Source organism: Bacillus sp. N447-1, from assembly GCF_022701035.1.
In the GTDB taxonomy this organism is placed as follows: Bacteria; Bacillota; Bacilli; order Bacillales; family Bacillaceae_G; genus Bacillus_A; species Bacillus_A cereus.
The window spans coordinates 1,903,158-2,777,500 of record NZ_CP065509.1; the positions used below are offsets into that span (position 1 = coordinate 1,903,158).

The following is an 874,343-nucleotide window of genomic DNA, read 5'->3' on the forward strand; positions in this document are numbered from 1 at the left end:
TTCACCCAATCTTTCTTTCCCGAAAGGAACAGGAGAAAAAAGCATTTCAAAAGTAGTCGCATCAGTTGGTAAATATATAGTATGTGAGAAAAAAACATTTGTAGAAAAGGGAGTGACAAATGCACATTTCATAAATGATTTTTGTTTCGGACAGAAGAAAATAAGAAGTGGCTGAGGATAAGATTGTAAGGAGAAAGCCATAAGTGAGGAAAATTTCATCCAATATGCAGATTGCTTTTTCAATTGATTTCCACCAACGATCCAAATGACCTGTATACCAGCTTGCCAATACGAATATGTTCTTTTGTACAGCTGCTCTATAGCGAGGTTTGCACATTGGTATTCAATTGCAATTTTTCTACCCGCCCTCTCTACAAAAACATCTGGTCGTTGCTTAATTTCTGGGAGGTAGTACTCTATATCCACCTGAAAGTTTTGACGTTTGAACCATCTATATAACAATTCTTTACCATGCATATGATACTTTGATTCCGCTTCATAAAAGGCAAGACATGAATCCACTTTTTTATGAGCAAAATGCCAACTTTTTTGTTTCCCTAATTTCATTTGCACTTCCTTTCCGCAAGCTACACAAAAGAATCGTTCTTGTTGACGCATACGGCGCAAAAGCTCTTCATTACAATTATAGAGTAAATGAATTTTTTCACCGTTTTCTCTTTTAGCGATAAATATCGTAATCACACCCTTTCAGCTCCTTATATTCTACAATTTGTTACAAATTCCTTTTAAAAAAGAGATGTCCCAATTTCGGACATCTCTTTTTATAATAAAGGTGATAATAATCGGTACGTTGATTCAACAATTCGTCTATGAAGACGTCTTTTATGAAAATGATCACCATGAATTTCACTTGATTCTTCTAAATCATCTTTAAAGTCTTGAACAAGTTTTCGAATGCTATCTGTATCATATAAAAAGGCATTTACTTCAAAATTCAAATGAAAACTTCTCATATCCATATTAGCTGTCCCAATTGAAGCTAAATCAGAATCAACGATGACAATTTTACTATGAAGAAAACCTTTTTCGTATTCATATATCTTTACTCCTGCATCTAAAAGCTCTGGGAAGTACGATCTCGATGCGTAAAAGACAGTACGCTTATCCGGTTTACTCGGCATTAATAAACGAACATCAATACCAGCAAGTGCAGCAACCTTTAATGCGGATAAAATATCATCATCCGGAATAAAATACGGCGTTGCAATCCAAATAGATTTCCGAGCAGAAGCGATCATTGCGAAATATAAATGCTTAATCGTTTCCCACTTATTATCGGGGCCACCTGCAACTAGCTGCACTCCTCCCCAATGATCACCCTCAACTGCTTTTGCTTGTAAATATTCAGGGGCTAGCACAGCCTCTCCAGTCATATAAAACCAGTCTTGAAGGAAAATAAGTTGTAAACTTTGAACCGCTTCACCACGTAAATACAAATGCGTATCTCGCCAAAAGCCAAAATATTTATTTTTCCCTAAATACTCATCACCGATATTTAATCCGCCTACAAATCCTTCGTTCCCATCAATCACAACAATTTTCCTATGATTTCGATAATTAATCTTATCGTTTAAAATCGGAAAGCGCACAGGAAAGAATGGAATCATTTCTACACCTGCATCGTTTAATTCTTCAATATACGATTTCGATAACTTAAAACTTCCAACCGCATCATATAAAAAGCGAACAACAACGCCTTCTTTCGATTTTTGTATTAAAATATCTTTAATTTCTGTTCCTAATTTATCATCACGCACAATGTAATATTCCATATGAATGTGATGTTTCGCTCGTTTTAACCCATTTAAAATAGCCCGAAACGTTTCATCTCCATTTGTTAATGTCCTCGTTTCAGTTTGAAATGAAATATTTAAAGCTCCTAATCGATCCGCTAAACGAAATAACAGTTCTTGATGCTTATGATTGCGTAAAATTCGTTCTTCGTAATCTTCATGCCCTTTATATTGTAAAAACGCCTGTTCATCAAGTAACGCCTTCTTTTGGAACATTCTTTTTCTTCGAAAATTTTGTCCGAATAATAAATAAGCAAAGAAACCAAATACCGGAAAAATTCCTAAAACAATTAACCATGTAAGTGTTTTAGATGGATGTCGATTTTCTAAGAAAATAACGCAACCAATTAAAAACGCAGATACTGTAAATAAAATACTAATAATACCTAAAATCGAAACATCTTTTATCCCAATCACATCTGAATAAAATGCTACATCAATAAACATACGTAACGAAACAAATAATGCGAACAATAGCAGTATAAAGAAAATCAGCTTTAACGTATTTTTCATCTCTTACCTCCTAACTAAGAAAGCTTTCCTATTCTTCATATAAAAAGCCGATTTCATACTACAGAAATCGGCCTACGTTTTAGCAGGAAAATTATTGCGAATCGTTTCAAGCGCATGCTCTTTCACAATTTGTTTTCCATACTCACTTACACGATGAATTGTTAAAGTTGATTCTTCTCCATATTCTAAAATAATACTTAAAATACGATCGATTTCTTCTTCATCATGTAGCACTTCATCGAATTCCACATATACATAATAGCGGTCCTCAAATGAATACAGCTCATCTTTTATATCTTCAAAGATAAGACGATGACTTAATGAAATGACATCTTCAAAATCATTAAATTTAATTAAAAAGCCAAACGTACCATCTTCATTAAAGTTTGTTCCTGTTTGTTCTTCTACCTCTTCGACTAATTCTTGTTGGAATAATGATTCGATGCCTTCATCTAGAGGAATATCTATAATTTTGTCTACCCCTATCGGTAGTTCCAGCTTTTGTCCGTCCTTTGAAAGCTCTGCTTTCGTGACAAGTACTTCAATCCCTTTATCGACTGCTTGCACTTGAATCCATAACGGTCCATCAATAAAGAAATCGTCATGATCACGAGCTTCGTCCATCATCTCCCAAAAGAGCTCTTCACTTCGTTCGCGATCATACCAAATTTCTTCACGATTAAATCCTCTATCCTCTATATCAATGTACGTAATAAAAAATTTCATCGTATGATCATTAATTCTTTCAATATCCAAAATACAACTCTCCCTTCCTGCTTAGAATTGTTATGAAGGGATTCCCCACTCATATGACAAATCAATAGATTCTTGTACTCTCATTTTATGATAAGATTCTCCAGAATGGAAATAAAATCGATTTATTTTACAAAAATAGTTATATGCCTATCTTTACTCGATAAACTACATAAATATATTATTATAGCGATTTCTTACTTACAAAAAATTTGGACATACATTTCCACATTCCCCCGTACACTGTAATAAAGTGAAACTTCTATTAGAAGAGATTATTTAACAACAACTTTCTTCATCACATACATATAGTTCGCTTATTAAAACATCATAAATGGAGGCAGACGAATGGACTTAGAGTTTTTAACATCCGTACTAATGATTGTCGGTATCGATGTTGTATTAGGTGGTGACAATGCAATCGTCATCGCACTAGCTAGCCGAAATTTACCTGAATCGAAACGAAATAAGGCTATTTTGATCGGTACTCTTTTAGCGATTGTACTAAGAATCATCCTTACTATACTAGCTGTCTATTTACTCGACATTCCATTTCTACAATTGATTGGCGGGGTTTTACTTACATTAATTGCAGTCAATTTATTAACCGATAATAGCAACGATCTTTCTTCTATTCAAGGAAAAACAACTTTATTTCAAGCTGTGCGGACAATTGTTTTCGCGGATCTCGTTATGGGGTTTGATAATGTTATTGCCATTGCAGGTGCAGCTCACGGGAGATTTTTACTCGTCATAATCGGCTTACTCATTTCTATCCCGATTATTATTTGGGGCAGCAAACTTATTTTAATACTTATGGAACGATTTCCATTCCTCATTTATTGCGGTGCAGCGATTCTTGCCTATACTGCAGGAAAAATGGTTACACATGAAGACAGACTTGCAACCTTTTTTCATAACAATCCAAGTTTCACTACAAGCATTCCTTATTTGTTCATTTTCACTATTTTATGCATCGGCTTTATCGTACAACAAGTTCGATTACGCAATGTGAAACATTAAAAAAAACCTTCTACTATATAATAGGTAGAAGGTTTTCATATTATTATAATTAATTTACAAGACGTTGTGCTTCACGTAATTGGAACGTTCTTACTGTACGTGGTAAGAAACGACGAATTTCGTCTTCGTTGTAACCAACTTGAAGGCGTTTCTCGTCAATCATAATTGGACGACGTAAAATCCCTGGATAGTCACGAATCATCTTATATAAATCTTGAAGTGGTAAAGACTCTAAGTTTACATTCAATTCTTGGAAAACTTTCGAACGAGTAGAAATAATCTCATCCGTTCCGCTTTCTGTCATACGTAAAATCTCTTTAATTTCCTCAATCGTTAATGGATCTGAGAAAATATTACGTTCTGTATAGGGAATATGATTTTCCTCTAGCCATAATTTCGCCTTTCTACAAGACGTACAGCTTGGAGAACTATATAATGTTACCATACAAAGCTCACTCTCCTTAAAGAGTACAAATTCTGTACTAAATACAGTTTTAATTTCTAACTTCAGCAATTTTTCGCGATAACTTGTCTTATTGAAAAGTACAAAAATCGCATTTCATGTAAGCAACAACTTATAATAAACAACAATTACTTTTAATAAGTAACTTCTATAATCATTATACAATAGATTTTGCAAGAAATATACAGTAAATTTCCTGCTAGTTGAGAAAACTCTTCCGTGCATTTCACTGCTATGTAACATGATTACGCTCACTTCAGCTGTACTTTAACAATAACTTTCAATCCTTTTACTACTCACTTCTCATAGATTTTTCATATAATATATAGTTATTTATCTATAATCTTCCCTATGAAAAGAGAACGTTTTCTTACTTTTTCTTGATAAATCAATTAAGAAATGTAAGACTATACAAATGAGAATAAAAGGAACGTTTGTTCTCATTTTAACAAATATCCTCCCTCCTGTCTACACGATTTCTAAAGTAAATTAAATATTTTTCTGACATTTCTTTCTTTTTCATTTTTTATCTCATACAATAAACATACAGACAGGCAAAGGGGGAGTTTTCAAATGATTGCTTTTTTTATTGATTTTATTACGGTTGCTGCCCTCATCATCGGAATAACAGCATTGATTGGTATCATTACAAATAGCATCGGCGAAAAGCTCTTTGGTGGAAAAGAAAAAATGAAGTTTGTTAACAAAAGTTTGGATGTACAATCTGGCTGGAACCAAGTTGGCGGAAAAGGCATTTATAAGAAACGAACGTATTAAAAAAAAAGCAGGCGATCACCTGCTTTTTTTTTATTTCTCTACTGACGCCCATTTAAAGCTTAAATCGCCGCCATATTTATGGTTATACATATTTTTAATTGAATCTCTTTGTAAATATGCTCTACCACGTTGATATACTGGAACGATCGCAGCATCATCAAGTAACATTTTTTCTGCTTCTAATAAGTTCTTCCAACGAGCATTTACATCGCTTCCATCTTTTTTCGCCTTCATAATGATTTCATCGTATTTTGGATTAGAGTACTTCATCTTATTTTGTGACCCATCTGTTACAAACATATCAAGATATGTAATTGGATCTGGGAAGTCCGCACTCCATCCAGAGAATGACATGACATAATCGCCCGCATCTTCTAATTTTAGTTTTTGTGCGAATGGTTGTTGTTTAATTTTTACTGTTAAACCTGGTAAATTCTTTTCTAATTCACCTTTTAAATATTCACCAGTTTTCTTTGATAACTCTACATCTTCATTTAATAATTCTAATTCGATTTCATTTTTACCAAGTTCTTTTTTACCAGCTTCCCAATATTTCTTCGCTTCTTTCACGTTTGGTTTTACAATATCCCCGTTTACAGCACGGAAATCTTTTTTATCTGGTCCTTTAATGAAGTTATCAGGAATTAATCCTGTTGCTGGCTTAGAACCGTTATTTAATAATGTATCCACGAATGGCTTACGGTCAAAAGCAAGTGAAATTGCTTTACGAATATTTTTATTTGCTAAAGCTGGATCTTTTTGATTTAAACGAAGGAAGAATACAGATGTATCTTCTACTGTTTGGAAATCTGGTTTTCCTTTATATTTATCAATAAACTCCGCTAATAACGACGCTCGATCAATTGCATTTGTTTCATATAAGTTAATTGGCGTAGATGTATCTTTTACAATATTAAAGTTTACTTCTTCAATCTTCACTTCTTTATTGTCCCAATATGACGCGCTCTTTGTCATTTTAAAGCTACGTTCATGTTGCCAATCACTTAATGTAAATGGTCCGTTATAAAGCGTTGTATTCGCTTCCAAACCAAACTTCGTACCTTGCTCTTTCACAAACTTTTCATTCACAGGATAGAAGATTGGATATACCATTAAATCTACAAGGTATGGAATTGAATTATCTAATTCCACTTCTAATGTATAATCATCAATCGCCTTTACCCCTAATTGATCCGGACTCATCTCTTTTTTATTAATTTTCTCTGCATTTTTTATATCATACATAATGTACGCTGATTTCGCAGCTGTATCTGGGTTAATCGCTCTTTGCCATGCGTATACGAAATCTTTTGCCGTCACAGGATCACCATTTGACCATTTTGCGTCTTCACGTAATTTAAATGTATATTTTTTACCATCTTCTGATTTTTGGAATTCCTTCGCTACACCAGGAACTAGCTTATCATCTTTTCCTAAACTGTATAAGCCTTCCATCGTATTACCCATTACTCTTGAAGAAACTGCATCAGCTGATAACGCTGGATCCATCGTTGGAATTTCTTGCGTTTCAATTAAGTTAATAACTTGCTTCGCACCGCTTTTCCCGCTATCCCCTTTTGCGTTCGCTTGCGGTTCATCTTTTTGGTAGCTACATGCCCCTAACATCATGCTCATTGCTACTGTTGATACTACAAAAACTGGCATCTTTTTTTTCATACTTCCACCCTCCATAAAAATGTTAGCCCTTTCATTTTCAAACAGAAAGAAATATATATATGTTCTAATAATTCATATTATACACACAAATATATTTTTTGTATATTTATATTTCTATTTCATTAAAATTTCCTGTTAAAAAATAAATCTTTGTAAACGTTTCATATTGCTGATTATTCTTACTAAAGTGTTAAAAACAATATTTTTATACTTTTCTAAATTATCAGAGAAAAATGAATTTTATATCTCATAATACTTTATGTATAATTATCCTTTTGTTTTTATCATAAAATAGCACTCTCTTCATAATAAAAATATGTAGGCTAAAATGAGTGCAAAGGTTAAGAAAGTATGTTACGATACATTTTGCTAAAAATAGATATCGGTAAAGAGGGGACGGACATGGCAGCAATTCAGGCAAAAAACGGGCCTACTGAGAAATTAAGTTTATTCTTATTAACATGGCCTATTTTTCTAGAAGTTTTTCTTTTTATGTTAATGGGGATCGCTGATACTTTCATGTTAAGTGCATTATCAGACGATGCTGTATCTGGGGTTGGTGCAGCGAATCAATACCTCCATATCGCTATTTTGGTACTAGAAGTCATCGGGAACGGCGCAGCTATCGTCGTATCTCAATACCTCGGTTCCAAACGCTTTATGGAAGCATCTAAAATATCAGCATTAGCCGTCACATTAAATTTAATAGTTGGGCTCGTTATAAGCGCTGGGTTTCTTTTATTTTCGAAACATATGATGCTCGCAATGAACTTACAAGGCGATGTACTAACGTATGCGCAAAACTACTTATCTATCGTCGGAGGAGCCATCTTCCTACAAGCTATTATTAACTCATTAGCCGCAATTATCCGTGTACACGGTTTCACAAAGCAAGCGATGTTTATTTCACTCGGAATGAATATGATTCATATCGCTGGAAACTATGTACTCATTTTCGGGAAATTTGGTTTCCCTGAGCTCGGTGTACAAGGGGCTGCCATTTCTTCTGCTGTCAGCCGACTTATAGCGCTTATTGTTTTCTTCTGGTTACTATACCGCGTTATGGAATATCGTGTAAAATTACAATATTATTTCACCTTATCAAAAGAATATATCGGGAAAATTTTAAAAATCGGGATTCCATCTGCTTTTGAGCAAGTTATGTATCAAGCTTGTCAAATTGTCTTCTTATACTATGCAACATATTTAGGAACGGAATCGTTAGCGGCTAGACAATACGCTACGAACATTTCTATGTTCACTTATTTATTCGCTATTGCAATTGGTATGGGAACAGCCATTATTATTGGCCGCCTCGTTGGTGGTGGCGAAAAAGATGAAGCATACGAACGCTTGTGGAAAAGTGTAAAATGGGCGATTGGTGTAACTTTATGTATGGTCGCTCTCGTTATTACATTCCGTACACAATTAATGGGACTGTTTACAGATAATCCGTACATTATCGGGTTAGGCGCAAGTGTTCTTTTACTAAGTGTACTACTTGAAACGGGACGTACGATGAATATCGTCATCATTAATTCGCTTCGTGCAGCTGGTGATGCAAAATATCCTGTTTTAATCGGTGCATTCTCTATGGTGTTAATGAGTTTACCACTAGGTTACTTTTTCGCCTTTCATTTAGATATGGGGCTCGTTGGTATTTGGCTAGCAATCGCCATCGACGAATGGACACGTGCCATTATTATGTTCTTCCGCTGGAAAAGTAGAGCATGGGAGCGTTATGCACTTGTTAAACCTGAAGAACAAGAGGAGAATGTCTCTGTTCAAGTTCAGTAATTTTGCATATGGATATCACTAATGATACATGAGATTTATATCGGCGATTCTTTAAATATATCGACTGACCGACAAATGTATACAATTCTTTTATATAGTAGAAAAAGAGCCATCCTTCCATAACAGAAGAATGGCTCTTTTTCTTATTGATAAATCTCTTTATATTTCTTGTACTCCGCTTCCGAACATAGTACGAAATGTCCCGGGCGAATTTCACGCATTGTTGGTGCTTCACTACCATAATTATGCTGTGATGGATCATATACGATACGTTTACGATTGCGCTCATAATCTGGATCTGGAAGTGGAATCGCTGATAATAGTGATTTCGTATATGGATGAATTGGATTCGCATATAATTCATCACTTGTTGTTAACTCAACGATTTGGCCACGGTACATTACACCAATACGATCACTAATGTATTTTACCATTGATAAATCATGGGCGATGAATAAGTATGTTAAACCTTTTTCTTTTTGTAACTTTTTCAGTAAGTTTACAACTTGCGCCTGAATCGATACGTCAAGTGCTGAGATCGGCTCATCGGCAATGATAAATTCTGGGTCTACAGCAAGCGCTCGAGCGATACCGATACGCTGACGTTGTCCACCTGAGAATTCGTGTGGGAAACGGTTTGCGTGCTCTTTATTTAAACCAACTGTGTTTAATAGTTCATGAACACGGTCCATGCGCTCTTTTTTACTTTTCGCTAATCCGTGAATATCAATACCTTCTGCGATAATATCCCCTACTGTCATACGAGGATTTAATGATGCGTATGGATCTTGGAAAATCATTTGCATTTTACGGTTGAATTTCTTCAGTTCTGCGCGTGATTTCTTACCATGTACGTTTTCACCATCGAACAATACTTCACCAGCAGTTGCATCATATAAACGAATAATCGTTCTTCCAGTTGTCGATTTACCACAACCTGATTCTCCTACAAGACCAAATGTTTCTCCGCGGTAAATATCAAATGAAATATCATTAACCGCTTTGACAACACCACCACTCACGTCGAAGTGCTGCTTTACATTTTTTACTTCAATTAATTTCTCACGTTGTTTAGTCATGTTGTTCACCTGCTTTCATTTGAAGAATGCGTTTTTCAACGACTGCTGGCGGTTTTACTTCTGGAGCTTGCTCGTGAAGTAACCAAGTTGCCGCATAGTGCGTATCACTTACTTTAAATAAAGGTGGGTCCATTTCAAAATCAATTTTCAGTGCCTGTGGGTTACGTGGTGCAAAAGCATCTCCCTTTGGCGGCTTCAATAAATCTGGAGGCGTTCCAGGGATTGCATATAACTCTTCTTCTGAACCATCTAAACTTGGCATAGATGCGATTAAACCCCAAGTATATGGATGTTTCGGATTGTAGAAAATTTCATCTACAGTTCCAATTTCAACAACTTTACCAGCGTACATAACTGCCACTCGGTCCGCAACGTTTGCTACTACACCTAAGTCATGCGTAATGAAAATGATTGCTGCTTCTGTTTTTTGCTGAATGTCTTTCATAAGTTCTAAAATTTGCGCCTGAATCGTAACGTCTAGCGCTGTTGTCGGCTCATCGGCAATTAATAATTTCGGGTTACAAGCTAACGCCATCGCAATAACTACACGCTGTCTCATACCACCTGAGAATTGGTGAGGATATTGTTTTAAACGAGCTTCTGGATTTGGAATACCTACAAGGTCAATTAATTCTAAAGCAACTTTACGTGCATCTGCTTTACTCATCCCTTGGTGTTTAATTAGACCTTCCATAATTTGATTTCCAATCGTCATCGTTGGGTTTAATGATGTCATTGGATCTTGGAAAATCATCGCGATATCTTTACCGCGTACTTGCTGCATTTCTTTTTCTGTTAATTTCGTTAAGTCACGACCTTCAAATACGATTTCACCATTTTTAATGCGTCCAGGAGGATTCGGAATTAATCCCATTAACGCTTTAGAAGTAACTGATTTCCCTGAACCAGATTCTCCTACAATCGCCAATGTTTCTCCTTTTTTCAAATCAAAAGTAACGCCGCGTACAGCTTGTACTTCACCTGCATGTGTATCAAAGGAGACTTGTAAATCTTTTACCTCTAACAATGTTTTCATCTTTGCCTCTCCCCTCTTTTACTTACGCATTTTTGGATCTAACGCGTCGCGTAATCCGTCTGCCATTAAGTTAAACGCTAAAATTAATATACTGATGACAACCGCAGGGATGAACATCATATGCGGATACGTTTGAATAGATTTATAACCATCATTTACAAGAGAACCTAGTGACGCAAATGGCGGCTGAATTCCTAAACCGATGAAACTTAAGAACGCTTCACCAAACACCGCTGATGGAATTGTAAACATTGTCATTACGATAATAGGTCCCATTACGTTTGGAATTAAATGTTTCACAATTAATTGTGTATTTGTTGCACCTAATGTACGAGATGCTAATACATATTCTTGGTTTTTTAACTTTAAGATTTGTCCACGAACAATTCGCGACATCCCTATCCAACCTGTAATCGCCATCGCGAGTGTAATTGACCAAATACCAGATCCCATAATGATTACCATTAAAATAACGATGATTAAGTATGGAATACCGTTAATAATCTCCATAATACGTTGCATAATGTTATCTACTCTACCGCCGTAGAATGCTGAAATACCTCCGTATGCAACCCCAATTACTAAGTCAATTGCTGCTGCTAAAAGAGCGATATATAATGATACGCGTGTACCTTCCCATGTTCTTGTCCATAAGTCACGGCCAAGATCATCTGTACCAAACCAGAAGTACTCTTTAATATCACGTTTTTCATATTGGTCAACACCATATTGATCTGTACCGTCAAATGGTAACCAATGAACATTTTCAATAACTGGAATTTTTGGTGGTAATTTCGCTCGACCTAAATCTTGCTCTTTATACGAGTGTTTACTTACCATCGGTCCAAAAATCGCTAATAGTGCAATGATAACTAATAATACAAGGCCAAGCATCGCACCTTTATGTTGGAATAAACGTCTTCTTACATCTTGCCAAAACGTTAGGCTTGGACGGGCAATGACTTCATTATCAACATTATTTTGATTGGCTTGTTGAAATAAATCTGGAGATAATTTTTGTACATCTTTCATCATTTTTTCCCTCCCGCTAAACGAATACGAGGATCAATAATTCCGTATAAAATATCGACAATGAAAATAACTAAAATGAAGATTGCACTATAGAAAATCGTAGTTCCCATAATAACTGTATAGTCATTTAAAGTAATCGATTTAACGAATTGTTCCCCAAGTCCTGGTACAGCATAAATTTGCTCGATAACAAGTGTTCCTGTAATTAATGCCGCAACCATTGGTCCTAAAATTGTTACAACTGGAATTAACGCATTACGAAGTGCATGTTTGACAATAATAACGCCTTGGCTAATTCCTTTCGCTTTCGCTGTTAAAATGTAATCGGCTTGCATAACTTCAATTAATTCTGCACGAGAGAAACGTGCGATTGTTGCGATAACTCCCATCGATAATGCAATTGTAGGCATTACAGTAAACTCTGGTCCTTTCCAGAATGCTACTGGGAACCAGCCAAGTTTTACCCCTACGAAATATTGCAGTAATGCGGCGAATACGAATGATGGTACCGACATTCCGAGTACCGAAATAACTGTTGCACTATAATCTACCCACGTATTATTACGAAGTGCGGCAACAATACCTAAAATTAAACCGATAAATGTTCCTAATATAATCGCTTGTAAACCTAATTGGGCTGATGGTCCAATACGATCCACAATCATGTCTGTTACTGGGCGGTTATCATATTGGAATGATACCCCTAAATCACCTTTTGCTAGGTTACCTAAGTAACGTGCGTATTGAACTGGTACCGGATCATTCAATCCGTATTTTTCAAGAATGATTTCTTTTTGTGCCGGTGATAGCTTCTCCTGGTTTTTAAGCGGAGAACCCGGAAGTAATTTCATCAAAAAGAAAGTCAGTGTAGTAATTAAAAATAATGTCAAAGCCATGTACACGAAACGTTTTAATACATAACGTCCCATATCAAGCACCTCCCCGTTTTTCTCAAAAGCAATAAGATAGTTTAAAATATTCTTACTTTTATTTTTTTAAAATAAGAGCATATGCCCATCATAGGCATATACCCTTGTAAACGATGGAAAAAAAGATTATTTTTGTTCAACAGATGCCCATTTGTAAGTTAATTTACCACCATAGTTAATTGGGATAATATCTTTTACGGCACCTTTTACTACATACGCTGAACCTTTTTGGAAGATTGGAGTGATAACTGCATCCTCTTTAATTAACATCTTCTCTACTTCTAGAAGGTTGTCCCAGCGAGCTTGTAAATCTTTTGTATCTGTTTTAGCTTTTAGGATTAACTCATCATATTTCTGATTAGAATACCCTGTTTTATTTTGAGAACCATTCGTAACAAACATATCTAAATATGAAATTGGATCTGGGAAATCTGGTCCCCAAATACCAAACGCAATATCATATTGCTGAGAATCTTCTAATTTATTTTTTTGTGCGAATGGTTGCTGTTTAATTTTAATTGATAAACCTGGTAAGTTCTTTTCCATCTCACCTTTTAAGAATTCCCCAACTTTTTTAGCATCTTCATTATCAAAGTTTAAGAATTCTAGTTCGATTTTATCAGTTCCAAGCTCTTTCTTCGCTGTTTCCCAAAGCTTTTTCGCTTCTTTTGGATTTGTTTCAACTAGCTTTCCATTTTCAGCTCGGAAATCTTTTTTATTCGGACCTTCAGCGAAATCTTTTCCAACAAATCCGTAAGCTCCAATTGCACCGTTATTTAAAATAACTTTTGCAATGTTATCACGGTCAAAGGACATTGAAATTGCTTTTCTTAAGTTTTTATTACTTAAGTACTGATTACTTTGATTAAATCTTAAGTAAGCAACCCCTGCTTCTTTTCTTGTTTGGAACTCTGGGCTTTTTCTAAACTTATCAACAAATTCAGACGTTAAAGCCGCTCGATCAATCGCGTTTGTCTCATATAAATTTACATCAGTTGCTGTATTTTTTACAATATTAAAGTTGATTTCTTCGATTTTAACCGTTTTATTATCCCAATATGAAGGATTCTTCTTGAATTGGAAACTTTGTTCATGTTTCCAATCACTCATAACGAATGGACCGTTATATAATGTTGTATTTGCCTCTAAACCAAATTTATCCCCTTGTGCTTTTACAAAGTTTTCATTTAGTGGGTAAAATACTGGATAAACTGTTAAATCGATAAAGTAAGGAACGGGATTGTCTAATTCTACTTCTAATGTATAATCATCAATCGCTTTTACACCTAATTGGTCAGCAGGTAATTCTTTTTTATGAATTTTCTCTGCATTTTTAATATCGAACATAATGTACGAATACGTTGCTTTTGTATCTGGATTTACTGCTCTTTTCCATGAATACACAAAATCTTTAGCTGTTACAGGTTCCCCATTCGACCATTTCGCATCTTTTCTTAATTTAAATATGTATTTCTTCCCATCATCTAGCTTTTCGACATCTTCTGCAACTCCAGGCATTCTCTTTTGATCTTTGCCAATACGATATAAACCTTCCATCGTATTATTTAATGCTGTAGAAGATGAAGAATCAGATGCCAATGATGCATCCATTGACGGAATTTCAGATAACTCTGTTAAATTAAGAATCTGTTTTCCGTTACTACTACTCGTAGCGTTCTCTTTCCCTTTTGCTTTTGCGTCATCTTTTTGGTAGCTACACGCGCTAAGCAACATACTTGCAGTTAAAGTTGATGCAAGTAATAACGGTATCTTTTTCTTCATGTTGTGTTGCCTCCCCTAATTGCACTTCCTGTACCCTCACTTGTTAAAAAGTAGAATTGAAAGAATAATCTCCAAGTTTCTACAATTTTCATTATACATATAATATAACAATTGTGAATATAGTTTTTTGTTTTTTTGTTAAAATTTTTAATAAAATATTTATATTTTTAATTTTTCGTAAAGGATACATTAACATTGCTACCATCATCTTAAAATCAGACCTTTAATTGCGTATAATTTTCAAAAATTAATCCTAGTACTTATTATAGCTTTTATAGTATAATAATTCTAGTAATATTTTGACGGAGGGAATATTTTGAATAAAGTTTTTTTTCATACTTGTATACTAATTTTTATAGCGATGATTGCTTCTAGTATTGGTGCATTCCTCATTTCATCTCAATTTTTGTTGAACTTTGTCAACATTTTGTTTTATATTGCACTGTTTTTTATTCTTATCGGCGGTTTTTTATACATATTTCAAAATGGTTTTTTCAATGTAACCATTTACGCATTCCAAAGAGTATTTGGTACGAACAAAAAGATTGACTCTTTAATTGAAGAAGTCGAGGAACCTACAGATAAGAAAGAACGTATTTATAAAACATATTCATTCAAATGGACATATCCAATTTGTATTACAGGTATCTTCCTTGGGTTGTTCTCGACCCTCATTAGCTTTACTATTTTGATGTAGTTTGCAAACACTATCCCATATGATATAATAATCAGCAAAACATTTTGTTATAAAACTTTAGTTCTTTCATATTAAAAGAGCTCAAGTAACAATAAATAAATTTATATGTATGCGATGATAAAGAAGAGTACATATTGAGGCAATTTCAGAGAGCTTGTGGTTGGTGTGAACAAGTAATTGTACAGTATGGAATGGGCTTTTGAGCACCAAACCGAACCGAAAGTAGTAGGCTTTGGCGTTATATCCAAACGTTATTATGGATTAGAGAGATTTCACAGTAGTGAAATAATTAGGGTGGTACCACGGTCCATTCGTCCCTATAGTTTTTGGGATGAATGGGCTTTTTTGTTTGCCTTCTCTTCCCCACATCACGCATTCTATTTTAGGAGGAATTACTTATGTCAGTTATCTTTTCTGGTATTCAACCAAGTGGAACGATTACACTTGGAAACTATTTAGGAGCAATGAAGCAGTTTACAGAGCTTCAAAATGAACACGACTGTTATTTCTGTATTGTAAACCAACATGCGATTACAGTACCTCAAGATCCCGTCGGGCTTCGTAAAAACATCCGCAGTCTTGCTGCACTTTATGTAGCATGCGGCATCGATCCTGAAAAAGCTACTTTATTTGTACAATCAGAAGTACCAGCACACGCTCAACTAGGATGGATCATGCAATCTGTTGCTTACGTTGGAGAATTAGAACGTATGACGCAATATAAAGATAAAGCTTCTGGTAGAGATTCAGTTCCAGCTGGATTACTTACGTATCCACCATTAATGGCTGCTGATATTTTACTTTACAACACTGAAATCGTGCCGGTTGGTGATGACCAAAAGCAACATATCGAATTAACACGTGACTTAGCAGAGCGTTTCAACAAACGTTACCGCGAAATCTTCACAATGCCTGAAATTCGCATTCCAAAAGTAGGAGCTCGCGTTATGTCATTAACAGAGCCTACGAAAAAAATGAGTAAATCTGATCCGAATCCAAAATCAATGATTAGTATGCTTGATGAGCCAAAAACAATTGAAAAGAAAATTAAGAGTGCTGTAACTGACTCTGAAGGTATTGTGAAATTTGATAAGGAAAACAAACCTGGTATCTCTAATTTATTAACAATCTACTCTTCATTCTCTGGAAAAACAGTTGAAGAAATCGAAGCAATGTACGAAGGAAAAGGATACGGCGACTTCAAAGGCGACCTAGCGCAAGTAGTCGTAGAAGCTATTCGTCCAATCCAAGACAAATATAACGAACTAATCAACTCACCAGAACTAGACGAAATCCTAGACAAAGGTGCAGAAAAAGCAAACCGCGTTGCATTCAAACAACTACGCAAAGTAGAAAACGCAATGGGACTAAGCAGAAAACGTAGGTAACATATAAAGCGGAGGCGACTGCTTAGCCCTGACGGCTAAGGTTCTTTCCCACAGAAGGTGCTTTTTACCTTCTTGTGGGGAAGGTTCTTAGACGCGAAGGGTTAGGAGCCGGAGCTAGATTATATATAAAGCGGAGGCAGCTCGTTCAGCTCTGACTGGATAAGGTTCCTTCGCATAGAAGACGCTTTTTGTCTTCTTATGCGGAAGGTTCTTAGACACGAAGAGCTCGCTGCCGGAGCTGGATTTCTACAAAAAGCGGAGGCGGCTCGTTTAGAATGTGAAGGCGCGAAGCCACCGAACATTCTTGCCGCTGGAACTAAATTTCTACAAAATTAAAAAACCGCCAATTGGCGGTTTTTTAATTTACCTTTTGCTCATTTTCCATTTCCCATAACTTTTCAAAAAATGGCTGTCCTTTTACGAGACGCTCACATAATTGTTCGTGCTTATCAGACCAGCCAGCTTTCGCTTCATCATACAGCTTAGCCCAAATATCTTCAAATTCCATATGTTGAACCATTCCATATGCTGATGGATCCCACTCTGTGAACCAATAGCGAATTTCTGCTGTGTTTTTCGTTGTATGTAATTGATCTAACGCCATAAATAATAATTGTTTTAGCTGTCTTTCTTTACGAGTCAAGCCATTCATAATGAAAGGCGATGGTGATAAAATATGATGTTCTTTTTCTGTTTCTTCTACTTGGAACTCATACTTTTCTGCTTGTACGTTTTCTACCATCTCATATACCATCTGCTCTTGGCGTGGTATAAGTCTACTTTTGCGAATTGGTACATTGTAACCAATTGTGTCAATGGCAATAATGCCTTTCCCATCTGTAACAACAAAGCAATACTCTTGCTGCAAACGTTCATGATTTTTACGAATATAAGCCTTATGATGTACGTCTTCCAGCATTTTTTGCGGAAGCTCTAACAATTCGTTCTCGATGTAATGATATAATGTGGCATCTACTTTTAATAATGGCACTTGATCTAATAGCTCAATCGTATCATCTTTCCGCCATTCGTAAAAATGACAAACGTTATACCCATTCTCTTCACCTTCAAACCAATTTACCCATACATCATGTAGATATAACATTCACTACCCCTCACTTCACTACTGTTTGTACCAATCATTATGTTCATTTTTGCTTAACTTTATTCCACTTGAGGAAATATATTCTAATTATTATTTTTTCTTCTATTAATACTAAAAAAACAGGAAATAGAATTCCTGTTTTTTTATATATGAAATGTATTTGCTTTATTCAATATTTCTTTTGCATCTATAGATAATAAAGAAAGTGTATCTTCTCCTTCCAAAGTTACACAATCTTTGACAATATGAAATCCAAGCGCATAGCCAAGCATCTTCGGATAAGAGTGAAAGCCATTTAATAAGATGTCATGTTCCCTTGTTCCTCGTTTTATACTTATTCTTTCATGTACAACATTTTTCCAATAATAAACAGCCTCTTCTTTTGAAAGATACGCCGTCCACGGTGCATTGTTTTTTTCTGTATACCTTTCTGTTACTGCTTGTTCCGCTAGCCCTTCCATAATCATCGTATCAAGTAATGTATATTCTGTTTCTTTCGTCTCAATTTGATGTAACCTGCATATGTGATGATATTCATGCGCCAATAACACTTTTAATTCTTCTACCGAATTCCGCCCACATACGAATAAGAAAATAACATGACGCATAGATAATCCAGCCCTACCGTTATACTCTTCTTGTACAGTTCGATTATAGGAATCTGATAATAAAATAAAGACAGGGACATCTGGACCTTTTAACCAATTTTTCAGTTTATCATACTCCAGGCTCAATTCTTTCCAAATTTCCTTTTCCTCTAATTCTTTAATTTCCTTTTCTCCGCGCATGATCGGGCGATACATCCCTTTTGAAATTAAAAAGCGATACAACCTTTCTTTTGGCAACGGAATATACTTCGTAAATTTCTCACAAAGTTTTTCTGGCCGTCCATAATATAAATGTAGCCATTCAGCTGTTTCAACAATCCCCATCTTTATCCCTCCTTTTTCTTATGTATATGCTACAGGAGAAAAAGGCGTAAAAATAAATAAGGAGTTTTTTCGCAATCTATTGCGAAAAAACTCCTTATTTCATCGATTATTTATACGATTTAAATACTAACACTGCGTTATGACCACCGAATCCTAATGAGTTACTTAATACTGCATTTACTTCTTGGTGTCTCGCTTGATTTGGTACGTAATCTAAGTCACATTCTGGATCTGGTGTCTCATAGTTAATTGTTGGAGGAATTACTCCGTCTGTAATTGATTTAATAGAGAAAATCGCTTCAACAGCACCAGCTGCTCCTAATAAGTGACCTGTCATTGATTTCGTTGAGCTAATCGCTACTTTATACGCGTGCTCGCCGAAAGTTTCTTTAATTGCCATCGTTTCATATTTTTCATTCGCATCAGTACTTGTACCGTGCGCATTAATGTAATCAATATCTTCTGGCTGTAGGCCTGCATCAGCTAAAGCTTGACGCATTGCACGCACTCCGCCTTCCCCACCAGGAGCAGGCATTGTAATATGGAACGCATCTCCAGTTGCACCATAACCAGCAATTTCCGCGTAAATGTGAGCACCGCGTGCTAATGCGTGCTCTAATTCTTCAAGAATTAGAATACCTGAACCTTCACCCATTACGAAACCGCTACGGTTTTTATCAAATGGACGGCAAGCCGTTGCTGGGTCTTCATTAAATGTTAATGCTTTCGCTGAGCTAAATCCTGCGAATGCCATACTTGTTAGCGGTGCTTCTGCTCCGCCTGTAATCATTGCATCAGCATCACCACGCTGAATTGCTTTAAATGCATCACCAATTGAGTTTGCACCAGATGCACAAGCCGTTACAGAACAAGTGTTAATTCCTTTTGCTCCTGTTGCGATTGATACTTGACCTGCTGCCATATCTGGAATCATCATCGGCACGAAGAATGGGCTCACGCGGCGTGGGCCTTTCTCAGTAAAAATCTTAAATTGTTCTTCGTATGTTTCCATACCGCCAATACCAGATCCAATCCATACACCAATTCGAGGTCCGTTTTCTTCTGTAATTTCAAGCTTTGCATCTGCAACTGCCATTTTCGCTGCTGCTACTGCATATTGTGTAAAGCGATCCATACGGCGCGCTTCTTTTTTATCAATATATTTCTCGACTTCAAAGTCGTTAATTTCCGCTGCTACTTTTGCTGGAAATAGTTCTGGATCAATTCTTGTAAGTCGCCCGATTCCAGATACACCCTTTTTAATGTTTTCCCACGCTGTTTCAACATCTGTTCCGACCGGTGTAACAGCTCCTAGTCCTGTAATTACGACCCTCTTTTTTTCCATACAAAATACACTCCTTTTTTTCTCTCAGTCCTTATTTACCCCAACGAAGAGCGACTGCTCCCCATGTTAATCCGCCGCCAAAACCAACAAGTATAATTAAATCACCGTCTTGAATACGTCCGTTTTGCAATTCCTCTACCATTGCAATCGGAATTGAAGAAGCTGATGTATTACCGAACTTCTCAATCGTCATACTCATTTTTTCTTGTGGTAAATTTAACCTCTCTCTTGCAGATTCCATAATACGAATGTTTGCTTGATGCGGTACTAAGAAATCCACATCTTCTTTCGTAAGACCAGCTTTATCTAAAACGCGAAGACAAGAATCACCAAGTTGACGAACGGCAAATTTAAACACTTCTCTGCCATTCATCATAACATACTCGTCTTGATAAAGGTGCTTGCCGCCACTTCCGTCTGCTCCTAATTCAAAAGATAGAACGCCTTTACCTTCTGAAACAGCTCCCATTACGACAGCACCGGCTCCGTCTCCAAATAGTACTGCTGTATTTCGATCGTTCCAGTCTACAATTTTAGATAGTTTATCACTACCAACTACTAATACATTTTTATACGTTCCTGTTTGAATAAATTGCTGTGCTGTAATCATTCCGTACATAAAACCAGCACATGCTGCACTTAAATCCATTGCAGCTGCATGTTTCGCTCCTATTGCTTCTTGAATTACACAAGCAACTGCTGGAAAAGCACGATCTGGTGTTACTGTTGCTACTAAAATAAGATCGATATCCTCTCCGCTAATTCCTGCATCTTCAAGTGCTTTTTTAGAAGCCTCTACGGCCATATATGAAGTATCTATTGTATCATCGGCAATGCGTCTTTCTGCAATTCCCGTTCTCGTACGAATCCATTCATCGGATGTTTCCATTATTTTCTCTAAATCGTGATTTGTGACTACTTTTTCTGGCACATATCTTCCGATCCCTAAAATGCCCACGTTCACATCGCAGCCCTCCGTTTTATATCAATTATTATGACTTGGTACTAATTTTAAAACATAAATGTATTTTTGTCTAGAATATATTTCGCATAAAACAGAAAGCTAACGCATTATTCACGTTATTTTTCATTAAAAGAAACGGAAACATACCTCTCAAATATAAAAAGACTCAAACCGCTTCTATTTACAGTTCGATCCTCTCTTTCATCTAAAAAGATGCTTTTTTATTCTTTATCTGCTTTCCTTCTAAACTAGAGAGTTCTCCTCACTACTTTTCCTTTATCCTCTTCATATCTCTGGTTTCCCCCCAGGCGAGAATAAAAAAGGCCCTGACCGCTTCTATCCACGGTTCGGGCCTCTCTTCCATCTTAAAAAGATGCTTTTTATTCTTTTTATTCTTTATCTGCTTTCCCGAGCTCATAGGCCTCGTTCATAACTTTCATTAACAACTCTAACACTGGCTGTGCCTTCTCCATATCAAGTGCAATTCCATTATCATCTAAAATTGCTTTTGCTTCCGGTAAATGCTTCATTGCGATTTGTAAAAACTGCATGCTTTTTTCGTTCATATTATGCTCTTCCTCTCCATTAAAACTTTCACATACAATAGTGTAACACGCGTACTACCCTTCGTATAACTCTTTATATTTTTTCATGTGTGCCAGTTGCTTATTTAAACCGTATTCTAACGGAGTATTTCTTTTTATTGAAATTACCTCGATAGCCTCATCTCTTACTTCGTTATTATTTTTATTTACTTTATCATCCGCGCGTAAAAGATTCATACCTTTTTCCCATAATGACTGTTTACCACTAAGTAAATTGTATATACCAAGATGCGCCCCGTTCGTTCCATTTTCCCATAAGTATTCACATACATCTTCAACGTAAAGTAAATCATTCCCCTTTTCCTCAATCGTACAACGGCACTCTTTTTCACCTAATTCTGATAAAATAAGCTGATGAAACATCATAAAGGACGGTTGCCACGGTCCATATAATGTTGGAACTCGAAATACACTATATTGTAAATTCCCTTTTTTCAATCCTTCTTCTACTTTCAAAAATAGTCGCTTATTTTCGGATTCATCTGTACTGCCTACTTCAATAGAAGAAATTAAATTTAACTTCACTTTTTGTTCTTCACACATTCTTATAATTCGCTTTAAATATTGTAATATGACTCTTTCATTCCGAAATCCACTTTGCTGATTTGGCTCATATAAGCAAAAGTAAACAGTATCGAATCTCTCTTCCTCAACCGATCTCCATCCATCTTCATCTCTTATCGAATAATACGTAAATAATGCATTTCGCCCAATTAATAATAACTTCTCTTCATTAATTTTCGTCATACTATCGAATTCATCAAAATCAAGACCATATACTTCCACTTCTTCTGCAATCATTTTATTTACAAGGTGATAACCTACAAACGTAAGTGCACCTACAATTAGCACGCGTTCCATACCACCAACCCTTTCCCTCTGAAACAAATAGCTCCTCATTTATGTATATGGGAGCTTCATAATTCTTCTTCATATTTTTTAAAGAAATCGGTCGTTTGCCTAACCATTTTATATTTCACATCTTGCAGATGGAACAAGACAGAAGTATCACATTGATTTAGTTGCCTCATTTTCTCATATCTACGCAACTGCTGTTTTCTTCCTCTTTTTTCTTGTGTTGATACGAAAATTTTAACAGGTACACAAGATGGAAGAAGCGTAAATGATTTCTTATTTATTTTTGATTCTAATTCTTCTTCTTTGGCATCATACGCCAAACTTAATTCCTTCACGAGTCTCTTGTAAAAAAACTTATGCTCTTTCTCAAACTCCACATATTCTGGTAAATCTAAACACGGATTTAACATAATGACAGAGCGTATACACTCAGGGTATTTGTTCATCATTTCGAGTGCTACAAGTGCTCCCATACCATCTGCCATAATGTGCATTTTCGCATTCAATGTCTCTTTTCTCAACACAACGTCATATAAACGTTTCGCTAGACGAACAGATTGGTCGTTTCCCCAATGTCTTCCGTATAAATTAGAAGAAAAGACTGTGTAGCCTTGCTCAATAAGGCCATGTAAAAAATAAGATCTACCCGCATGCTGTGTCCATAAACTTGTACCATTCTCAATAAAGTAGTTATAATCACCGAGGAGCATAACAGAAAATCCATTTGGCTTCTCCGGTAAATAAATGACACATGGTTCTTTTTCTAAGTAAAAAAAACGTTCCGTAATACTCATTTTTCCCCCGCCTTATTTTCTAAACATATAAAACCACTCTTTTATAATGTATGAACGGAATGCAAATTTGCGTTGAAAAATCTACAAATATTTTTCTATATTCTTTTTTCAATTGTGTTACAATAAGGACAGATTGAACGAATAGAGGTGTAAAATATGCGTTTCATTTGGGCATTAATTTGGTCGTTCTTACTTGTACATATGATGAGCTATGTAATCGGCTCTATGACTGGCGGTACATACGACTTTAACCAAGCGTCTATTTTCTCAGTTGTTCTTGCTGTGTTAGTACTAGCAATTTCAGCTGCAATTCCAAACGAGCCAGTAGAACAACACTAAAAAAAGAGTCCGGATTTTATCCGAACTCTTTTTTATTTTTATTTCACATGAACGACTAACTCGTTATTTTCTACATCAACAACTACGTGACTATTATCAGTAATTGTTCCTGCAATTAATTCTCGTGCTAATTTCGTTTCCACTTGACGCTGTACGTATCGTTTTAATGGACGAGCTCCGTACATTGGGTCGAAACCTGCTTCCACAACAAATTCTTTTGCTGCATCTGTTAATTCTACTGTAATGTGACGGTCAGCTAGACGACCTTGTAGTTCTTTTACAATTTTATCAACAATGCCTTTAATTTCATTCGTTGTAAGAGGTTTGAATAAAATAATTTCATCCACACGGTTTAAAAATTCAGGGCGGAAATGTCCTCTTAATTGCCCCATTACAAGGTCTCTTGATTCCTCTTTAATGGAACCATCTTCTTCTAATCCATCTAGTAAATGAGCAGATCCAATATTTGAAGTCATAATAATAACTGTATTTTTAAAGTCCACTGTACGGCCCTGTGAATCTGTAATGCGTCCATCATCTAACATTTGTAATAAAATGTTGAATACTTCTGGATGTGCTTTTTCAATTTCATCTAATAAAACAACGGAATATGGTTTACGTCTTACCGCTTCTGTTAATTGACCGCCTTCTTCATATCCTACATATCCAGGAGGTGCACCAATTAAGCGAGACACGGCGTGTTTTTCCATATACTCAGACATGTCAATGCGAATCATTTGCTCTTCACTATCGAATAAAGACTGGGCTAACGTTTTTGCAAGTTCTGTTTTACCAACACCTGTTGGTCCTAAGAAGATGAAAGAACCAATCGGGCGGTTCGGATCTTTAATACCAGCGCGAGCACGAAGAACTGCGTCTGACACTAAGCTTACTGCTTCCTCTTGTCCGATGACACGCTCTGATAAGATTTGCTCTAAGCGTAATAATTTCTCGCGTTCACCTTCCACGAGTTTCGCAACAGGAATACCAGTCCAGCGTGAAACAATATCTGCAATTTCTTCTTCACTTACTTCCTCACGTAATAAACGATTTTCTTGTTTATTATGCGCGCCCATTTCTTCCGCTTCTTTTAACTCTTTTTCAATTGCGGGAATTTTCCCGTGACGAAGTTCCGCTGCTTTATTTAAATCGTAATTGCCTTCTGCTTCTTCTAATTCACGACGCAAACGTTCTAAATGTTCACGTAAGTCACGAACTTTGTGAATGTCTTCTTTTTCTTTCTCCCATTTCGCTCTCATGCCACTTGCAACTTCTTTTAAATCCGATAATTCACGTTGCAATGTTTTTAGACGCTCTTGGCTACCACGATCCGTTTCTTTCCCAAGAGCCGCTTCTTCAATTTCCAGCTGCATAATGCGGCGCGTTACTTCATCTAATTCTGTTGGCATAGAATCAATTTCTGTACGAATTGTTGCACACGCTTCATCAACAAGGTCAATTGCTTTATCAGGTAAGAAGCGATCTGAAATATATCGATCTGATAAAACTGACGCTGCTACAATCGCACGGTCATGAATATTTACACCGTGATAAATTTCAAAGCGTTCTTTTAATCCACGTAAAATTGAAATTGTATCTTCAACAGTTGGTTCTTCTGCTAATACTTGTTGGAAACGTCTTTCTAGCGCTGGATCTTTCTCAATATATTTGCGATATTCATCGAGCGTCGTCGCCCCGATACAATGCAGTTCACCGCGCGCAAGCATCGGTTTTAACATATTTCCTGCATCCATGGCTCCCTCTGTTTTACCAGCTCCAACTATTGTATGAAGTTCATCAATGAATAATAAAATGCGTCCTTCACTCTTTTTAATTTCATTTAATACAGCTTGCAGACGCTCTTCGAACTCACCACGGAATTTCGCACCTGCTACGAGCGCACTCATATCTAACGCAAAAATCGTTCTATCTTTCAATCCTTCAGGTACATCCTTTTTCACGATACGCTGTGCTAGCCCTTCAACGATTGCTGTTTTACCAACACCTGGCTCCCCAATTAAAACAGGATTGTTTTTCGTTTTACGTGAAAGAATACGGATTACACGTCGTATTTCACTATCACGGCCGATTACAGGATCAATTTTCCCTGCTCTCACTTCCGCCACTAAATCACGGCCATATTTTTCTAACGCTTCATAAGTTGCTTCTGGATTTTGACTCGTCACTCTTTGATTCCCCCGAACTGTCATTAAAGACTGTAATAAGTTATCTTTCGTAATATGCAATCTTGTAAATAATTGATTTATATCGCCTTTTTCTTCAGAAAAAGCAAGCAATACATGTTCTACTGAAATGTAATCATCCTGCAGTTTTTCTGCTTCTTTTCCTGCTCTTACAAGAAGTTGTTGCAGAGCGCTCGTTACATACAATTTTCCAACTTCTGCACCGCTCCCCGTTACAGAAGGTTTCTTTTTAATTAAACTTTCAGCACCTTGCTTTAATGCTTCTATATCAACATTCATTTTTTGAAATATACGTACTGCTAATCCATCTTGCTCTTCTAATAATGCAAGTAATAGATGAACAGTATCCACCTCTTGGTGATGATGAGATACCGCTAAAGATTGGGCACTCATAATCGCCTCTTGTGTTTTTGTTGTCATTTGATTTAAGTCCATCTTTACAGCCCTCCAAAAGTTTGACTTTCTTTGACCTTTGATTTGATTATACGCCAACTGACTTTTTTATACAATAATTTTGCCTATGTATTTTCAAACTTATTATTTGAAAAAGAAAAAGAGAGCATTCATTATACTGCTAAAAAATACGGTAAATGAAATTACAATGTGTAACGACAAAAAAGCCGCAATAATGATTGCGGCTTCTGTTACGGTTTTCTTTTATATGTCCACTGGCGGTTATGATTCGTGTTATCCGGAAACTTTTCACCGGCAGTTAATTTCACCATTTGCGGATCTTTCACCATACTTCCCGTTTCACCAATTTCTACGTAAATGCCATCATTCGGCGCTTTTTGTCCAGAACGAAACCTGCGATTTTGTCCCATCTTCATTCTCCTTCCATGACGTCTTGCCTCATTAGTATATCCATTTTAAAAGAAAGCTTTTCTGTCATGTTTAGGAAACAGTACTACATCTCATTCTTGTACATATATATGAATGACACAAGCGTAAGCAGGGATTTCTTTCCTACCTGTAGAAAAAAAAAAGAAACCAACCTACTCTAGGCTAGTTTCAAAGGAGAGTCAAACATATACGAGAAGATTACATGTTCATTATATGCCTCATCACACGAGCAATGTAACCCTTTTCACAATTTGTACATAATGAAAGAAACATTGTTTGAACTTTCTAAAAAGATGTTGACTTTTCTTAATTTCCAACGATAAATAGTAGACACCACAGCACTTTGAGACGTAAGATGGATATATAGTGAAATTTCCATCTATGGTGATTTCACCGAGCCTAACCTCTTATTTCTGCATATTAAAAACGGAAATACAGATAGATACAAAAAAATTATTATAAGAGGTGAAATTATGAACAAACAACATTTAATCGCATTAGACTTAGACGGCACTTTATTAACAGACAACAAAATAATTTCCACTCGAACGAAACATACAATTGCAAAAGCAAAGGAACAGGGACATATTGTTGTTATTTCAACAGGACGTCCATTCCGTGCTAGTTATGATTACTATAAAGAACTTGATCTTAACACACCTATCGTAAACTTTAACGGCGCTTACGTACATCATCCTCTTGATTCAAACTGGGGAACACATCACTCTCCTCTTGAGCTAGCAACAGCGCAAGAAATTGTCCGAGCTTGCTTTGATTTTGGCGTAAAAAATATATACGCGGAAGTAATGGACGATGTGTATGTTCGTGAAATTGATGAAGATAAAAAACATATTTTCGAATTCGGCTCTCCTAAGATTTTTACGGGAGACTTATTAAATATTTTAAACGATCATCCAACTTGCTTATTAATTGACGCACATGACGAGCATTCTACTGCAATTCGTCAACATTTAACCGATATGCATGCGGAAGTAATCGACCATAGAAAATGGGGCGCACCTTGGCCGATTATTGAAATTGTGAAAAGCGGATTAAATAAAGCAGTTGGATTACAAAAAATTTCTAGTCATTACAACATTCCACAAGAGCGCATTATCGCTTTCGGTGATGAAGATAATGATTTTGAAATGATTGAATTTGCTGGTCACGGCATCGCAATGGGAAATGCCATCCCTGAATTAAAATCACTCGCAAACCATACGACGTTAACGAACGAAGAAGATGGTATTGCTTTATATTTAGAAGAGGTTCTTGGGTTGTAATCTAAAAATTCCCTACTTATAGTTTCCTGCCAAATGTCCATACTATAAGTAGACGCATGAGACATCGCGTCGATTGTTTTCAGCTAAATAAAGGGGGTTTTTCGAATGGGTAAAAAGAACAAATCAAAACGTTTTATCCAACAAGGAGCCGATGCTGTTATGAAGCATGATGCAAGATTCCCGTACAGAGGTACATTAGCTGAGGCAGAAAAAGCAAGAAGTAACTCTTCTTTTGGAGGGGTTTAAATGGGGAACTTACTATTCCAACAAGCTAGAGATGCTGTTGAAAATGCCGTATCTTGTTCAAGCGGTACTGAGCAACAAGATCTCGTGTATAGAGCAAAAAATGCTTTGCAATCCGCTTACGCAAACTCTTCAACTGCTGAAAAAGTTCAGCTCCGTGAAATGCAAGAGCAATTGCAAAACATTACGAATTTACATTAAAAAAGAGGACCAACTTTGGTCCTCTTTAATCTTTCCGAAACAATCCGAACACCCCAACTGTTTGCAGTATATTTGTAAATGCACCTGGGTCCACTTGTTTAATAATCCTCTCTAATTCGTATAACTCATAACGAGTAATAACCATCATTAACATTTCTTTATTTTCATTCGTATAAGCACCTGTTGCTGGTATCGTTGTAATCCCTCTTACTAATCGCGAGTGAATCGCCTTTCTTACATCTGCCCCATTCTTCGTAACAATTAATGCTGTAATCTTTACATGACGAGTATGAATTGCATCAATAATTCTCGTTGATACATATAAAGTCACTAGCGTATATAACGCTTTTTCCCATCCATATACATAGCCAGCAGCGATAATGATAATTGCATTAAAAAAGAAAAAGTATGTACCGACAGGCTTATCTTTTATTTTTGATAAAATCATGGCGATAATATCTAATCCACCTGTAGAAGCACCCCACTTTAAAGCAATCCCTACTCCAATTGCCGAAATAATCCCGCCAAAAATCGCATTTAATATGATATCATTCGAAACCGCTCTAACAGGGATGATTTCTAGAAACAGAGTCATAAATATAACACAAAGAAAACTAAAAAAGGTGAAGGCCTTTCCAACCTTTTTCCACGCTAAAATAACGACAGGAATATTAAATAAGCTAAACAATACTCCCGTAGATATGTGAATCGATAAAAAATCACCTAATATTTGTGATAATAATTGAGACAATCCAGCAAAGCCGCTCGCATACACTTTTGCTGGCGTTAAAAATAAATTCATCCCAATCGCGTTTAATAAACCTGCGATGATTACAACGATTAACTTCTTTATAAGTTCAGTATAATTCAACTTCAAATCCATTTCGAATCCACCTTTACCCTTCATAAATGCACCGCTATACATAGTCTTTACGAAAAAGGAAATGATAAACGTACAACGTTTAGAAATGGAGTTGATACATATGCCACATACGAGTGATAACGACAAAAAAGCACGCGATAATAACGCAAAACGCACACAAAAAAATGAGCAAGAGCAAAAAAATATTCAGCAAGGTAAACGTGCATACTCTAAAAAGACCGATCACCTTTGATTCCATCGTACATCAACAATTATGTTGATGTACTTTTTTACATTTTAAAGGAAAAAACATTAAAAATTCACTTCATGTTCACTTCTATATTCTACAATAGCGATAACATATTCGGATGAGGTGTTGGCATGAGAGGGAAACATATTTTCATTATTACTGCACTAATAAGTATATTGATGCTATCTGCTTGCGGACAAAAGAATGGCTCAGCTACAGTCGCTACAGCAACAGACTCCACCATTACAAAGGATAACTTCGAAAAACAATTGAAAGATCGTTACGGAAAAGACATGCTATACGAAATGATGGCACAAGACGTCATCACAAAAAAATATAAAGTACCTGATGAAGAGGTAAATAAAGAAGTAGAAAAAGTAAAAAAACAATATGGAGATCAATTCAAAAAAGTATTAGAAAATTATGGTTTAAAAGATGAAGAGGATTTCAAAAATCAAATTAAGTTCAAACTTGCTATGAATGAAGCGATTAAGAAAAGCATTACAGAAAAAGATGTAAAAGACCACTATAAGCCAGAAATTAAAGCGAGTCACATTTTAGTAAGTGACGAAAATGAAGCGAAAGAAATAAAGAGTAAACTAGATGCTGGTGCTTCATTTGAAGAATTAGCAAAACAAGAATCACAAGATCTGCTATCAAAAGATAAAGGTGGAGACCTTGGATACTTCAATTCAGGTACAATGGCTCCTGAATTCGAAACCGCTGCCTACAAACTAAATGTTGGACAAATTAGCAATCCCGTAAAATCATCAAACGGTTATCACGTTATTAAATTAACTGATAAAAAAGATTTAAAACCTTACGATGAGGTAAAAAACTCTATTCGCAAAAACTTAGAGGAAGAACGTACTGCTGATCCTGTATTCAGCAAAAAATTGTTACAAGAGGAATTAAAAAAGGCAAATATTAAAATAAATGATAGTGATTTGAAAGATACATTTACTCTTACGCGTGAGCAGGAGAATTAAAAGGAAGCACGACCTTATTTAAAAATAAGATCGTGCTTTTTAATCTTCCATCACTATTTCTAATTTTTTCTTTATTTTATAATGCTAATGAAAAAATGAATTATTTAAAATAAAAATGCATCCCGAAACATTAACGATTTATTTCCAAACTTGACAAACTGGATTCCTTTGTTAAATATATGTCCTTTACAAATAGTACAGATTTATTTACATTCCCTTATTTTTCATTTCATCCTTTTAATCTAGTAAAATTATAACGCTTATTTAATATATCATTAATTATTTCTTGATCTTTTGTTACTAAAATTGTACAAAATTCATTACAAGTTATTAAGACAGTTTCCTCATCATTTTTTAATAATATACCTGTTCCACATTCGGAAGTATAGAGTACTTTCTTTGAAGATAAATCTGTATATTTTTCTTCTTCCACTAATAGTTCACACTGAACATTTCCCCTTATCCTCAAAAACTTTTCGAAAACTAGTATATTTTTAGGATTTCCATCGGTTATATTGGGAACATTTCTTTCCACTATTACCTGAAGGTGCTCTACTTCATCTTCAAATTTCATCTCTGACCTAGCAACAGAAACATTTAAATATAAATTATCTTTTAGTTGAATGGCTATTTCTGAACTGATTATAGTATTATCATCTTTTTGCATTATAGGTGTTAAACTTAATATCTTGATCTCCGCTTCTTTCATTAAAGCATCTATAGCTTTTGGATGAACTTGCACCGGAACTATATAATGTGGCATTCCTATCAATCTTCTTCACTCCTAATTAAAATTTCAGTATTATATACTTAAAAATGAATATCTTCGTATATTCTTTTTCTTTTAATATCTAAATTAACTTTCCACGTGCCATCTTTACGTTTTACCATTCTAATTTGAATTCGATTGTCTTTAGTATGTCTTCTAACTGAATTTCCTTTTCTATGATTTATCACCTTTTGCCCTTTTGTATAATGTCTAAAAATACTTTTTGCAACAGCTTTTCCACCTGGCAAATCCTTATTAATTCTTGATTTATGCGCTCTTGCATTTTTTCCTAATAACTTTGTAAAATAAACCGGTTTTGTAATTGTTTTTGTTAGTTTTAATTTTCCTCCGCCAATTGCGCCTATAGCTGCAGCTTTTGCTACCCCTTTCCAACCCTTTCCTGATTTATAAGCTTTATAGCCATCATAAGCTGCAAAACCAGCATTTACTGCAAACCACACCCAATGCCCATCTGGATCCACCATCATCACTGGATTATTATCACCATACGTATACCCATTCTGCGTCACAGGATCATCTTCATCACCCGGATCAGGGGATCATCTTCATCACCCGGATCAGGACACACCGATAAAAACACATCATGTTCTGGATTATAGTATCTCGCAATCAGATAATACATGCCAATTTCTTTATCATACATGTATCCCGCATATCCAAATGGATTGTCTGCTGCGATACCTTTCGTATCACTCTTTAATACGTTACCCCACGAATCCTATTCATACGTTGCTACAGCTTCCCTATTTTGATCTGTCATCGCGACTACGTCACCATGAAGAAGTTGTAGTATACTGTTTGTCTTCGTGATTTCATTGCTCCACGTACACCATTTATTAAATGCATATATTGACGAAGGGCAGTCCCATTTCCATCTATCCCATATAACGGTGGAATACTACCTCTTCCTTAAGAATAATAGATTATTTAAAATAAAAAGTGCATCTCAAAAATTACCTGTTTAATTTTCGAGATGCACTGAATCTATAAAACTTTATATCCCACTCATCATTAAAAAGAATATTAGCAATGAATTAATTTTATAATCCTAGAACGACATGTATAAAATATTACTACTTTCAATACTTGCATTGTCATTCCTTTATTGCAGACCAGCATAGTTTTCAATTAAAGCTTTCCTATACCTTTTTCCTCCATCGCGAAAAATTTCTTTATGGTACTCCTCCGTTTCAATAAGAAAATCAGAAAGAGTCTTCCATATCATGGAATCAATCATCTGCTCTCTATAAATATCTTTTTCACTAATTAACAATGCCACTTCATTATGAACATCGATTACCAATAACACCTTTCCAGAAGAAAATAGTATATACAGTACATAATGATCACGCAGTGATAATCCGAACTCTTTTCCATCCTTTTCTTCCCGCCATGTGATTATGTCCCAATAGTCTTCTGATGATATATTTACATCAAACTTTGCTGCCTTTTTTACATCTTCATCATAATATCCACTCTTAGTAAAAAATAGAAAGGTTCGATATTGAAAGGTTTGTTTTGTACATATATATGCCGTACGCTCTCCTAAAACTTCGCCTATTTGTTTTAACGAATCAAGAAATTCATCTTCATCAAATTCATAGTCACTAAATAACAATACATATTTATCAAGATCACCTCTTACTACATACTCTGGTAAACTTTTTTCCATATCTACTATCTCGGCAATCCTTGTATAAACAGAACTATACTCGTTCTCGGTAAGCTGAAATAAGCTATCTATTTTTTTCAACCTTTTTCCCCTTTCCCTTTAACCTAAACTTAATAACATTATTCTTTTTCTTCTTCCCTCTTGGATAATAATCAGCAGTATTAAAACCACCACTAGATCCATCGCGAGTAGTTATTTTCCTTCCATTTTTAGTGAAATTCCTAATTTGCAAACCATTTTTGTAAAATGTTTCTTGATTCCATCCTGCTTTTCCCAATCTATTGTGTAATTGGCGTAGACTTATATTCGCCTGAAAATTAGGCTTGGATTTCTTTGTCGTAATACTAGTAAACTTAAGCTTTGTACCATATTTAAATGTGTTATATGCTAATTTTGCACCTTTATAAGCTGCCCCACCAACTAATCCAGCACCAACAGCTACTGCAGCTGCTTTCCAGCCATTCTTTTTATACGCTTTATAACCATCATAAGCCGCAAAACCTGCGTTCAATGCCATCCAAGCAAAATGACCATCTGGATCGGTCAGCATGACTGGATTATTATCCGCATACGTATACCCATTCATTGTAACCGGGTCATCCTCATCGCCCGGATCAGGATCCACCGATAAAAACACACCATGTTCTGGATTATAGTATCTTGCAATCAAGTAATACATACCAATTTCTTTATCATACATGTATCCCGCATATCCAAATGGATTGTCTGCTGCGATACCTTTTGCATCACTCTTTAATACGTTACCCCATGAATCATATTCATAGCTTGCGACTATTTGTCCATCTTTGTTGGTCATTGCTAGGCGGACACCGTCTTTGTTGTAAACGTATATGCCCCATCCTAACTTTCTATCTGTAAAAAACTTTGCAACAGAGCCATCTGCTTCATTCCATGTGTATAGAAAAGGAAGAAGACATTTTCTCGCCTCTTCCCTTAATTTTATAATCTATTAATGTTTCAATTTGCTCTGTTTCCATTCGTGTTAATCCATAGGCCGATAATAAATTCAAGAGAAAACTATTTACTTACGCAAAAGCACATCAATATCTTCCTTGAATTTCAAAATACAAATTATTAATAAAACAAGTAAAGTAGCTATATTAAGAACATTAAAGATATACCAAAAAACAACACTCCTATCAGTACATCAGATATAAATCCTTCCTGACATTTTTTAAATATTGATTGAATTTTTTTGAAGACAGCATAACTTTCTCTAGTATAAATATGGTAATGCCAGCAAGAAAGAAGACTATCTTTTTCAAATCCGAAGGCTGATCTACTAAAACATAAGCTACTATATATATAAATAGCAAATCAATAATTCTGAACCTTTTAAGCATATTATTCACTTTTACCATTTGGCTTTCTTCCATTTCCCTTTTGATTTACCTTCGTCATATTTTAAATACCACTGTTTAGAATTCAATTTTTTTCTATAAGTTAAAGTAATTTTAGTACCCGGTTCTGGGACTGGCTTTATAAATTTTTCCCCAACATAATAGCCCCCTACTATCTCTAAACTCTTCTGTCGACTTGGAGCTTTTATATATTTTAAACCAATGTTCTTAACTACATTACCAGCATTAAAACTGACAACTGCTCTCGCAATTTGTCCTGAATAATAATTAAATTTAGTTTGCTTATAACTTCTTTGGTAATATTCATGCTTACCTTTTTTCCAATATTTATATCCACTTACAACTTTTTTTGCCTTATACCCATCCGGATCCACCATCATCACCGGATTATTATCACCATACGTATACCCATTCTGCGTCACTGGATCATCACTATCACCCGGATCTGGATCCACCGATAAGAACACACCATGGTCTGGGTTATAGTATCTCGCGATCAAGTAATACATACCAATCTCTTTATCATACATGTATCCCGCATATCCGAATGGGTTGTCTGCTGCGATTCCTTTTGCTTCGCTCTTTAAGACGTTACCCCATGCATCATATTCATACGTTGCTACAACTTCTTTATCCTGATTCGTCATCGTAACCGGATCATCTTCATCACCCGGATCCAGGATCCACCGATAAGAACACACCATGGTCTGGATTATAATAACGCGCAATCCCTATCTTCAAATTCTTCATTAAAACTAATTCACACTTTAAATCCAATGCTTGTAATCTGCCAATTACTTTTCCCTATTGTCTTGATCAGGAATTACAATAAAGAAATCCACTATGTGTGTTTTATTAAAGTCTATACCTTGTTTATATAACATATTTAATACTTGTCCATCTTCATATTTTAGGAATTTCATTATCATCCCCTCCTTGCTATCAATAAATACAAGCAGTCTTTAATAACTATACCCTTTTATTAGATTCATAGCCTTTGTAATAAATACCATAAGAAATCATTTTATCAAACCCTCCACCAAAAAAGTGATTATTTCGAAAAAAGGAGTTCATCCCCTGTAAATAGTAGGTGATGAACTCCTTTTTCTTTTTAAGTGGACTTTTTCAATGACCTCCTAATTAACTATATATTTTTTTTATTTTACAACACATCTCTTCTACAACTTTTACTTCCATCCCGAATGATGTTTCATACTCCCATTTTTCATTAATCAAATCATTTTTAACAAAAGTAAAGTATACTAAAAATCGATTTTTTTTTAGCTTCACTTTAAATTCTATTTCCTCTTCATCAGCACTTAATACAGCTTCCTTAATATCTTTTCGTAGTAATGCTTCTAGTTCTTCCCCAAATTTAATTATTTCACTCGTCAAAAACATTGGCCCTTTACACTCATAATGAATATTATTCGAGGATACAGCTAAGAAATTCAGTTGTAAATCACGTAAATACAGCTCATCATCATTTGGATACATAGACCCAAATGATACAATGGTTATCTTTTTTTCATCCCCTAAAAACACCAACTCAATTTCTTTTTTTATTTCCACCATTCCACCTTCTTCCAATTTTTATCCTTCTTCGAGCGATGCCCTAGACTAATAATGTTATTTTTTTTAGTTTTTGATACAACAATATGTTTTTTACCTAACGTTTGCACAAATCGGTCATGTGGATTTCTTTTATCTATATGCTTTCTACCAAAACTTCGAACTAATACTGTAGCAGATTTAGACATTTGACGCGCTGGGTTCGCTAAGTGCTCTGTCGCATGAATACTATATTTTAATTTTGCTGCGAAATAGCCAACTCTTCCAACTCCACCTAGTGCAACTCCTGCCACCGCTCCTCTTAGTGCTGATTTCCCTACTCCTTTCCAAGAATACCCTTTTTTTCGATTATTCCATAAGTAAGTACCAACATCCCAAGCAGCTCCACCTAACGCACCAGCTATCCACCAAGCGACATGCCCATCTGGGTCAATCTTCATCACCGGATTATTATCACCATACGTATACCCATTCATGGTAATTGGATCATCTTCATCACCCGGATCAGGATCTACCGATAAAAACACACCATGTTCTGGATTATAGTATCTCGCAATCAGATAATACATCCCAATTTCTTTATCATACATGTATCCCGCATATCCAAATGGATTCTCTGCGGCGATACCTTTCGTATCACTCTTTATTACATTGCCCCACGAATCATATTCATACGTTGCTACAACTTCTCTATTTTGATCTGTCATTGCGACTACATCACCGCGTGGGTTGTAGTGATAGTATAATGTTTGTCCTTGCGATTTCATAGCCATACGTAAACCATTTACGGAATACACATATTGGCGAAGTACCTTTCCACTACCATCCGTCTCATATAACGGATTAATGCTGTCTCCATCATAGAAATAACGTGTTACTTGACCATTTACACTCTTTTCAATACGACGATTATCCTCATCATACTTATAAGTCGCGAATGCATTGCTCTCACCTTGTTTTGTGATAGCAACAATTTGGTCATGTTCATTCCATGTATACTTGTACTTTCCATCAGATGTACGATTTCCATTCGCATCATACGTTAACGATTCGTTTCCGAATTTCACAAGCTGATTTCCGTCATTAAATGTTGCCGCTATAGATTTTGTTTCTTTTCCATTCTCTACAACTTTCACACTTGTACGGTTTCCAAATCCATCATATGTGTATGATTTAGTTGTTCCGTTTGGTAGTGCTTCATTTAATAATTGGTTAATCGGGTCATATACAAAGTTTGTTTCTGTTACTTTTCCGCCCGCACCTTCATGTTTAATCTTCGTACGGTTGCCTGCTTGGTCATATTCATATCTTTCAGAAAGTAGAATACTGTTTGACGTACCTACTACTAAATCTTTAATTTTGTTCGCATGATCATAGTTAAAGGTAGAACCTGAACCATTACCAGCTGTATACGTACGAACGTTTCCTTGATCATCATAATCAAAGCGATACGTTTGAGAACCGTCTGTTACACGAATGTTTTGATCTAACGTATTGTAGTCATACGATACTTTATTTGTGTATCCACCTTGCGTAATTGTTTGTTCTTTTAGTTTTTCTGTCTTACTGTTTGCTTTGTCGTGGTATGCCCAATCAATTTTTCCGCCTCGACTATCTGTTGCACTTGTAACGCGGTCTGCCTTATCGTATGTTTTTGTTCGTTCTACACCATTGACATGGTCTTTCACTTTCGTAACTTGTCCATTTTGATCACGTTCAAATGTAAATGAATCTTTTCCGTTGCGCTTTTCACCAACGACGCGATCTGCTGTATCATATACAGATTCTAAAATAGAGCCGTTTGGCATTGTTGTTTTAATCTTGTTTGCATTTTCATCGTACATATTTTCAATACGACGGTTTAACGCATCGATATACACCGTGTTTTTATTATCTACATCATATTCATATTTGTGTGTCTGTGTCTTCCCGCCAAACATGACAGATTTCTCTGTTGTATTTCCATTATGATCATACAGATAATTTACAGAGGTACCATTTTTCAAAGTAACCTTCGTTAATAGATTATCTTTATTGTAATCATATAGTTTGGTATTTCCTTTTTCATCTGTCTCGCTCTTTTTATTTCCTGATGTATCATATGTGAAGGTGTTTTTCTGTCCTTCTTCATCATACGCAGCAACAACATTTCCATCGTTGTCGTACTCGTTTTTAATAAGAGCGTTTCCTTCTAGTAAACGAATATCATCAAACCATACTTTCCCTTTATTATTGTTTCTAAATAATAGGTACACCTGAATATGTTTAATTGGTTTGTTAGCTGGAATTACAACCGCACTACGATTCCAATCATTTGTACCGCTTGGGAATTTTACTTGATAATTTTCACCACTGCCATCTTGATAATGTACATCCGCCCAAATCGCATAGTCTCGAGAAAGTTTATCTGGCGCATCATTTTCTACATTTTCAGATTTAGACATTCCTGTTAGCGTTAATGTTTCTGCCTTTTTCTGATTCAATATAACTCTTTTACTATAGCCAACATCTGACCCTCCATATTGGCTACGCTCTAATACAATAGATGAATGTCCCGTAAAGCCCTCTTGCTGAGAAACATCTTTCGGATCACAACTTGTTCCATCTCCTCGAATCCAACCTGGCATACAGCCATTTCCCGCCATATTTTCTAAACTACTATTTTCAATTGGGTTAAAGCTAGAAGAAACTTCACCTTTTTCTAGTTGAATCTTATCAAACCAGACAGAACCACTCGTAGCAGAACCGCCATTTTCTACTTGTAAATAGATTTGTACTTTTCTCGTTTGTTCTGTTGTTTTAAAAGTAACTTGACGGTTAACCCAATCCCTCGTTCCTTGAACTTTATTGTGACGAGTATCATGCCATCCACCATCTACACCAGCACCGTTTTCATTTAATAACTGTACATTGAAGAAACCAGCACCATTGGCTAAATCCGTTTTCATCATACCACTTAACGTATACGTTGTATTTGGTTCTAACGTTACTTCTTGAATTGCAGCAATATAGCCCCAATCATTATTCGTTGCTTTTGTTGAAATTTTAAGTGATGATTCTCCGCCCAGACCACCTGGTGCTGATGTTGCATCTTTTATAATAGATCCAGAATTATTCGCATTTACTGGTACCCATTTTTCCGTACCATTCATTTCAAAGCTTGGATTTTGAATCAGGTTTTCTCCTGTTCCCAGCTCTCTAGTTGTCGCAATTGGATTTCCAAACTGATCATACTGCATGAAAGATGATGTATTTGCTGCTTGGTCTGTTTCAGATACTTCTGTATTTGCAGCCTTATAAGCAACTGTTGTTTCACGATTCTCATTATCTGTCGCTTTTATAAGCCCGTTGTCTTTATTGTACTCAAACTTTTCTGTTCCCATTTCATCAGTAACAGAAGTTACATTCCCATTACCATCATAGGTCGCTGTTTCTGTTTGATTTTTAGGAGTTGTTGTTTTTACTAGGTTATTTGCATTATATTCATACGTTGTTGTTAAATTTAGACGTCCAGAATCTTCAACAGTTTTGACTGGGTTTCCAGCATCGTTATACGTATAAACAGTTTTACTTCCTTTAGGATTCGTTAACGTAACTTCTTTCGCATCTGTATTATATGCTAATGTCGTAGCTTTCCCTAATGGGTCCGTTACTTTTACTAATCTATTATTCTCGTATGCATACGATGTTTTATATGGTTTGACATCTGTATGTTGCGGATCATAAATAGATGTTAATAATCCATTATCATATCCGTATTTATATACTTTTCCTTCTGGTGTTGTAGAAGAAACGAGTAAATCTCCATCATATTTAAATGTAATCGTTTTGCTATCTGGGCCGATTACTCTTGCTGCTTTTTTATTATTCCCGTCATATTGTACGACTAACTCTTTACCAGAAGCATTCTTTACTTTTGATAAACGTGATTCCCCATCATACTCATATGTCGTCGTATTTCCATATTTATCTTTTGTATACTCGATACGCCCTTGTGCATCTCCAGATTTATAGAAAGTAACCGTTTGGTCTTTATCTTTTATTTCATATCCGCCTGATACTTGTTTAATTTCTAAATATATACCTGTAGGAGCTTGATACGTATTATCTCCCGTTCTAGTAAAAGTAATATTTGCGCCATCGGCAGAAATTAATAGTAGGTTTCCATTTCCTTCAGCCAAAATTCTTTCTTCTAATCCACTAGACCACCCTGTACCAAATAGACCTACTTTTTTACTTTGGCTATTATACGTTCTTTCCACTGATACATCCGGTCCGCGCCCTGATAACGTAATATCTTTTTCACTCATAATAAAGTTACCATTTGTAGCATTCACTGTGCCATTTAGTACCGGAACTGATGCCCAGTAATCAAACATCCCTATAAACCCAAAGTCTTGAGCAAATTTAGGTACAAACTCATGCGAAATTTCACTTTCAGCATGTCCGGCTTTACTATACGCTGTTACACGGAACCAATAATTTTTAAAGCCAGCATAAATTCCGCCAGAATTTTTATACACAGGTGATGGATCAACTGCTAATTCTGCACCTTTTTTATCATGATGAAGTAAATATTGGCCTTTTGCAATTTCATCTTTCGTTGGCCAAATTTTCTCATTTTGCGTTGTCCAATTTGTTTTATTTCCTACATCGAACGCTTCGTAATCTTTTCCGTTATAAATCCAAACTTTATAGCCTGCAGCCGCCGGAACTGCATCCCACTTTAATGTGACATATCCTGTTTCCTTATCTGTCGCATTAATGTAGGCCGATCCGTCTGGCTTTTTCACTTGTTCTAATGGAATAAATGGAACTATTTCATCTGAAAGTGGACTATCCCCAAACGGATACTCTGCTACAATACGAATCCAGTAGCTACTTCTTCCGCTATAATCCCCGTACGGACCTCCTGACTCGTAAGCATTTTTATATATTTGTCCTGGGTTAGTAGGCGCTTCTGCACCTTTCCCGTCATCATGTATCCAGTAACGCCCTTGTGCAATTTCTTCTGGCGTCGGGAATATTTTTTTATCTTTCGTCGTCCAGCTTGTCACATTCCCAACAGGAATATATTCATAGTCATATCCATTAAAAATGGCAACTTTATAACCTGTTGCTCCTGGAACTGCGTCCCATTGTACATTGAAGTGACCAGAACCACTCCCACTCCCATTTGAGTAAGCTTGTACTCTTGGCTTATTTGGTTTTGCGTAGGAATATTTCACTTCCAAGAATGGTGCATTCGTTCCATTTTCAGCTGCAATGAATTTCTTCCAATGGTTTTGACCATTACCATTTGCATGTAGCTTAAAGCCATTGTTTTGTCTCGCGCCTTCTACCCATGCTTTTACTGTGTTAGTTACATTAAACTTCGCCAATTGTCCTCTTGTTACATCAGCATGTGCAATATTATTTGAACCAGGTTTATTATTCCAATTTAAACTACCTTCATTCCAGGCACTCGTTACTTCATCTAACCAAACACCATTTGGTTGATTCGCATAATAATGCCAAATGGTATGTACATTGAATGTTGCACTTTCAATATTTGCACCTTTAAAACTCGAAACGTCTGGTTTAATAAATGCAAAGTTTGTCCCAGATGACCCATCATAATATCCTACTTTTAACGTATAAGCATTTTGACCAGCATCCCAAAGCTTTCCTCCTGAATAATTGACAGTTGGATACGCACTTGAAGCATATGCATTATCAAAATCCTTCAACTGAACCGAAGGATCTACATATACCGGATATTTTCGCTCTGGTGCTTGTAACCACTGCGGGTCTGCGGTAACAGTTAATGTATATGTTTTTTCAGCTGTCTTCTCAATATTGTAGCGAACCGCATCTGACGTTACAGCCTCACCTGATTGTTGATCCACATTGGAATCATTCATATATGGTTTCGGCAATGTGAATACTTTTTCTTTTTTCTCATCTTGGAAGTCGATTGAACCATCTTCCTGTAAGCTAGGTGTTAAATCTGTTTCTAATGCAAACGTAAAAATATGATGTCCTGTATACTCACGTAATACAAAATCTTCTTTTACATTTTCATTGAATGTCGTACTCTTTAAATCAATATTTGGGAAGACCCCTTTATACCATACTGTATTATTTTCATGTGTTGCAGTGACTGGTGATGGCTTCATTTCACCTTTTTCACCATTTGCACTTATTAGTTTATATTGAATAGTATGATCTTTTACTTTAAATTGAACGTACTTTCCATCTTGTGTCGCTTTCTCGAACTCTGGTTCTAATGTTGTATTTTCCGTTACAATTTTTTCATTTGGTGCTTCTACTAATTTCGGTGAAACCTCTTCTAGCTTTCCATCTTTCTCTGCATGAATCGGTTCCGTATATACCCTCTTTGTAAAAGTACCATCATTGTTATCAAAAACCTTTTCGGTTTCCCTTCTTTCTTCTACAATCTCAGTCGGACTCGCCTGTGCTTTAGCCTTATCCTTCTTTAATTGATCTGGATGTGGAGCTGGTAATTCCTGCTCCTCTTTCTTTTCCACTTCTGGAGTTTGTTCTGAATTTGGTGACGGTGTAAACGGTGGTGCCGTTTCTGCCAATCCATTCAGTGGTATAGAAGTAACAATTAGTGCAACTACGATAAGTTGGATTAATTGCCTATACCATTTTTTCTTAACTGGCCTCTTTTCCATACATTCACCCCTAATTCGCATCGGTTTTATTCTTACAATTAACAATTTAAAGAATTTTCCGAGGGGGTTCAACATAAAAATGACAATATTGTGACATTTTTTTCTAAAAATGTATATTTTCCGACAATTTACCATTTTATATTCCTTTTTCCTTATAAATACAGTAAAATATTTGTAGATTAAACGTTTTATTACACTTTATTTACTTTTTATCTACTTTATAATAAAAAAGAACTATCTCTTCTCTTAAAAATTCAGAGAAAGAATAGTTCTTTTTTCATTTACTTTATTTCTTAAAGTAAGTCCAGCCTTCTTCTTGGTAAACCTTTTCTTCTTTCATCAACTTACCAAGTGCGCGCTTAAATGCAGCTTTACTCATGTTAAAGCGTTCTTTAATATCTTCTGGATGGCTCTTATCCCAAAACGGCATTGCTCCGCCTCGTTCTTCCATATATGCATAAATTACTGCAGCATCATCTTCCATTCCTTCTTCTTTACGAGGAAGAAGTGAAATGTTAATTGTACCGTCATCTTTTACATCAATAATACGTCCCGTTACACGCTGACCGATGCGAACTTGCTCTTTTCTTTCTGTATGATGTAAAAATGCACGGAAATGCTCATCTGTTAATACGAACGAACCAACTTGAAGTGAACGATACACACGTCCGTTTACGTTTTTATTACGCATAGATGGTGTCGCATCTACAACGATTTCTTGCATATCACTATCTCTTGCTGGAAGAGCAATTAAACGATCACGATTCGTTAATTTTAACGTACAATATAATTCGTCGCCTACTTCTGGCCATACTGGCATATAAATCGGGAACTCATCAGCTGGAATTAGTATATCTTTTGACACACCAATATCAACAAACACACCTAAACTAGGAATAACTTCTACAACCTTTACCCAGTTCCAATCATAAGTTGTAATAATTGGCTCCTTCATTGTTGCTGAAATACGATTTTGGTGATCAAGGTATAAGAATACGTCAATCGTATCGCCTTCTTCAATTTCTCCAGCTACTTCGTTTTTATGTAGGAAAATTTCTTCTTCTTCATTCCCAACCATATATCCAATTTCCGTTTCGCGTAAAACAGTTACCTGTTCAATCGATCCTATTTGCAAATACATATTTTTTAATTCCCTTCTATATATATAAAATTATCTTTTTTATCATTCCAAACAAAAGTTAATTATAACATGATTTTCCCTGTATTTGTCCAACTGCCCAAAATTCACTATAATAAAATAAGGTTACATGAATATAAGTACGAAAACACTTAAGTCTAGACTCGTTTTCAGCTATACTTTAGTATGTACAGTACATAACAAGATTAGAAATTTATTTGGAGGTGCTAACTATGGCAAAAGATAGTTCTTTTGACATCGTTTCGAAAGTAGAATTACCTGAAGTAACAAACGCAATTAACATCGCATTAAAAGAAATCCAAAACCGATATGACTTTAAAGGAAGTAAAAGTGATATTAAATTAGAAAAAGAAGTACTTGTTTTAACTTCTGATGACGAGTTTAAATTAGAGCAAGTAAAAGACGTTCTTATCTCTAAACTTGTAAAACGTAACGTTCCAATTAAGAACTTAGATTACGGAAAAGTTGAAGCTGCAACTGGCAACACTGTTCGCCAACGCGCAACACTTCAACAAGGTATCGATAAAGATAACGCGAAAAAAATTAACAACATCATTAAAGAAATGAAATTAAAAGTAAAAACACAAGTACAAGATGATCAAGTACGTGTTACAGCGAAAAGCCGTGATGACTTACAAGCAGTAATCGCAGCTGTTCGTAGCGCTGATTTACCAATCGACGTACAGTTCATTAACTACCGCTAAAAAGAAAACTCCTCTTAATTAGGGGAGTTTTTTGTTTTGTAGAGACAATATTCCGAGAACAAACCATAGAAAAATGGTATATGCGGTGAAAATCACTAAGTGAACAGAGTCTAACCATACGAATACTTTACAAGTGAGCACATGATTAAACTAGGCCTTATTGTAGAATTTGTTTTATACATGTATTTAGCAGACCTTATTGAAAATAAGAAAAATATACCTTAAGACGTTTCCCCTTCAATTTGAATTACTTTTCTTAATAACCACATCCTGGGCCAAAGTCATCTTAAAAATCGCTGTAACTCATAATTCCTCTCCCCGCCAAAACGTAACAATTTATGAGTATAAGAATATTTCCCAACCTTTAATGTAATGTAAAATTAGTAAGGATCTAAAAAATGTTAATTAAAAAAGAGTTAGAAGTGGTTTTTTGAAGAAATTAATATTATGGTTTTTATTAGCCACATTCTCCTAAATACTGTAGGATGTTCTAATAATACGAATACAATAACGGATAAATCTAACTGTATCAACAAAGCTTGGTACAAAAAAATATGTCATGTAATCATTTAAAAACATTAAATAGTTAATGATAAAGATCTAAAGAAAAGACACCCCAAAGTACCTTCCTCCGACTTGAACCAATAATATTCGGATGGATTTAAACAGAAGCATACATCTTTAATAAAGATGCAGGCTTCAAAATAAAAAAGTACACTAAAGCGCTAAGTAAACTCTTATTCAAAATTTTATATTAAGCACTAATATTTTAGAAGCAAGTTTATATATAAAACCTACAGAGATTTCCTGTAGGTTTTATTATATTTCAAGTGATTTCCAAATGAATTATGAGTGACTTTTTCAGTTTGGTTTTCAAAATATTTTTCTTTAACCATTTTTATCAGATTTTCTTTTTCTGTTAGTTCAAATATAAATAATGCTTTTTCATGTTATTTGCAACATCTTCTTCATTAGGTTGTTTAAGTTTCAATAAATTCCAAGCTTTTCCATAGTATAATTCACCTAGTAAATATAAAGTATTTAGATTAATAGCTAGTTTGATACCCATATCATTGTATTTTACTGCCTCTTCATGTTGATTTGCATGACCTAAAATTTTGCTAAATTAAAAATAATTTTCAATTTAATTTCTTTATCTCTAGGAAAATCTAACTTATTAAAATTAGTTAAACACCTTCTTAATATATTAATACTTTTTCATATTCTTTATTTTCCCATGGAATATAGCAATTGTCTGCATAATATCTATTTCTCTTTCTGATAAAAAATCAGAATTAGTTACAGTTAATTTTAATGCATTATTTAAAAATCTAAAGCAGTTTTTATTGATTTATCCACCATAAATATAGCAATTGCTTCATGCCATATTAAAAATTGTTTATCTTCTGTTGATTGGAAGTTATTTTCGTTTTCTCTTTTTCACTATTTCATAAAGTTCTTTGTATTGTTTTTGCTTTAAGCAATCTTTTATTACGCATTTTACATTTTCTACATATTTTAATTTTTTGTTTTGAGTTAATGCAAATATATTATTTGGGTCAATACCAAGTCTTTCTGATAATTGATATAACAATATACTAGATGGATAAATCACACCTTTTTCTATTTTGCTAATTTGACTTTGCGAACATATTCCATGACATAATTCGGATTGTGATATATTTTTTTTAATTCTAAGCTCTTTAATGGTAATACCCAAATCGTAAAACTCCATTTTCCCACCTACTATTTAGCACTGTATTAGTATAAGAGTATTCTCTAACTTTTAATGTAATGTAAAATTAATATAGTTGCAATTATTGATTGCTTCAAAGATTCTTCCCTATCGGTGCTAACACAAAAAACAGGTTAGGAAGAAAATCCTCTTCCTAACCTAGCCCTCCTCTCACTAGGGACGTTTTCATTCTCACGTCGTTTCTCTTAAGAAATTTCATATCAACAGAATAACACTATTGCCCCGCCGAACAAACTTACAAATACAATAAGAAGACATGAACATAGAGCGAGTAATTTCTCATCTCATCTACGCTTCCTTTTAACTGCAATTAGAAACGCAATAAATAATACATTCACACCAACGATTAAGGAGATAAATAACCAATTCACACCTGTTTCTCCGTTAACTTTATACACGTTTGATTCTTCACGCTTTAAAACGAGATAAAATTTTCCGTTTTCCTCTCTTATAATTTCATCCTGCAACAATCCTCTTAACTCTTGTTTTTCACCAATTGCACTTGCAGGTAAGGAGACTTTTTGTGTTTCTTTCGTATTATTAATTGCTACTAAAGTTACTTCATCTTTATATTTTCGTTTTAGTATACTCATCCCGCTCTTATCATACAGAAGCTCAAACGTACCGCGTCGTAAAGACGGTCTCGCCTGCCTAAGTTCACCTAGTTTTGTTATGTGCTGCATAAATTTTTCGTCTGACTTAAAATCCATTAATCGTCTATTATCGGGTACACTTCCTCCATCTAATGCAATTTCCGTTCCGTAATAAAAATTCGGAATCCCAGGTGATGTTAACAAATAAGTAAGCGCCAGTTTTAAACGTGATGGCGGATAATACATATTTTCTTTTGCAATACGCGCATATCTTTTTGTTTCTTGATCATCTAAAAACGTAACAAATTCCCCTTCTTTTTTACTCACATCGTATAACGATTTCACCGATACATCCGCTTCGGAAAACGATTCTACGATTTTTTCGTTGTATTCGCTATCCTCCTTTGTCATAATACGAAAATCTTTCTTTATCACTTGCATATCTTTTTGCGCGTTATCCCAAAAGGAACGCGGCTTTTTTTCACTATGTATAACATAACTTCCGTCTAAATCAACTTCTTTTATCCACCATTTCATTGCGTCAATTACCTGTCGTTCGTTTTCTCCAAGCGGAAATTGAAATACAACTTTCATTCCTTTTGCATGAGCTTCTTTTACAAGTTCTTTCACATCATTGTCTGTCCCGAAATGTTCATTTACCTTTTTAAAATTTCGCACGTCTAATCCATCGTACTTTCCACTTTCAAAAAGCGGCGAAAGCATAACGGTAGTAAAACCCATTTCTTTTATGTAATCCAACCTTTTTATAATTCCTCTTATATCCCCGCCTTGATACCCTTCTAAATTACCAACTTCTAATTGTTTGTCATTTTTCGGTTCTCCATTATTGAAGCGATCAATCATAATGGAGTATATAACTTCATCTTTCCACTCTCTTTTTTCGTCTGCAAAAGTATGTATTGGTACAAACAAAACAAAAGCTAAGCAAAAACAAATGAATAGTTTCCTAGTCCGTATTTTTCCCACACGCATCCCCCAAGTTTTTAATTGTAAGAATATTATACCAATTATCCGAGAGAAACGCATATGTCGATTTCAATCCTCACAAAATAATCTATGTTATATTTTCTGACATCATGTATATATTTTTCTGAATTTTTAGTTGATTTTTAGTTCTTTTTCGAATATGATATGAAACATAACAAAACGATGTTATTTTTTCTAACATTATAGGAGGAGAGCTCATGAATATGGGAGATACAGTTTTTATGTTTGTGACGACAGTAATGGTCATGTTGATGACACCAGGATTGGCACTTTTTTATGGAGGTATGGTTCGCAGCAAAAATGTACTCAGTACAACGATGCATAGTTATAGTGCAATGGCTATCGTTTCGATTCAATGGATTGTTATCGGCTATTCTTTATCATTCGGACCAGATTGGCACGGGCTTATCGGTACACTTGATTGGTTCGGTCTAAACGGAGTTACCTACGCACCAAATCCAGACTACTCATCTACTATTCCTCACAATTTATTCATGATGTTTCAACTCATGTTCGCCATTTTAACTCCAGCTTTAATTTCAGGTGCATTTGCTGAAAGAATGCGATTTTCTGCCTTTCTTATTTTTATCCTTTTATGGACAACGATTGTTTACAATCCTGTCGCTCATTGGGTATGGGGCGTCGGCGGGTGGCTAAGGGAACTTGGTGCACTAGACTTCGCTGGCGGAAACGTCGTTCACATCACTTCCGGAGTTGCTGGTCTTGTATTAGCTATTTTCCTCGGAAAACGAAAAAACATAAATGGTTCTTCTCCTCACCATTTGCCATTTACAATGTTAGGCGCAGGCTTATTATGGTTTGGCTGGTTCGGTTTTAACGTCGGCAGCGCATTATCCTTAAACGACGTAGCTTTAACTGCATTTATTAATACAAATATAGCCGCTGCTGCCTCAGCATTAACTTGGATGCTTTCAGAGTGGTTCTTCCAATCAAAACCGACTGCGATGGGAGCTGCTTGTGGCGCCGTTTCCGGTCTAGTCGCTATTACACCAGCTTGCGGGTTCGTTACACCTTTCTCAGCTCTTCTTATCGGAGCAATTGGCGGCGTATTATGCTTCGGAGCGGTCTTTTTCTTAAAAACAAAATTCGGATACGACGATACACTCGATGCATTCGGATGTCACGGCATCGGTGGAACTTGGGGCGGTATTGCGACAGGATTATTTGCAACTACTGCCGTAAACGGCGATGGCGCTAACGGATTATTTTACGGAAACGCCTCGCTGCTGTTGAAACAACTTGTAGCGATCGGCGCAACATATGCGTTCACAATTATAATGACGTATGCCATTATTAAAGCAATCAACTTCTTCCTCCCTGTCCGGGTAGATGAGCACGAGGAACATATGGGACTTGATATTTCGATGCATGGGGAGAAAGCTTATGAGTATACTGAGCGAGTGAACTAAAAAAGAGATGCAATCTATTAGTAATAGATTGCATCTCTTTTTTGCGCACCGGGCAACATACCCCACCTAGTATAACCGGAAATATATTAACGGTTTTTTGGATATATCAACGATTTTTCAAATATATCGATTGTTCCTTTCAATATATCAACGTTTCGACACAAGATATCGATTTACCAACAAATTCCGACATAACGAAACTGAAGAATACCCGCGTGTAACTTTACACATAAAAAAGACGACCGAAACCCAGTCGTCTTTTCCGATTTATTTCGGAGCATTTCCTACATATTGCGTAATATCAACATTTAATGCCTGCGCTAAACGCATACCGTATTCTTGATCTGCACGGAAGAAGTTACAAACAGCTAGTAATTTCGTGCGTTCATTTACGTCTTTCAAGTCATTTGTTAAGTTTGCAATTAAGTTATCTTGCTCTTCTTTAGAGAATGAACGGTAACGCTCACCTGCTTGTTTAAAGTCATTTGGTTTCTCAATTTTTTCACGAGATACATAGCCTTCTACTTTCATAGTTGAATCGCGGTAAGCTGGGTCTTCAACTGGATTTTCAGCATGACGGCTCGGTTCGTAGTTGATTGTAGATGGGTTTTGATTCACTTGCATCGCACCATCACGTTGTTGATTATGAACAGCTGCGTATGGGCAGTTTACAGGAATTTGTAAGTAATTTGCACCAAGACGATAACGCTGTGTATCTGGGTAAGAGAATAAACGACCTTGTAATAATTTATCTTCCGATGGCTCAATACCATTTACAGTGGCACTTGGAGAGAACGCTACTTGTTCTACTTCTGCAAAGAAGTTTTTCGGATTACGATTTAACGTCATTGTCCCTACTTCAATTAACGGGAAGCGATCTTCTGGCCATACTTTCGTTGGATCTAGTGGATCAAAGTCTAAAGAATCCATTTCATCTAATTGCATAACTTGTACGTGTAAATCCCATTTCGGGTGATTTCCTTTTTCGATCGCGTCGAACAAGTCACGAGTAGCATGATTGAAGTCTTTCCCTTGTACCTCTTGCACTTCTTTCGCATTTAAGTTACGTACACCTTGCTGTGGTTTCCAGTGGTATTTAATATAAACAATTTTACCTTCTTCATTAATCCATTTAAATGAATGGACACCGAAACCTTCCATTTCACGATAACTTGCTGGTGTACCGTAATCAGAAAATACCCATGTCATCATATGTGTAGATTCTGGACTTAACGTCATGAAATCCCAGTAACGATCTGGCGTTTGAATATTCGTATCAGGTGCTGGTTTTAAAGAATGTACCATATCAGGGAATTTAATTGCATCACGAATGAAGAAAACTGGTAAATGATTACCTACGATATCGTAGTTTCCTTCTTCTGTATAAAATTTAACAGCGAACCCACGTGGGTCACGTGCTGTTTCAGGAGAACCTTGACCATGAATAACCGTTGAAAAACGAACAAATACAGGTGTTTCAGTTCCTTCATTTTGTAAAAATGCAGCTTTCGTATATTGCTTCATACTATTTTTCGTTACGAATACACCGTGAGCACCTGCACCACGTGCATGCACAACACGCTCCGGAATACGTTCACGATCAAAGTGTGCAAGTTTTTCTACTAAATGATAGTCTTCTAATAATATTGGTCCACGACGACCAGCTGTACGAGAATTTTGGTTGTCTCCAACTGGAGCACCTTGGTTTGTTGTTAAGCGATTATTTGGATTCATCTAGGGGGATCCTCCTCTTTCTTTCATAGTAATTATTATTTGTTTAAAATTATTATAAACTAATTATTATTCAAAACTAGATCTTTGTCAACTATTTCCTTCACTTTTTTGGAAACAATTTCAGCCAAACAGTCGATAAATGCAGATTGCGCATTCGGCATATTTGGTCTAAAATATTTGGCATTTAATTCATCCGTTACAACTTTACATTCATAATCGTTGTCATATAAAACTTCTAAATGCTCCGCTACAAAACCAACTGGGCAATATATGAAAGATTCGTACCCATGCTCTTCATATAAATCTTTCGTTAAATCTTGCACATCTGGACCAATCCACGGATCTGGAGTATTCCCAGCACTTTGCCAACCGATTGTATAGTTTTGAATATTTGCAGCTTCTGCAATTAAATCTGCCGTATGCTTTAGTTGTTCTACATATGGGTCTCCTGCTGCAATAATTTTTTCTGGCAAACTATGCGCTGAAAAAATTACGACTGCTTTCTCTTTATCATCAATTTCTGTAAACGTTTCTTTTATTTGGTCTGCCCAATACGAAATAAACTTCGGTTCATCATACCATTGTTCAATTGATTCAATAACAGGACCACCGATTTCTTTTGAAAGACGAATAGCACGGTCATTATACGCTTTAATGCTAAATGTAGAATAATGCGGCGCTAATACGATACTAATCGTTTGCTCAATCCCATCACGCTTCATTTCTTCTACAGCATCTTCTATAAACGGAGCAGTATGTTTTAAACCTAAGTAACAAGTAAATTCATACTCTGTAAATATATTATTCATTGAATCTGTTAATTTATGCGCCTGTTCTTTCGTAATTTTTGCAAGCGGCGAAATTCCACCAATCGCTTTATAGCGCCCAATTAAATCTTCAAGCGCTTCTTCTGATGGCTTACGCCCGTGACGGATATGTGTATAATACGCCTCTACATCGTCTAATGATTCTGGTGTTCCATACGCCATTACGAGTAAACCTATTTTTTTCTTTTTCATCTATATAACACCTCAATTTTATAAATGAGAATCTTTTTCAAGAACATTTGTTTCCAATTATAACAACTAATAATAAATACGTAAAGATAATTATTCTAAATAAGGATTTTTTCTAATATGATTCTGAATTTTATATGACAATTTATTTAATAAAAAGCGACTTACTTATAAAGTAAGTCGCTTTTCTCCTATTCTTTAATATTTACCCCATATTCTTTAAACCAAACGTGAATTTGTGCTAAATGAGCTAAAAGCTGTGGCCCAGTCATCAATTGACCAAACCATGGTGTTTGAAATGCACTGCCGCCAGACTGAATTAATCCGCTCAACTGCTCTTTATCAAACAGTTCGTGTAAAATTGAACCTTTATCCGTTAATAGATTTTGAAGCCATACTGTTACTGCTTTTGTATAGTGCGGATTGTGCGTTTTCGGATAAGGACTCTTCTTTCTATATAAGATGTCATGTGGAAGTACACCTTCTAACGCTTTACGTAATAGACCTTTTTCGCGGTTTTTATACATTTTCATTTCCCAAGGAATATTCCACGCATATTCGACAAGACGATGATCTGCAAATGGAACACGTACTTCTAAGCTCGCTCCCATACTCATGCGGTCTTTTCTGTCTAATAATGTTGTCATAAACCATATCATATTTAAATAAAATAATTGGCGTCTTTTTGCTTCTAGCGGACTTTCCCCCTCTAAAATAGGAACTTCTTGAATCGACTCTTCATAGCGCCTTTGTACATATTGTTGTAAATTTAATTTATTTCTCCATTCTTTTTTTAGAAGTTGTTCACGTGCCTCTGTAGAACGCATCCACGGAAATGCACTCGATTGTAAATCATCTTCTCTATAAAACCACGGATATCCACCAAATATTTCATCTGCACATTCTCCAGATAAGCCAACGACAAAATCTTGTTTAATTTCTCGGCAAAACCATAATAATGACGAATCGATATCTGCCATACCAGGCAAATCACGAACGAGTACTGCTTCAGTTAAATACTCTGCTAATTTTTCATTCGAAATGACGCAGCGATGATGGGTTGTTTGAAATGTCTCAGTCATTAAATTAATAAACGGAGCATCTGAATTTGGCTGGAATGCATTCGCTTTAAAGTATTTGTCATTATCTTCGTAATCAATAGAATACGTGTGTAATTGCCCTTTTCCCGATCTCTCATATTCTTTCGCTGCAATAGCTGTAATAGCGCTCGAATCTACACCACCCGATAAAAAAGTACATAGTGGTACATCAGAAACAAGCTGTCTTGTAATAGCATCTTGTAATAAAAAGCGCGTTTTCTCTACTGTTTCTTCAAAAGAGTCTTCATGTTTTTTACTTTCTACATTCCAATATCTCCATATACACAAACCGTTCTTTGAAAATGTCATCGCATGACCTGGACGCAATTCTTTTATACCAGCATAAATACCGTGGCCAGGCGTTCTTGACGGTCCGAGCCCGAATATTTCTGATAATCCTTCTAACGTTACTTCCGCCTTCACATCTGGATGCGACAATATCGCTTTTAACTCCGAACCAAATAGTAAGCGTCCGCTATCATATTTATAAAAAAGTGGCTTTACACCTAATCGATCTCTCGCAATAAATACTTGTTCTTTCTGTTCGTCCCATACTGCAAACGCATATATACCGTTTAAATGATCGACACATTCTTCTTTCCATTCAATATAAGAAGCTAATAATACTTCTGTATCAGAATGACCTTTGAACGTATATCCTCTTCTTAATAATTCCTTTCGAATGTCTTCTGTGTTATAAAGTTCACCGTTATAGCAAATGGCGTAATTCGTTTCATCTTTTAAACAAGTCATCGGCTGTTTACCGCCCTCAGGATCCACAACGATTAACCGCTTATGCCCAAATGCGACATTTCCTTTAATCCAAACTTTATTATCATCCGGCCCCCGTTTCGCTAACGTCTCAGCCATCTTCGTAACGACATCTCTTTCTCCTTCTAATGAGCGTTTATAATCCACCCATCCTGTAATCCCGCACATATAAATCATCCTTCCATCTTATTTCTTTTCTCGAACGTGCAGTAATCCCCACCCTGTGAGTGCGGATCAAAAAAATGAAAAACTTGACGATAACCTACTATCCACATATGGAATAGCATTTTCACTCAGTAAAACGTGTTTTATTGTATGCCCACCTATGTCTATATGTGTCTAGTTATAAAGAATGCACGAACTGTCTATAACAGGAATAACTACTTTTCATAAAGGAGAAATCGTGTATGATACAACGTAAACATATTTTATATAATCAGCCCCGTGCTCATACAGTCGGTAATGTAGAATATATAAACAATGAGTGGGTATTCTTTGATGATGAAAATGATGAAGCGTTTTTATTAGAAGATATTGCCGAAGATGGGTTTGAAATTTTGTATAATAACAATTGGCTACCAGCCCGTTTCTATGAACAAGATGTATTACAAATCGCCAACGAGCAACACCATTTGCAAAATGGTGAAATGATACGTATTCGAAAAAAGTTACTTCTTAGCTATAATGAATGGCTGGAGGAATTACCTGACTCTGTCTTCACATTATTAACCGAATCATTGCAATCACTTCACTACTCTTTATATGATTGCATGTATTGTCATAATTATTTATCTTTCTTACCGCAAGAGGAGTCACGCGAAGGAGTAAATATTCTTTTGTTTGATAACGAAGAAATGATCTGTACACTGCAGCACCATTTCGTCCGTCACACTACGTCAAATAAAAATATGTTCCGTTTTACGAAAGTAAATGGAGAAGAGTTGCATATCGATGCGACATAAAGTGAAACTTTAATCAGCGGGGGAGCCCACTGATTATTAGCCTTCACCAATCTGATGTTTACGGGATAAAGTAAAAAACCACCTTATAATCTCCCAAGTCTTTGAGATTATAAGGTGGCTTTATTTTTTATTAGAATACTTTCCAGCCAATCGGTAATTTCAGCCCAAGGTAAAATACTGCTACTAGCGCAACAATAAATAAGCCCCAAACCGCCCCTGTTGGTTTGTTTTTGCTCATTTTCACAAGAACCATTTCCATTCCACCGATAACTAAAATACCAGCTAACATTTTTAAGCCATACCACATGTGCATGCTACCTGTTGCTGTCTTCACAATACTCATGTACAACATGAAGCCTGTCACAATAATAATGATATACATTAGGCGAAGCCCCATATGTACACCTTTCCCTTTTCTTCCTGCTGAATAAAGTGAATACGCAACGAAGAATAAAATTAAACCTAACGCCCATGCTGTAATATGCATATGTACCATCGTATCCCTTACCTCCTCTTTTCACACTTTTTCACTCTATATGATAACATGTTCATTTATTTTCAGGAAATGTTTCGCTTTTTTACATTTAAATGCTATAATATTTAGAGTATTTACAAACTTCTTGTAATAACAAAAGGGGGAACAATCATGATTCAAACTAAGGATATTATCGAACTTACAGACACATACGGAGCAAATAACTATCACCCACTTCCAATCGTTATTTCTAAAGCAGAAGGTGTTTGGGTAGAAGATCCTGAAGGAAACCGCTATATGGACTTATTAAGTGCATATTCTGCAGTAAACCAAGGTCATCGTCACCCGAAAATTATTAACGCTTTAATTGACCAAGCTAATCGTGTTACGTTAACTTCTCGTGCTTTCCATAGCGATCAATTAGGTCCTTGGTACGAAAAAGTTGCGAAACTAACTAATAAAGAAATGGTACTTCCAATGAATACAGGTGCTGAAGCTGTTGAAACTGCAATTAAAACAGTTCGTCGCTGGGCTTATGATGTGAAGAAAGTGGAAGCAAACCGTGCTGAAATCATCGTTTGTGAAGATAACTTCCACGGACGTACAATGGGTTCTGTTTCTATGTCTTCAAATGAAGAGTACAAGCGTGGATTCGGTCCAATGCTTCCTGGCATCGTTGTAATTCCTTACGGTGATTTAGAAGCATTAAAAGCCGCAATTACACCAAACACAGCAGCATTCATTTTAGAGCCAATTCAAGGTGAAGCAGGAATTAATATCCCACCAACTGGTTACTTAAAAGAAGCTTTTGAAGTATGTAAAAAAGAAAACGTTTTATTTGTAGCAGATGAAATCCAAACTGGCTTAGGCCGTACTGGTAAAGTATTTGCTTGTGACTGGGACAATGTAACTCCTGACATGTACATACTTGGTAAAGCACTTGGCGGCGGTGTGTTCCCAATCTCTTGCGTAGCAGCAAACCGCGACATTTTAGGTGTATTTGAGCCAGGTTCTCACGGTTCTACATTCGGTGGTAATCCACTTGCATGTGCTGTTTCTATCGCGGCTCTTGAAGTGTTAGAAGAAGAAAAATTAACAGATCGTTCTCTTCAATTAGGTGAAAAATTAGTTGGGCAATTAAAAGAGATTGATAACCCAATGATCACTGAAGTTCGTGGTAAAGGTTTATTCATCGGTATCGAATTAAACGAGCCAGCTCGTCCTTACTGTGAACAACTAAAAGCAGCTGGTCTATTATGTAAAGAAACACACGAAAATGTAATTCGTATCGCACCACCTCTAGTAATCTCTGAAGAAGATTTAGAGTGGGCATTCCAAAAAATTAAAGCTGTATTATCGTAATGATAGAGAGGTTGTCCGACATGTTGGGACAACCTCTTTCTTTTTATATTCATTTATATTAAGATGAAATTGTAATTTTCTGTATTTTAAAATCGTAAAGGAGGTGCGACATGCTATTAAGATATGGTAAACATATTAACTATTTAGCTACAGCTTTTATTTTAGTTACATTCTTTGGTTTCCTACTTTCCACAACATGGCTTCATTACTCAACTCCTACTACACTCACACTACTGAAAGCATCATTTTGGACTGCTGTTATTCTTACTATCATTGGTTTTGGACGAGAAAAAAGCGCACTTACGGTTATACTATTTGGCATTTGTACACTTGCATTCATTGGTCTTTACACTTTTGCCGTTATCGATTACCTCTATAACCCAAGGCCATAAAAAAAGAGCTATCTTGGTCATCTCCCTGTCAAGTAGACAGTAATAAAAAGAGTATTATGCCACGGCCTTTTCCCGATATTCTATCGGGGAAAGGCCGTGAAGTTTTTCTTGGAACCTTTCTGTATTATAGAATTGAATATATTCTTGAATTGCTTGATAAGCCATTTCATATGTTTTTGGGCGCACTAAATACAACTTCTCTGTTTTTAAATGTGAGAAGAATGATTCGATACACGCATTATCAAAACAGTTTCCACGTCTAGAATGACTACCGACAAATCCTAATCTTTCTAACTGCTTTGCGTAAGATTTTGATGTATATTGAAACCCTTGATCTGAATGTAAAAGGGGCTTAATGGATAAGGATTTCCCCTCTAATTGTTGTAATGTAGTTAAAACCAAATCTAAATCATTTCTTCGAGATAGCTTCCAAGCGACAATTTCATTGTTATATAGGTCTAACATGGCTGACAAATAAGCAAACTGGTCTCCAATTCGTACATAAGTAATATCCGTTACATATTTTTGATTTTGTTTGTCCGCTTGAAACTCTCGGTTCAAATGATTTTTAAATATCACCGATGTTTTCCTTCCGTAAAATGGACGTTTTTTCCGGATGATAGATTGGATGCCTAATTCTCTCATGAGACGGCGAACACGTTTATGATTCATTACCATTCCTTCTCGAGCTAAAGCACGAGTCATGCGTTTATACCCATAGTAAGGGTGCTGACGATGAATAGATAAAATATGTTCTTTATGCCACATATCCCTTTTCTGACGTAAACGCTCTACGTTATGATATTTCCGCCATTTATAGTAGCCAGCCTTAGAAACTTCCGCGAATTGAAACAGCCATCGAAGTGGATAGGCTTGGCGTAATGAATCGATAAGAGAAAATCGTTCTTTCTTTAGGACCATTCCTTCCCGTGTAGATTTGGATTGCGCTTTTTTAAATACTCAACCTGCGCCTTCAAATAAGCATTTTCTTCTTCTAGACTATTAAAATTCTTTCGATTCCAGACACCACGTTGATCCTCAAAGGACTCCCCCTGTTGCGCACGTTTTACCCACTCAATAATCTGAGCATCACTCTTCACACCGAGTTGTTCACGAATTTCTCGCAATGATTTTCTCTCTTCTAATCGAAGACGAACTGCTTCTTGCTTTAGTTCTTCTGTATATTTTTGAAATGATTGTCCTTTTCTTGCCATAAAAAAATCCCCTCCAGATAAAACAGTATTGAGTCCATCATATCAGATGGACTCTTTTTTTACTGTCTACCTATAGGGGATAATACCATCTTTTAACAAGATAGCTCTTTTCTTTATTTCACTACATTTCGTAAAGTACCAATTCCTTCTACTGTAATGACCACTTCATCACCAGCATGTAAAAACTTCGGTGGTGTAAAACCTTTTCCGACACCAGCCGGCGTTCCTGTTGCGATAATATCACCTGGTTCTAAAGTCATTCCTTTACTTATCGTTGAAATAATTTCTTCTATTGAAAAAATCATTTTATTTGTGTTAGAAGTTTGCCTTACTTCCCCATTTACTACCGTTTCAATGTGTAATGCATTCGGCGCATTAACCACCGATTTATGAATTAAATACGGTCCCATCGGACAAAATGTATCGAAGCTTTTCCCAAGGAAAAACTGTTTATGTTTTCTTTGAATGTCTCGAGCTGTTACATCATTGATAATCGTATAACCAAAAACATGCTCAAGCGCTTTTTCTTTTTTTATTTGCTTCCCTCGCTTACCAATAATGATAGCTAATTCTCCTTCATAATCTAGTTCGTCCGTTGCATGAGGGTGACCATTAATTTGCTCATTTATGCCAATAACTGTTGTTGGGGCTTTCGTAAAGATCATTATATTTTCTGGAATAGACTCTACTCCGCCCATTTCTACCGCATGCTCACGATAGTTTTTTCCAACGCACAAAATATTCTTTCTTGGCCTTGGAATCGGCGCTAATATTTTCACCTCTGTTAACGGATAATACGCCGCTTCCCCGTTCTCTTTTGCCCAATTTACAATTTCACATACTTTCTCAAAGCATTCAGTCCCTCTTTCAATACACTCTAACATTGTAATAGGGATTGTAACCTTTTCCCCTTTTTGTCTTTGCGCTTCTCTTAAGTGTAATACCTTTTCTTCTTCTTCATCTACAATACCTACAAATACCTTTTCTTCTTTCTTCGCCGTTACAAAACGCAATATTTCCACTCTCCATCCTAAAACTCATACCCTTTAATTGTATTCGCATCCGCAAGAAAAAAACCTTCTCATGCACGCTAATTTTTACAATATTCTTCTCATCCCCTATTCGTTACCCCTTTATCATTTGGCATAAAATGTAGAAATTTTACTTTTTTTAGCGAACGCATTTCTTTTTTATGAAGTTTTTGTATAATATGTACTACATATATACTAAAAATTTCATTTAGAGATGGAGCCGATTTCAATGTTTGAGCAAGCGATTGAAAAAAAACGTGAAAAAATGATTTATTTTGCTGAACGCTATGGAATGACTTCTCAAAAAACAGTGGATTGTAGCCAAGAACTGGACAGGCTCTTAAATGTAATTTGTCATGTACATACGGATTTACACCCTAATCAAACGTTCAAAACACACACGCAATAATGCGTGTGTTTCTTTTATTTCAAAAAAATACACATTTTATTGGAAACGCCCATACAATAGTAGAAAAGAAAATTTTAAAAACGAAGGGTGTTTTGTATGCCAGCTATGGTCGGACATATTCGTATCGTCAATATTGGATCAAGTGGTATTTTTCATATTGGAGATGTATTTGCGATTAGGCCTATTAGTTACTCACGTGCTTTCGCCGGGGCCGGCTCTTTCAACGTTGGAGATAATGTTTCTGTCTACAATTATCAAAGTGCAACGACTGTCAACGATTCAGATGTAATCGATCAAGCGATAATTGGCTCAACTTAAAGGAGGCAATTGCATTGAATTTTTATGTAAACCAAAGTATCATCATCAACAGTATTAAAATTGATAGCATTACAACCTCTTCTGTGTTCCAAATTGGTACTGCCGGAAGTATTAAAGCCCTATCTAAATTTTCAAATACGGGCGGATTTACGGAACCGCTTCGCCCATTACAGGCAAAAGGACAAATTATTTCTATCAAACCATCAACTAGTTCTTCTTAAGACATCCTTGTCATAAATATATAGCAGGAATATTTTTACCCTCCCTATTGAAAAGGAGGTTTCACAAATGAATCAAGATATATATACTTACTTACACCAACTTCAACAAGCTCTTCAAACACAACAAGCAGCCATCCTAAATTTAGAAGATCAAGTGCGCCAACTCCAAGAAGAGCTTAACGAATTAAAAAATCGCCCCTCCTCTTCTGTAGGAAAAGTGGAATACAAATTCGATCAATTAAAAGTCGAAAATTTAAATGGTACTTTAAATATTGGTTTAAACCCATTTTCAGCAAAAGGACAACAAATTGAAGATTTTCAAGTGGATACAGAAACATTGAAGGTAAACCCTGAAACCGAAACAAACCCAGACTTTTATCAAGGTATCCTCCAAGAAATGCATCGATACTTAGATGAAGAAGCATATAATCGTATTCTCCATTTTGAACAAGAAGAGAGAACACCGCTTGATGAAATGTATCGACAAATGATGGTGGATGACATAAAAAAACAGATGGAGCATCGACTCCCTTATTATTTATCACAAGCGCAATCATATGAAGGTATTTCAACAGATCCAGATTATTTACGAGATATCATTATTCAGGCAATGAAACAAGATATTGACAAAGCCTTTCTCTCCTTTATTCAGCACATACCGGGAAATTTCCGAAAGGAGTAAGTATGTATGAACCTTAACGTTGTAAACCGTGAGTTAAAAGTCGGACAGATTAAAATGAACGGTGTATCGTCGTCCGCACTCTTTTTAATTGGAGATGCAAATCTCCTCATTCTATCTTCTATTCTCGATACACCATTTGAAACAGTTACAGAGGGTCCATTTGTACCATTAGTAACAGATGTCCCTCCTACTCCAGGTTAAGGAGACTGAAAAATTATGTTGCATCATGTGTCCATTGTCCAAAATGTTTCTATTATTTCTTTAGGGATTACTGCCGTATTTCAAGTTGGAGATGCAAACCAAATGGAATTAAAAAGTAGAGCTATTGCCGTCCACCGTGAAATTCCTTTTTATATACGGGGAGAAGGTCGCTTTGATGCTTTTGAAATCTTTACAGATGAACACATTACAATTCCAAAACGAACGACAGATGTAAAATTAAATATTGTAAATGAATGCCCTTTTATTGAAGTGAATAACGTTGAATTGCGGACACTTTTAAATTCTGGTTGCTTTCAAATTGGAAATGTTGATTATGGTTTTAATAACTCTCGTATTATACAAATCCGCCAATATATTACGGATGAACCTTCCGCACAATAATTCATATAGTAATTAAAAAGCTTAGTAAAGTAGGTGGATGGTATGCCTTCAGTTGTAGGAAATCTCGTCGTGCAAAACAGTAACGGCTCTTTCAACTTAGGAGATTTTTATAACGTATCTCCGAAAGAAAACACGAAAGCCTATAACGGATCTGGAGCTTCCAATGTTGGGTTTGTCGTGAATACGTTTAACGGTGTTAGTGCAACGAATACATTTGATTCTGATGTGGCAGATCAAGATCAGATTGGAACAGCGTAAAAAAAGTAGGAGATATTCTCCTACTTTTTTCTTTTATGTAATTCAAAATTATTAAAATGAAATTTTAATAAGCAAGAGCTTCACTGTCCACAAATAGTGGTATAAACACGTAAGTAGTGAAGAGGCACTATTTCATTTTATTTAAATGATAACCCACTCTCCTCCAAAGCCTTCCTAAGCTTCGGCAAAGACGCAGGTCCCATACCATGCAGTTTTAAAATTTCTTTTTCACTATATTTTGAGAGTTCTTCTACAGTTTGAATTCCACGGTGCTCTAATGCCCTTCTTGCTGGCGCTGAAAGAAGAGAGAGAAAACCTTCTTTTGGTTTTCTCTCTTTCTCACAGACTGGGCAAGTTGGACAATCGCTACTTTTATAGTACTCGTGTCCCTGTTCACAAGTTCTTAACGTTTTTTCCGTTACCATTTTCAAGCCCCTCTATTCTTCAATATTTACAACGTGATTCCCATCAAAGAAGTATAAACATTTCTCTTTTACAGGATGTTGTAAGCTTTTCTCCAGTGCTTTTGCATATAACGAAAGCTGCACTTTATATCGATCTTCTAAAATTGGTTTCGCTTGTTCGAATCCGCCTGGGAATTTCCCTTCAATCGTATCTGTTTTAAAGTCGATTAACGTAATGCCATCTTCCTCTTCAATCATGCAGTCGATAACCCCTTGGACAAGAATCGTTTCTTCACTCTTCCCTTGCCAATCTTGATATGCTTCTTCTGCTGCAAGCATCATCGTAAATGGTACTTCACGCTCAACACTTTTCGCCGCTAATACCCTTTTACCTAAGTCACTGTCAAAGAATGAAATTACTTTTTCAATCGCTATTTCTTCCGCCTGCTCGAATGTTAATAATTCCTTATTTACCATTCCAGCAATTTGCTCTTGAAGAACTTCAACCGTAATCGGCTTCTTCAAATCAACATGCTGCATAACGGCATGGACTGCTGTTCCGCGCTCTGCGTACGTTAACCCTTTTTTCTCCATAAAGCGCGGGCGTGTTTTAATTGGTGCACGTAGTTTTTTAATAAAGGCGTTATCGCTACCTTCTTCAGATTGATAATTTCTCTTTATTTCTGTAACAGATTGCTTCGCACGATGAGATGTCGCATCCTCATATCCGTACTTCCACATTAATCTGTCGTACACTTCTTCTTTCCGTTCACTTTGCAGGGGAACAGCCTTTTTCTCACGAAGTGCTTCTAACAATTCTTGTTTCTCTTCTTGAACTGGCTCTGGTGCAAGTAGTGTGTTACCGTCCACAACTTCTACTTTCCAGCTAGTGTCATATCCGTAAATTTCATCTGGAATACTTCCTTGTCCTAATTCAAGAAGCATTTCACTATCACGGTGTCTATATAATGAAGGTGCAATCCAGTCTAAATAACAAGACGCTCCGGCACGTATGTGATCTGGTAATAACCATTCACTATGTTCCCTCGCATCAAGCCATTTTTCCATTTCCTTATTTGCATCCTTAACTGTTCCGATTAAAATTAACTTCTCTTTCGCACGCGTCAATGCTACGTATAGTACGCGCATTTCTTCCGCAATTAATTCCATTTTCATTTTACGCTTAATCGCAAGCTGTGATAATGTTGTATATTTAATTCGTTTACGCGGATCGATAAATTGCGAACCGAAACCGAAATCTTTATGCAATAAGAAACGTTTCATTAAGTCTTGTGTATTAAAACGACGACCGAGTCCAGCTACAAATACGACCGGGAACTCTAGCCCTTTACTTTTATGAATCGTCATAATGCGAACAACGTCTTCTTGTTCACCTAGGGCTCTCGCCGTACCCATATCATCACCGCGTTCTAAAATACGTTCAATAAAACGTAAGAAGCGGAATAACCCTCTAAATGATGTTGCTTCATATTGTCTTGCACGGTCATATAGTACGCGTAAGTTTGCTTGTCTTTGCTTTCCTGCTGGTAAACCGCCAACGAAGTCGTAATAACCTGTCTCACCGTACACTTTCCAAATTAAATCAGAAAGGGATTGTTGACGGGCAAATTCACGCCATCCTTGCAGTAAGTTATAAAACCACTCTAATTTATCATGAAGTTCTTGCTCCTCTTCAAGCGGTGCCCCTTTTAAGAATGAGCTCATTACTTCATAAAACGAGCCTTTCTTTCCATGAGCACGAAGCGTTGCAAGTTCTTCATCGCTCAATCCAACGATTGGGGAACGAAGTACAGCGGCAAGCGGAATATCTTGCATCGGATTATCAATAACGCGGAATACGTTCATCATAATATTTACTTCCGTCGCTTCAAAATAACCAGTCGCGAGGTCAGCGTATACTGGAATTCCTTGTAATTTTAACTCTTCCATAATTTGCGGGGCCCACGGCATGGAGCGAAGTAAAATAACGAAATCGCGATATTGCACCGGACGCATACTATCATTTTTACGGTCATACACTTCATAACCGGAATCAACCATCGCTTTAATGCGCTGCGCCATAAGGCGAGCTTCAAGCTGTGCTTTTTCGACTTCTGCACCTTCTTCACCGTCTAGTACTTCTTCTTCCGTTTGCTGAATACATAATAATTCTGCTGCTACATCTTCACCTTCTGGATAGGTAGCACCTAGCTTTAGTTCAGCGTCAGCATCGTAGTCAATTTCCCCAACTTCTTCGCCCATAATTTGTTTAAAAATAAAGTTCGTACCTGCTAGTACTTCATGACGACTACGGAAGTTTTTCGCTAAGTCAATCTTCATTCCGCCGCCCAATCCTTCTTGTGTGAAACGTTTATACTTTCCTAGGAATAAGCCTGGCTCGGCTAGTCGGAAACGATAAATCGACTGCTTTACGTCACCAACCATGAACAAGTTTCCTTCACTCTCAGAATCTTTCGTTACGAATTTAATAATGGATTCCTGTACAAAGTTCGTGTCTTGATATTCATCGACTAATACTTCAGCAAATTTATTACGATATTGGAGCGCCACTGCTGACGGATTCATTTCACCATTTTCACTTTGTTCACTTAAAATTTGTAAACAGAAATGCTCTAAATCTGTGAAATCGACCATTCCTTTATCTCGCTTCATCGCTTGGAAACGCTCTGTAAATACTTTTACAAGTTGAACAAGCTTTTCTAATACTGGGTGCATATCTTGAAAATCTCGTAAGAAACTTTCAGGTTTGCGGCTAAATAACTCTTCCTGTAATTTCTTTACTTCATCTTTCGCTTTATTACGAAGAGAGTCTACTTGTTTTACAACCTCTTCATTGTAATCACTTTTCTTAATACGCTTTAACGTTTGCCACGATACGTTTTGCATCGCTTCATACAAACTTGTCCACGACTCACGAGCAGCTGATGATAGCGTTCCAAGTAAAGCTACATCTGCTTGCAGGGTTTCAATGCGAGGCGCTGGACCGTCAGGAAGCATTGCGAGTTCAGTTGCCTTACGAATATGCTGTTCCGCTGTTTCAAGCTGGAATTTCACATCTTCTAATAAATAAGAAGCATATACTAAATCCTCAATTGTCTTTCCTTCTACGTCATATGCTTCTACTAATTTATCAAGCCATTTTTCCGGATTTGGATGCGCTCTTGATTCTGTATGAAGCGCTAAAATCATACGTTGTAAGTCATCATCACTACGGTCACTCGTATAACGATCAACGAGTTCAAAGAATATCGTATTATCTTCGATGCCATACTCTTCTTCTAATATGTCATCTAGCACTTCTTCTTTTAACAATTCATTTTCTGTTTGATTCGCAATACGGAAACGAGGATCAACATCAAGCATGTAGTAATATCCTCTAATTACTTGTAAACAGAATGAGTGAATTGTTGAAATGGAAGCTTTATTTAATAGACTCAGCTGCTTTCTTACGTGTTGAGAGCCTGGTTCATCAATTAATACCTTTTCTAACGCTTCCCCGATTCGGTTTTTCATCTCTTGCGCTGCTGCATTCGTAAATGTTACAACGAGCAGGCGGTCGACATCGACTGGGTTCTCTTCATTAATAATCTTTTTAATAATACGTTCAACTAATACTGCTGTTTTACCTGATCCAGCTGCAGCAGCAACTAAAATATCACGTCCGTTCGCTACAACAGCTTTCCACTGGTCATCTGTCCATTGACTACCTTCTGGTTTTTTAGGCCAATTTTCTATCATTCTCCGCCAACCTCCTCTCTTATTTTCTCCATCGCTTCGCTATCTTTCATATCTTTTAACGATCGGAACTGATTATCTTCCAGTGACTCATCAAATTGACAAACAGATTTGAAGTTACAGAACGTACATGCTGCTTTATTCCCCATTTTATAAGGAGCAATATCGATAACACCTTCTGTAATATCTTTTCCGATATTTTCAAACGTATGGTGTACATATTTTTGCAGTACGTTAAACTCTTGCTCACTTGCAATACTTGAACGCGCACTAAAGCTACCGTCTTTTTTCAGGCCAGCAGAAATAATATCTGAGCTTCCTGTTGAAAGTTTGTTATCCATTAAACGAACAACGTCAGCATCTCCTAATACGAGTCCTTTCATTTTAAATTTCTTTAAAATTTCTTTTTCAATTTCAGCTTCCGTTGCGTCACCTTTCATCTCAACGATTGGGTTATGAATATGGAAATACAATACACCAGCTGGTGATGCTGCGTGGCCTTTTTTCATCCACGTCTGTGCATTCGAAGTAACAACATCTAAATACGTTAACATTTGAAGTGCTAATCCGTAATACACTTCCGTTAAATCTAACGCTTTTGAACTTGATTTATAATCAATAATACGTAAGAACGTCCCGTTTTCATCTTCTGCCTTATCAACACGGTCAATACGGCCGACTACTTCCATCTTTACACCATTTGGTAATGAGAATTCCATCGGCGGAAGTGACCCTGTACCTCCCATACCGAACGGCACCTCTAAATCAACTGGTACGAATCCGCTTGACTTCGCATGTTCACGAAGAATGATTGACGTACGGAAAATGATTTGTTGTAGTTTTTGTTTTAAATAGAAATGACGGTTTGAACTTAATAAAATTTGTCGTTGTAATAACGGCGCAATTTCTTCTATTACTAAAACAGAAAGATGCTCACACTCTTTTATGGATAAATCCGCCCAAGTGCGGTTTTCACGCAATAACTTGTCCGCAATTTTCTTTAATGCCGCATGGAATAATTCGCCGATGTCTGGCGCATCAAGCTTGAAAATATCACGCTCTCTAAGCGATAAACCGTGCTGCGCAAAATGAGCGTATGCACAACGATTAAATAGTTCCATACGAGAGACGCTTCCTTTAATTATATCTCCGTATAAATCTCTACTTACTGCTGTACTTAGTTTCTTCGCACGATTTCGATAGAATAAACTTGATAAGACGCGGCTACTTTTTTGTTTCCATTCATCTGAAGTTACGTAGAAATTATATACGTCCCACCAAAAGTCTAAATTCCCTTCAAATCCGTATCGCTTCCACGTTTGTAGTTGCTGCATAACGTAAGATAACGTTACTTCTGGCGTTGCTACATATGAAATTTGTTCTGAACGTGATAAATCATTTACGTCATTCGTAATAAATGAATCTTTCACATTAGGGAACATTCTTTTTATTTTCTTAATAAAGCTAGACGCAAGTAACGTCTTTCCTTCTTCATCTGCAAGCGGGCATGAAATGTATAACTTCTCAGATGCTCTCGTTACCATTTGATACATAACGAACTGTTCTTCTAACAAAGTTTGTCTCGTCGTTGGCGCTAATTCAATCCCTGCCGCACCAAGAACTTCTCTTTCCTCATCAGAAAGCATACCTTCATCCATAGGTGCTGCTGGAATGACACCCTCATTTACACCTATAATAAACGTTGCTCTCACATCAGATAATCTGGAGTGATCAATATTAGCAATTAACACTTGGTCTAATGACGGCGGAATGTTAGCAAATTGAAGTGCCTCAAGACCAGTCGACATAACGTCAGTAAACATAGAAAGAGACATTTTCTCTTCCCCAAGCATCTCTACAAATGTATCAAGAAGGCTCATTACTTCTTCCCATACTTGTTCATGATCTGTCGCAAATAAGAAATCTCCACTTTCTTCTGCACGTATACGTAATTCTTCTAGTTTTTTCGGAACATCCAGTTCTTCTAAAAACAAGTAAACTGCTTCACACATTTGCATAACTGTTCCTGCACGCTTTAACCTTTTTTGCATGCGAATAACAGGTGTTCTTACAACGTCACGTAGCCTATTTATTTTCTCTTCCATTTCACGTTCACTGTCTGTAATCATCCCGTTCGTATCATCAAGAGAACGATAACGGCGATACATCCATGGATCTTCAGCAGTCCATCTCTTTCCTTGTATACCGTACGCTAAACAGTAATTTTCAAATTCATCCATTTCTTCACGCATCGCTTCTTTTCTTACGTCTAATGGATATAACAGCTCTGTTTTCACGCAGCGGAACACCGCATCATAACGCCAATTCCCACTAATAATCTCGAGTGCAGAACGAATACATTCTACTAATGGGTGATGTGACATCGGGCGCTTTTCATCGATGAAGTGCGGGATATTATAATCTGTAAATAACGTTCGCATCACATCGTAATAACTTTCCCCATTACGAAGAAGCACTGCAATATCCCGGTAACGATATTTTTCGTCCGCAACAAGTTTACGAATTTCACGAGCAACACCTTCTACCTCCGCTCGTAAATTCGCAGCTGTACTAATCGTTACACTCGCTTCACCGTTAAATTTTTCATTCGGACGCGCTTCATAATGAGCTTCTAAATGCGCTAATGCCGGAGAATGAAAACGCGGCTGTTCCATAAGTGGAATTGTTTTTTCAATTTCTATTTTCTCTTCACGCGCTACTTGTTTTATTTTTTCATACGTTAACGTCGTTTCATAAAATAAATCGAGTTCATTTACTGGCTGCGCTAACGTTTTTTCATCTATCGTTAACGTGATCGTAACTCTCGCTCCGCAAATCATAAGCTGTCTTACAATCTCTAACTCTTGCGGGGAGAATGAATGAAATCCGTCTATATAAATTTCCGCACCATTTACATATTCAGACTGCGGAAGCTTTTCCACTAGCAATTGCAGGTAGTCTTCTGAATCTAAATATTTTCCAATTAAAGCACGTTCAAAATCATCGTATAACAGCTGTAAATCATACACTTTATTCGCTAGTAACTTTTGTTCGGCACCGCTACTATGCGCATCTAATTGTTGCCACATTTCATATACGTTAGATGGCGTTACATTGTAACGTTTAAACTCTGCAATCATACTACCAAGATGTTCAAAGAAACCGTTTTGCTCCGCTGCTTTTTGGAACACCGATAATCCATCTTTACGAGACTCTACAATTTTACGGAGTAACATATGTACACCAGCTTCATCAATATGAAGACGACTCGCTCCGCCAACTTCTTGCAGTACCTTCCACGCTAATCGTGAAAAACTAAAAACTTGTGCCCGAATAGAACCTCTTACATCCTCACTTCCAATTAACGCCTGCTGCGTCTGGAATGTCATCTGTTCTGGCACAAGATATAATATTGTTTTCCCTCTCGGGCGTTGTTTTAACTCTTCTTGCACTTCGCGTAAACAAAGTGTACTTTTTCCACTTCCCGCTCTACCAATCACAAATCGAAGTGACATGTAACCCCACCTTTCACTTACATAACGAACGTTAGTTTGCTACTATAATTGTATTATAGGACACGAAAAAAGACAAACTGAGTTGTTTGCCTTTTTCTATACTTCTATCTATTATATCAACCTTTTGAAAAATTCGTTTGCACCTCTTGAATTGGCCAATATCGCAAATCAACTTTACCGACGACTGTATCAGCTTTTACAAAGCCAAAGTGTCTACTATCCCAACTCCCGAGCCGGTTATCACCTACTACAAAAATAAACCCAGGTGGCACCAGTTTTTCTTTCGTTAACTCTTCTAATGTAAAGTCGCCTGTTAGTTGCCTTCCGTTTATCTCTTTCTTATACTTCTCTAAATACGGCTCATCAATAAATTGACCGTTTATATATAACTTATCCTGCTTATATTCAATATGATCTCCAGGTAAACCGATAATCCGCTTTACATAGTCCTCTTTTTTATTCGCATGAAATACCACAACGTCAAATCTGTTCAAGTCCCCAACTTGATAACTCACCTTATTTACAACTAGCATATTGCCATCTTGCAATGTCGGCATCATTGACTTCCCCTCTACAACATACGTTGAAAAGAAAAACGTTCGAAAAAATACAGCTAATAATACACCAATTAAAATTGTTCGTATCCACTCCATGCCTTCTTTTTTCAAAGTTTTCTTCATCTGCTTCTCCCCTTATCCTTTAATACTGAAGCTTTCCTTTACAAAGAAGACTATTCTTAATGTAGTTCTAACTTTACTTCGATTTTCTTACCGACATACCATAAAATAAAAATACCAATCGCTACAATAACTGATTTCACCGGATTATGAATAAATGACATTAAATCATGACCGATATACGTTAAAATAAAAATCATCACAAGTTTTCCGAATGCTAACGCTAGACCAAACTGTTTTACACTAATTCGGGATAAACCAGCGACAACATTTATGAGCGCTGACGGTGTAAACGGAAAACAAAATATAACAAAAATCGGTGCGAATCCTTTCCTTTCAATCCACCCCATTGCTTTTCGTACTCTCTCATGCTTATTTACAAACGAAAAGAAACGACTGCGACCAAAATGGCGGATGATGAAAAAGACAAGTAATGCACCCATTACTGATCCAAGCCATGAATAAAGAAAACCGAGCCAAAAGCCAAATGCAACAGCATTCGCCAGTACAAATACGATAAGCGGTAATGCTGGAATCAACGCCTCTATCATCGGTAAACCAATACCAAGAAGTGGTCCGAACGCTTTATAACTCTCAACAATATGATCCATATTTTCTGGTGAAAAATACTCTTTGATTGTCTGAAAATCCATTCTACACTTTACCCCTTTACTCTAAATACTATCCCTACTGTATCATCGCTTATATGAAAGAGGAAATGGTAGATACGACATATGGAGATGTATTTATTAAAGTTTCCATATCTTTCATAAGAATTCCTTCATTATTTAGCTATGATAATCTATCAATATTCGACAGGACGTGTCATTCGTTTTGTTATTTAGATTGTTTTTTTGATTTTTTCGGTAAATGAAATTACAATGGTGATTTTCTAAATATAACAATTACAACTCGGTTTTTCTAATATATCGCCTTACCTACAAAGACTGATAAAGTGAAACTTTAATCAGTGGGGATTTTGTTGATCCCCCGCTTAACTTCTTTGCTTTCGCTGAATTTTGAGGCGGGGGTCTTACTGCCCACAAATAACAGGATAAACAAAAAAGAATGGGGATTCCCCCATCCTTTCACACTTCGCCTTCCTTCACAAAATACACACTCTCATAAGCGGGTCTTAATGTTGATTCCTCTTTTTTATCAACCTCTTTAAAACAAGGATTCCCTTGTTTTTTCCTACGATCTTCATATTCAGTACGTAATTTCGCTGTACGATTTTGTTGATTTTCAAAACTAGTTTTTGATATCTCTAATTTCACAGCAAAGCCATTTATAAATCTAATAATAAGATTTCCATCTTTTAATTCTTTATTACTTTCAATATAAAAATGAGACAACCAAGCACACTCTTTTCTAGAGTAAGAATAGGTAGGGAAAAAATAAAGTTGATCTGCTGGACTAATCGCAATCGGTGCTTTATGTGTAATATGAGTTAACTCTTTCGTTCCTTCTTTTCTGCCTAAGAAACTAGAGCCATGCTTGCGGCAACTTCTTTCTATAATATCTAGAGGTTTTTGAAATACGAAAAAAGAATCATTCATTTCAACGACTCGCGTAACAATTTTCTTTTCACTTAGAATAACAGGAAGTAAGGCCATCGTATTTTTCGTTACAACATAATTTTCGACATAGCGTTCCACTTTACTTTCCATACTCCATTATCTCCTTTTTTCCATTTATATTAGCAGCTGCATATATAATTTTAGCATCTATGAAAAGGAAATAGCTTACAAGTTCCGCTTTTTTACATTTTTTTATCATTTATCAAACATTTGTTAAATAATAAAATCACTATATAGTGATTATTTAATTTTGAAGTTATAAAAACAGCATTTATACTACCTATAAATATTTATTATCCCTTCCTATTTTCACATCATGAAAACAATTAACTTTGCTATAATTAAAATGTAAATCCAATATATGGAGGGCCACTATGGAGGAAAAAGAGATCCAACCATCGATTCAAATGAAAAATAGTAGCGTCATTATCGTGAAAAACTCAGCTAGTATTATATTCGGTTTATTTTTCATTCTGCTATTCTTTGCTAAACCGTTTCGTAAATCAAAATGTCCAGAATGTAAAAAACGTGAGAAGAAAAAATCAGGACAAGAACAATAAAAGGCCTTCCTTTATGGAATGCCTTTTTACATTTGTAGTATCATTTTATTTATTCTTCTCCCTAAAAAACAACTATATTTTCTCCCAAGGTTCCCTACATCTTTTTTGATTTGTAATATGGTCCTTATATAAAACATGAGAAAGAGTATTGGTACTTGTTACCCGCTTTTAATTTTTATTAAACACTTCAAATTTGTACATCTTTATCCATCACTAACAATTCGTTAATTAGTTAACTTTGTAATATAAGTTTTGTATATAATGTCATTCAAAAACACAATATATATAAGTAGCTATTTATAATTACATTGCTTTTTATCGAATTCCAAAAGGAGCTGTATACTATGGACAAAGAAAATCTCTTAAGCCAGCAGGTTAATAGCATCCCCTCAGATGCCCTGAATACCCCTAGCAAGGAACAAGAACAACTGTTAGAAACATCATCTCAAAACGTACAAAATTCCAACAACAACACTAACAAAAAAGATGTTACTCAAGGTCTATCTGGAAAAGATTTCCCTATTTCAATAGAGAATACAAATTTATAGTTATTTACTATCATACGCAGCAAATACTCTTGCTGAACTAATTCTTCTACAGAAACTAATACGCATTCCAGATAATTTTTCACCCGTTGTAACATAGAAAAAGAGATTTAGATATAAAAACAGGCTCTGAAAAAACTTTCCCCACAACAAAAAAAGGATGGCATTAGCCATCCTTTTTTCCATCATCAACTATAAAATTATAGTTTGATTACGTTTTTAGCTTGAGGTCCACGGTTACCTTCTTCGATTTCGAAGCTAACTTTTTGGCCTTCTTCTAGAGATTTGAAACCTTCAGTTTCGATTGCAGAGAAGTGTACGAATACATCGTTTTCGCCTGGAACTTCGATGAAACCGAAGCCTTTTTCGTTGTTAAACCATTTTACTTGTCCTGTTACTGCCATGATTATTTCCTCCTAAGAAAATACAAATTTTTAATTTTTTAGTCTTCCTGTCTAAAAAAAGAATCCACACATTATCAAATACGAAACATAAACTAGTTCTCACATACTTTTTCTCGTTCGTTTCCAGCACTTGATAACATATGGATTGCTTAATTTAACTATTCAACTGACATCATCATAGCACATTAAAATAAAATGTACAATCTTTTTCGAAAATAGAATTTCTAATTTTTAGTATTTCTTATAAAATATAATTATCTCTATTCTAAATAAGGAGGAGTTTATGACCAATAAAATTCCTAGAAAAACATTAAAAAGAATTGAAGAGGATATTGAAAATAATAATCTTGGAAAAGCAAGGGATAGATTGCATGGCCTCATCTTTACATACCCAAATGAATTACATCTTCGAAAACAACTCGGAGATATTTATTATACATTACAATATCCAGAAATGGCTGGACGTTACTGGTATCTAGAGGAGCATAAAGTGAAACTTTAATCAGTGGGGATTTTGTTCATTCCCCACTGATTATCAGCCCTCACCAATCGGGCTTTTACGGGCAGTTGATCCCTCACCTAACTTCTTCGCTTTCGCTAAATTTTGAGGTAGGGGTCTTACTGCCCACAAATAGCGGGATAAAACAGACATTATGCATGAATCATGTTTATTATTTGAAAAATCAATCGGAAATAGTCCTCATCATATTGCACGTGCTTTAAAGTTTAAAGGCGATTCTAACCATATAAAAGGTTTGTATAAAGATCAACCTTTATCTTCAGTGCAGAAGAAAGTAGCAGAGGAGTTAATTTATGAGTATAAAGAAACATGGCAAGATAAGCTAGTTCCTTTTTGCTGTCTAGCATTGCTTGCTTCCCTTCTCTTTTCTGCCGTTGTTGGTCTATTTACTATTTGGAATTGGATTTTTTAATCACAGGGGGAATTTTCACATGTCAAACTACGCTAAAGAAGAAAGGCTAACAGGGGGAAACGTCTCAAGCGTATATCGTTCTGAAAATACTGTTCGGCGAGAGTTAAAGCCAGGCAATGAAAAGATTCATAAGTTATTGCAACATTTAGAAAACAAAGGATTTCATTATGCTCCAAAGTTTTTAGGTGTAGATGAAAAGGATAGAGAGATTTTATCCTTTATTGAAGGAGAAGCTGGCAATTATCCTTTAAAAGAATATATGCGATCTAATAATGTATTAAAAGAAATAGCAAAGATGCTCCGCCTTTACCATGATGCTGTAAGTGATTTTCTGTTATTAGATGATTGGAAACCGATGGATCACACTCCAAATAACATTGAGGTTTTATGTCACAATGATTTTGCCATATATAACATTATTTTTAATAATGAGAAGCCAGTAGGAATTATTGATTTCGATGTTGCTGCTCCTGGTCCAAGACTATGGGATATCGCTTATACACTTTATACTTGTGTGCCTTTAAGTAGAGTGTATTATACAGAATCCGGTGAAGCTGTTCATTATGACTCATCGCAACATGCAGATCGTATTAAAGAGAGAATAAATTTGTTCGTTCAGTCCTATGATAAAAATATGAATGAAGATTACTTAGGAATGGTGTTGCTTCGATTAGAAGGATTATGTACATATATGAAACGAAAAGCGCAAGAAGGCGACTTGAATTTCCAAAGAATGATTGATGAAGGACATCTAGAGCATTATGAGAAAGATATAAAGTTTATTCGTGATCATAAGGCTGAGTGGAGTTGATTTGATTTAGTAATAAAGAAAAGGAAGTATCGTTTTTTGCCGACAACTCACTCTCTCTTTTCGAATCGTTTAGAAAATAACAAGGGGCACCCTTCAAAAAGGTGCCCCTTCCTTTTATTTTGTAAACTGTGCTTCTTCCGTAGATCCTTTTAACGCTGTCGTTGATGAAGTTCCGCCCGTAATCACTTGTGCAACTTCATCAAAGTAACCTGTTCCTACTTCGCGTTGATGACGTGTTGCAGAGTAGCCATGTTTTTCAGCTGCGAATTCTGCTTGTTGTAGTTCAGAGTATGCTGCCATGCCGCGCTCTTTATAGCCACGTGCTAGTTCAAACATACCGTAATTTAATGAATGGAATCCAGCAAGTGTTACGAATTGGAACTTGTAACCGTAAGATGCGATTTCCTTTTGGAAGCTTGCAATTGTTTTTTCATCTAGTTTTTGTTTCCAGTTGAATGAAGGTGAGCAGTTATATGCAAGTAGCTTCCCTGGATGCTCCTTATGAATTGCGTCCGCAAATCGTTTTGCATCTTCTAAATTTGGTTCTGACGTTTCACACCAAACGAGGTCTGCGTACGGTGCATACGCTAAACCGCGCGCAATTGCTTGATCAAGACCTGCATTCGTACGGTAAAACCCTTCTGGTGTTCTTTCTCCTGTAATAAATGCTTTATCAACAGGATCGATATCGCTCGTAATTAAATCAGCTGCATCCGCATCTGTTCTTGCAACGATAATTGTCGGCACTCCCATTACATCTGCTGCAAGGCGTGCAGAAATTAAATTGCGTACTGCTGTTTGCGTTGGTAGTAGTACTTTTCCACCTAAATGGCCACATTTTTTCTCTGAAGATAATTGATCTTCAAAATGCACACCTGATGCACCTGCTTCAATCATACCTTTCATCAGTTCGAATACATTTAATTGACCACCAAATCCAGCTTCTGCATCTGCTACAATCGGTACGAAATAGTCTGTATCATCGCTTCCTTCCATATGCTGAATTTGATCCGCACGTTGAAGCGTTTGATTAATTCGTTTTACTACAGCAGGTACGCTGTTCGCTGGATATAAACTTTGGTCTGGATACATATGTCCAGAAAGGTTTGCATCAGCTGCTACTTGCCAACCACTTAAGTAAATCGCTTTTAACCCAGCTTTTACTTGTTGCATCGCTTGGTTTCCTGTTAATGCGCCAAGTGCGTTAATATAGTCTTCTGTATGAAGCGATGTCCAAAGCTTCTCAGCACCGCGACGCGCTAACGTATGTTCAATATCAATTGACCCGCGCAGGCGAATTACATCTTCTGCCGAATATGGACGTGTGATCCCTTTCCAACGCTCATCTAATTCCCAGCTTTCTTGTAACTTCTCGATTCTTTCGTTTTTCATTTGTTCCATCCCCTTTTCATTTTTTATAAAATTTCATAACCCGGTAATGTTAAAAATGGTACGAATTCATCATTTCGAACGAGATCTGTAAACAACGTTGTCGCCTCTTGGAATCTCCCTTTCTTAAAGGCTTTCTTACCAATCTCTCTTTCTATTTTTGCTAATTCTTCTTCTTTTAGCTCTTCCATTAATTCAAGCGTAATATTACGACCATCATTTAGTTTTCCACCTTCATGACGAATCCATTGCCATACTTGTGCTCTTGAAATTTCAGCTGTTGCCGCATCTTCCATTAAGTTATAAATGGGTGCTGCTCCCCGTCCGCTTAACCAAGATGCAATATATTGAATACCTACGCTAATATTCATGCGAAGGCCCTCTTCTGTAATCGTTCCCACCGGTACCTCTAGTAAATCGTTTTCTGTTACACATATTTCTTCACGTTTTCTAAAAATTTGATTTGGTGTTTTCATAATGTGATTAAACACTTCCATTGCAACCGGTACAAGTCCAGGGTGGGCAACCCAAGTCCCGTCATGACCGTCTAAAGCTTCGCGTTCCTTATCAGCACGCACTTTTTCAAAAGCTGCTTCATTTGCTTCTGGATTATTTTTAATCGGAATTTGTGCCGCCATTCCTCCAATTGCTGGTGCATTACGGCGGTGACATGTTTGAATTACTTTCAAAGAATACGAACGCATAAATGGCGCTGTCATCGTGACTTGTGCTCTATCTGGTAGTAAGAATTTATTATGATTACGGAAACTCTTTAAAAAGCTAAAAATATAATCCCATCTTCCGCAATTTAAGCCAGCAGAATGATCTTTTAGCTCATATAAAATTTCATCCATTTCAAACGAAGCGTGAATCGTTTCCAGTAACACAGTTGCTTTAATCGTTCCGTTTGGAATGCCGATATATTTTTGAGCAAATACGAATACATCATTCCATAATCTCGCTTCTAAATAACTTTCCATTTTCGGTAAGTAAAAGTATGGGCCGCTCCCTTTTGCTAAAAGAGCTTTCGCATTATGGAAAAAATACAAGCCGAAATCTACTAAACTACCCGACATATTTTTCCCATCAACTTGCATATGCTTTTCCTCTAAATGCCATCCTCTTGGACGTACAATGAGTACAGCTGTTTTCTCATTTAATCTATATTCTTTCCCTTTATCATTTTCATGTGAAATCGTTCCCTTTACTGCATCTCGTAAATTGATTTGCCCTTCAACTGCGTTTTCCCAAGTTGGTGCATTCGAATCTTCAAAATCCGCCATAAAAAGATGCGCTCCTGAATTTAAAGCGTTAATGACCATCTTTCTATCTACTGGTCCAGTAATCTCTACGCGGCGATCCTCTAAGTCTTTTGGCAGCTTGGCAATTGTCCAATCCGCTTCACGTATGTGTTTTGTTTCTTCTAGAAACTTCGGAAACTCCCCTGCATCAATTCTCTTTTGTTTTTCTACACGTTTTTGTAAAAGTTCTATGCGGCGCTCATTAAAATTCTCATGTAGTTCCTTCAAAAAACTAAGCACCTCAGGTGTCAATATTTCGTTGTACGCTGGTAACATTTCTCCAACGAGTGTAACCCGTGAAGTTTGCGTCGACATATTAGCATCCCCTTCTTAAACTGTTTTATAACAGATTTGATTTCATGTTTTATATTATATAACAAATCTTCAGAAAAGGAAGTTTTTTTTGAAAATTCATTTCATTTTTTTTCAAAACGCCATTCTTTCGCGCTTTATTTCATACAAAAAAGGCCGCTGTTATACAACAACGACCTTTTTGTATTATTTTTAAATTTCACTTTGACTAGTTAAACTTTATTACTGCCCTTGTTCCATATCATGCAATATTGCTCTATGTAAAAACTGTGCGTATTGTTCTCTCGTTACCTTCATAGACGGACCGAATTTACCTTCTCCGATTCCCATTGTAATACCATTTGTTTGTACTGCACTAATTGCATTCGTTGCCCATGAATTTGTTGAAACATCATTAAAGTTATGAGATCCCTTTGCCTGTAAGTCAAAAGCATTCGTAAGAACTTGTGCCATTTCCGCACGCGTTAACGTCGCCTTCGGTCTAAAGTTTCCATTCTCGTCTCCCTGGAAAATTCCCATTTCCGTTAAAGCCAATATCTCCTCGATAAAGCTTGTTGAATTTTCATCAATATCTCCATATGGGTTTTCATATTCATCTTGTTCTTCCATATCAAACACACGGTAAATTAAAGCTGCAACTTGCTCACGTGTTACATTATCCCCAAAACCGAATATTCCATCGCCATATCCTAAAATAATTTCTTGTTCCGCTAATTCATGAATTGCCTCATATGCCCAATGCCCTTGTGGTACATCTTTAAATACAATTGTATTTGTTTTTTGCAACGGTGCACTTTCCGCTTTTACACTGTTACTCTCTGCTGAGAATAACACCCCACCCATAATTGTTAATGCTGTAGCTGTTTTTAATAATTTTTTGCTCATCAAATTATCTCCCCAATATGTATATGTTTTTTTAAAAATATACAGAATAAATGGTATAGTGACAATATATTTTTCGACACATTTCGTGACGGTTTTGTGAATCATATTAAACATCATGTCTTTTTCATCGGGTTGATTATAAAGCTTGTGTATAACCATAAAAATACATAAATACGAATAATAATTCTTTTTTAAACAAACAAAAAAGCACAAATATTTCTATTTGTGCTTTCATATTTCACTCTACTTCCAATCCTCTTTCAAATGATAATTAATAATCGCATTATTAATAAACTGAGCATATTGTTCTCTAGGTACAGGGCGATTTAATTCATACATGTCATTCCCAGTTCCTCTCACAACATTATTAGATTGTAACGCACTAATTGCATCTTCTGCCCAGTGGCCTTTTGGAATATCTTTAAATGTATGTTTTTGTTTCGTTTCAAAATGAAATGCTCGTTTTAAAATGACAGCCATTTCCGCTCTAGAGATTGGTGCTTTCGGCCTAAAATTCCCTTGGCCATCCCCTGAAAAAACACCACGTTTTGTTAACGCCAAAATTTCCTTTTTAAAAGTTGTTGTACTATCAGAAACATCTTTATATGGATTCGCTACTGGCCCTTCTTCTTTTATCTCAAGTGTTCTGTAAATAGTCCCAGCTACTTGTTCACGTGTTATAAGATCGCCAACACCATACTTCCCGTTTCCATACCCTAATATAATTTTATGATATGCTAAGTCCATAATAGCATCATATGCCCAAAATCCGTATGGAACATCTTCAAACACAATCATTTGTGGATACTCTTCCGCTTTTACAGGCGTCACATTCGTCCCTGCAAATATACCTCCTGCCATTGTCGCAATCATCATTACACCCAATATTTTTTTCTTCATTGTCCTCTCTCCCTATTTCATTCAAATAAAATGAACTTCATTGTTTCAGGAGTATTATTTTTTGGTGAATGTAAGATAAAATGTAAATCTTCTAGAAGAAATATTTCCACTACCTTTCTGCTTTATACTCCCTTCTTTCTTTTTCAAAAAGGAAGTTGTCACATCTAAGGTGTTATATACTAAAACATTCTACAATCTCTTTATAAACTCCTTTTCACTTTACAACTTCCCTTTATTGGCACCTAAAGGAGATAGGCTACTATATTCATGGTTTATATTTCAGGGGTAGCATTTTTCGCTGAATTTTGAGGTGGGGGTCTTACTGCCCAGCAAATAACGAGATAAAAAAATCATCCTTTTTTCTTAAAAGAGGATGATTTTTTATCTTTATTAACACTCAAATATGCTACTACTTTTGAAGAGTAAATTGGGCAACTATTTGTTTTAGTTTTCCTGCTGCGTTATGCATATGTTCAATTGAAATCGAAATCTCTTGAACAGATTTTTCTTGCTGTTGAATAGACTCTTTTACCCTATCAGTTCGGTCAGATGATCTTTGAGAAATTTGAGCCATGTCTTCTGCAGAAGCCGAGATTTCCTCACTACTCGCTGCAATTTCATCTGTAGACATAGATACCGTTTGAATTTGCTCAGATACTTGTTGTACTTTTTCTGTAATTGTTCCAAATACTTTTTCTGTATGCATTACTACTTGTGTACCTGCCTGTACCTCATTATCTACTTTCCCCATCATATGTACTGTATGGTTCGTTGTTCCCATAACTTGAGTAATAAGATTCTCAATTTGTTTTGCAGAATCACTAGATTGTTCTGCTAATTTCCGCACTTCATCTGCCACAATTGCAAATCCTCTACCACTTTCACCAGCACGTGCAGCCTCAATTGCGGCGTTTAATGCTAATAAGTTAATCTGGGAGGTAATACCTTGCATAACATCAATGATTTTAACAATTTCTTCTGATTGTTCTTTCATAGTCTCTACTTGTTTCACACCGCTATGTACCGAATTTTGAATTGTATCCATCTGTTGAATCATTTGTTTCATTAATTTGTTACCATTCTCTGCATCTAATGCTGATTGAGCAGATAATTCATTTACAGAGGATGATGTATTGACTATACTCTGCATTCCTTGTGTCAACTCTTCCATCGCACCCGCAGTTTGTTCCATTGCTTGCATTTGACTTTCTGCACCATTTGCAACTTCTTCAATATCCATAGTGATTTTCTTCGCTGCACTACTAGATACTTCTGATGCAGATACTACTCCGTCTGCATGTTGAAATAAAAGCTGAATATTATTCTCTACTTCTTGCATATTTGTTCTTAGCCCTGCAATCATCTCGTTAAAATTACTTACTAATACACCTAATTCATCTTTAGCAGTATAATCACCATGTACGGTTAAATCTCCTTCTTTCGCTCTTTCCATCATACGACTAACCGTTTGTAAAGGAGCAACTATAAGCTTGCTAATAATATAACTTACTATACATATAACGATTGTAGTAACTACTACAAGAATGATAAAGGTAATAACGGAACGATCAATCATTTTTTGAGAATCTTTAAATACTTGGTCAGCTAAATTTGAAACATACGATTCTAGATCCACTGCATAACCAGCTAACTCTATTCCCTTCGGTTTTAATTCCTTCTGAAATTCATTTACCATTTGTGGCTCGTTTGTTGCCTTCGCCTTTTCAAATAATTTCTTATATGTATCTTTATAACTTGGCAAAGATTTCTTCATCTTCTGAAACAGTTCATCCTCTTGCTTACTTAAATTAAAACCATCATCATATTCTTTTAATAAAGAATCATATTTTTTAAGATCCTTTTCAATATTATCAATTATTCCCTCTTTATTTGCCACTTCATTTTGTGATGCCGTAATTAACTCTAATAAGTTATATTCTAGTGAATTTTGTGTACGAAGCATTCCTTCTAATAAAATTGCAGAATATTGATAATCATCTACTACAACCTCTGTATCGTGCTTAATCTTATTAATAGAATGAATTGCTACACTGCTTATAATTACCATACCTAAAACTGCTAATGAAATAAGCGCTAATAATTTATATTTCACTTTTAAATTTTGTAAAAATACATTTTTCACCTTTATTCCTTTATATATAGATTTTTAGAATTTTATAGCTTATTATTTACAAAATCGCAATAAAAGCAATGATAAATATTCCCAATATGAAACTTATATTTCTATAAAAAAAAGTAGCATAATAGCTACTCCTTTTTTCTTTGTTTCTCATATTGTTCAAACGCATGAATTCTTTCAAAAATTGGTGGATGCGTGTATAAGAAAAACTTCACTAACGCAGGCGGATTTACTTGGCTTAAACTTGTTTTTGATAAATATTGAAAAGTTTTCACACCAGATTTTCCGTCCTTCGTCATATTTAAAGCATATTGATCTGCCGCTCTTTCTTCTATACGTGAAACATAGTTTGTTGCTGGTTGTACTGCAAATGAGAGTATAGAAGAAATTAAGAAAAATAAAGGTAAAATGGAGAAACATGCCACTTTTGAAATTTGCAATGTATCTCCCCATTTGCGAATACACATATTTATAATACGACTAATTAAAAACATACCTATAAACGATAGCAATACATAACTTGCAACGCCAAAATATATATGCTTCATAACATAATGCCCCATTTCATGGGCCATGATAAATAAAATCTCTTTATCTTTTAACTGCTTAAGCGTTGTATCCCACATTACAATACGGGCGTTAGGGCCAATTCCTGTTACGTAAGCATTTAATGCATTCGTTTTTTCTGACATATTTACTTCATATACGTGTTTAGCAGGAATGTCCGCTTTGTCTGCTATCGCTAAAATTTTCGTTTCTAATTCTTTATTTTTCAGCGTCGAGAAGTCGTTATAAAGCGGATCAATAACGACAGGCTGTATGAATGTTAAAAAGATTGTAAATGGAACAGAGAGTGCCCATCCTGCGAGCCACCATCTCTTCGGAAATTTACGGATAAGCCATAATAGAACGGTAACTACAATTAACATAGTCGCATAACTTTCCCAAAAACCGATAACATGATCTTTTATCCAGCTTTGTGTACTTTGCGTTGAAATGCCGTAATCAACGGACACTTTCCGGCCAATCCATTGCATCGGTAAGGCAAGCACTGTTGTCAGTAATGATAAATAAAAGAAATAAATCGCAACTTGCAAAACACTTATTTTAGTCGTTTCCTTCGACCATTTCTCAAACTTTCTTGAAATACCTAGCACAAGTACAAATAATAAAATAATCCATTCAAGAGGCGTCGCTAAAAAGTATAGTAAATTTTTCACGCGCGAATAATCTTGGCTTAGCGTAAGCTCTCTAGCACTCATAAACGTTTCTGGATCTGCACTCGTTCCCTTATACATGTCCGGAATAAGTTCATGATTCCATCCAAATAAATACCAATATATAAGTAACGCAAATCCAACGTACAAAAAAAGCGACCAACCGATAACCTTCCTCACGCTATTCCCTCCTCTATGCTGCCTGTCTATTATTATTGTAAGTTCATACACGCTAAATTAGAACAAGCTTATTATGTGAATTGCTCGAAATCCTTTTATTTACAAAAAAAAACTCTTCTACATAAGAAGAGTTTTGCCTATCTTTAAACACTTTCTTCGGTTCACAATCCGGAATAAGGATCGCACTTGCAAACCAACACGTACCCTACTTGCTTTTTAGATAACATAAAGAGCCTCTTTAAGGAAGTACATCTATTAATAAACTAAAATCTTGTAAAGAGAAAGAACTATATTTCATAATCCCCTGTACAGCTAAAAGTAAAACAAGACCGATCACACACATATAATTAACGCTTTCTTCATTCTTTTTTTCAGTAACGACTCCACCACTTATACATAAAATCCCTAGCAAATGAAGCGCTAAATACATGAAAAAATAAGCTTCCTCCCAGCGCAAAATAACATTCACTGTCGTTATTAACACTAGACTAAGTAAAATCAAATAAAAAAACTTATTTGATGATATCGTTTCATTCATATAATTTTATACATCCCTTTCAAATTTTGAATTAATGATGTTTCAAAGCTATAAAGTAAATGATTGTTTTTATACCATAAAACAAAAGGAAAGCCACCATTACTTTCTCGAATACTTTATGAATCCACATATACTTCTCTTCATTCTTTCTGAAGATGCGCTTCATCATTTCTTCTACAATTAGACCAAATATTAGTAAAACCCCGAACACAATAAGAAGAGAAATAATATTTTCTTTTAAATGAGTACTAGAAAATAAGTACTACTCTGGAAACACAATCGTATCTACTACAGGTTGAAGCCGATTACAAAATGTTTTATCACACATATCTGTAATAGACGTAACATCTATAATGTCTTTTAATATTTTTTCAACCGTCTTCTTCATCTCATTTACTCCCGACTACATCTGAAAAGCTCTTTTCCTGCTCTGCATATATAACTGGCACTTCTTTACTCCAATATTTACGATTAACAAATAAAAAGATAAGTACTAAGTTTAATCCTGTTATAAAAATAATAAGTCCAGGAAAGAATGTCGTATAATTTGAGAAATCGGCAAAACTCATAATTTTTTCTCTACTTATTAGAAAAGACGCACCTATTACAAATGCATTGTTTAACATATGTATTGCAATTGGCATGAGTAAACTTTTCGTACGAATATATACGATTGACAATACGATGCTGAATATGGCTGCACCGAGGAAATCAACATGTAACAACGCAAACAATATTGCTACAACGATGGTCGCTATGCTCGTTCCCCATTTTGTTGCAAAACGTTGAAGTAAAAATCCGCGAAAAACAAATTCCCCAATAATTGGTGCGATGAATACGACCCTAATGACTTGAGATACATATCCCCCAGTACTATCTACAATTGGTTCATGCAGGGCGTTCATAATAAAGTCCGGTGTAATCCATGCAAAACTATACATATACAAAATAAGATACCCGTAACTAAACATGCATAACATAACCGTAATGTATAAAACTTGTACCAAGTTAAATGTTTCATTTTTATTAACAAATAATGAAAATGAAATGTGGTGCTTTCTATACTCATAAGAAATCCATACCATCGGAAGGATATAGAATATAAGGATATTTATAAAAGAAGAATTTTGTATATGAAATATACTTGTTAGCAAATCGCCACTACTTCTCGCTATTAAAATTAATAGTGCAAATACAATTAAAAAATATCTAGCTCGCATCACTTGAAACGGGTTCACACTCATCTCCTCCCCTATGTTACTTTTATCATATCATTTGATTCTTAATTTTTTGCGAAAGAAAACCTTAAAATTTCCTTAAAAATTCCATAAGTTACAAAATGATGATATGATATTCGAGAAAATTAGGAGGGATGTTTATGTACCAAGCAAATATTTTACTCGTTGATGATGAAACAGCAATTTTACAATTACTAACTACCATTCTTGAAAAAGAAGGCTTTTCTCATATTACAACTGCAACATCAGCTGAAATGGCTTTATCTCTAACTAAGCAAAACAATTACGATTTAATTATTTTAGATGTAATGCTTCCTGGACAATCTGGTTTTGATATTTGTCCAATCATTCGCCAACAAACAGATTGTCCAATTTTCTTCCTATCAGCAAAAGCATCTGATTTAGATAAAATATCCGGATTTTCATACGGTGCAGATGATTATATTACGAAACCATTTAATCCATTAGAAGTAGTAGCACGCATGAAAGCACAGCTTCGGAGACATATGAAACAAACCGTACCACACGAACAAAAATCACACTCGATTTCATTTGGAAGATTTGAAATTGATCAGCACTCTGCAGAACTAACAGTAGATGGGCACATTGTCGAATGCTCCGCTCAACTCTTTCAACTACTACTCTTCTTTTGCGAGAATCCGAACTACGTATTTTCGAAAGAGGAAATATACGAAAAAGTTTGGGGAGCACCTGCCTATAATGGCGATGACAACACTGTTATGGTCCACATTCGAAAACTACGTGAAAAAATTGAACATGATCCAAGTAAACCAGAATATATAAAAACCGTTCGCGGGCTTGGTTATAAGTTCGTTACAAAGTAGGGTGACGATATGAATTTTAATAAACGACTTATTATTCAATTTATCATGCAACACGTTTTTGTTTTAGTTACATTACTTATCGCTGTAGTTGCTGCTTTTACTTATTTAATTTTTCTTCTTACTAGTACTTTATACGAACCTAACATTCCAGATTCTGATAGTTTTACAATTTCAAGATACATCTCTTCAGAAGATGGGCATATTTCGTTACAATCTGAAGTGCAAGATTTAATAAAGGAGAAAAATGATTGGCTCCAAGTTGTAGATGAAAACGGAAAAATCCTCTACCACTTTAATACACCAAATGATGTTCCGAATGCTTATACGAAGACATCTTTAGTCGCATATATACAACATCATATCGAAAGTAATTATAAATTTACATATTGGGAAATTGAATTAGAAGAAAAGAAAGTACTTGTTATTTATGGTGGTATGTTAAAAAGCAATGCGTTACTGACAGCAATTCAAAAGGATCACTCCTCTTTAACGATGGATTCGTTCACATTAACAGATCAAGAAAAACAGTTACTGTCTAAAGAAAAAGCAGCACTTCAAATATTTAATCAAAATGGCGAAGAGGTTTTTGCCTATCCAGCTGGAAAGAAAAAAACATTTTCAGCAATACAAATCGCCCTTAATGAAAAAGAACCGTGGAATCATAAAGAAAATACGTCTAGCTTTTACGATGCAAATAGTGGCAACCTTCTCGTTGTAACTGCAAAAAATGAGCACTACTATCCAGGTGACGAAATTGAAGATGTATTTACTAAGAAGTTTCTCATCGGATGCGGATTAATCCTTCTTATCGTATTTGTTTATTTAGTCATTCTTTCTATTTGGTACGGTAATAAATTCGGGAAACCGTTATTACATGCGATGCGCTGGCTTAAAAATATCGCTGGTGGAAAGTATGAAGAACCTATTAGTAAAAAAGGAAAACCCGTCAGGTTCCGGCGATCTGGTAAAGAAAAATGGTCATTCCGTTTGTTTAGAGATGTAACAAGTTCACTAGAACACCTTTCTATTACACTCAAAAAAAATGATGCGATGAGGCAAGTCCTCCAGCAAACACGAGAAGAATGGATTACCGGTCTAACACACGACTTAAAAACACCACTTAGCTCTATATATGGCTACGCATTATTACTCGAATCGAATCAATATAACTGGACTGATCGTGATATTCAGCAATTTGGTAGTGTTATGAAAGAGAAATCTCAATATATGACAACATTAATTGATGATTTAAGCTTAACGTATCAATTAAAAAATAACAGCCTTCCTGCCCAACACGTAAACGTTGAAATCAATCAGTTCGTTCAAAAAGTGTTATTGCAATTTATTAACAATCCAACACTCCAAAATCAAAATATTGAATTCGTACCGAGCTCAAATAAAATTCAATATTTCATTGAAGAAAAATGGTTCCAGCGTATTATCGAAAACTTACTCGTAAATGCTGTAAAACATAATAATGAAACAACTACTGTCATCGTAAAACTATCACAAAACGCTAATTCCTTTACACTCTCCATTTCAGATGATGGAAAAGGAATGGATGAAAAAACGAAAGAACTTCTATTTGAACGATATTACCGCGGAACAAACACAGAAGAAAGCAACATCGGAACTGGACTTGGCCTAGCCATTACAAAACAGCTCGTTCATGCTCATAACGGAACAATTTCCGTTGATAGTGCACTCGGAAAAGGAACGACGATTATTCTTGTATTTCCGTTTCGTTCGTAGGAAAGACGCTATGTGGCGTCTTTTTTCTTTTCTGGGATGATTTTACAGTAATTGAAATTATGTGGATCGTTTTTTTGAGGTGTTTTATCGGTATATGAAATTATATCGGCGCAACTCGAATTATATCAGCGATTTTCTAGATATATCGACTTACCGACAAAAACCGACAATACTAACATGCTTCCCTACTATACAAAGTAAAAATAAAACTATTAACAAATACATTTCTAAACTGTTATACTATAAATAGAAGTATAAACTAACTAAGTTTTGCATAAAATGAAGTAGACGAGGTGCTTCCAACACCCCGTCACTGCAACTAATTACCGCAAGGTGGAAGGTTGCAACTAAAGCTTATTTGCGCTTAGAAGACTTCCCACGCTTCGCAGGCAGACGGGTGGTCTTCTTTTTGCGCTTTTTTGCCGTTAATTTCTTAAATCCAAAAACTATACCTTCTCTAGCTATAGTTTTTGTAATTTCCTACAAAATTTGCAAAAGAAATTCCATACGATTACACCTCCTTTCTTCACAAAATGAAGAAAGGGCATAACCTTCCACCCGCAATATTTAATTGCTATTTTATTTTACCATTTTCATATGTATTACAGATAAAACAATACAAATTTAACAATCCACTTATAAAAAAAGCGAACCATCTCCCAATGATTCGCTCTTACCCTATTATTTTTTCTTCACCGGTATCCAAAGCTCTACTTGTGCAAACTCACTCTTATCTTCGTGGCAACGCTCATCGTATAATTCAAACTCTGTAACGCCGCAATGTTCATAGCCTGAATGCGGAAACCATTCTGAGAATACTGCATTCCAAGTTTGGTGGATAGACGATACCATTTCTTCATGAGGAACTTTCGGCGTTGTAAATACTGCATATGTTGCTGCCGGGAAAGTACGCTTTGCAATTTCATTTGGTACATTTTCAAAGTCTGTAACTTCCATTCCGATAATATAAGTGAAGTCTCCTGTTTCTAAATTAAAATCAGTACATAATCCAAGCTCTACCCATTGGCTCGTATCTTTACGATTCGGAATCGTCGTTCCAAGATCTTTTTGTAAATATTCTTGCCAAAATGCTGGAATGTCTTGATGGTTTTTCCCTTCTTTACTTGTCGTCTTCAGTTCATAACCCGCCACTAAAAATTCTGGTTTATTTACAATACGATATTCCATTTGTATGCCTCCTAAATACGGATTTAATTTTCTTTGCTTTACATTTACTCTGTAATACATCGGTGTTTCGATTTCTTGTTTTCGATATTCACTCGGTGTCATTTGAAATAATTTTTTAAAGGCTCTCGTGAACGTTTCGTGAGATTGAAAGCCATGTTCAAACGCGATATCAATAACTTTTTCATCCGTATGAGAAAGTTGATAAGCTGCCCGGGCTAACCTCCTCTTTCGAACATACTCCATTACCGTATCACCTACTAACGCCTGAAATACACGATGAAAATGAGACTCAGAAAAACCTGCAACCCGCGCTAAATTACGCAGCGTTTGTTTTTCCATTACATCTTCCTCAATATAATCAATTGACCTTTGAATTTGTGTTTCATAGCTTTCCATCTCTGTTCACCCGCCTTATATGTATTATGATAAAAGAGAACGTAATCCAATTCTTGACGTTTTTTACTATAATTCCATAAAAAATTGTAACTTTTTTATATGTATTTCGTTGTTATGTATGAAGGGAGGGAAATGTAGTGAAACGTAAACAAACATTAGAAGAAATTTACTCAGAGCATATGCAAGATTTATTTCGCTATCTTCTCTCCCTAACCGGAGATTCCCACTATGCGGAAGATCTCATGCAAGAAACATTTTACCGAATGCTCGTCCATATTGACTATTATAAAGGAGAAGAAATTAGGCCGTGGTTATTTACAATTGCCTACAATGCCTTTATCGATTGGTATCGAAAAGAAAAAAAGTATAAAACAACTACAGTGGAAGAATTCCATTTACCAAACGTGCCAAGTACAGAACATGAATATTTCGTAAAACATGAGATTGCTAGTTGGTTAGACAGTTTATACGCTCTTCCGCTCGAAAGACGAAATGTCCTACTACTACGAGATTACTATGGATTCTCCTATAAGGAAATAGCAGAAATGACTGGTCTCTCATTAGCGAAAGTGAAAATTGAATTACACAGGGGACGGAAAGACACGAAAAGCATAAAGGAGTGATACGGATGGGTTGTACAGAATTTAAAAAACTATGGAAGAAGTATGAAAATGGAACGCTCACGCATGATGAACAAGAACTGTTAGAAAGTCATATTGAGTCATGTGAAGAGTGTGAAGCTTACTTAGATGAGCTGTTAACAAAAACAGAACCAATTAAGAAAAAGTTACCTCCAAAAAATCTTAAAATTCCTTTTTGGAGAATTAAGTGGAAACATCGTTTACAAACGTTTGGTTTTATATTATCAATTTGCATCGTTATCTATATAATCGGCGGGGTATTATCAGCCTTTTATTTTCAAGCTAATAATGATAAAAGGCTAGAAGAAATTAGAGAGGTTCCTTCGCTTGCACTTGAAGCAACGATCCCAAATAGCCGTGTTATGGGAGGCGGAACAAGTGTAGAAGCTTTTTTCCGTACGAATAGCCAATTTGATTTAGTACGAACCGTCGGTAAAAAAGAAATGCCCCTCGGTACAATAGAAACAAAAAGCTTCTTATCATCTGTAGATGTTACGAAGCGAACTTGGATGAATCCGTTCTATCAACCAAAACTCTTCTTTGTTCATCCAAAAACAGAGCAGGGTGATTATTTAAAGGATTCATCAAAAAAAGTATGGGATACACTTGCAAAAGTACATGATGGAACCGTTGCAGAAGTAGCAATTTCTTTTGATAAAGCTTACACTTTAAAAGAATTAGAACCACTTTTATATAGCACATTCGAGGCACAAGAACTCCCTCCAACTCCTGTATGGTACGCTTTAGATACAGGACAAGAAAGAAAAAATGTAGATGACTATATCCTACATGGCGGAGAAGCTATAGGGTTTCCAGAACATGTAAGATTCCTCGCTAATGAAACTGACGGGCAGAAAACGCAAGAAGACAAAGTAACCGAAATGATGCGCATCCTTTCTATCCATAAAAAAACGGTAAGCAAAATATCAGCGCTTTCTGAGAAAGAACTAAACTTAGATAAACGTTATCAATATGTAAAGGACAACGGTGTAAAAGTATACGGAATTGTTATTACTGGCCCATCGAAAGAGTTATTAAAATTACAAAACTCCCCGCACGTACGTTATGCGACTCTTGGAGATATTGAGATTTGGAATTGGTTTGATCATTAATAAAAAAGAAGTAGCGCTCTAAAAACGATGCGCTACTTCTTTTTTAATTCGAAATCACTTTCACATACATCCCTCTCACCGCTTTTTCATAAGCAATATCACTCATCTGTCTTATGTTTTCTGACACAACAGATGCTGGAATAACTTCACCTTCACGAAGTAACGGAGGATCAATAAGACGGACTTTATTTTTCTGATACAAATCGTAATCGTCTCTATCTTCTTTTACTTTTACATTGGGATGAACTTTTCTTAATAAAGCATGGACTTCTGAATCATTACATTGCTGCAATTTCGAAATAAGCTCATCATCTTCAAGAAGGAAATCATCTGCATGAATAACCTTTTTATGAAGAGCTAACTTTAACGTTTTCACTAACATATCATTTCCGTAAATATTCATTGGTTTCATAAAGAAATCGATTACTTCTTTGTAATACGTTTCTGTAAACCACTCTGCCATTTCGATACTTTGAAGGACCATTTTCCCCTCTACTGCGATAATATCCTCTAAAAATCTATGAACCTCTTCTAAAGAAATATATCCGTATGTATACATATCTCGTAACGTATAATCCACTCGATCTGCACATAATTCGGGCGCTGACCTTTCCAGTAATGTCCACTTCGAATCATCTAATAAAATATCTTCATAGTTATAACCATGCTTCGCAAGGATCGCTGGAATTTCTGAGTTTTTCACAACAGAACTAAATATCTCTTCATGATAACTTTCATCTTCATTATCAAAAACGTAATCAATCACGTGGGAAAAGGCAGTATGCGATACGTCATGCAGTAAACTAGCGATCTGTTCTTCTACTGAACCACCTAGTTTTTTAACTAATAACATAACACCAACTGAATGATCAAAGCGCGTTACATTCCATTTCTCGTTCACTAAGTAACTTGCGCCATTTTGATGAATTCCCTTTAGTCTTTGCATAGACTTACTTGAAATTAATTCTTCTACTACTTGATCCACTTCAAATTCTCCGTATAGTACATCTGATATGATCACTTACAATCCCCCCCCTTTATTTTAATCGAGTCTTATAATCGTATCTCTTTTATGAAATTAGCACCAACATAAATATTTATTGTTATTTGTTTTTATTGAAAAAAATAGAGAGCAATCAGCTCTCTATTTCATAACCCCTATTCAAACGTAACTTCTACCTGCACAATCTCCGACCTACTACCAAGTCTAAGCGGGGGTCCCCAAAATCCAAATCCAGAAGAAACAATTGCGTGGAACGCGCCTTTTTGTGCGTATCCCCAGTCTAGCTCGTACATTCTTCTCGTTACAATATGATTGGGCGCCATTTGTCCGCGGTGCGTATGACCGGATAATAATAAATCTACACCTGCCGCTGCTGCTTGTTTCAACTCAAATGGCTGGTGATCCATTGCGATAACAGGCATCGATTTATCTACCGTACTCATTAATTGTTTAAAGCTTTGACGATCTCGCTCTGTTTTATCTCTTCTTCCAACGAGATAAAAGTCATCTTCAATTGTAATTACTTCATCTAAAAGAATACGAATATCAATCTTATCCATCTCTTGTAAAAACTCTGGAACTGCTCTGCCGTAGTATTCATGGTTTCCTAAAACGCCATATACGCCTAATGGAGCTTTCATTTGTTTCATGATCGATCCCATATTCTTTTGAATGAACACACCTGGATGATCATCGATAATATCACCTGGCAGTAAAATAATATCAGGTTCCATCTCATTTACATGACGAACAAGTCTTTTTAAATGTGAAACGCCAGACAGTTTACCGAAATGCATATCAGAAGCCATCGCAATGCGTAAACTTTTACGCCCCTCTACCTTTTTCGGTATGTGCACCTCGTACTTTCTTACTACCGGACTATACGCATTAAATACTCCGTACGCAAAGATAAAGATAAATGCAGCTATCACAGCCGCTCCTGTCCAAATAATTGCCTCTTCTTTCTCTACTGAAAACTGTAAAAGAAAGACCATAATATTAGCTAATGGCAACAACATAAGTGCATATTGTATGACCGCAAACCAAATCGAACCTATCGTTCGCAGAAATGGCAGAAACTTAAACACTTGCACGAGAATGTACGCATATGAAATAAATGCGACTATGAAAGCATAATATCCCCAAGATTCCCAGCCAAATACCGCATGAAGCCAAACCCATCCGTTCCAGCCGATGTAAAACATAAGTAGTGTGTATATAATTAATATCGTAAATATATTGAGATAACGAAGATTCTTCACAGCCAGCCTCCTTATTGATTTCTTTTATTATAACTTGTTATGCACTTATAACGTAAATATTAAGCACTTCGCTCATCATAGTAAAAACCTATAGTTGTTAGACTTGTATCTAACAACTATAGGCACCATTTATATCAACATTGTTTTTACAAATGCTCTTTATAAAAACTTGTTAATTTTTCAACTGCAATTCTTACTGGTTCTGGTTGGTCGTATAAATCGTAATGACTCGCACCTTCCACAACAAGTAAATCTTTTTTCTCTGAAGCTGCTTTCTCATACAGCTCATGACCATCTTTATAAGAACCGAATGCGCCTTGCTTGCTACCGACAATAATTTGCAGCGGCTGCGTTAATAACGTATCTGCTAAATGGAACGCATCAAAACCAATTACCGATCCCATGCTCGTAAAGTTTAGCTTATTTGGAGAGTTAACACTTTGCCCTCGTGGCGTTGTGTAATACTCAACTGCTTCTACAATATCTATATCGGTCATACCCGCTGCTACTAACTCTTCCTGATTTTTAGGAATCCAATTTGTAATCAGTTCCTCTGCTCCGCGTGCTTCAGCAGTACGTTGTTTACCAATCGCCTCTAACACCCCAATTGGATCAGCTTCACGATTTAATCGGCCAATATTTGCACCAACAACTGTGCCAACTGCTTTAATGCGGCGCTCTGTCATTGCGGCATTTACCGCATAACCACCGCCCGCACAAACGCCTAACACACCGATACGTTCTTCATCTATATAAGAAAGAGTAGTCAAATAATCTACCGCTGAGCGAATATCTTCAACGCGCGCAGCTGGTTCTTCCATATATCTCGGTGCACCTTCACTTTCACCTTGATACGATGCATCAAACGCAAGCGTTACATAGCCTTGTTCTGCTAACTTCTCTGCATATAATCCTGCCGTTTGATCTTTACAGCTACTACCTGGATGCACACAAACAATCGCTGCATTTTGTTTCTTTCCCTCAGCACCTACAGGAATATTTAAAATACCTGCAACTTGTAATCCTCTTGCATAAAAACGGACATTTCTTTTCGTAACTGCCATATATAAAACCACCCTTATCTTATTATTAATTTTACACTTGTGAGAGTTATTACTCACATGTATATTTATAATAAAATGAGTAGAACCTTGTTTCAATGACCACATTTACGCATTTGGGTGATAATACACACATAAAGAAATATGTGTATCAACAACGGAGGAACACGATATGGAGAAAATCGATAGAAGAATTATAAAATCACAAAACGCCATTCAATCGGCATTTATAGAAATGTTAATTACAGATGGATTTGATGAAATTACAGTTAAAAACATTACCGAAAAAGCAAATATCGGAAGAAAAACGTTTTACTTACACTATCTAGATAAGTACAATTTATTAGATAAAATTGTGGACGATCATTTAGACCAATTAAAAGAAATATGCTACGAGAAGCAAAACAAAGAATTTATAGAAGGAACAATCATATGGTTTGAATACTTCAAAGAACACAAACCATTTTTTGCGGCACTATTTAGAAGTAACAGCACCTTATCATTTCAAAAAAAATTACTAACTTTCATCATGGGTGAAATAGAGAAAAAATTAAATACAGACACATCAGTAAATAAAAACATCGATAAACATATCGTCTTAAAATTTTTAGGAACAGCTGTAATGGGCATTTTAGAGTCTTACGTGTTGGATGAAATTGATAGTGATGTTGCGTTTGTTGCGACGCAAGTTGGAGAATTGATTAGGAGGAATATATAAAATGAAACTTTAATCAGTGGGGATTTATTCATCCCCCACCTAACTTCTTTGCTTTCGCTGCATTTTGAGGTGGGGGTCTTACTGCCCAGCAAATAGCGGGATAAAATAAAATCACATCAATTTCCTTAATAAGGATTGATAAAATGCTATTATCGTTATCCTTCAAAACTCATCTATGCAATTATGCATAACCATCCATTCCGTTTTATTTTCATGTTACGATATAAATGTAATACGACATATATCGACAAAGATAAAAGGAAGTGATTGTATGAAACGTTCTAAAACATACTTAAAATATTTAGCATTATCCGCTGTTTTTGCTAGTAGCGCTGTAACTCTTTCAACACCTGCTGCTTATGCTCAAACAACATCGCAAGTTGTAACAGATATCGGGCAAAATGCAAAAACACATACGAGCTATAATACATTTAATAATGACCAAGCTGATAATATGACAATGTCTTTAAAGGTAACTTTTATCGATGACCCAAGCGCTGATAAACAGATTGCCGTTATTAATACAACTGGTAGTTTTCTAAAAGCAAATCCTACTATAAGTGATGCACCTATTGATAACTACCCAATCTCTGGCGCTAGTGCAACATTACGTTATCCTTCACAATATGATGTTGCATTTAACCTTCAAGATAACAGCGCTCGTTTCTTTAACGTAGCACCTACAAATGCTGTAGAAGAAACGACTGTAACATCTAGCGTATCTTATCAACTTGGTGGCTCTGTTAAAGCTTCTGTAACGCCTAATGGCCCTAGCGGTGAAGCTGGTGCAACTGGTCAAGTCACTTGGTCTGACTCTGTAAGCTATAAACAAACTAGTTATAAAACGAATTTAATTGACCAAACAAACAAAAACGTAAAGTGGAACGTATTCTTTAACGGATATAACAATCAAAACTGGGGTATTTATACACGTGACTCCTATCATTCTTTATATGGAAACCAACTTTTCATGTACTCTCGCACATACCTATATGAATCTGATGCAAAAGGTAATTTAATACCGATGGATCAACTTCCAGCGCTAACAAATAGCGGTTTCTCTCCTGGTATGATCGCTGTTGTTATCTCTGAAAAAAATACAGATCAATCTAACTTACAAGTCGCTTATACAAAACACGTCGACGATTACCAACTTCGTCCAGGCTACACATTCGGAACTGCAAACTGGGTTGGAAACAACGTAAAAGACGTTGATCAAAAAACATTTAATAAATTGTTCACACTAGATTGGAAGAATAAGAAATTAGTAGAGAAAAAATAAAGTGAAACTTTAATGAGTGGGGGGGCTTCATCCCCCACTCATTATTTTATTAGTTAAATCAATCGGGTATTAACTGGTATTTTAAAATTTCACATGTTATATTGTGATGCACATTTTGGAATTAATGCAGCAAAGTATATAAAGATTATAAAAAATGCACTCAATAATTTAGGTGCATTTTTCATTTCATGTTTTATCGTTTTTATTTTAATTCATAATATTCTTCAATATCATCATCAAACTCATCCCATGCTAAAGACATAATTGGATATGCATCCTTTGACGGTACCTCTATATTTTTATATACAAGGCGAATACGTTCTTTTGGATAACTCTTTTTCTTTAATGGAAACACTTCTATGTACTGAAATCCTTTTTGAAAATATTGATTTAATCCTTCTTTCATTCCCATCGTGAGAATTTCATCTTTATCAGGAATATTTCGTCCAATCCAGTCACATAACATCAATACTGGATATGCATTTCCAGCATACTCATTCACACCCACGACTTTTAGTATAATATGCTGCTCACTTAATAACCGATACGTAATTACATCTCCAATTTCCAGCTCAGTTTTTAGAATTACTCTTCTTTTTACCTTTTTCGGTTTTGGGAAAGGTGAAACTAAATTCTTTTTTAATTTCTCCAAAACAAGCTCTCTTTTCTTCTTTAATTCCGGTTCTCTCCACCATCGTTTTAAATCTGATTTACTTTCAATAATACAAATGGCTTTTTCCTTAACTTGAGGATTCAATCTTCCTAGTTCCCATTGAATTGCAGCCAACGCTAGCCAAAAAATATTTTCCTCATGTTTTCGTAAAGATGAAATATATGTATTCACCATCATCTCAGTAGCTTCTTCTGAGCTATAGCCTTCACTAATCAAATCTTGGAAATCAAACTTTATATCTTCAGATAGATTATCTTCAAAAATACCTACTCCTGATACATACATTCGGCACCTCTACTCACTAGATTTATAGTAAATCAAATTCACCTTCACTAGGATAAATCTGTACATAATCTCCCTCATCGTTTACATAGGCAATCTTCACACCATCTAACAACTGCTGATTTTCTAATTCATTTAGAATTGTTTTCAACGCTTTATCAACGTCAATTACAAAGTTAAATATGTTAATCGTCCCGCTACCAATATCTCCACCATCACAATGGCCATTTCCAGACCACCCTAACGCTTCATCCATTATCTCTTGAACTTGGTTTCGTTTTTCCAATGCTTCTTCCAACTGATTTTCTGTGTAATCATATTGCAAAACAAATTCTATTAGCTCTTCCTCATCGAGTACCTTATAGCCATCCGCCAACTGTTCATCCGCTAACTCTTTCATTTCTTTTTCAACACGTTGAAATGGATAAAGTTCTATTTCATACATTTCACCTGTATCACCAACACAGCCACAATGTACAATTAAAGTTTTCTCCGCCTCTTTCCATATCTCCCAAAACAACATTTTATCCTTTTCTTGCTTAACCAGTTTAATCATATAGACACCCCATTTTTTATGTCTTCCTTATTCATAATAAGATCCCGCGAGTAATACCGTCGCTATGAAATTCCATGATATATTTTTAGGCATCTCTTCACCTTTATTTTGAAAAGCACCATCACAATCATTTAGCCATGCTTCCTTTGATTCTAAATAATCTTCTAATGTTATATTCTCCGACTCATCTTTATTTTCTTTGAAATCTTTTTGAAAATAAAACAGGAATTCTACTAATTTTTCTTTTGAATCTACACCATTAGCTAACTCATAAATATCCACATTATTACTCCTTTCAAATACAAGTAAAATCCTCGATCTCTTCAACACAAAAACATTCTTTTTTATAAAATGCTATATTTCTCTTCCAACCAATCTTCTATAACATATTGTCCTGCTATCCCTGAAGGATTTTTAATTTTCTTCCCTTCTTCTTCACTAACCATTTCAAAATCGATTAAAGGACCATCTGCTCTCCCTCGGCTTACAAAATAAGTCCCCTGATCCTTATTCTCAAACACAAAATCTGGAAGATTATACTCCCCCGGATCAAACAATTCCATTGGTAATCCACCAATAATTTTCCAATCACCATCTAACCAACCAGACCAGGCAGTATACGCCGTAAATAATACTTCTTTTTGATTCTTGTAATAGTTTTTAAACTCGCTTATTCGTATTTTTTCATCTGTAAATAAAGAAAAATATTCTATATATGTTTCCCCATCATATGGCCGCGTAACATTTTGGCCTTTCACTAACATTCCGTACCCATACTTATTAATATTTTTAAGATTTATCGCAAAAACTATCCCTGGCTTAAATGATTTTTTGCGATGTTTTTTTAATTTAAACTTACAATCTACTACTTCTTGTTCCTCTAAAGAAAAACTATCACTCTGCATTTCTAATGCATTTTTTAACATTATCTCTAACTCATTTAGATTTGGTAATCTGTGAGGCCCTTCATTATATATCTTTTCAATCTTTTGAAAAGCATCCATTAAAATATCAATGCTTTCATCACTTATAATCAATTTATCCCCTTTTATTTCCTCTTTATAAAAAGACATATTTTCTCTCCTTTACTCTCTTATACATATCCCTTGAAGACTCTCTTTTTCTTTCTATCACACTAAACCACGCACCACTTCTTCTAATAATAAATTCAACCATTCATCCAATTTGTTTTAAAACACTCTAATACACTCAGCTTTCTTTCCATAGTACTATCTCGACATTATACTCATTCTTTAGAAAAGAAAAAGCACTTCTCATTGCTTCATCTACTACAATAAGGCTAGAATAAATTAATCCTCTTTGAGCATCGTCATATCCAATGAAATGTAATACTTCTTTTGTATATAACATGAAATCTTCTAATTCTAATTGCACACCAAAGTCCCAATTTTCATGTGCATACCATACAATAATCTTCTTAGACAATAAACTAGTTAATTCACGTTCAAATTCTTTTATTTCATTGATAACTTGTTCAGCATTTAATTCACTCATAACTTTGATAGGATTCGGTGTTTCATCAATTAAAAAGTTTACTAATGAAGCAATTTTCTTCCCGCTAATAATCTGAAATTCTTTTATAGACGGACATAACATTAAAAACTTTTCTCTAGTAGCCTTTTCCTCTACCTTTTCTCTTAACATTGCAATTTTCTTTAGACGTTCATTCACATTTATCACCTCTAAATTAAAAATATTTATATTCACATTTTTTTATCTAAATCAATAATAAAAGGTCGATTCTGATTGTCTTTACTAGCAAAATTACATTTTGTTATAATCCAAACTCATTTTTTAAATTGATAGGCTTCAACAATAGACTTAAGACTTATTAATTCTTTACATACAATATCTTTCATATATATCAAAACCTCTCGTTTATTCTAAACATAAAAAATAAGCATCAAACTTCCTTAATATTAATAAGTTTGATGCTTACTCACAATTATTATTTAAAATATTTTTATCAAACCGTAGATAAACGATGTGGATCACAGAAAGTTTCTGTATCAATCTCTTTTTCCAGCCAAAGGTCAAAGAGCGCACTAATATCTCCATCTCCTTGTTCCATCATATACTCTTTTTCTGCTTGATGAATAGGTAATAACCAAAATAAATCAAGCTCCTTTTCTTCAAAAAACTCCATTAGCTCTGGAGACTCTCCTGCCTCAATAACTGCCGGGCTTACTAAAAGCACATTCATTGAAAAATCAGATTCAGCATCCGCATTAGAAATTGTATCCCCATAATCAAACGAGGTCTCATCTATAAATGGATAATGTGCTAATCCAGCAAGCAAATCAATCATTTCCTCATTTTGATTTGCATTTAACCAAATTAATTCTCCTTTAGCACCATTGGTCATATATTCAGCTGACATCCCTAATGTCACATATGTCCATACTGGCCTATCTTCATTTTTCGGGAATTCTAAAACGTATAGCATTCCTTTTTTTAGAGCGGTATTATCTAATTCTACTCTTTTAGCTCCTCTTTCACCCCAGGTATATTCAAGAATCTGACTAGGCTCTCCAAAATGTTCATAGTATTTTTTCTGAATGTCACTTAATTTATTTTTTCGAAAAAAATTCATTTATGCTCTACAACCCTCTTTCTACTATACAACCTTGTTATTAAAGATAGATTTCTTCTTTCCAACTACTGGATTTAGATTGAACTACTATTAGATTTTCACTTTCCCATTTTAATGTACCCAAAAATCTTGCATACACCATTTCATTTCCTACCTCTTCCACCAATAATTGATCTCGAATCTTTAATCCCTTTTCATCATACACTTCACATCGTAGCTGGAAACCTTTAACACGATGAATTCCTTTTAATATCACTATCTTCTTACGGCTTGGGCTTTTCTTAGGTGTCTTCCCAACTAAAAATATTCCTTCATAGTTTTGCTTCACAATTTCATCTAAAGATTCCTCTATATACCCTTTAACAACAGATGATGAAAGAGTAGAGTTTTCTTCAAGTCCAAGGACAACATATTGGCGTACTAATTTGCAAAACTCTTTGTATTTCTCTTCAACTGAATTTAATGCTAAAAAGTCCATAAAATCATATGGAACATATATACGAATTTCACCCAAAGCTCTATTCACTTCATATGAAATATCAGTGTTTTCGTTAGCTAAACAAAAGACAGTTACTTTTTCAATCTCTCTTAATCCCATCTCAAACTCGCTAACTTTCTTTGAGAAAATTAGCTCGAAAATTCTAATTTCATGTACAAGCAAATAATGTTTTTTAGGACGTTTTTTTTTCCAATCGTAAAACTTTACTTCAAGCAATATAATTCACTCCTTTAAATTTATCACCATGGCATCAGGGACCTATGATACCTTTTATTAATTTATTAAACTGTACTCCTTATTCATTTTACCTTATCTATATTTTTCATATGCTCTACTCACAACGCATGCGGTGACATAACAGCCATAAATACATCACTTCTCTCACCTGGTGCCATATACATTCCTTCTGCATCTAAATATTCAATGGAAAAGGCTGCTAGCTCATACGCCATTTCTTGATCGCATTCAAAAAGTGGATTTATAAAAACCTCACTTCCTGTAATCTTTTGTAAATCTTTCAAACAGTTAGACTTACTTCTTGTATAATCAGCCACATTCTCATTAGCCCAAGACCACATCCAACTGTTACGCTTTCCAGACCAAGACCCTATAAAAACAACACTAAATTCAAGTAATACTTGACCATTTTTTTTAAACTGTAATATACATTGATCTTGATCATACCAATACTCATCAAAGTTATAGATATTATAATCCGAAATGAATTTTTGCTGTTTACTTTCTAATTTGTCATAACACATAACAAGATAATTCTCGAATTGTTCATCCGTCATTGCCAATTATCACACGCTTCCTTCCGTCAAGATTTCCGCTACAAACAATATACCTTATATCTTACTCTCTCAAAACCTATATAAAGTGAAACTTTAATTAGTCCTTACCAATCGGGCTTTTACCGGTATCCCCCCGCCCACATATCATATACGTTTCTATCACTAAGATATCTTAATATATACAAAGAAAGAAGAACTTATATAAGCCCTTCTTTCCATAAATAGTTTCTTTACTCCGTCTAATTTATTTTATCACGATAAATAAATTCAATATTACACAAATGCACCCCAACCATCTGTATATCCACCAAACTCTTCACCCGGTTTATTCAATTCCTTTTGCATCTCTACGATATCCTCATAAATTAAGAACATTTCTTTAGAACAAGTACATGTCCAATCTTCAAATTCTTCATTAAAATCTAATTCACAATTTAAGTCCAATGCTTGTAATCTACCAATTACTTTTTCTCCATTACCTTGATCAGGAATTGCAATAAAGAAATCTACTATGTGTTTTTTATTAAAATCTATCCCTTGCTTGTATAACATATTTAACACTTGTCCATCTTCATCTTTTGGGAATTTCATTATTTCTCCCTTTTCTACAGCATATAATAAACCTTCATTTGGAACAAAAATATTTCATTACTTAAAGTCCTCTTTATCCGTTACTTTTAAGTTTTTTCCATTCCTTATACCTAGTATCGATCACTTCTTTTAATTTAAAGTAATTTCCCAAGTATCTTGCACTTGATATAATGTATCACACTCTAAAAATACATCATCATAATCATCTAAATATAAACCTTTTTCAAAATCAAAATAATCTATTGCAAATTGATTCCCTTCATCATTTAACATGTCATCGCTTAAAACCCCATCCCAGAACATATAAACCTGAGTTCCAGTCATTTTTCTAAGTTTAAATTTATTAATTTCCTCTTCGGTCTCTTCTAAGAATTCATCACTAAATAAATGATTATCAATAATCCAACCTAAGAACATTCCAGTATGTACAAATGCTTGCTCCATCGGTAACTCTTGTGGGAAATCTCCTTCATAATGATATTTAGCTTTATCGTAAACTATTGTTTCGAACAAAATTCTCACTCCTATTTCACATAATATAATTGAGCTCAAATATATTATAATAAAAAGCATCTATCTAGTATTTTATAATAATACTTCTTAATCATTTAACTTATAAAAATAAATTATTCTTTGACACTCCCAATAAAGAGGCAAGCTAACTAAAATCAATGGATTAGTCGCTATCAAAAGCGCGGTCTATCGCTGACGCACAAGATTACCGTGTGTTATCACCACTCTCAGGCACTATCAAACCGAATAAAATTCAATATAGACTTTTCCGCATTACACAATCTGTAAATAAAATCCCCCATAAGTTACATTCAAGGTTTTGTATATAATCATAAAAACTTTGAATGATTCCTTATAGAGGATGCTAATATTTATAATTAATAAAAAACAGAGTCTAATGTTTTTCTAGAAAGGCTAACTAAATATCAACAATTAAACCTACTATAATCATTACAATAAATAACTAAATTCACCTATCTTAAATTCATATTAAAAAGAAAGTTTTCAAATAACTCCAATTGAAATTTATCCCGCGTCTTTAAATACTCTTTCTTCTTTTCAATGATTTGCTCTAACATCTCTTCTTTATTTAATAATAAAGCTAATCCAATAGCATTTTGCGCTCGATATCCCTCAAATGTTGTACCTAGTAATGCAGCTTCGTCATCATCTCTTACACATAAATCAAATACATTTTCTATATCTACATACTTATCAATATATGGAATGAAATATTGTTTGATCTCTTTTAATATATCTATGGTAACAGGCAAAATATCGGTTTCCTTTTCAACACACCATCTTTTTTGCTCCCTATGGACTAAATTCCCTAACTCAACCCCAATCGTATAGGTTTCCTTTTTCTCTTTAATTGTTAAACCTTCATCCCATTGATTTTTCATATTCTCTAATTCGTCAAACCGAATTCCCACATCCACCGTCACATGAAAATCTTCTGGATGATCGATAAAAGCTAAATGCATACTAATTTTTCCTTTATCAAATTTTTTCACAAAACTTTGTTGTGTAATCCTAGTCTTATAACCGTCTTCTTTTAACTCTTCACCTAGATCTTGCAGTAGCTTTAATTTTAATTCTTTTTTGTTCATATGATTCCTTCCGTTCTCTATTTTGATTTATCCCACGAGGATTAGATACATGTCCTATCCTATATATAAAGAAAAAAGAGCCTATATTCGCTCTTCCTTCATACAAACATTTAATAAATGCATCTTTCTAACCACTAACTTTTCTGATGATATATTAATAGCCTCTAAAAGCAAACTGAATATACATGTATGTACCAACACCATAAACAACAAAAGCAACTATAGTAATTAGCCAATTTTCACGAGTTTTTTTTACATACTTCGAGCATGCCCAAAAAAGAAGTAAAATAATTAATTGAATTGCAGTCACTTTTGAGACAGCAATTATAGTAGTTTCTGTAACATATAATATCCACACTCCTAGAGACATACGTATGATTAGAATAATAAACAAAACCTATTCTTACTAATACTTTCTTTAATATCAAACAGATAATTTTCTTGAAAAAACGACCAATGTTAATATAAGACTTAAACTCGAAACTATAATAAACTCTAAAAATTCTAGAAACGCTATCCACATCAACAATTCTCTTTCTTTTCCTATAGCATAAGGTTCATTGTAAATTTTTAATGCAGCTATTCTATTTTTACTAGAAAGATTCAACAATCGTTTTGCATTCACATCATACTAATATGTAACATTACCATGCATCTTAAACTACCATTAATTTGTTATCAACATTATATCGAATTGTTTATAAAATACATATAGAAAAAAGTAGAGCCAACACTAGCTCTTCTGCATCAATACGAAGTATCCCCGCTCATGGAGATACTAATTACTTATATACGTCTCTCCAAAACTCGATGGATTTCCTTTCAAATTTCACTAACGCTTTTATAATTCATCTTCTACATAAAATACTACATTTTGAAAACTGCTTTTAAATTTCTCTATGCTATAGTCGTCATCACTGGCAAACATTAAAATTGATGTATCAAAAAAACCAAACTCCATTAATGATCCTGGCAACGTTAAATTGTACTCATCTTTCCAATACTCTCTGTTTTCTGTAATAATTGGAGTGTCTGGAATACTTTCAAGGAGTTTTTCATTTCCTTTCTCCACAGCAATCACCACTCCAAATATAAGTAAAACTTTATACTCTTTCAAAAAGCTATAAAGATTTTCACCTGAAATATAAAATTTTTCTTGCTCAAATATGGTATCCATCACTTCCGCTCCGCCTTTAAATACGTGCGGCACCATATCTGCAAATATCCAATCATACTTGCTCATATCCTCAAACATAAATGAGAGCATTTCGTTTATATATTCTGAATCATCTGCTACATACAATCTCATAGTATCACCATTTCTTTCCTAGAGAGTACCATACAGTATGTTCTTCTTTTCCTTTTTCCAGTTAAAATAATGTTTTATGAGGAACTACAGGGTGTTCCTTAGTATTTTCGTACTACATAATATTCACCTGTAAAATGTCCCACTATATCAATTCTTTGATATTAAAAACTTGTAAAATATCTTGCTCTAACTTTATTGCATTAAAGTCCGACGTAGCCTTTTCCCCTAACAGTCTAATAGATTGAATAATATTTTCAATTATCAATATTTTCTTCGTAGCATAATCTGCAGATAAAACTGTCTCATAGTCAATCCTTAATCGAAAGTCTGCTACTTTACTCTTCTTTTTAAAAAGCTTTCTTTCTTTAAAGAAACCCGCAGCTTCATATTCCGGAGTTATGTTAACTACTATAGGGATTATAGCTATTTCTTCTACTTCGCTACCATAATTATTACTATTTAATTTTTCAAGGTCACTACCGATTTCTGAAATTATATTTATAAATTCCTCAGCAATGTCACCTTCTAATTCACCACTCAAAAAAAACCTCATAATCACTCATCCTTTTCAATTATTACTTTTATTTAGGGGGACGCTTTCTATCTGTTTCATATAATGGATTGATGATGCCACTCTTTCTCCTACCTTATATATCTTTTTATAGGGATATACTTTTAAATTTTACGTAGAATATATCTTTCAGGCGGGCCGCTCCCCTGCTCAGCTTGAAAATATAATAATTTACTCGGTATGCATGAAATTAAACAAGGTAAACCACACCAAATAACTTTTTCTATTGCACATTCTAATCCCATAAAACTCACATCAATTTCACTAATAAGGGACATTACGTAACAAGAATCCTTTGCTCCATATTTTTGGGGATAGATTCAAAATACATAGAATTTAAGATAGTGTCATGGTTATGCGCCAAACGCCCTAATGCCTTCACTCTTTTTTAGGTGAAGTTAGTTCAAAAATAATTCTATCCTGGATTTTTTTTTGAAAAAAACTCCTAACTATGAGTTCTTCATATTCTTTATCCATGTATCTTTTATCCTCCTATATTCTTAAAGTCACCTTTTCTGAAAAATATAAGTGGTGTGACATATATATTAATTAACTTTGGACATCTCCAGTATCTCCTTGCGCTAAAAAAATCATTTAATTACATCTTATTATTTTCATGTTGCACAAATATCAAAATTATTACTAGCAATTGTTAAAAGCGCACCATCATATTGAATAAATGCACACGCCGATGATGGAACTAATTCGATTTGTGGTACAACACATTCTCCCATTAAACACTTCATCAATTTACTTTGATTTATTTCCTCTAGTTTAATACCAACGCTATTTCCTAAACTGATAATAGCAAAAGTATTTTCTATACTTACACCATAAAAATACTTGATTATATATGATACTTCTGTCCTTGGTATAGAATCAAAAACAAAGAAAATGTTCCTTCTTCCCGAATCAAAAACTGTGTAGGAAATGTTTTTAGACTCTATTTCTTCTTTCACATTTTTTCCTCAGATTTATCTACATGTACAATAAACTGATTAATCCTCTCTTGAACAAGTAAACTTAAATTATCAACATTACGAGTATAATCATCAAATAAATCTGTTTCATAAATATCAGTTATATTACTAACACGGTATATATTTGCATCTTCAATACGTTGAACCTTTTCGAATGTAAACTCCATAATACACCTTCTTTTCTCTCAAAGTTATATTTATTCCCATCCTATTCTCATTTAATAATATTAAGTTTATTATTCCTAATTGTTTTTATAAATCAATAATAATCTAATTCTCCTCACAGAGAATCCGCTTTTCACCTTATAATACGCTACTTGTAGAGTACGCATACCGTTCCCTTTTCCATATCTGTTTCGTATAACGGATTAATGTTGTCTCCATTTAAATCAAAATTCCGAATTATAGCCATTTAAATCCCTAGCTTCTTTAAAGTAATTTCTAAATTTATCATCAATATTTCTATCGTTACTTAATAACAACATTAAACTGGAATCCCAACAAACAATTTCAATTTTTGCTTGAGGGTGCTGAATATTTGGACTTGGTACCCAGAACCCTTCGTTTCCATTTGCATAGGGTTCTACAAGCAAATTATGAATATCAATGTTTATAGACTTATCAAATGCAGATAGTACGCCCCAAATAAATTGAGGATTATATTTCTTTACGAGATTTGAAAGTTCTTCACCTGCTATCCAAACTATTGGATGCGACATTTTAGGATAATCTCGGATAAGTTTCTCTTCCTGATGTGCGACAATCTCTATGTCTGTTATAAGCCAATTAAACTCTTTTTCCCTACCTTGAAATGAGTCAAAAACGGAAGCTAAAACTGTATGTTTAGATCCATGTAAAATGAAGTTCATACAATCCCTCCAATTAGTCACAACCGATAAGTTAGCCTTTTTGAACTTATTATGTGTAGATGATTAAACAAATACCAATGAATACTGTTACTATACACAATATAATAGTTGTTGCAGTATCTAGCAAAATGCTTACGGCTAGAAAAACTATTGATTTTAGAGCAAAAGAAGCCCCTTTTTCTTTCCATTGCCGATAAATTTGTATCATTGCATAAATTAATGGAATCATACCACCTATAATCAGAATAATCCCTATTATTTTCCCCATGTTTCCTCTCCTTTTAAAAATTCGAATAAATAAATATACTATATAATCATACGCCCTCAGAATATATCCTTATATTTTTGGAGTTATTTTACACATACAAAACTCTCTAATCATAACTACGCTCGTATTAAGCGCATTGTTAGAAGTTATATAATCTTTCATTCTGTAATTAACGGAACTTTCTATCAGATGTACGATTGCCATTCGCGTGATACGTTAAAGATTCGTTTCCGAATTTTACAAGTTGATTCCCATCATTGAATGTTGCCGCTATAGATTTTGTTTCTTTTCCATTCTCTACAACTTTCACACTCGTACGGTTACCAAATCCGTCATATGTGTATGATTTACTTGTTCCGTTTGGCAATGCTTCATTTAATAGTTGGTTGATCGGGTCATATACAAAGTTTGTCTATCATGATTCTTTTTGCATCACTTTTTAATAAGATTATCCCACACACCATATATGTTTTTACCACTAAGCTACCTTAATATATACAAAGAAAGAAGAGCTTATATAAGCTCTTCTTTCTAAAAATAGTTCTCAAAAAGACATGAATCTTTTTCTATCCCTTCAAAACATCTGGATAATCACTTGATTTCCCATTAAAAAGGTTCAATCCAATGAGCTCCTTCGTTCGCTGTTCTAACAGTAAAAATTCTTCTTCCTTCTTATCATTTAAAACTGTTAGTAGTCCTTCGTTTAGCGGAAAAGAATTAGACCATGGAAGAGATTGAAGCTTATCCTTCCCTATAAAATCAACAAATGATTTCCCGAAATAATTATATTCAAATATTCCGGGTATTCTATTCTTTATTGTTCCTGTTATATGTTGTCTATCTACCATTTTTTCATCACTGATATATCCGTATATAGCATTAAATTCAACCAATGCTCCTTCAAAAAAACTTAGTATTTCTTTTTGGTATTTAGTAAAAATTTTCTTTGTGAACGATATAGTTAAATAATTGATACTCTTTCCCCTAGAATCTTTCCACCACGCTACATTAAACCAAAAGCCATTTCCTCTCCCAAGCATTCCACCGGCTGTACCCATCATCTCATCTAACTCAAAATCATAGCAACCTGGTTCTTCATGCATCCACATCTTCAAAGCCTGTTCAATTGTAAATACTTTATTAATTGGTTCATATTGTGCCATTTTTGTAAATTTCAATCTCATTTTTTCGATTGCTTCAAAGAAAAATATTGCATATTCATGCGAAGAAATATCTTCCTTCGTATAAATATCTAATTGTATAGACATAAAAACCTCCATTTTTTAAATTTATAAATATTATCTATAAGTATAATATTTATTTTTTCCATAGCGTACTTTTATTTTCCCACCAGATTTGTTAATCGCATTTATTAACGGCTTGGAAACTTTAGAATGTTTAGAAACTATCAAATCAATCCGCTTACCTGACTTCGCATATTGTTTAAACTGCTTGGAATATGATATCTTTCGGACATCTTTAATTTCTGTAATTCTCCCTTTAGATAAACTATTAGGAATCCGGCCCATTACCTTTTTAGTATTTTTCGCTAATCCAAGCTCTTTTAATACTTTCTTTTCAAAACCTCGACCTCTAGCATATCTCTATATATAGTGCCTAGCTTTTTAGCTGCATAGCGAGCTACATGAGGGGCAGCCATTCTCGCTCCAGCCACTACAAGTGGAGCAACAGGTATATTACCATCTGGATCGATTAACATTACTGGATTATTATCTACATACGTATATCCATTTTGTGTCACAGGATCATCTTCATCACCTGGCTCTGGATCTATCGATAAGAACACACCATGTTCTGGATTATAGTATCTCGCAATCAGATAATACATGCCAATTTCTATATCATACATGTATCCCGCATATCCAAATGGATTATCTGCTGCGATACCTTTTACTTCGCTCTTTAATACGTTACCCCACGAATCATATTCGTACGTTGCTACAACTTCTTTGTTTTGATTCGTCATCGTAACTACATCACCACGAAGGTTGTAATGATAGTATAGCGTTTCTTCTTATGATTTTATAATCAATAAAAATTAATGTATACACAAAGAGAGAAGAGGCTAATTTAGCTCTTCTCTCTTTCCATTACTTCTCTGTTTATTTTTCCTCTTTCACTTCTTCTACATCATATATTTACAATTCAAATAACGAATTTACTATCCATTGTTCATAAATTTTCTTCAATATAATTTTTAGCTACCTCATTGTTTGGGTCATCTTTTAATATATCCTTTGCCCAATTCATAGCTGATTTTTCTTCAAAAACATCATTTGGAACACTAGCAAAAAACAATAAAAACTCCCTATATTGCATATTATTAGGCTCCAATTCGATACACTTCTTTGCATGATAAAAAGCAGCTAGGTATGCCCCCTCTAAATGACATAGTGGATGACATAAAATATCTGATGCTAGTGAATGTAATCTAGCATCATTTCGACTCTCTAAATAACTAGTCAAGAAAGTGTATATAATAATATTGGGTTCATTAAAAGACCATTCTGTTAATAAATCCTCTAATTCCTCAATACTTATTTTATTTGCATATGCTATCGCATTTCCAATGTCTCCTCGATAAATTGCATCTTTTAACAAATCATTCATTATTTTATCCACCCATTTGATATATATATCTTCCCGTTCTTTTTAGCATACGTAACCGTTACTTGTTGTCCTTTCACCTTCATAGTTCTTTGATAACTTGATTTTTTATATGGAGTTTCCTTTCCTCATTACCTTCCCCATAACTTTAGAAACAGATTTAAAATCACCTGGTTATTTTGTAACTTTATTCCAATTGCACTTTGGAGCTAAAATATGCTGTACTTTATTAGTTTGCTTCCCTATATTTTTTAATTCTTTGTTCACAGCCCTAGAGTGTTTATAATTATTATAAGCTGCCTTTACCTTGTTGCCTACCCACTTCCCTGCCTGTTTACCATATTTAACACCAGCACGGATTGCATATTTCGCACCATACCTAGCTGCTATCATTCCACCTGCAATTGCAACCGGTACTAACCATGCCCACTTACCATCTGGATCCGTCATCATAACCGGATTATTATCCGCATAAGTATACCCATTCATCGTAACCGGATCATCCTCATCGCCCGGATCAGGATCCACCGATAAGAACACACCATGCTCTGGATTATAATAACGCGCAATCAAGTAGTACGTACCAATCTCTTTATCATACATGTATCCCGCATATCCGAATGGATTGTCTGCTGCGATACCTTTCGCGTCACTTTTTAATACGTTACCCCACGAATCATATTCATACGTTGCTACAACTTCTCTATTTTGATCTGTCATTGCGACTACATCACCGCGTGGGTTGTAGTGATAGTATAATGTTTGTCCTTGTGATTTCATAGCCATACGTAAACCATTTACGGAATAGACATATTGGCGAAGTACCTTTCCACTACCATCTGTTTCATACAGCGGATTAATACTATCTCCATCATAGAAATAACGTGTTACTTGACCATTTACACTCTTTTCAATACGCCGATTATCGTCATCATATTTATAAGTTGCGATTGCATTGCTTTCACCTTGTTTTGTAATAGATACAAGTTGGTCATCTTCATTCCATGTATATTTATACTTTCCATCAGACGTACGATTACCATTCGCATCATACGTTAATGATTCATTTCCGAATTTGACAAGCTGATTTCCTTCATTGAATGTTGCCGCTATAGATTTTGTTTCTTTTCCATTCTCTACAACTTTCACACTCGTACGGTTTCCAAATCCATCATATGTGTAAGATTTACTTGTTCCGTTTGGTAATACTTCATTTAATAATTGGTTAATCGGGTCATATACAAAGTTTGTTTCTGTTACTTTTCCGCCCGTACCTTCATGTTTAATCTTCGTACGGTTACCTGCTTGGTCATATTCATATCGTTCAGAAAGCAGAATACTGTTTGATGTACCTACTACTAGGTCTTTAATTTTGTTCGCATGGTCATAGTTAAACGTCGAACCTGAACCATTTCCGGCTGTATACGTACGAACATTTCCTTGATCGTCATAGTCAAATCGATACGTTTGCGAACCGTCTGTCACACGAATGTTTTGATTTAAATTGAAGTTTAAAAATAAATACATCTATCATAAAAAAGAAAAGACGATTTCTTTTCTCATTTATGCTTGTAGTATCCCAATCCGATTTAACGATTGATAAAATAAGACAAGGGCTTTTTTGGAATCATCGGTTAAACTTGCAATTTAGTTGAAGAAGGAACGTAACTGGTGATGCGGAAAAACGTAGTATATAGAAGACTATGTAAGGAGTTTGTCATATGATTGATAACAGAATTTCGAAAGATTATGATCATGAAATAGATGATTCTTTAAAAGAAATTACAGATACAACCATCTTACTTAATTTTCAAAAAGCGATTGTAAGTTTATACCCTCATCTAATACCAATTCATGCTTTTGCCTATGACGCATGGGATGATATTGTAATGCCATTGTTTTATGAAATGGTATATAAAACTTTTGCTTTTAAATACGGGATAGATATTAACTTTAAAGAAACTCATACCTATATGTTTTCGCTTAATAGTTATAAAGGGATACATCACATCGAGTGTGTTCCAAAGTGCACAACATTTAAGATTTATATTAACGAATAATGGATTGAAATGGATAATAAAAGTTTGAAAGAAAATGTATTTGTATTTAAGTCATTTGGGGATGGATTGCATTTTCTAACTGGTGGAATTGAAATTGAAGATGCTTATCGTGTAGGATTTGACCTTGTTGAGGTTGATATTGTTTCTACCATAACAGGTCTTCCATCTAAAACAAGTATTTTTATTGATAAAGAGCATGTAGACTTTGTGTTTGTCGCAGAAACACATGATACAAATATCCAAAATTAAAAATTTTATGTAAGAACGTAGGAAGAATATCTTCATTACTACTCGTATCAAATAGTTGTTTGAACACGCTCCGCTATTATATATACAAACTTCCGACTACATTTCATATGAGAAAAAGTTATTACGATAAACAAAGAAAAGGTCTCCTAAAATATCTTTTAGGAGACCTTTTCTTCATTACACTTGCATCGCTTTCTCTCTCAATGCTCTTCTTAACAACTTACCAGTCGTATTCTTCGGTAATTCTATTAAAAACTCAATGCTTTTCGGCACTTTATATTTCGCTAAATGTAACGTACAGTAATGCATTAGTTCTTCTTCTGTTACGTTCGTTTGTTTCAGAACGACGTAAGCTCGCACTGCTTCTCCTAAGTTTTCATCAGGAACACCGATTACAACAACTTCCGCTACTGATTCGTGCGTATATAATACTTCTTCTACTTCACGAGGGTATACGTTATAACCGCCAACTAAGACGATATCTTTTTTACGATCAACGATATAGAAGTAACCTTCTTCATCCATTTTCGCCAAGTCACCTGTATATAGCCAGCCGTCTTTCAATGTCGCAGCTGTATCTTCTGGTGCATTATAGTATCCTTTCATAACGTTAGGTCCGCGAACGATTAATTCGCCGACTGCGCCGACAGGTACTTCTTCCCCAAGTTCATTCACAATTTTATTTTCTACATGCCAAATATTTGTGCCAATCGACCCTGGTTTACGAGGACGATCTAGCGGATTGAAACAAGTAACTGGTGATGCTTCTGATAAACCGTATCCTTCTGAAACAATAACGTTAAAACGTTTTTCAAAGTTTTGTAGAAGAGCAACAGGCATCGATGCGCCACCGGAAATACAAAGACGAAGCGTCTTCACATCTTCTGCGCTTGCTTCTTCAAATAAATATAAATAATTGTACATCGTCGGTACGCCAGCAAAGATCGTTGGTTCGTACGTACGACAAATACGGAATACTTCTTTCGGACTAAATTTCGGTAACATTAAAATCGTTGCCCCGTTCACAATCGGTGCATTTACCGCAACTGTTAAACAGAATACATGGAACATAGGCAGTGCCGCAACAACGCGGTCATCAGCCGTATATTGTAAATACGAAGCCACATCGCTCGCATTACTATATAAATTTTTATGTGTTAACATAGCGCCTTTCGGTTTTCCAGTTGTGCCCGAAGTGTATAGGATAACCGCTACATCTTCTTCATCTAGTTCAGGACCTTCGTAAGTTGTATCTCCAGTCCCCACAAAACTAGTAAACGTTTTCATTTTTTCGGTTTCTGTATGGTTAAAATCTGATGAGGTTTCGCATATGATGATGTTTTCTAATGAAGGAAGTCTTGTTGTAAGAGATTGTATAACAGGTAGAAGGACGTCGAGTACGATGATTGTTTTTACATCTCCATTTTGTAAAATATAATGCATTTCGTCTGCTGTATAAATTGGATTAACTGGAATAACAGTTGCTCCGGCTTTCATTGTTCCGTATAAACCGACCAAAAAATGTGGTGAGTTCCCAACAACTAATGCGACATTGTCCCCTTTTCCAATGCCCATTTCTGCTAAATTGCCAGAAAACCTTGTGACCATTTTGTTTAATTGGTCATATGAGACCGACTGATCCATAAATATATAAGCCGGTTTATCCCCCTTCTTTTTTGCCGTTTCAGCCAAAGATTGAACGAGATTCACAAAAACCCCACCTTTATAAAATTTAGAATATTTAAAAATTCTAAATTAATTATATTAAAAGAAAATTAAAGTGGCAAGTGATATTCTATTAACTGCATATAGACAGACCACCTACTCTTAGTTTACTTTGGAAAAATAAGGGGATTTTATTTGTAAGTAATTTATGAAACTAGACCAGAAATCATTTTAGGATAATATGCATTCATCTTTTCTCTAAGTTTATTAAGTTCCTCTTTATTTAACGTCGTATGCTCGCCGTGCAAGTTAAGAGCGTCCGCTCCATCTTCATGAAAATACACCGTAACATATAATGTCGGTAACCCTGTATTGTCTTCATCTATTGAAAAAACGACATCTGGTGTCTTATTAACAGTGCTGAATGTTTCATTTCTTTTCCACTTCTTATTTTGAAACATGTCTTGTATTTCCTGTATCTTTCGTCTGTTATCTGTATGCGTAAAATATATAACATTATCCTCAGCCGGTTTTCCGATAGACAAAATTGTACGACTTGAGGGCAATCCACTGTTACACGCTGTCATTCCGATGACGAAGCTGAGCAATAATATAACGTACATTACTCTTTTCATTTCGATTCGCCTCCTTTTCATATATATATTCCTTTATAAGAGGCAGATGTCCTGTAAGTATACATTTTGTGGTAAATGGAATTATATCGACAAAACTACAAAAAGAAAGAGGCTGCCTTTATGGCAGCCTCCCTCATTTTTAGAAGAATAAATGTAAGAAATCTTCTGTTGTAATGTTACCGAAGTAGCGTGCGATATCTACGCCTTCTAAAGCTGCAGTGAATGCATCTTTATCGAACTGAACGCCTGTTAGACGCTCTTCGATATCATGAACATCTAGTGAACCGAAGAAGTCGCCGTAAATTTTACATTCTGTTACTGTTCCTTTTTTCACTTCAAGACGAACATCAACTTGTCCAACTGGGAAGCGGTGTGAATGTTGTAAGTTGAACTTCGGTGATTTTCCGTAGTTCCAATCCCAATTTTGGTAACGTTCTTCAGAAAGTTTGTGGATCTCTTTCCAATCATTTTCTGTTAATTCATACGTTGGGATTTCTGTTTCTCCTTCGAAAATTGTTTCTAGAAGAAGTTGTCTAAACTCCTCTGTCGTCATTTCTTTGTTTAGGAACTCTGTAATGTTCGCAACGCGGCTACGGATTGACTTAATTCCTTTTGATTGAATCTTATCCATTTTTACTTTTAACGCTGATACGACGTGATCGATTTCAGAGTCAAATAGTAACGTACCGTGGCTGAACATACGACCTTTCGTTGCGAACTGTGCGTTACCTGAAATTTTTCTACCTTCAGCTAAAATGTCGTTACGACCACTTAGTTCAGCATTTACGCCTAATTTACTAAGCGCTTTCGTTACAGGCTCTGTGAATTTTTTGAAGTTGCTGAAACTGTCTCCATCATCTTTCGTAATAAAACTGAAGTTTAAGTTTCCTAAATCATGATATACTGCGCCTCCGCCTGATAGACGACGAACGACATGAATACCTTTTTCTTTTACGTAATCTGCATTAATTTCTTCTACTGTGTTTTGGTTTTTACCAATGATAATCGAAGGCTCATTAATGTAAAACAGTAAATATGTTTCGTTAATATCTAAATTCTTCACACAATATTCTTCAATCGCTAAGTTTATTCTAGGGTCTGTAATTCCTTTATTATCAATAAATAACATCGTATCACCTCATGAGTTCCATACGTAGCCACTATGCGCTAGCGTAATGTGACCACTGAAAATTTGTTTTGCTTCTGTTACTAAATCAGATGGGTTGCCTGTATGCGGTAAGTGCGTTAATAAAAGTTCTTTTACATTCGCATCTTTTGCAATACTTGCTACTTCTGTACTATTCATATGCCCTGCTTTTGCAGCCTCTTGATGTGCATACATATTACACTCACAAATGAAAAGATCAGCATCTTTCGTGAATGGAATAAACTCAGGAATATAACTGGAATCAGCGCTGTATACTACGATATCACTACCTGCTGTAATGCGCATCGCAAAGCATGTAACAGGATGAACAGTTTTTAAGAATGAAATCGAGAACGGTCCAATTTGAAGTGTTTCTTCTGGATTGTACGCGATTCCTTTCGTATGCGGTTCATGTGTTAAAGAATGGAAACCATTCTCATCAAACGTATGACCGTATATTGGTAGTTCTGGTAGTTGCCTTGTTGTCGCGCTCGTAATTAATCTCGCATATTGCAATACCCCAATATCTGCAACATGATCGTGATGATAGTGCGATAGTACAACTGCATCTATATCAGACGGTGTTATATATTTTTGAAGCTGTGCTAGTACACCACTACCACAGTCTACAAGTAAACGAAAACCATCGTGTTCAAACAAATACCCCGACGTTGCTTCTCCCGCTTCTGGAAAGCCGCCCCAAAAGCCGACAACAGTCATTTTCATATGTATCCATCCTTTCTAAAACCGAGTAGGAATGCAGTTTTTCTCCGTACTTGAGAAAGTTTTTTACTTACATCCTACATTGTTAACTATAATCCATTTCCTAAACTTTTTCATTAATTTTCAATTTTGTTATAAAACAGTTGTTGACTTTTATTTTTTGTACTAATACAATGATAGTAAGAAATGGAAATGGAGGGATTGACATGATCGATCAACCAATGGAGTTTTTCAGAAATTTACCGACGAAAACTTGTGCGCACTGTGGGAAAGAAATTGATGAGCAACACGAAGCATACCATAACAAATGTGACGATTGCGTTCACGAAGAATAGTAGTTTGTGAACATAAAAAAACCTAGCAGACATAGTCTACTAGGCTAATAACATCTTATCCTTCATCGTTGAACCTTTCACCAAGAGCTCCAGTTCAAACTCATACAATTCTTTTTTCCGATAATTTTTCGTATGGATTTTATCCATCATCAGGTCGACAACTTTTCGGGCCATTTCATCAATTGGCTGTTCAATAGTCGTAATACCTGGTTCTGTAATCTGCGATAATATTTGATTATCAAAACCGATAACAGCGAGATCATCTGGAATGCTCCAGTTATGGCGTTTCGCCTCTGAGATAATTCCAGCTGCTACCTCATCGCCTCCTGCCAAAATCGCGGTAGGATTTTTTTTGTCCTTTAATACTTCATGGAATATTCGTTTTCCATCCTCCCAAGAGAAAGCGTTTTCAAGAAAGTCAATCGCTTCTACTTGGCGGCTCTTCTCAGTTATTGCACGTAAAAAGCCCATTTTTCGCTGCTGGCTAACGACTTTGGTTTCGTTACCACGGCAAAAAATAAGATTACGATATCCTTGATCTAACACATGCTTCGCAGCTATGTATGCTCCTTGCGCATGATCAAACTTCACTGTTGGAATATTTGCTTCCTCAATATATTCATTACACAACACGATTGGACCGTGCTGTAAGTATGGCTCTACATCTTCCCACGGATTTTCTAGTGAACATAGAATAATCCCATCTACTTGCTTCGTAGATAATAATTGTAAATACTCCATCTCTTTTTCCGGTAAATATCTTGTTTGACAAATAATCAGTTTATATTTATGTTCAGAAGCAGCAATCTCGATTGCTTCGATAAATCTACTGAAGAAAGGATTTGTAATCCTTGGAACGAGCACCGCAATTGTTTCTGTTTTTTGTTTACGAAGCCTTCTCGCCGCAGAATTAGGAACGAAGCCTAAATGCTTCATTGCTAATTGAACCCTTTTTTTCTTCTCATCTGAAACATATGGATGATTATTAATCACCCTAGAAACCGTTGTCCTTGATAACCCCGCTAATTTCGCCACGTCCTCTATAGTCGACACGAAATTCTCCCCCTTTGCATGAAAACGTTTTCTTAAATTGATTATATAGTATATTATTGGAAACTGCAATATCGGTTGTTATGATTTTACTATATTAATATTATACATAGGTAAAAGTCTGTTAATGCATGGGCAATATACTGCTTTTAGAAATTTACGTTATGTACATTCCTTTTCTTAATACCATATATCCTTTATTCAATATAAAACCCCATCAATACGTCATCTCCATATGATCCATCTTCATACTTTATTTGCTTTCGTTGTCTGCCTTCTTCTACAAAGCCCATACGTTTGTACACTTTAATTGCCCGATCATTAACAGAAACTACACCTAAACAAATTTTCTCTAAACCTTTCTGCCCTTTCGCCCAACTAATAAGAAATTCAATTAATTTCGTGCCGATGCCTTGATTACAATACGCCTCTTTAATCCCCATTCCCATTGTGCCTGCGTGTTGTAACCGTTCTAGTTCATATCGGTTGAAAATTAAAAAGCCAACTACCTTCCCATCTACTTCATACACGATATAAAGATTACCTTTCTCATTACTTTTCCGTATCTTTTCTCTTTCTGCATTCATATCATTCGGTAACTTCTTTGGGGATACTATGAAAAATTTTGTAGTAGTTTCCGATAATATAATTTCTTTTCTAATATTCATAATTGCTTCTGCATCAGTCTCTTTTACTAACCGTATCATTGAATCACCTCGTACTTTTTCTTTTAAAAATAATATTACAACTATAAAACGGCCAATATGCAATATTACATATTGAGAATCTTTTACTCTTGATACAATATTCATATATCAAAATAAAAGGAATGTATACAATGAATCCAATCTTAACAGCTGCAAAACAACTATTACATAAAGAAGAAAAAATTTTATCTACTTTAAAATGTTCACTTACTGGCTATATGATTACGCATAAAGTCCCGTATCCTGGCATGTTACTTGCTACTAATCAAAGACTTCTCTTTTTTAGCCAATATAAAAACACATTCATTGCCGAATTTGATTATGAAAAAATTCTATCCATAGAAACGAAGAGAAGAATCTTTGACAAAAAAATAATATTTTACTATGAAGATGAACATATAACGCTTGGATACATTACAAGTTCGAATGTTGAAGCGTTCATAGACTTACTACAAAGAAACAGCAAGACTAGCACAGGCTTATAATCAGCGGGGATCCCCTCGCTGATTCATTATTTTAACTCCTCCCACTTCGTCCAAACTTCTCTCCCGTTTATACAGTACATATTATCCTCTCTATTCATAAACCCCTGTACAATAAATTCACGTCTAATTGTACAAAAATCATCATGATATTGTTTTATAAATGTATTAATTTCTTTTTCTGTATATTGATTTTCAGCATTTAACTTGCTAATTAAATGCTCTAACAATACTAGTTTTTTCTTCTTTTGACCTGGAATCGATTTTAAACGATCCTCTTTATCGAAAAAGTTACGAATGGTCGTATCCCGGAATTTCATTTCACTTTCAGTCATTTTGTTATCCTCCATCACTTTTTTTCTTTATCTTTTCACTTAAAATATCAATAAAGTAATATCCACCCATTAACACATAATAGAACGTAAGTATTCCAAATGCATCTTTCATACTTGTATATACTTCTTTATCAAACAATATAGGTGAAAGGGCATAAACAAGAAAGATTATTAGCGGATTTACGATAAAATAATAAGTAAGATTGCCTTTCATCATATCAACTCCTCTACCCTATGTTTCTCTGTAAATTGTTGTAATTCCTTTTCTTTCGTTTCTATAGCTTTTAGAAAGATTTATAGATGAACTAAGGAAAAGATGCCCTCTATTAAAATAAAAAAGCACCAAAAAGGTGCTTTTTTCTAAGCTTCAATCGATTGATTTTCCGCAATATTTCTAAATTGTCGTTTGTGCATCCAAGTTAAGGATGCAATTGTTCCAAGTGATAATACAACAATGAAAATCATGAGCACCCCTACGTTTTGCCACATGAAGTCAAAGTCTCCGCTTGATACGACTGCTTTCAGTCCTGATACAGAATATGTCATCGGTAACCAAGCATTGAATGGTTGTAAAAACTTCGGAATCAACTCTAACGGGAATGTTCCAGCACTTGTTGTAAGCTGCATAATTAATGTGATGATGGCGATAAAACGGCCTGCATCACCGAATGCTGTTACTAAACATTGAATTAATGCGATAAATGCTAAACTTGTAATGATACTAAAGAGTATGAAGTATGGAATGCTTTGTACTTCTACACCCAATCCGAACAGTAATATAACATCTGCTACTATCGCTTGAATAATACCAACTGATAGTAGTACGCCGAACTTACTAATAAACCAACTAAACCCTGATTTCGGAACGCCGACTGTATCACGTAATGGATATACGATTGATAATAGTAATGCCCCAACGAATAAACCGAGTGATAAGAAGTACGGCGTAAATCCAGTTCCGTAGTTTGGAACTTCCGCCATTTTCTCCGTCTTCACTTTTACAGGACTTGCAAACATATCATACGTTTTATCCGTCCCTTTTACTTCACCAGTTTTTTCTGCTCCTTCGCCAAGTTTCTCTGCAAGTTCACCTGAACCATCGTTTACTTTCACTAGTCCATCAGTTACTTTTCCTGATCCGTCTGCTAGTTTATTTACTCCGTCGATTAGCTGGGTTGAGCCGGTTGACATTTTATTTAGGCCACCATTTAGAGTACCTAAGCCAGTTGTTACTTGATTAGATCCATCTGCTAATTGATTTACGCCACCTGCCATTTGGTTTGCTCCTACAGATAATGTTCCTAAACCATCTGTTACTTGGCTTGAACCATCTGCTAATTGATTTACGCCACCTGCCATTTGGTTTGCTCCTGCAGATAATGTTCCTAAACCACCTGTTACTTGGCTTGAGCCATCTGCTAATTTCGTTACACCTACAGATAATGTCCCTAAACCGCCTGTTACTTGACCAGACCCATCTGCTAATTTGGATACTCCTACAGATAATGTTCCTAAACCGCCTGTTACTTGACCAGACCCATCTGCTAATTGATTTACTCCTGCAGATAATTGACCTAATCCTGCTGTCACTTTTCCAGAGCCACTTTGTAATTGCGTTACTCCATCAATTAATTGAACTGATCCATCTTTTAATTTATCGGCACCTATTTTTGCATTATCTAATCCCTCACCAAATCCATGAAACTTACTAACAAATTCATTTTGTGCGCTCGTTAGTTTCTCAATACCACCTGCTAGAGTTTTTATCCCTGCTGGATTTGGTAAGTTTTTTTGCAACCCATTTGTTGTTTGATGTATTTCGCCCTTTAATTGTTTTACTTCTTCATTTAGTTTATTTGTTCCACCTGCTACTCCGGCAGCCTTTTGCTGAACTGTCGCTGTACTTTTTACAGCACTTGTTATGAACGGTTGTAACTGCTCTTGATATTCTTTTGGTAAACTTTCAATTTGCTTTTGTAAATTCGCTACCTCTTGTGCTGCATTTTTTGCATCTCCTGCTGTTGATTGTGTAAGTTCATTTAACTGATTTACATTCGCCCCAGCTCCATCTATTTTTTCATTTACTGTATTCAATATAGAAGGAACTTTCGACTGCATTTCCTCTAAGCCTGCAGCAGACTTTTGTACGTTACTATTTAACTCTTGCAATCCCTTTTGGATCGCTTGAGAACCTTCCTCTAATTGGCTTTGCCCTTCAACGAGTTTTCCCATACCATTTGATAGGTCCGTTGTTCCTGTTTTTAATTCACCGGATTTACTTACTAATTTGTTCAAGCCACCGGTCACTTTCTCAGATCCATCACGCAACTCACCCGTTTTACTATTTAACGTATTTAAACCGTCTGTTACTTTGCCCGATCCGTCTACTAATTTCCCTATACCTGCATTGCTATTTAATGCATGTAAACCATCTGTTACTTTACCTGATCCATCTACTAGTTTCCCAATACCTGCATTGCTATTTAATGCATGTAAACCATCTGTTACTTTGCCTGACCCATCTACTAATTTCCCTATACCTATCTGCATTTCACCTGTTTTGCTATTTAGTGTATTTAAACCATTTGTTACTTTGCCTGACCCATCTACTAATTTCCCTATACCTACCTGCATTTCACCTGTTTTACTATTTAGCACATTTAAACCGTTTGTTACTTTGCCTGACCCATCTACTAATTTATTAGATCCATCCGCTAATTTCTGAACTCCATCCTTCATCTCCCCAGACTTCCCTTGAAGTGTATGAAGGCCATCCGTCACTTTACTTGAACCATCATGCAATTCACTTGATCCGTCGTGTAGTTTACTTGCCCCTTCTGATCCATCTGCTAATCCTTTTGAGACGTCTTTAATAGAATCGAACATTTTCTCTGCATATGTTTTCGTTAACGTACTTGATACTTCAGTTTTAATCTTTTCAATGGCTGTTCCTCCAATTTGTGAAGATAAGAAGTTTAAACTTTCGTTTGGAATGTACTCTAAGTTTAATGGCTTTGGATTGTCTTTTAGTAACGTTGTAGCGTTACTTGAGAAGTCATCTGGAATGCGCACTAACATGTAATACTTTCTACCTTCCATTCCTTTCTTCGCTTCTTTTTCACTTACGAACTCCCATTTAAAACTTTTATTATCTTTTAAATTATCAACGAGCCCTTTTCCGACCTCAATTGGTTTCCCATCAAATACTGCGCCTTTATCTAAATTGACTACTGCAACTGGTAAGTCATCTAACTGTTTATACGGATCCCAAAAGGCCCACAAAAACATCCCTGCATATAAAATCGGTACGAATAAGACCGCAATAATTGGAATTAATATTTTTTTACTTTTTATAATTTCCGTGAACTCTTTCCGAAGTAACTGATTCCCTTTCATAATTTCTCCCCCTTTTTATAAAATGACCAAAATGTTCATATAGTCATTTTTACCCAAACAAAAAGGCTATACTTGTTCATACATATGCCTTATCCCTGAATTTATTACTATGCAACTTTTTCTTATTATGATTATAATTTTTCTATATCCCCCCTTAACTTAAATATATGACCGCATTGTTCATTTGGTCATTTTTTTATAAAATTAAAAGGATTATCTTAGTTTGACAATCCTTTTAATAAATAAAGTTCAAATAACTCTGCAATTTTTTCTTTTTCTAGCGGTTCGTGATTTTTTTCCCAATCAAAAATAAGCGATACATATAGACGCAGCATAATAAATGCTGTAATTTCTGGATCACATTTGCTAATTTCACCTTTTTCAATCGCAATCTTTAAATACGATTGAATAACAGAAACGATTTCCACATCAACTTGTTGCATAACTTCTTGTACTTCTTTCGTTCCCATATCGCGCTCTTCTTGAATTAATTTAATCATGAGCTGATGTTCTTTTCTAAATTCCAAGATGCTATATAATGCTCTATGTACATTTTCAAAAAATGAAACATCTGAACGAATTGCACTTTCTGCAACTTGCTTCATTTCTGTAATTAAATTAGAAATAATTTCACCAAATAGCTCTTCTTTATTTTTGAAAAAAGTATAAATCGTTCCTTTTCCTACATTCGCTAACTTCGCTACTTGATCCATCGTTGTTGCTTTATAACCGAACGCTGAAAAAGACTTTGTTGCAGCTTCAATAATAGAACGTTTTCGATCTATCGCCACATTGTCACCTCCAAAAATGACCAATTGGATAATATAGTCAATCAGTACATCTTTGATATTACCACACGCTTACATTCTATACAAGTTCTCTTTTTATTATTTCCAGTATAAAAAAATTCCAGTCAGTGTATATCATACTGTCCATAGTTTATCAGAAGAAAAGAGAAAAGGAAAAGGTGTTCTTGAGATATACATCTTAAGAACACCTTTTTATTATTTCACCATAGAAAGCATAACCTTCTCTAACTCTTCTTTATTTACATTCTTATCAAATACTGCTTCTCCTTGCTTCTCTAAACTATGATTAATAATGACAATTTGATATGCACTATCTTTCCCTTTTGCTGGAACAATCATCTTCATACCTTGTAAATTACTATCCGAGTGATGAGTAGCGTAGAATATTTGATTCCCTTCTAGTTCGTACTTTTCTATATTTTCAGGCACTATAAACTGGTGGCTAAATGGGTCTTTGCTTTCCCCAAAAACTTGCGATTGAGAAATTGTATAATTTCCTTTTCCGTTCGCATATTCTAATTCAATAGTGAATTCCGGCTTTATCTTAAGATAATAATTCACTCTTTCGTCTTTTTGGGTATATCCTTTAATTGTATAAGTTGGCCTCTTGATTTTGAAATCAACATGTTGCTGCACTTCTTCAACTGTATATGTTAAATACTTCCCTACCTTATCCTCATAAGGAGTTGTTTTATTACGAATTTCTTTTAATTTTTCACGATTTTCTGTACTTAAGCGCTCTTCTTTCACCTCTTTTATATCCCCTTGGAAATTTTCGGGTAAGTTTAATCTAACTAATCCTTTTTTCTCGATCTGTAATACCTCTTTATATAACTGCACATAATTCTCAAACTCTTCCTTTGTCAAAGCTTTTTCAGCATGATATAAAAAGGCTGTTCGGTTTTCATATTGCCAGTTTGACATTCCCCACTCTTTTCTCGCCTTTTCCTCTGTACCAAATAATGTATCTACAGCATTTTGGAAAGCATCCTTTGACTGCTCTACTTTATCCTCTTGCTTTTCTTTTCCTTCCGTTGCACGTGCATTGAATAAAGAAAGGGATGCAATAGCAACTATAGCAATAACTCCAAGTAAAGAAAGACGATACGATTTCTTTTGGAATTTTTTAATCATAACGATTCTCCTTTTTAGTGTTCGTTTATTTCTACTTAAATTTGCTAGGCTTGGTACTTGATAGGAATAGTGTTGTAGAAGGGTAATAATTGTATGTCCGTATGCAATTTGTTCCTCTTTATCTATAAAAGTAAGTGCATATGCATCACAGGCTAATTCTTGATCTTCTCGCATACAAAAATAGGCGTACCAAAGAATCGGATTGAACCAATTTAATAGGATTAAACTGTACATAATCCAATTTACAGCTACATCGTTTCTCTTAATATGAGCTAACTCATGGTAAAAGACATATTGTAATTGTTGCTCATTTAATACTTTCATATGTTTTTTTGATAGTAATACTTTCGGACGAAAGAAACTAAACACAGTTGGGCTCGCAATCTTTCCCGCTAGACGTAATGAAACCGCCTTCTTCATTTTCATAGATTGCTTACAGCGATTAAACACTGTAATGGCCTGTTCATCCGTAATATCCGGTTGTTTCTTTATGTAAGAATATAAACGGCTATTTGTAAGAAACGTGATGACCGCTAATATGATTAACCCAGCTATCCAAACATACAAAGCAAGTTTGTATAAAGAAAATGTAGTCTGTTTTTCCGAACTGACTTTTACTTCCGGTTCGCTAGTTTTTGTTACCATTTTAGAATTTGATTTCAATTCCACTTTTCGTTCGCTTTCTATGTTCACTATATTCTCAGTAGCCGGCATATTTTTTGGAATAACTTCCGATACGCTAGAACTATAAAAAAGTAATGAGTAAATGCTATAAGAGCTATCTGGCGACCACGGTAAAAGGAGTCTTATCATTAATACGATCCACAGCATATATTGCCACCGGGGGGTTAATTTATTTCTAAATAGAACTTTTATACATAAAATAAATCCGACTAATATGCTAGCCATAAGTGACGTTTCTATAAGCCAATCAAAAAAATGAGGAAGGTATACATTTATAAGTGTGTTTATCATTTTTATCGATCCTTCCTCTTATTCTCCTCTGTCTTCTCATCTAAAATGCGTTTTAATTCATTAATATCTTCTGAAGATAATTTCTCCTCTTTTAAGAAATTAACAAGTAATGGCTTAAACGCTGCACCGCAAAAACGTTTTAGTAAAGATTTCGTTTCCACTTGCAAATAATTATGTTGTGATACTAACGGATAATAAGCATACATTCGCCCTTTATCTTGATGGTAAGAAACGGCTTCCTTTTGTACTAATCGATTAATTAATGTGCGGATTGTTTTCGGTTTCCAGTCCATTGCATCTTCCAGTTCTTCTATAATTTCATTCGCTGTTTGTGGAGAACTCGACCAAAGTACTTTCATAATTTCTAATTCCGCTTCAGATATTTTAGGTAATTGATTTGTCATCGTATGTTTCACTCCTAAGTATTACATTTGTAATCTACAATTAAGATTACAAATGTAATACTTAATTGTCAACCATATTTTAGAAAAATTCCTTTCAGCTAAACCTTACCTCACAACAACAAAATTCCTCTTTTTCAAATAATCAAATAAAAAAACAAGAAAATCTTTACAATTAATAGTAATATAGAAAATAGACAAGTTTATCAAAATAGTGGAGGCTTTTTCAGTCATGATGCGTGCGCTTCGTTTAAATATAAAGCAAGCTTTTTGTAATCGTGTTTCTTTAATTATTATGTTTAGTGGATTTGTTCTTATTTGTATTTATCATTATTATTATGTAATTCGTTATTTAGGAGACGCTGCGAATGGACCTATATCGACGGATATTAAATGGATTGGATTTCGTGGAAATGAAATGGATGTTTATTTATTATTAATGCCAGTTATTGCAAGTCTTCCCTTTAGTACAAGTTATAACTCGGATAAGTCCGATGGTTTTAAACCGTTTGTCAGTAAAGAAATTTCTTTATTTTCTTATTCAGTAACGAAATATATCGTTACATTTTTTTGCGGCGGACTTCTTTATACATTTCCATTCATCTTATCGTTATTATTTTGCAAATTAACCATTCCAGACGGAGTACCAACGGCTGGTTCAGGCATTATAAATGATAACGGGATGTTCGCAAACTTATATGAAACTTCTCCCATCACTTACATTGCTGTATATATCGGAATTAATTTTTTATTTGCAGGTTTGATGGCTCTTTTAGGACTTGCTGCATCTGCATGGTCCCAAAAGGACTATATGGCGCTTCTATTTCCATTTGCAACTACCTCTATTCCTTACGTCCTGCTAAATACGGTACTCCCTACAATAGGCGGAGCACCTATTCATTTATATGATCCAAGGCAGCCGCTGCATGGCATGTCACCATATATTTTGACAATACAATGTGCCTTCTTCCTCCTCGTTAGCTTAATCATGTATATACAAGGAGTAAAACGTGATAGAAAAAAATATAGAAGAAGGTTGCAAAAAAGAGAGCGGTGTAGAAAGGCGTTTCAAGTATAATAAAACCCTAATTTCCTTACTATATTGGAAATTAGGGTTTTATTTACTATTCACTTACGGTGTACCAGCCAATCCCCATAAAATAACAACCGCTACAAAATAAATCGCTTTAATCACTACTACTAAACATAATGAAACAATTGCATATTTACTTAATTCTCTTCTTGCACCTATTAAAGTGAAAATAACCGCCAAACTAAATGTTATATAAGAAGTTGCTGTATGTATTAAGTTATACGTAATATCTAGATTGCTTGTAAGTCCTGTTATATCAGCTACAAACTGAAGCATGACGATCGTACTAAAAAAAATTGCAAACTGATTCATTACCTTTCCATTTATTTGTAACTGCATTGTTGTCCTCCTTATTAAAAAACTAAATATTCAATCAATTTTATCATTGGATTACAAAAAAAGGAATCATCTCTTTATACTATTCTATAACGATGCAAAAAAAGAACGCTTAGTCACCTAAGCGTTCCTTTCTTTAAGAAGCTTTCTTCAAATCAATTTGAGCAAGTACTGGGTCATGGTCGCTTACACGTCCGTGCTCTTTCATTATATTTGAGTTTAAGTGCACTGGATCTACAATTGTGTGTGGTGCGATATTATTTGTTACTAAAATATGATCTAACACTTGTGCATTTCCTTCGTGAATGTACGTGTAACGATTCTCTTTTGGCACTGTGTTTAACATATCTTTTAAGATTGTTCCCTCTAGTGTTTTTAGTGGTTTAGAGAATTCGAAATCGTTCATATCACCTAACACGACAACTGGTGCATTCGTATTCTTTTTCTGAATTCCTTGCACGAAATGATTTACCTCTTGTGCTAACTGAATTCGTTTGTCTTCACTTTTTAATACGAGCGGCTGCACTTTTCCAAATGGCGTTGCATCTCCTAGTTTTGAGTTTAAGTGATTTGCAACGACAACAATGTTTTGTCCTTGGAACGTAAATTCTGCCGCTAACGGTTTACGTGTACTTTCAAATAATGGATTTTCGTCTCCAATACGAACAACATTTTTATCAAGTAACTTTGGTACCGTCGCTAATTTCACGCGTGATGGATTATAGAAGAAGCCGACGCGAATATTCGCTCCTGGTGCTCCTCCGTCTTGATTATTGTTTGGAGCGATTTCTACATACTCATACTTCGGTCCACGAATTTCTAGCACTGCATCAATGATACGTTTTGCGCTTAATGACGCATCTGTTGTACCGTCATTAATTGATCCGTTATTATCTTGCATTTCCTCTACACCGATAATATCTGGCATTTTTAAGTTGTATTTAATAGAATACGCTAACGCTTTTACCTTTTCATCTGTTGTTTCTTTTTTATTCGCTGAGAAGTTTTCAATGTTATATGTAGCAACCGTTAACTTATCAAGACGTGGCTGAATATTTGCGCCTACTTGCTTAAATCCACCATCCACTACAGCTGGCAGTTCTGTTATTGGCGAAATACGGAAAGAACCGTAATCATATCCTACTACCCCTGTTATATCTCCAGTAAAAATATCTCCTACTTTTGCTACATAATCGCGAGGTACTTTTACAGAAAGACGCTCTGGGTTTAATTGGTTTTCATCTAATAGAGGTGTGCCATATTGTGTTACTATTTTATCTCCACCATTTTTTACTGTTACATATAAATTTCCATTTTTCTGAGGTGCAATAATTTTTGGTGTTGGCATCGTAACACGCATGCCTTCTATACTTTCATAAAAGTCGATTGCATCTTCATTTGGATCAAATAAACCGAATGCATCATTATCAATAATCTGGTCCGGGATTTTCACACCGTTTTCCCCAAGTACAATCGGTGCTGGCAAAGATTGATCTTTTGCGATTACAGCAACGCGACTCGCCTTAATTTCTGTCGTCGTTAAGTCTGTTTCAAATCGCTCTGCATATCCTGGTCCAACATATTCTTCTACTACTCCATCAACTTGAATAAGATCTCCTACTGCTACATTCGCATCTTTTTTATATACGTACATACCTTCTGAAGTAGCTGGATCATTATCTGGCTGATTATCTTCTATATAAAAGCCGTTTTTATCAAGCGCTGTGACAACGCCTTCCACATTGTTTACTTTCTTCCCGTTGTAAGGAGACATATGTGATTTTCCTTGAATGTCATGAATACGAACTGGTTCATTATTTACGATAATAAATGAAAATGTCGAAATTGCTGAAGAAGTAAGTCCTTCTTTTTCTGCGATTGCTTTCACTACACTATTTTCATTCACTATAATCTGTCCATTATAACGAACACTTTTATTAGTAGGATTAGAGCCATCTAACGTATAGTAAATTGTTGCACCTTCTGTATTCGTCGTTAATGTTACCGCTGTTCCTTTAGCAACTTCTCCGCTGTTCGGTGAAGCTACTACATCGCTAACACGGTTTTGTCCTTCACCTTGAAACTTATAAGCTGTTACTGATTTTAGACCTGGGTTACTAAAATATAATTCAAGAGTCCCAGTCAAACTAACTTTCTTCCCGATATTTTCAGGGTGATCTTTTACATTCACTGCCGTTCTCACATCACCTTTTGGCAACTGAACGGGCATGATTTTGTCTGGATTCGTTTCGTTTGGCGAATCTGCAATTGCTACGTTTGTATCATCAAACTTAGCTGGATCCTTCGTATATTTAGAAGAACTTTGCGTATATCCGACAATATATCCTTCCACAATCCCCTTCGTTTTCCCTTGCTGCTTAAATACTTGAATTGCTTTTTCTACTGACATAGAAGCAGTTTCTTCTGCTTGCGCTAAAGTTCCAGTAAATGAAAGCAATAGCAAGAATGATAAAAAGACGCTTAACAATTTCTTCACAGCCATTTTCCTCTCCCTATTTCATATTTTCTCAGCATTTCTATCATAACAAATGATTCGTTATATAGAACTATTTTTCGACAAATTTTACAAAAGATTTATTTAATTTACAAGCTTTCAAACTATAATACAAAATAATAATTTTACACCTTCTACAAATGCACTCTATAATGTTAGAGAGAGAAAACAGAAAATATCGACATTTGATTGGCATGTAAAACGGATTCATTTGAATAGGAGTGATTGGATGGAAGTGCAAACAGAAACATACCGCGCAGCTATGAATGGAACATTAGAACGTCATTTTTCAGATATGATTGCTGTTATACCAACTAGAATTACAATTGAGCAGTTAAAACAACGGCTAGAAAATATCACTACTAAAGTTGATGAGTTAAAAATTGTTTATAGTGATGAGACAAGCCTTATTGTTGAGTTACATATGGATGAAACAATCATACCGTATGAACTGCATATTGATGAGGCGAATGACCCAGAAGAATATAAAATGTACAATAGACAAGATTCTACAATTGTAGATCGTAATTTTGAAGATGCGGCTTTCGGTACTGAAATTTTCACTCGTACGCTATTTGTAGGCGATGTACTCGACTGCTTTTTCCAGCAAATACAATTTTTATGGAACCTCGCCCCAGATTTGTTATTTGTAATCGATTCAAGTGCAGCAATGAAAGTGATATCTAGAAACTATATTGAATATCACGTTGAAAATGAATTATTACCTGACATTCCTGACTTATACGTTATTCATTCCGTTTATGAAGACGATAAAGAAGGCGAGCCTACGCAATATTGGTTTCATACACACGGCCTTTTAAGAGCGGGCGTAACTGAAATAGAGTTAATTATTCCAAATCGCATTTCTTCCTACTACGGCATTGGCGATCTCTTTCAAACATTTGCTAATAATGCCGTTGAGAATGGACAAGTCCCTATGAATGAGCCTATCGTTATCGCGCATAGTCAGCAAGGTTCTATACATACAGTAGCTGTTCCGTGGGAGAAAGGATTATCTTATATAGGGCATAAAACGAGTATGGACCAATTATCTTCAATCGAGGATGAAGAAGTGAAATTACAGCCAATAGATGCACAAAATACATTCTTAGGCGGAATGGATGCCCGAGATGAATACCATCAATCTCCATCCGTTCTCTTATTCAAATTTAATACTTCAGAAGAATATATTGAAAGTTTTTTCAAAGAACACGAGGAAGCTACAGGGCTCATGTTCTATAAAACAAATAGTGAAACCGATCGTATGGCTTATAATGCGAAAAATACTTTCGGGTATTTCAGCAACATTTTTCAAATTGAAAAATCCAATGAAGAGTTTCGTTTTCTCGCTAAGTTTGGTGTTTCCTATGAAGAGGGTAAAAGCGAACATATGTGGTTTGAAATGCAAAACATTACGGAAGATTTCATTCAAGGAATACTCATTAATGAACCATATTTTATAGAAGATATGAGTGAAGGAAATAGTTATCATTTAGATTTTGATAACTTAACAGAGTGGGTTATTTATGCAGGAGATGCTGTTATAAAGCCAAATAACTTATATATGTTTATTGGCGAATAAGTATTTTATATAATAAACGAAACGCCTTCAATATGATTGAAGGCGTTTCTTATAATTTATTGTGCGATTAATTCAGCATCTATTACTTTCTCCAAATGAGATAATACACGCTTTGCAGCTTCCTCACCTTGATTCATACAGTCTGGAAGTCCAGCACCAGCATAGGAGCTACCTGCCAAGTATATACCTGGCAACTCTTTCTCCATAAATGTTGTGAGCTTTTTCATTCGCTCGTTATGGCCTACTGTATATTGAGGCATCGCTTCTTTCCAGCGACTTACGATTGTAAACTCTGGATCCTCTGTAATATCCATCGTCTTCCTTAAATCTTCTAGTACGAGCTGAACGAGTTCTTCTTCAGTTTGTTCTACAACCGCTTCATCACCAGCACGTCCAACGTAACAGCGAAGGAGTGTTTTTCCTTCTGGCGTTGTATGTGGCCATTTTTTATGCGTCCACGTACATGCTGTAATGGTGTAATCGCTATTTCGTGATACGACAAATCCTGTACCATTAATATCGCGCTGGATTGCAGACTTTTGGAAAGCAAGTGCCACATTCGCAACGGATGTGGATGGAATATTACGGAAGAAACGAAACTGCTTGTACTGAGCAAACATGGACGGCAATACTTTATGCGAAGTTGCCACTACGATGGCGTCCGCTTCTATTTCTTTTCCGTTACTAAGAGTAATCGTATAACCATCACCCTGTTTCGCAACTTTTTCAATGCGAGTTCCCTTTATTATCGTACCTTCATGCATCTTTGCTTCGAGAGATTTTACGATAGATTCTAAACCTGTTTTCACTGTTTGGAACATTCCCTTTTTCGGTTCAGCTTTCTCTTCTTTCGGAGCGAGCGTACGCATACCGAGTGAAATACTGCGATGTTTCTGCTCAATTTGATACATTTGCGGGAATGTTGACATTAAGCTCATTTCATCAATATCCCCTGCATAAATACCCGATAGTAACGGCTCTATTAAGTTTTCAACCACTTCGTTTCCAAGACGATGTCTGAAAAATTGTCCGAGTGATTGGTCAGATACTGGCTTTGACCTCGGCATTAATAGATCAAAGCCAGCTCTTAGTTTACCAATTGGGGAGAACAGCCCGGAAAATAGAAACGGCGTAATTTGCGTTGGAATTCCCATCATTGATCCATTCGGCATTTTATGTAACCGATTGTTTACAAGGATAAATGATTGACCGGCTTGATTATTTACAAGTTCATCGCCAAGACCTAATTCTTTCACTAATCTAGCTGCACTTTCTTTTCGTGCTAAGAAAGAATCTGGTCCGCGCTCAATTGTAAATCCATCTTTTCGAACGGTTTGAATTTTTCCGCCAAGTTTACCCGATGCTTCTATAAGTAATGTATCAATCGGCAAGTTTTTTTCATGAATATTTTTTTGTAAGTTATACATTGCTGTTAATCCAGTGATGCCTCCGCCGATGATCACAACCTTTTTCCTCAAGCAGGCTCCCCCTTTCTTCTTACAGTACAGATTCTTTTTTCTTTAATACAACATCTGTTAAACAATCAATAAATGCGTCCGATGCATTTGGCATTTCTGGACGATAATATTTCGCGCCAATTTCATCCGTTACAACTTTACACTCAAAGTCGTTGTCATATAAAACTTCTAAATGTTCCGCAACAAATCCAACTGGTGCATATACGAATGAAGTATAACCGTGCTTTTCATTTAGTTCTCTCGTTAAATCTTGTACATCTGGACCAATCCAAGGATCTGGTGTGTTTCCTGCACTTTGCCAGCCTACTGCATAGTTTGCTACTTCAGCTCCGCGCGCGATATAGTCCGCTGTTTCATTTAATTGATCTGGATATGGATCGCCCATTGCAATAATTTTCTCTGGTAAGCTATGTGCAGATACGATTAATACTGCTTTTTCACGCTCTGCATCTGACATACCGTTATATATACCTTTCACTGCATCGACCCAGTACTGGATGAATTTCGGCTCTTTATACCAGCTATCAATGCCATGCATTGTTAAGTTTCCAAGTTTCTCAGCTTCTTCTTGTGCTCGTCCAACGTACGATTTCACGCTAAACGTAGAATAGTGAGGTGCAAGAACAAGTGCGATTGCATCTTGTATTCCGTCGTTATGCATATCTTTCACCGCATCTTCAATAAACGGTTCAATATGTTTTAAGCCAAGATACATATGGTACTCTACTTCATCTTGTACTTCATTTAAACGCTTCTCTAACTTCTTAGCTTGCTCTAATGTAATAGTAGCTAAAGGAGAAATACCACCAATTGCACGGTAACGCTCTGTTAAATCTTCCAGCATTTCAGGACTTGGCTTTCTTCCTCTGCGAATATGTGTATAGTAACGTTCAATATCTTCTTCTTTATATGGCGTTCCGTATGCCATTACAAGCAAACCAATTTTCTTTTTCATACAGCAATGCTCCTTTACTTCGCTAACTGCCCTTTAGAGTATTCATGAATAAATGTAGTTAAACGTTTTAATGTATCTGGATTTACTTCTGGGAATACACCGTGACCTAGGTTAAAGATATAACCCGGCTGTTTCATCCCTTGATCTAAAATACTTTTTACATGTTCTTCAATAACAGACCATGGTGCAAGTAAGAATGAAGGGTCCATATTACCTTGTACCGCCTTATGAACGCCCCGTGCACGTGCTTCTTCAATCGGTAAGCGCCAATCTAAGCCGACTACATCAAGCGGTAAGTCGTGCCACTCATTCACTAAGTGTGCAGCTCCTACGCCGTGCATAATCATTGGAACACCCATCTTACGAACTTCTGCAAAAATACGCTCCATTGCTGGTTTAATAAATACGCGATAATCCGCTACATTTACTGTTCCAACCCAAGAATCGAAAATTTGAACTGCTTTTGCTCCTGCGTTAATTTGCGCTTTTAAATATGTAATAACCATATCTGCTAGTTTATCCATTAAAGCGAACCAAGCTTTCGGCTCTGCATACATGAACGCTTTCGTATTATGGTAGTTACGAGATGGACCGCCTTCAATCATATAGCTCGCTAATGTAAATGGAGCTCCTGAAAAACCGATTAACGGTACGTCTAACATTTCTGTCGTTAATAAACGAATTGTATCTAGTATGTACGGTACGTCATCTTCTGGATTGATTTCCCCTAGTTTTTCTACGTCTTGTAAAGAACGGATTGGGTTATCGATAACTGGGCCAATACCTGATTTAATTTCTACATCCACACCAATTGCAGGTAGTGGTGACATAATATCTTTATAAAGAATTGCTGCGTCTACGTTATACTGATCAACCGGCAATTTTGTAACGTAAGCACATAACTCTGGATTGTGTGTAATTTCAAATAAAGAATACTTTTCTTTAATCTTTCTATATTCCGGCTGTGAACGACCTGCTTGACGCATATACCATGCTGGTACATAATCGGTACGTTCCCCCCTACATGCTTTTAAAAATGTCTCATTTATAGTTCTTACCAAGACCCTTGCTCCCTTCCTTACCAATGCTTCGAATACGTTCGATATTTATCTTTTTTTACTATACAGCTTGTAAAAACAAAATGCATAATATTATGTACGTTGTTCATTAAATTGACACAAACATTCTTAAAAACGCTTACTATTTTCACAACATTCTTATTATAACACAGAGAAAAACTATGGTTTAGCTACTTTTGACTTTTCTCCTTCACGATTCGTTTGTGTATTATATGGTACAACGTAAAAGCTCGGTTTTGAAAATATGTTAACGAACTTTTCCTCATATTCCCCAGCACCATTTACAGTGCTAACATGCGTATGAATTCCGTTCTCCACTCTATAGATTCGGTACATAATTCTGTTATCTGGAAGTGGCGTCCAGCTTAATTTTGCTTTAAATAAACCGAAAGGGCTAAATGATAATTTCATTTTTACATCTTCAATTTTGCGCAGCCGAATCGGAGCGCCGATTGTTTCCACACCTTCAGGCTTCATAAACTTCTCTTTATGTTCTACATTAGCCTTCGTTAAAATTTTCTTAAACAATTTTGTCGCAGATGCACTTTCTCCTTGCAACTGATGCTCCTTATCCGTACGGTCATAACCAATCCAAACAGCGCCTACTAAGTTCGGTGTATAACCAACGAACCACATATCTCTTGCTCCCTTATCGTCATTTGGCAATGAAGTTGTACCCGTTTTTCCAGCTAACGCACCGTTATATACACCAACTCTTGCTGTCCCTTCCTTCACAACTCCTTCTAGCATTTTCGTCATATACCATGCTGTCTGCTTCGAGAAGATTTTTGTCTCTACTTTTGGAGATTCCCCAATGACTGCACCGTGTCTGTTTAATACTTTATCAATAACGTGCGGCTCGATAATATTTCCATTTGCTAAAAATGAACGGTACATTTTTACAAGATCAAATGTTGAAACGCCATTTTTCAATCCGCCAAGCGCTGTACTTAAACCGGCATCTGCAATATGAACATTCCCTTTTTCTAAATATTGCTTTCCTTCTTCTACCCCTAACTCATTTAATAAAGAAACTGCCGGTACGTTTGCCGACTCTAAAATCGCATCATACATCGTCATTTCTTTTGAATACTCATGATTATAATTTCGAGGTTCATACCCTTCAAAAGAATTTCTTTCATTCGTTAATAAAGAATACGGATTATACTTTTTCGTTTCTAGTGCTGGTGCATAAACGATAAGTGGTTTTAAAACAGATCCAGGCTGCCTTTTGGCAAAAACACGATTAAATCCTCTCGGGACGTACTTTCTTCCCCCAATCGCCGCTTTAATCCCTCCCGTACGATTATCCATTAATAAGAAAGCACCTTGCGCCCCCTCTTCTTTCCCAGGGAAATTCCTTGCATCTTGAAACTGGTTATATGCTACCTTTTGAATCTTTTCATCCATAGGTACGACAAACGTATATCCTCCGCGAAGTACTTCTTGATGAGACAATCCGTATAAACGAGCGGCTTCATCTATGACCATATCAATATACGGCATATATGCAAGCTCATTCTCATCTAAATTTTTATATAGAGCAATTGTCTTCCCTTGATAACGAACGCTTTCTTCTGCAGTCAAATAGCCTTGTTTATGCATAAGTGACAACACTAGATCACGGCGTTCCTTACTCTTCTCTGCAGAATAGTACGGTGAATATCCGTTTGGTGACTTCGGAAGGCCTGCAAGCATTGCCCCTTCCTCTACTGTTAAATCCTCAACATTTTTATTAAAATACAACTTTGCTGCCGCTTGAATGCCGTAAGCCCCATGACCAAAATAAATATGATTCATATACATTTCAAGAATTTGTTGCTTCGTATATTTTTGCTCTAATTGAAGAGAAATTGCGACTTCCTTCAATTTGCGCGTAAATGTTTTTTCACGAGTTAAAAAGACGTTTTTAGCGAGTTGCTGCGTAATGGTACTACCGCCCTCTACCTTCTCTCTAGCTAACGTATCTTTATAAAGAGCACGGAATATAGACGGATAATCAATCCCTTGATGCTCATAAAAACGAGAATCTTCCACCGCAACAAACGCCTGCTGCACATACTTCGGAATTTGCTCGATTGGTACGAGCTCTCTATTTTCTACGTATAATTTCGTAATTTCTTTCCCTTTCTGGTCAACGATACGTGATGAAGAGTGGAAAACGAGCTGCTTTTCATCCATCATATAGCCACCAGCTAACACGATAAGTTTATAGATTACAATCGCTACTACGAACGTTGCGACGCCGCCTAATAAAGTCCACTTTACTTTCTTCATACATCGTCCTTCTTTCCAAATGATGGTACATTTATTATTTGAAAAAGAAGTATCTTTATGTATATAATCTTCGAAGTTTTTTAAGAGAGTTGATATAATAGAAACAAACTATTAAGGGGGCATTAAAATGAAGGCTATTATTTCATACGAAACACCTCTAGAACAAGCACATTTCACTGCAAAAAATGATGAAAAAAATATGTTTTATAAAGAAAATACAGAAGAATCTGTAGAAGGTTCACTTCAGTATGACGTACTAGATGCTGTCGGTGAATTTAAAGGACAACCTGGCTATATCGTTTGTAACAACATTTCTGTCACAGACGAAGGTCGCCCTGTATTTGAAAACCGTTTTAAAAACCGCGCAGGCCTTATTGAAAACGAACCAGGATTCCAAGCGATCCGTGTTCTACGCCCATTAAGTAACGATACATACGTCATCTTAACGATGTGGGAAACAGAGCAAAACTTTAAAGACTGGACAGAATCACGTTCATTCGAAAACGCTCATAAAAAACGTCCCACGCAAGCAGAAGGACAAGCTCCAGCGCATCCACATGCGGAACAGCAAAAGAGTATTTTCTCTCGTCCATCTTTTGTGACTACTTTTGATGTGTTAGTTTAATTAAAACATAATACAACACTAACAGTACGTGAAATTATATTAACGATTTTCCGAATATATCTATCATATCTTTGAATATATCAACGATTTTCCGAATATATCTATCACATCTTGAAATATATCAACGATTTTCCGAATATATCTATCATATCTTGAAATATATCAACGATTCGACTAAAGATATCAATTTAATGACAAAAAGGAAACACCATTACACACCGGTGTTTCCTTTTTCTTTGTACCAATTATATATACGAAGTGAATCTTTTTTTCTCATATGCTTTACTTCATAACCGCGCCCAGCTACCGCTACAAGAGTTGTACATAATTCATCTTTTCTTTGAAAATACGATTGATTATAACCTACTGCTTGAACATGTCTTCTTCGCATTATTCCTGTATATTTCGAAAAATTACGATATACAACCGTTAGTTGATTTTCTCTTAATTCATAACCGCCACTTTTATATCTAGCATACGCAAGTAACGAAAACACGATAAATAATGGTAAAATAACAAACAACGCAATATATTGTTTAAAATATATACTCACGCTGGCAATTAGAACTGTGAGTATGATACTTATTAACCAGCCCATAATGAAATAACGACGCAACGCTGTTTTTGGTAAGTGAACGATCTCCGCTTCGATTTCATATGGTAACTCTAAATATGTGATCAGGTGCTGTACATCTTTTTTCTTCATAAATGGATGCAACATTACTTCGTTACTTGCTGCTCCAATACTTTGAATTGCTTCCACTTCAACAGCACAATAGCCAAACGGCTGGCGAAGCATACCTTCTTTTACAGTAATCGCTTGAATGCGGTGCAATTTTAAGACAAACTCTTTCTTTTCAAATAATCCTTGAACGATACGAATCTCTTCCCCTTTTCGCTCAATTTTAAAGTTTGCATATTTCAACACATATCCAGCCGTGGAAATAATCCACGAAATTGCCATTAAAATTAATGCAATTACAATTAGTTTATAAACACCGTTTCCCATCACATACGCTTCTACTTTACTTGTGAATCCTTCAGGAAGAACAAAATCAAACTTTGTGTAAAGAAGTACCAGTCCAGAGAACACTAGTCCGAACCGACCAGATGTAATCGCTGCGGCTAAAACCTCTTTCGCTGTTAACTGATAAACCGTCTTGCTTTCTTCCTCTTCTATTTCTTCTTTTACAGTAGTTTCTTTCTTATGTAATAAAGAAATTAAATGTTTTGCCTCGTCTTCTTTAATACCAGCCAACATCACTTCTGGTTCATTACCACCACCGGCTACTTCTATATTTAACTTCATAAGTCCGAGCATTTGATAAATGATGTTAGAAGACGTACTAATATTTTGTACACGCTCTTTATTTAAATAGCTTTCCTTCTTTACAAAAACACCGTGCTTTATATGTAAAATATTATTCTCAATCCAGTACACTTTAAAATACCATTTAATTGCTGAAAAAATAGCCATGATGAATAAAACAACCAGAAGAAAAAGATAAAATAAATACCAAGGTTCCACTTGTTCATCAGGTTTAAATAAAACAAGAATAATAAGTGGCAACAAACTCGCAATCCTAATACCTAACAATATCGTAATCGGATGTTGCCTCTTATACATCCTTATCACTCACTTTCGCAAGTTCTCCAATTTGTCTTTTCAGCTGTTCTGCTTCTTCTTTCGTTAAACCTGGAATACTATGAGAAGTTGCGGCTGTTGAAATATGTAATTCTGCTAAATTATACTTTCTCATGATCGGCCCTTGCTCAATCGTTACGTGCTGCACACGGATCATCGGAATAAGTACGCGTTTTACAACAAACATTCCCTTTTGAATCTCAATCTCTTCTTCATTTAATCTGTAACTATAATAGCGTTGACGTAAATTTGGAAACACAAAATAATCAAGGGGAATAAATGTAATAGCTCCTGTTACTAATAGTCCGAACAACCAGCCCCACCAGTTAAAGTTAATCATAAAAAAGAAATACGCAATTACGACTGTTAGTATAACTACCGCCCCAATTAAAGCGTGCATCCTCCACACTTTCAGCATATTAGAATGAATCTCCCTTTCTAACGGCTGCATCTCATCACTCCAATTCTATGAATTTATTACTTATATATTATCAAAAAATAAGGTTTTATATACATTTTTGTAAATTTATAGTCAAATAAAAATAGTTGAATCAAAAGCATATTAAAGAAACACATACCTCAGTTTTGAAAATTATGTATTATAAATATGAATTATATTGAACTAAAATAAACCTTACATGATTCATGCAAGGTTTATCGTTTTATACACAATATATTTCATTATTGTTGAGATATACTAGCATCGCTTTCAATTTGCTTTTCTTTTGGCTTAGTTTTTTATCTTTAGATTTTTTAATGTTAAAGTCATGCCAATAAAAATAAAAAGAATTCCTGTTATTTGCATTAAAGTTGGACGGAATCCAGTAAGTACAGTATCTAATAATATTGCCACTGCCGGATCTAAAAAAACTAATATTGAGATGGTTTTTGTAGATAAATAGCGTAAACTATCAAAAAACAGATAATATACTATCCCTGTGTGAATAAAACCAGTAGCTATAATATATGTCCAATTACTTTGAGTGAGGCCACTAAAAGCATCTAAATCTATAAATGGTATTAAAAGAAATATCCCCAAGAATGTTTGTAAAAATGTCATTGCATACGCACTCATTTTGTTAATCCCTTTACCAAATAAAGTTGTAAATGCATAAAAGAGAGCTGCAAGAAATCCCCATATCATACCTGAAGACATTAATGAGCCGACAGAGAAGCTTCCATCAATACCAGCAATTAATAAAGCTCCTGCAAAACACACAATTATTGAAATGATAGATATGAATGTTAATTTTTCTTTAAAGACGATACTTCCAATTAACAGTACAATTACTGGTGCAAGATGATAAACTGAGATAGCAATGGTAACTGACATATTTTCAAAGGCTTTAAATAAGAAAACCCAATTAAATACTAAGAAAAAACCACATATTAAAACTTGAATAACTTCTTTTCGTTCCCATTTATCTTGTTTATATTGCCCTGTAAGCAACCAGCATACACTTAAAAATATTGTCGCAAAAATACACCTTACAAACACTAATTCAAACGAAGGTAAGTTTGTTTGAACAGAAAAAAATCCAACTGATCCAAAGATAACCATTGATGCTATCATCTTTAAGGCCGGTACCGTTTTCTCTTGCTTAAAACTCTTTTGAAGCAAATTAATCCCCCTCCAATAAAAACTCGGTTTATAGTGAGAAAAACACCAGCCTAAAAAAAGGACAGGTGCTTTTCCTCAAAAACACTCAATTGTAATCATTACTATTATCTAAAATATAATCTGGTGAATCAACATACTTTATATACCTTGAATAAGATCTAGCACGGCATTCACTGTACGCATCATCTTCCAAATTATAATAATCTAACTGTGCTTGTGTTAATAAACGATGATTCTCTTCCTCTTGTAAAAAGATTTCATTTGAGATTTCAAGGAATCCTTTAGATTCAAATTCATGTACCTTTTCTTCTATGCTAAACCCATTCATTTTACTAAGAACAAACGTCATTATAAAAACCTCCACACTATTGTATTTTTCTATCTCACCCTATGTTAGAAATGCAATAAGTAACCGAGATTCTTGCTTAATAAAATTTAAAATTATGATATTCAATTAATACACCAAATGAAATATATGTAATTCATTAAAATTATTTATTAAGCAATATTATATATCCTTTTGGGTATTTTTTCTAATTATCTGAAGATCCATCAACATTAGTCTTAATATTTGAAATTAAAGAAATGGATTTTTCAGAAAGATAAAACTGCGCGTATTGCAATTATTTATGTATATAACTTTTTAAAAATTATATTTTAAATATAGCTAGTTTTTTATAAATTTTTTGATATAATTACATACGGGAAAAGGGAAGAATTTTGTCTTCCCTTGTGTTTTTATTTGCATCTAGTACTTTTGCTAGATGCTTTTTTTTATGCTAAAAAAGGTATCCTCAAATACTTTGAGGATACCTTTTCACCTTTATTATCTCTGCTGTTTTCTACCTAATACGAGTAACCCAAAACTCATCATTACAAGAAGTGCTCCCATATATGGTTCCACAGGCATTTTCTGCCCTGTCTTCGGTAATTCTTTTTCAGGTTTCTCTGGATTCGGTGTCCCTGGCTTTTCTGGATCTGGTGTTCCAGGTTTTTCTAGATCTGGTGTTCCAGGTTTTTCTGGATTCGGTGTTCCAGGTTTCTCCGGATCCGGTGTTCCAGGCTTTTCTGGATCTGGTGTTCCAGGTTTTTCTGGATCTGGTGTTCCAGGTTTTTCTGGATCTGGTGTTCCAGGTTTTTCTGGATCTGGTGTTCCAGGTTTTTCTGGATCTGGTGTTCCAGGCTTTTCTGGATCTGGTGTTTCTGGACCTGGTGGTGCTAAATAATTCAATTTGTTTAATACTTCTAATTGAACTGCATTTATCATTCCATTTGTAATTTCAAATGGAATTGGATTAGTTAATTTTTCATATCCCTTTGGTGCTTCTACTTCTACTAGTGTGTAGTTACCTACAGATAGATCTGTGATTTTTGCCTTTCCATCTTTATCTGTTGTTACTTTCACTACTACTTTTCCCTTTTCATCATGAACTTCAAACACAGCTCCTGATAAGACTTCCTTGCTTTCAGCGGCCATTTTTGTAATCTCCACTGCACCTTTGTCTAACTGTTCGTTCTCTACTTTCAATGATAAGACTTTTGTCATACCTTTTGTAATTTCGAATGATACTGGTTCCGTTAACTTTTTGTAACCTGGTAAGCTCTTCGTCTCTACTAATTTGTATTTTCCTACTGATAGATCTGAAACGTTTGCTTTTCCTTCTTTATCCGTCGTTACTTTCGCAACTACTTTTCCTTTTGAGTCACGTACTTCAAATACAACATTTTCTAATGGTGCTTTACTGTCTTTATCTATTTTTGTGATTTCTACATTCCCCGTATCTACCATTTCATTTTCTACAGTGAACGCTAAAGATTTTGACATACCTTTTGTAATTTCAAATGGTACAGGCTTTTCTAATTTTTTGTAGCCTGGTAAACTCTCTACTTCTACTAGCTTGTACTTTCCTACTGATAAATCTGAAACTGTTGCTTTTCCAGCTTTATCTGTCGTTACTTTCGTTACTACCTTGCCTTTGTCGTCTTGTACTTCAAAGACTACACCTGCTAACGGTGCCTTATTATCTTTATCTATTTTTGTAATTTCTACATTTCCCGTATCTACCATTTCATTTTCTATTTTTAATGATAGAACTTCTGTCATACCTTTTGTAATTTCAAACGATACTGGTTCTGTTAATTGTTTGTAACCTGGTAAGCTTTCTTTCTCTACTAATTTGTACTTTCCTACAGATAAGTCTGAGATTTTTGCTTTACCATTTTTATATGTTTTTACTTCTGTTACTACTTTGCCTTTGTCGTCTTGTACTTCGAAGACTACGCCTTCTAATGCTTTTTGACTATCTTTATCTACTTTTGTGATTTCTACTGAACCTTTGTCTAACTGTTCATTCTCTACTTTTAATGATAAGACTTCTGTCATACCCTTTTTAATTTCGAATGATACTGGCTCTGTTAGCTTTTTGTAGCCTGGTAAGCTTTCTTTCTCTACTAATTTGTACTTTCCTACAGATAAGTCTGAGATTTTTGCTTTACCATTTTTATATGTTTTTACTTCTGTTACTACTTTGCCTTTGTCGTCTTGTACTTCGAAGACTACGCCTTCTAATACTTTTTGACTATCTTTATCTACTTTTGTAATTTCTACTGAGCCTTTATCTACTAATTCGTTCTCTACTTTTAGTGATAAAACTTCTGTCATACCTTTTTTGATTTCGAATGATACTGGTTTCGCTAGTTTTTTATATCCTGGTAAGCTTTCTACCTCTACTAGCTTATATTTTCCTACTGGTAAATCTGAAATTGTTGCTTTTCCTTCTTTATCTGTTGTTACTTTTGTTACTACTTTTCCTGCTGCATCTTGCACTTCGAATGTTACGCCCGCTAATACTGCGCCACTTTCTTTGTCTACTTTTGTAATCTCTACTGAACCTTTATCTAACAGTTCGTTCTCTACTTTCAATGATAAAACTTTCGTCATACCTTTTTTGATTTCGAATGATACTGGTTCCGTTAATTTTTTGTAACCTGGTAAGCTCTTCGTCTCTACCAATTTGTATTTTCCTACTGATAGATCTGAAACGTTTACTTTTCCATCTTTATCTGTCGTTACTTCTGTTACTACTTTACCTTGCTCATCTTGTACTTCGAAGACTACGCCTTCTAATACTTTTTGGCTATCTTTATCTACTTTTGTGATTTCTACTGAACCTTTGTCTAACTGTTCATTCTCTACTTTTAATGATAAGACTTCTGTCATACCTTTTTTAATTTCGAATGATACTGGCTCTGTTAGCTTTTTGTAGCCTGGTAAGCTTTCTACTTCTACTAGTTTGTAATTCCCTACAGATAGATCTGAAATTTTCGCTTTTCCTTCTTTATCTGTTTTTACTTTTGTTACTACTTTTCCTGCTGCATCTTGGATTTCAAAGACTACGCCTTCTAATACTTTTTGGCTATCTTTATCTACTTTTGTAATTTCTACTGAGCCTTTATCTACTAATTCGTTCTCTACTTTTAGTGATAAAACTTCTGTCATACCTTTTTTAATTTCAAACGATACTGGTTTCGCTAGTTTTTTATATCCTGGTAAGCTTTCTACCTCTACTAGCTTATATTTTCCTACTGATAAATCTGAAATTGTTGCTTTTCCTTCTTTATCTGTCGTTACTTTTGTTACTACTTTATCTTTTTCATCTTGCACTTCGAATGTTACGCCCGCTAATACTGCGCCACTTTCTTTGTCTACTTTTGTAATTTCTACTGAACCTTTATCTAACAGTTCGTTCTCTACTTTCAATGATAAAACTTTCGTCATACCTTTTTTGATTTCGAATGATACTGGTTCCGTTAATTTTTTGTAACCTGGTAAGCTCTTCTTCTCTACTAATTTGTATTTTCCTACTGATAGATCTGAAACGTTTGCTTTTCCTTCTTTATCTGTCGTTACTTCTGTTACTACTTTGCCTTTGTCGTCTTGAACTTCGAAGACTACGCCTTCTAATACTTTTTGACTATCTTTATCTACTTTTGTTACTTCCACATTTCCCTTGTCTAACATTTCGTTTTCTACTGTTAAAGCAAGAGATTTTGTCATACCTTTTTCAATTTGGAAAGTAATCGGATCTACTAATTGTTTATATCCTTTTGGTGCTTTTACTTCTACTAACTTGTATGTGCCGACTGATAAATTAGTAACTTGTGCTTGTCCTTTTTTATCTGTCGTTATTTTAGCGACTACTTGTCCTGCTTCATCTTGAATTTCAAAGACTGCATCAGCTAAAGCATCTTTATTTTCTTTATCTACTTTTGTAATTTCTACATTTCCTGTATCCACTAATTCATTTTCTACAGTCAATTGTAATGCTGTTACTCTACCCTTTTCAATTTCGAATGAAATTGGCTTTTCTAGTGGTTTGTATCCTGCCGGTGTTTCTACTTCTACCAACTCATACTTTCCAATAGATAAATCTGAAACGTTTGCTTTTCCTTCTTTATCCGTTTTTACTTTCGCAACTACTTTTCCTTTTGAATCACGTACTTCAAATACAACATTTTCTAATGGAGCTTTACTATCTTTATCTATTTTTGTTATCTCTACATTCCCTGTATCCACCATTTCATTTTCTACTTTTAATGATAGAACCTCAGTCATGCCTTTTTTAATTTCAAATGATACTGGTTTTTCTAACTTTTTATAACCAGGTAAACTTTCTACCTCTACTAATTCATACTTTCCTACAGGTAAATCTGAAACATTTGCTTTTCCTTCTTTATCTGTCGTTACTTTCGTAACTTCCTTACCCTTTTCATCTTGGACGATGAATGTTACTCCCGCTAACGGTGCTTTATTATCTTTATCTATCTTTGTTATCTCTACATTTCCCGTATCTACCATTTCATTTTCTATTTTTAATGATAGAACTTCAGTCATGCCTTTTTTGATTTCAAATAATACTGGATCTGTTAGTTTCTTATAGCCTGGTAAACTTTCTTTCTCTACTAATTTGTACTTTCCTACTGATAGATCTGAGATTTTTGCTTTACCATCTTTATCTGTTTTTACTTCCTTTACTACTGTTCCAGCTTCATCTTGCACTTCAAAGACTACGCCTTTTAATGCTTTTTTGTTGTCTTTATCTACTTTTGTAATTTCTACTGAACCTTTATCTAACTGTTCATTTTCTACTTTCAATGATAGGACTGTTGTCATACCTTTTGTAATTTCGAATGATACTGGTTCTGTTAGCTTTTTGTAGCCAGGTAAACTTTTCGTCTCTACTAATTTGTACTTTCCTACTGATAAATCAGAGATTTTTGCTTTACCATCTTTATCTGTTTTTACTTCTGTTACTACTTTGCCTTGCTCATCTTGCACTTCGAAGACTACGCCTTCTAGTACTTTTTGGCTATCTTTATCTATTTTTGTAATTTCTACTGAGCCTTTGTCTAACTGCTCATTTTCTACTTTTATTGCTAAAGCTTTTGTCATACCTTTTTTTATTTCAAATGGTACTGGTTCTGTTAGCTTTTTATAACCTGGTAAGCTTTTTGTCTCTACTAATTTGTACTTTCCTACTGATAGATCTGAAACGTTTGCTTTTCCATCTTTATCTGTTACTACTTTTCTTACTACTTCATCTTTCTCATCTTGGACTTCAAATTCGACACCCGCTAATACTGCTCCGTTTTCTTTGTCCACTTTTGTAATTTCTATATTACCTTTGTCTACCATTGCATTTTCCACTTGTATTGGGAATATGCCGTCCCCTGTTACATTTACTTCGAACTCTGCTTCTTTTAATTGGTAGCCTTCAGGCGCTTTCGTTTCTTTTAAAATATATTTCCCTGGTGCTAACGGTTTAGAGATTGCCTTACCATCTTTATCTGTAACAATATGTTCGACTACTACACCGTCTTTTACTATATCAAACTCTGCATTTGCTAATGGTTTTTCACCATTTTCCGAATCAATTTTCTTTACTTCAATTTGACCCTTTTGCATAGTATTTTTAATTTCAATTGTTTTTGTTTCTCCAGCTTGAAGTGTAACCTCTACTGGTTCTTTTAATTTTTGATATCCTTCTGGTGCTACTGTTTCATAAACTTTATACGTTCCAGGAGCTAAAGTTTGAGGTACTGAAAAACCTTTTTCGTCCGTTTTCAGTTTTGCAACAACTTCATTTGCACTATTTCGAACTTCAAATTCGGCACCTTTTAACCCTTTGTTCAGATCCTCAGAATCTATTTTATGAATCGATACTGTACCGTCTTTTGGAGCTTCAGGCGGCGTAATAGTTACTTCTTTTGATGTTAATGTTTTATCATCAAAATGTAATTCCGCTTTATTAGGAATCTTCTTATCTACGTAAGAAGATAAGTCTGCATTATTTTTAATTTTCGCCTTGATACTAAGATTGATTCTCTGGTCTTCATATGACTTATAGTCAAAATTCTCACCAAACGTAAATGTTACTTCACTTCTTTGCTTATCTATCTTTAACGTCCCTTTAGAAGTAATATCTTGGCCATTTTGATCATACACTTTTGCCTCTAATACTTCTAAAACATCTTCTAAATCATCACGAATTACCATTGATGTGTATTTAGGAGGATCGTTTGGTATATGTGTACCAACTTGGTATTGAATCACTTGATCCATTTGTGTTAGCTGCTCATTCTCTACAAGCTTGCCATTCTCATCAACTATATTTTTTTCAATACTAGGTGGATTATCGTCACCTGAACCGGTTCCTCCCCCACCACTTACGAATACTTGTCCTACTTTTTCTTCAGTTTTAATATTTTTACCTTCTAATTTCACAGTATTTTTATGAGGCTTTGCAGAAGGATTAGTAATCTTTGTTTTATATCTTAAAATATAACCTTTTGAACTGTCTGGAAACTCAATTGTAAATCCAGCCTTTTTTGCATTAATTTTAATGTTAGATAAATCTGCTGGCTTAATATTTGTTGGTGCATAACCATCTTCAAATACAGCCTCTTCTAATACTACGCTGTCTGTAATTAACTCATGCCCAGGTCCTAATGTATCTGTTAATTTAAGATCTTGCATTTCTGTTCCAGTTGCATTTACATATACAAGCCAATCAGCAATCGAAGGATCTTCTTGATTATAAGAACCCCATTTCAATAGATTATCTGTATTGGGCTGTGGCTTCGGTCTCTCTGTCGTATTACTTACATTTACTTCTTTATTGACGATTTGACCATCAACGTTAAATTCTAATGGAATTTCTTTAACACCATCATATGCTTCTAGACCAAAGTAGAATTCTACGAATAAAGAACCTTTAATGTTATTCTTTCCTTCTACGTAATCCCCCATAGTACACGTTAATAGACCCTTTTTCATCTCACATGTACCAACTGTTTTTCCTTCAGCATCTTTTAAAGGAAAACTCATATTCATAAGGTCTTTTCGAAACTCTTTTGGCATATCAATTGTGAATTGATCTCCACTTTTTATTTTTTCTTTAGCTGACCACTTCACTTCTACTTTCATACCATCTGAGGCTTGATACGGTTCAGATGTCGTGCCATCAGTACGGGAAATATTAATTTCGTCCACTGGACTTTTCATCACAGCAGCTTGAATAACTGGAGCCCACACATTCAGCACTGAAAATAATACTAGAAAAACTAATGAAACCATTGAAATATGTCTTTTAGTACTTTTCATTTGCATAGTTCCCTCCTATTTTTTATATTTATATAACAAAAAAAGACCGTCCGGTTGCATCAAAAATGTGCAACCAGACGATCTTAGTAACCAATATGTATTACCGTAGACTCTAAGCTTTGCGGCCTATCCTTTCGAATAGTGTGCTAAAAATATCTTTTATTCTTTTTTTGTTTCATTTTCCTCTTAAACCAAATATTACTATACCGTCTGGACGGTTATAATTCAATACTCTATAAAATTGTTCTATTTTTCTAATAAAAAAATAATTCACCACTACATTAAAGAAGCAACGGTGAATTATTTTCACATTATATAGTTCGTATATTCTATTTATATGAATTTCTAATAAGAGCTTGAATCACTTTTTCTCTTAACTCGGGGCTTAGTCTTCCAACCCCTAAATATTCCGAATACCATAATCCATCTGCTGCTAATCTAATAATTGTTGCACAAACTGCATCTATCTCATCGTTTTCTATATTCTTTTGCAGTTGCTGAAATGATTGTTGTAATGGCTCAAGTAATTCAGGTTTTAACATGAATGCTGCCATCATACTACTAGATAACTCTTCTGTTCTTCTCTCATTATTTAATCTTTCCTCTACAAAAGAGCGAACCCATCTCCCTTTCTTCTCTGCGTCTTCCGCAACTTTATTGTAAATGGCCCCTTCATAATCCTCTACCCCTCTGACTATCATACCTTCTATTAAAGCTTCTTTATTTGAAAAGTGATACAATAATCCACCTTTACTTACACCCGCCTCTTTTGCCACTGCTTCTAAGGTTAATTTAGCAACCCCTTTACATTGCACAATTTGAGAAGCGGCCGCCAAAATCTTTTGCCGCGTTATGCTTATACTCATTCCTTTTTAAAACCCCATTTCTACTAAATTTATATAAATACGAATCTTATTTTTAATATTGTTGATTACTACTAAGTATTTTCTTTATACAACAAAAGCTTCATTACCTTTGAATTTTTAGTTACTTATTCTATTAAAAATTTCCATATCATTCAATATGATAACATTAAACACACAAAGCTGACTATACATCTATACTTTTGTATTTATTGAAAATATATCCATTAATAAAATTTACCAATTTAGTCCTTCTTATTACCTTATAAGACGGCAGTAATTCTTTCAGCACTAAATAAAAAATGTTATTACTCCCATTGAATTGAGTAATAACATTTCACTTAACAAATTCGCTGCCAACTAGCATCCTTCACATCTTCACTAGTCGGTTTTCTAACTAATCCAATAAAACATTCCTCGCAAGCACCAAATACAATAAAATTTTTCTGTGCTTGTCTTAACGAGACTTCATTTGCACCGCCTTCAAAGTCAGGATTGTTAAACTGTACCTCATCATCTTCCCAGTAACATATATTACAAATTTCATATGTACCTGGTGGTTCTTCTTCTATTGTTCTATACCCGCAGCACGGACATGTATATTTCATTCTGTTACTCCATTATTCATTTCTTTTTTCTCCCATATATTCCGGCCCATAAAGAATGTCACAGCACAAATCATAGTTATCCCCATGAAAAATGTATTAGAATCTTCATATGTAGTTGGAATGCCTACCGTTACGAAAACAATACTAAAAGCTAAAAGTAGATATAATAATAAAGATATAATATAGCTGAGTTTAAATCGTAAAATGATACCTCTAAACAATAGCTCACCAAGTAGACAGCCACCTAAAATAATAGGTACTCCGAAATACAATGTAAGGACTCCCATTTGCGCAGTAGATTGAATTATCTTTCCAATTATGTTCGGCGAAACCAGCTCACTATTGTTTCCCATCCTATCATATAAATCAAGTGCTGTTGCTGAAATAAAGAAACTTAATATAGAAAATGAATACGGTATTAAAAATTTGCTCACTCTCATTCACCTCGCTTTTTTCTTTACATATATTATTCATTATTTTCGCATAAAAAAATCGCCCGTCTTCCGCGAAAGACGAGCCGTTCCACTTAATTCTCACTTAACTTCTTCTTATACCAATCCTGCATTCTCTCCGCATCTTCTACTCTCGTATGCTCTATTTTGTAACTAGATGATGCACTCGAAAACTTATACGTACATAAATCCGCACGGCGCTGGAAATATGATTGTGTCTTCTCCATTGATTGGACGTGTCTTCTTCTAATAAGTCCTGTATATTTTCCGACGCTACGATAGACAAGTGTAATTTGTTCTCCGTTAACACTGTAACCATTTGTTTTAAATGTTGCGTATCCAAGTGTAAAGATAAGGATTGCGAGCGGTAATAATGCCCACATGATGTAATACTTTTCAAAGTATATGCTTATTCCAGTAAGCGGGATTGCGAGCATAGCGAAAAAGATGAAACTATCAATGAGATAACGGCGCAATGCTGCTTTTGGTAACGAAGTAATATTTGCATTCAGTTCGTATGGTAATTGTAAATGCGTGAGTAACTGTTGCACTCGATCTTTTCGAATGATAGGATGCAGTGTAACTTTTTCTTTTTCGTCATCCGTTCCCTTACTTTGAATGACTTCTACTTGCACAGCACAATAACCGAACGGTTGGCGTAAAATACCTTCTTTTATCGTAATCCCTTGAATACGGTGCAATTTTAGTACGAGTTCTTTTTTCTCCAGTAATCCTTGCGAAATACGGACTTCGTCATTTCTTCGATTCACTGTAAAATCTCCATGTTTTAGCGCATAACCAATTGTCGATATAATCCACGAAAGGACGAGCAAAATAGCTATCATCAAAATCCAGCCATATATATCATGTTCCATTACATACGACTTTACGCTATTCTCTATCCATTTCGGAATGTACTCATCTACTTGGTGATACACAAAAAAGATTAATGAGAATAACAATCCAAATTGACCAGATGTAACAGAGGCTATTAAAATCTCTTTCCACGTTAATTTGTATTCTCTCGCTTGTTTTTCCTCTGTAATAATTTCTTTTACTTCTACTTCTTCTAATGTTTTTTCTACTTTCAATTCTGAAGCCGACTCATTTAACATTGCGATAAGCTCTGTCGCTTCTTCTACCGTAATTCCAGCTAAGCTAACTTCTGCTTCATCGCCTCCGCCAGCTGTTTCAATCTGAATTTTTTTCAAACCGAGCATTTGATATAGTACGTTAGAACTTGTATTAATCGTTTGAACACGTTCTTTATTTAAGTAGCTCTCCTTTTTCACAAAGAGACCTTGTTTCACATGTAATACGTTATTTTCAACCCAGTATGTTGTGTAATACCATTTTTCAAACGCTGAAAAGACGGTGAGTAAACCGAATGCAGCGGGAATTAAATACCAAAACGGGAACTTTCCGTTTAAGCTAAACATGAAAATAATGAGTGGTATAAAGTCTGTTATTTTTAACTCTAATAACATCGTGATTGGATGCTGCCTTTTATACATCCTCATCACTCACTTTCGCTAATTCTGCAATTTTCGTTTTCAACATTTCAGCTTCATACATCGTTAAACCTGGGATGCTATGGGAAGTTGCTGCTGTTGAAATGTGTAATTCTGCTAATCCGTATTTTCTCATAATTGGCCCTTGTTCAATCGTTACGTGCTGTACACGAATCATCGGCACTAATACGCGCTTAACAACGAAAAGGCCATGCTGAATTTCAAGTTCTTCTTCATTTAGTTGGTAGCTGTAATAACGTTGACGTAGTTTCGGAAACGTAAAGTAATCAAACGGTGTATATACGATTGTTAATCCGATGAGCACATAGAAAATCCAAGCCCACCAATTAAACTTAATCATAAAGAAAAGATATGCAAAAATGACTATAATACTGATTCCTAGCTCAATTAAAGAACGCACTTTCCACACCTTGACCATGTCAGGGTGAATTTCATTTTTCAATGGATCCATGTAACCACTCCAAATCTAGTAATCTAATATATGAATACTCTCAATCTATATTTTACGTAACTTTACAGAAAATTGGAATTTAATCTTCTTTCTTCTCAGGAATAAAATATCCGAACCAAAGTAGCCAAATGAAACCGATTAACTTCATCCAATTTCCATCCGCTTGAAAAGCTTCAATCATACCTGGTATTTTATAAACCCCAATAAATCCAAGAAAACCGAGCCACCAGTTTTTTTGCATTTTCATTTTTACTCCTCCTTCATTACGTTTTTCACATTTCGAATCCAAATTTCTTTATACTTTAACTGGAATCCCATGAGCATATAGTTGCTCATATTATCGATCACGAGCGCTAGCGTATGAGCATTTTCTTCCGTTTCATGTTGTGACACAACGCCCAGTCTCGCGCCTTTCTTCAATAAATCGTGGAAACCATGCAAAAAATCCTCTTGTATTTCAAATAAACGTTTCTGATACTTTTCATTTCGTGATGCAGTTACGATAAATTCATTGATAACGCGTAGTATTCCTTCTTGCCCTTCATACTCAGAGAGCATATGTAAACCATCTGCGATTAGCTTTTCTGCAAAGTTTTCTTTCGTATACCGCTCTTCATTAAAGTACTTTGTAAAATGATAATCAGAAAAAATCTCTTCAAATAAAAAATCAACTAACGCTTCTTTAGAAGAAAAATGATAGTAAATAGCCGGTTTTGAAATACCTACCTCTTTCGCAATCATGGAAAGACTCATCTTCTCAATGCCGTGTTCTGCCATAAGTTTAAATGATGCCTCTACAATGTTCTGCGATGTTTGTAAATTCTTCGTCATACTGTACCTCACTTATTTTTACTTACCGTTCGGTAAGTAAATTATAAAACAAAACGAAATGATTTTCAATTTAGTTAGCGCTACAGAAGGTATTTATTGGAAAATACAGAAAGTTATAAAGTAAAAGCAACATATAACAATAAGGAGGATATCATATGGGACTTGGTGGTAATGGCGGTAGTGGTGGTAATGGCGGCGGTGAAGCGGGACAAGCTGGTAAGAGCGGATTTTCATTAATCATTGTACTTTTTATCGTATTGATTATAGTTGGAATTAGCTATATCGGACTTAGCTTCTAAGAAAAGGCGTCCTACATTACATATGTAGGACGCCTTGTTTTTAATCCCTATTCAGCAATCGCATACGATAGCAATTCATCGTCACTTCTCCAAGCCTTTGCAGTAATTGATAGTTCGCATATGCGCCGACTGGGGCACCGATTACTGGGACGAGCTGAAGCATTTTCGCTAAATCAATATAGTCTCGGTACTCTGTTTGGAACTTTTCCCAGTCCATATGATTTTCTTTTTCTGTATCCCACGTTTCGATTGCTTTCCATATTTCTTTTCTGTGATCGTCACTTGAAAAGGCAAGTTGGAAAACGTGAAGGATAAAAAGACGCTCTTCTTGTTTACTCGTATCAAATCCGTACAATGTCGCTGCATCGAATAAAAATTTAATTTTAATTGTAAGTAAAAGCGGAAAGTCAGCAAGACCGAGGAGAATACCACCAGCTCCAGTCCCTGCTCCTTCTGCCGCTGCTATTTTTTTGTACTCATCCATTTTTTTACGAACTTCATCGTCACGTCTTTGCAGTGACCATGTCGTCTCTTTTAGCTTCGGCTTTATAAAGTTTGACCCGGCGCTAATCGTTTGCACCATCATACGAATCGTCTCTGTTAGTACCTTTTGTACTTTCGCCGGAATGAGCTGTTGCACCTTCGTCTGCACTTTTTTGGAGAACCGTGTCATCATAGAAGAATCTTTCATGAATGTAGCTTTCCACTGCTCCAATTCTTTTATAACCTTCTCTTCGTATGTAATCATAGGTTCATTCCTTTCAATTTAAACGCTCAATGCGCTTCGCCCCGTATTGGTAAACGAAACCGATACTAAATAATATGCTTACGATAAGTAAAATTCCTGTCATCATGAAATCTTTCGTTGCTAGTGCAAATATAATTGTAAATATAACGCTACCTGTAATAAGAATTGCATTTAATAAAGTAAGAAAATCTTTCTTCTTCTCTTCTCCGCCTACTGGGTACAAATCAAGCCAAATTTTCATGCGGTGATGTTTCCATAAAGTTAATAGCTGATAACCGATTAAGTATAGGAAGATAAGGCTTACGATAAATCGTCCATATAAAAACGGAATGAAGTAAAGAATAACTCCGCCTAGAGCGAGCAGGCGCACATATAAGCCAAAATAATTACCAGATCTTAAGAACGTTCTCGTATATAAGTATAAATATGTACGCTTTTCGCCTATCATCGACAGAATGAAATCTAGCCATTTTCTGCGGGCTACTCTTTCTTTTAATGCTGGTACATCAACGAACATATTCGCAATGCGGTACAGCAGCATCATCTTCTTACCTTCTTCGGAAATTAAATACTCCCAGTTTAGTGGCTTTCCTTTGACCATTTGATGAATGATAGCAAGGTATAACACCATAAGAAGGACGATTCCACCAATGAAAAGAACTGAAGTACGTTCTACAAGGAAATATACAAATAAACCGTTTAGGATAAAACGAATAAACCAATCAGCCCTTTGTATATTTTGATCTGTTAAAAATGACTTTTCCCACGCTACAAATAAATTCCACGCTTTTACAATGACAAATGCGAGTACGATCCATATGTAGCCAGCTCCTGTTTGCTTCATTTGTTGGAAGTATAACGGAGCAAGCGCGGCTGCTACGATTGCGATTATGTATAACTGAATCATAAATGTAAAAAGAAATGCCTTTGTGAAGTAAGGTTTTAACTTTTCTTCAACTGGCAGTAAGTAAACGAGATCCGCTTCTTTTAATAATGTTTGAATGGATCCAGCCGTTAACACGAGTCCAATTAATACTGCCATTACGAGCGCAGTTGGAAACGAAGTTGTTAACGTTTGTAACCATTGCTGGTAATAATACGCTCCCGCACCGATGATGAACACGAAAATAAATTTCAAATGATCATTAAATACGTATTTACTATATGTACGAACTTCTTTTAGAAATTGACGAAATCGTTCTTTCCATAACGCTGTGCTATTCATAATCTTCTTCCTTCGTTAATGCAATGTAAATATCATCTAACGTTGCACCTGGCATATTAAACTGTGATTGCAGTTCAGATAGCGTTCCCTTCGCTCTTACTTCACCTTGATGCAAAATAATGAACGAATCACAATAACGCTCTGCCGTCGCTAAAATATGTGTGCTCATTAAAATACCGGCACCACTCTTTTTCATTTGGTCCATCATTTGAAGAAGGGATTGAATCGCTAACGGATCTAATCCAACGAAAGGTTCATCTACTATGTAAAGAGATGGCTCCACTAAAAATGCGCTCATAATCATTACTTTTTGTTTCATCCCTTTTGAGAAATGAGATGGAAACCATTTTAAACGATTTTTCATACGAAACTCTTGTAGTAGTTGTCCTACACGTTCTTCATATTGTTTTTCATCCACGCCATACGCCATAGCTGTTAATTTCAAATGCTCTTCTAACGTTAATTCATCATATAATACCGGCGTTTCCGGAATAAATGAAAAGCTAGAACGGTACGCTGTCATATCATCACGAATTGTTTTCCCATTAATTGTGACAGTTCCTTTTTTCGGTTCCATTAAACCGATAATATGTTTAATCGTCGTACTTTTACCAGCTCCATTTAAACCGATTAAGCCGACAAGTTCGCCTTTATTAACAGAGAACGAAACGTCTTTTAATACAGGTCGTTTCGTATATCCTCCTGTAACATTTTCTACACGCAATAACTCGCTCATACGACACCACTTTCTTCATTAGTATTCATTCTATATTCATCTTACCAAAAATTATGCTGTACTACATAGTATCCATGTACTCAAAAAAAATTTTAAAATTTATTAGCATATAATTTCCCGAAAGCGGACATCATAATTATTGAAGAAGGAACACATTGAAAAAGCAACCACCAATTGATGAGTACAACAACATAGTGAAGTCATCATGAAATGGGGTGTCCAAGTTGGACAATGAAATTTACACATAACCAGATCATTTGTTTCATTTTCGAAACGGGGTGTCTCTGAAAGAGCATATACTGTTTTAAAAAATAAACAATTTCATTTTAAAAAAGATTGCAATTCATTTCACTTGAAAATGGGGTGTCTACGGCAGAAACTTTAGCCGATTTACCGTGCATTTCTTAAATAAATGAGGTGTCTGCGAAACGTAAATTACGATAATGCTTTTTCAATCCCTCTTCAGAAAACAGGAAGCTGAGTCAGCTTCCTGTTTTTCGTGTTTGTTCTCTTATGTAATTATGGTAAAATACGGCTAAGGATATTTGAAAGGATGAGATCAATGAATCATACAGCAGACAATTGTATTTTTTGTAAAATCATTGACGGGCAAATCCCTTGCTCAAAAGTATACGAAGATGAACATGTGCTTGCATTTTTAGATATTAGTCAAGTAACAAAAGGACATACTCTTGTTATTCCGAAAGTTCACAAACAAGACATTTTTGCGTTAACGCCAGAAATCGCATCACATATTTTTTCTGTCGTTCCAAAAATCGCAAATGCGATTAAAACAGAGTTTAATCCAGTTGGCTTTAACCTACTTAACAATAACGGTGAAAAAGCTGGACAAACTGTGTTCCACTTCCACCTTCATTTAATTCCACGCTACGGTGAAAAAGATGGTTTCGGTGCTGTTTGGAAATCACACCAAAATGAATACACTATGGAAAATTTACAAAACATCGCAAGTACAATTGCAAATAGTGTGAAATAATGACACTATAAGAAGGCGTAATACATAACAAGCCACTTCCCTGAAGTCATCAAATTCCGCATGGCTTGTTTCTTCACCTAAAATGCTCAGGGATGATTGTTTGTGCATAGCACATATAAGAAAGATATGCATATTTTTTCACATCATGAATACGAACAAAAAATAAGGAGGTCTCCTTTTATGTCAAAAGCTAAATCCTTTATTACAGGTGTTATTTGCGGCGGAGCAGTTGCTGGACTAGCCGTTCTTTTCTCAACTCCTTCTTCTGGTAAAGACATGCGCGGCAAGTTAAAAGAAAAAGGAAATGATATTAAAAAGACTTTAGCTGATATTACAGCTGATACGAAATTATTAAAACGTCAAATCGTTGAAACTGCTTCAGAAGGTAAAGAAGTGTTCCAAGAATTAAAAGACGATATGCACGATACACTTTCTAACTGGAAGCAAGATATTTCTCAAAACAAGCGCCATATTGAGAAAGAAATTTTGGACATCCAAAAGTCAATTGAGAAACTGCAAGAAGCTGTTCCAGAAAAAGCGTAAACAAATTCCTGCTTAGTTTTTTGCATATAACAAATATTTTTTATATAAATTGACCTTGACACGGCATATCGTATAGATATGCCGTGTTTTTATGCATTTACAATATATGTTATCAATTAACATGTAAGGACAACGCATGTATTCACGACTCATAAAACGCTTCCATAGTTATGCATGATTTGTATAGAATGTCATTTTGTTAAAAAATTTTCACAATTCTTACAAAAAGACTTTATTAATTTTTATTTTACTGGCATAATAGATAGTAATGAAAAAGAATGTTAAAGTGGGTGAGTAAATGAAAAGTGGAGAAAAAGATTACTCGGTAAAAGAAGCGATGATTTTCAGCCAACGCATTGCTCAATTATCGAAAGCGTTATGGAAATGTGTAGAGAAAGATTGGCAGCAGTGGATTAAACCTTACGATTTAAATATTAATGAACATCATATTTTAACAATCGCTTATCATTTAAAAGGGGCTTCTATTTCTGAGATTGCTAAGTTTGGAGTTATGCACGTATCAACGGCATTTAACTTCTCTAAAAAGCTAGAAGAACGCGGCTATCTTGTATTCTCAAAAAAGGAAGATGATAAACGAAATACGTACATTGAAATTACAGACAAAGGGGAAGAATTACTACTTCGCTTAATGGAGGAGTATGATCCTGAAAATAATTCAGTGTTTAATGGGGCTCTTGCACTTCGTAATTTTTATGGGAAGTTCCCAGAAAATATCGAACTGATTGCAATCCTGCGTAATATTTACGGACAAGACTTTATCGATATTTTTGAGAAATCATTAGAAGATATTGAAGAGAACTTTACAGAATCCGATCAAAAGTTAGTTAAGAAATAATCTATTTATTTTTTCGCAATCATGCTTAAGAATTCATTCATAAGCGGCTTAAATAAACCTTGTTTTGCTAGCGCTTCCGCAGTTTCGTGTACTTCGAGCTGATGTGGAAGCGCTTTTTCAAATTGATCTAACAGCGCATCGAACAAAAGAAGCCCTTCTGCTTTCTCCACTACATATTGCTCGTTCAGTTTTTCACAAAGATTTAGTATACGTTCAATATCTTTTTTACGAGCTTTTTTCTTTATGATCAAAGAATAAAATGGACACTTCTCTTCATCAATCATTTTAAATAGTAGGTCTACATAGTATTCAGCTTGTTCTAATCTTCTAACAACGTCCATTTTCTCCCTCACTTTCTAACACAAAGTCTTCTATTTCTGAATTTTGTAACACGAACAAAATATCGTGTGATACAATATATGTATATGTATATGTATTTTAGCCAAAAGGAGGTCTCGCCTCATGACACTTATAACAGTTGTTTTTGTCGCATTTGCACTTCTTGTTATATTTTACACGAATTTCATGACACATACACTGTGTGAACGAAAACAAATAGCTGCGAGCCGCCAGCCCGGTGTCTTTCGGGTTATTAATGTATGTATAACAATTTTATTAATTTCTAGTTATATAGAAATTATATTTCATGGAAAGTGAGGAAGGAAAGCCCCTTCCTCACTTTTTTCCTCTATAAGCAAATTATACCTACAATAACCAATAAAATAAACAGTACAAGTAATAAAATAAGTTGAGAATTCATCCCCATCCCCTCCTCTATTCTGTATATGCGGCATACGCCCAATATGGCACACTTTCAAAATCTGACACGTGCTGGTTAATTTTTCTTTATCAATATGAAAACGGTTCGAAATATGATATATTAAATTTTGTACATATTGCTTATACTATAGAACAAAACATTCATCAAAACTTTATCCTCAGCCTCGGTAAGCCCTGTTAAGCGCGCTTTACCAATATAAAAAAGCAAAAGTATCAGTGAGACTTAATCGGGCTCTTATGAATCAAAATTCATTGGTGTAGGATAAATTAAAAATACATAATAGTAGGAGTGTTTATCGAATGAAGAAAGCTATGCTTGCCTTAGCCGCAACAAGTGTAATCGCATTATCAGCATGTGGAACATCATCATCAGACAAAATTGTTACATCTAAAGCTGGTGACATTACAAAAGAAGAATTCTACGATCAAATGAAGACACAAGCTGGTAAACAAGTACTAAACAACATGGTTATGGAAAAAGTACTTATTAAAAACTACAAAGTTGAAGACAAAGATGTAGACAAAAAGTTCGATGAAATGAAAAAACAATACGGTGATCAATTCGATACACTATTAAAACAACAAGGTATTAAAGAAGAAACTATAAAAACTGGTGTGCGTGCTCAATTAGCTCAAGAAAAAGCTATCGAGAAAACAATCACTGATAAAGAACTAAAAGAAAACTACAAGCCTGAAATTAAAGCAAGCCACATTCTTGTAAAAGATGAAGCTACTGCGAAAAAGGTTAAAGAAGAACTTGGACAAGGTAAATCTTTCGAAGAGTTAGCGAAACAATACTCTGAAGATACTGGTTCAAAAGAAAAAGGCGGAGACCTTGGCTACTTTACTGCTGGTAAAATGGTTAAAGAATTCGAAGATGCTGCTTACAAGCTGAAAAAAGATGAAGTAAGCGAACCTGTGAAATCACAATTCGGTTACCACATCATTAAAGTAACAGACATTAAAGAACAAAAACCATTTGATGAAGTAAAAGGCGACATCAAAAAAGATCTAGTTCAGAAGAAAGCACAAGATGCTGCATTCATGAATGATCTTATGATGAAAGAAATCAAAAAAGCTGACGTAAAAGTTGACGATAAAGATTTAAAAGATCTTTTCGAAGAGAAAAAAGCTGACGATAAAAAAGAAGAAAAGAAATAATGAAGTAAAAAGCTTGGGCTTCGGCCCGAGCTTTTTTATGTATCCTCTTCGTTAACGAAAGTTTATTTTGTCATTCGTTTAACTAAAACCATCTTTTATGCATTTCACTTAAAAACATTTCTGTGATTCTAAATCCTGAACTTTCCCCTATAATAGAGTCAATCCCACAATACGGACAAACTGCTGTGTTATCATCATCCCACCACTCTGTAATTTTTTCTGGATGGAAAATTTCTAAACAATAGAAACAACCACATATAACATCCTTTTCTAAGTGCTTTCTATTACGAGAACAAAAACGATGCGCTTCCTCAAAATATTTTTGCATCAGTATCCCCCTATTCCTGATTTTCTTCTTTGCTTTACTTACATTCTCCTCAATAAAATTGCAATTCTTCCTTAAAGAAAAACACAAAAAAAACCTTGATCCACGCCACGCAGAACCAAGGTTTATCTTATTATCATTGATTAAATTCAAAAACTATGTTAAATTAGTACAGAAACACGTTTTCTAAAATGAAAGGAACGTATTTATCCGTATTTTAATTGTACACCAAAACACATCTTCAGTCAACCTCTATTTTTCACTTTTAAAGGAGTGCTTACCGTATGAACAAAAAACTTGATTTAGAGCAAAAAAGATTGGATACCGTAATCGAGACAATTACGGAGCAAATTGATAAACTGGAAAACGAAACTGGCAGACGCCGGGCAGAAGTAATCAATATTCGTAAACACTTTTGGGATGATGTGAAAGTGAACACGGATACTTTTGATGATTATCTTGAAACAGTTATCAACTTAAGACAACAAGCTCAGTCATTAGCTGTCACACAAATTACTCATAAGCACACCTTTAATCGACTTGCCGCACTAAAACGCATGCATAAAGCACCTTATTTCGGACGAATTGATTTCAAAGAAGAAGGAGAATCTGCTGCGGATCAAATTTATATCGGTGTTGCTACACTTACGGATGCTAGCGGAGAAAACTTTCTTATATATGACTGGCGCGCACCTATTTCGAGTGTATACTACGATTATCCACCAGGACCAGCTGAGTACAGTACACCAGGAGGCGTAATCCACGGTAATGTGGAGAAAAAATTACAATACATTATTCAAAATGGCGAGATTGATTCTATGTTCGATACGAGCCTTACAATTGGCGATGAAATCTTGCAACAAGCGCTCGGAAAAGGTACGAACAAACATATGCAAAGTATCGTCGCTACAATTCAGCGTGAACAAAATGAAATTATTCGTCACGATGAAGGCCGACTCCTTATCGTGCAAGGAGCTGCTGGTAGTGGTAAAACGTCAGCTGCCCTGCAGCGAATCGCCTACTTACTATATAAATATCGCGAATGGCTAAAAGCGGATCAAATTATTCTCTTCTCCCCTAACTCTATGTTCAATAGCTACGTTTCTAACGTACTACCTGAACTCGGCGAAGAAAATATGCAGCAAGTGACATTCCAAGAATATTTAAATCATAGACTGAGTAAGTCATTTGACGTTGAAGACCCTTATGAGCAATTAGAATATATGCTAACTGAAACAAATAGCCCTACCTATAAAACGAGAAATGCGAGCATCCGATTTAAAGCATCCACTCAATTTTTCGAGATGATTAGAGCGTACAGACAATCTCTTGAATCTTCAGGTATGCTATTTAGAGGAATGAAATTTAGAGGGAAACTAATCGCCTCAGCTAAAGAAATTACAGAGCAATTTTACAATACAGACTCCTCCCTCCGTTTCAATAATAGAATTGAAAAGTTAACGGATTGGCTAAATAAGCAAATAGATGCACTTGAAAAAGCAGAACTGAAAAAGCCTTGGGTAGAAGAAGAAATTGAACTACTTAGTAAAGACGAATATCAAAAGGCTTATAAATACTTGCAGAAAAAAGGCGAGTTTGACGACAACTCCTTTAATGATTTTGAGAAAGAAACGAAAGTACTCGGACGTATGATTGTCCGTAAAAAAATGAAGCCACTTCGTAAAGGCGTTCAAACATTGCGTTTCATCAATTTTACAGGCATATATAAACAACTTTTCACAGATGCATCATGGGTTACTGGGGAAAAACCGAAAGAATGGGATGACATTTGCTCATTAACAGTAAACATGCTTGATGAAGGAAAGCTATATTACGAGGATGCGACTCCATTTTTACTTTTAAAAGAATTAATTGAAGGCTTCCAAACGAACAGATCGATTAAACACGTACTCGTAGATGAAGCACAAGATTACTCTCCGTTCCAGTTCGAGTTTTTAAAACGTCTCTTCCCTGCCGCAAAAATGACGGTACTCGGAGACTTTAACCAAGCGATATTTGCCCATGCGAGTGAAACGGTGAATTTCGATACACTTACGAATTTATACGGGCCAGACGAAACAAACGGCATTAACTTAACTCGTAGCTATCGCTCAACAAAACCGATTATTGAATTTACACGTGCTCTCGTACCGGAAGGGAAGAACATTCACGCCTTTGAACGTGACGGCGCGAAACCTACAGTGACGAAAGTAGCTAATCACAACGAACTACACGAACATATTACTGCTAAAGTTGCTGCACTACAAACAGAGCAGCACAATACGATCGCAATTATATGTAAATCTGCGGCTGAAAGCGCCGCTGCTTACGAAGCACTTAATCATATCGAGAATATTAAACTCGTGAAGAGTAACTCAGCCGAGTATGAGCAAGGCGTCGTCGTGATCCCTGCTTATTTAGCGAAGGGTATCGAATTTGATGCTGTTATTATTTACGATGCTTCTAAAGATGTGTACAGCGATGAGAGCGTTCGTAGATTGTTCTACACTGCTTGTACGCGTGCAATGCATGAATTGCACCTTTATAGCGTTGGTGAGGTTAGTCCTTTTGTGCTTGGGGCTGATTCGGATAGTTTTGAGCTTATTACAACACCTTGATAACAATCAAGGTGTTTTCTTTTTATGCAGGACTTACACCTTTAAAGTAGAATATATCAGTTTAGAAAAAATTAAGGAGCGAAAAGATGAACCACTATTTTATTGCTATTTATGACGGTGAGTTTCCTACCGAAAAATTACATACCATTTTACAATCTAAGCACACTTTTACTGACCTAAACGTCCGCACCATTTCAATCTCCTCACCAAGACCTTTCACATTATTAGTTTGCGAAGAACATCGTGCACTCACAACTGGACTTACAGACAAATACCACTCATTAACGAAAGAGTTGCAAACACTTGAGCAGCAAGAAAAGTACTACTATGTATACGATTATAAAATTAGAAAGAACATCGAGAATCCTATCCAAAAATGCTTTCCATTCGCACAAATCCATATAAGTGTTACGAAATTCCATCAAATGATTCAAAAAGTAAAAGACTTAAAACGACCTGTATTTGCAGGTTATAACATCGTCTCTCATGATGCAGACATACTTACGATTGATGTACTTCTTTCTTCACCTTTACTAGATCCTAACACTTCCGAAAAAGATGCGGAAGAATACTCTTATTTACAGCAACTAACTGAATCAATCTCTCGTTCTGAATTATGTATTTCTGTTAAAGAGAGTGCACTTATTTAAACACGAAAAGAGGGTTATTTATCATAACCCTCTTCTACTATCTATTTCCGTTTGTACTTGATCATAATAATGAATTCTTTTATATGCAACTTATATAAGTATCAAGGTGTTTTTCTAATTCTGAATGAAATACCCTTACGTCTATATACACTCAGCACAATCCCCATTATAAGCGCATGAAATACAGTCGGCGTTAATCCATAACTAATAAAAGGTAAGGATATAGCAGCAAGCGGCAATAATCCTAGTATCATTCCAACATTATAAATGAACTGGAATACAAAAAGAGTCAATCCACCAACGAGCAGCAATTTACCGTACCGATCATTTATTTTATAAGAGATGACTATTAATCTTGCTACAAAAAGAGAAAGAACAAAGACAAGAATTAACGCAAGCCAATACCCATAATAGTAAGTCAAACTTGCAAATACAAAATCAGTATCCGGAGCAGGGATGAATTTTGTATCTCCAGATGTACCAAACCAACCTGCTGATGACATTACCTCTTTTAATCGTATATACATAAATCCTGCGCCACCTGCATCACTCTCAGGATTTAAATACCCTAAAAGTCTATCTAAGTGGTATCCTGAAGACCATGATACGGATACCTTGATAACAAATAAACAAATAGGTACAATCGTAATAATCAACGACGTTTTCTTTCCTAGCTTACTCCACCAAAGCATAACGAATACCATCGTAATATAGATAAAAATTGACGAAAGGGTGGATACAATCAAAAATAAATACAAAGAAAATAAATATAAAACCACAAGATGTATAATCTTTAACCTACTATCATTAAAAAAAGAAGCCCAAGCTAAAAAAAAGAAAGGCACTGCCATTAGACAGTCAATTGCAATTGGGCCGATTTGTATTAACGATTCTCCAATCATTGAAGCGTTTGGAAAACAGTATAGCATTAACAGGACAACTACTCCGATTATATAAAACAACCATCCCATTCTCTCTAATTTCCGATAATCAAGTAACATCATTCCAATCGCTGTTACAACACCGAGAATAACAAATATCACCTTATTTATTATTACATCATTCGTATATCCAAAAACTAAAACCGGCAAAAACCCTAACCCCATAGCAGCCACTAATAAAATAAGTAAGAACCAATCCACCTTTGGCTTATGAAGTTTGTTAAGTTCCCGGCCAAGTTTAATCGGACTCCCCATTTGTTCAACAGCCTTACCTTCAGCAACTTCCTCACTTAAGCCTTTCTCTACCCACATATTTTTCGTCTGTTTCAAGTGAAAATCTAGTTCCGTTGCTACTAAGTCCTTCGCTTCTTTTGATTTAATATGGTTCGTAACTTCTTTTAAAAAACGCTCCCCTTTTTTGTTCAATTTTTTCTCACTCCTGTACTAATCCTTTTAATATAAATCGTGCCTTCGTAGCATTCTTCTCTGCCTTTCGCAGCATCTTGTTTCCTTTATCATTTAATTGATAATATTTAGCTCCTGCGTGATCCCAGCTAGATTGGATAAAGCGATTCTGTTCTAAACGATGTAATAAAGTGTATAGAGACCCTTCATCACCTTCGAATTTTTGAATCCCTCTTCCTCTTAGTAACTGCATCAATTCATAACCTGATTTTTCATTCATAAGAAGTTGTAACACTGCTAAAAGGATATCTTCTTCCTTTTCAGACGATTGCTTAATTTTTTCGCGCACTTGCTTCTGGTGCTGATCAGAAAAACTCAAATGTTTAAACGTTGTGTTCTCCATTGATTTTCGCAAGCCTTTTAATCGATCTTCCATTTGATTATTCCTCCAATCCTTCCTTCAAAAGTTCCTTCGCTTTTTTTAGTCTTGTCTTTATCGTGTTTTCTTTCACATCTATTACTGTAGCAATCTCTTTAATTGATAATTCTTCATAATAAAATAGATAAATAACTTCTCGATATTTTATCGGTAAATTCATTACTGCAGAAGCCAGTTCACGATCCTCCGCATTTTGAATGACTGTTTGTTCGACACTTTCTTTTTGACTCTCCATATACGTAAAGTCATCCTCTGTAACGATAACTTTTTTGTTATACCAACTTTTTAAATAGTCCTTACAATGATTGATTGCAATTCTCCATAACCATGTTTTTAAGTTCGAATTCCCTTTATATGTATGAAGAGATTTATAGCATTTCACAAATATATCTTGCGTTACATCCTCCGCAACTTCTTTATTGTTTACATATGAATACACAAGCTGTAGGACTTCTTGTCCATACTTGTTCATTATTTCGTCGATAAGGTCCTCCTTATCTTCTATTTCAAACGCTTCTATCGTTAATTCATCCACATCATTTCCTCCTTCCCATATATTAGACGACGCACTGTATGGAAAAGTTTTATAAATACATAAAAAAATACGGATGGTAATGTCCATACCGTTTTTTTATGTATATTTATTTACTTCTTGTCCCCTGACACTAATGCTCTGCTTAAAAACAGGAATTTTCATCCATATATCTTGTTCCCTATTTTAAAACATAATACAATTAAAATGTAACTTAATAAGCTATAACTAGTAGGTGTGGCAATCATCTCTTCCATTTTGAAAAAAGGGGGGAGGTGATAATATGATCGCGATGTTTGTAATTAAATTAGTGTATGGTATCCTAACCGGAGCTGGCGTTGTCATCGGTAGAAGATACGTCGGTCCATGGCTAATTTCTGTATACAAAAAAGCGAGAACCACCCTGCTTCGTGGAAAAGGTAAGGGCGGTTCTCGGCTAAAACGTTAATGTAATTGTCTTATAACCGCACCTACTACCACCACAATAGCAAGTTAGGTTACAAAGGCAGAAGTTTCTCAGGCTTCTGTCTTCTTTATTTTATGCAAAATTCATACTAAATACTCTATCATCATTGTAACACATTTTATTTATTTTTAGTCAAGAGAAAAAACCACCTAAAGGCTCCCCTTCAGTTGGTTTTCTATTTTACGCTAAAGCAGCCGCCTATTCTTGTTGTTCTAGACTTTTTCTAGTTCAGCTGTGCCGCTCTCATCATTTATAGCACCAATAAAGACGGATTATGGACCCGCTTCATAACAGTAGGATTAAACAAGGAACAACACCTATTACGAATATAAAAAATCCTCTCACTACATAGTACCTATGTTTTCAGCGATACTCTATTACCATCAAACTGAATTTGTATAATTTAAACTACAGAATAGCGAGCTAATTTTCAAATATCTTCTTTCGCATAACCTTAAATTTATTATCCAGTTGCATTATGCTTATAAATAAAAGATATCCTACCGACGCACCGAGCATATTTATAGCAATCCGCCACACATCAAAAACATCAGACAAAGTTAGTAAATGTAATATCTCCCAAACAAGAAAGGTCATAACATACCACTTACGAGCTTTCTTATAGTTAGTCACTTTATTAATGAGCACTGGAACGAAAAATCCGAATGGAACTACTAATATTATATGTTGTAAAACGCTTAACCAATAAGTTGAGTTTCCCCAAGGACCTGGATGTGCAATAAAATCTTTAACTTGCCAAAGTGTTATTCCAAAAAGTTGTAATAACGTTTCTAAATCAGATATATGTAAAAATTGCTGCCAAAATTCAATGGGATGATAGACAGTCCCACCTGTCAAACTGCGAACAGAGTCAAATGTAGAAGTTGAAATAAACGTTCCTAAAAAGACAATAAAACAAATGATTATATAAGGAATACATAAAATTTTTGATAATACCTTTAATGGCCTAGGAACTTCGTATACCGATTTATTAATCTCTACGCCAATAACTTTTGATTCTCCAAAACTTTGAATCGCTTTATAAATCGCTTCTTTTTCATTCATACCTTGTTCCATATATTCTTCTTTCAAGCTGTTCAAGTGATCATACATTTCTAGAAATAACTCATCCTGTTCAATATCACTAAGTTCTGAATAGGTTAAAATAGACTTAATATACTCGTCAAATTCACTCATAAATAACTCCTTTCTGACAAGCTTGAATTAATGCTGTTACACTCTCCCAAGAGTTCACTTTCTTCTGCAATTCTTTTTTCCCTTTATCTGTAATAGTATAGAATTTCCTTTTCATCCCATTCTCAGATTCATTCCAATAAGATTCAAGAAACTCCTTTTTCTCTAATCTCTTTAAAGCAGGATACAAAGTTCCCTGTCCCATACTATACAAATCTTCACTTGCATCCTTTAAACTTTGAGCTATTTCGTATCCGTATGTATCACGTTTTGCAATGATAGAAAGTAATAAAATATCTATACTTCCCTTCAAGATTTCTTTGTCCAACAATACCACCACCTTATATACATAGTATAACAACATATGTCGTTATGCAACATAGTTAGAAAAATACCCCATAAAAAAACCACCTAAAGGCTCCCCTTCAGGTGGTTCTCTATTTTACGCTAACGCAGCTGCCTGTTCTTGTTGATCTACAGGAATTACAGCGTCTGTTAATGCTTTTTCTAATTCAGCTGTGTATTTCATTTGTTCTTCTTTGCTCCAGCCTAGTTTCGCAGCCATGTAGTTGATTACTGCTTCTTTCCACTCGTATACCCAGTGGATATTGAAGAATACAGCGCCTCTACGGCGTACGAAGAAGTCAACTGGTTTTGCTGTCATTTCGTAATCCATTGCGTATACAAGCGGGATTAGAACGTCTAGTGGCATGTTGTATTCTTTCTCTTCGTCTTTATGTTTTTTCGCTAAATCAAATAGTACGTCAACGTTAGAGCCGTAGAATTTCGCGAATTCTTCTGCTTGTGCTGTTGTTAAACCATATTTCGTACCTTCGCCAGCTTTTTTCGCAACGAATGCTGGGAATCCGTGTGAACCATCTACATGTCCACCAGAGATTGGCATATGTTTCGTGTCGCTCTTCGGATATGCGCTATGACCTTCTTTTTGTAGTAAGTTCGTTACGTAGTCTACTACCATTTCAGCCATTTTGCGGTATCCAGTTAATTTACCACCTGCGATTGTAATTAAACCAGATTCAGAAGTCCAAATTTCGTCTTTACGAGAAATTTCAGATGCACTCTTACCTTCTTCGTAAATTAACGGACGTACACCAGCCCAGCTTGATTCGATGTCTTTCTCTGTAATTTTCACGCTTGGGAACATGTAGTTAATCGCATTAATAATATACGTGCGATCTTCTGTTGTCATTTGTGGTACAGCTGCGTCTTTATCATAGAACGTATCTGTTGTACCTACATATGTTTTTCCGCCGCGTGGAATCGCGAACACCATACGTTTATCTGGTGTATCGAAGTAAATCGCTTGACCTAATGGGAAACGTTTTTGATCAATTACTAAGTGAACACCTTTTGATAACTGAAGTACTTTTCCTTTTTTCGAGTTATCTTTTTCACGAAGTGTATCTACCCAAGGGCCAGCTGCGTTTACAATTTTCTTACCGTAAACTTCGTACACTTCACCGTCTAGTAAATCGATTACACGTACACCGCATACTTTTCCATCTTTATATAAGAAACTGTCTACTTTTGCGTAGTTAACAGCTTTCGCACCATGCTCAATTGCTTCTTTCATTACTTCAATTGTAAGACGCGCATCGTCTGTACGATATTCTACGTAGTAACCGCCGCCTTTTAATCCTTCTTTTTTTACAAGAGGCTCTTTGTTTAGCGTTTCTTCACGGTTAAACATCTTTCTGCGCTCGCTTCGTTTTACACCTGCTAAGAAGTCGTATACACGAAGACCAATTGATGTACTAAATGATCCGAACGTACCGCCTGTATGGAACGGAAGTAACATCCACTCTGGTGTTGTTACATGGGGACCGTTCTCATATACGATCGCACGCTCTTTCCCCACCTCTGCTACCATTTTCACTTCAAGTTGTTTTAAATAACGTAGACCACCGTGTACAAGCTTCGTTGAACGACTTGATGTACCTGCTGCAAAGTCCTGCATTTCAAACACAATTGTTGATAACCCGCGTGTTGCTCCATCTAATGCAATACCAGAACCAGTAATACCTCCACCAATTACGATCACATCTAACTCTTGTTTATTTACTCCGTTTAATACGTCTTTACGTTGTTTACTTGAAAATTTCATGGTAATTCCTCCCTTTGATAACGAAAAAAGAGACCACAAACTCCGCTATAGATTTCGCCTCTATAGCGCGTTGTGGTCTCTCCAAATCTCCTACCGAATTATTAACTTGTCACCATTATAACACTGTTTATGATTATTTGAAAGCTTTTGTTGCTTCAATTGCTTTTTTCCATCCAGCATATAGCTCTTCGCTTGTTTTCGCTTCCATCGTTGGTTCAAAGCGTTTGTCCATATGCCACTGTTCTTTAATTTCATCTTGGTTTTTCCAATATCCAACCGCAAGACCAGCTAAGTATGCTGCACCTAGAGCCGTTGTTTCGTTGATTACTGGACGCTCTACAGGAACATCTAAAATATCACTTTGGAACTTCATTAAGAAGTTATTTTTAACTGCTCCGCCATCAACGCGTAATGTTTTCAGCTCAATACCTGAATCTGCTTCCATTGCGCATAATACATCTTTCGTTTGGTAAGCTAAAGATTCTAGCGTTGCACGAATGAAATGCTCTTTCGTCGTACCGCGCGTTACACCAAACATAGCGCCGCGTACTTCACTATCCCAATAAGGTGTTCCTAGTCCAACGAATGCTGGTACAACGTATACACCGTCAGTTGATTCAACGCGACTCGCATACACTTCACTCTCACTTGCATCTTTAAACATGCGCATTCCGTCACGTAACCATTGAATTGCAGAACCCGCTACGAAAATACTTCCTTCTAATGCGTAGTTTACTTTACCATCTATTCCCCATGCAATTGTTGTTAATAGACCGTGCTCAGAAGCTACTGCTTTTTCACCTGTGTTCATTAACATGAAGCAACCAGTTCCGTAAGTATTTTTCGCCATACCTTCACCGAAACAAGCTTGTCCAAATAATGCTGCTTGTTGGTCACCAGCTACACCTGCAATCGGTACATTTTGGCCGAAGAAGTGGTAATCAATTGTTTCTCCGTAAATTTCAGATGATGGACGCACTTCTGGAAGCATGCTCTTTGGTACTGTTAACATTTCTAGAAGCTCATCATCCCACTGTAAGTCGTGAATGTTAAACATTAACGTACGTGATGCGTTTGAGTAATCTGTTACGTGTGCTTTACCACCAGATAGTTTCCATACAAGCCACGAATCAATTGTTCCGAATAATAGATCGCCGTTTTCTGCTTTTTCTCTTGCACCTTCAACGTTATCTAAAATCCATTTTACTTTCGTACCAGAGAAGTATGCATCAATTAAAAGACCTGTTTTTTCGCGAACCATTTCGCTATAACCTTTTTCTTTTAACTCATCACAAATTTCAGCTGTTTGGCGAGATTGCCATACGATTGCGTTGTAAATTGGTTTACTAGTTGTTTTATCCCATACAACCGTTGTTTCACGTTGGTTCGTAATACCGATACCTGCGATTTGTTCTGGTTTTACATCTGCTTCGCTTAAGCAAGTTGCGATAACTGCTAAAATAGATCCCCAAATTTCTTGTGCATTATGCTCTACCCAGCCCGGCTTTGGAAAATGTTGTGTAAACTCTTTTTGAGCTGAATGAACAATTTCACCTTTTTTATTGAAAAGAATTGCGCGTGAGCTTGTTGTTCCTTGGTCTAATGAAAGAATATATTTTTTCATATCGGTTTCCCCCTTATGCTACTTTTCTACTATTTGTATTGCTTCCGCTTTTTTTACTTGTCATATAAGAGATTGCTAGTACAATCACAGTTGCGATAATCACATAAATAAGTGCTGCATTTTGTTTTCCTTCAAATACAACTTGATGGAATAAACCTGCAAGTGATCCACCTAAAATTGGACCAACTACTGGAATCCATGCATACTTCCAGTTTGAACCGCCTTTTCCTGCAATCGGAAGGAAGAAGTGTGCGATACGCGGACCTAAATCACGCGCTGGGTTAATTGCGTATCCTGTTGTCCCACCTAATGATAAACCAATACTTACAATTAAGAAACCTACGATAAATGGATTTAATCCATCTGCAAATTTATTTGCACCAATTGCTAATATACCAAATACTAAAACGAATGTTCCAATCATTTCACTTAAAAGGTTTGCAAATGTGTTCGGAATTGCTGGACCTGTTGCAAATACACCTAACTTTGTTCCTGGATCTTCTGTTTCTTTCCAGTGTGGTAAGTAATGTAAATATACGATAACTGCCCCGATAATTGCCCCAATCATTTGTGCTACGATATAACCTGGTACGTCGCTCCATGGGAACGCTCCCTTAAATGCTAATCCTATCGTTAAAGCTGGATTCAAATGTGCCCCACTAATTGATCCAACCGCATACGCTGCAACCGCTACTGCTAAGCCCCAGCCCATTGTAATAACAATCCAACCTGAATCTTTCGCAAACGATTTCTTTAAACTTACACCAGCACAAACGCCGCCACCAAGTACGATTAACAACGCAGTCCCTATTAACTCTCCTAAAAATGCTGACATAGTATCCCTCCACAATCAATTTAAACGCTTTCAAATGTGATAGAGGTAAAATGAATGGCCATTCGTTTTTGTCAAAAGAAAAAGACCCACAGCTTGCACGCTTCTATATAAATTTATATAGAAACAATGAAATGTGGATCTCTACTTTTCTCCGTCACGTTTATTAACTTGTCTATAATGTTAACCGCAAATGAAAGCGGTGTCAACGAAAAAATTCACATTTTCGTCACTTTTTTTGGTAATGTTTCCATAGTTCACGTTTTGATGTCGTAATTGCTGTCGCACCAGCATTTAATGCTCTTTCCACATCTTCTACAGTACGAATAAAACCACCTGCTAAAATCGGTACACCAGTACGCTCTTTCACTTCAGCGATAACATCCGTTAATGCTCCAGGAAGTACCTCAATATAATCCGGTTTCGTCTTATCTAAAAGATTGCAGCTCTTCTCCATCGCACTCGAATCGATTAAAAAGATGCGTTGTATTGCCACAACACCTTTTTGCTTCGCCTTCATAATAACACTCGCCTTTGTTGAAAGTAACCCGTACGGTCTAAACTCCTGACATAAATATTCCGTCGCATGCCCATCACTCTGCAAACCATGAATTAAATCCACATGTAAAAATACCTTTTTACAATATTGCTTCGCAAGTGATATAACACTCTTCAATTGGCCGACATGAATATCTAAAATAACGATATATTCATACGAACTATGTAATAGCTTTTCCAAATCTTTAATTTGCCTCACTGCCGGCAAAATTTTCTGTTCATGAAATTCCATTCTATACGTCCCCTTCTTTATGTCATCCTATCCTTTATAGTACACAATTTAAGTGAAAAGAACAGCTAGTGTCGGGGATTTCTTTCAAATCTTTCTCTTATCTATATATTTTCTTCAACTTATCGGAACCTATACCACCTATAATCATGAATACAAGTGGCAAAAGATTCATTACATATGGCGCATCTGCTACAATTGTAATACTTGCTCCAGCAAACTTATTTAGCATCCATACAACGATTTTTGCAATAAACAAAAATACTCCTATCATAAATAGACTATCCAAAAACACCTTCCATTTTGGATACGCCAATTGCTTACTATCTTCAATTATTTTCTGCGTCAATTCTTCATCACTCCTTAGCAGTTCATCAATTGTAATACCGAACAGATCACTTAAATGAATAATAATTTCAATGCTCGGATAGTTCTTTCCCGTCTCCCATTTCGAAACAGATTGCCTGCTCACATGAAGTTTTTCAGCCAAATCATTTTGCGACCAATTTCTTTTTTCCCTTTCTTCTTTTAAACGCTCACTAAAAATCATACTGTGTTTATCACCTCTCTACGTCTAGTATGGACAAATACATAATGAAGAGTAAAGCGAGTTGTCGTTGCGTTAGCTGTGCAACTTGTGCGTTACACCTAAAAATAAAGCTATGTAGTATGTCGATTTCATATATTTTTCTTCTATAATAATTTCCCGAACAATAATACAACGAACAGATACTAGTTAAGACTAGATTAAGCATAAAAAAATACGCCATCCTTTCTTATCATTCTCCAGAAAGAATAACGTAAATTTTCATTTTACTCATCATTTTTCGGACTATATGAAACTCCCGGATATTTCACAACAGGCGATTTCTCTTTACGCAGAGAATCCATTACTTGCGGCCCAACATGTATATTACTCTCCACTATTTCTTTAGGAGTCAGTGCCATCCATTGATTTAACGATACATCTTCAAAACGATTGCTTCTGAACATCTCTAAAAACCATAATGTTTCGTCACCTGTATTTTGGATATAATGCCCCGTCGCAAATGGTACATATCCGACATCACCAGCTCTATAATCAAATGTTCGAGCTGTACCATTTCCAAGAAACACAGTCATTCTCGCTTCCCCGGTAAGATAATATTGCCACTCATCATTATTCGGGTGCCAATGAAGCTCTCTCATTCCACCAGGCTCCACTTCAACGAGCGCTGCTGCGATTGTTTTGGAAATAGGGAAATTTGTGGAATCTACAATTCGAACGCTACCACCAGACGTCTTAATCGGCTTTTGTTTTAACAATTCATGTTTAAATGTTAAAGGAACTTCTCCTTTCGGTGATTGAACTTCCTGACTTTCAAGGGAACCTGGCACCTCTCCTTGATAAATATAAACTTGATCTGAAGGGATAGAACGAAAAGCACTCTCAGGTACTCCAAAATTAGCCGACAACACTTCTTTTGGCGTATGCGCAAACCAATCAGAAATAGCTAAAGTAGATAAATCAGAAAAATGTCCATCATCGAAAACGAGTAGAAATTCACAATGTTCCAATCCTTGAATGGAATGCGGAATACCAGGCGGAAAATACCAAAGATCACCTGGTCCAACATCAGCAATAAAATTCCGTTCATTTTGATCAACAGCCGTTATGCGTGCCCGTCCTAAAAGCATATACGCCCATTCTGCTTCTTTATGCCAATGTAGTTCTCGTACTCCACCGGCCGTTAAACTCATATTTACTCCGGCAATCGTCGTCGAGACCGGTAGTTCCCGAGCAGTAATCTCCCGAGACCACCCGCCTTGTTTCAAAATCATAGAAGTGTCCGAGAATGAAAACTTCAAGTTAGGAACTAACCCTGCATCCGTTATAGGCGGAACAAGCATATTCGGATTTTGAATATCCCGCATAACATTACGAGGTCCAGAATCAATCGCACCTGCTCCGTCGCTGCGGATTGGTTGTGGCACATTCCTTCCTGCTTCATTAACAGTACGTTTCTTCATGATTACACTCCTTTTTCATCCGGTTATGAAGTAAAAATCCTCCATCATAGTGTATGAATTGGGCTTTAGATGGTTACAGTTACTATGGAGTTACATCATCTGCCTATCATTATCGTTTTGTTCATTTCTCAACTTATACTAGTATGCTTAGCGCTTAGGAAGACAAAAAATAAACTAGAACTAACAAAAAACCCTGTAAAATTTATTACAGAGTTTTTCACCAATTATTTATTGTTTTACATATCGAATACGAACATTATCGTCCATTTGATAAATTTGTAATGTGTTTCCATAACTAATTCCTAACTCTTCACTTGCACCAACTGCACTTACAAATACCCCTTTAAATACTTTATTTTTAGTTGGTTTTACTACCAATACTCTTCGCTGCTTCTTCAAACAGTTTTGAACCTTCTTGTGCTTTACTTAATGATTGATGCATTTTACTCTCGTCTTCTTGGTCCAATGCATCAAAAAGAAGTTGAAAACAATCCGCATATAGTTCCATCGACTGCTTTATCTTCGCCTGTTCTCCCTGTAACTCAGGGGGCGCTTGTAAATTCTTCAGTTTCTTCGTTGTTGCCTTTGCTCCACCTAAACTTAGTTGTACTTCACTTTTCTTTTGTTTGTATGATTTTACGTCTGAATCTGCTATTCCTTCAATTAATTTCATTGTATCTTCAATTTGAGTAGCACTATTTATGATATCTGCCTTGTACCTTTCAACATCTGAACCAGTTACCTTACCAGGTGAAGATGTTGAATTATTTGAAGAAGAACTTGGTTGACTACTTGATGAACTACTGTTTGTACCTTCACCTTTCGCTACAGATAAGCTATCCTCTTTCTTGCTATCAGTTGACTTACTCTCTTTTTCAGAAGCCTTATTTTCTTTCTCTACCTGTTGTGTTTCTTCTTTCTTTGGTTCATTAGCTTTCTTACCATCCGTTTCAATTGTAATACAACCGCTCAATAACATAACTGGTAATGCTAAACTTACTAATTTCTTTGCCTTCATGATTACTACTACCCCTTTAGTTGTAAAATTTAATGTGAAAAAGTTAATATACTTAATTAATAAATTTCCCCGAGTAATTTATTAAAATCTACTACCCATAGATTTCCTGTATATTCATAATCTTTCCATATATAACATTTTACAAAGAATTACATATTTGGTCAAAAGGATTTATGTAGTCCTTAAAAGAAAATTTTAATCACAAAGAAAAGAAGCTAACAATAAATTGTTAACTTCTCAGCTTAAGGAAAAATAGTATCTTTCCTTATCTTCTAATATCTAGGTTGTGATTGAATATTTGTAAGATGAACATCATACATATCAATGATTTCAAGAAATCTATCAGCTTCACGGAAAACATGGTCTGCTAATAATGGATGAATGATACTCTTTATTTTGCATTGCTCAATTAAATCACGTGCTGTTTTCTTAAAATCCCGAAGAGATGCAACTGACACGCGATTTTGATCTAAAAATTGATCTAAAAGAGGAGCTGTTTGGGATTGTGGTTTCATAGATTCTAAGTCAATTGCTTGATACATCAATTCATCAAAATCATTGCTAAAATTTCGTGCTGTATCTACAAGCTTTCTTTCCGACGGATCAAGAAGATGGCCAATAAATTTAGCATGGTCTGCCATAATCCGTAAAAAGAAAACATTTTCTTTAATAATAGCATCAGGAAGGGCATCTAATTTACCTTCATTTAATTGTATTAAACGTTTTCTAAAATAATCAGCTTCCCTACTTGTATGGTCAACTAAAAGTGGAAAGTTATTTTGTCCTGGCAATTTACATGTGAGAATTAATCCTAAAATTTTTCGTTTAAATCCCCAAATATTAGTTGCGGCTTGTTGTACTTCTGCATTAAATCTTTTTATTTGCTCAGGATCTGTTTCATTTGTATAGGAATGCGCTATTTGTTCAATATGTTCAAACAATCGATAAAATTGATTCGCCTCTTCGATTAGTTGAGTATCCTCGCATCTAAATCCCAAGCGAAGAAAAAAAGAATGCTCTTTCATGATTCTAGACCAAAAACGAATTTCATTTAATGAACGTTCAACAAACATTACAGATGTAACACCTGTATCAGGATGTAATGAAGTTTCATCCCTATGCATTGTTAATCCCCCCCAGTAAAATCCCCGCTAGTTCCATTCTTATGAGGAAACATATATATAAATACCATCAATAAAAGTTCATGATGAATTTCGTATACATGCTCTCCAAAAAGAAAAAAGCTATCCTCTAGATGTAAAGTTTTACTAGATGATAGCCTTTCAAAATTTCTATTAAAGCAATACAGAATCCTTATCACTATCCTGATTACGTTTCTCGCGCTCTTCTTCTAAGCGCTTCATATATACTTCGCCTTCTTTTTCGATAAACTCATTATCCATATCTTGCTCTTTTTTCGAAGTATATAAAACCATGTAGCCACTTAGTACAATCCCGACAATTACAAGATACACCCACCATGGTAAAGTTTCCAAATCACTTCATTCCTTTCCTTAGACAAGCCTTATTAGTTTCACTTTATGAGGAAAGAAATGGATTTATGCTTAAAATTTTTATTGTGGATGCTTCGCGAAAAATGCTTGTACATATTCCATAAACTCAATTGGTTCCTGACGAAACGGTGCGTGGTATCCTTTTTCAATAATATGAAACGTACTATTCGCAAATAGCCCATGATACAGTTCACCATTTTTCCAAGAAACACTTTTATCATGTCGTCCCCATATAATTAAAGTCGGCACCTTAATTTTATCAGCTTCCATCGCAATGCGGCGCTCTCTCATTTTCGTAAGCTGATCATAATGCTCTTTATCCTCACGACTATTTTTCACTTCATTTTTATTATACTTCGCAATCTCAGTTACAGTTTGTAAGTCCGTCGATAGCGGTGGTACTTCATAACTTTCTTTTTGCTGGAAAGACTCTATCCCTGTAGAATCCGCCAAGATGAGATGCGTCACTGCATCCGGATATAAATACGCTAAATTAAGGGACATCTCTCCGCCCATTGAATGGCCGAGCACCGCAAACTGATCGTATCCGAGCTTCTTCATTAACTTATAATATAAATTCACTTGCGCAGGAAACGAATACTGAAAATCAACTGGCTTAGAAGAACGCCCAAACCCTAAAATATCAACCGCAATAATCGTATGGTCTCGCACTAGTTCCGGATAAATATCACTAAACCCATCAGAAGAACCACCAAACCCATGCAACATGAGTAACGGGGGTTTTCCCTCACCAATTTGCTTAAAATAAATCGTCTGTCCATCAATTTGCGCCATACTCTCTTTCGTATTCAGCTTCATCATAACAGTATCTTTCACTTCGCCAACCTTCGCAATCGGCTTCTCAACGAAGTTACAAACAATTAACAAAACGAGCACAATACCGCTAATCATATAAAACTTAAACCTTTTCAAAGTTCCCGTCTCCTTTCTCTTGTTGCTATTTAAAGTTTTTACATTTTTTAGTTATTTTATGTTCTCTTTTTAATTGTAACTGATTCAGTTACAATAATACTAAAAAAATATAATTCATTTCTATTACTAATGGTTATTCCATAACTATTATAGTTACATATTTAAAGTAAGTCAATTCTTTTCTCTACATGGCCTAATAACAAAGAAAAGGACCTCGTTGTGAGATCCCTTTCTTTGTTATTATTTAATTTAAAAATGATCAGCGTGTGAGTCTTGTTTGCTAATACCGCCACCGTCACCTCTATTATCTGCTGGTGCTCCTCCTGTGTCGCCTCTAGTATAGTCTGGTTTTACTGGTACTCCACCAGTATCTCCTTTATTGAAGCTAATATAGTCTGGTCTTGCTGGTGCTCCTCCTGTCTCTCCTATATTTAAGGCTTGATTTGTAAATGAACTATTAGCTCCAATTGATAACACACCTACTAACGCAATCCCTAACATTCCAAAGTGAATCTTTTTCATTATTTTAGCGCTCCTTTTTTTAACAATTTTTTTTGAGCTTTATGACTCATGTAAAAATAATGACTAGCTTTATCGTGATTCTCTTCCTTATAAAACCTTAAGGCCAACATTTCAGCGTATTCCTGTATACACTCCCATAGCTCTTCTTTTTCAAAATAAGTAATACCTTCTAAAACTACTTGCTCTAAACTTAATGTAGGTGATTTTTCATTCACGCTTTTCAAAATCATAAAACGATATTGAAACTCTTCCTTATTTAATTCTTTACAAATATCCAAACCTTTTTCAACCAGATCTGCTGCCAATTGATATTGCCCTAATTTATAACATTCACGCGCTTCAACAAATAGCGCTTTAAAAAATTTCGGCTGTTTTTTTGTAACTTCGGATGCATGGCGAACTGCAAGTTCCGATAAATCTTGACTAGCATACAAAAAGGCTAAATTATGACGCACCATTAAAATATATTTTTCATAATTTACCTTTTGGAAAATATCCATAGCAGCATTAAAGCTTTCTTCCGCGAGTTCGTAATTTTTCAAATCTACACAACACAGACCAAAAGCATTTTCACATAGCGCTATATTTATTTCGCAACCTATATGTTTTTTAAACTCTTCTTTCGCTTTTCTCAAATAATCAATTGCATTAACTTGTTGATATGTCTGATAGTAAAAATTACCTATACGATAATCAAATTCTGCATTTTCTAAAGAGTGCGAAACATATTTCATTAGTTCATTTGCTTTTTCATAATTTTCCTTTGCATCGCCATATCTAGACATTGAAGTGCAATATATCCCTTTAAAGAAATGATAATAATATGCTAAAAACCCTTCAGTTGGAATTTCAAAAGATTCTATTCTCTCAAAACTATTTTCTTTTATATTCAACCAATCCGTCAGCATTTTATATCTAAAATCTAATAAAGTAAAATACAAAGATAACTCCTGATCCACATCCAACCCACTAATCTTACTTTCAATCTCCTCTTTCATTTCTGTGGCCTTCTCTATGTTTTGCTGCAACATTACACGATACCAATCATCTAAAGAATGTTTCATTTGCTCCCGCGTTACTACATCTGCTCCCATACACTCGCATCCCCTTTTCTCCAAAATTACAAAATTAGGATTTTTATACAATTATCAAAATTGTATATTACCACTCCTTTTCTATGTATTGAAAAATAATTATCAGAAAATTAAATATTTCAATTAATTATACCAAAGTTTTCCTTTTTAATAACTTGAGAAACAATTGTCAGAAAATTTACTAGAATAAATAAAAAAGCAAGCAGTTCCAGCACTCCGCTAAAACTACTTGCTCTATTTTTACTCTTTAATAAATTCCTTCGTGCTTCTTACTGTATCAATTGGACGAACTAATTTTTCAATTTCTTCACGTTTTGGCTCTAGGAATGGAGGTAAAGATAATTTTTCGCCAAGTGTTTCGTATGGCTCATCTCCCATAAATCCTGGGCCATCTGTTGCAAATTCAAATAAAATTTGTGGTGCAACTCTTGCATATAATGATTCAAAGAAATGACGGTCTACATAACCAGATGAAGGAAGTCCAACGCTACTGATTCTCTCAATCCATTCTTCTAATACAGCGCGATCTTCTACGCGGAATGCAGCATGGTGAACCGTACCAAAACCTTGCCGTGCTTCTGGAAGAACCGTATTATGTTCTACAATGACAGATGCACCGTTTCCACCTTCGTTCACTTCAAATAAATAGAATTCTCCTTCTTGCGCAACCTCTTTAAATAATAAAACTTTTTCTAACACTTCTTTGAAGAAACTAAAGTTTGCAATACGGATGAATACAGGCCCTAAACCAGTAATTGCATATTCTAATGGAACTGGTCCGTTTTGCCATGGTGTACCTGATTCGATTCCTTTATCAAGTTCATCTGAGATTAATTGATAGTGTTGATCATCAAAGTCAACGAAAGAAAGAGTTTTCTTACCAAATTGCTCTTTAATTCCTGTATGTTCTACTTCAAGACGGTCAAAACGTTTCACCCAATACTCTAATGCTGCATCGGTCGGAACGCGAAATGAAGTTTTTGAAATTTCATTCGTACCGTGTACTCCTTTTGGAATACCTGGGAAGTCAAAGAATGTCATATCTGTTCCTGCACTACCTTTATCATCTGCAAAGAATAAATGATACGTTTGAATGTCATCTTGGTTTACTGTTTTCTTAACTAAACGCATTCCTAAAACGTGAGTAAAAAACTCATAGTTTTTTTCTGCACTACTTGTAATCGCTGTAACGTGGTGAATTCCTTTTAATTGATTCATTTTATATTCCTCCAATGGGGTTTCATTTATATGTTAAAGTTGTATATTTTCTTCTATTACTTCTCTTCAATCGGTGCTAAATTCGCTTCAATTTCTGCACGCTGACCTTCTAAGAATGGTGGTAAATCAAGTTTTTCTCCTAAATGTTCCACATCTCCATCAACTGTAAATCCTGGTCCATCTGTCGCAATTTCAAATAGGATTCCGTTTGATTCGCGGAAATATAAGCTTTTAAAATAGAAACGGTCGATGATTCCTGAAGAATGGAAGCCTCTTTGTTTCACCTGTTCTTCCCAATAAGCAAGCTCTGCATCGTTTTTCACGCGAATTGCTAAATGGTGAATGCTCCCTCGGCCCGGCTTTTCAGTAGGACCATCTAAATATTTCACAACGATTTCTCCAAAAACCTCTCCTTTAATGGACTGGAAAATTGCTTCTTGATCATTTCGGCTAACCTCTGTATAACCGAACATCTCTGTAAGTGTACTCGCCATTTTATCAAGTCTACGCACTGTCATTTCTACAGAACCCATTCCTTGAATTTGATGCTTTGCAGGAACTTCTGATTTCTCCCAAGTTTCCCAGTGCTCTACTTTTTCTCCGTTTGAAACGAGTAGTACTAAGCGAAGACCTTCAGCATCCTCAAATTGCAAAGCAGGACGATTTGCATATGTTGTTATTTCACTATGTTTCACATCAAATTTCTCAAATCGTTCTTTCCAGTAATGTAAGCTTTCCTCTGAAGGAACGAGTAATCCAATTCGAGTAATGGCATTCGTGCCGCGATATGTTCTTCCTACTAATGGAATTTCAAAAAATGATAATTCCGTGCCTGGACTTCCTGTTTTATCTCCATAAAATAAGTGGTACATTGACGGATCATCTTGGTTTACTGTCATTTTCACACGACGTAAGCCAAGCACGTTTTTATAAAAGTGATTATTTTCATTTGCATTTTTCGTAACCATTGAAATGTGATGATGCCCTTTAATTTCATACATTGGTTATTCCTCCGTTTCGTTTTACTAGTCAAGTGATAACTAAAAAAATAACATTTCCCACAACTAATATGGTTTTTAGCTTTTCAATTTATTCTTAATTATGTTTTTGTAAATTCATCTTAGTTTTTACTGTATAAGTTACTTTGTTTTTAATCGAAAACAACTGAGTGTATGTTTTTCATATGACTCAATCGCTTTCGTTACTATCACTTTACACCTCAAGTGATTAAAAAGCAAGAGATTTATCTCAAATTCGAGATATTTTTTTGTATCATACTATTTACTTCCTATAAAAATAGCCTCACTAAGCTTTTAAAACTTAATGAGGCCACTTTATTCACACTATTAATTATGGAACGACGGTTTATAAAACGAACGATTATCAAGCGCAAAGACACGCTCTGTATATTCGCCTGGTTTTGTGCGTCCTAATGCGCGGTCCATCATGTTCATTTTTGCATCTAAGTTATCGATGTAATGCAGAATTTCTGCTTCTTTTACTAATGGTGGTTTTGGACTACCCCATTCTGCTTTTCCGTGGTGAGAAAGGACGATGTGTTGAAGAATTAATACTTCTTCTGCATCGATTTGCAATTCGTCTGCCGCTTTACCAATTTCGTTCACCATAATCGAAATGTGGCCTAGTAAATTTCCTTCTAACGTATACGTTGTAGAAATTGGGCCAGATAGTTCGATTACTTTACCAAGGTCATGTAAAATAACGCCTGCATATAGTAAGTCTTTATCTAACGATGGGTATAGATTTGAGATAGCTTTCGCTAAATCAAGCATTGATACGACGTGATAAGCTAGTCCAGATACGAACTCGTGATGGTTCTTTGTCGCTGCTGGATAGTCTAAAAATTCGTTTTGATGCTTATTTAATAAATGTCTTGTTAGACGTTGAATGTTCGGGTTTCTCATTTCAAATATGTATTGCGTAATTTTCTCAACCATATCTTCTTTTTTCACTGGTGCTTTTTCTACGAAGTCTGAGATGTCTGTTACTTCATTTTCATTCGCAACACGGATTTGTTTCACACGTAATTGAATACGTCCTTTGTAGTTTAAAATATCTCCAGCTACTTTCACGATTGTTTCCGCTACATATTGTTTCTCAACTTCTGGTGATACGTCCCACAATTTTGCTTCAATATCTCCACTTGGATCTTGTAAGATTACTGTTAAAAATGGCTTTCCATTGCTTGCGATACCTTTTGTCGCTGTTTTAATTAACAAGAAAATATCGACTTGTTCACCAACTTCATACTCTGCAATTTTCTTTTTCATTCGAATTCCTCCACCAAATCAGTTACTTTTAGTATAGCACACTACAACTCATTTTCTTTACGCATATGTGTTAATTTTATAATCTGTTTTTCTGTAAAATACGCGAGTAAATGCGCATGACATGTAAAGAATATGACTTGTCTATCCTTTGCAATTTCCTTTATAAGTTCAATCGTTCGATTCGTCCTTACCGCGTCAAAGTGCACGAAACTATCATCAATAATAAATGGATAATCATGCTCAAATGTTTTTGCTAGTGCAAATCTCAGCGATAAATATAACTGCTCCGCTGTCGCTTGGCTTAGTTCATGACTGTAAAAACGCATACCATCGTTACGCTCTACAATAAACGGCTCTGACTCTGACGGTGAAAAGATTTTACTATATCGTCCGCCTGTTAAATAGACGAAATACTCTTCTGACTTTTGTAAAATACGAGGAAGATGTACTTCATGATAATATTGCTTCGTTTTCGTTAACACCGTTTTTGCGGCCGCATAAGCAGCCCACTTCTTCACTTGTTCACGCACTTGCGCTTTTTTCATTTCCCATTCATGCATTAAATCGCCGTACGTACTACCTTCTTCTAAATTCGCAATTTCCATACGATGTTTCGCAATACGCTCTGTCAGTTCTTTCTCTTGCACCAGACAGTTTTGCACGACTGTCAGTTCTTGCTTTAATTTTCCGTCATAACCGTCAGCTTCGTAATGTTCAGCTAATGATAAACTCGTTAAACGCTGTTCTAACAGATCAATTTGCGGTAATAAACGCCCCACTTGTTTCTCTGCATCTTCACGTTTTTCCGCTAGTTTACCTGCTTCTAAAAACATCTCTTCATCTGTAGACGCTGCAATATGCCATAAACTGTCTCTTTCTACTAGTAATTGCTTTAATTGTTCTTGCATAAACTCATATTCTTCTTGCCATTCCGCCAGTTTTTCTTTTAACTGCTTACAAGTTTGGCGCTTCTCTTTCTCATTTTGCATACGGCTTTGTGCCTCGTGTAGCTTACTATACTCCGCACTACCGATAACAGTTTCTAGTTTATGTTCAAATTGCGAAATCATTTCATATAATGAAGATTTTCGCGTGCCTTGTTTCTCTAATTCACGATATAATTGCTGCATTTTTTCAATACGCTCAAACGCCGGCAATATGTGTGCATACGTATAAAATTCAGGAAACATATAGCGCGCTTTATATGCATCGACTTGTTCTCCCGCCTGGAACGTTTCTCTCTCCCATTCCTCATACGATGAAACGACTTTATCATACGCTCGTTCCAACTGCTGTAACTTATAAGACTCGCGCTCAAATAATTTACGTATCTCTTCATCTTTTTCTAACTGATAGCGAACAGACATCGCTTCTTCACTTTGTCTCCCGCCGGCACTTTGCTGAAGTGTAAGGAGCTCTTCTTGTAATCCACTTGACGGATCTTTATATAAAATGAGGGCAAGAACAATCCCTACAAAAATAATGACACTAATAAATAAGAGCGGGCGATTGTCTATAAATAAGCTCGTGAATAAAACGACTGTGTTAATAAGAAGTAACAGAAGACAAACTCTTTGCCACTGCTTTTTCTTTTGCTTAGCTACTCCTGCTTTTTCCTCATACTTGCGCTTCATTCTCTCTGCGCCCATACCGATAAACGCCGCATCTTGGAACGATTTCTCTTTCTCAACTAACACATTTCTCTCTTCATCCACTAACATTTGTTTCTTAATCTGTCTTATATTTTCTTCTTGTTCTTCTAATTGCTCTTGCGCTACTTTAAAACGATCATCGAGCTGTGCTTTTTGCGTTTCTAATTCGCGCGCCTTTTGCACTGTTTGCGTAATTAACTCTTTCGTTGCCAAACTCATATCAAATGAAAGAACTGTTTCCTTTTCAAAAGTAGTACCAATTTGTTGTTCTAGTTCTGCGATTTCTTCTTTTATATTCGTAATATTCCCGCTCATATCACGCATTTCTTGGCGTGCATTTTCGTAAGACATATGCTGCATACGAAGTTCTTCTACATAACTTTCTTTTTGTAAAAACTCTTCATCTATTTGAATCGAGGCAATTTCCGATTGCACTGTCTCAATTTTCTTGTGGAGCGAATCAACTTGTAATTGAAGCGGCTCCATCTTCGCCTTCATTGCTTCATAACGCGCCATTCCGTTTACCGGAAACTGCCCGCTCTCGTTCTCTAACACTTTCTCATGCGCATGTTTTTCAATAACGAGTGGCTCAAGCGCTGCTAATATTTCATAATCTTGCTTTCGCTTTTCTGCACTCTCTTTCTCCACGCGAACAGAAGCAAGCTTCTCTTCACTTTCTTTTAACTGCTCTACTTGTTTTTCATACGTGCCAATTTTTCCTTGCCACTCTTTCATCTTCTCTTCAAGTTTCTTCATCTCTTGCAGTGACACGTTAATTTCTGGTTTACGCCCGCTCGGCTTAAAGCGCTGATCCATTTCTTTTTCTAGCTTTTTATCTAACTGCAATAGCGCATCACTTCCGACTGCACTTGCCGAAAATAAATAATTGCCAATATCCGCTTCGCCTAGCTGATGAATATTTTGAAGACCATGCATATCAAATGAAAAGACAGATTCAAATAAACTTTCATTCATCCCGCTTAATATATCGTTTAAAATTTCTTCTCCGCCCGTTTTCCCGTCTTCAAAATAAACGGTCACCTCGCCAGCTGCCGTCTTTGGCAATCGCTCAATTTTCAAACGACCGTACTGCTCTGTTTGCACAGTCATCGCGCCGCCATACTTCCCGCCTTCTTTCGGCTCATAACGGCGCTGTCCTCTCGTCGGAAAACCGAACAAAATACTTTTCATAAATGAGCGAATTGTCGATTTCCCCGCTTCATTTTCACCGTATAGCACCGTCAGCAATGAAAGATCCATTTCCACATTTTCTAATTTTCCGTACCCATAAATATGGAGTTTTTCAATTCTCATTTTTTATCCCTCTCTTGCTGGAATAATTGCTCTAAAATAATATTTTCTGCTTCCTTTTGAATCTCTTTCTTCTCTTCTTCTGTAAAGGATTCAATACTATTACGCGCTACAGGAGATGTCCAAATAGTACGCAATACGCCGTCCATATTGCTGAAAGCTTCTAACTCCTTTAGCACACTACCTATGAAATGATTTTCCGCTTTCAAACGTTCGATTTCCGCAAAAGAAACCGTCTCATTTTTCCACTTCATCGCATATACAAAATCTTTTCGCTCTTCGCTAGATGCTAAAATGTGAAAAATCTCTTCCACGCGCTTTTCGTCACGCAAATAAGGGGAAAGTGAGCCTTGTCCTGTGAATACGACAGTTAATAGCGTACCTTCCTCTTCTCTTCGGCATTCATTCATCGCAGTAGATAGGCTCGTCATAAGTTCATCAACAGTTTCAAGTCTATCAATACAAACTTCGATTTCATCCCATACAACATCTGCCGTATGGAAAAATGAACATTGCGTTCCTTGTTTCGTAAGTTCAATAAGGTACGCACCCTTCTCGCCTGTTTCCTTACGATGACGACCTTGTATGTTCCCTGGATAAATAATGCATGGTTCTTCTGATAAAATTTCACGTTTATGTATATGGCCAAGAGCCCAATAATCAAACTGTTTTTCTTTCAACTCACGAATTTGAAACGGTGCATAGCGATTATGCTCTGCATCTCCTTCCACACTTCCGTGAAGCATGCCAATATGAAAAGGCGCATCACTCATTTTCGTATACTGCGCTGTCATATTATCCGTTACCGCTTGCTGCAAATAACTAAAACCATAAATAGAAGCTAATAGCTCACCATTTTTATAAAATGATTTCTCTTCTACATAAGGCTCAGTAAATACATGAACATTTTCCGGAAACTCAATTGCTGCCCAGCTTCCCCCTAAATGATCATGGTTACCGTGAATAATAAAAACAGGGATATCGTACTGCGAAAGTCTCTTCATTTGCTCACGCACAAACACTTGCGCCCTCAAACTTCTCGTCTCCGCATCATACAAATCCCCAGCTAGTAATACGAAATCAACGCGCTCTTGAATCGCTTTATCAACAATACGCTCAAATGATTCAAACGTACTTTGCTTCATTCTCTTCCAAACAGACTGCGCAACATTCATCTCCATTCCTTTAAACGGACTATCCAAATGCAAATCAGCCGCATGTATAAACTTTACTTGTTTCACAAATAACGATCCTTTCTATCTTTCAAAAGTTTCATTTTATTAAAATTAAAATCGCTGAAAACTAATACTCATCGAGAATAAAAATATTCTCGATGAGTAAAGTTTCATTCTATTTTACCACGCAATGTCATATATTTCTTTGCATATTGCAGCATTTTATGTCAAAATAATTATAAGATTCTGATTTTAATTATTGGAGGGAATTTTCATGGGAGTATACGTTCTAACAGTCTTTGAAAAAGATGGTTCAAAAGCATTAGACGAATCATTCGAGGCGGCAACTGAAAAAGAAGCAAAAGCAAAAGGTGAATCTATCTTACAAGAAAAAGGATTGTATGAAAAAACACATCGCTGTACATCTACTGCAGGTAAGCTCGTTTTATTCCAGCGCTAAAAAAAGAAGCGTCATCCGCTTCTTTTTCACTCTACTATATCTTCGTCACACCACGTAAACACCACATCTAGAATGCGATTACCGATACGTACGCGTTTATTCCATTTTCCTGTTTGGATCTGATGTTGCAATTCAGCTTTCATCTTTTCCGTCCAGTCGTGAATCGTTTCACTACCGTCGTACGGATATACGCTCGGAAACTCTTTCTGCAGTAGATGCAAGCTCTCTGCATCAAAATGAAAATGGAAGAAGTAGTTTGCTGTAAGCGATGGTTCTTGCAATCGTAAAAAATGATCATCAATTTGCTTTCTATTTCTATAGAAAGTAAAGATATTCACTTTACCGCTAGTAATTTGGTCAATTTGAATTTCGTGCTTCTCTATAATCACGTCTTGTCCACCTCGTTGTATACTATCTTTAGTATATATGTCTTTTGCAACAAAGTTAACCATTTTCGCGCGAAATTCATTTCCTTCATTATAATTCCTGTACCTCCATATGCAATCAGGATAAATAAAAACAAAGTTGAAGGGGAGCGATCACATGTATTTCGGAAGCAAAGGTTGGTATGTAAAAGAACTTAAAAAATTAGGTATCCGTACTTATGAAGGTAAAAAACTAGAATCTTATCGTACGCATGTGTTGTCTAGTTTACTTGAGAGAATGAAGAGAGCTTCGGCTTAATAGAATAGCAAGAAGTAAACCTGAATATTGGTAAATGATAAAAAACACCTCCTAAATTCGCATACTAAGTATGCAAATTAAATGGAGGTGTTTTGATTAGTCTCACTTTTTCAGGGGCGCTTCAGTTTTCATAAAATATTTTTTGTTTCCGCTGAAACGGATACGTTTTAATCTCAGCTGTATCTAAATCTTCATTGAATAAATGAATGGCTATAATTTGTCTACAATCGTAAGTATGGTAATAATATGTTCCAGACTCCATACACATTGCACTTGTATAGATCGTATTATCTAATATACCGTCTTCTGTTATTACTGCCCCCTTAGGAACCTCACAATTCGATAAAATATGAAAAATAGCCGATATCCCCTCTTCTTCGTTCTCTATACTTTGAATGTTTTGTTTGCCATATGCTGCCCGTACAAATCTTGATGGCGGTGTGAAATCTCCAGGAAGTCCCATCGATCCTGAACCTTGGCCAAAAGCACTTAATGGTACATCGCCCCACTCCGTTGGCGCAAATGGCTGCGATTTAAGACCAATATATTGTCTTAAATTTTGTAAATGCCAACTAAACTCCGGACTATTAGTCATCACTCCTATTGGATTGTCATACACTTTTATTCCATCAGCTGTCGGCTCAAGTACAATACATTCTCCCGATTTATCTGCTAAAATCCAATGTAGCGGTGGAGTAACCCCTAAAATTGGTAATGGCACATCTATAAAGGCAATGCTATCAATAGATTTTCTTAATTCTTCAACAGAATTGAACTGCGTGAGGCTCCAAGTCACAAAATCAAATGGTGCTACATTCGTTTTATTGCTATCTACATGACTACTATAAGTAGCGAATCCTGGGAAATAGAGAGTTGCACATGTCATACCAGCTTCATTTACTCCATCTGCCATCATGACCCTTCCTCCAAAATTAATTCCCATTCCGACAACAGCCTTTTTCGTTCGGATTGTTTCACCAGTTATATTGTTCCACTGATAACGCCGAGGAATGATTATTACTTCCTGATTCATATCTAATGTGAAATCCATTGTTCTCGCAAAAAGATGTTGGAAATTTTTAGTTTGTAACGTCAAACTAGTACACATGAAGAAATCTCCCCCATTTCATAGTTATATACACATTTTATAAAATTCTGATAAATACGTAAATTAAAATCTATTTTACTTACCATTGTACAAACCCTATTTATCATTAACAAAATAACCAACCAAACCAAAAATGCTATAATAAACTCAATCAAACTAAGGGGGAACATCTATCTTGCGTGGAAAACACATTCAATTTCATAAGTTTGGCAATCCAAAAGACGTATTACAAGTTGAATATAAAAATATAGAACCACTGAAAGATAATGAAGTTTTCGTCCGTATGCTAGTTAGACCGATTAATCCATCTGACTTAATTCCAATAACCGGAGCGTACGCTCATAGAATTCCGTTACCTAACATACCTGGTTATGAAGGTGTTGGTATTGTAGAAGATGTAGGAGCTTTTGTTTCTAGAGAGCTTATCGGTAAACGTGTGTTACCGTTACGCGGGGAAGGTACTTGGCAAGAATATGTGAAAACATCGGCTGATTTTGTAGTCCCTATTCCCGATTCTATTGATGATTTTACCGCGGCACAAATGTATATTAATCCCCTTACAGCGTGGGTTACATGTACAGAAACGTTAAACTTACAGCGTAATGACGTTTTATTAGTGAATGCTTGTGGATCCGCAATTGGTCATCTTTTTGCGCAGTTATCGCAAATTTTAAATTTCCAACTCATTGCCGTGACAAGAAATAGTAAACATACAGAGGAATTACTTCAGCTTGGCGCTCATCATGTAATTGATACTTCGACTGCCCCGCTTTATGAAACAGTTATGACATTAACAAACGGCAGAGGTGCAGACGCTGCGATTGATTCTATTGGGGGACCGGATGGAAATGAATTAGCTTTCTCCTTACGTCCAAACGGGCACTTTTTAACGATCGGTCTTCTATCAGGTGTACAAGTAAACTGGGCAGAGATTGTCACGAAAGCAAAAGTGCACGCGAACATATTTCATTTACGACATTGGAATAAAGAAGTGTCACCATATAAATGGCAAGAGACGTTTCGTCATTTAATTCACTTAGTAGAAAATAAGCAATTACGTTTTATGAAAGTACATTCTACATATGACTTAGCGGATGTGAAAACGGCGGTTGATGTTGTGCAATCTGCGGAGAAAACGAAAGGGAAAGTTTTTTTAACGAATTATTAAATTGAGTACATTCAACTATCAATCCATTTAGTAGCATAGAATTTTAAGTAGCTTATGTAATTTAATTAAAAAAGCGAAAGGAGACTCTAACATGTGGTTACTCACGGCAATTGCGCCTGTTTTAATAGTCAGGGGAATTGTAGTATATGTGATTGGTAGCCTTAAACATAAATATAACAACGGTAACTTAGGTAAGAAAAAATCAAAAAACGCTCAAATTTTATTAGACAGTTTAATACCTATGGGAATGCTTGTTGGCTGTATAATCGGTTTAATTTTCGGCATGTTTTTCCCAGATTATTCACTTCTTGCAGTGAGTTTAGGATCTGGAATCGGCTATTTATTGGGGTTTTTCGCCTATGAAATTTATAGCAAGACAGGAAACAACCTCTCATAATCCAAAAAGAATAAGCGGAACAGTACATAGTAGTCATATACAATATGTACTGTCCTTTATTGTTGCATCAACATTATCACCTTACCTTTCGCCTACTATACACCTTTTTTATTGATTTTCCTCTCCTCCACCTTTTGCATATTCGCTTTTTTATTTTCATTGGATCTATATCCAAAGTAAAGTAGCGCACATGTAATAATAGAACCTACAATGTATCCTAAAAAACATCCTAACCAAAACATAGTGTAACCGCCTCCATTCATAATAAATTTTATGTAATATAACTCTTTACATACTCCATCGTTTATTTCTATTAACTATACACTTTCTAAAATTATTCATACCACTCATTCTCTTCGTACCTCAAATAGCAATTTTATTATTTGTCATAAAATTAACACCTTCTTTAAATACAAAAACTTCCATTTACTTGCTTTTTCTTAAGAAATAATATACTACATTTGAAATAAGCGAGCTAGTACATCGGCCCTTCTCTATTTTAACTTTAGTCATAAACAAAAGAAAAATAAAAAACCCCCTCAAAGCATAAACTTCAAGGGGTGAGCCTGTTTTTTATTTACTTATATACGTACAGCTGTACCACTTACAGCAACCATTAACATTCCATCACGAACTACTTCGTAATCTACGTCAACACCAACGATAGCGTTCGCACCTTTTTGTTTTGCAAGTTCTTTCATTTCGTCCATTGCGATATCACGAGCTTCTTTTAGCTTACTTTCATAAGAACCAGCACGACCACCGACAACATCACGAACAGAAGCGAATAAATCGCGGACAATATTTGCACCCATAATAGCTTCACCATTTACAATATCGATATACTCAATAATTTCTTTACCTTGAATTCCAGACGTTGTTGTTACAATCATGACTGACACTCTCCTAATAAGTTGTAGTTTTAATTAGCTTTCTTATGTCTTTATTATGACATGGAACAAACAACTAATCTATTGAATTACCTTACAGGAATGTGACAGTTTTGTAAGAATGAAACGCGCATTATGTTTCATTTTAATAAAGCGCTTTAAAATTAGGATACATAAACGACTCTTTATTTTCTTTCCAGTCCTTTTCTACTTCTTTAAAAGTTGGTCGTCCTAATTCTTTGTTATTTTCATGTTTACGAAACCACTTCTTCACATACTGGTCTCCATTTTTATTTTGAACTGTACAAAGGAAACTATTACTGCTATCCTTTAATATTTTTACAATCACGAAAAGACACCTCTTCCCTTTTAAATAGCATGATAGAACTTGATCTTTTACTATAAGCCCTTCCTCTCTTATAGTCATACGACTCCTCGGCCGCGCCAAATTTGTAAGATCAAAAAACGATATTTACTTTGTTTACATTTTATTTAAAGAAATCAGAGTTATAAGCATGATGCTTATCAAAGATTTTATAGATTTCTAACTTATTATCTAATTTTGCATCTACTAAAATTAATATATTTCCATCGTAAATATATTCTTCATACTTTTTAGCATGTTCTTCTGGAATTCCTAATCCTATAAATGCTCCTATTAAACTTCCAGCTCCTCCTCCAATACCAGCTCCTCCAATAGCTGCTGCGATCGGTCCTGCTGCTACGATTGGACCCATTCCAGAAACGGCAAGTATACCAAGACCTGTTAATAAACCACCGAGTCCGCCTGCTACTCCTCCTGCCACAAGCCCTGTTGCTGAAAAGATATCTGCTTTATGTGCAGTTTCATGATTTACTTTTTCACCCGATTTTTCTTCAAGGTGTTCAATTTCCTTTTGATCTTTCGCAATAGCTGAAATGTTATCTGCTGAGTATCCTTTTTCATTTAATTCATTAATAACGAGTGCCGCATCATCAATTGTTCTAAAAACACCTACTATTTTTCTATCTACATTCATAACTATTAACCTCCTAAAGTTTTATATAATGTATCTTTATTTTTCTTCATTTCTGTATACACTAATCTTCTTATTAACATAACCATTTACGAAAAAGCGAATAGTAAAAGCACTACAAGTGAACTACTTAACAAGTAAATTAAATCAAATGTTATATTAATCATCATTTCATTCATGTATACCAGGCTCCTTTTTATTTAAAGTAAAAGTATATTTTGATAGACTACTCTACTAAACATAGACATCTTACAATTCATCTTCAGTTAATCTCTTTGTAGTATATGTATACCCTTCCTAACCTTTTCTAAACGTAAAAACTATAATTATATTTTTTCTTATTTATATGTTTAACATTTTTTAAACGGGTATGTTTATATTGTTATGCTTACTATATGGAAAGGAATATTACGATGAACGCCATTCACTCTACTACTATTTCTTATAATGAAACACCTACAATAACGCAGATTCATCATTTTTATGCTTTAATGACAACATTTCAAACGAATGTATTTATAAGTAAACACGGAACACTTACTTCTATTAAAAACTTAAGCACTCTAGTATCCTTTTCCTTACTGTAAAAAGAGATCTTGTATTATTTATTTTGAAGGAATAGATGCAAAAGAGCTTTAAAACACTCTTCCCTTCTTAGAATGTTTGTTATCCTCTATTCCTCGTCTACTACCTTTCATATATGTTTTATATTTCAAAATGATTTCCTCTATTAAAAAGAACCCTAATACAATAGGGGATTTCTAGTTGACCTTATGAAAACTGATATAATATATATTACGTTTTCATTCTTTAAAATAGAAAAGTTTTAATAACCTTGAAGGTAGGAATTTTTAATGAACTCGAAAGCAAAATTTAGTATTCGCTACAAAATTATGGCTGGTTATTTAGTTATCATTTTGTTCTTACTTGTTTCTTTCATTATGTTAAACAATGAGATTTCCAGCTTACAAAAATCTCGTAATTTTATTATTGATCACGATTTTAAAGTTCTCAATTTAACGAATCAAGTGGAGAAAGAGTTACTAACAATTGAAAATAAAGCAAAAGGGTTTATCATTTCTAATAACCCTAATTACGTGCAATCCCTTAACTCTGCGGAAAAAGATTACGAAAAACATTATCAAGATCTTTTTGCTTTATTAGAGGATAACCCCTCTCAGCAAGAAAAATTAAAACAGATTAACGAAAACATTACTAGTTGGATTAATAAAGAAATTCACCCACTCATTACAAATAATAATAGTAATAATGTACAAACAATCGACACGACTCAAATTCAGTCATTACAATCACAGCTAACTAACTTCCGGAGCACTGAGGAGCAACTAACGAAAAAAAGAGCTGCACAATTAGATATTGAAAATAATAAATTAGAGATTTGGTTATACAGTTTACTGTTCTTACTTTCTTGTGTTGCCATTATCGTTTCACTCTATATTTCGAATTCCATTACAAAAACGATTAAAAATGTAATTCAAGCTATTAAATCCATTTCTTCTAAAGAAAAAATTACGGAGAGAATTCACGTAAATACACATGATGAAATAAAAGATCTTGCTCATACAACAAATCACCTACTAGACGAAATATCGAAAAGAGAGTGGTTACAAACTGAGCTTGCAGAATTAATTTTACTGTATCAAGGTGTATCTTCTATTGAGATGTTAGGTAAAAAACTTCTTAGTGGAATTATACAAAAAACGCAAACTTCTTGTGGTGCATTTTATGTACGTGAAGAATATGAAGAAACTGTCTACTATGTGAAAAAAGCTTCTTTCGCCGATCAAGGTGCTGATATTGGAAAACAATCCATTAAAATGGGTGAAGGTTTCATTGGACAGTCTGCTTTAGAAAAGAAAAGTTTTATTCTGAGGGACATACCTGAAGAGTTTCGTTACGTTACTACTGGATTATTAGAAATACGTCCTAAAAATATACTAGTCATCCCTGTCTTATTTGAAGATGAAGTGATTGCAGTAATGGAGTTAGTAAGTGTAACTGACATTTCAGACTTACATCAAGATTTAATTCAACAAACTGTTGATAATCTAGGTTTAACAATCCATAGTATTATGGGACGTATGCGAATTCAAACTCTTTTACATGAATCACAAGCAATGACAGAAGAGTTGCAAGTTCAATCAGAAGAATTGCAAACACAAGCGGAAGAACTACAAATGCAAGCCGAAGAATTACGAACAACGAATGAACAATTAGAGTCTAGAACTGAAGAGGCTGAGCAGAAGACAGCTGACTTACAAATTACTAAATTAGAATTAGAAGAAAAAGCAAGCGAGTTGTTACGTAGCTCAAAATACAAATCAGAATTCCTAGCAAATATGTCACATGAATTACGCACACCATTAAATAGTATTTTACTATTATCTGAAATGTTAAGAGAAAATCATGATAACAATTTATCCGACGATGAGATTGAATTAGCAACTGTCATTCATTCATCAGGGAAAGACTTACTTACTTTAATTAATGACATACTAGATTTATCTAAAGTAGAAGCAGGCAAACTAGACATCATTTTTGAGGCAACGAACATAAGTGACATGGCAGCCAATATGCATCAAAACTTTTTACATATAGCTGCACAAAAAAATGTCGAATTTACTATTGAGGACAGTGATACGATTCCTGATCTGTTTTATACAGATGCAAAACGGATTGAGCAAATTATTAAAAACTTATTATCCAATGCATTTAAATTCACAGAAAAAGGATCCGTTTCTTTACATTTTGATTCGATAGAAACAACCAATTTGAGTCATGATATGCAGTCTATAAGTAAAGATTGGATTACAATTTCAGTAAAAGATACTGGTATTGGTATCGCTAAAGAACAGCATCAACTTATTTTCGAAGCCTTTCAACAGGCAGATGGAGCAACGATTCGAAAGTATGGTGGTACAGGATTAGGTTTATCTATTTGTAAAGAGTTTGCTAGATTATTAGGTGGTTGGATTACGTTAGAGAGTAATGTAGGAGAAGGTAGTACTTTCACCGTATATATTCCTAACCTTCCAAATGGATTACATGATATACAGTTATCCAATTTAGAAGTCGCAGCAACGATAGAAGATGTTATTCCTGCTAAAGTTGTTGAAGAAACTATCGTTACTCCAGAAACAAATAACGTCTTCCAAGAGAAAAACATTTTAATTGTCGATGATGATCATCGAAATATATTTGCGTTACAAAATGCATTAAAAAAACAAAATGCCAACATTATTACTGCCCAAAACGGCATAGAGTGTTTAGAAATACTAAAAAGCAATACAAATATTGACCTTATTTTAATGGATATTATGATGCCGAATATGGACGGTTATGAAACGATGGAAAATATCCGAATGAACTTAGGGCTAAATGAAATACCTATTATCGCATTAACTGCTAAAGCAATGCCAAATGATAAGGAAAAATGTTTATCTGCTGGCGCTTCAGATTATATAAGTAAACCATTAAATCTACATCAACTCTATTCGGTAATGAGTGTATGGTTAATAAAATAAGTGAGGTTTAGTTGGAGTGGAAAATAAGTATTATAATTTTGATCCATCAGTAGATACGGATGAGCGCACGAACTTAGAAATTGAATTACTATTGGAAGCGGTATTTAAACTATCAGGATTTGATTTTCGTCAATATGCTCGCACATCTATTTATAGAAGGATTTGTAATCGAATGCAGCTCTCTAATATCCCAACCATTTCAAAATTAATTGAAAAAGTAATTCACGAGGAAGGGGTTTTAGAACAGTTATTAAATGATTTCTCGATTAATGTAACTGAGATGTTCCGTAACCCTGCCTTTTTTAAAGCGCTTAGAGAGCATGTTATTCCTGAATTGAAAAAGCAACCTGAAATTAGAATTTGGCATGCTGGATGCGCAACTGGTGAAGAAGTATTATCAATGTCCATCTTACTTCACGAAGAAGGATTAAGTGAAAAGTCGGTTATTTACGCAACAGATATGAATACAAATGTGTTAGAAAAAGCAAAACAAGGTATCCTCCCGTTAAATAAAATGCAAACTTATACGAAAAACTATTTACAAGCTGGCGGTACACAAGCGTTTTCTAACTATTATTCAACAGATAATCGTTTTGCTTATTTTAATCCATCACTTTTACAAAACATTATTTTTGCACAGCATAATTTAGTAACCGATCAATCTTTTAACGAGTTTCATATTATACTTTGTCGTAACGTTTTAATTTACTTTACAAGTAAACTTCAAAATCAAGTGCAGCAACTATTTTATGAAAGCTTAGGTCACAATGGATTTCTATGTTTAGGAAATAAAGAAACTCTTCGTTTTTCAAATATAATGCCGCATTATACGCAATTTAATCCTAGTGAACAAATTTATCAAAAAATACAATAAAAAGCGTATGAAATCCTCTGTTTGGATTTCATACGCTTTTTATTTCGCATTCGTTTGTATCATAATGAGACACATATCATCTGATTGCGCTTTCTTTTGTTCTTCCTTATAAAACCCTTCTATCTCGCCTTCTAAATCTCCCCATTTTCTTTCTGTAAAAGTACGTAATTTCTCTTCAGACTCAAATTCATCATTTGCAATTGCTTCAAGAACACCATCTGTAAACAATAATATTTGAGCGTTCTTCTCAAAAGGTATAACTGTCTTTTTAACTTTTATTTCATCAAAAAATCCTACGGCACAACTCCCGCGATCTAGTTCAACTACATTTGTTTCATCAACTAAAACATATCCAGAAGGATGCCCTGCATTTACATATTCAACTGTTCTATCTTCTGTATTAACAACTAAGTATATCGCCGTAAAATAATAAGGAATATTATCATTTTCATTATGTAAAAGGGTCATATATTTATTTAATTCTTTAATAACGAGTTCTGGATCAATTAAACATTTAATTGTTTCACGTAATACAGACGAAATAAACATACAAACTAATGAAGCAGATACACCATGTCCCATCACATCTAATAATATAATACCGTAGCGATTTTCATCGATTTTATACCAATAATACATATCTCCAGCTAGTTTAAATGAAGGTAAGTAACTTGCTTCAATTTTTATATGATCTTCTCTTAATGGGCTACTTAATAAGTTTCTTTGTACTTGCGTAGCTAAATCTAGTTCATTCCGAAGATTTTCTTCTTGTTCTTTATGCCAATTTAATTCTGATTTCAAGCGTAACGCTACACGCATACGTGCTAATAATTCAACTTTATTTATAGGTTTCGTAATATAATCCATTGCCCCCATATCAAGAGCTTCGGCCAATTTATTTGCATCCTCTAAAGCTGTAACAAAAATAATAGGAATATCTTTAAACTTCTCCTCTTTTTGTAATCGCCTACAAACTTCAAGTCCATCAATTTCAGGCATCATAATATCTAATAGTATTAAATCAATTTCATTATACCTGGAAGAATCTTCTCCAAATTGAATGTATTCGAAAAGCTCTTGTGCAGAATTCAGCGATACAAGATCCTGATATCCGGCTTGTTTTAAAATTTTTTCAATTACAAAGATGTTAACCGGATTATCATCGACAATTAAAATGGACACAAGTTATTTCCCCTTTTCTTATTTAAAATGTAAATCTATTATCATTTTCTATTTTTCTAGTATTGCATACTCAGTTACAAAATGAAAATTTCCTACTCTAACATAATTTTTATACAGCAAAAGAACAAACCCCCAGAAATGAGAGTTTGTTCTTTCATTCTATAAATTTCCACTATTAATTTAATACCATTGCTTTATCATTTAAAAGACGATCTAATTCTTCCATATGATTTGTTTCATCGGCAATCATATCTTCTAGTTTTACAACTAACTCTGTCATATTTAATTTCGCTGCCTGTTCTTTTCGCTTTTCATAACGCTTAATTGTTTCATATTCTGACTTCCTAGCTTCTTCTAACATTTCTCTAACGTCTTCTACTTGTTTCACTCGTAAAGGGATCGTAGTAGGTGTACCACCTAGCGTCTTAATTTTCTCCGCTAAATATAGGGCATGTCCTTGTTCATCACTAATTTCAGATTCAAAGAAAGGCTTTAACACTTGTCTATATATACCAGAAACTGTAGCTGCACTATGGTTATACATAATAATTGCTGCGTATTCTCCTGCTAAATCTTCATTCAATCCTTCGATTAGTTCTTTCACATCGTGTGACATTTTCATATCTCCTCCTATACTTAATAAGTACCCCTTTTCTCATGTTTTAAACATCATTATTTTAAATTTTTTATGTATCTAAAAATGCGGCTTGCTTCAATTTACTTATCGCTTGTCTTTTAATACGAGAAACGTGCATTTGTGAAATACCTAACCGTTCCCCTGTATCTTTTTGATTTAAATTTTCTCCAAATATATAATGAATAACACTCTTTTCCGTGTCATTTAATACGTTAAAAATATCCTTTAAAACGAGACGCCTTTCTGTCTCTTCATATCCTTGCTCTACTTCACCTACAGATTCAATTCTCGCTACCGAACTTCCATCAGATGAATTTTCAACTACATCATCTAAGGAAGATACTCGATAATTATTTTTAGCATCCATAATCTCTAGAACTTCCTCTTCCGATAGTCCTAAATGATTTGCAATTTCTATTATCTTCGGTGAACGTTGCAGATGATCTGTTAACTCCTCTATCGCAAGTTTAATTTTTCCGCCTAAATCTTTAATCCGCCTTGGAACGTGAATGCCCCAAGTTTTATCACGTAAATACTTCTTTATTTCGCCTACTATTGTAGGTATTGCAAAAGGCTCAAAGGCATTCCCTATCGAATAATCATACCTTCTTATTGCGCCTAAGAGCCCTAACATGCCTACTTGTATAATATCCTCATGCATCGGTCCGCCTTTTGAATAGCGATATGCAATGGAATAGACAAGATTTTTATAATGCTCAACTAACCTTTCCTGCGCTTCATCACATTGGTTTTGTTGGAAGTCTGCAATTAGTTTAATAACGTCTTCTTTAGTAAGATTCGTAGGTTGAGATTGGATTTCCATCATTCTCCACCTGCTCTCTTTGTATATATTTTGTCATTAAAACTGTCATGCCCTCATCATGCATGATTTGTATATCATCCATTAACGTATTAATTAAATATAAACCTAAACCATTTTCCGGCAAATGTTCTACTGGTTTACTAATATCATACGGACCAACTTTCCTTTTTAAGTTATTAAAATCAAAGCTAACCCCATTATCCGCAACCATAATTTCTAATCGATTTTCATATAGTCCAAAGACAATTGCAATTTCTCCAACGTCTTCTTTATATGCATGTTGTACAATATTTGTACATGCTTCACTAATAGCAATTTTCATATCTTCTATATCGTCATAAGCAAAGCCCATTCGATTCGCAACACCAGCCATTGTTAAACGAATAATAGCCACATATTCTGCCTTTGCAGGAATTTTCATTTCTATCTTTTCAAATCTCTCCATCATCCCTAGTCACCTTCTTTCTACTTTTTCAAAATCAGAATTCAAATTTAATATTTCCGTTAATCCTGTAATATCGAATAATCTTTTTAATCTTTTAGATACACCGATAAACTCTAGTTTCCCATCATTTTTCTTAACCGCTTTTAATAGCGCTATAAAAACACCTAAACCGGTGCTATCCATATAATCTACGTTATGAAAATCTACTACAATATGAACCTCTTTTTCGCTTGTAATAGGCATAATCTTATTTTTTAAATCTGATGCCGTATATGCATCAATTTCACCATTAAGTTGTACCGTATAACCTACATCATTTTGCAAAATATTTATTGCCAAATTCATCATTTCCGCCCCCTTATCTCGAACTACTACTATGTTAATTACCCATAAAAATTAGTTTTAAACATATTTTTTTATTTTTATTATAAATAAAGTGAAACTTTAATCAGTGGGGGTTTTCTTCATCCCCCACTGATTATTAGTTGAACCAATCGGACTTTTATGGGCAGTTGATCCCCCACCTAATTTCTTTGCTCTGCTAAATTTTGAGGTGGGGGTCTTACTGCCCGTTAAAGCGGGATAAATTTTCTACACCTTTCTCAGCTTAACACGTAAAAAATACTACCAAATGTTTAAACCTTATAAATTTGTGTATATATAATCTATAAACATTATTTTTAGGGGGATCTATCTATGGAAGAGCACAGCTTTAAAAAGGGAGATTTTGTTCAATTTTCTTATCGACACGATCATGCTACAAAATTAGTTGGTTCCATTATTAATATACTAACGAATACAATTGTAGTGGATATAGGTAATAACGAGGACTTATCTCATATAGAACCAAGGCAGGTCGTAAGAATAAATAATTGTAAAAAAGTAACGATGGTTTAATACATAATAGAAATTGTAATTTCAATGAGCGGGGGCCTTCATCCCCCGCTTATTCCTATGTAGATTACATTAAAAAAGCATCCAAATTAGTTTAATTGGATGCTTTTTTATGTATATTTATCACTCTATTAACCTTATAGCTATATATAAAAAACTTAAGATTACTATTCATGATCATACTTACGCTTTCCGCAGCATTCTAGAGAAAAATGTTACGATTAAAATAAAGACGATTGCACCTAATAACGCTGGAAGAACAAAGATGCCTCCCCATTCAGGACCCCAATGACCAAATAATGCACTACCTACCCAAGATCCGATTAATCCGGCAATTACATTACCAACTATACCTAAAGGAAAGTCTTTTCCCGTAATCATTCCAGCTAACGCACCAATAAGTCCACCTACAATACACGTAATAATAAGTCCCACAATTAACCCTCCTATATTCGTTTTATATTGTATTTATCAAGCTTTGGTATGTAACCAAAGCTTGATAAACATGTATTATTCTTTATTATCCAACCCATCACTTATCTTTTGTTTCACTTTTCCGACTTTTTCTTTTATCGTTCCCTTCGTCTTGTCCCACTTCCCTTCATTTTTCAACTTTCTATCTTCTGTAACCTCACCAATTCCTTCTTTTACTTGTCCCTTTGCCTTTTCCACTTTACCAGTAATTTGTTCTTTTAGTCCGCTCTCACTCATATTTCCCATCTCCTTTTCGTAATAGATTTATAGATTTACAGGATACAAATTTAAATAGAATACATGCATCTTCTTTCGTGTAACCATTCACCGACTCTTTCTAAATCTTTAACGAATAACAAGATCTTCCCTTCATCTAGCTTTTCTTCGTAGAAGTTTGCTTCTTCCTCATTAAGCCCTAACTCCTGCATCTTATTTCTTAACTGATCTCCCGTTTTTTGAAAGACATTAATAATGCTTGTCCCAAGTCCTTCCTCTTTTATTCCAATCGTGTTCACGTCTGCATTATCTGCGATTCTATCTGTCCTCTCTTTCTCATGTGTTAACACGTAAATATCTTTTTGTTCTATTCCTTTCTTCACTAGATCATTCGCCGCATTCATGACCTCTTTCTCCGTAATAAATTCATATACAAAAGGTTTACTATACTTCGTTTCCATCTTTAACTTCCTCCTTTAAAATGAATTATTTGTTATATTATATGTAGTACACCTATTTTCGAAATGTTAAACATAAAATATGAAAAAAATTATGTGAATTTTAATTTTAATAGAAAATGAACAACATCATTTACCACTTTAAAACATCTTCCCCTTACAATAACTACCTAAATTGACAGAAAATTATTATAATTAATCTTAAGGAGGGATACTATGAAAAAAATCATATCTATATGCGCACTAACCGCTCTATCTTTCACTTTAATAGGTTGTACAAGTACCTCGGCTACAGATAAAGCTTCACAAGTTAAGCAAGAACATGCACAATATACCTTTCAATTAAACTCCGCAAATATTTCAGACATTGAAATACTGAAAACAACAAATCATACTACTTCCAAATCTCAAACAGATAACGAAGAAATGATACAATCTATCGTTTCAGCAGTTCAAAATGGAACACCTACAACAATTACTTTAGATCAAAAAAAGAGAGAATCTGCACATTCTACTATTACCGTTACATATAAAGATGACTCCAAAGAAGAGTTTCTTGTTTGGGTTGATAATAAGGAACAAATTACAATTGCTAAAGATGAGAAGAAAGATAAGGTAGAAGGTGTGATAGTAAATATTAAAGATGCTAAAATGATGAAGGATTTCTTTTAAAATTCTAGTTAACGTTAAAAAAAGAGTAGGATTATGAAGTGACCCCTAAAAGTTAGACACGGTTATTTCATTAGGCAGCTTGATAAAAGTGAGTCCGGTATTGTACCGGGCTCATTTTTAATTTTGCCTTAATCCGTTTCGTATTATAATAATCTATATATTTTTTTAATTCTATTTTAAAGTGCTCTACATTTTCAAATTCTTTTATGTATAGGAACTCTGACTTCATAATCCCAAAGAAATTTTCTATTACTGCGTTGTCGTAACAGTTGCCTTTTCGAGACATACTCTGGACGATAGCTCTTGATTCAAGTGTCCGGACGTACTGTCTCATTTGATAATGCCATCCTTGATCCGAATGCATTAGTAGCTGGTGATTTTCAGGTAAGCGTTCTAATGCTTTCTAACATCTCTGAAACAAGTGAATACGTCGGTCTAGAACCAATTGTATAGGTAATAATTTCACCATTATACAAGTCTAATACAGGTGATACATACAGTTTCTCTCCAAACAATTTAAACTCTGTGATGTCCGTTACCCATTTTTGATTCGGGGCATCTGTATAAAAATTACGCTCTAAAATATTAGGTGCAATTTTACCGACTTTCCCTTTATAGGATTTATATTTCCTCATACGCACAACACACTTTAATCCAAGCTCTTTCATAATGCGCTGAACCTTCTTGTGATTCACTTTCTGATCACGATTCGTTAACTCATCACGAATGCGACGGTAGCCATAACGACCTTCATTTTCCTCATAAATTGCTTTAATTTCAGCTTTCAAATCGGCATCTTGATCCGGACGATTCATTTTCTTTACTAAATCATAATACGTACTCCGTGGAATACCAGCTAGCTCCACGAGTGCCTTCACTGAATATTTATGCCTTAATTCATAGACTACTTGTGCCTTGTCTTGTTTCGTGATTTTTCCTTGTTTTGAACTAAGGCATTCAACTTTTTTAAGTACTCATTTTCCATTTCAAGCTGTTGAATACGTGCTTCAAGTGCTTCGACTGACCCTTCAGCTAAAGCTTGTTTTACTTGTTTATTTGAATCTTTTTTCATGGATGGACGCCCCTTTTTCTTAGATTGAAGGGCATCAATTCCTTGTGTTTCGAGCTGTTTTTTCCAAACAGAAATCGTTGAAGGGGCAGGAATGTTAAAGATAGCTGCCGTCTCAAATAAGGACATACCGTTTTCAATCATAAAGTTTAGTACGTCTAGTTTAAATTGTTGTGTGTAATTTGTACATCGTTTTAGAAAAGCTTCCATACCATTCTGTTTATATTGGTTTACCCAATTCAAAATAATTGTGTCACTTATACCAATCGATTTACCCATTTCTCGATAACTTTCATTTCCATTCAAATAACGTAGAACGATTTGTACTTTTTCATCAGCTGTAAATTTAGCCATAGAAAAACTGCACCTCCAATTGTTAGACTGTGTCTAACAATTGGGGTGCAGTTCATTACACCCTACTCTTTTGTTTAATCATGCTCAATAAATAGACCTTTATAAAATCTATTTAAGGTCTAATTTTGCTAAATCATGTTGTAAAACATTATTTCCTTCTTGTGGGTTAAATACGATTGCACTAAGACCAAAAACATTTGTAACAACATCTCTATCTTTCGGACGAATGATTCTTACTTCATAAGCAAAGAGTGCTGGAGGAAGAGCTGCTGAACGAAAAGTAACATATCGATTAGGTGGCAATGTTTGTGTTGAAGGGTCTATTAATGGTAACAATACCGGAGAACCCGATGACCAATCAAACATTTCAACTGTTACTCTACGAGTATCATCTGGATCAACATTCATAGCTTCAACAGTAAGAAATAACGTAGCGGAATGTCTACGTAATACACCCGTTGATAAAGTTTCATTATGATGTTCAAAGCATTTTTTTGGAGGGTGACCATAGCCATAACTCATACCAATTCCCCCCTTTCATTTACAATTAAGGACAAGTATTCCTTATAATATATAATGCTATTATTCTTTTATTGAAAGGTATAAAAGCGGATTTCTATCTATATTATTAGATATTTTATTTTTCATTTATTCGCTTTTAAAGAATGATATAGACTCTCCTATTTTGCCTTTGAATTCCTTCTAAGAATAAAGTGCAACTTTATTCTGCCCTCATCAATCGAGGTCTTACTCCCCGACAAATAGCGGGATAAATCTATTTTGAAAAGGACCCGCTCCATTCATTCGTAAAAGCATAAAGTAAATGGAATCCGTTAAAACACATGAGTGACCCCTTGGTTTTCCCTTCCTATTAAAAGGAGGAACTGTTATGGGCTTTGGTGGTAGTTGTGGTGGCTGTGGCTTCGCTGGAGGATTTGCTTTATTAGTTGTATTGTTCATTTTATTAATCATCGTTGGAGCTGCTTGCTTCTGCTAAAAACTATCGAAAGGACACTCACGTGAGTGTCCTTTCTTCATGAAAAAGCCCCATGCAATGTGCAGAGGCCATGCTTATCAACTTAAGAATTCAGAATTACCCCAAAACGAGAAAATGAGCTTTTTTATTATAAGTTAGCACAAAATTTCGTTCTGGAGGTACGATAAAATTTTAGCTTGATGACAATGGGACTGAACCCCTAATACTTTATTTTAATAATGACTCTTTTCATGAAACAAAACTCAGTTATCAGTCTAAACCATTTTTTAGATCTAACAATAGCAAGTGTGCTTCTTTACCTTTCAGATAGTCTCTATTATTCTAATTTCTTCATTTCCTTCAGCCGTTCTATATCCTTTTCTGAAGCATTTTGTATTTTATACAGTTCATAGCTACCCTTTATCTCATCTATCACTACAAATTCAACTTCATTCCGAACATAGCTTTTGGTTTTCCCCTTTTTATAACCAATAACATTATCTAATATAGTTTTTCCACTATCTTTTTTATATAAATTATAGCTAACAGGTGGACGGCCAATTACATACTTATTATCAGAAAATCCGACTATATCATCCCTCCCTAATCCTGTCGAAACACTCAAGACAAAAATAATCTGAAATATAGAATAAACAACAATACTGCATAAGAAAAAAAATAAGATTGATTTAAAAAATAACTTTAAAAGTATCTTGCCCAAAAAACATTCCCTCCCATTTCATCTCGGGATAGCAAGAACAAAACGTGAATTTTGTGCGCTAAGGAACCGAAATTTTTAGATTGTTGAACTCAATCCCCCATTAGTTCCATAAGAAAAAGAGTTACCGCAGTAACCCTATTTTTTATAATACACGTCATTGGGAGAAGCAATAGATGAATAAATTCAATCTATGAAATTTCCCACAATCTTTTAACCTCCACCAATTCCTGTCCATTGAATTCCATCCTATATATATCTGGTTTTGATGTCTGTAGTAAAAAATTCAAGTCATACTTACTGTCATAATACCCCATCATCAAAGTCATTATAGCTCCATGAGTGCCTAAGACTACTTTCTGTCCTCGATAGGTGTTTAATAATTCTTTTAAGACTTTTATAGCACGTTTCTGACAGTCGACATTAGACTCTCCCCCCATTAAAGCAAAGTCGTGGGCTAAGAATGACTTTTTTATCAAAGGGAATAATTCTTTATCCGAAATTCGTTCCTCTTCAGCAATAAAAATCCTCTCTTTTAAGTCCTCAAATACTAAAACTTCTTGTCCTATTTGCTTTGCTAACTGCTGAACAGTTAGAATTGAACGATTGTATGGACTTGAGATAACAACGTCGATTCCCTCACCTTGTAATGCATCCGTTATTCGTTGAACATCTAATTTTCCTTTTTCAGTTAATCCTCTTGTTTTTTCTTTTCCAAACTTTGGTGAATCCCCGTGTCTCACCATATATATGAAAGTTTTCATAATTACCTCCATTTTTTCAGTTTTCTGTATAATCACCAACTTATATTAGCATATATATCCAATACAGTCTCCCAAAAAATAACAGAAAACTACAAATTCGAAACAGACCATTATCGTAATGTAAAACAGGAGCGATTAGAGTGCCAACTATATAGAAATATAATCACTATTTACCTATGTTCCTCTACAATGTTTAAAATGCGCCAAGTTCTAAAAAAAACTAATTGAATATAAAGCGATAGGTATGATACAAGATCATCCATTTCTCTTATATCAAGTCATACAAAAAGGACTCCTAGAGATTACAAATCTGCTGATTCGCTTGTTATACCTTCTACAGAACAACGGGCGGAAATCTCATCGATATGAGAAGAAGACTGTCTTAGATATCATGGGTGTTATCTATGAAAATAGTGGATTGAGAAAGCAAAAGAAAGCTGCATAAGTAAAAAAATGAAACTCGCTAGGGTCTATTTCGTATGCTTATTTTTAATGAAAACACATATTTTAAGAATTTCTTCGTTTATGTAAATGCAAGTTTATTTTATTTTTAAGCTTAATTTGATGGTTATGTGCGCAGAGATTCAATTGTAACTAATACTTTAATGATGTAGTATTACATTCGCCCCCAAAATGAACTTCGATACTATAAAAAATATAAAGTGTTCATTTAGGTACGGACTTAAAATCTTAGCTGGATAGCAATAACAGGAGATCCTATTCCAGACAAACTAATAAACATCTCAATAATTGCTATTGCAGCAAAGTAAAACAAACTGGACAACCTAGATTTCAAACTGTAAGATTAGATGTTAGTGAAATCGGGCAGCAAAGCATATATAGAAAATAGGTGTTAATGTTGAAAATCAATAAAAAATTTGAACCATTAATTTTTAATATCTTTATGATTTTAGGCATATCTAGCATTATCTCTTTCGTCATGGTTTCAATGAATGTTGGATATACAGCTTTATTTCTCAAATCATGGATAAAAACATGGGGAATTGCTTTCATACTTGCATTTTTAGCTTCTAAATTATTACCCTTTGTAGTTAAAAAGATAATGAAAATCTTCACTTTTGTTGAGAATGATGCTTAAGAATAAAGTGATGTACTGCGTAGGTTCATTCCAATTAAAAGAGTTTATTATCACAAAAACTTAACCTAGTAAAATGTTTCAAATCGAAGGAAGACACCTTAAAGGTTGTCTTTTCTTTATAAGTAAAAAAAGCCCGCCTATTTCCGTAGGCGGGCTTTACCTTTATTACACAATATGAAAGTATACTCTCTTTTTCACTGAAATTTTATGTAATTATACATATTCATGAAAATAGCAGAATTAAAATATGCCAAAATAAAAAATGAGCTAAATCCCCTAAATAGCTATATAGAGATGAAGTTGTTATGACAACATATTTTCCACTTTCAACTTAGTTATCATTAGAATGTTTTTCTAAAAAATCAAGGATCCTAGCATTAACTTCGTTAGAGAACTCACCATTGATTGCGTGAGATGCATTTTTCCAATTAACTATATCAATATCTTTAACGTATTTTTTTCCAGTTTCAACTGCTTTTACCGAATTGTGCATTGTACTTTTTTCAGCTATAAGTGCAAGCACTGGAATATCAATATTTTTTAAGTCTTCTTTACTAAATAAATCAGGCGCTGGCGTTTTCAGTTTATAGTTACGCATATCCGACTCGATTAACTTAGCGATAGGCTCATCGTCACTTGCTTCTGCTCCTCCAGAAACATAGCTTAACATCTTTTCTCTTAAAAACTTAGGGACAATAGGAACAGAAGCTGGAATAGATGCCAGAATCATTTTTATGGATATTTGCGCAAATACAAAGACTGGATCTAATAAACTAGCCGTAGCAATATGCTCAGGATTATATCTGGCTAAGTTCATTGTTGTCCACCCTCCAATGGAGACACCTACGATATGCACTCTTTCTAAACCTAATCCTTCAATTACTTCATTTAACCATTCTGCTTGTTGTTTTTGATTTTCAATCACCTTCGTTTGCACACTCATCCCAGGTTCACCTAGTAAATCTATCGTATAAACAGGCCTTTTTTCTCTTAGACCTTCTAAATTAGGTACCCACATTGGAGTAGATGCACCACGTCCAGGGAGTAAGAGTATTGGTTCCTTATGTTTGTTTTCCTCTTTAGTAAAATAATAAGCACGAATTGTGCCATATTTCGTTTTTATATTTTTCGTATCGTTAGGTTTTGGAAGGAGTGCCATTGATTCATCGTAGGCAATTTGAAAGTCTTCCTTTCCTTTTTCAGATGTAAAGTGACCAACCTTATTATCATGTCTCTTCATTTGAATGCCTCCTTTCTACAAATATATGGATGAACTTTATCTATATATTCATGGTAATTATCCATTGAATTTTTATCTTCTTTAAGGCAAGACTCTCATTTAGAAAAAAGAAAATCGTACGTTTAGATACAATTTGGCAACAAACTAACTGTTTTTTGTACATTAATAGACAACTACTGCAAGAATTATAGTTTTTATGTTTTCATTTATCTTTTTAATCAGATGAATGCTTTTTTAGTACATAATAAAGTGAAACTTTAATCAGTGGGGGGTTCATCGACCACTGATTATTAGCTCACACCAATCGGGCTTTTACGGTCAGCCCGCCCCCCACCTAACTTCTTTGCTTCCGCTGAATTTTGAGGTGGGGGTCTTACTACCCGTTAATGCGAGATAAAAAATATAAAAAAATATCCAGAAAAACTGTCACAAAATCCGTTTTTCTGGTTTCTCTATAATACAGGTATCAAATTGAAAGTGAGGTTTAAACGAACATGTTAACCATAGAAAATGAAGAAAGTCATGCTTCTAATATGACCTTTGAAGATTTATTTAAGCAGTACTATGCTTATGCTGTGAAACAGATTATATGGATTGTTAAAGATCAATCTATCGCTGAAGAGTTAGCACAAGAAGTATTTTTACAATTATATCGTAGCGATTGGAAAGGAATTAAAAATATACCTGGATGGTTGATTAAATCTTCTACTTATGTAGCTTATAACCATTTTCGATTTGAAAAAAGGCAGCAAGCGAAGATTGATAAGGAAATACAATACCATGAAGTACAAAATGTATCATCATTAGACGATGATTGGATAAGAAAAGAAGAAATTACAAAGGTCCAAACGACACTAAATAAAATCAATGATCGAGAACGAACCCTTTTACTAATGAAATTCTCTGGTTTTCAATATAAAGAAATTTCAGAAGTACTTCAAATTGAAATATCTTCTATAGGAACATTATTAGTCCGAGCCAAAATGAAATTCCGCAAGATTTATAAACAAATAGAGGAGGCATAACAAATGAAATGTTATGATATCGGGTTTATTCAAACATATATTGATGGAGAACTTTCTCATGATATAAGAAAGGAATTTACAAAGCACCTAGATACATGTGAAGCATGCCAAGATTTATTAGTAGAAATTAGTAAATTAAATCAATGGGAAAACGTAATGCTAGATGAAGAATCTGCAAATTCACCACAAGAAATCAAAATTGATATAGAACAAGCATGGAAAACATTTGAAAGTCGTTCCAAGTTAGACAACGTTTCTAATATAAATTACAAAAAACAACAAAAGAAAGGCATCTTTACAAACATGAGTAAAAAATCAAAATGTTTCATTTATACAGCAGTAGCTGCAGCTGCACTTTTCACAACAGCAATGATTCCACAAGTACAAGTGGCGGCTACAAATGTCGCTTCATATTTTTCTGATGCAATTACAAATGATAAAGTTGTAAATGAAGGAATAAAAGATGAAAATGGTATCACACAAGATATGATGAAGAATGGTAAATATATTCCTATTGATGAAAAAATTACAGATCAAGGTATTACTGTACATCTCAAAGAATTATTTATCGCAGATTCACGTATATCAGTTCATTATAGAATGGAAAAAGCTGACGGAAGTTTAGTACCATTTGAATTTGATACATCAGGATTAGATCTCCAAAGTGATGGTATAATTAATGGACAACAAGAGGAAAACCCTGAGATTAAACATGATGGGAGACTATCATTTATCCATGATGCAGATGATCGTCTTCCTTTTGAACTTGTGGCAGCAGGTCAAAAGTTAGATAAAATAGGCATCCGTGATAATGATAGACCCGAAGGTGTTGCTACATTTGTTATAACTAATGAAGAAAAAGACATTTTTAAACAGCCTCTTACTTTAGACGTAAATATAACTAGAATTGGAAAAGTAAATGGATCTTGGAAAGCTCAAATTCCAATTGATACTTCACATTTGAAAAATAATACGAATTAACATGAAAAAAAGAATAGAACAATATGTATCTAATTCTCAGTTTATATGTTTTCTTGTTTTCGTTACATTTATTTCGTATATAGTTTTACTCTATCTTTTATTTATAATTTAAGACCATTATAAGAAAAAGCCCTCTAAAAAAGTAGGAAAATAAATAACCGGTTTCTTAACGTATAAGGAATCGGTTATTTTGTATTTAAAATGCGTCTAAACGTACAAATTTCTTTTTATAAAAAAGAATAGACACCCTAAGGTGCCTTCCTCCGACTTGAACCATCTTAATTTTAATAATATGTATTGGACTCCCGTCCAACTATTATTTTACCACGTTAAGTTGTTTTGTTTATTGAGAAATACAATGTTTTATTTATGCTAATCTTCTGTATTAGTTCATTTTGTAGTCCGTGCAGCGGTTAACAAGAAAATAATAGCATTGATGACACCTAAAAGTCCCTGCTTAATCCACATAGATAATGCAGCATTTGTGCCAATGGCTAGAAAAATAAGCATTACTGTGTATCTATTGAATCTCAGTATAGACAACCTCCCGATGGGACTATATTTAAGGAAATTTCATTATTTTTTTGTTCCGTAAAACATTGTACTTCCTAGTGAAGAGAAATTCAGTTTTACTTCTATAACTCGCCCTGTTTCCACTCTTTATTATGGATATCTAATCCTTCTTGACCAAAGAAATGGAGAATAAATTCTTTTTCATCACTATCAATTTTTTTAGCTAGTTTAGATCCCTCCATACTTTGCTTTTTTGCTGAACTTAAATAATGAATTTCTTCAAAGTCTTTAACTACAGATTCGAACTCTCCATCATACCATTTGTTCAGAATAGATTCATATTTTGGTCTTTCATCATTATTAATAACATTTAAGTTGTTTTTTAAGTATTGAATGTTTTCTTTCGTCATTTGAAATCGCCCTACATCACGGGTACCGGAAACATGAAGATTATTCCCATTGAATGTGAGTTTTTGTAAAGACATATGTATCATCATATCATTTATAGTTTGCTCGTTTTGGATTTCACCAATCGACTGTGCCGCTTTAGAGAGCTCTTCTTCACTTACTACATAACTATCTTTTTGCTGCTTTTGAATGGTTTGAACTTTCGGTTTTTCCTGAACCTTTTCTTCTTGTTTAGGTTTTGATTCAGTTGTAGTCTTCTCATTTGAGCTACAAGCAGCCATTCCCATAAGCAATGTACCGCATGTTAAAGCCATTAGTAACTTTCGGTTCATTTTTTTCCGCCTATCTGCATTAGTTATTTTAAACAGTTTTTTAATGTAAGATTTCTCATCTCATAGTAGCAAAGAATGTATCTATATATTGTCATGTTTTGTCGAAGAATAATAAAAAAGCAACCTAGATCCCATAGGATCTAGGTTGCTTTTAATACGTAAACGTAATCGTCACTAAAGAATACCCTTCTTTCGCATTGTAAGGCTCCGCTTTATAAGAAACTCGATTTGCCCCTTGCGGATAATCGATTTCACCAATTGCCTTTTTCACATCTTGCAGTGCACCATTCATTGATTGCTTGTATAGCACTTCAATTTTCTCTGGTTTTGCACTATAGCGTTGCTGCATTTTATTTTTTAATTCGGTATAGTTATTTGCGATATATTCATTTCCTAAATAGTTTAACTTTGTATCTTTTAATATTTGTTGATATGCAGGCGTTTTCGTACTACCTGCCGCAATTTTGTTTGTCAGTGTACTATAATAATTCGTTGTAGCTTGCGGGTAGTCTCCGCGGTTCCACTCATGATTTCTTGCGATTTGTTCATCTGATAAATTGAAATACGAATACGTTACGCGGCCCTGCTCATCTGGAACCGGATCATCAAATGTTGTATCAAGATGATACCATTTGTTTTCGATTTTCACTAAATTCCAAGCATGAGGTTGTCCGTCCCCAGTTCCTGTCACGAAATGATTTTCAATTCCTGCTTCTTTTAATAATTGATACGTTAATAGTGCGTAACCTTGGCAAACCGCAGAACGATTTACAAGTGCTTCATATGCTGTGTAAGCTTTATAAGACGTATCATAAGAAACATGTTTTACTACGTAATCATGAATCGCCTTCACTTTTTCGTGATCATCCATTCCAACTTGAGTAATAGAAGAAACGATTGCTTTCGCTTGTTTCATGACATATTCCGTCTGTTCTTTCGTTTCACGATATGTAATCTTAAGCGTAAATGTATAATTTCCAGGTGATCCAGAAAGTCCATATGAAACATTCGATCTATTATTATTTGTATACTCATTTTTACTTGCAACTTCTTTATATGCGTTAAAAAGTGTATTCATCACTTCGTTTGTATTATTGTTTTTCGTTTTATATGGAAGTGTAATATTTGTCTCGTATGTATTAATACGCTTTTGTACTTCCTCTTTAAACGCTGTTAATAATGCAGCATCTCCTGTATCTTTCACATCGGCATTTTTATATTTTAAAGTTTTATATAAAAACTGCGCATACTGTTCACGTGTTACTGTGCCATACGGTTCAAAATTCCCGTTCCCTGTGCCATCTGCGATTCCATTTGACTGCACTGCACTAATTGCGTTTTCTGCCCAAAATGGATTTGGAACATCCTTAAAGGTATGTTTTTGTTTTGCCGCAAGATGGAAAGCATTTGTAAGAATTTGTGCCATTTCCGCACGACTCACAGAAGCTTTCGGTCTAAATTGGCCATTTTCATCACCTTTAAAAACTCCTAAATTCGTTAAAGTTAATACCTCTTCTGGAAACATTGTAGAACTTTGATTAATATCACCGTAAGGATTTTTAAACGTAGACCCATCCTTTAATACGTAACGAGTTCCATCATTACTAAACGAACCGCCTTGTTTATTCGGTACTAACACTCGATAAATTAAAGCCGCAACTTGCTCCCTTGTCGCAACATCTCCAAAACCAAATATCCCATTCCCATAACCGGAAATAATATTTTTACTCGCTAAATCTTTAATCGCAGGATATGACCAATGTGATGTCGGCACATCAGAAAAAACACCCACTTCAGCAGCCTTCACACCACTGCCATTTGTATATAACAACGCACCACCAATCAGTGATAATGATGTAATTGATTTTAATAGTTTTGTATACATAATGTCTTCTCCCAATACGTTCTCTATTTTTGTTGGTTTATGTCGAAAAATCTAAAAATATGACAAAATATATTATACAATTAAAAGTTTTTGAGGGATATATTGAATTTTAAAATATGCAAAAATTCATATTAATATATTTTTCCGTATTAATATTATGTTGTTTCGATTGTGAATATATATAAGTAGTCAAGTCAACACAAATAATAAAAAGACAGCTATCCATAGATAGCTGTCTTTTTATTGAATCCAATTTAATTATTTTGAAAATCTAGCATACCCCAAGAAGTGCTTTTGAGTGTATGAACTATTTATCTTACTTTTAATTACACCTGTTGTTTCGTCAGCAGCATGAATATATTCACCATTCCCTAAATATATTCCTAAATGAGAAGGACCCGCTTTATATGTATTCTGTAAGAATACTAAATCTCCTGGTTGAGGATCACTTATTTTTGTAACCATTCCCCAGTATCCTGCAACACTTGTTCTCACAATGTTATATCCATTATTTTTAAATACGTAATAAATAAAGCCACTACAATCAAATCCATTTGGTCCTGTCCCAGCTTCAACATACGGCTTTCCAAGTTGTTTTAAAGCTAAATCAATTACTCCAGAAGAACCAGAATCTGTTTGGTTTAGGTTCATCCACTTGTCGCCTTCCCATGTTTTAATCTTCAACCATCCACTAGTTGTCCCATCTATTACTCTAAAATTCTGCGGACTATATAATGCTCCAGCGTTTGCTTTGCCTGAACTAAATGAAGGCTCGTTATACGCATAGAATGCTTTTTCTATGAACCTTTCTTCTCCATCTAGATTCAGCCATTTCTCGCCTTCCCATGTTTTAACCTTTAACCATCCATTAGGTGTCCCATCCACAACTCTAAAATTCTGCGGATTATATAATGCTCCAGCGTTTGCTTTTCCTGCATTAAATGAAGCTTCGTTATACGCATAGAATGCTTTGTTTATGAATCTTTCTTCTCCATCTGGATTGATCCACTTATAACCTTCATAAGTACTTACCTTCATCCAGCCATTTTCTTTTTTTTCTACTACTCCCCAATTTTGTGGGTTAAATGGTGCTCCATAATTTGCTTTCTGTGCATTAAATGAAGGCTCATTATATGCATAAATCGTTTTGTTGACGGTAATTTGTTCAGCCGCAGGATTCATCCATTTTTCGCCTTCCCACGTCTTAAATTTAAGCCAACCATCTGTTGTTCCATCTACTATTCTAAATGTTTGTCGCCCGTACTTCGCTCCAGCATTCGCAACCTTTGATGAGAAAGAAGGTTCATCATATGCATAGAAATCTCCCATGACACGTTCTTCCCCATTCAAGTTAATCCAAACTGGACCTTCCCATGTTTCAATCTTCCACCAGCCAGTATCTCTTTTTTCCATGACTCCTACATTTTGAGCACCATACTCTGATCCGCCATTTGTTTTAGCTGAATTAAAAGATGGTTCTTTATACCCATAGAATGATTGATTCACGTATTCTGAACTATTAGCAGCGTGAGTTACCATACTGAATGTCGAGATAGATAGAATAAAAAACAATAAGATTCCTATACTTTTCTTAAACATAAAAATATCCTCCCTTTTATTTTGTCTAATATATAATTTTCGAAGCAAAGAATAGATATATCCTATTTCATTATTTTAATTCTCACTTTTTTACGTCCCCATTCACGTGCTTGCTTTTCTGTAGGAAACAGAACATCAATTTTATTGCCTTTAATAGCCCCACCTGTATCTCCAGCAATTGCATCACCGTATCCTTCAACCCAAACTTTCGTTCCTAGTTTAATAACTTTAGGATCAACTGCAATTAACTTGATGTTAGGATTTTTTCCTATGTCTATTCCAGACGCCGTAATCCTTTCATTTGGTGGACTACCTTCTACACTATATGCAGTAGCTTCCACGTAGAATTCTACGCCTGTATCTTCCGCATTTAAATTCATCCACTTGTCGCCTTCCCATGTTTTAATCTTCAACCACCCACTAGTTGTCCCATCTACAACTCTAAAATTCTGCGGACTATATAATGCTCCAGCGTTTGCTTTGCCTGAGCTAAATGAAGGCTCGTTATACGCATAGAATGATTTGTTTATGAATCTTTCTTCTCCATCTAGATTCAGCCATTTCTCGCCTTCCCATGTTTTAACCTTTAACCATCCATTAGGTGTCCCATCCACAACTCTAAAATTCTGCGGATTATATAATGCTCCAGCGTTTGCTTTAGCTGCATTAAATGAAGCTTCGTTATACGCATAGAATGATTTGTTTATGAACCTTTCTTCTCCATCTGGATTGATCCACTTATAACCTTCATAAGTACTTACTTTCATCCAGCCATTTTCTTTTTTTTCTACTACTCCCCAATTTTGCGGGTTAAATGGTGCTTCATAATTTGCTTTCTGTGCATTAAATGAAGGTTCATTATACGCATAGATTGTTTTGTTGACAGTAATTTGTTCAGCCGTAGGATTCATCCACTTGTCGCCTTCCCACGTCTTAAATTTTAGCCAACCATCTGTTGTTCCATCTACTATTCTAAATGTTTGTCGCCCGTACTTCGCTCCAGCATTCGCAACCTTTGATGAGAAAGAAGGTTCATCATATGCATAGAAATCTCCCATGACACGTTCTTCCCCATTTAAGTTAATCCAAACTGGACCTTCCCATGTTTCAATCTTCCACCAACCATTATCTCTTTTTTCCACGACTCCTACATTTTGAGCACCATACTCTGATCCGCCATTTGTTTTAACTGAATTAAAAGATGGCTCCTTATACCCATAGAATGATTGATTCACATATTCTGAACTACTAGCAGCGTGAGTTACTATACTAAATGTAGAAATAGATAAAATGAAAATTAATAGCAATGATACGCCTTTTTTAAACATATAAACTTTTCACCTCTTCCTTTTTTTAACAGTATATTACCATAAGTACATTAACATAAATTTCTTTATTTATCTATAATTTACCATATTAATTGGTAAACAATTTAGATTATTATATTTCTTTTAAACCCTCTCTATTCAAGGCATAATTGGGTTCAATGTAATATGAAATACAAGATATGCAATATTGCATATCTTGTATTTTTATATTAAATTATTAATCTATTCCTTTCTTATACAAAAGTATCTAATTTTTGCTAGTTTCTCTTCTTTTAAAATAACTATTTAGAGATAGTTTTATTAAATTTTTCACTACTAGCCACAAAAATATCTTATAATCTTCATATAATAAATTAATGTATTAGGAGTGGATAAAATGCCAGTTACACTCGAACTTATTCTTTTTATTCTTATAGCAATTAGTGCTGTTGGCTATTTAATAAAAGAATTTCAAAAAACTAGGAAACGAACACTTGGAATTTCACTAGAATTTTTAGTTCTTTTCTGGTCAATATGGAGAATATCAACTATCATAATCTAATTTATAAAACATAAATTCCTTCGAATGAAGTGAAACTCTAATCAGCGGGAGTTTTATGGGATAAATTTACCAGTATTTTCACCACAACATTCATGTTAAAATCCTTTGTGAGTACGACATAACTCGACCTTATGAAGCTCCGCAGCTTTTATCGCGGAGCTTTTTTTATTAAAATTAACGCTTTTGTTCACTTTTTTGATACATTTACGAAACATTCATATGTTACGTTATATAAGTCCTTTTTTAAATCTTATTCATTCTAGCAAAAAGTCCTAGTCCCCCTAGGGCTTTTTTGCATTCAAACAATGAGTTGTATTTTTTCTCAATAATCGAAACTACTTAACATAGTAAAATAATAATCGGACTGGCATTCAATACCATATTACAATGGATCAAATCGCAAAAAGGCACCTTAGGGTGTCTTTTTTATAGAGAATCAGTTTAAAAACTAAAAATAAAAGAACCTCAATAAATGAGGTTCAAAAAATCTACTATTTTAAATTACCTTCGTAAAAAGCAACTCCATTTTGAACATGTTTTAAGTACCACGTAATCGTCCCGCCACAAACATTTTCATTAAAACTATTAGCATATACTCCATTTGAGTAATAAAGAGTTCTTTTGAATTTACCATTAGAATACTCATAAGGAATTGAGCAGGCTGCTTGCTTCGGAGAGCTCACAGCTTTTTGTGTATCAGCTGAAGCTGCACCCATTCCTCCTGTTAATGCAATACCTGTTGCTAACGCTCCTACTACTAATTTCTTGAACATAATAAATCCCCCTTTAATAGTTTTTATAGATTACAACTTAAATGTATCACTTTTGTAATTTATGTAAATATCTTGAATATGTAGAAATATTTATTTAATTATTAGTAATATTAGGATTTTATTTTATCAAATGGAAAATAGAGGAATTAGAGAAGCATGTGAAAATACAGATAGGTTTATATTAAACGAATGTGGTCCAAGTCGGCGTAAGGCACCTTAGGGTGTCTTTTTTGTACATAAAAAAATCTCACCATCTTATAGAAACGATAAGCCCTTTAAAACAATAATTGCAACTATATTAATTTTACATTACATTAAGGTTAGAGAATGTTCTTATATTAATAAAGTGCTAAATAGTAGGTGGAAAAATGGAATTTAACGATTTGGGTATTACCATTAAAGAACTTAGAATTAAAAAAATATATCACAATCCGAATTATGTCATGGAATATGTTCACAAAGTCAAATTAGCAAGATTGAAAAGGTATGATTTATCCATCTAGTATATTGTTATATCAATTATCAGAAAGACTTGGTATTGATCCGAATAACATATTTGCACTAACTCAAAACAAAAGATTAAAATATGTAGAAAATGTAAAATACGTAATAAAAGATTGCTTAAAGCAAAAACAATATAAAGAACTTTATGAAATAGTAAAAAGAGAAAACTTGAATAATTTTCAAACAAAAGATGAGAAACAATTTCTAATGTGGCATGAAGCAATTGCTATATTTATGGTGGATAAATCAATAAAAACTGCTTTAGATTTTTTAAATAATGCATTAAAACTAACTTTAACTAATTCTGATTTTTATCAGAAAGAGAAATAGATATTATGCAAACAATGGCTATATTTTATGCAGAAAATAAAGAATATGAAAAAGTATTAATATATTCAAAAGATGTTTAACTAATTTTAATAAATTAGATTTCCTAGAGATAAAGAAATTAAATTAAAACTCATGTTAAATTTAGCAAAATGTTTCGACTTCACATATCAACATGAAGAGACAATAAAGTATATTGATAAGGGTATCAAATTAGCAATTAATCTAAATACTTTATACTTACTAGGTGAACTATTCTATTTAAAAGGTCAGTGTTTATTAAAAATGAAACAACATAATGTAGAAGATGTTATTTATAACTGGAAAAAGCATTATTTATATTTGAACTAACAGAAAAGAATATTATACAAAAATGCTACCAGATGAACTTATTGAATTACAAAATAAAAACACTCATAATTTCGTAAAACTACTTACAAATCCTACAGAAAAAATTCTTATAGCTTTTAAACTTAGATCGATAATATTAAAATTAATTTAAATCGGCGAAAGGCACCTTTTGGTGTCTTTTCTTTATTTTACAAGGACCTGCTCAATTAATTCTTAAGAACATACTGAGAAGCATTGTTTTATTTATCTCATTTTCATTCATGCTATATATAAAATTCTTTAATAAATCCACCTCAAACATACTTATATGCATAGGAGTATGTTTGAGGTGGAACTTCTTCAAATACTAGTTCCTTTTATAAACCGTTTTGTGATGTAGATGACATTATTCTCAATACAATAGAATGAATTATGGGAACATATTTAGCAATATATATCAAAAAACATATTAAAAAAACCCTTCACCTTAAGGTAGAAGGGATCTTTTAATTTCTATTTCAAACTACCTAAAATTTCTGTAAAGATAACCCCAAGCATATGTGCACCTGCATCTGGATATCCTAAACTTCTTTCACCAACTACCGCTCCTCTGCCGAATGATCTTTCAACGATAGATTATATGCCTTGAAGTGCTGTTTGCAACATTTCAATTCAGATATACGACAGTAAAGAATACATTATCACAGTGTCAGCAAGCAAAAGTGTATTCTGCATTTCTGAAAACAGTAGATGGCAGATTATGACCTACTGAATCTGCTAAGAAAGAATATACAAGAACATCCTTAACATCCTCTCTATTTCCACTAATGATGACATCAAGGAAATCTTCTACTTGGAATTCTGGAGTAAACAACACAATCTTAGTTGTTCTATTTGGTTCTAAAAAAACAAAAGTACGAGAGATTTCAACTAATTCATTTTGAGTTGGGAAAAAGGTGTTTCGACTTCTCTTAACAGTTACCGTTACATTACTAGTATGACAGCGTGAATCATTGTTTAACATAATGTTGAGAGCAGTTGGAATAATCCCATTTTCAGAAACTGGAACTCGAAACACTCCAGTAGATTTATGAGCCATATAATCACATCCTTCCAAAATAAAATATATTTACAATATATTAAATGCAAAAAACGTTCATTTTGATATGGACAAATTACATGATTAATATATCTATAATAACCCTCGGTATTACTAAGCCAATGTTTTAAAAGATTAACAAATATCGCGAGAACCAATCGAATGTATATTAAAAGTAAAAAGAATAAGTTGTCTAAAAGACCCCCTATTTTGAGCCAATAATGAGACATTATGTTAATCTTATATGTATAGTTGCACAAAATTGAGAAACTTAAGGAGACAGATAAATTTTATGAGAAAATTATCTATATTACTTACTTTCATTCTAGTATTAGTCAGTGTTACGGCTGCTTGCACACAAGATAAAACAGATAGTGCCGTTGAAAATGGTCCAATAGAAGAACCAACCGCAAAAAATGAAAATGAAGAATTAATAAATTTTGAAGAAAAAGAAGATATGAGCCGCTTGGAACAAGGTATTTTATTAGTTGGTGAGAGTGTTAAGGGAGGCTATTACTTGACCGCTGTTCAAAGTGCCTATTTAAATGCTAGCAACGATTCCGTAGTTGTTAATGTCTCTGTAAAAAATGTACGAGGTCAAACGATTGGACTATCAGAATTAAAATATAACTTAAAAGATGAAAAAGACGGAAAGATCTATAAAGGAAAGGTGCTTGATCAAAACCCTTCTGATATACAAGTTAAACCAAATGAAACGGTAGAATTGAAAATAGCTTTTGAAGTACCACGTACCGCAGATGAATATATGTTTTATATTGAAAGCTCTTTAGACCCTCTACAAACATACTGGAAAATTGATAAGCTGCAATCACAAACAAACTAAGTCTAAAATAAGCAAAAAACAATGAAAAATTTAATATAGATACAAATGAATACTATATAAACGTAAGACCATCGATTTAATGAATCGTTGGTCTTTTTCAAAAAATGCCCCATTAAAAACTAAGAGATAAAAAAGAACTAATCTCGAGAAGAGATTAGCTCAATATATCCAAAGCTATTATGGTACATAGTTTTATGAGCAAACGTTATATAATGTTGTATGAGATACATAACCTGTCATCCCTTTATATGTAACTTTTAACCACTGTTTAGAATTACTGTAATGACCTTGAACATATTCACCAGTTACCCATGTTCCAGTAATTTTCGTACCATCATTAAATGTATGTAAGACAGGTGAATCGACAGTATAACCACTGCGCATCTTTGCACCATATACACCTACCGTACCTCCCTTTGCACAAGCTGCTACTACATTTTGATTTTCAGTAGCATTCGTAGCCGCGAAAGCAGAGCCGTTAAATGTAAATAAAGTAAATATAAAAGCTGTTAGTACTGTACAAATAGATAAACGACGTAACAAAATAAATTCCCCCTTTTTTTATAATTTACTTCTTCACAAATGATTATCTTAAATATTCTAACTATTTTCAATATATTAATGTTGAGAAATATTAGTTGTATTTTTGAAATAAGATTTTATCAAAAATAGTAACAAACTCATATTTTACTGAGAAAGAACCGAAAGAAGTCTTCTACATATCAACTATATAAAAACCCCTCCACCTTAAGGCAGAGGGACTTTCCAATTCCTATTTCAAACTACCCGCAATCTCCGTAAAGATCACCCCAAGTGCATGTGCACCTGCATCTGGATATCCTAAGCTTCTTTCGCCAACTGTACCAGCGCGATCCTTTAAGCAGCTACTGGCGAAAAGTTTTTTTTAGAGTGGGATGAAGTTGGTATTTTTAAATTTAATGATACTGAACAAATTACTGATATGTAGTACATATGTGAAGAAATCAAATTGGCCATGGAAATAGGCTTTAGACTAGACAAATAAAAGTTGATTGATATTGTTTTTCTTAAGTGTTGCACTTAATAATACAATTTGTCATTTTACAATTAACTTTACACAAAACAGGAAAAATCATCTTAAGTCAAACAAAAAAGATCCTAGTTCATAAAACGAGCAAGGATCTATTCGTTTCTATCTGACATATTCATTTATCCCAAAAATACCCAGTTAGATTTCTTTTTTTCTGCCACTATTTCCTTTTAAGCTACAACAACAGTTTGTTTTGTGTCCTCCATCCCCTAATTACTCTCACAAATTTTTTATCTCTTTCCTCTAACCTTTTCCCATTGTAACTACAAATATCTAGTACATAATCTCGGGTAAATTCCATTCAAGATCACCAATTATAGAAGGTTCTACACTTTCAAATTCATCTAAAACACCCCTATTATATTGAACATAATCATTAGATTGTTCAAATAGTTCATCAACTATTTGAACTGGTATAGCAAAAGATTTAGTAAAACGTAAAGTGAAATTATATGGTTCAATTTTCCCTTTTATATCTTCTTTAGAAAACTTCCCTGCTTCCTTTAAATTATCAGTATACCCTTCTCCTCCTTTACCCCACCAATGAATATTCCCACTAGTATATTGATTAACTTGAGTTCTAACCTTACTAACGATGTAAAACTCTTTATATTTTATTGTTTCAATGCGCTGATTAATTCCATCTAATGTATTGTAGTAGAATTCTTTATGTTGCTCGTATTTGTCTTCTTCATAATCATCCGCATATTCTTTTTCCTGCATATCACTTTCTGTTTTCAACGGTTCAATAAACTTTGCTTTAGGCTCTATAAAATAGAAATCCCCCATTAAAGAAGAATGTTCCCAAGGAATTTGTTTCTTCTTTGATGCACTAACTACTTCTTTTCTCACTTTTTTAAATAGCTCCTCAATTTTTAAGCCTTCCACGAGAATATGACTGCTTAATACCTTTGTATATAACCCATTAGAATCATCATCATTACCATCACTCGCCGTTGAATCTGGGCCCGTTGCAAATGAAATAAAAGTTCCAATCGGAGTATTCGTGAAATTTTTCAACCCCGTTTCTCTAAATCCCCGTACTCCGGCAGTAAAAAGTTTTGTTCTGCATGCATCCAGAATTAGTATAAAAACACCTTCATCTGATAATGATATTTCTTTAACCATAGATGAAATATTAACTGAAGTAGCGGAGATACTTTCGTTCGTATTTTGCTCTGCATTTGACGGAATTAAATAATTGTCTCCATTTATTTCAATTCCGTGTCCTGCAAAATAGAATAAACCTATATCATAATTTCTCAGTTCAAATTTAAATTGAGCTATACAACTTGAAAGCGTTGCATACTCAGTATTGTTAAATACTTTTACATCGAAGCCTGCATTTTCTAAGACTTCCTTCATAGTTTCCGCATCATTTACTGGATTTTTTAAACTTGGCCACTTTATATATTCACTTATTCCAACCACATAAGCTAATCTATTCATTTTGCACCTTATCCTTTGTAAGAATTTACTATAATACTAGTATATCATTTACCTAAGATTATTTTACATAATAGAAGACGAGTTTATTTACGTAATAGTCACTATCTAATAACACCCCTCGACTTAATTAATACACCAAATATAGAATAATTGCGACGCATTCGTTGTATGTCTGGCGTTATCCACAACACCGAATGGTACACCCTATAGAACAATATCTTTATTTCTCCTCGAAACATCTCACAAAATTTCCAACTATAATTTTGGAGCACTAAACAATTAAACAACCTAAATTCCATACTTACTTGAACTCATTTTTTAACTTCCTTTAAAATCCCTAGTCGTATAAAAATACATACATTTATATAAAGAGCATACATGACAATACTCCAAAAAGGGTACCTGAAGAAATTTTCTATACCATCAACTATAAAAAATCCCCTCCACAGTAAACAACTTACCATGAAGGGGATTCTATCAAATTAACATCACTTTTATCTCAAACTACCCGCAATTTCCGTAAAGATAACTCCAAGTGCATGCGCACCTGCATCAGGATATCCTAAATTTCTTTCACCAACTGTGCCGGCGCGGTCCATGCGAGCTACGATTTCTTTCGTGTACTCTGCACCTTTAACTGCTACTTCTGCTCCTTTTTCGAAGGCAGTTTTCATGTCTTCTTCGTTTGAAGCGCTAGCTAACCAAGAGTCTACACATGGAGCAAGTGCGTCAACAAGTGTTTTATCATCCACTACTGCTCCTCTACCGAATGATCTTTCACCGATAGATTGTATGCCTTGCAGTGCTGCTTGCAACATTTCAGCGAATTCTTTCACTGTTAACTCACGTTTTTCGCCTGCTGCTTTACTGGTTGTGCGGAACGCGACTATCTAATTTCATAAACGTTAACACCTTTTCTGGGAACATTGTAAAACCTGAGCAACTATCATGATAAAGAATTGTTTAAAATAAATCCATCTTTCAATATATAATGAACGGCATCATCATTGAAAGTACCACCATTGCTTACTCGGTACTAACACACGATAAATTAAAGCCACTACCCGTCCCCCCTCGTGGGAATACCAACCAAAATAATAATCCTGTCTCCTAATACATCTCTTATTATAGTTCTTCCCTAAAAAACTACAAATACGCCAAAATATATTATATAATTAGAATTTTACGAACTATATACTAAATCACCAAATATCATGTTTATATCAATTGTATTAATATAATTTTTAAAAGTTAATAGAACAAAGAAAGCTACTTCCTATAAAAAATTCTTTACTATTAATTTTTATTAAATAGTTTCTAAACAACAAGTGTTTTACTGTAAAGGAGAATTTTTAATGCAAGAAATTTACGCTGAAAAAATTAAATACATTATTGGAACAGTTACAGATACAGTCTACGCTAATTATAAAAACCCACTATCGCCCTACTGTATCTGTGATGTATTTATCCAGGAAACAAATATAGATATAAGTCAAGATAAAATACGAGTTATTTTTCATTCCACACCTCCAGAGAAAGACCAAACCTATAAATTTTTTGGCACTGTTGAAATTAGTAAAAAATACGGTATGTCTTTCAAATGCGATACATATATTCGTGATATTCCTATAAACTCAGCTCATGTCATAGAGTTTTTAAGCTCTGGTCTTTTCAAAGGGATTAAAAGAAAACGAGCAGAGCAGATTGTAGAAACATTAGGAGAGGATTGTTTAATTAAAATTGTTAATTCACCTGAAGTGTTGAGCCAAATTAAAGGTATCCCCCAAAAAACAATTGCAACAATTCAAGAAACTATTATCGAAAATTTAGGAATGCAAAAGATTATTACTAAACTTCATGAATGGAGAATTTCTTTGAATCTAGCAAAGAAAATTTTCCAGTTATATGGAGATGCATCTGTACAAAGGATTATGGAAAATCCATATTGTCTTGCAAATACAATACGCGGTATTAGTTTTAAAAGGGCAGATGAAATTGCAGAGAAAATCAACATACGCGGAACAGATAATCGCCGTATTAAAGGCGCTATTGAGTACGCCCTACACGAAATTTACGAACATGATGGAAGTACTTTTGCAATGAAAGCATATGTTATAAAGAAGACAGGACAAATTTTATTCAATCAAGATGGTGTGCAATATCCCCCAGAAGTACTAGATGCAAATTTGACTGAACTTATTTCTACCGATGTAAATGAATTAGAAGATTTCACAACTGAAATTGGTCAAATTCGTCAAATTGAAAACCGTATTTATTTAGCAAGATATCATAGTTACGAGCAAACTATTGCAGAAAAACTATCCCTTCTATGCTCTTTCAAAACACAACTAACAGAAGAGGATACTGATATGTTATTAGATCATTTTATTAATATACACAGAAGGTTACCTTTCAGTTTATCTGATGAACAACAAATAGCAATTATTGAATCCATGCGCAACAATGTGCTTGTTATTACAGGAGGACCAGGAACAGGTAAAAGTACAATTATAAAAGCGATTTTAATGCTATATAATCGCTTTTTCGAAATTTATGACTTTCATCAACTTTTAAATAAGGTTGTTTTACTAGCTCCAACTGGCCGAGCTGCAAAAAGAATGACAGAAATCACAGAAATTCCAGCTCAAACAATTCATCACTTCTTATTAAATCAACAATCAGATGATAAGAATACTGAGAACCGGCTCTTTATTATCGATGAAATGTCAATGATGGACATTTCTACTATGAGCCGTTTCCTTGAACAATTGCACACAGGAGATCGAATTATATTAGTGGGTGATAAAGAACAACTTCCTCCTATAAAAGCTGGAAATGTATTTGAAGATATTATCAAGTCTAATGCTTTTCCAACAATTGAATTGGACACTACATTTCGTCAACAACAGCACTCAATGATAATTGATTTAGCTGCCACTATTCGGAAAGGTGATATTTCAAAAAAACTCATTAAAACTAGCGACGATGTAAAATGGCATCCAACAACTAAAGATGACATTGTAAAAACAATTGAATCCGAAGTATTTTCTATCCTTGACCGGGGTATTCCATTTGAAAACATTCAAATTATTGCTCCCATTCATCGAGGAGAGCAAGGGATTACTAATATTAATAAACATATGCAAAATTTATTAATCACCCAAAAAATCCCATCCTCTCATTCCTTTATGGAAACAGGATATGCCAATAAGCAGTATGAATTTTATGTAGGTGACCGAGTGATACAATTAAAAAATGATAGTAATAAAGATGTATTAAATGGGGACCTAGGAATGGTGATTGGTATTCTGCCAGCAAGCATATCATTACAAAATAATGAACAAACAGTTGAAGAACCAGAAAAATTAATCATTGATTTCGGTGAAAAAGCAGTTTTTTATGATAAGGAAGAACTAGATGAACTTGCATTAGCTTATTGCTTCTCAGTTCACAAATCTCAAGGTTCCGAATTCTCCCATGTTCTGCTTCCAATTTCAAGCTCGTATACACTTATGATGAATCGCAACTTATTATACACAGCGATTACTCGTGCTAAAAAGGAAGTTACAATTATTGGGGAGTTAAATATTTTTCTAAAAGGACTTAAAGAAAAGCCACGCCAACGGTTTACCTTTTTAAAAGATATGCTATCATCGATTTAAATACAATTATGATATTTAGCTTTTAATAAGGTTTGTACACAATTAACATTATTACATACTGCTCCAATCAAAATACACGAGTGAAGATAGCTTTTTATTTTATAAAAAAACAATTAAATCATAATTTAAAATTCGCTCCACAGTAAGAGAATTACTGTGGAGCGAAAATTGTATCACCCCTATTTCAAACTACCTGCAATCTCCGTAAAGATAACCCCAAGTGCATGTGCACCTGCATCTGGATATCCTAAGCTTCTTTCGCCAACTGTACCAGCGCGGCCCATGCGAGCTACGATTTCTTTCGTGTACTCTGCTCCTTTGACCGCTGCTTCTGCTCCTTTTTCAAAGGCAGTTTTTACGTCTACTTCGTTTGAGGCGCTATCTAACCAAGAGTCTACACATGGAGCAAGTGCGTCAACAAGTGTTTTGTCACCAACTACTGCTCCTCTGCCGAATGATCTTTCACCGATCGATTGGATGCCTTGCAATGCTGCTTGCAGCATTTCAGCGAATTCTTTCACTGTTAACTCACGTTTTTCGCCCGCAGCTTTACTAGCAGCGCGGAATGCACCGCCCCAAATTGGACCAGATGCACCGCCACAATGTTCCATAATAATCATCGAACAACCGTCAAGGAATGATCCGATCGTTACGTTCTCTTGATCTACAATCGAATGCCACTCACGTTTTAACTGCTTAAATCCTTTTGCCACACTCATTCCGAAGTCGCCATCACCAGCATGCGTATCTAGCTCACAGAACGGTACTTCATTTTTAATAATAATATCGCTCATTTTATCAACGAGATAAATCATGTTGTTTAATGTAATAACATTATCTTTAATAACAGCGTGCTCTTCCGCAGTTTCTAGTTCAAATGAAACTTCCTTCTCTTCTGTCTCTTCAAGTACATTTACGTACTCTACACTTTCAACTGGACCGTCTACTTTAAACGCTGGTGTATTACATTCTTTTGATAGTAATGTTTTTAGCTCTTCATCTAACTTCATTACCGTTAAAGACATACCAGCCATATCAATACTTGTCATATAGTTACCGACGAATACTCTATTAATTTTAATGTTTCTTGCAGCTAGTTCTCTCGTAACTGCGTTGTTAAATAAGTAAAGTTCTTGCAGTGGTGTTCCGCCAAAACCGTTAACTAGAATTGCGATTTCCTCGCCATCTTTTACTCCTAAATCTTTTACAAGGTCATTTGTCATACGGTTCGCTAGTTCATCTGCTGACAGCATTTTTTCACGCTTAATTCCTGGTTCGCCGTGAATACCTACACCGTATTCCATTTCATCTTCCGCAAGTGTGAAAGTAGGTGATCCACTCGCTGGAACTGTACAAGACGTTAATGCTAAACCGATTGTGCGCACGTTAGCCGCTGCTTTTTCTGCTACAGCTTTCACCGCTCCTAAATCCATACCTGCTTCCGCTGCTGCGCCAGCAATTTTATGAACTAAAATAACGCCCGCAACGCCGCGGCGTCCTACTGTGTACAGGCTATCTTCTACCGCAATATCATCGTCCACCTTTACATAGTCGACTTCAATTCCATCTTCCGTCGCTAAATGCGCACCGTTTTTGAAATTCATAATATCGCCGCTATAATTTTTAATAATTAATAACGTACCTTTTTTACTAGCTGTCTCTTTAATCGCTTGGTATACCTGAATTTGTGAAGGTGACGCAAACACATCTCCGCACACTGCCGCATCTAACATTCCTTTTCCGACTAATCCTGCATGTGCCGGCTCGTGACCACTACCGCCTCCACTAATTAACGTTACTTTATTTTCGTTCATTTCTTTCTTCTTAATCACTTTATATTTTTTCAAAAGCTCAAGCTCTGGATGAGCCATAACCATTCCGTTGCACATTTCCATTACTAATGTTTCTGGTTTGTTTATAATCTTTTTCATTGTAGTTCTCCCTCAATTCCTTTAATATATTGTGATATATTTGAAATCTTCTTCTTACTAACCATGTTAAAATGAAAGCGTTTTATAGTAAACGGACAAAATGGACAATCTGTCTAAAGACACCGCTCTCATTTATAGATAGGATTTTCATATTAATAACATTCTAGGGATGATTCAGATGACCTCTTCTATAATTTCTAAAAAGATAATCGCGAACTCATTGAAGTATTTAATGGAAACAGAGTCGTTTCATAAAATATCAGTGAGCGATATTATGTTACACTGTCAAATGCGTAGGCAAACTTTTTATTATCATTTTAAAGATAAATTTGAACTATTAAGCTGGATTTATAGAGAAGAAACGAAGGAAAACATTATCGACTTTCTCGATTATGAAACGTGGGAAAACATTTTCGATTTATTATTTGATTACTTTTATGAAAATCAAAAATTTTACCGAAATGCTTTTAAAGTCATTGAGCAAAACTCGTTTAATCACTATTTATTTGAGCATACGAAAAACTTATATATGAAGATTATCGATGAACTATCTGTGAGCTGTGGATTCAGCCTTTCTGATGAGACAAAAAATACGATTGCCTCCTTTTATAGTCACGGCTTCGTTGGAACGATAAAAGATTGGATTGAAAGTAAGTGCGAAGTAGATCCTTCCATTATGTCTTCTCTTATGAAAAATATGATAAACAATCAATTACTACTATTACTGGAGCAATCAGCAAAGTAATTAAAGGGTGGCAAAAGCAATGAAAAAGATTATGAATGATGTACAAAATATCGTTCAAGATATGCTGCACGGCTTTTATTTTGAACATAACGACAAAGTAAATTACGATGAAACGAATAACATCATTTATGTAAAAGATATCGAAAAAATGAAGCAAGACGTCGCTATTATAAGTGGCGGTGGTAGCGGACATGAACCTGCTGATATTGGCTATGTAGGAAAAGGTATGCTTACAGCGGCAGTAAACGGAAGCATCTTCACTCCGCCTACAGTGGAACAAATTGCGGCGGCAACTCGCCTTATGCCAAAAGATAAAAGTATACTATTCATTATTAAAAACTTTAAAGATGACGTTGAGAACTTTCTTGCGGCAAAGCAGATCGCTAAAGAAGAAGGAAGAAAAATTGACCACATCATCGTAAATGACGACGTTTCAATTGAAGATGATGCTTCTTTTAATAAAAGAAGACGCGGCGTCGCTGGTACTGTTTTCGTTCAAAAAATACTTGGTGCGGCCGCTCTTGAAGGCCATTCTCTAGAAGAACTAACAACACTTGGCCGCTCTATCACTAAAAACTTACACACATTAGGAGTTGCTCTTTCCCCTGTCAACGATCCAGTAAAAGGAAAAGCTTCATTCACATTAAATGACGATGAAGTGTTTTATGGCGTCGGCATTCACGGAGAAAAAGGTTACCGTAAAGAAGCACTATCCTCTTCTGAAATATTAGCGATCGAACTAATGAACAAACTAAAAAGCATTTATCGCTGGAGAAAAGGAGACAACTTCGCTATCCTCATTAACGGACTCGGCGCAACTCCATTAATGGAACAATACATTTTCGCAAACGACATTCGCCGTTTGTGTGAACTTGAAGGATTGCAAGTCGCATTCGTAAAGGTTGGTACACTGTTAACTTCTTTAGATATGAAGGGTGTTTCGCTTAGTTTGCTTAAGGTAGAGGATTTGGATTGGGTGAAGTGGTTGAAGGCGGATGTTAGAGTGGGTAATTGGTAAGTAAAAATTATGATGATAAAAGCCTTTAACTATAACAAGTTAAAGGCTTTTTGCAAATTGAAATATCACTCGAGCATTCAAAAGAAATTCGTAATTGCCTCACTGAATGATGACAGGTCTTCCAAATAAAGCTGGATGATAAATTAACATCGCTCCTACAAATGAACATACTAAACAAAAAATAGCCTCGTATTTTATAACTAGAGAAGAGCTGGTATCAAGCTTTTCCCCCTCTCTTTTAAATATCATTTTTAAAGCTCTATATAATAAATACCCAATAATCGCCCCGAGGGTGTTCGTAAATAAATCATCAATATCTGTAATTCTATTATTTAACAATTGATTTAACTCAATTGCCAATGAAAAAAAGAATCCTGCACATACCGTGTTTTTTATTTTTCTAAAATACGGCCAAATCATCGGTAATAAAAAACCGAACGGCATAAACAGTACGATGTTCAAAAGATACGTAGTACTACCTGCCGTATCAAATAGAGTCAAGTTGATTTGACTTACACGAATCCACGTTTCATATCTACTTATATCCCATACAGTTGCAATCTGCGTCACCTTATACACTAACGAAAGGTAGAACAGAAAAACATATACCCATAGAAAATGCCGAATAGATATGTTTCTTTTCGCTTTAAAATAAAATCCAATTTGAAATAAAATACAAAACATAATTGTAAAAAAATAAGTATACAAATAACTCATCAAAACTCCTGTATGCATGTGGAATCCCTAACTTTACATTTTCATCTATTATTTTAGAATATAGTTTAAGAACCAGTACTTTGTTCATATGTTTAATCTTCTACTTTGTCTTCGAATATAGGGAATATATTAAAAATAAAAAATCCCCACTTATTCATTTTCAGTCTCCTCCTTGATGTAACTTGTTTATAGGATAGAAAAAACTTTTAAAATAAAAAGTGGGGGAAATATAAAATTTTTCTTAAATTTTATGTTAGATTTTATTATTACTCTAATTACTAATCCTCTATTCGTTGTTAGGCAACAGTATGCTTAAACTTAGGTTTCACTTTATCCCTTCTCATCCCTCATACTGTAATACCCCAAATTAATAATAACCAAGAAATACCCACTCATAATTCCAGCAGCGAATGTCCACATGAATTCATGGTGTTCAATTTCATACATAATAATCGCGCCGAGTATTGCGGCTGCGAACCGATTTATCATTCCAAGCATCGGTGCTTTTTCTTTTTTTACAATGCTATCTCCGAACTTTTCAATACGCCTTCCTAAAATCCAGGCGCAGTACATACTTACTAAAAGGCCAATGCTTATCCCTACGAACTGGGCTGAAAAAGGTGTCACAAGCCATCCCAATAACATTACGCCTAGCAAACAATACATTTGTATGTTGAATGATCTTAATGCCATACGAATCATGTTATACTCCTTTATCTTTCTCATTGTAATCCCGTATCATCAATCCAATCTTCCAGGCTTCAAGCTTTCAGCTATATCTTTTTTAAAATGAGGGAATTTGATTTTGCTTACCATTAAATAAGCGAGTACGCATGTACCAAACGCCACGGAAACTGGATTCTTTAAAAAACATAAAATGAGGAGACACATTGCCGCGAATGGGATTGGCATGCCGATAAAGGTCGGGAGTTTGCTTTGCTGTGTGTTAAATCTTGCAAGCCGAAGCATGCCGCAAATACTGTAAGCAAGCGCGCATATCATCCCGATAGACTGCAAATCTTTTAACGAGGCACTATATGCCAGAATAGACGGTGCCACACCAAAAGTAACTAAATCCGCAAATGAGTCTAACTCTCCACCAATTTCCGAAACAGAATCAAGTTTCCGAGCGACCATACCATCTAAAAAGTCAAACAACATACCTGTAATAATAAAAACTGCTCCCAAATAAATATCGTGAACGAAAACAGCGTAAATAGCTAAAAGCCCACATACAAAATTTGCTATCGTAATCATATTTGGTATGAAACTCATAATACACTTCTCCTCCTTTCTACTAATTGCTTCATCTACGTTCTTACTCATTACAATCAAGATCTTTCTGTTTTTCTTCCAATATGACTTTATTTATTTTCGTTAACGTATCTGTCATTTGCTCTAGGGCGTTTATATCGATTTTAGAAAAATATTTCTCAATTAATACATCATCTAACTCCAACAACCGCTCTATATACTTACTACCGTTTGGACCAAGTGTAAGAAAATACTCCCGTTTATTATTAGGGTTTACTTGTTTTGAAATCATCTTCTGTTTCTCCAATTTAGATAAAACTTGACTAACGGCACTTTTTGATATATTAAAAGTAGTCGCAATGTGATTTGCTGTCGTGTTTTCATTTAAATTAATATGAAATAGCATGCTCTCTTGCTGTCCTGTAAGACCGAATTCATCTTTTAACTCCTGGAATAGTAAAATGTAGAATTCATTATAAGCTCGGTTCATTTCATTAATTACTTCTTTATACGTTCTAGTCATAGCGTTATTCCTCCATGCTTTTATTTCGTTTTGTTTAATAGTTAAGTTCACTTAACTTAACTATATTATACCGTTATGTTCGTGTAAAGGGAAATATAACTCTACACTTTACTCACAATGATACAAAAAAGAAGACACTCTTCTAAAACAAGTTAAGTCCCTTCTTCCTCACCGCTTCCTTCATCCAAATACCCGATTAATCGTTCTGAATAATCAAAAAGAAAATCAATTAAATTCCATATAGACCCATTACTGGTTAAAATGTTATAATGGAATTACCCTACATAGTTACTCATAGCCAGACTGAGGAACTAGCGTCTTATTAAGTAATGCGCATAACTAAAATAAAAAAGACACTTTACGGTGTCTTTTTTATTTATATTCATTGCAATTATCTCTTTTATAAACAAACTCTATCAAACAGTAAAGGAGACAAACAGATGGAACATCCTGTTACAAGAGAATTACGTTTTATACGGGTATGTCTTATCATTTTGATTATTGTCATTGCATTCTGGGATCGTGAGAAAACTGTGGAAATTACTGATCACGGTAGCGATCCTATTTTAAACACCAGCAATATGACCCAAGTTGGTGAGAATACATTTGCATACAAAGACGAATCGAATCAAATTAAAATATTTAAGTTTAATCCAGATACAAATGAAATAAAATTAATAAAAGAGTTTTATGCTAACGAATATTAATTACATGAATTAAATAATTCAAATCTGTAGAAGACACTTTAAAGTGTCTTTTCTTTATGAATTACAAAGTATGAGGACCCAAGCCATTAGCTACAATTACGACTAAGGCTTTTACTATATAAAAAATAAAACATAGTAAGAATAGAATACTCAATTAAATTATTTTTCACTTCACAAACTACATCCAAAAAGTTGGATAACTTCTTTTACTACTCATATTATTAATGAATAAAGCAATAACTACAATAACAACGGAGCCAATTAAAACTGGTGTTACTAAATAACTCCAACTATTTGCCCCTAAAATAACGATAATCGGATCGGCGCCTGCCGGAGGGTGCGTCGTTCTCGTTAACATCATAACGGCTATTGCCATCCCCACCGCTAAAGCAATTGTCCAATATTCATTCCCAAACAAATGATATATTGATAGACCAATGAAAGTTGAAATCAAATGTCCTCCAATAATATTACGCGGCTGAGATAATGGCGCATTCCAAACTCCAAACGCTAATACACAACTCGCACCAAATGGAGCCATTAATAATTCTGTAGAGGTTATGCTCGTTAAATATGTTAAGGTAAGAATTGTTAAAAATCCCCCTAGTAGTCCCGTTAAAGAGTCCTTTACATTTACTTGTAATGGGCTTCTTCCTTTCCCTTTCATTTTTGTAAAATATCGTACACTTATTGGTTGAGGATCTTTCTGCTTAGTTGCTGTTATATTATCCATCGTTCTCCTCCTTTATTTACCAACAATTATAACCCGGCATAACTAACCTATAAATATTAATTTAAGGGGTTAGTTTTAAAATACAAAAAAAGAATCAACTGTTATAAGTTGATTCTCTAAACTTCCTCAAATTTTCGATCCTGAAATTTTGCTACCTTTTTCCGGTTCCCACATATTTTCATAGAACACCATTTTCGTTTTCCACTCTTATCTATAAATAATAAAACACAGTCAGGATTTGAACACCTTTTAAGGGAAATAAGCTTATTTTCTGCTATTAACGTTAAAGCGTCAAATGCAATTAACGATGCGAGTACATCCTCGATTTCTCCAACTGGGATAGATACTAGCTGCTGTTCAATGATTTTATATGTAAATGGTGCCTTCTCAATTTGTTTTTCTAAATACGTAATAAAATCATTAGAAATTTCTTGCTGATCAGCAATTGCCTCAAACTGTTTTCTCAATACTTCTCTTACCTCTAATATGCTAGATGTAACTTGATCCATTCGCTTCTGAATTCCTATAAGTGTTTTTTCATTCCAAAAAGGAAGATTAACCTTTATTACATGTAGCCATTCTAATACATCTTCATCTGTTATTAATAAATCATAACGTTGTCCACGCCTAACTAACTCTGTATTTACTAAATCTAATGAGAGATTTCCCGATATAAGCGGGAATTGTTTTGTTTCCTGCATGTACTCATCACCTTCTCTTTAAATAATCATATTCCAAATTAATACAGAAGTACAACTTTTTTATAAACTACAAAGTATGAAGATTAAGGCCTTTAGCCATAATTACGACTAAAGGCTTTTGGTATGTAAGTAAATGAAAAAGGAGCTAATTTTATGGAACATAATAAAAATGGAGTGCTTGCTTTAATTGTTTTATTTTTAGGATTAGTGTTTTTTGTTAGTGGAATGGTTTATCATTTATGGGGCTCATTTTAATTTCAACTTTTAGACAGATAAATAATTCGAATCAGAGAAACGCACAAATCTTTCCCTTTTCCTTCCAAAATCAATATAATAAGATATAAAATGTAATACATATAAAGACAAATATATATAGCACTCATTAAAAGTGCTTCTATTTTGGAAGGAAGAAACAAACGATGAACAAAAAGTTATTAGCATCATTATTATGTAGCACATTCTTGTTTGGAGTATCAGCTTGCAGTTCACATGATACGCCTGCGAAAAATGAGCAGGCGACTTCTAAAAAAACAGAGAATGACAAACTTAGCAGCAAGGATCCGCAAAAAGAACTTCCTACCAATGTAGATTCCTCTGATGTATACATGTCAATGAGATCTGCCGAGTCATTAGATGTTCTAGGGACTGGAGAAGTTAAAGCACAAGGTGTCTTTAAAGTATTAGACATCGCCGTTTATAATCGTAAAGAAGAACCCATTACACTAGATATTAACAACTTTAAATTAATTGATGGATTTGGAAGAGAATATCACATTTCCAATGAATATCAGTCAGTACTTAAAGCTGCAAATATCTCCACATTCAAATTTAATATTGTTAATCCTAATGAAAGTTCGGAAGGAAACATTGTATTTGATGTACCGAAAAACACGCAAGGATTAACTTTAAAAATTAATAATGATAAGTTAGATAAAGAACTCCAATTAAAAGTGGAATAGGCCAATAAATGCGTCTCCCTTAACATTCTCTACTGACATAAAAAAGTACAGTCTTTTCTACAGCAGACTGTACTTTTTTATTTATCATTTCACATAACATTCCCTAATTTTTTTGACTAGATGCTCTCCAATCACGAAAAGATGTTGGGCGTCCAGAAAAAGCTCTTTGCTTTGTAACAGATGGTTTTTCTTCAGGAGTCATTGTTTTTTCTTTAAGAGTCGCTGGTTTTTCTTTAAGCGTCACTGACTTTTCTTCAAGAATAGTCACAGCTGTTTGCATTTTCTCTAACTGTTCTTTCAACAATTGTTGTTCAATCTTTAAATCCGTAAGTAAACGTAAAATCATCTCAGAATTAGCCATAAGATCCTCCTTCCCCCAATACACAGAATAAAATACAATATGTAGAAGACAAAATTCCGGTGACAAAAATAAGATCGTCAACTCTTTTTAACTTCCAAAATCCTTTTATTTTTTTAAGGACCTGCTCCATTCACCCTTAAAAACATAAATTAAATTAAATCCATTAATAAATGGTCTTTATGGAAGGAGGAGTTAATATGGGCTATGGAGGTAGTTGTGGTGGAGGCTGTGGTTTCGGCGGCGGATTTGCCTTACTTGTTGTGCTCTTCATCTTATTAATCATCGTTGGCGCTAGCTGTTGGGGCGGCGGATTCGGCTGCTAAGGAGAGGCACTCTTGAGAGTGTCTTTTTTTGATATGTGGCTCGTATACATATTGTTCAAATCTATATATTTTTTTAAAATATATATTTAAAGCATATTTCTCAATGAATAAAACAATTTAACATGGTAAAATAATAGTTGGATGGGAGTCCAATATATTATTAAAATTAAGATGGTTCAAGTCGAAGGAAGGCACCTTAGGGTGTCTTTTCTTTATGACTTCTATCATCAACAAAGGGTGATACAAACTATTACATATGTTTGTACCACCCTTTATTGATGCGTTTAGACTTCACAGTTGTTGAAGTTTTAGACTTCTCCCTTAGTGTACCCATATTATTAGAACATCCTGTAATCTGTAGACAAAATGTAGCTAATAAAAACAATATTAATAATTTCTTCAATAAATCCTCCTACATGCATAAAACACGATATGTTACAAAACAAACATAACATCAACCCTTTATAAAAACAATATAATCCTCGGTCCTTAAGCTATCTCTTAACATAGGAGTACCGCTACATATTCATCAAGCTAAGATTTTAAAATATCCTTTACTTAAGGAATTTGTAAGTATCAAGTAAGAAAAACGAGAGCTTTGTTTCGTATAATCAAAATATAAAGTGAAGGAAGAAAGATTATTTCTGGGATTAATATGCATGTGACAAGAGAAGAAAGCTACGTTTTTTTAGAATAATAATATGAGTATGTCCAAGTTTTGGAGATTGCTTGCAAATATTTTGAAGTTTTCGCACCAGAATTCTAATTACCATACCTGTTTTGTACCATCACGTATTGGAGGTTAAAACATGAATAAAAAAAAGAAAATACAAAGATCAGTACTTACCTTTCCCCTACTCTTTTCTTTAGGCGTTTCATCTTTCCCGCTTACAACAACTATTCACGCAGATACACGCGAAGAACAATCTGCTGAAAAGAAACTAGTCTCTTTAACGGAGCGTACATCATTATTTTTTGAATATCTCCAGCAAGGTAAGTATGCAGAGACACTACAGTTGACGTCTACTGCTTTTCAATCCAAGTTTACAGCAACCACATTACAAAACTGGTGGACACAAAGTGGCTGGAGCGGGATAAAAAGCATGGGAACCCCCGTGATAAAAGAACGAAACTTGGTCCATCAGACGGTAGAAATTCCAGCAGCTACCGAAGGAACTACCATACCGCTACTCCTTAAATTCACACCTGGCGGGAAAGTAGATGAAATTGGAGAAAGGCCACCCGAAGAATCTTATACCATCCCACATCCTAGCTATGATCAACCTGACTCCTATCAAGAACGTGAAATCGTCATTGGAAATTCTACCTATCCGTTACCAGCGACATTAACAGTTCCGAAGCATCAGCGTGGTGAAAAGGTACCCGTCGTTGTTCTTGTGCATGGTGCTGGCATCCATGATCGCGATGCTACCTATTTGGGAACAAAAATCTTACGAGACCTTGCGGTGGGCCTTTCATCCAACGGAATTGCAGTGTTGCGCTATGAAAAACGTACCTTAGAACATGCATTAAAGATGAGTGCAGAACCTGTTACATTAGACCGTGATACTACAGATGATGCCATATATGCAGCAAAGTCAGCAGCGCAGCAGGAAGGCATTGATCCAAATAATATTTTCATTCTCGGACATAGCCAAGGAGCTGGCACAATGCCGCGTATACTGAGCAAAGCGCCTTCCTCACTTGTTCGAGGAAGTATCTTACTCGCACCACCTGCACGCCCTTTGACTGACATTGCCATTGATCAGTATGAATACCTTGGGAAACCACAGGAAGAAATCGATGAACTAAAAAGACAGGCTGCTTTTATTCAGGACCCTACTTTCAATCCTGACCATCCTCCAGCTGGCTACAATTTTGGGTCACCTCATTTTATGTATGATGTTTCTAGGTGGCGTCCAGTTGAAGAGGCAAAATCACGAAAAGAGCCTTTACTCATTCTGCAAGGAGCACGTGATTATCAAGTAACAGTAAAAAATGAATATACAAAATGGCAAGAAGGGCTTGCAAACCGCAGGAATATTCAGTTCAAAAAATACCCGAAATTGAATCATTTCTTCACGGAGGGTGACGGGGAATTAAGTCTTCCTAGTGAATACGAAATCCCTGCTAACGTTCCCGAATACGTCATCCAGGACATTATTACATGGGTTAACGAGACAAAAAAATAAGAAAACATCAAAAGCCTTCATGCAATCATCATTGCGTGAAGGCTTTTTGAAACTAGTGATTCAGAGATAGCTATTATAATGCATCAAAACGAAAATTATATTTTTCTACGTACTAAATAAAACGCTAAGGAACCCATAATAACAGGTGCAACGAAGTCAAAGAAATATGAAAAAGAAAAATTAAAAAGAAAAAGAAATGGTATAAGTGTATAGATAACTGCTAGTCCTATAAATAAAGGAATTCCAAATTGAAACTCTCGACATCGTTTAATTTTCCTATATAAAACTTCCCCAATTAGACAAGCTATAAGAGCTGGTATACTACCATAAGTGACGATAGTTTTTATGAACCCCTGTAAAACGTCTGGGTGAATAAAGCTAGGATTAAAAATATATGAAATTAAGAACCATCCAAAAATAAAAGCAAATAGACTTGCAGCATAACTAACTACAAATTTTATCAAAGTAAGCAACGTAATCATCCCCATAATTCCCTAATATTATCTTCATTGTATCATTTTCTCTTAAAAAGACTCCAAAAGGATATACTTGCCCTTCAGTTGTCTTTTTTAACGCTTGTTCAAGACGTATTTTTTGATGTTATGTTGTATAAAAAACTTTTGGGAGCAACCTGTTCGAAAAATTGATAAAGAATAAGCGATTGAAGGATGAAAACAGAAGACTACAAGGAAAACTGTATGAACAAATATAATGAAACAAGGCTCTTACTTTGTAGCGGTATCCACGAAGTAAGAGCCTTGTTTTTTCTACTCATTTTTTATATCAGCCTTGATTTTCCGATGGAAAGGCACAGAAAATCTACTACAGAAGGTGTGATACCTCTAGGATTAACAAATTCTTTAAATTTCTGTATATCCCTCTACTTTTGGAATGTGCCTCTAATTCAGCGCGAACTTGTATTGTATCCGGATCCATTTTTTCTAAAGCATGTTCAGAATATTTACGAACATTGATTTCAAGTTTTTAAAACTCATTTATTGTAACTGTAAAATGTGGCTTGAATTTTACTTCGATTGTTTTGTTTTCTACGCCACCTTGGACATATAATGAGTCATTACGGGTATAGATTCGTTTCGCCGAATGCATCTTGGTTTCAAAGATGCGTTTATTTTTATAATACAAATTTAATTCCACAGTTTCCTCGTAATAACACATAATCATTACTAATTCAAAACCTAATTTATCTATTTTATTATATCTATATGCACCTGCACCTGGAATAAAATAATCTTCTGGTTCACTCTCGAATATTTCTAATAATTCATATTCATCATATTGTATATTCAATTTAACAACTCCTTACGTGAATGGGCTCAATCCACTTTATTTATAATATTCACGATTTATTAGGTACAACGGATACAACATCGCCATTATCATTCAATACGACTCTAACATCTTTCCCATCGTATTGCCATAGACCAGGTTTATTTCCGGGTTTTTTAGTAGCATGCTTAATTGTTTCTTCTACTACACTTGGTGTTACACCACGTGGATCAACTTTTTTTAATTACTCCATGTATTCTTTTGATCCGAATGTGTAACCATTCCTTTCAGCTCTTTCACGTGCACGCTTTGTAAGTTCTGCTCGAACCTGAATTGTATCAGGCGCCATTCTTTCAAGCGCATGTTCAGTATACTTACGCCCATCAATGACGCCGCCAGCATTCCGAAAAAATCACGCTAAGCAAAAAATATAATAAGCTGTCGATATAGACAGCCCTTTACATAATTATCGTTATTGGAATCAAAATAAGCTTACACATCCAAGTCGTTGATAATAGCTAATATTTGATGATCTGTCCATTTGCCATTAATCCTTATATTTTCTTTCGCTATACCTTCTTTTTTAAATCCCACTTTTTCTAATACGCGAATAGATGCTATATTATCAAGCATCGCTCCTGCTTCAATTCTATGTAGCTTTAATTCCCTAAAAGCAAAATCTACAACAAGTTGAAGAGCCTCTGTTGTATAGCCCTTTGTATTATGCTCCTTATCCAAAGTAAAACCCGTATAACAACTTTGGAGGTCTCCCCTAACAATTTGAGTTAATGAAATGCCTCCGATAAGTTTATCATTTTCTCTTAAAAAGATTCCAAAAGGATATACTTGCCCTTCAGCTGTCTTTTTCAGAGCTTGTTCGAGACGTATTTTTTGATGTTCTTCTGTATAAAAAACTTCTGGGAGCAATGGACAAACTCGCTGAAAAAATTCGCGATTTCTAATATGTAAGTTAGCTAACTCGTTAGCATCATCAGTTTTATAAAGCCGAATATAAATGTGCTTCCCTACTAGTTTCATAACATCCCTCCAACCTTTTTATATGTCTAATGAGGAAAAAGTATACCGTATACTATATACAGTTGGATAATATCAGGAAGCATTTTGCACGAAAGAAAAGACACTCTATATGAGTGTCTTTTCCAATAGTTTTTAGCAGAAGCAAGAAGCTCCAACGATGATTAATAAAATGAATAACACAACTAATAAAGCAAAGCCTCCCGAGAAGCCACAACCGCCACAACTACCACCATAACCCATAATAGTTCCTCCTTTAGATAAGAGGGGAAAACTAAGGTTCACTCATGTATTTTAATGGATTCGTTTCATCTTATGTTTTTCCGCATTGATTGAGCAGGTCCTTTCGAAAACTATTCACATATTAACTATATTTTTAAAAATGAATAATTTAACTATATCAATAAATAGATTAATTAATATAATGTATTAATTCTAAAAGAAGGGAGGAATAGCCATGCAAGTAGTTTGTTTTAAAATAGTAAGTGGTCAGTATTTCTTATTTGTAGAAGGTATTCAAATTCCTGTACCAATTCCAGCAGTTGCTGCAGCTTTATTAATTGGTTTAGGAGTAATTCCACTTTGTTCTTAATGTAAGGAATTCGGATCATTCCTATCTTTCCATTAGAAAAGCCTCAAGTATATGAATACTTGAGGCTTTCTTTATATTAAAGAAAAAACACCTTACAACGCTTGAAGATCTCCTGATTTAACTAATGCAGCCGTTACATCCTCACCGAAAGTATTGAGACAGAATACTTGCTCGTCTACCGTATCCATCACTGTAGCTTCACCTATCTTGCCACCTTGAAGTTTAATAAAATAGTTATGTTCTTCTAAAATTTTACTAAAATCTCTATTTGCCCATCTTTCAGTAATTGCTAATAGCTCTTCTTTATTCTTGAAATTGTTTCCGTTTAGAATGTTTCTTACTTTCTCTGCATTATTTTTGGACATAGGGGTTGCTCCCTTTCCTTCACACGCTTTTACTTTTTGATGAGTCATGCTATGCATAGCTGAAATCACTTCTTCTTCAGTAGAAGTTACTGTAATGTGAAGTTGTGCATTTGAGCCTTTCACTTCTGCTTCATTCGAGAGTATGTCTTCTTTATTAACCTCTGCAAAAACATGGTCCTCACTCTTAAGCGGGACTTCAACAAACTGTAACATTCCATAAGTCATACCAGTTGCAAGTACTACTCCCCCTATAATAGATGCTAGCCAATACGTTAGCTTCTTGTCCATCTTCATTTCCCCTGTCTTCGTTTAAATATCTTAACTAAAGAATACCATATTTAATTCCTTTTTATTGAAGAATCTCTAATTTTTACTATAAAAAACGTACAAATCTTTTAATGCAAATATAATAACTTTATAATCATGACTATGCCTATTCTCATAACAGAATCTATATACGATGTCACTAAATCATCTGGTGAACTATTAGTTATTGGTACGGCTTTGCATCCTTATTCTCAAAAAGGATAATTATTGTACATACCAATTCTTATGTATGAAGACACCCAAAACAAGTGTTACGAAAAAAATATAAAAAAGACATCTTTTCTAGGGAAAGATGTCTTTTTTATATAAACCTTAATGTTCGTTCTGTAAAACCCTCGCTGCCTTTACTCCTTCTTTCTCTTCTTTTAAGAATAACGATACGATAAATGCAACAATAATAAAGATTAACCCAAGTGCAAATGCACCTTGGAATCCTGACGTTAAACCGTTTAACTTCTCTACTGGATCCAGTGGATTTGCGGAGCTTTCCATATACTTAGTTGTTCCTGAAGACATTTTCGAAATAAAGATAGCTGTACCAATTGCACCAGCTACTTGTTGCAACGTATTAAACAGTGCTGTTCCATGCGGATATAAATCTGGTGTTAATTGATTTAAACCGTATGTTTGTGCTGTCATGACAAACATAAGTCCAACCATTAATACGCTATGCATAATAATAATTTGTAACATTGATGTATCAGGAGTAATGCCTTTAAATAAGAACATTGCAATCCCTACTAACACAATGCCGGGAACGATAATAACTTTCGGACTAAATTTATCAAATAGTTTACCTGCAATTGGTCCCATTATAGCGCTAATAACACTTCCCGGAAGCATGATGATCCCTGACTTAAAAGCTGTAACGAGTAAAACTGTTTGCAGGAACATCGGTAATAAAGTCATCGTTGAAAATAACGACATCATCACAATGACAATTAATCCGACTGATAATGTAAACATCGGAACTTTAAATGCGCGTAATTCTAAAATTGGATTCTCAATTTTTAATTGTCGAACGACAAAAATACATAATGAGATAAGCCCAACAATTAAAGCGCCATATACTTTCGCATCGGACCATCCTAAATCACCTGATGCACTAAAGCTATACACAAATCCGCCAAATCCTAATGTCGATAAAAGGATAGATGGGTAATCTACTTTTGGCCTTGTTAACTCTGAAACATTTTGAATGTACTTTATCCCAATCATAATTGAAATGATCACGATAGGAATAACAATATAGAATAACCAGCGCCAATTTAATGAATCCACAATTACTCCAGATAACGTAGGACCAATTGCCGGAGCTGCCATCATCACAAGTGCGATTAATCCCATTGTCGCACCACGTTTTTCAGGTGGACAAATGATTAAAATCGTATTCATTAATAACGGTGTAATTAACCCCGTCGCTACAGCTTGGACGATACGGCCAATTAATAAAACGGAAAATGTCGGTGCGAATCCCGCAATTAATGTACCGACTAAAAACGTTACCATAGCGATCAAAAACATTTGTCTCGTTGTGAGCCATTGCTGAAGTAATGCTGTAATTGGAACTAAAACCCCAACTACTAACATGTATGCTGTAGAAAGCCATTGAATCGTTGAAGCCGTTACGTCAAATTCTTTCATTAATACCGTTAACGCATTTCCAAGTAATGTTTCATTTAATAATGCAACCATTGCACCTAAAAGTAATGCAATTAAAATGGGGGTATGTTTCAAATTAGAAGTATCAACTTTGCCACTTGCAGGGCTCTTAGTTGTCATATTCATTTACAGATTCTCCTCCTGTTTCTTACTTAAAAAACTTTAAATATACCTAAACACATGTAATATAATATACATATGTAGATTAAAAAGGGAGAATCAATTTTCAACCACTGTATATTTAATCTACAAAAAAGGAGAATTGTAGATGAATGATAATGAAAAACAACTTGATTTACGTATTAGACGTACACATAAATTACTGTGGGATTCCTTATTTGAATTAATGACGCAATCAAAACAGAAATATAGTACGATCACGATTAACCAAATATGTGACCGTGCAATGGTACACCGAACAACCTTTTATAAACACTTTGAAGATAAAGATGCTTTATTAACATTTGGATTTAAACGATACGGCAAGATGATTGCTGAAATACCGGTTTCAGATCGATTAAGTAAACCATTTCAAGTAATGGAACAATTCCTACATCATGAAGAACTCGGTAAAATATTAGAAACGCAAATGTCTGATGAACAATTTATTACCCGTACACATTATTTAAGTCACGAAACGAGAAAACAAGAAATAGAAGCATTAAATCAACTTTGCAAAAACCATACGATACCAAATGATTTAATCATTGAGTTTTATTCAGGGGCAATCACCTCATTAAGCACATGGTGGTTTAAAAATAAAAAAAGCGTTTCTGCTGCTGAAATGGATAGGTACCTCCACCAACTTATTAATCGGGATATTTTTCAGTTTGAAAAGGAATAAGACTACACCTTTTCAATCATGCAATCAAATTGACCACAAAATAGGAATATGATATATTTTCCGTAGAATACTATATAAGTATGACATCAAATAAAATGGCATATAATAAAAAGAAGAGATGCGCTAACATCTCTTCCTTAACTGCTACCGTATAGGGTGGTGGTTATTATACGTTATTATTTTTTACGAAACCCACCCTTTTGCTTCCTACGGCGCGGAGTGGGTTTTTTGTTGTCCTTACCCAGAAGTTGCTTCCGCAAAAAATACGCTGAAACTTCACGTACAGTCGCTTTTACAAATTCTTTTACAAGGTCAAACAAAAACTCCATATTATCACCCCCTTTCCTTCCAAATGGAAAGAAGGGATAACCACCCACCCTCACAATATGCAGTTGACTTTATTTTATCAAATGATTGTAAAGATATTATGTAAATAAAACAAATGAAATTTCATATGGAAAAATATGAGTTTATATTTTTTTTCATTCTCTTCACTTAGATTTTCTTTTTAGATGCTATCTTCAAACAAGGTAGCATCTAAAAAATGTTAAAAGGAATCTCTCCTTAGTATCTTCTTATACTCGATGTAGTTTGCATACTTGACCTTTTCTACGTTCTTTAATTACTTACTGAATATAGTCATACAGATTTTTCGCTAACAATAAACAAGTTACTGTAATGAAAAGAGCACGAACATACCCGCTTCCTTTTTTTATAGCAAATTTGGAGCCAACAATCCCTCCAGCAATTTGAGCAATCCCCATGATAAAACCATACGCATAGTTTACTTGCCCTACATACATAAACATCAACAATGCACCAACATTACTTCCTAAATTAAGAAGCTTCGCATTACCTGCTGCTTTTAAAAAATCATACCCAATAAATAAAAGAGAAAACATTAAAAACGAACCTGTTCCAGGACCTAGAAATCCATCATAAAAACCAATAGCAAAAATAAAAAAGGTAAAAATAATGACGTGTCGACCAGACAATTTCTTATGAGTGGAAATACTACCCCAATCCTTTTTGAATATCGTATAAATAGCGACCGCACCAAGCATAATCAACATCAATGGCTTCAGTACTTCTGGATTCATTAAATGAACGGTCCATGCCCCTATTATGGAACCTATGAAAGTAAGCGGAACTAATTTAAACGCCGATTTCAAATTAAGATTACCAGAACGATAAAACACAATATTACTAGTTGCACTCCCCATTGTTGATGCTAGTTTATTTGTGGCTACTGCACTTGCTGGATTCAATCCTGTAAATAACAAAGCTGGTAAAGCAATGAGTCCGCCACCACCTACAACTGAATCAATAAATGCAGCTACAAATCCAAAAACAATTAAAATCATTAATACAGATGGGTCTAAATAAAAATCCATACTATTAACCTCCCCTTTAGTCACTATTCGAATAGTAACTAATAATTTGCTAAATGTAAACAGTTATTGTAACGTTAAAATATAAAAGCAAACATCGGAGGACGAAAAAAGTGGACTACATAGTGCAACAGCTTAAAAAAATTGGTTTCAATGAATATGAAGCTAAATCTTATGTATCTCTTGTTAAACAAGGGCCTGTCACAGCCTACCAAGTGAGTAAAGATTCGGGTGTCCCAAGAGCGCGAATTTATGAGATTTTAGGTAACCTTGTAGAAAAAGGCATTGTCATGAAAGAAGAAATAAATGACACCACTCGCTATTCACCTCTACCTGTTGAAATCTTTTTACAGAAGGCGCAATCAGAATGGCAGTCTACATATGAAGGAATAAGTGATTCATTAAAAAAACTAGAAACTTCCGAGGAAAAAACGGATAATCGAGTCATTACTTTAAAAGACAATCAAACAATCATTAGCTATTGTCAGGCATTAATAAAAAAAGCAGAACGACGTATTGTCATTTCAATGTGGGATGAGATGTATGAAGCATTAAAAGAAGATCTATCTGAAGTAGCTGATAAAGTTACAATACAAGGTATTACCCTACATGTTGAAAATCCCATTAAAAATCTAGAAGCCCATCGCATAACACCTTATACAGAAACCTTGTCTACAGAACATTGGTTTATTGTATCGATAGATTCTAAAGAAATGATTTATGGACCATCACTTGCAGAGCGTAATATTGCTTTTTATACAGATGACCCCGTCCATATATACTTATTAGAGGATTATGTATGGCATGATGTGTTAGTAAATCGACTTGTCCGACGTAACCAAGATGATTTGCAGCAGTGGATTACGGCAGAGAGAAAGACTTTCTTTATGGGGAAATAAGAAACATATTCAAGAGCAAATAAAAAATTTTGCGTATTAAACCTAACAACTTCTCCTTACAAAAATAGCCGACTATTATATAGTAAATATTCGGCTATTTTTGTATAAATTTATACAGACGCTGCCATTACCCCAGCGATTAATGAGATAAACGCTTCTCCCACTCTTTTACCTTTTCAATTGTTACATCTAATTTTTTAGCTATTTCTTCTACACTCATTCCTTTAAAGAGCATTCCAGCTGCCGAAAGTGCTTTATCAATTTCTTCTTGCTTCTCTTGCTCATATAAACGACCTACTTTTGTCATCCGTAACCACTCCTTTACCTTTTTATATGCCTTCTTCTATTTTATCATCCAATCTCCACAAACCGCCCAAACTCCTTCAAAAACCTCAGCTTAAAACTCCCCACAGGCCCATTCCGGTGCTTCGCCACATGAATCTCCGTCATCTCTTTCTGCACTGTTTCCTTATCGTAATAATCCTCTCGATACATAAGCATAATGACATCCGCATCTTGCTCAATTTGTCCGGTCTCTCTTAAATCTGATAAAAGCGGACGCTTATCTTGCCGCGACTCTACAGAACGAGATAACTGTGACAGTGCTACTACACAAACATTTAATTCACGTGCTAATAACTTAAGCTTACGAGAAATCTCACTAATCTCTTGAAATCGATTGCCCTTATGCTTCGGATCGCCCGTAATGAGCTGCAAATAATCTACAATGACTAAAAGCTTTTTATCACCGTGTTTCCGCTTTAACTTACGGGTTTGCATCCAAATATCTTGTACCGTAACGCCTGCATTATCGTAAATCTCAAATGGCAACTCACCAATCTCCGCAAACGCCTTACTTACCTTCTCCCAATCTTCCATCGCAAAACGATGCTTCGGATTTTTCAGCCTGCCTCCTGACACTTCACCTACACAAGAAGCCATCCTTTTTAACAATTGCTTACTACTCATTTCTAACGAAAACAATCCAACTGCCGCTCCAGACTTCGCCGCATGTAGTCCAACATTAAGCGCAAACGCAGTCTTCCCCATAGAAGGACGCGCACCAAGAACGACAAAATCACCTTCCTGAAGTCCACACGTCATTTTATTTAACGATGTATAACCAGACTCAATACCAGTAATCTCTTTCACATCTTGATGAAGCTCCTCATACAAATCAACTAACGCATCCTTCAAATCAAACTCACATACAGAGTCTTTTTCCTCTAACTCACAAAGTGCCGTAATCGTCTCACCAATAATTTCCTCATTCTTCTCCGCAATAAGGCGCTCTCCCATCTTGTGCCCGAGAACACCCGCCTGATACATTTTCCAAGCACCTCGAACAAGCCCCTCATAATAAGAGAAATTGCTAGTAGTAGGCACACCATCCATTAACCCTATAAAATACTCCATTCCCCCGATACCCTCTAAAAACTTCGGATCTACCCGAGAAATGAACGTCACAAGATCAATCGGTTGCCCCTCTCCTTCCATCTTTCGCATTAACTGAAATATAGACTTATGTACTGGCATAGAAAAATACTGCTCCGTCAAACGGCACTCCTTAATAAGCTCTCCATCAATTAATAGAGAACCTAGCACCGTCTTTTCCGCCTCCACATTTTGAATACTCATGGCCGCCACCCGCGCTCCGCTAAAAAGCGCTGCAACTCTTCCTCAGATGGCGCATTCTTCTCCCACTCCTCACACCTCGCCAAAAACTCCTCCGTCTCCCCCGTACTAACAGACGACTCCTTCTTCCGAAACTTAGCCGTATCTGCCTCAACCTCACACACTTTCGTAAACCCTTTCCCGTGCCAGCCTCTCAAAATGCCCTTCACATAAGCAACCGTCCGCTTATTATTCTCAAACGCAATTTGAAGAGCCTTCAGCACAAGCTCCTCTGACAAATCTTCCATCCACGCACTCAGTTCCTCCACAGTATGCGGAGACAAACTACCAAAATGTTGCTCATAAAAAGAAAACACGCGACTTCCCGTCTCTTCCTCTATAACCTCTTCTTCCTCTGTCTCCTCACAAATCGGCTCAACATCATCCACAGCCAAATCATCAGGCATACCGAAATGTGCTAAAAGCATCGGAACATTCAGCTCTTCCTCAGTGCACTTCTGAAGAAACATATGTACAAACTCCTTATTCTTCACACCCTTAAGCTCACGTAGCACACACTTCTCCACATTCGTATTCGTCACAGGATTATAACGAAGCCAATTCAAAATGAATAACTCCCGAGTATTCGCATCATACAGAATCTTCCCATAATCAATGAAGCGCTGCACAAGCTTATCAACAGTCTCCCGATTATAACCCGTCTCCATCTCAGCTAACCGCTTCGGAAAAGGAAAAATCCCACACTGCGTCGTCTTCGAACAAGTTAATAAGTAAACATAAAAATACCGCTCCTCCGGCGTCAAATCCAAAACAAAATCATCCTGCCAAAAATTCACCTGCACATTACGATACACCGCCATCCTAATTCCTCCCGTCTCCGTTCAAAAGTAAAAGCCCCTTCATAATATATATGGGAGACTGGCCGGGTTTTTGGCGTGTTATTTTAAATTTTTTTTGACTACTACTAAGGTGTTTGTTGGTGTTTTTGTTTTGTTATGTTTTTTCTTAGTGATTTATTACTTGGTAGGGGCTTGTAAGGGGCTTAGGAGGGGCTAGTTATCGATTACTTCGATTAGGAAGACTCGATCTGAGAAGCCGCCTCTTTCTTCTGCTTTCTTTTTACGGATGTTGTTGATTTCTTCTAGTGTCGTACCTTCGTGTTCGGCTAGGGCGTTTATTAGTTCTAGTAGGTCGGATAGTTCTTCGAGTTTATGTTCTTTTGTTGTTGCTTCTAGGTATTCGGTTAGTTCTTCTTGTGTTTTTTTGCATAGTTCCTTTATGTATTCGTCTGTGGGTAAGATTCTTGTTGTTGGTGTTTTTCCGTTGGTTTTTATTATTTGTGGGATTTTGTTTCTGATTAGTTTGTTGTAGGTTGGCATGGGGGTTTCCTCCGTTTGGTTTTTCTTCTATTATAATGGAAAAGCAGTTTAACTAGGTGTTAAACTGCTTCATTGCTTCTTTTATATATTTTTCTTCTTCGGTTGTGAAGAGGGTTGGAAATTCGGATAGTGGGAGGTTTGATTTTTGGATTATATCTTCTATATCACTTTGAGGTGTATCAAGATAGTTCGTTACCTCTTCTATTAAATTGAAAAAATCCTTCAAGGTAACTTGAACATCATGATGACTCGGATCCGTCTCTTCTTCCTTATACTTTTTCAACTTCCTTATCACATCTATAAATCGCCGATCGAACTTTTCTTTTAATTCCTTATTATTATAAAAAGATTGAACACTATCCTTCGAAAAATGCACCTCTAACCATTCTTTATTTTCTTTCTCCCATATAAAAGTTTGCAGAAAAGAAGAAAATAAAGCGATATCTACTCGTTCTTCCTTTTGAAACTTCTTCGTCATCTCATCCATATGCGAAAGTACCTTCGTAATTCTTTCTTGCTCTGCCAAAAGCAATCCTCTTTGAAAATGCATTTGTCTTAAAAACTCTTCCGTCTCAATATCACGCTGCAATATAATATTTTGAATTTCTCCAAGCGAAAAACCGAGATGCTTAAACGATTGAATTTGCTGCAGCACATACAAATCATCTTTCGTATATAACCGATGTCCGCCCTCAGTATAATCGCTCGGCTTTAATAAATTAATTTTGTCATAATAACGCAGTGTTCGCACCGTAACATCCCCAACACTTGCAAACTCACTAATCATCCACGCCATATCATCACCTACTCCGCTAACTTCTCTCTCACATACTGAAGCATATGAGAAAAACTCATCTCATTCTGCCGACAATATTGAAACAAACCTACAACAAGCAATACAAAAGGAACATTCTCTCTATAACGGTTTTCATACTCGCTAATACCATCATAAAAGTACTCATACTTTCTTTTTCGTAAAACGATATAAATCGCAATAAACAACACTGCAATCATAATAAAAATTCGCTTTCCCCTTATCTCCACTTCTTGTTTCATCATCTATTCTCCTTCCACTGCATACTTATCTTCTTTAAATAAAGGAATTCGAATGAAATAACGATATGGCTCTTCGCGTATTACTTTCCACGCAACAATGATCACTTGAACGACCTCAAAGGCAAACACAATCCAAAACAAAACATCACTAATACCCGAACTAATATTAAATAGAAGAAAGATTAACAAATGAAAATTGAACGCCTTTCGGCAATGGTATTTGTACACTCCATTTTTACGTGCCAGTGTGATGTACATGAGTAGTGGCGAAAAGATTCCTATTGCGGCTGAGAGTAGTAGCATGATGATGGTGTTTCTTTTTTCTTTTGTGGTGGTTTTCATGAGTTGTTTGGTCCCCCCTTTTTGATTTGTCTTCTTTAGGTTAGGGGGTGACGTTGGGGGAGGTGCAAGGGGAATTTTAATTTAAAAACAGCAACACTTATTTCAGCGTTGCTGTCCTTCTTTCAAAATATGTATGAAGACGATATTCACATATCTCCTTCGTCCATTCAAATAAGATCTCTTCATCTTCTTTTCTAACATCCATATTTAGAGAAAATAATTTGCCATCAAATGATAGTAAACCTTTCGAGCTACCACTCCATTTTGTCATTGGCATTGTAGCAATTAATTTACTAACTTTTTCTTCATCATATTCCCACATACGTTGTGCTTGCTTGTCACTAAAATCGATTCGCTTGCGGTATTCTTGTTCCATTAAAAACTGATGGAAGAATGGTGCAACTTCTTGTGGTGAGATAGGATGGTACCATTCCTCTTTTCCGCGTTGTAACATCGCTAACAATAGTAGCATTTTATAGCTTTTTGCCATTCCTGTTTTTTCAACTTCTTGCAACCACGCTTCACAATGTAAAAACACTGTTTTTTCAAGTTCTGTTAATTCATCATTCCATGCTAAAAAGCCAACATATGATTTAAACTCTTGGCGATATTCTTTACTCTCTTCTATACCAAGTTTATGTAATTCTAAATATGTAGGTCGACGTCCAAGATCCATTTTTACAGTTTGATAGCTATGTTGCAATTTTTCTTTTCTCGGCATTTTCTTTTTCAGTAATTCATCTAATAACTGCTTTGCTTCTAATTCAAATTCTACTGTACATCCATCTGGCAATATATTTTGTGTACCATTTCCTTTCGTCTTTCCATCATCAACTCGAAGCATTTGCATTTTTATATCTGCATTTCGATAATTTGCAATTAAATCAATTACAACACAATACTCCTTATGCTCATGCAATCGTAAACCACGACCAATTTGTTGCGTGAAAATTGTTAATGATTCTGTTGGGCGAACAAATAAAAGTGTATCAACAGATGGAATATCAACACCTTCGTTAAATAAATCTACTGTGAAAATAGCATCTAGTTCATTATTATCCAGCTGTTTAATCGCATCTTCTCTCGAAATATGTTTTGTTTCCGAATGAAGTGAAATTGTACTATAACCGTTCTCATTAAAATATGTAGACAAAAAGACTGCTTGCCTAATACTAGAGCAAAAGACAATTGTTCTAGTTTTCTTATATTTCTTCCAAGCTTCTAAAATATTTAAGGCAAGTTCCTCTCTTAACTGAATTTGCATAAGTTCCTCACGATCATACTTATTGCCTATCCAACGTATTTGTGAGTAATCGGTATCATCATGTACTCCATAATAGTGAAAAGGAGATAACCATCCACGCTGAATCGCCTCCATAAAATCAATTCGATATGCAACGTTCCCATCACAAATCGAATAAATATCACGAAAATCATTTCGATCTGGTGTTGCCGTTATTCCCAATAAGAAATCAGGGTTAAAATAATCTAGCACTCTTTTATAACTGTTAGCTGCAGCATGATGGAACTCGTCTACAATAATAAGGTCAAAATCATTAGGTGAGAAGTTTTCTAAGTGACGCTTTCTACTCAACGTTTGAATAGATGCAAAAACAACATCCTTCTCGCCTTCCTTTTTCTTTCCATTATAAATCCCCGTAGTCTTATTATCGATTACACGTAGAAAAGATTTTTCTGCTTGATTTAATATTTCTTCTAAATGCGCAATAAATAAAACTCGCTTAAAACGTTTTGCAAAAAAAGCAGCTAAATAAGTCTTACCAAGTCCTGTTGCCATAACAACCATCGCTTTGTTGTATCCTTCTTCCAGTACATCCTCTAATTGTTCCAATGCAGGTAATTGTGCAAAGCGTGGTGCAATCTTTGTTTCATATATAGCTGATTCTTCTAATTCAATTTCTACTCCTGATCTCGCAGTATAATCCTCTTGTCCCGAGGGAATCATCATTTCAATCTCTTCTTGCTTTGTCCAAGTTCGGACTAAACTCGAATGAGTTGTATGAAATTCTTCATACTCTTTACGATATTGTTTAATTGTTTCTATATTGATAGGCTGAGTTGCTTCATTCATATGAATATGTAAAAATTGATCAATCGCCTCCGAAAAAGCTTCCTCTCCAACACTCTCTTTCACAAGCAAGCTCCATTCCACGCCACTTGTTAACGCGGAACGAGACATGTTAGAAGAACCAACAATCATAACTCCGTCGCTCTCACGCTCAACTAAATAAGCCTTCGGATGAAATGATTTCCCAGCACTCCTCCACAGTCGAATCTCAATATCAGGATGAATTTTATACAATTTCTCTAAAGCATCTGGTTGCGTAATATACAAATAATCTCCTGTACAAACCTTAATATCTACATTCTTTTCGGCTGCTTTTCGCAAAAGAGGGGCTAAGACATCTACCCCCGATTTCATAACAAACGAAGTTAAAATATATATTGATTTTGCATCATCCATATAGCGCTCTAGCTTATGGATCAAATTATTCGTAACGAGCTGTACATTAGTCATCATGTACCTCAACTAAAAAAATTCTCTCCTGAAAACCACCACGTTTTTCAGCCTTCTGTTTACGCACCTGCTCAACAGCCTCTAACGTTACACCTTCATATTGTGCTAATGCATTCACTAGCTCTAATAAATCAGCTAATTCTTCTACTTTATGTTCTTTACTTTCAGCCTCTAAATACTCAGCTAACTCCTCTTGTGTTTTCTTACTCACTTCTTCTATATATTCTTTTTCATCTAGTATTCTAGTTGTGAATGTTCTTCCATTATTCTCGATAATTTCTGGTATGCGATCTCTTACTAATTTGTTGTAGGTTGGCATTTGAATTCCTCCATGGCTAATATTGTAACTTTTTGATTATATTATACAAGATTTAGTACTTTTCTTTCTATTTGCATACAATAACTATTTAAACAATATATTATAATTCAATAAATAAGGCCATATCTAAAACATTCTCTGATGTTAGTTTGATACAGCCTTATCTTGCATATAGATATTACTTTAAAAACTTAAACTTCTTTTATTATTGTAAAGTAATAATATTATTGAACTTTTAATCTACCTACAAAACATTACTATCTTTTAAATAATCATAAAGCTTATTATCAACCGATTTCTCCATAATCATATTCATCGTAACGACCGGCAATTCTTTTCCATTTTTATCTTGCATTTCAGTTTGTTCTACACTTGCTTTATCAGGTTTCGCTTTTCCTAAATAGTAAAAGTCGCTTCCCTCGTCATCATCTTTTTTCACAAAAATATGGACATCAATATTATTTTGTTTAGCATCAATAATTGTTTGAACTTCCTTTGATTTTAATGTTCTATTACTTCTTGTATACCATTTAAGAACATCTTGATTAAGGAATTCATCACCATAATTCACACTCGATTCTACCTCATCGTTTTTATGATATGTGACAAATATTGGGCAAGTACCGTATTTGGTTTTATAGCCATACATAGTTGAAGTCTCATCAATGTGCCAATTTAAAAGTTTACATGCATCTTTTCTTGAGTATTTTTTATATATAGTAAGGTTACTATCACACTCATAGTTTTTGTTCTTTTCTTTCGCACTTTTAATGATGTCTATTACCATGTACTTGAAGTATTCATTCTGTTCTAAACTTTCTCGGATTAGATCATTAAACATGTACTTATTATCTTCTTGTAACGCGAGAATTGGCTTTTCACCATATTTTTTCTGGTTATTCTGTGTGAAAAACGATAACTCAAACACCCGCTGCACAGAAGTAATCGTAGCATCATCTGTTAGGCAATTAGATTCTTCAAGTTGTTTTATATACTCATCCTTATCAACTTTTTCTTGCTTTAATAATAAGTCTAACAAAACGATTTCGTTTTTACGTTTTCCATTCAATACTTCCAATGAAAACATCGTTAAAACTTTATTTTCGTACTCTGTTAATGCAGGGACATCTTCTTTCATTTTCAATAAGAACTGATGATAGTTCGCATATCCTTCTGCAAGTACAACTGGATCAATAGAGTGGTTTACTATAAAGTCATATAGATATGGAGTTCTTCCTATTCTATTTTTCAACTCAGCAAAAGCTTCCTTCAATACTTTCATAGCTGTTAAATTGCTATTATTAATCGCTCTAAAGATCTGCTTTTTCGCTATCTCTTCAAAGTTAACTGTTGAAATACCTTTAATATAACTCGTGTCATTTGTATATCTACGTATATTATCTTTATTTTGTGATCTATCTCCTGAAAGGGCAATCGGAATTAAATAGTTATTTTTATAGTTTCCAATAAAATCAATAATCGTAACAAAATCTTTCGAATCGTGTTTTCGAAGTCCACGCCCCAGTTGCTGTATAAAGATAATACTTGATTGAGTTTGTCTTAACATGACAACTTGATTAACACTTGGAATATCAATTCCTTCATTAAAAATATCTACTGTTAAAATATAATCCAGTATGCCATTTTCTAATTGATTCACCCGCAGTTCTCTTTCCTCTTGGGAATGATCGCCGGTTAATGCAAATGTGCGAAAACCTCTATTATTTAAGGCATATGATAATTGTTCTGCCTCATCTTTTCGGCTGCAAAACATTAATCCTGTTACTTTCTCACCAGAATAACCATAGTATTTTACTTTTTCAACTACATGATCCACTCGCTCTTCCGTAACAAGTTTAGATAAAGCAGTAGTGTCATCTATCTTTTTACCATTATATTCAAAATCAGTTACTCCAAAATAATGAAAAGGACAAAGCATATCTTCTTCAAGTGCTTCTTGCAATCGAATTTCATAAGCAATATTGTAATCAAATAGCTCATAAATATTAAAATTGTCTGTACGTTCAGGCGTAGCAGTCATTCCCATTAAAAATTTCGGTTTAAAATAATCAATAACTCTATGATAAGAACTAGCACCAGCTTTATGAACTTCATCTATTAAAATATAATCAAATAGCCCAGGATCAAATTGATGTAAATTTTCTTCCTTTGAAATAGTCTGGATTGTCGCAAATAAATATTTAGCATTCATTTGCTTATTTGATCCTGATAAAATTCCAAAATCCTCATCGGCTCCACCAAGAACTTTTTGAAAATCTGATTTCGCTTTATTTAATATTTGCTCTCGGTGAACAATAAATAACATCCGTTTAGGCGCAAAATTTCTGACATCAAATGCTGAAAGATATGTCTTACCCGTTCCTGTTGCGGAAATAACTAAGCCTTTTGCTTTTCCAGCGTCTCGAATAGCTTGTATTTCTTTTAACGCAGCTTGTTGCATTTTATTTGGGGTAATTTTCAAAGCTTCTTCAATTGAATTATGATATTGACCAGGTAATTCTATAACTCGATCTAGTAACTTATTTTTTGCAGCTTGCTCATATATTGTTTCGTAATTTGCAATCAACTCTTCGGTTAATACTTGAGAATGCTCCCAAACTTCTTCAAATTGGTTTTTGAAATGCTGAACAATCTCTCCATCTTCATGCGATGTTAACTTAACGTTCCATTCATAGTTTACCTTCAAAGCATGTGCAGTCAGATTTGAACTACCGACAATTAATGAACAATGTGTTTTGTTATCAAATATGTATCCCTTTGAATGAAAACCAGATAAATTTGTTAATCTTACTTCTACATTTTCAAGTTTCATTAACTCTCTAAACACTTTTGGTGTATTAAAGTTTAAGAATGTAGATGTTAATATACGTCCTTTAACCCCTTTTTGTTTAAGATCAAGGAAATGTGATTTTAAAGTCGCTAGCCCGCTTTCTGTAATAAAAGCTACTGAGAAAATAAAAGATGTACTATTTTCTAGCTCCTCCAATAATGAGCTTAAAACATTTTCATTTTTTTTCGTATTGTTTACTAATAATTTCGGCTTATATATTCCAGGATGATTATGTTTTTGATCAATAAACCCTTTATATAAAGACCCCTCTAATTTTTGAATAAAATTCTCCATATGATCACCATTTATGACAATTTTTTATATTAATTGTATTACTCACTGATTTAAAGTGCAAATTTATTACAAATATAAAAAACTATCCGTATAAAACGAATAGTTTTTTTCAAATTACTTTACAATCGATTCTTTTGATAATTTCTCAATAGTCGGGATATCCGCAGGTGCCCACTCTAAAGCTGCTAGTTCATTCGGATATAACCATTTAATTGCTACGTGCTCAGTTAGAACCGGACTTCCTTCAACAAGTTTACAATAGAAAGTTTTCAAATGAACAATACCAAAATCATACTCATAGGCTGTATAATCAATTTGCTCACCAATCTGCACGCTACAATGCATTTCTTCATCAATTTCACGCTTTAACGCCTCTTGAGGTGTTTCTCCCTCTTCTATTTTCCCACCTGGAAATTCCCACATAAGAGGTAGCGATTTAGATGGTCCTCTTTGTGCACATAAAATTTTCTCATCTTGAACAATTACTGCTCCAACAACATAAATATTTTTCTTCATTATGTCCTCCTTAAATCTCACAGAAACTCTATACTTTATGTTTCCACACTTTATAGACTGAAAAATGCCTTTTATATCTTTTAACGACTAATATATTTTTAATCAGTAAGCTAGATTTTATCTATCCCTATCTAGCCCTTTTAATACAATTAGCCTAACACTCTCATCTCTTTTATATTATATAGAAGTAACTACAAAAATAAAGCCTGATTGAATACTTCCCTCTTAAGCCTCTTTTTTCACCATTTCCTCATACCTAAAATGACACTCCTCCAAAAACCCCCTACTCTCCCCACTATCCTTATAAAAACTCTCCCAACCCCTCTCCCTCAAAATCCCCTTCCAACTCTCACTCTCCACCATCCTCTTAATAACACCATCCCAATAAGCAACCTCTTCCTCCGTCATATCTTTTGGGCCCATAATTCCTTTCCAGTGCTGGAAGATGACGTTGATTCCTTGTTCTTTCCAGGTTGGGATTTCTGGTAGTCGGTCTAGCCGTTTTGGTGCGGATACGGCTAGTATTTTTATTTTGCCGGCTTTGTATTGTTTTTCGGCTTCGGATAGGGTCATGGTTGCGGCGCTGATTTGTTTGTTCGTTAAGGCGTTTATGATTTTTTCTTTGTTTTCGTAGACGAAGAATTGTAGTTCGGCTGGGTTTATGCCGAATGCTTTGCTTACCTGTACGAAGGATAGGTGATCGTCGTTTCCTAGGCCGGGGGCAACGCCGATTTTGAAGTTTTTCTTGTTTTGTTTTAGTTGTTCCATTAGTTCGTTTGCGTTTTCTACGCTAGAGTCTTTTGATACGACAACGACTTCCCAGTCTGACGCAAGTGTTGCGAGCGGGGTGAAGTCTTTATATGTTAGTTTACTGTGGCCTAGTAGGTTGTTCGTTATGAGTAAGCTTGAGTTGATCGCGAGTACGTGACCACCTTTTTGTTTCGTATATTTCCAACCGACATCACCGCTGCCGCCTACTTTGTTTGTGACAGTGATTGGTTTTGTGAAGATTTTTTCTTCCGTTAGTGTTTTTTGCATCGCCCGTGCTGTTAAGTCCCATCCTGCTCCTTGAACGTTTGGTGCAACGATTTCTAATTTGTCGATGTTCACTTTATTCGTATGGGATTTTTCCGAGGAACAACCAGCTATTACTCCTGTCATGATCCATATACATAGTAATAATCGTTTTTTCATAGTCCTCGTCCTATTCGGTACTTTCGTTCTGGTCGTCCGATAATGCCGTATGTGTACTCTACTGTGCATTCGCCGGTCGCTACTAAGTATTCTAAATATCTTCTTGCGGTTGTTCTGGAGGCACCCATTTGTTCTCCCATTTCTTCTATTGTAATGCCCTCGTCGAATCCTTTTATAATTCCTTTCACTTTTTGCAATGTTAACGGATCGACACCAGTCGGTAAGTTTTTTATGTCTTGTGTTTGTGAAGTACCAAAAAAGTTATCGATAAGTGTTTGATTCACTTCATTGTTACTATGTAATAATTGCTTCTTTCTTTTATAGTCTTCAATTGTGCGGACGAATTTTTCTAACGTGACCGGTTTTATAAGGTAATTGCTGACGCCGTTTCGAATTGCTTTTTCTAACATATGGTTTTCATTTGCCGCAGTAACCATAATGACGTCAACGTTTGGAAAGTCAGCATGGATTTTCGGCAATAAGTCTGTACCGATTCCATCTGGTAAGTAATTATCTAATAGAAGCAAATCGATTTCTTCCTTTTGTAGTAGTTCCATCGTTTCTTTCGCGTTCAATGCTTTTCCGATTACTTTTACATCCTTTATTTTTAATAAAAACTCTTCCTGAATTTGCGCGACGCGGAAATCATCTTCTGCAATTGCAACCTTCAACATATGCCCATCCCCCTGTTTGTTATGTACTTTCTCTCAATGTTTTCGGAAGGTAAATTGTAAAAATAGCTCCCCCATTTTTCTCGTTTTGAATTTCAATTGTTCCCCCTAGTAGATCTACCATTTCTTTCACGTTTGCTAGTCCGTAACCACGATCAGTTCCTTTCGTTGAAAACCCTTTTTGAAAAATGGTGCTTATTTTTTCTGCCGGTATTCCTATCCCGCTATCTATCACTTCAAACACAATATCGTGCCCAATATCCGTAACAAAGAAGGAAACTCTCTTTTCCTCTCGTTCATTCACCGCATCAAATGCATTATCAATTATGTTTCCAAGGATCGTAATAAGATGCGACACTTTTATATGGTCTGGTAACGGATGAAGCGCGCTATCTCCTTCAATATGAAAATCAATTTTCTTTTCAGACGCTGTTCCGAGTTTTCCTAATAAAATAGCTTGTACTTTCGCATCGTGAATTTGATGGAATAAAATATGATTTTGGCTTTGATGAATGTTAGATTCTTGCTGAATGAATTCAATCGCTTCTTTGTAATGTCCTAACTGAAGTAATCCTGATAAGACGAAGAGCTTATTTGTAAATTCATGTGTTTGAGCACGTAAGTCCTCAGAATACTTTCTTACCTCAGATATCGTATTCACTAAGTTTTGCAGTTCTGTTTTATCTCTAAAACTACATACAACACCTACCGTACTGTTATTTTCGAGTATCGGCGTCATGTTTAAAATAAACACTTTATCTTGAAACGCGATTTCTTGATCGGTTTCTAGCACTCTTTCCATATTAAAATTCGGTAAAACTTTTGAAATGTGTTGCTGCATATAATCACCATTTACATGTAGCATTTCTTCTGCCGATGTGTTCATCATCGTAATAAAACCATTTTGATCAATGGCGATAATCCCTTCTTTTATAGATAGTAGTATCGCGCTGCGTTCCCGGTATAGCGCTGCGATTTCATTCGGCTCTAAACCGAGTGTATCTTTACGAATGCTACGCGCTAAAAGAATTCCACCAACAATTCCAGCTAGTAATACAGCTAAGGAAAAGAGGATAATTTCTTTCGTTCTGCTTAATATGTTAGATTCGATACCTTTTATTAAAAACTCTACTGTCACAACACCTACGACTTGATCATAGTCTCCGTTATGAACAATAATGGGAGCTTTCGCCATTAAAGCCGGACCACTTTCACCATTTCCTTCAAGCGTATAATAGCCACCAAAAGTGAGTGCTTCATAGTTATATGGATTGTTACTCTTTGTGCCAATTAAATCCGAATTAGAATGGGAATACATAACCCCATAGCGATCTTCCACAATTACATAATCCGCACCAGCTTGCTCACGAACTTGTTCCGCAATGGATTGGATAGTACTTTTATGTTCGTTATTTTGAAAAGCCTCTTTTATCGCTGGCATAAAAGAAAGAGATTTAGCCGTTTGCAGTGCTAACTGTTCTACTTGGCGCTTCGTATCAACGGACTGAATGTAAACAAATATTCCCGCTAATAGGAGAACGACAAATAAAATTAACGTAATAATTAAGCTTACTATTTTCGTTTGTAATGACACTTTGCGTGATTTTTTCATGCTTCATATCCTTTGATAAAATATTCAAAACTATCAATCTCCTTTTTCTATTATTATGACAAAACTGAAAATGAAGCAACTATAAAAACTCTCCATGTTCATAAAGTACAAAAAGAATAAAATTGTCATAATATTGAGATTTTATTTAAAGAACAGTACAATTCAACTATAATGAACACGCTTTCATAATTATCATTTTATTTATAAGCAAGAGGAGGAATGATTATGGCTCAAGTAAAATCTAATCGAGTCGCCGGCAATATTTTCAAAGGTTCAGTCGGCAATTTAATTGAATGGTACGACTGGTACGTTTACTCTGCTTTCGCCGTTTATTTTTCAGCAGAGTTCTTTCCTAAAGGAGATCCAACGAGTCAGTTACTGAACACAGCAGCTATTTTCGCAGTTGGATTTTTAATGCGCCCTATCGGAAGTTTATTAATGGGACGCTATGCAGATCGGCACGGACGCCGGGCGGCATTAACCCTCTCCATTACGGTTATGGCCGGTGGTTCTTTAATTATTGCCTGTACACCGAGTTACGAAAGTATCGGTATTATGGCGCCAATTATTTTAGTTCTTGCCCGTTTACTACAAGGATTATCACTCGGCGGAGAGTATGGAACTTCCGCAACGTATTTATCTGAAATGGCTAGTAGTGGTCGCCGTGGCTTTTATTCAAGTTTCCAATATGTGACGCTTGTAGCTGGGCAAATGGTTGCGTTAGGCGTTCAAATTGTTCTTCAGCAATTACTAAGCGAACCAGATATGAAAGCTTGGGGATGGCGTATTCCATTCATTATTGGAGCGATGGGCGCAGTAGCTGTATTATGGCTTCGCCGCACGATGGATGAGTCGGAGCAGTTCTCAAACATAAAATCACAAAAACGTGAAAGCGCAGGAACCGTTCGCGCGCTTATGAAACATCCGAAAGCAGTATTAACAGTAGTCGGCCTAACATTAGGAGGCACTGTTGCATTTTATACGTACACAACATATTTACAAAAGTTCATGGTAAACACAGTCGGCCTTCCGAAAGAAGTTGTAAGCTGGATTAACTTTGTCGCACTACTTATATTCGTCGTACTTCAGCCAATTGCAGGGCTATTATCCGATAAAATTGGACGCCGCCCACTATTAATGGCATTCGGTATTCTCGGAACATTACTAACAGCACCGATCTTCTTCTTCATGGAAAAAACGACAGAACCAATCGTAGCATTTTTACTCATGATGGTCGGTCTCATTATCGTTACTGGTTACACATCAATTAATGCAATTGTAAAAGCAGAACTCTTCCCAACTGAAATTCGCGCACTCGGCGTAGGTTTACCATATGCACTAACAGTCGCGATATTCGGCGGAACAGCTGAGTTCATCGCATTATGGCTAAAAAGTATCGGAATGGAATCACTATTCTACTTCTACGTAGCTGGATGTATCGCGATCAGCTTTATTACGTATTGGCGTATGGATGAGTCATCGAAAACTTCGCAGATTGAGGCGGAGCTTGGTGGTGGGGATACACTAGCTAATAATAAGTCTAGTTAAAATTATGTATTCTATGTTCTTCGTTTATCTGAACTCGATTTGTTTTATCTAAGGAGGCATAATTCATTCATATATAATTTAAAAACCTCTACTTATATGTAGAGGTTTTTGTATGACGAAAAAACACGTATTATCGACAATTGCAAAAAGCCGGAGATTTTGCCGATGTAGAATCCATTGGTACTCACACCATGCGAAAAACCTTCGGCTATTGGTTCTATAAACAAACAAAAGATGTTGCTATGTTACAAGAAATTCTTAACCATAGCACACCACACATCACCCTGGAATATATTGGAATTAATAAAGAAGAAAAAGATAATATTCTTGATACATTTCAAATTTAATTTACTTAAAATTACTATTTCAATCATCATAAAAAAGACCTTTTATTTTAAAATAAAAGGTCTTTTTTATAAACATATATGTATTAAGATTTATATTTTTTACTGTACAAGGAATAGTTACAATGTACAAATCTATAGCATAGATTGTAACCCAGATACCTTTACCTTCAGCTTCTAACTTTTTATCTAGTTGAGACAAATGCTCTGAAACTTTTCTTTTCCCCATCTTCTAGGAAACCATTGAAAAACCTTAGGAACATTATATTTTTATTATACCAAGTATTCAATCTCCAAAAAATGAAAAACCAAAACAATAATTATGATACGAAAATATCAGAATATGAAATTCCTAAAACCATATTATATTTTCTCCATTTCCACTAAAACTCAGATAATTTACTTCTTAATTCTAATTCATCCTCTGTTTCGAAACCCTTAAATAATAAATGAATTATTTGATTATGATTAAAAACACATTATATTCTTTTGATAAATTACCATGAGGATATGGACAAGAAACATAATCCCATAATTTATTATCAGCTTGTTGTTGCTTTCTTCCATAAATCATAAGAGGTTGATTAATTTCTTCTATAAGAACTACAGAACCAATTGGTAATAATTAGCCTCCAATTGGAAAATAAGGGACAAACAAAGACAATCTACTCAGCTACCCTAAGATTTTAATGGTTTAATATTTTGATTTTCAAGTTTGCCTTCACAAATTCCTGTTAACACTAATAATAAGGAAAACAGACCGTAACGGGCGATCAATTTGATCATAAAGGTCATACGCTTCGCCAAGTGGAACATCCGAATCATGTGGTTGTTCACCCTGTAACAATTACTAACAGCAAGTAGAAAACGTTTGGATAAATAAGAAGCAAATAAATGATTAAAAGATTGTAACCCCTACTATAAGAAATACTATTATTACTAAAGGAAGAATGATAATCATAAAGGATATTATTATTGTTAATAATGCTTTCCATGCTGAAAATTGGTGTGCTTCTCCTAAACATTTTAAGGAAATAATGATTGTCCAAATTGCAATAACTATATCAATTATGGCAAAAATAATAAACAAAATCGTTAAAGTTATGCTACTATCCATTTTCGGTGTCTCACTCGTAAAGTTTTCTATCCCAAACAAGAAAAATGAAGGCAACCAAACTAATATAAGAGAATAAACGTAAGGGATATAAGAATAGGCAACTGCGTAACGTGTTTTTTCAAAGGTACCTTGTCCACCAAGTTTTTTTGCTACCCAATTAAATAACGCTGGTAGCAAAAAATAATAAATTAAGAAAGCAACGAAGGTACCGAATATAACCATTGAGATTATTGAAACTGGACTACTTATTGAATCCCCCACATTTTTAGAAGATGCTCGATCTAAAGTCTGTACGAATGAGCCTAATAAAATGAGTAAAAACACATTCTTAGGTTTGGATATAAAAATTTCTTTCATTGTATCACGTGGTTTTGTCCAAATGGAGAACCAAGGATTAAGTGCACGTTTAAATTGATTTTCTGGAGTTTCCATATAAAAAACATTCCCCTTTCTTAAAACATATTAAATATAAATCCCTAATTATCCCAGTTATCTATATAGAAATATTAAAGCATAAATAGTCGATTATTTAAATGTAAATATTCAATCATTTAATTTCATCTGAAACTTAGGGGGAGTGCTCCTTAACAATTCCCTCCATATTGCCTTGCATTTTTAACTATGGGCTGAGTAGTTACTTTCATTTTTGAGTACCTCGCATTCTTTAATACATTGTATAAACAGTTATAATTTTATCATTTTATACATCTTTTATTGCTATAAGCCTCGTGAATGGCTTCCATAAGAAGAATGCAATTATACACTTGAAATGCAACAAATCCTCTTTAAAATCCTATACGTATTTTCCCTCCATCTTCTATATGCTTCCGTAAATAATAATACTTATGGAGTTCTATAATCATATAAAACAAAGCAAACGAAAACACTGTGCATGCACACATAAATACAATTACCCCCATCTGTTGTGTTGCAATGCTAAGAATTATATTAGCAATTAACTGCCCCGATCCAGCTGCAATAGCTGCTACTTTTACACCACCAGTTCCTTTCGACGACTTTGATTTTTTTCTTGGTTCCTGAAGTTTTTCAATATGATTTTTATAAAAATAATACAAAGCAACACCATACAAACCAACTGAAAAAATAAAATAGATAGGAGTTTGTAATTGTAACACTTCATAGGCATACTTTTGCGTTATAACCAATAATCCGACTGAACATATGGTGCCATATACTCCCCGAAATAGAGTGTATTGTAATTGTCGTTTCCGAGGATTGATAGCAATCCATATCGCCCACAAATTTAAAAAAATAACTGGAGGAGTTACTATATATACATAGAGTAATTGAAAAGGATTCGCAAAAGCAGGCAAGAGAACAAACACATCTGCCCCCAAAAGGACAAGGACAATTACTTGGACTCTTATTTCATTTACAGGATAAAGAGCCATATAATGTGCAAAAGCTTTCTTATTAAAATCTATACTTTTTTTCATGTTAATTAAACCACCCTGCTATTGTTCCGATCATTAAAAGTTTCATAGCTATTTATTCTCCTTTTTTCTAAATTTATCCATAATATTATGAGCAACTATATTCCATAGTAAAGAAAGTACGGTAACAAAAAGTACAGCTAAAGAAAAATAAATCCTATCCTTCCATGTATCATGTACAATCATGCCCAGTATAATCATTATTAACGCACCAACACATATAACTATTTTTGAAAATTTTTGCATTCTATTATCTCGCTTCCTTCTCAAACTTAAATGAAACTCCTGCGGAATCTATAACTATACCCACCTATTACAATCTCACCTTTGACACTTCTATCATAATCATCTAATACAGGTATATAATCACGTATCTTAATTTTAGTAATTTCCGCTTCATATGTTTGCAATACTATCAACGTTTCAAACGTCCTTTATACATTCCTTATTTAACCCAAAAATATTAAAATATGAATATTATAAAAATTAACTATCTACTTCCCATCAAAATTACGGTAATCCTATTAAGCCTGGGGTTACTCCTTCTACCTTCGCCCATTCAAACGAGCACTCAACTAACATTTGATTCTTACACTTAATTTTTAATAAACCTTCTTCTATCTTATTTATTTCAAAATAATCAATTATATTTTCTGTCCCTAAACCTTTTATTGTTAAATTATAAATAGTAAAGAAAGATATCTCTACATAAATTACATCCCACTTATTCCATCGTTTTGGCTTATTTTCAACTTTTTCCTTTATCATCAATTGAATAACTAAAGTAGGACCATCTCTTTTAAGACGCACATCTACTAACTCTGATTCTTCAAACTTTGGTATTTTCCCAAAAATACTAATTAACGCTTGTGGATTTAAAAATTTAAATTGATCAATCATTTTTTACTCCCTATTTATTATTTCTCTTCTCAAAATAATAATAATCCTCCATACCATCTACCTGTCCTGTTCGTGTATTGTATTCAGGTCTTACATTATGATGCGGTGGATGATCTTGATTGACCTTTTACTTCATATGTAAATTCTCGAGTCATAATAGGCTGTTTATTATCATTCAATATCCTTTTACCATTACTATCTGTTAATGGTACCATCTTTTGACTAATCGGGTGTTGAAATCTAGGTATATTTAATTGTCTTTTAATTTCTTTTAAACTAGCTCCCCTAGATTCATGAGAATTTTCCCCCTCAATCTTCTTAACTTTGAGATAATATTAAAAAGACTTATGCGTAATTCACATAAGTCTTACTTTTGTTACTCATAATTAATTATTCGTCCTCGTCTTCAAACTCATATAAGCTATCAAGTAATTCTGCAAAAGATGAACAAACAGGATAGATTGATTCTTCCATTTCTTCTTCCTCATGGTCCCAAAATACGACTGTTGGTGACTGAGGATTATTTCGGTAATCAAAGCATAGAAGGTTACCAAACGGGTCTCTAGCAAAAGGATATACTTTATCTACCAATCTATCTTTTATACTATTATATGTTTGCAGCATAGAAATTTTTCTCTCAGAGTCTAAGGTTAAAAGGTTATTAAGTGAATCTTCATCCTGATTAGGAATATTGAATGTATCTGGAGTAGGATAGCCACCATCATATTTCTTTACACACTCAATAAAATCATTAGGAAATTTAATACCAAAGTACTCTTCTAATTGTTCAATTTGTTCATCTGTAACTTTTTTCTCACTTACATTAATCCATGTAATGTTGTTCATAATTATAAACCGCCCTATCTTTTCCTCAAATTTTATATCCACCTGTATGACCAGTATCGTGATGTATCTGATAATCTACAAGTTGCATTCGACCAGGTTCCTGATTATGAAAGATTTAAAATTAATTCTGCTAAACTATCACAAATAACTTCGAAGCTTTTGCTTTCATAATCTTCTAATTTCACTTGTCCATTTTCATTATCTACAACTACCAAGAGACCATTAAATTCCATACCAAGAGGAATATTATTCAGTTGATTATCATGTGCGCCTTGGTACCTTTGTAAAGATACATAAAAATCATGCAGTTCAATTCCTGGTATAACAGAATTTAATTCAAAATCATAACCTAAATAATTACCTCCTAAGTCTAAAAACCAATAAGAATTATAATATTCTTTAATTGAATTATGTAATTGTATCCCCAAATCTTTTTCTATATTAGAAAAATCATGAATTATATTTTTTCTAACGGTTTCCAGAATACGTACCCCTCTATATCTGGTTCTCCTTCATAGATAAAAGTATCTGCTTCTTCTATCCATAAAGATTTTAGTAATGAACTATTACAATCTTGCCACTCTCTAATTATTTTATCAAAACAATTTTCCATTTCATTTTTCATTTTTTATTTACCACCTAATGTATGATGTTCAATACATTTCTGAAGCATTTCTACATATCCTGCATCTTTTCCCCCATGCTCCAATCGCTTTTTCTGCGTTATGAATCCCTCCAAAACCAGGATGTAGTGGCAGCGGAACACCAACAGCTTGACCACCACCAATATGGTGATGGACTAATTTAGTTCCACGTAATCCGGTAAAATCATATTGTAGAAATTCCCCTCTAAATCATTAAGAATTTAGAGGGGAATTTCCTTATCACATAAGTAATATCATTTCTTATTAAATTTACTGTGTATCAGTTCAAAGAATTTATTTGCACCAAGTGAAATTGCGCCAATAATAAGAACACCAATAATAAAATAAATCTTTTTAAATAAGTTGTAAGGAGATAAAATAGCAACTACAAGAAGTATTATAATTGCAACGAATGTGACTAATTTCCCAACTTTAAATGCTTGCATATCAGCTTTCCTCCTTCTGGATAAAAACAGCCAATATAGTCATACATCACAGGTTCTTTAACCATAAGTTTTTGTTTCCTTCCATAAATCACAATACTTAAAATTCAATAAACCTCTTTAAAAGGTTTCATGTGTTCTACCCCCATCTTCTATATGCTTCCTTAAATAATAGTACCTATGAAGTTCCATAATGAAATGAAACAACATAAACGAAAGCATGGAGTATACACACATTAATACAATTGCTATCATCTTTTGTGTTGCAAAACCAAGACTGATATTAGCAATGAGTTGACCCAATCCTACAAAAGCCAATACTCCGAAACCAGAGTTTTTTTTCGATGACTTTGATTTTTTGATTGATCCCTGAAGTTTTCTAATATGATTTTTATAATACTGGTTCAAAGCAAAAATATACAAACCAACTGAAAAACAAAATAGATGGGAGTTTGTAATCCTAACATTCCATATGCAAACTTTTGGGTTATAACTAATAATCCTACTGAACATACGATGCCAAATACCCCACGAAATAGAGTGTATTGTAATTGTCGCTTCCTAGGATTTATAACAATCCATATTGCCCATACATTTAAAAAAGCAACTGGTGGAACTATTATGTACATATATATCGGTTGAACAGGATTCGCAAAAGCAGGTAAAAGCACAAATATATCTGCTATCCCAATCACAAGAGTAATTATAGTCGATCTTATATCATTTACAGCATAAAGAGCCATATAATATTCAAAAACTTTTTTATTAAAATCTGTATTTTTTTTCATGTTAATTAAACCACCCCCGCTACTGTTAACCAAGCTTTTTTCGAACCCGTTTTCACCCTATCCTTAATACTATTATCTTCACCATCACCATCTAAATCAACATCCCATTTTACACCTTCTGTGAAATATTATTCCCTTCTCGAAAAGAAGATCAACCCATTAATAAACTCTAGGCTTATCAAAAATTTCAAAAAGCCAAAGATTTTGCTGGGATCGAATCTATTGGGACTCACACCATGTGCAAAACCTTCGGCTATTGGTTCTATAAACAAACAAAAGATTTCGCTATGTTGTAAGAAATACTCAATCATAGCACCTCATAAATTACACTTAAAATATATTGGTATCAATAAGGAAGAAAAAGATAATATCTGAGCTACATTTCAAATTTAAAAAATAAAAAGGGCATATCCCTTTCAGAATTGCCCTTTACCTTAAAAGTATATGTCAGCTTATTATTTATTTCTTTTCACAAAATGATGAATCCCTTCAAAGATTACTTCTTTTAAAGCTTCTGGATAATCCGAATAGCCTTCTTTTTCCATAATTATCTCCAACACTTCCCTTAAATTCCCATCAAGTATTATAGTAACTCCTGGCGTTAGTTCACCAGTTTCTTCATTTTTAAATGTTTCTTTTATCATAACTACTTTATTTTCTTCCATGACCTAATCCTCTCTAACTAAATAGTTTTTTTTCTCATCTTCCCAATATCTATATTCATAGGGTACTTGTTCATCAAATCGCTGTAAATAACCTCTCCAGTTATTCGGAATATATTCTTCAAAAGATATTGATTCCGGATAATTAGAATAAAAAATTAAACGCTCAAAGTCTATTAGGAAACATGGATTATAATCATAATAGGCTTCTTCTCTATTAGTTCTTAGTTCCCTTAAAAATTCTAACCTAATATCTTCTGTAAATCTTTTATATTTTTCTATTCTTTCTAAAAAGTTAGCTATTGTAGTCTCATTTAAAATACTAATGCCTTTTCTTTCCTCTGGATATTCACTAGGAGAATATCCAGCTTGATTATAATCTAAATACCATAAATCCGATTCAGTTATATACCAATTGAGCTTATTTTTATATTTTACACCTACTATAATATTTTCGGCGTATAAAGGCTTAATCATTTAACACGCTCTCCTCTCTTACTTAATAAGTTTAGCATTCCGTCCGTATTCTACCAACCACCGACTAATGGGGTCAGGTAATTCGTATGCAACACCTTCAAATCCATATTTATCAAAAATACCCTTGTCAACAATCTTAGGAGCTGTTCTACCTTGGTTAAGTGGATTAGTTTTATAACCCTTCTGAGAAATCGCATTTTCTCTAATTAAATCATCTAAATACTGTGGTACATCAAATTCCACAATATATGAGTCTGCTCGTTTATTTTTGAAATATGTAGAGTGATCTTTTCCAGTAGATACATTTAAATTATGATCTGCCCTCCATTTACTATTTAAAGAGAGTGTACCATCATCATTAACTAAAATTAACTCTTTACTATCACCACCTTGAACCCTACGATAAGTAACGTTTTCTTCTCCTACACTAGTTCCGCTGACTTTCTTATTAACTTCACTTGTACCTTTAGCTTCATTTACTTTCTCAACAGGTACTTTTTTAGTTTTATTTACAACCTTAGTAGCGTCAGCAGTCATCTTTAAACCCTTACCAACTTTCGAAATTTTTCCAATTGGGGTAAGACCAGCTACTACCATCCCACCAGCTAAAAATCGGTCCAAAGTAGACAGTTTTTCTCCAGATGATGGATCAACACCATCCCAAGCCCGACGAATATCATATTCACCACTTATTTCACCAGCTATATCCCTTGCTAGTTTTTTACCATCAAAACCTTTTTCTTCTGATTCCGATGAAAATCTACCATCAATTGCTCCTTCTTCAATTGTACCACTATTTAGAAGGTTATCAGTCTGACGATTTCTATCTTCTGTAATCGCCTGAATAGAAGTTGTCCATTCCATATTCAACCCTTGCGTACTAAATGTACCACTTGCAGGACTAAACCCTTTCCCACTCTGAACTTCCGCAAGACCTGCAGCAATACTAGCTGCTAATTGAAGTGCTGTACTATAATTATTACTAGAGGTCTGATTGAATTGATACAAATAATCCAGCTTTTCTTGCAGTTTTTTCCTCATCACAGTAAAAAGATTCGCCATAGCGTCCATACCTGGGATTGGCATAGCTTGACTGATGGCTTCCATACTTGCTTTCATTCGGTCAATTTCTCGAATTTGTTCTAATATTTCTTGTTCAATTACATCTGTGGAAGCGACTTGTGATTGAAATTGACTTGGAAAAGCATCGTTCTGGCGAATTAACTCTTCACACAGATAAATGATTCCTTGCGCTAAAGGACGAAAGGTTTGTACAAAAAATGATTTTGCACTGCTATAAGTTTGTCCTTGTAGAACAGTATCAATTGCAAAGGCATCAATTGACTGAATGACTTGTTCCATACCTTGAATAGTAGCGTTACATACAGCATTCATACTTTGAGTTTGGCCTTGTACTTCTCCTAAATACATATTTAAGCTCATGCATTGACCTCCCTCGCTAATTGTTGTTGTTGATAGGAAAGGTCGTTTTCTAAATCATTAAGGTTTCGTCTTTCTTTAAGCAACGTTTCTTTTTGGTTTTCTAATTCAAATGTGACTTTTCGTTCAATATGTTGTGCCTCTTGATATGTATTCATAAAAAATTGAGACATTTCTCTATCACCATACCAAGTTCCTAAAATTCGATCAAACAAACGATGGTTTCGACCTCTCCATTCATAAAAATCTGCTTCCGCTTGCTCCTGAATGTGAATCGCGGATTGATTTCGGTCTTGTTCTTCAAATACACTTCTTAACTTTTGATTTACTTGATTGATTTGTTTTTCAATATCTTGACTCATTATATTCCTCCTACTATTTTACCTTTACGTAGGTTGTCACATTAGCGAAAAGTATTGTGAAGTTCGTTATCCATTCTCTCAAACTCTTGGGCTACTGAATGAATATTATCGACCGCTTGTTGAAAGGCAGTGAAAAATTGTTTCGTAAAATCTAACATTTGTTGATTCGCTTCTTGTGCTTTGGAATTAACAGATAGTGTTGTACGCGTCGCCTTTGTTATAGAACGATTTGTTGCACTTTGGATTATATTCGAAGCTGTTCTCATCTGCGTAGCAATTTGTTGTGCCGTTTGAAAATTACTTTGAAATTGTCCCATCACTCAAATCCTTTCTCTAATTTTCAGAACATGCCAAAGAAATCCCAATAAATATATGAAAATCCCCTAACAATATCACTCTTTTTAAACGTGTGTCCAGCTAAGTTGGGCATGCAATCAAATGAGCCATACAATATAAGCTGTATGGCTCATTTGAAATGCTTGTTATATAGAGTATGACAATTTTTATTTCAAACCGAAATTACGTGATAATTCTTCATCATGAGAAGCAACAGCCTCTGCAGTTTTATTAAGCTGCATATTAATTTCTTGTAATAGCTGTGCAAAGTTTTGTACCTTTGGCTTTAATTGATTGAACTGTTGGTCAAAGCCTTCAAAAGCACGTCCTTCCCATTCTCCTCTTAATTCATTTTGTAAGTTTTGTAGTTGACTTAAAATATCCTCAATTTGATTTGCACCTTGTCCATATCGAGCCGCTTTCGATTTAAGCTCCTCTGGTGACATACGAATTTGTCCAGCCATTTTCATTTCCCCCTTAATACATAATGAGCAAAATATATATTGGTTAATTTTACTAAATATATTATAATGTATTATTCTGAACTTTTGAATATTTTATCTTTCTATTGAATATTAGAATATTAACATTCTACTTTTTCTTGCTTTACAAGATTTTATGCAAAAAAGACCACCAAAGGGCAGTCCCTCAAAACTCAATTCTATCCCGCGCTCCACTGCTTTTTCATACAAATAATTCGCAACAATAATATCTACTACAGCCAAACTAACTGATTTGAAAATAGTAATCTCTTCATCATTTTCGCGTCCGTTTTTCCCCCGCTTAGGATTTGTCCAAGTTCGGCGTGGAGATTGCTAGTTTTATCGGAATTTGAAGATTACCTGTTTCTAGATCATATTCAATTAAGCAATCCTACAAATGCCTCTTCTTCCTCATCTATAAAACCTACAAATATAATTTCTTCGATATCCTCATGATTAAATACAAATGTATACTCAGGATTAATATATCCTTCTGAATAAAAACAGCCAATATAGTCATACATCACAAGTTCTTTAATCCCAAGTTTTTGTTTTCTTCCATAGTTATTTATGTGAATTCAGCTCGTTTTTTTGTTTTGGGTGAAAAAAATTTTTAACTTGATGGCAATGTGGTGCTGCCCCTATTAGGCAAATTCGACAAAGAAAAGACACCCAAAGGCGCCTTCCTCCGACTTGAACCACCTTAATTTTATTGTGTTGTTATTATATAAGAAAAGAAGACATCGCTTAAGATGTCTTCTTTTACTTGTACACTTGGTGTTAAGAAGGTATTTATTGCTTAAAAACCATAAAAAAAATATAACAATCATCGAGTAAACCTATTATAGCATCAATAAATAGAGTTTTTATATGCATATTTACATATATATAGATTTATTTATGTTTTATCTATATAGTTAAATTGTCTGTTTCTTGTTTTAATTCGTTTGTTTATTTTGAGTGCTCCAGCAATGGAGCCTTTTTATGCAATAAAACATTTTCTTAGCATTACTTAGTTGATCTATATTAACTTTACCCTCTTAAATTATATCTATATTTTACCAAATAATTATATAGATAACCAGTTTTTCTAATAATCTAGTGAATTGATAATTTTAATGTTAGTTGTTAATACCCCATAGAAAAATTCATTATGCAATGAAAATTGAGAAATCAAGAATTATAAAAACTTATAGTATCTTTTGTAAAGGTATATTTTTAATTTGTATATTAATATGTTATAATTTAATTTCTAAAACTACCAAAAAAGGACTGCCAGTAATGGTGGTCCTTTTTTATATCGGTGAGATTGTACTAGTATGATAGAATAGGATTAACTGTATATTGTGAGGGTGATTGGTTATCCCTTCTTTCCATTTGGAAGGAAAGGGGGTGATATACCTATGGAGTTTTTGTTTGAGCTTTTAAAAGAATTTGTGAAAGCCATTGTACGTGAAGTTTCTGCGTATGTTTTTAGGAAACAAATTTTAGAAAAAGATAACAAAAAACCCACTCCTCGTCGCCGTCCAAAGCAAAAGGGTGGGTTTCGTAAAAAATAAATGATATAACCACCACCCTGACGGTAGCAGTTATTAGAAGAGATGTTAGCGCATCTCTTCTTTTATTATATACACAAGCTATTACTGTAATACTACTACAGTAATTATATCAAACGTACATAAAAAATCAATGAGCACGTAATAGATATAATGTACAGAAGAAAAGAAACCCAAGTGAGTCTTTTTTCAATTTATTACATCCCTAATTGATTGTAAATTGATTTGAATACGTGAATTCACCACGATATTTAATTACAGCTACATAAGTACCACTTGTATAGCTATCTGTGATAGGGGTTTGCCAAATTTCTGTTCCAGGAATAAATTCTGGTTCTATTGTTTGGAATCGTTCTAGGGTACCATTTGTGTGGATTTTAAAAATTTTCATTTGCGCACCAAAATGTTCTCTACCAAAGTGCTGTGCTAAGTAAAATGTATCACCAGTTATTAAATTCCCAATCTTCCAATCTGGTTGATATGTACTTTCCTCTGAATTTTGTAAATCCACAATGGTTTTAAATCCCCAATCATCATTAAGTGGATCTGAGTAAGCTGCAGCTGCTTGTGAGGTAGGCTTACTCATTTCTATTGCAGTAAAACCGCTAAAAGTTAACACCCCAATTAATGCTAATTTTCCTAACTTCATTATTGTTTCCCCCCTATTAATTTTTGTAATTTTTAAAACCAGAAATCATACACACATAATAATATAATTCACTGTATAATATTTCAAATATTTTCTAAAAAAAGTTATAAATACAAAAGAAAGACACCAAAAGGGGCCTTTCTCCGACTTGAACCACTTTAATTTTAATAATATGTATTGGACTCCCATCCGAATATTGTTTTAACGTATTTATCCATATTTTGTTTGCGAAAAAATGAAAAGCATAATATCTTATTACTGCTTGTTCATAGCTTTTATCTGTTATAAACATATTCAGTAGTCATGAAGTCATTAGGGAAGTCGTTGATCACTTTCTTCATAACGTTTAGTTCTTCCTGAGATTTGAGTTCAATACCATTTATATAATCAAATACCTTAGATGGTTCATCTGCTACGTAATTCTGTGTCATGTAATCATCTTGGAAGTCTTTCTTTGCTTTTTCTTTAACGGCATTCATAGCATTTATAAAAAAATTGTACCGTGTAGAATTATTTCACTGTACCAAATATTTGAATTTACTAAACAGTTAGAATGAATACGATTATTTATATAATTGAAAATAAAATTGTTAAACAAATGTTGAGAAATAACAAATTTCAATTTCCATTATATTCTATACTTGCTATTATTTAATGTAAGACTATTCAGAAAAGGAAGGGATTATATGCGTGTTCCAGTGAAGGGAATGAACAGATTTCAAAATTATTTAATGACTGGTATCAAGCTATACTACAACATCAAAATGTACAAGCAACAAACTTAAAACAAGAAGTTGAAGATAAGCTTTCCAGTATAAAAGAAGATAAAAATTTATTATTATACTATTCATTATTAGACTTTAGATATAAAGTACTAACCGATGGACTTAACATTACAAAAGATAGCTTTAATGAAATTAACTCCTTTGATATACCTGATAGTAGTTTTTTATCCTATTATTATCACTTCTTCAAAGCTATTCACAGCACAATTCTTGCAGACTATAATGAAGCAAAAGAATATTTTGAGAAGGCGAAAAAACTTTTAATGTACGCAATGAATGAAGTAGAAGAAGCTGAATTTAATTACCGTTTAGCTTCATTTTATTATCAAATCTATAAACCGCTTTTAGCTATTGATTACATACGAATAGCTAAAGATATTTTCTCTAAACACACAGGCTATAAAATTAATGTAGCATTATGTGACAATGTTTTTGGATTAGCTTGTATAGATTTAAGGCAATTTGAACAAGCCGAAGAAAGTTTTAACACTGCCATAGATATTCTAAAAAGTAAAAATGAAAGAACATTGTTACTACGTGTTAGAAATAACATCGGACTATTATATGCAAATCAAAATCTATCCTCTTTAGCAATTCGTCACTTATCAGAGGTTACAGAAAATATACCAAATCACTTTAAAGCCCTATATTTACAAGCAGATGAAAATTTAAAATTAGGCGAAACGGCAGTAGCATCTCAACTCATCGAAAAGGGCTTAAACATTTGCAATGAATTAGCAAATAAAGAATATCAATATCGCTTTAAAATCTTAGAAAAATTGAACAACACGTCTAACACTACAGAATTAGAAGCTGTTGTATTAGCAGGAGTTTCATACTTTAAAAAAGAAGAGTTATGGGATTGCATTGAAGAATATGCAGAACGATTAGCGAATAAATTTTATGCAGAGGAACATCATGTGAAGGCTAGTAAATATTTTTATATGAGTAATGAAGCAAAGAAAAAACTATTAGCTAAAGGGGCGTTAAAGTAATGAAAAAGTTTGGATTAACAATAGCAGGTTTAACGTTAGCTGGAATTATGACTTTTGGTATAAGTAACAACTTAGAATTTTCGGCATTAAACAAAGGTGACACACCTGCACCACAAAGACCTGATTTAGCATTTAGTGATGGGCATATCGGTACTTCTCCAGAATATACACATGGAGAAGGGTGGTCTTCATCTTACACACACGGGGAGCCTTTGGGTATAGCTGATGGTGATACTGGTGCACCTACTTACGATCATGGAAGACCGCCTACACCACAAGCTTAATTGTTCCGCAAAGAAAGTCATACTACTTGTATGGCTTTTTCTTTATTTTAGTTACTTAAGCTCTACATTTTTATCTGATTTGCTTTTGCTAGTGTAGAAGAGGGAAAAGGTATAGAAGCATAAAGTGAAACTTTGCCCTCACCAATTGGGCTTTTACGGGCAGCCCGCCCCCACCTAATTTCTTTGCTTTCGCTGAATTTTGAGGTGGGGATCTTACTGCCCGTTAATGCGGGATAAAAGAAAACCGCCTGAAATGATATGTACTTGAATAGTAGTACATAAAAAATACAAATAACAATAAATTAAATATCGTTAAAACAAAAAGGAGATGTCCCAGGCATGGTACTAGGACATCTCCTTTACTTATCTAAATTCTACAAAGCACTATCAATTAAACAACTATTAAATATATCTTCTATCTAAAACATCGTATTATCATTAGCTGCTTCACTTGGAATCTCTTGAATTACATCCCAGTGTTCGACAATTTTTCCATCCTTGATACGAAATATATCCACTATAGCAACTCCCTTATCTTGAGAATTAGTACGAGAATGTACATGAAGAGCAACTGTATCCCCTTCAGCTACTACACGTTTAATCTCTGCAGAGGAATTAGGATTTTTAACAAAATCCTCCTTAAAGAAATCCATGAAGGCTTTTCGTCCATCAGCAACAAAAGGATTATGTTGCTTATAATCTTCGCTAACATATTTAGGGATAATATCGATATTATGTTTGTTAAAAACTTCATTATAGAAATCAACTACCATCTTTTTATTCTTTTCATTTTCTTTTACTTCTTTTGATGCAGAAGCGACATTTTCGCTCTTAATTGAGTTCCCTTTGTTATTACCAGCGGAAGCTTGATATACCAAAGTCGAAACTACTCCTAAAATAAATACAGAAATAATTGTTATGATTAAACTTTTCTCTAATTTCATATATACCTACCTCTTCTACTTAAATAAGTTTTCTTCTATAAAAAGTTTGAAGAAGGAGAAACCTTCCCCAAAATGTAATGTCAGGGGTAATGTTAGGAATTTCATTTATCCTAACCTCCCCCTATACAAGGCATATTAGAAACGATTCATTCTAACTTAATACCTCATTAACAGTTGCACTGTCCACAATTTGAATAAACTTCTTAACCTTATCGTTCTCATCAAACTTATAAAGGTGACAAAAATCTGCTATGAACGATTTCCCTGTAGCTTTATATGTCCCACTATATTTTCCATACACGATAACAGTATTGTTATTAAAAGCATAGATTTCATCTTTAGCGCTATAGTCATCCCATTCTGTGCCAAGACGTTCATGTACGTTTTTCACTACTTCATCTGGACCTATATAAGTACCTGCATATGGAAACCCAGCAGCTTCTGTCCAAGATACATTTTTACTTAAATACGTTTTGAACGCATCCAATTTCCCTTCGCCAGTTAACACATACGTTTCATGTAATAGCTTTTGATATTTATTCATATCATTAACCCCAAGGCATTTCTTTTGTTACAACTTTTGCACTTAATTCTAATACACCTTTATTTGCATAGTCTGGATATGCTGCTTCAAGTTTTGTCACAAAATCTTTTGAAGTTCCACTTTCCTCAGAAGCTTGAACCGCCGTTCTTAGATAATCCATTGTCGCAGTAAGTGCTTGATTATTTAGGGATTTTTCGATTGATCCATGGCTAGGCACAATTATGTCAGCATGTAATGCTTGTAATACTTTCAAGTTCTCAATCCATGCCTCCATAGCCGCTTTTGAGCTAGTATCCGCTAAGAATACATGTATTTCGTTAAATACATCGATACCACCAATTAATACTTTTAGTTCTTTATTAAATAGGCTAGTTCTGTAATGATCTAAGCCTACTAGTTCAAATGTTAACCCCTGAAAATCAATCACTTTTTCTTTAAATACTTGAGGTAATACCACGTTACTTGGTGCATTTTCTCCAAGGGCGTCTTTCCAAACTTTTAGTTTCCCTAAGACAGAATGAACGATATGTTCAACAGTAGACTCTGTTGCATACGCTATAGCTTCTGGGTAAACGGCTTTAATGCTCTCTAATCCAAAGTAGTAGTCTGGATCCCCATGAATAATAAAGATTTTATCTAGAGATAAGTTGTTTTTTTTCAGATACTCAACAATTTCTTTCGAATCAGATTGAGTAAATTTTGAGTTTATTAAAAATGCATGTCCTGCTTTCTCAACTAATGTTGCTGTGACCATAAAGCTTTTTTCGTCCGAACTAAACACCGTTAATTTCACATCTTTTTGATTTGTATCGATTGTTTTAAACATAGTATGTTATTCTCCTTTTGTTAAAGTTATAAACTAATTATCATATTTTTATCTTGTTCCGATAAAGTGAAACTTTAATCAGTGGGGGGGTTGTTCATCCCCCACTGATTATTAGCCCACACCAATCGGACTTTTACGGACAGTTGATCCCCCACCTAACTTCTTTGCTTCCACTGAATTTTGAGGTGAGGGTCTTACTGCCCGTTAAAGCGGGATAAAATCTCCCACTCCCATTCATCTGAAAGTGTAATAGTACCGGCGAATATTCCGGGGATGAATGTCAGGTTCCCTAAGATAACATGTTTGCTACTATATCCTAAATTTTCTTAATATAAATTTTTAAAACGCGCTTCAATTTTATCCGGTGTCATTACGCCACCACCAATAGGAATAATTTGATTATCCTTTTGTAAAAGTAATGAAGGATAGCTATTAACACCAAGCTGTCGAACTTTATTGAAATCATTTTGGACATCTATTATTGTTTCTTGAGCGTTTAAACGTTCTAATACTTGTTCAGGGTCCAAACCATGCTCGATTGCAATTTTGCGATATGTTTCTGGATCACTCAGACTTTGGCCCTCATAATAAAACGCTTTTTGCATAGCCGAAGTGAATTCTAATAAACGGTCTGGCGCTAATGAGCGTAAAGCTGAAAAACCAATTGCAGCATCTTTCGAATTCATTTTAAAAGTCCCTTCCTCCACCAATTTTTGATAGGAAGGACCAAATTCAGCACCTGTAAGTTGATTAATTCTTTTATTTCCTTCTTCTATATATGAAAAGTTTTTCATTGGTAAATTATCTAAAAATAACCCTCCACATAAAACCGTTAATGGTACTTCAGTGTGGTTTTTGTAAAATCCTTTAATACTTTCTGAAAAACCATAGCACCATCCACAATATGCATCCCATACGTAAATAAGATTATCTTGTTTCGTCTCCATTTAAATCTCCTACCTTTTTTTTATTATCCAGCTCAACTAAATTTTTGGTTTATATAAGTACATCTTTTTATACCTTATTCTTTTTTAGATACCTTACTATATTTCCCCAAAACTAATATTTCCAAAGAAAGATCCACCAAGGTTTTTAACAAAAGATAACGTTTCACCTTATTGCCCCGTAACAGAAAATACTAAAGCTTAGAATATGCATCGATTTGAATGTGTTAGTAACTTTCTACACCGGGTGGCAACGTATGGACCACCATCCTTAATTAAATATATAAATCATATTTTTAGCAGATATTAGTTGTAACTAAATCGATTACATTTTTATGTAACTATTTTAGTTACAACTAATATAGAAGTCAATTCTTTTTTTCGAAAACATTAAATTTCTACATTAATCTACAACTAATCCCACTCTTTACAAAAATATATCAACGATTATTCAATTATATCGATCGTAACTCCGAATATATCAACGTTTCGACACAACATATCGATTTACCGACAAATTTCGAGCGCGTTATCTCCTAAACTAACAACCAATCCCACACCCCAACGCAAAAGAAAAAAGCACCAGGTCCCCCTGGTGCTCTCCCTCTAAAACAAATGACAAGCCACCTGATGCCCCTTCGCAATCTCAACCATCTTCGGTACTTCCTGCGCGCATTTTTCAGTGGCGAATTTGCATCGCGTTCTAAATTTGCAGCCGGATGGTGAGTTTAGTGGGCTTGGTACTTCTCCCTCTAGGATGATCCGTTCTTTTCCTATGTTTGTTGGATCTGGTTCTGGCATGGATGAGAGTAGTGCTTGTGTGTATGGATGTGCCGGTTTTGTGTATAGGTCTTCGCTGTCGGCAATTTCTACTATGTTTCCTAAGTACATGACTCCGATGCGGTCTGATATGTGCCTTACCATCGATAGGTCATGTGCGATGAATAAGTATGTGACGCCTGTTTCTTCTTGGATGTCTTGCAGCATGTTTACGACTTGCGCTTGGACTGAGACATCTAGTGCTGAGATTGGTTCGTCACATAGGATAAAGTCTGGTTTTACAGATAGTGCGCGCGCGATGCTAATGCGCTGGCGCTGGCCCCCGCTAAATTCGTGCGGGTAGCGATATAAATGTTCTTCTTTTAGGCCTACTTTTTTCAGAAGGTCTAAAATGATTTCTTTTTGTTCTTCTTTTTCATAAGATCCGTGAATATTCATCGGTTCGCTAATAATTTGGAATACATTCATTGCCGGGTTTAATGATGCGTATGGATCTTGGAAAATAATTTGCATTCTTTTTCGATATTCTTTTAGTTCACTTTCTTTTAAACTTGCGATATCTTTTCCGTCGAATAAAACGTTACCTGAAGTGACATCGTGTAAACGAATGATGCTTCTTCCTGTCGTTGATTTTCCGCAACCTGATTCTCCTACTAATCCGAATGTTTCACCTTTTTTAATGGTGAAGCTAAGGTCATCAACTGCTTTTAATTGCTCTGTTTTCCTGCCAAATAGTCCTTTTTTAATAGGAAAATACTTTTTTAAGTTCCGAACTTCAATTAAGTTTTCTTCATGCATGTGAATCACCTACTGTCTTATCGTTTAACCAGCACATGGAACGTCTTTCGTTTCCGATTTCAAAATATGGCGGACGTTCTTTTTCACAAATGTCCATCGCATGCGGGCAACGCTCTGCGAATGGGCAACCTTGTGGCGGGTTTAATAAGTTTGGCGTTACACCTTGAATAGGAGCGAGTCTTTCTTTTACGCCGTTCGCTATTTTTGGCAAAGAGTTTAATAGCCCTTTCGTATATGGATGATTCGGCGATTGGAAAATATCAAGTACAGGTCCTTCTTCCATAATAAGCCCGCCGTACATAACGATAACGCGCGTACAGTTTTGCGCGACGATTCCTAAGTCATGCGTAATAAGAAGTAACGCCATATTCGTTTCGTTCTTTAAGTTTTTCATTAAATCTAGTATTTGTGCTTGTATCGTTACATCAAGTGCAGTCGTCGGCTCGTCCGCAATAAGAAGGTCAGGGTTGCAAGACATCGCCATTGCGATCATAACTCGCTGCTTCATACCACCGCTTAGTTCATGCGGATATTGTTTTACCCTTTCTTCTGGCGACGAAAGGCCGACTTGTTTTAACAAGTTAATCGCGATTTGCTCTGCTTCTTTCTTTTTCACTTTTTGATGACGTATAATTACTTCCATCATTTGTTTCCCAATTTTCACGACCGGATTCAGCGCTGACATTGGGTCTTGAGAGATAAGTGAAATTTGATTTCCTCTAATAGAACGTAATTCTTTTTCAGATTTAGAAAGTATGTTTTCATTATGAAAAAGGATTTCCCCTTCTTTCACTTTTCCTGGTGACATAACGAGAGACATAACAGACTTCGCCATTACACTCTTTCCGCTTCCAGATTCCCCAACGATACCGACTACTTCTCCTTTATTTAAGCGAAATGTAACGCCGCGAACCGCTTCAACTTCGCCACTTTCTATGAAAAAAGAAGTCTTTAAATTTTTCACTTCTAGTAGTTTTTCAGACACGCTTCTCACTCCTTTCACTTAACACTTTAGTTTTCATGTCCGGCTCCTTTTGGTGCGAAAGCTTTCTTCAATGCTTCACCAATTACGTTAAAACTAAGTACCGTTAAAAGGATAAGAAATCCTGGGAAGAGCGTTAAATACCAAGCTTCACCAATATATCCTTGCGCATTGTTTAGCATGCTGCCCCAAGAAGAATCTGGTTCTCTAATACCTAAACCTAGGAAACTAAGTGATGATTCCATTAAAATTGATGTCGCAATCGTTAATGTCGCGGCGATAATAATGGTTGATAAAATGTTAGGAATGATATGTCTTACAATAATCATAAGTGACTTTTGTCCTGATACTTTTGCGTATAAAACGTACTCACGCTCTTTTACAGATAACGTTTCTGCCCTTACAATACGGGCGGTGTCCATCCATGTTAGTAATCCGATAATAAGAACTAGCGTCGTAATTCCTGGTTTTAAATACGCATTTAATAGTAGCATTAAAAAGAATGATGGAATTGACATAAGCACTTCAACAACTCGCATTAAAAAGTTGTCTAACTTTCCGCCAAAATACCCGCTAATTGTTCCAACTGCAGTACCGATTGTAATAGAAACAACCATCGCAAGGAAACCGACCGCAAGCGAAACTCGTCCGCCATATAACGCTCTCGTTAAGTAATCCCTTCCGTAATCATCCGTTCCGAAAGGATGACTCATACTCGGTTCTTGTAAGCGATCTGGAATCGACATTTTGCTAGGATCGTACGGCGATACGAATGCGAAAATTGATGCGACCGTTAAAACCGCAAGTATAATAACTCCCATTGCAACAAACTTATTTTTCGTAAAGCTATGTTTTATCGTTTGAAATCTCCTATTATTCATTCCAAATCACCCCCTCATTCGAATGCGCGGATCTACTACGCCATATAAAATATCAGCAATTAAGTTACCGAGAATTAACATGAATGATGATAGTAATGTAATTGCCATGATAATCGGATAATCAAATCTAAAAATAGCATTTACCCCCAGTGAACCAAGACCCGGCCATGAAAATACTGTTTCCGTAATGAACGCTCCGCCTACTAAACTTGGAATCGATAATCCGAAAATTGTAATGATCGGTATTAATACATTTCGAAGTACGTGATTAAATAACACTGTTTTCTTTGAAGCACCATACGCATATTGAATTTGTACATATTCTTCTTCTAATTGCTGAATCGTACTTGAACGAATATATCTCATATAAACAGATACGTTTTGGAACGCAAGCACCATGCAAGGTAAAATGCCGTGTTGCACAATATCCCAGACAGAGTCTTTACCTACGGTGCGCATACCCATACTCGGAAGTAGGTTCAATTTTAAAGAGAATAAGTAGACTAATAGTAGTGCAAACCAGAAAACCGGCATAGAAATACCAACGTATGAAATAAAGTTTACAATGCGGTCAAAGAATGAATTCTTTTTCACACCTGTAAATAGTCCAAGTGGTATTGCGATTACGAATGAGACGAGTAAAGATGATCCCATTAACCCAATTGTTGCAGGTAATCTTTCTGTGATAAGTTCCAAAACAGGACGATGATTTTGAAGTGAGTAACCAAAATTTCCTGTTAAAATGTTTTTTAACCATAAAAAATACTGCACGTAAATTGGTTGATCTAGTCCTAAACTTTTGCGAATACGCTCCACATCAATTGGACTCATGTTTGGCGTTACAAAGTTTCGAACGGGATCCCCCGGCGCTAGCTTTATTAATAGAAAAGAAATAATAGAAATAACAAATAAAAGCGGAATTGCATTTAAAAGCCTCTTCGCAATTACTTTATACACAAACTTCCCCCCTCAAGCTAAAGAAGCTGATTTCCACCAGCTTCTTTATTGTTTCTTATTTCACTTCATAAATCTTAGATAGATCTTCAAACATTGTGACAGGAATTGCTTTCGCTTCTTTTAATCCATCAAACTTTTTATCTACTGCAATAACTGCTTTCGGATACGCGATTGGTAGATAAGGTACGTCTTCTCTAGCTGTCTCTTGAATTTTATGGTATAGCTCTGCGCGTTTTGTTTTATCTGTTTCAACTGCAGCTTCTTCCCATAACTTATCGAAATCAGCGTTTTTATATCGTGCATAATTGTATTCAGCATTACTTAAGAATAAGCTCTTATATGAATCTGGCTCAGGTCCCATTATGTAACCACCAAATGTAATGTCATATTCTTTATTCTCTTTATCTAAGCCTTTTTCACTTGCTGCACTAGCATCTAATGCATTTAGTTCAACTTCTAAGCCAACTTCTTTTAATTTTTGTTGTGTATAAAGCGCTAAGCTTTCCATAATTTTATTATTCGTTACATACATCACACGTACTTTTTCTTTATCTTTCACGCCAGCTTTTGCTAATAAATCTTTCGCTTCTTTTTTATCATACTTATAGTCTTTAATATCTTTCGCATAATACATAGCGTCTGGCGTTAAGATTGAATTTGCTGGTTCTGCAAATTCACCTGAAACGAATGCTGAGTTAATCATTTCTTTCTTATCTAACGCATGTGCAATTGCTTGGCGCACTTCTTTTTTCTTCATAAGCTCCGTATTCATGTTATAAGATAAGTAGAATAATCTACCTTCAGGGAATGTCACCATTGAGAAGTTCCCAGTGCTATCTAATTTCTTAAAGTCTTGTGGCTCAATCATCTTCATGTTGATTTGACCATTTTGCAGTGAAACATTTGCTGTATTACGGTCTTTTACAACTCGGTATACGATAGAGTCTAATTTAGCTTTCCCACCTACATAATCATCAAATCGATCTAATGCAACGTACTCATCTGATTTATACTCTTTAAACTTAAACGGCCCTGATCCTACAGGCTGTAAGTTTTTCTTACTCTTCGCTAAATCTGCTTCCCCTTCAAATACATGTTTCGGAATTGGGAAGAAATCATTCATCACACCTTCGAAAGATGCGCTTACTTGTGGTAAAACGAATTGAGTTGTTAGCTCATCTACCTTTTTCACCTCAAGCGGCTTTCCTTTAAAAATAAAGTTTTCACGACTTGAGCTATTTTGCTTTTCATCCAAAATAGATTGGAATGTAAATGCTATATCGTCTGATGTAATTTTCTTACCATCATGCCATTTCAAATTATCTTTTAACTTCAGTGTCCAAGTTAATTGATCTTCTGAAGGCGTAAAGCTCTCAGCAAGAACAAACTTTTTCTTACCGTTTTCCATATGATATAGCGGCGCATATAAAGCCTGCTGCACAGTTAATGACACACGATCATTCGCATAAAGCGGATTCATCGTATCTGGATTATCGCTAACACCAATCGTTAACGTTCCTCCATCTTTCGGAGTCCCTGATTTACTAGTGCCCGCTTGCTTCGAATCTTTTTCCCCTGAACAAGCAGCTAATGCAATAAATAATAGTAGGACAAATGGTAATACAAACAACTTCTTCTTCATATTTCGACCCCTCTCGACTATTTACACCTATAAGAAAACTCGGAATTAATACCGAGTTTTCTTATAGGTTTTAAATTACCACTACCCTTATATAAAGTCAAACTTTTTCGCAAAGGTAGAAAGTTTGTAATCTATTAATGCATTCTTGCGATAAACCATATTTATGCGGAGGAGAAAATAAAAAGACCACGAATAAGTAGCCTCATAAAATGAGTTAAAAAACTATCAACTTACAGAAAATCCCTCTAAAATGATTGTTTTATATGATCTAAAATGTAGAATGAAATTAAAGACAAAAAACACATTTAGGAGGTTATCATGACATTTGATGAATTGAAAAAAAGACCACCAAAAGGCAGTCTCAAAACTCAATCTTATTCCCTACCCCTTGCTCCAACGCTCTCTCATACAAATACTTCGCAACGATAATATCTACTACCGCCAAACCAACTGATTTGAAAATAGTAATCTCTTCATCATTTTCGCGCCCAGCTTTTTCTCCGCTTATAATTTGACCAAGTTCAGCGTGAATGGCGTTTGCTTTGAATAGACCTTCTTTTATCGGAACTTGAAGGTCTCCTGTTTCGTCTAGTGCTGCTTCTTTTGATTCGACTACTACTTTGTTTGCTTTAGCTATGGCATGTGAGGGTAGTTCTTGCATGCTCGGTCTGAATGAGCCGACGGCGTTTACGTGGACGCCTTTTTGCAAGATTTCTGAGAAGACTGGTGTGGTTGCGTTCGTAGTTGTGACGATGATGTCTGCTTCACGTACTGCTTCATTTGGATCCTTGTAAACGTAAGCAGGTTTACCAAATTTCTCTTGTATATATTGCGCAAATGCATACGCTTTTTCTTCTGTGCGATTGTATAAGATGACTTTTTCGATATCTCTAACCGCAAATATTGCTTCGGCAATTCCTTTCGCTTGTTCACCCGTGCCGATAATGCATAAAGTTTTTGCGTTATGACGAGCTAAATATTTTGTCGCTACTCCTGATAAGGCGCCCGTTCGGATCATCGTTAAGTACGATCCTTCTAGAAGTGCGAGCGGTTCTCCCGTTTGAAAGTCTGATAGCATCACAATCCCATTGATCGTTTTCTTTCCTATCTGTTTATTTTGCGGGACTACCGTTACTATTTTTACTCCAAGTGCCTCAAGTCCTTCCGCTACTGAAGGCATAATTAATGCCGTATTTTGCTCGTTCGCAAATGGTAATGAGCCTCTTATTGGTGTAATCGTTCTTTCTGCGGAAAATTCTTTTAAAGCAAGCGCCGCGTATTCAATAACTTCATTCATATTTACTAAGTTTCTTTGTTCGTTCGCGCTTATGACAAGCATATCTTTCCACCCCCTCCTCTTATCCTAACAAAAATCCTCGATTCAAATCATCTCTCGGATCTACAACGAACTGATGAAATCCTGTAATAAAGGCATTCCCCGTTACTTTTGGAACGACAGCTTCATATGTATCTACTGCGGTTACCGACAATACTTCCCCCTCGAATTTCCCGTCAGTAATGCATTCATGGACGAAAATTTCTCCCTTTTGTAAAGCATCTTTTCCAAAAAGAGTTGCGATTCTTGCGGAAGTTCCTGTACCGCAAGGAGAACGATCTACTTGCCCATCAGCAAAGATTGTTACATTTCGTAAAGTTGCATCTTTCTCTTTCGGATCATCTGAGAAAATAACGCCGTATATTCCTTTCAATCCTTCTTCAAGTGGATGTTTCACTTCCATTTTGCTCTCTATATAATGTTTAATTTTACCGCCCCACATTTGAATAGCAGATAAATCTTTGAAATCAACTTTCAAACCAAATTCTTTACAGTCTACAACAGCGTAAAATGCTCCTCCAAACGCGATATCTACTTGAAATTCATAGTTATCTATTTTAATAGGAACGTCTTTTTTGTATACAAATGAAGGAACATTTTCAAATGATACAGATTCTACTTCACTCCCGTTATATTTTGCATACGCAATAACTTCTCCGGCTGGGCTATCAATAATGAACTTTTGTTTTTCACCCTTTACTTCCAACATGCCTGTTTCAATTCCAACTGTAATAACAGCGATAATGCCATGACCACACATCGTACTCCATCCTTCATTGTGCATAAATAACACACCAAAATCAGCGTGGGCACTTGCTGGCGGTGTAATGATACAACCGTACATTCCGTGATGCCCTCTCGGTTCATACATCAGAATTTCACGAAGGTAATCCAAATGTTCCATGCAGTAGGCGCGTCTTTCCAGCTGCGTTTCTCCTTTTATTTCTGGCACTCCGCCCGTAATAATTCGAAGTGGTTCCCCAGCTACGTGTGCATCAATCGTTGTATATATTTTACTAACCTTCATTTCTATCTCTCCCCTATACGTTGATACTATTTCCAACGCAAGTATCATGCCAAATCGTATAGCATTACTTTTTTCAAATCCCCTCAGTAATGTGTATTCTTTTTTCAACAAATTCATATACAACTGTCTACTTTTTTATACACGGCTTGGACGTTACGTTATAAAACACCTCGATAACTTTGCAATTTCACTGGTACACACATGCAAAATTCCTTTTATCATTATTATTTTCAATGTAAAGTTACTTCGCTCCCCAACATATACTGTTCAAAAGCAAAAAGGAAGTGATCCCATGTATTACGGAACAAAGGGCTGGTACGTAGCTGAACTAAAAAAATTAGGTGTGCGCTATCATGAAGGAAGAAAACTAGAAAGTTACCGCGGACACATATTACGCAATTTATTAATCGCACAACAAGAAAAATTAAAAGAACAGTAACATTCTAATGTAACGCTATCGACGATTCTCGGAATATATCGGCGATTTGCCATGGAATATCGACTTACCGACAAATTCCGCTAATTCATCTATCTACACCACCAACCAATCACACATCAAACTACAATAGAAAAAGGTCACCCAAACGGGTGACCTTTCTCTTTCTATTCACAAACAAGAATTTGTCTAGTAAATGATCCTTTTCTTGTAATACAGCGATCTGTAATTTCAAATCCTGCTTCATGGATCATGTCATCCATTGTTTCCATCGTGACAACGACTACTTTTTTCGCGATGCGGCGTGCACTTGAAAGAATGGAGAGCTGGTCTTCTGGTGTGGCATGCGTAAATAAGTCATACGGCATATCGATAATGGCAACGTCGTAGTTCTCAGTAATTTCCTCGATTGGACCTTTTGTTACTGTTCCTTCAAATCCGAAATGTGCGATGTTTTTTCTCGTTCCAAGAACTACAAGTGGATTTATATCTCTACCAACGATATTAATCCCCATAGAAAGTGCTTCTACTACTACTGTTCCAATACCGCAGCACGGGTCAATTGCTCGTACTCCTTCTGGATTTGGTACAGCGATATTTGCAACTGATCTCGCAACACGTGTGCTAAGAGATGTCGAATAACTATGCGGTTTTTTTATGTGATGATACCAAACTGGTTCGCTTTCTACATAGTGCCCGAAGTACCAGCGTCCTCCAAGAGGAACAATCCCGAATACACGCTCTGGATTACGAACATCCGCTTCTCCTTCAATATGCATGCCAAGGTCTCGTTCAATAAGACGTCTTTCTCCATATTCAATTTTATTCTCCCCAACGAGGTCATTGATTTTAACGAAGATAACTTTAAATGTCGCTCCCGCCAAATCAATTTGTTCCACTTGTTTTAAAATGCTTTCTAAGTCGTCCCCTTCATACATAACCTCAACACGCTCTTTCATAAACGCACTTCTACTCGGGTCAATCTTGACATCACTTTTTAAAATATTAACGTGGGACTCCATTCCAAAGAACGAGCGCATTTCCAAGTAACATAAAGCACGCTCCTCCTCACGAAATGCATACGTATATATACAGGCAGGTGTTTTACTATGATTATTCAATCTATTATCATCCTCTATCGTTTAAAATTGTTATGATTACAATTACTCAAATACTTTTCTTTTGTATATAAAATTAAATGATATCATATGCCGGAAATAAAGAGAAACGTTAATACATAAAAGAGACTGCCAATGGCAATCTCTTATTATTTATTAACGGAAAGAAGACACGTTGTTACCCATTTCTTCATAGTAATCTAAAATGCCTTGATAAATCGCTTCCGCTGCACGTTGTCTCCATTCTTCAGTAGCTAGTTTTTCACCTTCACCTTTAGCATCGATGAAACCTAGTTCAGCTAAAATAGCAGGCATTGTATTGTATTTCACTACATAGAAGTTTTCTGTCTTTACACCTCTATCATTTGATTGAAGTGCTTGTACTAAACGTTTTTGTACTTTTTCTGCTAGTACACGGCTTTCTTCTGAGTTTGGATTTGTTGCCGATCTGTAGTAGAACGTTTCTGTTCCTTCTACTTGTTCATTAAACCCGTTTGCATGAATACTTACGAAAATATCACCTTTATTTTCTTGTGCAAATTCTACACGTTTTTTCAAAGATTCACCAGGAGTATTTCCCGGACGCGTATCATCATTACGTGTTAATAAAACAGTAAATGGTGTCTTTTGTTCAAATAGTTTTTGTACACGTAAAGATGTATCTAATACAATAGCACTTTCATCCATTTTCACACCAGAATGCCCTGGATCAACTCCACCATGACCTGGATCAATGATAATCGCTTTTCCTTCTAAGAAATTCCCTTGCTTCACTGGATTTAATTGATTTTTATTAACCCATTGGAAACCAGCGCCCATGCGGATACGAATCCAGCTGCCGTTCTCTTCAATAACAGTTACTTGCTGTGCGTTATGTGTTCCCATTACTTTTGACGAAGAAGAAGCTTCTGCATAAGTAGTGAATCCTTCATTAATAACTTCTGTTTTCTCTACTAAAGGTGTCCATTTATCACCGTTACTTGTTGCAATTTTGATCCATCCATCTCGTTCTTCTTTAATTTCTACCGTTTGTGGATTATGCTGATTCGCACTAATCCCAGAACTTAATGATGGTGCGTGATATGTAATGAATTTTCTATCTATGTACATTTTCTTTGTTTCTACTGGACGATCACTATTCTTGCTAAATTTATCTGTTTGCGCAGTAAGCTGAGCTGCTTGTTCACGCGTAATAGAATCATTCGGTTTCCAGCCATTCTCTGTACCTAAAGAAAGTTTTAATTCTACTAAAATATTAACTTCTTCTTTACCCCAATGATTCTCTAAATCAGCGAATTTTGTAGGAACTGGTCCTGTTACTTTGCTTTTCAGATTATATGCTCTTACAAGCATAGCTGCCATTTCAGCACGAGTTACTTTTCCTTCAGGATCAAATACTCCTGGTTCTCGCCCTTTAATAATATTCTCTTTTTCCATGGCTGCAATAAATGAAGCTGCCCAACTATTTTTTGCATCATTATAAGACGGCTTTGCATTTGGATCTACTTTAGCACCAATTGCTGTTGCGATAATCTTTGCTGCCTGGGCACGTGTTAAATTTCCGTATGGCATAAAGTTACCATCTGGCATACCGTTAATTACATTTCTCTCTACTAAATAATAAATTGCGTCTTTCGACCACGCACTATCTGAAACATCAGGAAATTTCTTCGTTTCTGCTAAACTACTAATTGGATGTGCTAGTAAATTTGCTGCTAATAAACCTGCGGCTATTGCTTTGTACTTCATGAAAAATAAATCTCCTCTCAAAACTTCATATTCATACATTTTTTTAATCAAGCTAACTAAAAAATATTAACTATTAATTAATTCCTTTCATAGTGTATAACATTATATATCTATAGTAAATACGTTTCCGGCCTTATAACAAAAATCGCATATATATAACTTATAATGAATGTATATAAAAAAACTTTAATCAGCCCTCACCAATCGGGCTTTTACGGGCAGCCCGGTCCCCATCTAACTTTTTTGCTTTCGCTGAATTTTGAGGTAGGGGTCTTACTACTCGGCAAATAGCGGGATAAAAAAGCGATTAGAACATGTCTCCTAATCGCTTCGCCAAATAAAAAGCTGATTAAAAATAATATCTTTAATCAGCTCTCTATTATCTATGAAATTATTCTTCAATTAAATTAGACATTACATATGCATACACTAATGCTTCTGTATGCGCAATAGAACTTTCATGTGTACGTTCAAATGCGTGAGAAGAATCAATACCCGCTCCAATTAAAGCATGTTTCACATCAAATCCCGCGCGAATCGCAGCTGATGCATCAGATCCGTAGTATGGATAAATATCTACTTTATATTCAATATGATTCGTTTTCGCAATCTCTACTAAATGTTTACGCAGTGCGTAATGATACGGGCCGCTAGAGTCTTTTGCACAAATAGATACTGTATATTCATCAGATGCTTGTCCATCACCTAACGCTCCCATATCAACTGCTAAGTATTCAACAGTTTCTTCAGGAATGTTAGAATTACCACCGTATCCAATCTCTTCATTATTAGAAATTAAGAAATGCGTCGTATATGGTAATGTTACGTTTTCATCTTGTAATCTTTTAATTAATTTTAATAAAATCGCAACACTTACTTTGTCATCTAAATGACGGGATTTTATGTATCCACTCTCTGTAATTTGAACACGCGGATCAAATGAAACGAAGTCTCCTACTTCAATTCCTAATTCGCGTACTTCATCAGCTGAAAATACGCGCTCATCAATACGAACTTCAATATTTTTCTCATCGCGTTTTGCTTCACCTGCATCTTTATATACATGTACAGATGTTTGATGCATTAAAATCGTTCCTGTATATGTCTTGCCACTTGATGTTTCAATTTCGCAATATTCTCCTTCTACAGAGTTCCAGCGAAATCCACCAATCATAGAAAGACTCAGGCGACCATCAGGCTTAATTTCTTTCACCATCGCACCTAACGTATCAACGTGTGCCGTTAATAAGCGGTGCTGCGCATCATTCTTCCCTTTTACCGTTAAAATAAGAGCTCCCTTATTATTACGTTTCGTTTCTACGTTCCACTCACTGACATAGTTTTCAATGAAATTAATAATTTTTGCTGTATTTCCAGACGGACTCGGAATAGAGACAAGCTCCTTAATCAGTTCCATCGTTTCTTTCGTATGATGTGCCATTGTCGTTTCCTCCTCATTTTCTCTACTATTCAGTATACAAAATTCGCCAGAAAACCTCTACTTATATAGCTTAATTTTCTAAATTGTAGTAAAATTCTTTTTAGTATACAAAAGGAGTCCTGAAATATGAATATATCAAAAAAATATATACACATTGCACTCATTTGGTTTTTAGCATCATTATTTTGTTTACAAATCTCTTATGCCATTCATACTACTACTTCTATTACAATCGGCTGGATATTAACAACTATCTTCTTCATTATTAGCTTCATTGCAACAAAAAAGCATAGCGTTACTCATTAACGCTATGCTTTTCCTATAAAACTATTCTTCTGAAACATCTAATAAATAAATCCCTCTTTCAAATCCACCGCGCTCTATCTCTTTTTGCTTACGAAGGCGTTCCACATCTTCAATCGATGCACCTTCTGCACGTGCTAATGAAATGATAACCTCTAGCGCATCTGCAAGAGAATCTAGCGCATGTTCGCGTTCTTTCATAGAAGCAAATTCACGAATTTCTTCCGTTCCAATTTTCGCTAAAGCCTGTATGTATGCTTGCCCTGTTAATTTTTGTGCTGTATACGTTTTTCCAGACATTAAAATCTTCTCTGGAACACGATCTCTTACTAACTTGTTATATGCTGACATCATTCATCCTCCTATATTTAATAACATCCGAGCTCTGCTTTATAGAAAAACCATTTTTTCTTCACGCATGCACTTAACATATCAATTCCTGATCCATGTGCTCTTACATGTGGAAAGAAATAGTGCTCTAAGTCTTCGTCCTTACCATATAGAGTTTGATACTCATCTGGAATCGCTTCTTTTTTCACATCTTTTTCTTTCGTCACCCCGTCAGAAAATGCAACACTTGGATGTCCCTCAAAAAATAACGCAGTCCGAACTGCCAAAGATGGTGTACTATGCAAAGCAGAATATGTAAGCAAAATAATAGTGATAACACCGATCATTTTCTTCATGTATTACTCCTTAAAAAAAGTGCTAACACAATTATACTAAAATGTGTTAGCACTTTCTCCCCTTTATCCCGAATTAACGAGCTAATAATCAGTGAGGAATGGACAAAATCCTCACTTCACTTTATTCCCCTTTAAATGCTGGTAAACGTTTCTCTAAAAACGCAGCAATACCTTCTTTATGATCCGCTGTTTGTCTCATTGCATATTGACCACGCTTTTCTAATTGCAATGTTTGCTCTAAATTAGAGCGATTTACTTCACATAAAATTTGCTTCGTTTGAATCATTGCTTTAATCGGTTTTTGTGACCATTCATTAATTTTTTGCTTCACAGCCGTTTGGAAATCTTCGCCGATTACTTCATCAATTAAGCCGATATCAAGCGCTTCTGTCGCTGATAATTTCTTACCTTCCCAAATAATTTGCTTCGTCATATTTTCACCAACGCGCTTTTGAAGGAAGAAATGACCGCCTCCATCTGGAATTAAAGCGATTCCAATAAAGTTCATCGCAATAACAGATGATATATCCGCCATTACATAATCAGCTGTTAACGCAATACTTAACCCAAGACCTGCAGTCGGTCCATGAATTGCACTAATAACAAGCTTTGGCATCGTATATAACGTCACGACAACTTCAGAAATAGTATTCATAATACCATCAAACTTACTTTCATCATTACTTGAAAGCATCGATTTAATATCCCCACCCGCAGAAAAACCACGGCCGTTCCCGCATAACACAACGATATGCGCAGAACTTTCCGCTACTTCTTTCAACTTTTGTAATAACTCTTTTAAGGTCGGCTCATCTAACGCATTTAACACCTCTGGGCGATTGACCATAACCGTTGCAACGTGGCCTTCATATTTCACAACGACAGATTCTGTTTTACTTGTTATTTCCATTATATATACCCCTCTTTTCTCCATAAAGATTATACTTATATAATTATAGAGAACCATTGAAAAACCCTTCTTTTTTCTCAATTTTCTGTCTAATAATCTCACAATTTGTACATATACCGTATAAAACATACAATTCCGTTGAAAAATATAGAAATTAAAGTCGGTTTATCCATGCTTTTCATCTATTTACCATTACAATGAAATGGTGTATTCTTAAGTTTGATAAAAAAACAAATATTGAAATTCATTCGCCTTACTATATAAAAAAGGCTTTATACCCATCTTTTGGGTGTTGTAATAAAGGAATGAAGAACTGGAGGAACATATGGTTAATAAGTTGAAACAAACGGATAACTACTTCCCACATTTCCTATTGCTATTCATTGTGTTTCAACCAATTTTAGATTTATTAACATCTTTTTCAATCTATATACTACACATGAGCGCAACAGTTGGAGTTGTAGTCCGTTTCGCCTTTATGCTTCTTGCATTAGGATACCTACTTCTTCATCACAAACAACAAGATGCGAAAAAGTACATCCTCTATTTATGTTTACTCGGAATCGCACTCGCAATCGGTCTTGTAAATAATATGATGGTTAAATCTCCAGTTTCATTTGGAGAAGAAGTTAAATTTATTTTAAAGAGCGTATATCCAGTTGTGCTACTGTTTGGATATATTATCGCCTTTAAAGAGCTAAAAAATAAAGAGTATGTATTTCATAAAATCATTACATATTTCTTATATGCAACTTTAATTTTAAGCATCACAATGATTGTCGCAATGCAAACTGGAACGGATTTCCCAAGCTATCCTCACTCAAAAGTCGGTTCAAGAGGTTGGTTCTTCGCTGGAAATGATTTAAGTTCTCTTTTCGCCATTATGTTCCCAATCATTGTCTTATATTCGATTCATAAAACAACTTCTTTCTCGAAAATATATTACTGGATTCCAACAATACTTGCGATGTATGCAAGTATTATGGTCGGAACGAAAGTCGGATATGGCGCAATTGTTATTACATTAGGCGTAGCACTTTTCTTCTCATTCATTGAGTACATGATAAATCGTAAAAAAGAAGGAAAAGGATTCACACATATTGTAAATACCGTTGTTGCCGCTGTTATACTAGGAGGTTTAATTGTTCTTACACCGCATACTCCTATCGCAAAAAATATGGGCATTCACATGCAAATATACGAATACAAAAAATCAGTACAAGAAGAGAAAGATCGAAAAGAAGGAAAAGTAATTAAAGAAGATCCAGAAGATGCAAAAAAACATGCAAAAGGTGAACTTACAGATTCTGAAGTAAAAAGTTTAATTTACAGCGATCGCGACAAATTCTTAAAAACATACAAACAGTACTATAAAGACGCACCGCTTTCACAAAAACTATTCGGAATGGGTTACGCTGGTAACTACACAGATAAAATTAAATTAATTGAAATGGACTTCCATGACCTATTTTTCGCATTTGGAATTGTCGGTTTCCTTATTTACTTAATACCACTTCTATACTTTGGTATTACATTATTCATCCGCATGATCACAAACTTTAAGAAAATCATGACCGTAAAGTATATGCTATTAGCGAGCACACTCATTCTATCACTTGGCATTGGCTTTATGTCTGGCCACGTATTAACAGCGCCAGCCGTTAGCATTTTCTTCGTTGTTATTCTCGCTTATATCATTGTTGATTTTGAAATTGAATAAAAAGAAGGTGCTACGAAATATTAGTAGCACCTTCTTTTTTATTTAATTAATGTTTTACGTATTCTAAGCTTTCTTTTGCAATATACGCTTCTGTTACAGTAGGATTATCTGAAATAACTTTAACCCACGCTTTTCCATTTATTATTTCTTCACCAGTAACTGTAACAACTACATTTGTATTTAAACGATACAGTCGCTCATTTGATATACTAGGATTCTTTTTCACTTCCACGTTATTCATCACACGTGCAAGTTTGTACTTGTTGTACTCTTTTTTACCTAAATAAGAATCAAAACGGTTCATATGCCCCGCTACTTTTTTACCCCAGTTCGCATCAGATGCATATTTCGCATTTAAACCAGCAGCTTTATCACCTGTATATGTTGCTGTATAACGCCAATGTCCTGGATTTAAATATCCTTCATTCATGTATAATTTTGCTGCATGTTCAATACAATCTTCTTTTGAATTAAATGCTTCCCCGTTACCATATGGGCTATCGTCTGTTGCTTTTAAACCAAATAAATTATTTTTGTCTTTTGCAAGAGCGCTTGTTCCATAATAACTTTCATGAATTGCTAATGAATATAAGAATAATGCATTTACATTATACTTGCTTTCTACTTCTTTAAATTTCTTTCCTAAACCAATTAATGGAGAGTCTGGCTTAATCGATTTCACATAACTATCTAGTTGTTCAGCTGTATAATCTGTTTTCGAACGTAATGATAAATAATTGAAATATTGATAGAAAGTTTCGTCTCCGAATGTCTTTCCATCTACACTATACATTTGCTGTCCTTGCTTCATGAAAGAAGGTGCCACACCATATCTAAATTCTGTATATCCAGGTGAACTTGTATTATATGTATAATATTTATGGTATAAATATCCATCTGATTTCACATAATAAGACGACTGTTTCATTTCATTTGTAGGAATTAAAGTGATTTCATTCTTCTTCACATAACCTGTCAAACCAGAAAGTTGAACTTTCACACGATCTTCGCCAACTTCTAACACTTTCAATTCTGTTCCATACTGAATATACGTATATACTGTTGCTAAATTCTCATCATAAATATTAATGATGTTTTGCCCAGTTATTCTTTTCGCACTTGCAAAACCATCTTTAATCCATAAAAATTCGTTCTCATATTTTACCGCATTCATACCTTTATTTTGAGCAGCCGTAACCGCTTCTTTATACGTATTATAGCGCTCTACTTCTTGCTCTGTTCCGTTTTCTCTTACATTTGTCACAACATATTTCTTAGTTTCTACAGGATTGGTATTTCCGTTTTTTTCAATCGTCTGAAGCATGCGATCCAACATAGCTGAAGCCATCCCTCTTGTAGCTGATAAATGTGGTCTAAATGTATTATCTTCTGGATACCCTTTAATAATTTGAGTAGCCACCATAACTTGCACATGCTCTTTATAGTTAATACTATCTTTATCAGTAAAGGTAAGCGGACTTACAGCTACTTTAATATTTTTATAGTCTAACGCTCGCTTTACCATGATCGACATTTCTTCACGTGTAATCACATCATTTGGTGAGAACGTCTCGTTCGTACGACCATTAATAATTTTCGCTCCATATGCTCTACTTACACCATCATATAAACCGTAAGTCTTCGGCACATCCTCGAAATTCGAATCAGCTTTCGGTAAATTTAAAGCTCTCGCTATGAATGTAGCAAACTCTGCTCTTGTTACTAATTTATCAGGCGCATATACATTGTCCCCATACCCCATTAAAACTCCTTTAGTAATAAGTGAGCGCATATTCGTCTCAAACATATGTCCTGTAATATCATCATTTGCCGCATAACTTGAAATAGGAGTTAAAAGTAATGATCCCGTTAATGCCACTGCTGTTATACCTTTTGAAAAAGTCTTCAAGGTTATCCTCCTCGTAATCTACGAATTTATTATCACAAATTTGATTATATAATAATCACAATCATTTTAGCATAATAAATAGGAATTAAAATAAAACGTTTTTTAATTTGAATTTTCATTACATTCAAAACAAAATAAAAGACACTTTACTTTTTTAATAAAGTGCCTTTTTCCATATGATCAATGAGTTTCTTTGTTGCCTGTTTGCCTTGCAACCGAAGCTCATCTATTGTCAATTGTAACTCTTGCTGCACAGTTCCTTGTTGCATTAATTGCTTTTTCGCAATTTCATATAAATATTCAGCACTCCATTCGCCATCCACACTTCCTATAACTGGCTGATTCACTTGACTTAAAAACGAATCAATTTTTGGATCGTATGAAATCCCGACCATTGGAGTTTTGGCTACAGCAGAAAAAACTAGTGCATGAAGACGCATACCAATTAGTAATGAACATTGTGATAAAATGAATATTTTCTCGTCGATATCCATTTTATATGGAAGCATATACGTCTCTTCTCCCATTAAGTCTACTACTTCACGCGAAGCTTTTTGATCAAATGGCTCATGCATTGGAACAAATAGAATTTGGTATCCTTCTTGCTTTAATTTTTTTAATGCCGCAGCTAATTTTTTTATATAATCTTCTTTTGCATTCCAATAACGCACACTAACCGCAATTACTTTTCCATGTATCGAATGCTTTTGCAACCAATCCGATTGTTTTGTCCGTTTCCATGTTAAAACAGGGTCTGGAACAATTTCAATATCGTTTTTTATGCCAAGTTCTTTTAAATATAAAAACGAATCCTCATCTCGAACTGATACATAGGAAGCTTTTGACAAGTTCCATTTTACTAATAGACGATTATATCCTTTTGTAATTGGACCTATTCCTTGTGAATAAATATAATACGGCTTTTTTAATAATCGAGCGAGTCCCATAATACCCGTATAATATAGAATACTCTTCGTACTTGTCTGATCTTGAAGAAGGCTCCCGCCACCGCTAATAACTCCATCACTGTTTTTTATCGCATGATAAACAGCTTTTATATCCCAGCGATCTACCGATTCTACACCATACATTTCCTTTGTATATTTAGAATCATTTGATAGTACTACTAGTTCTATATCCGGGTTCTCTTTACTTAACGATTCAATAATTGATTGTAGAATCGCCTCGTCTCCAACATTATAAAAACCATAATATCCTGATAAGACTAAACGCACCCTAAATCTCCTCCAAAACTAGGTAACCGTTTATTTCATCTAACATAAACTAGTACCCATTCCTTACCTAAACACTTGATACCCTACATAGTTTCCTCTTTATCAGTTCATATGAATTATAATAAAAAATTAAATTTCTATATTTATCTTTTTAAAAATGGTATTTTGTTTATTGATATCCATTTTAATTTCAAAGCACATACACCATACAAAATGGTTGTAATACTTAATACTATACCACTGAATAATAACGTCATAATTCTTGAAGATGTAATATTTATCACATTACATAATTCATACAATCCTAGTCCCAAAATACATGCTATTGCTAGCACACCAAAAAAGCTTTTTAAATGAATAGAATAGGCAATATAGCTTCGAATATACAAATGATTTACAATACAAATCAATACGTAAGTAATGAATGTACTATACGCCGCTCCATCTATGCCAAACTTCTGCACGAACATTATGTTTAACACGACTTTCACACAACTCGCACCAATAACAATCCATGCAGCTTGTGCAGAACGGTTAATGCCCTGTAAAACACCTATTGATAATACCATAACCGCAGTAAAATACGAACTGCCAATCATAACTGTTAACATACTACTGCCTTTTACATCTGTGAACAATCCGACATTTAACGGTACTGTTAATGCCATCAACCATATTGTTAACGGTGCTGTCAAAACATGCGCTAGTCGATTTGTATTTTGAATTGTTATTTTCGCCAAATTTATATCTCTTTTGGCCAATGCGGAAGTTAAGAGTGGTATTAACGGAAATACAATTGCGCTTGCAAAAATAACAATTATTTGCGTGAATGCAAAACCGCGACTGTATATTCCAAATTGTTCTTGAATTTCTGTTGATGATCCTTGTAATACATGCGGTATTGTAAGCGAGTCTACTAAATTTAAAAGTGGCATTGATAAAGCTCCAATAGCGATTGGGATCGATACCCGCAATATCTTTTTGCCGTTTTCTCTTAAATCTCGGAGCGAATAGGAATTGCTTTTATTGTAGTATGGACTTCTATTATATTTTATACGCAAATATATAAGCGAACTAATGACTCCAAGAAAAGAGCCAACCATCGCACCACTAGTAATAACAGTATTACTCTTATCCCATGATACTAGTATGTAAGCAATTATTAACATAAAAAACACACGTACAAATTGCTCAATGACCTGTGATACCCCTGTTGGTTTCATATCACCGAAACCTTGAAAATACCCTCTATACACCGCCATGTATGGCGCAATGAGTAATGCTAATGAAGTAATAAGCAACGGCATTCTAGTTTCTTGTCCACCAAGCATATTTGCAATTTCAATAGAAAATAATACAATGACTAAACAGCCGAAAACGCCAAATGCTATCCCAATAATTGACGCTGATTTAAATAATTTCGCAATTTCCTTTTGCTTATTTTTTTCGTTCAACTCTGCAATTAGTTTCGAAATTGCAAGTGGAACTCCGGCTACCGATAATGTAAGAGCAATCATATATACAGGAAAAACAAGGCGGAAAATACCGAGCACTTCATCTCCTGCAATATTTTGTAATGGAATTTGAAAAAAACTACCCAGCAATTTCGACAAAAAAGTTGTAATGGTTAAAATTGCTGCTCCTTTTACAAATGTTTTATTCATATTTTTTCTCTTTTCTTTTATACATATACTCTCAAACATATTGTTTTAAACGATAGGAATTCACTTTATCCCATTGGTTATCATAACAAATTTATTATAGGTTGAATACTTGGTTTTTTTTTCAAAATAGAAAAGAGAACCCATTTAAGCCTGTCTCTTCACAATATTTTTTCTAATTCCTTCCATTATGTATGTACACACTATAACCGTTTCTGTTACGCAAAAAGAGCCCTTCCTCCCTATCACTGCGATACATATTACTAAAAACATTATAAAAATATCCCACAACTCTACATTATAATTTATGTAAGATTGTGAGATATTCTAATTACCATCTAAACACTTAAGATTTTCAATTGCTCTTTCTGTTCATCGCTTGCCATTACTGCGATTGTTTTTTCAATACTCGGATGTACTTGCTCAAGCTTTACACTTGCTCCTACTTTATTTGATTGCTCAACAAAATTTAATAAGGCCATAGCTCCTGATACATCCATATAACGCACATCTTTCATACGTAAAATAACCGGTGACTTCACATCTTGTAAAGTAGAGAAAATACGATCTACTGATAGGAAAGAGAGCGGTCCTTGAATTGTGTACGTTTCTTCTTTTTCTTTTACGATAGAAGTTTTACGTTCTTTACATTTCACCATATATATGATGAACGAAAGAATAATACCGAATGCAACAGCAATCATTAAATCGAACTTCACCGTTACAATCATCGTTACGAGCATAACAACGACATCACCTTTAGGAGCGACATGCATCTTTTTCATGCTTCCCCAATCGAACATTCCAATACCAGTTAAAATTAAAATACCTGATAATACAGCAAGTGGAATATATTGTACGACCGAACCAAGACCCATAATAAAAATAAATAAGATAACACTATGCATACATGCCGAAAGTGCCGTTTTACCGCCACTTCTTATATTCACGATAGACCTTACAGTCGCACCTGCACCTGCTAATCCGCCAAACAATCCGCTCATCATATTACCGATACCTTGTCCGACCAGTTCTTTATTACTTTTATGACGTGTACCTGTCACATTATCCATTACGACCGATGTTAACAACGAGTCAATCGATCCTAATAAAGCAATACTAAGCGCTGGCAAAATAAGTGCTGCTATTCCTGTTCCACTTAAAGATGGAATATGAAGCGTAGGCATCGCTTCTGGAATGGTTCCAATCTTTTCAATTACTTTATTTAGTGAAAGATTTCCGATAATCGGTAACTTTACTGTAAGTCCTTCGAGTAAGGAAGAAAATAAAGGAAGCAAAGCTGTCACACCGACTAGTGCTACTAAACTAGACGGAATCGCCTTAATCCATTTACCAGAAACAATCATTACAATAATCGTTAACACAACAAGTAAAAAACTATTTTGTACGTGCTTTATTTCGCCTAAAATAATGATTAATGCAATACCATTCATAAATCCCGAAACGACAGGATACGGAATATATCGAACGTAAGAACCAAGCTTACATACACCGAATAAAATTTGAAATAACCCTGCCATCATAAAGGCAATAAAACTTGCCTCTAACCCGTGCGTCGCAATAACTCCTGTTGCAATAACGGTAATTGGTCCAGTTGGCCCTGTTACTTGCCCAGGTGTCCCGCCAAATAACGCTGCGAATAAACCTGCAAAAATCGCACCATACAATCCAACAAGCGCTCCCTCAGACGTTCCTGTCGCGGCAATACCAAATGCAATCGCAAGTGGTAACGCAACAATCGCAACAGTAAATCCTGCTAAACATTCCTTTGCTATTTTTTGAAACATAAAAAAAACCACCTTTGTATAAAGTCCATGTTCCATTGTACACCTAAAAAGATACATTCGTTAGCTCACTTTTTACATTCTCGTGACGTAAACGTATTCAATGAAAAGTTTCCCCCTTATCTTTGGAAACAATTGCAACTATGCTATAATGAACAAATTAAATCTTTTACTATATACTTGGAGGCACTATGCTAACTTTTGAAGAAAAATTATCGATTATTGAATCTTTCCCAGAACTAGAAAGAAAGAACGTATCATTAAAACGTGTAAACTTCCACTTTGAAGAAAGTCGTTTAGATAAAAAGAACGTTGTATTTCATTTACACCCAAATGGAAATGGATTTGTATATGCAAGCGGTATTAAAGGTTATAAAACAGATGATAAAGGCATGGTTAACATCCGTGAGTTTTCAGCAGAGGAGTTACGTTCAGTAATTGAGAAATCAATTGACCTTCTATCACAAGAAGAAGTAGTAGCACCTGTAGAACCTGCGAAAGAAGAAGAATGGCAGAACGAAGATGGTCATATTCTTACTCTTATTTCAGAGGATGACATGTGGAACGTGTACGCTGGTGTAAACTTAGACGGTACATTCAACTCTTATCCAGAAGCTGCGGAATACCTTGATGAAGAAGGCTTTTCACGCAAATAAAAATAGAAACCTATTTCATTCAACGACTTTTATAGTAATCAAAGAAGACACTTAAGGTGTCTTTTTTTGTTATATAAACTCCTTTCTCACACTATCTCTATTAATTTTCATAAAATGATTCAGAGGAGGTTTATATGAATACAACTGCTAAATTAATAAATTGGAAAGAACATGGCGATATGATTATTCTAGAATGTGAATTAAATGGAAAACGCTTCGAGATATCAACATATAAACAACGAATATATAATGCACACCTTTTATCAGCTGACGTTTATATTCGTTTAGACTCATCTGATAATATAATTGGAATAAATATTTATAAAAGTAAGAAAAGCCCCCTATTCCATAGGCGGGCTTTATCTTTATTACACAACATCAGAGTATACTCTCTTTTTTCATACAGTTTATGTAATTATACATATTCATCAAAAAATACACTGAATGAATATTACATGTAGTAAAATATAACTTGTGGGCACGTTCTATAAAGCAGATTCTTTTAAAAGGCGTAACATATCAATTATTATAGGGGATGTGGCGTCACTTCGATATTGATCTCAAATCTCTTGTCTTTTGTGAACTAACAATCTAGTGTATATAGACGATTCTGCTTTATAGTGTGTGTTTACACTCATAACAAAGGGGTAATGGTAATACGGATAGATTCCGATTCGTATGAAATGAAATGGTTCAAGTCGGAGAAAGGCACCTTAGGGTGTCTTTTCTTTTTGTATTACATCCACTTTGTGTTTCCACCTTATTTCAAATTCGCTAATTAACCTTCACCAAGAAAAAATGAGAATTAACAAAGATATTGTTAATTCTGTTTAATACAGAAAAATGAAGGATACCCCATAGATATGGGGCATCCTTCATTTTCTATTTTTTCGCACCTTTCAACGACTCCCTCAGTACAAACTTCTGCAACTTCCCGCTCGCATTACGAGGGAGTTCATCTACAAATAAATAATGACGCGGACGTTTATAATCTGCTAGTTCATCACTTTCTTTGCAATACGTTTCTAAATCAGCTTCTGTTATTGTTTCATCTTTCTTCACGATAACTGCCACAACACGCTCTCCCCATAATTCATCTGGCTCACCAAGTACCGCCACATCTAATATACCTGGATGACTATGAAGGAAATCTTCAATTTCACGAGGATAAATATTTACGCCACCGCTAATTACCATATCATCAACGCGATCAGCAACGAATAAATAACCGTCTTTATCAAAATAGCCTAGATCACCAGAATGATACCATCCTTTATACATCGATTTTTTATTTGCTTCTTCACGATTATGATAGCCAGCCATCATAGTTGGACCGCGCAAAATAATTTCTCCCACTTCATAAGGAGGTAATACATCATCTGGTTCTGCAGGTGCATCCTCGTTCGGTTTCACAATACGAACTTCATGGCTAAAGCATGGCGTACCTGCTGAACCAGCTTTCGTAATTTGATCCTCCTCTACCAGAAATGCAACAACTGGCCCCATTTCTGTCATTCCGTATATTTGAACAAGATCAATATAAAGACGTTCTTTACATTCCTTCACTAACGCCGGTGCCATTGCTGCTCCGCCATATATACCGATTTTCATTGACGTTAAATCATACTGAGCTAAATCTTTTTGCAACAACATATTCCACATCGTCGGCGCTGCAAAGAACGTCGTAATCTTTTCTTCTTGAATCGTATGTAATACTGTTTCTGTATCAAAATGATGCAAAATAACATTCTTTCCGCCAACTTGAATGCGTGGTATGATTCCGGCATTTAATTCACCACAGTGATATAAAGGTGCAACAACAAGCCCAACGCTATCTCTATTATATTTTAGGAAATACGTACAAATCATACTATGCTCAGCCATTTCACGATGGCGATGTAACACGCCTTTCGGATGACCTGTCGTACCGCTCGTATACAGCATAGAACAATAATCCATTTCATCAATTTCGATATTTACTTTCTCAGAAGATGCTTCATTCACTTTTTCATGGTAGGAACTTGCATAGGAAGGTTTATCGTTTTCTATAGACCAAAAAGATGTATTTGGAAAATCTCTTTCAATTATAGCAACAGTTGACTCAACTGCTTTTTCAAAGACAACGACTTTCGAGGATGCGTCCTGAAGAATATAAGATACTTCTTTTGCTTTTAAGCGGAAATTAATCGGGTTAAAGATCGCTCCAATTTTCGCACAGGCTAAGTAAACGTTTACAAATTCATGGCAATTATATAAGTAAACAGATACCGTATCTCCCTTTCTTACCCCTTCTTCTAATAGAGCGTGCGCTGTTTTATTTATTTGTTCATCCCACTGTTTATACGTCCAGCGAATATTTTTTTCAGGTTCCACTAACGCCTCTTTATTTGGATACTTACCAACTGATAAATCAAAAATTCTCCCTATCGTCATATACATGCCAACAATTTCCCCCTTTTCTCTTTCATAAATCTATCATTTCGTCCATAAGTAGACATTGTCCTCTAATGATTTGACTAATTTTTCTGATTATTATCGACATAGTTTTACATACGATACCGCTAGACAGTAAATGAAATTATATCGGAGATTTTCCAGATATATCGACCGTAACTTGAAATATATCAACCACAACTCAATTTATATCAGCGATTTTTCGAATATATCGACTTACCGACAAAAACTGATAAGATATAATCGGACCGCCTGCAGGATAAAAAAGAGGTTGTTCCGACTCGGAACAACCTCTTTCTTCTTATGCAAATAGCTCTTCTAAAATTTTCAGTTTATCTTCTGTATATTTCACAAAGCCATCATTATATGATTTTGGATCTTTCGGATTCGCAAAGTGCGTAATTGCTCCCGTCTTCGGGTGAACAAATTTACTTGATGCACCACAACCAAGTCCGATAATTGATTGTACTTCTTCCATAATGACAATGTTGTAAATACTTTCTTGCGTCGGCATTGCATAACCAACGTTCTCTAAGTTACCTAAAATATTCTTTTGACGATATAGGTAATATGGTACGTAATTATGCTTTTGCGTCCACTCTTCTGCTTCATGCATCATCGCTGTAATTTCTTCGCGACCTGCTACTTTATATTTACGTTTGTTTTGCGTCATTTCAGAAGCACGTTTAAATGATAACGTATGAACTGTTAATGATTCTGGCATTAACTTTTCTGTTTCATCTAACGTATGCTTGAAGATATCTAACCCTTCACCAGGAAGACCAATAATTAAGTCCATATTAATATTGTTCATTCCCATTTCACGAGCTAAATGGTATTTCTCAATTGTTTCTTCTACAGTATGATGACGTCCAATTGCTTTTAGTGTCTCTTGATGGTATGACTGCGGATTAATACTAATACGGTCAATATTCCATTTATTTAACACTTCTAGCTTTGCTGGCGTAATTGTATCTGGGCGACCTGCCTCAACTGTTACTTCACGCACATTTTTCACATCTGGGAACGCTTCATACATTTCTTCATACAGCATATCCATCTCTTCTGCTGTAATACTTGTAGGTGTACCGCCGCCATAATAAATCGTCGTAACTTTTACACCTTTTTCTTTTAAAAACTTACCAATTTCACGAACTTCATAATGTAAACCACCTAAGAACGAATCAACAGATCCTTGGCGTCCATTAATTGCATAAGCCGGGAATGTACAATATGCACATTTCGTTGGGCAGAACGGAATACCGATATAAATACTTACTTCTTCTTTCAAACGGTATAAATCCGGAACAACTGCTAATTGGCAATCAACAATGCGCTGAAGAAGTTCAATTTTCTCTTCATGAATTAAATAACTTTCACGAAGTTCTTGATGCGCTTCTTCTTTTGACATACCATTTTGAAGCATTTTGTGAAGAAGTTTCGTCGGACGTACTCCCGTTAAAATCCCCCAGCTTTGTTCAATACCAGTTAACTGCTGAAGAACAGAAAGATATACATAAGAAACAACGTGTTTCACTTGCTTCATACGCTCTTTTTCATCTGTAAAAGCAGATAAATCTTTTGCGAATGTTTCTTCATACACATTTCCAGTCGCAACATCTGTTAAACGAGCAGATGCTTTCACATTCTCTTCAATGTGTATATCAACGATAAGATTTGCTTCCTCTTGTTCAAATCCAATCGTACTCTCTTCAAAAAATAAGCCGCCAATATTTTGTAGCGGACGTAAAAAACGATCATCTTGTAACGTTTTAATTGAAATTAACAACATTATCACCTTTTCATTTGCAAACTCTCTTTAGTTTACTTGAAGGGCGTTTGCAGGTCAATACAGAAGGTTTTACCTGTTTCTCTTACATTTTTTCAAATAATTCTTTTTATGAATATTGCTCATGTATATAGACATCATGATTTTCTCTTGTTAAAATTTATTAGTGTTAAAATCGATACATAGTGAAAATACAATATAAAAAGGAGGACTGTTAACACTAGATTCCACAATCTAATGTGTTAAAAACAAATATGAAAAAGAAATTTTATAGTGTTTTAACTCTCTCTCTTGCATTACAAACTGTTCTTGCACCTACTTATTCATTTGCAGAGAGTGCTGAAAAATCCGCCGAAGTATATACGGAGGATCAAGTTTTTAAAAGTATTAAAGAGCATGTTAATGAGCATAGTACTCATGAAGAAGATATCGAGGTTACTGGCCAATTCCTACTATACACTTCAAAAAAACATTCATTATATACCGCGAATGATTTAAAAAACAAATCGAATATCGAGATTACAGAACAAGTCGTAACGGCGACAAAGAAAAAAGGAAATGCTTACTACATAACGACGCCAACTGGCGCTGGATGGATAGATAACAATGATAATAGCTTAGAAGTTCAAGAGATTCATAAACTATCTAACCAAAAATTAATTGTAAAAGAAGAAGCTTCCATACATGCACTTCCGTTCCAATCGTTTAAAGAAGAAGGGAAACTAGAGCCACAAGTCATTACTCCTACTGAACAAGCTGGAAATTGGTTTAAAGTCCAAATAAACGAAACAGCAAAATGGATTTATGCACCTTCTGCTACATTTGAAGGTACAAAAGCTTCATTATTAAAAAACAGTCGTACTGCTAAAAATAGTTTATTGAGATCGCCAGAAGCTCTACAAACAAACACTATTTATGGCGTTACATTTAAAGAAATGATTGTCCCAAAAGGAAATGACGATATTCGCCCTGGTTACCCGATGGTACCTAAATATATTACGATTCACGAAACGGCTAATACAGCGAAAGGTGCTAATGCTCTGAATCATGCAAAATTCTTAGATAATCAAGCACGCGGAACAGCTGATCGCGCTGCATCTTGGCATTTCACAGTAGATGATAAAGAAATTTATCAACATCTTCCAGTAAATGAAGTTGGATGGCATGCTGGAAATAAAACTGGAAACTATGAATCTATCGGAATTGAAATTGCCGTTAATCAAGATGGAAACTATGAAAAAGCGGTAGAAAATGCGCGTAAATTGGCAGCTTATTTAATGAACGACTTAAATATTTCTCTAGATAAGGTCCAAAAACACCAATTTTGGTCAGGAAAAAACTGCCCTGCGTTTATGATTCAACGCGGACAATGGGATGCTTTCTTAAAAGGAACTGAAACATACTATAAGGAAAACCAAAAAAATCCCGTAACTGATGACATTACAGGTGGATGGTATGAACAAGACATTCGTCAATTAGCAGCTAGAGGCATTATGCAAGGAGAAGGGAACGGCAAGTACTTCCCAGAACGTCTTGTAACGCGCGCTGAATTTGCTACATTAATTACTCGTGCTTTACAATTACCAAGTGGAAATGCTAATTTCACAGACTTAGAACAAGTACACCCATCTTTAAGAGACGGTATTAATCGTGCAGCAAGCGCAGGCATAATCCGCGGACGTGGTGATAATACATTTGATCCAAATACTACAATTACACGCGAAGAAGCTGTTATTATGATCGATCGTTCTCTAAAACACGCTGGTATTTTTGCAAAACAAGTTGAACTACCATTCGTAGACCAAAACTTAATTTACGCTAAAGAAGAAGTACAAAGAGTGTATGGATATGGAATTGTAAAAGGTAATGAATTTAATCAATTCGTACCAAAAGGACCATCACAACGTGCTCACGCAGCTGCATTTATAAACAGAATGCTTAGCGTAATTGAAGCTTAACATATTTATCATTCCATATAGATATTTTCATTTTATCTGTATTCACTTAAAAGGCATCAGAGATTATATATCTCTGATGCCTTTTATACATTCGTTAACTATTTTTAGCCATGAATCTTAAACGTATTCCTAGTAACAGAAGCATAAAACCGATGAATGGAACGTAATTCGTATTGTGTCCTGTAGCTGGGAGTTGTTGATTATTAGAAGAACCTTGTCCTTTTTCTGGTAAATTAGGTTTTTCTACTCCCTCACCTGGCTTTTCTGTTCCTTCACCCGGCTTTCCTGTTCCTTCACCTGGTTTTCCTGTTCCTTCACCTGGTTTTCCTGTTCCTTCACCTGGTTTTCCTGTTCCTTCACCTGGTTTTCCTGTTCCTTCACCTGGTTTTCCTGTTCCTTCACCTGGTTTTCCTGTTCCTTCACCTGGTTTTCCTGTTCCTTCACCTGGTTTTCCTGTTCCTTCACCTGGTTTTCCTGTTCCTTCACCTGGTTTTCCTGTTCCTTCACCTGGTTTTCCTGTTCCTTCACCTGGTTTTCCTGTTCCTTCACCTGGTTTTCCTGTTCCTTCACCTGGTTTTCCTGTTCCTTCACCTGGTTTTCCTGTTCCTTCACCTGGTTTTCCTGTTCCTTCACCTGGTTTTCCTGTTCCTTCACCTGGTTTTCCTGTTCCTTCACCTGGTTTTCCTGTTCCTTCACCTGGTTTTCCTGTTCCTTCACCTGGTTTTCCTGTTCCTTCACCTGGTTTTCCTGTTCCTTCACCTGGTTTTCCTGTTCCTTCACCTGGTTTTCCTGTTCCTTCACCTGGTTTTCCTGTTCCTTCACCTGGTTTTCCTGTTCCTTCACCTGGTTTTCCTGTTCCTTCACCTGGTTTTCCTGTTCCTTCACCTGGTTTTCCTGTTCCTTCACCTGGTTTTCCTGTTCCTTCACCTGGTTTTCCTGTTCCTTCACCTGGTTTTCCTGTTCCTTCACCTGGTTTTCCTGTTCCTTCACCTGGTTTTTCCGGATCTTTATCTGTATCTTTTTTATTTGTAATTTGAAGCTTTACAACTTCAATTTTTTCATTAGAAATCGTAAATTTCATTTCCTTATTGGATAAAGTATATCCTTCTGGCGCTTGGATTTCTTTTAAAGTGTAATCTCCTGGTTCTAACTTCTTAGAAGTCGCTTTACCGCTCTTATTTGTTGTTAATGTGTCGATTTTTATTCCGTCTTTCCAAATTTCAAACACTGCGCCTGCTAATGTTTTATTTGTATTATTAGCATCTACCTTTGTAATTTCTAATTGACCTGTAATTTCTTCTTTTACTTTTTCATTCATAACTTCTTGTTTTACTACTTCGTTCGCTACAACATTTACTTCTACTGTTACTTCTAACGCCTTATAACCTTCCGGCGCTTTCGTTTCCTCTAACGTGTACTTTCCTGGCACTAAGTTTTCGAATTTCACAACACCGTCTTTATTCGTTGTTTTCGCTTCTCCAACTACTTGACCAGCTTCATTTTTCAATTTAAATTCTGCACCTGCTAGAACTTTTCCACTCTCTGCATCCTTTTTGGTTACTTGTAAGCTTCCTAGTTCTTTTGCATTTTCTACTTGTACTTCTACTACTTTGTCCGCTTCCACAACGACTTCAATTTCTTCTTTTAGCAATTTATATCCTTGTGGTGCTTTCGTTTCTTTTAATGTGTACTTTCCTGGTTCTAATTTCTGAGAAACTACTTGACCAGTTTTATCTGTTCGTAACGTATCTACTTTTTTACCATCCTTATACACTTCGAATTCTGCATCTGATAATACTTTCGTTTTATCTTGAGCATCTACTTTTACGATTTCGAATTGCCCAAGGCTCTTACCGTTCGTTACTTTTACATCAATAACTTTTTCACCGTCAACTGTTACATGAATTATTTGTTTTGTTAACTCATAACCTTCTGGTGCTTTTGTTTCTTCTAACGTATATTCACCTGGCACAAGTCCGTCTACCTTAACCGTTCCAGACTTATCTGTTGTAATTCCTTCTTTTACAACATTTCCTTTCGCATCTTTCAATGTAAATTCTGCGCCTGCTAAGCGTTTCGTTTGATCTTTATCATCCATTTTAATAATTTGTAGAGAACCTAAGATTTTTTCGTTTTCTGCCTCTACTTTTACTACTTCTTTCTCGTTTTGAATTGTTACTTTCCATTCTTTATTTGAAAGCTTGTAGCCCGCTGGTGCTTTCGTTTCTTTCACTGTGTATTCACCTAGCGGTAATTTTGGTGACATCACTTTTCCACTCTCATCTGTTTTCAGTTCCGCTACCTTTTTACCATCTTTATACACTTCGAATTCTGCACCTGATAACAATCTCGTTTTATCTTCCGCATCTACTTTCACGATTTCGAATTGACCTGTTACTTTTTCATTCATAACTTCTTGTTTTACTACTTCGTTCGCTACAACATTTACTTCTACTGTTACTTCTAACGCCTTATAACCTTCCGGCGCTTTCGTTTCTTCTAACGTATACCTTCCTGGCACTAAGCTTTCGAATTTCACAACGCCGTCTTTATTCGTTGTTTTCGCTTCTCCAACTACTTGACCAGCTTCGTTCTTTAATTTAAATTCCGCACCTGCTAGAACTTTTCCACTCTCTGCATCCTTTTTGATTACTTGTAAGCTTCCTAGTTCTTTTGCGTTTTCTATTTGTACTTCTACTACTTTGTCCGCTTCCACAACGACTTCAATTTCTTCTTTTAGCAATTTATATCCTTGTGGTGCTTTCGTTTCTTTTAATGTGTACTTTCCTGGTTCTAATTTCTGAGAAACTACTTTACCAGTTTTATCTGTTCGTAACGTATCTACTTTTTTACCCTCTTTATACACTTCGAATTCTGCATCTGATAATACCTTCGTTTTATCTTCCGCATCTACTTTCACAATTTCAAATTGACCTGTTACTTTTTCGGGAATCTTTTTATTCACCACATCTACAGTCAATACTTTATTAGCCTCTACATCAACAGAAACTGAACTAGATGATAATTCATACCCTTTCGGTGCTTCTACTTCTTTTAATGTATAGCTTCCAACTGGAAGTCGTTTCGATAAGGCTTCACCTTTATCATCTGTAACAATTGTTTCCACAACTTTCCCATCTTTATCGATAACATCAAATTTTGCACCTGGCAGAAGTTGACCGGATTCACTATCTTTTTTCAATAATTTAAATTGGCCATTCTCTACTTTTTTCGTATTCTTCATAACAAGTTCAATTACGTTTGTATTATCAATTGTTACTTTGACTGGTGTATCAACTTTTATATATCCTTCTGGTGCATTTATTTCTTTTACAAAATAGTCACCAAGTGGTAAATCTTTAACTTCCGCAATACCCTTTTCGTTTGTTGTAACAGTAGCCACAACGTTATTATCTTTGTCTATAACATCAAATTTTGCGTCTTTTAAAACAATATTTCCATCGTTTTCATCAACTTTTTTAATTTGTAAATGTCCTTTTTCAGCTGCTGGTTTATTCCATTTTGGCCAGTTAAATTTAAAGTTATGAACCTCAAAACCATCTCTTTGGTGTAATCCTCCAACATAGGCTTGTCCATTAATAGAACCACCTTTTGTTTCTACAACTGCATTAGGTGCAAACACACTACCTACTACACCATAACCTTTAGTTGTTATCTTTGTAGCATTAGGAAATACCCAAATTACCTTACTAGCTAACTCAGTAAAAGATGAATTAGGGTCGTATGCTTGAGATGTATTAATTAAATCCGTCGCCATCCCAGTATTTCTTGTATCATACAAAATTGCACCGCCACCAAAACTCACTTCTTCTGCATCTGAATAAATAACAATAAAGTCTTTATTCTCTACATTCGGAAGAAAAACGTCTTTTACATCGAATGCTTTCTTTCCCGTCTGGCCTGAAGAGACATAAATATTAGGGTTGTTTACATCTTCACCGATTCCAAAGCTCATATTAGGTTTTGGCTTATCAGTGTGTAGTTTACTTGCATCCCCAATTACACCATCAACGTCTTTTCTAAATTCTTTAAACTTAGCATCAATCTCCGCTTGCTCTTTATAAGAGATACGGTCATATGATGTTTTCATCGCGCCATCTGGGTCACCGTCTTTTGTCATCGCCACTGTTCCATCTTGAATAATTACCTGCCCTGCTCCCGCTTTCGTAAATTGACCGCCTAGTAATAATGATGGATATCCTTCATCTATCCAAGTTGCTCCAGCTAAGTTATTTGCTCCAGTTGCAGCCGCTACGACTGTATAACTTGATGCGTTCATATTTTTCTGAACAGCCATCGCACCTTCAATATCAGCACTCGTTGCACTATGATCCCCAAAAATGATGGCGTTGTAATAAGATACATCACCTAAACCTTTTAACTCTGTTGTAGCTGCCTCTGCTTTAAATGGTAAATGGATTAAAAAATTCATACATATTAGTAATACAACTATTAAACTACTACTTAACTTTTTAATTTTTTGATTAAATGATTTCCTCAAGAAATTCATTCCCCCTTTTAAACTTCCTAAAATCACAAAAAGAAGTACATTTCATATGTACCAGGTCTTACTCACATTAACTTAAAATAATCCATTTAAATACAACAAAGGAACGCTACAACTACTTAATAAAATTACTACAATTCATTTTTGAAATAATACGTGAACTAAACTGTCATGCGGAAATACTTTTACGTATGGGAGCCCAATAAAATTAATCTGAAGAATATTTCATGTGGTGTAACTATTTTGACAACATCCTTCACTTTACATTAGTTTTCTAAAGGATTCAAGTGAATTGTATAGATTTCATACACAATTCACATTTTAAAACGTTTTCATTCATTTTAATAAGCTCAACAAAAAACGTAGCCAAAAAGCTACGTTTTTCTTTTATCGTTTCGGTGTATTTTTATGATTCTTCAAAAACGGAAGCGGGAACTGCTTACGGAAATGCTCTTTAATCATGTACTCTACACCGTTTTCACTATTTGAACGTGTAATCCAATCGGCTGCTTGCTTTAATTCTACAGGCGAGTTCCCCATCGCTACCCCAAGTCCCACGTTTTCAATAACCTCTAAATCTTCCATACTATCTCCAATCGCAACCATTTCATTTAGCGAAATATTTAAATGCTCTCCAAGCAATTGTAACCCGCGTAACTTTGATACATTTTGCGGTAAAATTTCTATTCGTTTTGAATCACATTCAACATACTCTACATCTTGGAACGCTTTTCTTAATGTATTTAGCCCGCGTTCTTTTTCACCTTTAGTTTGGAAAAGAACATCAATTTTTGGCGCCGCTACCGGATGGTCACGAAGCGCGTCACCTAACGAATCTACAAATTGAACTGGATAAAATAACGGATCTGCGCTTGATAATACAGTGCGCGCAATTAAGTTTGGTGTATTTCTCTCACGATTTCCTATCGAAAACCGTTCATGAGAAATACGTACGTTACAATCAAAGTGCTCTAACACTTGCACAATGTTAAAAGTCTTCTCTTCAGACAATCTTCTTTGAACGTACGGCTTATCTAACGTTGCTGAAACGAAAGCACCACCATGTGTCACTAATATAGAATCTAATTTTAACGCCTTTGCTACTTTATGAGCGGATTGAAAATTACGACTCGTAAATAACGTAACGTATACATCTTTTCTTTTCACAAATTCAATTGTTTCTCTTAATCCTTTTGCAATTTTTCCATTGTTGTATAGTAATGTCCCATCTATATTAAGAGCTAGTAAGCGATAAATCATGTCGCACTCCCCCTCTTCGCTGTTGTACTCTATCCATAATTTATGAAATAAATGTAGCAAATAGAACGAGTTAGAATTACTACTGAAAATTTGGTTTACTATATACATATACACTTAGCAAAGGAGATAGTACAATGCAGGCACCTCCTTCTTTTTATGAAGGCGATACGTTAGAAGTCGCAAAAAAATTACTCGGGCAAAAACTTGTTCATATTGTAGACGGAATAAAGCGAAGCGGAATCATTGTAGAAGTAGAAGCATATAAAGGCCCAGATGATAAGGCCGCACATAGTTATGGAGGCAGACGGACAGATCGCACAGAAGTTATGTTTGGTGCACCAGGGCATGCTTACGTATATTTAATTTACGGTATGTATCATTGCTTTAACGTTATTACAGCGCCAGTGGGCACCCCACAAGGTGTTCTCATTCGAGCTCTTGAACCGGTAGATGGAATAGAAGAAATAAAACTAGCGCGCTACAATAAGACCGAAATTACAAAAGCGCAGTACAAAAATTTAACGAACGGTCCTGGCAAACTATGCCGTGCACTTGGCATCACTTTAAAAGAACGCGGTGTATCGTTACAAAGTGATACGTTACATATTGAATTAGTTCCAAAAGAAGAACACATATCATCACAATATAAAATAACAGCAGGACCTCGTATTAATATCGACTATGCAGAAGAAGCTGTACACTATCCGTGGCGTTTTTATTATGAGGGACATCCGTTTGTTTCAAAGAAATAAGCGATATCAACAATTTTTCAAATATATCTATCGTAACTTACAATATATCAACGATTTTTCGAATATATCTATCGTAACTTACAATATATCAACGATTTTTCAAATATATCTATCATAACTTACAATATATCAACGATTCGACAAGAAATATCGATTTATCGACAAATAATAACATTACGAATAAAAGAAGACTGTTCCAAAATGGAACAGTCTTTCCCTCTTACTCTGCACCTTCCGCAGTTGCAATATTATCTTCTAAATTTTCTCTTGATAATTCAGCCGCCATAAAATCAGCTGTTTCTGGAAGTGCTAAATGCATATGAGCTTTTTGACAAATTTGGATCGTACAGTTTTCTATAACATAGTCGAAAACATGTCCGCCCCCGCTTCTTTCATCATCAATGTAATGTAAGTGGAATCCAGCTACCCCAATACCTTGCGCATAATCTGGTGTCCAAAATCCAGCAAGCGTACCTTCTGTATTTTCAAATGAAAAGATTGGTTGTGATTTCGTCACTTCAACGAGCGGTGTATACGGTTTTTCTTGTCTTGGAACAGTTCTCGTCCTTACTTCACGAAACGTACCGTCCATTCGAATACCGTAAAACAAGTTTTTACTTGGCATTAATTCATGTAATAACGCTTCAACTTCTTCACGATTCATCGTACGCTCTACCGTATAACTCATTTCTTTTTCAAAAAACGTTACAGTCGCAAATGGCGTTGTTTCTTCTGGCTCTACTTTTTCCGCTGAACCGTCTGAACGTAAATGATAAAATTCATTATCAAATGCAATCATTTCACCATCTAATTGATCAAATGTGCCGATGCCGAAATCACCATGTTTTTTCAAATCTTCAAAGCTAATTACACCATCATATATACCATCTAATAGCGCAAGCATTGTAGATGTTTGATATACTTCATTACTCGTTTTCGTTTTTTTCGCATCAATATCAATTAATTGCGCAACAGTCATCTCAAATCTGCCTCCATTAGTTTAATTGGTTTGGTAATAATTTTTCGCTTAATTTAATGTTGTCACGATAGTCAATTGGAATATCAATAATGACAGGACCATCTGCTGCTAGCGCGGATTTTAACACACCTTCTAATTCATCAGGCGTGTTAACACGAAGACCTAACGCCCCGAAACTTTCCGCATATTTCACAAGATCAACATCGCCAAACTCTGTAGCTGATGTTCTGCCGTATTTCATCATTTGTTGGAATGCAACCATATCATATGTGCCGTCTCTCCAAACAAGATGGACGATTGGAGAATTTAAACGTACCGCCGTTTCTAACTCCATCGCTGAGAATAAGAAACCACCGTCACCTGATACGGAAACTACTTTTTTACCTGGTTCTACTAAAGTAGCTGCGATTGCCCAAGGAAGTGCAACACCTAGCGTTTGCATACCGTTACTAAATAATAATCTACGTGGTTCATAAGAACGGAAACATCTCGCCATCCAAATAGAATGGGAACCGATGTCACATGTAACGGTTGTATCGTCACTAATTAAAGAACGAAGTGTACGAATCACTTGAAGTGGATGCGTAACACCTTCTGAAGGACGATTTGGAACTTCTGCTTGTTCTGATAATTTTGCGCGTAATCGTTCTAATACCGCTTCTGATTTCGTACTTAATACAAGTTTCGGTAATTTCTCCGCGATGCTATTTACCGTTAAAGCAATATCACCAATTAATTCACGCTCTGGCTGGTAATCATGGTCGATATCTGCTTGATGGTCGTCAAGATGAATAATCGTTCTGTCGCCAAGTTTATTCCAGAACTTTGGATCATACTCGATTGGATCATAACCGATAGAAATAACAAGGTCTGCTTCTTCTAGTAAAATATCACCTGGTTGGTTACGGAATAATCCAACGCGGCCAAAGAAATGATCTTCTAACTCACGTGAAATCGCACCAGCTGCTTGATATGTTTCAACGACAGGAAGCTCTGTATCCGCAATTAATTTACGAACAGCTTTCGTCACTTCATTTGTACTTGCTCTCATACCGAGTAAAATAACTGGTAATTTCGCTGCTTTTATTTTTTCTACTACGTATGTAATATCATGTGTGGGAGCGATTCCAAGCTGTGGCTTAGAAAGCGCACCGATAGACTCTACAGTCGTTTCCGCAGTCATAACGTCTTGCGGCAAACTTACTAAAGTTGCTCCTGGATTTGTAGAAGTCGCACTTCGGAATGCATTTGATAATGCTTCTGGCACATTATCAGGATGCTCTACTTCTACGCTATATTTTGTGATTGGTTCGAATAGTGCAGCATTATCCATAGATTGATGCGTACGTTTTAATCGATCCGTACGCGGTACTGCACCAGCTAAAGCAACAACGGGATCACTCTCCGCATTCGCAGTAACAAGACCTGTCGCTAAATTTGATGTCCCTGGTCCTGAAGTTACAAGACATACGCCCGGTTTCCCTGTTAATCTACCAATAGCAGCTGCCATAAATGCTGCATTTTGTTCATGACGACAAACGATTAACTCTGGTCCTCTTTCTTGCAATACATCAAATACAGAGTCAATCTTTGCTCCTGGAATACCGAAAACATGTGTAACACCTTGTTTAATTAAACAATCAACAACAAGATCTGCTCCCTTTGTTTTTGTATTCACGTCGTTTGCTTTTACACCTGTACTCAAAACTAATCACCCTTTATTTCATAATGTGTGTAATAAAGATTTTAATTTCACCTAGTTAATTAAGCTGGTGAAGTATCATTTATCATTATATTACAAATGCATTATTTTTCCAACAATATGAATTCGACATTATTTTGACAAGATTTAAAGAATGCGCTTACAACCTTTTGTTTATCTTAAAATAACATTTTTATATCTCTTCTAAAAATGTACAAAAATACTTCCACCTATTCACATTATTAACAAATTTATAGTACCTTGCTATTAGTATACCCCTTTCAAAATAACCAATAAGAAATGGCTATTTTGAAAGGGAGTTTTAATGTCTGAGGATGCACTTCATCCGTTTCCTATAAAAAAAAGGCCTCCTTAAAGGAGGCCCAAGCAAAAACAACAAACGCAAAATAACAACAAATAATGGACGATAAAATCACTATATTGACAAAGTATAGGATTTTTATCAATTGGAGTAACTCAACCCTAAATTACTCTTTTAACAATGCAATACTAATAACTGATTACAGCAATTTTTTACCGTGTCTTAAAATAATTGACTGTCTTTCAAATAATTATATTTATATTGATTGTTATTAATTAGTATATACTTGAATACGACTATACATCCTAATAAAAGGCAATATATTAAGCTGTTAGTCCTCGCGAGTTTATTTTGCCTTTAATGTAACTATACTATATTCTTCCATTTATATCACCGAACATTCCTCTCGTATTCACGCATTTTTCTTGCGTGAATACCGCAATTTAATAAAGAGCTACATTAAAAATTTATAGTTGGAATAAACCATAGTTCTTTCGCCTTTTGTACTGCTTCCATTCTTGATGAAACTTGTAACTTATGAAATATGTCGGTCAATTTATATTCTACCGATCTTTGACTTAAGTTTAATATTTCGGCAAGCTCTCTATTTGTTTTTCCTTTACCAACTTCAACTAGAATCATCTTCTCTTCATCATTTAAAGAAATTATATTTTTCATTTCGCCTTCTACATTTATATTAGATGCATTTTCTACTATCCTTAACTGTCTTACAAGTTGATGAGAAAGAACTACTTCTTTTTTCACTGCATGGCGGATTGCGTTTACCACTTCTTTCTCAGAAGAAGTTTTACTTAATACACCAAGTACTCCGTTATCTATTAATAAATTATAATGTGCAAGCACATCAAATCCTGTAAAAATAAGAATAGCTGCTTCTGGTTGCACACTAAGTATATATTTAGAAAGCTCTAAACCATTTATTTTTGGCATTTGTAAATCTATTAAATATACATCATACTGTTTATTATGCATAACTTCTCTTATTTCTTCACTATCATGGAAAACATCAGCCTCTATATCATCATATCTTTCAATTAATGCTTTAGTCCCTAGGCCAACTGCAACGTGATCATCTACAACAAGAACAGAAATCATTTTTTCATCCCTTCCACATCTAAAGATTGAATCAATTAATCAATTTTCATACTAACTTTAATCTTTAATCCATTATTCACCTTTGAATCTATTGACATTTCTCCACCTAAACTATGAATTCTAGCTACAATCCCGGATAAACCTAAACTACTATAAGAATGATTTAACTCGTCTAAATCTATCCCCATTCCTATCCCATCATCATCATAAGTTAAATTCAAATATCCATTTTGCTCATATAATCGAATTGTAACTTTAGAAGCTTTTGAATGCTTTAGTGCATTATTTAATAACTCCTGAATAATTCTATAAATTGCTTGTTCATATTCTACATTAGGTAGAATAATATTATCTTGAATTTCATAATAGAAGAAAATGTAGCTTTAAGATTTACTTGTTTAAATAAATCTAATAATGCTTTTTTCAAACCTAATTCATATAGAAATGGAGGACGTAAGTTATTACATGTTTCACGAATGACATAAATATGATCTAAGACATCTTCATATACTTCGTTAATTATTTTTTTCATATCGACATCTGGAATATCTTTATGATATTCCTCTAATTTCCTAGACAAGCGTATCTGGTCTTGTAATACACCATCATGAATATCACTCGCCAAATTTGTCCGCTCTTTTTCAGACAAATTAAATAGTAACTTTGAAAGCAAAATTGGAGGCTGTTTCGGTTCATTTATCGTTTGCAACTGATTCACTAATTCTTCCACTTGATATGAGCATTCTAATAATAAATCAGCATAACTACACAATGTCTCTAACCATCCAATTTCTTGAATGTTCAAACCTCTCCTATTATTAGACTTACATAACAATATAATCATTGTTTTTGCTGAAATGGACAAAACAAACACAAAATGATCTTCTAATTGTATAATGGAACCAACAGTATATGTCTCTAACTGATATCCATTCAATTGCTTTAGCACATCTTCAGAAACATATCCATCCCCAATAATTTGGAGCGAATTATCCCCTTTACTCACTTCAATACAGCATATTTCTTCTCTTCTTAATACATCATTGATTTCTCTCTTTATGCTAACAATTAAGTTTGAAAACTTATATTCATTTTTTGCCTGATGTAAAAATCTATGTAAACTAAACTGATAATTTTTCTGAGAATGATATAATTTTTTCCTTAATTTAAAATCCAAATAATCCTTTATAAAGCAAGAAAGCATTAACGAAACAAACAAGATACCAGCAAATCGAATAACATCTAATATGTTATCGCTAGTATTGTGGAAAATTAAAATCCCTAGTATAACGATGAAACCCGTTAGACATATCGACAGTAAAGCATAATATTGAACTCTATGAATAACAAAATTATAATCAAATATTTTCCTTCAATAATCATATAAAAATGCAAATTGGAACCAATAAAAAGATCGCTGTCGTCTCGACACTTATTATTTCTTTGTAATTTATCAAATTAGGAATTAAAAATAAGAATATAAATGGCATGGCTGATATGATTGTGCTCATAATAATAACTCTTATAAACTTAAAATAATAACTTTTTCTACTTTTAAAATAAAATCTAAACAATACATATACTGTTAATAAAAACAAAACAGAACTTAACAATATAATATAACTCGTCGATAAATCATTATATTTTAAATAAATAAAAATGGTTAAACAAACTAAAATAAACGCTATTATATTTATGTAGATTAATTTTGTTTTTGTTATAAACCTTATCTTCAAGTTTTTCGTAAACATGTCCATAAATTTTATAAAAAAGACAACTGAGTACGTTAAAGAAATAGCAACTACAATATACGCTATTGAATCTTTTCGTAACCCCGCCATAATACTAATGTAACTCATTCCTAAACAATGCAGAAAATAGATTAAATCTTTCGTTCCTGCATTCAAGTATGGAGCACGTATTAAAATATATGTAGCCACAAAAAAACACGTTAGATAAAACACAGTTGGTAAAAAAAGATGATAAACCAATTGCTTATCGTACGGATTATACTCTACTTTATATTCTTCTATTGTTCCCCCTTTCTTGATTGTAATTTTCTTTACCCTTTCAGTAGCACCATATAATGAAATATTAGAGTTATCATCAGGGAGAATCCCATCTATTTTTTCAATAATATCCTCGACTGCTAGATCTTGTTCTGCTGCCCAGCTATTTTTCACAATATTATTAATCACCAAATGATTTTCTTGATGCTCTATCTCAATCCCTACCCTAGGATATAACATAATTTCGATTGCAAAATAACTAAATAAACTAAGCGATAGTAACGTTACAATCAATTGATATTCATACTTAAATACTCGAATCACTTTTGTACAAAACTCCTTTTTAACTACAGCAATAACTCCATTTTCTACATTTTGTCATCATAAATTAAAGCATACACATTTCATTTAACGGTTATAAGCACAAAAATATAGTTATCCTCTGATATAGAATAACTTTCACATTATCATTCCAATAAATCTCTACTTTGTTAGTTGTAATACTAATATTATTTATCCTAATTTCAGATTCATTTATAAGTAAAATTCCTACTAGCTGAGAATTTTGATAAAAATCACTTTCCATTATCACATGTACCAACTTTTTTAATGATATTTCATATTTAAAGTGATATAACTCGATACAACGCCTCACAGTTCACCTTCCTCCTTGTCCTAATATGTAATTTTAAAGAAAAACCTTAGTTAATACTAATGAAAGTTTATTCATATTTCATCAAAAATTGATTACGCTTTACCGAACATGAATTATTCGGATATATAATATAAAACGTACAGTTCCCCTTATTCCAAATATAAGCCTTTTTCTACAACAAAAAAGACGCCCCCATAGGGGCGTCTTCCACTATTACGCTTGTTGTTGCGCGCTATATAATTCTTCAAGTGGCTTCATGATAATTTTGTTAACGTCACCGATTACAACGTTTAGGCGTTGCTCAGTTTCCATTAATTTTGTAATTTTAGCATCTTGTTGAATGCGAGCTACAACTTCTTGTGCTTGTTGGTTGTCTTCTTCAGTGATTTCTTGGCCTTGCATCATTTTCTGTTGTAGGCTAAGTTGCATTGTACGGAACTCATCGAATAAGTTCTTTGAAGCTGTGTCAGCTTGAACTGCTGCGTAGCTCTCTTTTAAAGTTTTGAAGTCTTCGTTTTCAGCGATTGCTTTTTGTAATTCATATGCAACATCATGAATGTTCTTTGTCATTTTATTTTTCCTCCTTTAGAAGGCTAGCGCTTTTCACTCGCACTGCCTTTTACGTGCATTTACATACGCACCTCTTCTTACCATATCAAACTATGCAAGAGATGTGAAGAAATTTCACTTTTATTTCTATGTACTCACCTTATTATCTAAGAAACAATAGTAACAATCCTTGTACGAGCCCGATCATTCCGCCTAATAACGCTCCTAAATACGTAATCATTTTCAATTCGTTTTTCGTAATAGACAGAACTAAGTCTTCTAATCTTTCTGTTGAGAATGTAGACACTTCTTGCTGGACAATTTCTGCAAGGTGTAGATTATTTAGTATACTCTCTACATTTTCTGTTCCCCACTTTAAGCCTTTCGCTACTGCACTTGGAACCACTTTTTCAATAATTGTTTCTCGAACTGGTTCACATACTTGCTGAACAGATTGATTTAAAAACTTACTCACTGTTTCCTCTACTTTAACTGCTGACAGCACGGAGCTTACAATCATTTCTTTCTCTACAAATGCTTCTAATTCTTTTACATCTCTTCCTTTTAACTTTTCCCACTCTTTTTGCAGTACGTCAGTTAAAAGCTGCTTTGTAGCATCTTGCCCTAAAAACTTAATAACTTCTGGCTGCACACGATCCACAACACTTACATTTCCTAAAAACATTCCGACTAAGTTAAGTAGCGTTCCGCGAGAAGCAAAGAAATCATCAATCATTTTTGAAAGACGTGCTTTCCCTTCTTCACTTTCAAAAAAGCTAATTCCTCGCTCTAAAATAAACGCCGAGACATTCGGAATCGCATTCTCTATCTTTTGATGTACAGAATGAGGTAAAGCCTGTTCCCATGTATATGTATAATACTCTGCTAAAAATGCATGAATTTTTTCTGTAATAACATGTTCGATTTTTCGAGTCGCTTCTTCTTCTACATGCGCTACATTCCATTTTTCTAACATATGTCGCAGTGATTGTTCATTCGTAATTACTTTATCCACTTCCACTTGCGCCCAGTGAATTAAACCTTTTTGAAACTCTTCATTTGTTAGCTTTTTTCCAATTCCTTCTGGTGTTAACAAATGTTCTACAACCATTTTTCCTAATTGAACAGCAAGTTCATCACGACGCTTCGGAATTAACCCTGGTGTAAATGGAACTTGAAACTTTCCGATATAAATAGGACGATGAGGACGAAATAACATTTTTATCGCTAAATGATTCGTGTATCCCCCAATAATTGCTCCGAGTCCTGTCGTCGTTAACATATTTAACCATATATTCATTACAATCAACCTTTCACTTCTCCAAAACTATAGCATATCATCATACGGACAAAAGTATAATGGTATAAAAACGTATTTGCAATATATAGCTTCGCCTATTATGCAAATAGTAGTAAAGGAGTGATTTCGTTGGTTCTCGGCCTTTTAACTTCTAAACTTCATTATGAGCAAACGTATTACACCGAAATCGCTAAACGCGCTCGGCTTTATCATAATGTCGTTGCCCAGTTTACGCCATTTTGTATTGATTCTAAAACAGACCTTGTTTCTGGTCTTATTTACGATACAGATACAGGAAAATGGAAAGAGCAAACATTCCCTATTCCTTCTTATATATATGATCGTTATTCTTTTCACGAGGAAACAGACTTTGAAAAAGCAAAATCAATTATTCACTCTTTGCACAACCGTCCTTCCACTACCTTTTTAAATAACATACTTATTAACTTAAGTGAACTACATGATTTATTTCTCACTAATAAAAAACTGTCTCCTTATATACCCAAATTTGAAGTGGCAACGATACAAAACATTTTCAAATTGTTGTTAAAATCTAAAGATATTATTATACGCCCCACTAATATACATTCTAAAGATAACTTATATCGAGTCGCTTACAAAAATAAAACGTTTCATATCGATACAGTAAATGAAAAATACCATACTTCTCTTTCAATCAAGCGGACAGATGAATTTATATCTTGGTGTAAATCTAACATACGTTCATCACGCTACATAGTGCATACCATGCTACAACCACCAAATCAATTAACATACCCACTCCACATTCGAACTATTTTGCAAAAAAACAAAGAACAAACTTGGAATGTTATAGGTCAATTTATACAAAAAAGTTCATTTCCTAATCAACTTTTACCCTCAGCAACAGACGATGATTCATTGCATTCATTTTCAAAAATTAAATACGTACTATCTAGTACAGGTGTGCAACTATTGCAAGACGCTTTACACGACATTATAAATGAAGTATTCCAAACACTAGATCAGTCTTATTCTTCATTATTCGAACTAGAACTTTCCACAATTATGGATCAAAAAGGCGCAATTTGGCTTATGTATGTCAACACGATTCCTCCTTACGAACAATACATTCGTCATAGTGATTCATTAGCTGAAAAGATATTTCACGGACCACTTAAATTCAGTCGCTTTACACCATAATGAAAGGAGGTAAACCTATTTTGAAAGAGCATATATATACATTAAATATTTCAGATGACCATCCAAATAGCATTACTTTACCTTACGTTTTTTCTATTACACCGCCTATTACATCTCTCTCCTTCGGCATACGTCATATTGCAAGTGAAGAGGTGAAAATTCATTATTCCTTTACTCGCGAAATTATTATCGGAAAGCATATTGCCGAAAAACTTTTACTGCCTCAATCAACTACTATTCATGCATTTACACAAAACCAAACAATTATTTTCGGACCATTAATCGGCATTTTTACAACTGGCTTTAATGATGATTCTTCTAACCCTTTAGGAAATCGTTCAATTGCTCTGAGTGAGTTGTTAACACCACCATTCTCATTACGACCGTTCGTATTCGTCTTTGGCGTTCAACATATACACTGGGAAGAAGAAACGATTGAAGGATATTTCTTTCAAGAGAAACAATGGATAAAGAAAAAAGTCCCTTTACCAAATGTCATTTATGATCGCTTACCGAATCGGCAAGCGGAAAATTATAAACCAATCGTCAGGGCAAAAAGAAAATTAGAACAAGACTACTGCATTCCATGGTTTAACCCAGGTTTTTTCAATAAATGGGAAGTTCATCAACTTCTTACGAAAGACGAATCAATTAAACCCTTATTACCAAATACAGAAGCATTTCAGCATTTTGAACAAGTAGAACGGTTTCTTGGCACGTATAAATCAGTGTACATGAAACCAATACACGGGAGCTTTGGTAGAAATATTCATCAAATATTTTATTCTCAAACAGAGAATTGCTACTACTGTCGTTATCGCGAAAATGAAGAAAATAAACTGAGAAAGTATCAATCATTAGAAACGCTTCTAAACCACGTATTAAAAGGACATGATTTAAAAAAGTTTATCGTACAGCAAGGTATTTCGTTACTTCGCTTCGATGGGCAACCTGTTGATTTCCGCATTCATACAAATAAAAACCATTTCGGTAATTGGATAGTTAGTGCAATCGTCGCCAAAATCGCCGGCAAAGGCAGTTTAACAACGCACGTAAATAGTGGCGGTGATACAAAATTATTACAAGAGCTTTTTCCAGATTCAACGAAACAAGTTCAAATTGAAAATAAATTAAAACATACTGCCTTACAAATAAGTTACGCGCTCGATGAACAAGTAACTGGAAATATTGGAGAAATCGGTTTTGATATCGGTTTAGACACAAAGGAAAATCCGTGGCTCTTTGAAGCCAACTCTAAACCTGGGCGAACTGTATTCCAAGATAAAAAATTAAAAGAGCAAAGTGAACTGACGCGCCAGTTATTTTACGAATATGCCGTCTACTTAACTGAACATTCTTTACGTGATACAAAAGAAAAAATGTCTCAAATAAAATCAGGGGCTTCATCAAACACCGAACATATCCCTTCTCCTATGATTCACTCACAAATACAAAAACAAAAACTTCCACCTAGATAATAAGGTGGAAGTTTTCTATTTACACAAGTTTTACTACAACCTCAGTTTCCACGTTACATACTCTGCAATAAAAAATATGATTGCAATATTCATTTGAATTATTATGCGTTAAACCATCTACTGCACTTAATAATTCTTGATCCATATAGGCACTATAATCGTCTATGTAATCTACAGACTTCCCATAATCTTGGAGTATACTTTGGCAATTTTGACAAGAATATGTTTGTGATTCTAATGCGTTGCAAAGCGGGCAAATCCCCATCATGATTCCTCCATACGTTATCGTTTATAAGCCTCTCTTTTTTAGAGTGAAGAGAGCAACCTATCCAGACATAGGAGCGCCCACTCCATCCCTACTTAAAAATAGAACTATGAAGTTGCTACCGATTTCATTTTTATTTCAATAAATCATAAATAAGAAGCTAATAATTAGCCTACAAGTAGCAGGCTACAATGAAAAAATTATATTTAATATCCCCCTTAGTTTGGCCTGTTTTCTTAAAAATACAACGATTACTCTTATTTCATAATTTACGAAATCAATACGTTTTTTTGACAAAATTTACAAATTATTATTTTGTATATCTTTCTAGGTAACATCCATACTATGAGTACAAACTTAATTACCGATGGATTAGCGCCAACCGGGGCGATAATCTGGTTCAACTCCAGCTAGTCCAACCAAAAAAACTTTTATAACTCTAAGGAGGATATATTCCTATGGCAAACCAAAATTCTTCAAATCAATTAGTAGTACCAGGTGCAACAGCTGCAATCGATCAAATGAAGTACGAAATCGCTCAAGAATTTGGTGTACAATTAGGAGCAGATTCTACGGCTCGCGCTAACGGTTCAGTTGGTGGAGAAATCACAAAACGTCTAGTTGCAATGGCTGAGCAAAGCCTTGGCGGATTCCACAAATAAATATATATGGCAAAAAGGTCTCAAGGCATATGCCTTGAGACCTTCCTTAATTTATTGCAACATTTGTAAAAACTTCTTCGTGCGTTCTTCTTTTGGATTTGTAAATACTTCTTCTGGTGTACCTTGTTCGACAACGACACCACCATCCATGAAAATAACACGGTTCGCAATTTGATGTGCAAAACGCATTTCGTGCGTTACAATAACCATCGTCATGCCCTCTTTAGCAAGTTCTTTCATTACTTTCAGAACTTCTTGAACGAGTTCAGGATCAAGCGCTGACGTCGGCTCATCAAATAGTAACACTTCCGGCTCCATCGCAAGTGCGCGCGCAATTCCAACGCGCTGTTGTTGTCCGCCTGATAATTGGAACGGATATAAATCCACTTTATCTGCTAAACCAACTTTTTCAAGGAAATAGTTTGCTTTTTTCTTCGCTTCTTCTTTCCCCATCTTTTTCACTGTAACGAGCCCTTCCATTACATTTTGAAGTGCTGTTAAATGCGGGAATAAATTATGGTGCTGGAATACCATACCTGTTTGCGTACGAAGATTAACAATATCTTTCTTCGTTACTTTTTGAGAGAAGTTAAGCTCTTTATTACCGATACGAATATTACCAGCGTTTGGCGTTTCTAATACATTGAGACAACGTAAGAATGTCGTTTTACCAGATCCAGACGGCCCAATAATAACAACAACCTCGCCCTTCTCAACTGTTAAATCTATATGCTTTAGTACGGTATTATCTCCGAAACTTTTTTGTAAGTGCTGAATTGAAATCATAAAAACAAAAACTCCTTTTGTAAAAGGATTATTTTAATGTATAGCGTTCTGAACGCTTTTCTAACATCTGTTGTACGATTGATAATAAGAAACAAATAACCCAGTAAATAAGACCTGCTTCAAAATAAACAATTAAAAACTCGTAGTTCATTGCCGCAATTTCCTGCGCTTTTCGGAACATTTCTGTTACTAAAATTAACGATGCTAATGAAGTATCCTTCACTAAACTAATAAATGTATTTGAAAGCGGCGGGATTGATACGCGCGTTGCTTGTGGTAAAATAACACGTTTTAATGCTTGTGGATATGTCATCCCAATTGTATAAGCTGCTTCCCACTGCCCTTTCGGAATGGAAAGGATAGAAGCACGAATAATTTCAGATGCATATGCACCGACATTTAATGAAAATCCAACAACTGCTGCTGTATATGGCTCAACTTCAATATTAAGAGTTGGAAGACCATAGAAAATAATAAATAACTGTACAAGAAGTGGCGTTCCGCGAATGATAGATACATAGATACGAGCAATCCATTGTAAAATACGACTACCTGAAATACGTGCGAGCGCTGTTAACGTCGCAAGTATAAGACCGATAATAAATGTAATAAGCGTTAATGGAATTGTTGTAAAAACAGCTTCCTTCAGCATAGGCATGAAGGAAGTCTGCATAATATCTATCCAAGTAGACAATCGATCTGAAACTAATGCACTACTTAGATACATTTTCACCGAACCATTTTTTCGTTATTTTGTCATACGTACCGTCTTTTTTCATATCTTCTAACGCTTTATCTACTTCTTGTACAAGCTTATCGCTACCTTTACGGAATAAGAATCCACTTTGTGAAGCTTCTTTTTCTGTATCTACAATTTTAATTTTTGCATCTTTTTTCGTTTCTAAATAATTTAATACTGATAACTTATCATTAATTGTAAAATCAACGCGTCCTGAAGCTAATAATTCTGCCGCTTGGCTAAATCCTTCTACACCTTCGATTTCTGCACCGTTTTTCTTAGCAATATCTGCATAGTTACTCGTTAAAGATTGTGCTCCTTTTAACCCTTTTACATCAGCAAATGTAGCAGGCTTATCTTTATCTTTTGCGATAACTAATGCCGCTGAAGATGAAATGTATGGTTTAGAGAAATCGTATTTCTTTTGACGATCTTCACGAATACCAACTTCGTTTGCAACCATATCGAAACGTTTTGCATCTAGGCCAGCAAGTAAGCTATCCCATTGTGTTTCTTTAAATACAGGTTTTACACCTAAACGTTTTGCAACTTCTTCTGCTAATTCAACATCGAATCCAGTTAATTTATTGCTTGAATCGTGGAACGTAAATGGTGGATATGTACCTTCTGTACCAATTACAAGTTCACCGCTTTGTTTAATCTTTTGTAACGCGTCTTGACTAGCTGTATCTTTTTTCTCTTCTTTACCGCAGCCGGCTACAATCCCGATCGCTAATGTAGTTACTGCAAGCACTGAAAATAATTTCTTCATGATAGTAATCCTCCAAGTATTCTGATAGGAATTTAAAAACTATATTGATTGTATGCAATCTTGAACAATTTTTCAATGAAAATGTTCTTATTTAGTTTATCCTTTTTCTTCATAATCAAACAAAAGGGAAAAATAACGCTACATACAAAAAATAAGTAACATTTTTTAATATAGCATTTATGGAGAAAAAGGTAAAACAATACTTCTTATTTAACTGTCATAATTCGCTAAAGAGTCGACATGTTCATCAATAAAAAAGAACTTGTGAAAATCACAAGTTCTCCTCCATGCATATTAAGCACTCTGATTGCCTTCCATTTGCGTTTTATACATATCGTAATAACGCCCCCGCTTTTTCATGAGTTCATCATGAGAGCCTTTTTCTAAAATGGTTCCTCTATCGAGCACAATAATTTGATCTGCGCTTTTAATCGTTGAAAGGCGGTGAGCGATAATAAATGTCGTTCTTCCTTTTTTTACAACTTCTAGTGCTTGTTGAATCATCGCCTCTGTTTCTGTATCAATACTAGACGTTGCTTCATCTAAAATTAAGATAGCTGGATCAAAAGCAAGCGCCCTAGCAAATGAAATAAGCTGACGTTCTCCAGTGGAAAGCGTACTTCCCTTTTCTGTAATTTCTTCATTTATATTATTCGCAAATCTTTCAGCACCAACATCATGCAATGCTTTTATGATACGCTCTTTTGAAATTTTTTCATTTTCTAAGCTTACATTGGAAGCGACCGTCCCGCTAAAAAGAAACGGGTCTTGCAGTACGATTCCCATATGTTCACGGGTTGCTTGTTTCGGCATCTCTTTTACATCGTGACCATCAATCGTAAGCTTTCCTTTTTCAAACTCATAAAATTGAAAGAGTACATTCATGATAGAACTTTTTCCTGATCCAGTATGACCGACAAGTGCCACTGTCTCGCCTTGTTTCGCTTCAAAAGAAATATTTTTTAACACTTCATCTTTTCCATTATAAGAAAATGATACATTATCAAATTTTACATTTCCTTTTAAACGAGGCATACGTTCTTCTTCTACCGGTTCCCCTTTTTCCTCTAACAATTCAAAGACACGTTCTGATGCAACGCGCGCTTGCTCTAAGTTTGCAAGCTGGTTCACCATATTCGTAATTGGCGAGAATAATCGTGTTAAATAATCGACGAACGCATACAGTACCCCAAGTGAAATAATACCTGTAGCACTTAATGACGCACCGCCGAAATACCAAATTACTCCTGTGAAAGCGATATTTCTTAATACGGCTACTAAGTTATGCGAAGTTGCTGCATTTAAATTTAAAATTTTATTTTGATACTTAAAATAATCGCCATTTAATTCTTCAAATTCTTTTTTCGTTTCACGCTCTTGACGAAACGCTTGAATAATTGGCATCCCTTGAATGGATTCATTCACTGTTCCGTTAATATCAGATAAGCGAGAGCGCATTTTATGATTGTATACAGACGCATATTTTCTATAAAGAATCGCCCAAACAATTAAAATTGGGATAATTAATAAACATAATGAAGCGAGCTTCACATCTAATAAAAATAACGCAGCGAATATCCCAATAATATAGATGATACTAGAAACGAATGTTGCCAGCACCGTTACATATAAATCACGAATGGCCTCTGTATCATTCGTCACACGCGAAACAATTTTCCCCGCCGGTAAATGATCAAAGTACCGAATTGGCAACGTTTGAATATGAGAAAAAACATCTTCCCTCATAATTTGAATAATTTTGTTCGCTGCCTTCTGCAAGAAGAACTGCTTTCCGTATGCAAATAATGACACGACTACTAATAAAGCGAAATAGCCACCACCAAGTAATAATAGACGGTTTATTTCTGGTTTATAAAATGCAAACACTTCTTCTTTCGTTAATGCTTTCGCTTTATACACTTGCACCGCCTTACCATTTTGAACGGTAATCATATCCCCTTTTACAGTCCGTGACCCTTCCGCATTTACTTTATTCGGTACAAAATAATATTGAAAACCGACTTGCATTACGCGTACTTCTTTTCCTTTTTTCTCGCCTTGTTCAAAGCGATCACTTCGCTTATAAAAAGCCCCATTATACGAAACAGCATCTTCACTCTGTTCTGTTTCATACCAAGGTTTCTCTATCCCGACGATATGATCGTCAATCATCGTTTTAGCGACGAAAGGACCAGCAAGCTCTGCGATGACGAAAATAAATAACATTAACATCGCAGCAAAAATCGTCCCCTTCACTTTCATCGCGTATTGAAACAACCGTTTTGAAACGCTCATATTTTCACCCCACTATCCGCACTTTCACTTTCACCTTGTTGTCTTTCAAACTGCTCAGCATACCAGCCTCCCTTTTGGATAAGCTGATCATGCGTACCTTCTTCTATAACTGCGCCTTCATCCATAACGAGAATCCAATCCGCATGTTGCACTGCAGATAAACGATGCGTCGTAATAATCGTCGTCTTTCCGCTTCTTTCCGTTCTTATATTTTCAATGATCGCTGCTTCCGTACGAGCATCTACAGCTGATAAAGAATCATCCAAAATTAAAATTTCTGGATTTTGAATAACAGCTCGTGCAATCGAGATCCTTTGTTTTTGCCCTCCTGATAAAGAAACACCTTTCTCTCCAACGAGCGTTTCTAACCCTTCTGGTAAAAACTCTAAATCCTTTTTAAACGCAGCAATTTCAATTGCTTTCTCTAGTTCTTCTTCAGTCGCTTCCCTATTTCCGAATAAAATATTTTCTCGCGCTGTTTTTGAGAACAAAATATGCTCCTGCGGTACATAACCAATCCAGCCGAGTACATTTTCATTCGTCATTTTATCTAAAGTCACATCAGAAACTGCAATATCTCCATCTCCAAGCGGATATTGGCGAAGAAGCTGACGTACAAGCGTCGTTTTCCCGCTTCCTGTTTTTCCGACAACCCCTAGCGTTTCTCCTTGCTTTAATGTGAAAGAAACCTTTTTTAAATTTTCTTCAGTTGATGAAGGATATGAGAAAGACACATCATCAAATTGAATATAATCCGGCTCTTGCACAAGCTTTGGATGTTTCGGATTCTTTACATCTGGCTCATACGCTAACGTTTCATTCACACGGTCAAGCGAAGCATTTCCTCTTTGCATAACATTAATTAATTCCCCAATTGCAAACATCGGCCAAATCATCATCCCTAAATACACGTTAAAAGAAACGAGTTCACCAAGCGTCACCTTTGACTGGAACACAAGGTATGCACCGTACACTAAGCCGATTAAATAACTAAGACCGACAAGCATTTTCACAGTTGGTTGGAATAATGCATCAATCTTTGCTACCTTCATATTTTTTTCGTAGACGTCATCTCCTAAATGATGAAATCTTTCCTCGTCTGCATTCTCTTGTACGTATGCACGAATAACGCGCACACCAGCGATTGATTCAAGCACTTTATCGTTCATATCACCAAACGCATCTTGTGCAACTGTAAATCTTTCATGCAATTTCTTTCCATATATATTCATCGCATACGCCATAATTGGAAGCGGAATAAGCGCTGCAAATGTAAGCTCCCAACTAATTGTAAACCCCATCATAAAGACAATCGTAAGCATATATAAACTAGAATCCACAAGCGTTAATATACCAAAACCAGCTGTCATAGCGATTGCTTTCAAATCATTTGTCGCTCTCGCCATTAAATCACCAGTACGATTTTTTTGATAAAAAGTCGGCGTCATCTTAAGTAAATGCCCCATAAATTTAGAGCGCATCGTTTTCTCAAGTACGAATGCACCGCCAAACAATTGATGTTGCCATACGAAAGTAAGGCCATATCCAACGATCGTAACCCCTATTAAAATAAGAATAGACTGTATAATAGCTTCGTTCGATAACGTTCCTGTTTTTATGTTATCTATCGTAACCCCTAACACTTTCGGGGGAATCACTTCAACTATATTCACAATTAAAAGAGCTCCAATGGCAATACTATATCTCTTCCAGTGCTCCCTAAAAAACCATTTTAGCTTTAGTAATACTGATAACAATGTAACCTCTCCCTTCTCGTTCTCGTTTACCTCTCATTTCTTTATCCACTATCCAGACCTATCACATTTACATTTCGTAACCCATACAATCTCATCACATTTTTCCACCTTCCAAAGTTTTTTATCGGAACTAAACAAGGGAAAATAAACAAAAAAAAGCATACCGCCGCTTGACGATATGCACAGGAATGCATAAAAAGCGTACGTTACGATATACGCAACGTACGCTTCTTATAAGACAAAGATGCCCTATATATCCGTACGGGTTGCGTAATGATATGAATGTTTTCTGCCATTTAACAGAGCTAAGCCCATTACATTTACGATTACAATCATTACGCACACCCCTTTCATTTATTTTCCATTTATAATCTTACAACTTTATTGAGTATTCTGTCAATTATTTTTTCACACTTTAAATAAAAATATATGATACACCATTTTGAAATAAGGGAATGTTCTGTAAGAAAGGGCATACAAAATAAAAAAAGAATAAGAAATCGTTTTCACAAACATTTCATTTGAAAAATGTTATCAAACCCCCTACAATCACCTTATACTCACTCTTACAAGTTGCTATTTTAGGAGGACTAATCATGACAACTAGCAATACGTACAAATTTTATTTAAACGGAGAATGGAGAGAAAGCTCTTCAGGAGAAACAATCGAAATTCCATCTCCATACTTACACGAAGTAATTGGACAAGTACAAGCAATTACTCGCGGAGAAGTAGATGAAGCAATTGCATCTGCAAAAGAAGCTCAAAAATCATGGGCTGAAGCTTCCCTACAAGATCGCGCAAAATACTTATATAAATGGGCTGATGAGCTCGTAAATATGCAGGATGAAATTGCCGATATCATTATGAAAGAAGTCGGTAAAGGATATAAAGATGCGAAGAAAGAAGTTGTTCGTACAGCTGACTTCATTCGTTACACGATCGAAGAAGCTTTACATATGCACGGAGAAAGCATGATGGGCGATAGCTTCCCGGGCGGTACAAAATCTAAGCTTGCGATTATCCAACGCGCACCACTTGGTGTTGTATTAGCAATCGCACCATTTAACTACCCAGTAAACTTATCTGCTGCAAAACTTGCACCAGCATTAATTATGGGTAACGCTGTTATTTTCAAACCAGCAACTCAAGGTGCAATTAGTGGTATTAAAATGGTTGAAGCACTCCACAAAGCTGGCCTTCCAAAAGGTCTTGTAAACGTAGCTACAGGACGCGGTTCTGTAATTGGTGACTACTTAGTAGAGCACGAAGGCATCAATATGGTATCGTTCACAGGTGGTACAAACACAGGTAAACATTTAGCGAAAAAAGCTTCAATGATTCCACTTGTATTAGAACTTGGTGGTAAAGATCCTGGTATCGTTCGTGAAGATGCTGACTTACAAGATGCTGCAAACCATATCGTAAGCGGTGCATTCTCTTACTCTGGTCAACGTTGTACAGCTATTAAACGTGTACTTGTACACGAAAACGTAGCGGACGAGCTTGTTAGCTTATTAAAAGCACAAGTAGCTGAACTATCAGTTGGATCTCCAGAACAAGATAGCACAATCGTTCCATTAATCGACGACAAGTCTGCTGACTTCGTTCAAGGTTTAGTTGACGACGCTGTAGAAAAAGGTGCTACAATCGTTATCGGTAACAAACGTGAGCGTAACTTAATTTACCCAACATTAATCGATCACGTAACAGAAGAGATGAAAGTTGCTTGGGAAGAGCCATTCGGCCCAATCCTTCCAATCATCCGTGTTTCTTCAGATGAACAAGCAATTGAAATTGCTAACAAATCAGAATTTGGTCTGCAAGCAAGTGTCTTCACTAAAGACATTAACAAAGCATTTGCAATTGCTAACAAAATCGAAACTGGTTCTGTTCAAATTAACGGACGCACAGAGCGCGGCCCTGACCACTTCCCATTCATCGGTGTAAAAGGTTCAGGTATGGGCGCACAAGGTATTCGTAAGAGCCTTGAGTCTATGACACGTGAAAAAGTAACTGTATTAAACTTAGTTTAATCTTATAAAAAGAAGCTGATCTATAAATAGATCAGCTTCTTTTCTATATAAATACTTCCAAAAACGGAGTATTTCATTCTACTTCCGATTTGGTTTTCCAAATCGAACTAAAACATGCCATAATAATTTTAATTCCTGAAGCACTTCTTCATAAGTTCCACAATCACTCCAAGATAATGGATTGCGTTTCAAATCCGCTACAGCAGAGCCAATTATATTGGCATTGATACAATTATGTCGTGCAATACGTCTTGCTAAAGATGGCATTTTTGAACCTCTAAAATCCATCGGAACTTCGTCTACCGCAAGTACAAAACCGATGTGCCAATACAAATCAATAGCATACTTCAGGCAAATTTCTTCTAAAACTCTTCCTACATCCGTACCCTTAAATGAAGGATCTGCAATAAGCGCTTCCACGTCTTCTTTTAGAGAAATCTCTCCATGAATCTGCGCTTCAATATAATGATTAAGATTACGGGCTGGCTCTTTGCTTACTACATCTATAAACGGCCTTTTCAGATTAGCCAGTAAATGATTAATTAATATTGTTGGAGTCAAATTTCCTTCACCAATTGCAAAATCTCTTACGAATGTCTCTTCCAAAAGAGCAGCTAAAATCATATCAAACTCCTCGTAAGTCCCCTTTTCTTTCGGATCTTGATGCGAATCTAAATATGTATATGTAGAACGCGAAGAAACTTTTGGAGATAAGAGAAAATAACAGGAACCAAAACGCGGAGCCGGCCCATCTGGATGTAACATTAAATTTAGCGCTCCGTATTTTGGACGTTGATCATTCGTTACGCCTTCTAATTGATATGCCCCTCCAAATATTCTCTTTTCCCAAAGGTCACGTTCACCACCAGGATAAGCAGATACGCTTCCATTAGATAGCAATGTTTCAAACTGACTTTTATATACTCCTTGCTCAAATAGTGCTTCAGCAACACTTTTCTTACTCGAATCTAGTCTGTCTGGATGAAAGTGTAAAGCAATCCTTGCGTGAGATTTTAAATTAGCGACAGCCTCTTCAAATATTTCATCTGTAATATTAGACATTTTAAGTATATGATTAATCGTTGCTTTAGCCTCACGTTTTTCGTTCTCTGCATATTTTGAAATATACTCCAAAGCAAATAATTGAGATCTTGATAATTCCATAATCAAACCTCTCCTTTAATTAAAATGACCTTAATCATTTCAATTAAAAGCTTATTCTTTCCTTCTTATGAAACGAACCTAATTTATTTAAAAACGTAATTTACTAAATCTTAATTATGCATACACGCATTTTTCATAGGCAAATGTACACATTCTACAGAAATTTGATACCCTAGCCATCGCTCAGCAATATGTTCAAATGATAAAACAGATCCCGTTGTAAAAAAACGATGCTTCGGATTCAGATTGTCAGACAAAATTCCTTTGTGCTGTAAAATGGTACTTAACTCTATCGCTGTTTCTTCTGCAGAACTAATAATCGTTACATCTTCTCCTAGTTCCTTTTTTATATAGGACTCTAAAAGTGGATAATGCGTACATCCAAGAATTAACGTATCTATATCTTCTTTCGTTAATGGAAGTAAAGCTTGTTTCACTTGCTGCGTGACATATGCTATATCTTCTAATCGATTTTCTACAACTGTAGCTAAATTCGGACACGCATGACTATGCACTTCCAAATATGTATCAAGCTCGTGTAATGCTTTTTCGTACATATTAGATTTTATCGTACCTACAGTTCCAATTACTCCGATTTTCTCTTTCTTTGTTACTTTAATTGCCGCTCTTGCTCCTGGATGTATAACGCCAATAACTGGAATGGAAAGTGCTTCTTGCAGCTCAGTCAATGCAGCAGCTGCAGCAGTATTACATGCTACGACTAGCGCTTTTAATGGAAACTGTTTGAGGAACTCAACCATTTCAAATACGAAAGATTGCACCTCCTCTACACTTCTTGGCCCATACGGGCAACGCTTATTATCACCAATATAATAAATGCTTTCTTTAGGCAATTGTCTTATAATTTCGCTCGCAACTGTTAATCCCCCAACTCCCGAATCTAGCACACCTATTACTGAATGTTTATGACATACAGACATTTACTTCATCCCCTTTTCAATCATCTAGCGCTAATAACATGTATTATATTACGAAAATTCAAATATCACATAACAATCCCTCTTACTTTTAATCACAAACTCTTCTCTATAATCTGATTATTACTATATCCATTGACGTATAAAAATACATTTGTTACTCTTAAAGACGTTAATTTAATATTTAAATCCTCATTCGTATCTCGGTGAGGTAGAGGTTGCAATCATTAAGAGTATCATTTCAGGAGATGTAGTGGCATTGATGAAGGAATGAGAAAGGAATGGTTGCCGAAGTAAGTCGTGTCCACCATGCACGCTTGCTGGGTCTGTATTTAATAAGTGCAGAACTGTCACAAACGTTTCGTTTGTGGAGAGCTATCGAGAGGTATGTCGTGGGTTTCTTATAAGATAGAAAGCATGTAGCGGCAAATTACGTGCTTTTTTTGTTTTGTTTGGGACTTCTCTTCCTGACTCAGGAAGACATACATATCTCCTCGCTTGACTTGGTTATACTAACTTTGGAGGTATTTTCTATGCAACAAAAAAAATGGGGCTTTTGGGTACTAACAGCTTTCGTTGTCGGTAACATGGTTGGCGCTGGTATTTTCATGGTGCCAAGTACGTTGGCACAAACAGCAAGCCCACTCGGTGTCACTTTAGCTTGGTTAACTACAGGGTTTGGTGTTTTAATGCTAGCTCTTGTTTTCGGTAATTTAGCAATTCGTCGTCCTGATTTAACGACAGGGCCACAAAGTCATGCGTATGCTTTATTCTCAACACCAAAAAAGAAAAAAATGGCTGGTTTCAGTATGGTATGGGGATATTGGGTTGCAAACTGGGCAAGTAACGTTGCCATCATTACATCATTTGCGGGATATTTATCACTCTTCTTCCCAATTATGAAAGATACGCGACTACTATTTTCAATCGGCTCGTTTAACGTAGAAGTCGGAAAACTAATTACATTTACGATTTGTTCCATCTTACTTTGGGGAACTCATATTATATTAACAAACGGTGTAAGCGGAGCTGGAAAACTAAACTTCTTAGCAACAACAACGAAAGTAACTGGATTCCTTTTATTCATCGTCGTTACGTTATTTGCATTCGAAGCTTCTAAATTTGGACAATGGTACACACCGATGATTGATAAATCAGGTGCATCACACGGTCTTCTTTCACAAGTAAATTTAGCTGCTCTTACAACGCTTTGGGCGTTTATCGGAATTGAATCAGCCGTTCTTTTATCAAACCGTGCTGTTTCTCCAAAAACGGTAAAACGTGCAACAGTTGCGGGATTACTTATTACAGTTGCAATTTACTTAGGAATCACAATTTTAACAATGGGTGTACTTCACGTTGATAAATTACAAGCTTCTGAACGTCCATTAGCAGATGCACTAAACGCTGCAATGGGTCATGGCGGCGGGAAACTGATGGCATTACTTGCTCTTACTTCCCTGTTCGGTTCTATCTTAGGCTGGATTTTATTAAGCTCAGAAGTACCTTATCAAGCAGCAAAAGAAGGTTTCTTCCCTTCCTTCTTCACAAAAACAAATAAAAAAGGAAGTCCAATTTACTCATTACGATTAACAAACATTATGTCGCAAGTATTCCTATTCTCAACATTATCAGGAACCATTGCGGAAGCTTATACATTCGTTATTACCGTATCGACACTGGCTTACCTCATTCCATATCTCGTTTCACCAATCTTCCAGTTAAAACTAGTCGCAACTGGTGAAACATATAAAAATGAAATGCGGGCAAGAATTACAGATGGCATAGTCGCAGTTATCGCACTTTGCTACGCACTATGGGTTATTAAAACGGGCGCATCCGATATAAAAACGTTCCTTCTCGGAATTGGTTTATTCGTAATCGGATTTGCTTTCTATCCATTAATGAATTGTGATCAGAAAAAAAATAACGAAAAGAAAAACGGGCAAGTTGCATAACGCAATTTGCTCGTTTTTTCTTTTGTAAAACATATATAATAGAACAAAGAGGTGAAAAACATGTCAATCGAATCGCTATGGAGCAGTCGCTTCCAACAACATATTCAAAATATCATTACATACTTTGCACGTATGATTAACGGTTTACTATATAGCTTTATCTTTATTTCATGCGTTGGTGCATATTATTATGCTCAGTTTCTAAAAGCATCTCCTTCTAAAGGAATATCTTTAATAATTATAACGATTGTACTTACATTCATTATAACGAGATGCCCTATCCGTACATTTATTCAAAAACCTGATGCTGTCTATTTACTAGCACTAGAAGAGAAATTAACATCTTATTTTAAAAAATCTCTTCTATACAATTACATCATGCAGCTTTTCCCATTATTATTTACGTTCCTTATTCTCGTTCCACTTGCTATGCAATCATTGCAATTAACTGTACCTTTTTTATGTACAATCTTTATCGTGTTAATGATTACGAAAGCCTGGAACATGTACATACATTGGATGTGGCGTGATAGTCACGAAAAAAATATATGGCTAATCATTCGTATTACTTGTAACGCCCTAATCATTTACATGCTGTTTTATTCCGCAAATGTTCTCATATTGGGCGGACTACTCTTACTACTTGCTTTCCTACTTCTATATACGAAAAAACAGCCTACAAAACGAATACCGTGGGATTACATAATCGAGCAAGAAGAAAAAATGAACGTTCGTTTTTATCAATTTGCTAGCATTTTCACAGATGTTCCGCAACTGAATAAACAAGTAAATAAAAGAAAATGGCTTACAAATTGGATTGAACCTTTATTACATAAAAAACGAGCAACTTTCTTCTATTTACATACATTAGCATTTTTACGCGGGAATGATTATTTCGGTATATATGTTCGCTTAGGATTGATCGGTGCCTTCGCCTTATATTTTATACCAAACATATACGTAAAAGGCGCTATCGCATATATCGTCCTATATATGATTTCTATGCAGCTCCGTTCCCTATGGAAATATTTTTCGGGAAATATTATTGTAGCATTATATCCAATCCATACTGAAGAAAGGATGAAGCAATTTCTTCACTTAATCTTTATATTGCTAAGCATTCAACTCATTGTATTTTCAATTGTTATACTCATTGCTACAGGTCAATTTTTACATATCCTTATCATTATGATTGTCGGGTTACTCTGGATCAAATTTATTATTGTACCAAAAACGAAGCAAAGAATTTCCGCATTTTAACGAAAAGAATTATCTTAAAAGCCAAGGAGAAAATAAACTTTCTCCTTGGCCTTTTTATTTTTCTTCCTCAAACAAGAATCACCAGCACAACCAATGTATTATGATTTTTACATACAAAAATCATAATACATGTTTACGTCCTAATAAAAAGGGTATCTATTAAATTAACAAAGTAAAGGAGGGGCCTATATTGTGAATAAAAAAATGGAGCAATTGAAGCACCATGTTACGGATAATCAACGCAAACATGCTTTAACAACAAACCAAGGAGTAAAAATAGCCGAGGATGAATTTTCTTTAAAGATGGGCTTAAGAGGCCCAACCTTAATGGAGGATTTTCACTTTCGCGAGAAAATGACCCACTTTGATCATGAACGAATTCCTGAAAGGATTGTTCATGCACGCGGAGTTGGCGCTCATGGTTATTTTCAGCTTTATGAATCGTTAGAAGCATATACGAAAGCAGATTTTCTTACTAATCCTTCAAAGAAAACACCTGTATTTGTACGGTTCTCAACCGTTCAAGGTTCTAAAGGATCCAACGACACAGTAAGAGATGTACGCGGATTCGCCACAAAATTTTATACAGATGAAGGAAACTATGATTTAGTGGGTAATAATATGCCCGTATTCTTTATCCAAGATGCTATTAAATTTCCTGATTTTGTCCATGCAGTTAAACCAGAACCACATAATGATATTCCTCAAGGAGCTAGCGCTCATGATACCTTTTGGGACTTTGTTGCGCATAATCCTGAGTCCACTCATATGGTCATGTGGCAAATGAGCGACCGAGCTATTCCGCGTAGTTTACGAATGATGGAAGGTTTTGGAGTTCACACATTTCGACTCATTAACACAGCAGGAAAAGCCCATTTCGTAAAGTTTCACTGGAAACCTACCCTTGGGGTTCATTCATTAGTATGGGATGAAGCTCAAAGGATTGCTGGGAAAAATCCTGATTTTCATCGTCAAGATTTATACGAAGCAATTGAAAAAGGGGATTATCCTGAATGGGAGCTTGGATTACAGTTAATTCCAGAAGAAGATGAACATAAATTTGATTTTGATATTTTAGATCCAACGAAATTATGGCCAGAAGAAGAAGTTCCCGTAAAATTAGTTGGTAAAATGACATTGAACAAAAATGTTGATAACTTCTTTGCTGAAACAGAGCAGGTAGCTTTTCACCCTGGTCATGTCGTACCAGGTATTGATTTTTCAAATGACCCTCTTCTGCAAGGAAGATTATTCTCCTATACAGATACACAATTATCTCGTTTAGGGGGCCCTAATTTCCATCAAATCCCTATCAATCAACCCGTATGTCCTTTTCATAATAATCAACGTGATGGTATGCATCAAATGCAGATTCATCGCGGTCAAACAAGCTATCATCCTAACGGATTAAATAACAATCAACCTGCAACCGTCCAAGCCGAACAAGGAGGATATGAACATTATCAAGAAAAGATTGATGGGCATAAAATTAGAGGTCGTAGTAAAAGCTTTCTTAACTTTTATTCTCAGGCTAAACTTTTCTACAATAGTATGAGCCCTATTGAAAAGCAGCACCTAAAAGAAGCTTTTTGCTTTGAAGTTGGGAAGTGTAAATCAGACATGGTGAAGACAAATGTAATTGCTCTCCTAAACCACGTCGATCGTCAATTAGCACAAGAAGTCGCTAACATTGTTGGAGCTCCTTTACCTAAAGAAAATCACGAAGTAAATTCAGATGCAAAATCACCTGCACTAAGTATGTCCAATACTATTTTTAAATCTGATTCTAAAAATGTCGCAATTCTATTAAATGGTGACCCAAGCGTCTCCCTTCTGTCCGAATGGATTCAAGCTTTTGCACAGCACCGAATGAACTATAGCATCATAGATAATAAAATTTATCATTTCAATGATTCCATTAAAGTAACTGATACTTATACAACAACAGACTCTTCGCTTTTTGATGCAGTATTAGTGTTTAGTAGTGAGTCTGTCATTCACCCCCCTGTTTTAGAATTTACAGAAACTACTTTTAAACATTTTAAACCGATAGCTCATGTCCTTAGTAATCCTCATGCTTTGGACAATAGTAAAATTAAATTAGATGGAGCAGGAGTTTATAACTTAACAAACACTTCAATTGAATCATTTATAGAAGGTATTGCCCAAGGAAGATTCTGGAACCGATAATATAATATAAGGAGCGGATTAGAATGAGTAAAAAAATTGCTATTTTAATAACGGATTATTTCGAGGACACAGAATACACAGAGCCAGTAGGAGCTTTTAAACAAAAGGGATATGAATTAACAACTATTGAAATGGAAAAAGGGAAAACGGTACACGGTAAACAAGGAAAAAGTGAAGTCGTAATTGATAAAAGTATTGACGATGTTTCTCCAGAAAACTTTGATGCCCTCTTCATACCAGGCGGGTTCTCCCCAGATATACTTCGTGCAGATGAACGTTTTGTTCGCTTTAGTAAAGCATTTATGGATGCGGACAAACCCGTTTTCGCTATTTGTCACGGACCTCAGCTACTCATCACTGCACAAACACTTGAAGGACGTGATGTAACTGGATATAAATCTATTGAAGTCGATTTAAAAAATGCCGGCGGGAACTTTCATGACAAAGAGGTTGTCGTATGTCAAAATCAGCTAGTAACAAGTAGACAGCCAGAGGACATCCCAGCGTTTATTGAAGAATCGTTGCGTATATTAGGATAACTAACCTCCTTTTATTTACATGAAAATAGTTAATCAGTGAGGTTTTATTCATCCCCCACTGATTAATTAGCCCCCACCAACTGGTCGTTTACAGGCAATCCGACCACCACAAATAGCAAGATAAATAAAAAGAGGGGAATCCAAAAGTTCAGTTTTAATAATCTTTTGGATTCCCCCTTTTTCTCGCCCAAAAATTCCTTATCACTTTTCATAGGCAGTTCTCATATAGTGAAAATGACTATATAATTCCTATCCATAAGTTAAATAATGATTTCGCACATATATAAATACAAAAGATGGGAGCCTTATTTATGAATAACAATCCACCTTCAACGCCCCCAAATCCAACGGAAACGAATAATAATGAAGTGAGCTTACAAACGTTACGCGTTATTGGGCTAATTGTACTGATTAGTGGCTACATATTAGTAACGCTTTCTGAAGTAGGCACATTAAAAAATCTTTTGCTACAGCCTAGTACTACTCCAAATTTAGCTGAAGTTGATCCGTTCTAAAAATTATATAAAAAGCGAATCCCAGTATAACTGGTTCGCTTTTTATATAGTTTCATCCAATTTGAGAAACATTTCTCTCATCCTCATACTTCTCTTTCCCTATCGCTTTCATAAATAGTAAAATACTGCTCATACCAACGATAAAGTACAGAGCACTCATGCCCCAAGAGGCAATAAATGAACCTAGCATAACACCTAATGCCCCGTTCATTTTTGCCACTTGAAAGACCATTCCGTTAATCGCCATATAAGAACCTCTTGCCTCATTTGGCACCATATCTGCCATAATAGATTGACGCACTGGCACATACATCATCTCACCTACCGTTTGGAAAAGCCCTGCAATTAATAAAATCCATAAGCTATTGCTCGTTCCGAGTATTGTAAATCCAATTGTATAAATGAATAAACCTACATATAAGATTTTCAAATCGTTGAAGCTTTTCAGCATTTTAATAAGAAGTGCTGAACATAACACAACTAAAATTGTATTCTCTGCAGAAATCCAGCTCAGCATGCGAATCCCTGTTAAATCAAACGTAATACCATTCCCGAATAAAAAGTGCACCGTTTCAAATTCCTTCTGCAAGCGAACACCTAAATAATTATTAATTTGAAACTCTAAAGACAATGTACATATACTCGCTGCACAAAAAATTAAAAATGCTTTATCTTTCATCACGACTTTATAACTATCTGCCATACCTTTTAATACATTTTTCTTCTCTACTGTTTTTCTCACTACATACACTTCTTCCATATATACAGTCATCACATATAAAGTAATAATTGCAACAAGCGTTAATACGATAAACAATTGCAATCTATAGTTTTCAAATAGTAACCCACCAAATATTGCTCCAATCGCAATGGATAAATTAATAGCCCAATAATTAATGCTATACATTACTTTTCGATTTTCAGGTGTACTCACATCAATTAACATCGCCTCTGTCGCAGGATTCATAAGTCCAGATCCTAAACTATTCACTAGCATAAAGATAAATGTTAACCACGGTGAATCTACATAATCCGAATTCGCAACTCCCATACAAGCAATAGAAATGACTTGTATACTTTGACCGATAATCATAACCTTTTTACGCCCAAGCCGATCCCCAACATATCCACCGTATAAACCAATTACTAATGAAGCTATGACATTAATGAGTAGTAAAGCACCAGCAATCGCACTACCTAACTTTATTGAAAAATAAATCGCCATAAATGGAAAAATCATCGTGGACACAGTACGTGTTAAAAACGAAGTTATAATTCTAATTTTTATATTTCGATGCATACTCCAAAATCCCATTGTTTCCTCCTCCTTATGCTTACTTATTTTACTTTGAAAAAAAGGAAGAAAAAGGTTAGAATATTCTAAAGAGTTTCCCCTTTTATAGATAGAAGGAAGTGTATATATGAAAATTATGGACTATTACATTAGACTAAGACTACATGCACAAGATCAAAAACATATACAAAATAGCTTACAAGAATTAGCGGATGTTTTATATTGCAGTACGAAAAACGTAAAGATTTTATTAAAGAAAATGAGCGAGGAACAATTAATTAGCTGGACTCCAGGGCGAGGCCGCGGAAATAAAACGGAAATTCTATTTATACATAATTTCGTAGAAGCGATTGAATCCTATACAGATGAACTGTTAGCGCAAGAAAAATTAAAGGATGTTTTTCTTCTTTTAAAAGAACCTCTACCCCTTGCACTTCAAAAAAAGATAGAAAATAAACTACATCATCATTTTGGATACGAACCTTCAAATGATATGTACGACGTATTAAAGATTCCTATATCGAGAAAGATATTCCCATTAGATCCGGCTTTTGTGGCTGTAACTACAGAGAGCCATCTTACGAGTCAAATTTTTGATACGTTAGTCGTCTATAACGATGTTACTGAAAAAATGGAGCCTCACATTGCGCATACGTGGGAATTAAGTGAAGATGGACTTACGTGGACCTTTTATTTACGAAAAGATATATATTTTCATAACGAAACAATTTTAACTTCTAAAGATGTACAATTTTCATTTGAAAGACTAAAACAAGTTCAATCCCCTTTCGAATGGTTAACAGAAGAAATTATTCAAATTGAAACACCATCACCACTGCAAATTCGATTCCATTTAGCAAAACCAAATTTATTTTTCTTACACTATGTAAGTTCCATGCAGCTCGCAATTTTACCGCGTGATACGAGTATTCAAAATCATCATTATATAGGTACTGGACCTTTCAAACTTGCTCATTACTCTGAAGATAATATCGTACTCGAAGCGTTCACCCATTATTTTAAAGAGCGCGCGTTATTAGACCGTATTGAATTTTGGGGTATTCCTGACCATGTGCAAATAGATGCTGATTATGAACTACCAAACGAAGAGGAAAATGAAAGGCATGATATACAAATAGAAGAAATAGGTTGTATTTATGCTAGCTTCAACTTTAAAAAACCTGGTCCTCATCACGACATTTACTTTCGAAAAGCTTGGAGAGAACTATATGATGTTGAAATGATACTTCGTAACATAGAGGGTAGACGGACAATTGCTGCATCAAGCTTCTTCCCTGATAGAAGCCGCCTTGCAACAAGAAGATCCTACTCTTTAGAAAAGGCAAAAGAGTATTTGAAAAAGAGTACATATAATGGAGAAACGATACATATTTACTTCTTCGCATTTAAAGATAGTGCAAATGATGCATATTTCTTAAAAGAACGATGTGAAAGTTTAGGTATACAAGTAGCGCTTCACCCATTTCCCGTTTCAGATTATATGGATCGCTCTATTGATAAACATGCTGATATTATTTTCATGGGAGAAGTCTTTGCTGCCAATCATGAAATTGCATTCTTAAATGTATTTAAAAATAAAAGTTGCTTCGTAAATCGGTTCATAGACCCGCACTACGAAAAACAAATTAACTGTTTACTAGATACATTTTTACTAGAAGAAAATAAAGAAAAGCGTTATGAACTCATGTATGAGATTGAAGAGTTTTTACAAGCAGAATACATCATTTTATTTAACTATCACGTTTTAAAAAGAAAAACATACCCTTCTTCTTTAAAAAACGTAACAATTGATTCATTCGGTTGGGCAAATTTTGCGAAGTTATGGATACAGCCATCCACGCATTAAAGTGTGAGTTTTTATAAAAGGAGAAGGTACTACATCCTTAGTAGTACCTTCTTCACATACAAATATAAACTATTATTTAATTACTTCATCTAAGTGATCTTTCAAGTTCAATAAATATTGCTCAATATCCGGATTCTTCACCACATCATAACAAGCAAAACTCTTTAACGGACTCATACCGAGAAACTTTTGCACGCGGTGTAAATGACTAAGCGCTGATTCTAAACTTTCTCCTTCAAAGAACTTCGTCTTATCTCCAAATGCTTTTTCAGGTGCATTCCAAGTTGTAGAGAACATATACTCTTTCTCTTTTAATAAACCACCTGTTCCATATTCATCTGCACCTTTAAAGAACAAACCGTATTCATATACTTCATCCATATACGTTTTAAATAAGCCCGGTACACTAAACCAATAAATCGGTGTTTGATAAATAACAACATCGGCCCATAAAAACTTATCTTGTTCTTCTTTAATATTGTAACCATCTTGAATCGTTGTTGTTTTCACATGATGATTCTCGCCTAATACAGTAACCATATAATCTACTAACGTTCTATTTAATCGTCCTTCCTTTGTACCGTATTTTTCATGTCCATTTATAATAAATATATTTTTCATTACTTTTCTCTCCCCTATATGATCTATCCTTCGGCTATTAAGCCGAGTTGCTGCTGTAGTGTAAGATTATCTTCTAAATGCCAATCTTCCGTTATCTTTCCGTCTTTCACATGTAAAATATCAATTGCAAAAAAATTAATTTTCTTACCATTATGCGTTCCTGTAAAAGAAAGACGGGCTGTTACTTTATCACCAACAACTAATAAGTCTTCAATCTCACAATGTATATCAGGCACAACTTTACGAAAATTTTGCGCTGCAAACTTTAATCCTTCAATGCCTTGTGGTCGCCCTTTCGGCAATGTATTATCGAAAAATTTTTCAGTAACAGTCTGCGGAATAAGTTCCTCCTTACCTGTATCCCAAAATGCATAAAAACGCTGCGCCGCATGAACCATTTCTGTCGCTTCTTTTTTACTTAGTGAGGGATCAATTTTCATTGCTTTTGGCCTTGGCATTTCTTTTAATAACTGGACTTCAGTTTTTTGTTCCACACCACATGCTACAAGCACAATACAAATAACAAACAAACTAAGGAATCCAAATAACTTTTTTATCCCCATGGAAATCACCACCTCCTCATATAAATCCTTTATGTTTCGTATTGCTATTGTATATGCACTAACTTCATTTATGGAAGTAGTGATATTTTTTTCATATAGTTACCAAAAGTATAGTTTTGTGATACTATAAAGCAAATTCATCCAAAAAAATTTTATGGAGGCTTGTTCCATGAACAATATAGATCCAGTTGAATTAACGAAAGGTTTACCTGGCATACCTTGTCCTATCGCTAAAACGCTTGATGTAATTAGTACAAAATGGACATTTTTAATCATTCGTGATCTTCTTATCGAAGGAACATTACGCTTTAGTGATTTACAAAAATCAATGGATGGGATTAGTCCAAAAACATTATCGCTTCGACTAAAAGAATTAGAATCGCAAGGCATTATAACGAGAAAAGTATATCCAGAAGTTCCGCCTCGTGTAGAGTACACATTAACGGATAAAGGAAAACAATTAGAGGGGATTTTTATTGAATTAAAACGGTTTGGGTTAAGTTTATAAAACAAAAACCCCTTACAGTCGTAAGGGGCTTCATTACTTCGCAAAACTTTCAGCCAACTGTTTCTCTCTCCACATAAATGTAATAGCGAGACCAACTATTAAAACAACTCCTGAAAATGCATATGGATAATGAATATTCATATCAAATAATATTCCGCCCATCGCTGGTCCTGCGATATTTCCTAAACTCGTATAAGTCGAGTTCATTCCAGCAACGAATCCTTGCTCTTTTCCAGCTGCTTTTGATAAAAACGTCGTTAAAGCTGGACGAAGTAAATCAAATGCTAAGAAAATGAAGCAAGTAACGAGAAGTACAATCCAATAATTAAAGACTACAGTTGAGACGAATGCTAATACTGCACCTACAATTAAACATATTTGAATTAATACTTTCTCACCGAACATGTCTACCAATTTGCCAAACATAAATACTTGCACAACTACCCCAAAGATTGAACTGATTGTAATAATTGCTGCAATATCTTTCGGCGAGAAACCAAATTTATGATCTGAGAATAAGCTAAACACAGTTTCATACGCCGATAATCCGAATGCGAGTACAAATACGATAATAAATGCAATTGCATACATTGGATGTAATGATTTCTTTAAATCACCAATAAAACTTGATTCTTTCGTATTAGAAGAAATCTCTGCAAGTTCTTCTTTCGTTAACGGTTCTTTTAAAATAAAGATTGAAATCACACATGCTATAAAAGCAATTGCTGCTGCAACGAAAAACGGCACACGTATACCGTATTCTGCAATAAATCCGCCGATTCCAGGCCCTATAATGAATCCAGTACTAATAGCCGCAGATAAGTATCCCATCGCCTTTGGACGTTCCTGAATAGATGTAATATCCGCAACATATGCCGTAACACCAGGCATAATAAAAGCAGCACTAATTCCGCCTAATACCCTTGCCACATAAAGCATCCACACATCTTTTCCTAATCCAAAAAGAAGCTCTGAAACACCAAAAATAAATAATCCAATGATTATCATTTTCTTCCTACCGTAAAGATCAACCCATCGGCCTGTAATAGGTGAAGTAATGAGCTGTGCCATTGCAAACACTGCAACGAGATATCCCATCGTCTTCCCTGTTAAATGCATATCATTCATAAAGGACGGCATAACCGGAATGATTAATCCAATCCCTAAAAAAGCGATAAATATATTACTCAAAAGAATAACCAATACCATCTTTTGTTCTTTTATCGGTTTCTTCACTTTTTAACACCTCTTCCCATAAGTTCCTCTCAAAAAATAATACCCAAGAAGCTTTTTCTTTATCCTGCTCTTTGCGGGCTAGTAATGAGTGAGGATGCCTCCACTCATTAGAATTTCACTCTATCCTTCTACACATACATAAGTATTAGGTGAATGACTATCATTCAGTTTTCCTCAAAAATGAACCTACCTTTTCAGACAGGTTCATCTTACTACTTCTTTATATGTAGTGCATGTGTTAAAAAATCTAGTACTTCTGCCTTTTGCAAATCCACTTGCTCATCATCTTTATGATCATATAAATAAACTTGTTCCGCTGCTGATTCAACAAGAGCGATAAATAACTTCGCTGTTCGCTCTGCGTGAACCGAATCACGAATTTCACCGGCTTCTTTCGCCTCACTTAAAAATTCGCTTAACCACATATAAAGAGGCTCATACACAGCTTCCCACTCTTTTATATGTTCAGTAGATGCAAGACCTGCATACATTAAAGCTTGTATTTCACGGTATTCCTCTATAAAGTGAAACACCGCATCGATTACTTGTGCCACTTTATTTGAAAAAGGTACATCTTTTTGTACTTTTTCTTTCACTGCAAGTATCATCTTTTCAACCATCACTTCTGCTATTGCAGGCATAACAGATAGCTTAGAAGGAAAATATAAATAGAAAGTTCCTTGCGCAATGCCAGCTAATTTCACGATATCAGAAATCTTCGTTTTTTCGACGCCCTTTTCCTGAAACACTTCAATAGCTGCATAGACAATTTTCTCTTTTTTATTCATCATCTAAACCCTTTCACACGCATATTGAATGACTGTCACTCATTTTATAAGATAATCGATTGTACTGTCAATGATAGTGAACTCTAAGAGGAAATCATTTTTTTATAATAAAATCTCCTAATAAACAATTAGGAGATAAAAATGCAATATATCTTTAAGAAAGTGCCTTTAATCCTGTCACTCCACATACAATAAGAAACACACTAATGATACGCGCTTTACTTTTCGACTCACCAAACAAGAACATGTTTAACAAAACTGCACCTGCTGTTCCGATACCAATCCAAACCGCATATGCGACACTTACTTGTAAAAATAAGAAGGAAGTATACAAAAATGCGAAGGATGTAGCAAACCCACCGATATAAATTGCACCATTGGCTAATGTCTTATCTTTACTGTACATTTTAAGACCTATCACACCGACTATTTCACTAATTGCAGCACAAAATACGAAAAACCAACCCATCTTTAAGCAGCTCCTTCCACAGTTTCTTCTTTATTATCAGCTAGCTTTAAACCGATAACGCCAGCTACAACCATCACGATAAAAAATAACTTCCCTACACTGAAACTTCCACCGAAAAGAAATACATCCATTAAGAAAGTACCTACCGTACCAGCTCCGGCGAAAACAGCATATACAGTCCCTGTTGCAAGATGTTCACACGCTTTAGAAAGGAAGTGAAAATCAACAGCGATAACTCCTAAAATAATAATCCAATGCCACCAAGTATTGGCTGTATTAAAACCAAACACCCAAAAAATTTCAAAGATACATGTTAATATGACATATAACCAAGCTCTATTTTTCATACCTCTCACCTCTTATGACTGACTATCAGTCATTTTTATTTTAAAAAAATATACTCTTTCATCAATACTATATAAAAACAACTATCATCCTCATTTACCATTGTATTTGTTCCATTTCTAAGCTAACTGCATCCTGTCACATAAAAATGACTGAATGTCATTCATATATATTGTACATGAACATTTTAAAAACTGTCAATGCCGAAAGTTTATTTAAAATTTCTTTCATCTGATTTGTATATTTCTTAATAATCTGTCAATACTGCTAGTAACATAATATTTTCTCCACTCCCCCTTGGAGAGATCCCTTGAATGGAGCAGTTAGCTTTTGCTAGCTGCTCTTTTTTATTTGTCCGCACACTTATGATGAAATACTCATAGATCAAATCCATTTTTCATCACATAACAACCATCTATTTATTTTCCAATAAGTTTTTGTATGCACGAATTTTATTCTCAAGCATCTTCTCTGTAACCTCTAAGTTTTCTCTTTGAATCTGAATAGATTTCCTATGATCTTCTAGGAGCTGTAAACGAGCTTCTGTTGTATGCTCCCCTTCTGTATATAATCTAGCGTATTCTCTTATTTTCGCTATTGGCATTTGCGTTTGTTTTAATTTCATTACAAACTGCAACCACTTTATATGTGACTCTTCGTAAAGTCGATTTCCATTTGTATCACGATTTGCAATTAATATATTTTCCTTTTCATAATAACGTAGTGTATGTGTGCTCACGCCTAATAATTTTGCTACCTCGCTAATTGTGTACATACTAAAACTCCCTTCACATGCTTACCCTCATATATTTTATAACCGTATCAAATTTATAAAAAACGTTTGACTTAGAGTATACTCTAACAAATACAATCTAACCATAAATGAATTTGAATTTAGGGGGATTTTATATGAAATACACTGTTATTACTGGCGCAAGTTCCGGAATTGGTTATGCAGCAGCTTTAGCATTTGCATCTCGCGGAAAAAATTTAGTACTTGTAGCTCGAAGACAAGAAGAATTAAACGGATTAAAATTGAAAATTAACGAAATGCATCCTGAGTTGGATGTTGTCATTCGAAAAACTGATTTATCTGTGACTGAAGATGTTTATAAACTTTATGAAAGCCTACAAGCTTTTCAAATTGAAACGTGGATTAACAACGCAGGTTTTGGTAATTTCGCCTCAATTGCTGAACAAAATTTAAATAAAATAGAGACGATGTTGCATGTCAATATAGAAGCACTAACAATACTCTCTTCTCTTTTCGTTCGAGATTATTCAATGATTGATGGAACACAGCTTATTAACGTTTCATCGGGCGGCGGATACACAATTGTTGCTGATGCTGTTACGTATTGCGCTACGAAATTCTATGTAAGTGCATTTACAGAAGGGCTGTCTCACGAACTGAAAGAACAAGGCGCAAAACTGCAAGCAAAAGTTTTAGCTCCTGCTGCAACTGAAACAGAATTTGCGAAGCGTTCATTTGATATTGATGAATTCCAATATGATAATGTTGTACCAAAATTCCACACTGCAAAACAAATGGCACAATTTATGCTCGACCTTTATGATAATGATAAAGTTGTAGGAATTGTCGACGGTTTAACGTATAACTATGAACTTAAAGATCCACTTTATAATTTTGCCGTGAGACAAAAGAATTCAAATTCTTAATAACCTGTCCATTTCTTATGGAAATATATGTTCCCACTATATATGTAAATAATAGTGGGAACTTTTTCTCTATAAATTTTTCATCCAACATACCGCACCATCGCCACTTCATCACAATAATCCACCTTTGGACAATGTCTACAATCAATCCATACTTTCTCTGGCAACGATTCTTTATTTATAAAATCAAATCCACACTTTTGAAAAAATACTGTTTCATATGTTAAGGAAATTACTCTTCTTACATTTATTTTCGTAGCTTCCTCCATTACATGATTTACGAGCATACGCCCTATCCCTTTCCCTGCATATGTATGCGAAACTACTAACGATCGTATTTCTGCAAGATCTTCTCCTAATACATGCAATCCAGCAACTCCAACAATTCTCTCATCTTCTTTCATAACATATAAACATTGCAAATATTGATAAAGAGACAAAAGAGAACGTGGTAAAACAACTCCCTCTTTTGCATAAACCTCAATAAGACTATAAATTTCTTTCACATCACTCGTCACTGCATTACAGATTTTCATATTACATCCCCTTGCCCCTCAATATTAATATTTATAACTTAAAATGAATTTTAATTCATAATTTTATATAATAATACATCTCTCTTTTCTCCTCGTCAATCAATTTATACAAACAAAAAACCAAGCAATCTAATCGATGCTCGGTTCCTCATTTCGTATCGGCAATACCGTCGAATATTTAATTTCACGAAGTGCTAAACTTGTCTGTATCCTTGTAATACCAAGCTTATTCAACTTTCTAATAAACTGCTCTAGTTCTTTACGATCACGATTTGCAACCTTTAATAAATAATCGTACTCTCCTGTTAAACAGTGACATTCTAACACTTCCGGCATCGATTCTAATTCTTTCTCCAACACTTCCAACTTGTCAAATTGATGAATATTCGTACTCATAAAAATAAAACATAATAAATCAAACCCAAGCTTTTCTTGATTTAAAATCGCAACTTGCTTATCGATGAAACCTTCCCCATCCAATCTTTTTATTCTTGCATGCATCGCAGCCGGTGATAAATTAACGCGACGTGCCAGCTCTGCATTACTTACTTGTGACTCCTTCTGCAATATATCTAAAATTTGTACATCCAAATCATCCAACACTTTAATAACAGACGACTCCATTACAATTCCCCCTTTTTTCTTACCGATGATTATTCGAAAAAACACCTTATACCTTACAAAAAAACTGAATATCATTCCGTAAATATCATTCGCAACTAAAGATTTTATCGAATTTTCACCATTATACAAAAGAATATATTACATAATAAAGAAAAATGCTAAAATTATTTACAATTCGTATTGATTACAAAAAAGGGGATTTTAGCATGCCTTATTTTTACGTCTTTTTACTATTACTAACGAGCTTATTATGGGGAGGAAATTTTGTCGTTGGAAAATCACTCGTCGATCATGCATCGCCGATGACACTGACAAATTTAAGATGGATGATTGCGATTGTTTGTTTATTACCGATGGTATGGTTTAAAGAAAAGAAAATCCTTCCACCACGTACCGCAATACTTCCTTTAATATTGATGGGAATTTCAGGGGTCGCTCTTTTTAACATCTTTCAATTTTTAGCATTAGAAAAAACATCCGCTACGAATGTAGGTCTTATCTCTACATTGAATGCAATTTCAATCGCATTATTTTCAGTATTATTTCTAAAAGAAAAAGTAAATACACTCCAAATCCTATCCATGATTCTTTCATTCTTCGGGGTTATCCTCGTCCTATTAAAAGGTGATTTCTCGCTTTTATTTTCACTACATTTTAATAGCGGCGATTTATGGATGATTGCAGCAGTTTGTATTTGGGGAATCTATTCTGTTTGTAGTAAATGGGCAACAAAAACAACTACACCACTTATGGCAACGTTGTACTCTGGTATTTTCGGCGTTATTTTATTACTACCGTTTAACATAGGTAGCTTCACTGTTTCAAATATAAATACTTCTTTCATCACATCACTTTTATATACTGGGCTTATTTCGACAGTTCTTTGTATGGTATTTTGGAATATTGGCGTACAAAAATTAGGCGCAACTACATCAGGTATTTTTCTAAACTTCAATCCAATTTTCACAGCCATTTTAGCATTCATATTCCTCGGAGAAGAATTAACGTGGATACAAATTTTAGGAACAATTGTCGTTGTAACAGGGTGTTATTTATTTTCTCATTTCAAAACTGTTGCCGTTCAGCCTGTTAGACCTTTAATGCGAAAACATTCTTAATGAAAAAACATCGTCATCTGGGTTGGCGATGTTTTTATTTACTCTTCATTTCTTTTATATACTGTTTTTCCTCTTCTGGCGATAAACGTTCCGTCGCCTTACCAGTATCTCCACCTTGAAGGCTCCATAAAAAGTTATGCTCCTCAACAGTTTGAGAAAAATCTCCTTTTTCCCATCTATTTATAATAGAAAATAACTTCATTTTATATTGAAAACCTGTACTATTTTCAATATCCCTTTTCACATTAGAAATTTCCTTTTTTGTCATCTCTACAAATCCCCATTTTTCAGAGGATTTTACCTTTTGGTGCACCATTTTATGCATAGTAGAAATAATTTCACCTTCACTAATTTGCGGAGCTTCTTCTGCAGCTTTTTTCTCTTTTTCGTTTGCCGCTCGCTCGATTTGAATATTTTCATTTTCTTTTTCCACATATGCAAGCAATTTCTTTCCGCCAACTATAGACGAGAAAATTACTATAATTGTAATGCATATACCTAAGATCCATTTAAAAAGCATTATCTCTTCATCGCTTCCCTAACAATATGACTATCTACATATTGCTTAAACTTCACGATTTTTCCGTTCTCAAGTTGCCATACATGAACAAATTCTGCTTCAAATGATTTTCCTGTTTCTTTATAAACTCCAGAATACATACCTTCAGCAATAATTGCATCTTTTCCGTTTACTTCATGATATGTATTTACCCTTGCTTTATAATCATCCCATTCTGATCCTAAACGGCTAAATACATTTTCCATTATAGCTTCTACGCCTGTATATGTTCCGCCATACGGGAAACCTTCTGCCTCTGTCCATTCCACTTTTTCAGAGAGGGCTTCTGCTAAATGCTTTGCATTCGAAGAAGCTGATCCTTCATACGTGCTTTGAATAATTTCTAAATTTGATTTAGGCATATTACTTCCTCCCGTTTATTTATTTTTACACAAGATGTAACCTATACAGTTACATCTTGTGTAAAAAAATATTTAAATTGTTTCATTCGTAATTCATTAGTTGTAATCATTATAGTTACAATACTTCTTCAAGTCAACATTTATAAATAAAATTTACTTCGTTTTCATTACTTTCTCTTTTAAGAAACGATCTACATATCCTTCTGCTTTTACTACGAATAAATACGCACCCATTGATAATAATGCAAGATCTAATTCATATCCTGGATTCTTTCCATCTCCTAATAAACCTGCTGCTCCATTTACCTTTACGATAGCTCCAGCTAAAATAAGAGCGAATAACAATCCTACATATCGTACACCTAAACCGATAATTAATAATATACCACCAACTAATTCTACAGTTGCTACGCCGTATGCAAGGCCACCTGGTAAACCGATGCTTGTAAACCATCCTGCTACATTATCGATACCTGATTGAAACTTTGCTAAACCGTGTGCAAAGAACGTAACTCCTAACACGATACGAATAATTAAATTCCCAATATATTGATTCATTTTGAACTCTCCTTTTTGTTTTGTTATGGTGAACTTTTATTTACAAGTCAAAACAATACGGTATTTTATTTCATTCGTCAAATACTTTTTTAAAGAAAACAAAAAACATTATCCGTTTTACGGATAATGTTTTCCTACAAAATAGCGCTAATTCAAGCTTTTATTCTATCGCATAGAAAAAGTTGAAACATTTTTCCAGCGCCAATATAAGGCAGTAAAGAAACGTCCTCTTCCACAACTATTCCAACAACATTCACTTTCTCATCTACAGGTAAATCATGTGTAGCAACTTGCATCTCCCCTGCATATCTACCGTACAATTCATTATCAATTGTAATGCTGCCTTTCTTTCTTACAATTGTATGCATCGGCTGTAACACCACTCTATTTCCTTCCCTTGATTCTACAGATCGAATAACATCACGAGCTGGATCTAGTCTATTTGTATGCACTTGCTCCACCACTTTTAATACTTCTTTATCAGTTATAAATGATTTGTAACGCAATGGAATAATCCCTCTACTCGCACTAGCTACTTCTTGCATACTTTCCAAACTTGCGCTTATATCTCCAATCAATACTTTATCAACACCACAATCTTGAACAAGTTCTAAGTACGCTTCAAGCGGGCGCATATTGCGATGTTGTTCTAACGTTGGTAACCCTTCATATAACGGACCACGTTTTTCCGCATCTCCTGGAATAAATGCCATCGTTTTTATTCCGCACTCCTGTAAATATTGATTTTGTTTTTGTAAGAAGGACTTTGCTAGTCCTGTCTCTGGACGTGGATAAAAATTATGCCACGCTTCTACATTCTCTACTCTTATATGTTCTGCAAGTAATTCTTTCCAAAATGGCTTTGTAATCGTACTCGCATTTAAAGCTACTTTCATCTTATGAGATACGCTTGCAATTTCTTTTGGCGCAATGCCGTAATCCATTCTTAAACCGGTAATGCCCCAGTCCAATAGTTCTTCCACATTTTCATATGTTAGCCCTAAATGGTGTAACGATTTTGGAGAAACATCAACCATTAGCTCCATTTCATGTGCAAGAGCTTGTTTCCCCAATATTTGAATTAACTCTTTATACGTATTTGGATCATCTTCTGGAATGTGCAGTGATGTAAAAATAGATGTAAACCCATTTTCCTTCGCTACTTTTAGCCACTCTTCTTGTTTCTCTACTCGTTCTTTTGAAAGATAAATGGAAACTCCGATCATATAAATCTCCCTTTCTATTAATAGAAAAAGAGAAAGGAATCCCTTTCTCTATATGTTTTCTGCCATTTCTTCTTTAAATCCGAAGAAGTACGTAAAGATAAATCCGAAAGCATATGCAATTACTAAACCTAAGAAATAGAGTAAATATTTATTGTCAGCAATTAACGGAATTAAAGATAGCCCTGATACGCCAATTCCAAGAGAAGCTGTTTGCATAACTGCTTGGAATGCACCACCGACAGCCGCTCCTAAACAAGCAGTAATAAACGGTTTCCCAAGTGGTAATGTCACCCCGTATAATAACGGCTCACCAATTCCTAAAAAGCCAACTGGCAATCCACCTTTAATTACATTTCGAAGTCGTTTGTTTTTTGTTTTCACATAAATCGCAATTGCTGCGCCCACTTGGCCAGCACCAGCCATTGCGAGCACTGGTAATAAAGGTGTTACGTGTGTTTGATTAATAAATTCCATATGAATTGGTGTTAAACCGTGATGCAATCCGACCATAACGAGAGGTAAAAATGTTCCCGCAAGTACTGCGCCAGCAAATGCTCCGCCAATATTTAAAATAGCATTAATTCCGCTCGTAATACCATCTGATAAGAAACCTGCTAATGGCTGAATGGCTAACATCGTTACGATACTTACAACTAATACCGTAATGAGTGGCGTCACGATTATATCAACTGCATTCGGCACTGCTTTTCGAACTTGTCTTTCCACTACAACCATAAGCCATGCTGCAAAAATAACTGCAAACAATCCGCCTCTTCCAGGCACTAATGCTTCACCAAACAATTTTACGTTTGCCATCGCCGGGTTGAAAATTAAAATACCAGCAATTGCCCCAAGAACCGGTGTCCCGCCAAATTCTTTCGCTGTATTCCAGCCGACTAAAATTCCTAAGAATGTAAAGATACCGCCGCCAATGAGTAGTAACATTTGTAACCACGTTGCATTTGGATCAGCACCAGCGTTTTTCGCAAAGTTAGCAACCCCGTTTATAATTCCTGACGCAACAAGTCCTGGAATTAACGGAATGAAAATACTTCCTATTTTTCGTAAAAAGTTTTTCACCGGTGTATTATTTTTCTTCTTAATCTCTGATTTCATCTCTTGCCCAATATCTTCAAGGTGATGATCTGCTACCTCACCAATTCGTAGTCCTGTCAAACCTTCCATTTCAGCTGCCACTTTATTTACTGTTCCCGGACCAACGACAACTTGAAGCGTCTCATCTTCTATAACACCCATAACGCCTTCAACTTTTTTCAAAAGGTCCATATTTACTTTACTTTCATCATGAAGCGTTAATCGCAGTCTCGTCATACAATGAGCAATACTACGAATATTTTTTATTCCTCCAAGTTGCTCCGAAATTTCCTTGGCCATTCTCTCTTCTTTCTTCATAATAGAATCCCCCTCCCTATTATTTTATAGTGCTTTCTTCACAAACCCTTTAGCGTATTTTAGTTTCTCCAGTGCTTCCCCATATTCACACTGCAACAACACCATAACAATTGCAGCTTTTACGTTACGTTCTGCCTTTTCATAATACTCTGCCGCTACTTCATAACTAGCGCCTGTTGCTTCCACAATAATTCGTTTTGACCGTTCTACTAACTTTTCATTTGTGGATTGAACATCTACCATTAAGTTTTTATATACTTTTCCTACACCAATCATCGAAGCTGTTGAAATCATATTCAGCACTAATTTTTGTGCTGTACCAGCTTTTAAACGCGTTGATCCTGTTAATATTTCTGCACCTGTTTCTACTTCCACATTTAAATTTGCATATTTACTTATTTCAGCATTTTTATTACAAGAAATACTCGCTGTACTCGCTCCTACGCTCTGTGCGTATTTCAAGCCGCCAATTACGTAAGGAGTTCTGCCACTGGCAGCAATTCCAATCACTGTATCTTTCTCATTTAATCCAATACTTTTTAAATCTTCTTCTGCTAACTCTTCGCGATCTTCGGCACCTTCCACCGCCTTAGTAAACGCTTTCAATCCACCTGCTATAAATCCTTGCACCATTTTATCATCCGTTCCAAATGTCGGCGGACATTCCACTGCATCTAGGATACCTAAACGACCACTCGTACCAGCACCAATGTAAATTAAGCGTCCCTCTTCTTCAAAAGATTTAATAACAGTCTGTACAACCTTTTCAATTTGTTCTATCTCTTTTTCAACTGCTAACGCAACAGTTCGATCTTCTTCATTCATACTTTGCAATACTTCTTTTATGCTCATTTCATCCAGATTCATTGTTTTCTCATTACGATGTTCTGTCGATAAATTTTCTAACATATTTCCACCCTCTTTGAAATTATATTTCACACTTTTATTATAACTTTAAGAAACTAAAAATCAATAACCCTTTCTTATTTTATGAAATAAAATTTCACAACATGACATATTTGTGTCAAAGATAATAAAAAAGATGAGTCTCCTCATCTTTTCTTCTACTTTAACTTCCGTAACCGCAACGCTTCTTCTCGCGTCTCCATAAATTGATCCAATACTTTATTACCAATTCGATTGAAAGTAATAACATATAAAGCATCGATCATATTCAATTGTGTCATTCTCGAAGCAATACTCGCAATACGATGATCTTGTTCTACATCTGGCATACAAAGGCGAATATCCGCTTCTTTATATAGGGGTGATGATTGATCTAATTTCGTAATTCCAATAACAGTTGCACCTTGTCTCTTTGCATACTGCGCCATTTCAAGCACATCTCTCGTTCGACCAGATGTTGAAATCGCAACAAATATATCGCCTTCTTTTAAATTCGTCACAAGCGGCAACATCATATGAAAATCAGATAGCATCATCGCTGTAAATCCAAGCCGTGTAAATTTATACGCCCCATCCATCGCTGGCGTAGCTGATCCACCTACGCCGTAAAATATAATTTTGCCCGCATTGACGATACGATCCGCTGCTTTCTCAAGTTCCTTCTTATCTATCGCAGTAACACTCGCCTCAATTGCAGCTTTATTCACATAAGTAACTTTATTAAATAAATCATACGGTCCATCTTCTGTATTCATCACTGAAAAATCGTTAATATTATAATCAGCAATCGTTAATTCACGAACGAGTGCTATCTTAAATGCTTTAAAACTTCCGATTCCAATCGATTTACAAAAGCGAACGACACTCGCTTCACTTGCGCCTGCATTCGTTGACACTTCTTTCGTCGTTAAATTCGGTACAATCTCTGCATTCTCCATTATGTACATGGCAACCTTCTTCTCAGCTGGTGAAAATTGATCCATATTACTTTCAATTTTAAATAGTAATGTTGAAGCTTTCACTATTTAACCTCCACTTCTTACGGTTGCGTTCACTTATTTTCTCTTGCTTCAAGAAGGTAATAACCATCATCGCCAGGAGGATGAAACACATTTACAATGCGATTCCCTTTTTGATAAACAGTTCTTTCCCCCTCTGTCCACTTCTTTTCCCAACCGTTCATCCAAATCGCAACATCAGGTAAAAAAGCAGTATATTTCAGCTTCTGACCGTACTCACCATCTGCTTCTTCCGAAAAAATAGAAACCGGAAAATCTTTCACTTTTGATTCTTTCCATGCAGTAAATGGTATACATACTGCAATAAGTACGATTACACCGATAACCTTCTCCTTCGTAATCTTCACACTTCCCTCTCCTTGTCATATCACATACATAGATTTTACCATAATTACAAACCCTTCATGCTATATGATCATTGCTTTTGGGAATAAAAAAAGAGCTTACCTACATCAGATAAGCCCTTCCTGTCTATACAAAATATTTCTTCAAAAGTGGCGGTGTAATAATCGTCGTCAATATAACAACAATAACAATCGCTGTGAAATTTTCTTTCGCTAATAAATTCGCCGTAAGTCCATTTGCTGCGATGATAAGCGCTACTTCACCACGTGATACCATCCCCGCACCAATACTGATAGAAGATTGGCGATTAAATCCTGTCAGTCTTGCGCCTAAGCCGGATCCGATTAACTTTGTGAAAATCGCAACGAGAGTCATAATAATAATGAACCAAAGCTGACTTCCAATGCCTTGAAATGTAATTTCCATTCCGATACTTACGAAGAATACTGGAACAAATATTGCATAAGCAATCGGTTCAATTTTATGTTCCACTTCATGCTTATACTCTGTTTGAGAAATAGCAATTCCTGCTGCGAATGCTCCAATAATTCCTGCAATTCCCATCATTTCACTGTAATAAGAAAAAGAGAAGCAAATAATAAGAGCTGCACTAATTAACGCTTCTGTTACACGAAGCGGGACAAGCATTTTCATAATCCAAGGAACGACTTTCCAAGCAATAAAAACAATACTTACAAAGAAAATAATTTTCTTTACAATGACCAGTGTTATATTCACATCTTGCGTTCCTAAAAAACTCATTACAAATGCTAATAAAATAACGACAATGACATCATCAAATACGGCAGCACCTAAAATGGTTGTACTTTCTCTCGTATTCATTTTTCCTAGATCACGTAGCGTCTGCACCGTAATACTAACCGATGTTGCGCAAAGTAATAACCCTAAAAAAATGGCATGGGATTGTATTAATCCAAACAGCAATCCTGTTACATAACCACCGATGAAAGGAAAAATAATTCCACCGGCCGCTACTGCAAACGACGATTTCAAATTCCGATTTAACTCTTCTAAATCTGTTTCAAGTCCCGCCATAAACATAAGTAACAAAACACCAATCTCACTCAATTCATCAATCAGTTCAGAACTATTAATAATACCAAGTACAGCCGGACCGATAATAATACCAACAATTAACTTACCAAGTACAGAAGGCTGACCAAGTCTTACACTAATGTCACCAGCTAATTTCGTACAAAGTAAAATGACGACAAGTTCAAAATAAAATAACATAGCATCTGCTCCTACTTTAACTTTAATCAGTGGGTCGTTAACCCCCGTCCATTTCTGCAAGTAGTTTCCCCTATTGATCCGCATTTTATTTGTCATATTTTTATTTGACAAAATATTCTGAATTATATTAAGATTAATCCAGCAATTTTAAAAAACTACATACCATAACTGCACCTCCACTTCCTTACTTACTCTTTTTTAATGGACTCATACTATAGTCGCAGTTATGGAAATGAAAAAACGGGGGGAGAGTCCAAAGTGAAGTCATTATTACGAAAAAAAGCGCTTAGTACTGAATCACCAAAGCAGCTAGCTAGAACATTAACTGCACTCGATTTAACATTTTTAGGAATCGGCGCCGTAATTGGGACAGGGATCTTTGTATTAACAGGTATTGTTGCAGCAAAACATTCTGGTCCTGGTATTATGCTATCATTCCTTATTGCTGCATTTACTTGTGCTTGTGTAGCCTTTTGTTACGCTGAATTTGCTTCTTCTATTCCTGTCTCAGGAAGTGTGTATACTTACGCATACATGACAGTCGGAGAAGTCGTCGCCTTCATCGTCGGATGGTGTTTAATGCTCGAATATTTACTTGCCGTTGCAGCAGTAGCTGTCGGTTGGTCTGGTTATTTGCAATCATTACTACAAGGGTTCAATATACACCTGCCCGCCATAATCGCCTCGGCCCCCGGCGTAGGAAAAGGTGGTCTCATCGATTTACCTGCTGTCTGTATTTTACTTCTTATTACAGGCCTTTTAAGTTTTGGTATACGCGAAAGCGCACGCATTAATAATATTATGGTTCTTATTAAGTTAGCCGTTATTATCGCTTTTATCGTAGCAGGTGCAAAATATGTAAAACCTGAAAACTGGACACCGTTCATCCCATTCGGATACGACGGTATTATTACTGGGGCTGCCACTGTGTTCTTCGCCTTCTTAGGATTTGATGCAATCGCAACAGCTGCAGAAGAAACGAAAAAACCGCAGCGTGACTTACCAATTGGTATTATCGGTTCTCTTCTTATTTGTACTGTTTTATATATGATCGTATCTTTCGTTTTAACAGGTATGGTTCCTTATACGCAATTAGACGTTTCTGATCCAGTTGCATTTGCATTGCATTTCGTTGGTGAGGATACAATTGCAGGACTACTCGCTGTTGGAGCGATGACTGGAATGACAACCGTTCTCTTAGTCGTTATGTATGGACAAGTTCGCGTTTCGTATGCGATGAGCCGTGACGGTTTACTTCCAAAAGCGTTAGCACGTGTAAATAAAAAAGTAAAAATCCCTTTATTAAATACGTGGATTACTGGCGTTGTTGCTGCTTTATTAGCAGGCCTTTTAGACTTACATTTGCTAGCGAATTTAGTAAACATCGGTACGTTAACAGCCTTTACATTCGTTTGCTGCGCAGTACTTATTTTACGAAAAACACACCCTGATTTAAAACGTGGATTCCGTACACCTTTCGTACCTGTATTACCAGTTGTCGCGATTCTTTGCTGCTTATATTTAATGATCAATTTGTCTAAAACAACATGGATTAGCTTTGCAGTTTGGCTTATGGTCGGCTTATGCTTCTATTTCTTCTACTCTAGGAAACATAGTCATTTAGCTATTGAAAAAACAAATGATGAAAAGAAAAAAGCATAACAAAATAGCTCGCCGTTTTAGCGGCGAGCTATCTTTCTGTACTATTATATTTTTTCGTCAACGATTGTAAAATGAAAAATATGCCGATGCAAGCTGTAAACCATGCCCAATTTCCTATTGGCGTTGCGTATTTCACAATTCCAATACCTACAAGCAATAGGAAAATAATCACCTGATATATGAGCTTCCACTTTTGCATATATTCCCTCCTTTACTTCGTTCCCTTCTTTTTATTCTTCCAGGCATTTAAACTATCAAAGAAGAAATTAATAAATAACGTGCCTAAACCCGCTAATAAAAACGTCATTAAAAATAAAACCCATATACTTTTTTCTTTTAAGAAATAATATCCTACAAGGAGCACAACCGCGATCCATACATATTCAAGAATTCTTTTTAGCTTTTTCTGTTCCAAATTATTCGCTCCTTCATTCTATACTAATTTTAGTATAACAAAAAAGAAGCCTATCATGATAAGCTTCTTTTCTTCTCTCTTATTTGTTTATGCTTTTTTCAACAAGTGAAATCGTATACTCTAATGTACGATTCATTGTTTCTACCTGTGTATCTTTTACTTTTACATCTTTCACTACAGCTTCGGCCACTGTAATTTTTTGACTCAGTGCTTTCACTGAACCGTCCGTTACATTTGCATCTTGCGCTTTTTTCACTACTACTTTTGCAGATTCAATATTGATTTGTAATTTTTCTTTCGGTGTTTTCGGTTGTTCTACTACTTTAGATTGTACAAATGTTACATTAGCTGTTTTTAATTCGTTATATGTTTGAACGATTTGCTCTCCCGTACTTCCTATATTTTCAAACACTTGTTTTGCATTATTATAGCTTTTCTCTAGTTCTTGAAATGCTTCCTTTGAATATTGACCTGGCTTATCACCAAACTCATACGTACCAGCTAACACTTCTTTTACTTTTCCAAGTTCTTCATATAACGCATTTACTTGCTCTAACTTCGTACGGTTAGAAAACTCATTGTACGCTGCTAATACTTCTGAAGAACTTAACGCTTTACTATATAATTTCGCAAGCGCGATTTTACCGTTTAACGGAATACCACCATTGCCGTTACTATCAGGATCCGCTCCAAGTACAAATGGTACATTTGGATGATATACTTTCCCAGTAGCTGGCTGGCTATTTACTTTTTTACCATCTACGTAAATTGCCACTTCACTTCCGTTATACGTTCCTGTTAAATGATACGTTTTGTTCGCTTCTAATTGAACTCCAACACGTTTATAGCTGCCACCAATGTGAGCCCATAATTCAACATATCCACTTCCTGTAGACTCAAATCCAATTCCGCCGCTCTCTGTATTTTGCAAAATACCTTGGCCACGGATTTGATTCATTGAAAATACCGTTTCTAACGTAAATGTATTTGCTACTTTCTCTTTTTGTGCTGCTGAAAATGGAAGGTATCCAAATGTATTAGATTGTCCGTTTAACTTCATAACATTCTTTTTCAATGCTTTATCATATTCAATAGTCACATTGCCCTTCACATCACCTTTTGTTCCAAATGGTGAATTGTCTTTAAATGTACCATCTGCAAAATTCACATCAAAAACATCAGCCTTTGGCACTTTTACATTCGGATCAATATCATCTTTTTTCGTAGTAATTTCTGCCGTTAACGGCTGCACACTTTCATTACCAAACGAATCAATTGCAACGACTTCAAGTGTATATGTTTTCCCGCCATCTAACCCCGCAAGCGTAAACGTAAGATCTTTCGGCACTGGATCACGATAAAACTCTGAGAATGCTAACAATTTATTTTTTATTTCACCCGTTTGCTTATCTCTAGCCTGCACACGGTAAGAGTGAACAAGGAGGTTGTCCAATGCTTGTGGGAATGTTACTGTTGCCGCATTTTCTGTTACATTTGATACAGCAAGCTTTGCATCCTTAGCAAAGTAAGGCTTTTCTTTATCACGATCTTCTACATGTGTAAATGTGTCTTTCTTTGCTGGTAATTTAATTTTCCAAGGCTCGCCTGTCCAAGAATTCGTATGGAAATCACGACGATTAATCGTTACTTCTTTATCATCTACTTCTACTAATAAACCTTGGCTTAACGTACTAGCTCCTGGCGGGATATTCCCTTGTACTTTACCACCTTCAACTTCCATATAACTTACTGAAGATGTACCAACTGATGTAAAGTCTTTTTGATGTATCGATCTCGGATCATCTAATGGATAATGTGAATGACCTGAAAACGTAATAACTTGTGGGTATTCTTTTAATACTGCATTAATTTTTGCGCTATCTTGTGTTCCCCATTCATGACTACCGTATACTGTCTCTTTAATGTGTTGATGTAAAAATACAAAAATCGGTTTTTCTGGATCATCTTTTTGCGCTTTTGCCATTTCTTCTTTTAACCAATTAATTTGCTTGTCCGAATAATAGCCATGAGTTGTTCCATTCTCTGGAGACATAACAAGGAAGTGATAACCTTTTACCACTTTATGATAATAAATTGATTCCATACCTGTTTTTTCTAAGAAACGCTTCTGTGCGCCCTCTACAGATAAACCGTTCCAATAATCATGGTTACCAAGAGAATTCATTCTCACGGCATCTTTATTTGCATTTTCATTATACACTTGCATGAAACGATCATATTGCTGCACTGATCCTGTATCTGTGAAATCACCTACAATAACAAATGCATCTTGCTTTGGTGCTAGTGTATTAAACTGTTCAATCGCTCTTTTCCAGCGAAACGTATCATCTGTTCCACTGTTTTTAATATGCACATCACTTACAACTGGAAAAACTATCTTCTTCTCACTTGATGCCTTTTCTTGCTTTTTCTCTTCCGCCTTGACTGATGTACTCCATGGAAATGATACGAATGCTAATACAAAAACCATTAATAATCCAATAAGGCCTTTTACTTTTCTTAAAGCATTTCTGTCCACGTGAATCCTCCTCATAATAATTGATTCATTACAAGGGCTATTTTATCTAATACATGTTAATGTCGTTTAAATAACAAATGAACTTTATTAGATTTTTGTAAATATACAGTTAATTAGAAATTAAGTTCAACATTACTCGTACTATTGTATACAACCACCTTTTGTCTAAAAGAGTCTGATCATTCTTTTCCTATGACTATTCACATATAATCTTTTCTATAACACTAATGATAAGTTAAGGTTTAAGCCTATTAGACAATCTTAATTTTTAATATTTCCTTCTTTTTTTAACACATCGGCCATGCTTTTACATTTAATAGTAATAAAAGACAACTTAAAAGGAGGGGTTGTATTGAAGAATAAAAAAAATATCGGCTGTTTCGCTCCTTTATCTATTATTTGTCCAGACCCTTGTCCACCGCCCCCTCCTCCAAATCCAAATTGCGAGCGAGTAACAAATGAATTTGCAGGGAATTTCCTCATAACTAATAACACCATCTCCTCTGCCAAAGATACATCACAATTAATGATACTATGGCAAAGTGATGGGATACTACTTATATCAGGTACTGTCTCGGTTTACAATAGTACTAGCAGCAACGAAGCAATTACAATTCAAATCGTTGGAACAGTAACCAATATTTTCACTGTGTTTCCTGGTAATACAATATCGTACACAGGAAAAGACCTACAGTCGATCAATATTATCAATATAACAAGTAATCCTTCACTATATTTAGAAGGCAAGTACTGTTGCGAATTTACATGTTGCTTATAGAATACCAATTTCATTATTTCCTTAATATAAAAAGCATACCGTTCACGGTATGCTTTTTATGAGATTGGATAACGTACTGTAATACAAAACTCTCCTTGATTAACAATCGTTCCTGTCGTAGTAATTCGGACAGTAGTAAAATATCGGACAGTGAAAGTACCACTACTTTGTGGTTGTACAGTAATTGTATCAACCACTGTTGCACCTACTAAAAAATCAACTGTAATCGGGTTGGCACCTACATCATACTTCACGTAACCTGAACCATATACTTCTTGCGTGATATTATTTGTATATACAATTTGAGTACCAGCACCTGTAATAGACCAGTCTGTACATACTTGGTCTTGCACAAGTGTTTTATTAGAACAACAAGACAAACTGGAACTTCTCATTCCCATTTCGATCCTCTCCTATTCTGCTATGAAAGTGGATAACGTGTTGTAATACAAAATTCTCCCTGATACGTTCCAGCAGGTGTTGCAGGTAACACAACTTGTATACTATCAAAGCGACGATACGTAAAAGCAATACTCGTTCCTGGGTTTAATGTTTGTGTATCAATTGTACCCCCAGCAGAATCAAGTACCTCTACAGTAATTGGGCCTGGTCCAACATCATATTTAACAAAACCAGTACCAATTACGTTTTGGTTAATATTATTTGTATAGAGAACATTATCAATTGCTGTTGCAACTACAGTAGCAGACCACGGACTACACACTTTATCTTGCACATAATTTTTATCTGGACAACAAGTTAATGCTGACCCTGAGCACTCACAAGACATAGTTGTTTCCCCTCTCTCTTTTATATTCCCTATATGTGTATGTCCCCCAGAGTCTTTTGCCTGTACTATTCATCTATTTTCAAAAAATATTCATGTGACTAGATAGATTCTGTTTTGTTTCTTTTTTTCATATATTTATAGACAAAGATACTAGCAACGATAAGAATAACGCCTCCTAATATCGGTAACATATATTGCCCAACAACATCCGCTGCTTTTTCCCAATGTGGACCTAATTTCATTCCAAAATAAACATACAAAGTCGTTAACGGGAACATTGCTACAAATGTATATATGCTAAATTTCCATATGTTCATTTTTGCCATACCACATGGAACAGAAATAAGCGTTCGAACTCCTGGCACAAAGCGTCCAACAAATGCTACAACCGGTCCATATTTCTCAAAGAAATCATCTGCTTTTTGAATTTGTTCTTCTTTAATGAAGAAGTATTTCCCGTATTTTATTAATAGAGGACGACCACCGTAATAACCGAGTGCATATAACGTTAAAGGTCCTGTCGTTCCGCCGAGGGTTCCGGCTAATACAGCAAGCCAAAAATTCATATCTCCCTCGTACACCCAATAACCAACCATGGGCAAAACTACTTCTGCTGGAATAAATTCAAACGTTAATGCTAACACAACTCCAAAATAAGAAAATTGCTTTAAAAACTCGATTATATCTAAAATAATTTGCTCCATATTTTCTACCCCAACTCCTATCCTACGTTTACGTTATGCTTTTCTTGTAATTGAACTGGCGCCATTTTTACAATTCGGTTCAAAATAAATAATACAATTCCAATATCATCTAAAATACCGATAAACGGTAAGAAGTCTGGAATTAAATCGAGCGGCATCGCAACATAACCAACTAAAAACGCAATAGATAAAATTTTCTTCTTTATTGAAACCTCTTTTGAAGTGAAAAAGTCAAATAGGAATGGAACAAATCGGCGAACATGAAATACAACTCTTAATCTACTAATAAGTTTTTTCATTTTTATATCTCCTCTCTTTGTATACAAAAAGGCCCCTACCAAACATGGTAAGGGTCCTAAAAAAGACAATAAGGGGCCTTTACCATTGCTGGTAAAGGTCTCACTAACAACGAAACGTTGCCAATAAAGCCGAGGGTTTCTCCCTGTAATGACGACTTTACTGTAATAAGTTACTCCCCTTTATATACACAATTTTATACAATCACATTAAAATATTTTGGAGAGCTTGTCAATATATTTTATATCCCACATCCTCCTGCTTAACATTCCGTAAAAACAAAAAACGTATAGGAAATTTCTTACTATCTCATAATATACATAATCATTTTTGAATGAAAGGAGAGGCTTCATTTGCATACCGTATGGAAAGGTGCCCTTTCACTTGGACTATTAAATATAGGAATCAAACTATACAGTGCCGTAGAAGAAAACGATATAAAATTTTTAAGTCTTCATAAAGAATGCTTAACACCTATTAAATATAAAAAATTTGCTCCTGATTGTACGGATGAAGAAATTGATGATAAAGATATTGTAAAAGCCTATGAATACGCACCTCATAAGTACATTATTATGGATGAAAAAGAACTAGCTGAGTTGCAAAAAGCTCACGAACCAAGATCTATTCGTATTATATCTTTTATCCAAAATAACGAAATTGATTCTGTTCTCTACGATCGTTCTTATTTTATAGGCCCTACCTCAGGACATGAAAAATCATATTTATTATTAAAAGAAGCACTTGAACGTACGAATAAACTTGGTCTTATCCATATTTCCATTAGAAAAAAACAACATTTAGCTATTATCCGTAACTTTGAAGATGGGCTTATATTACAAACTATTCACTACCCTAATGAAATTCGCGATATAACAAATACACCTAACTTACCAAGTAACGAAAATTATCCGATTCAAAAACAAGAACTCACGGCAGCAATCAATTTAATCCACCATCTTACAAATCCTTTTGAAAAAGAGATGTATACAGATGAGTATAAAGAAGCCCTTACCGAACTAATCGAAAACAAAATTGAACAACAGGAAAAAACCGAAACAATCTCTCCAACTCCAAACATCATCAATATTATGGAGACATTACAGGCAAGTATTGAACAAGCAAAAATAAAAAGAGAAAATAAAGCAGAAAAAGAGGCCAAATAAAATTGACCTCTTTTTTCTTTAAAGCGGATTACATTTTGGCATCTCAAGTCCAGACGATTGTGCTAATTTTAATAAGTAATAACATTCTTCTCTTGCCATATGATCCGCCATTCTAGCAGATAATGCACTTAATATTTCATTCGATAACTCCAGCTCTTCGACCTCATGGAGAAAATGCGAAAATAATTTTAACTCAAGTGAAACATCTTTTGTAAACTTCTTTAATGCAGGAAAATGATGAAGCTCTGTCCGTAAATACCCCGTCATTTCAACTGCCTTTAAGTAAAATTGTTCAAAGTGCTTCGTAAATTCTTCGCTTTTCTCTTTTAATCTTTTTTCAACAAGATCTAATCCACCAGAAATAGACCCTGCATGGCCAGCCGCATCCGTTAACCAAACGAGATGATAATGTAATTCATGAAAAACAGGCGGAACTTCTCCTTTATTTAAAAATTCTAACACTGTTATATACTCTTCTACTTCGTTTACCATATGATTGATGAAAGTTGGCGTAAAATGAATAGTGATTTTTCCCTCGAGTTGTTTCTGTATAATACTTAATTTAAACGTTCGTATTTCCTTTGCGGCTCGTTCTGCCTCTTTTGAAAACGCAATGAGATTCACATTACGAACTTTATTTAACAGATTCGTAAATGTTTCAACAAAATAAGTGGCCTTTTTTATATCCTCTTTTTCCTTCGGAGCTAATGCATCAAGTAAAAATTGCGAATGATCAGTAAGCACCTTTAGCCAAAATTGATGCTCAAACAATGCACTTTCTTCATAATTCCTCTCCACTAAATCCCCTCCGTTTATTCGTCCTTCTCTATCACTTGAATTTTATATCCATCTGGGTCTTGTACTACAATACTCTTCTCACTTTTGTTTTCTATATATGCAATTTTATAAAACACTAACCTCTTCTTTAAGTTCTCTATGTTAGAAATTGAAAACATTAGTACATCAACCGAATCCGTAACACTCTTCTCACGCCCACCCAAACTACGATTCATTACAAAACTAACTCTCATTGAATCAGCATCATACCAAACCCCTGTTATATCTAATTGGGGTCTTTCTAAACTAGGCTTGATTCCTAAAATCCCTTCATAAAAATACAAAGTTTCCTTTAAGTTTTTCACTTCCAATACAATGAATTGTTTCACATTCTCCACATTCATTCCCCCCGTACCTATTACTTTTTTATATGTGTCATAAAGGCCTATTATGTCTGAATACAATACGTAGTGATGAAGAATATAGGGAGGTTTATTAATGGATAAATATATGAAATCATATGTGCCATATCATAGTCCTCAAGATCCTTGTCCTCCTATTGGTAAAAAATATTACTCTACCCCTCCTAATTTATATTTAGGTTTTCAACCGCCAAATTTACCACAATTCTCACCGAAAGAAGCACTACAAAAAGGAACCTTATGGCCTATCTTTTATGATTATTACGAAAATCCTTATAAAAAAGGGCGGTGACTACTGACGTGAACCAGCCACTACCAGAAGAGTATTATCGACTTTTAGAGAATCTCCAAGAATTAGACTTTGTATTAGTTGAACTAACCCTTTACTTAGACACCCACCCAGACGATACAGCAGCTATTAACCAATTTAATGATTTTTCCTATAAACGAAGAGTATTAAAACAACAGATGGAAGAAAAATATGGACCGCTTCAACAGTATGGAAATAGCTATTCTAATGCCCCTTGGGAATGGAGCAAAGGTCCTTGGCCATGGCAAATATAAAGGAGAGAAACTATGTGGATTTATGAAAAAAAATTACAATACCCTGTTAAAGTAGGAACTTGTAATCCAGCACTTGCAAAATTATTAATTGAGCAATACGGTGGTGCAGATGGAGAATTAGCTGCTGCACTACGTTACTTAAATCAGCGTTATACAATCCCGGATAAAGTCATTGGCCTCCTTACCGATATTGGTACAGAAGAATTTGCGCATCTTGAAATGATTGCTACGATGGTTTATAAGCTGACAAAAGATGCGACTCCTGAACAGATGAAGGCAGCTGGTCTCGACCCTCATTACGTCGATCATGACAGCGCACTTCATTACCATAACGCAGCTGGTGTTCCATTTACTGCAACCTATATACAAGCTAAAGGTGATCCAATTGCCGACCTATACGAAGATATTGCGGCTGAAGAAAAAGCGCGTGCCACATATCAATGGCTTATCAACCAATCTGACGATCCCGACATAAATGACAGTTTACGCTTTTTACGCGAACGAGAAATTGTCCATTCACAACGTTTCCGAGAAGCGGTTGAAATTTTAAAAGAAGAACGCGATAGAAAAATATATTTTTAATACACGTATCCTAGCGATATGTGTTTTTTTTACGTTAAAAGTTAAATCCTTCCTATTAAACATACAAATAGTATATTTATTCGATTTAATGCATTATTTTTTAATTTTTTCAAAATTCCCTATTGCTTTCTAGTCATCAGACCTTTAAAATAATAACAGTTACTCGACAAATTATTTGAATTTTCGACAAAAATACTCATTAGGAGGATTTTCTTTATATGCGTACAACTTTGAAACCAGCGCAAATACTTTCGATTAGTTTATTACTCTTCGCAGTTTTCTTCGGTGCTGGTAATATGATTTTCCCGCCCCTTCTTGGCCTTTCTTCCGGAGAAAATATGTGGGTTTCCATTACAGGGTTTATTATTACAGACGTCGGTTTATCTTTACTTGCTATCGTTGCTGTTGCCCTTGCTGGTGGTAGTTTTAACACTTTAGCGAGCCGTGTTCATCCAAAATTCGCAGCAGTATTCGCTATCATTATTTATCTTTCAATCGGCCCACTATTTGTTATTCCACGAACTGGATCTGTATCTTATGAAATTGGGATTGCACCACTTTTCCCAGATCAATGGTATTCTATGTTAGTTTTTAGTGCGATTTTCTTTACAGTCGTTTACTTCTTATCATTAAATCCATCCAAGCTAGTAGATCATATTGGTAAAATATTAACGCCAATTTTACTTGTAATTATTGCAATTATGGCAACAAAAGCGATTCTTTCACCAGGAACGTTTGCAGAGCCTATCGGTGACTATAAAGACATCCCGTTTTTCAAAGGATTTCTTGAAGGATTTTTAACGTTAGATGCAATTGGCGCTCTCGTACTATCAACAATTGTTGTAAATGCAATTCGTCAAAACGGTATACAAGAGAAGAAATATATCGCGAAATATACAATCATTTGCGGAAGTATCGCTGCTCTATTCTTAACAATTGTTTACTTCTTACTCGGTTATATCGGAGCTTCAAACGGAAACTTGGGACAATTCGAGAACGGTGGTCAACTATTAGCAACTGTTATGTACCAATTCTTTGGGACAAGCGGTAATGTTTTATTAAGTATCGCCATTATCTTCGCTTGTTTAACAACAGCAATTGGTGTTGTAAGTGCATTCGCCAACTATTTCGCAACAGTATTAACAAATGTTTCTTACAAAAAGCTCGTACTATACGTTTGTATCTTTAGTTTCGTTATTTCAAACTTAGGATTAAGCTTATTAATTAAAATCACACTACCTGTATTAATTATTTTGTACCCAATTACAATCATTTTAATTTTCGTATCATTTATCGATAAATATACGAAACGTAAACCTTCTGTCTACATCGGAGCAATGATCGCAGCATTCATTATTAGCTGTATTCATGCACTCGATAATGTGGGAATGATACCAAGTTTTATCGCTAATATCGTACACACGATTCCTTTTTATAACTTAGGAATCGGCTGGATCGTTCCAGCAATAATTGGTGGTATAATCGGATACTTTATTCCGCAAACAGAAGCTGAAGGTGAAGTTTCTGCAAAGTAAAAAGAAGCAAGCATGAAATCCATGCTTGCTTCTTTTTCTCTTCACATCGTATGTTTAAACGTAAACAACTCTTCCTTTGACTGTACAGCAGATTGTTCCTCTTCTACAACTTCCTTCTTTATCTCTCCCCCTAATCGAACTTTCAACATCGCCTCTTCTAGACTTTTTACAATCATATTTCCTGAAAAAATGGTAAGCCCGAAAAATGTAATTGGGACGAGAGGAATCCATGGATGCACTGTTAAAGATCTAAAATAGACTCCAATTAGCCCTGACCATTCATGTGTGTAAGATTCTATTTCTTCTATCGGTCCTAAAAACTTAACCGTTCCGCCAAAGAATATTTCTAGTAACCCTAAGTGCAGTAAAATAGTAAGAGTCTGCGTAAACTGCTGAAAAAATACAAGTATAAACGTCATATAAAGGTGTGGGAAAAGATGCTTTATAACAATATGTCTTCTCGATCCACCTAATATACGTGCGGCATCAACAAATTCCTCCGTTCGCAATTTACGAACTTCCTTCGCAACATACAGTGCAATAACTGGCATTACAAGCATTACAAGTAAGACAACTTGAAACGAAGCCCTTTCAAAAAAGGTTGTTGTTTCCTCCCCGCTTCCAAATGCATTTACAGATTGAAGAAAAAAATACGCAATCATAACTGTCGGAATAACTGTAAAACTATCAAAGAAAGCCTCAATTTTTGAAAATCCTCTTTTTATATACGTTCCGAGTACGACACCGAAAAACACACCTATTACCATTCTAAGTGCCGCAATTAAAATAGATATACCAATCGTCCACTTCGCGCCTTCAATAACTAAATGTAAAAGGTCGTATCCTTTCCGATCTGTCCCGAGTAAAAATTGGAATGAAGGTGAAAACGGTGGCACTTGTGGATTTTCATCCGCATCATATTGCAATGTAACTTGTCTAATATGTCCATCATTCCATAACGTATTTCCGATGCTCAAAAGAACTAATAGGAGAAGAAACCCAATGCTTATCCAAAATCTTTTATCACGTTTTATATACGTCCACATATTATAATCTCTCCTTCATCGCAGCCGGAATGAGATAATGAAACAATTTAAATAAAATAAAAATCGGAATATATATAAGAAGCACACTAACGATGAAAACCTCAACTCTAATACCAAAATAAGATTTCAAAAACATAAAAATACCACCCGTATTAAAAATCCATTCTATAATATATAAATTAGATAACATAAAAAAGATATTCGTTTTCGCAAAGAATAATGTACTAAGCAACACATTTCGTAAAATATGACGATTTAAAATATGAAAGCGCCCCAGCCCTTTCGCCTTAGCAAATAGTACATAATCTTTTTCTAGTTCATTTTCAAAACGAAGCACGACCATTTTTACAAACATAATCGTAGTCGGGATGCTCAAACAAAGTATCGGCAATCCTCTAATTGACTCGCCTCCAATTGAAGCAATTTGAAAAGGTAAAAAACCTGTTTGTTTAAAAAACCATATAACTAAAATTTGTGATACTAAAATAAGAAGGATATCTGGAATAGATTCTAGGAAGATAAGAAATGATTTAATTCGATGTTGTATACGCGGTGAACTACTCATAATTACATAAACAATACAAAATGCTACAAATAATGAAATAAAAAAAGCAGCTAAAAAAATAATAATCGTTTCTTTATAATGGACGAACAGCTGCGGAAATAAAAATTTACCTTTCACATATTGCAAATTGGAAATATCCATTAAGTTCACAAACACTTCTTTTAAACTCTGTATGTACTTTGATACATCCAGCTTAAATCCATAAAACAATTTCGGCAGAGCCCCTAACATAATAATCCCCAAAATCGAAATAATAAATTGAATTGTCACTTCCATCCCATTCAGAAAAACTTTTTTGACCACGTTTTCCCTTCTCTCTCTTTATATTTTACTCTCTAATTTTATTCTTAATTTTCTGAATTGTAAATATTCAAACATAAAAAATCACTAGGTTATGATCCTAGTGATTCTTTATGCGCATGCCTTTCTCTTTTTGCAAACGGCATATACAAAATAAAACACCCAATAAGCGCTGCGAGTTCTAATGAAATAATATAGTAAGGATGCGGTCCTAACATATCGAGTAATGAAGCTGTTTCTGGCTTATGAGCTAAAAACATATAATTACCGCCTGTTTTATAATTCACAAACGAAACAAGCGGAATCAATATGTTTAAAAATATCATCGTACGCTTAATAGATTGCAAGGTCGGTCTATAGCCTTCCACCCAAGTCATAAAGAGTGGTGCCCAAATGAGCAATATATGCGCGATAAAATATTCAATGAAACGAAAATGCGGAAAAGCATACTGCAAGTTTGGCGTTAAAATAGCTTGTGATGCACCAATAATTCCCGTGAAAAATACAATCTCATATATGCGGTAACTTTTCGTTACGATCATAATCGACGCTAATAATAAACTAATCGTACATAATTCAAACGGTAATGAAGTAGCTAGCTCAAAAATCCCCGCTTTCCACTCCCACATATGAAGCCCAATTTCACTACCTATAAATAAAAATGCAATTGCATATCGAACCGTTATATTCCACTCACTTTGACGTAATACATCTTGGTATTGATACAGAAAAAATATCCCCACCAACATAATAAATAATATAAGGGCATGTTGCCTTGAGTATGGAATAAATGGTTTTAATGGGTGTGCGCTAAAATAAGCTTCCATCTTCCTTCCTCCTTTCCTCCATACAATATTATTGTAAGAAAGAAACGACGAGTCAATTCATTTGCTTACACTAGGACAACCTCTACCTTACATTTACATATTCATACCTTACAAAACTGTAAGGTTATTGTAAGCTAAAACGATTTGTCAGATTCTTTACCTCTTCTATACTTAATGTAGATACTAAAACGAACGAAAAGGTGATAAATAGATGAAGAAGAAAAATAAAGTGTTAATTACTAGTGTAGTAGCAATCGGAATTGCAGCTGGATCATACTTTGCATTTGCTGGTGGCGGTTCAGATGTAGCAATGGCATATAGCGGATATAAAGTAACCGAAAAACAAATCCAAAACGCGCAAAAATTTGGTGGCGAAGTTATTCCAAATGGAATTGAAACTATTTCATTCGATCCAACAAAAGGAACATATGAATTAGCTGTGAAAAAAGGCGATGAAGTGAAAAAAGGTCAGCTTCTATTTAAATACAATGATCCGACTGCGAAACAAGGTGTAACAGAAGCAGAAATGCAAAAGAAAATCGCACAAAAAGAAGTAACGTTGCTCCAAAAACAAATTGATGTAGCGAAACAAAAATTACAAAAAGATAAAAATGCAGGCCTTCCTGCTGAAGCATTAAAAGCATCAGAAGCCGAAGTTGGGCAATTAGAATCACAAATTGAAATGAAAAAGTTTGAAGTTGAAAAAGCTGATGAAATGATTAAAGCAGCAAAAGAGAAAGTAAACAATCTTTCTGTAACAAGTCCTGCTGATGGCGTAATTGATGATATCGTAAAAACTGCTGACGAAAAAACAGGTATGAGCGGAATTACTCTTCGTCACGCTGGTCAATTTAAAGTAAAAGGTCAAATTTCTGAATATGAGCTTGCTAGTATGAAAGTTGGGCAAGAAGTAACTGTTTCATCAAAAACTGTCGCTGGTAAGACTTGGACAGGAAAAGTAACAGAAATCGGTTCTACACCATTAAAGAGCATGGATGAAAATAAAACTGTTTCTAACTATCAATTCACTGTCACATTAGATAATAGTGACGAATTACAAAACGGCTTCCACGTTTACGTAACAAGTAAATCTGGCGAAGCAACTGGTACAATTGTTCCGAAAAGCAGTATCGTGAAAAAAGGTGACAAAAATGTTGTCTTCGTTGTAAAAGACGGTAAGGCGAAAGAACAAGCAGTTACTGTTGAATTCGAGACTGATAGCGAAGCAAAAGTTTCTGGAGTGAAAAAAGGAGAGGAAATTATCTCTAAACCTGAAAAAGACTTAAAAGATGGTATGGAGGTTGTCGCCCAGTGATTAACTTAAAAGGCATCACGAAATCCTTCCAAAATGGTGCAGAGTCCGTTCAAATATTACACGGAATTGACGTAACACTGAACCAAGGAGAATTCACTTCAATTATGGGACCTTCTGGTTCTGGTAAATCAACACTAATGAACATTATCGGTTGCTTAGATAAACCGACGACAGGTACGTACGAACTAGCCGGTCAAAATATTTCAAACATGACTGAAACAGAACTTGCACACGTACGTAATAAAGAGATCGGATTCGTATTCCAAAACTTCATGTTATTACCGAGACTTACAGCGCTTCAAAATGTAGAACTACCTCTTATTTACGCTGGAGTCGATAAAAAAGAAAGACGCGAGCGCTCATTAGCCGCTTTAACAAAAGTCGGTTTAGCTGATCGCGCTACTCACTTACCGAACGAATTATCCGGTGGTCAAAAGCAACGTGTCGCCGTTGCCCGCGCAATCGTAAATAACCCGAAATTCATTTTAGCCGATGAACCGACGGGAGCACTTGATACGAAAACAAGTACACAAATTATGGACCTCTTTTACGAATTAAATAAACAAGGCTCAACAATCATTATGATTACCCATGACCGTGAAATCGGGGAAGCTGCAGCACGTCAAATTGTAATTCGTGACGGAAATATCGTCCAAGATTGGAGAGGTTAATTTTGAATACGAGTGAAAATATACGCATGGCCCTTTCCTCTATCTTTGCTCATAAAATGCGTTCTATCTTAACGATGTTAGGTATTATTATCGGTATTAGTGCCATTATTACTATCATTTCAATGGGTGATGGTACAAACGCAAAGTTTAAAAAAGAATTAGGCCAAGGAAAAGATAACGAAGTAACGATTTACTACAACAATCCTGATTACGGAACAGATAGTGCCAAAATCACACCTGATATGCTAAACCGTCTGCAAACTGTACCAGGCGTTAAAGATGTGTATCCAGACGTAAGTATGAAAGTAAAAGCATCTGCTGGTTCAAAAGATGTAAATCTTGATTTAAAAGGTGGAACAGGCGCCTTTATGACAGATTCGAAAATAAAATTAGTTCACGGTCGTGAATTAAATGACAGTGAACTAAATCAAGCAATCCCTGCTGTTATATTAAATGAAGAAGCTTTCAACAAATTATTTAGTAGTGGTTGGGAATCAAATCAATACACAGATATAAAAGGAAAGCCGTATAAAATAGTTGGTGTATACGAAACGAAAAATGACTTTGGAATGCCTATGCCTGAAGGTTATACATCACTCGAAAATGCGCCCGTCATTTCAGGAGTAAATGAGTATGACTCTGTAAGATTAACAATGACCTCTCCGACAGAACGTAAAAGTGTAGAAAAACAAGCTGTTTCTGTCTTAAACGAAATGAAAGCTCCTAAATTTGAGCACAAATTCGAAGCACAAGATTTAGGTGAATTTACGAAACAACTAGACGAATCAATCGGTATGATGAAAATGGTATTCGGTGGTATTGCAGCTATCTCCTTACTTGTTGGTGGTATCGGTGTAATGAACATCATGCTCGTATCTGTAACAGAACGTACACGTGAGATTGGTATTCGTAAAGCACTTGGTGCAACACGTGGTAAAGTATTAACACAATTCTTAATCGAATCTTGTATATTAACAGGACTTGGTGGTTTCATCGGATTCATGCTCGGTATTTTCTTCGCTTGGATCGTCTCAATCTTTGCTGGATGGCCACTCGTTGTCTCAAAAGAACTTGGACTTCTTGCAGTAGGTATCTCAATGTTAATCGGTATTATATTCGGTTTACTGCCAGCTAACAAAGCTGCCAAACTGGATCCAATTGAATGTTTACGATATGAATAAACAAAAACGTAGGAGTTTACACTCCCGCGTTTTTTATTTATCTACTAAATTGAGTTTCTTCTATTATATATGTTTCACGTTACAACTACCATTCTAATACTCTTCATTATTTATAGGTACTAAGGCTATTATCTAATTCTATTATTGCAAAAATACTATGTAATAGACGAAAATCAAGGCGTAATTTTTTCCATACTTCGACTGATTTTGTAACAATTATATCGATATTTTATTAAATTTCACCTCATTTATATATTTTCACGCCTAAAAAGATTATCGTTTCATAACTAAATTTCCATTCAAACAGTAAAATAAGCTGTTTTTGTAACGCTATAGATATCATCAAGAAATATTACCGTAACATTATTAACGTTACAGTAATTGAAATACTACTCATTTTGTGTTTCATATGCCCTAATACGCCAAAAAACAACAAGGAAGCGCTATCAGGATATTTATGGAATTGTTACAGAATATTAATGCCCCGTTACGAAAGCTTTGTAATTTTATGTTTTTCGCAAATAAGAAAATAATGGTTGCTATAATGAGGTCAACGAAAACAAATGCAATGGAGGCTATTATGAAAAAATTTATGGGTATAGCAACAGCAGCGGTTTTTGGTCTTGGGATTTTCACAACATCTGCTAAAGCAGAAACAATCGTAACGACTGACGTACTAAACGTACGAGAAAACCCAACTACTGAATCAAAAGTTGTAGGAAAATTATTAGATGGATATAAAGTAAATGTTTTACATACAGAAAATGGTTGGTCAAAAGTTCAATTGAATAGCGGTAAAGAAGCTTTCATAAGCGCTGACTATACAAAAGACACTTACTACGTAACAGCAAACGTATTAAACGTACGTGCTGGGGCAAACACAGACTCAGAGATTCTTGGTAAGTTGAAAAAAGATGATGTAATTGAAACAACACACCAAGTACAAAATGATTGGATTCAATTTGAATATAACGGAAAAACAGCTTATGTTCATGTTCCTTACTTAACAGGTAAAGCACCAGTTAAAGTTCAACCAGTAGCTAAAGTTGAAAAAACGACTACAGTTCAAGATACAGCTAAAGTTCGTGAAGCTGCTAAAGCTCAGGAAGTAGCTGAAACTCAAGCAAAAGCTAAAGCAGTGGAAGCAACTAAAGCTCGCGAAGCAGCTGAAGCCCAAGCAGAAGTTAAAGCTCAAGAAGCGGCTAAAGCTCGTGAAGCAGCTAAGGCTCAAGAAGCAGCTAAAGCTCAGGCAGATGCTGAAGCTCAAGCAGAAGTTAAAGCTCAAGAGGCAGCTAAAGCTCGTGAAGCAGCTAAAGCTCAAGCAGATGCTGAAGCTCAAGCAGCGGCTAAGGCTCAAGAAGCAGCTAAAGCTCGTGAAGCAGCTAAAGCTCAAGAGGCAGCTGAAGCTCGTGAAGCAGCTAAGGCTCAAGAAGCAGCTGAAGCTCGTGAAGCGGCTAAGGCTCAAGCAGCGGCTAAAGCTCAAAAACCAGCTACACAACAACCTGTTGCAAAAGAAACTGAAACAAGTGCACCATCATCTTCTCGTGAGTTACGTGTTGTAGCAACAGCTTACACAGCAGATCCACTTGAAAATGGTTATAAAGCAGGCGACCAAGTAAAATCAGCTTTAGGCCACAACTTAACAGCTAATCCAAACATGAAACTAATTGCAGTTGATCCAAGTGTCATTCCATTAGGTTCAAAAGTATGGGTTGAAGGTTACGGAGTAGCAATTGCTGGTGATACTGGTGGAGCTATTAAAGGAAATAAAATTGATGTTTTAATGCCAGATAAAGGTTCATCAAGTAGCTGGGGACGTAAAACAGTTACAGTTAAAGTATTAAACTAGTTAGTAAAAAAAGAGCCAGTCTCATCGTTGAGACTGGCTCTTTTTTTACTCTATTAAACTACTGAAAAATAACATAGTAAATGAAATTATATCAACGATTTTTCAAATATATCTATCGTAACCTACAATATATCAACGATTTTTCGAATATATCTATCGTAACTTATAATATATCAACGATTCGACAAGAGATATCGATTTACCGACAAATTTTGACGTTAAAAGTACTTTAATATTAAAAAGGCGGTCCAAAATTTGGAACGCCCCCTATCTTCCCTATTCCACACAAGTAAACTGCGTCCAAGCTCCTACATAATCTAGTAAGAATAACTCCTCTTCCGCAATTGTACCGACGATATTTTTCCGTTCATCTATCGGCATTTCTTTCAGAATGATTTGCAGTTCACCTTTATACTTACCAAATGAATTGTTTCCAATTACAACTTGCCCTCTTTCCTGCAGCACACTTTCACGCACTGGGAAGTCATAATCTTTGTACTTTTTACGTACTTCTGTAGAACGTACCATATACTCTGTTATGTCGCCGCGCCTTACGTGTAATTCTTGCAGCGTAGCTCTCTTCTCTACTTCAGTCGCTTCGTCTACAAAGTGCACTTTTAGCTGTAACATGTAGCGATTTAAGTTTCCTAGTTTCTCTAACTCTTCCTCACTCGCATAAGCATTTCCGATAATGACATCATCAATTAACCCTGTTGCCCATAAATGCTTCGCTTGTACTTCAATTGGTAAATTACGATGCTCTTCTAATGTACATAATCCATCGTTAATATCCCATGGACCGATGTTTGCGACATGTGATGTAATAAAGGCTGCACTGCGAATACCATGCTTTTTAAAGCGTTCACTACAGCGAATGAAATAATCGTATGGAAGACCAGTGAATTTTTGCGGATAAAAATTATGGCAACCAATTAAAGCTGATTTATTCGCTTGATGCGAAAGAATATTTTCTAAGTACGCAATATCGTTACTTACATTTAACTCAATTTTTAAACCGTACGGATTATTCGTCATTTTCGCTTCCGTTAATCCGTCAAAACCTACATCTAAACGAATACCGTCTGCGCCTAATTCTGCGAAAAATGATAGATCGCTATAACTAATACCAAGCTGATCAAACATAGCTGGAGCTACATCTAAAATAACTTCCATATTGTTATCTTTTGCGTGATTGATAATCTCTTTAAATTCAGCTACAATTTCTTCTTTCGGACGATTCACAGATAACAAACAAGTAAATATTCTTGAGAAACCGTGTCGTGCCGCTGCGGAAATATAAGCCATATCTTTTTCTTTCGTTGAATGTTCTGGATAAAGTGAAATTCCTAATTTACGCTCCATGCTTTTGCATCTCCTTCACACGTTGTATTAATGCCATGCTCGTAAATCTATATTTTGCAGATAAACACGTTGCACATAAAATTGTCGGTACAATAATTACGTACGGTGATTGCAATCCTAACATTACATATGCACCCATTGAACAACCGATAAATAAAACTGATACTAGTAGTAACACTAATAAAGATTTACTTTGTACCCATTTCGAATAATGGGCAATACACTGTCCGACCACGAATGTAATTAAGATGATAATTGCTCCGAGCATTCTGTTTTCTCCTCTCCTGCTAATTGTTGTTTCTCATACATTTTGAAGAATGGATAGTAAATAACGAATGAGATGACAAAGTTAACAAGTACAAGTACACCAGCCATAATTGTCCAGTCCGTACTAATTACCGCTGCAATTGGTGCTAACATGGTAAATGGCAGTTTCGCCATCATAAGTGGAATCATACCTGAAACAACTGCAAAATATGATACTGTCGTTGTCACTAACGGTGTAATAACGAACGGAATAATTAGAATTGGGTTCATTACAATCGGTGCCCCAAAAATAATTGGTTCGTTAATATTGAATAAACCTGGTACGAATGATAATCTACCTAACTCTTTTAGGAACTTAGATTTAGAGAACATAAACATAATTACTAAAGCTAACGTTGAGCCTGATCCGCCAATCCATACGAACCATTGAATAAATTGCTCTGTAAATAAGTTTGGTAACTGATGTGCATTTCCTGTAGCCGTGAATACTTCCATATTTTCAAGAATTGCTGAATCCCACATCGGACGAATAATTGGTCCTAAAATCGCTGGTCCATGTATACCGAATGACCAGAAAAACACGATTAAGAATACTGTTAATAAACCACCGAATAAATTATTTCCTACTAATACTGATTTTAATGGTGCGATTAAATATGTGATCGTTGTATTCACATCAAATTTCAAACCGTAGCGAATGCCCCAGAATAAAAGAATAACTGCTAATGTTGGAATTAATGCTGCAAACGAATTTGAAACTGCTGGTGGTACACTATCTGGTAATTTAATCGAGATATTATGCTTAATCATAAAATGATAAATTTCTACTGCAATTAATGCTGTAACAATTGCGCCGAATAAAGACGTTGCACTTAATGTTCCTACTGAAATATATCTCCCTGCATCAATAACACCTGGTACAGCTTTCGTAATTTGAATTGGTTCAACTGATGCTAGTAAAAAGGCGAGTACAGATAATAACCCTGCACTTAACTGATTGAGCTGATAAAAGTTCGCGAGCGAAGCCCCTACACCAAACGCTGCGTATAACGCCATTAGTCCTACTGTAAATCGGAATGGAATATCTAAAATATGGCGAAACGGTGCGATCCATTCCATATATGCATCAATTGGTAAATTTAAAAAGATAACAAAAAATGATCCGACGATCGTTAACGGTAATGTAGAAATAACCCCGTTTCGAATTGCTAATAAATGTCGTTGTCCTGCAATCTTTTGCGTTGTTGGCATAATCTTTTGTTCCATAAAACTCATAAACCCATTCATCAATAGCCCTCCTCTTTCTCTCTACTATAAAAGAACGAAATAAACTTTATAACATTATAATGTTTATATTTAAAAAGATATAATTATGCTAAAGCTAATTGTTCTGCTTGCTTAAGCACCTTCAAACCATCACACATGCCATAATCTCGTTGGTCTATAATCGCAACTGGTATATTGTATGAATTTGCAAGAAACTCTACAGCTGGAAATAAATATTTCACCTGTGGGCCAATTAAAACGACATCGGCTTCCTTAATTTCAAGCTTCACTAGTTCTGAATCAACTGCCTTAATTTTATAATTCTTCCCCTGTTTCTTTGCCTCTTCTTGCATTTTTCTTACGACCATACTCGTTGACATACCTGCTGCACAACATAATAAAATGTACATCTTATACGGTCACTTTCTCTTCTACTCGTTTATGAAGAGCAATAAATTCTTCAGCCAGTTCTTTCACTGTAATTGCATTCATTAAATGATCTTGTGCGTGCACCAACAGTAAACTAATTTCTGCATGATTTCCTCTTGCCTCTTCTTGAATTAAATCCGTTTGAATACGATGCGCTGCTGAAATTTCCTCACTAGCAAGTTTCATCTTTTCACCGGCATTCCCGAAATCCCCTTGTCTTGCAAAAGCAATTGCTTCAAGCGCAGCACTTCTCGCATTGCCACCATGTAAAATTAACGCAAATGGAGTTTGCATATCAGCCATTTTAAATTCCCCCAAGCTATATGTTTTCTATATTTCCATCTTATTATGAAAACGCATACAATTAAACATAAAAAACTTCCGTTATGTAACGGAAGTTTTTATATACTTTTTCAAAATGATAATAAAATCTCTTGAAAATCTTCAATTACCTCGGTCTGAGTAAGTTTCTCTATCGTAGTTTGACTAGACATAATATCGTATAAAAAATCATAAAGCCTTTGCAAATCTTCATTATTATTGCGCTTTACACTAAATAAAATAATTACTTGTACTTTTTTATCTCCCCAATCAACAGCCTTTTCAAGTGTGCAAAACATCAAAAAAGTTTCCTCACTTAATAACTGCATCGGATGCGGGATTGCAACTGAATTCCCAACCGCTGTCGGAGACGTATTTTCTCTTTCCATAACAGAAGCATAAAAGTTTTCTGGTACATAGCGTTTCTCAGCAGCTTTCTCACATAAAAACTGAATAACATCCTCTTTCGTAGAAGCACTATAATTTAAAAAGATTAAATCTTCCTTAATATAAGGCTGCACACTAGTATTCACATGCGTAAACAACCGCTGACCAATCGATTTAATCTCTTTATCATCAAATATTGAATTCACTTTTATAACTGGAACAGGCAAGCCACTCGGTATATGAATCGTACTAATAATACAATCTATTTTTTCTTTATAAAGATCTTCTACTTTCAATTGATAATAGCCTGTAATACCTACAATCTCTAATTTATCTCGGAACTGTGATAAAATTTTATATTTTAATAGTTGGGCACTTCCTTGACCAGTCGCACAAACTAATAAGCATCTTTTCTTTTGATTTTGCTCCTGCAAACGGCTCATAGCTCCACCGAAGTGAATTGCAATATAACCAATTTCACTTTCAGGGATCGATTCACCCGTATATTCACCAATGATATCTCCAACGAGAACCGCAATTTCAAAAGCATACGGATAATTCTTTTTCACTTCTGCCAAAAGAGGATTTCTCGTATTTAACTTATACTTCAAACGATTTAATAACGTTTTTAAATGAATACCAAATCCAAATAATAATTCTTCATCATAATAAAAAATAAGATTCCGTTCTTCCGCTACTTTAAAAAGAATATGTTGCATAAATGCATATATATCTTTCCCTAATAGCTCTTCTATATTTTCATAGCGATTTCTCGTTGTAACAGCAGTACTTAATAAATGCATCGTCACATATAATACTTCTTCTTCTGGAAATGAAAATTTTAATGCTTTCTCTAAATCTCCTAAAATCTGCTTCGCAATTGTATATTCTTTCTTTATTATAAGTTCTGATTGCTCCGCATGCAGTCCTTTCATATAATGTTGACTTTGACAACGCTTTAATGCGATTGCAATATGAATGACTAAATTATCAATTTCTATATCAGATAAATATATTGTTCCGCCTTCAATATACTTTAATATAATTGAACGAATGAGTGATATATGCGGTAGCGATAAATATGTCTCCGTCTGCTCAAATTGCTCATGAAACGGAGTATGGTCATAACGCGGTAAACCATATTGTGATAAACAAGAACGAATATTAAATTCCTCTCCAACAATACGTATACCATAATACGGTCTCTTCTCAATTTGTAATTTATAGCGACCACATATATCTGTAACATCTTTCATAATTAAATTGACCGTTGATTTGCTCACATACATCTCTTCCGCTAATTCTGAAAGCTTCACATATCCCTCTGTCATTAAAATACGCTGCAGAATGTACGCTATTCTTTCTTCATAAGAAGTTGGGATCTTTTCCGTCTGTTTTTGAAATAGACTCACACAAAAGTCTTCAAATTTCTTCTTTTGTATAATTTCTAATTCGTACCCAGTCCCTCTTTGCGATTCGATTTTCGCTCCATTTTCTTCCAATATATCATTTAATAATTTTATATCCTTTTGAATCGTCTTCGTCGATACATGTAAACGGCCCGCTAAAAAAGCTCGATTTAACATCGATTTCTCTTCTAAAAATTCCTCTAAAATAGAAATTAATCGCTGATGCACCTTTGTCATAGCTCTTCCTCTCGCTCTTTATATATAAAGGGGGAAAAGCTGCTGAAATCAGTAGTTTTTCCCCTTTATATTCTCTCTATTTCTTTAATGTAAATCCGAATTTATCCCATGCTTGTAAATAGTCTAGTAAGAAAATCTCTTCTTCTACAATTCGACCAACTACATTTGTTTTTCCTGTATTCACCATATCTTTTAATGCAATTTGTAATTCGCCTTTATACTGACCATATTGTTCATTATCAATTAATAAATCCCCACGCTTAATTTCACGCGTATTATGAGGTTTAAACTCTTCTTTTTTATATTTCACACGACTTTGTGTAGAACGAATCATATATTCAGATACATCTCCGCGATAAAAATGTGGTTCGTTTAATACGATAATTCTTTCTAGTTCTGTCGTTGTATCATATATTTCTATATCAAATGTTTGTTTCTCTTTATTTAATGCACCTAGTGCTTGTAATTCTTCTTCTGACGCATATGCGTTTGCAATAATAACATCATCAATTAATTCCGTCGCGAATAAATGTTTCGCCTGTGTTGTCATCGGTAATTCACGATGCTGCTCTAATGTACATAACCCTTCTGTTACTGGCCAAGGTCCATATGTTGCATCAAATGATGAAATAAAAGCAGCCGTTCTCATACCGTAATCTTTAAATTGTTTCGAGCATTTAATGAAATGATCGTATGATAACCCTGAATAACGATGCGGATAAAAATTATGACAACCAATTAAATTTTCACGATTTGGTCTATGACTCATAATGTTATCTACATACTTCGTACCATTGCTCATATTAATCTCAATTTTCAAACCATACGGATTATAAGTCATAATTGATTCTTCTAATCCTGAAAAACCAACATCTAAACGAATACCGTACGCACCCAATTCATGGAAGAATGATAAATCATTATACGAAATACCTAATTGTTCAAAAACAGATGGACTAATATCCACTAATACTTGGAACCCTAATGCATTCGCATGTGAGATCGTTTCTTTAAATTCTTCAATAATTTTCTCTTTTTCTCCATCCACAGATAATAAACATGTGAACACACGTGTAAACCCATATTTACTTGCTAATGTTAAATACTCCTTATCTTTCTCTACTGTTGAATGTTCTGGATAAATAGAAATACCTAATCGTCTCATATGTACACGCCTCTTTCTTCATCATATTGTAAACCTTTTCAAATATATGTAGTGAAAAAGTATATATCCCCTTCTTGTTCACTACTCCTTTGAATCCGCTTTCTTTAAAGAAAAAACAATTTCTATCATTCTTAACACCTACAAGTCTATACATCTATACTTTACATCTTTTTTTCATAGTTGTGTAGCCTTTACACAAATTTGTCAGTTTTTCACCTTAAAAATTGTTATCCGTTTTCAAGACACCTTCCTTGACTGTTGCATTGGCCAATACATATACTCGAAAGAAAAGAGAAAATTTTATATAGGGGATGAATATATGGGAGAAGCAATACTCGTAAAACGAGAACCGTTATGGACAAAAGAGTTTGTTGCTTTAATTTTTGCAAACTTATGTATGTTTTTAGGGTTTCAAATGTTAATTCCAACCTTACCTGTTTATGTGAAAGAAATTGGTGGCACAAGTTCAAATATCGGATTTGTTGTCGGTATGTTTACCGTTGCGGCACTTTTTGTTAGACCGCTAACTGGGAACGCCTTGCAAAAATTCAATAAAAAAATCATTTTAATGATCGGTACTGCTATCTGTTTACTCGCTATGGGCAGTTACCTTTTCGCCTCAACTATTTTTCTCTTGCTTGCTGTTCGTATTTTGCACGGAGCTGGTTTCGGTATTACAACGACTACATATGGAACTGTCGTTTCTGATTTAATTCCCTCAGCTCGCCGCGGAGAAGGCATGGGATATTTTGGTCTTTCTGGAACACTTGCAATGGCCCTCGGTCCACTTATCGGACTATGGCTTATGCAAACATATAACTTCACAATTCTTTTTTTATGTGCATTATCGTGCACAATTGTTTCATTAATATTAACGAAACTACTTCAAATCCAAAAAACGAAACAGCCTCCACAACAATCATCTAGTACTTTTCTCGATGGATTTATTGAGCGTAAAGCTTTACTTCCTTCATTATTAATATTATGTATTACATTAATGTACGGAGGAATCGGAAGTTTTATCACACTATTTGCTACAGAAGTCGGCATAGCTGATATTAGTCTCTTCTTTTTATGTAACGCACTAGCAATCGCTGTGACTCGTCCATTCTCTGGAAAGCTATATGATGCGAAAGGCCATACATTCGTCATCATTCCGGGAGTTATTATAACGTTTACAGGTATTATTTTATTGTCGTATACGACGACAATTCCGAGCTTAATTATTGCTGCAGCATGTTACGGAAGTGGTTTTGGAGCGATCCAACCTGCACTACAAGCATGGATGATTGACCGCGTAGCACCGCATCGACGCGGCGTAGCAACGGCTACATTCTTCTCCGCATTTGACCTTGGAATCGGCGCTGGAGCGATTATATTTGGATTTATTGCTCATTTTACAAACTATGCAACTGTATATCGTTATTCCTCTCTATTACTTATTGCTTTTCTCTTCATTTACATTACAAGCATAAGAAAACAAAAGCATGGCGATAAAAACACGGAAAAAGCTGCTGGATAATTCAGTGGCTTTTTTTATCGTGTTAAAAGAATTGTTTCCCCTCAAGTTACTGTTATAAACTACATGCATTTCCCTACATATTTTCTTAACTTTCATCAAAAAATATACGATGAACTCGCAGATACTTTCCTCGATATTCGACTGAACAATATTATTCTAAAAAGTGTGATTTCTTTACAAAATTAAGATTTATACAAGATAAAAACCAATGAAATGCAGTTGTTTCTTTAAGGGATTGTAAACTTTTATTCCCTTTGTAAATTTAGTGTAAATTTTACTAGCAAACCGTTTACAGTGACTCAAGGTTCAGTTAATAATTACATCGTACATGAAATTTAAGGAGTGGAATGCGTGGAATATAATGTTCAAGATATGATCTTCCAGTTCATTGGTGGATTAGGTATTTTCTTATTCGGGATTAAATACATGGGCGATGGACTGCAACAAGCAGCTGGAGATCGTCTTCGCGATATTCTAGATCGTTTTACAACAAACCCACTTATGGGTGTACTAGCAGGTATGTTAGTTACTGTATTAATCCAATCCAGTTCAGGAACAACCGCTTTAACAGTCGGACTTGTAAGTGCCGGATTTATGACATTAAGACAAGCAATCGGTGTTATTATGGGTGCAAACATCGGTACGACAGTTACTGCATTTATTATCGGAATTAAAATCGGAGAATATGCTCTCCCAGTTATGGCAGTTGGAGCAATCTTACTATTCTTCTTTAAAAATAAAAAAGTACATTCTGTAGGTCAAGTTGTATTCGGTTTTGGTATGTTATTCTTCGGTTTAGAATTAATGAGCGCAGGTATGAAACCTCTTCGTTCTTTAGAATCATTCCAAGAATTAACAGTGAGCATGAGTGATAATCCAATTTTAGGAATTGTTGTCGGTACAGTCTTTACTTTAATTGTACAAAGTTCAAGTGCAACAATCGGTATTTTACAAGAACTATTCGGTCAAGGTGCAATCGATTTACAAGCAGCTCTTCCTGTATTATTCGGTGATAACATCGGTACAACAATTACAGCTGTATTAGCAGCAATCGGTACTTCAATTGCAGCAAGACGTGCAGCATTAGTTCACGTTATCTTTAATATTATCGGTACAATTATCTTTACAATTTTATTAATACCATTTACAAGTTTAATTCAATATTTCCAAACATCATTAAACTTGAATCCAGAAATGACTATTGCATTTGCACACGGAACATTTAACGTAACAAATACAATCATTCAATTCCCGTTCATTGCAGTGTTAGCATGGATCGTAACAAAAATTATTCGTGGTGAAGATGCAGCGATTGACTTCAAACCACAACATTTAAATCCAATCTTTATTGAACAATCTCCAGCCATCGCTTTAACTGAAGCTCAAAAAGAGATTATCCGTATGGCTGAGTTCTCATTACATGGATTAAAAGAAGCAAATCAATTTTTAAATACACAAGACAAAAAACACGCAAACATGGCTACTCAATTAGAAGGAGCTATTAACAATTTAGATAAAAAAATTACCGAGTATTTAGTTTTACTATCAGAAAAGCCACTTTCACCTACGGATTCTGAAAAACATTCTGTTTTAGCAGGTGTTGTTGGAGATATTGAACGTGTCGGTGATCATGTAGAAAACCTTGTAGAACTTGTAGATTTCCAAATTTCAAACCGTGTTTCACTATCAGATGAAGCATTAGCTGAATTAAACGAAATGCTTGAGTTAACAATTTCAACACTGCAAGACTCAGTTGAAGCTTTAACAAACTTCGATACTGAACTAGCTCAAACTGTTATTGCCAAAGAACGCAAAATCGACCAAATGGAACGTGTTCTTCGTAAACGTCACGTATTACGTCTAAACGAACGCAGCTGTTCAGGTGATGCAAGTATCATCTTCGTCGATATGGTAAGTAACTTAGAGCGCATTGGCGATCACGCTGTAAATATCGCTGACGGTGTTTTAGGTGAACAAGGAAAAATTAATCTAAAACAATCATTATAATAAGAAAGAGACGCTAACTTAAGCGTCTCTTTTTTCATTATATTTTAACAACTGTTCTTCCTTTTAACTTTCCTTGCAATATAAGTGCAAACTTCTTCTCTAATTCTTCTAATGTACATTCTTCTGTATAAGATAGTAACTCTTTATTTCCCCATTCTTTCGCTAAAAGCGTCCAAACATCTCTTCTCACATCTACTGGGCATTGCACGGAATCTATCCCTAAAAGGCTTATACCTCGTAAAATAAACGGATATACCGTTGTTTGTAGTTCCTGGCCTGCCACATTACCGCATGTCGTTACACAACCACCATACTTTACTGTTTTTAAAGCTGTTTCTAGCATATGTCCACCTACAGTATCGATAACTCCCGCGTATATCCCTTTTAACATCGGTCTTCCTGATTCATCATTCAATTCCGCGCGATGAATCACCTTTTTCGCTCCTAGACGTAGCAGCATATCTTCCTCTTCCATTTTCCCTGTCGCTCCTACTACGTTAAACCCTAGCTTACTTAATATACTAACAGCTACACTCCCTACGCCGCCTGTAGCACCCGTTACTAAAACATCTCCCATACTAGGCTTGACTCCTGCTCCAATAAGCTTATATACCGACAAAGCCGCAGTAAAACCTGCTGTCCCATACATCATACTTTCCTTTAATGACATTCCTTCCGGTAAAGGCACGACCCAAGATGATGGCACGCGAATATATTCTCCGAAACCACCAGAGGTATTCATACCTAAGTCATATCCCGTTACAATAACTTGATCTCCTGCTTTAATGGTAGCATCTTCACTACTCACAACCACTCCTGCAGCATCAATTCCTGGCGTATGAGGATATGTTCTCGTAACACCCTTATTACCAGTAGCTGAAAGAGCATCTTTATAATTTAATGAAGAATAATGAACTTGTATGAATACGTCTCCCTCAGGTAAACTACTTACTTCTCTCTCAATAAATTTTCTTACAAACTGATGATTTTCCTTTTCGTTCACAACGATTGCTCGGAATGATGTATGATTCATTATGCTCTCTCCTTTATCCGTCAAATTCTTCTTTATTATATAGAAGAAATAAGTAAGCTTACTCATTTCTTCTTGGCTATATTTCAACAAATCTTACTTCTCTATCACTTTCTCACAATACATATTTTCATTTCTACTAAAACAACTTATACTTATTCTACATCTAAAAATATAATATAGAAAATCTGACTTTTTATAAATATATTGAATTTTTACGAAATGTAAATGTTTTGTAATGTTTTTTTTCGCTAAATTTCATTATAATAAGTGGATATGAGTGTCGTATTTCAATCCAAATGAAGGAGTACAGGAAATGGAGCAAAACCCATCTTTGCAAGAAAATACACGCAATAAACCGAAAAAAAATAAGAAAAAAATAAAAATTATTATAAGCGCTATACTATTCGTTTTATTAATAGGCGGCGGTTATACTTGGTTTTTAGTAAATAAAGCATCTTCTGCTGTTCGAAATGCCGCACACGATTTAGCACGCGGTGATAAATCTGATTTACGTGATAAGGCTGTAAAACCTATTACAAACAATGTCTCTGTTTTAATAATGGGTGTTGATGAAAGCGATGTCCGTGGAAAAGAATATGGTGAAGCTATAAGAACAGACGCGCTTTTACTTGCAACATTTAATAAAGATAGCAAAACTGTTAAACTATTAAGTATCCCACGTGACACATATACTTATATTCCAATAGAAAAGAAAAAAGATAAAATTACACACGCTCATGCATTCGGTTCTGCTAAAAACGGAAAAAATGGTGGACCACAAGCAAGCATTGATGCAGTTGAAAAATTAATGAATGTTCCTGTCGATTATTTTGTAAAATTCAACTTTAAATCATTTATAAAAATCGTCGATGACTTGGGCGGTGTTGAAGTTGATGTACCAGTTGAATTTACTGAGCAAGATAGCAATGATAATGCTGAGGCTATTCACCTAGAAAAAGGTGTTCAAAAGCTAAATGGCGAAGAAGCTCTTGCTCTTGCTAGAACAAGACACATCGATAGTGATGCAATGCGTGGACAACGTCAACAACTCGTTATCGAGGCTATTTTAAAGAAACTAACAAGTGTTGGTTCTGTAACAAAAGTTGGCAACATCATTGATGATATTAACGGCCAATTCGTTACAAACTTAACATTTGATGATATGCTTTCATTCTATAAATATGGATCGGATTCGGAAATTGAGAAATTACAAATCCAAGGTGATGATTGCTATATGGCAAAAGGTGACGATACTTGTAGCAAATCTGCTGGTGGTGGTCGAACTTACTACTACAATCCAGATAAAAAAGAATTAGCTAATGTTACAAATGAACTTCGTACTCATCTTGGACTACCTGCATATACAAAGTTTGACTCAGACTCTGATTCGAAAAAGACAAAAGAATCTAAGTCTGAAAATTCAAGTGAACGCGAATCAAGTAACAATGAAGTGAAAAATAAGAACAAAAATAGCAGTGAAGATACAGAAACATCGTCTAACGACAATGAATAGTAAAGAAGCCGTACTCTATGGAGGTAGAGTACGGCTTCTTTTTATTTCTTCAGAATTAAAAATCAGAACTTTCTAACTATCTTTTTTAATATTTTTAAATTATAATAAATAGTAGCAATCTATTCCAATTATCAGGGGGCTCATACATATGAAAGCTGCAGTAAAACATAACATCTCAGATTTTAAAGACTACTTAAAATCCAACGATATATACATGGAAGAAAATATAGATGAAAATGATGGCTCTGTTCATTTTTCAGTAGGATTAGAGACTGAAGCTGGCGCAAAGATTCAACTTATCGCTGCTTTCCAAAACGAACATCCTACGGTGGATATATACTGCTTCAATGTTGCTCACGTACCTGATGCAACATCAACAAATGATATTTTACATGTCATCAATGAATTAAATACATCTTATCGCTTTGCAAAATTCACATTAAATAAGCAAAATGCAATTGATATTTCAACATCTCTTGCATTCTCAGAACCAAACTTTAATCCAGCACTTGTCTTTGAACATACGAGAATGCTATATAAATTAGCGAATGACGAATATAAAAACTTAATGAAAGTTATTTGGGCATAAATAAAAGGATGGGCTGCAAGCAGCCCATCCTTTTATTTCGATATCATATCAATCCACATCTTAATAGCAGTGCCGACAATTAAAATCGATAACATATATTGTAGTACTTTTTGATTTATCCTCTTCCCGACTCGCGCTCCAAGTGGCGCAGCAAATATACTTGCAACCGCAATAATTAGAGCTGGAATGATAACTACTTGTCCAGTAATCACTTTTCCAGTCGTAATCCCTACTGAGGAAATAAACGTAATAGCGATAGATGTCGCTATCGTCATGCGCAATGGTAATTTTAAAATAACTAGCATAATAGGAACTAAAAGAAACGCACCTCCAGCTCCAATAATGCCCGAAACACCTCCTACAATAAACGCTAACACACTTGCTAACCATTTATTATACTTAACTGCTCCACTATTATTTTTCTTCGGTACAAACATCATCATAGCTGCAATGGTCGCCAATACTGTATAAACAACATTTACAGCGTGTTCATCTAATAGATTTGCACTAAAACTTCCTATAAAACTTCCTATTAATATACTAGCTCCCATATACACAACTAACATTTTATTCATATCAGTACTTTTCCGATATGCCCAGGCGCCTGCAAAAGTTGCAAAGAATACTTGTACCGCTGTAATACCGCTCACTTCATGTGACGTATAGCCAGTAAATCCTAACAATACTGGAATATATAAGATCATCGGATAATTAATAATTGCACCGCCAATTCCAACCATTCCTGATATAAACGATCCTATAAACCCAATTATAAAAAGTAATAATACTCCACTCACCTTACATCCCCCTCCTTCTAAAAAGAAGGTGATTAAATGAATAAGTTTACATTCCCATCCGAAGCATCTGCTAAATATGCCCCTACACCTGCAAACTCTACGCCTTCCATAATCTCTTTCTCTTTTAACCCTAATAAATCTACTGTCATTTGACAAGCTACAAGTTTAATCCCCTGTTCTTTTGCCAAATCAATTAAATCTGGCAAAGGCATTGCATTATGTTTTTTCATAATGCCTTTAATCATCTTTGGTCCCATACCAGCAAAATTCATTTTGGATAACCCCATCTTATCAGCACCGCGTGGCATCATTCTTCCAAATACTTTTTCTATAAATGTTTTCTTTACATTCATATATTCATCTTTCCTTAAAGCATTTAATCCCCAGAAAGTATGAAAAATAGTTACCTCTTGATCATACGCTGCTGCACCATTTGCAATAATATAAGCAGCCATTGCTTTATCGTAATCTCCGCTAAATAAAACGATTGTTGTTTTCTTCTGTTGTTCCATATTGTTCTCCCTCCAATTACCTATAGGGGTATTTTTATTTATAAAAAATTGTTTCTCCCTATTCTACTTTTCCTTCCCAAGCTAACATACCACCTACCACATTGATTACTTGAAAACCGTAACTTTCTAAAAATTGAACAGCTCTTGCACTTCTCCCGCCTGAACGACAAACGATAATATATTCCTGATTTTTATTTAATTCATGCATACGAAACTCTAATAGTCCTAGTGGAATATTACATGCTTCTGGAATTTTCCCTTCGGCTACTTCTTCTACTTCACGTACGTCCACGATATTTACTGCTTCTTTACGCAACAATTTTTCTTCTAATTCTTTTGTAGTCATTTCTTTCATTTTAAATTTCCTCCTCACAAACCATTCATACCACCTGAAACGTTTATTACTTGCTGAAACCCTAGTTTTTTCAATACCTTTGCTGCTTGCTTACTTCTCATTCCACTTTGGCAAATAACGATTACTTCCTTATTCTTATCTAATTGATTCGCCTTACTTGCTAGATCATTTAGGGGGATATTTTGAAAGCCTTTCATATGATTCCCTCTATATTCACCTACTGTACGGACATCAATAAAATACTTCCCCTTTTTCCCCACTATACTTTTCAATTCTTTGCCATTTATATTTTGAACACCTTTCACTGGTAAAAATCGTGAAATAACAAACCATGCAGCAAGTACAATGAAAAGCGTACTTAATATTGTGTTCATATAACCAACCTCTCTATATTTACAAAACTATTGCTTCACTACGCCTTCCTAATCCAAAACTTCAGCACATCGCCTTCTTCTTCAAGCTTTACGATGTCATGGCCACATTTATTTGCCCACGCTGGAATATCCTTAACTGACCCTTTATCCGTTACATGTATTTCTAACACTTCTCCAGTTTGCAAAGTATCCATTGCTCTCTTTGTTCTTACAATCGGCATTGGACATGCTAAACCTTTCGCATCTAATACTTGTTTTATATTCATCATCAATTCCTCCATTTTTTATTTATTTCATTATTCGTGCACTGCACAACGATTTGGACCAATCTCCATTTCACGCTCTTTATCCACGCTTGGGTGAATTTTCCCCATATTCGTTTGACGAATTTCTTCATATGCATTTGGCTGAGGTGGTAAGTTTTCTGTTACAACTTTACGGAACTCTCCCTCATCCTCAATATTTAACCCCGCATTATTCGCAAACAAATCTTTTAATTTTGCGCTAACAATACCACTTTCGTTCATTTCACTTACTTTTGAATAATGAGCCGGTAACACAACTAAATTTTGAGATAGCTCTTTATATCGGCTATACAAAGTATTACGTAAATCACTCACCCAATCTTCAGCCTTACCAGCAAGATCAGGACGCCCAATTGAATCTACAAATAAAATATCGCCTGATAATAAATAAGAATCATCTACAATGAATGACGTACTTCCAATCGTATGCCCTGGTGAGTATAACGCGTCAATTTCAATTTTAGTACCCCCCACCGTAATAACAGATCCTTCAACGAGCGGTTCGTATGAGAAAACGACTTCCTCCGCATCTTTTGGCGGTAACCAATACGTACCCCCTACTTTTTCCGCTAACTTACGTCCTCCAGAAATATGGTCTGCATGTAAATGTGTATCCATTACATTCTTAATCGTAACGCCATGCTCTTTCGCAAACTCTTCATATGCCTCGGCTGTCCTTACCGCATCAATAACTGCTGCTTCACCGTTTGAAATAACCATATATGATAAACAACCTTTTCCAAGACGGTTAAACTGATACATACTTCCGCCATCTTTTAAATCTCCCACTTTTATAGGCTTTACATATTCACTCCAAGCCTTCATACCACCAGATAAATAATAAATATTTTCTAATCCAGCCTCTGTTAATTGCTCTGCCACAAATATAGAAGACCCTTCTTTTGCACATACTACTAAAACATCTTTATCTTTAGGTAATTCACTTACAATATGATCTACACCATCTAACAAGTCAAAGTAAGGTCTATTAATAGAAGAAACTTGTTTCCCTTCAATTTTCCAATCTTCATAATCCGCCTCATTACGAACATCTAAAATGAATAACTCTCCGAATAAAACTTTCTCTGCAACATCTTTTGCTTGTAATGCTTTAACATCCATCTCATTACCCCCATAGGTATATTTTTATTTAAAAAATTTTATTTTTCCACATTCCCTTTCCACTCTAACATGCCTGGGATGACATTTTTCACATTTGCATAACCTTTCTCTTTCAACATGTGGCAAGCTACATCACTACGGTTACCAGTTCGACAAATAACATAAATTTGCTTCATCTTATCTAATACTGCGCTGTCTAATTCACCTAATGGTATCGAAATGGCGGATGGAATATGGCCAAAAGCAAATTCCGCTGCTTCGCGAACATCTAATACAATGCTCTCTTCTCCATGAGACAATATAGACTGTAATTCTGCATTCGTAATTGTATGTGGATATTTCACAACTTCATTCACTTCATGCTCGTTTGCTTTCCTAACATAATGCACCAATACATCACCCTCGTGTTTCGTCCCGATATATTGATGTCCTACTTTACTCGCCCAACTTTTTATATCTACCGTAGATCCTTTATCTGTTGCCTTAACTTCAATCACTTGCCCTGGTGCTAATCCTTCTATCGCCTTCTTCGTTTTCACAATCGGCATCGGACAAGCCAAACCTTTACAATCTAAACTCATATCCACTTTTATACTCATAATTGATTCCTCCACAATTTATATACATATACCTGTAGGGGTATATTAAAATGTTTTTGAAAATCTGTCAACACTTACGTTTGACAGATTATCGGCTTTTTACAAGTAATTGAACAGCTTCTTTAATTAACTCTTCATTTGAACCATTGCCACTTTCAAACTGTTCACGTAAACAATGCTCTAAATTTGTTCCAACAACGAGTCCAATCGTACGATCAAGGGCAGAACGAGATGCCGTTAACTGGGTAATAACCTCTCGGCAATCTTTTCCTTCTTCCATCATACGAAGCACACCACGAACTTGACCTTCAATACGTTTCAATCTATTTTTCATATCTTGATTATATTCCATCCTATAATCACCTCATTACCATTATGTCACTATTTATAACCTATGACAATATATTATACCCTATAGGGTATTTTGTAAACCCCTATTTTTATTTTTCGCCTTATATGTTCGCAAAACAAAAAGTAAAACCTTAATCTATAGGTTTTCACCTTCCACTAAATCTTGAAATAGAAAATAAAAAATATCAATATACAACACGTTCTGGCAATACTGTCCCATACAATTTAAAACCACCATCTACATTCTTTACCTTATATCCCTTTTCCATTAACATACGCGCTGCAACATACCCTCTCATACCAAGTTGACAAGTGATATATATTTCTTTGTCCATTGGCACTTCATCCAATCTATCACGTAATTCATCTAACGGAATATTAATAGAGCCTTTAATCATTCCTTGTTTTAGTTCATTGGGCTCCCGAACATCTATAAGATATCCACCATTGTCAACAATACGATCTATTTCATGCCATTGTACCGTTTCCACAAAACCATCTACTATATTACTTGCGGCATACCCCACCATGTTTACTGGATCTTTTGCAGAAGAATACGGCGGGGCATATGATAATTCTAAATCCGGTAAATCGATTACAGTTAAGTTTGCCTTCATCGCCGTCGCGATAACATCTATACGCTTATCTACCCCGTCACGCCCTAAAGCCTGTGCTCCGTAAATTTTTCCGCTTTCTTTATTAAAGATTAATTTTATTAGCACTGGCGTAGCATTCGGATAGTATCCCGCATGAGAATTTGCCTGTACATGTACTACCTCATAGGGTATATTTAATCGTTTTAATATTTTCTCATTTACTCCAGTCGAAGCAACTGTTAAATCAAAAACTTTAGCCACAGAAGTTCCCATCGTACCTTTATATAAAGAATCCGTATGACCATGAATAATATCTGCTAACATGCGACCTTGACGATTAGCGGGCCACGCTAAAGGAATCATCGTTTCTGTTTCTGTAACAAAACCTTTCACTTCAATCGCATCACCAATTGCATATACATATGGGTCAGATGTTTGAAATTTCTCATTTACCTTTATCGTTCCTCTAACTCCTAATGCTAATCCTGCATCTTTCGCTAAACTACTCTCTGGTTGTACACCAATTGCTAAAATAATCATATCTGTTTTTATAACTGAGCCACTTTTTAAACGTACAACAGTCCCATTCTCTTCTAACGCATCTACACCATCTTCAAAAACAAGCTCAACATTGTGCACCTTCATATGCTCATGTACATATGCCGCCATTTCGTAATCAATTGGTGGCATCACTTGATTTGCCATCTCTACAAGAGTAACCTCAATCCCGCGTTCTCTTAAATTCTCAACCATTTCCACTCCAATAAATCCACCACCAATAACCGTCGCATGACGTGGTTTCTTCTCATCAATATACGCTTTTATACGATCTGTATCAGGTACATTTCGTAACGTAAACAACGCCTTCGCTTCTTCAATGCCCGGAATAGGTGGAACAATTGGTTTCGCTCCTGGTGAAAGAATCAAAACATCATATTCCTCGTTATATGTTTCATCTGTAGTTACATTCTTTATCGTAATTGTTTTCTCTTCTTTATTAATCTTTACAACTTCACTCAATACACGTATATCTAAATTAAAACGTTTTGACATCCTTTCAACAGTTTGTACTAATAACTTTTGTCTTTCTGTAATGACACCGCCAATATAATATGGCAATCCACAGTTTGCGAAAGAAATGTATTCACCGCGTTCAACCATAATAATTTCATCTTCCTCACTTAAACGACGAAGCCTTGCAGCTACTGATGCCCCGCCAGCAACTCCGCCTACTACAACAATTTTTCTAGACATATGTCAAACCTCCATACTATTTATTATTTAATTCCCTCATATATCACACATATAAAACCTATACCTGTACGGGTATATAATAAATTATAAAAAATTTAATTTCAATCAATATGTCTTTCACAAATTTGAAACAAAAAAAGAACTTAGATATTTCCAAGTTCTTTACGAATGAATCAATCCATCGTTCTATTATCATACTTCCTATAATCTCTTTGTAAAACTATACTCCATGTTCCCGCCTAGGGCTGCCGCTGTATCACCAGTTTCTCTAAAATCATGTGTATATATTTTTTCAAATGAACCGAAATCTACTTGCTTATAAAATTCAAAACAAGGGAATCCATCATGCTCCCCTTGAATATCAATACTACCATCCTGTTTCACACATACATTTAATACATAATCCACAGGAGGTGCATATACATTTAATGGATTACTTGCACTCGCACTCATTTTGAATTGCACACCTTCAGAATTCCATGTGATATCAGTGCACACAATATTTTCTGTACTTGCTTTCCCTGTTCTTTTACTCACAGAACCATCTGGACTTGTAATCTTCTCGATCGTAATACCCGTGTTCGCATATGAAAACACTTCTTCTTTATAGAAATCAACTACTACCTCTTGCTCAACTCTAGAGCGCATCGCATTTACCGCATACGGTGTGAATTCACGTGAATCACCTTCGAATTGAATTACTTTTTCTGTTTCCATATCCTTCTTAGCCTCAGTCCAAGACATTGGAATAAATACACTGGCTCTAATTTTCACGATATTAGTCATAAGAAACACCCCTATAATTTTATTTTAGATGCTGAATGCTTATTAAATAAAACAGACCATAATTTCAATCCTAAAACCAATAGATTTCTCTTTTACTTTTCTATTTCCTTCTAAAAAATAGCGCTATATTTATGTTTAGACTGTCGTTTTAAAGCTATATTCCATCTCTCCAGCTAGTGCTGCTGGGGTATCATCCGTTTTTCTGAAATCATGTGTGTATATCAATTCAAACGAACCAAAATCTACTTGTTTATAAAATTCATAGCAAGGGAAACCATCATGTACACCTTCAATATTCACAGTGCCACTTTCATTAGCTCGTATAGTCAAAAAATAATCAGCTGCAGGTGCTGCTGCGTTTAAAGGATTACTTGCACTTGCTCTCATTTCAAATGAAACTTCACCTTCACTCCATACAATATTTGTACATACAATGTTTTCTGTACTTGTTTCTCCCTTTTGATACTCAATTGAGCCATCTGAATTTGTAATCTTCACGGTGACGATACAAGCATCTGCATATGTGAAAATTTCTCTTTTATAAAAATCAATATTCACTTCTTGTTCTAACCTTGAACGCTTTGTGTTCACAGCTTGTGGTGTAAACTCACGTGCATCTCCAGCATATTCAAACACTCTTCTTGTTGCAGGGTCCTTAATAGGTTCCAGCGATGCATACGGTGCAAATACACTCCCTCTAATTTTCACGATATTAACCATGTGAAACCTCCATTGATTCTATATTATATAAATCATTATTTGTTCTACCGACATAATATAGTCAACTTAATTGACTACAAGCGCGGAGGTTATATACATGGATCAAACATTTAACGAGTTAGATCTTACATCGCTTTTATCATTATCATTTAGCACATTAATCACTGAGCTACATGACAAATTAAGTGAATTAGGATTTGAAGATATTAGGCCAGCACATGGTTTTATGTTCAAACGCATCCTTCCTAATGGGGCAACTGGTATAGAGCTAGCTGAGTATTTGGGGATTTCCAAACAAGCTGTAAGTAAAATGGTGGATTCTCTTGAGAGTAATGGCTACGTTACACGCAAAACACATCCTACTGATAAAAGAGGTAAAATCATCGTTTTAACCGCACGTGGTTTGTCAGTAATGAAAGCAAAAGAAGAAATAGTAGCTGAAATAGAACAGCGATGGATTGAAAACATAGGTACAGAACGAATGCAGATGCTAAAAGAAGATTTAACAACATTCGTTACTAAAGAAAATACAGAGAAATTATCATCAAATATACGACCTGTCTGGTAAACAAAAAACGAATCCATTTTGATTCATCTTCTTCAAAATGGATTCGTTTTCATTTCATCTTTTTCACATACAAAAACTGTCCCGTAAATACGTTCTTCAACATTATTTATGCCTGTCTCTCTATGATATCCGACAAAATCAATACCTACAGGCGGCGTAATATCAACCTTACATATCCCTACTTTGCTCATTTAAATCACTCCATTTCTCTATGTAACTCCCTTTTTTCAAGAATAGCATATTTAAACTTTGTTCCAAATAAAAAGAACGGACACAGTATCCTATGTCCGTTCTTCCCCTCACACATACTTCCGATGCACCATCTTCCCATCATAAGAAAACACAACGCCCTTACTCTCCACAATCGACTCCATATGCACCGTTCTTCCCCATAGCTGATGAAGATATGGTAATACTTTTTCTAAGTATTTTAAATCGAGCTCGATTCCTTCGTAACTATGTTTAATGTATAATTCTCCGTTCTTTAAGTAGTCTCCATCTTCTACTACTAAGTACGGGAACCCACCATTTGTCCGCATATTTACGAGTTGATCACGCACATTCTCCCATTCTTTATCTATTACTTTATATTCTTTTCCTTGGCGCTGGAATAAGTACATATCTTCTCGCATAACAAGATCTTTATTTAAGTAGTTTCTTAGGAACGATACGTCCCATTCAATTTCGCGTACTTCAAACATTTTGTCACGGCCAGATCCTGGTTTTACGCCTCGTCGTTTCATTTCTTCAGTCGGATTATTGTACCGTTCTTCAATATCTTCAAAGATTTTAATACCGAGGTAGTATGGATTAATACTTGTTTTTGATGGCTGTACAACACCTGCATTTAATTTCGCAAATTCAATTGCTTCATCAGAGGTTAAGTCCATTTCACGAAGTATGCGTTGATGCCAGTAGGATGCCCAGCCTTCGTTCATGATTTTCGTTTCAAGCTGTGGCCAAAAATATAACATTTCTTCGCGCATCATCGTTAATATATCACGCTGCCAATCTTCTAACTCACGGCTATATTCTTCAATAAAGAGCAGTAAATCTTTCTCTGGTTGTGGTGGAATTTTCTTCTTTTTACGCACATTAGAACGTTCCTGCTTTTTATTGCGATTATCTAAATTCCATAAATCATCGTATTGCGACACCTTTTTCTTTTCTACTTCTTCATCTTCTAAATCATCAATACTCCATGCGAGCTTCGGACGCATAAGCGACGGATCAATATGCTCTTGAATGGCAAGTACGGCATCTAAAAATGTTTCTACCTCTGCCTTTCCGTACTTATGCTCATACGCTTTCACACGGTCCGCTGTTGCCGCCATACTCTCCACCATGTCTCGCTTCGTATTTGAAAAACGAATATTATTTTTGAAGAAATCACAGTGTGCTAAAACGTGCGCTACAATTAATTTGTTTTGAATTAAAGAGTTCGTATCTAATAAAAAGGCGTAACATGGATCAGAGTTAATAACGAGTTCGTATATTTTACTAAGTCCTAAATCGTATTGTAATTTCATTCTGAAAAATTGTTTTCCAAAACTCCAATGTGAAAACCTTGTCGGCATCCCATATGCACCAAATGTATAAATAATTTCCGCTGGACATATTTCATAACGCATCGGATAAAAATCAAGCCCAAATCCAGTCGCAATTTCCGTAATTTCCGCAATCGCATATTGCAGTGCTTTATCATCACTTGCTCTCATTATTTTCCCTCCTTACACTTTCCCTTAAGAAAGTGTATGATGAAAAACAAGCTTTCATGAGGATTGATTGCATAATAAAAAGACACCCCGCAAAAACGAGAATGTCTCATCTATTAACCTTCGATAATCTCCATCTTCTCCGTAATCGGAGTACGAGCTTTTCCTTCTGGTGCTTTATCGAAATAGCCGATATGAAGAATTCCAACGATACGTTGGCCTCTTGTTAAACCGATTCCTTCTATAAATAATGGATTGTAGTTTAATCCGCCTGATTTCCAAACGCAACCTAATCCACGTTCCCAAGCAAGAAGTTGGAAGTTTTGCATAAATGCACATGTTGCAGCGTAATCTTCATCACGTTGAATTTGACGTGGATCTTCATTTATATATACAACGATTTGTGCAGGCGTGCTTAAGAAACGATCTGATAAAATTTTACCGCGTTTCGCTCTTTCTTCTTCCGTGAAAGAGTTTAATACCGCATCTACTAATTTCTTGCGGCCTTCTCCGATGTATAGTTTACAATTCCATGGTTCACGGTGCTTATGATTTGGTGCCCATGTTGCGTCGTTTAATAGTTCAATTAATAAATCTTTTTCTACTGCTTTGTCTGTAAATGTACGAACAGAGCGTCTTTCTTTAATCACATTAGCGATGGAAGTATATGTAGTCATATTTATCTCTCCCTTATTTTTATCTATATGTATAAGTTTATCATTAGTATTGATATTGATTTTCAATTTCGATTATACCTTAGTTTTTTACTATTAATCAATGTTTTATGTTGGAAAACTTCTAAAAACGTCATTCCATGCTGTGAATAAAAAAACTTAACTTGTTCACAAGTATTTCACATTTTATGGAAATGATATGTGTACAGTTTTCTACATTATCCATCTAGGAGGAGTTTACATGTACAAAAAAATCGCTGTTTGTATGACTATGGCAGCATTATTATGCGGGATATCCACCTTCCCTATATCCGCTGCCACGCCAAAAGAAGTAACACTGCATCACCATAACCCAATTTCAGAAGAAGAAATGCAATCGCTAGAAAAACTCGGCTATAACAAACATGAAATTTGGAAAGCTGCTCATATTGCAAGAATTAGTAATAAAGAAATAAAAGATGTTTTAGCTTACTATAAGCAAAATAAATCTTGGGAGAAAACAGCCGAGCATTTCGGTATAGATCCAAGTAAGCTGAAAAAGCATCATATGAATAAAGAAACAAAGCAAGCACTGCTACAACAGTTAGCAACTATGCAAAAATCCACACCGGATCAGCTAAAGCAAAAAATGAAAGAATATAACATCAAATTGCGTCATCTTACTGTGTTAACAATCATCTCTCAAAAAAGCAATACTCCTCTTGATGATGTATTAAAGATGAAAAAAGATGGAATGGACATTAAACAAATTGCCGAAAAATTAAATGTAAAAAGAGAAGATATACGAGCGGAAATGATGAAATTAGTGAAGTCTATTAAAGAACAAAAAACAAATTAAAATGCTAAAAAGGAAGAGCCATTCACCACTCTTCCTTTTCTTTATGAACTTTCAATTTTTAAGTATAAATTCCCGTCTTTCCCAAAAACTAACACAAGTAAATGATATATGTTAGGGGTGAGAAAATGTTCGGTTTATCATCTAAAAAATCAAAAAAGACTAATACAAAAACACTTTGTTCTATCCCAGAATTTATACAAACCATGAAAGAATCAAGCGATTTTGTCTCTTATAACATACTTAAAGATGAAACGTTGTGCTTGTTTTATTATAAATCTGTCGTGGAAGCACTTATTATTAAACAATTCATTTTAACTCCTCTAAAAAAGGAATCGGACCAAATCCAAAACATCTCTGATTTATGTAATATCGTCTCTATTGAAGACATTATTACCTCCCCTTCTATTGATGATATTCGTGAGAAATTATTAGGTGGATATATTTTAATACGCTTAAAAAACAATTCGAATCCTGATCAATATGCTTTAATTCGTGCCGAAAGTACTGTTTTAGGAACACGATTATATAACGATACAGAAAATGAGTATAGCGTAATCGGACCTAAAATCGGTTTCGTTGAAAACCTTGATACAAATATCCACTTATTACGCCGAAATATCGTAACGGAGCAACTCATTTTTAAAGAAGTTACCGTCGGATCTATGTCAAAAACGAAAGTAGCAGTTGCTTATATAGAAGGAGTTACAAATGAAGAATTTATCAACACCGCAATACAACGGCTAGAAGACATTGACTTTGATGTCCCATTTGATTCAACTATGATTGAGCAATTTATTAGTGATAATAGCAATTCACCTTTTCCTGTTCTATTACCTACAGAACGATTAGATCGAGCTGTATTTGCATTAATTAACGGGGAAGTTTTAATTTTAACAGATGGCTCTCCATATGCTTTATCAGGACCAACAACGTTACTGGATTTTTTCATTTCACCAGAAGATTATTATTTACCGTGGATGATTGGATCGTTCTTTCGTATTATTCGTTTTTTCGGAGCTATATTTTCTCTTTTTTCCTCCGCTATTTATACAGCGGCTTTAACATATCATTATCAAATGATTCCTGCCGATTTACTAGGTCCTATTATTTTCTCGAGAGCTAACGTACCTTTTCCTCCTATTCTAGAAGCACTCTTTTTAGAAATTACAATCGAATTGCTTCGTGAAGCGGGAGCGCGTTTACCGACAAAAGTCGGACAAACGATCGGGATTGTTGGGGGGATTGTAATTGGCCAAGCATCCGTGGAGGCAGCTTTGACAAGTACAATTTTATTAATTGCAGTTGCTTTATCCGCTCTTGCATCTTTCACAACACCAACAGTAAAGATGTCTTCTACTATCCGGTTGTTACGCTTTCCCCTTATTCTTTTAGCCGGTGCATTCGGAGGATTAGGCCTTATTGTCGGATTTGTATTTATTTTAGCTCATTTAATTAAATTAAAATCACTTGGATCACCTTATTTGTTACCTTTATATCCATTTCGTGGTTTAGGTACAGCAGAAGGTTTTCTTCGATTACCATTTAGTCAAACAGCTCAAAGACCTTCTTTTCTTAGACCAAAATCAAAATGGCGCTATAATCCAAACAAAGCGAAGCAAAAACGTGATGGTGAGAATGAATGAAAAAATTTTTATTGCACCTTATTATAATTATCTTCTTCATTTTACAAACTGGCTGTACACAAACCTATATAGTGGATACGCAGCGTATCATTCATATCGCTGGATTTGACATCACAAAAAAGAAAAGATTCCAAGGAACTATTCTATTCCCAGAGTACACACATGGTGTAAAGTCTAAACCAGAAACGCAATCAACATCTGCCCGTTCACTTGAGACAATCGCTTCAAGATTAAATGCAAAATCTCCTCACAATGTCGTTGTAGGTCAAATGCGTGTCGTCCTATTTGGAAAAGCTCTAGGAGAACGCGGAATGGGAGAGATTATTACTAACTTACAACGTGACCCAAATATCGGGCGTGATGTACAACTAGCAATTGTAGATGGATCAGCTGAAGAGCTTTTAAATTACGGAAAAAAAAATGGGTCTTTATATATTGCTGATTTACTCGAACAAAATATAAGAAATGAAAACATTCCACAAACCGAATTAAACATTTTTTTATATAATTATTACTCTTCCGTATGTGATGCCTATGTTCCTTATATTAAAATGGACGATAATCATTCTGTCGCTGTCAAAGGGCTTGCCTTTTTAAAAGGCGATAAAGTCGTCATGTATACGGATAAAAGACATTCTGTTTTAGCAAAATTACTTATTAATCCTACGAAAAATGGACGTTACGAAGCAGCGATAAAAAAGGATAAACATAAAGGTATGGTTGTTATACAAAACTTAGCTGGGGAAAATAAGTATAATATAGATCAAACTGGCGACATACCAAAAGTAAAAATCCATTTAAAATTAAATGGATTAATTAAAAACTCTCCTAATTGGATTGATTTAAGAAAAGAAACAAATATCAACTATATAAAAAAACAAATTGAACGAAATGTTGAAAAAGACTGTGAAGATCTAATAAAACAATTTCAAGAAAAGGAAATTGATCCTTTAGGAATACGAGATGAAATTAGAAGCCATACGAGAAAATGGAATATAACACAAATTCGAAATATGTATAAAAATGTAGCGGTGGATGTAAATTTAGATCTTAATATTGTACAATCTGGAATCGGAGAATAGTGAGGTGAAATAAGCAATGAATACAATGAATAAAACAAAGACAGTCTCTCCATATTTTGCATTTATTTTATTGCATTCTCTCCAGATTGGTATAGGAATTCTCGGATATCAACGTGTAATTTTAAAAAACGCTGGTTATGATGCCTGGATTTCTCTTATTATTGCGGGAATTGCAACTCATATTGTGCTGTTTTGTATGTTAAAAATGCTTGAAAAAGACGGAGATTTAATTAGCATTCATACAACAACCTTTGGAAAATGGGTTGGCTCTATATTTTCTGTAATTTTCACTCTTTATTGCTTATTATTTTGCCTTACGGTTCTTCGTACGTATATGGAAGTGATACAAGTTTGGATTTTCCCTACCATTAAGTTATGGAAACTTACGCTTATGTTTTTATTAGTCACTTACTACATTATAAAAGGTGGCTTCCGTTCTGTGACAGGGATATGTTTTTGGGGTATTGTTCTTCCTATTTTCGTTGTATTCTTTTTAATCTATCCAATGAAATATGCTCATTTTCGTAATATTTTACCTATTTTTACACATTCACCTTTTGACATGCTTATATCTGCAAAACAATCCGCATTGGAATTTCTGGGGTTTGAAACAATTCTTATCTTTTATCCCTTTATTGAAAAAGGAAAATCTTTAAAGCGATGGGCCCATGCTGGAATTGCTTTTAGCACCTTAATTTATGTAGTTTTAGCTATCGTATCTTTTATGTATTACAGCGAGGGACAATTAAACCGTACTATTTGGCCTACTTTAACGATGTTAAAAATAATTAAAGTTCCTTTTATCCAGCGCTTTGAATATATTATTATTTTCGTTTGGTTTTTAATTATTTTACCAAACCTCTGCTTAACCATTTGGTCATCATGTCAAACGATGAAGCGTTCCTTTCATATTTCATTTAAATTTACATTACCGTTTTTTATTTTCATCATATTTTCAGCTTCTCTACTTTTCACAAACCGTGAAAGTATCAACACATTAAATACCGTACTATCTCAAGCGGGTTTATATATTGTATACGCTTATATCCCAATTTTATTTTTGTTTCATTCACTAAGATGGTACTTCAAAAATCGTTCAAAAAAAACTTCTCCCTAGGTGTCCCTTAGTCTGATACAATTTGATTAATACATTTATAAAGGGGACAAGCGAATGAAAAAGTATGTATTTTCTTTACTTGCAGTACTAAGCTTAATTCTTGCTGGATGCGGAAGTACTAGTACAAATGACCAAAAATCTTCTAAATCAAAAAAAGAAGAACATGACCACGCATCGCACACTCAGCAAGCTGACATTCAAGAGAAAACAAAAGGAGTCGACACACTTCCTACCTTCCTAGACAAGCTTGATCCACAAATGAAAGATATCTACACTGTCGCTGGACAAAATGCAGAACTATTAGATTGGATTCCATGCTATTGTGGTTGCGGTGAAAGTGTAGGACATAAAAATAATAAAAACTGCTTTATTCGTGAAATTAAAAAGAATGGTGAAGTTGTTTGGGACTCCCATGCAACGACTTGCGTCAATTGCCTAGAAATCGCAGTTGAATCTGCTTCCATGAAACAAAAAGGAAAATCAACGCTTGAAATTCGTAACTATATCGATAATAAATACAAAGAAGGCTATGGCAAACCAACACCTACGCCAATGCCAAAAGCTTAAAAAACGAGGAAACTCCTCGTTTTTTCTTTTCATTCACTTTTTTTCTTAACAAATTCTTTCAAGTGTATTTCCCCTTACTTATCACACACTATATATAACTCTCGGTAAGGAGGGTACACAGTGCAAACATATAACGACTATGATAAAGCTCTCTATTACACGTATTGCTGTAATTGGGATAAATTACTCGTTCTCATGGTTCAAACGAACGATCAATTATTTTCTAAACGTATTGAGCATTTTTTACACGCTTATCAATACAGTAAAGAACTTCCAGAAGTTGATAAACAATTGCAGCTCCTATTTCAATATATTGACCACGCATCCCAAAAGTCGCATGTAGAAGAAGTAGAACAAATTCAAATGTAAAATATAGCGCTATTCTCTTCCGGAGAATGGCGCTTTTTTAAAATGTTTATATCAATAAAAGTTTCTCCTTATAAAACTTTTATTGATAAACATATTTTTTCTTTCTTTTCCATACTACTTCATACTATAATTTAGTATGTAACTATTATAAGAGAGGTATAAAATATGGGACGAGAAAAAAAGCAAGAATATGCTTTACTTACCGCATGGGGAGCTTCTTTTATCGCTACACTAGGAAGTCTGTACTTTTCCGAAATCATGAAATTTGAGCCTTGTGTTCTTTGTTGGTATCAACGTATTTTTATGTATCCATTCGTTTTATGGCTTGGTATCGCTGTAGCAAAGAAAGATTATCGCATTGCAAGTTATTCTTTACCAATCGCAACTATTGGTGCTTGTATTTCTTTATATCACTATGCAATTCAAAAAGTCGCAGCATTTTCAGCTGCTGGGGCAGCTTGTGGACGTGTACCATGTACGGGAGAATACATAAACTGGTTCGGTTTTGTGACAATCCCGTTTTTAGCACTTATCGGCTTTATTACAATCGCTGTTTGTAGCTTTATTGTCATCAAAAACAAATAAGGAGATGAAAGAATGAAAAAAATGCTTATATTTGGTGGTATTATTATCGCCTTGTTTGCGGCAATTTTCGCTGTAACACAAATGGAAGAAAAAAACGCTTCAACTAGCCAAAAAATTGATAATGCTACTGGTAGTCAAACAGATGGTCCTGACTACTACACAAATAAAATTTCTCTTTCAGATCTTCAAAAGAACTTAAAAGAGAAAAAAGAAGAAACAGTATACTTTTATCAAACATCTTGCGTTCATTGCCAAAAATTATCTCCTGTCGTAGTGCCAATGGCTAAAGACTTGAACGTTGATATGAAAGTTATGGATATTGAAAAATTAGATGCTCCTTGGGATGAATATAAAATTCAAGGTACACCAACAATCATTCATTTTAAAGATGGCAAAGAAGTGAGCCGTATTAGCGGTGAACAGCCGAAAGACAAATTAAAAGAATGGCTTGAACAAACGAAAAAGTAATTAGAAAAGGAAACTCCTTCTACACATGAAATGGGCGTAAAATCCCACACTAATGTATAAGGAGGGGGTTTTATGCCAGAAGTAAGATGTTCTGTTTCCAACTGTTCTTTTTGGGGACAAGGTAACTTTTGTCAAGCAAGTGCGATCATCGTTCAGCCTGATGCAGATGAAACTGGTCAAACTGAAAATGATTCATATACAGCTGCTGTTTTAACAAACGAGACGCTAGAAAGTTCTGTAGCAACGAGTGTAGAGACTTGTTGTCATACATTTAAGCCTAGATATTAACAATTATTCCACCTCATATACGTGAGGTGGTCTTTTCTTTCCCTCTTCTTGTTTACGTCATCTCTAATTCTCCCTATAATAAAGTTAACATTTTTATGAATACGAAGGTGAAATACTATGGCTAAAACAATTGCAGATATCGCCAAATTGGCTGGAGTTGCAAAAAGCACAGTCTCTCGTTACTTAAACGGCGGATATGTAAGTGATAAAACAAAACTTAAAATCGAAGGTATTATTCAAGAAACAAATTTCTCTCCCAATACATTTGCTCAAAGTTTAAAAGCAAAAACAACAAATTTAATTGGTGTCATCATCCCCCGATTAGACTCCTTCGCTACAATGAAAACACTTATCGGGATCGATAAAACATTACAGGAAAATAACTATCAAATGCTTGTAGCAAATGCAAATCAAACAACCGGAACTGAAATACAAGCAATTGAAAACTTTATAAAACAAAAGGTAGCTGGCATTATTTTATTAACAAAAACATTGACGAATGAACATCAAAAAATTATGGCTAATTCAAACATCCCTATTTTATTCGTCGGGCAAGAATATAAAGATCAATATTGCCTCGTTCACGATGATTATGATGCAGCTTATGAGTTAGGGGCATACGTTTTATCGCAAGGCCATCGACATATTGCCTATTTAGGGATAGAAAAAGATGATATTTCTGTTGGAATAAATCGAAAAAATGGTTTTCAAAAAGCAATTGAAAATTTAGAACCGACTTGCAACGTTTCATATTACGAAACAACTTTCCGCATAGAAGATGCCATGAAACAAGTACAACATATTTTAGATAATAATTGCCCAACTCTTATCGTATGTGCTACAGATAACATCGCTCTTGGCGCAATGAAAGTCATTCACTCCCACTCTCTTTCTGTACCAGGTGATATTTCTGTAACAGGATTCGGTGGATATGATATTTCAGAAATGGTACACCCTAGTTTAACGACAATTGCGTTTGACTATGAGTATGCTGGAAAGCTTGCTGCCACTTCTCTTTCACAGCTTGTTGAAAACAAAACTATACCAAAAATATTACACTCCCGTTATACATTAAAAATCCAAGAAAGCGTTGACAAAATATAAAGGCGCTCTATAATAAAATTAAAACCGGTTCCACATTTTAAAAACAGGATTTTCAACATCATTTCCCTGTTTTTTATTTTAACTTATTGCGGAACCGGTTCCATAAAAGAGAATTTATAGTAAGGGGGAATTTTTATGGATATGAAACAAATTGCAACTCAAGTAATACAGAATATTGGTGGAAAGGAAAACATTGTTCGTGCCACACATTGTGCGACTCGCCTTCGTCTTATATTAAAGGATGATACGAAAATAAACGCTGCAGAAATCGAAAACATCGATGGAGTAAAAGGTGCTTTTGCAACGACCGAGCAATATCAAATTATTTTTGGAACTGGCATAGTAAACAAAGTATATGATGAATTCTCAAAACTAATTGGAATAGCCGAACTAGATTCTACAACATCAAACGATATACCTAAGAAAAAAATGAATCCTATCGCCCGCCTAGCAAAGACACTATCTAATATTTTTGTTCCAATTATTCCAGCTATCGTTGCAAGCGGTTTACTTATGGGTCTACTCGGAATGTTGAAAGCGTTTAAATTAGTTCCTGGAGATCACTCACTTATCCAATTACTTGATATGTTCTCAAGTGCAGCTTTCATCATTTTACCCATTTTAATTGGAGTTAGTGCCGCTAAAGAATTTAGTGGAAACATTTTCTTAGGTGCAGTTGTTGGTGGTATATTAACTCACCCAAGCTTAACAAATCCTTGGACTCTTTCAAATGCAAAACCCACAGTTTTACATTTCCTTGGTATGGATATTGATATGATTGGCTATCAAGGTACTGTTTTACCTATTTTATTATGTGTATATGTTATGAGTACAATTGAAAAAGAACTTCGAAAACGTGTTCCGAACTCTTTAGATTTATTAGTTACACCATTCTTAACAATTATTATAACTGGCTTTTTATCACTTATTATTATCGGACCAATTGGATATAAAATCGGTGACGGCATTACGTACCTTTTAAATACAATTTATCAATTTGCAGGACCAGTAGCTGGACTTATATTCGGTGGGTTGTATTCAACAATTGTTCTTACTGGCTTACATCATAGCTTCCACGCTATTGAAGCGGGCTTACTCGCAAATAAAGATATCGGTGTCAATTTCTTACTCCCTATTTGGTCAATGGCGAACGTTGCACAGGGCGGTGCTACTTTAGCTGTCTATTTCAAAACAAAAAACAAAAAAACGAAAGAAATTGCAATTCCAGCAGCAGCTTCAGCATTTTTAGGAATTACAGAACCAGCTATTTTTGGTGTTAATTTAAAACTTGGTAAACCATTTATTGCAGCAGCTATTGGCGGCGCAATTGGAGGCGCTTACGTTGTTTGGATGCAAGTAGCGGCTAATGCATACGGTTTAACAGGTATTCCGATGCTTACAATTGTTGCACCTCTTGGCATGATGAACATGATTCACTATATAATTGGTTTCGCTATTGCAGTTATCACTGCTTTTGTTGCCACATTCATTTTATATAAAGAAAGTAAATAATAACGGGGTGAAAACCTATGTCAAAATATAAAACAATACTGCAATCTAATAAAGACGAATTACATTCTTTATATGAAATTGCAAACCAAGATTCATGGAAACCAATTTATCATATCCACCCACCATTTGGATTAATGAATGATCCTAACGGTGTATCATACTACAATGATGAATATCACGTTTTTTATCAGTGGTATCCATTTGGTCCCATTCATGGAATGAAGCATTGGGGGCATGTGAGGTCAAAAGACCTTATTAACTGGGAGCGTATGCCTGTAGCCATCATCCCTACTGAAAGCTATGAATCACACGGTGCATATTCTGGTAGTGCTATCGTAAAAGATGGCCTTCTTCATCTACTTTATACAGGGAATATAAAAAAGCCTGATGATTCCCGTGATGCAAAACAATGTATGGCAACAATGGATTCACAATATACGATGACGAAATATAGTAATAATCCTGTTATTGATATAATTCCTGACGGATATACAAAACATGTACGTGATCCAAAAGTCTGGAAACATAATGATATATACTATATGTTACTCGGTGCCCAACGTGAAAATAAAACAGGAACTCTATTACTATACAAATCACAAGACCTATACAATTGGCATTTCCAAGGCGAAATTACAACAAACTTAAAAGAATTCGGATTTATGTGGGAATGCCCCGATTACTTCCAATTATCAGGGAAAGATGTACTTCTCTTTTCACCGCAAGGAATTGAAAAAGACGGAGAAAACTTTCACAATGTATACAATGTCGTTTATGCTATAGGCCATTTCGATATTAAAAATTTATATTTCCATGTTGATTCCTATTACGAAGCTGATAAAGGGTTCGATTTTTATGCCCCTCAAACTTTAGAAGACTCTACTAGTCGTCGCCTATTGTTTGCTTGGGCAGGATCAAGTGAAATCACATATCCTTCTGATGATTATATGTGGGCTCATTGCCTAACACTTCCACGTGAATTAACATTAGAAGATAACATCTTAAAACAAAAACCAGTTTCAGAATTAACAAAACTACGAACAACAAAAAAAGACATTTCAGGAGATATAACAGCTGGATTAAATGTATTATCAACGCTTGATGATGAAGACTCCTATGAATTAATTGTTACACTTAAAACAGAAGATGCAAAACGTTTTGGTCTTTCTCTCTTCCACAATGAGGAGGAATGTTTCCCCATTACATTTAATCGGGAACAAGGTACTATTTCTATAGACAGGGGCAACTTCTACCATCAATTTGGCGGAGAATATGGATTTGAACGCTGTAAAAAAATCGATATTCAAGATACGATAGAACTACAAATATTTGTAGATAAAAGCATCGTGGAAATTTTCTTATACGATGGTTCAACAGTCTTTACGTCCCGAGTTTTTCCTCGAAAAGACATGAAACATCATATCGCAATCTTTTCAGATGCAAAACTAAACTTTACCATCACACAATATAAGCTGAAAAGAGGGATTGTATGAGAAATGTCTTTTGTATAGGTGAACTATTAATTGATTTTGTGTGCCGAAATACTAATGTTTCTTTAGTAAACGGTTCAGATTTCGAAAAAAAAGCTGGTGGAGCACCCGCTAACGTTGCTGCTGCGATTACAAAATTAGGTGGACACGCTACATTTATGGGGCAAGTAGGAAACGACCCATTTGGTGAGTTTCTTGAACAAACTTTACAGCGTGCGCAAGTCGATACATCCATGCTCATAAAAGATAAACAAACAACACTTGCATTCGTATCCATCGATCAAGATGGCGAACGTGATTTTACTTTTATGCGTGGTGCAGATGGTGAATATCAATTCAATAGCATTGATTTATCAAAAATACAAACGAATGATTTAATACATTTCGGTTCAGCGACAGCTTTACTATCAAGCCCATTAAAAGAAACGTATTTTCAGTTGTTACAATATGCGAAAGATAAAGGCCATTTCATTTCTTTTGATCCAAATTATCGAAGTGCACTCATTACAAATACAGAACAATTCTCTCAAGATTGTCTAACCTTTATAAAACATGCACACTTCGTAAAAGTAAGTCAAGAGGAAGCTACTATGCTCTCTAAAGAGAGTGATTTACAACAAGCTGCACTCAAATTATTAAATTATGGCGCAAAAGTAGTAGCTATTACACTTGGAAAAGACGGTACCCTTCTTGCGACAAATGAAGGTCAAACTATTGTCTCTTCTATTTCCATTCAACAAGTCGATACAACTGGTGCTGGTGACGCTTTCGTTGGAGCAATGTTATATCAGATTGCCCAAAGTGAACATACACTTTCGTATCATTTCAAAGACTTAACAGCATTTATCTCCTTTGCAAATAAAGTAGGCGCTATCACATGTACAAATTACGGTGCAATTGCCTCTCTTCCATCATTAACAGATATAAAAGCATACGATTAATCGTATGCTTTTTTTACATTCCTCTCCAAAAATCATGCATAATAAAAAAGTACAAAATAACGAGAACGGCCGTCCCGCATAGGGTAATGCGCCGATATATACTCTTCTCTCCTTCCCTCGCTTTCACAAACGCCCAAATAAATCCGAAGAATAATATTAAATCAACATATGGAACATAAAAAGAAAAGACGAGAAACGCATATAAATACACGATAAATAAACAGGTCGTTACTAAGAAAACTTTAAACGCAAATTCACTTTTCATAATATAACCGCCCCCTATCTGTACTGTATTATATTCAGCAAAATACAATAGTTGCAGTTAAACTCCAAGTATAAATAAGCTACCGTCTATAATACGGTAGCCATTACGGAACATTGTATTTCCGTTTATATATATTACTTAAAATCGAAGAAGGAATTTGCTCGTAACGAACTTTCTCTCCTGTTTCATCTATAATATACGAATTGTTTCCTATATAATATATTCCATCTTTTCGTTTTGAGTACACTGGATATCTTTCATTTGGCAATACCGTTTTCACTTTCGTTAACTGTCCATTTGGTTCTTGCCAATATATATCCGCGCGGTCTACTAACGTAAGTACTCCAATTTGTTCTTTTTCTATTTTTCGACCATTCCAGCTCACAACGCGATAACCAAGTTTATTCGCTTCATATTCGGGGCTCGTATGAAAACGAGAAATGATTACTTTTGTTTGTAATTGTACTCGGTCATATAACCATTGTATATCCCTGTCATGCATACGAATACAGCCATTTGATTCCCTACTTCCAATCGTCCATTCCCGGTTCGTCCCGTGAATTGCATATTCATTCTTATCTAGTCCAAGCCACCTCGTACCAAGAGGGTTATTCGGTGCACCCCCAGGTATTTTTTTTCGATGGTATTCTTTATTTTTAAATTTAGTTATAATACAAAAATTACCTTCAGGCGTAGGTGTACGATCTCTTCCAGTCGTTACTGGAAATGTTTTTGTGTAATTTCCATTTTCAAAAAAAGACAACTGGTTCGTCGTAAGATTTACTAATATTAAATGATCTGTATTAGCAAAAGCACTAACCGGTAGGATGAAAAATAATAGTATGATGAAACATAACTTTTTCAGCTATATCCCCCCTAGCGCTCCCTATAATAAGTGGAATTAACATTACTTTGCTCTTATAAATGAAAACTATCCATTTACAATAACGCCCCCATTTACATGTATCATTTGCCCAGTAACATAGGATGAATCACCAGATGCCAAGTATACGTATGCCGGCGCTAATTCATATGGTTGACCAGGCCGTTGCATCGGAACATTGCTCCCAAACTGAGAGACTTTCTTCTCATCAAAGCTCGATGGAATAAGCGGTGTCCAAATCGGGCCTGGTGCAACACCATTTACCCGAATCCCTTTTTGCACTAACGATTGAGAAAGTGATCTTGTAAAAGCTACGATTGCTCCTTTCGTTGCGGAATAATCAATTAACGTTTCATTTCCTTCATATGCAACGATAGATGCCGTATTTATAATGACATCCCCTTTCTTCAAATGAGAAAGGGCTGCTTTCGTAACGTGAAAATAAGAAAAAATATTAATACGAAATGTTTTTTCTAGCTGTTCTGCTGTAATATACTCTAGCCCTTGCTGCGGATATTGCTGTGCAACGTTATTCACTAAAATATTTAAACTACCTAACTGCCGGGCGGTCTCTTCCACAATATCTTTACAATGCTGTTCATTACTCAAATCCCCCGGCAACAATACACACTTTACACCTTCTTTTTCAACACGTTGTTTCGTCTCATTTGCATCTTCTTCCTCATCTAAATAAGCAATCGCAACATTTGCTCCCTCTTTTGCAAAAGCGATGGAAACTGCTCGTCCAATTCCGCTATCTCCTCCCGTAATTAACACATTCTTCCCTTTTAACTTTTCACTTCCTTTATAGTTTGCATCTTCAAACTGCGGAAGGGGGCTCATTAATGATTCAATACCTGGCTGCTTATTTTGATGTTGCGCAGGCATTGTTATAAAGTTTTTTTGCTGTGGCATAGCTGCTTTCAACTCCTTTTCCTTAGCATGTGCACAATAAAAAGCTGAAATTCACACATCGTTTTACGATTAATATTCGAATTTAAGACACAAAATATGAATTGTTATAAACTTTTTATGCAAAACTATTGCAAAATAGATAAAAAACGAATATTATATATAACTGTTGTGAAAATTATTCGTAAACAGAAAGGATGTTTATATGTTTAACCTTTCAAAACATAAAACTTCTATTAAAACTGAAATTATGGCAGGTATTATTACCTTCTTAACAATGGCATATATCATTGTCGTAAACCCTGTTATCCTTGGAGATGCAGGTGTTCCATTTGAACAAGCATTTACAGCAACAATTATCGCTGCTGTTGTCGGAACATTATTTATGGCAATCTTTACAAACTTACCAATCGCAATCGCGCCAGGTATGGGATTAAATGCTTACTTCTCTTACTCTGTTGTAAAAGCGCATGAAGGCATGACTTTCGCAATTGCATTCTCTGCTGTATTCGTAGCAGGTATGATTTTAATTTTGCTATCATTTACATCTTTCCGTACAAAATTAATGGAAGCAATTCCTGAAAACTTAAAACATGCAATTACTGCTGGTATCGGGCTATTTATCGCCTTTATCGGTTTACGTTTAACAGGTATCGTTACAAAAAATGATGCAAACTTAGTTGGACTTGGTGATCTTCACTCTGCTCCAGTACTACTAGCATTAGCTGGACTTGGAATTACAATTGTCCTTATGTCTTTAAATGTAAATGGCGCACTATTTATCGGGATGCTATTAACTGGTATTATCGCTTTCTTCACGGGACAATTATCATTCTCAAACGGTGTTACATCAATGCCTGGTTTACCAGAAGGAATTATCGTTTCAAATCCAATTACTGCTGTATCTGACGTAATTAACTACGGATTATACGGCGTTGTATTCTCATTCTTCCTTGTTACACTATTCGATACAACAGGTACATTACTTGGCGTTGCACAACAAGGTGGATTTATGAAAGACGGAAAGCTTCCAAAAGCAGGACGAGCTCTTCTATCTGACTCATTCTCAGCAACTATTGGTTCTATGTTCGGAACGACACCATCAACAGCTTACATTGAATCATCTGCTGGTGTTGCAGCTGGTGGTCGTACTGGTTTAACAACTGTTACAGTAGCGGTTCTATTCGCACTAGCAGCATTCTTCGGCCCATTAGTAAGTGCTGTTTCTGGTGTATCAGCTATTACTGCACCCTCATTAATTATCGTTGGTAGTCTTATGATGGGTTCAGTTCGCCACATCGATTGGGACGCATTTGATGAAGCATTCCCAGCATTCTTAGTAATCTTAAGCATGCCACTTACATCAAGTATCGCAACAGGTATCGCACTTGGATTTATTTCATACCCACTTATGAAAGTGGCAAAAGGTAAATTCCGTGCTGTTCACCCACTTGTATATGTATTTGGAATTTTGTTTGCTTATCAATTGATATTCTTACCACATTAAAATCCCTCATAAAGAGGGATTTTTTTATACATAAAAAGTAGAGCATCGAAATTCGATGTTCTATTTTCCTTTTTTAAAAGCAATATAAAAAGACTGCAGAGAACTCCATCTCCACAGCCTAATTATTATTTTTGCAAGAACGCCTGCAAATCTGCAAATTGCCTCTTTGCATCTTCATAGCCTTGCTCGTATAAATTTTGTAGTTTTGCTGTATCTTTTTCCATACGATCTACTTGAAGCGGCACTTCTGGGCGAATAACAAATAAATTGCCAGCTTGTTCTTCTTTTTCAATATAGTGAAGTGTTTCATTATACACTTCATAACGATTTAGCATCGTGTTCACAAGGTTCGGATATTTTTTATAAGCTTTCGCAGCAATCCACCCAAATCTTGATTTTTTCTTTGCGTAACCATGATTTCTCGTTAAAATTACGACTGATTTTTTAAATCCATCTTCCTGTGCTTTACGAACTGGAATTGGATCAGAAATCCCGCCATCTAACAGTTGCTTGCCACGATAATTTACTACTGGTGCAATGAAAGGCAATGAACTAGACGCTTGTAATAAATTTAGCGCATCATCATTCGTGCCTTCTTTTTCAAAATAAACTGATTGCCCTGTTTCACAATCCGTCGTTCCTACAAGGAAACGTTCCGGGCTATTAAAGTATGTTTCAAAATCAAACGGCACATGCTTTTCTGGGATTTCGTGGAAAATGAAATCCATATCAAATAGCTGACGTTTTCTCCATAAGTTTTTATACGATAAATATTTCGGATGTGATGCATAATCAATATTGACCGTTTTATTTCTATTTCTTTGTCTGGAAAGATACGACGCTGCATGACAAGCACCAGCTGATACACCGATTACATATGGAAAATATAAATCTTGTTCCATAAAGTATTCTAATATCCCGCCCGTGTATACACCACGCATACCGCCGCCTTCTAATACTAACCCCGTATTTTCAAGCATGTTACTCTCTCCTCTATATATATTGACTCTTTAATTATTCACCATGTTAAGTATCTTTTTCTATTATATATGAGTTCTTTCAGAAATTATATTTAAAAGACTTGAGAAAAAGGAGTTTTTTCTTCCAATTATATTTCCAAATGACCGGAGACATCCTTTATAAACCTTTGAATAAAGTCTTGCTCTTCTTTCGTATATCCATCTAAAAGTAACAACCACTTTTCTTCAGCTTGCTTATGCAATTTTTCATGAGCTTTATATATTTCATTCCCACTCTCCGTTAAGCTGAAGAAGATTTCTTTTTGATTATCTAACATTTGCATCTTCTCAACGAATTGTTTTTGAAACAACTTTGTACAAATTTTAGAGATTGCTCCCTTCGTCATGCCCATTTCTGTCGTAATTGCCGTTACATTCATCAAACCATTTTTTCCGATACATTCGATTACATGTAACTCAGATAAAGACATACTACTTACGCCTGTCTCACGAAGAAACTTCTCATTTTGTCGTTTTAAATGTTCTTCTTTTTTATGCAAAAGTGTACGAATGTCCGACAGTATTTCCATTTGCTTCGTTGCATGCTTCAATCCGTTCGCCTCCTAAGTTTCCAAAGAAACAATTTAACTATATACCATTTTAAAACCATTTTTTCATCTTTACAAGTAAGAAAATCATGTTAAAATAAATTTAGTTTCCAAGGAAACTAAATTGCAAGGAGGTTAACAAGATGAAAAAATCTAAACTAACTTTCATTTTATATGTTGTCTGTATTAGTGCCTTACTCGGTTCCTTCGCTCAAAATATTTACACACCTATCTTACCGATGATTCAAAATTCTTTTCACACTTCTCTTTATCTTGTAAATGTAACAGTTTCACTTTTCACATTCGTTCTTGCAATTATGCAGCTCGTATATGGACCTTTAATTGATACAAAAGGGAGAAAATCTGTCCTTATCCCTAGTTTAGTCATTAGTACAATTGGTTCAATCGGATGTGCTTTTTCGGCAAACATTTATTTATTTCTCTTTTTTAGAGCTGTTCAAGCTATAGGAATAGCGGCTATACCTGTAGTTTCAGCAACGATTATCGGCGATTTATTTGAAGGAAAAGAACGCGGAGAAGCGATGAGCCTATACCAAATGTTACTTGCCCTCGCACCTGCAATGGCTCCTCTCATAGGTGGTTATCTTGGCAGTATAAATGGTCACTTATCTGTATTTCTCTTTTTATCTACACTTGGCATTATCTTATTAATTATAAACATTTCACTACTCCCAGAAACAAGGCCAAATATAATTAAACAATCTAAAGCACAAAAGAATTACTCTCTTATCTTAAAAAATAAAACTGGATTTTCTATTACTCTTATTGGCTTCATTCAATTTTGTATTTACTTTTGCTTTCTCGTTTTTTTACCGAGTATTTTAACAAATTCATTTCATTTAACTGTAAATAAAATTGGTCTTATGTTTGTACCAATGTCTCTTTCTATCATGCTAGGAAGTTTTTGCTACAAGTTTTTGCAAAAACGACTCACAACAAAGCAAGCTTTATTTATTACGAGTTTCTTCAATATTATATGTGTCGTTTTATTCTCTTTCACATATAGCATCAATATCCCATTCATTATTATCGTTACATCTTTGTACGGTTTTAGTATGGGACTTTCTATGCCAACTCACACTACTTTATTAACAGAAGAATTCGTACAAGAACGCGCAACAGCTATCGGTATGTACAACTTCATCCGCTATCTTGGTATGGGCACAGGGCCACTTATAGGTGGATTTCTTTTATTTAACCAAAATTACTTTTGGATTTTCTTCCTAGGCGCAATTATGTTTTTACTTGTAATCTTATATACAATGAAAATGCTAAGTTTTCATTCTGTACAAAAAGCAAAATAGAGCCCCCAAAAAGGTCGGCTCTATTTATCCTCTTTGATCCGCAACAATATGAATATCAATATACTTTGTTTGTCTCATAATTTCATTTACAATAGAGCCTTTTCGTATTTCTTCCCACCTTGTTCTAGCCGATTGTCCAAGTAAAATTTGCGTCACCTGTAATCTTTTTGCCACTTCAATAATAACATCTGCTGGCTTTCTTCCCTTTGCTTCTTCTAATACAAAACTTGCATCAAATTGATTCGTTAGCAACTTCCACTCTTCAATCGTCTGCTTTTTTCCAGCTGAAATAGAATCTATATTTTCCCTCTCAACGTTTAATACGTACAATTCAGCGTTTAACCGATCAGCCATGCGCCATCCCCGTCTTATTAATTTCTCCGCTGTTGAACTGTATTGTACACAAACGAGAATTTTTTCTTTCACTCCGATTGGTTCTATCACTGTTTGACTAATCTTTTCGTCCATATCGTCAGCGACTTCACGAAGCGATAATTCCCTAAGTGCTCCTAAATTATTAAGCGTAAAGAAATTTTGTAAGCTTTGCTGAATTTTTTCTTCTTTATATATCTTTCCGTCTATTAACCTCTTCCGAAGTACTTCCGGTGTTGCATCAACGAGCTGAATTTCATTTGCTTTTTGTAAAATAAAATCTGGAATTCGTTCTCTTACTTTTACATTCGTAATTTGAGCTACAATATCATGAACACTTTCTAAATGTTGAATATTAAAAGCTGATAATACCGATATACCAGCCTCTAACAATTCCTGCACATCCATATAACGTTTTTTATGCTTAGAACCAGGAACATTACTATGCGCAAGTTCATCCACTACGACTACTTGCGGCGCGCGTTTTTTTATTCCTTCCACATCAAGCTCATAAAATACCTTTCCTTTATACTGTATTTCTTTCAAAGGAACTTTTTCTAAATCAGCAATTGCTTCTGCCGTCTCTTTTCTTCCATGCGTTTCAATTAAACCAATTACAATATCAATTCCATCTTTTTTCATTTCCCTTGCATCAAAGAGCATTTTATAACTTTTTCCTACGCCTGGAGCTGCTCCTACATATAACTTTAACTTTCCGCGATTTTGCTGACGAATATATTCTAAATATTCCTCTGGCGTTCGCCTTTGAAACTTCGGTTCATAATCATCTGCATACAAAATAAACACTACCTTTCATTCGAAACAACGCTACCTCAATCCGTTAGATTGAGGTAGCACTGTTACTATTTCATTAATTCCTGTAATGCCCAATTTAGCTTTAAGACGTTTACGCGGGTCTCTCCAAATAAACCAAGCGCAGCACCTTCTGTTTGATCTTTAATCAATTGATTAAGTTTTTCTTTCGGAATATTCGTTAATTTCGATATGCGATCCACCTGCACAGAAGCTGCCTTCGGACTAATATCAGGATCAAGCCCTGAACCTGAATTTGTCACTAAATCAATCGGTACTTCTGTAACTGGAACGCTCGGATTTTGTTTCTTCCACTCTTCAATACTTTTCTCTACTCGTTTCTCTAAATCTGGATTAGATGGTGCATAGTTATTTGAACCAGATGCTTCAGCCTTATATTCAATACTAGAAACACGCCCTTGAAAATAACGTGGATCCGTGAAGTTTTGCCCGATTAATTTAGAACCAATCACTTCATTTTTATCATTATATATTAGACTTCCATCCGCATTATCCTTCATCACGGCTTGTGCAATACCAGTAACAATAAGCGGGTATACAAGTCCGCACAACACTAGAAATGTAAAAGTAATACGGATAATTGGTGATAGTATACTTTGTTTCTTCTCCATCTTTTTCCCCTCTTCCTTATATGAACAAGCCGACAATTATATCAATTACTTTAATTCCAATGAACGGAACGATAACTCCGCCAAGCCCATAAATAAGTAAGTTTCGGCTAAGCAATGCATTAGAACTCATCGGTTTATATGCAATACCTTTCATCGCTAACGGAATGAGTAATGGAATAATAACAGCGTTAAATATTAATGCTGATAAAATCGCTGACAGTGGTGATGTTAATTTCATAATGTTCAATGCCTCCATTTGCGGAATCGCAAGTGTAAACATTGCTGGAATGATTGCAAAATATTTTGCTATATCATTTGCAATACTAAACGTCGTTAAAGCACCTCGCGTCATTAACAATTGCTTACCGATTCCTACAACCTCAATAATTTTCGTTGGATTCGAGTCTAGATCAATCATGTTTGCCGCTTCTTTCGCTGCTGTCGTACCACTGTTCATCGCTAATCCAACGTCCGCCTGTGCTAATGCTGGAGCATCATTTGTACCATCACCTGTCATCGCTACAAGTTTCCCTTTATCTTGCTCTGCTTTAATGACAGCAATTTTATCTTCCGGTTTACACTCGGCAACGAATTCATCTACTCCAGCTTCTTTTGCAATGGTTGCTGCTGTTAACGGATTATCACCTGTACACATAACCGTTTTAATCCCCATTTGGCGTAACTGTTCAAAACGCTCACGCATACCCGGTTTTACTGTATCCTTTAAATAAATTAAACCGTAAATACGATTATCTACTGCAACTACAAGTGGTGTTCCGCCCTCTTTTGAAATTAAGTCTGCTTTTTGATTTACATCTTTCGGAATTGTTCCGCCTTGTGACTCAACCCATTCAATAACGGCACCTACAGCACCTTTTCTCACTTTTGTTCCGTCTTGTAAATCAACACCACTCATTCTCGTTTCTGCTTTAAACGGAACAAACTCACCTTGTTCTGCAAGTTCTCTATTATATGATATAGATTTTCCCTGCACATACTCGATAACAGATCGACCTTCTGGTGTTTCATCTAAAACAGAACTAATAGCGGCCCACTTTCCAACTTGCTCAATCGTTTCATTTCCTACAGGCAATAATGTATGAGCCATTCGGTTCCCAAAAGTAATTGTACCTGTTTTATCTAAAATAATTGTATTAATATCGCCCGCAGCTTCTACTGCTTTCCCTGACATCGCTAGCACGTTAAATTTTGTCACCCGATCCATCCCCGCAATACCAATCGCTGATAGCAAACCACCAATTGTCGTTGGAATTAAACATACTAACAACGCTACAAGTACAGCAGTATCAATTTGAAAACCTAAATAATTTGTAAAAATCGGCAACGTCACAACGACGATTAAGAAAATAAGAGTTAAGCTCGTTAATACTGTATTTAAAGCAATCTCATTCGGCGTTTTTTGACGAGCAGCTCCTTCTACTAAAGAAATCATTTTATCGATAAATGATTCACCAGGATTACTCGTAATGACAATTGTAATTTCATCACTTACGACCATCGTTCCACCTGTTACGGAACAAAAATCACCGCCTGCTTCTTTTATAACAGGAGCTGATTCACCTGTAATTGCAGATTCATCTACAGATGCTAATCCTTTGATTACTTCACCATCACTTGGAATCATTTCTCCTTGTTTTACGATAACAACGTCACCTTTTCTAAGATCAGTTGCTGAAACTTGGACAATGTCTCCATTTTCTTTTACTACATTTGCAAACACATCTTTCTTCGACTGCTTTAAAGAATCGGCTTGCGCTTTACCACGACCTTCTGCTAATGCTTCTGCAAAATTCGCAAATAAAACTGTAAATAATAGAATGAGAGAAACTGTTATATTAAACCATCCTGGTATACTACTAGAACTACTTGGAAGAAAAGATAAAATGAACGTAATGATAAATCCAATTTCCACAACGAACATAATCGGATTCTTTATCATGACTTTCGGATTCAATTTCGCAACGGATTGCTTCATCGCATGTGTTACGATATCACGATCCATCGTTTTCGCTTGTCTAACTTCATCTTCTACAGCATGTATTTGTGACTCATTTAATTGTTTTTCTTTTACTACTACCGGTCTCATCATTTACCCTCCATTACTTCAATGTAAGAAATTCTGCAATTGGACCGAGTACTAACATCGGGAAGAATGTTAATGCACCGACAATTACAATTGTTCCGATGAAGATGCCACCAAATAAACTATTATCTGTACGGAACGTTCCGACTGTTTCTGGCACTACCGTTTTTTCTTTCAATGAAGCTGCCACAGCTAGCATCGTAATTAAACTGAAGTAACGTCCTAAAAACATAACTAAACCAGTCGTAATATTCCAAAACGGTGTATTATCTCCTAATCCTTCAAATCCAGATCCGTTATTCGCAGCTGACGATGTATATTCATATACCACTTGCGTCAAACCGTGGAAACCGGAATGAGAAATAGCATCCGTCCCTAAATTTGTTGAAAGAGCTAATGCCGAAAATCCTAAAATGAGCAATGGATGAAATAAAATCGTGACCGCGATTAATTTCATTTCCTTACCTTCAATCTTTTTACCTAAAAACTCTGGTGTCCGTCCAACCATTAACCCAGATATAAACACCGCGATAATTGCATACATAATAATGTTTACAAAACCTGCTCCAACGCCGCCATACACAGTATTTAACATCATATTTACAAGCGGAACTAAACCGCCAATTGGTGTTAACGTATCATGCATCGTATTAACAGCGCCTGTTTCAGCAGCTGTCGTTACCGTTGCGTATAGTGAAGAAAATACTGTTCCAAATCGTACTTCTTTCCCTTCTGTACTTCCTTGTACATGTTCGATACCCATTCCATTTAATGCCGGGTTCCCGTTTAGTTCAGATGTCGTAATCGTTATAAACCCTAGTAAAAATACCATAAATAGTGACACGAAAAGGATGCGGCCTTGTTTTTTATTTCCGACCATTCGTCCGTACGTAAATGGAAGTGCTGTTGGTAATAACATCATAAGCATCATTTGCAAAATATTACTCATTTGTCCTGGATTTTCGAAAGGATGCGTAGAATTTGCTCCGAAAAATCCACCACCGTTATTTCCAAGTTCCTTAATGGAAACGAATGATGCAACAGGTCCACGTAAAATACTTTGCTTTGCACCTTCAATCGTTTGTGCTGTAACCGCCCCATCTAACGTTTGTGGTACGCCAAGTGCGACAAAAACTAGTGCCGCAATAAATGCAATAGGAAGAAACACTCTCGTTAACGCTCTCGTAAAATCAACGAAAAAGTTACCAAGTTCTTTTCCAGCAAGTCCTCTTATAAAAGCCATAACGAGCGCTAATGTCGTTGCTGGTGCCGCAAACATTAAAAATGTAATTCCGATTAATTGTGATAAATAAGATAAACCATTTTCACCGCTATAATGCTGTAAGTTTGTATCAGCCATAAAACTAATTGCTGTATTAAAAGCGAGCGTAGGCTCCATCCCTTCAATATGCGCTGGATTTAGTGGCAGCACACCTTGTAATCTGAAAATGAAGTATACGACAACGATCATAAATCCATTTAATAAAACTAATGATAATGCGTACTGTTTCCACGTTTGATTGTATGCTTTTACACCCGTAATTTTAAAAATAAGTTTTTCAAAAGGCCCGAATACTTTATCTAACGTTTTGCTACCTTGAAAAGCTTTTTCTAAATAAATCCCCGTTGGCTTTGCTACTAAAATAAACAAGAGCATTGTAATAATGACTGCAACCCAAATCATAATGAATGATTCCCCCTAATTAAAACTTCTCTGGATTTAATAATGCATACACTAAATACACTGTAATTGCTGCGACAATAACCGATAAGACAATCATCATGATTGCTTTCCTTCTTTCACAACTTTATCTGACCAACTTGCAAGACTTGCCATCGATGCAACTAATAAAATAAAAATCCCGACCATTACAACATCTAACATAACTATCCCTCTTTTTTGTTAAAATTTACCATTTAAATATTAAAAAAGAACACTGAGCTCTACTCAGTGTTCAAAAAATGAACAACAAAAAGTAAACCTCCTCTCTAAACGCTTACGAGGTTAGCTGTCGGATTCGGGCCTAAAGAGTAGCCCTACTTTCAAAACTGAAAGATTCACCCCAAGTGACGATGCACAAAATTGGTTCCCCCGCTCCATTTCTGGAACTCAGCGATTTTAGGTTTTTTTGGAAATTTTATGAATGATTTATGAGAGTAAATATACTCCTCTATATTTCACTTGTAAAGGGGTAAATTACTGAAAATAATAATATTTACATTCATTTAAACGCTTACATTGAAGATTATTACTGTTATTTCATCTATTTTCTTTATTTCTCTTTTCTTTTCTTAAAAATGACCTTTTAAATATGAAATAAAAAGAGCGAATGACATGAAGTGCATAGCTTGTTGCACTCAGCATTCGCTCTTTTTTATTCAACCTTTATTCTCCTCGTAAAAATGCACGTAAATTTCTCCCACGAATATAAACTTGTGTCAATTCTGCATGTAGCTGCTCATACTCGGTAATATCCATCTCTAAATACAAAGCATCTTTTGATGGTAATATAATATATGGCCCTGGAAAAAGGGGATCAATCTGGACCAATTCTTGAACTCGCTCTACCGATACTGCCCAACGATTTGCTATATCTCCAAGTAATAGTACCTTCATCATTTCTTCCCCCGCCCTATTCAAAAAATAAAAAAGAAATATTATCACAATTTGTAAACACGACAAACTTAGCTCCAATGGTTTCATAGAGCCTCGCTGGATATCGTTTATTCCTTGTAACAACAGTAATAGGTGCTTGAAAAGAAAAACGAATGTGTTCTGTGAAGAAACTAACGATTGGAAGCTCATCCCCTAGTAAAATGACCTTCTTAATACACTCACAAATACTAGTAAAATCCTGCTCCTTACTACAACTATAAGTCCAATCAAACCCACAATTCCTAACTTCAGCCGCTACCTCTTCATTTGCTGTAAAAATAACTAACTCATGTTGAAATGCAACTAGATCTCTTAAACTATTTACCTTACTTTCTTCTCCAACACAAATAAGTGTTAGTTCCATGTACCTCATCCTCCTTAGTATAAAAGAAATCAAACATAGATTGATATTCCCCTATACTAATCAGATCGATGAAGTGATGTATCCATCATGGCACCGTCCTCTCTCAAGACGCTTACGAAGTTAGCTGTCGGATTCGGGCTTTGAGAGTAGCCCTACTTTCAAATTTGAAAGATTCACCCCTAGTGACACTGCACAAATTGGTTCCTCCGCTCCATATAATTGGACTCAGCGTTTACAAAAAAATATATTCTGGCTGATATATTACTCCTGTATTTTGAAAAAGTAAACAGAAAAAAAGCCAGTTATAAAACTGGCTTTTCACTTATCTATACACGCGTTCTATTCACTTTATACGCAAAATGATTCGTTGGTCCATGACCACTACCAATATTCAATGGCTCTTCAATTGCTATACTAATAAATCGTTTTGCTTCTTGAACAGCATCTTCAATTGAGTATCCTTTCGCAAGTCCTGCTGTAACCGCTGAAGCAAATGTGCACCCACTTCCGTGCGTTTGCTTTGAAGGAATTCGCTCGCTTCTAAACTCAATAAATTCTTCTCCATCAAAGAGGAAATCAATTACTTCATTACCTTGATATTCTGCATGTCCGCCCTTCATAAGCACATATTTAGCACCTAATTTGTGCAATACTTTTGCAGCTTCCTTACTATCTTCAACATTATGAATCTCCACCCCAGTTAACACTTCTGCTTCTGGAACATTCGGTGTTATAACGGTTGCTACTGGTAATAAATATTCTTTTAATGCATGAACTGCTTCTTGCTGTAATAATGATGCACCGCCTTTTGCGATCATAACGGGATCTAGCACAATATTATTCCAGCCAAATTTTTTAATTTGTTCTGCAACAATTTGAATTATTTCACTACTAAATAACATTCCTAGTTTCACTGCATCTGGTGTTAAATCCGTACCAATTGAATTCAGCTGTTCTGTAATACCTTCTAACGGAACAGGATATACCCCTTGAACGCCAAGCGTGTTTTGAGCAGTAATTGCCGTAATAGCCGTCATTCCGTATACACCAAGCTCTTGGAATGTTTTTAAATCTGCCTGAATTCCAGCACCGCCGCCGCTATCAGACCCTGCAATTGTTAAAGCTTTATTCACTTTCATCCCACTCATCCTTTTCTATCCAAAATAGCGATGATAAATTGTTTTTGCTTCGCTTATATCTTTCGTTCCATGTACGAGCACACGGCCATCTTTAAAGGCTACTAACCTCTTGTCTTCAACAGAAAATGATAGTAAATATGGATTTATATTCAAATCATTTACACGACCTTCCAACAACTCTTTATATTGTTCAAAATTCATTTCATCTTTATGAGGTGGTCTAATTTGAACTGTATTTCGCCCGCATAAAACTGCTGTTTTTGATGTGTTTTCTTTATTTAAATACGGATATAATGCATTCTCTCCGCATGAAGGACAATTATGCTGGCGAAGTTTTTGCACATTCATACATGAATACTCATTCTTCCACATATCAAACGATACAAGCCCATCTCGAAGTGATTCGTAATCTTCTACTAACAGTTTAAGAGCTTCTGTTACTTGATGAGAAACGACAAGAGATACAGCAGGTGATATAATACCCGCTGTATCACATGTTGCCCCGCCAAGCGGAATCGACTGTAATAAACATGATAAACATGGTGTTTTACTAGGAAGGATTGTGTAAGAAAGACCGTAACTACCTACACATGCACCGTAAATCCATGGAATAGAATATTTTTGTGATATATCATTTACAATAAAGCGCGTTTCGAAATTATCAGTCGCATCAATAATTACATCAACATTTATAACAAGTTCTTCTAGCTCTTCAGCTGTTACATCTTGAACGAGAGCTTCTATTGTTACATCACTATTAATCTCTTCTAAACGTTTTTTAGCCGCTATAGCTTTTGGAAGATTATTCTTTACGTCGCTCTCTGCATACAATTGTTGTCTTTGTAAATTACTCCAATCTACATAATCACGGTCAACAATTGTTATCTTGCCAACACCTGCTCTTACAAACATCTCTGCATTTGCACTACCTAATGCACCTGCACCGATAATAAGCACATGCTTTTCTCTTATCTTTTGCTGTCCTTCTTCTCCAATTGGAGAAAATAGTTCTTGGCGAGAATATCGATTATTCAACTACGCTCATTCCTTCTAAAGGACTACTTGCAGTTGCACAACGCTTACGTGCAATGCGACCTGCTTCAAATCCTAAACGGCCTGCTTCAATACTTAATTTCATTGCTTGTGCCATTTTAATAGGATCTTTTGCTCCTGATACAGCTGTATTTAATAACACGCCATCTGCTCCTAATTCCATTGCAAATGCCGCATCAGCTGGGCTACCAATACCGGCATCAACGATAACTGGTACTGTCGCTTGTTCAATAATGAAGCTCAAATTTAATGGATTTACAATACCAAGTCCTGATCCGATTGGAGATGCTCCTGGCATAATCGCATGCACGCCAAGCTCTTGTAATTTACGTGCTAATACAACATCATCAGATGTATACGGAAGTACGATAAATCCTTCTTCCAGTAACATTTCAGATGCCTTTAATGTTTCTACCGGATCAGGTAATAACGTTCTATCATCACCAATAACTTCTACCTTTATCATGTCACAAAGCCCAGAAGCTTTTGCTAATTTTGCAATACGAACAGCCTCTTCAGCGTTTTTTGCTCCTGCTGTATTTGGTAATAACGTATATTTTTTCACATCAAGTTTCTCTAATAAATTAGGTTGCTTTGCATCAAAGATATCCATACGACGTACTGCAAACGTTAAAATTTCAGCTTCAGAAACGTCAATTGCCTTTTGCTGTACGTCAAAATCAGGGAATTTACCTGTTCCTAATAAAAGTCTAGAATGAAATGAAAATGGTCCAATGTTTAACATAATCAACCGCCTCCTACGAAAGTTACAATCTCAATTTGGTCTCCATCAAAAACAGATGTATCTGTATGATCATCTTTTTGTAAAATATCTTTATTACGCTCTACTACAACAATTCTGTTATCTAGCTCTAAATGTGTAAGTAGCTCAGCTACTGTTTTTACACTCGCTGGCACTTCAATTTGGTTACCATTAATTTTTAAATTCAAACTTCCATCCCCTTTCTAAACTCTTCTAGAAAGCAATGAATCTAGCAAATGATTCTCTTGCTTTCCTTCTATTAAATCAGCCATATATTGGCCAGAAATAGGACTTAATAAAATACCGTTTCGATAATGGCCCGTGCAAGTATATAAACCTTTTATTTCTTCATGCTCTCCCATATAAGGAGCTTCATGATTCGATTGTGGTCTTAATCCTGCCCACGTGCTTTCCCATTCTGCTTCTTTTAAAGCTGGCAATATTGTATAAGCACGCTCTAATATAGAAGTTATACTTTCTGGCTGCACAGTTTTATTGAACGTATGTGGCTTCATTGTTGCCCCAATTACGTAACGTCCACCGCGCTTTGGAGTAATGTAAAATCTTTCTTGAAAAATAGGTGCTTTTAAAAGTTGTTTTCTACTTCTTACCGCAACCACTTCTCCTTTAACTGGATATGTACCCCAATCGCGGTGAAAATAACTGAGTAACTTCGTGCTCCATGAACCTCCTGCAATAACGACTTTCTCACATGTGACAATACCTTCACTTGTAATAACTCCAGTCACTTTATTATTTTCAATACGGATATCAAATACTTCTGTCTGTTCATATATATCAGCACCGGAAATCGCTGCAGAATGTGCGAATGCTTTCGTAAGTTCTGGTGCAATAACATGACCGTCTTTCGGATAATATACTGCTCCTATAATAGATTCGGATAGATATGGCTCTTTTTCCCGCACATGGTCTCCCGTTAGAAAATAAGAATCTTCACCTGTTTTCTGCTGCCAATCCATAATGTGAAGAATTCTTTCCTTCTCATCTTCATTTTGAGCAATACGATAAATTCCTTTTTCTTCATATCCAATATCAACACCCGTCTTTTCACGTAAAACTGCTGCAAGTTGTGGAAATATAGCTCGGCTTTCTCTAGCAAGTTCAAATAGCGGATCATACGCATCCCATTCTGCCTGAACACCAAGTAAACCAGCAGCTGCTTTTGAAGCTTCCGATGCAATACTTTGCTTCTCCACAATCGCTACTTTATGTCCTCTTTCTGCTAGAAAATGTGCAACTGAACTACCAATTACACCACCACCAATAATCGCTACATCATACTTCTCACACATGTTTTTCCGCCCACTTTCTTATTGATTCCTTATAAGATTTCGCTTTGCTATACGGGTTACTACTACTTACAATTCCAGACATAACTGCTATACCGCTTACACCGTTAGTAAGAACATCCACTGTGTTTTCTGGGGTAATTCCTCCAATTGCTGTAATCGGTATAGATAAACACCTTGCAATGTCTGAAATTTCTTCAAGCCCTCTCGCTGGCACACCTTTTTTACAATCTGTCGGAAATACATGGCCATAAACGAGTGAATCCGCTCCATTTTTAAAAGCTACTATTGCTTCATCTAGCGAATGCACAGAATAACCGACATGCAAATACGAAAACTTTTCTTTCACTGACTTTACATCTGTACTTCGATATCCTAGTTGAACACGAGGAATATTTAATAAAATTGCAATATCAATTCGATCGTTTATGACAATTTTAGAAGCTGGAAAGCCCTCCATTAATAGACTTTCCACACCTTCATATAATTCCTTCGTACTCTTCTCACGCTCACGAATATGCAAATAATCAATCTCACTCTCAATTTGCATCGCTACATTCACTAACTCTTCGAATGGCATATGGCCATTTGAGATTACATGGAGCTCATTTTTCATATTCATTCGCCTACTTTAAAATATTTTCGAATAATTCATCGGCTGGGACGGTTTCTTTCGTCATTCCTTTGTCCTTCAGCCACTTATTTTGTTTCTCCCAAGATTCTTTTGAATCTGATAAGAATGGCTCATCTTTCGTTTCCATCTTCTCTAATAAAATTTTCATACTTTCCTTTTCAACTTCTGGCACAAGTGGGAAGTTTTCTTTTTCTTGATGATTTAATAAAATATTCAATGCTTCATCTGGGTTTTTCTTCATGAAATCATAGCCTTTTTTCGTACCACGTAAGAAAGCTTGCAACGCCTCTTTATCTTTTTTCAACGTTTTATCACCTGTTACAAACACAAGCTCATGATAGTTTGGTACTCCGTAATCAGCTGGATTAAAGTACGCTGGTTCATGGCCTTCATGACGCATAACAGGTACTTCATGGTTAATGTATGCCCCTGTTACCGCATCTACTTTCTTCGTAATTAATGCTGGTACTAAATCAAAGCCAACATCTACTACTTTCACTGTATCAGGATTACCACCAGCTTCTTTTACCATCGTTTTTAAATACATCTCACTTAATGGTGTTCCAGAGTATCCTACTGTTTTTCCTTCTAAATCTTTCGGTGATTGAATGCCCGCTGATTTCAGTGATACAACATGATTTAATGGTGAACGTACGACAGCCCCAATTGATTTCACTGGAATTTGCTCATTCGCTCTCGCCATAACAACATCTGGCTGATAATACAAGCCAACTGTCACCTTCCCTGCTGCTGCTAGCGTTAATGGATCAGTCGGATTAGAAGGGAATTTAATATTTACCTTTACACCTTCTTCTTTAAAGTATCCTTTTTCAATTGCTGCATAGATAAAGCTATGTACCGCATTTGGATACCAATCTAACATGACTGTTATTTCTTTCTCTTTTTTACTTTTATCTGATGCTGAATTACTCGAACATCCTGCAATTATTGCAATTAATAATGTAAACACAAAGATGCGCTTTAAAAATTTCATGAATGCTTCCTCCAACTAATGAATTTCTTTTCTAATATGGAAATAATTACGACGAAGAAAATAGCTAATAATGATAACAATACAATAGGTGCAAATACGCCAGCTCCATCTAACTGCGTCATCATTCTCTTACTGAAATATCCAAGCCCAGCTTGTGCACCGAGCCATTCTCCAATTGCTGCTCCGATAACACTAAGCGGAACTGCAATTTTTAAAGCTGAGAAAAAATAAGGAAGAGCAGACGGCAACTTTAATTTAAGAAAAATATCTCTTTTTGTTGCTCCATATGTAACTAAGAGCTCCTCCCATTCTTTTTTCGTACTACGCAGTCCATCATACGTATTGACCGCAATTGGGAAAAACGTAATTAAAACTGTGACAACAACCTTACTCCAAATTGTATATCCAAACCATAAAACAAATAGCGGAGCAAGCGCAGTAATTGGAATCGTTTGTGAAGCAACTAATAATGGATAAAATGCTCTTTCCATCCATGTACTCGCATTCATTAACATCGCTAGCCCTACACCTAATACGATAGAGATAACAACACCTATTAAAACGACGTATAACGTTGCAGGTAAATGAACTGTAAATAATATGTCTTTTAGTTTCCATATCTTCATTACAATCGCAGACGGTGACGGTAAAATGTACATCTCATCTACAATTCTTGCTCCTATTTCCCACACAGCTAGTAAAATACTAGAAAGTGTAATAGCAGGAACTAATTCTTTCAATCGGTTCATCACACAAGTACCTGCCTTTGTAACATACTAAGAAGCTCATCTTTCAGCGCTAATACTTCCGGTTTATATAAATCTTTTCGTGTTCTGTTATGATCAAGCGGTACAGTCCGCTCAGTCAAAGTCGTTATCGGCTGCTGTTCCACTACTAAAACTCTGTTTGAAAGAAATAACGCTTCTTCAACATCATGAGTAATGAATAAAATTGTTTTTTCCCACTCTTGCCATTGTTCAAACAACCATTCTTGCAAAGAGGTCTTCGTTAAAGCATCCAACGCACTAAATGGTTCATCTAACAGCAATATCTCCCCGCCTGTTAATAAAGTTCGAATAAAAGATACACGTTGTCTCATCCCACCAGATAAATCTTTCGGATATTTTTGCTCATACCCTTGCAAACCAAATTTATGTAACAGTTCCTTTGCCTTTACTTCTGCTTCTTTCTTCTGTACACCTTGGCACTCTAGCGGCAGGGCAGCATTCTCAATAATTGTTCTCCACGGCAAAAGCATATCTTTTTGCGGCATATATCCTACAGGATGGTTCTTTGTTTCTGTCAGTTCTATCTGTCCAGTACTTACCTTTTCTAGACCTGTAATAAGGCGAAATAAAGTACTTTTTCCACATCCACTCGGTCCGATAATACTGACAAACTCTTTCTCATATATAGAAGCATTTAATTCATGGATGATTGGTTTCTCATCGTAATGAAAAGAAACATTATGAAACTGTAGTATGTTCTTGCTCCTCAAATCCCCACATCTCCTTACGATAGGACATATCCCAGAATAAATATTCAAATCGACTGGAATATAAGAAGATCTCCTCTAATCTTTCTAGTTCTTTCTCAGACTTTCCAACTGCCATTTCATTTAATAAATCTATTAACCAAATACAAAGATTACCGTATTCTTCCGAACTATATCCTTGAATCCACTCACCAAAAAACTCATGATCTCTTGCTCCAGGAATATCATTTAAACGCTTTCCAATTTCCCAATAGCTCCACATACATGGAAGAAGCGCTGCTATTAATTCCGCAAGTGTGCCATTTTGAGATACAGACATCATGTAATTTGTATAAGCTAAATTTTTAGCAGATGGTTTCGCAGACTCTATCTCCTCTATAGAAATTCCAAGTCTTTTTGCATATTGTTTATGGATTGTCATTTCGCCATTTAATATTCCATCAATTTGTTCAGCGAACTTTCCCATTACTTGTGGATTCGTTGCTTTTACAACACCAATCGCATATAATTTTGCATAATCTAGCAGATATAAATAATCTTGAATAATATAATACTGGAATTTATCTTTTTCTAACGTGCCATCTCCCATACCCACTACAAACGGATGATTATGACTCATCTCCCAAACCGGTTGCACAGTTTCTAATAATCTATCGCAAAATTTCATTTCTCTATCCCCTTTCAATATATGTATCTAAATAAAAAACCACTTCTATATATAAGAAGTGGTTACAGCAAATAAAGTTATACATTTATTCGATGTTCCACTTCCCTTCGCTAGTATTACCTAGATCAGGTGTTGTAAGGGTTAAGGATTATTCCTCTCTCAGCAAGTCAAGCACCCCTAGTGGTTTCAATATGAAATTTTCAAATAAAAAAGCCCCGTTTCTATACGCAAAGAAACGGGGACTCATTGTTAGTGTCCGAATTGCTTCCCTACGCTAGCATAATCTAGATCAGGTAATAAAAAGGATCAAAGGCTTACGGCCTACTCTCAGCTGGCAACACCAGCTCTCCTAGCAAACTATAAAATTATCACTGTCAGTATAACACCCTAATAAGACATCATCAACTTTTTTAATTTTCTTAATTGTCAACATAATATCAAAATTATACAATACATACATTCTATTTTAGAAAATAAAACCCCAATTAATTGTATAAAAAGGAATCATTATCCTCAAAAAATTTATTTTTATATTGATTTCATATTACATTTATGTGAATACCCCCACTATATTATATCTTTATACTATAATAAAATTACAACTATACAACTAGAGGAGGTCTCTATTCCATGAATATGAAAGCTACTGCTTTAACAGCAACTACTGTAGCGATTGCTTCTTTACTTCCTTCTATGGGTGAAACAAATGTACAAAAAGCAAACGCTGAACAATTATCTAATATTAAAACTGGGTATGTCAAAGTCGATCAAGTAGCATTACATACAGAAGATAACGTAACAAGCACATCAATTGATACAATTCGCTTTAATACAAAAGTGAACATCATTGAAACAACTAATGGTTGGTATAAAGTGTCTGTTCATAATAAAGTAGGTTATGTACAAAAAGATGCTATTTTACTAAAAAACAAACTTCAATCTAATGATCAATACATCGTTAATGCTAATGCATTAAACGTTCGCTCTGAACCTAATTTAGAATCTTCCATTTTAGATGTATTACCAAATGGTAAGTTTATTACCGTTCAAGAAGATCAAGGCGAATGGTATAAAATATCACATAATGGCCAAACAGGTTACGTACAAAAAGCATTCATCTCTAATGGTTCACAACCCTTAGTAAAAGGAATCACCGTTCAAAATAATACAAAATATACTGTTGCAACACCTAATCTAAATGTACGTAGCACCGCTAGTACAAGTAGCGCTCTACTCGGTTCATTACAAAACGGTACTCAAGTACAAGTAGTAGAAACTGTAGGTACTTGGTATAAAATTCGTTTTGGCACAGGATACGGATATGTAGCAAAACACTATGTAGTACAAAATCAACCACAAGCTAAAACAGATCAGCCTTCATCAATTCCAGCTGCTTTCAAATTCCCCGCTCAAGGAAGAATTAGCTCAACCTTTGATATACGCTGGGAACAAATGCATTATGGTATAGATATTGCCGCTCCAGGAAACGTCTCTATCCAAGCTGCTGCTGCAGGTAAAGTTGTGAAATCTTATTATTCAGCTAGCTATGGCAATGTTGTTTTCATTGCGCATCAAATCAATGGGAAATTATATACAACTGTTTATGCTCATATGAAGGATCGCACTGTACAAGCTGGTGATCAAGTACAGACTGGACAATTAATAGGTCATATGGGAAACACAGGTCATTCATACGGGCAACATCTTCATTTTGAATTACATAATGGAGAATGGAATTTTGAAAAAACAAATGCAGTAAATCCACTGCCATATTTAGTTAGGTAAATTGTATGCCACGCAATATACCTCTTATAATTGAATACATAGCCTTTTTAGGTTTAATCTGTTGTTTAATCATTTACAATACAAACATTGTATTTTTATCTATTATTATTGCTTTTGTTGCATTAGAAATTATGATGGAATCATTTCAAGTGCAACTAAAACAAAAATTGCCCATATTTATAATGCTATTTTTCTTTTGAGTGCTCTCATAACAAATATAATTAGTAATGGCTTTTATTTATCTACTGTATTTCCAGTATTCTTTATGGCTGTTTTATTATTTGTAGCTAGATATATTAATGTCCCTTATAACCAAAAACAAAAACAAGAACAAGAAGCTTAGAAAGAGGAGACACTGTGTACCAATCTTTCAAAGATGCTCCAATAAAATACATATTGCATTTGTATAAGAAAGCCAATACTTTTTTTGGTATACAAGGAAGTTATACTGCACAACTTCTCCTATATGGAATGTTGTTTCTTGTCTTAATCACTTTCTCCTTGTTTTACTAACAAAAAAGGATCTCACATAAACTGGAGATCCTTTTTAATTTATATTAATTTTTCATATCGAAAATATTGTTTATCCACAAGCATATTTTTCATAAATAAAGCTCAGATTATATTTTTTCTCTAAGCTCATTCGTTGTTCGTCATCGCACCAATAGAAAAGAATATCATGAATCGTTGCGTAACGCTTATTTTTAAGAAATAGCCTAAAAAATGATGGTAAACAATCATGTAATTGTATAAATATATAATTGCGTAGTGTTTCTTCTTTATATTCAATGCCCTTACAAATATACAGTAATTCTTCACAATAATATGCATGCTGTGGAACTTGTATCATTTCGAAAAATGGCACATAAGATAGTAGCTTTCCAATAAAATGACCATATCGATCCATTACTCCTATCGTCATATGCTCCATCATTTCTTTCATCACATATAAATAATCATCTACATGCGTTGTCTTTAATGGGTCTAAGCGATCGGAAATTTGAGATAATACAGCTCTTTGACATGCTAAAACTGCCTGACTAGGTCCATAATATGATAGGAAATCTGTACACTTACGATATTTCCGTAATAAATCATGTGTATACAAATCATATACAAAAGTATTACAATACATTGCTAAACTCATCATATCACTATTTAATTGCTCTTTTGATAATGATTTCGCTCTCTTGCACATATAAAAGAATGTAAATTCCAATACTTCTTTATGAGATAATAAATGTTTACAATCGGTTATACACTTCTCATTAAATTTAACTCTATCCCAAATTTCAATATCCCTATCTGTCAATTCACCTATACGATATTTAATAATTAAATAATTTAAAGCAACTGATTGCGTCAAAAGATCCCATGTTTCATATTCCAATGAAGTATGAACAAACTCAGCTAATCCTTGCGCTATCATAAAATCATTTGCCTCTTCATACCAACCAATCTCTTGGCATAAGCGAAGAATACGCACTAAAGTTGGAATTTCATCTTTATGAAACTGCGGTAATTTCTTTGCTTTATTCATGCCATATACGATAAATGCCGCTAAATTTTCTTCTTTATAAAATTCTTTCTCTTTCCATACTAATATAGTTCGTTCTTTCCCCTCACCTTTTGGGTGACAAGGTACAAGCAAAGAAAATAATTCAGCGAAATTATTTGGTTCTATATATGTATCTGTAACCAAATTCCAATTTGGATCGCCCTGTACAGCCTTCATATAATTCCCCTTCCCTTTTCATCTATGTAGGAAATATTAATTTATTATCGCACCACTAAAAATTAATATTGTTATATTCAAAATCTCTCATAATACTTATATCTATCAGTATATCATCTTTTCTCTTATTAAAAATTAAGAATAACAAATTTTAAAAAAATGTCGAAATTATTAACCACATACTTATTATATAATGTCTCAGATACATCACGCTAACATATTAGTTTAATCCATATATACTAGAATAATGTATCTGAAATTTATATATAATTTAGCTCTTTATGAGTGACCATTAAACTCTCGGTTAATGAAAGTTTCAATTTACTCTGTACGCTCTGAGATTTCGCTCAAGGCAAATCCAGCTTGATCATCTGCTGATTCCCTTATAGCTAAATCTCCTAGTGCTAACATGCCAATAAGTTGACCACTATCAACTACTGGTAATCGTCTAATTTGATGCTGTGCCATTAGCTCTGTAGCTTTTTCAATAGAATCATTTGGAGAAACTGAGATAATATTTGTTGTCATTACATTTGTAATCTTATTAGATCCAGGATGTTTTTCAGCAATCCCTCGAACGACTAAATCACGATCAGTAACAAGCCCAACAACTTGCTCATTTTCAACAACAGGAATTAATCCAATCGATTCTTCCTTCATTTTTACAGCTGCCTCATATACATTGTCTAGCGGTGTACAATGTACAATATGGGTACTCATTAAGTCTCTCACTCGTGTCATTATGATTTCCTCCTTTTTATACATACCATAGCTTTTCCAAAATTCCTTTATTTATTTCTGGAAAGTAACGTAATAAAAAGGATTAACAAAATAAAAAAGAGCCAGCATAATGCTGACTCTTTTTGGTATGACCCGTACGGGATTCGAACCCGTGTTACCGCCGTGAAAGGGCGGTGTCTTAACCACTTGACCAACGGGCCATGGCTCCGCAGGTAGGACTCGAACCTACGACCGATCGGTTAACAGCCGATAGCTCTACCACTGAGCTACTGCGGAATAATATATGGTGGGCCTAAATGGACTCGAACCATCGACCTCACGCTTATCAGGCGTGCGCTCTAACCAGCTGAGCTATAGGCCCATATACTTTACAGGGGCAGTAGGAATCGAACCCACACTGGAGGTTTTGGAGACCTCAGTTCTACCTTTAAACTATGCCCCTAAATGATGCCGGCTAGAGGACTTGAACCCCCAACCTACTGATTACAAGTCAGTTGCTCTACCAATTGAGCTAAGCCGGCATAAAAAAAATGGTGGCTCGGGACGGAATCGAACCGCCGACACGAGGATTTTCAGTCCTCTGCTCTACCGACTGAGCTACCGAGCCAACATAAATGGCGGTCCCGACCGGGGTCGAACCGGCGATCTCCTGCGTGACAGGCAGGCATGTTAACCACTACACCACGGGACCATTTGGTTGCGGGGACAGGATTTGAACCTGCGACCTTCGGGTTATGAGCCCGACGAGCTACCGTGCTGCTCCACCCCGCGACAATATAAAGTTTTAAAAATGGAGGAGGTAGAGGGATTCGAACCCCCGCGCGACTCTCGCCGCCTGTCGGTTTTCAAGACCGATCCCTTCAGCCGAACTTGGGTATACCTCCATGAAGGAAAAAATAAATATTTTATTATTATATGTCTAAGCCATTAAAGAAAAAATGGAGGAGGTAGAGGGATTCGAACCCCCGCGCGATTCTCACCGCCTGTCGGTTTTCAAGACCGATCCCTTCAGCCGAACTTGGGTATACCTCCGAGACATATATTAAATAAAGTGGAGCCTAGCGGGATCGAACCGCTGACCTCCTGCGTGCAAGGCAGGCGCTCTCCCAGCTGAGCTAAGGCCCCATGTTTTTTGGTAATATCGGGAAGACAGGATTTGAACCTGCGACCCCCTGGTCCCAAACCAGGTGCTCTACCAAGCTGAGCCACTTCCCGTTAATAAAAGCGCGCCCGAGAGGAGTCGAACCCCTAACCTCTTGATCCGTAGTCAAACGCTCTATCCAATTGAGCTACGGGCGCATATGGTGCCGAGGGCGGGGGTCGAACCCGCACGGTGGTCACCCACCGCAGGATTTTAAGTCCTGTGCGTCTGCCTGTTCCGCCACCCCGGCATGTCATATTGAAAATTGGAGCGGAAGACGGGATTCGAACCCGCGACCCCAACCTTGGCAAGGTTGTATTCTACCACTGAACTACTTCCGCAAGACATGTATGAGTTATTTTATTAAAAGTGCGGGTGAAGGGAGTCGAACCCCCACGCCAAAGGCGCTAGATCCTAAGTCTAGTGCGTCTGCCAATTCCGCCACACCCGCATATTTCATTAAAATGGTGAGCCATGAAGGACTCGAACCTTCGACCCTCTGATTAAAAGTCAGATGCTCTACCAACTGAGCTAATGGCTCTTAATGGCTGGGCTAGCTGGATTCGAACCAGCGCATGACGGAGTCAAAGTCCGTTGCCTTACCGCTTGGCTATAGCCCATTAATTAAGAATGGTGGAGGGGGGCAGATTCGAACTGCCGAACCCGAAGGAGCGGATTTACAGTCCGCCGCGTTTAGCCACTTCGCTACCCCTCCGACATATATGGTGGAGGATGACGGGATCGAACCGCCGACCCCCTGCTTGTAAGGCAGGTGCTCTCCCAGCTGAGCTAATCCTCCATTTTGCCTGGCAACGTCCTACTCTCACAGGGACAAGGTCCCAACTACCATCGGCGCTAGAGAGCTTAACTTCCGTGTTCGGTATGGGAACGGGTGTGACCTCTCTGCCATCATTACCAGACTGTATTCATTTAAGACAAGAATCATTTTAACTCATTTGACCTCGAAAGTCAACAAGTTTTTTATATTCTTTCAAAACTAGATAACATTTGCTACATATTATATGGTTAAGTCCTCGATCTATTAGTATTCGTCAGCTCCACATGTCACCATGCTTCCACCTCGAACCTATCAACCTGATCATCTTTCAGGGATCTTACTAGCTTACGCTATGGGAAATCTCATCTTGAGGGGGGCTTCATGCTTAGATGCTTTCAGCACTTATCCCTTCCGCACATAGCTACCCAGCTATGCCCTTGGCAGAACAACTGGTACACCAGCGGTGCGTCCATCCCGGTCCTCTCGTACTAAGGACAGCTCCTCTCAAATTTCCTACGCCCACGACGGATAGGGACCGAACTGTCTCACGACGTTCTGAACCCAGCTCGCGTACCGCTTTAATGGGCGAACAGCCCAACCCTTGGGACCGACTACAGCCCCAGGATGCGATGAGCCGACATCGAGGTGCCAAACCTCCCCGTCGATGTGGACTCTTGGGGGAGATAAGCCTGTTATCCCCGGGGTAGCTTTTATCCGTTGAGCGATGGCCCTTCCATGCGGAACCACCGGATCACTAAGCCCGACTTTCGTCCCTGCTCGACTTGTAGGTCTCGCAGTCAAGCTCCCTTATGCCTTTGCACTCTACGAATGATTTCCAACCATTCTGAGGGAACCTTTGGGCGCCTCCGTTACACTTTAGGAGGCGACCGCCCCAGTCAAACTGCCCACCTGACACTGTCTCCCGGGTCGATAAGACCCGTAGGTTAGAATTTCAATACAGTCAGGGCGGTATCCCACCAGCGCCTCCACCGAAGCTAGCGCTCCGGTTTCAATGGCTCCCGCCTATCCTGTACAAACTGTACCAAAATTCAATATCAGGCTACAGTAAAGCTCCACGGGGTCTTTCCGTCCTGTCGCGGGTAACCTGCATCTTCACAGGTACTATAATTTCACCGAGTCTCTGGTTGAGACAGTGCCCAAATCGTTACACCTTTCGTGCGGGTCGGAACTTACCCGACAAGGAATTTCGCTACCTTAGGACCGTTATAGTTACGGCCGCCGTTTACTGGGGCTTCAGTTCAGAGCTTCGCTTACGCTAACCCCTCTCCTTAACCTTCCAGCACCGGGCAGGTGTCACCCCCTATACTTCGCCTTACGGCTTCGCAGAGAGCTGTGTTTTTGCTAAACAGTCGCTTGGGCCTATTCACTGCGGCTTTCCGTTAAGAAAGCACCCCTTCTCCCGAAGTTACGGGGTCATTTTGCCGAGTTCCTTAACCAGAGTTCTCTCGCACACCTTAGATTCTCTCCTCGCCTACCTGTGTCGGTTTGCGGTACAGGCACCTTTATCTCGCTAGAAGCTTTTCTTGGCAGCGGGGAATCAAAGACTTCGCTCCATAAGGAGCTTCCCCATCACAGCTCAGCCTTTACGATAAGCGGATTTGCCTACTTATCAGCCTAACTGCTTGGACGTGCACAACCAATCGCACGCTTCTTCTATCCTTCTGCGTCCCTCCATTGCTCAAACGATAAAGAGGTGGTACAGGAATATCAACCTGTTGTCCATCGCCTACGCCTGTCGGCCTCGGCTTAGGTCCTGACTAACCCTGAGCGGACGAGCCTTCCTCAGGAAACCTTAGGCATTCGGTGGACGGGATTCTCACCCGTCTTTCGCTACTCATACCGGCATTCTCACTTCTAAGCACTCCACCAGTCCTTCCGGTCTGACTTCACTGTCCTTAGAACGCTCCCTACCACTGATACCATTGGTATCAATCCGCAGCTTCGGTGGTGTATTTAGCCCCGGTACATTTTCGGCGCAGAGTCACTCGACTAGTGAGCTATTACGCACTCTTTAAATGGTGGCTGCTTCTAAGCCAACATCCTAGTTGTCTAAGCAACTCCACATCCTTTTCCACTTAATACACACTTTGGGACCTTAGCTGGCGGTCTGGGCTGTTTCCTTTGACTACGGATCTTATCACTCGCAGTCTGACTCCTAAGGATAAGTCATTGGCATTCGGAGTTTGACTGAATTCGGTAATCCGATGAGGACCCCTAGTCCAATCAGTGCTCTACCTCCAAGACTCTTACACTTAAGGCTAGCCCTAAAGCTATTTCGGGGAGAACCAGCTATCTCCAGGTTCGATTGAATTTCTCCGCTACCCACACCTCATCCCCGCACTTTTCAACGTGCGTGGGTTCGGGCCTCCATTCAGTGTTACCTGAACTTCACCCTGGACATGGGTAGATCACCTGGTTTCGGGTCTACGACCACGTACTAAACGCCCTATTCAGACTCGCTTTCGCTGCGGCTCCGCCTCTTCAGCTTAACCTCGCACGGGATCGTAACTCGCCGGTTCATTCTACAAAGGCACGCCATCACCCGTTAACGGGCTCTGACTATTTGTAGGCACACGGTTTCAGGATCTCTTTCACTCCCTTCCGGGGTGCTTTTCACCTTTCCTCACGGTACTGGTTCACTATCGATCACTAGGGAGTATTTAGCCTTGGGAGATGGTCCTCCCAGATTCCGACGGAATTTCACGTGTTCCGCCGTACTCAGGATACATTCAAGAGAGAACGAAGTTTCGACTACGGGGTTGTTACCCTCTACGACGGACCTTTCCAGGTCGCTTCGTCTACCTCGTTCCTTTGTAACTCCGTATAGAATGTCCTACAACCCCAAGAGGCAAGCCTCTTGGTTTGGGCTATGTTCCGTTTCGCTCGCCGCTACTCAGGAAATCGCATTTGCTTTCTCTTCCTCCAGGTACTTAGATGTTTCAGTTCCCTGGGTCTGTCTTCCTTACCCTATGTATTCAGATAAGGATACCATACCATTACGTATGGTGGGTTTCCCCATTCGGAAATCTTCGGATCAAAGCTTACTTACAGCTCCCCGAAGCATATCGGCGTTAGTCCCGTCCTTCATCGACTCCTAGTGTCAAGGCATCCACCGTGCGCCCTTTCTAACTTAACCAAACTAAAAATTAAAAAATATGAGCTACACTGTTATCTAGTTTTCAAAGAACATACATTTATATATGAGAGATAGTTCTCTCAAAACTGAACAAAACGAAACACGGAAACTTTATTGATGAACAGCGTTCATCAATTCTCCATAGAAAGGAGGTGATCCAGCCGCACCTTCCGATACGGCTACCTTGTTACGACTTCACCCCAATCATCTGTCCCACCTTAGGCGGCTGGCTCCAAAGGTTACCCCACCGACTTCGGGTGTTACAAACTCTCGTGGTGTGACGGGCGGTGTGTACAAGGCCGGGAACGTATTCACCGCGGCATGCTGATCCGCGATTACTAGCGATTCCAGCTTCATGTAGGCGAGTTGCAGCCTACAATCCGAACTGAGAACGGTTTTATGAGATTAGCTCCACCTCGCGGTCTTGCAGCTCTTTGTACCGTCCATTGTAGCACGTGTGTAGCCCAGGTCATAAGGGGCATGATGATTTGACGTCATCCCCACCTTCCTCCGGTTTGTCACCGGCAGTCACCTTAGAGTGCCCAACTTAATGATGGCAACTAAGATCAAGGGTTGCGCTCGTTGCGGGACTTAACCCAACATCTCACGACACGAGCTGACGACAACCATGCACCACCTGTCACTCTGCTCCCGAAGGAGAAGCCCTATCTCTAGGGTTTTCAGAGGATGTCAAGACCTGGTAAGGTTCTTCGCGTTGCTTCGAATTAAACCACATGCTCCACCGCTTGTGCGGGCCCCCGTCAATTCCTTTGAGTTTCAGCCTTGCGGCCGTACTCCCAGGCGGAGTGCTTAATGCGTTAACTTCAGCACTAAAGGGCGGAAACCCTCTAACACTTAGCACTCATCGTTTACGGCGTGGACTACCAGGGTATCTAATCCTGTTTGCTCCCACGCTTTCGCGCCTCAGTGTCAGTTACAGACCAGAAAGTCGCCTTCGCCACTGGTGTTCCTCCATATCTCTACGCATTTCACCGCTACACATGGAATTCCACTTTCCTCTTCTGCACTCAAGTCTCCCAGTTTCCAATGACCCTCCACGGTTGAGCCGTGGGCTTTCACATCAGACTTAAGAAACCACCTGCGCGCGCTTTACGCCCAATAATTCCGGATAACGCTTGCCACCTACGTATTACCGCGGCTGCTGGCACGTAGTTAGCCGTGGCTTTCTGGTTAGGTACCGTCAAGGTGCCAGCTTATTCAACTAGCACTTGTTCTTCCCTAACAACAGAGTTTTACGACCCGAAAGCCTTCATCACTCACGCGGCGTTGCTCCGTCAGACTTTCGTCCATTGCGGAAGATTCCCTACTGCTGCCTCCCGTAGGAGTCTGGGCCGTGTCTCAGTCCCAGTGTGGCCGATCACCCTCTCAGGTCGGCTACGCATCGTTGCCTTGGTGAGCCGTTACCTCACCAACTAGCTAATGCGACGCGGGTCCATCCATAAGTGACAGCCGAAGCCGCCTTTCAATTTCGAACCATGCGGTTCAAAATGTTATCCGGTATTAGCCCCGGTTTCCCGGAGTTATCCCAGTCTTATGGGCAGGTTACCCACGTGTTACTCACCCGTCCGCCGCTAACTTCATAAGAGCAAGCTCTTAATCCATTCGCTCGACTTGCATGTATTAGGCACGCCGCCAGCGTTCATCCTGAGCCAGGATCAAACTCTCCAATAAAGTTAGTTTGTCTAGCATCTAAAATAAAAATTGACGTTTCACGTTGTTTGTTTCGTTCAGTTTTCAAAGAACTTGTCCGCCGCTTCAGAAGCGACTTCATCATATTAACATCTTAATTTTTCGATGTCAACTAAGTTTTAAAATTTCTTTTTTGTCGTTTTCTGCGTTTCCGCATCAGCGACGTTTATTAATATACCATCACAACTTTTAAATAACAAGTGTTTTTTTATAAAAATATAAAAAAATTATCTACCCTACTTTCTTCTATAGAAGTAACTATTATCCTTACTACTGAAAATAGTTATTCTAATTGTATGCTAATACACTCCGTTCAACCAAATTGTATTTCACAATACCTTCCCAAATTTTCATTCTCTTCTATATTAAAGCTTATAATCATTATCCTTCTATAAAATAACTATACAAATTAGCCTTAAGAAAAAATCCCGTCTACATTAAACAGCCACTCGCGCGCATTATCCCCTCCCTTCTCATTCAAAAATTCCCCCCCTACAAATTAACAACATTCCAATCCTAATACAAACTTAAGGATATTGTTAGAATTTTTTTACATTTAATTAATGAAAAATATCCATTTTTTGTTATATAGTAAGAAAGGACGCACTCAACTATAAATAAACCAATGGAGGAATTATTTTATGGATAGGTTAACAAAGTTTTCATTAAAAAACCGAGCTGCCATTATCATCATGATTTTTCTCATTTCCATACTCGGTGTTTATTCCGGCTCTAAATTACCTATGGAATTTTTACCGAGTATCGACAATCCAGCAATTACCGTCACAACCTTATCTCAAGGACTCGACGCTGAAACGATGACAAAGGATGTAACTAATCCTCTCGAAAAACAATTTCGCAATTTAGAACACGTCGACACCATTACTTCTTCTACATACGAGGGATTATCACGTATCGACATTGCGTATACATCAAAAGCAAACATGAAAGATGCAGCACGCGAAGTCGAAAAAGCCGTCAATACAATTAAATTACCTAAAGATGTAACCAAGCCCGTAGTTAGTCAATTAAACACTTCTATGATTCCACTCGCTCAAATTACTATCCAGAAACAAAACGGTTTTTCAAAAGCAGATGAAAAACAAATTGAAAAAGAAATCGTACCACAACTCGAAAACATTGATGGTGTTGCCAACGTTATGTTTTTCGGAAAATCCACCTCTGAATTATCTATCGTACTTGATCCGAACCAATTAAAAAACAAAAACGTAACATCACAGCAGGTACTAACTGTTTTACAAGGAAAAGAAACTTCTACTCCAGCTGGGGCAATTACTGTTAATCAGGAAGAATACAACCTCCGCGTCATTGGGGACATAAAAAATGTAAATGACATTAAAAACATCACTGTGGCACCCCAAGTGAAATTGCAAGACATTGCTCAAATTGAAATCAAACAACACTACGATACAATCTCACATATAAACGGAGAAGAAGGCACAGGATTAATCATCATGAAAGAACCGAGTAAAAATGCAGTTGCCATTGGAAAAGAGATTGATAAAAAAGTTAAAGAGATAGATAAGGAATATAAAGATCAATTTTCCATTAAACTTTTGGCTTCAACCCATGAACAAGTTGAAAATGCTGTTACTAGCATGGGAAAAGAAGTAATACTTGGAGCAATCGCTGCAACTCTAATTATCTTAATCTTTTTACGTAACTTCCGAACAACACTCATCGCTGTTGTCAGTATTCCATTATCCATTTTATTAACACTCTTTTTACTACATCAATCTAACATTACGCTTAACATTTTAACCCTCGGTGGTTTAGCTGTTGCGGTTGGACGTCTCGTCGATGATAGTATCGTTGTCATCGAGAATATTTTCCGCCGTTTACAAAAAGATTCTTTCTCTAAAGATATCATTCTCGATGCAACGAAAGAAGTCGCAGTCGCAATTACTTCTTCTACTTTAACAACGGTCGCTGTTTTTTTACCTATCGGCCTCGTATCAGGAGCAATCGGAAAATTAATGTTACCTATGGTATTAGCAGTTGTATATTCTATATTATCATCCTTAATCGTTGCACTAACAGTTGTTCCACTTATGGCTTTTTTACTACTCAAAAAAACAAAGCATCGAAAGCCAAGTTCTTCATCACGATATGTCGCTACATTAAAGTGGGCTCTTTCTCATAAATTCATTATTCTACTTACTGCATTTTTATTATTTGTAGGATCAATTGCAGCTTATATATTACTACCGAAAGCAAACATAAAATCTGAAGACGACACAATGTTATCTATTAACATGACATTTCCAGCCCATTATAATGCTGAATCTCAAAAACAAAAAGCATTTGATTTTGAAAAGAAATTACTTTCTAATTCAGATATAACAGACGTTATTTTACGAATGGGATCTAGCGCAGAAGATGCACAATGGGGGCAAACAACTAAAAATAACCTCGCTAGTATATTCGTAGTCTTTAAAAAAGGTTCTGATATTGATCAATATATTAAAGAGTTAAAAAAGGAACATAAAACTTTTGAGCCTGCTGAACTTGATTATATAAAAACAAGTTATTCAAGCTCTGGCGGCGGCAATAACTTACAATTTAACGTAACAGCTACTAACGAAGCGGATTTAAAAGAAGCGGCTACTATCGTTGAAACAAAACTAAAAAGCATGGATGATCTTTCTAAAGTAAAAACAAATTTAGAAGACTCTAAGAAAGAATGGCAAATTCATATTGATCAAACAAAGGCTGAACAACTAGGTTTAACACCAGAAATAGCTGCGCAACAAGTAGCATTCCTTATGAAGAAATCACCTATTGGCGAAATTACAATTAATAATGAAAAAGCTACTATTATGATAGAACACAAAAAAGAAAACATTAATAAACAAGAAGATATTTTAAATACAAACATACTATCACCTATTAATGGACCAATACCTTTAAAAGACATTGCAACTATTTCAGAAAAACAAACACAAACAGAAATTTTCCATAAAGACGGAAAAGAAACAATCCAAATTACAGCCGAAGCTTCAAATGAAGATTTGAGTAAAGTAAACACAGCAGTAAATAAAGCGATGACTGACTTAGATTTACCTGGTGGTGCAAAAGTAAATATCGCAGGAGCTACTGAATCTATGCAAGAGAATTTTACAGATTTATTCAAAATTATGGGGATTGCAATCGGGATTGTATATTTAATTATGGTTATCACCTTCGGGCAAGCACGTGCTCCTTTTGCAATCCTATTCTCCTTACCATTAGCTGCTGTCGGTGGTATTTTAGGATTAATCATTTCACGAACACCTGTTGATGTAAATTCCTTGATCGGCGCATTAATGTTAATCGGGATTGTTGTTACAAACGCTATTGTATTAATAGAAAGAGTCCAACAAAATCGGGAACATGGAATGGAAACTAGAGAAGCCTTACTTGAAGCAGGTTCTACTAGACTACGCCCAATTATTATGACAGCTATTACAACAATCGTTGCTATGCTCCCACTCCTATTTGGCCAATCCCAAGCAGGAAGTATGGTATCAAAAAGTTTAGCCGTCGTTGTCATCGGCGGTTTGGCAGTCTCAACTGCTCTTACATTAGTAGTCGTTCCAGTTATGTATGAACTACTAGATAAAATCGGGAGAAAAAGACGCTCCCGTAGGAAAATAAGCACTTCTACAGAAACACCTGATATTTAAAAACAAAAGGCGTTATCTTCACAAATGAAGATAACGCCTTTTCTCTATTTAGTCATATAATCCATCATTTTTTCCACATATTGCTCTATAGGTTTACTAGAATCCACAATAAGGTATTCATTATTTGAAGGTCTTTTACTACCATTTAACCACTTTTTAAAACCTACTTCCGATTCCACCTTTTCAATTTGACTGATCATACGCTTACGTGTTTGCAGTCTCCTATTAATCTCTTCCATATCATTAAGATAACACTCAATATATTTATATTTCACACCATGTTTATTTGATAGTTCAATCCCTTTTTCAACCATTCCCTCATATAAACACGGACTATCCAATATAACACTATGCCCTTGTTCTAAATAAGAATCAATCAATACCCATTCGGCATCATACGCAAGCCCACCAACAATCGTTGATTCAATTCCTTTTACTTTTAATGATTTTAACAACGCGGATTTCAAAACATCATGATCTATAATTACAGCACCTGTTAATTTCGCTATATACTTAGAAACTGTCGATTTTCCTGACCCAGGAAAACCTGACATTTGCAGAAAAAACAAATTAAAGCTCCTCTCTAAATTACATCTGTTCTTCTTTATAATTAATCACAAATTCAACAATCATTACATCCATTCCTTCTATATTAAAATACAAAAGAACCCCCTACCTATAAATAGAGAGTTCTTCTTTATAATTTATGCCGCTTTTACCTTTTTCGTTGTTTTACTTTTTCTTTTCGTTCCTGTAAAGCGCTTGTGTAATATAGATGCTATCAAGCGTGAAATAACATTGAATAGTAATACCATAATAATTAATACAGCTGCAGATTTTGTCGCAATCAACTTCGCATCTGGAATAACTCCTTCAGAATTTAATTTCCAAATGTGAACCGCTAATGTTTCAGCTGGTCTAAACGGATTTAAAGGATGCGCAGGACTTGAGAAATCCGCTGCTGAATTTAAAATCGGGGATGTTAAACCCGCTGTGTAAATTAATGCTGCCGCTTCCCCAAATATACGACCCGCCGCTAAAATAATCCCTGTAATAATTTGTGGTAATGACGATGGGATAATAATACGAGCGATTGTTTGCCACTTCGTTGCACCTAATCCAAGACTTGCCTCTTTTACATTCTGAGGAACTTCTGAAATCGCATTTTCACAAACACGCGTTAAACCTGGTAAATTTAAAATAGTTAAAGCAAGAGCACCACCCATTACTGTGTATCCCCAACCTGTCATTGTAACGAACACTAACAAACCAAATAAACCAACAACAATAGAAGGTAAAGACGCCATCGTCTCTATACATAGACGAACAAAATTTAAAAAACGTCCTTGTTTTGCGTACTCCGCTAAATATATTCCAGCACCTAATCCAAGAGGAATAGATATAATAAGCGTTATAACAAGCATGTAGAAGGAATTGAATAACTGCGGACCAATCCCACCACCAGCTCTTGTATTGCTTGGTTCTCCAAACAAGAAATTAGGATCCCAAAATCCCCATCCCTTTTGTAAAATCTCAAATACTAAGAACACTAGCAAAGCTACAACTAAAGCCGCAACCGCATAAAAGATACCCGTCCAAACTTTATTTACCGTTCTTGCATTCATTATTATCGCTCACCTCTTTGCCCAATCGCTCGAATTACTAAAATAAACAGGAATGAAATAACAAGTAAAATCATCGCTAAAGTCCATAGCGCATTGTTCCAAGCAGTTCCGTTCAATGTATTCGTCATGTCCATTGTTAAAATACCAGTTAACGTCGCTGTCGGACTATATATTCCTTCTGGTAATTTAATCGTATTCCCGATTACCATTTGAACCGCTAACGCTTCACCGAAAGCACGCGCTAAGCCTAAAACAACACCTGTTAAAATCCCTTTTTTCGCAGCAGGAACAATCACTCGGCTAATCGCTTGCCATTTCGTTGATCCTAGACCATAAGAAGCTTCTAAATAATCAAATGGAACAGAACGTATTGCATCAGAAGCGATACTAGCAATAGTAGGTAAAATCATAATACTTAATACAACAATACCTGCAATTAAACTAAAGCCTACTCCCCCAAACGAATCACGTAATAGTGGTACTAAAATCGTAACACCTAATAATCCGTATACAACCGAAGGAATACCAACTAACAATTCTAGAACAGGCTTCAATACTTTATTTCCAAACTTTGGCGAAATTAAATTCATGAATATAGCAAGAGCTATAGCAATTGGTGCACTAATAATAACCGCACCTAACGAAACCACCGTTGAACCTACAATGAAAATTAAAGCCCCGAAGGATCCTTGATCAGCATTTGGATTCCATTTTGTCGATGTTAACATCTCAGTAAATGAGATACCACTTTGTGTAAAAGATTGAATACCTTTACCACAAATAAACGCAATAATAGCTAATGTAATTAAAACAATAAAAATACCACAAAACGTAACAAGTGATCTTCCTATATATTCACTTTTCACGTAATTAATTTGCTTTTTCCCCTTCATCACAGGACAGACCCCACTTCACAGATTGAAATGAACAGGACTGGCCTTGCAGCCAGCCCCATAAAATTTTATTACTTATTTAATTTAGACATTGGAATGTAGCCCATATCTTCTACTTGCTTTTCAAAATCTTTACCTTTTACATAATCGATGTAAGCTTTCGTCGCTTCCTTCGCTTCACCTTTTGTTACCATATATTCGTAAGACCAGAATGGATATTTACCAGACGCGATGTTTTCAACTTTCGGTTCAGCACCATCAATTTTCACTGTTTGTAGTGCGCCTTTTTTCTCGCCCACCATGTAAGACATTGCTAAATAACTCACCGAACCAGGAGTAGAGTTAATCGCTTGCTCTACTGCACCGTTAGAATCTTGTGTTGTACCAGTTCCATCATTAATTTTCGCGTCTTTCATAATCGTTTTTTCAAATGTAGCACGTGTACCAGATGAAGCCGGACGATTAATTACATTGATTTTTTCATCTTTTCCGCCTACTTCTTTCCAGTTTGTTACTTTTCCAGTGAAGATATCTTGTACTTGTTGCATTGTTAAGTTATCAACTTTTACATCTTTATTTACGACAAGAGCGAATGCAATACCCGCTACCTTGTTATCTACTAATTCTTTCGCCTTTTCAGCATCTTTTATTTTATCTCCGGACGGAACATCTGAATTACCAATTTGTACTGCACCAGATGCTACTTGGTTAATCCCAGTTCCACTACCGCCACCTTGAACTTGAATAGAAACTTTTGAATTTTTCTCCATGAATTTCTTTCCAGCTTCCTCCGCAAGAGGTAGAAGAGCTGTAGAACCAGCCGCTGCAATCGTACCTGATAATTCTTGTTTTGTATTATCGCTTCCTTTAGCAGTGTCTTTACTAGTTGTATCTTCTGCTTTCCCACAACCAACTAATGCTCCTGCTACCACTAAAGCTGCTAAAGAAAATTTAATACCTTTTTTCATAACCATGTCTTGTACCCCCATTTGGATTATCACTTTTCGAATTCATTTTCTTTCGAACACAAATTCATTGTAGGACAACAATATTATGTGAGTGTTAAGCAATTTTTAATTTTAAGTAAATGACGATAATAATCCTTAAAAGCTAGAAATCCCAACATTTATAGTTAAATAACCCAACAAAAACCACACTAACTACGCTGCAATGTAAATATATTCTTAACAATGTAAATTCAATGTAAATGTTTTTCTCTTTTTCCCTTTTCGTTAAAGTTACATTTACAATTCCGCTGTATTTTGTAATTTTACACACCTAATTTATGCACATTAAAAATAATTTCAGTAATATTTTTAGTACAACTAAATAAATTGGAACAATTCTAAAAATAAATGAATATTTTTAAAGTACTAATTGACAACATAATCCAATGTAGTCTACTATATTACTAACAAAAAGTTTACCTTAGGAAACTTTTTAAACTCAAACTAAAAATATAGAGATGAGGTAACTTTTATGGTATCGGCTAATATAAAACCACTTTCCGAATTTAAAATAGGAGAGTTTGTACAAATTGAGAAGATACAATTAGAAGGAACTATGAAACGACGCTTATTAGATTTGGGATTTATCCCGGGGGCGACGATTAAAGTATTGCAACGCAGTCCACTTGGAGATCCGGTCGCTTATCAAGTGAGCAACACAACTATTGCACTGCGTAAAGAAGAAAGCTCCCTTATTTTCGGGGTATTAATAGGAGATGATTTCAGATGAGCAAACATCGTATCGCTTTAGCTGGTAACCCGAATACAGGGAAAAGTACATTATTTAATACTTTAACAGGCTTAAAACAACATACTGGAAACTGGACGGGAAAAACTGTTTTAAAAGCTGAAGGAGAATATGAACATAACGGAAGTAATTATACATTAATAGATTTACCGGGAACTTACTCACTATACTCAAATTCCGCAGACGAAGAAGTAGCGAGGGATTATATTATATTTGAAAAACCAGAAGTAACTGTAGTTGTTATAGACGCAACTGCTATGGAAAGAAATTTAAATTTAGCACTTCAAGTGATGGAGATGACAAACAATGTAGTCATTTGCATTAACTTAATTGATGAAGCCGAGAAAAAAGGGATTGTTATCGATGAAAAGAAATTAGCAAAATCACTTGGTGTACCTGTCGTTAAAATTTCAGCACGTAACCGAGTAGGTATTGGTCATTTGCTAAATGTTATTGCAAAAGTAGCAAATAAAAAACTAATTCCAACACCAATTAAAATTACTTACAGCGAAAAAATCGAAAATATGATTCAGGAATTAGAACCACAAATTTATAAAGTGTTCGGTGATACGTATCCAGCACGTTGGATTGCGTTACGTATATTAGATGGAGATAAAAATTTCTTAACTACACTTCAAAAACACCATAATGAACCACTTGTAAGGGAGGTCGTAATTAATGGAATCTCACTCAGCCAGTAAAGCTCTTCCATTAGACTATATTATTCAACATGCACAAACACTTTCAAAAGAAGATATACGAGATGATATAGTCGGAGATATTTACCGAACATCTGCAAGCATATGTAAAGAATCTGTCCAATATACAAATACTGATAAATTATATCGTTCCGAAAAACTAGATAAAATTTTCACATCTCCAATCTGGGGATTCCCAATTATGCTCGGTATTTTATCTATTATTTTTTATCTTACAATTGCAGGCGCTAACGTACCATCTGATATGATTGCCGAATTCTTCGGATGGGCCGAAGGATATTTAACATCTTGGTTCCAAGCAGCGCATGCACCTGAATGGTTACATGGCATTTTAATACTTGGTTTGTTCCGTGGTATCGGTGCTGTTATTAGCGTTATGTTACCACCTATGGCAATCTTTTTCCCTATGTTCGCGCTATTAGAAAACTACGGATACTTACCACGTGTCGCGTTTAATATGGACCGCTTATTCAAACGATCCGGCGCACACGGGAAACAATCTTTAACAATGGCAATGGGATTTGGTTGTAATGCAGCAGCCATTATGTCAACACGTATCATTGAATCACCACGTGAACGTATGCTAGCAATTTTAACGAACAACTTCGTTCCTTGTAACGGTCGCTGGCCTATGTTAATTTTAATGGCTTCACTATTTATGGCTGCTGGTTATACAGGCAGTATGCAAACATTGGTTACTGCTGGCGTTGTAGTTGGAATGGTTGTACTTGGTGTTATTATGACATTAACTGTTTCTTGGGTACTATCAAAAACAGCCTTAAAAGGGGTTCCAACTCACTACACACTTGAGTTACCTCCGTACCGCAAGCCAAAAGTTTGGAATACAATTGTTCGCGCAACACTCGATAAATCAATCTACGTTTTAAAACGAGCTATAGTTGTTGCTGCCCCTGCAGCTGCATTAACTTGGTTACTTGCTAACATTTTTATCGGTGACACAAGCTTACTTATGTATTTTGTAAATTTCCTAGATCCATTTGCTAAAATGTTAGGACTTGACGGGTTTATTCTAGCTGCATTCATTCTTGGACTACCTGCTAATGAAATTGTAATCCCAATTTTATTAATGTCTTACTTATCAACTGGGGCTTTAACTGAAATAGATGATTTTAATCAAATTAAAAATCTATTCCTAGAAAATGGTTGGACTTGGTTAACAGCGTTAAACACAATGTTGTTCTCACTTCTTCATTTCCCGTGCGGAACAACACTGGTTAACATATACAAAGAAACAAAAAGTGCAAAATGGACATTCTTATCGTTTGCAATCCCTACCGTTATCGCCATTGTTGTTACATTCCTCTCTACACAATTGGTACATTGGTTAGGGCTTGTATAAAACAAAGCATACATAGAAGGCATCCCCCTTCACATATGCTTTGTCCGAAAGAAACCTGAAAATCATTCAGGTTTCTTTTTTTGTACATCAGTATTCCACGGCTGCGCTCCATACGTTGTGAGTTTTTTATGAATGAAATATATAGCTCCGGGAAGCACCGCCATTAATATTGTGCAACTAATTCCCAATTCAGTAAACAATTTATATCACCTTACTTCACTTTCTTCGGTAAAGCTGAACCTGAATGTTCAATCGTCGGATGAACGTAAACAGTAATTTCAGCATTACTAAAATAATTCTGGCCTTGATCCCAATTCTTACTGATTTTTCTCCACTCTTTATAATTATGCCTCTTATATACCTCTCCTAGTTCTAATACGTCTACCTTATATTTTTTTTGAACAAGCTGTATGGACTTTTCAATACGCTTCTTCATTTCCTTTGAAAGCTCTTTCTTTAAAACCTTTTCATTCATCACTTGTTTTGGTTCATTAAAATGCAGCTCAGCTAATGTCCCTTCTGTAAACACGTGAATATCAAACTTCGGTTTTGTAGCATGTTCCGTAGACACCTTAATCTTCCGACGCAATTTATGAACTTCATATGTAATAAGCTGATTTTTTTTACGAACAGTAAAGAAACCTTCAATTTTTTTACCTATTATATAGTTCATTCCTAATGTTTGTTCTCCACTCAAAGTTCCAACGCACTTATTATCCTTTCCACGGATCAATGCCGCTCCTTCCATTTGTACACCTTGTTTAGTTAACCCTAAGAGAGGTAGTGCAAAACTTCGATCTGCAATCATTTTCCCTTGTACTTCACCAATTCTCGCCGCCTCAATCATTTGAGCGTTTTTCGGAGGATGTTCAGCTAACATATCAATGTACTGCGCCGGTAAGTTTTCAGGTTTTGCACTTTGTTTTAAAATAGATTCTGCATTTTTCTTCGAAACGAACAAACGAATATTTCTTCTCATTTCATGATCACGAAAATATACGTCTAACGTATTTTGCAAAACATACGGATTCGCTAGTAATTCATCCGAAAAAATAATAACTTGTATATGCGGAAAAAATAATGTTCGACTAATTTTCTTAGCAATTATTCTTATTTGCTCAAAGACGCTATCTGCTTTCGCACTTACGTTAATATAATTTTCACTATCTCCGCTCCCTTGTCCACCCTGTTGAGACAATTTACTGGGGAGTACCATCTGATAAGTCCCTTTCATAATTGGATTCACTTTCTTTTCCTTCACAATATCGTAGGCTGCACCTACTACAAATCCTCTTTCTTCTATTTCTTGTAACTCAGAACACCCACTAATAGGTCCAACAAAAAACATAACTATTATAATTTTAAGAAGGTGTTTCATTTCTACCATTCCTTCTTTTTATTTTATATACAATAAAAACCAATAAAGGTGCTAACACGACAAACCCCATATCTATCCAAGCTAAATAAGTTCCATAACTTGATAAAGTATTCAAACTACTAGGTATCATATTCACCATAAAAATAATTGGGGCACTTACGAAAATAAAAATATGTTTCTTCACTTTCGGAAACATAGCACAAAATAATAAAGATGCGACGTCATAATACATTGCTGTAGTGTTATAAATTGTAATAATCCAAGTCGTAAAAAAAATCGCATCAAACCTTTCTAAAAACCCTCCACCAATTTCAATTTCTTTCCCTAATTCAATTGTTGGATATGTCAATCCACGTGTTGTCATATACGTAAAAACACTAATACAAGTTACATAAATTAAAATGTATGACAACACGTTTACCATCACCGCCTTCGCAACTGCCATCGGCGCTTTTTTCGCTGTCTTATCATTCAGTAACACCGCATAAAACAGAGCTACTTCAAATCCAATAAACGTAAAAATAGAATTTTTAACTCCAACAGCGTATTGACTTACTTTCGTTTGAAAAGCTGGTAGTAAATTATTGATTTCCACTAAGTTTATATTTAATAAAGAAAGAAGCACTATCGCAATTAAAACAATAGGTAAGAATATAACATTTAACCTTAATAAGGCTGCTCTTGATCCTGCTATGCCATAAATAACAACTAATAAGAAGAAGAAAGACAGTAGTTGTATCGGTGTATCACTAAATAAATACGTTTGAGAAATAACTGAAATCATTCGCGATTCATATGCTGTCAAAGCAGCAAACGTTAATACTAAAATGCTACTAATTGTGTATGCAACAGGCTTCGTCAAATGCGCACTCGTATATTGAACAAAATTTTGTTTTGGAAATAAGATAGCCACCCTCGTCACAAACCAACCTAAAACTGCGCAGATCAATCCACCCAAAAGCAAGATAATCCAACCGTCCGAAAATAAAGTTTGGTTAGCGATATCTCTTGGCATAGACAATGCCCCTATACCAATAATGGTCGATGATACCGCAAACCCAATTTCACGAGATCCAATCTCTTCATCGCCATACTCAAATGGTTTCACTTATTTTCGCTCCTTTGGACGTATTGTAGAATCTTTTGTTTGTAAGTACTCTGGTCTATCTTTCAACATCGATTTTGGCATGCGAATAAATTCTTCTTTCCAATCTTTATAAAATGCAGGAGCAATTGGAGTTGTATACGGTATACCAACACTTGTTAAATTTGTAATATGAATAGCAAGTGCGATCAGAGCTAGAATGATTCCATACAGCCCAAAAGCCGTTGCAGCTAATACAAAGACGAAAAGTAAAATTCGGAACGTAATCGTAATACTATATACAGGAAGCGAAAACGTAGCAATCGCAGTAACTGCAATAATAATAACTAAAAACGGATTTACAATCCCTGCATTTACCGCAGCTTCTCCAATTACAAGACCTCCTACAATCCCTATCGTTTGTCCCATCGGTTTCGGCAATCGGATTCCAGCTTCTCGTATTAATTCCATAGTCAAGGCCATCATTAACGTTTCAATATATGCAGGAAACGGAACACCTTCCCTCGCACCTGCAATTGAATAAGCCAGTTTAGAAGGAATAAGTCCTTGATGATAAGATACAAGTGCTACATACATAGCTGGTAACAAAACCGCAATTATGCCTGAACCCATACGTAAAAATCTTAATAACGTTCCAATCACCCAGCGCTCGTAATGATCTTCTACAGATTGAAAAATATCAACAAACACAAGTGGTGCAATAAGAGCAAACGGGGATCCGTCTACTAAAATTGCCGCCTTCCCTTTCGCTAATGAGGCTATAATATTATCAGGCCTCTCTGTATTCAAAAACTGTGGAAATGGGGATAAATTATTATCCTGAATTAATTGTTCAATCGTACCTGTTTCCAAAACGACATCTGTCACTATTGATTGAAGACGGCGATCTAGCTCTTTTACAATGTGAGGATTAATAATATCTTCTATATATACTAGGGTTACTTCTTTCTGCGATCGCTTCCCCATAATATAAGATTGGAACCTCAACTTTGGATCGCGTAAACTGCGTCGGATTAACATTTTATTCACATTAATATCTTCATTTAATCCAACTCTCGGTCCGCGTATTAAATCTTCTGTCACTGGTGGTTCTAAACTTCGCTTCTCCCAGGCCCTACTATTAATAACGATAGCGGTTTGAATATTATCAATTAATATAACTGTATCTCCCGCTAATATCGCATTCATAATATCTGGAAACTTCGTCTTTACGCCCACTTCTGCGATAGAAATAAAACGATCCAATAACGTTTGAACAACAGCTTCCTCATTTATAATTTCTTCGTATTGCAGTGTGCGAATGACATATTTATAAACATTATCCTTATCTGTCAATCCACATAAAAACACAACCGCACAACGTGTAAAACTCCCAGCAAGAGCAACTTCTCTAATTGTTAAATCATTAGGTGAACCTAACTCATCCCTAATTTCTTTCATAACTTCAAATAAGTTACCTTCAAGCTCTAACAATTTCCCCACCTAGCTTCCTTTTCAACAAGTTTTTAGTTAGATTCCGCTAATAGAAGGAAATATATACAAAAAAAGAGCTATCTCTTTTCAAAGATAGCTCTAATAAAGTAAAACTTTAATCAACCCTCACCAATCGGGCTTTTACGGACAGTTTAATCCCCACCTAACTTCTTTGCTTCCGCTGAATTTTGAGGTGGGGGTCTTACTGCCCGTTAATGCAGGATAAACGAATTACTTTTCTACTATTATAGTGTTTTTCTTTATAAATACACCTTTTGTAAATCCACTAACTACAAACATCACAATTATATTAATTAACAATGCGACTATACCTACATTCAAATCTTTTATATACTGCGGGAAACTCGGAAACATCGTGGCTATAGTTGAACCAGATAAGGTAATATATGCGACCACTAATAGCCCAACTCCCATTCCTGCAATCGCCCCTTGCTTCGTAATAATTTGACGTGGAAACAAGCTACATACAAGTGAAGGGAAAAGTTGTGTAACGATACTGTATCCCATTAATAGAAGTGCTCCTATTGTTTCTCCTCCTTTAAATGTAAATAAAACTGCCACGAGCGTTACTACAGGCACAAATAATTTTGCCATCTTAGCAACTTGTCTATCTGAAGCAGACGGGACTATCGTTCGGTAAATATTTTTTGCTAACAGTGTAGAAGCCGCCATAACAAGCATAGACCCTGGAACCAATGCCGTTAATACTCCCGCACTACCAATAATTCCAATAAACCAAGGATCAAAAGTTTGTAAAGCAAGACGGAATAACGAAAGATCTACATCCGCTCCCTTTAACCCAGGAACTTGCAATATAGCAGCAAATCCTGCAAAAAATACGAAAAGTAAAACTAAAGAATACAATGGCATAATTGCTGCATTTTTACGAAATACTTTTTCATTTTTTGCAGAAAAAGCAGAAGCAAATGTATGAGGCCACATATAAAAACCGAGGGCCGTTAATATAATAGTAGAAACAAACCAAGAAATACTCATTCCTTCTTCAGGTAAAGATAAAAATCCCGGTTTCGCTGCCTCTACAGCCTCAAACATCGGCTGAAATCCTCCATAATAATGATACGGCAAATATATACCTAAAAACATAACGATAAACAGTATCATAATATCCTTCAAAGCAGCCGTCCAAGCCGAACCATGTATACCTGAAACCATTACATATATAGTTATAACAATAGCACCGATCCATACTGCAACAACAGGTGACACCCTTCCGTAAGAAGCTTCTGAAACGATAATTCCCAGTCCTTTTAACTGTAAAACAAGATATGGGATGATGGAAACAACACCAACAATCGAAACAATAAGTCCAAGCGCTTTACTTCTATATTTCTTCGCAAAAAAATCTGACTGTGAAACAAGGTTATGCTCTTTCGCATACTTCCAAATGGGTGGCAATAAAAAATACGATAAAAGATAAGCTAAAGCACCATATCCCAAAATATAAAAGGTAGGTGCTCCTTTACTATACGCCCAGCCGCTTCCCCCTAAAAATGTAAACGTCGTATAAATTTCACCTGCCATAAGGAGAAAAACAAAAATAGTGCCAAATCCTCTTCCTCCAACTGACCATTGTTCTAAATTCATATCTTTTCCATGTTGTGCCCGAATCCCTAAAAATAGTGCGAGAAACAAAAATAAAATAATGATAAGTAATGCAGTCATTTTACATCCTCCTTATTAGCAGGATCAAACACGTACACAAGCCCCATACAAAAAGATGTAATAAACACTGATAATAATACCCAAAATAATAAAAATGGCATCCCTAATACGTAAGGAGTAACTGAATTCGCAAATATTGGCCCAACTACTAAACAAAGAACTGGGATAAGCGCTAGAATGTGTATTTTCTTCATCTCATTCTCCTTTACTTATAAAGTTCATAATGGCTGATACAAAGACTTCCACTCCAATCGGTAATGCATCTTCGTCAATCGTAAAACGAGGGTGATGGTGAGGATATATAATACCTTTCTCTTTATTTCCCGCTCCGATAAAAAAGAATGTCCCCGGTGCCTTTTGTAAAAACGCTGAAAAATCTTCTCCAGCCATCGTCGGCTGTAAACGAACAACTCTATCCCTTCCATAAAGTTGTAATGCCGTTTGTTCAATAAGCTCTGTAGCTTCATAATCATTTACAACTGGTCGATATCCATATTCATATGAAAATGTATATTTCGCTCCGTAAGATTCCGTAATATGCTTCACAATCCGCTCAATCTTCTTCTCTGTTTCACCTCGTAATTCATGTCTTAAACTTCTTACTGTCCCTTCAATCTCAGCTTGCTCTGGTATTACATTATGAGTTGTCCCAGCATGAAATTGCGTAACAGATATTACGAGAGAATCTAATGGATTCGTGAGGCGAGATACAATTTGCTGAAGTTGCGAAACGACTTGTGTTCCGATTGCAATACTATCCACCGTTTCATGAGGGATTCCAGCATGTCCACCTTTTCCCTCTATCTTAATTTTAAAAACATCCGGTGCAGCCATTGCAGGACCATAAATAACACCTATTTTCCCAACCTCTAACGACGCCCAAAGGTGAGCACCAATAATATAATCCACACCTTCCATTACACCTGCAGCAACCATCTCCTCTGCACCACCAGGAAAATTCTCTTCAGCATGTTGGAATAGAAAACGAATCTCCCCTTTAATCTTCTCTCTTTCTTCTACCAACTTATGTACAACCCCAAGTAATATCGCTATATGTCCATCATGACCACATGCATGCATTACACCTTTATATGTAGAAATAAAATCAAACTCATTTTCTTCATGAATAGGAAGAGCATCCATATCGGCTCGAATCGCAACTGTTTTGCCCGGATGTTTACCTACTAACTTTGCCATCACACTATATTTAGTCGGCCGTGACACTTCTAAATATGGGAATTTCCGAAGTATATCGAACACAAACTGCGATGTTTTCTCTTCTTGAAAAGATAACTCTGGATACTTATGAAAATGCCTTCTCCACTCAACTAACTGATTTTTTGACAAAACAAGTTCCTTTGCAACATCCATTTCTCTTCTCCCCTTCTTCACCAAGTTAAATGTTATTATAACGTGAATCGTTAACTTTTAAAAGAATCTTCTGAATTTTCAGTGTTAATAAACCAAAAAGAAAAAGCCATCCCAAAGATGACTTTTTCATTATTATAAAATAGTAATTGCTTGTTTTCCCATTTGCTCCCAAGCTTTCTCAAATTCTGTTCGCGGAACAGCCAAACGTGGATTATTTTTAAGAGGATCATTTACATATACAAAGTTTTGATCATATCCAATTACTACTGCACTATGCTCATAATATGTAATTTTCACTTCGCCTGAACTCGTATTCCATGTTTCAAAACTACTTTCAGCTAGTGGCTTAAATGTCGTATTAATAATGACCCATACCGGAGAGCCAGAACTAATTACCTTATATATATCTTGCATGTCTCTACCTGTTAAATTAATTACTTTTTCAGGAACATATTTTTCTGCTAAATCAAAGATTGGTTTATTGTATACACCATATCCAGGCTCTGCCTTTGTATAAATATTTCCCACAAATCCCTCGTAAGGATTTCCACGCAAACCATTTTGTTCAAATGGAACACGATGAATTTCGCTAGCAAGTTGCATCTTATCTACTTGTACACCTTTATATTGCAGCAACATAGCTAAACTTGTCACTTCACACCCTCTGGGTAATTCTGGTAATTGTTTAATAAACGGAACATCTTCAATCATAGCTGCTTCTTTCATTTCAGATAGAAACTCTAAGCGTAGAACTTGCGCCTTTTGCATGATTTTATCTTTTCCTATAAAAAATGCAGCAGCAAGTATAATCCCAAAAACAAAAAGATATTTTAACTTTTTCATTATAAACAAAACTCCATTAATTATTATTTTACAGATACACCTCTTATCATTGTACCCTTCTTCTTACTAGTTTGCTAGAAAGATCATGTGAATTATCGCTCATAGAATTAATTATAAAAATTCTAATTATTTTTAATAAAAAGAAAAATAATTATACATTTACAGAATATTTTGCTAAAATCAAAATTGTTAACATAGTGAAGATGTCACCATGTTAACAAACATTCTTAGAGTATTTAGTCATAGTTCGTTTTTTTACATACTCCATTCATTTCATAGCAAATAAACCGAGTGTGTGTTGCATCCCCCACTAATGATTAAAAACTCAGAATAAAACGAAGTTCACACATTCAAGAAAATACGGGGTGAGGGGCATATGAATCAACAAATTGAACAAACAGATTTAAAACGAACAATGAAAAGTAGACACCTATTTATGATTGCACTCGGCGGTGTTATCGGAACCGGGTTATTTATGGGATCTGGTCAAATTGTCCATAATGCCGGACCTGGTGGTGCTATTCTCGCATTTTTAGTCGGTGGATTTGTTATGTATTTAACGATGTTATGTCTTGGTGAATTATCCGTCGCTATGCCAGAAGCAGGTTCATTCCAAAGTTATGCAAGCAAATTCATTTCACCTGGTTTTGGATTTGTTGTCGGTTGGATGTATTGGTTAAATTGGGCTGTTACAGTTGGCGTAGAGTTAACAACTGTAAGTATTTTAATGAAACGCTGGTTTCCAGACGTTTCTTCCTGGATTTGGTGCGTTACATTTGCAGCAGCACTCTTCCTCGTAAACGCTTTATCAGCAAAAGCATATGCAGAAGCAGAGTTTTGGTTCGCAAGTGTAAAAGTCGCAACAATTGTTATTTTCATCGTACTTGGCGGCGCTGTTATGTTCGGTCTACTAGACTTTAATGGAAAGCCAGCTCCAATGCTTCATAATTTCACTGAAAATGGCGGGCTATTTCCAAATGGTGCATTAGCTGTTCTTCTTACGATGATTACAGTAAATTACTCCTTCCAAGGAACAGAATTAATCGGAATCGCTTCAGGCGAAAGTGAAAATCCTGAAAAAACAATTCCAAAAGCAATTAAAAACACAATTTGGCGAACTCTCTTCTTCTTCGTCTTAGCGATATCAGTTGTTGTAGGTTTACTCCCATGGCAAGAGGCTAATCTAGTCGAAAGTCCCTTTGTACTTGTATTTGATGTAGCCGGTGTCCCATATGCAGCAGACATTATGAACTTTGTTATTATTACAGCTGTATTATCCGTTGCTAACTCTGGTCTCTACGCAAATTCTCGTATGCTGTGGGCGATGGCAAAACAAGGAATGGCAAGTCCAGCATTTACGAAATTAACTAAAAAAGGTGTACCGCTAAATGCATTAATTTTCAGCCTAATTTTCGCTAGCCTGTCCTTACTAACAAGTGTATTTGCGGCAGATACTGTCTTTCTAGTTTTAACATCTATTGCAGCAATGGCTGCCGTTGTCGTTTGGATGTCAATCGCCGCTTCACAGTTTTTCTTCCGTAGAAATTTCGTGAAAAACGGTGGCAACATAAATGATTTAAAATATCGTACACCGCTCTATCCACTAGTTCCAATCGTAGCGTTTTCGCTGAATTTCATTACATTTGTTAGTTTGGCTTTCATTCCAGATCAAAGAATTGCTCTTTATTGTGGCATTCCATTTATGATTATTTGTTACATTTTATATCAAGTTAAATATAAAAAAATTGTCACACTTGAACAGCCACGAACTGTCATACGATAAATAAACTAAATATACAAAATATTCAGCTATCTTTCTTATGATAAGATAGCTTTTTTCTATTTCTTGGATATCCTGGTATAACTTTATTTATCTTAAAATTTTCACAATCACGTTTTTCTCTGGAAAATAGTTTACAATGTAATCAAGTTACAAATGATATTCACCTTAAAAAGTGTGCATTTGTGTCTATTTTTTAACAATATATCAAAAACTATTGCCTTCTATAAATTAATAGGTTTATATTGTTTTATTGGCATAGTTTCAATCCAAGGAGAAAGGAGATTTTCAATCGTGCAACTAAAGAAAGCGTTTTGGAAGTTGGCTTCGCTTCTTCCGTTATCATTACTTCTGTTCCTCGGTGGCTGTGATAAAAAACTCGCAGTATTAAATCCGCAAGGACCTGTTGCAAAAGCACAGTATGATTTAATTGTTTGGTCATTCTTGCTTATGTCATTAATTATCGCAATTGTATTCATTCTGTTTACAGTCATCTTGATTCGTTATCGTGAAAAACCAGAGAATATGGACTATGAGCCACCTGAACAACACGGTAACACATTACTAGAAATTATTTGGACGCTTGTTCCTGTTATTATCGTTATCGCATTATCGATTCCAACAGTAAAAGCAACTTATGCTTCGGAAGAGGTTCCGAAAGAGTCCAAACATATTAAACCAGTTGAAATTTATGTTACATCTGCAAACTGGAAATGGTTATTCAGTTACCCAGAGGAAAAAATTGAAACCGTTAACTATTTAAACATCCCAGCTGGTGTACCAATTCAATTCAAACTGACTTCTGTCGGCCCAATGAATGCTTTCTGGGTACCAGAACTTGGTGGTATGAAGTACACAATGGATGGCATGATTATGGATCTTTATTTACAAGCTGATAAGCCAGGTTCTTACCTAGGCCGTAGTGCGAACTTCTCTGGTGAAGGATTCACACACATGGAGTTCGAAGTTGAAGCAAAAACTAAAGAGAAATATGACAAGTGGGTTAAAGAAGTACAAGAAACTGCTCCTAAACTAACAGAAGCTAAGTACAACGAAATTGTTAAACCTGGTGTAGTTGGTCGTATGACATTCTCTAGTCACCACTTAAGTTATGTAGATCCAAAATCACTTGAATATTGTGATTACAACTACTACAAAAACAAAAAATAATAGCTATTATTCCAACAGATTGGAGTGAACACAGTGAAGCTTGATGAATTCTTTGTCACAGGTGACCCGATTATTTACGGTGCAGACGCTTCTATCGTTCTTGTGACATTAGCAATCATTTTCGTACTAACAAAGTATAAAAAATGGAAATGGCTTTGGGACGAATGGTTAACAACTGTTGACCATAAAAAAATCGGAGCTATGTATATTATTTCTGCGGTTATCATGTTATTCCGTGGTGGTATGGATGGTTTAATGATCCGTGCACAGTTAACATTCCCAGAAACAACTTATTTAAACGCTGAACACTATAACGGGATCTTTACAACACATGGTACAGTAATGATTCTTTTCATGGCAATGCCATTCGTTATGGGATTAATGAACCTTGTAGTACCATTACAAATTGGTGCTCGTGACGTTGCATATCCGTTCTTAAATGCTTTAAGTTTCTGGTTATTCTTTGTCGGAGCAATGTTATTCAACATCGCTTTCGTAATCGGTGGTTCTCCAGACGCCGGGTGGACTTCTTACTTCCCAATGGCAGGTACAGAGTTTACTTCGGGCGTAGGAAATAACTACTACGCAATTGCATTACAGATTTCAGGTCTCGGTACGCTAATGACCGGTATTAACTTCCTTGTTACTATCTTAAAAATGCGTACACCTGGTATGACTTTAATGAGAATGCCAATGTTTACTTGGTCAATCTTAATTACAACAATTATCATTATTTTCGCTTTCCCAGTATTAACAGTTGCTCTTGCATTAATGACATTTGACCGTCTATTCGATGCTCACTTCTTTACGATGGCGAGCGGCGGTATGCCAATGTTATGGGCCAACCTGTTCTGGGTATGGGGTCACCCTGAAGTATATATCGTTATTTTACCGGCATTCGGTATTTTCTCTGAAATCATTAGTACATTCTCACGTAAACGTCTATTCGGTTACAGTGCAATGGTATACTCAATGGTTGCAATTTCTTTACTAAGTTTCGTCGTATGGCTTCACCACTTCTTCACGATGGGTGCAGGTCCAGCGGTTAACTCATTCTTCTCGATTTCGACAATGGCGATTTCGATTCCAACCGGGGTTAAGATCTTTAACTGGTTGTTTACACTGTATAAAGGACGTATTCGTTTTACAGTTCCAATGCTTTGGTCATTGGCATTTATTCCAAACTTCGTAGTCGGTGGGGTTACAGGGGTTATGCTTGGAATGGCAGCAGCTGATTATCAATACCATAACAGCTACTTCCTAATCGCTCACTTCCACTACGTATTAATCGCAGGTACAGTATTCGCTATGCTTGCTGGATTCACATTCTGGTATCCAAAAATGACTGGTCATATGTTAAATGAACGCCTAGGTAAATGGACATTCTGGATCTTTATGAGCGGATTCAACATCTGTTTCTTCCCAATGTACTTCTTAGGTTTAGACGGTATGACTCGTCGTATGTACACTTACTCTGAAAGTCTTGGATGGGGATGGCTAAACCAAATCGCATCTGTTGGTGCGGTAATGATGGGTATCGGCTTCCTACTTCTTTGCTACAACGTAATTTGGAGTGCACGTCATGGTGAACGTGACACAACTGGAGATCCATGGGATGGTCGTACACTTGAATGGGCAACTCACTCTCCTGTACAACATTACAACTTCGCGAAGCTTCCTGAAATTAAAGAAGCTGATGCTTTCTGGTACATGAAAAAACGCGGAGAAACAGTTACACCAGCAGCAGAAGATATCAAACCAATTCACATGCCAAGTAACTCTGGTGTGCCTATTATTGCGTCTGGATTCTTCGGTCTTGCAGGTTTCGCATTAGTATTTAGCTGGTTCTGGCTTGCAGCAATCGGTGGTATTGGTATTTTAGCTTGCTTAATCTATCGTTCATTCGATTATGATGAAGGTTACTATATCAGTGTTGATGAAATTAAAAAAACAGAACATATAGCATGAGAGGTGAAATGATATGGCGGCTTTAGATAAAAGCTTACCTTTGGAATATCAATCCGAACAAAGCAGATTGAATATCCTAGGATTCTGGATTTTTCTTGGGGCTGAAATTATGCTGTTCGCAACACTTTTCGCCTCTTATCTAGTCCTTGCTGGTCGTACGGCAGATGGCCCAACACCAGCGCAACTGTTTGAACTTAAAACGCTTTTAATTCAAACATTACTACTTTTAACAAGTAGTTTCACATGTGGTATCGTAATTCACGAAATGCGTAAGCACAACCAAAAAGCGATGCTTGGATGGTTCGTCCTTACATTACTTTTAGGTGCAGGTTTCCTATTCTTCGAGATTGAAGAGTTCATTATGTATATTGGTGAAGGCGCAACAATTCAAACAAGTGCTTTCCTATCTGCATTCTTCGTTCTTCTTGGAACGCATGGAGCCCACGTAACAGGCGGTATCATTTGGGCAATTTGTGTTATTATCCAAATTTTAAAACGAGGTTTAACACCAGTTACAGCTCGTAAAGTATTCATTATCAGCTTATACTGGCATTTCCTTGATCTTGTTTGGGTCTTTATTTACACACTAGTTTACTTGAACGGGATGGTGGCGTAAATGGCTCAAAACAACAATCAAGCAAACGGACATGCGCATAGCGGATTCCCTTGGTCACACGTTTTCGGATTTATTTTATCGCTTGCATTAACGTTTCTAGCGTTATACGTGGCACTTTACACAACATTGCCACTTTCAACAGTCTTAACAACTATTATCATAATGGCTGTTGCGCAAGCATTGTTACAATTAATTATGTTCATGCATTTAAAAGAAGGAGAAGGAAGAGTTCAAATTCTTACAATGATATACAGTTTCTTCGTTGCAACTGCAACAGTTGGTTTAACTGTATGGATCTTCTTCTCAATGTAATGTACATGAAAAAGACTGCTGAGATTCCTCAGCAGTCTTTTTTTATCTCCTCTATTACATCCACATTACGGAATTAACAGCATAATCATGAAAAATATACTTATTATGACAAATGTTAAGAAAAGTCTTTCTTTATGAAATCGAATCCATATGCGTTGCTTTTCTACCTATTATATGGCTAAATAGGTACTATATTTATTTGAAGGGAGAGAACGCAATGGAACATCATACTTCTGTTCTATCACTTATGGTTGTCGTTGCAATCGCGTTTTTCGTTCCCCTTTTGTTACAACGCTTTAAATTAAAAGCACTTCCTGTGGTCGTTGCAGAAATTATTGCAGGAATCTTTGTAGGTAAAAGTGGGTTTAATATTATTGAGCCAGATATATGGCTTCAAGTTTTATCAACATTAGGATTTATCTTCCTCATGTTCTTAAGCGGTTTAGAAATTGATTTTTCTATCTTTAAACAAAAAGGGAAAAAAAATACGACAAACGAACCAAATACATTTCAGGCAGCAAGCATTATCTTCTTATTTATTTTCATCTTATCTTATGCCCTATCATTACTATTCGTATGGCTAGGATTCGTAGATAATGCAATGTTCATGACTTTAATTATTTCAACTATTTCTTTAGGTGTTGTTGTACCAACATTAAAAGAGAATAACTTAGGAAAAACAGCAATTGGGCAAATCATTTTATTAGTCGCTGTTATTGCGGATTTAGTTACAATGATTTTACTCGCTGTATTCGTCGGATTAAATTCCGAAAGCGGCCAAAGCATGTGGCTTCTTCTTCTTCTATTCGGCGCTGGTATTGTTATTTACTTCGTTGCAAAACGTTTTAAAAACATTCCATACTTAGATAGTTTAAAAGCTGGTAGTGTACAAATTGATACACGAGCTGTTTTTGCACTCATTTTAATCTTAGTTGGGTTATCGGAATCTGTTGGAGCAGAAAATATTTTAGGCGCCTTCTTAGCAGGTGTACTTGTATCGTTATTATCACCAAATGAAGATATGGTGGAAAAACTTGATTCTATCGGCTATGGTTTCTTCATCCCTATTTTCTTCGTAATGGTTGGTGTAAATCTAGAGGTGTGGTCTATTTTCAAAGAACCTTCTAGCATGCTAATGATTCCAATCTTAATTGTAGGACTCTTTATTTCGAAACTCTTACCATCACTCGTCTTAAGAAAATGGTATCCGCGTAATATCGTACTTGGAAGTGCAATCTTATTAACATCGACACTTTCTTTAGTTATTGCGGCTGCACAAATTGGTGAAAAACTGGAGATCATCAGTCCAAGTTTATCTGCCTCTCTTATTTTAAGCGCAGTTATTACTTGTATTTTTGCACCTATATTGTTTAAAAAAATGTTCCCAAAAGTAGAAACACCAAAACCAAAAGTAGCTATTATTGGCGCGAGTAGAATTACCCTTCCTTTATCACTAGATTTAAAACGAGAAGATTATGACGTAACGCTATATATGATGCGTCAAAACAAAATAAATGATGAAGAAGCGACATCACATGACTTCCCTATCGTGAAATTAGATGACATCACAATCGCATCATTAACTGAACAAACAGCATTTGATGCAGATCGCGTCGTTGTTGCAACAAGTGATGATGAACAAAACTTATTATTGGCAGAACATGCAAAAGAGCTAGGTGTTGAACATGTTATTGCAAGTGTAGAAGATCCACTTCTACAAGAAAAAGCAACGCAAGAACATATCGCTGTATTCTCAACAATTAACTCTACACGTATTTTATTACGTGCGCTTATTGATAAACCTAGTCTCGTTCGCTTAATTACAACAGCAAACGAAACAGTCCGTGAAGTTGAACTACGGAGCAATAAATATAACGGCGTTGCACTTCGTCGCCTTCCGTTTTTAGGTGATGTACTAGTCATTCAAATTTATCGTGGAAATAAAGCATTAATCCCACATGGGGATACAAGACTACAACACGGTGATACATTACTTGTAACAGGCTCAAAAGAACATATCGATACACTAAAAAACATATTAGAATAAAAAAATGCCCCTCACATAATTGAGGGGCATTTTTTCCATTTCATATGGTAAAATGTTACTATCACATATTATGGGGATGGATTACATTATGTCTATTATAACTTTAGCTCTCTTATTATTAGCCGAAATACTCGTTGCCATTATTCTCATCGGTGTTAGTATTGAGATTTGTAGTTACGGATGGAAAAAATCAAATGGAATAAAATATTCTTGCCTCCTACTTTCACTCCTTCTCGGAACTGCTAGCATACTCGGACTTCTCGCCGCACCTGCCTATTTCTTTATACAATTAACAGAAAAAGCGTTATAAGAAAGGATGTTAATATGATTACCGTGAAAAATATTGAGGGATCTGAAACTTACGTATTACGTCAAAAAATTTTACGCCCCAATCAAACATTAGCAGATTGTAAATACCCTTCCGATTATGAAACAGACACCTTCCACTTAGGCGCATTTATAAACGATCAACTTATTAGTATCGCTTCTTTCTCAAAGGAAATGCATCCCGACTTACAAGCAGGTATGCATTATCGTCTACGAGGAATGGCCACATTGCCTGAGTTTCGAAACAACCACGCTGGAAGCTCCTTAATTCAGAAAGCAGAACAAATCTTACAAGAGCGTCAAGCAAATATGCTATGGTGTAATGGCCGAATTACTGTAGCTGACTATTACAAGCGCTTAGGCTTCCAAGAACATGGTGAAATCTTTGAAATTGAACCAATTGGCCTTCATAAAGTACTGTATAAAAGAATATAAGAAAAGCTTTCCGCAATACGGGAAAGCTTTTCTTATATTTCAATCTTCACTTTTTATCTTTTTCATATATATGTATATAAACAGACTAGGAACTAAAAAACAAGCAAACATAATAAATCCTGTCATACTAATTTCCTTTATCGAAATATCTGGTGTTACAACGATACAAATAGCTAAAATCCCAATAACAATACTTACAGGAATTAATAATAGTTTCATGAAATAGCTACGTGATACTCCCCCTGTATGCTCATACACTTCCACTGAATTTTTCAGATTTAAAAAGTTAATAACTACAATCCCACCCATAAATACCATTAATAAATCCGAAACACTTTCATATCCTGCATCTTGCAAAACGTAGCGATAAAAAACAATACCTAGTATGAAAATATTTTGTAAGATGAAAACTAATCTAATATGTTTTAACCCCTCAATCATTAAACGTTCATCTTTCACAATTTTCATCGAATCACTCCTTTTCCTCCCAAAACAAATCATTCAAAGTTTTATCTACTGCATAACAAATTTTCAAACATAAATCTAAAGACGGATTGTATTTGCCCTTCTCAATTAAACTAATCGTTTGCCTTGTAACACCTACTTTTTCTGCTAATTGTTGCTGTGTTAAATCTAACTGAACACGCGCGACTTTTATTTTACTTACAGCCATTCATGTTCCCCCTCCATCCATATTGTAACATATATATTCCATTAAGTAATTTATATTTTGCGTGACTGATTATAGTTTCACTTTATTATACACAAAAAAGGAGCCCCTCATAAGAAGCCCCCTCTCCTATATTATAAGAATAAATGACATCCAAATAAAATTGTAAATAAGTAGAGTAACGGATGCACTTCCATCCCTTTCCCTTTCACAATTTTCAAGACTGGATACACTAAAAATCCAATTGCAATTCCATTCGCAATACTAGATGTTAACGGAATACCTATAAAAATTAAAAATGCTGGTAACGCATCTTCAAATTCATTCCAATTAATATCTCGAATGCTTTGTGCCATTAAACTACCTACTATAATTAATGAAGGAGCTGTAATAGCGGCTACACTTGATAAAGAAGCAATAACAGGACTAAAAAATGCCGTTATAATTGTTAGACCAACAACTACAATCCCTGTTAACCCAGTTTTACCACCTGCAGCAATACCTGCTGACGATTCAATCGTCGCTGCTGTTGGGCTTGTTCCAAAGATAGAACCTGTAGTCCCGCCAATTGCATCTGCAATAAACGCTTTACCAAAACGCTTCTCTGTATTGTCTGTAATTAAACCTGCTTGTTTAATTAAACCAAGTAATGCACCTGTTGTATCGAATAAAAGTACAAGTAAAAATGAAAATACAACGCCGTATAATCCGTATTCAATTACATCTGAAAAGGCATTGATTGGGTTTGAAACGATGATACCCTCTGGTAAATGAGGCATCGCCACAATTTTATCAGCAAACTTCAATTGCCCTGTAAAGAAGGCAATAATTCCTGTCACAATCATACTAATAAATAATGCACCGCTCACACGCAATGTCATTAATACCGCCGCTAATATTAAACCAATTAAAGTTAAAATAACAGCTGGAGAATGAAAATCACCAATCGTAACTAAATTAGACGGATGATCCACGATAATTCCAGAAAGGCGCAATCCAATAAAAGCAATAAATAGTCCAATTCCACCTGCAATTGCATGCTTTAAACTATCAGGAATTGCTAAAATTAACTTTTGCCTAAACGAAGTAAAAGATAATAAAAGAAAAATAATCCCCGTTACAAATACAGCTGAAAAGGCAACTACATATGTAATCCCTTCTGCCTTCTGTACAACAGAATAAGCAAAATATGCATTCATTCCCATAGCTGGAGCAATAACAATCGGGTAATTCGCGAAAATCGCCATACCTACTGTTCCAACAACGGTTGCAATAATTGTTGCTGTAAACGCTTGGTCAAATGGTACACCTGCATCAGATAATATTTTTGGATTGATGACAAGAATATACGCAAATGTAAAAAAAGTTGTGATGCCAGCCAAAAACTCTTGCTTCACAGAAGTGTTATATTTTTGTAATTGAAACATGCTTATGTACCCTTCCTACACCTGAATTATTATCACACATTCTTTTTCTTACTAGTATGTGAGAAAATATAATACTTAATCTTAACAATCAATAAAAAGAAGAGTCAATATATTCCCTAATAGTTAGAATTTTAAGTTTAAGTCTGACAAGTACAGATGTAGTACAGTTCATTATGATTATTTTTGTAGCATAACAGATAGAAATGTTTTATAATTTGAAATAGTTAAATATTTAGTAAACGCATTCAAATATCGTTCACTCTACAAGGGGGATTCTTCTTATGCAGCACACAAACAAATCTGGAACTTTAAATCGTGGTTTAAAAGAACGACATATTACTTTAATGTCACTGGGCTCAGCTATTGGCGTTGGGCTATTTTTAGGATCCGCTTCCGCCATTAAACTAGCAGGTCCTTCTATTTTGCTAGGCTATATGATTGCCGGTCTCGTTATTTTTTTCATTATGCGAGCGCTTGGGGAAATGGCAATTGAACAACCTGTTGCTGGTTCTTTTAGTAAATATGCATATGATTATATTGGACCACTCGCTGGTTATATTACTGGTTGGAATTACTGGTTCTTATGGGTTGTTACTTGTATGGCTGAAATTACAGCAGCTGGTATTTACATGCAGTACTGGTTCCCAGATATCCCGCGCTGGACTTGGGCATTACTTGCTCTATTATTAATGAGCGCTTTTAACTTCTTATCGGTAAAAGTATTTGGAGAACTTGAGTTTTGGTTTGCTCTCATTAAAATTGTCACAATTATCTGTATGATAGTAGTCGGAGCTGGTATTATTTTATTCGGATTCGGAAACGGTGGTATCGCTACTGGTATTTCAAATCTTTGGTCACATGGTGGCTGGTTCCCAAATGGATTTTCTGGGTTACTACTCTCCATGCAGATGGTACTATTCGCTTATTTAGGCGTTGAATTAATCGGTGTTACAGCTGGTGAGGCTCAAAATCCGAAGAAAACACTCGCAAAGGCAATCGATAACGTATTTTGGAGAATTCTACTCTTTTACGTTGGGGCATTATTCGTTATGATGGCAATTTATCCATGGAACGAACTTGGTGAGAAAGGCAGTCCATTCGTATTAACATTCCAACAAATTGGTATCGCAAAAGCAGCAGGTATTATTAACTTTGTCGTATTAACAGCAGCTCTTTCTTCTTGTAACGGTGGTTTATTTAGTACAGGCCGTATGCTATATACATTAGCTCAGCAGAAAAAAGCTCCTGAAAGATTTGGTCGTTTAAATAAAAATGGCATTCCAAGCCAAGGAATTGTAGCAACTGCTATCGTTTTACTAATTGGTGTTATATTAAACTATCTCGTACCTGCAAAGGTATTTACATGGCTTACTAGCATTTCAACTTTCGGTGCAATTTGGACTTGGGGAATTATATTAGTCGCTCAAATTAAATTCCGTAAAAGCTTGCCTACTCAAAATAAACAAAAGTTATCGTATAAAATGCCTTTATACCCATTAAGCTCATATTTCTCACTCGTTTTCCTTGTATTAGTATTAGGTATAATGGCGTATTCAGAAGATACACGAATTGCATTGATTGTCGGCCCAATTTGGCTTATCGGCTTAGCAATCGTATATTACATGAAAGGGTTTCATAAGATTGATGAAACACCTAACTCAAAAATTAGTTAAGCAAAACATCCCTTCCTTATTACTTGGAAGGGATGTTTTTATATCTATATAAATATTTCTCAACAAAATTCACGGTATTTTTACAATTTTTTAATATTTTTTATGTTTTCCGTCTTTATTTTTACAGAAAAATAAATTACATTATTAAAGCACATATATTTATTATTAGGGGGATTCTTCTATGAAGAATAAAAAATGGATTACATTTTCTTTAGCAACAGCAATTACACTAAGTATAGGGACCTCGTTCATATCGTCTACTTATGCCGAAAGCTCTGTAGACCCAGCTCCTGAAATTGCTGCAAAAGTTGTAAATCAAAACAATGGGAAGAAAGTATTATTCGATAATACACACGGTCAAACTGCTGGGACAGCTGACTGGGTTATTGACGGCGGCTTTTCTGACTTCGGAAACGGCATTGCAAAAAACGGATATCACGTAAAGGAACTTCGTAAATCAACACCTATTACGTACGAAGACTTAAAAGATTACAATGTATTTATCGTTCCAGAAGCTAATATTCCTTACAAAAAATCTGAGCAGGACGCTATGTTACAATATGTAAAAAATGGTGGTAGTATCTTCTTTATTGCTGATCATTACAATGCAGATCGTAATAAAAATCGCTGGGACTCTTCTGAAGTATTTAATGGATATAGACGCGGTGCTTGGGATAATCCAGCAAAAGGAATGTCTAATGAAGAAGCTAATTCACAAGCTATGCAAGGAGTAGAAAGCTCTGATTGGCTCTCTGACAACTTCGGTATTCGCTTCCGCTACAATGCACTTGGTGATGTTTCAGCGAAAACAATTGTATCGCCTGAACAATCTTTCGGAATTACAAAAGGTGTTTCGTCTGTAGCAATGCATGCTGGTTCTACTCTAGCAATTACAAACCCAAAACTAGCAAAAGGACTTGTTTACCTTCCAGAAAATCCATCAAAATGGAATAACGCTGTTGATAGTGGCGTTTATAATGGCGGTGGTATTGCAGAAGGCCCATATGCTGCTATCGCAAAAGTAGGACTTGGAAAAGCTGCCTTTATTGGTGACTCTTCTCCTGTTGAAGATGCTACGCCAAAATACGTTCGTGAAGATTCTGGCCAAACAAAGAAAACTTACGATGGTTATAAAGAAGAAAACGATGCGATTTTATTAGAAAACATCGTAAATTGGTTATCAAATAAAGAGACATTTACAAGTTTAGATCAAGTAAATGGTTTACAACTTGATTCACCTACAGCTCTACAAACATTTGAACAGCCAAGCTTATCAACAGAACCACAACCTGAACCTTGGAGTGCACCAAATGCAGGTTATCAATGGTTTAATACAAATACTTTTAAACCAGGTTCATACGGTTATAACGGTGCGGTAACAACAAGCGACTACGTCGTTACACACCCTAGCATTCTACCAAACAATGAAATTTTCCAAATGAAGATTCAAGTAAATAACTTACTACCTAATACAACGTATAACAACTATTCTTTAGGTATCTTCACTACTGGTGGAACACAAGTGGCTAAAGTACAAAATGCAAACGGCACTTGGCCATCTACTTTCGGATATAGTAGTGCATTTTCTTTCACAACAAACAGCTTAGGCTCTGCTGAGAAAGTTGTAAATGTACAGATTGATTCAAATACAACTGGACAAGCAACGCTTCGTCTACGCCAAAATACAACAACGAAATATAATGAAACTGTAACGATTAATAAGAAATAATAAAAAAGGCAATCCATACATGGATTGCCTTCTTCTCACTTCTCTTCCTTCGAGAAAAACATTCTTGAAATAACGATACCTATACTACCGACGATTAGGAATAACACTGCCCTAATCATCATCGATACCTCTGGTAAGTCAAGTAAGAATAACTTCCCTACCGTTACGACTAAAACGACTAAACCAGCATATAATATTTCATCCATATTTCTATTTCTTCCAAACCAAACCGCAAATAATGCATATACCATCCATAATAACGATACTGATACACTAATTACGCTTCCATCTGCAGATAAAACTTCACCGATTCTCGTAATTGTAATAAATACAATTATCATAAACCAATAGAGCACTATAGAATACATATATTTGCCGAAGCTCGCTAATACTTCTTTCGCTTCTCTCATGCAATAATAGAACGTTCCTATTAAAATAAGATGAGCAACAAAGCCTGCCGAAATAAATTGATCAAACGGGCTAAAAATAGTCTGTATCATTCCAATTGCGTAAACCGTCGCACTAACATACAATTTTATCTGTTGTTTTACTTTAATAGAAGTGACCATGCCGAGGAAACCTTGTAACAATAGTACAATCGCTGCATTCACTAAACTATACTCATATAAAATTGCTAAACTAAATGCTCCCATTGCGAAACCAAATAAGAGATTTGTAAATGTAGAATGTCTATTTTTCCTATATTCACATACGAACATAGCGGCATGCACGAGTGCACTAATAATTAATCCCCATGTTGTAAAATCAGGTATTTTTGAAATAGCTAGTATAAAGAACACTGCATTCGCACTAAATATCGCCAAACGTGGTTCTAGTATAAAACTTCTCTCCGTAAACATATGCCAAAATAATAGTAAATGAATCAAACCATATACAATCGTTAACTGTATTTGCAAGTTCTCTACTAACATTGACATAACAGCAAAGAAAACGAAAAGGACAATGGCAGCAACAGCGTAAGAAATCATATATAAGTATTTATAACGATTTTTCAACGCATACCATAATAAACTAAGTGTTAATACTGTCTCATATCCAAAGAAAATATAAGGATTAGGAGTCGTACTATTTAACAAGAATGGTACGAAGAACGCACCGACCGCTACGAAAATAGTGAGATATTCCGATTGATATCTTTTCGCTAAATAAATCCCTAAAATAACCCATGCAATATTACAGAGAAACGCGACACTTGCCGGAATAAATCCATATAAATAATGTGCTGCAAACGTCGTTAGAACAATCCCGGTAATACTTCCTCCAGCTAATACTAATCCTAACGCTTGCCGCTCTCTTTTAATTTGAATATCTCCTATATAATACAACCCGATAGATAATGCGATACCAAACACAATTCGTATCGCTGGTGTTAATAAACCAGCATCTACCCCTGCTTTAAATAACCAGATCACTCCAAGCAACATAATACCGACAAATACACGCGGTAACCACGTCTGACAAAACTTAATAATATTAAATGGCTCTGGTTTAAAAGCCGATATATCTACTTGTTTTAACTCAGGTTCTTGCAAAGGCTCTTTTATCTTAACTATTTCTTCTTTTGGCTTTTCCTCCATTACCGTTTCAATATATTCTTTCTTGTTCTTACTAACATGTTGCTGAGCGTTTTCTACTTCTATTTCCCTCTGCTTTACTTTTAATTCAGCAAGTGCTTCTTGAATTGTTTCAATTGCCGTTTCGAGTGCTTCTATTTTCTTATCCAAATCCTTCTTCATACGCTCCCCCCTTATTCGTAACTCTCATTGAACCTATATATTACCAATTATCTTTATCATACTCTTAGTCTATTCATTTTCAATAGTATTTTTCCAAAAAAAAGAAAGGTGTCTTCCCAAAATAGGAAAACACCTTTTTACTCATTTATTCTTATTTAGAAAAATGCTAACGATAAAACCAAGACACATGCCTACAATAGCTGGAACAATCCACCCAACACCTTCTGTATAAAACGGGATGTATTTTAATGCTGACGTCCACTGATTCATCATTACATTTTTATTTAAAATGTCAATTGCACTAAATATCGCTACAACCAAAACAGTTACTGCATATACGTATGCATACTTTCCAATATACTGATGGAATAACCCTAGAATAATAAGCGTTAACGCAATTGGATAAATAAATCCAAGAATTGGTACTGATACTTTTAAAATTTGCGTTAACCCTAAATTAGCTAAAATCATACTAACAACGCTTACTATAAATGCCCACAATTTATAAGATACTTTCGGAAATGCACTCGCAAAAAATTGACTACAAGACGTAACAAGTCCAATTGAAACACATAAACACGCGATAGTAAAAATAAGACCTAATAAAACGACTCCGCCCTGTCCAAATAATGTAATCATAACTTGTGCTAACACTTTCGCACCGTTATCAAATGTTCCTAATGAGCCACTAATTGCCCCCACATATCCAAGGATGACATAAATAATAGATAATAATAGTCCTGCCCCAATTCCAGCAATACTCATATATCTCGCTAAACCTTTATCATCTTCAATACCCTTTGCACGTAATGCATTTGCAATAACAATTCCAAAGATTAAAGCAGCTAACGCATCCATTGTTAAATATCCATCTAAAAACCCTTGAAACATAGGAGCTTGGCCATAGTTCCCTATTGGTTCTTTCATATCTCCTACTGTTGTAAACATACTCTTTATAAAAATGAGTGCAATCATACATAATAATAACGGCGTCAAGACTTTTCCAAACAACCCCATTAATTTAGATGGGGATAAACTTAACCAGTAAACAATACTAAAGAAAATAACTGTGTAAAACAATAATAATCCGTTTCCTGCTTCAGGGAATAACTGACCTGGCCCCATTTCAAAAGCTAAACTTCCCGCACGGGGTATACCAAGCCCAGGTCCAATAAATACATACACGATACATGGAAAAATAATTGCAAATGAAGAATGAACCCTACCCGCTAACGTTTGAAAACTTCCTGCTTTTGCAATAGAGATAACACCTAATATAGGAAGACCTGTTGCTGATATAATAAACCCTACTAATGAAATCCAAACATGTTCTCCTGCTTCATACCCAAGGAAAGGTGGAAATATCAGATTCCCTGCTCCAAAGAACATCGAGAATAACATAAGGCTAATAAGTAAAATTTCTTTTTTCTGTAACAATTTCATTTCTTTCTCCTTCTTTAATTTCATCTTTTATGAAATCAATTTCACATATAAAAAAGTACAATAACCCGCTTCCTTACAAAGAAAACATAGTCCATAGTCTATCACAAAAGAAACACCCCTTCTATAGCTATTCCTCTTTTCCAATTTCTTCTGAAAAATCAACCTTTATTGACTTATAATAGTTAATAAAGTAAAATATTAAATGTACAAAATTATTAACTTTGTTTTTGTTTGTGTCAGGAGGAAAATAACATGGAATCAGCGATACAACTAGAAAGAGAACAACAAAGAAAAAAGAAACATCCTCCAGGTTTATACTTACTCTTCTTTACAGAAATGTGGGAAAGATTTAGTTACTATGGATTACGAGGATTATTAACATTATATTTAACGACAGCTTTAGTAAGCGGTGGTCTTGGGTTTAGTCCCGCATGGGCACTCTCTATTTACGGATTTTATACTGGAGCCTGTTATTTCACACCAATGATTGGTGGATACTTAACAGACCGTTTTCTAGGTAGACGAAAAGCAATCACAATTGGTGGTATAACAATGGCAATCGGTAACCTTACACTATTTGCCTTGCAAAACCAATTAGGCCTATACCTCGGATTAGCGCTTATTATTATCGGTAACGGATTCTTCAAACCGAACATCTCTACACTGGTTGGAGAATTATACGAAGAGAACGATCCAAAACGTGATAGTGCATTTACCATTTTCTATATGGGTATTAACGTCGGTTCATTTTTAGCTCCACTCGTTTGCGGATTTTTATCAGAAAATTTATTCAAAACAACAGTTGATGGCGTTGTACATTACGGATTCCGTTACGGTTTCTTAGCCGCTTCAATCGGAATGATCATTGGACAAATTTTATTTACAACACTATCAAATCGCTTCCTTGGTAATATCGGTAAAAAACCAACTCGCGATTTACAAACAGCTGCTGGACAACCATCAGTAGGAGATACACCATTAACAAAAAAAGAAAAACAACGTACCGCAGTTATCGTCATTTTAACATGCTTCGTTGTCTTCTTCTGGGCTGGCTTTGAACAAGCTGGTAGCTCATTAACATTATATACAAACAAATTTGTAGACCGCTCTGTGTTCGGATGGGAAGTTCCAACATCTTGGTTCCAATCGGTCAATCCATTATTTATTATTTTACTTGCTCCAGTCATTTCTGCATTATGGGCAAAACTTGCAACTCGCAAGCAGGGTGATTTAAAAATCCCAACTAAAATGGGACTTGGTATGATTTTGCTCGGTATTGGTTATATCATTCTCGTTATCGCTACATTAAAAACAGGTAGTGATGAACATAACATTACAGAAAAAGCAAACTTACTGTTTATCGTCTTTACGTATCTTTTCCATACGTTAGGTGAGCTATTCTTATCACCTGTCGGACTATCAATGGTTAGTGCGCTTGCTCCGGTAAAATTAGCATCTTTACTAATGGGTGTATGGCTAGCAAGTTCAGGTATCGCCAACATTTTAGGCGGACAACTTGCAAGCTTCACAACTTCACTTGGATACGCTGAAGTATTCACAGTTATTGGCGCTGTGGCAATTGTACTAGGTTGTGTTTTATTATTAATTTCTAAGAAATTAGTGAAATGGATGGATTAAAAAAGATGAGGAATTTCTCCTCATCTTTTTTTATGCTGTTTTACCTTTTTCAATTGCTTGTTCGTACAGCTCTTTATGTTCTTTATATTCACTTGGTACGAAACTCTTATAGAAGAATGAGAACCAGCTGTCTCCCTTTTTATACCCTTCTTCTCGAATTTCCGCTGCTTTTTTATTCGATTTAAATCCTTCAGTAAACCATTTCTTTAACAATTCATTTCTTTCATACTTAGCAGGAACTTTTAAATCATAGTTTTCAAATGCATACTTATAGCCAGCCTTTTCTACTACCTTTTTTGTAGACTTATAGCCTTTTTCATACGCTGTTTCATATGCCTTCACGTATACTTCTTTCTCTCTATTTCCAGGATTCTTTTCAGCTAGTTCTTTCCCTGTCTTTTCCCCTAACTCAGCTTGCTCTTTTTCAATTTTTTCTGTTCTTTCTTTATTCCCTACTTTGAATCCGTCTGCAAAGTTTACCTTAAACTCTGGAGCAACTTGACTATCGTCCATCGTCTCTTGTGCTAAACCTTGTTCTTTTCCTTTTTCAAAATGCGTTTTCTTCTGCTCTTCTAAAGACCATACGGCTGCATAAGTCGCTTTAAACGCTTGTTTATATGCATCAGATTTTCCAGCTACATGCACTTCTGCATCATTTTTTCCTGCTTTAAAATCAGTTTCTCCATTCTTTTGACCTTCAAGTTGACCTTTTTCCATATCAGCTTGGCGCTGCGCTTCCTCTTGTTTACGTGCCTCTTCAGCTTTTCTTTGTTCCTCGGCTACACGTTGTCTCTCTTCTTCAGCTTTACGCTGTGCTTCTGCATTACGTTGTTTTTCAGCCTCAGTATTGCGCGCTTGTCTCTCAGCTTCTACAGCACTATTATTATTCTGGCTAGGAGCTGGGCTCGTTGCACCACTACTAGAAGCTGGTTTATTGTGATAATGATATTCCCCGTACTGTAATCCCCATTTCTCACAATTTGTACGACACGTATGTCCGCCATTAGCATCTGTACGCCCTGGATGCGCATAAGCTGAAATTGGAGCTACCAATAACGCTATACTCGTTGTTAAAAGAAGTTTCTTCACCTGTTGTCTCACTCTTGTTCCTCCCAAAATATAGAATTCTAACTTTATTATACATAAATAGAAGAATACTTAAATACCAACCAAAATATTCTATAATTTCTCAACATTAGTAAAAAAGAAGGTGAACTCTTTAAAGAGTTCACCTTCTTTTTTTACTTCTTCGCCTTCGTTCCTACTAAATCACCAGCAACAACATAACGCTTAGAATTATCCTTTACAGATACACATGTAATAAGTGTTATCTCATCTTTCCCATGATCCTCTACAACTTCCCACTTATCAGGAGTTACTTCAGATACACCAGTAACCGCATACTCATATTCATTTTCATTGTCATACAAATAAATTTTATCGCCTTTTTTCAAAGAAGCTATATCACTAAATAAAACACCTTTTTTAGACATGTTATGTCCTGCTAGTGCGTAATTCCCTTTTCCCATAACTTGATTCTCTTTTACTGTCGCTGCACCTGATAATAAGTTTTTTTCAGTAGAAGCTTTCAAAACAGGCAGTTCTACTGAAACACTTGGAATCGAAATACGACCAATTACTTGTTTCTTATCTAATGATGCATTCGCTACTTCCGCCAAGTCTGGTTGATTAATTTTGGAAGCATCTACAAATTCCGTCTCATGCTTTTCATAATCCATCTTTTGAACAGCCTGCACATTTTCAGTCTGTTTCTTTTCAGCCTGATATCCATCATAAAATGGCTTTCCAATTAACACGCCACCTACAACAAATAGAAGGATTGCTACTATACTATAAATTCTTTGCTTATTCATATACAATTCCTTTCCCTTACAAAATCTTACTCTATATAAAATGATAAAATAATATCGCCATATGTACAAGTATTAGCTAAAAAGAAACCTTCTTGCCGGTGCAAGAAGGTTTCTTTTTAAGCTAATTTATTTCTGTATAGTGATACGTGAAATACTGTCATTTGAATAAAGAAAATCGAAAATAGAATATATAATGGGTATCCAGGAAGATATTCATTAATAATAGGCGAAAAAGTTAAAAATCCAACTGCACAAGGTAACACAAACCATAACGATACAAATGTTGTTCGGCAAGCTTTATCCGTAATCGCTTTTTCACGTTCATCTTCTAGTGGAAATAATAATGGATACATCCAAAAAGATAAATTCTTATATTTTTTCTTTTGAATTCTATAAAAAATTGTAACTATAATTGCTCCAATAAATAATAAAATGAATGGTACTCCATTAACCGCTACTTCAAACGGGAATTTCTCGTTTTTAATTATATCTGCTAACTCTGTAATGACACTATAAAATTCAACAAGTGTCCAGCATGCTAAAGCAGTATAAAGCACGTTTATAATATAAGAAAAAACAATTCTATTCATCCTCTTCCCCCTCCTTATTTAAAACAAACACATCTTCCATCTTTAACTGAAACACATCACAAATCGTAAGTGCTAATAACAACGAAGGAACGTAATCCCCTTTTTCAATTGCTGCAATTGTTTGTCTCGTTACTCCAACCTTTTCTGCTAATACGCTTTGTGTAAAGTTAAAACGAGCTCTTAATTCTTTTACTCTGTTTAAAATGGTCAAATTTACCACCTCTCACCATCATTGTATGCTATCCTTAACAAAATGTAAACTCAACTTAACATTATTCTTACAAAAAAATCCAACTTTACGTATTGTAAAGTTGGATTACGTTTTAGTTTAAAATTGTAAGCTTAACATTTTTTCTGCCCCACTTACTAGACGAAGCTTTATCTGGCATTAAAACATCAATTTTGTGACCTTTAATCGCGCCACCAGTATCTGCTGCAATTGCTTCTCCGTATCCTTCAACATATACACGAGAACCTAATGGGATAACAGATGGGTCCACCGCAATCAACTTCATTCCTGGGTTTGCAGTTAGATTATAGCCTCCCCATGCAGAATATACTTGTTGACCTGGTGCATAGCCATTTTCACCTGGATCTGCTGTATAAGCTGTTGCATGTACATAAAGTTCTTTCCCACCAGCAGTTGGCTTAGAAGGTGGTTCAGGTTGTGCAGGTTTTGCAGGTTCTACCTTCGAATTATTATTAGCAACTGGTTCAGCTGGTTTATTAGCTTTTTCTTGCTTTTGCTTTTCAGCAATTTCCGCTTGTGCTTTCGCTAAAGCTTCTTGCTCTGCTTTTGCAGCCGCTTCTGCTTTTGCACGCTCTTCCGCCGCAATTCTTGCTGCTTCTTGTTCACGAGCAATTGTTTCTTGTACTGCCTTCATATTTGATTCAATTTTAGCTTTTTCTTCCGCTGCTAAATTAAGTTGACTTGCAACCTCATTATATTTAGCTTGAACTGTTTGTAAGTTATCTTGACGTTTTTTCAAGTTATCTTGCAGTTCAGCTTGCGCTTTTGCTAATTTTTGTTTGTCTACTACTAAAGATGCTTCTTTTTCGTCAATTGTTTTCTTATCTTCTTCAATTTGACGAAGATCTTGTTCTTGTAGACGTAAAATTTCTTTATCAGCTTCTAGAATAGTAGAAACTGCGTTCATACGTTGTAAGAAGTCTGCAAAGTTTTTTGACTCTACTACAACTTCTACTACTAAACTTGTATTTGAGCTGTTTTGAACAGAAACCATACGTTTTCTCATAATATCTTTACGAGCAAGGACTTTATCCTCTAAAACGACAATTTCTTCCTTTTTTTGTTCAATCTGCTTATGTGTTTCATCGATTTTACGTTGAATAGCAGCTTGATCCTCTTTATTTTTTGCAATTGTATTATTTAAATTATGTAGTTCGTTTTCGATACCTTTAATTTCTTTACTAACAGCTTGCTTCTCTTGCTCTTTCTTTTGCATTTCTGCATCGTTTTGTTGCAATTGCTGTTGCATGTTGTTAAGTTTCTCGTCGTTTGACTCTGCTTTAACAGCGACTGTACTAGAAAGACCGATAATTCCTGCTAATACTAGACAGCTGATTCGCTTAAAATAGTTCATAATCCGACTCCCTTCTTATACAGTTATACATGATTTATTTTACAGTTTGTTTACAAAACGATTAAATACAGTTTATTTTTCGTGACGAAAAAAAGAGAATTATGAATAAAATGTAATAGATTCTTAAATATTTAACAATTCCTATATTTAAAAAATACAAAAAATGCTAAAATCCAAATATAGAGAAAATATAACTTTCGAAGGCGGTTGAAATAAATACATGTTTACTCAAAAAAAATCACTCCAACATACAATTTCTCAATTAGAAGAGCGTATACAAGAATTAGAATTAGAATTAAAACAAAAAGATATTGAAAAACAAGAGACTATTTCTACTATCCACGATCGTGTACAAAGCGTTGTCCAAGAGCATCAACTTGTAAATAACCAACACAATACACTTCAAAGCTTAGTTCAACAATTAAGTTCATGTTTCGAAAATGTTTCAACACGTACGACACATTCCAATGAGTTAAATAATGAAATGTTACAAAAGGAACAAAGCTTAATTCAGTCTATTGCAGAAATTATTGACTGCTCTAATGAAGGAAAAGAATCCGTTCACCGCTTACTTATTGTAATTAATAAATTAGGTGAACAATCTCAACGCACGTCTAATAGTATGAATCATCTAAGCGAACGCTCAAAAGAAATCGAGCAAATTGTAGAAGTCATTCAAAACATTGCAGCACAAACAAATTTACTTGCTTTAAATGCGAGTATTGAAGCCGCGCGTGCTGGAGAGCATGGTAAGGGATTCGCTGTCGTTGCCAATGAAGTAAGAAAACTAGCGGAAAGTACAGCAGAAAGTACAAAAAACATCGGCAACTTAACGAAAAAAATTCAAGAAGAAATTGAAAAAGCATATGATAACACAAAAGATAATTTACATTTAGTTGATGAAGGTGTAGAAATGAGTGCCGATACAAATGCTAGAATTGAAAATATTTTAGTTATGATTCAAACGTTACAAAATGGTGCTACAAATGTTATTAAGGCTATCGAAAACCAAAAGTCTTGTAATGATGACATATTACGAGAATTCGCTAACACACAACAAATGTTCCAAAAATTAAATACTACTATTATGAATCATATTCATGATGCTGAAAAAGTCGATGTTCAATTGTCTAAAAGTCTTCAAGAAACAGTAACTTCTTAATTAAAAATAAAAATCCCTTATACTGCTATAAGGGATTTTTATTTTATTTTGAATATTTATTTCTTTTCAATATTCATCCATATCTTTGTTATAATGGAAAAGTTGTTTCTTTCAACTAATAAACAAGGAGGTTATTATGGAACAATTTTACTACGTTTTAAAATATTTAATTCTCGGTCTGTTCCAAGGACTAACAGAACCAATTCCGATTTCTTCAAGTGGTCATCTCGTTTTAGCACAACATTTGCTAGGACTAAAAATAGAAGGGTTTAGCTTCGAACTACTTGTTAATTCAGCTTCATTATTAGCTGTATTACTTATTTATAGAAATGATTTAATTCGTCTAACGAAGAATGGTCTCTCTTATATATTTACAAGAGCAGAAGACGCAAAATCAGATTTCTTCTTTATTATTTATCTTGTTATTGCAACCATTCCAGCAGGTGTTATTGGTGTTTTATTTAAAGATTACATCGATCAGTACTTAAAAGGTGTGAAGATGGTTGGGATTTCCCTTCTTATTACTGCTGTCGGCCTTTGGATTATTAGAAATTTACGCGGTCGTAAAAATGATGGCGACCTTTCTATGAAAGATGCAATCATCGTCGGATTAGCACAAGCTTGCGCACTGATTCCCGGAATAAGCCGATCTGGTGCCACAATCGTAGCAGCAATGTTACTTGGTATGAAGCAAGAAACAGCACTTCGCTTCTCATTCTTACTATACATTCCTGTTAGCTTAGGTGGCTTATTGTTAAGCATTACAGACATTGCAAATGATCCAAATCTAGACACATTATTCGTACCATATGTCGTTGCATTCATCGCAACATTTATCATGACGTATATTTCACTAAAATGGTTTATGAACATTATGGCAAAAGGAAATTTAAAATATTTCTCTTTCTATTGTATTATCGTAGGTGTACTTACTCTTATTTTCTTATAAAGTAAAACTTACAAATTGAAAGCGAGTCATCTAGTGTAATAGAATGACTCGCTTTTTATACCTCTATTAAGTTAAAATCTATTATTTACTTAGAATTTTCTGAATAGTATAATATTATTTAAGTTTACTATTACAGTAATTCTATCTTTCCTACTATTATCGTAAAAGAGGTGTTTATATGTTTATAGTTACTAAACTCATTCACATTAAGTACGAATATGAAAATGAGCTACTTTATGGGCTTAAACAATATTATCCTTCCCCTGGAACGAACGGTTGTATTAACATAGAGTTTTCACATGTTCATCGTACAAATGATAAGGCAGAATATATGATTCGTCTGTTATGGAAAACACAACAAGATTACCATACATGGCTTTCTCAAAGAGAAGGCCATGTAACTTTGAAGCACAAAATACAAGGCTATATACTTTCTTCCAAATCAAATGCTACCTATGTGCATTAACCCTTCTCTTTTTATTCCTTACGAGGGGCAAAATGATAAAGTGAAACTTTAATCCTCACCAATTGTGCTTCCCACAAATAGCGGGATAAAGAGCCCTCTTACTTTTCATACTGTAAGAGGGCTTCTCTTATGCATACACTTTCTTCTCTTGACAATACAAACGAATAACATGTTTATTTTGTTGAAATACATCATGCGTCAGACGAATAATAATAAAGTTTCTTTTTGTTTGATCATCATGAACAAAAATCTGTTCTCCCTCCTGAAAACGCCATGCACTTTCAAAAGTCGTAATATGATCCCCACTTACAGAAAAAAGTTCATATCGCATCTCTTGTACCCTCTCTCAACTTACATAATCATAATATCCTCATATTAAATTTATTATAACTTAATTCCTATAAAATTAGTAATTATTTCTATTTCGAAAGATTTTAACTTTGTATTTAAATATTTTTAGCGCTATAATGATAAACGAATTTTCATTGAAAGGAGTTTTACTTTGACTGCATATTTATTTCCAGTAAAAACAGCATTTATTTTATTCCCCTTTTTAGCAATGTTTCTTTTAATCCCTTTTTTAATATTTAATTATCGAAAATACGGTTATTTAAATAAATGGCGCTCATTTATTTTATACTCATTATTACTTTACTTATTAAATGCCTATTTTCTTGTTATTTTGCCGTTACCACAAACGTTTGATACTTGTAGCCTACAACCAGCTAATACACAACACATGCAACTCTCACCATTTTATTTCATACAAGAGATTAGTAGTCATACATCGGCAGTTTTAACGAAACCAGCTACTTATTTCTACTTATTAAAAGAGTCTGCGTTTTTACAAGTTGCATTTAATGTTCTATTAACTGTTCCATTCGGTATTTACTTACGTTATTATTTCCGACGTAGTTTCTTACAAACAATTTGCATTTCCTTTTTCCTTTCACTATTTTTCGAGCTAACACAAGTGACTGGATTATACGGTATATACAATTGTGCATACCGATTATTTGATATCGATGATTTGTTTTTAAATACATTAGGTGGCGTAATTGGTTTTATCATTGCACCAATATTTACGTACTTCCTTCCGAAGACAAACGAGTTAGATAGTCATATTGATTTGGAAACGAAACCAGTCGGATTCATTCGTCGCCTTATCGCGATGCAAATTGATTGGATTTTCTTATCTATCGTTGTACCTGTCGTTAAAAACAAAGGAAATTCTTTCTTCGTTTCTAATATGCAATCTTACACGAATATGTATGAACTCATTTTCATTACGTGTTCAATCCTTATTTATTTTATTCTTATTCCATACTTTACAAATGGAAAAACAATTGGGAAAGCATTGCTTCGCATTCATCTGAAAGGAAAATCAGATCGTATTACATTAAAAGAACTATTTATTCGCTACGGTATATTTTATTTTGCGTTAGGCGGAATCAATTATATTCTTTCTAGTAGCTTTATGTTAAATCATACAGAACCTTTAGTATTACTCGTTACATTGTTATTCCTATTTATCATTAACGGCCTATTCATTATTCATGTTTTACTGCATGTATTTAGCCGTGATAAACTACTATTTTATGAACATATTAGTCATACAAGAAATGCAATTACACTAAAAAAAGCTGACAAATAATTATTTGTCAGCTTTTTTATATACATAATGTGAAAATTTAATCAGTGGGGGTCTTACTGCCCGGCAAATAGCGGGATAAATAACTTTTCTGCATAAGGATTAAAAAACATTCCAAGTTCATCTAGAGACTCCCTCGCCTGTAAAAACGAATGAAACTCTGGATATATATCTTGTAATTGCTCATACGATAATGTATGCATTTTCCCCCAATGCGGACGCCCTTCATACTTCAGAAAAATTTTTTCCACTTCGCCAAAGTAAGCAGCATATTTCATACCTTTATACATATGAACAGCGATATACGCTGAATCTCTTCCATAGGCTGGACTAAGCCATATATCATCACCTTTCACATAGCGGCATTCGATCGGGAAGTGCACCTTATACTTTTTCTTTTCAATAAGATTTGAGATTTCTTCTACAACCGTCCTCATATACTTTGAAGGAATGCTATACTCCATTTCATAAAATGGTACCGTACGTGATGTAGCAAATACTTCATAGCTCGGGCCAATTATTTTTGTGTTTGGTACAGCTTTAGCTGATAATCGACTCACTCCTTTACTTATAGAAGGAAACCATTTACACCCTTTAGATAGTAAAGAGAACATCCTATTTTCAAGTAACTCCACCTTTAATTTATGCCATTTCAAATCACTGCCTGTATTCGTTGTTTCGTTCGTAAGTTTTACTTGTACTTCATCAGAATAAGGAAAAACGAAAAATTCAAAATGACGATGCTTCTTATATTCTTCTAGTTTGTTCATTACAGTGGATAATGACTGTTTTTCACTTTCATAAACGAGTGAATACGCTGGAATAACCTTTAATTTTATCTTTACAATGATACCTAACATTCCAAGTGACAACTGAAACGCTCTCCAATATTCTACGTTCTCAGTTTCCGAACAAACTATACTCTCACCATTAGATAAAACTGCCGTAATCTCTATAACTTGTGTTGATAAACTCCCAAAGGTAATACCCGTTCCATGAGTCCCCGTACTAATCGCTCCTGCAATAGATTGTGAATCAATATCCCCTAAATTTTCTTGCGCATAGCCTTTTTCCTCAAGTAACTTCCCTAAATCATATAACTTTGTTCCTGCCCACACTTCAGCGACCATCTTCTCTTCATCAATATTCACAATGCCCTTCAATTCATCTAAAGAAACTAAAACTTCTTCGGTTTGCACAAGGGGTGTAAACGAGTGTCCTGAACCAACAACACGAATTTTCCGCCCCTTTTTTCGTGCAAGCCCCACTACTTCTACTACATCTTGTATACTTTCTGGATACATCGTATAATGCGGCGTTCCTTCTACATTCCCTGTCCAATTCCTCCACTTTTGTCCCTTTATAGAAAGCATTGGCCATCCCCCCGATATGTTGAATACTCCCCAACAATCTCTCCTTTTTTAACACGATACAAAAAAGGAAAGCGTTCACATAATTCACCAGCCTTACTATGACGAAACAAAATGGACTCTCCTATATCCACTCGTTCCTCGCCGCTATAAAAAATTGGCGTTTGTACCTCGCCAGCACCTTCTAAAGCTAATAGTTTTGCACCCTTCGGTCTCCAAACTTCAGGCTCTTTATCTTTTCCAACTGCTCCTGAAGCAATATATCCACCACCTAGGCAAGTGTAAATAAACGGGACTGGTTTACGCACAACTGGTAAAGCAAATCCGACCGCTGGATGAAATTTCACCTCTTTATAATAATCAAACAGCTTCGGAGAATAAAAAGCAGAACCTATTGTAATCTCTGAAACTGAATTATCTTTCTCAGTTGTTTTTATGCTTCCTGTTCCGCCTCCATTTACAAACCTTAGCTCAATACCAAGTTTTTGTATTGCTTTTACAATATGTTCTCTTCTTTCTCTCACTTCTAGCACTGATTTCTGCTTTAAATACGAAATCACTTTACTTTTCAGCCATTGATTCGGTATATGGTCTCCCACCCCAGCAATTTGAGCTTCATAACCCATCACACCATCTAACATTAAATATGATGACCTTCTCACCTTTTCTACTACTTTCAACGCATCCTGCACATTTTTTACTGGGGATCTTTGTACACCAAAATGAAATTGAAAGAAACGACTACTCATATCAATATCCAAACAAACACGAAAACATCCTTTAGATTTCTCAGCAATTTTTTCTAAATACACAATATGCTCTTCACAATCCACCATACAAGTTATAATGAAACCTTTCTTTGTTAGCAAACTAATTTCACACAAAGCTCTTTCATCATAAGCAGGATATCCGAGCAATAAATCATTAAATCCTTGTTCTATTAAAAATAAAACCTCTCTAGGTGAAAAGCACATAATACCTTGAAATCGATCATTTGCAGCTAAAATCTTTTGCATAATCGGAACAGAACGTAACGATTTACTCGCTATACGAATCTTCTTATTTCCACTTAACTCTATAATCGATTGAATATTTCTATCTAAAGCCACTTCATCCAAAAATGCACACGGTAATGGAACTTCTTTAAAAATTCCTCGATCCACATTTTTCTCTCCTCTTTTCAATATGTCTTATACATATTGGAAAGAAAGTATGATTTTCCTGTTTGCAAATAAAAAAAGTTTCTTCTTTACGAAGAAACTTTTTGAAACTACTTCATAGAAATAGTCGCCTCTACTGGATAATGATCAGAGTAATCATTATACGTATATTTTTGGAACCATGATGTAACAGTCCATTGTGGAGATTTCGGCTGTAACACCTTATTCTCTATATACGATGGGTTCGCATGGTCTTTGCTTGCAATAATATAATCTAAATATTCGGCAGGACTATCAGGGAAATTATATTTTGCAATACTGTTTGTCGTTGCATCCCAAGTCGCTGTATGTCCAGTATAAGATGGTACAGAAGCGTTCAATGTTTTAAACATAGATGCATACTCTGAATCATTATTGTTCTCTGCATTTATCTTATTTACGTTCATATCACCACCAATTAACACATACTCATTATTTGGTATATTTTTATTTTTAATAAAATCTTGAATTTCTTTTAATTGGCTCGTACGTACAGATGCTGGTGAAGTTTTTCCGCACATACTATCTTCAGCCTGCAAATGCGTCCCAATCACGTGAACGAAACGATCATTTTTCTTAATTTTCGTGTATACAAATCCTTTATTCGATAAATTATCTGGCCCGCATCCTTTTGCAAATACATATTGAATCTTTTCAGCGATTGGCCATTTGCTCACAATCGCAACGCCACCATCTTCAGGAGTTGAAGATGAATAGTTTCCTAACGTTTTATCCCATTCACTTCCACTACTACGACCTAATACTGCTGTTTGATTTGGATATTCTTTCTTCAAATTCCCTAATAAACGATCTGAAGCGCTATTATCAAACACTTCATTTAATATAACTACATCTTGATTCTTTATATAATCTGCCGCCCCGATTAAATCAGCACGCTCAGTTTGTCCCCAGTTCGGATATAAGTTTGTTGATAGCATATATACATTATGCGTCATCACTTTTAATGTATCATTTTGATTTGTAGACACTTCTGCTTGAGCTGACGTTCCGCTATATAAAGCTCCTAAACCAACACCTAAGCTAAGTACACCTTTTAGCAATTTACCTTTCACGTTTCATACCTCCATGTATTATATAGTGATAAAAAGGCCAAATACTCTATTCTGAGATTTGACCTTTTTTAAATACTTAACGATTTCCGTACGTATCAAACCAAAGCTGAATATATCCAGCAGTAACACGTTGTGCATCCATTAAACGCTTACCTGTCATTGGTGTAACTTCAGCGCGCCATTTATCTGCATATTCTTGTGATACAGCAGCTCTCACGAACCAATCTTTCGTATTATCATTTACAATGCCAGCGTAATCTTGTTTCGCAACTACTGCCGCTCCATGAATCCAATCTTCTGGATTCGTACCTTTCCAGTTCCAATATCCATTTCCATCCGTTACTTTATAATTATCTTTTATCGTATCTACAAAGTTTTCATATTTAGAATGGAATCCTTGTGGATACGATAGATTCGTAAAGTTTGCCGCATGCATCGGTTGGTTTACATCCCCTAAATAATGAAGAGATAATCCTAAATAGAAGAACGCTTGTTTCATATCTTTATTTTTATAAGACTCACCAGCTAATTTAAAATATTTAGCTCCTGTTTCCTTTGCTTGCTTTGCATACGGAATATAAGTTTTCCCATTGTCAGGGTCATAGAAATGTGAAGCAAATGTGCTATTATCATAATAAGGATTTTCATAGTCAGCAGCATAAATACCGTTCTCTAACTCCGTACGCCATTCATTTAATAGTGCAACTCGATCTTGTTTTACAAGTGTTGTATTACGAGACATAATATCAATTGCACGGTTTACAATCCATAAATGAGAATTCACGCCTTCTTTATGTTTATCTTCAGCAGACCAGCGCGGAATAACTCCAAATCTCTGTCCCCCATCATTTTCATGAGCAAATGCAACACTTTGTAATGGAGCAACTAATGTAATAGCTGCCGCTAAAGCAAGTACTTTCTTTTTCATATAAAATCCTCCATTTTATAATTGAATTATTGTAAACATTTTGTTAGGATCCTATGATGTCGTCCGGTTAACCTATGACTAGAATATCCCACCTTTCATGAAATTTCTATCAATAAATTAAAATATGCAAATGTTCATATTATTATAACTTTATACACAGTGAATATAATGAATGAATACACTTTCATTTTAATAAACTATTATTAAGGCTTGTCTAAACTAATGTAAAAAAAAAGTAAAGCATCTGAATGCTTTACTCTTTTTTTCTATTCGATAATATACTTGGCAATTGTACATTAACTGCTAACTTATGAATAAATCCAAACACTAGTCCAATCCCAATAAATATGTATAAGATTGTAAATATCTTTCCGAAATCAGTTTGCGGACTAAAATTCCCATCACCGACAGTCGTCAACGTGACCACACTAAAATATAAAGCGTCAATAGGACGTAATCCTTCAACTGTACTATAAAAAATCGTACCCGATATTAAAGTCAAAATTGTTAATACAAATAATACTTGAAATTCTTTATCTTTCCACGCTCGTAAACAGGCTCTTAACATTCGCTTTAAAGTTAACAAAAATGAAAGCATTAGATTCTCCCTTCCAAACAAAAATACATTGAGTCAAAGGAAAGTCTATCACCTTTCAGTATAGAAAAAAAGTAGCCCTCTTCTATTTCTAGAAAAGGGCTACTTTTTTCGATTCTATCTTATTTAGGTGAAACAAGAATTTTCACTTGTGTTTTATCTTTTACAAGTGCTTCAAATCCTTCTTCAACAACTTGATCCACTGTAATTTTTTTCGTAATTAATTTCTCTGCTTGAATTTGACCGGAGCTAATCAATTTAATAACAGCTGGGAAGATGTGACGGTATCCTAAAATACCAATAACTTCTTTTTCTTTTAATACTAAGTTATTTGGAGTAATTGTTGCGTCTTTTTCCCATACACTAACAATTACAGTTTGTCCTTCGAAGCTTGTACTTTCAATCGCTTGGCGTAGTACAACTTCAACACCTGTTACTTCAAAGCTAACATTTACACCTAAACCATTTGTTAAGTTACGAATTTCAGCTAACACATCTTGAGTTGCTGGATTTAATACATAATCCGCACCTGCTAATTTCGCTAACTCTTGACGTTCTTTAGAAAGTTCAACTGCAATAACAGGAGTTGCTCCTGCTGCTTTAGCTGCTTGGATAACAAGAAGTCCAATTGGACCGCAACCAAATACAGCTACAGCTTCCCCTTCTTTTAATTTACTTTGACGTACTGCATGAACTGCTACTGCTGCTGGTTCTACAAGCGCACCTTGTTCATACGTCATTTCATCTGGAATGTGATGAACCATATCTTCTGGTACTACTGTATATTCAGAGAAACCGCCGCCTTCTCCGCCAAGACCGTGGAAAACAAGTTGTTCACAAACATTGTAATGTCCATGTTTACAAGCTTCACATTTACCACAAGAATAAATTGGCTCTACAACAACGCGGTCTCCCACTTTATGAGATGTAACTCCTTCACCAATCTCTATTACCTCACCACTAAACTCATGACCTAAAATAACAGGTGCTTTCACATGTGTTAATGGATGTTCTTCTGTTGGAATAAAAATAGGCCCTGCTAAATATTCATGCAAGTCTGTCCCACAAATACCACACCATTTAACTTTGATTTTCACTGTTCCTGGTTTTACTGTTGGTTCTGGTACTTCTTCTACTCGTACATCACGTTGATTATGCCAAAGTAGTGCTTTCATTTTATACATCCCTCTCTATGTATATACTTAACCTGGTGAAGTTTACAATTCTATTATAATACTTCTATCCATATATTTCAAAAAAACAATCACATCCCCACTAATTTTTTACAAATAACGTTCAATATTTTGTCACTTTGTACTTTTTTCCACATCTGTTAATTCAATTTCATTGCAGGTGAAATTAGCATTGTGCCATAATAGCATAGGAGAGGTGAATATCGCTTGAAATATTTTATTTACTTTATCGTTATCGTGGCATTTTTAGATACATTTTCACAATTACCTATTATGAGTACTTTCGCTCAAAGCCTTGGAGGAACTCCTCTTATTATCGGGCTAGTTGTCGGTATGTACTCATTCGCTAATATGATCGGTAATATTATTGCTGGAGCCGCTGTCGATAAATTTGGTGCAAAAAAAATCCTTTATATAAGCATGGGAATTACGAGTTTCATAGTCTTGTTATACACCGTTGTTCAAAGTGGTGAACAACTATTAGTTGTGCGCTTTATGCATGGATTTAGTGATGGCTTTTTAATTCCTGCTGCCTTTACATTTTTATCAAAACAAACAAATGCAAAAAGACAAGGAAAAGCAATGGCTCTATCTGGTGCTGCTGTTGGAACAGCCGCAATCGTAGGACCTGCTTTCAGCGGTATTATGAAAGCAACAGCTGGCGTAGAGTGGGTCTTCATTACTATTTCTATTTTAATGGCTCTTGGTACGATCGTATCTCTATTCTTCTTACCAAATAACGTATCAAGAAAAGATACATCAAGAACACAAATGATGAACAAAGAAGATATGGTTGAACTTTTAAAATCAGAACCGTTATTACAAGCATATATTGGTGCTTTCACATTAATGTTTTCACAAGGAATTGTCACTTATATGTTACCAGTAAAAGTTGAGGCATTAGCGCTTAAAGCATCTACAACAGGCATGATGTTAAGTGTATTTGGTATAACTGCTATCCTCTTCTTCTTGCTTCCAACAAATCGTATTTATGATCGATTTAATCGTTCGAAACTAATGCTAATCGGAATTGCAGTTATGGCATTCGCATTATCTTTACTCGGATTATTTGCTACAAAAGGTATGCTCTTTATCGTAATGATGATTTATGGAATTGGATTCGCAATCCTCTTTCCGTCTATTAACGCTTTACTTGTTGAAAATACTACAGACGATAATCGCGGAAAGGCATTCGGATTATTTTATGCCTTCTTCTCATTAGGAGTTGTTGCTGGCTCCTTTACAGTCGGCGCAATCGGAGCATCACCTAGCATCAGCTTCATTATCGGGACAGCATTTTTATTAACATTTGCTGGGATGATTTATGTAAGAAGCAAAGTAAAAAAGACAATGATGGGATAATCCATCGTTGTCTTTTTTAAAATGCATATTTATATAATCCATAATACAATGGAAGCGTTGGAATAATGCCAATTAATTTAAATATAAAAGGTAATGGCTCATCTCGCTCTTCATATAAACGAAAAACAAAAACTGCAGTTAAAGTCCAACTGACGCTAAACAAGAAGATACATTTCCAAACAATCGAGGTTAATATTTGTATATCAAATACAAAACCAAAGAGCCCTATCGAATAGAACTCTTTTTGCCCAATATATTACTTTTGTGTATAACCAAATAACAATGTAAATAAATTGAGCCGTAAAGGCAATAATACATCTCTTCTTTTAAACAGAAAGTTTATAAATACTGACGATACTTCGACAATTTCCTCGGAAATATTTCCTTTCCCCACATAATTTGATACAGTACACATGAATAAACACTTGTATTACATAAAGTGAAACTTTAATCAGTGGGGGTTTTGTTCCTCCCCACTGATTATTAGTTGAACCAATCGGGCTTTTACGGGCAGTTGATCTCCCAACTAACTTCTTTACTTCCACTGAATTTTGAGGTGGGGATCTTACTGACCGTTAATGCGGGATAAACTAAAATAATAACTTACTGTACAAATTAAAAAGCACACTCTTCATATGAAGAATGTGCTTTTATGTTATTAACGTTTAATCCAAACAGCGCCTGCCGATTTATCTTCTGCCTGTCCAACAACTTGGAATTTAAGTCCAAGGTTTGGAACTTTTCTTCCTGCGTCTGCAATTTGCTTGTTACTATATACTTTTGAATCATCAAAAGTTGTAACACCTTGTAATCCAGAATAGTTAAACTGACCACGTGTTAATGAATTTACACTCCATGCTGGTGTTTTATCAAATGAAAATGCTGCATCTGCAATTTGCATGCCTGTATTACCGTATGCTGGTTTTCCGTTTAAATTACCAACTAGCGCTTCTGGATGAGAATCTACAACACCAAGGAATCCTTCACCTGGATGCACCCCAACCCAGTTATCTTTGAAACTATCATCTGCATACCAAACGACAAGACCTGTATTATACACTGGACCTTTTCCTGCTTTTAAACCATTATCTGATCCCGCATAATTTCTCCACTCTAAGTAGTAATAATGAGCTTTCTTCTCTGTCCCATCAGAAACAACAAAACCATTTAAATTCATTTTAGACTGTCCTTCTGCATCATCAAAAAATACAACTTGTCCATCAACAGTTACATTTACATTGTCTATCGCAAAACCTTTATATGTTACAGCCGGATCTGTAATATAGTCGAATTGTAGTTTCACTTTTTTGCCTTTAAATTGACTTAAATCATATGATTTATCAATCCATTTCCCATCTGTTGTATCTTTATCTCCTTGGACTACTTTTTCCCCAAGTCTATCAATTAATGTTTTCGTTCCATCTTCTGTTACTACATGTACTTCGACGAAATCGCACTCTGCTTCTAACTCATAATTTGCTTTATAATCGAATTTTGCATTTGTTCCCTTTGTTAAATCAAAGAATGGTGTCTCTAACGTTGTATGCATATCATCGCCTCTTGTACTATAATATGCATGCTTTCCAAACTCCGGTTTAATCGTTTCAACACTTTTACCTGGTAAGTTAACACGTACAACGCCTGGACGATTTGATTTCGTAACACTTTGATCAATATAGGTAGGAACTCCCACACCACTCTTAATTTTATCGTAATCTACTTCTAATATTTTTGCCCAGTTACCACCCATATTCTTTTGTAAGAAGTCTTTATTTTGTGGTGAAAAACTAGTCGGCTCTGTTCCTGCGATTTTCCCTGTCCAACTACCTCCACTCATTAATGACCAAGCTTCGACTGGTGAACCATTTCCAGTATATTTCGTGTCATATTCATCTGGTAATCCAAGATCATGTCCAAATTCATGTGCAAACACACCTACAGCTCCATCTTCTGGTTCAATTGTGTAATCATGTGCTGCTACTTTACCACCAAAGTAATCTACCTTTGATTTCGTACCTTCAATCGCTACTGGATCTACTGCTAATTTTGAACGATGTGACCAGATCGCATCATCACCTAATTTACCGCCACCAGCTTCTTGCCCAACACCAGCATGGATTACCATTAAATGATCAATTACACCGTCAGGTTCATTTTGATTCCCGTCCCCGTTTGTATCATATCTATCAAATTGATCAAACTGAGATAAATCTAGTCCTTTCTCAGCAGCTGCATGCAAAGCTTCTTTCACTAAATCACGTGCACCCTTTGGACCTTTATTATCGTGACCACTGCTACCATCAGCTCCATAATCAGATGCTTTTCCTGGAACAGTTAGCCACTCCGTTACATATCCATCTGTCGTATAACTACCACCAGACTGCTCTTCATAGTATTGTTTAAACGTTTTTACTTTTGAACCATCAAATAAAGTATACGGCTCATTACCGAACAACATCTTTTGATAATGTTCTCTACTAAAGTCTTCCGAATACATATAACCTGGTGTTTGATCAATATTATTATGTTTATAATCACTAAATTCAACGAGTAACACTAATACTTTATCCGATCGAACAGGTCCCTTATATGGAGCTTGCTTTGCTTTTGAAGTTGGAACTTGCCCATTCAATTGCTTTTTATTTGGTTCTGGCTTTTGCTCAAGGCTAACATTTTTTTCAGCCTTTTTTACATTTTCCTTTTCTTCCATCTTTTTCTCTTTTACTTTTTTTGTGAAATCAGATGTTTCTTGTGAGTGAGCATCTGGAAGAATTTCTTTATTCGCCTGATCTCCTTGTTTCTTTTCAATATATTGCTCAACAGCTTTTTTCGTCTCTTCTTTAGAAGATGCTGGATTAATTGTTCCTCTTTCTTTCAGAGCTTCCGCTAAACGATCTTCTTGAATTAAATTGTAATCAATTGGTGTTGTAGATACACTATCTTTCTCTTTTGCTACCGTTTCTGCATATGCTAACGGAGCACTCATTACAGATGTACATCCGATAATTGCCGCAATTGCTAATGATGACAACACTTTAAATGGTGCTTTTCTTCTCATTCCATTTCTCCCCTTTATAAAACTTAAAATTCAGATAAATCGGTGCATTTTTGTCCAAATCTCTGTTTACTACCCTCCCTATATAAAAAGACATAATTCTATAAACATTAAGCTTTTTGTTATAGAATCATGCCCTCCAGTTTTCTGGTCAGACCCTCTATCTTTTTATCTCTTGGTTCAATTAATAATCAGTGGGGGGATGAACAAAGCCCCCACTGATTAAAGTTTCACTTTATGTCGAAATATTAAAAATAAAGAGTTATGTGATATATATTAAATATCTTATATAACAAATTTAAAAGACAATATGCAAAATTGCATGAAAATTCTTTTAAATAAAAAAGAATCCTAGTCAATTAAACTAGGATTCTTGCTTTTCTATTATTTCTCTTGTGTTTTTTCCCAATCAGCTAAGAATTTCTCAATTCCTTGATCTGTTAATGGGTGCTTCACTAATGAAGCAATTACGTTTGCTGGGATTGTTGCAATATGTGCACCGTTTAATGCTGCGTCAGTTACGTGAACGCTGTGACGTACAGATGCTGCGATGATTTCTGTTTCGATACCATGAATTGCAAAGATTTCTGCGATTTGACGAATTAAATCCATACCGTTATGACCGATATCATCTAAACGACCTAAGAATGGTGAAACGTACGTTGCACCAGCACGAGCAGCAAGTAATGCTTGAACTGCTGAGAATACTAATGTAACGTTTGTACGAATTCCTAAATCAGAGAACGCTTTTACTGCTTTTAAACCTTCTGTTGTCATTGGAACTTTTACAACAACGTTTGGAGCAATCTTCGCTAATTCTTTTCCTTCTTCAATCATTTTATCAGCTTCTAAGCTAATTACTTCTGCACTTACAGGTCCTTCTACAACGTTGCAAATTTCACGAATGCGCTCGTGGAAATCTACGCCTTCTTTTGCTACAAGTGATGGATTTGTCGTTACTCCAGCTAATACGCCTAATTCATTTGCCTCTTTAATTTCGTTAATGTTTGCTGTATCAATAAAGAATTTCATTTGTTGTTCTTCCTTCCTAATTTTCATTTTATATTTATTTATTTTTCTTAATAAGCTCTAATTCAATCGGAATAGATTTGTCCACTTTTTTACCTTGTGTTATCTCTTTTGCTGTTTGCATCGCCTTCTCTCCGATTAATTCTGGTTTTTGAGCGACTGTTGCAGCCATACGCCCATCGTTAACCGCTTTCACAGCATCTTCTGTTGCATCAAATCCAACAACTACTACATCTGTTTTTCCAGCAGACTTCAATGCTTCAAGTGCACCTAATGCCATCTCGTCGTTATGAGCAAACACGGCTTTAATATCGCTATTTGCTTGCAAAATGTTTTCCATAACAGATAATCCTTTCGCTCTATCAAAATCAGCCGCTTGTTTGGCAACTACTTTTAAAGACTTATCGGCTACGTTATGGAATCCTTTCCCACGTTCACGAGCAGCAGACGATCCAGGGATTCCTTCTAACTCAGCAACGTTTGCTCCTTCGCCGACTAATTCACGAATGTAATCACTAGCCATTTGACCACCTTCGATATTATTAGATGCAATGTGAGAAACAACCTTACCTGAATTCGCAACGCGGTCTACTGTAATAACAGGAACATTTGCTGCGTTTGCTGCACTTACTGCTGAAGCAACAGCATCTGAATCAGTCGGATTAATAACAACTACATCGACACCCTTTTGAATTAAATCTTCAACATCGTTCGTTTGCTTTGCTGCATCATTTTGCGCATCAACAGCAATCAATTCGATGCCACTATCTTTCGCTTTCTTTTCTGCCCCCTTTTTCAAAGTTACAAAGAAGGGATTATTTAAAGTTGAAACAGAGAATCCAACTTTAATAGTTTTATTTCGACCTTTATCGCTAGAATCCTTTGCCCATTCTGGCGGTTCCATTGAACAACCAGCAGTAATGACCATAATACATGCAACGAGTATAAGTAACCATTTCTTCATGAACTGTCCCTCCATTACGCTTCTTTTCTACGATCAATTAATACAGCTAATAAGATTACAAGTCCTTTTACAACTTGTTGGAAGAAAGAAGATACACCTAATAAATTTAAACCGTTATTTAGTACACCGATAATAAGTACACCGATGAATGTACCAACAATCCATCCTCTTCCCCCAGAAAGACTTGTTCCACCTAATACAACTGCTGCAATTGCATCTAATTCATAAGAAGTACCTGCAGTCGGCTGTGCAGAATCTAATCGTGATGTTAAGACAATACCTGCAAGCGCTGCCAAAATTCCGGAAAGACCGTAAATCATTACGTTAATTCTCGTAACATTAATACCTGATAGTGCTGCTGCTTCTTCATTTCCACCAATTGCAAATGTACGGCGACCAAATGTCGTTTTCTTCAAAATGAAGTACAGTACTGCGAAAGCGATCATCATTGTAACAGCTGGTACCGGAATACCAAGAAAATAACCGCGGCCAAACATTTGGAACATTAAATGATCACCAAGACCAGTGATCGGACGTCCGTCCATATAAACAAGCGTCAACCCACGAAAAATAGTCATTGTTGCTAAAGTTGCAATAAATGGAGCTACTTTTCCTTTCGCAATGATGATACCGTTTACAATTCCCATTACAAGACCTGCTAATAGTCCAACTGCCATTGCAAGGAACGGATCCATGCCACTTGCCATCATTCCAGCAACAAGTGCACTTGATAATGCTAAAATAGAACCTACCGATAAGTCAATACCCCCTGTTAAAATTACGAAGGTCATTCCAAATGCAATAAGCGCATTAATCGATACTTGACGCAGTATATTAAATAAATTTGGAATTTCAATGAACGCTGGATTTAAAGCTGTAATTACGACGATAATTAATACTAAACCGATTAAAGAACCGAGTTGTTGTAATACATTCCCCTTCTTAGCCATCCTTACTCTCCCCCTGTAGCTAGTGCCATAATAGACTCTTGTGATGCCTCATCTTTCCCTAAAATTCCGCCGACTTTTCCTTCATGAATAACAAGAACTCGATCACTCATCCCTAAAACTTCCGGAAGCTCAGATGATACCATAATAACGGCATCGCCTTGCTCTGTAAGCTTATTCATAATAGAGTAAATTTCTTTTTTCGCTCCAACATCAACACCTCTTGTTGGCTCATCTAAAATGAGTAATTGTGGATGAATGCCTAGCCATTTTGCGATTACAATCTTTTGCTGATTTCCACCAGAAAGAGATTTCACTGCCTGCTCCCCGCTAGATGCTTTCACATTAAGAAGCTTCATCATATCCTCTGTAAACTGTTGTTCTAGCTCATTGCTTAGAACACTTCCCTTTGAAAGATTTTCTAAATTCGGTAAAGCTAAATTTTCTCGAATTGAAAAATCTAACACTAATCCTTCAGACTTTCTATCTTCTGTAATGAAAGCAATTCTTTGTCTAATTGCATCTATTGGACTATCAATCTTTACTTCTTGTCCATTTATAAAAATTTGTCCAGAGTCTAAAGGTTCATAACCAAATATCGCTTTCATAATATCAGTGCGACCAGCCCCCATCAAACCAGCTACACCAAGGATTTCACCTTTCCTCACTTGAAACGAAACATTTTCAAATTTCCCTTTCTTCGTTCCATTACGCATTTCAAAAATGACATCACCAATTTGACTATTTCGCTCTGGGTAACGTTCACCAATGCTGCGCCCCACCATCATACTCACTACTTCATCAAATGATGTTTCTGGAATTAATCTCTTTCCCACGTATTCTCCATCACGCAAAATCGTAATAGCATCACATATTGAGAAAATCTCTTCCATACGATGCGAAATGTACACGAATGAAACACCTTCTTTACGTAACTTATTGATTACTGTAAAGAGCGTTTCGATTTCACGATCCGTCAGTGCCGCAGTAGGTTCATCCATAATAATAACGCTCGCGTTTGTCATTAATGCTTTCGCAATTTCGATAATTTGCTGTTGTCCAACCGATAATTCCTCTGCTAACATAGCGCCTCTTACATGCAGCCCTAGCTCTGCTAGTTGCTGCTGCGCAATCGCGTTCATTTGTCGAGTGCGTAAAATACCTGTTTTCCCATACATTAACTCTTTACCGAGAAACATATTTTCAGCTACTGTTAAATTCGGCAATATGTTTAGTTCTTGATGTATAAATGCGATGCCGTACTCTTCAGCTTCTTTCGCATTTTTAAAGGTGCGCTCTTGCCCATCAATCTTGATTGTCCCACCATCTTTTTTGTATACACCTGTTAAAATCTTCATGAGCGTTGATTTACCCGCTCCATTTTCCCCCATCAATGCATGGACTTCTCCTGTTTCAATCATAAACTGTGCATTCTTCAAAACAGGATTGCCATTGAACGCCTTTGAAATGTTTTTCATTTCAATATGCATTCCCATCACTTCCCTTTATTAAAAAATCACGCCTGCATGTAAAATTACATTTGCATAAGGCGTAGCCTCGCCTGTACGAATAATTGCCTTCGCTTTCTTTGTATGCTCTTTAAATTGTTCATGAGATACATACTCAAATGCTGGCTCTATTAATTTCTGTTCGATCTCTTTATTTACTTCCGCATTATTTATAATGACTTCTTCTGCTAACGTCACTTTTTCGATTGCCATATCATCAGCTACAACTTGTAACACCTCTAAAAAACTCGGTTTTCCAATCTCAACAGCTAAATCAATTCGTTTTACTCCGTCAGGAATTGGTAAACCGCAATCAGCAATTACAACCGTATCTGTATGCCCAAGTGAAGCAAGGACTGCCGCGATTTCACTGTTTAATACACCATGCTTTTTCATCCAACAATCACCTGCACTTCACGTACTCGATCTCTCGTTGGCATACCGCCCTGTGCCCCAAGTTTCGTTACAGAAAGACCACCGGCAATATTCGCGAAACGAATTGCTTTTTGAAGTGTCTCTCCTTCAGAAAGTGCAACTGCTAACGCACCATTAAATGTATCACCAGCTCCAGTTGTATCCACTACATCAACAGCAATGCTAGGAACATGTACAATCTCTGTTCCATTATGGAAACGAACACCGTTAGAACCTTCTGTCATCAATAATTTATTTGGATACTTCGCCAATAAATCTTCAATTGGTGATGTAAAATCATCTAATACGATGCGGCACTCATGTTCATTTGGCGTAATATAAGTTGCTTTTTCTAAAATTTCTTCTGATAAAACTTGTGCTGGCGCTGGATTCAACATAACAGGAATATTATGTTCCTCACAAATAGCCAATACATATTTTACTGTTTCAAGTGGAATTTCTAGTTGAAGAACAACCATATCCGCTTTTACAAGAAGGTCTTTGGAGCGATCTACAACTGACTTATTTACAAGAGCATTTGCCCCTTGTACGACAACAATACTGTTATCTTCTTCTGCTAAAACGATATGAGCAATTCCTGTCGTTCTATCTGTAACCGGTACCACATAATCGATAAAAATGCGTTCGTTCTCTAAATTTTTTCTAACTACTGTTCCATAATCATCATTTCCTACCGCTCCAACCATTGCTACATTTGCTCCTAACCTAGCTGCAGCAACTGCTTGGTTTGCCCCTTTCCCTCCTGGGATTGTATGAAACGCTTCACCAATTACTGTTTCTCCTGCTTTCGGCCGTTTTTTTGAAACAGCCACTAAGTCCATTGAAATGCTTCCTACTACTGCAATATTTGGCATCTGTTTCATCTCCTTACTTCGTTGTATTTCGTTCTATAATTTCAATTGGCAAACGATAGTGTTTCTCTTCTAATGTATTCCCTTCCATTTGCTCTAACAACAACTCTGTTGCAATTTTCCCCATTTCATATATCGGTTGTGCAACTGTTGTAATAGATGGATACATCATTTCCGTTAAAGAAATGCCATCAAATCCGATAATTTGTAAATCATCTGGAATGGCAATCCCCTTTTGAAGTGCAGCCTTTACAATACCAATCGCAATTAAATCATTCCCAGCAACAATACCATCAATATGCGGGTATTCTTCTAATAATTCCATCGCTACACGCTCACTATTTGCTGGCTCAAACGTACTCTCCGCAATCATATACGAAAGATTATTTTGCGTAATAACGTCTACAAAACCTTCAAAACGTTCATTTGCAGTACTCACATCACGTGGTCCGCGAATATGTGCAATATGTTTACATCCTTTATCTAGTAACAACTTTGTCGCAGCCTGACTTCCTGCATAGTTATCTGCATATACAGTAGGAATACGCTCATTAAACATACGGTCAATCGCAACAACCGGAACAGATAAATTCATGTAATTAACACTATTTTGTGGATTCGTTGCTACAATAAATCCATCTACATTATTTTGTCTAAGTACATCAATGTATTGTTTCTCTTTTTCTAAACTTTCATCAGAGTTACAAAGAACAACTGTGTAACCTTGTTTATGTGCTACATCTTCTACGGCACGTGCAACTTCTGGAAAGAACGGATTCACGATATTCGGAACAACTAAGCCAATTAAACGAGACTTTTTATTATACAGTGAACGCGCTACTGTACTAGGCTTATAATCTAACATCTCTATTGCACGCTCTACCTTTTTTAATGTATCTTCATGAACATATCCATTTTTATTTAGAACTCTGGAAACGGTCGCAACAGATACTCCCGCTAATTTCGCAACGTCTTTAATCGTACTCATTCTCTTTTCTCCTCATTTCATGTAACCGTTTACAGAAAATAATATAACGTATTTCTAAAAATACGTCAATCATTTCTCACTAAAAAGCTTTTAAGGTTATACTCAAAAAAGCACCGCCATAAGGCGATGCTTCTTCATTACGAGTATGATACAGTTTTTTCTTTTTCTTCAACAGCAGGCTCTTCAGCATCTTTTTTACGATCTGATAGTTTAATTTTTTGTAAGAAAATCGTAAAGATGGCACCTACTACGATAAATACTAATCCTGTTAAGAATACAGTATGAAGCGAGTCTACTAAAGAGTTTTTCAAAATAGGTACAATGCTGTTAGCAAACGCTTCTGGCATTTGTTTTAATGCCTCTGGGCTAAATAGCATCGAATATAAACCTTGTGGATCTGTGTGAATCATATCTTTAAATTTCGTTACCATTTGTCCCGCTTCTTTCGGGAATGTATCTAATACAGGTACTAATTTATTTGTTAATGTTGTACCTGAAGTGTTATTCATAATTGATCCTAAAATTGTAATACCAAATGTTCCACCAATTTGACGGAAGAACTGACTTGATGACGTTACGACACCAAGGTCTTTTTTCGGGAAGCTTTCTTGTAACGCTAATGTTAATGTCGGCATTACAAGACCCATTCCTAAACCGATAACCATCATATAAGAAGTAGCTGTAAGCTTCGTTGTGTGCATATCCATCGTTGTTAATAACCAAAAACCACCGGCCATAATAAGCATACCTGCGATAATTTGTGGTTTTACACCAACTTTTAATACAAGTTGCCCACCGATAATACTCATTACAATCATTGTAATCATCATTGGAGTCATAATTGTTCCTGATTCAGCAGCACTTACTCCTACAATACCTTGCATGAAGAATGGTACGAACATAATCGCGCCGAACATTCCAATACTCATAAAGAATCCAATCGCATTCAGTATTGTAAATGTGCGATTTTTAAAGAAATGCATTGGTAAAATCGGCTCTTCAGCTTTCGTTTCAACAATAACAAAGCTAACGATACCAATTACAGCTAGTGCGAATAAACCGATAATTTGCCAAGAATCCCATGCATAATCTTTTCCGCCAAACGTTAGCGCAAGTAATAAACTTACAACACCTAGAATCATCGTAAAGATTCCAGCGATATCAATTTTAATTGGTCCTGTTTGTTTATGTGATTTTAATCCCATTGCAATAAAGATTGTTGCTAAAATACCAACCGGTAAGTTAATGTAGAATACCCATCTCCAGTTCACTGCATCTACAATCCAACCACCAACTTGCGGTCCAATTACAGAAGCAAGACCGTATAACGCACCAAAAATACCTTGCCATTTCGCACGTTCTTTTCCCGTGAACATATCTCCAATAATAATCATAGCCATTGGCATCATAATACCGCCACCAAGACCTTGAATACCACGGAAAATAATTAATTCTGTCATACCATTCGCCATACCACATAACGCCGAACCAATCATGAAAATAACTAGCCCTGTTATATATACGTTACGACGACCAAGTAAATCCGCTAATTTACCTGCAATTGGTACAACTGTCGTTGATGTTAACATATAAGCTGTCGTTAACCATGTCATTAAACTTAATCCGCCTAGGTCACCGACGATACGTGGCATTGCTGTACCAACAATTGTTCCATCTAATGCAGCAAATAGCATCGCGATTACTAAACCGATTAACAACAACTTTCTATTTTGATTTTCTTGTTGCTCCATGTAATCTCCTCAATTCCTCTTAGTTATTCTCTTTTTTCTCTTGTGTCCCGCAAATAATGGTTTCTAACTTCTCAAAGAGACGTAATAAATCTTCTCTTTCTTGCAACTCTAAATGTGAAAAGTATTTTGCAATATGCTCGTTGCGAGCTGTCATTGCCTCTTCTACTCTAGCTTTCCCCTTTTTCGTTAACTCGATGATGACAACACGACGGTCATCTTTGTCGTGATAGCGTTCTACAAGTTCTTGATCGATTAGACGATCAATCATCACTGTAATCGCGCTAGGCTTCACATACATCTTTTTTGCTAATGTTGTCGCTCTTGAAGCCCCATAATGATCTAAAATCTTTAAAATATAAAACTGCGGTGGTGTAAGTCCTGTTGCTTGCATTTGTTCTAATAACTCCGTCTGCATTTTCTTTCCAATCGAAAAGGCAAGAGCTTGAATTTTATCGATATGCGTCATATCATTTGGCATGTTATCCACCTCTTATTTAAACAATAAAATATTTAACGTATTTAAATATTAATCCCGCGAACAAAATCCGTCAATACTTTTATTCATAAAAACGTTTACATTTTTGTCACAAAGTTGTATAATTTTCGACGAAGTTAATATTGACAGTCACGGAGAAACGGAGTACACGGCTATGAATCATAAAAAAGGAAACTTTTTTATATTTCATGGCCTTTTTATATTCTCTGTCTTAAAACGCTTCGAATTAATTAGGGGAGGATTTTCATTTTATGTTTTTCACACAATTATTTAAACCTGCGCCCCACGCGGAACGCTTACCAGCTGATCGCGTTGATAGCGAATACCGTAAATTACGTTTACAAGTATTCTTAGGTATCTTCATCGGTTATGCAGGCTACTACTTTGTTCGAAAAAACTTTTCACTAGCAATGCCATACTTAATCGAGCAAGGCTTTAGTAAAGGGGAACTTGGGGTTATCCTTTCAGCAGTTTCTATTGCTTACGGATTAAGTAAATTTCTTATGGGTATCGTATCCGATCGTTGTAATCCTCGCTACTTTTTAGCAGCTGGGCTATTTTTATCAGGTATCATTAATATTATTTTCGGCTCATTTTCTTTCATTACAACGAGCATTATACTTATGTTTGTACTTCAGTTTTTAAATGGATGGGTACAAGGTATGGGATGGCCTCCTTGTGGTCGTACGATGGTTCACTGGTTCTCTATTAGCGAACGTGGTACAAAAATGTCTATTTGGAACGTCGCTCATAATGTTGGCGGAGCGCTTATGCCTTCCCTTGTAACATTAGGCTTATACTTCTTCGCAGATGACTGGAAAAGTATTTTTTACTTCCCAGGTATTCTTTCAATTTTAGTTGGTATTTATGTATTAATTACGATGAAAGATACACCTCAATCTTGTGGACTACCTTCTATTGAAGAACATACTGGGGAATATCCACCAGATGAAAAAGTAAAAGATCGCGAACGCGAACTTTCAGTAAAGGAAATTTTATTTAAATACGTATTAAACAATAAGTTTTTATGGTACATCGCTATTGCGAACGTTTTCGTATATTTCGTACGTTACGGCGTTGTAGACTGGGCTCCTACTTATTTAGTAGAAGAAAAAAGCTTTACTCATAGTAGCTCACGTACTGCTTACGCTCTATATGAATGGGCTGGTATTCCAGGTACACTTCTTTGCGGATGGATGAGTGATAAACTATTTAAAGGACGTCGTGCACCTGCTGGTATTCTATTTATGGTTGGTGTATTTATCGCAGTTCTTGTTTACTGGTTAAACCCTCCTGGTAATCCAATGGTTGATAGTATCGCACTTGTCGCAATTGGATTTTTAATTTACGGACCGGTTATGTTAATTGGTCTACACGCTCTAGATTTAGCACCAAAGAAAGCTGCTGGAACTGCAGCAGGCTTAACTGGATTCTTCGGTTACTTAGGCGGAGCAGCTTTCGCTAGTGCAGCTATGGGCTTTATCGTAGATGCATTCGGATGGGATGGCGGATTCATCTTATTACTTGCATCTTGCGTACTTGCAATGTTCTTCCTTGCTCTTACTTTAAATACAGGGTCAGTAAAATCAAAACAAGCTTAAATAATATATAACAAGCATAAAAATAGCTCTTAGCATTTACATACATGCTAAGAGCTATTTTTTATTTTCATTGCTGTTCCTACTAATGATAACAACCCATTCCTTCCCTACTATAAGATTAAAAGATTTGATGAAACACCTTTATTAAAACGGCTAACGTAACAGATGCAGCAAATCCCCCTAAACAAATAAGACTGACACCTTGACTATATGACAAATTTTGAAATGATTTCATTGCTTCCATCCTCCCTATCTCCCCTTTGATACTTTTATTTTACCAATGGGAAAAATTTCATAACATCGATTTCTCTAACAACTAACTTACAAATTTGTAAGTTAACATCTTTTCAACTTATATATCTAGTATTTCCACAGATAAGAGTCATTTATACATAAAAAAAGACCTCAGTTATACTAAGGTCTTCGTTACATTCTATTTCATTTTACAATCATCACTGGACATTTCACACGCTTTGCTATTTTATGACTTACACTTCCCAGCACCATTTCTTGCAGTGTATTGAGCCCTCTACTTCCAGCAATGACAAGATCTATATCTCCTGTATTCACATATTGAACAATTGTATCTCCAGGATCACCATGTAATATCGTAATTGTATAAGAAATGTTCTCTTTCTTTAATAAACCTTCAATCTCTTTTAATTTATCTTTTCGACTAGCTGATATTGTTTCTAAATCTGTTTGACCTTGTATAATATCTGATTTTGCCGTTCTATTATCTACTACGTACACAACTTCAACATTTGTTTCTTCGCTACATTTTGCAATATATGTTGCATGTTCCGCTGCTCGAAGTGCATGTTCAGAACCGTCACATGCTAATATAATTTGTTTGTACATATGCTGAATCCCCTTTTCGTTATCCTACTCGTATTATATAATAAAGCCCCCTAAAAAGGAGGCTTTTAACTAGCAATTCTTTTATTATAAGTAGCTAAATTTGCAACAAGTTTTGAGCTACGTTCATTTAATCCTGTTATACTTACTTTCACGCCACTTTGTTCATATTTCATAATAACTTTATCAATTGATGCCACTGCCGAATCATCCCATACGTGCGCATGAGTAAAGTTCATTTCGATTTCTTTTATATCTTCATCCAATGAAAAAGCATTTATAAAATCTGCTGTAGATGCAAAGAAGAGTTGACCGTGAATTTCGTATATTTTCTTATTTTCAATATATAAATGTTTCACGTGAATCTTTGCCATATTGAATGCAAATAAAACCGCACTAATTACTGTTCCGATAATTACACCTAATCCCAAATTATGAGTGATAAGAACGACCACGACTGTTACGATCATGACGAATGCGTTCCCTTTTGGCACTTTATGAATCGTTGCTACAGAGTTCCAATCAAACGTTCCGATTGAAACCATAATCATAACTGCAACTAAAGCTGCCATCGGAATATGAACGACATAATCTCCTAAAACGAATAGTAATACGATTAAAAATCCGCCCGCTACAAATGTTGACAGGCGACCTCGTCCACCTGATTTAATATTAATAACAGATTGACCGATCATTGCACAACCTGCCATTCCTCCGAAGAAACCAGCAACAATGTTTGCGATCCCTTGTCCGCGTGCCTCTTTATGCTTATTACTTTCCGTATGCGTCATATCATCTAAAACTGAAGCTGTTAATAATGATTCTAGTAAACCGATAATTGCAAGCATAACTGCATAAGGTAAAATAATCCCTAATGTCTCAAGTGTAAAAGGCACGTCAGGAATACTAAAGAACGGTAATTCTTTCGGCAGGCTTCCCATATCTCCTACTGTTTTCAACTGTAATCCGCTCATAAGTGCAATACTCGTCACAATAATAATTGAAATAAGCGTAGAAGGTACAGCCGTTGTAATACGTGGAAATAAATATATAATTGCAAGTCCTAATACAACGAGTGCATACATTTGCCAAGTTGCATTTTTAAAATGTGGCAATTGCGCTGTAAAAACTAAAATTCCAAGTGAATTTAAAAAACCACTCATAACAGATTTCGGAACAAACTTCATAAATGAGCTCAGTTTGAACACGCCAAAAATAACCTGGACAATACCTGTTAATATTGTTGTAGCAAATAAATATTGCAAACCATGATCTTTAACAAGCGTTACCATTAATAATGCCATTGCACCTGTTGCAGCTGAAATCATTCCAGTTCTTCCGCCAACAAATGAAATGGTAACTGCAATACAAAAGGCTGCGTATAGTCCAACTGTCGGATCCACGCCTGCAATAACAGAGAAGGCTATCGCTTCAGGGATTAACGCTAAAGCAACGACAATTCCTGATAACACGTCCCCTTTCACATTAGAAAACCAGTCATTTTTTATCGTTTGAAACAAAATATCACTCCTCTACTCCTTTATAATTTGATTTTCTCCATAAGAAAATCTAGCCGACTGCACGAAAGCTATTATATAACGAGTAGAAGATTTTTTGCTATGTAAAAGTTTCCTAAAGAAAAAGACACTACCTTAGTAGCATCTTTTCTCATTTCATTAATGTCCACCGTGTCCTTGACCACTTTCCTGAACAATTTCTAACCTCTCATCTAGTATTCCTTGTGTTTCAAATGAAATATCACTCGTATTTCCTAATAAGAAACCGTGATTATATGGTCCAAGTGTTGGATCATCTTTAAACTTCGGCTGAATGCTTGCAAGGAAGTCATACACTGGTTGTGAAGCATTACCTTCTTCTAATAATACAACAGGTGCATGTTTACCCATATGTGAAAAAGGTGCCCCAGCAACTGCTAAATCTGGTGTTTTACTTGAAACAAATGATAAACCGTGACCAGGTTTTGTGAATCCCCAGCCAAATTTTGTTTTTTCATCTTTAAACTTAGCGAACGCAATCGAGTTTTCTGTAGGGGTCTCTCCACTAATACGCGTTACTTTCCCGTATTTGCTTAGCTCTTTTTCTACTTCTTTTGAAACAATTTTTTCTGGCCCTAATACATATATATTTGCTTTATCTTTTCTCATTTTTAGTGCCTCTATTGTCGCTTCTGGCACTTTATTCTTTTCTGTATAGAGTAGTGGTTCCGGCATATGAGAAATCCAATTTACAGCGGGGGTTGTATATAAACGTCCTTCTTCTGCAGACGAACCGATAATAACACTATTTGGGTAGCTTCCTGTTATATCGGCATACTCCTTATCAACATCCTTCGCAAATATAGCTGGATCTGTTTCTTTTATTTGTTTTACTTTATAACCTTTTAATTGCTCAAGCGCGCTAGTACCTACATCCCCCATCACCATAATTTGTGTTCCATCTTTCGTTCCGATTGGATTTAATCGTTTTATTTCTTTTAACGTCATTTCCGGTATCTTTTCTTTTTCTATAAATAAAATCGGCCCGTTATTCGGATGATGAATAAGGTCTGCACTCGCAATACCTAATTGCCACTCGCTTGCTGGTACTAAAATAACAGCACCTGGCTGGTTCTCCTTATGAGTTGCTGGCCATATCGTTTGTGAAGTTAATACTGCCATTTGCAAAGGGTCGTTTGTGTTTAATCTCGTTACATTTTTTAAACTTGTCGTTAATAAATCATTAGATGCACCTTGGTTCATTTCTTTTGGCGCCGTTACCTCCTGATTCATTTTCATTTCCTTTTGCTCTGTTTTCTTCTCTTTTGTAGATTCATGGTTTTTATGGTCTGTATTCGTTTGTCCGCATGCAGCAAGACCAACTGCTGTAATTATTGTTATCCCAAAAATTCGGGTCATTTTTTTCACTATACCGCCTCCGTATTAATCATTTTTGAGCCAATATGATTACCTAAAATGTAATTTCAACTCCACAATAACAAGCAATTCTGAAGAAATTATGCAGACACATCATAATCTGCACCATTTCTTCATGATTTTGCATTACACTTTAAGTAACGATTATAAATATGGAGGGCTCTCTATGATTGATATACTGCTCGTAGACGATGAACCGAGAATGCTTGAATTATTAACGCTTTATCTTACACCAATTGGATATAACTGCGTATGTGCGACTTCAGGAGAAGAAGCTATTTTACATATAGAAAATCGAAACTTTAAATTTGTTTTACTCGATATTATGATGCCAAAGATGGACGGATGGGAAACGTGCAAAAAAATCCGATCTTTTAGTAACATTCCTATTATTATGGTTACAGCTCGTGATCAAACAGTAGATGTCGTTCAAGGATTAAAAATTGGAGCCGATGATTACGTAACGAAACCTTTCCATGAAGAAGAACTTTTCGCAAGAATTGAAGCCGTTTTAAGACGTACAAATGAACATAAACAAATCCAATATCACGGTATTGTATGGGATGAAACAAAACACTTCGTTTCTGTCCATAATGAAGAACTCCTTCTCACACCAATTGAATTTTCTTTACTCGGATTATTTTTACGCCATGTAAACTACGTATTAAACCGTGATCAGCTCATCGAACGAATTTGGGGGTTAAACACAAATACAGAAGATCGCACAGTCGATTCACATATTCGTAATTTACGTGATAAATTGCGAAAAGCAAATTTCCCTATTGATCATCATTTAAAAACCGTGTATGGAGTAGGTTATCGATGGATTGATACTGAACAGTAAGGGGCAAAACGATGAAACGAATTTCAATTCAATTCGGATTTTATTTTTTAATTGTTACACTTTTAATTGAAAGTGTTCTCTTTATTTTGCTCTATTATAGTCTTGTAAACACTAGAGTAAATGAAGAAATGACAGCTTTATTAAAGCGAGGAAATAGTCATCGAGATGTACTTGAAAAATATTACGATGAGCAAACCATCTCTCACGTAGCATTAATGGAATCTGAAGCTGAAACAACTGTCGTTATTACAAATGCAAATAAAGAAATACTAACTAAATCTAACGAAATAAACACGACTATAAACGATCATATTAGTAAAATGCAAACTCGAACAGACCATAATGGAGCGATTATAGAAAATCATTGGAAAACATCTAATTATATATGTACAGTTAGCCCCATTGTAGTAGATGGAAAACATGAAGGCTATGTGTACATGTTTCTTGGAACAGAATCAATTGAAAAGTTAGTTAATGGATTAACGAAACAATTCATTATTGCTGGTGCCATCACGTTTCTACTCACAGTCATCACAATTTTCCTATTATCTCGATTATTAACAAAACCATTGTTACACATGAAACATGCCACTGAAAAAATGAGTAAAGGTGATTTATCTGTTTCATTAACAACTACTCGAAATGATGAAATTGGTGAACTAGCATCATCTATTCAGACGCTCGCAAATGATCTACATTATATGAAAACAGAGCGAAGTGAATTTCTAGCAAGTGTTGCTCACGAATTACGAACACCGTTAACATACGTAAGAGGTTATGCTGACATTGCTTTAAAAGAAAGCACCCCTTCTGAACAACGTTTGCGATATTTATCAATTATAAAAGATGAGTCTGATTACATTACAAACTTAGTTCAAGATTTATTTTCACTTGCACAAATGGAACAACATAACTTTTCTATTCAAGTAAAGGAAGTGCATTTACACACCTTCCTTACGCGTATATGTGAAAAAGTAAACGCCATGTATAAAGAAAGGTACATTAAAGTTTCTTTCTCTTGTCCTCCTACACTGCTAGTAAACTTAGATGAACAACGATTCGAACAAGTTGTTGTGAATATTTTAAATAACGCTTATAGACATTCAAAAGAGCATTCTCATATAAACATTTCTATTACAGAAGAACATAAACGTATCTCCATTACAATTGAAGATGAAGGCGAAGGTATTCCGCTTGAAGACCTCCCTCACATTTTTGACCGCTTTTACCGTGTCGATAAAGCAAGAACACGATCTACAGGCGGAACTGGTTTAGGGCTATCTATCGTAAAAGAAATTGTAGAACTACACGGCGGAAATATTACTGTAACGAGCGAAGTCGATTACGGGTCTTGCTTTATAATTTCATTACCATCCATAAAAAAACACGACTATCATCAATAGTCGTGTTTTTTTATCACTTTACTTTATAATATAAATTTACAAATTGCCCAAAACGTTTCGTATCCATCAAAGTTAAATTAATTTCTGGGTTCTTGTCTTGAAATAACGGAACTCCAGAACCTAATATATGCGGTGTAATCGTAACAACATATTCATCAATTAGATTATTCTTAAAGAATTCTCTCAGTAGCTCTCCTCCACCAACCATCCATATTTTAGACCCTTCTTGTGCTTTTAACCTTTTTGTAAACTCCACTACATCTTCATTTACAAATTCCACGTTTCCGTCTGAACCTTTTTCTGAACGAGAAAAAACATAACATGCTTTATCTAAGTACGGGAATGTTTCCGTATGCTCTACTACATAATCGTACGTTTTCTTTCCCATAATTATTGTATCAATCGTTTCGTACATTTCTGTATAACCGTTATCTCCCTCTCCTTCCGTTTCCATTAACCACTCTAAATCATCATTTTCTTTCGCAATATATCCATCTAAGCTCGCCGCAATAAATAAAACTATTTCACGTGACATATCTTTTCCTCCTTGTATCTCATCTTGATAACATATGATGTAAACAATATACTAACAATAAAACATGACAATTTATGTCACGTTAAAAAGAAAAGGTGATACATTTGTCAAAAGCTAAACGCTTATTAGATATTCTTATATTTGCTTCTGCCAAAAAGACATTTACAGCGCAAGAAATAGCTGATGAATTTAATATCTCCGTTCGTACTGTCCATAGATACATTTTAGATTTAAGTGATATGGGGTTGCCCATTTACGCAGAACAAGGTCGTAACGGCGGCTATAAAGTATTAACGAATAGAGTAATTCCGCCTATTTTATTTACGGAAGAAGAAGCAGTCTCTATCTTTTTTGCTTTTCAATCTTTAAGTTACTATCGCGACTTACCTTTTAACACAGAAATCAATTCCGTTACACATAAACTGTATAGCTCCCTACAACATGATGCGAAAGTGAAAGTTGATAAAATACGTTCTTATATCGCCTTTTGGAATCCGAAGAGAACAATTGAGACCCCACTTTTAAACGAAGTGTTAACAGCGGCTATTGAAAATAAAAATTTACACTTTCAATACGAATCTAAATCAGGGATAAAAACAAAACATGTTCATCCGATTGGTGTATATGCTCACGACGGGTTATGGTACTTACCGTCCTATGACTTCGGTAGAAAAAAAGTATTACTGTATCGCGTTGATCGTATTCTCTCAATATTATCGATGGAAGAAAATACAGATACATTCATGAATTTAGAAGAGTGGTTTGCCTCTAACTCTAACGTAGTACACAATCCTACTCAGTTACATGTTTTACTGACAACAGAAGGCGTACGCCAATGTAAAAGCGTTCCTTATCTTGAGGAATTCGTTATAGTAAACGAGGATGGGACAGGATATATACACTCAACAATTGATAAAGGTGAGATTAACTTTATTACTCCTTTATTTTATAGACTTGGAAAAGATGCAAAAGTTTTAGAACCGAAAGAATTGATAGATGGTTTACGTATACGTGCGAAAGAAATTTTACATATGTATGAAGACGAAAAAAGCTGCTAGATGTAAGCAGCTTTTTAGTCTCTTTGTTACTATTGACGAATATCAATCCACCAACGATATTCCGCATTCATATTTTCAGTGCCACCATTCCCTCTGTAATGGAAAGCATCCAAAAAGATTGAATCTAGTTTATCCTCATCTACAAAATAACCTAAGTTAACCTTCACCGTTTGTCCTGGTGTGATACTGCCAATATTATAAAAGCTTTTCCCTTCTCCGTGAGGTTCCAAGTAATCAACTTCACCCGTCATAATACGCGTTGCGTCCATTCCCTCTTCTTTAGCGTAGTTCCATGCATTCCCTTCAAATTTAAGCTGTTTTATGGATGGATGCATATAGATTTCTTCTGTCGACTTTTTACCAATATTTTTCACTGTTGTTGTTAAATAGACAAATTTAACATTAACTAATTTCGAATCTACTAATGTATCAATTGAATCTTTACCATTCCCTAATTTATATTCATCTCGTCTGTACGATAGTAATTTTCCCATCTGATCTAAAGCCTTATTCTTGCTTAATATCTCTAGGCCAAGTTCATTAAAATTCTCTTGTTTAAAATCTTTAATTGAATCAAAGACTTCAACTTTTTCTATCACATATTCAATTTGGCTGTTATCCATAGATATCGTTACTGGAACCTTTTGTCCTATATGAAATAGTCGTTTACTATCTTTTTTCAATGGAATCACCTTATTTTCTTTCGGTTCAGCTGCTTTGGTAAAGCGATTTTCATCATAATCTGCTATATATGATGCCTTTTCTTTTGACGTAGGCTCAAGTGAAATACTTCCTAACACATCTATCATTTGTTCTTCGTTTACATCGGATCCAATATAACTTTCTAACATAATCCCTTCTTTCTCAAAAAAGAGAAAGACCTTTCTGTCAAACATTACGTTGTTGTTTCCAGTTTCTTTATGGACAATTACTGCTTTCCTGCCATTTATCTCTTTTTCTTCATAACTTTTTGAATATAAAGTTTGAAAATCCGCATTTTCTCCCACTCTCGAAAGAACAAATGAAAACCCGCCCGTTGCGTCGTTATCTTTAAATGAATATTTCATAGCACTATCATCAATTGCTTCCATATTTTCTGGCAATTTACCAATCTTCAACTTATACCACTGATCACTCTTTTTCGAATCCTTATTTGTTAAGGAAACATTTACTTCGTAATTTTGTTTTTGAACAATCATATTATAGACTTTTACTGTACCAAAAACAGTTGTTGGCATACCAATTAATAAACAGGCAGCAGCGATTAACATACGATGTCTTTTACGCTTTTTCTGTGGTCGCTCGCCTCTCAGCTTCATTTCTTCCATAAACAATTTCTTTTTGCGCGTATATGTATGTGAAAATTCATGTTGTTCTTCGAGTTTATCAAAATCATCTAAAGCAATTTTTTCAGCAAGTTCATATATTTCTTTGGAGTTCTTTGAATTCGTCATGTTGTATACCTCCTATCATATTTTGGACTCGTTTTCGAGCACGCTCAAACTGCTTGCGGACATTGGCCTCCGTTATCCCCATGACACTTGAAATTTCTTGATACGTTAAGTTATAGAAGACTTTGTACTTAAACACCTGTCTGTTAGATTCATTTAACTCTTTTAGCAATGTATCAATTTGAACCTCAGACATTTTACGTTTTTCCCACTCTTCAATATTTTCATCTACTGCTTCTATTGATTCTCTTTCATATTCTTCTAAAAATGTTTCATGTCGTTTATTTTTCCGGTAACTATCAATCGCCTTGTTTTTCGCGATCCTCAAAATATAGCGTTTAAGCTCTTCAGTGCTCAAGCTATGGAGCTTTTCCAAGTTCTTATAAAGAGTAATAAACGTCTCTTGAACCGCATCTTCAGCCTGTTGAATATTATTTAAAATAGAATAAGCTACATAATAAATTTTTTGTTCATACAACTCATATAGCTCTTCCATCTTTTCATAATCTTTGTTTGTAACTTTCATATAATTCCTCCTCTCACTCTATATAACGAATGAGCACTGTAACTTTGTGACACTGCAAAATCTTTTTATAGATAAAATTTAATAATAGAATAAGCAAAAAGCCCAATTTCTCTATTTTAACTAAGAAATCGGGCTTTTGTTTATTCGAATTTTCCTGACTGTTTCATAAAGAACATTCCTCTTATGCCTTTTCAGTCAGCAACACTTGCTCTATCTCTTCTTTTAACAACGTCTTTATTTCTTCCAAATTATGATTCTTCTTTTCTCCCGATTGTACCGTATAAAACTCAGCAAATGAACGCTCTTTATATCTCGGTACAACATGCATATGATAGTGCGTAAGTTCATTAAAGATTCCACCATTTTGACAAATCGTAATTCCGTCAGGTTTATATAATACCTTAATCGCTTTTGCAATCAGCTTAGAAGCATCCATAATGGATTTTGCTACAACATCATCTAATTCGTCTACTTCTACAACATGTTGCTTTGGCACAATTAAAGTATGTCCTGTATAGAAAGGTTCATGATCTAAAAAACATGTTACATAGTCATCTTCATATATTTTATATATTTTTCCCTCTTCATTTGCTAATTTACAACCTAAACATTCCATCATACTTTCTCCCTTTATTAAAAACATAAAAACGTGAGAGCCGTATTCTCACGTTTTTATGTTTCATTTTATTAGTTCAATTGTTTCCGTAACCTTTATACTATCTTTTACAGATTGAACAATCGTACAATTTTTCACTGCAAGTTGCAGCGCCTTGTCCAGCTGCTCTTCTGTAATGTTTTCTGCTTTAATTTTATAGTGCAAATGAACACTTTCAACTGGCTTCGATAAAGCTTCACTTCTACCAATTTCAGTTTCAATTGTAAACGTATCATATGTAATACGTTTCTTTTCTAAAATTGTTCGAAAGACAATTGCACTACATCCTGCGATAGAAGAAATGAGTAATTGTAACGGTGAATACCCGTTTTCTTTTCCAATCGCTAATTGACCATACGATAAATCTGCTTCTATATCATCGTGTTTGATTGTTAGTTTCATTTGTTTTTTCCATCTCCACTTTCATCGGTTTCTGCCGTTTCTTACTAATATAATAATATATATAGCAGAAAATGATAAATGGAATACCACAGTATAACGCCATTCTTTGTTCAGGAATAAACGCTAAACTAATAACAACAATGCTATTTGTAATTAAGGCTAAAATCGGGACAATTGGGTATAGTGGTGTTCTATACTTTAAGTCCTCTAACTTTCCTCCGCCTTTTATATACTGACTTCTAAAGCGAAGTTGCGATAGAGCAATAATGATCCAACTTGAAACAGCCGATAAACCAGCTATCGATAATAAATACATGTATACTGTATCTTCTGCAAGGAAACTTGTGAATAGAGATAATCCAGCTACCGCAATCGTTACGACTAGCGCTGTAATTGGAATACCACGCTTATTTACTTTCTGGAAGGAAGTTGGTGCCATTCCCTCATTTGCAAGTGACCATAGTATACGCGTCGCTGCATATAATCCAGAGTTCGCTACAGATAATAACGCAGTAATAATAACGAAGTTCATAATATCAGCTGCGTATGGAATACCAATTTTATCAAATACGACTACGAATGGACTTTCAATTACGCCTGCTTCTTTCCAAGAAATTAATCCTACTAAAATCGTCATTGTTAAAATGAAGAATAACATAATGCGCCATACTGTATTACGAATCGCACGTGGAATTGTTTTTTCTGGATCTTCACTTTCTCCCGCTGCAATTCCGATTAACTCTGTTCCTTGGAACGAGAAGTTAACTGTAATCATTGTAAGTAATACGGCAGCTAGTCCATTCGGGAAAAGTCCACCATCGCTTACAAAGTTAGAGAAAAGAGGTGCTGCTTCTTTTCCGTCATATGATATAAATCCTAATAATGCACTACCACCAAGCACAACAAATGCAAGAATTGTAATTACTTTAATACTAGAGAACCAAAATTCTAATTCAGCATAACTTTTCGCCGAAATTGCGTTTGAAGCATATAAAATAACGCCGAATACAAGGCACCATACCCAAACATCAACATTTGGAAACCATCTTTTCATCATTAAACCGATTGACGTTAATTCTAGACCCACTGTTACTGCCCAGCCGAGCCAGTATAACCAGCCAATCATAAAGCCCGTTCCTGGTCCAATAAACTTCGTCGCATACTTTTGGAAAGATCCTGAAACCGGCATCGCTACCGTTAACTCTCCAAGACAAAGCATTGTTAAATACATAATAAATCCGCCTACTAAATATGAAAGGATGGCTCCCCCTGGTCCAGCCTGATTAATGGTGTAACCTGAACCTAAGAAGAAACCAGTTCCGATTACACCACCAAGTGCGATCATAAATAAATGTCTACTCTTCATCGTACGATGTAATTTCTCATTCGTTGGTTGCTGCATCTAAATCCTCCCCCTACCATACCCCTATATCCTGTTAAAATTTTCTGATAATAAAAATATACACGAAAGCGATTACATTTTCTATATAAAATTAAAACTTTTCTGATAAAACAATATAAAAATCGAATTATTGCAAGATTTAGATTCTATTTAGAGGAAAATAAGGAGAAACAAGGAAAAAACCCTTACATATATTGTAAGAGTCAACGGAGTTCTAATCTTCTCGATAAAATTGATAAACTATAATTTACGATAAAGTACATACAAGCTACTACTATAAACGTCGGAATCATGTAATTCACATTTTGCCCGCTAATAATTTGAGCATTATGCATAAGCTCAGGGAGTGATATAACAACCGCTAGCGACGTATCCTTCAGCAATGAAATAAATTGACTGACAAGCGGCGGAACCATTCTCCTTAATGCTTGTGGCAAAATAATATGCCAAAGCGCTTGAACATACGTTAATCCCGAAGATCTTGCAGCTTCAACCTGCCCTTTTTCAATAGACAATAGACCACTTCTAACAATTTCAGATATCATTGCTGCCTCAAATATTGTTAAAGCAACAATTGCAGCTGTTATAATTTCTAATTTCAAGCCTGCTTCTGGAAGTGCAAAATACGTGAAAAATATAATTAACAGTAGTGGTAAGTTTCGAATCACTTCAACTATAACTCCTAATACTTGTGAGACGACAGGTATTTTCGTGTAGCGCAATATACCGATTACACTTCCAATAATAAAACTAAGTACAATTGCTATGAGCGCTACCTCTAATGTTATAAGTAATCCTTTTAATAAAAATAGAATATGATCTCCTGTAATTGCTCCCTTGAAATCCATTTACACCGCCTCCTTTGCTAAGCGTTTTTCTAAATAACGCACTAGCATACTGAGCGGAATTGTTAATATTAAATAAAACATTCCGACAAATATATAGACATCGAACGTAACAAATGTCTTCGTTGAAATTAAATCTCCTTGATACATTAAATCCATACCAGCGATAATTCCGAGTATGGAAGAGTTTTTTACTAAATTGAGAAATTGATTTCCTAAAGGAGGGATTACGATTTTCATCGCCTGGGGTAAAACAATATAATACATTCCCTGTACATACGTTAATCCTGAGGAACGTGCTGCTTCCATTTGACCTTTTGCAACGGATAAAATACCAGCGCGAATTACTTCTGCAATAAAAGCTGCCGTATATACCGTAAGCGTAACTGTTCCTGCTACAAAACCATTTAAAGTAATTCCTATTACAGGTAAAGCAAAATAGAATATAAATGCAATTAATACAAGTGGAATATTTCTTACAAACTCCACAAAAGCTGATCCTATCCAATTTAAAATGCGAATAGGTGCAATACGCATTACTGCCAAAATTACTCCTAAAATAAAACTACCTATCAATGCAATTACACTAGACATAACTGTATATTTAAACCCTTCTAAATACATATCAATGTTATTCGTTAATATAGAAAAATCAGGCACATATTCTCCCCTCTTTCTTTACAAGAAGAGGATGAGCATCCCTCATCCTCTCACTCTTACTCTTCAATAGGAATAAAGCCCCACTAATTAAAGTTTCACTTTACTTCTCTTGTTTTTGCCCAATCCATTTCTCATACAATTTATCGTATTCTCCATTCGCTTTCATATCTTTTAGCAAGCTATTAATCTCTTTCGTTAAATCATCTGCACCTTTTTGCACTGCGATTCCGTACGGCTCATCCGTAAAAATTTTCCCTACAACTTCATAATTTGAATCTTGTTTTGCCATGCCGTAAAGAATTGCATTATCTGTCGTTAAAACATCACCTTTTCCTGCTTTTAACGCCGTAAATGCCTCACTGTAATTTTCAAATTCTAATACAGTCGCTTCCGGTGACTTTTGACGAATATTATTTGTCGATGTTGAACCTTTTACGGCTAACACCTTCACACCCTTTTTCACATCATCAATACTTTTAATTTCGCTCCCTTTTTTCACGAGTAACGATTGCCCTGCTTTAAAATATACATCTGAAAAATCGACCTCTTTTTTACGTTCTTCCGTAATTGTCATTGTTGCGATAATTGCATCAATGTCACCATTTTTCAGTAGTGGAATACGCGTTTTAGACGTTACTTCTTTTAATTCTAGTTTCTTTTCATCTCCGAGAATTTTTTTGGCAAGCGCCTTTGCAACATCAACATCAAATCCTTCTACCTGCCCTGTGGAAGGGTTTTTCAATCCAAATAAGTTCGTATCATTCTTCACCCCAACTACTAGTTTCCCGCGCTTCTTAATTTGCTCAACGGCCCCGCCTTGCTTCGTATTCGTTTCTTTCGCCTCATCTTTTTTACTTCCGCATCCAGCAACAACAAGCACGAATAAACATGAAAATACGATTAAAGTAAATAACTTTTTCATTTTAAGCATGAAATTCCTCCTCTAATGATTTAGTACCCGACTTAAAAATAAACGGGCTCTTTCTTGTTCAGGGTTTGCAAAAAAGTTCGCCGGTGTTGTATCTTCAATAATTTGGCCATCATCCATAAATAAGATCCTATCTGCTACCTCTCTAGCAAATCCCATTTCATGCGTGACAACGACCATCGTCATCCCTTCTTTAGCTAGCGTTTTCATAACATCAAGTACTTCCCCGATCATCTCTGGATCAAGAGCAGACGTAGGCTCATCGAATAGCATAATTTCCGGCTGCATCGCAAGTCCTCTAGCAATTGCCACCCGTTGCTGTTGTCCACCAGATAATTGATGTGGATATACACTGGCCTTTTCAGGGATTCCTACTTTCTCTAAATAAAACATCGCCGTTTTCTCAGCTTCCTCTTTTGAAATTTTATTTACTTTAATAGGTGCTAGTGTAATATTTTGAAGAACAGTTTTATGTGGATATAAATAAAAATGTTGAAAGACCATTCCAATATTTCGCCGCAAGTCATTCATGTCCGTTTTTTTATTGTGTACCTCTGTATTTTGTACAATTAATTCTCCATCTGTAATTGCCTCTAATTGATTTATACATCGAAGCAATGTACTTTTTCCTGATCCTGAAGGCCCGACAACTACTACTACTTCACCTTTTTTCACTTGCACATTAATATTTTTCAAAACTTGAAAGTTACCATAATATTTATTTACATTACGAAATTCTATCAACATACTCCCCCTTCCCCTAACAATGCATGTACATTCTTTTTATATTCAAAAATAGTCCCAAAAATAACTTTTAGCTTCAATTTGTCCATAAAAAAAGCAAAGGGTTTCCCCTTTGCTTCTTCATTTTTATTCGATTAAGATACTTCTTCTTTCTTATCTTTCCCGTATTCATGCTCCCAAAAATCAGCATTTTTAATTCCTAATGGCCCTGGATCGAATACTGGATCTTTTCCTTCTTTTTTCTGTTTTTCATAATCCTTTAATGCGACTAATGCAGGTTTTTGTAACAATAAAATCGCAATGATATTTACCCATGCCATAATTCCTACCCCAATGTCGCCTAAAGCCCAAGCCGTTGCTGCTGTTTTTATACAACCGTAGAATACAGCTCCTAAAAATACAAATTTTAATACCATAGACATCCAAGGACGGTCTTTATCACGATTTAAGTACGCGATATTCGTTTCTGCAATGTAGTAATACGCCATAATTGTTGTAAACGCGAAGAATAATAACGAGATTGCAACGAAACCATTTCCAAATCCAGGGAAAACAGATTCTACCGCCGCCTGTGTATATCCTGGTCCTGGCTGAGCGCCGTTTAGTTTATTAACGATAAAGTTTTTTCCGCTTGCATCAAATACGTTATACATGCCTGTAATAATCATCATAAATGCTGTTGCTGAACAAACAAATAATGTATCAATGTAAACGGAAAATGCTTGTACTAACCCTTGCTTAGCTGGATGTGATACTTCGGCTGCAGCTGCTGCGTGTGGTCCAGTCCCTTGTCCTGCTTCATTGGAATAAATACCACGTTTTACCCCCCAAGAGATTGCTAAACCGATAATACCACCGAAAGCAGCTTCTAATGCAAATGCACTTCTTATAATTAACATAAATGCTTCTGGCAATTTTTCAATATTCATAGCAACAATGACGCAAGCTACTAAAATATAGCCTATTGCCATAAACGGTACGACAACTTGCGCTACGTTAACAATTCGCTTTACTCCACCGAAAATGATAAGAGCTAATACGACAACTAATATAGCCCCTGATACGGTAGTATTAATACCAAAAGCAGTTTCTAAACTTACAGCAATACTATTTGCTTGTACACCTGGTAGTAAAAGTCCTGTTGCAAGAATTGTCGCTGCAACGAATACTAAAGCATACCATTTAACTCCTAGACCTTTTTCGATGTAATAAGCAGGTCCACCACGAAACTGCCCTTGATGTTTCGTCTTATATATTTGCGCGAGTGTTGATTCTACATAAGCTGATCCTGCACCTAAAAAGGCTACTGCCCACATCCAAAATACAGCTCCTGGTCCACCGAATGCAACCGCTGTCGCTACCCCAGCGATATTTCCTGTTCCAACACGTCCTGATAACGAAAGTGCTAACGCTTGGAATGAAGAAACACCAGCTTCTGATTTTTCTCCTTGAAATGTCAGCTTCACCATTTCTCCTACATGTCTTACTTGTAAAAACTTCGTTCGAATAGAAAAATATAAACCTACTCCTAAACATAAATAAACAAGTGCTGGACTCCAAACAATATTATTTAACCAATTTACGAAAGCTTCCAACATTCCCCCTCCTCTTTTATAAAGAATATTCAGAATATATATAAAATTATAAGTGTATACCGAATCTAGGACAATATTATTTTAATAAAATAAACATATTTTTGTATAAAAAAACAAAGTATATATTTGTTTTATATACTTTGTTTTGAACTAAATGTATTATATATTCACAATTGCTTCTCTTTTTATAATTCTTTCGTATAGCTCTTCTGATAATTTCAAGAAGTTATCTGGCATATCTTTCCCTTTAAATTTCTTTTGGAGCGTGCCGTATAGACCTATGTCACGCAAACGTAAAAATAGTGGTAATGATTCATACCAGCTATCCGCCAGTCTGTGCTCATACTCATAGCCTTTCCGTAACACTTGTAACTGTTTACGAGCAAAGTCTGTCTTCTCTTCCGCTGTCCACGTTGTAAATAGAACAGAGTAATAAAGAACCATTGCTAAATCGTGTATAAAGTAATTATAAGCCGCATCATCAAAATCAAAGATTGTTAGCTCTTTTCCATCATAATGAAAATTACCTGGATGAATATCACCATGCATAAGGCCGAATGTTTCTCTTTCAATTGGAAGAGCCTTTATCTCATCCATTAATACCGCAGCAATCTTTTTCACTTGATTATCCTCTAATTCATTAACAATCCCACTCTCATCTTCTTCCCACGTATCACGATGATCCGTTTTAGGATAGTTCATTGTTAGACGATGCAGTTGTCCAATCGCTTTTCCCCATGCTTCAAAGTAAGCCTCTCCCCAATATGGTGATTCCTCTCCTTTTACTTGCTCACCTTTTGCATATGTAAATAAGGAAACGAAAAAGAAAGTTTCATCCTCTGCTCCGATTTCTTCTACAAGATTTTGAAACGTTGAGTACAGGGGGCCTGCTACCTTTGCTCCGTTCTCTGCAACATATCGTAAAAAATCTAGTTCAGCCTCGACTTCTTTTTTAGAGCGATGCGACGAATGCGTTAAACGTAATACATAGTCTTCATCATTATCACCCTTCGCCTTAAAAATATAATTCTCAAAATCTCCAAGCGGCTTGTCTTCCACTGTTACATGAAACAAACTCGCTGCTCTTTTTAAAATCTCTTTCGTAAAAACACGTTCTACAGCTATTTCCATATATATCCCTCCTATATATCTTCTTAATTCGACACAAATGTTAGAAGTACTGCTATGAAATTGAATAATGCGTGGGCAATCATAGCTGATAAAATAGAATTTGTTTTCTCATATAACCATGCAAATACTACCCCACTCAAAAAATTCACCAGTAATGTGTTATATGTAGGGATATGGACAACGGTAAATATTATGGAACTAATAAACATACCGCCCCACATGCCATATCTATCACGAAAAAATGTATAAAAAACACCTCGATATAAAATCTCTTCATAGATTGGTGATATAATTGCTGCTCCAATTACCACGATACAGAATGAATAGATTGATTTATCATTTTGGACCGTCTCCGTCTTACTATTTTCAAAGGAAATACCCATTTTCTCCATTATCACTAATACAGCAATACTAGCTACAATTAAGAAAATAACCGCTCCAACTGTCCATAAAAGATCTTTCCATGAAAGCTTCCGAATTCCAATATCTTTCCACGAGAGTTTATATCTTTTGATACAAAAAAGATAAACTACAGTAGTAAATATCACTGCCATTATAAAGCCCATTAATACTCCAGCATATAGTGAGTTACCTATTATTTCTAAAATATATTTATAAAAAGAGATTCAACAGTTACTGGAACAATAACAAATACAAACATAAATAAATATAAAATTTCTTTCCATCCCCACATATCCCTCAAAGTCATTTATATCATCCCCTATACCCTATTTTCTATAGTATAAAAGATGACGTAACGTAACTTTCAAGCTACTTTGTCAAAAATAATCCAAGCATAAATTTCTCACAAAAAGCAAAAATTAACAGAAGTAACTTTATCTAAAAGAGGTGGAAATTATGACAGAGAAAAAAGAACAACAAGAGAGTACGGGCCAAAAGCATATGTTTCCATCACTCCCTGAGAACATTAATTACATTGAAAATAAACTTTCTCATTCTGATGATATAAAAAAATTAGATCTCCCTTTTCAAAACGGAAAAGGAATAATCATATATATCGAATCTTTAGCAGACCCAAATCTAATTCATCAATTAGCTCTTGAGCCATTATTAACGCGATCGGATTTATCTTTAGATAAAGCTTTTTCTACATTAAATATGAAAAAAGAAACGAATTTAAATTATGGTGTGCAGCTTTTATTACAAGGTAAATCTTTATATTTTCATGAACATGTCGAAAGCTTTTGCATTTTTGAAACGGCTCTATCTTTAAAAAGAGATATAACAGAGCCTGATAATGAAGGTATTGTACGTGGACCGCATACTGGTTTTGTAGAGGATCTAGCAACTAATTTAGCTTCGATTCGTAAGCTCATAAAAAGTCCAAATATCGTCGTTAAATATTTCACACTCGGTGAAGAAATGCACACGAAAGTAGCTATTGCTTATATGCAAAACATAGCGAATGACGATTTAGTTACAGAAGTAAAAAGAAGGTTAGAAACGATTAAGACAGATGCACTTATGCCTCCGGGATATATACAAGAATTTATAGAGGATACGTCTTTCTCACCATTTCCACAACAATTAAATACAGAGCGACCAGATAGAACTGTCGCTAATTTAATGGAAGGCCGAGTTGCTATTTTATCTGACGGAGATCCAACAGCACTTATCGTTCCTGTTACGTTATTCGCTTTCTATCAATCACCAGATGATTATAATAACCGCTGGATTGTTGGATCTTTCGTCCGAATGATTCGCTTAGTGAGTTTCTTAATTGCTTTTCTCTTACCAGCTATATATATCGCAACCGTAGCCTTTCATCCTGATGTATTGCCGCTTGAACTTGTGTATACAATTAAAGCTTCATTAGAGAAAGTACCACTTCCTCCTATTTTTGAAGCTCTCTTAATGGAGCTAATTTTCGAGTTATTACGGGAAGCTGGTATTCGCTTGCCAAGCCGAGTTGGACAAACAATCGGTATTGTAGGTGGTTTAGTAATTGGTGATGCGATTGTAAAAGCTGGACTCGTTTCTTACACAATGATTATCGTTGTAGCTTTAACTGCCATCTCATCTTTTCTCGTTCCATCAAACGATATGAGTTCAGCAGTTCGAATTCTTCGTTTTCCATTAATGATTCTTGCTGCTATATTCGGATACGTCGGAATATCATTCGGTCTAATTATAACTTTCGTTCACCTATGTCAACTTCATTCTTTTCATACACCATATCTTTCTCCTGTTGCACCAATGCGGATTAAAGATATGAAAGATTCTTTTGTAAGACTACCAATTTGGTCATTTTGGGAACGACCACATGATCCAAAACCGAAAAAAATGCAGCGCCAACATGTAACGAGAGAGGATGAGGACGGTGACAAACACGCAAAGTAAAATTTCGCTCGTTCAATTTACCTTTTTCGTTATTCAATGCCAAATCGGAGTTGGTATCCTTTCTCTACCTAACCGTCTTCACCCAATAGCAAAAGGTGGTGGATGGATTTCCGCGCTCATCGCCGGGCTTACGATTCAGCTTATTATTTTACTAATGTGGCTTTTCTTAAAACGATTCCCTGATGCAGATATGTATGAAAGTGTTTGTATGCTATTTGGTAATAAGTTTGGAAAACTATTAGGCTTTGCTTATGTTTTTTATTTTACTCTTATCGGTATGACAGTTATGTTAAATGCTTGTAATGTCATTAAAGTGTGGGTTTTGCAAGCGACCCCTTGGTACGCAATTCTCTTACTATTTACGATAGCTTGCTGCTATATAGCCTATAATACATTTAAAGTCATCGTACGATTTTATGTCATGGCTTCTATTCTCATTTTGCCCATGGCTCTTTTAATTGCCCTAGGGCTTTCCCGAGCTGATTTCTCTTACATTTTTCCCATTACAGAAGCCGGCTGGTGGAATATAATTCAAGCATCCAAGGAAACAATTACAGCCATGTATGGTTTTGAAATCATTCTTATCGCTTTCCCAAAAGTAAACGGGAGTTCTGTGGCAAAACTGAAGGCAATTTCTATCGCTAACGGATTTGTAACTCTTTTTTATACTTTTACTGTTTGGATTTGCTATATCGTATTTAGCCCAAAACAAATCGAGCTTATTCCAGAACCAGTTGCTTACTTATTACGCTCCTTACATATCGGGATTATAGACCGGACGGATTTACTATTCATACCAATATGGATGATAACAGTTGTGGCTTCTATTGCTAGTTATTATTGCGCTGCTTCAATCGGAGTTGGGCATATATTCAATCTTGCTAATCATAAAAAAGCTGTTCCAATCGTCGGTATTATTGCTTTTAGTGTAGCCTTATTTATAGATACACCTGAAGAATTAAAAGTAATTTCAACTTTCACTGATAAGTTTACGTATATTTTCATCGTTGTCCTCCCTCTTTTATTTCTACTTTATTCAGTAATAAGAAATAAGAAAGGAGAACAGTATGTTCCAAAAAAGAGTTAAATTACTTTTTATATTATGTACTAGTTCCCTCCTTTCTGGCTGTTGGGATCAAGAGCCATTAAGAGAAGCCAGATTAGCTTATAGCATTGGTTATGATATTACGGAAGAGAATAAACTTCAGCAAACGCTTGAACTCGTAAAAAGTTCAAGCGGCGAGCAATCTTCATTCGAAAATGAAATACATTCAGCAAACGGGCATAACATAAGGGATACAAGCGATGCCCTAAAAAAAAATGTGACTGGGAATATTCGCTATTTTAAATATGGCGTTCAATTACTCGGAACCAAAATCCTAAAAAAAGGTATATTACCTTATTTAGATGTCAGCTTTCGGGACCCAACAAACCCAACTGCTTTAGTAAAACTTATTGCAGTAGATGGTGAAACATCCGAGATACTAGAAAAAAAGAAAGTAGGAAATTTACTAATTGGAGATTTTCTAAAGAAAAAAGTGAAAAGTTTAGAAGATATGAGTGTGTTTCCAAAAGAAACTTTAGAAACAGCTGCTACAAAAATGTTAGATCCCGGTAAAGACTTTACCCTCCCTTCTATAAAAATAAAAGGAAAAGAAGTGATTACAAACGGTCTAGCTTTATTTAATAATGATAAATTAACTGGGCATTTACCTTTGAAACAATCTGTTTTATTCGTATTATTAACTGGAAAAATGGGAACAAGTGCCCGTATAACCCAAAAGCTTACTAGCGATGAATCAGAGAAAACATCTGATTATTTAACAATGGAAATTAGCAATCGAAAGTTAAAACGCGACTTAAAAATAACAACAGATAAAAAAGGAAATGTTTATGCTCACATTAAGCTCCAACTAAAAGTTATAGCGCTTGAAGCTCCGAGAGATAATCTTTACAAAATGGATGAAAGAAAAAAACTAAATAAAGAATTGTCTACACAACTTACGAAAGAAGCTAAAAAGATAACGAAAAAGTTACAAAAAGCAAACTGTGATGCTTTCGGTATCGGCAGACACCTTATCGCCTATCACCCTGACTTATGGAAGAAGAAAAATTGGAATAAAGATTATGCAAAAGTAAAATTCAAACCTGAGGTAGAGGTAAACATTTTGTACAGTGGTGTCCTAAAATAAAAGGTTGTATGCCCATGCGGCATACAACCTTTTATTTCGTATATCGATACACAATTGATTCATATGGTCTTAAGCTAAGTTTTGTAATATCCTTGCTAGCATCTTTATAATTCGACAGTAGTACTTCTTGTTTCATTCCATCTAATTGAACGTGCGCTGGTACAGAGTACGTTATTTCTTCTCCATAGAAGTTATTTATAACAAGTAGTACTTCACTTTCTGTAGTACGAGTATATGCCCAAATTTTAGGATCATTTTTATCCAAAATAGCATATTCTCCTTCTGTAATTACATCATATGTTTTTCTAAGTTCTATTAACTTTTTATAATGATAAAATACGGACTCTTTATCTTCTAATGCCTTCTCTACGTTTATTTCTTTAAAGTTTTCAGCCGCTGAAATCCAAGGTGTACTTGTTGTAAAACCACTGTTCATCTCTTCATTCCACTGCATCGGAGTGCGAGAGTTGTCACGAGATTTTTGCTTTAAAATCCCGATAATCTCTTCTTTTGATAGCCCTTCTTTTAGCTTTATATCGTATATATTTAACGATTCCACATCACGATATTGCTCGATGGACTCAAATTTAGGATTCGTCATACCGATTTCTTCCCCTTGATAAATATAAGGCGTTCCTTGCAGCATGTGCATGGCTGTCGCTAACATTTTTGCAGATTCGTTTCGGTACTTTCCATCATCACCAAAGCGTGACACGATGCGAGGCTGGTCATGATTACACCAAAATAACGCATTCCATCCTCCGCCCTTTTGCATTTCAATTTGCCAGCTAGACATAATCTCTTTTAATTTAATAAAATCAAAATCAGCCTTCGTCCACTTATCACCATTCGGATAATCTACTTTTAAATGATGGAAACTAAACGTCATACTTAATTCATTACGCTCAGGGTTTGAATATTTAATACAATTATCAATTGTCGTAGATGACATTTCTCCAACTGTAATTACATCTTTTCCTGCAAAAACATTTCGGTTCATCTCTTGTAAATATTCATGAACACGCGGACCATCTGTATAATACTTGCGTCCATCACTTGTCGCAGTACTACCTTCATCGTTTAAGAAACATTGGTCTTTTGAAATTAAGTTAATGACATCTAATCGGAATCCTGTTACTCCTTTATCCAGCCAAAAACGCATCATATCATATACTTCTTCACGAAGTTTTTCATTTTCCCAATTTAAATCAGCTTGTGTTTCATCAAATAAATGTAAATAATATTGCTCCGTCTTCTCATCATATTTCCAAGCAGATCCACCAAACTTAGACTGCCAATTATTTTTTTCATCACGCCAAATATAGTAATTACGATATGGACTATTTTTATCTTCCTTCGCTTCTTTAAACCACTTATGTTCAGTCGAACTATGATTTACAACAATATCAAGCATAATCTCAATGTTACGTACTTTCGCTTCTGCTAAAAGTTCTTCAAACTCTTCCATCGTTCCGTAAGATGGATCAATGCTGTAGTAATCACTTACATCATATCCATTATCATTTTGTGGTGATTGGTATATCGGTGTTAACCATATATAATCCACTCCGAGTTCTTTTAAATAATCTAGTTTCTCTGTAACACCTTTTATATCCCCGGTTTCTCTATTGTAATAACTATTAAAGCTCTTCGGATAAATTTGATAGACTACACTTTTATGCCAATCCTTCATGTTTAACTTCCTCCTACTTCTGTTTGACTCTTTTTGCAAATAACCATGTTAAAGTAAACGGGATTACAACTGCAATAATCATTCCTACAATAAACATTGGAATCGATTTCGGAATGATAGAAATAAATGCTGGCAATCCGCCAATTCCGATAGCAGGCGCTAATACACCATTTAATGTAATGAATATCGCTGCCACAGCAGATCCTATAATCGCTGCATAGAACGGGAACTTATTTCGTAAATTCACCCCAAACATCGCTGGTTCTGTAATACCGAAGTATGCTGAAATGGCTGATGTTGATGCCATACTTTTATCATTTTGATTTTTAGAAATCCAGAACATCGCAAGTGCCGCACTACCTTGCGCAATGTTAGAAAGAGCGATCATCGGCCAAATAAATGTCCCGCCATGTTGTGCAATCAATTGTAAATCAATTGCAATAAACATATGATGCATACCTGTAATTACAAGCGGTGCATATAACGCTCCAAATAATACTGCTCCAACTACTGGTACTGTTTCATATACACCTACTAATCCTACTGTTAATAAATCTCCAATATGACGTGTAACCGGACCGATAATTCCTAGTGCTAACACACCTGTCACAACGATTGTTGTAATTGGTACAACTAATAATTGAATTGCATTTGGTACATGTTTCTTTAAGAAAATTTCCACTTTACTTAATACAAATGCTGCTACTAAAACAGGTAAAATTTGTCCTTGATATCCTACCTTCTCAATTTGGAATAGTCCTAAAATATTGAAGTACTCAATCTTTTGACCCTCTAAACCAGTCGCTGCTTTTCCATAGTCCCAAGCGTTTAATAAGGCCGGGTGCACAAGCATTAATCCCATAACAATCCCTAGTATTGGACTACCACCAAAACGCTTCGTTGCTGACCAACCGACAAGTGCTGGTAAGAATACGAATGCTGTATTGGCCATCATATTAATTAAATCCCAAAGCCCGCCTAAGTTCGGATAAACATCTAATAAATTTTTCCCATCAAAAAATAAGTCCTTTGCGCCTAATAGATTGTTAATACCCATTAGTAAACCAGCTGTTACGATCGCTGGTAATATCGGCATAAATACATCCGAAAATATTTTTACAAACTTTTGAGCTGGATTTAACTTCTGATTTCCAGAGTCTTTTACGTCCGCTACAGTCGATTCTTTCATATCTGCAAGCGTTATCAATTCAGCGTAAACACGATCTACATCCCCTGGACCAATTACAACTTGAAATATACCAGCGTTATGAAACGCTCCTTTCACTAATGAAACAGACTGTAATTTATCATTATCTATTTTACTTTCATCTTTTAAAGCGATACGGAGCCTCGTCACACAATGTGCAGCTTGTTCAATATTGTCTTTCCCACCAATATACTGCAACACTTCCTCTGCTGTTTTACGATAGTCTTTCCCCATATTCCCGTCCCTCTTTTCTTTTTTTGATACCGTTTACAATTACATATTAACTCGTATATATAAGTTAGTCAACACTCGTATATACGAGTTTGTGTTTTTTTTATAAAAAAAGAGATGAAACAATATTTTGTTCCACCTCTTTACTTCCTGCGTGCCACATCCGAAAAGTGAAAAATATCTAAACGGTGGCGTGATTCTGTATATTCAAACTGACTTCCATCATACAAATGTGTAAAGTTTTTCACAACGACAACATAGTCTGTTCCATTTAAATCTAAATACTTTCTGTCATCCTCTGTACATGGCTGTACTTCTATTACCCTCTGCGAATAACTAATATGTAGCCCAAGCTCTTTCTCGATGTATTTATAAATCGATGCAGTTGCAATTTCTTTCGTTAATCCTGGAATAAACTCAGATACAAAATGATTTATATCTAAAATTACTTTTTCTCCATCAATATTTCGTACACGTTTAATATGGTCAATCTCTGTTTTTTCTTTTACATTTAATAATTTCGCAATGTCTTTTGTGGCTTTTTCTTTGTCCATTTCCACAACTTCCGTAATACAATGACGTCCTAAACGTTCATTTTCTTCTTGGAAACTTACAATACCGCCAAAATTAAATTCAATATTTTTTCGCTTTAAAACAAAAACACCTTTTCCATGAATTTTTTGCACATATCCACGCTCTTGCAGTAAATCTACAGCTTTTCTTACCGTGCCTCGGCTTGCCTCATACTGCTTCATTAATTCTGTTTCTGATGGGATTTTGCATCCCTCTTTTAATTGTTTATTATCAATAGATTTACTGATTTCTGTATAAATTTGTTCATACTTACTCATCATCTACAATAGCCCCTTGTCACCTTCTAATTCTATATGTATTATAACATGCTTCACTCTTCTGCCAATCTCTCACTTATTTTCCAGTACAAGAAAAATATAGGTAAATATTTAATCTTTAAAACGTATTTTTATAAAAATTTTTATATTTTTCTTTTCATTCAAAAAAACATGTAGTATACTAACTTCAAAATCAGAGGAGAAAGGGAGCAAAGAACTATGCTTACTTATACAACAACTGTAGTTACATTTGCACAAAAACATCATCATCATACGTAACCCTTGAAACCTAGCGGAAAAATTACGCGTAGGTACAAGGGTTATTCCCGTTGTACCTACGCTTTGGCGAAAGAGCCATGTAGGTATTTTTTTATCTACATGGCTCTTTTTTTATTGTCAAAAAGCTAGTAAAAAATGATGTTTAAGCAAAACTTACTACAAAGGAGTTAACAAAAATGGAAACGAAAAAATGGGGATTATGGGTTTTAACAGCATTTGTTATCGGGAATATGGTTGGCGGTGGCGTATTTATGCTTCCAGCAAATTTAGCACAAGTATCAGGGCCAATGGGTTCTACACTCGCATGGAGTATTACAGGCCTTGGCGTATTTATGATTGCACTTGTATTTGGAAATTTAGCGATTCGGAAACCAGAATTAAAAGCTGGACCACAAAGCTATGCTCAAGCGATGTTTCCTTCAAAAAAAGCTGGTAAAGTTGCAGGATATAGTATGGCATGGGGATATTGGGCTGCTAACTGGGCTGCAACAGCATCTGTTATTATTTCCTTTGCTGGATATTTATCAACATTCTTTCCAGTTTTACAAAGTAAGCAAATTCTTTTTTCAATAAATGGATTTTCACTGGAACTCGGAAAAGGATTAACTTTCCTCGTATGTAGCCTTATGCTTTGGGGAATTCAATATATTCTTTCTCAAAATATTGATCGAGCTGGAAACATGAATCTACTTGCTACCATTGCAAAAATTATTGGATTTACAATGTTTATTGTAATTACATTATTCATTTTCAACGCCTCTAATTTCGGAGACGGTCAAACCTTTATGAATGAAGCAGGACAATCAATCTCATTAGGTGGACAAATCAATTCAGCTGCTATTGCAACACTCTGGGCATTTATCGGTATTGAATCAGCAGTTATGCTTTCTAATCGTGCAAAATCACAGCGCGATGTAAAAAAAGCTACGATTTTCGGATTAATTATCGCTCTTCTTATTTACATGTCAATTACTTTACTTACAATGGGAGCTCTTCCGCAAGATGCTTTAAAAGAGTCTCAAAAACCATTAGTAGACGCATTAAATTTAGCAATTGGAAATAAAGGTGCATATATAATGGCTTTACTCGCTCTTATATCTTTATTTGGATCTACAGTTGGCTGGATTGTTGTTAGTTCAGAGGTACCTTACCAGGCAGCAAAAAATGGACTTTTCCCTAAGTTTTTCGGGAAAACAAATAAAAAAGGTAGTCCTGCAAAATCATTATTGATTACAAATGTAATGACGCAAATTTTCTTATTTTCAACGATTTCTGGTACTGTTTCAGAAGCGTATAGTTTCGCTATCGTCGTAGCAACATTAGCCTATTTAATTCCATACCTTGTTTCTACCTTGTACCAATTAAAATTAGTTATTACAGGAGAAACGTATGATATACTGCCAGGATCTCGAGTAAAAGATGGAATCATTACTACATTGGCGTTGGTATACTCCATTTGGGTTATCAAAACGGGAACTGCTGATTTAAAAACGTTCTTCTTAGGAATTGGATTGTTCGTATTAGGTCTTATTCTTTATCCAGTACTAATGAAAGACTCACAAAAAACGGATTAAATAAAGAGAAGCTGCTGGCTTCTCTTTTTTATTAAAAATCTGTAATTAACTTTTCTTTTAGCTCTCCTACAGATAAAGGTTTCGCATAATAAAATCCCTGTACATAATCACAGCTCATTGATTGTAACAAACTCTCTTGCTCTACTGTTTCTACTCCTTCAGCAACTACTGCTAAATTTAAACTATGAGCAATTTCAATAACGGATTTTACAATCGTTCGTTCTGGTTGTGCGTGATCATAATGAAATTCACGAATAAAATTACGATCAATTTTTACAATATCCAGTGGTAGTTGTTTTAAATAATATAAGGAAGAATAGCCAGTTCCGAAATCATCCAAAGCAATTAAAACACCCATATTTCTTAATTCTTGTAATGTAGCAATAATATAATCAAAATGGCGAACTGCAATACTTTCCGTTATTTCTAATATTAAACGGTTCGGAGGAAAACCAGTTCTCTTTAAAATGCTACGTACTGATAAAATAAAACGTTTCTGCATTAATTGTTGTATAGATAAATTCACAGATAACTTTAGTCCTTCTTGATAATTCGGCAATGTTTTAAACAAGCGACATGATTTTTCTAATACCCAGTCTCCTAGTTTTATAATAAGTCCAGACTCTTCAGCTACAGGGATAAATTCGCTTGGTGAAATAGGTCCGTCTTCTGTCATACAACGTACTAGAGCTTCTATACCAGAATATCTCTTCGTTTTCAAATCAATAATAGGCTGCAATGCTACATCTAACTCTTCATCACGAATTGCCTTTTGCAAAGCAAACTCAACTTTCATTCTACGATTTATTTTCGCGCGTAGCTCATCTGTAAAGAAACACGCAGCGTTTCTCCCCTGTTCTTTTGCACTATACATAGCTAAGTCAGAGTTTTTCAATAACGTTTCCACATCTTGTCCGTCTTGTGGATAAGAACAAAGTCCTAGACTAGCTGAAATGTATACTTCATGGCCTTCCAGCATAAATGGTGCCTGAAAACATGACAACACAGATGTCGCTAACTGACTCATATCATCTTGTCTATGATTTTTTGTTAACAGCACAAATTCGTCGCCACCTAGCCTAGCCAGAACATCTTTCTCTCCTAGTACATAATGCAACCTTGAAGCAACTTCACTTAAAAGTAAATCCCCTATCATATGACCTAATGTATCATTTACTAATTTAAAACGGTCCAAATCAAAGTAAATCATACCAAATTCTTTTTTATCTGCAATCAATTCGTTAACGGTCGTTATTAATTGTAAACGGTTAGGCAAACTCGTTAAAGCATCATGATAGGCAAGTTCCCTATAACGACTTTCACTTAGCCGCAATCTATGTTCCGCTTCTTTTCTACTACTAATATCATTTCGAATTGCGATAAACTGGTATGGCTCTCCTTTTTCATTTAAAAATGGAACAATTGTTGTTTTGACCCAATAATATGTACCATCTTTTGCTCGATTCCGAATCTCGCCTGTCCATACTTTCCCATTCAAAATACGCTTCCATAAGTCTTGAAAAAAGGTTTTTGGATGATGTCCTGAATTTAAAATACGGTGATCTTTTCCAATTAATTCTTCTCTTTTGTATTTAGAGATTTCACAAAATTTATCATTTACATATGTAATAAGACCTTTTCGATCTGTAATTGCAACAATTGAAGACTCATCTAATGCTAACTTTAAATCTCGCAATGAAGAGTCATATAATGCATGACCTCTCTGTTCTAGCATGCGCATCTCTCCTTGCTTCTATCTGACTAAAACACAACCTGTTTCTCTTCATAGAAATAGAGATATTTCATTTTCTAATACTAGCCCATTACATAAATTATCTTTTTGAATAGACTGATTAAAATAACATAATATTATTTGTAATAAAAAGCAATATTATACCGTTCTAATTATAAATAGTAGCTTCTCATCTCCTAATTATTTCGTACCTTATTATACTGCAATCCCTTTAAGTGGCTCTATGCAAGCCTTGTTTCCAACTAATACCACTCACATCTGATCTCTTTGTTTTTAATAACGAAATAGAAATTAGAACATACTACATAACTATTCACGAATAATAATATAAAACTCTACATCAATGTATATGTTTTTGAATTACAATAACAAAATATTAACATATTTTCACCTTAATTTTGGAAGTATTTTATAAATAAATACCGTATTAAACTAAAAAAGAGGATAGCCTCTTTTTTAGTTTAATACGAATATGGTATTTGCTGATAACCTGGGTATGGCATTGGATACGTTACAGGGTATGGCGACGGATAAGCTACTGGATATGGAGCCGGATAATACCCTCCACTTGTTGCACCTGTTAATGCACCAGCTGTTAGTCCGCCTAACACTCCTCCTGCAAAGCTTCCAGGGAAAAATCCGCCTCCCCATGAACTACCACCACCCCAGCCCCATCCGCCTCCGTGATGATGATGGTGATCATAGTGATTGTGTCCTCCATGGTGATGATGTCCACCGTTATGATTGTGCCCACCATGATTGTGTCCTCCATGATGATTTCGATAATACAATCCATTATTTTCTATATAATTCATGTTTCTCCGCTCCTTTTCGATTTTTTCATTTTCATATGCGTTAAGAGTGGGATAAAAAATGGGATAGTACACTGTATGTAGGACAAATGCGGAAAGTATAGGTGAAATGTCTATATTTTGTAAAAAAAGCAAAACACCTTATAATAAAGATGTCATATTACATCTTCTATTTAAGAAGTCTATATTGAAAAAAGATTAGGGGAATTATATAGAAATGAAGAAGCCTATCGTTCAATTACTATTAATATTTACAATTGTATCTATCGTTCTGTTCCTATTAAATACATCGTATATCTCGTTATATACATTTGTCGGTGCTCTATGGTCCATCACAATCGTAGGAATTTCATTCGTTATTTTTATAGAAAATAGATCTCCACAAAGTACATTAGCATGGTTTTTAGTATTAGCACTTCTTCCTATTATAGGTGTGCTATTATACGCTATTTTCGGGCGCAGCCGCTGGAGAAGAAAAAAACATCTCCATCGTTCAGAAGAACAAAGAAAATTATTCCGTGAAATATTAGAAGGAAGAAGACTAGAGTTATTACTCACAGTCCCACTAAATGAACGTTCCATACATTTAACAGAAGTCATACAAAAATTTGGAGGCGGTCCTGCTGCAGATAAAACAACTACAAAACTTTTAACAAACGGAGATCAAACATTTTCAGAAATTTTGCGAGCTATAGAGCAAGCAAAACATCATATACATATTCAATACTACATTTATAAATCTGATGAAATTGGTACAAAAGTTCGAGATGCTTTAATACAAAAAGCAAAAGATGGTGTTATTGTACGCTTCCTTTATGATGGCCTTGGAAGTAATACGTTAAGACGACGATTTTTGCAACCTATGAAAGAAGCTGGGATTGAAATTGTAGAATTTGACCCTATTTTTTCAGCTTGGTTACTTGAAACTGTCAATTATCGTAACCATCGAAAAATTGTTATTGTAGATGGCGAAATTGGTTTTACCGGAGGACTCAATGTCGGTGATGAATATCTTGGCCGTTCCAAGAAATTTCCTGTTTGGCGTGATAGTCATTTAAAAATAGAAGGAAAAGCATTATATAAATTACAAGCAATCTTTCTAGAAGACTGGCTCTATGCCTCTAGTGGTTTAAATACTTATTCCTGGGATCAATTCATGAATAGACAATACTTCCCAGGTAAAGAGATTTCAAATGCAGAAGGTGCTGTTCAAATCGTAGCAAGCGGACCAAGCTCCGATGATAAAAGTATTCGTAATACATTATTAGCTGTTATGGGCTCTGCAAAAAAATCCATTTGGATCGCTACACCCTACTTTATTCCAGATCAAGAAACTTTAACATTATTACGCTTAAGTGCAATTGCCGGAATAGATGTACGGATTTTATATCCAGGTAAAAGTGATAGCATCATTAGTGATCAAGCATCTCAATCCTATTTCACTCCGCTTTTAAAAGCTGGTGCTTCTATTTACAGTTATAAAGATGGTTTTATGCATGCAAAAATTGTACTCGTTGATGATACAATTGCAACTATTGGAACAGCGAACATGGATGTACGTAGCTTTGAATTGAATTACGAAATTATTAGTGTACTTTATGAATCAAAAACAGTTCACGATATTAAACGTGATTTTGAAGAAGATTTTAAACATTCAACTGAAATTAAATGGAACTCTTTCCAAAAAAGAAGTATAAAAAAACGCATATTGGAGTCTTTCATGAGGCTCATTTCTCCTTTACTGTAGGCAATCAACTTCATCTTGATTGCTTTTTCTTTTCCCTTTATCCTCCTTCCTTTTCTTTGCATACCATATTAAAACAAGTTATCATAAGATGTATTACTTTATGAAAATAATGTTAGGTGGGAAATACATGTTAGAACAATTTCATATACATGCTGATTTAAAACAACAGCTTTCTACGATTCATGAAAAGAATAAGCAAGAAGCTGGTGAAAACGCACATTTAATCGGAACGAAAATATATAAAGCGTCTGATAATAGCATTATTGAAGATGCGATTACAGCACTTCTTCTTGGCAAGAACATTCTATTAAAAGGACCGACTGGTAGTGGTAAAACAGTACTAGCGGAAACTCTTTCTTCTTTATTCCAAAAACCAATGCATAGCATTAACTGCTCTGTCGACTTAGATGTAGAGGGTATTTTAGGATACAACACACTACAAACGAAAGATGGTGCATCTGAAGTTTCATTCGTTAACGGTCCTCTTATGAAAGCAATGAAGAACGGTCACTTCCTATATATTGACGAAATCAATATGGCAAAACCTGAAACGTTACCACTTCTTCACGGCGCATTAGATTACCGTAAAATGATTACAAACCCATTTACACAAGAGGTTGTATACGGTGATGACGAATACCGTGTAATTGCTGCGATTAACGAAGGTTACGTTGGAACAAGTGAACTAAACGAAGCGTTAAAAAACCGTTTTGTTATTATTGAAGTTCCTTACATTCAAGGTGATACATTAAAAGAATTATTATTAGCAGAATCAAAATTAAAAGATGTTGCAACAATTGAAAAGTTCGTTGCCTTTGCAAGCGACCTTATGCCTTTAGCTCGCGATGGACGTGTAAGTGAAGAAGCGGCAAGTATTCGTGGCATTATCGACGCATGTGATTTAGGTGTATATATTCCTGTTATGCGAGCGATTGAACGAAGCATAATTGCAAAACTTAATGATGAAACAGAACAAATGACTGTCCGTGAATTAGCAGAAAGTTATTTCTTTGAGGGATAATTTATGAGACAAATTTTTAGTGACAAAAAAATTGATGCGTCGCTGTTTCTACAAATGGAAAACTTAATGTATGCCCTTCTAAAAGAAGACGATGCCTATCTTGAATATGGCTATAAAGCATACTACGACGAAATTGAAAAGAAAGTTGTCATTAGTCACTTTTGGGATGATCGAAAAGAAGAAGATACAGTAATCGGATTAAAAAGCGAAGTGTTCTTAAAAGCACTTGGTAATAAACATTACTCGGACATGACTTTAATTCGTTCTTATGCGATTGAATTGCAAGAATCGCCCCTAAAAAAGTTTTTAACACAATTATTTGTTCTATTAGAAGATTTACGCGTTGAGGAAATTGTAAAGAACTTACGTCCTGGCACGAAGCATGTTTTTAAAAGAAGAAAAGAAATGTATCGCAATTACTTTAGCTCACAAAATGAAATCAATCGCGTTCGTAACTATCACGGTGATCGTCTATTTTGCCTATGCTATCTTTCATTAACGAGCGATAAATATGAAATGTTTAATAATGAATATTTCGAACAAATTGAAGCTATTTTGCATGAAACATTCCAAGCTCGTAATACGGAAGATATTATGTATATCGTCGAGAAAATTCGCTACCGCTTAGAGGAGCTTCTTGAAAGTGATATGCTTAACAACTATTTCGGACATGCACCGCTTTATTTATCTGTTCTTGCAGACGAAAAGAACTGTCGCGTCGAAGATTTAGCAAATGATGATACGCAGCTTATAGATGACGATGAAAATAAAAACAAAATGGATGAAAGTTTCTCCACATGGCATCGTGAAAATAAAAATAACGAAAACGAGAACTTTTTACGCTTTGAATTAGAAAGCGGAACAAAAACAAACATGATGGGCGATACTGCTCGTGAATCAGAAGATGGCGACCAAGCACTTGGTTCTGTACAAGGTACTTCTCAAAAAAGTACACAATCCAACTTTGATGGCGCTGATACAGAAGAAGCAAGGGCTTCACACGCTTCTAGTCAAAATGATGGTGCATATGGTAAATATAACACTGGCGCTTCTCATACATTTAAAGAAGCACGTAAACCAAATCCTGATGAGAAAAAGGATTACCAAGCTATCAAATCAGTCGTTAATAAAGATGTAAAAGAATTAAAGAAAATTATCGAAAAAACGATTGAAAATAAAACGAATGCAAATAGTGATAAATATTACGGAAGACTTCGTAAGAAATTCCTTCGTATTTATACTGAAAAGCAGCCTCGCATGTTTTATAAAAAAGGGCAAGAATCACAAGAGCTCGACGTTGCATTCCAACTGTTAGTTGACTGTTCTGGTTCTATGTATAACAAAATGGAAGAAACGAAGAAGAGTGTTGTACTATTCCATGAAGCTTTAAAATCTTTAAAAATCCCGCACGCTATTAGCGGATTTTGGGAAGATGCCTCTAGCGCTAAACCTGAAGATAAGCCGAACGTTATCCATGAAGTTGTAAATTATAAAAACTCAACGTTACCAAACGTTGGTCCAGAAATTATGCAACTTCGTGAAGAAGAAGATAACCGCGACGGATATATTATTCGTATCGTTTCTGAAAAGCTTGCCAAAAGACCTGAGAAACATAAATTCTTACTAGTCTTCACAGACGGTGAGCCTTCTGCGCTAGACTATCAACAAGACGGAATTTTAGATACGCATGAAGCTGTTAAACTCGCGCGTAAAAGTGGTATGGAAGTAATCGGTATCTTCATCGAAGAAGGCGAAGCGAAAGAAGCAACTTATCAATTGATGAAAAACATTTATAACCATCACTTCTTAGTTGCAAATCACGCTGAAGATTTACGACTGAAGATTAAACCATTACTGAAAAAATTATTACTGAAGACGATTGAATAGAAAATAGGAGCCTTGTAGCTCCTGTTTTTTCGTTCAATTACTTTGTTTCTGGTTGAAACTTGTATGGAATGGCTACTTCTAACAAATATTCAAATCCTCCGTCATAGTATGGGAAGCGCTCATTCGCAATTGTTCGATCCACCCACTCTACTGCAGAAATTTCACCTTCATCTTCCGCAATAAGTTCACCTTTTTCTACATTCGCTCGGAATGTAAAAAATAGCGCATGATTCCCTGATTCTTCAAAGAATTTTTCATTGATCGCAACAAGTCCACCTAACGTAGCAGTTAAACCTGTCTCTTCTTTCACTTCTCTTATTAGTGCTTCCTCTAATATTTCACCTTTTTCCACAGCCCCACCTGGCAATGACCAAACGTTTTGTTCTACATTATGTACCATTAATATTTTATCTGTTTCTTCGTCATGTATTAGTGCATATACGACATCAACTCTTTGCATAAGACTTCTCTCCTTCCAAAAATGAGGAAGAGCCGATTCCTAAGAATCGACTCTTCCTATTAATTCATCACTAACTCAGCTGTGAGCTTTTTTTTTAACTTAGCCAGCATGTCAGTTGTCATTTTGTCTAAATCGTATTCTGCTTTAAAGCCCCACTCTTTCATTGCTGCTGTTGCATCAATAGAGTTTGGCCAGCTATCAGCGATTGTTTGACGAGCTGGATCTACTGCATAATCCATTGTAAACGTCGGAATGTGTTTACGAATTGACGCTGCAATTTGCTCTGGCTCGAAGCTCATTGCTGTAATGTTAAATGCATTTCTATGCACTAGCTTACTTGGATCAGCTTCCATTAATGAAATGATCGCTTGTAAAGCATCAGGCATATACATCATGTCCATATATGTTCCTTCAGCAATGTATGAGGTGTATGCACCTTTTTTAATCGCCTCATAATAAATTTCAACTGCATAATCAGTCGTTCCGCCTCCTGGAGGCGCTACGTAAGAAATTAAACCTGGGAAACGGACACCGCGCGTATCTACGCCAAATTTTTGATGATAATAATCACACAGTAATTCTCCTGCCACTTTGTTTACCCCATACATCGTAGTAGGACGCTGAATTGTATCTTGCGGTGTATTATCTTTTGGCGTTGATGGACCAAATGCACCGATAGAACTTGGCGTGAAGAACTTACAGTTTAATTCACGAGCTGCTTCTAGAGCATTTACAAGTCCACCCATATTTAAATTCCATGCAAATAACGGATTTTTTTCTGCTGTTGCTGAAAGTAAAGCTGCTAAATGAATAATTGTATCTACTTCATTACGCTTTGCGATATCATGTAGTTTTTGTCCATCTGTTACATCTAACGTTTCAAATGGACCAGACGTTACTACTTCACTATCTGTTTCACGAATATCTGTTGCAATAACATTTGATGCGCCGTATACATCACGAAGTTTCATTACTAGTTCAGAACCAATTTGCCCTAAAGAACCGGTTACTAGAATTTTTTTCATTTTCCCCACTCCTCATTTGCAAGCTATTCAAAAGATGTCGTTACTTAAATGATGCCCATTTCTTTTCCTACTTTTTCATACTTAAGAATTGCTTCATCTAACATTTCTTTCGTATGAGCTGCTGTAGGCATATTACGAACGCGCCCTGTTCCTTTTGCTACAGTTGGGAACACGATAGATTTTGCGTATACACCTTCTTCATTTAGACGTTTACTAAATTCTTGTGTTAATACTTCGTCCCCAATAATACAAGGTGTAATTGGCGTTTCACTTTCCCCAATGTTAAAGCCAAGTTCTTTTAATCCTTGTTTCAAGTAGCGGCCATTTTCCCATAAGCGATCGTGTAACTCTGTGCTTTCCATTAAGATTTCAATTGATCTCATGCAAGCTGCTGCATCAGCTGGTGTTAATGCTGTAGAGAATAAGAATGGACGTGAACGAACTTTTAACCAGTCAATTAAGTTTTGTTTCCCTGCTACATATCCACCAATTACCCCAATTGCTTTTGATAATGTACCAATTTGGAAATCAACTTTATCAGAAAGACCGAAGTGCTTTACAGTTCCTGCACCTTTTCCAAGTACACCTGAACCGTGTGCATCATCTACGTATGTCATTAAATCTAACTCTTCTGCAATCTCAACAATTTCTGGTAGTTTTGCAACATCTCCATCCATCGAAAAGACACCGTCTGTAATTACCATTAATTTATTGTAAAGACCTGATTCTTTCGCCGCGATTGCTTTTTGGCGTAAATCTTCCATATCAGAATGTTTATAAACAATAATTTTTGCTTTTGATAGACGACTACCGTCAATAATAGATGCATGATTTAATTCGTCTGAAAGAATCGCATCATTTTTATCCATAACAGCTGAAATCGCTGCCATATTACAGTTAAATCCTGATTGATAAGCAATTGCTGCTTCTGTATGTTTAAACTTTGCAATTGTTTCTTCTAACTTAATATGCAAATCTAAAGTACCGTTAATTGTACGAACAGCCCCTGCCCCAACACCGTACTTATGAATAGCACCAATTGCTGCTTCTTGCAAACGGCTATCTGTTGCTAATCCCAGATAGTTGTTTGAAGATAAGTTAATATATTCTTTTCCGCCAATTGTAATGATCGGTCCATTTGAACTCTCAAGCGGATCAATTACGTTATAAAGCCCCTTTGATTTTAAATCCTCTAAATTTTCTTCTAAAAATTTCGCAAGTGTTTTACTAGACATCGTGAAGCCTCCCATCGTTCATGTAAGCGGATTATTGTCTTAATAGTTCTAATAATCCCTCTACTAGCTTAACACGTTTTCAGAATTTATTATAGAAAAATAGTTTAAAGTAACCGCTTACAATTTTAGATTATATATGATTCATTACAATAAATCTATCATTTACTTTTCATATTTGATAGAATTAAAAAAATATTTCGGGAGGTTTCAAACATGGCATTTACAGAATCTGATGTATACAATAACACAGCATTTTTCGAACAATATATGAAACGAAGATACCGAGAAAATAGCCCAAATGAATCCATTGAAAAACCAGTATTCTTTCAGCTCATTGGTCATGTGCAAGGAAAACAAATTCTCGATTTAGGCTGTGGTGATGCTAAGTTTGGCGCGGAATTATTAGAGAAGGGATGCTACTCTTACACCGGTATTGAAGGCTCCGAACTTATGTATGAAAAAGCTAAAAAACAACTAGAAAATAAAAATGGATCTGTTCATTTTTTAAACCTCAAAGATTATACCTACCCCTCTTCCACTTTTGATTTAGTAACATCTAGACTCGCCTTACATTATATTGAACATCTTGATACTATTTTTAAAAATGTATTTCAAACTTTAAAAACAAATGGCACCTTTACCTTTAGCGTTCAACATCCCGTTATTACTTCTTCATTTGAAAGCTTACAAACAAGTGGTAAAAGAACGAGTTGGCTCGTCGATGATTATTTTAAACTAGGCAAACGGGTTGAACCATGGATTGAGCAAGAAGTTATTAAATATCATCGTACAACAGAAGAGTATTTCACATTATTACAGCAAGCCGGATTTACCATTACATCATTAAAAGAAGCTACACCAAATCCAACCTATTTTCAAGATGAAGAAGAGTATAAACGTCACTTACGTATTCCTCTCTTCCTCTTATTTTCTTGTACCAAATAAAAAAAACGATGAATCACTCATCGTTTTTTTATCTCATTGCCTGAGCAACTTCTTTAACTACACGTCTTCCTCTTCCGTGAGGGATACAAAGCGGTGTTCCAAACAACGGATCCGTACTAATTTGACACTCCATTCGGAATACATCACGTACTAGTTTCTCATCTACCACTTCTTCAGGTTTACCTTGTGCATATATTTGTTTATCTTGAATTGCTACAATGTTATCTGCATAGCGGCATGCTAAATTCAGATCATGTAATACCATAACAATTGTTCTTTGTTCTGTTTCATTTAATTCGAATAATAAATCTAGCACTTCAATTTGGTGAGTCATATCTAAGTATGTAGTTGGCTCATCCAGTAAAATGATATCTGTATCTTGTGCAAGTGTCATTGCGATCCAAGCACGTTGACGCTGCCCACCTGAAAGAGCATGCACATCACGCTCAGCAAATTCTGTCATACCTGTTGCTGCAAGTGCCTTCTGTACCATTTCCTCATCTTTTTCTGACCACTGTTTCAGCCATGTTTGATATGGATAGCGTCCTTGTTTTACAAGTTGCAATACTGTAAGCCCTTCTGGTGCTTGCGGTCCTTGCGGTAAAATTGCCATTTGACGAGCAATTTGCTTCGTTTGCATACTTTGAATAGCTTGATTATCTAACAAAATGTCACCAGTTGTTGGCTTTAATAATCTAGCTAGTGAACGTAATAAAGTTGATTTCCCGCAACCGTTGGAACCGATAAAGATTGTAATTTCACCTTTTGGAATTTCTAAATTCAACTCATCAATAATAATTGTTTCACCATAAGACAACGTCAAGCGTTTCGTCTCCAATGCTTTTTGCATATTCATCTCCCTTTATGAATTCCGACTTTTATAAAGTAAATAAATAAAATAAGGTGCACCAATTGCTGATGTAAATACCCCTGCTGGAATTTCAAGTGGTGTGAAAATTGTACGCCCTATTAAATCTGCAGCAAGTACTAGAATTGCACCGACAATAGCTGCAACTGGGAGCAATGCACCGTATAAAGAACCAACTAGCCTTCGTGAAATATGAGGTGCCATTAAACCGACAAATCCAATCCCTCCGGCGAAGGCAACTGCTCCCCCAATTAAAGCCGTACTAAGTAATAACATGAATACGCGTGACTTCGTTAAAGGAACACCAAGTCCTACCGCAATATCATCCCCTAGCTCTTGCGCATTTAAATGTCTAGCAGCTATAAATGATATTACCGTTAAAATGAGAACCCACGGTGCAAGTACCATAACATTTTGCCAAGAAGAGCCATAAACGGTACCCGTAATCCATACATTCGCTTGGCTCGCTTGATAAATTGGTGCTAACAACATAAATAATGTTGTTGCCGCCTTCGTTAATGCCCAAAATCCAACACCAATTAAAACGAGAATAATTGGTGATAATCCATCATTTTTCCATGCAAATAAGTATACAAAAACCGCTACAATCGTTGCTCCTGCAAAAGCTGCTAACGGCATATAATGAATGCTTACAGTTAGCGCATTATTTTTATCACTAAATAGCGCTAAAAATAATACAACTGCAACACTTGCCCCGCCCGTAATCCCGATGATATCAGGAGAAGCAAGTGGATTTCGAACGAGCCCTTGTAAAATACAGCCCGCTACTGCAAGCGCAATTCCTACGAGGATAGCAATTAAAATACGTGGCATACGAAACTTATTTACAACCATATTTGACATCGCATCGCCATTTCCAGTAATTGCTTGCCATACGTCATAAGGAGCAATTTTCATGTCCCCCATACCTGCGCTCGCAAAGAATAATCCTACTAAAACAACTAGTAAACTTAACAAGACGAGACAAGCTCGTTTATACATTAAAAACGAGAGCTCACCTTTTCCTATACGAAACGGAATATATTTCTTCATTTGCTAAGCCCTCTCTTACGTGCAATATAAATAAAGAATGGAGCTCCAATAAATGCTGTCATAACTCCTACTGGTACTTCTTGTGGCATAATGACATATCTTGCTGCTATATCAGCCAATATTAGTAGTATTGCACCTAACAATCCGCTATAAGGCACTCTCCATCTGTGGTCAACTCCAACAAGAAATCTCGCAAAATGCGGAGTAATAATTCCAATAAATCCAATTGGGCCAGCAACCGCAACTGAACCACCAGACAACAGTACAATAATAAGTAACACGAATGATTTCATTAAAATTGTTCGTTGTCCAAGTCCTTTCGCGACGTCTTCTCCCATCATCAATGTATTTACTTTCCCTGCCATCATAAGAGATGCAATCCATCCTATTAATAAATATGGGAATACAGATTGTAAAATTTCTAACTTTCTCCCTTGCACAGATCCAGCAAGCCAAAATAATACCTCTTCAAGTGCTTTTTCATTTAACACAAGTAATCCTTGTGTTAATGATGAAAATAATGCACTAATTGCGACCCCTGCTAACGTTAACTTAAGAGGAGTAGTCCCTTCTTTTCCTAAAGAACTAGAAGCAAATACAAGTACAGCTGCAACCGCCGCTCCTAAAAAGGCAATCCATGTGAAAGCTGATAATGATGTTACTGAAAAGATTACAATTGCTACAACTATAAAGAACGCAGCACCTGAATTTAATCCAATAAAATCTGGAGAAGCAAGTGGATTCTTAGTTAAAGTTTGCATAAGACAACCAGCAATGGCTAAACTAGCACCAACACTAGCTGCAATTAACGCCCTAGGCAGACGTACATTTTGAATAATAATATGTTCATTGGAACCGTTAAAATGGAAAAAAGCATCCAATGCTAGTTTCCAACTCGTATTTGTATATCCGAAAATAATACTTCCCCAAATACAAATAACGACTGCAATGATTCCAACAAATAATCCAATCCATTTTGCTCGATTTGTTTTTAATAACATGCAGCGTTTCCCCTTCAATGTATAATGATACGTTGTTAGTGTATTTCAACTTAATTCTCATTGTCAACGGAAATGAGAATTATTTTCACCCATATGTATTGACAATCAAAAGATAAAGGCTTAATATCATGCTTGCTATTGAAAAATATTCTCAACATATAGGGGGTACATAATGAATTTCATGCGGAAGAAATCGTTTACAGTATTTGTATTTTTACTAGCATTTTCAATGCTTTTAAGCGCTTGTGGAAAATCAAATAACAAAGAAGAATCTACAAAAGAAGATAATAAAAAAGAAGTGGTTACTGTAGAACATGCAATGGGTAAAACAGAAGTTCCTGCTAATCCAAAACGTGTAGTTATCTTAACAAATGAAGGAACTGAAGCTTTACTTGAATTAGGTGTGAAACCAGTTGGTGCTGTAAAGTCTTGGACTGGTGACCCATGGTATCCACATATTAAGGATAAAATGAAAGATGTAAAAGTTGTTGGTGATGAAGGACAAGTTAACGTTGAAACAATCGCTTCTTTAAAACCAGACTTAATTATCGGTAACAAAATGCGCCACGAAAAAGTGTACGAACAATTAAAAGCAATTGCACCTACTGTGTTCTCAGAAACATTACGTGGTGAATGGAAAGATAACTTCAAATTTTATGCAAAAGCATTAAATAAAGAAAAAGAAGGTCAAAAAGTTGTAGCTGATTACGAATCACGTATGAAAGATTTAAAAGGCAAACTTGGCGATAAAGTAAATCAAGAAATCTCTATGGTTCGTTTCATGCCTGGTGATGTTCGTATTTATCATGGCGATACATTCTCTGGTGTTATTTTAAAAGAACTTGGATTTAAACGTCCTGGAGATCAAAACAAAGATGATTTTGCAGAGCGTAACGTATCTAAAGAGCGTATTTCTGCTATGGATGGTGACGTATTATTCTACTTCACATTCGATAAAGGAAATGAGAAAAAAGGATCTGAACTAGAAAAAGAATATATAAACGATCCTCTATTTAAAAATTTAAATGCCGTAAAGAATGGTAAAGCATACAAAGTCGACGATGTTATTTGGAATACAGCTGGCGGTGTAATTGCTGCTAACCTATTACTAGATGACATCGAAAAGCGCTTTGTTAAATAATACACCTCTAGTCAGCACCCTCCTATGGTGCTGACTATTTTCTATTTCACTGAAGTGTCACATTATTTCATTTTGTATTTTTATTCCCAGTATGTTATATTATAAAAGTAAATAGAATATATTTTTTCTATATCAGAATAAATATTTTAATCTAAATTTTCTGATTAATCACTATTTTATTTTCTTTTAGAATTCAATTATTACATTTGAAAACGCTTATCATCTCGTTTTCAGGGCAAAATACAGTAACGGTCGAAGAAAAATAGAACTTTTTTAGAAATTTTCTTTCTATTTCCATATAATTCTATTGACTTCTAAATATTTTGTAAATTAAAATGATTACATAAATATCCGTTATACAGGATTAGGGGGAAACAAAAATGGATGCAGCTTTAAAATTAGACAAAGCTGGAGAGCAACAATCACCAAAAAAACATCCACCAGGGTTATACTTGTTGTTCTTTACAGAGGCATGGGAAAGATTTAGTTATTACGGAATGCGTGGCTTATTAGTTCTTTATTTAACAACGAGCTTAGTAAGCGGCGGTTTAGGATTTGATAAAGCAGTTGCAGTTCAAATTTACGGTATTTTCACAATGTTAGTATACTTCACACCTATTATTGGTGGTTGGTTAACTGACCATTTCATTACGAAGCGACATGCCATTACTATTGGTGGTATCATCATGGCAATTGGTAACTTTGTATTATTCTCAATGAACACAAAAACTGGACTTTTCTTAGGATTAGGATTATTGGTTATTGGTAACGGATTCTTCAAACCAAATATTTCGACTTTATTAGGTCAATTATATAGCGAAAATGATTCTCGTCGTGATAGTGCCTTCACTATCTTCTACATGGGGATTAACTTAGGAGCTCTTATCGCTCCATTCATTTGCGGTTACTTTGCAGATTATAGATACGGTTTCTTAACAGCTTGTATCGGTATGATTATTGGGCAGCTTGCCTTTAATTTCTTAGCACCTCGTTACTTAGGGTCTATCGGAACAACTGTTGTAGGTAAACAATCTAAAGAAAAAAATGCAAAAGCAATTGAGAAAAAACCTTTAACAACACAAGAGAAAAAACGTACTGCTGCAATTTTAATTTTAACTTGTTTCGTAGTATTCTTCTGGGCAGGATTTGAGCAAGCTGGTAGTTCTTTAACACTTTACACAGATAAGTTCGTCGATCGTACAATTGGTGGATTTACAATTCCAACACCTTGGTTCCAATCTGTAAACCCACTATTCATTATCTTACTAGCATTACCTGTTTCTGCGTTATGGATTAAGCTTTCAAAAACAAAAAATGGCGATTTGAAAATCCCAACAAAAATGGCATTAGGCATGATTTTACTAGGGATTGGATATTTAGTTCTAACTTTAGCTGTTTTAAAAACTGGTAGCGATGAAGGTAACATTACAATGAAAGCAAACTTACTATTCATTGTATTCACTTACATGTTCCACACAATCGGTGAGTTATTCTTATCACCAATCGGATTATCTATGGTAAGTGCAATTGCTCCTGTTAAATTAGCATCATTATTAATGGGTGTATGGTTAGCTGGTACTGGCTTCGCAAACTTATTAGCAGGACAATTAGCTGCTTTCACTCAATCTTTAGGATATTTAGAAGTATTCGCAAGTATCGGTATTATCGTAATTGTACTGGGATTAGTACTTCTTATGTTCTCTAAGAAAATTGCACATATGATGGAATAACAAAAAGACGCTTCTCAATTGAGAAGCGTCTTTTTTATTATTTCTCCTCTAAAGCTGTCACGTCCACATGAACGCTCTCACCAGGATTAGATACATCATACACTTGAGCACTCCCCTTCTGCTCATCACAGCTCTCAATCCATACTGGTACGCCCTCATATGTAACGTCAATTCTACTTGAAGAAGATAAAATTTGTTTCACACGTTTCACATCCATACTACTATCCCTCCTTTTGCTTACTACACTCCTTTCTATTTTTTCTTTTCCTTTTAGAATATATTCCGTAAGGCAGCATGTTGATTGATAGTCATTTCTTCCTCACATGCTAATATTTACTCTCTCACTACCTTTCTGACAAATAAAAAAAGACGTATATTCCATACGTCTTTTTCCATAATATTCAAATTTTAAGAAAATAATGTTTTTACTACCGCACTTACTTTATCATTATGGATTTGATAATACACTTCTAATCCTCGTCTTTCAAAGCGCACTACTTTATTTTGCTTTAACTTCGTTAAATGTTGTGAAACCGTTGATTGCGGAATTTCTAATACTTCCTGTAGTTGTGTTACATTACATGTTCCTCTTTGCATAAGTTCCATTACTAGACGTAGACGAAGTGGGTGAGCTAACGCTCTTAACATTTGTACATCTTCTTCTGAAATACGACATTCGAATTGATTTTGGCTCATAAAGTTCCCCTCATTTTCGTTTTTATTTGCGTTTTTATGTTCTTTTTATTTATTTATATATCTGTTCTTATATTTCCTGTTACGACATAACTTTATCAACCTATAAAGCCGAAAAATTTTTCCATCTTTATCAGCAAAAATTCAGGAAAAAATCCTTGCTGATTTTGAATATTATACTATATGATATAACGAAAAAGCAAAATAATGGCCTACGAATACTTTGCTTGCAAACGTTGTTTTATCAAGCTTTTTGTTATATTTTCACCTCATTGAAACGTACAGTAACGGTATTGTAAAATACCGTCTATAATTGATAACCTATCGTAATGTAGTTGAACTATAATTAACCTCTTTGTTACGCTAAAAGGAATTTTCAGTAAAAAGAGATGATGTGATATTAAAAGTTTGTTTCTAATTTTTTATTCGTATTGCAAGCGGTTGGACTGTTGTGCAAAACTTCCTATTTAAATCCACTCACCAATCCTCCCTCACACTAGATCAAATAGGACAGATAGGTGCATATATTAAAATTTATACTCGATATAAAAGACGGCATCTAATATACACTTATAGGAAACACGCCATCTGAATAAGCAAAATAATATGCAAATAGTTTATACAGCACACTTAAATTCATTTGAGTGTGTTTTTTGTCTACTTTATGAACAAAGCTTTTCTTTTAACACTATTATGGAATAATTATACTTTTTTACGTTGACAATAGTGTTGAAGGAGAATATACTAAGCATGTAAGTTGATTGTGAATAGTTTCACAAATAATGTGAATTTCTTCACATATAATAGATAGGAGTTGTCATTATTATGAGTACTTGGACACAAATTTATGACCCATTAAACAATATTTGGTTATCTGCACTAATCGCAGCACTTCCAATCTTTTGTTTCATCATTTGTTTAATGGGATTCAAAATGAAAAGTTACATGGCTGGTCTTTATAGTGTGATTGTCGCTATTATCCTTGCAATATTTGTTTATAAAATGCCAGCAACAGTAGCTGTAGCATCTGCTGGATTCGGTGTTTTATCTGGATTTTATCCAATTTGTACTATCGTTATCGCCGCAATTTTCCTTTACAAATTAACTGTTAAAACAGAGCAATTCAATATTATTCGCGATAGTATTTCAAGCATTACAAATGATCAACGTTTACAAGTATTATTAATCGCTTATTCTTTCGGTGCTTTCTTAGAAGGTGCAGCTGGTCTAGGGGTTCCAGTTGCTATTACAGCCGCACTACTTGTAGGTATGGGCTTTAATCCATTAAAAGCAGCAGGTATTTGTTTAGTAGCTAATATTGCTGGTGGTGCTATGGGTGCTATGGGTATTCCAGTTACAGTGCCAGCACAATTAACTCAACTTGACGCATTAACTATTGGTCGTCAAACTGTTCTTATTTTACCTTTCATTAGTATTATTTTACCTTTCTTACTTGTTTCAATGGTCGATGGAATTAAAGGTATTAAAGAAACTTGGCAAGGTATTCTTGTAAGTGGTGTTTCTTTCGCTATTACTCAATTCGCTGTGACTTACTTCTTAGGTGCAGAACTTACTAATATTTTCGCAGCAGTTGTAAGTATGATTGCTCTTGCATTATTCTTACGTGTTTGGCAACCAAAATCTTCTACTAAAGAAGAAAAACAAGAAACTAAAGCATCACATACATTCAATCAAATTTTATACGCTTGGTCTCCATTCGTATTCTTAACTGCATTTGTAACAATCTTTAACTTAAAACCGATTAAAGCTTTATTTGCTCCAGATGGTGCGTTAGCAAACTTAGTATTTAACATTCAGTTCCCTGGTCTTCATAATGCTGTTATGAAAACTACACCAATTACAAAAGCTGATACACCTTTCGCAGCTGTTTTCAAATTTGATGTATTCTCTTCTACAACTACTGCGATTGTACTAGCAATTATCGTTTCACTTATCGTTTACCGCGTAAAAGGTAAAATGGTTAAAGAATTAATGATTGAAACAATGAAAGAATTAAAAGCTCCAGTATATACAATTTGTAGCGTTATCGCTTTAGCTTACGTAGAAAACTACTCTGGTATGTCATCTACACTTGGACTTGCATTCTCTTCTACTGGTAATGCATTCCCAGTTCTTTCTCCAATCTTAGGATGGATTGGCGTATTCATTACAGGTTCAGTAGTTTCAAGTGGTTCTTTATTCGCACCACTTCAAGCAGTAACAGCAGACCAGTTAAACATCGTTCCTTCTACACTCGTTGCCTTAAACGTAGTAGGTGGTACAATGGCAAAAATGGTTTCACCACAATCTGTAGCAGTTGCTTGTGCCGCAGTTGGACTAGTTGGTAAAGAATCTGCTCTATTTAAGACAGCAATGAAATACAGTTTAATCTTCTTAGCTGTTATTAGCTTACTTCAATTAAACGCTGTATTTAATATCTTTTAAAAATAAAACACCGATCCAAGTGGATCGGTGTTTTTCACATTACATTTTTTTATTTTTTAATAAAGAAGCTCCAGCAATTTCAGGGTGAGTCATTTCGAATGGATCTAAAATAATATCCAATTCCTCTTCTGTCAGTACACCATGTTCTAAACATAACTCCCTAACAGATTTCCCTGTTTCAATTGCTTCACGTGCAATACGAGATGCTACTTCATAACCAATATGAGGATTAACTGCTGTAATAATTCCAACACTTTTCTCAACATATTGCTTCAGCAATTCTTCATTTGCCGTAATTCCTTCAATACAATATTCACGGAATACACGGAATCCATTATTCATAATACTAATAGATTGAATTAAATTAAATACAAGCACAGGCTCCATTACGTTTAACTCTAATTGTCCTGCTTCTGATGCTAAGCAAATTGTATGATCGTTTCCGATTACTTGGAATGCGACTTGGTTAATCACTTCTGCCATAACTGGATTTACTTTTCCTGGCATAATCGATGAACCTGGCTGACGTGCTGGCAATTGAATTTCAGCTAACCCAACACGTGGACCAGACGCCATAATACGAAGATCGTTTGCAATTTTAGACATGTTCATCATACATACTTTAAGTGCTGCAGATACCTCTGTGTATGCATCTGTATTTTGCGTTGCATCAACTAAATGCTCTGCACCAACAAGTGGGAATCCACTAAACGTTCTTAAATGTTTTACCACTTGTTCAATATACATAGGATTTGCATTTAATCCTGTACCAACAGCTGTCGCGCCCATATTCACTTCATATAAATGTTGACGAGACTGTTTAATTCTTTTTATATCACGCGCAAGCACTCGGCTATACGCTTCAAATTCTTGTCCAAGGCGAATTGGAACTGCATCTTGTAAATGTGTGCGTCCCATTTTAATAACATGATCAAACTCTTTTGCTTTTTTACGAAAAGCAGAATGAAGTTCTTCCATTGTAATAAGAAGCTTTTCTAACATCATAAGAGTTGCAATATGAATCCCTGTTGGAAACGCATCGTTCGTTGATTGGGCCATGTTCACATGAGTGTTTGGGCTAATTTTCGCATACGCCCCTTTTTCATATCCCATACGTTCTAACGCTCTATTCGCAATTACTTCATTTGTATTCATATTAATAGAAGTTCCGGCTCCACCTTGAATAGGGTCCACGATAAATTGATCATGAAACTTTCCATCAACAATTTCTTGCGCTGCTTCTGCAATTTCATGTCCAATGTCTTTAGCTAAGTAACCAGTATCTATATTCGCAAGCGCCGCCGCTTTTTTCACAATTGCCATTGCTGTAATGAGTGATGGATGAATGCGATATCCTGTAATTGGGAAGTTTTCTACGGCACGTAATGTTTGTACACCATAATAAGCTACACTTGGTACTTCTTTTTCACCTAAAAAATCTTTTTCTATACGTATATCCTTCGTTGCTATCATTTTTATCACCTATACTTTTTCATTCTAAATCCTTATCCAAAAAATCCGCCCTCTAAAAACACGAGTATCATTCAGAAGAATTTTTCAGTATCCACCTTCACTATATAGCACCTTTTTTGAAAGCGCAAACATTTATTTTTCTGTATATCCTTTTTATTAAAGTTTATAGAAAATCATTCTTCTACTTTCCTTATTTCCACTCGTTTAATTTGATGCATATCCTTTTCAAGGACTTTAAAATAAAAACCGTGTTTCTCAATAATATCTCCTTCAGCAACGATTTGTTTTTGTACCATAATCCAGCCACCAATTGTATCTACATCATCAGCAATTAAATGTATGCCAAGCAAATCATTTACTTCACTAATAAGCACTTTTCCCTCTACGATTTTATAACCTTCACTTATATGCTCTATAGGAGGATTCTCATCTTCATCGTATTCATCTCGAATTTCTCCAACAATTTCTTCTAAAATATCTTCTAGTGTAACAATCCCAGCTGTACCACCATATTCATCATACAATACAGCTAATGGAATGTGTTTTCTTTGCATTTGTAATAGTAAATCATGAATTGGAATATTTTCTAGCACTTCAATAACTGGCCTTGTATATGGCATAATTGAGCACTCTTCATCCCGATTACCATCCATATAACGAATAAATAAATCTTTTACATTAACCATCCCAATAATTTCATCTTTATCTTCACCAAATACAGGATATCTCGTATACTTTTCTTGCGCGATTACTTTAATATGTGTTTCAAATGGTTCGTCCTCATATAAGCCTACAACTTCCGTACGAGGTACCATAATTTCTTTTGCTACTCTATTATCAAATTCAAAAATATTATTTACATATTTAAATTCCCTTTGGTTAATCTCTCCGCTCTCATAGCTCTCAGATAAGATTAACCTTAATTCTTCTTCTGAATGAGCTACTTCATGTTCAGAAGCTGGATGTAATCCGAATAAACCAGTTACAACCCTCGCTGAACCATTCAAAGCCCAAATAAACGGATACATAACTCGGTAAAAATAAATAAGTGGTTTCGATAACAATAAGCTAACTTGTTCTGCTTTTTGTATAGCAAATGTCTTTGGAGCAAGTTCCCCAATGACAACATGTAAAAATGTAATTACTGCAAAGGCAATAATAAATGAAACTGTACTGGAAATTGCAGGTGAGAATTTTAATTTTAAAAACAACGGCTCGAGTAAATGTTTAATGGTTGGTTCCCCTAACCACCCAAGCCCTAAAGCAGTAATTGTAATACCTAGCTGACAGGCCGATAAATATTCATCTAAATTTGAAGTTACCTTTTTAGCTGCCAGTGCACCTCGTCTTTTTTCGCTAACGAGTTGATCAATACGACTGCTACGTACCTTAATAATTGCAAATTCAACAGCCACAAAAAATGCTGTTAACCCAATAAGAATGACTACCATCAATAATTTTAAAATATCCACATATGCTCTTTAGCTTTCTTAGCTAAAGTTACACCTCCTTTTAAAAAGAAGTTTCACTTTAGTTTCTTCAATTATTGGAAAGCAACTCTATATAAAATCCACCAATTTTCAAACCTCATACAATTCTAAAGGTAAACCATCAGGATCTTGGAAAAAGACGAATTTCTTCCCCGTTATTTCATCAATACGGATCGGTTCCGTCTCAACACCACATTGGTTTAAATGCTTCACAGCTTCTTCTATATTTGTAACAGCAAATGCTAAATGTCTAAGACCGGCTGCTTCTGGAAAACTTTTACGCTCAGGCGGATTTGGAAATGAAAATAATTCGATTTGATACTCTTCTCCTACACATAAATCTAATTTATAAGAATCTCGTTCCTTTCTATATACTTCATTTATCTCTTTAAACCCTAATATCCTAGTATAAAAATACTTTGACGTCTCATAATTCGAACAAATAATTGCAACGTGATGCACTCTACATATATTCATGCTCTCTCTATTCCTTTCTTTACCAAAGATGCATATTCTCCCTTGAAATGAAAAACATATATAGCAGAATATCTCTTTTAGGGGGGCTTACCATGAAATTCATTACTTTTTTCGTCGGACTAATTGTTGTTTTCTTGCTCGCTTATATTGCTAGCAATAATAAGAAGCATATTAAATTTAAACCAATTTTTATCATGCTTATTATACAGTTAATTTTAACCTATTTACTATTAAATACAGAAATCGGCCTCATACTTATTAGAATCATTTCCAGTTTGTTTACCAAGCTACTCGAGTATGCTGCTGATGGAATAAATTTCGTATTTGGTGGTCTTGCAAATAAAGGTGAAATGCCATTTTTCCTTACTGTATTATTACCAATCGTCTTTATTTCTGTTTTAATTGGTATATTACAACATTTCAAAATATTACCATTTTTTATTCGTTGGATCGGGTACTTTCTTAGTAAAATAAATGGTCTTGGTAAATTAGAATCTTACAACGCTATCGCCTCTGCCATTGTCGGCCAATCAGAAGTTTTTATTACAGTGAAAAAACAATTAGCTCAAATTCCAAAACACCGTCTTTATACACTTTGTGCCTCTGCTATGTCAACCGTATCTATGTCTATCGTAGGTGCCTATATGACAATGATTGAACCTAAATATGTAGTAACTGCACTCGTTCTCAATTTATTTAGCGGTTTTATTATCATACTCATCATTAACCCTTACGACGTTAAAGATGACGAAGATATTTTAGAAATCAAAGGTGAAAAACAAAGCTTTTTTGAAATGCTTGGAGAATACATTCTTGATGGTTTTCGTGTAGCCATTGTTGTCGGCGCTATGCTCATCGGATTCGTCGCATTAATTAGTTGTATTAATGACCTGTTCCTCATTATATTCGGTATTACGTTCCAACAATTAATCGGCTATGTATTTGCACCTATCGCATTCCTTATCGGTGTACCCAGTTCTGAAATTGTCGCGGCTGGCAGCATTATGGCAACGAAGCTTGTAACGAATGAATTTGTCGCAATGATGGACCTTAGTAAAATTTCTAATAGCCTTTCTCCCCGTACAGTTGGTATTATTTCTGTTTTCCTTGTATCTTTTGCCAATTTTTCTTCCATTGGTATTATTTCAGGTGCGGTAAAAGGACTAAACGAAGAACAAGGAAACGTTGTTGCGAGGTTTGGCCTTAAATTACTATATGGAGCTACTCTCGTTAGTATTTTATCTGCAATTATCGTAAGCATTATGTTGTAATTAGGTAAAATTTTATCATTTTCTTATCCCTATCTTTTGTATACAATAACGAATAGGTGTCTTATAAATAATCAAGACATCTATTTTTTATACATGTACAATCGCTTTTATTTAGCGTAAAATATTTTTTATGTGTTTGAATACACTTCTAAATGTATACACTTTGATAGTTTTAAAGGAGAAAAAATGATGAAATCCGACACGAACAACAATACGCGAGCCAAAAAAGGACGCTCAAAGAAAAAACGCCTACTTTGGTTCCTTCTTATTCCATTACTAATTGTAGCACTTGGAGCAGGAGGCTACTCCTTCCATATATACAGTAAAGCAAAGTCCGTCTTAAATAACGCTTATGCTGAACTAGGTCGAGGAGATAAGTCCAGTAAACGTGAAAAAGCTGTTAAACCTATGACCGACAATATTTCCGTACTAATTATGGGTGTTGATGAAAGTGATATTAGGGAAAAAGGTTATGGAAAAGCAACTCGAACAGATGCGTTATTACTTGCAACAATTAATAAAAACGATAAATCCGTTAAACTTGTAAGCATTCCACGTGACTCACGCGTCTACATTAAATCACGTGATAAATACGATAAAATCACACATGCGCACGTATTCGGTGGTGTAGACAGCACAATTGATACGGTAGAGAACTTTTTAGATGTTCCAGTTGACTACTATGTAAAATTCAATTTTAAATCCTTTATTAAAATTGTTGATTCTCTTGGTGGTATTACTGTAGACGTTCCAGTTGAGTTCACAGAGCAAAATAGTAAAGATGAAGCAGATGCCATTCATCTAAAAAAAGGACGTCAACATTTAAATGGAGAAGAGGCACTGGCACTAGCTAGAACTCGTCATATCGATAGTGATTATATGCGTGGTCAACGTCAACAGCTTGTATTAGAGGCCATTGCTGAAAAGGCACTATCTCTTAATTCCATTAATAAAATCGGTGGCCTACTAGACGCTGTCGATAAAGATTTAAAAACTAATTTAACTTTTGATGATATGATGACAATTACAAAAAATTCAATGGATTCAAATTTAAAAATGGAAAAAATGCAAGTAGAGGGTACAGATAAATATATAGGTGGTATTTATTATTACGTTCCAAATGAAAAAAGCGTCGATACTATTTCAACTACCCTTCAAAAACATCTCGGTGTTACGAATAAAAATGAACATAAAATTATAATAAAAAGGCTGCTAGATCTTTCTAGACAGCCTTTTTATTATATTTTTCAACATATTTTCATACACATTGTGACAAGAAGTGACAATTATTACAGCGGTGTAACATTTTTATGAAAACATTACACACACAGTGAAAATAATAGTATACTAGTACGTACATAATGTTATTTTCATCATTTTTATACAAAAAATGTAATACATATATTTATACATAAATTTCTGGGGGGAAATAAATGAAGCTAAGTAAAATACTGATTGGTTCTGCAATTGCTGGGGGCATATTACTTTGTGTAGGCGGTGTTGGGGGATATCAATATGTATCCAAATTAAATAATCAATTAGATACTACTGCATTACCAAATACTACATTTGAAGGTATTTCTCTCGACGGAAAAAATAAGAAGGATATTCAAGCAATTATTAATCAAAAGGTAACTGAGTTAGATCAAAAATCCCTTACCTACATATTCCAAAACGATAAACAAACTTACACATGGAAAGATTTAGGGATAAATTATAAAGAGAAAGATATTATTGACAAAATCTTCAAAGAACAAGAAGGAAACGTAATGAATCGTTACAAAATGCGTAAGCAAGCTGAAAACGGTGAATTAAAACGTGACTATAAATTAACACCACAATTAAATGCAACAGCTTATGAAACCTTTATAAAAGATAAATATAATGAAACATTAAAAAATCCTGTTAACGCAGAATTAAGTATTGAAGGCTCAACAGTAAATATTAGTCAAAGCCAAAACGGAGAAAAAATTGATAAAGGGAAACTAAGCGGTTTAACAAATGAAGCTATTACTACTGGTAAATCAGATGTTACATTACCAGTTACATTCATAAAACCAGAACGTTCTACAGAAGACATACAGAAAATGGGTATTAAAGAAGTCATTGCTGAATATTCTACTCCAATGGCTGGCCGTAACGGAAATCAATCATTTAACGTAAATAAGTCAGCTAATACTTTAAGTGGGGTTATTGTCGCACCTGATGAAACATTTAGTTTTAACGGTCGCGTTGGCGTAACTGATGCTGCACATGGTTATAAATCTGCAGCAGTATATTCACAAGGTAAAGTAATACAAAGTGCAGGCGGAGGAGTTTGCCAAGTCAGTAGTACATTATACAGTGCAGCTTTAAGGGCAGATTTAGGCATTGTTTCTCGAAGCAATCATTCTATGCCAGTAAATTATTTACCACTTGGACAAGATGCAGCAGTAGCAGATTATGGTCCAGATTTAAAATTTAAAAATAATACAGGCAATCATATTTATATTCAAGCATTTTCAAATGGAGGTAGTATTACTACACGCATTTTCGGTACAAATACTGGTAAAAATGTTGAAGTTTCTTCTCAAGTAATTAGTAGAACTAGTGATAAAATCACCGCGGTTACGTATAAAAAAGTAACACAAAACGGGGAAGTAATATCAAATGGACAAATTTCAAAAAGCGTATATAAAAGCGCTCCAAAAGAATAGATAATATCAACCGAATAGCATAAAGAAAAAGGCGTGATTTAATCACGCCTTTTTCTTTTGCAGTAATAGTAAAAAAGTTTCAAGATGGTCTTTCGTTTCTTCTAAAGACCACATACGATTTCCTTGCTTCGCAGCTAATACACACGCCTCTTCCCACGCGTTCTTTTTCTTCATATTTATTAATTCATCACGTAATTTCAAAACAATTTCTTCGTCTTCTTGTTCAATAAACTCTTCCATCACGCTTACTATTTCATCCTCATGAATACTTAACGTACAGTACGATTTAAGAAAGTATTGTAATGTCGTATACATAATGTACTCCCCCTTCTTATTTATCAGATGGATAAGAAGTAATAATCTTAAACCCTAATTCTCCTGACTTATCTCTTGCTAAAACAGTAACAGTTTTTACTAACTTGTCTTTTACACTCATATTTTTCTTTATTACCGTTTTTCCAACAGGAAATGAATGAGTTGTATTTAATACGAGACGAGCCTCTTTAGAATTTTTTAACCAATCTTGAATTTCCTTGTCATGTTGCTTCAAGCTATCTTTTACAGCTTTCGTCGCTGTTTCTTTATCATAGTATGTACTTGCGGCTGACACTTTATCTGTCTTCAAGCGATTCTTCAAATCCTCTTCTGACTTGCCTACATGTCTTTCAATCGTATGACCATTTTTAGGTGGTCCTTCCATTTCATCTAAAATATTATCACTAATTTTTTCTACCGATGTAGCTTGATTCCCTGTCTGTTTCTCTGTTTTTTGTTCTTTTCCTGCACATCCGCTTAAGATCAGCATTAATGCCAATAAACTACTGAAGAAAAGACTACTTATTCGTTTCATCATATCACCTCTTCCATGATTATTATCGCAACTTCACTAAAAGTCAATTTCACAACGAAAAAATCTATCAGTTTTCATTTTTTTATCTATTTTTCCATATTTACTCCAGCAATTTCATCAGCCCTCTATTTTTCGCCTTTTATAATATATACCCCCTCTATTTTTCGGTTATTTCCCAGATAAAATCACCGATAACATAACTATAAAACTCTTTTATACAAAGGTTTTTATAGTATTTTTAAAAATATTTTAAAATACCCTATTTTTATATACCCAATACCCATATAAGGTATAAAACACCCTTCTTATCAACGTTTTTCTACATTATGTAAATTTACCCTTGCCTATACAAACGAAATGTGGTGTAATGCAAAAAAAGATAAAGGATTTTAAACAATGGCTGAAACGATTCAAAATTTCTTAACAGAATACTATTCAATCGCAATTCCACTTAGTATCTTAATTAACATCATCATTAGTCTTTTAGGTTTTATCCCTAGTATTTTTTTAACCGCCATTAATATACAGCTCTTTGGCGTAACAAATGGTACTGTTATTTCGATCGTAGGCGAAGCATTAGGGGCTATTATCTCGTTTTATATTTACCGCATGGGCCTTCAAAAGTTCACTCACGATAAAGTAAATAAATATCCAAAGGTAGAGCGTCTTCTTTATGTAGAAGGTAGAGAGGCCTTTCTACTCGTTCTATCGTTTCGCTTGATACCTTTCATCCCATCAAGTATCGTGACTTTATTTGCGGCTCTAGGTAAGATGTCATTACTCTCCTTCAGTATTGCCAGCACAATAGGGAAAATACCGGCATTGTTAATCGAAGTATATTCTGCCTATCATGTCATGAACGGAACAAATGAAGCAAAGTGGATTGTGACAATTGCAGGTTGTATCGGATTATATTATTTGTGGAAAAAATGGAGAAAAAAATAAAGAAGGAGCATAGGCTCCTTCTTTATTTTTGAGGTATTTTATTAATAGCTATCCTTTAAATCCTTAGTTAATACCAACAGCACTAAATGATTGCTTAACTGCTGCTACTTCCGCAGAAGTAGCACCATATAAATCAGCTGCAGCTTGTACTGCACCAGCACGAGCTTGGCTAAATGTAGTAGATTGCGTGAAATATTGTGTATTTGCACGGTAATAAATTGCACCTAACTTATCTTTACCAATGCCCGTTACAGTTACACCCGAATGCGTACCACCATTTGCTAATAAATAAGCTTGTTTGTTAATGATACCACTGTTTGTATGAACCCCACCGTTATCACTAGTACCAGTGTAACGCTTAGAATAATGGTCTGGATCACCGTATTTCGCTGGATCACTCATAGAGCGAAGCGCATCTCCTGCTTTACCAGGCGTATAAATATCTTCACCAATCTCCCAATCCGGGTTACGGTTATCATAGAATTCTACTAAAGTACCAAAAATATCAGAAATTGCTTCATTTAGCGCTCCTGATTCATTTTGATAAATTAAGTCCGAGCTATTTTCAGTAACAGCATGCGTTAATTCGTGACCAATTACATCAATTCCACCAGATAATGAAGTGAATGTTACACCATCACCATCTCCGTATACCATTTGTGAGCCATTCCAGAATGCATTATTATACTTACTTCCGTAATGAACTGTCGATTTTAACGGAGCTCCTGCATCATTAATAGAGTTTCTGTTAAATGTAGCTTTATAATAATCATATGTTCTACCTGCATAGTAATGAGCATCTACTGCTGCTGCATCATACGCTGCATTGAAAACATTATCTGCATCTACCCATAAAGTTCCTGGCAATGTAGTACGATTTTTCGCATCATATGTGAAAATTGTTGCCCCGCGCGTATTATCTTGCAAGTAGTAAGATGAACCAGATAACGTTGTATTAAGTGATTTTGTATCTCCTAATACACCTTTACCAGTTCCTACTTTATTTGTTCCTGTTACAGGTTTTACTACTGCTTTCGCATCCTGTTTAGGAGCCTCTTGCTTAACTGGTGATTTATCTTCATTTGTTACATGATCCAATTTATTATATTTATTTAATACTTTACCGCTGTCTGCTTCAATGAAATAGTAGTAGTTTCCTGGACTTGGATCTAAGAAGTTTAGATTTACAACGTATGCATATGTTGTTTCTTCACCATTTTGATATACATATAAGTCCGCTTTTGGTTCTACCTCATATTTCGGTGTTACCCCTAAATCTTGCTGCGCGATTTCAATCGCTTTTGCGCCTTCAATCTTATTTTTATTTTTCAACTTTTCCTTCTTGTCTAAATCAGGTGCAACTGTTCCAGACAATACTTTTAAAGAACCGTCTTTACTTACGTGAGCTACTTGAGTAGAACCCCATACAGGTACTCCTTCGTAAACTTGTTGCATACGTACTACTGTTGAATCAGTTACAGCATCTTTCTTCACTTGTTTCACTTTGAAAGAATCTTGCGCACTCTTTTCCCCTAGCTTGTAATCACCTTTTGCTGCATTTAAGTAATCAAACACAACAGATTCCGCTTTCTTACCAGTCGCTCCAGTTAGATCACCAGAAATAAACTCAGGTGACTGTACTGTCTCATTGTACTTCTTCGTAGAGAGTACATTTTTAGAATCCGCAAATGCAGAGCCTGTCCCTCCAAATGTTGTAACTGCCATTCCTGTCGCTAACACTAACGCTAAACTTTTCTTTTTCATGAACCTTCCCCCTAATAAAAAATTTTTTTGAAAAAGAGTAGTTTTATATTAGCATTATGTTTCCACTATTAATATACTAAAAATTCAAATAATTATTTTCTCAAGTTTTGTAGAATTTTGAGGAACAAATATTGAAAAACCCCTTTCCGGTTGGAAAGGGGTTTCAATTATGAATTAATTTGTTGAACTGTTTTAGCTTCTTGGCCAAGAGTATCTGGCTTCCACGCATACTGAATATCCAATACCACCGCCGCAATCGCCATAACTACAAATGTTCCTGCAATTAACTTTTTCATACTATTTCTCCTCCTTATTCTTCTAATAAGTTTATCGCTAACTTATAGTAGCGATTACTTTCTTTAAAATCTGAACATTCTTCTAAGTATTCAGCTAGTTCTAAGTATATTTTCTTTAAATCTTTTATATTTTCCTCTGCTTTAAAGAAAGGAACTACTTCTATTTCTAGAAATTTTTTATAAACATCTCTTTCTTCAAAATACTTATATCGTAAACTTAATAATAAATATAGCATCCCTTTATATCTATCATCTTTCCTTGCGGCAATGATGCCTTTTTCAATCCATTTAGCCGCTTCCTCGATTTCTCCTAATTGAATACACTGTAACGAAAGCTCATACATAGCATCAATATAGTTCATATCCTCTTCTTTTTTATACTTTAAACATTCTATATAATACTCTTTTGCCTTGGTATAATTTTTTTGACGATAATACAGGTAACCAATATTATTCAAAGCAATAGATAGAATATTATCTTTATCAGCAAAAGAAGTCGCTTCCTTATGATATGATTATAAATTTCCATAGCTTCGTTATATTGTTTTTCTAGTGTAACTAAAAGCAATTAAAAACTTGCAATTAATTATATTTCTAAATTTATATTCACTTTTAAAGCCTTCTAATGCCACGTTAGCAAAGTATAATGTCATGTGGTCTATTTCCATCTGACTATAAGTTAGCGCTAAATTATAATATATTCCTGTTTCATAATAACCTAACTCTTTCGCCATCGCTTCTGTCTTTAACAAGTATTCTAATGCTTGTGTATATTTGTACTGCACAGAATATAACAACGCCTTATTATACGTATATAACATCTTCTGAAAAGGTGAGTATTTCTTATATACCTTTTTCAACTTATCCAATTCTTCCTCTACAGCAGGTAAATCTCGCTTCATCATTAAATACCGCGTATAAAGTAACTTATAATAATTTATAATTTCAAAATCCAACACATGCTTCATTTCACCTTGCAACTCTTCATATATACGTTCTACTTGTTGCTTGTCTAAATGAACTAGTGCATTTAACCATTCATCTAGCTTCCCCTTCACATCTTCTTCTACATCTCTCAAATCCGTCACAGCAATTTCTAGTCTTGTGCAGAGCAATTGTAGAATTTCTTCTGATGCTTCGATCTTTCCATTTTCGATCTTACTTAAGTATGAGACAGAACAAATGCCCTGACATAATTCTTCTTGTGTCATTTTTTGCTGGAGCCGTTTATAAAAGACTTGTTTGCCTATTTTTTCTAATGTTTGTTGCATTGTCCTCCTCCATTCTCATTACCCCCATTACTCTAATAATACATAAAATTTGGAGAAATATAAATTGATAAATATAAATTTTCTAAAAAATATGCATAATTTCATTTTTTTCTCTCTTGACTTCACATCAATATCTCTTCTTTGCTACGAATGGTGAAAAATTGGTATACTATAACCAAATTATGGAGGTGTTCTTGCGATGACTCATTATAAAGACGATAGTTATGCCTTACATACAGACCTATATCAAATCAACATGGCTTATACATATTGGAAAGATGGTATTCATAATCGCCGTTCTGTTTTTGATTTATATTTTCGAAAGCTTCCATTTGAGAACGGCTACGCTGTTTTTGCTGGCCTTGAGAAAATTGTAGAGTACATAGAAAATTTCAGTTTTACTGAAAGCGATATCGCTTACTTAGCAGAATTACAATTCGAAGAAGAATTCCTTCATTATTTACAAAATATGAAATTCACTGGGACGATTCGCAGTATGCAAGAAGGTGAAGTTGTATTTAATAACGAGCCTTTATTACGTGTTGATGCACCACTTGGTGAAGCACAAATTATTGAGACTGCCCTCTTAAATATTGTGAATTACCAAACATTAATTGCCACAAAAGCAGCACGTATGAAACATGCTGCAAGTAATGATGAGCTTTTAGAGTTCGGCACAAGACGTGCCCATGAGTTCGATGCTGCCCTTTGGGGGACGCGTGCTGCCTTTATTGGTGGTTTCTCCTCTACAAGCAACGTTCGTGCTGGGAAACGCTTTGGGATTCCTGTAGCTGGCACACACGCTCACTCTTTCGTTCAAGCATATCGCGATGAATACGTCGCGTTTAAAAAATACGCTGAAACTCATAAAAAGTGCGTCTTTCTCGTTGATACATATGACACATTGAAATCTGGTGTTCCAAATGCGATTCGTGTTGCAAAAGAATTTAGGGATCGTATTGATTTCTATGGCATACGTCTTGATAGTGGTGATATGGCTTATTTATCGAAAAAGGCACGAAAACTACTAGATGAAGCAGGGTTTACAAATACAAAAATTATCGCTTCTAGCGATTTAGATGAATACACAATTATGCACCTTAAATCTCAAGGAGCAAAAATTGACGTATGGGGCGTTGGAACGAAATTAATTACGTCCTTTGAGCAACCTGCATTGGGGGCTGTTTACAAACTCGTTGCGATTGAAGATACTGACGGAAAATTAAATGATACAATTAAAATTTCATCTAACCCTGAAAAAATTACCACTCCAGGACTGAAACGAATTTATCGTATTATCAATCGGGTTAACGATCATGCAGAAGGCGATTATATTGCGTTAGATTCTGAAGAACCAGGAAAAGAAGAGCGCTTAAAAATGTTCCATCCAGTTCACACATATATAAGTAAATTCGTAACAAACTTTGAAGCCCGTGAACTGCATAAAGACATTTTCGTTAACGGTGAAAGAACATATGAACTACCAAGTATATTAGATATTCAAAAATATAATGAACAGAGCCTCTCTCTATTTTGGGAAGAATATATGCGAACTTTAAACCCTGAAGAATACCCTGTCGATTTAAGCCAAGAGTGCTGGGATCATAAAATGAATTACATTCAAACAGTTCGAGAACAAGTTGAAAAAAACATACAAAAGTAAACAGAGAAGTTTTCCCTTCTCTGTTTTTTCAATACTATATGGATATTTGTAAAAAATATATTAAAATAATAAGACGAATGTATTTTATTTGTAAATTTTAATATTATACTATTTTAAAGTAAAATAATATTTGATATTATTTTATTGAGTCAATTTCAACAAAATCACCAATAAAAAAGAGGACGCGGTTCGCGTCCTCTTCTTTATAAATCTTTCACTCGTAATACACGCATTGCATTTAACACTGCAAGTAGTGTCACACCAACATCTGAGAAAACAGCTTCCCACATTGTTGCAATACCAAAGGCACCAAGTAATAAAACGATCCCTTTTACACCTAGAGCAAAGATGATATTTTGCCACACTATACTTCTTGTGCGTTTTGCAATTGTTACAGCTGTCGCAATTTTTGAAGGCTCATCAGTCATAATAACGATGTCTGCCGCTTCAATTGCTGCATCTGACCCTAAACCACCCATCGCAATACCAACGTCTGCACGGGCTAATACTGGTGTATCGTTAATACCGTCACCAACGAAGGCAATTTTTTCTTTTCCGTGCTTCGCTGCATCAATTTTTTCAATCTCTTCTACTTTTTGTTGCGGTAGTAATTCCGCATGAACTTCATCTAAGCCTAATTCTTTACCAACAGCTTCACCAACTGGTTTTGCATCACCAGTTAACATTACTGTCTTTTTAATACCTAGTTCTTTTAACTTTTGAATCGCTTGTTTCGAATCCTCTTTTACCTCATCAGAGATAACAATATAACCTGCATATCTTCCATCTACAGCAACGTGAACTAATGTACCTACTGTTTCTGGTTGCTTAAATTCAATATTTTCTTTTCTCATTAATTTTGCATTACCTGCAAAAATTTCTTTTCCTTGTACTTTTACGACTGTACCGTGACCAGAAATTTCGTTATAATCATCGATTATTTTTTCATCAATTGATTTTCCATATGCCTTTCGAATAGATTGGGCAATTGGATGGTTAGAATATACTTCAGCAAATGCCGCATACTCTAATAACTCTTCACTTGTAGTGCCTTCGCTCGGTTCCATTTTTGTAACTTTGAAAACACCTTTTGTTAATGTTCCTGTTTTGTCAAAAACAATATATTTCACATCATTTAAAGCTTCTAAATAGTTACTACCTTTTACTAACACACCACTTTTAGATGCACCACCAATACCTCCAAAGAATCCAAGAGGAATGGATACAACTAACGCACATGGACAAGAGATTACTAAGAACACTAAAGCTCTATAAATCCACTCAGAGAATGTAGCTCCTTCTAAAATAAGTGGTGGAATAAACGCCATGATTGCCGCTGTAATAACTACAACTGGAGTGTAGTAACGTGCAAACTTCGTAATAAAGTTTTCCGTTGGTGCTTTTTTACTGCTTGCATTTTGAACTAAATCTAAAATTTTCGATACAGTTGATTCACCGAATTCTTTTGTAACTTCAATTGTCAACACACCGTTTTGGTTCACAAAGCCACTTAATACATCATTTCCAACTTCAACTTCACGTGGTACAGATTCACCTGTTAATGCTGAAGTATCTACCATTGATGTTCCTTCAATTACTTTTCCGTCTAACGGCACTTTCTCACCTGGCTTAACGATAATATAATCGCCAATTTGTACATCTTCTGGTGATACTTGTTTCGTTTCATTTCCAACCTTTACATTCGCATAATCAGGACGAATATCCATTAATGAAGTAATTGATTTTCGAGAGCGGTTTACCGCAATGCTTTGGAATAGTTCTCCTACTTGATAAAATAGCATTACTGCTACAGCTTCTGAGTATTGTTGAATTGCAAAAGCTCCTACAGTTGCAATTGCCATTAAGAAGTTTTCATCAAATACTTGGCCACGAGTTATGTTTCTTACCGCTCTCCAAACGATATCTCCACCTATTAATAAATAAGCAAGGACGAATAACGGAATTGTTACCATTTGTGGTAAGCCCGCTAATGCAGCAATTGCTGTCAAAATTCCGCCGACCACTAATCTCCCTACCATCTTTTTCACATTTGCTTCACCATGATCATGACTATGCCCGTGGTCATGACCGTTCTTCTCTTCACGAACAACTTTCACGTCTGGCTCTAACTTTTGAACGACATTTGTTATATTTGCTACAGTCGCTTCTAGTTCTCTTTTATTCGCAACTTCTACTCGTAGTTTCTTCGATACGAAATCAACAGTTGCTTCTGAGACAGCTGGCATTTCCTTAACTTTATTTTCAATTTTCATTGCACAGTTCGCGCAATCTAAACCTTCTAATATAAATACTTCTTTAGCAATTTTATTTTTTTGTTCTTCTTGCACTTTAATATGCGGTTCTAATTTTGTAACGAGTTGTTTTGCTTCCGTAACAACTTCGTTTTCTTTATTTTGTGCCGTTTCTAAAATCATTGTCTTTGTTGCAAAGTTTACAGAGCAAGAATTTACTCCTTCTATATTCCCAACACCTTTTTCAATTTTCATTGCACAATTCGCACAATCTAAACCTTCTAACATCAGTTTCTTTTTCACTAACGCTTCAGCCATCGTTCTCCCTCCTCGCGTTCTTTTTATTCTTCTTCGTTTACGTGTTCAAACGCTTGCTCGAAGATATGAATTACGTGCTGGTCAGCTAACGAATAATAAACAACCTTTCCTTCTTTACGATTCTTCACAAGTTTCGCTTGCTTTAACACACGAAGCTGATGCGAAATAGATGATTGTGTCATTCCTAATAAATAAGCTAAATCACAAACGCACATTTCAGCTTCAAATAGCGCATGTAATATTCTCGTACGTGTACGGTCACCTAATACTTTAAATAGTTCTGCTACTTTACTTAAACTTTCATCAGTTGGAATTGTTTGTTTTACTTGCTCTACAACTTCTTCATGAATTATCGTTTGAGAACATGTCTCTTGTGGTGTTTCTACTTTATTTCCAGCCATTATAGCTCACCTCTTTAATTGAACATATGAACAATCATTCATATATCTTATACTCTTATTATATGAGCGCCTACTCATATGTGTCAATGAAATCTGAATTTTTTTTATGAACATTCCGTTCACATTTTAATAAGTCGTATACATATTTTCCGCACCCTCTATATTCTCATACAAAAAAGGATGCACAATTCGCACACCCTTTTTCATATTCCGACATAAAAATTCAACAAAGTAATATACATTCCCTTTATTTCAACAAAAGAAAAAGCCTTGCGCGCTCCCTAGACGCACAAGGCTTACTATACTTATATCCCTTTTAATTAAGCTTTTAATTAGCTTGTTCTAAATTATCCTGCGAACTTCCATCGTCTTTTAAATGACTATGTTTTTTCGAATAAACAAAGTATACAACTACTCCAATTGCTAACCAAGCACCGAAGTACATCCATGTTTTTAATGGTAGATTTACCATTAAGAATAGACAACATGCAATCGAAATAATCGGCAAGATCGGTACAAGTGGTACCATAAATCCACGTTGTAATTTTGGATGTGTTTTACGAAGAATAATAACTGACACACCAACCATCGCAAATGTTAACAACGCTCCAATATTCGCTAAATTCGACAATTCTTTTAAATCGATAAATCCAGCAATTAAAGCACTACCAATTCCTGTTAACCAAACTGTAAATGTTGGCGCTTCTGTCTTTTTATTAATTTTCGCGAAAGATTCTGGCAATAAACCGTCACGGCTCATCGCAAAGAATACACGTGTCGTTGCATAAATGTAAGCAAAAATTACTGCCATAATACCAATTACAGCTCCAATTGCGATTACACCTGCTACTTTATCTTGTCCTACAACTTCTAACACATATGCCATAGCTTCTGGTACATCTAATTCTTTATAAGAAACCATACCCGTCATAACGAGACAAACTACAACATAAATGATTGTACAAATGACTAACGAAGCGATAATACCAATCGGTAGATCACGTTGCGGATTTTTTACCTCTTCAGCAGAAGTTGCTAATGCATCAAATCCTAAGAAAGCAAAGAATACTGCTGCTCCCCCCGCGAAAACTCCACTTAAACCGTACGGTGCAAATGGTATCCAGTTTTCTGGTTTCACGTAGAATACACCAACTGCAATGAATAAAACAACGATACCAATTTTAATTAATACCATTATGTTATTCACGCGTTTACTTTCTTTCGTACCTCTTGATAATAACCAAGTTATAACTAATGTAACGATAACTGCTGGTAAATTCACCATACCACCTTGAGACGGAATCGTTAGCAGTGCTTTTGGAATTTCAAGCCCTAATCCACTCACTAAGTTATGGAAGTAACCAGTCCATCCGCCAGCTACTGCGGCAGTCGTTACAACATATACGGATAGTAATGTCCATCCCATTAAATGAGCTACAAACTCACCAATTGTTGCATATGAGTATGTGTACACACTACCTGAAACAGGAAGTGTAGAAGCCACCTCTGCGTAACATAATGCTGCAAATCCACAAACGATGGCTGCAATCATGAATGAAAAAATAACTGCTGGACCAGCATCTCTTGCTGCTACTAATCCAGTTAATACTAGAACTCCTGTACCAATTATCGCACCAATCCCTAGCATTGTTAGGTCAAATGCCCCTAGCGTTTTCGTCAAAGTTTTACTTTTACTTTCCCCTAACAATTGCATAACGGATTTCTTTTTAAATAGGTTGGCCACGATGTATGCCCCCTTTTGCCAAGAAGAGCTAAGAGATCTTCACTCTTAGCTCTTATCATGTTGTTTTATATATTGTTCGATTTTGTTTTGTATAATGCTTCTATTAGCAAGATACTTTTTCTGCTTCTAATAATTCTTTAGCACCTTTGTACTCTACACCGTGAGCTTCTGCAACTGCTTCGAATGTTACATAGCCATCTAATGTGTTAATACCTTTTAGTAATGCAGAGTTGCCTAGGCAAGCTTCTTTGTAGCCTTTGTTAGCAATTTGTACTGCATATGGTACTGTTACGTTTGTTAATGCAAGAGTTGATGTACGTGGAACCGCACCTGGCATGTTTGCAACTGCATAATGAACAACGCCGTGTTTTTCGTAAGTTGGGTTATCATGAGTTGTAATACGGTCAGTTGTTTCGAAAATACCACCTTGGTCAATCGCGATATCTACAACAACAGAACCTGGTTCCATTGATTTAATCATTTCTTCTGTTACAAGTTTTGGAGCTTTTGCACCTGGGATTAATACTGCACCGATTACAAGATCAGACTCTTTAACAGCTTCTGCAATATTGTAAGGATTAGACATTAAAGTTTTTACTTGGTTTCCGAAAATGTCATCTAATTGACGAAGACGTTCTGCACTTAAGTCGATGATTGTTACATCCGCACCTAGTCCAACTGCAATTTTAGCAGCATTTGTACCAGCTTGTCCACCACCGATGATTGTTACTTTACCACGTTTAACCCCTGGAACACCTGCAAGTAAGATACCTTTACCGCCTTTGTTTTTCTCAAGGAATTGTGCACCAATTTGTGCAGCCATACGACCAGCTACTTCACTCATAGGTGCAAGTAATGGTAATGAACGGTTTTCTAATTGTACTGTTTCATATGCGATAGAAACAACTTTTTTCTCGATTAAAGCTTTTGTTAATTCTGGCTCCGGAGCTAAGTGTAAGTATGTGAACAAGATTAAGCCTTCACTGAAGTGTTTGTATTCGCTTTCAATTGGTTCCTTAACTTTCATAACCATTTCCATATTCCAAGCTTCTTCAGCTGTATCAACAATTTTTGCTCCCGCTTCAACATACTGAGCATCTGTGAAACCAGACCCTAAACCTGCACCCTTTTGAATGAATACTTCGTGATTGTTACGAATTAAATGTACAACACCTGCTGGTGTCATTGCCACACGGTTTTCGTTGTTTTTAATTTCTGCTGGTACCCCAATACGCATAATGAAATGCCCCCTTATAATTAACAGAAAAAAGAGATTCTTTTTTCTTTTTGTAATAATTAATAACTTATGTCCTTATTCTAGCATAACTTAAAAGTTATGAAAACGCTAACATATCATTTTCCTAAAGTTTTTATATTTAGAATAGTGTAAATATATAAAACATTGATTCTATTAGGGGTTTCGTGTCATTCCATTATCTTTCACTCTATTTTTATTATACTGCTTCAAAATAAACAGCAATCATTTATTATTTGACAATAATTTAACAATGTAAGAAACCTAAGCGATAACGTATACATATACAGTTATTACTTTACTCAATACTTTAGAGATATATTCTTTTCACACAAAAACAGCTACTAGCATTTAGCTAGCAGCTGGGTAACTTATAAATAACTTAGAAAATAAATCATCTGTCGTTTCAGTAATTTTATCAAACAGATCACTTTCTTCCGCTTCTTGCTCTTTTAACATCTTAATTGTTTCACGTGCATCTTCAGGGTAATCGGTTATGATACCATCTACGTTTAACTTATAATATGCCTTTAAATTTTCCATATCATTTACTGTCCATACGTAAATTGGTTTGTTTAACTTCCTTGCTTCTTTTACTAATTTCTTATTTAACATATATTCTTCTGCTACGTAAAAGTCAGCCTTCACATTCTTTAAGTTAGCTCTACTTGCATACAGTATATACCCTACTTTTATATCTGGATTTGCACGCTTAAACTCTTTAATAAGTGGATAGTGTAACGTTTGAATTACACATTGCTTCTCAAATTCATTATCTTTAATCGTTTTTAAGACTTTGTTTACAAAATCTTTTTCGCCCCCATGAAGCTTCACTTCTATATTAAGTTTGATTTTGCCATTTGCTAGCTTAATGATTTCATCAAGTGTACTTATTTGTCCTGAAAGTCCATCTTGACTAAGGGTAAGCTGCCTTAACTCAGCCATCGTTAAATCTGACACATGTACATTGGCATTTGCGAGACGTTTCAGCTTCAAATCATGTATAACCGCTAGCTCACCGTCTTTCGTTTGTAATACATCTATTTCAGCGTAGTCTGCTTTTGCATCAATAGCACCTTGCACAGCTTCTTTCGTATTTTCTACGCCTTTTGATATATACCCGCGGTGCGCCATAATAATCGGTTCTTTATACGAATTTGAAATAAACGTTACAATGAAGGCAACGACCATTCCCGCAGTAATAATTCCTACAATGTATACGCCAATGAATTTCCAACGATGTTTTTGGAAGAAACATTTATCTGCTTTCGTTTTCGAATAATCTAATCCTTCTTCTAATAAAACATCCTCAACTGGAACCTTTTGTAAGTATAATCGCGTAATCGCCATAATATAAAATGGCGTCACGATAAAGCTGAATAAATACAATGTACTCGTTAAAAATACAGAAATCGTTGATTCAGCTAATAATGCAAATGTTCCTTTCGGGTTTGTAAATTCATAAACACCCCATAGGCACAATAAATACATTCCTAAAAACACGACATATACAATTCCAATTGAGATAAAAAATCCTACTAAAAAGAATAGTACTTTAAAAAAGCTTTCCTTTACTAAAGTTGCACTTTTACGTGCTGCCACGCGAAATGGTTTTTGCTCTAAAACAACAATAGGTAGAACGAAAATCCATCGAAGATTCAAATACGCGACTACAGCAAAGAACGTGTAATAACCAACTTGTCCCATCGTTGTCTTAAACAGTTCTCCTGTAATAAAGTTAGGAATTTGAATTTGCGGGATTAATGCCGTTTCATATCCCATATTTAAAAGAGGCAACAATACGACAGCATATAAAATAAATCCTGGTAAGCAATATGTGAAAAGAGTAGGTAAATACGTTACCGTTTTATATAAAATCGGACGTAATTTCACCTTCTGTCTTTTATGAGCGAAATACGAAATAATAATAAGCACCGCAAATTCTGTAAAGATAAGAAACAGTGCTAACAATGATAAAATTACGATTGCTAAGATGCCATAAGGCGTCTTTAAAAACGCTAATAATTCATCATTTGTCGCATTTGCATAACCACCAAAATACAATAACTTATTAAAAATGATTCCAAATAGCGGAACAAACACAATCGCTGCTAATAATTTATAAGCAAGTTGAAAAGTTAATACATTCCAAAAGGCAAATTTAACTGTTTGAAAGGAATGTCTCATTACTCCTGGTATAGATAGTTTTTTACGGTGTTGCATATATTCCTCCAAATTCTAAAACGGTATTTGAGATGGATTCCATATTTCCAGTTCTAATCCATCTTTTTAATAATAATATATTCCGCTTAACATGAACACACTTATACATATAATGAAAAAAGTGATGGCTACTTCCCATCACTTTTTCATTTATTCTATTTTTTCTCTAGCCCTTGTCCAAATGCTTTCAAGAAGCTAAAACCGAATGTAATAGCTCTATTGATATCTGGATCTTTTAATACTTTAAAGAAATCCATCACTTTTGTTTTTTTACCACTATTTAATTCATCTGTTGCAAATTGCAATCCTGTAACTAAACTTGACGTAATTTGCTTCGTTATTTCTGGGTCAACTGAAGATAACGCTTCTCCTGCCCCCATCATATTATTTAACGCATTTTTAACGGGTTCACGATTTAATTGCTCCACAGCGATTTTTGAAACATCTTCCTTCGCAGCAAGTAAACTAATTGCCGCATCTAATATACCAGCCTTCTGCAACTGTGCTAAAAGCTGCATCGTTTCTTCTACTGCTTCACGATTATTAGATAGCTCATTTAGAAGTTCATCTGCTACTTGCTGTTTCTGTTCTTCCTCTGTTACAACTTTCTTTTTAATTACAGTAATTTCTTTCGCCACTATCTCCGCCCCCTAGTCCACAAGTGATACGTATTGTTTTCTTTGCCATTTTTGCTGGATTTCAACACCGTTTTGCGGATTACGCTTTTTATCTCTCGGGTTTGAAGATGGTAACGGACGATTCCCTTTTTCACGTAATACACGCATCTTTACCATCGTTTGTTTGTACGCTGGTGTACACGTATAAAGATCTGTCGCCGTTCCAGTTAAAATATTGATTGCCTCTTCATTTACCGTTGCATGCATCGGTAAATATAGCTCTTTCCCCGTTACACGATCTGTAACAAGTGCCTGTACTTTAATTTTCCCAAATGGTGATGCTAATTCTACAAGGCCACCATCTTTCACATTGCGCTCTAGGGCAAGTTCAGGTGAGATTTCAACGAACACTTCAGATACTTTAGATAAAATACCAGCCGATTTATTCGTCATATTCCCTTCGTGGAAATGTTCTAACATACGACCATTATTTAAAAGTAAATCATACTCATCTGGCGCTACAACTGGTGGTACCCATTCATCTAATGATAGACGAGCTAGTTTATCCGGGAAGTTAAATCCGTCCACATATAATAGCGGTGTATCGCTACCATCATGGCTACCCCAACATAAACTATTCCATCCTTTTAAACGATCGTATGTTGCCTGAGAATATAAAGGTGCAAGCGATGCAATTTCATCCATGATTTCACTTGGACTTTCATAATTCCAGTCCCCGCCAAGCGCACGAGCTACTTTTTGTAAAATCCACCAGTCTGGCTTTGAATCACCAAGCGGCTTCAATACTTCATATAATCTTTGAATACGGCGCTCTGTATTCGTAAATGTTCCCTCTTTTTCTAAGCTTGGTGCTGCCGGTAAAATAACATCAGCAAAACGAGCTGTTTTCGATAAGAACATATCTTGAACAACAAGGAAATCTAAATTCGCTAAAATATGTTGTACATGGTTGGCATTCGAATCTACTAAAGCCATTTCTTCACCCATAACATACATACCACGCAGTTTTCCTTCATCTGCCGCAAGTAACATTGCAATATTATTTAAGCCTGGTGCTTTCGGAATTGTAGTACCGTATGCTTTTTCAAATTTCGCACGGAGTGCATCATCTGAAACCGCTTGGTAACCTGGAAGCCAGTTTGGTAATGTTGCCATATCACAAGCGCCTTGTACGTTATTATGTCCGCGTAATGGGTATGCTCCTGCACCAGGACGACGATAGTTACCTGTAACAAGCAATAGATTTGAAATTGCTGCTGAAGTTGTACTTCCTCCAGTATTTTGAGTTACACCCATTCCCCAAAGTACACAAGTACCATCTGCTTCATATACCATACGAGCCATTTCTTTCAGATTTTCTTTCGAAATCCCCGTAATTTCTTCTGTATAATCAAGCGTATACTTTTCTACCATTTTGCTATATTCATCAAAATTCTTCACATTTTCAGCTATGAACTTTTTATCGTGCCAATCTTGATCAATAATATATTTCGTAATACCAGCGAGCCATACATAATCAGTTCCTTGGCGCGGATGAATGAATAAATCCGCACGCTCTGCCATTTCATGTTTACGAAGGTCCGCCACAATTAATTTTTGGTCATGTAATTTATGAGCACGTTTTACACGCGTTGCAAGTACAGGATGTCCTTCTGTCGGATTTGCTCCAACGATAATGACAAGGCCTGCTTCCGCAATATCTTTCACTGTTCCAGCGTCCCCGCCCATACCGACAGTTTTAAATAAACCGTCTGTTGCTGGAGATTGACAATAACGGGAACAGTTGTCTACATTATTCGTTCCATATATTTGACGGGCTAGTTTTTGCATAAGATAATTTTCTTCATTCGTTACTTTCGAAGAAGAAATAAACCCAAATGCATCACTTCCATATTCTGATTTAATATGCTGCATATTGGATGCAACAACTTCAAGAGCCTCTTCCCATGAAGCTTCAACAAACATATCCCCTTGGCGAATTAATGGCTTTGTAATACGATCTTCACTGTTTACAAAATCCCATCCAAATTTGCCTTTTACACATGTTGAAATACCGTTAACCGGCGCATCTGAAACAGGCTGCACTTTCAAAATGTGGCGGTCTTTCGTCCATACTTCAAATGAACAACCTACACCACAAAATGTACAAACTGTTTTTGTTTTATTCACTTTCGTCTTACGCATCGCAGCCTCTACTTCTGAAACTGCTAAAATACTACTATATCCCGGCTCTACATCCTTTACAAAATCAATCATCGGATCTAACACATCCGGTTTCAATCCTGTCATGAATCCAGCTTCACCTAACATTGATTTCTCCATCAACGCATTACATGGACATACTGTTACACATTGCCCGCAACTTACACAAGATGAGTCATTTATACTTACACCATTGTCCCATATAACACGTGGACGGTCTAAGCTCCAGTCTATTGATATAGTTTCATTCACTTGTAAGTTTTGACATACTTCTACACACTGTCCACAAGCAATACATTGATTTGGATCATATCGATAAAACGGATGTGACATATCCACTTCACACGCACTTACTTTTGGCTCATACGGATATTTCTGTTCCTCAATTCCCATCATATGTACTGTATTGTGGACTTTACAGTTACCATTATTGTTATCACAAACGGTACAATACAGTAGATGATTCTCTAATATTCGATCCATTGCCTCAGTCTGTGCCTCTTTTGCACGCTGGGACTGTCTTTCGATATGCATACCGTTCTCTAATTTCGTTGAACAAGCACGCAATAACTTTCCATTTACTTCTACAATACACGTATCACAAGTTTGAATTGGATCTACTTCTGGTACATGACAAATTTGAGGATGTTCCAAATTACTCTCGTTAAATAATTGTAGTATCGTCTTTTCACCTGATGCAGAAAATTCTTTACCATCGACGGTTACACGGACTGTCTGTTCTGCCATAGTTTCCCCTCTCCTTACAACCAACTGTACAACACAATCATGAATCCGTTTTCAAAATCGCATTACTATACATATTTTTGAAACGCTCTACCCAAATACTTTCTTATGAAGTCGATTCTAGATGTTATAAGGTAGAACTACGAAAGCTTGAAAATATCACTATTCTACAGTTCTATTATATCGTACATATACAATAATAACCAAAATAATCTGTGATCTTCTTGTTAATAGGTGTTTTTATTTTTCCCATTGTTTTATGATAAATGTGGGAGAGAAATACATATAAAAGGGGAATTAAATATGGGGCCTACGCAAGAGACTTATACAATTGTACGTTATCAATCTGGTACATTTTCAAAACAACTGGATGAGATTGTTACAGAATCTCCTATTACTATTAAATTGAATGGTGAAGAATATGTAACAGTCGTATGCACACCAAATTATATTGAAGATATGGTAATTGGTTTTTTAATTTCTGAGGGGATTATTTCTTCCTATAACGATGTTGAAGAAATATGGGTTCAAAAAGATAACGGAATTGTCCATGTAAAATCATCAAAAGTGAATCCGCTCTATCAAACTTTATATAATAAACGATACATCACTTCTTGCTGCGGAAAAGGTAGACAAGGTTTTATTTTCGTCAACGATGCGGCAAAAGCAAAAGACTTACATGATATACATGTAAAAATGACTCCTGAAGAATGCTTTTACTTAATGAATACGTTACAACAATCTTCCACTACCTTTCGCCAAACCGGCGGTGTTCACAATACCGCGCTCTGTGATCGAAACAAAATCCTCCTATCAAGAATGGATATTGGCAGACATAATGCATTAGATAAAATATATGGTCATTGTTTGCGCAACGATATATCTGTTAAAGGAAAAATTATCGCATTTAGCGGACGTATTTCATCTGAAATTTTACTCAAAGTTTCAAAAATCGGATGTGAAATTGTTCTATCTAAATCTGCCCCAACAAAACTAGCATTGCAACTCGCTCACGATTTAGGCATTACAGTCGTAGGATTTATCAGAAATGAATCCTGCAATATTTACACACATCCACATCGAATTGATGGTTATCAATCGAATAACTAAAATAACTCCTCAATTGAGGAGTTATTTTAGTTATGAAAATGTAATATATTAAAGACTTGAATAGTTAATAAAGTTAATATATAATTTCATTACATATTAAAAAACAAAACATTGTAGCATATATCTTTTCATTCTTTTACAAATTAAAAGAGACTGCTAACAAAACACATACACACTCTTATAAAAGTAATGGATTTATTTTATTTGAAATCGACCAAGGAGGTTACAACGATGGAAATTCGCTTATTAACGACAGAGGACGCAGAAATATATTTAAAAGTTTGTATGGAAGGTTTAACGAAGAACCCGGAAGCTTTTAGCTCTTCCTATGAAGACGTTTTGAAACATGAGGATCCTGTAGCTGCTATGGCAAAACGATTAAGCAATCCGGATAAGTATACTCTAGGGGTCTTCAAAGATGATGATTTAATCGGCATTGCTACTTTAGAAACAAAGCCTTTTATTAAACAAGAACATAAAGCAAAAATCGGTTCCGTTTTCGTTTCCCCAAAAGCGCGTGGCCTTGGAGCAGGACGAGCTCTTATTAAAGCAATTATTGAAAATGCCGATAAATTACATGTAGAACAACTTATGCTCGATGTTGTAGTTGGTAACGCTGGTGCCAAAAAATTATATGAATCATTAGGTTTCCAGACTTACGGCGTACAAGAGCGTTCATTAAAACATAACGGTCAATATTGGGACGAGGAACATATGGTTCTGTTCTTAAATGATTAATACTTCAATATAGTTTTCCAAAAGCATCTTTTTATTAAGAAAGATGCTTTTTTCATTACAACAATGTAATCTTCATGTCACCTTTATCGATCGTACCAAACCTTTCCATTCATTATACTAAAAATATAAAGTGAAACTTTACTCAGTGGGGAACTACATCCCACGCTGATCGCATGTACTTGATATGTAGAGGAGAATGTGACATGAAACAAAACAAACGAGCTATGCTTTTAATATTTACTACAGCAATTGTAACTTCTGGATTAGCAATTTTACCTTGGTTTATTATATGAACACTCCCCCTAACAATGAAAAAAGCTGATTGCTTCTTAAGAAGCAATCAGCTTTTTTTATATTATAAAATCCCCAAAATTTTATTTACGCAACTTATAATAATAACCATAGATACGGCAACACACATGACAACCGTATTACGATCTTGCTTTTCTTTTTTTGAAATTTCTTCTTTTGAATTCATGTGTATGATCTCCTTTTAAAAAAAGTGTGAGATAGGAAATTTTTCTTATCCGATGCGAGGTGAATACGAAAACCCTCTCTATCTCACATACACAATAGAATGGAATTGTCATTTTATAAATAAAATGACATGACGTTATGTCGCAACATAGGGTATTTTGTGTCGCTACGTTTTCTATTATAAAAAATAGTTGTGCAAAACTAGTGCATTTTTTATGTCAATTACTCTGAGCGAAAAAATCAGCCCTCCATTCAATCACATAAAAAGAGTTTTTTATTATTTTCATGTAAACTATACAAGTAGAATGAACAGTTTGGGGTGCACAAGATTATGGTAAAAATTTTATTAGTAGACGATGAAGAACGTATGTTACGATTATTAGATCTGTTCTTAAGCCCTCGCGGCTATTTTTGTATGAAAGCTACCTCTGGCCTTGAAGCACTAAAATTAATCGAACAAAAAGAATTCGATATTATTTTATTAGATGTTATGATGCCAAGTATGGATGGATGGGATACTTGCTATCAAATTCGTCAAATTTCCAACGTTCCTATCATTATGTTAACAGCTCGCAACCAAAACTACGATATGGTGAAAGGCCTCACGATGGGCGCAGATGATTATATTACAAAACCATTTGATGAGCATGTATTAGTCGCACGAATCGAGGCTATATTACGCCGTACAAAAAAAGATGGCTTTGTTAGTTTCAATGGTATTGAGTGGGATAAAACGAAACATACTGTCACAGTTTATGATGAAAAAATCTCATTAACTCCTATCGAATTTTCGTTACTCGGACTATTTTTACAAAATACAAACCGTGCTTATAGCCGAGATGATTTAATCGAAAAAATTTGGGGCTATGAAACAGATATCGAATATAGAACAATTGATTCACACATTCGTAATATCCGTGATAAACTACGCAAAAAAGGATTTCCGATTGAAGATTACCTAGAAACGGTCTATAAAGTCGGATATAAATGGAAAAGTGAATAATTACTTCGGTCAGTGGGAAATCGTATACCACTGACTCTTTATTATGAATAAGGTATGGTGAAAAAATGAGTAAACTTTCCCTTAAAATTGGGACATACTTTTTAATATTAGCTTTATGTATTGAAACAATTGCTTTCGTATCTTTTTATAAAAGCCTTTCAAAAATGCGTATTGTAGAGGAAACAGATGCTCTTTTAGAGAAAGGTAATCGCTATAGTAAAAAAATTAAAAGCCGCGAGAGACGGGATGAATATTATAAAGAAATGAAACACGCTGAACATAATAAAAATCCTAAACGTCCTGTGTACCCTGAGTTCGATATTACGAATGAGGCTGCACACTTAGTTGAATCGGAATCAATTTCTAACTCCGATATAGCTATCATTATTACTGACCATAACGGCAAAATTATTTCCACCTCAGAACCCGTAACAAAAGATATGCAAAAACAACTTACTTGTAAAACAGAAACTGTCCCAGACGGCGGATTGGTCGTTGAAAGGAACTGGAAAAAATCAAAGTTCATCACAACAGTAAGCCCACTTAACACAACAAAGTTTCAAGGAAAGCTATATATGTTATTAAAAACATCTTTCCTAGAAAATATGTTACTTAAACTCATGAACCAATTTCTTATCATTAGCGTTTTAACAATTATTTTAACAACAATTTCTGTCTTTGTTTTTTCACGCGTTATTACAGAACCACTTGTAAAAATGAAGAGAGCTACAGAAAAAATGTCAAAATTAAACAAGCCAATTCAATTAGGTATTAAACGAAATGATGAACTCGGAAGTTTAGCAAAAACAATTGAAGATTTATCGAGTGAACTTACGTATATGAAAAAAGAGCGCAATGAATTTCTCGCTAGTGTCGCTCATGAACTATTAACTCCATTGACCTATATGAAAGGTTATGCGAAGGTAGCAAAGAGAGACTCTTTAACAAAAGAGGAGCGAGAAGAATACTTACAAATTATTGAGGATGAAACGGATAGTGTAACCGATCTCGTCCAAGATTTATTTATGCTTGTACAATTAGAACAACACCAATTTGTTATAAAAAAACAAAAAGTGCTTCTTCAGCCATTTTTAGAACGAATGGTAGAAAAAACAAAAACAACATTAACAAATAAGCAAATGCAACTTCATGTATATTGCAAAGATGATTTAGAAGTTTGTATAGACGAAAGACGTATGGAACAAGTTATGTTAAATTTATTACACAACGCTTATCAACATTCGCCAGAAAACACAGCCATTACGATACGTGTACTTACAAAAACAGATTCTTTTACAATAAGTGTACAAGATGAAGGTGAAGGTATTCCTGAAGAAGATATCCCGCATATATTTGACCGTTTTTATCGTGTCGATAAATCTAGAACACGAGCTACAGGCGGAAAAGGTATCGGGCTAGCTGTTGCAAAGGAAATTGTAGAATTGCATAACGGTTCTATTCTAGTAACAAGCCAATTAGGAGCGGGAACAAACTTTATAATCGAGCTACCTTTTGAATAATATGCGTGTGAAAACACCAGTAGTAGTAAACACTACTGGTGTTATTTTGTTCATAAAAACAGCTCATATAAGCTAAGCTTTTGAAATTATTCTTATTTCAATATAAAATAAAGGTACATTTGCAAAGATTTGGAGGGTGATATAATTGGATATCCATGTATTAACAAAAGACGAAGCAGAAATTTACTTAGAACTTCGCGTAGAAGGATTAAAGCAAAACCCTGAAGCATTCAGCTCTTCTTATGAAGATATTATTAATAAAGAGTGTGCGATTGAATATAAAGCACAAAAATTAGCACAAGATGAAAACTATACGCTAGGTGCATTTAAAGATGGAAAATTAATCGGGGTTGCAACACTGGAAACGAAACCATATGTAAAACAAGAACATAAAGCTAAAATCGGTTCTGTATATGTATCTCCAAAAGCGCGCGGACTTGGAGCAGGAAAAGCACTTATTAAAGAATGTCTTGAGCTTGCTAAATCTTTAGAAGTAGAACAAGTTATGCTTGATGTTGTTGTTGGCAACGATGGAGCGAAAAAACTTTATGAATCATTAGGTTTTAAAACATTCGGTGTACAAGAACGTTCATTAAAATATAACGGACAATATTGGGACGAAGAGCATATGGTCTTATTCTTAGATGAAAATAAATAATAAAAAACATCCTCATGTTTGGAGGATGTTTTTTACTTTCTTGTAAACCATGCCGTGTGTAATAATTGAATCGCTTTCGCAATTTCTTCCTCTGATAATATCGCAAACCCAAGTAAAACTACATTCTCAGGCGCCGTACCGTCTTTATAGTACGTAGACACAGGATATATTTTGATACTATGTTTCGCAGCTTCTTGAATTAATTCTTCTTCCCGCATTCTATTATGCACTTTTAATAAAATGTGTAATCCCGAATCTTCTCCTATCACTTCAACACGATTAGAGAAATATTTCTCTATTTCAAAAACAAGTCGATCTCTCTTCTTTCGGTAGACGACACGCATTTTATGAATATGTTTTTCCCAATAGCCTTCATTTAAAAATCTTCTAATCACTTCTTGGTCCATTCTTGAAACACTTTGTGTATAAAATAAATATTGCTGTTGATACTTTTTAATTAATTTCTTCGGCAACACCATATAGCTCATCCGTAGCGATGGTAATAATGCTTTAGATAGCGTCCCCATATAAATAACTTTCCCCTCTGTATCTAACCCTTGCAGCGCCGGTATAGGCTTTCCAGAATAGCGAAATTCACTATCATAATCATCTTCAATAATATACCTGCTCTCTTCTTTCTTGGCCCATTGTAAAAGCTGCATCCTTCTCGTAATAGGCATAATCATTCCATACGGAAACTGATGGGAAGGTGTAACAAATACAACATTCGCATTGCTATTTTCTAAATCTGCAATACAAATTCCATCTCTATCTAAAGATAACATTTGGACTCTTGCTTCTCCCTGTTCAAAAACAACCATCTTTCTATGATATCCTGGGTTTTCAACTGCATAATTGCTTCCCTTTAACAATTGAAACAATAGTTTCACTAATATTTGTGTTCCCGCTCCTAATACAATTTGACTAGCTGAACAACGTACACCTCTAGATTCATACAAATAATTCGTAATCTCTTCTCTTAAGCTCGCTTCTCCTTGAGGGTGTCCTAGAAAGAGAAGTTCGTTATTATGCGGCTGCCATATTTCATTTACAATTTTCCGATACATATTGAATGGAAAAGCATTTGTATCAATTCCTGTTTGTGTAAAATCAAATTTATAACTCTTCTCCTGAAACGGTACTTCTTCTATTCTCTCTCCGCTATCCTCTACATGAGCCATTTGCTCAATCTTGCATACAAAATAACCTTTTCTCGATATCGACTCAATATAACCTTCTGCAAGTAATTGTTCGTACGCTGCCTCTACTGTATTTTTACTTACTTGTAAATGTATCGCTAACTTTCGCTTAGCCGGTAATTTCGTAAAAGGGACAATTGATCCATCTTTAATCTCTTTTTTTATATACTCATACAATTGCACATATAATGCCTTTTTACTATTCATATTTAAATTAGGCGTTAATTCTAACATAGTATCTGACCCCTTAATAAAACTAAAATCTGATACTTTTTACAGTACCAGAAGTTATATATAATTCCTATTATCATGTCACACATAAAAAATCAAATACCGGAGAGGAGAAACATGATAATGAACAATGGTAGACGTATCGGACTTATTATGATTATTACAGGGGCTACATTATGGGGATTATCTGGTCCAATGATTCAGTGGCTATTTCAGCATACTAATGTATCCTCAATTGATTTTTTAACAATTCGATTGTTGCTTGCAGGAATATTTATTTTGTCTTTCTTACTTATAAAGAAACAAAATATATTTCAAATTTGGAAACACCCTAGATATTCTATACAACTTATTATTTTTTCTATTCTCGGCATGCTCGGTGCGCAATACGCCTTTATCGAAACGGTTCATATTAGTAATGCAGTCACAGCAACGCTATTTCAATTTCTAGGTCCTGTTCTTATTACCATGTATGTTGCATTTGAACAAAGAAAATTCCCTGCTTCCATGCAACTATTCGCAATTATAGCCGCGCTAATAGGAACATACTTTATTATTACAAATGGCTCAATTGAAAATATTGTTTTATCCAAAGAAGCTATTATTTTTGGACTATTAACAGCAATCGGATTTGCATTTTATACCCTTCATCCGGCTTCTCTCATTAAAGAATGCGGGACAACTGTAGTAATTGGTTGGGGGATGTTAATCGGAGGAATTGCACTACTTATTTATAATCGTTCATTCGGGTGGAATCAATTTTCACAAACCCTTACACTAAAAACTTTTTCTATGCTTATTCTTATCATTATTAGTGGTACCCTTTCTTTCCTTCTATATATCGGTAGTCTTAAATATTTAGCAGCAACAGAAACAAGCATTTTATCTAGCATTGAACCCCTTGTAGCTGCCATCGTTTCAATCACTTGGCTAAATGAATCTTTTGGAACATATCAATTATTAGGCGGCGTATGTATCGTTCTGTCCGTTATTTTTTTGACGATGCCTCAAAAAGAAACCGAACCAACCTATACAACGGAACAAATATAAAATGAAACTTTAATTAGTGGGGACTATCTCCCACTAATTATTAACCTACACCAATCGGGCTTTTACGGGATAAAAATGTCAAAAGAGGTCGTACAAAACTTACGACCTCTTTTTATACTTTAAAGGAATTGTCCCGCCTTCTAGCAAATACAATTACACTAACAATAAAAACTAGGAGTGTGGCACCATGAAAAAAATCGGAACTATGCTACTTCTCTCCTTCCTCATCACTGGATGCACACAAACGCAACCGGATTCAAAAGAACAAAAAAAAGACGTAATAGCAACGTCATCCACTCAAGTGAACGCACCTTCCTTCTTTCACCTTAGTGTTTTAAAAGATGTAAATTGGGAAGAAACACCTTCTTTCGTAGAAGGAAAAATGCCTTTAAAAGGCATCGAAGGTAAAGTCGCAATGGCTGATAGTCCTATTATCGCAAATGAACAAAATGAAATAATGTGGCACTTTCTAGATTCTGAAATACCAACTGGAAAATTGTCTATTATTGCGCTAAAACAAGGATCTGTAACTCCGACACAAGTACTCTTTCAAAAAGAAACTTCCAAACAAACTTGGACTACTTCAAATACAATCGATTCTACTACAAACGAACTCCCTCTCACTATGTCACTACCTTCATCTGGATTATGGTTATTAAATATATATGTGAATGAAAAATATTATGATCAGTTTGTAATCACTGCTGAGTAAAGTGACAAAAATAAACCACTTTCTTACAACAATGTAATTTCTACGTCATGTACTTCGATAGTTGAATTATCTCTCTTCTCTTATACTTAAAGTAAGAAATGAAACGAGGAGAGATGAGAGATGAAAAAAATGATAGAAGTGATCGTAGCAGTAACTGAGGTTTTAGTGAATGGTAAACAAGTTGCAATGGAATTAAATAAATAATGAAGAAACATAAATAATTCTACACTTCTTCATTATTTTGATTTCTTATCTCAAAAAAGCAGTGCCTTTTAGGCACTGCTTTTCGCTATTAATAACGTGGTATTTTCGTAATTTGTGCCACGCCTGAATCAATAGCTGCTTTCGCTACTGCTTCTGCAACACTTGGAACAACTCTTTTATCTAATGGATTCGGGATTACATAATTCGCATTACGTTCTTCATCAGTAATGATGTTAGCGATCCCATATGCTGCCGCTAATTTCATCTCTTCTGTAATATCAGTTGCGCGCACATCTAACGCACCGCGGAATATTCCGGGAAACGCCAATACATTATTTACTTGATTCGCATAATCCGAGCGTCCAGTTCCTACTACAGCTGCCCCAGCCTCTAATGCATCCTCAGGGAAGATTTCTGGAATTGGATTCGCCATTGCAAACACAATTGCTTTCTCATTCATCGTCTGTACAAGTTCTTTCGTTAATACGTTAGGAGCAGATACGCCAATAAAAATATCAGCTTGGTGAATTGCTTCTTTTAACGTTCCACGCACATGTTCACGATTTGTCTTTTTTGAAACTTCAATTTGTGCTTCGTTCATCCATGTTTCACCTTCACAAACAATACCTTCTAGGCTAACTAACGTAATGTGCTTTGCACCAGCCTTTAATAATAATTTTCCAATTGCAATTCCTGCCGAACCCGCACCGTTAATAACGATTTTCACATTATCCATTTGTTTGCTAACAACTTTTAATGCATTAATAACAGCTGCTAAAACGACAATAGCTGTTCCATGTTGATCATCATGGAATACAGGAATATTCGTTTCTTCTTTTAATCGTTTTTCAATTTCAAAACAACGCGGTGCTGCAATATCTTCTAAATTAATCCCTGCAAATGTAGGCTCTAAATTTTTTACAAGGGTAACGATTTCATCTACATCCGTTGTGCCTAAACATAATGGGAAAGCATCTACATTCGCAAACTTCTTAAACAAAATACTTTTTCCTTCCATAACAGGCATAGCCGCTTTCGGTCCAATGTTTCCTAAACCGAGTACCGCTGTTCCATCTGAAACAACTGCCACCATATTGCCACGTGCTGTATAGTCATACACTGTTTCTTCATCTGCCGCAATTGCTTTACACGACTCCGCTACACCTGGTGTATACGTCAGGCTTAAATCATCCGCTGAATTTACCTCCACTTTACTTGTAATTTCAATTTTCCCTACTAATTCTTTATGCAATAACAATGATCTTTCATTAATTTGATTTGCTAACATACTTATAATCTCCCCTTAATTTGACAAGCTAGCTATATGAATATAGCTAGCTTGTTTGATCATGAAAACATTTTTAATAATATTGTCGCCGTTACAACCATTGCCGCCCCGCCTAAACGAGTTGAAATTTGCGCGAACGGCATTAATTCCATACGATTTGAAGCCGATAAAATAGCAACATCTCCAGTTCCGCCTAAACCGCTATGACATCCAGTTACAATCGCCGATTCAACTGGATACATCTTCATCACTTTCCCTACAAGAAAACCTGATGCTACCATTGTAAGAACAACCGATGCGCACACAACAACATATCCTACTGAAAGAACTGCTGCTACGTCTTTTAACGGAATATATAGCAATCCTAATCCAACCATTAAAGGCCAAGTTAAATTCTTCGAAATAAATTTATATAAATGGAATGCTCCTTGCTCCATTTTTGCTGGCATTAATTTAAAGTATTTCACAAGTGCTGCTGAAAAAATCATAATGATTGCCCCAGGAATACCGATGAACTTAGAAGCAAATCCTCCAAAGATGAAGAACGTACACGCAATTAATAAACCTGCTCCCATTAATGAGAAGTCAATTGGCTTCTCTGTATTTTGTTCTTTTAATAATTCTGCTTGATTGTCTGTTTTCACTAATACACCGTTACCACTAAGCTCCGGTTTCTTCTCACCTAAACGCTTCATATACCCTGCACTTACAATTGCGAACATATTTCCAATAATAGCTGCTGGAATAAGCTGTGATACAAACGTCGCTGATGATTCATTTAAAATATCACTATAAGCTAGCGACAATGGTAAAATCCCTTCCCCGATACCACCACTCACAATTGGTACGATGATAAAGAAGAATGTGTGCTTCATTTCAAATCCAAATAATGAACCGACCAATAACCCTACTGCTACAGAAGCTAACGTCCCTACTACTAAAGGAATAAACATACGAACGAAACCTTGTACTAACACTTTACGGTTCATTCCTAAAATACTTCCGACTACTAAACAAGAAATATATAAATATAAAAAGTTCGATTTTTTCATTAACATAGTCGTAGCTTCCATTGAAGCTGGATTCATCCAGTTAAAAAATACAAGTAATGATGGAATAAATAACGAAAGTATTGCTGGACCGCCGATATTTTTTAAAATTGGAATTCTCATCCCAATATCGCCTAAGAAAATCCCCATGATCATAATAACTGCAAATCCACCAATCATATCTGCTGGCAATTTATTATATACAGATGCCCCATAAATAATAGCAGCCAATACTACATATAACGGTAAAGGTATAACACCGATTTTTACATTCATAATTTTAGAAGCGAAAGATTCTCTTTGTACTTCATTTCCTTCAGAAAATGATACCGCTTCCACATTCTTTTGAATTCCCATATGGCACCCCCTCGTTTTCTTAATAACAATATTAAAACGCTTTCAATAGTAAAAATAGTTTTTGTAAGTTTTGTAATTGATTTTGTAATTAAAAAAAGTATAAGCGACTTATATTAAGTCGCTTATACGTAAAACTCTATTTTCTTTTGATCAACACATCTTAATTTACTTACAGGTCTGCCCACATGTTGGTACATCATTTCGTTTTCTAACACTCCAATGTCAGTCAAAAACATTACATATTTTCGAATAGAAACTCTTGAAATTCCAACTAATTGTGCCATTTCATCTGTTGTAAACACTCTTCCATTCAACGACTCAATCTTCTGCCAAATTAATTGCAACGTTTGCTTCGTTAACCCTTTCGGAAGCTCTTTCGTGACAGTAGGCTCCCTTTTTTCTTTTTGTAAAATTAACGAATCTAATTCCGATTGACTAATTTTTTGTTGTTCTTTCATGAAAGTAAGTTTTTCTCGATATATAGTTAATGCCTCTTTAAATCGTTCAAATGTAAATGGTTTAATTAAATAATCTACTACACCATATTGTAATGCTTTTTTAATACTTCCCATATCATGTACAGCTGAAATCATTATAATATCAATTTCTTTTTCTTGGTTCCGGATATACATTAAAAGCTCAAAACCAGTCTCTTCAGGCATAAAAATATCAAGTAATACTAAATCTACTCGTGATTTCTCTAATATTTCGATCGCCGACTTTACTGAGTTAACTGCTTGAACAAGTTCAAATCCTCCTACTTGCTCTAAATAATGCGTATTTAGCATTGCTACCATCGGGTCATCTTCTACAATTAAAACTTTAATCATATTTGCCTCTCATCCCTACCTTTAGGTATTTCAATTGTTATCGTTGTTCCCTTACCTACTAATGAATGCATATGAATTTCCCCATTTATTCGCTGTATACTTTCTTTTACAAGATACAAACCATAACCGCGGTTATCTCCCTTTGTGGAATAACCTTTCGTAAATAATTCCTCTATTTCTTTTTCTTGTATACCTTTTCCCGTATCTTGTACTGTAATAGTTAGTATATCCCCATGTTGTATCTTAACTTCAACTCGCTTCTTTTCACAATTCGTAACTGCCTCTAATGCATTATCAATTAAATTTCCGACAATCGTAATAAGTTCATGAGTAATACTTTCATCATCTATTTCCGGCATATAAGAATCTTCACTTATAATTAATTTTATATTTTTCTCTCTAGCATAGCTGAGCTTCCCGAGTAAAAAACCAGCAAATACTGGACTTTTTATTCTTTTCATAACTCCACCAATTTCATATTGATGCTCTGATACCATGCCGCTTATATACTTCTGTAATTCTTCATACTGTTTCATATGTGTAAGCCCTAATACGACATGCATCTTATTCATAAACTCATGAGATTGTGCCCGTAATGCTTCTGCATATAGTCTAATACCAGTTAGTTCCTCTGCTAGTTTTCTAATCTCTGTTTTATCACGAAATGTTGCAATTGCACCAACAATTTCTCCTTTTACATATAAAGGAACTCGATTCGTCACAATCGTAATTCCGTAAATATTTTGTTCTTCGTTTAATTGTACTTCTCCCGTTTGCAATACTTCTTTTATACGAGAATTTGGCATATACAGCTCAACATCTTTACCGATAAAATCTTCTTCAAGTCCGCTTTTTTTAAATAGACGTTTCGCTTCATTATTAATTAACGTTACTCTAGCCTCTTTATCTACAGCAATAATACCTTCCTTTACAGATTGTAGCATCGTATTTCTTTCTTCAAGAATTTTTGCTATCCTGTGCGGCTCAAGACCGAATAAACTTTTCTTTATATGTCTAGCTAGCAATATTGCTCCTATAATTCCGACTAATACACCAACTCCGACACCAATATAAATGATATGTCTACTTTCCTTAACTCTCTCTTTTACATTATCTGCTGAAATACCAACAGCCACTGCTCCAAGTTGTTCACCTGTTTCAGAAAATATTGGTACAAACACTCGCATGGAAATACCTAAAGTTCCTTCTGCTAACGATACATGTTCTTTTCCTTTCAATACAGGCCCTTCATCCCCGCCAATAAAATGATGACCTATTTTTTGAGGATCTGGATGAGATTTTCTTATTCCACCCATGTCCATAACTACAATAAATTGAACACCTGTGTTTTGTAATATTCTATTTGTATACGTTTGGATTGCAGAGGTATCTGCTTTCCCAACCAAACCATCGATTACAATCGAATCATTCGCCACAATGTGTGCAATTGTTTTTGCCTTCTCTGATTGGCTATCCTCCGTCGTCCGTTCCACATTATGACTAATTAATATATCTGTCACAAGTAAAGAAAAAATTACAACTGTACAAACTAACAATGTAATCGTTTTCCACAAATTCCATAGTCTTTTTCTTTTTTTCATCCCGTTAATGACTCCCCTAATTGCTGAATAGAAAAATAAGTAAGGTGATATTATTTTCACCTTACTTATCTGCTGTTATTATACTTTAAATTTACTAGTCATCGCTTGTAGTTCTTCTGCCATCTCAGCTAAGTTTTGCGAAGCTGAACTAATTTCCTCCATGGAATTAACCTGTTCTTCTGTTGAAGCTGCAACACTTTGCATACTAGCTGTATTTTCTTCTGCAGCAGCTGCAATTTCATCAATAGCATTTGTCACTTCATTTGCATCTCCAGCAATTCTCTTCGTTGTTTCTACCATTTGATTAACTTGAGAAACAATATGTGTAGTAGAACTTAAAATTTCCGTAAAACTTACTTTCGTTTTTGTTACAACATCAAGGCCCTGTTGAACTTCTCCATTCACATTATCCATCGCCTTAACAGTATGTTCAATATCCGCCTTAATTTCTGCAATTAAATTTGCAATCTCTCCAGATGACTCTCCTGATTGCTCTGCTAATTTTCTAACCTCATCTGCTACAATAGCAAATCCTCGTCCCTGTTCACCTGCTCTTGCTGCTTCAATAGCCGCATTTAAAGCTAATAAGTTTGTTTGAGTTGCGATGTTTTGAATTGCTTCAGAAATAGCTCCTACTTGCTTTGATTTCTCATCAAGAAGTTTAATAATAGCATCTGACTCGGATACCGACCTAGAAATAGACTGCATTTGTTTTGCAGTTTGTTCAACTAAATCTTCTCCCTCTTCAGCTCTTTGTCGCGCATGTAATGAAGAAATAGAAATTGACTCTGCGCTTCCAGTTACATCTTGAATTGCTGTATTTACTTGTTGCAATGTAGCCGCACCTTCTTCAACACCTTGACTTTGTGATTCAGCCCCACCTGATACTTGTTCCATTGCAATTGTAATTTGATCTGTCGCATCATTTGCTTGCTGTACGCTCGCTGTTAACTCTTCTGCCGATGCTGCAACATGTTCTGCTGAAAAGCTAATTTGGGTAATAACATCTTGTAAAGACGTAGACATTTCATTAAATGAATTCCCTAATTTCCCTATGTCATCCTTGGAATGGATTGTAATTTTCTCTGTTAAATCTCCCTTACTAATTTTATATGCCGATTCGGCTATTTTTCGTAATGGCCTTGTAATAGACTTTGTAATGAAATAAATTAATACACTACCAAATGCAATAGCGATAGCAATGACAATCAAAGTCTTATAAAACACTGGACTGGCAGCTTGGGTAATTTCTTCATCGAACATAACACCAACTACTTTCCAGCCCGTTTTCTCATTTGTTGCAAAGATTAAATTCTTTTTATCATCTTGTTCTGTATAAGACACATTTCCTTGTTTATCTTCATAAATTGGTTTAATCCAAGGATCAGTAACTTTTGCACCTGGTTTTCTAGATGGATGACTAACAATTTGCTTATTTTGATCTAAAATAACTGCATAACCTTTTTCACCAATGTTAATCATTTTGGAAATTTTTAAGATGTTATCTAAATTTAAATTAATTCCTATAACACCTTTACCATCTTTTACTTCTTTCGCAATCGTCACTACCATATTTTTTGTAGATGCTGACTGATATGGCGCAGTAACAATTACTTTCCCTTTATTTTCATGTGCTTCTTTATACCAAGATCTATCTGTTGGATTATACCCATCAGCCATTTGAATAAATGGTTCTCTTATAAACTTTCCCGTCTCTGTTCCAATATAAATACCTTCTACTTCTGGATGAAGCTTTATATATTGTGCTAACTTCGTTCTTACTATTTCTTCTTGTCCATTTAGATATGTATCCTCTGTTAAGATGTCTGCAAAGTACGTCGCATCAACAAATTTCTCTTCTATATTTTGAGAAATAACAGTATTTAAAATCGAAATATTCTCCTTTGCTTTATCTGTCATTTGATGCTCAAAATTTGTTTTGGCAGTTTGATATGAAACACCACCGATAATAATTCCTGGTATAGTTAAAATAATAAAAATGAAATGATTAATTTTTATTGATACTCATACATTTAACCCAGTTAAATATTTTTGCATAATAAGCCTCCTTTATGTAATGTGGATACTTGTGTCATTTTATACAATTAACATATATAAAACAATATATAATGATAACATGTAATTTTTTCGTCAATTATGCATTTTTGCATATTCACTCCTTATACGTATTTTAATCATAAAAAGAGAACTTTAGCATTATATATGCTAAAGTTCTCTTATTTCTTAACAGCTTCTACTCTATAAAACTTCTCTTATAATCCTCAAATGTTTTATCCTTCACCTTATAGTCATATTACTAAAAATCTTCGTCCTAATTTATTTAGCGCTCTTTACATAACTAATTGCCTGACTTCCCATTTGTACCCATGCCTGTTCAAAGGTTTCTCTCGGTACTTTTACATCTAAGCTATCCTCAAGTGGATCTCGAATATATACAGATTCCTGATCATACCCAATAAGTACAACACAATGTTCATTATACGTAATAGAAACATCTCCACTATTTGTTTCCCATGTAGTAAATTCAGCTTCATCTAATGGTGCAAATGTTGCATTTGTGATCATGACTACAGGTTGCCCTGCTTTTATACTCTTATAAATTTCTTCTATATTCTTCCCTGTTAAGTCTACAGCTTTATTAGGTAAATATTTTTCCGCTAACTGAAAAAGTGGCCCATGATATACAGCGTATCCTGATTCAGAAAATGTGTAAATATTACCTACAAATCCTTCATTCGGATTCCCGCGCACACCATCATCTATAAAATCAACTTTTTTTATTTCATTTGCTAATGTCATCTTATCCACTGAAACACCAGCGTATTGTAACATCATCGCTAAGCTTGTCACTTCACAGCCTCTATCCAATTCTGGTAACTGCTGAATTAAGGGAACATTTGATAAGATGACTTTTTCATCGTTATTACTAAACTCCGTTTCTTTTCCTCTTTGTATATTTGAGAATGTAAACTTCTCTATATACTTTGGAATTCCATTTGTATATACACTCCATATTACTGCACCTAGTAAAGCTATACATATATACCACTTCAATTTTCTTATCGCTTTCACGTCCTTATTAATTCGTTAAATAAGAATAAAATGCGTCAGCATCCGTTCGTATCATCGGTACAAAATTTAGTTCTTTTCCTTTTTCAGGCTGCTCTTTTTTTATCTTTTCCGCTAACTCTTGAATATTCATATTCATTTTATCCATATTGAGCTCATCTGCCATTTGTAGCACCTTTTGTTCATTAATTTCTCTTAATACTTGATATAAATATTTACCGTACAAATCAATATGATATTTTTTCGCTTCTTCCTGTACTTTTTGTTCGTACACTTCTTGTGCTAACTCTTCAATTTCTTTTCCTTTTTGAGAGATGCCTAACTTCCCTGCTTCTTCCCGTACTTTCGTTCCATAGATTTCTTCCGCAATGTCTTCAATTTCTTTTTCATCTGTCGAAATACCTAATTTATCTGCTTCATCTTTAATTTTAATCGCATTAATTTGAGTAATTAAATCGACAATTGATGTATTCTCTGTAGATATACCTAGCTTTAACGCTTCTTGCTTTACTTTTGTTTCATAGATTTCTTCTGACAGCGTCCCAACATCTTTTCCTTCAATCGAAATACCTAACTGCTCTGCTTCCCTTCCTACTTCTGTTTCATGAATTTCTTTTTCTAGTGTAATTTGTTCTTTTCCTTCCGTTTCAATACCTAATTTCTCTGCTTTTTCTTCTGTATGCACTGCATGTATCTTTCCATTGTTCAATTGTTCTTTACTGCGCTGCGTGTAATCTGTCTTTCCTTTTTGTGTTTCGGAAGGAGAGGCACCCCCTAAGATACTGAAACTCATTACTCCAATAATGAATACCGTCATCATTTTCTTTTTCAAAATCAATTCCTCCCTCTTATACTTTCTTTCCCATCATTCCCCTAGTTTTTTTAATACTATACATACATCTCATCGCTGCTTAAAATAACATTATGATTGATAAAATCCACTCACATACAACTAGTCTCTTCTTCATGTAACGAACTTTCTTTATGCCATACATAATATAAATAGTTTCTTAACTTTCCCTTAAAAAAAGACGACCTTGTAAAAACAAGATCGTCTTCTTACTTATATTTTTTGATTTTTAGGGAAAATCACTTCAAAGCAAGTGCCATCTCCCCATTTGCTCTCTACTGATATTTTTCCATAATGCTTTTCTACAATCCAATTTGCAATTGAAAGACCTAATCCAGCTCCTTCTGACGTACTTCTTGCTTTATCCCCTTGATAAAAACGATCAAATAATTTCGGAATATCTTCTTCTTTCACTCCTATCCCGTCATCTTTCACCTGTATACGAATTGAACTACTCGTTTGCGTGCAATCAATTTGAATATGCCCACCTTTGTTTGTATACTTCATCGCATTATCTAACAGTATGACCATCATTTGATGAATCCGCTCTCTATCCCCCATAAAAGATACACCACGTTCTACTTTTAGCATCATTTCTTTTTCTTGATAAGAAGCAATCTCCTTATATGGAGCTACTATTTCTTCTAACAATTTATCAAGTTCAAATGTTTTCTTATCCATCTCAATTTGATTAGAATCAGAACGTGCTAGCAATAATAAATTACTAACGAGTTTCGATAACCGCCTACATTCTTTTGAAATTGTAGAAATATCCATCGCCTTTTCTTCTATTGTAGCGGATGGTGACTGGAATAAAACATCCGTTTTTGATTGAATAACTGCAAGTGGTGTCCTGAGTTCATGTGATGCATCAGAAACGAATTGTTGCTGTTTCTCCCATGAACTTTGAATAGGTACGAGTGCTCTACCAGCTAGGAAAAAACCGATACCTATCGCACAGAGGCTTCCTATGCTGCAACCTATAACGAGGATTAAAAATAAAGTATTTAACATTCTTTCTTCCGCTGTTATATCTCGCACGATTTGAACTATTTCTCCATCTTTTTGAAGCGAAAATGATCTAAAATATCGTTCTTGTACTTTAATATCTTGTAAATCCTCTAATTTTTTTGGAGAAAACTTCTCCAAATTCTCTTCAAAAATAGAACAAAGTTTACGGTTATCTCCCTCTATTTTCACTGTTTTTCCATTCCAAGTTATTCTAACTATTCGTGGATCTCCAATTTGGATATTCTCCATGCGTTTTCTTGGTGGTATTTTAACATCTAATTTTTCTCTATACTGAGCCAGCATTTTTATAGATTGATCCACTTCATTATAAATACGCTTATATGTGTACGAATAAATAATACTACCTAATATACCTATTAATAGGATAAATACTAATGAATTCACTATAGTCAAACGAATGCGTGTCTTTTGAAACATACTTCCCTTTTTCATTGTTCTTTTAATATATATCCAATACCTCGAACGGTTTGAATATCTTTCTGATAACCGAATGGTTCTAATTTTTTACGCAAATGATGCACATACACTTCCACAATCGCTACTGTCGTATCTGAATCAAATCCCCAAACACGATCAAAAATTTGTTCACGCATTAAAATCTTTCCGCTATTTTGAACAAGGTACTCTAGAAGCTCATATTGTTTTAATGATAACTTCATACCTTTTCCATCTACTTGAACATCTTTATCTTTTCCGAACAATTCAATCCCTTTATAGCGAATCGTTTGCTGCGTTGTTAAACTACCACTTCTGCGTAGTAAAGCACGAATTCTCGCTTTTAATTCAGGGGCCTGAAATGGCTTAACAATATAGTCATCTCCACCAAAGTCCAATCCCTTCACCCGATCTTCTAAAGAATCTCTCGCTGTCAAAAACAGGACTGGTGTTTCAATCTTTTCATCTCGTATTTTTTGAATCACTTCAAATCCGTCCATCCCTGGCATCATCACATCCAGCAAAATTGCATCATATATATTTTGAAGAGCTAAAAACAATCCATCTTCTCCATTTATTGCCGTATCTACTTCAAATTCATCACGTAAAATTTGTACGATAGACTCTAATAACGAAGCATTATCTTCTACTACAAGTAAACGCATGCTCTCACCTTCCATCAAATAGTTCAATTCTATTTATTATTACATTTCTTCTCTTCATAACAAAAGAATGTAGTTACATTACGTAATTTCATTTTTAACTATTTCCTTCTAAAATTTTGAAGTTTTATTATAAAAACTTTGTCTTAAATTTAGCTTAATAAAAAATTGAAAGAAATAAGATTCCTCTTATCTCTTTCAATTTTTTATTACATATACCTTTTTACTCGGCAACTCTAAACAATTTAGCTGACCGCCATACACAGCCCCGCCATCAATCCCAATAATACGATTACTACCAAAATACACTCCGCAATCCTCACTACCATGAAGCGTTTTTGTTTCCGTATGCCCAAATACAATAACCTTTTCACCGCTATATCCATTATGAAATTCATTACGGATCCACATTAATGTATATGGTTCAGATTCAGAAACTCGTTTCATCGGTTCAACCCCAGCATGTACAAATATATACTCTTCTGTTTCAATGTAATGATCTAATTCTTGAATAAACTTTATATGTTCCTCTAATACACGAGAGTGTAAAATCGGTTTTTGGAAGTCTTTCTCATTAACCGCAATATCTTCTTCTACAAATCCATAGCTATATAATGTCTTATCTCCACCATTTCTTTTTACCCAATGGTTCCATGAACGTTCCTCATTTGTCGTTAACGCCTTAATCATCATATCTTCATGATTTCCTTTTAAAATGAGTGCTCCATCTTTTTTCAATTCTCTTACCTTTTCAATTACAGCACGCGCATTTGGACCACGATCTACATAATCTCCCAGTAAGATTAATTGATCCTGTTTCGCATCATATTGAGCTTCTTCCAATAAATGTTCGAACTTTTCTATCTCTCCATGAATATCACTAATAACAAGAATTCTTTTCATATTATCCCCCCTCTTTCTAATTATAGTTCAAAACGACAGAAAGTTCAGAATTGAAATCCCGCATTAACGGGCAGTAAGCCCCCCACTGATTACAGTTTCACTTTATTACAAACTAAACTATTATCCTTACAACAATGTAAGTCTCTTGTCATCCAATTCGATAGTTGTAATTACTGTATTTCCTTATACTGAGAGTAAGAAATGAAACAAAAAATAAGGAGAGATGAGAGATGAAAAAAGTAATGGAAGTTGTAGTAGCGGTAGTAGAGGTTTTCGTAAATGGTAAACAAGTCGCAATGGAGTTAAATAAATAATGAAAAGGACAACATTCACTCTAGACCCTTTACTCATATAAAAGAGATAAGACTTCATCATTTCTTTGATCCCTTATCTCCCTATAAAGAAAGCCGTATCCCTTTTAAGGATACGGCTTTCTCTTATTTTTGACTCGTACGAGCTGAAATGCTAATTGCTCTATCTGTTGCTTTGGCAGCTTCATCTAACGCTTCTTTACTATTCTTCCCGTCATACATCGCTTCTAATGCTTTTACAACTGCATCTCGTGATTCTGGGAATACACTAATTAAAGCCCCTTGTGTTGCTGGAGATTGCTTCGTCGCTTGCAATTGATCTACTGTTACTTTCAACTGTGGATATTTTTCATATTGCTCTTTTACTAATGGCTCATTATATGCATCTGGATTAATTGAGAAATAACCTGTTGCAGTATGCCATTTTGCTTGTACGTCTGGCTTCGTTAAATATTTCATAAAGTCCCAAGCACCTTGTTGCGTTTCTTCTGAAACCATATTCGTCATCCATAATGATGCTCCACCAATAACAACACCATTTTGTTTCGAATCCTCAGGATACGGAATATATGAAACACCTACATTAAACTTAGATGCATCGATTAAATCACGAACACCTGCTGAAGAATCTAAATACATAGCAACTTGTCCAGATTGGAACGCGGCACGAATATCATCCCAACTTGCTCCATACTTTCCAAGTGCGCCAGCTTTATTTAAATCATCTAACATTCCAAATACTTTCTGTCCTTCTTTACCGTTAAATACCGCCTTCTTTGCAGCATCTTTACGGCCGTTTTCGTTATCTACATATAAAGCACCTTGTGTCGCTAACAATTCTTCAAAGAACCAACCATAGTTAAGCATGGAGAATCCATATTGTTTTACATTTCCGCCTTCTTTAATCGTTAACTTTTTCGCTGCTTCTTGTAATTCCGCATATGTTTTGGGAGCTTTCTCTGGATCTAAGCCCGCCTTTGCAAAAGCATCTTTATTATAAATTAATACTGGTGTAGATGAATTAAATGGCATAGAATACATTTTTCCATCAACTGAATAATAATTTGTAATTGCTTTTTCTAATTTTGACGTATCGTACTTATCTTTTTTTATCCAGCTATCAATTGGTGTGATTTTTTTGCTATCAATCATATATTTCGTTGTAATTTCACTCGATTGAACAAGAGCTGGCGCTTCTTTCGTTGCAGACATCGTTCTAAATTTCGTTAAAGACTCTTCATATGTCCCTTGGAACTCTGCCTTTATCTCATATTTATTTTGCGACTTATTATAGTCTGCAACAAGACCATCTAATACTCCTTGTGTTTTTCCACCCATCGCATGCCAGAAGCGAATTACAGTTTTATCACCATTTTTTTCAACTGGTGCTACTTTTGCCTGTACTTCAGATTTTCCCTCTGTTTTACTATTTGAACAAGCTGCACTAGATAATGCCATTGTTGCTACCATTAATAGAGCAGCACCTTTTTTAACTAGACTCATTTAAATCTCACCTTCTCTTAGTTATTTAATTGCACCTTTGGTTAATCCTTGTTGTAATTGCTTTTGCCCTAAAAATAGTAAAATCAATGTTGGAATAACGATAACCGTAACACCGGCCATTACGCTTCCCCAATCAGTTGCAACTTCTTGAGACTGAAGCTGCTTTACACCGATTTGCACTGTTCTTACTTTTTCATCAGTGGTCACTAAAAGTGGCCATAAATACATATTCCATGTTGTTAAAAAGCTATATACTCCAAGCGTAATAAAACTCGTTTTACAATACGGTATTACAACGCTGAATAAAAATCTTATATTTCCAATCCCTTCAATAAAAGCAGCTTCTTTCAGTTCATTCGGGAGTGTCATAAAATGTTGACGTAACAAGAAAATACCGAAAGCTGTTGCAAAAAACGGCACTGTCATCCCGGCGAAACTATTGATCCAGCCAAAGTTTTGAATCGTTAAAAAGTTAGGCACCATCGTTGCTTCCCACGGAATAAGCATCGTTGAAATAAACAGGAAGAAAATTAAGTTTCTCCCTTTAAACTGAAGAAAAACAAAAGCATAAGCTGCTAAACTTGATACGATAAGTTGTCCAATCATAACGACTGTCGATACAATTAAACTGTTATATAAGTATGTAAAAAGCGGTACTTTTTGAAAAATATTAATGAAATTATCAAAAGTAAACTGGGTCGGAAATAACCTTCTCATTTGAATATCGTCTGGTGTCATAAAGCTTATTAAAAATGCATACAGTACAGGAAAAAATACCATCACTGCACTAATAATGAGTAGCATGTATAATAGGAAATTTTGTTTCCACTGTTTAACAATCATTTATAATGCACCTTTCTCTCAGCAAACTTAAATTGAAGTAATGTAGCAACGAAAATGAAAACAAATAATACCATCGCTTGTGCACTTGCTGTTCCAAATTGATGATTCACAAACGCCTCTTTGTAAATCGAGTACACAATTAAATTCGTTGCATCATTTGGTCCACCGTGCGTTAAAATATCAATTTGTCCAAAGCTTTGGAACGCACTAATTAATGTTACTGTTACAATAAAGAATAAAGTTGGTGATAGCATCGGTAATGTAACACGGCGAAGCTTATATAAATAACTAGCACCATCTATAGATGCACTCTCATATAAAGACGTATCAATATTTTGTAAACCACCTAATATAACTAAAAATGCAAAACCTGTATTCACCCAAACTGTTGTAACTGATACAGAGAATAGTGCCCAGTCCGGACTCGTTAACCATGCGATTGCAGGAAGGTTCATAGAGGCTAATATATTATTAAATAATCCTACACTTGGATGAAATAAAAATAGCCAAATCACTGCACTAGCAGCTACTGATATTCCCATCGTCGAAGAAAAAAGAACTCGGAATAACCCAATACCTCTTACCTTTCCATTTGCAATCAATGCAAGAAACAAAGCAAATATAATACTCGTAGGAACTGTATATAAAACAAATAATAAAGTTGATTTTATACTTTTGTAGAAGGCTGGATCAGAGAATAAATATTGATAATTTTCTAAGCCAACGAAAAGATTAGCTTCTCCATGTATATCGGTTAAATAAAAACTATAATAAATCGTCCTAAACAATGGATAGAACAGAAAAATCGAAAATAGCAAAATAGATGGCGCCAAAAACAATAATCCTATTCTTAAATCTTTCGTTCTCTCCCATAATTTTTTCTTTTTTGACACCTTTGTTTGAACTGGTAACTTACTTACTTCGATCATTATTTCGCCACCACTTTCAACTCTTCTTCACCTACCACTTTTAAGCGTTCATTCGTGTTTTCGTTAAAGAAGCATAACTTTTCTTGCGAGAATAATAATTTTACTTTGTCACCTTTGTTCAGGAGTAACTGTCCGATAACTTTCGCACTCCAAGTTGTTCCATTTACCGCAAAGTTCAATATAGATTCATTCCCTAATACTTCTACAGATTGCAACGTCACTTCTTGTCCCTCCTCAGACATTGCAATATGCTCAGGGCGCATGCCTATGCGAATTGTTCCTTCTGGTAATTGCTTTAACTGTCTAATAGATAATGGAATTTGCAATTGTCCTATATGTAATACACCTTTTTCTTTATTTACTTCCCCATCATTTATATTCATAGAAGGAGAACCTATAAAGCTTGCAACAAATTCGTTTGCTGGTTCGTTATATATGTTAAGTGGTGTTCCAACTTGCTGTATACTTCCTTTATTTAAAACCATGATACGATCACCCATAGTCATCGCTTCTATTTGATCGTGGGTAACGTAAATCATCGTAATTCCTAATCGCTGCTGAATTTCTCTAATTTCAATTCTCATTTGCGCACGTAATTTCGCATCCAAATTCGAAAGTGGTTCATCCATTAAACAGATTGGCGCTTGACTCACAATTGCCCTGGCAAGTGCAACACGCTGTCTTTGTCCGCCTGATAATTGGCCTGGTTTCATTTTCACATACTCTTTCAGTCCTACCATTTCAATAGCTTCCATTAATCGCTTTTGTCGCTCTTCTTTTTGTACTTTTCTTACCTTAAGTCCAAATAAAATATTTTCTTCTACAGATAAGTGTGGATATAATGCATAATTTTGAAATACCATTGATAGATTACGGTCTTTCGGCTCTAGATCATTTGCAACACGTTCATTAATAATTAAATCTCCTGAAGAAATCTCTTCTAAGCCAGCGATCATTCGTAATAATGTGCTTTTCCCGCATCCCGAAGGTCCAACTAAAACAAAAAATTCACCCTTCTTAATATGAACCGATACGCCTTTAACCGCTGTCTCTTCTGCATTTTTATATACCTTTGAAACATTTTTCAATTCAATCACAAGGTTGCACTCCTTTTTTCTTCTTGTATCCATACTTCATAATGACTTGTTGAAATCGCACTTGCTCCTGCACGAATTGCAATTTCCGCATCTTCTCGCGTTTGAATCAGCCCTCCTGCAATAATAGGAAACTCTATTTCCTCTACTAGCTGCTTAATAATAGAAGGCATAATCCCCGGCATAATCTCTACTGCATTTGGTTTAGTCGTTTTACAATTTTCAATTGATTTAGTAAGAGATAAAGTATCTACAATAAAAATACGTTGAATTGTTTTCAATCCAATTTTATTAGCATTTCGAATTGTTGAACCCTTTGTTGAAATAATACCTTGTGCCCCGATAACATCTTGAATATACAAAAGCGCTTCCTCTGTATTCGTATTTAAGCCTTGTATAAAATCACAATGAAGAAATACATCATGTCCATGTTTCTGCAATTCATATACACGCTCTGGTAATTCCAGCATTGAACCAGTCATAAGAAAAACTGTTTTCGGCAATTTTTTGTATGCTTTGTATCCTTTCCAATCCTTTATCATCGCAATATAAGGTTCTTTAAACATTTATTCCACCTAACTGTTCTATTTTTATCCAAACTAAAAACACCTACTTACATAGAACGCCTTTCTCCTTATTTGAACTCTAGGGAATAGAGCACACCTAAGAAAGTGGCACATTATATGTAAGTGGGTGTTCTCAAATGTTCTCTACCCTAGTTATTTTGTTACCTTTACTATATTACGCATTTATTAAGTCAGTTTTGATAGATTGTTAATTAGGTGTTAATCGAATGTTAATATTCACCATATCATTATTTACATTAATCTAGATATTAAAATATAAATAAATAGAACGAAACAATACTTAAAATTCAATCAATATGTAAATTCATTCCATAGTTAATGATTTTTAGTTTGCTTGCCACTGCTTGCAAACTAAAGTTATCCCAAGCAGTACTATAAAGTGGAATGCGCCTTTTCTCTTGTATTGATATGGCCCAGGCTGTAACAACATCAGTACCATATCCGTTCCCTTGAAACTCCGCTAAAGTTTCCACACTTGCCTCAGCAGCTACGGGCGTACTTCTGGCACTGCAACAAACAGAAACTACTTTTTCATTTTTTACAATTGCCAAATAAGGTTGCCTCCTTATTTACTCCATTTACCATCCATTCATAATCTATTTTTCATGTTCAAAATAAAAATCCCATTCAAATACACATTACTGAATCCATCATACTAACTGATTTCTTCATTCTGTCTATCTAAATGGGATTATTTTTCGTTTTTTACTCTACTGGTTGTTGTGGCTGTACTACTTCATTCGCTCCAGCTACCCTCAACATATTTACAATATCTTTAAAACCTCTTTTTTCAGCGTATTGCAGTGGCGTCAGATGTTCCTTGTTAGCCATGTTTACATCTGCACCGTGATCAATAAGTAATTGAATTACTTTCTTATGGTTTTCACTACCATTTCCTAATACAATTGCTTCTAATAACGCTGTTCCACCACGTTCATTTTTATAATTCACATCAATATCTGTATGCTCTAATAATTCTTTAACAACCTCTACATGGCCACGCTCAGATGCAGAAATAAGTGCTGTCCCACCTGACCTAGTCGTTTCTTTCGTATTAACTCCTGCATTAATTAATACTTTTACAATATCCGTATATCCTTCTCTACTTGCATAAAGAAGTGGATTACTTTTTTTCTCATCTTTAATTTCAATATTAGCACCTGCACCAATTAATGCTTTAACTGTCTCTACATGATTTTGGTACGTCGCTGCAAGGACAGGCGTTTCTCCGTTGTCACCTTCTACGTTTATATTCGCTCCATCCTGAATCAACTTCATAGCTGTCTCTGTATCTCCAAGAGTAGCTGAAAGTAACAACTGTTTGTCCATTAAATTTATACTTTTCTCTTCTTTAGATTCTTCCTGTTCTTTATGCTTCTCTTTTTTCTTCTCATTTTTCACATGAACCGGTTTCGATTCTGGTTCTTCTTGCTTATCGCAAGCCACTACCGTCATTAAAAGTCCTAATAAAATACATAATAAAATTTTTTGTTTTCTCACAACTACAGCTCCTATGAAAGATAATGTTTTCTTAACCATTCCTCCATCACATACAATAACTCTTCTTGAGTACATTTATCCATAAGCCCTTTAGATTCCTTCTTTAATCGGATTATCTTAAGCTTATACTATGTTTCTCAACCTATTGAAATGATACGCCTGATGGCCCCATCATTAACATTATGAAGCAATTAGTTTAGCACGTTTTTACCGCATTTGTATACATTTCTAAAAAGTACATAAATGATTGCTTTAGGTTACTATATTCCATTGTAACCGTTCTGCTAAAAATTTTACACCTTTTCTATATTTGCACCTGAGTAATAATAGAAAAAGACAACTACATAGTTGTCTTTTTCTATTAATGATGTCCACCATGATTTCCTGCTTTCGGTTTCCCCATCATCTCTTTATTCATTTCCCATTTATGCTCTGCTAGCTCTTTATACGAAAGAACTTTCCCCTTATAGTTAGATACAAAGCTCTCTGCATCTTTTTTATTTTTAAATGAAATGACATTATAAGCCATCGGTGTCGTTATTGTTTTATCATATACGTAAGTAGCGTCTTCTAACGAAATCCAATCTTTCGAATCATAATCTCGGACAAATTTCTCTTTCGTCTTTTCATCTGAGTTGATCTCCATCCATTTATACATACAACCGATATCATCAAACTTTAACGCTTTTCCATTTTCTAAAATAATTTCTGTTGCAAATTGATTATCTGTTACCCCAATTTGGCAAATATCACATTTATCATGTTTCTCATCAATGGCAACAGCTGCTGTTTCCTTTTTCCCACACCCGACTACCGTAAATACGAAACATAAACATATAGCAAGTACGACATATTTTACTTTCATCAATATTCCTCCCTAGAAACCGTATACTCCACGAAAAGAATACCAAAAGGTTGTGTGAGATTTGTGAAAAAACAATGTGCTTTTTGTAATATAGGAAACAAAAAAAGATGTGTAGTTATTTCTACACATCTCTCATCACTCGCAACCTGTAATTAACAAATCATCTTCTAATTTAACTAATAATGTATCCGCACTAATTTCCTGTCCAACTTCTACATTTACCAATCTTATATTTCCACTAATCCCGACTGCAATTTTTTTAAGCTCACCGTCATTTTTTCGGATCATCAGTAATTTTTCCCATTCATATACGTAAGAAGATTCATTGATAAAAATCTCCTCTACTTTTCCTTCATAAGAGCTATAAATCTCTTCAATTCTCGTTTTCATATAACATCTACTCCCTATTTCACACTTCACTATTTTCATCTTATTCTACCATTCTTACGAGAAGTAGCTTACTTTTTAAAAATTCAAATTAACTACCGTGAACAAAATGAACAAAATAAAAATTATGCTTCTAATGATGTTATTTTTCAAATTATTTACCATTTGAATAGATGCTTTTATTATAAATAAAAAACCTTTTTCTGAATTTTTATTCTATTTTGAAAGCGCAATCATTTTTTTGAGGGGGAAATTACATGTTAGCACTACTTGGATTTGCGATGGTATTTGTCTTTATGTTTTTAATTATGACGAAACGTATGTCAGCGCTAGTAGCATTAATATTAATTCCGAGTGTTTTTGCATTAATTGGCGGATTCTATGCCGATATGGGACCTATGATGTTAGAGGGGATCCAAAAATTAGCACCTACTGGTATTATGCTTATGTTCGCTATTTTATATTTTGGGATTATGATTGATAGCGGTTTATTCGATCCTGTCATTAGTAAGATTTTAAAATTTGTAAAAGGAGATCCTTTAAAAATCGTTGTCGGAACGGCTATATTGACTATTATCGTTTCTCTAGATGGTGATGGTACAACAACATACATGATTACAGTTTCCGCAATGTATCCACTATATAAGCGCCTTGGAATGAACCCCCTCATATTAGCTGGAGTTGTTATGTTAGGGGCAGGGGTAACAAATCTTACACCTTGGGGTGGACCCACAGCTCGTGTTATGAGCGCACTTGGGCTTGAGGCTTCCGAATTATTTACACCTCTTATTCCAGGAATGATTGCTGGTGCAATTTGGGTTGTTTTCGTTGCCTACTATCTTGGAAAAAAAGAAAGAAAACGTTTAGGAATTATGGATGTACAGTATTTAAAACAAATGCAAACAATGGATGAGCAAGCTGCAACTGTCGAAGCAGCAGTGCATAAACGCCCTAAACTTCTATGGATTAACTTTTTATTAACCGCCACATTACTTGTCTGTCTCATACTAGAAGTTATGCCATTACCTGTTTTATTTACAGTCGCTTTTGCTATCGCTGTTATGATTAACTATCCAAACTTAGAGCAACAGAAAGAACGTATTGCTTCTCATGCTGGGAATGTATTAGCAGTTGTTTCTCTCGTATTTGCTGCCGGTATTTTCACTGGTATTTTATCTGGAACAAAAATGGTAGATGCAATGGCTAACAGTGTAGTAACTCTTATACCAGATGCACTTGGACCACAATTGCCAATTATTACAGCACTTCTCAGTATGCCATTCACATTTTTCATGTCTAATGATGCATTTTACTTCGGGGTATTACCTATTTTGACGAAAGCTGCTGCTACTTACGGAATTAGTGCAGCTGAAATGGGACGCGCTTCCTTACTTGGGCAACCCGTTCACTTATTAAGTCCTCTTGTCGCTTCCACTTATTTATTGGTCGGAATGGCAAAAGTTGATTTCGGTGAACATCAACGCTTCACTTTATTGTGGGCCGTTGGAACGACAATGGTTATGTTAATTACCGGAATTGTAATTGGGATTATTCCAATATAAGATGCAAAAAAAAACAGTAGAAGGAATAAAATCCTCTACTGTTTTTTATTATGAAGAAACAAGAAAATAACGTCTCTCGGGTCTCCCAACACTTCCATATATTAGCTCTGCGTGGACTTTCTTCCCAGATATCAAATACTCTAAATAACGCCTTGCCGTTGATCGGCTTACGCCTACCATTGAACTTAGCACCTCTGCTGTAATCCCTTCTTCATTAACTGTCAACATATGCTTTTTTATTTTCGCTAAAGTTAAAGGATCTATCCCTTTCGGGGCATATTCTATTTGATCTCCCTTCACCCCTCTTTGAGACCATAAATATTCAATTTGCTCCGTAGATAATTGATTATTTTTCTTTAACTGTATAATCTTTTTTTGATAGCCTTCCAGACTTGCTTTAAATCGATCAAACATTAGTGGCTTTACGATATAATCTGTTACTCCGCCCCGCAGGGCGTGCCTCACTACATCTGTTTCCGATGCCGCTGTAATCATAATAATATCTGTATCGTGCAAATGATGCCTAATATATGTGACAAGTTCCGTTCCTTGCATATCAGGTAAGTACACATCTAATAAAACAAGCTGTGGCTTCACAAGCTCTAGCCATTCTTTCGCTTGTTCTCCAGTCGTTGCCGTTCCAATTACTTTAAATCCCTCAATTTTCTCAGTAAAACGACGATGAATGTCAGCAATCCGAATATCATCTTCTACAATTAATACTTCAATCTCCTCACCCATTACTATTCGCCTCTCTCTTTCGGTAGTGCAATAATAAATAACGCACCACCTAAATCCCCTTTTTCAATTGCAATACTTCCATTTAAATCTTCTACTAACTCTTTCACTTTTGCTAATCCATATCCTCGCTCTCCTCCTTCTTTCGTCGAAAAGCCTTTATAGAATATGCTAGTAATTATTTCATCATGAATCCCTTGCCCTGAATCTTCCACTTCAATTAATATTTCTTCTCCAATATCAGTTACAAACATCCTTACTTTCTTATCATTCTCTTCATTTTTTTCAATTGCTTCAAATGCATTCGTAATTAAATTTCCTAAAATAGAAACGACATAATTACTCTCAATATGTGGACTTAATTTTTCTAAACCACTTTCTCTATCTAGCATAAAATCAATCTTCAACTCTCGTGCTCTATTATAAAATCCAATTAAAATTCCACCTAGCCATGGATTTTGAATCCGCTTCATAATAAATTGAACAAAATCTTGATATACCGCTGTTTCCTTATGAATAAGCTCTAAAGCATCTTCGTATGATTCTAATTGAATAAGACCTGAAAGCGTATACAATAAATTATTATATTCGTGCGCTTGCGCTCGTAATGCCTCTGTATATTGCTTCGTCTGAGATAATTCTGCTGTTAACTGATCCATTTCAGATTTCAAACGTAAGCTCGATACAACACCAGTTACTTTATTCTTTACTTTAATAGGTAGACGGTTCGCAATAACAGCCTGTCCTTTTATATTTAATTGGCGATCAAACTGTTCTTCACCAGTTTGAAGTACATCTAGTATCGTTGAATTAGGAATTACATTTAAAATAAATTCCCCAATAATATTTTGTTGTTTATCTAGCGAAAGAATATCATAAGCTGCTTGATTGACTAAACTAATCATGCCATTTTTATCGATTACAATAATCCCTTCACGTACAGATTGAATCACTGTACTATGCTCTTCATATAAAGATGAAATTTCTTCTGGCTCCATCCCGAACATCATTCTTTTTATACTTGCCGCTAAATATATAGAGCCGATTACTCCAATTAATAGCCCTATTATTGTAATCCAAAATACACGCTTTCCATACACTTCTACCGCTCCATGAATATCAGCCATTGAAAATCCAACAGACACCACACCAATGATTTCATTTTCCTGATTACGGATTGGAACTTTTCCGCGTAATGAAGGGCCTAATGATCCAGTTGCTTTCGAAACATATGATTTTCCTTCTAATAAAACGCCTTTATTATCTCCGCCAACCATTTTTTCTCCTATTTTATCTCGCTCAGGATGCGCATAACGAATCCCCTCTTTGTTTCCAACTACAATGAAGTCAGCCTCTGTATCCATTCGAATTTTTTCTGCGATTGGCTGAATAATAGAAGCTGGATTTTCTTTTTGAAAAGCTTCCTGAATTTCTGGTATCGCGGCAACTGTTTTCGCAACATGTAAAGCCCGTTTCCCAATTTGCTCTTCTACCGTTTCAGATAATATGTAATAAAATAAATAACTCGTTAGCAGAAGTACCACTAAAATAAGTGTACTAATAGTTAATGTAATTCTCGGTTGGAGTTTTAATTTTTTTAATTTCAAAACCATTCCCCTAACATGATTAAAGATAGAATTTAAAGAATATACAGTCTCTTTAATTATACTTAATCATAACACGGTTACTCTATATTTCTTTCTTTTTCTCTTCATAAAAAAAGAAACGAAGTAAAATTATTACCTCGTTTCTTAATATTTGTTATTACACTTTAAACTTACTAATCATCTCTTGTAATTCTTCTGCCATTTGTGATAAATGGACTGCTGCTGCATTTATTTCATCTACTGAAGCTAATTGTTCTTCTGAAGAACCAGCAATATTTTGAACGCTTGCTGCATTTTCTTCAATTGTGGCTGCAATTTCATTAATAGATGCACTTACTTGTTTTGCATCTACCGTCATTTGTTTTGCTACATCTACCATGCTATCAATTTGTACAACTGTATCATTTGTAGACTTCAATATTTCGGCAAAGCTTTGCTTCGTTTCATTTGCAACTACAAGTCCTGATTGTACTTCTGCTCCAACTTGATTCATAGAGCTTACTGTTTCTTTTATATCAAATTGAATCTCTTTCACTAGTTTCCCAATTTCCGTAGAAGACTGTCCTGATTGTTCTGCTAGCTTTCGCACTTCATCTGCTACAATTGCAAATCCTCTTCCTTGCTCTCCAGCTCTCGCAGCCTCAATTGCCGCATTTAACGCTAATAAATTTGTCTGTTCTGCAATATGTTGAATCACTTCAAGGATTGCTCCAATTTGTTTCGACTTATCGTCTAACAAACCAATGATTTTGTCTGACTGTGAAACAGACTCATGAATTAATTGCATTTGATTCACAGTTTGTTCAACTAACTTCCCACCATTTTCAGCTTTTTTCTTCGTATACATAGAGGCTGTAGATACTAATGAAGAACTATCTGCAACACGCTGAATTCCTTCTGTAACTTCTTCTAACAATGTTGCTCCTTCTTCAACTTCTTTCGTTTGTATTTCTGCACCACTTGATACTTGCTCTATCGCCTGTGTAATTTGTTCCGTTGCTTCGCTTGTCTGCTTCATACTAGCTGTTAATTCTTCTGAAGATGCCGCTACATGACTTGCTGAAGTGTTTATATTGGAAATGACACTTTGTAACGATGCAGCCATCTCGTTAAAACTTTCTCCTAGCTGTCCAATTTCATCTTTAGAATGAACTGTAATTGATTCTGTTAAATCACCTTCACTAATCTTCTTCGATGATATGACAAGTTGTTTTAACGGTTTAATAATAGACGCAATTATGAAGTAAATTACAATCCCACCGATTATTAGTGAAATTCCAAGAACAGTTACTGTTTTATAGAAAATAGGTTCAGCCGCTTCGATAATTTCTTTGGAAGGCATAATTCCTGCTATTTTCCACCCAGTTTTCTTATTCGTTTTAAAAGTGATATTGCGATCTTCACCATCTAATGAATAATGAAAATCCCCAGCTTCCTGTTTATACAATTCTTTACTAAGTTTCTCTTCTAATTTCTCTCCTGGCTTCATTTTCGGGTGCGCTACTACATTTTTATCTTGATCAAATATCGCTACATATCCTTCCTTACCAATATTAACCATCTTGGAAGTAGTAACAATATTATTAATGATTAAGTCAATCCCAAGAACTCCACTTTTATCCTCGTTTTGTTTTGCTAGTGTAATAACAATATTCCCTGTCGTTTTTGACTTATATGGAGCAGTTACAATTACCTCTCCACTTTTCTTCACGGCCTCTTTATACCAATCTCTTTCTGTAGGATTATATCCATCTGGCATCTGAATAGCTGGTGATTGAATGAACTGTCCATTACCAGATCCTGTATAGATTGCTTCCATTTCTGGATGCAGTTTATTGTATTCTTCTAGTTTATTTTGTATGTTTTGAATTTGATCTGCGTGGTAACTTGATTGTGTGAATAATTTCGTAAAATAAGTTGCATCTACTTTTTTACTATCCAATTCTTTATTAATTACATTATCCAAAATTTTTATATTATCTTTCGCCGAGTTTAAAATCGTTTCATTAAAATTCGTCTTCGCCTGTTGATAAGACGTCCAACCAATTACAATACTTGGAAGAATTAAAATAATAATAAATGATACAAGTAACTTTGTTTTTAAACTACTACTCCTTAATTTCCCTTGAAACATACTTCTACCCTCCATACCGTTTTAAATGTAATTAATTAACATTTAATCTTCCTATAAAAATAATACGATTTAAATGTATCAATGAGACTCTCTATCTTTTTATACATCTAAAGAATTGATACATATCTTTTTCATTCTATATAAATTAAATAATTAAAACAATGTATAAAAATGTATATTATTCGAAATATTATAATTCATAGGAGAACCTCTAGTATTTCACTTACTAGAGGTTCTTTCCACCTTACTATTCTTTATCTACTTCTTTTTTCTTATCTTCTACTACAGATACAACAGGTTTATCACTTGATAATTGTTGCACTGCTCCTTTTCCTGCAAATCCTTCTAATAGCTCTTTTAAGTCAATTCCAGAAGAAGCCTTTAACGTTTCTTGCATCGTTGCCATTAAATCAGTCGCATAGCCCGCAACTTTTCCGGCCCCGCTATTTTTACCACCGCCGCCTGTATCGACAACTGTGATTTTATCAATATTACTAAGCGGACTTGCAACTTCCTTCGCATAACTTGGAAGCATTTTAAGAACCATATCCATAATTGCCGCTTGACCATATAATTCAAATGCTTCAGCAATTTTTTGTTTCGCTTCTGCTTCTGCTAAACCTTTTAATCTAATAACATCTGCTTCTGCTGTACCTTGCGCTTTTTGTACTTCCGCTTTCGCTTGACCTTGCGCTTTTTCGATTTCCGCCTTCGCTAAACCTTCCACACGTACTTCTTCCGCACGAGCTCTCGCTTCAGCTTCAATCTTATATTGATCCGCATCTGCCTTTTTAATTTGTTTTACTTTTTCTGCTTCTGCTGATTGCTCAACAGCATAACGATCTGCATCTGCTTTTTTCTTAACTTCTGCATCGTATTGCTTTTCACGACGCGCAATCTCTTTTTCTTCTAACTCGATTTGCTTTTCACGCTCAATGATTTTAACGCGCATTTGCTCTTCTGTAACACCTTGTTGTGCTTTCGCTTGTTGTAATTCGTAAGAAAGATCCGCATCTGCACGTGCTTGCTCTTGTTCTCTCTTATAGGACTGTACTTTTAATTCTTTATGTTTTTCAGCTTCAGCGATTTGTGCATCACGTTGATATTCTGCTTCTTTTGCCTCTTTTTCAGCACGTGCTTTTTCAATACGTGCTTCTTTTTCACGCTCTGCATTTGCAATTGTTGCATCACGCTTAACTGTCGCAATTTGCGGCTGACCAAGCGCATCTAAGTATCCGTTTTTATCCATTATTTCTTTAATTGTGAAAGAAACAATGCGAAGTCCCATCTTCTTTAAATCTGTAGAAGCTACTTCATGTACCTTTTGAGCAAATTGCTCTCTATTACTATACGCATCCTCTACTGTCATAGAAGATAAGATTGCACGTAAGTGACCTTCTAAAACCTCTTTTGCTTCTACTTTTAACTCTTCTGTTTCTTTTCCTAAATATTGCTCAGCTGCAGTAGATACTTCTTCAATTGTAGAACCTACTTTAATAATAGAAACACCATTTACTGTAACTGGAACACCTTGCTTCGTATACGTATCACGTGTACCAACTTCTAATTTGTAGTTTAATAGGCTTAAAGGCTCTGCTCTTTGCATAATTGGAACTACGAAAGTACCGCCCCCGCGGATAATCTTAATCTTCTTTCCATCATCAGTGGTAACAACATTCTTTCCTCCACCAAGCCAGTTCCCTGTAACAATTAATGCTTCATCTGGACCAACCGTACGATACTTCGTAATGAATACTAAAATGAGTAGAATTAAAATTGCCAGTAAAACTCCACCGATAATTAATGGAATCGTCATGTAAATTCCCCCTTATAATTTTGGTTTTTTTAAAGAATAAGCGATGTTTTGTACAAGTAAAACACCATCTTGGACTCCCTCGATAATAACCTCTGTTCCTTGCGAAATATCTTTTTTTCCAACAGTTTTAGCTGGGATTGCATTACTTCCAAATTGGGATAAAATTAATACTTCACCAAATCCTTCTGTAGGAATTGTCGTAATGACTTCTCCTTTGCAACCGATAAATTCATCCATACGTTGCATCGTATTTTGTTCTGCTTCTGCAATCGGTTTTAAAATTAGTATTTTCATGATGAAAACACCGATAAAAGATATAGCAAATGCAGCCCCGAAAATAGTAATACTATTAAAGGAAAATAAGTACTCTCCTATATAACTAAGCCCACATAACATGGCGAAGAAACTAAGTAATAAAGTAACAACGGATACAGATCCGCCCCCAAAACTAAATATCGATTCAAATATATCTCCAAAGAAGATATAAATAACAGTGAGTATAGTAGCAATAATAAATCCATATAAATAAATTGTTTCAAGTGGATAACCAAACAAGACCATTTCTTATCCCCCTTTCTTAAACAATCCCTTTTTTGTTATGTGTATGCCCCACCTCTTTCAAAGATTATAGTTCTTAATTTTCAGTTATTTACTCTTTAAAGAAAAGCCTGTAAAACAGGCCCCTAAAAAAGAACAGGAGAAACCTATTGTGACAGGCTCCTCCTAGAAAATAACCGATATATTATATATCTATATAATATACTATTTTCCACAAAAAGTAAAGTTAAACATACATTGGAAAATCACTTATTTTACTGACAATTCGTATGTTCCATCGCCATTATCATATTTATATACATACAAGTAATACTTACCTGGTTTTGCATTAAATTTTGCTTCTATATGATTCCCATTAGCTTGACCGTAAGCTGCATAATTTTGCATATCTGATTCATGGTGAAGTACCCATGTCATCCCAATTCCATACTCATTTAAAACAGAAATGTCGATATCTTTCGCTGATGCTACATTAAATGTATAAACATCAGTGTGGTCCCCGCCAATAAGACTACCTTTTATCGTACTATTTAGCCCGATACGATTTGCTTCCTCTGGACGATTATTTGGTTCTGATTCTGTTAAACTTCCATCTTTAATCGTAACAGTTGTTTCGCTTCTGCTCTCTTTTCCCTTATCATCTTTTACTCTTAACGATACTTTATAAGAACCTTCTCTTTCATATACATGTACTGGATTCACTTCTGCACTTGTGCTTCCATCTCCAAATTCCCATAAATAAGAAACAATTTTTCCATCTTCATCGTTTGAGCCATCACTTTTAAATTGAATTCCCTCTTTTACAAGACCGCTATAAGGGCCATTTATATTAACCGTTGGAGCTTTATTTTCTCCATCATCTTTTGCGATTCCATGGAAGACTACATCATATTCAAATTCATTTGAGCTATTCACACGATAATTGACGAAGTATGCTGTAACAGTTTTGTAGCCACTCCATTCTTTTTGCGCCAATTGTTCTAAAGATTCATTTACTCTTTTACTCATTGCTTTCCAATCTTCTGATTCACCTTTTGTGACACTACCTGTATACGTACCTTCTAATGTAAATGTATTAAAGAATTGAGAATTATGTTTTGTCATTTTTGTATCATTCATAGGCAACGTATCACTAATTTCTTTTTTCACTTCAGTTAACGATTTCGGTGCATGTTCAGCTAAATAATCATCTGCTACTTCCGGTACATTATATTTATCTTGATTATCAATTAACTGCTGCATATACTCTTGATACTCTTTATTTAACTTAGGATCTTTACTTAGATTTTCACGATATGCATCATAATTTTTCACGTCATTCGCACGAATCAAATCTTGAATTTTATCAAATGTTTCAAACTGATGCGTATATAAGTAAGACTGCAATGCGAACGAGTAATTATAGAAATCCCAAGAACCGTATTTAGCAAATAGTGTACGCTCTGCTGTATAACGGCTTGCAGGATCAGATGATAATCCGCTAATTATACTCTTTCTTGGTACAACGTTATTCGTACGAGTAGATCCTGCGAAAAACTCTGCATTTCCTTCTTGGAACCAAGTTAGCCTTTCATTTTGATACATATCTCCTCTTCCAAATAAACCAGGAACTTCATATCTCCCTTGCAGATAATGAGTAAATTCATGACGGAATAACTCTTCTAAACTATAAATACTTTGCTCTGGTGTACGCTCATATGTAAAGAATGTACCTGTCTCTTCAATATAAATTCCACCGTTGTTTGTTTCATATCCATACAATTGTCTATTTAACTGATATTCATCTGGACTATTATAAATTACGATCGTTAATACATCATCCGCATTTCCTGGCTCTAACGCTTTGTCATTTCCAATTACACGGTGATACTGTGCCTTTACTTCCTTCGCAGCCCAATATAGTCTCTTAATTTTTTCTTCTGATACTTTATCTCCTGTTTTGAACACAATTGATCCATCGTCGAATGTATACGTTTTTGGTAAGTATTGCTCTTTTCCTTCTTTACGTATTTTCTCTAAATCTACTGTATTCCCGCTATAATCTTTACCATTATAATTTGTTGTAATTTGTTCTACCGCAACAAAATACGGTTCACTTAAGCGCGGGTACATATGCATTGCTTGTGTAACAACCTCTAATCCTTTATTTGGATTGCTATGAAACTTCCCTAAACGGCTAGCAAAATAAATTCCATTATTAACGAGCCATTTATTTTCTGACGTTACTTCATTTAGAAGAGCAATACGATTTATTTCATTAATAAACCCATCTACTTTTCCATACCACATCGTTTCATTCGCTTCTTTACGAGCCTCAGTTAAGTACGACTGTATATCATAGTCAATACCTTGCATAATATCGTATATTGCTTGTCCCTTCATTCGATCATTTACATAAGTAGTATAATTATCATTGTATTGCTTTAAAATATTCGATGCGTATTGAACCGTTTCAACATCGCTTGAAGCATTACTAATTAATTTACCGTATGCAGATACGACTGTATCTTGTTCAACTGTACCAAGCTTAAAGTTTGGATTTTTTGCGATTGCTTTTAAAGCAGGTAAACATTTATCCTGGAAGCTTCTTTCATTTAAGTCGCTTAATTCACTATTATAAAATGCAAGATAAAAAGCTGAACGCAGCACTTCAGTAAACGTTTGAATTCCTTTTGAATCATCTTTCGTAAATGTACTACCTCTATGAGCTAATTCATCTATAATGACTTGCATTTTTCCTTTATCTTTATAAAAAGCCTTTGCATCTTCATTAAACTGGAATAAGTCTGTAATTTGGTGCCATTTAATACTGCCTAACGTTTCAACTAATTCTTGGTCATTCATTTTGTTTAAATCAGCCATTGAATAGCTTTCTTTAACCTGCTTTACTGCAGTTTTCTTCGTAATAGATGCTGGTCGCTGTGAAAAATCTCCTACTTTTAAACGTTCTTGAAATGATAAAGTTTCATCAACTTTTGAAATATGTCCAACTTCATCTACCGACTTTTCAATTCCAACCGGTTTCGTTTTTAACACGTTATACGGTACTTTTTCTTCCGCTGCTGCATGAGTTTGAAGTGCGCCTAACGATAAAGCCATTGTACTAATGCTAAGCATCACTTTATTGATCTTTGATTTCTTGTTCATATCCTGACCCCCTATTTTAATATTCCATTCAAGAATTTAACATAAAATCTGGATGTAACAATATAAAATGCAATATTTCATATTATTTCTTCCTATAATTTGTACATATCGTGAACGCATTGCTCTTTACCTCCCTAAAACAAATTGCATCCTTTCACATTATAAAAAGAGAATTTTTTGACAATTAAAAACTTAATTGTTATGATTATTATAATTGTTAACTTTATTAAATAAGGGTGGGATTCTATGATAAAAAAAGAAAACAGTGTATTTTATATCTCCTTCTTGCTAACAACATTATTCATTATATGGGGAATTACCCCAGCAAGTTGGATACAAGGCTACGATTTACAAAGTGTTACATCTTCTTTAAACTCATTTATCCTCAATAAATTTGGATGGTTTTACTCTCTACTTATGACTACAATGATTATTTTGGCTGCTTATTTAGCATTTTCCAAGTACGGTTCTATTCGTCTCGGTAAAGATGGAGAAAAGCCAAAATATAATTATCCATCTTGGCTATCCATGTTGTTTGGGGCAGGAATGGGAATTGGACTCCTCTTTTATGGAATCGCTGAACCGATTTCACATTTTACAGATCCGTTAACAGGAAAAGCAGGTACAGAAGAAAGCGCCAAACTCGCTATGCAATATTCATTTTTCCACTGGGGACTCTTTCCGTGGTCACTATACGCAATGGTCGCTTTAACAATTGCATATTTCACATTCCGCAAACAAAAAGGTAGCACTATCGGGGCTACAGTTACTCCATTATTTAATCGATCGAAAAATTCCCGTATTGGAAAAACAGTTGATATTTTAGCTGTTTTAGCCACAGTGTTTGGCATTGTACCATCTGTTGGGATTGGTGCTCAACAAATTGCTGGAGGATTAAGCTATTTATTCCCTTCCATTCATAACACTTTACTTACCCAGCTCGTACTTATAGCTATCTTCGCTGTTTTATATTTAACAAGTGCACAAACTGGCTTAGATCGTGGGATTAAATATTTGAGTAACTTGAATTTCTCTCTTGCAGGTATTTTACTCATCTCTTTCTTACTTTTAGGGCCAACCGTATTTATTATGAAATATTTCACATCTACACTCGGTTCTTATATTGGAGCTTTGCCTAGTATGGGATTAAATTTAGGAGCATTTAATGAAAAATCTTCTTCTTGGATTGAAAACTGGACTATTTTCTATTGGGGATGGTGGATTTCTTGGTCTCCATTCGTCGGCACATTTATCGCACGTATTTCTAAAGGGCGTACAATAAAAGAATTTATTTTTGGAGTTGTATTAGTCCCAACTCTTATCTGTACATTTTGGTTTGCAGTATTTGGTGGTACCGCAATTCATATGGAAATGTTCCAATCGCTTGGAATAGCTGATGAAATTGCAAAAAATGGTACAGAGATTGGATTATTTGCTGTTATTTCACATCTACCATTCTCTACATTTTTAACGATTATCGGGTTAATTTTAGTAGCCACATTTTTCGTTACTTCTGCTGATTCAGCAACATTTGTTGTTTCCATGCAAACGAGTAACGGAAGCTTATCACCGAAAAATAGTTTAAAACTTATATGGGGATTAACAATCGCGATCATTGCAGCTCTTTTATTACAAGCTGGAGGATTAAATGCACTACAAATCGCAGCTATCATCGCAGCACTACCATTTTCTATCGTAGTCATTCTTATGGTCATTTCGCTCTTTAAGGAGCTGCGAAAAGAAGATGTTAATTTGCAAACAAAAGAAGTATCTCAAAAAATAAAAAAGGTTATGTAACGATTAGCACCTCAAATTACTTCTGAATCCGTAACAACTGAGGGAAAAGTAGATTAATAAAACCCATTCGTATGAAATATAATTTTCATACGAATGGGTTTTCACTCTATTATATAGTGTTGTAAACATGCCTTCTCCTCAAATCCTACTTTCTTGTATAATTTCATCGCACGATCATTATTCGTATTCAAACATAATTCTATCTCCTTCATTCCTTGGAAGGAAATAATATACTGAATTGCCTTTTGTAATAACCGCTCTCCGACACCTTTTCTTCTACTATTTTCAGCGGTTGCAATAAATTCGATATTCGCTTCTTGAAACTCTGGATTTACTTCCACATATACATAACCTTCTAACTTATCATTCTTCATACTTACAAATAATTTATTCGTATTACTTAAACGTTCAATAATTTCGTTTCCGTCATAATACGTATTAGAAAACACATGATTGTGTAAAGCGATAAACTGCTCAAACACTTGTGGTAAAGCCTCTTCTACATTACATATAATACGGTGCTCCACAATATTATTTAAAACGAGAATACTATGTCGACCTTGTTCTTTTGCATGTAAATTCCTCATTAAACGGGCACAATTATTATTTTCCACATGATAAAAACCATAAAATCTCTCAATATGAAAAGGCACCTTTTCTATAAGTTCCTTCCACATATGTAAAGCAACTTCTTCCCAATTCTCTGCGATAATAAACGGCCCCCATATCTCTGCACATTTCTTTACTTCATCCATATCAAATCCTAATAAACCTATTAAATTATTATTCTCATAAGTAGCAACAAAAGATTGTTCCCAGCCTATATCTGAAAAATCATGAATAATTGTCTGTAACAACTCCTCTTTCTCATCTCCACAATAGCCAACATGATGAGTAGCATCTTTATTCATATTCGCAATAAATGCTGCCACCTCTTCAATTTTCAAAATAGAACTGACATACATAACCTCTCCTCCTTCACTAATATATTCACACCTTTTCTATTTATATCCTTCTAAAAAAGACATCACCATAAGCATATTTCAAAATGAAATCGCCATGATAATGTCTTCTCAAAAACTCATATAATCATCTTACGTTATAATAAGATAAAACGTTTTTTATTTCTTAAATAATCTCTTTCTAAATACAAACATACTCAGTGCTGAAAGAACTAACGCTATGCCTGAAAGTAATGTTGATGTATTCTCTTGTCCACCTGTTGCTCCTAATGATTTCTTACTTTCTTCTTGCTTATTAACAGCTAGTTTATTTTCTTTCACAACTTGATTATTCACGTTTTGTTCTTGGACTACTGCTGATTGATTTACCGCGTCTTTTGAACCTTCAATTTCTTTTCCTGTTTCTTTTACCTCCGCTTTCGATCCTTCAACTCCTGTTGTTGGCTCGTCCACTTCCTCTTTCGCTTCTTCAACTTCTTTCGTTGGCTCTTTTACTTCCTCTTTTACTTCTTTTACCGGTTCTTTCACTTCTTCTTTTGTACCTTCAACTTCTTTTACCGGTTCTTTCACTTCTTCTTTTGTTTCTTCAACTTCTTTTACCGGTTCTTTTACTTCTTCTTTTGCTTCTTCAACCTCTTTTATTGGCTCTTTTACTTCTTCTTTCGCTTCTTCAATTTCTTTTGTCGGTTCTTTTACTTCTTCTTTTGCTTCTTCAACTTCTTTCGTTGGTTCTTTTACTTCTTCTTTTGTTTCTTCAACTTCTTTCGTTGGTTCTTTTACCTCTTCAACTTCTTTTGTTTCTTCAACTTCTTTCGTTGGTTCTTTTACCTCTTCAACTTCTTTTGTTGGCTCTTTCTCATCTTCTTTTCCCACTATATTCTGTATAACTGTTCCGTTAAATCTTATACTAATTTCATCAGAATCTAAATCAAATTTATACACCTTTTCACCTGGGGTACTCCATTTTATTACTCCGTTATTAAACGTCCCTCCCTCACTTGCCAATTGAATATTTTCAATACTTTCTCCTTCTAAATCATATACAGGAACTTGAATTTCTTCGTTTATTTTTGCATCATTTAAAATGATATTTTGTCTTCCAACATCAATTGTAAACCACTGACCTAATTGTATTAACGGCCTTACATCACGAATCTCATTTCCAGCTAGATTTAAGCTAAATAAGTTTAGCATGGAACCAATAACCGTTACATCTTTAATATGATTGTCCGCAAGATTTAACCACTGTAAATTTTCCAATGAAGATAGTGGTGTTATATCTTCAATTTGATTATGAGATACATTCACATTATTCAATTGTTTCAAGTTTGAGATGAACTCAATATTTTTCAGGCCTACTCCTTCTAAAGTAAGTTTTTCTAAATTCGTCATGTATTCTAAACCTGTTATATCTTTTATCTCATTTCCTTTTCTTTAAGTATCTCTAATTTTTAATCTGTAATAAATCTTCTTTTGTGATAGGAGCGTTTACATTCTCTCTACCTAAATTCTCTTTATTAATATGTTGTTGTAAAGTTTTATCGAGAATTACATTTTCCTTTTGTTCATTATTCTCTTTTATTGTTTCCTTGATTTCGTCTAATCTTTCAACAACATTTTGAATTACTGTTCCATTAAACTTAATACGATTCTCTTCTGGATTTATATCCAACATAAATTCATATGTTTTTTCACCGGTAGTCCCCCATTTAACAGAACCATTATTAACGATCCCCTCTTCACTCTTCAATTGAATAGTATCAAGTGCCTCTCCTTGTAAATTATAAATAGGTATTTTAACTTCCTTATCTTTTTCTACATCATCTAAAAAAATTTTTTGTCTTTGAATATCGATATACATTCTTTTTCCTAATTCTTGAACTGGTCTAACATCACGAATTTCATTTGAACCTAGTTTTAAATCATATAAACCTGTTAATTGACTAAGTGGCGTTATATCTGAAATATAGTTTTCTTCTAGATTTAATTTCTGTAACCCTGACAATTTTGATAATGGCGTAAGATCTACTAATTCATTTTTGGAAAGCCCTAATTCAATTAATTTATTCATCCCATTGATATGTTCAACATTACTCAATCCATTATTGCTTATTTCAAATGTCTTTAAATTCTTTAATTGGTGAACTCCTTCAAGACCTGCATTACTAATTTGATTATTTGCTACCGTCAAAGTCCTTAAAGATTTCACTGTAAATAATGGTTTAATATCTTTTATATAATTACTATTTAAATCTAGCATTTTAATCTTCTTCATTTGGCTTAATGGGCTTAAATCTGAGATTTTATTGTTTCTCAAAGTTAAAAACTCAATATGCTCTAACGTAGCCAAAGGTCCAATATCTTCAAGTTCACCATAGGTTATACTTAATGATTTCAATTGTCTCAAGTCCGAGATAAATTTTATATTTTTTAACTTAACTTCTTCCAACGTTAAGTTTTCTAAGTTCGTCATATATTCTAGACCACTTACGTCTTTTATTCCTTTACTTTTAGCTTCAACGACTATTAAGGATTTAACTTTTAATAAATCTTCCTTAGTTATTGGATCATCTAGATTCTCTCTATTCAAGTTATATTTATTAATATGCCTTTGTAATTGCTTATCTACTATTACATTTGCATCTTGTTGATCCACTTTATCCTCTTTATTTTCCTTTTGTGCTTCTGGAACATCTTTATCTAAATTCAATGTATTTACTTCAAACTGTACTTGGTACTTATTGTCATAGGCCATTGTTGGAATATAAATATGCATTCGCATATTATACCTTTTTCCTAATTCCCCTACTTCAAACTGAATTACTTTCGTTCCATTTTTCTTTTTGTCTTCTGATATTACTTTCACATCATGAAACACACCTGGAGTGTGAATATCCTCTGTCTTCAAGTATTGAAAGAAATCACTATCACTTAACGTTGCTGTTACAATTTTCTTTCCATTCTCAATTGTTAATTTCGGATCCTTTATATAAACAGCTGCCATAGACTCTTCATTCGTTTTATCTTTATACGCTTTAATAACAGCGTCATATGTACCATCTTCTAAACCTTGTCCAGTTTTATTCGCCTCAATTGCTACTGCCGCTAAAGCAGGTGTTGAATACACAGCAAACGGAAGTGATAACGCCGCCGCTATAATCATTGCATTTATACGTTTTCTTTTATTTTGTTTCAACTTTACATCTCCTCCGAAATATATAATTCAAAATGTAATCATTTCTCGAATAAATGATAATGATTTTCATTATCATTGTCAACTGAAAAAATAAAAAGTTTACAAAAAAAGAACCTCTTTAAAAGAGGTTATGCCATTTTCTCACCTGATTCTTCTCTAAAAAAGCTTTTCATCGCATGAAATACGTCTGCTTTTTGCTTTAAAATATAGTATCTAAAGTTTTCATCTTTAATATTTTTATAGGCTGACATGAGTGTACTGTGGCGGTTGTACTGATTCACTTCCCCATACCCAAACATATTACACTTCTTCATTAGCTCTTCAACAAGTTTTACACATCTAGCATTATCTGATGTTAAATTATCACCATCTGAAAAATGGAATGGATAAATATTATAGCGGTCAGGTGAATATTTATTATCGATAAGTTCTAATGCTTTTTTATATACGGAAGAACATATTGTTCCGCCACTTTCTCCTTTTGAGAAAAATTCTTCTTCTGTAACGACTTTCGCTTCTGTATGATGAGCAATAAATTCAATATCAACTGTTTCATACTTTGTGCGTAAAAATCTTGTCATCCAGAAAAAGAAGCTACGTGCCATATATTTCTCCCATATTCCCATCGATCCACTCGTATCCATCATCGCTAATACAACAGCTTTTGAATCTGGCTTTAATACTTCATTCCAAGTGCGGAACTTTAAGTCTTCTTGATGAATTGGATGAAAAGATGCTTTACCACCCATCGCATTTCGTTTATATGCGGATATCATTGTTCGTTTCTTATCGATATTTCCCCATAATCCTGTTTTTCTAATGTCATTAAATTCAACATGTTCAATCCGGTTTTCATCCATTTCTTTTCTCTTTAAATTAGGCAGTTCTAACTCTCTGAAAAACGCTTGCTCTAATTCTAAAATAGAGACTTCAGCTTCATAGTAATCTTCCCCAGCTGCATCTCCTGCTCCTTGCCCTTTTCCTGGCCCTTTTTGTTTTTGACCACCTGATCCATCTCTCGCAACGACATCACCAACTTTGCTGTCACCGTTTCCTTGCCCAACATGTTTATTTTTATCATAATTGTATCTAATCTTATATTCATCTAGAGAACGAATTGGTATTTTTACAACATCCTTGCCATTAGACATAACTATACTTTCTTCTGTTACAAGATCGGGTAAATTATTCTTAATTGCCTCTTGTACTTTTTCTTGATGGCGCTGTTGGTCGTCATATCCTTTGCGATGGAGGGACCAGTTTTCCTGTGAAATCGTATAATTTGGTTGATTTTCTTCGCCCATTCCTTTCCCTCCTTACTGTAATTGTCTTCCTGTATGAACAGCAATCTATAAATTTTGTTCTGTAATATGCAAGCTAGAATATTTGAAAGGTAACTGCCCACAGAAAATCATCCCATAAACATTTATAACGTTTTTCATACAATACCCCGAGCATCCTAAACAAAATTTTGCCACTCACATAAATAGAAAGAAATATTCAGCCACTGATAAGAAAGAAACACAATGCATTGTTGCACACATTTTTACTTTGCAACATATTGTATTGTGTTGGCTTTTTTCGTATGAATGGTTGGTTACTCTATCATATGCATATTGTAAAAATAATTGACAATAAATTCATAAAATTGCATCTTAATTTATTACATTTGGACAAGGTATGACACTTTATACACATATGAACGGATAATAAAACGCTGTCCCGCAAAATACAAGAGACAGCGTTTTGTTATCAAACTATCTGTTTAACAAGCTACCTACATAGCGTAGTAATTCATTTGCTGAAGAAGAATTATAACCATGCTCATCAATTAAACGCGCAACAACATCATTGATTTTCTTAAGCTGATTTTCGTCCGGCGTTTTCGTTGATGTTGTAATTTTCACTATATCTTTTAAATCAGCAAATAGTTTTTTCTGAATCGCTTCACGAAGACGTTCATGTGAATTATAATCAAAGCGTTTTCCTTTACGGGCATAAGCAGAAATGCGAATTAAAATCTCTTCACGGAACGCTTTCTTAGCATTTTCTGAAATTCCAATTTGCTCTTCAATTGAGCGCATTAATTTTTCATCTGGACTCATTTCTTCTCCTGTTAACGGATCACGTAATTTCGATTTATTGCAGTACGCCTCAACGTTATCTAAGTAATTATCCATAAGCGTCTTAGCTGATTCTTCATATGAATAAACAAACGCTTTTTGTACTTCTTTCTTCGCGATTTCATCGTATTCTTTTCTCGCTAATGAGATGAAGTTCATGTAACGTTCACGGTCTTCATTACTAATGGATGGATGCTGATCTAGCCCATCTTTTAAAGATCTAAGTACATCTAACGCGTTAATAGATGGTACCTCTTTTCGAATGATTGTAGACGAAATTCGGTTAATGACATAACGAGGATCAATACCCTTCATACCTTCATCTTGATATTCGCGTTGTAATTCTTCTACATCAATCGCATTATAACCTTCTACCGTTTCTCCATCATACAAACGCATCTTTTTAATTAAATCAATATCCGGACGCTTCGGATCTTTTAAACGAGTTAAAATAGTGAACATTGCTGCAACGCGAAGTGTGTGTGGTGCAATGTGAACATTCGATACATCACTTTCACGAATCATTTTTTCATAAATATGTTCTTCTTCACTTACTCGTAAATTATAAGGAACTGGCATTACAATAATTCTTGAGTGCAATGCTTCATTTTTCTTATTTGCTATAAATGAGCGATACTCTGTTTCATTCGTATGCGCTACAATTAATTCATCTGCTGAAATAAGCGCAAATCTTCCCGCTTTGAAATTCCCTTCTTGCGTAAGCGATAATAAGTGCCATAAAAACTTCTCATCGCATTTTAACATCTCTTGGAACTCCATCATTCCTCGGTTTGCCTTATTTAATTCTCCATCAAATCGATACGCACGCGGATCTGATTCTGAACCATATTCTGCAATCGTAGAAAAGTCCAGACTACCTGTTAAATCTGCAATATCCTGTGATTTTGGATCAGACGGGCTAAATGTACCAATCCCTGTACGGCGATCTTCAGAGAAGAAAATACGCTCTACAACTACATCCTCAATTCTTGATCCGTATTCTTGCTCTAAACGCATGACATTTAGTGGTGATAAATTCCCTTCAATTCTAACCCCATACTCATCAAAGAAATCATCTCGTAAATGATGTGGAATTAAATGCAGTGGATCCTCGTGCATTGGGCATCCTTTAATTGCAAAAATTGCTCCGCGATCTGTTCTTGAATATGTTTCTAATCCTCGTTTCAACATTGTAACTAACGTTGATTTCCCTCCACTAACAGGACCCATTAATAATAAAATTCTTTTTCTAACATCTAATCGTTTTGCAGATGGATGAAAATATTCCTCTACAAGACGTTCTAGAGCATCCTCTAATCCAAAGAGCTGATTACTAAAGAAGTTATACTTTCTTCTACCATCAACTTCTTCAATTCCAGCGTCTTTTATCATATTGTAAATGCGAGAGTGTGCTGTTTGAGCCACCCATGGTCTTTCTTTCACAAGCTCCAAATACTCCGCAAACGTACCTTCCCATTGTAAACGTTCTTCTGCTGCTCGATGCTGTTCAATCTTTTTTAGAATATCCATTATAGCTCCTCCCCCATCTCCTTGTTCAATCGGATTATTATAAAAGGTATGCTAGGATGTCCTTAAACATTCTTTAAATCAAAACGAAATATATAATAGCACGCTAAAATTCTCTCCAAAATTCAAAGAAAATTCTGTATAATATAGGTATTAACATTTTTACACTGCTATTCATTATAAATAAATTCTTTTCTTCTAAGAACCTTACATACATTTTGGATAATAAATAAAACTCATAAACCGAAAACAGTAAGGAGGATATTAGTATGAAATTATTATTAATTTTAGGTGTATCACTCACATTTCTTACAGCTATTTTTACATCCGGTTACAATGACAAACCAGGTACACATAAAAAATGATGTGCTTTTAGCACATCATTTTTTTATTTATAATACATATTTTCCATATCATATTTGGATAGTGGTCGGCTATAATAATAACCTTGTACAAGCTTCACATTCTTTTCTTTCAAAAACTGTATTTGCTCCTTTTTTTCTACTCCTTCTGCAATTATATTCAATTCTAAAGTATGAGCTAAATGAATAATTGCAGCTGTAATATTCGTATCACGTTCATCTATATGTATACCTTCCATAAAAGAACGATCAATTTTAAAGTATCAATTGGATATGTTTTTAAATAACTTAAAGATGAATAGCCTGTTCCAAAATCATCTAAATGAATCTTTAAATTTTGTTCTTTTAATTGTAGTAACACTCTCTTTGATATATCTTTATGTATAAGAGCTCCTTCTGTAACCTCTATCGCTAATAAATGAGCTGATACATTGTACTTATTTAAAGCCCGTGTAATCATCTCTATTAATGTAATAGAACGAAAGTGTCTAGCTGAAATATTAACCGCAATTGGGACCACTTCATATCCTTTATTTAACCATTCGCGCAGTTGCTGACACACTTGATTTACTACCCATTCATCGAGCTTAATAATAAATCCTGTTCTTTCTGCCAACGGAATAAATTGGTTTGGAGAAACAAATCCTAATTCCTTATTCTCCCACCTTATTAAAGCTTCCATACTAGCTATTTTTTTCGTTTCAATATTAATTTGTGGCTGATAATATAAGAAAAATTCATTTTTTTCTATAGCACGATGTAACTGGTTTTCTATTATAAACCTTTGTTCACGCTCACAGTCTAATCCACTACAATAAAAATGATAATGTCCTTTTCCTTTTTCTTTTGCTTTTTCTAAAGCAGCATCGACCCTCTGAAATAGTATTTTTTCATCTTCTCCATCTGCTGGAGCCATTACAATTCCAATTGATGCACTTAAATATACATCTTCTTCTTCGATTACAAAATATTCACTAATATTTTTCAGTATGCTTTTTGCAACTTCCTCTACATATTCTTTCGTTATATTTTCTATCAACATAACAAATTGATCATCGTGTTCTCTAAATAAGTGCATACCTTCTATTTTTAGATTGCTTAAACATTCTGTAACTTTTTGTAATACTTTATCTCCTCTTTATGACCAAATGTATCATTAATACGATGAAACTCATCTAAATCTATAAATACAAGCGCAAAATTTACACTCTCATTTAAAAAAGTATTTAACTTATTTGTACATGAAATTCTATTCATTAATCCCGTTAACTGGTCATAGTAAGCTAAATATTCTGTTCGCATTTCGTTTAATACTTGCCTTGTAACATCTCTCGTAACAATATAAATCCCAACAATTTCACCGTTCACAATAATCGGGATAGTTCTCAAAGAAATATATAGCTCGTACCCTTCTTTATGAACATATTTCTTTGAAACAATTTGTTTTGCTTTTCCTTGCATCGATCCCTTAAATATAATTTGAAAATCTTTTTCATATTCTTTATTAATGAATTCAAAAATAAATTTATTATTTAATTCCTCATACCGGTATCCAAATATTTCATACGTTGCCGGATTTGCATATGTAACTCTCCCTATAGAATCTATAGATATAATTGAGTCATTATTATATTCCAGTAACGACTTAAATAACATTTGTTTTTCCTCTATCTTTGTCTTCTCCTCAATTTGAGCTGTAATATCTCTTGTAATGCAAATAACAAATTGACATATTCCTTCTTCGTCGCAGACAGGATTAAGTGAAGATTCATAATGTATCTCACCTTTTGGTAAATTGACTACATCACAAAAGGTGTGTGCTTTCGCTTCTCTCACTACTTTTGCATATTGCCTTTGCAATATCCCCGCTATATCTTTTGGTAATACTTCTGCAAAAGTTTTTCCATAGCACTCTTCGCTTAACCTAGCATAATCCATTCCTATTTTATTCACATACATATATTGAAACGTTTCATTATCAATAACTTTCAATATGAATACTAAATCTTGAATAGCATGTAATAATCCTTGTCTAATTAAATCCATATCTATCATACTTAAAAAGGTATTTTGATTACTATATTCTTCCTTCATATTTATCTCAACCTGTCTTATCTATTTTTAATCATATATCCCATTCTATATGATTATGTCCTCTCTTTTAAATGTATGATTATATATTATTTTTATTTTATAAAAAAAAGTCGCCATATGGCGACTTTTAATAAACGATTTCTAAATCTAATCCAGGGTAATTTTGTTGACGGAACGCTTCATAAATTAAAATTGCTGCTGTATTAGATAAATTTAATGAACGTACTTTATCTGTCATTGGAATACGTAAACAATGATCAAAGTTTTCTTCGATTACATTAGCTGGTAAGCCGTTTGTTTCTCTTCCAAATACAAAATAGTAATCCTTCTCACGCTTGCTATAGTCAAACGCTGTATGAGCTTTCTCGCCATACTTTGTTAAATAGAAGAATTCACCGTCTTTATTTTTTTCATAAAATTCTTCAATTGAATCATAATACGTAATTTTTACGTGCTGCCAATAATCTAATCCTGCACGCTTTAACATTTTATCATCCGTTGAAAATCCAAGCGGTCTAATCAAATGTAATTCTGTTCCAGTTGCTGCACAAGTACGAGCAATATTCCCTGTATTTGCTGGAATTTCTGGCTGATATAAAACAACATGTACTCCCACGCGATATTCACCTCTGTTTTTTGTCTACTACGTATTATACCACTTGAGCGAAAAATCTCTACCCATTAATAATATGAAAGAATTTATATTTCATTTGTGGTGTATATTTACTAGAGTCTTCATAGTTCCAATAACGTCGACGGCTATTCGCTGAATGTGCATTTACAAGCGGCATACCATCTACATCTTTTGCTACTACAATCGTCGTATGATTCCATCTTCCGTCATCCTCGAAATCATAAGCAATGACATCTCCAAGAATAAGTTCTTCTGGCCTCTCTACCGCCTCTGCTCGAAGTCCTGTTGTAGCACCTGACAAATACCAATAAAAAGAATGTGCAACAGCCCAGCTCCAACTCCACTGATTCTCCCTTTGCCACCATCCTTTACGAATATTAGGATACCCGTTCATAGGTACTTCTCCAGTATGAAGACATTGAGAAATGAAATTCGTACAATTATCAGGGAAATTACGATACATAGGATTCCGGTCATCCCACCAACGCTCTGCATATTTCACTGCCTCTAAACGATTATACTGATAAGAACCGTACTTCTCTTTCGTAATATCCCTTTCTAATGTCTCACCCATTCTAATTTCTTCTGACACTTCAATAGCAGAATCGCCTATAATTCGACTATTATTTAAACAAACTCTTCGTTTTAATTGTTCCTCTTCAATATAAAATAATTCTTTATGCTTAATTAAATATTTAAAATGTATTTGATAATCAATTTCTTGATGGTCATTACTATTTAATTGTCTAATGAAAGAAACATCCGCAGTTGCTTTCACTATATGTGCACTACGCCTTTGAAACAATTGTTTCTTTCTCAGTGCCATTTGTAGTAAATCCTCAGCAATACCATCCACATTCGTTCTTTTCTCCGTTATATATGCTAAAAATTGTTGTACTTGGTTTTCAATCTTCGTTTTTACAACCATTCTGTCTCCCTCCCATATTACAATATGAAAAAGGGAAATATTATCTACTCTTTTTTCTGTGCTAACAATTCAAGCCCGCGATTCATTTCATGAAGCACTTCTTCATCTTTCTCACGTTCCATCGCTTTCTCAATCGCTTCGCCTACTCCATCTCCGCCAATTTTCCCAAGTGCCCATGCTGCCGTTCCGCGTAGTACCGGTCTTGGGTCATCTTTCATAACACCAATTAAATCTGGAATTGCCGATGCTTCTTTAAAATGTGCTAATGCTAAAATCGCATTTCTTTGCAGTGGTTTTTTCCCTCTCCATGACCCTGACATAATCCCATATTTCTCTTTAAAATCACGATTACTAATTGTTAAAAGTGGCGTTAATAATGGTTTAACTAGCTCAGGATCCGGCTCCATCTCAGGATGATTATGAAAATCCATTCCTTTGTTTTTCGGACAAACAGTCTGACACGTATCACATCCATATATGCGATTTCCTATTTTATCGCGATATTCTTCAGGTAGGAATCCTTTCGTTTGTGTTAAAAACGCAATGCACTTCTTCGAATCTAACTGTCCCCCCTGTATTAAAGCACCGGTAGGGCAAATATCGATACATTTCGTACAGCCTCCGCATTGATCTTCTATCGGCTTATCTGGCGGGAATGGAACATTTGTAATCATTTCCCCTAAGTATACGTACGAACCAAATTCAGGTGTAATAATAGAGCAGTTTTTACCGCTCCATCCAATACCAGCACGCTCTGATACAGCTCGATCACTTAATTCACCTGTATCAACCATGGACTTCACTTCTATATCGGGAAGTTTTTCAATTAAATATGCCTCTAATTTTTTCAAACGATCTCGTAAAACAAGATGATAATCTTGTCCCCAAGAAGCACGACAAAAAATCCCACGGCGTTCTCCACGCTTACTTAATGGTGCATTTTTTAATTTTGAAGGATATGCTAAAGCAATCGCAATAATTGATTTAGCACCCGGTAATAACAGTTGCGGATTCGTTCTCTTCTCTATATCAGGCTCTTCAAATCCAGATTGATAATTTAATTGTTGTTGCTGGATTAAGCGCTGCTTTAATTCCTCAAAAGGAGAAGCGCTCGCAAAGCCTATTTTATCTATGCCAATTGTTTTACTATACGCAATTACATCTTGCTTTAATTGTTCAAAATCCACTCTTAATCGCCTCCTCAGATGAATCCACCCCTTATGTAACCACTCTATTGGTTAGTAATTCACGTTTGGAATACTATCATTTACTTCTATTTTCGCATGTAATTATATTTTTCAAACATTAAAAAACGCAATGCCTCGTTTATCTCGGAAACGAAACACTGCGTTGATCACAATTTATAGAAAAACTTTTAATAAAATTTGGAGCGGGTGAAGAGAATCGAACTCTCGACCAGAGCTTGGAAGGCTCTTGTTTTACCACTAAACTACACCCGCAAATATGAATTACATATAAGATATTAGAATAACTTATGTAAAATAGTATAGCATGTAAAAAAAGTAGAGGCAAGAATTTTATCGAAAAAAGTCGAAAAAGTGATGAGAGACCTCATCACTTTTTCAATTCTTTATCAATTGCCTTCTTCATACTATCAAAATCAGGATTTGCAAGATTTCCGTTTACATATACAGAAGGAGCACCTTGAACTTTTAATTTTTGAGCACGATCTGAATCTTTACTTACTTTTTCTTTAATGTCTTTACTGTGTAAATCTTTCTTAAATTGCTCTACATCAACTTTTGGAAGTTTCTCTTTCACAATGCTAAGAAGCAAATCTTCTGTAATCCATTCTTCCGTATCTTTCTTTTGATTTTGATAAATCTCATCATAGAAAATCCAGAATGAATCTTTATCTTGTTTATAAATTGCTTCACCAGCTGCTGCACCTAAATCTGAGTCTTTTCCGATAAATGGGAAGTTAATAAAGTATAACTGCACTTTGCCTTTATCAATATACTCTTCTTTTAATCGAGGTAATACTGTTACATCCCAAGTACGACAAGCAGGACATTTAAAGTCTCCAAATTCAACTACCTTAACTGGAGCATCATCTTTCCCTAAAGATTGTTGCGTAGAATAAGCAAACATCTCATTCCCTTTATCTTTTTTGTCATTTATGATGCTATACGCAATTGTTCCAATTACAATCAATACTGCGATAGAAAAAACTATACCAAGAGCCATGAGTTTATTTGATTTCATATACATTCCTCTTTAAATTCATATTCTGTATACAGCATTGTACACAATACACATAATATCAACACTTATATACGTCACGCAATGAACACGCTCACATAAATTACAAAAACACAATAATTGTGACGATATTGTGTCACAATTTGTCACAATTTATTCAAAAAAAGAAGCTCCTCTGTAGGAACTTCTCTTAACTTACTGCTTTTTTACGCGCGCTATTTAACATCGACTGCTCTATTTTTATATCATGACGAATTACCAATTTCTCACTAACTGCTTGAACATACTCATCATGGCTTATATAGCCTTCTTTCTCCATTAGTCTCAAAACGACATTACGTCTCTCTACTGCTTTATCATAATTTTGGGCAGGTGAGTAATAAGCAGGTGCTTTTACTACAGCAGCCATCATTGCACTTTCAGCCAACGTTAATTGGTTCACCTTTTTACCGAAGTAAAGGTTTGCTGCTTTTTCAATTCCCCATGCTCCTTCTCCATAATAAATATTACTTACATATAATTTTAATATTTCATCCTTCGTAAATGTGCGTTCAATTTTTTTCGTATAAAAAATCTCTTTCCACTTCCGAGAAAATGTACGTTCATTCGTTAAAAAGGCATTTTTAGATAGCTGCTGTGTAATTGTGCTTCCTCCTTGCACGACACCACCAGCCTTTATATTCTCAACAGAGGCCCTAATAATTGCTATATAATCTAAACCGTTATGATGATAAAATCTTTTATCTTCTGTCGCAATAAATGCATGTGTTAATGATTCTGGCACCTCTAACTTAGCCGGTACATGTAATTTACTAATATCACTTTTCTCAATCATTACATTTCCAATGAATAATAACGTACAACTTAACAATAATAATAATATAATGGCTTTATAAAAAAGTTTAGTCATTGGATTTAATGCAACTTTTTGATGATAGTTCACCCTAGATAATACTCGTTCTTTCATCTTGAACACCTCTTTTCCACACAGCATATAACTCTTACTTTAAGAATACATTGTTGTAAAAAAATATCCCATCGATTTCTCTTACACGTACCTTACATCATTGTAAGGTATAAAGTGAAACTTTAATCGGTCCTCATTAATCAAGCTTACTGCCTAGCAAATAGTGGGATAAAAAAGTATTGTATCACAGTCTTTTTTTATCTACTATTCATCTGAAATATTGAATATAGGTTATGTTAAAGTACGAATAACCAATAAAGAGAAACCCTTAAGACTATTATATTTTCACTTTACACTTTAATTATATCATCTACAAATATATATACTTTTGACTATCTAGTAATCTAAATGTATATAACATATAGATTTATTATACAGAACAAACGTTCTTAAAATCAATACTAGTGCTACTATTATTTTGACCTTTTTCTTAAACAGTATACAAAAAAAGAGTAGTGATTCGAATGTATCTCAAATCGGCTACTCTTTTCTTTACAATCTTCCTATTAAATTATACGGCTGTACTTCCCACGTTTCATACGGAATAAAATGTGTTGCTCTCATTGCATCAAGCGTTCTGGATTTCATATGAGGACGCGTTATATACTCATCTATGTTCTCTTCATTTAAATCAACAAATTTAGCCTCTTGTATTTCTTCAGGTTGAATTTTTATTTCACCACTTATATATGCTACTTTAAAAACAACAGCTAGAATATGCATAGAAGTATTATAATAAACGCCTGTAATTCCGATAGGCTTCACCGTTAACCCTGTTTCCTCTTTTATTTCCCTACAGACAGCTTGATCGAGCGCTTCGCCTTCTTCTACCTGTCCTCCTGGCAACTCCCACGTATCAGCTCGCCAGTGCACTTTTGTTAATAACACTTCATTTTTTCCATTTGTTAAATAACCGGCTACAGCAACGATATGCTTTGGTGTCTTATGTTCCATATTAAGCCTCCTAGAGATAATGAATATTTTATATATCCCTATAATCATATTCCCTACCTACAACAAAATACCTTTAATACTTCATCACCTTAATTAACTTCATAAAAAAGACCCTATCCGCTAAGCGAAAAGGGTCATCTATCGTATTACTCTCCTAAGTCTACGTTGTGATAAACTTGTTGAACATCTTCTAAATCTTCTAATGCATCAACCATTTTCTCAAATTGTGCTTGAGCATCTTCAGGAAGTGTTACATCACTTTGTGCAAGCATTGTTAATTCTGCAACTGTAAACTCCTCAACGCCAGCACCTTTAAGTGCAGATTGTACTGCATGAAATTGATCTGGTTCAGCATACACGATAACAGAATCTTCTTCTTCTAGAATGTCACGTGCATCTACATCTGCTTCCATTAAAATTTCAAGAACTTCATCTGATGTTTTACCTTCAAGGCCGATAACAGCTGTCGCATCAAACATGTAAGCTACAGAACCGTTCACACCCATATTACCACTGTTTTTGCTAAATGCAGCTCGTACATCTGCTGCAGTACGGTTTACGTTATTTGTAAGTGTATCTACAATAACCATAGCTCCATTTGGTCCGAATCCTTCATAACGAAGCTCGTCATAATTTTCTTCTGAACCGCCTTTTGCTTTTTCAACTGCACGATCAATAATTGTTCTTGGAACATTGTATGTTTTCGCACGCTCTAATACAACTCTTAGTGCTTGGTTTGATTCTGGATCTGGCTCGCCTTGTTTTGCTGCCACATAAATTTCACGCCCAAATTTCGCGTATATACGGCTTGTATTTGCATCTTTTGATGCTTTTTTGTCTTTAATATTGTTCCATTTACGGCCCATACTTTCCACTCTCTTTCCCGTTTTAAATCTACATAAAAATATTAATATGAAATATAATGTGTGTTCAACACATTTTTAAAAGAAATATAAAAAGTTCATTTTTGATTCATATTACAGACATAATATAAATCACTATCATTTTGTTCTTTCGACAAGTTATATTATACATGAATTCCTACGTTTATTACGAATTTTAGAAGCACATAGTATAATTTAACAAAAAGACTCTAACATTTCTGTTACAGTCTTTTTATATTGCCAATAAAGATTTCCATATTATTCCCATAATTGTTTTCTATTGTTGTATAATAAAAATAGGAAAAAATTTGAAGAAAAGGTGGAGGGTGAATTATGACACATTCCAAAGACAAAAAATCACATGCTTTTAAAGGAATAGGAGAGAAGTTAAACCCAACTATCTATCAAGTGAGATTCATGAAATTAGATGAACCAATTCGATTTGAGTCGTTTCCTGAATTAAAGGAATTAGGAGACTGGTTGAGTACTTCAACGCACATGTGGTCATGCCACTCAACTATGTACAAATACAACAGAGAAGAGTTTGAAAAGAAGTTCTTAGAAATTACGAAATTAACAGCTGATCATGTACTAATATCTACTGGTGGCGTCGGATTTAACTTCATGTCACCAGGTTGGAGAAATTCTCTATAAAATAATGAAATTATATAAAGGGATAAAAATTTATCCCTTTATTGTTTTGTAGCTTTCCCCAACTGTATCGCATGTACTAAATGAATAAGTTTACCTTAATCATTTATAACCATTTCACCAACACACCATTTTTGCTTATTTTATAGTATGATGAAAACATAAAAAGACTCTACACATTTGGTGTAGAGTCTTTTATTACGCCGTTCATGATACCGATGGTCGGGGTCGAACCGACACTCCCGAAGGAACACGATTTTGAGTCGTGCGCGTCTGCCAATTCCGCCACATCGGCACAAAAGAAAAGGCGGCAACCGGATTTGAACCGGTGATAAAGGTTTTGCAGACCTCTGCCTTACCACTTGGCTATGCCGCCATATTAAATTTTATTGGAGCGGAAGACGGGATTCGAACCCGCGACCCCAACCTTGGCAAGGTTGTATTCTACCACTGAACTACTTCCGCAAAAATGGCTGGGCTAGCTGGATTCGAACCAGCGCATGACGGAGTCAAAGTCCGTTGCCTTACCGCTTGGCTATAGCCCATCGAATTCTTACTTAATTATATGTAAGTATCCATTAGATTATTTGTAATTTTTAAAATAAAAATGGGGCGACTGATGGGAATCGAACCCACGAATGCCGGAGCCACAATCCGGTGCGTTAACCACTTCGCCACAACCGCCATGTTGTGTAAATATATTTGGCAGGGGCAGTAGGAATCGAACCCACACTGGAGGTTTTGGAGACCTCAGTTCTACCTTTAAACTATGCCCCTATGTAAATGGTGGAGGGGGGCAGATTCGAACTGCCGAACCCGAAGGAGCGGATTTACAGTCCGCCGCGTTTAGCCACTTCGCTACCCCTCCGAAACTTACATGGTGCCGGCTAGAGGACTTGAACCCCCAACCTACTGATTACAAGTCAGTTGCTCTACCAATTGAGCTAAGCCGGCGTATTTTATTAAAATAAATGGTGGCTCGGGACGGAATCGAACCGCCGACACGAGGATTTTCAGTCCTCTGCTCTACCGACTGAGCTACCGAGCCTTATTAAAATGGCGGTCCCGACCGGGGTCGAACCGGCGATCTCCTGCGTGACAGGCAGGCATGTTAACCACTACACCACGGGACCATTTGGTTGCGGGGACAGGATTTGAACCTGCGACCTTCGGGTTATGAGCCCGACGAGCTACCGTGCTGCTCCACCCCGCGATAATACTATTCATATAAAATTTATATGGTGGAGGATGACGGGATCGAACCGCCGACCCCCTGCTTGTAAGGCAGGTGCTCTCCCAGCTGAGCTAATCCTCCAAAGTGGTGACCCGTACGGGATTCGAACCCGTGTTACCGCCGTGAAAGGGCGGTGTCTTAACCACTTGACCAACGGGCCAAATATTATAAATCCTATGGCGGAGAGCAAGGGATTCGAACCCTTGATACGCTTGTGACGTATACACGATTTCCAATCGTGCTCCTTCGGCCAACTCGGACAGCTCTCCAATGGCTCCGCAGGTAGGAATCGAACCTACGACCGATCGGTTAACAGCCGATAGCTCTACCGCTGAGCTACTGCGGAATAATATTGCCTGGCAACGTCCTACTCTCACAGGGACAAGGTCCCAACTACCATCGGCGCTAGAGAGCTTAACTTCCGTGTTCGGTATGGGAACGGGTGTGACCTCTCTGCCATCATTACCAGACATTATTCTTTTGAGACAATCATTATTATAACTTATTTACTTTAAAAGTCAACAAGTTTTTTATGTTCTCTCAAAACTAGATAACATTGCTACATATTATATGGTTAAGTCCTCGATCTATTAGTATTCGTCAGCTCCACATGTCACCATGCTTCCACCTCGAACCTATCAACCTGATCATCTTTCAGGGATCTTACTAGCTTACGCTATGGGAAATCTCATCTTGAGGGGGGCTTCATGCTTAGATGCTTTCAGCACTTATCCCTTCCGCACATAGCTACCCAGCTATGCCCTTGGCAGAACAACTGGTACACCAGCGGTGCGTCCATCCCGGTCCTCTCGTACTAAGGACAGCTCCTCTCAAATTTCCTACGCCCACGACGGATAGGGACCGAACTGTCTCACGACGTTCTGAACCCAGCTCGCGTACCGCTTTAATGGGCGAACAGCCCAACCCTTGGGACCGACTACAGCCCCAGGATGCGATGAGCCGACATCGAGGTGCCAAACCTCCCCGTCGATGTGGACTCTTGGGGAGATAAGCCTGTTATCCCGGGGTAGCTTTTATCCGTTGAGCGATGGCCCTTCCATGCGGAACCACCGGATCACTAAGCCCGACTTTCGTCCCTGCTCGACTTGTAGGTCTCGCAGTCAAGCTCCCTTATGCCTTTGCACTCTACGAATGATTTCCAACCATTCTGAGGGAACCTTTGGGCGCCTCCGTTACACTTTAGGAGGCGACCGCCCCAGTCAAACTGCCCACCTGACACTGTCTCCCGGGTCGATAAGACCCGTAGGTTAGAATTTCAATACAGTCAGGGCGGTATCCCACCAGCGCCTCCACCGAAGCTAGCGCTCCGGTTTCAATGGCTCCCGCCTATCCTGTACAAACTGTACCAAAATTCAATATCAGGCTACAGTAAAGCTCCACGGGGTCTTTCCGTCCTGTCGCGGGTAACCTGCATCTTCACAGGTACTATAATTTCACCGAGTCTCTGGTTGAGACAGTGCCCAAATCGTTACACCTTTCGTGCGGGTCGGAACTTACCCGACAAGGAATTTCGCTACCTTAGGACCGTTATAGTTACGGCCGCCGTTTACTGGGGCTTCAGTTCAGAGCTTCGCTTACGCTAACCCTCTCCTTAACCTTCCAGCACCGGGCAGGTGTCACCCCTATACTTCGCCTTACGGCTTCGCAGAGAGCTGTGTTTTGCTAAACAGTCGCTTGGGCCTATTCACTGCGGCTTTCCGTTAAGAAAGCACCCCTTCTCCCGAAGTTACGGGGTCATTTTGCCGAGTTCCTTAACCAGAGTTCTCTCGCACACCTTAGGATTCTCTCCTCGCCTACCTGTGTCGGTTTGCGGTACAGGCACCTTTTATCTCGCTAGAAGCTTTTCTTGGCAGCGGGAATCAAAGACTTCGCTCCATAAGGAGCTTCCCCATCACAGCTCAGCCTTTACGATAAGCGGATTTGCCTACTTATCAGCCTAACTGCTTGGACGTGCACAACCAATCGCACGCTTCTTCTATCCTTCTGCGTCCCTCCATTGCTCAAACGATAAAGAGGTGGTACAGGAATATCAACCTGTTGTCCATCGCCTACGCCTGTCGGCCTCGGCTTAGGTCCTGACTAACCCTGAGCGGACGAGCCTTCCTCAGGAAACCTTAGGCATTCGGTGGACGGGATTCTCACCCGTCTTTCGCTACTCATACCGGCATTCTCACTTCTAAGCACTCCACCAGTCCTTCCGGTCTGACTTCACTGTCCTTAGAACGCTCCCTACCACTGATACCATTGGTATCAATCCGCAGCTTCGGTGGTGTATTTAGCCCGGTACATTTTCGGCGCAGAGTCACTCGACTAGTGAGCTATTACGCACTCTTTAAATGGTGGCTGCTTCTAAGCCAACATCCTAGTTGTCTAAGCAACTCCACATCCTTTTCCACTTAATACACACTTTGGGACCTTAGCTGGCGGTCTGGGCTGTTTCCCTTTGACTACGGATCTTATCACTCGCAGTCTGACTCCTAAGGATAAGTCATTGGCATTCGGAGTTTGACTGAATTCGGTAATCCGATGAGGACCCTAGTCCAATCAGTGCTCTACCTCCAAGACTCTTACACTTAAGGCTAGCCCTAAAGCTATTTCGGGAGAACCAGCTATCTCCAGGTTCGATTGGAATTTCTCCGCTACCCACCTCATCCCCGCACTTTTCAACGTGCGTGGGTTCGGGCCTCCATTCAGTGTTACCTGAACTTCACCCTGGACATGGGTAGATCACCTGGTTTCGGGTCTACGACCACGTACTAAACGCCCTATTCAGACTCGCTTTCGCTGCGGCTCCGCCTCTTCAGCTTAACCTCGCACGGGATCGTAACTCGCCGGTTCATTCTACAAAAGGCACGCCATCACCCGTTAACGGGCTCTGACTATTTGTAGGCACACGGTTTCAGGATCTCTTTCACTCCCCTTCCGGGGTGCTTTTCACCTTTCCCTCACGGTACTGGTTCACTATCGATCACTAGGGAGTATTTAGCCTTGGGAGATGGTCCTCCCAGATTCCGACGGAATTTCACGTGTTCCGCCGTACTCAGGATACATTCAAGAGAGAACGAAGTTTCGACTACGGGGTTGTTACCCTCTACGACGGACCTTTCCAGGTCGCTTCGTCTACCTCGTTCCTTTGTAACTCCGTATAGAATGTCCTACAACCCCAAGAGGCAAGCCTCTTGGTTTGGGCTATGTTCCGTTTCGCTCGCCGCTACTCAGGAAATCGCATTTGCTTTCTCTTCCTCCAGGTACTTAGATGTTTCAGTTCCCTGGGTCTGTCTTCCTTACCCTATGTATTCAGATAAGGATACCATACCATTACGTATGGTGGGTTTCCCCATTCGGAAATCTTCGGATCAAAGCTTACTTACAGCTCCCCGAAGCATATCGGCGTTAGTCCCGTCCTTCATCGACTCCTAGTGTCAAGGCATCCACCGTGCGCCCTTTCTAACTTAACCAAACTAAAAATTAAAAAATATGAGCTACACTGTTATCTAGTTTTCAAAGAACATACATTTATATATGAGAGATAGTTCTCTCAAAACTGAACAAAACGAAACACGGAAACTTTATTGATGAACAGCGTTCATCAATTCTCCATAGAAAGGAGGTGATCCAGCCGCACCTTCCGATACGGCTACCTTGTTACGACTTCACCCCAATCATCTGTCCCACCTTAGGCGGCTGGCTCCAAAAAGGTTACCCCACCGACTTCGGGTGTTACAAACTCTCGTGGTGTGACGGGCGGTGTGTACAAGGCCCGGGAACGTATTCACCGCGGCATGCTGATCCGCGATTACTAGCGATTCCAGCTTCATGTAGGCGAGTTGCAGCCTACAATCCGAACTGAGAACGGTTTTATGAGATTAGCTCCACCTCGCGGTCTTGCAGCTCTTTGTACCGTCCATTGTAGCACGTGTGTAGCCCAGGTCATAAGGGGCATGATGATTTGACGTCATCCCCACCTTCCTCCGGTTTGTCACCGGCAGTCACCTTAGAGTGCCCAACTTAATGATGGCAACTAAGATCAAGGGTTGCGCTCGTTGCGGGACTTAACCCAACATCTCACGACACGAGCTGACGACAACCATGCACCACCTGTCACTCTGCTCCCGAAGGAGAAGCCCTATCTCTAGGGTTTTCAGAGGATGTCAAGACCTGGTAAGGTTCTTCGCGTTGCTTCGAATTAAACCACATGCTCCACCGCTTGTGCGGGCCCCCGTCAATTCCTTTGAGTTTCAGCCTTGCGGCCGTACTCCCCAGGCGGAGTGCTTAATGCGTTAACTTCAGCACTAAAGGGCGGAAACCCTCTAACACTTAGCACTCATCGTTTACGGCGTGGACTACCAGGGTATCTAATCCTGTTTGCTCCCACGCTTTCGCGCCTCAGTGTCAGTTACAGACCAGAAAGTCGCCTTCGCCACTGGTGTTCCTCCATATCTCTACGCATTTCACCGCTACACATGGAATTCCACTTTCCTCTTCTGCACTCAAGTCTCCCAGTTTCCAATGACCCTCCACGGTTGAGCCGTGGGCTTTCACATCAGACTTAAGAAACCACCTGCGCGCGCTTTACGCCCAATAATTCCGGATAACGCTTGCCACCTACGTATTACCGCGGCTGCTGGCACGTAGTTAGCCGTGGCTTTCTGGTTAGGTACCGTCAAGGCGCCAGCTTATTTAACTAGCACTTGTTCTTCCCTAACAACAGAGTTTTACGACCCGAAAGCCTTCATCACTCACGCGGCGTTGCTCCGTCAGACTTTCGTCCATTGCGGAAGATTCCCTGCTGCCTCCCGTAGGAGTCTGGGCCGTGTCTCAGTCCCAGTGTGGCCGATCACCCTCTCAGGTCGGCTACGCATCGTTGCCTTGGTGAGCCGTTACCTCACCAACTAGCTAATGCGACGCGGGTCCATCCATAAGTGACAGCCGAAGCCGCCTTTCAATTTCGAACCATGCGGTTCAAAATGTTATCCGGTATTAGCCCCGGTTTCCCGGAGTTATCCCAGTCTTATGGGCAGGTTACCCACGTGTTACTCACCCGTCCGCCGCTAACTTCATAAGAGCAAGCTCTTAATCCATTCGCTCGACTTGCATGTATTAGGCACGCCGCCAGCGTTCATCCTGAGCCAGGATCAAACTCTCCAATAAAGTTAGTTTGTCTAGCATCTAAAATAAAAATTGACGTTTCACGTTGTTTGTTTCGTTCAGTTTTCAAAGAACTACTTAGTCGCTCATTTGCGACTTCCTTATGTTAACATCTTCATTTTTCAATGTCAACTAAGTTTTTTAATTTCTTTTTTGTCGTTTTCTGCGTTTCCGCATCAGCGACGGTTATTAATATATCATGCAGTATATACAGGGTCAATACTTTTTATAAAAAAATTTCACATCCCGTTAAAAACTTAAAAACCGCTGTAAAAATCATTATAGCGTCCATTCATTCTTGGCTCCCCTCCTATTCATTTCATATCTTATCTCTTTATCAATTTACACGAGAGTGAAAATTCTAAATTTTATGTTATATTATTAGTATAGGAGCGTGGTGAGAATGAGCATTAAGTATTCAAACAAAATCAATAAAATCCGGACCTTTGCATTAAGTTTAGTATTTATCGGCCTCTTCATTGCATACTTAGGTGTCTTTTTCCGCGAAAACATTATTATTATGACAACGTTTATGATGGTTGGCTTTTTAGCTGTTATCGCTAGCACTGTCGTTTACTTTTGGATTGGTATGTTATCTACTAAGACTATCCAAATTATTTGTCCAAGCTGTGATAAGCCAACCAAAATGCTCGGCCGTGTCGATGCATGTATGCACTGCAATCAACCTTTAACACTAGATCGAGATCTAGAAGGAAAAGAATTTGATGAAAAGTATAATAAGAAGAGTTATAAATCATAAGTATCAAGGGAAATACGAATTTGCAACACTACAAACGTTTCAACTCATTAAAAAGTTGATTTCTTAAAAAATCAACTTTTTAATTGTTTTATTAAATTTATTACACCTATTTTTTCGAAATAACAGTAAACATCCCTGTCATATTAGGCGAATAATCTTTAAAATCATATTTTTCATAGAATGATGTTTTACCTTGCGACGCAAACAAACCAATGAATGCTTTATCTGGAGTATTCCCATTTAAGTATTCTACTAAAGTATTCATTATTTTCTTTCCAATACCATTCTTTTGATAATCTGGATGAACCACTATATCTTGAATATAGAAATAGATAGCCCCATCACCAACAATTCTCCCCATGCCGATGATTTGATTATTATCCTTGACTGTTATACAGTAAATCGAATTTTGAAGTGATATTTCCGCCACCTCAAAGTTCATATAGTTAGTCCATCCCACAGAATCACATAAATATTTATATTCTTCCAATGTTGGAATGTTATTTTTAATCTCATATTTCTTCAAAATGTCCCCTCCAAGAATTCATTTCCACCAATACAAAGTAAATTCGACAAACTTTTATCTAACCCTTCTTACTAACTTAGCACTGTAAATCCCGATTAACCTCACGCTAATCCTTATATAATAAAGAAAGAGGCTGACGTATAGCCGTCAGCCCCTTTCTTTATTATATATTACGCCTTATGACACTCTGGACAAACGCCATAAATTTCTAAGCGATGACTATTGATAACGAAGCCTGTCGTTTTCGCAGCTTCCTCTTCCAGCTTTTCCAAGCCTCCATAAGGAAAATCAACAATCTTACCACATTTTTCGCAAATCACATGATAATGTTGACTTGTAACATAATCAAATCTACTTGAAGCGTCTCCATAAGTTAATTCCTTTACAAGTCCAACCTCTTTAAACACACGTAAGTTATTATAGACAGTTGCAACACTCATATTTGGAAACTTACCTTCTAATGCTTTATAAATATCATCCGCTGTTGGGTGCGTCATTGATTCCACAAGGTACTCTAAAATAGCATGACGCTGTGGAGTAATGCGTACACCCGTATTTTTCAGCATTTCTAGCGCTTCTTTTAATTCTTCTTTGACCACCGTCATGCACCCCGATTCTATACGGATTATTATTTTATAATTCTTATAAAGAGTGTACTCCTTTTCTTATAAATCGTCAATATTTCTACTATAAGTATGTAGTTTATTTTTATATTCAGGACTTGTTTTTATGTATCTTTCCCTTTTTTCTTCATATATTCCATAGAAAAAAGTGCGACATAATCGCACTTGGAATACTATCATCTGAGGAGGTATGCCCTACACTTCCACTTTATGTAAGGCAGTAAAATATGTATAGACACTTGCCTTGTTTCTGCATATTTTATCTCCAATGTAGATTTATTTTATATAAGAAAGAACATCCTCAATATGTCCTTTCACTTTCACTTTACGCCACTCTTTTACAAGTTCACCGTCTTTATTAATAAGGAATGTAGAACGCTCGATTCCCATATACTCTTTCCCAAAGTTCTTTTTTAACTTCCAAACATCGTATAACTCTGCTACTTTATGATCTTCATCTACTAAAAGTGTAAATGGCAATTCATGTTTCTCAATGAATTTCAAATGTCTATTCGCTGAATCAGGACTTACTCCAAGAATAACCGTATCCTTCTCTTGAAATACTCCATACGCATCACGAAAATCACATGCTTCAGTTGTACATCCTGGCGTCATATCTTTCGGATAAAAATAGAGAACTACATTTTTACCGCGGAAATCAGCTAGGCGAACTTCTTCTCCGATACTTCCCTCTAATGTGAATTCTGGTGCCATTTCTCCTACTGTAATCATAGTTATCACTCCTACTCTTTTCCTTTACTATAACAAATGCTTCCTTATTTTTCATTGTCTATTACAGACCTCATCACAAAAGCAAAAGGGAGTGTATATCCAATTAGCGCTTCTGCGATTGCAATCCATCGCCCAATTCCAATCGGAGATATGTCACCATATCCAACAGACAATAAAGTAACTGCGCTAAAATATAAACAAACTTCGACGAGTTGAAAAGAATGAGCGTTCAAACTTTCTCCGTCCTCTTTCAAAACTGCAAAACCCATTTCCTCTAATACAACGTAACTTAATCCAAATGCGATTAGTACTGTTGTATAGATTAAAAATAATGTGGCCAAATTATAGAGCGAAAAAAAACGCGTTGAATCCGAATAGGAACTCCATAATAATTGGACACTTTTCAAAATAGCGATTGCTGCAATTAATAGAATAAATCCCCATAACATGTCCTCCACCTCATTTTATATGTATGAGGTGGAGAACTGATTTATCCCTTAGAAACGAACAAGCTTCTATAATTAATTACCCGCGCCACGATACCTTTTTACCCCTTGGTTCCAGAGGGTGATTGCAATCGTAAAACAGATAACACCAACAATTGGCGTCGCAAATGCATAACTATTCCATTCTGTTTTTCTTAAAAAGTATGCCGCTGGATATACTCCAACAAACGCAAACGGTAAAACAAACGTTAAAATGAAACGAATTACACGATTATAAATATTAACAGGATAGCGCCCGTAATTACCTATGTTATACATAAGAGGCATAATTGAACTTTTCGCATCCGACCAAAAACCAAGGCTCGCCAGCGTAACAAATATCCCTCCATATACAAGTGCTCCTCCTCCTACCATCAATATAAATAAGAAGAAATCATACCAGTAAAAAGATAATTGTAACTCCACAGCTGCATATCCCATTACAACAATCCCTGTAATAGCTCCAATTAAAGATTCAAGTTCCATTCTTTCTAATATAATTTGAAATAGGCTATGGATCGGCCGCGTTAATACACGATCCATCTCCCCTTTAATAATGTATCGATCATTAAAATCCCATATATTAAAGAAAGCTGAAAAGATGGCAAATGGTACTAAAAAGAAACCATAAATAAAGATTACTTCTTCTCGACTCCATCCCTTCAATGCTTGTGTATGCCCAAATACAACGAGAATAAATATTAAATTAACTGCTTGAAGCGATAAATCAGAAAGTAAACCAACGATAAAATCGCCTCGATACTCCAATTTTGTTTTTATATATTGACTTGCATATTGTAAAAATAAGTTTATATATAGCATCTCATCATCCCCCTTGTACAATTAGACGTTTTCTCGCCGTTCTCCACATGAGTACAATTGGAATAATAAGTACAATCGCCCAAATCACTTGAAATACTAAAGCCTCATACAACTTACTCCCCTGTATACCTTCAGAAAAAATCATACTTGGAATATAACTAATAGCCTGAAACGGTAAAAACATCATTGCTTTTTGGGCCCATAGCGGATAAAAACTAATTGGTAATAATAGACCTGAAAATAAATCAATAACAACGCGTTTTGCATACATAATCCCACTATTATTAAATAGGAAAAACGTAAGCATTCCCGTCATTAAATTAATTTGTGTATTAATAATAAAACTAAATATTAAAGATAAGAAGAAATATAACCAAGTTTGAAAATTTGTTGTAATTTGCAACGAAAATAATAACGTAACGATAACCATGCCTGGAATGGAAAAGAAGGCAAAACGGAATATTCCCTCGCCAAGACCTTGCATAACTTTCATTCCCAAATAGTTATACGGACGAATTAATTCTACAGCCACACGTCCTTCTTGAATCTCCATCGCAATTTCCCTATCTATATTATTAAAATAGAAGGCACGTGCCATCCACGCGATTGCGATATACGTGGTCATTTGCGAAATAGATAAACTTTCAATATTCTCTTTTCCACTATAAATTGCTTGCCATAAAAAATAGTAAGCACCGATATTAATGGTATAAATTAAAATCCCGCTATAGTAATTTGTACGATACGCAAGCATCATTAAAAAGCGAATTCGAATCATTTCAATATACTTACCCATGCGTAATACCTTCTTCATAAATGTTACGAATAATTTCCTCTGTAGACACTTCGTTAATTTTTAAATCTTTAATTTGAAAGGCTTGTACTACTTTAGAAATAAGCATTGAAATAATAACTTCTTCATTCGGAATTTTTGCAACCCATGCATTTTCCTCTTTTGCTTTCGACCAAACGACATGATTATCTGGCATAACCATTGATAAAGCCTGATAGGAAACTGGTGCAACAAACTGAAAGTGAATTTCCTTCTCCGCTCCCCACTGCGTACGAAGATTATTTAAAGAACCGTCATACATAATATTTCCTTCATCCAGCATGATAACGCGCTCACATAAAGCTTCAATATCAGTAATATCGTGTGTTGTTAATAAAATTGTTGTTTTATAACGTTCATTCATTTCTTTTAAAAATTCACGTATTTTCAATTTCACAAGTACATCTAACCCAATTGTTGGCTCATCTAAAAATAATAACGGTGGATTATGAATTAAGGCTGCCGCTAATTCACAACGCATCCTTTGACCAAGAGATAATTTTCGAACTGGTTTATCTAATAAGGGCCCTATATCTAACGTTTCAATTACGTGCTCCATATGCTCCTTATACTGAGCGTCTGATACACCATACACTTTCTTTAATAAACGAAACGATTCTTGTACTGCAATATCCCACCAAAGTTGCGAACGCTGTCCAAAAACAACACCAATTGTTCTTACAAATTCTTCTCTTTGTTTATGTGGGTTCATTCCATTTACTGTGATTTGCCCTGATGTCGGAGTTAAAATCCCCGTAAGCATTTTAATTGTTGTTGATTTACCAGCACCGTTCTCACCGATATAACCAACCATTTCACCTTGCTTTACAGTAAAAGATACATCATTTACTGCTGGTACTATTTTATAATTACGATTTAATAAATCGCGAAATGCACCCTTTAAGCCCGGACGACTTGAATAGGCTGTAAACTCTTTACGTAACCCTTGTACCTCAATTACCGATTTCATAATCGGACCCCCCTCCTAAATGTCACAACGAATAGTTTACCCAACTGCCTTCGCTATCACAAACAATACGTCTTTTCGAAAAACATGTTAGAATAATACATAGATTTTTGTAAGGAGATGAATTGTAGTGAATTTCACAAAGTCAGAAGCATTACATAAAGAAGCTTTAGAGCATATCGTTGGCGGTGTTAACAGTCCTTCTCGTTCTTTTAAAGCAGTTGGCGGCGGCGCTCCTGTTGCTATGGAACGTGGGAAAGGCGCTTATTTCTGGGATGTAGACGGAAATAAATATATCGATTATTTAGCAGCATACGGTCCTATTATTACTGGACATGCTCATCCGCATATAACAAAAGCAATTACAACAGCTGCTGAAAATGGGGTACTTTATGGAACACCAACAGCGCTAGAGGTAAAATTCGCAAAAATGTTAAAAGAAGCAATGCCTGCATTAGATAAAGTCCGTTTCGTAAACTCTGGTACAGAAGCAGTGATGACAACGATTCGTGTTGCTCGTGCTTATACAGGTCGCACAAAAATCATGAAATTTGCTGGTTGTTACCACGGTCATTCTGATTTAGTACTTGTGGCAGCTGGATCTGGCCCTTCTACTTTAGGAACTCCTGACTCAGCTGGCGTACCACAAAGTATCGCACAAGAAGTTATTACCGTTCCATTTAACAATGTAGAAACTTTAAAAGAAGCTTTAGATAAATGGGGTCATGAAGTAGCAGCTATCCTTGTAGAACCGATCGTTGGAAACTTCGGTATTGTAGAGCCTAAACCTGGATTCCTTGAAAAAGTGAATGAACTTGTTCACGAAGCTGGCGCACTAGTAATTTATGATGAAGTTATTACTGCTTTTCGCTTTATGTACGGCGGTGCTCAAGACTTACTTGGTGTTACACCTGACTTAACAGCGCTTGGTAAAGTTATTGGCGGTGGCTTACCAATCGGTGCTTACGGTGGTAAGAAAGAAATTATGGAACAAGTTGCTCCGCTTGGACCTGCATACCAAGCTGGTACAATGGCAGGAAACCCTGCTTCTATGGCATCAGGTATCGCTTGTCTAGAAGTACTTCAACAAGAAGGGCTTTATGAGAAATTAGATGAACTTGGTGCAATGCTTGAAAAAGGAATTTTAGAGCAAGCAGCGAAACATAATATCGACATTACATTAAATCGTCTAAAAGGGGCTTTAACTGTATACTTCACAACTAATACAATTGAAGATTACGATGCCGCACAAGATACAGACGGTGAAATGTTCGGTAAATTCTTCAAGCTTATGCTTCAAGAAGGAGTTAACTTAGCACCTTCTAAATACGAGGCATGGTTCTTAACTACAGAACATACAAAAGAAGATATTGAATATACAATCGAAGCTGTCGGCAGAGCATTTGCTGCCCTAGCAGACAATAAATAATCCCGTCATTAAAAGGAAAAAAGAAAGCTCACCTTTCTTTTTTCCTTTTTTCTATTTCATAAATTACGTATTAATAGTATAATTATTCATAATTATCTGTTTTATATTCTTTTACAGCATTACTATCTCTGTGTACAAGGTGATTTGCGCCTTAAATAGTAAGATTATTCTAACTTTTACAAGAGGGGGGATTGACGGATGCTCAATAAAAAAAATACATGGACACCGTCTTTATTTCGAGATTATAGAAATGCAGAACATGATGCGTGTGGAATCGTTTCCGTTATGGAGAAACGAAAAATTGCTACAAAAGAAAACATTGACCTTTGCATACAATCACTCGTCAAAATGAATCATAGAGCTGGTTTCATTAATGGCGAGGGCGATGGCATCGGCATTCACATTGATATACCAAAAACACTTTGGAATGAAAAACTAAAAAGTAGCGGATATAATCCAACGATTGTGGATCATCCCCACTTTATCGTTGGACATTTTTTTCTAAATAAAAAAGAAAACATTACTGCCTTAAAAGATTATATTCGTACGCAATTAAACAACAAAAACTTTACTATTATTTTCGAAAGTGACGATGCAACAAACTCAGATGCGCTCGGTCCACTTGGTAAACAAGAAGAACCTTTATTTTGGCAAGTTGCCCTTATCGCAGAAAACGAAATTATAAATATTGAGCAAACATTATTTTCTGTCACAATAAAAATAGAGGAAAACGAAGCAATTCATGTTGCTTCATTAAGTCATGATCATGTTGTATATAAAGTTCTAGGTGCTGGTGATACGCTTGTTGCCTACTATAATGATTTACAACATCCGCTTATCGCTTCAACTATGACATTAGGACATAACCGCTACTCTACTAATACATTATCTAATTTTTTTCGTGTACAACCATTTAGCATTCTCGGACATAATGGTGAAATTAACACAATTGCGAAATTACGCGATCAAGCTGAAATGATTGATGTACCACTTACTGCAGGAGGCAGTGACTCTCAAGATTTAAACCGCACCTTAGAAACCCTACTTGTTCAATACGGCTACAGCTTATTTGAAGCAATGGAAATTCTATTCCCACCAATTATTAATGAAATTAAACTTTATGAAACACCTTTACAAGATTTATATACGTATATACGTGAAGCATGGGGACATTTTGCACAAGGACCAGCTGGCATCATTTCCCGTTTTAAAGATGAAGCTGTTTTCAGCGTTGATTCCCTTGGATTACGCCCAGTATGGAAAGTAGAGACAGAGAGCTCTTATATTTTCTCTTCTGAACCTGGAGTTGTATCACCAACTAAATATGTAGCAGAACCAAAACCACTCGCTCCTGGAGAAAAAGTCGGATTAAAATGGAATGAACAAGATGAACTTGTTCTTTATGAATATGACAAATATCAAATCCAAGTATATAACCGTTTTAAAAAGCGAATTGATACTACCAATTACCATTTAAATTTATCTATCCCTGAAACGAAAAAAATCCAAGGGCTATGTGATTCTGTTCAAGTTGAAACGAAACAATACGTCGCTTTCGGATGGGACCGAGAACATATTCAACTTCTTGAACAGATGGCAACAAAAGGCGTTGAGCCAATACGCTCACTTGGGCATGACTCACCACTTGCCGCACTCGATACTGATAGACGAAATATCGCTGACTTTATTAAAGAAAGTGTAGCTGTTGTTACAAACCCTGCAATTGACCGTGACCGTGAAATTGAACACTTCTCTACACGTACTGTACTTGGAGAGCGTCCAAGTTTATTAAGCGGCGCAAAACGGCCATTTGTAGTTGAAATGCTTTCACCAATTATTTTAGAAGGCAGCGTGGCACAACCTATTGCAGAGGAATTACACACAATTACGTACGAACAACTCATAGAGCTATTTAAGACTCATAACTCTATCGCCACAATCTCTGCTACATTCAGCTCGTCAGAAACTCTGCAATGCGCATTAAGCCGCATTAGTTCTGAAGCGATAGCTGCTGTTAACAATGGCGCTTCCCTACTAGTATTAGATGACGCCAAAGCCCATCTAAATGAACGATTGTGGATTGATCCACATTTAGTTACTGCTAAAGTACATCAAGCATTAAGTGAAAATAAATTACGCCGCAATTGTTCTCTCGTTATACGTTCTGGTGCTCTTCGCTCCTTACATGACATTGTCACGCTATATGGATTAGGAGCAGATGGTATTAATCCATATTTATTATTCGCGACTGTAAATGATGGAACAAAAACACCAATTACGAATCTATATAATGCACTTAATAAAGGATTAGAAAAAGTCATTTCAACAATTGGAATTCATGAGTTACGTGGTTACGGACGTCTCTATTCATCTATTGGATTACATGAAGAAATCGCAAATATATTACAGATTACAAATTTCTTCGGTTCAAATGATTTAGCCTTTTCACTTGAATCACTTGTTGAAGATGCAAAAATACGAGCAGAGGATTATAACAATCCTAAAATTAGAATGCGAAAATCATTTCATATATTCCCGCGAATTTGGAAAGCAATCGGCGATGTTGCAAAAGGAAATTCTTATGATGATTACCGTGACAAGTTAAGTGAACTAGAAGAGAATAATCCAATCGCAATCAGACACCTTGTTCAAACGAAACAAACAAAACATGTCGTTCCAACTGAAGAAGTATCTATCGGCATCAAAAATCATAATTTACCATTTATTATTAGTTCTATGTCATTTGGTTCTCAAAACGAAATTGCCTTTCGCGCATATGCAGAAGCAGCCGATCAGCTAAATATGATTAGCTTGAACGGTGAAGGCGGCGAAATTAAAGATATGATTGGAAAATATCCACATACACGTGGACAACAAGTAGCATCTGGGCGATTTGGAGTAAATGCCGAACTACTAAACTCATCAAACTTAATTGAAATCAAAATCGGTCAAGGCGCAAAGCCTGGGGAAGGTGGGCATTTACCTGGTTCAAAAGTGACAGCCAAAATCGCTGAAGCACGTAATGCGACAATCGGCTCAGATTTAATTTCGCCTTCTAATAACCATGATATTTATTCAATTGAAGATTTAGCTCAAATGATTACAGAAATTAAAACAGCTAATCAACTTGCCAAAGTAGCCGTGAAAGTCCCTGTTGTTCCTAATATCGGAACAATTGCTGTCGGTATCGCCAAAGCTGGCGCTGATTTTATTAACATTAGCGGATTCGATGGCGGAACAGGCGCTGCACGTATTCACGCATTGCAGCATGTAGGTCTCCCTGTAGAAATTGGTGTTAAAGCCGCTCACAACGCTTTATTAGAAGCAAGCATGAGACATAAAGTAGAGATTTGGGCAGATGGTGGTATTCGAAGTGTAAATGATGCCTTGAAAATCATGCTCCTCGGAGCAAACCGTATTGGATTTGGCACACTATCAATGATTGCAATCGGCTGTACTACTTGCCGTGGGTGCCATCTAGATACTTGCCATGTTGGAATTGCGACACAAATCGAGTCTGAAGCACAAGCAAAAGAACATGGGTTACGCCGCTTCGTCCCACGCGAATTAGAAAGCGCAGTTGCTGGCCTGCTAAATTTATTCACCTCTTTCGGTGTAGAACTAAAACGATTAACAGGACAGCTTGGTTATACAAATTTACAAGCAATTGTTGGGCGTTCTGATTTATTAGAGCAAGTTCGAGGCGAAAATTTATTAAACTTACGTAATTTACTACAAATAATAGAACATCCATCTGTTACAACAACAGAAGGCGTACCGGAAAAACAATTTAAGACAGTTCATTCCGCTGACTCAAAAGAATTGGTAGGCGTTGGTGTAGAGCAACGCGTTATGGGTGGTCTAGAATCATGTTATCGCGTTCGCAGTAAACTATATGAAGCTACTCAACTTGAACCACTTACATTAAAGTATACGGATGGTTCTATTCCCGGAAATGGGTTAGGTGCTTACAATAGTGAAAATTTATTTATACACGTAAATGGCGGCGCACAAGATGGCATTGGTAAAACTTCCTTTGGTGGTGGGATTTATATAACGAAATCAAAAGGAAAAGACGGAGTATATTATAACGGTTCTGTCGGAAAAGGATTTGGATATGGTGCACAAAAAGGGGCACTATACGTACAAGGGAACGCTGATGCTCGCGCTGGCATTCGCCTTTCTGGGGCAGACATGATAATTGGAGGTAGAATAACAAAACCACTCCGTGAAAAAGAGCAAGGAAATATAGGTGCATACTCCAATATTAAAGGTTTTGCTTTTGAATATATGACAAACGGGCGAGCGCTTGTTTTAGGTGACCCTGGTCCATGGATTTGCGCTGGCATGACTGGCGGTGTTGTTTATTTGCGTCGTGATTCAAACTTAGGCTTAACAGAACAGGCCTTAAAAAGAAGAATCGCAAAAGGCGCAAATGTTACATTACAACCAATTAGTAAAAATGGTTTGAAAGATGTAACTGAATTATTGCTAGACTATATTCGTGTACTAAACGAGCACGAGCAATATGAGGAAGTTGCTTTGTTAACACCATTATTAGATGATATACAGAACAAGTTTTTTGAGATTATCCCGAAAAAAGAACAGGCAGATCCATCTATCTCAACAGAGTAAAATGAGTAATTTTCATTATTAAGAAAAAATTGACGAAGTACGCTTCTCATAGTAATCTATAGTAACAATTTGAGACCTGCTGAAATTCAGCAGGTTTTTTTACTAAAAACTGATGTTTAAAAGGAATTAGGAAAAATTATAAAGTGAAACTTTAATTAGCCTACACCAATCGGACGTTTACCGGCATCCAGCTTCTGAATTTTGAGGCGTGAATCTTACTACTCACAATTAGCGGGATAAAATGAACACTAATTTCTTTTAACGTCACTAAAATATCACTTGCTAACATATTGTAATGAATGTATAGTATCATGTTGTACATTCATTATGACAAGAGAAAGGATCTTATTAAGGGTATGAAACTTGGTGCTCGCATTTTAAAAACGGGTATTGCCATCACGTTAGCTTTATTTGCTTGTATTTTACTTCAATTACCGAGTCCGGTATTTGCGGGAATTTCAGCTATCTTTGCTGTTCAACCGTCTGTATACCGTTCTTATTTAACAGCACTTGAACAAATTCAAGCAAATGTAATTGGTGCGATATTTGCTATCGCATTTGCTACTGCTTTTGGACATAATCCTTTTATTATTGGATTAACATGTATATTAGTAATTGCTCTTACATTACAATTACGATTAGAAAACACAATATCAATTGCTTTAGTAACAGTTATCGCCATTATGGAGTATCAAGGCGAAGATTTCTTTAGTTTTGCCTTACTTCGATTTGCGACGATTATGATTGGTATTATTGCGGCTTCACTTGTAAATTTAGTATTTATGCCGCCAAAATATGAAACAAAACTTTATCATCGTATCGTTGATAATACAGAAGAAATTGTAAAATGGATTCGAATGAATAGCAGGCAGGCTTCTGATTTTACAACGCTAAAAACTGATATTGATCGTATGAAAGAAAAAATGATCAAACTAAACCATTACTATTTGCTGTATAAAGAAGAAAGAAGCTACACGAAAAAAGTAAAGTTCGCAAAAATTCGTAAGCTCGTTTTATTCAGACAAATGTTAGCGACAACAAGCCGTGCTTTAAGTACGTTAAAATCATTACACCGTACTGAAAATGAACTGCGCTATATGCCGGAAGAATTTCAGGAATCTATCCAAAACGAACTTGACTCATTAACGCATTATCATGAACAAGTTTTATTAAAATTTATTGGTAAAGCAAAAAAACAACAATCAGTCGAAATGCTTGATGAAGTTGAAACAGGTAAACAAGAATTAATTGATATCTTTATGGAATATCAAAATAAAGACGATGAAGAAGCATATAAAACATGGTTACATCTCTTCCCTCTTATTTCTTCCATCATTAACTATAGTGAAGAAGTAGAGCATTTAGATTTGCTTGTAGATAGCTTCTACACATACCATAAACCAGAAAAAGAACTCCAAATCGATGATAAAAAAGAAGACGAATAAAAAAACAGCTCCTTTTATGCTAAAGGAGCTGTTTCTGTTATATGTTGAAGTTGATATAAATTGTAATAAAATCCTCTTTTTTGCATTAACTCTTCATGAGAACCAGTCTCTTTAATCTCACCGTCTTCAATGTAAATAATCGTATCAACATGCGTAATCGTCGCTAATCGATGTGCAATTATAATCGTTGTCCGGTCAGCAGCTAACGTCTGAAGCGCCTCTTGAATATACCTTTCATTTTCTAAATCTAATGCTGAAGTTGCTTCATCTAATATAAGTACCGAAGGATTCTTTAGAAACACTCGTGCAATTGCCACGCGTTGTCTTTGCCCGCCCGATAGCTTCACACCACGTTCTCCAACGACAGTATTATAACCATCTGGTAAGTCTATAATAAAATCATGAATTTGCGCAGCTTTAGCAGCTGCAATCACCTCTTTCTCTGTAGCCTTCGGATTTCCATATAAAATATTAGCTCCAATTGTATCGCTAAACAATAAATTATCTTGCAGTACAATTCCAATATGACTACGCAAATTTCTCATATTATACTTTCTTACATCTATGCCATCTACATAAACCGTGCCTTCAGAAACATCATAGAAACGCGGGATCAAACTAGCAAGAGATGACTTTCCTCCCCCACTTGCTCCTACAAGCGCTACTTTCTCTCCAGGCTGCATAGTTAATGACAAGTTGTGTAATATCTCTTTTTCATCTACATTATAACGAAAAGAAACATTGTCAAATACAATTTCTCCATTTAATTTTTTCGTTTGTACCGCATTTGGCACATTAACAATATCGTATTTTTCATCTAACAGTTCAAACACACGGTCCATCGATGCAAAAGATTGTGTTAATGTTGTAGATGAATTAACAAGGCGGCGAAGCGGACTATATAAACTATCCATATATCCAACAAAAGCTACCATCGTTCCTAGCGTTAACTGTCCTTGAATTACTTCATATGCTGCAAAACCAATCACAAGTAACGGACCTAAATCGGTTAACGTATTTACTGCCGAAAATGTTCTTGCCGTCCAACTTGTATGGGTTAATGCTTTCGTTAAAAATTCATTATTTCTTTTTTCAAACTGCTTCCCCTCATACTCTTCTAACGCAAAGCTACGTGTCACTTGCATTCCTTGAATACGTTCATGCAAATACCCTTGCATCGTCGCTAACGCTTGTGAACGCTCTTTCGTCAATTTCCGAAGACGTCCGAAAAAATATTTTACTGCAATTACATAAATAGGTAAAATCAATAACGCAACAAATGTTAATTTTATATTCATAGAAAACATAACAATGATAGCAATAGCAATTGTTGCAGTATCTAACCAGACGTTCATCAAACCAGTAATTACAAAATCTTTCGTTTGTTCTACATCATGGATGACACGCGAAATAATCTCCCCTGTTTTTGTATTGGAGTAATAACGTAAACTTAACTTTTGTAAGTGACCGAAAATATGCTTCCGCAAATCATACAGTATTGTATTTGCGATACGTTGGGCGAAATATTGACGATAATATTCAATCGGTGGTCTTAATACCGCAAAAATAAAGAAAGCAATTCCAATCGCTGTTATTAATTGAGATGTTTTATCTTGAAGTGAGCCAGCGCCTTGAATTACATCATCGATAATATACTTTAATAACCACGGCATAATAAGTGGGATACCGAACTTAACTAGTCCAATAATAATTGTAATAGCAATAAGCCACCGATATGGTTTAACAAATTGTAAATATCTTTTTATGCCTTGCACATAATCCCCCCTCTAATAGGACAAACCTGCCGGGAAGCCCCCTGCAGGTTTGTTTTAATTTCTGTACATTAAATATCGTTCATACCACATATCTACGAAATCTGGTGCAAATGGACCTTTTCTTTGATGAATCCACTGTGTTAAATGTGCTACATTTCGTTTTAAAATTGTATCAATAACAGGTGGATACTGCATAATTTCACTATGTTTTTCATACTCATCTTCATCTAGAAGCGTATATGTCATATCTGGATATACTTTAATATCTAAATCATAATCAATATACTTTAATGCTTCAGGATCATACGCAAAAGGTGAGCTTAAATTACAATAATAATATACGCCATCTTCCCTAAGCATCCCAATCACATTAAACCAATAGTTGGCATGAAAATAGCAAATTGCTGGTTCACGAGTAATCCATGTTCGGCCATCCGATTCTGTAACTACTGTACGATCATTCGCTCCGATTACAAGACTCTGTGTCCCTTTTAAAATTGTTGTTTCTTCCCACATTCTATGAATGGAGCCATTATGTTTATAACTATGTATTTGTACTTTTTCTCCTTCTTTGGGAAATCCCATATATGCTCCCTTCTTTCAACTGCAAATGCCCTTTGAACGGCATTCACTTTTTTTCTATTATAACTTTTTTGTCGAAATTTTAAAACTAAAGGGATAAGACTCTATTTTTCAAACTGAATATGTAGGAGGTTTATCGTTGAATACTATGCCCCACCGCTTCTTAGGAGATAAAAGGATTGTACTGTATTATTTATAAGCGAGGACATGTAATAGAAAAAGCCCTTCTCTATTTCCATACAAAGAAGGACTTTTCACCTAAAGATAACAATATATCTTATCCTAAATTTGAAATCATTTTTTCAGTTGCAAAAGATTGAATTACACTATTCGTTTGCTCTTCAAATTTCTCATGTAACATCTTCAACGCTACTTCTGTTCTATATATTTCCTGGCGGATAAAATGCAGTTCTTTTTTATCGCACGTATCTTTTTCATTCATTTCAATTTGTTGATACTTCTCTAGATGTGCTTGTAACTTTAACAATTCATCCATCGTTTCTAATTGCTCCCCTACCAACTTATCAAAATCGTTCATTACTTACCCCCTTTTGGACTTATTCATCAGTTATTATTCCTAATTACATAATTCTAATTGTTAACTTCCTTCTCCTTTGACTACATTTGTTGACTTATTAGAAGTTATGTCGTTCGCTTTCTTTTCATTACAACGATCCACGCAAAAAGAAAACACTTCTCCCGAATTAGAGAAGTGTTTTTCTTTCATTACTGATTTGAGCTAGAAGATTGTGATTGTTTTGCAGCTGACTTAGCATTTTGTTTTTTCACAGCATGCACGTCTGTTTCAGTTGCAAATTCTGTACCATAACTAGCGTTTGCACTTTGTGCACCAGAAGCTTGTGCTTTCTTTGCTTCTGATTGTGCGTTTGCTTGTTTTACTGCTTGTACATTTGTTTCAGTAGCAAATTCTGTACCATAACTAGCATTTGTACTTTGAATGCTAGCACCAGAAGTTGCCTTGTTATAACCTTGTTGTTTTTTACTCATCTTTCTCACCTCCACAATCAATAATGTAACCAATTCACTTAGAAGCTATCCGTAATTTTCTTTTGAATAATTTCCGCATATATCTTTTGTTACTTATTCAAACTATAAGAAATGGAGGTGGAAATATGTATATAGGACGCGATATGACTGAACTAACGATGATTTCAAAAAATGAATGGAAAGAAGATGAATTAGCTTATTTTCATCACTCACTACAACAGGTTCTGCCTTATTTAAATGTAGAAGGGCAGAGTATTTACAAAGAAATTGTAGTAGAAATTGAATCAAGAGGCGGCCTACAAGAAGGTGAAGCTAGTTGGACTCATGGGACAAAAATTTCTTACGATTAAAAAAGTGTTCCCTAGATTGGGAACACTTTTTTATTTATTGCATTGTAATTTTCTCCACACAATTTTCATAAATAGTACGGTGTGATTTTGAGAAAGGTAATTGCTCAAATACCTCTTTCGATACAAATTTTAATGTATCTGTATCAACAATATTACCGGTTACTTTTCCGTAAAATACAAATATATCCCAAGTACGATGTGTAAACGTATGTTGTACATTCATTGCGTATTCATCAATAGAAACCTCGAGCTCAAATTTTTCTTTCATATAATCTATAAGCTGTTCCTTCTGATTTCGAATACCTTCTCCAAGTTCAGCATTAGGAAACTCCCACATGTTAGCTAACAAACCTGTACTTGGACGTTTATTAATAACGTAACGACCGTCTTCAGTTTGAAGTACGCCTGCAACAATAGGTACCATTTTAGGAGCTTTCGCTTTACTTTTTACTGGTAATTCTTTTTGAACACCTTCAGCATATCCTCTGCAATGCTCACGTACAGGACAAAGTAAGCACGATGGATTTTTAGGAATACAAATCAATGCACCTAATTCCATCAATCCTTGATTAAAATAAGATGGGTTTTCTACTGAAATAATTTCACGCACAATCTCTTCAAAAACTTTTCGAGTCTTTGGTTTTGCAATATCATCCCATACTGATAAAATACGAGATAATACACGCATAACATTTCCATCAACTGCCGGCTCTGGTATACCATATGCGATACTTAAAATAGCACCTTTTGTATATGGTCCTACTCCTTTTAACTTTTCAATTTTCTTTACATCACTTGGTACAACCCCGCCGTATACTTCTTTTACCTCTTTTACTGCCGCATGTAAATTACGTGCTCTAGAATAATATCCTAAACCTTCCCATGCTTTTAATACTTCTTCATCATCTGCGTTCGCTAACGCTTCAAGTGTAGGAAACTTCCCCATAAAATTTGCGTAATATGGTTTTACAGCTTCTACTCTTGTTTGCTGCAACATAATTTCAGAAACCCAAACACGGTATGGATCTTTATTCTTTCTCCACGGTAAGTCACGCTGTTCTTCTTCAAACCAACCAATTAAATCATTTTGAAACTGCTCTATATTAAAATTGTTTAGTATTTCAAGTGTCAAACTTGATCCCCCTCATTTTTTTGCATATAAGTACTATTATAAAGATTTTAGGAAAAAATTTAAGTAAGATGACATAGGAAATAGAAGGCAAAGGACTTGAGGTATCGAATAAAAAGAGTTACATTAATAAAAAACGGAGGTGGATTTCTATGGACACAGCCACTCACCTTGTTATGGGTATCACTTTAGGTAGCTTAGCAACATTAGATCCAGCCATAGCACAAAGTGATATTGGCCCCCAAGCTGTTATGCTTGCTACAATTGCTGGTTCCAACATTCCTGACATTGACACAGTTCTAAAATTGCGTAATAACGCTAAATATATAAGAAATCATCGTGGGATTACTCATTCTATTCCAGCGGTAATTCTTTGGTCATTCCTTATAAGTGGCATCTCTTTCGCCTTCTTTTCAGAAGCTCCATATCTTCATCTACTACTTTGGTCATTTATTGCCGTCTTTCTTCACGTCTTTGTAGATATTTTCAACGCCTATGGTACACAAGCATTACGACCTTTCACAAAAAAATGGGTCGCACTTGGCATAATTAATACATTCGATACCGTAATTTTCTTTATCCATATACTTGCAATTGCTTGCATGCTCGTCGGTTCTCATAAGGGATATACAGCTTTAGCGGCATATATATTAATGATTGTTTACTATATCGGACGGATTATGATGCACAGAAATATAAGAAGCGTTGTACACAAACGTTTCAAAAATGTCGAAAAGATTATCATTTCTCCTTCTTACCGATTTTATCATTACCATTTAGCAGTCGTTACGGCTGATTATTACTACGTTGCGAGATGGCACCGTGGTAACATCATGATATATGACAAGTTCGATCGGGTACCGTTCCCAGACAACAATATTATGCGAGCAGCTAAACAAGATGAAAACATCTCAGCCTTCCTATCTTTCTCTCCTGTATATCGCTGGGATATTTTTGATCATGACCATTATTATGAAGTACGATTCATTGATTTACGATATCGAAGTAAAGATTATTATCCATTTGTTGCAATCGTTCAGCTCGACCACAATTTAAATATTATTAATTCCTATACAGGATGGATCTTTAGTGAAGAAAAGCTTCGAAAAAAACTGGAATTACTTCCACATTAAAAAAAGCGACTTAAGTCGCTTTTTTTAATGTTTCAAATGATCTTCTTGATTAATTAAATGACTATACTTCGGATTATTTGTCCGCATTTCATGAAGGCGTACACCATGATTATTAATCCATGATCGTACCACTTGTTCCGTCATTTCATCGCCTTGATAACGACCTGATTTTGCATAAGTTGTTTGAAAATCTTCCCATAGTAACTCAACCCACGCACGAGCTTGTGCGTAAGAAAGCTTGTCATTCTTGTCTAATAATTCTTTCGTTAATGTTTCATAAATATCATTCATATTATAATCTCCTTTTACCTATTTATCCCTTCATTTCTAAAGGATAGTTTCTTCAATTTTGCACATTCTATAATTGATACTTCTTAAAAAGGTATCAACCGATAATGAGGAGGGCGTTCGCAATGGGTAAACAAGCCGAATTTTGGTCTGAGTCAAAAAACAACAGCAAAATCGACGGTCAACCGAAAGCGAAATCACGCTTCGCTTCGAAACGACCTAACGGCACAATTAACACGCACCCACAAGAACGTATGCGTGCTGCAAATCAGCAGGAAGAGTAGTACAAATTAAATTAACTTCCTACACGAGGTGATAAAGATGAGCTACCGTGATCGCTTAGATAGTCGTTCTGAATTATTTAACCATACGTGGACTCGTCCAAAACATGCGAAAGCGCAAGTTAACGGACAGACGCAACAAACCCAGTCTCTCATTATATTGGCAAATGAATGTAAAAAACGCCAATTTTAGAATCTCCTATCTCCTTTAACGCCTACCAAAGATGAAAACCAGAGAGATATGTGCTCTCTGGTTTTTATTTTTCTTGCAATAAGGAAATTGGTATGCCAATCTCTTCATTATCATTTTGCTTATATCCCCAAGCAAATACCCCATTGAAATACGTAATTTTAAATAATACACCAGGTTCTTCTACTAATTCATATGTTTCACCAATATGGAACTTGTTTATATCCGTCATATAAGCACGAGCCATTGCCATTTTTCTCATTAATACATCAAATTCATTGACAATCCCAAGCTGCTCAGCTTTTACTGCTTGCTCCTTCAAAGCGCCAATTTCTTCCCTTAGCTCATGCGGTGTCATTTCACTGTAGCGTTTTGGCATATTCATCTTATTCTCCTCATTCCTCTTCGCGTTTCATTTGCAAAAATATCTCGATTTCATCAATAGAGAATCCTTTTCGATATAACGCTTGTTTCATCTTGTTTTCAAATGTCCATCCATCATGCTTCTTATATTTCTCATAATATTTATTCCCATGATAGTGTAACGCTTCTTGTTGCTTTTCGTCATCTTTTTCGTCTTTCAATTCTTCCAAACAAATTTGAATTACTTCTCTAGAATATCCTTTTCGAACAAGCATCTCATCTAACTTTAGTTTCATTTGTAAAAAAGAATGTTTTTGATAAGATTTTTTCTTCTTCTCTATGAGAAACAAGGCATTCTCAATTTGCTTTTCCTTCGGATATTCTTGTAAACTATGTGTAATAATTAAATCCTGAACACCTTTATTTAATAACTCTCTTTTAATAACAGTTGGACCTTTTCGATTCACATTACTTTGCGTTCGCGTATATAAAACAGCATACTCTTTATCATTAATATATCGGTCATGTAATAATTTCGAAACGACTTCAGAGATGATGGCCTGTCCCACTTCTTTTTTTCGTAAAAAATCTTCTATTTCTTGTTTTGTTCTCATTTGATAGGATAAATAGGAGATTGCTTGTAAATATGCTTTTTGTACTTCTTCATTGTACAAAATATTCCCTAACTCGATTTCATCAATTTCTAAGCCCTTTTGTAATCCATGTTTTATTAAGATTACTTGATCCACACTAAATCCGTACTCTTCGCCTTGACCTTTATCAATATAAATATTAAATCGTTCTTTCGATCGTTTTTGTATTTCTATTTTTGTAATGACAGCCATACTCTCACCTCTCTATTATTTTAACATAGTCGAGGAACATTTTTTCTTTTCAAGAATATATATAATGAGGAGGAAATACTTGTGAAAATCGCAATTTCTGGTGGTACAGGCTTTATCGGTAAATCCCTTTCTACTTTTTTTATTCAAAAAGGATATACTGTTTACATTCTCACACGAAAAAAAACTACTGAAACTTCCGACCCTAACCTTCAGTATGTTCAATGGACACCAGATTTACAAATCTTCCCCCTCTCTTCTATTGATGTAGTTATTAATCTAGCCGGAGAGTCTATTAATAGTAGATGGACAAAGCAACAAAAGAAAGCCATCTTAAACAGTAGAATTCAAACAACAAAAGGACTCATTAAACAATTGCAGGGACTCCATACAAAGCCACACACATTTATTAACGCAAGTGCTATTGGATACTACGGAACATCTGAAATAGAGTCTTTTACAGAACAGCATGAGACTCCTGGAAATGACTTTTTAGCAAATACAGTATATTCATGGGAACAAGAAGCATCTAAAGCACGTTCTCTCGGAATACGAACAATCTACGCAAGATTTGGAGTCGTATTAGGTGCAAATGGAGGAGCTCTTCCAAAAATGCTACTTCCCTATCAATTCTATATCGGCGGCACCATTGGTTCTGGGAAGCAATGGTTATCATGGATTCATATAGACGACGTCGTTCGTATGATGGATTTCATCATACACAAAAAAGAAATTGATGGTCCTCTTAATATGACAGCACCAACACCCATAAGAATGAAGGAATTTGGAGAAAACATTGCAACTATAATGAACAAGCCTCATTGGTTGCCTGTACCTTCATTTATCATTCAAACTTTATTAGGTGAAATGAGCATACTTGTACTAGAAGGGCAACGTGTATTACCCATTAAGGCAATTGAACATGGATACCAATACACATTTCCGGCAATAGACCATGCATTACAAAATATACTTTCGCATACAATGTAGTACTTCTAAAACACAATTTTACATGGGCTCTTTCAAAACTTTCATTTTCTAGGATCCGAAGCATTACCATACAAATAACCTTTCAGTTACTTTCCCTTAACTTCCATTAGCATTATAAAGTAACAGAAATGAGGTACCTATGAAAATATTGCTCAAACAAGCCATTGTATACCCTATTACATCTCAAAAGTTTCAAGGCGATGTACTCGTTACAGGAGAGCGAATTACCGAGGTCAAACCTTTTATTCAACCTACTCAAGATATGACCGTTATAGATGCACGAGCACTCCATCTCTTACCTGGCTTTATTGATGTCCATACTCACCTTGGTCTCTATGATGAAGGCACTGGTTGGGCTGGAAATGATGCCAATGAAACATCTGAAGTTTCAACACCACATATTCGTTCTTTAGATGGAATCCACCCTTTGGATATCGCCTTTCAAGACGCTGTACAAAACGGAATTACAACCGTCCACGTTATGCCTGGCAGTCAAAATATTATCGGGGGGACTACTTGTGTAATAAAAACAGCTGGAACTTGTATTGATCATATGATTATTCAAGAACCTGCTGGTTTAAAGATTGCCTTTGGAGAAAATCCTAAAAAAGTCCATAGTAATGGAACAAAAGAATCCATTACACGTATGGGGATTATGGGGTTACTTCGGGAATCATTCTATGAAGCACAACACTACGGGCACGAAGCTGATTTTCGAATGCTTCCTATTTTAAAAGCATTACGTCGTGAAATACCCGTACGTATCCACGCTCACCGAGCAGATGATATTAGTTCTGCGCTACGCTTTGCAACGGAATTCAACCTCGATCTACGTATTGAACATTGTACAGAAGGACACTTTCTTGTTGAAGAGCTTTCGAAACATAATTTGAAGGTTTCAGTTGGTCCCACTCTGACACGTCGTTCTAAAATCGAACTAAAAAACAAGACATGGGATACTTACCATATATTATCTAAAAATGGTGTGGAAGTTTCTATAACAACAGATCATCCTTATACACCCATTCAATATTTAAATATTTGTGCCGCTGTCGCAGTAAGAGAAGGATTAGACGAGAAAACAGCACTAGAAGGAATTACCATATTCCCAGCGCGAAATTTGCGTTTAGAGGATAGAATTGGAAGCATCGAGGTTGGAAAAGACGCCGATCTCGTGTTATGGACTCATCATCCTTTCCATTATTTAGCCAAGCCTGTACTAACTATGATTGATGGAAAAATAATTTACAAAAAAAATAAAAAAAACTAGTTTATTTTTTTGACTAGATAAAGTATTATACGATTATAAACTGAATGAAACCATAATCAATTTGTGTCGTGATTATCATTTTCAAATTGATGAATGGGGAAGGCAAATGGTGCGCCACCAGCGTTAGAAACTGGTTCTAGTGGGTTCGATTCCCACCCCGAAATTTTTTAAAGATTGATATAAAAATTTCGAGGGTGGGGTGTTTTTTCGTCATGCTACCCTCGTGTGAGGAGGAGTTAGTATGTTGAAAAAACGCGACTTACACGACAGCCACGTTCTATACGAGTTAATGGTGGATCCAGCTGTCTTCCCTTTTGTGCGTCAAAAGGCTTATTCTTATGAAGAATATTTATTCTTAACAAAACAAACGATTGAAGCTGAAGAGCGTGGTGAATTAATTTCACGCACAATTTTAGATGAATGGGGTAACCCTATCGGAACAATTACTTTATTTGATGTGCAAGAAAAAGCTGGATTTCTCGGGACATGGCTTGGCAAACCATATCATGGAAAAGGCTATAATAAATTGGCAAAAGATTCATTTTTTAGTGAACTTTTCTATGAATTAGATATTGAAACAATTTTCATGCGTATTCGTAAAATAAATATTCGTTCTATTAAAGCTGCAGAAAAACTGCAATATGTGAATCTAGCAAACGAAACAAGAAAAGCCGTATATGATGAAATTAACGCAAACGAAGAAGTATATAACTTATATGAAATTCCAAAAGATCAATACACACTTGCTACAATGCGAGATACAACCTTCCAAGATGCTCATCAATTAAAAGAAGCATAATCTAAATTTTCTGAAATGATAATCAATCATTAACATTTTCCATATGCGTATATCCCCTCATGTCTTTGGAAACGATAAATAGTAACTTTAAGACACGAGGTGATTTGTAATGGATAAAAAGAAACGTGATAAAGCAAAAAACACATTATCTAGTACACAAGAAGTTCTCTATCAACGCGAATTTCAAAAAGCAGATCGTGCAGCAGGATATCGCTCGAAAAGCATTTAAAGTGAAAATGAATAATTAGAAGTTTCCCCCCTAATTATTCATTTTCATTACATAATTTTCTCGATTGATAAAAGTAAGCAAAAAGCCCCTTATACATAAGGGGCTTTTTTTGCTGTGGACAACTTTATCCACAAAACCAACAGAATTGTTAGTAATTTTCAAAAACATTTAATATTTTTCTATATTAAAGCATATATCAGCTGTTTTAATTGTGGATATTTTTCTAAAAATTGTGGACAATGTGGATATAGTTGTTAATATTCCGACTTTACTGTTTAATGAAAGCGCAATCCTTTTGTGGATAACTGGCTGAATTTTCTTTGAAAATAATAAAGAACCCTCTTTACATATACAAAGAGGGTTTCATATTAAGTAAAAGATTGTGCAAGAGCAGGTGATTTAATAGGTATATGACGCGGTTCTGCATGATTTTCTGCCAAAATTGCATCTACAATATGACCAGCTGGCTCTGGAAGATAGATGCTTTTCATTGCTTCTTTCATTTGAAGAAGCTTCACATCATCTTGTAATAATGCCTCTGTTTTTGCAAAAACCTCACTATCATCGCGAATGACAACTGCTGCTCCCTTTCTTTCAAAGTACATCGCATTTTCATTTTCTTGTCCTGGAACAGGCTTATATAAAATGACAGGTACTTGCAACGCTGCTGCTTCACTTAATGTTATTCCGCCTGGCTTCGTAATCATACAAGAAGTAACACGGAATAATTCATCAATATTTTCAACATACCCAAACACTTTTAATGCATCGGAATTTTGCTTCTGTAAACTTAATAAATCCTGTTTTAAAGCTTCATTTTTCCCACAAACAACAACTACTTGTAAATTAGGCACTGACATAAATGATTGGCATAGTTCTTTTACATTTCCTAATACCCCATGAGCACCTGCTACAATTAGTAAAATCTTTTTATTCTTACATAACTGATATTTAGTATATATGATTTCTGGATTTACCTTTAACTCAAAACTACTCCGAATTGGAATTCCTGTTTCAACAATTTGTTCCGCAGGTACACCGATATCAACCATCAATTCTTTCACATGATCCGTTGCAACAAAATAACGATCTACTTCTCGATGAATCCATATTTTGTGCACGCAAAAATCCGTTAATACGTTATAGACAGGAATTGAAATACCTGTTTGTTTCTTCAATTCTGGTACAGCGATAATTGGAAATGTATTAATTACAATATCTGGTTTCTCCACCTGTAATAGTGTTTTCAAACGTTTTCTTCCAAAGTTCGCATACCAAGATGCTATTTTCTTATCATAAATTTTTTCTACCCCGTAATAAAACAAACGATATAATTCTTTTCCTATTGTATAACTTTTTAAATATAGATATTTTGTAATGTCAGTTATAAATGGATGTGATTCTCCAAACAAGTCGCATACAATAACATCTTCAATTCCTTTTTGGCGAAATGTTTGTTCTAATGTTTTTGCTACTTGCACATGACCATTACCGTAATGTGCAGTTAATATTAAAACCTTGGGGTTTTTTATCAAACAAATCCACTCCTAGCTTTTTGTTTCTCCATATTGCATATACGACAATAGGAAAAACATTTTCCTTAAAAATTACATAAACAGATTCTAATAATTCCCTTTCAGCTATGTACCTGTCGTGGATATGCAAAGCATATAAGATTGACCCCTTAATCCTATCTGTGCTCATATCTTTACATTATACTTTCCTATAAGAGCTTTCGCAATAACTTACAAATGTTCTCTATTCCATGATACTCACTCTTTTACTTCTTAATTCTTTTACTATTTTGATTTCCCTTTACAATTATGTAAATTTCTCCATTTATTCCGTACAAAATTATGGATATTCTACTTTCAGTATACTCTTTTATCAATATATACTCTAGATTTTATTGTAAAGAAAGCAAAAAGCCTAATCCAATATTTGGATTAGACCGCTTGTAAAATATATTTAGCATGTTCTACATTTTTCTCAGTAGGTGGTTCTACATTTGCGAGTGGATACTTGTGTCCAAGCGCCTCCCATTTATATACACCAAGCTTATGATATGGTAACACTTCAACTTTTTGAACATTAGACAGACTTTGAATAAAGCTAGATAGTTTTTGTAGATCCTCTTCATTATCCGTAACACCAGGAACTAATACGTGTCGTACCCAAATCGGTTTATTCTTATCCGATAAATAACGAGCAAATTGTAAAATATGTTCATTTGGTTTCCCTGTTAATTTACGATGCTTTTTGGAATCGATATGTTTCAGATCCAATAAAACTAAATCTGTATAATCCATTAAAATATCTAGCTTATTTTGGAATTCTGGTTCCTCAGAATAACAACCACCAGAAGAATCGATTGTTGTATGGATACCAGCCGCTTTACACTTTTTAAACAACTCAATTAAAAAGTCTAGCTGTAATAATGGCTCTCCACCGCTAACTGTTATACCGCCTCCGGAAGCTTCAATAAATGGAAGGTAACATGTCACATCCTGCATCACTTCTTCAACTGTTATTTCTTTACCTTTACCGATTTCCCACGTATCAGCATTATGACAATATTGACAACGTAATAAACACCCTTGTGTAAATATGACATAACGAATCCCCGGGCCATCAACAGTACCACAAGACTCTACAGAATGTATTCTTCCTTTTACCATGTTACTTCCTCCTTTATTGAAACAGCCTCCCTTCGCTATATATTAAGAGCGAAGGGACACCTTTTTTCATTTACATGCTTTCATGCATTGTACGGTTAATTACATCAATTTGTTGTTCACGAGTTAATTTAATAAAGTTTACAGCATAACCAGATACACGAATTGTTAATTGTGGATACTTCTCAGGATGTTCCATTGCATCCATTAATGTTTCACGGTTAAATACGTTAATATTTAAGTGGTGCCCTTCTTTTACTGCATAGCCATCAAGCATTGATACTAAATTACGTACTTGTACATCATCTTCTTTACCAAGTGCTTTCGGAATAATAGAGAATGTATTAGAAATACCATCTTGTGCATCTTCATATGGTAATTTAGCCACAGATAATAATGAAGCTAATGCACCTTTTGTATCGCGTCCATGCATTGGGTTCGCACCTGGTGCAAATGGTTCTCCAGTACGGCGGCCATCTGGAGTATTACCAGTTTTCTTACCGTAAACAACGTTAGATGTGATTGTTAAGATTGACATTGTATGAACAGAGTTTCTGTATGTTTTATGTTTACGAAGTTTATTCATAAATGTTTTTACAAGATTTACAGCAATCTCATCTACACGATCATCATTGTTACCGTATTTAGGGAAATCTCCTTCAATCTCGAAGTCAACTGCAATACCATTTTCATCACGAATTGGTTTTACTTTTGCGTACTTAATTGCACTTAATGAATCTGCTACTACAGATAGACCAGCGATACCTGTTGCCATTGTACGAAGAACGTTTGTATCATGAAGTGCCATTTCAATACGTTCATAGCTATATTTATCATGCATGTAATGGATAACATTTAATGTGTTTAAATATAGACCCGCTAACCATTCCATTGTCATATCAAACTTATGCATAACTTCTTCATAATTTAATACTTCAGAAGTAATTGGTGCGTACTCAGGACCAACTTGTGCTTTTGACTTTTCATCTTTGCCACCGTTAATCGCATATAATAATGCTTTGGCTAAGTTTGCACGAGCTCCGAAGAACTGCATTTGTTTACCGATTCTCATTGCAGATACGCAACATGCAATACCGTAATCATCGCCGTATTCAGGACGCATAATGTCATCATTCTCATATTGAATTGCTGATGTTTTAATAGACATTTTCGCACAGTAGTTTTTAAAGTTCTCTGGTAATTGTTTAGACCAAAGAACAGTTAAGTTTGGTTCTGGAGCTGGTCCTAAATTATCTAATGTATGCAAGAAACGGAATGAGTTCTTTGTTACTAATGGACGACCATCTAATGCCATACCACCGATAGATTCAGTTACCCAAGTTGGGTCACCAGAGAATAATTCATTATAATCAGGTGTTCTTGCGAATTTCACAAGACGTAATTTCATAATGAAGTGATCGACAATTTCTTGTACTTCTTCTTCTGTTAAAGTACCATTTGCTAAATCTCTTTCAATGTAAATATCTAAGAATGTAGAAGTACGTCCAAGACTCATTGCAGCTCCGTTTTGTTCTTTAATCGCTGCAAGGTATGCGAAGTATAACCATTGGAATGCTTCTTGTGCATTTGTTGCTGGCTTAGAAATATCGAAGCCATGAGAAGCAGCCATTTCTTTTAACTCTTGAAGTGCACGCATTTGCTCAGATAACTCTTCGCGTAAACGCATTGTATCTTCGCTCATTACACCACCAGTTAAATTCAAATCAGCTTTTTTCGCTTCAATTAAATGATCAATACCATATAACGCTACTCGGCGATAGTCACCGATAATACGTCCACGTCCGTATGCATCTGGAAGACCAGTAATAACACCTGATTTACGTGCATTTCTCATTTCTGGTGTGTATGCATCAAATACACCTTGGTTATGAGTTTTTCTCCACTCTCTAAAAATACGACTAAGTTCTTTATCCATTTCGTATCCATAAGATTCACAAGCTTGTTCTGCCATACGAATACCACCATATGGTTGTAAAGAACGTTTAAATGGTTTATCAGTTTGGAAACCGACTACTTTTTCAATATCTTTATTTAAGTATCCTGGGTCATGTGATGTAATAGAAGAAACAATTTTTGTATCCATATCAAGAACGCCACCGTTTTCACGTTCTTTCGTTGTTAAATCCATTACTTGATCCCAAAGTTGTTTCGTTGCTTCAGTTGCTTCTGCTAAGAAAGATTCGTCCCCTTCGAAAACGTTTACATTATTTAAAATGAAATCGCGAACATCAATCTCTGCTTTCCATTTTTCACCTTTAAAGTTTTCCCATGCGTTTTTAACATTTTCTAATACTTGAGTCATCCTAATCTCCTCCATTTTTGATTAGTACAGGACTAAGATTTTTTATATAACAGCTTACACACTTAGAATACTACTTTTTTACGAAAGTGAACGAAATAGTTGTGACATGTTTGTGAAATATTGAGCAAACTACTATATATATAGTGTTAACTTCATTTAAAAGTCTTTAAAATTAACCCTTTCCTTAATTGTATTTTTTGGTATCCTTATATACGAGTCCTATTTTGTAATATAAGAACAATACCCATTGTAGAGCTGTAATACTCTTATCTCCTAATCTGTTATAGTTTTTATAACAGAACAAAAAAGTGTACACATGTTGTACACTTTTTTTGTTACTTCTATAAAACATCTCTTTTTCTATTGCCATCATAGAATCCGCCACGATTGTCTGTTAATGCAATTATTTGATCTAGTCCTTCTATATGATCACCTATAATTCGAAGTACAGCTGGTGGATGACCTATTTTAGCAAAATGTTCACTGGGACGAATACGGTTCATCTTATCGACCTCAACACGACTTACACATGCAACTTCAAATCCTGAAAGAATAGCTTTCACTTGGGCTACACACGGCGCCAGTAAAGATCTATACCCAATTTCTTTCAAACACTTACGGCTAAACGCATTCGGTACAGCGATAAGAGAGCCTACGCCTAGATCTTTTCTATCACAAGCTAAATTTAATGCATATTTAAATGCAGTTACAAGATGAAGCGGTACTCTTAAATCTAAATAATGATTTAGATCATTTAATGCAACATCTGTTCCATCTGCAATAGCTTTCGCAAAAGGATATAGCTCACTCGCTGGAATAACAAAATCGCCATCTATAAATAACACAATTTCTCCTTTTGCAAAATACGTTCCAAGTGAGCGCCCCACATCATTTCCGAGTGCTTCTTTATATACAATTGTCGTTGCCCCTTTGTCTTTTGCAATTTTTTTCGTTTTATCTGACGAACCATTTACGACAACGATAATTTCGAAGGGTTCAATTTTGCGAAGCTCTTCTATAACGTTTCCAATTGTTTTCTCTTCATCTTGTACGGGAATAACAACCGATAGTTGCTTTCCTTTATAGAAATCAGATGTAACACCCCACCCTTGATAAAACTCTTCAAAACTTAAAGTATGATAGACACTATCCCTTTTCCTATTTCCATCATAATATCCTCCGCGCTCATCACTGCTTAATATCCGTTCTGCTACTGCTTCTATATGATCACCTATCATTCTTTTTTCAGATTGGGAAAGATTTGTCCCATATGCAGCATGCTGGAATGGACGAAATTTATTCGGCGTAATAACGTCAATAGCACAATGACGACTAATTCTCCATTTACTTTGAACTAGGCGTAAATGAGCCACAATAGGATTAACAAAACATTCATATCCGATGCTTTGAACGACTTCTTTCGTCAGCGCATGAGGTACATCTAATAAAGAATTCATTTTTAATTCTTCACGCTCTAACATTGCATTTAATATTTGGCGCCATACTGTAATAGAAGTGGTTTTTTGCCTTTTTAAAAATAATGCATCCAAATTATTTAAAACTACATCTGCCTGATCGTATAAAATCGGATTAAGGAATAATTTTAATTTTGAAGTTGGAATAGCAAAATCACCATCTATAAATAGTAATACATCACCTATCGCATGTTTTGCGCCGACTGCACGTCCAACATCGTTCCCTAGTAGCTCTGTATGCTTGATTACTTTACACCCTAAACGATCTGCAACATCTTCTGTTCCATCATTACAACCGTTTGCTACTACAATGATTTCTACTGGATTTAATGGTCTTACCGATTGAATAACGTCTGAAATCGTATCGACCTCATTACATGCAGGAATAATAACAGATAATGACTTAGCCATTGTTTTGTTCACGAAACCACTTAATTGTTTCCTTCAATCCGTTTTCCCACGTTACTTTCGCCTGAAATTGAACAAGCTCTTTTAATTTTGTTACATCTGGTCTTCTATTTGGAATTTCTTCAAAACCATGAGGATATACTTCTTCAAAAGGCACTTGGACAATCTTCGAAGAAGAATTCGTTAATTTTTTAATTACTTCTGCTACTCCTTTTATGCTCTTTTCATTCTCAGAACCTATATTAATAATCTCACCATTTACCTTCTCATCCATTGCCCGAATCGTTGCCTCTACCGCATCACTTACATACGTAAAACAACGTGTCTGCTTTCCATCTCCATATACGAGAATGTCTTCTCCTTGCAGTGCCGCGCGGATAAATCGCGGGATTACTCCTGCATATGGACCATCTTTCGCTCTTGGACCATAAATATTAAAGTATCGAACAATCGTTACTGGTAAACCTTCTAATGCGTACCCTAAACATAATGTCTCTTCCAACGTTTTACAAACTGCATAACTCCAACGAATTTTAGAAGTTGCCCCGTACAATCGATCTCCCTCTTCAGAGAAAGGCGGCTTGGCCTTACCATATACTTCTGAAGTAGAAGCAAAAACTACTTTCTTCTTTCCTTTTAACGCTGCTTGTAAAACATTTCTTGTCCCATCAAAATTCGTTTCTATGAGCTCTATACTTTTTTCCATTGTTGTTTTCACACCTAAAATTGCTGCTAAATGAAACACGACATCATGCTGATCTACTAATTCATAAATAGAATTTTTATCTAAAACACTTATTGGAATAACACGGATTTCTTTCATTAACTCTTTATGGTACTTATTTTTACCTTTATAAAAGTTATCCACAACAGTGACCTCATAACCTCTTCTTATCAACTCTTCAGCTAAATGCGACCCGATAAATCCGGCCCCACCTGTAATTAAACATTTCTTACTCATTTACTCACCTTCTTTACAATCCCGCGTGTATCTATTACTCGATCCATTCCTTTAAAAAGCTTCCAATCAATATTAGAATGATCCGTTAAAATTAAAATACAATCCGCTTTTTTAACTTTTTCTTCATCTAAAGAAACAGATTGGTACACCTTATCTCCAATTTCTGCGGAAGAAATATAAGGATCATGATATTCTATCTCGTATCCTTGATTTCTTAATAATTGAATAATCGGTAACGCTGGTGATTCTCTCAAATCATTTACATCTTTTTTATACGCAATCCCTACAATTAACACCGTTGCAGGTAATTGCACCACACTTTTTACTTTGCGGACCATTTTCTCTGGCATTTCTTCATTAATTATATGTGCAGCCTCAATTAATTGACTAATTGCCCCATTCTTTTTTATTCTCCATTGAAAATATAAAGGGTCTACGGGAATACAGTGTCCCCCTATCCCTGGCCCTGGCCAATACGGAGTAAACCCAAATGGTTTTGTAGATGCCGCTTCAATGGCCTCATAAAAATCAATGCCTAAACTTTCACATAGTGTGTTTAGTTCATTTACTAAAGAAATGTTAACTAAGCGCTGAATATTTTCAAATAGCTTGCACATCTCTGCTACTTTCGGAGAGCTAACAGGTACAACTTCGTCAAAAATGGTACTATATAAATCCTGTACCTTTTGTTTACACTTTTCTGTTTGTCCACTAATAACTTTTGGAATAGCTTGAACTGAATATTGACTATTTGCTGGATCAATTCTCTCAGGGGAATATCCGATATAGAAATCTTCCCCTACCTTTTTACCATTTTGAGAAATAATAGGTAGGATGACTTCTTCAAGTGTGCCTGGATATGTGGAGCTTTCAAAAATGAAGGTTTGTCCTTTTTGAAGGTTTTGTTGTATATAATGCGAAGCTGAAATGAGGGCACTTAAGTCTGGTTCTCTTTGTTCATTAATTGGAGTCGGGACAGTGACAATAACATAATCACTATTTTGAAAATCAGCAATGCCTTGATCCGGTGTATTTACTGTTAATTTTTTTTTCGTCAATAAACTTTGTAACTCTTTAGAAGAAACATCCGGAATATAACTTTCTCCTTTTATAATTGAGTCTATTTTCCTAATATCTTTATCTAATCCAAGTACTGTATGCCCTCTTTCTGCAAAATGTACCGCTAAAGGAAGGCCAACATACCCTAGCCCAATAATAGCTACTTTACTACTATTCATTTGTATTCTCTTCTTCCCTTCTCAATTGTTGAATTACATCTCTATCTCTATCTCCATCTGTAAAACCACCACGTTCGTCCGTACATTGTAATAAATACGCAACCGCTTCAAGTTGATCACCGAAAATACGATCAAACGCTGAAATACGCCCATTTACAAATTCGTGTTGCTCTGGACGTATGCGATTTGTTTTTATAACATCTACTAACTCTACTGTTGTAATAGAGAATCCTTCTAAAATAGCTTTCACTTGTGCTAATGGCGGAATGATAAGGGAATCATATCCTATTTTCTCTATTACCTTCTTATGAATGGCATGTGGTACAGCAGTTAGTGAGTTATTCCATAAATCTGGTCGTTTCGCTATCAAATTCACAAAGTATTTTCCCATACTAATTGGATCTGCTGGATGAAACATATCTAATAAGCATTGTAAATCATTTAACACCACGTCATTTCCATCTTCAACAGCATGTAAAAATAGAGTGAGTTTTTTTGCTGGAATAACAAGATCACTATCAACGAATAAACAAATATCTGCCGTAGCATGCATGGCACCTATTGCTCGTGCTACATTATGTCCAAGCGCCTTCGTAAATTCAACAACAATAACATTCTCTAGCTTTGCCTGTTTAACAGTCTCAACATCTGCTCCATTCGCGACAACTATAATTTCATCTACACCTGCTTCTTTCACTTCTTTTATAACAGACCTTATGGTTATTTTCTCTTCTGATACTGGGATAATGGCACTATATTTCGCTTTATTCTTTTGTAATAAAACTGGTTTATACTTTCCTACAAACTCTCTATCTCTATTGTTCTCTGAAAAACCACCGCGTTTACCATATGTTTCGATTACGTATTGTAAAGCTCGCAAATGATCACCCATAATACGACTAGTCGCTTTCGGATAAGGAGAGCCAGGTGATGTACCAGTATGCACAGGTCGAACTTTATTTGTGTAGATGACATCAACTGAAGCCATATCAGAAATATCTACTCCTCTAGACATCGCCATCGCTTGAAATAATGCTGGATCTGCTAAATTCCACCACCCCAGTTTTTCAATCACTTTACGACTTATCGCATGTGGTATTGCAATTAAAGATCCTACAACAAACTCTTTCTTGTTCAAATAACGATTTAACATATATTTTCCAACCGTCGTATAATGCGGTCTCATCTTCAAGTAAACGGACCATGTTAAATTATTTAAAACAATCTCATGCCCTTGTCGTATTCCTTTAATAAAATTGTATAATTCTTCACTTTTCATGACGATATCACCATCTAAAAACAAAACAATCTCACCTTTTGCTTCTCTAGCACCAATTGCCCGTCCCACATCATTACCAAGAGAATCTCTATAATAAATTACACGGCAATTATGCTGTAATGCTATTTCCTTCGTCCCATCTGTAGATCCATTATCTACTATGATAACTTCATATGGTTCGAGCTTTCTTACCTCTACTAAAACTTTTGATAAAGTACTTGCTTCATTATGCACTGGAATAACAACTGACACTCTCATACTTGTATCACTCTTACCCTTCCAAGCGAACATAAGCAATAATAGGAATACGCACAACTACATCTTCTGGTGGTCCATAAGAAGGAGAAGTACGAACAATTACTGCCCCATCCGTCACAGATAAAAGAACGCCTGCAATGATTTCTACAGCTGTCACAACTTGCACTAGTTCGCCAACATGGTTACGTAATTCATCAGTAAATAACATATATAACTCTCCTTTCTTAAGCTTCTTTAATTGATATAATACTTGTAAATGGTAATAAAACTTCAGTTCCTATTCCTTCTTGCAATGTTAAAAAGTCATCACCAACTGCTACAATAACACCTGTTAATTGTCCAACTGTCACCGTAATTTCTACGTTTTTACCTAAATACTGCTTTGCAATTTCTTTAAAAGGTGATGTATTGCATTCTTTTAAAATGTTACAAATAATAGATTGAAATCTACTTGATTCAATAACTTCTTCCGTAGCTTGCTTAGAGTTTCTTTGAATAAATCTCGCGAAGTTTTGTGAAAATAAAAGTCTTTCCACAGCAGGCAATAACTTATTATCTAAAAAATAATCTAATTGTCTATTAAACAATCTTGATAATTTATGCCAATATTTTCTGAACAGACACATACACTTCTCCTCCTATTATTTTTAGATTATAAAATTTTACATCCATACATCTTAATGTATACAAAATGGATATTTTTGTGATAGGTAAGACATACATTTTCTAAAAGAAATATTTGTTTCAGAGCATAAAAAAAACTATCCAAAAGGATAGTTTCTTACACTTCAATATTCCGCAATATCGAATAAATGTCATTATTCACTTTACCAAATGATTTAATATTATTTTGAATGTTAGATAATAAAACAACATATACACTACCATTTTTACTAAATCCGTTTAAGCAATTCCAACCTGGCATTACACCATGATTCGAATAGCTTCCTGGGTCTACGTACCATCCAAACCCGTAATCCTTTTTTCCACCCGTAAACATTTGATCGTAACTCTCTTTTGAAATTAATTTTCCAGAGTATAACGCCTCATTAAATAAATATAAATCATGTGCACTCGTATATATATCACCACAACCATAAAGTTGTGACATGCTTGGAATATTAGGTGTTGTCATATTATTATTTACTATTTTATAACCCGTTGATGGGAATCTTGTTTGTTCTAACGCTGTGCCAAAGCCAGAATGTTTCATACCCGCAGTAGCAAAAATATGTTGTTTAATATATTCTTCGAGTGACTGCCCACTTACCTTCTCTGCAATATAAGCAAGTATAGAGTAGTTCGAATCAGAATACTTCCACTTCTCTCCCGGACCACCAATACGCTTTTGATTTCCTATCCGCTTTATCAGTTCTTCATGAGAAATATCTTCTTTTCCCTGCTCATATTCGGGAATCCCTGATGTATGTGTTAATAGATGTTTTAGCTGAATATTATTACCTTGTGGAAAATCTGGAATATACTTCGCAACAGTATCTTCTACTTGTAATTTATTTTGATCTTTCAATTGCATAATAGCAGTTGCTACAAACGCCTTTGAAATAGAACCAATATAAAAAGTCGTCTCTGAATTATTCGGTACTTGCTGCTCTTTATTTGCCATACCGTACCCTTTATTCAGAAGAACTTTTCCGTTCTTCACAATAACAGCTGTCCCGCTAAATCCTGCGTTTTGTAAATACTGGTCCAATTGAGCGTTTTCATTAATTTCTTGAGGTGGTCCTTCAGCAGGTTTCTCCGCTGCTTGCGCTTGCTTCATTTGTTCTTCCTGCTCTTTTTGTTTTTGCTTCTGTACTTCTTGTTTCTTTTTTTCTTCTTTCTTTTTTAACTCTTCTTGTTTCTTCATTTCTGCTGCCGCTTTTAAAGTTTCTTCTTTCTTATTATGCGCAACAATTTTTGTATACATGAAATATACAAGTGATAATAGTAAGACGAGAATGATTGTTCTTTTTATGTATACAATCGGCCGATGTGCTTTCCCATTCGCATTATTTTTTTCCTGATCCATAATTGCTTTTTTCCCCTTACTCACCAATAATTTAATTCCTCTACTAAAGATTCGTTTTAGTAGATTATGGATAATCCATTCTATATCATCCCTACTTTATCACGCACTGCACATATTACCAACCTATATGTACAAAAAAGAAAAAGAAAATTTACAAAAGTAAGATTCCCGTTAAATTATTAACAAAAAAAGAGGATATCCTCTAAAAAATTGATGTTATCAATCTTTTGGGACATCCTCTTATCTCATTATTTATACGTGTTTTTTCATATCATCGGCAACAGATTCAACATTTGTACCTACGATAACTTGTACACTAGTATTACTTAATTTCATAACACCTTTTGCACCAGCACGTTTTAATGCTGCTTCATTTACTTGACCAGCATCTTTTACTTGTAAGCGTAGACGTGTTGCACAGTTATCAATAACTGTTAAGTTTTCTTTTCCGCCTAAAGCTGCTACGTAAGTTTCACCAATTGAACCTGCAACTGGTGCATCACCATCTTCAACTAACTCATCGTCATCTTCACGACCAGGAGTTTTTAAATCGAACTTCTTAATTAAGAAGTAGAATACTATGAAATAAATTGCTGCGTAAATTAAACCGATACCTGCTAGTAAGACTGGTTTTGTTGCAATACCGAAGTTTAAAGCATAATCGATTGCACCGGCACTAAATGAGAAACCATCATGAATGCCAAGTGATGTTGTAATGAATAAAGAAAGACCTGTTAGTACAGCATGAATACCATATAATACTGGTGATAAGAACATGAATGAGAATTCAATAGGCTCTGTAATACCAGTTAAGAATGAAGTTAATGCTAGACCAGCTAACATACCAGTAACTGCTTTACGCTTTTCTGGTTTAGCAGCTGCAATCATTGCGAAACATGCTGCTGGTAAACCGAACATCATAACTGGGAAGAAACCAGTCATAAACATACCTGCTGTTTTGTCACCTGCAAGGAAACGAGCAATATCACCATTAACAACATTACCTGCTGCATTTGTAAAGTCCCCAAATACAAACCAGAAGTATGTGTTCATTACGTGGTGTAAACCAATTGGGATTAATAAACGGTTTAATAAACCAAATAATCCTGAACCAATTGCACCTAAATTAACAATTCCATGAGCTAATGCATCAATACCATTTTGAATTGTTGGCCAAATTTGTGCAAATAGAATTCCTAATATCAGCATCACAACTGATGTAACAATTGGAACGAAACGTTTTCCAGCAAAGAAACCTAACCATTCTGGAAGTTTAATCTTATGGAATTTATTATAAAGAAGTCCTGCTATAACACCAACAATAATACCACCTAAAACTTTCATATCTACTTTAGTCGATAATTCAGCAGCCTTAGATACTTGTGTCATTGTATCCGCAAGCTTAGATGGATCTACATTTGCGCTATTACCTATTAAATCTTGGACTTTACCTAATTTACCTTGTAATTCAGCAGTTGAATACCCTTTGCTAAGTGCATCAATACTATTTTTCATAACAAGATAACCAATTGCACCTGCAAGACCTGCTGCACCACTACCATCCACTGAAAGACCGATTGCAATACCAATTGCAAAAATAAGTGCTAAGTTATCAAAAACTGCTGCGCCGGCCTGTGCCATAACAGGAATATCAAATACATCTGGTTGCCCTAAACGAAGCAATAATCCTGCTGCTGGTAGTACTGCGATCGGAAGCATTAAAGCTTTACCAATACGTTGTAAAAACTGCAACATTTTAATTCCCCCTAATTTAATTTATGAAATCGTTATCATTATAAGTGCGCTTTAGAAAACGCTTTCTATTACATAACCATAATAACATATAGTTGTATAGATGTGTAGTTTTTATTTCCGAACTTTTTATGGATAAATCTCCTATTTCCAAACTGTTATATAAAAGGAAAATTCTCCTTTTTAAAATACAGAATACTCGAAACGAAAGACCTATTATAGCACATTGAACTTTCGTTTTATCATTCCACTTTTTCATGTTATTATTTATTTCCGAGCATATCGGGAAAAGTAAACTTAGTTAATTCAAAATAGGAGCGTTGGTACTATGCAGTGCATTGAAACAAACAACTTACAACAGTTGTTAGAACAAGTAAAACCATATACAAAAAAAGGAAAACTTGCTACTTATATCCCCGAACTAGGAAATGCAAATCCAGACGATTTAGGGATTGCCATTTTCCATAAAGAAACAGAATATATCCATGCAGGCAACTCACAAACACTATTTACTCTTCAAAGTATTTCCAAAGTAATTACACTTGCCCTTGCCCTTTTAGACCGTGGTGAAGAATATGTATTTTCTAAAGTTGGAATGGAACCAACGGGTGACCCATTTAATTCTATTATTAAGTTAGAAACGACAAGTCCGTCCAAACCCCTTAATCCAATGATAAATGCAGGAGCATTAGCTATTACAAGCATGTTAGAAGGAAAAGATAACGAGGAAAAAATGGAACGTATTCTTCATTTTGTACGTGAAATAACAGATAATCCTACTATTAATTATTCCTCTAAAGTTGCCGATTCAGAACTAGAGACAGCTTACCTAAACCGTTCACTTTGTTATTATATGAAACAAAACGGAATTATCGATTGTGATATTGAAGAACTTATGGATTTATATACTCGTCAATGCGCAGTTGAAGTAAACTGCATCGATTTAGCACGTATCGGCTTAATTTTTGCAATGGATGGATATGATCCATATAAAAAGAAACAAATCATCCCTAAACATATTACAAAAATTTGCAAAACATTTATGGTCACATGTGGTATGTATAACGAATCTGGTGAATTTGCAATTCGTGTTGGTATTCCTGCAAAAAGCGGTGTAGCCGGTGGTATTTTTGGCTGCGTAAAAGGAGACATGGGAATCGGTATTTTCGGACCAGCTTTAGATGCAAACGGAAATAGTATTGCTGGTTTTAAAATTCTTGAACTTCTTTCTGCTCAAGAAGGTTGGAGCATTTTTTAATCGCGAGTTATCCTGCTATACTAGCAGGATTTTTTATTTCGCCAAAACCTCAATTTTGCGAGTTATCAATCTTCTTATAAAAACAGTGCTGAAAGTTTCTCTATATCATGCATATTTGTTCCCCCCTCCTGAATAATATAGTACAACCTAGCGCTATATGTGGAGGTGTGAAAGATGAAACTAATATTTCAAATGGGAAAACAACCTGTTCTTGAAAAAACAATCCTTCTTTTTATATTGAGTATTGTAGAAAGCTTGAAGTTAAAAGTTGTTTCACTCGACGAAGCTCACCGATACATATTCAATTTAGAAGTACTTGAATTATTAATGGATCGGAACATCGATGATCAAGTACTTGAACTTATTCATTTCGGGATGGGACTTGAAGACATTTATCACGTGCTTCCTGAAGAACTTGAGCATACGATTGAGGAATTAAAATGGCTTTGCATTCAAGTATTAAGTGAGTACAGTATGCATGAAGAATCGGAACAATTAATTGAAGATATACGGTAAAAAAGCACCTATGTAGGTGCTTTTAATGTTTTTTTAAACTATTTTTATACGCCTCAATATTTACTGGTAGCTCTTCCTCTTCCAAAGTATGTTCATTTACATCTTTATGAATGAACGCACCTTTAGGTGGTTGATGATCATGCCCTTTTTTCTTATGATCAAATGCTTTCCCGCGTCCCATACAAATCCCCCTTTCTTAAAAGAAATCCGTATTAGTATGGAGAAAAGTACGTCGATATATGCAATCCCTTGCTGTATTTCCAAGGAAATACTCGAACCTTGTTTTCTACTCTCCTTACAACAACTGATCGATCCCAATAAGAATTAATAATACTCCTGCGATAATTGTCGCCCATTTCCCTAAGTATTCTGCTAAAAATCGTTTTCCTACATACGCAAAACCACTAATACAAATAAAACTAAACACCCCAGAAATAGTCGCTGTAAGCCAAAGATTTAAATTTGTTATCCCAGCATCAAATCCACCTGCAATATTATTAATAGACAACGCAATCCCTAATACAATTGCTTCTGAAAAACTAATTGTTTTAGAACCATCAAAATCTGCTTTTTCTGGATCACGTAAAATTCCCATAAGTACATTACCATCTTTAGAGCCTACGGTATTTCTTTGCCCCAAGAAAGGCTGGCACAAAATAAACACCCCGATTATCCCTAAAACTATCGCTCCAATCAGGTTTGCTGTAAACTCTGAAATAAATAACGCAATCCAGTTCCCAAAAAATCCAGCTAATAAAGTAAATAAAAACCCAAAAAATGCGATGATAAAATTGTTGAACCACGAAATTCTAATTTTACGAATGCCATATGCAATCCCAACACCTGCATTATCTAAATTAGAAGCAATCCCGATTAAAAAAATTGAAAATAGACCTGCCGTACTCATAAATAGCCACCCCTTTTCCTCACTTTTCCATGCATCTTATGAAAATGTTGAGCAACTGTGCCTGTCTGTTTCATATACATGTAATAAATGCTCAACATTTTTTCAACAATAAAAAGGAGTGCCTTCGCTATGCCTAAAGAAAATCCAAATGAGCGGCTTAGTAGATTAATAAAAAAACTTTTAAAAGAACGTGCCTTATCTATGCGCCAACTCGGAATGCTTACAAATATTGATCCCGCAACAATCTCAAGAATTATGAATGGTAAACAACCGCCAAAACAAAAACACCTACAAAAATTCGCAGAATGTCTACAAGTTCCACCCCAATTGTTATTTGATGAAATGTATCCTGATTCTCCTCACATTAATAAAGAAAAGACGGATATGTACACATCTCTTGATACCATTCAGCAAACTCTGCAATCCTCTAACTTATTCGATTTCGATTACACTACAACTCGCGTAAAACAAGAACTCGAAAATTACGAACGCTATGCCCAGACAACAGAAGGCGAAAAACGTATTCATGACAGTTTTGCAAGCAAATTAGAGCAAATTGATAGTGCTGGTCCTTTTATTGAACAATTAACAGATATGTATCAACAATTTTGTAATGAAACCATTTCAAAAGAAGAACGTGCAGTTCTTGGGAGCGCATTACTTTATTTCATATTATCGACAGATATTATTCCCGACTATCTCTTTCCAATTGGCTATTTAGATGATGCGATTGCCGTTGAATTAGCGAAAGAGAAATTAATTGAACTAAAACGAAAGACATAGAAAAATAAAGAACTATTTCAGTTGTTTATATTCAACACTGAAATAGTTCAATAAAAAATCGTACAAGTATACATACTCGTACGATTTTACTGTACAAATCTATTTTTCCGTGTGGCACCATTCATATATAAATGCTGTTATCACTTTTGTAAATTCAATTAACTGTTCAACTTCAACTTTCTCATTTACAGAATGTGCTTCTTCTAATGTACCTGGTCCATATATAATCGCTGGAATATGAAATTCACTAAACCAACCACCATCCGTTACCGTTGCAGACATATCTAAAATTGCATTTTTAGAAAGAATTGATTCATGTACTGAGCTAAGCGTTTTTACAGCTGTATGTTCACTATCTATTTCTAAAGAAGGGAAAATTTCGCCACGATCCACAATCATTGATTCTCCGCCCCACTTAAATTGTGGTGGATTTTCACTTAGCCATGGATCGGCAGCTGCTACTTTACCGATATACTCTTCAATTTCTTTTATTATTTGTTCATGTGTTTCATTCGGATAAAAGTGCACTGTTATCCATAACCGGCACTCATCCGCAATAAAAGCTGCATGTCTTCCACCCTCAATAACAGCTGGATTAATTGTTGTTGTTCCAGACGGATAGCCTTCATATGTTTTCATAACTGCCCAATGACGCTCTAATTCTTGCAAACTTTGCACAATTTTCATCATTTTTTCAATTGCACTCGCTCCAAATAAACGTCCTCCAGCATGAATCATTTGCCTACGCGTTGCATCATGAAACGTTTGAGGGCTTTTCACAGTAATCCAGCCAGTAATTACGCCGCCCTGTCCTTGCATATGTAAATTACTCGTATCCACTACGACTGCAAAATCAGCATCATAACCTCTTTTGCAGCATTGAAGTGTACCAGCTTCTCCAACTTCTTCTCCAATTACGGATTGAAAGATTAAATCTCCAGGTAATTCAATACCAGCTTCTTGTAATAGCTGAATAGCAAATAGCGCTCCAGCTAGTCCCCCTTTCATATCAGCTGCACCACGTCCAACTAACCAACCATCTTTTATAAATGGCTCAAACGGATTTGTTTCCCACGCCTCATCTGCCGATACTTCAGCTACATCCATATGTCCATTAATAATAAGACTTTTATATGAGTCACTTTTTGCCCCTTTTTTCACACCAACAACGTTCGGATCATTAGGATATACATCCCATTTATCAATACTAAAATTTCGTTTTCTTAAAAAATCTGCAACAAATTCTTGCGCTTCATTTGTATTTCTCGCTGGTGGTGCTGGTGTTTCAAAACGAATTAATGTTTTTGTAAGTTCTAACAATTCCTCTTTCCTTGAATCTATTTGTTTTAACAACTGCGAAACTTCTGGATTCATCGCTAATTCCCCTTTGCATACATAGTATGTTTCCAGCTTTATTTTCACAAAAAAAGAGACTGTTTACAAATCTTACAGTCTCCAAATTAATTCATATTATAAGCTCTCTACTTCCGTCGTATTTGTCTTTTCAATATGTTCTACTTTACGTGCCTTATTTCTTGTCGCACGGTAAAACAGTAAACAAACAATCATAAATGGAATACCACAATACAATGCCATTCTTTGTTCTGGAATAAAGGCCATTCCAACGATTACTGTTAAATTTAATACTAATGCAAGAAGTGGTACAAATGGATACAATGGTGTTTTAAATTTCAATTCTTTCACATCCCCGCCCTGCTTTATGTATGACCTTCTAGCTAATAAGTTAGATAGAGCAATAGATGCCCAAACTAATATCGCCCCGAACCCGGCAATAGAAAGTAGCCATAAATAAACTGTATCTTCCGCATAAATACCTGATAGTAATGAAAGGCAGCCTACAATTGTACTTACAATCAATGCATAAATAGGAACACCGTTTTTAGATAACTTACCAAAAATCGGACTAATCATTCCTTGATTAGACATAGACCATAGCATACGAGAAGTTGCATATAACCCTGAATTCGCAACGGATAGCACTGCTGTAATGATAACAAAATTTATAATATCTGCTGCATAAGGAATACCAATTTTATCAAATACAACTACAAATGGACTTTCAATTACTCCCGCTTGTTGCCAAGGGAATAGTCCAGCAAGAATAAAAATAGATAGTACAAAGAAAACAAGTATACGCCAAACTGTATTGTTAATTGCCTTCGGGATTGTTTTCTCTGGATTTTCACTCTCACCTGCTGCAATACCAACTAATTCTGTTCCTTGGAAAGAAAAATTAACTGCAATCATCGTAATTAAAATGGCTGATAATCCATTGGGGAACAATCCACCATAATCAGTAAAACTAGAGAACATCGGTGCTGGTTCATTTCCTTTCATATCTAGAAAACCAAACATTGCTGCCCCACCTAAAATAATAAATGCAATAATCGTAATTACTTTAATACTTGCAAACCAAAATTCAACTTCCGCAAAACTTCTTGAAGATAACGCATTAATAGCAAAGAGGAGTACCGCAAACACTACGCACCAAATCCATGAAGGTACATCAGGAAACCATCGTTTCATTAAAATACTAACTGCAATTAGTTCAATCCCTATCGTAGCTGACCAGTTTAACCATGACATCCATCCAACTACATAACCCGCTGCAGGGGAAATATGCTTCGTAGCATACGTTTGATAAGATCCTGCGTCAGGCATTGCAACAGCTAACTCTCCAAGACAGAGCATCGTTAAATACATAACAAATCCTCCAACAAGATATGCTACAATCGCTCCTCCAGGCCCAGCTTCATGAATTGTATACCCAGATCCTAAAAAAAGACCGGTACCAATAACGCCTCCAAGTGCAATCATAAATATGTGCCTGCTTTTCAATTCTCTTTTTAATCCTTGATTTTGATTCATCATATAAATCCCCCCTTTTCACTTTGTAAACCCATTTAATGTAAGCGTTTTTAAAATTATTCACCGTAAAAATAATGATTTAAAAGAGCAAAAATACACGTCACTTACATTAATCACTGCCTGTTACTAAAAGGTCATCCCTTACTGTTATTAATAACTTTTGATCAGCAATAGCTTGTCCTTCTACTACTTCTAATGATTCAATATAACCACTGATCCCTATCTTAATTTCTACTTTCTGTTTATCTATTGTTTCAATTAATGCTAATTTCTCCCACTCGTATACGTAAGAACTTTCCGTAACAAATAACTTCTCTACTTTCCCGTAACAAGGACTATACACGCATTCTATAACCGTCTTCACTTTATACACTCCTCCTTCTTATTAGTTGGTACTGAAACGTTGCATATCCCTCCTTTAGATATATCAATTATTATTTATGCAAAATGCGTACCAATCTCCAATTCCTATTTAAAATGAAGGTTTCTCAAAAAAAAACTTCATAACCGCAAAATTTTTCTATCATTTCAGAGATTTTAAAAGGAAAATAGCAAAAAATTTTTGCGATTTTATAAGAATTTTAATAAAATTATAAAAAGTCAGTCTTCATAGGGTGGAATGAGGAGAAGATAATCTATGCGTACAGAAGAAATTAATTTAAAACAGATCATTGAAATGAATATGCTATATGAAACTTTACTCAATGAACTCGACATCGGAATTCATATTATTAACGAGGAAAGTAAGACGATTATCTATAACCGCAAAATGATGGAAATTGAATCAATGGAGCGCTCAGATGTGCTATATAAAAGTCCTTTAGAAGTATTCGCATTTGAGGAAAATAAAAATAGTACTCTTATAGAGGCATTAAAATTTGGAAAAACAAAGAAAAATATAAAACAAACGTATTTTAACAATAAAGGACAAGAAATTACAACGATTAACGATACTTTCCCTATAATAGAAAATGGAAAAATTAAAGGCGCTATTGAAATATCAAAAGAAATTAGTAACTTAAAGCAAACGATAAAAATAGGTCCTTCTCGAAAACAAAGTACTAAATTTACCTTTGATCACATAATTGGTGATTCTGAAGCCATTCAATCAATCATTACAGAAGGAAAAAGAGTAATTCGTACATCTTCCTCCATACTTCTAGTAGGAGAAACAGGCACTGGTAAAGAACTATTTGCACAAAGCATCCATAATGAAAGTCAGCGTTCAACAAAACCCTTTATTTCACAAAACTGTGCCGCTATACCTGATACCTTAATGGAAAGCCTACTATTTGGCACAAATCGAGGTGCCTTTACAGGAGCAATAGATAAATCAGGCTTATTCGAAGAAGCAAACGGAGGAACTTTGTTATTAGATGAAATCAATTCATTAAGCCCAATACTTCAAGCTAAGTTGCTGCGGGCTATACAAGAAAAAACAATACGAAGAATCGGAGGTACACACGAAAAAGAAATTGATGTTCGCATTATAGCAACTATCAATGAAGATCCCTTTGAAGCCATCGCACATAATCGATTAAGAGAAGACTTATATTACCGATTAAGCGTCGTTACTTTATGTCTTCCGCCTTTACGTGAAAGAAAAGAAGATATTCCAGCTCTTGTTCAGCACTTTATTGAAAAATATAATACTCAATTCGGGCTCAACGTAACCGATGTAGATGTAAATGTAAGAGAATTTTTCTATGCCTACGATTGGCCTGGAAACGTACGGGAGTTGGAACATATAATTGAAGGTTCCATGAACTTGATAGAAGATGAAACCATCATTACAGCGTTTCATCTTCCTACTCGCTTTCGCGAACGAATAAAAACAGAATTCAATATGCAACATGCACTAACTACTCACAATACTGATGCACCTAAAACTTTAAAACACACAATAGAAAAAATGGAAAAGAACTACATTAACCAAATTCTTAAAGAGAATCATGGCAACATCTCACAAGCTGCAAAATTTTTAGGATTAAGTAGGCAAAACTTACAATATCGAATTAAAAAACTGCATTTACACATATGAAATAAACATGTCTCCAAGTGTAAAAATGACTTGGTAAAATATGTTATAATAAACATATAACATGCTAGAAAGGGGCTATATATATGAGTAATGATAAAAAATTAAAGTTATTACAATACTTATACTTTTTCCCTGCCATGCTCTGTATGATGTTATTCATTAATGCCGATGTAAGCAGCTCTCCTTATGCAAAGCTATTAGGAACAATTTTTGGCTCCTTTGCAGCTATTATGCTTGCTGCTTTTTGGAATTTGAAGATACGTATAAAAAACGAAAAATCTTCTTAATACTAAAAAAATCGAGCTACTTAGCCCGATTTTTTTATTTGCCATTAAAACTCAACATTCTCTAAATACAACCCACTTGCCTCAGCAAGACAATTAATTTGATTGCGCTGCTTTTCCTCTAAAATGTTTGGAATTGCTTCAGCATCTAATTGTCCTAATCCAACTTCAATTAATGCCCCGACAATTTTTCTTACCATATTATGAAGGAAGCCGTTACCACTTACTCTAATTTGTACAAACCCTGCCTCTTCCATCACATCAAGTGTATATACTTCTCGAACCATAGATTTTTTCTTTGATTTCGCATTTGAAAAAGCAGTAAAGTCATGTGAACCAACTAAATGTTTTGCAGCTGCTTTCATGCTTTTCACATTTAATTTTTTATTCACATGCATGCTGTATTTACGCATAAATGGATTTGTATGCTCTTCATTCCAAATTTTATACAGATATGTTTTTGCTTTAGAATTGTAACGAGCATGGAAACGATCATGTACTTCTTCCACATTCGTAATGCTAATATCGTTAGGTAAATATTGATTTAAATATTTTTTCACTTTATGTTCCACTAACTTCTCATCACTTTGAAAGTTAGCAACTTGATTCAAAGCATGTACACCAGCGTCTGTTCTACTACAACCGATAATTTCAATTTCTTTTCCGACCATTTCAGATATGACACTTTCGATTTTTCCTTGAATTGTATTATCGTTATTACCAAGACGTTGCCATCCTTTAAAACGTGCGCCGTCGTACTGAATCGTTAATTTATAATTATGCATAATATTCTCCTTCATAGAAAATATTCCCTCATACCATGAGGGAATATTAATAAACTTTACTTTCTAACAAGCTTCACTACATTTTCTACGTGAGCTGTATGCGGGAACATATCAACTGGTTGCACATACTCCACTTCATAGCTCTTCATTAATGCTTGTACATCACGTGCTAATGAAGAAGGATTACAAGACACGTACACAACTTGTTTCGGCTTCACTTTTAAAATTGTTTCCAGTAATTTATCATCGCAACCTGTACGTGGTGGGTCGACAACAATTACATCTGGACGCCATCCTTCTTTTACCCATTTCGGTAACCATTGTTCAGCTTTACCTGCTTCATATTTCGTATTTGTAAATCCGTGACGCTTTGCATTTTTTCTTGCATCTGCAATTGCTTCTGGAATTACATCCATACCACGTACTTCCGCTGCATCATTTGCAAGCCAAAGACCGATTGTACCAACACCACAGTACGCATCCACAATCTTCTCGTTTCCTGTTAACGCAGCTGCTTTTTTCGCTTCATTATACAAAACAACTGTTTGCTCTGGATTCAACTGGAAGAATGCACGTGCTGATAATTCAAATGATAAATCGCCAAGTGTTTCTTGAATGACTTCTTTTCCAGCTAGTTTAAATGTCTTGTCGCCAAAAATAACAGATGTTTTACGCCAGTTTACATTTTGCATAATTGATTTAACCGCTGGCATCTGTTTTTGTACTTCTGCAATAAATTGTTCTTTATTTGGTAATTCTTCTTTTGTTGTAATAAGTGTAACTTGTACTTCCCCTGTTTGAACTGCAGTACGTGTTACAATTGTGCGTACTAAACCTTTTTGTTTTTTCTCATTGTAAATAGAAACATTTAATTTTTCTAAAATACGTCTTACAACTTTTGTCGCTTCATTCGTTGCTTTATGTTGAATCATACAGTGAGCGATATCAATTAACTGATGTGAGTTTTGTTTATACAGCCCTGTAATAACCTTTTCGTCTTTACGCCCCACTTGTAATTGACTCTTATTACGATAATGCCATGGATTTTCCATGCCAAGCGTTGGGCGAATTTTCTCTTCCATACTATTTTTCATGTACTTCTCAAATGCTTGTACAACGATATCACGCTTTTGATTCAATTGTTCTTTATAATCTAAATGTTGCAGCTGACAACCGCCACACTCCTCATATACTGGACACGGTGCTTTCACACGATGCGGTGAAGCTTTACGAACTTTTTTCACTTTCGCTTCAGCGAAGCCACGCTGAATTTTCGTTGTTTCTGCAACAACTTCTTCTCCTGGTAATGCCCCTGGAATAAAAACAACTTGTCTCTTAAAATAACCAACGCCTTCTCCGTTAATCCCAAGACGTTTAATTGTCACAGGAAACGTTTGACCAACTTCCAACTTACTCTCATGTTGCTTTTGTATCATTATTACACCTCTACTCTATACTTTTCCATAAATATAACGCTGCATAACTGCAGTATGGTTCACACTCTTGTTTCACTTTTTCTAAAAATGCATCATCAGGTTTATCATCTAATTGAAATATACCTTGCACTGCACGCTGAATCCCAATGTCCGCTTTCGGGAACATATTTTTCCGTCCAAGCCCAAACATTAAAAAGTTTTGCACTGTCCATGCACCAATTCCCCTAATTGGCAACAATTGTGCTGAAATGTCTTCTTCCGTCCCATTTTCTATACTCGCTAAATTTAATGTACCACTGACAATACTTCGACCTAATCCTACTATATATTCAGCCTTTCGCTGACTAAACTTCTGCTCTCTCAATTCTTCTATTGAAATATTTGCTACTATTTCCGGAGTGGGGAAAAAGAATACACCGTTCTTCTCTGTTCCATACCGTTTCACAAATTGTTCTGTTAACACAGTAGCAAATTTCAAATTTATTTGTTGGTGAATGATACAGCGAAGCAGACAAGCAAAATAATCAAATTCTAAAATAATTGGAGTATAAGCATATGTTTCAAATAGTGGACGTAATGATGTGTTTAAAAAATGATTTTGTATATCTTGAAACGGTTCATTCCAATGAAAAATGGCCCTCATTCGTTTCATGACTTTCTCTGGATCTCCTGTCTGACTAGAAATCCAAAACTGTGGATTTTGAACAGTACCAATCCCTTGTAAGCGAACAACAACCTGTTCCTCGTCTATACAAAGCGGGATATAAATAACTTTCTCATCTAATTGAATGACGCTAAGAGGATCAAAAGATAAACGTTTTAATACTTCTTCAAAATGATACGGATACTCTAACGTAACATGTTCGCTCCACATACGTTTCCCCATCCTTTTTACACATCATTATAGCATGAGAAAACCGTAAGCATACATGCTTACGGTTGATTGCCTTTTACTAAGTCATCTAGACTTTTAAAATGATACCCTTTCTCGCGCAAATCATCAATGATTTTCGCAAGTGCTTCTGCATTATCTTTTGATATTGCATGAAGTAATAAAATAGATCCTGGATGAATCATCGTCATAACATTATTATGCGCATATTGCCACCCTCTTTGCTGATCCACTTTCCAATCCAAAAATGCAAGTGACCAAAATACATTATAATAGCCCATTTCTTTCGTAAGAGCTAACGTTCTTTCACTAAATACACCGCGCGGAGGACGTACATATTTCACTTCTTTTTGCCCAGTTACTTTTTTAATTTCTTCCGTTACACTCGTTAATTCTTCACGAAGTTTCTCATCATTTACCGCTGTAAAATCAGGATGACTCCAAGAATGGTTTCCAATAATATGTCCTTCATCCTTCATTCTTAACAATAAATCTTTTTGTGTTTTAATGTAATGCCCCGTTACAAAGAAAGTTGCTGGTACTTTTTTCTCTTTTAATACATCTAATATTTTCCCTGTGTATCCATTCTCATATCCATTATCAAATGTTAAATAAATATCTTTTTTCTTCGTATCCCCTAAATAAAACCCGCCATTTTTTTGTAGTAAATCTGTATATAACTTTCCTGCATCTGGTACTGTTTCATTTTTAGGACGCGGGATTCCCCAGTTATGTGGAGTATTTGTATAAGCCAGTGCTGAAACTGGAACAAGTGCCATCATAATTGAAAAAATGAGACCGATATATAACCATTTATATTTCATAAATAGTCTCCTTTCCATATATAATCGTACTTGTAGTTTCTGTTGCTACACATTCTTTCATGCTGAACATGTTTTTCTATATATACCAAAAAAATGCATCTCGAATCATTCGAGATGCATTTTTTATTTACTTAAATACTGGCTCTTTAAAGCTAGCTAATTTTTCAAGTGATGTTTTATCAACATCTGCATGTAAGCTATTACCATGCGAGTCCATCGTTACAACTGCTTTAAACCCGTCGATACGTAAATGCCACATTGCTTCTGGAATACCAAATTGTAAGAAATCAACATCTTTCACTTCTTTAATACATTCAGCATAATATTGCGCTGCACCACCGATTGCGTTTAAATATACACCGCCGTGTTCTTCTAAAGCCGCTAATGTTTTCGCACCCATACCGCCTTTTCCAATGACAGCGCGAATACCAAATTTCTTCATAATATCGCCTTGGTACGGTTCTTCACGAATACTTGTCGTTGGACCTGCCGCTTTAATTTGCCAATTGTCATTTTCATCTTTCACAACAACTGGACCACAGTGGTAAATAATTTGTCCATTTAAATCTACTGGACAATCATTATCCATTAAATGCTTATGGATTGCGTCACGACCTGTATACATCATGCCATTAATTGTTACAACATCACCAACGCGAAGTTCACGAATTTGCTCTTCTGTAATTGGTGCTTGTAATACAATCTCACGTTGCTCTGTTTTTTCTTGTACTTCATGCTGAAGTGTATCTTCACCTTCTTGATATAGCCAATCCATAATGTCTCCTGTTTCAGGATGGATTTTCACACCAAGGCGACGATATGCCCAGCAATTATACGCAACAGATACATAGAAACTAGCTGGCAAACGATTATAGACGCCAATTTTACAACCAAGTAAAGTTGTTTCTCCGCCAAATCCCATCGTACCAATGCCAAGCTTATTCGCATTTTCTAATACGTACTCTTCAAGATGTTGTAACTCTGGTACTGGATTGACATCATCTAATGTACGGAATAATTGATTTTTTGCCAATTCATAACCTGATGTGCGGTCTCCCCCGATACCAACACCAATTACACCAGCGCTACATCCTTGCCCTTGTGCTTGATATACTGCATGAAGAAGGCATTTACGAATCCCTTCTAAATCACGGCCAGCTCGTCCAAGTCCTTCTAGTTCACACGGTAAGCTATATTGAATATTTTTATTCTCACAGCCACCACCTTTTAGGATTAAACGTGCATCAATATAATCTTTTTCCCATTGTTCAAACTTAATCACCGGTGTACCTGGTCCTAAATTATTTCCACTATTATCTCCAAAAAGAGAATCAACAGAATTGGGACGAAGTTTACCATCTTTTGTCGCCCGCTCAAGCGCATTATAGATAGCTTCCTTCAACTTTAATTGATTCACACCAACTGGTGTATAAATTTTAAACGTTGGCATCCCTGTATCTTGGCAAATCGGCGAGATGTTATCATCAGCCATTTTAATATTATTTGTAATTGTGCCAAGTGCCATCGCAGAACGAGTCCCTGCATTTTCTCGCTCTTTCGCTTGTTGAATCGCACGACGAACATCTTTCGGTAAGTTCGTTGACGTTTCAACAATTAGTTGATACATGCTTTCTTGAAGCTTTTCCATTGTTACTTCCCCCTCAATTGTGAACGCTACCAAAACGTTATGAGCTGAAAATTCAATTGTTATGCTCTTTAGCTATTTATTTGTTTCACGCTATTAGAGCATAAATGAAATTTTTCACAACTTGATTATACCTCTTTTTCTATCGTCCTTCTATTACCCGAACAGAAAAAGGCTACCAAATTGGAATTGGTAGCCTTTTTAATATATTATTCGTCTTTTTTAAATTGCTCACATTTTAATTCTAATTCATCTAACATTGCAAGAAGACGATCTACATCTTCTAATTCAACTTCTTCAGGTTCAATTGTATCAATTACTTCAATGAACATATTTAAACGTTCTTTTAAATATACTAATTGTGTATCTTTATCTTGAATTGCTTTTCCCATGAAGGCACTCTCCTTTTAATTCGAGTTGCTTTTATTATACCGCAAAAACGATTGCTATGGGCATGAAATTTCATCAATTTTGTCACAGTCATCCACTATAATGTAAGCCCTCTCTCTTTCCATGCTAAAAAGTTTCACTTTATAAAAAGCACATATTCTTCTATTATAGAGAATGGACAAATTGTTATTTCAATAGTCAAAGGAGTATTTCATATGACGATATCACAAAAAATGAAGCCGATTACTCCTTCTTACGATCCATGGGAAGCGTATATGGACCTTGAAGAGTACGGCAAACTACTATTAACAAATGTTGAATTTACAACGACGACGTTATGCAACATGCGCTGTGAGCATTGCGCTGTTGGTTACACGTTACAGCCGAAAGACCCAAATCCGCTTCCGATGGATCTTTTATTAAAACGATTAGATGAGATTCCTCATTTACGTTCTTTAAGTATTACTGGCGGCGAACCTATGCTTTCAAAAAAATCCGTCGACAACTATGTAACACCACTCTTAAAATATGCCCATGAACGAGGCGTTCGCACTCAAATCAACTCTAACTTAACTATAGATTTAGCACGTTACGAACAGATTATTCCTTATTTAGACGTATTGCATATATCTCATAACTGGGGAACAATTGATGACTTCGTTGAAGGCGGATTTGCAATGATGGAGCGTAAGCCTACTTACGAACAACGTGCAAAATTATTTGAAAGAATGATTACAAATAGTAAGGCTCTATCAGATGCAGGTGTACTTGTATCGGCCGAAACAATGCTAAACAAAAGAACTCTACCACATATTGAACATATTCACCGCCAAATCGTCGAAGAGATGGGCTGTAAACGTCATGAAGTTCATCCAATGTATCCAAGTGACTTCGCGAGTAATCTAGAGATTTTAACAAAAGCTGAAATTCGTGATGCGATTGAACATTTACTAGAAATTCGCGATGAAAATGTATGGATGCTATTTGGAACTTTACCTTTCTATGCTTGTAGCGATGACGAAAAAGACATAGCTACATTTAAAAAATTGCAAGAGAGCAAAAATGTAACTGTTCGTAATGATCCAGATGGCCGTTCTCGTTTAAATGTAAATATTTTCGATGGAAATATTATTGTAACGGACTTTGGTGATGTTCCACTTCTAGGAAACATACAAACACACACATTACAAGAAGCGTATGAAAAATGGAGCACTTCAAAAACAGCAAAATCATTAAGCTGCCACTGTCCTGCAGTAAAATGTCTTGGACCAAATGTTCTTGTAAAAAACAGCTACTATCCGACAGAAGATTTCTTATCAAAAACAGCAAACATTACATTATAAAAAAAACGTCAGCTTATAAGCTGACGTTTTTTATGTTATTGCGAGTGAGAAGAAGAAATAAATTTAAAAAACAAATGATCATGAATTGGAATTGCCGCTCCAATTCCTTGAGAAGTAATATTTTTCACAACAAGTCTTTTTTGATTTCCCTTTAATACAAGATACACTTCTCCAAATGTTACTTTTCCCTTTTCATTTACTGCTGGTGTATAAGCGTATAAATATCCAAGTTGACTCGGACTAATATTATACACACGCTCATGTCCAGTACCATAACCAATAGTTGTCTTAAACGAAAGAGGTAATTGTACTTTTTCAAGTGCTTTGAGAAGCATCATTTTTTTCACATCTGCAGCATCTTTCATATCTGCTGTTAAATCGCCTTCAACCGTCTTTTGTGTTTCTTGCTTATAGCGAAGTGGATATAAACGGTCTCCTCCGCGATTATCATACACATTTCGATTCACTTGTTTATATTCCCAATTAATCGATGTGTCTACTGATTCATAATGTAAGGCCCATTGACCTAAATAAATTTTTGCCCGATACCCTACTGCAAGTGGCGCATTTGAAATTGTCGTTTCATTAAACATCCGAATTAAGTCTGGATTTTCAATTTTAATATTAGCCGTTTTCAATAGCTCTTGAGCAAATTTACTTGGTTGTAAACGTGGCAAATCTTGCGCATCATTTGGAAATGTATTGTCTTTTGAAATATTTAAAACAGATGAAGGCATTTTTGTTCCTACTGTTGTCTTTGCAAAACTCATGTTAGGAAATAATAAAATAAACGAGACCATAGTTGAAAGACATATGCTGTATACTCGTTTCACCTGTCTGGCTCCTTCCTATGTAGGTATATATACTACTTCGTTTATTGTTTTCTCTGAGCGCAATTGTTATGCCTATTTTTCATAATAAATAAAAACCAATTCCCATAATGACATACGCCGCTAGTAAAGTGCCTCCTTCAAACCAGTTTGTATCTCCATCATTGGAAATCGCAATCGTTAAGAAAACGGCTGTAATCATAGACACAAGTTCTGGTATGGTAAATACTAAAGGCATCCTTTGCGCGAAGAACATAGATAGTAATACTAATACAGGAGCAACAAACATGGCGATTTGTAATGTAGAGCCTATTGCAATTTCAACTGCAATATTTACTTTATTTTTATAAGCCATAATAATTGCAGACGCATGTTCCGCTGCATTCCCAACAATTGCAACGATAATAACCCCTATAAATAACTCTGACCAGCCAAATGACTTTGCAACAGTTTCAAAAGTATGCACGAGTGCCTCTGACACATAAGCTACCGCTAGTGTTGCTATCGCTAAAATAAGTAGCGCCTTCCCTTTCGACCACTCTGGCTCTTCTTCATGCGCTACTTCGTCACTTTTATGTTGATATACACCACGGTGCGTAACTAACTTAAATAGTAATGCAGCAAGGTACATGATAATCATAATAATAGAAACACCTATACTTAATTGATACGTCTTGCCAGCGTCCATCTTCATTGAAAAGATCTCTGGAATAACAAAGGCCACAACAACAGCAAATATTAATAAAGCTGAATTATGCCTTGCATCATATACATTAAAACTTTGTCTTTTGTATTTAAGACCTCCAACAAAGAAGGATAACCCTCCTACTAATAATAAATTTCCAAGTACAGATCCCGTTAAAGAAGCTAACACCACTTCAATTAACCCTGCTTGAAGTGCAAAAATTGAAATGATAAGTTCAACAGCATTACCGAAAGTAGCATTTAATAATCCGCCTATTCTAGGACCAGAAACAATTGCTAGACTCTCTGTTGCTCTACCCATAAAACCAGCTAATGCGATAATCGTAACACAATACACAGCGAACATAATTGTTTCTGGCCAATGAAGTGTTTTTCCAAGTACAGATAGTGGTACACCTATAAGCGCTACTATAAGAAATATTTTATTAAACATGTTTTTCATCCTTCCATCGTATGTATTTCTCCTCAATATTATTATTATTCTTCTCCTAACTTGTCCGATTTCATCACAATTACGTTTAAAAAATCGGATTGAAGAAAACAGTATGAAAGATATTTAAATTATCTTGTTTAAACAGACAGAATTATAAATTGTGAAAAGGGGTTAAAATTATGCACTTAAAAGAAAAAATCGCAACTATTATTCAAGGTCAACGTACTGGTGTATTATCTACAGTACGAAATGAGAAACCTCATAGCGCCTTTATGATGTTTTTCCATGAAGATTTTGTACTGTATGTTGCAACAGATCGACAATCAAAAAAGATAACAGATATTGAACAAAATCCTAATGTCCATGTACTACTCGGACGAGAAGGGAAAAAATTAGATGAAGATTATATTGAAGTTGAAGGATTGGCTTCAATTGAGGAAGACTCGACATTAAAAAACAAGTTTTGGAATAATAGCTTAAAACGTTGGTTACTCGGCCCTGAAGACCCTAATTACGTATTGATAAAAATCAACCCCGACACAATTTATTACATCGATGGTGCCGGTACGACGGAGCCTGAGTTTTTACGACTATAAAATAAAACAAGCCCCCCTTAGGTGGGCTTGTTTTGTCGAAAAGTTCTTTTGAAAAAAACAATAAAATAGGTGGAACTTTCTAAAGATTCTGTTATATAATAGCATTAACTTAAATAAACTGTATTAAAACAGATTGAGAGGAGAAATAAAATTGATGAAGAGAGAAGAACGCAAAAACATGATTGAGTTTATTGAAAAGAAAAAAGGGATTGAGCGTGACGAATTACTGTTTATGACAGACGATGAAGTAGAACATATTTATAATGTAACGTACTTTTTATATGAGGAAATTGCAGAGTAGTATAATAATCCCCACCTTATTAAAAATATAAGGTGGGGATTATTTCGCTATTTAGCCCACTATTTACAGGCAGTAAAACTCCCACCTTAAAATTCAGGTGGAGCAAGAAGTTAAGTTGAAGTCGTGCTTCCTATAAGCTCAATTGCTTCAACTTTATACATGAGAATCATTTTCATGTATAATACTGTAAGATTGGAGGAATTTTACTATGAGTTCGTGGCTCTTATTTGCACTATTATCAGCAATTGCTGCTGCCCTTGTATCGATTTTTGGAAAGTTTGGTTTAGACGGCATCGATGCAAACGTTGCAACAACAATTCGATCTATTATTATGGCATTATTTATGATAGGCGTTATTATCATACAAGGTAAATTTCAAAATATCGGCGACGTACTGCTAAATAAAAAAGCACTGCTATTTATCACATTAAGTGGGATTGCAGGTGCTTCTTCATGGCTATTTTATTTTCTTGCCCTCAAAACAGGAAAGGTTTCACAAGTAGCTCCTGTCGATAAATTAAGCGTCGTATTTTCTATCATTCTCGCTATGATTATCCTCGGTGAAAAGTTAAACTTTATGACCGGCGTTGGTGTAGTCTTTATTACAGCTGGTGTATTATTTATTGCTTTCAGCTAAAAAAACCGCTATTAGCGGTTTTTCTTTTTCTTTATGTACAACCATACAAAACATGTAACAACTGCTGAAATTAATAAAATCCATATTCCATAATGATGTAAACTATACTCAACGAAGCGCCACTTCTCGCCTAACTTCCAGCCAAGCCCAATAAAAACACTTATCCAAATGAGCGCACCACCGTAAGCGTACAAACAAAAACGCCAAAGTGTCAAATTTGATACCCCAGCAAAATATGCTGTTAAATGACGTACGCCCGGTATAAAATAACCAATCATTAAAAGAAATGGCCCATATTTTTCAAATAAAATATGTGTTTTTTCAATGTGATGTTCTTTAATTCTAATTTTCGGCCCATATTTCTTTAAAACAGGGAGCCCAAGTTTTAAACCTAATATGTAGCTTAACGTGATCCCTAACATCGCACCAGCCAGCCCACTTAAAAAAGCAGCAGTTCCTGACATAACTCCTTTTGAAACATTATAACCAACAAAGGTCAATAAAAACTCGTCTGGTATCGGTAATCCGACAATCCCACCAGCCAAAGCTATAACAATTCCAAAATAGCCATAATGCGCGATTAACTCGCCAATATGTTGTTCCATTCGGAAGACACATCCTATGCACGGTCGTTATTCCACATTGTACCCTTTCTATCTTTAAGGCAAACATGGTATACATATTCACTATACATTGTTTTTATAATGAACTCTACTTCTATTCTTTCCTTTAACAGAGATAAAGAAAAACTTTACTCAGTGGGAGTTTTGTTCATCCTCTACTAATTATTAACCTATGCCAATCTTGCTTTTACAGACATCCCGACTCCACATAACTCACTTACATTCACCAATTTTGAGATTAGATTCTTATTGCCCGCAAATAACCCGATAAAAAATAAAAATTCATATGCGTGTTTTTTTGTTACAATAAAGGAAAGTTACTTTTCGCAACGGTTTAACTCTCAAGAAAAATGATATATCTAGCAAAAACATAGTTTGGTCTATATAATGCAACTTCTACCTATTAAAAGAACATACACCCTTTTACATACAACATCATTTTTCTAAATTATACAGGGGGGAACGAACATGACCATTGAAAATCAATTTATTCAAAAAGTTTACTATAAAACATTTTTAACAGAAGAAACTTCTACTCCTGCATCGGAAGTACTCGGTGAAGCATATATAAATGAATCTAAAAATGAATTCTCCAACATTTCTAATATTCGATTTGCTCAAGGTGAATTTTATTATCAAAATAAAGATTTTGAAGCAGCTATATTTAAATGGGAAAAAGTAAATAATGCTCTTGCACTTTGGGCGACAAAAAATATTGCAGATGCTTATTTTGAACTAGGATTCTTACCAAAGGCAGAAGAAATTTATCAATCTATTCAAACGGAAGATACGACTCTTACGATGGAGGTTTCCTTACAACTTCTTTCTCTTTATATCGAACAAGATCGTTTAGGACTTGCTTTTAAGACGATTAGTGAAGCTGTTGCATTCCAACCGGATTACCCAAATATTACTGCAATTGCACGTTCTTTCTATGAAAAACAAGAAGATTGGAACAACGCTATCGAACTAGCTGTTCAAGAAGGTATCCGAACACAATCTTTACACTGGTTTGATACGTTAATAACTTACATAAACAAAGGATTTACAAAAAATATTAAGCCTGAATATTTCTATGAGTCTTTAAAAGCTCTATATGCTGTTGATCAAGCTCAATTTAAAGAACTTGTTATTGCTCTTTGGAATAGCTATCAACATGAATCCTTATACCTTCCTTGGATTCAAAGTATTAATCATTTATTCTTGCATATTGAAACAGACAATAATGACGATTGGAATGAAATCTCTACTCGCTACCAAGAAACATACTTTGCATTAATTACCGGAAATCATTTTATGCATGAATTAAACGGACTTGTACCCAATTTATTAACAAATTGGTTCAGTTTAACGAAAGCAAAAGATTCTCTAGTTGTCTCTGCAGCAGTGTTAGCATGGAATGAAGTCTCACCTACAACTTTAGAATCATTACTCGTAAAAAGTGCTGGATCCTTACTTTCTAATACATCAGCTGAAGCAGATGTAAATATGGAAACAGTTTCTCATTTATTCGAAACAATCGCTGTATGGGCTGAGAAAAATGATGTAGATTTAAGTCATCAATTTACGCTACTCGTCCATGAACTATGTGATTTAAATGTCACACCAATACTAATAGCTGGAACTAGTGACCATGATAAAACATCATTTGTTAATTCAATATTGGGAGAGAACATCTTAACTGAAACTTTAACAACTCCTATTCTATTTAAAGACGCTAGTCAAACTGAAATAACAGAATTTACCGAGTTAGATATAAGAAATATCCCTAACCTTGATGAATTCCATCAAATAACGGCTACATCTGCTCAGTCAGAACTTGAGAAAAAATGTATAGAAATTAAGCTACCAAGTAGGTTTTTAAGAAAAAATAAGTTTACATTTCTTATTACACCATCTATTCAAGGACAATTGGATAAAAACAATGCATACTTTGAATACTTACAAGCAGCAGATAGCCTTGTATACGTATTAAATTCTTCTTCACCATTGCATAGTCAAGAAATTGATACGTTAATTTATTTACGTGAACAAGTACCAAACTTACAAATTCACTTCGTATCACACACAAATAATACGACTACTGATGAAAAACTAATTAGTAAACTTAAAGTACATTTTCCAGATGCACAATTCTTCCCATACTCTCCTTCGCAAGAGAGTAGCCAGCAACTTGGAGATGTAACAGAATCTATTCTTTCTAATCTTGCAAAACGCGATATAGAAAAAGAACGTATAGAAAAGCTAATATGGTTTACGCAAAAGACAATTGCTTATCTCATAAATGAACGTGTGGAATTAGAAAATACATTAGTAAAATCCGTACGCTGGAATAAACACATCTCAGTGAAACTTACTGGATTTATTAATAACCTTACTGCTCTTGAAAAAGATAAAATTCGTTCTATTACCGAATCCTATCTTTTAACGAAAGAAGAAATTACACGAGATATACATTCTCAAATTCCTGAATTATTACAGAGCTGCTCTGATCTTGTTCAAGAAGATAGTGATTTCAAATTAGTTCATGAAGAATTAAATGCTGCAATGAATGAACGAGTTCAAAAGCATGTACAACAGGTACTTCTTCCTAAATTTACTGGGTCTATTCAAGAATGGATTGAAACAGCACATAATGAATTTATTCAAGCTCAAGCTTATTTAGATGAAATGAGTGAAACGTTTAATAAATTATATAAAGAAGAACGTATGAAACTTCCTTGCGATTTCAAATTATTAGATGATTGGAATCGAGATGTTGTACGAATGACAAATCGAATTACAGTAACGAACATCAATATTTTATTACGCTTTACACCGACACAGTTTTTCTTAAAAAGTGCCGGAAAATTATTTGGTAATATGCAAAAAAACCAATCTATGCTCGCCAACAAATATAAACAATATATTGAAACAGAAGACTATACAGAAATTGCTCACACAATTTCAAAACAATTCTTCCTTCAATTTGAAGTATTTGAAGGTGCATTAGAACGTGATATCATGATGTTCTTCAAAGATCCACTTAATATATTGAAACAAAATGTAGATGCAGCTCAACTTGAGATAAAGGAAGACGAGCAAACATTAGCAACGCTAAGAAGCAATCCAGAAACATATCATGATCCTTTGGCGTTATTTAAACTACAATTGCTACAACATAAATTCGTTTTAAGTACTACAAAGAAACATGAAGATATTTTTGTATCAAACGAATCTCCTACTGTTTAACAAAAAAACCAAGCAAACTAAAATTTGCTTGGTTTTTTACTTTATTATTTTCATATGTTCAAACGGATAATAAATGCCTGCTAACTTTCCTAACACATCTTCTCTATCAATAAAACCTAAACCATTTCTACTATCTTTACTTATTAAGCGATTATCTCCCATAACAAAAATCTTATTTTCGGGAACTGTAATTGGTCCAAAGTCCTCTGTTAAATTCATAAGTTTTTTTTCTGCTTGTTTTTTATTACTATCCAAATACTCTTCATCTTTCACTTCAGAATTTACATATAATTGATCATTTCTCATCTCAATTATATCTCCAGGTAATCCAATCACTCTTTTGACATAAAAATTATCTGTTTTCATAACAATAATATCTTCTCTCCCATAGCTTTCAAATTGTTTTGCTAACTTATTAACAATCACCTTATCTCCATCTTGCAACGTTGGCCTCATAGATGCTCCTTTTACAGTCGTAGGGAAAAACACAAAAATTTTCGCCAAAAACACCAATAAACATGCGATTGCAATAGTTCCAAAGAATTCACGCCAACGTTTTTTCTTTTGCATCATTTCACCATCTCATCATCTTTTTACTTTTATTATAAATAATACAACCGATATTTTTCTATAAAATTCTGAATTATAAAATTATAATATTAGAAATTTCAAAATGGTAATACTGATCAAATTAAACAAGCAAAAAAGATACTCTCAAAATAGTCTATTCACTATTTTGAGAGTATCTTTTTATAATCCCACATATACAATACACATTTGAGCAGCTACATATGTAAACCAAATCCAAAGTGGCTCATACTTCAATTTACGCCCTCCGATATCTGTCACGCCAATAATAAAATCAGAAATCACAAATAGTAAACCACCAAACGCTGGTATCCACCATATCCCTGTATTTTCATAATATAAGGCGAATGCAAAGCAAGCCATTCCTCCAACCCACAATCCGTAAATTAGAGCTCCTATCGTAAACAATTTATCCTGTTTATCATTTCGGATAAAGAAGAACCATCCTACAATTAGAAAGAGCCCATATACGAGTAAACCAATCCAAAAACCATTCCACGAAATTCCTGTTTGCAAAAATGCTTTTACATAAAAACAATGAGCAAGAGCGAAAGTAACCATCCCTCCAATTAACCTGTGACCAATTGGAATCAGCCCAGCCATAAACAAATCTCCCACAGTCGATAAAGTCATACCAAGTGCAACCCACGTACTATACTCTACAGATGGATCTTGTAACCATATCCAAATTGCACTACCTGTTAAAGAAAAACTAAGAATAAGACGGATTACTAAAGGTAACGGCATATTATCTTTCGTTCTTTTTGTCTGCCGCATTGCATAAATTGCACCAATTAAAAAAAGAAGTATTTGCCCAATTAACACCACGTAAAGTAGATTCATAACATGTTCTCCTCAATAAATGCTTTTTGTATCTTTTTTCGTTACACTTAGTCTATTATCCTTTTTCTATGAAAAAAAGAAGAACAGTACTGTTCTTCCATTGTAATCGCTTTTCTGCTCTCTATGCTACTTGTTTTTCTTGCTCCATTTTTTGCTTAGCTGGTGTTCGATTTACCACAATAATTCCCGCGGCTACACATGCTAAACCGAGTAGCACAAATGAATGAATTGCTTCACCTAAAATCATGCTCGATAATAACACACCAAATACGGGTATAAAGAACATATACATAGATACTTTTCCAACCTTATTGTACTTCATAATTGTATTCCAAATGCAAAAACCAGCTGCAGATAAGAAAGATAAATAAATCAGCATAAGTAGTGCATGTAGACTAAATGTAAATGGCATGACTCCAACTTGTAAAGCCCCTATACATAATAATCCTATAGAACCAAACATCATTTGGTATGCTGTCATATAGCCAACATCTAATGTTTTACTACCTTCTTTTGCTAATATGTTTCCATATGAATACAGCATTGCTGCACTAAGAAGTAATAAGCTTCCGATTCCAAAATGAAATGATAAGCTACCATCACTCGGCACATTTACTAAAATGACGCCACAAAAACCAATCGATACCCCAATTATTTTTCTTATATTGAGAGCATCATCTTTATATAAAAAATGGGCGAGTAAAATTTGAAAGAATGATGATGTCCCTGAAATGATAGCTCCTTCAATTCCTGAACTATAACTCATTCCAATGTAAAAACAGATATATTGAAGAAACGTTTGGAATAAACCAATTTGTATTAACTGTTTCCCCGTTCCTTTTTTGAAGCTCATATCTTTTCCTAACACTTTAAAGAATAATAAGAGCATGACTCCAGATAACAAGAAGCGATAACCGGCAAATAATATTTGTTCTCCAACTTCTTGTGGTTGAATTCCAAGTTCAGCATAACTTAACTTAATAAAAGGAAATGCGCTTCCCCATAAAAAAGTTGCTACTATTGCAGCAATAAATACGCCAATCGGATGGGTAAAAAATTTCTCTGTCTTCACTTGTTGTCTTCCTTTCCGACCTTTTTATGAACAATATTCATATATACCAAAGGAATTGCGAAAACACAAGTTTTCCGTTTATACTTGAAACAAAACCGTACCATCTCATAAAAACATATGATATACTATAGAATAATTACAACATAATAACTATTAAAAACAGATTCAACAGAAATGCTGCTATCCATTATGGATGGCAGCTTTCGTCGTTTTATAGGGGTTTCGATTTTGATTATTTTTCTCAATAAGAATTCGGAAGGAGCGAGTAGTAATGAACTCAGAAGTAAAAACGTTACACGCAAAAGAAACAATTTCTCATCCCTCTTTATGGGACACATTAAAAAAACATTATGAACTTGTATTTGCAGTAGCATCTGGTATTTTTATTTTAGTTGGTTGGTTATTTACAAAGAACGATGCAATGAATGTAGGTATTACTTGCTATATCCTTGCTTATATAGTTGGTGGATATGCAAAAGCAAAAGAAGGAATTGAAGATACGATTGAAGAAAAAGAGCTAAATGTTGAAATGCTAATGCTCTTTGCAGCTATTGGTGCTGCAATTATTGGCTACTGGGCAGAAGGGGCTATTTTAATCTTCATCTTTGCACTCAGCGGTGCTATGGAATCTTATACGTTAAGTAAGAGCCAAAAAGAAATTTCCGCTCTTCTTGACTTACAGCCTGAAGAAGCATTACGTATTTCCACCGGAACTGAGGAACGTGTTCCTGTTGGAGAGTTACAAATTAACGACATTATTTTAATTAAACCCGGTGAACGTGTTCCTGCTGACGGTACGATTCATAACGGTGAAACAAATATCGATGAGGCAGCAATCACAGGAGAACCTATTCCAAATGAGAAAAGACATGGCGATGAAGTATTTGCAGGTACTGTAAATTTACGTGGTGCTATCGAAGTTAAAATTACGAAGCCGAGCGATCAAACATTATTCCAAAAGATTATCCGTCTCGTCCAAAGTGCACAAAGTGAAAAATCACCATCACAACTATTCATTGAAAAGTTTGAAGGAACATACGTAAAAGGTGTACTACTCGTTGTTGCGCTTATGATGTTCGTTCCTCATTTCTTACTTGACTGGAGCTGGAATGAAACGTTTTATCGCGCTATGATCTTACTTGTAGTCGCATCTCCTTGTGCGCTCGTAGCTGCCATTACACCAGCTACGTTATCAGCCATTTCTAACGGAGCGAGAAACGGTATTCTCTTTAAAGGCGGTATACATTTAGAACGCCTTGCTTCTGTGAAAGCAATCGCGTTTGATAAAACAGGAACATTAACAGAAGGTAAACCTACCGTAACAGATGTATATGTTCGAGAAAATATAACAGAAAAAGAAGTACTTTATATTACAGCATCAATTGAAAGTCACTCTACACATCCTTTAGCTGAATCCATTGTTAAATATGCACAACATGCGTACGACATTACTTTAAAAAAACCAGAAAAGGTTGAAGATGTAACTGGTTTTGGTCTAAAAGGAATATTGGAAAACAACGCTTATAAAATAGGTAAAGCTGATTTTATCGGTGAAGAAACAAAGACATTTCATAATGGTATTTCTGCCTCACTTGAAAAAGAAGGTAAAACTGTCGTTTATATTAGTGATGAGGGAGGCATTCTTGGACTTATCGCTTTAAAAGATACGCTTCGCCAAGAAACAATAGCTGCTATTCGTGATTTACAAAGCATTGGTGTCGAAGCAATTATGATTACTGGAGATAATGAAGAAACGGCAAAAGCAATTGCCTCTGAAAGTAATATAAAGGAATATTACGCATCATGCTTACCAGAAACAAAAGTTGAAACGATTAAAAAGTTAAAAGAAAAATACGGTACAGTAGCAATGGTTGGAGACGGTATAAATGATGCACCTGCCCTAGCTACTGCTAGCATTGGTGTCGCAATGGGAGAAGGAACAGATGTAGCTTTAGAAACTGCAGATGTTGTACTGATGAAGAACGAACTATCTCGCCTTTCCCAAGCAATTCGTTTATCAAAACGAATGAACCGTATTGTGAAGCAAAACGTAATCTTTTCGCTAGCCGTTATTGCCATGCTAATTTGTTCAAACTTCTTGCAATTTTTAGCTCTTCCATTCGGTGTTATTGGTCATGAAGGAAGTACGATTCTTGTCATTTTGAATGGCTTACGATTACTAAAAGGAAGCAAATAAAACGGGTCCCTCATAGAGGACCCGTTTTTTTTAGTGATAGCTATTATGACCGTTCGCACTGCTACTCGTTTTATGCTTTGAATGCGAACTGCTCTTTTGTTTATTATTACTTTTATTATTATGGTTCTTTTTATTATTACTCATGAAATATCCCCCCTGTTCCTTTTTATTATGGAACAAGAACTCATTATTCATTACGGGAATTATTGTCACCGGTTCTATAATGGTGGAGTAAACCATTAATTTCACCGCCAAGTAAAATTACCCATCCAGTTAAATAAAACCATAACATTAAAATAATGATACCACCGAGACCACCATATGTATTGGCGTAATTCGCAAACTTATCTACATAATAAGCAAATGAGTAAGACACCACAATCCATCCTACAGTAGCAAATAACGCCCCTGAAATAACTTCTCTTCTTTTTAACTTTCGATCTGGTGCAAATGTATATAAGAAACTAAACAAAGCAAATAGTACGAAGAAACTCGCTACTAATCGTGTAATGCTCCATACGAAAGAAAAACTATCTGATAAACCGAGTGCTTTAAACACTGCTGCTCCAATAACTTGTCCGAATACCGGAACAATTAACGCAAAGACAATCATAAAAATAATAGCTAATGTAAACACAATTGATAACGCTCTTGTTGTAATAAAAGAACGTGTTTCCTTTACGTCATAAGCGCGGTTAAAAGCATTCATAACCGCATTAACACCATTTGAGGCAAACCATAACATGGATAATAAACCAAATGATAATAAACCACCATTTTGCTGGTTTACAACTTTATCTACATTTACCTCAATTAAGTTCATTGCATCATCTGGTACATAAACCTCTAATAAACTAAGCACATCCTCTGTTTGAATGGGAATAAATCCAAGAAGCGTAATTAAGAAAACGAGCCCAGGAAAAATTGCAAGCAAGAAGAAATAAGCGAGCTGTGCTGCCAAGCCCGCTACATCATCGCGCATCGTCCGGTCATATAAATCTTTACCAAACGAATAAGTACGATTTCTTCTCACCTTTTCTAAAATTTTTCTCATATATGTTTAAACGCTTTTCTTCTCTTCTTTATCTTGCTTTAACTCAATGTACGCTTCAGTTTTTTTGTCCACTGCCTTTGAGTCTTTTATAAATAATTCACGCGCTTCTTTCATACCACCATCTTCAGCAACTACTGGCTCTTCTTCTGCTTTCAGCTCATCTACCTTTGGAGATACAGCTTGAATTTCAATCGTTTCTGGCTTTTCTTCTGGCTCAACTTTTTTCTTACTAAAAATTTCTTTCGTTTCTTTTAACGTCTCTACAACAGATGGCGTTAATTTTTTAATTTCTGCTACTTTCGCTTTTACCACATTGAAATCAGCAAGTTCGCGTCCTTTATCTGTAACAGTTTGCACTTTTTCTTTGATCTTTGCATTTTCACCAATTTCAATCATCTTTGTTTTTGCTTTTTCTGCTGTATTTTTTACTTTTTCACGGTTTTCTTTCTTTAACATGGATACAGCTACACCTGCAGCTACACCAATCGCAATGTTTCGAGCAATATTATTTTTCTTTGCCATATTCCTTCACCCTTTCATTTCTTATGTTAGAAAGTATTTCTTTCTAAGCTTCCTCATATTCCTTGTTCATTTCGAATGAAAGCTAATAGCTTTGCACACCCTTCTGTTACAAGGTCATATACTTCTTGGAAATTCCCTGTATAGTAAGGGTCAGGAACGTCTGTCCAGCCACCGTCTGGAACAAAGTCGGACAGCCTACCAATATAGCCTCCAGTTTTACCTAAACTTTTTAAATCTGCTATATTCTTGTTGTCCATGGCAATAATATAATCAAACTTTGTTAAGTCTTCTTTTTCTACTTGCCTTGCTTTAATTCCTTCAAAAGTGACTGCATTTTCTTTTAAAATTTTTTGTGTTCCTTTATGTGGCGGATGACCAACATGCCAATCTCCAGTTCCTGCAGAATCAATGACAATTTTCTCTTCAAGTCCCTCTTTTACGACCAGATTTCGAAAAATCGCTTCTGCCATCGGAGAACGGCAAATGTTCCCAAGACAAACAAACAATACTTGAACCATATTTTTGTTTCTTCCCTTCTTGGTGCATTTCTTCATATATACTTATAGTATAAACAACCAATTATGAAATATAAAGGAAATCCCTACTAATTTAATGGGATTGAAAAGATTCATTAACGAAAATGATAAAAAATGTTAAGATAGCCTTATGTTATTTTAAAGGGGGACACTTCGGTGGATTTATCCGTAAAGTCAGAAGAAAACGTTGAATACATGGTCGAAGCTATTAAAGAAAAATTACGTATGGTTAATGCTGGAGCGATGAGAGCTGCTAGTTTTAACGAAGAAATGTACGAAGATTTACGTGACATTTATGATCATGTTATGAAACGTGAAACATTCAGCATTAGTGAAATGCAAGCTATTACAGAAGAATTAGGTACATTAATTAAAAAGTAAAAAAGCCTCTCTTATTATGAGGCTCTTTTTTATTTCCAACAAATTCATGACAACTCTTCTCTTTCCCTCAACCAACTGTAAAATATTGTACAATAGAAGTAGAACCTCACCTTAGATTTTTTCTCCATACATACTACTCACAAATAATAGCAACACTACCATTGCTAACTGTTTTTACTGGAGGTGCTTACTTATGAGCAATTGGTACAGTAAGACGAAAAATCAAACATTGATTGACCTAGAAACAAACGAACAAAACGGTTTAACAGATGAGATTGTAAGTGAACGTTTAAAGCAATACGGTTCTAATGAATTAGCTACAAAACAAAAACGCACTTTATGGCAGCGTATTTTCGCCCAAATTAATGACGTCCTCGTATATGTCCTTATTATTGCTGCCCTTATTTCTGCCTTTGTAGGTGAATGGGCGGATGCCAGTATTATCGCGCTTGTTGTAGTTTTAAATGCTGTTATCGGTGTTGTCCAAGAATCGAAAGCAGAACAAGCTTTAGAGGCATTGAAAAAGATGGCAACACCTAAAGCTATCGTCAAGAGAAATGGTGAACTAAAAGAAATTCCATCTGAGCACGTCGTTCCAGGGGATATCGTTATGCTCGACGCCGGACGATATATCCCATGCGATTTACGCCTTATTGAAACCGCAAATTTAAAAGTTGAAGAATCTGCTCTAACTGGCGAATCTGTCCCTGTTGATAAAGATGCAATCTACCACCCTTCTATGCGAAGTGATGAGCAAGTACCACTCGGCGATCAAAAAAACATGGCCTTTATGTCTACTCTTGTCACATATGGAAGAGGCGTCGGTGTTGCTGTTGAAACTGGAATGAACTCACAAATTGGTAAGATTGCTACCCTTTTACATGAAGCAGACGATGATATGACACCACTTCAAAAAAGCTTAGCACAAGTCGGAAAATATTTAGGCTTTGTTGCTGTAGCTATTTGTATCGTTATGTTTCTCATCGGTTTTTTACAAGGCCGGGATACGTTAGAAATGTTTATGACTGCTATTAGTTTAGCTGTCGCAGCTATTCCAGAAGGCTTGCCAGCTATCGTTTCCATCGTTCTTGCAATTGGTGTGCAACGTATGATTAAACAAAACGTTATCATTCGGAAACTACCAGCTGTTGAAGCCCTCGGTTCTGTCACAATTATTTGTTCAGATAAAACAGGTACGTTAACGCAAAATAAAATGACCGTTACTCACTTTTATAGTGATAACACATATGATCGCTTAGAAAGTTTAAATGTAAATAATGATGCGCAACGTCTATTGTTAGAAAATATGGTGCTATGTAATGATGCGTCTTACAATAACGAATCACAAACGGGAGACCCGACTGAAATTGCACTTCTCGTTGCTGGAACCACTTTTAACATGCAAAAAGATCATTTAGAAAAAATACATGAACGTGTTAACGAAGTACCTTTTGATTCAGATCGTAAAATGATGTCAACCGTACATATGTACAATGAAAGTTACTATAGCATGACGAAAGGCGCTATTGATAAGCTCTTACCTCGATGTACCCATATTTTTAAAAACGGCAAAATCGAGATTTTAACTGATTCTGATAAAAATCAAATATTAGAAGCTGCCGGATCAATGTCTCAAGAAGCTTTAAGAGTACTTTCATTCGCATTTAAACAATACGATTCAAACGATGTGGATATAAATCATCTTGAAGAAAATCTTATCTTTATTGGTCTTGTCGGTATGATTGATCCACCACGAACTGAAGTGAAAGATTCAATTAAAGAATGTAAAAAAGCCGGTATTCGCACAGTTATGATTACTGGTGACCATAAAGATACCGCCTTTGCAATTGCCAAAGAACTTGGCATTGCTGAAGAAATATCGGAAATTATGATTGGAACTGAATTAGATAACGTTTCTGATACAGAACTAGCTAGCAAAATTAATCATTTAAATGTATTCGCTAGAGTCTCTCCTGAACATAAAGTGAAAATTGTAAAGGCATTACGCGCGAAAGGAAATATCGTTTCTATGACTGGTGACGGTGTCAATGATGCACCATCTTTAAAGCAAGCTGATGTTGGCGTAGCGATGGGCATTACAGGAACAGACGTTGCAAAAGGGGCAGCAGATGTCGTGTTAACAGATGATAATTTCTCATCTATCGTGAAAGCCGTTGAAGAAGGTAGAAATATTTATCGCAACATAAAAAAATCAATTCTCTTCCTACTCTCTTGTAACTTCGGAGAAATTATCGCTTTATTTTTAGCCATTTTACTCGGCTGGGCAACACCACTACGACCTATTCACATTTTGTGGGTGAATTTAATTACAGATACACTGCCTGCATTATCACTTGGGGTTGATCCTGAAGACCCAGATGTGATGAAGGAAAAACCACGACATGCAAAAGAAAGCTTATTTAGCGGCAGCGTTCCTTTCCTGATTTTCAATGGAGTTATCATTGGACTTTTAACGCTAATAGCTTTTATCGCCGGAGCAAAATTCTATACTGGAGATACAAATTTATTTCCTCTTTTCCCAGAGCGAATTGATGACGATGCTCTATTACACGCTCAAACGATGGCATTTGTCGTTCTTAGTTTTTCTCAGCTCGTTCATTCATTTAACTTGCGTTCAAGAACGAAATCGATTTTTTCAATTGGGATCTTTACAAATAAATATTTAGTCTTCTCCCTCCTTATCGGTGTTCTTATGCAAGTTTGTATCATCTCCATCCCGCCCCTTGCAAATATATTCGGTGTACATGCATTAACGATGCGAGATTGGGGATTTGTTCTCTTATTAAGTATCATTCCGCTTGTTGTGAATGAAATCATTAAATTAGTGAAGAAAAACTAAAAGGCAATGAGGAATATTCCTCATTGCCTTTTCATTTATCCTTGTAATTCTTTTTTGATATTCTCCGTTAATGTAGCCATACGCTTGCGGCTTTCTTCACGCTCACGTTTATTTTGTTCTTCAATTTGTTGTGTTTCTTGCATACCTCTTGAAATAATGTTCCAAGTTTCCTCAAGCGTTTCCATCTTAATACTAGAAGAACCTGATAATCTCGCTACTTCTACACTTTGCGTTGCGATATTTTGTGCATTTTTCTTAAGTAATTCATTTGTACGGCGATCAAGTTCAGCCATAGAATCTGCAACAAGCTTTTGACGTTTCGCATTTACTGCTTGAATGATACCATTTTTAAAGATAGGAATCGTTGTAATAAATGCTGTATTGATTTTACCAATTAATTTATTATTACCACGTTGAATCATGCGAATTTGCGGCGCTGTAAGTAGCGCAACCATACGCGCTTTTTCTAAATCATCAATACGTTGCTCTAAAATTTCAACCGAGTTTTTAAGCGACTCTAATTCAATACCTGCTAATTGATCATTATTACGCACGCGCTCTTCATACATCGGAACTAATTCTGTATTTAAACGCTCTAATAGCATTTCTCCTGCTACTACGTACTTCTCTAAGTCTAAATAATATTTTAAGTTTTGCTCATACAAGCCATCTAACGTTCCAATTGATTTTTTCATCTCATCTTGGTACTTCGTAATTTCCACATAAACCTTATCAATTTCGCGGCCCATCGTTTGATATTTACTAAAGATTTGTTCTATCATTTTATCCGCTTTTTTGAACATACGCGAGAAGAAACCACTTTTTTCTTCTGCAAAGTCTTTACTATCAAATCTGTCCATGATTTTACCAAGTTGCTTTAACAATTCACCAGAATCTTCTATCTTTGATAATGACATTGTATGTAAAATTTGATCAGCAAAACGTGAAATTTCCATAGAAGGTTCTTTTCCAAGTTCAATTAATTCCAATTGATCTTTAATATCTACTGCGTTATAAATACGTTGCACATCTGCATCTTGTCTAAGTTGCAAGCGAACATCTTGTGCGGTTTGCTCATTCAATTCAGTTTTCGAATCTAGTACGACTGGGTTATTCATATGGTATTCTCCCTTTCCTTATAAAAATGGACGAAATAGTCCTTTTATTGTTTGTGATAAATTTTTATAGGCTGATGAACCATGAAACTCAAGATCGAAATTAACTTCTTCAAGCCAATGGGAATCAAATGCTCCCGCTTCAACATATGGTTCAATATCGTTTCTGCCCGTGGGATTGAAATGGAATACATCTACTCCAATTTGATTTAAAAATAGTAATAAAACAGCGTCAGAACGAGTTAATTCTCCGCTCTTCTCATTATTAAATATAACAATTTTCGGTACATCTTGTGAATAATCAAATTTCTCAAGCTGTTCTAAAATATTGGGTGGTATTTGAGAAAGTTGTGCGAAAACATATAGCGCTACATCTTGTTTCGTCTCTTTCGCAATTGGTTTGCACATTTCACTTTCGCACGTATGGATAATCGCCTCTGCAATCCCATGTTGTAAACCTTCCGGTAAACGCTTATGCGGCCACCAATGGCTATTCATAATTAGATCAGGATGTAATTTTCCAGCTCGGTCCAATGCATCTCGATAATGATATTGGAAGTTTGCTTTTTGCTCTTTCGTAAACGGGAATGTATTAATTAATAAACTGTTATCAAATGATGTAACAGCCTTTAATCGTTGAAAATATTCTTTATCATTCTTTGAAACGCCTGATATTTTCGCAAATAAAGAAGGAATATAAATATGTTTATTTTCAACAAAGAATGTTGGACGTACAAATGCCTTTTCTTTCGTAATTAAAAAGAGTTCATCATATGTCGTTTTTAACGTACGTGCTACAGGTGTATACGAACGGAATTGCCACGGTTTATATAATAGTGAATTATCGTGGTGAAGTACTTGTTCAATTTCTTTCGAAGCTTGATACGCTACTGTTGCAACACGCTCGCGGCGGCGATCAGGGAATGGTTCAAGAGAAATGCGACCCGGATGGGACACAATAAAAGTTCTTCCCTCTTCATCAATATTTTCAAATCCATCTTTTCCTTCGGGGTGATAATAAAGCACATCACAACCGAGCATAATAAGAAAATATAAGAAATATATACGGCTTTCCTGTGCCTCACCATACCAAACGATACGTGGCATCTGTTTCTTATAATTAATCGTAGAGAACCACTTCGCTACGTAATTTTCGCTTAGTTTAATTATGTCGATTAAGAAACGACGGAAGCCTTCTGTCTTTAACGACTGATTATGTTGTTTCTCATATAATTTCAATACTGCAATAAACGTCGTATGTATGTAATGCTGTAAATCAGGATTGTCTACTTTCGGTAAAAGTTGTTTCCCAGATAAGTGTGCAACTAGCCTATTTACTGTCAGACCATTTGGTGCTTCTTGATGTAATCCGAACACTTCTTGAATATGACGAAGCTTTTCCGAATCAATCACTTTGTTTAAATTTTGTTCGTGTAAAACTTCGATTCCTTTCGCTTCACTATAATCAAACAGTTCATTAAAATATTCATCTACATCATTAGGAACACCAAGGATTCGACATGCTATATAACTAAATTTCATCTCATTCTCTGTCAGCTCATATTGTGGGCGTTTTTCTAAAAGCGTTTCAAATTGCTTTAAATCTGATTCATCTTTTAATGCATATGGTTGAAGTGTAAAACGTGAAAACACAACAGTTCACCTCCAAAAACATTTACGTTTTTTCTAAGTCCTTCTTCTATTATAAACTATTTTTGGTTATAAAAAATGGGCGCTCGCAAAACGAGCAAACCCATTTCAATTATTTATTGTCTTCTTTAGTAGCTGCAACTTCTTCTCTAGCTTGTCCAGAATTCTTCATGTAGTGAAGTATAAATGTTGCTCCAAATGCTACAACTAAAATAATGAAGAACAATGTATGACTTACTTCAATATGAATAACAGACAGTAACATTTTTGCTGCAATAATTAAAATTAAAATATATGCTGTCGTTTCAAGTTCTGGAATACGCTCTAATAATTTTAAGAATACACCAGCGATACCGCGCATCATTAAAATACCGAGCATTCCACCTAATAATAGAATCCAAACTTCATTTGATACACCAAATGCAGCAAGTACGCTATCTACAGAGAATGCGATATCCATTAATTCAACCATCGCAACTGTTCCCCAGAAGACACCAAACATTCTGAAGAGAATACTGTTTTGGTTCATACCATGAGCTTCCTCTTCTTCTGCATTACCTTTTCTTTTATCAATGAAGTATTTAACTGAAAGCCACGCTAAGTAAAGTGCACCTAACACTTTTACCCACCATAATTTAATTAAGAACATTCCGATTCCAATCGCAATAAAGCGGAACACATAAGCTCCAATAAGTCCATAGAATAATGCTTTTTTACGTTTTTCTTCCGGAAGATGTTTTACCATTACCGCTAACACAAGTGCGTTATCAGCAGATAATAATCCTTCAAGTACAACAAGTGTACCAATTAATCCCCAAGATACTGGATCCTGCAACACTTTAATCCACATGTCCAAGTCGAAAAACTGAGCATACGTATCAAGGATTCCTTGCAAAATACTCATCTTACCTTTATCCCCTATTCTTTGCTAGATTTATAGAAAGGTCAAAAAAAGGAAACGAATATCGTTTCCTTTCTATGCATCCAAGCCATACGCTCTTACAAGCGCACCTAAACCACCTTGGAATCCACTTCCTACTGCATTAAACTTCCACTGTCCATTATGACGGTATAATTCACAAAAGACAACTGCTGTTTCGATGGAGAAATCTTCCCCTAAATCAAAACGAAGAACTTCTTCACTCGTTTCTTCATTCGCTAAACGAACAAACGCATTTCCTACTTGCCCAAAGTTTTGACTACGGCCTTCTGCATCATAAATCGTAACTGTAATAGCAATTCTGTGCACATCTGCTGGAACTTTCTTCAAATCCACAACAAGTTGCTCATCGTCACCTTCACCTTCACCTGTACGGTTATCTCCTGTATGTAAAACAGATCCACAAGGAGACTGTAAATTATTATAGAAGATAAAATCAGTTTCCTTCGTACATTTTCCGTTTGCATCTAATAAAAAGGCAGATGCATCTAAATCGAAATCGGCTCCGCCGTCATAAGATTTAATATCCCATCCAAGACCAATTACTGCTTTTGTTAAACCAGGGCTTGTCTTACCTAAATCGATTTTCTGGCCTTTTTGTAATTGAATAACCATCTATATTCACCTCTATATTTTTATCTTTAAAAATATATCCATCAGTAAACATACATTTCACCGATGGATATATAAATCAAATCTATTACTCTACATCTAAACCAAAGTTATTACATAGAGACGCTAATCCACCTTGGAATCCACTTCCGATTGCATTGAATTTCCAATCACCTGCATGACGATATAATTCACCTACTACTACGGCTGTTTCAATAGAGAAATCTTCTCCTAAATCGTAACGAATTAATTCTGCATTCTTTTCTTCATCAAGAATACGTACGAAAGAATTAGAAACTTGTCCGAAGTTTTGGCTACGGCCTTCTCCATCATAAATTGTAATTGTGAAACAAATACGTTCGATGTGAGCAGGAACATTTTTCAAATCTACTTTAATCGCTTCGTCATCGCCTTCACCTTCACCAGTGCGGTTATCTCCTAAATGCTCTACAGCACCATTCGCACCTTTTGGATTATTATAGAAAACGAAATCTTCAGCTCCTGAAACTTTACCATTCGCGCCTACTAAGAAAATACTAACATCTAAGTCGAAATCGTTTTGTCCGTCATAACGATTCGTGTCCCAACCAAGTCCTACAAGAACTTTCGAAAGACCTGGATTCGTTTTTGTTAAGTCTACCTTTTGTCCCTTTTTCAATGAAATTGATGCCATATACAATTCCTCCTCGGTTATTTTATTGATAACGTGATACAATCTCACTTAAGTTTTTATCTTGCGTGCCTTCTCCAACTGCTGAAAACTTCCATTCACTTCCGTGACGATACATTTCACCTGCAATTAGAGTTGTTTTGCCAGCATAATTATCCGATAAATTATAGCGTGCTAATTCTTCACCAGTTTGCGGGTTTTGAATACGAATATATGCATTACGAATCATCCCGAAATCTTGACGACGATTTACACAGTCATAAATATTTACAACGAATACTAAACGATTAATACGGCTTGGAACTTTATGTAATTCTACGAAAATTGTTTCGTCATCACCAGCGCCTTCACCTGTTAAATTATCTCCTGAATGAATAATACTACCACAAGTAGAAAGTTTATTTCCGAAGTAAACTAAATCATTTTTGTTTAAAAAACGATTTCCTTCTAACATAACAACAGATGCATCACAATCTACATTTGGTTTACTTCCAAATAATGAAGACAGAAATCCACCTGATTGCCCAATTGGATCCCAGCCTAAGCCAACCTGTAGTTTTGCTACTTTTGGTTGTCCTTTCGTTAAATCGATCTTTTGACCTTTTTCTAAAATAATAGGCATGAAGTTTCTCCCTTTCTACAAAGCATTTTCCGAATCGGAAAATATTGTATTCTTCTCTTATATTGTAGCATTATTTACCTAGCGATAAAAAGGATAAATTCTCAGTTATATGAAAACATTCATATAATTTACTTATGATGATGTAAGAAGTGGTAAATAGCACCAATCATTCCTGCACAATTACCGTTTTGCGCAAGTTCAATCTCACAATTATTATAAATCTCTTGATTTAAGTATTTACTGACCTCTTCTTTTACTTCTTTTAAAAACTCATTTCCTCTATCGGTAATTCCTCCACCAATAATAATCGTTTCTGGATTAAAAATATAAGCAAGATTACTAATTCCGATTGCCAAATGTTTAAAGAAAATCCCAACTGCTTGAGCAACTTCCCGATCTCCTTTATCATACAACTCGAAAATTCTTTTCCCATTCCACTTGCCTTTGCCTTTATATTTGCTTACAAGTCGAATTAATCCTGAAATCGAAGCAACCTCTTCAAACGTTTTTTCTTCTATTAACATATTCCCCCATTCACCAGCACTAAATGAATGTCCTCGGTACAATTTTCCATCTATAAAAATTGCTCCCCCAATCCCTGTTCCAAGGGTGAGCATAATAAAGTTATCTTTCTCTCTTCCACTACCATTCCACTTTTCTCCAAACGCTGCACAATTCACATCATTGTCAATCGATACTGGAACTTTTAATATCTCTTGCAATCTATCAATAATAGGAATAGTACTATATCCCGGAATATGATCCGCACCTCCCGTCACAATTCCTTTATTAATATCAACAATTCCCACAGTGCTAATACAGATTCCGGTAATAGTATGTTCATTCATTATTTTTTTGGATACATATATAAGTTTTTGAATAATTTGTTCTCCGCCTAAATGAATTTCTGTTGCAACTGTTTGACGCTTTAATACTCTCCCTATTTCTGAAACAATACCATACTTAATTTGCGTACCGCCAATATCAAACGCTATATACTCTTTCATCTGCTGCCACTTCCTCTACCGTTATGAATGTAAATTCTCCCCCTCTACTATTTGTAGGAAATCTACATTAACTCTTTTCTGCTTTGACAAATACACCACCTTTTTCTATATATAGTTTTTTTTGCATAAAACTCTTTTTCCTAAGAAATATTACAAAGGGATGTATTTTAGATGGAACATTAATTTCTTAGGAGGAAAACCATGACGAAAATCTTCATTTTAGCATCAACACTCTCTTTATCTTTTTTTAGCGGTTTAAATATCGGTAATGCTACAACTGAAAATTTCCAACCATTAACAAACGCCATTGTACAAAATAGCGATCATTTTGCAGAAGGAAACTCAAAGGATAATAATATACCTCCAGGAAATAACGGTTCTCAGGACGATACTGGTTCTGGTGACAATGGTTCTGGCGGTAACGGTTCTGGTGGCAATGGTTCCGGCGGTAACGGTTCTGGTGGCAGTGGCTCTGGTGGCAATGGTTCCGGCGGTAACGGTTCTGGTGACAATGGTTCTGGCGGTAACGGTTCTGGTGGTAGTGGCTCTGACGGCAGCGGTTCCGGTGGCAATGGTTCTGGTGGCAACGGCTCTGGCGGCAATGGCTCTGGTGACAACGGTTCTGGCGGTAACGGTTCTGGCGGTAACGGTTCTGGTGGTAGTGGCTCTGACGGCAGCGGTTCCGGTGGCAATGGTTCTGGTGGCAACGGCTCTGGTGGCAATGGTTCTGGCGGTAACGGTTCTGGCGGCAATGGCTCTAGTGGCAATGGTTCTGGCGGTAACGGTTCTGGTGGCAATGGTTCTGGCGGTAACGGTTCTGGTGGTAACGGTTCTGGCGGCAATGGCTCTCAAGGCGGCAATCGTGTTAAAGGTGATAGCAGTTCTCAAGGGGGTAATGGCTCTCAAGGTGGCAATCGTGTTAAAGGCGATAGCAATTCTCAGGAGGGCAACGGTTCTCAAGGGGGTAATGTAAAAGATAATACGAAAAAACAAGGTGATAAATTACCTAATACTGCAACGCATTACCCTATATCTATTTTAATGGGGCTTTCAACATTCCTAATTGGTATGTTACTGTTTATTCGTCGTAAAAACGTAAAATAAGAACAACATCCTTCCATCTAAAAAGTACATGAAATACTGTATAAAACTAAAAAGGACTTTGGATTACATTTTATTATGCAGCCCAAAGTCCTTTTATCACCTATCAGAAAAAGTATTAATACGCTTTTCCCCAATACACCATTTGTTTAGCTTCTTTACCACAACAAATACATTCTTCAGCTAAATGCTCTTGCTCAAAAGGCATACAACGTGAAGATACGCCAAATTCTTCTTTTAGTTTTTCTTCACAAGCTAATTCCCCGCACCACATTGCCTTAATAAAGCCTTGCTTTTCATCAGCTATTTTTTTCATCTCTTCGAAATTTGTCGCAACATACGTATTCTCATCGCGAAATGCTTTTGCTTTATTAAATAAAGCAATATGAATTTCTTCAAGTAATGCTGGAATACGTTCTTCTAATTGATCCATTGGTACAAACTCTTTTTCCTTCGTATCTCTTCTTACAAGTACAACTTGATTCTTTTCAATATCTTTAGGGCCAACTTCTAATCGAATTGGAATCCCCTTCATTTCATACTCATTAAATTTCCAGCCTGGTGTTTTATTACTAGCATCTATTTTTACTCGTGCAACCTTTTGAATATGTGCTTGTAACTCTGTTGCTTTTGCTAAAACTCCTTCTTTATGCTGAGCAATTGGTACAATAACAACTTGCACTGGAGCGACTTTTGGTGGCATTACAAGTCCATTATTATCACTATGAACCATTATTAGCCCGCCTATCATTCTTGTTGATACACCCCAAGATGTTTGGTGCACATATTGCCACTTACCGTTACGATCTAAAAACTTAATATCAAATGCTTCTGAGAAATTCGTCCCAAAGTTATGAGAGGTTCCTGTTTGAAGTGCTTTTCCATCATGCATTAAACTTTCAATTGTATAAGTTGCCTTTGCTCCAGCAAACTTCTCTTTTTCTGTTTTTTGTCCTTTAATAACTGGTATTGCTAAATAATCCTCACAGAAAGAAGCATATAAGTTTAAAATATTTAATGTTTCAGCCTGCGATTCTTCTGCCGTTTCATGGATTGTATGACCCTCTTGCCATAAAAATTCAGTCGTACGAAGGAACGGCCTAGTTGTCTTCTCCCAACGAACTACTGAACACCACTGATTATATAACTTTGGCAAATCATTATAGGATTGCACAATTTTTGAAAAGTGCTCACAGAATAAAGTTTCAGATGTAGGACGTACACAAAGTCTTTCCGCTAACTTTTCATCTCCACCATGCGTAACCCATGCTACTTCAGGAGCAAATCCTTCAACATGATCCTTCTCTTTTTGCAATAAACTCTCTGGGATAAACATTGGCATATATACATTTTCATGGCCAGTTTCTTTTAACTTCTCATCCATCACCTTCTGCATATTCTCCCATAAGGCATAACCATACGGACGTAAAATCATGCATCCTTTTACACTTGAATAATCAACAAGTTCGGCTTTTTTTACAATATCGGTATACCACTGCGCAAAGTCCTCTTCCATCTTCGTAATGGCTTGCACTTGTTCTTTTGCCATAGTCAGTCTTCCTCCTTCTAGAAAATACAAAAAAGCCCGCGTCCCTAAATAGGGACCGAGCTTTGTCGGCGTTACCACCCTGATTCATGCACAAAAATTGCGCATGCTCTCTTTTTGATAACGGGAAATTCCCGCTGCATATGCAGAACTCAAAGGCAGGTTCCATATTGCCTTTTTAAGAATCTTTCAGCCTGACGGATTCTCTCTCTGCTAAAAAGGTTGAACATGTACTAGTCCTTTTTCATCGTTATAACGAAATAAATTTGTTGATTATCATAATACAAATTCTTTTTTAAAACAATAGCTAATTTTCTTATTTTTATATATTCTTTTCATTTTTTGCAGTTTTATACGTAGCTTTTCCGCGTAATTTTCACAAGTTGATGTGCAATCATACCGATAAGTGTACCAAGTAGGACGAAGAAACCAATAAATCCATATCCCATTCCTTCCCACCCACCAATAACAATCATTGTAACGGGAAAGGACGCTAAGCAAAGAAGTATTAAACTAAGTGCAAATATAATATCGAACTGTTTGTCTGGAAACCGTTTCTTTAGTAAATATGAAATAGCAAATACAAGGATAATCGTGATTCCGCCAATGATGTAAAAGATACCAAATCCATCTAACCAATCCATAGTGTTTCCTCCTTCCATAGATTCCCTTATACTTAATTATATGTTTAATTTTTCTGAAAATAAATAATAAATTTTCACATAAAAATATATTTTTATTACTAGGTATTAATAGTAATATATAAGAATAGGTTTTATATAATCAGGAGGGAACTTTATGGATAAAGCATTAACAAACCATGTCATTATTTTATCATTCGACTGTTTATCAGCTTTAGATTTTCCTATACTACAAAAACTACCTCATTTCCAATCTCTAATAAAAAAGGGCACGGTTGTCGAAAAAGTAGAACCAATTTATCCTTCTGTAACATATCCAAGCCACTCAACAATCGTAACCGGTAATTACCCTAACAAGCACGGTGTTGTTAGCAATACGTTACTTCAACCAGGGCGTGAATCACCTGATTGGCATTGGTACCGAAAATCAATAAAAGGAACAACATTGTATGATGAAGCGCGCAAAGCAAATTTAACGACAGCTGCCCTTCTATGGCCTGTTACTGGAAGAGCGAACATCGATTACAATTTACCAGAAATTTTTCCAAATAGACCTTGGCAAAATCAAGTGTTAGTTTCCTTATTTAGCGGTAGCCCACTATACCAATTAGATTTAAATCGTCGTTTCGGCCATATAAGAAATGGTTTATCACAACCAGAGCTGGATGATTTCGTCCTCGCCTCTGCTGTGCATACAATCCAGACGAAAAAGCCTAATATCATGTTCGTACATTTCACCGATCTAGACACACAAAGACACTATCACGGCTTTGAATCTAACGAAACAATAGCTGCTATCCAGAGACACGACGAACGTCTAGGGAAAATTATTCAAGCACTAAAAGAAAGTGACTTATACGAAGAAAGTACAATTATTGCCCTTGGTGATCATAGCGCTTTAAGTGAAAACAAATCCATACAATTAAATGTGCTATTCCATCAAAGAGGACTTATATCTCTTAATAAAAAAAGAAAATTAGTAGACTGGAAAGCCTATTGCCAAAGTTGCGACGGCTCTGCCTATGTATATGTAAAGGACAAAAATGATACGGATACAATTCGGGAGGTACAACTACTCCTTGAAGAGCTACTTCAAAATAAACAAAACGGAATTGAATTTATACTTCATGATGAAGCTGCGAAAGACTGCGGTGCAGACGGTAATTGTTTATTCATGTTAGAAGCACGAGAAGGGTATTATTTCACTGAAAACTATACAGGAGATTTTATAAAAGAAATTACTGCAAAAGATGTTACGCCTAGTAAAAAATATACATTTGGTACGCATGGATACTCTCCAACAAAACCTAACTATGAAACAATTTTTATCGCTGCTGGGAAAGGAATAAAAAGTGGCGTTACCGTCCCGTATATGAGACTTATTGATGAAGGTCCAACTATCGCTAGACTACTCGGTTTACACTTAGGTGAAACAGACGGAGCAATTGTAGAGGATTTACTCCAATTGTAAAGAACAGTGTATATATGTAAAAGTTATGTAAATTTCATCACTGTTTCTCTTTTTATAATTTTTATTTTTGTACACTGTTAGTAAAACAAATTTAAGGGGGAACATTATATGAAAAAAATGTCCAGACAAGAAAAAAGCTGGATATTATACGATTGGGCGAACTCCGTATACTCGCTCGTCATTACAACTGCATTATTTCCAATTTACTTTAAAGCAGCTGCAAAAGAAGCTGGACTATCTGGGGCAACTTCAACAGCATATTGGGGATATGCAAACTCATTCGCAACACTTTTAATTTCTATACTTGCTCCTATTCTTGGCACAGTTGCTGATTATAAAGGATTTAAAAAACGTTTTTTCACATTCTTCTTTGGACTCGGTATCGTATTTACAAGTATGTTAGCAGTCGTTCCAACCTCTCAGTGGTACTTATTGCTAGGGTGCTATATGCTCGCCTTAATCGGCTTTGCTGGAGCAAATATTTTCTATGATGCATTTTTAGTAGACGTCACTTCTGAAGATAGAATGGACCGAATTTCTACAAGAGGATTTGCATTAGGTTATATCGGGAGTACAATTCCTTTTATCGGTTGTATCGCTCTTATTATTCTTTCCCAAAAAGGAACTATTCCCTTATCGGTCGGCATTGCTAGTCAAATTTCCTTTGCAATAACAGCTCTTTGGTGGGGATTATTTACAATTCCAATGCTAAAAAACGTAGAGCAAACACACTATATTGAGCGTCATCCAAGACCTATTAGAATGAGCTTCAAACGTCTTGCTGATACTTTTAAAAATATTAAAGAATATAAAACTGTATTTATGTTTCTAATCGCTTACTTTTTCTATATTGACGGAGTCGACACAATTATTACTATGTCTACCGCTTACGGAACCGATCTCGGTATTAGTGCAACGAATCTATTAATTATATTATTTGTAACACAAATTGTCGCTTGTCCATTTGCTTTACTATACGGAAAATTATCTGAAACATTTACTGGTAAAAAAATGTTATATGTCGGTATCATTATTTATATCATTATTTGCACATATGCTTATTTTTTAAAAACGACACTTGATTTTTGGATTTTAGCAATGTTAGTTGCTACATCTCAAGGTGGTATTCAAGCACTAAGTCGTTCATACTTTGCAAAACTAGTACCTAAAGAATCTGCTAATGAATTCTTCGGATTTTATAATATATTTGGCAAGTTTGCCGCAATTATGGGTCCGGTATTAGTCGGTGTTACAACCCAATTAACAGGAAAAACAAACGCTGGTGTTCTTAGTATTATTGTTCTGTTTATTATCGGAGGATTTTTACTAACTAGAGTTCCAGAAAATAATACATCCGTTACACCACCTAGTCCAAAGACTAAAACGCTATAAGAAAAGATCCTCTTCTCATAAGAAGAGGATCTTTTTTATTTTTAAAGGTGCGACTTATAATGAACGACTCTACTGCTTGTACAAAAATAATTTATCAACAGTTGTTCCTAATACTTCAGCTAAACGGAATGCTAACGCTAAACTTGGATCATATTTATTATTCTCAATTGCATTTATCGTTTGTCTAGAAACCTTACATTTATCAGCTAATGCGCCTTGTGAAATATTATTTTCAGTGCGTAATTCATAGATTTGATTTTTCACACCATTGCTCCTAACCTGTAAAATCGTTTTTACAACATCAGTATATAATTGGCTCATATAGTTGTCAAAAGTTTCTCAAAGAAAAAGGGAGCAATATTGCTCCCTTACAATAGTTATTTCGAAGCTAACGAATTTGTTAGTGCCTCTTTATTAGCAACATCTTCTTTTTTTATTTGCATACGTAGAACTGGCCCTATCGCTAATAAAATAAGTGCCATTGCTATACAAAACACAGTAACTAGTGAAGTTAGTTCCTTTAATCCTCCAGCTAGTGAAGTTCCAATTAGCATTGCCCCCATAAACAGTGGTAAAATCGTCCCATTTACTCTTCCAACCATATTTTCTGGTACAAGTTGAATCATAAGCGTACCGACAACAATATTAACACAAGCTAAACAAATACCTGTTCCAAACCTCATGAAACTAGTAATCCAAAATGATGTAGATAGCCCTTCTACTAAAAATGACATTGCTAATATGCCCATACCGAATACAAACATTTTTTTCGGATTCACTTTTGAAGCAAAAATTGCAGCAACAATACCACCAATTAACATACCTATTCCATCAGCTGCAGCTAAATATTGAACTGCTTCCTTTTCCATTCCAAGGCGTTCTATTACAAGAAACACCTCTAATGGAGTTGTTAATCCAACAGCTAAGCCTATAATGGTGAAAGTGATCGTAATCATACGTAAATTTTTCGTATGAAGAACATACTTCCAACCTTCTTTTATATCATTTTTTAATGAATCTCTCGCCACTTGCTCTTTTTCAACCCATTTTGGTAAAAATGAAAGGGCGATAGCAGATAACAAAAATAAAATGATTAAGCTATATAGTGACGTAAATAAACCAAGTTGTGTATACACAAGCGATCCTACCACTGGTCCAAAAATTAGAAATAATGACTGTAATGTTTGGTTAAATGCAATCGCATTTGCTATCTCTTCTTCTTTTACATAGCGCTTAAATATACGCGAAGATGAGGGCTGAGAAAACTGACCTACAATCGCGGAAATGAGTGTTGCAAAAAATATAGCCTGCCAATAATCCAGCTTTAACAACAGGACAATTCCTATAATAGACAGTACACTCAACACATCTCCAGCGACCATTGTTCTTTTCGGATTCCAGCGATCAGCTAGCGCACCACCGATAAACGAGAAAATAAAAATAGGTGCATATTCCATAACTGATAACAAAGAAACAGAAACCGGATCATTATTCGTTCGCTCCATTATAAAATACAAAAGAGCCATATTTCTGATCCAAATTGCAAATTGTTGTAAAATATCAGACGCCATAACGAGCATAAATGCTCGGTTTTTAAATAAAGCGTTCATTTTCATTCCCCTTTCACAAACCGACCGTTCAGTCTAATTTATTTTGTAAGAAAAGCAACTGACCTATTATTCAGCTGCCATTCCTTTTAACAATACATCTATTGCCTTTTTATAAATACGCTTCAACTCTTTATAATCTAGCTCGTAGTAAAGTACTCCAAGCCCTGATAATAATCCATTCACAATATACATAAGATCACGAGTATTATCTTCACGGAACTCTCCAGACTGTATACCTGCTTCAATTAATTTCTCAAACATAACATATGATTCTCTAGTTAAAGCTAATAGTTCCTCCAAAATCTCTTTACTTACAACTTGACTCATAGAGAATTCCTCTATGGCATTTGAAATTGGTTGCTGTATGTCCTCTACATGATATTCCGCGAGACCATATAGTTTTTCAGTACTAGTGCTATACAACTTCTCTTTTTCATTCCATTTTTCAAGCCAATCATACGTATGCTGTTTCACTACAAATAAAAATAATTCTTCTTTACTTTTAAAGTGATAATAAATACTTCCTTTACTTCGCTCTGTAATTTCACAAATCTCTTCCATAGATGTAGCTGCGTAGCCCTTCTGTGAAAATAGACTTTCTGCTTTGTATGCAATTTCTTTCTTTATCTCTTCTGCGCTTCTTCTCATATTCGCACCTCTTTAAACCGACCGTTCAGTCTAATGATAACAAATCAAAAACCTCTATCGCAAGAGGCTATATTCCTTATTTAAGAAAACGTACTTTCAAACCAAGTTCGAATCATATGTATTGTTCCAAATTTAAATGCTAATTTAACAAGAAATACGCCTCCCGCAGCTAATAAAAATAACACTACTTTCCCCTTATTTTTCACTTTCGGTTCCCTTTTCATTTCCATTCCCCTTAGTATGTTAAAAATATTAATCAAACGTTTGTTTAACTGTGTTTATGTATATGTAAGCCGACTAATCAAACGTTTGTTTAAAAAGAAATACGCCTATATAAGGCGCATTTTCATCAATCCCCACCGCCACCGCAGCTTCCTCCGCTATCTCCCCCAAAAGAGCCTCCACAATCATGTGAACCGCCATCATGCGAGCTATCATTATCCGATCCAGCAAAGAAAAATAATGGTGATGAGCTGTTAGATGAATTATGTATGTTATTTTGTTTCGCCAAGTTCACCTTCTTTTTGTTCGATCGAACTGCTGTTACGATTATTCCAACTACAACAAATAATAGTATGACAATAATAAATCCCATATAAAAGCCTCCCCTATTCCTCGAATAATTGAATGATTCTCTCTAGATTTTCAAGTGAAATGAAGCGTGATTCACGAAGAATTTCTTTTCCATTATGAAATAATAAAATTGTTGGCCCTGTAAATACTCCATATCGCCCCGCAATCTCTTGCATGTCTTGTAGTAATATTTCTATTTTCTCTACGTAATCATAATTCTCTAATACGCAATTTACTTTTCTTAGCATAACATCACAAACACCACAATTTTCCGTTTTAATAAACAGAAGTACCAATTGTTGTTCTTCGATATAGTTCGCTAATTCTTCTATCGTTTTAAATGTAGTCATCTTATCCCTCTTAGCGTAATTTACGAAATAATTTGCCTTGATACATACGAAAAGCTGAACTATCTTTAATCTTTCTCTTTTCCATTACCTGCTGAAAACGAAGAGTTTTTGCTGTTAACTCTTCTCGTAATTTCTTTCTCTCTTCTTCATCATAACAGCAAGCAATTAAATCCTCTATTTTTAATATATCTTTTTGTAGTTCCATTTCTGGTGGAATCATTCCCGCATTTTTTAAAATTTTATAACTCATTCTAAGTTCTGGAGGTACCATTGAAAGATCTTCTAATTGTAGTGGTTTTCCTTTTCCCGGAAGATAATCAAGATCACCATTCCGTATTGCTTGTCGAATTTTTTCTTCAGCAATGTTCAAAAACACATCCACACTATTCCCTCCTTTACATATTTTTACTATTATTTTACATGATATTTCCTTATCTTTCTACGTCTTTAATAATTGGCTCCATACAATTTTTTCTCAAATTTATTTATAATGAGCTTTTTCTTCCCATACCAATCTTTCGTTTTCATATATAGTTTGTATTCAAGCCTTTTTGTATTGAGAAAGTCTTTTTCAACTTAATAAAGCGTTTACACTAAATCTTACATTTGTTACGATTTAATCACCCCCAGCTCCCTTGTATAGACTTCGTGATGTCTGATCATTTTATCTAGACGTTTCATACGTCTAGATTCATTTTGGTTTATTGGCGTATGCCTTTAAATATATCTTTTATTTTGAAAGGAGAAATGGCTATGAGGTCTCAAAAATTCACACTGCTATTACTATCTCTACTACTTTTCTTACCTCTTTTTCTCACAAATTTTATTACTCCAAATCTCGCATTAGCAGATTCACCAAAGCAAAGTCAAAAAATTGTTGGGTACTTTCCTTCGTGGGGCGTTTACGGACGTAATTATCAAGTTGCTGACATTGATGCATCAAAGCTTACTCACCTTAACTATGCTTTCGCGGATATTTGTTGGAATGGAAAACATGGAAACCCTTCTACTCATCCTGATAATCCAAATAAACAAACGTGGAACTGTAAAGAATCTGGTGTACCATTGCAAAATAAAGAGGTTCCTAATGGTACTCTCGTACTCGGTGAACCATGGGCTGATGTTACCAAATCGTATCCTGGCTCAGGGACAACTTGGGAAGATTGCGATAAATATGCCCGTTGCGGAAATTTCGGGGAACTAAAACGATTAAAAGCTAAATATCCTCACTTAAAAACAATTATTTCCGTTGGTGGCTGGACTTGGTCTAACCGCTTTTCTGATATGGCCGCTGATGAAAAAACAAGAAAAGTATTTGCTGAATCTACAGTAGCTTTTCTTCGCGCATATGGGTTTGATGGCGTAGATTTAGACTGGGAATATCCGGGCGTTGAAACGATTCCTGGTGGTAGTTATCGTCCTGAAGATAAACAAAATTTCACTCTCCTTCTTCAAGATGTCCGAAATGCTTTGAATAAAGCAGGTACTGAAGATGGCAAACAATATTTACTAACAATCGCTTCAGGCGCAAGCCAACGCTACGCTGATCATACAGAGCTAAAGAAAATTTCTCAAATACTCGATTGGATTAATATTATGACATATGATTTCCACGGCGGATGGGAAGCTACTTCTAATCATAATGCAGCTCTATATAAGGATCCAAATGACCCAGCAGCAAATACGAATTTTTACGTAGATGGTGCTATAAATGTTTATACAAATGAAGGTGTTCCAGTCGATAAACTAGTATTAGGCGTACCCTTTTACGGACGTGGCTGGAAAAGTTGTGGCAAAGAAAATAACGGACAATATCAACCTTGCAAACCAGGTAGTGATGGGAAACTTGCTTCTAAAGGTACTTGGGATGATTATTCTACCGGTGACACAGGTGTGTATGATTACGGTGATTTAGCAGCCAATTACGTTAATAAAAATGGTTTTGTACGCTACTGGAATGACACAGCTAAAGTACCTTATTTATATAATGCAACTACAGGCACATTTATTAGCTACGATGACAATGAATCTATGAAATACAAAACAGACTATATAAAGACGAAAGGTTTAAGTGGAGCAATGTTTTGGGAACTAAGCGGGGATTGCCGTACAAGTCCAAAATATAGTTGTAGTGGTCCAAAATTACTTGATACGCTAGTAAAAGAATTACTTGGTGGACCTATTAGTCAAAAAGATACTGAGCCACCAACGAATGTTAAAAATATTGTAGTTACGAATAAAAATTCAAACTCAGTTCAATTAAACTGGACTGCATCTACTGATAACGTAGGAGTTACGGAATATGAAATTACTGCTGGAGAAGAGAAATGGAGTACAACAACAAATAGCATTACAATTAAAAACTTAAAACCTAATACGGAATACACATTTTCAATAATTGCCAAAGATGCTGCTGGAAATAAACCACAACCTACCGCTCTTACTGTCAAAACGGATGAAGCTAATACGACACCTCCTGATGGAAATGGTACTGCTACATTTTCAGTCACTTCGAATTGGGGCAGCGGTTATAACTTCTCGATTATAATCAAAAATAATGGAACGACTCCTATTAAAAATTGGAAATTAGAATTTGATTATAGCGGTAATTTAACACAAGTTTGGGATTCTAAAATTAGTAGTAAAACAAATAATCATTATGTAATTACGAATGCAGGATGGAATGGTGAAATTCCTCCTGGTGGATCTATTACAATTGGCGGTGCAGGAACAGGTAATCCTGCCGAACTTTTAAATACCGTCATTAGCGAAAACTAGACGTAATATCCATTAATTAATTCACTAAAGTTTGAATTTAGGTTTGAGCAATACCTCCTAAATTCAAACTTTTAATTTTACGAAAAATCAAAAATATCATAATAACCTATTATAATTATATTTAATTTCTAATATGAAGTTTATATGAAGTTCATTTGAATTTTACATGAATTCCCTTTAATTTCTATTGTCTTCCTATAATATCCATATTATCCTTTACATAAAGGAATTATTTTCATTCCATTTTGAACTATCTATATATATAAAGAAAGATAGTCACCTGTTAGGGAAAGGCTTTCGTATTATAAATATAACAAAAGAAAAAGCACGCTTATAAGCGCACCATAAGAGTGCTTCTTCATACAATTCTCATGTAAGAGTTCTCGAAAATCATGTTAATCACAAAGAAAAGGCATTAGCTCCTAAAAGCTAATGCCTTTTCTTTATTCATATTGTTCAGTATTCCAATCTTCTATATTCCATACTTTTGTTATCCACGATTCATAGAAAGAAGGTTCATGTGAGACAATTAAAACCGTTCCTTTGTATTGTTGTAACGCTTCCTGTAAAGCCATCTTAGTTTCTACATCCAAATGATTAGTCGGTTCGTCTAAAATTAAAACATCAGCTTTTTCTATTTTTTCATATAAGGAGCTAACACACTTAAAATCTCTTCTTTATCCTTTTTTAATTCGAGTGATGTTAACATATCCATCGTTCTCGGCCTAGGTAATTTCACTTGTACCTCGCCAACTATTGACGCTGGTCTTTGAGATAAAATAAATACGCGATCTGAAAGCAAGATTGCCTCATCTAAGTCATGTGTCACCATAACGATTGTTTGCTTTTCTTGATGCCAAGAGTTTAAAAGCCAGCTATGTACTTCCATTTTTGTAAATGCATCTAATTTACCAAAAGGCTCATCCAGCAGCATAATTGGCTTTTCACATAAATATGTGCGCAGAAAACTAATTCTTTGACGCATACCACCAGATAATTCATCTGGATAATGGTCTGCATATTCATCTAGTTGGAACTGCTTTAATGCTTCCATTCCTTCTGTCAGCCTTTGTTTTTTCGGCTTTCCTTCAATTTCTAACGGAAGAACGATATTTTGCAAAGCTGATCGCCACGGTAGTAATAAATCTTGTTGTGGCATATAACTAACAACATCTTGCTCTTGTACTTGCTTATCGTTATACGTTACGTTCCCGCTTGTTGGTTTTTCAACATTTGCAATCATGTTTAATAATGTGCTTTTCCCGCAACCACTTGGTCCTACAAAGGAAACAAACTCTCCCTCTTGTATAGAGGCACTAATATTCTCTAATACATTCTTTCCGTCAAAAGATTTCACTATATTTTTTATTTGTAATCCGCTCATTTTTCACTTGGAAGGAATTCATTTGTAAAAGCATCTTTTACATCGATTTTCTTTTTAATAACTTTGTTGTCATATAAGAAATTCATGTAATTCGTCCAAATTTCTTCCTTCTGTACTCCCCATGCTTTAGCATCATCTTGATACTTCGTACTTAACCATTTTTGGCTTTCTTGAACTAAATCTTTATTTACATCTGGAACAGCTTTAATTAAAATATCAGCAGCCTCTTTCGGTTCCTTAATTGCAAAATTATAACCTTCTGTCGTTGCACTCATAAACTTTTTCACAAAGTCTTTATCTTGCTTCGTATGTTTTTCACTCGTAATAATAACAGGACTATAGAAATCAAGCGCTGGATCTAAGTCCTTCACCATAATCGTATTTAACTCTTTTCCTTGGCGCTTCGCTTCAATACCATCCCAACCGTAATAAATCCATTCGAAATCTGCATCACGACCGATTGATTTAAAGAAATCTGTTTGTCCTAAGATGATTTTTTCAACTTTATTAAAATCAGCTTGATGTTTATCCATAATCGTCTTTAATGTCGCTTCTTCCGCTGGTCCTCCCCAGCCGCCGTAACGTTTACCTTCAAAATCTTTCGGTGACGTCATATTATCTTTCTTAAGCGATGCAAACGCTGAAGTGTTATGCTGAATAATCGCTCCTACAGATACAACAGGAATTCCTTCCACACGAGCTAACGTTACATTTTCTTGTGCGCTTATTGCGAAGTCTGCTTTTCCTGATGCTATCATTTGCTCTGCTGTTACATTGTCACCTGGTTGAATAATTTCTACATCTAATCCTTGCTTTTTGTAATAATCTTTCGTTTGCGCTACATACAAGCCAGTATGATTCGTATTTGGAAACCAATCTAATACTACTTTTACTTTTTGATCTTTACTTGCACTTTCTTCTTTCTTTGCCGGATTACATCCAGCCACACCTACCGCTACTAAGGCAGCTAACATAACTTTCAAACCTTTTTTCATTTTCTGCCGTCCTTTCTATATATCCATGGTGCTGTTATTCTTGCCATAAACTCTACGATAAAATACAGGCATAATGTCACCATAACGATGATTGCTGCAACACCAAATACTCGGGCAGTCAAAAAGGATTTTGTAGCCCTCGTAAGCATAACGCCTAATCCTTCACTTGCACCGAGCCATTCTCCGATAATTGCCCCCATTACGCTATATGTAACTGCAATTTTTAAACCTGAGAAAAAGTATGGAAGCACTGCTGGAAATTTTACTTTCTGGTAAACTTGCCATTTTGTCGCCTTCATTGTTTGTAACAGTTTCAACATGTTTTTATCTACTGTTTGAAAACCTTCTAAAATACTAAGCGCAATTGGGAAGAAACAAACGAGTATTACGACCATTACTTTCGGCAACATCCCATATCCAAACCAAATAATAAATAGCGGTGCAAGTACAACAATTGGAATTGTTTGCGAAATAACGAGCAATGGATTTATTAAAATACGAAATAACGGTATAACGTCCATAATAATTGCGATGCTCGTCCCCAATAAAATTGCAAAGAATAGTCCAATTATAACTTCCTGCAGTGTTTGCATCGTATTTGGTAATAGTAAATCTTTCATCCCAATTAATTCTTGAACAATGGCAGAAGGCTTTGGTAAAATCCACGGTTCGATTTTAAATAATGAAACAGATCCTTCCCATATCGCAATGAGAAGGATAAGCCAAATAGTTGTAATAAGTTTAGATTGCTTCTGGTTTTGCATATTCATCACGGTACTTCCAAACCTTTTCATCTATCGTTACACCAGTGCTTGGACGATAATGGATTTTAATAGAAGTAATCACTTCTTCTGCTCCAGCATCGACGCAAGCTTGTTGCGCACGTTTAACGACATCAAGAAGTACATCTAATTCTCCTTCCAAAGTTGTTTCCATTGCCCCTACTTCATAACGAACTCCCGATTGTTGCACAACTTCAATTGCTTTATCGACAACAGAATATACATCTTTCGTTTTTGCTTGTGGTACTACTGAAAATGACATTGTAACTTGTTGTGACATAATAAAATCCCCCTTATAAAAATAAATTTCAAAAATAAGAAAAGGCTTTCCTACTGCGTAGGAAAGCCTTGTATGCAAGTTATTACAGAATAACATATGCTACATCACTTTAAGTAACTCCCTACGCTGGCATTATCCAGATCAGGTTGAGGGTCGATGTTTACTTACATCCTCTCAGCCAATTGGCTCCCCGGTCCTTAATTCGTTTTCATTGTAGCATGATTTATTTTATTGAACAAACAAAAGCATGCATAATCATTTCATTATTTTTGGAAAATAACCAACTTTTTCACCATGAGCTAATAACTGCTGAATAAATTCTTTATTAATTGCTGGTACTATCAATTCTTTTTTCTTAATCCATTTATTCGTTCTACGCGTACCCATTACAATTTCAGATTGCTGCGCTCCATCTCCTGCAACTTGAGAAGCAATTAACTCTGCTATTACTTCATTTCCCTTCGCTAATGCAAGTCCGGTATTTACATATTCTGAAAGTGGAACCATTTCAAGATTGTATCCACACTCTCCAATTAGCTGTATAAATTGTTCAAACTCAATTTGATGTGGATGACAAATATGTAACGTCTCTCCTATAATTTGCGCATCTTGCAAATACGATACAATTGATTTACTAGCAAAATCAATTGGTGTGAAATCAACTTTCCACTTCACATTTGGTGCTTTCCCAATTAATAGCATTGTTTTAATAAGACGATAAAATGCGTTTCCTTCAATATTTTGTTGGAACGAACCTGTTTCTGAATGACATGCTAAATTACCTGCACGATAAATATTTCCACGCAAACCATTTTTCATTGCTTCACGAACAATGTTTTCCGCTTGTAGTTTACTATTTGAATATACATTCTCTAAGTCTACACTGTAATTAAAATCACCAGTTTTCATGTATGTATCCCATTGATCTACCGCTAATTCTAACGGGATACCAATTGTAGAAATAAAATGGAATGTAGCACCTTTCTCCGCTAATGTTAGCATACGGCTAGTTCCTTGGACATTTATATTTTCAAATTGTTTTACATCTCCAAAATGTCTTACATCTGCACCGCAATGAATTATCGTATCCATCTTAGAACTGATGAACATAAATTCTTCTTCGCTCATCCCAAGATACTCTTCTCCAAGATCACCAGCTACGGCCTGTATACGCTGTAACCATTCTTCACATATATCATTAAAGTAGCCTGTTAATGTATGTATAATTCTTTGCTGCACATCTTTAGTTGGTCTTACTAAACAATAAATAGTAGCAGATGTATCTCTCAACAATTCATATAATATGTGTGATCCTAAATAACCAGTAGCTCCTGTTAAAAAGACATTTGAAATCTGGTTTTCTTCCAAAACGTTTGCATACGTGATAGTATCTGGTTCGTGAATCACTTTATATTCACGAAATACTTCTTCTTTCTCTACTTTTACTTCTCGCTCAATTCGAGCTAATCCATATATCGTTCTTTCTTTAAAGAAATCTTGAATTGTTAAATGTGAGAAATCTTCTTTTAACAATGTTAAGACTCGTAATACTTTTAATGAATGTCCACCAATTGTAAAGAAATCATCATGCACTCCAACTTTTGAAATTCCTAATACTTCCGCCCAGGCGTTCGCTATTTGTTTTTCTGCTTTATTAGAAGGTGCAACATATTCTTGTAGCCGAACCGGTTCATACTTTTCTTCTAACTGAGCTAACTTCTTAACATCAATCTTTTTATTAGGTGTAAGTGGTAATTCATTAATATAAATTAGTTTAGATGGCACCATATAATCTGGTAATTGCTCTTGTAACTGATAAACTAATTCTGGTATTTCTTTTTTATTTAAAGTTGTATAGAACGCGATTAAATATTGGCTACCTTCCTTACTCTTCTTAGCAAAAACAGCATTTTCTTTTATATTATGATTTTGAGAAATTTTACTTTGGATTTCGCCTAGTTCAATACGATGTCCTCTAATTTTTACTTGATCATCTTTCCGATGTAAAAACTCTATATTTCCATCCTCTAGCAACTTAACGATATCACCTGTTTTATATATATTAACTATAGGATTAAAAGGGTTCGGAATAAAAGCTTCAATTGTTTTATTAGGCTTATTAAAATACCCTTTTGCTAATCCCACTGAATCTATATATAATTCACCAGGTACACCAATTGGACAAAGATTCATATTCTCATCCAAAATCATAACTTGATAATTAGCACATGGTTTACCAATGGGAATACTCGCAACATCCTCATTTAACTGACTAGGTATTTTATAGGTTGTCGTCACTACAGTACATTCTGTCGGTCCGTATACATTATGAATTTCAACATTTGTACCTATTCTTTCTCTCCACAATTTAATAACCTCTACAGGCAACATTTCACCGCCAATCGCAATTCTTTTTAGGGAAGCTAGCTTATATATATCTTCTTCTGCTAAATAAGTTGCTACTTGTCGAACAAAAATTGTTGCTAATGCCAAGATTGAAGTTGCTTTCACTTTATAGATTGCATTTGCAAATACTTCTACAGACAATCGCTCTTCCTCTAATAGTACATATAAGTTTCCTCCACAGAATAAAGAAGCAAATGACTCCCATACAGAAGCATCGAAACTAAAGGAAGGAAATTGGGCAAATACATCCTCTTCTGTCAATTCATATTGCTTTTTCATCCAAGTATACAGATTAACAACGCCTCTATGAGCTAACATCGTTCCCTTTGGATTCCCTGTTGAACCAGATGTATAAATCATATAAGCTACATCATCACAATGAATAGACAACTTTACATCTGTATCTTCATAAGTTTCACTATCATACATTGAAACTGTTTGAACCCCATCACATGTTATAGGCGTCTCTTTCATCAATATAACTTTCGCTTGGCTATCTTGAATAATGTACTGTATTCTACTTTCCGGATAATCCGGATCAATCGGAACATACGCTGCACCAGCTTTTAATATAGCTACCATACTTACTACTGTGTCTATGCTACGTTTCATAAATATTCCAACATAGTCTCCTAATTGGACGCCGTTTTTAATTAACATATGAGCTATTTGATTACTTTTTTTATTTAGCTCCTCATAAGTTAAAGTACCTTCCCTTGAAGATAAAGCTATACGATTTGGAAATTGAGTAACAGTATTATAGAACATATCGACGATACTTTTCTCAGGATATACTGCTGTCGTATCATTCACTTGACTATAAAGTGCCATCTCGGCCTCTGTAATAACATTAAAATTATTTATATGATTATTATTATTTTGTGATTTATTAATTAAAACACCTTGTATTTGTTGTGCATAACGAGTAATTGTTGTCTCTTTCCAATTAACACTATTAAATATTATTTCTACACTTTGCATATTTTTACTAAATACAAATTGTAATGTATTCGTGTCTTTTAGCTCATAATATGTTTCACCAATAATAATAGGTGACATTTCATATAACGTATTACCGTTTTGAAACTCTTCTATTTCTTCCTCATTCATTTCTTTAATTTGCTCCAGTTGCTCTTCAATTTGTAAATTTAAACTTTCATAGGAGAGAAAATTAGAAACTTCAATAGTAATCGGAAATAAACTTCCTCTTACATGATAAAGCACGACAATATGTTTTTCTTTAGAAATATGATATAACCACGTTGCAGTCGCTCCTATTAAATCTACAATGTGAGTCAAATTTGAAAACAGTTCCGTTTTCCTTTTTATCCTAAGTTCTGTTCCTTGCACATCTTTAGGTATTTTAATACTTCCTTCTACTTTTCCTAAAAATTCTTTTACCATCTCACTATAAGAAATTGCTAATTTCATATTTATGTAAATTCCTCTCTTAAATATAATAAAGGTGTGAAAATTCACACCTTTTTTATCCCTTATTAAAGGGCAGATTCGTTCAATTCATAATCAGTAGCGGAGATACCCCCTTGATTAGAATTGAACTTTCTCCTTATTCGCTTTTAAACTCACCAATAAGCTCTTGTAATTCCTGAGAGAGCCAACTTAAAGAAGTCGCTAATTCTGCAATATCTTGTACTGATATTTCTTGCTCTTTCATGCTTTCTTCAACATTACTACTGCTGTTGGCATAAGTATTTGCAATATGTGATAATTCATTTACGACTTGAACGATATTCTGGCTATTTTGTAAAATATCACTCGAATTACCCGAAACAGCTTTTACTTGATCTGTAACAGATTGCGCTGATTTGGAGATTTTTTCGAAGAAATCTCCACTACTTTGAACAAGTGAAATTCCAGTTTCTACTTCTTTTGAACCTTTTTGCATGGAAACTACAGCATCTTCTGTCTCAGCTTGTGTTTCACCAATTAATTTCGCTATATCTTTTGCAGACGCTTCAGTTTGTTCTGCTAATTTTCGTACTTCATCAGCAACAACTGCAAACCCTCTTCCAGCTGCTCCAGCACGTGAAGCCTCAATAGAAGCATTTAAAGCTAATAAATTTGTTTGATTTGAAATACCTGTAATTACAGTTACGATATCACTAATTTCTTTTGACCTTGTTTCTAACGAATAAATGATGGAAGATAAATCTTGTACTGCATTTTGAATTAAACTCATTTGATTAATAATTTGTCCAATCACTTCATTACCTTCAATTGAATGTTGCTCCATACCTTCAGAAGCAATCGCAACTTGTTTCGCAGCCCCAGTTATCTCTTCTACCTTATCTTCCATTCCATGTACAATCCCTAAACATTGTTGTACTGAAGTTTTTTGAGACTGTGCCCCTACTCTTAAACCTTCAATAGAACTTGCAATCTCTTGAACTGCCATGCTGTTTTCCTCTGTACTCGCCGACAATTCTTGTGAAGAAGAAGAAACTTGCTCAGCAGTTTGCCTTACTTTATCTATAATCCCTTTAAACTTTTCAATCGTGTTATTGAAATAAACATTAATAATTCCAATATCATCTGGTCTTTCTTTTAATTTAATACTCAAGTCACCTTCACCAATTTTACGTAACCCTTCTCGTAAATCTTTTAATGGAGCTAGCGAGTGACGCACGATAAAGAATTGAGTAATAGTCGCAATTGCTAATGAAATAATGATAAAGAGTAAACCCTGTATCATAAACTTCTCTTTTGTAATAGGAACAATGGAAGCATCTAAGTCAGCGGCAACAATTGCAATAATATTGTTTTCTCCATCTGTAATTGGTTCTAATATTGTCACCCACGAACCTATTTCATCTTCATATACTTCTGTCATTTGAGCCTTTTTCGTATCAATCACTTTATCGTATGCCTTCATCCAATGAGCGGGTTGTTCATAATAATCTCCCGGCTTTATAGGAAACGCATTTGTTAACTCTGTAGTCAAACCAACGAGTTGTAATTCTCGCTTTTCATTCGGCTTTGCTCCTGTAACATACGTTTGTCCAACGCTTTTCAATTCTTTTGATACTTCATCTAATTTCTCTGTTAACTTTTCTTTTTTCACTTTTTCGGCTGTAGGATCTTTCGCCATGTCTCTAACTAATTCTACATCCAGTTTTTTCAATACTATTTCTCCTGTTTCAATAGACTGCCTTTCAAATAAAGACATCATACTATTTTGAAACATATTGAAACTTAATGCACCCATACTTCCAACAAGTGTCAAAATAACTAATACGGTTAATAAGACGTTCTTTTGAAGGAACGATAACTTATGCCAATATTTTTTCATTAATATCCACCTTCCTTAATCAACACAAACAAAAAAACAAAATATATGGATATTTTGTTTGAAAATGTTTCTCAATATGTTCGAGAATAAAAAAAAGCCAATGTAAAAGCATTGGCCAAGACCAACCCTATCCGTCCGGTAACTGGCTAGCGTAGCCTTTCGACCTTAGCTCCTGTAGTTTTGCGTCCTCATGTTTCCATCAGTTTGCCTTTCTCGCTGAACGAGTTGAACGATATGGGAGTTCTATGAGAATTAATTTATTCTCTTTCAAAGATTACAACATATAAATCAAAATGTCTACTTATTTAGAGATATAAATACAAATTTTTAATGCATTGCTTTTTCGAAATAATTTCAAAAAGTACGTGAATGTTACTTTTTTTGTGTTATATAATAAAAAATGTATAAATAACAAGGATTTCTTCGGGTATTTATTTAATTTTCATTCAAATTAAACTATTCGAATATATCTTAACTAATGAATTTCGGAGGTAGTTTATCATGTTTTGGCTACAATTTCTTACCTTGTTACTCTGTATTTTTATTGGTGCACGCCTAGGCGGAGTTGGTTTAGGAGTAATGGGTGGAGTTGGTATGGCAATACTCGTTTTTGTCTTCCACCTACAACCAACCGCGCCTCCTATCGATGTAATGCTTATGATTTTGGCAGTAATTACAGCTGCTGGTGCTTTGCAAGCTGCTGGAGGAATGGACTATCTTGTTCATCTAGCTGAAAAGGCATTACGAAAAAATCCAAAGCGTATTACTTTTTTTGCTCCAATTGTTACTTATTTATTCACACTATGTGCAGGTACTGGTCACGTTGCCTATTCTGTACTTCCTGTTATTGCAGAGGTCTCTCGTGAATCAGGGATTAGACCGGAACGCCCAATGTCGATTGCCGTAATCGCTTCTCAACAAGCAATTACAGCTAGTCCAATTTCAGCTGCCACAGTTGCTCTTTTAGCAATGTTAGCTGACTATAAAATCACCTTATTAGATATTTTAAAAGTAAGTATCCCTTCTACTTTCATCGCTTGTATGATAGCTGCATTCGTTGCTAGTAAGATGGGAAAAGAATTAAATGAAGACCCTGAATACTTAAAACGATTAAAAGAAGGAATGATTCCTAAGCTTGAAGAGAAAAAAGCATTTGTAGGTGTAAAGGGCGCAAAATTATCAGTTATCCTTTTCCTAGTAGGAACCTTCCTTGTTGTACTTCTTGGTTCATTTGAAGCACTTCGTCCAGGATGGATAGTTGATGGGAAGTTAGCTCGTCTTTCCATGCCGAACACAATTGAGATGGTTATGTTAACTATCGCGGCTCTTATTATTATTTTCTGTAAACCAAATGTAGAAAGCATTGTGTCTGGTAACGTCTTTAAAGCAGGAGCAACAGCAGTTGTTGCTATTTTCGGTATCGCTTGGATGGGAGATACTTTCTTTAACGGAAACTTAAATATGATTCAAGGATCCATTCAGCATTTAGTAACAAGTGCACCTTGGCTATTTGCCATCGCACTATTCATTCTATCTATTTTACTGTACAGCCAAGCTGCAACAGTACGTGCCTTAATGCCACTTGGACTATCTCTTGGCATTCCACCAGCGCTACTGATTGCTATGTTCCCTGCAGTAAATGGATATTTCTTCATTCCAAACTATGGAACAATCGTTGCTGCTATTAACTTTGACCGTACTGGTACAACAGGTATCGGTAAATACGTATTAAATCATAGTTTTATGATTCCTGGCTTAATCGCAACATTTACTTCTATCGGAATTGGAATGCTCTTAATTTCAATTATGTTTTAAAGAAAAAGCACAAACCTTTATTTAAAAAGGTTTGTGCTTTTTTAATCAAATGTTTGTTTAAATTTTGGGGCAGTCTATTTCTCCATGTAGCACTTAAAATACTACACGTCCTTCCCTACAAACTTCTCTTTACTTCTTCAGCTAATTTTCTCGTACTTTCATACGCAGATTCAGCTAAACTAATTGCTGAAATAACTGAAACACCGTCCGCACCCGCTTCTATAACTGCCGCTGTATTTTCAATTGTAATCCCACCAATACCAACGATTGGCACTGTAATTCCTTGTTCTCTAAAATAAGCTAATCCTTTCGTTCCTTGAACCGCTTTCGTATCTTTTTTCGTACTCGTTGGGAAAATAGGTCCAACGCCTAAATAATCTGCTCCATTTTCGATTGCAAAGCGTGCTTCTTCAATTGTATGAGCAGATACGCCGATAATTTTATCTCCCATTTTTTCACGAACAGATGTAATTCCTTCATCATCTTGTCCTACATGAACACCATCTGCATCTAATTCAATGGCTAATTCTACATCATCATTTACAATGAAAGGAACACTATATTCATTACAAAGCGTCTGCAATTCTTTTGCAAAGCGCACTCTATCTTCTCCGATTAAAGAACCTTCCCCCTTCTCGCGAAACTGAAAAATTGTCACTCCACCATCTAACGCTTCTTTCAATACAGCTAAAGGATCCCTCGTGCAGTTATTACTTCCCATAATAAAATACACTTGCAATAGCTTAGACATTTTATCTATTTCAATGCGTGCCATTTCTTTCACTCCCTCTTACTCTAACTCCTCAATCTTTCCATACTTCTCAATATCACTAGAAGTAGTATTCGCTAACTGATTTAAAAATTCAATTTGGAAACTACCAGGTCCCTTTTCCACGGTCTTAGCAGCTGCCAGTTCCGAAGCTACACCATAAAACGTTAATGCTGCTACTGCTGCTTTTACATAATCTTTTTCCACTGCTACAAATGCTCCTATTACAGAAGTTAGTAAACAACCTGTTCCCGTAACTTTCGTTAAAATAGGGTGACCATTTCGAATAACAATAGTTCTCTCTCCATCTGTAACAACATCTTCTTTTCCAGTAATGACCGCAACTGTATTTAGTTCATCTGCTGCCTGCCTTGCAATACTTACAACATTGCCATTTCCAGTACCAGCGTCTACCCCTTTAATTTCCCATCTCTCATTAATAACGTTCGCTATTTCAGCTGCATTTCCGCGAATACTCGCTAATTCAATTTCAGCCGGAATATGTCTCGCAACTTCTGTTCGATACGATGTTGCTCCTGCACCAACTGGATCAAACAGTACTGGTACATTGTTCACATTTGCTGATTTACCGGCAAGTAACATCGCTTCTACTTCTTCAGGACGAAGTGTTCCCATATTTAATACTAACGCTCCAGCAATGCTAGCCATTTCTGCCACTTCTTCTTTTGCATACGCCATTACAGGCGATGCCCCAAGTGCCAACAAACCGTTAGCAGTAAAATTTGTTACAACAACATTTGTAATATTATGAACAAGCGGATTAGATTCTCTCACCAAATCCACTACTTTACTAATTTCTTTCATATTCATCCTTTTCATCTCCTAACTATAATGATGGGAGATACACAAAAAGACACTTTGCGCGTACGCAAAGTGCCTGAATATGTGCTTTTACACTCTCCCTACGCTGGCATTATCCAACAGGTTCAAATGGTCAATGACGGACTAGTAGCCATACTCTCAGTTTGTATCCACAAACTCCCATGTGTTTCTTATTCATCTACTTCAAAGTCTACTCTTATTCTAGTAAAATAACAAGTTCTTTACTTTTCTATTTGATATAGAGGCAACTGATAAAGTGAAACTTTAATCAGTTGGGATTTTGTTAACTCCATTAAAAACAGCTGAAATATGGAGCGAAACTGAATCTCAAGAAGATGTATGCTATATTTAACTTATGGAAATTTGAAAGGATGTTTTTAATATGTCAAAAAGCGTTGTAATCGCTGAAAAACCTTCCGTTGCACGAGATATTGCTCGTGTACTGAAGTGTGATAAAAAAGGAAACGGCTATCTTGAAGGTAGTAAATATATTGTAACTTGGGCTTTAGGTCATCTCGTTACATTAGCAGATCCAGAAAGTTATGATGTGAAATATAAAAAGTGGAATTTAGAAGATTTACCGATGCTACCTGAGCGTTTGAAATTAACGGTTATTAAACAAACTGGTAAACAATTTAATGCTGTAAAAAGTCAGCTACTTAGAAAAGATGTAAATGAAATTATTGTAGCAACAGACGCTGGACGTGAAGGGGAATTAGTCGCACGCTGGATTATCGATAAAGTTAAGCTAAATAAACCAATCAAACGTTTATGGATTTCTTCTGTAACCGATAAAGCAATTAAAGATGGTTTTGCAAATTTAAAACCAGGTAAAGCCTATGACAATTTATACGCTTCAGCAGTTGCGCGTTCAGAAGCTGACTGGTATATCGGTCTTAATGCAACTCGTGCTTTAACGACTCGCTTTAATGCCCAGTTAAATTGCGGCCGTGTACAAACCCCTACTGTTGCTATGATTGCTAGTCGTGAGGATGAAATAAAGAACTTCAAAGCACAAACTTACTACGGCATCGAAGCTCAAACAATGGAGAAGCTCAAACTTACTTGGCAAGATGCAAATGGCAATAGCCGTAGTTTTAATAAAGAAAAAATCGATGGTATTGTAAAACGTTTAGATAAACAAAATGCTACTGTTGTGGAAATTGATAAGAAACAGAAGAAGTCATTCTCTCCTGGTCTTTACGATTTAACTGAATTGCAACGTGATGCGAATAAAAAGTTCGGTTACTCTGCTAAAGAAACATTAAATATTATGCAAAAATTGTATGAACAGCATAAAGTACTAACGTACCCTCGTACAGATTCACGCTACATTTCATCTGATATCGTTGGAACACTTCCAGAACGTCTAAAAGCATGTGGTGTTGGAGAATACCGTCCCTTCGCACATAAAGTATTACAAAAGCCTATCAAACCTAACAAATCATTTGTTGATGATAGTAAAGTAAGCGATCATCATGCGATTATTCCAACAGAAGGATACGTTAACTTCTCAGCATTCACAGATAAAGAACGCAAAATTTATGATTTAGTTGTAAAACGTTTCTTAGCTGTGTTATTCCCGGCATTCGAATATGAGCAACTAACGTTACGCACAAAGGTTGGCAATGAAACGTTCATTGCGCGCGGAAAAACAATTCTACATGCCGGTTGGAAAGAAGTATATGAAAATCGCTTTGAAGATGATGATGTAACTGATGACGTAAAAGAGCAACTTCTACCTCACATTGAGAAAGGCGATACATTAGCTGTAAAGTTAATTATGCAAACATCAGGTCAAACAAAAGCACCTGCACGATTTAACGAAGCGACTTTACTTTCAGCAATGGAGAATCCTACAAAATATATGGATACGCAAAATAAACAACTTGCTGATACGTTAAAATCGACTGGTGGATTAGGTACTGTAGCGACACGTGCAGACATTATCGACAAGCTATTCAATTCATTCTTAATTGAAAAACGTGGTAAAGATATTCACATTACATCAAAAGGTCGTCAATTACTTGATTTAGTACCAGAAGAATTAAAATCACCTACACTAACTGGTGAGTGGGAACAAAAACTTGAAGCAATTGCAAAAGGAAAATTAAAGAAAGAAGTATTCATTTCGGAAATGAAGAACTATACGAAAGAAATTGTTTCTGAAATTAAATCGAGTGATAAAAAATATAAACATGACAACATTTCAACGAAGTCTTGTCCAGACTGCGGTAAACCAATGCTAGAAGTAAACGGCAAAAAGGGAAAAATGCTCGTATGCCAAGATCGTGAATGTGGTCATCGTAAAAATGTATCTCGTACAACAAACGCTCGCTGTCCGCAATGTAAGAAGAAACTAGAATTACGTGGTGAGGGTGCAGGCCAAATTTTCGCATGTAAATGTGGCTATCGTGAGAAATTATCAACATTCCAAGAAAGACGTAAAAAAGAATCTGGAAACAAAGCTAATAAGCGCGACGTTCAAAAATATATGAAACAACAGAACAAAGAGGAAGAACCATTAAACAACCCATTTGCGGAAGCATTAAAAAAATTAAAATTTGATTAAACAAAAAGGTTCCTACCTCTATCGGTAGGAACCTTTTATTTTAGTGAATGATTTTACTTCCTTTTGCATTCTCAACAAATTTTTCACTTGATTTGTTAATTGGTGTTTTCAGTAATAACGCAGCCACAATCATAACTACTACGAAAGCACTTAACACAAGTAAATCTCGCGTTACGATATCCCAAAGCATTCCGCCAACTGTTTCACGAATTGCGCTAATTGCGTATGTGAATGGTAAGAACGGATAAATCGCTTGGAAGAACGCTGGTGTCATTTGGATTGGGAATGTTCCGCCCGATCCTGCTACTTGTAGTACAAGTAAAATGATCGCCATCGATTTCCCAACGTTTCCGAAAATAGAAACGAGTGAGTATACGATACAAACGAAGACTCCACCAATAAATAAACTAAATAACACAAACCAGAACTTATCGACTACGTACGTACCGAGTAAGAATATATCTCCCATCGATACGATAAACGCTTGTGAAAGACCTATCGTTAAGAATGTTAATAAACGTCCGAAGTAAATTTCATGGCTCTTATAATTCGCGCCCTCTTCGTGTACTTCTACCGTTAATAATGAAACCATTAATAATGCGCCTACCCATAATGCAAGCACTGTATAGAATGGTGACATCGCTGAACCGTAATTCGGCATCGCAAATAATTTATTTTCTTTTAAATTTACTGGATTCGCAAAGTAATCGCTTTGCTTTTCAACATCATTTTTCAATAAACGTATGATGTCTTTTAAATCCTCTTCAGATTCAAAATCACGAATTTTATCTGCTAATTCTTTAATCTTTTTCTCAGTCTCCGGCATTTCAGCTTTAATGTCTGCTAATTTCTTTTTACCATCTACTAAACCTTTTGATGAATCTTCTAGTAATTTTTTAACATCTGGAAGCTTTTTGTCTGCCTCTTTTAAAATTTGAGATGTGTTTTTAGACATACGTTTCGTACGTTCAATTGCTGTGTTAAAGTTTGGAACGATTTCTGAATCATATGTTGCTAAGAAATCACCTAATTGAGCTGAAGCATTTTTAGTCGCTTCATTAATGCTTTCTACAACCTCTTTTGTAGGCTTCTGTCCATTATTAATTAGTGTAGTTGCTTTATTCGTTGCATCTATACCTTTTTGAACAGAATTTTGTATTTTGTTCAATTTTGCAATTCCGCCATTAAGGTTTTTTCCGCTATTTACATCTGCTAATACCTTATTTGTGCTTTCTAGAACCGGAATCGCATCACCAATTAGATTATTAGTAGCTTGTAGTTGACCATTTAAATCGTTTAAAGCCACTTTTGTACTATCTAATCCATTAACACCTCTATTATTTACGTCTGCTATAACACCTTCTAAATTATTTTTTGCCTTTTCATATTCATTTTTCACACTATCGTATGCTTCATTTGCATCAGCTTTAGCTTGATCGACTGTGCTGACTGCTTTTTTATAATCTGCTACAAACGTTTCATTATAATCTTTTTCCGCTTGATCAATTAATCCATTTGCTGCATCTAACTTTTGATTCGCTACATCTGTTACATCTTTCTTTACTTCTTGTCCTGTACCGATAACATTTACAATATCTTTAATACCCTTGTTTGCATTTTCCATACCGCTTTTTAGCTTAGTTAAACGATCCACTCGCCCTTGGAAAAAGCTTTGACCAAAATCAGTCGTCGCTGACTTTTGAAGTTCAGTAAATACATTAATAAGATATGCAATACTATCTGTACGCCCTTGAAGATTTTCAGAAACCGCATTAAGGTCTTGTTTTGCCTTTTCTGGATCAAACTGACCATTTTGCAATCCATTCACAACACTTTTTCCGTATGCTGTTCCTGCACGTGCTGAGTTTAAAACGTTATTAACTGTTTGATTAATGTTTCTTGCAATGTTTTTATAACCTTCATCATTCATCTTTGAAAGATCAGGGCGTGCTGGGAACTCCGGTAATCCCTTCATACCAGAAAGGTCTATCCCTGGATTCATTAAAAAGTTCGTAAAAGCATTGGCCTTATCCATTACATCTTTTGCTACAGTTAAATTGTTTCTCATTGTTCCAGGTGCGTTCTTTAAAGTTTCATCATTATTTGCAAAGAACTTATCTAAATTCCCTAATGCTTCTTGCCCATCATTAATAACACTCTCTACAACTGGCAACTCTTTTTGCGCTACTTTCACAACATCCTCTGCTCGAGTCGCATCATCTAACGCCTTATCCATCAATGTATTCATTTCTGGGAACTGCGCTTCTAACTTAAAGACAAGATCTTTTACTTTCTCGATACTTGGTAAGTTTGTTTCTAAATCGATTCCAAGGTCATTGAAAATTTTAAAAATCTCACCGTTCGCTGTTTTAACGAAGTTTTTACTAATTTCTTCCGTAATACCTGATGCACCTTTTGCTGTAATTTTCGGTGCAATCGCATTTACCTTTTCATTTACATAGTAATCCAGTTCTGGTTTCTGTGGATTTTCATCCAGAACAGTTGCAATTTTTTCAGAGAAGTCTTTTGGGATTGTAATGCTTGCATAGTAATCCCCGCGTTCAACTCCGTAAATTGCCTGCTTTTCGTCTACAAACTTCCAACCAAGATTTTTGTTTTTCTTCAGAGAATCTACAATCTCGTCCCCGATATTGATATCTTTCCCTCTTAAATTAGAGCCTGCATCTTGGTTAGAAACTGCAATGGGAACCTCTTTTGTATTTCCATATGGATCCCAAGAAGCTTTAATGTTAAACCATGCATATAACGATGGTAAAATCATTAATCCTAAAACAATAACAATTGCAGCCCAATGTTTGGCTACATTCCGTAAATCTGTCTTATAAATACGCCAAATCTGTTTCATAGAAGTTATCACCTAATTATATATTTTTCCTTCTTTAGAAAATGATACATACATTTTGCAATTATATCACTTTCTACATCGTGTATTAACCAAAAACGTACTATTTTTTCCCATTAACTTTCACTTACTTCATTATATAACGAAGTGAGTCAAAGTATGAATACAAAATGACCAAATCGGTTTTACATTCAATAATAACAAATATATATGAAATGTCATAAAAAATACAAGTATTTTCTCTTGGAAATACTTGTATTCCTAAAAAAAATCCTCACAGCTTTTATTCTCTGTGAGGATTTCTTCTATTATATATCCAATTGAACCTCTACACCGAAATGATCTGAAATTACATTTCTGTTTGTACCATTAAAAATAACTTTTGAAGAATGAACTTTTTTACTTTGGTTACACAATATTAGATCGATTCGCAAATTATGTTTATTTTCATCCCAACCAGCAATCTCACCTTGGACAGTCGTTCCTTCATCCTTCTCTATTGCTAATTCATATGTGTCATACAACCCTTTTTGCATCATATACTCATAACCTTCGCCTTTCAATCGAGCATTGTTATTAAAATCCCCCATTAAGAAGGCGAGCTTATTGCTATCTACACGCTCCATCAAACGATCGACTTGACCTTTGAATGACTCTTCTTCATCATCCCACCAACCGAGATGACAAGAGTAAAACGTTATATCCTTACCATTATAAGCAATTGTTGTACTTACAATTTTACGCGTTTTCCAATACGTTGTATCCTCGTTTTCTGAAATGAAGAACGTATCTTCTTTTATAATATTATGCTTCGTTATAATTGCTAATCCTTCTTCGTACACATCATAACCAATATGAGAGAAATCCCAAGTAATATTGTAATCTTTTACATGTAGCGCTTTTAACTCTTCTAATAGTAAAAGTCCAAAATTATCTTTTTTCTTGTTACCGCATACATTTTCAGCTTGTATGGACTGACTTACTTCTTGCAATGCGATGACATCGTACTCTTCTTCTTGAATTACTTTAGCAAGGTATTGTATCTTTTCTATTTGATTCTCTTCTTGCCAAGAATGACAGTTTAAAGTTAGCAATTTCATATTATTACGCACCTAACATATCTTGAATGTCTGACTTTAATACGTCAGCTTTCGGACCATATACCGCTTGTACACCTTTGTCTTTTACAATAAGTCCTAAAGCACCATTTTGTTTCCACTGTGCTTCTGGTGCAACAACATCTAAATCTTTTACTGTTACACGTAAGCGTGTCATACAAGCATCTACGTCAGCAATATTTTCTTTTCCACCTAATAAATCGATAACTTTTGTTGCTAATGAACCGTCTTGTACATTTCCTGTTCCTTCTGATGCCTCATCTTCATTATCAATATAGTTACCTGCACGCCCTGGTGTTGGTAAATTGAATTTTTTAATTAAGAAATTAAATAGTGTAAAGTTAAGACCGAAGAACACTAATGAAACAATAACAAAGTTGATTAAGTCTCTTGTTAAACCTGCGTTAACCATCATTGGCGTACGAGTAATTAACTCAATAAATCCAAATGCATGAACACGTAAGTTAATTAAATCAGCTAGCGCGAATGCAAGTCCTGTTGTAATAGCATATACAACATATAATACTGGAGCAATAAACATGAACATGAATTCAATTGGTTCTGTTACACCTGTTAAGAATACTGCTAATGCTGCTGATAAAAACATTGGTTTATATTTTGCACGCTTTTCTTTATCAACGTTACGGAACATCGCAAATGCAATTCCCATTAAAGCTGCTGTTGAGCCGATAACTTGTCCAGCTTTGAAACGAGCTGGTACAACATTATTTAATAAATCGTTATATGCCTTCGTATCTCCATTTGCTAATAAATTATTTAAATCTGTAATCCATGCAAGCCATAATGGATCTTGTCCTGCTACAACTTGTCCAACTTTTGAACCAGTTAGCATCGTATATGTTCCGCCTAGCTCTGTATAGTTCATCGGAATCGTTAACATATGGTGTAAACCAAATGGTAATAATAAACGCTCTAACGTTCCATATACAAACGGTGCAACAACTGGTGCACTATCTTTTGAAGCTGCAATCCAGCGACCAAATTCATTTAACCCACTTTGGATGAATGGCCATAGAAGTGATAATACAATCGCAGTAACTGTAGACCAAAGAATTACAACGAATGGTACAAATCGTTTTCCATTAAAGAATGCTAATGCCTGTGGCAGTTTATTATAGTTATAATATTTGTTATATAAAGTAGCTCCTAAGAAACCTGTGATAATCCCTACGAACACTCCCATGTTTAATGCAGGTGCACCAAGTACAGAAGTAAAGTAATCTTTTACAATTAAATCTCCCGCTATTACTGAAGAAACTTTCGCTTTTGAATCCGCTAACATTTCAGCGTTTACCCCAAATATAGCTCCTGTAATTCGGTTTGTTAAGACGAATGCTAATAGCGCTGCAAATGCACCACCCGCGCGATCTTTCGCCCAAGATCCCCCAATTGCTACTGCGAATAAGATGTGTAGATTTGTAATGATTGCCCAACCGATGTCTTCCATTACGCGAGCGATTGTATGAACTGCGTTAACATCCCCAGCAGACATACCAATTAACTTACCGATGGAAATCATTAAACCAGCTGCTGGCATTACGGCTACAACAACTAATAACGCTTTCCCGAACTTTTGCCAAAAATCAAAAGACGTAATTTTCATCTGTTCTTCCTCCCCTTTATTTATAAAAACATAATGATTTAAATTATAATTTCTGTTCCCTTTATGAAAGCGATTCCTTATGTTACTTTATTTTTATCTTTACGCAACCGTTTTCATAAATCTATTTTAATAAAAGCGTTTTCACTTTGCAATAGAAATTTATTTTTTTTCATAAAAAAAGATGCTCAAAGAGCATCCTTTTTTATTATGAAATGCGATAAACCCTTGTTTCATAAGGCTTTAAAGCAATTGTTGTTACTTCTTCATGTTCCGCAACTTCATAGTTATTTAAAAGCAAACGTTTGCGTTCTAGTGCAAATGAACCCTCATTATACACAGCTTCCTCTTTTGAGATATTACTAATTACAATGACTTTTTCATCCTGTAACGTACGTGTATATGCATAAATTTGTGGATCGTCTTCTAAAAGTAAATCGTACGTACCATAGTTCAGTACATCGTGCTCTTTTTTCAGGGCAATCATTTTCTTATAGAAATTGAAAATAGACTTTTCTTCATTTTTTTGCTTTTCAACATTAATTTCTTTGTAATTTGGATTCATGCTAAACCAAGGTGTACTTGTCGTGAAACCAGCATTCATCTCATCATTCCACTGCATAGGTGTACGTGAATTATCGCGGCAAGAAGCCCATATAATCTCCATCATATCTTGATGTGGTACGCCCTCTGCAATTTTCTCGCGATATAAATTTTTAATTGCTACATCATCGTAATCTTCAATATTTGGTAACTGAACATTTGTCATACCAATTTCTTGGCCTTGATAAATAAAAGGTGTACCGTGCATAAAGAAATACATCGCCCCTAGAGCTGTTGCACTTTCACGCCAATATTGTTTATCATCTCCCCATGTTGAAACGATACGTGGTTTATCGTGATTCTCAATATATAAAGCGTTCCATCCTTTATTTTCTAATCCTTTTTGCCATTTCGTTAATACTTTTTTCAATCCTACAACATCAAGGTCTTTCTTCTTCTCTGCATCCCATAAACTTAAATGTTCAAATTGGAATACCATATTGAACTTACCTTGCTCTTCTCCAACCCAAAGCTCAGCATCTTCAATCTTAACACCATTTGCTTCACCAACAGTCATAATATCGTACTTAGAGAATGTATTTTCTTTTAGCTCTTCTAATAAAGGTTGAATACCTTTCACATTCATATGTTTATCAAAAGATGGCACATATTTTAACCCTTTTGGATTTGGCATATCCTTGAGGCCTTCTTCTTTTTTAATATGACTGATCGCATCAACGCGGAAACCATCAATACCTTTATCAAGCCACCAATTAACCGTATCGTATAGTACTTCGCGAACTTCTTTATTCTCCCAGTTTAAATCTGGTTGTTTACGTGAGAATAAATGTAAATAATATTGTTCTGTTTCTTCATCATATTCCCATGCCGAACCATTAAAAATACTTTCCCAGTTGTTTGGCTCCGCACCATCTTTACCATCATGCCAAATATACCAATCACGCTTCGGATTATCTTTAGATGAACGTGATTCAATAAACCATGGATGTTCATCACTCGTATGATTAATAACTAAATCAATAATAAGCTTCATATCACGCTTATGAACTTCATCTAGTAAAGCATCAAAGTCTGCCATTGTACCAAACTCATCCATAATATCTTGATAATCACTAATATCATAACCATTATCATCATTAGGCGACTTATACATTGGACAAATCCAAATTACATCTATACCTAAATCTTTTAAATAATCCAGTTTTGCAATAATACCTTGTAAATCTCCAATACCATCACCATTTGAATCCATAAAGCTTCGTGGATAAATTTGATAAGCAACCGCTTCTTTCCACCATGTCTTATTCATAGTCATTCTCTCCTTTTGCATCCCATCGGAAATTTTATGCAAACGTTTTCGTAACACTATCATAACAAAATATGAACAGTTTGCAACTGTTTTCATTGAACTCTATGTAGATTCTTTATTCTTATGCTTTATTTATTTCTCACAAAGGTAAATCTCATTCTTCACCTCTCCTTGTCCACGCGTATTACAGACATTTTTCATATATTAATAAAAAACTCTGATTATTTTAGAAAGGAGTAATAAATTGAAGCAAACAAAATTAACAGGTCGTATCGTTGTTCCCACAGATCCTGACTACGACGTAGCCCGAATGAATTTAAATTTAAGTATTCCAAAACTCCCTTGTATTATTGTTTTTTGTCAAAATAACAAGGATGTCTGTAACGCCTTAAAATGGGCACGTGAACGTCATATACCATTTCGGTTAAGAAGTGGACGTCATAGCTATGAAAATTTTTCTCTTTTAAATAGAGGACTTATTATTGATGTGAGTGAAATGCATCGCATTACTGTTAATACAGAGAAATTAACAGCAACAATTGAGGCTGGTGCAAATCTTGGCACTGTTTATAAAGAACTTTGGAATTACGGTGTTACAATTCCTGCTGGTACAAGTGCAAGCGTTGGAGTTGTTGGATTAGCACTTGGCGGTGGTATTGGTATGCTTTCGCGCTTATTTGGATTAACATGTGATCAATTAATGGAAGTGGAAATGGTACAAGCGTGTGGAAAATTTGGTGCAAAACTCATTCGTGCAAATGAACAAGAAAACTCTAACCTTTTTTGGGCATGCCGTGGTGGCGGTGGTGGAAACTTCGGAATTGTCACTTCCTTAACTTTTCGAGTCCACCCGATAAAAAATGTATCAATTTTCTCAATTACATGGGAATGGGAAGACTTTATTGCTGCATTTCAAGCGTGGCAAAACTGGGCACCTTATATAGATGAACGTCTCACTTCATCGATCGAATTATTCGCCAAGCAACGAAATAAAATTGAAGCACAAGGCGAGTTTGTCGGTTCTCCCTCTGAACTCCATTCCCTATTATCCCCTCTTCTTGAAACTGGTAGCCCCTCTCTCTTTATAGAAGAAGTTCCTTATATAAAGGCTGTTGAATTTTTTAATGGAGGTAACATCCCTGAAAATTTTAAGCGCTCTGGTTCCTATGTCTATAAACCTATTCCCCTTAAAGGCATTCAAATCATGCAATCCTTTCTTTCTCATGCACCAAATAAAGATGCTAGTATTTGGCATCAATCGCTCATAGGTGCTGTTGAAAATATTTCGCCGAATGAAACGGCTTATTTTCATCGTAAAGCAATTATTGCTCAAGAATACATTACCTCTTGGAAATGCGATGATGAAGAAAATCGAAATATACGCTGGGTTAAAGGTTTACGAGAAAGCTTAGATCCTTATACACTAGGTGACTATGTGAACTGGCCCGATATTGACATTAAAAATTGGCAAACTAGTTATTATGGCTCTAACTTTCACAGATTACGTAAAGTAAAAACCATGTATGATCCTTGTGATGTTTTTCATTTCCAACAAAGTATTCCTCCTTTTCATACGTGAAAAAAGGGGATAACATAAAAAAATCATCCAATATACCGTTACCTCGCAGTATGTTGGATGATTCAAGTTGATTTTCTATATCGTTTCAAATTCTTGCTCCTACTCATAAACTTTTACTTACAGATTAATTGTATTTCGTATCATTTTCATGCAATGAATGTAATTTAATATTTGGTACTTTATCTTTTTCAATACCTCTATTATAAGAAACAGGAACTTGAAATTCAAATTGCTTTGTCTCATGTTTTTGTAAATAGACTGGTTTCGGTACTGGATAGCTTTTTGAATTCTCGTTTGCATTATCATATAAAACAACTTTTAATGCTTGTGAATGATTACGATAATTTTTTAAAGTAACAATGCACTTCGGTTGGATATTCTCTCCATTTTTCTCCATTCTACACTGGCTGTCTTCTTTTTTATATTCTATTGCTTCTACCCCTGTTTTTCCTGCATAATACCATGTTTTATTCAATGTCTGGAGGATTGTATTTAAAATAAACGGCATCATTACAATCAAAATACTAGTACCTACTACTTTTATTTTATTCATTTTTCTAAATGTACTAGACTCCTTTTTCCTAGCCATTTTAAAAATAATATAAATGCAATTACATGTAGTATGAAAGAAACAATCAATATATTTGAGACTTTATAATCCATATAAACATACGTATGTATCGGAATCTTATAGACATTGAATAGTTTTTCCCAATTAATTCATTATCATTTGGAATTTTTAATAATAACAAAACCCTATACTGTAACAAATAGCTACTAATCGATCATACTCAATACGAATCATTCTTTCTCCCCTTCACTTTGTATTTTATTATCGATTTTAGCTATTATTACCATACTATACAATCTTTTATAGAGGATAACGTAAAAAGTTCCTTATAAATATATAAAGAACCTTATTAATATACACTATGAATTAAAAATCAATATACAATTTTCACATAGAGATTTCTTCAAAATATGTTGGATCATGTATTGTAATTTTTTATCTAAAATTGTAACAATGCTATCATTTTTTAATTGTTTTAATACGCTGCTAACTGTCTCTCGAGATGTTCCAGATATTTTGGATATTTCAATTGTTGTAAGTGGACATGAAATTACAATCTTTTCTCCACTCTGTTCTCCTAAATCCTGCATTAAATAATTTAACGTTTGGATAACACGATCTTGTGCATTAGGAATTGTAATATTTTGCACTCGATTTTCGTTCAATTTTAATATAGATGATAATTGCTGAACAACGTACATCAATTGTGTTCTGCTGGACTTTACCATATCTTCAAAGATTACCGTTGGAATATAATATACCTCCACATCCGTCATTGCTTCTGCTGTATAGTTATATCCTCTGTCTGTAAACATACCACCATAAGGAAAAATAGAATACCGCTTTACATAGTCATCGTATAATAAGTTCCCATTTTGATTAACCCGCTCTAACTTTACAAAACCATCTAACATGAAGTAAATTCTTTCCCTTGAATCCCCTTCTAAAAATAAAAATTGACCTTTTTTATAAGTTCGCCAATAAACAAACTCTGTTAAGCCTTTCAATTTTTTTTCTGTTAAATGAGCAAATAATTCGAACTGCTTTAAGTCTTTCACTACGTTCCGTCTATTCATAAAATTCCCTCTCTCTTGCTGTATGTTGGAGCGAAAAATCAAGAAAGCGTATTCAATTTGAATTTTATCATAATTAACTTGTATATTCAGATTTCATCATGAAAACTTTATGAACAATGAGTACAAAAAATATTAATAAATAAAAAGAATGAAGTTATTAACCTCATTCTTTTTTACTACTAAGTAGCGTACATAATAATTTAAACATACATGCATACATTCTGTTTTGAAATAATAGTACCGGCTTTTTCTTCTAGTGCTTCATATACTTTTTCTAAAGACGTAATAATCGTTTTTCTTTTTGGATTTGTATTAACAAAATTAATAGCAGCTTCGATTTTTGGAAGCATGCTTCCCGCAGCAAATTGTTGTTCTTCAATATATTCTTCTAATTGATTCACTGTGACATGCTCTAATTTTTTTTGATTCGGTTGATTATAATTTACATACACATAATCAACTGCAGTTAAAATAACGAGCGTATCGGCATCTACTAATTCTGCTAATTTCTGCGCAGCGAAATCTTTATCGATAACCGCTTCAGTTCCTTTTAACCCTTCTTCAGAATCAATTACTGGAATTCCACCTCCGCCCACAGCTATCACTATGTTTCCATCTTCGACCAAAGAATTAATCACTTTATGTTCATGAATACTTACAGGCTTCGGTGATGGAACAACACGTCTCCATCCTCTACCAGCATCTTCTTTAAACACTGCTTTTGTTTCATCCATTAATTTTCTGGCCTCTTCTTCTGTATAAAAAGGACCAATTGGTTTAGTTGGATTTTTAAATGCCTCATCTTTTTTATCCACAACAACACGTGTTATAACCGTTGCTACATCTTTGTTTATATTCCGTTTTTTCAATGCCTTTTCAATTGCATTTTCCATCCAATATCCAATCATCCCTTGGCTCATTGCCCCACAAGTATCTAATGGCATTGCAGGTGTCTTTTCCGTTTCTGCAGCTTTTTGCTGTAATAAAATATTCCCCACTTGTGGGCCATTTCCATGCGCAATTACTATATCCACATCATTTTCCATTATTTTCACAAGTTGTTCTGCCGTTTTTTCCAACGCTTCTTGCTGCGCTCCCGCAGTAGCTTCTCCAGACTGTATCGCATTTCCCCCTAGTGCAACTACAATTTTTCTTCGTGCCATATTCCAGCCCTCCAGTTGATTTCGCTTTCACAGCGCTTTATAAAGTAATACTGCCTGTAATTAATCCATAAATCGCAAAGAATGCTAAAGCACCAATTGCTACGGATGATGCTAATTCCACTCGAGTAAATATTTGCTTCGAACTCTTTTGCTTTTGAACATTGTAAAAAATAAAAATACCTGGCGCATATAAAGTCATTGTTAATAATAAATACTCTAAACCGGCTGCATAAACTAACCACACGCCATAAATACTTGCGATCAAGCCAATTATTATATTTTTATTTCGATCTGCTTCTTCAGACTTTAAGCTATGCTTCAGTTGATAAAATGCTGAAAAAGCATATGGGATTAAAATAGCTGAAGATGCTAAAGAGAATGCAAAGTTATACGCCTGATCAGAAACGACGAATGTTAACAAGAATATTTGTATTAAACCATTTGTTATCCATAATGAATTTACTGGAGCCTTATTTTTATTTTCTTTTGCGAACCATTTTGGAAATACTCCATCTTTAGCCGCTAAATATGGAATTTCAGAAGCGAGCAAAGTCCAACCTAACCAAGCACCTAATACAGAGATGACTAAACCTAAATTAATAAAGATAGCACCCCATTTTCCAACAACACTTTCAAACAAATAAGCCATAGCCGGATTTTTCAAACCTGCAATGTCTGCTTGCTGCATAAGTCCAAGAGACAATAATGTGATTAAAATGTAAATGATGAGTGTACCAATTAAGCCAATAACGGTTGCTTTCCCTACATCACTTCTATTTTTTGCTCGACTGGATAAAACAACAGCCCCTTCTACCCCAATAAATACCCATAAAGTTACAAGCATTGTACTTTTAACTTGGCTGCCAACTGCTCCCCATGAAAAAGAACCAGTTTGCCCCCAAAATCCATCTAAGAACGTATCAATATGAAACGCAAAGATTCCTATGACAATAAATACAAATACAGGTACTAATTTTGCGATTGTAGTTACTAAATTCACAAGGGCTGCTGATTGAACTCCACGTAAAATTAACATGTGAACACACCATAATAATACGCTTGCACCAATAATGGATTCTACATTTTGACCGCCTTCAAAGATCGGGAAGAAATATCCTAATGAAGAAAACAATAATGTACCGTAAGCTACATTCCCAAGCCAAGCAGATAGCCAGTATCCCCACGCACTATTAAACCCCATAAAATTACCAAACCCTGCTTTTGCATAGCTAAAAATACCACCATCTAAATCTGGCCGTTTTACAGTTAGATTTTGAAAAGATAATCCGAGTGCGATCATCCCAATTCCTGTTATAACCCAGCCAATAATAATGGCTCCAGCACCAGCACCTTTTGCCATATCACTCGCTAAATTAAAGGCTCCACCGCCAATCATAGACCCAACTACAAGAGCCGTTAGTGTAAACAACCCTAATTTCTTATCTTCACCCATTCCACTCACCTCTCTTTAATTGCAATAACAATACAAAAGCAATAGTGAATGATAGTGTCTAAAGGAGGAGAAAGAAGAAAGGAAGACTCCCTTTCTTCTTTACTCCATGTTTCCTAAAGTAGCTGCCATAACCGCTTTAATTGTATGCATTCTATTTTCAGCTTGATCAAATACTTTTGAATGTTTACTGCGGAATACTTCGTCAGTTACCTCCATTTCTTTCAACCCATATTTCTCATAAACTTCTTCGCCATACATCGTTTCAACATCATGAAATGCAGGTAAACAATGTAAGAAAATCACGTTTTCATTCCCTGTTGCTTTAATCATTTTCATATTTACTTGATAAGGTTTCAATAACTCGACACGTTCAGCAAATTTTTCTTCTTCCCCCATAGACACCCATACATCTGTATAAATTACATCTGCATTCGCAACAGCTTCTTCCACATTACTTGTTATCATTACTTGTTCATTATATTTTTTTGCTAAATCAATTACTTCTTGTGCAGGCCATAAAGATTCCGGTGTACAAATACGTACATCCATTCCAACGATTGCTCCACCAACTAGTAAGCTATTAGCAACATTATTTCGCCCATCGCCAACGTAAACGAGCTTCACATTTTTCAATTTCCCTATATGTTCTCTAATTGTTAATAAATCTGCTAGTGTTTGTGTTGGATGCCACATATCTGTTAATCCATTCCAAACTGGCACACCAGAATTTTGTGCTAAAGATTCTACAGTTTCATGATTAAATCCACGAAACTCAATTCCGTCAAACATACGCCCTAACACTTTTGCTGTATCCTCTACAGATTCTTTTTTCCCAAGTTGAATATCACCTTTCCCTAAATATTCAGGATTTGCCCCTAAATCTGTACATGCTACTGTAAATGCACAACGCGTACGAGTAGAAGTTTTTTCAAATAAGAGCGCTACATTTTTACCTTCTAAATAATGATGCGGGATACCATTTTTCTTTTTCTCTTTTAATTCTGCTGCCAAATCTAGAAAATATAACAATTCTTCTTGTGTAAAATCTTTTTCTGCTAGAAAGCTTCTTCCTTTTAAATTTGGTCTAGTCATTAACATAATTCATCCCTACTTTCTCCGTTATTTATACTAAATATCTTTACGAACAATTGGCATACTCATGCAACGTGGACCCCCACGACCACGAGATAATTCCGAACTTAGCACCTCAATCACTTCTATACCGTGTTCACGTAATAACGTATTAGATACATAGTTGCGATCATATGTAACAACTACACCTGGCGCAATTGCTAATGTGTTCGAGCCATCATTCCATTGTTCACGAGCAGAAGCAATTACATCTCCTCCTCCACATGGAATAAGAACTAATTCACTTAAGCCTAATACCTCTTTTAATGCTTCCATTAAAGAAGTACGATGTGTAATTTTAAGAGTTTCCTCATCTGATCCTTTTTCTAAAATATAAATATTCATATTCCCTTTTGGCCCTTGAATGGCTGGGTGAATTGTAAACTTGTCATAATCAACCATTGTAAATACTGTATCTAAATGCATAAATGCTCGACATTTTGGAATTTCTATTGCTAACACTTTCTTAATTTTATTTTGTCGGCTAAAAAGATTTTTAGCTAAACGTTCAATTGCTTTAGCTGAAGTACGAGCAGATACTCCAATCGCAATTGTTTCTTCATTTAAAATTAGCTCGTCGCCACCTTCAATCGGAAATTTATAATCACGATCTAACCAGATTGGTACATTATGTTTTGCAAATCTTGGATGATATTTAATGATGTACTCCATGAATAATGATTCACGTCTACGCGCTGGTTCTCTCATCTTATTTATCGTTAAGCCATCGCCCACGCTAGCTGCTGGATCACGAGTAAAATATAAATTAGGCATTGGATCTAAGTAAAACGGATAGTGATCTTCCATTAATTCATATAAATGTGTCTTCTTACTTGTTTCAATTTCGTTTTTCCGTACACCGCCCATAATTTTTTGAATTAATTCTTCATTTGAAAAGGAAAGTAAATATTCTTTTAAAGTTTGATGTGCAACATTTACGTCGGCCTGTCCTTCTTTTAAAATACGATCAACAAATTCTTCTCGAAGTTTTTTATCTACTAACGCCTCCGCGGCTAGTTTTTCTAAATAAAGAACTTCAACACCCCGATTGCGTAACGTTTGTGCAAAATAATCATGCTCTTTTTGAATAATTGGTAAGTATGGAATATCGTCAAATAATAATTGCTGCAAATAATCTGGCGTCAAGTTTTCCACTTCTTTACCCGGTCGTTTTAATAAAACCGTTTGTAATTCCCCAATTTCTGAAGTAACATGTATCGGATGTTTCATTTGTTGTACCTCCTTTTAAATATGTTTGATGTCTTACAAGTACATAATAAATGCTCTGTACTTTCATCTTTGTGAAAGCATCCACATTATCATTGTGAAATATTAAACAAGTTATTTTTTTAAAATCATACGAATATGTATTTTTATAACAAACTATCTTGCTTTCTCAATAAAAATACATATATTACGCATATATGTTGAATATTTAACTTCCGTATTTAAACAAAAATCCTGTTTTTAATTTTATTAAAAACAGGATTTTTGCATCTAAATAATTAAATTTAATCTTTCTTCTATAATCTCCTATCTGATTTCGACTGTGAAATTATAAGGCATGTATCATTTCCACATATACATCCTATTTTTCTTTCCAATCTAACTCATCAAATAAAACACCAATAACATGTGCATTACCAGGTAATGTTTTAATAACCATTAATTGATCTACACAATCAATTTTAAAACAACTTCTCGTAATTTTTTCTTTAACTTTATATCAGTTTGTAAATGCTCTTCTGAGAAAACTTTATATATCATTAATCCTTCTTGAGAAGGTACCTTCGTTAAGTTTAACTCACGAATATCGCGAGAAACCGTAGCTTGTGTTACTAATACATCTTTTTTTGCTAACAATTCTACTAATCTTTCTTGCTTATCTATTTCATACTCCTTTACAAATTGTTTAATTAACCGTTGTCTTTTTTCTTTTTTCATAAAAGACACCCCTTTTAATATTATAGCTCGCTATAATTTTCATCCGAAAGGGAGAGAAAAGAATGTTGCGGAAACGTTCATAGTTTAACTGTAAATATTAAATCAAACTAAATAAAAAAGAGAAGAACAGCATTCTGTTCTTCCTTTTACATTGAAAATCGTTCAATTGTTTGTTTCAAATCAGTTGCTTGCTTCTCTAAATCCTTTAATAATTGATCGATTACTATCATATTTTTAGATTGTTGTAGCGTCACACGTGCTACTTCTTGCGAACCAGCTGACGTTTCTTCAGCAATTGCTGCTACAGCTTTTGTTTGTGCTCCTGTTTGATGAATGTGGCTCACTTGTTCATTCATATAACTACTAATTTGCTGAGTTGCATCGGCTACTTCCATAACACTTGATGACATTTCTTTTAAAATTAATTCCGTAGCTTCCCCACGTTTCGCCTCTTCTTTAGCTATTTTCACTTGTTCTGTCATTTTCATTGCAACTTGTTGTACTTCATCTTGCATATTCCGTAATAACTGCGATATGTTTCTTGCAGAATGATCACTTTCATCAGCAAGTTTACGTACTTCTTCCGCAACAACCGCAAAGCCTCTTCCATGCTCTCCTGCGCGAGCTGCCTCAATAGAAGCATTTAGTGCTAATAAATTCGTTTGGCTAGCAATCGCACTCACAACAGACACAATATGTTCTACTTGTTTCATTCGTTCTTCTAACTTCTGTACATTTTGCATTGAATCTTCATTTTCTTTTGCCAATGTTTGAATACCTTGAATTAAAGACGTAAAGACACGAGTACTATGCCCTAAAGCTTCAACCATTTCTGAAGACAATGTATCAGACTGCTTCGCTTTTTCTTCTACTTCACTTGCAATAGAAGTCGTTGTATCAACAGCAGAAACAATTGCTTGAATTGATGCCGCTGATTGCTCAGCGCCTGAAGAAATCTCTGCAAGTGTCTCAGATACACCTTGCGCTTGTCTCGTTGCTTCGCCTGTTTGTTTTCTAATCTGCTGTACTTGATTATTTGTATACGAAAATGTTGTATCAATATTTTTTACCATGCCCCTTAAGTTTCCTAACATCATATTAAATGCAACACTTAAAGATTTAATTTCATCATCTGTCTTCGGTAATGGAACATCTTCACGAATATCACCCTCAGCTGCTTTTCTTGCCGCTTCCTCTAACTTGCGAAGCGGTTTAATTAAAAATACGGCTGCTCCATATGCTAAAATTCCAGACCATACTACCCCTAATAACATAACGATAATATTATATACAGTTTGACTTACATAACTTTGAAAATAATCGTATATCACGTAAATAAAAAATATACTTGTTGAATATGTAATGAAAGCTAAAACTGTAGTGAATAGCATAAGTTGTGTACGTAATCCAAAAGAAAATGTTTTTCTTTCTTTTTCCATCTTCCCTTTCCCCCTTTTTATAAGCAATATAAATACTACCTATATATTATTATCCATATTTTCATTATAGAAGGATATAGAGATTTTAAAAATCATTATTTCTTTGAATATCAAATTGCACGAAAAAAATAAAGGATTCTGACAATTTATGACTAATAACAGAAATACAGGGCAACATTTGTAAAATATATTTTTAACTGGGGGTTTTGTATGATTCAAGTTCGAAATCTAGTAAAATCATTCGGTTCACTTGATGTGTTAAAAGGAATTGATTTAGAAGTAAAAGAAAAAGAAGTTGTTGTTTTAATTGGTGCCAGTGGTTCTGGTAAAAGTACATTACTTCGCTGTCTTAACTTTTTAGAAATGTACGATGAAGGCGAAATTCACCTACAAGGTGAGCGAATTGATCCAAAGCATTCAAATTTAAATAAAGTCCGTGAAAATGTCGGTATGGTTTTTCAGCACTTTAACCTCTTTCCTCATATGACCTCACTAGAAAACATCATAGAAGCACCTATTCACGTAAAAAAATTAGAGAAAGCAAATGCACAGGATATTGGAAATCAACTTCTCCAAAAAGTCGGCCTTCAAGATAAAGCGGATGTAACTCCTCATCTTCTTTCAGGTGGTCAAAAACAGCGCATTGCCATTGCACGAGCTCTTGCAATAAGCCCTAAGATTATGCTATTTGATGAGCCTACCTCAGCTTTAGACCCTGAACTTGTTGGAGAAGTATTGCAAGTTATGAAAGAACTTGCTGAAGAAGGGATGACAATGGTTATTGTTACTCATGAAATGAATTTCGCAAAAGATGTAGCTGATCGCGTCATCTTTATGGACGATGGAAAGATTGTAGAAGATGCTCCGCCAGTACAATTCTTTTCAGCTCCATCACATGAACGGGCAAAACAATTTTTACGCAACGTTTTATAATGTAACTTTTGTTTCAAACGAAAAGGAATACATTCATACGGTGCACAACTAATCATCCAAATAAAATATTTCAATAACATACTAAAAAACCATCCGTATGATCAATATATAGGAGGGGTTTTATGAAAAGAAAACTATTAACCATTGTTGCGAGCATTACACTATGTACATCCTTCATACTAGGAGCTTGTAGCAAAGAAAGCTCTACTACTTCATCAAATAGTGAAAAAGAATTTCGCTATGCGATGAGTGGATTATACAAACCTTTTAACTATAAAGAAAATGACGGCAAACTTGTCGGCTTTGATGTAGAAATCGGTGAAGCTCTTGCTAAAAAGATGAACATGAAGGCTACGCCCGTTACAAACCCATGGGAAACGCTGATTCAAGGTCTTCAAGCGAAGAAATATGATGTAATACTGGGTAGTATGGCAATTACAGAGGAGCGCTTAAAAGCTGTTAGTTTCTCAAATCCGTACTATCGATCTGGCGCCCAAATTTTTGTGGCTAAAAAGAATACCGCTATCTCTTCTCCAGAAGATTTAAAAGGTAAGAAAATTGGTGTTGTAAAAGCTAGTACCTTTAAAAATCTTGTTGCAAAATATACAGATCAAATCACAGAATATGACAGCGATATTACTGCTCTTATGGACTTAGAGCCTGGGCGTGTTGACGCAGTAATTACGGATCAAATGGTTGGTCTACGTATGATAAAAGAAGGAAAATCGAAGATAAAAGAAGCCGGAAAACCATTAAATCTTGATGAAATGGGAATTGCTATTCGCAAAGATGATAAAGAAATGGTTGAGAAAGTAAATAAAGCGTTAGATGAAATCATTAAAGATGGTACGTATGAAAAGATCAGTAAAAAATGGTTCGGGCGTAATATTCTCGGTGAAGAGGAAAAAACGAAGTAAGTTAGCCATTCAAAAGATTCATAAACAATGCCCCACTGATTAAATGTTCATTTTATGTGGGGCATTTCATTCTCTACTAAAATCTATACAATATGAGGTGAAACGCATGTTTGAAATTTTTATCTCTTCCTATCCCACACTCTTAAAGGCTACTATTGTCACATTACAATTAACATTAACTTCCCTAGTACTCGGTTCATTAATTGGATTATTATTCGCTTTCTTTCGAATCTCTAACAATAAAGTTTTAAATAGTATCGCTCATGTCTACATTGCTATTATTCGTGGTACACCTTTAATTGTTCAAATTGCCATTCTCTATTTTGGAATTACATCCGTTGTTGTTTTCACCCCTTTTTGGGCAGGTGCAATCGCTTTAGCAATTCATAACGGAGCATATATTACGGAAATTTTCCGTGGATCTATTCAATCCGTTGACCGGGGACAATTAGAAGCAGCTCGCTCTTTAGGCATGCCTTATCCTTTAGCTATGCGACGAATTATATTACCACAAGCATTTCGTCTGTCTCTTCCTCCTCTAGGAAACCAATTTATTATCGGATTAAAAGATTCTTCACTTGTTGCTTATGTAGGAATGTCCGAATTATGGGGTTCAGGTTTATCAATTGCAGCAGGTAATTTCCAACAATTAGATACTTACATAATCGTTGGTGCATACTATCTCATACTTGTTCTTCTATTTACTTATTTTGTTAATCTTTTAGAAAAACGACTACAACGAAAAGAAACTAACTCCGTCCAAGTCCATAAAAGGAACAAAAAGGAAGTTTCTTTATAAGAAAAAGCAAGCCTGAGATGGCTTGCTTTTTCATTGCAAAAATATATTAATTTTTACTGATTTACTTTTTTAATACTCTTTTCTTCTTCTATATGTTCCTCACGATATGAAATATTATGAGGATCTAGTCCATTTCCTAAAGAACCATAGAAATGCTCTCTATGCGGATCCACTAATTCACTTCCTTGATAATACACACGTGGTGTATTCCATAGCGCTGCCAAAGCTTTTGTCATCGGCATCTCATGATAGCGTTCCGGCCACATTTCTTTAATCTTCTCTTTTACTAACGGATAGTATTTAGAACTCATAGCGGGAAACAGATGATGTTCTGTATGATATGAGAAATTGAAATGTAAAACGTCTACCCAGCGCGGCACTGTTACTGACAAACAGTTTGCTAACGGATCATTTACTGGAACAATTGGATTTAAGCGGTGATTTGTTGCGATATATGCCATTACAATAAAGTTAGCAATTAACAACGGAATGACATATGCAAATAACCATTTTCCAGGTCCCATAATAAACAATAAACTAATCCAAACTGTCCAAGGCAAAAGAAGTTGAAGCCATACAGATTTTTGATTGGATGACTTGAACTCTTTTATAAAATGAAAGAACATTCGAGTCGAATGCAATGTAAATTGAATTGTTAGTGACAGAAAACTAAAGAATGAACGTACATGTAAAGGCATACGATATACCCAACTCAAAAACTTACTCTTCTTAAGTTTCTCAAGTGTCGGCCATGCATCTGGATCATTCTCTTCATGCTGTGTATGAACATGATGCGTTGCATTATGCCACTTTCTCCAAAGCTTTGGCCCTGTTGATAATGGCATAAATGCAATCGCGCCTAAGAAGTCACGAAGCCATGCCTTTCTTACAACAGTTCCATGTAAAATTTCATGCCCTAAAAATCCTAGTGAAGCAAAACATAATCCAAGAACAATCGCAATTCCTAGATTCGCCCACACATTCAATTCAAATACACCAATCGATATTAATCCCGCCAATGCCACAAGCAAATAAGCCAGTCCACCAAATAAACGAGTAGGCACTGGTTTAAATGCTTTTTTCGGCAAATGTGGTGATACACGTGCTGCATACCACCCAAACGTATGAAGCTCCTTCATCCTTTTGCTCCTTTCTTATGCCGCGCCTTGCGCAACTTACATATATCAATTCTTGCTTCCAGATTGATTTTACTAGATGATCCAAAAAGCATCTACTATAAGGAAAATATACTCACTCTATCGTCACTTATTTTTCGCTTTTATTATCAATGAAAAACATTTCTCTTTTTACTCTCTATCAACCTTTCCACATGATGAATCATAACAATAGAATTTCTATATTGTCAACACCTTTTATGACCTAGTAATAAAAGGTGGTTATATTTTTATAATCATACTTTATTTCACTAAAGAAAATGTATAGATTCCATAAGGATTTACCCACTATATATAGACATTTTCTTAAACGCCATAGACTCTATCTCATTCAATAACTCCTATGTAATCAACAAACAGAATCACTTGAATTTAGTTTTATATAAATCCTACTACATCATAATGCCCCACCTAATTAATTATATTAAAATAATTTATAACCTCTTTTAATAAAAATAGACTACTTCTAAAACAACACACATGAATTTCATATAATATGGAAATATTAAAAGGAAAATTGTTCTAAAATCAGGAGGTTTCCGCAATGACAAGTGATACATTTCCACAACTGCCGCTATCTTATTGGATTGAATCTACTCAGTTTCCTACTTTCCCTCGTTTATCCGAAAATATAAAGACGAAAGTTGCTATTATCGGTGCTGGTATTACAGGTATTACTACTGCCTATTTACTTGCAAAAGAAGGCATCGATGTTGTTTTAATTGATTCTGGTCGTATTTTAAATGGAACGACTGGGCATACAACAGCGAAAGTAACAGCACAACATGATCTTATTTATGATGAATTAATAAATCATTTCGGTGTAGAAAAGGCCCGGCTTTACTATGAATCAAATAATCAGGCTCTACAATTCATAAATAAAACTGTTCAAACATATAAAATCGACTGTAATTTCTCAAATGAAGATTCATATTTATATACAACTACTGATAACGGATTAAGAAATTTATCGAAAGAATATGAAGCTTATCAAAAATTAAATATGCCTTGTGACTATGTTCAATCTCTATCGATTCCTATTCCAGTACAATCTGCGCTTGTAATGAAAAATCAAGCACAATTCCATCCCCTTCTTTATTTAAAAACACTTTTAGAAAAGTTTGTGGAGATGGGCGGAAAGGTCTACGAACAAACAACAGCTATGGATGTGGAAAAGGGCGATTATTCACAAATAATTACAAAAGAGGGCCATCATATCACTTGTGAATATGTCGTCTCTTGTTCACATTTTCCTTTTTATGATGCGAATAGCTTTTTCTTTACGCGAATGTACGCAGAACGCTCCTACGCTCTTGCAATAAAAGCAAAAACGGAGTATCCAGGTGGCATGTATTTAAGTATTGATGATCCAAAGCGCTCCTTACGCTATATAACAAACAATGGAGAAAAATTAATTTTGATTGGCGGAGAGAGTCATAAAACAGGTCAGGGAATAAATACGATGCTTCATTATGAAGCACTCTATTCTTTTGCTGAAGCCACTTTTGGAATAGATGAAGTTCCTTATAGATGGTCAGCACAAGATTTAATTACTCTAGATAAGCTTCCTTATATCGGACATATTAACGAAAGAAATCCAAATATATTTGTTGCAACTGGATATCGCAAATGGGGAATGACAACTGGAACTGCTGCCGCTCACCTACTGAAGGACTCCATCCTAAAAGTTCACAGTCCCTATAAAGAACTGTATGCACCATCACGCTTCCATGCAAATCCAGATATAAAAACGTTCCTCTCCCAAAACATTGATGTTGCGAAACATTTAATTGCAGGAAAGATTGAAACCGCATTACGTAAGCCAGAAGATCTCGAAGTTGGTGAAGGATCTGTCGTACATGTTAACGGTAAACGAGCAGGTGCTTATAAGGACAAAGAAGGAAAATTACATATCGTCGATACAACTTGTACACATCTCGGCTGTGAAGTTGAATGGAATAATGGTGATTGTACTTGGGATTGCCCTTGCCATGGTTCTCGTTTTTCAATTGAGGGAGACGTTCTTGAAGGCCCAGCAGATCAACCGTTAAAACGAGTTGATAATGAGTAAACAAATAAAGAAGTTCAACAAAATTACTGTTGAACTTCTTTATTTGTTATAAACCCTTTTCAGATAAAATTCGACACAAGGAGGAAAATATTAACATTAAATAAAATAATATATTCATCTACAAATTAAAAGGGGTGAATATTATGCAACCTTCAGCTCCACCTCATCTAGAATCTACAGAAACTATCTTTCCAAGCTCTATTACAAAACTTGTTGTTTTTATTTGTTGGCTAGCCATTTTAGCTGATGGATATGATTTAGGTATTTACGGTGCCGTTCTACCAAAGCTCCTAGAAGACAAAAGCTGGGCGCTATCACCAGCGCATGCTGGTACAATTGCAAGCTATGCTTTATTTGGGATGTTTATTGGGGCTATTCTAGTTGGAACGATTACAGATCTAATTGGGCGTAAATGGACGCTTATATGCTGTTTAGCACTTTTTTCTATCACAATGGGTTTAGCGGCTATCGCTCCTTCTCCTGAGTTATTTGGATTATCTCGATTTATAGGAGGAATCGGATTAGGCGGTGTTATCCCAACAGCTTCAGCACTTACTGTTGAATATTCACCAAAAAAAAGGCAATCTTTTATTTATGCTCTTATGTTTACTGGCTATCCTTTAGGTATCGTGTTAGGTGCTATTTTGTCCATGCTTATGTTAGAAGATTTCGGATGGAGAATTATGTTTGGTATCGGAATGATTCCACTACTCCTCATTCCTTTCATTATTCGCTATTTACCCGAGTCCATTCAATTTTTATTATCACGTAATCGCCAAGAAGAAGTGAACCAAATTCTTAATCGTTTTCAAATTGAATTTCATGTAAAAGATAAAACTCATCAAGACCCATCTACTATACGAAAGAAAAATGGATTTTTTACTTTATTCTCAAAAGAATACATAAAAGCAACGCTACTTTTTTGGATCACTTATATAATGGGAATGTTTTTAATATATGGTTTAAACACTTGGTTACCACAGATGATGCGCCAGGCAGGATATCCTCTTGGGTCTAGTCTGTCATTTCTACTTATGCTAAATATTACCGCAGCTATCGGCGCACTATTCGCTGGAGCAATTGCTGATCGTATAGGAGCAAAAATTGTTATTAGCATCTCTTATCTTATGGCAGCCATATGTATCGGACTATTAACAATCAAACCATCTGTTACAATCATTTATCTTTTAATTGGCCTTGCTGGTATTGGATCAGTCGGTATTACTCAAATATTAAATGCATATGTAACACAATACTTCCCATCACATATCCGAGCTACCTCCTTAGGCTGGGGACTGGGGCTTGGCCGAGTTGGTGCAATTGCTGGCCCAATTCTCGTCGGTATTATTATGACAATGCAATATGACTTAGCATGGAATTTTTACTTATTCTCCTTTGCAGGTCTTATCGCAGCTATATCTGTTTTCTTCATTCCTACAAAATAAAAAGAGCACAAACTTACTTGTGCTCTTTTTCATATGCTTCAAACAACATATCTCGAAACAATGTATTTAAACTCTCAATATCGATTCCTGATCCCTTTTCAATTCCTTTTACATATTGCTGATAGTAATGAATTTGTTCTTCTAAAAATTGATTTAACACCTTAATTTTCAATCCAACATCTAATTCAGTACCTGCTTTTTTCTTTATTAACAACTTTTCAATTTCATCTAATACGCTACGTTCTAATGATAATTCTGTAATTAATCGATCAAATTCTACAGGAGGTAAAGTCGTTTTCTCTTCTAGCCACTTACAAGCTAAAATGGGACGTAATACATAAAAGTACTTTTTCAGCTTTACATTCTCACCTTGCAAAAATTCACGATAATTTTTCGAAGCCATATGTAAATAATGATATATCGTTGCTTTTGGATCAAAATTCTTCTCACTCATCTGTTGAAGTAGTTCTGGAAAATTAGAGTTTTTCGAATAAAAAATTGGTGATCGAATCCACTCAAGTAAAGCAGGATTCGACTTCGCGAATAGTTGCAACGCCTTTTTAATATCCCAACCACTTATATCTAAATCATCACTAATTGGATACTCAATTACATCTCGTTTGTCATGAATTGATAAATACCATTCTACCGGATGTATATAAACAAACCTAACATCATAATCGCTATCTTTCGATGGAAACCCCCAAGCACGACTCCCTGATTCCACCGCAAATAAAATTTTTACATCATTCTCTTTTTCAATTCTTTCTAACTCCAACTCGATTTTCTCTCTCATTTCATAACATCTCCATTTTTTGATTATTTCCTTGGAAATTCGACAATACACTATTAATTTTACTACATACTAAAAAAACTGTCAGAAATTACTGACAGCCTAATGAAACGTCTATTGTTGCTGTTCAATTACAGTAGCAGCAATTCGTTCAAACTCTTTTTGAATCTCCTCTTTATATGCATCTACTATTGAAAAATCCATAGCAGCAATATAAATTCGTTCTAATTTATCACGAACCGATTTTGCTTTCGCTAAGAAAGACATCGCCTCATTCATTTTTGCTTTATATTGAATGGAGACATCACGAATTTCCTTCGCATATTTCTCATCCGTCCCTGGCGTAACAATAAGGGCATACATATCAATAATTTCATCACCCTCGCGACTTGGAAAATATTCATGTGGTGCGGTGCTATCAAAAATTGCAAAGCCTAATTCTCTTACGATAACCATATCAAGACTATTCGGGTCAAATCCGCAATGATATACTTCAACTTCAAACCCTTTTTCTTCAGCTGCCTTAGCTAACTTTTTGAGCATCGTTGATTTTCCAGAGCCTGGGCGCCCTTTTATAAAATAACGATGTGGTAACCCTTCTGTTAAATTAGGAACAAAATCAACTGCTCCTTTCGGTGTAGCAGCTCCTAAAAAACGATGTTTTACAAGCGATTGTCTCCCGCTTTTATCTGCAAATAATTTCTGGATTAGCTGATTGGTTAGTTCATTTGCTTTATTAAAATCTATATTATCAATATATATCTTCTCCCACTCATCATGTATAACCAATGCCTCTTTAAAACGTGCGTAAGCAGACTGAAAAGCTTTGCTTGCTTCTGAAACAAATCTTTCAATTTCTAACTTCTGCTTTCTTAGTTTATCTGAGTCCCAAGCAATTCCTAAATTTATATACTCTTCAACAACTCCTGGCATTTTTGGCTCAATAACATGCGGCGATGTCCCATCAACAATTCCTACTTTTAATTTTGGGATAATTACACCATCAACCGATTTATTATCAGAAGAACAATGTAAAAATTCAATATCATATCCTTTTTCAATCCATTCACGACCTATTGCCTTTATTAAAGAAGATTTTCCCGTTCCTGGGCCACCCTTTAAGATAAATAATCTGTCTAATCCTTTTAAATTCTCTTCGTATAAATTGTGAAATCCCCTAGCTGTATTACCACCAGCATAATAATTTAATACATTTCCTGTCACTGCACTCACTCCTTCGCAGCATTCTATTTACATAAGCTACAATATGCGAGCAGCTTTATTTGGGTGAATACCTATTTTGTATTGCACGCAAAAAGGAAATGAATTACAATTTAACTATCGGAAAATTCCGATTTTAAAAACTGAATACTTCTTTATCAAGAGAGGCAGAGGGACCGGCCCTTTGAAGCCCAGCAACCTCAGTTTATACAAACTGAATAGGTGCTAATTCCTGCAAAATGCAATGCATTTTGGAAGATAAAACTCAACTAGCATGTAAAGCTCATCTTTCTTGATACTGAAGGATGAGCTTTTTATTATTTGAAAAACATATATTGGAGGTATGTAAAATGAAAGTAATTGATTTATCACAAACATTTGAAAATAATATGTCTCAATTTCCTGGAACACCTAAAATACAACTAGAAGCTGTTACAAGTGTTGAAGAATCAGGATATCAAGTTACAGATTTTCATTCTGTCGTTCATGTTGGCACGCATTGTGATGCTCCTGCGCATTTTATTTCAGGCGCAACGACCATCGATCAATTACCGCTGGATCAATTTGTAGGTGAAGCTGTTCTTATAGATGTAACACATATTCAAGAGCGAAAATTACCTAAGACAGTATTGCATAATACTGACATAAAAGAAGGTGATATTGTTATTTTTCATTCTAATCTATCCACAAAATGGAATACAGAAGCTTATGAGAAGGAAGCATTTTATCTTTCTGAAGAATTAGCTAAAGAACTAGTGCGATTAAAAGTAAAATCTATCGGTTTAGATTTCATTTCTCCTGATGAAGTCACAACAGAAACATCACCGATTCATCACATATTACTAGGGAATGATATTTACTTAATTGAAAACTTAACAAATCTAGATGCTATCGAAGCAAAACGTTTCTTTTTCTCAGCAGCACCTTTAAAAATTAAAAATAGTGACGGTGCTTTCGCAAGAGCATTTGCTGTTATTTTTTAAACATAGCCTATAAAAAAAGCAAAGGCCACTACTGGTCTTTGCTTCTATATTTTCTATTTAAATTAAGAAAGAATTGTTCCACACGAGGACGCACCCAAGCTAAACAATCTATCTCTTTCTTCTTTGTGCAAGCTATCTCTTCTCCATCTACCATTTCAACAAGTTCTAGTTCTAACAGTTGCCTCGTGAATGCTAACATATTCACTTCTTCGGATGGATACTCTTCTTTTAATTTCTCCTCAATTTCCCCCAATAAAAAACCGTCACGCATCATTGCCAATGCATCAATCCAAAGTGGCGGCATTTCATATTTTTCTCCTGTAATTGTATCTTTTACAATATAATTCTTTTGCTCTTTTCGAAATTGAATCGTGTGTAAACATACAGTCGAATTTAATGTTAATTCCATCATACCACCTCTTTCATAATATCTGCATAGAAAAAAGGATGCGTGTGCACCCCTTCTTATCTTTTCATAACACTACTGAACCGCTACATGAGCAATCAATCTCATGTCGATATTTTCCTCCATTATAAACGAAGTATTTTATAAAAAAAACCCTTCTTGAAACATTTTATAAAATGTTTATATTTACACAACAAGAACACTTTTCTGAAAAATCTTTTCTCCCAATACATTAAAAGGTCGGCAAAAAAATTTCTACTTTCGTTCCTACTCCTACACTACTTTGGATCGTGATACTCCCTTGATGTTCCTTAATAATTTTATATGTAATCATTAATCCAAGTCCTGTACCAGTCTCCTTTGTTGTGTAAAACGCCTTGCCAATTTTTTCTAACTTCTCATTCTCTATACCAAATCCTTGGTCTTCAACAGAAATACACAAATGTCCTTGCGTTTTTTGATATGCACGGATATGAATTTCTCCACCCTCTGGCATTGATTCTATTCCATTTTTAATGATATTTAATAACACTTGTTTTAATTGCTTATCATCACCGTTTATAGCCGGTAAATTCCCATCTACTTGTAAATGACATTTAACTCTATATTGCGTTGCATAACTTTCCATTAGATGCACAACATATAGAAGGATGTCTCGTATATTACACCTTTCATAATTTGTTGGCTTTGGTTTTCCTAACAACATCAATTCACTAACAAATCCATTGACTCTTTCAATTTCTTGTAGCATAATGTCGTAGCTCATCGTATCAGTTGGATTTCTTTCTTTTTGCATTTGCGTAAACCCTTTTAACGCTGTTAACGGATTTCGAATTTCATGAGCAATTGTTGTAGACATAGTCCCAATCACAGCTAAATTTTCCGTCTCTTTCATATTGTTCATCATTTCAACCACTGTTCTTACATAAGATTGAAATCGTTTTAATAAAGAATGTGAAATAATGAAATAAAATACACATAAAACAAGTGGAATTATCACTTTTAAATCTTGTAATAGCAATGTGAAAAATACGTACTTTCCAATTACACTAAAGGACACTAAATAAAAGTATTTTCTATTCACGAAAACCGGGGCAAATAAAATTAATAACATTTCTACCATACTGCCATGTTCAAAAGGTCTATCCGTTCGCAAATAAATCATTAAATTATTCACAAGATTGATAAACATGTACCCAAATAAAAATAAATATTTTACAGAATATACATACCCTCTTTTTTGAAGATATATAGAAATAGGAAATAATGCTATTACAAATATAGGCACACCTATCCCAAGACTACCTTCTGGCCAACCTACCGCTGTTCCACTAATATTCATAGCAGGATATACAAAATAATATATAGCGTCATATAAAAAGAATATAATATAAAATAATAATATAAATACCTTTAAGGCTCTTCTTTCTTCATAAATCAAGCTCTTGTATTTATTCATATAAAAACTCCCCTTGATCGATACAAAAAACTTTCATTGTTATCTCCTTAAAGTATAAGTATGAAATTGCTTTCAGGGCAATATTTAACCTTATAATACTGAAAGGAAGGAGATCTCTCCTTCCTTTTGGTAACAACTTACATCCATCTTACCCTGTCATGTAACAATCCATCCGTAAAATTATTATGCCCTATTACAAAATCCTTCATATATAAATTTAAATACTCACCGTACTTACTTTCTGTATTTAATAACAACTCCTCAACGTAATAAGCACCTTGTTCAAATTGATCTAAAAGTAAACTGGACAAGCCCGCATAAATCCCGCACCCTACCTGAAAATACGTTGCATTCGTTTTATATTTACGAAAAACTTGGCTACTATTCATCACATTATACATATATGTCTCACTATTTTCATAAACGAGTAACACACCGACCAAGTCCTCTCCAGCAACCTCTTCTTCCGCTGGATTAAACACTTTACGATTCCAGTTCCATAAATCTTCTACTTGATCTAAGTTCTGTCTAATTATATTTGTTGTATACTCATTAATTCGGTAAAGAAAACCAACTTCCATATTAAAGTTTTTCCCTAAAATTAATACTTCCTCATGTGGCATTAAACAACCATAGAATTCTTTTTCTCCTAACTTCACTTTATACTCTGAAGCATATACATCTTCATAAAAGTAAAGAGGACGATGATGGCTCATATACATCGGATAACTCCAGATTGCTTCATCTAAAAATCGCTCTACTGCCCATGAAGCATAAAGTGTATGTGGCTTTATAAGTGCTGTATCATTCAAAAATGACGTGTCATGTTCTACAATATAACATGCTCTTGGCCTTTCATTTGGTCGTTCCTTCATAAGTTCAACAACCATCCATTGAACAACACCTGGATTCATACCTGAACCTATAATCGCTTTTGTATTTGTAAATTTCTCTTTCTCCTTCTCAAACCTTGTATATCTTTCCGTAAGCTGAAAGCCAATTAAGCTATCGTCCTGATCTACTGCCTCATTTTCCAAGGCTGAGTTAATATAACAAATTCCTAGTTCATTACAGCAGCTTAATACTCTAATTGTATCTGCCCCTGAAACATCAATCACAACACTCGTTCTTTTTTCTTTTAAATGTTGTTTAAATTCCACTACATTTTGAAGGTTTATTTCATATAAATATAATTGACCTTTCAGATTCGAAAACAACTCATCATAATAAGTCCTATCTTTTTGTTTTATATCCACCAAATGAAATTTGGCATTCTTTAATACTTCATAAATTGGATCTTTTTCATTTGCTATCGCTTGATTTAAAATTGCTAAAACTGCTTTTGCTGCTCCACCAGCACTACCAAGCAATGTAATTGATAACGAATTCGGAAACTGCTCCACAAACAAAACCCCTTTAATAAATTAGTTGAGCAGCTCCTCCTCAAAAAATAAATTGAATATATAATAAGATAGCTCGTACACAATGTTTATAAGTTAGTGCAAAGTTACCTTTTAAAAAATCACACTATACTATGCTTATATTCAATTCATTTTCCCCTCATCTCCAAATTAAACTAAAACAAATAGGCTCGACCTTTTCTTCTGCATATAAAAGAAAAAGCCAGCCCTTTCAACTAGCTTACGGACAATGGACAGATTTTACATGTTGAATATTTACATACATTTTCGCATCACGTGCTTTTGATATTTCAATATGACCTTCATCAATTTTCGCCATTTTTCCAATTTTATTGGACTCCTCACCTAAATCAAACACCATAATTTTCCCAGCCATTTTAATAAGCTGTTCTTCAAACGTTCGAGCTAACGTAATATTTAACGGATTCACGGGGAGTTCATTTTTATTGAGGGCATAAGGCACTTGATTTTCTTTATACGGAATTAACCATTTCAAGTGTTTTAAAGATATATATACAGTTTTATAAACTGGACTATAAAAAACAATATAATCGTTCATCACACTTGTAACATAACCATGTATTGGAGCATTTCCGGCTACATAAATTTCCGTAAAAATCCCTTTAGATGTACTTAATACTTTCCTCAAAGAAATTGAAGGAGACTCTCTCTTAATTACAGAATCCACATCTGGTTTTGAGATTTCTTCATCATTTGATCTTAAAACTTATAATATTGTACATGATATAAAGATATATATACGTAGTCTTGTCCATTGTAAAGAACAACGATATCATTTCCTACATCAATTAATATACCTTTAAATCTTTTTCACCGATTAATTTAACATATATATTTTCTCCAATACTTTTGTTTAACTCATTCATCTATATCCTCCTTCCTACGAATTTCTTCTTATCTGTCTTCCATTTCTAAAAAAATAATCAGGGCAAAGTTCTGTTTTAATAGTAAGTAATTCCTTTTCATACTATCGAAATAAGAAATTGTTCTTCTCTTTCCCTCATAATGCCCCTCTTATTTATTAAACATTATTCATCTTCATTCTTTTTACATTTAACTACTTGACTCACACTCTTAATATGAGACTTAATTACATAAATAACTTCATCACCGTTTACTAGTGTAATACAGCCATGGTGTACCTCACTTAATAAACCTTCCACACACTCTGGACCGCCACGATTAATTTTTACCCACTTATACTTCAAGTCTTTTAATATATCTAAAAAAGTATCCTCATCAGAGCAGAAACATGAACTATAGCAATCGCCACATTTACTTTCTTTCACTTTCTTCACTAGACTCTTCACATGTTTCAACTGATAATATACTAATTCACCATGAGGTAACTGTAACGTTAGATAATCTTTTCCTAACGATACGAGCTCACCAACTCGACTTTCTGGTCCACGAAGGTTTACTTTTACAGTCTCACCAACTAAACATTTAATTTGGTCACAGCATAATACATTCTCCAATTTCGTATCCCCCTTTCTTATTATCTTCCTCTACTTGATTGTCTTTGTGCACGAGCACGACCTGAATTATCGCTACTTTCCTTACTATCGTCGCTCTCATCGCTCTCTCCGCATGCTAAAGCATTATAGTTAACACTTTTAATATGCTTTATTGCAATTAATATAATTTCTTCTTTTACGATTAATGTTACGAAGTCACAAGAAACATCTTGCAAAATGCCTTCCACTTTCTCTGGACCGCCGCGATTAATTTTCACCCAGCAATATTTGAAACTTTCAAGTAGTGCTTCAAAATCTTCTGCACAGGCGCAATCTTCCCACTCACAATCACTTGATCCACATTCTTTCGCATTTTTTGTAATACTTTTTAGATGTTTAAGTTGATAGTAATAAAGCTCACCTTTTTCATTCTTCAATACGAAGTAGTCCTGACATACTGATATTATTGTTCCTTTTTGAGATTCTGGACCACCCCTGTTTACTCTCACAAAAGATCCAATTAAGTCTTTCAAAAAATCACAATGAAATAAACTCACGAGAAAACCCCTTCCATTAATTTATAAGCTTTTGCACTGATAGTATATGTATCTGTACAGGTTACGTTCTCTATGTTTGTCCTAGCTAGAAAAAAATATGCTTTTAACATGGTAGACTACTACCTATCAAAATTTGAAGAAAGGCTAAGAACTCCTTATGTTTTTGATATCTTCAAACAAAAAATCCCTTATGAAGATACATTTCTGCATATCTTCACAAGGGATTTCCCATAGTTTAATCTTCGTCTTTAACATCCATATCTTCTGGAATTGGTTCGTTCAATATTTCTTCCACTAATTGCTTATATTTCTCCATTTGTTCTAAATGCGTATTGAATTGTTCTTTATTTACTAAATATTGCTCTCCATCGAATAGCGCACGAATTTTCTTTTGCTGAATTAACTCTTCAATATACGATTTTGGTAAATTCAAATACTCCGCAGTCTCTTCTATTGTTATATACAATGCGTTCATTCCTTTATTATTTTTTCATCTATACTGTATCTTACTTTACTTTATTTTTGTAAACAAATAAAAAGATTTTGTAAATGCAGTTCAAAAGCAGGTAGATGCATTCCATATATTGTATAGTATTATATAGTAAGAATTTTTTAAATATAGAATGGTATTACCCATTTACACAAAGGAGAGTTAACATATGGCTACTCGTCACATCATTACAATGTTAGAAAAAACACTGCAAGTTGAAACAGAAAACACAATTTCTCATTTGAATGTATCTTTATCTGATCGTTTTCTTTCTCAAAGCACAGCAATACATGAAAACAATTGTTATCATACAATTGGTGAATGGTACAAAAATCATTTCTTATTCCAACAAGATGATTTCCTTTGGGCTAAATATGCCTTCTATGACGCATATTGTGAAGCCATCCAAAAACAAGGTCATCTTACAAAACGCGTCCGTCAAATATTAGAATCATTGGCTCGAAAACACGGAAAACAGTATATTGCTTCTATACTAAATATGCCATTTCCTAATAAACGCGCTAAAGGGACAGCGTAATTTAGCCATGTTCTGTGTAAGCAAAACATAGCTAAATTGTTTTCTAGGATGCTTTACCAATAAAATGTTCATATCATATGAACTGATGAAACCGGTGTCATTATAATGATAGAAAATATAGTAAACAGGAAAACCCCCACGTACATCTCTCATTCACTTGAATAGAGAAATACGTGGGGGTATACTTGTTCCTTATTATTTCATCATCTGCTTAATCAGTTCGCGATTTCTCTTCTTAAATACTTCATTATGAGAAGAAACCATTCCGTACTCACTTGCATCTGGTTGGATAAATTGTTTTGCTTTATTCACAGCATTTCCAGCATCTTGGAATGCACCTGCAATTAAGTGTAGTTTCCCTTCGTGCTTTAAAATATCTCCAGCAGCATATAATCCATCTACTGAAGACTCACTATTTGCATTACCTGCAATATAATAATTATCTATAATTGCAACGTCTAACTCACTATTTTCTAATAATGTAATGTCGCGTTCATATCCATGATTAATAATAACTTCATCAATAGGTAAATGAGAAACCTCACCTGTTTCATGATTTGTTAATTCTACATATTCGATCGCTTCATGATTATCACCGGCAATTAATTTTGTAATCGATGTATTAAAGAAACACTCCGCTGAGCTGTTCATAAGTTGTTTTACTTGTGCTTCATGACCAGATAATTCTTCTTTTCTATAAGTTACATACACTTTTTTCGCAATTGGTTCCAATTCATTTGCCCAATCAACAGCAGAATTGCCTCCACCGGAAATAATAACTGTTTTACCTTTGAAACGCTTTAAAGATTTAACTGTATAATTTAAATTCGATACTTCAAATCGCTCAGCACCTTCAATAGATAACTTTTGCGGTTTCAATATACCACTTCCTGTTGCGACGATAACTGTTTTTGAAAAGTGTTCTTCGCCAGTACTTGTTTTTAATGTAAAAGTACCATCTTGATTACGAATAATCGATTCTACTTTTGTATCTAATACAACTTCCGGCTTAAATGTTAACCCTTGCTGTACAAGTTGTTCAATTAACTTATCACCTGTAACTGGCAATAGTCCTCCTACATCCCAAATCATTTTTTCCGGATACACATGTATTTTTCCACCTAAATGTGGTTGAAATTCTATTATTTTCGTTCTCATTTCTCTGAGTCCACTATAAAAAGCTGAATAAAGCCCTGCAGGTCCTCCGCCTATCACGGTTACATCAAACAATTCTTCTCGATTCATTCGTGCTCACTCCTCAGCTATTAATCGTTGATTATCATTCTCAATAAAATATAACCTGTTTCCGCAAAATTTACAATCAAAATTACTATTGACAATACACCTATATAAAATTATATTATTTAAAGAATCAATAGTGATAATCATTATCATTTTGTTAATAATTAGCAAATTTGAGATTACATCTTCTTTCGTTAATATGGTTATTACTATATTATAAAATCTCATATTCAAGATTTTTAATAAATTATTTTGCATTACCACTACTATTTCAAAAAGATTGCAGTTAAACAAATTATTGTATACACATATCATCTATGTTAAAGGAGAAAGACGATGAAAAAGTTATTTATTTCACTAACAGTCCTTTTCGTTCTTGTTATGAGCGCTTGTAGCAATAGCTCTACAGACAAAAAGAACGATGCAAAAGGTAGCAAATCAGAAACAATTACATACCAATCTGAAGATGGTAAAAAAGTAGAAGTTCCTGCAAATCCAAAACGCGTTGTTGTATTATCATCATTCGCTGGTAACGTAATGTCATTAGGTGTAAATCTTGTTGGGGTAGATTCATGGTCTAAACAAAACCCACGTTTTGATAGCAAACTTAAAGATGTTGCTGAAGTATCTGATGAAAATGTTGAAAAAATCGCTGAACTAAATCCAGATTTAATCATCGGTTTATCAAATGTTAAAAATGTCGATAAGTTAAAGAAAATCGCGCCTACTGTAACATACACTTACGGAAAAGTTGATTACTTAACACAGCATTTAGAAATCGGTAAGTTATTAAATAAAGAAAAAGAAGCAAAAACTTGGGTTGATGACTTCAAGAAACGTGCACAAGAAGCTGGTAAAGAAATTAAAGTAAAAATCGGTGAAGATGCAACAGTTTCTGTTGTAGAAAACTTCAACAAACAGCTTTATGTATACGGCGAGAACTGGGGCCGTGGAACAGAAATCCTGTACCAAGAAATGAAATTAAAAATGCCTGAAAAAGTAAAAGAGAAAGCATTAAAAGAAGGTTACTACGCATTATCTACTGAGGTATTACCTGAATTTGCTGGTGATTACTTAATCGTAAGTAAAAACAAAGATACTGATAACTCATTCCAAGAGACAGAATCATATAAAAACATCCCAGCAGTAAAAAATAATCGCGTATATGAAGCAAACATGATGGAATTCTATTTCAATGATCCACTTACATTAGATTTCCAACTAGACTTCTTCAAGAAGAGCTTTCTTGGTAAATAATACAAACATGAGGAATTCTTAATTTAAGAATTCCTCTTCCTTTATTCTATGAACAGAAAAGATGTGAAACGAATGACAAAAGATCATGACAATCCACGTTCTATAGCTTTTACATACAAACTAATTTTAAGCTTAATTGCATTCTTTCTTATTTTTATGGTTGCAATGGTATTAGGTGCTGCAGATACTTCGATAAAAGATGTATGGTTAGCACTCACTTCCTCCGCTAAAGGAGACAAAATATCTATTATTCGAGAAATACGTTTACCACGTGAAGTTGCTGCTATTTTTGTAGGAGCTGGATTAGCCGTTTCTGGGGCAATTATGCAAGGATTAACACGAAATCCACTTGCGGATCCTGGATTATTAGGGCTATCTGGTGGAGCAAATGCTGCGCTTGCACTGACACTTGCTTTCAACCCTTCCATCAGCTATCTTTACTTAACATTAGCTTGCTTTATCGGTGCTGCAATTGGCGCAATTATGGTATTTGGAATTGGTATGGTGAAAAAAGGCGGCCTTTCTCCTCTTCGAATTGTATTAGCGGGCGCTGCAGTTTCAGCATTTCTACTCGCAATTTCAGAAGGAATCGGCATTTACTTTAAAATTTCACAAGATGTATCACTTTGGACTGCTGGGGGCGTAATTGGAACAACTTGGAGCCAATTAAAAATTATTATTCCGGTCATTTCAATTAGTATCTTTATCGCTATCTTACTAGCAAAAAAATTGACAGTTCTTAGTTTCAGTGAGGAAGTGGCTATTGGACTAGGTCAAAAAATTATTGTTATTAAAACTATTTTATTTATCATTATTATCTTACTTGCAGGTGCATCTGTAGCTCTTGTTGGAAATATGGCATTCATCGGCTTAATGGTACCTCACATGGTACGCCCAATTGTCGGTCCAGATTACCGATTTGTTATACCGATGTCAGCAATTGCTGGAGCATCCTTTATGCTACTTGCAGATACAATCGGACGTACTATTAACGCTCCATACGAAACACCAGTTGCGGCAATTGTCGCGATTGTAGGGTTACCATTCTTCCTATTCATTGTACGTAAAGGAGGAAAAACATTCTCATGATGCAATCTATTTTAAGAAAACAGCGTCTCATTATACTCGCTTTACTTATAGTAATCATCACAACCATTGTAGTTGGAATGGGACTTGGTTCAGCATCTTTATCTTATGATCGACTACTCCCAACATTAATGGGGCAAGGGACTTTTAAAGAGGAGTTTGTTTTATACTCTTTAAGACTACCTAGAATTGTCATTACATTATTAGCTGGTATGGCTCTCGCTTTATCAGGGGCTATTCTGCAAGGAATTACCCGAAATGATTTAGCTGAACCTGGTATTCTTGGTATTAACTCTGGGGCTGGTGTTGCTGTTGCTATTTTCTTTTTATACTTTCCAATAGACGTAGGTTCATTTCTTTACTTACTACCTGTCGTTGGATTTATTGGGGCATTTCTGACAGCTGTTCTAATTTACGTGTTTTCATATAGTAAATCAACTGGACTTCAACCAATACGATTAACATTAACTGGTATCGGTTTTGCATTTGCACTATCTGGAGCGATGATTGTCCTTATTTCATCCGCTGATCGTATGAAAGTGGACTTTATCTCAAAATGGATTGCCGGAAATATTTGGGGAGATGACTGGATTTTCGTTTTAGCAATGCTCCCATGGTTAATCGTATTCATTCCGTTTGTTTTCTATAAAGCAAATCGATTAAACATTTTAGCATTAAACGAACCAGTCGCAATTGGCGTTGGAATTGAAATTGAAAAAGAACGCAGGTACTTATTAGTTGCAGCCGTTGCACTTGCAGCCGCAGCTGTTTCCGTAACAGGAGGAATTAGCTTTATCGGATTAATGGCTCCTCATATCGCGAAATCTTTAGTAGGTCCAAGACATCAAATCTTCATGCCTATCGCCCTTTTAATCGGCGGATGGCTATTATTATTAGCAGATACAATCGGACGAAATATCGTTGATCCTAATGGCATTCCAGCAGGTATTGTCGTTGCTTTAATTGGGGCTCCTTACTTTATGTATTTGTTGCTTAAAAAAGCTTAAAAAACACCCTCAAGATTTCTTGAGGGTGTTTTTGTTTCATTCTACTGCTGCCCATACCCTTCAAACTTCTTCGCCAAATTCTCCATCTCATCTTCTGGCAATAGCTTTGGTTCCCCAATGCTTTTCGTTTGATAATAAATTTGAGCACAAAACTCAATCTCTTCTGCAACAGTAAACGCCATTTTTATATTATTTGCACCAGCAATTAAACCGTGATTTGCAAGTAAAACAGCACGGCGATCAATCATGCCTTCAAAAGCAGCCTCCGCTAATTGCTTCGTACCAAATGTTTCATACGGTGCACAGCGCACATTCGGTCCTGCGAAAGCAATTAAATACGATACAGCAGGAAGCTCCCATCCTAATGATGCAATCGTCTTCGCGTAAGGAGAGTGTGTATGCACAAGCGCATTTATATCTTCACGCTTCCTATAGTAAATAAGGTGCATATCTAATTCACTTGATGGTTTTCTCTCTCCTTCTACTACTTCACCATCTAGGTTTAATATAACTACATCTTCAGGCTTTGTTTCATAATACTCTAAACCACTTGGGCTAATCGCAACAAGACCTTGTTCACGATTAAAGATACTAATATTACCGCCCGTTCCCTTTGTTAAACCACTAGAAATCATTTTCTTTCCATACGCTACAATTTCTTCTCTTTCTTTTTGTAATAACATATACATCCCCCTAAGTATGAAGCTTATGATGACTGACTTTTACATTTATCTACTTATTGAAATAGCTTTTTTAAATTCTCCGTAAACGGTGCCTTTACAATCCCTTTTTCTGTAATAATCGCTGTTACATTTTCATGTGGAGTAACATCAAATGCTGGATTATATACTTTACTTTCTTTCGGAGCTGAATATTTTCCGAAGCGATTAATCACTTCAGAAGCATCTCTTTCTTCAATCGGAATTTCTTTTCCTGTCGATGTCTTTAAATCAATTGTCGGTGTTGGCGCTGCTACATAAAACGGAATGTTGTAGTACTTAGCTAAAATAGATACGCCTAACGTGCCAATTTTATTTGCTACATCACCATTTGCTGCCACACGATCACATCCAACAATTACCGCATCAATCTTCCCTTGTGACATGACCATAGCTGCCATATTATCTGTAATAACAGTAACGTCAATGCCTGCTCGCTGCAGTTCTAATGCTGTTAACGTTGAACCTTGTAATCTAGGGCGTGTTTCATCAGAATAGATTTTTAAGTCCCATCCTTTTTCTTTCGCTAAGTACATGGGAGCTGTCGCGGTACCATACTTAGTTGTCGCTAACGCACCAGCATTACAATGTGTTAATACTCCCATTCCATCATGGAATAATGTTAATGCATGTTCTCCAATTTGACGGTTAATTTCTTCATCTTCTCTATGAATCTCTTTTGCCTCTTCTAGTAATCTATTTTTCAGCTGTGAGATTGATAAATGAATATTATCTGTCGCTACACTTTCCATTCTTTCAAGTGCCCAAAATAAATTTACGGCAGTCGGTCTTGATGTCGCCAAGTATGTACATACCTTTCTTACTTCATCCATAAATCCTTCTTCCGTACTTTCAGCAAATTCCTTTATCCCTAAATACACTCCATAAGCAGCTGAAACACCAATCGCGGGTGCACCTCGTACTTTCATTACTTGAATCGCATCCCACACACTTTCAGCTGTTTTAAAAGATTCATAGACAATTTCATTTGGTAATAACGTTTGATCTAACAAAACTAAAGCATCATCTTTCCACTGAATTGGTATTAATTGCTCTTCCATCATATTCTCCCCTTACTTCGCGTAGTGCATTGACTGTTCTTTTAACGTTTCTACAAAACTTGTGCCCGTTCTATATTGATTCGCTCGTAAAATAAAACCCTTCGCTACTTGAAGACAAATTCGCTCCGCTCTAGCACGTGCTTCCTCATTCCCAATACAAGTAATATCTTTTACTTTCGCTAACCCAACAATACGGCGAATTAATTCCAGACCTGTCACTGCAGCTGTATCCTCTAATACAGATTGCAAATAGACTTCGCTAAAGCCTTCTTCCTTCGCCATAATCTCGGTCACATGAATATCCCAAGCACCTAAAAACTTCTGCTTAAATAAATCAATTACCTCTACCATCGTAGTTTGTAACCAATCCATATACGTATCTTTCTCAGCTCCAGGTGACATCGTTGCATCTGCATTCACCCAAGCAAACATTAAATTCGCCATTACATTCCCAACGTCATATCCCATAGGTCCATAAAAAGCAAACTCAGGATCAATAACCTTTGTAGAATCATCTCTTACAAAAACAGAACCAGTATGTAAATCACCATGAAGTAATGCCTGTGCATTCGTCATAAAAGAAAATTTACGTTTCGCTACTTCCATACGAAGCTCTTTATCACTATAAATATGTTCCCTAATCCATCCCTCATTTAACTGAAATAACTCATTACGCTTATTATGATTTGTAAATGGTTCTGAATATACGAGGTCCTCTGTAATCTCACATAATTCAGGATTTATATAATTCTTCACAAGTTCCTTCTTCTCTTTATGATTCATTACAACATCCGATGTTAATAAAAGTGTATTTACCATAAAAGTAGTTAAGTCGTCAGCAAGCCTCGGAAATATTTGATGATTTATAAGTGCTGTACGTAATATTGTGTGATCCGATAAATCTTCCATTACGCAACAATTCATCACACTATCAAATAAATACACCTTAGGAACAAGTCCAGGTGCTAACTCATCCTCTAACTGCAAAACATCTGATTCTATACGAATACGATTCGTCGACAACTTAAACTCATCTGAAATGCGAGCTGTATCCCCAGCTTGCTTTACGATGACAGACATGTTCTCTTTTTCATCCCAAACGCGGAACACATAATTTAAATTGCCATCACCTATTTCTTTACACTGTAACCCCTTTGCATGTTCAAACTTAGATAATTTCTCTTTCACATATGCAATCACATCGTTAGCTTCCATTAAAAAATACTTCATGAACTTAGACATGGTTTCCCCTCCACACTAATTGTAAGCGTTTTCTAAAAGCTATAAAAAATAATAGGATTAAATCTTTCATCCTAAAATATATGATCTTCTTTTGAAATGTATATCTAGGTTTTATTATATCTTGTTAGCACTTTGAGTCAATGTTTCTAACTATTATCGTAATATACTTCCTAATTATATATTTGAGATGACAAAAATTGTTCAAAAAATTTCCGATTCATTTTATTTTATTTATCACAAAATTCTTTGTAAAATAGAAGTAAGCAGTTCCTTTTCAAAACCACAACTTCTAAGAAATATCTCCTTCCTAAGAAATTAAACTTACACACTATCTCTAACATACACACTAAACTTTCAACTACTCATCTAAAATTTATAGACTTAAAATTACCTTTCCATTCCCTGTTAGTCTTAATTGAGAATAAATATTAATTAAATTGGTATAAAGTTGGTTTATTCTCTTGACAAAATAACCACTTCTATATGATAATTAATATCGAATTAGAATTATTATAGTTAATTAAAAAATATATTTTATGAGCACACTATTTTTTGATGCTCAAAACCAACATTTAGGAGGAATTTTAACATGTTATTAATCGGCACAGAAGTAAAACCGTTTAAAGCTAATGCTTACCATAATGGAGAATTTATCCAAGTTACTGACGAAAGTTTAAAAGGAAAATGGAGTGTAGTTTGTTTCTACCCAGCTGACTTCACATTCGTTTGCCCAACTGAACTTGAAGACTTACAAAACCAATACGCAACTCTAAAAGACTTAGGCGTTGAAGTATACTCTGTATCTACAGACACTCACTTCACTCACAAAGCATGGCATGATAGCTCAGAAACTATCGGCAAAATCGAGTACATCATGATTGGTGACCCAACTCGCACAATCACTACAAACTTCAACGTTTTAATGGAAGAAGAAGGTCTTGCTGCTCGTGGTACATTCATCATCGATCCAGACGGCGTTATCCAATCTATGGAAATCAATGCTGACGGTATCGGCCGTGACGCAAGCATTCTTGTTAACAAAATTAAAGCTGCTCAATACGTACGTAACAACCCAGGTGAAGTTTGCCCAGCTAAATGGCAAGAGGGTTCTGCAACACTTAAACCAAGCCTTGACCTTGTAGGCAAAATCTAAGGAGTTCGATCAAAATGATACTAGATGCAGATATAAAAACACAACTATCCCAATACCTTCAATTAATGGAGAACGATATTTTACTTAAAGTAAGCGCAGGAGACGATAACGTATCTAAAGATATGTTAGCTCTAGTAGACGAATTAGCTACTATGTCATCTAAGATTACAGTAGAAAAAGTTGAATTAGAGAGAACACCAAGCTTTAGCGTAAATCGCCCTGGTGAAAACACTGGTGTCGTATTCGCTGGTATTCCATTAGGACACGAATTTACATCATTAGTGTTAGCTTTACTACAAGTAAGTGGACGCGCTCCAAAAGTTGAACAAAAATTAATCGATCAAATTAAAAGCATTCAAGGCGAATATCATTTTGAATCTTATATCAGCCTAAGTTGTCATAACTGTCCTGATGTTGTACAAGCTCTTAACGTAATGAGCGTTCTTAACCCTGGTATTACACATACTATGATTGATGGCGCTGCATTCAAAGAGGAAGTAGAAAGCAAAGACATTATGGCAGTACCAACTGTTTACCTAAACGGCGAATCTTTCGGAAGCGGTCGTATGACACTTGAAGAAATTTTAGCTAAAATGGGTAACGGTCCAGATGCATCAGAGCTTTCTGATAAAGATCCATACGATGTTCTTGTTGTTGGTGGCGGCCCTGCTGGTGCAAGTGCAGCAATTTACGCAGCACGTAAAGGCATCCGCACTGGTATCGTTGCTGAGCGCTTCGGTGGTCAAGTAATGGATACTATGGGCATTGAGAACTTCATCAGCGTGAAAAAGACTGAAGGTCCTAAGCTAGTAGCAAGCCTTGAAGAGCACGTAAAAGAATACGACATCGATGTAATGAATCTACAACGTGCGAAACGTTTAGAGAAAAAAGAACTTATTGAAGTGGAACTTGAAAACGGCGCTATTCTGAAAAGTAAGAGCGTAATCGTTTCTACAGGTGCTCGCTGGCGTAATGTTGGCGTACCAGGTGAAGCTGAGTTCAAAAATAAAGGTGTAGCATATTGCCCACACTGTGACGGTCCATTATTCACTGGAAAAGACGTAGCAGTTATCGGCGGAGGTAACTCTGGTATTGAAGCAGCTATCGACTTAGCAGGTATCGTTAAGCACGTAACTGTTCTTGAATTCATGCCAGAATTAAAAGCTGATGCTGTATTACAAGAGCGTCTTAACAGCTTACCAAACGTAACTGTTCTGAAAAACGTTCAAACGAAAGAAATCACTGGTACTGATAAAGTAAACGGTATTTCTTACATCGATCGTGAAACTGAAGAAGTTCATCACGTTGAATTACAAGGTGTATTCGTACAAATCGGTCTTGTACCAAACACAGACTGGTTAGGCGAAACAGTTGAACGCGTTCGCGGTGAAATCGTAACAGACAAGCACGGCGCTACAAACTTACCAGGAGTGTTTGCTGCAGGTGACTGTACAAATAATCCGTACAAACAAATCATCATCTCTATGGGTTCAGGTGCAAACGCAGCTTTAGGTGCATTTGATTACTTAATCCGTAACTAATAAAAAAACAGGTGCCTTGGCACCTGTTTTTTTATTACCCTAATGTATAAACTAAAAACCTCTCATTCCCATTCTTCTCATAAGCACCTGGCAATCTAACTTCTTTCTTCAGCTCAAACGCAGTCTGATTTTCTAAGAAGAAAATATAGTCCTCAGAAGGATAATATAAAATAATATCCACTTCTCTCCCCGTTTCTTCTACTGAAAGCAAAATGTTATTTACTACATTCATAAACACTTGCACAGAAAATGGATTAAAGAAATAAAACCTATTATCATGTGGATCAATCTCATATTCCTGCGCTAAACAACATTGGAATTGAATTTTCCCCTTACTGTTTCGTGCCTTTCGTGCATAACGATCTCGATTATCCATCGCTTCTTTATAAAACTCTTCATTCATTTCAATTCCAACTGCTGAAGCACCACATTTATGATGCATATAAAAGTTTAATCGCCCTTTTCCGCACCCAAAGTCTACAATTCGGTCGCTACTTCGTATTTCATATTGATTCAATAACTCATCTAACCCGCTATACGGTGTCGGTTCATAGCGATGATAATGCATAGACTTGTTAAACCCTTTTTGCTCACCGACTGTTTTTATATGTAAAACTGCATCGTAATATTGTTCGTTCATTCGTTTTCTCCTATTAAAAAATGGTACTTATTATTATACACCATGTACTGGAGGCTCATTTTTCATCAAATTAATAGGTACGTGAAATTATATCAACGATTTTCTCAATATATCTATCATAACTTCAAATATATCAACGATTTTCCCAATATATCTATCATAACTCAAAATATATCAACGATTTTTCAAATATATCGATTTGCCGACAATTCACGACAAAAAAACAGGAGCTCTCTAGCCCCTGTCTTCTAACACTTTCAATACAGTTTGTTTCAATATTTCTACCCCATCCATAATACAACTATGATCAAACCTCATATACGGATGGTGTAATCCAGGTTGTAGGTCTGCTCCTAGTCCAAGCATGACAGCTTTTAAATGTGGTCTTTTCACTGTATAGTAATGGAAATCATCGCTTCCTGTCGTATAGAGAGGCCCTGTGCATCTCTCTTCCCCATACACTTCGAGAATACCTTTACGCATAAAGCGCTCTGCTTCTTCGGAAACCTCTGCTCCTGGTGCAAGATCCATCCATTCATATGAAGTTTTCGACCCCATCGATGCAGCTGATTCTATTACATGCTCAATCTTTTTCTTTAATTCTTCTAATAGTATATTACTCTCAGCTCTTACATCTAAACTGAAATGACCATTTCCCGGAATGATATTTAAATTATCACCACCTGCTTGGCATCTCGTCATTTTTACTGAATAGGAACTTTGCGGTGGCAGCCAAATATTTTTCAAACCGATATTAATCATGGAAATGACATCAATTGCATTCACACCTTGGTGTGGTCTTGCCCCGTGTGCATCCTCCCCATGAATCATACCCTCTAAAAATCCTGCTGCTCCATGGCGAATAGATGGGGCTGCTTGTTTCAAAGATAGTTCTTCAATTGGTCTTAGATGGACGCCAAATAAGAAATCAGCATCATCTACAGCACCTTTCTCCACCATCTTCAAAGCACCATTCCCCTTCTCTTCTGCCGGCTGAAAAATAAATCTAACCGTACCACTTTTCCATCTCATATTTTTCAATTGTAAAATAAGTCCCATTACAATGGTCATATGAGCATCATGGCCACATGAATGGTTCGCTTTAAATTCTCCATTTACTTCTTGCCAAAGTGCATCCATATCAGCACGAATCGCAATAACTGGATTCCCGCCTCCAATCTCAGCAATTACACCTGGACAATCATCAAATGTTCTATATGAAATTCCTTCTTCTTTTAAAAAGTCAGTAATATACGCTGTCGTTTCATATTCTTTCCAACTTACTTCAGGGTTTTCGTGTAAATGCTGAAAAATCTCCGTTAAGCGCTCTTGTAGTTCTAATGTTTTCAACGTTCCAGTCTCCTTCCCACATTACAAACGATTCGGGTTAATTATACTTATGAAAAACAGATGTTTTTATGAACATATTGAATTTTAAGAAAAAAGTCAATTATTTATTTTTAAATACTTAAAAAGCTTACTCTGCACTTATATTACAAACTAAACAAACAACTAGAACATTCCTTATTTTCTGTTTTTTATGTTGACGCTTACATAAACTTTTAGTTATCATAACCTAATAAACGTCTATTTTACGACAATTCTAAAAATACAAACAAACATACGTAACAAGGAGGAACTTTATGAAAAAAGAAATACCTTTTGGAATAGCGATTATCCCTATTATCATTACCGTTGCAGTTATGATGGTTACAATTGTTGTATTAAAACAAACTCCTCACGTTCCACTTATTATTGGTACAACCGTTGCTTCTATTGTCGCTTGGCGTTATGGTTACAAATGGAATGATCTTGAAGAAGCAATGTATAAAGGGATTCGTCTTGCATTACCTGCTATCGTCATTATTATTCTTGTTGGCTTAACAATTGGTGCTTGGATTGGCGGTGGAATCGTCGCAACGATGATTTATTACGGTTTAAAACTTTTAACTCCATCACTATTTTTAGTTTCCATTACCGTCATTTGTTCTATCGTTGCATTAGCAATTGGTAGCTCTTGGTCTACAATGGGAACAATTGGTGTTGCTGGAATGGGAATTGGCCTAAGTATGGGAATCCCAGCTCCAATGGTTGCTGGTGCCATTATTTCAGGCTCTTATTTTGGCGATAAAATGTCACCGCTTTCAGATACCACTAACTTAGCCGCAGGATTAACAAATACAGATTTATTCGCACACATTCGTCACATGTTATTTACTACAGTTCCAGGTTTAATTATTACTCTTATCGTCTACGCGGTCTTAGGAAGAAGCTTCGGCGCTAACAATATTGATGCGAAGAGTATCGATCAAACGTTACAAGTATTGCAACAAAACTTTGTTATCTCACCTTTCCTACTCATTATACCCGTAGTCGTTATGGTATTGGTCGCTAAAAAGGTCCCTGCTATACCAGCGATTCTCGTCGGTATTATTTTAGGATTTTTATCACAAGTCTTTATTCAAGGTGGTTCTGTCTCAGCATCTGTCGGTGCACTCCAAGCTGGATTTGTTATAGACACTGGAAACAAGCTAGTAGACGAACTATTTAACCGCGGTGGCTTAGATTCGATGATGAATACAGTCTCGATGACAATTGTCGCTATGACTTTCGGAGGAGTATTAGAACATACAGGTATTCTTCGCTCAATTGTAAATCAAATTTTAAAGTTAGCGAAATCAGCAAAAGGGCTTATCGCTTCTACTATCGCATCTTGTTTTGCAACAAACCTTACTTGCTCTGAACAATATATTTCAATTGTTGTCCCTTCAAGAATGTACGCAAATGCATACACGGAAAAAGGACTACATTCAAAAAACTTATCCAGAGCATTAGAAGATGGTGGAACATTAACTTCTGTCTTCGTTCCTTGGAATACGTGCGGTGTATTTATTCTCGCAACACTTGGCGTAGGTGCATTTGAATATGCTCCTTATGCTATTTTGAATTTCATCGTACCTATTATCTCAATCATTTATGGTATAACAGGCTTCACAATTGTAAAACTATCAGACATTGAAAAAGCAGAACTACTAAAGAAACAAAAAGCTCAACTAGAAGCTTAAAAATAGCGGTAAATTCAGTTCATATAGTGCGCGAGGTCGCCCTTGTTGATAGGGCATTTCCTCGCCGCAAATATGAGCATACCCGTAATCAACTAATTTCTTTAACAACCTTTCTGTCGATCTTCGAGTCACTTGTAAGTACTCAGAAAGATCAGCTGCTGTAAACTTCAATGACGGGTGCGATTGACTAAATTGAATGATTTTTGACAAGTTGGCCGGACTAAGCTTTGTTTCCTTCGCTATTTTCATTAGTTCCGGATTATCATTTTTCAAACTTTGTACTCTCTGTTCTTTCGGGAACGGACCAAACAAATCTTTATCACTTGTTAGTATATAAAAACAACGATTTATTGGATTGTTCTTTGCAAAACTTTGAGCGATTTTTGCATTTTGCTCCGCTTCTTTCACGGTTTTCCCATAACCAAATCCAATAGCTATCGTTTCTTCTACGCTCGCAAACAAGTTATCTATCGCATTTGTTTTAATAATTGATTCGATATCACCACGAGTTGTATACAAAATGCATGTCATTTCATCCACTTGTTTAAATGAACCACGTAGTTCTTTTGAAATGACATCTAGTTTTTCAAGCAAACTCGTTCGTAATTCTAAGGAAGAAATAATACAAGCACCAACAGTAGCTGAATAGCTTTTTGCTAACTCAGCTTTTATTTTTGCATCTTTTAGCCCATGTATAATGGATTGTGTTGGATCAATCATACGCTCTGAAGGAACACCTATTTTTTGAAGCTCGTCGTAAACAGCGTGAATACTAGTTAAAGCTAAATGAGCCTCTCCAGATTGATATTTAGCTACATGAAAATCGATAACTCTATTTATCTCATCTTTACTCCACAGTATATTTTCATAATCCAACACTTGCGGGCTTTCTTTTATACCGATATCATGGAACACATTTGTAATAAACGAGCGGTCTACTAAATCGATGGAAATGTTATGTGGTTGAATACTTTGATGATACATGATAGAAAGAATTGAAGATGCGACAGTTGTCTCGTCTTGCTGTAAGTATGTACTTGGAATTCGTAATTGTTCTCTTATTTCTTTTGCCATATAATAAGGTAAAGCACCTGAGAAAAAGATGACATCACAAGGCTTTAAACACTTTAATAGTTCAGAAGATTCCGCCGGATGAAGGTAAATATATGGATCAATTTCTATTCCTTCTAATTTTTGAGCAATAGGAAAAAGGTTCTCCATAAACTCCTTTGAACCGACAACTGCAATTTTTATCATCATTTTCTCTAACTCCTTATCATTAATTAACGACTATTTAACGTCAACTATATCAAATGTATAAAACTATTGTAAACAGGAAGGGGTCTCTATTCAATGAAAATTACAGCTATTCATCTTTACGCAATTCGTTTACCGCTTCGCAATCCGTTTGTTATTAGTTATGGCTCTTATTCTGATATGCCCTCTATTATCGTCAAAATGGAAACAGATGAAGGTATTATCGGTTACGGTGAAGGCGTTGCTGATGATCACGTCACAGGTGAATCATGGGAAAGTACTTTCTATACTTTAAAACATACGCTAACCCCTGCTCTAATCGGGCAAAATCCAATGAATATCGAAAAAATACACGACATGATGGACAATACAATTTACGGTGTTCCAACAGCGAAAGCCGCAATTGATATTGCTTGTTTTGATATAATGGGCAAAAAACTAAATCAACCTGTATATCAATTAATTGGCGGGCGCTACCATGAAGAATTCCCTGTCACTCATGTTTTAAGTATTGCCGATCCAGAAAACATGGCTGAAGAAGCTGCTTCTATGATTCAAAAAGGTTACCAATCTTTCAAAATGAAAGTTGGTACAAATGTAAAAGAAGATGTGAAACGTATTGAAGCTGTACGAGAACGTGTAGGAAATGACATCGCTATTCGCGTTGATGTAAACCAAGGCTGGAAAAATAGCGCAAACACATTAACAGCACTACGTTCATTAGGACATTTAAACATTGACTGGATTGAACAACCTGTTATCGCGGACGATATTGATGCCATGGCTCATATTCGTTCTAAAACAGACCTCCCGCTTATGATTGATGAAGGACTAAAAAGTTCTCGTGAAATGCGCCAAATTATTAAATTAGAAGCTGCTGATAAAGTAAATATAAAACTAATGAAATGCGGCGGCATATATCCCGCTGTAAAGCTCGCTCATCAAGCAGAAATGGCAGGCATTGAATGCCAAGTGGGATCAATGGTCGAATCATCTGTTGCCTCTTCCGCAGGATTCCATGTCGCTTTCGCAAAGAAAATCATTACGAGCGTAGAGCTAACAGGGCCATTAAAATTCACAAAAGACATCGGAAACTTACATTACGACGTACCATTCATTCGCTTAAACGAAAAGCCTGGACTCGGCATTGAAATAAACGAAGATACATTACAAGAACTCACCGTCTTTCAGGACATTGTACGCTAAAGGAGGACTAACGCATGACAGTTCTATACAAAGGAACATTAAAACAAAATAACAATCCATTTCACGTTACATTACTATCACTAGAGCACATCGAACAAATTTTATCACTACAAAACATCGTAGTTGAAGCACTAGAAGATAAAAGTCGTTTACAACCACTCTCACAAGAAGAATTTCAATACATTCTAGAAGGAAACGGCATGATGATCGGTGCTTTTATCGAAAACGAACTCATCGCATTTCGCGCTCTACTCGTCCCTCCTATCGACGATGAACATTTAGGGCTTGATATTGGTCTATCAGAAAGTGAACTGCACCGCGTCATCTATCAAGAAATCTCAAACGTTCATCCGAACTGCCGAGGAAATGGTATGCAAAAAATATTAGCAAACGTCATCATGGACGAATTGCAAAAAGAAGACAGCAAATATGATTACGTATGCTGCACCGTTGCTCCTTTTAACATCCCGAGTTTGAAGGATAAGTTTGCGCAAGGGATGGCGATTGCTGCGCTGAAGGAGAAGTATGGTGGTAATCTGCGGTATGTTTTTGTGAAGGAATTGCGCAGAGATAAGGAAAACGATTGGACAGATGTTCAAAGTATTCTAATGAGTGATGCTAGTGGACAGCAGGCTTTGCTTTCGCAGGGGTATCTTGGGTATGAGATGGAGAAAACAGCAGATACTTTCATTGTGAAGTTTGGGCGATAATCTATATACTCGAAAAGAGGAGATGTCTGCTGTGACCTCTTCTCTTTTCGATTTGTTGAACAATCCTGTGGTAAATGAAATTATATCAACGATTTTTCGAATATATCTATCATAACTTACAATATATCAACGATTTTTAAAATATATCTATCAAAACTCACAATATATCAACGATTCGACAAGAAATATCGATTTACAGACAAAAATCGATATCCCTTCCTAAACCGTCATCTTCCAACTAGATAACGCTAACCAATTCTCCATTTCTTTATAATCAGGCATTATCTTCCCGACAAGACGCCAAAAAGATCGATCATGATTTAAATGAACCATATGACACATTTCATGAACAACCACATAGTCAATTACTCGCTGTGGTGCCATTGCTAGCTTCCAATTGAATGTTAGTTGTAAATTCGAATCGCAAGTACCCCAAGTACGACTACTATCTGTAATACGAATAGAACGTGGTTTTGTTTTGAAATTACTTTGATGCGCTTTAATACTCTTCTCTACTAAAGATTTACACTGCTTATAGTAAAATCGTTTTAAAGCTTGTTGTATTTTCTCATCCTTAAGCTCTTTCACATAAATATGTAACTTATCCCCTTCAAAAATTGCATTGTCTTGCTCAATGCTTGCATCTTGGGAAATCTGTATCGGATACGTATTCCCTAAATACAAAAAGCCCTCTCCTTGATCATAATCCTTTTCCTGTGGTCCACGCGCTCGCTCCGCCATTTCCTTACGTGTTGTCTGAATCCAATCCCACTTTTCCTCTAGCAACTGAACTAAGTATTCAACAGGTGTCCCTTTCGGAGCCTGCACTTCCACATTTCCATACGAATCCACAAAAAGACGCACGGACTTTTTCTTCTTATAAGTTATATGAAAATTAATTGTCTCACCTAAATATGTATGTACCATTTCATCACCTGGCATAGTATTTTTACAAATAAAAAAGAGTAGGATACGAACGTCCTACTCTACCTATTATATCATTTACTGCTTTAACGAACTCATTATCCTCTATACTTTACACCTAATCCCTTAATGAAATTCCTTGCGTATCTATCGCCACACTCTTTGTAATTTTTATGGCCTTTCTTTCTTAATAGAGCGCCTAACTCTCCTTTTGTTACCGTAACGCCTACGCTATCTAATATATCAAGTACATCCTCACTCGTTAAAGATAGTGCGATTTTCATTTTCTTTAGAAGAAGGTTATTGGCACTCTCCTTGCTCTGTACAGGTGCAGGCTGCCCTGGTTTCGGATCTTGCTTTCCTCTTTTTAAAGTAATAAATCCATTTAAAAATGCCTCTAACATCATCATATCGCATGTTTTTACGTACTCATCTTCAGCTACCTCATCATTTTCAGCTTCATGCTGAGGAGCTCTCTTTATTTTTGTAAGCATATCAACTACGTCTTCTTTCGTTACTTCCATCCCGCCTAGTTTAAAGATTTCTACCATATCTATATCTTTTATATCTAAAGCGTATCGTACTCTTTTTAATATATCGTTGTTGCTCATTGCCATTGGGTTTCCTCCTGAAATGTTGATTATTTATTCAGCGGTTAAAGTTTATGCTATAACCTACTTTAAATTATCATGTTTAATCTAACCTTTTAATTATTGTCCGCTAAATTAATACTTTAACATTTTAAAGATATGTTTTATAGTCTTACCCGAACTTTTCTCTATCATTGTATCTACAGCGCTCTTACATGTTTTTTATATGCCTATAAAAAGATTTCTCTCTTAACATTAACTAAAAGAAAAAAAACAGTGTTTTGATTTCTCAAATACACTGTTCTTTTCCAGCTCTGCACTTATTTTCAACTCACTCATGTCATGCACTACATATGAAATGATTTAACTGCTTAAAAGTTAAACCGTCTCACTATCCTGAGCCACACCAACACTATCCTCAAACTTATCCAACAAAGCACGCACCTCATCAGTCGATTTCGTACTCATCAATTGATTTCTCAATTCAGCAGCTCCAGGGAAGCCTTTTACATAAATTTTGAAGAAGCGGTGAAGCCCTGTGATTGAGCGTGGCAGTACTTCTGCATATTGATCTTGAAGATCAAGTTGTAGTCTTAAAAGATCTAGGTGCTCTTTACTGCTATGCTCTCTTGGCTCTTTTTCAAAAGCAAATGGATTTTTGAAGATGCCTCGTCCGATCATTACGCCATCAATGCCGTATTTTTCAGCAAGTTCCAGCCCCATTTTACGATCAAGGATGTCTCCATTGATTGTTATTAACGTATTTGGTGCGATACGGTCACGTAATTTTTTAATTTCCGGAATTAGTTCCCAATGCGCATCTACTTGGCTCATTTCTTCTCTTGTACGTAAGTGAATAGAAAGGTTTGCAATATCTTGTTTGAAAATGTGCGTTAACCAATCTTCCCACTCGCTTAACTCTTTAAAGCCAAGTCGTGTTTTTACGCTGACAGGTAGTCCGCCCGCTTTTGCTGCTTGGATAAGTTCTGCCGCAACGTCTGGACGTAGAATAAGGCCACTACCTTTTCCTCTTGATGCAACGTTCGGTACTGGGCAACCCATGTTAATATCGATGCCTTTAAATCCTAGTTCTGCCATACCAATACTCATTTGACGGAAGTATTCGGGATTGTCTCCCCAAATATGTGCCACCATCGGCTGTTCGTCTTCTGTAAAAATTAAACGGCCACGTACACTTTTCATACCTTCTGGATGACAATAGCTATCCGAGTTTGTAAACTCTGTGAAGAATACGTCCGGACGACCTGCTTCACTTACTACGTGACGGAAAACAACGTCTGTCACATCTTCCATTGGTGCAAGTACGAAAAATGGTCGTGGTAATTCACGCCAAAAATTATCTATCATTTCAAATTCAAATCCTCTCACTATGAATACAATTTCAAAATCTCAATTTATAATTTGTGAAAATCAGCAATATTTATTTTAACTAAAATCGCTTATGAATGGTATTTTTGTAAACCAAAAAGCAGATGGTATAGATTTTCCTATATCAACTGCTTTCCTATTATACCAACTTAAGCCAAGCCACACACTCCACATGCGTCGTATGCGGGAACATATCAACAGGCTGTACTTCCTGTGTTTTATATCCGCCTTCTTCTAGTACTTTTAAATCACGTGCTAATGTTGCTGGGTTACACGATACGTATACGACGCGGTTTGGCTTCATGTCGATGATTGTGTTTAGTAATGCTTCGTCACAGCCTTTACGCGGTGGGTCTACGACCATTGTGTCGGCGATTACGCCTTCTTTGTACCATTTTGGAATAACTACTTCAGCTTCTCCTACGCCAAATTCAGCGTTTGTCATGTTGTTTAGTGCTGCGTTTCGGTTTGCGTCTTCGATTGCTTCTGGGACGATTTCAACGCCGTACACTTTTTTCGCTTTTTGCGCTAGGAATAACGAGATTGATCCGATGCCGCAATAGGCATCGATTACTGTTTCGTTACCATTTAATTTTGCGTATTCTAACGTTTTATCGTAAAGCACTTTCGTTTGCTCTGGGTTTACTTGATAGAATGAACGTGCTGAAATCGCAAATTTAATGTCACCGATAAAGTCATAAATGTATTCTGATCCGTACAGTACTGTCGTTTTGTCTCCGAAAATTACATTCGTACGCTTCGTATTTACGTTTTGAACAATTGATTTTACTTCTGGGAATTTCGCTGCAATTTCTTCAATAATTGCTTTTTTGTTCGGCAATTCTGCTGTACGCGTAATGAAGACAAGCATAATTTCCCCTGTTACTTGTCCGTAACGAGCCATTACGTGACGAAGTGTTCCTTTGTTACGCTCTTCGTTGTACGCAGTGATACCGTGCTTTTCACAAATACGTTTTACTTCTTGGATTAATGTATCGTTTTCTTCTGCCTGAATTAAGCATGATTCCATATTAATGATGTCATGCGTTCCTTGGCGATAAAAACCAGCTACAAGTCCGCCTTCACGTTCTCCGATTGGTACTTGTGCTTTATTACGGTATACCCACGGATTCTTCATGCCAAGTACAGGATGAACAGGAACATCAGCTAGTCCTCCGATACGCTGCATAACGTCACGTACTTGTTTTTCTTTCGCTTGTAATTGTCCTTCATAAGTTAAGTGCTGAAGCTGACAACCGCCGCACTGATTATATACTGGGCATTCAGCATCTTTACGATATGGACTTTCTGTATGAAGCTTCATTAAACGACCAAATGCGAAGTTTTTCTTCACTTTAATAATTTTAATTTGCGCTTCTTCACCTGGTAATCCGTTTTTAACGAAAATAGGATAGCCCTTTACTTTCGCAACACCGGCACCATCATGTGTTAAATCTTCAAATACTACATCTATAAACTCGTTTTTCTCAACTGGTGGCGTCATTTTAGTACTCATTTTCCGACCTCTCTTTTTCATAACACTGCGTTACATTTTATCATACTTATATGGTCTTTTTCTATTGGAAGAAAAAAAGCTATTGACGATACTTCTCTGTTAATGTTACGCTACTACTAATTTAATACGGACGATGTTACCTCATATATACTTGATAATATGGATCGAGAGTTTCTACCCGGCAACCTTAAATTGCTGGACTATGGGGAAAACTAATGAATATTAGCCTATGCGCAAAAAAGGACTCATATTGATTAGCTTTCTCTCATAGATGAAAGTGAATCCATATGGGTCTTTTTTTATTTTTATTTTTCTAAAAGGTCAGACATCTTACGTATGACATAAAACCTCATTCCTTTATTTTTAGTAATATAACGAGCGTTTTATGTACAAACTTTATACGAACTTCTGAAAGGGGCAACTACATGCAATATGTAATGAGCATTATCGGTATTATTGCCGTGTTAGGTTTATGTTTTGCTTTGTCAAACAACAAAAGTAAAATCAACTTCCGTGCAATTGCAATTATGATTGGTTTCCAAATTTTAATCGGTTGGTTTATGTTTGCTACAAAGATTGGTCAACAAATCATTATTTTCATTAGTAAAGTTTTCAACAAACTAATTAAACTTGGTACGACAGGTGTCGATTTTCTCTTTAATGGAATTCACAGAGATTTTGTCTTTTTCTTAAACGTATTATTAATTATCGTATTTTTCTCAGCACTACTTTCAATCTTTAGTTATTTAGGTGTTTTACCATTCATCGTTCGCGTTGTCGGCGGTGCTATTTCAAAAATTACTGGTTTACCACGTGTTGAGTCATTCCACGCAGTAAACTCTGTATTCTTCGGTTCAAGTGAAGCGTTAATCGTTATTAAAAACGATTTACAGCATTTCAATAAAAACCGTATGTTTATCATTTGTTGTTCTGCGATGAGCTCCGTTTCTGCTTCTGTTACAGCATCATACGTAATGATGTTAGATGCAAAATACGTACTGGCAGCTCTTCCGCTAAACTTATTCTCAAGCTTAATCGTTTGTTCGTTATTAACACCAGTTGATACGAAGAAAGAAGATGAAGTGATTCAGAAATTTGATAGAACTCTATTCGGAGACAGCTTTATCGGCGCAATGATTAACGGTGCGCTTGATGGTTTAAAAGTAGCTGGTATCGTTGCCGCATTAATGATCGCCTTTATCGGTGTGATGGAAGTTGTAAACTACGTAATTAGTGCAGCTTCAGGCGCAATGGGACATGCTGTTACTTTACAACAAATCTTCGGTTACGTACTTTCTCCATTCGCATTCTTAATGGGTATTCCAACTCAAGATATTATCCCAGCTGGTGGTATTATGGGTACGAAGATTGTTTTAAATGAGTTTGTAGCAATCCTTGATTTAAAAGACACAGCTACAACATTAGCTCCACGTACAGTTGGAATCGTTACAGTATTCTTAATTAGCTTCGCAAGTATTAGCCAAATTGGTGCAATCGTTGGTACAATCCGTGCCCTTTCTGAAAAGCAAGGAAGCGTTGTTTCTAAATTTGGTTGGAAAATGCTATTTGCATCAACACTTGCTTCTATTTTATCTGCGACAATCGCTGGATTGTTTATTTAATAAAAAATCACCTTTGCTTAGACAGCAAGGTGATTTTTTTATTATCATCATTTAAGAAACTGAAGAAAACTCTAATGCCTCTTCCTTATTAATAATTTCCCCCTTATATTTACCTTTCACCGAAATATCAATAATTGATTTATTTTCTGCTTCCATTTTCCCTAAAGAAAATATATATATTAAATCATCTTTTTTTAACATCCATTGTTTTCCGTGCCAAGGACCAGTTAACTTCTGTTCTGGTGACGCCAGTATTTCTCCAAAATATTCACATTCGCCTAGAGATGTTTTTACTGTATTCTTCTTCGTATTAATAACTACATATTTAAGGAGCTTTATACTTTCACTTGAAAAAATCTCTACTTCATGATCATTTTTTTTCTTAAATTTCAGCTTTCCATCTTTTGTATTAACCAATTTACTTTGATCAATTGCATTTAGTACAAACTCATACTCTTCTTTTGTAACACCGAAATTAGGGTGATATGGAAAACTTTTTTTCTCTGCATGTTCTTCTACATATTTTAAATACCATTCCATATTACTCGCTAGATGCTCTCTCATTCTTTGACCAATACTCCCTACCTTTTTAAGAGTATCTGGTTCCATCTCTAGTGTCATAATATCCGCCGTCACTTCCGCATTCATAAGATGCGATGGAATATACTCTTCCACGCTATTCGCTTTACTCACTTCACTTTGACAACCAACTATAAATAGCGATATGAAAAAGATATATATTATTTTTTTATATTTCATTTCTATTCTCCACTCCATACATTATTCTTACTTAGTTTTATAGCGGTTTTCATTATAGTATAAAATCTTTATATTTTAATAAAATACATATCCTTATGCAAAATTGCATATTAATATGTATTCTTCTTACTTTAAAATTAGCTTAAATCACTTTCCAAATTATACAAATAACAAGTTAAAAATGTTATAATTTTCAAAAACCATTGGAGGATATTATGAAAGCTCACGCTATTTTCGATTTCTTACATTTACTAGTCTTAACGCTGAAAAGCTATTATGTATGGGGAATGCCTATCTATGTCTTCATTATTCCTCTTATCTTTGTAGTCGGTTATATTATTATTAATTCTAATAAGAAACAAAAAAACACATCTATTCAAAGTCACTAATCTATTACCTTAATAGCCTCCTAAAAATCATATTCCCCTCATTTTCTTCAAATGATATGATGAACAAGGGTATATCCCCACCACTCTTATAGCGGTGGGGATTTTAATGTCAATATGCAACATACTACACAATAGAAGGTGATTTTTATGAGAAAATACGCAGCAATTGCTTTATGTACGTCTGCCATTCTAGCAGGCTGCAATACTAGCAATGTAAGCCAAGAACCTAAAAAAGAGAAAAAGGTTCAAGAAGTAGCTATACAAAAAGACGCTCTACAAGAACAAGGTAAAATTTCTTATACTCCCATCACACACGAATCTACAAACACAAGTATTCATATTACAGACTTAAAAGATTCTTTAAATGAAGTACAATATAAAATTTGGCGCACAGCTGATGGAAAGGAACGTGCTAAATCTTTTTCTTCTAAAGAAAAGGAGAAACAATTTACAATTCCTTTTGATATAAAGGAATTTGAAGGAAAACGCGGTGAGTTCCAAATTGAAGCAATAGGAATGAAAGAAGATGGGAAAACAATCCCGCTTACGAAATCTACTATTACTTTCGAACAAAAGGTTCCTGTTCTTATGTATCACGCAATCGATGATTATCATGGTCAAGGTATTAAAGACTTATTCGTATCACCAGCTAACTTTGAAGCACAAATGAAACATTTAAAAGACAATGGTTATACGCTTTTAACGTTTGAACGCTGGGGTGATATAAATAAAGTAAATAAGCCGATTTTCGTTACATTTGATGACGGTATGAAAAATAATATGAATGCATTTCGCGTTTTACAAAAGCTAAAAGATGATACTTTTAAACCGGCAGCAACAGAATATATGATTGTTGATAACGTTGATGTAGAAGGAGCATTGTCTACTTCTGAAATAAAAGAAATGGTTGATTCCGGCATTTTCTCGGTGCAATCTCATACTGCAACACATGCAGACTTACCGAAAATTACAAACTATGAGGAAGAGTTAAAAGGTTCAAAAGAAAAGCTAGAAAAAATAACAGGTAAGCCTGTTATCGCGATTGCTTATCCATTCGGTCATGTAGATGATAAGGTTGTTACAGAAACGAAGAAGTATTATCAATTTGCGACGACGACAAAGCCTGGGCAATTCATTACGAAGGGTGAACCTGATGAATTGTTAAAGATGAAGCGCGTTCGTATACACCATACAACGACTGTAGAGCAGTTTGCTTCTTCAATTAAGTAAATATAAGGGCTCAATACATTTTGAGCTCTCTTTTTACTTTATATTTATATATATTTTTAGAATTTTCTTGTATTATATATAGTAAGAAATCTTTCAAATTAAAGGAGATTATACATATGTCATTTGAACAAACGTTAGAGAAATATGCTGCTCTTGCAGTTAATGTTGGTGTTAATATTCAACCTGGACAAACTTTATCAATTAGTGCACCTCTTGAAGCTGTACAATTTGTACGCCTCGTTACAGAAAAAGCATATAAATCTGGTGCAAAACACGTATATGTAGATTGGAATGATGAGACGTTAACACGCTTAAAGTTCGATCTAGCTCCGGAAGAAGCTTTCGCTGAATTTCCATCTTGGAAAGCACATGCTCGTGAAGAATTAGCAAAAGAAGGCGCTGCATTTATGTCTATCTATGCAGAAAACCCTGATTTATTAAAAGGTGTAGAAGCATCGCGTATTGCAACAGCTCATAAAGTAGCTGGAGAAGCAATGAAAGTATACCGTGATTACGTACAAGCAGATAAAGTAAGTTGGTGTGTCATTTCTGTTCCTACGAAAGAATGGGCTGCAAAAGTATTCCCTGACGTAGCGCCAGAAGAACAAGAAGCAAAGTTATGGGATGCTATTTTCAAAGCTACTCGTGCTGATTTAGAAAATCCTGTAGAAGCATGGAAAGAACATGATGAAACATTACATACAAAAGTGGATTACTTAAACGAAAAGCATTATAAAGCTCTTCACTATACAGGTCCTGGAACAGATTTAACAATCGAACTTCCAGAAAAACATGTATGGGCTGGTGCTGGTAGCTTAAATGAAAAGAACGTACCATTTATGGCTAATATTCCAACTGAAGAAGTATTTACAATGCCACTTAAAACAGGTGTAAACGGCCAAGTTTCTAGTACAAAACCGTTAGTATTTGCAGGTAATATTATCGATAATTTCACGTTAACATTTGAAAACGGGCGTATCGTAGACTATAAAGCTGAAGCTGGTGAAGAAGCTTTAAAACATTTAGTAGAAACAGATGAAGGTTCTCACTTCTTAGGAGAAGTAGCTTTAGTACCTCATGACTCACCAATTTCAAACACAAATGTTTTATTCTACAATACACTATTTGACGAAAATGCATCTTGCCACCTTGCAATCGGAAATGCTTATGCATTTAACTTAGTTGGCGGAAAAACAATGTCTAAAGAAGAACTTGCTGAAAACGGCGCAAACGCTAGTATCACACACAACGACTTCATGATTGGATCAGCTGAGCTTGATATTGACGGTATTACTGCTGATGGCAGACATGAGCCTATCTTCCGTAAAGGTAACTGGGCGTTTTAAATTTATTACCATAAAGAAACACATTGGATAATCCAATGTGTTTCTTTATTTATTTGGTTTCAATTCAAATTTTATCGTTCTATTTTCATGCGTAAACTCCGGTCTATACGTAGCGATATACGTATTTTCTTTCGCTACGTCAAATAGCATGATATCTTGAATTTTTTCATCTGGTGCTAACTTTTTACTAATAAAGCTATCAGGGTTATTATATTCTTTAAATCTTGTACCTTTCTTATCGGTAATCTCAAATTCATAAAATGCAAAAGGTATTTCCTTTTTACTATTATTTTCTACTTTGAAAATAATCCCCAAAATCTCCTCTTTCTTTTTATTCTCATCATAATCCGGATATCCTAATTTAACTGAATCGATAGTTACTTGCAAACCATCTACGTCTACTGTCTCCCCTATTTTATACACTTTATCTTGAACATCTTCTTGTTTACTTTCATTACTATCTTTAGTCTCAGTGCAAGCACTTAAACTAAAAGCTATGCCAAAAATTAAAACAATTTGACTTACCTTTTTTAACATACTCTTTCCTCCACATAAGACAATATTTCATATGTATCATAACAAAACGCTTTACTCTTTCTTGTCATATTTTGTCGTATTAATTGCTAACTGCACAAATAGAAAAAAGCTATCTTCTACAAAAGATAGCTTTCATGATGCCGATGAAACCTTAAGCCCAATGACACCCAAAACAATAAAAAGAATACAAAATGCTTGAAATAAACTAATATGCTCTTTAAAAAAGTACACACTAATGATTGTAATAAGTAATGTTCCAACGCCAGACCAAATAGCATAAGCAATACTTAAATGAATCTTTTTCACAACGATGGCAAACACGCTGAAACAAATCCCATAAAACACGAAAATCAGTACACTTGGAACGAGCTTTGTTAAACCATTTGATAGTTTCATCGCAATTGTTCCAGCTACTTCAAAAATAATTGTAACAAGTAATAATAGCCAATATACCATACTAGAATCTCCTTCTCTGTTACCTTATAGAGATTCTAGTATACTACTTATAATCCCAATGAAATATATTTAATTTCTAAATATTCCTCGATGCCGAAATGGCCTCCTTCACGACCGATACCACTTTCTTTAAATCCACCAAATGGTGCTTGTGCAACTGATGGAAGACCATCGTTTAGACCGATAATACCGTACTCTAACGCTTCACTAATTTGGAATGCTTGGCTAATGTCTTTCGTGAAAATATACGCAGCTAAACCGTATGGTGTATTGTTTGCACGTTCGATTACTTCATCAACTGTTTTAAATTTCGCAACTGGTGCCACTGGCCCAAATGTTTCTTCATTCATACAAAGCATCGTATCATTTGCCAACCCAATTACAGTCGGTTGAATGAAATGTCCCTCTAACTCTGCGACCTTTTGACCACCATATAAAACTGTTCCACCTTTTTGAATAGCATCTTCAATATGTTCTTGTACTTTTGAAACTGCATTCTCATCAATAAGTGGCCCGACAGTCGTTCCGTCACCGAAACCGTCTCCTACTTTCAACTGCCCTACTGCCTTTTGGAACTTCTCTACAAATACTTCGTATACTTCTTCTTGAACGAATACTCGGTTTGTACATATACACGTTTGTCCTGCATTACGGAATTTCGAACCAATCACCGCTTCTACTGCTTTATCTAAATCTGCATCATTCATTACGATAAACGGAGCGTGTCCCCCTAACTCAAGCGAAACTTTTTTCATCGTTTGCGCCGCACTAGCCATTAACTCTTTCCCGATTTCCGTTGACCCTGTAAAGGACACTTTTCGAACGCGACCATCTTCCATCCATGTATCAGCAATTGCTTTTGCACTACCTGTTATGATATTGATTACACCCTTTGGAATATCTGCTTCATGGGCTAATTCAGCTAATTTCAATGCAGTTAATGGCGTTTGACTTGCCGGTTTCACAACGGCTGTACAGCCTGCTGCAAGCGCTGGGGCTACCTTTCTCGTAATCATAGCAGCTGGGAAGTTCCAAGGTGTAATAGCTGCCATAACGCCAACTGGTTGCTTCATAACTAAAATGCGCTTATTCGGATGAGCAGCAGGAATCATTTCACCATATACGCGTTTCCCCTCTTCTGCATACCATTCAACAAAACTGTTTGCATAATTTACTTCACCAAGCGCTTCTGCAAACGGCTTCCCTTGTTCCTTCGTCATAATCGCTGCGATCTCTTCTTTATTTTCATCAATAAGCGTAAACCACTTTTTTAACTTCGTTGCACGATCTGCTGCCGTTAACTTAGACCACGTTTTAAAAGCTTCATGTGCAGCATCAACAGCTTGCTTTGCCTCTGTTACTCCGCCTTTTGGTACAGTTGCAAATATTTCCTTCGTCGCAGGATTATTTACTTCAATTTGTTCTTGTAGTGTAATCCACTCACCATTTATATACATCGCCTTTTTATCTATACTTACGAAAGTCGCCTTTTTATCTATACTTACGAAAGTCGCCTTTTTATCCAATGTTTTCTTCCTCCTCTATGAACTTCTTAATTTTTCTAGTAGCAGCAGATTGACTAATTTGCAAAAACTCAGCCACTTTATAACTTGATCCATACGTTTTATACGCTTTAAGAATTATATTTCTCTCTACCTCTTCCAGCATTTTATAAAGGCTTTGCCCCGATTGTTCAACTGCAGCCTCTTGCATAGAGAGTGGCAAATCCTCTACCGTTACAACATCATCAACAGTAATAACAATTCTCTCAATTACATTCTCTATTTCTCTATTGTTCCCTTCCCACGGATATCCAACAAACATTTGTAACGTACTCGGCGCTAGTTTCACATCACGTCCGTACTTTTTATTAAAGTGCTGCAAGTAATGATAAATAAGCGGCAAAATATCTTCTGTTCTTTCCCTAAGCGGGGGAATTGCAATTGGAATGACATTCAAACGATAGTATAAATCTTTCCGAAATTTTCCTTGTTTCACCATCTCGCTTAAATCTCTATTTGTTGCCGCCACAATTCGAACATCCACTTTTTTTAATTCTCTTCCGCCTATAGGACGAAATGTTTTTTCTTGCAATACTTGCAAAAGCTTCGCTTGAATTTCAAGCGGCATTTCACCGATTTCATCTAAAAAAAGAGTTCCTTTATGCGCGGATTCTAATAGTCCCTTTTTCCCTTCACGATTCGCACCTGTAAAAGATCCACCTGAATATCCAAAAAGCTCCGATTCAATTAAATTAGTTGGCAATGCCGCACAATTAATTTCATAGAAACTTTCATGCTTACGGTGACTCACTTCATGTAAATGGCGTACTAATCGACTTTTTCCTACTCCAGTCTCGCCTAAAACGAGAACAGTACTATCCACTACAGATACTTTTTTGATTGTATCGACTATTTTTTGCATAGCTAGACTTTTAAAAATAAGTCCTTCATGCTCATATGTTTCTCTTAATTCTTTTTTATATGTTTTTAGCTGATTATCCATTTCCTCTACCTTTTGACGTAATTGATAGAGTTCAGTAAGGTCGCGAGAATAACTAATCACTCTTCTTAAATTTCCCTCATCATCAAAAACAGGCCTTGTACGAACGTGTAAATACTCTCCTGATTTTGTAGTTTGAACGAGTTCAATTGGCCTCTTTTTTTCAATCACTTCTAATGTCGCTGATGGATAAAAGATTCCATCCTTTTGTAGTTCTTTTACATGCTTACCAACTAACTCTTCTGCAGCTAGTTGGTAGTGCCTTTCACATGTACTATTTACACGCACAACGATCCCTTGCTCATCTGTAACAAAAATTTCGTCAAACGCATATTCAAATACATCTTTTAAATCCATTAACACTCGTTCCTTTTCTGCAACCATCCTAGCCACCCCTAACTTCAAATCCATCGATCCACTTCACTACCTTTATTATAAAGTGAATTTTCTGCATTTAATATAGAGTCAGCTAGAATGTTTGCTATTTATACTTCAGTTTTTAAACGCGAGCGATGTTTGTTTGCTCATAACAAGCTTGCAATGATTCTTCAATTATTGTTAAACCTTCTTCAAGTTGCTCATCTGTAATAACTAAAGGCATTAACACACGGATAACATTTCCATATGTCCCTGCTGATAATAACAGTAACCCACGCTTATTTGCTTCTGCACATAGATTAGCCGTTAACGTTTTGTCAGGTGCTTTCGTCTTACGATCTTGAACGACCTCAAATGCACACATTGCGCCTAACCCACGCACATCACCGATGCAATGATATTTATTTTTCATCTCTTCGAATCGGTTCATTACGACTTTTCCTAATTCTATCGCTCTATCATTTAATTTCTCATTTTCTATTACATCGAGAACAGCTAATGCAGCCGCACATCCTAATGGACTTCCTGCATACGTTCCACCAAGTTCACCTGGTGCAGACTCATTCATAATTTCTTTACGTCCAATGACACCACTTATCGGTACACCAGCACCTAATGATTTAGACACTGTAATTAAATCTGGAACGACATCATAGTGATCAATTGCAAAATATTTTCCTGTACGACTAAAGCCTGTTTGTATTTCATCCGCTACAAATAAGATGCCGTTCTCTGAACAAATGCGGCGTACTTCTTGAACAAATTTCTTACTTGGGACGATAAATCCACCTTCCCCTTGAACAGGTTCCATTACAACAGCTGCAATTGTTTCTGGTGCTACTTCCGATATGAAGAAGTTCTTAAACTCTTCAATAATAAAATCATCATACTGCTCTTCCGTTAATCCCTCTGGGCGACGGTATTCGTATGGAAATGGCGCTTTATATACTTCTGGAGCAAAGGGACCAAACCCAAATTTATATGGCTTCACTTTACTTGTCATCGTCATTGTCATTAATGTACGCCCGTGGAAACCTTTAGAAAATGCGATAATACCAGGTCTCTTCGTATATTTACGAGCGATTTTCACCGCGTTCTCAACTGCTTCTGCACCACTATTTAAAAACAGGACTTGCTTATCGAAACTTCCTGGTGCCAATGCCGCAAGCTTTTCTGCTAATTCAATATATGGCTCATACATCATGACGTTAAATCCAGTATGAATGTATTGATCGACTTGTTTATGGAGCGCTTCTTTAACCGTTGGATGACAATGCCCTACGTTAATTGTCCCGATTGCTCCTGCAAAATCAATGTACTGATTGCCATCAACATCTGTTACAAGAGCACCATTGGCAGATTGTACAAACGTTGGGATGCCGTTACTTACTCCTTTTGGTACTATATTTTGACGGCGTTCTAATAAAGATGCCGCTTTCGGTCCTGGAATTTGTTCATTTACTTTAGCAAATTTTTTTGTGTTCATTGCGTACCCCATCCTTTTCTTTACATTGTTTTCTCTTTTTATTGCAAAATATATGCCAACTTTCTTTTCTAGCATTTATCCTATATTCTTTGTATCCAGGCATAAAAAATAAGTCTATAAAGACTCATTAAGAGTCTTTATAGACTTATTTTCCTTACACATTAGACTTTTCTTTCTCCCAGAAAAACTCACCCGATTGAGAAATAAACTCTCCAACAGAATCTAACACTAAATCAGCAAGTGGTTCTAATGTTGGACGGTCTCCTGTACCAGATAGCACCCCAATTGCATAGCAATCGCCATTTTTAGCTAAATGTAAATCAGTTGGCGTATCTCCAACAACCGCAACCTCACATGATTCTAAATTAAATTTCTCACAAAACACTTCTATAATCTTTTTATCTGGTTTTTGCGCAGGGAATGTATCCGAGGCTATAATATAATCAAAAAAGTTCTCCAACTTATATTGTTTTAAAAATAATTCTGTTGGTGCGAAATCATCCGCCGTGACAACCCCTAATATAAATCCTTTATCTTTTAATGCCTGTAACACTTTCGGTAAGTCTGCTGTCATTTTCATATGCGAACGATGCTCATACATAAGGGAAAATAACTTCTCACTTACCCACTGATGCATCTCTTCTTCTCTAGCAGACTCAATATAATTACAAAGCCCCTTCGCTACATCAAGGCTTGTTCCAGCAGCTATTGCACTCCTTGGATTAACAAATGCTCCCTCTACACCAATCTCTTCTAATAAGTTCTGCCCTATTGTACTTGGTAAATGATATAAACTTATACATTCAGCTACAAGTTCTTCAGCTACTTTTATCCAAATTGAATGAAAATCCATTAATGTCCCATCTTTATCAAATAGTATTGCTTTTACCTTCTCCATAGCATCCTACCTCTCGTTTCTTATCTCCTCCAGTGTATCAATAAAATATGGATGTAAAATAAAAGAATTGTAAAAATACCATAAAAATCAAACTAACTCCCAATTTACAATTCATTTTAACAAAGTAAAAGAGGATGCCTTTACAGGGCATCCTCTTGATGTTCAGGAACAAATAGTTCTAAACAATGATATATATTTTCGAATTCCATCGGTGCATCTCCACCATACTCACCATCTAAATTAATCATTAGTTTATCTGGTGAATGTACTTTAATTCGGTTCGCTTGTGTATATAACACTTTTGGATTATTAATATGTTCACCACGTTGTGCTTGTGTTGCTGCTTTAATTAAATCAGCGATAGAACCTTTTTTCAGTACTAATAGGTCAAATAACCCATCGTTAATAGATGCATACGGTGCTACCTTTTCAAATCCACCTACTGAACGAGTATTCGTAATTAAAAACATCGTAATTTCTTCTTGTAGTAACTTTCCATCATACTCAATTTCAACATATGTCGGATGCAATGATGGTAACATCTCGATACCTTTTAGGTAATAAGCAAGCTGCCCTAATACTGTCTTTAACTTACTCGGTACTTCGTATGTTAATTCTGTAATACGACCGCCACCAGCGATGTTAATAAAATATGTATCGTTCGCTCTACCAAGGTCTAATGGCACTGTTTTTCCTTCGCAAATAATATCTGCTGCCTCTTCAATAGAACGAGGTACACCAATTGCACGTGCAAAGTCATTTGTCGTTCCAACTGGAATAATTCCAAATTTCGGACGGAATTCATGCCCAACTAAACCGTTTACTACTTCATTTAACGTACCGTCGCCACCAGCCGCAATAACAACATCAAACTTACGATCCGCAGCTTGCCTCGCCGCCACAGTAGCGTCTCCAGGACCCGTTGTCGCATGACAAGATGTCTCATAGCCAGCTTGTTCTAATTTTTGTAATACTTCTGGTAAGCTCTTCTTAAATAGCTCACGCCCAGAAGTAGGATTATAAATAATTCTTGCTCGCTTCATCATTTATTAGCACAGGAAATTTCTTTATGTATCGAAAAAGAACATACTGAACTTCTATTCAGTATTCCCATGCCTACCTCCTCTCATCTTGCTATCCTTCTTTTATCCCGCTCAAACAGGCAGTAAGAACCCGATTCGTGTAGTCCATCAAAAGTAAATATTCATTTCAATGGTTTTTTATTTGACCCCCAAATTTATCCCGCTATTTGCGGGCAGTAAATGCCCGATTGGTGAGGGCTAATAATCAGTGTTGGATGAACCTCCCACTGATTAAAGTTTCACTTTATTTCTATCCATTCTTCCATAAAAATTTACATATAACGAATAATAACTATCTATTATTTCATGAGATGAAAAAAACCTCTATGTTTAGATTTATCATTATTCCCACCTTTTTGCAACTATCATACCATAGTTGCTATACAAACATTTTTCCACTTTTGACAGTTAATCAAACGTTTGTTTAAACGATTTTGTCTCATTTAAACAAACGTTTGATTAACCTAGAAAAACACCCATGTACGGGTGTTTTTCTGCTTAATCTTTAAAAGTTACTACTATTATCGCTTATTAATCTCTTCAAGTAAGATTTTGTTAACAAGCGGTGGATTTGCTTGTCCTTTTGTAGCTTTCATAATTTGACCAACTAAGAAGCCAATTGCACGGTCTTTACCGTTTTTAAAGTCTTCGATAGATTGCTCATTATTATCAAGAATTTCTGTTACAACTTTACGAAGTGTACCCTCGTCAGAAATTTGAACAAGACCTTTCGCTTTAACGATTTCTTCTGGGTCTCCACCTTTTTCAATTAATTCATTAAATACTTTCTTCGCGATTTTAGAAGAAATTGTACCTTTTTCAATTAATTGAACCATTTTAGATAAACCAGCAGGCGTTAATGCAACGTCTTTTAATTCTTTTTGTTGTTTGTTTAAGTATGCAAGTACTTCACCCATTAACCAGTTCGATGTTAATTTCGCATCAGCACCGTCTGCAACAGTTGCTTCAAAGAAATCAGACATCTCTTTCGTTAATGTTAACACGTGTGCATCATAAGCTGGTAAGCCTAGTTCTGCAACGTAGCGAGCTTTACGTGCATCTGGAAGTTCTGGAATAGAAGCTCGAACTGCTTCTTTCCACTCATCATCAATGTAAAGTTCAACTAAGTCTGGCTCCGGGAAGTAACGGTAATCGTCAGATCCTTCTTTCACACGCATTAAGATTGTTTTCTTCGTTGCTTCATCATAACGACGTGTTTCTTGTTGGATGATACCACCAGATAACAGTTCTTTTTCTTGGCGCACTTGCTCGTGCTCAAGACCTTTTTGTACGTAAGTGAATGAGTTTAAGTTTTTCAGTTCCGCTTTTGTACCGAACTTCTCTTGTCCAACTGGACGAAGAGAAATGTTCGCATCACAACGTAAGGAACCTTCTTCCATCTTACAATCAGATACACCAGTGTATTGAATGATTGATTTTAACTTCTCTAAGTATGCATATGCTTCTTCTGGCGTACGCATATCTGGCTCAGATACGATCTCGATTAAAGGCATACCTTGACGGTTGTAGTCTACTAATGAACCATCAGCTGTATGCGTTGATTTACCAGCATCTTCTTCTAAATGAAGACGTGTAATACCGATACGTTTCTTTTTGCCGTCTACTTCGATTTCAATCCAACCATTTTCACCAATTGGCTTATCAAATTGAGAGATTTGGTAAGCTTTCGGGTTATCTGGATAGAAATAGTTTTTACGGTCAAACTTCGTTTCCGTTGCGATTTCACAGTTTAATGCCATTGCAGCTTTCATCGCAAAGTTAACTGCTTCTTTATTTAAAGTAGGAAGTACCCCTGGGTATCCTAAGTCAATTACACTTGTTTGTGTATTTGGCTCCGCTCCGAATTCTGTTGGACTCGCAGAGAAAATTTTCGAATTTGTTTTTAACTCAACGTGAACCTCTAAACCAATAATTGTTTCTAAATTCATCTATGCTCGCCTCCTTACAGACTTGCTTTTTTTGTATGATAGTCTGTTGCTTGCTCAAACGCATGTGCAACGCGGTAAATTGTCGCTTCATCGAAGTGTTTACCAATAATTTGTAGACCAAGTGGCATGTTGTTAGCACCGAATCCACATGGAACTGAAATCGCTGGAACACCCGCTAAGTTTACTGGGATTGTTAAAATGTCATTTGCATACATTGTCATTGGATCGTCAACTTTTTCTCCCACTTTAAATGCCGGAGTTGGTGTTGTTGGTCCAATAATAACATCATAGTTAGCAAATACATTTTCAAAGTCGTTCTTAATTAATGTACGTACTTGTTGTGCTTTTTTGTAATATGCATCATAGTAACCAGAGCTAAGAGCAAATGTACCAAGCATAATACGACGTTTAACTTCATCACCGAAACCTTCACTACGTGTGTTTTTGTAAAGATCTAATAAGTTATTTACATTATCAGAACGAACACCGTAACGCACGCCATCAAAGCGTGAAAGGTTAGCAGATGCTTCAGAAGAAGATAGTAAGTAATACGTTGCTAGAGCGTATTTAGAGTGTGGAAGAGATACTTCCTCCCAAGTTGCGCCCATACCTTCTAATACTTTTAAAGCAGCTAGTACTGACTCACGAGCTTCTTCGCCAACACCTTCGCCTAAGTATTCTTTCGGTACAGCAATGCGTAAACCTTTAACATCGCCTGTTAAACCAGCTAAATAGTTTCCAACTTCAACGTTTGCAGAAGTTGCATCCATGCGGTCAATACCTGAAATAGCTTGTAATAAGTATGCATTGTCTTCTACTGTACGTGTAATCGGTCCGATTTGGTCAAGTGAAGATGCGAATGCTACTAATCCGTAACGAGATACGCGTCCGTAAGTTGGTTTTAAACCTACAACACCGCAATATGCAGCTGGCTGACGGATAGAACCACCCGTATCAGAACCTAGAGAGAATAGTACTTCTCCTGCTGCTACAGCTGCTGCAGAACCACCACTAGATCCGCCTGGAACGTAATCTAAGTTCCATGGGTTTTTCGTAGCGTAGAATCCTGAGTTTTCATTTGAAGAACCCATTGCGAACTCGTCCATGTTTAATTTACCGATTGTAATTGTGTCAGCAGCTTTTAGCTTTTGCACAACTGTCGCATCATAAATTGGATCGAAGTTTGCTAATATTTTGCTTGCACAAGTTGTACGAAGACCGTTAGTTACAATGTTATCTTTTACACCAATTGGCATACCGAATAATAAACCATTATCTTCAGCGCCGATTTTTGCATCTAATTCTTTCGCTTTTGCGCGTGCATTTTCTTCATCTAATGTAAGAAAGGCTTTTACGTTATCTTCAACATCCGCAATACGTTTGTAAGATTCTTCTACTAAATCCGTAACGGAAATTTCTTTGTTGTTTAACTTCTTATGTAACTCTGATACTGAATGATCAAATAATGACATCGAAATTCCCCTCCTCTATTCTAATACTGCTGGAACACGGATTTGATTATCTTTGTGATCCGGTGCATTTTTTAATACTTCTTCAACTGGTAAACCTTTTTCTGGTACATCTTCACGCATAACATTTTTCATAGTTAATACATGAGTTGTTGGTTTTACATCTGTTGTATCTAATTCATTTAACTGTTCTGCAAATGTAACAATTGCATCTAGTTGTTTTTGAAATTTTTCTGCTTCTTGATCAGTAATTGCAAGACGTGCTAAATGTGCTACGTGCTTTACATTCTCAACGGAAATTCTTGACACGGCTAGGCCACCTCCATAATATATCGTTCAATCTACAATACTATTGATGATACCAAATTTTCAGTACTTCAAGCAAGTCAACACAGAGTACTTACGCCATTTTTACATAAAAAAAGAAAGGCAAATGCCTTTCTTTACAATTTACTCTTTATCTAACGGTTTATTTTTTGGAAATCTCTCGTTATCTTCTTCATTATCACGAATTGTTTTTTGTAATACAAAACAAGACATCGTTAAAAATAATGTTCCAATTAAATAGTATCCTTTTACACTAAGCGTTTCATCTAACGTATAAATCCCAATTAGCATACCTGAAAGCGCACAAACAAATGAAGTCCATGCTAAAAATGTGAACGCTTGCGTATTACGTCTTCTCATCGTTCTCCCCCTCGTTAGCTGTATACCCATTATAGATAAGTATATTTACCATGATGGATTTTTATGTAAATTCTAGTTTTATATTTATAAATCTATCATAAAAGAATACTATTTTAAAGAAAGTTTTCTGCCTAATCTGAAAAAACAATCTAAACAATTGGTTTTTCAGATTACCTTACTGTTCGCTAGCTATTTTCATTCATAAAAAAAGACCAGGAAAACTCCTGGTCCATTACTCTACTTAACAAACATTGGATTCTACGTTATACAAAATTGGAAGGTACAGAATTAGGGTTTGTTTGTTAAGTTTATATGTTGAACGAACTAACAGCGGAGGGGTTCCTTCTGTTAGTCCATTAAACCCAGTCATTATTTTACGATTTTTTCAAGCTCCTCAAGTGAAAGATCTACTGAAATTGAACCATCATTTGTTTCTTTCTTAATTGCATCTGTTACTTCTTTTGAATGGTATAATTCAATTACTTTTTTCAGTGTTGGATCATCTTTATCTTTCGTACGAGCTGCGAAAATATTAATATAAGGCTTCGCATTTTCATTCTTTGGATCTTCTAAGAAAATAGGATCCTTCGCTGGATCTAATCCAGCTTGACCAGCAACACCGTTATTAATAACTGATGCCGCTACATCTTTTAACACACGAGGTGTTTGCTGTGCGATAACCGGTGTAATTTTTAATTTCTTCGGATTTTCAGCAATACCACTTGGATCTCCAAATAGACCAAAATCCTTTTTCAGCTTTAATAATCCAGCTGCATCAAGAAGTTTTAATGCACGTGCTTGGTTCGTTGGATCGTTTGGAATTGCAATTTCTGAACCATCTGGGATTTCATTTGATTTCTTATATTTTTCAGAGTATAAACCCATTGGTGCAATTTGTGTTGTACCAACAGCTGTAATATCTAACTTATGTTCCTTTTTAAATTGCTCTAAGAACGCAATATGCTGGAATGAGTTTAGTTCAATATCTCCATCAGCTAACGCTTTATTTGGCGTTGTGTAATCAGAGAACTCAATCAGTTTAACTTTAATCCCTTCTTTTTCAGCTTTTCCCTTTACAATTTCCCAAGCGTTTCCATCCGTTCCAGTTACACCAATGCGAACTGTTTTCTCTTTTGCTCCTGCATCCGAGCAGCCACTTAACGCCGAAATCCCTACAATCGCTGATAATGCAAATGCTAAAATTTTCTTCATTTTCTTTTCCTCTCTTCCTTTTTATGATCTGCGTAACAAGACTTTCGCAAAGTAATTCCCTAAATTTTGAGCTATCTGTACGAGAATAATAAGTAACACGACCGTTACGAACATAACTGATGTATCAAAACGTTGATAACCATATGTCATTGCTAAATCACCAAGACCGCCACCACCGACAAGCCCAGCAACTGCAGAAAATTCAATTAAACCAACTGTCATAAATGTGACACCTAAGATTAATGGCGCTAACGCTTCTGGTACAAGGATTTCAAAAACAATTCTAATTGGCGAGGCGCCCATTGCTTGCGCTGCTTCAATTACTCCTTTCGGAACGGAAACAAGGTTTGTTTCAACCATTCTAGCAATACCAATTGATGCGACTAACGTCATCGGGAAAATTGCTGCTGCTGTTCCAATCGTCGTTCCGATAACACTTCTCGTTAGTGGACTTAACGCTACTAAAAAGATAATGAATGGTACCGGACGAATTGTATTAATTATGATGTTAAGAATAGAAAAGACCCATTTATTTTCTAAAAAGTTTCCTTTTCTCGTTACATATAAAAGTAAACCTAGAGGTATACCAAGAATTGTAGCAAATATAAGGGTTACAATTACCATTAAGAGGGTATCCCCCGTCGCATCTAGTATGCGCGGCCAAAATATACTCCAATCAACTCGCATGAGCTTCTACCTCCTTCAGCTGCACTTGCAGTCTTAGATGTTGTAATGCTTTTTGAATTTCCCTCTGCTCCCCTTGCAACTCTACAAGAAGATTTCCAAATAGCACATTTTGAAGTTCAATAATATTTCCGTACAGTACATTTACATCGACGTTATAGTTTTTTGCGATATATGATAGTACCGGCTGTCCTGTCTCCTCACCAGTAAATGTTAGACGATAAATTTGACCACCATTTTGAATTTTCGCTAGAACACTTTCCGGTAAATGATCATTAATGACAGAACGTACAAAGTTTTGAGTCGTCTTTGTTTTTGGTTGCGTGAAAACATCAAACAGTTTTCCTTCTTCAATAACTTTTCCCTTCTCCATTACAGCTACACGGTGACAAATTTCTTTCACAACATGCATTTCATGTGTAATAAGAAGAATTGTTAAATTGTATTCTCTATTTACTTTCTTTAATAAGTTTAGAATTTCTGTCGTTGTTTCTGGATCTAAGGCTGATGTTGCCTCATCACATATAAGAATATCTGGCGATGTCGCAAGTGCTCTAGCAATGCCCACACGCTGCTTTTGTCCACCTGATAGCTGCTCTGGGTAATAGTTTGCTTTATCTTCTAACCCTACAAACTTCAGCAGTTCATTTACTCTTTCTTTTATCTCATTCTTTGGTACTTTCGCTAACTTTAATGGATAAGCAATATTTCCAAATACTGTTCTTGAATTAAATAAATTAAAACTTTGGAAAATCATTCCGATTCTTTGTCTCAGTTTACGTAATTCTTTCGTCGATAATGATGTAATATCTTTATCATCTATTGAAATCGTTCCTGCCGTCGGTCTCTCTAACATATTTACTAAGCGTAATAACGTACTCTTTCCAGCGCCACTAAAACCAATAATGCCAAAAATTTCGCCTTTCTCAACTGATAATGTTACATCCTCCACCGCATGAACAGATTGCCCAGCTGATTCATACACTTTACTTACATTGTTAAAAGAAATCATTTTTTCCCCTCCTATATGCTGTAAAAACTTGAAGCAGAGCTTTCGAGGTAAAATAAAAAGTGCTCTCCTTCTTATCAACCATAAAGATAAGAAGGAGAGCACTTATATGTACTCGTTCACATCTTCTCATCTTCCAAGCCTTTATATGGCTTGCTGGAGTTAGCACGGTATTAAAAAAACCCGTTGCTGAGGTATCGTAGGGCCAGTCCCTCCACCTCTCTGGATAAGAATGTATCGATTTAATTGTCGTTTAATTAATTCTCATTATAGAACTCAGAATAATAAGAGTCAATACATTTTTTAGAAAAATATTAATTATTCCTTTATTAAAATTTTCAGATGAAAATTCATGAGAAAATAGTAACTTTCAAGGTTATTTAAAATTCTTCTTCCTCATATTTTTAAACAGGAGAATCTTCTCTACGAATTGAATAAATTTATTTGAATATGAAACTCGGAGGAAGATAAATATATGAAAACAGCTCTTTTACTCATCGATATTCAAAACGATTATTTTCCAAATGGAAAGATGGAATTGCGTAATCCAGTAGAAGCAAGCGAATATGCTAATCAGTTATTACAACACTTTAGAACAAACAGCGAACCTATTTTTCATATCCAACACGTAGCTATAAAAGATGACGCTACTTTTTTCCTACCTAATACAGAAGGTGTACATATTCACGAAAGCGTACGTCCACTTAGAGAAGAAACAGTTATAGTCAAACATTATCCAAATAGCTTCCGAGAAACTAATCTTCTAGAGCAATTAAAACGTTTAAATATTGAACATGTCGTTGTATGTGGGATGATGACTCATATGTGTATCGATGCTACAGTAAGGGCTGCATTCGATTTTGGCTTTCAATGTACCGTTATACATGATGCTTGTGCTACAAAAGACCTGTCTTTTAAGAACGCTACTATACCAGCTGTTTACATTCACAATACAATTTTAGCTAGTTTAAATGGCGTATATGCAAATGTAATAAGCACGCAAGAATTTTTAGCTACATAAAAAAACACTCCTTTCAGTGAGCAAAACCGAAAGGAGTGTTCCTTGTCGAACCATAGATTTTCTTTCAAATTGTATTATACAGGAAATTCTCAAAATGAATACTAAAAAATATGACTAATAAGTCAACTTTTCTCATCATTTTATTTCTGTTCACATGTTTATCCCGCTATTAATAGGTTTTAGCTCATTCCCTTCGAACGATGGTAATATATAGGATTTCAATTTTAAAAGGAGCTCTTCACATTCTGTGAAGAGCTCCTCTACTATTTCTTATAAAGTTTCAGAAGTAGTTTTTGCTTGCATGTGAAGTGCTAAGTAATCAGGTCCACCAGCTTTAGAGTCTGTACCAGACATGTTAAAGCCACCGAATGGTTGGTAACCTACGATTGCACCAGTACATCCACGGTTGAAGTATAAGTTACCAACGTGGAAGTCTTCGCGTGCTTTTTCAATATGGTCACGGTTGTTAGTAATAACAGCACCTGTTAAACCGTATTCCGTATTATTTGCAATTGCAAGTGCATGATCGAAGTCTTTCGCTTTACAGAATGCTACTACTGGTCCGAAGATTTCTTCTTTCATTAAGCGAGCATCTTCTGCAACGTCAGCAACGATTGTTGGTTGGATGAACCAGCCTTTAGAATCGTCTCCTTCGCCACCTGCTAAGATTCTACCTTCTTCTTTACCAATTGCAACATAGCTCATTACTTTATCGAATGCAGCTTGGTCATTAACAGGACCCATGTTTGTACCTAATACTGCTGGGTTAGCAACTGTTAATTCTTTTGTTAATTCAACAGCACGATTTAATACATGATCATATACATCTTCATGGATTACTGCACGAGAACATGCAGAACATTTTTGTCCTGAGAATCCGAATGCTGATGCAACGATAGACTTAGCTGCTAATTCAAGATCTGCTTCTTTATCAACAACGATTGTATCTTTACCGCCCATTTCAGCGATAACGCGTTTTAACCAAATTTGTCCTGGGTTTACTTTCGCTGCACGCTCATAGATGCGGATACCTACATCACGAGATCCCGTGAAGCTTACGAAACGTGTACGAGGATGATCTACTAAGTAGTCACCAACTTCAGAACCGTTACCTGGAACGAAGTTTACTACGCCAGCTGGTAAGCCAGCTTCTTCTAATACTTCCATAAATTTCGCTGCTACTACAGGAGTTGTACTAGCTGGTTTTAGTAATACTGTGTTACCAGAAACTAAAGCAGCTGTTGTCATACCTGCCATAATTGCGAATGGGAAGTTCCAAGGAGAAATGATAACACCTACTCCTAATGGAATGTAAGAGAAACGATTATATTCAATTGGACGGCTTTCTACTGGAATACCGTCTTTTAATTTTAACATTTGACGACCATAATATTCCATAAAGTCGATTGCTTCTGCTGTATCAGCATCTGCCTCATTCCATGGCTTACCTGCTTCTTTTACAAGAATAGCAGAGAATTCATGTTTTCTGCGACGAACGATTGCTGCAGCACGGAATAAAATGTCTGCACGCATTTCTGGCTTTGATTTTCTCCAAGTTTGGAATGTTTCATCCGCTACTTGCATTGCTTTTTCAGCTAACTCACGGCTTGCTTTTGAAACACGACCAACAAGTTCCTCTTTATTTGCAGGGTTTACAGAAACAATTTTGTCTTCTGTAGTGATTTTTTCTCCCCCAATAATTAATGGATAGTCTTGTCCAAGATAAGATTCTACTTTCTTTAAACCTTCTTCAAACGCTAATTTGTTAGCCTCCACTGAAAAATCTGTAAATGGCTCATGTTTGTATGCTACTACCATTTTTTTTAGCCTCCCCTTAGAAAAACGTTTACATTTTACAACATTATTCTACACGATAATTTAGATTTATTCAAATATTCCTAGACTTATATTTTAAAAATTAATAAATTTTTAAAATATAATAAAAAGAGATTCATACATGCGTATGAATCTACAAAATATGAGTATATTCCAAAACATTTTTCCCGATCAATAATATAGTAACTAATAAAAATAAAGTCCTTACATATCCAACACCTTTTTGAACCGCAAACTTCGATCCAAAATAAGCACCTAAGATCATTGATAATCCCATGATAATACCGTATTCAAAATGAATTATATCTAAAAATAAAAAAGTAATTAAAGATACAATATTACTAACAAAGTTCAAAAGTTTTCCAGATGCTGCCGCTTGAATAAAATCCAAGCCAATTAATAAAAATGCAAAAATTAAAAACGACCCTGTCCCTGGTCCAAAAAATCCATCATAAAATCCTATCATTAAAATAGCAAAGAAAAATATTAATGTTTTTCTTTGCGTCATCTTCTTATAGGTAGACACACTTCCCCAATTCTTTTTTGCAATAATATAAATAGCAATAAATACCAACATTACAAGTACTAATGGGCGTAAAATATCCGGTGGAATAAATTTTACTACTAAAGCACCTGCAACAGCTCCAACAATAGTTAACGGGATTAACTTTCCTACAATTTTAAAATCAACTTTTCCTGATCGAATAAAATACATCGCACTCGTAAACGTCCCCATTGTTGCCGCTAATTTATTCGTTGCAATTGCCGAAGCTGGCGATAAGCCAACAAACATAAGCGCAGGAAGCGAAATTAACCCTCCTCCTCCAACAACGGAATCAATAAAAGCTGCTAAAAAACCGAATGCAATTAATAAAATAATGACTTGAAAACTTAATTCTTCCATGAGATTTACCCCTTACCCCTATTTTTTACAACATTTTAAATTATAACAAAATTACATAAGAAAAAAAGCTGTTCCATAGAGGAACAGCCTTCATATTTAATCTAAAATCTTCACAAGTGGTTCATCTTGTTTTGCTTCACGTATAATAATAGCTTCTGGGCGTTCTACAGATTTAATCGTTACTTGTACTTTCATATAATTCGGGAAGTATTCCATAACAAGCCCTGCCACATATTGTGTAAAACCAACTATTTCAGCTTTTCCATTAAACTGGACAGGAATATCAAGCTTCATTTCTCTTAATTCATCATCTCTATACATACCAGTACCAATAACAGCTGTATAGTCGCCTTGGAAATAATCGCTTAGTTTTGCCTTAAAGTTGGATACTCTTGCAAGGTCTTCACGTTTATTATCTGTTTTCGCTTGCTCTGATGGGAACAAATAATATTTTTCATTAATTTGTTTCCAATCTTCAACCGTTTCACTACCTTTTTCGGCATTTGCATAAGAAACAAAGTTACCTGGCACGAGCGAAGACTTTGGAGCTTGGCGATAAATCGCAAATGTTATTGGAATATTTTTGGTTTCAGGTTCTTTTTGATGTATGACTTTCAAAATTTCTTGCGCCATTTTTTTCCCTTCAGCTAACATCTTTTCATCCGGGATTGCAGCTTCACGTGGATAACCATGCTCTTCGTTAAAATATTGAACAGAATTCATTGCTAATCCAACTACCATACCAACGCGTTCCTCGCCGTTATCGCCTTTTTTCACATAATAATCATGCTCTAAAATATTTGAAATATATATTGGATTTTTTTTATTTTTCACTTCTAGTGATTCGGATCCTGTTCCTAATGCAGGGTTTAATCCTATATTAGGAAATTTAACTGCATCTTTTTTTAATTTGTCCTCTAGTTCCTTTTGTTCAGCATCTGTACGTTTTCTTTTAACAAGCATCTGTATAGTTTGAGTATCTAGAGCTTTTCCGCCTTTTAAAAAATTATCTTTCGTACTAAATGATTCTTTTGCAATTCGCATTAACCCTGTTTCAAATTCATCTATATCAAGACGACTATTTAACCCTTGCACCACTAAACCACGTGCATTTCCACCATCAAATGGAATAGTCGTCTTATAATATTCATCCGAAATAGCGTATTTTGGAACAACTGATTGTTCTTTTGCTTTCCCCGATTTCTCAGCCACTTTTTCATCTTTGTCGGCACCTGCACTACACCCACTTACAAGTAGGCCAAGGCTTAATACCGCTAATGCTATTTTTTTCATGGTAAGTTTGCACCTCTTACTTATTTAGCTCTTGTAAGAACCTCTCTTCATTCCAAACCTCAACATTATGTTTCTCCGCTTGTGCTAATTTCGAACCAGCCGCTTCACCTGCAACAACTAAATCCGTACTCTTACTAACACTTCCCGTTACTTTTCCACCTAATGCCTCAATCTTCTTCTTCGCTTCACTTCGTCCCATAACTTCTAGCTTACCTGTTAAAACAACCGTTTTTCCTGCGAAGTAAGATTCAACATTTTGTAAATCTGCAATTTTTATACCTTTGTATGTCATATTCACGCCATACTCTTTAAACTGCTGTAATAACTCTAATACATCTTCATTATCAAAATATGTCACAACAGATTGAGCCATTTTTTCGCCAATTTCATTAATTGCTTTTAGTTCTTCTTCCGTTGCTTTTACAAGCTCATCCATCGTTTCAAAGTGCTCTGCAAATGTACGTGCTGCTTTCGCTCCAACGTGGCGAATTCCAAGACCAAATAATAATCGCTCTAACGAGTTTTCTTTAGAATTTTCAATTGCTTGTATTAAGTTTGTCGCTGATTTTTCACCAAAACGTTCTAACTGTAATAATTGCTCTTTCGTCAATGCATATAAATCAGCAAATGTACGAATGTAATCAGCATCAAAGAGTTGTGTAATGACACGTTCTCCAAGTCCATCAATATTCATTGCATTTCTTGAAACGAAATGGATTAACCCTTCTCGAATTTGAGCAGGACAAGTTGGATTTATACAACGAAGTGCTACTTCTTCTTCTAAACGAACAAGTTCACTCTCACATGCTGGACAATGAGTTGGCATGCGGTATTCTTCTTCCTCACCAGTACGCTTATCAAAAATAACGTTCACAACTTCAGGAATAATATCTCCAGCCTTCTTCACAACAACGTAGTCACCAATTCGAATGTCTTTTTCACGAATTAAATCCTCGTTATGTAAAGAAGCACGACGAACAATCGTACCAGCAACTCTCACTGGCTCTAGTTCTGCAGTCGGTGTTACAACTCCTGTTCGGCCAACACTTAATTCAATGCCTGTTAATCTCGTTACAACTTCTTCAGCCGGGAATTTATAAGCAATCGCCCATCTTGGACTCTTCGCTGTAGTTCCTAGACTTTCTTGAAGGGCAACATCATCTACTTTTATAACGATTCCATCAATCTCATAATCAAGATGCGGACGTTTTTCTTGCCATTCTTCTACATAAGCTATAACTTCTTCAATTGTTTCACATGTACGGCGATTTGGATTTGTCTTAAATCCAAGTTCACCTAAGAAATCAAGCGATTCACTATGTGATGGAATTGTTTTTTCTTCTACATTCGCAAGACCATACACAAACATAGATAAGTTACGCTTCGCTGCAATTTTCGGATCAAGTTGACGTATTGAACCTGCTGCTGCATTACGCGGATTCGCAAATACATCTTCTCCATTTTGCTCTTTTTCTTCATTTAGTTTAACGAATGAACGCTTCGGCATATAAGCTTCGCCTCGTGCTTCTAACGTTACTTCTTCATTTAAACGAAGTGGGATAGCTTTAATCGTTTTTAAATTTTGAGTAATATCTTCACCCGTTACACCATCACCACGTGTCGCCCCTTGAATGAAGCGTCCTTTTTCATAATGAAGCGAAACGGCAAGCCCGTCAATTTTTAATTCACATATATATCTTACATTCGCACCATCAATTCCTTGACGTACTCTTCTGTCGAAATCACGTAAATCTCCTTCGTTAAATGCATTTCCTAAACTTAACATTGGTGACTTATGTGTTACTTTTTCAAATATATCAAGAACAGTCCCCCCAACGCGAACGGAGGGAGAATCTTCACTCATAAACTCTGGGTTCTCTGCTTCTAATTTTATAAGCTCCTGCATATTACGGTCATATTCCGCATCAGAAACAGAAGGATTGTCTAATACGTGATATTGATAGTTAAATGTATTTAATAAATCACGCAGTTCTTCTATACGTTTTTTTGCTATCTCTTTTGACATATCCTCATTCCTTTCTATTGTTTCGTCACAGGTGCAAATTTTGCTAACAAACGTTTAACACCAATTGGGCTTGGGAATGCAATATCTAATTCTTTTGCATCACCTTCACCTTTTACACTTACAACTGTACCGACTCCCCATTTTTGGTGGGAAGCTTTATCTCCTACTGCCCAGCCAATTTGTTCGCCGCCTGTCGTCTTAGCTGCAGGGCGCGCGAAAGCTGAACGAGAGCGTGTTGTCGTTGTGATTGTCGTTTTGCCGCTACTTGCCGTTCTGCCTTTTGCACCAAACGATGTTTCACGCTTTGGCGCTGTTTCATTTAATGATTCCACTAGTTCTGTCGGGATTTCTGTAATGAATCGAGACGCAGCGTTCATACTTGTTCTACCAAATAAAGTACGCATTTGCGCGTTAGATAAATATAGCTCTTCTTCTGCACGGGTAATACCTACATAAGCAAGACGACGTTCTTCTTGCATTTCATCCTCTTCCATAAGAGAACGAGTATGAGGGAATATCCCCTCCTCTAAGCCAACAATAAAGACAACCGGGAACTCTAATCCTTTCGCTGAGTGCATCGTCATTAAAATAACTTCTTCACCAGCAGTTGGGTCTTCATCTACACGATCAATATCCGCAACAAGTGCTAAATCTGTTAAGAATGCAACAAGGCTCTTATCTTCGCTTTGAGATTCAAATGTTTGCGTAACAGATAAGAACTCGTCTAAGTTTTCTAAACGACCTTCCGCTTCTAAAGAACGTTCATTTTTCAACATATCGCGATAGCCTGTTTTTTCAATAACTTCTTCTACTAATTCTGTAACAGATAAATACTCTTGCATATTTACCCAGTTATTTAATAAATTCGCAAATTCTTTTACTGCCTTTGTAATTTTTGCACTTACTCCAACATGCTCAATTTCATCAAATACAGCAGTTAATGAAATTCCGTTTTGCACACCGTAATTAATAATTTTATCGATAGAAGTCGCACCAATACCACGCTTTGGCATGTTAATAATACGTGCAAAACTAATTTCATCATCTGGATTACCGATTAAACGTAAGTACGCCAAAATATCTTTAATCTCTTTACGGTCGTAGAACTTCGTACCCCCGACAATTTTGTACGGAATGTTAGATTTAAGGAAAATCTCCTCGACCATACGAGACTGAGCATTCGTACGATATAACACTGCAAAATCAGTATATTTTCGTTTCCCCATTTGAATATCGTCACGAATTTTTTTCGCAACAAAATACGCTTCGTCCTTTTCAGTTGCAGCACGATAATACGAGATTTTACTTCCAACTTGATTGTCTGTCCATAATTTCTTCGGCTTACGATTCGTATTTTTTTCAATAACAGCATTCGCTGCATTTAAAATATTTTGTGACGAACGATAGTTTTGTTCTAACAAAATTACTTGTGCATTCTCATAGTCTTTTTCGAACGACAAAATGTTAGAAATATCTGCACCACGCCAGCGATAAATAGACTGGTCAGAGTCACCTACAACGCAAAGATTTTTAAAACGCGCTGCCAAATGTTTAACAAGAAGATATTGCGCTTTGTTCGTATCTTGATACTCATCAACGTGAATATATTGGAACTTACGCTGATAAAACTCTAATACTTCTGGAACACGTTCAAATAACTGAATCGTGGTCATAATTAAATCATCAAAGTCTAATGAATTATTTTTCAAAAGACGTTTTTGATACTCTGTGTATACATCGCTCGTTAATTTTTCATATGGATCAGCCATTGTAATTTTTTTTGCATATTTATCCGCAGATAACAGTTCATTTTTCGCATTACTAATACCCGCTAAAATAGAGCGCGGCTCAAATTTCTTCGGATCAATATTGCGCTCTTTCATAATTTTTTTGACTACAGTTAGCTGATCGCCTGAATCTAAGATTGTAAAGTTACGATTAATACCAATACGATCGATATCCCGTCGTAAAATACGTACACACATAGAGTGGAACGTCGAAATCCAAATATCTTCTGCTTCTGGTCCCACAAGTGTATCAATACGCTCACGCATTTCACGAGCTGCTTTATTTGTGAAGGTAATAGCTAGTACATTCCATGGTGCTACACCTTTTTCACCAAGTAAATACGCAATACGATGTGTTAACACACGTGTCTTACCACTACCTGCACCTGCCATTAATAGAAGTGGTCCATTCGTTGTTTGGACTGCTTTTTGTTGCTGTGGATTTAAACCGTTTAATAATCTATCTGTCATACTCATATACGCCTGCACCTACTCTCCTTTTACTGCTTTAACTGTTTTTAACGCCGATTTTATATCATCATAAATAATATTTCCAACAACTACTGTATCAGCATATTGTGCCATTTCTTTCGCCTGTTCTGCATTAGAAATACCACCGCCATAGTATAACTTAGCTTGTTTCAATTCTGCTTTTACATTTTTAACAAGTTCAACATCTCCATACGTACCGCTATATTCTAAATAAAATATCGGTAAATGTAATAACTTGTCTGCTAAACGAGCATATGCAATAACGTCATCTTCTGTTAAATCACATTTCGCTTCTGTAAGCTGGGCTACTTTCGCTTCTGGATTTAAAACACAATACCCTTCCATAAAAATTTCGTCCCAGTCCATAATATCCCCAAATTCTTTCAATGCCTCATGATGAACACCTGTTACCCATTCTACTTTTCGGCTATTTAAAACACTTGGGATGTAATAAAAATCAAATCCTGGTGTAATTGCTTCTACATCAGAAACCTCTAATACACAAGGAACTGCATATCTACGAATGCTAACTAGCATGTGTAATACGTTATCAATTGTAACTCCATCACTTCCGCCTACAATAACCGCATCAGTTCCAGACTCACAAATCATTTCTAAATGTTCATCGCTTAACTCCTTATTTGGATCAAGCTTAAATACATGTTTCCATCCGGAAATATCGTACATGAAAACACCCTTCCTTTTCTCTAGTTATATATATTTCTGTTCAAAATAACAGTTTATTTTCATCATTATTGTTTTAACTTCATCTTAAATATTTGTTTAAAACGGAGAATTAAGTTTGGAATTACCTCTTCCATATTTTTTAAACTAGAGGATTTAATTTTGAAGTTCCTTTTATGCATTCTTTCATTATAACAAAAAAAGTTACTTACACACACGCACATTCCAACATCTTTTTCCACGTCAAATGTTGGATTACATATCCCAAAAATCAAACGGGATACTAATAAAAGAAATAGTATTATCTATTTCAACTTTCATAAAAAGGAGTGTTTTTCTAATGAAGCAAAATATCGGGACAATAAACGCTCTAATTCGAATTACACTTGGGCTTGTCCTCTTCGGATGTAGTGCAACTAAACTTGTACGCAAGCCGTGGTGCACTTGGTCTAACATTTTTCTATGGATTGGTGCAATGAAAGTTGCAGAAGGAATTGTTCGTTTCTGCCCTGTTGTTGAAATGTGGAAATTCGGAAAATACATGAATATGGGGGCATTTAAAATGCCTAGCATGAATTTTGCTGAAAAAGGACATGCTAAAGAAGAAGTGAATCAAACTTCCACTCATGACAAGCCAAAGTCAAAAGGAAGTTATGACGCTTCTGACAAAGAGATTGAGTCAGCGATTGAAAATATAATCCTGGCAAAACCGCTTTGAATCATTTGTCACGATGCAAGATGCTCTCAAAGGGACTTAGCTGCTGCAGTGGGCGGTTAAGTCTTCTTTATTTTACCATAAAACAGAACGTACATTCTCTTTTTCGGCCTTAAAATGTATATAAAAGATATCAATCAATAAAATTCAGAAAATTAGGTGCATACCTCTTGCTTAAAATGATATAAAAGTGATATCATTTTTATATCAGGAGGCGATCATATGAAAGAAAAACAAGTATTTTATGTAAATGGTTTTCTCGGTATTATTGGAATTTTGATTTTAGCTGCTATCGGTGTATTTTTCCTTGCACAAGAAATTTTCATAGGAGCGGCACTAACTATTATATTAGCCGCAGTTCTCGCTACAGGTATCGGTATTGTTCAACCGAATCAAGCGAAGGTTATTACGTTCTTCGGTAATTATTTAGGAACAATTCGTCAAAACGGTTTATTTTTAACGATTCCGTTCGCATTCCGTCAAACTGTATCTTTACGTGTTGAAAACTTTAACAGTAAAAAATTAAAAGTAAATGACGTTGATGGAAATCCAATTGAAATTGCAGCTGTTATCGTATATAAAGTTGTTGATTCTGCAAAAGCAATGTTTGGTGTTGAACATTATGATCGATTTGTAGAAATTCAAAGCGAAACGGCAATCCGCCATGTTGCAACAAAATATCCTTATGACAATTTCCAAGATGAAACCTGCGTTACGTTACGCGGAAATACTGAAGAAATCTCTGAAGAATTAAAACGTGAGTTAGAGGCGCGTCTTGAAATTGCTGGTGTAGAAGTATTAGAAACTCGTTTAACGCACTTAGCTTACGCAACAGAAATTGCCCATGCAATGCTACAACGCCAGCAAGCAAAAGCAGTATTAGCTGCTAGAAAAGAAATTGTTGAAGGTGCTGTGAAGATGGCGAAAGATTCCATCCATATGTTAGATGAAGAAGGCGTACTAGAACTCGATGACGAGCGTAAAGCAAATATGGTAAACAACTTATTAGTTGCCATCGTTTCAGATAAAGGTGCGCAACCAGTTATTAATACAGGAAGCCTATACTAAGGGCTATAAGTAATTATGGCTAAAAAGAAAAGCTTTCCATTACGTATTGATCCTGAATTACACGCAGTCATCGAAAAATGGGCAAATGATGAATTTCGTAGCGTCAATGCACACATCGAGTATTTACTTCGAGAAATGGCAAAGCAAAAAGGGAAATTAAAAAAAGATAAAGATGCATAAAAAATCCCGCTGATTCCTCAGCGGGATTTTTACATATTAACTTTTCGTCATCTCATGCCCAATTGCACGATATCCTATATCACTTCGATAAAATAGACCATCACTCTCAATTTTACCGATTTCTTTATATACTTTATCTTTTGCTTCTTGTAAACTATTTGCCTTACAAGCAACAAATAATACACGGCCACCGTTCGTTACAAAGTCCCCATGTTTCATTGCTGTACCTGCATGGAAAACAATCACATCTTGCAGTGCATCTAGTCCACTAATAATATCACCTTTTTTATATGCTTCTGGATATCCTTTAGAAGCAAGTACAACACCGATTACAGCTTCTTCTGACCATTGTAACGTTAGTTCACTTTCATCTAATACAGCGTTACATACGTCAACTAAATCATTTTCTAAGCGAGGTAATACAACTTCTGTTTCAGGATCACCGAAGCGTGCATTAAATTCAATTACCTTCGGACCATCATTTGTTAAAATAAGACCTGCGTATAAAATACCTGTAAACGAACGGTTTTCTGCAATCATCGCCTTAGCAGTTGGATGTAATACGGTTTGAATCGCTTCTTGAACTGCTGATTCTGGAATTTGTGGTACTGGAGAATATGCACCCATTCCGCCCGTATTTGGACCTTTATCACCATCAAAAGCTCTTTTATGATCTTGGGCGATTACCATTGGATGTACAGTTGTTCCATTCACGAATGCCATTAATGAAAATTCTTGTCCATCTAAAAACTCTTCAATAACGACCTTCTTACTTGCCGCGCCGAATTTCACATCTTGTAGCATTTCTTTCACAGCTTGTAATGCCTCTTCAAGCGTCATTGCTACCGTTACCCCTTTACCCGCAGCTAGGCCGTCAGCTTTAATAACGATTGGTGCACCAACTTTTTGAATGTACTGTACTGCTTCTTCATAATCTGTAAAAGTTTCGTACGCCGCAGTTGGAATATCATACTTTTTCATAAGCTCTTTTGTAAAAGCTTTACTACCTTCAATAACAGCAGCCGCTTTATTCGGACCAAATACGCGAAGTCCCTCTTCTTTAAAACGATCAACAATTCCATTCATAAGCGGAATTTCTGGTCCAACGAAAGTTAACTCAACATTATTCTCTTTTGCAAATAAAACTAATGCATCAAAATCATTTTCATCAATATCAACTGGTGTTGCAACATCTCTCATACCTTCATTACCTGGTGCTACATATACCTTTTCTACTTTTTCAGATTGTGCAAACTTCCAAGCTAAAGCATGCTCACGCCCACCGCGGCCAATTACTAAAACATTCATATTTCATCCCCCAATAATTAAATAAGTACAAACTAGAAGCTATGCTCCTAGTTTGCTTTTTCATATCAATAAAAGGTTATCTCGACCGGACTTTTTAAACATCCATATCAATAAAGGTTTAAAAAGGAGGATCAAGAGCACCGAGCAGGTCTAGGCGCATTTGCCAGGAGGACACGGAGTGTAGCTTTCCTACATGAGTACCGCACTGGCGATGCAACGACGACATGCGAAGGTTATCTTGACCGGACTTTTTAAACATCCTCTATTAGTGTTTGAAATGACGTACGCCAGTGAACACCATAGCAATCCCATAAGTATCTGCCACTTTAATAGAATCTTCATCACGGATTGATCCGCCTGGTTGAATGATTGCTGTAATTCCTGCTTTTGCTGCTTCTTCTAATGTATCTGGCATTGGGAAGAAAGCATCAGATGCAAGTGCGCTACCTTGTGCTTTTTCACCAGCTTGTGTAATTGCGATTTTTGCAGAACCTACACGGTTCATCTGTCCCGCACCGACGCCAATTGTCATGTCATCTTTCGCTAAAACAATTGCGTTTGATTTCACATGTTTTACAACTTTCCAAGCTAGTTTTAAATCTTTCCATTCTTGCTCTGAAGGTTCACGTTTCGTTGGAATTGAAATTGTACTTTCATCTAATGATAACGTATCTTCTTCTTGAACGAGAAGTCCACCTTGTACAGAAGTTAGTTTTTTGCTTGCACTTGTCGCTTTTTCAATATTTATAGTTAATAAACGTAAGTTCTTCTTACTTTGTAACACTTCTAAAGCTTCTTGCGAGAACGAAGGTGCGATAACAATTTCTAAGAAAATTTCATGTAACTTTTCTGCTGTAGCTTTATCAATTTCACGATTTGCTGCAATAATACCGCCGAAAATTGATACTGGATCTGCTTCATAAGCGCGAGTATATGCTTCGTGAATATCAGTTCCTACTCCAACACCACATGGATTCATATGTTTTACTGCTACTACTGCTGGTTCTGTAAATTCTTTTACGATGCTAAGTGCTGCGTCTGCATCATTAATATTGTTATACGATAATTCTTTACCGTGTAATTGTTCTGCGTATGCAACAGAAGAAGTTGCTGCGAATGGCGCTTTATAGAAAGTTGCCTTTTGATGTGGGTTCTCGCCATAACGTAAGTCTTGCTTTTTCTCAAATGTCACAGTTAATGTTTCTGGACTTTCTTCACCCATTTGCTCTGTTAAGTAGTTAGAAATTAACGCATCATACGCTGCTGTATGACGGAATACTTTCGCTGCTAGTTTACGTTTTGTTTCCTCTGCTACTTCACCGTTCTCTTTCAGTTCTGCTAACACAATATCATAATCTACTGGATCTACAATTACAGATACGAATTTATGATTTTTCGCAGCAGAGCGAATCATTGTCGGGCCACCGATATCAATATTTTCAATTGCATCAGCAAATGTTACATCAGGCTTAGCGATTGTTTCTTTAAATGGATATAAGTTAACAACAACAAAGTCAATTGGCTCCATACCTAATTCATTCATTTGTGTTACATGTGTTTCATTATCACGAACTGCTAATAGACCACCATGAATATTTGGATGTAACGTTTTCACACGGCCATCCATAATTTCAGGGAAACCAGTTACTTCAGAAATACCAATTACTTGTAAACCGTTTTCTTCTAATAACTTTTTCGTACCACCTGTTGAAATAACTTCAATCCCTTGTTCTAGTAACCCTTTAACAAATTCTACTACTCCTGTTTTATCTGAAACACTTACTAATGCACGCTTTTTCATTTATCCTTCACCCCTGGTTGTATGTTAGTTAACAGTTGATTCTTTCACAGACTGAACAATTTGATTCACTGTATTTACGTATAATTTATGTTCAACTTGTTGAATTTTCTTTTGTAAACTTTCTCTCGTATCCCCTTCAGAAACAACCACTGCTTCTTGCGCAATAATTGGCCCTGTATCCATACCTGCATCTACATAATGAATTGTTACTCCAGTTACTTTCACACCTGCTTCTAACGCTTGACCGACAGCATCTTTACCCGGAAAGCTCGGTAGTAATGATGGATGAATATTAATAATCTTCCCGCCGTATGCTTCTAGTAACGTCGGCCCGATTAACCGCATATATCCAGCTAAAATAACATAATCAATTTCATATTCTTCTAGCTTCTTTAATATCTCTTTTTCAAATGCTTCTTTTGACTCATATGCTTTCGCTGAAAAAGCAAAACACGGAATATGATGATAATTTGCCCGTCCAACAGCGCGTGCTTCTGGTTTATCACATACTAATAAACTAATTTCTGCATCCAATCTTTTTTCTTCTACCGCATTAACGAGAGATTGAAAGTTAGATCCGCTTCCAGAAGCAAAAACTGCTAATCTACTCATAGTGCTGTGCCCCCATTAAAAGTAACGCCAGCTCCTTGTATAGTACGTCCAATAATACGAGCCATTTCTCCTTGCTCTTCAAGAAGACGAACAACATCTTTTGCATCTTCTTCCTTCACTGCTACTACCATACCAATACCCATGTTAAAAATATTGAACATTTCTTTTTCTTCCAGTTTTCCAACTTCTTGAAGCAAACTAAAGATCGGCTGAATTTCCCAAGATCCTAGTTCAATCTCGGCACCGATTCCTTCTGGCAACATGCGTGGAATATTTTCAATAAATCCACCACCTGTAATATGCGCCATACCGTATACTTCATGTTTCTTCAATAGTTCTAAAATAGGTTTGACATAAATTTTCGTTGGTTTTAATAATTCTTCACCAAGAGGTAGTTCTAAGCGGCCATAAATACGCTCTAAAGATAGTTCCCCATCTTCTAGTAACACTTTTCGTACTAAAGAGTAACCATTGCTATGAATACCGCTAGATGCTAAGCCAATTAGCACGTGACCAGCTTCAATCTTTTCACCTGTTACAATTTTCTTTTTATCAACAATCCCAACTGTAAAACCAGCTAAATCATATTCTTCCGTAGAATACATTCCTGGCATTTCAGCTGTTTCTCCACCGATTAATGCACAACCAGCTTGGCGACAGCCCTCTGATATACCTTTGACGATGTTTTCAATTTTACTAGGTTCAGCTTTACCACAAGCAATATAATCAAGGAAGAAAAGCGGCTCTGCTCCTTGGACAACAATATCATTTACACACATTGCTACTGCATCAATACCAATTGTGTCATGTTTATCTGCCATAAAAGCGAGCATCAATTTCGTTCCCACGCCATCTGTTCCAGATACTAATACAGGTTCTTCTAATGCAAATTTTGATAGATCAAACATGCCTCCAAAACCGCCTAAACCGCCTAGTACTTCTTTTCTCATAGTTGTTTGTACGTGTTTTTTCATGCGAGATACCGCTTCATATCCAGCTTCAATATCTACTCCTGCTTGCTTATATGCATTCGCCATCGTTATTTACACCTCGTCTTTTAATTTCTCCCCATCCAGGGCGGGCTATTTTAAGAAAGGAGCTAGCTTCTACATCAAAAGAAGTAGAAGCTTGTTTCACTTTTCTTATTTCATACTTTCTAAAAGCTCTTGCTCATAATCATAAAGAGCTGTTGGATAGTCCCCATTAAAGTAAGCCATGCATAGGCCACCATATTTCCCTTCATATGGACGTCCAATTGCATCTACTAATCCATCTTCGCTTAAAAATGTTAAAGAATCTGCTCCGATCATTTCACGGATTTCTTCTACTGTATGATTTGCTGCAATTAATTCTTTTCTCGTTTGAATATCAATGCCATAGAAACATGGATATTTCAGAGGTGGTGAAGCAATTCTTACGTGAACTTCTGTCGCTCCAGCTTCACGAAGCATACGAACAATTCGTTTACTTGTCGTTCCTCTTACGATAGAGTCATCAATCATAACAACTCGTTTCCCTTCAACTACACCTCTTACTGCGGAAAGCTTCATCTTAACCCCTTGCTCTCGCAGTTCCTGAGAAGGTTGAATAAACGTACGTCCAACGTAACGATTTTTAATTAATCCTAACTCATATGGAATACCTGTTGCCTCCGCATAGCCAATCGCAGCTGAAATACTAGAGTCTGGTACACCAGTAACAACATCTGCTTCAATAGGAGCTTCTGCCGCTAAACGTTTCCCCATATTCTTACGTGCTGCATGAACGTTAACGCCTGCAATATTAGAATCTGGTCGTGCAAAGTAAATGTATTCCATACTACAAATTGCATGTTCTACATCGTTTGTGAAACGATCTACGTGAATTCCTTCATCATTAATGATAAGTAATTCACCCGGTTCTACATCACGAATGTATGTTGCACCTACTACATCAAAAGCACATGTTTCAGATGCTACAACGTAAGCATCCCCCATCTTTCCAATTGAAAGCGGACGGAACCCATTCGGATCTAATGCAACGATCATTTCATTTCCAGTTAGTAAAAGATACGCAAACGCACCTTTCACTTTGTTTAAAGCTTCTTTTACACTTTCAATTAAAGAATCTTTCGTACTACGTTTAATAAGATGTAAAAGTACTTCTGTATCTGAACTAGTTTGAAAAATACTGCCCTCTGCTTCTAATTCACGACGAAGCATTTTTGCGTTAATTAAATTTCCGTTATGAGCTAACGCCATACTATGATCGGAAAAACGGAACAACAATGGTTGAACGTTAGCAACTTCACTTCCACCAGCTGTTGCATATCGTACATGTCCGATCGCTGATTTTCCATTTAATCCTTCTAGCTCACCTCTTGAAAACACTTCTGATATTAAACCTAACCCCTTGTGACCGACGATTTTTTCCCCATTATTTACGACAATGCCTGCGCCTTCTTGCCCACGGTGCTGTAAACTGTGCAATCCGTAGTATGAAACTTGTGCTGCATTTTCATGCCCCCAAATTCCGAAAACGCCACATTCTTCGTTTAACCCCTTTATTTCAGCAAGCATGGGATTGCCCCTTTCCAAGCCTTTCTCATTTCATCTACATTTGCTGTAAGTAATACTTCATTTTCTTCATTATGAATTGTTACTTCATTTGTACTTGTTACTTCTCCAACTTGGATTGCTTCTACCACTTTCTCAAACGCCTCTTTATTTTCACGTTTTACAGTTATCACGAAGCGAGACTGTGATTCAGCGAATAATGCAGCTGTTGCTTCTCCATCTAATTTCACAGTAGCACCTAAGCCTTTAGCACCAATTGCACTTTCTGAAATCGCAACTGCTAAACCACCTTCAGCAACATCATGTGCAGATTGAACAAGACCAGCTTGAATTGCTTCTAATACTTGTTTTTGGCGTTTTAATTCTACATCTAAATCGATACTTGGTGATTGACCGAAAATTTTGCCGTGAATCATTTTCTGTAATTCACTTCCGCCAAACTCAGCTTTCGTCTCACCAATTACATACACTACATCACCAGCTTGCTTAAACTCTTGTGTTGTTACATGTTTTAAGTCATGCACAAGTCCGACCATCCCAACAGTTGGTGTTGGATATACAGCTTCACCACTACGCTCGTTATACATCGATACGTTTCCGCCGATAACTGGTGTTTGTAATGTGCGACAAGCTTCACTCATACCGTCTACTGATTTCTCAATTTGCCAGAAGATTTCTGGTTTTTCTGGGTTACCGAAGTTTAAGCAATCTGTAATTGCAAGTGGCTCTCCGCCAGAACATACGATATTACGCGCTGCCTCTGCTACTGCAATTTTACCGCCCATCTCTGGGTCTAGATAAATGTAGCGAGAGTTACAATCTGTCGTCATTGCTAATCCTTTTTCTGTACCGCGTACACGTACAACTGCAGCATCTGAACCTGGCGTAACAACTGTGCTTGTGCGAACTTGGTAATCGTATTGATCGTATACCCACTCTTTACTTGCAATTGTTGGTTGCTGTAATAAAGCGAATAACGTTTCTTTATAATTTTCTACTTTTGGCGTTTCCATTTTCATTGCTTGGAATTCAGCAAAGTATGCTGCTTCTTTTGATGGCTTATGATAAATTGGTGCTTCTTCTGCTAAAGCATCTGCTGGAACTTCAGCTACCTTTTCACCTTTATGGAATAAACGAAGCATTTTATCTTCTGTTACTTTCCCCATCGTAACCGCTGCAAGACCATACTTCTCAAATAAATCTACTATTTCTTGTTCTCTACCTTTTTTCACGACAATTAACATACGCTCTTGTGATTCAGATAGCATCATTTCATATGGTGTCATTCCTGTTTCACGCTGTGGTACATCATCTAAGTACATTTCAATACCCATTCCTGCTTTACTTGCCATTTCTGCAGATGATGATGTTAAACCAGCCGCACCCATATCTTGAATTCCAACAAGTGCATCAGATTGAATTAATTCTAAACACGCTTCAATAAGAAGTTTTTCCATAAATGGATCCCCTACTTGAACCGCTGGACGTTTCGCTTCTGAGCTTTCAGATAGTTCTTCCGACGCGAATGTTGCACCGTGAATACCGTCACGACCAGTTGATGCTCCTACGTACATTACTGTGTTACCAGCACCATGTGCTTGCCCTTTTTTAATGTCTTCGTGGTTAATCAAACCTACGCACATTGCATTTACAAGTGGATTTCCTTCATAACATGGATCAAATTGTACTTCGCCGCCAACAGTCGGAATACCGATGCAGTTACCGTATCCTGCAATTCCTGCTACTACTTCTTCGAATAAATATTTCACACGTGGTGACTGTAATTCACCGAAACGAAGTGAGTTTAATAGAGCTACCGGACGTGCTCCCATAGAGAATACGTCACGAATAATACCACCAACACCTGTTGCAGCTCCTTGATATGGTTCAATAGCTGAAGGATGGTTATGACTTTCCATTTTAAATACAACTGCTTGATTATCACCGATATCTACAATTCCAGCACCTTCCCCAGGCCCTTGTAGAACACGCTCACCTGTTGTTGGGAATTTTCGAAGCACTGGTTTTGAATTTTTATAACTACAATGTTCAGACCACATTACAGAGAATAACCCTGTTTCTGTATAATTTGGCAGACGACCTAAAATCTTTTCAACCATGGCAAACTCTTCGTCTGTTAACCCCATTTCCGCATATATACGCTCTTCTTTAATTTGTGTTGGATTTGGTTCAAGCATTAACGACATATGTTTCCCTCCACTGTTTTAAGATAGATTGAAAGACTTTTAACCCTTCAGCACCGCCAAGTAATTCATCTACAGCACGCTCTGGGTGCGGCATCATACCAAGTACATTTCCTTTTTCATTTACAATACCAGCAATATCTGAAACGCTACCGTTAGGGTTTTCTACATAACGAAATGCGATTTGATTGTTCTCTTCTAATTGTTTAAGAGTCGCTTCATCACAATAGTAATTCCCCTCACCATGCGCGATTGGAATATTAATTATTTCATCTTTTTCATATTGTGATGTAAACATCGTTTCATTATTTTCAACACGTAACTGAACAGTGCGACACATAAATTTTAAGTTTTCGTTTCTTATTAACGCTCCTGGTAGTAATCCTGATTCAACAAGAATCTGGAATCCATTACATACACCTAAAATCGGCTTTCCTTGCTCAGCAGCTTTTTGCACTGCTTTCATTGCATTAGCAAAGCGAGAGATAGCACCGCAGCGTAAGTAGTCACCATAAGAAAATCCACCTGGTAGTAGAATTGCATCATATTCATCTAAATTCTCTGTATCGTGCCAAACGTAATCTACTTCTTCGCCAAGCTCATCTTTAATTGCATGGAACATATCGACATCACAGTTCGAACCCGGAAATACTATTACGGCAAATTTCACTGTGCGACAACCTCCTCAACTTCATAACGGAAGTCTTCCATTACAACGTTCGCTAATAGTTTTTCACACATTTCTTTTACCTTGCTATCTAAATCAGATACAGATTTATCAATTGTTAGTTCCATGTACTTTCCGATTCGAACGTCTTGTACTTCTGTGAATGAAAGACTATGAAGTGCTCCTTTTACTGCTGTTCCTTGTGGATCTAATACGCTTTCTCTTAATGTTACATATACCTTAACTTTATACATGTGAAATTCCCCCTAAACGTTTTAAAATCTCTTCATAAGCATCTGTTAAATTTCCAAGATCACGACGGAATACGTCTTTATCAAACTTTTCATTGCTCGTTTCATCCCATAAACGGCAAGTATCTGGTGAAATTTCATCCGCTAAAATGATTTCTCCTTCTTCCGTTACACCAAACTCTAATTTGAAATCTACTAATCTTACACGACAGCTTGCGAAATGATCAATCAACACTTGATTGATTTGTAGAGCCATATCTCGTAATACACTTACTTGCTCTGGCGATGCAACGTTTAATACACGAATATGATCTTCCGTTACAAGCGGATCTCCTAAATCATCATCTTTGAAGTAAAATTCTACGATTGGTTCTGCAAGTACAGTTCCCTCTTCCATTCCTAATCGTTTTGAAAGACTTCCTGCAATTACATTTCTTGTGACAACTTCTAAAGGAATAATACTCACTTTTTTAACAAGTTGTTCTGTTTCAGATAACTTCTCAACAAAATGTGTTTTAATTCCCACTTCTTGTAACTTTCTGAACAATAAAGTTGTAATTTCATTGTTCAAACGACCTTTTCCTGTAATCGTCTCTTTTTTCTCCCCATTGAAAGCAGTCGCACTATCTTTGTACTCTACCCAAACCATATCTGCTGATTCTGTACGATAAATTCTTTTTGCCTTACCTTCATACAGCAATTCTAGCTTTTGCATTTCGCAAGCCCCCTGTAGTTTGAAAAATGTGAATAATATTTTTATAAAGAATGGCACAGAATGACTCTATTCTGTGCCATATGAAATTTTACGCTTCGTTTAATCCAAGGCGTTCAAAGATTGTATCAACGTGTTGCATATGATGCTCATAGTTGAAGCATTCATTAATTTCTTCTTGTGTTAACTTGCTTGTAATACGCTCATCAGCTTCTACAAGCTCTTTAAATTGTACTTGTGTTTCCCAAGCTTCCATCGCTTTAGGCTGTACGATATCATAAGCTTCTTCACGTACCATACCTTTGTCGATTAGTGTAAGCATTACGCGCTGAGAATAAATTAAGCCGTATGTTCTTGTCATATTACGTTTCATATTCTCTGGGTATACAGTTAAGTTTTTAACAATATTACCAAAGCGATTTAACATGTAATTTAATGCGATTGTAGCATCTGGTAAAATTACGCGTTCTGCCGACGAGTGAGAAATGTCACGCTCATGCCATAATGGAACATTTTCGTAAGCTGTCATCATATAACCGCGGATAACACGAGCTAAACCAGTCATATTTTCAGAACCAATTGGATTACGTTTATGTGGCATTGCAGAAGAACCCTTTTGACCTTTTGCGAAAGCTTCTTCAACTTCACGTGTTTCACTCTTTTGTAAACCACGAATCTCAACTGCCATCTTTTCGATAGATGTTGCAATTAGTGCAAGTGTTGACATGTAGTGTGCGTGACGATCACGTTGCAATGTTTGTGTTGAAATTGGTGCTGCTTCTAATCCTAAATTTTCACAGACATATTTTTCTACGAATGGATCGATATTTGCATATGTACCAACCGCACCAGATAGTTTACCAACACGAACTGTATCAGCAGCTTGTTTGAAACGCTCTACGTTACGTTTCATCTCTTCATACCAAAGACCAAGTTTTAAACCAAATGTCGTTGGTTCTGCATGAACACCGTGTGTTCTTCCCATCATGATTGTGTATTTATGCTCTTTCGCTTTGTTAGCTAAAATGCTTACAAAGTTCTCTAAGTCTTTTAATATAATTTCATTCGCTTGTTTTAAGATGTAAGATAATGCTGTATCTACTACATCTGTAGATGTTAAACCGTAATGAACCCATTTACGTTCTTCGCCTAATGCTGGCGTTTCTGATACAGCACGAGTGAATGCAACTACGTCATGACGTGTTTCTTTTTCAATTTCATAAATACGATCAATATCAAATGATGCATGTTCACGAATTTTTTTAACATCTTCTTTTGGAATATCGCCAAGCTCAGCCCATGCTTCACAAGCTAAAATCTCAACTTCTAACCACGCTTTAAATTTGTTCTCTTCCGTCCAAATCGCACCCATTTCAGGGCGTGTATAACGACTAATCATCTTTTTCCCTCCAACAGTTGTTCTTGATGGTCCCAAATATGCAAACTCTTCGCTTTTTCTAGAGCGACTTCAATATTATCATTTAAAATATTAACATGCCCCATTTTTCGCTGTGCTTTTGCTTCTTCTTTTCCATACAAGTGTAAATAGCACCCGGTTAATCTATTCACTTGTCTTAGGACCCCTTCTATATGTTCGCCTAAAATGTTTACCATGACAACTGGTTTTAACAAATTTGTTTCTCCTAGAGGTAAATTACAGATTGCTCGAATATGTTGACCAAATTGACTCGTTTCACATGCATCCTGTGTATAGTGTCCTGAATTGTGAGGTCTTGGCGCTAATTCATTAATATAAATCTCACCATTATCTGTAGCAAACATCTCTACAGCTAGTGTTCCCACAAGTTCTAATTCATCCGCAAGTACCTTTGCATACGCAATTGCTTTTTGAGAAAGCTCTTCTGTAATGCGAGCTGGAACGATAGATTCATGTAAAATGTTATTTACATGAATATTTTCTGCTACTGGAAACACTTTTGTTTCACCACTTACACTACGAATCACAATAACTGATACTTCTTTTTCAAAAGGCACCCATTTCTCTAAAATACATTCTGCTTTATCCACAAGATTTCTTGCTGCCTCAACATCAGCTTCACTTCTTAAAACAACTTGCCCTTTCCCATCATATCCACCTGTCGTCGTTTTTAAGACGGAAGGGAATGATAACCCAGCAATTGCTTCTGTAAGCTGATCTTGATTTTGAACTAATCTATACGTTGCTACTGGTAACCCAGCCTTCTCAATCGCATTCTTTTCTGTAAAACGATTTTGTGTTGTATTTAACAACTGACTACCTTGTGGTAAGTACGCATGTTTTTCAAGCCATTGTAAACATCTATAATCAATATTCTCAAATTCATATGTGACAACATCACTTATCTCTGCTAAATGCTGAATTGCTTTTAAATCATCATATGGTGCAACAATTTCAATATCAGCAACTTGTGCACATGGCGAATGCTTTGTAGGATCTAAAACAGCAATTTTATATCCCATCTCCTTAGCTGCCAATGCCATCATTCTTCCTAGCTGGCCGCCTCCAATAATACCGATTGTTTTTCCAGGTAAAATGATTCTCGTCATACTAGCTCACTACCTTCACGCACATCTTTTTCAATCGCTTCTCGTCTCAATTCTAATGCATCATGTATATCATCATGAAATGATCCAAGTATTTGTGCGGCAAGTAATCCAGCATTCGTTGAACCGGCTTTACCAATTGCAACAGTTGCAACTGGAACACCTCCTGGCATTTGGGCGATGGATAATAATGAATCTAAGCCGTTTAATGCTTTTGATTGAACTGGAACTCCAATTACAGGAAGATTTGTCTTCGCTGCAACCATTCCTGGTAAATGTGCTGCTCCACCAGCTCCAGCAATAATAACTTTCAATCCACGTTCACGAGCCGTCTCTGCATATTCAAACATATAATCCGGAGTCCGATGAGCGGATACAACTTTTTTCTCATACGGTATATTTAATTCATCTAAAATGTCACAAGCATATTTCATTGTTTCCCAGTCTGACGTACTTCCCATTATGACTCCAACTAGTGATTTCATATTAGAATCCCCCCGATTCAAATAAAAAAAGCCTGAAATAGAACAGTTTCTCTTTTACTATGAGAGAAAGCGCTCTACTCAGGCATACGTATCCCTTGTGAATAGAAAAATACCGAGTGACTTTCCCTCATAGTCTAACGAATAACGGTCGTTAGGTAGAGACTTGCAGGCCATATCCCCGCGATTATATGAGGTCTTATATTATTGTTTCTATGGCTATATTAACAATATTTCATAAACAATGTCAATAAATAATCGAATGTTTTTTTATTAGCAGTCAATAACGTTCGTGTTTTAGTTATATTCAAAAGAAGAATTGCAACTATATACAAGAAGAAAAGGGAATTAGAATATATATTTCTAGAGATCTATTTTATGTATTTATCGTTTAAATAGCACTTCAGTATGTTTTTAATCAAAATATATACACTCTTGTATTATTATAACGATTTAATTTCTAAGGAGGATAACTGTTAAAGAAAGAACTATGCTATTATCCTATTTATTTTCTCTATTGCAGTAATTTCTGTAATTATTAAATACTTATTTATAGCATCTCATTATTTAAAATATATACTTATGATAGAAATAATGTGTCCTATTTTAAGTATTACTTTAGCGACATTAGGAAAATCAGGAACACAAAAAATCATTACTATTATTTTAAAGAGTCTCTATTTCATTCTTTTTTCGTCTGTAGCTTTATTAAATTTACGGATTATAGCATTCGGTAAATAAAAATAAACAAAAAAAAACCTAAGTCAAAATAACTTAGGTTCTTGCTTGGCGACGTCCTACTCTCACAGGGACAAGGTCCCAACTACCATCGGCGCTAGAGAGCTTAACTTCCGTGTTCGGTATGGGAACGGGTGTGACCTCTCTGCCATCATCACCAAACTATGAAGGCATATTCCTTCAAAACTAGATAACATTGCTACATATTATATGGTTAAGTCCTCGATCTATTAGTATTCGTCAGCTCCACATGTCACCATGCTTCCACCTCGAACCTATCAACCTGATCATCTTTCAGGGATCTTACTAGCTTACGCTATGGGAAATCTCATCTTGAGGGGGGCTTCATGCTTAGATGCTTTCAGCACTTATCCCTTCCGCACATAGCTACCCAGCTATGCCCTTGGCAGAACAACTGGTACACCAGCGGTGCGTCCATCCCGGTCCTCTCGTACTAAGGACAGCTCCTCTCAAATTTCCTACGCCCACGACGGATAGGGACCGAACTGTCTCACGACGTTCTGAACCCAGCTCGCGTACCGCTTTAATGGGCGAACAGCCCAACCCTTGGGACCGACTACAGCCCCAGGATGCGATGAGCCGACATCGAGGTGCCAAACCTCCCCGTCGATGTGGACTCTTGGGGGAGATAAGCCTGTTATCCCCGGGGTAGCTTTTATCCGTTGAGCGATGGCCCTTCCATGCGGAACCACCGGATCACTAAGCCCGACTTTCGTCCCTGCTCGACTTGTAGGTCTCGCAGTCAAGCTCCCTTATGCCTTTGCACTCTACGAATGATTTCCAACCATTCTGAGGGAACCTTTGGGCGCCTCCGTTACACTTTAGGAGGCGACCGCCCCAGTCAAACTGCCCACCTGACACTGTCTCCCGGGTCGATAAGACCCGTAGGTTAGAATTTCAATACAGTCAGGGCGGTATCCCACCAGCGCCTCCACCGAAGCTAGCG

At 35.5% G+C, this 874,343-nt stretch carries 788 protein-coding genes, 36 tRNA genes, 8 rRNA genes, 61 pseudogenes, 13 riboswitches and 2 other annotated features (2 of these 908 cut by a window edge); of the genes and pseudogenes, 239 read left to right on the top strand and 654 right to left on the bottom strand.

Features of this window, described 5'->3' with window-relative positions; all coding sequences use genetic code 11:
- The 3 genes from IQ781_RS09530 to mecA form a co-directional block, all read right to left on the bottom strand.
- On the bottom strand, positions 1-702 hold the 5' portion of the coding sequence (locus IQ781_RS09530) for a competence protein CoiA (protein ID WP_000628315.1). It extends 543 nt beyond the left edge of the window; the window shows 702 of its 1,245 coding nt (coding positions 1-702); it begins with the start codon at positions 700-702; its stop codon lies beyond the left edge, outside the window.
- Positions 703-782: 80 nt separating this feature from the next.
- The gene (locus IQ781_RS09535) at positions 783-2,327 is read right to left on the bottom strand and encodes a cardiolipin synthase (protein WP_000799194.1); all 1,545 of its coding nucleotides are present in this window, start codon (positions 2,325-2,327) and stop codon (positions 783-785) included.
- Between the two features lie 72 nt (positions 2,328-2,399).
- Positions 2,400-3,083 carry an adaptor protein MecA gene (gene mecA, locus IQ781_RS09540; RefSeq protein WP_000350713.1) on the bottom strand — a complete coding sequence of 228 codons (684 nt, stop codon included), beginning with the start codon at positions 3,081-3,083 and terminating at the stop codon, positions 2,400-2,402.
- Positions 3,084-3,428: 345 nt separating this feature from the next.
- Between mecA and IQ781_RS09545 the strand changes: the two genes are divergently transcribed.
- Positions 3,429-4,103 carry a TerC family protein gene (locus IQ781_RS09545; protein ID WP_000362607.1) on the top strand — a complete coding sequence of 225 codons (675 nt, stop codon included), beginning with the start codon at positions 3,429-3,431 and terminating at the stop codon, positions 4,101-4,103.
- Between the two features lie 49 nt (positions 4,104-4,152).
- Here IQ781_RS09545 and spx read toward each other — a convergent pair whose 3' ends face one another.
- Positions 4,153-4,548 (bottom strand): transcriptional regulator Spx, encoded by a 396-nt coding sequence (gene spx, locus IQ781_RS09550; protein ID WP_000258267.1) that lies wholly within the window; start codon positions 4,546-4,548, stop codon positions 4,153-4,155.
- Between the two features lie 591 nt (positions 4,549-5,139).
- Here spx and IQ781_RS09555 point away from each other — a divergent pair.
- A complete protein-coding gene (locus IQ781_RS09555) occupies positions 5,140-5,343 on the top strand; it encodes a hypothetical protein (RefSeq protein WP_000559968.1) in 204 nt (67 codons plus the stop codon).
- A gap of 30 nt (positions 5,344-5,373) precedes the next feature.
- Here the strand turns inward: IQ781_RS09555 and IQ781_RS09560 are convergent, their stop codons facing one another.
- Positions 5,374-7,020, bottom strand: a complete 1,647-nt coding sequence (locus tag IQ781_RS09560; RefSeq protein WP_000728609.1) for a peptide ABC transporter substrate-binding protein — start codon at positions 7,018-7,020, stop codon at positions 5,374-5,376.
- A 351-nt stretch (positions 7,021-7,371) separates the two neighbouring features.
- Between IQ781_RS09560 and IQ781_RS09565 the strand changes: the two genes are divergently transcribed.
- A complete protein-coding gene (locus IQ781_RS09565; protein ID WP_002164600.1) occupies positions 7,372-8,817 on the top strand; it encodes an MATE family efflux transporter in 1,446 nt (481 codons plus the stop codon).
- Between the two features lie 143 nt (positions 8,818-8,960).
- Here the strand turns inward: IQ781_RS09565 and IQ781_RS09570 are convergent, their stop codons facing one another.
- The 5 genes from IQ781_RS09570 to IQ781_RS09590 all read right to left on the bottom strand — a co-directional run bounded on the left by IQ781_RS09570 (position 8,961) and on the right by IQ781_RS09590 (position 14,675).
- Complete coding sequence (locus tag IQ781_RS09570; protein WP_000166348.1) at positions 8,961-9,896, bottom strand: ABC transporter ATP-binding protein; 936 nt, start codon at positions 9,894-9,896, stop codon at positions 8,961-8,963.
- Positions 9,889-10,932, bottom strand: a complete 1,044-nt coding sequence (locus IQ781_RS09575) for an ABC transporter ATP-binding protein (RefSeq protein WP_000854346.1) — start codon at positions 10,930-10,932, stop codon at positions 9,889-9,891. Before IQ781_RS09575 ends, IQ781_RS09570 begins: the two co-directional genes overlap by 8 nt.
- 18 nt (positions 10,933-10,950) lie before the next feature.
- Positions 10,951-11,967 carry an oligopeptide ABC transporter permease gene (opp3C, locus tag IQ781_RS09580; RefSeq protein WP_000974106.1) on the bottom strand — a complete coding sequence of 339 codons (1,017 nt, stop codon included), beginning with the start codon at positions 11,965-11,967 and terminating at the stop codon, positions 10,951-10,953.
- Entirely contained in the window at positions 11,964-12,893 is a 930-nt protein-coding gene (gene opp3b, locus IQ781_RS09585; protein WP_000534167.1) for an oligopeptide ABC transporter permease, read from the bottom strand. The genes opp3C and opp3b overlap by 4 nt, the downstream gene beginning before the upstream one ends.
- 126 nt (positions 12,894-13,019) lie before the next feature.
- Positions 13,020-14,675: a peptide ABC transporter substrate-binding protein gene (locus tag IQ781_RS09590; protein WP_000727217.1), complete on the bottom strand. Its 1,656-nt coding sequence runs from the start codon at positions 14,673-14,675 to the stop codon at positions 13,020-13,022.
- A gap of 316 nt (positions 14,676-14,991) precedes the next feature.
- Here IQ781_RS09590 and IQ781_RS09595 point away from each other — a divergent pair, with 316 nt between their 5' ends.
- Together IQ781_RS09595 and trpS are read left to right on the top strand one after the other, a co-directional pair.
- Entirely contained in the window at positions 14,992-15,372 is a 381-nt protein-coding gene (locus IQ781_RS09595) for a DUF3899 domain-containing protein (RefSeq protein WP_001044997.1), read from the top strand.
- Positions 15,373-15,477: 105 nt separating this feature from the next.
- Positions 15,478-15,694 (top strand) — a binding site (T-box leader).
- A gap of 76 nt (positions 15,695-15,770) precedes the next feature.
- Entirely contained in the window at positions 15,771-16,760 is a 990-nt protein-coding gene (gene trpS / locus IQ781_RS09600; protein ID WP_000110982.1) for a tryptophan--tRNA ligase, read from the top strand.
- A gap of 358 nt (positions 16,761-17,118) precedes the next feature.
- Here trpS and IQ781_RS09605 read toward each other — a convergent pair whose 3' ends face one another.
- From IQ781_RS09605 to IQ781_RS09635, 7 genes are all read right to left on the bottom strand, one after another.
- Positions 17,119-17,865, bottom strand: coding sequence for a YjbA family protein (locus IQ781_RS09605; RefSeq protein WP_050252206.1), 747 nt, complete (start codon positions 17,863-17,865; stop codon positions 17,119-17,121).
- 143 nt (positions 17,866-18,008) lie between these two features.
- Positions 18,009-18,797 carry a DUF2268 domain-containing putative Zn-dependent protease gene (locus tag IQ781_RS09610; RefSeq protein ID WP_000513277.1) on the bottom strand — a complete coding sequence of 263 codons (789 nt, stop codon included), beginning with the start codon at positions 18,795-18,797 and terminating at the stop codon, positions 18,009-18,011.
- A 106-nt stretch (positions 18,798-18,903) separates the two neighbouring features.
- Positions 18,904-20,142: a beta-ketoacyl-ACP synthase II gene (gene fabF / locus IQ781_RS09615; RefSeq protein WP_000412656.1), complete on the bottom strand. Its 1,239-nt coding sequence runs from the start codon at positions 20,140-20,142 to the stop codon at positions 18,904-18,906.
- A gap of 31 nt (positions 20,143-20,173) precedes the next feature.
- Positions 20,174-21,106 carry a beta-ketoacyl-ACP synthase III gene (gene fabH, locus IQ781_RS09620; RefSeq protein WP_001100547.1) on the bottom strand — a complete coding sequence of 311 codons (933 nt, stop codon included), beginning with the start codon at positions 21,104-21,106 and terminating at the stop codon, positions 20,174-20,176.
- Positions 21,107-21,495: 389 nt separating this feature from the next.
- Complete coding sequence (locus IQ781_RS09625; protein ID WP_001986215.1) at positions 21,496-21,672, bottom strand: ComZ family protein; 177 nt, start codon at positions 21,670-21,672, stop codon at positions 21,496-21,498.
- A gap of 54 nt (positions 21,673-21,726) precedes the next feature.
- Positions 21,727-22,599, bottom strand: a complete 873-nt coding sequence (locus IQ781_RS09630; RefSeq protein WP_002164601.1) for an NAD-dependent epimerase/dehydratase family protein — start codon at positions 22,597-22,599, stop codon at positions 21,727-21,729.
- A gap of 29 nt (positions 22,600-22,628) precedes the next feature.
- Positions 22,629-23,363 carry a lipase family protein gene (locus tag IQ781_RS09635; protein WP_000028712.1) on the bottom strand — a complete coding sequence of 245 codons (735 nt, stop codon included), beginning with the start codon at positions 23,361-23,363 and terminating at the stop codon, positions 22,629-22,631.
- 156 nt (positions 23,364-23,519) lie between these two features.
- Between IQ781_RS09635 and IQ781_RS09640 the strand changes: the two genes are divergently transcribed.
- Positions 23,520-23,702, top strand: a complete 183-nt coding sequence (locus IQ781_RS09640) for a YjzD family protein (RefSeq protein ID WP_001211116.1) — start codon at positions 23,520-23,522, stop codon at positions 23,700-23,702.
- 38 nt (positions 23,703-23,740) lie between these two features.
- Here IQ781_RS09640 and clpB read toward each other — a convergent pair whose 3' ends face one another.
- Positions 23,741-26,341 carry an ATP-dependent chaperone ClpB gene (clpB, locus tag IQ781_RS09645; RefSeq protein ID WP_000365401.1) on the bottom strand — a complete coding sequence of 867 codons (2,601 nt, stop codon included), beginning with the start codon at positions 26,339-26,341 and terminating at the stop codon, positions 23,741-23,743.
- Positions 26,342-26,550: 209 nt separating this feature from the next.
- Entirely contained in the window at positions 26,551-26,730 is a 180-nt protein-coding gene (locus tag IQ781_RS09650; protein ID WP_000531421.1) for a YjzC family protein, read from the bottom strand.
- Positions 26,731-27,222: 492 nt separating this feature from the next.
- Between IQ781_RS09650 and IQ781_RS09655 the strand changes: the two genes are divergently transcribed.
- The 3 genes from IQ781_RS09655 (at position 27,223) to IQ781_RS09665 (ending at position 28,476) form a co-directional block, all read left to right on the top strand.
- Positions 27,223-28,032 (top strand): Cof-type HAD-IIB family hydrolase, encoded by an 810-nt coding sequence (locus IQ781_RS09655; RefSeq protein ID WP_001041232.1) that lies wholly within the window; start codon positions 27,223-27,225, stop codon positions 28,030-28,032.
- Positions 28,033-28,137: 105 nt separating this feature from the next.
- The gene (locus tag IQ781_RS09660; RefSeq protein ID WP_000516816.1) at positions 28,138-28,278 is read left to right on the top strand and encodes a hypothetical protein; all 141 of its coding nucleotides are present in this window, start codon (positions 28,138-28,140) and stop codon (positions 28,276-28,278) included.
- On the top strand, positions 28,279-28,476 hold the full coding sequence (locus tag IQ781_RS09665) for a DUF3813 domain-containing protein (RefSeq protein WP_000527407.1): 198 nt from the start codon (positions 28,279-28,281) through the stop codon (positions 28,474-28,476).
- Positions 28,477-28,501: 25 nt separating this feature from the next.
- Here IQ781_RS09665 and IQ781_RS09670 read toward each other — a convergent pair whose 3' ends face one another.
- Complete coding sequence (locus IQ781_RS09670) at positions 28,502-29,359, bottom strand: YitT family protein (protein WP_000364431.1); 858 nt, start codon at positions 29,357-29,359, stop codon at positions 28,502-28,504.
- 100 nt (positions 29,360-29,459) lie between these two features.
- On the opposite strand from IQ781_RS09670, the gene IQ781_RS09675 reads away from it, so the two are divergent.
- Together IQ781_RS09675 and prsA (IQ781_RS09680) are read left to right on the top strand one after the other, a co-directional pair.
- Entirely contained in the window at positions 29,460-29,591 is a 132-nt protein-coding gene (locus IQ781_RS09675; RefSeq protein ID WP_001120851.1) for a DUF3941 domain-containing protein, read from the top strand.
- Positions 29,592-29,719: 128 nt separating this feature from the next.
- Entirely contained in the window at positions 29,720-30,577 is an 858-nt protein-coding gene (gene prsA / locus IQ781_RS09680; RefSeq protein ID WP_063246166.1) for a peptidylprolyl isomerase PrsA, read from the top strand.
- Between the two features lie 229 nt (positions 30,578-30,806).
- On the opposite strand, the gene IQ781_RS09685 is transcribed toward prsA (IQ781_RS09680), so the two are convergent.
- From IQ781_RS09685 to IQ781_RS09725, 9 genes and pseudogenes are all read right to left on the bottom strand, one after another.
- Positions 30,807-31,340: a hypothetical protein gene (locus IQ781_RS09685; RefSeq protein WP_002197523.1), complete on the bottom strand. Its 534-nt coding sequence runs from the start codon at positions 31,338-31,340 to the stop codon at positions 30,807-30,809.
- 47 nt (positions 31,341-31,387) lie between these two features.
- Positions 31,388-32,267, bottom strand: a pseudogene (locus tag IQ781_RS09690) (RHS repeat-associated core domain-containing protein); the annotation flags it as partial.
- A 202-nt stretch (positions 32,268-32,469) separates the two neighbouring features.
- The gene (locus tag IQ781_RS09695; RefSeq protein WP_063220269.1) at positions 32,470-33,120 is read right to left on the bottom strand and encodes a hypothetical protein; all 651 of its coding nucleotides are present in this window, start codon (positions 33,118-33,120) and stop codon (positions 32,470-32,472) included.
- Entirely contained in the window at positions 33,104-33,856 is a 753-nt protein-coding gene (locus tag IQ781_RS09700) for an RHS repeat-associated core domain-containing protein (protein ID WP_242808294.1), read from the bottom strand. The genes IQ781_RS09695 and IQ781_RS09700 overlap by 17 nt, the downstream gene beginning before the upstream one ends.
- Before the next feature lie 558 nt (positions 33,857-34,414).
- Positions 34,415-35,080 (bottom strand): annotated as a pseudogene (locus IQ781_RS09705) (RHS repeat-associated core domain-containing protein); the annotation flags it as partial.
- Between the two features lie 65 nt (positions 35,081-35,145).
- Positions 35,146-35,344 (bottom strand): annotated as a pseudogene (locus IQ781_RS09710) (ribonuclease E inhibitor RraB); the annotation flags it as partial.
- A gap of 217 nt (positions 35,345-35,561) precedes the next feature.
- The gene (locus tag IQ781_RS09715) at positions 35,562-35,996 is read right to left on the bottom strand and encodes a WapI family immunity protein (protein WP_224742196.1); all 435 of its coding nucleotides are present in this window, start codon (positions 35,994-35,996) and stop codon (positions 35,562-35,564) included.
- A complete protein-coding gene (locus tag IQ781_RS09720; RefSeq protein ID WP_242808295.1) occupies positions 35,984-42,673 on the bottom strand; it encodes a DNRLRE domain-containing protein in 6,690 nt (2,229 codons plus the stop codon). Before IQ781_RS09720 ends, IQ781_RS09715 begins: the two co-directional genes overlap by 13 nt.
- A gap of 286 nt (positions 42,674-42,959) precedes the next feature.
- Positions 42,960-43,814, bottom strand: coding sequence for a CvfB family protein (locus IQ781_RS09725; RefSeq protein WP_000281265.1), 855 nt, complete (start codon positions 43,812-43,814; stop codon positions 42,960-42,962).
- 230 nt (positions 43,815-44,044) lie between these two features.
- On the opposite strand from IQ781_RS09725, the gene IQ781_RS09730 reads away from it, so the two are divergent.
- Positions 44,045-44,536 carry a YajQ family cyclic di-GMP-binding protein gene (locus tag IQ781_RS09730; protein ID WP_001040149.1) on the top strand — a complete coding sequence of 164 codons (492 nt, stop codon included), beginning with the start codon at positions 44,045-44,047 and terminating at the stop codon, positions 44,534-44,536.
- Between the two features lie 794 nt (positions 44,537-45,330).
- Here the strand turns inward: IQ781_RS09730 and IQ781_RS09735 are convergent.
- Both IQ781_RS09735 and IQ781_RS09740 read right to left on the bottom strand, forming a co-directional pair.
- Positions 45,331-46,271, bottom strand: a pseudogene (locus IQ781_RS09735) (helix-turn-helix domain-containing protein).
- 305 nt (positions 46,272-46,576) lie between these two features.
- Positions 46,577-47,932, bottom strand: coding sequence for an alpha-amylase family glycosyl hydrolase (locus IQ781_RS09740; protein ID WP_013141814.1), 1,356 nt, complete (start codon positions 47,930-47,932; stop codon positions 46,577-46,579).
- A 158-nt stretch (positions 47,933-48,090) separates the two neighbouring features.
- On the opposite strand from IQ781_RS09740, the gene IQ781_RS09745 reads away from it, so the two are divergent.
- Positions 48,091-49,323 (top strand): ammonium transporter, encoded by a 1,233-nt coding sequence (locus tag IQ781_RS09745; protein WP_001055855.1) that lies wholly within the window; start codon positions 48,091-48,093, stop codon positions 49,321-49,323.
- Between the two features lie 267 nt (positions 49,324-49,590).
- Here IQ781_RS09745 and katB read toward each other — a convergent pair whose 3' ends face one another.
- The 3 genes from katB to asnB form a co-directional block, all read right to left on the bottom strand.
- Positions 49,591-51,057 (bottom strand): catalase KatB, encoded by a 1,467-nt coding sequence (katB, locus tag IQ781_RS09750; RefSeq protein ID WP_139847210.1) that lies wholly within the window; start codon positions 51,055-51,057, stop codon positions 49,591-49,593.
- Positions 51,058-51,116: 59 nt separating this feature from the next.
- Positions 51,117-52,076, bottom strand: coding sequence for a ferrochelatase (gene hemH / locus IQ781_RS09755; RefSeq protein ID WP_000727377.1), 960 nt, complete (start codon positions 52,074-52,076; stop codon positions 51,117-51,119).
- Positions 52,077-52,264: 188 nt separating this feature from the next.
- Entirely contained in the window at positions 52,265-54,112 is a 1,848-nt protein-coding gene (asnB, locus tag IQ781_RS09760; RefSeq protein ID WP_000334000.1) for an asparagine synthase (glutamine-hydrolyzing), read from the bottom strand.
- A gap of 239 nt (positions 54,113-54,351) precedes the next feature.
- Between asnB and IQ781_RS09765 the strand changes: the two genes are divergently transcribed.
- Complete coding sequence (locus IQ781_RS09765; RefSeq protein WP_000616046.1) at positions 54,352-54,906, top strand: DUF2777 domain-containing protein; 555 nt, start codon at positions 54,352-54,354, stop codon at positions 54,904-54,906.
- A 130-nt stretch (positions 54,907-55,036) separates the two neighbouring features.
- Here the strand turns inward: IQ781_RS09765 and IQ781_RS09770 are convergent, their stop codons facing one another.
- On the bottom strand, positions 55,037-55,402 hold the full coding sequence (locus tag IQ781_RS09770) for a YisL family protein (RefSeq protein ID WP_000233494.1): 366 nt from the start codon (positions 55,400-55,402) through the stop codon (positions 55,037-55,039).
- 150 nt (positions 55,403-55,552) lie between these two features.
- On the opposite strand from IQ781_RS09770, the gene rocD reads away from it, so the two are divergent.
- Positions 55,553-56,743: an ornithine aminotransferase gene (rocD, locus tag IQ781_RS09775; protein WP_139847211.1), complete on the top strand. Its 1,191-nt coding sequence runs from the start codon at positions 55,553-55,555 to the stop codon at positions 56,741-56,743.
- A gap of 110 nt (positions 56,744-56,853) precedes the next feature.
- On the top strand, positions 56,854-57,135 hold the full coding sequence (locus IQ781_RS09780; protein ID WP_000926857.1) for a hypothetical protein: 282 nt from the start codon (positions 56,854-56,856) through the stop codon (positions 57,133-57,135).
- Between the two features lie 54 nt (positions 57,136-57,189).
- Here the strand turns inward: IQ781_RS09780 and IQ781_RS09785 are convergent.
- Positions 57,190-58,349 (bottom strand): IS3 family transposase gene (locus IQ781_RS09785; protein ID WP_139847301.1). Its coding sequence is split into 2 segments (ribosomal slippage): positions 57,190-58,091 and positions 58,091-58,349, totalling 1,161 coding nucleotides; the frame shifts between segments, so codons are not numbered across the junction.
- Between the two features lie 113 nt (positions 58,350-58,462).
- Positions 58,463-59,362, bottom strand: coding sequence for a fumarylacetoacetate hydrolase family protein (locus IQ781_RS09790; RefSeq protein ID WP_001213071.1), 900 nt, complete (start codon positions 59,360-59,362; stop codon positions 58,463-58,465).
- Between the two features lie 247 nt (positions 59,363-59,609).
- Between IQ781_RS09790 and IQ781_RS09795 the strand changes: the two genes are divergently transcribed.
- From IQ781_RS09795 to gerPF, 7 genes are all read left to right on the top strand, one after another.
- Positions 59,610-59,789: an aspartyl-phosphate phosphatase Spo0E family protein gene (locus IQ781_RS09795; RefSeq protein ID WP_000462841.1), complete on the top strand. Its 180-nt coding sequence runs from the start codon at positions 59,610-59,612 to the stop codon at positions 59,787-59,789.
- A gap of 96 nt (positions 59,790-59,885) precedes the next feature.
- Positions 59,886-60,107: a spore germination protein GerPA gene (gene gerPA, locus IQ781_RS09800; protein ID WP_001111187.1), complete on the top strand. Its 222-nt coding sequence runs from the start codon at positions 59,886-59,888 to the stop codon at positions 60,105-60,107.
- A gap of 14 nt (positions 60,108-60,121) precedes the next feature.
- Positions 60,122-60,328, top strand: coding sequence for a spore germination protein GerPB (gerPB, locus tag IQ781_RS09805; protein WP_001012508.1), 207 nt, complete (start codon positions 60,122-60,124; stop codon positions 60,326-60,328).
- Between the two features lie 67 nt (positions 60,329-60,395).
- On the top strand, positions 60,396-61,010 hold the full coding sequence (gene gerPC, locus IQ781_RS09810; protein ID WP_001070760.1) for a spore germination protein GerPC: 615 nt from the start codon (positions 60,396-60,398) through the stop codon (positions 61,008-61,010).
- Positions 61,011-61,016: 6 nt separating this feature from the next.
- Complete coding sequence (gene gerPD / locus IQ781_RS09815) at positions 61,017-61,211, top strand: spore germination protein GerPD (RefSeq protein WP_001052807.1); 195 nt, start codon at positions 61,017-61,019, stop codon at positions 61,209-61,211.
- Between the two features lie 15 nt (positions 61,212-61,226).
- Positions 61,227-61,613 carry a spore germination protein GerPE gene (locus IQ781_RS09820; protein ID WP_000902324.1) on the top strand — a complete coding sequence of 129 codons (387 nt, stop codon included), beginning with the start codon at positions 61,227-61,229 and terminating at the stop codon, positions 61,611-61,613.
- A 42-nt stretch (positions 61,614-61,655) separates the two neighbouring features.
- A complete protein-coding gene (gene gerPF, locus IQ781_RS09825) occupies positions 61,656-61,871 on the top strand; it encodes a spore germination protein GerPF (RefSeq protein ID WP_001141566.1) in 216 nt (71 codons plus the stop codon).
- A 137-nt stretch (positions 61,872-62,008) separates the two neighbouring features.
- Here the strand turns inward: gerPF and IQ781_RS09830 are convergent, their stop codons facing one another.
- From IQ781_RS09830 to IQ781_RS09855, 6 genes are all read right to left on the bottom strand, one after another.
- Entirely contained in the window at positions 62,009-62,296 is a 288-nt protein-coding gene (locus IQ781_RS09830) for an RNA polymerase alpha subunit C-terminal domain-containing protein (protein WP_000255728.1), read from the bottom strand.
- Between the two features lie 12 nt (positions 62,297-62,308).
- Complete coding sequence (gene addA, locus IQ781_RS09835) at positions 62,309-66,034, bottom strand: helicase-exonuclease AddAB subunit AddA (protein ID WP_139846981.1); 3,726 nt, start codon at positions 66,032-66,034, stop codon at positions 62,309-62,311.
- Positions 66,031-69,546 carry a helicase-exonuclease AddAB subunit AddB gene (addB, locus tag IQ781_RS09840; RefSeq protein WP_139846980.1) on the bottom strand — a complete coding sequence of 1,172 codons (3,516 nt, stop codon included), beginning with the start codon at positions 69,544-69,546 and terminating at the stop codon, positions 66,031-66,033. Before addB ends, addA begins: the two co-directional genes overlap by 4 nt.
- A gap of 116 nt (positions 69,547-69,662) precedes the next feature.
- A complete protein-coding gene (gene lepB, locus IQ781_RS09845) occupies positions 69,663-70,226 on the bottom strand; it encodes a signal peptidase I (RefSeq protein WP_000751919.1) in 564 nt (187 codons plus the stop codon).
- A 56-nt stretch (positions 70,227-70,282) separates the two neighbouring features.
- Positions 70,283-70,876, bottom strand: a complete 594-nt coding sequence (locus IQ781_RS09850) for a TVP38/TMEM64 family protein (RefSeq protein ID WP_000347517.1) — start codon at positions 70,874-70,876, stop codon at positions 70,283-70,285.
- A 435-nt stretch (positions 70,877-71,311) separates the two neighbouring features.
- Positions 71,312-71,893: a competence protein ComK gene (locus IQ781_RS09855; protein WP_000444443.1), complete on the bottom strand. Its 582-nt coding sequence runs from the start codon at positions 71,891-71,893 to the stop codon at positions 71,312-71,314.
- A 284-nt stretch (positions 71,894-72,177) separates the two neighbouring features.
- Between IQ781_RS09855 and IQ781_RS09860 the strand changes: the two genes are divergently transcribed.
- Both IQ781_RS09860 and IQ781_RS09865 read left to right on the top strand, forming a co-directional pair.
- Positions 72,178-72,363, top strand: coding sequence for a hypothetical protein (locus IQ781_RS09860; RefSeq protein WP_000391373.1), 186 nt, complete (start codon positions 72,178-72,180; stop codon positions 72,361-72,363).
- Positions 72,364-72,707: 344 nt separating this feature from the next.
- Complete coding sequence (locus tag IQ781_RS09865) at positions 72,708-72,911, top strand: hypothetical protein (protein WP_139846979.1); 204 nt, start codon at positions 72,708-72,710, stop codon at positions 72,909-72,911.
- Between the two features lie 197 nt (positions 72,912-73,108).
- Here the strand turns inward: IQ781_RS09865 and cspA are convergent, their stop codons facing one another.
- Positions 73,109-73,312: an RNA chaperone/antiterminator CspA gene (cspA, locus tag IQ781_RS09870; RefSeq protein ID WP_000301522.1), complete on the bottom strand. Its 204-nt coding sequence runs from the start codon at positions 73,310-73,312 to the stop codon at positions 73,109-73,111.
- Between the two features lie 283 nt (positions 73,313-73,595).
- On the opposite strand from cspA, the pseudogene IQ781_RS09875 reads away from it, so the two are divergent.
- The 3 genes and pseudogenes from IQ781_RS09875 to IQ781_RS09885 form a co-directional block, all read left to right on the top strand.
- Positions 73,596-73,799: pseudogene (locus tag IQ781_RS09875) on the top strand (DUF6584 family protein); the annotation flags it as partial.
- Positions 73,800-73,953: 154 nt separating this feature from the next.
- Positions 73,954-74,244, top strand: a pseudogene (locus IQ781_RS09880) (DUF6584 family protein); the annotation flags it as partial.
- A gap of 19 nt (positions 74,245-74,263) precedes the next feature.
- Positions 74,264-75,055 carry a phosphotransferase gene (locus tag IQ781_RS09885; protein WP_139846978.1) on the top strand — a complete coding sequence of 264 codons (792 nt, stop codon included), beginning with the start codon at positions 74,264-74,266 and terminating at the stop codon, positions 75,053-75,055.
- 114 nt (positions 75,056-75,169) lie between these two features.
- On the opposite strand, the gene aceA is transcribed toward IQ781_RS09885, so the two are convergent.
- From aceA to IQ781_RS09930, 10 genes and pseudogenes are all read right to left on the bottom strand, one after another.
- The gene (aceA, locus tag IQ781_RS09890) at positions 75,170-76,447 is read right to left on the bottom strand and encodes an isocitrate lyase (RefSeq protein ID WP_000787346.1); all 1,278 of its coding nucleotides are present in this window, start codon (positions 76,445-76,447) and stop codon (positions 75,170-75,172) included.
- A gap of 23 nt (positions 76,448-76,470) precedes the next feature.
- Positions 76,471-78,060, bottom strand: a complete 1,590-nt coding sequence (aceB, locus tag IQ781_RS09895; protein ID WP_139846977.1) for a malate synthase A — start codon at positions 78,058-78,060, stop codon at positions 76,471-76,473.
- 219 nt (positions 78,061-78,279) lie between these two features.
- Entirely contained in the window at positions 78,280-79,047 is a 768-nt protein-coding gene (locus IQ781_RS09900; RefSeq protein WP_127063856.1) for an S-layer homology domain-containing protein, read from the bottom strand.
- Between the two features lie 138 nt (positions 79,048-79,185).
- A complete protein-coding gene (locus IQ781_RS09905) occupies positions 79,186-79,842 on the bottom strand; it encodes an S-layer homology domain-containing protein (protein ID WP_000727102.1) in 657 nt (218 codons plus the stop codon).
- Between the two features lie 409 nt (positions 79,843-80,251).
- On the bottom strand, positions 80,252-81,205 hold the full coding sequence (locus IQ781_RS28415; RefSeq protein ID WP_406807596.1) for a methyl-accepting chemotaxis protein: 954 nt from the start codon (positions 81,203-81,205) through the stop codon (positions 80,252-80,254).
- 42 nt (positions 81,206-81,247) lie between these two features.
- A pseudogene (locus IQ781_RS28420) lies at positions 81,248-81,910 on the bottom strand (MCP four helix bundle domain-containing protein); the annotation flags it as partial.
- Between the two features lie 200 nt (positions 81,911-82,110).
- On the bottom strand, positions 82,111-83,379 hold the full coding sequence (locus tag IQ781_RS09915; RefSeq protein ID WP_001233315.1) for a M48 family metallopeptidase: 1,269 nt from the start codon (positions 83,377-83,379) through the stop codon (positions 82,111-82,113).
- A 238-nt stretch (positions 83,380-83,617) separates the two neighbouring features.
- A complete protein-coding gene (locus tag IQ781_RS09920; protein WP_001006050.1) occupies positions 83,618-83,917 on the bottom strand; it encodes a DUF2101 family protein in 300 nt (99 codons plus the stop codon).
- Between the two features lie 31 nt (positions 83,918-83,948).
- Positions 83,949-84,305: pseudogene (locus IQ781_RS09925) on the bottom strand (hypothetical protein).
- A gap of 1 nt (position 84,306) precedes the next feature.
- Positions 84,307-85,155 (bottom strand): CPBP family intramembrane glutamic endopeptidase, encoded by an 849-nt coding sequence (locus tag IQ781_RS09930; RefSeq protein WP_001067985.1) that lies wholly within the window; start codon positions 85,153-85,155, stop codon positions 84,307-84,309.
- Between the two features lie 140 nt (positions 85,156-85,295).
- Here IQ781_RS09930 and IQ781_RS09935 point away from each other — a divergent pair, with 140 nt between their 5' ends.
- Both IQ781_RS09935 and IQ781_RS09940 read left to right on the top strand, forming a co-directional pair.
- Positions 85,296-86,000 (top strand): response regulator transcription factor, encoded by a 705-nt coding sequence (locus IQ781_RS09935; protein ID WP_000283871.1) that lies wholly within the window; start codon positions 85,296-85,298, stop codon positions 85,998-86,000.
- Between the two features lie 9 nt (positions 86,001-86,009).
- Complete coding sequence (locus IQ781_RS09940) at positions 86,010-87,752, top strand: sensor histidine kinase (protein ID WP_001010450.1); 1,743 nt, start codon at positions 86,010-86,012, stop codon at positions 87,750-87,752.
- A 681-nt stretch (positions 87,753-88,433) separates the two neighbouring features.
- On the opposite strand, the gene IQ781_RS09945 is transcribed toward IQ781_RS09940, so the two are convergent.
- The gene (locus IQ781_RS09945) at positions 88,434-89,336 is read right to left on the bottom strand and encodes an AraC family transcriptional regulator (protein ID WP_000446855.1); all 903 of its coding nucleotides are present in this window, start codon (positions 89,334-89,336) and stop codon (positions 88,434-88,436) included.
- A gap of 137 nt (positions 89,337-89,473) precedes the next feature.
- Here IQ781_RS09945 and IQ781_RS09950 point away from each other — a divergent pair, with 137 nt between their 5' ends.
- Entirely contained in the window at positions 89,474-89,959 is a 486-nt protein-coding gene (locus IQ781_RS09950; protein ID WP_139846975.1) for an RNA polymerase sigma factor, read from the top strand.
- Between the two features lie 5 nt (positions 89,960-89,964).
- Positions 89,965-91,089: an anti-sigma factor gene (locus IQ781_RS09955; RefSeq protein WP_063220278.1), complete on the top strand. Its 1,125-nt coding sequence runs from the start codon at positions 89,965-89,967 to the stop codon at positions 91,087-91,089.
- Positions 91,090-91,132: 43 nt separating this feature from the next.
- Here IQ781_RS09955 and IQ781_RS09960 read toward each other — a convergent pair whose 3' ends face one another.
- The 3 genes from IQ781_RS09960 to IQ781_RS09970 form a co-directional block, all read right to left on the bottom strand.
- Positions 91,133-92,110, bottom strand: coding sequence for an HD domain-containing protein (locus IQ781_RS09960; RefSeq protein WP_063220279.1), 978 nt, complete (start codon positions 92,108-92,110; stop codon positions 91,133-91,135).
- A gap of 137 nt (positions 92,111-92,247) precedes the next feature.
- Positions 92,248-93,354, bottom strand: coding sequence for a metallophosphoesterase (locus IQ781_RS09965; RefSeq protein ID WP_063220280.1), 1,107 nt, complete (start codon positions 93,352-93,354; stop codon positions 92,248-92,250).
- Between the two features lie 146 nt (positions 93,355-93,500).
- Entirely contained in the window at positions 93,501-94,418 is a 918-nt protein-coding gene (locus IQ781_RS09970; RefSeq protein ID WP_000301566.1) for an alpha/beta hydrolase, read from the bottom strand.
- Between the two features lie 169 nt (positions 94,419-94,587).
- On the opposite strand from IQ781_RS09970, the gene IQ781_RS09975 reads away from it, so the two are divergent.
- Together IQ781_RS09975 and cytK2 are read left to right on the top strand one after the other, a co-directional pair.
- Entirely contained in the window at positions 94,588-95,133 is a 546-nt protein-coding gene (locus tag IQ781_RS09975) for a TetR/AcrR family transcriptional regulator (RefSeq protein WP_000410998.1), read from the top strand.
- Between the two features lie 271 nt (positions 95,134-95,404).
- Entirely contained in the window at positions 95,405-96,415 is a 1,011-nt protein-coding gene (gene cytK2 / locus IQ781_RS09980) for a beta-channel forming cytolysin CytK2 (protein WP_139846974.1), read from the top strand.
- 202 nt (positions 96,416-96,617) lie between these two features.
- Here cytK2 and IQ781_RS09985 read toward each other — a convergent pair whose 3' ends face one another.
- The 24 genes and pseudogenes from IQ781_RS09985 to IQ781_RS10095 all read right to left on the bottom strand — a co-directional run.
- Positions 96,618-97,373, bottom strand: coding sequence for a hypothetical protein (locus IQ781_RS09985; protein WP_074047567.1), 756 nt, complete (start codon positions 97,371-97,373; stop codon positions 96,618-96,620).
- 22 nt (positions 97,374-97,395) lie between these two features.
- A complete protein-coding gene (locus tag IQ781_RS09990) occupies positions 97,396-97,926 on the bottom strand; it encodes a hypothetical protein (protein ID WP_016082531.1) in 531 nt (176 codons plus the stop codon).
- 27 nt (positions 97,927-97,953) lie between these two features.
- The gene (locus IQ781_RS09995) at positions 97,954-98,208 is read right to left on the bottom strand and encodes a DUF7660 family protein (RefSeq protein ID WP_000356075.1); all 255 of its coding nucleotides are present in this window, start codon (positions 98,206-98,208) and stop codon (positions 97,954-97,956) included.
- Positions 98,209-98,270: 62 nt separating this feature from the next.
- On the bottom strand, positions 98,271-98,999 hold the full coding sequence (locus tag IQ781_RS10000) for an Imm26 family immunity protein (protein ID WP_016124261.1): 729 nt from the start codon (positions 98,997-98,999) through the stop codon (positions 98,271-98,273).
- 136 nt (positions 99,000-99,135) lie between these two features.
- Positions 99,136-99,618: a hypothetical protein gene (locus IQ781_RS10005; RefSeq protein ID WP_033693220.1), complete on the bottom strand. Its 483-nt coding sequence runs from the start codon at positions 99,616-99,618 to the stop codon at positions 99,136-99,138.
- A gap of 6 nt (positions 99,619-99,624) precedes the next feature.
- A pseudogene (locus IQ781_RS28425) lies at positions 99,625-99,806 on the bottom strand (hypothetical protein); the annotation flags it as partial.
- Between the two features lie 107 nt (positions 99,807-99,913).
- Complete coding sequence (locus tag IQ781_RS10010) at positions 99,914-100,540, bottom strand: suppressor of fused domain protein (RefSeq protein WP_001008993.1); 627 nt, start codon at positions 100,538-100,540, stop codon at positions 99,914-99,916.
- A gap of 40 nt (positions 100,541-100,580) precedes the next feature.
- Positions 100,581-101,255 (bottom strand): hypothetical protein, encoded by a 675-nt coding sequence (locus IQ781_RS10015; protein ID WP_139846973.1) that lies wholly within the window; start codon positions 101,253-101,255, stop codon positions 100,581-100,583.
- Positions 101,256-101,374: 119 nt separating this feature from the next.
- Positions 101,375-101,839 carry a DUF6882 domain-containing protein gene (locus IQ781_RS10020; protein WP_063220284.1) on the bottom strand — a complete coding sequence of 155 codons (465 nt, stop codon included), beginning with the start codon at positions 101,837-101,839 and terminating at the stop codon, positions 101,375-101,377.
- Between the two features lie 267 nt (positions 101,840-102,106).
- Positions 102,107-102,424 (bottom strand): ribonuclease E inhibitor RraB, encoded by a 318-nt coding sequence (locus IQ781_RS10025; protein WP_048656594.1) that lies wholly within the window; start codon positions 102,422-102,424, stop codon positions 102,107-102,109.
- 73 nt (positions 102,425-102,497) lie between these two features.
- Positions 102,498-102,937, bottom strand: a pseudogene (locus tag IQ781_RS10030) (DUF7832 domain-containing protein).
- Positions 102,938-103,410: 473 nt separating this feature from the next.
- Complete coding sequence (locus IQ781_RS10035) at positions 103,411-104,046, bottom strand: hypothetical protein (protein WP_088054091.1); 636 nt, start codon at positions 104,044-104,046, stop codon at positions 103,411-103,413.
- Positions 104,047-104,200: 154 nt separating this feature from the next.
- Positions 104,201-104,569, bottom strand: a pseudogene (locus IQ781_RS28295) (hypothetical protein).
- Positions 104,570-104,887: 318 nt separating this feature from the next.
- A complete protein-coding gene (locus IQ781_RS10040; protein ID WP_001242144.1) occupies positions 104,888-105,355 on the bottom strand; it encodes a hypothetical protein in 468 nt (155 codons plus the stop codon).
- Between the two features lie 142 nt (positions 105,356-105,497).
- Positions 105,498-105,908 carry an Imm44 family immunity protein gene (locus IQ781_RS10045; RefSeq protein WP_139846971.1) on the bottom strand — a complete coding sequence of 137 codons (411 nt, stop codon included), beginning with the start codon at positions 105,906-105,908 and terminating at the stop codon, positions 105,498-105,500.
- A gap of 632 nt (positions 105,909-106,540) precedes the next feature.
- Positions 106,541-107,073 (bottom strand): annotated as a pseudogene (locus IQ781_RS10050) (hypothetical protein).
- Between the two features lie 222 nt (positions 107,074-107,295).
- Positions 107,296-107,775, bottom strand: coding sequence for a hypothetical protein (locus IQ781_RS10055; protein WP_139846969.1), 480 nt, complete (start codon positions 107,773-107,775; stop codon positions 107,296-107,298).
- A 49-nt stretch (positions 107,776-107,824) separates the two neighbouring features.
- Positions 107,825-108,043, bottom strand: coding sequence for a hypothetical protein (locus IQ781_RS10060; RefSeq protein ID WP_139846968.1), 219 nt, complete (start codon positions 108,041-108,043; stop codon positions 107,825-107,827).
- Between the two features lie 172 nt (positions 108,044-108,215).
- Positions 108,216-108,455 (bottom strand): annotated as a pseudogene (locus IQ781_RS10065) (RHS repeat domain-containing protein); the annotation flags it as partial.
- Positions 108,456-108,609: 154 nt separating this feature from the next.
- Positions 108,610-109,311, bottom strand: a complete 702-nt coding sequence (locus IQ781_RS10070) for a hypothetical protein (protein WP_139846967.1) — start codon at positions 109,309-109,311, stop codon at positions 108,610-108,612.
- A 30-nt stretch (positions 109,312-109,341) separates the two neighbouring features.
- A pseudogene (locus tag IQ781_RS28300) lies at positions 109,342-110,075 on the bottom strand (RHS repeat-associated core domain-containing protein); the annotation flags it as partial.
- Between the two features lie 161 nt (positions 110,076-110,236).
- Positions 110,237-110,674, bottom strand: a complete 438-nt coding sequence (locus tag IQ781_RS10085) for a hypothetical protein (RefSeq protein WP_139846965.1) — start codon at positions 110,672-110,674, stop codon at positions 110,237-110,239.
- On the bottom strand, positions 110,674-110,757 hold the full coding sequence (locus IQ781_RS28430; RefSeq protein ID WP_242808310.1) for a polymorphic toxin type 35 domain-containing protein: 84 nt from the start codon (positions 110,755-110,757) through the stop codon (positions 110,674-110,676). Before IQ781_RS28430 ends, IQ781_RS10085 begins: the two co-directional genes overlap by 1 nt.
- Positions 110,758-110,992: 235 nt before the next feature.
- Positions 110,993-112,174 (bottom strand): annotated as a pseudogene (locus IQ781_RS10095) (RHS repeat domain-containing protein); the annotation flags it as partial.
- A 218-nt stretch (positions 112,175-112,392) separates the two neighbouring features.
- Between IQ781_RS10095 and IQ781_RS10100 the strand changes: the two are divergent.
- Positions 112,393-112,980 (top strand): annotated as a pseudogene (locus tag IQ781_RS10100) (hypothetical protein).
- Positions 112,981-113,157: 177 nt separating this feature from the next.
- On the opposite strand, the gene IQ781_RS10105 reads toward IQ781_RS10100, so the two are convergent.
- From IQ781_RS10105 to IQ781_RS10120, 4 genes are all read right to left on the bottom strand, one after another.
- Positions 113,158-114,690: a fatty acid--CoA ligase family protein gene (locus IQ781_RS10105; RefSeq protein ID WP_006916060.1), complete on the bottom strand. Its 1,533-nt coding sequence runs from the start codon at positions 114,688-114,690 to the stop codon at positions 113,158-113,160.
- Positions 114,691-114,851: 161 nt separating this feature from the next.
- A complete protein-coding gene (locus tag IQ781_RS10110; protein ID WP_063220298.1) occupies positions 114,852-115,280 on the bottom strand; it encodes a hypothetical protein in 429 nt (142 codons plus the stop codon).
- Between the two features lie 139 nt (positions 115,281-115,419).
- Positions 115,420-116,409, bottom strand: coding sequence for a lipoate--protein ligase (lplA, locus tag IQ781_RS10115; protein ID WP_139846964.1), 990 nt, complete (start codon positions 116,407-116,409; stop codon positions 115,420-115,422).
- Positions 116,410-116,418: 9 nt separating this feature from the next.
- Positions 116,419-117,153, bottom strand: coding sequence for an MBL fold metallo-hydrolase (locus tag IQ781_RS10120; RefSeq protein ID WP_000784668.1), 735 nt, complete (start codon positions 117,151-117,153; stop codon positions 116,419-116,421).
- A gap of 203 nt (positions 117,154-117,356) precedes the next feature.
- On the opposite strand from IQ781_RS10120, the gene yhfH reads away from it, so the two are divergent.
- On the top strand, positions 117,357-117,485 hold the full coding sequence (gene yhfH / locus IQ781_RS10125) for a protein YhfH (RefSeq protein WP_000567010.1): 129 nt from the start codon (positions 117,357-117,359) through the stop codon (positions 117,483-117,485).
- Between the two features lie 39 nt (positions 117,486-117,524).
- Here the strand turns inward: yhfH and IQ781_RS10130 are convergent, their stop codons facing one another.
- Both IQ781_RS10130 and IQ781_RS10135 read right to left on the bottom strand, forming a co-directional pair.
- Positions 117,525-118,538 (bottom strand): LacI family DNA-binding transcriptional regulator, encoded by a 1,014-nt coding sequence (locus tag IQ781_RS10130; RefSeq protein ID WP_000103715.1) that lies wholly within the window; start codon positions 118,536-118,538, stop codon positions 117,525-117,527.
- Between the two features lie 194 nt (positions 118,539-118,732).
- Entirely contained in the window at positions 118,733-119,242 is a 510-nt protein-coding gene (locus IQ781_RS10135) for a GNAT family N-acetyltransferase (protein ID WP_000620467.1), read from the bottom strand.
- Positions 119,243-119,373: 131 nt separating this feature from the next.
- Here IQ781_RS10135 and IQ781_RS10140 point away from each other — a divergent pair, with 131 nt between their 5' ends.
- Positions 119,374-119,727, top strand: coding sequence for a PH domain-containing protein (locus IQ781_RS10140; RefSeq protein WP_001068218.1), 354 nt, complete (start codon positions 119,374-119,376; stop codon positions 119,725-119,727).
- A 26-nt stretch (positions 119,728-119,753) separates the two neighbouring features.
- On the opposite strand, the gene IQ781_RS10145 is transcribed toward IQ781_RS10140, so the two are convergent.
- From IQ781_RS10145 to IQ781_RS10170, 6 genes are all read right to left on the bottom strand, one after another.
- Positions 119,754-120,059 (bottom strand): DUF2087 domain-containing protein, encoded by a 306-nt coding sequence (locus tag IQ781_RS10145; protein ID WP_000140291.1) that lies wholly within the window; start codon positions 120,057-120,059, stop codon positions 119,754-119,756.
- A 4-nt stretch (positions 120,060-120,063) separates the two neighbouring features.
- Complete coding sequence (locus tag IQ781_RS10150; RefSeq protein ID WP_001986098.1) at positions 120,064-120,276, bottom strand: hypothetical protein; 213 nt, start codon at positions 120,274-120,276, stop codon at positions 120,064-120,066.
- 143 nt (positions 120,277-120,419) lie between these two features.
- Entirely contained in the window at positions 120,420-123,455 is a 3,036-nt protein-coding gene (locus IQ781_RS10155; protein ID WP_000678080.1) for a YhgE/Pip domain-containing protein, read from the bottom strand.
- 218 nt (positions 123,456-123,673) lie between these two features.
- Complete coding sequence (locus tag IQ781_RS10160; RefSeq protein WP_000963381.1) at positions 123,674-124,246, bottom strand: TetR/AcrR family transcriptional regulator; 573 nt, start codon at positions 124,244-124,246, stop codon at positions 123,674-123,676.
- Positions 124,247-124,459: 213 nt separating this feature from the next.
- On the bottom strand, positions 124,460-126,373 hold the full coding sequence (locus IQ781_RS10165) for a M56 family metallopeptidase (RefSeq protein WP_002183372.1): 1,914 nt from the start codon (positions 126,371-126,373) through the stop codon (positions 124,460-124,462).
- Positions 126,374-126,375: 2 nt separating this feature from the next.
- Entirely contained in the window at positions 126,376-126,777 is a 402-nt protein-coding gene (locus IQ781_RS10170) for a BlaI/MecI/CopY family transcriptional regulator (RefSeq protein WP_000184510.1), read from the bottom strand.
- 229 nt (positions 126,778-127,006) lie between these two features.
- Here IQ781_RS10170 and IQ781_RS10175 point away from each other — a divergent pair, with 229 nt between their 5' ends.
- The gene (locus IQ781_RS10175) at positions 127,007-127,852 is read left to right on the top strand and encodes a membrane protein (protein WP_000984146.1); all 846 of its coding nucleotides are present in this window, start codon (positions 127,007-127,009) and stop codon (positions 127,850-127,852) included.
- A 54-nt stretch (positions 127,853-127,906) separates the two neighbouring features.
- Here the strand turns inward: IQ781_RS10175 and IQ781_RS10180 are convergent, their stop codons facing one another.
- Together IQ781_RS10180 and IQ781_RS10185 are read right to left on the bottom strand one after the other, a co-directional pair.
- Positions 127,907-128,206 carry a hypothetical protein gene (locus IQ781_RS10180; RefSeq protein ID WP_001176852.1) on the bottom strand — a complete coding sequence of 100 codons (300 nt, stop codon included), beginning with the start codon at positions 128,204-128,206 and terminating at the stop codon, positions 127,907-127,909.
- Positions 128,207-128,339: 133 nt separating this feature from the next.
- Entirely contained in the window at positions 128,340-130,706 is a 2,367-nt protein-coding gene (locus tag IQ781_RS10185; protein ID WP_139846963.1) for a DUF6359 domain-containing protein, read from the bottom strand.
- Between the two features lie 241 nt (positions 130,707-130,947).
- On the opposite strand from IQ781_RS10185, the gene IQ781_RS10190 reads away from it, so the two are divergent.
- The gene (locus IQ781_RS10190) at positions 130,948-132,300 is read left to right on the top strand and encodes a DUF4026 domain-containing protein (RefSeq protein ID WP_139846962.1); all 1,353 of its coding nucleotides are present in this window, start codon (positions 130,948-130,950) and stop codon (positions 132,298-132,300) included.
- 56 nt (positions 132,301-132,356) lie between these two features.
- On the opposite strand, the gene hemY is transcribed toward IQ781_RS10190, so the two are convergent.
- The 4 genes from hemY to IQ781_RS10210 form a co-directional block, all read right to left on the bottom strand.
- Entirely contained in the window at positions 132,357-133,778 is a 1,422-nt protein-coding gene (gene hemY / locus IQ781_RS10195; protein WP_001228071.1) for a protoporphyrinogen oxidase, read from the bottom strand.
- A gap of 19 nt (positions 133,779-133,797) precedes the next feature.
- Positions 133,798-134,733: a ferrochelatase gene (gene hemH, locus IQ781_RS10200; protein ID WP_050292979.1), complete on the bottom strand. Its 936-nt coding sequence runs from the start codon at positions 134,731-134,733 to the stop codon at positions 133,798-133,800.
- A 14-nt stretch (positions 134,734-134,747) separates the two neighbouring features.
- Positions 134,748-135,794, bottom strand: a complete 1,047-nt coding sequence (gene hemE, locus IQ781_RS10205; RefSeq protein ID WP_013141801.1) for a uroporphyrinogen decarboxylase — start codon at positions 135,792-135,794, stop codon at positions 134,748-134,750.
- Between the two features lie 177 nt (positions 135,795-135,971).
- Entirely contained in the window at positions 135,972-138,089 is a 2,118-nt protein-coding gene (locus tag IQ781_RS10210) for a transglycosylase domain-containing protein (RefSeq protein WP_000756288.1), read from the bottom strand.
- A 127-nt stretch (positions 138,090-138,216) separates the two neighbouring features.
- Between IQ781_RS10210 and hmoB the strand changes: the two genes are divergently transcribed.
- Complete coding sequence (gene hmoB / locus IQ781_RS10215; protein ID WP_000644062.1) at positions 138,217-138,714, top strand: heme-degrading monooxygenase HmoB; 498 nt, start codon at positions 138,217-138,219, stop codon at positions 138,712-138,714.
- A 211-nt stretch (positions 138,715-138,925) separates the two neighbouring features.
- Here the strand turns inward: hmoB and IQ781_RS10220 are convergent, their stop codons facing one another.
- From IQ781_RS10220 to IQ781_RS10275, 12 genes and pseudogenes are all read right to left on the bottom strand, one after another.
- Entirely contained in the window at positions 138,926-140,341 is a 1,416-nt protein-coding gene (locus IQ781_RS10220; protein WP_000278131.1) for a PH domain-containing protein, read from the bottom strand.
- A complete protein-coding gene (locus IQ781_RS10225; protein ID WP_001182728.1) occupies positions 140,334-140,810 on the bottom strand; it encodes a PH domain-containing protein in 477 nt (158 codons plus the stop codon). The genes IQ781_RS10220 and IQ781_RS10225 overlap by 8 nt, the downstream gene beginning before the upstream one ends.
- Before the next feature lie 230 nt (positions 140,811-141,040).
- Positions 141,041-141,980, bottom strand: a pseudogene (locus IQ781_RS10230) (DMT family transporter).
- Positions 141,981-142,071: 91 nt separating this feature from the next.
- A pseudogene (locus IQ781_RS10235) lies at positions 142,072-142,329 on the bottom strand (hypothetical protein); the annotation flags it as partial.
- A gap of 477 nt (positions 142,330-142,806) precedes the next feature.
- Positions 142,807-149,649 carry a SpaA isopeptide-forming pilin-related protein gene (locus IQ781_RS10240; protein WP_242808298.1) on the bottom strand — a complete coding sequence of 2,281 codons (6,843 nt, stop codon included), beginning with the start codon at positions 149,647-149,649 and terminating at the stop codon, positions 142,807-142,809.
- 59 nt (positions 149,650-149,708) lie between these two features.
- Positions 149,709-149,801, bottom strand: a riboswitch (cyclic di-GMP riboswitch).
- A gap of 171 nt (positions 149,802-149,972) precedes the next feature.
- Positions 149,973-150,509 carry a TetR/AcrR family transcriptional regulator gene (locus IQ781_RS10245; RefSeq protein ID WP_000028016.1) on the bottom strand — a complete coding sequence of 179 codons (537 nt, stop codon included), beginning with the start codon at positions 150,507-150,509 and terminating at the stop codon, positions 149,973-149,975.
- 338 nt (positions 150,510-150,847) lie between these two features.
- Positions 150,848-151,114: a CPCC family cysteine-rich protein gene (locus IQ781_RS10250; RefSeq protein WP_000877842.1), complete on the bottom strand. Its 267-nt coding sequence runs from the start codon at positions 151,112-151,114 to the stop codon at positions 150,848-150,850.
- Positions 151,111-151,548, bottom strand: coding sequence for a hypothetical protein (locus IQ781_RS10255; protein ID WP_000033012.1), 438 nt, complete (start codon positions 151,546-151,548; stop codon positions 151,111-151,113). Before IQ781_RS10255 ends, IQ781_RS10250 begins: the two co-directional genes overlap by 4 nt.
- Before the next feature lie 92 nt (positions 151,549-151,640).
- Positions 151,641-153,080, bottom strand: a complete 1,440-nt coding sequence (locus IQ781_RS10260; RefSeq protein WP_063220302.1) for a PH domain-containing protein — start codon at positions 153,078-153,080, stop codon at positions 151,641-151,643.
- A complete protein-coding gene (locus IQ781_RS10265; RefSeq protein ID WP_065211958.1) occupies positions 153,073-153,549 on the bottom strand; it encodes a PH domain-containing protein in 477 nt (158 codons plus the stop codon). The genes IQ781_RS10260 and IQ781_RS10265 overlap by 8 nt, the downstream gene beginning before the upstream one ends.
- Positions 153,550-153,628: 79 nt before the next feature.
- The gene (locus tag IQ781_RS10270) at positions 153,629-153,796 is read right to left on the bottom strand and encodes a hypothetical protein (RefSeq protein WP_000783813.1); all 168 of its coding nucleotides are present in this window, start codon (positions 153,794-153,796) and stop codon (positions 153,629-153,631) included.
- Positions 153,797-153,798: 2 nt separating this feature from the next.
- Positions 153,799-154,380, bottom strand: a complete 582-nt coding sequence (locus IQ781_RS10275) for a TetR/AcrR family transcriptional regulator (RefSeq protein WP_000164838.1) — start codon at positions 154,378-154,380, stop codon at positions 153,799-153,801.
- A gap of 155 nt (positions 154,381-154,535) precedes the next feature.
- On the opposite strand from IQ781_RS10275, the gene IQ781_RS10280 reads away from it, so the two are divergent.
- Positions 154,536-154,679 carry a YjcZ family sporulation protein gene (locus tag IQ781_RS10280; RefSeq protein WP_000522759.1) on the top strand — a complete coding sequence of 48 codons (144 nt, stop codon included), beginning with the start codon at positions 154,536-154,538 and terminating at the stop codon, positions 154,677-154,679.
- A gap of 40 nt (positions 154,680-154,719) precedes the next feature.
- Here the strand turns inward: IQ781_RS10280 and ecsC are convergent, their stop codons facing one another.
- The 3 genes from ecsC to ecsA are packed head-to-tail and all read right to left on the bottom strand — an operon-like array spanning position 154,720 to position 157,388.
- Positions 154,720-155,427: an ecs operon protein EcsC gene (gene ecsC / locus IQ781_RS10285; protein WP_000634142.1), complete on the bottom strand. Its 708-nt coding sequence runs from the start codon at positions 155,425-155,427 to the stop codon at positions 154,720-154,722.
- Between the two features lie 13 nt (positions 155,428-155,440).
- Complete coding sequence (gene ecsB, locus IQ781_RS10290) at positions 155,441-156,652, bottom strand: ABC transporter permease EcsB (RefSeq protein ID WP_059304042.1); 1,212 nt, start codon at positions 156,650-156,652, stop codon at positions 155,441-155,443.
- On the bottom strand, positions 156,645-157,388 hold the full coding sequence (ecsA, locus tag IQ781_RS10295) for an ABC transporter ATP-binding protein EcsA (protein ID WP_001292603.1): 744 nt from the start codon (positions 157,386-157,388) through the stop codon (positions 156,645-156,647). Before ecsA ends, ecsB begins: the two co-directional genes overlap by 8 nt.
- Positions 157,389-157,950: 562 nt before the next feature.
- On the opposite strand from ecsA, the gene IQ781_RS10300 reads away from it, so the two are divergent.
- From IQ781_RS10300 to IQ781_RS10310, 3 genes are all read left to right on the top strand, one after another.
- On the top strand, positions 157,951-158,385 hold the full coding sequence (locus IQ781_RS10300; protein WP_001016841.1) for an HIT family protein: 435 nt from the start codon (positions 157,951-157,953) through the stop codon (positions 158,383-158,385).
- Between the two features lie 180 nt (positions 158,386-158,565).
- Positions 158,566-158,928, top strand: coding sequence for a YtxH domain-containing protein (locus tag IQ781_RS10305; protein ID WP_000030300.1), 363 nt, complete (start codon positions 158,566-158,568; stop codon positions 158,926-158,928).
- Positions 158,929-159,226: 298 nt separating this feature from the next.
- Entirely contained in the window at positions 159,227-159,784 is a 558-nt protein-coding gene (locus tag IQ781_RS10310; protein WP_000834924.1) for an HTH-type transcriptional regulator Hpr, read from the top strand.
- A gap of 5 nt (positions 159,785-159,789) precedes the next feature.
- Here IQ781_RS10310 and IQ781_RS10315 read toward each other — a convergent pair whose 3' ends face one another.
- Positions 159,790-160,125, bottom strand: a complete 336-nt coding sequence (locus IQ781_RS10315) for a DUF1878 family protein (RefSeq protein ID WP_000383655.1) — start codon at positions 160,123-160,125, stop codon at positions 159,790-159,792.
- 121 nt (positions 160,126-160,246) lie between these two features.
- Between IQ781_RS10315 and IQ781_RS10320 the strand changes: the two genes are divergently transcribed.
- Positions 160,247-160,441 carry a hypothetical protein gene (locus tag IQ781_RS10320; RefSeq protein ID WP_000172690.1) on the top strand — a complete coding sequence of 65 codons (195 nt, stop codon included), beginning with the start codon at positions 160,247-160,249 and terminating at the stop codon, positions 160,439-160,441.
- 423 nt (positions 160,442-160,864) lie between these two features.
- The gene (gene prsA, locus IQ781_RS10325) at positions 160,865-161,725 is read left to right on the top strand and encodes a peptidylprolyl isomerase PrsA (RefSeq protein WP_000710058.1); all 861 of its coding nucleotides are present in this window, start codon (positions 160,865-160,867) and stop codon (positions 161,723-161,725) included.
- Between the two features lie 82 nt (positions 161,726-161,807).
- On the opposite strand, the gene IQ781_RS10330 is transcribed toward prsA (IQ781_RS10325), so the two are convergent.
- Positions 161,808-162,053, bottom strand: a complete 246-nt coding sequence (locus IQ781_RS10330) for a cytoplasmic protein (RefSeq protein WP_069355163.1) — start codon at positions 162,051-162,053, stop codon at positions 161,808-161,810.
- 281 nt (positions 162,054-162,334) lie between these two features.
- On the opposite strand from IQ781_RS10330, the gene helD reads away from it, so the two are divergent.
- Together helD and IQ781_RS10340 are read left to right on the top strand one after the other, a co-directional pair.
- Complete coding sequence (gene helD, locus IQ781_RS10335) at positions 162,335-164,668, top strand: RNA polymerase recycling motor HelD (protein ID WP_139846960.1); 2,334 nt, start codon at positions 162,335-162,337, stop codon at positions 164,666-164,668.
- A gap of 86 nt (positions 164,669-164,754) precedes the next feature.
- Entirely contained in the window at positions 164,755-165,318 is a 564-nt protein-coding gene (locus tag IQ781_RS10340) for a hypothetical protein (protein WP_139846959.1), read from the top strand.
- 101 nt (positions 165,319-165,419) lie between these two features.
- Here IQ781_RS10340 and IQ781_RS10345 read toward each other — a convergent pair whose 3' ends face one another.
- The 23 genes from IQ781_RS10345 to IQ781_RS10455 all read right to left on the bottom strand — a co-directional run bounded on the left by IQ781_RS10345 (position 165,420) and on the right by IQ781_RS10455 (position 189,467).
- Positions 165,420-166,685, bottom strand: coding sequence for an FtsW/RodA/SpoVE family cell cycle protein (locus IQ781_RS10345; protein WP_139846958.1), 1,266 nt, complete (start codon positions 166,683-166,685; stop codon positions 165,420-165,422).
- Between the two features lie 7 nt (positions 166,686-166,692).
- Positions 166,693-167,100: a PadR family transcriptional regulator gene (locus IQ781_RS10350; RefSeq protein ID WP_023521353.1), complete on the bottom strand. Its 408-nt coding sequence runs from the start codon at positions 167,098-167,100 to the stop codon at positions 166,693-166,695.
- Positions 167,101-167,104: 4 nt separating this feature from the next.
- Entirely contained in the window at positions 167,105-167,638 is a 534-nt protein-coding gene (locus IQ781_RS10355; protein WP_063220305.1) for a sigma-70 family RNA polymerase sigma factor, read from the bottom strand.
- An 886-nt stretch (positions 167,639-168,524) separates the two neighbouring features.
- A complete protein-coding gene (locus IQ781_RS10360; protein WP_063220306.1) occupies positions 168,525-169,298 on the bottom strand; it encodes a VanZ family protein in 774 nt (257 codons plus the stop codon).
- Positions 169,291-169,623: a PadR family transcriptional regulator gene (locus IQ781_RS10365; RefSeq protein WP_000356630.1), complete on the bottom strand. Its 333-nt coding sequence runs from the start codon at positions 169,621-169,623 to the stop codon at positions 169,291-169,293. The genes IQ781_RS10360 and IQ781_RS10365 overlap by 8 nt, the downstream gene beginning before the upstream one ends.
- A gap of 114 nt (positions 169,624-169,737) precedes the next feature.
- Complete coding sequence (gene glpD / locus IQ781_RS10370; RefSeq protein WP_139846957.1) at positions 169,738-171,420, bottom strand: aerobic glycerol-3-phosphate dehydrogenase; 1,683 nt, start codon at positions 171,418-171,420, stop codon at positions 169,738-169,740.
- A gap of 133 nt (positions 171,421-171,553) precedes the next feature.
- Entirely contained in the window at positions 171,554-173,044 is a 1,491-nt protein-coding gene (glpK, locus tag IQ781_RS10375) for a glycerol kinase GlpK (RefSeq protein ID WP_000760011.1), read from the bottom strand.
- Positions 173,045-173,057: 13 nt separating this feature from the next.
- The gene (glpF, locus tag IQ781_RS10380) at positions 173,058-173,879 is read right to left on the bottom strand and encodes a glycerol uptake facilitator protein GlpF (protein WP_001272199.1); all 822 of its coding nucleotides are present in this window, start codon (positions 173,877-173,879) and stop codon (positions 173,058-173,060) included.
- A 226-nt stretch (positions 173,880-174,105) separates the two neighbouring features.
- Positions 174,106-174,666 (bottom strand): glycerol uptake operon antiterminator GlpP, encoded by a 561-nt coding sequence (gene glpP, locus IQ781_RS10385; protein ID WP_000394285.1) that lies wholly within the window; start codon positions 174,664-174,666, stop codon positions 174,106-174,108.
- Positions 174,667-174,763: 97 nt separating this feature from the next.
- Entirely contained in the window at positions 174,764-175,213 is a 450-nt protein-coding gene (locus tag IQ781_RS10390; protein WP_074047686.1) for a helix-turn-helix domain-containing protein, read from the bottom strand.
- A 263-nt stretch (positions 175,214-175,476) separates the two neighbouring features.
- On the bottom strand, positions 175,477-176,673 hold the full coding sequence (locus IQ781_RS10395; protein ID WP_065211955.1) for an oxalate decarboxylase family bicupin: 1,197 nt from the start codon (positions 176,671-176,673) through the stop codon (positions 175,477-175,479).
- A gap of 228 nt (positions 176,674-176,901) precedes the next feature.
- Positions 176,902-177,051 carry a hypothetical protein gene (locus IQ781_RS10400; protein WP_000260576.1) on the bottom strand — a complete coding sequence of 50 codons (150 nt, stop codon included), beginning with the start codon at positions 177,049-177,051 and terminating at the stop codon, positions 176,902-176,904.
- Positions 177,032-177,691 carry a DUF7018 domain-containing (lipo)protein gene (locus IQ781_RS10405; protein WP_100651308.1) on the bottom strand — a complete coding sequence of 220 codons (660 nt, stop codon included), beginning with the start codon at positions 177,689-177,691 and terminating at the stop codon, positions 177,032-177,034. Before IQ781_RS10405 ends, IQ781_RS10400 begins: the two co-directional genes overlap by 20 nt.
- 272 nt (positions 177,692-177,963) lie before the next feature.
- Positions 177,964-178,815 (bottom strand): DUF2935 domain-containing protein, encoded by an 852-nt coding sequence (locus tag IQ781_RS10410; RefSeq protein WP_000554479.1) that lies wholly within the window; start codon positions 178,813-178,815, stop codon positions 177,964-177,966.
- A 171-nt stretch (positions 178,816-178,986) separates the two neighbouring features.
- The gene (locus IQ781_RS10415; protein WP_000449223.1) at positions 178,987-179,187 is read right to left on the bottom strand and encodes a sporulation YhaL family protein; all 201 of its coding nucleotides are present in this window, start codon (positions 179,185-179,187) and stop codon (positions 178,987-178,989) included.
- Positions 179,188-179,265: 78 nt separating this feature from the next.
- On the bottom strand, positions 179,266-180,138 hold the full coding sequence (locus IQ781_RS10420) for an alpha/beta fold hydrolase (RefSeq protein ID WP_059304048.1): 873 nt from the start codon (positions 180,136-180,138) through the stop codon (positions 179,266-179,268).
- 249 nt (positions 180,139-180,387) lie between these two features.
- Complete coding sequence (locus IQ781_RS10425; RefSeq protein ID WP_059304049.1) at positions 180,388-180,660, bottom strand: Phr family secreted Rap phosphatase inhibitor; 273 nt, start codon at positions 180,658-180,660, stop codon at positions 180,388-180,390.
- Positions 180,660-181,754 carry a response regulator aspartate phosphatase gene (locus IQ781_RS10430; RefSeq protein ID WP_079004231.1) on the bottom strand — a complete coding sequence of 365 codons (1,095 nt, stop codon included), beginning with the start codon at positions 181,752-181,754 and terminating at the stop codon, positions 180,660-180,662. The genes IQ781_RS10425 and IQ781_RS10430 overlap by 1 nt, the downstream gene beginning before the upstream one ends.
- A gap of 240 nt (positions 181,755-181,994) precedes the next feature.
- Entirely contained in the window at positions 181,995-182,972 is a 978-nt protein-coding gene (locus tag IQ781_RS10435) for a ring-cleaving dioxygenase (protein ID WP_001072550.1), read from the bottom strand.
- Between the two features lie 56 nt (positions 182,973-183,028).
- Entirely contained in the window at positions 183,029-183,973 is a 945-nt protein-coding gene (locus IQ781_RS10440; protein ID WP_139846956.1) for a ring-cleaving dioxygenase, read from the bottom strand.
- A gap of 345 nt (positions 183,974-184,318) precedes the next feature.
- Complete coding sequence (yhaM, locus tag IQ781_RS10445) at positions 184,319-185,263, bottom strand: 3'-5' exoribonuclease YhaM (protein ID WP_000726638.1); 945 nt, start codon at positions 185,261-185,263, stop codon at positions 184,319-184,321.
- 41 nt (positions 185,264-185,304) lie between these two features.
- The gene (locus IQ781_RS10450) at positions 185,305-188,229 is read right to left on the bottom strand and encodes an ATP-binding protein (RefSeq protein WP_139846955.1); all 2,925 of its coding nucleotides are present in this window, start codon (positions 188,227-188,229) and stop codon (positions 185,305-185,307) included.
- Complete coding sequence (locus tag IQ781_RS10455; protein ID WP_057619739.1) at positions 188,226-189,467, bottom strand: metallophosphoesterase family protein; 1,242 nt, start codon at positions 189,465-189,467, stop codon at positions 188,226-188,228. The genes IQ781_RS10450 and IQ781_RS10455 overlap by 4 nt, the downstream gene beginning before the upstream one ends.
- Positions 189,468-189,675: 208 nt before the next feature.
- On the opposite strand from IQ781_RS10455, the gene IQ781_RS10460 reads away from it, so the two are divergent.
- On the top strand, positions 189,676-189,861 hold the full coding sequence (locus IQ781_RS10460) for a YhzD family protein (protein WP_000539552.1): 186 nt from the start codon (positions 189,676-189,678) through the stop codon (positions 189,859-189,861).
- 26 nt (positions 189,862-189,887) lie between these two features.
- Here the strand turns inward: IQ781_RS10460 and IQ781_RS10465 are convergent, their stop codons facing one another.
- Positions 189,888-190,250, bottom strand: a complete 363-nt coding sequence (locus IQ781_RS10465) for a hypothetical protein (protein ID WP_000582785.1) — start codon at positions 190,248-190,250, stop codon at positions 189,888-189,890.
- Between the two features lie 154 nt (positions 190,251-190,404).
- On the opposite strand from IQ781_RS10465, the gene IQ781_RS10470 reads away from it, so the two are divergent.
- Positions 190,405-190,545: a YflJ family protein gene (locus IQ781_RS10470; RefSeq protein WP_000273537.1), complete on the top strand. Its 141-nt coding sequence runs from the start codon at positions 190,405-190,407 to the stop codon at positions 190,543-190,545.
- A gap of 121 nt (positions 190,546-190,666) precedes the next feature.
- On the opposite strand, the gene bsh is transcribed toward IQ781_RS10470, so the two are convergent.
- Complete coding sequence (gene bsh, locus IQ781_RS10475) at positions 190,667-191,653, bottom strand: choloylglycine hydrolase (protein ID WP_000337599.1); 987 nt, start codon at positions 191,651-191,653, stop codon at positions 190,667-190,669.
- Between the two features lie 175 nt (positions 191,654-191,828).
- Here bsh and IQ781_RS10480 point away from each other — a divergent pair, with 175 nt between their 5' ends.
- Together IQ781_RS10480 and IQ781_RS10485 are read left to right on the top strand one after the other, a co-directional pair.
- Positions 191,829-192,821, top strand: coding sequence for a zinc-dependent alcohol dehydrogenase family protein (locus tag IQ781_RS10480; RefSeq protein ID WP_001214236.1), 993 nt, complete (start codon positions 191,829-191,831; stop codon positions 192,819-192,821).
- A gap of 91 nt (positions 192,822-192,912) precedes the next feature.
- A complete protein-coding gene (locus IQ781_RS10485) occupies positions 192,913-193,218 on the top strand; it encodes a hypothetical protein (protein WP_016125609.1) in 306 nt (101 codons plus the stop codon).
- Positions 193,219-193,313: 95 nt separating this feature from the next.
- Here the strand turns inward: IQ781_RS10485 and IQ781_RS10490 are convergent, their stop codons facing one another.
- The 4 genes from IQ781_RS10490 to IQ781_RS10505 all read right to left on the bottom strand — a co-directional run bounded on the left by IQ781_RS10490 (position 193,314) and on the right by IQ781_RS10505 (position 195,127).
- Positions 193,314-193,460 carry a hypothetical protein gene (locus tag IQ781_RS10490; protein WP_000498629.1) on the bottom strand — a complete coding sequence of 49 codons (147 nt, stop codon included), beginning with the start codon at positions 193,458-193,460 and terminating at the stop codon, positions 193,314-193,316.
- A 339-nt stretch (positions 193,461-193,799) separates the two neighbouring features.
- Positions 193,800-194,111, bottom strand: a complete 312-nt coding sequence (locus IQ781_RS10495) for a YbjQ family protein (protein ID WP_000637511.1) — start codon at positions 194,109-194,111, stop codon at positions 193,800-193,802.
- Positions 194,112-194,253: 142 nt separating this feature from the next.
- Complete coding sequence (locus tag IQ781_RS10500) at positions 194,254-194,457, bottom strand: DUF4028 family protein (protein ID WP_031312203.1); 204 nt, start codon at positions 194,455-194,457, stop codon at positions 194,254-194,256.
- A gap of 139 nt (positions 194,458-194,596) precedes the next feature.
- Complete coding sequence (locus IQ781_RS10505) at positions 194,597-195,127, bottom strand: general stress protein (RefSeq protein ID WP_001100098.1); 531 nt, start codon at positions 195,125-195,127, stop codon at positions 194,597-194,599.
- A gap of 410 nt (positions 195,128-195,537) precedes the next feature.
- On the opposite strand from IQ781_RS10505, the pseudogene IQ781_RS10510 reads away from it, so the two are divergent.
- The 3 genes and pseudogenes from IQ781_RS10510 (at position 195,538) to IQ781_RS10520 (ending at position 199,543) form a co-directional block, all read left to right on the top strand.
- Positions 195,538-195,782: pseudogene (locus IQ781_RS10510) on the top strand (hypothetical protein).
- 196 nt (positions 195,783-195,978) lie between these two features.
- Entirely contained in the window at positions 195,979-198,669 is a 2,691-nt protein-coding gene (locus IQ781_RS10515; RefSeq protein WP_139846954.1) for an ATP-binding protein, read from the top strand.
- A gap of 16 nt (positions 198,670-198,685) precedes the next feature.
- A complete protein-coding gene (locus IQ781_RS10520; protein ID WP_000429044.1) occupies positions 198,686-199,543 on the top strand; it encodes a CheR family methyltransferase in 858 nt (285 codons plus the stop codon).
- A 39-nt stretch (positions 199,544-199,582) separates the two neighbouring features.
- Here IQ781_RS10520 and IQ781_RS10525 read toward each other — a convergent pair whose 3' ends face one another.
- From IQ781_RS10525 to rsbV, 5 genes are all read right to left on the bottom strand, one after another.
- Positions 199,583-200,725 (bottom strand): fused response regulator/phosphatase, encoded by a 1,143-nt coding sequence (locus IQ781_RS10525; RefSeq protein ID WP_000025533.1) that lies wholly within the window; start codon positions 200,723-200,725, stop codon positions 199,583-199,585.
- 175 nt (positions 200,726-200,900) lie between these two features.
- Positions 200,901-201,341, bottom strand: a complete 441-nt coding sequence (locus IQ781_RS10530; RefSeq protein ID WP_000017743.1) for a ferritin-like domain-containing protein — start codon at positions 201,339-201,341, stop codon at positions 200,901-200,903.
- Between the two features lie 70 nt (positions 201,342-201,411).
- Positions 201,412-202,188, bottom strand: a complete 777-nt coding sequence (gene sigB, locus IQ781_RS10535) for an RNA polymerase sigma factor SigB (RefSeq protein WP_002183358.1) — start codon at positions 202,186-202,188, stop codon at positions 201,412-201,414.
- Entirely contained in the window at positions 202,151-202,633 is a 483-nt protein-coding gene (gene rsbW / locus IQ781_RS10540; protein WP_000970576.1) for an anti-sigma B factor RsbW, read from the bottom strand. The genes sigB and rsbW overlap by 38 nt, the downstream gene beginning before the upstream one ends.
- Before the next feature lie 6 nt (positions 202,634-202,639).
- Positions 202,640-202,978, bottom strand: coding sequence for an anti sigma b factor antagonist RsbV (rsbV, locus tag IQ781_RS10545; RefSeq protein WP_002040740.1), 339 nt, complete (start codon positions 202,976-202,978; stop codon positions 202,640-202,642).
- Between the two features lie 348 nt (positions 202,979-203,326).
- On the opposite strand from rsbV, the gene IQ781_RS10550 reads away from it, so the two are divergent.
- Positions 203,327-203,527, top strand: a complete 201-nt coding sequence (locus IQ781_RS10550) for a hypothetical protein (protein WP_000391018.1) — start codon at positions 203,327-203,329, stop codon at positions 203,525-203,527.
- A 180-nt stretch (positions 203,528-203,707) separates the two neighbouring features.
- On the opposite strand, the gene IQ781_RS10555 is transcribed toward IQ781_RS10550, so the two are convergent.
- From IQ781_RS10555 to IQ781_RS10565, 3 genes are all read right to left on the bottom strand, one after another.
- Positions 203,708-203,959, bottom strand: coding sequence for a GlsB/YeaQ/YmgE family stress response membrane protein (locus IQ781_RS10555; RefSeq protein WP_000522903.1), 252 nt, complete (start codon positions 203,957-203,959; stop codon positions 203,708-203,710).
- 75 nt (positions 203,960-204,034) lie between these two features.
- The gene (locus tag IQ781_RS10560) at positions 204,035-204,235 is read right to left on the bottom strand and encodes a CsbD family protein (RefSeq protein ID WP_000004257.1); all 201 of its coding nucleotides are present in this window, start codon (positions 204,233-204,235) and stop codon (positions 204,035-204,037) included.
- A gap of 50 nt (positions 204,236-204,285) precedes the next feature.
- Positions 204,286-204,675 (bottom strand): YflT domain-containing protein, encoded by a 390-nt coding sequence (locus IQ781_RS10565; RefSeq protein ID WP_016125605.1) that lies wholly within the window; start codon positions 204,673-204,675, stop codon positions 204,286-204,288.
- 213 nt (positions 204,676-204,888) lie between these two features.
- On the opposite strand from IQ781_RS10565, the gene IQ781_RS10570 reads away from it, so the two are divergent.
- The gene (locus IQ781_RS10570; RefSeq protein ID WP_000720856.1) at positions 204,889-205,344 is read left to right on the top strand and encodes a hypothetical protein; all 456 of its coding nucleotides are present in this window, start codon (positions 204,889-204,891) and stop codon (positions 205,342-205,344) included.
- 70 nt (positions 205,345-205,414) lie between these two features.
- Here the strand turns inward: IQ781_RS10570 and IQ781_RS10575 are convergent.
- Positions 205,415-206,767 (bottom strand): annotated as a pseudogene (locus IQ781_RS10575) (IS3-like element ISBce19 family transposase).
- A gap of 108 nt (positions 206,768-206,875) precedes the next feature.
- Positions 206,876-207,289, bottom strand: coding sequence for a hypothetical protein (locus tag IQ781_RS10580; RefSeq protein ID WP_000120217.1), 414 nt, complete (start codon positions 207,287-207,289; stop codon positions 206,876-206,878).
- Between the two features lie 367 nt (positions 207,290-207,656).
- Between IQ781_RS10580 and IQ781_RS10585 the strand changes: the two genes are divergently transcribed.
- The gene (locus IQ781_RS10585) at positions 207,657-207,764 is read left to right on the top strand and encodes a YjcZ family sporulation protein (RefSeq protein WP_000505670.1); all 108 of its coding nucleotides are present in this window, start codon (positions 207,657-207,659) and stop codon (positions 207,762-207,764) included.
- Between the two features lie 316 nt (positions 207,765-208,080).
- Here the strand turns inward: IQ781_RS10585 and IQ781_RS10590 are convergent, their stop codons facing one another.
- Together IQ781_RS10590 and IQ781_RS10595 are read right to left on the bottom strand one after the other, a co-directional pair.
- A complete protein-coding gene (locus tag IQ781_RS10590) occupies positions 208,081-208,464 on the bottom strand; it encodes a hypothetical protein (RefSeq protein ID WP_016125603.1) in 384 nt (127 codons plus the stop codon).
- Positions 208,465-208,652: 188 nt separating this feature from the next.
- Entirely contained in the window at positions 208,653-209,225 is a 573-nt protein-coding gene (locus IQ781_RS10595) for a histidine phosphatase family protein (protein ID WP_139846953.1), read from the bottom strand.
- A 96-nt stretch (positions 209,226-209,321) separates the two neighbouring features.
- On the opposite strand from IQ781_RS10595, the pseudogene IQ781_RS10600 reads away from it, so the two are divergent.
- Positions 209,322-209,670: pseudogene (locus tag IQ781_RS10600) on the top strand (IS4 family transposase); the annotation flags it as partial.
- A gap of 414 nt (positions 209,671-210,084) precedes the next feature.
- Entirely contained in the window at positions 210,085-210,324 is a 240-nt protein-coding gene (locus IQ781_RS10605) for a DUF2798 domain-containing protein (RefSeq protein ID WP_000700223.1), read from the top strand.
- A gap of 331 nt (positions 210,325-210,655) precedes the next feature.
- On the opposite strand, the gene IQ781_RS10610 is transcribed toward IQ781_RS10605, so the two are convergent.
- The gene (locus IQ781_RS10610) at positions 210,656-211,564 is read right to left on the bottom strand and encodes an alpha/beta fold hydrolase (RefSeq protein WP_063220320.1); all 909 of its coding nucleotides are present in this window, start codon (positions 211,562-211,564) and stop codon (positions 210,656-210,658) included.
- A 494-nt stretch (positions 211,565-212,058) separates the two neighbouring features.
- On the opposite strand from IQ781_RS10610, the gene IQ781_RS10615 reads away from it, so the two are divergent.
- Both IQ781_RS10615 and IQ781_RS10620 read left to right on the top strand, forming a co-directional pair.
- A complete protein-coding gene (locus IQ781_RS10615; protein WP_063220321.1) occupies positions 212,059-212,589 on the top strand; it encodes an RNA polymerase sigma factor SigX in 531 nt (176 codons plus the stop codon).
- A gap of 3 nt (positions 212,590-212,592) precedes the next feature.
- The gene (locus IQ781_RS10620; RefSeq protein ID WP_063220322.1) at positions 212,593-213,570 is read left to right on the top strand and encodes a DUF4179 domain-containing protein; all 978 of its coding nucleotides are present in this window, start codon (positions 212,593-212,595) and stop codon (positions 213,568-213,570) included.
- 635 nt (positions 213,571-214,205) lie between these two features.
- On the opposite strand, the gene IQ781_RS10625 is transcribed toward IQ781_RS10620, so the two are convergent.
- The 5 genes from IQ781_RS10625 to IQ781_RS10645 form a co-directional block, all read right to left on the bottom strand.
- The gene (locus tag IQ781_RS10625; protein WP_139846952.1) at positions 214,206-214,823 is read right to left on the bottom strand and encodes a DUF6241 domain-containing protein; all 618 of its coding nucleotides are present in this window, start codon (positions 214,821-214,823) and stop codon (positions 214,206-214,208) included.
- A gap of 151 nt (positions 214,824-214,974) precedes the next feature.
- On the bottom strand, positions 214,975-216,708 hold the full coding sequence (locus tag IQ781_RS10630) for an S-layer homology domain-containing protein (RefSeq protein WP_000288216.1): 1,734 nt from the start codon (positions 216,706-216,708) through the stop codon (positions 214,975-214,977).
- A 258-nt stretch (positions 216,709-216,966) separates the two neighbouring features.
- Positions 216,967-218,307 carry a C40 family peptidase gene (locus IQ781_RS10635; protein WP_139846951.1) on the bottom strand — a complete coding sequence of 447 codons (1,341 nt, stop codon included), beginning with the start codon at positions 218,305-218,307 and terminating at the stop codon, positions 216,967-216,969.
- Positions 218,308-218,369: 62 nt separating this feature from the next.
- Complete coding sequence (locus IQ781_RS10640; RefSeq protein WP_087635097.1) at positions 218,370-219,635, bottom strand: 3D domain-containing protein; 1,266 nt, start codon at positions 219,633-219,635, stop codon at positions 218,370-218,372.
- A 1,032-nt stretch (positions 219,636-220,667) separates the two neighbouring features.
- Entirely contained in the window at positions 220,668-220,949 is a 282-nt protein-coding gene (locus IQ781_RS10645) for an LCI fold-containing protein (RefSeq protein WP_033695671.1), read from the bottom strand.
- A 368-nt stretch (positions 220,950-221,317) separates the two neighbouring features.
- Between IQ781_RS10645 and IQ781_RS10650 the strand changes: the two are divergent.
- Positions 221,318-222,189, top strand: a pseudogene (locus IQ781_RS10650) (helix-turn-helix domain-containing protein); the annotation flags it as partial.
- A 434-nt stretch (positions 222,190-222,623) separates the two neighbouring features.
- On the opposite strand, the gene IQ781_RS10655 reads toward IQ781_RS10650, so the two are convergent.
- Positions 222,624-222,743 carry a DAK2 domain-containing protein gene (locus IQ781_RS10655; RefSeq protein ID WP_071740898.1) on the bottom strand — a complete coding sequence of 40 codons (120 nt, stop codon included), beginning with the start codon at positions 222,741-222,743 and terminating at the stop codon, positions 222,624-222,626.
- Between the two features lie 76 nt (positions 222,744-222,819).
- On the bottom strand, positions 222,820-223,209 hold the full coding sequence (locus IQ781_RS10660) for a hypothetical protein (protein WP_139846949.1): 390 nt from the start codon (positions 223,207-223,209) through the stop codon (positions 222,820-222,822).
- Between the two features lie 292 nt (positions 223,210-223,501).
- On the opposite strand from IQ781_RS10660, the gene IQ781_RS10665 reads away from it, so the two are divergent.
- On the top strand, positions 223,502-224,053 hold the full coding sequence (locus tag IQ781_RS10665; RefSeq protein WP_001228902.1) for a DUF4352 domain-containing protein: 552 nt from the start codon (positions 223,502-223,504) through the stop codon (positions 224,051-224,053).
- A gap of 192 nt (positions 224,054-224,245) precedes the next feature.
- Here the strand turns inward: IQ781_RS10665 and IQ781_RS10670 are convergent, their stop codons facing one another.
- The 4 genes and pseudogenes from IQ781_RS10670 to IQ781_RS10685 form a co-directional block, all read right to left on the bottom strand.
- Positions 224,246-224,596: an SH3 domain-containing protein gene (locus IQ781_RS10670; RefSeq protein ID WP_000946193.1), complete on the bottom strand. Its 351-nt coding sequence runs from the start codon at positions 224,594-224,596 to the stop codon at positions 224,246-224,248.
- 229 nt (positions 224,597-224,825) lie between these two features.
- Positions 224,826-224,924, bottom strand: a pseudogene (locus tag IQ781_RS10675) (DAK2 domain-containing protein); the annotation flags it as partial.
- Between the two features lie 471 nt (positions 224,925-225,395).
- On the bottom strand, positions 225,396-226,571 hold the full coding sequence (locus IQ781_RS10680; protein WP_079004236.1) for a caspase family protein: 1,176 nt from the start codon (positions 226,569-226,571) through the stop codon (positions 225,396-225,398).
- A 494-nt stretch (positions 226,572-227,065) separates the two neighbouring features.
- Positions 227,066-227,455: pseudogene (locus tag IQ781_RS10685) on the bottom strand (DAK2 domain-containing protein); the annotation flags it as partial.
- Positions 227,456-227,926: 471 nt separating this feature from the next.
- On the opposite strand from IQ781_RS10685, the gene recD2 reads away from it, so the two are divergent.
- A complete protein-coding gene (recD2, locus tag IQ781_RS10690) occupies positions 227,927-230,233 on the top strand; it encodes an SF1B family DNA helicase RecD2 (protein ID WP_242808299.1) in 2,307 nt (768 codons plus the stop codon).
- 179 nt (positions 230,234-230,412) lie between these two features.
- Here recD2 and dhaK read toward each other — a convergent pair whose 3' ends face one another.
- On the bottom strand, positions 230,413-232,164 hold the full coding sequence (gene dhaK, locus IQ781_RS10695) for a dihydroxyacetone kinase subunit DhaK (RefSeq protein ID WP_102847961.1): 1,752 nt from the start codon (positions 232,162-232,164) through the stop codon (positions 230,413-230,415).
- Positions 232,165-232,342: 178 nt separating this feature from the next.
- On the opposite strand from dhaK, the gene dhaS reads away from it, so the two are divergent.
- Together dhaS and dhaQ are read left to right on the top strand one after the other, a co-directional pair.
- Complete coding sequence (gene dhaS, locus IQ781_RS10700) at positions 232,343-232,909, top strand: dihydroxyacetone kinase transcriptional activator DhaS (protein WP_000204220.1); 567 nt, start codon at positions 232,343-232,345, stop codon at positions 232,907-232,909.
- 19 nt (positions 232,910-232,928) lie between these two features.
- Positions 232,929-233,927, top strand: coding sequence for a DhaKLM operon coactivator DhaQ (gene dhaQ / locus IQ781_RS10705; RefSeq protein WP_050292818.1), 999 nt, complete (start codon positions 232,929-232,931; stop codon positions 233,925-233,927).
- A gap of 99 nt (positions 233,928-234,026) precedes the next feature.
- On the opposite strand, the gene IQ781_RS10710 is transcribed toward dhaQ, so the two are convergent.
- The 4 genes from IQ781_RS10710 to IQ781_RS10725 all read right to left on the bottom strand — a co-directional run bounded on the left by IQ781_RS10710 (position 234,027) and on the right by IQ781_RS10725 (position 236,421).
- Positions 234,027-234,662 (bottom strand): VanZ family protein, encoded by a 636-nt coding sequence (locus IQ781_RS10710; RefSeq protein WP_139846947.1) that lies wholly within the window; start codon positions 234,660-234,662, stop codon positions 234,027-234,029.
- Positions 234,663-234,974: 312 nt separating this feature from the next.
- Positions 234,975-235,346, bottom strand: a complete 372-nt coding sequence (locus tag IQ781_RS10715; RefSeq protein WP_000620610.1) for an ATP synthase subunit I — start codon at positions 235,344-235,346, stop codon at positions 234,975-234,977.
- Positions 235,347-235,385: 39 nt separating this feature from the next.
- Positions 235,386-235,919: a CDP-diacylglycerol--serine O-phosphatidyltransferase gene (gene pssA / locus IQ781_RS10720; protein ID WP_033695667.1), complete on the bottom strand. Its 534-nt coding sequence runs from the start codon at positions 235,917-235,919 to the stop codon at positions 235,386-235,388.
- Positions 235,920-235,962: 43 nt separating this feature from the next.
- Positions 235,963-236,421: a MarR family winged helix-turn-helix transcriptional regulator gene (locus IQ781_RS10725; RefSeq protein ID WP_139846946.1), complete on the bottom strand. Its 459-nt coding sequence runs from the start codon at positions 236,419-236,421 to the stop codon at positions 235,963-235,965.
- 440 nt (positions 236,422-236,861) lie between these two features.
- On the opposite strand from IQ781_RS10725, the gene IQ781_RS10730 reads away from it, so the two are divergent.
- Positions 236,862-237,128 carry a YmzC family protein gene (locus tag IQ781_RS10730; RefSeq protein ID WP_050252196.1) on the top strand — a complete coding sequence of 89 codons (267 nt, stop codon included), beginning with the start codon at positions 236,862-236,864 and terminating at the stop codon, positions 237,126-237,128.
- Between the two features lie 178 nt (positions 237,129-237,306).
- Here IQ781_RS10730 and IQ781_RS10735 read toward each other — a convergent pair whose 3' ends face one another.
- Both IQ781_RS10735 and IQ781_RS10740 read right to left on the bottom strand, forming a co-directional pair.
- The gene (locus IQ781_RS10735; protein WP_000368844.1) at positions 237,307-237,861 is read right to left on the bottom strand and encodes an HPP family protein; all 555 of its coding nucleotides are present in this window, start codon (positions 237,859-237,861) and stop codon (positions 237,307-237,309) included.
- Between the two features lie 116 nt (positions 237,862-237,977).
- On the bottom strand, positions 237,978-238,562 hold the full coding sequence (locus IQ781_RS10740) for a CGNR zinc finger domain-containing protein (protein ID WP_001158435.1): 585 nt from the start codon (positions 238,560-238,562) through the stop codon (positions 237,978-237,980).
- A 419-nt stretch (positions 238,563-238,981) separates the two neighbouring features.
- Between IQ781_RS10740 and IQ781_RS10745 the strand changes: the two genes are divergently transcribed.
- A complete protein-coding gene (locus IQ781_RS10745; protein ID WP_065211911.1) occupies positions 238,982-239,521 on the top strand; it encodes a DUF4352 domain-containing protein in 540 nt (179 codons plus the stop codon).
- Between the two features lie 103 nt (positions 239,522-239,624).
- On the opposite strand, the gene IQ781_RS10750 is transcribed toward IQ781_RS10745, so the two are convergent.
- A complete protein-coding gene (locus tag IQ781_RS10750; protein ID WP_000013694.1) occupies positions 239,625-239,882 on the bottom strand; it encodes a hypothetical protein in 258 nt (85 codons plus the stop codon).
- Between the two features lie 197 nt (positions 239,883-240,079).
- On the opposite strand from IQ781_RS10750, the gene IQ781_RS10755 reads away from it, so the two are divergent.
- Both IQ781_RS10755 and IQ781_RS10760 read left to right on the top strand, forming a co-directional pair.
- Positions 240,080-240,205 carry a YjcZ family sporulation protein gene (locus IQ781_RS10755; protein WP_000540377.1) on the top strand — a complete coding sequence of 42 codons (126 nt, stop codon included), beginning with the start codon at positions 240,080-240,082 and terminating at the stop codon, positions 240,203-240,205.
- Between the two features lie 809 nt (positions 240,206-241,014).
- Complete coding sequence (locus IQ781_RS10760) at positions 241,015-242,397, top strand: alpha/beta hydrolase family protein (protein ID WP_139846945.1); 1,383 nt, start codon at positions 241,015-241,017, stop codon at positions 242,395-242,397.
- A gap of 95 nt (positions 242,398-242,492) precedes the next feature.
- Here IQ781_RS10760 and IQ781_RS10765 read toward each other — a convergent pair whose 3' ends face one another.
- From IQ781_RS10765 to IQ781_RS10785, 6 genes and pseudogenes are all read right to left on the bottom strand, one after another.
- The gene (locus IQ781_RS10765) at positions 242,493-242,879 is read right to left on the bottom strand and encodes a hypothetical protein (RefSeq protein WP_000631589.1); all 387 of its coding nucleotides are present in this window, start codon (positions 242,877-242,879) and stop codon (positions 242,493-242,495) included.
- A 25-nt stretch (positions 242,880-242,904) separates the two neighbouring features.
- Positions 242,905-243,060, bottom strand: a pseudogene (locus IQ781_RS10770) (GNAT family N-acetyltransferase); the annotation flags it as partial.
- A gap of 321 nt (positions 243,061-243,381) precedes the next feature.
- A complete protein-coding gene (locus IQ781_RS10775) occupies positions 243,382-243,705 on the bottom strand; it encodes a hypothetical protein (protein ID WP_001025898.1) in 324 nt (107 codons plus the stop codon).
- A gap of 49 nt (positions 243,706-243,754) precedes the next feature.
- Positions 243,755-244,081 (bottom strand): annotated as a pseudogene (locus IQ781_RS28310) (hypothetical protein); the annotation flags it as partial.
- Between the two features lie 95 nt (positions 244,082-244,176).
- Entirely contained in the window at positions 244,177-244,722 is a 546-nt protein-coding gene (locus IQ781_RS10780) for a GNAT family N-acetyltransferase (RefSeq protein ID WP_139846944.1), read from the bottom strand.
- A 132-nt stretch (positions 244,723-244,854) separates the two neighbouring features.
- Positions 244,855-244,962 (bottom strand): YjcZ family sporulation protein, encoded by a 108-nt coding sequence (locus tag IQ781_RS10785; protein WP_000540375.1) that lies wholly within the window; start codon positions 244,960-244,962, stop codon positions 244,855-244,857.
- Positions 244,963-245,176: 214 nt separating this feature from the next.
- On the opposite strand from IQ781_RS10785, the gene IQ781_RS28165 reads away from it, so the two are divergent.
- Positions 245,177-245,311: a hypothetical protein gene (locus tag IQ781_RS28165; protein WP_001198456.1), complete on the top strand. Its 135-nt coding sequence runs from the start codon at positions 245,177-245,179 to the stop codon at positions 245,309-245,311.
- Between the two features lie 92 nt (positions 245,312-245,403).
- Here IQ781_RS28165 and IQ781_RS10790 read toward each other — a convergent pair whose 3' ends face one another.
- Both IQ781_RS10790 and IQ781_RS10795 read right to left on the bottom strand, forming a co-directional pair.
- Positions 245,404-245,964, bottom strand: a complete 561-nt coding sequence (locus IQ781_RS10790) for a PRK06770 family protein (RefSeq protein ID WP_139846943.1) — start codon at positions 245,962-245,964, stop codon at positions 245,404-245,406.
- A 351-nt stretch (positions 245,965-246,315) separates the two neighbouring features.
- Positions 246,316-247,791, bottom strand: a complete 1,476-nt coding sequence (locus tag IQ781_RS10795; protein ID WP_139846942.1) for an MDR family MFS transporter — start codon at positions 247,789-247,791, stop codon at positions 246,316-246,318.
- 142 nt (positions 247,792-247,933) lie between these two features.
- Between IQ781_RS10795 and IQ781_RS10800 the strand changes: the two genes are divergently transcribed.
- On the top strand, positions 247,934-248,509 hold the full coding sequence (locus IQ781_RS10800; protein ID WP_000999319.1) for a TetR/AcrR family transcriptional regulator: 576 nt from the start codon (positions 247,934-247,936) through the stop codon (positions 248,507-248,509).
- A 176-nt stretch (positions 248,510-248,685) separates the two neighbouring features.
- On the opposite strand, the gene IQ781_RS10805 is transcribed toward IQ781_RS10800, so the two are convergent.
- Together IQ781_RS10805 and IQ781_RS10810 are read right to left on the bottom strand one after the other, a co-directional pair.
- Positions 248,686-248,838: a hypothetical protein gene (locus IQ781_RS10805; RefSeq protein WP_000394757.1), complete on the bottom strand. Its 153-nt coding sequence runs from the start codon at positions 248,836-248,838 to the stop codon at positions 248,686-248,688.
- 297 nt (positions 248,839-249,135) lie between these two features.
- The gene (locus tag IQ781_RS10810; RefSeq protein WP_000348466.1) at positions 249,136-249,903 is read right to left on the bottom strand and encodes a TSUP family transporter; all 768 of its coding nucleotides are present in this window, start codon (positions 249,901-249,903) and stop codon (positions 249,136-249,138) included.
- Positions 249,904-250,013: 110 nt separating this feature from the next.
- On the opposite strand from IQ781_RS10810, the gene IQ781_RS10815 reads away from it, so the two are divergent.
- A complete protein-coding gene (locus IQ781_RS10815; RefSeq protein ID WP_065211916.1) occupies positions 250,014-250,799 on the top strand; it encodes a TrmB family transcriptional regulator in 786 nt (261 codons plus the stop codon).
- A 139-nt stretch (positions 250,800-250,938) separates the two neighbouring features.
- On the opposite strand, the gene IQ781_RS10820 is transcribed toward IQ781_RS10815, so the two are convergent.
- From IQ781_RS10820 to IQ781_RS10885, 14 genes are all read right to left on the bottom strand, one after another.
- The gene (locus IQ781_RS10820; RefSeq protein WP_000169783.1) at positions 250,939-251,106 is read right to left on the bottom strand and encodes a hypothetical protein; all 168 of its coding nucleotides are present in this window, start codon (positions 251,104-251,106) and stop codon (positions 250,939-250,941) included.
- A 44-nt stretch (positions 251,107-251,150) separates the two neighbouring features.
- Positions 251,151-252,437 carry a replicative DNA helicase gene (dnaB, locus tag IQ781_RS10825; RefSeq protein WP_000027308.1) on the bottom strand — a complete coding sequence of 429 codons (1,287 nt, stop codon included), beginning with the start codon at positions 252,435-252,437 and terminating at the stop codon, positions 251,151-251,153.
- Positions 252,434-253,294: a DnaD domain-containing protein gene (locus IQ781_RS10830; protein ID WP_050229012.1), complete on the bottom strand. Its 861-nt coding sequence runs from the start codon at positions 253,292-253,294 to the stop codon at positions 252,434-252,436. The genes dnaB and IQ781_RS10830 overlap by 4 nt, the downstream gene beginning before the upstream one ends.
- Positions 253,295-253,486: 192 nt before the next feature.
- Positions 253,487-253,813: a nucleoside triphosphate pyrophosphohydrolase gene (locus tag IQ781_RS10835; protein WP_050229014.1), complete on the bottom strand. Its 327-nt coding sequence runs from the start codon at positions 253,811-253,813 to the stop codon at positions 253,487-253,489.
- A gap of 52 nt (positions 253,814-253,865) precedes the next feature.
- Positions 253,866-254,609 carry a MerR family transcriptional regulator gene (locus IQ781_RS10840; protein ID WP_088053988.1) on the bottom strand — a complete coding sequence of 248 codons (744 nt, stop codon included), beginning with the start codon at positions 254,607-254,609 and terminating at the stop codon, positions 253,866-253,868.
- An 8-nt stretch (positions 254,610-254,617) separates the two neighbouring features.
- Positions 254,618-254,869, bottom strand: coding sequence for a hypothetical protein (locus IQ781_RS10845; RefSeq protein ID WP_000808317.1), 252 nt, complete (start codon positions 254,867-254,869; stop codon positions 254,618-254,620).
- Positions 254,870-254,872: 3 nt separating this feature from the next.
- Positions 254,873-255,211, bottom strand: a complete 339-nt coding sequence (locus IQ781_RS10850) for a magnetosome magnetite crystal formation protein family (protein ID WP_000859132.1) — start codon at positions 255,209-255,211, stop codon at positions 254,873-254,875.
- A 97-nt stretch (positions 255,212-255,308) separates the two neighbouring features.
- Positions 255,309-257,750 (bottom strand): DEAD/DEAH box helicase family protein, encoded by a 2,442-nt coding sequence (locus IQ781_RS10855; RefSeq protein WP_059304088.1) that lies wholly within the window; start codon positions 257,748-257,750, stop codon positions 255,309-255,311.
- Positions 257,743-258,069, bottom strand: coding sequence for a nucleoside triphosphate pyrophosphohydrolase (locus IQ781_RS10860; RefSeq protein ID WP_001143695.1), 327 nt, complete (start codon positions 258,067-258,069; stop codon positions 257,743-257,745). The genes IQ781_RS10855 and IQ781_RS10860 overlap by 8 nt, the downstream gene beginning before the upstream one ends.
- Before the next feature lie 244 nt (positions 258,070-258,313).
- Positions 258,314-261,214 carry a DEAD/DEAH box helicase gene (locus IQ781_RS10865; RefSeq protein ID WP_139846941.1) on the bottom strand — a complete coding sequence of 967 codons (2,901 nt, stop codon included), beginning with the start codon at positions 261,212-261,214 and terminating at the stop codon, positions 258,314-258,316.
- 114 nt (positions 261,215-261,328) lie between these two features.
- A complete protein-coding gene (locus tag IQ781_RS10870; RefSeq protein ID WP_000739608.1) occupies positions 261,329-261,730 on the bottom strand; it encodes a (deoxy)nucleoside triphosphate pyrophosphohydrolase in 402 nt (133 codons plus the stop codon).
- 225 nt (positions 261,731-261,955) lie between these two features.
- Positions 261,956-262,924 (bottom strand): tripartite tricarboxylate transporter substrate binding protein, encoded by a 969-nt coding sequence (locus IQ781_RS10875; RefSeq protein ID WP_050292998.1) that lies wholly within the window; start codon positions 262,922-262,924, stop codon positions 261,956-261,958.
- Positions 262,921-263,598 carry a response regulator gene (locus IQ781_RS10880; RefSeq protein WP_059304090.1) on the bottom strand — a complete coding sequence of 226 codons (678 nt, stop codon included), beginning with the start codon at positions 263,596-263,598 and terminating at the stop codon, positions 262,921-262,923. Before IQ781_RS10880 ends, IQ781_RS10875 begins: the two co-directional genes overlap by 4 nt.
- A gap of 19 nt (positions 263,599-263,617) precedes the next feature.
- Entirely contained in the window at positions 263,618-265,207 is a 1,590-nt protein-coding gene (locus IQ781_RS10885; protein ID WP_139846940.1) for an ATP-binding protein, read from the bottom strand.
- A 225-nt stretch (positions 265,208-265,432) separates the two neighbouring features.
- Between IQ781_RS10885 and IQ781_RS10890 the strand changes: the two genes are divergently transcribed.
- Both IQ781_RS10890 and IQ781_RS10895 read left to right on the top strand, forming a co-directional pair.
- A complete protein-coding gene (locus IQ781_RS10890) occupies positions 265,433-266,755 on the top strand; it encodes an MFS transporter (RefSeq protein ID WP_000079867.1) in 1,323 nt (440 codons plus the stop codon).
- Between the two features lie 131 nt (positions 266,756-266,886).
- Positions 266,887-267,102 (top strand): annotated as a pseudogene (locus IQ781_RS10895) (tyrosine-type recombinase/integrase); the annotation flags it as partial.
- A 97-nt stretch (positions 267,103-267,199) separates the two neighbouring features.
- Here IQ781_RS10895 and IQ781_RS10900 read toward each other — a convergent pair.
- From IQ781_RS10900 to IQ781_RS10950, 13 genes and pseudogenes are all read right to left on the bottom strand, one after another.
- Positions 267,200-267,461, bottom strand: a pseudogene (locus IQ781_RS10900) (hypothetical protein); the annotation flags it as partial.
- A gap of 21 nt (positions 267,462-267,482) precedes the next feature.
- Positions 267,483-267,715 (bottom strand): annotated as a pseudogene (locus IQ781_RS10905) (DUF4176 domain-containing protein).
- A 282-nt stretch (positions 267,716-267,997) separates the two neighbouring features.
- The gene (locus IQ781_RS10910) at positions 267,998-268,648 is read right to left on the bottom strand and encodes a Yip1 family protein (protein WP_065381994.1); all 651 of its coding nucleotides are present in this window, start codon (positions 268,646-268,648) and stop codon (positions 267,998-268,000) included.
- 353 nt (positions 268,649-269,001) lie between these two features.
- Positions 269,002-269,673, bottom strand: a complete 672-nt coding sequence (locus IQ781_RS10915) for a hypothetical protein (RefSeq protein WP_071740881.1) — start codon at positions 269,671-269,673, stop codon at positions 269,002-269,004.
- A gap of 507 nt (positions 269,674-270,180) precedes the next feature.
- The gene (locus IQ781_RS10920) at positions 270,181-270,570 is read right to left on the bottom strand and encodes an immunity 50 family protein (RefSeq protein WP_139846939.1); all 390 of its coding nucleotides are present in this window, start codon (positions 270,568-270,570) and stop codon (positions 270,181-270,183) included.
- A gap of 10 nt (positions 270,571-270,580) precedes the next feature.
- A pseudogene (locus tag IQ781_RS28315) lies at positions 270,581-270,649 on the bottom strand (HNH/endonuclease VII fold putative polymorphic toxin); the annotation flags it as partial.
- 311 nt (positions 270,650-270,960) lie between these two features.
- Positions 270,961-271,416: an SMI1/KNR4 family protein gene (locus IQ781_RS10925; protein WP_001060032.1), complete on the bottom strand. Its 456-nt coding sequence runs from the start codon at positions 271,414-271,416 to the stop codon at positions 270,961-270,963.
- Positions 271,417-271,441: 25 nt separating this feature from the next.
- Positions 271,442-271,525: pseudogene (locus IQ781_RS28320) on the bottom strand (HNH endonuclease); the annotation flags it as partial.
- Positions 271,521-272,041 (bottom strand): annotated as a pseudogene (locus IQ781_RS10930) (SecY-interacting protein Syd). The pseudogenes IQ781_RS28320 and IQ781_RS10930, both read right to left, overlap by 5 nt.
- A 28-nt stretch (positions 272,042-272,069) precedes the next feature.
- Positions 272,070-272,207: pseudogene (locus tag IQ781_RS10935) on the bottom strand (hypothetical protein); the annotation flags it as partial.
- A 107-nt stretch (positions 272,208-272,314) separates the two neighbouring features.
- A complete protein-coding gene (locus IQ781_RS10940) occupies positions 272,315-272,506 on the bottom strand; it encodes a hypothetical protein (RefSeq protein ID WP_001147552.1) in 192 nt (63 codons plus the stop codon).
- A gap of 11 nt (positions 272,507-272,517) precedes the next feature.
- Positions 272,518-272,610, bottom strand: a pseudogene (locus tag IQ781_RS10945) (DUF4176 domain-containing protein); the annotation flags it as partial.
- 13 nt (positions 272,611-272,623) lie between these two features.
- Positions 272,624-273,291: pseudogene (locus tag IQ781_RS10950) on the bottom strand (hypothetical protein).
- A gap of 128 nt (positions 273,292-273,419) precedes the next feature.
- Between IQ781_RS10950 and IQ781_RS10955 the strand changes: the two are divergent.
- A pseudogene (locus IQ781_RS10955) lies at positions 273,420-273,666 on the top strand (site-specific integrase); the annotation flags it as partial.
- 80 nt (positions 273,667-273,746) lie between these two features.
- Here IQ781_RS10955 and IQ781_RS10960 read toward each other — a convergent pair.
- The 8 genes and pseudogenes from IQ781_RS10960 to IQ781_RS10995 form a co-directional block, all read right to left on the bottom strand.
- Positions 273,747-273,956, bottom strand: coding sequence for a hypothetical protein (locus IQ781_RS10960; RefSeq protein ID WP_000392187.1), 210 nt, complete (start codon positions 273,954-273,956; stop codon positions 273,747-273,749).
- 3 nt (positions 273,957-273,959) lie between these two features.
- Positions 273,960-274,430, bottom strand: coding sequence for a hypothetical protein (locus IQ781_RS10965; RefSeq protein WP_139846937.1), 471 nt, complete (start codon positions 274,428-274,430; stop codon positions 273,960-273,962).
- 18 nt (positions 274,431-274,448) lie between these two features.
- Positions 274,449-275,873 (bottom strand): pre-toxin TG domain-containing protein, encoded by a 1,425-nt coding sequence (locus IQ781_RS10970; protein ID WP_242808300.1) that lies wholly within the window; start codon positions 275,871-275,873, stop codon positions 274,449-274,451.
- Positions 275,870-276,232 (bottom strand): DUF3958 family protein, encoded by a 363-nt coding sequence (locus IQ781_RS10975; protein WP_000076121.1) that lies wholly within the window; start codon positions 276,230-276,232, stop codon positions 275,870-275,872. The genes IQ781_RS10970 and IQ781_RS10975 overlap by 4 nt, the downstream gene beginning before the upstream one ends.
- Positions 276,233-276,273: 41 nt before the next feature.
- Positions 276,274-276,549, bottom strand: coding sequence for a TIGR04197 family type VII secretion effector (locus tag IQ781_RS10980; RefSeq protein WP_139846935.1), 276 nt, complete (start codon positions 276,547-276,549; stop codon positions 276,274-276,276).
- Between the two features lie 186 nt (positions 276,550-276,735).
- Positions 276,736-277,032, bottom strand: coding sequence for a WXG100 family type VII secretion target (locus IQ781_RS10985; RefSeq protein ID WP_000918591.1), 297 nt, complete (start codon positions 277,030-277,032; stop codon positions 276,736-276,738).
- Between the two features lie 111 nt (positions 277,033-277,143).
- Positions 277,144-277,311, bottom strand: a complete 168-nt coding sequence (locus tag IQ781_RS28325) for an ornithine cyclodeaminase (RefSeq protein WP_306821754.1) — start codon at positions 277,309-277,311, stop codon at positions 277,144-277,146.
- Positions 277,312-277,427: 116 nt separating this feature from the next.
- Positions 277,428-277,613: pseudogene (locus IQ781_RS10995) on the bottom strand (DUF4176 domain-containing protein); the annotation flags it as partial.
- An 840-nt stretch (positions 277,614-278,453) separates the two neighbouring features.
- Here IQ781_RS10995 and IQ781_RS11000 point away from each other — a divergent pair.
- Positions 278,454-278,609: a hypothetical protein gene (locus IQ781_RS11000; protein WP_000394762.1), complete on the top strand. Its 156-nt coding sequence runs from the start codon at positions 278,454-278,456 to the stop codon at positions 278,607-278,609.
- Positions 278,610-278,811: 202 nt separating this feature from the next.
- On the opposite strand, the gene IQ781_RS11005 is transcribed toward IQ781_RS11000, so the two are convergent.
- Both IQ781_RS11005 and IQ781_RS11010 read right to left on the bottom strand, forming a co-directional pair.
- Positions 278,812-279,255 carry a DUF5065 family protein gene (locus tag IQ781_RS11005; RefSeq protein ID WP_065211941.1) on the bottom strand — a complete coding sequence of 148 codons (444 nt, stop codon included), beginning with the start codon at positions 279,253-279,255 and terminating at the stop codon, positions 278,812-278,814.
- Positions 279,256-279,510: 255 nt separating this feature from the next.
- Positions 279,511-279,737, bottom strand: a pseudogene (locus IQ781_RS11010) (hypothetical protein); the annotation flags it as partial.
- A gap of 233 nt (positions 279,738-279,970) precedes the next feature.
- Between IQ781_RS11010 and IQ781_RS11015 the strand changes: the two are divergent.
- Both IQ781_RS11015 and IQ781_RS11020 read left to right on the top strand, forming a co-directional pair.
- The gene (locus tag IQ781_RS11015; RefSeq protein WP_481748668.1) at positions 279,971-281,035 is read left to right on the top strand and encodes a response regulator aspartate phosphatase; all 1,065 of its coding nucleotides are present in this window, start codon (positions 279,971-279,973) and stop codon (positions 281,033-281,035) included.
- Entirely contained in the window at positions 281,035-281,319 is a 285-nt protein-coding gene (locus tag IQ781_RS11020) for a hypothetical protein (RefSeq protein WP_016125553.1), read from the top strand. The genes IQ781_RS11015 and IQ781_RS11020 overlap by 1 nt, the downstream gene beginning before the upstream one ends.
- Positions 281,320-281,738: 419 nt before the next feature.
- On the opposite strand, the gene IQ781_RS11025 is transcribed toward IQ781_RS11020, so the two are convergent.
- The 11 genes from IQ781_RS11025 to IQ781_RS11075 form a co-directional block, all read right to left on the bottom strand.
- Complete coding sequence (locus IQ781_RS11025) at positions 281,739-282,263, bottom strand: nuclear transport factor 2 family protein (protein ID WP_000764206.1); 525 nt, start codon at positions 282,261-282,263, stop codon at positions 281,739-281,741.
- A 151-nt stretch (positions 282,264-282,414) separates the two neighbouring features.
- Positions 282,415-282,807: a nuclear transport factor 2 family protein gene (locus IQ781_RS11030; protein WP_001046378.1), complete on the bottom strand. Its 393-nt coding sequence runs from the start codon at positions 282,805-282,807 to the stop codon at positions 282,415-282,417.
- Between the two features lie 4 nt (positions 282,808-282,811).
- Positions 282,812-283,633 (bottom strand): MBL fold metallo-hydrolase, encoded by an 822-nt coding sequence (locus IQ781_RS11035; RefSeq protein ID WP_139846934.1) that lies wholly within the window; start codon positions 283,631-283,633, stop codon positions 282,812-282,814.
- 326 nt (positions 283,634-283,959) lie between these two features.
- On the bottom strand, positions 283,960-284,580 hold the full coding sequence (locus IQ781_RS11040) for a DsbA family protein (RefSeq protein ID WP_000448622.1): 621 nt from the start codon (positions 284,578-284,580) through the stop codon (positions 283,960-283,962).
- A 603-nt stretch (positions 284,581-285,183) separates the two neighbouring features.
- Positions 285,184-286,155: an ABC transporter ATP-binding protein gene (locus IQ781_RS11045; RefSeq protein WP_000544130.1), complete on the bottom strand. Its 972-nt coding sequence runs from the start codon at positions 286,153-286,155 to the stop codon at positions 285,184-285,186.
- Positions 286,148-287,140, bottom strand: coding sequence for an ABC transporter ATP-binding protein (locus tag IQ781_RS11050; RefSeq protein WP_001291146.1), 993 nt, complete (start codon positions 287,138-287,140; stop codon positions 286,148-286,150). The genes IQ781_RS11045 and IQ781_RS11050 overlap by 8 nt, the downstream gene beginning before the upstream one ends.
- A 26-nt stretch (positions 287,141-287,166) precedes the next feature.
- Positions 287,167-288,018, bottom strand: coding sequence for an ABC transporter permease (locus IQ781_RS11055; protein WP_001065285.1), 852 nt, complete (start codon positions 288,016-288,018; stop codon positions 287,167-287,169).
- 6 nt (positions 288,019-288,024) lie between these two features.
- Complete coding sequence (locus IQ781_RS11060; protein ID WP_000278778.1) at positions 288,025-288,975, bottom strand: ABC transporter permease; 951 nt, start codon at positions 288,973-288,975, stop codon at positions 288,025-288,027.
- 55 nt (positions 288,976-289,030) lie between these two features.
- Complete coding sequence (locus tag IQ781_RS11065; protein WP_016125551.1) at positions 289,031-290,617, bottom strand: ABC transporter substrate-binding protein; 1,587 nt, start codon at positions 290,615-290,617, stop codon at positions 289,031-289,033.
- 361 nt (positions 290,618-290,978) lie between these two features.
- Entirely contained in the window at positions 290,979-291,956 is a 978-nt protein-coding gene (locus tag IQ781_RS11070) for an ornithine cyclodeaminase family protein (RefSeq protein WP_000960320.1), read from the bottom strand.
- Between the two features lie 19 nt (positions 291,957-291,975).
- Positions 291,976-292,980: a proline racemase family protein gene (locus tag IQ781_RS11075; protein WP_017674479.1), complete on the bottom strand. Its 1,005-nt coding sequence runs from the start codon at positions 292,978-292,980 to the stop codon at positions 291,976-291,978.
- Between the two features lie 208 nt (positions 292,981-293,188).
- Here IQ781_RS11075 and IQ781_RS11080 point away from each other — a divergent pair, with 208 nt between their 5' ends.
- A complete protein-coding gene (locus tag IQ781_RS11080) occupies positions 293,189-293,419 on the top strand; it encodes a YflJ family protein (RefSeq protein ID WP_139256965.1) in 231 nt (76 codons plus the stop codon).
- A 164-nt stretch (positions 293,420-293,583) separates the two neighbouring features.
- On the opposite strand, the gene IQ781_RS11085 is transcribed toward IQ781_RS11080, so the two are convergent.
- From IQ781_RS11085 to IQ781_RS11095, 3 genes are all read right to left on the bottom strand, one after another.
- Entirely contained in the window at positions 293,584-294,537 is a 954-nt protein-coding gene (locus IQ781_RS11085; RefSeq protein ID WP_001059321.1) for a TRM11 family SAM-dependent methyltransferase, read from the bottom strand.
- Positions 294,538-294,690: 153 nt separating this feature from the next.
- Complete coding sequence (locus IQ781_RS11090; protein WP_000875341.1) at positions 294,691-296,283, bottom strand: N-acetylmuramoyl-L-alanine amidase; 1,593 nt, start codon at positions 296,281-296,283, stop codon at positions 294,691-294,693.
- A 391-nt stretch (positions 296,284-296,674) separates the two neighbouring features.
- A complete protein-coding gene (locus IQ781_RS11095) occupies positions 296,675-297,724 on the bottom strand; it encodes a M42 family metallopeptidase (protein WP_086411651.1) in 1,050 nt (349 codons plus the stop codon).
- A 126-nt stretch (positions 297,725-297,850) separates the two neighbouring features.
- Here IQ781_RS11095 and IQ781_RS11100 point away from each other — a divergent pair, with 126 nt between their 5' ends.
- On the top strand, positions 297,851-298,030 hold the full coding sequence (locus IQ781_RS11100) for a hypothetical protein (RefSeq protein WP_006919761.1): 180 nt from the start codon (positions 297,851-297,853) through the stop codon (positions 298,028-298,030).
- Positions 298,031-298,051: 21 nt separating this feature from the next.
- Here IQ781_RS11100 and IQ781_RS11105 read toward each other — a convergent pair whose 3' ends face one another.
- The 3 genes from IQ781_RS11105 to IQ781_RS11115 all read right to left on the bottom strand — a co-directional run bounded on the left by IQ781_RS11105 (position 298,052) and on the right by IQ781_RS11115 (position 299,647).
- Complete coding sequence (locus tag IQ781_RS11105; RefSeq protein ID WP_001277350.1) at positions 298,052-298,378, bottom strand: nucleoside triphosphate pyrophosphohydrolase; 327 nt, start codon at positions 298,376-298,378, stop codon at positions 298,052-298,054.
- A 17-nt stretch (positions 298,379-298,395) separates the two neighbouring features.
- On the bottom strand, positions 298,396-298,713 hold the full coding sequence (locus tag IQ781_RS11110; RefSeq protein WP_000738198.1) for a hypothetical protein: 318 nt from the start codon (positions 298,711-298,713) through the stop codon (positions 298,396-298,398).
- A gap of 121 nt (positions 298,714-298,834) precedes the next feature.
- On the bottom strand, positions 298,835-299,647 hold the full coding sequence (locus tag IQ781_RS11115; RefSeq protein ID WP_001999174.1) for an enoyl-CoA hydratase: 813 nt from the start codon (positions 299,645-299,647) through the stop codon (positions 298,835-298,837).
- Between the two features lie 301 nt (positions 299,648-299,948).
- Between IQ781_RS11115 and IQ781_RS11120 the strand changes: the two genes are divergently transcribed.
- Positions 299,949-301,343: an O-antigen ligase family protein gene (locus IQ781_RS11120; RefSeq protein ID WP_033695767.1), complete on the top strand. Its 1,395-nt coding sequence runs from the start codon at positions 299,949-299,951 to the stop codon at positions 301,341-301,343.
- A gap of 46 nt (positions 301,344-301,389) precedes the next feature.
- Here the strand turns inward: IQ781_RS11120 and IQ781_RS11125 are convergent, their stop codons facing one another.
- The 4 genes from IQ781_RS11125 to IQ781_RS11140 all read right to left on the bottom strand — a co-directional run bounded on the left by IQ781_RS11125 (position 301,390) and on the right by IQ781_RS11140 (position 307,956).
- Positions 301,390-303,252: an S-layer homology domain-containing protein gene (locus IQ781_RS11125; protein ID WP_000847509.1), complete on the bottom strand. Its 1,863-nt coding sequence runs from the start codon at positions 303,250-303,252 to the stop codon at positions 301,390-301,392.
- 146 nt (positions 303,253-303,398) lie between these two features.
- The gene (gene csaB / locus IQ781_RS11130; RefSeq protein ID WP_001241591.1) at positions 303,399-304,487 is read right to left on the bottom strand and encodes a polysaccharide pyruvyl transferase CsaB; all 1,089 of its coding nucleotides are present in this window, start codon (positions 304,485-304,487) and stop codon (positions 303,399-303,401) included.
- A gap of 143 nt (positions 304,488-304,630) precedes the next feature.
- A complete protein-coding gene (locus tag IQ781_RS11135; RefSeq protein ID WP_139846932.1) occupies positions 304,631-306,151 on the bottom strand; it encodes a putative polysaccharide biosynthesis protein in 1,521 nt (506 codons plus the stop codon).
- 335 nt (positions 306,152-306,486) lie between these two features.
- Positions 306,487-307,956, bottom strand: coding sequence for a SulP family inorganic anion transporter (locus IQ781_RS11140; RefSeq protein ID WP_000486653.1), 1,470 nt, complete (start codon positions 307,954-307,956; stop codon positions 306,487-306,489).
- Positions 307,957-308,144: 188 nt separating this feature from the next.
- On the opposite strand from IQ781_RS11140, the gene IQ781_RS11145 reads away from it, so the two are divergent.
- Positions 308,145-308,609 carry a hypothetical protein gene (locus IQ781_RS11145; RefSeq protein WP_000954998.1) on the top strand — a complete coding sequence of 155 codons (465 nt, stop codon included), beginning with the start codon at positions 308,145-308,147 and terminating at the stop codon, positions 308,607-308,609.
- 134 nt (positions 308,610-308,743) lie between these two features.
- Positions 308,744-308,935: pseudogene (locus IQ781_RS11150) on the top strand (hypothetical protein); the annotation flags it as partial.
- 556 nt (positions 308,936-309,491) lie between these two features.
- Here the strand turns inward: IQ781_RS11150 and IQ781_RS11155 are convergent.
- Both IQ781_RS11155 and IQ781_RS11160 read right to left on the bottom strand, forming a co-directional pair.
- Positions 309,492-311,048, bottom strand: coding sequence for a fatty acid--CoA ligase (locus IQ781_RS11155; protein WP_000281991.1), 1,557 nt, complete (start codon positions 311,046-311,048; stop codon positions 309,492-309,494).
- A gap of 316 nt (positions 311,049-311,364) precedes the next feature.
- Positions 311,365-312,855 (bottom strand): coproporphyrinogen III oxidase, encoded by a 1,491-nt coding sequence (locus IQ781_RS11160; protein WP_002025370.1) that lies wholly within the window; start codon positions 312,853-312,855, stop codon positions 311,365-311,367.
- Positions 312,856-313,106: 251 nt separating this feature from the next.
- On the opposite strand from IQ781_RS11160, the gene IQ781_RS11165 reads away from it, so the two are divergent.
- The gene (locus IQ781_RS11165; protein ID WP_002204840.1) at positions 313,107-314,810 is read left to right on the top strand and encodes an S-layer homology domain-containing protein; all 1,704 of its coding nucleotides are present in this window, start codon (positions 313,107-313,109) and stop codon (positions 314,808-314,810) included.
- Positions 314,811-314,904: 94 nt separating this feature from the next.
- On the opposite strand, the gene IQ781_RS11170 is transcribed toward IQ781_RS11165, so the two are convergent.
- Both IQ781_RS11170 and IQ781_RS11175 read right to left on the bottom strand, forming a co-directional pair.
- Positions 314,905-319,332 carry a SpaA isopeptide-forming pilin-related protein gene (locus tag IQ781_RS11170; protein ID WP_242808301.1) on the bottom strand — a complete coding sequence of 1,476 codons (4,428 nt, stop codon included), beginning with the start codon at positions 319,330-319,332 and terminating at the stop codon, positions 314,905-314,907.
- A gap of 393 nt (positions 319,333-319,725) precedes the next feature.
- Positions 319,726-320,598 (bottom strand): Cof-type HAD-IIB family hydrolase, encoded by an 873-nt coding sequence (locus tag IQ781_RS11175; RefSeq protein ID WP_000640431.1) that lies wholly within the window; start codon positions 320,596-320,598, stop codon positions 319,726-319,728.
- 134 nt (positions 320,599-320,732) lie between these two features.
- Between IQ781_RS11175 and IQ781_RS11180 the strand changes: the two genes are divergently transcribed.
- Positions 320,733-321,350, top strand: coding sequence for a DNA-3-methyladenine glycosylase (locus IQ781_RS11180; RefSeq protein ID WP_001148797.1), 618 nt, complete (start codon positions 320,733-320,735; stop codon positions 321,348-321,350).
- A 220-nt stretch (positions 321,351-321,570) separates the two neighbouring features.
- Here IQ781_RS11180 and alsD read toward each other — a convergent pair whose 3' ends face one another.
- The 8 genes from alsD to IQ781_RS11220 all read right to left on the bottom strand — a co-directional run bounded on the left by alsD (position 321,571) and on the right by IQ781_RS11220 (position 329,982).
- A complete protein-coding gene (gene alsD, locus IQ781_RS11185) occupies positions 321,571-322,329 on the bottom strand; it encodes an alpha-acetolactate decarboxylase (protein WP_016125545.1) in 759 nt (252 codons plus the stop codon).
- A gap of 16 nt (positions 322,330-322,345) precedes the next feature.
- A complete protein-coding gene (gene alsS, locus IQ781_RS11190) occupies positions 322,346-324,034 on the bottom strand; it encodes an acetolactate synthase AlsS (protein ID WP_000103542.1) in 1,689 nt (562 codons plus the stop codon).
- A 778-nt stretch (positions 324,035-324,812) separates the two neighbouring features.
- A complete protein-coding gene (locus IQ781_RS11195; protein ID WP_000626498.1) occupies positions 324,813-325,469 on the bottom strand; it encodes a response regulator transcription factor in 657 nt (218 codons plus the stop codon).
- A 35-nt stretch (positions 325,470-325,504) separates the two neighbouring features.
- On the bottom strand, positions 325,505-325,846 hold the full coding sequence (locus tag IQ781_RS11200) for a sensor histidine kinase (RefSeq protein WP_348773935.1): 342 nt from the start codon (positions 325,844-325,846) through the stop codon (positions 325,505-325,507).
- Positions 325,798-326,646 carry a sensor histidine kinase gene (locus IQ781_RS11205; RefSeq protein ID WP_242808302.1) on the bottom strand — a complete coding sequence of 283 codons (849 nt, stop codon included), beginning with the start codon at positions 326,644-326,646 and terminating at the stop codon, positions 325,798-325,800. The genes IQ781_RS11200 and IQ781_RS11205 overlap by 49 nt, the downstream gene beginning before the upstream one ends.
- 202 nt (positions 326,647-326,848) lie before the next feature.
- Positions 326,849-327,802 (bottom strand): PDZ domain-containing protein, encoded by a 954-nt coding sequence (locus tag IQ781_RS11210; RefSeq protein ID WP_242808303.1) that lies wholly within the window; start codon positions 327,800-327,802, stop codon positions 326,849-326,851.
- A 544-nt stretch (positions 327,803-328,346) separates the two neighbouring features.
- Positions 328,347-328,703: a YlbF/YmcA family competence regulator gene (locus IQ781_RS11215; protein ID WP_000164614.1), complete on the bottom strand. Its 357-nt coding sequence runs from the start codon at positions 328,701-328,703 to the stop codon at positions 328,347-328,349.
- A gap of 142 nt (positions 328,704-328,845) precedes the next feature.
- Positions 328,846-329,982 (bottom strand): DUF445 domain-containing protein, encoded by a 1,137-nt coding sequence (locus tag IQ781_RS11220; RefSeq protein WP_139847174.1) that lies wholly within the window; start codon positions 329,980-329,982, stop codon positions 328,846-328,848.
- A 129-nt stretch (positions 329,983-330,111) separates the two neighbouring features.
- Here IQ781_RS11220 and IQ781_RS11225 point away from each other — a divergent pair, with 129 nt between their 5' ends.
- A complete protein-coding gene (locus IQ781_RS11225) occupies positions 330,112-331,164 on the top strand; it encodes a YheC/YheD family endospore coat-associated protein (protein ID WP_139847173.1) in 1,053 nt (350 codons plus the stop codon).
- 20 nt (positions 331,165-331,184) lie between these two features.
- Positions 331,185-332,642, top strand: a complete 1,458-nt coding sequence (locus tag IQ781_RS11230; RefSeq protein WP_000658062.1) for a YheC/YheD family endospore coat-associated protein — start codon at positions 331,185-331,187, stop codon at positions 332,640-332,642.
- A 19-nt stretch (positions 332,643-332,661) separates the two neighbouring features.
- On the opposite strand, the gene IQ781_RS11235 is transcribed toward IQ781_RS11230, so the two are convergent.
- Entirely contained in the window at positions 332,662-332,907 is a 246-nt protein-coding gene (locus IQ781_RS11235; RefSeq protein ID WP_000510476.1) for a hypothetical protein, read from the bottom strand.
- A gap of 458 nt (positions 332,908-333,365) precedes the next feature.
- On the opposite strand from IQ781_RS11235, the gene sasP reads away from it, so the two are divergent.
- Positions 333,366-333,569, top strand: coding sequence for a small acid-soluble spore protein, SasP family (gene sasP, locus IQ781_RS11240; RefSeq protein WP_000013338.1), 204 nt, complete (start codon positions 333,366-333,368; stop codon positions 333,567-333,569).
- Between the two features lie 51 nt (positions 333,570-333,620).
- On the opposite strand, the gene IQ781_RS11245 is transcribed toward sasP, so the two are convergent.
- The 5 genes from IQ781_RS11245 to IQ781_RS11265 form a co-directional block, all read right to left on the bottom strand.
- Complete coding sequence (locus IQ781_RS11245; RefSeq protein ID WP_000623610.1) at positions 333,621-334,355, bottom strand: amino acid ABC transporter ATP-binding protein; 735 nt, start codon at positions 334,353-334,355, stop codon at positions 333,621-333,623.
- A gap of 28 nt (positions 334,356-334,383) precedes the next feature.
- Positions 334,384-335,082, bottom strand: coding sequence for an amino acid ABC transporter permease (locus IQ781_RS11250; protein ID WP_000281501.1), 699 nt, complete (start codon positions 335,080-335,082; stop codon positions 334,384-334,386).
- Positions 335,069-335,866: an amino acid ABC transporter substrate-binding protein gene (locus tag IQ781_RS11255; protein WP_000732840.1), complete on the bottom strand. Its 798-nt coding sequence runs from the start codon at positions 335,864-335,866 to the stop codon at positions 335,069-335,071. The genes IQ781_RS11250 and IQ781_RS11255 overlap by 14 nt, the downstream gene beginning before the upstream one ends.
- 294 nt (positions 335,867-336,160) lie before the next feature.
- A complete protein-coding gene (locus tag IQ781_RS11260; protein ID WP_000116641.1) occupies positions 336,161-338,161 on the bottom strand; it encodes an ABC transporter ATP-binding protein in 2,001 nt (666 codons plus the stop codon).
- Positions 338,158-339,918, bottom strand: coding sequence for an ABC transporter ATP-binding protein (locus IQ781_RS11265; RefSeq protein WP_000953783.1), 1,761 nt, complete (start codon positions 339,916-339,918; stop codon positions 338,158-338,160). Before IQ781_RS11265 ends, IQ781_RS11260 begins: the two co-directional genes overlap by 4 nt.
- Positions 339,919-340,514: 596 nt before the next feature.
- Here IQ781_RS11265 and gapN point away from each other — a divergent pair.
- Positions 340,515-341,954: an NADP-dependent glyceraldehyde-3-phosphate dehydrogenase gene (gapN, locus tag IQ781_RS11270; protein WP_000213634.1), complete on the top strand. Its 1,440-nt coding sequence runs from the start codon at positions 340,515-340,517 to the stop codon at positions 341,952-341,954.
- 78 nt (positions 341,955-342,032) lie between these two features.
- Here gapN and IQ781_RS11275 read toward each other — a convergent pair whose 3' ends face one another.
- The gene (locus IQ781_RS11275) at positions 342,033-343,118 is read right to left on the bottom strand and encodes a DUF3626 domain-containing protein (RefSeq protein ID WP_139847172.1); all 1,086 of its coding nucleotides are present in this window, start codon (positions 343,116-343,118) and stop codon (positions 342,033-342,035) included.
- Positions 343,119-343,228: 110 nt separating this feature from the next.
- A complete protein-coding gene (racE, locus tag IQ781_RS11280) occupies positions 343,229-344,059 on the bottom strand; it encodes a glutamate racemase (protein WP_000109672.1) in 831 nt (276 codons plus the stop codon).
- Between the two features lie 201 nt (positions 344,060-344,260).
- Positions 344,261-344,442: riboswitch (Lysine riboswitch) on the top strand.
- 147 nt (positions 344,443-344,589) lie between these two features.
- On the opposite strand from racE, the gene IQ781_RS11285 reads away from it, so the two are divergent.
- The 4 genes from IQ781_RS11285 (at position 344,590) to IQ781_RS11300 (ending at position 350,003) form a co-directional block, all read left to right on the top strand.
- The gene (locus IQ781_RS11285; RefSeq protein WP_139847171.1) at positions 344,590-346,014 is read left to right on the top strand and encodes an amino acid permease; all 1,425 of its coding nucleotides are present in this window, start codon (positions 344,590-344,592) and stop codon (positions 346,012-346,014) included.
- A gap of 60 nt (positions 346,015-346,074) precedes the next feature.
- On the top strand, positions 346,075-347,274 hold the full coding sequence (locus IQ781_RS11290; protein WP_139847170.1) for an ABC transporter permease: 1,200 nt from the start codon (positions 346,075-346,077) through the stop codon (positions 347,272-347,274).
- A gap of 192 nt (positions 347,275-347,466) precedes the next feature.
- Positions 347,467-349,464, top strand: coding sequence for a catalase (locus IQ781_RS11295; protein ID WP_001035775.1), 1,998 nt, complete (start codon positions 347,467-347,469; stop codon positions 349,462-349,464).
- Positions 349,465-349,487: 23 nt separating this feature from the next.
- Positions 349,488-350,003, top strand: coding sequence for a type 1 glutamine amidotransferase domain-containing protein (locus IQ781_RS11300; RefSeq protein ID WP_000037548.1), 516 nt, complete (start codon positions 349,488-349,490; stop codon positions 350,001-350,003).
- Between the two features lie 62 nt (positions 350,004-350,065).
- On the opposite strand, the gene IQ781_RS11305 is transcribed toward IQ781_RS11300, so the two are convergent.
- Positions 350,066-350,215 (bottom strand): hypothetical protein, encoded by a 150-nt coding sequence (locus IQ781_RS11305; RefSeq protein ID WP_162900581.1) that lies wholly within the window; start codon positions 350,213-350,215, stop codon positions 350,066-350,068.
- Positions 350,216-350,314: 99 nt separating this feature from the next.
- On the opposite strand from IQ781_RS11305, the gene IQ781_RS11310 reads away from it, so the two are divergent.
- The gene (locus IQ781_RS11310; protein WP_001063866.1) at positions 350,315-350,518 is read left to right on the top strand and encodes a hypothetical protein; all 204 of its coding nucleotides are present in this window, start codon (positions 350,315-350,317) and stop codon (positions 350,516-350,518) included.
- 52 nt (positions 350,519-350,570) lie between these two features.
- Here the strand turns inward: IQ781_RS11310 and IQ781_RS11315 are convergent, their stop codons facing one another.
- A complete protein-coding gene (locus IQ781_RS11315; RefSeq protein WP_065212388.1) occupies positions 350,571-351,833 on the bottom strand; it encodes an MDR family MFS transporter in 1,263 nt (420 codons plus the stop codon).
- A gap of 106 nt (positions 351,834-351,939) precedes the next feature.
- Between IQ781_RS11315 and IQ781_RS11320 the strand changes: the two genes are divergently transcribed.
- Positions 351,940-353,679 (top strand): SgrR family transcriptional regulator, encoded by a 1,740-nt coding sequence (locus IQ781_RS11320; protein ID WP_000699824.1) that lies wholly within the window; start codon positions 351,940-351,942, stop codon positions 353,677-353,679.
- A gap of 72 nt (positions 353,680-353,751) precedes the next feature.
- On the opposite strand, the gene IQ781_RS11325 is transcribed toward IQ781_RS11320, so the two are convergent.
- On the bottom strand, positions 353,752-354,300 hold the full coding sequence (locus IQ781_RS11325) for an NAD(P)H-dependent oxidoreductase (protein WP_000789191.1): 549 nt from the start codon (positions 354,298-354,300) through the stop codon (positions 353,752-353,754).
- A gap of 23 nt (positions 354,301-354,323) precedes the next feature.
- Positions 354,324-354,863, bottom strand: coding sequence for an ester cyclase (locus IQ781_RS11330; RefSeq protein ID WP_139847169.1), 540 nt, complete (start codon positions 354,861-354,863; stop codon positions 354,324-354,326).
- Between the two features lie 169 nt (positions 354,864-355,032).
- On the opposite strand from IQ781_RS11330, the gene IQ781_RS11335 reads away from it, so the two are divergent.
- Positions 355,033-355,371 (top strand): winged helix-turn-helix transcriptional regulator, encoded by a 339-nt coding sequence (locus IQ781_RS11335; protein ID WP_001059470.1) that lies wholly within the window; start codon positions 355,033-355,035, stop codon positions 355,369-355,371.
- A gap of 33 nt (positions 355,372-355,404) precedes the next feature.
- Here the strand turns inward: IQ781_RS11335 and IQ781_RS11340 are convergent, their stop codons facing one another.
- The 5 genes from IQ781_RS11340 to IQ781_RS11360 form a co-directional block, all read right to left on the bottom strand.
- Positions 355,405-356,607 (bottom strand): MFS transporter, encoded by a 1,203-nt coding sequence (locus tag IQ781_RS11340; protein ID WP_000742952.1) that lies wholly within the window; start codon positions 356,605-356,607, stop codon positions 355,405-355,407.
- Positions 356,608-356,819: 212 nt separating this feature from the next.
- Positions 356,820-357,398: a TetR/AcrR family transcriptional regulator gene (locus IQ781_RS11345; protein WP_002025356.1), complete on the bottom strand. Its 579-nt coding sequence runs from the start codon at positions 357,396-357,398 to the stop codon at positions 356,820-356,822.
- 151 nt (positions 357,399-357,549) lie between these two features.
- Positions 357,550-357,864 carry a DMT family transporter gene (locus IQ781_RS11350; RefSeq protein WP_000539671.1) on the bottom strand — a complete coding sequence of 105 codons (315 nt, stop codon included), beginning with the start codon at positions 357,862-357,864 and terminating at the stop codon, positions 357,550-357,552.
- 2 nt (positions 357,865-357,866) lie between these two features.
- On the bottom strand, positions 357,867-358,211 hold the full coding sequence (locus tag IQ781_RS11355) for a DMT family transporter (protein ID WP_000796022.1): 345 nt from the start codon (positions 358,209-358,211) through the stop codon (positions 357,867-357,869).
- Between the two features lie 413 nt (positions 358,212-358,624).
- Positions 358,625-358,984: a MerR family transcriptional regulator gene (locus IQ781_RS11360; RefSeq protein WP_000288065.1), complete on the bottom strand. Its 360-nt coding sequence runs from the start codon at positions 358,982-358,984 to the stop codon at positions 358,625-358,627.
- A gap of 134 nt (positions 358,985-359,118) precedes the next feature.
- Here IQ781_RS11360 and IQ781_RS11365 point away from each other — a divergent pair, with 134 nt between their 5' ends.
- Positions 359,119-359,889: an SDR family NAD(P)-dependent oxidoreductase gene (locus IQ781_RS11365; protein WP_000878068.1), complete on the top strand. Its 771-nt coding sequence runs from the start codon at positions 359,119-359,121 to the stop codon at positions 359,887-359,889.
- An 80-nt stretch (positions 359,890-359,969) separates the two neighbouring features.
- Here the strand turns inward: IQ781_RS11365 and IQ781_RS11370 are convergent, their stop codons facing one another.
- Positions 359,970-360,425, bottom strand: a complete 456-nt coding sequence (locus tag IQ781_RS11370) for an N-acetyltransferase (RefSeq protein ID WP_000686665.1) — start codon at positions 360,423-360,425, stop codon at positions 359,970-359,972.
- Positions 360,426-360,554: 129 nt separating this feature from the next.
- On the bottom strand, positions 360,555-361,049 hold the full coding sequence (locus IQ781_RS11375; RefSeq protein ID WP_000446097.1) for an Lrp/AsnC family transcriptional regulator: 495 nt from the start codon (positions 361,047-361,049) through the stop codon (positions 360,555-360,557).
- Between the two features lie 206 nt (positions 361,050-361,255).
- Here IQ781_RS11375 and IQ781_RS11380 point away from each other — a divergent pair, with 206 nt between their 5' ends.
- On the top strand, positions 361,256-362,167 hold the full coding sequence (locus tag IQ781_RS11380) for a DMT family transporter (RefSeq protein WP_001146242.1): 912 nt from the start codon (positions 361,256-361,258) through the stop codon (positions 362,165-362,167).
- Positions 362,168-362,201: 34 nt separating this feature from the next.
- Here IQ781_RS11380 and IQ781_RS11385 read toward each other — a convergent pair whose 3' ends face one another.
- The 9 genes from IQ781_RS11385 to IQ781_RS11425 form a co-directional block, all read right to left on the bottom strand.
- A complete protein-coding gene (locus tag IQ781_RS11385) occupies positions 362,202-362,687 on the bottom strand; it encodes a PRK06770 family protein (RefSeq protein WP_000897975.1) in 486 nt (161 codons plus the stop codon).
- A complete protein-coding gene (locus IQ781_RS11390) occupies positions 362,687-363,088 on the bottom strand; it encodes a nuclear transport factor 2 family protein (RefSeq protein ID WP_001126706.1) in 402 nt (133 codons plus the stop codon). The genes IQ781_RS11385 and IQ781_RS11390 overlap by 1 nt, the downstream gene beginning before the upstream one ends.
- Before the next feature lie 153 nt (positions 363,089-363,241).
- Positions 363,242-363,646, bottom strand: a complete 405-nt coding sequence (locus IQ781_RS11395; protein ID WP_001077751.1) for a DoxX family protein — start codon at positions 363,644-363,646, stop codon at positions 363,242-363,244.
- A 152-nt stretch (positions 363,647-363,798) separates the two neighbouring features.
- Entirely contained in the window at positions 363,799-364,872 is a 1,074-nt protein-coding gene (locus tag IQ781_RS11400; protein ID WP_139847168.1) for a DUF871 domain-containing protein, read from the bottom strand.
- Between the two features lie 48 nt (positions 364,873-364,920).
- Positions 364,921-366,285 (bottom strand): PTS transporter subunit EIIC, encoded by a 1,365-nt coding sequence (locus IQ781_RS11405; RefSeq protein ID WP_000711293.1) that lies wholly within the window; start codon positions 366,283-366,285, stop codon positions 364,921-364,923.
- A gap of 24 nt (positions 366,286-366,309) precedes the next feature.
- Positions 366,310-367,194 carry an N-acetylmuramic acid 6-phosphate etherase gene (gene murQ / locus IQ781_RS11410; protein ID WP_000892350.1) on the bottom strand — a complete coding sequence of 295 codons (885 nt, stop codon included), beginning with the start codon at positions 367,192-367,194 and terminating at the stop codon, positions 366,310-366,312.
- Positions 367,195-367,349: 155 nt separating this feature from the next.
- The gene (locus IQ781_RS11415) at positions 367,350-368,213 is read right to left on the bottom strand and encodes a MurR/RpiR family transcriptional regulator (RefSeq protein WP_000648168.1); all 864 of its coding nucleotides are present in this window, start codon (positions 368,211-368,213) and stop codon (positions 367,350-367,352) included.
- 29 nt (positions 368,214-368,242) lie between these two features.
- Positions 368,243-368,557 (bottom strand): hypothetical protein, encoded by a 315-nt coding sequence (locus tag IQ781_RS11420; protein ID WP_000704958.1) that lies wholly within the window; start codon positions 368,555-368,557, stop codon positions 368,243-368,245.
- Positions 368,558-368,681: 124 nt separating this feature from the next.
- Positions 368,682-369,905: a cation:proton antiporter gene (locus tag IQ781_RS11425; RefSeq protein WP_060852387.1), complete on the bottom strand. Its 1,224-nt coding sequence runs from the start codon at positions 369,903-369,905 to the stop codon at positions 368,682-368,684.
- Between the two features lie 105 nt (positions 369,906-370,010).
- Between IQ781_RS11425 and bcaP the strand changes: the two genes are divergently transcribed.
- A complete protein-coding gene (bcaP, locus tag IQ781_RS11430; RefSeq protein ID WP_210734248.1) occupies positions 370,011-371,471 on the top strand; it encodes a branched-chain amino acid transporter BcaP in 1,461 nt (486 codons plus the stop codon).
- A gap of 28 nt (positions 371,472-371,499) precedes the next feature.
- Here the strand turns inward: bcaP and IQ781_RS11435 are convergent, their stop codons facing one another.
- The 4 genes from IQ781_RS11435 to IQ781_RS11450 form a co-directional block, all read right to left on the bottom strand.
- Positions 371,500-371,670 carry a hypothetical protein gene (locus IQ781_RS11435; protein WP_001174839.1) on the bottom strand — a complete coding sequence of 57 codons (171 nt, stop codon included), beginning with the start codon at positions 371,668-371,670 and terminating at the stop codon, positions 371,500-371,502.
- Between the two features lie 12 nt (positions 371,671-371,682).
- Positions 371,683-371,886: a hypothetical protein gene (locus tag IQ781_RS11440; RefSeq protein WP_000435797.1), complete on the bottom strand. Its 204-nt coding sequence runs from the start codon at positions 371,884-371,886 to the stop codon at positions 371,683-371,685.
- Between the two features lie 79 nt (positions 371,887-371,965).
- The gene (locus tag IQ781_RS11445; RefSeq protein WP_139847167.1) at positions 371,966-374,425 is read right to left on the bottom strand and encodes a LamG-like jellyroll fold domain-containing protein; all 2,460 of its coding nucleotides are present in this window, start codon (positions 374,423-374,425) and stop codon (positions 371,966-371,968) included.
- A 261-nt stretch (positions 374,426-374,686) separates the two neighbouring features.
- Positions 374,687-374,935: a hypothetical protein gene (locus tag IQ781_RS11450; protein ID WP_002025365.1), complete on the bottom strand. Its 249-nt coding sequence runs from the start codon at positions 374,933-374,935 to the stop codon at positions 374,687-374,689.
- Between IQ781_RS11450 and IQ781_RS11455 the strand changes: the two genes are divergently transcribed.
- The gene (locus tag IQ781_RS11455) at positions 374,823-375,203 is read left to right on the top strand and encodes an S-Ena type endospore appendage (protein ID WP_224742169.1); all 381 of its coding nucleotides are present in this window, start codon (positions 374,823-374,825) and stop codon (positions 375,201-375,203) included. The two genes, IQ781_RS11450 and IQ781_RS11455, sit on opposite strands and share 113 nt — an antisense overlap.
- Positions 375,204-375,259: 56 nt before the next feature.
- On the opposite strand, the gene IQ781_RS11460 is transcribed toward IQ781_RS11455, so the two are convergent.
- From IQ781_RS11460 to IQ781_RS11475, 4 genes are all read right to left on the bottom strand, one after another.
- Positions 375,260-375,604 carry a DUF3992 domain-containing protein gene (locus tag IQ781_RS11460; RefSeq protein WP_139847166.1) on the bottom strand — a complete coding sequence of 115 codons (345 nt, stop codon included), beginning with the start codon at positions 375,602-375,604 and terminating at the stop codon, positions 375,260-375,262.
- 20 nt (positions 375,605-375,624) lie between these two features.
- A complete protein-coding gene (locus IQ781_RS11465; RefSeq protein ID WP_001277537.1) occupies positions 375,625-375,993 on the bottom strand; it encodes a DUF3992 domain-containing protein in 369 nt (122 codons plus the stop codon).
- A gap of 98 nt (positions 375,994-376,091) precedes the next feature.
- On the bottom strand, positions 376,092-376,697 hold the full coding sequence (locus IQ781_RS11470; RefSeq protein ID WP_000435017.1) for a DedA family protein: 606 nt from the start codon (positions 376,695-376,697) through the stop codon (positions 376,092-376,094).
- 17 nt (positions 376,698-376,714) lie between these two features.
- Positions 376,715-376,996 carry a YkvA family protein gene (locus IQ781_RS11475; RefSeq protein ID WP_000733844.1) on the bottom strand — a complete coding sequence of 94 codons (282 nt, stop codon included), beginning with the start codon at positions 376,994-376,996 and terminating at the stop codon, positions 376,715-376,717.
- Positions 376,997-377,347: 351 nt separating this feature from the next.
- Here IQ781_RS11475 and ku point away from each other — a divergent pair, with 351 nt between their 5' ends.
- Positions 377,348-378,160, top strand: coding sequence for a non-homologous end joining protein Ku (gene ku, locus IQ781_RS11480; protein ID WP_000557734.1), 813 nt, complete (start codon positions 377,348-377,350; stop codon positions 378,158-378,160).
- Positions 378,161-378,178: 18 nt separating this feature from the next.
- On the opposite strand, the gene IQ781_RS11485 is transcribed toward ku, so the two are convergent.
- The gene (locus IQ781_RS11485; protein WP_000440988.1) at positions 378,179-378,958 is read right to left on the bottom strand and encodes a DUF2935 domain-containing protein; all 780 of its coding nucleotides are present in this window, start codon (positions 378,956-378,958) and stop codon (positions 378,179-378,181) included.
- A 14-nt stretch (positions 378,959-378,972) separates the two neighbouring features.
- Positions 378,973-379,401 (bottom strand): VOC family protein, encoded by a 429-nt coding sequence (locus IQ781_RS11490; protein ID WP_168171565.1) that lies wholly within the window; start codon positions 379,399-379,401, stop codon positions 378,973-378,975.
- Between the two features lie 34 nt (positions 379,402-379,435).
- On the opposite strand from IQ781_RS11490, the gene IQ781_RS11495 reads away from it, so the two are divergent.
- From IQ781_RS11495 to brnQ2, 4 genes are all read left to right on the top strand, one after another.
- The gene (locus IQ781_RS11495; protein ID WP_000362187.1) at positions 379,436-379,651 is read left to right on the top strand and encodes a spore coat associated protein CotJA; all 216 of its coding nucleotides are present in this window, start codon (positions 379,436-379,438) and stop codon (positions 379,649-379,651) included.
- Positions 379,652-379,659: 8 nt separating this feature from the next.
- Positions 379,660-379,923, top strand: coding sequence for a spore coat protein CotJB (gene cotJB, locus IQ781_RS11500; RefSeq protein ID WP_001075543.1), 264 nt, complete (start codon positions 379,660-379,662; stop codon positions 379,921-379,923).
- Positions 379,924-379,935: 12 nt separating this feature from the next.
- Positions 379,936-380,505 (top strand): spore coat protein CotJC, encoded by a 570-nt coding sequence (gene cotJC / locus IQ781_RS11505; protein ID WP_000265278.1) that lies wholly within the window; start codon positions 379,936-379,938, stop codon positions 380,503-380,505.
- A 218-nt stretch (positions 380,506-380,723) separates the two neighbouring features.
- On the top strand, positions 380,724-382,040 hold the full coding sequence (brnQ2, locus tag IQ781_RS11510) for a branched-chain amino acid transport system II carrier protein BrnQ2 (RefSeq protein ID WP_001260937.1): 1,317 nt from the start codon (positions 380,724-380,726) through the stop codon (positions 382,038-382,040).
- A 41-nt stretch (positions 382,041-382,081) separates the two neighbouring features.
- Here brnQ2 and IQ781_RS11515 read toward each other — a convergent pair whose 3' ends face one another.
- The 3 genes from IQ781_RS11515 to IQ781_RS11525 all read right to left on the bottom strand — a co-directional run bounded on the left by IQ781_RS11515 (position 382,082) and on the right by IQ781_RS11525 (position 384,778).
- A complete protein-coding gene (locus IQ781_RS11515) occupies positions 382,082-383,086 on the bottom strand; it encodes an ABC transporter permease (RefSeq protein ID WP_000269967.1) in 1,005 nt (334 codons plus the stop codon).
- A gap of 1 nt (position 383,087) precedes the next feature.
- A complete protein-coding gene (locus IQ781_RS11520; RefSeq protein ID WP_000239670.1) occupies positions 383,088-383,954 on the bottom strand; it encodes an ABC transporter permease subunit in 867 nt (288 codons plus the stop codon).
- 89 nt (positions 383,955-384,043) lie between these two features.
- Positions 384,044-384,778 (bottom strand): YwaF family protein, encoded by a 735-nt coding sequence (locus IQ781_RS11525; RefSeq protein ID WP_000388698.1) that lies wholly within the window; start codon positions 384,776-384,778, stop codon positions 384,044-384,046.
- Positions 384,779-384,989: 211 nt separating this feature from the next.
- Between IQ781_RS11525 and IQ781_RS11530 the strand changes: the two genes are divergently transcribed.
- The 4 genes from IQ781_RS11530 (at position 384,990) to entC (ending at position 389,794) form a co-directional block, all read left to right on the top strand.
- Positions 384,990-386,093, top strand: coding sequence for an efflux RND transporter periplasmic adaptor subunit (locus IQ781_RS11530; RefSeq protein WP_000728807.1), 1,104 nt, complete (start codon positions 384,990-384,992; stop codon positions 386,091-386,093).
- Complete coding sequence (locus IQ781_RS11535; protein WP_000609104.1) at positions 386,090-386,764, top strand: ABC transporter ATP-binding protein; 675 nt, start codon at positions 386,090-386,092, stop codon at positions 386,762-386,764. The genes IQ781_RS11530 and IQ781_RS11535 overlap by 4 nt, the downstream gene beginning before the upstream one ends.
- 26 nt (positions 386,765-386,790) lie before the next feature.
- Positions 386,791-387,945, top strand: coding sequence for an ABC transporter permease (locus tag IQ781_RS11540; RefSeq protein WP_001986269.1), 1,155 nt, complete (start codon positions 386,791-386,793; stop codon positions 387,943-387,945).
- 457 nt (positions 387,946-388,402) lie between these two features.
- Entirely contained in the window at positions 388,403-389,794 is a 1,392-nt protein-coding gene (gene entC, locus IQ781_RS11545; protein ID WP_050252161.1) for a cell wall-binding protein EntC, read from the top strand.
- Between the two features lie 276 nt (positions 389,795-390,070).
- Here entC and IQ781_RS11550 read toward each other — a convergent pair whose 3' ends face one another.
- The 7 genes from IQ781_RS11550 to IQ781_RS11580 all read right to left on the bottom strand — a co-directional run bounded on the left by IQ781_RS11550 (position 390,071) and on the right by IQ781_RS11580 (position 396,637).
- Positions 390,071-391,156, bottom strand: coding sequence for a DUF871 domain-containing protein (locus tag IQ781_RS11550; RefSeq protein ID WP_139847164.1), 1,086 nt, complete (start codon positions 391,154-391,156; stop codon positions 390,071-390,073).
- Positions 391,146-391,424: a hypothetical protein gene (locus IQ781_RS11555; RefSeq protein ID WP_000900048.1), complete on the bottom strand. Its 279-nt coding sequence runs from the start codon at positions 391,422-391,424 to the stop codon at positions 391,146-391,148. Before IQ781_RS11555 ends, IQ781_RS11550 begins: the two co-directional genes overlap by 11 nt.
- The gene (locus IQ781_RS11560; RefSeq protein ID WP_001013053.1) at positions 391,400-392,710 is read right to left on the bottom strand and encodes a PTS sugar transporter subunit IIC; all 1,311 of its coding nucleotides are present in this window, start codon (positions 392,708-392,710) and stop codon (positions 391,400-391,402) included. The genes IQ781_RS11555 and IQ781_RS11560 overlap by 25 nt, the downstream gene beginning before the upstream one ends.
- An 83-nt stretch (positions 392,711-392,793) precedes the next feature.
- On the bottom strand, positions 392,794-393,099 hold the full coding sequence (locus tag IQ781_RS11565) for a PTS sugar transporter subunit IIB (protein WP_000275641.1): 306 nt from the start codon (positions 393,097-393,099) through the stop codon (positions 392,794-392,796).
- Between the two features lies 1 nt (position 393,100).
- Positions 393,101-393,421: a PTS lactose/cellobiose transporter subunit IIA gene (locus IQ781_RS11570; protein WP_000774631.1), complete on the bottom strand. Its 321-nt coding sequence runs from the start codon at positions 393,419-393,421 to the stop codon at positions 393,101-393,103.
- Positions 393,422-393,531: 110 nt separating this feature from the next.
- A complete protein-coding gene (locus IQ781_RS11575; protein ID WP_139847163.1) occupies positions 393,532-395,472 on the bottom strand; it encodes a BglG family transcription antiterminator in 1,941 nt (646 codons plus the stop codon).
- A gap of 76 nt (positions 395,473-395,548) precedes the next feature.
- Positions 395,549-396,637 carry a DUF871 domain-containing protein gene (locus IQ781_RS11580; RefSeq protein ID WP_001253349.1) on the bottom strand — a complete coding sequence of 363 codons (1,089 nt, stop codon included), beginning with the start codon at positions 396,635-396,637 and terminating at the stop codon, positions 395,549-395,551.
- Between the two features lie 319 nt (positions 396,638-396,956).
- Here IQ781_RS11580 and IQ781_RS11585 point away from each other — a divergent pair, with 319 nt between their 5' ends.
- Entirely contained in the window at positions 396,957-398,159 is a 1,203-nt protein-coding gene (locus IQ781_RS11585) for an MFS transporter (protein ID WP_000503245.1), read from the top strand.
- Between the two features lie 351 nt (positions 398,160-398,510).
- Positions 398,511-400,166 carry a Na/Pi cotransporter family protein gene (locus tag IQ781_RS11590; RefSeq protein ID WP_000456278.1) on the top strand — a complete coding sequence of 552 codons (1,656 nt, stop codon included), beginning with the start codon at positions 398,511-398,513 and terminating at the stop codon, positions 400,164-400,166.
- 37 nt (positions 400,167-400,203) lie between these two features.
- Here the strand turns inward: IQ781_RS11590 and IQ781_RS11595 are convergent, their stop codons facing one another.
- Complete coding sequence (locus IQ781_RS11595) at positions 400,204-401,199, bottom strand: YhdH/YhfP family quinone oxidoreductase (RefSeq protein ID WP_139847162.1); 996 nt, start codon at positions 401,197-401,199, stop codon at positions 400,204-400,206.
- Positions 401,200-401,512: 313 nt separating this feature from the next.
- Between IQ781_RS11595 and IQ781_RS11600 the strand changes: the two genes are divergently transcribed.
- A complete protein-coding gene (locus tag IQ781_RS11600; protein WP_000437390.1) occupies positions 401,513-402,712 on the top strand; it encodes an LCP family protein in 1,200 nt (399 codons plus the stop codon).
- Positions 402,713-402,860: 148 nt separating this feature from the next.
- Entirely contained in the window at positions 402,861-403,301 is a 441-nt protein-coding gene (locus IQ781_RS11605) for a hypothetical protein (RefSeq protein WP_000642362.1), read from the top strand.
- 32 nt (positions 403,302-403,333) lie between these two features.
- On the opposite strand, the gene IQ781_RS11610 is transcribed toward IQ781_RS11605, so the two are convergent.
- From IQ781_RS11610 to IQ781_RS11660, 11 genes are all read right to left on the bottom strand, one after another.
- Positions 403,334-404,098, bottom strand: coding sequence for a sulfite exporter TauE/SafE family protein (locus tag IQ781_RS11610; RefSeq protein ID WP_000017249.1), 765 nt, complete (start codon positions 404,096-404,098; stop codon positions 403,334-403,336).
- A 32-nt stretch (positions 404,099-404,130) separates the two neighbouring features.
- Positions 404,131-404,610 carry a DsrE/DsrF/DrsH-like family protein gene (locus tag IQ781_RS11615; protein WP_139847161.1) on the bottom strand — a complete coding sequence of 160 codons (480 nt, stop codon included), beginning with the start codon at positions 404,608-404,610 and terminating at the stop codon, positions 404,131-404,133.
- Positions 404,611-404,668: 58 nt separating this feature from the next.
- The gene (locus IQ781_RS11620; protein ID WP_000661810.1) at positions 404,669-404,965 is read right to left on the bottom strand and encodes a rhodanese-like domain-containing protein; all 297 of its coding nucleotides are present in this window, start codon (positions 404,963-404,965) and stop codon (positions 404,669-404,671) included.
- Positions 404,966-404,979: 14 nt separating this feature from the next.
- Positions 404,980-405,339 (bottom strand): rhodanese-like domain-containing protein, encoded by a 360-nt coding sequence (locus IQ781_RS11625; protein WP_001092318.1) that lies wholly within the window; start codon positions 405,337-405,339, stop codon positions 404,980-404,982.
- A gap of 38 nt (positions 405,340-405,377) precedes the next feature.
- Entirely contained in the window at positions 405,378-405,608 is a 231-nt protein-coding gene (locus tag IQ781_RS11630; protein ID WP_002182462.1) for a sulfurtransferase TusA family protein, read from the bottom strand.
- A gap of 27 nt (positions 405,609-405,635) precedes the next feature.
- A complete protein-coding gene (locus IQ781_RS11635) occupies positions 405,636-406,766 on the bottom strand; it encodes an MBL fold metallo-hydrolase (protein WP_139847160.1) in 1,131 nt (376 codons plus the stop codon).
- A gap of 38 nt (positions 406,767-406,804) precedes the next feature.
- A complete protein-coding gene (locus IQ781_RS11640) occupies positions 406,805-407,365 on the bottom strand; it encodes a sulfurtransferase TusA family protein (RefSeq protein ID WP_017673122.1) in 561 nt (186 codons plus the stop codon).
- 88 nt (positions 407,366-407,453) lie between these two features.
- Positions 407,454-407,717: a metal-sensitive transcriptional regulator gene (locus tag IQ781_RS11645; RefSeq protein WP_000456202.1), complete on the bottom strand. Its 264-nt coding sequence runs from the start codon at positions 407,715-407,717 to the stop codon at positions 407,454-407,456.
- A 184-nt stretch (positions 407,718-407,901) separates the two neighbouring features.
- A complete protein-coding gene (gene cdr / locus IQ781_RS11650) occupies positions 407,902-409,566 on the bottom strand; it encodes a CoA-disulfide reductase (RefSeq protein WP_139847159.1) in 1,665 nt (554 codons plus the stop codon).
- 201 nt (positions 409,567-409,767) lie between these two features.
- Positions 409,768-410,352 carry a DUF3238 domain-containing protein gene (locus IQ781_RS11655; RefSeq protein WP_065212393.1) on the bottom strand — a complete coding sequence of 195 codons (585 nt, stop codon included), beginning with the start codon at positions 410,350-410,352 and terminating at the stop codon, positions 409,768-409,770.
- A 135-nt stretch (positions 410,353-410,487) separates the two neighbouring features.
- Positions 410,488-411,072, bottom strand: coding sequence for a DUF3238 domain-containing protein (locus tag IQ781_RS11660; RefSeq protein WP_139847158.1), 585 nt, complete (start codon positions 411,070-411,072; stop codon positions 410,488-410,490).
- A 97-nt stretch (positions 411,073-411,169) separates the two neighbouring features.
- On the opposite strand from IQ781_RS11660, the gene IQ781_RS11665 reads away from it, so the two are divergent.
- Positions 411,170-411,640, top strand: coding sequence for a MarR family winged helix-turn-helix transcriptional regulator (locus IQ781_RS11665; RefSeq protein ID WP_139847157.1), 471 nt, complete (start codon positions 411,170-411,172; stop codon positions 411,638-411,640).
- Between the two features lie 44 nt (positions 411,641-411,684).
- On the opposite strand, the pseudogene IQ781_RS11670 reads toward IQ781_RS11665, so the two are convergent.
- From IQ781_RS11670 to IQ781_RS11680, 3 genes and pseudogenes are all read right to left on the bottom strand, one after another.
- Positions 411,685-411,831, bottom strand: a pseudogene (locus tag IQ781_RS11670) (neutral/alkaline non-lysosomal ceramidase N-terminal domain-containing protein); the annotation flags it as partial.
- Positions 411,832-411,939: 108 nt separating this feature from the next.
- Complete coding sequence (gene spoVR, locus IQ781_RS11675; protein ID WP_001202693.1) at positions 411,940-413,358, bottom strand: stage V sporulation protein SpoVR; 1,419 nt, start codon at positions 413,356-413,358, stop codon at positions 411,940-411,942.
- A 113-nt stretch (positions 413,359-413,471) separates the two neighbouring features.
- Positions 413,472-414,032, bottom strand: coding sequence for a nitroreductase family protein (locus IQ781_RS11680; protein WP_000214819.1), 561 nt, complete (start codon positions 414,030-414,032; stop codon positions 413,472-413,474).
- Between the two features lie 238 nt (positions 414,033-414,270).
- Between IQ781_RS11680 and IQ781_RS11685 the strand changes: the two genes are divergently transcribed.
- From IQ781_RS11685 to IQ781_RS11745, 13 genes are all read left to right on the top strand, one after another.
- Positions 414,271-414,867 (top strand): hypothetical protein, encoded by a 597-nt coding sequence (locus IQ781_RS11685; RefSeq protein WP_000276964.1) that lies wholly within the window; start codon positions 414,271-414,273, stop codon positions 414,865-414,867.
- Positions 414,868-414,992: 125 nt separating this feature from the next.
- Positions 414,993-416,510 (top strand): spore germination protein, encoded by a 1,518-nt coding sequence (locus tag IQ781_RS11690; protein ID WP_139847156.1) that lies wholly within the window; start codon positions 414,993-414,995, stop codon positions 416,508-416,510.
- Positions 416,507-417,592 (top strand): Ger(x)C family spore germination protein, encoded by a 1,086-nt coding sequence (locus IQ781_RS11695; RefSeq protein WP_139847155.1) that lies wholly within the window; start codon positions 416,507-416,509, stop codon positions 417,590-417,592. Before IQ781_RS11690 ends, IQ781_RS11695 begins: the two co-directional genes overlap by 4 nt.
- 16 nt (positions 417,593-417,608) lie before the next feature.
- Entirely contained in the window at positions 417,609-418,709 is a 1,101-nt protein-coding gene (locus IQ781_RS11700) for a GerAB/ArcD/ProY family transporter (protein WP_001095038.1), read from the top strand.
- A 54-nt stretch (positions 418,710-418,763) separates the two neighbouring features.
- The gene (locus tag IQ781_RS11705; protein ID WP_139847154.1) at positions 418,764-419,276 is read left to right on the top strand and encodes a PCYCGC domain-containing protein; all 513 of its coding nucleotides are present in this window, start codon (positions 418,764-418,766) and stop codon (positions 419,274-419,276) included.
- A gap of 120 nt (positions 419,277-419,396) precedes the next feature.
- Positions 419,397-419,645 (top strand): YhdB family protein, encoded by a 249-nt coding sequence (locus tag IQ781_RS11710; RefSeq protein ID WP_001195459.1) that lies wholly within the window; start codon positions 419,397-419,399, stop codon positions 419,643-419,645.
- Between the two features lie 165 nt (positions 419,646-419,810).
- Complete coding sequence (locus tag IQ781_RS11715) at positions 419,811-420,230, top strand: disulfide formation protein C (RefSeq protein WP_000532265.1); 420 nt, start codon at positions 419,811-419,813, stop codon at positions 420,228-420,230.
- A 12-nt stretch (positions 420,231-420,242) separates the two neighbouring features.
- Positions 420,243-420,698 (top strand): thioredoxin family protein, encoded by a 456-nt coding sequence (locus IQ781_RS11720; RefSeq protein WP_000738435.1) that lies wholly within the window; start codon positions 420,243-420,245, stop codon positions 420,696-420,698.
- A 72-nt stretch (positions 420,699-420,770) separates the two neighbouring features.
- Entirely contained in the window at positions 420,771-420,986 is a 216-nt protein-coding gene (locus IQ781_RS11725; RefSeq protein ID WP_001115482.1) for a DUF1540 domain-containing protein, read from the top strand.
- 117 nt (positions 420,987-421,103) lie between these two features.
- The gene (locus IQ781_RS11730; RefSeq protein ID WP_001140401.1) at positions 421,104-422,090 is read left to right on the top strand and encodes a LacI family DNA-binding transcriptional regulator; all 987 of its coding nucleotides are present in this window, start codon (positions 421,104-421,106) and stop codon (positions 422,088-422,090) included.
- Between the two features lie 135 nt (positions 422,091-422,225).
- The gene (locus IQ781_RS11735; RefSeq protein ID WP_139847153.1) at positions 422,226-423,602 is read left to right on the top strand and encodes a sucrose-specific PTS transporter subunit IIBC; all 1,377 of its coding nucleotides are present in this window, start codon (positions 422,226-422,228) and stop codon (positions 423,600-423,602) included.
- Between the two features lie 17 nt (positions 423,603-423,619).
- Complete coding sequence (scrB, locus tag IQ781_RS11740) at positions 423,620-425,095, top strand: beta-fructofuranosidase (protein ID WP_000049748.1); 1,476 nt, start codon at positions 423,620-423,622, stop codon at positions 425,093-425,095.
- Positions 425,092-426,033 (top strand): carbohydrate kinase family protein, encoded by a 942-nt coding sequence (locus IQ781_RS11745; RefSeq protein ID WP_001246640.1) that lies wholly within the window; start codon positions 425,092-425,094, stop codon positions 426,031-426,033. The genes scrB and IQ781_RS11745 overlap by 4 nt, the downstream gene beginning before the upstream one ends.
- A 13-nt stretch (positions 426,034-426,046) precedes the next feature.
- Here IQ781_RS11745 and IQ781_RS11750 read toward each other — a convergent pair whose 3' ends face one another.
- The 3 genes from IQ781_RS11750 to IQ781_RS11760 form a co-directional block, all read right to left on the bottom strand.
- A complete protein-coding gene (locus IQ781_RS11750; protein ID WP_000834195.1) occupies positions 426,047-426,298 on the bottom strand; it encodes a hypothetical protein in 252 nt (83 codons plus the stop codon).
- Positions 426,299-426,401: 103 nt separating this feature from the next.
- Positions 426,402-427,163 carry a L,D-transpeptidase gene (locus IQ781_RS11755; RefSeq protein ID WP_025921749.1) on the bottom strand — a complete coding sequence of 254 codons (762 nt, stop codon included), beginning with the start codon at positions 427,161-427,163 and terminating at the stop codon, positions 426,402-426,404.
- A 66-nt stretch (positions 427,164-427,229) separates the two neighbouring features.
- The gene (locus tag IQ781_RS11760; protein ID WP_001136261.1) at positions 427,230-428,096 is read right to left on the bottom strand and encodes an SDR family oxidoreductase; all 867 of its coding nucleotides are present in this window, start codon (positions 428,094-428,096) and stop codon (positions 427,230-427,232) included.
- Between the two features lie 202 nt (positions 428,097-428,298).
- On the opposite strand from IQ781_RS11760, the gene IQ781_RS11765 reads away from it, so the two are divergent.
- Positions 428,299-429,600 carry an NCS2 family permease gene (locus IQ781_RS11765; protein ID WP_000482713.1) on the top strand — a complete coding sequence of 434 codons (1,302 nt, stop codon included), beginning with the start codon at positions 428,299-428,301 and terminating at the stop codon, positions 429,598-429,600.
- Between the two features lie 125 nt (positions 429,601-429,725).
- Here IQ781_RS11765 and IQ781_RS11770 read toward each other — a convergent pair whose 3' ends face one another.
- Positions 429,726-430,580 carry a patatin-like phospholipase family protein gene (locus tag IQ781_RS11770; protein WP_000892679.1) on the bottom strand — a complete coding sequence of 285 codons (855 nt, stop codon included), beginning with the start codon at positions 430,578-430,580 and terminating at the stop codon, positions 429,726-429,728.
- Between the two features lie 128 nt (positions 430,581-430,708).
- Complete coding sequence (locus IQ781_RS11775) at positions 430,709-431,170, bottom strand: MarR family transcriptional regulator (RefSeq protein ID WP_000679681.1); 462 nt, start codon at positions 431,168-431,170, stop codon at positions 430,709-430,711.
- A gap of 140 nt (positions 431,171-431,310) precedes the next feature.
- On the opposite strand from IQ781_RS11775, the gene IQ781_RS11780 reads away from it, so the two are divergent.
- The gene (locus IQ781_RS11780; protein ID WP_065212395.1) at positions 431,311-432,492 is read left to right on the top strand and encodes an MFS transporter; all 1,182 of its coding nucleotides are present in this window, start codon (positions 431,311-431,313) and stop codon (positions 432,490-432,492) included.
- A gap of 24 nt (positions 432,493-432,516) precedes the next feature.
- On the opposite strand, the gene kdpDN is transcribed toward IQ781_RS11780, so the two are convergent.
- From kdpDN to tenA, 18 genes are all read right to left on the bottom strand, one after another.
- Complete coding sequence (gene kdpDN / locus IQ781_RS11785; protein WP_072769987.1) at positions 432,517-433,671, bottom strand: KdpD-like non-kinase potassium sensor; 1,155 nt, start codon at positions 433,669-433,671, stop codon at positions 432,517-432,519.
- Between the two features lie 56 nt (positions 433,672-433,727).
- On the bottom strand, positions 433,728-434,309 hold the full coding sequence (kdpC, locus tag IQ781_RS11790) for a K(+)-transporting ATPase subunit C (RefSeq protein ID WP_139847152.1): 582 nt from the start codon (positions 434,307-434,309) through the stop codon (positions 433,728-433,730).
- Between the two features lie 16 nt (positions 434,310-434,325).
- Positions 434,326-436,416 carry a potassium-transporting ATPase subunit KdpB gene (gene kdpB / locus IQ781_RS11795; RefSeq protein WP_001248003.1) on the bottom strand — a complete coding sequence of 697 codons (2,091 nt, stop codon included), beginning with the start codon at positions 436,414-436,416 and terminating at the stop codon, positions 434,326-434,328.
- Between the two features lie 13 nt (positions 436,417-436,429).
- Positions 436,430-438,097, bottom strand: coding sequence for a potassium-transporting ATPase subunit KdpA (kdpA, locus tag IQ781_RS11800; protein ID WP_000638330.1), 1,668 nt, complete (start codon positions 438,095-438,097; stop codon positions 436,430-436,432).
- Between the two features lie 19 nt (positions 438,098-438,116).
- Complete coding sequence (kdpF, locus tag IQ781_RS11805) at positions 438,117-438,197, bottom strand: K(+)-transporting ATPase subunit F (RefSeq protein WP_000973728.1); 81 nt, start codon at positions 438,195-438,197, stop codon at positions 438,117-438,119.
- Positions 438,194-438,298, bottom strand: coding sequence for a SipW-dependent-type signal peptide-containing protein (locus IQ781_RS11810; protein ID WP_000887894.1), 105 nt, complete (start codon positions 438,296-438,298; stop codon positions 438,194-438,196). The genes kdpF and IQ781_RS11810 overlap by 4 nt, the downstream gene beginning before the upstream one ends.
- Positions 438,299-438,393: 95 nt before the next feature.
- A riboswitch (cyclic di-AMP (ydaO/yuaA leader) is annotated at positions 438,394-438,539 on the bottom strand.
- A 260-nt stretch (positions 438,540-438,799) separates the two neighbouring features.
- Positions 438,800-439,033 (bottom strand): hypothetical protein, encoded by a 234-nt coding sequence (locus IQ781_RS11815; RefSeq protein ID WP_002025339.1) that lies wholly within the window; start codon positions 439,031-439,033, stop codon positions 438,800-438,802.
- Between the two features lie 13 nt (positions 439,034-439,046).
- Entirely contained in the window at positions 439,047-439,433 is a 387-nt protein-coding gene (locus tag IQ781_RS11820) for a hypothetical protein (RefSeq protein WP_000424087.1), read from the bottom strand.
- Positions 439,434-439,526: 93 nt separating this feature from the next.
- Positions 439,527-439,674: riboswitch (cyclic di-AMP (ydaO/yuaA leader) on the bottom strand.
- Between the two features lie 85 nt (positions 439,675-439,759).
- Complete coding sequence (gene thiD, locus IQ781_RS11825) at positions 439,760-440,572, bottom strand: bifunctional hydroxymethylpyrimidine kinase/phosphomethylpyrimidine kinase (protein WP_048655918.1); 813 nt, start codon at positions 440,570-440,572, stop codon at positions 439,760-439,762.
- Positions 440,573-440,587: 15 nt separating this feature from the next.
- Positions 440,588-441,607 carry a thiazole biosynthesis adenylyltransferase ThiF gene (gene thiF / locus IQ781_RS11830; RefSeq protein WP_001065417.1) on the bottom strand — a complete coding sequence of 340 codons (1,020 nt, stop codon included), beginning with the start codon at positions 441,605-441,607 and terminating at the stop codon, positions 440,588-440,590.
- The gene (gene thiG, locus IQ781_RS11835) at positions 441,600-442,370 is read right to left on the bottom strand and encodes a thiazole synthase (protein WP_000931981.1); all 771 of its coding nucleotides are present in this window, start codon (positions 442,368-442,370) and stop codon (positions 441,600-441,602) included. Before thiG ends, thiF begins: the two co-directional genes overlap by 8 nt.
- A gap of 2 nt (positions 442,371-442,372) precedes the next feature.
- Positions 442,373-442,576, bottom strand: coding sequence for a sulfur carrier protein ThiS (thiS, locus tag IQ781_RS11840; RefSeq protein WP_001049502.1), 204 nt, complete (start codon positions 442,574-442,576; stop codon positions 442,373-442,375).
- A gap of 15 nt (positions 442,577-442,591) precedes the next feature.
- A complete protein-coding gene (gene thiO, locus IQ781_RS11845; protein ID WP_065212397.1) occupies positions 442,592-443,701 on the bottom strand; it encodes a glycine oxidase ThiO in 1,110 nt (369 codons plus the stop codon).
- Positions 443,694-444,314 (bottom strand): thiazole tautomerase TenI, encoded by a 621-nt coding sequence (tenI, locus tag IQ781_RS11850; protein ID WP_000787170.1) that lies wholly within the window; start codon positions 444,312-444,314, stop codon positions 443,694-443,696. Before tenI ends, thiO begins: the two co-directional genes overlap by 8 nt.
- Positions 444,315-444,324: 10 nt before the next feature.
- A complete protein-coding gene (locus IQ781_RS11855; RefSeq protein ID WP_000670416.1) occupies positions 444,325-445,326 on the bottom strand; it encodes an ABC transporter substrate-binding protein in 1,002 nt (333 codons plus the stop codon).
- A complete protein-coding gene (locus IQ781_RS11860; protein WP_001080855.1) occupies positions 445,323-446,075 on the bottom strand; it encodes an ABC transporter permease in 753 nt (250 codons plus the stop codon). The genes IQ781_RS11855 and IQ781_RS11860 overlap by 4 nt, the downstream gene beginning before the upstream one ends.
- Positions 446,075-446,824 (bottom strand): ABC transporter ATP-binding protein, encoded by a 750-nt coding sequence (locus IQ781_RS11865; RefSeq protein WP_001256799.1) that lies wholly within the window; start codon positions 446,822-446,824, stop codon positions 446,075-446,077. Before IQ781_RS11865 ends, IQ781_RS11860 begins: the two co-directional genes overlap by 1 nt.
- On the bottom strand, positions 446,793-447,488 hold the full coding sequence (gene tenA, locus IQ781_RS11870) for a thiaminase II (RefSeq protein WP_000666827.1): 696 nt from the start codon (positions 447,486-447,488) through the stop codon (positions 446,793-446,795). Before tenA ends, IQ781_RS11865 begins: the two co-directional genes overlap by 32 nt.
- 85 nt (positions 447,489-447,573) lie before the next feature.
- Positions 447,574-447,677: riboswitch (TPP riboswitch) on the bottom strand.
- 60 nt (positions 447,678-447,737) lie between these two features.
- Positions 447,738-447,849, bottom strand: a riboswitch (TPP riboswitch).
- Between the two features lie 269 nt (positions 447,850-448,118).
- Here tenA and IQ781_RS11875 point away from each other — a divergent pair.
- Together IQ781_RS11875 and IQ781_RS11880 are read left to right on the top strand one after the other, a co-directional pair.
- Complete coding sequence (locus tag IQ781_RS11875) at positions 448,119-449,273, top strand: SH3 domain-containing protein (protein WP_139847151.1); 1,155 nt, start codon at positions 448,119-448,121, stop codon at positions 449,271-449,273.
- Between the two features lie 5 nt (positions 449,274-449,278).
- Positions 449,279-449,616, top strand: a pseudogene (locus IQ781_RS11880) (hypothetical protein).
- Between the two features lie 240 nt (positions 449,617-449,856).
- Here the strand turns inward: IQ781_RS11880 and IQ781_RS11885 are convergent.
- The 25 genes from IQ781_RS11885 to IQ781_RS12005 all read right to left on the bottom strand — a co-directional run bounded on the left by IQ781_RS11885 (position 449,857) and on the right by IQ781_RS12005 (position 458,517).
- Positions 449,857-451,008: a DUF3965 domain-containing protein gene (locus tag IQ781_RS11885; RefSeq protein ID WP_000648912.1), complete on the bottom strand. Its 1,152-nt coding sequence runs from the start codon at positions 451,006-451,008 to the stop codon at positions 449,857-449,859.
- 321 nt (positions 451,009-451,329) lie between these two features.
- Positions 451,330-451,749, bottom strand: coding sequence for a CBS domain-containing protein (locus IQ781_RS11890; protein ID WP_000199006.1), 420 nt, complete (start codon positions 451,747-451,749; stop codon positions 451,330-451,332).
- Positions 451,750-451,877: 128 nt separating this feature from the next.
- A tRNA-Glu gene (locus IQ781_RS11895) sits at positions 451,878-451,949 on the bottom strand.
- Between the two features lies 1 nt (position 451,950).
- Positions 451,951-452,025 (bottom strand) — tRNA-Asn (locus tag IQ781_RS11900).
- An 8-nt stretch (positions 452,026-452,033) separates the two neighbouring features.
- A tRNA-Ile gene (locus IQ781_RS11905) sits at positions 452,034-452,110 on the bottom strand.
- Positions 452,111-452,120: 10 nt separating this feature from the next.
- Positions 452,121-452,191, bottom strand: a tRNA-Trp gene (locus IQ781_RS11910).
- A gap of 6 nt (positions 452,192-452,197) precedes the next feature.
- Positions 452,198-452,270: transfer RNA gene (locus IQ781_RS11915), tRNA-Thr, on the bottom strand.
- Positions 452,271-452,280: 10 nt separating this feature from the next.
- Positions 452,281-452,356: transfer RNA gene (locus IQ781_RS11920), tRNA-Phe, on the bottom strand.
- Positions 452,357-452,364: 8 nt separating this feature from the next.
- A tRNA-Asp gene (locus tag IQ781_RS11925) sits at positions 452,365-452,440 on the bottom strand.
- 3 nt (positions 452,441-452,443) lie between these two features.
- A tRNA-Met gene (locus tag IQ781_RS11930) sits at positions 452,444-452,520 on the bottom strand.
- A 20-nt stretch (positions 452,521-452,540) separates the two neighbouring features.
- A tRNA-Ser gene (locus IQ781_RS11935) sits at positions 452,541-452,633 on the bottom strand.
- 55 nt (positions 452,634-452,688) lie between these two features.
- A tRNA-Ser gene (locus IQ781_RS11940) sits at positions 452,689-452,781 on the bottom strand.
- A gap of 20 nt (positions 452,782-452,801) precedes the next feature.
- Positions 452,802-452,874, bottom strand: a tRNA-Ala gene (locus IQ781_RS11945).
- A gap of 16 nt (positions 452,875-452,890) precedes the next feature.
- Positions 452,891-452,964, bottom strand: a tRNA-Pro gene (locus IQ781_RS11950).
- A gap of 10 nt (positions 452,965-452,974) precedes the next feature.
- Positions 452,975-453,048 (bottom strand) — tRNA-Arg (locus IQ781_RS11955).
- A gap of 3 nt (positions 453,049-453,051) precedes the next feature.
- A tRNA-Leu gene (locus IQ781_RS11960) sits at positions 453,052-453,140 on the bottom strand.
- A 16-nt stretch (positions 453,141-453,156) separates the two neighbouring features.
- Positions 453,157-453,231, bottom strand: a tRNA-Gly gene (locus tag IQ781_RS11965).
- A 29-nt stretch (positions 453,232-453,260) separates the two neighbouring features.
- Positions 453,261-453,341, bottom strand: a tRNA-Leu gene (locus tag IQ781_RS11970).
- Between the two features lie 14 nt (positions 453,342-453,355).
- Positions 453,356-453,431, bottom strand: a tRNA-Lys gene (locus IQ781_RS11975).
- A 4-nt stretch (positions 453,432-453,435) separates the two neighbouring features.
- Positions 453,436-453,510, bottom strand: a tRNA-Gln gene (locus tag IQ781_RS11980).
- 11 nt (positions 453,511-453,521) lie between these two features.
- Positions 453,522-453,605: transfer RNA gene (locus IQ781_RS11985), tRNA-Tyr, on the bottom strand.
- A gap of 8 nt (positions 453,606-453,613) precedes the next feature.
- A tRNA-Val gene (locus IQ781_RS11990) sits at positions 453,614-453,689 on the bottom strand.
- Positions 453,690-453,694: 5 nt separating this feature from the next.
- A 5S ribosomal RNA gene (gene rrf / locus IQ781_RS11995) occupies positions 453,695-453,810 on the bottom strand.
- Between the two features lie 102 nt (positions 453,811-453,912).
- Positions 453,913-456,825 (bottom strand): 23S ribosomal RNA (locus IQ781_RS12000).
- A gap of 145 nt (positions 456,826-456,970) precedes the next feature.
- A 16S ribosomal RNA gene (locus tag IQ781_RS12005) occupies positions 456,971-458,517 on the bottom strand.
- The 16S, 23S and 5S rRNA genes sit together here with 20 tRNA genes alongside, the layout of an rRNA operon.
- 659 nt (positions 458,518-459,176) lie before the next feature.
- Here IQ781_RS12005 and IQ781_RS12010 point away from each other — a divergent pair.
- The gene (locus IQ781_RS12010; protein ID WP_000375549.1) at positions 459,177-462,221 is read left to right on the top strand and encodes an efflux RND transporter permease subunit; all 3,045 of its coding nucleotides are present in this window, start codon (positions 459,177-459,179) and stop codon (positions 462,219-462,221) included.
- A gap of 44 nt (positions 462,222-462,265) precedes the next feature.
- On the opposite strand, the gene IQ781_RS12015 is transcribed toward IQ781_RS12010, so the two are convergent.
- The 4 genes from IQ781_RS12015 to IQ781_RS12030 all read right to left on the bottom strand — a co-directional run bounded on the left by IQ781_RS12015 (position 462,266) and on the right by IQ781_RS12030 (position 465,713).
- Positions 462,266-462,790, bottom strand: coding sequence for a P-loop nucleotide/nucleoside kinase family protein (locus tag IQ781_RS12015; protein ID WP_000465755.1), 525 nt, complete (start codon positions 462,788-462,790; stop codon positions 462,266-462,268).
- A 135-nt stretch (positions 462,791-462,925) separates the two neighbouring features.
- Entirely contained in the window at positions 462,926-463,846 is a 921-nt protein-coding gene (gene pstA, locus IQ781_RS12020; protein WP_000994141.1) for a phosphate ABC transporter permease PstA, read from the bottom strand.
- Between the two features lie 2 nt (positions 463,847-463,848).
- Entirely contained in the window at positions 463,849-464,739 is an 891-nt protein-coding gene (gene pstC, locus IQ781_RS12025; RefSeq protein ID WP_000676676.1) for a phosphate ABC transporter permease subunit PstC, read from the bottom strand.
- A 71-nt stretch (positions 464,740-464,810) separates the two neighbouring features.
- Positions 464,811-465,713, bottom strand: a complete 903-nt coding sequence (locus IQ781_RS12030; RefSeq protein WP_000245108.1) for a phosphate ABC transporter substrate-binding protein PstS family protein — start codon at positions 465,711-465,713, stop codon at positions 464,811-464,813.
- 505 nt (positions 465,714-466,218) lie between these two features.
- Here IQ781_RS12030 and IQ781_RS12035 point away from each other — a divergent pair.
- Genes IQ781_RS12035 through IQ781_RS12045 form a run of 3 tightly spaced genes read left to right on the top strand, consistent with a single transcriptional unit; the run spans position 466,219 to position 468,573 of the window.
- Positions 466,219-466,476, top strand: a complete 258-nt coding sequence (locus IQ781_RS12035) for a FeoA family protein (RefSeq protein WP_000252982.1) — start codon at positions 466,219-466,221, stop codon at positions 466,474-466,476.
- Entirely contained in the window at positions 466,473-467,195 is a 723-nt protein-coding gene (locus IQ781_RS12040; protein ID WP_000033865.1) for a FeoB small GTPase domain-containing protein, read from the top strand. The genes IQ781_RS12035 and IQ781_RS12040 overlap by 4 nt, the downstream gene beginning before the upstream one ends.
- Entirely contained in the window at positions 467,173-468,573 is a 1,401-nt protein-coding gene (locus IQ781_RS12045; protein WP_000443605.1) for a nucleoside recognition domain-containing protein, read from the top strand. Before IQ781_RS12040 ends, IQ781_RS12045 begins: the two co-directional genes overlap by 23 nt.
- Positions 468,574-468,784: 211 nt before the next feature.
- Here the strand turns inward: IQ781_RS12045 and IQ781_RS12050 are convergent, their stop codons facing one another.
- The 7 genes from IQ781_RS12050 to IQ781_RS12080 form a co-directional block, all read right to left on the bottom strand.
- Positions 468,785-469,951 carry a Ger(x)C family spore germination protein gene (locus IQ781_RS12050; RefSeq protein WP_000681619.1) on the bottom strand — a complete coding sequence of 389 codons (1,167 nt, stop codon included), beginning with the start codon at positions 469,949-469,951 and terminating at the stop codon, positions 468,785-468,787.
- Complete coding sequence (gerLB, locus tag IQ781_RS12055; protein ID WP_000802003.1) at positions 469,935-471,059, bottom strand: spore germination protein GerLB; 1,125 nt, start codon at positions 471,057-471,059, stop codon at positions 469,935-469,937. The genes IQ781_RS12050 and gerLB overlap by 17 nt, the downstream gene beginning before the upstream one ends.
- Complete coding sequence (gene gerLA, locus IQ781_RS12060) at positions 471,060-472,538, bottom strand: spore germination protein GerLA (protein ID WP_002023287.1); 1,479 nt, start codon at positions 472,536-472,538, stop codon at positions 471,060-471,062.
- 222 nt (positions 472,539-472,760) lie between these two features.
- On the bottom strand, positions 472,761-474,233 hold the full coding sequence (locus IQ781_RS12065) for a sodium:solute symporter family protein (protein WP_139847065.1): 1,473 nt from the start codon (positions 474,231-474,233) through the stop codon (positions 472,761-472,763).
- Positions 474,230-474,427: a DUF3311 domain-containing protein gene (locus IQ781_RS12070; RefSeq protein ID WP_000719833.1), complete on the bottom strand. Its 198-nt coding sequence runs from the start codon at positions 474,425-474,427 to the stop codon at positions 474,230-474,232. Before IQ781_RS12070 ends, IQ781_RS12065 begins: the two co-directional genes overlap by 4 nt.
- Position 474,428: 1 nt before the next feature.
- A complete protein-coding gene (locus tag IQ781_RS12075) occupies positions 474,429-475,604 on the bottom strand; it encodes an amidohydrolase (RefSeq protein ID WP_000382128.1) in 1,176 nt (391 codons plus the stop codon).
- A gap of 132 nt (positions 475,605-475,736) precedes the next feature.
- Positions 475,737-476,447 carry a C39 family peptidase gene (locus tag IQ781_RS12080; protein WP_000734490.1) on the bottom strand — a complete coding sequence of 237 codons (711 nt, stop codon included), beginning with the start codon at positions 476,445-476,447 and terminating at the stop codon, positions 475,737-475,739.
- 376 nt (positions 476,448-476,823) lie between these two features.
- On the opposite strand from IQ781_RS12080, the gene IQ781_RS12085 reads away from it, so the two are divergent.
- The 8 genes from IQ781_RS12085 to IQ781_RS12120 all read left to right on the top strand — a co-directional run bounded on the left by IQ781_RS12085 (position 476,824) and on the right by IQ781_RS12120 (position 485,102).
- Positions 476,824-478,230 (top strand): amino acid permease, encoded by a 1,407-nt coding sequence (locus IQ781_RS12085; RefSeq protein ID WP_001075758.1) that lies wholly within the window; start codon positions 476,824-476,826, stop codon positions 478,228-478,230.
- Positions 478,231-478,521: 291 nt separating this feature from the next.
- Positions 478,522-479,397, top strand: coding sequence for a cytochrome aa3 quinol oxidase subunit II (locus tag IQ781_RS12090; RefSeq protein ID WP_001176165.1), 876 nt, complete (start codon positions 478,522-478,524; stop codon positions 479,395-479,397).
- A gap of 33 nt (positions 479,398-479,430) precedes the next feature.
- Positions 479,431-481,365, top strand: a complete 1,935-nt coding sequence (gene qoxB / locus IQ781_RS12095; RefSeq protein WP_000762366.1) for a cytochrome aa3 quinol oxidase subunit I — start codon at positions 479,431-479,433, stop codon at positions 481,363-481,365.
- A gap of 13 nt (positions 481,366-481,378) precedes the next feature.
- The gene (gene qoxC, locus IQ781_RS12100; RefSeq protein ID WP_000729316.1) at positions 481,379-481,981 is read left to right on the top strand and encodes a cytochrome aa3 quinol oxidase subunit III; all 603 of its coding nucleotides are present in this window, start codon (positions 481,379-481,381) and stop codon (positions 481,979-481,981) included.
- Positions 481,982-482,293: a cytochrome aa3 quinol oxidase subunit IV gene (gene qoxD / locus IQ781_RS12105; RefSeq protein ID WP_000068425.1), complete on the top strand. Its 312-nt coding sequence runs from the start codon at positions 481,982-481,984 to the stop codon at positions 482,291-482,293.
- 217 nt (positions 482,294-482,510) lie between these two features.
- Complete coding sequence (locus IQ781_RS12110; RefSeq protein WP_000399966.1) at positions 482,511-484,340, top strand: monovalent cation:proton antiporter family protein; 1,830 nt, start codon at positions 482,511-482,513, stop codon at positions 484,338-484,340.
- Between the two features lie 52 nt (positions 484,341-484,392).
- Complete coding sequence (locus IQ781_RS12115) at positions 484,393-484,650, top strand: DUF4022 family protein (protein WP_000926991.1); 258 nt, start codon at positions 484,393-484,395, stop codon at positions 484,648-484,650.
- A gap of 14 nt (positions 484,651-484,664) precedes the next feature.
- The gene (locus IQ781_RS12120; RefSeq protein WP_000633769.1) at positions 484,665-485,102 is read left to right on the top strand and encodes a GNAT family N-acetyltransferase; all 438 of its coding nucleotides are present in this window, start codon (positions 484,665-484,667) and stop codon (positions 485,100-485,102) included.
- Between the two features lie 39 nt (positions 485,103-485,141).
- On the opposite strand, the gene IQ781_RS12125 is transcribed toward IQ781_RS12120, so the two are convergent.
- From IQ781_RS12125 to IQ781_RS12135, 3 genes are all read right to left on the bottom strand, one after another.
- Positions 485,142-485,570, bottom strand: a complete 429-nt coding sequence (locus IQ781_RS12125) for a hypothetical protein (RefSeq protein WP_000706637.1) — start codon at positions 485,568-485,570, stop codon at positions 485,142-485,144.
- A gap of 4 nt (positions 485,571-485,574) precedes the next feature.
- The gene (locus IQ781_RS12130) at positions 485,575-485,775 is read right to left on the bottom strand and encodes a helix-turn-helix transcriptional regulator (protein ID WP_000301182.1); all 201 of its coding nucleotides are present in this window, start codon (positions 485,773-485,775) and stop codon (positions 485,575-485,577) included.
- A 131-nt stretch (positions 485,776-485,906) separates the two neighbouring features.
- Positions 485,907-487,199 carry an NCS2 family permease gene (locus tag IQ781_RS12135; RefSeq protein ID WP_000487192.1) on the bottom strand — a complete coding sequence of 431 codons (1,293 nt, stop codon included), beginning with the start codon at positions 487,197-487,199 and terminating at the stop codon, positions 485,907-485,909.
- 281 nt (positions 487,200-487,480) lie between these two features.
- Here IQ781_RS12135 and IQ781_RS12140 point away from each other — a divergent pair, with 281 nt between their 5' ends.
- Both IQ781_RS12140 and IQ781_RS12145 read left to right on the top strand, forming a co-directional pair.
- On the top strand, positions 487,481-488,872 hold the full coding sequence (locus IQ781_RS12140; protein ID WP_001164897.1) for an amino acid permease: 1,392 nt from the start codon (positions 487,481-487,483) through the stop codon (positions 488,870-488,872).
- Between the two features lie 181 nt (positions 488,873-489,053).
- A complete protein-coding gene (locus tag IQ781_RS12145; RefSeq protein ID WP_000791522.1) occupies positions 489,054-490,601 on the top strand; it encodes a hypothetical protein in 1,548 nt (515 codons plus the stop codon).
- A gap of 35 nt (positions 490,602-490,636) precedes the next feature.
- Here the strand turns inward: IQ781_RS12145 and IQ781_RS12150 are convergent, their stop codons facing one another.
- Both IQ781_RS12150 and brnQ1 read right to left on the bottom strand, forming a co-directional pair.
- Positions 490,637-492,358 carry a DUF2339 domain-containing protein gene (locus IQ781_RS12150; protein WP_000710918.1) on the bottom strand — a complete coding sequence of 574 codons (1,722 nt, stop codon included), beginning with the start codon at positions 492,356-492,358 and terminating at the stop codon, positions 490,637-490,639.
- A gap of 141 nt (positions 492,359-492,499) precedes the next feature.
- Entirely contained in the window at positions 492,500-493,801 is a 1,302-nt protein-coding gene (gene brnQ1 / locus IQ781_RS12155) for a branched-chain amino acid transport system II carrier protein BrnQ1 (protein ID WP_139847066.1), read from the bottom strand.
- Between the two features lie 252 nt (positions 493,802-494,053).
- On the opposite strand from brnQ1, the gene IQ781_RS12160 reads away from it, so the two are divergent.
- A complete protein-coding gene (locus IQ781_RS12160; protein ID WP_000443143.1) occupies positions 494,054-495,439 on the top strand; it encodes a peptide MFS transporter in 1,386 nt (461 codons plus the stop codon).
- A gap of 30 nt (positions 495,440-495,469) precedes the next feature.
- Here IQ781_RS12160 and IQ781_RS12165 read toward each other — a convergent pair whose 3' ends face one another.
- The 5 genes from IQ781_RS12165 to IQ781_RS12185 all read right to left on the bottom strand — a co-directional run bounded on the left by IQ781_RS12165 (position 495,470) and on the right by IQ781_RS12185 (position 499,507).
- Positions 495,470-496,540, bottom strand: coding sequence for a YHYH domain-containing protein (locus IQ781_RS12165; protein ID WP_050292984.1), 1,071 nt, complete (start codon positions 496,538-496,540; stop codon positions 495,470-495,472).
- 140 nt (positions 496,541-496,680) lie between these two features.
- Complete coding sequence (locus tag IQ781_RS12170) at positions 496,681-497,313, bottom strand: class A sortase (protein ID WP_001041724.1); 633 nt, start codon at positions 497,311-497,313, stop codon at positions 496,681-496,683.
- Between the two features lie 116 nt (positions 497,314-497,429).
- Positions 497,430-497,903: a DUF2178 domain-containing protein gene (locus IQ781_RS12175; RefSeq protein WP_053565231.1), complete on the bottom strand. Its 474-nt coding sequence runs from the start codon at positions 497,901-497,903 to the stop codon at positions 497,430-497,432.
- Positions 497,896-498,114 (bottom strand): helix-turn-helix transcriptional regulator, encoded by a 219-nt coding sequence (locus IQ781_RS12180; protein WP_000154019.1) that lies wholly within the window; start codon positions 498,112-498,114, stop codon positions 497,896-497,898. The genes IQ781_RS12175 and IQ781_RS12180 overlap by 8 nt, the downstream gene beginning before the upstream one ends.
- A gap of 112 nt (positions 498,115-498,226) precedes the next feature.
- Complete coding sequence (locus IQ781_RS12185) at positions 498,227-499,507, bottom strand: 3D domain-containing protein (RefSeq protein WP_050292883.1); 1,281 nt, start codon at positions 499,505-499,507, stop codon at positions 498,227-498,229.
- 484 nt (positions 499,508-499,991) lie between these two features.
- On the opposite strand from IQ781_RS12185, the gene IQ781_RS12190 reads away from it, so the two are divergent.
- From IQ781_RS12190 to IQ781_RS12200, 3 genes are all read left to right on the top strand, one after another.
- Complete coding sequence (locus tag IQ781_RS12190; RefSeq protein ID WP_000939456.1) at positions 499,992-500,669, top strand: methyl-accepting chemotaxis protein; 678 nt, start codon at positions 499,992-499,994, stop codon at positions 500,667-500,669.
- Positions 500,670-500,805: 136 nt separating this feature from the next.
- Entirely contained in the window at positions 500,806-501,618 is an 813-nt protein-coding gene (locus tag IQ781_RS12195; protein WP_000434794.1) for an undecaprenyl-diphosphate phosphatase, read from the top strand.
- A 178-nt stretch (positions 501,619-501,796) separates the two neighbouring features.
- Complete coding sequence (locus tag IQ781_RS12200; RefSeq protein WP_000471238.1) at positions 501,797-502,084, top strand: hypothetical protein; 288 nt, start codon at positions 501,797-501,799, stop codon at positions 502,082-502,084.
- A 127-nt stretch (positions 502,085-502,211) separates the two neighbouring features.
- On the opposite strand, the gene IQ781_RS12205 is transcribed toward IQ781_RS12200, so the two are convergent.
- Positions 502,212-502,415, bottom strand: coding sequence for a hypothetical protein (locus tag IQ781_RS12205; protein ID WP_001268332.1), 204 nt, complete (start codon positions 502,413-502,415; stop codon positions 502,212-502,214).
- Positions 502,416-502,586: 171 nt separating this feature from the next.
- Here IQ781_RS12205 and IQ781_RS12210 point away from each other — a divergent pair, with 171 nt between their 5' ends.
- Complete coding sequence (locus tag IQ781_RS12210; RefSeq protein WP_139847067.1) at positions 502,587-503,738, top strand: VanZ family protein; 1,152 nt, start codon at positions 502,587-502,589, stop codon at positions 503,736-503,738.
- A gap of 53 nt (positions 503,739-503,791) precedes the next feature.
- Here IQ781_RS12210 and IQ781_RS12215 read toward each other — a convergent pair whose 3' ends face one another.
- The 6 genes from IQ781_RS12215 to bdhA all read right to left on the bottom strand — a co-directional run bounded on the left by IQ781_RS12215 (position 503,792) and on the right by bdhA (position 510,075).
- A complete protein-coding gene (locus IQ781_RS12215; protein ID WP_065212084.1) occupies positions 503,792-505,108 on the bottom strand; it encodes a D-arabinono-1,4-lactone oxidase in 1,317 nt (438 codons plus the stop codon).
- Positions 505,096-506,268, bottom strand: a complete 1,173-nt coding sequence (locus IQ781_RS12220; RefSeq protein ID WP_139847068.1) for an amino acid deaminase/aldolase — start codon at positions 506,266-506,268, stop codon at positions 505,096-505,098. The genes IQ781_RS12215 and IQ781_RS12220 overlap by 13 nt, the downstream gene beginning before the upstream one ends.
- Positions 506,269-506,375: 107 nt before the next feature.
- Positions 506,376-507,377 carry a sphingomyelinase C gene (sph, locus tag IQ781_RS12225; protein ID WP_139847069.1) on the bottom strand — a complete coding sequence of 334 codons (1,002 nt, stop codon included), beginning with the start codon at positions 507,375-507,377 and terminating at the stop codon, positions 506,376-506,378.
- A 76-nt stretch (positions 507,378-507,453) separates the two neighbouring features.
- On the bottom strand, positions 507,454-508,305 hold the full coding sequence (gene cerA, locus IQ781_RS12230; RefSeq protein WP_000730997.1) for a phospholipase CerA: 852 nt from the start codon (positions 508,303-508,305) through the stop codon (positions 507,454-507,456).
- A gap of 253 nt (positions 508,306-508,558) precedes the next feature.
- Entirely contained in the window at positions 508,559-508,903 is a 345-nt protein-coding gene (locus IQ781_RS12235) for a potassium channel family protein (protein WP_000948210.1), read from the bottom strand.
- 119 nt (positions 508,904-509,022) lie between these two features.
- The gene (gene bdhA, locus IQ781_RS12240; protein WP_000645827.1) at positions 509,023-510,075 is read right to left on the bottom strand and encodes a (R,R)-butanediol dehydrogenase; all 1,053 of its coding nucleotides are present in this window, start codon (positions 510,073-510,075) and stop codon (positions 509,023-509,025) included.
- Positions 510,076-510,300: 225 nt separating this feature from the next.
- Between bdhA and IQ781_RS12245 the strand changes: the two genes are divergently transcribed.
- On the top strand, positions 510,301-511,455 hold the full coding sequence (locus IQ781_RS12245; protein ID WP_000873271.1) for an MFS transporter: 1,155 nt from the start codon (positions 510,301-510,303) through the stop codon (positions 511,453-511,455).
- A 16-nt stretch (positions 511,456-511,471) separates the two neighbouring features.
- Here IQ781_RS12245 and IQ781_RS12250 read toward each other — a convergent pair.
- The 11 genes and pseudogenes from IQ781_RS12250 to IQ781_RS12300 form a co-directional block, all read right to left on the bottom strand.
- A pseudogene (locus IQ781_RS12250) lies at positions 511,472-511,684 on the bottom strand (hypothetical protein); the annotation flags it as partial.
- 429 nt (positions 511,685-512,113) lie between these two features.
- Positions 512,114-514,513, bottom strand: coding sequence for a M6 family metalloprotease immune inhibitor InhA2 (gene inhA2, locus IQ781_RS12255; RefSeq protein WP_139847070.1), 2,400 nt, complete (start codon positions 514,511-514,513; stop codon positions 512,114-512,116).
- 381 nt (positions 514,514-514,894) lie between these two features.
- Positions 514,895-515,542: a fructose-6-phosphate aldolase gene (gene fsa, locus IQ781_RS12260; protein WP_000667670.1), complete on the bottom strand. Its 648-nt coding sequence runs from the start codon at positions 515,540-515,542 to the stop codon at positions 514,895-514,897.
- A gap of 34 nt (positions 515,543-515,576) precedes the next feature.
- Complete coding sequence (rbsB, locus tag IQ781_RS12265) at positions 515,577-516,503, bottom strand: ribose ABC transporter substrate-binding protein RbsB (RefSeq protein ID WP_000758976.1); 927 nt, start codon at positions 516,501-516,503, stop codon at positions 515,577-515,579.
- A gap of 14 nt (positions 516,504-516,517) precedes the next feature.
- Positions 516,518-517,453 carry an ABC transporter permease subunit gene (locus IQ781_RS12270; RefSeq protein ID WP_139847071.1) on the bottom strand — a complete coding sequence of 312 codons (936 nt, stop codon included), beginning with the start codon at positions 517,451-517,453 and terminating at the stop codon, positions 516,518-516,520.
- Between the two features lie 2 nt (positions 517,454-517,455).
- Positions 517,456-518,940 carry a ribose ABC transporter ATP-binding protein RbsA gene (gene rbsA / locus IQ781_RS12275; protein ID WP_000546778.1) on the bottom strand — a complete coding sequence of 495 codons (1,485 nt, stop codon included), beginning with the start codon at positions 518,938-518,940 and terminating at the stop codon, positions 517,456-517,458.
- Positions 518,941-518,958: 18 nt separating this feature from the next.
- The gene (gene rbsD / locus IQ781_RS12280) at positions 518,959-519,354 is read right to left on the bottom strand and encodes a D-ribose pyranase (RefSeq protein ID WP_000716151.1); all 396 of its coding nucleotides are present in this window, start codon (positions 519,352-519,354) and stop codon (positions 518,959-518,961) included.
- Positions 519,351-520,247, bottom strand: coding sequence for a ribokinase (gene rbsK / locus IQ781_RS12285; protein WP_001132865.1), 897 nt, complete (start codon positions 520,245-520,247; stop codon positions 519,351-519,353). Before rbsK ends, rbsD begins: the two co-directional genes overlap by 4 nt.
- A 13-nt stretch (positions 520,248-520,260) precedes the next feature.
- Complete coding sequence (gene rbsR, locus IQ781_RS12290; protein ID WP_000104051.1) at positions 520,261-521,232, bottom strand: ribose operon transcriptional repressor RbsR; 972 nt, start codon at positions 521,230-521,232, stop codon at positions 520,261-520,263.
- A gap of 137 nt (positions 521,233-521,369) precedes the next feature.
- Positions 521,370-522,983 carry an MDR family MFS transporter gene (locus tag IQ781_RS12295; RefSeq protein ID WP_000437647.1) on the bottom strand — a complete coding sequence of 538 codons (1,614 nt, stop codon included), beginning with the start codon at positions 522,981-522,983 and terminating at the stop codon, positions 521,370-521,372.
- 19 nt (positions 522,984-523,002) lie between these two features.
- Positions 523,003-523,461: a MarR family winged helix-turn-helix transcriptional regulator gene (locus IQ781_RS12300; protein ID WP_001132365.1), complete on the bottom strand. Its 459-nt coding sequence runs from the start codon at positions 523,459-523,461 to the stop codon at positions 523,003-523,005.
- A 269-nt stretch (positions 523,462-523,730) separates the two neighbouring features.
- On the opposite strand from IQ781_RS12300, the gene glpT reads away from it, so the two are divergent.
- Complete coding sequence (gene glpT, locus IQ781_RS12305; protein WP_000466385.1) at positions 523,731-525,080, top strand: glycerol-3-phosphate transporter; 1,350 nt, start codon at positions 523,731-523,733, stop codon at positions 525,078-525,080.
- A 118-nt stretch (positions 525,081-525,198) separates the two neighbouring features.
- Here the strand turns inward: glpT and IQ781_RS12310 are convergent, their stop codons facing one another.
- From IQ781_RS12310 to IQ781_RS12325, 4 genes are all read right to left on the bottom strand, one after another.
- Complete coding sequence (locus tag IQ781_RS12310; protein WP_000834733.1) at positions 525,199-525,315, bottom strand: DUF4027 family protein; 117 nt, start codon at positions 525,313-525,315, stop codon at positions 525,199-525,201.
- 203 nt (positions 525,316-525,518) lie between these two features.
- On the bottom strand, positions 525,519-525,941 hold the full coding sequence (locus IQ781_RS12315) for a universal stress protein (RefSeq protein WP_000277999.1): 423 nt from the start codon (positions 525,939-525,941) through the stop codon (positions 525,519-525,521).
- A 65-nt stretch (positions 525,942-526,006) separates the two neighbouring features.
- Positions 526,007-527,458, bottom strand: coding sequence for a SulP family inorganic anion transporter (locus IQ781_RS12320; RefSeq protein WP_063220866.1), 1,452 nt, complete (start codon positions 527,456-527,458; stop codon positions 526,007-526,009).
- A gap of 156 nt (positions 527,459-527,614) precedes the next feature.
- The gene (locus tag IQ781_RS12325) at positions 527,615-528,862 is read right to left on the bottom strand and encodes an ArsR family transcriptional regulator (RefSeq protein WP_063220867.1); all 1,248 of its coding nucleotides are present in this window, start codon (positions 528,860-528,862) and stop codon (positions 527,615-527,617) included.
- A 175-nt stretch (positions 528,863-529,037) separates the two neighbouring features.
- Here IQ781_RS12325 and IQ781_RS12330 point away from each other — a divergent pair, with 175 nt between their 5' ends.
- Positions 529,038-529,715, top strand: a complete 678-nt coding sequence (locus IQ781_RS12330; protein WP_000565475.1) for a response regulator transcription factor — start codon at positions 529,038-529,040, stop codon at positions 529,713-529,715.
- Positions 529,716-529,726: 11 nt separating this feature from the next.
- The gene (locus tag IQ781_RS12335) at positions 529,727-531,118 is read left to right on the top strand and encodes a sensor histidine kinase (RefSeq protein WP_139847072.1); all 1,392 of its coding nucleotides are present in this window, start codon (positions 529,727-529,729) and stop codon (positions 531,116-531,118) included.
- A gap of 13 nt (positions 531,119-531,131) precedes the next feature.
- Here IQ781_RS12335 and IQ781_RS12340 read toward each other — a convergent pair whose 3' ends face one another.
- Positions 531,132-531,653 (bottom strand): dihydrofolate reductase family protein, encoded by a 522-nt coding sequence (locus IQ781_RS12340; RefSeq protein ID WP_000085780.1) that lies wholly within the window; start codon positions 531,651-531,653, stop codon positions 531,132-531,134.
- A gap of 95 nt (positions 531,654-531,748) precedes the next feature.
- On the opposite strand from IQ781_RS12340, the gene IQ781_RS12345 reads away from it, so the two are divergent.
- A complete protein-coding gene (locus IQ781_RS12345; protein ID WP_139847073.1) occupies positions 531,749-532,711 on the top strand; it encodes a helix-turn-helix transcriptional regulator in 963 nt (320 codons plus the stop codon).
- 29 nt (positions 532,712-532,740) lie between these two features.
- Here IQ781_RS12345 and IQ781_RS12350 read toward each other — a convergent pair whose 3' ends face one another.
- The 12 genes and pseudogenes from IQ781_RS12350 to IQ781_RS12405 all read right to left on the bottom strand — a co-directional run bounded on the left by IQ781_RS12350 (position 532,741) and on the right by IQ781_RS12405 (position 543,759).
- Positions 532,741-534,165 (bottom strand): DUF4367 domain-containing protein, encoded by a 1,425-nt coding sequence (locus tag IQ781_RS12350; protein WP_139847074.1) that lies wholly within the window; start codon positions 534,163-534,165, stop codon positions 532,741-532,743.
- Positions 534,131-534,688 (bottom strand): RNA polymerase sigma factor, encoded by a 558-nt coding sequence (locus IQ781_RS12355; RefSeq protein ID WP_000869256.1) that lies wholly within the window; start codon positions 534,686-534,688, stop codon positions 534,131-534,133. Before IQ781_RS12355 ends, IQ781_RS12350 begins: the two co-directional genes overlap by 35 nt.
- A 181-nt stretch (positions 534,689-534,869) precedes the next feature.
- The gene (locus tag IQ781_RS12360) at positions 534,870-535,331 is read right to left on the bottom strand and encodes an HIT family protein (protein WP_180358747.1); all 462 of its coding nucleotides are present in this window, start codon (positions 535,329-535,331) and stop codon (positions 534,870-534,872) included.
- 36 nt (positions 535,332-535,367) lie between these two features.
- The gene (locus tag IQ781_RS12365; protein ID WP_000778831.1) at positions 535,368-535,745 is read right to left on the bottom strand and encodes an OsmC family protein; all 378 of its coding nucleotides are present in this window, start codon (positions 535,743-535,745) and stop codon (positions 535,368-535,370) included.
- A complete protein-coding gene (locus tag IQ781_RS12370) occupies positions 535,720-537,147 on the bottom strand; it encodes an amino acid permease (protein WP_139847076.1) in 1,428 nt (475 codons plus the stop codon). Before IQ781_RS12370 ends, IQ781_RS12365 begins: the two co-directional genes overlap by 26 nt.
- Before the next feature lie 203 nt (positions 537,148-537,350).
- A complete protein-coding gene (locus tag IQ781_RS12375) occupies positions 537,351-537,995 on the bottom strand; it encodes an amino acid ABC transporter permease (RefSeq protein WP_000345960.1) in 645 nt (214 codons plus the stop codon).
- Positions 537,996-538,652, bottom strand: a complete 657-nt coding sequence (locus tag IQ781_RS12380) for an amino acid ABC transporter permease (RefSeq protein ID WP_001112671.1) — start codon at positions 538,650-538,652, stop codon at positions 537,996-537,998. It lies immediately after the preceding gene.
- A 100-nt stretch (positions 538,653-538,752) separates the two neighbouring features.
- Positions 538,753-539,583, bottom strand: coding sequence for a glutamine ABC transporter substrate-binding protein GlnH (gene glnH, locus IQ781_RS12385; RefSeq protein ID WP_000916485.1), 831 nt, complete (start codon positions 539,581-539,583; stop codon positions 538,753-538,755).
- A gap of 12 nt (positions 539,584-539,595) precedes the next feature.
- The gene (locus IQ781_RS12390; RefSeq protein WP_016125464.1) at positions 539,596-540,324 is read right to left on the bottom strand and encodes an amino acid ABC transporter ATP-binding protein; all 729 of its coding nucleotides are present in this window, start codon (positions 540,322-540,324) and stop codon (positions 539,596-539,598) included.
- 134 nt (positions 540,325-540,458) lie between these two features.
- The gene (locus IQ781_RS12395) at positions 540,459-541,919 is read right to left on the bottom strand and encodes an alanine/glycine:cation symporter family protein (RefSeq protein WP_000387160.1); all 1,461 of its coding nucleotides are present in this window, start codon (positions 541,917-541,919) and stop codon (positions 540,459-540,461) included.
- Between the two features lie 159 nt (positions 541,920-542,078).
- Entirely contained in the window at positions 542,079-543,050 is a 972-nt protein-coding gene (locus tag IQ781_RS12400) for a phosphotransferase enzyme family protein (RefSeq protein WP_061456778.1), read from the bottom strand.
- Positions 543,051-543,073: 23 nt separating this feature from the next.
- A pseudogene (locus IQ781_RS12405) lies at positions 543,074-543,759 on the bottom strand (CPBP family intramembrane glutamic endopeptidase).
- Positions 543,760-543,908: 149 nt separating this feature from the next.
- On the opposite strand from IQ781_RS12405, the gene gerKA reads away from it, so the two are divergent.
- The 3 genes from gerKA to gerKC are packed head-to-tail and all read left to right on the top strand — an operon-like array spanning position 543,909 to position 547,603.
- Positions 543,909-545,411, top strand: coding sequence for a spore germination protein GerKA (gene gerKA, locus IQ781_RS12410; RefSeq protein WP_139847077.1), 1,503 nt, complete (start codon positions 543,909-543,911; stop codon positions 545,409-545,411).
- Positions 545,392-546,498, top strand: a complete 1,107-nt coding sequence (locus IQ781_RS12415) for a GerAB/ArcD/ProY family transporter (RefSeq protein ID WP_139847078.1) — start codon at positions 545,392-545,394, stop codon at positions 546,496-546,498. The genes gerKA and IQ781_RS12415 overlap by 20 nt, the downstream gene beginning before the upstream one ends.
- A complete protein-coding gene (gene gerKC / locus IQ781_RS12420; protein ID WP_000486848.1) occupies positions 546,479-547,603 on the top strand; it encodes a spore germination protein GerKC in 1,125 nt (374 codons plus the stop codon). Before IQ781_RS12415 ends, gerKC begins: the two co-directional genes overlap by 20 nt.
- A gap of 31 nt (positions 547,604-547,634) precedes the next feature.
- Here gerKC and treC read toward each other — a convergent pair whose 3' ends face one another.
- From treC to treR, 3 genes are all read right to left on the bottom strand, one after another.
- Positions 547,635-549,296, bottom strand: a complete 1,662-nt coding sequence (treC, locus tag IQ781_RS12425; RefSeq protein WP_047792195.1) for an alpha,alpha-phosphotrehalase — start codon at positions 549,294-549,296, stop codon at positions 547,635-547,637.
- Between the two features lie 13 nt (positions 549,297-549,309).
- The gene (gene treP, locus IQ781_RS12430; protein ID WP_139847079.1) at positions 549,310-550,737 is read right to left on the bottom strand and encodes a PTS system trehalose-specific EIIBC component; all 1,428 of its coding nucleotides are present in this window, start codon (positions 550,735-550,737) and stop codon (positions 549,310-549,312) included.
- Between the two features lie 140 nt (positions 550,738-550,877).
- Positions 550,878-551,588 carry a trehalose operon repressor gene (treR, locus tag IQ781_RS12435; RefSeq protein WP_000987240.1) on the bottom strand — a complete coding sequence of 237 codons (711 nt, stop codon included), beginning with the start codon at positions 551,586-551,588 and terminating at the stop codon, positions 550,878-550,880.
- Positions 551,589-552,040: 452 nt separating this feature from the next.
- Here treR and IQ781_RS12440 point away from each other — a divergent pair, with 452 nt between their 5' ends.
- Positions 552,041-553,438 carry an amino acid permease gene (locus tag IQ781_RS12440; protein WP_000448441.1) on the top strand — a complete coding sequence of 466 codons (1,398 nt, stop codon included), beginning with the start codon at positions 552,041-552,043 and terminating at the stop codon, positions 553,436-553,438.
- Positions 553,439-553,469: 31 nt separating this feature from the next.
- Here the strand turns inward: IQ781_RS12440 and IQ781_RS12445 are convergent, their stop codons facing one another.
- Both IQ781_RS12445 and IQ781_RS12450 read right to left on the bottom strand, forming a co-directional pair.
- Complete coding sequence (locus tag IQ781_RS12445; RefSeq protein WP_000893345.1) at positions 553,470-555,173, bottom strand: putative bifunctional diguanylate cyclase/phosphodiesterase; 1,704 nt, start codon at positions 555,171-555,173, stop codon at positions 553,470-553,472.
- Between the two features lie 479 nt (positions 555,174-555,652).
- Positions 555,653-556,006 (bottom strand): hypothetical protein, encoded by a 354-nt coding sequence (locus tag IQ781_RS12450; protein ID WP_001106379.1) that lies wholly within the window; start codon positions 556,004-556,006, stop codon positions 555,653-555,655.
- Between the two features lie 214 nt (positions 556,007-556,220).
- Here IQ781_RS12450 and IQ781_RS12455 point away from each other — a divergent pair, with 214 nt between their 5' ends.
- From IQ781_RS12455 to IQ781_RS12465, 3 genes are all read left to right on the top strand, one after another.
- Complete coding sequence (locus IQ781_RS12455; RefSeq protein WP_000743030.1) at positions 556,221-557,750, top strand: cardiolipin synthase; 1,530 nt, start codon at positions 556,221-556,223, stop codon at positions 557,748-557,750.
- A 127-nt stretch (positions 557,751-557,877) separates the two neighbouring features.
- Complete coding sequence (locus IQ781_RS12460; RefSeq protein ID WP_000892971.1) at positions 557,878-558,771, top strand: ATP-binding protein; 894 nt, start codon at positions 557,878-557,880, stop codon at positions 558,769-558,771.
- Between the two features lie 3 nt (positions 558,772-558,774).
- A complete protein-coding gene (locus tag IQ781_RS12465; RefSeq protein WP_001248875.1) occupies positions 558,775-560,658 on the top strand; it encodes a vWA domain-containing protein in 1,884 nt (627 codons plus the stop codon).
- Between the two features lie 37 nt (positions 560,659-560,695).
- Here IQ781_RS12465 and IQ781_RS12470 read toward each other — a convergent pair whose 3' ends face one another.
- From IQ781_RS12470 to IQ781_RS12480, 3 genes are read right to left on the bottom strand one after another with little or no spacing between them, the layout of a single operon-like run.
- Positions 560,696-561,118 carry an NUDIX hydrolase gene (locus tag IQ781_RS12470; RefSeq protein WP_001189941.1) on the bottom strand — a complete coding sequence of 141 codons (423 nt, stop codon included), beginning with the start codon at positions 561,116-561,118 and terminating at the stop codon, positions 560,696-560,698.
- A gap of 59 nt (positions 561,119-561,177) precedes the next feature.
- Complete coding sequence (locus IQ781_RS12475; RefSeq protein ID WP_000723125.1) at positions 561,178-562,143, bottom strand: L-threonine 3-dehydrogenase; 966 nt, start codon at positions 562,141-562,143, stop codon at positions 561,178-561,180.
- 44 nt (positions 562,144-562,187) lie between these two features.
- A complete protein-coding gene (locus IQ781_RS12480) occupies positions 562,188-563,378 on the bottom strand; it encodes a glycine C-acetyltransferase (RefSeq protein ID WP_000095905.1) in 1,191 nt (396 codons plus the stop codon).
- A gap of 213 nt (positions 563,379-563,591) precedes the next feature.
- Between IQ781_RS12480 and IQ781_RS12485 the strand changes: the two genes are divergently transcribed.
- On the top strand, positions 563,592-564,323 hold the full coding sequence (locus IQ781_RS12485) for a class I SAM-dependent DNA methyltransferase (RefSeq protein WP_065381808.1): 732 nt from the start codon (positions 563,592-563,594) through the stop codon (positions 564,321-564,323).
- 28 nt (positions 564,324-564,351) lie between these two features.
- Here IQ781_RS12485 and IQ781_RS12490 read toward each other — a convergent pair whose 3' ends face one another.
- The 3 genes from IQ781_RS12490 to IQ781_RS12500 are packed head-to-tail and all read right to left on the bottom strand — an operon-like array spanning position 564,352 to position 567,245.
- The gene (locus IQ781_RS12490; protein WP_001167962.1) at positions 564,352-565,173 is read right to left on the bottom strand and encodes an ABC transporter ATP-binding protein; all 822 of its coding nucleotides are present in this window, start codon (positions 565,171-565,173) and stop codon (positions 564,352-564,354) included.
- Positions 565,174-565,185: 12 nt separating this feature from the next.
- Positions 565,186-566,244, bottom strand: a complete 1,059-nt coding sequence (locus IQ781_RS12495) for a FecCD family ABC transporter permease (protein WP_000760060.1) — start codon at positions 566,242-566,244, stop codon at positions 565,186-565,188.
- Positions 566,241-567,245 (bottom strand): FecCD family ABC transporter permease, encoded by a 1,005-nt coding sequence (locus tag IQ781_RS12500; RefSeq protein WP_000925232.1) that lies wholly within the window; start codon positions 567,243-567,245, stop codon positions 566,241-566,243. Before IQ781_RS12500 ends, IQ781_RS12495 begins: the two co-directional genes overlap by 4 nt.
- Positions 567,246-567,417: 172 nt before the next feature.
- On the opposite strand from IQ781_RS12500, the gene IQ781_RS12505 reads away from it, so the two are divergent.
- Positions 567,418-568,386 carry an ABC transporter substrate-binding protein gene (locus IQ781_RS12505; protein ID WP_001010276.1) on the top strand — a complete coding sequence of 323 codons (969 nt, stop codon included), beginning with the start codon at positions 567,418-567,420 and terminating at the stop codon, positions 568,384-568,386.
- A 380-nt stretch (positions 568,387-568,766) separates the two neighbouring features.
- Positions 568,767-570,116 (top strand): peptide MFS transporter, encoded by a 1,350-nt coding sequence (locus IQ781_RS12510; protein WP_000338314.1) that lies wholly within the window; start codon positions 568,767-568,769, stop codon positions 570,114-570,116.
- 37 nt (positions 570,117-570,153) lie between these two features.
- Here IQ781_RS12510 and IQ781_RS12515 read toward each other — a convergent pair whose 3' ends face one another.
- Positions 570,154-570,333: an acid-soluble spore protein H gene (locus tag IQ781_RS12515; protein WP_000382679.1), complete on the bottom strand. Its 180-nt coding sequence runs from the start codon at positions 570,331-570,333 to the stop codon at positions 570,154-570,156.
- A gap of 191 nt (positions 570,334-570,524) precedes the next feature.
- Complete coding sequence (locus IQ781_RS12520; protein WP_000081428.1) at positions 570,525-570,812, bottom strand: ArsR/SmtB family transcription factor; 288 nt, start codon at positions 570,810-570,812, stop codon at positions 570,525-570,527.
- A gap of 822 nt (positions 570,813-571,634) precedes the next feature.
- Between IQ781_RS12520 and IQ781_RS12525 the strand changes: the two genes are divergently transcribed.
- Complete coding sequence (locus IQ781_RS12525; RefSeq protein WP_017673740.1) at positions 571,635-573,254, top strand: L-lactate permease; 1,620 nt, start codon at positions 571,635-571,637, stop codon at positions 573,252-573,254.
- Positions 573,255-573,293: 39 nt separating this feature from the next.
- Here IQ781_RS12525 and aspA read toward each other — a convergent pair whose 3' ends face one another.
- The 3 genes from aspA to gloA2 all read right to left on the bottom strand — a co-directional run bounded on the left by aspA (position 573,294) and on the right by gloA2 (position 576,694).
- Positions 573,294-574,727: an aspartate ammonia-lyase gene (aspA, locus tag IQ781_RS12530; RefSeq protein WP_000562156.1), complete on the bottom strand. Its 1,434-nt coding sequence runs from the start codon at positions 574,725-574,727 to the stop codon at positions 573,294-573,296.
- 173 nt (positions 574,728-574,900) lie between these two features.
- Positions 574,901-576,199 carry a hemolysin family protein gene (locus tag IQ781_RS12535; RefSeq protein WP_000353313.1) on the bottom strand — a complete coding sequence of 433 codons (1,299 nt, stop codon included), beginning with the start codon at positions 576,197-576,199 and terminating at the stop codon, positions 574,901-574,903.
- A 108-nt stretch (positions 576,200-576,307) separates the two neighbouring features.
- A complete protein-coding gene (gene gloA2, locus IQ781_RS12540; RefSeq protein ID WP_206904158.1) occupies positions 576,308-576,694 on the bottom strand; it encodes an SMU1112c/YaeR family gloxylase I-like metalloprotein in 387 nt (128 codons plus the stop codon).
- Positions 576,695-576,786: 92 nt separating this feature from the next.
- On the opposite strand from gloA2, the gene IQ781_RS12545 reads away from it, so the two are divergent.
- From IQ781_RS12545 to IQ781_RS12555, 3 genes and pseudogenes are all read left to right on the top strand, one after another.
- The gene (locus IQ781_RS12545; protein ID WP_000668866.1) at positions 576,787-577,965 is read left to right on the top strand and encodes a NupC/NupG family nucleoside CNT transporter; all 1,179 of its coding nucleotides are present in this window, start codon (positions 576,787-576,789) and stop codon (positions 577,963-577,965) included.
- A 186-nt stretch (positions 577,966-578,151) separates the two neighbouring features.
- A pseudogene (locus tag IQ781_RS12550) lies at positions 578,152-579,159 on the top strand (LCP family protein); the annotation flags it as partial.
- A 239-nt stretch (positions 579,160-579,398) separates the two neighbouring features.
- Positions 579,399-580,661, top strand: coding sequence for a VanW family protein (locus tag IQ781_RS12555; RefSeq protein ID WP_000777355.1), 1,263 nt, complete (start codon positions 579,399-579,401; stop codon positions 580,659-580,661).
- A 42-nt stretch (positions 580,662-580,703) separates the two neighbouring features.
- Here the strand turns inward: IQ781_RS12555 and IQ781_RS12560 are convergent, their stop codons facing one another.
- Both IQ781_RS12560 and IQ781_RS12565 read right to left on the bottom strand, forming a co-directional pair.
- Positions 580,704-580,976: a hypothetical protein gene (locus IQ781_RS12560; protein ID WP_000288803.1), complete on the bottom strand. Its 273-nt coding sequence runs from the start codon at positions 580,974-580,976 to the stop codon at positions 580,704-580,706.
- Positions 580,977-580,992: 16 nt separating this feature from the next.
- Positions 580,993-581,511 carry an RNase A-like domain-containing lipoprotein gene (locus IQ781_RS12565; RefSeq protein ID WP_000822694.1) on the bottom strand — a complete coding sequence of 173 codons (519 nt, stop codon included), beginning with the start codon at positions 581,509-581,511 and terminating at the stop codon, positions 580,993-580,995.
- Positions 581,512-581,907: 396 nt separating this feature from the next.
- Between IQ781_RS12565 and IQ781_RS12570 the strand changes: the two genes are divergently transcribed.
- Complete coding sequence (locus IQ781_RS12570; RefSeq protein WP_000852226.1) at positions 581,908-582,456, top strand: TVP38/TMEM64 family protein; 549 nt, start codon at positions 581,908-581,910, stop codon at positions 582,454-582,456.
- A 63-nt stretch (positions 582,457-582,519) separates the two neighbouring features.
- Here IQ781_RS12570 and IQ781_RS12575 read toward each other — a convergent pair whose 3' ends face one another.
- The 3 genes and pseudogenes from IQ781_RS12575 to IQ781_RS12585 all read right to left on the bottom strand — a co-directional run bounded on the left by IQ781_RS12575 (position 582,520) and on the right by IQ781_RS12585 (position 585,787).
- Positions 582,520-584,220: a M4 family metallopeptidase gene (locus tag IQ781_RS12575; protein WP_000730383.1), complete on the bottom strand. Its 1,701-nt coding sequence runs from the start codon at positions 584,218-584,220 to the stop codon at positions 582,520-582,522.
- 167 nt (positions 584,221-584,387) lie between these two features.
- A complete protein-coding gene (locus tag IQ781_RS12580) occupies positions 584,388-584,516 on the bottom strand; it encodes an NprX family peptide pheromone (RefSeq protein WP_000733137.1) in 129 nt (42 codons plus the stop codon).
- A 14-nt stretch (positions 584,517-584,530) separates the two neighbouring features.
- Positions 584,531-585,787, bottom strand: a pseudogene (locus IQ781_RS12585) (tetratricopeptide repeat protein).
- Between the two features lie 199 nt (positions 585,788-585,986).
- On the opposite strand from IQ781_RS12585, the gene IQ781_RS12590 reads away from it, so the two are divergent.
- Entirely contained in the window at positions 585,987-587,450 is a 1,464-nt protein-coding gene (locus tag IQ781_RS12590) for a nicotinate phosphoribosyltransferase (protein WP_050252157.1), read from the top strand.
- 203 nt (positions 587,451-587,653) lie between these two features.
- Here the strand turns inward: IQ781_RS12590 and IQ781_RS12595 are convergent, their stop codons facing one another.
- From IQ781_RS12595 to fdhF, 7 genes are all read right to left on the bottom strand, one after another.
- Entirely contained in the window at positions 587,654-590,020 is a 2,367-nt protein-coding gene (locus tag IQ781_RS12595) for a heavy metal translocating P-type ATPase (protein WP_139847080.1), read from the bottom strand.
- A 23-nt stretch (positions 590,021-590,043) separates the two neighbouring features.
- On the bottom strand, positions 590,044-590,421 hold the full coding sequence (locus IQ781_RS12600; protein ID WP_000918378.1) for an ArsR/SmtB family transcription factor: 378 nt from the start codon (positions 590,419-590,421) through the stop codon (positions 590,044-590,046).
- Between the two features lie 328 nt (positions 590,422-590,749).
- On the bottom strand, positions 590,750-592,165 hold the full coding sequence (locus IQ781_RS12605; RefSeq protein ID WP_139847081.1) for an amino acid permease: 1,416 nt from the start codon (positions 592,163-592,165) through the stop codon (positions 590,750-590,752).
- A gap of 103 nt (positions 592,166-592,268) precedes the next feature.
- Positions 592,269-593,402, bottom strand: coding sequence for an alanine dehydrogenase (gene ald, locus IQ781_RS12610; RefSeq protein ID WP_139847082.1), 1,134 nt, complete (start codon positions 593,400-593,402; stop codon positions 592,269-592,271).
- 369 nt (positions 593,403-593,771) lie between these two features.
- A complete protein-coding gene (locus tag IQ781_RS12615) occupies positions 593,772-595,643 on the bottom strand; it encodes a glycerophosphodiester phosphodiesterase (protein WP_001164717.1) in 1,872 nt (623 codons plus the stop codon).
- Between the two features lie 155 nt (positions 595,644-595,798).
- A complete protein-coding gene (locus tag IQ781_RS12620; RefSeq protein ID WP_001040540.1) occupies positions 595,799-596,281 on the bottom strand; it encodes a helical membrane plugin domain-containing protein in 483 nt (160 codons plus the stop codon).
- Between the two features lie 12 nt (positions 596,282-596,293).
- Positions 596,294-599,230 carry a formate dehydrogenase subunit alpha gene (gene fdhF / locus IQ781_RS12625; protein WP_139847083.1) on the bottom strand — a complete coding sequence of 979 codons (2,937 nt, stop codon included), beginning with the start codon at positions 599,228-599,230 and terminating at the stop codon, positions 596,294-596,296.
- 300 nt (positions 599,231-599,530) lie between these two features.
- On the opposite strand from fdhF, the gene fdhD reads away from it, so the two are divergent.
- Both fdhD and IQ781_RS12635 read left to right on the top strand, forming a co-directional pair.
- A complete protein-coding gene (fdhD, locus tag IQ781_RS12630; RefSeq protein ID WP_000529234.1) occupies positions 599,531-600,337 on the top strand; it encodes a formate dehydrogenase accessory sulfurtransferase FdhD in 807 nt (268 codons plus the stop codon).
- A 231-nt stretch (positions 600,338-600,568) separates the two neighbouring features.
- Positions 600,569-601,075, top strand: a complete 507-nt coding sequence (locus IQ781_RS12635; protein ID WP_000405868.1) for a GNAT family N-acetyltransferase — start codon at positions 600,569-600,571, stop codon at positions 601,073-601,075.
- A gap of 355 nt (positions 601,076-601,430) precedes the next feature.
- On the opposite strand, the gene IQ781_RS28170 is transcribed toward IQ781_RS12635, so the two are convergent.
- Positions 601,431-601,553 carry a hypothetical protein gene (locus IQ781_RS28170; protein ID WP_001085006.1) on the bottom strand — a complete coding sequence of 41 codons (123 nt, stop codon included), beginning with the start codon at positions 601,551-601,553 and terminating at the stop codon, positions 601,431-601,433.
- Between the two features lie 330 nt (positions 601,554-601,883).
- Here IQ781_RS28170 and IQ781_RS12640 point away from each other — a divergent pair, with 330 nt between their 5' ends.
- The 3 genes from IQ781_RS12640 to IQ781_RS12650 all read left to right on the top strand — a co-directional run bounded on the left by IQ781_RS12640 (position 601,884) and on the right by IQ781_RS12650 (position 604,733).
- Positions 601,884-602,555 (top strand): response regulator transcription factor, encoded by a 672-nt coding sequence (locus tag IQ781_RS12640; protein ID WP_000238957.1) that lies wholly within the window; start codon positions 601,884-601,886, stop codon positions 602,553-602,555.
- A gap of 65 nt (positions 602,556-602,620) precedes the next feature.
- Positions 602,621-604,075: a HAMP domain-containing sensor histidine kinase gene (locus IQ781_RS12645; RefSeq protein ID WP_000041023.1), complete on the top strand. Its 1,455-nt coding sequence runs from the start codon at positions 602,621-602,623 to the stop codon at positions 604,073-604,075.
- A 145-nt stretch (positions 604,076-604,220) separates the two neighbouring features.
- Positions 604,221-604,733 (top strand): GNAT family N-acetyltransferase, encoded by a 513-nt coding sequence (locus tag IQ781_RS12650; RefSeq protein WP_000351212.1) that lies wholly within the window; start codon positions 604,221-604,223, stop codon positions 604,731-604,733.
- 32 nt (positions 604,734-604,765) lie between these two features.
- Here the strand turns inward: IQ781_RS12650 and pdxR are convergent, their stop codons facing one another.
- Positions 604,766-606,166, bottom strand: coding sequence for a MocR-like pyridoxine biosynthesis transcription factor PdxR (gene pdxR / locus IQ781_RS12655; RefSeq protein WP_065211573.1), 1,401 nt, complete (start codon positions 606,164-606,166; stop codon positions 604,766-604,768).
- A gap of 120 nt (positions 606,167-606,286) precedes the next feature.
- Here pdxR and IQ781_RS12660 point away from each other — a divergent pair, with 120 nt between their 5' ends.
- Together IQ781_RS12660 and IQ781_RS12665 are read left to right on the top strand one after the other, a co-directional pair.
- Positions 606,287-607,213 carry a DMT family transporter gene (locus IQ781_RS12660; protein ID WP_001059054.1) on the top strand — a complete coding sequence of 309 codons (927 nt, stop codon included), beginning with the start codon at positions 606,287-606,289 and terminating at the stop codon, positions 607,211-607,213.
- A 187-nt stretch (positions 607,214-607,400) separates the two neighbouring features.
- Positions 607,401-607,925, top strand: a complete 525-nt coding sequence (locus IQ781_RS12665) for a DUF4871 domain-containing protein (RefSeq protein ID WP_000719692.1) — start codon at positions 607,401-607,403, stop codon at positions 607,923-607,925.
- 292 nt (positions 607,926-608,217) lie between these two features.
- Here the strand turns inward: IQ781_RS12665 and IQ781_RS12670 are convergent, their stop codons facing one another.
- The 19 genes and pseudogenes from IQ781_RS12670 to IQ781_RS12760 form a co-directional block, all read right to left on the bottom strand.
- Positions 608,218-609,417, bottom strand: coding sequence for an NAD(P)-dependent malic enzyme (locus IQ781_RS12670; RefSeq protein WP_000880780.1), 1,200 nt, complete (start codon positions 609,415-609,417; stop codon positions 608,218-608,220).
- Positions 609,418-609,476: 59 nt separating this feature from the next.
- A complete protein-coding gene (locus tag IQ781_RS12675; RefSeq protein WP_139847084.1) occupies positions 609,477-610,823 on the bottom strand; it encodes a 2-hydroxycarboxylate transporter family protein in 1,347 nt (448 codons plus the stop codon).
- A gap of 122 nt (positions 610,824-610,945) precedes the next feature.
- Entirely contained in the window at positions 610,946-611,653 is a 708-nt protein-coding gene (locus tag IQ781_RS12680; RefSeq protein WP_000598666.1) for a response regulator, read from the bottom strand.
- Positions 611,650-613,254, bottom strand: a complete 1,605-nt coding sequence (locus IQ781_RS12685) for a sensor histidine kinase (protein WP_065211572.1) — start codon at positions 613,252-613,254, stop codon at positions 611,650-611,652. The genes IQ781_RS12680 and IQ781_RS12685 overlap by 4 nt, the downstream gene beginning before the upstream one ends.
- Positions 613,255-613,332: 78 nt before the next feature.
- A pseudogene (locus IQ781_RS12690) lies at positions 613,333-615,283 on the bottom strand (methyl-accepting chemotaxis protein).
- A gap of 308 nt (positions 615,284-615,591) precedes the next feature.
- Complete coding sequence (locus IQ781_RS12695) at positions 615,592-616,347, bottom strand: C39 family peptidase (protein ID WP_065211570.1); 756 nt, start codon at positions 616,345-616,347, stop codon at positions 615,592-615,594.
- 7 nt (positions 616,348-616,354) lie between these two features.
- A complete protein-coding gene (locus IQ781_RS12700; protein WP_000728575.1) occupies positions 616,355-617,176 on the bottom strand; it encodes a hypothetical protein in 822 nt (273 codons plus the stop codon).
- 231 nt (positions 617,177-617,407) lie between these two features.
- Positions 617,408-618,658, bottom strand: coding sequence for a sensor histidine kinase (locus tag IQ781_RS12705; RefSeq protein WP_079004457.1), 1,251 nt, complete (start codon positions 618,656-618,658; stop codon positions 617,408-617,410).
- Complete coding sequence (locus tag IQ781_RS12710) at positions 618,655-619,326, bottom strand: response regulator transcription factor (RefSeq protein ID WP_001238621.1); 672 nt, start codon at positions 619,324-619,326, stop codon at positions 618,655-618,657. The genes IQ781_RS12705 and IQ781_RS12710 overlap by 4 nt, the downstream gene beginning before the upstream one ends.
- Positions 619,327-619,521: 195 nt before the next feature.
- Positions 619,522-620,226, bottom strand: coding sequence for a metallophosphoesterase family protein (locus tag IQ781_RS12715; protein ID WP_000821949.1), 705 nt, complete (start codon positions 620,224-620,226; stop codon positions 619,522-619,524).
- A gap of 437 nt (positions 620,227-620,663) precedes the next feature.
- The gene (locus IQ781_RS12720) at positions 620,664-622,040 is read right to left on the bottom strand and encodes an ABC transporter substrate-binding protein (RefSeq protein ID WP_063220130.1); all 1,377 of its coding nucleotides are present in this window, start codon (positions 622,038-622,040) and stop codon (positions 620,664-620,666) included.
- Positions 622,041-622,061: 21 nt separating this feature from the next.
- Positions 622,062-622,883 (bottom strand): carbohydrate ABC transporter permease, encoded by an 822-nt coding sequence (locus IQ781_RS12725; RefSeq protein ID WP_000635946.1) that lies wholly within the window; start codon positions 622,881-622,883, stop codon positions 622,062-622,064.
- Positions 622,880-623,812, bottom strand: a complete 933-nt coding sequence (locus IQ781_RS12730) for a carbohydrate ABC transporter permease (RefSeq protein ID WP_000573797.1) — start codon at positions 623,810-623,812, stop codon at positions 622,880-622,882. The genes IQ781_RS12725 and IQ781_RS12730 overlap by 4 nt, the downstream gene beginning before the upstream one ends.
- The gene (locus IQ781_RS12735; protein WP_000571392.1) at positions 623,812-624,909 is read right to left on the bottom strand and encodes an ABC transporter ATP-binding protein; all 1,098 of its coding nucleotides are present in this window, start codon (positions 624,907-624,909) and stop codon (positions 623,812-623,814) included. The genes IQ781_RS12730 and IQ781_RS12735 overlap by 1 nt, the downstream gene beginning before the upstream one ends.
- Positions 624,906-625,472: a glycerol-3-phosphate responsive antiterminator gene (locus tag IQ781_RS12740; protein WP_000472003.1), complete on the bottom strand. Its 567-nt coding sequence runs from the start codon at positions 625,470-625,472 to the stop codon at positions 624,906-624,908. Before IQ781_RS12740 ends, IQ781_RS12735 begins: the two co-directional genes overlap by 4 nt.
- 308 nt (positions 625,473-625,780) lie before the next feature.
- Positions 625,781-626,056: pseudogene (locus IQ781_RS12745) on the bottom strand (GNAT family N-acetyltransferase); the annotation flags it as partial.
- A gap of 142 nt (positions 626,057-626,198) precedes the next feature.
- Entirely contained in the window at positions 626,199-627,068 is an 870-nt protein-coding gene (locus IQ781_RS12750) for an ankyrin repeat domain-containing protein (RefSeq protein WP_000287336.1), read from the bottom strand.
- A 286-nt stretch (positions 627,069-627,354) separates the two neighbouring features.
- Positions 627,355-627,858, bottom strand: coding sequence for a nitrous oxide reductase accessory protein NosL (locus tag IQ781_RS12755; protein WP_000865665.1), 504 nt, complete (start codon positions 627,856-627,858; stop codon positions 627,355-627,357).
- Positions 627,859-627,993: 135 nt separating this feature from the next.
- A complete protein-coding gene (locus tag IQ781_RS12760; RefSeq protein WP_000857376.1) occupies positions 627,994-628,248 on the bottom strand; it encodes a hypothetical protein in 255 nt (84 codons plus the stop codon).
- Between the two features lie 254 nt (positions 628,249-628,502).
- Between IQ781_RS12760 and IQ781_RS12765 the strand changes: the two genes are divergently transcribed.
- The gene (locus IQ781_RS12765) at positions 628,503-629,807 is read left to right on the top strand and encodes a CitMHS family transporter (RefSeq protein WP_000880464.1); all 1,305 of its coding nucleotides are present in this window, start codon (positions 628,503-628,505) and stop codon (positions 629,805-629,807) included.
- A gap of 48 nt (positions 629,808-629,855) precedes the next feature.
- Here the strand turns inward: IQ781_RS12765 and IQ781_RS12770 are convergent, their stop codons facing one another.
- The 7 genes and pseudogenes from IQ781_RS12770 to colA form a co-directional block, all read right to left on the bottom strand.
- Positions 629,856-630,548 carry a response regulator gene (locus IQ781_RS12770; protein ID WP_000503461.1) on the bottom strand — a complete coding sequence of 231 codons (693 nt, stop codon included), beginning with the start codon at positions 630,546-630,548 and terminating at the stop codon, positions 629,856-629,858.
- Positions 630,549-630,550: 2 nt separating this feature from the next.
- Entirely contained in the window at positions 630,551-632,158 is a 1,608-nt protein-coding gene (locus IQ781_RS12775; RefSeq protein WP_002025277.1) for an ATP-binding protein, read from the bottom strand.
- A gap of 151 nt (positions 632,159-632,309) precedes the next feature.
- The gene (locus IQ781_RS28435) at positions 632,310-633,257 is read right to left on the bottom strand and encodes a methyl-accepting chemotaxis protein (RefSeq protein WP_370445030.1); all 948 of its coding nucleotides are present in this window, start codon (positions 633,255-633,257) and stop codon (positions 632,310-632,312) included.
- Positions 633,258-633,299: 42 nt separating this feature from the next.
- Positions 633,300-634,301, bottom strand: a pseudogene (locus tag IQ781_RS28440) (cache domain-containing protein); the annotation flags it as partial.
- A gap of 232 nt (positions 634,302-634,533) precedes the next feature.
- On the bottom strand, positions 634,534-636,102 hold the full coding sequence (locus IQ781_RS12785; protein WP_000155020.1) for a flotillin lipid rafts scaffold protein FloT: 1,569 nt from the start codon (positions 636,100-636,102) through the stop codon (positions 634,534-634,536).
- 12 nt (positions 636,103-636,114) lie between these two features.
- Positions 636,115-636,663 carry an NfeD family protein gene (locus IQ781_RS12790; protein ID WP_000242444.1) on the bottom strand — a complete coding sequence of 183 codons (549 nt, stop codon included), beginning with the start codon at positions 636,661-636,663 and terminating at the stop codon, positions 636,115-636,117.
- Positions 636,664-636,909: 246 nt separating this feature from the next.
- Positions 636,910-639,807: a collagenase ColA gene (gene colA, locus IQ781_RS12795; protein ID WP_001036408.1), complete on the bottom strand. Its 2,898-nt coding sequence runs from the start codon at positions 639,805-639,807 to the stop codon at positions 636,910-636,912.
- 246 nt (positions 639,808-640,053) lie between these two features.
- Here colA and opuD point away from each other — a divergent pair, with 246 nt between their 5' ends.
- Positions 640,054-641,604: a glycine betaine transporter OpuD gene (gene opuD / locus IQ781_RS12800; protein ID WP_063220131.1), complete on the top strand. Its 1,551-nt coding sequence runs from the start codon at positions 640,054-640,056 to the stop codon at positions 641,602-641,604.
- 101 nt (positions 641,605-641,705) lie between these two features.
- Here opuD and IQ781_RS12805 read toward each other — a convergent pair whose 3' ends face one another.
- The 13 genes and pseudogenes from IQ781_RS12805 to IQ781_RS12865 all read right to left on the bottom strand — a co-directional run bounded on the left by IQ781_RS12805 (position 641,706) and on the right by IQ781_RS12865 (position 658,440).
- Entirely contained in the window at positions 641,706-642,569 is an 864-nt protein-coding gene (locus tag IQ781_RS12805) for a GNAT family N-acetyltransferase (RefSeq protein WP_063220132.1), read from the bottom strand.
- Between the two features lie 156 nt (positions 642,570-642,725).
- Positions 642,726-645,762, bottom strand: a pseudogene (locus IQ781_RS12810) (leucine-rich repeat domain-containing protein).
- Positions 645,763-645,890: 128 nt separating this feature from the next.
- Positions 645,891-647,066 (bottom strand): sporulation protein YhbH, encoded by a 1,176-nt coding sequence (yhbH, locus tag IQ781_RS12815; protein WP_000503517.1) that lies wholly within the window; start codon positions 647,064-647,066, stop codon positions 645,891-645,893.
- 453 nt (positions 647,067-647,519) lie between these two features.
- On the bottom strand, positions 647,520-649,415 hold the full coding sequence (locus IQ781_RS12820) for a PrkA family serine protein kinase (RefSeq protein ID WP_000353273.1): 1,896 nt from the start codon (positions 649,413-649,415) through the stop codon (positions 647,520-647,522).
- Between the two features lie 385 nt (positions 649,416-649,800).
- Positions 649,801-651,868: pseudogene (locus IQ781_RS12825) on the bottom strand (sensor domain-containing protein).
- 127 nt (positions 651,869-651,995) lie between these two features.
- Positions 651,996-652,484, bottom strand: coding sequence for a tRNA (uridine(34)/cytosine(34)/5-carboxymethylaminomethyluridine(34)-2'-O)-methyltransferase TrmL (gene trmL / locus IQ781_RS12830; protein ID WP_000538147.1), 489 nt, complete (start codon positions 652,482-652,484; stop codon positions 651,996-651,998).
- Between the two features lie 58 nt (positions 652,485-652,542).
- Complete coding sequence (locus IQ781_RS12835; protein WP_139847087.1) at positions 652,543-653,430, bottom strand: amidase domain-containing protein; 888 nt, start codon at positions 653,428-653,430, stop codon at positions 652,543-652,545.
- A gap of 44 nt (positions 653,431-653,474) precedes the next feature.
- Positions 653,475-654,617, bottom strand: a complete 1,143-nt coding sequence (gene queG / locus IQ781_RS12840; RefSeq protein ID WP_000345206.1) for a tRNA epoxyqueuosine(34) reductase QueG — start codon at positions 654,615-654,617, stop codon at positions 653,475-653,477.
- A gap of 199 nt (positions 654,618-654,816) precedes the next feature.
- A tRNA-Gly gene (locus IQ781_RS12845) sits at positions 654,817-654,890 on the bottom strand.
- Between the two features lie 115 nt (positions 654,891-655,005).
- Positions 655,006-655,656 carry a DsbA family protein gene (locus IQ781_RS12850; protein WP_000841307.1) on the bottom strand — a complete coding sequence of 217 codons (651 nt, stop codon included), beginning with the start codon at positions 655,654-655,656 and terminating at the stop codon, positions 655,006-655,008.
- 187 nt (positions 655,657-655,843) lie between these two features.
- A complete protein-coding gene (locus IQ781_RS12855; protein ID WP_000664715.1) occupies positions 655,844-656,620 on the bottom strand; it encodes a transglycosylase domain-containing protein in 777 nt (258 codons plus the stop codon).
- 492 nt (positions 656,621-657,112) lie between these two features.
- Positions 657,113-657,574, bottom strand: a complete 462-nt coding sequence (locus IQ781_RS12860; RefSeq protein ID WP_000400469.1) for an NUDIX hydrolase — start codon at positions 657,572-657,574, stop codon at positions 657,113-657,115.
- Positions 657,575-657,720: 146 nt separating this feature from the next.
- Complete coding sequence (locus IQ781_RS12865) at positions 657,721-658,440, bottom strand: YebC/PmpR family DNA-binding transcriptional regulator (protein WP_000532952.1); 720 nt, start codon at positions 658,438-658,440, stop codon at positions 657,721-657,723.
- A gap of 351 nt (positions 658,441-658,791) precedes the next feature.
- Here IQ781_RS12865 and IQ781_RS12870 point away from each other — a divergent pair, with 351 nt between their 5' ends.
- Entirely contained in the window at positions 658,792-659,112 is a 321-nt protein-coding gene (locus tag IQ781_RS12870) for a DUF3884 family protein (protein WP_000149743.1), read from the top strand.
- 210 nt (positions 659,113-659,322) lie between these two features.
- On the opposite strand, the gene IQ781_RS12875 is transcribed toward IQ781_RS12870, so the two are convergent.
- From IQ781_RS12875 to IQ781_RS12960, 18 genes are all read right to left on the bottom strand, one after another.
- A tRNA-Leu gene (locus tag IQ781_RS12875) sits at positions 659,323-659,404 on the bottom strand.
- 10 nt (positions 659,405-659,414) lie between these two features.
- Positions 659,415-659,485 (bottom strand) — tRNA-Cys (locus IQ781_RS12880).
- 14 nt (positions 659,486-659,499) lie between these two features.
- Positions 659,500-659,574 (bottom strand) — tRNA-Gly (locus IQ781_RS12885).
- A 5-nt stretch (positions 659,575-659,579) separates the two neighbouring features.
- Positions 659,580-659,654 (bottom strand) — tRNA-Gln (locus tag IQ781_RS12890).
- Between the two features lie 63 nt (positions 659,655-659,717).
- Positions 659,718-659,793 (bottom strand) — tRNA-His (locus tag IQ781_RS12895).
- A 19-nt stretch (positions 659,794-659,812) separates the two neighbouring features.
- Positions 659,813-659,886: transfer RNA gene (locus tag IQ781_RS12900), tRNA-Trp, on the bottom strand.
- A 7-nt stretch (positions 659,887-659,893) separates the two neighbouring features.
- Positions 659,894-659,977 (bottom strand) — tRNA-Tyr (locus IQ781_RS12905).
- Positions 659,978-659,987: 10 nt separating this feature from the next.
- Positions 659,988-660,063 (bottom strand) — tRNA-Thr (locus IQ781_RS12910).
- 18 nt (positions 660,064-660,081) lie between these two features.
- Positions 660,082-660,157, bottom strand: a tRNA-Phe gene (locus IQ781_RS12915).
- Between the two features lie 9 nt (positions 660,158-660,166).
- A tRNA-Asp gene (locus IQ781_RS12920) sits at positions 660,167-660,242 on the bottom strand.
- Between the two features lie 3 nt (positions 660,243-660,245).
- Positions 660,246-660,322 (bottom strand) — tRNA-Met (locus IQ781_RS12925).
- Between the two features lie 26 nt (positions 660,323-660,348).
- Positions 660,349-660,424, bottom strand: a tRNA-Val gene (locus IQ781_RS12930).
- Positions 660,425-660,428: 4 nt separating this feature from the next.
- Positions 660,429-660,503 (bottom strand) — tRNA-Glu (locus tag IQ781_RS12935).
- Between the two features lie 17 nt (positions 660,504-660,520).
- Positions 660,521-660,612 (bottom strand) — tRNA-Ser (locus tag IQ781_RS12940).
- Between the two features lie 2 nt (positions 660,613-660,614).
- Positions 660,615-660,689, bottom strand: a tRNA-Asn gene (locus tag IQ781_RS12945).
- An 8-nt stretch (positions 660,690-660,697) separates the two neighbouring features.
- Positions 660,698-660,813 (bottom strand): 5S ribosomal RNA (rrf, locus tag IQ781_RS12950).
- A gap of 100 nt (positions 660,814-660,913) precedes the next feature.
- Positions 660,914-663,822: ribosomal RNA gene (locus IQ781_RS12955) — 23S ribosomal RNA — on the bottom strand.
- A gap of 145 nt (positions 663,823-663,967) precedes the next feature.
- A 16S ribosomal RNA gene (locus IQ781_RS12960) occupies positions 663,968-665,515 on the bottom strand.
- A gap of 400 nt (positions 665,516-665,915) precedes the next feature.
- Between IQ781_RS12960 and IQ781_RS12965 the strand changes: the two genes are divergently transcribed.
- The gene (locus tag IQ781_RS12965; protein ID WP_000025058.1) at positions 665,916-666,272 is read left to right on the top strand and encodes a YgzB family protein; all 357 of its coding nucleotides are present in this window, start codon (positions 665,916-665,918) and stop codon (positions 666,270-666,272) included.
- A 106-nt stretch (positions 666,273-666,378) separates the two neighbouring features.
- On the opposite strand, the gene IQ781_RS12970 is transcribed toward IQ781_RS12965, so the two are convergent.
- The 7 genes from IQ781_RS12970 to IQ781_RS13000 all read right to left on the bottom strand — a co-directional run bounded on the left by IQ781_RS12970 (position 666,379) and on the right by IQ781_RS13000 (position 671,262).
- Entirely contained in the window at positions 666,379-666,798 is a 420-nt protein-coding gene (locus IQ781_RS12970) for a GNAT family N-acetyltransferase (protein ID WP_000759735.1), read from the bottom strand.
- Positions 666,799-666,968: 170 nt separating this feature from the next.
- On the bottom strand, positions 666,969-667,397 hold the full coding sequence (gene perR / locus IQ781_RS12975) for a peroxide-responsive transcriptional repressor PerR (RefSeq protein WP_000237829.1): 429 nt from the start codon (positions 667,395-667,397) through the stop codon (positions 666,969-666,971).
- Between the two features lie 300 nt (positions 667,398-667,697).
- The gene (gene bcp / locus IQ781_RS12980; RefSeq protein WP_050229027.1) at positions 667,698-668,153 is read right to left on the bottom strand and encodes a thioredoxin-dependent thiol peroxidase; all 456 of its coding nucleotides are present in this window, start codon (positions 668,151-668,153) and stop codon (positions 667,698-667,700) included.
- 44 nt (positions 668,154-668,197) lie between these two features.
- The gene (locus tag IQ781_RS12985) at positions 668,198-668,602 is read right to left on the bottom strand and encodes a potassium channel family protein (protein WP_000964343.1); all 405 of its coding nucleotides are present in this window, start codon (positions 668,600-668,602) and stop codon (positions 668,198-668,200) included.
- A gap of 72 nt (positions 668,603-668,674) precedes the next feature.
- Positions 668,675-669,460 (bottom strand): ABC transporter permease, encoded by a 786-nt coding sequence (locus IQ781_RS12990; protein WP_000965773.1) that lies wholly within the window; start codon positions 669,458-669,460, stop codon positions 668,675-668,677.
- A gap of 4 nt (positions 669,461-669,464) precedes the next feature.
- Positions 669,465-670,256: an ABC transporter permease gene (locus tag IQ781_RS12995; protein WP_000521519.1), complete on the bottom strand. Its 792-nt coding sequence runs from the start codon at positions 670,254-670,256 to the stop codon at positions 669,465-669,467.
- Entirely contained in the window at positions 670,249-671,262 is a 1,014-nt protein-coding gene (locus IQ781_RS13000; protein WP_000843655.1) for an ABC transporter ATP-binding protein, read from the bottom strand. Before IQ781_RS13000 ends, IQ781_RS12995 begins: the two co-directional genes overlap by 8 nt.
- 127 nt (positions 671,263-671,389) lie before the next feature.
- Here IQ781_RS13000 and hemL point away from each other — a divergent pair, with 127 nt between their 5' ends.
- From hemL to IQ781_RS13015, 3 genes are all read left to right on the top strand, one after another.
- Positions 671,390-672,688, top strand: coding sequence for a glutamate-1-semialdehyde-2,1-aminomutase (gene hemL / locus IQ781_RS13005; RefSeq protein WP_001011863.1), 1,299 nt, complete (start codon positions 671,390-671,392; stop codon positions 672,686-672,688).
- Between the two features lie 198 nt (positions 672,689-672,886).
- Positions 672,887-677,323 carry a glutamate synthase-related protein gene (locus tag IQ781_RS13010; protein WP_000932763.1) on the top strand — a complete coding sequence of 1,479 codons (4,437 nt, stop codon included), beginning with the start codon at positions 672,887-672,889 and terminating at the stop codon, positions 677,321-677,323.
- Between the two features lie 356 nt (positions 677,324-677,679).
- The gene (locus tag IQ781_RS13015; RefSeq protein WP_000765787.1) at positions 677,680-678,768 is read left to right on the top strand and encodes an aromatic acid exporter family protein; all 1,089 of its coding nucleotides are present in this window, start codon (positions 677,680-677,682) and stop codon (positions 678,766-678,768) included.
- A 14-nt stretch (positions 678,769-678,782) separates the two neighbouring features.
- Here the strand turns inward: IQ781_RS13015 and IQ781_RS13020 are convergent, their stop codons facing one another.
- From IQ781_RS13020 to IQ781_RS13035, 4 genes are all read right to left on the bottom strand, one after another.
- Positions 678,783-680,543 carry an ABC transporter ATP-binding protein gene (locus IQ781_RS13020; protein WP_001161599.1) on the bottom strand — a complete coding sequence of 587 codons (1,761 nt, stop codon included), beginning with the start codon at positions 680,541-680,543 and terminating at the stop codon, positions 678,783-678,785.
- A gap of 54 nt (positions 680,544-680,597) precedes the next feature.
- Positions 680,598-681,128, bottom strand: a complete 531-nt coding sequence (gene ntdP, locus IQ781_RS13025; RefSeq protein ID WP_000506622.1) for a nucleoside tri-diphosphate phosphatase — start codon at positions 681,126-681,128, stop codon at positions 680,598-680,600.
- Between the two features lie 274 nt (positions 681,129-681,402).
- Positions 681,403-681,663 carry a YgaB family protein gene (locus tag IQ781_RS13030; RefSeq protein ID WP_000997575.1) on the bottom strand — a complete coding sequence of 87 codons (261 nt, stop codon included), beginning with the start codon at positions 681,661-681,663 and terminating at the stop codon, positions 681,403-681,405.
- A 188-nt stretch (positions 681,664-681,851) separates the two neighbouring features.
- Positions 681,852-682,133 (bottom strand): gamma-type small acid-soluble spore protein, encoded by a 282-nt coding sequence (locus IQ781_RS13035; protein WP_000039035.1) that lies wholly within the window; start codon positions 682,131-682,133, stop codon positions 681,852-681,854.
- A gap of 125 nt (positions 682,134-682,258) precedes the next feature.
- Between IQ781_RS13035 and IQ781_RS13040 the strand changes: the two genes are divergently transcribed.
- Complete coding sequence (locus IQ781_RS13040) at positions 682,259-682,483, top strand: hypothetical protein (RefSeq protein WP_000275436.1); 225 nt, start codon at positions 682,259-682,261, stop codon at positions 682,481-682,483.
- 34 nt (positions 682,484-682,517) lie between these two features.
- Here the strand turns inward: IQ781_RS13040 and mutY are convergent, their stop codons facing one another.
- Positions 682,518-683,615: an A/G-specific adenine glycosylase gene (gene mutY / locus IQ781_RS13045; protein ID WP_000171397.1), complete on the bottom strand. Its 1,098-nt coding sequence runs from the start codon at positions 683,613-683,615 to the stop codon at positions 682,518-682,520.
- Positions 683,616-683,764: 149 nt separating this feature from the next.
- On the opposite strand from mutY, the gene IQ781_RS13050 reads away from it, so the two are divergent.
- Positions 683,765-684,745: a metal-dependent hydrolase gene (locus IQ781_RS13050; RefSeq protein ID WP_000379111.1), complete on the top strand. Its 981-nt coding sequence runs from the start codon at positions 683,765-683,767 to the stop codon at positions 684,743-684,745.
- Positions 684,746-684,769: 24 nt separating this feature from the next.
- On the opposite strand, the gene IQ781_RS13055 is transcribed toward IQ781_RS13050, so the two are convergent.
- The gene (locus tag IQ781_RS13055; RefSeq protein WP_000998166.1) at positions 684,770-685,036 is read right to left on the bottom strand and encodes a YfhJ family protein; all 267 of its coding nucleotides are present in this window, start codon (positions 685,034-685,036) and stop codon (positions 684,770-684,772) included.
- Between the two features lie 122 nt (positions 685,037-685,158).
- On the opposite strand from IQ781_RS13055, the gene IQ781_RS13060 reads away from it, so the two are divergent.
- Together IQ781_RS13060 and IQ781_RS13065 are read left to right on the top strand one after the other, a co-directional pair.
- Positions 685,159-685,317, top strand: a complete 159-nt coding sequence (locus IQ781_RS13060) for a small, acid-soluble spore protein K (protein WP_000517891.1) — start codon at positions 685,159-685,161, stop codon at positions 685,315-685,317.
- Between the two features lie 37 nt (positions 685,318-685,354).
- Entirely contained in the window at positions 685,355-685,507 is a 153-nt protein-coding gene (locus IQ781_RS13065; protein WP_000122093.1) for a YpzG family protein, read from the top strand.
- Between the two features lie 64 nt (positions 685,508-685,571).
- Here the strand turns inward: IQ781_RS13065 and IQ781_RS13070 are convergent, their stop codons facing one another.
- On the bottom strand, positions 685,572-685,889 hold the full coding sequence (locus IQ781_RS13070; RefSeq protein ID WP_001057020.1) for a YfhH family protein: 318 nt from the start codon (positions 685,887-685,889) through the stop codon (positions 685,572-685,574).
- Positions 685,890-685,899: 10 nt separating this feature from the next.
- The gene (gene recX / locus IQ781_RS13075; protein ID WP_139847046.1) at positions 685,900-686,712 is read right to left on the bottom strand and encodes a recombination regulator RecX; all 813 of its coding nucleotides are present in this window, start codon (positions 686,710-686,712) and stop codon (positions 685,900-685,902) included.
- Positions 686,713-686,793: 81 nt separating this feature from the next.
- On the opposite strand from recX, the gene IQ781_RS13080 reads away from it, so the two are divergent.
- The 4 genes from IQ781_RS13080 to IQ781_RS13095 all read left to right on the top strand — a co-directional run bounded on the left by IQ781_RS13080 (position 686,794) and on the right by IQ781_RS13095 (position 689,997).
- Complete coding sequence (locus IQ781_RS13080) at positions 686,794-687,699, top strand: TIGR01777 family oxidoreductase (protein WP_065211587.1); 906 nt, start codon at positions 686,794-686,796, stop codon at positions 687,697-687,699.
- A gap of 139 nt (positions 687,700-687,838) precedes the next feature.
- A complete protein-coding gene (locus tag IQ781_RS13085; RefSeq protein WP_000698319.1) occupies positions 687,839-688,969 on the top strand; it encodes an amidohydrolase in 1,131 nt (376 codons plus the stop codon).
- A gap of 241 nt (positions 688,970-689,210) precedes the next feature.
- Entirely contained in the window at positions 689,211-689,768 is a 558-nt protein-coding gene (locus IQ781_RS13090; protein ID WP_000914737.1) for a GNAT family N-acetyltransferase, read from the top strand.
- A gap of 109 nt (positions 689,769-689,877) precedes the next feature.
- The gene (locus IQ781_RS13095) at positions 689,878-689,997 is read left to right on the top strand and encodes a YfhE family protein (RefSeq protein ID WP_000358482.1); all 120 of its coding nucleotides are present in this window, start codon (positions 689,878-689,880) and stop codon (positions 689,995-689,997) included.
- Positions 689,998-690,365: 368 nt separating this feature from the next.
- Here the strand turns inward: IQ781_RS13095 and IQ781_RS13100 are convergent, their stop codons facing one another.
- The 13 genes and pseudogenes from IQ781_RS13100 to IQ781_RS28330 form a co-directional block, all read right to left on the bottom strand.
- Positions 690,366-691,532 (bottom strand): diglucosyl diacylglycerol synthase, encoded by a 1,167-nt coding sequence (locus IQ781_RS13100; RefSeq protein ID WP_000594691.1) that lies wholly within the window; start codon positions 691,530-691,532, stop codon positions 690,366-690,368.
- A 411-nt stretch (positions 691,533-691,943) separates the two neighbouring features.
- On the bottom strand, positions 691,944-692,675 hold the full coding sequence (pflA, locus tag IQ781_RS13105) for a pyruvate formate-lyase-activating protein (protein WP_000238458.1): 732 nt from the start codon (positions 692,673-692,675) through the stop codon (positions 691,944-691,946).
- Between the two features lie 70 nt (positions 692,676-692,745).
- A complete protein-coding gene (gene pflB / locus IQ781_RS13110; protein WP_000195471.1) occupies positions 692,746-694,995 on the bottom strand; it encodes a formate C-acetyltransferase in 2,250 nt (749 codons plus the stop codon).
- Between the two features lie 152 nt (positions 694,996-695,147).
- A pseudogene (locus tag IQ781_RS13115) lies at positions 695,148-695,368 on the bottom strand (hypothetical protein).
- Positions 695,337-696,881 (bottom strand): glycosyltransferase family 2 protein, encoded by a 1,545-nt coding sequence (locus IQ781_RS13120; RefSeq protein WP_013141734.1) that lies wholly within the window; start codon positions 696,879-696,881, stop codon positions 695,337-695,339. Before IQ781_RS13120 ends, IQ781_RS13115 begins: the two are co-directional and overlap by 32 nt.
- A complete protein-coding gene (locus tag IQ781_RS13125) occupies positions 696,874-697,839 on the bottom strand; it encodes a UDP-N-acetyl-alpha-D-glucosaminuronate decarboxylase (RefSeq protein WP_139847045.1) in 966 nt (321 codons plus the stop codon). Before IQ781_RS13125 ends, IQ781_RS13120 begins: the two co-directional genes overlap by 8 nt.
- Positions 697,836-699,077 (bottom strand): nucleotide sugar dehydrogenase, encoded by a 1,242-nt coding sequence (locus IQ781_RS13130; RefSeq protein WP_001088925.1) that lies wholly within the window; start codon positions 699,075-699,077, stop codon positions 697,836-697,838. Before IQ781_RS13130 ends, IQ781_RS13125 begins: the two co-directional genes overlap by 4 nt.
- Positions 699,070-700,614 (bottom strand): glycosyltransferase family 2 protein, encoded by a 1,545-nt coding sequence (locus IQ781_RS13135; RefSeq protein ID WP_001266465.1) that lies wholly within the window; start codon positions 700,612-700,614, stop codon positions 699,070-699,072. Before IQ781_RS13135 ends, IQ781_RS13130 begins: the two co-directional genes overlap by 8 nt.
- Positions 700,615-700,627: 13 nt before the next feature.
- Complete coding sequence (locus tag IQ781_RS13140) at positions 700,628-700,822, bottom strand: LSm family protein (protein ID WP_000899469.1); 195 nt, start codon at positions 700,820-700,822, stop codon at positions 700,628-700,630.
- Between the two features lie 16 nt (positions 700,823-700,838).
- The gene (locus tag IQ781_RS13145; protein ID WP_000335531.1) at positions 700,839-701,240 is read right to left on the bottom strand and encodes an LSm family protein; all 402 of its coding nucleotides are present in this window, start codon (positions 701,238-701,240) and stop codon (positions 700,839-700,841) included.
- Positions 701,241-701,395: 155 nt separating this feature from the next.
- Positions 701,396-702,643, bottom strand: a complete 1,248-nt coding sequence (locus tag IQ781_RS13150; protein WP_000371812.1) for a serine hydrolase domain-containing protein — start codon at positions 702,641-702,643, stop codon at positions 701,396-701,398.
- Positions 702,644-702,895: 252 nt separating this feature from the next.
- On the bottom strand, positions 702,896-704,398 hold the full coding sequence (gene nagE / locus IQ781_RS13155) for an N-acetylglucosamine-specific PTS transporter subunit IIBC (RefSeq protein ID WP_000938900.1): 1,503 nt from the start codon (positions 704,396-704,398) through the stop codon (positions 702,896-702,898).
- A 141-nt stretch (positions 704,399-704,539) separates the two neighbouring features.
- Positions 704,540-704,654: pseudogene (locus IQ781_RS28330) on the bottom strand (transcriptional regulator).
- Positions 704,655-704,723: 69 nt separating this feature from the next.
- Here IQ781_RS28330 and glsA point away from each other — a divergent pair.
- Both glsA and IQ781_RS13165 read left to right on the top strand, forming a co-directional pair.
- A complete protein-coding gene (gene glsA, locus IQ781_RS13160; RefSeq protein WP_001149861.1) occupies positions 704,724-705,653 on the top strand; it encodes a glutaminase A in 930 nt (309 codons plus the stop codon).
- Positions 705,654-705,827: 174 nt separating this feature from the next.
- Positions 705,828-706,169 carry a DUF3969 family protein gene (locus tag IQ781_RS13165; protein WP_000766604.1) on the top strand — a complete coding sequence of 114 codons (342 nt, stop codon included), beginning with the start codon at positions 705,828-705,830 and terminating at the stop codon, positions 706,167-706,169.
- A gap of 22 nt (positions 706,170-706,191) precedes the next feature.
- On the opposite strand, the gene IQ781_RS13170 is transcribed toward IQ781_RS13165, so the two are convergent.
- Together IQ781_RS13170 and ytaF are read right to left on the bottom strand one after the other, a co-directional pair.
- Positions 706,192-706,350: a hypothetical protein gene (locus tag IQ781_RS13170; protein WP_000532409.1), complete on the bottom strand. Its 159-nt coding sequence runs from the start codon at positions 706,348-706,350 to the stop codon at positions 706,192-706,194.
- Positions 706,351-706,464: 114 nt separating this feature from the next.
- Entirely contained in the window at positions 706,465-707,076 is a 612-nt protein-coding gene (ytaF, locus tag IQ781_RS13175) for a sporulation membrane protein YtaF (RefSeq protein ID WP_000100723.1), read from the bottom strand.
- Between the two features lie 129 nt (positions 707,077-707,205).
- On the opposite strand from ytaF, the gene IQ781_RS13180 reads away from it, so the two are divergent.
- On the top strand, positions 707,206-707,859 hold the full coding sequence (locus IQ781_RS13180) for a helix-turn-helix domain-containing protein (RefSeq protein WP_001123715.1): 654 nt from the start codon (positions 707,206-707,208) through the stop codon (positions 707,857-707,859).
- Positions 707,860-707,958: 99 nt separating this feature from the next.
- On the opposite strand, the gene IQ781_RS13185 is transcribed toward IQ781_RS13180, so the two are convergent.
- From IQ781_RS13185 to IQ781_RS13195, 3 genes are all read right to left on the bottom strand, one after another.
- The gene (locus IQ781_RS13185; RefSeq protein ID WP_001067754.1) at positions 707,959-709,233 is read right to left on the bottom strand and encodes an acetylornithine deacetylase; all 1,275 of its coding nucleotides are present in this window, start codon (positions 709,231-709,233) and stop codon (positions 707,959-707,961) included.
- Between the two features lie 96 nt (positions 709,234-709,329).
- Positions 709,330-710,751: an amino acid permease gene (locus tag IQ781_RS13190; protein ID WP_000981865.1), complete on the bottom strand. Its 1,422-nt coding sequence runs from the start codon at positions 710,749-710,751 to the stop codon at positions 709,330-709,332.
- A gap of 106 nt (positions 710,752-710,857) precedes the next feature.
- Entirely contained in the window at positions 710,858-711,112 is a 255-nt protein-coding gene (locus IQ781_RS13195) for a biotin/lipoyl attachment domain-containing protein (protein WP_000859480.1), read from the bottom strand.
- Between the two features lie 273 nt (positions 711,113-711,385).
- On the opposite strand from IQ781_RS13195, the gene IQ781_RS13200 reads away from it, so the two are divergent.
- Both IQ781_RS13200 and IQ781_RS13205 read left to right on the top strand, forming a co-directional pair.
- Entirely contained in the window at positions 711,386-712,789 is a 1,404-nt protein-coding gene (locus IQ781_RS13200; RefSeq protein ID WP_001258445.1) for a sigma-54 interaction domain-containing protein, read from the top strand.
- 83 nt (positions 712,790-712,872) lie between these two features.
- Complete coding sequence (locus IQ781_RS13205; protein WP_000063860.1) at positions 712,873-713,076, top strand: hypothetical protein; 204 nt, start codon at positions 712,873-712,875, stop codon at positions 713,074-713,076.
- Between the two features lie 44 nt (positions 713,077-713,120).
- Here the strand turns inward: IQ781_RS13205 and truA are convergent, their stop codons facing one another.
- The 6 genes from truA to IQ781_RS13235 all read right to left on the bottom strand — a co-directional run bounded on the left by truA (position 713,121) and on the right by IQ781_RS13235 (position 719,047).
- Positions 713,121-713,858: a tRNA pseudouridine(38-40) synthase TruA gene (truA, locus tag IQ781_RS13210; protein ID WP_000553118.1), complete on the bottom strand. Its 738-nt coding sequence runs from the start codon at positions 713,856-713,858 to the stop codon at positions 713,121-713,123.
- Positions 713,859-713,914: 56 nt separating this feature from the next.
- Positions 713,915-715,294: a 23S rRNA (uracil(1939)-C(5))-methyltransferase RlmD gene (gene rlmD / locus IQ781_RS13215; RefSeq protein ID WP_000615206.1), complete on the bottom strand. Its 1,380-nt coding sequence runs from the start codon at positions 715,292-715,294 to the stop codon at positions 713,915-713,917.
- A gap of 10 nt (positions 715,295-715,304) precedes the next feature.
- Positions 715,305-716,168 (bottom strand): DNA-3-methyladenine glycosylase family protein, encoded by an 864-nt coding sequence (locus IQ781_RS13220; protein ID WP_000269454.1) that lies wholly within the window; start codon positions 716,166-716,168, stop codon positions 715,305-715,307.
- A 59-nt stretch (positions 716,169-716,227) separates the two neighbouring features.
- Positions 716,228-717,010 (bottom strand): delta-lactam-biosynthetic de-N-acetylase, encoded by a 783-nt coding sequence (gene pdaA, locus IQ781_RS13225; RefSeq protein WP_000875956.1) that lies wholly within the window; start codon positions 717,008-717,010, stop codon positions 716,228-716,230.
- Positions 717,011-717,137: 127 nt separating this feature from the next.
- Positions 717,138-718,658: a class I fumarate hydratase gene (gene fumA / locus IQ781_RS13230; protein ID WP_000413523.1), complete on the bottom strand. Its 1,521-nt coding sequence runs from the start codon at positions 718,656-718,658 to the stop codon at positions 717,138-717,140.
- Between the two features lie 206 nt (positions 718,659-718,864).
- Complete coding sequence (locus tag IQ781_RS13235) at positions 718,865-719,047, bottom strand: SE1561 family protein (protein ID WP_000513558.1); 183 nt, start codon at positions 719,045-719,047, stop codon at positions 718,865-718,867.
- Positions 719,048-719,260: 213 nt separating this feature from the next.
- Here IQ781_RS13235 and yfkAB point away from each other — a divergent pair, with 213 nt between their 5' ends.
- Positions 719,261-720,388, top strand: a complete 1,128-nt coding sequence (yfkAB, locus tag IQ781_RS13240; protein ID WP_033695428.1) for a radical SAM/CxCxxxxC motif protein YfkAB — start codon at positions 719,261-719,263, stop codon at positions 720,386-720,388.
- A 35-nt stretch (positions 720,389-720,423) separates the two neighbouring features.
- On the opposite strand, the gene IQ781_RS13245 is transcribed toward yfkAB, so the two are convergent.
- Both IQ781_RS13245 and cax read right to left on the bottom strand, forming a co-directional pair.
- On the bottom strand, positions 720,424-721,221 hold the full coding sequence (locus IQ781_RS13245) for a YfkD famly protein (RefSeq protein ID WP_002083605.1): 798 nt from the start codon (positions 721,219-721,221) through the stop codon (positions 720,424-720,426).
- A 79-nt stretch (positions 721,222-721,300) separates the two neighbouring features.
- The gene (gene cax, locus IQ781_RS13250) at positions 721,301-722,356 is read right to left on the bottom strand and encodes a calcium/proton exchanger (protein ID WP_000482137.1); all 1,056 of its coding nucleotides are present in this window, start codon (positions 722,354-722,356) and stop codon (positions 721,301-721,303) included.
- Positions 722,357-722,535: 179 nt separating this feature from the next.
- Here cax and IQ781_RS13255 point away from each other — a divergent pair, with 179 nt between their 5' ends.
- The 3 genes from IQ781_RS13255 to IQ781_RS13265 all read left to right on the top strand — a co-directional run bounded on the left by IQ781_RS13255 (position 722,536) and on the right by IQ781_RS13265 (position 723,890).
- A complete protein-coding gene (locus IQ781_RS13255) occupies positions 722,536-722,952 on the top strand; it encodes a pyridoxamine 5'-phosphate oxidase family protein (RefSeq protein ID WP_000550220.1) in 417 nt (138 codons plus the stop codon).
- Positions 722,953-723,106: 154 nt separating this feature from the next.
- Positions 723,107-723,253: a BH0509 family protein gene (locus tag IQ781_RS13260; protein WP_000817786.1), complete on the top strand. Its 147-nt coding sequence runs from the start codon at positions 723,107-723,109 to the stop codon at positions 723,251-723,253.
- Between the two features lie 208 nt (positions 723,254-723,461).
- Positions 723,462-723,890 carry an EamA family transporter gene (locus IQ781_RS13265; protein WP_000100295.1) on the top strand — a complete coding sequence of 143 codons (429 nt, stop codon included), beginning with the start codon at positions 723,462-723,464 and terminating at the stop codon, positions 723,888-723,890.
- Positions 723,891-723,901: 11 nt separating this feature from the next.
- Here IQ781_RS13265 and IQ781_RS13270 read toward each other — a convergent pair whose 3' ends face one another.
- On the bottom strand, positions 723,902-724,495 hold the full coding sequence (locus tag IQ781_RS13270) for a DedA family protein (protein WP_000434872.1): 594 nt from the start codon (positions 724,493-724,495) through the stop codon (positions 723,902-723,904).
- A 486-nt stretch (positions 724,496-724,981) separates the two neighbouring features.
- Between IQ781_RS13270 and IQ781_RS13275 the strand changes: the two genes are divergently transcribed.
- Positions 724,982-727,744 (top strand): tetratricopeptide repeat protein, encoded by a 2,763-nt coding sequence (locus tag IQ781_RS13275; protein ID WP_000151418.1) that lies wholly within the window; start codon positions 724,982-724,984, stop codon positions 727,742-727,744.
- 36 nt (positions 727,745-727,780) lie between these two features.
- Here IQ781_RS13275 and lepB (IQ781_RS13280) read toward each other — a convergent pair whose 3' ends face one another.
- The 3 genes from lepB (IQ781_RS13280) to IQ781_RS13290 all read right to left on the bottom strand — a co-directional run bounded on the left by lepB (IQ781_RS13280) (position 727,781) and on the right by IQ781_RS13290 (position 730,247).
- On the bottom strand, positions 727,781-728,317 hold the full coding sequence (lepB, locus tag IQ781_RS13280; RefSeq protein ID WP_000983306.1) for a signal peptidase I: 537 nt from the start codon (positions 728,315-728,317) through the stop codon (positions 727,781-727,783).
- Between the two features lie 177 nt (positions 728,318-728,494).
- The gene (locus tag IQ781_RS13285) at positions 728,495-729,175 is read right to left on the bottom strand and encodes a lysoplasmalogenase (RefSeq protein WP_001051082.1); all 681 of its coding nucleotides are present in this window, start codon (positions 729,173-729,175) and stop codon (positions 728,495-728,497) included.
- A 121-nt stretch (positions 729,176-729,296) separates the two neighbouring features.
- Complete coding sequence (locus IQ781_RS13290; protein WP_000845696.1) at positions 729,297-730,247, bottom strand: DMT family transporter; 951 nt, start codon at positions 730,245-730,247, stop codon at positions 729,297-729,299.
- A 271-nt stretch (positions 730,248-730,518) separates the two neighbouring features.
- Here IQ781_RS13290 and IQ781_RS13295 point away from each other — a divergent pair, with 271 nt between their 5' ends.
- Positions 730,519-732,444 carry a heavy metal translocating P-type ATPase gene (locus IQ781_RS13295; RefSeq protein ID WP_001083755.1) on the top strand — a complete coding sequence of 642 codons (1,926 nt, stop codon included), beginning with the start codon at positions 730,519-730,521 and terminating at the stop codon, positions 732,442-732,444.
- A 187-nt stretch (positions 732,445-732,631) separates the two neighbouring features.
- Here IQ781_RS13295 and IQ781_RS13300 read toward each other — a convergent pair whose 3' ends face one another.
- Genes IQ781_RS13300 through IQ781_RS13310 form a run of 3 tightly spaced genes read right to left on the bottom strand, consistent with a single transcriptional unit; the run spans position 732,632 to position 734,538 of the window.
- Positions 732,632-733,498, bottom strand: coding sequence for a YihY/virulence factor BrkB family protein (locus IQ781_RS13300; protein WP_001226536.1), 867 nt, complete (start codon positions 733,496-733,498; stop codon positions 732,632-732,634).
- 6 nt (positions 733,499-733,504) lie between these two features.
- The gene (locus tag IQ781_RS13305; RefSeq protein WP_050229126.1) at positions 733,505-734,020 is read right to left on the bottom strand and encodes a DUF4075 domain-containing protein; all 516 of its coding nucleotides are present in this window, start codon (positions 734,018-734,020) and stop codon (positions 733,505-733,507) included.
- Between the two features lie 53 nt (positions 734,021-734,073).
- On the bottom strand, positions 734,074-734,538 hold the full coding sequence (locus IQ781_RS13310) for a low molecular weight protein-tyrosine-phosphatase (RefSeq protein WP_000250916.1): 465 nt from the start codon (positions 734,536-734,538) through the stop codon (positions 734,074-734,076).
- Positions 734,539-734,712: 174 nt separating this feature from the next.
- Here IQ781_RS13310 and IQ781_RS13315 point away from each other — a divergent pair, with 174 nt between their 5' ends.
- Both IQ781_RS13315 and IQ781_RS13320 read left to right on the top strand, forming a co-directional pair.
- Complete coding sequence (locus tag IQ781_RS13315; protein WP_000366196.1) at positions 734,713-734,937, top strand: DUF1128 domain-containing protein; 225 nt, start codon at positions 734,713-734,715, stop codon at positions 734,935-734,937.
- A 193-nt stretch (positions 734,938-735,130) separates the two neighbouring features.
- Positions 735,131-737,797, top strand: coding sequence for a cation-translocating P-type ATPase (locus IQ781_RS13320; RefSeq protein ID WP_139847044.1), 2,667 nt, complete (start codon positions 735,131-735,133; stop codon positions 737,795-737,797).
- A gap of 35 nt (positions 737,798-737,832) precedes the next feature.
- Here IQ781_RS13320 and IQ781_RS13325 read toward each other — a convergent pair whose 3' ends face one another.
- From IQ781_RS13325 to IQ781_RS13355, 7 genes are all read right to left on the bottom strand, one after another.
- On the bottom strand, positions 737,833-738,915 hold the full coding sequence (locus IQ781_RS13325; protein WP_001064413.1) for a toxic anion resistance protein: 1,083 nt from the start codon (positions 738,913-738,915) through the stop codon (positions 737,833-737,835).
- An 18-nt stretch (positions 738,916-738,933) separates the two neighbouring features.
- A complete protein-coding gene (locus IQ781_RS13330) occupies positions 738,934-740,565 on the bottom strand; it encodes a YceG family protein (protein ID WP_088053927.1) in 1,632 nt (543 codons plus the stop codon).
- A gap of 109 nt (positions 740,566-740,674) precedes the next feature.
- A complete protein-coding gene (locus IQ781_RS13335; protein ID WP_139847043.1) occupies positions 740,675-741,466 on the bottom strand; it encodes a TerC family protein in 792 nt (263 codons plus the stop codon).
- Between the two features lie 72 nt (positions 741,467-741,538).
- On the bottom strand, positions 741,539-742,117 hold the full coding sequence (locus IQ781_RS13340; protein ID WP_000236643.1) for a TerD family protein: 579 nt from the start codon (positions 742,115-742,117) through the stop codon (positions 741,539-741,541).
- An 85-nt stretch (positions 742,118-742,202) separates the two neighbouring features.
- Positions 742,203-742,787, bottom strand: coding sequence for a TerD family protein (locus IQ781_RS13345; protein ID WP_000146726.1), 585 nt, complete (start codon positions 742,785-742,787; stop codon positions 742,203-742,205).
- A gap of 22 nt (positions 742,788-742,809) precedes the next feature.
- On the bottom strand, positions 742,810-743,406 hold the full coding sequence (locus IQ781_RS13350; RefSeq protein ID WP_001121595.1) for a TerD family protein: 597 nt from the start codon (positions 743,404-743,406) through the stop codon (positions 742,810-742,812).
- A 128-nt stretch (positions 743,407-743,534) separates the two neighbouring features.
- Complete coding sequence (locus tag IQ781_RS13355; protein ID WP_050228943.1) at positions 743,535-744,413, bottom strand: ROK family protein; 879 nt, start codon at positions 744,411-744,413, stop codon at positions 743,535-743,537.
- 201 nt (positions 744,414-744,614) lie between these two features.
- Between IQ781_RS13355 and IQ781_RS13360 the strand changes: the two genes are divergently transcribed.
- Complete coding sequence (locus IQ781_RS13360) at positions 744,615-745,517, top strand: LPXTG cell wall anchor domain-containing protein (RefSeq protein WP_050228940.1); 903 nt, start codon at positions 744,615-744,617, stop codon at positions 745,515-745,517.
- Between the two features lie 115 nt (positions 745,518-745,632).
- On the opposite strand, the gene proS is transcribed toward IQ781_RS13360, so the two are convergent.
- Positions 745,633-747,063 carry a proline--tRNA ligase gene (gene proS / locus IQ781_RS13365; protein WP_001040975.1) on the bottom strand — a complete coding sequence of 477 codons (1,431 nt, stop codon included), beginning with the start codon at positions 747,061-747,063 and terminating at the stop codon, positions 745,633-745,635.
- A gap of 47 nt (positions 747,064-747,110) precedes the next feature.
- Positions 747,111-747,317, bottom strand: a binding site (T-box leader).
- A gap of 93 nt (positions 747,318-747,410) precedes the next feature.
- Positions 747,411-747,704 carry a YesK-like family protein gene (locus IQ781_RS13370; RefSeq protein ID WP_000383850.1) on the bottom strand — a complete coding sequence of 98 codons (294 nt, stop codon included), beginning with the start codon at positions 747,702-747,704 and terminating at the stop codon, positions 747,411-747,413.
- A gap of 154 nt (positions 747,705-747,858) precedes the next feature.
- Here IQ781_RS13370 and IQ781_RS13375 point away from each other — a divergent pair, with 154 nt between their 5' ends.
- Both IQ781_RS13375 and IQ781_RS13380 read left to right on the top strand, forming a co-directional pair.
- Positions 747,859-749,172, top strand: coding sequence for an alkaline phosphatase family protein (locus tag IQ781_RS13375; RefSeq protein ID WP_139847040.1), 1,314 nt, complete (start codon positions 747,859-747,861; stop codon positions 749,170-749,172).
- Between the two features lie 108 nt (positions 749,173-749,280).
- Positions 749,281-750,564, top strand: a complete 1,284-nt coding sequence (locus IQ781_RS13380) for an MFS transporter (protein ID WP_000738812.1) — start codon at positions 749,281-749,283, stop codon at positions 750,562-750,564.
- Positions 750,565-750,633: 69 nt separating this feature from the next.
- On the opposite strand, the gene IQ781_RS13385 is transcribed toward IQ781_RS13380, so the two are convergent.
- From IQ781_RS13385 to IQ781_RS13415, 7 genes are all read right to left on the bottom strand, one after another.
- On the bottom strand, positions 750,634-750,885 hold the full coding sequence (locus IQ781_RS13385; protein WP_002023181.1) for a helix-turn-helix transcriptional regulator: 252 nt from the start codon (positions 750,883-750,885) through the stop codon (positions 750,634-750,636).
- Between the two features lie 56 nt (positions 750,886-750,941).
- The gene (locus IQ781_RS13390) at positions 750,942-752,174 is read right to left on the bottom strand and encodes an MFS transporter (RefSeq protein ID WP_000992547.1); all 1,233 of its coding nucleotides are present in this window, start codon (positions 752,172-752,174) and stop codon (positions 750,942-750,944) included.
- Positions 752,175-752,240: 66 nt separating this feature from the next.
- Positions 752,241-752,822 (bottom strand): TetR/AcrR family transcriptional regulator, encoded by a 582-nt coding sequence (locus IQ781_RS13395; RefSeq protein WP_001254439.1) that lies wholly within the window; start codon positions 752,820-752,822, stop codon positions 752,241-752,243.
- Positions 752,823-752,902: 80 nt separating this feature from the next.
- Complete coding sequence (locus IQ781_RS13400; protein ID WP_000817981.1) at positions 752,903-753,046, bottom strand: hypothetical protein; 144 nt, start codon at positions 753,044-753,046, stop codon at positions 752,903-752,905.
- Positions 753,047-753,171: 125 nt separating this feature from the next.
- Positions 753,172-753,417, bottom strand: coding sequence for a hypothetical protein (locus IQ781_RS13405; RefSeq protein WP_000505774.1), 246 nt, complete (start codon positions 753,415-753,417; stop codon positions 753,172-753,174).
- Between the two features lie 13 nt (positions 753,418-753,430).
- Entirely contained in the window at positions 753,431-753,745 is a 315-nt protein-coding gene (locus tag IQ781_RS13410) for a thioredoxin family protein (RefSeq protein WP_000206514.1), read from the bottom strand.
- Positions 753,746-753,755: 10 nt separating this feature from the next.
- Positions 753,756-754,127, bottom strand: coding sequence for a DnaJ family domain-containing protein (locus tag IQ781_RS13415; protein ID WP_000382376.1), 372 nt, complete (start codon positions 754,125-754,127; stop codon positions 753,756-753,758).
- Between the two features lie 371 nt (positions 754,128-754,498).
- On the opposite strand from IQ781_RS13415, the gene IQ781_RS13420 reads away from it, so the two are divergent.
- Positions 754,499-756,523 carry a glycosyl hydrolase family 18 protein gene (locus IQ781_RS13420; protein WP_139847039.1) on the top strand — a complete coding sequence of 675 codons (2,025 nt, stop codon included), beginning with the start codon at positions 754,499-754,501 and terminating at the stop codon, positions 756,521-756,523.
- Between the two features lie 443 nt (positions 756,524-756,966).
- Here IQ781_RS13420 and IQ781_RS13425 read toward each other — a convergent pair.
- The 7 genes and pseudogenes from IQ781_RS13425 to IQ781_RS13455 all read right to left on the bottom strand — a co-directional run.
- Positions 756,967-757,161 (bottom strand): annotated as a pseudogene (locus IQ781_RS13425) (P-loop NTPase family protein); the annotation flags it as partial.
- Complete coding sequence (locus tag IQ781_RS13430) at positions 757,158-757,907, bottom strand: ABC transporter ATP-binding protein (protein WP_000016088.1); 750 nt, start codon at positions 757,905-757,907, stop codon at positions 757,158-757,160. The gene IQ781_RS13430 and the pseudogene IQ781_RS13425, both read right to left, overlap by 4 nt.
- The gene (locus IQ781_RS13435) at positions 757,904-758,902 is read right to left on the bottom strand and encodes an ABC transporter substrate-binding protein (RefSeq protein WP_000715573.1); all 999 of its coding nucleotides are present in this window, start codon (positions 758,900-758,902) and stop codon (positions 757,904-757,906) included. Before IQ781_RS13435 ends, IQ781_RS13430 begins: the two co-directional genes overlap by 4 nt.
- A complete protein-coding gene (locus tag IQ781_RS13440) occupies positions 758,899-759,672 on the bottom strand; it encodes an ABC transporter permease (RefSeq protein WP_001057166.1) in 774 nt (257 codons plus the stop codon). Before IQ781_RS13440 ends, IQ781_RS13435 begins: the two co-directional genes overlap by 4 nt.
- Positions 759,644-759,964, bottom strand: coding sequence for an MTH1187 family thiamine-binding protein (locus tag IQ781_RS13445; RefSeq protein ID WP_000082906.1), 321 nt, complete (start codon positions 759,962-759,964; stop codon positions 759,644-759,646). The genes IQ781_RS13440 and IQ781_RS13445 overlap by 29 nt, the downstream gene beginning before the upstream one ends.
- A 101-nt stretch (positions 759,965-760,065) precedes the next feature.
- Positions 760,066-760,167: riboswitch (TPP riboswitch) on the bottom strand.
- 52 nt (positions 760,168-760,219) lie between these two features.
- The gene (locus tag IQ781_RS13450; protein WP_139847038.1) at positions 760,220-763,801 is read right to left on the bottom strand and encodes a non-ribosomal peptide synthetase family protein; all 3,582 of its coding nucleotides are present in this window, start codon (positions 763,799-763,801) and stop codon (positions 760,220-760,222) included.
- 136 nt (positions 763,802-763,937) lie between these two features.
- A complete protein-coding gene (locus IQ781_RS13455; RefSeq protein WP_139847037.1) occupies positions 763,938-765,680 on the bottom strand; it encodes a methyl-accepting chemotaxis protein in 1,743 nt (580 codons plus the stop codon).
- A 134-nt stretch (positions 765,681-765,814) separates the two neighbouring features.
- A riboswitch (cyclic di-GMP riboswitch) is annotated at positions 765,815-765,899 on the bottom strand.
- A 282-nt stretch (positions 765,900-766,181) separates the two neighbouring features.
- Between IQ781_RS13455 and IQ781_RS13460 the strand changes: the two genes are divergently transcribed.
- Positions 766,182-767,495, top strand: a complete 1,314-nt coding sequence (locus IQ781_RS13460) for an anaerobic C4-dicarboxylate transporter family protein (protein ID WP_000498700.1) — start codon at positions 766,182-766,184, stop codon at positions 767,493-767,495.
- Between the two features lie 115 nt (positions 767,496-767,610).
- Here IQ781_RS13460 and thiE read toward each other — a convergent pair whose 3' ends face one another.
- Positions 767,611-768,270 (bottom strand): thiamine phosphate synthase, encoded by a 660-nt coding sequence (gene thiE / locus IQ781_RS13465; protein ID WP_000090962.1) that lies wholly within the window; start codon positions 768,268-768,270, stop codon positions 767,611-767,613.
- A 15-nt stretch (positions 768,271-768,285) separates the two neighbouring features.
- Complete coding sequence (thiM, locus tag IQ781_RS13470; protein ID WP_001056115.1) at positions 768,286-769,095, bottom strand: hydroxyethylthiazole kinase; 810 nt, start codon at positions 769,093-769,095, stop codon at positions 768,286-768,288.
- A 72-nt stretch (positions 769,096-769,167) separates the two neighbouring features.
- A riboswitch (TPP riboswitch) is annotated at positions 769,168-769,280 on the bottom strand.
- Positions 769,281-769,489: 209 nt separating this feature from the next.
- Here thiM and topB point away from each other — a divergent pair.
- Entirely contained in the window at positions 769,490-771,679 is a 2,190-nt protein-coding gene (gene topB, locus IQ781_RS13475) for a DNA topoisomerase III (RefSeq protein WP_139847036.1), read from the top strand.
- A 40-nt stretch (positions 771,680-771,719) separates the two neighbouring features.
- Here the strand turns inward: topB and IQ781_RS13480 are convergent, their stop codons facing one another.
- From IQ781_RS13480 to IQ781_RS13495, 4 genes are all read right to left on the bottom strand, one after another.
- Positions 771,720-774,545, bottom strand: a complete 2,826-nt coding sequence (locus IQ781_RS13480) for a YhgE/Pip domain-containing protein (RefSeq protein ID WP_086692275.1) — start codon at positions 774,543-774,545, stop codon at positions 771,720-771,722.
- A gap of 305 nt (positions 774,546-774,850) precedes the next feature.
- A complete protein-coding gene (locus IQ781_RS13485; protein WP_139847035.1) occupies positions 774,851-775,642 on the bottom strand; it encodes an endonuclease/exonuclease/phosphatase family protein in 792 nt (263 codons plus the stop codon).
- Between the two features lie 4 nt (positions 775,643-775,646).
- The gene (locus IQ781_RS13490; protein WP_000705560.1) at positions 775,647-777,284 is read right to left on the bottom strand and encodes a PTS transporter subunit IIBC; all 1,638 of its coding nucleotides are present in this window, start codon (positions 777,282-777,284) and stop codon (positions 775,647-775,649) included.
- A gap of 205 nt (positions 777,285-777,489) precedes the next feature.
- Complete coding sequence (locus IQ781_RS13495; RefSeq protein WP_001044710.1) at positions 777,490-779,154, bottom strand: glycoside hydrolase family 13 protein; 1,665 nt, start codon at positions 779,152-779,154, stop codon at positions 777,490-777,492.
- Between the two features lie 244 nt (positions 779,155-779,398).
- Between IQ781_RS13495 and IQ781_RS13500 the strand changes: the two genes are divergently transcribed.
- Entirely contained in the window at positions 779,399-780,733 is a 1,335-nt protein-coding gene (locus tag IQ781_RS13500; RefSeq protein WP_000814898.1) for an FAD-binding oxidoreductase, read from the top strand.
- A 124-nt stretch (positions 780,734-780,857) separates the two neighbouring features.
- Here the strand turns inward: IQ781_RS13500 and IQ781_RS13505 are convergent.
- The 9 genes and pseudogenes from IQ781_RS13505 to IQ781_RS28450 form a co-directional block, all read right to left on the bottom strand.
- Positions 780,858-781,538 (bottom strand): annotated as a pseudogene (locus tag IQ781_RS13505) (ABC transporter permease).
- Positions 781,539-781,691: 153 nt separating this feature from the next.
- A pseudogene (locus IQ781_RS13510) lies at positions 781,692-782,380 on the bottom strand (Crp/Fnr family transcriptional regulator).
- Between the two features lie 200 nt (positions 782,381-782,580).
- On the bottom strand, positions 782,581-783,543 hold the full coding sequence (gene arcC / locus IQ781_RS13515; RefSeq protein WP_000113951.1) for a carbamate kinase: 963 nt from the start codon (positions 783,541-783,543) through the stop codon (positions 782,581-782,583).
- Between the two features lie 37 nt (positions 783,544-783,580).
- Positions 783,581-784,996, bottom strand: a complete 1,416-nt coding sequence (gene arcD, locus IQ781_RS13520) for an arginine-ornithine antiporter (protein WP_000503412.1) — start codon at positions 784,994-784,996, stop codon at positions 783,581-783,583.
- 99 nt (positions 784,997-785,095) lie between these two features.
- On the bottom strand, positions 785,096-786,094 hold the full coding sequence (gene argF / locus IQ781_RS13525) for an ornithine carbamoyltransferase (RefSeq protein WP_000930289.1): 999 nt from the start codon (positions 786,092-786,094) through the stop codon (positions 785,096-785,098).
- Between the two features lie 30 nt (positions 786,095-786,124).
- Entirely contained in the window at positions 786,125-787,357 is a 1,233-nt protein-coding gene (gene arcA / locus IQ781_RS13530) for an arginine deiminase (RefSeq protein WP_000682331.1), read from the bottom strand.
- A 267-nt stretch (positions 787,358-787,624) separates the two neighbouring features.
- Positions 787,625-788,071: pseudogene (argR, locus tag IQ781_RS13535) on the bottom strand (arginine repressor).
- 146 nt (positions 788,072-788,217) lie between these two features.
- Positions 788,218-788,790: pseudogene (locus IQ781_RS28445) on the bottom strand (methyl-accepting chemotaxis protein); the annotation flags it as partial.
- A gap of 417 nt (positions 788,791-789,207) precedes the next feature.
- Positions 789,208-789,510: pseudogene (locus IQ781_RS28450) on the bottom strand (HAMP domain-containing protein); the annotation flags it as partial.
- A 210-nt stretch (positions 789,511-789,720) separates the two neighbouring features.
- Between IQ781_RS28450 and IQ781_RS13545 the strand changes: the two are divergent.
- The 3 genes from IQ781_RS13545 (at position 789,721) to IQ781_RS13555 (ending at position 792,159) form a co-directional block, all read left to right on the top strand.
- The gene (locus IQ781_RS13545; protein WP_139847034.1) at positions 789,721-790,443 is read left to right on the top strand and encodes an amino acid ABC transporter ATP-binding protein; all 723 of its coding nucleotides are present in this window, start codon (positions 789,721-789,723) and stop codon (positions 790,441-790,443) included.
- Positions 790,444-790,565: 122 nt separating this feature from the next.
- Positions 790,566-791,360 (top strand): ABC transporter substrate-binding protein, encoded by a 795-nt coding sequence (locus IQ781_RS13550; RefSeq protein ID WP_000823765.1) that lies wholly within the window; start codon positions 790,566-790,568, stop codon positions 791,358-791,360.
- 43 nt (positions 791,361-791,403) lie between these two features.
- Positions 791,404-792,159, top strand: a complete 756-nt coding sequence (locus IQ781_RS13555) for an amino acid ABC transporter permease (RefSeq protein WP_002025246.1) — start codon at positions 791,404-791,406, stop codon at positions 792,157-792,159.
- 53 nt (positions 792,160-792,212) lie between these two features.
- On the opposite strand, the gene desB is transcribed toward IQ781_RS13555, so the two are convergent.
- Positions 792,213-793,298, bottom strand: a complete 1,086-nt coding sequence (desB, locus tag IQ781_RS13560; RefSeq protein WP_000661226.1) for a Delta(10) desaturase DesB — start codon at positions 793,296-793,298, stop codon at positions 792,213-792,215.
- A 580-nt stretch (positions 793,299-793,878) separates the two neighbouring features.
- Here desB and IQ781_RS13565 point away from each other — a divergent pair.
- Positions 793,879-795,405 (top strand): FAD-dependent oxidoreductase, encoded by a 1,527-nt coding sequence (locus IQ781_RS13565; protein ID WP_139847033.1) that lies wholly within the window; start codon positions 793,879-793,881, stop codon positions 795,403-795,405.
- Between the two features lie 143 nt (positions 795,406-795,548).
- Positions 795,549-796,850, top strand: a complete 1,302-nt coding sequence (locus IQ781_RS13570) for an MFS transporter (protein WP_001183082.1) — start codon at positions 795,549-795,551, stop codon at positions 796,848-796,850.
- Positions 796,851-796,863: 13 nt separating this feature from the next.
- Here the strand turns inward: IQ781_RS13570 and IQ781_RS13575 are convergent, their stop codons facing one another.
- Positions 796,864-797,646 (bottom strand): nucleotidyltransferase domain-containing protein, encoded by a 783-nt coding sequence (locus IQ781_RS13575; RefSeq protein ID WP_001208237.1) that lies wholly within the window; start codon positions 797,644-797,646, stop codon positions 796,864-796,866.
- 111 nt (positions 797,647-797,757) lie between these two features.
- Entirely contained in the window at positions 797,758-798,867 is a 1,110-nt protein-coding gene (locus tag IQ781_RS13580) for a PRK06851 family protein (protein WP_017657398.1), read from the bottom strand.
- A gap of 149 nt (positions 798,868-799,016) precedes the next feature.
- Positions 799,017-799,129, top strand: a riboswitch (SAM riboswitch).
- An 85-nt stretch (positions 799,130-799,214) separates the two neighbouring features.
- On the opposite strand from IQ781_RS13580, the gene IQ781_RS13585 reads away from it, so the two are divergent.
- Positions 799,215-799,847, top strand: a complete 633-nt coding sequence (locus tag IQ781_RS13585) for a cyclase family protein (protein ID WP_006926178.1) — start codon at positions 799,215-799,217, stop codon at positions 799,845-799,847.
- 28 nt (positions 799,848-799,875) lie between these two features.
- Here IQ781_RS13585 and IQ781_RS13590 read toward each other — a convergent pair whose 3' ends face one another.
- The 7 genes and pseudogenes from IQ781_RS13590 to IQ781_RS13620 form a co-directional block, all read right to left on the bottom strand.
- Positions 799,876-800,256, bottom strand: a complete 381-nt coding sequence (locus tag IQ781_RS13590) for a hypothetical protein (RefSeq protein WP_000424116.1) — start codon at positions 800,254-800,256, stop codon at positions 799,876-799,878.
- Positions 800,257-800,485: 229 nt separating this feature from the next.
- Complete coding sequence (locus tag IQ781_RS13595) at positions 800,486-801,712, bottom strand: ATP-binding protein (RefSeq protein ID WP_001046103.1); 1,227 nt, start codon at positions 801,710-801,712, stop codon at positions 800,486-800,488.
- A 137-nt stretch (positions 801,713-801,849) separates the two neighbouring features.
- On the bottom strand, positions 801,850-803,115 hold the full coding sequence (locus IQ781_RS13600; protein WP_000434719.1) for a hypothetical protein: 1,266 nt from the start codon (positions 803,113-803,115) through the stop codon (positions 801,850-801,852).
- A gap of 238 nt (positions 803,116-803,353) precedes the next feature.
- Positions 803,354-804,020: pseudogene (locus IQ781_RS13605) on the bottom strand (LSm family protein).
- A gap of 162 nt (positions 804,021-804,182) precedes the next feature.
- A complete protein-coding gene (locus tag IQ781_RS13610; RefSeq protein WP_000432509.1) occupies positions 804,183-804,632 on the bottom strand; it encodes a spore coat protein B in 450 nt (149 codons plus the stop codon).
- A 20-nt stretch (positions 804,633-804,652) separates the two neighbouring features.
- Positions 804,653-805,168, bottom strand: a complete 516-nt coding sequence (locus IQ781_RS13615) for a spore coat protein B (protein ID WP_000051525.1) — start codon at positions 805,166-805,168, stop codon at positions 804,653-804,655.
- Between the two features lie 235 nt (positions 805,169-805,403).
- Positions 805,404-805,643: a helix-turn-helix domain-containing protein gene (locus tag IQ781_RS13620; protein WP_002025240.1), complete on the bottom strand. Its 240-nt coding sequence runs from the start codon at positions 805,641-805,643 to the stop codon at positions 805,404-805,406.
- A gap of 184 nt (positions 805,644-805,827) precedes the next feature.
- Here IQ781_RS13620 and IQ781_RS13625 point away from each other — a divergent pair, with 184 nt between their 5' ends.
- Positions 805,828-806,196 carry a hypothetical protein gene (locus tag IQ781_RS13625; RefSeq protein WP_000235476.1) on the top strand — a complete coding sequence of 123 codons (369 nt, stop codon included), beginning with the start codon at positions 805,828-805,830 and terminating at the stop codon, positions 806,194-806,196.
- Positions 806,197-806,391: 195 nt separating this feature from the next.
- Here IQ781_RS13625 and IQ781_RS13630 read toward each other — a convergent pair whose 3' ends face one another.
- Positions 806,392-807,441, bottom strand: a complete 1,050-nt coding sequence (locus IQ781_RS13630; protein ID WP_001078299.1) for an NAD(P)/FAD-dependent oxidoreductase — start codon at positions 807,439-807,441, stop codon at positions 806,392-806,394.
- 333 nt (positions 807,442-807,774) lie between these two features.
- Here IQ781_RS13630 and IQ781_RS13635 point away from each other — a divergent pair, with 333 nt between their 5' ends.
- From IQ781_RS13635 to IQ781_RS13645, 3 genes are read left to right on the top strand one after another with little or no spacing between them, the layout of a single operon-like run.
- Positions 807,775-808,695: an iron-hydroxamate ABC transporter substrate-binding protein gene (locus IQ781_RS13635; protein ID WP_139847031.1), complete on the top strand. Its 921-nt coding sequence runs from the start codon at positions 807,775-807,777 to the stop codon at positions 808,693-808,695.
- Between the two features lie 48 nt (positions 808,696-808,743).
- Positions 808,744-809,784: a FecCD family ABC transporter permease gene (locus IQ781_RS13640; protein ID WP_002025239.1), complete on the top strand. Its 1,041-nt coding sequence runs from the start codon at positions 808,744-808,746 to the stop codon at positions 809,782-809,784.
- Entirely contained in the window at positions 809,781-810,788 is a 1,008-nt protein-coding gene (locus IQ781_RS13645; RefSeq protein ID WP_000983751.1) for a FecCD family ABC transporter permease, read from the top strand. Before IQ781_RS13640 ends, IQ781_RS13645 begins: the two co-directional genes overlap by 4 nt.
- 41 nt (positions 810,789-810,829) lie before the next feature.
- On the opposite strand, the gene IQ781_RS13650 is transcribed toward IQ781_RS13645, so the two are convergent.
- From IQ781_RS13650 to mtnK, 3 genes are read right to left on the bottom strand one after another with little or no spacing between them, the layout of a single operon-like run.
- Complete coding sequence (locus tag IQ781_RS13650) at positions 810,830-811,471, bottom strand: L-fuculose-phosphate aldolase (RefSeq protein WP_000926557.1); 642 nt, start codon at positions 811,469-811,471, stop codon at positions 810,830-810,832.
- A 53-nt stretch (positions 811,472-811,524) separates the two neighbouring features.
- Entirely contained in the window at positions 811,525-812,571 is a 1,047-nt protein-coding gene (gene mtnA, locus IQ781_RS13655) for an S-methyl-5-thioribose-1-phosphate isomerase (protein ID WP_002025237.1), read from the bottom strand.
- Positions 812,572-812,580: 9 nt separating this feature from the next.
- Positions 812,581-813,810, bottom strand: coding sequence for an S-methyl-5-thioribose kinase (gene mtnK, locus IQ781_RS13660; RefSeq protein WP_050229082.1), 1,230 nt, complete (start codon positions 813,808-813,810; stop codon positions 812,581-812,583).
- Positions 813,811-814,399: 589 nt separating this feature from the next.
- Between mtnK and ahpC the strand changes: the two genes are divergently transcribed.
- Positions 814,400-814,963 (top strand): alkyl hydroperoxide reductase subunit C, encoded by a 564-nt coding sequence (gene ahpC / locus IQ781_RS13665; protein ID WP_000924420.1) that lies wholly within the window; start codon positions 814,400-814,402, stop codon positions 814,961-814,963.
- A gap of 14 nt (positions 814,964-814,977) precedes the next feature.
- Positions 814,978-816,504 carry an alkyl hydroperoxide reductase subunit F gene (ahpF, locus tag IQ781_RS13670; protein WP_050229007.1) on the top strand — a complete coding sequence of 509 codons (1,527 nt, stop codon included), beginning with the start codon at positions 814,978-814,980 and terminating at the stop codon, positions 816,502-816,504.
- 34 nt (positions 816,505-816,538) lie between these two features.
- Here the strand turns inward: ahpF and IQ781_RS13675 are convergent, their stop codons facing one another.
- Positions 816,539-817,144 carry an SAM-dependent methyltransferase gene (locus IQ781_RS13675; protein ID WP_001005626.1) on the bottom strand — a complete coding sequence of 202 codons (606 nt, stop codon included), beginning with the start codon at positions 817,142-817,144 and terminating at the stop codon, positions 816,539-816,541.
- Positions 817,145-817,378: 234 nt separating this feature from the next.
- Positions 817,379-818,494 carry a M20 peptidase aminoacylase family protein gene (locus tag IQ781_RS13680; RefSeq protein WP_000853516.1) on the bottom strand — a complete coding sequence of 372 codons (1,116 nt, stop codon included), beginning with the start codon at positions 818,492-818,494 and terminating at the stop codon, positions 817,379-817,381.
- A 293-nt stretch (positions 818,495-818,787) separates the two neighbouring features.
- Here IQ781_RS13680 and nhaC point away from each other — a divergent pair, with 293 nt between their 5' ends.
- A complete protein-coding gene (nhaC, locus tag IQ781_RS13685; RefSeq protein ID WP_000711525.1) occupies positions 818,788-820,209 on the top strand; it encodes a Na+/H+ antiporter NhaC in 1,422 nt (473 codons plus the stop codon).
- On the opposite strand, the gene IQ781_RS13690 is transcribed toward nhaC, so the two are convergent.
- Positions 820,198-821,469: a transcriptional regulator gene (locus tag IQ781_RS13690; RefSeq protein ID WP_139847029.1), complete on the bottom strand. Its 1,272-nt coding sequence runs from the start codon at positions 821,467-821,469 to the stop codon at positions 820,198-820,200. The genes nhaC and IQ781_RS13690 overlap by 12 nt on opposite strands.
- Before the next feature lie 93 nt (positions 821,470-821,562).
- Here IQ781_RS13690 and IQ781_RS13695 point away from each other — a divergent pair, with 93 nt between their 5' ends.
- The gene (locus IQ781_RS13695) at positions 821,563-822,672 is read left to right on the top strand and encodes a mandelate racemase/muconate lactonizing enzyme family protein (RefSeq protein ID WP_050292898.1); all 1,110 of its coding nucleotides are present in this window, start codon (positions 821,563-821,565) and stop codon (positions 822,670-822,672) included.
- A 14-nt stretch (positions 822,673-822,686) separates the two neighbouring features.
- A complete protein-coding gene (locus tag IQ781_RS13700; protein ID WP_139847028.1) occupies positions 822,687-823,382 on the top strand; it encodes a GNAT family N-acetyltransferase in 696 nt (231 codons plus the stop codon).
- Between the two features lie 219 nt (positions 823,383-823,601).
- On the opposite strand, the gene IQ781_RS13705 is transcribed toward IQ781_RS13700, so the two are convergent.
- From IQ781_RS13705 to rlmD (IQ781_RS13720), 4 genes are all read right to left on the bottom strand, one after another.
- Entirely contained in the window at positions 823,602-824,309 is a 708-nt protein-coding gene (locus tag IQ781_RS13705; protein ID WP_000233759.1) for a M48 family metallopeptidase, read from the bottom strand.
- A gap of 95 nt (positions 824,310-824,404) precedes the next feature.
- Positions 824,405-824,923: a YehS family protein gene (locus IQ781_RS13710; protein ID WP_001251702.1), complete on the bottom strand. Its 519-nt coding sequence runs from the start codon at positions 824,921-824,923 to the stop codon at positions 824,405-824,407.
- A gap of 351 nt (positions 824,924-825,274) precedes the next feature.
- Positions 825,275-826,264 carry a tRNA dihydrouridine synthase gene (locus IQ781_RS13715; RefSeq protein WP_000566708.1) on the bottom strand — a complete coding sequence of 330 codons (990 nt, stop codon included), beginning with the start codon at positions 826,262-826,264 and terminating at the stop codon, positions 825,275-825,277.
- Positions 826,265-826,424: 160 nt separating this feature from the next.
- Positions 826,425-827,801 (bottom strand): 23S rRNA (uracil(1939)-C(5))-methyltransferase RlmD, encoded by a 1,377-nt coding sequence (rlmD, locus tag IQ781_RS13720; RefSeq protein WP_000105019.1) that lies wholly within the window; start codon positions 827,799-827,801, stop codon positions 826,425-826,427.
- Between the two features lie 121 nt (positions 827,802-827,922).
- A riboswitch (purine riboswitch) is annotated at positions 827,923-828,024 on the top strand.
- Between the two features lie 202 nt (positions 828,025-828,226).
- Between rlmD (IQ781_RS13720) and IQ781_RS13725 the strand changes: the two genes are divergently transcribed.
- Positions 828,227-829,423 (top strand): NupC/NupG family nucleoside CNT transporter, encoded by a 1,197-nt coding sequence (locus IQ781_RS13725; protein WP_001200484.1) that lies wholly within the window; start codon positions 828,227-828,229, stop codon positions 829,421-829,423.
- 51 nt (positions 829,424-829,474) lie between these two features.
- Here IQ781_RS13725 and IQ781_RS13730 read toward each other — a convergent pair whose 3' ends face one another.
- Positions 829,475-830,182 (bottom strand): hypothetical protein, encoded by a 708-nt coding sequence (locus IQ781_RS13730; protein WP_000875609.1) that lies wholly within the window; start codon positions 830,180-830,182, stop codon positions 829,475-829,477.
- A 215-nt stretch (positions 830,183-830,397) separates the two neighbouring features.
- Here IQ781_RS13730 and IQ781_RS13735 point away from each other — a divergent pair, with 215 nt between their 5' ends.
- The 3 genes from IQ781_RS13735 (at position 830,398) to IQ781_RS13745 (ending at position 833,147) form a co-directional block, all read left to right on the top strand.
- On the top strand, positions 830,398-830,571 hold the full coding sequence (locus tag IQ781_RS13735; RefSeq protein WP_000643592.1) for a hypothetical protein: 174 nt from the start codon (positions 830,398-830,400) through the stop codon (positions 830,569-830,571).
- Positions 830,572-830,718: 147 nt separating this feature from the next.
- Entirely contained in the window at positions 830,719-831,801 is a 1,083-nt protein-coding gene (locus tag IQ781_RS13740; RefSeq protein WP_001233727.1) for a polysaccharide deacetylase family protein, read from the top strand.
- A 116-nt stretch (positions 831,802-831,917) separates the two neighbouring features.
- A complete protein-coding gene (locus tag IQ781_RS13745; protein WP_000007349.1) occupies positions 831,918-833,147 on the top strand; it encodes an aminopeptidase in 1,230 nt (409 codons plus the stop codon).
- Positions 833,148-833,192: 45 nt separating this feature from the next.
- Here the strand turns inward: IQ781_RS13745 and IQ781_RS13750 are convergent, their stop codons facing one another.
- The 14 genes from IQ781_RS13750 to IQ781_RS13815 form a co-directional block, all read right to left on the bottom strand.
- The gene (locus IQ781_RS13750; protein ID WP_000915109.1) at positions 833,193-833,684 is read right to left on the bottom strand and encodes a DUF4352 domain-containing protein; all 492 of its coding nucleotides are present in this window, start codon (positions 833,682-833,684) and stop codon (positions 833,193-833,195) included.
- Between the two features lie 132 nt (positions 833,685-833,816).
- Positions 833,817-834,140 carry a DMT family transporter gene (locus tag IQ781_RS13755; RefSeq protein WP_000263262.1) on the bottom strand — a complete coding sequence of 108 codons (324 nt, stop codon included), beginning with the start codon at positions 834,138-834,140 and terminating at the stop codon, positions 833,817-833,819.
- A gap of 47 nt (positions 834,141-834,187) precedes the next feature.
- Positions 834,188-835,639: an NADP-dependent succinate-semialdehyde dehydrogenase gene (gene gabD / locus IQ781_RS13760; protein WP_000358132.1), complete on the bottom strand. Its 1,452-nt coding sequence runs from the start codon at positions 835,637-835,639 to the stop codon at positions 834,188-834,190.
- A gap of 19 nt (positions 835,640-835,658) precedes the next feature.
- Positions 835,659-837,026 carry a sigma-54 interaction domain-containing protein gene (locus IQ781_RS13765; RefSeq protein ID WP_050229112.1) on the bottom strand — a complete coding sequence of 456 codons (1,368 nt, stop codon included), beginning with the start codon at positions 837,024-837,026 and terminating at the stop codon, positions 835,659-835,661.
- A gap of 115 nt (positions 837,027-837,141) precedes the next feature.
- Complete coding sequence (gabT, locus tag IQ781_RS13770) at positions 837,142-838,506, bottom strand: 4-aminobutyrate--2-oxoglutarate transaminase (protein ID WP_001093019.1); 1,365 nt, start codon at positions 838,504-838,506, stop codon at positions 837,142-837,144.
- A 154-nt stretch (positions 838,507-838,660) separates the two neighbouring features.
- A complete protein-coding gene (locus IQ781_RS13775; RefSeq protein ID WP_050252116.1) occupies positions 838,661-839,404 on the bottom strand; it encodes an HAD family hydrolase in 744 nt (247 codons plus the stop codon).
- A gap of 140 nt (positions 839,405-839,544) precedes the next feature.
- Entirely contained in the window at positions 839,545-840,450 is a 906-nt protein-coding gene (locus IQ781_RS13780) for a diacylglycerol kinase (RefSeq protein ID WP_000977679.1), read from the bottom strand.
- A gap of 557 nt (positions 840,451-841,007) precedes the next feature.
- Positions 841,008-842,435 carry an Asp-tRNA(Asn)/Glu-tRNA(Gln) amidotransferase subunit GatB gene (gene gatB / locus IQ781_RS13785; protein WP_001047685.1) on the bottom strand — a complete coding sequence of 476 codons (1,428 nt, stop codon included), beginning with the start codon at positions 842,433-842,435 and terminating at the stop codon, positions 841,008-841,010.
- A 14-nt stretch (positions 842,436-842,449) separates the two neighbouring features.
- Complete coding sequence (gatA, locus tag IQ781_RS13790; protein ID WP_000051433.1) at positions 842,450-843,907, bottom strand: Asp-tRNA(Asn)/Glu-tRNA(Gln) amidotransferase subunit GatA; 1,458 nt, start codon at positions 843,905-843,907, stop codon at positions 842,450-842,452.
- Between the two features lie 15 nt (positions 843,908-843,922).
- Entirely contained in the window at positions 843,923-844,213 is a 291-nt protein-coding gene (gene gatC, locus IQ781_RS13795) for an Asp-tRNA(Asn)/Glu-tRNA(Gln) amidotransferase subunit GatC (RefSeq protein WP_000086999.1), read from the bottom strand.
- 141 nt (positions 844,214-844,354) lie between these two features.
- On the bottom strand, positions 844,355-844,591 hold the full coding sequence (locus IQ781_RS13800) for a YiaA/YiaB family inner membrane protein (RefSeq protein WP_001254393.1): 237 nt from the start codon (positions 844,589-844,591) through the stop codon (positions 844,355-844,357).
- Between the two features lie 369 nt (positions 844,592-844,960).
- Complete coding sequence (locus tag IQ781_RS13805) at positions 844,961-845,803, bottom strand: MetQ/NlpA family ABC transporter substrate-binding protein (protein ID WP_000721575.1); 843 nt, start codon at positions 845,801-845,803, stop codon at positions 844,961-844,963.
- A 21-nt stretch (positions 845,804-845,824) separates the two neighbouring features.
- Complete coding sequence (locus IQ781_RS13810) at positions 845,825-846,490, bottom strand: methionine ABC transporter permease (RefSeq protein ID WP_001261865.1); 666 nt, start codon at positions 846,488-846,490, stop codon at positions 845,825-845,827.
- Positions 846,480-847,499: a methionine ABC transporter ATP-binding protein gene (locus IQ781_RS13815; RefSeq protein WP_000622969.1), complete on the bottom strand. Its 1,020-nt coding sequence runs from the start codon at positions 847,497-847,499 to the stop codon at positions 846,480-846,482. Before IQ781_RS13815 ends, IQ781_RS13810 begins: the two co-directional genes overlap by 11 nt.
- Positions 847,500-847,622: 123 nt before the next feature.
- Positions 847,623-847,729: riboswitch (SAM riboswitch) on the bottom strand.
- A gap of 242 nt (positions 847,730-847,971) precedes the next feature.
- On the opposite strand from IQ781_RS13815, the pseudogene IQ781_RS13820 reads away from it, so the two are divergent.
- Positions 847,972-848,537 (top strand): annotated as a pseudogene (locus IQ781_RS13820) (cysteine hydrolase family protein).
- Between the two features lie 250 nt (positions 848,538-848,787).
- On the opposite strand, the gene pruA reads toward IQ781_RS13820, so the two are convergent.
- The 6 genes from pruA to pcrB all read right to left on the bottom strand — a co-directional run bounded on the left by pruA (position 848,788) and on the right by pcrB (position 857,542).
- Entirely contained in the window at positions 848,788-850,335 is a 1,548-nt protein-coding gene (gene pruA / locus IQ781_RS13825; RefSeq protein ID WP_000259555.1) for an L-glutamate gamma-semialdehyde dehydrogenase, read from the bottom strand.
- Positions 850,336-850,486: 151 nt separating this feature from the next.
- Positions 850,487-851,257, bottom strand: a complete 771-nt coding sequence (locus tag IQ781_RS13830; RefSeq protein ID WP_000391974.1) for a TSUP family transporter — start codon at positions 851,255-851,257, stop codon at positions 850,487-850,489.
- 96 nt (positions 851,258-851,353) lie between these two features.
- A complete protein-coding gene (locus IQ781_RS13835) occupies positions 851,354-852,550 on the bottom strand; it encodes a CamS family sex pheromone protein (RefSeq protein ID WP_000717029.1) in 1,197 nt (398 codons plus the stop codon).
- A gap of 16 nt (positions 852,551-852,566) precedes the next feature.
- Entirely contained in the window at positions 852,567-854,576 is a 2,010-nt protein-coding gene (ligA, locus tag IQ781_RS13840; RefSeq protein WP_000031450.1) for an NAD-dependent DNA ligase LigA, read from the bottom strand.
- 14 nt (positions 854,577-854,590) lie between these two features.
- Entirely contained in the window at positions 854,591-856,840 is a 2,250-nt protein-coding gene (gene pcrA, locus IQ781_RS13845) for a DNA helicase PcrA (protein WP_002164784.1), read from the bottom strand.
- Positions 856,841-856,852: 12 nt separating this feature from the next.
- Entirely contained in the window at positions 856,853-857,542 is a 690-nt protein-coding gene (gene pcrB / locus IQ781_RS13850; protein WP_000272099.1) for a heptaprenylglyceryl phosphate synthase, read from the bottom strand.
- Between the two features lie 337 nt (positions 857,543-857,879).
- Here pcrB and IQ781_RS13855 point away from each other — a divergent pair, with 337 nt between their 5' ends.
- The 3 genes from IQ781_RS13855 to IQ781_RS13865 all read left to right on the top strand — a co-directional run bounded on the left by IQ781_RS13855 (position 857,880) and on the right by IQ781_RS13865 (position 859,502).
- Positions 857,880-858,257 (top strand): YgaP family membrane protein, encoded by a 378-nt coding sequence (locus IQ781_RS13855; protein WP_000812346.1) that lies wholly within the window; start codon positions 857,880-857,882, stop codon positions 858,255-858,257.
- A 219-nt stretch (positions 858,258-858,476) separates the two neighbouring features.
- Positions 858,477-859,322, top strand: coding sequence for an SPFH domain-containing protein (locus IQ781_RS13860; protein ID WP_000660669.1), 846 nt, complete (start codon positions 858,477-858,479; stop codon positions 859,320-859,322).
- A gap of 15 nt (positions 859,323-859,337) precedes the next feature.
- On the top strand, positions 859,338-859,502 hold the full coding sequence (locus IQ781_RS13865) for a type II toxin-antitoxin system antitoxin (RefSeq protein ID WP_001085171.1): 165 nt from the start codon (positions 859,338-859,340) through the stop codon (positions 859,500-859,502).
- 36 nt (positions 859,503-859,538) lie between these two features.
- Here IQ781_RS13865 and purD read toward each other — a convergent pair whose 3' ends face one another.
- From purD to purE, 12 genes are all read right to left on the bottom strand, one after another.
- A complete protein-coding gene (purD, locus tag IQ781_RS13870; RefSeq protein ID WP_086385330.1) occupies positions 859,539-860,810 on the bottom strand; it encodes a phosphoribosylamine--glycine ligase in 1,272 nt (423 codons plus the stop codon).
- 265 nt (positions 860,811-861,075) lie between these two features.
- Entirely contained in the window at positions 861,076-862,611 is a 1,536-nt protein-coding gene (gene purH / locus IQ781_RS13875) for a bifunctional phosphoribosylaminoimidazolecarboxamide formyltransferase/IMP cyclohydrolase (RefSeq protein ID WP_000745439.1), read from the bottom strand.
- 24 nt (positions 862,612-862,635) lie between these two features.
- Complete coding sequence (gene purN, locus IQ781_RS13880) at positions 862,636-863,223, bottom strand: phosphoribosylglycinamide formyltransferase (RefSeq protein ID WP_000088589.1); 588 nt, start codon at positions 863,221-863,223, stop codon at positions 862,636-862,638.
- Positions 863,220-864,260 carry a phosphoribosylformylglycinamidine cyclo-ligase gene (gene purM / locus IQ781_RS13885; protein ID WP_001262439.1) on the bottom strand — a complete coding sequence of 347 codons (1,041 nt, stop codon included), beginning with the start codon at positions 864,258-864,260 and terminating at the stop codon, positions 863,220-863,222. Before purM ends, purN begins: the two co-directional genes overlap by 4 nt.
- Positions 864,261-864,365: 105 nt before the next feature.
- The gene (gene purF, locus IQ781_RS13890) at positions 864,366-865,781 is read right to left on the bottom strand and encodes an amidophosphoribosyltransferase (protein WP_000879025.1); all 1,416 of its coding nucleotides are present in this window, start codon (positions 865,779-865,781) and stop codon (positions 864,366-864,368) included.
- On the bottom strand, positions 865,766-867,985 hold the full coding sequence (gene purL / locus IQ781_RS13895; protein ID WP_065382292.1) for a phosphoribosylformylglycinamidine synthase II: 2,220 nt from the start codon (positions 867,983-867,985) through the stop codon (positions 865,766-865,768). The genes purF and purL overlap by 16 nt, the downstream gene beginning before the upstream one ends.
- A complete protein-coding gene (purQ, locus tag IQ781_RS13900) occupies positions 867,969-868,652 on the bottom strand; it encodes a phosphoribosylformylglycinamidine synthase subunit PurQ (protein ID WP_000666774.1) in 684 nt (227 codons plus the stop codon). Before purQ ends, purL begins: the two co-directional genes overlap by 17 nt.
- Entirely contained in the window at positions 868,649-868,903 is a 255-nt protein-coding gene (purS, locus tag IQ781_RS13905; protein ID WP_000278823.1) for a phosphoribosylformylglycinamidine synthase subunit PurS, read from the bottom strand. The genes purQ and purS overlap by 4 nt, the downstream gene beginning before the upstream one ends.
- Positions 868,896-869,615, bottom strand: a complete 720-nt coding sequence (gene purC, locus IQ781_RS13910) for a phosphoribosylaminoimidazolesuccinocarboxamide synthase (RefSeq protein ID WP_001170544.1) — start codon at positions 869,613-869,615, stop codon at positions 868,896-868,898. The genes purS and purC overlap by 8 nt, the downstream gene beginning before the upstream one ends.
- An 88-nt stretch (positions 869,616-869,703) precedes the next feature.
- Positions 869,704-871,011 (bottom strand): adenylosuccinate lyase, encoded by a 1,308-nt coding sequence (purB, locus tag IQ781_RS13915; protein WP_000625682.1) that lies wholly within the window; start codon positions 871,009-871,011, stop codon positions 869,704-869,706.
- Complete coding sequence (gene purK, locus IQ781_RS13920; RefSeq protein ID WP_000196774.1) at positions 871,008-872,159, bottom strand: 5-(carboxyamino)imidazole ribonucleotide synthase; 1,152 nt, start codon at positions 872,157-872,159, stop codon at positions 871,008-871,010. The genes purB and purK overlap by 4 nt, the downstream gene beginning before the upstream one ends.
- The gene (gene purE, locus IQ781_RS13925; RefSeq protein ID WP_000839365.1) at positions 872,156-872,641 is read right to left on the bottom strand and encodes a 5-(carboxyamino)imidazole ribonucleotide mutase; all 486 of its coding nucleotides are present in this window, start codon (positions 872,639-872,641) and stop codon (positions 872,156-872,158) included. Before purE ends, purK begins: the two co-directional genes overlap by 4 nt.
- 110 nt (positions 872,642-872,751) lie before the next feature.
- A riboswitch (purine riboswitch) is annotated at positions 872,752-872,853 on the bottom strand.
- 275 nt (positions 872,854-873,128) lie between these two features.
- On the opposite strand from purE, the pseudogene IQ781_RS28175 reads away from it, so the two are divergent.
- Positions 873,129-873,379, top strand: a pseudogene (locus IQ781_RS28175) (hypothetical protein).
- Positions 873,380-873,422: 43 nt separating this feature from the next.
- Here IQ781_RS28175 and rrf (IQ781_RS13930) read toward each other — a convergent pair.
- Positions 873,423-873,538: ribosomal RNA gene (gene rrf / locus IQ781_RS13930) — 5S ribosomal RNA — on the bottom strand.
- A gap of 48 nt (positions 873,539-873,586) precedes the next feature.
- Positions 873,587-874,343: ribosomal RNA gene (locus IQ781_RS13935) — 23S ribosomal RNA — on the bottom strand (it continues 2,157 nt past the right edge of the window).

Coding starts and splice junctions, on each gene's coding strand:
- IQ781_RS10810 (WP_000348466.1), bottom strand. CDS start 249,903: ATGGATTTTTATTTAGACCCATCTGTATTAATGATTTTAATTGTTTTT.
- IQ781_RS10610 (WP_063220320.1), bottom strand. CDS start 211,564: ATGAAGAGACATGATAATAAGGTTGGTCACTTTACATCTGAAAAAGGA.
- IQ781_RS09850 (WP_000347517.1), bottom strand. CDS start 70,876: ATGGATTTTCAGACAATCAAAGAGTATTTTTCACCAGAAAATATGGAT.
- rlmD (WP_000615206.1), bottom strand. CDS start 715,294: ATGATACAAAAGCAACATGAGAGTAAGTTGGAAGTTGGTCAAACGTTT.
- IQ781_RS11435 (WP_001174839.1), bottom strand. CDS start 371,670: ATGCAAAAGTGGAAGCTCATATATCAGGTGATTATTTTCCTATTGCTT.
- IQ781_RS09570 (WP_000166348.1), bottom strand. CDS start 9,896: ATGACTAAACAACGTGAGAAATTAATTGAAGTAAAAAATGTAAAGCAG.
- IQ781_RS11255 (WP_000732840.1), bottom strand. CDS start 335,866: ATGAAGAAATTATTTTCAGTGCTTGCAGTAACTACATTAGCGATCGGG.
- IQ781_RS09635 (WP_000028712.1), bottom strand. CDS start 23,363: ATGAGTATTACGGAACGTTTTTTTTACTTAGAAAAAGAACCATGTGTC.
- dhaQ (WP_050292818.1), top strand. CDS start 232,929: ATGAAAAAGATTATGAATGATGTACAAAATATCGTTCAAGATATGCTG.
- IQ781_RS13855 (WP_000812346.1), top strand. CDS start 857,880: ATGAAGCAAAATATCGGGACAATAAACGCTCTAATTCGAATTACACTT.
- IQ781_RS12990 (WP_000965773.1), bottom strand. CDS start 669,460: ATGCTATATATAAACTTATTTTTACAATATGCAAGTCAATATATAAAA.
- IQ781_RS11105 (WP_001277350.1), bottom strand. CDS start 298,378: ATGTCAGCATATAACAAGTTAGTAAGAGATCGTGTTCCAGAGAAGATT.
- IQ781_RS13000 (WP_000843655.1), bottom strand. CDS start 671,262: ATGAAATCGGTAATTGAGGTACAAGGGTTACGTAAAGAGTTTACAGCC.
- IQ781_RS10145 (WP_000140291.1), bottom strand. CDS start 120,059: ATGACTGAAAGTGAAATGAAATTCCGGGATACGACCATTCGTAACTTT.
- IQ781_RS11555 (WP_000900048.1), bottom strand. CDS start 391,424: ATGCTCGGAGCAATTATCATCTTAATTACATTCGTGGTCGGACAGTGT.
- IQ781_RS11395 (WP_001077751.1), bottom strand. CDS start 363,646: ATGAATCAATATATTGGGAATTTAATTATTCGTATCGTGTTAGGAGTT.
- IQ781_RS13340 (WP_000236643.1), bottom strand. CDS start 742,117: ATGGTTATTCAATTACAAAAAGGCCAGAAAATCGATTTAGGTAAGACA.
- ahpC (WP_000924420.1), top strand. CDS start 814,400: ATGTTATTAATCGGCACAGAAGTAAAACCGTTTAAAGCTAATGCTTAC.
- IQ781_RS13730 (WP_000875609.1), bottom strand. CDS start 830,182: ATGAAATATAAAAAAATAATATATATCTTTTTCATATCGCTATTTATA.
- IQ781_RS10550 (WP_000391018.1), top strand. CDS start 203,327: ATGGAAGAGCACAGCTTTAAAAAGGGAGATTTTGTTCAATTTTCTTAT.
- fdhF (WP_139847083.1), bottom strand. CDS start 599,230: ATGGCAGAACAGACAGTCCGTGTAACCGTCGATGGTAAAGAATTTTCT.
- yhaM (WP_000726638.1), bottom strand. CDS start 185,263: ATGAAAAAGAAAATTGCAGAGTATGAAGTTGGTGAACAAGTCGATATT.
- IQ781_RS13440 (WP_001057166.1), bottom strand. CDS start 759,672: ATGAATATGCAAAACCAGAAGCAATCTAAACTTATTACAACTATTTGG.
- IQ781_RS12135 (WP_000487192.1), bottom strand. CDS start 487,199: ATGTTTCAATTACAAAAATATAACACTTCTGTGAAGCAAGAGTTTTTG.
- IQ781_RS11855 (WP_000670416.1), bottom strand. CDS start 445,326: ATGAAATTTTTAAAGCGCATCTTTGTGTTTACATTATTAATTGCAATA.
- IQ781_RS10925 (WP_001060032.1), bottom strand. CDS start 271,416: ATGAACAACATTACATGGATTAATGTAAGTGAGAAAAAAGTTACAGAT.
- argF (WP_000930289.1), bottom strand. CDS start 786,094: ATGTTAATGACTAGACCAAATTTAAAAGGAAGAAGCTTTCTAGCAGAA.
- IQ781_RS13585 (WP_006926178.1), top strand. CDS start 799,215: ATGAAAGTAATTGATTTATCACAAACATTTGAAAATAATATGTCTCAA.
- IQ781_RS12600 (WP_000918378.1), bottom strand. CDS start 590,421: ATGGCTGGAAATAAAGTAGAAACACCACAAGAGACATGTTCTCAAACG.
- IQ781_RS13460 (WP_000498700.1), top strand. CDS start 766,182: ATGTTTTGGCTACAATTTCTTACCTTGTTACTCTGTATTTTTATTGGT.
- IQ781_RS11375 (WP_000446097.1), bottom strand. CDS start 361,049: ATGGAGTCGTCTGTTATTAAAGTGTTGGATGATTTGGATGTACAAATT.
- IQ781_RS13070 (WP_001057020.1), bottom strand. CDS start 685,889: ATGAATATGCCAAAACGCTACAGTGAAATGACACCGCATGAGCTAAGG.
- IQ781_RS10595 (WP_139846953.1), bottom strand. CDS start 209,225: ATGAAAACTTTCATATATATGGTGAGACACGGGGATTCACCAAAGTTT.
- IQ781_RS10795 (WP_139846942.1), bottom strand. CDS start 247,791: ATGAATATGACAACTAAGAGCCCTGCAAGTGGCAAAGTTGATACTTCT.
- IQ781_RS10265 (WP_065211958.1), bottom strand. CDS start 153,549: ATGGATCCATTGAAAAATGAAATTCACCCTGACATGGTCAAGGTGTGG.
- IQ781_RS13170 (WP_000532409.1), bottom strand. CDS start 706,350: ATGGGACGCGGGAAAGCATTTGATCATAAGAAAAAAGGGCATGATCAT.
- treP (WP_139847079.1), bottom strand. CDS start 550,737: ATGGGGAAAGACTATCGTAAAACAGCAGAGGAAGTGTTGCAGTATATT.
- thiM (WP_001056115.1), bottom strand. CDS start 769,095: ATGAATATGAAAGAAATTAGTAAAGTAGTGGATTTGGTGAGAGAATCT.
- addB (WP_139846980.1), bottom strand. CDS start 69,546: ATGTCACTTCGATTTGTGATTGGTAGAGCGGGAAGTGGAAAAAGTACA.
- pcrB (WP_000272099.1), bottom strand. CDS start 857,542: ATGTACGATATTTCCGGATGGAAACATGTATTTAAGCTTGATCCAAAT.
- IQ781_RS13335 (WP_139847043.1), bottom strand. CDS start 741,466: ATGAGTATTTTGCAAGGAATCCTTGATACGTATGCTCAGTTTTTCGAC.
- glpK (WP_000760011.1), bottom strand. CDS start 173,044: ATGAAAAAATATATTCTTTCATTAGACCAAGGAACAACAAGCTCACGC.
- IQ781_RS13455 (WP_139847037.1), bottom strand. CDS start 765,680: ATGAAAAAATATTGGCATAAGTTATCGTTCCTTCAAAAGAACGTCTTA.
- qoxD (WP_000068425.1), top strand. CDS start 481,982: ATGGCTCAAAACAACAATCAAGCAAACGGACATGCGCATAGCGGATTC.
- IQ781_RS12855 (WP_000664715.1), bottom strand. CDS start 656,620: ATGAAAGAACGAGTATTATCTAGGGTGAACTATCATCAAAAAGTTGCA.
- IQ781_RS13550 (WP_000823765.1), top strand. CDS start 790,566: ATGAAAAGAAAACTATTAACCATTGTTGCGAGCATTACACTATGTACA.
- IQ781_RS13355 (WP_050228943.1), bottom strand. CDS start 744,413: ATGAAAGAGTATATAGCGTTTGATATTGGCGGTACGCAAATTAAGTAT.
- IQ781_RS10880 (WP_059304090.1), bottom strand. CDS start 263,598: ATGTTGAAGGTTGCAATTGCAGAAGATGATTTCCGCGTCGCGCAAATT.
- IQ781_RS12665 (WP_000719692.1), top strand. CDS start 607,401: ATGAAAAAAATCGGAACTATGCTACTTCTCTCCTTCCTCATCACTGGA.
- IQ781_RS11220 (WP_139847174.1), bottom strand. CDS start 329,982: ATGAATATATGGTTAAATATGTTAACGACGACAGGACTCGGAGCAATT.
- IQ781_RS09975 (WP_000410998.1), top strand. CDS start 94,588: ATGGAGAAAATCGATAGAAGAATTATAAAATCACAAAACGCCATTCAA.
- IQ781_RS10485 (WP_016125609.1), top strand. CDS start 192,913: ATGTGGTTACTCACGGCAATTGCGCCTGTTTTAATAGTCAGGGGAATT.
- IQ781_RS11390 (WP_001126706.1), bottom strand. CDS start 363,088: ATGCCTAAATCAAATTTAGAAATTATTCAAAGCACGTATGAAGGATCA.
- IQ781_RS12755 (WP_000865665.1), bottom strand. CDS start 627,858: ATGAAAGTAAAATATGTCGTACTTGCTATATGTTTATGTTTCGTATTT.
- pdaA (WP_000875956.1), bottom strand. CDS start 717,010: ATGAAATATAAATGGTTATATATCGGTCTCATTTTTTCAATTATGATG.
- IQ781_RS10615 (WP_063220321.1), top strand. CDS start 212,059: ATGTTAACCATAGAAAATGAAGAAAGTCATGCTTCTAATATGACCTTT.
- topB (WP_139847036.1), top strand. CDS start 769,490: ATGTCAAAAAGCGTTGTAATCGCTGAAAAACCTTCCGTTGCACGAGAT.
- thiG (WP_000931981.1), bottom strand. CDS start 442,370: ATGTTAAACATTGGACCATTTTCATTTCATTCTAGACTTTTATTAGGA.
- IQ781_RS09640 (WP_001211116.1), top strand. CDS start 23,520: ATGCGTTTCATTTGGGCATTAATTTGGTCGTTCTTACTTGTACATATG.
- IQ781_RS12520 (WP_000081428.1), bottom strand. CDS start 570,812: ATGAGCCAAAATCAATTCGAATGTCGTATTTCAGAAGAAGATGTACAA.
- IQ781_RS12115 (WP_000926991.1), top strand. CDS start 484,393: ATGTTACTATCACATATTATGGGGATGGATTACATTATGTCTATTATA.
- bdhA (WP_000645827.1), bottom strand. CDS start 510,075: ATGAAAGCACTACTTTGGCATAATCAACGTGATGTACGAGTAGAAGAA.
- spoVR (WP_001202693.1), bottom strand. CDS start 413,358: ATGAGAGCAAGTGATGATAAAGCACTGCAATATGCGATTGCGGAAATT.
- IQ781_RS13645 (WP_000983751.1), top strand. CDS start 809,781: ATGATGCAATCTATTTTAAGAAAACAGCGTCTCATTATACTCGCTTTA.
- IQ781_RS12965 (WP_000025058.1), top strand. CDS start 665,916: ATGAGCATTAAGTATTCAAACAAAATCAATAAAATCCGGACCTTTGCA.
- IQ781_RS13640 (WP_002025239.1), top strand. CDS start 808,744: ATGAACAGAAAAGATGTGAAACGAATGACAAAAGATCATGACAATCCA.
- IQ781_RS12710 (WP_001238621.1), bottom strand. CDS start 619,326: ATGCGTTTACTTGTAGTAGAAGATAATGCTTCGTTATTAGAGTCTATC.
- kdpC (WP_139847152.1), bottom strand. CDS start 434,309: ATGGAGAAGAAACAAAGTATACTATCACCAATTATCCGTATTACTTTT.
- IQ781_RS10260 (WP_063220302.1), bottom strand. CDS start 153,080: ATGTATAAAAGGCAGCATCCAATCACGATGTTATTAGAGTTAAAAATA.
- IQ781_RS11045 (WP_000544130.1), bottom strand. CDS start 286,155: ATGCATGAAGAAAACTTAATTGAAGTTCGGAACTTAAAAAAGTATTTT.
- IQ781_RS13400 (WP_000817981.1), bottom strand. CDS start 753,046: ATGAAAAGGGAACCGAAAGTGAAAAATAAGGGGAAAGTAGTGTTATTT.
- IQ781_RS13385 (WP_002023181.1), bottom strand. CDS start 750,885: ATGAGCCAATTATATACTGATGTTGTAAAAACGATTTTACAGGTTAGG.
- IQ781_RS11405 (WP_000711293.1), bottom strand. CDS start 366,285: ATGAAGAAAGAAGAGAGAATGGCCAAGGAAATTTCGGAGCAACTTGGA.
- IQ781_RS10970 (WP_242808300.1), bottom strand. CDS start 275,873: ATGAGCTTAAATATGTATTTAGGAGAAGTACAAGGCCAAACTCAAAGT.
- IQ781_RS10360 (WP_063220306.1), bottom strand. CDS start 169,298: ATGAGTGAATTTGACGAGTATATTAAGTCTATTTTAACCTATTCAGAA.
- IQ781_RS10055 (WP_139846969.1), bottom strand. CDS start 107,775: ATGAACTTCATTTTACATGGATCTAAACATACAGTTTTAGCTTCCGTT.
- IQ781_RS28415 (WP_406807596.1), bottom strand. CDS start 81,205: ATGATTGCAGGGCTAAGAACAAATATGCAAGAAGTAGAGAATAATATT.
- gerKA (WP_139847077.1), top strand. CDS start 543,909: ATGACAGAGAAAAAAGAACAACAAGAGAGTACGGGCCAAAAGCATATG.
- IQ781_RS13805 (WP_000721575.1), bottom strand. CDS start 845,803: ATGAAGAAAATTTTAGCATTTGCATTATCAGCGATTGTAGGGATTTCG.
- treC (WP_047792195.1), bottom strand. CDS start 549,296: ATGAAGGATTGGCATAAAAGTGTAGTCTATCAAATTTATCCGAAGAGC.
- cdr (WP_139847159.1), bottom strand. CDS start 409,566: ATGTCTAGAAAAATTGTTGTAGTAGGCGGAGTTGCTGGCGGGGCATCA.
- IQ781_RS11530 (WP_000728807.1), top strand. CDS start 384,990: ATGAAGAAGAAAAATAAAGTGTTAATTACTAGTGTAGTAGCAATCGGA.
- IQ781_RS12120 (WP_000633769.1), top strand. CDS start 484,665: ATGATTACCGTGAAAAATATTGAGGGATCTGAAACTTACGTATTACGT.
- IQ781_RS11000 (WP_000394762.1), top strand. CDS start 278,454: ATGGAGTTTTTGTTTGAGCTTTTAAAAGAATTTGTGAAAGCCATTGTA.
- IQ781_RS09725 (WP_000281265.1), bottom strand. CDS start 43,814: ATGTATTTGCAAATAGGATCGATTGAACAGGTAACTGTTTTACGCGAA.
- IQ781_RS10870 (WP_000739608.1), bottom strand. CDS start 261,730: ATGAAGAAAAATATTTATGTTGTTGGAGCAGTAATTGTTCAAGATGAG.
- glpP (WP_000394285.1), bottom strand. CDS start 174,666: ATGGAATTTCATGAACAGAAAATTTTGCCGGCAGTGAGGCAAATTAAA.
- qoxC (WP_000729316.1), top strand. CDS start 481,379: ATGGCGGCTTTAGATAAAAGCTTACCTTTGGAATATCAATCCGAACAA.
- IQ781_RS12200 (WP_000471238.1), top strand. CDS start 501,797: ATGTTTATAGTTACTAAACTCATTCACATTAAGTACGAATATGAAAAT.
- IQ781_RS12190 (WP_000939456.1), top strand. CDS start 499,992: ATGTTACAAAAGGAACAAAGCTTAATTCAGTCTATTGCAGAAATTATT.
- glpF (WP_001272199.1), bottom strand. CDS start 173,879: ATGTCAGCATTTTTAGGAGAGTTAATAGGGACTGCGTTGTTAATCGTA.
- IQ781_RS13410 (WP_000206514.1), bottom strand. CDS start 753,745: ATGACTACATTTAAAACGATAGAAGAATTAGCGAACTATATCGAAGAA.
- IQ781_RS13450 (WP_139847038.1), bottom strand. CDS start 763,801: ATGAAATTAGCAATTTCTTATAGTGAGATGGTAAAAGAATTTTTAGGA.
- IQ781_RS12575 (WP_000730383.1), bottom strand. CDS start 584,220: ATGAAAAAGAAAAGTTTAGCGTTAGTGTTAGCGACAGGAATGGCAGTT.
- gatA (WP_000051433.1), bottom strand. CDS start 843,907: ATGTCATTATTTGATCATTCAGTATCAGAGTTACATAAGAAGTTAAAC.
- IQ781_RS10225 (WP_001182728.1), bottom strand. CDS start 140,810: ATGCAGCCGTTAGAAAGGGAGATTCATTCTAATATGCTGAAAGTGTGG.
- IQ781_RS13575 (WP_001208237.1), bottom strand. CDS start 797,646: ATGAGAGAGAAAATCGAGTTGGAGTTAGAAAGAATTGAAAAAGAGAAT.
- IQ781_RS12590 (WP_050252157.1), top strand. CDS start 585,987: ATGACTCATTATAAAGACGATAGTTATGCCTTACATACAGACCTATAT.
- IQ781_RS11465 (WP_001277537.1), bottom strand. CDS start 375,993: ATGTCTTGTGAGTGCTCAGGGTCAGCATTAACTTGTTGTCCAGATAAA.
- IQ781_RS11020 (WP_016125553.1), top strand. CDS start 281,035: ATGAAAAAGTTTGGATTAACAATAGCAGGTTTAACGTTAGCTGGAATT.
- IQ781_RS13650 (WP_000926557.1), bottom strand. CDS start 811,471: ATGTTATTACAAAAAGAAAGAGAAGAAATTGTAGCGTATGGAAAGAAA.
- recD2 (WP_242808299.1), top strand. CDS start 227,927: ATGCAAGAAATTTACGCTGAAAAAATTAAATACATTATTGGAACAGTT.
- IQ781_RS11780 (WP_065212395.1), top strand. CDS start 431,311: ATGAAAAAATCTAAACTAACTTTCATTTTATATGTTGTCTGTATTAGT.
- IQ781_RS09770 (WP_000233494.1), bottom strand. CDS start 55,402: ATGGTACATATGCATATTACAGCATGGGCGTTAGGTTTAATTTTATTC.
- IQ781_RS13375 (WP_139847040.1), top strand. CDS start 747,859: ATGGATAAAGCATTAACAAACCATGTCATTATTTTATCATTCGACTGT.
- IQ781_RS13095 (WP_000358482.1), top strand. CDS start 689,878: ATGGATAAAAAGAAACGTGATAAAGCAAAAAACACATTATCTAGTACA.
- IQ781_RS10780 (WP_139846944.1), bottom strand. CDS start 244,722: ATGAAACTAGTAGGGAAGCACATTTATATTCGGCTTTATAAAACTGAT.
- IQ781_RS10735 (WP_000368844.1), bottom strand. CDS start 237,861: ATGGATAATATAACAGCAACTAAGCAGAAAGATCCTCAACCAATAAGT.
- arcC (WP_000113951.1), bottom strand. CDS start 783,543: ATGGCACGAAGAAAAATTGTAGTTGCACTAGGGGGAAATGCGATACAG.
- IQ781_RS13690 (WP_139847029.1), bottom strand. CDS start 821,469: ATGATGATAAAAATTGCAGTTGTCGGTTCAAAGGAGTTTATGGAGAAC.
- IQ781_RS10150 (WP_001986098.1), bottom strand. CDS start 120,276: ATGATGAAAGGCAATCTTACTTATTATTTTATCGTAAATCCGCTAATA.
- rsbW (WP_000970576.1), bottom strand. CDS start 202,633: ATGATGGAGAGATTTGAAAAGATAGAAATGAAAATTCCTGCAAAGGCA.
- fdhD (WP_000529234.1), top strand. CDS start 599,531: ATGGGGCCTACGCAAGAGACTTATACAATTGTACGTTATCAATCTGGT.
- IQ781_RS11275 (WP_139847172.1), bottom strand. CDS start 343,118: ATGGAATTATCAAGATCTCAATTATTTGCTTTGGAGTATATTTCAAAA.
- IQ781_RS12170 (WP_001041724.1), bottom strand. CDS start 497,313: ATGAATAAGCAAAGAATTTATAGTATAGTAGCAATCCTTCTATTTGTT.
- IQ781_RS09745 (WP_001055855.1), top strand. CDS start 48,091: ATGAATATGGGAGATACAGTTTTTATGTTTGTGACGACAGTAATGGTC.
- clpB (WP_000365401.1), bottom strand. CDS start 26,341: ATGGACTTAAATCAAATGACAACAAAAACACAAGAGGCGATTATGAGT.
- IQ781_RS10440 (WP_139846956.1), bottom strand. CDS start 183,973: ATGTATGAAATTAAAGGGCATCATCACATTTCAATGGTTACGAAAAAT.
- IQ781_RS11705 (WP_139847154.1), top strand. CDS start 418,764: ATGAAAAAGTATGTATTTTCTTTACTTGCAGTACTAAGCTTAATTCTT.
- glsA (WP_001149861.1), top strand. CDS start 704,724: ATGCAGTGCATTGAAACAAACAACTTACAACAGTTGTTAGAACAAGTA.
- IQ781_RS10985 (WP_000918591.1), bottom strand. CDS start 277,032: ATGGCTGGACAAATTCGTATGTCACCAGAGGAGCTTAAATCGAAAGCG.
- IQ781_RS10460 (WP_000539552.1), top strand. CDS start 189,676: ATGGGAGTATACGTTCTAACAGTCTTTGAAAAAGATGGTTCAAAAGCA.
- IQ781_RS13040 (WP_000275436.1), top strand. CDS start 682,259: ATGTATATAGGACGCGATATGACTGAACTAACGATGATTTCAAAAAAT.
- IQ781_RS10435 (WP_001072550.1), bottom strand. CDS start 182,972: ATGAATCAATTAAAAGGAATTCACCACGTTACAGCGATTACAAGTAGT.
- IQ781_RS12350 (WP_139847074.1), bottom strand. CDS start 534,165: ATGACGAATTCAAAGAACTCCAAAGAAATATATGAACTTGCTGAAAAA.
- IQ781_RS12445 (WP_000893345.1), bottom strand. CDS start 555,173: ATGCTAGAACAGAGAGGTCATGCATTATATGACTCTTCATTGCGAGAT.
- IQ781_RS11700 (WP_001095038.1), top strand. CDS start 417,609: ATGAATACAATGAATAAAACAAAGACAGTCTCTCCATATTTTGCATTT.
- IQ781_RS10315 (WP_000383655.1), bottom strand. CDS start 160,125: ATGGACGTTGTTAGAAGATTAGAACAAGCTGAATACTATGTAGACCTA.
- IQ781_RS11575 (WP_139847163.1), bottom strand. CDS start 395,472: ATGACAAAGGTGCATCAGCGATTAATTTCTATTTTAGAGGAATTTTTA.
- IQ781_RS11175 (WP_000640431.1), bottom strand. CDS start 320,598: ATGATTTATCGCTTACTAGCTCTTAATATAGATGGGACATTACTATAC.
- IQ781_RS10450 (WP_139846955.1), bottom strand. CDS start 188,229: ATGAGAATTGAAAAACTCCATATTTATGGGTACGGAAAATTAGAAAAT.
- gatB (WP_001047685.1), bottom strand. CDS start 842,435: ATGAATTTAGAAACAATTATTGGTTTAGAGGTTCACGTTGAGTTAAAA.
- IQ781_RS11090 (WP_000875341.1), bottom strand. CDS start 296,283: ATGAAGTACAAAGCAATAGCCGCAGGTTTATTAGCAGCAAATTTACTA.
- IQ781_RS11110 (WP_000738198.1), bottom strand. CDS start 298,713: ATGAAGAAAATGATCGGTGTTATCACTATTATTTTGCTTACATATTCT.
- IQ781_RS12270 (WP_139847071.1), bottom strand. CDS start 517,453: ATGGCTAAGAAGGGGAATGTATTACAACAACTCGGTTCTTTAATCGGT.
- IQ781_RS13310 (WP_000250916.1), bottom strand. CDS start 734,538: ATGGTTCAAGTATTGTTTGTTTGTCTTGGGAACATTTGCCGTTCTCCG.
- IQ781_RS10760 (WP_139846945.1), top strand. CDS start 241,015: ATGAATAAAAAAAAGAAAATACAAAGATCAGTACTTACCTTTCCCCTA.
- IQ781_RS11680 (WP_000214819.1), bottom strand. CDS start 414,032: ATGACTACATATACTTCCATCGCTAATGTGATTAAAGAAAGACGCTCT.
- IQ781_RS10240 (WP_242808298.1), bottom strand. CDS start 149,649: ATGCAAATGAAAAGTACTAAAAGACATATTTCAATGGTTTCATTAGTT.
- IQ781_RS11595 (WP_139847162.1), bottom strand. CDS start 401,199: ATGAATCATACATCATTCCGAGCAATCGTTGTGAACGAAAAGGAAAAT.
- gerPA (WP_001111187.1), top strand. CDS start 59,886: ATGCCAGCTATGGTCGGACATATTCGTATCGTCAATATTGGATCAAGT.
- ecsC (WP_000634142.1), bottom strand. CDS start 155,427: ATGATTACATACGAAGAGAAGGTTATAAAAGAATTGGAGCAGTGGAAA.
- IQ781_RS10585 (WP_000505670.1), top strand. CDS start 207,657: ATGGGCTTTGGTGGTAGTTGTGGTGGCTGTGGCTTCGCTGGAGGATTT.
- pstA (WP_000994141.1), bottom strand. CDS start 463,846: ATGAATGCAAGAACGGTAAATAAAGTTTGGACGGGTATCTTTTATGCG.
- IQ781_RS13815 (WP_000622969.1), bottom strand. CDS start 847,499: ATGATTTCTTTTAACAATGTAAGTAAAGTGTATGAATCAGCTGGGCAA.
- IQ781_RS10495 (WP_000637511.1), bottom strand. CDS start 194,111: ATGATTGTAACAACAACGTCTGGAATTCAAGGTAAAGAAATTATTGAG.
- cax (WP_000482137.1), bottom strand. CDS start 722,356: ATGTTTAATAAAATATTTCTTATAGTAGCGCTTATAGGTGTACCACTA.
- IQ781_RS09920 (WP_001006050.1), bottom strand. CDS start 83,917: ATGAATGAAACGATATCATCAAATAAGTTTTTTTATTTGATTTTACTT.
- IQ781_RS10135 (WP_000620467.1), bottom strand. CDS start 119,242: ATGATACGGTTAGTAAAAGAGACTGATGCAGAAGCAATTATGAATATT.
- IQ781_RS13090 (WP_000914737.1), top strand. CDS start 689,211: ATGTTGAAAAAACGCGACTTACACGACAGCCACGTTCTATACGAGTTA.
- IQ781_RS10250 (WP_000877842.1), bottom strand. CDS start 151,114: ATGAAATATACATGTCCGTGCTGCGGGTATAGAACAATAGAAGAAGAA.
- IQ781_RS13495 (WP_001044710.1), bottom strand. CDS start 779,154: ATGAATAAGACATGGTGGAAAGAAGCGGTTGCTTATCAAATTTATCCA.
- IQ781_RS10725 (WP_139846946.1), bottom strand. CDS start 236,421: ATGACTAGAACGTATAAAGAAGTAATTAATGAAATGAACCGAGCTTAT.
- IQ781_RS12315 (WP_000277999.1), bottom strand. CDS start 525,941: ATGTACAAACAAATTATATTAGCATGTGACGGTTCTGAACATGCACTT.
- IQ781_RS13035 (WP_000039035.1), bottom strand. CDS start 682,133: ATGAGTAAAAAACAACAAGGTTATAACAAGGCAACTTCTGGTGCTAGC.
- IQ781_RS11580 (WP_001253349.1), bottom strand. CDS start 396,637: ATGAGACGATTAGGTATTTCTATTTATCCAGAACATTCAACAGTAGAG.
- IQ781_RS09905 (WP_000727102.1), bottom strand. CDS start 79,842: ATGAAGAAAAAAATATTGGGTGTAATGATGATTGCGACAATGGCAGGA.
- yfkAB (WP_033695428.1), top strand. CDS start 719,261: ATGACGATATCACAAAAAATGAAGCCGATTACTCCTTCTTACGATCCA.
- IQ781_RS12705 (WP_079004457.1), bottom strand. CDS start 618,658: ATGAAAAAGGGAAGTATGTTTCAAAAGACACGCATTCGTTTGACTATA.
- IQ781_RS11195 (WP_000626498.1), bottom strand. CDS start 325,469: ATGATTTCTGTTCTTGTTGTAGATGATCACGTTGCAGTTGGCCTAGGG.
- IQ781_RS13545 (WP_139847034.1), top strand. CDS start 789,721: ATGATTCAAGTTCGAAATCTAGTAAAATCATTCGGTTCACTTGATGTG.
- IQ781_RS09610 (WP_000513277.1), bottom strand. CDS start 18,797: ATGGGGATTGTTGAAACAGCTGAATGGCTACATTTATATTATGGACGG.
- IQ781_RS12860 (WP_000400469.1), bottom strand. CDS start 657,574: ATGGAACATAAGACACCAAAGCATATCGTTGCTGTAGCCGGTTATTTA.
- IQ781_RS12985 (WP_000964343.1), bottom strand. CDS start 668,602: ATGTTATGGGGATTTATTCTATTAATTGCAGCAATCGCTATTTTGAAA.
- IQ781_RS10640 (WP_087635097.1), bottom strand. CDS start 219,635: ATGTTTAAAAAAGGCGTATCATTGCTATTAATTTTCATTTTATCTATT.
- IQ781_RS09660 (WP_000516816.1), top strand. CDS start 28,138: ATGGGTAAAAAGAACAAATCAAAACGTTTTATCCAACAAGGAGCCGAT.
- IQ781_RS11355 (WP_000796022.1), bottom strand. CDS start 358,211: ATGAAAAATAGAGCTTGGTTATATGTCATATTAACATGTATCTTTGAA.
- thiE (WP_000090962.1), bottom strand. CDS start 768,270: ATGGCACGCATTGAAATAGATAAAATGTCTAAGCTATTGCAAGTGTAT.
- IQ781_RS09830 (WP_000255728.1), bottom strand. CDS start 62,296: ATGGTAACGGAAAAAACGTTAAGAACTTGTGAACAGGGACACGAGTAC.
- IQ781_RS13740 (WP_001233727.1), top strand. CDS start 830,719: ATGAGAAAATACGCAGCAATTGCTTTATGTACGTCTGCCATTCTAGCA.
- IQ781_RS09605 (WP_050252206.1), bottom strand. CDS start 17,865: ATGTTATATCTACATGATGTATGGGTAAATTGGTTTGAAGGTGAAGAG.
- IQ781_RS09795 (WP_000462841.1), top strand. CDS start 59,610: ATGTTTGAGCAAGCGATTGAAAAAAAACGTGAAAAAATGATTTATTTT.
- IQ781_RS11750 (WP_000834195.1), bottom strand. CDS start 426,298: ATGAAAAGTGAATTTGCGTTTAAAGTTTTCTTAGTAACGACCTGTTTA.
- lplA (WP_139846964.1), bottom strand. CDS start 116,409: ATGTTATTTATTGATAATAAAGGAATTACAGACCCTAGAATAAACTTA.
- IQ781_RS10040 (WP_001242144.1), bottom strand. CDS start 105,355: ATGAGATTGTATGTAGCAGATGATTCAGAATATATAAACGAAATGCTC.
- IQ781_RS11100 (WP_006919761.1), top strand. CDS start 297,851: ATGAATATATCAAAAAAATATATACACATTGCACTCATTTGGTTTTTA.
- IQ781_RS11260 (WP_000116641.1), bottom strand. CDS start 338,161: ATGAGCGTTTCAAAACGGTTGTTTCAATACGCGATGAAAGTGAAGGGG.
- IQ781_RS13220 (WP_000269454.1), bottom strand. CDS start 716,168: ATGTGGAGCGAACATGTTACGTTAGAGTATCCGTATCATTTTGAAGAA.
- IQ781_RS11400 (WP_139847168.1), bottom strand. CDS start 364,872: ATGATCGGAGTTTCCATTTATCTTTCAAAAGAACGAGTAGAGAAACAA.
- lepB (WP_000751919.1), bottom strand. CDS start 70,226: ATGAAGAAAACTTTGAAAAAAGAAGGCATGGAGTGGATACGAACAATT.
- IQ781_RS13595 (WP_001046103.1), bottom strand. CDS start 801,712: ATGAATAAATACAAGAGCTTGATTTATGAAGAAAGAAGAGCCTTAAAG.
- aceA (WP_000787346.1), bottom strand. CDS start 76,447: ATGAAAAACGAAAGAATCGAGAAGTTACAAGAAAGCTGGGAATTAGAT.
- IQ781_RS10310 (WP_000834924.1), top strand. CDS start 159,227: ATGAAAAGTGGAGAAAAAGATTACTCGGTAAAAGAAGCGATGATTTTC.
- IQ781_RS10835 (WP_050229014.1), bottom strand. CDS start 253,813: ATGCCAACCTACAACAAACTAATCAGAAACAAAATCCCACAAATAATA.
- IQ781_RS11120 (WP_033695767.1), top strand. CDS start 299,949: ATGGTTAATAAGTTGAAACAAACGGATAACTACTTCCCACATTTCCTA.
- IQ781_RS13755 (WP_000263262.1), bottom strand. CDS start 834,140: ATGGTATATTGGCTATTATTACTTGTTACAATTATTTTTGAAGTAGCT.
- ecsA (WP_001292603.1), bottom strand. CDS start 157,388: ATGAGCGAGTTATTGCGTGTAGAAAATGTTACAGGAGGATATACGAAA.
- IQ781_RS11310 (WP_001063866.1), top strand. CDS start 350,315: ATGAATAACAATCCACCTTCAACGCCCCCAAATCCAACGGAAACGAAT.
- nagE (WP_000938900.1), bottom strand. CDS start 704,398: ATGTTGCAGTTTTTACAACGTATTGGTAAAGCTTTAATGCTTCCGATC.
- helD (WP_139846960.1), top strand. CDS start 162,335: ATGAACAAAAAACTTGATTTAGAGCAAAAAAGATTGGATACCGTAATC.
- ligA (WP_000031450.1), bottom strand. CDS start 854,576: ATGTCAAAAGAGATAGCAAAAAAACGTATAGAAGAACTGCGTGATTTA.
- IQ781_RS09575 (WP_000854346.1), bottom strand. CDS start 10,932: ATGAAAACATTGTTAGAGGTAAAAGATTTACAAGTCTCCTTTGATACA.
- IQ781_RS12660 (WP_001059054.1), top strand. CDS start 606,287: ATGAACAATGGTAGACGTATCGGACTTATTATGATTATTACAGGGGCT.
- IQ781_RS12495 (WP_000760060.1), bottom strand. CDS start 566,244: ATGAAGAAATATATTCCGTTTCGTATAGGAAAAGGTGAGCTCTCGTTT.
- IQ781_RS10410 (WP_000554479.1), bottom strand. CDS start 178,815: ATGCATAGGGATGAAACTTCATTACATCCTGATACAGGTGTTACATCT.
- IQ781_RS12335 (WP_139847072.1), top strand. CDS start 529,727: ATGAAACGAATTTCAATTCAATTCGGATTTTATTTTTTAATTGTTACA.
- IQ781_RS11360 (WP_000288065.1), bottom strand. CDS start 358,984: ATGTACACAATTAGCGAGGTAGCAAAATTATTAGGCGTGAGCACACAT.
- IQ781_RS11525 (WP_000388698.1), bottom strand. CDS start 384,778: ATGGAAGCTTATTTTAGCGCACACCCATTAAAACCATTTATTCCATAC.
- IQ781_RS13750 (WP_000915109.1), bottom strand. CDS start 833,684: ATGTTAAAAAAGGTAAGTCAAATTGTTTTAATTTTTGGCATAGCTTTT.
- IQ781_RS11645 (WP_000456202.1), bottom strand. CDS start 407,717: ATGGAATATAATCAAGATATGAAAAATAGATTGAAACGTATTGAAGGT.
- IQ781_RS11745 (WP_001246640.1), top strand. CDS start 425,092: ATGAGAAATGTCTTTTGTATAGGTGAACTATTAATTGATTTTGTGTGC.
- IQ781_RS12080 (WP_000734490.1), bottom strand. CDS start 476,447: ATGAAAAAGTTAAAATATCTTTTTGTTTTTGGGATTATACTTGCTGCT.
- purS (WP_000278823.1), bottom strand. CDS start 868,903: ATGTATAAAGTTAAGGTATATGTAACATTAAGAGAAAGCGTATTAGAT.
- IQ781_RS13275 (WP_000151418.1), top strand. CDS start 724,982: ATGACCATTGAAAATCAATTTATTCAAAAAGTTTACTATAAAACATTT.
- IQ781_RS10860 (WP_001143695.1), bottom strand. CDS start 258,069: ATGCCAACCTACAACAAATTAGTAAGAGATCGCATACCAGAAATTATC.
- IQ781_RS11095 (WP_086411651.1), bottom strand. CDS start 297,724: ATGGCACATCATACGAAAGAAACGATGGAACTGATTAAGGAGCTTGTC.
- IQ781_RS11560 (WP_001013053.1), bottom strand. CDS start 392,710: ATGAATGGGTTTATGAGTTTTATGGAACAAAAGATTATGCCAACAACG.
- IQ781_RS11515 (WP_000269967.1), bottom strand. CDS start 383,086: ATGTGGACGTATATAAAACGTGATAAAAGATTTTGGATAAGCATTGGG.
- pflA (WP_000238458.1), bottom strand. CDS start 692,675: ATGGTAAAAGGAAGAATACATTCTGTAGAGTCTTGTGGTACTGTTGAT.
- IQ781_RS10710 (WP_139846947.1), bottom strand. CDS start 234,662: ATGCATACAGGAGTTTTGATGAGTTATTTGTATACTTATTTTTTTACA.
- trpS (WP_000110982.1), top strand. CDS start 15,771: ATGTCAGTTATCTTTTCTGGTATTCAACCAAGTGGAACGATTACACTT.
- IQ781_RS13620 (WP_002025240.1), bottom strand. CDS start 805,643: ATGAACGCATTGTATATAACAATAGAAGAGACTGCGGAGTATTTGAAT.
- IQ781_RS10220 (WP_000278131.1), bottom strand. CDS start 140,341: ATGTATAAGAGGCAACATCCGATTACGATATTGTTAGGTATTAGGATT.
- IQ781_RS13055 (WP_000998166.1), bottom strand. CDS start 685,036: ATGAATGATATTTATGAAACATTAACGAAAGAATTATTAGACAAGAAT.
- IQ781_RS10515 (WP_139846954.1), top strand. CDS start 195,979: ATGAACTCGAAAGCAAAATTTAGTATTCGCTACAAAATTATGGCTGGT.
- IQ781_RS09720 (WP_242808295.1), bottom strand. CDS start 42,673: ATGGAAAAGAGGCCAGTTAAGAAAAAATGGTATAGGCAATTAATCCAA.
- IQ781_RS10890 (WP_000079867.1), top strand. CDS start 265,433: ATGGCTCAAGTAAAATCTAATCGAGTCGCCGGCAATATTTTCAAAGGT.
- IQ781_RS10425 (WP_059304049.1), bottom strand. CDS start 180,660: ATGAAAAAGATTCACTTTGGAATGTTAGGGATTGCGTTAGTAGGTGTG.
- IQ781_RS12785 (WP_000155020.1), bottom strand. CDS start 636,102: ATGACGATTCCATTAATTATCGGTGGAGTTTTACTGGCAATTTTAATT.
- pdxR (WP_065211573.1), bottom strand. CDS start 606,166: ATGTTAGAATTAACGCCTAATTTAAATATGAATAGTAAAAAGGCATTA.
- IQ781_RS12515 (WP_000382679.1), bottom strand. CDS start 570,333: ATGGATGTGAAACGTGTGAAACAAATTTTATCTTCTTCAAGTAGAATT.
- IQ781_RS12750 (WP_000287336.1), bottom strand. CDS start 627,068: ATGTACTCAAGAAGAGTTATTGTATGTGATGGAGGAATGGTTAAGAAA.
- IQ781_RS11760 (WP_001136261.1), bottom strand. CDS start 428,096: ATGCCACAGCAAAAAAACTTTATAACAATGCCTGCGCAACATCAAAAT.
- pssA (WP_033695667.1), bottom strand. CDS start 235,919: ATGAGTTTCATACCAAATATGATTACGATAGCAAATTTTGTATGTGGG.
- IQ781_RS10110 (WP_063220298.1), bottom strand. CDS start 115,280: ATGAAAAGAGTAATGTACGTTATATTATTGCTCAGCTTCGTCATCGGA.
- addA (WP_139846981.1), bottom strand. CDS start 66,034: ATGATAGAAAATTGGCCTAAAAAACCAGAAGGTAGTCAATGGACAGAT.
- IQ781_RS13590 (WP_000424116.1), bottom strand. CDS start 800,256: ATGGAATTAACATTAAATTCGACTGTATGTTTACACACGATTCAATTT.
- opp3C (WP_000974106.1), bottom strand. CDS start 11,967: ATGATGAAAGATGTACAAAAATTATCTCCAGATTTATTTCAACAAGCC.
- opp3b (WP_000534167.1), bottom strand. CDS start 12,893: ATGGGACGTTATGTATTAAAACGTTTCGTGTACATGGCTTTGACATTA.
- IQ781_RS13405 (WP_000505774.1), bottom strand. CDS start 753,417: ATGGGATTTATTATTGTCATACTATTATTTGTTGTAGTTGGAATAATC.
- IQ781_RS12995 (WP_000521519.1), bottom strand. CDS start 670,256: ATGGGTAAGTATATTGAAATGATTCGAATTCGCTTTTTAATGATGCTT.
- IQ781_RS11250 (WP_000281501.1), bottom strand. CDS start 335,082: ATGTATCTAAGTAGTGCATTAGTTTCAGATCGATTGTCTACTTGGATA.
- IQ781_RS12295 (WP_000437647.1), bottom strand. CDS start 522,983: ATGGAGCAACAAGAAAATCAAAATAGAAAGTTGTTGTTAATCGGTTTA.
- IQ781_RS10000 (WP_016124261.1), bottom strand. CDS start 98,999: ATGTCTTTTTATAAAGAGGAAATAAAAGGGGATAAATTGATTATAAGT.
- IQ781_RS13745 (WP_000007349.1), top strand. CDS start 831,918: ATGTCATTTGAACAAACGTTAGAGAAATATGCTGCTCTTGCAGTTAAT.
- IQ781_RS12565 (WP_000822694.1), bottom strand. CDS start 581,511: ATGAAACGAATAAGTAGTCTTTTCTTCAGTAGTTTATTGGCATTAATG.
- IQ781_RS13050 (WP_000379111.1), top strand. CDS start 683,765: ATGGACACAGCCACTCACCTTGTTATGGGTATCACTTTAGGTAGCTTA.
- IQ781_RS10185 (WP_139846963.1), bottom strand. CDS start 130,706: ATGGCTGTGAAGAAATTGTTAAGCGTCTTTTTATCATTCTTGCTATTG.
- fabF (WP_000412656.1), bottom strand. CDS start 20,142: ATGGAAAAAAAGAGGGTCGTAATTACAGGACTAGGAGCTGTTACACCG.
- IQ781_RS10660 (WP_139846949.1), bottom strand. CDS start 223,209: ATGGCTCATAAATCTACTGGAGTGTTTCGAGTTCCAGTTTCTGAAAAT.
- IQ781_RS13015 (WP_000765787.1), top strand. CDS start 677,680: ATGAAACTTGGTGCTCGCATTTTAAAAACGGGTATTGCCATCACGTTA.
- IQ781_RS10865 (WP_139846941.1), bottom strand. CDS start 261,214: ATGGAGAATTTTATTCAAAAATTAGAGGGGTCTTTATATAAAGGGTTT.
- katB (WP_139847210.1), bottom strand. CDS start 51,057: ATGAATCCAAATAATCGCTTAACAACAAACCAAGGTGCTCCAGTTGGA.
- gapN (WP_000213634.1), top strand. CDS start 340,515: ATGACAACTAGCAATACGTACAAATTTTATTTAAACGGAGAATGGAGA.
- IQ781_RS09765 (WP_000616046.1), top strand. CDS start 54,352: ATGATACAACGTAAACATATTTTATATAATCAGCCCCGTGCTCATACA.
- IQ781_RS09650 (WP_000531421.1), bottom strand. CDS start 26,730: ATGGGACAAAATCGCAGGTTTCGTTCTGGACAAAAAGCGCCGAATGAT.
- IQ781_RS10915 (WP_071740881.1), bottom strand. CDS start 269,673: ATGAAAAAAAGTATAGATTTTAATAAGAAAGCTTTTGCACATTATATG.
- rbsR (WP_000104051.1), bottom strand. CDS start 521,232: ATGAGTACGATTAAAGACGTTGCGAAATTAGCGGGAGTATCTGTTGCG.
- IQ781_RS12850 (WP_000841307.1), bottom strand. CDS start 655,656: ATGAAATCAAATAAACTCATGGCTCTTGGTATAGTTTTTTCTATCGCA.
- IQ781_RS11625 (WP_001092318.1), bottom strand. CDS start 405,339: ATGAACACAATATTAAGTACGCTTTTCATTGTACTTGCTGCATGGTTT.
- hemH (WP_050292979.1), bottom strand. CDS start 134,733: ATGAAAAAGAAAATTGGTTTGCTTGTAATGGCATACGGAACGCCATAT.
- IQ781_RS10165 (WP_002183372.1), bottom strand. CDS start 126,373: ATGATAAACACACTTATAAATGTATACCTTCCTCATTTTTTTGATTGG.
- IQ781_RS10960 (WP_000392187.1), bottom strand. CDS start 273,956: ATGGAAGAAAATAAAGTAGTTATGATAAAAGAAACATTTAAAAATGAA.
- IQ781_RS10395 (WP_065211955.1), bottom strand. CDS start 176,673: ATGAAGAAACGTACTGTTAATGAAGCAGGAAGGAATGTGCCACAACCA.
- IQ781_RS12360 (WP_180358747.1), bottom strand. CDS start 535,331: ATGTTTTTAATAAAGGGAGAAAGTATGATGGAATGTTTAGGTTGTAAA.
- IQ781_RS12645 (WP_000041023.1), top strand. CDS start 602,621: ATGAGTAAACTTTCCCTTAAAATTGGGACATACTTTTTAATATTAGCT.
- IQ781_RS12760 (WP_000857376.1), bottom strand. CDS start 628,248: ATGAAAACGAGAATTGAAGAGATTTATAGCTCTTATGAAGGAAAAGTA.
- IQ781_RS13635 (WP_139847031.1), top strand. CDS start 807,775: ATGAAAAAGTTATTTATTTCACTAACAGTCCTTTTCGTTCTTGTTATG.
- IQ781_RS10390 (WP_074047686.1), bottom strand. CDS start 175,213: ATGATTTTTAGTGAGCGTTTAAAAGAAGAAAGGGAAAAAAGAAATTGG.
- IQ781_RS28435 (WP_370445030.1), bottom strand. CDS start 633,257: ATGGCTGCATCGTTACAAAGTGTCATTTCCAATATAAACACTTCAGCA.
- IQ781_RS12870 (WP_000149743.1), top strand. CDS start 658,792: ATGACACATTCCAAAGACAAAAAATCACATGCTTTTAAAGGAATAGGA.
- IQ781_RS11770 (WP_000892679.1), bottom strand. CDS start 430,580: ATGCTTGAAAATACGGGGTTAGTATTAGAAGGCGGCGGTATGCGTGGT.
- IQ781_RS10830 (WP_050229012.1), bottom strand. CDS start 253,294: ATGGCGGTGTATCGTAATGTGCAGGTGAATTTTTGGCAGGATGATTTT.
- IQ781_RS13700 (WP_139847028.1), top strand. CDS start 822,687: ATGACAGTTCTATACAAAGGAACATTAAAACAAAATAACAATCCATTT.
- prsA (WP_063246166.1), top strand. CDS start 29,720: ATGAGAGGGAAACATATTTTCATTATTACTGCACTAATAAGTATATTG.
- IQ781_RS13800 (WP_001254393.1), bottom strand. CDS start 844,591: ATGAGAAGACGTAATACGCAAGCGTTCACATTTTTAGCATGGACTTCA.
- IQ781_RS11290 (WP_139847170.1), top strand. CDS start 346,075: ATGTCAATCGAATCGCTATGGAGCAGTCGCTTCCAACAACATATTCAA.
- IQ781_RS10035 (WP_088054091.1), bottom strand. CDS start 104,046: ATGAACAAAAAAGAATTAAAATTAAAGCTACTGCAAGATCTAGGTGAA.
- colA (WP_001036408.1), bottom strand. CDS start 639,807: ATGAACAAGAAATCAAAGATCAATAAAGTGATGCTTAGCATTAGTACA.
- IQ781_RS10855 (WP_059304088.1), bottom strand. CDS start 257,750: ATGACTAATGTACAGCTCGTTACGAATAATTTGATCCATAAGCTAGAG.
- asnB (WP_000334000.1), bottom strand. CDS start 54,112: ATGTGCGGGATTACAGGATGGGTGGATTATAAACGCTCATTAGAAGGA.
- IQ781_RS12720 (WP_063220130.1), bottom strand. CDS start 622,040: ATGAGTCTAGTTAAAAAAGGTGCTGCTCTATTAATGGTAGCAACAATG.
- racE (WP_000109672.1), bottom strand. CDS start 344,059: ATGTCTGTATGTCATAAACATTCAGTAATAGGTGTGCTAGATTCGGGA.
- IQ781_RS09740 (WP_013141814.1), bottom strand. CDS start 47,932: ATGCGTTTCTCTCGGATAATTGGTATAATATTCTTACAATTAAAAACT.
- brnQ1 (WP_139847066.1), bottom strand. CDS start 493,801: ATGAAATTGTTACAGAAAAAAGAAATTTTACTTATTAGCCTTATGTTA.
- IQ781_RS10885 (WP_139846940.1), bottom strand. CDS start 265,207: ATGAAAAAATCACGCAAAGTGTCATTACAAACGAAAATAGTAAGCTTA.
- IQ781_RS13435 (WP_000715573.1), bottom strand. CDS start 758,902: ATGAAAAAAGGTTTGAAAGTTATGTTAGCTGCCTTAGTAGCGGTAGGT.
- IQ781_RS13085 (WP_000698319.1), top strand. CDS start 687,839: ATGAAAATATTGCTCAAACAAGCCATTGTATACCCTATTACATCTCAA.
- IQ781_RS13345 (WP_000146726.1), bottom strand. CDS start 742,787: ATGGCATCAATTTCATTGAAAAAGGGACAAAAGGTAGACTTAACAAAA.
- dnaB (WP_000027308.1), bottom strand. CDS start 252,437: ATGAGTATTCAAAATGTGGAGGCGGAAAAGACGGTGCTAGGTTCTCTA.
- IQ781_RS12235 (WP_000948210.1), bottom strand. CDS start 508,903: ATGCTTTCATTTTTGTTAACTTTAAAGCGAATGTTAAGAGCCTGTTTA.
- IQ781_RS12085 (WP_001075758.1), top strand. CDS start 476,824: ATGAATCAACAAATTGAACAAACAGATTTAAAACGAACAATGAAAAGT.
- IQ781_RS10045 (WP_139846971.1), bottom strand. CDS start 105,908: ATGAGGTTTTTTTTGAGTGGTGAATTAGAAGGTGACATTGCTGAGGAA.
- IQ781_RS13830 (WP_000391974.1), bottom strand. CDS start 851,257: ATGGAAGAATTAAGTTTTCAAGTCATTATTTTATTAATTGCATTCGGT.
- IQ781_RS11890 (WP_000199006.1), bottom strand. CDS start 451,749: ATGACACGAGTGAGAGACTTAATGAGTACCCATATTGTACATTGTACA.
- hmoB (WP_000644062.1), top strand. CDS start 138,217: ATGAAGGCTATTATTTCATACGAAACACCTCTAGAACAAGCACATTTC.
- sigB (WP_002183358.1), bottom strand. CDS start 202,188: ATGATGGAAATCCAATCTCAACCTACGAATCTTACTAAAGAAGACGTT.
- IQ781_RS10470 (WP_000273537.1), top strand. CDS start 190,405: ATGTATTTCGGAAGCAAAGGTTGGTATGTAAAAGAACTTAAAAAATTA.
- pcrA (WP_002164784.1), bottom strand. CDS start 856,840: ATGAGTATGACAGATAGATTATTAAACGGTTTAAATCCACAGCAACAA.
- IQ781_RS12635 (WP_000405868.1), top strand. CDS start 600,569: ATGGAAATTCGCTTATTAACGACAGAGGACGCAGAAATATATTTAAAA.
- IQ781_RS12545 (WP_000668866.1), top strand. CDS start 576,787: ATGAAATTCATTACTTTTTTCGTCGGACTAATTGTTGTTTTCTTGCTC.
- IQ781_RS10755 (WP_000540377.1), top strand. CDS start 240,080: ATGGGCTATGGAGGTAGTTGTGGTGGAGGCTGTGGTTTCGGCGGCGGA.
- IQ781_RS11600 (WP_000437390.1), top strand. CDS start 401,513: ATGGAGCAAAACCCATCTTTGCAAGAAAATACACGCAATAAACCGAAA.
- IQ781_RS09860 (WP_000391373.1), top strand. CDS start 72,178: ATGGAGGAAAAAGAGATCCAACCATCGATTCAAATGAAAAATAGTAGC.
- IQ781_RS09935 (WP_000283871.1), top strand. CDS start 85,296: ATGTACCAAGCAAATATTTTACTCGTTGATGATGAAACAGCAATTTTA.
- IQ781_RS12440 (WP_000448441.1), top strand. CDS start 552,041: ATGGAAACGAAAAAATGGGGATTATGGGTTTTAACAGCATTTGTTATC.
- IQ781_RS12595 (WP_139847080.1), bottom strand. CDS start 590,020: ATGGCTGAAGCGTTAGTGAAAAAGAAACTGATGTTAGAAGGTTTAGAT.
- IQ781_RS09560 (WP_000728609.1), bottom strand. CDS start 7,020: ATGAAAAAAAAGATGCCAGTTTTTGTAGTATCAACAGTAGCAATGAGC.
- IQ781_RS11620 (WP_000661810.1), bottom strand. CDS start 404,965: ATGAAAGAAATGACTACAAAAGAATTAGAAGAAAAATTGTTGCGTAAA.
- bsh (WP_000337599.1), bottom strand. CDS start 191,653: ATGTGTACTAGTTTGACGTTACAAACTAAAAATTTCCAACATCTTTTT.
- IQ781_RS10570 (WP_000720856.1), top strand. CDS start 204,889: ATGAAAAAAATCATATCTATATGCGCACTAACCGCTCTATCTTTCACT.
- IQ781_RS13710 (WP_001251702.1), bottom strand. CDS start 824,923: ATGGCAATGAGCAACAACGATATATTAAAAAGAGTACGATACGCTTTA.
- IQ781_RS12215 (WP_065212084.1), bottom strand. CDS start 505,108: ATGCTTTCTATAAAGGGACAAAAGTGGAGGAATTGGACAGGGAATGTA.
- IQ781_RS13300 (WP_001226536.1), bottom strand. CDS start 733,498: ATGAGAAAAATTTTAGAAAAGGTGAGAAGAAATCGTACTTATTCGTTT.
- IQ781_RS10790 (WP_139846943.1), bottom strand. CDS start 245,964: ATGGACAAGAAGCTAACGTATTGGCTAGCATCTATTATAGGGGGAGTA.
- IQ781_RS11875 (WP_139847151.1), top strand. CDS start 448,119: ATGAATATGAAAGCTACTGCTTTAACAGCAACTACTGTAGCGATTGCT.
- IQ781_RS13565 (WP_139847033.1), top strand. CDS start 793,879: ATGACAAGTGATACATTTCCACAACTGCCGCTATCTTATTGGATTGAA.
- IQ781_RS12185 (WP_050292883.1), bottom strand. CDS start 499,507: ATGAACTATTTTAAGCGAATCAGCTGTCTAGTATTAGCAGGAATTATC.
- purF (WP_000879025.1), bottom strand. CDS start 865,781: ATGCTTGCTGAAATAAAGGGGTTAAACGAAGAATGTGGCGTTTTCGGA.
- IQ781_RS09675 (WP_001120851.1), top strand. CDS start 29,460: ATGCCACATACGAGTGATAACGACAAAAAAGCACGCGATAATAACGCA.
- IQ781_RS11070 (WP_000960320.1), bottom strand. CDS start 291,956: ATGCTTGTCATAAGCGCGAACGAACAAAGAAACTTAGTAAATATGAAT.
- IQ781_RS13185 (WP_001067754.1), bottom strand. CDS start 709,233: ATGAATCCAGAAGTTTCGCAGTTGTTAAAACAAATAGATTCAAGGAAA.
- IQ781_RS13295 (WP_001083755.1), top strand. CDS start 730,519: ATGAACTCAGAAGTAAAAACGTTACACGCAAAAGAAACAATTTCTCAT.
- IQ781_RS12570 (WP_000852226.1), top strand. CDS start 581,908: ATGGCTGAAACGATTCAAAATTTCTTAACAGAATACTATTCAATCGCA.
- IQ781_RS13675 (WP_001005626.1), bottom strand. CDS start 817,144: ATGAACGAACAATATTACGATGCAGTTTTACATATAAAAACAGTCGGT.
- IQ781_RS12370 (WP_139847076.1), bottom strand. CDS start 537,147: ATGCAGCAACCAACGAATGAGAAATTACATCGTACGATGAAGAGTAGA.
- IQ781_RS12740 (WP_000472003.1), bottom strand. CDS start 625,472: ATGTTTAAAGAACCTTATATTGCGATGATAAAGGATTGGAAAGGATAC.
- IQ781_RS12065 (WP_139847065.1), bottom strand. CDS start 474,233: ATGACTGCATTACTTATCATTATTTTATTTTTGTTTCTCGCACTATTT.
- IQ781_RS09555 (WP_000559968.1), top strand. CDS start 5,140: ATGATTGCTTTTTTTATTGATTTTATTACGGTTGCTGCCCTCATCATC.
- kdpF (WP_000973728.1), bottom strand. CDS start 438,197: ATGATGATTGTCTTATCGGTTATTGTCGCAGCAATTACAGTGTATTTA.
- truA (WP_000553118.1), bottom strand. CDS start 713,858: ATGCATAATTATAAATTAACGATTCAGTACGACGGCGCACGTTTTAAA.
- IQ781_RS10025 (WP_048656594.1), bottom strand. CDS start 102,424: ATGAAATTCCCAAAAGATGAAGATGGACAAGTGTTAAATATGTTATAC.
- tenI (WP_000787170.1), bottom strand. CDS start 444,314: ATGAAAAATGAGCTCCATGTAATCTCAAATGGCCATATGCCATTCGAA.
- IQ781_RS10805 (WP_000394757.1), bottom strand. CDS start 248,838: ATGGAGTTTTTGTTTGACCTTGTAAAAGAATTTGTAAAAGCGACTGTA.
- cytK2 (WP_139846974.1), top strand. CDS start 95,405: ATGAAACGTTCTAAAACATACTTAAAATATTTAGCATTATCCGCTGTT.
- IQ781_RS11810 (WP_000887894.1), bottom strand. CDS start 438,298: ATGTTAGATGTTGTAATGGTCGGGATTTTTATTTTATTAGTTGCATCG.
- IQ781_RS12075 (WP_000382128.1), bottom strand. CDS start 475,604: ATGGATGTTGCAAAGGAACTTGTTTTGTCAAAAAATCAGTTAGTTGAG.
- IQ781_RS11320 (WP_000699824.1), top strand. CDS start 351,940: ATGAAAATTATGGACTATTACATTAGACTAAGACTACATGCACAAGAT.
- arcD (WP_000503412.1), bottom strand. CDS start 784,996: ATGGGTGAAGATAAGAAATTAGGGTTGTTTACACTAACGGCTCTTGTA.
- IQ781_RS10300 (WP_001016841.1), top strand. CDS start 157,951: ATGAATCATACAGCAGACAATTGTATTTTTTGTAAAATCATTGACGGG.
- thiD (WP_048655918.1), bottom strand. CDS start 440,572: ATGAAAGTGAATAAAGCTTTAACAATTGCAGGGTCTGATAGCGGCGGC.
- purH (WP_000745439.1), bottom strand. CDS start 862,611: ATGAAAAAGCGTGCATTAGTAAGTGTTTCAGATAAAACAGGAGTAGTA.
- IQ781_RS12510 (WP_000338314.1), top strand. CDS start 568,767: ATGGATGCAGCTTTAAAATTAGACAAAGCTGGAGAGCAACAATCACCA.
- IQ781_RS10745 (WP_065211911.1), top strand. CDS start 238,982: ATGAACAAAAAGTTATTAGCATCATTATTATGTAGCACATTCTTGTTT.
- IQ781_RS12555 (WP_000777355.1), top strand. CDS start 579,399: ATGAAGCTAAGTAAAATACTGATTGGTTCTGCAATTGCTGGGGGCATA.
- IQ781_RS13180 (WP_001123715.1), top strand. CDS start 707,206: ATGCCTAAAGAAAATCCAAATGAGCGGCTTAGTAGATTAATAAAAAAA.
- IQ781_RS09885 (WP_139846978.1), top strand. CDS start 74,264: ATGTCAAACTACGCTAAAGAAGAAAGGCTAACAGGGGGAAACGTCTCA.
- IQ781_RS10245 (WP_000028016.1), bottom strand. CDS start 150,509: ATGAGTATAAGCATAACGCGGCAAAAGATTTTGGCGGCCGCTTCTCAA.
- IQ781_RS13715 (WP_000566708.1), bottom strand. CDS start 826,264: ATGATAGATAATTTTTGGCGTGAATTACCACGACCATTTTTCGTACTT.
- IQ781_RS10580 (WP_000120217.1), bottom strand. CDS start 207,289: ATGAGTTATGGCTATGGTCACCCTCCAAAAAAATGCTTTGAACATCAT.
- purL (WP_065382292.1), bottom strand. CDS start 867,985: ATGTCGTTAATGCTTGAACCAAATCCAACACAAATTAAAGAAGAGCGT.
- dhaS (WP_000204220.1), top strand. CDS start 232,343: ATGACCTCTTCTATAATTTCTAAAAAGATAATCGCGAACTCATTGAAG.
- IQ781_RS13555 (WP_002025246.1), top strand. CDS start 791,404: ATGTTCATTTTATGTGGGGCATTTCATTCTCTACTAAAATCTATACAA.
- IQ781_RS12480 (WP_000095905.1), bottom strand. CDS start 563,378: ATGTCTAGTAAAACACTTGCGAAATTTTTAGAAGAAAATTTAGAGGAT.
- IQ781_RS09970 (WP_000301566.1), bottom strand. CDS start 94,418: ATGGCAGTTACGAAAAGAAATGTCCGTTTTTATGCAAGAGGATTACAA.
- IQ781_RS09820 (WP_000902324.1), top strand. CDS start 61,227: ATGTTGCATCATGTGTCCATTGTCCAAAATGTTTCTATTATTTCTTTA.
- bcp (WP_050229027.1), bottom strand. CDS start 668,153: ATGATTACAGTAGGAGAAATGGCACCAGAATTCACATTAGAGGGAAGT.
- IQ781_RS12355 (WP_000869256.1), bottom strand. CDS start 534,688: ATGAAAGTTACAAACAAAGATTATGAAAAGATGGAAGAGCTATATGAG.
- IQ781_RS10350 (WP_023521353.1), bottom strand. CDS start 167,100: ATGGAAGATCGATTAAAAGGCTTGCGAAAATCAATGGAGAACACAACG.
- brnQ2 (WP_001260937.1), top strand. CDS start 380,724: ATGCGTACAACTTTGAAACCAGCGCAAATACTTTCGATTAGTTTATTA.
- IQ781_RS10490 (WP_000498629.1), bottom strand. CDS start 193,460: ATGTTTTGGTTAGGATGTTTTTTAGGATACATTGTAGGTTCTATTATT.
- IQ781_RS10275 (WP_000164838.1), bottom strand. CDS start 154,380: ATGACGAAGAATTTACAAACATCGCAGAACATTGTAGAGGCATCATTT.
- IQ781_RS10505 (WP_001100098.1), bottom strand. CDS start 195,127: ATGAATGTAGATAGAAAAATAGTAGGTGTTTTTAGAACAATTGATGAT.
- IQ781_RS10180 (WP_001176852.1), bottom strand. CDS start 128,206: ATGCAGTTACAAATAAATGGAAAGGTAATGAATCAGTTTGCAATTTTT.
- IQ781_RS13695 (WP_050292898.1), top strand. CDS start 821,563: ATGAAAATTACAGCTATTCATCTTTACGCAATTCGTTTACCGCTTCGC.
- IQ781_RS13725 (WP_001200484.1), top strand. CDS start 828,227: ATGCAATATGTAATGAGCATTATCGGTATTATTGCCGTGTTAGGTTTA.
- IQ781_RS12145 (WP_000791522.1), top strand. CDS start 489,054: ATGAAGAATAAAAAATGGATTACATTTTCTTTAGCAACAGCAATTACA.
- IQ781_RS10330 (WP_069355163.1), bottom strand. CDS start 162,053: ATGCAAAAATATTTTGAGGAAGCGCATCGTTTTTGTTCTCGTAATAGA.
- arcA (WP_000682331.1), bottom strand. CDS start 787,357: ATGAAACATCCGATACATGTTACTTCAGAAATTGGGGAATTACAAACG.
- IQ781_RS12775 (WP_002025277.1), bottom strand. CDS start 632,158: ATGGTTTTGAAATTAAAAAAATTAAAACTCCAACCGAGAATTACATTA.
- IQ781_RS10170 (WP_000184510.1), bottom strand. CDS start 126,777: ATGACAAATCAATTACCTAAAATATCTGAAGCGGAATTAGAAATTATG.
- IQ781_RS11165 (WP_002204840.1), top strand. CDS start 313,107: ATGAAAAAGAAATTTTATAGTGTTTTAACTCTCTCTCTTGCATTACAA.
- IQ781_RS09700 (WP_242808294.1), bottom strand. CDS start 33,856: ATGACCAACAAAGATGGACAAATAGTCGCAAGCTATGAATATGATTCA.
- rbsB (WP_000758976.1), bottom strand. CDS start 516,503: ATGAAGAAATGGTTACTTATACTCGTTGCATGTATTATGGTCATTACT.
- IQ781_RS11460 (WP_139847166.1), bottom strand. CDS start 375,604: ATGGGAATGAGAAGTTCCAGTTTGTCTTGTTGTTCTAATAAAACACTT.
- IQ781_RS12675 (WP_139847084.1), bottom strand. CDS start 610,823: ATGGGAATTCAAAAGAATGTGGAAGCGGTATCATTTTCTGAAGGAAAT.
- IQ781_RS12770 (WP_000503461.1), bottom strand. CDS start 630,548: ATGGGTGAGGAGATTGAAGTATTAATTGTAGAAGATGATATTCGGATT.
- scrB (WP_000049748.1), top strand. CDS start 423,620: ATGTCAAAATATAAAACAATACTGCAATCTAATAAAGACGAATTACAT.
- IQ781_RS11385 (WP_000897975.1), bottom strand. CDS start 362,687: ATGCTTTTTAAATGGATCTTAGGTATATGCATTACAATTATAGTAATT.
- IQ781_RS12375 (WP_000345960.1), bottom strand. CDS start 537,995: ATGGATTTCAAGGGAGCAATTACAGGAGATCATATTCTATTTTTATTA.
- IQ781_RS12140 (WP_001164897.1), top strand. CDS start 487,481: ATGCAGCACACAAACAAATCTGGAACTTTAAATCGTGGTTTAAAAGAA.
- IQ781_RS09855 (WP_000444443.1), bottom strand. CDS start 71,893: ATGGAAAGTAAAGTGGAACGCTATGTCGAAAATTATGTTGTAACGAAA.
- IQ781_RS10645 (WP_033695671.1), bottom strand. CDS start 220,949: ATGTTCAAGAAATTAGTAGTAGGAGCGTTAGCAACAGGTATTGCATTA.
- IQ781_RS09545 (WP_000362607.1), top strand. CDS start 3,429: ATGGACTTAGAGTTTTTAACATCCGTACTAATGATTGTCGGTATCGAT.
- IQ781_RS11495 (WP_000362187.1), top strand. CDS start 379,436: ATGGATAAATATATGAAATCATATGTGCCATATCATAGTCCTCAAGAT.
- IQ781_RS10975 (WP_000076121.1), bottom strand. CDS start 276,232: ATGAGTCAAGATATTGAAAAACAAATCAATCAAGTAAATCAAAAGTTA.
- IQ781_RS11055 (WP_001065285.1), bottom strand. CDS start 288,018: ATGAATAATAGGAGATTTCAAACGATAAAACATAGCTTTACGAAAAAT.
- IQ781_RS12330 (WP_000565475.1), top strand. CDS start 529,038: ATGATTGATATACTGCTCGTAGACGATGAACCGAGAATGCTTGAATTA.
- IQ781_RS13145 (WP_000335531.1), bottom strand. CDS start 701,240: ATGTGTCTGTTCAGAAAATATTGGCATAAATTATCAAGATTGTTTAAT.
- purB (WP_000625682.1), bottom strand. CDS start 871,011: ATGATTAGTCGTTATACACGCCCTGAAATGGGTGCGATTTGGACGGAA.
- mtnA (WP_002025237.1), bottom strand. CDS start 812,571: ATGATGGAAGAGCAATTAATACCAATTCAGTGGAAAGATGATGCTTTA.
- IQ781_RS11380 (WP_001146242.1), top strand. CDS start 361,256: ATGCCTTATTTTTACGTCTTTTTACTATTACTAACGAGCTTATTATGG.
- IQ781_RS10175 (WP_000984146.1), top strand. CDS start 127,007: ATGATGCGTGCGCTTCGTTTAAATATAAAGCAAGCTTTTTGTAATCGT.
- IQ781_RS12730 (WP_000573797.1), bottom strand. CDS start 623,812: ATGATCGAAGTAAGTAAGTTACCAGTTCAAACAAAGGTGTCAAAAAAG.
- IQ781_RS11330 (WP_139847169.1), bottom strand. CDS start 354,863: ATGGGGATAAAAAAGTTATTTGGATTCCTTAGTTTGTTTGTTATTTGT.
- IQ781_RS10190 (WP_139846962.1), top strand. CDS start 130,948: ATGGAAGTGCAAACAGAAACATACCGCGCAGCTATGAATGGAACATTA.
- IQ781_RS10530 (WP_000017743.1), bottom strand. CDS start 201,341: ATGTCACACGATGTGAAAGAACTAATCGAAGGATTGAATGAAGATTTA.
- IQ781_RS11690 (WP_139847156.1), top strand. CDS start 414,993: ATGTTCGGTTTATCATCTAAAAAATCAAAAAAGACTAATACAAAAACA.
- IQ781_RS11635 (WP_139847160.1), bottom strand. CDS start 406,766: ATGGATGTTAAAGCATTACAAGCAAAAGATGTTGCAGAGAAAGTTTTA.
- IQ781_RS13420 (WP_139847039.1), top strand. CDS start 754,499: ATGAGGTCTCAAAAATTCACACTGCTATTACTATCTCTACTACTTTTC.
- IQ781_RS11735 (WP_139847153.1), top strand. CDS start 422,226: ATGGATATGAAACAAATTGCAACTCAAGTAATACAGAATATTGGTGGA.
- IQ781_RS13010 (WP_000932763.1), top strand. CDS start 672,887: ATGCTCAATAAAAAAAATACATGGACACCGTCTTTATTTCGAGATTAT.
- IQ781_RS10740 (WP_001158435.1), bottom strand. CDS start 238,562: ATGCAGGAAACAAAACAATTCCCGCTTATATCGGGAAATCTCTCATTA.
- IQ781_RS12340 (WP_000085780.1), bottom strand. CDS start 531,653: ATGTCACGTGAAATAGTTTTATTTATTGCGGCGAGCTTAGATGGATAT.
- rbsA (WP_000546778.1), bottom strand. CDS start 518,940: ATGCATATTGAAATGAAAAACATTTCAAAGGCGTTCAATGGCAATCCT.
- IQ781_RS10785 (WP_000540375.1), bottom strand. CDS start 244,962: ATGGGTTATGGTGGTAGTTGTGGCGGTTGTGGCTTCTCGGGAGGCTTT.
- IQ781_RS10060 (WP_139846968.1), bottom strand. CDS start 108,043: ATGGGGAAAATAATAGGGATTATTCTGATTATAGGTGGTATGATTCCA.
- IQ781_RS12400 (WP_061456778.1), bottom strand. CDS start 543,050: ATGGAAATAGCTGTAGAACGTGTTTTTACGAAAGAGATTTTAAAAAGA.
- IQ781_RS09685 (WP_002197523.1), bottom strand. CDS start 31,340: ATGCCACATTATATAGTTCCGGTGCAAGTTCATCCAAAAGCTATAGAT.
- rsbV (WP_002040740.1), bottom strand. CDS start 202,978: ATGATGAATTTGGCAATAAATATTTTGCAAAATGATGTAGGTTATACG.
- IQ781_RS11160 (WP_002025370.1), bottom strand. CDS start 312,855: ATGTTGTTAATTTCAATTAAAACGTTACAAGATGATCGTTTTTTACGT.
- IQ781_RS11820 (WP_000424087.1), bottom strand. CDS start 439,433: ATGGAACTAACACTTATTTGTGTTGGAGAAGAAAGTAAGGTAAATAGT.
- ytaF (WP_000100723.1), bottom strand. CDS start 707,076: ATGAGTACGGCAGGTCTATTTTCAATTTTTTTAATCGGGATTGCTTCT.
- IQ781_RS11180 (WP_001148797.1), top strand. CDS start 320,733: ATGCAGGCACCTCCTTCTTTTTATGAAGGCGATACGTTAGAAGTCGCA.
- IQ781_RS13775 (WP_050252116.1), bottom strand. CDS start 839,404: ATGGAGAAGGTAAAAGCAATACTATTTGATAAAGATGGGACATTAATG.
- IQ781_RS10085 (WP_139846965.1), bottom strand. CDS start 110,674: ATGAATGATTTGTTAAAAGATGCAATTTATCGAGGAGACATTGGAAAT.
- IQ781_RS13485 (WP_139847035.1), bottom strand. CDS start 775,642: ATGAAATTGCTAACTTTAAACTGTCATTCTTGGCAAGAAGAGAATCAA.
- yhfH (WP_000567010.1), top strand. CDS start 117,357: ATGATCGATCAACCAATGGAGTTTTTCAGAAATTTACCGACGAAAACT.
- IQ781_RS12820 (WP_000353273.1), bottom strand. CDS start 649,415: ATGGATATTCTAAAAAAGATTGAACAGCATCGAGCAGCAGAAGAACGT.
- IQ781_RS10875 (WP_050292998.1), bottom strand. CDS start 262,924: ATGAAAAAACGATTATTACTATGTATATGGATCATGACAGGAGTAATA.
- IQ781_RS10845 (WP_000808317.1), bottom strand. CDS start 254,869: ATGAAACAAGAAGTGGAGATAAGGGGAAAGCGAATTTTTATTATGATT.
- IQ781_RS12455 (WP_000743030.1), top strand. CDS start 556,221: ATGAAGAAGCCTATCGTTCAATTACTATTAATATTTACAATTGTATCT.
- IQ781_RS13780 (WP_000977679.1), bottom strand. CDS start 840,450: ATGATGAAGCGAGCAAGAATTATTTATAATCCTACTTCTGGGCGTGAG.
- IQ781_RS10560 (WP_000004257.1), bottom strand. CDS start 204,235: ATGAGTGAGAGCGGACTAAAAGAACAAATTACTGGTAAAGTGGAAAAG.
- cotJC (WP_000265278.1), top strand. CDS start 379,936: ATGTGGATTTATGAAAAAAAATTACAATACCCTGTTAAAGTAGGAACT.
- IQ781_RS12030 (WP_000245108.1), bottom strand. CDS start 465,713: ATGGTTATGAAAAAAGGTATTAAATTTTCTTTAGCAGCTTTAGTGGTA.
- gloA2 (WP_206904158.1), bottom strand. CDS start 576,694: ATGAATATATGTAGAGTGCATCACGTTGCAATTATTTGTTCGAATTAT.
- IQ781_RS13395 (WP_001254439.1), bottom strand. CDS start 752,822: ATGAGAAGAAGCGCAGAAGAGATAAAGAAAGAAATTGCATACAAAGCA.
- IQ781_RS12615 (WP_001164717.1), bottom strand. CDS start 595,643: ATGCAACACCGTAAAAAACTATCTATACCAGGAGTAATGAGACATTCC.
- IQ781_RS10625 (WP_139846952.1), bottom strand. CDS start 214,823: ATGAACCGAAAGTTACTAATGGCTTTAACATGCGGTACATTGCTTATG.
- IQ781_RS11425 (WP_060852387.1), bottom strand. CDS start 369,905: ATGACAAATAAAATGCGGATCAATAGGGGAAACTACTTGCAGAAATGG.
- kdpA (WP_000638330.1), bottom strand. CDS start 438,097: ATGATTTGGGTTGCAGTCATTATTACAATGCTCTTGTTTATTTTAGTA.
- purE (WP_000839365.1), bottom strand. CDS start 872,641: ATGAAATCACTAGTTGGAGTCATAATGGGAAGTACGTCAGACTGGGAA.
- IQ781_RS12045 (WP_000443605.1), top strand. CDS start 467,173: ATGGAATCTCACTCAGCCAGTAAAGCTCTTCCATTAGACTATATTATT.
- IQ781_RS13265 (WP_000100295.1), top strand. CDS start 723,462: ATGAGTTCGTGGCTCTTATTTGCACTATTATCAGCAATTGCTGCTGCC.
- IQ781_RS12685 (WP_065211572.1), bottom strand. CDS start 613,254: ATGAAAAAAAGAAAAAGACTATGGAATTTGTGGAAAACGATTACATTG.
- IQ781_RS09990 (WP_016082531.1), bottom strand. CDS start 97,926: ATGATTAAACTGGTTAAGCAAGAAAAGGATAAAATGTTGTTTTGGGAG.
- IQ781_RS09535 (WP_000799194.1), bottom strand. CDS start 2,327: ATGAAAAATACGTTAAAGCTGATTTTCTTTATACTGCTATTGTTCGCA.
- alsD (WP_016125545.1), bottom strand. CDS start 322,329: ATGACTGTTGCGCAATTAATTGATATTGATGCGAAAAAAACGAAAACG.
- IQ781_RS10630 (WP_000288216.1), bottom strand. CDS start 216,708: ATGTATACAAAACTATTAAAATCAATTACATCATTATCACTGATTGGT.
- IQ781_RS09865 (WP_139846979.1), top strand. CDS start 72,708: ATGGACAAAGAAAATCTCTTAAGCCAGCAGGTTAATAGCATCCCCTCA.
- IQ781_RS09940 (WP_001010450.1), top strand. CDS start 86,010: ATGAATTTTAATAAACGACTTATTATTCAATTTATCATGCAACACGTT.
- IQ781_RS13370 (WP_000383850.1), bottom strand. CDS start 747,704: ATGGATTGGTTAGATGGATTTGGTATCTTTTACATCATTGGCGGAATC.
- IQ781_RS10010 (WP_001008993.1), bottom strand. CDS start 100,540: ATGAATTTTTTTCGAAAAAATAAATTAAGTGACATTCAGAAAAAATAC.
- IQ781_RS09780 (WP_000926857.1), top strand. CDS start 56,854: ATGCTATTAAGATATGGTAAACATATTAACTATTTAGCTACAGCTTTT.
- IQ781_RS12050 (WP_000681619.1), bottom strand. CDS start 469,951: ATGAAACACCTTCTTAAAATTATAATAGTTATGTTTTTTGTTGGACCT.
- IQ781_RS10155 (WP_000678080.1), bottom strand. CDS start 123,455: ATGAAAGGGAATCAGTTACTTCGGAAAGAGTTCACGGAAATTATAAAA.
- IQ781_RS11005 (WP_065211941.1), bottom strand. CDS start 279,255: ATGAAGTTAGGAAAATTAGCATTAATTGGGGTGTTAACTTTTAGCGGT.
- IQ781_RS13445 (WP_000082906.1), bottom strand. CDS start 759,964: ATGTCACAACAAGTTACAATGTCATTTTCAGTAGTACCACAAGCAAAA.
- fumA (WP_000413523.1), bottom strand. CDS start 718,658: ATGGAAAAGCTTCAAGAAAGCATGTATCAACTAATTGTTGAAACGTCA.
- IQ781_RS13480 (WP_086692275.1), bottom strand. CDS start 774,545: ATGAAACAGATTTGGCGTATTTATAAGACAGATTTACGGAATGTAGCC.
- IQ781_RS10305 (WP_000030300.1), top strand. CDS start 158,566: ATGTCAAAAGCTAAATCCTTTATTACAGGTGTTATTTGCGGCGGAGCA.
- IQ781_RS10680 (WP_079004236.1), bottom strand. CDS start 226,571: ATGAATAGATTAGCTTATGTGGTTGGAATAAGTGAATATATAAAGTGG.
- desB (WP_000661226.1), bottom strand. CDS start 793,298: ATGAAGGAGCTTCATACGTTTGGGTGGTATGCAGCACGTGTATCACCA.
- rbsD (WP_000716151.1), bottom strand. CDS start 519,354: ATGAAAAAGCATGGTGTATTAAACAGTGAAATCGCGGCAGTCCTTGCT.
- IQ781_RS13835 (WP_000717029.1), bottom strand. CDS start 852,550: ATGAAAAAAATAGCATTAGCGGTATTAAGCCTTGGCCTACTTGTAAGT.
- IQ781_RS11475 (WP_000733844.1), bottom strand. CDS start 376,996: ATGAAAAAACTTATTAGTAGATTAAGAGTTGTATTTCATGTTCGCCGA.
- IQ781_RS13350 (WP_001121595.1), bottom strand. CDS start 743,406: ATGCCTATTATTTTAGAAAAAGGTCAAAAGATCGATTTAACGAAAGGA.
- IQ781_RS10980 (WP_139846935.1), bottom strand. CDS start 276,549: ATGGGACAATTTCAAAGTAATTTTCAAACGGCACAACAAATTGCTACG.
- IQ781_RS11665 (WP_139847157.1), top strand. CDS start 411,170: ATGGATCAAACATTTAACGAGTTAGATCTTACATCGCTTTTATCATTA.
- IQ781_RS13030 (WP_000997575.1), bottom strand. CDS start 681,663: ATGAACGATTTTGATAAGTTGGTAGGGGAGCAATTAGAAACGATGGAT.
- ecsB (WP_059304042.1), bottom strand. CDS start 156,652: ATGAATAGCACAGCGTTATGGAAAGAACGATTTCGTCAATTTCTAAAA.
- pruA (WP_000259555.1), bottom strand. CDS start 850,335: ATGGTAGTAGCATACAAACATGAGCCATTTACAGATTTTTCAGTGGAG.
- purC (WP_001170544.1), bottom strand. CDS start 869,615: ATGCAAAAGCTAGAATTGCTGTATGAAGGTAAGGCAAAAAGAATTTAT.
- IQ781_RS13125 (WP_139847045.1), bottom strand. CDS start 697,839: ATGAGTAAGAAATGTTTAATTACAGGTGGGGCCGGATTTATCGGGTCG.
- proS (WP_001040975.1), bottom strand. CDS start 747,063: ATGGCAAAAGAACAAGTGCAAGCCATTACGAAGATGGAAGAGGACTTT.
- IQ781_RS11325 (WP_000789191.1), bottom strand. CDS start 354,300: ATGAAAAATATATTTATTATAAATGGACATGAAAAATACGGTACAAAG.
- IQ781_RS13320 (WP_139847044.1), top strand. CDS start 735,131: ATGAGCAATTGGTACAGTAAGACGAAAAATCAAACATTGATTGACCTA.
- IQ781_RS11145 (WP_000954998.1), top strand. CDS start 308,145: ATGCTAACTTTTGAAGAAAAATTATCGATTATTGAATCTTTCCCAGAA.
- IQ781_RS13200 (WP_001258445.1), top strand. CDS start 711,386: ATGCGTACAGAAGAAATTAATTTAAAACAGATCATTGAAATGAATATG.
- IQ781_RS13255 (WP_000550220.1), top strand. CDS start 722,536: ATGCACTTAAAAGAAAAAATCGCAACTATTATTCAAGGTCAACGTACT.
- IQ781_RS10820 (WP_000169783.1), bottom strand. CDS start 251,106: ATGACAAAAGTAGGTCGTTTATATGAGCAAGAGAAGCAAGAAGAAATT.
- IQ781_RS10565 (WP_016125605.1), bottom strand. CDS start 204,675: ATGGAAACGAAGTATAGTAAACCTTTTGTATATGAATTTATTACGGAG.
- IQ781_RS12805 (WP_063220132.1), bottom strand. CDS start 642,569: ATGTATGTCAGTTCTATTTTGAAAATTGAAGAGGTGGCAGCATTTATT.
- IQ781_RS10405 (WP_100651308.1), bottom strand. CDS start 177,691: ATGAAGGCAAAGAAATTAGTAAGTTTAGCATTACCAGTTATGTTATTG.
- IQ781_RS12470 (WP_001189941.1), bottom strand. CDS start 561,118: ATGCAAAGAGTTGATGTCGTATATGCACTAATACATGACGAAGAAACA.
- IQ781_RS11215 (WP_000164614.1), bottom strand. CDS start 328,703: ATGACAAAGAACATTCATGATGTTGCATATGAATTACAAAAAGCAATC.
- IQ781_RS11040 (WP_000448622.1), bottom strand. CDS start 284,580: ATGGAGACGAAACAAGATAATCTTATTTACGTATGGGATGCATATTGT.
- purN (WP_000088589.1), bottom strand. CDS start 863,223: ATGAGTAGATTAGCAGTTTTTGCTTCTGGAAGCGGATCTAACTTTCAA.
- IQ781_RS10850 (WP_000859132.1), bottom strand. CDS start 255,211: ATGAAAACCACCACAAAAGAAAAAAGAAACACCATCATCATGCTACTA.
- ahpF (WP_050229007.1), top strand. CDS start 814,978: ATGATACTAGATGCAGATATAAAAACACAACTATCCCAATACCTTCAA.
- IQ781_RS11725 (WP_001115482.1), top strand. CDS start 420,771: ATGCCAGAAGTAAGATGTTCTGTTTCCAACTGTTCTTTTTGGGGACAA.
- IQ781_RS28170 (WP_001085006.1), bottom strand. CDS start 601,553: ATGAATTCAAAAGAAGAAATTTCAAAAAAAGAAAAGCAAGATCGTAAT.
- inhA2 (WP_139847070.1), bottom strand. CDS start 514,513: ATGAGAAGAAAAGCACCATTTAAAGTGTTGTCATCATTAGCAATTGCG.
- IQ781_RS11585 (WP_000503245.1), top strand. CDS start 396,957: ATGGGAGAAGCAATACTCGTAAAACGAGAACCGTTATGGACAAAAGAG.
- IQ781_RS12175 (WP_053565231.1), bottom strand. CDS start 497,903: ATGAATAGAATTGTTTTTTCTTATATTATAAACGTGCTTTATACTGCT.
- IQ781_RS13630 (WP_001078299.1), bottom strand. CDS start 807,441: ATGAATCGAGAAGAATTGTTTGATGTAACCGTGATAGGCGGAGGACCT.
- IQ781_RS13165 (WP_000766604.1), top strand. CDS start 705,828: ATGAAACTAATATTTCAAATGGGAAAACAACCTGTTCTTGAAAAAACA.
- pstC (WP_000676676.1), bottom strand. CDS start 464,739: ATGAAGGGGAAAAAGCAAATTAATTACGTGAAAAGTGAATATATAGGA.
- pflB (WP_000195471.1), bottom strand. CDS start 694,995: ATGACTCAAGTATTAGAAAATGTTAAAAACGCATGGGAAAACTTTAAA.
- IQ781_RS09985 (WP_074047567.1), bottom strand. CDS start 97,373: ATGTATGTATCAGGAGTAGGTATTTTTGAAGATAATCTATCTGAAGAT.
- IQ781_RS11315 (WP_065212388.1), bottom strand. CDS start 351,833: ATGGGATTTTGGAGTATGCATCGAAATATAAAAATTAGAATTATAACT.
- IQ781_RS13570 (WP_001183082.1), top strand. CDS start 795,549: ATGCAACCTTCAGCTCCACCTCATCTAGAATCTACAGAAACTATCTTT.
- IQ781_RS10120 (WP_000784668.1), bottom strand. CDS start 117,153: ATGAAAATGACTGTTGTCGGCTTTTGGGGCGGCTTTCCAGAAGCGGGA.
- IQ781_RS11715 (WP_000532265.1), top strand. CDS start 419,811: ATGGGACGAGAAAAAAAGCAAGAATATGCTTTACTTACCGCATGGGGA.
- IQ781_RS11075 (WP_017674479.1), bottom strand. CDS start 292,980: ATGAAGGTTAGTAAAATATATACAACGATTGATGCACACGTAGCTGGG.
- IQ781_RS13260 (WP_000817786.1), top strand. CDS start 723,107: ATGAAGAGAGAAGAACGCAAAAACATGATTGAGTTTATTGAAAAGAAA.
- IQ781_RS11570 (WP_000774631.1), bottom strand. CDS start 393,421: ATGGCTGATATGCAAACTCCATTTGCGTTAATTTTACATGGTGGCAAT.
- IQ781_RS12125 (WP_000706637.1), bottom strand. CDS start 485,570: ATGAAAATTGTGAAAGATGAACGTTTAATGATTGAGGGGTTAAAACAT.
- IQ781_RS12670 (WP_000880780.1), bottom strand. CDS start 609,417: ATGTTAGCAAATCAAATTAATGAAAGATCATTGTTATTGCATAAAGAA.
- IQ781_RS12790 (WP_000242444.1), bottom strand. CDS start 636,663: ATGGTCTTGTTTGGTTATCCACTTGAAACAATTTATTTATATGGATTT.
- IQ781_RS09900 (WP_127063856.1), bottom strand. CDS start 79,047: ATGATTCACAAAACCGTCACGAAATGTGTCGAAAAATATATTGTCACT.
- IQ781_RS13130 (WP_001088925.1), bottom strand. CDS start 699,077: ATGAATAGTAGTAAAGTAGCTATTATTGGGCTAGGGTATGTTGGCCTT.
- nhaC (WP_000711525.1), top strand. CDS start 818,788: ATGAAAAAAGAAATACCTTTTGGAATAGCGATTATCCCTATTATCATT.
- IQ781_RS10750 (WP_000013694.1), bottom strand. CDS start 239,882: ATGGCTAATTCTGAGATGATTTTACGTTTACTTACGGATTTAAAGATT.
- IQ781_RS13490 (WP_000705560.1), bottom strand. CDS start 777,284: ATGAAAATTACGTCTTTTGATTTTTGGCAAAAGTTCGGGAAAGCGTTA.
- gerPD (WP_001052807.1), top strand. CDS start 61,017: ATGAACCTTAACGTTGTAAACCGTGAGTTAAAAGTCGGACAGATTAAA.
- IQ781_RS11115 (WP_001999174.1), bottom strand. CDS start 299,647: ATGGAGAAAAGAGGGGTATATATAATGGAAATAACAAGTAAAACAGAA.
- glnH (WP_000916485.1), bottom strand. CDS start 539,583: ATGCTTAAAATGAAAAAGTTATTTACTTTAATCGTATTTTCATGTTTA.
- IQ781_RS09730 (WP_001040149.1), top strand. CDS start 44,045: ATGGCAAAAGATAGTTCTTTTGACATCGTTTCGAAAGTAGAATTACCT.
- prsA (WP_000710058.1), top strand. CDS start 160,865: ATGAAGAAAGCTATGCTTGCCTTAGCCGCAACAAGTGTAATCGCATTA.
- IQ781_RS11245 (WP_000623610.1), bottom strand. CDS start 334,355: ATGATTTCAATTCAGCACTTACAAAAAAGTTTCGGAGATAATACCGTA.
- treR (WP_000987240.1), bottom strand. CDS start 551,588: ATGATGAGTAAGTATGAACAAATTTATACAGAAATCAGTAAATCTATT.
- mtnK (WP_050229082.1), bottom strand. CDS start 813,810: ATGTCTAAGTTCATGAAGTATTTTTTAATGGAAGCTAACGATGTGATT.
- IQ781_RS12300 (WP_001132365.1), bottom strand. CDS start 523,461: ATGCCAAATGATATGACGCATATCGATAAAATTCAAGCTCTTGCCTTT.
- gerKC (WP_000486848.1), top strand. CDS start 546,479: ATGTTCCAAAAAAGAGTTAAATTACTTTTTATATTATGTACTAGTTCC.
- IQ781_RS11640 (WP_017673122.1), bottom strand. CDS start 407,365: ATGAGTATAAAAGTGGATATGAGTTTAGATTGTAAAGGTTTGGCTTGT.
- IQ781_RS12715 (WP_000821949.1), bottom strand. CDS start 620,226: ATGAAAAGAATTCTTGTTATTAGTGATATTCATGGAGAGATAGAAAAG.
- murQ (WP_000892350.1), bottom strand. CDS start 367,194: ATGTTAGAAAATTTATCGACAGAACATCGTAATGAGAAAACAATGAAT.
- IQ781_RS10070 (WP_139846967.1), bottom strand. CDS start 109,311: ATGTCTATACAATTAGATATTTATACGAAGGAAGATATTTCTTCGCAT.
- IQ781_RS13305 (WP_050229126.1), bottom strand. CDS start 734,020: ATGGCAAAGAAAAATAATATTGCTCGAAACATTGCGATTGGTGTAGCT.
- IQ781_RS11135 (WP_139846932.1), bottom strand. CDS start 306,151: ATGAATAAAACATTTGTAAAAGGAGCAGCAATTTTAACCATTACAACT.
- IQ781_RS12490 (WP_001167962.1), bottom strand. CDS start 565,173: ATGCAAAAAGCATTGGAGACGAAACGCTTGACGTTGTCTTATGGTGAA.
- IQ781_RS13325 (WP_001064413.1), bottom strand. CDS start 738,915: ATGAATAACCCAGTCGTACTAGATTCGAAAACTGAATTGAATGAGCAA.
- IQ781_RS11300 (WP_000037548.1), top strand. CDS start 349,488: ATGAGTAAAAAAATTGCTATTTTAATAACGGATTATTTCGAGGACACA.
- IQ781_RS09565 (WP_002164600.1), top strand. CDS start 7,372: ATGTTACGATACATTTTGCTAAAAATAGATATCGGTAAAGAGGGGACG.
- IQ781_RS13390 (WP_000992547.1), bottom strand. CDS start 752,174: ATGAACGCTTTATTTAAAAACCGAGCATTTATGCTCGTTATGGCGTCT.
- IQ781_RS10620 (WP_063220322.1), top strand. CDS start 212,593: ATGAAATGTTATGATATCGGGTTTATTCAAACATATATTGATGGAGAA.
- IQ781_RS28430 (WP_242808310.1), bottom strand. CDS start 110,757: ATGAAGGTGAAAGGACAACAAGTAACGGTTACGTATGCTAAAAAGAAC.
- aceB (WP_139846977.1), bottom strand. CDS start 78,060: ATGTCGACGCAAACTTCACGGGTTACACTCGTTGGAGAAATGTTACCA.
- fsa (WP_000667670.1), bottom strand. CDS start 515,542: ATGAAATTCTTTATTGATACAGCAAACATTAACGAAATTAAAGAGGCA.
- purK (WP_000196774.1), bottom strand. CDS start 872,159: ATGACGAGAATCATTTTACCTGGAAAAACAATCGGTATTATTGGAGGC.
- IQ781_RS12680 (WP_000598666.1), bottom strand. CDS start 611,653: ATGATTAAAGTTTTAATTGTAGAAGATGACCCGATGGTAGCAATGCTA.
- gerPF (WP_001141566.1), top strand. CDS start 61,656: ATGCCTTCAGTTGTAGGAAATCTCGTCGTGCAAAACAGTAACGGCTCT.
- IQ781_RS13860 (WP_000660669.1), top strand. CDS start 858,477: ATGAAAGAAAAACAAGTATTTTATGTAAATGGTTTTCTCGGTATTATT.
- IQ781_RS12310 (WP_000834733.1), bottom strand. CDS start 525,315: ATGAAATCATTTCAAAATTTGTCATATAGTCAAGGTGTCAGTCTTATT.
- IQ781_RS12035 (WP_000252982.1), top strand. CDS start 466,219: ATGGTATCGGCTAATATAAAACCACTTTCCGAATTTAAAATAGGAGAG.
- IQ781_RS12485 (WP_065381808.1), top strand. CDS start 563,592: ATGGCATTTACAGAATCTGATGTATACAATAACACAGCATTTTTCGAA.
- yhbH (WP_000503517.1), bottom strand. CDS start 647,066: ATGGGCGAAGAAAATCAACCAAATTATACGATTTCACAGGAAAACTGG.
- IQ781_RS12150 (WP_000710918.1), bottom strand. CDS start 492,358: ATGAAGAAGGATTTGGATAAGAAAATAGAAGCACTCGAAACGGCAATT.
- ntdP (WP_000506622.1), bottom strand. CDS start 681,128: ATGGGATTTCCCAAAGAAGGAGAAAAAGTACAAATACATAGTTATAAA.
- tenA (WP_000666827.1), bottom strand. CDS start 447,488: ATGAAATTTTGCGATAGATTATTAGAAACTGTGCAACCGGTTTGGGAG.
- IQ781_RS10140 (WP_001068218.1), top strand. CDS start 119,374: ATGAATCCAATCTTAACAGCTGCAAAACAACTATTACATAAAGAAGAA.
- IQ781_RS11035 (WP_139846934.1), bottom strand. CDS start 283,633: ATGTTTAAAACAATCGATACAAATCAAAAAGATGTGAAATTAACGGTG.
- glpD (WP_139846957.1), bottom strand. CDS start 171,420: ATGAAATTTTCAAGTAAACAACGTAAAGACGTATTAAACGGAGTAAAT.
- IQ781_RS12465 (WP_001248875.1), top strand. CDS start 558,775: ATGAGACAAATTTTTAGTGACAAAAAAATTGATGCGTCGCTGTTTCTA.
- IQ781_RS13285 (WP_001051082.1), bottom strand. CDS start 729,175: ATGAATCTACTTTACGTGGTGTTAATTGGGCAAATACTTCTTTTTTTA.
- IQ781_RS10965 (WP_139846937.1), bottom strand. CDS start 274,430: ATGATTAAGCCTTTATACGCCGAAAATATTATAGTAGGTGTAAAATAT.
- IQ781_RS11285 (WP_139847171.1), top strand. CDS start 344,590: ATGCAACAAAAAAAATGGGGCTTTTGGGTACTAACAGCTTTCGTTGTC.
- IQ781_RS13270 (WP_000434872.1), bottom strand. CDS start 724,495: ATGGAACAACATATTGGCGAGTTAATCGCGCATTATGGCTATTTTGGA.
- IQ781_RS13235 (WP_000513558.1), bottom strand. CDS start 719,047: ATGGGAAAAGCAATTCAAGATAAAGATACACAATTAGTATATTTAAAA.
- IQ781_RS11550 (WP_139847164.1), bottom strand. CDS start 391,156: ATGGAGCGTAAATTAGGAATTTCACTTTATCCAGAACATTCAACGAAA.
- IQ781_RS10210 (WP_000756288.1), bottom strand. CDS start 138,089: ATGAAGAAAGTAAAGTGGACTTTATTAGGCGGCGTCGCAACGTTCGTA.
- IQ781_RS12865 (WP_000532952.1), bottom strand. CDS start 658,440: ATGGGCCGTAAATGGAACAATATTAAAGACAAAAAAGCATCAAAAGAT.
- IQ781_RS13380 (WP_000738812.1), top strand. CDS start 749,281: ATGAAAAAAATGTCCAGACAAGAAAAAAGCTGGATATTATACGATTGG.
- cerA (WP_000730997.1), bottom strand. CDS start 508,305: ATGAAAAAGAAAGTACTTGCTTTAGCGGCAGCTATTACATTAGTTGCT.
- spx (WP_000258267.1), bottom strand. CDS start 4,548: ATGGTAACATTATATAGTTCTCCAAGCTGTACGTCTTGTAGAAAGGCG.
- gabT (WP_001093019.1), bottom strand. CDS start 838,506: ATGAACACAAAAAAATTTGCTAAAGTAAATGAACAAATTCCAGGACCG.
- IQ781_RS12475 (WP_000723125.1), bottom strand. CDS start 562,143: ATGAAAAAAATTCTAGTAACCGGTTCTTTAGGGCAAATTGGTTCTGAA.
- IQ781_RS13120 (WP_013141734.1), bottom strand. CDS start 696,881: ATGGCTAAGTCATTATCTGTTATTATTCCTGCATGTAATGAGGTCGAT.
- lepB (WP_000983306.1), bottom strand. CDS start 728,317: ATGATGCAAAAGAAAAAACGTTGGCGTGAATTCTTTGGAACTATTGCA.
- IQ781_RS12460 (WP_000892971.1), top strand. CDS start 557,878: ATGTTAGAACAATTTCATATACATGCTGATTTAAAACAACAGCTTTCT.
- IQ781_RS13705 (WP_000233759.1), bottom strand. CDS start 824,309: ATGGTACATACATATTTAGGTGAGACAATTAATTTTCATATAACTTAT.
- IQ781_RS09715 (WP_224742196.1), bottom strand. CDS start 35,996: ATGGTGGAAATAAAAAAAGAAATTGAGTTGGTGTTTTTAGGGGATGAA.
- IQ781_RS11885 (WP_000648912.1), bottom strand. CDS start 451,008: ATGAAGGCTGTACAGGGCGATCCAAATTGGAATTTGGTTACAGATACA.
- rlmD (WP_000105019.1), bottom strand. CDS start 827,801: ATGAGTACTAAAATGACGCCACCAGTTGAGAAAAACGAGTTTATAGAT.
- IQ781_RS11630 (WP_002182462.1), bottom strand. CDS start 405,608: ATGATGAATATAAAACAAGTATTAGATGCGAAAGGTTTAGCATGTCCA.
- IQ781_RS11370 (WP_000686665.1), bottom strand. CDS start 360,425: ATGAAAATCTGTAATGCAGTGACGAGTGATGTGAAAGAAATTTATAGT.
- IQ781_RS10715 (WP_000620610.1), bottom strand. CDS start 235,346: ATGATTCGTATGGCATTAAGATCATTCAACATACAAATGTATTGTTTG.
- IQ781_RS13140 (WP_000899469.1), bottom strand. CDS start 700,822: ATGTTATTTACTGATGAATTACGTAACCATGTTGGCGAACTAGTGCAA.
- IQ781_RS11730 (WP_001140401.1), top strand. CDS start 421,104: ATGGCTAAAACAATTGCAGATATCGCCAAATTGGCTGGAGTTGCAAAA.
- entC (WP_050252161.1), top strand. CDS start 388,403: ATGGAATTGTTACAGAATATTAATGCCCCGTTACGAAAGCTTTGTAAT.
- thiO (WP_065212397.1), bottom strand. CDS start 443,701: ATGTGTGAGAAGTATGATGTAGCGATTATTGGTGGTGGTGTAATTGGT.
- IQ781_RS11615 (WP_139847161.1), bottom strand. CDS start 404,610: ATGGAACAACAGAAGAAAACAACAATCGTTTTATTTAGCGGAGATTAC.
- IQ781_RS10940 (WP_001147552.1), bottom strand. CDS start 272,506: ATGCAAGCATTTAAAGTTGGGAAATTAGTCACATTCGTTGCAATTATA.
- IQ781_RS11140 (WP_000486653.1), bottom strand. CDS start 307,956: ATGTTTCAAAAAATAGCAAAGGAATGTTTAGCAGGATTTACTGTTGCG.
- IQ781_RS11815 (WP_002025339.1), bottom strand. CDS start 439,033: ATGATGAAGGTACTATTACTTGGAGATATAGCAAATCGTTGGGCAGTA.
- IQ781_RS12835 (WP_139847087.1), bottom strand. CDS start 653,430: ATGGTTGTAAAAACGAAGATTGAAAACCAAGTACAACAATTTTTAGCA.
- IQ781_RS10800 (WP_000999319.1), top strand. CDS start 247,934: ATGAATGATAATGAAAAACAACTTGATTTACGTATTAGACGTACACAT.
- IQ781_RS13065 (WP_000122093.1), top strand. CDS start 685,355: ATGAGCTACCGTGATCGCTTAGATAGTCGTTCTGAATTATTTAACCAT.
- IQ781_RS12505 (WP_001010276.1), top strand. CDS start 567,418: ATGAATTTCATGCGGAAGAAATCGTTTACAGTATTTGTATTTTTACTA.
- IQ781_RS28165 (WP_001198456.1), top strand. CDS start 245,177: ATGCAAGTAGTTTGTTTTAAAATAGTAAGTGGTCAGTATTTCTTATTT.
- IQ781_RS13810 (WP_001261865.1), bottom strand. CDS start 846,490: ATGCGAGTTGATTGGAGTATATTTTGGCCGCGCATACTAGATGCGACG.
- recX (WP_139847046.1), bottom strand. CDS start 686,712: ATGGCTGTCATTACAAAAATAGAAATACAAAAACGATCGAAAGAACGA.
- IQ781_RS12205 (WP_001268332.1), bottom strand. CDS start 502,415: ATGCGATATGAACTTTTTTCTGTAAGTGGGGATCATATTACGACTTTT.
- purD (WP_086385330.1), bottom strand. CDS start 860,810: ATGAATGTTTTAGTAATTGGCCGCGGTGGGCGTGAGCATGCTTTAGCT.
- IQ781_RS12365 (WP_000778831.1), bottom strand. CDS start 535,745: ATGAAACTAACAATCAAACACGATGATATAGAAGCAGATTTATCGTAT.
- IQ781_RS13360 (WP_050228940.1), top strand. CDS start 744,615: ATGACGAAAATCTTCATTTTAGCATCAACACTCTCTTTATCTTTTTTT.
- IQ781_RS12500 (WP_000925232.1), bottom strand. CDS start 567,245: ATGTTATTAAAAACAAATCGAGCAAAATGGATTGGATTATTTGTTGGA.
- IQ781_RS10765 (WP_000631589.1), bottom strand. CDS start 242,879: ATGATTACGTTGCTTACTTTGATAAAATTTGTAGTTAGTTATGCTGCA.
- bcaP (WP_210734248.1), top strand. CDS start 370,011: ATGGACTCATACTATAGTCGCAGTTATGGAAATGAAAAAACGGGGGGA.
- IQ781_RS12725 (WP_000635946.1), bottom strand. CDS start 622,883: ATGATTGTTAAACAGTGGAAACAAAATTTCCTATTATACATGCTACTC.
- IQ781_RS12525 (WP_017673740.1), top strand. CDS start 571,635: ATGAGTACTTGGACACAAATTTATGACCCATTAAACAATATTTGGTTA.
- aspA (WP_000562156.1), bottom strand. CDS start 574,727: ATGATAGCAACGAAGGATATACGTATAGAAAAAGATTTTTTAGGTGAA.
- IQ781_RS11025 (WP_000764206.1), bottom strand. CDS start 282,263: ATGAAATTAGAGAAAAGTTTAATCATAACAATTATTTCTGTATTTATT.
- IQ781_RS12010 (WP_000375549.1), top strand. CDS start 459,177: ATGGATAGGTTAACAAAGTTTTCATTAAAAAACCGAGCTGCCATTATC.
- gerPC (WP_001070760.1), top strand. CDS start 60,396: ATGAATCAAGATATATATACTTACTTACACCAACTTCAACAAGCTCTT.
- IQ781_RS10840 (WP_088053988.1), bottom strand. CDS start 254,609: ATGGCGTGGATGATTAGTGAGTTTGCAAGTGTTGGGGATGTTACGGTG.
- IQ781_RS11765 (WP_000482713.1), top strand. CDS start 428,299: ATGTTTAACCTTTCAAAACATAAAACTTCTATTAAAACTGAAATTATG.
- IQ781_RS12640 (WP_000238957.1), top strand. CDS start 601,884: ATGGTAAAAATTTTATTAGTAGACGATGAAGAACGTATGTTACGATTA.
- IQ781_RS10340 (WP_139846959.1), top strand. CDS start 164,755: ATGAACCACTATTTTATTGCTATTTATGACGGTGAGTTTCCTACCGAA.
- glpT (WP_000466385.1), top strand. CDS start 523,731: ATGTTTTTCACACAATTATTTAAACCTGCGCCCCACGCGGAACGCTTA.
- dhaK (WP_102847961.1), bottom strand. CDS start 232,164: ATGAAAAAGATTATAAACAAACCAGAAACATTAGTAATGGAAATGTGC.
- IQ781_RS13060 (WP_000517891.1), top strand. CDS start 685,159: ATGGGTAAACAAGCCGAATTTTGGTCTGAGTCAAAAAACAACAGCAAA.
- opuD (WP_063220131.1), top strand. CDS start 640,054: ATGATAAAAAAAGAAAACAGTGTATTTTATATCTCCTTCTTGCTAACA.
- IQ781_RS13430 (WP_000016088.1), bottom strand. CDS start 757,907: ATGAGCGGATTACAAATAAAAAATATAGTGAAATCTTTTGACGGAAAG.
- IQ781_RS11030 (WP_001046378.1), bottom strand. CDS start 282,807: ATGAATAAATATCAAAAGCTATTACATGAAACGTATGTGTTAACTGGC.
- IQ781_RS10430 (WP_079004231.1), bottom strand. CDS start 181,754: ATGGGAGCAGATGTAGTAACGCGGGAGCAAATGAAACATTCTTTAGAT.
- IQ781_RS13865 (WP_001085171.1), top strand. CDS start 859,338: ATGGCTAAAAAGAAAAGCTTTCCATTACGTATTGATCCTGAATTACAC.
- IQ781_RS13135 (WP_001266465.1), bottom strand. CDS start 700,614: ATGAGAGTGTCAGTTGTTATTCCAGTGCATAATGAAGCAAGTACTTTA.
- IQ781_RS13150 (WP_000371812.1), bottom strand. CDS start 702,643: ATGGATCAGGAAAAAAATAATGCGAATGGGAAAGCACATCGGCCGATT.
- IQ781_RS10730 (WP_050252196.1), top strand. CDS start 236,862: ATGGAACATCCTGTTACAAGAGAATTACGTTTTATACGGGTATGTCTT.
- IQ781_RS11065 (WP_016125551.1), bottom strand. CDS start 290,617: ATGAAGAAGAAGTTGTTTGTATTACCATTTGTCCTACTATTATTTATT.
- IQ781_RS12580 (WP_000733137.1), bottom strand. CDS start 584,516: ATGAAAAAGTTAATTGCAGGAACATTTGTAGTTATGGCGATTGCGGCG.
- IQ781_RS11470 (WP_000435017.1), bottom strand. CDS start 376,697: ATGGAGCAAATTATTTTAGATATAATCGAGTTTTTAAAGCAATTTTCT.
- IQ781_RS13765 (WP_050229112.1), bottom strand. CDS start 837,026: ATGGTTGCAGAAAAGGAACGAGTGTTAATGGATTTAAAAGATGTATTT.
- IQ781_RS11860 (WP_001080855.1), bottom strand. CDS start 446,075: ATGAACCGATTGAAAGAATTAGTTCCTGCTATTACACTTTCTAGTATT.
- IQ781_RS11365 (WP_000878068.1), top strand. CDS start 359,119: ATGAAATACACTGTTATTACTGGCGCAAGTTCCGGAATTGGTTATGCA.
- rocD (WP_139847211.1), top strand. CDS start 55,553: ATGATTCAAACTAAGGATATTATCGAACTTACAGACACATACGGAGCA.
- IQ781_RS10270 (WP_000783813.1), bottom strand. CDS start 153,796: ATGAAAATGCAAAAAAACTGGTGGCTCGGTTTTCTTGGATTTATTGGG.
- IQ781_RS09625 (WP_001986215.1), bottom strand. CDS start 21,672: ATGAACGAAAAAAGCATGCAGTTTTTACAAATCGCAATGAAGCATTTA.
- IQ781_RS11155 (WP_000281991.1), bottom strand. CDS start 311,048: ATGTATATGACGATAGGGAGAATTTTTGATTTATCAGTTGGTAAGTAT.
- IQ781_RS10910 (WP_065381994.1), bottom strand. CDS start 268,648: ATGGAAACTCCAGAAAATCAATTTAAACGTGCACTTAATCCTTGGTTC.
- IQ781_RS13735 (WP_000643592.1), top strand. CDS start 830,398: ATGAAAGCTCACGCTATTTTCGATTTCTTACATTTACTAGTCTTAACG.
- kdpB (WP_001248003.1), bottom strand. CDS start 436,416: ATGAGACCGGTAGTAGTAAAAGAAAAACAATTAAATGAGTCACAAATA.
- IQ781_RS11335 (WP_001059470.1), top strand. CDS start 355,033: ATGAACAATATAGATCCAGTTGAATTAACGAAAGGTTTACCTGGCATA.
- IQ781_RS12070 (WP_000719833.1), bottom strand. CDS start 474,427: ATGAAGAAAATACACATTCTAGCGCTTATCCCAGTTCTTTGTTTAGTA.
- IQ781_RS12560 (WP_000288803.1), bottom strand. CDS start 580,976: ATGTATACGACATTACAATACTTTCTTAAATCGTACTGTACGTTAAGT.
- IQ781_RS12160 (WP_000443143.1), top strand. CDS start 494,054: ATGGAATCAGCGATACAACTAGAAAGAGAACAACAAAGAAAAAAGAAA.
- IQ781_RS11565 (WP_000275641.1), bottom strand. CDS start 393,099: ATGTACATTTTATTATGTTGTGCAGCAGGTATGTCAACGAGTATGGTC.
- ald (WP_139847082.1), bottom strand. CDS start 593,402: ATGCGTATTGGGGTACCAGCAGAAATTAAAAACAACGAAAACCGTGTG.
- IQ781_RS11695 (WP_139847155.1), top strand. CDS start 416,507: ATGAAAAAATTTTTATTGCACCTTATTATAATTATCTTCTTCATTTTA.
- IQ781_RS11720 (WP_000738435.1), top strand. CDS start 420,243: ATGAAAAAAATGCTTATATTTGGTGGTATTATTATCGCCTTGTTTGCG.
- cspA (WP_000301522.1), bottom strand. CDS start 73,312: ATGGCAGTAACAGGACAAGTAAAATGGTTTAACAACGAAAAAGGCTTC.
- hemH (WP_000727377.1), bottom strand. CDS start 52,076: ATGAAAAAGAAAAAAATAGGTTTACTCGTAATGGCGTATGGAACACCA.
- IQ781_RS13625 (WP_000235476.1), top strand. CDS start 805,828: ATGGCTACTCGTCACATCATTACAATGTTAGAAAAAACACTGCAAGTT.
- purM (WP_001262439.1), bottom strand. CDS start 864,260: ATGGCGAATGCATATAAGCAAGCAGGAGTAGATATTGAAGCTGGATAT.
- IQ781_RS09955 (WP_063220278.1), top strand. CDS start 89,965: ATGGGTTGTACAGAATTTAAAAAACTATGGAAGAAGTATGAAAATGGA.
- IQ781_RS09655 (WP_001041232.1), top strand. CDS start 27,223: ATGAACAAACAACATTTAATCGCATTAGACTTAGACGGCACTTTATTA.
- IQ781_RS12130 (WP_000301182.1), bottom strand. CDS start 485,775: ATGGCTGTAAGTAAAATAAAAGTCGCGCGTGTTCAGTTAGATTTAACA.
- IQ781_RS12765 (WP_000880464.1), top strand. CDS start 628,503: ATGTTAGCACTACTTGGATTTGCGATGGTATTTGTCTTTATGTTTTTA.
- IQ781_RS11540 (WP_001986269.1), top strand. CDS start 386,791: ATGGCCCTTTCCTCTATCTTTGCTCATAAAATGCGTTCTATCTTAACG.
- IQ781_RS11345 (WP_002025356.1), bottom strand. CDS start 357,398: ATGATGAATAAAAAAGAGAAAATTGTCTATGCAGCTATTGAAGTGTTT.
- IQ781_RS10320 (WP_000172690.1), top strand. CDS start 160,247: ATGACACTTATAACAGTTGTTTTTGTCGCATTTGCACTTCTTGTTATA.
- IQ781_RS09590 (WP_000727217.1), bottom strand. CDS start 14,675: ATGAAGAAAAAGATACCGTTATTACTTGCATCAACTTTAACTGCAAGT.
- IQ781_RS11235 (WP_000510476.1), bottom strand. CDS start 332,907: ATGGGGATTTGCCCGCTTTGCAACGCATTAGAATCACAAACATATTCT.
- IQ781_RS11655 (WP_065212393.1), bottom strand. CDS start 410,352: ATGACTAATATCGTGAAAATTAGAGCCAGTGTATTTATTCCAATGTCT.
- IQ781_RS11605 (WP_000642362.1), top strand. CDS start 402,861: ATGAAAGCTGCAGTAAAACATAACATCTCAGATTTTAAAGACTACTTA.
- rbsK (WP_001132865.1), bottom strand. CDS start 520,247: ATGCCAAATATTGCAGTAGTAGGAAGCATTTCAATGGACTTAGTGGCT.
- IQ781_RS11350 (WP_000539671.1), bottom strand. CDS start 357,864: ATGGGTTGGTTTTTCGTATTTTGTGCTGCAATTAGTGAAATAGTCGGT.
- IQ781_RS09670 (WP_000364431.1), bottom strand. CDS start 29,359: ATGGATTTGAAGTTGAATTATACTGAACTTATAAAGAAGTTAATCGTT.
- IQ781_RS11685 (WP_000276964.1), top strand. CDS start 414,271: ATGTACAAAAAAATCGCTGTTTGTATGACTATGGCAGCATTATTATGC.
- IQ781_RS12195 (WP_000434794.1), top strand. CDS start 500,806: ATGGAACAATTTTACTACGTTTTAAAATATTTAATTCTCGGTCTGTTC.
- IQ781_RS10280 (WP_000522759.1), top strand. CDS start 154,536: ATGGGACTTGGTGGTAATGGCGGTAGTGGTGGTAATGGCGGCGGTGAA.
- IQ781_RS09665 (WP_000527407.1), top strand. CDS start 28,279: ATGGGGAACTTACTATTCCAACAAGCTAGAGATGCTGTTGAAAATGCC.
- IQ781_RS13205 (WP_000063860.1), top strand. CDS start 712,873: ATGAGTAATGATAAAAAATTAAAGTTATTACAATACTTATACTTTTTC.
- IQ781_RS09945 (WP_000446855.1), bottom strand. CDS start 89,336: ATGGAAAGCTATGAAACACAAATTCAAAGGTCAATTGATTATATTGAG.
- IQ781_RS10665 (WP_001228902.1), top strand. CDS start 223,502: ATGAGAAAATTATCTATATTACTTACTTTCATTCTAGTATTAGTCAGT.
- IQ781_RS12450 (WP_001106379.1), bottom strand. CDS start 556,006: ATGAATTATATAGAAAATAATGGATTGTATTATCGAAATCATCATGGA.
- IQ781_RS11305 (WP_162900581.1), bottom strand. CDS start 350,215: ATGAAAAGTGATAAGGAATTTTTGGGCGAGAAAAAGGGGGAATCCAAA.
- sasP (WP_000013338.1), top strand. CDS start 333,366: ATGGCAAACCAAAATTCTTCAAATCAATTAGTAGTACCAGGTGCAACA.
- IQ781_RS12040 (WP_000033865.1), top strand. CDS start 466,473: ATGAGCAAACATCGTATCGCTTTAGCTGGTAACCCGAATACAGGGAAA.
- IQ781_RS12110 (WP_000399966.1), top strand. CDS start 482,511: ATGGAACATCATACTTCTGTTCTATCACTTATGGTTGTCGTTGCAATC.
- IQ781_RS13190 (WP_000981865.1), bottom strand. CDS start 710,751: ATGATGAATCAAAATCAAGGATTAAAAAGAGAATTGAAAAGCAGGCAC.
- IQ781_RS11660 (WP_139847158.1), bottom strand. CDS start 411,072: ATGGTTAATATCGTGAAAATTAGAGGGAGTGTATTTGCACCGTATGCA.
- IQ781_RS10920 (WP_139846939.1), bottom strand. CDS start 270,570: ATGATTGATCAATTTAAATTTTTAAATCCACAAGCGTTAATTAGTATT.
- IQ781_RS10635 (WP_139846951.1), bottom strand. CDS start 218,307: ATGTTTAAGAAAAGTATAGGAATCTTATTGTTTTTTATTCTATCTATC.